The sequence below is a fragment of the Arthrobacter sp. BC5 genome, assembly GCF_056680255.1.
The window spans coordinates 2,143,305-3,052,928 of sequence record NZ_CM155273.1 but is presented as its reverse complement, the minus strand read 5'-3'; the positions used below and the strand labels follow the sequence as shown (position 1 = coordinate 3,052,928).

Genomic DNA, 909,624 nt, shown 5'->3' with positions numbered 1-909,624 from the left:
GAGAACGGCGCCCCCGAGGTCACGATCCCCGAGAACGAGCCCTCCGACGACCTCGTCGTCAAGGTACTCGAGGAGGGCACCGGTGAGGTGGTCGCCGAGACCGACAGCATCACCGCGAACTACGCCGGCTGGACCTACAGCGACGGTGAGAAGTTCGACTCGAGCTACGATCGCGGCGAGCCGGCCACGTTCCCGCTGAACCAGGTCATCACCGGATGGACCAAGGGCCTCGCCGGGCAGAAGGTCGGATCCAAGGTCCTGCTCGTCATCCCGGAGCCATGGGCCTACCCCAATGCCTCGCAGGGACAGCCCTCCGGCACCCTCGTGTTCTACGTCGAGATCGTCAGCAAGGAAGCGGCCCAGTAGTTCGGGGCCTCCGCCAGCCAACGAAAGCACCAGGAAAGGAAACCATGTCCTTCGGACAGCGCAACTTCGACCGGCAGAAGCCGGAGATCGACTTCCCCGCCCATGACGTCCCGGCCGACCTCCTCATCGAGGACATCATCGAGGGGACCGGCGACGAGGCGAAGCCCGGCAACACCGTGTCCACGCATTATGTCGGTGTCGCCTTCTCCACGGGTGAGGAATTCGACGCCTCCTGGAACCGCGGGACACCGCTCGATTTCAAGGTCGGCGTCGGGCAGGTCATCCAGGGCTGGGACCAGGGCCTCCTCGGCATGAAGGTGGGCGGTCGTCGCCGCCTCGAGATCCCGTCCCACCTCGCGTACGGACCCAGCGGTGCCGGGTCCGCCATCGGCCCCAACGAGGCGCTGATCTTCGTGGTGGACCTGCTCGGCGTCCGCTAGCACGACCTCCCGGACCCCAAGGGTCCGCGCGGTTCCCGCACCATCGTCCGGAAGGGACGCAGGCCGACCCCCGGTTGGCGTGCGTCCCTTCTGCCGCTTCCGTGAAGGTAGGGTTTCACCGTGTCCGCAAAACGTACCGAACGCCTCCTCACCCTCGTGATCATGCTCCTGTCGAGCCGCCGTGGGTACACGAAGGAGGAATTGTTCGAGGAGATCGACCTGTACCGCGAGGCGACCTCGGTGGCCGCCCGCGAGAAGCTCTTCGACCGGGACAAGGCGGCGCTGCGCGAGCAGGGCATCCCCCTGGAATCCTTCAGCGAGGACACGCTCTTCGACAACGACAACACGGTGCAGCGGTACCGCATCAATGCCGAGAACTATCGCCTCGGCGGCGTGACCTTCCAGCCGGAGGAGTACGCGGTCCTCAACCTGGCCGCCGGTGTCTGGGACCAGGGGTCCCTCGACGCCGCGGCCTCGCGGGCCCTGCGGAAGCTCAGTTCGCGCAGCACCGACGGCGGGATCGAGCTGACGCCGCTGATCCAGCCGCGCATCACCACGGATGCCCCGTACTGGGACATCGTGTGGCAGGCGCTGACCAGCCGCACCCCCCTCCGTTTTCCCTACCGCGCGGCCAGCACGGGGCGCGAGGAGGTCCGGACCGTGCACCCGTGGGGAATGGGCGCCCGCTTCGGCCACTGGTACGTCGTCGGATACGACACCACCCGCAAGGCCGAACGCTTCTTCCGGCTCTCCCGGATGACGGGCGAGCCCGTGCCGGTGCGCGGCACCTTCGAGGTCCCTGCGTCCTTCGACATGAACCAGACGCTCTCTTCCCTGTCGCGGAGCGAGCCCGATCGCACCGCCGTCGTCGCCGCCCGCCCCGGATCCTGCCAGGTGCTGAGGGTCCGGAAGGACGCCGAGGTCCTCGAGACGGGGGAGGAGTGGGACCTCCTGCGGGTGCCGTATGCGGCCTCGAGCCCCATGGCCGCGACGATCGCCGGGCTGGGGACCAACGCGAAGGTCGAGGAACCGGCAGAACTGGCAGCCCAGGTGGCGCGCCTGCTGGAGGGAGCCTACACCGCGGCCGTCGCGGCCCCGCAGGGCCTCGAGATCACCGGTGCGGTGCGGCCCGCGCCGCGCCGGAAATCGTCCTCGCAGGATCATCTCCTGCGCCTGCTCGACCTCGTGCCCTATCTCCTGGCCAATCCCGGGGCGGAAGTGGGGGAGACGGCGCGGAAGTTCGAGGTGACGGAGAGCCAGCTCACCAAGGACCTGGACCTGCTCTTCGTCAGTGGCCCCCGGCACTATCCCGATGCGCTCATGGACGTGAACATCGAGGACGGCAGGATCTACCTGACCAACGCGCGCGACCTCGCGGAGCCGGTCAAGCTGAGCATGGACGAGGCGTGTTCCCTGATCGTCGGGCTCCAGGCCCTTCGTGAACTGCCCGGTATGAGGAACAACGAGGCGATCGTCAGCGCACAGACCAAGCTGACCGCTGCGGCCGGGGACGCGGCCCGTATCGGGGCCGCGGTGGCCACGAAGCTCACGGAGGACGACATCGATCCGACCCTCGAGGTACTGCAGGCCGCCCTGCACTCGGGAGTGCGGGTGGAAGTGGACTACTTCGTGCCGACACGAGACGAGATCACGCACCGGCTGCTCGAGCCGCTGCGCATCTTCCTGCACCAGGACACGTGGTACCTGGAGGCGTGGAGCGTCGACTCCGACGGGCTGCGCAATTTCCGCCTCGACCGCATCCAGAGCGCCACCCTGACGGACCAGCCGGCCACGGCCGCCGTCGACGAGGAATCCCTCGACCGCGACCGGCGGACCGCTGCGCCCTACCGCTCCGGTGAGGCGGACCAGGCTGTCACGCTCCTGCTGGAGCCCCGGGCCCGGTGGATCGCCGCACAGTACAACGCCGACGCCGTGCAGGAGCTCGGCGAGGACCGCCTGGCCGCGCGCCTGAGGGTCGCCTCGAGCTCCTGGATCCCCGGCCTCGTCGCGGGCCTCGGAGGATCCGCAGCCGTCGTCGCTCCCGCCGAGGTGCGCGAGGAGACCCTCCGCTGGCTCGAGGCAGCCCGCGCCCACCAGGCACTGGCCTAGACTGGCACCATGCTCTGGTGGATGTGGATCGTGCTGTGGGTTGCGCTGGTGGCTGTCAGCGTGATCTTCCTCGTCGCGGTCGGATTCGGCGTGTTCCGACGTGGAATGCGAACTCTCGGTGAATTCGGGGAAGCGATGGACCGCTTCGACGTGAACATCCCGGCCGACGGCGAGAGCGCTCCCGCAACCGCGAGCGTGCCCGGAATCCCCGTACCGGCCGTATTCTCCGCGCCGGTCGAGGTCAGGGCGGCGCGTGAATCGGCGAAGCTCCGGCGGATCGACGACCGGCGCAGCAGGCGGGTCGCCCGGCGTGACCGGCGCGGGCAGCCCCAACTCCTGCGGGACATGCCCCACCTGTGACCTAAACTGGTGGAGGGATCAACGAGAGGAATTGGGCATGAGGCTCGAAGGCTGGCACATCGTCATCATCATCGTTCTTGCGATCGTTCTGTTCGGCGCTCCGAAGCTTCCGGGGCTGGCGCGCAGCGTGGGCCAGTCGCTGCGGATCTTCAAGTCCGAGGTGAAGCAGATGAAGGACGAGAACAACACCGGCGAGCCCGGCACGGATCCCGTGGAGGGCCGGGTCGTCAACACCCCGGGCCCGCAGACCTACACACCCACGCACCAGGTCCCGGGCCAGCCAGGCTACCAGCAGGGGACCCCGGTGGGTCATGTGCAGGGTGACGCGCGGGCCGACGTCCGTGGCGAGGGCCAGGCGGGACCCTCGCAGCAGAGCGGTTCCTCGCGCACCAGCCAGTAGGGACAGCCGGTGTCACCCGCGAAGGTCCGCCAGCGCGGCAGGAAAGCGAACCCCGAAGGGCGTATGGCCCTGAAGGAGCACCTGCGCGAGGCCCGCAACCGCTTGTTCAAGTCCGCGATCGCGGTCATCCTCGCGACCGTGGCCGGGTTCTTCGTGTACGAGCCGGTGCTGCGGGCGCTGGCCGCGCCGATCATTGCGATCAACGCCCAGGACGGCCGGACGGCGTCACTGAACTTCGACAGCGCCGCCTCCCCGTTCGACCTGCTCATCCAGGTCTCGGTGTTCCTTGGCCTGGTCATCTCCAGCCCGGTCTGGCTGTACCAGTTGTGGGCGTTCATCACCCCGGGGCTGAAGACGAAGGAGCGCCGGATCGCACTGGCGTTCATCGCCGTGGCCTTCCCGCTGTTCCTGGCCGGCATCGCCCTGGCCTGGCTGATCCTGCCCAACGCGGTGCGGGTCCTGACGGAGTTCACGCCGGAGGACTTCTCCAACTACATCAGCGTGTCCGTGTACTTCACGTTCGTGCTGCGCCTGATGCTCGCGTTCGGGATCGCGTTCCTGCTCCCGGTGGTCCTGGTCGGGCTGAACATGGTGGGCCTGGTCTCGGGGAAGCAGATCCTCAAGGCGTGGCGGATCACGGTGTTCCTGGTGTGCCTGTTCGCGGCGATGGCCGCCCCGGGTGGGGACGCACTGAGCATGTTCTACCTCGCGGTGCCCCTGCTCCTGCTGTTCTTCGTCGCGATCGGCCTGTGCCTGCTCAACGACAAGCGCCGGGCCCGCCGCACCGCGGCCCGCGAAGCCGCCGTCGAGGCCACCGCGGACACCGCCACACCCCTCGACGCCCTCTGACCCCTGCCGCTCGAGCGGCAGGATCAGCACGACCACGGCCCGTCCTGCAAGCACCATCGATCACCGAAGGCCGCACGCCGGGGCGGCGTGCCCGGTCCGGGCGGAGCGTCTAGGGTGGAAAGATGAGCACTCCCGCCGAGAGATACGCAGCTGCAAAGGCACGCACCGAACACTCGCGGACGCAGCTGTTCCATTTCGAGCAGACGCTGGACTTCGAGCTCGATCCGTTCCAGCGCGAGGCGTGTACGGCGCTCGAGGCCGGCAGGGGCGTGCTCGTCGCGGCACCCACCGGAGCCGGAAAGACGGTGGTGGGGGAGTTCGCCGTGTTCATGGCGCTGCAGCACGGCCTCAAGGCCTTCTACACGACGCCCATCAAGGCGCTGAGCAACCAGAAGTACTCCGAACTGGCCGCCGTGCACGGCACCGACCGCGTCGGCCTCCTCACCGGCGACACGAACATCAACGCCGATGCCGACGTGATCGTGATGACCACCGAGGTCCTGCGCAACATGCTGTACGCCAATTCGGACGCCCTCGACAACCTGGGCTACGTGGTGATGGACGAGGTGCACTACCTGGCCGACCGGTTCCGGGGAGCGGTGTGGGAGGAGGTGATCATCCACCTGCCCACCGAGGTCAGGCTGGTGTCCCTCAGCGCCACCGTGTCGAACGCCGAGGAGTTCGGCGCATGGCTGGACACCGTGCGCGGAGACACCGACGTCGTCGTGTCCGAGCACCGCCCGGTCCCGCTCTGGCAGCACGTGATGGTCGGCCAGAGCCTCATCGACCTGTTCGCCGGCGATGTCGCGTTCGACGAGGCGGCGCCGGAAGGTGCCGGAAGCGGCGCCCGCAACCAGTACGACGTCAATCCCGAACTGCTCGAACTGGCGAGCAACGAGATCCGGCTCAACCAGCGGGCCACCTGGGGCGGCCCCGGCGGGCGGCGCGGCAAGCCCCGCAACGGGCGCGGAGGACCCCCGCAGACGACGGCGGTGCGCCGCGCCACACGGCCCCAGGTGATCAGCGCACTCGACCGCTCCGACCTCCTCCCGGCCATCACGTTCATCTTCTCCCGGGCGGGCTGCGAAGCGGCCGTCACGCAGTGCCTGCACGCCGGGTTGTGGCTCACCACGGAGGAGGAACGGGACGAGATCAGCGAGACCATCGATGAGGCCACCATGGACATCCCGCGTGACGATCTCGAGATCCTCGGGTTCTGGACGTGGCGGGAAGGCCTCATCCGCGGCTTCACGGCGCACCACGCCGGGATGCTGCCGACCTTCAAGGAGATCGTCGAACGGCTGTTCGCGGCAGGACTCGTCAAGGCGGTCTTCGCGACCGAGACACTGGCCCTCGGCGTCAACATGCCCGCCCGCACGGTCGTGCTCGAGAAACTCGACAAGTTCAACGGCGAGGCGCACGTCGACGTGACGGCGGGGGAGTACACCCAGCTCACGGGCCGTGCCGGGCGCCGCGGCATCGACGTCGAGGGGCATGCCGTCGTCCTCTGGCAGCCGGGCACCGATCCCGGCGCCGTGGCCGGCCTCGCGTCCCGGCGCACCTACCCGTTGAACTCGAGCTTCCGGCCGACCTACAACATGAGCATCAATCTGATGGCGCAGTTCGGCCAGGAGCGTTCACGGGAGATCCTCGAGACGTCCTTCGCCCAGTTCCAGGCGGATCGTTCCGTCGTCGGGCTCGCGAAGCAGGTGCGCAGCCGCGAGGAATCCCTCAAGGGCTACGAGAAGTCGATGACGTGCCACCTCGGGGACTTCCGCGAGTATGCGAACCTGAGGCGCGAGCTGTCCGAGCTCGAGTCGCGGGCATCCCGTGACCGGTCGCGCACGCTGAGGTCGGCGGCCGAATCCTCCCTGGAATCGCTGCGTCCCGGCGACGTGATCGACGTCCCCGGCGGGAGGAGCCAGGGTTTCGCCGTCGTCCTGGACAGCGACACCTCCCGGGAACCACGGCCCACCGTGCTCACCCTCGAGACGCAGATCCGCCGGGTCGGCGTGCAGGACCTCGACGGCCCCGTGGAGGTACTCTCCCGCATCCGGATTCCGAAGCACTTCAGTGCCCGCAGCCCGAAGGACCGCCGCGACCTCACGTCCTCGTTGCGCAACGCGCTGCAGGAGAAGCGGCCGCCACGGCGGGGGGCCGATCGTGTGGCGGCCGGCTACTCGGCGTCGGCAGCCGAAGAGGAACGTGCCATCACCGAAGTCCGGCGCCGCCTCCGTGCGCATCCCTGCCACGGGTGCAGCGAACGCGAGCAGCACGCGCGCTGGGCCGAGCGGTGGTTCAAGCTGCGTCGGGAGACCGATCAGCTGGGAGGCCAGATCCGCGGGCGGACCAACACGATCGCCAAGACCTTCGACCGCGTCTCCGAGGTCCTCGGGCACTACGGGTACCTCGAGTACACGGACGACGGCATGTCCGTCAGCGCCGCCGGCCAGAAGCTGCGCCGGATCTACGGCGAGAAGGACCTCCTGATCGCCCTGTGCGTCGAGGAGGGTGCCTTCAGCGACCTCGATGCGGCGGAGCTCGCAGCCGTCGCCACGGTGCTCGTCTACCAGGCCAAGCGCGAGGAGCGCGGGGTGCGCCCGGTGATGCCGAGCGTGTCCCTCGAAGGCTCCGTGGAGACGATCATCCGGCAGTGGTCCCAGCTCAACGACGTCGAGGAGCAGCATCGGCTTCCCGTCACCGGTGAACCGGAGCTCTCGCTCGTCTGGCCGATGTTCAAGTGGGCCCAGGGCCGGTCCCTCCAGGCGGCCCTCAGCGGGACCGAACTCGCAGCGGGAGACTTCGTGCGCTGGTCCAAGCAGGTCATCGACCTGCTCGACCAGCTGGCCAAGGTGCCGGACCTTCCGGGCAGCCTGCAGCAGACGTGCATCCGGGCGATCCGACTGATTCGTCGCGGCGTGGTGGCATACTCGAACATCAGTGAATAGTCCCCGTCCCGGGACATTTCGGTCACAGAAAGTCTCCCTGCCTCCCCATGCCCAGCACTGAACGCCCCCTGCCCGTCCTGTACCGCAACGGCTCCGTCTACAGCCCTGCCGATCCCTTCGCAACCGCCATGCTCGTCGACGGCGGAACCGTGGCATGGGTGGGTACGGAGCACGCCGCGGCCAACCTCACGGGACCGGGAGTGCGCACCGTGGACCTGGACGGCGCGCTGGTCACGCCCGGCTTCGTGGACGCCCACACGCACACCACCGAGACGGGGATCGCCCTCGGCTCGATCGACCTGACGGCGTGCCGCTCACTGGGAGGGCTCCTGGACGCCGTGGCGGCTGCGGCGTCCTCGGGGGCCCCCACCGTGCTCGGTTTCGGCTGGGACGAGTCGTCCTGGCCGGAGAAGCGCGTGCCGACGGCCGCGGAGCTCGACCAGGCCGGCAACGGTGCGCTCGTCTACCTCGTCCGGGCCGATATCCACTCCGCGGTGGTCTCGGGTAGCCTGGCGGCCGGCCTCGGCCTCGCGGGCATCGACGGCTGGGACGACGGCTTCGTGGTCCGCGCGGCGCACGAAGCGGCCCGACAGGCCACCCGCAGCCTCGACCCGGCACAGCGGCGCAACTACCAGCAGGCCGCCCTGCTCCACGCCGCTTCACGGGGCTACGTCGCGCTGACCGAGATGGCCGCCCCCCATATCGCGCCGCGGGAGGACCTCGAGACGCTGCTGTCGATCGACGGTCCGCTGTCCGAGCTGCCCTTGCCGGAGGTCATCCCGTACTGGGCCCAGCTCGCTGCCTCGCGGGAGGAAGTGCGCTCCGCCATGCGGGGCTTCGGAGGGCGGCTCGCGGGTCTCGCCGGTGACCTGAACGTGGACGGGTCCATCGGGTCCCGCACAGCGGCTCTCCGCGAGCCGTACAGCGACGATCCAGGCAACCGCGGGAGCATCTACCTGAGCGAGGACGACGTCGCCACCCACCTCGTCGCCACCACCGCCGAGACGGTCCAGGCCGGGTTCCACGTCATCGGCGACGCCGGTCTCGACGTCGTCCTGAACGGCCTCGAGGCCGCTGCCCGGGAGCTGGGCGTGGAGGAGGTGCGCCGCTCACGCCACCGCCTCGAACACGTGGAACTCGCCGACGACGCCGCCATAGCGGCTCTCGTGCACTACGGCGTGGCCGTCAGCGGACAGCCTGCCTTCGACGCCCTGTGGGGTGCCGAAGGCGGCCTGTACGACCAGCGGCTGGGGGAGCGGAGCATCGGGATGAACCGCTTCGCCTCCTTCCTGTCCGCGGGGGTCCTCGTGGCGCTCGGATCGGACAGCCCTGTGACGCCGCTCGATCCCTGGGCGTCCGTCCGTGCATGCCTCCAGCACAGCAACGCGGCGGAGACCATCTCCGCCCGGGCTGCTTTCATAGCGCACACCAGGGCGAGCTGGCGGCTCTCGGGCCGCAGCCCCATGATGGGTCAGTTGGCGCCGGGTACCCCAGCGTCATTCGCCGTCTGGAAGGTCGACGAACTGATGGTCCAGACGCCTGACAACCGGGTCCAGTCCTGGAGTACGGATCCCCGCGCCGGTACGCCCCTGCTGCCCGCTCTCGACACGGAGAACGCCCCCCTGTGTCTCGAGACGGTGCACGACGGACACCGGCTGTACGTCGCTGACGGCTTCTCCGCAGCGTAGGCCGCGGCCCCGCTCGGCAGGATTTTCTTTGTGGAAATCGACCGCACCCTGACCTGCACCGAAGCACGTCTCCGCAGGTCAGGGCCCTGTTGACACCTCCTCCACAGCACGTAAGCTTTTGCCCTACGGGTTAGAGGAACTCCTGAGGGAGCAAACCTGGCTGGTCTCCGAAAGCGCAACGCATCGGCCTTACGAATGGCGCGTGTTGCCCATCCATAGGGAGTCAGTACTCATCAAGGGCAGGTTCACACATCAGTAGAAAACGATGTCGGCACGCGTGCGGGCATCGGTACGAAGATGTGTGGATCTGCCCGAGTGCCCGTCCCCGGCCGTCCCCTACCGTCCCGTCGGGCCTTCCCGCGCGGCACCCTGACCGTTCGCCTATACTGCAGACTGGCTCCGCGTGCGGAGCAGTCCCTGCGCTATGCGCTCCCTGACGGAAAGGTCCACCTGCGTGCGAGTCGTCACGATCATCCCCACCTACAACGAGATCGAGTCACTCCCGCTGACCCTTGCCCGGCTGCGGGCTGCGGTACCGGCCTCGGACGTCCTCATCGTCGATGACAACAGCCCCGACGGAACGGGCGACTTCGCCGATCGGGCCGCTGCTGCCGACAACCAGGTGCACGTCCTGCACCGGACCGGCAAGGAAGGACTGGGAGCGGCGTACATCGCCGGGTTCCGGTGGGCGCTCGAGCGCGACTACGACGTGCTGGTGGAGATGGACGCCGACGGCTCCCACAGGCCGGAGCAGCTGCAGAGCCTGCTGGACGCCGTGGATCGGGCCGACCTCGTGATCGGCAGCCGCTGGGTTCCCGGAGGCGGTGTGGTGAACTGGCCGGCGCACCGCAAGGTGCTCTCCCGCGGGGGCAGCACCTATTCACGGCTCATGCTCGGGCTGCCGGTGCGGGACATCACGGCCGGCTACCGCGCCTTCCGCCGCTCCACCCTGGAAGCACTCGACCTCTCGGCGGTCGAGTCCGTCGGTTACGGCTTCCAGGTCGACATGACCTTCAGGGTCGCCCGCCTCGGGCTGACGATCGTCGAGGTGCCCATCACCTTCGTGGAGCGGGAGCTCGGGGTGTCGAAGATGAGCGGGAACATCGTTCTTGAGGCGATCGCCAATGTGACCCGCTGGGGCCTGGCTGCGCGGTGGAAGAAGCTGACCGGACGCTGACCGCTTCGGTCCGAGAACGAAGAAGGCACCCGCCGCGGCGGGTGCCTTCTTCGTAGGTCCTGGATCGGGTTCAGGCCGAGCGGCGCTCTCCGCGGCGCTCCCGCAGGATCGTCAGGCGGTCCTGCAGGATCTGCTCCAGCTCCTCGACGGAGCGGCGCTCGAGGAGCATGTCCCAGTGGGTACGCACGGGCTTGTCGTTCGAGGTGTCGGGCTTCTCGCCGTCGACCAGGAGTGCTTCCTTGCCGGTCTTGGAGACCCAGGTCGCCGGGATGTCGGCCTCGGACGAGAAGGTCACGAAGACCCGCTCGCCGTCCTCGCAACGGTACTCGACCCGCTGCCGGGGAGCCGGCTCGACACCGGATTCCGTTTCCATCGACTGCGCACCGAGGCGCATGCCCCGCAGGCTGCGATCGCTCATGTTCTTCTCCTAGTCACCGTGGCCCCTCGTCTGCCGGGGGACCGTTGCCGCTGTTGTTCACCGAGAGTGCCAGGCGTGCCGCCGACGCACCCTGTATCTGTCACCCGAGGGCGAGAGGAAGGCTCTGTCTATAACACCGCACGCTGCAGGGATGTTCCTGCGGACGGGTAAACACCTAAGTATACAGATCGGCCGGAGCGACGCGCGCGGGCGTCGTCAGGTGCGCGTGACCATCTCGGGACCATCGGACGGTGAGTCCGGAGTCGTGGTGCCGAGCACGTTGCCGATGCCCTTCAGCGCCTCGCCGACCTCGCTCGGGATGATCCACAGTTTGTTCGCCGAGCCCTCCGCAAGCTTGGGAAGGGTCTGCAGGTACTGGTAGGCGAGCAGCTTCTGCGTCGGATTGCCCTTGTGGATGGCGTCGAACACCTTGTGGATCGCCTGGGCCTCGCCGTCCGCACGAAGGATCGCTGCCTTGGCATCGCCTTCGGCGGCGAGGATGGCGGCCTGGCGCTGGCCTTCCGCGGTGAGGATCTGCGACTGCTTGGTGCCCTCGGCGGTGAGGATCGCGGCACGGCGGTCGCGTTCCGCACGCATCTGCTTCTCCATGGAGTCCTGGATGGAGTGGGGAGGATCGATGGCTTTGAGCTCCACCCGGCCCACCCTGATACCCCAGCGGCCCGTGGCTTCGTCGAGGACCCCACGGAGCTGACCGTTGATCTGGTCGCGCGAGGTCAGGGCCTCCTCCAGGTTCAATCCACCGACCACGTTCCGCAGGGTGGTCGTGGTGAGCTGCTCGACGGCCTGGATGTAGTTGGCGATCTCGTAGGTCGCGGCACGGGGGTCGGTGACCTGGAAGTAGACCACCGTGTCGATGGACACCACGAGGTTGTCCTCCGTGATGACGGGCTGCGGTGGGAAGGAGACGACCTGCTCGCGCAGGTCGAGCAACGGCAGGAGCCTGTCGACGAACGGGATCAGGATCGTCAGGCCGGGGTTCAGCGTCCGCTGGTACTTGCCGAGCCGTTCGACGACGCCTGCGCGCGCCTGCGGGATGATCCTGACGGACTTCACGAGTACGACCAGGACGAAGATGATCAGGACTATCAGGACCAGGGTTAGCCCGATCGTTCCAGCAGAGCCGTTCATGGATCCCCTTTGTGTGTGGTGGGTACGCTCCGCCGATGGACGGCCGGGGCGCGGAAAGCGGTGGGTGCGCGGCTACGGCTCCTGAGGAGGAAGAGGAACGGGCCGGTCGGCGGGAGGTGCTGCGACGGGTCCGACGAGGGCGGTCGCGCCGTCGATCCTCGTGACGGACAGCCGGGCGCCGGCGGGCAGCGCCGCGCCGTCCGCAGAGCGTGCCGTCCAGGTGTCGCCGCCGATCTTGACCGTCCCGGAGTGCGCCGTGACGGGCTCGAGGGCGAGGGCTGCCGCCCCGACGAGGCGGTCGATGTTGTTCAGCTGATCCGCCGGCCCCTTCTGCAGGTGCCGGACCGCCACGGGCCGGATGAGCAGGATCATGAGCAGGGACACCACCGCGAAGACGACGATCTGGACGGCCGGCCCCGCGCCGGCGAGTGTCGCCACCAGGGCGGCCAGCGCTCCGACCGAGAGCATGATGAAGAACAGGTCGAGGGTGAGGGTCTCCACGGCGGCCAACCCCAGGAACAGGACGAGCCACAGGACCCAACCGTTCGCAAGCAACCATTCCATCGGGCATCCCCTCCATGTCCGCGCCGCATGAGGCGCCGCTTGCTCCCCATGATGGCAAACGGCACCGACATAACCTAGGGCCGCGCGGCCGCCGCCCCGAGTTGTTATCCTTCCGTGCCGTCCGGCGGCCCCGGCTAGGATCGCGCCGACAGCACCTGGACGGTGAAGCGCGCAGCCACCTCCAACGGCGCGAGGGACCGGTCCTCCGCCGTCGTGCCGACGGGAGCAGGGGCGTGGCGTGCTGCAGGGCCCATGACCAGGGCCGAGCGGGCGAGGTCGAGTGGCAGCACCATGGCATAGTCGAGCTCCTCGCGGGCGGTCTCCACCAGCCGGCCGCCGAAAGACGCCAGGACGTCGTCGGCTTTCTGCGCCGGGACGGACAGCAGGGGCCCCACCGCCTCGAGACCGGAGAGGTGCCCGGGACGAGGCGTCACCGCGACCACGCATCCACCGGGTGCGAGCACCCGCAGGAATTCCTCGGGATTACGGGGAGCGAAAACGTTCAGGAGGACATCCACCGAGCCGTCGGCGAGAGGGAGTGGACGCCAGAGATCCCAGACGAGGCTGATGCAGTCGGGCATCCGGCGTGCCGCACGCCGCAGCGCCACCTTGGAGACGTCGATCGCGAGGGGAAGGACCTCCGGGAGCCTCTCGACCAGCCCCTGCAGGTAGTAGCCCGTGCCCGCGCCGGCGTCGAGCACGACGGCGGGCGCGTCTGCGTGCCGCACTACGGCGTCGACCACCGCCTCCCGCAGGGGCTCGTAGTGTCCCGATCCGAGGAAGGACTCCCGCGCGTCCACCATCTCGGCCGAATCGCCGTCGAAGGGCGATCCCTTCCCTGTCAGCAGATTGAAGTAGCCCTGGCGCGCGGCGTCGAAGCGGTGCCCGCGCCCGCATGCCAGTGTTCGGCCGGTGTGGTCCAGGGGTTGCCCGCAGACAGGACAGAGCAGGAGCTGGCGGGGGAGTGCGGGCATCCACCCATCCTAGGGAGTAGTTGCCGGGCACCGTTGACTCAGGCCACTATTTCGGGTCTAGTCGGAGGGTGAAACCAGACCAGATCGAACTCCTGACCACCACGGGCGCCCCGACACTGCACCCGGACGGCTCCCGCCTCGTCGTCGCCGCGACCCGGCCCGATCTCCGCGCCGACTCGTATGTCGGCCAACTGTGGGAGGTCACGCTCGACGGCGGGCGACGTCGCCTCACGCGCGGCTTCCGCGACACCGCTCCGCGGTATTCGCCCGACGGCGAGCTGCTCCTGTTCCTCCGGGCGGCCCCGGGCGGCAAGCCCCAGCTGTTCGTGGTGCGCGCTTCGGGCGGTGAGCCGGTCCAGGTGACCGACCAGCCGCTCGGCGTCGCGCGCTTCGACGTCTCGCCCGACTCGCGGACGATCGTCTTCGCGGCCCGGGTACCCGAGCACGGCCGCTACGGGACGCTCGACGGCGTCGGTGCCGGCCTCGAGGACCCGCGCCTCATCACGCAGTACAAGTACCGGATGAACGGCCTCGGCTACACGACGGACAAGCGCTCGCAGCTGTTCACGGTGGCTGTGCCGGACCTCGAGGCGGAGCCTTACATCACGGCCGTCGGCCGGCTCAAGCAGGAGCAGCCGGAGGGCCCGGGCGCCCTCGAGGAGCAGGGAGCCGTGCCGGCGGCAGTGCAGCTCACGACGGCGGATGCAGATCACCTCGAGCCGGTTTTCTCGGCGGACGGCCGACGCATCCTCTTCACCGCGGCCCTCGGGCCCGACGCGGACGCGACCCTCGTGTCCGACATCCACTCGATCGCCCTCGACGGCAGCGACAGCCACCGGCTGACGAACCAGGCCGGGGACACGCGGCTGGGCTGCGGTGCGCCACGGCCGAGCGCCGACGGAGCGTGGCTGTTCTTCCTGGCCTCGGACCTCTCGCCCTCGGGCCTGGATTTCGTCGCGCGCAACACCGCCCTGTACGCACTCCCGCTGGACGACCCGCAGGACGTACGGCGCCTGAGCGACCCGGAGACCGTTGACTTCGGTGACGTCCAGGAGATCCTCGCGGACGGTCCTGAATCCGTCCTCGTCTTCAACCGCGCCCGCGGCATGGGCGAGCTGCTCCGCGTCTCGGCGGCAGGGGAGACCGACACCCTGGTCACGGGGCCCACCGTGGTGACGGGCGCCGCGTCCTCCGGAGGCGCCGTCGTCGTGTCCTTCACGGATCCCACGACGTCGGGGGACGTCGCCGTCGTCGACGGTACCTCGCTGCGTCCGCTGTCCGATTTCTCCGCCGCCCTGCGCACCGAGACGCGCATCGGTGACCTGCAGGAGCGCAGCTACAGGGCGCCGGACGGCACGCCCGTGCACGGCTGGGTCGTCCTGCCCGAGGGCGACGGACCGCATCCGGTCCTGCTCGTCATCCACGGCGGACCCTTCGCCCAGTACGGCTGGGGGTATTTCGACGAGGCCCAGGTGTACGCCGCGGCAGGATACGCGGTGCTGCTGTGCAACCCGCGCGGAGCCGCCGGCTACGGGCAGGCCCACGGACGGGTCATCAAGGAAGCGATGGGAACCGTCGACCTCGACGACGTCCTCGCCTTCCTCGAGGGCGCGCTCGACGACTTCGGCGGCATGGACAGCGAGCGGCTCGGAGTGATGGGCGGGTCCTACGGCGGGTACCTGACGGCCTGGACGATCGCCCACGACCACCGCTTCCAGGCGGCGATCGTCGAGCGGGGCTATCTGGACCCGCCGTCGTTCGTTGGCTCGTCCGATATCGGCTGGTTCTTCTCCGAGCAGTACACGGGGACGGACCCGGCGCACGTCGAGGAACAGAACCCCTTCGCGAAGATCGGGAGCGTGCGGACCCCGGCGTTCGTCATCCACTCGGAGGAGGACCTGCGCTGCCCCCTCGAACAGGCGCAGCGGTACTACACGGCGCTGAAGAAGCAGGGCGTGGAGACGGAGATGCTCGTCTTCCCCGGCGAGACGCACGAACTGTCGAGATCGGGCTCGCCGTGGCACCGCAGGCAGCGCTTCGACCACATCCTGCGCTGGTGGGCGAAGTACCTGCCGACCGAGGCGAACCCGTCCGCTTCCGCCGTCGAGTAGGAGCGCCGCGCGGCGGGGCTCAGAAGCCGAGGCCCCGCCGCGCTTCGTCGACGGTCGGTTGCGACCACCGCCCGTGCTCCGCGTCGGAGCTCAGGGAGCGCAGGATCGCCTTGTCCAGATACAGCGTGCCGTTCAGGTGGTCGGTCTCGTGTTGGACGATCCGGGCAGGCCAGCCCTCGAAGTCCGCCGTGACGGCGATGCCGTTCGGCTGCGTGTAGGTGGCCGTGATGCTGTGGTGGCGTTCGACGACGGCCTGGTAGCCAGGCACGGAGAGGCAGCCCTCGTAGAACGCGTCGACGGTGTCGGAGGCGGCTTCGTAGCGGGGATTGATGATCACGGTGAAGGGCAGGGGGGTGCGGTAGCGGGCTTCGGCCACCGCCGGATCGGGAACGCCCTGGTCCTCGAGGACGGCGATGCGGAGGGGGATACCGATCTGCGGCGCGGCGAGGCCGACGCCGGGGGCGGCGTGCATGACCCGACGCATCGCGGCGATGAGCCGCCCCAGGGTGTCGTCGTCGAGCTGTCCGTCGAAATCCTGTGCGGGCCAACGGAGGACGGGATCACCGGCGGCCACGATCGACGGCAGGTCCGCGGACAGGATGCCCTCCACCCTTTCCACGACGGCGTCCGGCGTCAGCGCTGCCCGGGCATGGTTGCTTGAAGCATCGGCACTCATCCGTACAGGAAACCACACATGCGGACAGGGACAGGTGTGCGTGGCATTGCCGGAGGCCCCGCGACGACGGACAATCAGACGTGCTGTGCGGGCGGTGCTTTCCCGTCGCGGCCCGAGCCAGCGAGACGGAAGCCACGGAGGTGGCCCGAGGGATGGAGACACGATGACCACCGCCGCGACGGACACCCAGCAGGCAGCACAGCACGAAGCCGACAGCCACGACCTGATCCGGGTCAGGGGTGCACGTGAGAACAACCTGAAGGACGTCACGATCGACCTCCCCAAGCGACGGCTGTCGGTGTTCACGGGAGTCTCGGGGTCCGGCAAGAGCTCACTGGTCTTCGACACGATCGCCGCCGAGTCGCAGCGCATGATCAATGAGACGTACAGCGCTTTCCTGCAGGGTTTCATGCCGACGCTCGCCCGGCCCGAGGTGGATGTCCTCGAAGGGCTCACCACCGCGATCATCGTGGACCAGGAGCGGATGGGCGCCAATCCGCGGTCGACCGTGGGTACGGCGACCGACGTCAACGCCATGCTCAGGATCGTCTTCTCCCGCCTCGGGCAGCCCCGGATCGGTTCCCCCCAGGCCTACTCCTTCAACGTCGCCTCCATCAGCGGGGCAGGTGCCGTCACCCTGGAGCGTGGCGGCACCACGGTCAAGGAGCGGCGCAGCTTCACCGTGACCGGCGGCATGTGCCCGCGCTGCGAGGGCATGGGATCCGTGACCGACATGGATCTCACGCAGCTCTACGACGACACCAGGTCGCTCAACGCCGGAGCGCTGACCATCCCCGGCTACAGCATGGACGGCTGGTACGGCAGGATCTTCGGAGGCTGCGGTTTCTTCGACGCGGACAAGCCCATCCGGGAGTTCACCGAGCGCGAGCTGCAGGACCTGCTGTACAAGGAACCGACCAAGATCAAGGTCGACGGCATCAACATCACGTACGAAGGTTTGGTGCCGAAGATCCAGAAGTCGATGCTGTCCAAGGACCGCGAGGCGATGCAGCCGCACATCCGCGCGTTCGTGGACCGCGCCGTCACCTTCACCACCTGCCCGTCGTGCGAAGGGACGCGCCTGAGCGAGGCGGCCAGGTCCTCGAAGATCAACGGTCTCAGCATCGCCGACGCGTGCGCACTGCAGATCAGCGACCTCGCCGTCTGGGTACGGGGCCTGGCGGAGCCTTCGGTCGCACCCCTGCTGAAGGCCCTGGGGGAGACCCTCGACTCGTTCGTCGAGATCGGGCTCGGCTACCTGAGCCTCGACCGCCCGTCCGGCACCCTGTCCGGGGGCGAATCCCAGCGGACCAAGATGATCCGCCACCTCGGGTCCTCCTTGACCGACATCACCTACGTCTTCGACGAACCGACTATCGGGCTCCACCCGCACGACATCCAGCGCATGAACGACCTGCTGCGGCGCCTGCGGGACAAAGGCAACACCGTGCTCGTGGTCGAGCACAAGCCCGAAATGATCGAGATCGCCGATCACGTCGTCGACCTCGGACCGGGTGCCGGGACCGCGGGAGGCACGGTGTGCTTCGAAGGCACGGTCGATGGCCTGCGTCACAGCGGCACCCTGACGGGCCGCCATCTCGGCGACCGCGCGGTTCTCAAGGGGACGGTGCGTCCGCGCCACGGGTCGCTGGAGGTCAGGGCAGCGACGTGCCACAACGTGCGGGACGTCGACGTCGACGTCCCGCTCGGCGTCCTCTGCGTGGTCACGGGAGTGGCCGGATCCGGCAAGAGCTCCCTGATCCACGGCTCGGTGTCACGTCGGGAGGGCGTCGTCGCGGTGGGCCAGACCGCGATCAGGGGCTCGCGCCGCAGCAACCCGGCGACCTACACCGGCATGCTCGAGCCGATCAGGAAAGCCTTCGCGAAGGCCAACGGCGTCAAGCCAGCCCTGTTCAGCGCCAACTCGGAGGGCGCGTGCCCCACCTGCAACGGCGCCGGAGTCATCTTCACGGACCTCGCGATGATGGCGGGCGTCGCCACGACGTGCGAGGTCTGCGGCGGCAGGCGGTTCCTGGCCGAAGTGCTCGAGTACAGGTTCGGCGGCAAGGACATCAGCGAGGTACTGGCGATGCCCGTCACCGAGGCAGCCGGGTTCTTCGGATCGGGCGACACGAAGGTGCCGGCCGCGCACGCGATCCTCGCCAGACTGTCCGACGTCGGACTCGGGTACCTCAGCCTCGGACAGCCCCTGACGACGCTGTCCGGCGGCGAGCGGCAGCGACTCAAGCTCGCCACGCACATGGGGGAGAAGGGCGGGGTCCTCGTGCTCGACGAGCCGACCGCCGGGCTCCACCTCGCCGACGTGGAGAACCTGCTCGGTCTCCTGGACCGGCTCGTCGACGCCGGGAAGTCCGTCATCGTGATCGAGCATCACCAGGCCGTCATGGCGCACGCCGACTGGATCATCGACGTCGGACCCGGAGCCGGCCATGACGGCGGGAAGATCGTCTTCGAGGGAACGCCGGCGGAACTCGTCGCGTCCCGGTCCACGCTGACCGGCCGGCACCTGGCGGAGTACGTCGGGGCCTGATCACAGGGTCGGCCGCACCCCTTGCATCTGCACCCCTTGCATGACGGACCACCGACCGGGTCATGTCGCTGGTTACGCGTCGGTTTGGCTGAAAGGGGCATCGATGGCGTTGACTGGTGTCGAGGCCGGTAGGGCGCCGGCATGTGGAGGAGACACCATGAACACCTGGCTGATCACCGGCTGCTCGACCGGCCTGGGGCGCGCGCTCGCAGAAGCTGTCCTCGAGCGCGGCGATTCCGCGGTCGTCACGGCGCGCGACGTAGCGAGCGTGAGCGACCTCGCGGACGCCTACCCCGACACGGCGCTGGCCCTTTCACTCGATGTCACTGTCAGTGACCAGGCGCGAACGGCGATCGAGCGTGGAACCGAGGTGTTCGGCGGCATCGATATCCTGGTGAACAACGCCGGCTACGGATACCGCGCCGCGGTCGAGGAGGGTGACGTCGAGGACGTCCGGACGCTCTTCGACACGCACTTCTTCGGATCCGTCGACCTCATCAAGGCGGTCCTGCCCCAGATGCGCGCCCGCCGTTCCGGCACCGTCGTGAACCTGTCATCGATCGGCGCGAAGATCACCCCTGCCGGCTCCGGCTACTACGCGGCCGTCAAGGCTGCCGTCGAAGGACTCACCGGATCACTCCGCAAGGAGCTGGAACCCCTGGGTATCACGGCGATGGTCGTCGAGCCCGGCGGCTTCAGGACCGACTTCTCCGGCCGGTCACTCCACCAGTCCTCGGAGGCCATCGGCGACTACGCGGAGACCGCCGGGAAGCGGCGGAAGGAGAACGACACCACCCACGGCACCCAGCCCGGGGATCCGGCCAAGGCCGCCGCAGCGATCATCACCGCGGTGGAATCCACTGACACGCCGGAAGTCCTCGTACTCGGTTCCGACGCGATCGATGCCCATACCGAGGTCCTTCGGGCGCAGCTCGACTCGCTGCAAACCTGGCGCCCTCTTGGCGAGAGCACCGACGTCGACGCTTAGGAGTCCCACCGGATTCCATCGCTCCATCCCGCGCTGCCCGAGAACTGGGTCAGCGCTCCCGACTCGAAGGAGACACCATGAAGGTCCTGATCACCGGAGCCCACGGCAAGGTGGGACGTGCAGTGACGCAGGCGATGAGGGAGGCAGGTCACGATGTCCGCACCACGGACCTCACGCGACCCGGCTTCGAGCGCAAGCCCGAGGGTACGCTCCCGTACATGATGGCCGACCTGACGGACGCCGGCGCGGCCTACGCCGTCGTCCGTGATGTGGACGCCGTCGTCCACATCGCCGCTATCCCCGAACCGACCGGTAATCCGCCACACGTGGTGTTCCAGACCAACCTCATGGCCACGTTCAACGTGCTCGAGGCGGCCATACGCTTCGGGGTGAAGCGCTTCGTCAACATCTCCAGCGAGACCGTCCCCGGATTCTTCTTCCCCGAGCGGGACTTCCTTCCCGACTACGCACCCGTGGACGAGGACCATCCGATCCACCCGCAGGACCCGTACGCCCTCTCGAAGCACTTCGGCGAGCAGCTCATGGACGCCGCGATCGCCCGATCGGATCTCCAGTGCATCACCATCCGTCCCAGCTGGGTCCAGTTCGAGGGGAACTACGAGCACAACCTCGGACCGCAGGTCCGTGACGCGTCCGTGCTGAGCGCGAACCTGTGGAGCTACATCGACGTCTATGATCTCGCCGACGCCATCGTGCTGGCCACCGAATCGGACCTGCCCGGACACGAGGTGTTCTACATCGCGTCCCCGGACAACGTCGGTGGGTACGACTTCGCCGAGATCCTGGCGAAGTACTACGGGGACGCCATCGAACTGCGCGAGCTCGACCGCCCCGATGCTTCCGGCATCTCCAGCGCGAAGGCCCGGAAGATGCTCGGCTGGAAGCCCAAGCGTTCCTGGCGCGACTACCTCGATGCGGACGGACACGCGCTCAGGACCTGAGCCCCGCAGGACGCGATCCTTGACATCCCGGCTCGTGGGGCGCCAGCAGCATCCGAGGGATACGGATCACGTCCTGCAAGGAAGCACTGTGAAGGCATTCAGTGGTACCGCGGGTGGTCCGAGGGAGAGCATCCGGTCCGGGATCGTCGGGAGCGGATCGAGGAGTGAATCCTTCCTTCGACCTCGTGGCCGGCACTTCGCCGTCGTTCGTGGACTCGGAGACATCAGTCAGGTGGTGGTCGCGCAGTGCCATGACTGTCACACGGTGAGCATCATGCTTCGTGCTCTCGGCGTAGGGTTCGACGACGTGTCCATCACGGCGGCGAGATTCCGATCGCCGCTCATGCAAGGGCCCGATCGTGGGGGGGACCCCCGAGAGGAGGCCACCGACACCGCGGATCAACTGTCCGCGCGTTTCGATTTCGGCGACCGGCTGGGTGTCTACGATTTCGCCGAGCAACAGTAGTTCCCGTGGATCCGCGCGAACCGCCTCCTGATCAGGGGCCACCGGGAAGAGATCAACGACGCCGAGCTGCAGTACCTCGACGACGCCGGCGAACCCGTTGCGACGACGTTCCGGCATGTTGCGGCGGGGAGGGCGGCAACGTCGAAGGCTTCTTCCTGCGAGGCAGCATGGCCGGCAGCAGATGGGTGTTCAGGAACGGATTCATCTAGCCCGGCTGAGCGACGATGAGCTCGCGATCGCCGAATACCTCCAGCGGATGAGTGACCGTGTGCAGGGCGGTCCCGACCTTTACGGCCTTGCCGAGGGGAGCTAGGACCACGATCCGTCCCTCCTCATGCAACAGGCTGCGCTCACAGGTGAGTCGGTTCGGTCCCGACGGCAGGTCTGGTGGCGCTGAGGCCCCTTCTTCCCCTGGGTCCTCAGCGCTCAGTGCGGTGCATACATCCACAGGGCACCGCGGGCGCATCCGATCGTCGCCCGGGACGTCAGTCGTCCTGTTGCCGGAGGATGAAGGCGGACATGCCTGGAACGGTGAAGGCGACTCGACCATACTCGGGGGAGTAGATGATGCCCTTGTTGATCAGTTGTGCTCGAGCGGGGCCGAGGGCGGTCACTTTGACGCCCAGTCGTTCGGCGATCCGGCTGGTACTGGATCCGGCGTCACCATCGTGTGCCATCGCCCTGAGGTACCCGCGTTCCTTACGTGTTGCGCGTCCCCAGCGGGAGGAGAAGAAACCGGCGTCGAGTTGGCTCCGGCCGATGGACACCGCCACCTCGGCGTCCTCCTCGGTGAAGGGTGTGCTCGGAGCTGCGTCCCAGATCGCTTTGCCGAACTCCTGGATGAAGTAGGGGTATCGGCCGGAGGCATCCAGCAGGACGTCGAGTGCGGCGTGGGAGAACTCTGCTCCCATCTCTTCCGCCGGTCTTGTCAGGGCATATTGCGCATCTGCGTCAGCGAGGGGACCTATGGTGCGGTAGCTGAAGAGCCTTTCGGCGTAGGTACGGGCTTCGCTGAGGGTGGTAGGAAGATTGGGTAAGCCGGCACCAATGATGTAGAACGGCCAGCCGCGTTGGCCCGCTGCATGCTGAACGGTGATGAGCGCGGAGAGCAGTTCCTGGTCGAGGTCCTGCATCTCGTCGATGAAGATCGCGAAGGCACTCCTGTCCGCCTTGAGGGCGAGGGAAACGTCCTCGACGAGCTCCTCGAGGTCGATGTCGATCGTGCCGGAGTTGGCACGGGCGGGGGCCGTGCTGATTTCGGCTTTGATTCCGGGCACACCCAGGGCGAGGTTGAAGGACTCGATAGTCCCGAGAGCCTCTCGTAATCGGTCCGTGCCGGAGGGCCCGTTGTACCGGCGGGCAGCGGAGGTAAGTTCCCGCGCGAACTTCTCGCGGACCTCGGTGAAGCCCTGCGCCTCAGGCTTACCCTCGAGCCAGATAGTGAACCAGCCCTGATTGTCCCCATGGGCTCGGAGATAGTTGAGGAGGACGGTCTTGCCGACACCACGAAGCCCCGACAGCACCATTCCGCGGTTCGGCAGGTCCCGTTTGGTTCGCGCGACGATGAGGTCGAACGCGTCGATCTCCTGCTGCCGACCTCCCATGACGCGGGGCGGTAGCCCGGACCCAGGGTTGTAGGGGTTCAGTTCCAAATGCATGTACAAGAAGCTACAGCGTTATAAGAAAAGTTGTATAACCCGCTAGACCTTCGTAAACCATTCGCACCCCTCGATCGGGCGCCATCGCTGGGAACGATCAGGACGTGAGCACACAGTGATAACACTCACACTCGGGATTTACCCGGGTAATTCCACTCCCAGGCACTGTCCGTCCACCATTCCTCAAGGATCAACGTCCCCGAAGGGCTCTGCAGGTCCAACAAGACCTTGCCCCTCGCGTTCGCACCCGGTCCTATGGTTGTGGGCAACGACTCGGCCTCACTTAGACAAGAAAGCGAAGCCACCGTATACGGACTGACATTCGATGTGACACCGTCTGGCCCGATAGCGGTGAACGAACCGGCGTCAATGTCGAAGCTCTCGATGAGATCCGAGTTGAGCATGTTGGAACTGGTCTGCACTGATACATCCACAGCGACGAAGACGCCGTTTTCCGAAGGGCCGGCGTAGGGGCCGCTACAAACTACTGGTTGGTATGGAGTCGTGAAGGCGCGCGCATTCCTGTAGCGGTCGCAACCGGCGACAACCCCTTCCAGAACGGCGCTTCCGATCCGCCGATAATCTACATTATGTCAACCAATGTTGACGTGGGTCGATCCCCTACCGCCCCGCAATCAAAGTGCTACCGAGAAACGCTGCGTCAGGATGCCGCGCTCCAACTCCCCTGCCGCCCGCAGCACTGCGCCGCAGATTCTGGGTCAGAGTGCTTGTGCAGACGGTGTCTGCACAAGCAGCTCGTCACTCATGTCGAGCACTGTCTACTCGTTTCAAGGACTAATGGACTCACATAGAGCCCGACCTGAAGTTGAAGGACCACTAAGAGCTGTCATCGCACGTTCTGCACTTGCGGAGTTACAGACTTACATACTTACAGACTTACGGAGCGGACTAAGTTGGGCGCGGCTCCAGTAATGGCTCGTACAGCGCAGCCCTCCCGCGATGCCCTTGAAGCATCTACAGCTACCTGATACCAGGTATTGGCTTGGAGAGGGACAGTTGGATTCCCTCCTATTCCGCGCTTTCCGACGCGATCTGGTCGAACGCTGCCGTGAGTTCGTCGGCCGCCGGCAGGGCGCGCTGCTCCGCAGCAGGCAGACTCTCATAGGTGTAGGTGGACACCGCCATCGGTGACTCCGACCGGCCGAGCGCGTAGCGGACAGTGTGATCGTTCTTGCTGCCGCAGATTAGGATCCCGACAGTGTCGTTGTGAGCGTCGCGGCGGAGCTTGTCGTCGACAAGGGCGACGTAGAAGTTCAGTTTGCCGGCGTACTCGGGCTGGAATTTACCGGTCTTGAGTTCAATGACGAAGTAGCGCAACTGCTCGACGTGGAAGAACAGCAGGTCGATGTAGAAGTCATCTCCCTCGACCTCGAAGTGCACTTGTCGGCCGACGAAGGCGAAGCCAGAGCCGAGTTCCCGGAGGGTATCGACGATGCGGTCCATGAGGGCCTGCTCAAGATCCCGCTCGGCGACCTCACCGGAGAGTCCGAGGAACTCGAAGGCGTACGGGTCCTTGGCAGTCTGCTGCGCCAGCTCGGAGTCCGGCGCGGGCAGGCTGCGGGTGAAGTTGGACGGTGCGGTCCCGGTGCGCTCCATCGACTTATTCATGATCATGTTCGCCAGGACATTCCTGGACCACCCGTACTCGACGGCCGCCCGGGCGTACCAGTCGCGGGCATCGGGGGTGTCGAGCTTGTCCAGCAGCAGGACGACGTGGCCCCACGGCAATTGTCCAACAGCCTGTTGGACAATTGCGTCCTCGTCCCAGGCAGCCGCGAAAGCACGCATGTACTGCAGGTTGCTGCGCGACAGGCCGGTCATGTCCGGAAACTCGGCCCGCAGATCCTCCGCCAGCCGCTTCATAACTCCAGTCCCCCACCCCTGGCGTTCACGCCGGATCAGGATCTCGTGGCCCAGGTGCCAGTACAGCTCAATCAGCTGCGTATTCACGGTGCGCTGCACCCTCTGACGAGCACCACGGACGCGATCCTTCAGCGCCTGCAGGGTCGAGCCGTACTCATCAGGCAGGGCGACGTCGGAGGTTGTCATGATTCCTATCCTTTCAGCACGAACACAACTGACGCGCCGAGGCACAACACCGCTGCCTACTGAGCGATGCACACCGCCCCCACACAGCATTTGAACCTGCGCTCATCGTGCTGGGTTGCTACGCGCAGCCAACCATCGTGGGACCGCAAAGTGCGAGGAATTAGCTGCTAGCACAACCGAACCCGAGCGCCTCGAGGACGCCTGTACCCTGTTGCGACACCCCCACAACGATTGGACTCAGACACCATGGCAACCGACTACGACGAGCCCCGCGTTCGCCCGGAAGACCAGCCCGCCAACGAGTCGCTCGATGCGATTCAGGCCCAGCGCAGCGCCACGACGCAGACGGCCGTCATCGACGCCGAGGACAGCGACACCGCCGAAGGCTTCGACCTGCCCGGCGCCATCCTCGAGGAAGAGCTCCTGGTCCAGGTCGTCCCCGTGCAGGAGGACGAGTTCACCTGCATGTCGTGCTTCCTCGTCCACCACCGGACCCAGCTCGCCCGCGAGAAGAACGGCGCCAAGTATTGCGCCGAATGCGAAGGGTGACCAACACCCACCCGAAGGACCGTTGATGTCAGTTACCCATCGTCCCGATCAGGACAAGGCTCCTAAGGACCGATAGCGACCTAAAGTCAACTTACATTGACAACCGTCGCGATCTAGCTAGGCCTGGCCGGAGGAGACAGCGGGCTGACCGCATCGACACAGCCAGGACACGCCGACCCCCAAACACTTGCGTTTCGCCCCCCCCAAGTGTCGAGTCCCTGATTCCATCCCTAGAGACAAGCAACGCAGGTGCGACCCCCGACACAGCCCAAACATGGATCTAAGTGAAGAAACATCACTGTTCGAGTTGCATAATTCGTCGAACACTCTCCGGAATCGGGCCACAGGACTTAGCCATGACGCTCCACCATCGCGACGGCCCTTCACGGAAGATTCGACCATACTTGTTTCGAGTTTCTTCGGCGTAAGTCAGGAACAAACCCTTCCTGGCTCTAGAAAGCATAACCAGCAGAACCCTCTGCTCTTCAAGCACCTGCTCATCGGTCACCGAGTATGCGCTGGGAACATGACCTTCCTCCAAACCCATTACAATGACCCAATCGAACTGTTGACCCTTGCCCACATGAGCATTCAGTACGTGCACTCCGGTCTGGACGGGCGATGGGTCCTGGGTGTCACGAATCCGTCCCATTAATTGCCTGACGGATTCATCAGGCGACTTCAATTCCAAAAGCTGCTCGCAAGCCGTATGGATCTCACTCTGCGTGTCAAGATCAGTTGTAGCGGCGGCGGCACTCGCGCGTTCCAGCAGTTCCGCAACTTGCGTTTCAAAGTCATTCGAGACATCAACGTGGCGCACGTGTTGTTTGAGTAGGCGCACCACCCTCGGCGCGTCGAGAGCGATGTCCCAGTACTGTGGCTTAGAGTCTGCAGAATCGTAGGCCCCCCTAAGTGCAGATCGTCGGTATTCCGCCCGGCAAATAACTGCTATTCGGTCCTTTGGATAGGCTTTCGCCAACTGATCAGTCAGAGCAACAATTCCTGCAGCTTCCTTGTCATCTGATTTGAACGCGACCGCATAAGCGTAGCCACCATGTTTCCAGACAGCAGGTTCAGCCGCAGTTAAAGACCCGGCTCCCAGACCCTGCGAGACAGAATTAACGACGTTCAGCACAGCGGGAGATGACCTAAAGGAAACGTTAAGGTCAACTACTTCACCAGAAGATTCCCTTAGCGACTCATGAACCTCGACGGGGCAAGCTCCTGCCCATCCAAAAATTCCTTGATATGGGTCTCCAACGAAGGTAGAGTTATGGCTGCACACCGATTTGGCAATGGCATGCTGCTGCAAAGACAAATCTTGAAACTCATCGACTAGTAGCGCGTCAAAGTGCTCTTGAAAAAGGGCTGAAATTTTCTCGTTTTGCAGGAGTAGGGATGCGTATCTCAGAATATCGCCGTAGTCGAGGTAATTCTCGGATCGCCTCCGTTCCTCGATGGCCACGGCAAGGGAGTTACCTGATTCTTGTACACGCCGAAAGAGTTCGGAGTCGTCAATCGTCTCTCTCTTCATCACTGCGAGTAGCTCGGTTGCCTCCTTCCGATTCCTCCAATCCCCATGCAAGCTTTCCGTTGTCTTTCTCATCCAGGACGCGTTAGGAAAGACGAGTCCTGGATTCAGGTTAATGGTCCGGAAGTGAGCCTCAACGATTCGAGCTGCCAGCTCGTGAAAGTTCATGACCGATACGGAGCTACGCATCCGGGAGTCGCCGAGTTGTCCTCGTAGCCGGCCGCCGAGATTTTCTTTTGCCCGGTTTGTAAAAGTCAGAGCGAGCAGTTTTCGTTGCGGTCGCACAACTCCAGTCCGAATGAGATAAGCCGCCCGCATGGCTAGGACCTCAGTTTTGCCGCAGCCTGGCGGAGCCATCACGAGCACATGGGCGGCTTCACTTTCCACCGCCCTCCTTTGGTTGCCAAAAGGTTCACTCTGCATCGAGCACCCCGGATTCAGTCGCACCTATGAAGGTCAACAGTCCCAATAGGGACGGGCTAGCCTTGACATGATCCGCTGTAAGTATTGCCGAGACGGCTCGAGCAGCTGGTACCTTCCTACTGTCTTGAGACGAAATAAACTTGGCCAACTGCTCGTCGGTAACCGCATCAAGTTCTGACTCGCCACATGCTTGAGTTATGCCCTGCTCTCGGGCCACTCCGCTTGATATCAAGACTTGTGAAACTGCTTTGGCGCCTATCGCGCGCACGTATTCGTGCTCAAGATCAGTTGATGCAATAAAAAACCCGCTCTGCCCTAGGTTTTTGGGTTTGAGACCAAGAATTGTCGCCCACGAGTCTTTCCTATCTTCGTCGCAAAGACCACACATACGAAGGTTGAACCCGTGCCTTCCCACAACCTGGAGCACGTGCTTGAACTTGTCTGCACCGTCCAGCGCAAAAACCGAAACGCCGAGGCGATCTAGGCTGATGCCTAGTGCTGCGGCAGCCGCTTCGATCACAATACGGTCAGCTAGCCCTTCGACGAACATCAGTCGCTGAGCTGTGAGCCCTTCTAAAAGTTGAGGAGACCACCATTGAAGCATTTCTTTTTCTACCGTGGAAAAATTCGTTGCAGGTATTTGCAGTGCTTCACTTGCTGGGTTTATGACAAGGACGTGTTTAGGCTCAAATCTTTGAACTATGTAAGGTGAGTGGGTAACGACTAGACGCTGCTGGTCTGATTCTGCAAATAGACTAGCAACAGTCCTTTGGCTTGAAGCATGGAGGTGCAATTCCGGCTCATCGACGGCGACGATGTTTGCTGATGCTTGCGCAAGATCGAAAAAAGTAAGCGCTAGCAGTTGGCGCATGCCGTCACTTTGGTCGGCCAGGCTTTTCAAATTATTTCCGTCTTTTATGAAAATTGATACGTCTTGCAAGGGCTGCTCAAGGGGATCAGCCGTAGTTCGAATGGACAGTGAGGCCTCGTCATAGGTGCGCGGGACTGAACGTGACAAGTGCACTGCAATCTTCCGCTTTAGTTCACTTAAAGCCTCGTTGGTCGCAAGCTTTTCATTAAATTGCTCCAGCAGCGTACCTAGATCGACCAGCTCGCCGCCGATGTTGGTTAACTCCAGCATGCTTCGGAAGGGGCTATTCTTGCCAACCATATAGTCTCCGGAATTGGTTCGATTAGCGGGCAAGTAGCGCCACCCGATGGCCCCCAACTGGTCTCTGGATGGTGATCTGCGGTTTCCGGAATCAGGAAAAAATCGGTCGATTACGACGTTTTCGGGGTCTTCTGGCGAACTGCGAACTTCCAAGCGAATCTCGAGATAGTTATCAAAGCCCTCCTTGACTGTCATCTCAAAGGGAAAGAGTCCAGACTCTATTTGCGTAAATGCTTCCAAGCGTGCACTGACTACGAGTGTTTCTGCAGGAGACCGTAGATCTGCAAGTGAAAGGGATTGGTACATCTGTTGAACGGTTGAACCAAGAAGATTATTGAGGAGTCTAAATATTGATGTCTTTCCCACATCGTTAGCTCCAACGATGACAAGATGATCTCTGATCTCCACGCTCATGTCTTTTAGACGAGAATGTCCAGAAATGTCAAAATTTGTTATCCGCATTTTGCCCCGATTTTTCGTTCAAGATTTGGTTGGACGTTGTTCCGCTTGCTGGACGTATTCGTCCGAGACCCAGCACGTCCTTGGATCACCTTATCGAGGTGTGGGCCGAACCTCGGTAGAAGCAGTGGCGTGGTGAGAGCGGCCGGCTTTACCCGCCTTGGATGGACGTCGTGCCGTGCTCGGCAGGTGTTGTGAGGCAGGATGAGCTTCCGTCGTCGAGCCAAGCCAACGCGACTTCGTGGCGATTCACGTGGACGGTCGTCCGTTATGACCGCTGGGTTCCATAGATCGTCCTCGGAGCTAGCGTCCTCGAAGGGGGACGATGCATGGCCGTGCTGTATGTGTCTGAGCGGCGCGATTTGGCCCTCAATGCGGCCGTCCTGCAGGTTTGCGAGGATCAGGCAAAGATAGGCTCAGGATCGAGTCGGGGGCTCCACGTGTCTACAGTCGAAGAACTCGTTCGTGGCCTTGATTCAAGTCCGGCCATTCTTCACCCCACTAAAGCGACCGTCCCTTGTCACGCGAATGAGGATCGTGAGCACGCCTACTCGTTGTCGCCGCATCATTCCTTGCCGACTTCCTCTGCGCGGTATCTGCCGCTGCGTCGCGCCGGCGACGAATGGCTTCAGCCTGCACGGCACTTAAACTTTGTCCCTCGTTCTGCGCCAGAGTAGATTTCCTCGTCTCCTTCACCGCGGGCTCCTTCTTGATTTGGTCCTGCGCACCCGGCGTTGTCGTACCTGCGGCGGCTGCCGCCTGTGCGCGGTGTCTAGCGAGCACACGGGCGACGGCGGCCGACATATCGTCACCCTGCTGCGGTACTGGTTCGGCCTGTACAGCGTCGACGATGCGTGCCTCGCGCTGCTGCGGTGCCGGCAGCGGGTCGCTGGCGGCGGCGCGTTCTGCGCGCATCCGGTCGATGACCCGGCGGGCTGCAGCCTGCTCGGTCGTCATGCGGTCGACGATGGCTGCCTCGTCCGTCCCCTGCTGGCTCTGCGTGGCCGTCCGAGGTGCAACGGTCGTGAGTTCGCTGTGCTTGTGCAGGGCAGTGGCGCGCTCGATAAGGCGCTGCGCGGTCGCTTCGTGCCTGTACTGCTTGGGGATCAGCGCGGTCTCGTGGGTGCCGATGTTGTACCGGTTCCGGTACGCCTCGGTCTCGGCTGCGATGCTGTGCCACTCGGCTGCTTTCGCGTTCTTCCCAGGAACGGGCCCGAGCGCGTTCGTCCACGCTGGCTTCTCTTCCGCGAGCTGCGCACCCCGGACGAGGACCCTGTGCCCGAGGTGCGTCCTGAGCCGGTCAAGCTCGGTCCGGTAGGAGGCCGGCACCAGCTCGTCGCGCAGGAGCACGGACGGCGCGAGGTCGTCGCTGACCGTCGCGGCTGCCGCTGGGCGCGTGCTCGTGTTGCTGGCCGTGCTGACCTGTGGCAGTGCGACGGAGCGGAGTTGTTGCTCGTTCCGGATGGCGTCGCCGATGGTGACCTGGTGGGCGGTGCGGGGATCTTCCCCGCGTGTGGTGCGCTCGATTGCGGCCTGCGTCGGGGAGAGGCTCTGGCGGCGTTCCAGCTCGACGGTCATCGCCTGCACGGTCCACTGTGCCTTCCTCGTCGAGGCGTCGACGGGCTGGGTCGGGTCGATTGCCTGCACCCTCTGCAGGGCATCGGTGTGAGCGTCGGTAAGCTTGTCGGTCTGCACGAGCGCAAACGGACGTGCCGCCCACTGCGTGTCCAAAGGCGTCTCTCCGGGCGAGCGGCGCGGTAGCTCGGTTCCTGCTGCGTGCTTCGTGTCCTGCTGTGCGAGGCGGGCCAGGTGCTCGTCGGATACGGCGCCGAGGGGACGGTGATCGGCGTTGGTGAGGAGGCTGTGGGCGGCGTCGATGCGCTGCTCGAGCCGGTAGGCGAGGACGGCTGCCGGGTCCTGTGCTCCGTCGAACCCGCGCAGGTGACCGGTGTCGGAGTGCTGTCCGCGCCCCGTGCTGTCGCGGCTGACGCCGGCGGCCTGGGCGAGGAGTGCTGCGGGGTCGAGTCCCTGGGCTTCTGCTGTGCGCAGGTGGGTTGCGACTGCTCCCCATGCTTCGTGCGAGGTGAACTGCACGGCGGTCCGCGGCCCGATCACTTCGGCCGCGATGGTCCTGGTCTTGGCTTCCCATGCGGCGTTCTCGACCTCGTTGTAGACGCCGGCGAGGGTAGCAACGTCACCAGATCGGACGGCCTCTAGCCGTACTGCTTCGTGCGCGGACAGAGTGCGGTCGTAGTTCGCAGTAATCATGGACAGGACACTGTCGCGGGTCACGGCCTGGTCGTTGTCGTCGCCAAGGGCGACGTAGAGCCGGTTCGTCTCACGTCCTCGGGTGGCAGCGACGTAGGCGCCGGCGCGGTCGGTCCGCTCGTCCAGAATCGCGTGCGCGGTGTCGACCGTCGCGCCCTGGGCGCGGTGCACGGTCGCGGCGTAGCCGAGCTGTCCGTGTTCGTGGAGGTAATCGGCGTCGACGGTGATCCGTCCACGGTGGCCTGCATGCCGGAGGGTGATGCGCTGCCTCTCCTCACCTGCAGCTGTATCGGCGGCTGTGTTGGTGGCGGGGTCTGCGGTGACCTTCTCGACGGTCCAAACGTCGTTGTTTTTGACGAAGTCCTTGCCCTGGTTGACCTGCAGGGTTCGGTCGTTCTTGCGGGTGACGACGGTATCGCCGGTGTAAGCGCGTAGTCCGTCTCGCAGGACGACGGACGGTGTTGCTTCGGTGATCGGGTCGGTGCCGTCGGCGAGGTCGTTGGTGGCGATGCGGGCGGCCTGTGCGCGGGCGTTGAGGTCGGTGACGGTGGCGTTGTCCGTGGCGATCAGCAGCGAGGTCTTGCCCGCCTGGGTGTCGGCCATCCACGCGCTGAGGGCGTACTGCGTCATGGCTTCGGTGGTGCCTGCGGTGACGCGCTTGTTCTCGAGGTACCAGTGGAACGGAGTGTCCGCGCCGGCGGCGGGCGGCTCGCGTAGCGCCAGGGACGCCTCCGACTCGCCTTCGGTGCGGAAGCGGTGGACTTCCTCGAGGCGGACCGCTCCGACCTCGTTATTGAGCAGCCGCAGCGCACCGCCCGAGCCGATGGCACCGAGCTGGCGGTCATCTCCGATGGCCCTGACGACGGCGCCTTTGCGGGCGGCGACGGCGACGACGTCAGCGAGCTTCGGGGTGGTGACCATACCGGCTTCGTCAACGATGATCACGTCCCCGGCATTGAGAGCGAAACCTCCTGTGCTCGTACTCGTGCCGGTTTGCTGGTTGCGGTGGGTGGCAAGGAACCCGTCGATGGTCGTAGCTTCCGCTCCGAGGTCTGCGCTCATGACGGCGGCCGCGGCGGCGGTGGGGGCGAGCCCGATGACTCGTCCGCCGGTGTCCCGGACGGCGTCCGCGGCAAGGGAGAGGCTGGTGGTCTTGCCTGTTCCTGCCGGTCCGATGCCGAGGGTGAGCAGCTTCTCGTCGGTGGCGAACGCGCGGGCCAGGTCAATCTGTCCCTGGGACAGGGATGGCTTGCCGCTCTTGGCCGCGGCTTCCGTGTGCTTCGCCAGCACCTTCTCGAAGCGTTCCGTCGACACGGCGGGGATGACGGTCTTCTGTCCGGCGGCGAGGATCCTGTGCTCGGCGTTCAGTACTTCGTGGGAGGTGAACAAAGCGCTGTGGGCCTGCTGGAACTGACTCGTTCCGTCGGACCGTTGGAACTCGCGCAGGCGCGGTGTAATCGCCTCTGGTGTGACCTGGAGACTGCAGGTGCCGGTGATGGAGCGGGTGACCTTCTCCATGGTTTCGTCGGTGATGGTATGCCCGGGGAAAGCTTCTTTGAGGTGTCGGCGGGTCTGGGCGATGACGTGGTTCCGGCCCCACGAAGCACGCTTGGCTGACAGCTCGTGGACGATCTGACGGGCGTGCTCGTGCTCGTTAAGGTCCGCGACACTCGGGGCCGATTGTGCGCCGTCGAGTGTGTGGGGGCCTGCGTTGCGGACGTGCTCGAGGAGGGCCGTTCCGACCGGTATCCCCATCCCGCCGTCCAGCCCGGTGCTGTAGTCCTTTTGCCATTCGTCGACCAGCTCGGAGAGCCGGCGCGCACTCTTCTTCTCCGGTCGGGTCTCCAGTGTGGCCTGCTGTGCCAGGGCGATCTTCTGCTTGTCCGAGGGTGCGTACCCGTGCTTATCAGTGAACTCGGTTTCGAGCCGGCTAATCGCTCCGGCGATGTTGGTGCGCCTCGAGGAGGCCCGGTGGATGGCGTCCAAGTCAATGCCGGCGACTTCGTACACGGGCTCTCCGCCACCGGTTGCCCGGGCGACGGTGCTGACGCCGAGGGACGCGCAGACCTTCTCGATGACCTTCGCGTTGTACGTCTCGGACGCGGCGACGTTCATTTTATAGAGGGTGCGTCCGTCGAGGGAGGACCACTTCCCGTCAACTCCCTGGACCTTGTTCGCGATGACGACGTGGTCGTGCAGTTGGGGGTCCCCGGCGCGGGAGTCGTAGTGCCGGAACTGGGTAGCGACCAGTCCGTGCTTCACGTCGATCTGCCGTACTCCCTGCGGTCCACGGCGGGTGTAGACGGCGTTCTTCTCGAGGAAGGTGATCGTCTCGGCGATGGCTTCGTTGTGGGCAGCCTCGACGGCTTTGCGGGCTTCGTCTCCGCCGAGCGCCCACAGCAGGGATACCGATTTGGCGGGAGAGAACACCAGGTCATACCCAGCCACTGTCTGCTGCTTGGGCGCTGTCTGCGCCGTAACGTAGCGCGCCAGCTCTTCGTTGCTGCGGGCGTTCCGGCCGTGGGATTCACGGAATAGCTCGCCTCCTACCCGGAACCGGATCTCGTGCATGGCCTCTGTGGGAAGCGCCTTGTCGGCATTCTCGGGGCCGCTCCACCCGGGTCCACTGGTGCGCCGGAAGCGGGCGGCTTCCTCGTCGATGCGGCGGGTCATCTCTGTATTGGCAGCGCCGAACTGAAGATACTTCCGGCCCAAAGCGACGTCGGCCTGTGTGCCTCCATCAGCGAGTATCTGAGCTGCGTTGGGCTTAATTCCTTCGCCAAAGAGAGCTTTCATCTGCGCCTCGGTGACTTCGCCCTCGACCTCCAAAAGCTCCTTGGAGTGTCCGACCCACTGCCCCGGAGGCATGCCGTCGACGGTGTAGTAGTCCCCCAGCTCGCGGCCGCCTGCGCGCAGCTCGTCACCGCTGGCGACTTCGGAGGTGTAGTAGGCGTAACCGTCCCCAGCACTGAGCTTATGGACGGTCATCACAGCCCTATTCTCGCGGGCTGGGACGCGATTGTCGACCTCACTTACAAGAGTGCATGAGGTGTGACAGATTGTGCTGGTTGGAAGGGTGCGAAATCGCATGGTGACGACGAAGGAGGAAACCCAGATGAAGCGCCATGGAAACCAGTACGATTGGTCCATCGATTCTCGATGCGGTTGTGCACATGAGAATGAGCGGTGGGTAACACGATCTTCGTTATCCACCGATCGTTCGATTGTGTGGAACCGCTAACGGACGTTATCCACCAGGTGGGCAGCGGAGAGACGCAGCGGTTATCTCGGAGCTATCCACGTGTGGGCAACGTCCGTTGCATCCAGCCCGAGCATCAGCGAGGTCCGCATCGGCTGTTCGCAGTCCGGGCTGCCCGAGGGGTGGGCGGCCGCTAACCGTTAGGTTTGGTAGGGAAGATGCGCCGGTTCGCAAGTCGCGGCCGGGGCAGGATCAGATACAGGTCTTGAACGCAGGATGAGTGAAGGGGACGAGTCATCATGGCAGCACCAAGGAAGTCAGCGCAGCAGGTCGCGGCACGCGAAAAAGCTAGGGCGAAAGCCCAAGAACTGACCGAGCGGCACGAGCGGTTGATCGACCTGGCGGCGGAGTTCTTCGAGCAGCAGCAGCAGACCGATCAGATCCGCGCCGAGGCGCAGGAGCGGGCCGATGCGATCCTGGCGAAAGCCGAGGAAGATGCCGAGGCGGCCGCGAAAGAAGCCGGCGCGAAGGTGCAGCAGATGCTCGACACCGGAGAGAGCCGCGCAGCGGTCGCCGCCCGGCTTGGGCTCAGTACCGCCGAGCTGAAGCGGGCCCTGGAAGGGGCCGGCACCAGCTCGCCCTCCGGAGAAGCGCGGACCGAGCCGACCCTGGCGGCAACAGCGGACGACGTCGCGGAACAGGTCGCGGCAGAGACCAAGGCCGCGTAGCGGACGACGCTCCAGCGGGCAGCACGAAGTGAGGGAACCGACGTATGTCGGTCCCCTCTTCTGTGGGCAACGCATCTGCGTGGTCCTTCCTCCTGGTCGTGTCGGTGTGTGGCGCGGCCGGGGCGCGCGTACCTGGTGCGCGGCACTCGAGCCGGGTCGAGATTGAGTGCGAGGACAGCGGTTCGTCGCCGGCCACTACAGCTCGAGGTTCCCGTAACGGCGGCGAACCGCCCCACCCACCAGCGGTAAGCCGACCGGCATCCCCTCCCCCTGCCCTGACTACCCGGGCCGGGGCTGGTGGTGCAGGGCTGTCGCTTCCTGCACCACCGGTGCCCGGTGCTACTCGGCCGCGTACTCTTCCGCGATCATCTCCTCCTCGTCCGCGTGGACTTCCCCGAACGTCTCGCCCGGCTCTGCCTGCGCTTCCGGCTCGTTGTCCTGAGCTTCGTCCTGCGTCTCGACCGGTTCGGCGTCCGGCATCTCTGGCGCGGGTTCCGGTGCTGGTTTCGGGGTTGGTGCAGGTGCGGGGTGGGTGATGAGTCGTTCCACGTCGCTGAGTTCGTAGCCCCAAGTGGCCAGTTGCGTCAGGTAGTGCTTGGCGGTGGGGTCGGACCCGCGCCATGACTGGCGGCTCATACGCTTCTCGTATCCCGTGAGGACCATCGCGAGGGCGTTGGTTTCGTGACGGGCGTTGGGGCGGCTGGTGATCTTCGCCAGCTCCGAGCTGGTGCCGAACCCGGTGGCCTTTGGCTCCCTGCCGGTGAGCAGTTCGGCGGCGAAGTCGCTGTGCTTGGAGAGTCCTTCGGCGACGGTGTACGCGTGGACTCCCATCGCGTGGGCGACGAAGCGGAGCGCGTTCTTCGGGGCGGTCTTGCCTTTGAGCAGTCCCTTTACAAAGTTGATGCGGACCACCTCAGCTTCTCTGCACTTTGCAAGTGCCTCAGATCGGCCGGGCCCGGTAAGAGTTGTGCGGTTCCCTGAACTCTTTCGAACTTTGTTTCCAGCGTGCTGATGCGGTCAGCCCCTCCCGAGAGCCAGAGCGAGAACCGCTTGTTGCACGGGTAGTAGCGATGCTTTGAAGTTGTGTCCTACGAAGGCGGGGCTGTCGATTGCTTCGGCTGACACTTCCCGTCCACGTTGAAAGGGCGGGCACGGCGCAAGTTGTACGCTCTCCGGGGCCTGTTTCAGCAACGAGGCTGTGATGATGAACGGTGCCAGCTCGTCCGTGTGAGTGCCGGGAGCATCCGTGATAATGACGTCGGCTGAGGCAACCGCCGCATCGAGGTCATCGGTCCACCGAGTACCTGGTGTCGCCAGCGCTGCTGGGCAGCATTGAACTAGATTCAACCCGAATGCTTTGGCCCCCTCAGACCACGCTCTCGCGATATTTCCATCGGCGCCCACGAAAAGGAAACGGAGCTGGTCGAGATCGCGGGTGCGAGAAATCGCGTAGAGATCAGAGAGGACTTCGCAGGGATGGTTATCTGCCGTCATGGCATTGACGACTGGAAGGGCATTAGATGCGGCTAGCCCTTCGAGGATGCTGATGTTCTGGTGCCTAACAACGAGCACATCGACCCACGACGCCAAGTAGCCCGCAACATCTTCGAGTGCTTCAGGCTTATCGAGTGTCTCAGGCGGAATGGTGATCGGCTGTAGCCCCATGAGCGTGGCGCCTCGTTCGAATGACACCCTAGTCCGGAGGCTCGATGGAGGGAAGAAGAGCGCTGCGCATCCGTTGAAACGAGGGCCGTTTCCGGCACTGTATTCATCGGCCAGGCGGAAGACATCTCGCAGTTCGGTCGTGGTCCAGTCGTCGAGTCGAAGAAGGTGGCGCATACCTAAACGATAGAGCGATCACCGGCAATTGTTCGGCGCCCACGCGTGGTCTTGAAGCAGGTGGTTAGCGTGAAAACCGGGCCTATTCGGAGCTCAGCAGGGGATGAACCAATCAATCTCCCGGAGTACGCACGACTGGGATGCCTAGGTCGGTTGCGCCGAATCGGGCCATCCGTTGTGCATCTTGCCGCTTGCCTTGTAGGAACTGGAGGGTGAGGTCGATGCCTTCGAGTTCGCCGAGCCAGCCCTTGGTTTGGGCGAGTTCGCGCCGGGTGATGAGGTCTTCGTTGATTTCGTCGAGGCGGCTGATCATCTTAGGGTCGACCTGTAGCAGGGGGCAGCGGATGCAGGCATGTTCATGTTCGCAGGGGGTGGCGTAGGGGCGCCCGCAGTTGCCGAGCTCGACTTTGCGTTTGTCGAAGTGTTCTTCGAATTCGGTCCATTCTTCAGCGGTCGGGGGTCGGTATTCCTGGGCTGCTCGGGCGGCCCGGCGTCCGGCGAGGTGGGTCTGGTAGTGGCGGATGACGTCTTCCTGAAAGACGGTGACGTAGCCGTGGGTGGTCTGCACGTCGAGGTGTCCGAGGAGGGCTGCTCCGATGTGGATGGGTAGGCCGTGGTTGACGAGGTCGGTGGCAAACAGGCGGCGGAAGTCGTGCGGGGTGAACCTGCAGCCGGCCAGCGCGGGGTGGTCGACCGCGAGGGCATCGCTGAGCTTATTTAGTTCTGCGCGCAGTGTTTCAGGGCTGATGACTTCGGTGCGCTGCCCGATGGTGCGTTGGAATAGGAACGGTTGCGGTTCGCTGGTGATTCGTTCGTGCTTGTCATAGCGCGTTGCTAGCGGCACGCTGCGACGGTTTCGGGTGAGCCGGCGGATGATCGTCGCGATTACATGGAACAGTTCGGGGGTCATCGGGATCACGCGCTCACGGTCGGTCTTGGACGGAGCGACCACGAGCAGGGCCACAACTTCCCCGTTGGGCCGGGCGTACTGGCGGATGCTCAATTGCGACAACTCCAGGAGTTCCTCGCACCGCAGTCCGGTATGCCGCAATGTCTCCACGGCAGCCCACTGCCAGAACGAAGCGTCCTCGGTGAACGTGACATTGACCGCCCGCCCGGTCAACTCATCGAGCACCCGGATGTTGGGCCGCCCATGAATCTCGGCGTGCCGGGCATCACCGACGGTCCACAACCGCCTGTAGTGCTTTGCTCCGACGGTCAGTGCCTGGTCCGGTTCGGCAATAGTCGCGGCTTCCAAGAGTTCATGCACGTGGTCCCGGCGGGCAGTGACGGCGGCGACGAAGGCAGGAAGGACTGGTTGAAGCAGGCGTATGCGGCCATCCAGACGTTCTTTAGCTCTGCGTTTCGCTTTCGCCTGTGACCTGATCTCCCTGCTGCCGACGGGGCTGGGTGCAACCCACCTGGCCCATCGTTCTGGTTCTTGAGCCGCCCAACCTTGAATGTCGAGGTAGAACGCGCGAATGTTCGTCAGGATCGCGTCTGTGCTCAGGCGCGGTCGTCCGTCGAGGCGAACTTCCAGCAGTGCCCGCCAACTCTCGTAATCTTCCGGCGTGAGGGCGAGATTCGTCTGGGCTGGATTGATTTTCAGGAGTCCGGTCCAGAACTTCCCGCAAAGGTCCGCGGCTAGATCCCGCAACGACGAGTAGTCGATGTCGTGGCTGCGCCGGGTCAGGTACGCCACAAACAGGGCGTTGATGTCACGGTCGACGATGTTGTGGCGGTCGACGAGTTCGGCGGGCGTCATCGCCGGGGACCGCATCGCTCCGCGCAGCGTTGCAGGAACATGCGCAGGGAAATGCCCGGATTCCGCCAGGACCCGCCAGGCGAGGTGGCCGACATAGGCCTCGTAGCCGGCGCCCCAACCTCCGTCGCGTGTGGCTATCGCGTAGTGCAGCAACGCTTCCGCGCTCAGATCGGCGAACGCGATGCCCTGGGTCGTCAACGCGGCGGCAACATCGAAGCGGGCGCACCTCTTGAAATGCCCTGAGGTTTCGCTCCGGTCGAGCAATGCCAGAAACCGCTCCAGCTCCGGATCATTCTGCGCATGTTCAAACTGTTCGTGGTAGCGGACGAAGCTGCTAATCCGGAAAGCTGCGAGGGACGGCCGGATCACGCGCAAGCAACACAGCAGCATCAGTGAATGCCCCAGTTCCCCGTCCAGACGAAGGTTGCCCGTGGTCAGATCCCGGACGCGGCGGTGCCCATCATTGAGTCCAGAAGCCACCCATCGTTCTTGCCACGTCCGGCCTGGGTGCCCCTCGAGGTAGCCCAGCAACCACCCCAAACCCGCGCGCCGAAGTGAGCACCTCGGTTGAGATCGCGGCCAAATCGCATCCACCAAACCGTTGATCGTCTCCAGAGAAGCAGTGTCCAGGTCTCCTTGCGGACGCGGCGGGACGCTCGGTGGGGGCGCCGGCGCGGGCATGATGACGCTGCGGACCGGTCTCCTCACAGACGATGCCGGCTCGATACGCCGCTGCTCAGGGCGCCTAAGGGGCCTAACCACCGAACACGACCGTGAAGTCATCCGCGTCATATCCCGGTGTCAGGGTGGGTTCCGGTCGCGGAGCGGCGAAGTGCTCCTGCACCTTCTCGAACACCTCATCAATGCGCGGACGCAGGTACGGCGCCATCGACGACACCCTCCGATGGCGGGTCACCGCCATCACCTCGGGCACGGTCAGATTCGGGTCCGACACCATCCGATTGATCGTCGTATGCCGCAGATCATGCAGAGACCAGTCCGTGCCCAGCACGGTATTCGCGCGCTGAAGGACCCGCCGAGCCGCGTGATAGTTCAACGGTCGCGTCTTCCCGTGCAGAGCCCGCCAAATCAGTTCGTCTGGTCTCGGAGTGCCGTGCTCATGGAAGTACGCCGCTAAATGCTGCAAGGATTCTGGAGACGCTGGAACCGGCTCCAACGCCCTGGACCCCTTGGACACGACCCAGACCCGCTGCCCTGCCCAGTCCACCTGATCACCCCGGACCCCGAGAAGCTCGCTCGCCCGGGCACCCGATGACAAATACAAGCTCACGAGTGCCTTATCGCGGCTCGTCCGTAACGCGCCCATCAGCTCATCAACAAGATCATCCGTCATTGACCTCGGCGCCAGCACGGCCGCCTTCTGCCTCAACGGCGCACGACGCACGCCCGGAATCTCTTCCATCGGGCTGCGATGCGCAAGCCGGGCTCGACGGCCAGGGCTCTCCGGCACCGGGTTCATCACGGGCCCCCGGCTAAAACGAGCGTGGAAGACATAGAAGGAAGCAAGAACAGCCAGCGCATGATTGATCGTCGCCGGCGCATACCCCGCAGCCAGTGACCGCTTTCCCGTCCGCGGATTCATCAACCGGTCCGCGCTCCCCCGCCGCTGGGGATTAACAGCCGAACGCATCCAACCCACCAGGACCTCAACCTCCAAGCGGCCCGCCCGGTCCCACGGAACGCCGATCAGTTGCAGCACCCGCCACCAGCGCAGCAAGTCATTTCCATACGACCGCACCGTCAACGGGCTCATATCCGTCAACACGAGATCACGCAGGAACACCGAAAACGGCTCGATCTCCAGCCCTGCCTCATCAACCACGACATACGGCAGCAAACCTGCTGCGGTTCGCTGGACTGCGCCAATGCCAGGCAACCCAATCTGACCCTCGAGCAACTTGAGCCGCATATCGTCCACGATGACCACCTCTCCGGAGTGCTGGGCCTCAGTCTCCCCGAAGTTCAGTCAACAGGACGGCGTCCCATGCCTTGTTGTTCTCGATCACGGTCCGGCGTTCGGCTTTTTCCTCCTCGCTCATCTTCCCGGCGCGGGGCGCGCCGGGCTTGGTGAAGCCTGCGGCCTTCCAGTCGCTGTTGATGTAGGTCGTGGTGACTCCCGAGTAGGTCCACCGGACGTAGGCGGCGTCGGCGTCCTCTACTGTCAGTGCGCCGCCGTCGGCGGTGCGCAGGTCGCCGATCTTGGCCATGGGCCCCTTGTAGTCGTAGTAGGCGATTGAGTCGTCCTCGATGAGGGTCAACCCTGCGGCTTCGGCTTCGGCCTTCGCGGCCGCGACAGCGGCCTCTCGGGCGCGGTCGTCGCGGATGCGCTGGGCGGTGTGGTCGAAGCTCTGCGGGTTCTCCTTGGCCGTGGTTTCGAGCTTCACGATCGCTTCGGTGTCTCCGGCGAATTCCTCGATCACTGCGGCCATGTCCAGCGTCATGCCCGCGGCGAGGAACGCGGTCGCGGTGTCGTCGGCGCGGACCTTCAGGGCCGCGTCCACGGTGGTTTTCTTCGCCCCGGTCTTGCGGGCGATCTGCGTGGCAGACACACCGAGCAGGGACAGCTGGTGGAATGCTTCGGCGCGGTCGTGGTCGGTCAGTTCGCGCCGCTGGTCGTTCTCCACGATCTGCTTCGCGAGCCGGTCGGCTTCGGTGAGGGAGTCGACCACGTACACGGGCATGGTGTCGAGGTTGTTTTCAACGGCGGCGAGGGTGCGGCGCTGGCCGTACAGGACGTGCAGGGTGCCGTCCTCGGTGCGATGGGCGACGACGGGCTGAATGACTCCGTGCTCCTTGATGGAGGACAGGAAAGCCTTGTCCAGCTGGGCCTCGGCGCGCACATTCGTGTCGATGGTCAGGGTGGCGGGGTTGATCTGTTCCAGAACAGACATAGCGGTTGTGCTCCTTAGCGATGCAGGTGAGTGGTGTCGGGACCCTTGGTGACCAGCAGTGGATCCTTCCCCCGTTGTTTTTTGCCTGCTGGCGAGCTCGCTCGCTCGTTCCCGACGGAGCAGTGTGCAACCCGGAGGGCGGTGGTGGTGGGAAAACTCGAAGGAAATAAGCGACGAAGGAGCGCCGTAGAGGTTTGTCGCCGGCACCGTCGGCGCAGCCGATTGACGCTGTGGAGCGGGGACGGATAATCCGAAGGAATCTCAATGATGTTGTCAACGTCCGCGCCGTGCTCCAAGGCACTTCTTCAAGAGACATGGCGAGAGGGATCTGCACTCAGATGGGGCGCTCATTAAGCCCATGCACCGAGGTAAGTGACCTGACTCAGGGGTCGACCGTGAGTCACTCCATACTTCGCACTGCGCTAGAAAGGTTTCAGCCGTCGTGTCTGGCGAATGACGGTGACTAGGGTGCGGGTGGTGTGTCGATCGCTTTCAAGTGCCTGTTCGCGGCGTAAGCGGCGAACGTGACTAGCAAAGGGAAAGCGATGAGGACGATGGGCCTGGGATCGTTAAGCGCGACGTATGCCACACCCACCCATGCAAGTGTCGCCGCGTAGTAGACGGGAACCATCAGGCTCGCACCCAGCGTCAACGTGGTTCCGTGTGGGAGCAAACCATCCACGCGTGCTCCAGTCGCAGCCTTGATGGTTGCCCTACCCTGCCGCCGTGTCGGCATGCTCGTCCTGGATGTGCGGCTCGCCCAGATAGCCGCAGCTGCGACGACTAATGGCACCCCCAGCAGCACGAAGACGAGCCCGTTCGGACTCACGACTAACATCGCCAGGACCCCGATCCACGTGACGACGGCTAGGAACCTCGTGACCACGGCGAGTTGATGGGCGACCTGTACTCGGTCTGGCAGGGCGATGGCGAGTTCATCGGTGTCTGGCATGACGGCTCCTAGCCCTGCGAGTAGCGACGGAGATACTGCTGGTGGGGATATCAGAGCACGTATTTCCTTATTCCGCCACGGATTCTCCCCTCAGCGCTCCTTCCACCTGAGCGAAACGATCAAGTTCCATACGCGATCGTCCTCAGAGTGCAGACGACAGTCTCGGGTGCAGCTCGTGCTGAGCTTCGTATTGCACGTTGTCGCGGAGCATGGCCCAAAGGACGTTGAGGCGGCGACGTGCCAGGCAGATGAGGGCCTGGGTATGCGATTTACCTTCGGCTCGCTTGCGGTCGTAGTACGTCCTGGAGGGTGGGTTGCTTTTCAGGCTGGACATTGCTGATAGGTAAAAGACCCGCATGAGCCGGCGATCGTAGCGTCGGGGACGGTGATTATTGCCGGAGATCCGGCCCGAATCTCTCGGGACCGGGGCGAGGCCCGCGACGCCGGCGAGGCGATCCGCGCCGTCAAACGCTGCCATGTCCCCGCCGGTCGCCCCGAGGAACTCGGCGCTCAGGACGGGCCCAAAACCCGGCATGCTCAGCAGGATGCTGGTGTGCCGGTGATCGAGAACCCGGGCACTGATCAGCGCATCAAGGTCCGCGAGCTCGCGTTCCAAATCAAGGACATCCTGGGCCAAGGCCGCGACCATCATTTCCCCGACCCGTTGTGCTGGCACCACGGTGTACTGGGACTTCGCTGCGGTCAGGGCCTTTTCAGCGACCAGGGCGCTGCTACGGGCACCGTGCTTCTTCAACCAGGCGTGTACCCGAGCCTCACCAGCTCGGCGCAGGGCCTCGGGTGTCCGGTACCGGGTCAGAAGCATCAGCGCGGCTTTGGACCGGCTGTAGTCAAAGGCCTGCTCGAGAGCGGGAAAGTACTCCAGCAACTGGGCGCGCAGCCGGTTGATAGCCCGCACACGATCGATTGCCTTGTCGGCTCGGCGGGAGGTCAGGATCCGCAAATCGACGCTCACCTCATCCCCCACCCGCAGGGGCTGTAGATCCCTGCGCATCCGCGCCTGGTCAGCGATCACCAGTGCGTCCTTCGCATCGGTCTTCCCATCACCGCGGTACGTCTTGGACGCGTGATGAACCGTGCGACCCGGGATGTAGAGCAGCCGCTGATCATGAACAGCCAGCAGGGCGATCAGCAATGCCGCTCCCCCATGGTTCAAGTCCGTCGCCCACACCACTTCACCCCCACCAGGATTACCGGTGAGGCCGGCGACGTCGGCGATCAGGTTCAGCAGGGCACTCTCGTCATTGGCGACCCGCTGCGAATACAGGCGGGTCCCGTCCGTGTCGATCACTACGCAATGGTGATGGGTCTTACCAGCATCTACACCAGCCCACAGCTGCGCCATCGCAGCCTCCAATCATCTCGGCATCCAGTAAAGCCCAGCAGATAACCGCGCCGTCGTGTCCTTATCCAGCGAGCTTCAGTCGCGTCTCTCAATCAGCGGTCGGGCCATCACGGGAACGGCAGGCGGCCAATCCTACGAAGCCGTCACGACAAGCGCCCGGCACAGCAGACAAAGCCATACCCACCACCCCTGGGTAGCCGAAACACTACAACTGCCCCGGAAACCACCCGCTCAACAACATAAGGACAGCAGCAAAAACATCAGGGTCGGGTGCGACGAAGGAGCGCCCGGGCCTTGTCAGGCCGGAGCGAAGCGAGAGGACCGTTGCCTTGGTTGGAGCGCCAGCGGAAACCAGGGAAGCACTACAGGTGACACACCCGCGGCCGCCGGCCTCGCATCGTTTGTCCCTGGGCTGCAGCGGCAGCAGTAGGTGAAAGCCCGGAAGGCTAAGTGGGCGACCGTTCACGGTGGTGGCCGCCGGCTACCGGAGGGTTAAAAGATGGAAGCGGGAGGCTGCACCACCAGCTCCCGCTTCCGTACTGCTTTTCTTGCATTCCCCTGCATCGAGGAAATCTATGGGGCCCGGTTCTTCTCTTCCTCGAGAGTCCGTCGGCCTGGCCGGAGGGCTCCCGGTGCTACCGGTTCCCACTTCCTGCCGTTGTTGTGCTTGCGCTGCAGGCGCTTCACCTCACGCATCACAGCTGCTTCGATCAAGTCTGTCACAGACCGGTACCCCTCAGCATTGCCTGCGGCAAGGAACGCAGCTCGCACCTGGTCAGCGTCGTCCTGCGCGAAGTACGGGGTGAAAGACGCCGGTTTGCTCTTACTCACCTACTGCTCCTCGTTATCGAAGGCTCCCGGCGGCGGCGGTGGCTTGGTGTCACCGCGCAGCTGTTCGAGGTCAGTCCTGCTGTAGGTCTGAATGAGGTCCTTCCACTCTGCTGGCGGCTGGAACTTATGCAGCGGGCAAAGGGTGATCTGCTCATCCGCGACATAGGCCCAGAGCTTGGGTGTTCCGTTCCCTGTAGTGGTCAGTGGGGATGTCCGACCGCACTCGGCGCATTCCGCGACGCGTTCGCTCGTTGGCGAGTCCATAGGCATCCTTCCAGTATGTCAGCGCACCGCCTAGGTTTCGTGCTGTCCGCCTGGGTGCTGGTGTGCCGCGCAGCGGCTTTAGATGATGTTGCCGTTAGGCCAGTCGTAGAGTCGGGCGAGGCGGACGGTGGACGTCGGTGTGCCGTCTTCGGTGAACTCGAACCCTGAGTGTTCGTGGCTTCCGCCGGCGTGCGCGATCGCTGCGAGGACGAGGGCTAGCACGTCGCGGTCCAGGCCCGGGATGACGTCTCCGAGGTCGACCAGCGCTCCCCCGTCGCCGAGGGAAGCGACCAGCAGCAGGAACCGGCGTTCGCCACCGGAAAGCCCTCCAAGGTTCTCCTCGATCGCCTCGAAATCGACGTAGGGCCAGCGGCTGCCCATCCCGATCCAGGGCTGCCCCGGCTTGGCGAATCGGCCCTCATGAGCCCGGATCAGCAATTCCGTTGCTGCCTCGATCGTGTAGGTGCCTTTCGCCCATGACCTCAGCCCGCAGTGATGCTCGTTCGTGAGCGCTTGCGTCTCGGGGGTGCTGGTCATGGGTTTCTCTCTCCTACTAGGCGCCCTACAGGGCAGGTCACTGTGATTGGCGTGGTGCGTTGGTGGCCAGCGTAGGGCCGGCCACCGACGCTTGTCCTTAGAGGGTGCGTGAACCCTGCGGGTCTAAAACGGGGGTTCACTCTCGGGTCCGTTGCCCCATCCACCGGCACTACTAGAACCAGCTCCTGCAGGGGCTCCCCACGGATCATCGGCGGGCTGCTGCTGCCACGCGGTATTGCCTTGGTTGCCCGGTCCGCCTTGCTGCGCTCCCCCATCCTGGCCGCTGTTGCCGGATCCGCTGCGCTGGGTGCGGGTGACTTTCGCCGAGGCGTAGCGCAGGCTCGGTCCGACCTCGTCGACCTCGAGTTCCATGACGGTGCGCTTCTCGCCTTCCTTGGTGTCGTAGCTGCGGGACTTCAACCGGCCTTGGGCGATGACGCGGGTTCCCTTGGTCAGGGTCTCGGCGACATTCTCGGCCGACTCGCGCCAGACATTGCAGCGCAGGAACAGGGTTTCCCCGTCCTTCCAGTCGTTGGACTGCCGGTCGAACGTGCGCGGGGTGCTCGCGATGGTGAAGTTCGCGACCGCTGACCCGCTGGGGGTGAAGCGGAGTTCGGGATCCGCGGTGAGGTTCCCGATGACGGTGATGACGGTTTCTCCGGCCATGATGCTCAACTGCCTTTCGTATGGGGTGCTGGTGTTGTCGTTGAATGTCGGTGCTGCTGGTAGCTACTGAGTGCTGGGACTGGCGGACAAGGCTTGTAATGCAAGGCTTGTTTTACAAGCCTTGTCCGCGGCTGCTTACTTGGCTCCGTCGAGGGCGATGACCTGGTTGATCTTGGTGGGGTTCAGGCCGGACCAGTGGTCCTCGCTGCCGCCCTTTTCGTAGACCACGACGGGCGCCTGGCTGTAGCCGAGCTCCTCGGTGATGTAGGCCAGTGCCTGGTCGTTGGTGGTGATGTCCACGGTGTTGAACTGGACGCCGGCGGCGTCGAACAGTTCCTTCGTCTTCTTGCATCCGAAGCACCCGGTGGGCTTCTCGAAGATGGTGATGGTCATGGCGCTCAGTCCTTGGTTACGTGTGGGTTTTAGTGAGAATCGACTGCTGTGCTGCTGGTACTAATTCTACCGTTTATCCATCTGAATAAACAGCGCTTCGACCCGACAATTCCAGTTATTTTTGACTCTGGTTTTGGTCCGCTGGACCGATGATTTCCAGCTGGGACCAGCTCTTGTGCGATTCTCCGGCGGCTTCGTGGAAGTGCCGGTGGTCGCGCAGCTCGGAGCGGGCTTCGATGTAGCGGCGGACGTCTTCGGCGCATATGTCGGCCTTGTCGTAGACGGGCTGGATCCAGTCATTGTCTTTGGGATTCTCCTGCAGCCAGGCGAGCATTGCGTCTTCGTCGACGGCGATCCGGACGTAGTCGGCCTGGGTGACACGGTTCATGGAGAAAAGCATTTCGGGCATCAGTGCTTGCCTGCTTTCGGGCTAGTGGGATGAAGCTGGTGAGGTGGAGGGCCGGGCCGCACCCTGCCCGCTGGGGCGGGGTGCGGCCTTCGTCAGCGAGTCCTAGCAGCGGTGGATGCATCCGTAGGGCTTGGTGAACTCGTCGTCCAGCTCCTCGGCCGTGGCGGGCAGGTGGGCCGGGCCGTCGGCTTGTCCGTGATTCCAGTACCAGAAGACCTCTGCGGTGATCGCCTTATGGCAGGCGTCCTCGGCGCGGTACCAGTGGGTGTAGGTGTCGCCCTCGATGTAGGTCCCGTACCCGTACAGGGTGCCGGTCTCGTCCCGGTGGGTGGCGGTGGCGAAGAAGACGTAGGGCCAGGACCCGGCGTCCCATCCATCGGTGCCCCACGCGCCCATGACCTTCCAGGGGCTTCCGGTGAGGGTGTCGAGCCAGTCGTACCCGTCGCCGGTGCGGTCATCCACGGGCAGGACGGGGGCGGTGATGGTTTCCTCGGTGTCCTTCGTGGTGGTGCTGACCAGAACTGCGGTATCGGTGTTCACGGTGTTGCTCCTTCTGATGCAGGTGGTGAGGTCGTGAGGCCTTGGTGACCAGCAGTGGCCTCTCTCCCCCGTTGTTTTTTGCCTGCTGGCGAGCTCGCTCGCTCGTTCCCGACGGAGCAGTGCTCAACGCCGTAGGTGCGAGGGTGTGCTGATCCTGGGAGGAAATAAGCGACGCAGGAGCGCCGGACAGGATCGGTGTGCCCGATGCCGGCGGAGCCGGTTGATGCTGTGGAGCGGGGGCGCATAATCCGAAGGACAGCAGCAAAAACGTCAGGGTCGGGTGCGACGAAGGAGCGCCCGGACCTCATCAGGCCGGAGCGAAGCGAGAGGACCATTGCCCTGGTTGGAGCGCCAGCGGAAACCAGGGCAGCAGTGAGCCGCTGGCCACCTGCGGGCGCCAGCCAGAAATCCCAGCAACGACGAAGGGCCGGCACCCGTCGGTGCCGGCCGTTACTCAACTACTCAAATACTCATTCACTCATCGGCGTCGACCAGGCGCGGAACTGAACGCCGGCGCGGCCGAGGCTCAGTCGAGCCAGTCCGGGCGGCCGGCGAGGCCGAGCCGGTAGCGCGCCGCATCCACGGAGGGGCTGTGCGGCCCGAGGGCCAGCTGGAAGGTACGTAACTGCAAGCGGGTGCGCTGTAAGCGGAGGCGAGCCGCGGGCGAGCGGTCGCCGCGGCCGGGCACCCCGGCGAGGGGAGCCACGGACGGGGAGATGACCAGCGCGCCGGCGCTTGCGATGCCGCTGTAGAAGATCCGCTCGGCCCGGTTCAGCCCGTCCGGTGCGGAGAGGAAGGTCAGCAGCTCGGCGGGGACGGGTTCGAGGTCGGGTTCCAGCGCGCGCAGTGCCTCATCGAGTTCCCGGCGGTTGACCGGGAGATCCTCGGCCCCGAGGGTCCGGGCGCTGCGGGACCAGTCGGCGACATAGGTGTCGGCCCAGTTGCGGCCGAACTGCGGTGCCAGGTCGTGGCCGACGGCCTCGTGGGCCCCGAGGAAGGCATCGGTGAAGGCCAGGTGCACCCAGCGCAGTAGCGCGGGGTCGGATGCGGAGTAGGCGCGGCCGTCGTCGGTGGTACCGCTGACCCGCCCGTGCATGCGGCGGACCCGTGCCGAGTCCCGCTCGGCAAGTTCCGCGGAGCCGAAGGTGGTGATGGTGAGCCAGCGCGCGGTCCCGGCGAGGCGGGCCCAGGGGTCACTGCGGTAGGAGGAGTGCCGGGCGACTCCGGCCATCGCCAGCGGGTGTGCGCCCTGGCCGAGGAGGGCCGCGACGCCGCCGACCAACGTGGAAAGGCCACCGTGGACCTGCCAGACGACGCCGTCGGGTTCGAACAAGCCTGGGCCCTCCCCAACCAGGGCGATGTCGCGCACCCAGTCCGGCGCCCCAGTGGGGTCACCGGAGACCCGGGCACGGAACGCGCTGCGGACGCGGTGAGCCAGGTCGGTGGGGCGCGGGATCGAGCTCACAGGCATGATGCTCCAACGACGGTAGGTCAGGTACGACGGACACCCAAGACAGGACTCCACTACGAAGCGTAGAACACGGCACTGACACGGCGATGGCAGAGGTGCCTCCCATGCTCAGGGGAGGGTTGGGGCTTCTGGGTCGAGGCCGGCGAGCAGGAGCCGGATGATCGGTTCGTTCCATCCGTGCTCGAGGAGGGCTATGCGCAGCTCGACGGAGCGGGCACGGAACTGGCGCGGCCGACACCGCGCCACCGGAAGGTCGAGGCGTTGGCATGCCGGCCCTTCTGGGACCGGTCGAGCATGTTCAACGCCTGAGTACCGGGCAGCAGGTGCGTGTCAGTCGCGGTGCTGGAGTGGATGCACAGAGGGACGTCGCAGACGTGCATGAGCGTTGAAGCGGAGCGCTGTGGGAACGAAGCCCTCTGTTACGCGATGCCGGTGGCTCCAAGGAGGTTTCCTACGAGGTAAGTGAAGGCCATGGCCAGTGCCCCGCCCAGGACGAGGCGGATGACGGCCCTGCGTCGGGAACTGCTGCCGGCGTGGGCGCTGATGGCGCCGGTGATGGCCAGGGCGATCAGGACGGCGATGAAGGTGGCAGGGATCCTGATGTCGGCGGGGAAGAGCAGGATGGCCAGCAGTGGCAGGACTGCTCCTGCGGCGAAGGCTGCCGCGGATGCGAGGGCGGCGTGCCAGGGGTTGGCGACTTCGAGTTCGTCGATGTTGAGTTCGGCGGAGAGGTGGGCTGCGAGGGCGTCGTGCGCGGTGAGCTCGTTGGCGACCTGCCGTGCGGTTTCCGGGGACAGGCCTTTGTCCTCGTACAGGGACGCGAGTTCGGCGAGTTCACCGTCGGGGTCGTCGGCGAGTTCCTGGCGTTCCTTGTCGATGAGCGCTTCCTGGCTGTCGCGCTGGCTGCTGACTGATACGTATTCGCCCAGTGCCATCGACACGGATCCGCCGACGACGGCAGCTGTGCCGGCGACCAGGATCGGCGTGAGGGTGTTCGTCACTCCTGCCACGCCGATCACGGTGGCGGCGGTCGATACGATGCCGTCGTTGGCGCCGAGAACGGCGGCACGCAACCAGTTCAATCGTGCGGCAATTCCGGTGTCGTGCGGCTCGATGCGCGTCTGCTGGGCGTCGGTCATGGCGAGCAGTCAACCAGTTCAGCAGCGTCCGTACCACGCAGGAATGGCTTGCCTACCCCAGCCAAACGTCCCACCTCTTCGTCACTCCAGTACAACGAGACCGGTCGGCAACCATCAGCGCGAGCCCTTCCGGGCCCCCGCCGATAGCTGCCTGCGTTCTTAGTTGCTCCGTACGTGCGTCGTTCCGAGTTCACCCAGCTGCGTGAGAGCGGAGCGCAGGCGGGCATCCGCGTCCTGGGCGACCTCTCGGACGGCGGAGCTGTCGCTGAGTTCCAGCATCGTCAGCGGGTCGATCGCCTCGATCGTCGTCACCTGCGCGTCGGCGCTGCGGCGGACCACGACGTTGCAGGGCAGCAGTGCTCCCAGGGACGGCTCTGCAGCCAGTGCCTGGCTGGCCAGAGTCGGATTACACGCGCCAAGGATGACGTAGTCCCCCACCGCGTCCCCGGCATCAGCCCCGAGCTTCGTGGTGAAGGTGGATCGGACGTCGATTTCGGTCAGGATGCCGAATCCCTGATCAGCCAGGGCCTGACGGGTACGTGCTACGGCCTCTGCATAGGGCAGTGAGACGGTAATGGCGTTCGTGTAGGTCATGCTCGGCTCCTTCGATGGGTGTTCGACGGCTGGGTGTCCGGCCTGTTAGGTCCGGGTCCTGCTTAGGCCAGGGAAAGGAACAGCTTCTCGAGATCCTTCTTGTTCAGGGTTTCGTCGGGGTTCGTCAGGCACTGCTGCAGACCGCTGGCGATGATGGCGAACCCTGCCCTATCAAGGGCTTTGGATACTGCTGAGAGCTGGGTGACGACGTCCTTGCAGTCCTGGCCCTCTTCCAGCATGCGGACCACTGCGGCCAGCTGGCCTTGGGCTCGCTTCATGCGGTTGATGACGGGGGTCAGTTCGGTGCTTTCGAGTTGCACTGGGGTCTCCTCTTAGTTGCGATCGCTACAGCTATTGTATACCCCCAGGGGTTTGTTGATTACCCCCGGGGGTATATGGCACACTGGTTTTGCCCGCACTTGAGGCACTTCCCCCGAAAGGATCCCTATGACTTCCGCTTCCACCACCATCACGACCGTTTCACCGCAAACCCTGCGCGAGTGGATCACCGAGCACGAGGACCTGGTGGTCCTGGACGTGCGTTCTGCTGCTGAGTTCGAGTCCCTGCATGTGCGGGGTTCCTACAACGTCCCGCTGCCCTTGCTTTCGGAGCACACCGCTGAACTGGCCGAACGGCTGGGACAGCGCGTGGTACTGGTCTGCCAGTCCGGGGCCCGCGCGGAGCAGGCCCGACAGCGACTGGCAGGGGCCGGCCTGGACACCGCCTATGTGCTGACCGGTGGTGCGCCGGGCTTCGCCGATGCCGGCGGAGACGTAGTGCGCGGGAGCTCCCGCTGGGACATGGAGCGCCAGGTACGCATGGTGGCCGGCTCCGCTGTGGTCCTCGGACTTGCCGGCGGACGCTTCGTCTCTCCGAAGCTGCGCACCCTGGCCGGGATCATCGGAACCGGGCTCACGTTCTCGGCGGTATCCAACAGCTGCGCGATGGGCAAGGCCCTGTCCGCGATGCCGTGGAACAAGACCGCTGACGAACCTACCCGTGAAAGCGCGATCCTTCAGATCCCTGCTGCGAACGCCGATGCCGTGCAGGCCAAGGCATCCTGATCATCCAACACCGCAGGGCAATCACCGAAAGTAGATCAGCCGGTGCCCGCCCGTGGAGGATCCCGCACCCACCCTCTGCTTCACGCTGAGCGGAAGTAGAGGGTGGGCAAACGGGGCACGACATGAGTAACGCGACATGAGTAAGAGGCACATCCATGGGAATTTTCAGTCGGCTTAAGTCCGTGTTCGGCAAGCCCTACACACGCGTGGGAGTGGCGGAGGCCAAGGCCCTGGTCGCTTCCGGGGCGACCGTGATCGATGTGCGCAGTACCGCCGAATGGCGCACCGGCCGCATTCCGACCGCGAAGCACGTCCCCCTGAACCGCCTGCAGACCAGCAGCGCCGGAATCCGCAAGGATCGCCCGGTTCTTGCGGTCTGCCAGTCCGGAGCGCGCTCGGCGGTCGCTGCCCGACAGCTGGCTGAGCGCGGCTATGACGCCTACTCCCTTTCGGGAGGAATGGGAGCCTGGCGCCGCTCCGGAGAACCAACCCGCTGATCCTCACCGCACCACTGACCACTATCGGCTGAACCGCTTGAAGGAGAACCTCAATGTCCGAAATCACCATTACTGATGCCGACAAGCGCCGGGCGCAGGACCAGGTCCTGGACGTGCGTGAAGATTTCGAAGTAGCCGAGGGCATGATTCCCGGCGCCCTGCACATCCCTATGAATCAGCTGAACGCTCGGCTGCCCGAGATTGACCGCGACCGACCGGTCATCGTTGTCTGCCGCAGCGGTAACCGCAGCGCGCAGGTGGCTGACGCCCTTGCCGCGGCAGGTTACGCAGCCGACACCATGGGCGGCGGCATGATCGCCTGGCAGCGAGCCGGCCTGCCCACCACCTGACCCCAGCTCAGTGACCCGACACCGACCTGACACCGACGCACCAGCACCAGCACCAGTACCAGTACCAGTACCAGTACCAGTACCAGCACCGGAGAGCGTTGAGACGTTCCGGCATTGCTGAAGCGCGGTGCTGAAGCAGTGTTGTAGAAGGCCGGGACCTCATCGTGAGGGCCCGGCCTTCTACCGTCTATGGATGCCTGCTTGCACCCCTGAAGCTTCACGACTGAAGCTCCCCCACCGGAGCTCCGGCTTCGAAGCTCCTGCGCCAAAGCTCACGGGGGGACGTCCCATGCGTGCGCATCCTGCCACCGCACCTCGAGGAGTTGCGGCGGATGTGAGCGGTTATCCGGGGCGGTTTTAGCGCGGCTGTATCAGCTGATCGATTCCGTGGGCCTTCAAGCCCATGACCATCCGGCAGATTCGAGCTTCGGACTCGGCGGAGAACACCTCCGTGCGCGCCATGGTCGGGGTGCCGGTAAGGCTTCCTGGCGTGGTGTCGTGCGTTTTCACCATGTCGTTTTCCCTTCGTGAAGGTTTCGGATGTTCGGTGGGCAGCTCAAGTGGCTGGTTGAGTGGTGGTCATCCTGCCCCGGGCCGCCCATTGATTGTGGCCCCCTCAAGAGGAACCGGATGCCTCCATTGTATACCCCCGGGGGTATCGCGCCATCTTCTTGACAGCCCCACACGCGCCCCGCGCCCGGATCCGGTCAGCCCATGCGCCCTCCGGGGGTGATCCGCCGCCTGGCAAATGCTGGATCGACCCGGGGGGCGACCCGATCGACACCTGGGGCTCCTCGCGGCCCGCGAATCGCAGCCATTGCTGGGCCGGAGTGCAAGGTGGTGCCATGCGCAGGAAATGAAGCCTCTGTGGATACCCTGGCGGGTATTTGGATACCCGGGGGGGTATCTGCAATACTCGAAGGGCTGGTCCAGTACGTAGCGCCTCACCCGTGTTTTACGAGGCACTTCCGTCCCGTGCTGGACCAGCGCTTGCACCTGGACCGCAATCCCCGCCGAATCGACGGGGAAGACAAGGACACGAACCATGACCTTCACTCTCGTGCTGACTCTTCTGATGTCGGTGTTGATCGGGCTTTCGCTCGGATTGCTCGGCGGCGGAGGGTCTATCCTGACCGTCCCGATCCTCACCTATGTGGCGGGATTCGAGCCGAAGGAAGCCATTGCCGCGTCCTTGTTCGTGGTGGGCGTGACCTCGGCATTCAGTGCGATCAGCCATGCCCGGGGAGGTCGGGTTCGGTGGCGTACGGGTCTGATCTTCGGGGCGGCCGGCATGGCGGGAGCATTCGGTGGCGGGCTGATCGGCGGCCACGCACCGGGGGCGCTGCTGATGATCGCTTTCGCCCTGATGATGGTTGCCACGTCCCTGGCCATGATCCGGGGCCGCAAGAACGTGGTCGCCGTCGAGCACGGTGAGCTGCCGACCGGCAAGGTGATTATCGAGGGACTCGTGGTGGGTCTGGTCACCGGCCTGGTCGGAGCCGGAGGCGGTTTCCTCGTCGTTCCGGCCCTGGCCCTGCTGGGCGGCCTGCCCATGCCGGTAGCGGTGGGCACATCACTGGTGGTCATCGCCATGAAGTCCTTCGCCGGATTGGCCGGCTATCTCACCACGGTGTCCCTGGACTGGGGCGTGGTGGGAGCAGTGACTGTTGCCGCGATCCTGGGCTCGATCATCGGCGCCCGGCTGGCCGGGCGCATCCCCGAAGCAGCCCTGCGAAAGGGCTTCGGAGTCTTCGTGCTGGTCATGGGCGTGTTCGTCCTCGTCCAGGAACTGCCCGGCGTTGCCGGGATCGCTGTCGGTATCGGCGCCCTCACCCTGGCCGCCGCCGCCGCGGTCTGCTGGTTCACCGTACCCAAGTGCCCATTGCGGGTGGCGTCAACCGCCTGACCGGGCTCACCCCCTTCACACTGTCCAACCTTCAATGTGTTCACCCATGTTCAGCTCGAGAAAGGATCTTCGATGACTACCATCGACATCACCGAAGCGAACTTCGACACCACGATCGAGAAAAACGGCATCGTGCTCGTGGACTTTTGGGCCTCCTGGTGCGGGCCCTGCCGCATGTTTGCCCCCACCTACCAGTCGGCCTCCGAGAAGCACCCCGACGTGGTCTTCGCCAAGGTCGACACCGAGGCCGAACAGCGCCTCTCGGCGGCGGCGAACATCAGTTCCATCCCCACCCTGATGGCCTTCCGCGAAGGCGTGCTGGTTTTCTCCCAGCCAGGGGCGCTGCCGGCAGAAGGCCTGGAGCAGCTCATCACGGCAGTCAAGGCCTTGGACATGCCGGCAGTCCATGCACAGGCAGCACAACAGCGCAGCACCACCGAAGGCTGACCCGCACATCAAGCGGCCTTTCCCCGTCTCCCTCACCTGATCAGCACGCTTCATCATCCCCATCCGATTCCAGGTGGTGCCGAACGCGCCACCCATCACAGGAGGAACACCATGGACGTCACCGTCATTGAAACCCCGCAACTGGGCGACCGCAGCTACCTTGTCCACGACGGAAAGGTGGCACTGGTCATCGATGCCCAGCGCGACATCGACCGCGTCGAGGCCCACCTCGAGGAGACCGGCGTGAAGCTCACCCATGTGGCCGAAACCCACATCCACAACGACTACGTCACCGGCGGGCTCGTCCTGGCGCAGAAGCACCAGGCCGCTTACCTGGTCAACGCCGCCGATACCGTGTCGTTCAAGCGCGCTCCGATCGCCGATGGGCAGATCATTCAGGTCGGGGAGCTTTGGGTGAAGGCGGTGGCCACCCCCGGGCACACGCATCACCACCTTTCCTTCGTCGTCGAGCACGATGGAGAGCAGGCCGTGTTCTCCGGGGGCAGTGTCCTCTACGGTTCCGTTGGCCGTACCGACCTGCTCGGTTCCGACCACACGGTCGGACTGACCCACGACCAGTGGGCCTCGGCCCGGCGCCTGGCCAAGGAAGCCAAGGAGCAGGCCGCCCTGTACCCGACGCATGGTTTTGGCTCCTTCTGCTCCTCCGGGCCCGCCACCGGGGCAGGTGAATCGACCCTGGGCGAGCAGTTCGCCACCAACCACGTCTACACCGACGCCGACGAAGAGCACTTCGTCTCCGAACTGATCGCAAACCTCAACGCGTACCCGAACTACTACGTACACATGGGACCGGCCAATGCCGCCGGGCCCACCGAGCCGAACCTCGAAGTGCCCGATTCACTGGATCCGGCGGAGCTCAAAGCCCGCCTGGACGCCGGTGAGTGGGTGGTGGACCTGCGGAACCGTGTGGCCTACTCCTCCGAGCACCTCAAGGGCACCATCAGCTTCGAATACGGCAACGGGGGAAGCTTCACGACCTTCCTGGGCTGGGTCTTCCCCTACGAGAAGCAGCTCACCCTGGTCGGTGACCGGGAAGACGTGGAGAACGCGATCCGGGACCTCTCCCGCATCGGCATCGACTCCCCGGACGCCGCCGTCGGAGCGAACCCGGCCGAACTGGCCCCTGAGGTCCCGGTGTCGTCCTACCCGCGGGTCGGGTGGGACGGCGTGCTCTCCGACCGCCCGGACCAGGAACCGATCCTGGATGTGCGCCGGGCCGAGGAATACGAGGCCTCCCACATCGAAGGCGCCATCCACATCCCGCTGCACGAGCTGATCACTCGCATGGATGAGGTGCCCGAGGGCCGGCTGTGGGTTCACTGCGGCTCCGGCTACCGCTCCGGTGTGGCCGCCAGCCTGCTCGAGCGCGCCGGCAAGGACCCCGTGCACATCGACGCGATGTTCGATGAGGCTTCCGACGCCGGCCTGCCCATGACCAGCTGACACGAGCCCCTGGTCGTTGCCCCGCGACCAGTTTCTTGGTCGGGGGTGCACAGGAATCTTCCTGCCCGCCCCCGGCCGGAACACCACCCATCCCACGGCATCGCCCACCCACTCGCCCCGGATTCTGCAGGTCAGGAGAGGCCCCCATGGAAACCCGCACCGCACAATCCCGCTCCCGGAAGCAGTTCCGCAGCCTGGCGGGCATGGCGGCCACCGTTCTCGGCCTCCACCTGGCCGGATGGGGAGCGTTGTTCGCGTGGTTGCTGCCAGCCCAGGCCGACGCCGGAGGATACCCCGGGGTCCTGCTCGGGCTGGCCGTGAGTGCCTACGCCTTGGGTGTCCGGCACGCCTTCGACGCCGACCACATTGCCGCCATCGATAACGCCACCCGCCAGTTCCTGGCCCGTAACCGGCCGACAGTCACGACCGGGTTCTGGTTCGCCCTGGGGCATTCCTCCGTGGTCGTCCTCTCGGTGCTCGCACTGGCCCTGGGCGCGGAAGCCTTTGCCGGCGGGCTGGCCGACGAGGACTCCGTCCTGCGCCGGGCAGCGGGAATCTGGGGTGGAACGATCTCCGGGATCTTCCTGCTTGCTGCCGGGGCCCTGAACCTGCCGGCCCTGCGATCGTTGCACCAGCTGCGCCGCGCAGCAGACAACGGACCGGACAGAGGGACCGGTAAGGGGACGATCGATGAGGGCCAGCTGCACAGCCATCTGAACCGGCGTGGGGTACTGCACCGCGTCCTTCACCCGCTCACCCGCGCAGTGGATCGCCCGGTAAAGATGTACCCGGTCGGGTTCCTCTTCGGACTCGGTCTGGACACCGCCGCGTCCATCAGTCTTTTCGTGCTGGCAGGAACCCTGGCCCCGGGGCTTCCCTGGTACGCCGCGATGGTGCTGCCGGTGCTGTTCACCGCCGGCATGACGGCTTTCGACAGTGCTGACGGGCTGATGATGGCCCGGATCTATCGCACAGCCGCGACCGATGCCCGCCGCACCCTGAACTACAACCTCATCGTCACCGCGGTGTCGGTCTTCATCGCCTTCCTCATCGGCGGCATGGGCCTGCTCTCCGTCGCCGTCGAAGTGCTCCAGCCCTCCACTGGGATATTTCAGGCAGTAGCCGCGGTAGACCTGAACTTCCTCGGGATCACAGTGATCGCCTTCTTCGCCTTGGCCTGGGCTGGCTCTGCCATCCACCGGTCCGCCACCGCCGCCCCTATTGCATCCGGCCGCCCCGAGATATGAAACGTCAGGGCCGAACCCTTGTGCTGGGATTGCGAGAGAACCTGGCCCAGTTCACTCTCCTCGTAGCCGTCAATACCCTGGTGGGCGGCACGCTGGGACAGGAACGGACTGTCCTGCCGCTGCTAGCTACCGATCTGTTCCACCTGGACCTTTACACCAGTTCGTTGACCTACATCCTGGCTTTCGGGCTCGCCAAAGCCGCCGCCAACTACGCCGCGGGCACCTTGTCGGATCGTTACGGCCGCAAACCCGTACTAGTGGCCGGGTGGCTGATTGCCCTGCCGGTACCGGTGCTGCTGATCTACGGGCCATCCTGGGGGTGGATTGTGGCTGCCAACCTCGTGCTGGGCATCAGCCAGGGCTTGACCTGGTCCACGACCGTGGTGATGAAGATGGACCTGGTCGGCCCGAATCGGCGCGGGGCGGCGATGGGCCTGAACGAGGCTGCAGGTTACCTCGGGCTCGCCGGCACAGCGTTGGCGACCGGGTACATCGCGGCCACCTACGGGCTGCGGCCCGGACCGTTCCTCCTCGGAGCTGCCTACATCGCCCTCGGCCTGGGACTATCAGCACTGTTCGTCCGCGAAACCCGCTCCCACGCGCACCTGGAAGCCACCGGCCAGAAACATCACGGCCTCGGGAACCTGTCCACCCAGGAGATCTTCACCCTCACCAGTTTCCGGGACAGATCCCTGTCCGCGGTGAGTCAGGCCGGAATGGTCAACAACCTCAACGACGGGCTCGCCTGGGGACTTTTTCCCATCCTGTTCTCCGCCGCCGGACTGTCCCTAGGTCAGATCGGGATCCTCGCAGCCGTGTACCCAGCAGTGTGGGGCGCTGGGCAACTGGCCACCGGCGCCCTCTCGGATCGATGGGGACGCAAGGGTCTCATCGTGTCCGGGATGCTCACCCAAGCGCTAGCACTGGGCATCATTGCGACCGGTTCCACCTTCAACCTCTGGTTGCCGGCCATGATCCTATTGGGCGCCGGGACCGCAATGGTGTATCCAACCCTGCTGGCCGCTATCGGTGACGTCGCCCACCCCGCCTGGCGGGCCCGGTCGGTAGGAATCTACCGTTTATGGCGCGACGGTGGGTTCGCCGTAGGCGCTGTGGTCTCCGGCCTGGTTGCCGACGCTTTCGGCATCCCGGCCGCCGTCGCTGTCGTCGCCGCCCTGACCGCTGCATCCGGAGGCGTGGTCGCCATCAGGATGCGGGCCCATGACCACCAGCTCCTGACAATAAACCCGTAACACCCACACCCCGGTCCTGTTTCACCTCCCCGTTTCCCTCTCCCCAGCCTTCCTGTAACCCTCTCCGAAAGGAACCAGCATGCATCGCACTGTCATCCACCTCAATGATGCGGACCCCGCCAAGATCCAGGCGGTGCTTCAGAACACCACCAATCTCTTCACCGCCCTCGGTGAGGAGGGGCTTCAGGCGGAGCTGGTCGCACATGGTCCCGGGATTGCTGTGGCCACGACAGCCCTCGCCGGGTCGTTCGCCCAACTGGATGAACTGATGTCGCGGGGACTGGTGGTGTGCGCGTGCCGCAACACGATGACAGCAAAGAACCTAAACTCCACCGATCTCCGCGAAGGCGTCACCATCGTGGACTCCGGGGTCGCCCATCTGGTCACCCGGCAAGACCAAGGATGGTCCTACCTTCGACCCTAATCCCCTCGCCTGCTTTGTCTCCTAAATGCTCTGGCTCCCAAGGAGTGCAGGGGCGGACCGTTGTGGTGGGTTACCCCTGAGCAGCGGTAACGAGCGCGCCCCTCGCCTCGGAGGGTGAGCTCATGGTGGCTTAGCCCGAACTGGAAAATCGGTGCGAGATCGACAGCGGCCGTGGATTCCTGCCGCTCGGTCATCTCCCTAACGCCGTCCCGTGTCATTGACAACTGTTGCTCGACGGTAATCCGGCTCATACCGCGACTTGTCGTGCTGACGGGTAGATGCAGCATAATTAGTATACTCCCGGGGGTATTTTATCCGCCCGGGAAGGTCCCGTAATCCCATGATCAAGGCGGTCTCCCACCGGGGACGAGAGGAAAAGATTATGACTGATTCTGTCCACAATGATCCGCGGGCGGCGGTAGTGCAGGCCGTTGAGTTGTTGTTTACTACCGCAGTGATGTCACACTCAGGCCACGGCAATCTCAGCGTTCGAGCCGAGCCAGGCCACTTCCTGCTTACTACTACCGGCGTGGTCCGTGGGCTGCGTGCGGACCAACTGGCTACGGTGACATTGGGTGGTGAGGTGGTGGACGGCAACCTTGGGCCGGAAAACGCCGAGATTATCGCGATGCACTCCACCGTCTACTCAGCACGCGTCGATGTTGGGGCAATCATCCACACGCACTCGCCAGCGGCGACAGCCTTTGCCATGGCTCACCGACCATTGCCGTGCCGTTCCGAGCCATTGCTACGCTTCGGGCAAGCTCAGCCCGTTCCAGTCGCGCCCTGGGGGCCGCGCGGGTCCGAGGTGTCGGTCCGTGGGATCGCCCAGGTGTTGAAGGATCACCCAGCCACCAACGCCGTGCTACTGGCCAATCATGGGCTGCTCGCATTCGGTCCGGATCCCGTGGCCGCAGCCCGGCTGGTGACCGCAATAGAAGAAACCGCTGAGGCGGAGATCGCTGCCGCCCCTCTCGGTGGAGCGGTGGACTTTCCAATCGGGGCCCTCGAAGCAGTGCAGGAAGCCATGAAAGCAGCCAAGCACTGACCGCGCACCTCGATTCCTTGGCAGGTGCGGATCATGGCCCTGCGGTTGGCTGGTGATCATTAAAAGCAAGCTAGATACCGGAAGCCGCGAAGTGGAGGTCGGTGCGCGCCTGGACAGGTGATCATGCCGGTAGTGGCTACTGCATCCAGGACGTGCCCGCTGGGAATCGATGCGGAGCACTCATACGGCGGCGCGACCTCCTGGAGAGGCCGGCCCCTGTCGGCAAGGTCGGGCGGCCTGCAGGGTGCGACTGGAGCGTTCTATGCTTCCGGCGGCTGGGACTGCGGAATTAGATGCAGCGTTGTTCCGCGCTGATGGCTGCTCCTGCTGGGTTGAATGCCGTGCCACGCAAGTGTCAGCCGAATGCTGGCGGGCCCGCTCGATGCTGGGGGCTCCATGGTCGACAACGTCCTGCCCCAGGGCGTAGCGACGCTGACGCTTTAATCAGGCGGCGGCACACTAGGACCGGCCCAGACCCACCAGACAATGACGGAACAATGACGGAAAATGGGCATTTTTTGCCTGATGACAGATCAACAGTGCGTGGTAGCGTCACCTTGCAAATGTATAAACATAACCTCCGAGGAACCGTCGGGGTCGGCGTTTTGTTGGCCGTCCTGCTCGGTGCAACGGGATGCCTCCCAGCCCGCGAGCAGAGTGGTGCCCAGCGTGTTGATGTTGGCGAACCCCCCACGTCTGGATCCGACTCAACCACCCGTGAGGAATTGTTTCCAGGCTTTGATGTGGTTTCTGAAGTGAGGACCGACAGCACTCCCTTCGCCGTCAGGGAAACGTTCATCGGTTCTGCCTTCCCCCGGGACGGTCGCTCCACATTGAGCTTTTACGGCTTCGATGCCACCGGCACTACCTGGCGAGTCGACACCAATCCCACCTGCGTAGGAACAGCCCCGACACAGGTGCGAGGCGAAGCCGCAATTGTCATTCTGGACTCCAGTGCCCGCAGCGACGGACAGGGCGTGAGCATTACCGTCGCCACGGCGTTCTCCGCCGCAGACGGGGACGTCCTCTGGGGACCGACCGAAGTTCCCGGCCCTTCGCCCGGCGGCGGATTACTCTTTGCCAACACGCCCAAGGCGCTCACTAGCGAGCAACCCCCAGCGACGTTGCTCGATGCCGCATCAGGCGCAGTCGTGGACGAACATGCCGGTGCCGCTCTCTACGAGCACCATGGGACCGCGTTGACGGGCACCGCGGACACCTTCTTCGCCACCGACAGCCACTCCGGCGAAACACTATGGGCGTCCGCGGAACTAAGCCCCGGCCCCTCCGGTGTTAGCCCGGGGGCCAGCGCCCAGTACGAAGGCAGCTACGGACCATCTACCGGAGGTCTCGTAATCGTGGAATGGGCCGACCCTGCGGGGGTGGTTGCCCCTGTGTCCGTCATCCACGATCTCAGGACCGGTGCGCCACTGGGCAGGGTGGATGGAACTCCATCGGGTATGGCCACAGTGGATGACGCCTCACACACCGTGCTTTTCACCTCACAGCGCCCGGAGGGTGGATACACAGTGACAGCCGCGCGGCCTGGAGAGGGCCTTCTGTGGGCCAGGGAATTTGCCGGCCAAGCCCAGGTATCGGCCGCCGGCGCCGGGATGGTCTACGCCCAGGTCAACGGCCAAGCAGCCAGAATCGATCTTGATTCCGGGACGACCCTCGCCTCGGGCGAGTACATGCTTCCCCTGGCCATGCTTCCCGACGGCACCGCCTTGTTCCCCACGAATCAAAGCGGGACATATGCAGTTGCAACCCCTCGCGTAATGCCCGCTGACAGCCAAGGTGATTCAACTCGGTGACCGGACGCGGAAGCAGCCACTGCGGTTGCGGTGACCACGATAAGGGTCACGGTAGCGGTCACTTTCCGCTGGGCTAGCCCCCTCACCGGTTAGCGGTTCCCCGCTGAGCTAGCTGTACTGCCGGAGGAGCCGCCGCAAGAGGCTGGATGTCGCTGGTGGAGCAACGTGGCCTGTGCCGGCAGGGTTGACGCCGCGCGCGGGTGTTGTCCAAGAACGGGCCCGCCGCGCGAACCAGGAAGAGACGAGAGGAACAACCATCCTGCGGCCAGCTGACTGGCTGGCGATACGCGGCCCACAGCCTCCTCCCACAAATGTTCATACATTTATGATTTTCGGGTAGGTTGGTCCCCGTGCCGCTCATCTGGTTGCGGCGTCCTGGTTTCTTACCGAACTCTGCCGGAAACCGGGTCCACAGATCATCGAGGCAGAGGCGGGGAACCCAATTTTGCGGATTCCATGCGAATCCTTGGGGTGAAGCCGCGCGGACGCTAGGTCCGCCGGCCGGGTGACTCCTACCCGAACCCGACAGCTCACCTCGCAGGTATAGGGAGAGGTTATGTATGTCACAGTCAAGAACCCACGGACGGCACCGCGCGAGCACAAGCGCGCGCACCTTGGTGTCCGGTAACACCGTGCGTCAGGGATCTCGGATGGGACGCCAGGCGGCTGTCATTATTGTCGGCTCAGGGTTGTTGCTGACCATGGCCGCCCCGGCCCAGGCCAGCGCCACGGCATCCGGGACGTATAGCGGAACTTCGGCGCTTGCGTCACCGGTCAATCCGTCCTCCGGTGCTCTCAGCATGTCGGGGGCTGGAAGCGTCTACACGGTGCAGCCCGGGGACACCCTGGGTTTGATCAGCGCACGCCACCAGGTGGACCTGGAAACGCTCCTGGCCGCCAACAACCTCACCATCAGCTCCATCATCTACCCGGGTGACAGCATCAAGCTCGCTGCTTCCTCGGCTGGTGCACCTGCCGAGCAGTCCCGGCAGTACGACGCAGCCGGAATCCCGGCTCAGGTTCAGAGCGGGATAAGCGCACAGTCGGCAACCATCACCCCTATCGGTCAGGGCAGCGAGAGTGCTTCGACCTCGATCAACCAGGCCATCCTGGGATCAGCAAGGGCTCAACTCGGTGCGATCCAGGACTGCACCGTCCTGGGTGAAGTCGCTCTGCGGGCGGCAGGGATCCAGGGCGTCGGTGATGAATCGCCCGAGTCACTGATGTCCTACGCCACGCAGGTATCGGACCCGCAGCCTGGCGATTTCGTGTACTACGCCGATGGCGGCATGGGGTTTTCCCATAACGCGGTCTACCTCGGCGGAGGCCGCGCGATCCACAGCGGCTGGAATGGGAACCAAACCATCGAGGAGAGCGTGAACGTCGGTTCCGGTCCCATCTACTATCGGGTCAACGGCTAACAACTCATTCACCTCGCCGGCGGAACCAGCCGAGATGGTGCGCGACGTGCCCGGGTTCTCGACGAGGTGAATGAGTAGGACGTCGATCACGAGGTGGCGCCCACGCCCGGACCGAGCAACGGGCGCCACCTCGTCAGTCGATCCTGCCGGCTCAGGGCCCCTCAGGCTGCTCGGCCGAACGACTCCCCGCCACCGATGTGGCCTATCCCTTCCATACACACCGCCCTCCGCCAGCATCAGGAAAAGAGGTGGACCGGTCGTTACATCAGGAGCTCTTTATGTCATCAGGGCCACGTACGGGTTCCCGCCCGAGTCGCCACACCCTGCTCACCGTGCTTGCCACACTCGCGGTAACAACATTGGTGTTGCTCATCGGTTTCTTCATCACTGAAGAGCAAACCTCCCAGGGGCAGGAAGGATCTGCCGTGAGCGGTGTCCGGGAATCCGTTGGCCCCAGCGAGGTGGACCTGGATAAGTCCCGCCGAATAGACGGCGATGCGACAGCACTGGGGGCCGTTGATGCTCCGGTGGTAGTGGTCGAGTACGCCGATTACCGTTGCCCGTTCTGCGGGGTTTTCTCCCGGAACACGTTGCCCCCCTTGGTCGACAAGTACGTCGACGAGGGCCAGGTAAGGATCGAGTGGCGGGATCTGCCCGTCTTCGGGGAGGAATCGTTCCAGGCCGCGGTCGCAGGACGCGCAGCCGGGGAACAAGGCAAGTTCTGGGAATTCAACAAGGCAGTGTTCGCCGACGCCCCGGAAAGGGGTCATATCGCGCTTCCGCCAGAGGAACTGATCCGGATCGCTAAGAACGTCGGCGTGCCTGACATCGAACGGTTCACGGCTGACCTGGACTCGAAGGAACTGCAGCAGACAGTGACAGCCGACGCAGAGGAAGCCGCCGCCCTGGGTGCCACCGGAACCCCGACCTTCCTCATCAACGATGTGCCGCTCACCGGAGCTCAGCCACTGGAAGTCTTTGAGGAGATCATCGACGCGGCGTTAGCCGAAGCCGAAGCCCAGTAATGGTGATCGGCTACGCCGGTGCCTTCATCGGCGGGATCCTGACAATACTCAGCCCCTGCTCTGCCCTTCTCCTTCCAGCCTTTTTCGCCTATGCGTTCACGACGAGAACCCGCCTGATCGGACGGACAGTACTGTTTTATGCCGGGTTGCTCTGCACCCTTGTCCCACTGGGTGTCTTCGCCGGAACGCTAGGATCACTGGTCACCGCCGACCGTCCCGTCCTTGTCGCAGTGACCGCCTCGGTGGTCATCGTGCTCGGTGTGGTGCAGGTCCTCGGTGTGCCGGTGCCGGCGCTCATCCGCCCGAAGGCGCAAAGCGGTTCGACCGGCATATCGGTCTTCATCCTTGGCATGGCCTACGGCGTCGCAGGTGCGTGCACCGGACCCATCCTGGGCTCGATCCTGACGATCGCAGCAGCAGGAAGCAACGCGGTGTACGGCGGTATTCTGCTAGCCGTCTACGCGCTGGGCATGGCCCTGCCACTGTTCCTGCTCGCCTCCATCTGGGATCGCCTCGGCGTATCAGGCCGTCGCTGGCTTCGACCCCGACCCCTGACCATCGGCTCGTGGAGCAATTCCTGGGTCATGGTGGTTTCCGGGCTCCTCTCCATAGGAATCGGGATCATACTCCTTGCCACCGACGGCACGGCGGGCCTTGGCGGTATCCTCACCGTCACCGACCAGTTCCAACTGGAAACCACTGCCCGTTCCCTGACATCCCAGATCCCGAACACCGTCGTCGCCCTGGCGACGACGGCCGTGGTTATCGTTACCGCAACCGTCTATCTTCTAAAGACTCAGAAACGCACCCGTAGCGATGACCCCACAATCACCCATGACCCAGGGACACACGTACCTCCGCAAGAAAAAGACGGGAACCGATGACGATGACAAGCACACCCAGGATTTCCTTGGCGGCAGCGTTGAGGCAGTGGCCGGGACGGCGTTGGTGGGCCGTAGCGGCCGGGACGGTTGGCACCTACCTGCTCGTGGCGGTACCCACGGATCTGATTGACACCCCGCTCTTCACCCGGGAAGTGCCCCCCACGTGGTGGTCATTTCCGGTACTGCTGCTATCCGCCGTTCTCACCGGCCTGGTGCTGGCCACCTATGTTGCCCCGATGCGGTCAACGTCCGCTAAAGCGCACAGCCGGTTCGGTGCGGCAGGTGCTGTCGTCACCTTCTTCGCCGTGGGCTGCCCTGTGTGCAACAAACTGGTCCTCCTGGCCCTCGGCACGTCCGGTGCGATGCAGTATTTCGAGCCGATCCAACCCGTACTTGCCGTCGTATCCGTCGGACTTCTGGGATGGGCGTTCCATCAACGTGCGACCTCCGAAGACCGCTGTCCCATACGTCCTTCACAGAGCCCGATAGCCGAGCCGACTCCAAACGCACTGTCCACCTCCACCCCAGGGTCACCCCCACGCCGCCCTTTCGACGGATCGTGATACGAGGCTCATGGCCCGACGCTGCGGGCTCCAAACTCGTATCGGGTTATGCCTTGCATCCGAAGGACGTCGAAATTTCAACACGCTCACCCACGACGTAGCTGCGCCTGAACTCCAAGGACTGCGCCCGGTAGCAGCCAACCCTCTCTATCAGCAACAACGGTGCCCCGGCGCTACACGCCAGAAGACCAGCCTGTTCCTTGCTGGCCAGGACAGCCGAGAGGCTTTCCGTTCCACCGTCCAGCACAATGCCGCAGCGTCGATCCAGTTCGCCATACAGCGAGTTTTGGCTGAAGTCCGAGTCGTGCAGCGCGGAGGTGGTGTCCGCAGGGAGCCACACCTCATCAAGCCCGATGGGTTCTCCATCCGCCAAGCGAACGCGCGCGAGATGGAAGAATTCAGCCGTCGCGTCCATGGACAGCGCTGCCGCAACCGTCGAATCTTGAACAATGTTCTGCTCCAGCACAATACTGCTGTGTGCCATTCCTGATTCCCGGATGGAGGCCAGCAGGCTGTAGAGCGGGCCGTACGCGGTGCTCTTGCCCGCGACCACCTTCGGCATTCTCCCTGGGTGGGCACTAACATGACCGGCCTCACGCAATGGCCTCAATGCCGCCCGGATCGTCCCCCGACTGACACCGTAACGCTGTGCTAACTCCAGCTCGCCCGGGAAACTCCCATCGAAGGTGCCCAAGCGAATCTCGCGCAGCAACTCGGCGCTGACACTCTTCCACAACGGGCTGCTCGGGGATCTCTTCGTGTCAGAGACATCACTGTTGATCACCGGCACGTGCTCCTGAACGCTCATCCAACCTCTTACCGACGACCAATGCATGGAGAAAAGGTGCGAAGACGCAATGGAACCCGCGTCCGTTGTACTAGTCTTCGAGGCTACTTCACTCCAGGACCCTTGCGATGATACGCACGGACGGGCGATAAGTGCATCCGGGAAAATCAGGACGCAGTGACCGAGTTATCGAGGTGCCGCGCCGGTCGGGGTTCGACGGTGCAAGCAGGGACGGTCAGTGGCTGGTGCGGCCTCGAGTCGATGCGAGCACCGGGGGCAGTGCCCGGTCGGCGATCATGCCGGTGACCACTGAGAACACTGCCTTGTGCAGGACATCGACGGTTCGCTCTCCCGCGGGCCAGGTTGCCGGCGGGGCACCGACACCGGTGGCATTTTCGATGGTCTGGTCGAAGCCGAGGCGGATCACGGTGTGCCAGGCATTTGCATGTGTGCCGCGGATACCGGTGACCGCCCACACACCCCGCAGCGCTCCAAGGGTCGCGCCGGTGCCGTAGTGCATCAGGTGGTTCCACACGAAAGGCTTTGCATCATCACCTGGGTGCCGGCCGAGCAGGGTCAATAGGGCGCGAGCGGGCACGTAGGAGTTCGGGCGGTGAGTCATGGCCTGTTCAATTTTCTCGCCCACCACCATCACCGCCGCTCCGGCAAGTCCTGCTGCTGCTCCGGCAGCGGCCGCTGCGGCAATTCCATTCAAGCGTGAAGTCATCATGATCTCCTTCATCGTGTTCTTGTTGATCGGTTCGTAAGCCGGTTTGCGAGCCGGAGTGCCGGTTGTGCCGGCTTTTCAGTGGTGTTCAGGTGGTGTTCAGGTGGTGTTCAGGTGACTGTCCGGGCACCTGCCATGGGGCTCTGACGAGGGCGGGTGCTGCGGTGCCAGCCGGCGAGCAGCAGGATGATCAGTGCGATGTCCACGACGTCACCGCCGTAGTACATCAACTGCGCGCCGACCTCAGCGTCAGCGGCCTGGACCCCGGCCGGCGGATGGACGTAGAGCCACTTGGCCAGGATGGAGTGGGCGGCGATAAAGAGGACCAGCACCACCGACCGCACCACGATCGAGGCGCGGTGCCGGTTCGGGTCGACCCCGATCAAGGAGGCGGTGAAAAGATCGCCGGCAGCGAGGATGTGGGTGTGCACCAACGCGTGCACCAGCACCGAGGCGTGCATCAGCTCATAGAGGCCCGTGGTGTAGAGCAACCACAACCCTCCTGCGTTGAGGATCCCGGCGGTCACAGGGTGAGTCAGGACGCGCACGACCGGGCCGGACAGGACCCGCGACAGGACCCGTGCCCGCTCCGCGGGCAGCGCGCGCAGCGCGAGGGTGACCGGAGCGGCCAGCACCAGCAGCGCCGGACCGATCATCCCCACGAGCAGGTGTGCGCCCATGTGGGCGGTGAAACTGGTGTGCGCGGCGTCGGCAATCGGACCGGTCAACCCGGCCCCGACACACCCCAGTCCCACATACCAGAACAGCGTGCGGCGTCCCGGCCACCGGCTGCGGCCCCGGGCCGCCCACAGCCCAGAGCTGTACCCGAGGGCGGCGATCACCAGAGTGAGGGCGGCGACGGCCTCGAACAGCATCCACCCGGATACGGCAGTGTCGTGATGCATTACGGGCCCTCCTGGCCCGCGGACTGATGAGGAACGTGGGTGCGCCACAACACGAACAGGCCAATCAGCAGGAGTATGACCGCCGAGCCCAGCCAGGCGATGTCATAGGGCAATAACTCCACGCCGTAACGGATCTGGTGGATGCGCAGCACCTTGTGATCGACGACGCCGTCGAAGAGCTGGAAGAACCCGATCCCGGTGATCACCCCCCCGCTCCATCGCTTCCATGCCACCTCGCTCCGGCGCCGGACATCAGCCAGCAGGAACAAACCCCAGATGGTGATGAACCACCCGAACGCATGGAAGAAACCGTCAGCAGTCAGCGCCACCTCGGTGGTGGACAGGTCATAGAAGTGGTGCCACTGCAAACCCAGATGGAAGACAAACAGGTCAATGATCGACGCCGCGATTCCGCAGCCGAAGAGGAACCCGGACAGCACCGTGCGCCTGGCCATGCTGATCTCCGCAGACTGCTCACGATCGGCTCCCGCTCCGTGGCCTGCGCCCGTTTCAGCAGTGGACATTGCGGAATCCCCTCGACGCACCAACGTGATCGTCCCTCCGATTCGATGACATGGCCCAGCTGCAGGACCCCCTTCGCATACTCCAGTGTCACGGATGACCTGAAAGGCCAGCCGGGCCTGCAGAATTCCAGGCACCCCTACCGCGCTGATACCCCCGGGGGTATAATGCGAAGCGTGTACGAATCACCACCAAAGGAGCCATCATGTGTCGTGCTGTGACCTGCAAGACGTGCGGGAAGACGACGTGGGCGGGTTGCGGGCAGCACGTCGACCAGGTACTCCGCGGAGTACCCCAGGCGCAACGATGCGCAGGACACGCAGCTCCACCGGCAGCACCAAGTTTCCTGCAGCGAATCTTCAAACGGCGCTAGTCCGCAACGGAGCCGCTTTCGGCCCATCAGGTCGCGCTCGGACCCCGATCAGGTCCGGTCCTGCCTATCACCCCCGCCGGCGTCACCACACAGGCCGACATCCTGCCCGGCCACAGGGTCACCCCCGCCCGCCCTTGGCCCGCTACGCGCCCCTCCACTACTGGATCCACGCACCCGCTCGGCACCGGCAGCACTCGCCTTGCAACATACCCCCTGGGGTATTACGATGGAGTCCAGAGGATACCCCATGGGGTATCAGGAGTAGTTCCTACGGGCGTCAGATTCCCGAATTGATGAAGGAGAGCACTAGATGCTGATCGAGCGTATTTACGACGAAGACCTCGCCCAGGCCAGTTACCTGATCGGTTGCCAGGCCAAGGGTGAAGCGGTCGTGGTCGATGGGCGCCGTGACATTGCGGTCTACCAGGACCTCGCGGCGAAGAACAACATGAAGATCGTGGCCGTCACCGAGACCCACATCCACGCCGACTACCTCTCGGGCACACGAGAACTCGCCGCGGCGACCGGGGCGGAGATCTACGTCTCCGGTGAAGGCGGACCGGACTGGCAGTACGAGTTCGAGGGCACCCGGCTCCATGACGGGGACACCATCACCCTGGGCAACATCACCCTGCGCGCCCTTCACACTCCCGGACACACCCCGGAGCACCTGTCCTTCCTCGTCACCGACGGGGCGTTCAGCGACAAGCCCGGCTACCTGCTCTCGGGTGACTTCGTGTTCTCCGGCGATCTCGGCCGCCCCGACCTCCTTGATGAGGCCGCCGGCGGCGTCGACACGCGCTTCGAGGGTGCGAAGCAGCTGTTCAAGAGCCTGCAGGAGAAGTTCCTGACCCTGCCCGACCACGTCCAGGTCCACCCCGCCCACGGTGCCGGCAGCGCCTGCGGCAAGGCCCTCGGTGCGATCCCGTCCACCACCGTCGGGTATGAGCGTCTCTACTCCTGGTGGGGCCCGTACCTGGCCGCGAACGACGAGCAGGGTTTCATCAACGAACTCCTCGACGGGCAGCCCGACGCCCACGCCTACTTCGGACGCATGAAGCGCGAGAACCGGCAGGGACCGGCCGTCATGGGTGAGCGTGTACCGCTGACCGAGCTGGACAAGGACCAGGTCGCTGCTGGTATCGCCGCGGACACGGTGACGTTCATCGACACCCGCTCCGCGAACGAGGTCCACGCCGGGACGGTGACTCGCTCCCTGAACATTCCGGCAAGTGCCGCGATCGCGACCTACGGGGCGTGGGTCGTGAACCCCGAGACGGACAAGAACCCGCTCGTCCTGCTGGCCGCCAGTCAGGACCACGCGCAGGAGATCTGGGACCACCTCGTCCGCGTCGGCATCGACAATGTCGCCGGGTACGTCACCAGCATCGACGGGCTGCCCACCACCACGCCCGCCCTCGTGCAGCCCGAAGACCTCGCAGAGGTCGACGCCGCGATGATCCTCGACGTCCGCAACCGCACCGAGCACAGCGCCGGCCACGTCCCCGGGGCTCACCAGCTCAACGGCGGGCGGGTCATGTGGCACCTCGACGAAGTCCCCACCGAAGGGACGATCGTCACCTACTGCCAGAGCGGCTTGCGGAACTCCGTCGCTGCCAGTGCCCTCCGCCGGGCGGGCTACGACGTCGTCGAACTCGACGGCAGTTACCTCGGCTGGAACACCTGGCAGCAAACACAGGCACAGGAAACCGCGCTCACCAACTGACCAGCAGCCCACCGCTTCTGATAGCGGTAGCTGTCTCCTCTGAAGCAGACGCTTCAAATCCAACGGGACGACACATCATCGATGTGCCGTCCCGTTGGTGTTTCCCCTACTTGTCCTCAGCCTTGTCCGCGGCCTTATCCCCTGCCTCGTCCTTTGCCTTGCTCTGTGCGGGCGGCTAGATCGATGTCGAGGAGCGGGCGAAGAGCCGCTCCGTTGCGATCTGCGCGCCGCGCCCCAGGGACTCGAGTTTGGCGGCGGCGATCTGCGGGTGGATCCTTCCGCCCAGCCCGCAGTCGGTGGAGGCCACGACATTCTCCCGACCTACGAGTGCGGCGAAGCGCTCGATGCGCTGGGCGACCAGTTCAGGGTGCTCGACGACGTTGGTCGCGTGGGAGACGACGCCGGGAACCAGCACCTTCCCGGCGGGAAGGTCGACGTCCTGCCAGAGGGTCCATTCGTGTTCGTGGCGGGCGTTGGCTGCCTCGAAGGAGTACGAACCGGCGTTGATGCCCAGTACAAGGTCCACGATGTGGCGAAACTCGATGTCCGTGGTGTGCGGGCCGTGCCAGGATCCCCAGCAGACGTGGAACCGGACCTGTTCCTCGGGTAGTCCCCGCAGCGCATAGTTCAGCGCCTCGACCCGGATCCGGGTGAACTTCTGGTAGTCCTCGATGGAGGGTTCGGGGTTGATCTGGTCCCAGTTCTCCGCGATGGACGGATCGTCGATCTGCACGATCAGGCCTGCTTCGACGATGGCCTTGTACTCCTCGCGCAGGACATCGGCCCAGGCGTAGATGAACTCCTCCTCCGTGGCGTAGTAGTCGTTGCCGATCCTGCTCGCGGACCCGGGTGAGAGGGCCGTGATGAATCCTGTCGGAATGCCCGCAGCGCCCAACCCCGCTTTGAGGTTCGTGATGTCGCTGGCCAGTGCAGCACGCCCGGTGTACGAGATCGGCCCGGTTGCGGACGGAAAGGCCGTGGCGTTCTTGCCGATCTGGATGCCGCTCTCGGGATCCTGGTAGGCCGCCGCGAAGCGGGTCCAGTCACGCCGGTCGGCGAACGAGGTCAGCCGGATGGCGCCGGGCTCGCTACGGACGGGCTCGGCGAGGATCGGATTGAAGTCCGTCAGTTCCAGGCCGGCGGTGCGCTGGAAGCTGTAGGTCCACCAGGCTCCGTAATCGACCGGGTTGGACATCGCCTTGCCGTACTCGCCATCGCCCGGGATCGTGATCCCGAACTCCTTCTGGCGTTGGACGAGGTCCACCACGGCAGTCGTGAGCAGTCCTTCGAATTCGGGTGTCCGTTCCAGGGTGAACCCGTCCTCGGCAAAGGTGCGGGCGGCGTTGGCGGCGATCAGTTCCGGTGTGCGCGGCAGCGAGCCGGCGTGGCTGGTGGAGATGCGATCGAGTGTCATGATGCTTTCCTTTCCATCGGTCCTGCCATTAGCACCTTTCCGGACAAGGAATCCGGGGGAAGCTGCAGCGTCATGGAGGCAGGTCTCTCAGCTGCTCTGGATGGTGTGGCTTAGGGCTCTAAATCCACCGGTGACGCAGGCACGTCCCCTCCACAGCCAAAAGGCTGAGCACCAATCGGAGGGGCTGTGCACCATCATGGACGACTCGACCCTCCTGCTCAAAAATGCTGCCCGTAACAAGCCGGGATTTGATGGCCGGCCTCGAAACGCAGTGATCTGCACCTGGCAACCGCGAACAGGGACGAGGCCTACCGGGGTACTGCCGCCGACAATTGATTCCCCCGCGGTGCGCCCGACGAGGCTCGTTCACGTGTCGTTGACCACCTTGTCTCGCTCATAGGATCGAAGCCTGAGCCGACCCGTTTGGAGAGATTTACATGAGTGATCAACGCTTTCCGCGGAAGCTCTTCAGCGTTGGCGAAGACCCAGACCCCCGCTTCACCCTGGCCAATGAGCGAACGTTCCTTGCATGGATCCGCACGGCCCTGGCCCTGATCGCCGGAGGGGTAGCTCTCGAGGTGTTCGGGCTCGGCCTTCACCCCGGGTTCCGTCTGACGGCCTCGTTCCTGCTGCTCACTGCCGGGGTTCTAGCCCCAGTTCAAGCATGGTTTGGCTGGCTGGGTACCGAGCAGGCGCTGCGCCAAAAACGCTCCCTCCCCAGCTCGATCGCGGGACTCATCATTACCGTCCTGATTTGCGCTGCCGGAGTGTGCGTCATCATCGGGACTGTGTTGGCGTGAGCCCGAACTCGGAGGAAGGTTCTGATCTCCTCGATGCTGGTCTGCCCGCGGAGCGAACGGCACTGGCGTGGAGGCGAACAGCACTGTCGGTTGCACTGAGTTCACTGGTGGCCTTCCGGTTGCTGCCGGAACTACTCGGCAATCCGCTCTGGGCGGGTATGGGTCTGATAGGGGTCATCGGAGCGGGACTGATGTGGACTACATCCCAGCGACGTTATCGGGCTTTCCGCCGTGATCAGTTTCAGACGCCGCACATGCCGTTCGGGGCATGGCCATTGCTTGTTCTCGCCGCTTGCGTCGCACTGCTGGGCGTTGGCGCAGTCGCTCTCGCCATTAGTCTCGCCCCTGCCTAGGCACAGAACGCTCGATCCAACGATCAGGGAATGACTGCTCAGCTGGAAGGCATTTTCGGCGAGCAGGGATCGGAATTGTGAACCCGGTCGAGAGCCGACAAACTGCACCCACTCCAGTCCGTGGCCAGCCCAAGCGTCTTGTGGTCCTAGTTCGAGTGGACAGGATCAGACACCTCTCACCCCTCCCCGTCGGGGAAGTGAGGTCGGGCGCCGGTAGGGTCGATCCATGCCTTTGGATCTGCCGCGCCGCTCCCACGTGTTCGTGGACGAGTCCAAGGCAGGCACCTACTACATCGCGGCCGCGGTCATCTCGCCGGCGGACGTTACCGCAACGCGTTCCGCGATCAGGAGCCTGCGGTACAAGGGCAGCTCCTCGGTGCACTTCAACAGTGAGAGGGACGCAACCAGGCGGGCGTTCCTCAAAGGCGCGGCCCGAACCGGGGTGAAGACCGTCGTGTACATCGTTGATGGCCAGCCCGACAAGGTCGCCCGACCCGCCTGCCTGGGAGCCCTGATCCAGGACCTGTGTGACGTCGAAGCAGAACGCCTCGTGCTCGAGCAGGACGACTCCCTCGCAGCAGCCGACCGGCGGATCATCCACGCCGAACTGAAAACCCGCGGCAACACCACACTGGAATACAGGCATATGCGCCGCACCGAAGAACCCCTGCTGTGGGTCGCAGACGCCGTCGCGTGGTGCTTCCAGAAAGGTGGACCCTGGAGAGCTGAGGCGGAACCGCTCATCGGCCAGGTGCGCAGGCTTTAAATGCGCGAGCCTGGCTCGTCATACCATCCGGAAGACTGCCAGGCTAACTTCGCGGGGCTACTGCCCGTTGCAACGCCCACTGTACCGGGAGTTCCACAACAGGAACAAGCAGTCCTCTAACAGCAGAACCCTACAACTTATGGCTCAACCACAGGTGGACGGCTTTGAGCTCCACCCTTCGGGCTCCACCCGACCACAGGTGGATGACCCATCCGCACTAGTACACCGGGGCACCAGGTTCTCTCCCCCGCCCGCGAAGGAGCATTGGGGGCAATACGCCCTGTGAAAAGCTGGCCAGGGCTCGCTTCACCACCGATCGAGCAGAGAAGCACACACCGTGCTGGAGCCGCACCAGTGACCTTCACAGCAGCGACATGCTCCTAGCCATCGTGTGTGGATCTGTGAGGATGGCTCTCGCCTGCGCCGTCCCGCTTTCCTTTTAGCGCCCGACACCGGCAGCCGCGCCTGACCTTCGGGCCCCTCAAACTTCTCAGGTGAACGAAGATCCGCCGCCCCCAAAGCGACCGTCCTGTGCGCGGAGCTTGCCACATGACGACCGTCCGCGCAGGACCTGTTTTGGCTTGACCCGGCGCCTGAACCCTTGGGAGCTTTGAAAGATAAGCCTACTGATAAACAAGGGGACGCGTGTCTCGACTGCTCTAAGCGAGCACCAGAAGCTCAGCAGGTAAGGCAAATAGCCCCTTCAGGACCAAGAACACGAGACAAAAGACCAATAATGGCGAATCAGAGACACCCGATCCCTAAACAATCCGCGACGATATCGGGGAGATTACCCTCGGGACAGTGGCTGCACATGACGTGGCGCAAATGGATCTGACGATCGGGCAGAGCGTCCTGGGCGCCTTCGTCCTGACGGTGGTGCTCGCGGTGCTGCACCTGTTGGCACCGCGCATCCGAAAACTTCCGCTCGTCCCTGAGCGCTACACCGGCTCCTTCGCCGGCGGTCTCGCCGTCGCGTATGTCTTCCTTCACCTCCTTCCGGACATCGCAGAGGGTAATGAGGCGATCGGTGAGGCGCTGGAGAACGCCGTTACCGTGACACCGCTTCTTGACCTCGGGATCTTCGTGGTGGCCCTGGCCGGCTTCACCGTCTTCTACGGGCTGGAGCGCATGGCGTCCCGTCAGGGTCTCCGGGATGGCAGGAGAAGCACTCCCTCCAATGCCGCGTACTGGCTCCACCTCGGATCATTCGTCGTGTACAACATCCTGATCACCTACACGATGGCCCTGCGGTTCCAAACCGGTATCCTGTTTGCCCTGCTCTTCACTGTTGCCATGGGCCTTCACTTCGTCCTGACCGACCGGGGCCTGGAAGAACACTACGGGCAGAGGTTCCGGCGTTCAGGGCGGATCGTCCTCGCCGCCGCGCTCCTGGCGGGGTGGGTACTGGATGCGCTCTTCGCACCCAACAGCACGCTGGTCGTGGCACTGCTCACCGGCGCACTGGGCGGCTCCATCCTGCTGAACGTCTTCAAGGAAGAGCTGCCCTCGAACCGGAACTCAAGCTTCCTGTGGTTCACCATTGGCCTCGTGCTCTACGCCGTGCTGCTCACCACAGTCACAGCCCTCAGCGCCTGATCAGCCCACCACCAGGGTCGTATCAGAAGTCGTTGCTGTTCCGAGTGCGGGTCACCGTGCGCAGGTGAACGTTCCGGGACAAGCGGATCACCGGCCGGATCAGGAGTTCGATCGAACCGATCAGGAACAGCCATGTTCCCGCCGTCGTCGTGCTCTCCTGGAAGAAGAGGATGCTGCCGATGATGAACCAGAGCGCCACCAGTATGTCGTTGACGATCGACAGGACCTCGTACCTGTTGTGTAGGACGAGCTCGCGTCCGCCCAGCGGCACAAGATCCTTACCCACGAAAACCTTCTTCATCGAGGAACAGCTCGGGCCTCCCGGAGGGAGGCTGTAACACCTAGTGCTGTCTGGTTCGCACCAGGGTGGACAGGTTCATCAGGGCTGCCGGCGGCCCTGGCACAGTCATGTCCCAAGTCGAGCCCGGTTACCGGTGCGGCACGATGGGGCGCAAGGAGGTTCAGCTACCTGGTTTCGTCCTCGTCCTCGTCCTCGTTTTCGTTTTCGTGACGAGTTCTCCGCTGGTGGCCAGATCTTCCGCGATCCGGATGAGCTTGATGTTCGTGTTTGCGCTTACCGTGCTCAGCAGGGTGAAGGCCTGGTGCGCGCTGATCTTGTGCCGCTCCATGAGAATGCCTTTGGCCTGGCCGATGAGGTCCCGGTTCGCCAGTGCGTCGTTGAGTTCCTTGATTTCCTGGGAGTCCGCGAACGCGACGGCCGCATGCGCGGCCACGAGGAGCCCTACCTGCTCGGACTCCTCATCGAACACGTCCACGTCGTCCCCGTAGACGTTCAGGGCACCCAGGTTGTCACCCTCGACGAACAGTTGGAAGGAGAGCATGCTGCGCGCACCGAGGGCCCAGGCGCGCTGGGAGAATTTTGGCCACCGGGTTTCCTCACTGAGATTGGGAACCCGGACGATCTGCTCCTTGTAAGCCGCGTCCAGGCATGGGCCTTGTCGTGTCTCGGTCTGGACGGCGTCGACGTCGCGGGGAAGGTCGCTGGACGCGGCGCGTGATTCGGCGGTCCTGCGTGCCTTGACCAGGCTGATGGAGGCCTCGGCAGCGTGCGGAATCAACCGGACCGCTGTGCCAACGATGTCCTGAAGGATGGATTCGGTGTCGGACTCAGCCTGCAGGGTCCGAGCCAGGTCACTGAGCTGGTTGGCAATATCCCCAGGAATCTCGCTGCCGCCAAGCATGCCCTGCCCGTCCTGCGTTGCTTCGCTTGTCATCGGGGGCACCCCGCCGTCCTATTGAATAGATTCGTTCGCCACTTATAGGTGTGCCCAGCACAGATCCTGAACCATCAGCCTACTCGGGCACCCAAGCGGGGGTGGCTCAGCGTGGGCGGCCGAATGGCACGTGAGCGTAGGCAGTCCATCGTCGAAGCGGTGACGGGGGTGGAACTTCGCCGTCCATTAACGACCGTCCGTAGGACTTCCAGAAGTAGCTGCATCCGGAGCGGTAGTCGTGTTCCGTGAGCCGTGTCCGGAAGCTATGTACGGCGAGCAACCTTGATAGTGCAGATTAGGGAAGCCCTAGAACAGGGTTGGGGCTTCGGGGTCGATGCCGGCGAGCAGGGGCCGGATAATCGGTTCGTTCCATCCGTGCTCGAGGAGGGCTATGCGCAGCTCGACGGACTGGGCGCGGAACTGGGCGCGGCCGACGCCGCGCCACCGGAAGGTCGAGGCGTTGGCATGCCGGCCCTTCTGGGACCGGTCAAGCATGTTCAACGCTTGGGTGCCGGGCAACAGGTGAGTGTCTGTCCCGGTGCTCGCGTGGACGCATAGGGGGACGTCGCAGACGTGCATGAGGGCGATGCCAGGGTGCAGGGTCTCTCCGGTGAGGTGTTCGTAGGCGTAGCGTTGCGGCCGCAGGGCGCGTTGCTCGCCATCCCGCGTGACCCAGAACCGCCCGTAGCCGTCGTCGGCTACGGCTCCGGTCCAGATCCAGCAGTCATGCGGCTGCGGGCCCTTGACGACTTTCTCCCAAAACCGGTCAGCCTCTCCCCTACGCGTTCTCACCCCCAGCTACCTTCGCCAGGAGGTCATCGGACGCGCGCCGGCCGGCGGACGATCAGCCGGCGACCCTCCATGCGCACTACACCGGCGACGACGAGGGCACCTGCAGCAGCAATCATCAGCTGTCCCCACCACGGTGCTCCGGCCGCGGTGGCGACGAACCACGACGAGAAAAACCACAGGCCGACGGCCAACGCTCCAGCGACCTGGTTGCGGACCCGCGGAGGGATCGGCAACAACAACAGGGGAAGTCGGATGAGCGCACGGACGAACAGGTAGCTATACCGGATGCTCGAGGTGAGCAACCAGCGGATGATTCTGATCATCATGTTCTCCTGGTCACTGTTGGCCTTGCTGTGCTGATGCCGTTGCCTCCGAGATCACAGCGACAACCTCTCCCCCGGCTGCCTTCACTCTCGGCCTTCGGCCCTTCGCTGGAGTTGCGTCATCGCGTCGAAGTGTCCGGTAGATGGTGGTTCTGCTGACACCGAGGATTTGACCGATCTGTGCAACCGTCATGTCCTGCTGCTCGTACATGCGTTTTGCGGCCGCGGCCTGTTGAGGACTGAGTCGAGGTGGGCGCCCACCGGTGCGACCTCGAGCCCTGGCGGCCGCGAGGCCAGCGTTTGTGCGCTCCTTAATAAGGTCTCGTTCGAACTCGGCGAGGGCGGCGAAGACGTGAAAAACCAGCCGGCCGCCAGGTGAGGTCGTGTCGATCGTCTCCTGCAGGGACTTGAACCCAATGCCCTTGTCCTGCAGCGCGGTGAGCTGGTCGATGAGATGCCGGATGGAGCGGCCGAGCCGGTCGAGCCGCCACACCACGAGCGTGTCCCCCGGTCGTAGCTGATCCAGCAACTTGGTGAGCTCCGGCCTCTGGTCTAGAGATCCCGAAATGGTGTCGACGAACACCCGTGTCAGATTCCGAAGTCGACTGCACTGCCGTCCGAAGTCGTCTGCACTAGCCGATGTCTTCGATCAGGGCAGGGCTGCGAGCCCAGTGAAGGTCCTGACTGAGCCGCCTCGACGCATTCGACGAGCCTCACGGCATTGATAACCGAAGGTTCGTACAGGTGACCTCGATCAGAATTACTCCTGGTGCACAGGACTTCGAACAATCCGGTGACCGTAGTCCCCTGCACTGCGGCCGCCACTCCACAACCTCCAGCGCAGATGACTTCGGAATCTGACAGTCATAAAGATGGCTTCTCAATCATCGGGGCTGACCAACCTGGCGTTGAAGGGTTGGTGCGCCTCCTGACCAGACGTGCACGGCACAAGCTCCCCACGCTTCGCTGCTTGTTCCGCACACACCTGGACAGCAGGAACCCGTTGGCCCGCCTGCACACACCCACCTCAGTCACCGACATGGGAGGGCTCACCTCGGGTGAACGGTGGATGTGCACAGCCTTGTACCAGTGATTATGGGAGCTTGAGTGGAGACCACTTCCGCAGCCTGACTTGAGCCCACCATCCCTCCTGACGACTCACCAGTGGACTAACCGCAGTTTCACTTGAGCCCACCCCACCGTTGATTCATCAGGATGTTTTTCCAACGGTGGAAGGCAGCGATGGAGTCGAAGGTGGAGTTATTCGAGCAGATCCGCAGGGACGCAAGAGTCAATGGTGACTCGATACGGTCCCTGGCCAGGAAGTACCGCGTGTCCAGGCGGACAGTGCGTCAGGCGCTGACCTCGGCAGAGCCTCCACCACGTAAGCCACCGGTCAGGGAGGCACCGAAGCTTGGCCGGTTCAAGGTTCTGATCGATGACTTTCTGCGGGAGGATCTGAGCGCGCCACGGAAGCAGCGGCATACCGCTCAGCGCATTCATGACCGGCTAGTCGACGAGCACGGCGGGGATCTGTCGTATTCGACGGTCCGGCACTACGTGAAGTTCCGAAAAGCCGAGCTCGAGCGTGAGGCCGGTAGAACCACGGCGGATGCGTTCGTCCCGCAAGAACATGCCCCGGGTGCGGAGGCTGAAGTGGACTTCGGTGAAGTGTGGGTGGACCTCGCTGGGGTGCGCACGAAGTGCTACATTTTCGCCTTCCGCTTGTCTTACTCCGGTAAAGCCATCCACCGCGTCTATCCGACCCAAGGGCAGGAAGCGTTCCTCGAAGGGCACCTCGAAGCATTCGCCACGTGCGGTGGAGTGCCTACCGGCCATGTCCGATACGACAATCTGACCGCTGCAGTGAAGCAGGTCCTTGGGACCTCGCGTGAGCGGGTAGAGAACGACAGGTGGGTCCTGTTCCGGTCGCATTGCGGATTCGACGCGTTCTACTGCCAGCCAGGCATCAAAGGTGCGCATGAGAAGGGCGGCATTGAAGGTGAGATAGGCCGGTTCCGCAGGAACCGGCTCACGCCCGTACCTGCTGTCGATACTCTTGCCGAACTCAACGCCCGGATCATCGTCTGGGATGAGGAAGACAACAAGCGCAGGATTAGCGGGAAGCTGACCACAGTAGGTGCTGACTTTGAGCAGGAACGAACCCTGCTCAACCCGCTGCCGGCCGAAGTGTTCGATCCCGGAATCGTGCTCACCCCGAGAGTGGACCGGTCCTCCCTGATCAGGGTGCGGATGGTGAAGTACTCAGTCCCGGTTCGTTTCATAGGACGAACCGTGCGCGTTTCCCTGCGAGCATCCGAAGTGCTGGTCTTTGATGGACGAACGCTGATCGCCAGGCACGCACGAGTCGTTGCACGGGATGGTAGCTGCGTTGACCTGGACCACTACCTCGAGATCCTTCACCACAAGCCCGGAGCTTTCCCGGGTTCCACTGCTCTGGCCCAGGCGCGCGCGTCAGGGTCCTTCACCTCCGCGCATGACGCGTTCTGGGCGGCGGCCCGTCGCACCGACGGAGACACCCGCGCAACACGGGAGCTAATCAACGTGCTCCTGCTGCACCGAACAATGGCCCCTACTGACGTCGCAGACGGAATCGCAGCTGCCCTGACAGTAGGGGCTGTTACCGCGGACGTCGTCGCTGTCGAAGCACGGCGGGCGGCCACTGATCGGATCATTGCGGAACGGCTAAACCGTTCACCCGCCGAAAGCGACTCCCAATCAATAGGTGTCGGTCGCCGGGTCACTGCTTTGAGTAATCCGGCTTGGATCGGCGCGCACGCATCGCGTCCCGTTGCGCGCGAACAACGCGTCATCAGCCTTACCCAACGTCGATTGGCTGACCCTGCTGCCGTCATCGCGGGGTTACCACCGGACACCCGCCCCCTGCCGACCGTAGCTGGCTATGACGAACTCCTCACCCGACGAACCCCAGATACCACCCGTGATCCAGCTGACCAGAGACTGACCGGAACGACCCGCCAGACGAGGGGAACCATCTCATGAGCCCGACCAACGCCAACCCGATCACCGTCTCATCAACCCTGAGGCGCCGGCGCGGGCTGACCGAAGAAGCAGCAACCGCTGCAGTCGAACAGGCCTGCCGCCGGCTACGACTACCCACCATCCGCGCGGTCCTAGGTGAAGCACTCACCGTCGCGGGCAAGGAGCAGCTGTCCTATCAGGGATTCCTTGCCGAACTGTTACTGGCCGAGTGCGACGACCGGGATCGCCGCTCATCAGTGCGACGAGTGAAATCAGCGAACTTCCCCCGCGACAAATGGTTGGGTGACTTCGACTACGACGCGAACCCCAACATCAACCAGGCCACCATCAACACCCTGGCCACCGGGGACTGGATCCGCAAAGGCCAGCCCCTCTGCCTCATCGGGGACTCAGGCACCGGCAAGTCCCACCTGCTCATCGGTTTGGGGACCGCGGCAGCCGAAAAGGGATACCGAGTGAAATACACACTCGCCACCCGACTTGTGAACGAACTCGTCGAAGCCGAAGACGACAAAGTCCTCGCCCGCACCATCGCCCGATACGGGCGGGTCGATCTGCTCTGCATCGACGAGCTCGGGTATATGGAACTCGACAAACGCGGCGCCGAACTCCTCTTCCAGGTCCTCACCGAACGCGAAGAGAAAGCCTCCGTCGCGATCGCCACCAACGAATCCTTCTCTGGCTGGACCAGAACCTTCACCGACCCCCGCCTCTGCGCGGCCATCGTCGACAGACTCACCTTCAAAGGCACCATCATCGAAACCGGCACCGACTCCTACCGCCTCGCCCAAACGCGGAACCAACACCTCATCGATGACAGGGCCTCAATCTAGGGCTGCTCATTCCCAATGATTCGACAACTATTGCCGGCACCTCAGGTGGGTGCCTCTGACAGGGGCTCGAACTGCAGCCGGGCGAAAAGGTCCCGCGGATGATCCCGGACGACGCACGGCGAGCCATCCGCTACCGGACAGCTCTCATGGCGATGAACGAACGTCCCTTTCACGGGTTTAGGAGCGGCGGTTGATGAGGGTTGGAGCTGTGGTGCGAAACTGAGTCCATGGCTGTCTATTTTGAGTGCACTACCCGAGCACACGTTTCCCAGGCGGAGCTGTTTAACCGCTCTCGAAGCATCGATGCTCACACTGGCTCTATGGCTCACTCAAGGGAGAAGGCTATCGCTGGTACCACCACCGGCCTCATCTCGTTGGGAGAGCAGGTGACGTGGCGTGCATGGCACTTCGGCCTTCCAATCCACATGACAAGCCGGATCGTGGAGATGGAATCACCGGACTACTTCGTGGATGAGCAGATCAAAGGCCCTTTCCGCCGTTTCCGTCACGCTCACGAATTTAGTCACGCCGATGGGGTGACGACCATGGTCGATCGGATCCGGTTTGCCGCGCCCCTAGGTCCGCTAGGTCGGCTGGTTGAGGTACTGGTCCTCGAGCGGTACCTCAAGAAGCTCATCGAGACGAGGAACCGGTTTCTCGTGGAAGAACCCACACAAAAGTAGTTTCCAACCAACTATCCACCAGCAGGACTCAGGCTCGAACTAAGATTCAGGAGTTCCTAGAAGACGTCCGCTAGTCGATCGTCTGGCGGGACTCTCACCTTGCTGCTCTCCGAGCCCTCGCTGATGAAACCATGCGCTAAACGGTCCAGCCCTCGTACTCCCCAGCGCAGAAGGATGCACAGTTGCATACGGTAGAGGATCCAGGTAGAACGCATTTGGAAGCGGGCTCCTACATAGCTTCCTGTCCCGACGCTTCCGGCCTGCGGTGGGGTGGGCTCAAGTGAAACTGCGGTTAGTCCACTGGTGAGTCGTCAGGAGGGATGGTGGGCTCAAGTCAGGCTGCGGAAGTGGTCTCCACTCGCGTTGACATTCTCATACCAGCGTGGTTACGAACAGCATGGGCTGGTCTCACCTAGGGCTAATAGAACTAATAGTGGCAATAGGGACATGAAAGTTGAGGTCAGTTGTGGCCGCGGTGTCGGTCCTGTGGGCGAGTGGAGCCCGAAGGGTGGAGATCAAAGTCGTCCACCTGCGGGTGAGCCACTACCTCGTCCTTCTACGCGACAGCTGTCCCGTAAATGGATCCTTCAACGGACAGAGGACGTCATGCTCGCTTCAGGCTACGAAGATGCAGAACGGATGACCGGCCGGATGGGCGTAAACGTATAACAGCTCGTTCGGGTCATCCGTACGATCGAAGCGGAGCTCTGCCCCCAACGCCAGTGCCCTGGAGTGGTGATGATCGAGTGTCTCCCGGTCAGGAACGGTCAGATCGAGGTGTATCTGCATCGGCACATCAGGCAAGGGCCATGTCGTCCGCTTCAAATGATCAGCTTGCTGAAAAGCGAGCCTGCGGTTGCCCTGTCCATCAGTGAGAACGAGCCAGTCGACATCGTCAGGCATGCCCTCACCCGCGGGCTCATCGCCTTGCCGGTACTGGAGCCCAAGCAGTTCACGGTAGAACTCCGCCAGTCCTCGCACATCAGTCGTGTCGAGAACCGTGTGAAGGAGCTGAGGGAAACCGGTCATGGGCCGAGACTAACGATCATCACTGTTCCCTAGCCAGCGTCTGCCCAACCACCATCAGGCTAGCCGGAGCCATCGAGGAATGATCCTCAACGAGTCGTCCCGCTGAGGGCCGGTTGCGCGCGCCGACAATAGGACCAACTTGGACGACCTAGGGTTGCGCCGCTTGACAATATGCAGGCGATTGCCTGCATATTGATTGTATGAGGTTAGAGGACAGAGAAACGGACTCGGTCTTCAAAGCGATGGCTGATCCAACCCGTCGATTGCTGCTGGACCGCTTACGTGAGCACAACGGCCAGACACTGCGCGAGTTGTGCGAACGACTGGATATGAAGCGCCAGTCAGCAACGCAGCACCTTGATGTCCTCGAGCAGGCGAACCTGGTAGTTGTTGTTCGGCGTGGACGCGAACGACTTCACTACCTCAACCCGACGCCCATTCAGGAGATTGAGCAGCGGTGGATCGCGGAGTTCGACAAGCCCCGGTTGCGAACGATCGGCGCAATCAAGACCCAAGCAGAGGAGAGCGCCATGAGTACCGAACCCGTCCCGTCCTACGTCTACGTCACTTACATCAAGGCAAGCGCTGAGCAGGTATGGCAGGCCCTGACCAGTGCAGAGCTGACCGCTCAGTACTGGGCTCACGCGAACGTGTCGGATTGGCAGGAAGGCTCGGCGTGGGAACATCAGCGCGTCGATGGATCTGGCATCGTTGATGTGACCGGACGAGTGATCACGGTCGAACCTCCCACCCGCTTGGTCATCACCTTCGAGGACGCTCCCGACGCAGAGTCCCCGAGGGAACCATCAGTTGTGACCTTCCTTGTCGAGCCCCACCAGGACATCATCCGGCTCACCGTGACCCACGAGAATCTTCCCAACCGGGAGATGCTGAACGGTATTTCCCACGGCTGGCCAGCCGTCTTGGCGAACCTGAAATCCCTCCTGGAAACCGGCAAAGTGCTCCCGCAAGCACCCTGGGGCATGTCTCCCGCGCACACGTAAAGCACTTACTACTGCCAGTCAGGCCCACGTGCAGCACCACCGCAGGAAAGCGACAAACGCCATGGACACCATTCAACTTCGAAATGCCTACCAAACACTGCTTGACGCCGCTGCCACTGCCGCGGATGCAGGTGACACACACTCCCCGCCGCCGGACGGGGAATGGAATGCCGAGCAGATCCTGGCCCATGTCACGCTCGTGAATGCGACCACCATCGCGGCCATATCCGCTGTGTCGGCAGGGATCAACACCACGTACGACAACCGCATCGCTCTCGACACATGGACCATCGGACGCGCGATCACCCTGACCGGTGGCACCGCCGGACTTCAGGCCCGCATCCACGCCCACGCAGACGCGCTGTGCGCTCTAGTGCCCACACTCAGCGACTCCGAACTCGGCACCATGGTGCCTAGCAGGCTCCTGTCCAACGACGAGGTCCTGGTCGATGAGCCTGTCCCTCTAAGAGACCTCATTACCGGGCTGGCGGCCGCAGAAATTCCGGCGCACACCCAACAACTCCTGGACCTACTTACCAAGAATGCACCGTCCACGACATAGAGAACCAAGCTGGACGACTGCAGCACGGGATAACCCCGTCCCGCTGAGGGACCGCCTTGCGGGCATCATCATGTCGATGTTCTCGAGGCGGCTTGGCTACTTCGACAGACTCTGTCTCAGTACTTATTGGAAGTCGGTCTCAGACTTGGAAAGCTCTTTATACGTTGGCCAGAAGTCAGTCATGGATCGAGGCTGGCCCAGAAGCAGCGCTTCAAGATAGAGCAGGTGCGTGTGCCATCCGGGAAGGTAGTTGCGAGTCTCCTCTCCTAGCCCTTCGTGCGTCACGTCAATACGGGTCCCACCCGCTCCAGGAGCGAGCCTTATGAGGACTGTCGATAGAGGTTCATCTGGAAACTTCCACGTCATCTGGAGCCGATGCTCCGGGTCACACTCCAAGATCCGGCTGGTGCAGAAGTAGTCTGCCGCGTGCTGAATTTTTACGACGTTTCCTGCAATGAACCTTCCAGCAGCCAGCTGCCCTAACCACTGAGGCAATGCCACCGGGTCGGTGAGAGCCCACCACAGGTGATCCGCCGGCACGGCCATGTGCCAGGTATGCGACACCGAACTATCGATCGTTCGAATCGAAGAATTTATGAGAGGCATGACCAGACACTAACGCGTGTACGGGGCTCCCGGCCGTACAGGTCCGAATCAGCGCGCACTCTCACGGCAATCGTGTACGGTGCAGGATCCTCCAACGGGAGCTTCGCAGGGGCCTTACTGCTTGATCCGGCTAAGGCTTATTCAGGCGGCGCAGAGCGAGTGATCGCGCTTCTGAGAATCCCAAGGACCGGTAGAGATGCGCAGCATCAGGTGTTGCGTGGAGGTCCACGACCTCGGCATCCATCTCATCCAGCCATGACAATCCAGCCGTTACCACTGCACGGGCCAGCCCGCGTCCGCGCTGCTCTGGTGCCACGAAAACAGAGGACATCGACCCACTAGTGCCTCGTGGGAACCCCGGCCCAGGCAACCGATCTTCGAGCGTCACCACCGCACAGGCCGACAGTCGGCTGTGCGGTTCGTTGCCGTTGATGGGCTTCTCATCGATGACGAAGGCGGCCAACGTGCCTTGGGTGATACGCGAAGCGATCGCCTCCTGCGCAGCTGGGTACCACGAGGTGTCATCGACATCTTGTGCTCGGCCGGCGGCGCCAGCTTCTGCCATCGCACGGAACATCGCGTGCCGCAGTCTTACCAACTCGGGTGCGTCCTCTGGCCGCGCCTTCCTTACCGGTACGGAATTCGTCATGCAGATCATTGTGCAGGACCGCTAGGTTCGCCGAAGACGCGTACTACGCGGTCGGATCCTCGGAGCGCATAGTTCGAGCGCCCGAAAGGGATCCTCGTGCGGCACGACGCCGGCAAAGGAGTGAGGGCATCATACTGAATTCAGCTAATGTGCCGGTTCGACAGCATTTGGGGGATCAATGAGTAGCGACGGTATCGTCGAGGCGCTGACCGAGGTGACACTGGAATCCGGTCATGGGGTACTCACGGCACTCACACGAAGGGGACAGGGAACACCTGTCGTTGTCGTACATGGCGTAATGGCCGACGCAAGTGCTTGGAGAAACGTCGTGAAGACTCTCGCTCCGGGGCGGCCGGTGGTGGTGGTCAACCGCCGCGGGCGGATCCCTAGCGCCTCTCTGACCGCAGACTATGACGTGAACGCGGAGGTCAGGGACCTCCTACTTTGGCTAGCGACGTTGGACGGCCCGGTGGACCTTGTCGGACACAGCTACGGTGGACTAATTGCAGTGGAAGCCATTCGACAAGGCGCTAATGTTCGTTCGCTCGCCCTGTACGAGCCGGTCGCACGCCCCTTTGGCTCCATAGTCGAACCACTCGTGACGACGGCCGTGAACGCCGGTGACCTCGACGCTGCCGTTGAACTCATCAACGTCGACCTTTCCGGTTACACCCGTGAACACGTTCAGGCACTTCGGGGAAGTCCGGTCTGGCCCAAGCTCCTGCAGCTCGCAGCTCCAGCCGGCGCCGAACTAGTTGCAATCAATGACTTCGCCTTCACCACTTGGGAGCCATGGACGACCCCGACGACAATCATCGCGGGCGAACACAGCAGGAACCGCCCACCCTACGGACCGAGTGTGGATCTTTTCATTGACGCTCTACATGTCACAGAAATCACCATCTTGGCTGATCAAGATCACCTCGCCCACGTCACTGCGCCACAAGAACTCGCTCGAGCGATAGAAGATGGCATCGGCAGGGACAGCCTCCCCACAACATAACCGCCAAACAGCGGCCGCTGAGGGATCGGCTGAGGCGCAGCGGGAAGCTGCCCTACCGGCTCGGTGCGCCTCTCGGTAGCATGCGATGCATGACGATCAGACTGGAGAACGTCGGCATCGCCGTCCGCGACATCGACGCGACGATCGCGTTCTTCACCGACCTGGGCCTCGAACTCGTCGGCCGCGATACGATCAGCGGCGACTGGGCCGATACCGCCGTAGGCCTCGATGGCAACCATGCCAAAATCGCTGTACTCAGAACATCGGATGGTCACGGGCAGCTCGAGCTCTTCGAGTACCTCCACCCCGACGCCATCGAGACAAGCCCGACCCTTCCGAACGAAATTGGCATGCACCGCATCGCGTTCTCTGTGGACGACATCGACGCAGCCCTTGAAATAGCTTCGCGGCACGGCTGTCATCCGCTGCGCGGGGTGGCAACCTACCGCGACCTCTACAAACTCACGTACCTGCGCGGCCCAAGCGGCATCCTGGTCATGCTCGCCGAGGATCTGAAAAAGAACTGACGGTCCTTCAACACCCGTGCGATGAAGGATCCTCAACTGGCGATCGAAAGTTCTTCGATCCGAGCTGCGCAAGATGCTCGGGCTATGGATGGATCTGCACCGGAAACGCGGTTGTTCTGCCCCGTGTCATCACACCAATCGACGCCGTAGGGGTAGGCCTCAACGGCTGCCAGCCCGGGCGCCGCTCCCTGCGGAACTTCGAACGAGTACTTGAAGCCGCCCGCGTCACTCATGGGTGCAGTCGTGCGAAGGAGAGTTATGCCATCCGAATCGGTGACCGTCACTTGAATCTTGGCGTTCTTCCCATAGCGCGGATCACAATCCGAGTCCTGAGCTTGAACCGAGACCGTGTCACCCACCTGCACAGTCGAAGGATCCACTGAGTAGTCGGGCGGCATGCAGGGTGGGGCCCCCCAAAGAGCAGGACTACACCCAGCTAGTGCAGCCATTACTCCTGTCGCACTTGCCGTGAGCATCGCAAGGAGTCGCCAGCCATAGGCATGGTGGGATCCTTGGGGTCGAGCCTTCATCTCCTCATTGTGAGGATGCTCGCACCGCGTTCCCTTTGATCGAGAGAACTGTCGTCAGATTGTTGCTGACCAGGCCGGAGCAGTTCGAACAAGGATGGTCCAGTGCTACGACGCGGGCTTTGCGAGGCGTCACGAATCACGGCGCCAGTCGGTGACCTCGGGGTAAGCCAAGAATCCGGCCGACAGATAGGTGGACAACGCTCCGACATTAGAACTCTCTGCACAGACAATGGCGCTCGATGAACCCATCTCACGAAGCGCCGTTGCGGCAGCGCGCGTCATCATCGTGCCGTATCCGTGACCACGGTGATCCTGATGCACACCCATCGGCTCGATGAGACCGGGACGCCCTGCCCCAGCCGACCACACCGCGGCGACGGCGACTACACCGCCGTCGCCGTAGAGCGACAGGATGCGCCCGAAGTCGAGGAAGGGGCCCTCAGCGGCTGCCCGCCATCCGGCCACGAAGTTACGAAGCCGTTCGTCCGGCATCGGCGTTCCACGAAAAGCTGACCAATGAACAGCCACCCACTCGTCGGTGCGACCCGGTTCAACAGTCTCGAAACGAACGCCTGCAACGTCAAAGAGCCCTTGCAGATCAGCGACCGGCTCTGCCAGATCAAGCCGTAATGGCGTCCATGGTTCGTCGGGTGACCATCCCGCTATCGCGAGTTGCGTAGAAAGAGCCGATGCACCGCGCGCCTCAATGGTCGCGCTTCCCGCATCGAGGACACCCGTTACTGCCTCCCCAACATCCGTAACTATGCAACGAGCAAGAGATTCGTCCTCGTGCAGCGCCGGGTCTATCGCAAACCGCAGCAGCTGAGGACCGTCGATCAGCGCGATCGCCAAAGCGGTATCACCGCGCGACCACACCCGCGTTGCAGCGGCAGTGGCCGTGGATCCACGGAGTGAGTACCAACCCAGATCACCCGGGTGCAGATGCAGTGGTCCGCTGTCATGTTGCCACTCATTCAGCACACGAAGAATCTGATCGAGCTCGTCAACCTGCGGCGTTCTCACTCTGACATCCATGAGTCCTAGCCTTCCACCGCAACCGCGCCGAACCACACCGTCAGTAACTTCATCGCATTAATCCGTATATGCATCCCTCATAGGAAGTCTTAGTTCTGCGCGGCGTCACGGACGATTCCTGCGATGAGTGCGGGCTGTTCCAAGCTGGGCAGGTGTGCCACGCCGGGTAAAACACGGACTGCCTCCTGCCCGATCCGGCGCGCTGTCTCCTCATAGAACGGCACGTCGCAGGGCAAGTCCAGGTCGCCCCAGGTACACAGCACCGGCACCGCCACGTCGCCGAGTCGGGTCCAAGCATCAACGCCAGCACTGCCGGCGGAGTCAGGGGCAGCAACCGTCAAGATTCTCCGGTTCATCGCCTCGAAGAGGGCGCGGGCGTCACCGCCGACCCGGCCTTCCTCGGATCCTGGACCGTCCAACCACAGGTGGGCAAGCGCCCGGATCCTGTCTTCAACTGTCGCCTGTGGGTCGTCCGCACGTACCATCAGTGGCTCCGAGGCATCGTCCGGCTTCCACGCGAATGGAGTGTCCTCATCGGTCATGCCCGATACCGCAGCACCGATGAGCACCACTTCCTTAACGCGATCAGGATGCAGCAGCGCCATATCAAGCGCGAGGGCCCCGCCCATCGAGTTGCCGACGAGAAGAACGCGCTCCAGGGCGAGTTCGTCGATGAGCTGAAGCAGGTCATCCACATGCGTAAATGACGACGAGTTCGCAGCAGCCGCGGTGTCGCCGTAGCCGCGTCTGTCATAGGCGATCAGGTCGAGACCATCACCCCGAAGCGCATCCGCAACCGTGATCCAGGATCGCCGATCAGCAACACCAGCATGCAAGAAGACAACCGTAGGCCCCGGCCCCGGCCACCGGGTCACAGCAAACTGATTCCCATCCAAGGCCCTAACCATGAGCTGCTGAGCATCCATAAGCCCGAACCTACTTCAAACATCAGCCCATCAACAGAGTCCCCTCATCCTCGCGGGGCGCCCGCAAGCCGCTCGGCTTACGGGCAGTCAGGCTGCAGCTGAATGCCGATGGCGCCGGAGAGGCATACCCTTAGTTCATGGCTGCGACCTGGGCGTCGGCACTGGGTTGGCGCCTGCGCCGTCAGTATCTCGACGACGAGCGAGCAGCAACGGTCGAGGATGTCGTGGATCGACTTGTGGCCTTGCCCTCGTGGTCCGGAGACGCTGCAACTTCAATCCGGTTGCGGCTGGCTCGTCCAACCCCGGGCGACGTCGAGACTGCGATGACGGAGGGACGCGTCTTCGCGACGTACGCGTTTCGCGGAGCCACACACCTTATGACCCCTTCGTCGGCAGCGGTCCATCTTGCGTTACGTTGCGCAGGTCGGCAGTGGGAGCGGTCAAGCTGGCGCAGCCACTACGGTATCGAACCCGAGGAGTGGCCGCGCCTGCGCGCGACGGTGCGCGAGGCGCTGGTCGCCGGTCCCCTGACCCAGCATGAGCTGGCGGAGGCTGTCGCGAAGGACCCGGCTTACCGACATCTAAAGCCAGCCTTCGCTGGTAGGTCCCACACGTTCCTCAAACCGTTCGGGTGGCAGGGCGACCTGTGCTTTAGCCCCTCAGACGGTGCGTCCAGGTTTCAGCTTCTCGAGTCCGTGCCCGGCTGGACCGGGCTAGCTGAGCTCGATGATGCGGGGCCTCGGGCGATCCGCGCCTACCTCGCGGCGTATGGGCCTACCACTCCGGATCGGATCCAGTACTGGCTGGGTGAAGGTCTGAGCGCTGGGCGCAAACGCATCGCAGGCTGGATCGATGAGATCGACACCGAGCTGGCCACGGTCTGGATCGACGGCGTTGAGGCGCTGTGCCTGAGTGAGCACGTCGAGCCCATCGCGACTGCGGCCGAATCTCACCAGGTGGTGCTGCTGCCAGGATCCGATCAGTGGGTCCTCGGTGCCGGCACGTCAGCGACCTCCATCGTGCCTGCCAAGCATCGGGGGATCGCTACTGGCGGGGCGAATCTTATTCTGATTGGCGGGCGGGTCGGAGGGACCTGGAAGGTCCACCGCAGCACGATCCGGATCAGCTGGTTCGGTGGGATGAGCGCCGCGCCCTCGTCGGTGGCCACCGCTGCCGATTGGTTGTCCGAAGCACTCGGGCGCGAGCTCGAGCTTGAAGGTCATTGAGGCGAGGGGAACCTGTCCGGTGTAGGGATCGCCTATCGGGCATCAGGTTTGAAAGGACCCGCGATTAAACGTTCAACCTCATCCGCCAGTTCTGCGACCGGTTGACGACCATCGAGTTCGAGGGTCGCCCCGTTCCGAAGCAGCGGTTCTACGTCGAGAACGTATTGGCGGATCTCGGACTGGTCAGTCTCTGAGCTGCCGTAGGGATTGTTCGTGCGAACCGAGACTCGCTCGATGAGGACTTCTACCGGCGCGCTCAGGAGAACAACATCGGAGAAGCGGTCATAGAAGCGCCCTTGATTTTCGACAGTGCCCGCGACAACCAGGGACGAATTAGACGCGAGAAGTGCCGACATGCGCGCTTCATCCCATGTTCCGTCAGGAAGCACCCAGGCGTCGTAGTCGGTGTCGATCGTTCGGTAGCCCCGCCGAGACAACTCATGCAGCACTGTTGTCTTTCCTGCCCCTGACATGCCGGTGATCAGAATTCGAGACATGCCGGCCAGCGTAGCCGGTGCGCTAGGGTGCCCATGAGCCGGCGTTCTCCGCATCTCCTGAAGCCCCTTCCCACGACCAGCACCGTCAGACCGGCGAAGGGACGTTTAGCCAGAACGATGAAAATGGGCGCACGGGTACCTCAACTGCAACGTCTGTTCCGGTCGGCTGTCTGCTGACATGTCTCGAAAACCTAAAGCTTTCTAAGACATCTCAAGGGTCAGCGTGAGTGACATCTACTACCCCTGATTCAACGGGTAGTAGGTGTCACTACTAGCGGGCCGATGAGTTTACTATCGCAGAACCGTCTAAGAGGTAGTGGAAGGCCATCCGGCCTACCGTAGAGAATCAACGTCAGGAGTAATCGCCGTGGCCGCACCCCTGGTTTACATCAGCTTTCCCGGAACCGCGAGGGAAGCGCTCGGCTTTTATGCCGATGTTTTCGGAGGCGAGCTGTCCCTGGACTCTTACAAGGATCACAGCCGGACGGACGGCCCACCGGATGCCGTCGCCCACGGAGTCCTCGGTGGTGTCGTTTCCCTCGCTGGTTCGGACACTCCGGAGGGCGAGCCCTCGGTTCGATGTGAGGGTCTGTTGCTTTCCCTACTGGGCACAGCCGAGCCGGCAGTGTTGCATGAGTGGTTCGACAAACTCAGTGTCGGCGCCACAGCGATCGATCCCCTGGTGCAAAGGCCGTGGGACGGTGCGGACGGCCAGGTCACCGACCGGCACGGGCTCCGATGGCTGATCGGTTACGAGTCGAAAGCGTGAGCGACACCCAGCTGCTCGCACATTTGGTGGCCGCACGAGACCATGTGCTGGATGCCGTCGAAGGGCTGACAGAGCAGCAAATGAGCGCACCGCTCGTCCCGTCGGGGTGGACAGTGATCCGTCTGCTGAACCATCTTGCGTTCGACGACGAGATGTTCTGGATCTCGGCCGTCCTCGGCGCGAACCCCACAGCGATCGAAGCCCTGCATGACGGCTGGCATTCAACACCCATGACCGGCGAAGACGCCGTTCGTATCTACTGCGAACAGATCACCAGCAGTGATCTCGTTCTCGGCGACGTCGACCTGGATGCGCCTCCCCGTTGGTGGCCCCCAGCCGCCGAGTTCGGCCAACTGCCCATGGAAGACGGCCACGAGGTCGTGTTTCGCGTCCTCGCGGAAACCTCCGTCCACGCCGGCCACCTCGACATCGTGCGTGAACTCATCGATGGACACCAGTACCTCATCGTGAACTAACCGGCCCCACCCCGAACGACTCCTGCAGCTGCAGCTGCAGCCTCACCGAAAGGTCCATACGATGCCTGCCTTCGCCGTCCTCATCTACGCAGACGAGGCCCTCCACGCCCTCGAAGCCGCTGAAGCTGACCTCGAGGAGAACGACCAGCACGCCCGAGACCTCCAAGCCTCAGGATCGATGTCTCTCGCCTACGCCCTCACGCCCAGAGCCAATGCGGTCTCCATCCGGGGCGACGGCACAACAGCGGGACCATTTGTGCCGGCGGACCAGTTCGTCGCAGGCTTCTACGTCATCGAAGCACCCAACCTCGACGCCGCAATCTCGATTGCCCGCCTGAACCCGGCCGTCCGCACCAACACCGGCGGCGTCGAAGTACGCCCCATCCATAGCGGCGGGATCATCACCAAGAGCCCGTAGGGCGGGCCATGGGCAAGGATGCCCGAGTGGTCATTTGGTCAGGCAACGCTCCCGCCCACAGCTTTGCCCAAACCCGGGTAGCAGAACTCGTTCTATGCGCTCACCGCCGATAAGCAAGCATCTCTCAAGAGCCCGCCTGTGAGTTTTCGTGCGGATGGCGGGATTTTGTAAGTGGTTGGCGGTGTATGTATGTCGTGTTGGGCCCCGTTTTCGTGCCGGGGGATGGTGGCTTCATCCTGACTGTTAACAGCATGGACGCCCCATAGTTAGTGGGGCGTCCATGCTGGAAGGTGTTGGACTCGGCGCAAGTAGGCGCCCTATTTAGATCGTGGGGAATTCTTCGGCGAGAGATGACAGTGCTGCGCGTAGTCGCGCGTCGGCGTCATTGCCACTTCGCGCACTTGGGGGCTGGTACTGAGCTGGACCATGGTCTGCGGATCGATGGCCTCAACCGTTGTGTTTTCCTTATCGACGCTGCGGACCACGACGTTGCACGGCAGCAGGGCGCCGAGTTCGGGTTCAGCTGCCAGGGATTTGCTGGCCAGGTTGGGGTTGCAGGCCCACAAGGATCACGTAGTCACCGATTGCCTCGCCCGCTTCCGCGCCTAGACGCCGGAGGGTCAAGTCCGCGCAGTACCCCTGCCAGCGGGTTTATGTGTCATGAGCGTACGTAGTCAACCAGTCCCGGGCGGCGGGCACTGTGGTGAAGTACCGGGTGGGATAGGGCGGTTCGTGTACCCGGATGAAGAAGACCGCCAGCGTCTCATCGACGACGGATGTACCCACCAGGGCCATGGCCGGAACCTGCAGGTCGGTGGCGAAGGTTTGCAGCGCGGCCCGCGAGAGTGAGACCATCGCGTTGAGCTCGACCAGCATCGGAACACCCGCGCCCGGACACACATCCTTGGCACGATCGATCAGCGACAGAGCATCCTCTTCGCTCACGGTCGCACTGTGGTCCCAGGACACGCGCAGCACCGCACCGTCCATGCTCGCGGTGAAGGCATCGTAGGACGGCGCTGGAATACAAGACTCCGCGGGCAGGGTCGACACGGCGAACGGCTGATCTTCCATGGATCCTCCCGCGCCGGCCTCTCTGCACTGTGCCCCCAACAAGTAACGGGCACCGGCAAAAGGAAGCTTCCGCCGGTGCCCGCATTCGGGAATTGGGTCTCACACCTCATCCATGTGTCCGGGTGCTGGGGGAACAACCGGACACTTCACCGTACCCCAAGACAGACCAGTCTGTGCAGGGAATCCATGCGCCCGGTAGATTCAAAGCAGACCGAACCGAAGGGGAACCTTGAGCGCCACATCACCGATATCGCCAGCATCACCACTGGCATCACCGGCATCGCTGGAAGTGCCAGGAGCACTAGGAATGCCAAAGACGACGGGGCGGTCAAATGCGCCGGCGGTGGCGGGTGCTCGGGAGAGGATTCTTACCGCGTCATACGACTTGTTCCTGCAACGAGGGGTCTGGGCGGTAGGTGTCAACGAAATAATTGCCGCGTCCTCCGTGGCCAAGGCAACGTTCTACCGGCACTTCCCGTCCAAGGACGATCTAATCGAGGCATTCTTTGAACGCCGGCAAAAGCTCTTCACGATCGGCTATCTGTCCGCGGAGTCCGAACGCCGCGGAACCACGGGCCGGGAGCAGCTCCTGGCAATCTTTGAGATCTTCGATGAATGGTTCCAGTCCCCTGACTTCACCGGATGCCCGTACCTGCGCGCCCTGCTCGAAGCAGACCCCCGCGATCGGGCGGGCACTGTGAGCCGGGCCTACCTCGAGGACATCCGCTCCAGTGTGGAAGCCGCAGCCACACAGATGGGCCTTGTCGATCCGGATGATTTCGCCCGGTGCTGGCTGACCCTCATGCAAGGCACCGTCGTCTCGGCAGTAGGCGGCGACACCAGTAGCGGATCACGGATCAGAAGACTCGGCGAAACCCTTATCACCCTGCACTCACCGGCCAACCCCAGCCCACCAACCCCAACGATCTAATCAACTTCCTGAACCCCATCAGCCTCTGAGCCATGACGCTGATGGATGGTGCAGGAAGGCGCTGTTCTGACCCCCTACAGTGAAATCAGTGACACCTGGCTCAGCAGGGGTCTGTAGGGAACGGTGAGTAATGACCGAACAAGCGCATATCTCACGCTCGCTTGAGGTGCCACCCAGGCTGATCCTTGGCCTGATCATCGCACCTCCAGGGGCTTTTTCTCCTCGATTCGCAGCACTAAGCACGGCTCTCACCGCCGCTGATCCGCACCTCCGGATCATCCCCGCGTCCACCCCTGACACACCGACACCTGCTGCCCGCCCTGACGTGGTGTTGGTGGACGTGACCGCCGGTGAAGGACCGGTTGGGCTGGACCTGGTGCAGGACTGCCCGCATCTTGCCGGCATACCGGTCATGGTGTTGCTGCAAACCCCGGACCAGCTCAGTATCGAACAGTACCTGCGCCACAGGGTCGCGGACTTCGTGTCGACCTCTGCCTCTACCGATGAGTTGATCCATCGCCTGCGCATCATCGCTGCCCGACAAGCACATGTTGCCGCCACCGAAGAAACCACGAACGCTTTGCGTGCCCGGGTCCGCTCCGTCTCCACCGCCATGGCACACATCGCCTCCACCACCTCCACTGGGTCCGCTGCAGGTACCACTGCCGATGCTCATCCCCGAAGCCATGGTGAGCTGACCAAAGTCTTCGTCAGCGGTCTCGAACAGGCCTTTGCGGCTGACCGGGTCTGTCTGGACCTGTTCGATGACGACAGGACCGGCGTCTCCACTGAACTGTGGCCGGCCGTGCTTGAGGGGTTACCCTCCCCAGGGGTGACCGGCACTGACGCCCAGAACCTCGCACACCACCTGTGGAACAACTCGCAGATCGGCACTTTCAACGCACCCTCCAGCAAAAACTCCCACAACGATGCTGACAATGAGGACGACGCGGACGCGGCTGACGCCTACGAGCCGTCGGCGGTCAGCGTTGGCAAGCCGTCAATGGATGAGCATCCCGAGGATCAGGACGACGTACCCTCGTGCACGATCGCTGTCCCGCTGGGAGAGGCCGGCCGGGTGGCCGGTCTCGTGCAATTGATCAGTGACACCGGCCCTGTGGCGTGGTCCGAGGTGCATTCGGCCCTTATGCAGCACGTCGGGGAGAACTTCGTGAGGGCTTTGCGGCAGGTCAGACTGCACGCCCGTAACGCCGAGGCCCTCGAGCGTTTGGCGTACCTGAACTTCCTGAAAGACGATTTCGTGGCGACCATCAACCACGAGTTCCGCTCCCCCCTGGCGACGATCACCGGCCACCTGGAAATGGTCGCCGACGGATTCCTCGGTCCCATTCCGGAACACCGCCGTGAAACGCTGAACATCATCCAGCGCAACACCGCGCGCCTGAACCAGTTGGTGGAGAACATCCTGACCGTCTCCGTTCTGGACCAGCCCCGCACCACACCGGCACCCGTGGACCTCGTCGACGTCATGCACACAGTCATAACCGGATTGAAGGCCCTCATGACTGCCAAGAACATCCAGCTCACCGCGGACGTGCCCACTCAGCCGGTAATCGTGACAGGCCACCGCGGCCAGCTCGAGGAAGCGCTACGCAACGTCCTGCGGAACAGCCTCGACTTCACCGCCCCCACCGGCACCATCACCGTCACCGTCAGCACTACCGTCAGTGCAGCCAGCGACCACGGCCTCGAACCAGATCAGGCACCGGAGCAAAGACCAAACCACGCACCTCACGAGGTTGGTGCCGATCGGACGGAGCACGCGCTGATCACGGTGCAAGACACCGGGACCGGCATCCCGGACGAGGATCTACCGCACCTGTTCACAAGCTTCTACCGGGGCTCGAACATCAAACGCAGCTCAGCGACCGGATCAGGACTCGGACTGACCATCAGCAAACAAATCCTCGACCGCCATCAAGGAAGCATCACCATCACATCGAGACCTCGACCCGCAAACGCCCCCGACTCAGACTCCGACTCGGGCACGACCGTCCTGATCACACTGCCCCTGACCACACCACTATCGCTGCCCTAACACCCGCTCCGGCCCGGCCCTACCTCTGCCCCGACATCCTGTCCGTCATGATCCACAGCAAGGATGAACCTGCCTCACGCGCTTCCTCCGGCTAACCCAGGATCTCCCGCACAGGTTGGCGGTTCCGGTCACTTACGGTTGGGATGCACCTATGGCAGCACGTGCTGGACCCATAGGGGACTGCTGAAGGTTTGGTTGATTCCTGACCTGTGAGGATGAGCCTCGCGGGTGGAAGGATGTTCATCATGCCGAAGGCTTTTCCCGAAGAGTTCCGCCGCGACGTGGTCGCAGTCGCCCGTAAAGGCGAAGCACCGCTGACCAGGATCGCCAAAGACTTCGGCGTCTCACCAGCCGCCCTGCATCGGTGGCTGAAGCAAGCCGACGAAGAGGACGATCCCAAGGCTCAAGCGGCGAAGGAGGAGTCCGCCGAGCTGCGCGAGGCCCGCAAACGGATCAGGCTCCTCGAGCAGGAAGCCGAGGTGATGCGCCGGGCCGTCGCGTATCTCTCCCGAGACGTCAACCCAAAATGATGTTCCCGCTGGTCCGTGAACTGGCCGCTGACGGTGTCCCCGTCACGGTGACCTGCCGGGTACTTGGCTTCTCCACGCAAGCCTTCTATAAGTGGAAGGCCAACCCAGTCCCAAACCGGGCCTGGGAGGAAGCGCATCTGATCAACGCCGCCTTCGCTGTTCACGCCGATGATCCAGCGTTCGGGTACCGGTTGATCGCCGACGAGCTCAACGCCGGCGCAACCCAGGTGGCCAGCGAGCGGCGTATCTGGCGGCTGTGCTCGGCCAACGGCATCCTTTCGGTCATCCACCGCAAGCGGGTCGGCGGACGCCAGGCGGGCCCGCCGGTCCACGATGACCTGCTCGAGCGGGACTTCACCGCCGCTGCCCGGGATACCCGGTGGGTCACGGACATCACCGAGCACCGTACCGACGAGGGCAAGCTCTACCTCTGCGCGATCAAGGACCTGCACTCGAACCGCATCGTGGGCTACTCCATCGACGGACGCATGAAGGCCTCCCTCGCCGTTGCAGCGCTGGCCCACGCCGTAGCGCTTAGAAACCCCTCGGGAACAATCGTGCACTCGGATCGAGGCAGCCAATTCAGGAGCCGGAAATTCGTCTCCGCGCTGCATACCAGCGGGCTGCAAGGCTCGATGGGCAGAGTCGGCGCGTGCGGTGACAACGCAGCCATGGAATCGTTCTTTGCCCTGCTGCAGAAGAACGTCCTGAACCGCAAACGCTGGGAAACCCGACAGGAACTCCGCCTTGCCATCATCACCTGGATCGAACGGACCTATCACCGCCGGAGACGGCAGAAAGCACTCGGCAAACTCACGCCGATCGAGTTTGAGACAATCAACAACATGGCGCTAGCCGCCTAGAAACTATCAACCCCACGAGTCAACCAAACCGTGGGCAGTCCCTAGTGCCGTAAGCGGGTGTAGGTGGTGGCCGGGAAATAAGGCTTTTCTAGTCATGGTCCGGTCATCACCAACCCCAAGGTGGTACGCAGACGAGGGCGACGCGGTTGTCATATGGCGCGTCGATCGGCTCGGACAATCACTGGTCGACGTGTTGAAGACGGTGAACCTGCTCCGCAGCCCTCGCTCGCTCGCTACCGATGGCTCAACGAATGCGAGCGAGATCCCGTCGGATGTAGCGCAGGTGCGCCCACTCCTCCTCCAGGATCACGCGGATGCAGTCACCGACGCTGGGACGCCAATCATCACCGCCCCACGGGTTGTCGCGTTCCTCCGCCAGTAGTTCCGCTGTGGCCGTGGCCAGGAAGTTGGTTACCTGCAGTTGTCGCTCGGCCCGTACCTCGAGGATCTCCTCGTACCCGGGTGGGTCCACACGGAAGATCGACATGTCGAAGCCCATTTGGTCCGCGCCGGTGAAGATCTGCCCGATCTCGTGGAACGGTTGCTGTATCTGCAGGATCCCGCCGCGGAGCCAGGCGTCTGTCGCCAGGATAAGGTGCCGCAAGGTCTGCGCCAAGGACCACTCGTCCTCCACATGAGCATCCACCAGGTCCGGCGGCGTGCTCGTCACCGTGTCCTGCCACGCGGACTGCACAGCGACCCAGCCCTCCCGTAGACCTTCGGGTGTCTGTGACTTCTGCAGCTCACGGCCCGGGAACTGCCGGTTGAGCTCGGCGTCCACGAGCGGCACCACGTCGACCCCGTTGACCAAAAGGCTGCCAAAAAATAGGTCGTGGCTGTCGATGTCGAGTCCGTCCACGTCGACCCCGCGCATCGTCACACCGCTGACGTCGGAGAATCGCAGGGTGGCACCCTTGAAGTTCGCCCTGACGAAGGTCGCCCCTTCGAACTCCCTCGTGCCGGAATACGCTGTCATCGCTCCATTATCAGCGCCATCGGGGACAGTTCAATGCTGAGATAGCGGTATACCGTCGCACGGCTGGCTCCGATGATTTTTCCGATATCGGCCGGTGCCAACCCCTGGGCCTTGAGGTCGTGAGCGCGTCTGACCTTAAAGTCGGCGGCGGTGACCTCTCGTCGCCCGGCCTTCCGTCCGTGCTCTGCGGCCGCGGCCATGCCGGCCCTGGTGCGCTCCGCGAGCTGGTCACGCTCCAGCTGCGCGAAAGCGGACATCACGGTCAGCATCGCCCGCCCCATGGGACCTGTGGTGCTGATGCCCTCAGTGACACTACGAAAGTGCACACCCCGCTGTTCCAGATCATCGATCAGGGCCAGCAGGTTCCGGGTATTGCGACCCAACCTGTCCAGCTTCCACACCACCACCTCATCACCAGCTCGTAGGTGATCGAGGAGCTTGTCGAGCTCCGGCCGACTGGCCGACGTTCCGCTCACACCGTGATCGGTGAAAACCCGGTCGCATCCCGCTGCCGTCAGCGCAGCATGCTGCAAATCCGCGTTCTGCTCCAGGGTACTAACCCTGGCATACCCGATACTGCCCATCCCAGCACTCCTCAAACTCATCAAAGGCCTGTTTCTGCTTTGATGAGAATAGCCGACGTGAGACATATTGCTGAGACAACACGGCAGCCCACGATTTCGCGCCGATGCTGAGAACACCTCGCAGGAGCCGGACCTCACCAACACATCCAGTCAAAGGATCCTTTGACGAGACCCTTCCAAGAGCTGGCGTTCCCCACTAGCGTTCGTATAGGGACATTCACCGGGCATCATCTCGGGCAAGTTATTCGGAGAAAGCACCAACCACTGGAGAATCAACTGCGGCCTGAATTAGGGCGTCTGTCTAAGTTCTGCTGCCAGTTCTTCGGGCGTTTTCCCGGTATCCAGCCACATCTGGGAGGGTATGAACCCACTTCCTCTGCCCCAGGAAAGTTCGCTTCCCACTGCCCCTAGTCTTGCGTTTACGCCGGCAACTGCAACCGCGAAGCTTTTCGGATCTGTCGTGAAACCGCTGGCTATCAAGGGGTGGGCGGCACCTTCTGCTTTCAGATCGTAGATTAGGCGGGTGGCAGTGACGCTCTGGTACCGCTCATCCATCCTTAGATCCGTGGTCAAGACGTGGGGTCTTCTTGTCGGTGCGAGCCGACCCAGGATGCCGAGTACCCGGTCACGGTTCTGCCAAGCACTCGCTCGAGCTTCCTGCGCTGCACCATCGTTTTGGCCCGCACGTTCGAGCGAGGCGTTCGCGTCCTGGTATGTTTCGTCCATTTCGGTGTAGCTCAGGAGCAGCTGGGCGAATTGTGGATTGCGGTGGGTTACCCATGCTAGACGCAGGATTTCGAAGAGCTGCCAGGAGTCGTTGAGGGCTTCAGAACCAAGTGAAAGTGCTTCTGAGAGGAGAGGGGTGACGGTGTCAAAGACCCGAGTGCGCGAATTGTGGGCGTTTTCGTAGCCACTTTCAGCATCGAGGCTGATAGCAAGTGGATCATATCCGCCGTTGTACCGGTTGGGCCGCTGCAGGGCGAACAGGCGGTTGAGGAGATCAAAGCGTTGCGCGGCGACAGCGGCGACGCCGGCTGCGTAGAAGAGGATGCTGCCCGAGACCACGCGTAGGGAGAGTAGTTTGACAAGCCCGCTGCCGTCTACCGGAGTAGCGAACCGTGGCAGCTCGTCGATCCACCAGTTGTCGGTGTCACTGTCACCCCAGTACGTAAGTGTCGCCACAAGCGCCCCGGTCAGCCGGGTGGCCTCTTCTATGCGGGCCAGCATCGCCTGGTAGTCCTCACCTCCTTGATGGGTTGCAAGGTTGAACTCGGGTAGTTGATGCAAGGCTACAAACTCGCGTCGGAGTGTGTCGTGCAGGCCGATGGCGACTGTCCGCCCCGCCAGTTCACGCTTTGCTGTTTCCACCGCGACGGGGACGGTCAAGGGGTGGCGGGCCCGACGACTAGCAAGGGCGTCGACGCCATCTGCCATTCGACCAAACCCTGTGTCCGCATCTCCGGAGACGAGGACACCCTTCTTCAGGACGCGCAAATTCTCTGCCTCTTCGGAGACTCGGCCGGGCTCGAACCATGTCAGGGTGAACCGATTCGGGTAGTGGGCAGCAATCGCATTGCGTAGCGCCGGATCGTATGTAGAGGACCAGCCGGCGAGGATCAGACCGTAGTTCTCCAAAACCATCTGCAATAGCTTGGACGTCCTAGGGTGGTATGCCGCTAACTCCGTCACTGTGTTCAACATTGACGTCGGATTAACGTAGTCCCCGTGTAGGTGGATGACGCAGCAGTCCAATGTGTGCAGGGGCGCCATCCCCTGCACATCGGATGGACTGGCCACAATCGTCGGCTCGATACCCTCATCCCGTAGCGCACGCTCGATGAGGTGATCAAAGTTCAACGTCACGATGACCCTCACCGCACCCGATCGCACCAAGCGCGCGATCGATCGGTGAGCCGCGGTGGGAGTCTTCCGCCCGGTTTCAACGTCTTCCGGGCTCTGCTCAAAGTAGTTTCGCAGGAGACGCTGTCGTTCCACCTGCGTCGGTGCGATGCGCTCCAAAATTCCTTCGTAGGTGGGGAACTCATCGAACTTTTCGGTGTACCAGGCGATGGCGTCATCGGGCGTTGCCCCCTCCACGTCTGCAACTCGTGTGACGAGGTCCTCGAGTACCCCCCACGCTGTCGGAATACCGCTAGGTGCTGATACTCCAGCTCCTAGCAGTAGCGCGTAAGCGCCAGGATTTGCATAGAGCGAGAAGGCGACGGTGAGTAGGTCATCAGCGTCTACCTGGCTGTTCATCATGGATACACGCTATCGGTGACTTGTTGCAGGTTTGGAGAGGGATGAGGCCGCGCACGGGCAAGGGCTCCCCTACACAGCCACGGCCGGCTTGGCGTTGCATGATGTCTAGACCCTCAACCGTCCTTGTCGCAAAAGCCGCGGCTGAACCCTAAAGCTACGCAATCTGAGCCGATCTGCGCTGTGGTGTTGGGGTGTACCCCAGCGCCACACCTCAGGGGCAAGCAGAACCAGCTGTCAACTCCACCCTGATGCCTCCTCGCGGAGGGTGAGCGTGTAGGTGCGGAGTGCCATGGGTACTGCTTGGACGCGGGAGAATAGCCTTATGGCGCTCTCCCCTGATTACCGACTGCTCACTGACCCGCCGGCGGTGGAGGACTACCTGCGTCTACGGCAGGAATGCGGATTGTCGGTGAAGACCCCGGAACAAGGACGCCTGGCAGTCGCGGGGGCGTGGTCGTTCCATCACGTTCTCAGCCCGATCGGTGAGGTCGTAGGCATGGGCCGCGTCATCGGTGACGGTGGGTGGTACTTCCTCATCGCGGACATGGCAACACTGCCCGACCACCAGGGCCGAGGCAGCGGTGGCGCTATCCTCGATGCCCTTCTGGACGACATCCGCTCCCGGGCACCCCGAGGTGCCTACGTAACCCTGACCGCAGACCCGCCCGGCCGGGGCCTCTACGAATCCCGCGGCTTCGTCGATGTATCGCCGACCCGGACAGGCATGCACCTACTCAACGGTTAAGTGAAGGGCTCGCCAGCGTATGCCCACTCGCGGATCCGGACCAGTGAAACGAGCGGAGGTGGAATTGCCGTATGCCGTACCGGAGGACATGCTGAGGTCATGGACTCCCCCATGTTTGCCTGGCGCGGAACGGACGACCCCGAGCGCCTCGACCTCGCCACGGTTTCCCTAGCTAGTGACAGCATGAGCGCCCACGGAACCTCGCTCACGCCGTCCTACGCAAGCTCCTGGTACCTCGACGTCGGCGAGGGGTGGATCACCGGTCCCTCCTTGTCCAGGTCAATGGATCCCGGCGGGGCCAGCGGTGGAGTCGGTCCCTTCTGCTTGAGCGCGCCACGGACGGCCGCTGGGACACCACCACGACTAGTTCAGGCACTCCAGACCTCCCGCCTCCCGGGCTCGCGGACCCGACAACGCTCCAGGGCGCTCTCGACTGTGATCTCGGGTTATGCCCGGTCACCAACACCATGCCCATCCGACGCCTACGACTGATGGAAAAAGCTACACCTTCAACACAGCTGATCATGGCCTGGGTCGAGGTCCCCTCGCTGCGGGTCGTCCAAAGTGATCAGGTCTATACCTCCGACCCCGTAACAGCCCCAGGAATAGTCCGGTACGCCAGCGCAGATGGTGGCTTTAAGTCCAAACTGGTCATTGACGGTAACGGCATCGTGATCGACTACCCGGGCCTCGCACAACGGCTACACCTCCCCAGGTAACACCCACCCATCTTTGGGGTGCACCAACCGCAACACGTCCCGCGATCAGCTAGGTTCCGCCCACTACTGCGCACTTTCCGGCACTTGGGTTTTACGGTTGGATACATGGATACACCCACCGCAGGTGAGTTAGACCCGGACCTCATGTGGTTCGTTCTTGCGATGTCCCGCCTAGAGTGGGGGTACGCCCAGCTGAGCAAAGGCGAGGATGACCCGCGGTGGGCGGCATCGGAGTTCGGGACAAACGTGGGTGAAGTGCTCAATGAAGCTGGGGCCAACCTGTACTACTTCTCAGTGACCCGAAGCTTGAAGTCGGCCACGAAGTGTCATCAGGCCGCAGTGTTTCTACTCAAGGAGCCATACGGGGCGATCCCTGTCGAGAACTTGCTCCGCTCCGCACTGTTAGCCACTGTGAAGGCGCTCTTTATCCTTCAACCGAACAAGCGGAAGTCGCGCGAAGCTCGGTTTGGGCACCTGTACCACGCGGATAGATCCTCCCTCGAGTACGCAGCCTCGCGGGAACTAAAGCTCCTCGGCCTTGAAACACCGAACGATGATTCACAACAACCTCGACCGCAGGTCATCCAAGAATCGAAGATCATCAGGGATGTGCTCGATGACCTTGTCGCTTACGGCGACTGCTCGTGTGATGACGCAGCTTGTCCACAGACGGACATTCAGGACTTTCGTTACCGAGTCCTACGTCTGTGGTGGCAATACAGTTCCGTGAGTCACGTCAACATTTGGCATATCGAAAAGCTCGCCAGAGCGTCCCCTAGCGGTGATGGGTACACCACCGGTGACCTAGGCCGGGCTCTCCACGATCTGAGTTGGCTCTACACAGAAGCCGTCGTGCGTTTCCATGAGCGGTACCACCTGCCCTCAAAGCTTTCACCCCTCGAACCGCATGCAGCTCGCATCTCCCGCTAGCCCACCGCTGCCACGAGTTGCGGACCGTTATTTGGGACTGCTGAAGGTTTAGTTTCCAGTTGCGTGTTGCTGGTTTTGGGCCGCTGTAGGGGCGGCTTGTCCTAGTATCTCGAATTCGACCGGGGTCATCCGGCCGAGTGCCCGCTGCCGACGTTTGCGGTGATAGGTCCGCTCGATCCAGGTCATGATGGCCAGTCTCAGGTCCTCCTTTGTCGCCCACCGCTGCCGGTCGAGGACGTTCTTTTGCAGGAGCGCAAAGAACGACTCCATTGCGGCGTTATCGCCACAGGCCCCGACTCGCCCCATCGACCCGGTCAACCCGTTGCTCCTGAGCGTCTGCACGAAGGCCTTCGATCGAAATTGCGACCCTCGATCTGAATGCAGAATTGTATCGACCGGTCCGCGGAGCCGGATCGCGTTGCGCACCGCGGACACGGCAAGAGCCGAGGTCATCCGACCATCCATGGAGTATCCGACGATGCGCTTGGAATGCACGTCTTTGATCGCGCAGAGGTAAAGCTTGCCGGTGTCGGTGCGATGTTCCGTGATGTCCGTGAGCCAGAGCTGGTTCGGACGATCAGCCCGGAACCGGCGGAGCACGAGATCATCGTGCACGGGAGGCCCAGCTTTCCGGGTGAGTCCGCGTTTCTTCGCGTGCAGGGACCACAGGCGCTGCTGGGAGCAGATCCTCCAGACCCGCCGTTCGGAGGCTCTGACGCCGTGGTCAGCGATCTCGTCGGCGACGAACCGGTAGCCGAACGTCGGGTCGTCGCGGTGGATGTCGTGGGCGAGGTTCGTCAGGTGCGCATCCTCCCAGTCCCGCTGCGAGACCGGGTCACGGCGCCACTTATTGAACGCCTGGGTCGAGAAACCCAGAACCCGACAGGCCACCGCGACGGGGATACCGTCAGCGGCAAGATCGTGGACCAGCGGGTACGTCATTTTGGGGGCAACTCACGGGCGAAAAACGCCGCCGCCCGACGCAGGATCTCGTTCTCCTGCTCCAGCAGGCGGTTACGTTTCTTCAGTTCGCGGAGCTCGGCCGCGTCGGCCTGCGTCGCTCCTGGCCGGACCCCGTCCTCCACGTCCGCGCGTTTCAACCAGTTATTCAGGGTGCCCTCGCTGATCCCGAAATCCTTCGCGATCGGAGCCAGCGGGGCTTCGTGCTTCCGCGCGACGGACACGACGTCGCGACGAAACTCTTCCGGATACGGCTTTGCCATGATGGCCATCCTTCCAGGAGGACAGAATCCTCACAGGCTAGATGGAAACCGAACCTTCAGCAGTCCCATCGTCAGCGCTGTCGTGTCTCGCGAGTGGGAGACACCGGTCGTGATCCTGCTGGTCATCGTGTTGAACACGACATTGAACTCCATACAGGAGAACCGGGCAGAAAACAGTCTTGAAGTGCTTCGCAGTTCCAGTACGACAACGTCGCTGGTACGACGCAACGGCGAGCAGCAGGAGATTCCCAGTACAGACATCGTGCCTGGGGACATTGTTCTGCTCGAGGCCGGGGACGCGGTTCCCGCTGATGGGCGCATCATTGAAGCGGTGCGATTCCAGGCAGCGGAGGCGTCGCTGACAGGCGAGTCACAACCGGTGGAGAAGACAGCCGAGCGACTGGATGACGAGGACCTGCCTGCCGCTGACCGGACGAACATGGCCTACATGAGCACTGAGGTGACGCGCGGCCGCGCGGTCATCGTGGTGACCGACACGGGCATGTCGACGCAGATCGGTGCGGTCGCGACCCAGTTGGGAACGGCCGGCGTGGAGAAGACGCCCCTGCAGGTGCGCACGGACCAGCTCGCCAACATGCTGACGATCGTCGCGCTGGTCGTCGTGACCGTCGTCTTCGTCCTCGGGCTGGTCCGCGGTCAGCCTTTGGCCGAGCTGCTGACAACAGCGGTTTCCCTGGCTGTTGCGACCATCCCTGAGGGCCTGACCGCGGTCGTCGCCTTCACACTGGCCATGGGTGCCTCACGACTGGCACGACGTGGAGCGATCGTGCGTCGGCTGGCCGCGGTGGAAACCCTCGGAAGTACCTCCCATATCGCCACTGACAAGACCGGGACCCTCACTCTCAACCAGATGACGGTCCGACAGTTCGTCGTCGGCGGTCGCCGCCTCACAGTCAGCGGTGAAGGATACTCAACCAGCGGCGCCATCCTGAGCAGTGATGGCCGCACCGCGGCCGTACCGATCGACACGTACCTGGCGATGGCGTTGTGCAGCGACGCCACCGTATCCGATGGGGTGATTACCGGGGATCCGACCCAAGCTGCGCTTGTCGTCCTGGCGGAGAAGGGCGGAGTGGATGTCGGCGGTACCCGCCGATCCCACCCCCGTCTGGCCGAGATTCCTTTCGACTCGGACTACAAGTTCATGGCCACGTTCCATGAACAGAGCTTCGCTGCAGGTGACAGCTCCCCCGCACGGTTCCGGTGCTTCGCCAAAGGCGCCCCGGATGTCCTGTCCAAGCGGTTGGACTCCTACCTCGACGACGAGGGGATCCACCCTCTGACCGATGAGGACCATGCCCGCCTCAAACGCCTGATCGATGAGCTCGCCGTGGAAGGTCTTCGCACCTTGATGCTGGCCGGGCGCCGCATCGATACCGCCCTACCCGAAGACCCCGATGAGCTGAGGAACTCACTCGCCGGACTGACCCTGTACGCCGTCGTCGGCATCCTCGATCCAGCCCGACGCGAAGTCGCCGACGCGATCGCGACCGCCCGGGACGCAGGCATCACCATCCACATGATCACCGGAGACGGCGAGGTCACCGCCCGCGCCATCGCCCAGACACTCGGAATACCAGGCACCACAGCCGAGGGCCGCTCCCTGAACACCATGGACGACCAGCAGCTGATCGACCACGCCGGCGAATACGGTGTCCTTGCCAGGGTCTCCCCCGAGCACAAAACCCGCTTCGTCCGGGCACTGCAGGACGGAGGAGCCGTCGTCGCCATGACCGGAGACGGCGTCAACGACGCGCCAGCCCTGAAACAAGCCGACATCGGTATCGCCATGGGCATCACGGGCACCGACGTGTCCAAAGGCGCAGCGCAGATGATCCTCACCGACGACAATTTCTCCACGATCGTCGCCGCAGTCGAGGAAGGTCGCGGAATCTACGCGAACATCATCAAGTTCGTGAAGTTCCAACTCACCACCGCATGGGGCTTCGTACTGATCTTCCTGGCATCCAGCGTCTTCGGCATCGCCGGCGGAGCACCCTTCACCGCCCTGCAGATCCTCCTCGTCAACCTCATCATGGACGGACCCCCCGCCCTGGCCCTCGGCGTAGACCCCGTCGAACCGGGCATCATGAAGGACAACCCCAGGCCCGTCAGAGAACCACTGCTCACCCGGAACCGTCTCGCACGCATCCTGTTCCTCGGGCTCATCATGGCCGCCGGGACCCTGACCGTACTCATCAGCACACCACAGTGGTACCCCGAAGCCGCCCAGAACCCGCTCATCACGACGTCGCTGGCCTTCACGACCTTCGTGTTCTTCCAGATCTTCAACATCCTCAACGTGCGCTCCGAGCAGCGCTCGGTCTTCACCTCGAGCACCTTCTCCAACAGGGGCATCTGGATTTCCATCATCGCGGTCATCATCATCCACATCAGCGTTATTAACGTCGACCTGCTCCAGAACCTGTTCGACACCACGGCGCTGACCTCCGCACAGTGGCTGACGGCCGTACTCATCGCCTCATCCGTCCTCTGGGTCGAGGAGATCCGCAAGTTCCTCGTCCGCCGGCGGACCTTTCACCAAGGATCACGCTCCGCCAAAGCTGCAGCCTGATACCGGCACCCAGATCAAGCGCACCCATCACCAGCGGCAACGGGCACTCCCTGGTTCACTCATCCTCTCAGGTCACTACCACCGACCCACCCCTCACCAGTCCCACCAATTTCGTCGCTATGGCGACAAAGGAGTAGCTCATGACCACCACTCATACCCCCACGCAGCCCATCATCGTCGGTTACGACGGTTCGGAGGGAGCGCAGCAGGCGGTCCGCTGGGCCGCCCGGTATGCCTCCGTAACAGGGGCACCACTGTCTGTTGTGCATTGCTCGGTCTGGCCGTTGCTGACAGACAACCTAGACCCCGTCGAAGGAATTAAGGACAGCGGTCTGCAGCACGAAGCCGAAAGAGTGCTCGCTGAAGGCGTCAGCGTCGCCAAGCAGGTCGCACCACTGATCAGGACCACGCAGCGCCTCCTCACCGGTTTCCCCGCCAAGACCCTGACCGACCTGTCGACAGAGGCATCGATGCTCGTTACGGGTACCCGAGGTTTGAGTGGGTTCGCGGGACTGCTCGTGGGATCTGTGAGCTTGTACCTCGCCTCCACTGCCTCCTGCCCCGTCATGGTTGTGCGAGAGGAACAGTCTGCTCACGACAAAATCCTCGTCGCCGTCGACGGATCGCCCGAGAGTGATCGTGCCGTGCTGGAAGCAGCGGCCCTGGCGCGATCGTTGAAGCAGTCCCTTCACATCCTGCACGTGCGGTCACATAACGATCAGGTCGGCCATGGTCCAGCTGATGAAGCACAAGATTCCGTCCTTCAGCAAGCCGTCGACCTGGTCTCAACCGACCCCGAGCTTACGGTTGTGAAGGAAGTGGTGGTGGCCAGATCGACGCCAGGCGAGATCGTAGAACGTACGGATACCGCGTCCGCTGTCGTTCTTGGGGCCAAGGGGGGCAATACGCTCACTACCCGGCTCGGTTCCACGGTGCATGCCGTCTTGCATCATGCACATGGAAACGTCCTCGTCGTGCGCTGAGCCACCAGCACCAGGTCGCATCACGCACAGCAGCCGTTGGGATTCGAAGAAGCCGGCGTCGTACTACTAGCAAGGTTTCCTCTGGGGTGCCGGTATGACGACAACGGTCAGCGCCACCGCTCTGCAGGATCATTTCAAGCCAAAGACCTGACGCCAACGTACGACGCCTGACCTGACGCCGAGTGTCATGCTGCGGTTGAGTGGAAGGGTTCGACGTCATGTGGTCCTGCTACGGGGATACCGTGGGCAGCCAGTGCCTGTTCGATCAGACGGCGATGACATCGACATCGCCGTTCGGCGCACATGAGAGCTACTCGCCCATGTCCGGCTTCGCGGATGACTGCGGCAAGACCTGCCTGGAAAGGCTTCGATTGCATGTGCCGTTCGAAGCCTCGATCACTCGTTCCCTGCAGGAGGTGTTCGACGGTGAGGCATTCATGCTCCCTTGCTCCGCTGAGGACCTCAATCCGGCGATAACGGATGCCCTGAAGGATGAGAGCGGGTCCGAGAACCGAGGGCGCGAAGTCAGGGCGCGCGGGCAAATCTGGGTAGGTCCGGACGTCGATAAGAACTGAGGCGTCGAGAGAGCGCAGGAGCTGGGTGAAGCTATCCATGCTCCGGCGCCCGTGACCTAGACCGATGATTCTGTGTGAGCCCTCCATCGTGCCGCCGTCCTGCTCATCAACTTGCTGCGTGAGTCGTCTCGGGCTTGATGGTGGGTAACTGGCCTGTCCCCGGGTAGGGCTTGGCGGAGATGATGGACACCGTGATGTCCCGGCCGGTTGGTGCACGGTAGGACGATGCATCCCCGGCTTTCAGCCCGTGGATGGCGACGCCGAGGGGGCTGCGCTCACTGAAGACCTGCAGGTCCTGATCCGCGAACATCTCCCTGCTTCCCATGAGGAAGGTCTCCGGGCGCCCGTCGATACTCGCCTCGACGATCATGCCGGGCTCCACGACGCCGTCATCGGCCGGCTCGTGAAGGCGCACGTTCTTGAGGGTCGCCAGGAGTTGCCGGATCCGGGTTTCGGTGGTCTCCCGCTCCACGACCTCCTGCTGGGTCCCGCGGGTGTCGAGGAGCTCGTTGAGTTCCTTCTGCAGGCGCGCGTGGGCGTCCGGGGTGAGCCAAGTGACGTTCTCAACGGGGTACAGCATTTTCCACTCCTCAAACACAGAAGACCGCTCCCACGAACGGGAACGATCGGAACAAACGGCTAGAAGGTATAAATCACAATCCTAGCCCTTAAATTTTTTTTAGCAATTCCCCCTGACAGTACGCCGCGCGCACCCGCCGAACCTGTCGGACTGGCTTAAAAAATAGAAGCGCGTATGGTTTTGAGTACCGAGGCAGAAAGGTGGTGATCTCGGTGTCCGGAAAATCCCCCAGAAGTGTGGGCGCAAAAAAACCAGGGAAGTCGATCCTGGAAAAGCGGGCTGATAAGAAGATGAAGGCCAGCTCCAGCGACACGCTGTTCGCGAAGCCCCGTAAGAACCAGCGGTAGCATCAGGTGCCGGCGGTTTCGGCGGTGCCGAAACCCCTACCCCTGCCCGCACAACAATCTTTGCCGTCGTCGTGCGGGACTCGCTCAGGTGAAGAGATGATCGAAGAGTAGGGTGCTGGCACGAACCTTCGTGCCAGCACCCTACTCCCCGGCACACAATTCATCTCCCCTCCTCCTCTCGAAGCACCAGTCGAGGGAAGAATGATGGAAGTATCGCTACCCTCCTCATGAAACGACGGGGTGACCCATGCCCTCATCAGATTGCACAAGAGCAAGAAGGTCAGCGACCCACCGGGACGAGAATAAACAATTCGTGAGAGTAATTGTCACGATGACGCTCTTGGTGGTTTGGATGCTTGCCGTTTTTGCGCGCTTCGATTTCGTTTTTAGTGGATCTTTATTTTTCCTGAACTATGTCGTCGGATGCATTTTCCTCACCTTAATGTTCGGCTCTGTTGGTCAGTATCTGGAATTACATGATGCTCGGATCCTCCGAGAACGCCCAGAGCCGTGAAGTCCTTGCGGGTCATTTGGTCATGTAACATCCACGCACACGAGGAATTGCAGGAGGTGTGATGCCCAATCTTGAGACGGCTGCAGCGAAAGCTTTGCAGGAAGCGACAGCGGCAGATAAGGGTCGATCGGCCGCGATCGTCGTCCACGACGGACCTCTGCGTCAGTCGGTCATTGCGATGAAGGTCGGCGAGGTTCTCGCCGACCACAATTCCCCACCGGCCGCGAGCATGTACGTTCTGCATGGGAGGGTGCGGGTAACCGGTCAGGAGCAGTCCGAGGTGGTTGCAGGCGACATCGTGGTGCTGACCCATATGCGCCACGGAGTCGAAGCATTGGAGGATTCCGTGTTCCTGCTGACAACAGTCACGAGCCAGGTTGGCGACAGTCACAGTGCAGGACCGACCAGGATCACTACAAGCAGTACCTGATCATTGTCGCGGGCTGCATGTGCCTCGTACCGGATGAAGATCCTGGGACCACCGTGTGGGGCATTCCACGCAACATGTTGGGACGAGTGGCAGAACCTGCTTCGACTCCACAGAACACTAGCGAGGCTTCCTCGCCTAGCTCCTTCTGTACTCCTACCCAAGCTGTGGTGTAGCAGAAGCCACGGGTGCTCAGCGGGTGGAGGCCTCAACCGATCAACGTATTGGTCGCTCTTAACAATGAGCATGTGGTTGAGATTGCGCTTGACTGCGGATTCAGCCTGGAAGGGCAGGACCAGCCCTGGGAACAGTGGCGGGAGCGGGATTCGTGGTGAGAGTGGCTAGTAGTGGGCTCATCCGGTAGGGAATGGGCTGACGAAGAAACATGCTTGTTCTGGTTCGGAGTATTCCGGGGCAGAGTCGTATCTCCTCTGATACCCGGTACAGGTCATCGGGGTCTCGTGCGACGACCCGGCAGAGAAGATCTGTTTCTCCCGCCGGCGCGAGGCATTCGATGATTTCCGGGATAGCCCGTAACCCGTCTACTGCGATGTCGATCCTGTGTTGGTCGAGTTCGGCCGCTACGTGGGCGGAGATGCCCATGCCGAGGGCTGCTGGATCAATTCGGACGCTGTTGGCCCTGAGCACTCCCAGGCGCTCGTATCGTTCGAGGCGGGCTTGAACCGTTCCGCGGGCCAGTCCTGTGCGATGGGCGATCGCGAGGATCGTCATTCTGGGATCAGCGTCCAGCGCCTCGAGGACAGCACGGTCGATGGCGTCCCTGATCGGGCGGTCTGTTTTGTCGACAGCCATGGGGTGTCCTTTTTTCGCAGTCAGGTTGACCAGCTCTGGTGGTCTAACCGGCTTTGAGATGGTCAGGTTGACCACTACTTGTCTCTACTGTTGCACAGACAATTGATGTTCCGGCTTGATAGGTGACAGAACGCCCGGAAGAGTACGGCTCCTTCCTGGGTTTCAGGAAGCATTCGAGGGGCACACCTCCCCCTCGGTTGCTGGAAGCGTGCTCTTACGACGAGTCACCCTCCGTCCGCTGCGTCACCCCTGCGCGGTCTCCCCCCACCTCACCTTCCACTTGCCTCGCAGGAGGAAGGCGAGGTGGTACCCGGCTGTTGAGAGGATGCTGCAGTCAGAGCTCCCTGAAAATCAGACCATGATAGTTCTAGGCAGTTGACGCCATCTCGACGAGGCGTCCGTCGACGAGGTTCACCACTCCATGCATGCGGGGGAGATGGATGAGGTCGTGGGTGACGAGCAGGGTCGAGGTGTTCAGTTCGTCGGTCAGACGCAGGATGAGATCGATGATGCTGGCGCCGCGTTCCTGATCGAGGGCGCTAGTGGGCTCATCGACCAGGAGCACGCTGGGATCATTCATGAGGGCGCGCGCGATGTTGATGCGTTGGCGTTGCCCGCCGGAAAGCTGGTGGGGGCGTTTGTCTGCCTGATCGGTGAGACCGACCGCGTCCAGGAGCTCACCGGCACGAGCCGCGGCTTGTGCCCGGTTGCTCCTGCTGTTCCGGGCGCCGAGTTCGTTCATGACGGTCAGTTGTTCCCGCGCGGTGAGGGAGGGGACGAGGTTGGACTGCTGGAACACGATGCCGATGCTGGTGCGCCTGAGCTCTGTTGCTTGCTGCAGGGTCAGGTGTGTGGCGTCGGTGTCGTTGATGAGGACGTGCCCGGAGGTTGGTCGGATGAGCGTCGCTGCGACAGCGAGGAGGCTGGACTTTCCGGAGCCGCTGGGTCCGGTGATACCGGTGACCGTGCCGGGATGACCGGCGAGGGTTACGTGGTCGACGGCTGTGATGGTGCTGTCCCCGTCGGGGAAGGTCAGGGTAATGTTGTTCAGGCGGATCATCGGTTGCTTCCTAGCGCGGTGAGGGGGTCGGCGGAGGTGACAGAGCGCAGGGCAAATGCTGCCCCGGCCAGTCCGAGGGCGGTCATGATGATGCCCGGGAGTGCTGTGGTGAGCGGGCTGAGGAGGAAGGGCAGCGCGGATCCGGCGAGGGCGCCGAGAAGGGCGACGATCCCGAGGCCGAGACCGATGCCCAGGACCAGCACGATGAGCGCTTGTCCGAGCGCGTCCCGAACAAGAGATCGGGTGCTGGCTCCGAGGGCTTTGAGGACTGCGATGTCAGCTTTCCTCTGCATGGTCCAGACGGTGAAGAACGCTCCGATGACCAGTCCAGAAATACCGAACAGCATGCCGATCATGAGCAGGAGGGACCCGATCTCGGACCGGAACGCACTCAGGGCGGTCAGGGAACTCAAAGTCGATTCGGAAACGGTGTCGTTGGTGCTGTCCGCGGCGGCCCAGTCGGGGTCGCCGGTCACGGCGAGGACGGTGGCGTAGGCGTCAGGGTTACCGGTGGTCGTCGAGTATGACTGCCAGTCGTTGAGGGTCATCTGGATGACGGGGGTGTGGCTATACCAGTCGTCACCGCTGACCGTCTCAACAATGTAGGAAGTGCCGGCGATCGTGACGCTGTCGCCGGTCACCACCTCAAGGTCCTTCGCGGCCGGCTCCGACAGGGACAGGAATCCGTCCTCGGTAGGTGCGACGGCATCAAACCCTGGCTCGACACCGAACACGGCTACCGCCACACGAGTGGTGCCGGTCTCCGCGCGGGTCTGGCTGATTCCTACCGGCTCAGCAGCGGCGACGCCTCCGGTTGCGGCCCACGAACGGGCCTGCTGCTCGGTGATAGCAGAGTCGGAGAACGTCGGCTCACCGGCAATACCATCCGGGGACGAGAAAACGATTCGGTCTGCGGAGAGGGCAAGGACAGCCGATACGTTCTGGGTGGCCAGGCCTCCTGTCAGACCACTGAGGAAACCGACGAGGACGGTGATGAGAGCGACGACAGAGCCGATGAGGACGAATCGTCCCCGGGCGAAGCGAAGATCGCGTAGCGCGACGAACATGGTGTTCTTTTTCCTTTCCTGCCACCGGATTCGGTGACAGGTTCAACTCTGCCGTTACGCGCCCGCGCGTTCATCGGTCTCCCGGTTGCTTCCTGCTGACGGTAAGGATGCTTCCCTGGTCGTACTTTCGGACGATGAGCCGGACCTGGCGCGCGCGTAGCATTCAGATCATGGCCCACACTGCTCTGACCCCGGTCTTCCTGGGCCTGCGCACCGGCCTGCACACCCTGTTCCTCGTCCTCGCCATCGTGGTCCTCGCCCGCGCAGTCCTCGTTCCCACCGACACAGCTTTGGCCACCATCGTGCTGACCATCGTCCTGATAGGCGTGTACTGCCTCGGGGCCGTCGTCCTCCGACCATCACGTCCACTACCGAACACACCGGCCAGCGTCTGGTTGGGTATCCTATCGGTGCTCTGGGTTGTCTTGCTGACGCTCAGCCCTGATGCCGCCTACCTGGTCTTTCCCCTGTTCTTTCTCTACCTTCATTTGCTGGGTCGCAGGTGGGGCACAGCAGCGATCATCGCCTCGACACTCGTCGCGGTCAGCGCTCTGGGTGTCCACAGTGGCTGGACCGTCGGAGGGGTCGTCGGCCCCTTCGTCGGCGCAGCCGTGGCCCTGCTCATCGGATTCGGATACCAGGCACTTGCCCGCGAAGCAGAGCACCGAGAGGCACTGGTGAGGGAACTCTTGACCACCCGCGACCAGCTCGCCGCGACCGAACACGAAGCAGGAGTACTCGCAGAGAGGTCCCGCCTGGCCCGGGAAATTCATGACACCGTCGCCCAGGGACTCTCCAGCATCCAGATGCTGCTCCACGCCGCCGAACGGTTGAACCCCGACCGGCCAGGAATCGAACACGTTCGATTGGCGCGGAAAACTGCGGCTGCAAGCCTGGCCGACACACGTCGATTCATCCGGGAACTCACCCCACCCAACCTCGACGATGACGGGCTGGGGGGCGCCCTCCGCAGACTCGCAGCCACCCAATGGGCCACTCAGGGGCTCGAGGTTCGGGTGCGGGTATCCGACACGGTCATCCTGCCGATGCATTTGCAGACCGCGTTGCTATGATTGGGTCCCCGTTGGCAGTCCAGTGGCTATGCGATAGCTCGTTGGTTGTCTGCGGTCCAGCGTTTCCAGTATGTCGAGGGTGTCATTCCGTCGAGGGATCCGTGGGGCCGTTCATGATTGTAAATGTCCTTCCATTCCTGGGCGAGGTAGCTGGCTTCGGCCATGGTGTCGATGATTTCTCCGGTGAGTTGTTCCCGTCTGAATTGGGCGTTGAAGGACTCCGCGAACCCGTTCTGCCAGGGTGATCCGGGGTCGATGAACGCGGTGCCCACCCCGGCCGTGTTGCACCAGGCGGTCAGGGCGGCGGCCGTGAATTCGGGTCCGTTGTCCGAGCGCACGTAGGTCGGGGTGATCCCGGTTTCGGCGATGACGTCCTCCAACACGGCGACGACGTCCGTGGCGGTGAAGGACCGGCGCGGGATGATCGCCAAGGCGGTGCGGGTGTATTCGTCGATGACGTTGAAGAACCGGATATGCCGGCCGCAGGAGGTCACGTCGGACTGGAAGTCGAAGCTGACCACATGCATCGGGTACTGAGCTGTGAGGCGTTTGTGTTCCCCGGCGCCGGGCCCTGTCCTGCGTTTCTTCCTCGCCTTGGGCTTGCAGGTCAGCCCCTCGAGGCGCCAGAGTCGGCGGATCCGCTTGGTGTTCAACACCGCCCCGTCCCAGCGTGGCTGGGTGAGCAGGTGCCACCGGGCTTTCCGCCACCCCCACGCCGGATGCTTCACCGCGACCGACCGCAGATCGGCGCGTAACTGGGCTTCCTCGAAGCTGGTCTCCGGGCGGCCCTTGCGCAGCGCGGACCTGTTCTGGCCCAGCACCCTACAGGCGAAGCGTTCGGACGCCCCGAACTTCTCCTGCGCCATGCGCACGGCACGGCGTCGGGGTTCGGGGCTCAGAATTTTCCCTTCGCCACCTCGCTGAGGATGTCGTTGGCGAGGATCTGGTCGGCCAGCAACTTCTTCAGCCGTGCGTTCTCCTTCTCCAACTCCCTGGTCCGCTTCGAGGTCTCGGCGTTCTTCTCGGACCCGTACTGGTTCAGCCACCGGTACCAGGTCGCCTCGGTGACCTGGAGTTCCTTGATGACCTCGACCATCGGCCGGCCGTCATTGAGCATCTTCTGGCCTTGCCGGACCTTCGCGATGACCTGCTCCGGGGTGTGTCTGCGTGCCATGATTCGTGAATCTCCTCCTGCACCCATTATCGGATGCGAAACTCACACAACCACTGGACTCCTACCCGGGGACCCAACCAGCTACGGATCGCCCAGGGGGCCATCGCGAATGTTCTGCAACACGCAAACGCTGCTACCGCCACAATCACACTGGCAATCGATGACAGCGTACTCCGGTTCACCATCGTCGATGACGGAACAGGGTTCAACCCCAACATCCTCGCCAAGGAGACCACACAAACGTCGGATTCGTTCGGGCTTCGAGCCACCCAAGAACGCGTGGAACAGCTCGGTGGCACCCTGGCCCTCGACACCGCTCCCGGGCGCGGCACACACCTCACCGTCGAGCTCTCACTGCAGGACGCACCATGATCAGGATCGTTATCGCCGACGACCACCCGATCGTCCGGGCCGGCCTGATCGCTCTCTTCAGCCTCGAAAACGACCTGGACGTCATCGCGGAGGCTGCCTCCCCTGACGAAGCCGTAGCTGCCGTCCAGCGAGAGAGTCCCGACGTCGTTCTCATGGACCTCCAGTTCGGTACCCGGGCAACGTCCACCGGCGCGGACGCCACCCGGCGCATTCGCTCCCTGGAAGCCGCTCCCTACGTCCTGGTCCTGACGAACTACGACTCCGACGCCGACATCCTCGGCGCCGTCGAAGCCGGCGCCAGCGGTTACCTCCTCAAAGACGCACCGCCCCACGAGTTAGTGGCCGCGGTCAGGGCCGCCGCCGCCGGCGAAAGCGCCCTCGCGCCAGTCATCACCTCCCGGCTCCTCAATCGTCTCCGTGCTCCTGGTATCAGCCTCAGTTCACGGGAGATCGAGGTACTCGAACTCGTCAGCACCGGACACTCGAACAGCGACATCGCCGCGAGCCTCTACATCAGCGAACCCACCGTGAAGTCGCATCTCTCGCATATTTTCTCCAAGCTCGACGTGACTTCCCGCACCGCCGCTGTGGCTACCGCCCGCACCAAAGGCATTCTGCGCTAAGTCGTAGATCCAGTCCCGTGATCGATCGCATAGGGGATGTACAGAGGCAGCAGTTCTCGGGTCGCGTCCTGTTATTCGACTCTCGTTCTGAAAGCACTGCGCTGCAATTTCTATCTACAGCACGCTGTCCCTTCAGGCCTCGCTGACCGGGGCCTTCATCGTGAGTTGAGGACCTGATGCTTTTTAAGGCAACTTCCATGGAACGGACGATCGCGCGCTGTCTCACACACTTCTTTGGTACTCGAGGTGAACGAGGGGACTCTTGCCGGGTGCGCATAAGAAGTGAGTTGAAGCATTCCGATCCAGAGTAGTGGTCGGCATCGCCATGGATTGCTGGAACGAGACCGTCTAACCGTCGAAACAGCTGGCGGCGCCTTGACCGATTGGGGCCACCGTAGTGGTTGAGCCTTCATGCAGTACTCAGGTACTGGGTGGTGCACGAAGGCGGGACTGAGGTCCGATGTGTTCGTTGGCGAACGTGCCTAGCGTGGTCGGTATGCGAAAGAAGAGAACATGATCGTGGCAGAAGCTCTTGTGAAACGTTACGGGAGCAAGGTTGCAGTTGATGCTATTGACTTCATGGTCAGACCTGGTCAAGTAACAGGTTTCCTGGGTCCGAATGGGGCAGGGAAATCAACGACGATGAGGATGATCGTCGGTCTGGACCGGCCAACTGCAGGCTGGGTGAGCGTGAATGGGCGTCTTTACCACGAGCACCGAGCGCCGTTGCGGGAGGTGGGCGTGTTGTTGGACGCGAAGGCGGTCAATGGTGGGCGCTCGGCCTACAAGCACTTACTTGCGATCGCTGCCACGCACCGTATTGAAGCTTCTCGGGTGCGTGAAGTGATTGGCCTGGCTGGACTCGATTCGGTCGCAGATAAGCGTGTCGGCGGATTCTCGCTCGGGATGAGCCAACGGCTAGGTATAGCTACTGCCCTACTCGGCGATCCAGCGACGATCATTCTTGATGAACCAGTAAACGGCTTGGACCCGGAGGGTGTCCGGTGGGTGAGGACGTTGATGAGGGACCTGGCCGCCGAGGGCCGAACCGTGTTGTTGTCATCGCACCTCATGAGCGAGATGGCTCAGACCGCCGACCGGCTCATTGTGATCGGCCGAGGCAGAATTCTGGCCGGTGGGACTCGACCAGAGCCGGCGATGGCCCGAGTGGCCCAGCCGCGACTTGCGGGAGGGGTGGTGGTCCTCGGCGATGCGCTGGACCTGCCCTTGCCACCGGGACGCTCCACCGGCTGGTGACGGCCCACTTCTACGGCCACCTGCCTTCGAGCGAGAGGGCCACGCCAGCGGCTGGTCATGTGCCAGTTCCCCGTCGCCGCACGCGTACATTCCCTCGGCGCCCTCGATGGCCTAGGACGTCAGTCGAGCAGTGGACCCGCCCAGCGCCAGTCGCGCTGCGGCCCGAGGTACTCGACCCGTTGCACGTCCTCGTCGTGGTCGCTGTCCCTCGCCCAGGCGAGCACTGCGGTGTGGTCCTCGAAGTCGCCCTCCTCCACCACGTCACCCATGGCGTCCAGGAACCGGTAGGAGGTCATGTCCAGGGATTCTCCCCCCAGGGCGCAGGGGGTTAAGATGACTGGTGACCTACGACCCGAGCGACACCTTCGTGCACGTGCGGGGCGCCAGTGAGCACAACCTGCGCGACGTCGACGTCGACATCCCGCGCGACGCCATGGTCGCCTTCACCGGGGTCTCCGGATCCGGCAAGTCGTCTCTCGCGTTCGGCACGCTCTATGCCGAGGCGCAGCGCCGCTACTTCGAGTCGGTCGCGCCGTACGCCCGTCGGCTACTGCAACAGGTCGGTGCGCCGCAAGTGGAGGAGATCACCGGACTCCCGCCGGCCGTGGCCCTCCAGCAGCGGCGTGGTGCGCCGAGCTCCCGGTCGACGGTCGGCACGATCACGACGCTGTCGAACCTCCTGCGGATGCTCTACTCGCGCGCCGGGACCTACCCGGAGGGTGCCGCTCACCTGGCTGCCGAGGCCTTCTCGCCCAACACCGCCGCCGGCGCCTGCCTGCGATGCCACGGGCTGGGCGTCGTGCACGACGTGGCCGAGGACCTCCTCGTCCCGGACCCGTCGCTGAGCATCCGCGACGGCGCGATCGCCGCCTGGCCCGGTGCCTGGCAGGGCGCCAACCTGCGCAGCATCGTCAGCGGTCTCGGCATCGACATCGAGAAGCCGTGGAGCAGGCTGAAGAAGAAGGACCGGGACTGGCTGCTCTACACCGACGAGCAGCCGTCCGTGCTGATCAAGCCACAACGTGACCGCGTCGACCACGGCTACTACGGCAAGTTCTGGAGCGCCCGCAAGCACGTCATGCACGTGCTCGCCGACTCCACGAGCGAGCGGATGCGCGAACGGGCGCTGCGGTTCGTGCGGAGCGTGCCCTGTCCGGAATGCCACGGCAGCGGGCTGCGGCCGGAGGCGCTCGCGATCACCGTCGCCGGCCGCTCCATCGCCGAGGTCAACGCGATGTCGTTCGCCGAAGTGGTCGCCCTCCTGCGGCCCGTCGCCGAGCTGCCCGAGGAGTCCAACGAGGTAGCGGTGCGGATCTGCGCCGACCTGGTCGCGCGGGTCGAGGTGCTGCTCGACCTCGGCCTGGGCTACCTCAGTCTCGGCCGCTCCTCGACGACCCTGTCGCCCGGCGAGGCCCAGCGCCTACGCATCGCGACCCAGCTGCGGTCCGGCCTGTTCGGCGTCGTGTACGTGCTGGACGAGCCCTCGGCCGGCCTGCACCCGGCCGATGCCGAGCCGCTGCTCGACGTGCTGGCCCGACTCAAGGCGTCGGGCAACTCGCTCTTCGTGGTCGAGCACGACATGGACGTCGTACGACGCGCCGACTGGGTCGTCGACATCGGGCCGGGCGCCGGGGAAGGCGGTGGTCGGGTGCTCTACAGCGGCCCGGTGGCCGGCCTGGAAGCCGTCAAGGAGTCCGCCACGAGCCAGTACCTGTTCGGGCGCGCCGAGCCCCTCGACCACACCCCGCGGACCCCTCACGGCCACCTGCACCTGCGCGGCGTCTCGCGCCACAACCTCACCGACGTCTCGGTCGACATCCCGCTCTGCGTGCTGACGGCCGTCACCGGGGTCTCCGGATCCGGCAAGTCGACGCTGGTCACGCAGGTGCTCGCCGAGCTCGTGCGCTGCCACCTCGGTCTGGCCCCCGAGGACCCCGACCAGGCCGACCTCGAGGTCGACGTGGAGGACGCGTCGGGGCTCGAGTCGTTCGACCGTCTCGTCCTGGTCGACCAGCGCCCCATCGGGCGCACGCCGCGGTCCAATCTGGCGACGTACACGGGGATGTTCGACGCGGTGCGCAAGCTGTACGCCGCGACGGACGAGGCGAAGGCCCGCGGCTATGGCGCCGGTCGGTTCTCCTTCAACGTCGCCGAGGGCCGGTGCGAGACCTGTCAAGGCGAGGGCTTCGTGGCTGTCGAGCTGTTGTTCCTGCCGGGCACCTACGCGGCGTGCCCGACCTGTCATGGCTCCCGCTACAACCCCGAGACGCTGGAAGTGACCTACCAGGGCAAGACCATCGCCGACGTGCTGGCGATGACGGTCGACGACGCGGCCACGTTCCTCGCCGACGTCCCCGCGGCCTCCCGGAGCCTCGAGACGCTGCGCGAGGTGGGGCTGGGCTACTTGCGGCTGGGTCAGCCCGCGACGGAGCTCAGCGGCGGTGAGGCGCAACGTATCAAGCTGGCCACCGAGCTCCAGCGAGCACGCCGCGGCCACGCGCTGTACCTGCTCGACGAACCGACGGCAGGCCTCCACCCTGCCGACATCGCCCTGCTGCTGCGACAACTGCACCTGCTCGTCGAGGCCGGCAACACCGTCGTCCTCGTCGAGCACGACCTCGACACGATCGCCACCGCCGACTGGGTCATCGACCTCGGCCCCGGCGGCGGCGATGCGGGTGGAAGGGTGGTCGCCACCGGCACCCCCACCGACGTCGCCTCGACCGAGGGCAGTGCCACCGCGCCGTACCTTGCGCGCCGCCTGGCGCAGCAACCACAAGCAGACTCATGAGCCAGATCCCGAGCATCATCAGCGACTTCTACGCAGCGTCCGACGCCGCCCGTCTCGTCGCCCGGACTGATCGCCGCGCTCGTGATCTGACACCTCACTCCGGGAACGTCTTGTTCTGAACGACGAACGCCAGGAACCGAGCGGCCGCGGGCGCCAGTTCGACGTCGTCATGCCAGGTCAGGCCGACCGTACGACGCGCCGCCGGGCGTCGTGAGCGCGAGCCCGATGGTGCCGGACCGCCTGACCCACACCGAGTCTCGACGCGACCAGTCCCTCGATGGTGGCGAGGTCACCGCTTTCGAAGGAGCTGCGGCGGGCGACACCGGCCTCGGCAATGAGCCCTCGACCAGCGAGCGGTAGCCGAAGCCGACCGGCGTCGTCACGAGTTCCTTCCCGGCGAGCTCGTGGAGTCCGACCCGGCGTAGGTTGCGCAGCCGGTGGGTCGAGCGAACTGATCAGCATCAGTCGCTTCTGCTGGAGCTGGATCCAGCCGAGCGCGCCCGGTGGACGCATCGACGTGACGGCCAGCTCGGACGCACCGGTCATCAGGTCGCGGAGAATCTTCTGCGGGCCTCCTGCCGCAGGAGCACCGCACTCCCGGGGCGTCCTGGTGGAAAGTCCGCAGGAGGCGCGGAACGACCAAGTGTGCGGTGAGCTCGGTGAGGACCTGGTCGTGGCGCGCAGTCAGCTCGCAGGCCCGCCGCCACCACGTCGTCGTTCGCGTCCCACCGGCGCCGAGTGAAGGCACGGGGCATGGCGGGTTGGGGTGGGTCGTGCGGCGAGCTCAGCGACTGGGTGCGCGGCGGAGTCGCCAGGCGCGTGCCGCTAGTGTCGCGTTTCTGAAGTTGGTTGATGGTTCGCTTTCTTGAGGCTCTCACCGGCGGTCTTGGTCCAGACGAAGGCATGTTTGCGGTCGTTCCAGCCGGTGATGAATTGCCGGATCTTCGCGTTGAGGTCTTTCATACTCGTGAAGACGCCGCGGCGGATGGCCTGCTTGTCGATGATCCCGAAGCAGACCTCGACGAGGTTCAGCCACGACCCCGATGTCAGGGTGAAGTGCACGTGGAAGCGCGGGTGTTTCTCCAGCCACGCCTTCACCTCGGGGGTCTTGTGGGTGGCGTAGTTGTCCATCACGAGGTGCAGATCCTGCTCCGGGTAGGCGCGATCGAGCTGACGCAGAAAGGCCAGGAACTCCTGCCGGCGGTGCTTGGGCTTGACCGCCCCGGTGACGTGCCCGGTCGCGATCTCCAATGCTGCGAACAGGGTCGTCGTGCCATGCCGTTTGTAGTCGTGGGTGTGCTTCTCGGTGTCTCCGATCCGCATCGGCAGCATCGGCGCGGTCCGATCCAACGCCTGGATCTGGCTCTTCTCATCCACGCACCGCACGATCGCGTTCTCCGGCGGCGCCAAGTACAGGCCGATCACATCGGTGACCTCGCAGACCAGTTCGGGGTCGGTGGAGAACTTGAACGTCCCGCTCCGCCACGGCTGCACCCCGTACTTGCGCCACGCCCGCGCGACCGTCGCGTTCCCGATCTTCAGATGACCGGCCAGCAGCCGGCACGACCAATGCGTCACCGCATACTTCTTCGGCGGCGGCTGCAGCGTCGCCGAGATGATCCGCTCGTCATCGACGTGCTTCGGCCTCCCCGACCGCGACGCGTCGACCAGCCCCGCCAGGCCAGCCTCGGCATACCGGTTCCGCCACTTCCACACCGATGTCGTCGTCGTTCCCACCTCGGCCGCGATCCGCGTGTTCGCGACTCCCTCCGACGCGAGAAGCACGATCCGAGCCCTCATCGTCAGGCCGGCACGGATCGCCGTGGACCTTCAACATCTCGTGCGGATTCTGTAAGAACTGCGAACGCGGGCTGACCAACTACTGCCTGACCACCCAGCCGGAGCCGACGTTCGCGGGTGCGGCCTACGGCTTTGCCGACGTGGGCCCCTACGGCGGCGGGCAGGCGGAGCTGCTCCGGGTGCCCTTCGGCGACCACAACTCGCTGCGCCTGGGTGAGGATGCGGAGGAGAAGGAGAACGACTACGTCATGCTCTCCGACATCTTCCCCACCGGCTACCACGCGCCAGAGATGGCCGGTGTGATCCCGGGCGACAGCGTCGTGATCGCCGGGGCAGGTCCGGTGGGACTGATGGCCGCCCTGTCCGCGACCATCAAGGGCGCCGCCAAGGTGATGGTGGTCGATCGCCACCCCGACCGGCTCGCCCTGGCGGAGCAGATCGGCGCTCTGGTCATCGATGACTCCAAGACCGACCCCGTGCAGGCCGTGCTGGACGAGACGATGGGTCTCGGAGCCGATCGTGGTTGCGAGTGCGAGTGCGTGGGCTACCAGGCCCACGATCCGCAGGGCAACGAGGACCCAGCCGCCACCTTGAACATGCTCATCAACTCCGTCCGCTTCACCGGGGGATCGGCACCGTCGGCGTGTTCGTCCCTCAAGACCCAGGCGGGAAGGACGACCTGGCCAAGCAGGGCAAGGTGGCCGTCGACTTCGGCACGCACTGGTTCAAGGGGCAGACCATCGGCAACGGCCAGGCCCCGGTCAAGAAGTACAACCGCCGGCCGCGCGACCTGATCGCGGCCGGCAAGGCGACCCCGTCGTGGATCGTTTCCCACGAGATCCCGCTGGACCAGGCTGTCGACGCCTACGAGAACTTCGATTCCAGGTCCGAGGGCTGGACAAAGGTCGTCATCAAGCCCGGAATGTCGACCGGAACGCGGGTGAGCTGAGATGGCCGAGACGCTGCGAGGCAAGAGGGTCGCGATCCTCGCCGCAGACGGGGTGGAACGCGTCGAGCTCGAGCAACCTCGCGAGGCACTGGACCGGGCCGGCGCCCAGACCGACCTGTTGTCCGTCCATGACGGCGAGATCCAGGCCCGCGACAATGACCTGGACGCGGCGGGCACGTTCACCGTCGACGGGCTGGTCACCGACGCCTTGGTGGCCAACTACCACGCGCTGCTGCTTCCCGGCGGGACGGTGAACCCCGACCAACTCCGGGTCGACCAGGACGCAGTCGCGTTCGTCCGCGACTTCGTCGACAGCGGCAGCCCGGTGGCGGCGATCTGCCACGGTCCCTGGACGTTGATCGAGGTCGGCGTGGTCGCCGGACGCGCCCTGACGTCCTTCCCGAGCATCCGCACCAACCTGCGCAACGCTGGCGCAGAGGTCCTCGACCAGGAGCTGGTGGTCGAGGGCAACCTGACCACCAGCCGCTCACCCGATGACCTGCCCGCGTTCTGCGATACCATCGTGTACGAGTTCGCGTACAGCACGACCGAAGAAAGGTGACATCATGACCGTGACCAAGGGCTTATTGGTCCGCTTCGACGCCCTCCCCGGCAAGGAGGACGAGGTGAAGGAGTTCCTCGACGCAGGCCTCACGCTGGTGAACCAGGAGCCGGCAACCATCGCGTGGTTCGGGATCCGGCTCGGGCCTTCCTCGTTCGGGATCTTCGACGTGTTTCCCGACGAGGCCGGCCGCGAGACGCACTTGTCGGGTCCGGTCGCGGCGGCCCTCGGCGAGCAGACCGGCACGTTGTTCTCCGAACCCACGATCGACAAGCTCGACGTACAGGCCTCCAAGCTCCCCACCTGAATCACGACACCCGGTTGCGGGGCCTAGGAGCAGAAGGGCCGCTGCACGAATGCGCCGACGTCCGGCTCACGCAGCCCGAGCGGCGACGCCGCAGCGGCCCTTCACTACACCAGTTGCAGATGCTTGTATTGGAGGAACTGACATCACCAACGAAAATTTGGTGGACGGCCGCGAGCAACGGGTCGGTCACTCCCTCATCGGGGACGCCATCGAGGGTGCCGAGGGCATGTACGACTACGACGACTGGGACCTGACCTGTCACAACAGAGACAACGAGAACGTCCACCGCAAGGCCACCGTACTCAGACCAGCTGCTCGCGTGGCACCCGGTGATGGGCCGAGCCGGATGCCGCACGCGATGGAGGCCAGGGTCCTCCTTACCAGCCGAGACCCGGTGTCTAGGATCCCCACGCGCAATCACGACTCACACCCGAAAGCAATCGACGCTACGCCGCAGCTTTGACCGAGTCGAGAAGGGTCTGTGGGCAAGACTTCCATGGGTCACTGGCCGAGATGCGCTGACGCCCTGTCCGCGCGCCTTGCGATTGGAGGATCGGCTGCCGGAACTGCGCAGTGTTCAGGACGATTCCAAGGCGCTGCCGAGTCAGAGAGATCTGATGCTTCCATGTTTTGGTGTTATGGGCGTACTTGACCGAGGGTGTTTCGCGGGTGCTTAGCTGAGTCTTGTCGCCCCCCCTGTCGCCCCGTTGCTAAGAGTGCTTAGATGTAGGTGCTTGGCATCTCTGGTTGTACGGATGCGAAGGCAGCCCGCGGGACAGCGTGACCCGACGGTTGGCGCACGAGCTGTTGGGCTGGCGCCCCACGACGCTATTGATCACGATCCGCCGCTACAGGTGCACCGGCTGCGGCCACGTCTGGCGCCAAGACACCAGCCGCGCCGCCGAACCGCGCACCAAGCTGTCCCGGACCGCGCTGCGCTGGGCCCTGGTTGGGCTGGTCTGCCAGCACCTCACCGTCGCCCGCCTCGCCGAGGCACTTGCAGTGTCCTGGGACACCGCCAACGACGCCGTCCTCGCCGAAGGCCAGCGGGTCCTCATCGACATACCCGACCGCTTTGACGGCGTCGCTGTCATTGGCGTCGATGAGCACGTCTGGCGACATACCCGCCGCGGCGACAAGTTCGTGACCGTCGTCATCGACCTCACGCCCGTGCGCGACAGGACGGGCCCGTCGCGGCTGCTGGCCATGGTCGAGGGCCGCTCCAAGCAGGCGTTCAAGACCTGGCTCGCCGAGCGTCCGAAGGCCTGGCACGACGGCCTGGAGGTAGTCGCCATGGACGGGTTCACCGGCTTCAAGACAGCCACCACCGAAGAGCTGCCCGAGGCCGTGGCGGTGATGGATCCGTTCCACGTGGTCCGTCTCGCGGGCGACGCGCTGGACCGTTGCCGGCGTCGGGTCCAGCAGGACCTGCATGGTCACCGCGGCCGCAAGGACGACCCGCTCTACCGGGCCCGCCGGACCCTGCACACCGGCCACGACCTGCTCACCGACCGGCAGCGCCAGCGGCTCACGGCGCTGTTCGGAGTCGAGGACCACGTCCAGGTCGAGGCCACCTGGGGCATCTACCAGCGCATGATCGGCGCCTACCGAGAGCCGACCGCAGCCGCGGCAAGCAGCTCATGACCAAGCTGATCGAGTCCGTCACCGCCGGCGTCCCGACCCCTCTCATCGAGCTCCGCACGCTCGGGCGAACGTTGACGAAGCGGGCCGAGGACGTGCTGGCCTACTTCGACCGCCCCGGCACCAGCAACGGCCCGACCGAGGCCATGAACGGACGCCTCGAGCATCTCCGCGGCTCGGCTCTGGGCTTCCGCAACCTGACCAACTACATCGCCAGGAGCCTGCTCGAGACCGGCGGGTTCAGACCCCGACTACACCCTGGATTGGGATGAGCCCATATAGGGAAACCTATGGCGCCGCTTAACATATTCAGGGGGGAACTATAGCCCCGGACCATATAGCCAGGCTCTGATAATTGCGGAATCATTGCTGAAAGGCGCGGCGCAGTAGGGCACCGTACGACAAGCAAAGGTGGTTGTCATGACCGATGAAATGCGGGTTCATGTACTCCAGACGGGAGTCATGGAGACGGACCTTACGTGGCTTCTCCTCAAAGGGGGCCACACCATTCGGGACCGTCATCACAAGGACGATCCTGTCGTCTGGGGAGACTGTCCCACTCACGCAGTACTGATCGAACATCCCGAAGGTCGTATCCTCTGGGACACGGGAGTCCCCCGTGACTGGGAGGAGCGCTGGGTACCCACTGGTTTCCAGGACTTCTTCCCCGTTCGCGAGCCCGTGGATGGGCCCGGTTACTTGGACAGCTCCCTCGCAGCGCTTGAACTGACACCGGATGACATCGATATTTTGGTGCTCTCCCACCTGCATTTCGACCACGCGGCCAATGCCCAAATGTTCAACAACGGCAAGACACGCATCATCGCGAACAGTAATGAGATCGAGGGCGTCCGTGCCATCGGCGGCCCTTCCAAGGGTGCCCACCTGGTGAGCGACTTTCAAGGGCTGAATCTTGAACCGATAAGCGGTGACGCCGAAATCGTGCCAGGTGTCAGCGTGATTGAAACACCCGGCCACACCTGGGGGACCATGTCGCTGCAGCTCGACCTGCCAAAGGAGGGCACGAAGATTTTCACCTCCGATGCCGTGTACCTCGGAGAGAGCTGGGGTCCACCCGCAGTGGGCGCGGCCATTGTGTGGGACAACCTGAAGTGGCTCGAATCCGTGGAAAAACTGCGCAGAATCGCGGACCGGACAGGAGCCGAGGTCATCTTCGGCCACGACGCCGGCCAAGCTAAAGAGCTGCGGTACGCACCGGATGGTTACTACAGCTGAGCCCGACGGTCCCCATCAGTTTCCGTTACGAAAGGAAGCCATGATCCTGTATGACTTCAGCTGCACGGAGGGACACCGGTTCGAGGCCGGCGTGCAATCCATGCTCTCCGAGAACCCCGAGTGCCCCATCTGCACGGCTCCCACCCAACGCCGACCCAGTACCGTGAAGATCGGCGGCCGGGCTGACGCCGGGCCCTCACGGGACCAGATGCCCCGCAGCTGGCAAGGCGTGCGGAACGGAGACCACGAGACCGTAGCTCACTGGCGCGAACTCGCCATGAAACGCGAAAAGCTGGAAGAAAAGTACCCCGAATTGGCTGGAGACCGGCGCCCGGTCCTGGCTCACGAGGGAATTTTCAGCGCCAAACCCCTACGCGCTGGGGACGACATCCCCAAAGCAGTGACAGAAGCCAAAGCCTCAGGCGCCCTCCCCCATGCCCACGGGGCGACGCCGCTGCAAGGGCACACACCCCATCCGAAGAAATACGCGACTAACAAAGGGACAACGACCTCATGAAAATCAAGGGGGCAGTACTCGAGGAGATCGGCCGGAACCGCCCATACGCCGATTCAAAACCCATCAGCATCTCCGATTTGGAACTCGATCCACCAGGACCGGGCGAAATCCTGGTGCGCATTGAGGCGGCTGGAGTGTGCCACTCGGACTTATCCGTGGTGGATGGCAACCGCGTCCGGCCGGTCCCTATGCTCCTCGGCCACGAGGCGGCCGGCAAAGTGGAGGAGCTCGGCGAAGGCGTCACCGACCTTTCCGTCGACGACCGCGTGGTCATGGCCTTTTTGCCGCGCTGCGGCCAGTGCAAGAACTGCCAGACCGACGGTCGGCTCCCCTGCACTGTCGGTTCTGCCGCCAATAACGCAGGCACCCTACTCAATGACGGCCAGCGACTACACCGCGACGGCGAGGACATCAAACACCACCTTGGGGTCTCCGGCTTCGCCACCCACGCCGTGGTCAACCGCAAGTCGGTTGTGGCGGTAGGCGACGACGTTCCACCCGAAATCGCGGCCGTCCTCGGATGCGCTGTACTCACCGGTGGCGGCGCCGTCATCAATACCGGAGACCCGCAGGACGGCGACGCCGTCATCATCGTCGGCTTGGGCGGGGTCGGCATGGCGGCGCTGATCACCGCGATCTCGCTCGGCAAAGGTGATGTGATCGGTGTCGACAGCGTTCCGGAGAAGCTGGAGTCAGCCAAAAAACTGGGTGCCACCTCCGCCTACACGCCGCAGGAAGCGATTGAAAAAGGACTGAAGGCGCCGGTGGTCATTGAAGCCGCAGGCAACGCCCGCGCATTTGAGACTGCGGTGAACCTCACCGACGTCGGCGGCAAGACCGTGACTGTCGGCCTGCCGGCACCGGATGCACGTGCATCCCTTGCCCCGCTGGGCATTACCGCCGAGGCACGTACCATCGTGGGCAGCTACCTCGGCTCCGCCGTACCGGAGCGTGACATTCCCACCTACGCCCAACTCTGGCGGGAGGGAAAGCTTCCCGTGGAAGCGCTGATCTCCTCCCACATCACTCTCGACGGAATCAATGAAGCGATGGATCAACTGGCGGACGGACACGCCATCCGGCAGGTCATCACCTTCGATAACAAGGAACAAACACCATGAGCACTAGCGACAAGGAACAAAAACTACTCGATTCGCTTCCCACCGGCCTCTTCATCAGCGGGAAGTGGCGTGAGGCCAGCGGACAGGGCACCTTCGACGTCCAAGACCCGGCGACAGGAAAAACCCTCCTGTCCATCGCCGATGCCACTCCGCAGGACGGCATGGACGCGCTTGCCGCCGCCGACGAGGCCCAGGAATCCTGGGGCTCCACCGCACCACGTGAACGCGGTGAAATTCTCCGCCGAGCCTTCGAGGCCGTCCACGCACGCACGGAAGATTTCGCGCTGCTGATGACCTTGGAAATGGGCAAAACACTAGCGGAAGCTCGCGGGGAAGTCACCTACGGGGCCGAGTTCCTTCGCTGGTTTTCCGGGGAAGCGCCCCGCATTGCCGGCCGCTACTCCACAGCTCCGGACGGAAAAGCCCGGCTCATGGTCCTGAAAAGACCAGTGGGACCATCCCTGTTCATCACGCCCTGGAACTTCCCATTGGCCATGGCAACCCGGAAGATCGCACCAGCTATCGCCGCAGGATGCACCATGGTGATCAAGCCCGCGACCCTCACCCCGCTGACCACCCTGCTCTTCGCGAAAATCCTGGAGGAGGTAGGGCTTCCACCAGGCGTGCTGAACGTCATCCAGACCAGCAAGGCATCCCCCGTTACCGGGCCGCTCATCAAGGATTCCCGCTTGCGGAAGCTGTCCTTCACCGGGTCCACTGAAGTGGGTAAGCGACTCATCGCGGACTCCGCAGACCAAGTACTACGCACCTCCATGGAACTCGGCGGCAACGCCCCGTTCCTAGTGTTCGCCGACGCCGATCTTGACGCCGCCGTAAACGGGGCCATGCTGGCCAAGCTGCGCAACATCGGAGAAGCCTGCACCGCGGCTAACCGCTTCTACGTCGAGGAAAGCGTAGTTAAGGAGTTCTCCGAAAAACTCGCTGAACGCATGAAGGCCCTGCAGTTAGGCCGCGGCACCGAAGACTCCTCCGATCTCGGACCCCTCATCGACCAGCCCAGCCGCGAAAAGGTGCAGGAACTGGTGGACGACACCGTCTCCCGCGGAGCCCGAGTGCTCACCGGCGGCAAGCCCGTCGAAGGCCCAGGCTACTTCTACGAACCCACCGTCCTGGCCGACGTCCCGTTGGACTCACGGGTACTGAAGGAAGAGATCTTTGGGCCGGTGGCACCGATCGTCTCCTTCACCACCGAAGACGACGCCATCCGCATGGCCAACGACACCGAGTTCGGACTCATCGGTTATGTCTTCACCACCGACCTGAACCGCACACTCCGCCTCGCCGAAAAGCTCCAGACCGGAATGCTCGGCATGAACTCCGGAGTGGTCTCCAACCCCGCTGCACCCTTCGGCGGAATCAAACAATCCGGGACCGGACGCGAAGGCGGGATCGAGGGAATCGAAGAATACCTCGAAACCAGATATATAGGCCTGGCAGACCCCTTTGCCTAAAAACCCGACCACGCCACGCACATCCGCGCACACGATGCGTCTCTAGCAGGCTCTTGGGCGCGTCACTGTGTCTCACATCAGTAGTACGCCTCATGGTGACTCCTATCCGGACCGGTGTCGGCCCAAGCGGCCGGACCGTTAGCCCTGGAAGAGAAAGGGCCGCACCGCCGTAGCCATCGTCGCGCATGTTTACCAGTTCGTCATCAGCTTGGACATCCATGCTCGCACGGGCTAACAGTCACAGGTGTCAGGGTTGCGATCTCGAGGGCGCCAGCGCTGATCTGACTGGTTGAGGTTACGAATCAGCCTCTGGTGATTGAACGCTAGTAGGCCGGCATAGGAGACCTTTGTCGCAATCACCGCTGGGCCAGCGCTGAACTTTCGTGTCTTGGCGGGGGTGACGAGGCTGATTGAGGTGATGTTTTCCTGCATGGTGCCATTGCCCGAAATGTCCCGCCCCTAGCATCGATGAACACCGAGTCCCCCAACGAAGGGAAGAGTAATGGGCGATCCCGTACGAGAGTCTGCGGCCGACACCACCACCACTGATCCTGGCGGCAGCGCGAGGGCGGATGCTTCCGGTCCCGCGCCGACGACGCATGCAGGTCTGCTGGCCTGGGTGCAGGAGGTGCAGGAACTGGTCCAGCCCGCCGACGTCGTGTGGGTGGACGGTTCCGAGGCCGAGAACCGGCGCCTCGCGGACGGCCTGGTCGAGTCAGGGACCTTCGTGCGGCTGAACCCCGAGATCTTCCCCAACTCGTTCGCGGCGTTCTCGGATCCCAAGGATGTGGCCCGGGTGGAGGAGCAGACCTTCATCTGCTCCGCCGACGAGCGTGAGGCGGGCTTCACGAACAACTGGATGGATCCGGCGGTGATGAAGGTGAAGCTCACCGGGCTGTTCACCGGCGCCATGCGCGGCCGCACCATGTACGTCATCCCGTTCGTCATGGGCCACCTCGACGCCGAGGACCCCAAGTTCGGCGTCGAGATCACCGACAGCGCCTACGTGGTCACGTCCATGCGCATCATGGCGACGATCGGCACCGCCGTCCTGGACCGCATGACCGAACTCGACGCCGCGTTCGTCCCCGCGCTCCACTCGCTCGGCGCACCCCTCGCCGCCGGGGAGGCCGACGTCCCCTGGCCCTGCAACGAGGAGAAGTGGATCGTCCACTTCCCGGAGGAGCGCTCCATCTGGTCCTACGGCTCGGGCTACGGCGGCAACGCCCTGCTCGGCAAGAAGTGCTATGCGCTGCGGATCGCCTCCGTCATGGCCCGCGACGAGGGCTGGCTGGCCGAGCACATGCTGATCCTCAAGCTCACCTCGCCCCAGGACAAGACCTACTACCTCTCCGCGGCGTTCCCCTCGGCGTGCGGCAAGACGAACCTCGCCCTGCTCGATCCCACGATCGACGGCTGGAAGGTCGAGACCCTCGGCGACGACATCACCTGGATGCGCTTCGGCAAGGAGGGCGAACTGCGGGCCGTCAACCCCGAGGCGGGCCTCTTCGGCGTCGCGCCCGGCACCGGCTGGCACACCAACCCCAATGCGATGCGGGCCATCGCCAAGGGCAACTCGGTCTTCACGAACGTGGCCCTCACCGACGACGGCGGCGTCTGGTGGGAGGGCATGACCGAGGAGGTGCCGGCCCACCTCATGGACTGGCAGGGCCGCGACTGGACGCCGGATATCGGTAGGGACATGGACCGCCCTGCCGCACACCCGAACGCCCGGTTCTGCACGCCCATCGACCAGATCGACATGTTGGCCGAGGAGTTCAACCGGCCCGACGGCGTCGAGCTCTCCGCGATCCTCTTCGGTGGCCGGCGGAAGACGACCGTCCCGCTGGTGACGCAGTCCCGGAACTGGGCCAACGGCATCTTCATGGGCTCCACCCTGTCCTCGGAGACCACGGCCGCCGCAGCGGGTGAGGTGGGCCGGGTGCGCCGGGATCCGATGGCGATGCTGCCGTTCATCGGCTACGACGCCGGTGACTACCTGCGCCACTGGCTGACCCTCAGCGCCGCAGCGGACCAGTCCCGGCTGCCGAAGATCTTCCTCGTGAACTGGTTCCGCCGGACGGCGTCCGGCGGGTTCGCCTGGCCCGGGTTCGGCGACAACTCCCGGGTCCTCAAATGGGTCATCGAGCGGCTCGAGGGCACGGCCGACGCCGTCGAGACGCCCATCGGATTCGTCCCGACCGGGGACGCCCTGGACCTGACCGGACTCGACATGACCCCCGCCGACGTCGAGGCCGCCGTGCACGTCGACGCCGTCGAATGGGCCGAGGAACTCGCAGGCATCGAGCAGTGGTACGCCCGCTTCGGCGAAACCCTCCCCGACGAACTCAAAGGACAACTCGACGAACTGAAGGAACGCTTCAGCACCACCTGAAGCTTTGGTTAGCTCCTCAACCGCCTGCAGACGAGTTGCTTTGTAGCCGGCACGCGAAGTTCATGGGCGGGAAACTGCCGACGAACAATGAAATTTCAGTAGCGGCACGCGTAATTGTTTGACGATTTTCAAGGATCAGCCGACAGCACTGGCACCTTTACTGTCAGTACCGGGCTGAATGACGGCTCATCGTAATTGAGGGTGTAGGTAGGGTTTGAAGCCGCCTGATTCCAGGAGTGATCTCGCGATGTAGTGGGTGAGATTTCGGAAGCCTAGAGCTGAACCACGCAGGTGCTCCAGGCGCCCGTTGATCGCTTCCGTGGGCCCGTTGCTGGTGCCAGGCCGGTCGAAGAACGCGAGGACGTCACCGGCTCGCTGCTTCAAGGTCTGACCAAGACGCCGAATCTCCACGAGTGCGGCGGGGACGCCGGTGGTGACCGAGTCGATGAGAGCCTGCATCATCTGCTTGCCCTTGTTCTTGTCGGGTTCCCGGTAGGCGGCGACGACCCGCTGATAGATCCCCCACGTCGCTTGGACCTCGATGTGCTCTTCGGTCGCGAAGACGGTGTGCAGCCGGTTCTGTTGCTTCTCGGTGAGCAGATCCGCGCCGGTATGCAGGGTCAGCCGGGCCCGGTAGAGCGGGTCCCCGGCACGGCCCCCGGTGCCCTGTGGTGGTCTGCTGGATGCGTTGCCGGCACCGGTCCAACCCGTCCCCGGCGAGGCGGACGACATGGAATGGATCCATCAGCGGAACCGCCTCGGGGAGCTCCTCCGTGGTCGCGGTCTTGAACCCGGTGAAGCCATCCATGGCGACAACCTCCACCCCGTCCCGCCACGCCTGCGGCCGGTTCGCGAGCCAGTCCTTGAACACGGCCTTGGAGCGGCCCTCGACCATGTCCAACAACCGTGCCGGGCCCGTCCTCTCGCGGATCGGCGTCAGATCGATGACCACTGTCACGAATCTGTCGCCGCGTCGGGTATGCCGCCACACGTGCTCATCGACCCCGATAGCGGTGACGCCCTCGAACCGGTGGGGGTCATCAATCAGCCGCCGTTTTCCCTCGGCCAGGACAGCGGTGTTCGCCGTATGCCAGGACACCCCGAGCCCGGCCGCGACCCGGGACACGGTGAGGTGATCAATGACGACGGCCTCCAGTGCCCACCGGAGACCACGGCGGGAAATCTTCGCCCTACGCTCGGCCGCGAGGTGCGTGTCTTGTCGCCAGGTGCGCCCGCACTCGTGGCACCGGTAGCGGCGTACCCGGACCAGCAGCGTGGTGGGTCGGTGCCCGAACGGCTCGTGCGCCAGCTGCCGGGTGATCGTGTCTCGCGGCACGCCCTGGGCAGCGCAGGTCCGGCACCACGGATCAGCTTGGAGGACGCGGCACTCGAGTACCGCCCGATCAGGCCGGAGGTGTTGGCCGACGGCTTCGAGACCGAGCTCGTCGAGCCGGCAGAACGTGGTGAGGTCAGGGCGGACGAAGGTAGCGTGGGGCATCGTCGAGGTCTTTCGGATGGCGAGCGTGAGAACTTCCATCATCGGAAGGCCTCGACCTCTATCCCGCCTTCGACGCGCCCGGCCCGCTCATCGCCACTACACCCTCAATTACGAAGAGCCGTTAAAGTTCAGCACATGACCATCAATGTGGAAGACATCGAGAACCAGGCACGTCAGCTCCTCAATTCTCGCGTTGCTTCTGTGCGTGAACTCGTGAAAGCACGGCAGCGTGTGACCGAGTTGCAAACCCAGCTCGCAGAAGCCGAACGTGAGGACAAGAAGGCGTACGTGCGTGCGACCAAAGACGGATGGAGCGAGGACGAACTGAAGAAGCTCGGCCTCGACAACGGTGCAGCCGCCAAGCGGCGAGCACGGCGGGCTACTACACCCGAACCAGCAGGCAGCTCCCCAGAACCGGCAGACTCCTCAGCAACTAGAACACCCTGTCGTTAACGGACAAAGGGGGTGGCTCACCGCACCGGCGAGCCACCCCTTTCATTCTTTGTGGAGAATCGATGTGGAAGGTCAGTTACCGATACCGTTCTTCCGATCCTTCTCAACGCCTGGGCGGTGATTAGATGGTGATGCTTTCGCCGCTCCGCCAGCAGTTCCGCCGGGCGTCGGCGGAGTCGGGAAGCTCGAACGTGTAGCTCGTTTCAAGGCTTCCAAGTCAGGGGCCAACGTCGTCTGTGCCGGATCTTCTCCACGCATCTCCCGGCCGATTCTCTCAACGTCCCACTTGGCTGCTTCCAGCGCCTTACCGTGTTTGAACGGTTCCCGCAGCGCAGTGGCAGCATCACGGTACTCCTGGCGCGCTTCCTCGATCCTGTTCTGCAGAGCCGTTACCTCCTCGGGCAGTCTGCGCACCTGGTTCTCCAAGCGCTGGATCACTCCCACGGTAGGGAACAAAGCATCGGTGCGTTTGAGCTCCACTGCCACGCCGGGCGCGCCCTCGACCTGCAGCTCCACCTTGGACGTACCGATGTCAAGCATGTTCGCCTGCTTCTGCACATACCGGATGTCATGGCCGGCGATGTTCGCGATGATGCCAAGGTCTCTGGAACCTTGGATCGGAGGCCGCCCTGCGGCGTTGGCGCTTGTCCATTGCCGCAACGCCTCCACGGCGTCCGGGCGTTTGTCCACGGTCTTCCCGTTGATGGTCATACGGAACGCATCCCCTGTCGTGTCCAGAGTTGTACGATCAGCGGCCGCGCGCAGTGCCGGGAGCATCGCAACCATCGCCTCCCCCCTCGTTTGGGCGCTGCTCTTACGGTGCGTGAGTGCTGCCCGGTTACGGTTCCATCCTGTTTCGAGACGGCTCAGCCGTGACAGTTCCTGATCCGCTTTGGACTTCTCCAGGATCAGCGGATTGCCGCTGGAAATGGCTTTGACCTCCGCGAAGGACAGGGTGTTGTCACCGACGTCCTCAATCTCGCGGACGTCGAGTTTCCCGCGCATGATCTGGTCGATGAACTTGCTCTTGCGCTCCAGCGTCTGCCACATGAAAGTGTCGAATGACCCCTTGGTCACCACCTGCGAGATGGCAACCTCGGAGTTCTGATTCCCCCGGCGAACGATACGACCGTGACGTTGAGACACGTCAGCCGGCCGCCAGGGCGCGTCGAGGTCCACCAGGTGCACAGTCCGGTCTTGGATGTTCGTACCCACACCCATCTTCTGTGTTGAGCCGACCAGCACCGCGACGTCCCCGGAACGGCATGCCGCAAACAGCCGGCCCTTCTCGGCGTCGTTCTTGGCTTCGTGCATGAACCGGATTTTCTCGGCCGGCATGCCGCGCATCACCAGGTCCTCGCGCAGCTGCCCGTACACGTTCCACTTATCCGAAGGTGTGCCAAGATCGCAGAACACGATCTGCAGTGCGCCGGGTGTCGGGTGGGGCTCCCCTGTCGCGGGATCGTTGTAGATGCGTTCCTTGGTTTCCTCGTACACCTTTGCCAGCAGGTCCGCGGTCGCGCTGATCTTCGTCTCCCCGACCAGGGCGTCCATCTCCGGGTCGACCAGGCGCATATCCAGGGCGGCCTTCCTGCCGTCGGTGGAGACCTTGAGCATGTTGTCCTCGGTCGCGTCGACCAAGCGGTTTCGGATTTGCTCGGCACGATCACCGATGTCCGCAATGTACGCCTCGAGCTCAGGTGACGGCTCGACCGCGATCATGCGGGGCAGGCGTTTGCCGTCTTCTCTTTCCTCGATCAGTGGCACCGGCAGCTGCAGGTCTTCTGCGGTCTTCACATCCGCGAAGGTATGGAACATTTTCAGCAGCTCGGGCACGTTCTGGAACTTCGAGAAACGGGTCTGCATCTTGAAGTCGTTCCCGCCGACGACGGTCATCTCCATCTCGGTCACGACCTGGCCGAAGGTCGCCGCCCACGTGTCGAAGTCATGGATACCGGCCTGCTCCAACAGGTCCGGGCGCAGGTAGCGCTGCATCACATACATCTCGGTCACACTGTTGGCGATCGGCGTCGCCGTAGCACCGGTGATTACCCGGTCCCCGTGGGTGTCCCTTAGGTACTCGACCTTCGCGTGCAGGTCCGAGGCACGCTTGGAGCCAGTGATGGCCGCGCCCTTGATATTCGTGGCGGTAGCAAGATTCTTGAAGTCGTGGAGCTCGTCTACGAGAAGGTAATCAATGCCGGTCTGCTCGAAGGTGAGACCAGGGTCCACTGGACGCTCCAGGAGCCGCTTGGTGCGCTCCTCATGGGCTTGGAGACCGCTTTCGAGTCTCTTGATGCTCATCGGGCGTTCTCCGCGTTGCTCTGCACGTTCTTTGGCCGCGAACAGGTCTTGGCGCATACGCTCGACCTCCCGCGTCTCGTAGGCAGCTTGGGACTCGACAGACAAGGGGATGCGTTCGAACGCGGTACGGGTCATGATGATCGTGTCCCAGTCATTCGCGGCCGCCCGGGCGATGAAGTCCCGGCGCTTATCCCCGGTCAGGTCAGTGGCGGACGCAGCGAGGATCTGCGCCTGCGGATAGATCTGCAGCCACTCCCTGGCAAACTGATCCAACATATGGTTTGGCACCACCACGGCCGGCTTGCGTGCCATGCCGAGGCGGCGCAGCTCCATGGAGCCCATCACCATCTCGAAGGTCTTACCGGCGCCGACCTCGTGGAACAGGCCCACGGACGGCTCGGAAATCATGCGGGCCACCGCGGCCCGCTGGTGCGGCAGCGGCGTGAAATTTTTCACCAGACCAGGCAGGGTCATCCGTTCGCCCTCGACGGTGTAATCGCGCAGCACAAGCGAGTTGAAGCGTCGGTTGTATTCATCGGTCAGGGCCACAGTGCGCGCAGGGTCCTCCCACACCCATTCCCCGAACCGGTCCTGCATCAGCTGGGCCTTCTCCTGCGCGGCCGTCGTCTCGACCGGGTTGACGATCCGACGCTCGCTGTTGGGATCCGGGTCCGGATCGGTGACCTGAACAAGTTTCTGCTCCAACATGTCCTTGAAGATTTCACCGGCCGACATGCGGGCAGTACCCCAGTCGTTGCGGGCCCGGAAGTTCTGCCGGTTCGCCTGCACATCCCAGTTCGCGCCGCTGATGCGGTCCACACGGGCCTGCGGGTCACACAGAATGTCCTGCAGAAATTGCTCGTGGATCTCCGGAGCAATCCACACCGACCCCACCCTCGCCTCAATCTCATGCGCACCCAGCGGCAGGGGCAGAACCGACTGCAGGTCAGCGACGTTCCGCTCGAACCCCGGGTCCTCCGCAGCGGCTTCCCGTGCTGCATCGAGTTTTTCCCGGATGTTTCCGCTCAAATATTCGGCCCGGGTCTCCAGCACACCGGACTCCCCCGGCACGTCATACACCAGGTCACCAAGGGCCTCCCGTGCAGCATCCTGATCGACCCCCAGCAAGGACGCGACCTGGGACAGGTCTACCTCCCCCACCGTGTCGAGGGTGACCGCGAGGGCCTCCGCGGGGGTGTCCACGCCGCGGATCGGCTGGCGTGGTTGGACCTGACGCTCCCGCTGCAACGCGGCAGGGGTAGCCGTCTGAGTGGATTCATCAAAGTTCTCCAAAGCCTTCACGAGAGGCCCGAAGGGGTCCCCTCGAAGCAGGGCAACGGCCTTGGGCGTGATCCGGGCCATGATGTCTTCGCCGGCCTCATCTGTTTTGCCGGTCCTGCGCTCGTTGAAGCGGTTGATCGGGCCGTAGGTATCCACATAGGCCCGGTAGGTATCGCGCAACCGCTGCCGCTCCGCCATCAGCTCAGGGGTGTCCTCGACATTTCCCGCCTCGAGTGTGAGCACCGAACGTCCCGCATCGCGCAGGCTCAGCAGAGAACGCAGCTCGCCCGCCTGGGTTGCTGGAACACTCAACGGCGCAACCAGACCATCCAAGCCCACCTGGGTGAAGGTGCCATCGACCTCTGCGGTGATGTGCCCGACCTGAAGGTCACTGCCCGCCGGGACAATCGCGGCCACCTCGATGACCTGACCTTCCTGACGTTCGGCCGCTCCCCTGCCGACCTCGACGGCGGCGTGGGCGATGTCCTGCAGCTGGTCGTGCAGCTGCTCCGGCACCGAACGCAGGTCCTCGTTCCGGACAGTCAGGGTGGCCGAACCGTACATACCGTTACCGACCACCGGCTCCCCGAGGACCCGCTGCGGATTCTCGATGAAGTAGGCGTTCATCCGGGCCGGATCCTGCTCAGGGTCATCCCCTGCGGCAAGGGCCCGCGATTCCAGCCACCGGTCATCCAGTGATTCCTCGCCCGGAAGCCGCTTGCGGAAGATCAGGACGTCGGTGAGGGCATCGGTACCGGCGGCGCGACGGTGCGCCCCGGTGGGCAGGCGGACAGCACCCAGCAGGTCAGCTGTCTCGAAGATTTCCCGGCGTGCGGCCGGGTTCTGGGCATCAAGTGTGAACGCTGAGGAGATGACACCGACCACGCCTCCAGGCCGGGTCAGGGCCAGGGACTTGATGATGAAGTGGTTGTGCATCGAGTGGTTGCCCGCGTTATGGCGCGGATCGTGCAGCCTGGTCTTGGCGAACGGGACGTTGCCCACCGCGGCGTCGAAGTAGCCGGACGGAAAGCGGGTGTCAGCGAAGGACTCGGCGCGGATAACGGCATCCGGGTACAACGCCTGCGAGATGCCGGCGGTGATGGGGTCCAGCTCAACACCGGTCACAGTCGCAGTCTCCGGTGCGAGGCCGATGAAGGTGCCGGCACCGGAGCCCGGCTCCAGAACGCGGCCGCCGGCGAATCCGAGCGTGTTCAGGGTCTGCCAGATTTCCGTGGCCAGGGCCGGATCGGTGTAGTGGGCGTTGATGACCGTGCGGTTCGCGGCCCGGTACTCACTTTCGCTCAAAAGCTCGCGCAACTCAGCCCGGTCAGCCTCAAACTCGGGGCGAGTCTCATCGAAGACTTCCGCCACGCCCGTGGCACCCCAGCTCCCCCACCGTGCCAGCACGCCGCGCTCATCGGCGGTAGCTGCCCGGTCCTGCGCTTGGAGCTTGCGCAACACACGCAGGGCGGCGACGTTCGCCTGGAAACGCGCTCGAGCACCCGAAGGGGCTAGATCATCCTGCCGGACAGGGATGAAGCGGGCGCCTGTTTCACCTGACGGAGTTAGGAGGTCTGGTTGTAATGATCCCTCTCCGCGTCCCGGTAGGCGTCCAGCAGTTCCCTCTGCAGGCGAAGGGTCTCCTGGTTCGCCTCCCAGAGTTCCCTGCTCCGGCGGTCCACTTCGTCCTCCTCCGCGTCGTCGCCCTCGGTCTCCATCTCGTCCGGCGTCAGCATCTCGGCCCGGACTATCTCCTCGGCCTGATTCTGTGAGGCTGTCAGTCGTCCATACTTCTGCAGGAACGAGTCGGTCATCGAGTCCGGGCCCGCTATCTCCCGGGTCAGTTCCTCGACCCTCTGCGCTGCTTCCTCGCCCAGCCTCCGGAACCACTCGTCCGGGTCCGGGATCAGGGCGTACTGGGTCGGGGCCGTCATTTTCCACGTATCCTGCGCGAACTTGCCGTACTTGTTCATCACGAACCTCCTCTGGTTGTGGGAAAAGAAATGCGTCGAGACTTGCCTGACCGTCAATCTGGTTGCGCTTGCGCGATCGCGCCATCGGATGTCCCCCTGGAACCGGTAGAAATACTCCTTCCACCGTACCCAGCACCCGCGAGACCATCAGTGCGCAAAGCCCGAATTACCGTCGACCTGCTCACCTTGAACTTCTTCGCGATGGCATCCACGGTCAGCTCCTCCTTCTCCCGGAGCCGGCGGGCCTCCACGACGTCGTGAGGCTGCAGGCGCGGCGGCCGACCGCCCTTACCCGCCGCGACAGCGAGGCCGGCCTTTGTCCGTTCACGGATCAGTTCACGCTCCATCTCCGCCACGGACGCGATGACGTTGAACATCAGCCGCCCCGATGGGGTGGTCGTGTCGATACCCTCGGTCAGAGACCGGAACTTCACTCCGCGCTCGTGCAGGGAATCCAGTAGCTCCACCAGACCGCGGACCGTGCGGCCCAAGCGGTCCAGCTTCGTCACCACCAGAGTGTTGCCCGGCTGCAGCGCCCTCAAACAGGCTTCCAGCTCGGGGCGGGTCATCGTGGCACCGGACTTACCCTGATCGGCATAGACGTCATAACAACCGGCCTCCACCAGCTGCTGGCGCTGGCCCTCCAGATTCTGGTCCACGGTCGAGACCCGGGCATACCCCAACGACACCCCATCCGGGACCAGCCTCGGCTCCTCCACGCCCTCCAGGCGTTCGGATCGTTCCATCAAGCCCTCCCCCAACTCCAGGGGTGGCAGAAACCGTTCCACCCTCACGACACGACGATACACGTTTCGTACTTGATTTGTGGCACACAGGCCAACATCGTTTTCCTGTGCGTTTCTTCAAAGGTGGCGGGGTTTCTCACGCGTGGTCGGCGGGGTTATGCCGTCCTGGGCAGTGAGGGTGATCGCTTTTGGGACGCTGCGGGGGGCTAGTGCGGTGCGGTGTTGCGTGCCCGTGTGCGGCCAATACCGGGCAGGAAGCGACCGACCTTTGCGGTGTAGCGGGCGTAGGCGCGCTGGTGGGCGCGGTTCAGGTAGGGCTCTTCGACGAGTCTGACCTGAATTTCCACGGCGAGGAACAGGCAGGCCAGAGCAGTTGCGCTGACCAGGGTGGGGACCATGATCGCGATGCCGGTCATGGCTGTGAGCATGGCCGTGAAGATGGGGTTGCGGACCACGGCGAACAGGCCGGTGGTGACGAGGTCGGTGTGTTCGGTGGCGTCGACGCCGATGCGCCAGGAGGCGCCCATCCCGCTTTGGGCGGCCAGTGTACCTAGGAAGCCGATGATCGCGATGCAGGTTCCGGCCCAGGCGAGGCCGGGTAGCCGGGGCGGGACGACGACGCCAGCGAGGGCCAGGGCGGGACCTGTGGCGCCGAGCACCATGGCTGCGATGAATAGGATGCCGCCCCACCACTCGAGGGACCCGGGTTTTCCGCTGATGCCTTGGAAACCGGTGGACCCGGTTCTGCGCCAATGGATCCAGGACCGGATCCCGAATGTAGCGCTAACGCCGATGACGTAAAGGACCAGCGCGAGCAGTGCTACTGCCTGGAGGGACATGGGTGGCCTCAATTCCATTAACTGCACGGGGCTGGGTGGGTTTACGGAGGCGCCGGGGCGGTTAGCAGTGGCCCTAGGTGACACGTGAAGGAAGCGGAAGAACACGGACACGGCGACAGCGATGCATGTCAGGACGATGATCGGTCCGACCCACGCAGCGAGGCCGCGGGTAAGGGCGACGGGGGCTGGAACGATCGCGTGGACCATGTTGCGGACAGTGGTGAGGGTGAAAAGGGGGATCATCGCCGCCCACACGACCATGTAGTAGAGACAGAGGATGTAGGTATCGAACAGGGTCTGACTCCACAACATCGCAGGACTGTTGACCCGTCCGATAAGGAATTGTGGGATGGGGCTCGGAGGGGGAGGGAGTCAGAGTAGGCGTGGTGCGTACGCTTCGGCGAGCCGGTCCATCAGGGCGTCCATGTGGGCGTCCACGGATCGGCGTGCCGGGTCCGAGTCATGCCAGGCAATCATTTCCCGAGCACCCTGACTGAAGGGGATGCTGGCGGTGAACCCGGGGACGAGGGAGCGGATCTTCGTGTTGTCGAAGATCATCGTGTGCGACTTGTCGCCCAAGAGGCCCGCGCCCCACTCACGGTCGGCTTCGGCGATGGAGTCTGAGGCGACATGGACCAGGACAGGGTCCGGGACGCCGGCAGCCGCTGCGACCTGGGTATAGATCTGATTCCACGACGGAGTCTCCTGACCGGTGATGTGCACAGCTTCACCAATCGCGGAGGTATTTCCCAGCAAACCTGTGAACCCTTTTGCGAAATCGCGGCTGTGGGTGATCGTCCACAACGAGGTTCCGTCTCCGGGCACGATGACGGGTCGCCCGGCGCGCATACGTTCGACAACCGTCCATCCTCCGTCGAACGGGATCAGCGTTTCATCGTAGGTGTGAGAGGGACGGACGATCGTGACGGGGAATCCCTCTTCGCGGTAGGCGGCAGTGAGCAGGTCCTCACAGGCAATCTTGTTGCGCGAATACTCCCAGAAGGGATTCCTCAACGGAGTGGATTCCAGTATGGGCAGGTGCGTTGGCGGTGTCTGATAAGCCGATGCCGAGCTGATGAAGACGTACTGTCCGGTGCGTCCGGCGAATATCTCGATGTCCTGCTTCACCTGCTCGGGAGTGAAGTTGACCCAGCTGACCACGCAGTCGAAGTTGTGACCAGTTACAGCATCGAGGACGGCCTGCTTGTCTCGGGAGTCCGCCACTAACGTGGTGACACCCGCGGGTACCTGACGCAGAGTGTTGATTCCACGGTTGAGTAGATAGACATCCATCCCTGCTTCTACTGCCTGTTTCGTACAGTGGGCGCTGATGATTCCGCTGCCGCCGATGAAGAGTACCTTCAGTCCCTGCACAATTTACTCCTGGTGATTCGGTTGACTCCGCCTGCGATAAGTCCGCTCACGATTCGTCGCGGGCCGAGCCAAGCGAGGATGTGTCGGATTCACCGACGGCTAGTCGATGTAGGGATAACGCTAGGTACTTAGATGCAAAAGCAACAGCCGTGGCCAAGTGCTGGAAGGAATTTTCCCTCCAGCTGCCGCGAGGTGAGGCTGGTTCACTAAGCTCTGCGGGTCCGCCAATCCGGAATGGAGTGATAGGTCGGGGACTTTCTTTCGCGGCGCAGGGGTAGGGGCTCAGTGGAAGGTTGAGTTCCGGTTCGTAGTCGGGGCTGCTGTAGACGATCGAGTCACGATGTTGATAGGGAGCTCGGTCAACGCGGGTAGTGAGCCACTGCTGCCTTCCTGGGCCTCGGCGAGTTCATCGAGGAGAGTCCGTGCCGCTCGTGTCCCTTGGTCCTGGACGAATTGGTCGATGGTTGTCAGTCCGAAGATCATGCCGAGAGGGTGATTGTCGACGCCGATGACGGATAGCTGTTTTGGGACGTGGAGCCCAAGATCACGGGCTGCGAGGATCACACCGATGGCCATCTCATCAAAGGCACAGCAAATTGCGGTCGGCCGGTTGTGCGGGTCGGCCAGCAGTGACTTTGCCACCGTGTACGCGCTGTTCGCGGTGTAATCACTGATGAGTGACCATGCGGGTCGTTGTTCGAGGCCGGCGGCTTCCATCGCCGTACGGTAACCCTCTCGTCGGCCCCGGGAGACATGAAAGTAGAGGTCGGACTCCTGTTCACCGCCGACATGCGCGATCCGGGTATGGCCGAGACTAATCAGATGCTCTGCTGCGAGGCGTCCAATGGCGTGTTCGTCCACGATCAGCGAGGCCATGCCGGGAAGCGGTCCGCCGATACTGACGACCGGAATGCCTAGTGAGAGGAGCCTGGTGACGTCGTCGTGGGCCAGTCGAAGGCCGACCGTGATCACCCCGTCGAGTCGTTTCCTCAAGAGGAAGTCGTTCAGGACGCTTTCGCGGTGTCGATCACCCTGGAAGTCATACAGGGTGAGGTCGTAGCCAGCGTCGATCAGTTGCCGCGTGAGACCCTCGAGAATCGTCGAAAAGTACCAGCGGTTTACGTAGGGAAGAACGACTCCGATGTTGCGGCTCCGGCCTGTCGCGAGACTGGACGCGTGGTAGGAAACCTGGAAACCGAGATCAGCTGCGGCGGCCTGGACGCGGTGGCGGGTTTTTTGGGACACGCTTCCGCGTCCACTTAGTGCGCGGGACGCGGTTGCCTGGGAGACACCGGCGGCAAGTGCCACATCCTTAATGCCGAGCACGGCCACGTTCCCTCCCGGTCGTCACTGCCCGCGACCGCCACGTGGGCTCACCTGTATCGCAGCCAGACGCACTGCTCGGGGACCAGTATATGGCTCGTCCCTGGCGCGCTTTTGGTGACGCCCACACTGTCAAGGATCACATCGAACGGGGGAAGGGCAACTTCCTTGGGTCCGAGGTTCAGAATCACCAGCACGTCACGGTTCACGAACGCGACGACATCATCACCGAAGCCGTCGTACCAGGAGAAGGATCCCGAGCCTAACTTCAGGGCTCGCCTCTTATCCAGCGCGGCACGGTAAAGGGACAGCGTTGAACGAGGATCGCCCTGTTGTGCCGAGCGGGCGTAATTGCTCCAACCTTCCGGGTGGGGAAGCCATGAGGCGCCGGTGTCGTTGAAACCGGCAGTGGGGCCATCCTGTGTCCAGGGGAGGGGGATCCGGCACCCGTCCCGGCCGAGACGTGCGCCGGAGGTGCGACCGAAGGTTGGATCCTGTCGCACGTCATCCGGGAGTTTCGTATGGTCGGGCAGTCCCAGTTCCTCACCCTGGTAGAGGTAGACGCCGCCGGGGAGGGCGAGCATGAGCATCGCTGCAGCGCGAGCAAGGACAAGGCCACGCTGGGCGTCCGGCTGGGTATCGTCCAAGCCGATTCCGTCGCCTGCCCTGGTGTCATCGGGTTGTCCGCCGTTGGGGTAGCCGAACCGCGTGGCGTGACGCACGACATCGTGATTTGAGAGGACCCAGGTGGTGGGCGCATCGACGGCATCGAAACCCCGCAGAGAAGTCTCGATCACCGAACGCAATGGTTCCGGCTCCCAGTCCGCGCCGAGGAAGGCGAAGTTGAACGCCTGCTGCATCTGGTCAGGCCGCACCCATTCCGCAAGCCTCTCTACCGGGGAGATCGACGCTTCGGCGCAGAGCACCCGCTCTCCGTCGTAATCGCGCATGATCGCGTTCCAACGGCGGTAAATATCGTGCAGTTCGGGCTGCCCGAACATAGGCGCTTCATGTCCGGGAAACCCTTTGGTGCTGCCGCCGTCCGCTCGTCCACCCCAGTCCGGCAGTTCCGGATGCTTCACCAGCGAATGCGCCACGTCGACCCGGAATCCAGCGACACCGCGGTCGAGCCAGAAACGGAGCGTCTGTTCGAATTCCTCATGCACGATCGGTGAGTGCCAGTTGAAGTCTGGTTGCGTCGAGTCGAAAAGGTGCAGATACCACTGGCCCGGACTGCCACCGGGCTCGATGACCCGAGTCCAGGCGGAACCGCCGAAGTGGGACTGCCAGTTATTGGGCGGCAGCTCGCCGTTCTTACCCTTGCCGTCCCGGAAGATAAACACGTCCCGTTCGGCGCTTCCCGGTCCGGCGGTGAGTGCGGCTTGAAACAGCGCATGTTCAGAGGAGCAGTGGTTGGGGACCAGATCGACGATGACGCGGAGGCCGAGCTCATCAGCGCGGGCGATCAGCGTGTCGAAATCATCGAGTGTGCCGAACATGGGGTCGACGTCGCGGTAGTCGCTGACGTCGTACCCGCCGTCACGCTGCGGCGAGGGATAGAAGGGCGACAACCAGATAGCATCCACGTCGAGCTCCCGGATACTCGGTAATTCTGCCGTAATCCCTTGGAGGTCACCCTCCCCGTCACCGTTCGCATCCCGGAACGAGCGGGGGTAGATCTGGTAAATCACAGAGGACCGCCACCATTCGTCGCCGCGGTGTGATTCGTCGTCCGACAGGCGGACGACGAGGGGTGTGGTGGTATCTGGCAATGCGGTAGTGGCGTCGATCGACATGATGGCGAGTGTAGCGAATGTGCCGCCTAAGTGGAACCGCTTCCAGACTGGAGTCTGCAGATCGACCAGTTGATTTCGGCTGCTCGCTTGCCAACGGTCATGGAAGACGGCCAAGTGAGCTGGGGCACTTATACCAGACCGCTCCTTTCAGTGATAGCGGACAGATAAACGGAACTTAGGGCTACTGGAGTCCGAACACCTGGAGTTGCTTCGAGCCATCAGGAGCGGGAGTACTGAGCGGAGTTCACCGTAAGATCCTTAGATTTCTCTCTAGGAGAACCGAGACCAACTCGTTAGCAAGGGTTTTTGCGCAAGCGCTTCCATTCTGGTTTCTGGCGCGCTACTGTCGTCCTGTCCGCAGCGCAGCGCTCTCGCCATAATCGGGGCCCGCGCCCACCGATTTACGCTTGAGGAGCACCATGCGCAACAAAACTACGCGCACCACTGTCCGGTCATTCGCCGTCGTAGCCAGCGTTTCATTCCTTCTCACCGGCTGTTCTGGTGGAGGTGGAGAATCAACGCCGACTGAATCGACCGCAGCGACCCCCGCGGCCGGGGAGAGCGCCGCACCTGCTGTTCGCGGCGATGAGGACCTCATCATTTGGGCCGACCCGGTCCGGATTGAATACATCCAGAAGATCGCAGACGCCTACGCGGAGGAAAACGGCATCACTGTCGGCGTCCAGGGGATCGTCAATACCCGTCAGGATTTCATCACGGCGAACTCGGCAGGAAATGGGCCTGACGTAGTCGTCGGTGCTCATGACTGGATCGGGCAGCTCGTGCAGAACGGCGCCGTCGATCCGCTTCAGCTCTCACCGGACGCCCTGGCCGGGTACTCCGAAACGGCGGTCGACGCATCCACGTATGAAAACCAGCTGTACGCGTTGCCGTACGCAGTTGAGGCTGTGGCCCTGTACTGCAATACCGAGTACGCCCCGGACACCTACACCTCGATCGAGGACGTCATCGCGGCCGGCCAGCCAGCCGTGGATGCCGGCACCCTGGACGTTCCGCTCATCCTGCAGCAGGGCGAACCGGGCGACGCGTATCACATGCAGCCACTGTTCACCTCCGCCGGAGGATACGTCTTCGGGCGTGACGCGGAGGGCAACTACGATCCGACCGATCTGGGGTTGAACAAGCCCGAATCGATCGCGGCGGCCGAGAAGATCGCCTCACTGGGCGAAACCGGAGCGGACACCATCCGCCGGTCAATCAGCCCCGATAACTACCTCTCGCTGTTCACCGAGGGCCGGGCGGGTTGCATGGTTTCGGGTCCGTGGGCGCTGCCTGATGTCAAGGAAGCCCTGGGAGACAACTACTCGATTCAGCCCGTTCCGGGCTTCGCGGGCATGCAGCCGACGGAACCGTTCATGGGCAGCCAGGGTTTCATGGTCGCCTCCAACGGCCAGAACAAGGCTTTCGCTCAGGAGTTCGTCGCCAACGGTGTCAACAATGAAGAGGCCATGCGGTCGCTGTTCGAGGCGAGCAACCAGCCGCCAGCCATGGAGTCAGTACGCGAAGGCGTCACCGACGAGGACGTGCTGACGTTCGCCACCGCTGCAGACCAGGGCGCTCCGATGCCAGCGGTTCCCGCGATGGCTGAAGTGTTCGCCCCACTCGGCCAGGCCTGGTCAGCGATTATCGGCGGCGCCGATCCGACCGAGACGATGAACCAGACTCACGAGACAATCGCGCAGGCCATCGCCGGTCAGTGACATCCGCTCACACCCGTGGGCCGGGCGACCGGCCCGGCCCACAGGTGCCACGGGACCCTCGACGGCCCCACTTATCTGACCCGTAGAGGTTTCTGAAGCGACTTTGGAGCGTGACGGTGTGAACCAGCGTGTAGCAAGCAGGGCTGAGAAGAAGGCACGGAGTGGTGGCCTTGGCAGCAAAGAAGGAGGATCCAGCGGTGTAGTGGGGCTGCTGGTCAAAATCGTCGCTCTCGGCACGATCATCGGGTTGGCGGTCATGCTGACCCCGGCCCTGGTAGGGACCGGGCAGTGGGCCTTCCTTGCTGTGATCTGGGGCATTGTTGCCGTGCTCGCGGTGACGTATGCGACCCGCCGGTTCATTCCAGCCAAATATTTGGTGCCAGGCACGCTCCTGCTCGTGCTGTTCGTGGTGTACCCGATCCTCATGACGTTCCAACTCTCGACGACGAACTACGGGGACGGGACTCGGACCACGAAGGAAGTGACAGTTTCGCGCATCATCGGGAACGCGGCGCAGCAGGTCCAGGGCGCCAAAACCTTCGGGCTCTCTGTCGGCAGCGAAGGTACGGCCACTTCCGGCCCCTACACGTTTCTCCTTGTGGATACTGCAACCGACGAGGTTTTCGCCGGGACGCCGGACGGACTCAGCGAGCTCGACCCGGACACGGTCACGGTAGAAGACGGCGTGATCACCGAAGCGGAAGGGTTCACTCTGCTGGACCGCCGCCAGATCAACGAGTTCAGCCAGCAAGGCGGTGAGCTCGAGGGGTTCGCCGTGCCGACGGAGGATGGCGTCATTACAGCTCAGGGCTTCAGCGCCGTCGAACTTTTCTCGCCGCTAGAGTACGACGAAGCCAAGGACACGATCACGAACGTCGAGACCGGCGTGGAATACACGCCCGTCCAGTCCGGGGATCGGAAGTTCTTCACCAGCGCCGAGGGTGAACGCCTGTCGGACCAGTCCTGGGGCGAAAACGTCGGTGTGGGCAACTACGTGCGGGCGTTCACCGACCCACGCATCAGTAGCGATTTCGTCGGCATTTTCATCTGGACTCTCGTGTTCGCCGTCCTGTCCGTGGGCACCACCTTCGCGCTGGGCCTGTTCCTGGCCACGGTCCTCAATGACGCCCGGGTACGCGGCCAGCGGGCGTACCGGTCGATCCTGCTCCTGCCGTACGCCATCCCCGGGTTCATTGCACTGCTGGTCTGGTCGAGCTTCTTCAACTCGGAGTTCGGCCTGATCAACAACATGCTCAACCTCGATATCAACTGGCTCGGTAGCCCGTTCTGGGCGAAAGTTGCTGTCCTACTGGCCAATCTTTGGCTTGGCTTTCCGTACATGTTCCTGGTCTGTACGGGTGCACTTCAGGCCATCCCGTCGGATTACAAGGAAGCCGCGTCGCTGGACGGCGCCACCGGGTGGACGAATTTCAGCAAGATCACGTTCCCCTTGCTGCTGGTCTCGATCGCGCCTCTCCTGGTGGCTGCCTTCGCCTTCAACTTCAACAACTTCAACGCGATCTTCCTGCTCACCGAGGGCGGGCCTTTCAGCCCGGACAACCCGACCGCCGGTGGAACGGACATCCTGATCAGCTACACGTACCGTCTGGCGTTCGGAGGCGGCGCACAGCAGATCGGCTTCGCCTCGGCGATCTCGGTGATTCTGTTCATCATCACCGGTGTCCTGGCCGCACTGCAATTCCGTGCCACCCGGGCACTCGAGGAGGTTGGCTGACATGACACAGGTAAATCCGCAGGCCGGTCAGGTTGTATCACCGTCCGATCTCACCGATCCCGCCCAGCGCGGCAAGCCCTTCAAAAGCTCACCCGCGAACAAAATCCCCCGCGGCCGATGGTTCAAAGAGGTCGGCTGGCGTCACCTCGTCGGCATCATCGCGATCGTGTACGCGGTCATCCCGATCCTGTACATCCTCTCGGCGTCCCTGAACCCGGCTGGCAGCGTATCGTCAGCGTCCATCCTGCCGCAGGCCATCAGCTTCGAAAACTACGCCGCCCTCTTCAACGACCCGAATCGCCCGTTCGCCCGCTGGTTCCTCAACACCCTCATCGTGGCGGTCGTTGTCGTGATCGTGTCGCTCTTCTGCAGCGCACTGGCCGCGTACGCGTTCTCCCGATTCCGTTTCAAGGGCCGTCGCGGCAGCCTGCTCACACTGCTGCTAATCCAGATGTTCCCGCAGTTCCTTGCGGCCGCAGCGCTGTTCCTACTGTTCACCCAGATCGGTGAGGTGATGCCGGCCATCGGTCTGGACACCCTTGCCGGATACATCATCGTGCTCCTCGGAGGCGCACTGGGCCAGGTCTGGCTGATCAAAGGCTTCTTCGACACAATCCCACGCGAACTCGACGAAGCCGCCCTCATGGACGGTGCCACACATACCCAGCTGTACTTCAAAATCATCCTGCCGCTGGTCACCCCGATCCTCGCGGTCACCGGGTTGCTCTCCTTCATCGGTGTCCTCGGCGAGTTCATCCTCGCGTCGATCTTCCTGCGCGACAACGAAATCAAAACCCTCGCCGTCGGCCTGTACGGACTCCTCGACGCCGACCGGACCAACAACCTCGGAATCTTCGCCGCGGCAGCCGTACTCACCTCCATCCCGGTCATCCTGCTCTTCCAGTACCTGCAGAAGTACATCGTCGGCGGTATCACCTCAGGCGCGGTGAAAGGCTGATGGAAATCCTCGCATCACACACGGAGGGCCAGAGCCCCGCATCCCCCCACCACCTGCGTCACCTGCTCCACCAGCCACACCACGACGGATCCGCACTGTATGTCCCGGAGCAGGCACCCTCCCTGGGAGATGTTGTCCCGGTGCGCCTCTTCGTGCCCCACGGCGCCGACGGGTCGCCCGGGGCCACCGCGGTCACACTACGTGCGGTACACGACGGCGAACCACACCTCGAGACCGCTGAGCCGGAGGCCAGCGATGCATCCGGGACCTGGTGGCGGGCACCGCTGCGGGTGGTCAACCCGGTGACCCGCTACCGATTCCTGCTGACCGGGCCGCCCGGATCCTTCGCCGGCGCGTACACCTGGCTGAACGCCACCGGGATCCACCGGCGGGAGGTCACCGACACCGCGGACTTCCGGTCGGTCGCGCACCCACCGGTGCCCGACTGGGTCGCCGACGCGGTGGTCTACCAGGTGTTCCCGGACCGTTTCGCCCGCTCGGCCGCCGCCGACACCCGGACCCTCCCGGCGTGGGCCAAACCCGCCGCCTGGGACGACGCAGTCATCCACCAGGGGCCGGATACCCCGCTGCAGCTCTTCGGCGGGGACCTGGCCGGAATCGCCGAGCACCTCGACCACCTCATCGAACTCGGGGTCACGGTGCTGTACCTCACCCCGATCTTCCCGGCGCACAGCAACCACCGATACGACGCCTCCACGTTCGACCACGTCGACCCGCTCCTCGGCGGAGACGAAGCATTCGCAGACCTCGTGCGGGACGCACACTCCCGCGGCCTACGTGTCATGGGTGATCTCACACCGAACCACACCGGTAACTCCCACGAGTGGTTTCTCGCCGCCCAAGCCAACGCCAAGGCACCCGAGGCTCAGTACTACTTCTTCGAGAAACACCCCGACCAGTACGCCTGCTGGTTCGGACTGCCGTCCCTGCCCAAGCTCGACCATTCATCGACCGCACTGCGCCGGCGCATGTACGAAGGACCTGACTCCATCGTGGCGCACTGGCTCACAGCCGGGCTCGACGCGTGGCGGATTGACGTGGCGAACATGACCGGCAGGCACGGCGCGCAAGACCTCACTCACGACGTCGCCCGGACCCTGGTCGCCACAGCCCGCGAGACGAATCCGGAGGCGTGGGTGCTCGCCGAACACGGACACGACGCAGGCCCGGACCTTCAGGGTGATGGCTGGCACGGCACCATGGACTACGCGGGATTCACCCGACCAATATGGACGTGGCTGGGCGGGGCCGAAACCTCGACCCGCCCGTTCTTCGGTCAACCAGCGGCGTCACCGGTCCTCAGCGGCATCGATGTCGTCAACGGGATGCGGGAGGTGCACGCCGTGATGCCATGGCGGGCGCAAGCCGCATCCACACTCCACCTCGACTCCCACGACCTGCCACGGTTCCGGACGGCGACCGGCGGTGACGGCTCCGGGGACATTTCCGAGCGGGGCCGTGAGAAACACCTGGTGGGGTTGGCGCTGCAACTGACCATGCCCGGCGTCCCGTCGATCTTCGCCGGGGACGAAATCGGCCTCACTGGAGTGGATGGCGAGCACTCACGCACACCGTTCCCCTGGCACCGCCGCGAGGACTGGGACGGGCAGACCCTGGACGCCTACAAGGCCTTGATCGCATTGCGGCATCAGCACGTCGCGCTACGCCACGGGGGCCTGCGCTGGGTTCATGTTGGCGACGATTCGATGACGTACCTGCGCGAGCACGCCGATGAGCGCATTCTCGTGCACGCCGCCCGTGCGGGCCACCCACCGGTGGCCCTGCCCCTACGGGCTCTCGGCATCGAATCGGTAGACCATCTGGTTCCCCTTCTCGGCGAACCCGGTACATCGATCGACGCTGACAACGTGCGGCTGCCGGCCGGCGGACCGGCAGCTCATGTCTACCGGCTTGTCACGGCCCCCTGACAGCAAGAGGAGCATCCTCATGTCAACGGAGAAGGCTCGCGAAGAACCACAGACCTGCCCGCACTGCGGGCAGGTCCTGCATGACGAGCCCATTGTTGTAGATCACGCGCTACGCGTCGGCTTGACCTGCGACCAGCACGGCATCGCATCGATTGTGGAGCCCTTCACGCCCTAGTTGCTCACCCAGTGGCAAGCGGCCAAGTGGTTCAGGACCGACAGTCGTTCCCCGATGGTTGAGCCGAGGTGAGCGGCCCGAACATGTCCATGAAGGAAGGCGGCCCAGAGAGCCCGACCGTAATCAGCTGACCCTTTCACTGCACAGCGACACAGCATTCGCCATAACTCGCCCTTCCAGAGGAGACCCTGTGAAACCCCGCCACGCCACCGTAGTCGTGCTGACCGCCCTCGTTGCCGGTTCCGTCACGTCCCTGCCCGCCCAGGCCGCCCCGAAGGATCCCGGCGACTCCCCTCCCGCTACTGCGCAGCATTCCCTGCGTCCGGCCGTCACCGACGAGAACTTCTACTTCGTCATGGCCGACCGCTTCCAGAACGGCAGCACGGCCAACGACGACGGCGGTCTCGGATCTGACCCGTCGGTGTCCGGCTTCGACCCTACCCGGATGGGCTATTACAACGGCGGGGATCTCAAAGGCCTGCTGCAGGAACTCGACTACATCCAGGGCATGGGCACCACCTCCATCTGGCTTACCCCGAGCTTCAAGAACCGTGCAGTGCAGCCCGAGGACGGAACTGCGGGTTACCACGGCTACTGGATCACGGACTTCACCCAGATCGACCCGCACCTCGGCACGAATGAAGACCTCAAGGCCCTCATTGACGCAGCCCACGCGCGTGGCATGAAGGTGTACTTCGACATCATCACCAACCACACCGCCGACGTCATCGGCTACGACGCCGGAGAGCGTGCCCCGTACATCTCAAAGGACGAGAAGCCGTACCGCGACGCGGACGGCAACGCCTTCGACGATCGCGACTACGCGGGCACGGGCACCTTCCCGGAGCTGGATGCTACGACGTCGTTCCCGTACGTTCCGGTGGTGTCCGAAGCCGACCGGAACCTCAAGGTCCCCGAGTGGCTCAACGATCCCACGCTGTATCACAACCGCGGCGACACGACCTTCGCGGGCGAGGACGCCTATTACGGAGACTTCTTCGGGCTCGATGATCTCTCCACCGAGCACCCGCGTGTGGTCGACGGCATGATCGACATCTACAAGACCTGGATCGCCGACTTCGGTGTCGACGGCTTCCGGATCGACACCATGAAGCACGTCAACGACGAGTTCTGGCAGGAGTTCGGCCCGGAGGTGCTCTCCTACGCACGGGAGCAGGGCAAGGACGAGTTCTTCATGTTCGGTGAAGTCTTCGATGCCTCCAAGTCCTTCACCTCCCAGTTCACTACCCGGAACCGGATGCAGTCCGTCCTCGACTTCCCGTTCCAGGCCGCAGCCCGGGGCTACGCGTCGCAGGGCGCACCGGCGTCCGAACTGGAGACCTTCTTCGCCGGCGACGACTGGTACACGGACGCGGACTCCAACGCCTACAGCCTCCCGACGTTCCTCGGGAACCACGACATGGGCCGCATCGGCAGCTTCATCACCTCGGACAACCCGGGCGCCGCGGAGGACGAGCTGCTGGCCCGGGACACCCTCGCACACGAACTGATGTACTTCTCGCGCGGCAACCCCGTCATCTACTACGGCGATGAGCAGGGCTTCACCGGCGTCGGAGGCGATAAGGAATCCCGGCAGAGCCTGTTCGCAAGCCAGGTTCCTGAATACCTCGACGACAACCTCCTCGGCACCACGGCGACCCACGCCACGGACAACTTCGACCCCGACCACCCGCTCTACCAGGGCATCGCGACCCTTGCCGGGGTCACCGCCGAACACCCTGCCCTGCGCAACGGCGCCCACCAGCACCGCTACGCCTCCGACGGCCCAGGCATCTACGCGTTCTCCCGCATAGATGCGAAGGACCAGCGCGAGTACGTTGTGGCGCTCAACAACAGCACCGAACCGCAGACTGCGGCCATCCCCACCTACGCCGCCAAGCGCAGCTTCGGACTCGTCTACGGCGAGGCACCCACCCGCCTGAAGTCAGGTGCCGACGGCACGCTCAACGTCACCGTACCCGCACTATCCACAGTGGTGTACGAACTCTCCGGGAAAATTCCGCACTCAAAGGCGGCTCCAGCCATCACACTGCAGCAACCTGCTCCCAGTGCGGAAGACAACGGCCGTATGAAGGTCGCCGCTGACGTCGCCGGGTCCTCGTTCTACGAAGTCACCTTCGAGGCTCGGGTGGCAGGATCAGACTGGGCAAGCATCGGCACGGACGATAATGCCCCCTACAGCGTGTACCACGACACCAGCGCGCTCCCTTCAGGCACGGCCGTCGAGTACCGCGCAGTGGTCCTCGACAACGGCCGCCACACACGGACCTCGGCCGCGGTACCGGCCACCGTCCCAGCGCCCCGGCTCACCATGGGCCTGCCCACCGAAGGCACACAAGTCCAAGGCGAGGTCGAGGTGACCGCAACGGCGAGCCCGGAGAACTCCGACTACGCCGTGACGCTCGAACGGAGCGTGGCCGGTGGAGCGTGGACCGCCATCGGCACCGATGACTCATCACCGACCTACACCGCCATTGACGACCTCGCGGCGCTCGACCTTGCTGAGGGCACCCAGGTGAACTACCGGGCCGTGCTCGGCACCTCGATCAGCGACATCCGGACCGTGACCACCGGCTCGATCATTGAGCAGCCGGGCACGGTCGCAGTGGCCGGCAGCCTCGACTCGGAACTGGGCTGCGAAACCGACTGGGACCCGGCTTGCGACCAGGCACAAATGATATTCGACGACGCATCGCAGACCTGGGTTCTTGAAGTCGCTGATCTGCCCGCCGGCAGCTACCAGTACAAGGTTGCCCTGAACCGAGGCTGGGACGAGAACTACGGAGCCGGCGGCGCACCCAACGGCACCAACATCGCACTCAACCACGCTGGCGGCCCGATAACCTTCACCTACGATCACCGGACGCATGTAATCACCACGCAGTAACCAATCCGCAGGAATGACGGCGGCCGAAACCCCAAGGTTCCGGCCGCCGTCGGCATGATGCAACATAGACAACCGTTCCTAAAATGCACCTCAGAATGGAGCACGAAAGCGGCATGATTTCGCGACAGCTCGGTAACTCATCCCTAAGCGTTTCTGCACTTGGTTTCGGTGCGGGCCATATCGACACGACGAATCTGAATGAGAAGACCGCCCAGGACCTCCTTGATACAGCCCTTGGGTTGGGCATCACCTTTTTTGATACCGCCCGTGGCTATGGTGCGTCCGAAGAACGGCTGGGACGATGGCTGCCCCCACACCGGGACCGCGTCGTCCTGTCCACGAAGGTCGGCTACGACGTTCCAGGACACCAGGACTGGACCGCCGGAGCCGTCACAGGCGGCATCGACCGTGCCCTGAAAGTACTGAACACTGATGTCATCGATGTGGTCTTCCTGCACTCCTGCCCCCTGCCTGTCCTTCAGCAGGGAGAGGTTATCGACGCTCTGCTCGCCTCCCGCGACGCCGGAAAAATCCGGGTCCCAGGCTACAGCGGCGAAAACGCTGAACTAGCATGGGCCGCGGACGCCGGAGTCTTCGGTGCCCTCCAAACCTCGGTGAATCTGGCAGATCAGCACTCACTAAGGCACATGCTTCCCCGCGCTCAGGAACACCATCTCGGGGTGGTCGCCAAACGTCCCCTCGCAAATGCCCCCTGGCGCCACACCCATCGACCCACCGGGATCTACGGAGAAACCTATTGGGATCGGCTCCAACGTATGGGCCTTCACCCTGCCGACGGCGACTGGGCTGGAACCGCCCTGCGATTCTCGGCCTTCGCCCCCGCAGTCAGCACCGCCATCGTCGGAACATCCAACAAACGCAATCTCACAGCCGCAGCCACCGCGATCGATAAAGGGCCCCTGCCTCCCCCCGAGCGGGAACGATGGGAACAAGCGTTCGCTCCCTACGACGGGAAATGGACCGGAGAAATCTAAAACCCAAACATTTGCCCGGTTGACCCCAGAGGACAAAAACCGCCCAACTACCGGTGCGACCACCCTCCAAACAGATATCGATCGTTCTCACCACTGAAGTTGTTCTGCGAGGATCCGTAGCTGCTATTTCACTAAGGGCCCGGCGCAAAGCTCGGATATATGAATGTGTTATCAACGACCGTCCGGAGAACACTGCAGTCCGAGAGAGCTGACAGCGGCGCGTCGTGTCTCATGAACCGTGTCCGGAAGCTGCGTATTAAACGACCGTATTTGCTACAGGCGACGTAGGTGCCGCTGATCGGCTCCTAGAAGCCCGTTTCCTGTAGCGATACTCAGTGCCACAATCTATGCTCCACTTCTGCCCCGAATTGACGGGTTCCGCTACATTGGAGGGCATGGGACACCTTTTGGGTTACGCGCGAGTGTCGACCACCGATCAGGATGCCGCGCTGCAGGTCGACGCGCTCAATGCTGTTGGCTGCTATCGGGTGTTCGTCGACACCATCTCGGGATCCCTCGATCAGCGACCCGAGCTAACCAAGCTGCTAGATCAGCTTCGCCCAGGTGACACACTCGTGGTGTGGCGGCTCGACCGGCTCGGCCGATCCATCCGCCACCTGATCGATCAGCTCACCGCACTTCAGGACAAGGGCATCGGGTTCAAGTCCCTGCAGGAAACCATCGATACGACCTCACCCGGCGGCCGACTCGTCTTCCACGTCTTCGCCGCCCTCGCCGAGTTCGAACGCGACCTTATTAAGGAGCGCACCAACGCCGGCCTCGCAGCAGCCCGTGCTCGAGGTCGCACCGGAGGACGACCACCACGACTCAGTGCTCACCAAGCCACTGCCGCGCGTCGCATGTACGAGCAGCAGGACATGACCGTCGAACAGATCGGGAAGGTCCTCGGAGTCAGCAGGACCACCATCTACCGGACGTTAAAGCGAGACCATGTGACACCAACCAAAGGCCGAAAACCGAAGGTGAAGCCGGCGGTGTAGATGGCAGAAGGTCAGGCCCCGAAGGATTCCTCGTCCACCCCAGCGGACGTGGTCACTGAACGCTGGTCCTACCTCCGCCTCAACGTAGAAGACGATGTCCCCCTGGCGGCCATCGCCCGCGAGAGCGGCATCCCGCTGCGGACCCTCGAACGCTGGAAACACACCTACAAAGTCCACGGGCTACAGGGGCTCAAACCGAAACAGCGCGCCAAGCCTGAATCACTTAACCCGGACGTCGTGCGCATGATCGAAGGGTTCGCCCTCATCCGACCCCGACAATCCATTGCCGCCATCACCCGCACTGTGACAAAGATCTGCGCGGAGAAGGGCTGGCCGATACCGGCTTATGCGCAGGTCCGCCGGGTTGTGGCTCACCTCGATCCCGGGATGAGAGTGCTTGCCCTCGAAGGACCGGTGGCGTACCGCGACAGATACGAGCTGGCGCTACGCCGCCAAGCCGATCAACCCAACGCGATCTGGCAAGCCGACCACACCATGCTCGACATCCTCATCCTCAGCGCCGACGGAAAACCCATACGGCCCTGGCTCACGATTATCCTCGACGACCACTCCCGGGCAATCGCCGGCTACATGGTGTTTCTCGGCGCACCGACCTCCATGAACACAGCCCTCGCACTGCGTCAGGCAATCTGGCCCAAAAGCGACCCCGCGTGGCCGATCTGTGGAATACCCGACGTCCTCTACGTCGACCACGGCTCCGACTTCACCAGCCACCACCTCACCCACGTCACCAACGACCTGCGGATCCGGATGATCCACTCCGCCGTCGCCCGACCGCAAGGCCGCGGGAAAGTGGAACGATTCTTCGGCACCATCAACACCGAACTCCTCGCCGAACTGCCCGGACACATCACAGCAGGGCGCCCCCACCCAACACCCATACTGACACTCGGCGACCTCACCACCGCCCTGCACGAGCTCATCGTGAACACCTACAACCACCGCCGCCACAGCGAAACGAAGCTCACCCCCACCAAAGCGTGGATCGCAGACGGCTGGATGCCGCGCCTACCCGACACACTCGAGCAACTCGACGAACTCCTCCTGACAGTCCAGGCACCGCGCAAAGTCCAACGCGACGGCATCCGCTTCCAGGGCCTGCGCTACATCAGCCCGATCCTCGCCAGCTACGTCGGAGAGACCATCACCCTCCGATATGACCCCAGAGACATCAGCGAGATCCGCGTCTTCCACCGCGACAGCTTCGTCTGCAACGCCATCAACACCCAGTACGAGCACACAAGCATCAGTATCAAGGAAATCCAAGCCGCTCGAACTGCCCGCCGCCGCCAGCTGCGCACCCACATCAACGAACGCATCACGACCTTTCCCGCCCTGACCTTCGACCACGGACACGAAGAACTGACACCTCCCGCGGCAATTCCCTCCATACCGTCACGCACCACGCCGCGACCACGGCTGCGCCTCTACGAGGAGGACTAATGCCTGGTCGCTTCATTGCCACCAAGGAGCATCGTCGATTCGTCGAGTTCGCGAACGCCGTGCGCAAGCAACGCACCATCGGAATCTGCTTCGGACCCGCCGGCGTCGGAAAAACCCTCTCCGCCCGCCGCAACGCCCACTGGGACACCATCGAACCTCTCGTCCACACCTCGGGGCCCCGCGACGAAAGCGACGAAAAGGCGTGGGCGGCAGCTCATCAAACCCGCACCGTCCTCTACACCCCGCCCGTCCTCGCCCGACCCAAACAACTCCGGGACGAACTCGACCTCTACATCGATCGCACCGGAATCTGCATCGAACACCACATATGACCACCGGATACAAGCCACCCACCTACGGACGAGCAGCAGCATGGCACAAGTTCGTCGAAATGCTCATCGTCGACGAAGCCGACCGCCTCAACTCCACGGCACTGGAAATCCTCCGTGACCGCCACGACCGCCAAAACACAGCAGTGATCTTCATCGGCATGCCAGGACTCGACAAACAGTTCAGCCGCTACCCCCAGCTCTACAGCCGGCTCGGCTTCGCCCACCAATACCGACCACTAGGACACGACGAGCTCGTATTCGTCCTACATCGTCAATGGTCCCGCCTGGGCCAAAAGTTCGATCCGGACGACTTCACCGATGCCCAAGCAGCCGCCACCATCGAACGCATAACCCGAGGGAACTTCCGACTCCTCGAGAGGCTCTTCCCCCAGATCGAACGCATCCTCAAAATCAACGACCTCCACGTCATCACCAACGACGTCGTCGAAGCAGCCCGCAGCACACTCGTCATCGGAATTACTTGATCAATCAACCCCGCCAATCAGCGCGCAAAAACCCCGCCACTCCTACAGAAAGTCACACTTCGGTGCTTCGGATGTATCAGACGATTTGGCAGCACCGACAGTGGTGGCTCCACAGCTCAAGGCAAGGACCCGCATTGAGCGCCTCCTGCCTACCTGGGCACGGCACAAGCTCCCTACGCTCCGCTGCTTGTCCCGCACACACGTAGACAGCAGGAACCCATCGGCCCGCCTGCACACATCCACCTCACGTCACCGACACTGAGGAAGCTCGCCTCGAGCTGACGGTGAATGTGCACAGCCTCGTACCAGCGTGGTGCCGTGCAGCATGAGTTGTCGCTCAGAACCAATAGAACGAAGAGTGGCGATAGGGATAGGAAAGCTGAGAGCAGCTGTAGCCGCGATGCTGGTCATCCACTTGTGGGCGGGTGGAGCCCGAAGGGTGGAGCTCAAAGCCGTCCACCTGTGGGTGAGCTGCACCTGGCCTCCGTCAGGGTTCCCTGACATACTCCCTGAAAGGAATCCCTGACGGAAAGTTGACCATGGGCTGGATCTCAAGCGACAACGAGCACGAAGGCTGGGCCGCCCCGCAGGCTCCGGACGGACGGCACTCCGGCAGCTCATCGTCGGCCGGGATGCACGTCAAGGGGATCACCGGACGCTGGCCACGGGATCCGCAACTGGATGGCTATGAGATCGTCCCAGACAAGGACATCATCGGCTGGCGCGGGGTTTGCGAATGCGGGTGGCGGGGCGAACTGTGGGAACGGGCCCACTCCCTAACCAAAGCGGACTTCGGCCGACGCCGCGACTACGTGGCCCCGGAGGACTACGCCGATGCTTCCTCGCAGGTCGAGGACGCCATCCACCAGGAGTGGAAAGCCCACATCGCCCCCTCGGAAGCGGTCATCGGCGTGGAAGCAGCAGCGCGGGATCACAAGCAGGCCGGAGCACGGCTGGATAAAACCGTGGCGGCCGCTCGAGCAGCCGGCGCCTCCTGGACCGACATAGGCCGGGCCGTAGGCATCAGCCGGCAATCCGCACACGAACGCTGGAGCACCCACTAACTGGAAAAGTGACCCGAGCAAGGTAGCGATCCGCGACACGGCGTAGCGGTGTATTGACCGGTTGAGACCACCAAAGCTTTTCAAGACAGTCGAACATGTTGAGCGGCGTTAGGGGATTTGCGAAGGAGCCCAACTGCTGGCAGCAGATCCCTAGCGTCAGGAAGAATTTCGACCGTTTCCGCTCTCTACTGGCCGCGCATCAGATCCGATCCGCAAGGCGTGTGGCGGCATGAATCTCCGCTGCTGCTCTTGTTGGAACCACGAACGGTAAACAGACTTCTGCTATGCCGCCATTACCGCCTCGTTCACCACTTCCTGGCGATGCCCAGTTCTTGCACCGGCGATCAAGTGAATAGGGTCGCTATGTCTGTTAGACCGAATTGCCGGGCGACAGCGATCGCGCTTTTGGATCCGAGGTGTGGATCTGCGCCGGCTCGGAGCAGAGCGCCGACTATGCCCGCATCGCAGCGGAACGTCGCCGCTGCGAGTGCGGTCTGACCCATGTCATTTACCCGGCTGGTGTCCGCGCTTGCACTGAGGAGCGCTGATACCGTGTCCGCCCGTCGATGGTACGCCGCGAGGATGAGCAATGTGTCGCCCCGAGAGTTCGTCAGGTTCACCGGGATACCCGAACTCACAAGACTCATGAGCTCACCGGTGCGTCCCTCCCTTGCGAGCTCGAAAACCGAGTCCAGGAACTGCAGTTCAGCGTCGGTGAAGTCGGGCTTCGCCGTAGTTTCGTTCATCTTGCCCGCGCCCTCTCGCCCGAATCCATACCCTTGAACCTCCGTTAGTGCGCCGCGAATGGCCCCACCGAGGCGGTACCTGCGTGACGAAGCTATAAGTAAGCCAGACTCCGCCGACTGACACACCTTCGGCACCTGTCCAGCCTAGACTCATGCCGGGTAGCCGGGACGGGCAGCCTTCACACACTCTTCGTCCCGGCACCCACCTAATTCGTCCCGGTGCGCCGGGTTGTTGGTCATGGTTCGCTAGTTGAGGCCGGTGGTGTCGGTACTGGTTTTGATGTCACGGGCAGTGGCGAGCATCTCGCTGGTCGTGATGCCGTGGCCCGGACCCCAGTAAGCCCGAAGGCCCTTATCGAGTTCGACCGCTATGGCCTTGACGTCCAAGACGCGGGCAGTGGGCAGGACGTCCCTGACGGCGCAGACCAGGGCTCCGGCGATGGTCTGCGCTGCGTGCGCGTCGTCAGGGATTTTAGGTCCCATTACTCCTGTACCGGCCTGCCTTCGCCGCGGCACGGTCCACCGTGCGGTGCTCATGGGTCGGAATGAGTTTTAGGTACTGCGGGTACTCCATGAGGAAGACCTCCACCGCACTGCAGGCTGGAACGACGGTCAGGCGACGCCGGGGGCCTGGAGCAGGACATTCCTGATCAGTACCGCCTCCACGTTCAGGTCCAACGCGCGGAACTGTGGTTGCACCACCGTCTCCAGCAGCCACACCTGCCCACCCCGAATCTCATACTTCAGGTAAGCAGCGAGGACACCATCGTGGAGGGACTCGAACCGGGAGAAAACGACGTTGTCCCGAAACGCGGTCCTCGGCGCTTCCACCGCTCCCGCGTCCCGTGCTTCCGAGGCCCTGATGGCGGCAGCGCGGATCTGGATCTCCTCGATGAGTTCCTCGTACCGGGCGGCAGCCCCAAAGGGTTATGCGGGGCACCCACGCGTGCCAGGATCCAGATCAATAGATCGCCTACCTGCTCAGTGCCGAAATCCACCGCGATGACCTGCATGTGGCCCAGGGTGTTAGCGGAGCTCTCGCTCGGTGGCGGCAGTTCGACAAATCTCTTGAAGCCTTGCATGAACGTGACACCGTAACAGGCACTTCCACTACGACCGTTGGGCGTTCCAAGTCGTAAGGCGGCGCTAGTACCTCGGAGGTTGGGCCCTCCTTCCGCCAGCCTCACCAATCCGAGGCAATTAGAGTGGACGACAGGTAGATGGCTGCTTCTCGCATCGGACAGGAAGCTGGCATTCAACCACTGGCAAACTTCGCTTCACGCGGTTACAAAGCTACGACTGCTGTGCTCGTTGCTCGCACGGCTGCCTCAGTACCGTTAACAGATAGGAGCATAGATATGTCTGGACAAGGCGGGTCAGCCGGGCTCCTCCTGGCGGCAGGGGCCGGACGGCGCTACGGCATGCCGAAAATCCTCGTGTCTGGTTGGCTTGAGCACAGCGTTACTGCTTTGCGAGGTGGCGGTTGCGATTCCGTTCATGTTGTTACCGGTGCGGCACGTCCCCCGCTGCCCAATGGTGTCCTAGAGATTTACTGTGACGATTGGGGTCGGGGGATCGGCACTTCCCTTCACCGTGGACTCACCCACCTGGGGGAGGGCCCCGAGCGGGTTGTTATCCATCTCATTGATTATCCCGACATCGGCCCTGCAGTCGTGGCGCGCGTGTTGCAGTGCAGCGGTGATCAGCTTGCTCGAGCTGTGTTCAACGGCAGGCCCGGCCATCCAGTCAACGTTCCTCGAGACCACCTAGCGCCTTTGATCGGATCGCTTCAAGCTGAAGAGGGTGCCGGGCCGTATCTTCGTGCGCATGCCGCTTTGGCCGTGGAATGTGGCGATCTTGCCGACGGTCAGGATGTGGATACTGAGGAGTCGCAATCCCCCCGGTGAAAGACTTTCAGTACGGCACCTAAAGCAATGCGTCCTAAGGATCCGTCAGGCAAGGGGTGCCTCGCCGCGGTACTACGGCTTCTCAGATGTCGAAGTGCTCTCCCTCGCTATTGAGCCAGAACCGCTCGAGGAGATCATTGAACGGTTCGCCAACACGAGGAACGCTGTGCCCGGCACCTTGGACTACAGCTCGCTGGGCGCCCGTCCGGTCTGCGATCGTGTCACAAACCGCTTCGAAACCGGGTGAATGACCACCCGAAACGACGAGGACGGGGAACGGCGCCTGGGCCAGCGCACCAAGGTCGGGGAGTGCCTCCCATACCACCCGTTCGCCCATCAGCGACCGTACGCCGGCTTCCATGGGCGGCGGTAGGGGCGGCCGGGGCCAGGGACGCTCGCCAACAAGATCGGCAAAGACGCGGAAAAACTCGAAAGTGTCACGCGGCCCTTCGTCCCAAAGAGCCTGGAACTTCAATCGTAGATCGCTTGCTTCAGGTGCATCCGTCACAGCAAGAGCTGGAGGTTCGACGACCGTGAGGGAGCGGACGCGCTCAGGCGAGGTCGCGGCGAGAAACATGGCGACGATTCCGCCATAGGAATGTCCTACGAGGTGAGTACTGGGCTCAAGAAGCGAATCAAAGATCGTAGCCTCGCGCTCAAAATCAACACGATGCGTTGATGGACTTTTTCCGTAATTGGGCCGGTCCGGGAAAGTAAGCCGCCAACGGTCCGACAGCACCATCTGCCTCTGCCACCCTGTCCGCCCCGTGGCCACGTCACCATGAATCAGCAGTACCGGCGAGCCCTCACCCTGACTCTCGACGTGTAGGTTGTCGACCACCATCACACCTTTTCCTCTATTGCGGCATCCAGGTGAGTGTCGATCTGCTTCGACCGGTTCTCGATCTGTTCGCTGAGGTCCGCCCAAAACTGCAGTGCAGCACGTTCCATGGCCAAGCCAAGGCGGAGCGGAACCATCCGCGGCGCAATCTCGTCGCGGTCTGCGAACCGGGACTGCATGGATTCGTAGGTATCAATCCGGTTCCGGTGTTGCAATACCTGCTCTTGAGCCAGCGTAAGGACGTCCTCATCACTGGCGAGTTCGGCGAAGAACAATTTCAACTCAGCGATGTCACGGATCTGCATCTGTTCGGTGGTCGGCTCGGCGAGCCAGTGACGGAGGACTTCCCGGCCCTTGTTCGTGATTGAGAAGGTCTGCCTCCGCCGACCACTCGTTTCCGCACAGACGTCCAACAACCCTGCCTCGGCTAGGCGCTTGGGTTCCGAGTACAGCTGCGCGTGGGGGAAAGGCCAGAAGAAGCCCACCGAGTGGTTCACGGCCCGCTTCAGGTCGTAGGACGTCGAGGGACCACGGATATCAATGAGCCCGAGGACGACGTATGACGTGATGCTCAGCCGGTCCGTTGACATGCAATTAACCGTATCTTACGATCTATGTCACATGCATACGTCCACTTCGGATCGTATGCGCCGGACTATGAGGGAAGGTTCGCATGGACGCGACCGCCAAGGGCCCAGTCCGCCCTGTCACTCAACCACTCACCGAAATGCCCGCATCATTGACTGGACGCGCGTCTGGCTCTCGGATTGAGGATCCGCCCCTGTTGACGGGGCAAGGCCGGTTCCTCGACGACTTGGATCCACTGCCGGGTACGTTGGTCGCCGCGATCGTCCGCAGCCCTCACGCTCACGCCAAAATCCGAAGGGTGGACCTCGACCGGGCGAGAGCACATCCCGGCGTCGCCGCTGTCATTGGGCCAGAAGAGGTTCTTGAGACCCTCAAGCCCTTTCCGCTGTCTCTACGCACGAACATGCCGTACTACCCCACCGGCACCGATCGGGTCCGCTACGTGGGCGAACCTGTGGCGGTCGTCGTTGCTACGGACCGCTATACCGCCGAGGACGCCGCGGAGCTTGTCCGCGTCGAATACGAGGTTTTTCCTGCGGTGGTTGACACGAAAAAGGCTGTTGAGCTCGACAGTGTCACCCTTCACGAAGGGGCGGAGAGCAATATCGCCAGCGACCGGAATTTCACCTTCGGCTTAGTCGATGATGCCTTCGCCCGGGCCGCATATGTGGTCAGCGAGGAGTACCGGTTTCCGCGCTATTCTTCCACCCCAATGGAGTGTTATTCCGTCATCGCGGAATGGCGTGATGAATCAACAGGGCCTCAAATCACCGCTTACGCGAACTTTCATGGCCCCTTCTCCATCGTCCCCATCCTTGCTGGCGCACTCGGAATCACGACCGCGCAGCTGCGGCTCATTGTCCCGGCGGACAACGGCGGCAGCTTCGGCATCAAATCCGGTATTTATCCCTACATCGCCCTAATGGCTCTCGCCAGCCGCCATGCTGGCAGACCAGTGCGGTGGACCGAAGATCGCATCGAACATCTCCTTTCAAGCTCAGCCGGGTCCGATCGCACTATGCAATTCAGGGCCGCAGTTTCCGCGGACGGCATCATTGAGGCGCTGGATGTGGATTTCCAGGAGAACGTCGGTGCTTACCTGCGCCCACCAGAACCGGCCACGTTATACCGTTGCTTCGGCAACATCACCGGCGCCTACGGAATCGACGCCGTACGGTTGAGGGCGCGCGCCGTGGTCACGAATAAGATGCCGACTGGCCTTAACCGCGGATTCGGTGGGCAACAGCTCTACTTCGGGCTGGAGCGTCTGATGGACAAGATTGCTGCCACGGTGGGCAAGGATCCATTGGAGTTCCGCCGGATGAATATCGTCCCGACCTCGGAGTTTCCCTACGCTACCCCTACGGGTGGGATTTACGACTCGGGTGACTACGAAAAAGCCTTCGCGATGCTCACCGAGAGCGCCCAGTATGAGAAGTTGCGGGCTGAACAGCAAGCGGCCCGGGAACGTGGTGAGATCGTGGGCATCGGTGTCGCTGCCATCGTCGAGCCTTCGGCAACGAACATTGGTTATATCGCGCTTGCCACCCCGCAGGACGAACGAGTTCGGGGACGGGACAAATCTGGGTCCACGGAGCATGTGAGGGTCAGTGTCGATCCCCAGGGCGTGGTTTCCGTGCTGCTGGGCACCGTCCCGCAGGGGCAAGGGCATGCGACCGTCGCCCGCCAGATCGTAGCCGACCAACTCGGCCTCCCCCTCGAGCAGGTGGTTCCTAAGGTTGCTATGGACACTGCGACGACACCGTGGACAATCACGACTGGCAGCTACTCTTCTCGTTTCTCGCCGTTGCTTACGTCAGCGCTCGTAGAGGCGACCGACCGGATCGCGGCAACCATCAAGGTAGCGGCCTCCGTCCTCCTCGCCGCAGACCCGACGGAACTAGAGCTTGCCGAGGGCACCGTCCGGGTCGCCATGGATCCGCAACGCTCCGTCTTGTTCCGCCATGCGGCCGGGCTAATCCATTGGGACCCCGGATCGCTCCCTGACGCCTTCGAGGCCCAGCTCAATGCAGAGGCTGCCTTCACGCCGCCGCAGTCCACCGCGGCCTCGAAAACAGATCAAATCAACTCGTCCCTGTGCTATGGCTTTGTTGTCGAGTTGGCCGTTGTGCGCATCGACCCGGAGACACTGGAAATCAAGATCGAGAAAGTTGTCTCGGTTCACGACCCCGGTACGGTTCTCAACCCCGTTCTTCTCGAGGGGCAAATACACGGCGCCATGGTGCACGGCCTCGGCGGCGCGATATACGAGGAGATGTTCTACAGCGATTCAGGGCAACCTACCTCCACTTTCATGGATTACCTTGTCCCAACCTCGGCCGAAGCAGCCTTTCCGTTGACGAGTGAAACCCTCGAAACCCCGTCACCGCTGAGTCGCCTCGGAGCCAAGGGCGCAGGCGAGGGAAGCAGCATGAGCTTCCCTGCGGTATTAGCGAACGCGGTGGCTGACGCACTGGCTCCCTACGGCGTGGAGATCACCTCGCTTCCTTTGCACGGCAACGTCATCCACGAGCTTTTGTCGTCCAAGAGCTAATCCCACGATTTACGAAAAGGAAAAACAGACTATGGCACTCACTGGTGGAGAAATCCGACTGGAACGCAGCCACGATGGGCGAGTTGCAAACCTGACGCTTTCACACGGCCCCTTCAACATCGTCACGATGGAAACACGCCACATGATGGGCGTGCGTTTCGCGGAAATCGACGCGGACCCGCACATTCAGGTCGTGGTCATTCGAGGTGAGGGTGAGCACTTTACCTCTGGTGGTGACATCCGCGGATTCATGGAGGTTGAGCCTTACGAACTGACCGACCTAGGCCACGACATCACCGCCCCGGCACGTTCTCCCAAACCGGTGATCACGGCGGTGGACGGATACTGTTTCGGCGTAGGTTTCGAGCTGGCATTGGCGACCGATATCCGCCTAGTGACTGCACGCACACAGTTCGCGCTACCGGAAATGCGGCTCGGCATGATGCCAGGAAGCGGTGGCACCCAGCGCCTGGCCCGCCTCATCGGTCTCTCACGGGCGAAGTACCATGTGCTCACTGCGGCCCGGATCAATGCCCAGCAGGCACTCGACTGGGGCCTTGCTGCTTCAGTTTCCGAAGACGCTGAAGCACTTGCCGATGAGGTGGAGCGAGTCACTCAAACGTTGCTCGGGTATTCACCCATTGCTCTGCGCACCGCGAAGGAAGTCCTCGACCGCGGGGTCGACGGCCCGCTTGCAACGGGTGTGGAACTTGAGCGCAAGTCCTACGCCATGCTGCGCTCGACCCACGACTTTGCCGAGGGCGTCGCTGCGTTCGATGGCAAGCGCACACCGGTCTTCGAGGGTCGCTGACGTGAAAGCTGCGCCTTTCTCCTATGTTCGTCCGACTCGTCTGCAGGACGCCGTCAGTGAACTGGGGGCCGCCGAGCAGGGCGGCGGGAAAATCATCGCTGGCGGTCAGTCACTCGTGCCGGTGCTAGCCATGAGGCTCGGTCGACCCAGCACCTTGGTGGATATAACCCGCGTGGAGGAACTCACCCACATGACGGCGAGTGATCAGCGATTACGCGTTGGGGCAGCTGTCCGCCAACGCCAGGTCCAGAGGGAAGCATCGCAACTCGTGCCCTTGCTCGGGCTGGCCCTCCCCTGGGTTGGGCACCGCGAAATCCGGAGCAGGGGCACCGTGTGCGGCAGCCTCGCCCACGCGGACCCTTCCGCCGAGCTACCAGCGGTGGCCTTGTCGCTTGGGGCCACGATTGAAGTCACCGGCCCAGAAGGCCGGCGACAGGTAAAGGCAGCAGATTTCTTCACCGGTGCTATGGCCACAGTCGCCCGTCCAACTGAAATTGTCACCTCTGTGACGTTTCCCGTGGCACGCGCCGACGAGGGCTACGGTCTGGCCGAAATCGCCCGCCGCCACGGGGACTACGCAATCGCTGGCGTCGCCGTCCGCGTGCGGACATCGGCCGGCGCGGTACAAGAAGCCTCGATCACATCGTTCGGCGTGTCCGACCGGCCTCAACTGCGCGATCTCAGTGAAGCGCTGCAACAAGCCGTCAACACTCTGAGCGACCCCACTGCCCCCGCTGCGGTATTGGCCAAAGCACTGGAAGAAGCAGCCCACGCGATGGCTGAGGACGTCGTTACTACGGCCGGTGACACGCACGGGTCTCCGTCATACCGTCGACGCCTCATTCGCGTCCTCGCAGCCCGAGAGCTCGCACGGGCCTATCGCTCGAGCGTCAAAGGGAACCAGCCATGACCATCCGATCCATCGCCACCTCCCTCGGACGCACGATCGCTCCCCGTCGGACCTCTCCCCCGGAGGACACCACTGTCCGGGTCGGCGCTGACGAGACAATGGCCGTCTCCTTTACCGTCAACGGGCGATCGGCAACGGTCCAGGTAGCACCACGGGTTACCCTCTCCGACGCTCTGCGAGACCATCTCGGCCTCACTGGTACCCACATCGGATGCGAGCACGGAGTCTGCGGTATGTGCACGGTGATTGTCGACGGCGACGCGGCCCGTGCCTGCCTGCTGCTGGCGTGCCAGATGGAAGGCGTTGAAATTCTCACCGTCGAAGGGCTAGGTAAGCCCGACGATCTTCATCCTCTCCAGGCTTCTTTCTCGGATCACCACGCTCTCCAGTGCGGTTTTTGCACGCCGGGAATGCTCATGAGTTCCTATGACCTACTCACGCACAGCCCGGGAATCTCAGCTGAAGAACTCCCCGACGAGATGTCTGGGGTGCTGTGCCGGTGCACGGGCTACCGCCACATCATGGACGCCGTCGCTGACGTCTCCGAAAGCTACCCGGACGGTGTCCCTGAACCGCGCAACTGCGGCCAATCCGTGCTATTGCCACGAGGATCAAGCGGGGGTCGTTCCGCCAGCGATGGCGAGCAGAACGCCGCCGTGGCCGACGGCCCGGGTGAGATCAACGTGCCGCTGACTGAGCCGACGGTGACTATCGACGTGGCTAGCGAAGTCGTTGCCAGCGTCGACGAACTGTGGGTGGTCATCGATGACACGGAGCGGTTGGCGCGCTGCCTGCCCGGCGCGGAACTCGTCGCTGATTTCGGAGAGGACAAGTACCAGGGGCGCATCCAAGTTGCCCTAGGTCCAGTCAAGCTTTCCTTCATCGGCGACATCCACGTCACCGAACGGGACCAGGACTCTCACTCGCTTCGTGGGGTCGCAGAGGCCGATGATCCCAGCGGCGGCACCGTCCAGGGTGTTGTCCATCTCACGGTCGAACCGTCCGGAGAAGGAAGCATCATTCGCGCGCACGCTGAGATGCACATGACCGGACGGATCGCAGGCTTCGGCAGATCCTTGGCCGATGACGTCAGTAAGGACATGTTCAAGCAATTCACCGCAGCTCTTGATGCCACCGCCCGTGGTGAGGAACGGGTAAACGGCGGTGCTCCGCCCAGCGCAGTCAAGATGGCCTTCAGGCTCATGACCTCCCGTACCAGGGCGGTCATGCAACATATCAAGAGAAAGGACTGATCAATGGAGATCGGCCGAACACTGACATGGACAGCGGAACGATTCCCGGACCGAACCGCTTTCGCCGGCACACGACGAATGACCTACTCCGAGTGGGACGAGCGAACCAATCGCATTGCTAATGCGATGCTCGCGTTGGGGGTGAAACCAGGCGACCGTGTCGCTACCTTCCTGAGTAATTCCGAGGTGATGGCCTCGACTCACCTCGCGCTGCAAAAGCTGGGTGCGATGTCCACCCCCTTGAACATCCGGCTCTCGGTCCCAGAACTGGTTTACTGCCTCGGCAACGCCGAGCCCACCGTCATCATCAGCGATGATGTAGCCACCGATGTAGCGCAGGAGTCGCTGACGCAGACGTCTACAGGTGCCAGGCTGCTACACGCGGGGACGCACCCGGTCGAGGGTGCAATGGACTTCGAGGCCGCCGTTGCGGAGGCCGACACCACACATCCGGGTATAAAGGTGAGCGAGTCCGACCCCAGTGTCATGCTCTACACCTCAGGGACAACAGGCAAACCGAAAGGTGTCCCCCGTACTCAGCGCAACGAGTTTGCCGCCTCAGTCGCGCACGTCATGCAGGCCCAGTACGCCTCGGGAGAATCCACGCTAGGTGCCATGCCGATGTACCACACCATGGGTCTGCGATCCCTTCTTTCGATGGTCATCGTCGGAGGCAAATTCGTCGAAATGCCGGCGTACAACCCCGAGCGTGCGGTTGAACTCATCGAGACTGAACAAATCACGGCCCTCTACCTCGTGCCGACGGCTTTCTGGGCTCTCGCGCAAACGGGGAAGTTGGAGCGAGTGGCTCCAACGGTGCGCAAGCTCGCCTTCGCCGGCGCCGCCATGACCTCGACCCTATGCCAAAAGCTCGAACAGGAAATTGCCCCGGAAGTCTTCGTTAACCACTACGGGTCAAGCGAGATCTATACCTTCGCTATAGAAGAAAGCGCTTCACGGAAGCCGGGTAGCGCCGGTCGAGCCGGCATGCTTTCCAAGCTACGAGTAGTCGATCCAGACCCTGCGGCTTCGCATGAGTCGCTGCCGCGTGGAGTGGTGGGTGAGATCGTGGCATCGCTGGATTCCGACGAGGCCTTTGCTGGCTACTGGCGTCGGCCCGACGCGGATGCGAAAGCAATACGTGGCCAACGCTGGTATCACACGGGCGACCTCGGCCACCTTGACGACGACGGCGACCTCTGGGTAGACGGTCGTGTCGATGACATGATCATCACCGGTGGAGAAAACGTGCATCCCATCGAGGTCGAAGACATTCTGAGCGCGCATCCCGACATCGCCGAAGTGTCAGTCGTGGGCCTCAAGGACGAAAAATGGGGACAGGCCGTAACTGCCTTCGTCGTTCCCAAGCACGACAGGGAAGATCCTCAGGCCTTCGCCGAGCGCATCCTCAAATGGACCCGTACCGAAGCCCATCTCTCCCAGTACAAGCGTCCGAAACGCGTCCTGGTGATTGCGTCCATCCCCAAAAGCCCAGTCGGGAAGATCCTTCGCCGGAAACTTGTCGCTGGTGAATACACCATCATGGGCGGCACCAGCAGTGCACCTGGTTCCCCTTCGCCGCAATCCATCTACGCTGACAGGGAGAACTCAAAATGACCACGTCTTTCAATCACAAGCCGACCTCTGATACCGGGAAGAAGCGACTCATTGAGCGCGGCCCCGGCTTTGTTTCCGGCCTCGTGGACCTCCCGAAGAACCTCAATGCCGCAACAATCGGTGCCGCTGTAGTGGCAGCTATCTTCGGCTGCACCGGGCCGGCGCTGATTGTAATCAACGGCGCTCAGGAAGCGGGACTCAGCACCGTCCAGACCGCGTCGTGGATCTTCGGGATTTACGTCTTCGGCGGACTTATCAGCATAGTGATGGGCCTTTATTACAAACAGCCGGTGGTCGGCGCGTGGAGCATCCCTGGGGCAGTCCTCGTCGTTGGTGCGCTGCAGGACTTCACTTTCGCTGAGATGGTAGGCGCTTACCTCGCTGCTGGCATTCTCGTCCTTATCCTCGGACTTACAGGTCTCATTCGAAAAGTGGTCACCTGGTTGCCATTCCCCATCGTGATGGCCATGATCGCAGGAGCGCTGATCCGGTTCGGAATCGGCGTCGTCAACTCACTCCTCACGGCCCCCATCATCGTTGGTGCTGCAATCGTTGGCTATGTCCTCCTGACCCGTTTCGTCAAATCAGTTCCCGGAGTGGTAGGTGCCCTGGTGCTTGGAGGCATCGCGGCGGCAATCACCGGTTCCTTCGGCGTCGTTGAAGGTGGCCTCGGTCTGACTGCACCCGAATTCGTGGCGCCGGCCTTCAACTTCGGAGCAGTTCTGGCGATCGGACTGCCTCTTGCCCTCCTAGTGGTCGGGGCGGAGAACACTCAAGCCATGGGCGTTATGATGACCCAGCGCTATCGACCACCGTTCAATGCCATGACTGTCATCAGCGGTATCGGGGGGCTTCTCGCACCACTCTTCGGTGGACACAACGCGAACATCGCCGGTCCGATGACGGCAATCTGCTCCTCTGATCAAGCTGGCGAGAACAAGGACGGTCGCTACGTAGCAGCGGTAATCAACGGCATCATCTTCGCTCTCTTCGGCGTTCTTGCAGGCATTGCGGTGGCGCTCGTTGTCGCCCTGCCGCCGGAATTGACTGCCACATTGGCCGGACTCGCCATGATCGGGGTGCTCCTCTCAGCGTTCCAATCCAGTTTCGGGGGCAAGCGCTTCCAACTCGGTGCTTTCGTCTCGCTCGTCATCGCAATGAGTGGCGTGACCCTGTTCGGCATTTCCGCTCCCTTCTGGGCGCTGGTCGGCGGCGTGGTCGCCTCACTGTTGCTCGAGACCAAAGACTTTGGCGTCCGTGAAGAAATCAACGAGATGGATACGGCTAACGCTTCCCCGACAACCGTAGCGCCCCCTCAAGCCGAGGACCGGCCATGACGAGCCAAGGTCGACAGGGAACGTGCCAGTACGGTCTACAGCAATTTAGTGTGTTGCAAGGAAGAGTGGAATGGCGCAGTGCACGAGATCCTGAATGATATCCGTGGTTGGTCCGAACCCTTCGCTGTAGCGACGGTTGTCCGCACGTGGAAATCATCACCGCGCGCGCCCGGTGCCGCCATGGCAGTTAATGTCGCCGGGGAGGTGGTCGGCAGCGTGTCCGGTGGTTGCGTAGAAGGAGATTTGTATCTCCGTTGTCAGGAGACCTTGGCAACGAGAACCCCGGCACTGGTGCGCTATGGGGTGAGCGACGATGAGGCCTTCGAAATCGGGCTTACCTGTGGAGGCGTTCTCGAGGTCTTTATCCAGAGGATCGACCCCCGCATTCAGTCGATAGAACGGTTGGCTGCGGCGGTGGAAGGAGGTGAACCAGCCGTAATGGCCACGGTCGTCGACGGGCCGGGCACCGGGACGCAGGTGCTCGTCGTCGGGCACGAGCAATATGGCTCAACCGGGCATGCCGCTTTAGACGACGCCGTGGTGACTGATGCGCTGGGGTTGCTGGAACACGGTACAACCGGTCTGATCCACCTCGGTGTTGGAGGGGAACGACGTAAAGAAGATGTGGCCGTGTTCGTCGAGTCTTTCGCGCCGCCACCACGCATGCTGATCTTCGGAGCAATTGATTTTGCTGCCGCTTTGGCGCGACTTGGTTCATTTCTCGGTTACCACGTCACTGTATGTGACGCTCGATCGCTGTTCGCGACCGTTGCACGGTTCCCTGAGGCGGACGACGTTGTTGTTGCTTGGCCGCATAAGCATCTTGCTCAGGTGGAAATTGACCGACGGACGGTCATCTGTGTCCTGACCCATGATCCGAAGTTCGACGTGCCCGTTCTGGAGGAAGCGCTAAAGACGGACGCAGGATACATCGGCGTGATGGGCAGCCGACGTACGCATGCCGATCGTCATGCACGGTTGCGCGAACGGGGCGTCACCGAGGCCCAGCTAGCGCGGTTGTCTTCTCCCATCGGGCTGGACCTTGGGGCACGAACCCCCGAGGAGACTGCAATTTCCATCGGTGCCGAGATCATCGCTCGACGCACAGGGGCGACCGGCCGACCCCTGTCCGAAACCACCGCTTCGATCCATCGACCGAGCACGACCAGATCGCGGCGGCAGCCTGTCTTTATGGAGCATCAACGGTGAACGTGGTCGCCGACACTTGTCGGAAGGATTCTTGACTCTGACGGAGCAATCCGGTCACCGATGGTGATGGCGTTGAAAAGGAGGCTTAACAGGTGGAGCAAGGAAAAGTGGCCACGGAGAGTTTGCACCGGGGCCGGGTGGCTTGGGTTGACACCGACGCGGGTGGGAGGATCCACCACACTGCAGCATTCCGGTGGGCGGAGATAGCTGAACATGCTTTTTTCCGCCGGATCCGCCCAGGCTTCGACGCTGCTGTTTTTCCGCGCAAATCAGTGGAGGCAAGCTACCACTCCACGCTCGTCTTCGACGACGAGTTCGAAGTCCGCCTCAGTGTCAGCTCTGTCGGAAGAACCTCCGTGACCTTCGTCTGGGAGGTGCACTCGCGGGACATACTTTGCGTGGAAGGTCGACACACAGCGGTGCACGTCGAGACCAATGGAAAACCGGCACCACTACCCGACTGGTTCCGTGCGGGCTTGGAACAACGAGCTCCCCGAGATGCGTCCGAGCGATGACGGCGGTGAGCAAGGCCTACCAAGTGGTGTCACCGGACGGCACACCGACCGAGAGCGCCGGCCTTCAACGCCGTGGTCAATTATCAATTGGCGGTTCGTGGGGGACACGACCCGGAGTCGAGTGCCCGGTTTGCACGGGCCTCACCCACTGGCCGTCTTAGAGAAGAAAAGCTTTCTGACACACCCCCTGGCACGTTTCGCGGCGTACAGTTTGCTGACCCTTCTTACTTCGGGTGGGAGTGGCTGAGTCCGCCGCCGATGAGGAGCATGCGTAGGCGGTAGTTGTCGCGGTTGCGGAAGCCGCGTGCGACCCGTCGGTGGAGTTCGATAAGTCCGTTTGCTCCTGTGGCAGGGCGCCGACTGTCTTACGTAATCGTCTCGGCGTAGAACGTCTCAGGGGCCATATCGCCGGGACTTTGCGACGCACACCGCCGAGATAAGGCATCGAGGTCCCAAGCCGGACTGCACAGGTACACCGTGCCCCCCGTTACCTTTTTCGTGACCCTGGTCCTGCTGCAGGATGTGGGTGTGCTGGCCGGTCGGTCCCGGCATGGTTCTTGCCCCCAGTTGTTCATGACCCGGGGGGTGTTGGGGTCTGCTGCACGAATAGGTGACAGTTTCAGTCACGCAGCCAAGCGGCTGGCGTGTTCATGATGGCCTCGAACTCGATGCGCGTCAAACGTCCGAGTCGGGCCTACCGACGGCGTCGATGATAGGTCCGCTCGATCCAGGTCACGACCGCGATCCGCAATTGTCCTCGGGTGGTCCAGGACCGTCGGTCCACGACGTTCTTCTGAAGCAGAGCGAAGAATGATTCCATTGCGGCATTGTCGTCGCAGGACGCGACTCTGCCCATCGAGCCGACCATCCGGTGACGGGTCAGAGCACACAGGAACTTCCTGCTCCGAAATTGCGATTCTCGGTCGCTGTGAACCACGCAGCCGGCGACATCACCACGACGAGCGACCGCGTTCTCCAGCGCGTTCACCGCCAACCTGGACTTCATCCTCAAGTCAATGGAGGAACCGACGATCCGGTTCGAGAACACGTCCTTAATTGCACAGACGTAGAGCTTCCCTTCTGCGGTTTTGTGCTCCGTGATATCCGTCAGCCAGAGCTGGTTCGCGGCGTCTGCGGTGAACTCGTGCCGGACCCGACCCTTCTCGTCTGTGACGGTGCAAAGGTCATTGTGGACCGGCGAGCCGGGCTTCCGCCCGTTCTTCCCACGCTTCTTCCCGAACGAGCTCCACCAGCCATTGGCCGCGCAGATCCGCCACGCGGTCCGATCCGACATCGTTTCCCCGGCGTCGCGAGCCTCATCCGCGAGAAGCCGATGACCGAATTCCGGGTCGTCTCCGTGAGCGTGGAAGAGTGCGTTCGCGCGATGCGCCTCAGCGATCTCGCTACCGGTGACGGGTGCTGCCAGCCACCGGTAGTAGGGCTGACGGGAGAGCTTCAACACCCGACACGTGACCGCCACGGGGATCCCGTCGACGGCAAGCTCACTCACGAGCGGGTAGAGCCATTTCCCGGCAGGTCCGCCTGCGACAAGGACGCTGCTGCCCGCCGCAGAACCTCGTTCTCCTGCTCGAGCAGTCGAACCCGCTTCCGCAATTCGCGGTTCTCCACCGTTTCGCTGCGAGACTGACCAGCCGTCTTGCTGTCGCCGTTCTCGGCGTTGCGCATCCATTTCGTGAGCGTCATCGGGTGAACACCGAAGTCCTTCGCGATCTGCTCGATGGTCACTCCGGACTCACGGTTCCTGGCGACGCGCACCACATCGTCGCGGAACTCGTCTGGGTAAGGCTTCGGCACAACGACATCCTTCCAGGCCTGCCTTCCGGCAAGCCAGATCAGATGTCACCTATCCATGCAGCAGACCCGGAGTTACGCAGGCCTGTTACCTGAACGACAGCGTCCGCTCCAATCCGCAGAAGCGCTCCCTCGGGCAAGCCCAAGGGGTCGATGCCCTGGGTCGTGATGTTCTCTCCAAGATCGCCGGACTTCACGACGAAGCCTTGCTGCTCGAGCTCGTCGAACAGTTCGGCGTGTATCAGATGCACCTGCCGCCGATTCGGTTGGGTGGACTCAGCCCGGACTCTTGAGAGGTGCTGGACCGTGGTCCCGGCGTGGGCACCGCCCTCGACTCCCAGCCCTTCAATGAGCTGGCACGACTGACGTGGCTCCTTGCTGAAATGGTGCTGGGCACTGTGACTGACTGAGACAACGGAGCAGTCCATTGCCCTCCTATGCATGTCGGTTTCATCTGCGGCGGCCCAAACTGTCAGCGGCTTGGTACCAGGCTCGCTGAAGGCTTCCGCACGACTTCAATCGATACTGCCACGATCTTAACCACGCGCTCGAGATCTAGCCCCTATTCGATTTGTTCGTAGGTCAATTCCTACTCGGCACCCGCGCGGACCTCCTTAACGCAACGCTTGCCGGGAGGGGGTCTGCTGTGGAACCAGCATGATCTGGATCATATGAGCTGTGGCACAATCAGCAGTTGAAAGCTTGCGCATCAAGGGAGATGCTTACCTCCTCCCGTCACGAAGGCCCATTCCTTGATCTCACTGACCGCTGCGCTCGGTATCGCCCTCATCGAGCTAGGGATGGCTCTGACACCAGGGCCCAACATGATCTACCTGGTATCGCGCAGCATCAGCCAGGGATGGCGGGCCGGCATGATGTCCCTCAGCGGCACCGCTCTCGGGTTTGTTGTCTACATGACGATGGCCAATCTCGGACTCGCCGCGATCTTCCTCATCGTCCCCTGGCTGTTCATCGGCCTGAAAGTCATCGGCGCCCTCTACTTGATGTGGCTCGCCTACCAGACACTCCGGCCAAGAGGGAAGTCGCTCTTTGCACCAAGTGAGTTGCCACGCGATTCCTTCGGCAAACTCTTCCGCATGGGCCTCATTACGAATCTGCTCAACCCCAAAGTGGCGATCCTGTACCTGGCGATCATCCCCCAGTTCATTGACCCGGCGGCCGGGAACATCGTGCTCCAAGGGTTCCAGCTCGGCGCCATTCAGATCGCTGTCGGGGTCGCCGTGAACGGGGCAGTCATCCTCGCCGCAGGATCCGTCGCGGTCTTCCTGCAACGCAAACCCCGCTGGATCCGCTGGCAGAAATACGTGACTGGCACTCTCCTCGGAGCGATCGGCGTGAAACTCGCGTTCAACGCACCAACCCCCGCGACCACCAGCTAGATCCCCCTCCTTTAGCGGGCTACAGACCCATCCCTACCTAGGACAGCTGCGGAAAATCGGTCCCAAAGTGTCCCGGGTGGAGATCCCTCATCGCGCGCTGAGAGGTCTGATGCTGCTTTACGGTGCTGAGTGGATGGGATGTCAGGCAGACTTGCTGGCGTGAGCACTAACGGATCTCCGTCCCCCGTTCTGCGTAGCGGTCTCATCGAGCTGCGCCCGTACACGAAGGAGGACGAAGAATCTTTCGTCGCGTTGTTCCAGGACCCGGAGGTGGTCCGTTACGTAGGTGACGGGATGCAGAGCGAGGCCGCTGACCGGGAGTTGTTTCAGCGCGTCTTTTCCCGTGTTTACCCGACGAACAAGTTCGCCGTCCGGGCAGTTACTGTCGATGGTTCGATCATTGGGCACGCCGAGCTCAAACCGTCACCGCGGGATGACATCGACGGGTGGGAACTCGTGTACGTCATCGACCGCTTTCATTGGCGCCGAGGGTACGGCAGGACAGTGGCCGCGCTGGTCACCCGCTACGGGTTCGACGATCTGCGACTTCCGGTGGTGTTCGCGACCGTCGATACCGAGAACACGTCCTCGTTGGCTCTCCTGGCGAGCCTCGACTACACCCGGGTTGGGGAGACAGTGGAGAACGGCCAGCGGGTAGCGGTCCTGTCTGCCCACCGGCAGATAACGCCTGGCCGTTGAGGACTAAGACCACTTGCCATACGACGCCGCGCCCCGCCCGGCTTCTGACGGCGGACCCAGCTCCCCGGAAGCTTAGTCCCGCAAATCTCCTCAGCGATGGTCCAGTGCTACGACGCGGGCTTTGCCGAGGCGTCACGAATTACGGCGCCAGTCGGTGACCTCGGGGTAGGCCAAGAATCCGGCCGACAGATAGGTGGATAACGCACCGACATTAGAACTCTCTGCACAGACAGTGGCGCTCGATGAACCCATTTCGCGAAGCGCAGTGGCGGCAGCGCGCGTCATCAGCGTGCCGTATCCGTGACCGCGGTGGTCCTGATGTACACCCATCGGTTCGATGAGACCGGGACGCCCTGCCCCAGCCGACCACACCGCGGCGACGGCCACTACATTGCCGTCGTTGTAGAGCGACAGGATGTGCCCGGAGTCGAGAAATGGGCCTTCAGCGGCTGCCCGCCATCCGGCCACGAAGCTACGAAGCCGTTCGTCTGGCATCGGTGTTCCGCGAAAAGCGGACCAATGAACAGCTACCCACTCATCGGTGCAACCTGGTTCAACAGTTTCGACGCGGACGCCTGCAACGTCGACGAGCCCTTGCAAATCCGGGACCGGCTCTGCCAAATCACGCCGTAATGGCGTCCATGGCTCGTCGGGTAACCATCCCGCGATCGCGAGTTGCTCAGAAAGAGCCGATGCGCCGCGCGCCTCAATGGTCGCGCTTCCTGCATCGAGGACACCTTTGATCGGCTCACCAACATCCGTGGCGATGCGACGGGCGAGCGTTTCGTCCTCGTGCAGCGCCGGGTCTATCGCGAACCGCAGCAGCTGGGGGCCGTCGATCAGCGCGATCGCCAAAGCAGTGTCACCGCGCGACCACACCCGCGTTGCAGCGGCAGTGGCTGTGGCTCCACGGAGCGAGTACCAACCCAGATCACCGGGATGCAGATGCAGTGGTCCGCTGTCATCCTGCCACTCATTCAGCACACGAAGAATCCGATCGAGCTCGTCAACCTGCGGTGTTCTCACTCTGATATCTATGAGCTCTAACCTTCCATCGCAACCGCGCCGAACCACACCCTTGATATTTCCATCGCGTTGATCCACCTATGCATCGTTCTACCGAACAAAGGGAAGAGTGCTCGCAAGCTCATCATCATTGATGATGCGTTCGAGTGTGCTGCGGCCAAGCTGAGCCATTCCAGGATTGGACGTCTGGTAGTACCAGACCAGGCCCATGGCCTGTTGGAAAGCCCATGCAGCACCGCGTTGCCACTCAGTGAGGGTGGTACCGAGCGCGTGACGGAAGACCGACCGCGCCTCAACGTCGAATAGATGCCAGACGGCGACAAGATCGAGAGCGGGGTCGGCAGGTGCGAAACCGCCGGTATCCAGTACGCCCGTGAGACGTCCGTCCTGTATGAGAAGGTTCGCCGGGATGAGGTCCCCATGAGCCATGACATCCGCTTGGGTCCGGGGCAGAACCCGGAATCGTGCCCAAAACTTTTCGAGTTCAGGCACGTTGAGGATGTCCGTACTTTCCCGGAAACAGGTTCCTATCCACGCATCCGAGTCCGGCAGCTGCCCTCCGCGCCCAGAGCCCGCGAACTGACGCCCTCGAGTAGGAGCGGAACGACATGCACCGACGAGGCCGGCCATATCCTCCGCGAACTCTCTGGAACAAGCGGCCCCTTCCGGCGTCGCCACGTCTCCGGGCAGCCACGACTGGACCGACCACGGCAATGGGTACTCACGACTTGGGCGACCGAAGGCGATCGGCACGGGGGTAGGAACCGGACACACCGCCAGCATCTCGCGCATAGCCGACGCTTCCCGCCGCAGGTCGGCGGCCAAAAGGACCGGATCGGCGGGGCGAAAGGAAAGCCGCGCGGTTTTAGAAGGCCCAATCCGGTAAATCGCATTCACTGTTCCACAAGTCTTCACCGGCTCTACGACCTCGCAGCTCCACTGCGGAAACTGCTCCAGAATCAGCTGCTGCACAGTCACGGCAATGATGTCGAGCTGGTCTTCGTGCATCGCCATACCACCGACACTACTGCGCACTCCTGCCCGCAAGCCGGTCCTCGTGCGCTCACGCTGCCGACGTGTCCGAGCTGAGGCGGGCTGGGAGATTCCTTGCCTAATCTCCGGTGGATCCGTCCAGCAGCTCGCGCAGGATGTCCAGGTGCCCGCAATGCCGGCCCGTTTCTTCGATCATGTGCACCAGAACCCACCGCACACTCTGTCCGCCATCTCCACCGCGGCAGCGGTCGTCCAATTCATGCCGCTGCAGCACTTCACGGGACTGGCGGCAGGCAGCCTCGTAGTCCTCGATGATGCCCGCCAGGCTGTCCTCTTCGCCCACCCGGAACTCCCCGTCGGGATCCTCGGCGGACCATCGGCTGGGAACATCGTGCCGGCCGTCAAGGCGGTCCTGGAACCAGAACTGCTCAACGTCAGTCAGGTGTTGCACCAAACCTGACACCGTTGTCAGCGAGGGCACGAGCCGCCTAGCGCCGTCGGCATCGCTGAGGCCACTGGCCTTCATCACTACAATGGCTCGGAAGTAATCCAGGAAGCCGGTCAGGGTTTCCCGTTCTCCGGCCGCGGTCGGCGGGTCAGTTCGGGTGTCGTTGTCCATCTGCCCAACCTAGTCAAGGGGATCGAGCCACGGCATAGGCACGCCCAACCCCACCAACCAAGAGCTACGGAACGGCCTGAACAAGAGTCCACACGCCGATCCTTCAGCGGGCGATACCTGCGCCCGTAGTCCCTAGTGACCTCGAAAGGTACCCTTGGGTGCGATTTAGGTTCAGATCGATCGGATCCATGGCGTCGAGTGTTAGCCGGGCTGTCTCCAAAGGCTCGAGGTCCGCTCGCATCCGTTCTACGTGGTCCCAATCAATCTCGTGCCAGCCGGGGATGCCTCGCACACGACTCTCTACCCGTCGCCGATGTTCACCAGCGTCTGAACAAATGCACTCGATCACGTAGAGCTTTGCTCCGTAGCCGCTCACGATTTCCTGCCACCCTTCGAGGACCGCGTCGCTGACTACAGCATCGACGATGGCCGCTTGTCGGAACATCAGTTGACGGGTCATCAACGTTTCCAGCAGGCCGTAGTGCATCCGTAAGTAGGACTCACGGTCCAGTTGAATCAGCGCCTCGCGCGCTGGCTTCAACGCACCCATCAGCCAATCGCCAGAGAACACCGGTCTACCTGAGGATGAAGCCAAACCCTCTGCGAGGATTGATTTACCTGTACCCGGAAGTCCAGTGAAGGCAACGACGCTCAATTGCAATCCACCGATACTTATGGGGTCTGCATAGCCGGGAGCTCGCCCAGTGTCTAGGCCAGCCCAAACAACCCTGCACGTCCGCTAGCCGATCCTCCACCGAACACTCATCGTGTGCCACTTCAAACCCGGCTTGATGCAATTCAGGCACCTACTCACCATGATCGTGAGTAGGTGCCCTGTGGTTGCGGGGACAGGATTTGAACCTGTGACCTCTGGGTTATGAGCCCAGCGAGCTACCGAACTGCTCCACCCCGCGGCGCATGCACAACCTTACGCACTACACGAGGAAGACACCAATCAGGGACCGCGAAAGTATTCCCCGCCCTCACCGCGGCCGAACCCGACTTCGATAAGACCCCGCCGACCGACTCCCGGCACCGTGACGGGCGTGCGCGTGAATCCGCTACCCCTCCAAAACCATCCGAGTCCAAGCCCACGCGATCGCGAACACGCTCAGCGGTGAAGATCCCCACCGTGCTGCTGATCATCGTCCTGATGGCGTGCGTCGGATTCTTGGAGGAGTTGATCTTCCGCGGCTTCGTGTTCCGAGGGACCTTGGAGCGGCGTTCCCTGACCTACGCGGTCGTGATCTCCGGCGTGACCTTCGGGATCGGCCATGTCGTGAACCTGGCCAGGGGCTACTCCGGTGCCGAGCAGATCATCCAGATCGGTTTCGGCGTGATGCTTGGCATCGTCCTCGCGCTGCTCCTCGCGGTCACCGGCACGATCATTCCCCTCATCGTGTTCCACGTGCCGCTGAACATCAGCGGCAGCGTGACCGTCGCGGATCCGCAGTCCGATTGGCTGAAGCTCGCCGCGACCACCGTCATCAGCGCAGGCTACGCCGCGCACCTGGTGGAGATGCTTCGCCTGCACGGCACCAGCCCGGAAATGTCACTGCCCTCCACCGGATCCTCCTACGCGGACTCGAGCAGAGACGGGGCAATCCGGTCATGACGGCGCTTGTGAGCGGCGCGTCTCGGGCCTTTCACACCGGCCATCCTGGATGAGGCACTTGCGACGAGATCCGATCTTCGTCCGCCCGAACCGGGCCGCGACCGATCGATGCGTGCACCAGACGGGCTGGTGTGCGTGGTCCCCGGACAGGTGCCGCCTCACCGGACGACGACGACGTTGCCTCGGGCGTGGTGCAGGACGGCATGGACCGTTGACCCGAGCCGTACCCCCAGGGTGTTCTTGCCCTTGGCGCCCATGACGACGACGGCGGCGTTCTGGGCCCGCTCCACGATGACTCCCGGGATGGACGGCGCGACGACGAGGTCGTGAGTCACGGCGAGGCCGGGGTACTCGGAGAGCAGTGCGGAGGCTCGCTGCAGGATCTCGTCCCCGTCCTCGACTGCTGGGCCGGCAGAAGCGTGTCTGCTGTGCGGCCGGACGTGCAGGAGCCGCAGCGACTTTCGCAGCGTTGTCGCGAGGTCGGCCGCCACCGCTACGGCTCTTCCGCTCTCCGGCGATCCGTCCACGGCGACCAGAACGGTGTCGTGGACGGGCCGGGCATCACGAACGACGATGATGGGGCACGAAGCGCTGGAGGCGAGGTGGAAGCTCACCGACCCGATCAGCAACCCCGCGAAGCCACCGAGGCCGCGGGTCCCGGTGACCAAAAGGGAAGCTTCTTCGGACAGGGCGGTGAGGCTACCGGAGGGAAGCCCGACAACGAGTCGTTCACGTACGTCGAGGCCATCCTCGGATCGGACGGCGATGTCGTGTCCTTCTGCCAGGATCTTCTGGGCTTGCCGGCGCAGCCCACTGTCCTCGATTCCCGTGACGCGGCCCAGCTTCTCCGTGAAGTAGGGCCATATCCAGCAGTGGACGACGACGAGCGGCAGCTGTGCCGCTGCGGCATAGCGGGCAGCCCACAGAACCGCCTGCTTCGCATCGTCCGAGCCGTCGTACCCGGCGAACACGGGCTTGCGCTGGACGGAGTCTCCGATGCCACCAGGGCCGGGGGTCATGCCGGAACGGTGACGGGCTGTGTGACGGAGGGCTCGCCCTCGGGCAGCTGGAGGGTGCCGTGTGCGATGAGCACCGGGCATGCCGAGCGTTCGGCGACGGCGGAACTGACGGAGCCGAGCAACAGACCCACGAAGCCGCCGTGCCCCCGGGAACCGACGACGACCATCGACGCCTCCCGGCTCTCGTCGATGAGTACCTGCGCTGGCGTACCCTTCAGGACCAGGCGCTCGACCGGACATGGCGGTTCGTCCTTGAACGCGTCGAACAACGCCCGGTCAAGGGCCGCCTCGGCCAACTCGTCGGGATTCCACTCAGTGGGTATGTAGGCACCGAAGCCCACGGAGTACTGCCACACGGTGACCGCCCTGATGACGTCGCCGGCAAGGGGAACGAGGTGGGCCGCGAGCTCGAGTGCGGCGATGGATTGCGCCGAGCCGTCGACGCCGACGACGATGACGCGGGGCTTGCGGGGTGAAGGGGTCGTGTCCATGCTCGCGTCCTGCTCCTCGGGTCTCCGGTGAACTCGTGTCCATGCATCGTCGCGGTGGCCCGCGTCTGCCAATAGGGCCGAAAGGCCCCGTCATGCGGTGTTCAGAACGCGAACTGTCCTATCTCGCGCCGTAGCCTGGGGTCCGTCCGGCCATGGACGGGCCCGGCCCGCCGTGGTCCGCCGGTCGTGGGCCGATCGCCCGCCAGGCTTTGAGGAAGCCGTCGACGACGTCCCAGGCGGCGATGATGACGAGGGGCGCGATGACGCCCACCATCCAGCCCTCTCCCCTGGCAACATCCGAGCCCAGACGTATCGCCTCGAAGAATGCCCCGTTCAGCAGTCTTCCCTCGGACAACAGGAGTACTGCCGGCGCGGTGAAGGCGATGTTCAGGCAGAGGTTGACGATCGCGGTCGCCCACGACCACCCTCTCGCATAGATCCATCCTGCGAAGATGCATTCGGCGATGATCAACCCGAGGAACCAGGGAATCCAGAATGACCACAGGGCAGGCTCCAGGAGAGGGATGGGATGTCCGTCGGCAGTCCGGACGACCGACGACGCCTGCTGCCAGATGATCACTCCCGCAAAGAGCGCGAGGAACACGAGGGACGCCACGAGTTCGGCGAGCCGAGCGTGCCGGGACCTGCCGGGCACCTGTGGCAGGTGCTCCGGAGACCACGATGGCCATGTACCGGCACCAGGGCTTCGCTCGAGGACGACGAACAGGAGCGTGATCCAGAAGGCGATCTGCAGTGCCACCTGGATCGCCGTCGAAACTGCGCTGCCGATGGAACCTCCGACGTCGCCCGTGGCCAGGAGCCCTGTGACGAGGACCACCGCTGCGACGACGGGAACCGCGATCGCGGTGACGGTCTTGAGCAGCCGCAGCCAGTCCAGGTAGTAGCGCGGGCCGATCAGCGTGAGGTGCCGGCCCGTGTAGGCTGCAGCAATCCGCTCAGGGTCACCCAGCTGCGTCAGGGCTGCCGTTTCCGCGGTATCGTCCCGGTCGCCGGAGTCCGCACGGGCACGGATGGCTTCCTCGATCCGATGGCGGATCTCGCGTTCGACATCGTGGCGCTGGGACTCCGGGACGGTCCGTAGTGCAGCCCATACATAGCGATCGGTCAGCGTCGGCATGGTCTATACCCTTCGAGAAGGCAATGGGGGAAAGCGGTGGGGCGAGGCGGGCAGCGCTCCTTGGGCGTGATGCTTCATCGTGGCCCGTGCTGAGCGCTGCGGGGAGGGTCGTTCGGCACCAGAGTGGTGGGAATTGCTGCGGCTGAACAGGATCCACGCACCTCTTCCGGCAGGAACGTGTTGAATAATCGGGTCGTGGACCGGTCATGGAAGCAGGATGTCCTCGGTGAGGGATTCGAACAGCTCGAACTACCCCTGCCCGGTGACGCGGTGGCAACCCTCGTCCGGTACACCGCCGCGACGGTACCCGATCCCGACCCCGTGGCCCTGGATGCGGATGTGCTGTACGTCCATGGCTGGTCCGACTACTTCTTCCAACAGAAACTGGCGCACTTCTGGCACGGGAACGGCGCGCGGTTCTACGCTCTGGACCTGCACAACTACGGCCGAAGCCTTCGTCCCGGGGACACCCCCGGCTTCGTCACCGACCTTCGCAACTACGACACGGACCTCGCCGCTGCCCTGACTGCCATGGATCGCACCCCGGAACGGCCCCTGATCCTGCTGGGACACTCCACGGGCGGGCTGATCCTGAGCTGGTGGGTACACCGCCATCCCGGCGTGGCGGACGTGCTGATCCTGAACAGCCCCTGGCTCGAATTCCAGGGCGCCGAGCTGGGTCGCCATGCCATTTCCCCGCTGGTCCAGCTGCAGGCCCGGCGCCATCCGCTGGCTCCCCTGCCACTTCAGGACAAGGGCATCTACTCGCGGTCATTGTCCTCGGAGTTCGGCGGGCAGTGGACCTATGACAAGAGTTGGCGCCCGTACCGCGGGTTCCCCGTCACCAGCGCCTTCCTGAACGCCGTCTTCCAGGCACAGGACGCGGTCGATGCCGGTTTCAGCATCGACGTTCCGGTGTTGACCATGCTTTCGACGCGGGACTACCTTCAGCCCCGCTGGGCAGAAACAGCCAACGAAGCCGACGTGGCCCTGAACGTGGACGTCGTGGCGCACCGTGCACTTTCCCTCGGACGGAACGTCACAGTCCTGCGGATATCCAAGGCCGTTCATGACATCTTCCTCTCCCCCGCGCCGGTGAGGAAGACCGCTTACCGTCACATCGAGAGCTGGCTCGGCGGGTACCTCAACCATCGGGACTAACCAGGCCCTCGCACCGCGGCCGGGACGTCGGCCTCGAGTCGTTCGACGTCGTCACGGTGGCACAGTTCAGTGGCGGGCGTCATCACGGCCGCGCTTCCGGCGGCGACGGCGGTACGGAAAGCCGCCTCAGCAGGACGCCCCTGCGCGAGTCGGAGCACGAATCCAGCGAGGAAGCTGTCACCGGCGCCGACGGTGCTGAGCACCTGCACCGTCGGTACCGGCAAGCGGAGCACGCCTGACTTCGAGGCAAGCACCGCTCCTGCGTCACCGAGGGTCAGCGCGACGTATTCCGCGGATCCGTCCGCGACCAGCGCGGAAGCCGCATCCACCTGGCTCTGCGTGCTGTCGAGCACCGTGTCGAAATGCTCCCCCAGTTCGCGCCTGCTGGGTTTGACCAGAAAGACTCCCTCAGCCAGTGCCTGGGTCAGTGCCACTCCGGACGTGTCCACGACGCAATGGGCGCCTCCCTCCTGCACCGTGCGGGAGACCCGCGCATAGAAATCCTCCGGCACCCCCGGTGGCAGGCTGCCGCTGGCGACCACGAATCCCGCTGGTGGGATCGATGCGGCAAGCGCGGACAGGCAGGCGCGCCACTCCGCCTCGCTGAGCTGTGGACCCTCGAGCACGAATCGGAACTGCTTCTGGGTGGTCGTCTCATCGACGGTGAAGGCCTGGCGGGTACTGCCCTCGATCGGTACAACCAAACTGGGAACGTGCTCGGCTACGATGAGCCGCCGATAAGCCTCCCCCGTGGCACCACCTGCAGTGTGCACCGCGAGGGTCTGTCCGCCGAGACGCTGGACGACCCTGGACACATTCACGCCGCCACCTCCCGGGTCGAGGCGACTTACGCTACAGCGCAGTTTATGAGCGCTGACGACATGCTCCGTCGAGGTGCTGACATCCAACGCCGGGTTCACGGTGAGAGTGAGAATCAGCGTGGCGGGAATCGGCTGTGAGGCTCCTGTACGCCTCAGCACAGGAGCCCTCTCCGCTTCACCGCCAGGACCTTCCGTCCCATCCCGGTTACCTCCGCGGCTTTCCTGCGTTCCACTACCGGGAGCGCAGGCACCCGTTCGGGGGTCGGCACCTCTTCCGAGGACACCCGTGCGGGATGGGAAGGTGAACTGTTCGCTCGCACCATTGCGGGATGAACCAGTATCTGCTTCACTATTTTGCACGGAGGGGAGTATCCCCTATCCAGCCCATCGTCACTACGGCAGCCCCAGTGCTACCCGGTGGGCAGGCTCCGATGCGAGCCGGGAGAGACCTCCAGTTGGTTGAGCAACTGACTGGAAGTAGGTAGTCCATGAACGTTCCCCTCTGTGTCTGGTTCGCTGTCATCGGTTTCATCGTTCTCATGTTGATCGTGGATCTTGTCGCGCATCGCAAAGCCCACGTGATCAGCGTCCGCGAGGCCGCTGCGTGGTCGGCTGTGTGGGTCTTCTTCGGAATCGCCTTCGGTGTCATCGTGTGGCGGTTCTGGGGCGCCGAGTTCGGGCAGCAGTACTTCGCCGGCTATCTCATCGAGAAGTCCCTCGCCGTGGACAACGTCTTCGTGTGGGCCATCATCTTCGCGTTCTTCGCAGTACCCCGCGAGTACCAGCACAGAGTGCTGTTCTTCGGGGTGCTCGGAGCGCTCGTGTTCCGGGGGATCTTCATCGCTGCCGGTGCCGCGATCATCGCCAGCGCCGGCTGGATTCTCTACCTCTTCGCGGCCTTCCTCCTGGTCACCGGAATCCGGATGCTCCGGCACCGCGACGAGCACATCGACCCCGAGAAATCCCGGACCCTCAAGCTGTTCCGCCGGTACGTCCCCATGACGGATGCCTTCCACGGCCAACGGTTCCTCGTCCGGAAGAACGGGGTCCTGCTCGCCACTCCCCTGCTCGCCGTCGTCGTCCTGGTGGAAGTCACCGACATCGTCTTCGCCGTCGACTCCATCCCGGCGATCTTCGCCGTCACCGACGAGGTGTTCCTCGTCTTCACCGCGAACGCCTTCGCCATCCTCGGTCTGCGAGCCATGTACTTCCTGCTGGCCGACCTCATCCACCGCTTCGTGTACCTGAAGGTCGGGCTGGCGATCATCCTGATCTGGGTTGGTATCAAGATGGCCCTGAAGATCGACATCTGCTACATCCCGACCACGGTCTCCCTCGCCGTCATCACCAGCATCCTCACCGTGTCCGTCGTCGCAAGCCTGAGGGCGACCCGGGGTCAGGAGCGCCACGAACCGCCGTCGCCGGCAGTGCCGCCCTTCCGTATCGCGGACGCTGAGGAGATGAAAGCGCTCCAGCCGGTATGGGGCCGGAAGCGCGTCAGCACCCCCGGGGGTCCGGATCGCCTGGGCGACCGGTAGCGGGAGAGCCGTGCAGCGCGTCGATCCGCCCCGACGAACGGGAGTCTCGAGCAATTTCGAGCTGGCGACCTGGCTGTTCATGCGGTGGTCCGGCGCGCTGCTCCTGGTGCTGATCCTCACCCACCTGTTCGTGAACCTCGTGCTGGGGGACGGTATCCAGGGCATCGACTTCGCCTTTGTCGCAGGCAAGTGGGCGCATCCCTTCTGGCAGTGGTTCGACCTGATCATGCTGTGGTTGGCGATGCTCCACGGGACGAACGGGCTACGGGTCATCATCGACGACTATGCCGGGACCGCCTCGGCGCGGTTGTGGCTCAAGAGCATCCTGGTGACCTGTTCCGCGGTGATCGTCATGCTGGGCTCGCTCGTGATCTTCACGTTCGACCCCTGCCCCGCAACCGCGAGCATGGAGTCGCTCCCGCAATTCTGTGCGGAACGCTGACCAGGAATCCAGGTCAGAAGGGGCTGCGTCTCCGCCCGTCTCAACCGCGGGCGATCGGAAGCTTCTTCGGTGCCTCGGGCTTCGGGGTGCCATCCGGAAGAGGTGTCCGGACCTCCAGCACTCCGTCGGTGTACGTCGCCTTGATCTCGTCCTCCTTCACTCCTTCGGGGAGCGCGATGTCGCGCTCGAAGGAACCGTAGCGGAACTCGGACCGGAATCGTCCCTTGTCCTTGTGCTCCTCCTTCTCCTGGCGCTCGGCGCGAATCCGCAGGAATGCATTGTCGATGCTCACATCGATGTCCTTGTCGGGATCGACGCCGGGCAGTTCTGCACGAACCACCAACTCCTTCCCATCCACGAATTCCTCGACGCGGATGGCAGCCGGTCCGGGCGAGGAATCGAAGAGGCGCTCCACAGATTCCAGCAGGTCGAGCGGGGACCTCATGGTGGTGGTGAATGGCGAGTTCCTCCGGCCGGACGCGAACGGCGACCATCGCAGCACATCGGACATGACGGGTTCTCCAATCAATAGGGGGCAGAAGACCCAGCGGGGTCGGTGTCATTCGAGTAGATACCCGTGCGGCCAGGACGGACAGGGACGAAAGACCCTGATCCTGCCACGCGGCCTGTTGGCGGACCGCACGAAGACGCGCCGCTGTCCGGATCAGAGAAAGCAGGCCTAAAGTCCCTGCACGAGGCCGGCGGCGAGGTCTACCCTCTGGTGGACAACACGATCAGGGGTTCGGGATCGGCAAGGCGCCCTGCCGCTCGGGCAGGACGCGGGAACTCGACAATGGCGCATATCTTCGATCGGCAGTGGAGCTGAAATGGGCAGTGTGGGTTTGCTCTACGTAGGTGCTGTTCTGTTCATCAACGGACTGATGCTGCTGGGAATCATTCCGGGAAAGTCGGCAGCGATCCTGAACTTCTTCGTGGGAGTCATGCAGGTGGTGTTCCCCACGCTCATCATCCTGCAGGCCGATGGCGATGCTTCGGTCATCTTCGCAGCGGCCGGACTCTACCTCTTCGGTTTCACCTACCTCTACGTCGGCATCCTGCAGATCACGGGTATCAGCGGTGAGGGACTCGGATGGTTCTCCCTCTTCGTCGCCGCCTGTGCGGTAGTGATCGGAGTGCTGCAGTTCACCCTCGTGGGTGACCCGGTCTTCGGCGTGATCTGGTTCGTATGGGCTGTGCTCTGGTTCCTGTTCTTCCTCCTGCTGGGCCTCAACCGGACGACACTGACCACCATGACGGGATGGTTCACGGTCTTCATCAGCCACCTGACCGGCACCATCCCGGCTTTCCTCCTCCTTCTGGGCCGATTCGAGACCAACACGGCCAACGCGGCCCTGGTCGCGGTCCTTGCCGCCGTCGCCCTGGCAGCCGCCTTCTTCCTCGGCCGGAAGGCGATGCGCAGCAGCGCCCAGCCCGGTACGGCCGCGCATGTCTCCGCCACCACATGACCTCGCCGACGAACCAGAGAGCTGACATCCATGGCCATATACGAGTACAGGTGCCCCGATGATCCTCCGTTCGAGGCAGTCCACCCCATCGGGGAGGCGCCGGACGAATCGCCCTGCCCCGCCTGCGGAACATCTTCCCGCAGGGTCATCAGTGCGCCGCATCTGTCCATCGCGAACACCGCGGCCTTCCGGCTGATCGATTCCACGCGTCGCAGTGCGTCCGAACCCGACGTCGTGGATACACACATCCCGGGCTCTCCGCGGCGAGTCCAGCAACATTCGTCGAACCCGTTACATCGGAAACTGCCGCGACCCTGAACACCTGGAAGCGGCACCCTTTTAAGGAGAGAACATGCCCGCAAAGATATTCGCACTGGACTCCAGCAAGAAGTTCGAGGATCAGGAGAGGATCGGTCACAACCGGTGGCACCCCGATATTCCGCCGGTCGCGACCGTGAAACCCGGCGATTCGTTCCGAGTGGATTGCCGCGAATGGTTCGACGGTGCAATCGTCAATGACGATTCCGCCGAGGACATCCTCAACGCACCACTGCTGACCGTCCACAAACTCAGTGGACCCTTCGCCGTCGAGGGAGCTAAGCCAGGCGACTTGCTGATCGTCGACATCCTGGACGTCGGACCGATCCCGCAGGAGGACTCGGGCCCCTTGGCCGGTCAGGGCTGGGGCTACACCGGCATCTTTGCGCGCAGCAACGGCGGCGGCTTCCTCACCGAGCAGTTCCCGGACGCCTACAAGGCGATCTGGGACTTCACCGGTCAGGTCGCGACCTCCCGGCACGTCCCTGGCGTCTCCTTCGCGGGCCTGATCCATCCCGGCCTGATGGGAACAGCCCCATCCGCCCAGCTGCTCGCGAAGTGGAACAAGCGCGAAGGCGACCTGATAGCCACCAACCCCAACCGGGTTCCCCCTCTTGCGCTTCCACCGGAGGCGGGACACGCGGTTCTCGGACACCTTCCGCAGTCGGAATTCGACCGGGTAGCCGGCGAGGCGGCCCGGACCGCGCCACCGCGTGAGAACGGCGGAAACCAGGACATCAAGAACCTGTCCAAGGGCACCCGCATCTTCTACCCCGTGTTCGTGGACGGAGCCAACCTCTCGCTGGGCGACCTGCACTTCTCACAGGGAGACGGAGAGATCACCTTCTGCGGCGCCATCGAGATGGGCGGCTTCATCGATCTGAGGGTCGATCTGATCAAGGGCGGCATGGACAGCTACGGCGTGAGCGAGAATGCCATCTTCATGCCTGGTACCGTGGATCCGCAGTTCAGCCAGTGGCTGGCATTCTCCGGCACGTCCGTCACGCTGGACGGTGAACAGCGCTACCTCGACTCGCACCTCTCCTACCAGCGTGCCTGCCTGCACGCCATCGACTACCTGACCAAATTCGGCTACAGCCCCGAGCAGGCATATGTCATTCTCGGAGCCGTTCCCATCGAAGGCCGTCTCTCCGGCGTGGTGGACATCCCGAACTCCTGTTCCACGGTCTATCTCCCCACGGCTGTCTTCGATATCGATGTACGACCGTCCGCTGCCGGGCCGCAGAAGGTCGACGCCGGGATCGGGGTGCCACGCGCCAGCAACCGATAAGGCATCTTTGGATCCCGCGGACCAGGAAGCAGCGCCATCGTCCGCGGACGCTTGTCGGTGGACAGTCGCGGGCCGTGCTCCAGGAGACCCCCTTCGCAGCGATGTCGGATGCAGTCGCTCCATCCCTGTGGGAGAGATGTCTTCATGGAGCCGGGCCCGGCGACGACCGCTCCGCCCCTGACACGATCCTGAACCGGGCTGCCGATCCCTCGCTGCCGGTTCCCTCGTTGAGGAAGGACGAAAGGCCCTACCGTGGAGCGCCGCTGGGAGTCAGCCTTCAGGGAGCAAGACCGTCATCCTGGTCCCGCACGTCACGAAGGAGAAAACTCATGAGCGCCCCCTCCACGTCACGGATCGTTGTAGGAGTCGATGGCTCCGAGCAGTCCATCGAGGCACTGCTGTACGCCCGGAAGCTGGCGCCCGTGTTCAACGCGACGATTCTCGCGCTTGCAGCATGGGACTATCCGGCCGACTATCCCGACTACGTGCCTCTTGGCACGAGCGAGTTCGCCGATGCCGCGAGGATCCATCTCGACAAGGCCCTCGCTGCCGCGTATGGAGACGACACTCCGGCAGCCCTCGAGCGCACAGTGGTTTTCGCCCACCCCGCCAAAGCCCTCGTCAAGGCGTCACAGGATGCAGTCCTGCTGATCGTCGGGCGGAGAGGGCACGGCACGTTTCGCGGACTGCTCCTGGGTTCTGTCAGCGCGGGCTGCGTCGCGCATGCCCATTGCCCGGTCCTTGTCGTTCCGCAGGCAGCCGAAGACGCAGGCGCTTGATCCTCGCGTGATCGCCCATCACCTGGTGTCGCCGTCAGACCGCGTCGCCGGTCTTCGGGCATCCGCGGCGGTCTCGTTGCTGGGTTGTCGCAGGCGGCGCAATGGTGACGAAAGACCCTGTCAGGACGGCTGCGCCACGAAGGACACTGAGGTGGCAGACCTCGAGGAAAAGACCGTTGAGCGAGCGGTGCAGAGCGCACTCGAAGCCTGCATGCAAGCACCGAGGACTTCGGACATGATCGGAGACAGTCCAGTGAGCAGAGAGCAACCAGAAACGACACACGTGCCCGGTGTTCCTCCGAGCAGCATCAACTCCTCGGCGGCGGGAGAACACCAGCAGCACCCTGCTCTCCGAGCAACCGCTGCCGACCTCAGGAGGCAAGGCGAGCGACGGCGGGAGGCAGAGCGCAAGCTTGCCCTTCACCTGCAGGAGTACCGCAGGAGGCATCCCCTCACTCCTACAGGTGATCCCGGATAGCGCCACCCCCAGGAATCCTTGGAGGGCGGCACTACCTTTTCCTTCGCCAGGCATCGTAGCCTTGATCGCCGCGGTCACCCTCCTTGCTGCAGGTACTGCGAACACAGCCGGTTGAAGCTGATCGTCGGTCGTGAGCGAGTACGTTTCTCCTGCCGATCCGGTCGGTCCGCTGTCCGTCCTCCCAGTCCGGGTCCCTCGAATCGGGACGAAAGCCCCTAGGAGGGAAGCGCGGTGAGCCGCACTGTTCAGGGAGCAAGGTCCCTGAACAGTGCAACCTCAGAAGGAGAAACGCCGTGAGCACAGCACCTTCACCGACGATTGTTGTCGGAGTCGATGGATCCGATCAATCCGTCGAAGCTCTGCGGTACGCCCAGAAGCTCGCGCCCGTCTTCGCCGCGACGATTCTCGCGGTCACCGCATGGGACTATCCCGCGGCGGACCCGGGATTCATGCCACTCGGCAGCAGCGAGTTCTCCGAAGCCGCACGTGATCACCTGGACAAGGCTCTCGCCGCCGCATACGGAGAGGACAGGCCTGCCGGTCTCAAGGACACCGTGGTGTTCAACCATCCGGCAAAAGCTCTCGTCAAGGCTTCCGAGGACGCCGCCCTGCTCATCGTCGGCCGACGAGGCCGTGGGATCTTCCGCGGGCTTCTCCTTGGTTCCGTCAGCAGTGCCTGCGTATCCCACGCGCAGTGTCCCGTCCTCGTGGTTCGCGAGGCAGCCCACCAGAAGGACAGGGACGCCTGATTGTTCTGACAACCTGGTCCCGTAGCGCCTGGCGGCAGGCGTTCCCATTGTGCTCAATGAACCGATGAGGCATCGACTGTGGAAATGCGTAGCGACCAGTGATTCAACCAGTGGTGGAGTTCGACGTCATCATCGCAGGGGGCGGCCTTGCAGGGCGGAGTCTGGCCTATTTCCTGAGCAAGGAGGCCGATCTTGCCGGAACGAACATCCTGATCGTGGATCACGCTCCCGCATATCGGCATCGGGAGATCATCTACTGGCACACCGGTGAGCGGCCGTTGTCCCTCGCGCCGGCAGCCACGTACAGGAAACTCGTGGTCGATACAGAGGCCGGTCAGCGCGTCCTGCCACTCGAACGCCACACCTTGTGCCTCACCTCGTCCCAGCGGATCTTCGCAACATTCGACGAAACCATCGACGCCAACCCACACATCACCCGTCTTGACGCTCATGTCGCACTCATCCGGACCGAAGAGGACAAGGTGGTGGTGACGCTTTCCGACGGCCGGCGGTTCGACGCAGCGTACTGTTTCGACAGCACCTCCCCTCCGAAGGGCGTCGATGCGCCATTACTGATGTCAGGCGAGATACGGAGGGTGCGCACGCCGCAGGAGACCTTCGACCCCTCGGCTGCCACCTTCATCGATTTCCGGAACGGCGACCACCACCCGATCCACTTCCACTGCGTCCTTCCCCTCTCGACGCGGGAGGCCTTCGTCGAAGTCACCCGGATCACGCAGGGCCGGGAACGGACGTCGGACTGGTCCTTCGAAGCAGCAACACAGGCGTATCTCCGCAGCATCTGGAAAGTGGCGGACTTCTCCACCGTGGCGGTTCAGCGGGGCACCATTCCGCTGGGCCTCCCGCAGCAGTCCTCCCGCGGCCGCCACGTGTACACCGGAACTGCATCAGGAGCGGTCAAAGCCACCACCGGGTACGGCTTCACCCGCATCCTCCAGCAGTCGGAGCAGATTGCTCGGTCACTCGCCGTGGCCGGCGTACCGACGGTTCCCCGCCCGCCGCTCCGATTCGGCTGGTACGACAAGCCTGTGCTGAACATGTGGAAGCATCACCCCGAATCGGCCGTGCAGTTCATGCAGGCCGCCTTCAGGTCACACGACGCGGATCTCGTCCTTGATTTCCTCGACGAACGCACCACCCCCCTCCAGGAGCGGGAACTGCTCCGTTCCATGCCGGTCCGGATGCTCCTCGATCCCCGACTCTGGCTGTAGCGATCGGCGTGGGGAGATGGCGTGCGGCCAGGAGCACTCCCGCAACTGCCGACCACGTATCTCCGGGCCGTCCGGCCGCAGCCAGGACGGCCTGCCACGGCAAGAAGCGCCATCTGCACCGGCACAGCACCAAGGGACGGATAGAGGAGCGACCATCGCCGCCCATTCACCGGGTGCCGGCCCCACAGGGCATGGAAGGCCTCTGCTGCAGGGAGGCCAGTGCCGACATACCCGACATCCCTTCGATGACCCGGCACTTCGGTGGCCCGGCGCGGACCTTGACGACCGGGATCGGGGCTGCCGCTTCCGACAGCCGATGGTGTCGATGATTGGTGGAGGGGGCCTTTCAGCCCTAGTCCAGCTGCTGCCGCGAGGACAAGGTGGGGATACAACGACCGCCAGGTCCCGTCGCCGGGGCCCGTGGTGCCGCATCCAGCAGCGCGTCTGCTTGCACCGATTCCCCTAGCACCAGACAACGAAAGGACGGCATGCCATGAGCTCACGTTCTATCAGCACCTCGCCCGCACAGGGAACTGCCCGCATGCCGGCAGGTGCGCTCATCATGGTTCTCATCGGCGCCCTACTCGTCACGATCTCGGTCGGTGTGGGAATCGGCGGTGCCGCCGTGGCCGCCCTGGCCGGCCTGCAGCGTGATGGCAACTTCCTCAGCACCTCTACCGAGCGTTTCGAGTACGACACGTACGCGCTGACCTCTGCCCGGCTCGAAAACCTGCGCAGCGCGGAAGTACCCGTGGATCTTCCCGCAGGGATCGCGACGCTGCAGTTGAAGGCGACGGGTATCCCGGCGGGCCAGGCCGTCTTCATCGGTATCGCCCGTCAAGCTGATGTGGACACCTACCTGTCGTCCGTGGCCCATACGGAACTGATCGACGTCCGAATCGACCCGTTCCGCGCAGACTATCGCGAGGTACCGGGATCCGCTGCTCCAGGCCCGCCGGCCGAGCAGACCTTCTGGACGGCGTCGGCCTCCGGAACGGGAACGCAGGAGATCACCGCGGACCTGCGAGCCGGAAGTTGGGCGGTGGTGGTGATGAACGCCGATGGCAGCCCGGGCGGGACGGTGGACCTGCAGGCCGGCTTCCGGTCGAGCCTGTTCGCCCCGATCGGGATGGCCCTGCTCCTCACCGGGGCGCTCTTCCTGGTGGTCGGGGTTCCCCTCGTGCTCGCCGGGGCGGTCGGGCTCGGCAAGGGGTTGGACCCGTCCACGACCAGCATGCGGGAACAGGATCGTAGGCTCGAGAGCAGGCGGCATCGCACCGATTCCGCTGACCCCACGCGGGACGTGCTGCCCTACCCAGCTCAGCTCACGGGCTACCTGCAACCCCGGATGTCGCGGTGGCTGTGGCTAGTGAAATGGTTCCTTGTCATTCCCCATGCCGTGGTGCTCGGCCTGCTGTGGGTAGCCTGCTGGGTATGCACGGTGGCCGCGGGATTCGTCATCCTGTTCACCGGCCGCTACCCGGCACCTCTCTTCACTTTCACGGTGGGCGTCGTCCGCTGGACCTGGCGGGTGCAGTTCTACGCCTCGGCACTCGGAACGGACCGTTACCCTCCCTTCACCCTGGCTCCCGTCAGCGACTATCCGGCCGACTTCCACGTTCCGTACCCTCCACGCCTGCACCGCGGCCTGGTCCTCGTCAAGTGGTGGCTGCTGGCCCTACCGCACCTGCTCATCATCGCGGGCCTGACCGGCGCCTGGTCCTGGACCATAGCCACCGGGACCGGCACCGGGCCGGGTGAAACCATTCGAGCATCCGGGCCGTCGCTGCTGAGCCTGCTGGTCCTCGTTGCAGGATTCGCGCTGCTGTTCGCGGCGCGGTATCCCATGCCGCTGTTCGGTTTCGTGATGGGCATCTACCGCTGGACCTATCGGGTGCTGACCTACGTGTTCCTGCTGCGCGACGAGTACCCGCCGTTCCGACTGGACCAGGGACCGGACGAGCCAGCGCCCTGGACGCCGGACACGGAGGAAGAAGGGACAACGGACGCCAGACCGCCCGCACCGACCGGCCACGGTTACTAGCGTGGACCCGCGAGCTCACCGGACTGCCGCCGACGGGGCTTACGGCTCTGGAGCGGTGTCCGCCAGGCCGGTTGAGCTGGGCCGGCAGGTCGTCTACCCGTCCTGAGTGAGGAGGAAGGACCGGAATGAGCGTGGGTACGAAGAACACTGTGCGGGTCGTGCCGCGAGAAGAGCGAGCGTTCGTGCAAGGAGGCCGTCGATGAAGCACGAGAACTGGCACGCCGAACATCTCCAGAACCTGACGATCGGGCAGCGGGCTGCGGACCTCGTGCGCAACGGGATGGGTAGCTGGCCATTCATCGCCGTCTTCATCTCACTGATGGTGCTGTGGGCGCTGATCAACACGATCGTCCTGCACGATGACTCGTGGGACCCGTACCCCTACATCCTGCTCAACCTGGTCCTGTCCATGCTCGCGGGGCTCCAAGGAGCAATTCTGCTCATCGCCGCGAAACGGCAGGACGCAATCAACGCAGCCATGGCACGACACGACTTCGAGACCGACACCGCAGCGAAACAGGAGATCGACCTGCTGATCCAGCTCAGCCAGCAGCACCTCGCCATCATCCTCGACGTGCAAGCACTCCTCCAGGACATCCGCGCCACCTCCGAAGCACCGTCGCGCGGGGCGGACAGGCCGGGACACGTCCGATGCCGCGAGCGCACGGGGTACCTCGACAGAATCAGCAGGGGCACCGCGAGTGGCCGCGGAGTGAGTGGCCGGGACGTTTCCACCTCCCCGCCGCGTGACCGCGACCAGCCCAGCTCGTGACTTAAGACCCATGTCCTGCAGACCCGTAGCTGGGAAGGTTGCTTCATGATTCCTTTGATCCATCAGCCGGGCGACGTCAGGGCGATGACCCGCGAGTTGCCCGTGCTGGCGCGGGACATCGGCGGGGCAGTGATCGACAGCGCCGTGCTGTACAAGGTAGGCCTCAGCATTCTCGTGGTCACCGCGATCAGGAGAATCATCCGAATGATCAGCCGATCATCGTCACACCCTCACTGACGCAGGAAGGCCCTCCCATGTCACTCACCGACTCGCACCACCTCCTGGATGTCTCCCTCCTGCTGCGTGGCACGGAGGGCACCGCAACCCTGGGCCACAGCACTCCTGTGAGCGTCGAGATCCGTGCGGCCCGGCGGGTACGGGTCACGGCTGTGCAGTTCACGCTCGTACACTCGCTGAGCCTCACGCAGACCCACGGGAACCTGTATGGCGGCACCTTCCGTGCGGCCGAGCGCACTTCGCGGGACATCGGAAGCGCCCAGGTGGGGACCGATACCACCTTGCGTGAAGGAGAGTCCTGCTACGAGACGAGTCAGCTGATGGTGCCCGCCGATGCAATACCCACGATTCATGGGAAGCTCATCGTCTCCACCTGGTCCGTGCGTGTGCGGGTGTCCATCGAGGGACATGAGGACGTCGTACGCCACCACCCGCTGACCGTCCACCGCGGTGGTACTGCCGGTGATATCGCAGGCGGTGCCGGGTCGAAGGCTGACGCGGACCGAGGTGAGCACTTCGAGCAGTCTCTGCAACTGGCGCAGCTATCGACGCACTCGCTGTATCCGGGGGTGGAGCTCTCCGGCGTCGCACGGGTGAGCGAAGCCAGGGCACGCGCCCTGACCCTCAGCGTCGTCATGCAGGAGGAAGTGATGTTCTGGGCCGGTCAACGCCCGCAGCAGGAGCGCTACGCCGGGGAATTCCTCGTCGAGGACACGGTGGTGAGTGAGGTTCGCATACCCCTGACCGCATCCAGCGATCCGGACATACCCTTCACTCTCGCTGTGCCCGCTGTTCCTGCCCCGACGGTGAAGTCGCCCCTCCTGGAGGTTCGCTGGTTTCTCCGGGCCGCACTCGATGTACCGCTCCGCCGCGACCCGGAAGCGGTCGTGCCCCTGGTTGCGAGCACGCTGGCTACCTCAACGGCGTGAGCCTGTGATGGGCCGGAAACGGACGTACCCGGTCCCGCGTGGCCCACGGTCAGGCGATGCCCGTGGTTCCCAGGAGAGTTCCCACCAGGAAGGTGAAAGCCATTGCGAGCGCCCCGCCGATCACGAGCCGCGCCGTCGCCCGTCGTCGTGAGCTACCACCGACGTGGGCACTGATGGTTCCGGTGATGGCCAACGCGATGAGGACCGCCACGAAGGTGAGAGGGATACGGAGGTCTGCCGGCAGCAGGAGGATCGCCAGTAATGGCAGGACGGCGCCGGCCGCGAAGGACGCCGCCGACGCGAACGCCGCGTGCCACGGGTTCACCACCTCGAGTTCGTCGATGTTCAGTTCCGCCGACAGGTGAGCGGCAAGGGCGTCGTGTCCTGTCAGTTCGGCCGCGACCCGGCGGGCCGTCTCCGGAGCGAGGCCCTTCTGCTCGTACAACCCGGCGAGCTCGATCAGTTCCCCCTCGGGGTCATCGCGCAGTTCCTGGCGCTCCTTCTCGATCAGTGCCTCCTGGCTGTCCTTCTGGCTGCTGACCGACACGTACTCACCGAGCGCCATGGACACAGAACCACCGACCACGGCGGCCGTGCCCGCAACCAGGATGGGCGCCAGGGCGTTCGTCACCCCGGCGACGCCCACCACCGTGGCAGCGGTCGAGACGATTCCATCGTTGGCGCCGAGCACGGCTGCACGCAACCAGTTCAAACGTGCCGTGACGCTGCCGTCATGCGGCTCGGCGTCGTGGCCTGAGATATGCGTCATGACAGCAGTAAAGCACTCCCTGTCCGGGCGGGGGCGACTGGCGGCCGGATCCCACGCGAGCGCCGCCGTACCGGCACGTCACCGGACGACGACGACGTTGCCCCGGGCATGGTGCAGGACGGCGTGGACGGTGGAACCGAGCCGAGCACCCAGGGTGTTGCTGCCCTTGGCTCCGAGGACGACGCAGGCGGCTTCCTGCGCACGCTGCACGATCATGCCAGGAACAGAGGGGGCGACGACGAGGTCCTGGCTCACCTCGATGCCGGTGCGCTCGCTGAGCAGGGCGGAAGCCCGTTCCAGGACCGGTTCACCCTCCCCGAGGAGGGGGTCGGGCAGCGGATGCCTGCGATAGGCGCGAACGTGCAGGAGCTGGAGGGATGTGTGCAGGGTGAGGGCGAGATCGGCCGCCACGGCTACCGCCCTCTCACTCTCAGGTGAGCCGTCGATCGCAACCACCACGGTGTCGTGGTCAGGGTTCTCTTCACGTACCACCATGATCGGACAGGAGGCACTGGACGCGAGGTGGAGGCTCACCGATCCGACCAGCAGCCCCGCGAAGCCACCGAGCCCGCGTGTTCCTGTGACCAGGAGAGAGGCTTCTGCCGAGAGCTTGGTGAGCACCTCAGCAGGGAATCCCACGATCAGGCGCTTACTCACGTCCAGGTCGGGCTCCGCCTGCGCGGCCAGATCCTGGCCTTCAGCGGCGAGCTTCTGGGCCTCCCGGCGGAGGCCGCTGTCCTGGATGCCCGTGACGGGCCCCAGGTCCTGTGTGAAGAACGGCCACACCCAGCAGTGCACGACGACGAGCGGCAGCTCGGCTGCCGCGGCATAGCGGGCAGCCCACAGAACCGCCTGCTTCGAGCCGTCCGAGCCGTCGTACCCGACGAACACCGGCTTGCGCTGGGCTGGACCCGCAGTGGCTGCCGAACCCTCGGTGCCGGCGGTCATGCCGAAACGGTGACGGGCTGCGTGGCGGAGCGCTCGCCCTCGGGCAGCTGGAGGGTCCCGTGCGCGATGAGCACCGGGCATGCCGAGCGTTCGGCGACGGCGGAACTGACGGAGCCGAGCAGCAGACCCACGAAGCCGCCGTGCCCCCGGGAACCGACGACGACCGTCGACGCCTCCCGGCTCTCGTCGATGAGCACCTGGGCCGCCGGACCCTGCAGCACCCTGCGTTCGACCGGGCATGGCGGCGCGTCCTGGAATGCCGCCGACAGGGCGGAATCCAGGCCGGACTCGGCGAGTTCGTCGGGGTTCCAGTCGAGGGGTGCGAAGGTGCCGAACCCGACGGGGTACTGCCATACGGCGACCGCCCTGATGACGTCGCCGGCAAGGGGAACGAGATGGCCGGCCAGTTCGAGCGCGGCGATCGATGGCTCCGAGCCGTCGACACCGACGACGATGACGCGGGGTTTGCGAGGCGAAGAGGTGGTGTCCATGATGATGTCCTGCTCCTGGGTCCGGTGAACTCGTGCGTTCTCATCGTCGCCTCGGCCCTGAAGCACGGGTAGGGCCGAAAGGCCCGCGCGGACTTCAGGGCCGTTCGGCCCTGACGGAGCGGCCCGTCGGCAGGTGATGATGGTGCTGATACAGGATGTCTTCGGCCGGTTCGAGTCCGGCCTTTCGGAGGAGTCGGAGATGGACAACGCCCAAGGCGACATGCAGGAACAGATGATCACGGTGTTTCTCCTGGACGATCACGAGCTGGTCCGACGCGGGTTGCGGGAGTTGCTCGAGGGCGAGGGATTTTCCGTGATAGGGGAATCGGGATCTGCAGAGGAGGCCACCCGTAGGATCCCGGCCCTGTCGCCGGACGTCGCGATCCTCGACGCCAGGCTGCCGGACGGCACGGGGATCGAGGTGTGTCGGGATGTGCGCTCGATCGATCCTTCGCTGCTGTGCGTGATCCTGACCAGCTATGACGATGATCAGGCAGTGCGAGGTGCCGTACTGGCGGGAGCGTCCGGGTACATCCTGAAGGAGATCCTCGGGTCGGACCTGATCGACAAGGTTCGCCGTGCAGCGTCGGGAGAATCCCTGTTCGACGCCGGAGTGAAGGAACGGATCATCGCCGGGCTTCGTGATGCTCCGGCCGAGGATCCACGATTGGCAGGCCTGACGAGCCAGGAGAAGAAGGTCCTGGCACTCATCGGTGCTGGACTGACCAACCGGGAGATCGGCACCGAGCTGTTCCTGGCGGAGAAGACGGTGAAGAACTATGTGTCATCGCTGCTGTCGAAACTGGGCTTCCAGCGCCGCACACAGGCCGCGGTCTTCATCTCGAGACCGGTGGGCTCGTCACCTCGTTAGCAGCCAAGGGGATCTCGAGGCGGACGTCGGTCCCTCCGCCCGATGTGCTGGTGATGGACAGTGAGCCGTCGCACAGTTCCGCGCGGCGCTTCATGTTGGCCAGTCCGCTGCTGCGGCTGGGGTTCTCGAAGCCGCGGCCGTCGTCGGTGATCCTCAGCTCCAGGTGTTCCCCCCGTGCACGCAGTGTCACGGTGATCGCTTGCGCATCGGCGTGACGCAGCGCATTGGACAGCCCCTCGAGCAGCACGGCCCGCACGTGCTCGGCCCGCTCGTCATCCACAGCGTCCAGGGGGCCGGAGAGCTGGAGGACAGGGTCGAGGTCGTGTCCGTCGAAGGCATCGGCAACGAGGGAGAAGACCGTCGAGGTGAAGGTCGGGGTGACCTGCGGAACCGAGCGCAGGGAGTAGATGGTGTCGCGCAGCTCCCTGATGGTCGCGTCCAGCTCCGTCGTCACCGCAGAGATCCGATTCAACGCCTCAGCATCCGGGGTGTACTTGCGCAGGCTCTGGATGCTGAGTCCGGCGGCGAAGAGCCGCTGGATGACCAGGTCGTGCAGATCCCGTGCGATCCTGTCGCGATCGCCGAAGACTGCTTCCTGTTCCCGCTGGCGGTGGATACGCAGCAGTTCCAGGGCCAGGGACACATGGGAGGCGAAGGTGCGCATCATCTCGTGGTCGACATCGATGAACGGGGCGGCGCCCGGTGCGCGGCTGATGACGAGGAAACGCCTGTCGCCCTCGCCGGGGAGCCTGCAGCACAGCGCTGTCCCGATCGTGCCTGTCGGGGCGCCGGGAAGCACCTCCGCGATCTCGTCAGCGCCCAGTAGGACCGGTGACAGGGTGGTCGGCAGCTTGTTCACCAGCCCGATGTCATGGCTTCGTCGCCCGAGGAAGGCTTCGATCTCCACGCCGTCCACCGCTTCACACATCAATTCCCCCTGGTTGCCGAATTCCCTGAGGACGGCGGCCAGGATACTGTGCGAGGCGTTGAGCGCATGGGTGGTGAGGATCTCCAGATCGTTGCGGGCTCCATCGTGCTCGCGCAGCAGTTCCCTCACCGCGTTGAGCCCGCCTTCCAGCCACCGAGTCCGCCGGCTCGCTTCATCGAAGAGGCGCGAGTTCTCGATCGCGACGCCCGCCGCGGAGGCGAGCGAGACGACGAGCTGTTCGTCCGCGTCGGAGAAGTCCACCCCTCCGTTCTTCTCCGTCAGGTACAGGTTGCCGAAGATCCGATCATGGATGCGGAGTGGGACCCCCAGGAAGGACGTCATCTGGGGGTGTTCGGCGGGAAAGCCGTAGGCGAGGGGATGCTCACGCAGGTCCGAAAGACGCAGGGGGTGCGGCTCGGTGATCAGCAGCCCCAGGACGCCGTGCCCTGTCGGTAGCGGACCGATGCGCCGAATCTCCTCATCCGTGAGACCGACGGTGATGAAGTGGCTGAGCGTACGGTCGGGGCCGATGACGCCCAGGGCACCGAAGCGAGCGTCGACGAGGTGGCACGCAGCGGCAGTGACCCGCTCCAGCACGGTGTCGAGTCCCAGATCATCCGCTATGGCAGCGAAGGCAGCCAGGAGGTTCTCCGCGCCGGCGAGCGCCACCGGTTGCGCCGATGCGCCCGTCGGCTGTTCATCTCGATAAGTGGTCATCTCCGCACTCCGTCCTGCCACGTGCTGCCCCGCCCCCACGGGAGTCACGCTTCGTCGATTGATGACGAGACCTGATCGGTAACGGCAACAGGGTCAGAGGGCCCTAGTCGGCGCGCCGGTCGCTTCGTACTGTCGACCTATGGAAGCCGAGACTACACCCACCAAAATCCTCGCAGCACATGAATGCTGGGCATTGCTCCGGGAGGCTCCCTTCGGGCGCCTGGCCTTGTGCGTGCAGGGAAGTCCGGAGATCTTCCCCGTGAACTTCGCCGTCGATCACGGCTCGATCGTGTTCCGGACCTCCGAAGGGACGAAATCGCGTTTCTCCGAACGGGCTGCAGTCGCGTTCGAGACCGACGGCCTCCTCGATGACGGCGCCCTCGTATGGAGCGTCGTCGTCAAGGGCCACGCGGCGACCATCAATCAGACACCCGAGTTGTTGGCGACGGTGCAGCTGCCCTTGCACCCGTGGGAGATGGGCCGGAAGGACCGGTTCATGCGCCTGGTCCCGGAGACGATCAGCGGACGGGCGTTTCCGCCTGTCCCTGCGGAGTCGCGCCGACACGCAGCTCCGGCTCACGACGAGTGACGACGAGGGTCGGACACGGCGGCTCCAGCAAGAGCGTGTGGGTCACCGACCCCAGGGACATCGCTGATCGTGCGCCGGATCCGTGACGGCCGATCACCAGCAGGTCCGAACCTCCGCCGTACAGCGCGAGGGCCTGTGCAGGAGTACGCATGTCATCGACGATCCAGTTCACCGACAGGAGCGGGTAACGCTCCCGCACCTCCACGAGCATCGTCGAGGCACCGACGGCCATGCGTTCCGGGGACGAGCCCAGCGCGGTCACCACGGTCAGGGTCGTGGCCAGCAGATGGGCCTCTTCAGCCGCTCGCATGAGCGCGTCATGGGACACCTCGGAGCCGTCCACACCCACGGCCACTCCTCCCGTGTTCTCGCCGGCCCCCGGCAGATGGGCCTGCCCCGGTGGCACGACGACAACCGGCGTGCTCGAGTTCAGCGCTACCTGCACCGCCACGGAGCCCTTGAACTCACCGCTTACGGGATCCTTCCGGTCCGTGCCGACGACGATCATCGGCGCGGACGCGGAGAGGCCCAGCAGTGCCTCGACGACATCTCCGCAGTGCAGATACGTGCCGACCCGCAGGCCAGGGTAGCGGCGGGTGACCCTCTCCGCTTCCCGGGTGGCCAGCGACCGGCCGGCGATCACCACATCCCCGTAGGAGGTCCCGGGAGGCATCAGGGAGGGGTCGGCGATAGCGTGCAGCAGTGTCAGCGGGGCGTTGAGCGAGGCTGCCCGGTGGGCGGCCCAGTCCACGGCAGACCGGTCCGTCACGGGATCGCGCATCGCGACGAGCATCGGTTCCGTCTGGTGGATCGCGGGGGCCTCTGCCCTCGCCTCGGGTAGGAGCGTCGTCATGAGCGGTCCTCACCGTCCTGGTGGTCGGTGGGGACGATGACGGCCCGTCCCCTGATGGTCCCGGCCTCAAGCCGCTCGTAGGCGCGGGGTGCATCCTCGAGACTGAAGCGTTCGACCTCGACGTCGATCCTGCCTGAGCGCGCCAACTCCAGGACCTCCATGAGCTCCGATCGGGACCCCCAGTACGGCGCCCTGGCCGATGATTCCCAGGGCGTGGAGAAGAATCCGACGTTCACGGTTCCCGGGCCGACGCCGACGATGGCGATCTCACCACCGACAGCGACCAGACGGGCAGCGAGGTCCGTCGTGGCCTGGATGCCCACGAAGTCGAAGACGGCTGTGGCGCCCCGCCCCCCGGACAGGGCTCGGATCTCCTCCGCGACCGTGGACATCGCATCGTCTCCCCCGCCGGTGATGAACCCGAACTGGGCTCCGACCGCCCGTGCCAACTCGACCTTGTCCTCAGCCGTATCGAGGGCGATCACGAGGGCCGGCGTGATCGCACGGAGGATCTGGACAGCAACATGCCCGAGGCCGCCGACCCCGATGACGACCGCCACCGATCCGGGGACCAGCTGCGGCAGGCTTCGCTTGATCGCGTGGTACGGAGTCAGCCCCGCGTCGGTGAGCGGGACGCTCGCCACCGGATCGAGATCCCCCAGCGGGACGAGGTGCCGCGCATCATCGATCAGCAGGTACTCGGCCATCGCCCCCGGTGCCCCGAGGCCCGGTGGACGGATCCCCTCGGCGGCGGCGTTCTCGCAGTAGTTCTCCTCCCCGCGGGAGCACCGATAGCAGCGCCCGCAACCCCACGGGCCGTACACGAGGACCGACTCGCCCACACCGACCCCCTTCACTCCCTCACCCAGGGCAGCGACGATGCCGGCGCCTTCGTGTCCGAGCGTCAGCGGAAGCCCGTAGACGTACTGGTCCTCGGGAAGGCCCATGATGAACTCATCCGAATGGCAGACCCCTGCCGCGGTCACGCGCAGCAACACCTCCCCCGGGCCCGGGACAGGAGTAGGAACGTCGACGACCTCCGGGGCCGAGCCGATGGTCCTGTACTGGAGAGCTCTCACAAGTGTCCTTCCTTGATGCGATCAGAACCGGCACGCCGCACCACGGAGCGCTGCGGAGTATCCCGGGGTTGTCGGGAACGGAGACGTCGGGATGCGGGCAGACTGCGTGAGGAGCACGCCGTTCCACCGCATCCCCATCACGTCTCCACCATCACAGAGTCGCCGACGGCTGATCAGGGCCTTTCGGCCCTGATGTGGGTGCGGAACTCTTCGTAACGTCGACACCAAGCACCCGCTCCGGGATCACCGGTGCTCGGGCCCCGACGAAGGACGGCATCATGACGACTCCCCCGAGCCAGGACAGCTACTGGGAGACCCCCGGCGCACTGCATGCGTCGGAGGCACTCACACCTTCGCAGTGCTGGGCGCTGGCGACCACACAATCGATGGGGCGGCTCGGCTTCTTCCGCGAGGGACTGCTGGAGATCTTTCCGGTCAACTACTTCGTTCTCGACGAGCACGTGTACTTCCGGACCAGGGCCGACGGCATCATCGCGACCAGCTACCTCGAGCACGCAGCATTCCAGACCGACTTCGCGGACACCGCCACGCAGAGCGGTTGGACCATTTTGGCCAATGGGCCGGCGACCCGCGTCGAGGACCCCGATCTCCTTACCACACTGTGGGGAAAAGTCGCCGAGGAGCCGTGGGCCCCCGGCCTACGGGACCTGTTCTTCGCCCTGAAGCCCACCCGCCTGCGCGGGCGCCGATTCCACACCACGCACTGATCGCTGATCGGTGCGCAGACGAACCAACCGCTGTAGCTCGGATACGAGCACCCGCACCAGGAGGATCCAATGGTCGGGCCCCAGCCCCTGATCGATGCCGGTAGGACCGTTCTCGACCGGAGAGCCATCCGGGAGCGCGCCGCTCAGGCCCGGATCCCGCGTGTCCTCGCGCCGGTCTGCCTGACGTGCGGCTCGGACGACGCACTCGTCTATTCCGAGTACTCCGAACCGGTGGTCCTACCCAATGGCCACCTCAAACCGGCACGTATCCGCTACTGCTGCGCCCGCTGCGGACGCAGCAGGGACCACACCGTTCCGGCCGGATGGCGCCCGCCCGGCTGGTTCTGGTGCACCTGATACCCCCTGAAGGGAAGCCCCACGCATGCGCCTTACTGTCACTCAGAGCGGCGGTCTCGCGGGTCTGACCCGCCGATGGTCCTTGGACCTACCGGAGTCCCGCTGTGATCACTGGGAAGCAGCACTACGTCGCGCCCGGCACGACGAGCACAGCCGGGACGAGCACAGCCGGCCGGACGAACGGATCTACGACATCGCCCTGGGAGATCTCCGGGCACGCGTGCGTGAATGCGACGTGCGGCAAGGAGACCTCGCCGACCTCCTGCACGAGCTACAGCACAGCATGCGCGGAGGCCCGGTCGCAGCCTCGGACCCTTCACCCGCAGACACCGCGTGAACCGTCCGGTGAGCGGTCGACCTGTCGTGGCCGATGGATCTGCTCGGCTCGATCTACTCGACGAGTGGAGGTATGACGCGCACGCGCGCCCTGACGAACGGCGCCAGGGTCGAGAGCATCGTGGCATCGATCGAGCCGGCGTGCAGTTCCGCCCGAAGCGAGTCCGATACCTGTGCTCCGCTGAGATCCAGGACGACGTTCACATCCGGTGACAGGGCGGCAGCCCGGCGCACCACCGGCACGACGCCATGAAGGTTCGCCTGCGACAGCCGACCGTGGACGACGACACGAACCCTGTTCAGATCCGTGTCGGCGCTGACGAGGACGTCCAGCTTCCGGCCCGAGGCCGACGGATGCCTCGCCATGGCGCGCTGGCGGGGCGTCATGTCCCACTCCGCGTCCAGCCGGGTCATTCCTGCGTCGTTCCGCGCGTTCGGCGCTGTCGCCACGGATGCCTTCGATCGAAGCTTCACCGGTCCAGTGCCTCCGCGTACTCGTCCGATGGGACGACGTCGAAGTCGGTGGCAGGAAGGCCGTCCAGTGCTTCTGCTCGACGGCGGGCTTTGAGGAACACCAGTTCTTCCTCCGAGAACCAGTACTCTCCATGCTGGTCGACGCGCAATGCCTCTCCGGTTGTCGCCTCCACCCGGTTGACCAGCGTGCGGGGCAGTACGATGCTGCCGGGGTTAGCGAGGATCCATTGCTGCACCGTCCGGTCGATCTTTGTCCAGATCGTGCTGATAGCGGTCATGACGGATACCTCCAGGATCGGTGGCCGCCGACGAGCTGATCACGGCGGCATATTTTCGCTTGCCGCCCCATCGAACCCGAGTCGGCCATCACCTACTAGGGCCTAAAGTCCCGTCAGTCATCGCCCTGGAGAAGCAGCGCTCGCCCAGCACGGATGAAGGGCCTTTGGGCCCTGCCGGCCACCCCGTGTCGCGGCGCACAGTGGACGGGTGGAGATCCCGATCAGCGGCGACCCGACGACGGGCGCTACGAGTGCACCTGACGCGCAGGACCCCGGGTCCCTCGAAGAAGTGCTGCGGTGCGCTGTTCGCAGGGCCGCGCCCTACGATGCCCTGGACCTCGCCGTGAACGAAGGCACCGTGGTGCTGTCCGGGACGGTGCCGACCCCTGCGGACAAGTCACGGGCCGGCCTCGCCTGCTGGTGTGAGCCGACCGTTCGCGCTGTCTACAACAACCTCGAGGTCAGGTCGGACCAAGGGTGAGTGCCGCTGGACGGATCACTGCTGCCTCGCAGTGATCGGACCAAGCCCCCCTCCACGTTCAGGACCAAAGACCCCTCCACTCCACTGGTCCTGCCGCCTAGGCTGACGCGCATGTTGCATCGGTGGATTCTTGCCGCACTACCGGGCGGCCTTCTGGAGAGGCAGATTGACATGAGCACTGTAACGATCATCGGAAGCGGGCGGATGGCCCGCGGCATCGCCATCAGGATGCTTCACGCCCGATGCCAGGTGAAGATCCTGGGCAGGAACGGGCTCCAGACACGGGCCCTGGTCGAAGAGCTGGGTCCGGGCGTCCAGGGTGGTTTCCCCGGGGAACTCATCGAGGGTCGCGTCGTGGTCCTCGCCGTCCCCCATGCCGACATCAAGGAGGTCGTCCTCGACTACGGGTCGGGCCTGGACGGCAAGATCGTGGTCGACATCAGCAACCCCGTCGACGTCGCCGGCTTCGATCGCCTCCTCACGCCGCCCGGCACCTCCTCCGGCGAGCAGACCGCCGAGCTGCTGGCAGGCGGGGCCGACGTCGTCAAAGCCTTCAACACCGTGTTCGCTGCCACCCTCCAGGAAGGCAGGGTGGCAGGTGAGCCGCTCGATGTCTTCCTCGCGGGAGACTCCGAGGACGCCAAGGCCGCAGTCGGCAGGCTCGTCGCCGCCTCCGGCATGCGCCCCGTCGACGTGGGCCCCCTGCGCCGCTCACGCGAACTCGAGGCGACGATGCTCTGGATCATGGGACTGCAGGTCGGCGACGCCCACCCCCACTTCAACTGGAACACCGCCCTGAAGATCCTTCCGTGACCGCTCCTGCAGGGAAGGGGCGCCTGTCGAGGACCATTGGAGCGGTGCTGCCTGACACGTCCGACGACGCTAGCCATACGCCGGCGCCGCACCGGACGTCCGCCCTCTCCCGATCCCGTGCACCGCACCAGCACCCGCGCGGGGCACCTCCGGCGGTGGACGGGGCACGCCGGAAGGGGTGGCCCGGAGGGCTCCCCTGGCTGGTCCTCTTCACCTGCATGGTCGGCGGACTGACACTTCTCCTGGATCTGACCGGGTCCGACGTCCCCGCGCGGATCCTCGCGACGTCCTACTCCTTGACTGTCGCCGGCGTCCAGGCCTACGCGATGCTCAAGGACGTCCGGCAGGGGCACTGGGGTGTGGACCTCCTGGCGCTGATGGCCATCATCGCCACGGCCGCCACGGGGGAACACTACGCCAGCCTCGTCGTGGTCCTGATGATCGCCGGCGGACAGGCACTGGACGAGTTCGCCTCCACCCGCGCCCAGACCGAGTTGCGGGCGCTGCTCGAGCGGGCGCCCCGCACGGCTCATCGCATAGCGGCCGCCACACCCGGGGTCGGGGCCGACGACGGGATCGGCGGCGACACCGTGATCGAGGACGTGCCCATCAGCGAGCTCCAGGTCGGCGACCTCCTGCTGGTACGACCGTCGGAGACCGTCCCCGCGGACGGGACCCTCATGACGGCGTCGGCGTCGCTCGACGAGTCCATGCTCACCGGCGAAAGCCTGCCGACCGACTACGCCCGGGGCGCACACATCCTCAGTGGGTCCCTGAACGGTGCCGACGCACTGACCATGCGGGCGACAGCGACACCTGCGCAATCCCAGTACAGCCAGATCGTCGCCCTCGTCGCCGAAGCCTCGGCCAGCCGATCACCGACGGTCCGACTCGCCGACCGGTTCGCGCTACCCTTCACCGGATTCGCGCTGGCCCTCGCCGCAGTGTCCTGGGCGGCGAGTTCGGATCCGACCCGGGCCGCCGCCGTCCTGGTCGCCGCGACACCCTGTCCCCTACTGATCGCTGCCCCCGTCGCGTTCCTCGGGGGAATCGGCAGAGCCGCCGGTGCCGGCATCATCATCAGGAGCACGCAGGCGCTCGAGCAGCTCGCCCGTGCCCGCAGTATCGCCTTCGACAAGACCGGTACCCTGACCTCCGGCGCGCCGCTGGTGGGCTCGATCGTACTCGCCCCCACGGCATCCCCGCTGACGGAAGGTGACGTGCTCGAGCTCGCCGCGTCCGCCGAGCAGTACTCCACCCACGTGCTGGCAACGGCCATCACCGCCGAGGCCGTGCATCGCGGACGGACGCTCCACCCCGCAGAATCCGCCCAGGAGCACGCCACCAGCGGAGTACACGCCCGGCTCGCCGGCACCACGGTCGTCGTCGGAAAACGACGGTTCGTGGAGGAGGCGGTCGGGCCGGTACCGGATGCTCCCCTGCCGCCAGGCGGAACCGCCGTGTACGTGGGCGTCGGGGACCGGTATGCGGGATACATCTGCCTCCGTGACGCCCTGCGCAGTACCGCAACGACGACGATCACATCACTGACGGCGCTCGGCGTGCACCAGGTCCTCATGCTCACGGGCGACATCGAGACGACCGCCCGGCACATCGCACAGCAGGCCGGCGTGAGCACGGTCCACGCCAACTGCCTGCCCAGGGACAAGGTCGACATCGTCCGGAACCTTCCCGAGCGTCCGGTGATCATGGTCGGGGACGGGGTGAATGACGCTCCCGTCCTGGCAGCAGCAGACGTCGGGATAGCCATGGGGGCGAAAGGATCGACGGCAGCCAGCGAATCAGCGGACGTCGTCATCACCGTGGACGACCTCTCCAAGGTCACCGAGGCCGTGCTCATCGGAAGACGAACCTTGCGGATCGCCCTGCAGAGCATCGGAATCGGCATCGCCCTGAGCGTCCTGCTGATGGTGAGCGCAGCCGTAGGGCTCGTCCCCCCGCTTGCTGGCGCGGTCGGCCAGGAAGGTATCGATCTGCTGACGATCCTGTATGCACTGCGAGCAGCACGCGCCCCCCGAAGAACGTCGACCGGTGCGCGGCGCACGGGGCGCCGTACGGGCGAGGCCGTGGACAGACCCGGCTCCCGGACGGACGCCAAGTAGGGACGTTGTCCCCTACTGGCGCCGGCGCCGTCGCCGCATCCTTGAATGCGTCGCACATCTTCGACGGACCATGCGTGATCACGGCATCGCAGACAGTCGGACGGAGCCGCGCGGGCCTGCGCCCACCGCGCCGCACGGACGCCCCCTGAGCGCTCCCGGCGATCAGGCCCTTCCGCCGAGTGGTGACACTCTTCCACATCACAACGATTCACGAAAGGGGACCGGTCATGTCCTCCTCCGCCCTTCACCACAACAGCTCACACACACGTTCCTGGGCCTCAGCATCCACGCTCGCCCTCGTCGCAGGCGGGCTGACGCTCCTGATCGGGGCACTCAGCCTCATCCCCGGGATCACCACGGACTACAGCACCCTGGCGTTCGCCGCCAACTCGTCCGCGCTGTTCCTCGGCATCTTCCAGACCAGCGTCCTCCTCAGCATCGTCTACGCCCTCGTGGGTGCAACAGGACTGCTCCTGTCCCGGCTGCCGATCGAAGCACGCTCCTACCTCGTCGGCGCAGGCGCGTTCTTCCTCGTCCTCTGGATCTACGGCCTCTTCGCGAATGCCGAGATGGTCGCCAACATCTTCTCCACCAATGCGGCCACCAGCTGGGCACACCTGGTGCTCGGCGTCGCGCTCGCAGCCGCCGGCGCCTTCGCCGCAGCGGACGACGAGGAGGTGAGGCACACGTAGGTCCTCACCTCACCTGCCCCACGGCACCTTGCAGAAGTCCCCGCCGGACCCACCTCGGCCGGGACTTCTGTTCCGGCTGCCGAGGTGGCGTCTTCGGGGAGCAGGTGCGCACTGCGACCACGGGCAGGGCGCCTGGAACTAAGGCCCGGTTCTGTCGGCGGTCGCCGCTGACGATCGGTGCAGCATCAGCGCGATACCGCTGAGCAGTGACACCGCGGCTGTCAGGACCAGGAGGGGCCCGAGGCCCAGTCCGGGGATCACGGCGCCGGCAAGGGCCGGCGCCGCGACCGAACTGACGGCTCCGACGACCAGGCAACCCGTGAATGCCGCGCCTGCCCGGCCGGGCACCAGCTCGGCTGTCCAGACGGCAAGCACCGCCGATCCTGCCATGTATCCCGCACCGAAGATACAGGCCGAAGCCGCCGTCGCGGCGAGGGAGTCGCTCCCCAGGCCGAGGAGCGCCATCGCTGCACCGACCGTGACGAGGCACAGCGCGGCGACGCGCGATGCGCCCACCCGTCGTGTCGCGGCCCCGGTCGCCACTCCCACCATGCCGGTCAACCCGATGGCCGCGTAGAGTGCCGGGACGGCTGCCGCCGGGAGGGGGCCGCTGCCCACGATGTCCGCAGCGTAGGTGAAGTAGATGACGACGACAGCGAAGTAGATCACGGAGTAGGCGGCCGGGACTCCCAGCGCTTTCGCCAGTGAGGAGGCACCACGCGGTCCGTCCCGGCGCGGATCAGGACGGGTCGGCGACACGAGGCGGAGGTTCACGATCGCGGCGGACACCGCGGCAAGGGCGATACCGGCCCACACCAGGCGCCATGAGCCCAGTGCTGCGAGGACGGCCAGGCCACCCAGGAGGACCAGTCCACCGCTGGTGCCGGTCGTGATGACAGCCAGCGTCCGTGACCGGCGTCCCGGGGGCACAGCACGGGTCACGATGTCGGAGTAGGGCGCCCAGACCCAGCCTCCCGCGCTGCCGGCCAGGACGACGCCGACCGCGAGGAGCCATGGGGACTGCGCAAGTGTCACGAGCACCGCTCCCAGGACACCGCATGCTCCACCCACAGTTGTCGGAGCGCGCGAACCGCGGCGAGCAGCCAGCGGCCCGGCGAGCAGCAGACCGGCCAGGTAGCCTGCGAACGTCGCACTGGCGATGAGGCCGAGCACCAGTTCGGAGAGCCCCAGGTCCTGCCGGATGCCGGGCAGCGTCAGACCGTAGGCGTAGCGGGCCATCCCGAAGGCGACCCCGACCACCGCCGCTCCGGCCAGGCCTATCCGGCCGCCCGCCGAGAGCTTCATGGAAAACCACCTCGTCCTGCCTCGTTCGTCCGAGCGACTGCCCGCCTCACCCGCCCCGCGTCCCGACGCGCTCGGCCCGGGCGCACACAGGGCACCGGCGTGCGGCGGCGGGCGCGCGGAGAACCGCTCATACCCTCCGCCCTAGCCTACGGGCCACCCCGACAGCCCCTCCAGGCCCAGGGATGACACCGGACGCCCCCGGCGAACGACGACTATGCTCGCGCCATGGAGCAGCAACTGCACTTCATCACCGTCGCCACCCTGGACCCGGACCTCGGCCGGTCCTTCTACCACGGGCTGGGCTGGCCCCCGGTACGGCGGCAGTGGCTCCCTACCTGTGCAGCGCGGCGTCGGCTTCCCCCTGTGCCCAGCCGGTGAAGGTCACCGTCAGGCCCGCTCGTGTGGGTGAGCAGCAATAGGGACCCGCCGAGACCTCCAGGTCGGGTTCGAGAGGCACGACGCGGACGAGGCGGAATGCCTCCCCCGACCTGCGAGCGCGGATCGTGACGGCGTCGCCGCTCCTGCTCATGCGTACCGTCACCTCATGCCCACCCCACTCGGGCACCGGGGCGACCGACCAGTCGGACACGGGATCCGTCACCACGGCACCCACCTGGGAGACGCCGTCGGACACCTCCACTCCGGCCTTGATCCAGTGCTCCGCACTGCCGTGCAGATAGACGCCGGCCTGATCGAACTGCTCCCGGTAGTCGAGCAGGAACGAGACCTCGAGAGCGGTGTCCTGAGGGAAGGGTGCCAGCAGGGCGTGAGCGCTGGCATGGACGAAGCCGTACGACGTCCTCCGCCAGGCGTCGCTCCCCTCCACGGCCGTCACGAGCAGGCGACCGCCGTCCACCGCGGCGTCTGCCGGCGGGTTGAGCCACGAGCCGGTGGTCCAGGGCGAAGCCGCACGGGGAGAGATCATCGAATGCCTTTCTGGGCTGGATGCGTGGACCCCCATCCGCGATCCGGACTGTGGCGGCCCGATGGGGAGAATTCGCAATACCCGGTCATATTACTTCTTATTGGCGCGACTGCCGGATTGCCTGCCTATAGTGAATTCAGCTTCAAGAGATGCGGCCGCCAAGCTCCGACTAGGCCGTGCACCAACCCCATGTTCCTGGGTGGTTCGGATGACGAAGCGGCCTCCGCCTTGGCACTTCGTGCTGGTCCGGCGCGGGCAAGAGCACTCCGAAAGGCACTCCCCGTGAGCTGTAGCACCCTCCCCCTCCCCTAGCAGAGCCTGCGCGTCCAGCGCATCCTGTTGTTCTCTGTCCCCTTTTCCGGTGAATTCTGCTGTGCGCGGCGCCGGACCCCTTCCAAGGAATTCTCCATGAATGCATCCGTAATTCGTCCTGCCCGAAATCACCGCCGATTCCGCGACCTCACCGCGTTATCGGCCGTCGCCCTGGTGTCCCTTGTCAGCGGCTGCGCCGGTCCGGCCGCTTCCTCCTCGGTGACCGGTGACGAGCCGGTGGACGGCGGCATCCTGAACGTGTCGATCTCGGCCGAACCCGGCTGCCTCGACGGCCACGGGATCTCGGCCACGCAGCAGCAGTTCCTCGGCCGGCTGATCTACGACAACATCGTGACGCTCGACGAGAACGGGGAGATCGCTCCCTACCTCGCCGACTCCTGGGACATCTCGGAGGACGGCAAGACCTACACGTTCCACCTCAAGGAGGGAGTGACCTTCAGCGACGGCTCGCCCTGGAACGCCGAGGTGCTGGGCCAGAACCTGGAGCACATGCGGGATCCGGCCACGAAGTCCCCCCTCGCGGCTGCGTACATCGCCCCGTACGTGGACGGCGCCGTCATCGACGAGTACACCTTCGAAGCCCACCTCGCCTATCCCTACACTCCGTTCCTCTACACCCTGGCGCAGTCGTGGCTCGGCATGAACTCGGGCAAGGCGATCACCGAAGCCCCCGAGACGCTCTGCCAGGAGCCGATCGGCACGGGGCCGTTCACGGTCGCGGACTACAAGCCCGGCCAGAGCATCAGCTACACCAAGCGCGCCGGCTACGACTGGGCGCCTGAGTGGCTCGAGGGCGACGGCGAGGCCCACCTCGACGGCGTGGAGGTCACCCTCGTCAGCGAGCCGGTGATCCGGCACCAGTCGCTCGTCTCGGGCCAGTACGACCTCACCGAGAACCTCGCACCGCAGAACGCGGCCGCCGTCCAGGCCGATCCGAACTTCACCTACGAGAACCTGCCGCGTACGGGCAGCCCGTATGTCCTGAGCTTCAATCTCAACCGCGCGCCCTTCGACGATCTGGCGGTCCGCCAGGCATTCGCCGCGTCCGTCGACACGGAGGCCGTCACCGACAGCCTCGGCTTCGACACCTACACCCCGATCGACAGCTTCCTGTCGAAGGAGAGCAAGTACTACGACCCGTCGACCGAAGGAACGCTCACCCACGATCCCGAGCGGGCGAACAAGCTGCTGGACGACGCCGGCTGGTCCACGCGTGACAGCGAGGGGTTCCGCACCAAGGACGGTCAGCGGCTCGTGGTCGAGGTGCCGGCGGTGGAGAGCTCGACCCCGAGCCCCCTGCTGGTCCAGCTGCAGGGCGAAGCCCGGAAGGCGGGCTTCGACCTCCAGATCATCCAGCTCCCACAGGCGCAGCTCTCCGAGCGGCGCTACGCCGGCGACTACGACGCGCTGGCGGGCGTATGGCACACGAACACGACCGACGTCCTCTTCATCCGATACCACTCCTCGGAGATCACCGGAGAGCGCATCGGGCAGAACTCGTCCTACGTCAACGACCCGGCCCTCGACGAACTGCTCCTCACGGCCCGTGAAGCCGGCGACGGCCCCGAGGCGGCCGAGGCGTACTCCAAGGCCCAGCACCGCCTCCTCGAGATCGTTCCGGGCGTCCCCCTCTACGAGAACCCGAGCCAGTTCGCCTACGCCAACGCCGTCCAGGACGTCGCGGTGGACACCTCCCACCCCGTGCCCGTGCTGACCTACGCCTGGAAGGCGGAGTAGGTGGCGGTCCTCCGGCGCATCGTCACACGCCTGGCCGTCGGGATCGGAGTCCTCTGGGGCGCTGCCACGCTGACCTTCCTCGCGGTCTACCTGATCCCGGGTGACACCGCCCTCCTGATCCTCGGCGGTCCCGACGCGCGGCCCACCGCCGAGACCCTGGCGCAGGTCCGCGTCGACTACCTGCTCGACCAGCCGTTCATCGTCCAGTACGGCAGCTATCTCGGGAACCTGCTGCAGGGGGACCTGGGGCAGTCCTACCGCCTGCGCCTCCCGGTGACGGACGCCATCGGCCAGCAGATCGGTGCGACGGCGGCGCTCGCAGGCGCCGCCGTCGGAATCGCCCTGCCCCTGACCCTCGCGGTCGCCGTCCTCTCTGCGCAGCGGGCGAACTGGATCCGGTCGACCGTCTCCGGTATCGAGGTGGTGTTCGCGGCGACGCCGACCTTCATCATCGGCTTCGCCCTGCTGATCGTCTTCTCCTTCACCCTCCGATGGTTCCCCATCGGCGGCAACCAGGGCACGGCGGCCCTGGTCCTCCCGGCACTCACGCTCGCCCTCGCGATCTTCGGGACCCTGTCCCAGGTCCTGCGGAACGAACTCGAGGACGTGCTGGAGCAGCCGTTCGTCCTCACGGCACGGTCCCGCGGCATGCGGGACCTCCCGGTACGGATCCGCCATGCGCTGCGGCACGCCGCCATCCCCGTCATGACCATGTCGGGCTTCGTCGTCGCGGCGCTCCTCGGCGGGTCGGTCGTCGTCGAGACGCTCTTCAGCCGACAGGGCATCGGCTCGCTCACGCTGGCCTCGGTCTACAACAAGGACCTGCCCGTCATCATCGGGATCGTGCTCCTCTCGGCCGCGGTCTACGTGGTCGTCAACCTGGTGATCGACCTCCTCTACACGCTCATCGATCCGAAAGTGGTGACAGCATGAGCCTCGCCTCCCGCACCTCCCCACCCGCCGTCGCGACCCTCGCCACCGCCCTGGGCGGCCCCCCGGTGGCACCGGCGGTCACGACCGGCCGGACGCCCCGGGCGCGACGCCGGCCCCGCATCCGCCCGGGCATCCTGCTGGCCTCCGCCTTCCTCCTGTGGCTGTCAGCGGCGGTCCTGGTCCCCGGCCTTCTCGCCCCGGGCGATCCCAACGCGGTGAACCCGGCCAGGAGCTTCGAGGCGCCGAGTGCCGCGGCCTGGTTCGGCACGGACGATTCCGGCGCCGACAACTACACGCGCATCGTCCACGGTGCCGCCACCTCCCTGTACATCGGCATCGGCGCGACGGCGATCGGGGTCGTCGGCGGCACGGCGATCGGCCTCCTCGCCGGCCTCAACGGACGCCTGGTCGAGGCCTCCGTGATGAGATTCCTCGACGTCACGCTCGCCATCCCGGAGATCCTGCTCGCACTGGTGGTCATCGGCATCATCGGTGGAGGCACCGAGAACGCCATCCTCGCCATCGGCGCCGGGAGCATCGCCTACTACGCCCGCATCACGAGGGCGCAGACGCACCTCGTCAGGCGGTCCGGCTACGTCGAGGCCGCGCGCACGCTGGGGCTGCCCGCCTGGCGGGTCCTCCTCATACACATCGTGCCGAACGTCGTCAAGCCCGTGCTGGTCCTGGCCACGATCGGCGTCGGATCGGCCATCGGCGCCGGCGCCTCCCTGAGCTTCCTGGGACTCGGTACCCCTCCCCCGGCACCCGAATGGGGAGCGATGCTCTCGGCCGGCCGCAACTTCATCTCGAACGCGGCCTGGATGATCACCTTCCCCGCGGCGTTCCTCGTCGCCACCGTCCTGTCCATCACCGTCATCGGCCGCGAGCTCAGGCGCCGCGCCGAGGGGAGGATCGCATGAGCTCCGCGCCCGCCGTCACCCACCAGCCCGCCGCGCCGTCGCCGGCGGCCACGCCCGTCGTCGAACTCGAAGGCCTCACGGTCGAATTCGGCCGCGGCAGCCACCGGCGGGAGGTCGTCCGGGACGTGACCCTGTCCATCCGGCCGGGCGAGTGCCTGGCTCTCGTCGGCGAGTCGGGATCCGGCAAGTCCGTGACCGCCAGGACCCTGGTGGGACTGACGGGACCCGGCGCCCACGTCCGGTCGCGAGCCCGACGCTTCAACGGCCAGGACGCGGCGGGCTGGGGTGAACGGCAGTGGACCCGCGTCCGGGGCACCGAGGCCGGATTCATCCTCCAGGACGCGCTCTCATCGCTGGATTCACTGCGGACCGTCGGGAACGAGGTGGGTGAGGTGCTCCGACTGCACACCGAGTTGGACCGCGCTGCACGCCGCGAGCGCGTCGTCGACCTCCTCGCCTCGGTCGGCGTCCCGGACCCGGAGGTGCGCGCGAGCCAGTACCCGCACCAGTTGTCCGGCGGCCTCCGCCAACGGGCACTCATCGCGTCCGCGATCGCGGCGAACCCGGGGTTCCTCATCGCTGACGAGCCGACGACGGCGCTGGATGCCACCATCGCGGCGCAGGTCCTCCGCCTGCTCGGCGGCCTCAAGGACGCGAGGACGGGGATGCTCGTGGTCAGCCACGACCTCGCCGTCGTCGCGGACCTGGCCGACCGCGTCGCGGTGATGCGGAACGGCGTCATCGTCGAGGAGGGCAGCGTCCAGGCGATCCTGCAGGACCCCCGGCACCCCTACACGCAGGGGCTGCTGGCCGCCGTCCCGTCGAGGGCGTCCCGCGGATCCCGCCTGACGGGCGGCCCGGCCGCAGGTCGCGCGGGTTCGACGGCATCAGGCCACGTCTCGGGCCCGGCACCCGGAGCGACCACCGGTGCAGCCGGCGGTGAGCGTCCGGCAGCACTCCTGACGGTCGAGGGGATCACCAAGAGCTACCCCACACCGGACGGCACCCGACGCACGGCCGTCGACGGCGTCTCCTTCGCACTCCACACGGGCACCACCCTGGGGATCGTCGGCGAATCCGGATCGGGAAAGAGCACCGTGGCCCGCATCGCCCTCGGCGTCGAATCGGCGGACGCCGGTTCCGTCCGTGTGCGCGGTCGCTCCTGGGACGAGCACCGAACAGCGCGGGACCTGTCGGCCCGACGCTCGGTGCAGATGATCTATCAGGACCCGCTGCACTCGTTCGACCCCCGGAAGACGGTGCGCCAGGTCATCGGACAGGCCGTCGCCGCCGCCGGCACCCCGCGGGCGGCGCGGGCGGGTCGGGTCCTCGAACTGCTGGATCTCGTGGGCCTGCCGGCGGACAAGGCGCGGAGCCGTCCGCTCGACCTCTCCGGAGGCCAGCGACAGCGTGTCGCCATCGCGCGGGCACTCGCCGCGGATCCGGAGGTCATCATCTGCGATGAACCCGTGTCCGCACTGGACGTCTCCGTGCAGGCCCGCATCCTGGACCTCCTCACGGACCTGCAGCAGCGCTTCGGACTCGGCTACCTCTTCATCTCCCACGACCTCGGCGTCATCCAGCATGTCAGCCGCGACGTGCTCGTCCTGAAGGACGGCGCGGTCCTCGACCACGGTCCGGTGGACGACGTCTTCGACGATCCCCGCCACGAGTACACGCGGCAACTCATCAGCGCCATCCCCCAACTCCCCGCCTTCCGGAAGGACCAGGTGCACCCATGACCCGCCAGATCGCCTTCAACCTCTTCGAGATGAACTGCGTGGGACACATCTCCCACGGTCTCTGGGTCCACCCGGAGAACAACCGGCACCGCTTCAACGACCTCGACTTCTGGGTCGAGACCGCGAAGCTGCTCGAGGCCGGGCTCTTCGACAGCGTCTTCCTCGCCGATGTGATCGGGACATACGACGGCTACCGCAACGGACCCGGGACGGCCCTGCGGGAAGCCGTGCAGATCCCGAGCAACGATCCCCTGCTGATCATCCCGGCCATGGCGGCGGTGACGAAGCACCTCGGCTTCGCGGCCACCTTCTCCACGACCTACGAGCCGCCGTTCGCGTTCGCCCGCAGGGCCTCGACGCTCGACCACCTCACGAAGGGCCGCTTCGGCTGGAACATCGTCACCTCCTACCTGCCCAACGCCGCCCGGAACTTCGGGCTGGCCGACGAGGTGGAGCACGACCAGCGGTACGCCATCGCCGACGAGTACCTCGACGTGCTGTACAAGCTGTGGGAGGGATCCTGGGACGACGACGCCGTGGTCCAGGACCGCGAGCGTCGGATCTACACCGATCCGTCCAAGGTCCGCTATATCCATCACCAGGGTCCTCACTTCTCGGTCGCCGGCCCGCACCTCAGCGCGCCGTCCCTCCAGCGCACGCCGGTCCTCTTCCAGGCCGGCAGCTCGACGGCGGGAAAGGCGTTCGCGGCGAAGCACGCCGAGGGCGTCTTCGTCGGGGGTCGTGACGCAGCGGCCTACCGCGAGAACGTCCAGGACCTCCGCCGCCTGGCGGTCGCCAACGGGCGGAGGGCCGAGCACATCAAGGCCTTCGCCGGAGCCGTCGTCATCGTCGGCAGGACCCACAAGGAGGCGCAGCGCAAGGCGGACGAGTACCGCCGCCTCTCCAGCGCCGAGGGCTACCTCGCCCATGCCGGCGGAGGCGGGATAGACCTCGCCGCCTACCGGCCGGACGAGGTGATCGACGACATCCTGGCACGCGAGAACCGCCCCGGCCGGGACAAGCAGCCGAGCAACCGGCGGCACCCGGCAGGTACCACCGTCGGGCAGGCACTGGAGCGCATCACGAGGTTCGACCGCGGGCCCTTCGTCGCCATCGGAACGCCGACCGAAGTCGCGGACGAGATCGAGCGGTGGGTCGAGGGCACCGACCTCGACGGGTTCAACCTGCGGCAGTTCCTCACGCCGGGGACGGCGGAGGACTTCGTCGAACTCGTGGTCCCCGAACTGCAGAAGCGCGGCCGGTACCGCACGTCCTACGAGGAATCGACGCTCCGCGAACGGCTGTTCGGCCCGGGCAACACCAGGCTCTTCGACGAGCACACCGGAGCCCGGTACCGCAACGGCGCCCATCTCGGTCCGGATGCACGCACCCTCGACGCGCTCGGCGTCGAGCCCGCCACCCCGTCCTTCGCCTAGGAGTCCCCGTGTCCACGACGACCACCGGGGAGGTACGGACCCGCGGTGCCGCGCCCGCCCTCCCCCACGATGCCCCCTCCGATCGGCCACGCACCGCGGCGCTCCTCGACAGGTTCCGCCCGATCTTCTCCGCCGTGGCCGACGGCGCCGCCCGGCGGGAGCAGGAGCGGGCACTTCCCTTCGCCGAGGTGGAGGCACTCAAGGGAGCAGGCTTCGGGGCCCTGCGCGTCCCCGCCGCGTACGGCGGGTCCGGCGCCAGCCTCCGCCAGCTCTTCCTCCTCCTGACCGAACTCGCAGTGGCGGACTCGAACCTGGCGCAACTGTGGCGCGGCCATTTCGCCTACGTCGAGGGAACACTCCTGCAGCCGCCGTCGCCCCACCGCGACCGTTGGCTGTTCGACATCGCGGCCGGCGCGATGATCGGCAATGCCTCGAGCGAGCTGACGGGCACGTCCCTCCGGGACATCCGCACGTCGCTGGCGTCACCGCCGGCAGCGGACGGCGCGTTGACGCTCACGGGGACCAAGTACTACAGCACGGGCAGCCTCTACGCGGACTGGATAGCCGGCAGCGCCGTGCACGACGGCGAGCGCGTCGGATATGCCGTCCGGGCCACCGCCCCCGGTGTCGACCGGATCGACGACTGGGACGGGTTCGGCCAGCGGCTCACCGGCAGCGGCACGACCCACTTCACCGACGTGCGCGTCGACCCACGGAACGTGCGCGCCTACGCGCCCGATGCTCCGAGTCACGTCCACGCGTTCTTCCAGCTCGTGCTCGTCGCAGCACTGGCGGGTATCGCGCGGGCGGCCGCCGCGGACGCCGCTGCCTTCATCCGTCCGCGGACGAGGTCCTACGTCAACGCGACGGCACCGACCCCGCGCGAGGATCCGCAGGTGCTCCAGGTCCTCGGTGAGCTGTCGGCGTCCGCATTCGCCGCCGACGCCGTGGTGCTCGCCGCCGCCGACGCGCTGGATGCCGCCTACCAACGGCTCGAGGCCACCCGGCTGGAGGACGGACGCGACGCGAAGGAGTCCGCCGGCGGGCAGCCCGACCTGGCGAAGGCGGCCGTCGATCTCGCCGAGGTCGCGGTGAGCCAGGCCCAGCTGGTCGCCGTCGAACAGTCACTGCGTGCAGCCACCCACCTCTTCGAGGTCGGCGGGGCGTCGGCGACGTCGACGGCCAGGGCCCTCGACCGGCACTGGCGTAACGCGAGGACCATCTCCTCGCACAACCCGGCCATCTACAAGGCACGCTCCCTCGGCCACTGGGCGGTGTACGGCGAACGCGAGCCGCTACCCGGAAACGGCTGACGGGAGCGGCGCCGCGACGACGACCGATAGCGTGGGGGTATGACGCACGAATTCCGGTACGACGTCGAGATCCTGCACCTGCTGGTGTCCGGTGCCCACGCCTACTTCGGGCGGGCGCGCGACGGCGCAGCCGACGTGGCGACCACCGACGCGGACAGCGTCGAGGTCGTGGCCGGCAAGGGGATCGTGGGTGACCGGTTCTTCGGGAAAGCAGCCCACATGGATGCCGCAGTGACGCTGTTCGCCATCGAATCCCTGGAGGCCATCGCGACGGACCTCGGGGCGGACCCCTTCGACCCGCTCCTCCCGCGCCGCAACGTGGTCCTCCGGGGAGCCGAACTCGTCCCGCTCATCGGGCAGGACTTCAGGCTCGAATCGGGCGGGAACAGCGTCGCGTTCCATGGTGGCCGGCACGCCCACCCGTGCGCCTGGATGGACCGGGTCCTGGCGCCGGGGGCCCATCAGGCGATGCGCGGCAGGGGTGGCCTGCGCTGCCGGCCGCTGAGCAGTGGCAGGCTGCACCGCGGTGCCGCGGTCCTCGTGAGTCCGATCCCCCTGGACGCCGCCCGGGCGCATCATGCCACGGTGCTCCGGCCCAGCCGGCTCCCCTGACGGGCGCGCCCCGGTACTGGCCGGGTCCAGCCGACCAGTACCGGAGTGGAGGCTAGCGGTGGCCGCCTCCGCCGAGGATGCCGAGCTCGACGGCCTTGGCCGCGCCGTCCGCCTCCTCCTGCGTGAGGGAACCCTCCGTGACCGCGGCATCGAGCCGCTCCTGCACGGCCGCCGACCGTTCCTGCTGCTGCTCGGTCCGGAGTTCTTCGAAGGCTGCCTGCACCGTGCCCTCGTCGAGCCCGAGCGCTTCCGCGAGCGACGCCGCGAGGGCGGACTGCAGGGCGTCACGGTCCGGCCTGGTGCCGGTCTCCGGCCCGGAGCGGATGTCGTCCCGAGCTGACTGCAGGGCATCGGTGACCGCTGATTCCTCCACTCCCAGCTTCTCGGCGAGGCCGGCGGCGTCGAACCCGCCGCCGTGCCTACCGAGACCTCCCCCTCCTCGGCCCTGGGTGCCGGGCTCGGCCGACGCGCTCGCGGACGGCTCCGGCGTCGCCGTCGTCGTCGCGTTGGCCATGCCCGTGACGCCGAGGCTCGCTCCCGCCATCAGGGCGGCCGCGCCGACTCCAAGGGCGATCTTCCTACGCTGACTCATCGTGTCTCCTCGCTCTGCCGCTCACGCGGTCCGTTCCGTTGAAGGGCCAGGACGGCCCTCGACCCACTGTCGTCGCTCCGCCTTTGGCCGGGCTTTCGCGATCCTGTGCGCGGGCTGTGGGGCCGTCGACCTGAGGAACGGGGGGAAGGGAGAACGGGAGTGGTCCGCGTCAGTCGCCCCGGTAGGCGGCCTCGAGGGCAGCGATATCCAGCTTCTGCATGCCGAGCATGGCCGATATGGCGCGCTGGGCACCCTCCGCGTCGTCTCCACCGATCAGGCCGGGCAGTGCCTCAGGGATGATCTGCCACGACAGCCCGAACCGGTCCTTGAGCCAGCCGCACCTGCTCTCCTCGCCGCCGTCGGCGGTCAGCGCGGACCAGTAATGGTCCACCTCCACCTGGTCACCGCAGGAGATCTGGAAGGAGACGGCCTCCGTGAAGGAGAACTGGGGGCCGCCATTGAGGGCCACGAACGACTGGCCGTCGAGGTCGAAGGACACCGTCAGGGCCGGAGCATCGGCCCCCTGCCCTGCACGCGAGACGTTCAGGATGCTGGAGTTCCTGACCACCGAGGTGTACAGCGCGGCCGCTTCCTCCGCGTCGCCGTCGAACCAGAGGCATGGAGTGATCGATCCCATCGAAAGTGTCCTTCGCTCGTGCCGCACCGCAGGGCGCGGACGGTTGCCCGAATCTAGTCCACGGCCGCCACGACGACAACCACTAGGCTGGTCCCATGGCCCGCCGCACCGCTCACGACTCCTCCCACGGGGAACGGTCACGGGCCAGCACGCCGCTCGTACCGGTCGTCTGGTTCGCGGTCGACGTCGTCCTCGTCCTCGCGTTCGCCGCCACCGGCCGCCGGACCCACGAGCACGGGGTCACCGTTCCGGATGTCCTCGAGACCGCATGGCCCTTCCTCCTCGCCTATGCGCTCGCCGCGCTCGTCCAGCGCGCCTGGCGTTCCCCTGCGGCGTCCTGGCCCACCGGGACGGTCCTGTGGATCGGGACCGTGGCGGGCGGGCTCGCGCTGCGCGCCCTGTCAGGGGCCGGCGTGGCCCTCAGCTTCCAGCTCGTCACGCTGCTGGTCCTCGGGGCATTCCTCCTGCTGCCCCGCGCGGCGGCAGGCCTCGTCATCGGGCGGCGGCGGCGACACCACCTACGCTCCGAGCCGGTAGCGTAGGGCCGAGGCCCGTCCCACCCGAAAGGTACGCCATGATCACCGCATTCGTCCTCATCCAGACCGACGCCTCGCGCATCCCGGAGAGCGCACAGGCCATCTCCGAGATCGAAGGCATCAGCGAGGTCTACTCGGTGACGGGCGAGTGGGACCTCATCGCCATCGCCCGCGTCAGCCGGCACGAGGACCTCGCGGACGTCATCGCCGACCGCCTGTCGAAGATCGAGGGCATCCGTTCGACGACGACGCAGATCGCCTTCCGCTCGTACTCGCAGCACGACCTCGACGCGGCGTTCTCCCTGGGGTTCGACAGCTGACCATCGCATGCCCTCCGGCACCGCCCTGCCGGCCCGGACCGAACGGTACAACGGCCGCAGCCGTTGCCGGCGATCCTCAGCGGGTCCGGCTGACCTCTACCCATCGCTCGAGCACCCCGGCCGCCGCGCCGGAATCGATCGACGCGCGGGCCCGCTCCATGGCGGACCCGACGCGCTCCACGAGTCCGCCCTCCGAGTCTTCGTCGAGCGCAACCAGGCCCGCGGCCGCGTTCAGCACGACGGCGTCGCGTACGGGCCCGGTCTCCCCCGCCAGGACCGCGCGCACCACGGCGGCGTTGCCCGGGGCATCGGTGCCGCGCAGGGCGTCGACGGGTACGACGTCGAGCCCGAAGTCACCGGGGTGCACCTCATAGGCCTGCACCTCGCCGCCGCGCACTTCCCAGACGGTGGAGGATCCGCTGGTGGTGAGCTTGTCCCGCCCGTCGTCACCGCGGAACACGAGGGCGCGGATGCCCCGCGCGGCGAGGACGCCCGCCATGAGGGGAGCCATCCTGGCATCCGCGCACCCCAGCGCCTGCGCCGTGACGCCGGCGGGGTTGCTCAGCGGGCCGAGGAAGTTGAAGGCGGTCGGCACACCGAGTTCCCGGCGCGGCACTGCCACGTGCTTCATGGACGGGTGGAAGACCTGCGCGAAGCAGAAGGTGATGCCGACCTCCTCGGCCGTCCTCGCCACATCCGCCGGTGCGAGGTCGAGCCGGACACCGAGTTCCTCGATGACGTCGGCGGCACCGGACGCCGACGACGCACCACGATTGCCGTGCTTGACGACCTTCGCCCCGGCCCCTACGGCCACCAGGGAGGACATCGTCGAGATGTTGAGGGTGTTCAGGCCGTCACCACCCGTTCCGACGATGTCGAGAGTGGGGCCCGCGACCTGGATGCGGTGAGCGCGCCCGAGCATGGCCTGCACGAGGCCGACCAGTTCATCCACCGACTCGCCCTTGCCGCGAAGCGCGATCAGGAAGCCCGCGATCTGGGCGTGGCTGGCCTCTCCGGCCATGATCGTGTCCATTGCCCATCGGCTCTGCGCGGTGCTCAGATCGTCGCCGGCCAGGAGGGACGAGAAGATCGACGGCCAGGTGGGCTGCGCCGCGGCGGGGGTCGTTGTCAGGCTCACCGTCCAAGATTATCTACGAATTGTAGAAAGTCATCCCGGGGAACTTCCGCGTAATCACGGGCGTTGGGGCTCCCTACGGCTTCGCGAACCCCTGCGGAGCCCCGTTTCGCGTTGGTGATCGCCATGATCTTGGGGACATAATGAGTCTGTGACATCTGCGACCCAAGCCCCCAGCGCCGCCCCGCATCCCGCGCTCAACCGCCCGAACATGGTCTCCGTAGGAACCGTGGTGTGGCTGTCCAGCGAGCTGATGTTCTTCGCCGGCCTCTTTGCCATGTACTTCACCCTGCGGTCCACCTCCAGCGAGATGTGGGCCATGGAGACCGAGAAGCTGAACGTGCCGTTCGCGCTCGTGAACACCGTGATCCTGGTGTCGAGCTCCTTCAGCTGCCAGTTCGGCGTCTTCGCCGCCGAGCGCCTGCAGCCGCGCAGGACCGGCGGACTCTTCTCCCTCGCCCGCTGGGGCATGGTCGAGTGGTTCCTGCTGACCTTCATCATGGGCGCGATCTTCGTCTCGGTGCAGGCCTACGAGTACGCGGAGCTGGTATCCGAGGGTGTCGCACTGTCCTCCAACGCGTTCGGCTCCGCCTTCTACATCACCACCGGCTTCCACGGGATCCACGTGATCGGCGGGCTCGTCGCGTTCCTCTTCATCATCGGCCGCGCGTTCATCGCCCGCCGCTTCGGCCATTTCGAAGCCACGTCGGCCATCGTCGTCTCGTACTACTGGCACTTCGTCGACGTCGTCTGGATCGGCCTGTTCATCATCATCTACTTCCTTCAGTAACTGCCTCCTGTAATCTCTTCTACTAGAGGTAGAATTCAATGAAGAACTCCAGCAGCTCTGGCACCACAAAAGGCAGGAACCACTCCGTGAAGGCACTCTCCCAGAGGCGGCGTCACCCACTAGCAGCGTTCGCCCTGCTCCTGATGGCGCTCCTCGTCACCGGCGGGATCTACGCCGCAGCCAGCACCGCGAACGAGGCGCAGGCGCAGACCACCACGTTCACCGCCGACGACGTCGAAGAGGGCAGCAAGCTCTTCTCGGCCAACTGTGCTTCCTGCCATGGCATGGGAGCCACCGGGTCCCAGGCGGCGCCGTCGCTCGTCGGCGTCGGCGCCGCGTCCGTCGACTTCCAGGTCGGTACGGGCCGCATGCCCATGCAGATGGACGGGCCCCAGGCGCAGGCCAAGCCCGTGCAGTTCACGGAGGAGCAGATCAGCCAGATGGCGGCCTACGTGGCGTCGCTCGGTGCCGGTCCGGCCATTCCCTCCGAGGAGATCCTCGACGCATCGGAAGGCGACCCCTCCCATGGTGGCGAGCTGTTCCGCGTGAACTGCGCCATGTGCCACAACGCTGCGGCCGCCGGCGGCGCCCTGACGCAGGGCAAGTTCGCTCCGTCCATCGACGGCACGAGCGAGAAGCACATCTACGAGGCCATGGTCACGGGACCGCAGAACATGCCCGTGTTCAATGACGCCAACATCGCGCCCGAGGACAAGCAGGACATCATCGCGTTCCTCAAGACCATCGAGGAACAGGGCTCCCCCGGTGGAGCGGAACTGGGTTCGCTCGGTCCGGTCTCCGAAGGACTCTTCATCTGGGTCGCCGGCCTGGGCGTCGTCATCGCCTTCACCGTGTGGCTCACGTCAAGGTCCTCCTGACCATCCGCGCCCGCCCCGAGAACGAATCAATGACAAACCTGCGCACGCAGTACCCACAGAAGGATGAGAGGGATCATGGCCGACTCTAGTAACGGTGCTCCGGGAACCTCGGTGACCGTCGCTACGCCTGGCCGGGAGCTGGACGAGTTCGAGAACCCGGGCCTCCCGCCGCACCGGCCGCGCCTCGCGGACCGGGACCGCCGCGCCGAGAAGCGCGCCGAACGCCAGGTCGCCCTGCTGTTCATCATCTCCGTCCTCGGTACCCTGCTCTTCTTCGCAGGCTACTTCTTCGTCCCTCTCGACCAGACGGTGGAGCGCCTGCGCCTCCAGAACCTGATGCTCGGACTCGGCACCGCCTTCGCGATGCTCGGTATCGGTGTGGGTATCGTCCACTGGGCCAAGACGCTCATGCCGGACCACGAGGTCACGGAGAGCCGCCACGAGATCCGGCCCGAGCGCGATCGCCAGGACGCGGAGAAGATCGTCAACGACATCCTCGACGAGTCCGGCATCAAGCGTCGTCCGCTGATCCGCAACACTCTCCTCGGCGCCGCGCTGCTGGCTCCCCTGCCGGCGATCGCCATCTTCCGCGACCTCGGTCCCCTGCCCGGTGACGCGCTGAAGCACACCATGTGGGACACCGGCGTCCGCCTGACGCGTGATCCGAGCGGCACGCCGATCCGTGCGTCCGACGTGACCATCGGCTCGGCGTTCCACGTCATCCCCGAAGGACTGAACGAGGTCGAGAACAAGCTCGAGGAGAAGGCGAAGGCAGTCGTACTGCTCATGCGCCTCGACCCCGAGGAACTCAATCCCTCTCCCGGGCGGGAGGACTGGGGATACGACGGGATCGTCGCGTACTCGAAGATCTGCACGCACGTCGGCTGCCCGGTAGCGCTCTACGAACAGTTGACCCACCATCTGCTGTGCCCCTGCCACCAGTCCACCTTCGACCTCGAGCAAGAGTGCAAGGTCATCTTCGGACCGGCTGCGCGGCCGCTGCCACAGCTTCCCATCGAAGTCGACGACGAGGGCTACCTCGTCGCGTCAAGCGATTTCCAAGAACCCGTAGGACCTAGTTTCTGGGAGCGAGGCTGACATGAGCAGCTCAACTGCGACGCAAACCTACGTGCCGAAGACGCGCGTGGGTAAGGTCACCGACTATGTCGACTCGCGAGTCGGCGGCTCGGGGATCGTCAAGGAGTTCGGCCGCAAGATCTTCCCCGACCACTGGACCTTCATGTTCGGTGAGGTGGCACTGTACACCTTCGTCATCCTGCTGATCTCCGGTACCTTCCTCACCTTCTTCTACGATCCGTCCATGGCGGAGACGCACTACGAGGGCAGCTACCTGCCCCTGCGCGGCGTCGAGATGTCCGTGGCCTACGCATCATCGCTGGATATCTCGTTCGATATCCGCGGAGGGCTGTTCATGCGGCAGATCCACCACTGGGCGGCACTGCTCTTCGCCGCGTCGGTGGCCGTGCACATGCTCCGTGTGTTCTTCACGGGTGCGTTCCGTCGCCCCCGCGAGTTCAACTGGGTCGTGGGCTGTGTCCTGCTCATCCTGAGCCTCGCAGCCGGCTTCACCGGTTACTCCCTCCCCGATGACCTGCTCTCCGGAAACGGACTGCGCATCATCGACGGCGTCATGAAGGCCATCCCCGTGGTCGGCACCTACCTGAGCTTCTTCCTCTTCGGTGGAGAGTTCCCCGGGACCATGATCATCGGCCGCCTGTACGTGCTGCACATCCTCCTGATCCCGGCCGTGATCCTGCTGCTGATCGGTATCCACCTGTTCATGGTCGTCCTGCACAAGCACTCGCAGTTCCCTGGCCCCGGCCGCACCAACACGAACGTCGTCGGCTACCCCGTCGGTCCGGTCTACGCTGCCAAGGCCGGCGGATTCTTCTTCATCGTGTTCGGTGTGCTCGCGGCGATCGCCGCCGCGTTCACCATCAACCCCATCTGGAACTACGGTCCTTACGACCCCTCCCCGGTGTCGGCCGGCACCCAGCCCGACTGGTACATCGGTTGGGTGGACGGTGCCCTGCGCCTGATGCCGGGTACCCTCGGTCCGAACTTCGACTTCGAATTCCAGATCCCGTTCCCCTGGGGCGTCAACACCCTGTCCCTGAACGTCCTGATCCCCGCACTGGTCCCTGCGATCATCGTCTTCACCCTGATGTTCGCATGGCCCTGGATCGAGGCATGGGTGACCAAGGACAAGCGCGAACACCACCTGCTCGACCGCCCTCGGAACGCCCCGAGCCGGACCGGCATCGGAGTCGCAGGCGTTGTCTTCTACTGCGTGCTGTGGGCTGCGGCCAGTTCGGACCTCATCGCCACGCACTTCCTGGTGTCCCTGAACGACGTCACGTACTGGCTCCGCTTCCTGGTGTTCTTCGGACCGATCATCGCCTTCATGGTGACGCGACGCATCGCCCTCGCCCTGCAGCGCAAGGACCGTGAGATCGCCCTGCACGGTCGCGAGACGGGACGCATCGTGCGGCTTCCGCACGGCGAATTCATCGAGGTCCACGAGCCCGTCGACGACTACAAGCGCTACAAGCTGGTCAGCTTCAATTCGCCCGAGGTCATGGTCCCGAAGCCGGATGAGAACGGCAAGATCAGCCGCCTCGACAAGGTGCATGGGCGCGTCTCGCGTTTCTTCTTCGAGGACCGCGTCGCACCCGTGACCCCGAAGGAACTGGCCGCGTCCCATGGCGACCACCATGGTGAGGTCGCAGGCGCGAAGGACCGCGAGTCCATCGCCAGCCACTAGGGGCCCCGGCCTCACCGCCTCACAGAAGGGCCCGGACGGATCCGTCCGGGCCCTTCTGCATGCTGCGACTCCTCCACCCCGGATCCCCTGACCGCCGACGACGGAAGGTGCGCCCGTGCCCGACCCGAGCACGAGAACGAGTAGTCCCGCCGGCACACGGATCGCGGGCCTGGTCAGTGAAGTCTTCGCTCCCGCCGTCCTCGTGTCCCTGTTCCTGGTGGCGGCTGCACTCGGCACGGTGGGATGGCCCGACGGGATCCCGGCGGCCGTCGTCGCCGTCGGTTTCACCACGGGGATCCCCCTGGCAGGCGTGCTCCTCCTCGTCCGCAGCGGCCGCCTGTCAGACCATCACATCAGCGACCGCCGGCAGCGGGCGCCCGTGCTCGCAGCAACCCTGGTGTCCATCGTCGCGGGCCTGGGAGTACTCGCAGTCCTCGACACACCCCGGGCGGTGCTCGCTGCGGTGCTCAGCACCGTGGCCGGCGTCGTCGCGGTGCTGGTCGTGAACCTGTGGTGGAAGCTCTCCGCCCATGGTGCCGTCGCGGCATTCGTGACGGTCGGCAGCTTCTCCCTCTTCGGGTCAGGGGCCGCCCCGCTCGTCCTCATGTGCGCAGCGGTGGGATGGTCACGGGTGCGCCTCGGGGCCCACACGCCCGCCCAGGTCGCGGCAGGCCACTTGGTCGGTGCCGTGATCGGTGCGGTATTCGCCGTCTTCCTCGCCCGTGCCTGAGCCCGCGCAGCGGCGACGGGCGAGGAGCTAGCCCAGCCGCTTGGAGCTGTAGGCGCGAGGCGTCCGGAGACCGGGCCGCTGCAACGGTACCCATAGCTTGTAACGGTCGGCCCGGTAATAGGACACCGAGAAGTCCACCATGGCGCGGGCGACATACGCGTGGCGCTGGATCTTCAGCAGCGGTGCGTTCATCTCGACATTGAGCAGCCTGGCGATGGAGGGTGAGGCTGCGGTCGCCTCGATCGTGTCCTCGCCCCATTCCATGACCAGGCCGTACCTCTCACTCAGGACGTTGTAGAGCGATGTAGGCGGAGGATCATCGAGGATGCCCTTCACACGGTGCGCCGGGATGAAGTTCTCGTCGACGCTCATGGGCTCACCGTCGGCGAGGAGTTGCCGTCGGAAGCGGACGACGGGCTGGCCTACCTCGATCTGCAGTTCCCTGGCCACGAGGGGCGACGCCCCTTGCTGCTCGAAGCTGAGGACCCTCGCATCGGGGACCATGCCACGCCGGATCATCTCCTCCGTGTAGGACGTCATCTTCATGTGCAGGTCCATCTTGCTGCGCGCCACGAAGGTCCCGAGACCCACGACTCGTTCGAGGACCTCCTCGGCGACGAGCGCATCGATCGCCTGCCGGACCGTCATGCGGGCTACTCCGAAGTACTGGCTCAGTCGGCGCTCCGACGGGATGCTCGTCCCCGGCTCGCCGAACTGCCGCACGTAGCGCCTGAGGCTCTCCCGCAACTGGACGTGCTTCGGGATACCCGAGGCGTCATCCAGGCGCTCAGCGTCGAACGGTCGTGGCAGTACTGTCACGATGGTCAGCCCCTCACTCCCCCTGCAGCCGGGCCCGGCCGCAGTACCGACTGTACTTAAACGGAAGGGAGCCCGCACGCGGCGGGCTCCCTTCCGTCTGACGTCCCGTAGGACTAGTGTGCGTGGTCTCCGCGGCTGTACTCGAAGACCCACCCGACCAGCGCGATCACGGCCAGGCCCATGCCGATGTACATGATCCAGAAGCCGATGGCGATGCCGAGGAACCCCGTAGCGGCCGACAGGCCGAGGACCAGCGGCCACCAGCTCCACGGGCTGAAGTGTCCCTGCTCGCCCGAACCCTCGTGGATCTCGGCGTCCAGGCGGTCCTCCGGGCGTTGGCCTACGCGCTTGCCCGTGACCGCGAGGTAGAAACCGATCATGCCGGCCAGTCCGCCTACCAGGAGGATCCCGAGGAATCCGACCCATTCCGAGAACTCGGTCAGGACTCCGTAGACGACACCGATCACGACGAAGATCGGAAGGCCGATCAGGAACAGGTTCTTCTCGATCCTCATGCCTTGGCGTCCTTTCGATCCGCCGAGCCCATGAAGCTGGCGGCACTGTCGTCGGGGGTGTGCGTCTGCTGCAGCTCGGGGTGGTGCAGGTCCAACGCGGGGCGCTCCGAGCGGATGCGCGGCAGGGAGGTGAAGTTGTGGCGCGGCGGCGGGCACGAGGTCGCCCATTCCAGCGAGGCGCCGAAGCCCCACGGATCGTCCACTTCGACCTTCTTGCCGGTGCGCCAGGTGATGTAGACGTTCCAGAAGAACGGGATCAGCGACGCGCCGAGGACGAAGGACCCGATGGTGGAGAACTGGTTCATGGCTGTGTAGCCGTCCTCCGGCAGGTAGTCCGCGTACCGCCGCGGCATGCCCTCGACACCGAGCCAGTGCTGGATCAGGAACGTGGCGTGGAAGCCGAGGAACAGCATCCAGAAGTGGATCTTGCCGAGGCGTTCGTTGAGCATCTTGCCGGTGAACTTGGGCCACCAGAAGTAGAAGCCGGCGAACATCGCGAAGACGACCGTGCCGAAGACCACGTAGTGGAAGTGGGCCACCACGAAGTAGGTGTCCGAGACGTGGAAGTCGAGCGGCGGCGAAGCCAGGATGATGCCGGTGAGACCACCGAAGAGGAAGGTCACGAGGAACCCGAGGCTCCACAGCATGGGGGTCTCGAACGTGAGCGACCCGCGCCAGAGCGTGCCGATCCAGTTGAAGAACTTCACGCCCGTCGGCACCGCGATGAGCATCGTCATGAAGGCGAAGAACGGGAGCAGCACGGCACCTGTGACGTACATGTGGTGTGCCCACACGGTCACGGACAGGGCCGCGATGGAGATGGTCGCGTACACGAGTCCCTTGTAACCGAAGATGGGCTTGCGGCTGAAGACCGGGAAGATCTCCGAGACGATGCCGAAGAACGGCAGCGCGATGATGTACACCTCAGGATGCCCGAAGAACCAGAAGAGGTGCTGCCAGAGGATGGCTCCGCCCGCTTCGGGATCGAAGATGTGGGCCCCGAAGCGACGGTCGGCGCCGAGTGCGAACAGGGCCGCGGCGAGCGGCGGGAACGCCATCAGCACCAGGATGGATGTGATCAGGGCATTCCAGGTGAAGATCGGCATGCGCCACATCGTCATGCCGGGAGCGCGCATGCAGATGATGGTGGTGATGAAGTTGACGCCGCCGAGGATGGTACCGAAGCCGGACAGGGCCAGGCCGAAGACCCAGAGGTCACCGCCGACACCCGGCGAGAAGGTCGTACTCGACAGGGGCGCGTACGCGAACCAACCGAACGACGCCGCTCCCTGAGGAGTGATGAAGCCCGAGACCGCGATGGTGCTGCCGAAGAGGAAGAACCAGAACGCCAGCGCGTTGAGCCGTGGGAAGGCGACGTCGGGGGCGCCGATCTGCAGGGGCATGATGACATTCGTGAAGCCGGCGAACAGCGGGGTCGCGAACATCAGGAGCATCACGGTGCCATGCATCGTGAACAGCTGGTTGTACTGCTCCTTGGTCTGCAGGATCTGCATGCCCGGCTCGAAGAGCTCGGCGCGGATGACCAGCGCCATCACGCCGGCGAAGCAGAAGAAGACGAAGGACGCGATCAGGTACATGTACCCGATGGTCTTGTGGTCGGTCGACGTGATCCAGCTGACGATGATGCGTCCCTTGGACCTCGGTACGACGCGTGGAGCGGCTACGGTGCCGGCTTCCTCAAGGGTGTATTCGAAGGTGGACATCAGCTGCTGCTCCTGGCCGGGTCGGTATCGGGATCATCCTCAGGGTAGGAATCGCGGTCGTACTCGTCGCCGAGCTGACCGTCTTCCAGCTGCGCCATCTGCGCATCGAACTCCTCCTGGGAGACGACTTCCACGTTGAAGAGCATCTCCGAGTGGTACTGACCGCACAGCTCGGCACACTTGCCTGCGAAGGTGCCCTCCTTGGTCGGAGTGAGGTTGATGTAGTTCGTGCGGCCCGGGTAGAGATCCCGCTTCTGCAGGAACGCCGGGACGAAGAAGGAGTGCTGCACGTCGCGAGCGTTGAGCTGGAGCTCCACGCTCCTGTTCACGGGTAGGTACAGGGTGGGCAGGTCCTCGACCTGGCCCTCCTCACCGGTGAGGTGCGCCTGCACCCCGGTGGAGAACTTGTCTTCCTTGACGTAGTTGAAGTCCCACGACCACTGCTTGCCGCGGACATCGACGATGACGTCGGGATCCTCCACGCGGGCGTCGATCGTGGCGATGTCGCGCTCGGTGAAGTAGAAGAACACGAGCACCATGAAGAGGGGGATCGTCAAGTAGAAGATCTCGAGGGGCAGGTTGTAGCTCATCTGCCGCGGGTACCCGGTGTCGTTCTTCCGGCGCCTATACGCGACCATGCACCAGATGACCAGGCCCCACGTGATGATGCCGACGGCCATTGCCGCGATCCACGAGTTGACCCACAGATCGGTGATGATTCCTGTGTGGTTGGTGTTGTCCCGGTCTGCCGGAAGCCAGCCCTTTTGGGCTTCTGCCGAACATCCGGTCAGTAGGAGGGCGCCGACCAGCGAGATGCTGGAGATCTTTGCGATCCTGACGCGCTTGCTACCGGTTCGGTCCTGCGAACTCACAGACGGACCTTCCTTTTCTACGTGCGTTGCCACCCGCCCATGAAGCTGCCCGGGGTGCACATCCAGTTTTACTACTCACTGTAGAGCTTACCCGTAAGACCGACGATCCGGTGACATGCAAAAGGCCCGGAACACACCTTCGCGGTTCGTTCCGGGCCCCTTTTGCACGTGTTAGTGGAAGGAGTCTCCACAGGCGCAGGATCCGCCCGCATTGGGGTTGTCGATGGTGAAACCCTGCTTCGAGATGGTGTCTTCGAAGTCGATGGACGCACCCGACAGGTAGGGCACGCTCATCTTGTCCACGATGACCTCGACGCCGTCGAAGTCCCGGACGGCATCGCCGTCGAGGACGCGCTCATCGAAGTACAGCTGGTAGATCAGGCCGGAGCAGCCGCCGGGCTGGACGGCCACGCGCAGGCGCAGATCGGTGCGGCCTTCCTGCTCGAGGAGGCTGCGGACCTTGCCGGCTGCGACGTCGGACAGGGCGACCTCGTGCGCCGGGAGTTCCGTGGACTCCTGGAGGGACCCTGTTTCGGTGGTCGATGTGCTCATAGTGTTTCTCCTAGCTCGGACTCCACCGGGGTGTGTCCGCTCTCAGTGCCGTCCGCGGTGTGGCGCACACGGCTTTGTCCAATCGTACGCCGCGCCCGCTCCCCTCATAACGGACAGGAGGGCGGAAACATTTCCGCCCTCCTGTCGTACCCGGTGGCTAACCGCGGTCGAGGCCTCCGTCATTGATCCGGGCAAGCAGGATGGCCTCGGCCAGGACGGCCTTCCTGAACTCGCCGAGGTGGAGCGATTCGTTGGCGCTGTGCGCCCGCGAATCGGGGTCCTCGACGCCCGTGATGAGGATCTGCGCGGCGGGGAAGAGCTCCGTGAGATCGGCGATGAAGGGGATCGAGCCGCCCATGCCTGCTTCGACGGGCTCCACTCCCCACGCCTCGTGCAGTGCTTCCAGGGCCAGGCGCGACGCCGGTTCGCTGGTGTCCGTCCGGAAGGGGCTGCCCGTCTCCCCCGGGGTGAAGGTCACCCGCGCCCCGAACGGCGCATGCGACTCCACGTGGGCGCGGACCGCCTCCATCGCCTCCTGCGGGTCCTGGCCCGGAGCGAGCCGGAGGCTGAACTTGGCTCGAGCCCTCGGAAGGAGGGTGTTCGAGGACAGGGCGACACTGGGAATGTCCATGCCGATGATCGACAGGGCAGGCTTGTACCAGAGCCTCGACGCGAGGGATCCCGTTCCGGCGAGTTCCACGCCGTCGAGCACCGAGGCGTCCGCGCGGTAGTCCTCCTCGGCGTAGTCCACCGATGCGACGTCCCCGCCCTGCAGTCCCGCGATCGCCACGTCCCCGGCGTCGTCGTGAAGTGTCGCGATGAGGCGGGCGAGGAGGGTCGGTGCGTCGAGCACGGGACCTCCGAACATGCCGGAGTGCACGGCGTGATCGAGCACCTGCACCTCGATGGTGCCGTCCACCAGGCCGCGCAGGCTCGTGGTGAGAGCCGGTACGCCCACTTTCCAGTTACTCGAGTCGGCCACGATGATGACGTCGGCCTCGAGGTCGTCCCGGTAGGTCTCGAGGAAGGCGCGGAACGTCGGTGAGCCCGCTTCCTCCTCCCCTTCGATGAACAGCGTCACGCCGACGCCGAAGGAGTCCCCCAGGACCTGGGTCAGGGCTCCGATGGCGCCGACGTGCGCCATGATGCCCGCCTTGTCGTCGGCCGCTCCCCGACCGTAGAGCCTGCCGTTGCGTTCCGTGGCGACGAAGGGTTCGGTCTCCCAGAGCGCCGGGTCACCGGGGGGCTGCACGTCATGATGGGCGTACAGCAGGACGGTGGGCCGGCCGGCAGCGGCCCGACGGCGGGCGACGACGGCGGGACCACCCGGAGTCCCGCCGTTGTCTACCCGGAGGATGCGCACGTCGTCGATCCCCGCGCCGCGGATCACCTCGGCGACGGCTTCGGCACTGCGGTCGAGTTCCGTGGCGTCGAAGGCCTCCCAGGCGATGCCCTGGATGCCGACGAGGCCGGAGAGCTGTTCCACGATGCCGGGGAATGCTGCGTCGACGGCTGCTCGGAGCTGCTCGCCGGCAGGGGACGGCTCATGCGGTTGTTCGCCGGTCGTATTCATGGAAGTCATGCCAGAACCCTACACAGGCCTGCCCCGACCGATGGTGCGCCACCGCGCTGCGCTTCCCGCAGCGGCTTCCGGGCCTGCCCCCGGCTTTCCCGGGCGGACCGGCAGGGCGGGTGCGCGGAGCCGGTATCCTGAAGGGGTGTTCGGACGAAAGAGACAAGCCCCCCCTGCCCAGGAAGTCGTTGACAGCGCTTCACGCACCGCCGAAGCGCAGCGCGCGCAGGGCAAGGGTGCGCCCACGCCCAAGCGCAGCGTCCAGCAGGCCGCCCGCAGGCGGCCCCTCGTCCCCGACGACCGGAAGGCAGCCCGCGAGCAGAGCCGTTCCACGGTCCGGGACGAGCGCGCGAGGATGCGCCAGGCCCTCGACACCGACGACGAGCGCTACCTGCCGCTGAGGGACAAGGGGCCCAACCGCCGGTATATCCGGCAGTTCGTGGACGCCCGCGTCAATATCGGCGAGTTCCTCATGATCGCGGCCCTGGTGTTCGTGATCCTGAGCTTCTTCCAGTCCCTCGCCGTGCAGAGCGCCGTGCTGATGGCCTTCTGGGTGCTCATCGTCGCCGTGATCGTCGACTGCGTGCTGCTGCGCCGCAGGCTGAAGAAGAAGCTGACCGAGAAGTTCGGTTCCCCCAACCAGGGCGACCTCTGGTACGGCGTGACGCGCGCGCTGCAGCTGCGGCGACTGCGTCTCCCGAAGCCCCAGGTTCGCCGGGGTCAGTACCCCTCCTGACCGTCCCGCGCGACGGGCAGGACAGGCGGAAGCGAAAGAGCCGGGCCCCGAGGGGCCCGGCTCTTCTCGTCCGACCGGCCGTCAGGCAGGCGCAGGCCGGCGGGACCGCAGCAGTCCGCGGTTGATCCGGTGCGCCCAGAAGGGACCTTCGTAGAGGAACGCGGTGTAGCCCTGCACGAGGGTGGCGCCGGCATCGAGGCGCTCGACGACGTCCTCGGGGGTCTCGACACCGCCGACGGCGACGATGGCCAGCTCGTCCCCGACCGCGGACCGCAGCCGCTTGAGGACCTCGAGCGACCGTGCCTTCAGGGGTGCGCCGCTCAGGCCGCCGACGCCCTTGGCCATCACGGTGGCGGCGTCGGTGGCGAGGTTCTCGCGCGTGATGGTGGTGTTGGTCGCCACGATCCCGTCAAGGCCCAGGTCCAGCGCGAGCGCACCGACGTCGTCGATGTCCTGGTCCGTCAGGTCGGGTGCGATCTTGACGAGGAGGGGCACGTGCCGGCCTGCGGCCTCGTCGGCCGTGCGACGCACGGCCTCGAGGAGCGGGCGCAGGGACTCGACGCTCTGGAGCAGCCGGAGACCGGGGGTGTTCGGCGAGGAGACGTTGACCACGAGGTAGTCCGCCACCGGTGCCAGTTGCTCGGCACTCACGAGGTAGTCGCCGACGGCGTCCGCGAGGTCGACTTTCTTGGTCTTGCCGATGTTGACCCCTACCACGGGCCGCGGGCGCACCCCGTACCGCCGGGCCAGTCTCTGCCGCGCCGAGCGCAGCCTGGGGGCGACCGCCGCCGCGCCGTCGTTGTTGAAGCCCATCCGGTTGATCACGGCCCGGTCCTCGACGAGCCGGAACAGCCGCGGAGCCGGATTGCCGGGCTGCGCCTGGCCCGTGATGGTCCCGATCTCCACGTGTCCGAAGCCGAGCGCCGTCAGTGGGAGGACGCCCTTGCCTGCCTTGTCGAAACCGGCGGCGAGGCCGAACGGCGACGGGAAATCCACGCCGAACGCCGTGGTGGCGAGGCTGGGATCAGGCGCGCAGAAGCGGCGCAGCCCCCAGCCGACCGGTGTGAGGTCCACGGCCCGGATGAGTGCGAACCCGATCCTGTGGGCCCTTTCGGCGTCCATGCCGGAGAAGACGATCCGGAAAAAGGTCGGGTAGAAGCGCATGCCTCCAGAATTCCACGCGTACGGCGAGGGCAACAACTCGGGACTCCCGACGGCTCGCCGCACCGGAGGTAGGGTCGAGGCATGGACGAGCTCTGGTCGGCGGACATCCTCGGCAGATCCTTCCGCTCCCTCACACTCCCCCTCGATCCCGACGACGAGGGCCCGCGCGTGGCGACCCTCGTCGCGTTCGAGCCCGATGGCATGCCCGTGCAGGAAGGGCGGCTGGGGGAACCGGCCGGCCGGGTACGCGCGGTGCTCTACGTGCACGGCTTCAGCGACTATTTCTTCCACACCGAAGTCGCCGAGGCGCTGCACGCCCGCGGTTGGGCGTTCTTCGCCCTCGACCTGCACAAGTACGGACGGAGCCTGCTGCCCGGGCAGACCCCGGGATTCGCCACGTCACTCGACGACTACGACGCCGACCTCGAGGCGGCGATCGGAGCGCTCGAGGAACGTCTGGCCGCCAGGGCGGGCGGGCCAGTCGCGGTGGACCTCGCCGTCATGGCTCACTCCACGGGCGGCCTCACCGCCGCGCTCTGGGCAGCGCGGAACCCGGGCCGGATCGCCGCCCTCGTCCTGAACAGTCCGTGGCTCGATACGCAGGGCAGCGCCCTCCTGCGGACTGCCGCCCAGGGCATCCTCGACACCGTCTCGCGGCGCAGGCCCAGGACGCGGCTCCGGCTACCCGAGCTGGGGTTCTACTTCCGGAGCATCAGTGACACCCGCGACGGCGAGTGGACGATCGACGCGGCATGGCGACCGGAAGCGGGCTTCCCCATCCGGGCCGGCTGGCTCGCGGCCGTGCTCGCAGGCCACGCCGCCCTCGCCCGGGGGGTCTCGATCGACGCCCCGGTGCTCGTGCTCTGTTCGGCGGCGTCCACGATCAGCGCCACCTGGAACCCGTCCATGCTGGAGACCGACAGCGTCCTCGACGTGGCCCCGATGGTGCGCCGCGCCGCGGAACTGGGCCCCAGCGTGACGATCCGACGTCTGCCGGGCGCCCTCCACGACGTCTTCCTCTCGCGGGCTGCGGCGAGGAGGGCCGCCCTCGATGCTGCCGTCTGGTGGCTCGCGGCGTACGTGCCGGCGGAGGCGCAGGCCAGGAGCGCCCTCGATCCGGTCGTGCGCGACTGACCCGCCGCGTCCGGCCGCCACGGGACCGCTGTCAGGTGGAGGCCGGACCCGCAGCGGCCCGGTCCACGGCTCCGCCGTACCGGCGGTCGCGCGCAGCGTACTCCTCGATGGCGCGCCACAGCGTGCGCCGATCGACGTCGGGCCACAGTGTATTCATGAAGACCATCTCCGCGTAGGCGGACTGCCAGAGCATGAAGTTCGACAGGCGCTGCTCGCCCGAGGTGCGGAGGAAGAGGTCGACGTCGGGCAGGTCGGGCTCGTCCAGGTAGCGCTGGATGGTCTTCTCGCTGACAGACGCCGCCCTCAGCGTGCCGGTCGCGACATCCTCGGCGATGGCCCGGGCCGCATCCGCGATCTCGGCGCGCCCGCCGTAGTTGACGCACATCGTCAGAGTGCACGTCGTGTTGTCCACGGTGTGCCGCTCCGCCTCCTCCAGTTCCCGGATGACCGATTGCCACAGCTTCGGCCGGCGACCGGACCAACGGATGCGCACGCCCCACTCGTCGAGCTGATCGCGCTGGCGCCGCAGCACGTCCTTGTTGAAGCCCATGAGGAAGCGCACCTCCTCCGGTGAGCGCTTCCAGTTCTCCGTGCTGAAGGCGTAGACCGACACGTGCCTCACGCCGATCTCGATGGCACCTGCCATCACGTCCAGCAACGCCGCCTCGCCGGCCCTGTGGCCCTCGGTGCGGGGCAGGCCCCGCTCGTTCGCCCAGCGTCCGTTGCCGTCCATGACGATCGCCACGTGCTGCGGGACGAACTGGCGCGGGATGGACGGGGCCCGCTCACCGCTCGGATGGGGCCACGGCGCCACGGGACGCTGTCCGGGGTTCTTCATACACGCTCCACATGTTTGAGGGAGGCGACCCCGCGCTCGAGGTGCCATTGCAGGAAGGCCGCGACGAGCCCGGCGGCCTCGCGGCGCGCCCCGTTCTCGGATGCGTCCGCGATCGTCCAGTCGCCGGTCAGCAGCGCTCCGAGCAGCTCCATCGTGGCAGGTGCCGGAGACGCCGCGCCGGGCGGCCTACAGGACGGGCACACCGCTCCGCCGAGCGGCGCCGAGAAGGCCGAGTGCGGCCCGGTGGCGCCGCACCGGGCGCAGTCCGTGAAGCTGGCGGCCCAGCCGGCGGTCGCCAGGGCCCGCAGCAGGTAGGAGTCGAGGATCAGCTCCGACGGATGCAGGTTGCGGCTGAGGGCCGAGAACGCTCCGGCGACGAGGGCGTACTGGGCTCCCCCGGCCTCACCGATGTCGGTGAGGCGCTCTGCGGTCTCGGCGATGGCCGTCGCCGCGGTGTAGCACCCGTAGTCGGAGGCGATGCCGTGACCGTAGGCGCCCTTCGTCTGGGCCTGGGTGATGACGTCCAGGTTGCGTCCGTGCGCGAGCAGGAGGTCCACCGACATGAAGGGCTCCAGCCGCGATCCGAACTTGCTGCTGGTGCGTCGAACACCCTTGGCCACCGCGCGCACCTGGCCCTGGTCACGCGTCAGCAGCACGATGATGCGGTCCGCCTCCCCGAGTTTGTAGGTGCGCAGCACGACACCTTCGGTGCGATAGGAGCGTGATGCAGACGAGGAGGCCACGACACCATTCTTCCACCTGCCACCCCCGCTGCCTTCGACCGGCGCGGGGGTGACGGGTGGGAGGGACGTCCGTCAGGCTGCGTCGCGGACAGCCCTGTTGACGGCGGAGATCACGGCTTTCAGTGCCGCCATGGTGGTGTTCGCGTCGATCCCTACGCCCCACAGGACGCGCTCGCCCACGGCGCACTCCACGTAGGCAGCAGCGCGGGCGTTCCCGCCGGAGGACAGGGCGTGCTCGGTGTAGTCGAGGACGCGCACGTCCACGCCGTCGCGGCTCAGGATGGAGATCAGCGCATCGATCGGGCCGTTGCCCTGCGCGGCCTTCCGCTGCTGGACGCCGTCGACGAGGAGCGTGGCGACCAGCTTGAAGGAACCGTCCTCGGCCGTGTCCGTGTTGACCGAGGTCAGTTCGTAGTGGCCCCAGGCCTCCGTGCCACCCTCGGTACGGGTCGGCAGGTACTCGTCCTGGAAGACCGACCAGAGCTGGGCTCCGCTGACTTCGCCGCCCTGGGTCTCGGTACGGCGCTGGATGACGCCGGAGAACTCGATCTGCGCGCGGCGCGGCAGGTCCAGGCTGTGCTCGTTCTTGAGCAGGTACGCCACCCCGCCCTTCCCGGACTGCGAGTTGACGCGGATCACCGCTTCGTAGGAACGGCCGATGTCCTTGGGGTCGATCGGCAGGTACGGGACGGCCCATGGGAGGTCGTCGACGCCGACGCCGGCTTCCGCGGCGTCGCGCTCCATGCTCTCGAAGCCCTTCTTGATGGCGTCCTGGTGTGAGCCGGAGAAAGCCGTGAACACGAGGTCGCCACCGTAGGGCGAACGCTCGGGGACGCTGAGCTGGTTGCAGTACTCGGCCGTGCGGCGGATCGAATCCATGTCGGAGAAGTCGATCTGCGGGTCGATGCCCTGGCTGTAGAGGTTCATCCCCAGCGTCACGAGATCCACGTTGCCGGTCCGCTCCCCGTTGCCGAAGAGGCACCCCTCGATGCGGTCGGCCCCGGCCAGGTAGCCGAGTTCGGCGGCGGCGACGCCCGTCCCGCGGTCGTTGTGCGGGTGCAGCGAGAGGATGATGCTGTCCCGGTCGGCGAGGTTCCGGCTCATCCACTCGATCGAATCGGCGTAGACGTTCGGCGTCGCCATCTCCACGGTCGCCGGCAGGTTCAGGATCATGCGGCGGTCCGAGGAAGCCTCGAAGACGGCGGAGACCTCGTTGCTGATGCGGGCCGCGAACTCGAGTTCGGTGCCGGTGAACGATTCCGGTGAGTACTCGTAGGTGATCGCGGTGTCACCCATGTTCTCCTCGAACTTGCGGCACAGCCGCGCACCCTGGAGGGCGATGTCGATGATGCCGTCCTGGTCCTGGTTGAACACCACGCGGCGCTGCAGCACGGACGTCGAGTTGTACAGGTGCACGATGGCCCGGTCCGCTCCCTCCAGTGACGCATAGGTGCGCTCGATGAGGTGCTCGCGGGACTGCGTCAGGACCTGGATGGTGACGTCGTCGGGAATGCGGTCGCCCTCGATGAGCTGGCGGACGAAGTCGAAGTCGGTCTGCGACGCCGAGGGGAAGCCGACCTCGATCTCCTTGTAGCCCATCTGCACCAGGAGGTCGAACATCTTGTGCTTGCGCTCGGGATTCATCGGATCGATGAGGGCCTGGTTCCCGTCCCGGAGGTCCACGGCGCACCAGCGGGGAGCCTCGGTGATGACGCGGTCCGGCCAGGTGCGGTCCGGGAGTTCCACGGAGATCTGGTCCTGGAACGGGCGGTACTTGCTGAACGGCATACCGGAGGGCTTCTGTGCATTGTGCATGGGATCGGCCTTGTCTGTCGGAACTGAGGTGCTGGCGGCCGGGCAACGCAGACTCCGCGGCGAGGGGCGGCCAGTAGCTCTGAAGTCCTAGGTGGCCTCGCCGCGGCACCGAAGAAGAGTCGTCTGTGCGCGCACTTTGCCACCATAGCACGGCGCATAGGATGGCTTGCGGGGACCGGCGCCCCGGTCAGCCAGGTACCGCACCACGAGGAACGGGAAAGCCACCATGACGATCAGCACACTCGATCCGGACAATCTCGACGAGACGGTACGGCCGCAGGACGACCTCTTCCGGCACGCCAACGGCGTGTGGCTGAAGGACGCCGTCATCCCCGAGGACCGCCCGCTGGCGGGGTCCTTCACCGCGCTGCGCGACGCGTCCGAGCTCGCGGTCCGCGCGATCATCGAGGACGCTGCCGCGCGGGCCGGCGGCGCTCCGGCCGACGGTATCGACGCCAAGCTCGGCGCGCTGTACGCGGACTTCATGGATACCGGGCGCATCGAGGCCGAGCAGGCCGCCCCCATCCTGCCGCTGCTGGAGCGCATCGCCGCGGTGGCGACGGTCGACGAGCTCGTGGAACTGAGCGCGGGACTGAGCCGGTCCGGCATCCAGGGCCTCCTCGCCCCGTACGTGAGCAACGACGCCGGCAACCCGGAACGGTACCTGCTCCACGTCTACCAGTCGGGCCTCGGGCTGCCCGACGAGTCGTACTACCGCGAGGACGGGTTCGCGGAGACGAGGGACAAGTACCGCGCCCTGCTCGCAACCCTGTTCGGTCTCGTCGGCACCGAGGACGCGGCCGGTGCCGCGGAACGCGTACTCGCGCTCGAGTCGCGGCTGGCGGCCTCGTCCATGGGCAGCGTGGAGCGCCGTGATCCGCAGAAGACCTACAACCTGGTGCAGCACGACGACGTCGCCGGGTTGTCCGCCCACCTCGTCCCGTGGCTGCGGATCGTGACCGACGCTCCGCACCAGTCCGCCGAACTCGTCGTCAGCCAGCCCGATTTCGTGCGCGGGCTCCACGCCGCCCTGGGCGACGAGGACCTCGGGACGTGGCGTGAGTGGCTGGCGAGCCGCGTGCTGCTGCAGGCGTCCGACTACCTCGACGAGCGGTTCGTCGACGCCGCGTTCGCCTTCTACGGCACGCACCTCGCGGGAACGCCACGCCTGAAGGACCGCTGGAAGCGCGGCGTCGCGCTCGTCGAGGGTGCGATGGGCGAGGCGATCGGGCAACGCTACGTCGAGCGGCACTTCCCGGCGACGCACAAGGCCGCGATGCTCGAGCTGGTCGGCAACCTCATCGCGGCCTACGAGTCGAGCATCACGGACCTGACCTGGATGACCGACGGGACGCGGGCCCGGGCGCTCGAGAAGCTCTCGCGGTTCACCACGAAGATCGGCTACCCGGAGGAGTGGATCGACTACGGTCCGCTCGTCGTCCGGCCGTCGGACCTCTACGGGAACGTCCTGCGGGCGGCCGAGTTCGAGCACCGCCGCCAGCTCGACAAGCTCGGCCGGCCCATCGACCGGGGTGCCTGGCTCATGACGCCCCAGACGGTCAACGCCTACTACATGCCGACCATGAACGAGATCGTCTTCCCCGCCGCCATCCTCCAGCCGCCCTTCTTCGACATCGAGGCCGACGACGCCGTCAACTACGGCGCGATCGGCGCTGTCATCGGGCACGAGATCGGCCACGGGTTCGACGACAAGGGCTCCCAGTTCGACGGCACGGGGCGTCTGTCCAACTGGTGGAGCGAGGAGGACAGGACCGCGTTCGACGCCCTCACAGGGCGCCTGGTGGCGCAGTACGCGGCACTCGAACCCTCGGAGGTCCCGGGCCGGCCCGTGAACGGTGAGCTCACCCTCGGGGAGAACATCGGCGACCTCGGCGGACTGGGCATCAGCTACCGCGCGTATCTCCTGAGCCTCGGGGATGCGGAGGCTCCCGTGATCGGCGGCCTGACCGGGACGCAGCGGTTCTTCCTGTCCTGGGCCACGTGCTGGCAGCAGAAGATCCGCCCGGAAGAGGCCCGGCGCCGCCTCACCGTCGATCCGCACTCGCCCAACGAGTTCCGCTGCAACCAGGTGGTGCGGAACCTCGACGAGTTCCACGAGGCGTTCGGCGTGGACACGGAGGACCTGCTCTGGCTGGACCCGGACGAGCGCGTCCGCATCTGGTAGCACCGCGCCGCCGGGTGCGGCGCACGATCCGTCGCACCCGCTCCCGCGGGAACGGAGCGCCGGCGACGTCGGCCCGGACCTCGGGCGTGGTACCGGGCGCTACAGGCCCGACGACGCCTGGCAGGTCACCTGTTCGGCCGTCTGTCCCTCCAGGTCGCTGCCGAGCGGAGGTGCCACGACCTTGGTGCCGGTCGCGAGGTCGGCACCGACGAGCAGCTCGACACCCACCACGGCGTCGCTGAAGAGCACCTGGTGTCCGGGAATCCCGAAACGCGCCGCGAGGTCCGCGGCAGCGCCGTCGTAGCCCGTTCCGAACAGGATCTGCGAGGTCTCCGCAGGTGCGGCCTCGAAGGGTGAGGACTGGGTGTACCCGGCGCCGGCGAGGAGCTGCCGCACCTCCGCCGCACGCTCGGCGTCCGCTGTGGCGTTGACGACGAGGACGGGGACGGCCGCCGGGTCGAGCGCAGGAGCCTCCGGGGTGGCGGGTCCGGACGGGGTCGCCGGAGCGGCGGGCTCGGGCGACTCCTCGGTGAGCCCCCGGTCCTCCCGCAGGGCGTCGAACAGCGGCGCGGCGCCGTCCTCGTCGAGGACCAGCCGGTTCGGGTCCTTGACCCACTGCTCGGTGGGCACCGTCACGAACGCGATGTTGCCCAGGTCGACGTCCTTCATGCGGTCCGCGATCTTCAGCAGTTCCCTGGGCTGGGACAGGCCCTCGTCGACCGTGAGGTTGCGCGTGACCGTGTCCGCGATGGCGTAGAGCTTGGGCAGGTTCGTCAGGGTGCCCTCGGCGCGCACCTTGCGGGCCATCGACGCCATGAACGACTGCTGCGCCGCGATGCGTCCGGTATCTCCGCCGTCACCGAAGCTGTGGCGCGTCCGGAGGAAGGCGAGCGCCTGGTCGCCCTCGACCTCGCTGGTGCCGGCGGGCAGCGACAGTCCGGAGTACTCGTCGTCCACGGGTTCGTCGACGCAGACCTCGACACCGCCCAGGGTCGAGGACAGTTCCTTCACCGCATTGAAGTCGGCCATCATGAAGTGGTCCACGGAGAGGCCCGTCAGGTTGTTGATCGCGGCCACGGTGCAGCCCGGTCCGCCCTCCCCCAGGGCCCCGTTCAGCTGCCCCAGGTCCATTGCCTGGGAGGCCTCCCCGGTGTCCGGGTTGACGCAGGAGGGCAGCGGCACCAGCAGGTCGCGCGGGAAGGAGACGACCGTGGCGTTCTCGCGGTCCGCCGAGAGGGTCATCAGCATCATCACGTCCGAGTTCCCCTCGCCGGAGGAGTCCTCCTCGTCGCCGAAGAACTCCCCGCTGTTGCCCGTGCGGGTGTCGGTGCCGAGGATGAGGATCTGCAGCGGATCGGTACTCGAGTCGACGGGGAGGGCGGACTCCTGGCCGTCCGCCAGGTTGAGCGGCATGGTGACCACGTTGGACTGCAGGCGGAACACCTGCACGGCCACGAACGCGACGGCGGCCACGAGCACGGAGGCCATGAGGATGGCCGTCAGCCTGAGCCCGCGGTGTCCGCTTCCCCTGCCGAGGTGCCGTCCGATCGGCTCGCCGGCCCCGGGCGTGCCGGTGGATGTCGCCGCGGGGGCGTCACTGGCGCTGTCTGCGCCCTCACGGGACGGTCGGCGGGTCATGCCCGGGCTCCTTCGAATGGATGGACGTGGTCGGTACCGGCTCGACGGCCGGCGGGTGTCGCTGCTCTTCGCCGCCACCGGGGGCGCCGGTCACGGCCTGACCGCACCCGGGGTGGCATCCGGCGTGCGCCGGAGGGGAACCTGCGGTGGCCGGCCGGCAGTGCGGCCGGCTGCACTGGTCCCGGAGGCCAACGAGCGACGCCGGGAGGTAGTGCCCTAGAACCCGAGCTTGACGAGCTGCTTGGGGTCGCGCTGCCAGTCCTTGGCGACCTTGACGTGCAGGTCGAGGTAGATCCGGGTTCCGAGGAGTGCCTCGATCCCCCGGCGCGCGTTGGTGCCGACGTCCCTGAGGCGGGCGCCGCCCTTTCCGATGATGATCGCCTTCTGGGACGGCCTCTCCACGTAGAGGTTCACGTGGACGTCGAGCATCGGGTTGTCCTCGCTCCGACCCTCCCTCGGAATCATCTCCTCCACGACGACCGCGAGGGAGTGCGGCAGTTCGTCACGGACGCCCTCGAGGGCTGCCTCACGCACGAGCTCGGCGACCATGACGGCCTCCGGTTCGTCCGTCAGTTCCCCTCCGGGGTACAGTACCGGCGATTCGGGCATGTGCCTGCTGAACACCTCGGCGACCGTGTCCACCTGGAAGCCGTCCGCGGCAGAGACCGGCACGATGTCGGCCCAGCCCTCGGGCCCGGCGACCTCCGTCCCGAGCTTCGAGACGGCGAGGAGCTGTTCCGTGAGTGCCTGCCGGTCCACGAGGTCGGTCTTCGTGACGACCGCGATCAGCGGCTTGCGGTTGAGCCGCGCCAGCTGCTCGGCGATGAAACGGTCGCCGGGTCCGATCTTCTCGTTCGCCGGCAGGCAGAACCCGACGGCGTCGACCTCTGCGAGCGTGTCGGCGACGAGGTCGTTCAGGCGCTGCCCGAGGAGAGTCCGCGGGCGGTGCAGGCCGGGCGTGTCGACCAGGACGATCTGGGAGTCCTCGCGATTCACGATCCCCCGGATCGTGTGGCGGGTGGTCTGCGGCTTGGCCGACGTGATCGCGACCTTCTGCCCGACCAGCGCGTTCGTCAGCGTGGATTTCCCGGCATTCGGCCTCCCGACAAGCGAGACGAACCCCGCCCTGTGCTCAGCGTCGCTCATTGTCAGCCTCTATCGTCTCTCGTTCGTCCAGCTCGGTGTGCTCGGGTGGTAGGCGGTGTGCTATGACGTGGGACACCCTGTTGCGTCGGCCCTCCACGCGCTCGGCCCGAAGACCGATACCGTCTATTGTGACCTCCGATCCCACGATCGGCACCCTGCCGAGGGTCTTGGCGAGCAGCCCGCCGACCGTGTCCACCTCCTCGTCGTCGAGGTCGAGGCCGAACAGCTCCCCGAGATCGTCGATCCCCATGCGGGCGCTGACGCGGAATTCGCCGTCGTCGAGCTGTTCCTGCTCGGGGACCTCCGAGTCGTACTCGTCCACGATCTCGCCGACGATCTCCTCGATCAGGTCCTCCAGCGTGACGAGCCCCGCGGTCCCGCCGTACTCGTCGATGACGATGGCGACGTGGGTTGACTCGCGCTGGAGTTCCCGCAGCAGGTCTGCCACGGGCTTCGACTCGGGGACGTACCGGGCCGGCCGGCAGTCGGCGTCGACGGGACGCGAGACATTCGATGCCGGACGCCCGTGGAGGTTCGCCACCACGTCCTTCAGGTACAGCAGTCCCTTGATGTCGTCCGAGCTCTCCCCGATCACGGGGATCCTGGAGTAGCCCGAGCGAAGGAAGAGCGACATCGCCTGGTCGAGCGTCGATCCGGACTCGATGGTGACCATGTCGGTTCGCGGGACCATCACCGAGCGCACCTTGGTGTCGCCGAGCTCGAACACCGAGTGGATCAGCTCCGCCTCGTTGTCCTCGATCATCTCGGCGTCCGAGGCACGCGAGAGGAGTTCCCGGAACTCCTCCTGCGTGAAGAAGGCCGCTTCGGCCCGGTCGGCGCCCGGCGTGATGGAACTGCCGATCCGCACGAGCCAGCGCGGGATCGGCCCGAGGACCGCGCAGAGGAGGGCGACGAGCCCTGCGGTCAATCGGACGACGGCGGGCGCGTGCATGCGGCCGAGCTGGCGTGGTGAGACGCCTACGATCACGAAGCCGATCGCCGCCATGACCGCCGTCGCCAGGAGACCCGCGAGCCAGATGCTGTCGAGCAGGTCGTGGAACAGGATGGCGACGGCGACGGCGCCGGCCATCTCGAACCACACCCGCCAGAAGCGCAGGGCGTGCATGTGCGCGACAGGAGCGTCGAGGATCCGGCGCAGCGAGGACGTGCGCGATTCCTGGACGAGCGCTTCGCCTTCCTGGCGCGGAAGATAGCTGAACGCCGCTTCGGCAGCCGTGACGAGGGCAGCGGTGAGCGCGAAGAGCAACCCCATGAGCCCGAGGAGCCAAATGGTCAAGCGCGGGTCTCCTGGGGTGCGTTGCCACCGAGGAAGTCGGAGAGGAGCTGGCGCTGCAGCCCGAACATCTCCTTCTCCTCCTCGGGTTCCGCGTGGTCGTAGCCGAGGAGGTGGAGCACTCCGTGGGTGGTGAGCAGCAGCAGCTCGTCGTCGGTGCTGTGACCTGCCGCCGCACCCTGGGTGGCCGCGACCTCAGGGCACAGCACGATGTCGCCGAGGAGCCCTGCGGGTGTCACCCGACCGGGCGTGCCCGGGCGCAGCTCGTCCATCGGGAAGGAGAGCACGTCCGTGGGGCCCGGCTCGTCCATCCACTCGATGTGGAGCTTCTCCATCGCCGCCGTGTCCACCATGATGATCGACAGCTCGGCCTCGGGATGGACGAAGAGGGATTCGAGGAGGAAGTTGACGAGGCGGACGAGGGCCTCCGCGTCGACCTCGTATCCCGATTCGTTGTTGACCTCGACGCTCATCGGGCTGCCACCGGCCTGGCGGCGCGGGACTGGGCGGCACGCTGCTCCTCGTCCCAGGCGCTGTAGGCGGTCACGATATCGCCGACGAGGCGGTGGCGGACGACGTCGGTGGCGTCGAGTTCGCTGAAGTGGACGTCGTCGACGTCACGGAGGATCTCGCTGACGACCCGGAGACCCGAACTCGTCCCGCCGGGGAGGTCCACCTGCGTGATGTCACCGGTCACCACCATCTTCGAGCCGAAGCCGAGGCGCGTGAGGAACATCTTCATCTGCTCGGGCGTCGTGTTCTGGGCCTCGTCGAGGATGATGAAGGCGTCGTTCAGGGTTCGTCCGCGCATGTACGCGAGCGGTGCGACCTCGATGGTGCCGGCTGCCATCAGGCGGGGGATGGAATCCGGATCCATCATGTCGTGCAGGGCGTCGTAGAGCGGTCGCAGGTACGGGTCGATCTTGTCGTTGAGCGTGCCGGGCAGGAAGCCGAGGCGCTCTCCTGCCTCGACGGCGGGACGCGTGAGGATGATCCGGTTGACCTCCTTCTGCTGCAGCGCCTGCACCGCCTTCGCCATCGCGAGGTAGGTCTTGCCGGTACCCGCCGGACCGATGCCGAACACCACGGTGTTGCGGTCGATCGCATCGACGTACGTGCTCTGGTTGAGCGTCTTGGGGCGGATGGTCTTGCCCCGCGAGGTGAGGATGTTGACGGACAACACCTCCGAGGGCCTGGCCGCGCTCTGCGTCTTGAGCATCGTGACCAGTTGCTCGAGGACCTGGGGGGAGACGGTGGCGTTGTTGACGGCCATGGTCCGGATCTCGCCGATGAGCCGTTCGGTGCGCAGCACGTCCGCCGACGGCCCGGTGATGGTCAGTTCGTTACCCCTGGCCTGCAGTCCGACCCCGGGGAACGAGTCCTCGATCAGGCGGAGGGCCTCGTCGTTGGAACCCAGTGCCTGCACCATCTGCGCCGTCGATCCGAAGACGAACGTCCTGGTGTCCAGTCCTGCCGCATTGATGCCTGTCGAAGATTCGCTCATAGATCGGCCGTCCGGCCTCTGATCGCCCCTCAGTGGAGTAGTCGTCCTGATGATGTGCTGCTGGAGTCGCAGAAATGCCAATGCTACGCCATCCCTCTTTTGTCAACAGGAGCGGAGCGGCCTTGATTCCCGCCTCCGTGCTTTTCCCGTCGAAGGATCGAGCAGCACTCGGGTTTCATCGCGAATCGGCAACGGTCTCGTATCGATCGGGTTTCAGTCCCCCCGAGCGCACCTTTTCCTGCGCCCGCGCCATCCTCCCTGTGCCAAGCTGAAGCAGGTCCGGTGGGCCCGGCAGCCGCCCTGCGGTGCGCGTTCCGGCCGACGCCCTCCTGTCGGCGCTCGTGCCGGACCGCGACGCATTCCACGAATCGATCCGCGCACCGGCGCGCCTGACGGAAGGGGGCCGGCATGAACGAGCAGGACCCCCTGAAGAGGAGCCGCCTGGGCTTGCGCGGCATGCTCCTGGCCTCCGGCACGGTGCTCGTGGCCAGCAGCGTGTTCCTCGCCCCGAATGTCGGCCTGCTGCAGGGCAGCGCCCCCACGACCGCCCTGCCCGAACCGCTCCCGGCGTCGGAGGGCGCTGAGTCCGCGCCCGCCGACGCCACCATCCAGGCCCAGGGGGCGGCAGCGGGCCCTGCCGAGCCGCTCCTGCCGGTCTACTGGCTCGGCGACGTCGATGGGGGCGACAGGCTGTTCCGGGAATTCCTGGCGGCGCCCGACGAGACCACCGGCGACCCCATCGCCGATGCGGTGCAGCTCATGACATCGGGGCGGCCGCTGGATCCCGACTACCGCTCGCCCTGGCGGAAGGCATCGAGCGTACGGTCCTCGATCTCGACGAAGAACGTGATCACCCTCGACATCTCCTCCGACGCCTTCTCGGAGAAGCTCGGCCCGGACGACGCGCGCCTCGCCCTCCAGCAGCTCGTCTACACCGCGACGGCTGCGGCGTCGAACGCCGGCCTGATCCAGGGCGGCGAAGCGAGTTCGATCGTCGTGCTCGTGGACGGAGCAGCGGACTACCGGGCCTTCGACTCCGTCGACCTCGGCGGCGAATGGACCCGCGACACGTCCGCTCTCGCTCCTGTATGGATCATCGACCCCCAGGAGGGGGTCGAGGCGGAATCCGCCGCGCTGACCATCCGCGGGCTCGGACCGGCCTCGGAGGACACGGTCTCGTGGCGGATCGACCGCAGCGCGGACGGCTCCGAGGGCGGCGACACCGCTCTCTTCAGGGACGGCACCGTGGACATCCTGCCCGAGGACGGCGCTCCCGGTGCCTATTCCTTCTCCGTGACGCTTCCCCCCGGACGGTACGGGATCACGGTGTCCGCCCCTACCGGCAGCGGTGAGGCCGAGGACTCGAAGACGGTCGTCGTGAGGTAGTCACCCCGCGGCAGGGCAACCCGCTCCGGCGGCCTACCAGCGCCCGAGCAGGTGGTTCAGCAGGACCAGGGCCGCCGGGCCCGCCGAGGACGACCGCAGCACGTGGGGTCCGAGCCGGGCCGCACGAGCACCGACGGCCAGCAGCTTCTCGAGCTCCGCCTCGCTGATCCCACCTTCGGGCCCGACGACGACGGCGGTGGACGACGGGGCGTCGAGCGAACCGGCGGCACGGAGCGCCGACACCTGGTCGGCCAGGGACGACCCGGCGTCCTCGTGCAGGACGACGACGCGGTCAACGGACGCAGCTGCCCAGGCGGCCAGCCGCGAGGTGTCCATGACGGCATGGACCTCGGGCACGAAAGACCGTCGGGACTGCTTCGAGGCAGCACCCACGAGGGACACCCACTTCTGCCGACCCTTCTCCGCCCTGTCGCCGCGCCATCGGACGATGCTCCGTTCGGCGTGCCATGGCACGACGGCGTCGACGCCGAGCTCGGTCGCCGACTCCACGGCCTGCTCGTCGCGACCGCCCTTCGCCAGGGCCTGGACGAGCAGGAGCGTGTGGCGTGGTGCCGGCTCCTGGCCGGCCGTCTCCACCCGGACGTCCACGGTGCCCGCCCCCACCGCGGAGATCATCCCGCCGATCCGGTAGCCGGCTCCGTCGGAGACGTCGATGCGTTCCCCCGCGGCGAGGCGGCGCACGGTCGCCGCGTGGCGACCCTCGTCCCCGCCGAGGACGAAGACGCTACCCGGGGACGCGGCACGGACGGCCTCACCGGGCCCGAAGAAGAGGGGGCGCGTCATGCTCAGCGGTTCCCGAGGCGCTCCCGCAGGCGTGCGAACACGCCGGAACCGCTGCTGGCCAGCTGGCCGTCCGTGTATTCCTCGTTCCGCAGCTCCGCGAGCCTGCGCAGGAGCTCCTCCTGCTGCTGGTCGACGTTGCGGGGCGTCTCCACGTTGAGGTGGACCCGCAGGTCTCCCCTGCCCTGGTTCCTGAGGTGCGTGACGCCCAGCCCGCGGAGGGTCAGGATCTCGCCGGACTGCGTGCCCGGCTTGATGACCAGCTCCTGGTCGCCGTCGTACGTGTCCAGGTGCACGCTGGTGCCCAGCGCGGCCGCCGTCATCGGGACGCTCAGCGTCACGTGCAGGTCGTCGCCGTTGCGCAGGAAGGTCGAATCGGTGGCGACGCGGATCTCGACGTAGAGATCACCCTGGGGTCCGCCCGCGATGCCGGCCTCGCCCTGGCCTGCCAGCTGGATGCGCGTGCCGGTGTTGACGCCGGCGGGGACCTTGATGGTCAGCGTGCGCCGGGCGCGGATACGTCCCTCGCCGCTGCACTCGTGGCACGGGCTGGGGATGACGGTGCCGTACCCCTGGCAGGTGCCGCAGGGCGCGCTCGTCATGACCTGGCCGAGGATCGAACGCACGGCGCGCTGGACCTGTCCCGAACCGCCGCAGATGTCGCAGGTGCGGGGCGAGGTGCCGGGCTGGCAGCACGTCCCGTCGCAGGTGGGGCACACCTCCGCGGTGTCCACCTCGATCTTCTTGTTCGTGCCGAAGACGGCGTCCTTCAGGTCGATGCGCACATTGATGAGCGCATCCTGCCCGCGGCGCGTCCGAGAAGGAGCGCCCGGCTGGCCGCCTCCGCCGAAGAAGGTCTCGAAGATGTCCTGGAACGCGAAGCCGGAACCCGAGTAGCCCGATCCGTAACCGTTGTCGGTCCCGTTCTCATTGCCGGTCGTGTCGTAGACGCGCCGCTTCTGGGGATCCGACAGGACCTCGTAGGCGTGGCTGACGCGCTTGAACTCCTCCGACGCGTCGTCACCCGGGTTCACGTCCGGGTGGAGCTTCCGGGCGAGCTTCCGGTACGCCTTCTTGATTTCCTCCCCGGTCGCGCCCTGCGCCAGACCGAGGACCTCATAGTGATTACTCACTCGTGCACATCACTTCCTGTTGGAGACTTCTGTCTTCTGCCCGCCGGCGGTGCCGGCGGGCAATACTGCGGGCTGCCGTAGCCGGGCTACTCCTCGAGGATCCTCGAGAGGTAGCGGGCGACGGCGCGAACCGCGGCCATCGTGGTCGGGTAGTCCATGCGGGTGGGACCGAGGATCCCGAGCTTCGCGCCGGCATCCGGACCGTAGCCGGTCGCCACGACGGAGGCGCCCGAGAGACCTCCGTAGGGGTTCTCGCTCCCGATCCTCACCGAGATGCCCCGCGCGTCGTACTCCATCTCGGACAGCAGCCTCAGCATGACCACCTGCTCCTCGAGCGCCTCGAGGACGGGACCGATGCTCAGCGGGAAATCACCCGTGGACCTCGCGAGGTTGGCCGTGCCGGCCAGCAGGATCCGGTCGTCCCGTCCGAGTCCGGCGAGCTGCTCCAGCGCCTTCACGATGGTACCCCCGTGCGCCCTCAGTGCAGGAGGCAACTGGGACTGCGCGATGCCGAGCTCGGCCGGCAGGGCCGACAGCTTGACGCCGGACACCGCAGAGAGGATGCGCTGCTTCAGTTCGGCGAGCTCCGCCTCCTGGAGGTCGCCATCGGTGCGCACGATGCGCTGCTGCACGGTGCCGTTGGTCGCGATCAGGACGACCAGGATCTGCTGGGGCGCGAGCAGCACGAATTCGATGTGCCGGACGGACGCACCACCGACGCGGGGGAACTGCACGACGGCGACCTGGTTGGTGAGCTGCGCGAGCAACCGGACGGTCCGGTCCATGACGTCGTCGAGGTCCTCGGCACCCTCCAGGAGGGTCTGTATGGCCTTCTTCTCGGGGGCCGAGAGCGGCTTCACCTCGGAGATGCGGTCGACGAAGAGGCGGTAGCCCTTGTCGGTGGGAATACGCCCCGAACTGGTGTGGGGGGCCGCGATGAGCCCCTCCTCCTCGAGGACGGCCATGTCGTTGCGGATCGTGGCGGAGGAGACGCCGAGCTGGTGGCGGTCGACCAGGGCCTTCGATCCGACGGGCTCCCGCGAATGGACATAGTCCTCGACGATGGCCCGGAGCACCTCCAGGCGTCGCGGTTCACTCATTCCTGTGCACCTCCGGATCTGTCCCGCACTCACGACCACGCTTCCAGGGCGGTCCCGGCCGGTTAGCACTCGACACACCCAAGTGCCAAGTCTAGTACGTTCGGAGCGATTGTTAGCATTGGGAACCCGGGCCGCGGCACACCGCCGGAGCCCTCGTGGGAAGGACGGGCCCGGCATGGACTACGGCTGGGGAGCACAGGATATTACGGCTCCGAAGCGGGTCGCCCTGCCCGACGTCCCCGTCGAGCAGGACATGGTCCTGGAGGACGTCCAGAGCGGCTTCGTCGGAGCGGTGGTCCGCGTCGAGAAGTCCGGCGGGCTCCACGTCATGGTGCTCGAGGACCGGCGCGGCAAGCACCGCACGTTCAGGCTCGGCCACGGATTCCTCCTCGACGGACAGCCCGTCCACGTCGTTGCGCCCGCCCTGCGCGCCGCTCCGGCGGCCACCCGGACGGCGTCGGGTTCGGTCCGGGTCGAAGGCGCCCGGGCGCGGACGGCGCGGGCCAGCAGGATCTGGGTCGAGGGCCAGCACGACGCCGAACTCGTCGAGAAGGTGTGGGGCGACGATCTCCGCCTCGAAGGCATCGTCGTCGAGCCGCTGCACGGCGTCGACGACCTGGAGGGGGCGGTGCGGGCGTTCGGTCCCGGGCCGCAGCGCAGGCTCGGGATCCTCGTGGACCACCTGCTGCCGGGGACCAAGGAGTCCCGGATAGCCCAGCAGGCGATGACCGTCCCCGGAGCCCGGAGCCACGTGCTGATCGTCGGGCACCCCTATGTGGACGTCTGGCAGGCGGTGAAACCGGCCGCACTCGGGCTCGACGCCTGGCCCGTGGTGCCGCGCCACCAGGACTGGAAGACGGGTATCCTCGCGGGGCTCGGATGGCCGCACTCCAACCAGGCGGCCGTGGCTCACGGCTGGAAGCGGATCCTCGCCGGAGTGAGCACCTACGCCGACCTCGAGCCCTCGCTGCTCGGGAGGGTCGAGGAAGTCATCGACTTCCTGACCGCTCCCCCGGGCACCGCCTGAGCCGTCCGCTCCTCGTCACCACGTATCCTTGGAGCACCTTCCGGGGAAGGTCCTCCGCCAGCCAGCAAAGGAATCTCGTTGTCCAATACCGCCGACCACCAGCACCACGGACGGGGCGAATCGCAGCCGGTGTTCGAAGGAATCCCGGCACAGGCCCTTCCACTGACGGCATCCGAGGATCGCCAGTACGCGACACTGGCCCACTTCGGTGGGATCCTGGGCTTCATCCCTTCCCTGCTGATCTTCCTCATCTTCAAGGACCGCGGCCCGTTCACCGCGCAGGAGTCCAAGGAGGCGCTGAACTTCACCCTTCCGCCCACGATCCTCGCACTGGCGGCGTGGCTCCTGTCGCTCGTGCCGGAGATCGGCGGCGTCTTCGCCGTCGTGAACGCCCTCATCTGGGTGGCGATCACGGTCTTCTCGGTCAATGCCGGCATCCAGGTCAATCGCGGACGCCCGTACCGCTACCCAGCCAACCTGCGCCTGATCCGCTAGCTCGGCACCTCAGTCGGGCAGGAGCCTGCGCACCACGGCGTCGGCGAGCAGCCGGCCCCTGAACGTCAGGACCACCCGACCGGCGAAGGCCGCGGTCGGCTCGACGAGCCCGTCGGCGATCAGTCCGGCGACGGCTCGTCGGCCGGACGTCGCCAGCATCTCCGTCGCCAGGCCCTCGCGCAGCCGCACCCGCAGCATCACGTCCTCGACGTAGCGGTCCTCACCGGACAGCTCCTCCCGTCCGGCGGCGGGAGAGCGGCCCGCTCCGAGGGCCTCGGCGTAGGGGCGCGGATGCTTCACGTTCCACCAGCGGGTACCGCCCACGTGCGAGTGCGCCCCGGGTCCGACACCCCACCAGTCGCTGCCACGCCAATAGGCCAGGTTGTGCCGGCACTCGTCCGCGGGAGTCCGGGCCCAGTTGCTCACCTCGTACCAGTGCAGGCCGCCGGCGGTCAGCATCTCCTCCGCCAGCGCGTACTTGTCCGCGTGGTCGTCGTCGTCGATGGGCGGCACGAGGCCGCGACGGATGCGGGAGGCGAGCCGCGTCCCCTCTTCGATGATCAGGGCATAGGCGGAGATGTGGTCCGGGCCGTAGGACAGGGCCGTGGACAGGGAGGTCCGCCAGTCCTCCAGGGACTCTCCCGGCGTGCCGTAGATCAGATCCAGGCTGACCTTCAGCCCGGCCTCCCGTGCCCACTGCACGGCCTGCGGCACGCGTTCGGGCGAATGCGTGCGGTCGAGCACGGCGAGGACGTGGGGCACCGCGGACTGCATGCCGAACGAGACCCGGGTGAAGCCTGCCTCCTTCAGCACGCGCAGCGACTCCGGGGTCACGGAATCGGGATTGGCCTCGGTCGTGACCTCGGCGTCGGCCGCGAGGCCCCACTGCGCGGTGGCCGCGACCAGGATCGAGGCGAGGTCCTCCGCCGGGAGCAGTGTCGGCGTGCCGCCGCCGAAGAAGACCGTCGACAGCAGCCGGGCCGGTACGCCTGAGGACTCCAGCACCCGGGCCCCGAGGGCGAGCTCGGCGAGCACCGAGCCGGCATAGGCGTCCTGGGAGGCCCCGCCGCCGAGCTCCGTGGCCGTGTAGGTGTTGAAGTCGCAGTAGCCGCAGCGGACAGCGCAGAACGGGATATGGACGTAGAGGCAGAAGTCGCGCCCGAGCGCTCCCTCCGCGGCTGCGGGCGGCAGGACGCCGTCCTGGGGCGCCGGCATGCCGAGCGGGAGCGCACTAGGCATGCCGGGTATCCCGTGTCACAACGTACGAGGTCACTTCTTGGCTTTGTCCTTCGACTCGTCGGAGGACAGGGCGGCGATGAAGGCTTCCTGGGGCACTTCCACGCGGCCCACCATCTTCATGCGCTTCTTGCCTTCCTTCTGCTTCTCGAGCAGCTTGCGCTTGCGGGTGATGTCACCGCCGTAGCACTTCGCCAGGACGTCCTTGCGGATGGCCCGGATGCTCTCCCGCGCGATGATGCGCGCTCCGATGGCTGCCTGGATGGGCACTTCGAACTGCTGGCGCGGAATCAGCTCACGTAGTTTGCCGGTCATCATCACGCCGTAGGCGTAGGCCTTGTCGCGGTGCGTGATGGCACTGAAGGCGTCCACCTGCTCGCCCTGCAGGAGGATGTCCACCTTCACGAGGTCGGACACCTGGTCGCCGTCCGCCTTCCAGTCCAGGGAGCCGTACCCGCGTGTCTTCGACTTCAGGAGGTCGAAGAAGTCGAACACGATCTCCGCCAGTGGCAGGCGGTACCGGATCTCGACGCGATCCTCGGAGAGGTAGTCCATGCCGCCGAGGACACCGCGGCGTTGCTGGCACAGTTCCATGATCGCGCCGACGAACTCCGAGGGCGCGAGGATGGTCGCGGACACCATCGGTTCACGCACCTCGGCGATCTTGCCGACAGGGTACTCGCTGGGGTTGGTGACCTTCAGGACGCGCTTGTCCTCGAGTGTGACCTCGTACTCGACGTTCGGGGCGGTGGAGATGAGGTCCAGGTTGTACTCGCGCTCGAGGCGCTCCCGCGTGATCTCGAGGTGCAGCAGGCCGAGGAAGCCGACGCGGAAGCCGAAGCCCAGTGCCGCCGACGTCTCGGGCTCGTAGACGAGCGCTGCGTCGTTGAGGGTGAACTTGGCGAGGGCGTCCCGCAGCACCGGGTAGTCCGTGCCGTCCAGCGGGTACAGGCCGGAGAAGACCATGGGCTTCGGGTCCTCGTAGCCGCCGAGGGACTGCGCAGCCGGCTTCGCCAGGTTGGTGACGGTGTCCCCGACCTTCGACTGGCGGACATCCTTCACACCGGTGATGAGGTACCCCACCTCGCCGACGCCCAGTCCCTTGGACGGCTTCGGCTCCGGCGAGCTGACGCCGATCTCCAGCAGCTCATGGCTGGCCCGCGTGGACATCATCTGGATGCGTTCGCGCGGGCTGAGCTTGCCGTCGACCACCCGGACGTAGGTGACCACGCCGCGGTACGTGTCGTACACGGAATCGAAGATCATGGCACGGGCCGGTGCGTTCGGGTCGCCGGTGGGGGCCGGCAGGTCCCGGACGATCTTGTCCATGAGGGCCTCGACGCCCACGCCGGTCTTCCCCGACACCATCAGCACGTCCTCGGGTTCGCCGCCGATCAGGCTTGCAAGCTCCGCCGCGTACTTCTCGGGCTGGGCAGCCGGGAGGTCGATCTTGTTGAGGACCGGGATGATGGTGAGGTTGTTCTCCATCGCCAGGTACAGGTTCGCCAGCGTCTGGGCCTCGATGCCCTGCGCGGCGTCGACCAGCAGGATCGCGCCCTCGCAGGCGGCGAGCGATCGCGACACCTCGTAGGTGAAGTCGACGTGGCCGGGCGTGTCGATCATGTTCAGCGCGTAGGCCGTGCCATCGACCTCCCAGGGAAGACGGACGGCCTGGGACTTGATCGTGATGCCGCGCTCACGCTCGATGTCCATGCGGTCGAGGTACTGCGCCTTCATGTCCCGCTGCTCGACGGCTCCGGTGAGCTGGAGCATGCGGTCGGCCAACGTGGACTTTCCGTGATCGATATGGGCGATGATGCAGAAGTTCCTGATGATCGCCGGATCGGTGGCGGCAGGCACCGGCGCGGTGCGGGCCATGGGTGACACGTAGGTTCCTCACTTTTACGGGACAGGATCGGCATGCAGGAACCGGCCGGGCCATCCTCGGGGGCGGCCGGCGCTGGTCCACGCCGTTTCACACCTCCTAGTGTCCCACGGAGCCGCTCGGCACCGGCAATCGCGCGGTTGCGGCAGGAAGTCCCCGAAGGGCTCGACGCGGCGCTCGCTAGGATTCGAGCATGGCGATCACAGTCCGTTCCCTCCTGTCCCTCGCGACCCGCGTCGTCCGTGCAGTCAACAGCACCTCCGGCCGGGCACCGGCCGAGCGGAGGGGCACCCGGGACCGCCGTCGGCCCGCCGGTGCGCCGACGACGCCAGGGCGGGCGGGGGCGCAGGGACTGCCGGGGCGGCCCGGGGCGTCCGAACCGTCGGCGTCACGGAAGGCGAGGAACCGACGGCGGACGGCGGTGCTGGCCTACTCGCCCTCCGCCGACGGCAAGCCCGATCCGGGTGAGATCGTGTGGACCTGGGTCCCGTACGAGGAGGACCCGACGCAGGGGAAGGACCGCCCGGTGCTGTTGATCGGCCGTGACGGCGGAACCCTGCTCGGCCTGATGCTCACGAGCCGGGACCGCAACACCTCCCGTGACCGCGACGACCGCTACATCGACATCGGTACCGGCGCCTGGGACCGGCAGGGGCGCCCGAGCGAGGTGAAGGTCGATCGCCTGCTCCGTATCGCGCCGGTCGACATCCGGCGCGAAGGGGCTGTTCTTGCGCGCCCGCGCTTCGAGGAGGTGATTGCGGCCGTACCCGACCACCTGCTCGCCTAGCCGGCTCCGCCGCGGTGTTCTACCAGGCGTCCTCCAGCTGCCGGAGCCCTCAGTCGGGCAGGGGCTGCCTGCCCGACCGGTGATGCCTTCACCCGGCCTGCGACCGGCGCAGGAGTCGGGGATTCGTGCGCCTTTCTGGTAACCTTTATAGCTGTGTGTCCGCGCAGGTCTTCGGGCACTTTGGCCGATCGCCACACGGTATCCCCACGCCGCTCAGTCCTTGATCGGCCGAAATACCCTCACGACCCAGTCCGCAATACAAAGAAAGTTCTCATACGTGGCAAATATCAAGTCCCAGAAGAAGCGCATCCTCACCAACGAAAAGGCGAGGCAGCGCAACAACTCGGTCAAGTCCGAGCTCAAGACCGCCATCCGCGCCGTGAACACGGCCGTCGAGGGCGCTGACAAGGACGCTGCCGCTACCGCGCTGCAGGCGGCGAGCCGCAAGCTGGACAAGGCTGTCAGCAAGGGTGTGCTGCACAAGAACAACGCAGCGAACCGCAAGTCCGCGATCTCCAAGAAGGTCAACGCGCTCTAAGCTGCGGATCGCTTCGACGCGGGCCGGCTCCTGATGGAGCCGGCCCTCGTCGTTTAAGCGCCGGCATGCACGCGCCGGCATGCAAGCGCCGGCATGCACGCGTCCACCTTCATGCGCGGGCGGATTAGAACCGGCCGGGTCCCCGGCCGTCCGGAAACCGCCGGCGTCCGTCCCGGCTTCCCGGTCGGAGCGGTATCCCCCGCTCAGCCGTCCCCGAGCGCGATCACGGTGACGGCCCGCTCCACCGCGTACACCGGATCACGCGATTCGCCCTTCACCTGGGCGTCCGCCTCCGCGAGGGCGCGGACACAACGTGCCAGGGCGTCGGAGCTGAAGCGCTGGGCTTCCTTCCGCGCCTGGTCCACCTGCCACGGTGCCATACCCAGATCCTTGGCGAGCTGCAGGGAGGACCCCCTGACGCCGTGCACCTTCGCGACCGCGCGGACCTTCATGGCGAGCGCCGCCACGATCGGTACGGGGTCCGCTCCCGTGGCGAGGGCATGGCGAAGCATGGACAGCGCCTGCGCGGTGCGTCCTGCCAGGGCGGCGTCGGCCACCTTGAACCCGGTTGCCTCGACCCTCCCCCCGTAGTACTTCTCCACCGTCTCCGCCGAGACGTCGCCCGCGGTGTCGGCCATGAGCTGCTGGCACGCCGCAGCAAGCTCGGGCAATTGCGAACCGACGGCGGCGACGAGTGCCCGCACCGCGTCGGGGTCGATCCGACGACGCGCCAAACGGAACTCGGCGGTGACGAATTCGGCCTTCTCGCCGTCCTTCTTGAGGGGCTGGCAGTCGACGATGGTGGACTGCATGGCCTTGACCGCATCCAGCAGCTTCTTGCCGCGATTCCCGCCCGAGTGGCGCATCACGAGGACGACATCGGGAGCAGGATCGGTCAGGTAGGCGAGCGCGTCGACGAGGAAGGCATCGTTCATCTGTGCCAGTCCCGACGCTTCGATGACCTTCCAGTCGCCGAAGAGCGACGGACTGGCGTGCATCGTGAGGGTTCCTGCCTCATAGGCTCCGGCGTCGAACCGAACGAGTTCCACTCCGGGCTGCGCTGCCCGCACCTGGCCCCGGATGGATTCGGCTGCTTTCGACGCGAGGTAGTCCTCCGGACCGGACAGCAGGACGACCGCCGCCGGCCGTACCTCCCGCCATGATGCCGCTTGCGGGCTCGAACCGCTGCTGCGGCCGGCCGGTGATCTTGTTGCCACGTGGCGAAGTTCCTTCCATCAGGTGCACTCCTACTGTTTCACGGCGCCGTCGTGCCACAAAGCCGCAGGGTGCCCGAGGTGCGTGCGGATCATCCGAGCTGGCGCACCTCGAGCGCCGTGTCGACCACGGCCACCGTGAATGCCCCCAGCACGTCCGTGCGGGCCGTGGCGACGCCGGCGGCGTCGAGCGCGTCGAGGATGGAGGGGTGCGGGTGGCCGTAGTCGTTGCCCTCACCCACCGAGATGAGGGCCAGGGTCGGATCGACGGCCTCGATCACGTCGGTGCCGCCGTTCCGGGCGCCATGGTGGGCGACCTTGAGGATGTCCACGCTTCCATCCCGTAGGGAGGGGACTCGGGACAGCACCACGGCAGCAGCGTCTTCCTCGAGGTCGCCCGTCAGCAGGATGGTGACGGGCCGAACGGCAGTGGGCACCACGACCTCGAGCACCGCACTGGCATTGTTCTCCTCCGAGGGCCCGGCGTCGCGCACGGGCCACAGCACGTCCACGCGGAGCGGGGCAAGATCGAGGGCGGTCCCATCATCCAGCGGTTCCGGCTCGAGGCCGGCCGCCGACGCCGCTGCGGTCAACTCCGCCGGCAGATCGTGCTCGCCGGTGGAGTAGTAGAGGGCGGTCACCGTCCTCCCTCGTACTGCCCCCTCCACGCCGCCGTAATGGTCATCGTGCAGGTGGGTGATCACCAGCGCGTCGATCACCTCGACGCCCAGGCTGTCGAGGCACCGGTCCATGGCCTCGGGGTCGGGTCCCGTGTCGACGACCATCGCGTGCCCTGGTGTCGTCCCCACGACGACGCCGTCACCCTGTCCGACGTCGCACATCGCCATCATCCCCGTGTCGCTGCCGGGGACCGACCACCGACCGGACAGGACCACCCCGCCTGCCAGGCACAGCGCGAGGACGACGGCGAGGACCAGCGGAGAACGTCGCCTCCCCAAACCCGGGACCCGCTCTCCCCTCGGTCCGGAGTCCGCTCGCCCTGCGGATGCCGCACGGCTCCGAGGCTGCGCCGGGGTGTTCGTCGCCCGCCTCCAGGCCGCGACGAGTGGTACCGGCCTGACGAGGACCAGCAGGAGCGTCAGCGACGCCAGAGCGGCCAGAACAACACCCGGCGCCCCGGGAAGCCACGGCACCGACGCGGCGGGCGCGGCAGCGAAGCCCTCGGCGACACCCGCCACCCATCTCGTCCCCCACTGCGCCGCGACGACGAGCGGATGTGCCAGCACGGGTGCAGCTACGAGCGCCAGCACTGCAGCCATCCCCAGCAGGGTGACCGCCGGTACGACGGGTGACGCGAGGACGTTCGCCGGGAGCGAGTACACAGGAAGGGCCGGTTGGATCAGGACGAGGATCGGCGTGCAGGACAGTTGCGCCGTCAACGGGACGGCCAGCAGTTGCGCGGCGAAGCGAGGCATCACCCGCTCGAGCGCGCGCACCATGCCGGGCCCGGCTGTCACGAGCCCCAGCGTCGCCGCGACGGACAGCATGAACGCGAACGACACCGAGAGCCAGGGATCGACCGCGAGCAACACGATGATCGACAGCATCAGCAGGGCCAGGGACACCCTCCCACGCCCTGACAGGACGGCCGCCACCCCTATGGCACCCATGACGGCAGCCCGAAGGACGCTGGGCTCGGGCCGCACCAGCATCACGAAGCACACCAGGGCGATGACCGCACCGACAGCTGACGGGAGCCGCGGCACCCGGACCAGCCGCAGCCCGACGAAGGCGAAGGCGACCACGTAGGAGCAGTTTGCCCCGCTCACTGCTGTCAGGTGCGTCAGTCCCGTGGTCCTCATGTCCGCTTCGAGATCGGTGTCGAGCCCGATGCGGTCACCGAGTGCCATGCCCGGAAGCAGCCCCCCGTCGCGGCCATCCCGCAGGGACAGCTCCTGGAAGCGTGTCCGGAGGTCTCCGGTGTAGCCGAGCCAACCGCCAGACTCGCTGACCGTCGGGGTACTGCCGGGAAGGAAGACGGCGGTGGCCCTGCCCGCGCGGTCGGCCGGTCTCGCCGTGCCCAGGACCCGCACGGTATCGCCCGTACTCATCCGCCCCCACGGTTCCGCGCCCATGACCACGACGGGAGTGGTCGAGGCGAACGCCTCGCCGCGGAGCACCCCACCGATCACGTCGGCGTCCACGAGGTAGCGGTCTCCCCCGCCGAAGGGACCCGGAGGCAGTGATGACGGCTCACCGGCAATCCTGAGCAGGGCAGTGAACGGGGTGCCTTCCAGCATCGCCTCGTCCACCGGCCCCGCTTCCGCACGGGCAAGACTCCCGCCTGCGGCGAGCAGGACGAGTGCCAGGGCTGCGACCGACGCCAGCGCCTGCGACGGCAGGGACGCCCATCGCCCTCCACGTCCTGCGGGCCTGAGGAGGACCATGCAGCCGAGCACCAGGCCGACCGCGGCAGAGACAAGACCACCGGCCGTCGCCTGCATCGCCCCTCCCTGGACGGCTACTGCAGCCGAGATCCACGCTGCGGCCGCGGAGGGCATGAGCCGCAGGTCAACCGTCCATCCCGTTCCTCCGGGGCGGAGGGGCCCTCCCTCCGGCGTGCTGGCGGAATCGACCAGCGGACGCCCCGCAACCCGGTTCATCACCCGCTTCACCGGCCGCCCGGCTACTGCACGCCGTACAGCCGGTGTCCTCACCGCACCACGACGAGCGGCAGGATCCCCTCGAGCATCGCGGGCCCGATGCCGGGGACAGCATCGATGTCCGCCGTCCGGGCGAAGGGCCCGTGCTCCTCGCGCCAGTCGATGATCCGCTGCCCCAGGACAGGTCCGACGCGCGGTAGCGACTCGATGTCGGAGAGCGTGGCGGTGTTGATGTCGATAGCGCCGGCCATCCCGCCGGAGCCGACCGGAGACCCACCCGCAGCTCCACCGCCGTCGCCACCGGCGTCCTGCCCGCCGGGCATCGGGGCGGCGTCCGGGACCATCCCTGGTCGTGGTTCCTCCCCCACGGCCAGGAGGTGGATGTGGTGGCCGTCGGCCGGTGTGGCAGCGAGGTTGATTCCTTCCAGGTCCGCCTCGGGCAGGGCTCCGCCGGCTTTCTCGATGATCTCGAACAGGCGTGTGCCGGCCGGGACGGTGATGACGCCCGGTGACACCACTGCACCGGTCAGATAGACGACGAGGCTCCCGTCCGTGCCGAGCCCAGGGGTCCCCGATGGATCCTCCGCGGATGAACGCCCGGACGCTGCGTCAGCCTGTTCGTCGGCCTGTAGGACGGGACGATCCTCCGGGGCCGCACCGCCCCCGGCGGGTGCGGCTGCCGGGTCGTCGAGCTGTACCGATACCGCCGCAGCCGAGGGCTCGGAACTGCGGACGAGGAACAGCGCGGCTCCGACCGCCAGCGCCACCCCGAGCCACACGAGGGCGGCAGAACGCGCAATGCGCCATTGTACGCCGCCGCCGCCGCCGTCGACGGCGTGCGCCGTCCGCGATCCGCCGGGCGGGCCGTTCCCTGCGGCGTCGTGCCCCTCGAGCCGCCGGCGCGGATCAGCCCGGAGCCCGGGATGTACCCGCACATCGTCGGCCGCGTCCTGGTGGTCTCGGGCGCCGACCTGCTCCGGCAGTGCCCGGGACCCCGGGGACGGCTGCGCCCGGGCGCCCAGGGTCGCGAGCACCTCGACAGGGGACGACGCGGGTGGGAGGGGTGGGGCCCAGGCTTCCCCGGTTGTCGGCCATCGGTGCTTTCCCATGAATCAACGCTAGGAGCAGGCCTCCTCGGCCGGCAGGACGGGCCACGCTATGTGGACATCCACCCGGCCGGTCGCCTCAGCCGGCCGGGAGGCCGGGAGTCCGCAGGGCGCTGATGGTGACGGCGACGACGCCGAGCCCTGCGTGCGCGGCGAGCACCGAAGGGCAGGGCGCCGTCGTGACGTGCCCTGGTCCTGCCACGTCCTGCAGGCGCTCCGCGAGGGCGGCCGCCTCGTCCTCGTTGCCGAAGTGGTGCACCGTCAGCTGCACGGCGCTGGTCCGGCCGGATACCTCCGCCTCGACGAGCTCCTGCAACCGCTGCATCCCCTTCGCGGCAGACCGCATGCGCTCGAGCGGCACCAGCCGTCCGCCCTGTACGTGGAGGATCACCCGGACCGACAGGAGCGTGCCCAGCCATCCGGCGGCGGCGGTCACCCTGCCGCCGCGCCGCAGCTGCTCGACGCTGGGAACGTAGAAGTAGAGTGCGGAGGCGCGTGCGGCCATCGCGGCAGCCGCGGCAGCGGTCTGCAGGTCCGCGCCGGCCCGCGCCGCGGCCAGTGCAGCAAGGGCTGCGCGGCCCTGCGCCATGCCCGCCGTCCTCGTGTCGATCACCTCGACGGGGATGGTGACCCGCGATGCCGCCAGCCGGGCGGACTCCACCGTGCCCGACAGCAGCCCGGACAGGTGGACGGAGACGACGCCGTCGTGGCCTTCCTGGGCAAGGCGCTCGTAGACGCGTTCGAACTGCCCCGGGGACGGCCTGGACGTGCGGACGTCCGAACCTGCCGCGAGGGCGAGCATCAGGGGCGCGGTGACGTCGTCGTGCTCGCCGGTCAGGATGTCGTCCCCCACGAGGACGGGCATGGCGACCACCTGCACGCCGTCGGCGACGCCCCCCGGAGCGCTCCAGCCGGGAGCGAAGCCGGCCGCCGAGTCGGTGACCACGGCTACGCGCACGGGAGCGCCCCCGTGCGCGGAACCGCCGACCGGCGCTGCATCAGGCCGGGACGATGTTGACCAGTTTGGGCGCCCGCACGATCACGGTACGGATGCCGCGGCCGTCCAGGACCCGCTGCACCTGCTCACTGGCAAGCGCCAGCTGGCGCAGGTCGTCCTCGCCGATGTCCGGCGACACCGTCAGCCGGTCCCGCACCTTGCCCTGCACCTGCACGACGGCGACGACGCTCTCCTGCGTCAGCAGCGCCGGATCGACGGCGGGCCAGCCCGCCGTCGCCACCGTCGCCTCGTGGCCGAGGCGGCTCCACAGGTCCTCGGCGGTGTAGGGCGCGAACAGGCTCAGCAGGATGGCGACCGCCTCGGTCGCCTCACGCACGGCGGGATCCGCCCCGCCCGCGCCGGAGTCGATCGCTTTCCTCGTCGCGTTGACGAGTTCCATGAGCTTCGCGACGACGACGTTGAACTTGTTGGCCTCCATCAGCTCCGCGGCGTCTGCCACGGTGCGGTGGGTCACCGAGCGCAGCGCCCGGTCACCCGTCGAGGGGTCCGTGCCGGCGTCGCTGGTGACGTCGCCGCCGAGCCGCCAGGCCCGCGCGAGGAACTTGGCGGAGCCCGACGGCGAGACATCCGCCCAGTCGACGTCGTCCTCCGGCGGGGACGCGAACACCATGGTGAGGCGTACGGCATCGACGCCGAACCGGTCCAGCTGCTCGCCGAGATCCACGCCGTTGCCGAGGGACTTGCTCATGGCCTTGCCCCCGTTCAGCACCTGTCCCTGGTTCAGCAGTGCGCTGAAGGGCTCGGTGAAGCCGACCATCCCGAGGTCGAACAGCACCTTGGTGAAGAACCGGCTGTACAGCAGGTGCAGGATGGCGTGCTCCACGCCGCCGACGTACTGCCCGACCGGCAACCAGCGGTTGACCGCCTCGGTGTCGAACGGAGCGGTGTCGAGCTGTGGGCTCACGAAACGCAGGTAGTACCAGGACGAGTCCACGAACGTGTCCATCGTGTCCGTGTCACGCGTCGCCGCGCCGCCACACGACGGGCACGGGACGTTCACCCACTCCTCCACGGCGGCCAGCGGGGACGTACCCTTCGGCGCCAGGGCTTCTCCCCGCAGGCCTTCGGGCAGCCTGACGGGCAGCTGGTCGTCCGGCACGGGCACCTCGCCGCAGGACGGGCAGTGGATGATCGGGATCGGCGTGCCCCAGAAGCGCTGCCGCGAGAGCAGCCAGTCGCGCAGGCGGTAGTTGATGGTGTGCTCACCCGTGCCCTGCTCCTCGATCAGCTCGACGGCGCGGCGGATGGCGGTTGCCTTGTCCAGGCCGGTCAGCTCGCCCGAGTTCACGAGCGTCCCCTCGCCCGTCGTCGCGATCCCGGTAGCGGAGGCATCCTCGGCACCGGTGTCCACGACGGTGCGGACGGGCAGGTCGAAGGCGCGTGCGAAGTCGAGGTCGCGCTGGTCGTGTGCGGGGACCGCCATGATCGCCCCGGTGCCGTAGTCGGCCAGGACGTAGTCGGCGGCCCACACGGGCAGCTTCTCCCCGTTCAGGGGGTTGACGGCGTAGCGGCCGGTGAACACGCCGGTCTTCTCGCGCTCCGTGGCCTGCCGCTCGATCTCCGACAGTCCCTTGACCTGGTCCCGGTACTGGTCCAGCTCGGCCCGCCGATCAGGCGTGACGAGCTGGAGGGCCAGGTCGGCGTCGGCTGCGACGACGAAGAAGGTCGCCCCGTACAGCGTGTCGGGGCGCGTCGTGAAGACGGTGACGTCGTTCTCCGGCAGGCCACCCTCGGCCTCGATCCGGAAGCGTACGTGCGCACCCTCCGAACGACCGATCCAGTTGCGCTGCATCGCGAGGACGCGCTCGGGCCAGTGGCCCTTCAGCTGCTCCATGTCATCCAGCAGGCGATCCGCGTAGTCGGTGATCTTGAAGTACCACTGGTTCAGGCTCTTCTTGGTGACCGGGGTGCCGCACCGATCGCAGGCCCCGTTGATGACCTGTTCGTTCGCCAGCACGGTCTGGTCCTTCGGGCACCAGTTGACCGGCGAGTCCCGCCGGTAGGCCAGGCCCTTCTGGAAGAACCGCACGAAGAGCCACTGCGTCCAGCGGTAGTACTCCGCATCCGAGGTGTGCAGGCGCCTGCTCCAGTCCGCGCTGATCGCATAGCGCTTGAAGGAGTGCGCCTGCGTCTCGATGTTCGCGTAGGTCCACTCGGCCGGATGTGCGTTGCGCTTGATGGCCGCGTTCTCGGCGGGCAGCCCGAAGGAGTCCCAACCGATGGGGTGCAGGACGTCGTAGCCCTTCTGCCGGTAGAACCTCGCGGCGACGTCGCCCATCGCGAACGCCTCCGCGTGGCCCATGTGCAGGTCGCCGGAGGGGTAGGGGAACATGTCGAGCACGTAGCGCCGCTCCCGCGACCCGTCGTCGGCCGGCGCGAACGCCTGGAGCCGGTCCCAGACCGCGGGCCACTTCGCCTCGATGGCGGAGAAGTCGTAGGTGTTCTCGTCCGGCTGAGCGCCCTCGGGATTGATGCTCACTGTATGTTGACCTGTCCTGTCGGTGGAACGTCGTCCTGCTCTGGTTCTTCTCTGCTGCTGCGGACCCGCGTCCGGGGCGGCCTGCGCCCAGACACACAAAAGCCCCTCGCACACAGGAGGGGCCGCCGCACGGTGAGTACCGTGCGGCTAGGTAAGGAGGAGGGCGCGGGGCATGGATTCACTTTAGCAGTGCGTGCGAGGCGGTGCCCGGCGCGGACCCGCACGAAGAGGCACCTCCGGTCCGTCGAGGGACGGACCGGAGGTGCCCTGCGTGGAGCCGGTCCTGCTAGCGCACGTCCTCGTCGACCCAATCGAAGGTCTTGGTCACGGCCTTCTTCCACAGGCGCAGCTGACGCTCGCGCTCGGCCTCGTCCATGGACGGGTTCCAGCGCTTGTCCTCGGCCCAGTTCGTGGCGAGCTCGTCGGTGTCCTTCCAGAATCCGACGGCGAGGCCCGCGGCGTACGCGGCGCCGAGCGCCGTGGTCTCCGTGACCTTCGGTCGGATGACCGGGATGCCGAGGATGTCGGCCTGGAACTGCATCAAAGCGTCGTTGGCGACCATGCCGCCGTCGACCCTGAGGTCCTCCATGTTCACGCCGGAGTCCGCGTTGGCCGCGTCCAGGACCTCGCGGGTCTGGAAAGCCGTCGCCTCGAGCGCTGCTCGTGCGATGTGGCCCTTGTTCACGAAGCGGGTCAGGCCGACGATGGCGCCGCGGGCGTCAGCACGCCAGTACGGGGCGAAGAGGCCCGAGAACGCCGGCACGATGTACACGCCGCCGTTGTCCTCGACGGTCGTGGCGAGCTGCTCCACCTCCGGCGCGCTCTTGATGATGCCGAGGTTGTCACGGAGCCACTGGACGAGTGAGCCGGTGACGGCGATGGAGCCCTCGAGCGCGTAGACGGGCTTCGCGTCCCCGAGCCGGTAGCAGACCGTCGTGAGCAGGCCGTTCTTGGAGTGGACGATCTCCTCGCCGGTGTTCACGATCATGAAGTTGCCCGTGCCGTAGGTGTTCTTCGCACCGCCCTTGGCGAAGGCGGCCTGGCCGAAGGTGGCAGCCTGCTGGTCGCCCAGGATCCCGGCCACCGGCGTCTCGCGCAGGAGCTGCGAGGTGTGCACCGTGCCGTAGACCTCGGACGAGGACCTGATCTCGGGCATCATCGACACGGGCACGCCGAAGTCCGCGAGGATCGACTCGTCCCAGGAGAGGGTCTCGAGATCCATGAACAAGGTACGCGAGGCATTGGTGACATCGGTGATGTGCACGCCGCCGTCGGTGCCCCCCGTGAGGTTCCAGGTGACCCAGGAATCCGTGTTGCCGAACAGGAGGTCTCCTGCCTCGGCCTTCTCGCGCGCTCCGTCGACGTTGTCCAGGATCCACTTGATCTTGGTGCCCGAGAAGTAGGTGGCCAGCGGGAGGCCGACCTTCTGCTTGTACCGGTCGACGCCGCCGTCCTTCGCCAGGTCGTCGACGATGTTCTGTGTGCGGGTGTCCTGCCAGACGATGGCGTTGTACACCGCCTTGCCGGTGGTCCTGTCCCAGACGACGGCGGTCTCGCGCTGATTGGTGATGCCGACGGCGGCGATGTCGTGCCGGGTGAGGTTTGCCTTGGACAGCGCGGAGCCGATGACCTCACGGGTGTTGCCCCAGATCTCGGCGGGGTCGTGCTCCACCCAGCCGGCCCGCGGGAAGATCTGCTCGTGTTCCTTCTGCCCGGTGGACACGATATCGCCCTTGTGGTCGAACACGATGGCCCGGCTGGACGTGGTGCCCTGGTCGATGGCGATGACGTACTGCTGCGACATGTCTTACTCCTTCATTGGATGACAAGATGGGGCGGCTGCAGGCAGCCGCCGGTCGTGAGTAGGGGCCTAGGCTGCAGCCGGGAACGCGACGAACTGGATGACGATGCCTGCGAGGGCACCACCGATGATGGGGCCGACGATCGGCACCCATGCATAGCCCCAGTCGCTGCTGCCCTTGCCACGGATCGGCAGCAGGGCGTGCGCGATGCGGGGGCCGAGGTCGCGGTTCGGGTTGATGGCGTAGCCGGTCGGCCCACCGAGCGACGCGCCGATACCGACGACGAGCAGTGCGACCGCGAGGGGGCCGAGACCCGACGGCGTGTTGCCGAAGGACAGGATGACGAACACGAGCACGAAGGTGCCGATGATCTCGGTCACGAGGTTCCAGCCGTAGGACCGGATGGCGGGACCGGTGGAGAAGACGCCGAGCTTGTTGGCCGGGTCCGGCTCCTCGTCGAAGTGCTGCTTGTAGGAGAGCCAGCAGAGGACGGCGCCGACGATCGAGCCGATCATCTGGGCTGCGAGATACGCCATGGCGTTGACGAAGTTCTTGTCCACGCCCGGCGCGAATTCGGCTGTGTCGCCGTTCACCCAGAGACCGACGGTGACCGCGAAGTTGAGGTGGGCGCCTGAGAGGGCGGCCACGTAGACACCGGCGAAGACCGCGAGGCCCCAGCCGAAGTTGACCATGAGAAAGCCGCCGTTGTTTCCCTTGGTCCTGGCGAGCGCGACATTCGCGACCACACCGGTACCGAGCAACAACAGCAGCACTGTGCCGAAAGCCTCGGCCACAAATACTTCCAGAGACATCTTTGACTCCTCCATCTATTCATTTATCGACGGGTGCCGCCGCCTCGACGGCACCCGTTGGTTCCCCCCGGCAACCTCTGCCGATGGCATTGCATCGCTGCGTCGAGCAGCGACTCGACCTCCTCGCGGCGGCGCCGCTACGAGGTCAGGCTCTTGACCTGCACCCTGTGGGCCTCGGCCAGGACTCTCTCGGCCAGCTCGATCTCCGCCGCGGATTCCGCGGCGTCCCAGCCCAGCAGCGGAGCCAGGGTCTCGGCGAGCTCCGCGAGCAGCTCCTGGGTGACGAGGCCCCGGAAAGCAAGCGATGTCCGGCGGATCAGGACGTCGATCAGGTGGCCGACCTGCTCGTGCTCCACCATGTAGGCGAGCTCCCGCGTGCTGAGCTCCTTGGTGGAATTAAACATCCTGTCGCTGCCCTGGGCGAGGTATTCCAGAACATTCCTCGCCCGCGTTCCGTAACGGGTCAGCAGCACCCCGACCCGGGCGTCGTCGAAGCCCGGGCGGACGGCCTCCCTGATCCAGGCACGCTCAGCCGCCTCGTCCTTCGGGAAGTCCTTCCCGCCGCCGATGGGGACGCCCGCGGTGGACGTCCTGCGGGACGCGCCGAGGGCTGCAAGTGTCTCGTCCGCCAGGTGCTCGGACAGCGCGCGGAACGTGGTCCACTTGCCGCCGACGAGGCTGAGGGTGGTGACGGAGCGGCCTCCCAGCTTCTCCTCGCGCTTCTCGATGCGGTAGTCCCGTGAGACGAAGCCGGGCTGGGTCTCGTCATGCCGGGGCAGGGGCCGGACTCCGGAGAAGCTGTACACGATGTCGTCCCTGGACACCGCGATGTCCGGGAACACGTGCCCGATCAGCTCGAAGAAGTAGTCGATCTCCTCATCGGTGCAGACGGCCTGCTCGTTCACGTCCACGTCGATGTCGGTGGTGCCCACGAGGACGCGGTCGCCCATGGGGTAGATCAGCACGATCCGGCCGTCGAGGTGCTCGAAGAAGATCTCCGTGCCGTTGCACGCCCTGAGCAGCTCGGGGTGGTCCAGCACGATGTGCGAACCCTTGGTGCCGCCCATGAAGAGGGTCTCCACGCCGAGGGTGGCGTTGGTGCCGTCGGTCCATGCACCGGTCGCGTTGACGACGACGTCGGCCTGGAAGGTGAAGGTCTCGCCCGAGAGCTCGTCGCGCAGGAGGACGCCGTCCTCGCTGTTGCCGATGGCGCTGACGTAGTTCGCGGCGCGGGCAGCAGGATTGGCCACCTGCCCGTCACGCAGCACGTCCAGGGTGAGTCGTTCGGGGTTGTGCACGGAGGCGTCGAAATAGGTCGCCGCGTACTTGATGTCCTTGCGGAGGTCGGGCATGGCGGCGAGCGCCTTCTTGCGGCCGACGAAGGAGTGGCGGGGCACGTTGCCGCCGTCGCGCGAGAAGAAGTCGTACATGGTGAGGCCGGCCTTGATGAGCACGGCGCCGCGCTCCACCTGCTTGCCCTGGCGGTGCGTCAGGAAGCGCATGGGTGCGGAGAGGATGCCCGAGAAGGTGGTGTAGATGGGGATGGTGGTCTGCAGCGGCTTCACGTAGTGCGGTGCGATCTTCAGGAGGGCGTTCCGCTCGATGACCGATTCCCGGACGAGGCGGAACTCGCCGTTCTCGAGGTAGCGGATGCCTCCGTGGATCATGTGCGAGGACGCGCCAGAGGCCCCCTGGCAGTAGTCGCCCCGCTCGACGAGCGCGACGTCGATACCCTGCAGTGCGAGGTCGCGGAACGTGCCGACCCCGTTGATCCCGCCACCGATCACGAGCACGGAGGCCCGGGGCTTGTCCCTGAGCTTCTGCACCACGGTGCGGGTCGAGGTTGTTGTGCCTTCACCGTTCGTCCGGCCGGCTGGAATGCTCAAGGTGCTACTCCGTAACGTCAATGTCTGGAATGGGTACTGCACATTCAATTCTTCGAGCGCTGGGAATACCAGTCAAGCCGACGACGAGACTCAGAGAAAGTCCCCGCGTAGCCAGGGGTCGTGCCTCATAGAAAAGTCCCCGGCAAAGGACGGGGTGGGGTTCGGCGACGATGGGGTATGCCGGATAAGGATGTCTCGTTGGCCACCAGGGTCGAGATCACCAAGAAATACGCTGCCGCCTACGAGGCCGCTTCGAAGAAGGACAAGTCGAAGATTCTGGACCAACTGGTCGAGGTCACCGGCTGGAACCGGGATCATGCCCGCCAGCAGCTACGACGCCGGCTGACCCAGCCCAGAGGACGCGCTACCGCCACTGTGGCAGTGATCGATCGGCGCAAGAGCCGGGGCCGGAAGTACTCCTACGACGCGATCAAAGTCTTACAGCACGTGTGGGCCACCGCCGGGGGTATCTGCGGCAAATACCTCGCCGCCTCAATGGCTGACTGGATCCAGGCGATGGAAGCCGCCAGGGCCCTGGTTCCTGGCCAAGACCGCTATAGCCAGCAGGTCCGGACTGAACTGCTGGCCATGAGCGCAGCCACCATCGATCGGTACCTGGCACCAGCGAAGGCCAGGGACCCTATCCGAGGGAAGTCCGCCACCAAACCGGGCAAACTGCTGCGCAACTCCATCAGTGTGCGCAAAGCAGGCGATGAAATCGAAGCCGAACCAGGGTTCTTCGAAGTCGACACCGTGGCCCACTGCGGGCCGACTTTGAAGGGTGAGTTCGCCCGGACGGTGAACTTCACCGATATGCATACCGGGTGGGTCTTCACCCGCGCGATCCGCAATAACGCGATGGTCAACATCGTCGCCGCCTTTGAGGAGTTCATCACCACGGTGCCGTTTATGGTCACCGGCATCGACTCCGACAACGGCAGCGAGTTCATCAACCACCAGGTGTTGGGTTGGTCTGCTGAGCGGAAGATCTTCTACACCCGGTCCCGGCCGTATCAGAAGAACGATCAGGCCACCATCGAGTCGAAGAACAACCACCTGGTCCGCCGCTACGGGTTCTACTACCGCTACGACACCGCGATCCAACGCGAACTACTTAACAGACTCTGGGACCTGGTCTGTGACCGGCTGAACTACTTCACCCCCACCACCAAGCCCACCGGCTACACCGCCGATGCCATCGGGCGTCGTCGCCGGGTCTACGACAAACCCCGCACCCCCTACCAGCGGCTATTCGATGCCGGAGTCCTCAACCCAGCCCAACAGCAGGAGCTGGCCACCTACAAGGCCTCGCTGAACGTCGTTGAGATCGCCGCTGAGATCGACACGATCCAGCAACGGCTGATCGCCTTGGCCGCGATCCCGACTCGGCGCCTGGAGCGGGAGCTCGAGGACCAAGCCGCTCGGGCAATGCCCGAGGCCGATTGGATCAAACTCTACGGCTGACCCGGACCTGTTTCGCGGGGACTTTTACATGAGGCACGGGGGATCACTTCCCGGGGACTTGACCGTGAGGCATCACGGCCGATTGCACAAACGTGCACCAGAGGCCAGACTGGCCGAATGACGATGACGAGTGGCGGTGCGGGAGCGGACCTCGCAGCCGCGGAGCAGCTGCAGGGCAACCGTTCGCGCGACGCGCTGCGGGCGGCCCAGATGTACTACCTCCAGGACCTCACGATGAACGCGATCGCACGCGAGCTGTGCACCTCGCGTTCCACGGTCTCGAGGCTGCTGTCCACGGCACGGGAGACCGGACTGGTGCAGATCCAGGTCAACAACCCCTCGGAGCGGGCGCCGGCGCTGGAACAGCAGATCCGGCGCCGCTTCGGCGTGGAGGCCCACGTGGTGCCGGTCTCCGACTCGGTCAGCGATTCGGAGGTGCTGGACCGGGTGGCGATCCAGGCCGCGCGGACCATCGGACCACTCGTTGATTCGAACGCGATCGTGGGTGTCGCCTGGGGGTCCACCCTGAGTGCAGTGAGCCACCACCTCACGCGCAAGCAGACCCACGACAGCACGATCGTGCAGCTCAATGGCGCCGGCAACACCCAGACCACCGGGATCACCTATGCCAGCGAGATCCTGCGCCGCTTCGGACAGGCCTACGGCGCGCGCGTGGAACAGTTCCCCGTCCCCGCCTTCTTCGACCACGCGGAGACCAAGACCGCGATGTGGGAGGAACGCAGCGTGCGGCGCATCCTCGACCTCCAGCGACGCATGACCATGGCGATCTTCGGCGTCGGCTCCATCGGCGCGGGCATCCCGAGCCATGTCTACAGCGGCGGCTACCTCGACCGGGAAGACCTCGAGACCCTCGAGACCGACACGGTGGTGGGCGATGTCGCCACCATGTTCTTCCGTGCGGACGGGACGCACCGGGACATCCTGCTCAACGCCCGCAGCACCGGACCCAACCTGGACGACCTGCGGACCGTGCCGCGCCGCATCTGCGTGGTCTCCGGAGAGTCGAAGATCGACGGGCTGCGCGGAGCCCTCGCCGCGGGACTGGCGACCGACCTCATCCTCGACGAGGGATCGGCCCGGCGGCTCGTGCACACGTAGGCAGGGTTGGGGTGCCTTCTCCGGGGCAGGGCTCAGGGTGCCGGCGGCTGGACGGTGAGCGGAGCCGGTGTCGACTCCGTGGCCGAGGCGACGGCGCCGATCATGGGGCTGTTCACAGGCGGGCAGTACACCTCGATGGTGGAACTGGCCGCCGGATCGGCGCGCGTGTCGTCGACGGCGCCGCGCCGGCGGGTTCCACCTCGGTAGAGTTCCCCCATGAGCTCCCTGGTACCGCGCACCGCGCTCGCCGACGGCACCCTGATGGACGTGCTCGGGTACGGCGTCTACAAAGTCCCCCGCGAGGACACGGAGGAGCTCTGCTCGACGGCGCTCGACGTCGGGTACCGCCTGCTCGACACCGCGGCTCTGTACGGGAACGAGGCCGGCGTCGGTGCCGCCGTTCGCCGGCACCTCGGGACCGGGACACGGGAGGAGCTGTTCATCACCTCCAAGGTGTGGAACGCGGACCACGGCTACGAGGCCACGCTCCGGGCGTTCGACGCGAGCATGGAGCTGCTCGGCCTCGATCAGCTGGATCTCTACCTCATCCATTGGCCGTGCCCCTCGAAGGACCTGTACGTCGACACCTGGCGGGCACTGGAACGGCTCCGCGCCGACGGCCGCGTCCGCTCCATCGGCGTCTCGAACTTCCAGCAGGCGCACCTCGAGCGCCTGCTGGCCGAGACCGGGGTGGTCCCCGTCCTCAATCAGGTCGAGCTGCACCCGTATCTCCAGCAGCGCGGACTGCGTTCCTTCCACGAGCGGCACGGGATCACCACGCAGGCCTGGAGTCCGCTGGGACGCGGGAACGTGCTCGTGGACCCGGAGATCGGGCGCATCGCGGCCGAACTCGGGCGCACGCCCGCGCAGGTCATCCTCCGGTGGCACCACCAGCTCGGCGTCCTGACCATCCCCAAGGCCAGTTCGCGTGAGCGCATCCGCTCCAACCTCGACATCTTCGGGTTCACGCTCGACGACGCGCACCTCGCGGCGCTCGACGCGCTCGACCGCAACCAGCGGTTCGGCTCGCACCCGGACACGGTGGGTTGATGCGCGGAGCGACCGTGCGGAGCGTGAGGTGGGAGGGCACGCTCCAGCGGGTATGGGACTTCCCTCCGGTCGACCGGGAGGACGGCCTCCGCGGCCGGACGATCGTCATGGTGCACGGATTCCGGGGCGATCACCACGGGTTGCTGCGCCTCGTCGAGGAACTGCCCGCCCACCGGGTCCTCCTCCCCGACCTGCCGGGCTTCGGGCACGGCCAGGAACTGCGCGGCACGCACGACGCCGCCACATACGCCCGCTTCATCACGGACACCACGCGCAGCCTGGCTCCGGAGCCACGGGTACTGCTGGGTCACTCCTTCGGTTCGATCATCGCGGCCGAGGCGGCAGCGCTCGCACCGGGGCTCGCCGGGTCCCTGGTTCTGGTCAACCCCATCAGCGCCCCCGCCCTCGAAGGCCCGAGCCGGTTCGCATCGCGGGTCGCCGAAGGCTACTACCTGGCCGCGGACCGCCTCCCGGAGGCCGCCGGCCGTGCACTCCTGGCCAATCCGGTGATCGTCCGCGCCATGAGCGTCTTCATGGCCAAGACGAAGGACCGCACGCTGCGTCGCTGGATCCATGGGCAGCACGACGCCTACTTCAGCTCGTTCGCCAGCCGCCGGGTCGTCCTCGAGGCATTCCGGTCGTCCATCTCCGGCACGGTCAGGGACCGTGCGCGTGAGCTCGACCTGCCGGTGCTGCTCATCGCCGCACAGCAGGATGACATCGGCTCGGTCGCCAGCCAGCGCGAGCTCGCAGCCCTGATGCCGAACGCCACCCTGGACGTCATCGACGACGTCGGCCACCTCGTGCACTACGAGAAGCCGCGGGACGCCGCTCGGCTCATCGAGACCTTCCTGGAGGACGTCCCCGCATGAGGATCCTGTTCGACGCGCGCTTCACGCGCACCGACCACCATGACGGCATCAGCCGCTACGGTGCGAGCCTGATCGCCGCGCTCGCAGAGACGGACGACGTCGTCATGCTGATCAGCGACCAGCGGCAACTGGCCCTCCTGCCGGACGTACCGCACGTCCTGCTCAACAGCCCGCTCTCCCCCGCGGAACTGTTCGTGGCCCGGCGCATCAATGCCCTGGTTCCCGACGTCGTGGTGTGTCCCATGCAGACCATGGGCTCGTGGGGACGCAGGTATCCCCTCGTCCTCACCCTGCACGACCTCATCTACTACCAGAACCCGACGCCGCCGTCGTTCCTCCCGCTCCCGGTGCGCCTGCTGTGGCGGCTCTACCACCTGGGCTACTGGCCCCAGCGGCTCCTGCTGGACCGGGCCGACGTGGTTGCCACGATCTCCGACACGACGGCGGACCTCATGCGCCGGCACCGCCTCACGCGCCGGCCCGTCCTGCTCGTGGGCAATGCCCCCCAGCCGACGGAGCGGCGTCGCGATGCCGACGCCCCGCGGTCCGCGTCGCTGCTCTACATGGGCTCCTTCATGCCCTACAAGAACGTCGAGACACTCGTCCGCGCGATGGCCCTCCTGCCCGGCCATACGCTCCACCTGCTGAGCCGCATCTCGCCCGAACGCCGCGCCGAACTCGAGGCGCTCGCACCCGCCGCGGGCGGCGTCGTCTTCCACGGGGGCGTGACGGACGGGGAGTACGAGGACCTGCTCGACGACGCCGCCGCGCTCGTCACGCTCTCGAGGGCGGAAGGCTACGGACTGCCCATCATCGAGGCGATGGGCACCGGTACACCCGTGATCGCGAGCGACATCCCGATCTTCCGCGAGGTCGGAGGGGCCGCGGCGCTGTTCGTCGACCCGGATGATCCTGGCGCAGTGGCCGCGGCGGTCCGCTCCCTCGAGGAGCCCGGCCGCTGGGCGGAGGCTTCCCGGGCAGGGCTCGATCGCGCGTCCGCCTACTCCTGGGCCGCCTCCGCGGAGCAGCTCCGGGAGGCGTGCCGGCGCGCCATCGCCGAGCACGGCCGGCGGCGGTCGGGCCCCCGTGGTCCGGCAGCTGCTGCACAGCGGGCGGCACCGGGTTCCTGATGGCGGATCTCCAGTGCCCTGCGACTGCCGTCCTCCTCGATGCTGCCGCCGTACCGCCGGCCTGGCTCTCCCGGCTGCGCATCGCGGGGCGCTTCGACGCCGACGGGTGCCAGGCCGTCGTGGCCCTCGTGGAGGAGACAGCCGATCTGTACCGTGGCGAGGTCTTCACGGTCACGGCGTCGGGAGGGGACGTCGAAGGCGCCCTGCGCAGGAGGGGCGTGGGCGGCGAGGCACCCGCGATCATCGAGGTCGACTCCGCCGGATGGCATCCGGTACCCCCGCCGTGAGATCGTACCGGCGGGACCCGGCGGTCGGCACCCCCACGGACACCCCCTCCATGGATGCCCCGCGGCGCCCTCCCGGCTAGAGGACGTCGAGCGCGTCGAGGCGGATGTGGACCGGTTCGCCCGTCCTCCTGGCGGACAGCGCCGCACGACGGGCCCGGAGCTGCCGCGTGATGCCGGCGGCGGCCCGGTAGGAGAAGAAGAGGAGGACACGGTGGCTGCCCTGTCCCGCCAGGACGTCGGTGGAGGGCGCGCCGATCCGGTCGGCGCGGCGCTTCGGGTCCGCGGCCGCACGGGCGGCGAGCATGGCGTCCCGGCGGACGTCCGGTGGTACCGGTGCAGGACCGACGACGCGAGCGGCCCCCTCGGTGTCCAACCCCTCGAGGAAATGCGTGAGGGCCTCGCGCGTCCCGGTCAGCACCGCGTACCGGACGGCGGGGGGCAGCCCGAGCTCGTGGCGTTCGGCCAGTTCACGCGACGCGGCCCCGGCCGGGTCCCACCGCACGAGGTGGCCCACCGCGACGTCGTCGTCGCCCGTGATCACCACCGTCCCGCCCGCCGTCGACGGTCTCGCGAGGATCGCGGCGGAGAACCAGCGGCGCAGGGCGTCCTCGCCGGCCCGCAGGGACTCCCTGCTGAGCAGGGCGTTGCCGTCGAGCAGGATCACGGCTGCGTATCCGGCGGCGGCCACGGGCTCGGCGCCCGGTGTCGCGACCACGACGGCGGGCACGTCCCGCACGGCGTCGACGATGTGCTCGCCCGCCGACGAGATGACAGGCACTCCGGGGAACGCCCGGCCCAGCTCCTCCGCCGTCCGGGTGGCACCCGCCACTGTCGCCCGTACCCGGGTGCCACCGCACTCCGAACAGGACCAGTGGTTGTCCGGGCGTCCGCACCAGCGGCAGGCCAGGGGCGCGTTGCGCCCGGCCTGGGCGAGCGGCCCCGCGCACACGGAACAACGCGCCGGGTGGCGGCACCGGTCGCAGGCCAGCGCCGGCGAGAAGCCCGTGCGCGCCACCTGCAGCAGGACGGGACCGTGCCGCAGTCCTGCCTGCGCCGCCGCCCACGCGGCGTGCGGGATGCGGGCCTGCGCGGCGAGGGGGTCGCGTTCCATCTGGTAGGCGTCGGCAGCGTGGACGACGCGCGGAGCGGCCCGCCGCACTTCGCTGCGGTCGGCCTGGATGGCGTGGGCCCACCCCGTGTCGACGAGGCGCTGCGCCTCCGTGGTACGCGCGAAGGACGAGAGCAGCACCGCGGCTCCCTCGTGTTCGGCCCGCAGCAGCAGCACGTCCCGGATGTGCTGGTAGGGCGCCCGCTGCTCGACGTGCTGGTCGTCGCCGTCGTCCCACAGGCAGACGAGGCCGAGGTTCCGCACGGGCGCGTAGGCGGCCGACCGCGTGCCGACCGCGACGGTCGCCGTACCGTGCAGGATGCGCAGGAAGTTGCGGTACCGGGGCGTTGCGCCGTCGTCGCCCGTGAGGCGGGCCACGGAGGACACGCCGAGGCGGGCGGCGAGAGCGGCCTCCACCCGGGCGAGGTCCCGCTGGTCGGGGACCACGACGACCGATCCCCGTCCGGAGGCGGCTGCGGCCGCCACGGCGTCGGCGATCTCCTCCGTCCAGGCCGTGGCACCGTACCCGCCGAGGCTCGTGAGCACGGCGCGGGGAGACTCGCCCGCGCGGAGGTGCTGCAGGTAGGTGGCCCCGTTCACGTAGCGTCGGAAGCTGCCGGAGTCGGCCGGTTCCGCCGTCGCCTCAGGGGTTGCGGCAGGGAGCGCGAGGGGGAACTCCGCTTCGACGCGCGCCATCCGCGGGGGGACGGCGGACCGCAGGACGTCACTGACGGTGCCCACCGAGCGCGCGGCGACCGCCGTGGCCAGGGCCAGCACCTCCGGTGTGAGGACCTGCTGGGGCGAGACGACCTTCCCCAGCGGCAGGAGGGTTGCCGTGGTGCTGGCTTCCTCGACACGCTCGGCCAGGAAACCGGAGTGCTCGCGCCCGGCGAACCGCACCCTGACCCGGACGCCCGGCAGGGCCTCTGCGTCCATCGCAGCGGGCACGGAGTAGTCGAAGAACCTGTCCAGGTGCGGCAACTGGGCGTCGAGGACCACGCGTGCGATCGGCAGCGAGGACGCCCGCTCGGGATCGGCCTGTGGAAGCTTTGCCGCGCCGAAGCCGTGCAGCAGCGACAACTGACCGTTCGTACCGGTGCCCCGCGTGGTGTCCGTCATGATGCTGCAGCGCCCGGCCTGCGCCTGCGGCTCCCCCCTCCCGTGTCAGGCGTTGAAGTAGCTCCGGAGCTTGTCCACGCGATCCGTGCGCTCCCAGGTGAAGCCGTCCTCTTCCCGGCCGAAGTGGCCGTGCGCCGCTGTGCGCTGGTAGATGGGCTTCTTGAGGTCGAGGGCGTTGATGATGCCGAGCGGGCGGAGGTCGAAGACCTCGCGGATGGCGGTACCGATGGCCCGCGGATCCACGGTCTCGGTGCCGAAGGTCTCGACGTAGATGCCCACGGGCTGCGCCATGCCGATGGCGTACGCGATCTGGATCTCGGCGCGGCGTGCGAGCCCGGCAGCGACGACGTTCTTCGCGACCCACCGCATGGCGTAGGCGGCCGATCGGTCCACCTTGGAGGGGTCCTTGCCGCTGAAGGCACCGCCACCGTGCCGGGCCATGCCGCCGTAGGTGTCCACGATGATCTTGCGACCGGTGAGGCCGGCGTCGCCGACCGGACCGCCGATGATGAAGGCGCCGCCCGGGTTGAGGATGTGGCGGACCGCCGACGCGTCGAGCTCGGAATCGGCGAGGACCGGGGTGATCACGTGGTCCACGAGGTCGGCCCGCAGGTCCTCCAGCGAGACGTCGGCGCTGTGCTGGGAGGAGATCACGACGGAGTCGATGGAAACCGGGCGGTCGCCGTCGTACCCGATGGTGACCTGGGTCTTGCCGTCCGGGCGCAGGTACGGCAGGGTGCCGTCCTTGCGGACCGTGGTGAGGCGCTCCGACAGGCGGTGGGCGAGCCAGATGGGCGTGGGCATGAACACCGACGTCTCATCGCTCGCGTAGCCGAACATGATGCCCTGGTCGCCCGCGCCCTGCGCGTCGTACGGGTCCACGCCCGTGCCCTCGCGGGTCTCGAGCGAGGTGAAGACGCCGGAGGCGATCTCCGCGCTCTGCTGCCCGATGGAGACGGAGACGCCGCAGCGGGCGCCGTCGAAGCCGTTGGCCGAGGAGTCGTACCCGATGCCCAGGATGGTCCTCCGGACGATGTCCGGGATCTCGACGTAGGCCTCCGTGGTGACCTCGCCGGCGACGTGCACCAGGCCCGTGGTCACGAGCGTCTCGACCGCGACACGGGAGTCGGGGTCCTGCTCGAGGAGGCCGTCGAGGATGGCATCGCTGATCTGGTCGCAGATCTTGTCCGGATGGCCCTCGGTGACCGATTCCGATGTGAAGAGGCGCAGGGAGGAATCAGTACTGGGTGAATTCACGTGCCCACTCTACTTGGTTGGAGGGACAGTACGGCTCGGTGCTGCGCGGCACGACCGCGGGCGTCGACGTGGTCCTACAGCGCGCCCGGGCCGGGCGGACGAGGGCTCAGCGGGTCAGCAGCCGGGCTGCGTGGCCGATCACGGCGTCCGCGACCACCCGCTTCGAGCCGCTCACCGATGCCGACTGCCCGCCGTCCGCACCGAGGATCGTGACCTCGTTCGAGTCCTCTCCGAAGACCAGCTCCGTGCCGACGACATTGAGCACGAGGAAATCACAGCCCTTCCGCGCGAGCTTCGCGCGGGCGTGGGTGAGGGGGTCCGCCGTCGCGTCCCCGGTCTCGGCCGCGAAACCGGCGATGACCGGGCGCGGCTCGCGGCCCTCGCAGGCGAGCACGGCCTCGCGGAGGACGTCGGGGTTCCGCACGAGGGTGAGCACGGGGTCCGTCCCGTCGTCGTTCTTCTTGATCTTGGCCGCCGCGACCTCGGCGGGGCGGAAGTCCGCCACGGCCGCAGCCATGACGAGCACGTCCGTGGTGGGGAGCACCTCGAGGACGGCGTCGCGCAGCTGGAGCGCGGAGTCGACCCGCAGGACGTCGCACCCGGGCGGCGGGGGTACCTCCGCGTGGGCGAGGATGAGGGTCACGTGCGCTCCCTGCGCGAGTGCCGCCTCGGCGAGGGCCATGCCCTGCTTGCCGGATGACCGGTTGCCGAGGAACCGCACGGGGTCGAGGGCCTCACGCGTGCCACCGGCCGAGATGGTGACGCGCCGGCCCTGCAGGGATCCGGTCCCGACCGGACGGGTGGCGACGGCCATGGCCGCGGCGAGGATGTCGGCAGGCTCCGGGAGCCGGCCGGGCCCTGAGTCCGCTCCGGTGAGCCGGCCCGACGCCGGCTCGATGATCGTGACGCCTCGGGCACGGAGGGTGTCGACGTTCGCCCGGGTCGCAGCGTGCTGCCACATCTCGGTGTGCATCGCCGGTGCCATGACGACCGGCCCGCGGGCCATGAGGAGCGTGCCGGTGAGGAGGTCGTTGGCGAGGCCGGCGGCGGCACGGGCCAGGACGTCCGCGGTGGCGGGTGCGACGACGATCAGGTCGGCCTCGTGGCCCAGGCGCACGTGGTTCACCTTGTCGACGTCGTCCCAGACGCTGTTGCTCACGGGGTGGCCCGAGAGCGCCTCCCAGGTGGCGGTGCCCACGAAGCGGGTCGCCGCGTCCGTCGGGATGACCGTGACATCATGCCCCGCCTCCGTGAAAAGTCGGAGGAGGGATGCGGCCTTGTAGGCCGCGATCCCTCCTCCGACTCCGAGTACTACGCGCACCGGTTGTCCGTCGCCTCCTGGACCGCGGGGACTATTCGGACTGCTCCATGGGCGAGGACACGAGCATGCCCTCGTTGATCTCGCGCAGCGCGATGGAGAGCGGCTTCTCGTTCAGCTTGGTGTCGACGAGCGGGCCGACGTACTCGAACAGGCCTTCGTGGAGCTGGGAGTAGTACGCGTTGATCTGGCGGGCGCGCTTGGCACCGTAGATCACCAGGGCGTACTTCGAGTCCGAGGCCTCCAGCAGAGAGTCGATCGGCGGGTTGATGATGCCTTCGGGCTGAGTTGACACAAATTCTCCAAATATTAGGCGGAACGGCTGATGCGGGGCTTCTCAGCGCTGCAGCGGACGCAGTCCCATCAGTGATACGAGCTCGTCTGCCGCATGCTCCACGGAGTCGTTGACGACGGTGTGGTTGAATTCCGGCTCGGCGGCAAGTTCCAGTTTAGCGGTTTCCAGCCGTTGCTGCTGTTCCTCCGGTGTTTCGGTGCCGCGGCCGACGAGGCGGCGCACCATCTCCTCCCAGCTGGGCGGAGCGAGGAAGACGAAATTGGCCTCCGGCATGGACTCCTTGACCTGCCGCGCGCCCTGCAGGTCGATCTCGAGGAGTACCGTGCGGCCCTCGTCCATCGCGGCCTGGACGGTGCGCCGGAGTGTTCCGTACCTGTTGCGCCCATGGACCACGGCCCACTCCAGCAGCTGCCCCTCCGCGATGAGGTGGTCGAACTCGTCCGCGGAGACGAAGAAGTAGTGCACTCCGTCCACCTCGCCGGGGCGCGGCGGGCGGGTGGTCGCCGAGACGGAGAGCCACACCTCGGGGTAGTTGTCCCGGATGTAGGTCGAGACGGTTCCCTTGCCGACGGCCGTCGGGCCGGCGAGGACTGTCAGCCGGGGCTGTGACACGAAGGATTCCTTACTTACTGGCCGGGCCAGAGTGATGTTGTTCGAGGTACTGCACGAGGGCCTTGCGCTGGTGGATCCCGAGGCCCCGCACGCGACGCGTGGCGGCGATGCGGACCTCCGCCATGATGGCGGCCGCCCGCACGTCGCCGACGCCGGGCAGTGCCTTGAGGAGGTCCAGGACCTTGAGGCGGCCCACGGCGTCGTCACCGTCCGGGTTCTCGATCACGTCCGCCACCGAAAGCTTACCGGTCTTGAGCCGCGACTTGATGTCCGCCCGGACTACGCGGGCCGCGGTCGCCTTCTCGCGCGCCTGCGTTCGTTCGACGTCCGTCAATGGCTTCAGGCTCACGGGTGCTCCCTGCGCTGGACGGCACCACGGATGGCGGCGACCATTCGTCGTATGGATGGGTCGGATCGTTGGTCAAGGGTCGGGCTTGAACCGAACCTACCGGGACGGCGCCCCTGAAATCAATGCGTCCCCCGGCGTCAGGCGAGCTCGTCGCGCGTCCGCTCCGCCGCCGACCGGAGCTCGGCGGCACCGGGGCCGGCGGCCAGGATGGCGCGGCTCGAGGTCGGGAGCACGAACGGCAGCGCCGCGCCGAAGGCGGCACCCAGCTCAGCCGGCCCGGCACCCTGCGCGCCAACCCCCGGGGCGAGGATGGGACCGTTGAGGGCGGGCAGGTCGAGGCCCAGCCGCAGCGCGGCGTCGCCGACGGTCGCGCCGACCACGAGGCCCACGTGACCGGGCCCGGGGCCGGCGTTCTCGGCGGCGGCAGCGTGCGCGATCGACCGCGCCACCGACGCGTCCCCCCCGGCGTGCTGGACGGTGCGGCCCTCCGGATTCGACGTCAGCGCGAGGACGAAGACGCCCCGCCCCGTCGCCGCAGCGAGGTCCAGGGCGGGCCGGAGGGACTCGAACCCGAGGTAGGGGTTGAGCGTGACGGCGTCCGCGGCGAGCGGACGTCCCTCCCCCAGCCAGGCGTCGGCATACGCCTGCATCGTCGACCCGATGTCTCCGCGCTTGGCGTCCGCGATCGTCAGGACGCCGGCGTCGGCCGCCCGGGCGAGGAGGGCCTCGAGGGCCAGCAGGCCCCGTGCGCCGTGGCGCTCGTAGAGCGCTACCTGCGGCTTGAGTGCCGCGGCAACCTGCCCGACGGCGTCGAGCACCGCAAGGGAGAACCGCTCGACGCCCGCGGGAGTGTCCTCCAGTCCCCAGGCGGCCAGCAGCGCCGGATGCGGATCGATGCCCACGCACAGGCTGCCCTTCGCCGCGCGGGCCGCCGCGAGCCGTTCCCCGAAGGGGGCGCGGGGCGCGGCGGCGCCTGCCTCAGGAGGCATCGCGCGCTGCGGTCGAGGCGCGGAGGTTGGCCGCGTGCTCCTGGAGGCTCGTCACCGACCACTCGTAGGAGCGCATGGCCTCGATGGCCTGCACGGCCGCGCCCACCTCGGGGATGGTGGTGATGACCGGCAGTCCGTAGGACGTGGCGGCGGCGCGGATCTCGTAGCCGTCGCCGCGTGCCTGCCCGCCGGACGGCGTGTTGATGATCATGTCGATCCCGCCCTCGGTGATGAGGTCGACGACGGTGCCCTCGCCCCGGGCGCCGGTTCCCTCGGCGACCTTGCGGACCGTCGTCGCCTGGATGCCGTTGCGGCGGAGCACGTCCGCCGTGCCGCCGGTCGAGACGATCTCGAAGCCGAGGTCCACGAGGCGCTTGACCGGCATGATGATGGCGCGCTTGTCCCGGTTCGCCACGGACACGAAGACCTTGCCCTCGATCGGCAGCGCCGCGTTCGCCGCGGCCTGGCTCTTGGCGAAGGCGGTGTCGAAGTACTTGTCGATCCCCATGACCTCGCCCGTGGACCGCATCTCGGGGCCCAGCAGGGAGTCGACGACCGTCCCCTCCGGCGTCCGGAAGCGGCTGAACGGCAGGACGGCCTCCTTGACGGAGACAGGCGCGTCCAGCGGCAGCGACCCGCCGTCGCCCTGCGCCGGCAGCAGCCCGTGCTCGCCCCGGAGTTCGGCGATGGTCACGCCGGTACCGATGAGGGCGGCACCCTTGGCGAGCTGCACACCCGTGGCCTTCGAGACGAAGGGCACGGTACGGGAGGCCCGCGGGTTGGCTTCGAGGACGTAGAGCACGTCGGAGGCGAGGGCGAACTGGATGTTGATCAGGCCCCGCACGCCCACTCCCTCCGCGATGGCGAGGGTCGCCTCGCGGACCCGCTGCAGGACGTCGGCGCCCAGGGTGATGGGCGGCAGCACGCACGCGGAGTCTCCCGAGTGGATGCCGGCCTCCTCGATGTGCTCCATGATGCCGCCGAGGTACATCTCCGTGCCGTCGTACAGGGCGTCGACGTCGATCTCGATGGCGTCCTCGAGGAAGCGGTCGATCAGCACGGGGTGGGCCTCGGTGATCTCCGTGGCGTTGGTGATGTAGCGGGAGAGGTTGGCCTCGTCGTAGACGATCTCCATGCCACGTCCGCCGAGCACGTAGGACGGCCGGACGAGGACGGGGTACCCGATCTCGTCGGCGATCTTCCTGGCGTCCTCGAAGGATACCGCGGTGCCGTTCTTCGGGGCGATGAGGCCACCGGCATCGAGCACGCGGCTGAAGGCGCCACGGTGCTCGGCGAGGTCGATGGCCTCGGGCGACGTGCCGAGGATGGGGATCCCGGCATCCGCCAGTTCCTGGGCGAGCTTGAGCGGGGTCTGGCCGCCGAGCTGCACGAACACCCCGAGCACGCCGCCGGTGCGCTGTTCGGCCGCGATGACCTCGAGGACGTCCTCGAGGGTCAGCGGCTCGAAGTACAGGCGCGTGGAGATGTCGTAGTCCGTGGAGACGGTCTCGGGGTTGCAGTTGATCATGACGGTCTCGTAGCCGGCCTGGCGCAGCGCCATGGTGGCGTGGACGCACGAGTAGTCGAACTCGATGCCCTGCCCGATCCGGTTGGGACCGGAACCGAGGATGATGACCGACGGCTTCTCGTGCTGCTCCACCTCGTCCTCCTCGTCGTAGGACGAGTAGTGGTAGGGCGTGTAGGCGGCGAACTCGGCGGCGCACGTGTCCACGGTCTTGAAGACCGGCCGGATGCCGAGGGCGTGCCGTACACCGCGCACGACGGCGTCGGGAGTATGCCTCAGGGCGCCGATCTGCTCGTCGGAGAAGCCGTGGCGCTTCGCGTGCCGCAGTACCTCCTCCGTCAGCTCCGGCGCCGAGCGCACCTCCTCGGCGACCTCGTTGAGCAGCACGAGCTGGTCCAGGAACCAGGGGTCGATGCCCGTGGCCTCGTAGAGCCGCTCGACGCTCGCGCCGCCGAGCAGGGCGCGCTGCACCTGCGAGAGCCGTTCCGTGGTGGGGCGCCTGGCCGCCTCCACGAGGGCGTCGACCTTCTCGGCGGGGACCGGCGCGTAGGAGAGCTGGGAACCCTTCTGCTCCAGCGAGCGGAGCGCCTTCTGCAGTGCCTCGCTGAAGTTGCGGCCCATCGCCATGGCCTCGCCGACGGACTTCATGGTGGTGGTGAGCGTGGGGTCCGCGGCCGGGAACTTCTCGAACGCGAACCGCGGGACCTTGACCACCACGTAGTCCAGCGTGGGCTCGAAGGACGCCGGGGTCTTCAGGGTGATGTCGTTCGGGATCTCGTCGAGCGTGTACCCGAGGGAGAGCTTCGTCGCGATCTTCGCGATGGCGAAGCCGGTGGCCTTCGAGGCGAGGGCCGACGACCGCGAGACGCGCGGGTTCATCTCGATGACGACCACGCGGCCCGTGTCGGGCTCGACGGCGAACTGGATGTTGCAGCCGCCGGTGTCGACGCCGACCTCGCGGATGACGGCGATGGAGATGTCCCGCAGTCGCTGGTACTCGCGGTCGGTGAGCGTCAGGGCCGGCGCCACAGTGATGGAGTCGCCCGTGTGCACGCCCACGGGGTCGAAGTTCTCGATGGAGCAGACGACCACGACGTTGTCGTTCTTGTCGCGCATCATCTCGAGCTCGTACTCCTTCCACCCGAGGATGCTCTCCTCGAGCAGGACCTCGCTCGTGGGGCTGTACTGCAGGCCCTGGCCGACGATCCGGCGCAGATCCTGCTCGGTGTAGGCGAGGCCGGAGCCGAGCCCGCCCATCGTGAAGGACGGCCGCACCACCATGGGGTACCCGAGGTCGTCCGCGGCCACGAGGGCCTCGTCGATCGAGTGGATGATCGCGGACCGCGCGGATTCCGCGCCGCAGCGCTCGACGACGCCCTTGAACTTCTCGCGGTCCTCGCCGAGTTCGATCGCGGCGATGTTCGCGCCGATGAGTTCGACGCCGAACTTCTCCAGCACGCCGTTCTTGTCCAGGGCGATCGCCGTGTTCAGCGCCGTCTGCCCGCCGAGGGTCGGCAGCAGCGCGTCCGGGCGCTCCTTCTCGATGATCTTCGCGACGACCTCGGGGGTGATCGGCTCCACGTAGGTCGCGTCGGCGAACTCGGGGTCGGTCATGATCGTGGCGGGGTTCGAGTTCACGAGGATGACCCGCAGGCCCTCCTCGCGCAGGACGCGCAGCGCCTGGGTGCCCGAGTAGTCGAATTCGGCGGCCTGCCCGATGACGATCGGCCCTGAGCCGATGACCAGGACGCTCTTGAGGTCGGTTCTGCGGGGCATCAGTTCTCTTCCTGCGTTGTGCTGCTCAGTTCGGTGGGGCTGGTCCGGGGCTGCGTGCCCGTCACCTTGGATCCGTGCGTTCCCAGTTCCGCCGCGGCGGCATTCGCGAGCGCCGCCGACTCGGACGGGGCATCGAGGGCCGAGGCCCGTACCGCGTCCCCGGTCCCTGGGCTCGCCTTCTCGGCCTGCATGAGGTCGATGAACCGATCGAACAGGTACGCGGAGTCGTGCGGGCCGGCGGCGGCCTCGGGGTGGTACTGGACCGAGAACGCCGGCAGGTCGAGGCACGCCAGGCCCTCGACGACGTCGTCGTTCAGGCTGACGTGGCTCACCTCGACGCGGCCGTAGGTTCCCGCCGGCGCCTCGACCGGGCCGTCGAGCGGGGCATCTACGGCGAACCCGTGGTTCTGCGAGGTGATCTCGACCTTGCCGGTGCGGCGGTCGAGCACCGGCTGGTTGATGCCGCGGTGGCCGTAGCGGAGCTTGTACGTGCCGAAGCCGAGCGCGCGCCCGAGGATCTGGTTGCCGAAGCAGATGCCGAAGAAGGGCATGCGTGCGTCGAGCACGCGGCGGAGGAGCTCCACCTGGGCGTCGGCGGTGGCGGGATCTCCGGGTCCGTTCGACATGAAGACGCCGTCCGGCCGGGCCGCGACGACGTCCTCGAACGTCGCTGCGGCAGGCAGGACGACCGTGCGGACGCCGCGCTGCGCGAAGTGCTTGGGCGTCATGGCCTTGATGCCGAGGTCGAGCGCCGCGATGGTCGCGACGGTCTCCCCGGTCCAGCCGTGGTCGGCGGGCTCGACGACGTACGCCTCGCCGATGCTGACCTCCTCCGCGAGGCGCGCGCCCGCCATGGACGGCTGGGCGGTCACCTGCTCGACGAGGTGGTCCTCGGGCAGCGCGGCGTCCGCGCCGGAGAAGATCCCCGCGCGCATGGCGCCGCGTTCGCGGAGGTGCCGGGTGATGGCGCGCGTGTCGACGCCCTCGATCCCGACGACGCCCTGCTCGCGCAGCTGGTCGTCCAGGCTCTGCTCGGAGCGCCAGTTCGACGGCCGGCGGGCGGCGTCGCGGATGATGTAGCCCGCCACCCAGATCCGCCGGGACTCGGCGTCGTCCGCGTTGACCCCGGTGTTCCCGATGTGGGGGGCCGTCTGGACGACGAGCTGGCGCGCGTAGGACGGATCGGTGATGGTCTCCTGGTAGCCGGTCATGCCGGTGGCGAAGACGGCTTCGCCGAGCGCGGTGCCCTCGGCACCGTAGGCGCGGCCGCGGAAGGTGCGCCCGTCCTCGAGGACGAGCACCGCGGGTGCCTGTCGATGGACCGGTGCGTGTGTCTGGACGTGGCTCACAGCTGTTCCCTGCCTTCGGGGGTCGGTGGAGTTCGGTGGTGTGTCGTAGCTGGGGGGTCGGCCGGCACGAGCGCCGCGACGGCGGCGACGAGCTGGGCCTTGTGTGCGGCGTGGCGGGTGCGGAAGCCGGTGTCGACACGCTCGGGTCCGAGGAGCCACGTGATCACCACGAGGCCCTCCTTCTCGACGAACTTGCCCGCCATGCCGCCGGCGAGCTGGACCGAGGTGAGGTCCGCGCGCGGGATGAACACGGAGCGCGCCCCCGTGCGCGTGATCAGGACACCGTCGGCGTGCACGGTCACGAGGGCGTTGCCGCGGAGGCCGAGGCCGTGCACGGCGATGCGGTCGAGCCAGTCCCCCGCCGTCGTCGTCGCCACGTACTGGCCCTCGGCCTGGTAGAGGACCGGTCCGAGCTCGGCCGGCTCCTCCGGCGGTGCGGGGACGTCGGCCTGGCGGCGCAGGCGATTGCGCCAGCCGAGCGCCATCAGCGCGACGATGACGATGATGATGGCGAGCGCCACGGCCACGGCACCTAGATACTCCATGCCGGTGCCTCCTCCTGGCTCGCCACTCCTGCGGACGGGCGGGGCGTGGCCAGGCGCCCGTCGAGCACCGTGGCATGGCCGGCGTAGAAGGTCGCACGCACGCTGCCGGGAAGCTCGAGCCCGCGGAAGGGGCTGTTGCGGCCCTTCGTCGCCATCCTCGAGGGATCGACCGTCCAGCGCGCGGCCGGATCGACGAGGATCAGGTTCGCCGGTTCGCCGACGGCCAGGGGACGGCCCTGGTGCCCGAGCCGGCCGATGCGCGCCGGCGTCACGGACGTGACGCGGGCGAAGCCCTCCCAGTCGAGCAGGCCCGTCTCCACCATGGCGTGCTGCACCACGGACAGGGCGGTCTCGAGACCGGTCATGCCCATCGCCGCCTGAGCCCACTCGCACTCCTTGTGCTCGCTCGGGTGCGGCGCGTGGTCCGTTCCGACGACGTCGATCGTGCCGTCCGCGAGGGCCGTGCGCAGCGCGTGGACGTCCTCGGACGTGCGCAGCGGCGGGTTGACCTTGTAGACGGGGTCGTAGCTGCGGACCAGCTCGTCGGTCAGGAGGAGGTGGTGCGGGGTGACCTCGGCCGTGACGTCGATGCCGCGGGCCTTGGCCCAGCGGATGATCTCGACCGACCCGGCGGTGGAGACGTGGCAGACGTGCAGCCGCGACCCGACGTGCTGCGCCAGGAGGACGTCGCGGGCGATGATGCTCTCCTCGGCGACGGCCGGCCAGCCCGCGAGCCCGAGCACGGCCGACACTGCGCCCTCGTTCATCTGGGCGCCCTCCGTGAGGCGGGGTTCCTGGGCGTGCTGGGCGATGACGCCGTCGAACGCCTTCACGTACTCCAGCGCCCGCCGCATGAGCACGGGGTCGGAGACGCAGATGCCGTCGTCCGAGAAGACCCGGACGGACGCGCGGGACTCCGCCATCGCGCCGAGTTCGGCGAGGCGCTCGCCGGCCAGGCCGACCGTGACGGCGCCGACCGGCCGGACCTCGACCCAGCCGGAGGCGAGGCCGAGCCGGTACACCTGCTCGACGACGCCCGCGGTGTCGGCAACGGGCGAACTGTTCGCCATGGCGTGCACGGCGGTGAAGCCACCCAGCGCCGCGGCGCGCGAGCCGGTCTCGACCGTCTCGGCATCCTCCCGGCCCGGTTCGCGCAGGTGCGTGTGGAGGTCGACCATGCCGGGCAGCGCGAGGAGGCCCCCGGCGTCGATCGGAACGGCCCCCGCCGAGGCGTCGGCCGCCGCGGTCGCGCCCACGGCGGCGATCACGCCTCCGCGGACGAGGAGGTCCCGGGGGGCTCCCCCCAGGAGGGAGGCACCCCGGACGAGGTACTCCGGGGTGGTGCTGGTGTTCGTGGTCACTGGGTGCGTCCTTCCGGCGTCGTGGCGGGCGGTTCGTCGTCCTGGCCGCCGTCGTGCTCGTCGTGGTGGTCCCCCGAGAGCAGCAGGTAGAGCGCGGCCATGCGCACCGAGACCCCGTTGCGTACCTGGGCGAGGATCGTGGAGCGGGGTGAGTCCGCCGCGGCGGAGGAGATCTCGAGCCCGCGGTTCATGGGCCCGGGGTGCATGATCACCGTGTCGTCGAGGCCCATCGTGTCGAGCAGCGCCAGGCGGCCGTCGTCGAAACCCCAGCGCCGCGAGTACTCCCGCGTCGAGGGGAAGAACGCCGCGTTCATGCGTTCGGCCTGCAGACGGAGCATCATCACGGCGTCCGGCCGCTGGGCCAGGGCGTCGTCGAGGTTGTAGTACACCGTGCAGGGCCAGGAGCCGATGCCGACCGGCAGCAGCGTGGGCGGGCCCGCGAGCAGCACCTCCGCGCCGAGCGTCGTCAGGAGCCACACGTTGGAGCGGGCCACCCTCGAGTGGAGGACGTCGCCGACGATCAGGACCTTCATGCCGGCGAGGGTGCTGCCGGGCGAGGCGTTGCCGCCGAGCCGCGCCCAGTGCCGGCGGAGCGTGAAGGCGTCGAGCAGGGCCTGGGTGGGGTGTTCGTGCGTGCCGTCGCCGGCGTTGACCACGGCCGCGTCGATCCAGCCGGACGCGGCGAGGCGCGCCGGTGCTCCGGAGGCGGGGTGGCGGATGACGACGGCGTCCGCGCTCATGGCTTCGAGCGTCTGCGCGGTGTCCTTCAGGGACTCCCCCTTGGACACGGAGGATCCCTTGGCCGCGAAGTTGATGACATCGGCCGAGAGGCGCTTCGCCGCTGCCTCGAAGGAGATGCGCGTGCGCGTGGAGTCCTCGAAGAAGAGGTTGACGACGGTCCGTCCACGCAGGGCGGGCAGCTTCTTGATCTCCCGCTCCCCCACGGCCGCCATCTCCTCGGCGACATCCAGCAGGCGCAGGGCGTTCCTGGCGGAGAGGTCCTGGGTGCTGAGCAGGTGCTTCACGGGCGGTCCTCGATGACGACCTCGTTCACCGCGGAACCGCCGATCAGGTCGATCTCCGCGAGGTGGACCCGCACGCGTTCGCGGGAGGACGTCGGCAGGTTCTTGCCGACGTGGTCGGCGCGGATGGGCAGCTCCCGGTGCCCGCGGTCCACCAGGACCGCGAGGCGCACGATGCGCGGGCGTCCGAGGTCCGCGAGGGCGTCGAGGGCGGCGCGGATGGTGCGTCCCGAGTACAGGACGTCGTCGACGAGCACCACGATCTTGTCGTCGATGCCCGACGGCGGCAGCTGTGTGGCGAGCGGCGAGCGGGTGGGGTTGCGCTGGAGGTCGTCACGGTACATCGTGACGTCGAGCTGCCCGGTGATGAGGTCCGCATCGACGGACGGGTCCACGGCCGCGATCTTCTGGGCGAGCCGCTGCGCCAGGGGAAAGCCCCTGCGCGGGATGCCGAGGAGCACGAGATCGCGGGAGCCCTTGTTCGCTTCGAGGATCTCGTGGGCGATGCGCGTGAGTGCGCGGTCGATATCTGCTTCTGCGAGAACGACGCGCTTGTGGATGCCGGATTTCGAGGCAGGCACGGTCATAACACGCTTCCTCCTTCCCCGCCTCACTGGACGGAATTTAAAGGCTGGTTGCTCGGTCAAAACTACCACAGCGCCGCTTGCCCCTAGGGTTGCAGCATGGCGATCAACAACCAGGGATCAGGCGCGGGCGGTCCGCAATGGCACGACACCGGGGGCATCGGCCGCCACCCCGAGGGGCACCACAGGGCGCAGCAGCACCAGGGCTGGTGGGGCGAGACCACGGTACGGCAGCACCGTCCGGCGCCCGCCCGCACCGCAGGTCACCCCGTCCAGCCGGTCTGGAACCAGCCTCCTCCGCGACGTCACGGCGTGCTCAACGTCCTCCTCGTGATCGTCGCGGCCCTCGTCGTCGCCGGCGTCCTGCTCGTGCTCTCACTGTCCCTGGGGCCGTCCGCCTTTCTCCTCTGCGGGGTCCTCGCCCTCGTGCCGCTGGGCATCTGCCTGCTCGGGCTGCGCTGGATCGACCGGTGGGATCCCGAGCCCCGCGGCGCCCTCCTCTTCGCGTTCCTCTGGGGTGCCGGCGCGTCCGTCGCCGTGACACTGCTGCTCGGGACCTACGTGGTGGAACTGCTGGGCAACGCGTTCAGCACCACGTCGCCCGAGGTGATCGGGCCGGTGCTGCAGGCGCCGCTGGTCGAGGAATTCGCCAAGGGTCTCGGCGTGCTCATCCTCGTCTACACGCGCCGGAGCCATTTCGACGGCCCCGTGGACGGCATCGTCTATGCCGGAACGGTCGCGGCGGGCTTCGCCTTCACCGAGAACATCCTGTACTTCGGTTCGGCCGTCGCGGAGTCGGGCACCGCGGGTTCGCTGGTCAGCGTCTTCATCCTGCGGGGCCTGTTCTCCCCCTTCGCGCACGTCATGTTCACGGCGGCGCTCGGCTTCGTCCTCGGCGTCGCGCTGAGCCGCGGCGGCGGCAACGGGCGCATCCTCGGCGCCTTCGTGCTCGGCCTCATCCCGGCCATGGCGGGCCACATGCTGTGGAACGGCGGCACCCTCGTGCTGTTCCACGACTTCGTCCTCTTCTACCTCGTGGTCCAGGTCCCGCTGTTCATCGCCGCGGTCATCGCCGTCGTCCTGCTCCGCCGTTCCGAGCGGCGCCTGACCGAGGCGCGGCTCGGCGACTACGCCCGGGCGGGATGGTTCACCGCCGAGGAGGTGCGGATGCTCGCCACGCGGCCGGGCCGGTCCCAGGCACTGGCGTGGGCACAGTCCGTCGGGGCGCGGCAGGACATGCGGGAGTTCATCCGCACCGGGGCCCGCATCGCCTACACGCGCCAGCGCATGCTGGGCGGACGGCGCGACGCCGATTACGCCACCCAGGAGCGCACGCTCCTGGCGGAGGCGACGCAGCGCCGTGCACGGATCTTCCAGGTGGCATCGGCCACGCGCTGAGCAGCTCGCGGGGGCGCGGCCGGTCCCCGGCGCCGCCCGGCCCGCGCACCGGCAGGCAACGCAGAAGCTCCCGTCGACCGCCTGTGGCGGCCTGCGGGAGCTTCCGGGGTGTGACTACGCGAGCAGTGTGGGCTTGAGCTGCTGCAGCCTGCCGAGGAGTCCGTTGACGAACTTCGGCGACTCGTCGGTGGAGAGCATCTTGGCGAGTTCCACGGCCTCGCTGACCGCGACCCCGTCGGGGACGTCGTCGTTGTACAGCAGCTCCCAGCTGCCGATCCGCAGGATCATGAGGTCCACGGCGGGCATCCGGTCGAGCGTCCACCCCTGCGAGTAGGTACTCAGGAACTCGTCGATCTGCTCCTGGTGTTCCAGGACGCCCTCCACGATGTCCACCGTGTAGTCGGCGATGACCATGTCCGTCTTCTCGCGGCGGGCACGGATGACCTCGAGCGCCGGCATCTCGCGCTGCGTCGACTCGAACAGGATGTCCAGGGCCCGGCGTCGGGCCTTACTGCGTGCGCTCACTCGTTGACGCGTCCCAGGTACTCGCCCGTCCGGGTATCGACCTTGACCTTGGTGCCGGTGCCCAGGAACAGCGGGACCTGGATCTCGTGCCCGGTCTCGACCGTCGCGGGCTTCGTGCCACCCGTCGAGCGGTCGCCCTGGAGCCCCGGCTCCGTGTAGGTGATCTCGAGCGTCACGGATGCGGGGAGTTCGACGTAGAGCGGGGAGCCCTCGTGCATGGCGATCGTCGCCATCTGGCTCTCGAGCATGAAGTTCGCGGCGTTGCCGACCGTCTTGCCCGGGACGGTGATCTGGTCGTAGTCCGTCGTGTCCATGAACACGAAGTCCTCGCCGTCCTTGTACAGGTACTGGTAGTCGCGACGATCCACGGTGGCCGTCTCGATCTTCAGTCCCGCGTTGAAGGTCTTGTCGACCACCTTGCCGGAGAGGATGTTGCGAAGCTTGGTGCGGACGAAGGCTCCACCCTTGCCGGGCTTGACGTGCTGGAATTCGAGGACGTTCCAGAGGTTGCCCTCGAGCTTCAGCACAGTGCCGTTCTTGATGTCGTTCGTGGTCGCCACAGATTCACTTTCGTCGGTTTCGCGGATGGATGGGCCGGCCGAGGCACAGCGGGCGCGCCGCAGCACGCCAAAAGTCCAGAGACCAGTCTACCCTGCGCGGCGCGGGGGCCGATCGGCCAGACTGTGCCCGGAGCGGGCCGACCGGGCACGGTCCGAGGACCACGGCTGCGACGCACCGGTCAGGAGGCGATCTCCTGGTAGGCGGCGAACAGGAGGGAGGTGTCCGGGACCTCGAGCATGCCGGGGCGCCCGACGCCGTCGAGCACGACGAACCGGAGGAGGTCCCCCCTCGACTTCTTGTCGCGGCGCATGCCGTCGAGGAGCGAGGCCCACCGGTCGCGCCGGTAGGTGACGGGCAGGCCGAGCGATTCGAGGATGCTCTTGTGGCGGTCGGCGTCGGCGTCGCTGAGGCGCCCCACCATGCGTGAGAGCTCCGCGGCGAATACCAGGCCCACCGACACCGCTGCTCCGTGCCGCCACGAGTACCGTTCGGCGAGCTCGATGGCGTGCGCCAGCGTGTGGCCGTAGTTGAGGTATTCGCGCCGGCCGGACTCCCGGAGGTCCTCGGACACGATGTCCGCCTTCACGCGGATCGCGCGCTCCACCAGGTCCCGCAGGACGGGCGAGGTCGCGTCCGCCGCGGCCGCGGTGTCCTGGTCGATCAGGTCCAGGATGGCCGGGTCGGCGATGAAACCGCACTTGACCACTTCCGCCAGCCCCGTCACGAGTTCGTTCTTGGGGAGGGTTGCCAGCGCGTCGAGGTCGGCCAGCACGGCGGCAGGCGGATGGAAGGCCCCGACGAGGTTCTTGCCCTCCGCCGTGTTGATGCCCGTCTTGCCGCCCACGGCCGCGTCCACCATGCCGAGCAGGCTCGTGGGCAGATGCACCACACGGACGCCCCGCAGCCAGGTCGCGGCGACGAATCCGCCGACGTCGGTCACGGCCCCTCCGCCGACGGTGACGACCGCGTCGGAGCGCGTGAAGTCGTTCTGGCCGAGCACCTGCCAGCAGAAGGCCGCGACCTGGATGTGCTTGCCCTCCTCGGCGTCGGGGATCTCCGCCGTGACGGCGGTGAAGCCGGCATCGGCGAGCTCGTCGCGCACGGTGTCCCCGGTGGCGCGGAGCGCCCGCGGGTGGATCACCAGGACGCGGCGTACCCGCTCGCCGAGGATCTCCGGGAGCCTGCCCAGGAGACCCCGTCCCACGACCACGTCGTAGCCGTTCTCGGAGGCGCTCCCGGTCACCGGGATGATCGTCGCTTCGTCAGTCGCCATGGGATTCGTACCGCTTTCGTCGTGGAATTTCCTGGTCAGCTGCTCGCCCGGCATCCCTGCCGGGGTCCTGGTCCCGTTCAGGCAGGGCACGCAGCACGGCGTCGGTGGCTTCGCGGACGGTGAGTCCGCGCGTGTCCACGATGACCGAGGCGAGCCGGGCGTAGAGCGGGCGCCGTTCGTCGTACAGCTCCTGCCAGCGCTCGGCAGGACGTTCGGCAAGCAGCGGCCGCCCGGAGTCCCCCCTGATGCGCGGAAGGATGGTCTGGATGTCGGTGTCGAGGAAGATGACGGTGGCGCCGTTCAGCAGGCCCTGCGTCCCGGGGTGCAGCACGGCTCCCCCGCCCAGCGAGACGACGACGTCGTCCAGGGCGAGGGCCTCCCGCACGATCTCCGCCTCGAGCGCACGGAAGGCAGGTTCACCCTGCTGCTCGAAGATGGCCGGGATGCTGCCGTGGCGCTCGGCGACCACGCGGTCGGAGTCGACGAAGCGCGCGCCGGTCCGCTGGGCGAGCGACCGCCCCACGGCCGACTTGCCCACGGCCATCGGTCCGACGAGCACCACGGGGCGGTGCCGTCCCATCAGGCTCCGGCGGAGTCCAGGAACTCCGGGATGCTCTCGAGGTAGGTGCGCAGGTTGCGCGCGGTCTCCGCGAGGGAGTCGCCGCCGAACTTCTCGGTGACGGCCTCCGCGAGGACCAGGGCCGTCATCGCCTCGGCCACCACTCCGGCTGCCGGGACGGCGCAGACGTCCGACCGCTGGTGGTGGGCCCGTGCCGCTGCCCCCGTGCTGACGTCCACGGTGCGCAGCGCCCGCGGCACCGTGGCGATGGGCTTCATCGCGGCGCGGACGCGGAGGGTGTCACCGATGCTCATGCCGCCCTCGATGCCGCCGGCACGGTTGCTGGCGCGGACGATCTTCCCGTCGTCGTTGCGGATGATCTCGTCATGGGCCGCGGTGCCGCGGCGGGCCGCCGTCTCAAAACCGTCGCCCACCTCGACCCCCTTGATGGCCTGGATGCCCATGAGGGCTGCCGCGAGGCGGGAATCGAGGCGCCGGTCCCAGTGGACGTAGCTGCCCAGTCCGGGCGGGAGCCCGTAGGCGACCACCTCGACGACGCCGCCGAGCGTCTCGCCCTCCTTGTGGGCGGCGTCGACCTCGACGACCATGGCGTCGGACGTGTCCCGGTGGAAGCAGCGCAGCGGGTCGGTGTCCAGGGCGATGACGTCGCTCGGGGTCGGCAGGGGCGCGTCCTCCGGGACGGAGACGGAGGCGATGGACACCGTGTGGCTGACGAGCCGGATGCCGAGGCCTTCGAGGAATCGGGCGGCGACGGTGCCGAGGGCCACGCGGGTGGCGGTCTCGCGGGCGCTCGCGCGTTCCAGGACCGGACGTGCCTCGCCGAAGCCGTACTTCTGCATGCCGGTGAAGTCGGCATGGCCGGGACGCGGCCGCGTCAGCGGGGCGTTACGGGCCGATGCCGCGAGTTCCGCGGCGTCGTCGGCATCCAGCGGATCGGCGGACATGATCTTCTCCCACTTGGGCCATTCGGTGTTCGCCACCTCGATGGCCACGGGCCCGCCCTGCGTGAGGCCGTGGCGGACGCCGCCGATGATGCGGACCTGGTCCTGTTCGAACTTCATGCGGGCTCCGCGCCCGTAGCCGAGCCGACGGCGCGCCAGCGCTTCCTGGATATCGGTACTGGTGATGCCGACTCCCGCAGGCATCCCCTCGATGATCCCGACCACGGCGGGGCCGTGCGATTCTCCTGCCGTCAACCAACGCAACATGGTTTCCATACTGCCATGCAGCACCGCAGGCTTCAGCGCCGGGGGACGCCCACTGCGTCACACATCACGTTTAAGACGGCGGCCGGATCCTGCTCCGCGTCCGGGAAGAACAGGTGCACCTGCTCCACCGCCTGGTGCAGCAGCATGTCGAGTCCGGGCACGATCGTCCCGCCTCCCCGGTGCCAGGCCGCCGCGAGTGCGCTGGGCCAGGGGTCGTACGCCACATCGAGCAGTGTTCCGTCCGCGCGGAAGCCGGCATGCGACGAGAGCTCCGCCGCCAGGGCATCCGCCGCGCGGGGCGGGAGGGTGGAGACGACGACGTCGGCCGCCCGGACCGCTTCGGCGGCGTCCGCCCAGGGTATGACCGCGACGTCGACCCCGACGGCGGTCCCGATCCGGTGGAGGTCGGCAGCGGCTTCCGGCCGCCGGACGGCCACCTGCACCGCCTGCCCTCCGAGGAGCGCGAGCCCGGCCAAGGCGGCGGCGGCCGTACCACCGCCACCGAGGATGACCGCGCGTTCGGGGCGGCCGACCCCCGCGGAGGCGAGTGCCCGGGCCACCCCGACGACGTCCGTATTGTGTCCCGTGAGCACCCGGCCCTTTCCCTCACCGCCGACGACGACGGTGTTCACGACACCGAGGACGGAGGCGGGCTCGGTGACGCTGTCGACGAGGACCGCCATGGCGGCCTTCAGGGGCATGGTCACGGACAGCCCGCGCCATCCGGGGACGGCACGCACCTCCTGGACGAAGGTGTCCAGCGACGCCTCGTCCACGTCGATCGCCGTGTAGGCGCACTCAACGCCCAGCAGTCGGTAGGCGGCCGCGTGCAGCAGCGGCGACTTCGAGTGCGCGATGGGCGAACCGACCACCGCGGCCCGGAGTGCCGGTGCCGCCGGTGGTACGGCAGGGACCACCTACTCGCACCGTCCGGGGTTGCCCGCGCACCAGGCGTCGTACTCGGCGACGTAGCGCAGGTGCTCCGCATAGGTCTCGGAGAACTTGGTCTCGCCGGTGTCGAGGTCCACCGTCACCCAGAAGTAGAAGGGTACGTCCGCCGCGTTGACCGTCGCGTCGATCGCGTCGTCGCCGGGAGAGCCGATCGGCCCCTTCGGCAGTCCGGGGTTCGCGTAGGTGTTGTACGGGTTGGAGGTGTCCTGCTTCTCCTCGTCGGTGAGCTGGTAGCTGCGCTTGCCCAGCCCGTAGGTGACGGAGGCATCGGACTGGATGAAACCGCCGGTCTCGGTGTTGCCGGGCGCCAGCCTGTTGTTGATGGCGCCCGCCACGGTGGCGTAGTCCCCCTGCTGCGCCTCGGCCTGCACGATGCTCGCGATCGTCAGGATCCTGTACTGCTCGGCGGGGTCGGTCACGCCGTCCTCCGCGAGGCGGTCCGTCGTGGCCTTGACCATCTCCGCGATGATGTCCGTGGCGGTGGCCTCGACGTCGAACCGGTACTCCCCCGGGTGCAGGTAGCCTTCGAGCGAAAGCGCCTGCGGCGGGAGGCCGAACTGCGTGGGCGCGGCGGCCAGGGCGTCGAACTCGGCGCGGGGGATGCCGGTGGAGGTGCTGAGGATGTCGAAGACCTCGCCCTGGCGGAGGTCGCGGGCGACGGCTGCGTAGGAGACGATCGAGGGATCCTCGCCGAGGAGGGCCTCCGCGGCGTCGGCGGAGGGCATCTGGAGACGCATCTCGTACTCGCCCGGCTGGACCTCGCGTCCGCCGGAGATGGCGGCGAGGGCCGAGACGAAGGTCGCGGAGTCCGCGACGATGTCGGCGGCTTCGAGGCCGCTGCCGATGGCCAGGGCACCGGCCCCCTCGGGCACGGTGAAGATCGTCTCGTCCCCGCCCGGGCCCGCATAGTCGGTGACGTCGTTCAGTCCCAGCAGGTCGCGCAGCATGAGCGCGACACCGTAGACGGTCCCGGCGAACAGCATGAGGACGACGAGCATGATGACGGTGCGCCGCAGGCGCCTGCGCTGTCTGGCCTTCGACGGGTTTCCGGTCCGGTTGCGGCGCGGGGCCCGCTCCTGCGCAGCGAAGAACTCCTCGACCGGCTCGGGGTGCGCGTAGCCGTCGTCCTCGAAGTGCGCGTCGTCGGACTCATGGGACGCGGGAAAAGGGCGGGTGCGATTGTTCACGGCTCCGTATTCCTCCTGCTGGGCGAACTGTCCTTGATAACTGGCTCCTCTGTAGGGGTGAGCAGCGGGCCCTGAGCGCCCTCTGCCTCACGCACAGGAACCGGATCCCCCACGTCCCGTCCACGTGAACGTTGCATATCGATGGCATGCTGGAGTATTTCGACGGCAGCCACCTGATCCACTACCTTACGATGCTCACGGCTGCTGAGACCAGCCGCATGGAGCGAACGGTGCGCCGAGACGGTGCTCAGGCGCTCATCGACCAGGTGTACCGGCACCCGCTGTGACTGGCGCAGGAGTTCGTCGACGATCAGCGCTGCGTAGTCCCGTGCCATCTCAGCGGACGCCCCCTCCCGCCCGCTGAGGTTCCGGGGCAGCCCGACCACGATCTGCACCGCGCCGCGCTCCAGGGCCTCCCGGACGAGGATCCGCACGTCGCCGTTCCTGCGGGCGTCCCGCTTGAGCGTCCGGATGGGTGTGGCGATCAGGCCGTCGCGGTCGCACCCGGCCAGGCCCACCCGGACCTGCCCGACGTCGACGCCGAGCTTCGGTCCGTGGGGGTAGGCGGCCGCGCCCGCACTCCCGTCAGCGGTTCCCGGACCGACCCCTGCCATCCCCGGTCAGCGTTCCGCGACCGCGGTACGGATGGCGGCCAGCGCCTCGGGGATACGCGAGGCGTCCGACCCGCCGCCCTGGGCGACATCGTCCTTGCCGCCGCCGCCGCCGCCGAGGACCTTGGCCGCGGCCCGCACGAGCGCACCGGCCTTGATCCCGGCACTCCGGGCAGCCTCGTTCGTCGCGACGAGCACGAGCGGGCGGTCCTGGGCCACGCCGGCCGCTGCGACGACCGCGGCGTCGGATCCGAGCCGGCCGCGCAGGTCCAGGACGAGCGTGCGCAGTTCATCGGCCCCGCCGATCTGCCCGGCGTCGTGCGCGATGAGCCGCACGCCGTCGACGTCCACGACGGTGTCCACGAGGGAACCGGCGGCGGCGGCGAGCTGCTCCTTCCGGAGTCTGTCGAGTTCCTTCTCGGCGGCCTTGAGCTTGTTCAGCGTCACCGAGAGACGTTCCGGCAGCTGCGCCGAGGGCACCTTCAGCATGTCGGAGAGCTCGGAGACGAGGGCGCGCTCCGCGGCGAGGTGGCGGAAGGCGTCGAGACCGACGAGTGCCTCCACGCGCCGGTTGCCCGAGCCCACGGACTGCTCGCCGAGCAGCGTCAGGCTGCCGATGAGGGACGTCGACGCGACGTGCGTGCCTCCGCACAGCTCACGGGAGAAGTCCGCGTTCATCTCGACCACGCGGACGGTGTCGCCGTACGCCTCACCGAAGAGGGCCGTGGCGCCGAGCGCCTTGGCGTCCGCGAGGGACATGATCTTCGTCTCGACCTCGTAGTTGTTGCGGATCGCGATGTTCGAGACCTCCTCGATCTCCGAGCGGGCCGCGGGGCTGATGCCCTCACCCCAGGAGAAGTCGAAACGCAGGTAGCCGGCCTTGTTGAAGGAGCCGCGCTGCAGAGCCTCGGGGCCCAGGATCTCGTGCAGGGCGGCGTGGATGATATGCGTTCCCGAGTGGGCCTGCTCCCCCGCGTGCCGGCGCTGGCGGTCGACGGCCGCGGTGACCGTGGCACCCTGCGCCACCTCCCCCTCGCGCACGATGGCACGGTGGATGCTGAGCCCCTTGAGGGGCTGCTGGACGTCGAGGACCTCGACGACGAAGCCGTTCCCCGTGATGAGTCCGACGTCGGCGGCCTGACCGCCCGCCTCTGCGTAGAACGGGGTCCGGTCCAGGACGAGTTCGATCTCCTCGCCCTGCAGGGCGCTGGCGATCGACTGGCCCTTGTCGAGCAGGCCGACGATCGTCGCTTCGGAGGTGAGCTCGTCATAGCCCGTGAAGACCGTCCGGCCGCGTCCGAGCAGCTCGTTGAAGACCGAGAGGTCCGCGTGGCCGGCCTTCTTCCCGCGGGCGTCCGCCTGGGCCCGCCGGCGCTGCTCCAGCATGAGCGAGCGGAAGCCGTCGGCGTCGACGGCCAGACCGGCCTCCTCCGCCATCTCGAGCGTCAGGTCGATGGGGAAGCCGTACGTGTCGTGCAGCGTGAAGGCGTCCTGTCCGGAGAGCGGGCGCTCCTCCGCCAGGGATTCGCGGACCGCTTCCTCGAGCCGGGCCGTCCCCGAGGCGATGGTGCGCAGGAACGCCTTCTCCTCCGCGTAGGCGATGCGGCTGATGCGCTCGAAGTCCTTCTCGACCTCCGGGTACACGCCCTTCATCGCGTCCCGGGATGCGGGGAGGAGCTCGGGGAGGCATGCCTTCTCGACGCCGAGGAGCCGCATGGCGCGCACCGCCCGGCGGATCAGGCGGCGCAGCACGTACCCGCGGCCCTCGTTGGAGGGGGTCACGCCGTCGGCGATGAGCATGAGCGAGGAGCGGATGTGGTCGGCCACCACGCGCATGCGGACGTCGTCCGTGTGGTGCGGGTCGGCCGGCGACTCCGCGCTCGTGTAGGTCTTCCCGCTGAGCGCAGCGGCGCGGTCGAGCACGGGACGCACCTGGTCGGTCTCGTACATGTTCTCGACGCCCTGCAGGATCATCGCGAGGCGCTCGAGGCCGAGGCCCGTGTCGATGTTCTTCTTCGGGAGTTCACCGAGGATCTCGAAGTCGTCCTTCCCCGTGCCCTCGCCGCGCTGGTACTGCATGAAGACGAGGTTCCAGATCTCCACGTACCGGTCGTCGTCCGCCTCCGGGCCGCCGTCGACCCCGTACTCGGGTCCGCGGTCGTAGAAGATCTCGGAGCAGGGACCCGCAGGGCCGGGCTGTCCCGTGGACCAGTAGTTGTCCTTCTTGCCCATCCTCTGGATCCGGTCGGCAGGCACGCCGATGCTGTCGCGCCAGATCTCCAGCGCTTCCTCGTCCTCGTGGTAGACCGTGATCCACAGCTTCTCGGCCGGCAGGCCGAAGCCGCCGTCCGCCACATCGCTGGTCAGCAGCTGCCAGGCGAGACGGATGGCGTCCGCCTTGAAGTAGTCGCCGAAGGAGAAGTTCCCGCACATCTGGAAGAACGTGCCGTGGCGGGCGGTCTTGCCGACTTCCTCGATGTCACCGGTGCGGATGCACTTCTGCACGCTCGTGGCCCGGGCGTAGGGGGCCACTTCGCGCGCCGTCAGGTAGGGGATGAACGGGACCATCCCGGCAACGGTGAACAGGAGCGACGGGTCGGAGGAAATCAGCGACGCCGAGGGCACGACCGTGTGCCCGTTCTTCTCGAAGTAGCTGAGCCAGCGGGTGGCGATCTCGTGGGACTTCATGGGGGGGGATCCTTCAGTGGGTGGTCGGGACGCGGCGGAACGGAGCGCGGCGTCGGACGGGGCGTGGCCCGGGCGGGAGCGGTGCCGTTCGGTGCGGACCCGGCACGGCCCGCCCGGCCGGACGACGCCGTGCGCCGCGGAGCCGGTCGGCCCGGCGGGCGGCGGCGGTGCCGAGGACTAGCGCAATGCCCGGCGGGGCGCGGAGCCCTCGTCCTCGGCCGCGGCCTGGACGCCCAGGGCGGCTCGCAGGTCGTCCTCGCGCTCACTCATGGCGGAACGCAGGGCATCGGCGAAATCGGCGATGCTGTCACTGACCTGCCCGACCGCGCGGTTGAGGCCCTCCGGGCCCAGGGCGGACCTGGCCTGGGAGACCTTGCGCACGGCGACGACGCCGATCGTGATGCCGGCTGCCAGCCAGAAGGCTCTTCTGATCATCGTTCTCTCCGGTTCGTTGGGGGCTAGCGGCTGCGACGACGGCGCGCCGGGGTCTTCCGGCCGGCGAGGGCCGAGCGGACGCCGTAGGAGAATGCCGACACCTTGATGAGCGGAGAACCGATGGTGGCGGCGACCAGCGACGACAGCGCAGAGATGTTGGCCGATGCGTCCGAGACGTTCGAGGTGATACCGTCCACCGTCTTCAGCTGCTGGTGCGTGGTGCTCACGGTGCTCGTGACCTCCTCGATCAGCGGCGTCGTCTCTTCGGTCACGGTGCGGATGGCCCTGCGCAGTTCGTCGAACACCCTCCCGAGCTTCCAGATCGGCACGGCCAGCAGCAGCACCAGGACGGCGAACACGCCAGCAGCTATCAGGCCCGCAATATCTCCACCTGACATGGGCGGTCTCCTTCTACACAGGGGGCACCGCCTCCGGGGCGGGCATGGGAATTCTTGCTCTTAGTACCTTACAGAACGAAGAGCCCGCGGCGGGTGCCGCGGGCTCTCGGTCTGCACGTCTCGCTCGTCGCCGACGCGTGGCGTCGGCCAGGGGCGACTAGCGTGCGTAGTACTCGACGACGAGCTGCTCTTCGCAGGTCACGGGGACCTCGGAGCGCTTCGGGCGACGCACGAGGCGCGCCTGGAGCTTGTCGAGCTGGACGTCCAGGTAGCCGGGGACGGCGGGGAGGACGTCGCGGTGCGCACCAGCGGCGGCAACCTGCAGCGGGACCATGGTCTCGCTGCGGCTGTGGACGTGGATGAGCTGGCCTTCGGCCACGCGGAACGATGGGCGGTCCACGCGGGCGCCGTCGACCATGATGTGGCGGTGCACGATGAGCTGACGGGCCTGAGCGCTGGTGCGGGCGAACCCGGCACGGAGCACGAGGGCGTCGAGGCGCATCTCGAGCAGCTCGATCAGGTTCTCACCGGTCAGGCCTGCGGTGCGGCGGGCTTCCTCGAAGACACGGGCCATCTGTGCTTCGCGGATGTTGTACTGGGCGCGCAGGCGCTGCTTTTCGCGCAGGCGTACGGCGTAGTCGCTGTCCTGCTTGCGACGCGCACGACCGTGCTGGCCCGGCGCGTACGGCCGACGCTCGAGGTACTTCTCTGCCTTGGGGGTCAGGGCGATGCCGAGGGCACGCGAGATGCGCACCTTCCGGCGGGCACGTGTGTTGTTAGCCACGTCTACCTTTCGATTTTTGCGGCGAAGAAACGGACTCGCGCCGTCAAGGCGTCCGCACTTCCTGGTGTCGCTGGCCTCCACTTGCGGAGAGCCGGGATTGGCCGCTTCCCGGTACTACAGTCCGCCGCGACCCTGGCCGTCACCCCGCGGGACAGCAGGAACCTGCTGCTACACAAGGGGAATGGCTGGTACACGGCGACTTGCCAGTCAGCGTTCAATGCTAGCAGTCAGGCCGGTGGCCGCCGAATCGTGGGCCGCACCGGGGCCCGCCCTACCCGGCGGCGCTACTTCCCGCGGATGATACGGCGCAGGCGGGCCAGGCGCGAGCCGATGTCCCGCTCGGCACCCCTGTCCGTCGGCTCGTAGTAGTCGCGCCCCACGAGGTCGTCGGGGGCGTACTGCTGCAGCGCGATCCCGTGGGGCTCGTCGTGCGAGTAGACGTACCCCTTCCCGTGTCCGAGCTGCGACGCCCCCGGGTAGTGCGCATCCCGCAGGTGCGCCGGAATCCCCTGGCCGCGCCCCGCCCGCACGTCCGCGATCGCGGCATTGATGCCGTTGTAGGCCGCGTTCGATTTCGGCGCCGTTGCGATGTGCACCACGGCCTCCGCGAGGATGATGCGCGCCTCGGGCATGCCGACGAGCTGCACGGCCTGCGCAGCGGCGACGGCGGTCTGCAGGGCCGTCGGATCGGCCATGCCGACATCCTCGGACGCGGAGATCATGAGCCGCCGCGCAATGAACCTCGGGTCCTCGCCGGCCTCCAGCATGCGTGCCACATAGTGCAGCGCCGCGTCGACGTCGGATCCGCGGAGCGACTTGATGAAGGCGCTCGCGACGTCGTAGTGCTGGTCACCGGCACGGTCGTAGCGCAGGGCCGCGACGTCGACCGCCTTCTCCGCGTGCTCGAGCGTCACCAGCACGGGCAACGTATCCTGCCCCTCGTCGTCCTCGTCCTCGCTTCCGCCCGTCTCCCCGCCGTCCGGACGGCCCGGCCGATGCGCGGGTGCCTGCGTGCCCAGCTCGGACCGGGCGACGCCGGCAGCCGCTTCCAGCGCTGTGAGCCCGCGCCGGGCGTCTCCTGCCGCCAGGCGGACGAGGTGCTCGAGCGCCTCCTCGGAGACCTCCACGCTTCCGGCGAGTCCGCGGTCGTCGTCGACGGCCCGCTGGAGCAGGCCGCGGACGTCCGCTTCGTCGAGCGGGCGAAGGGTCTGCAGGAGCGAGCGGGAGAGCAGTGGCGACACCACCGAGAAGGACGGGTTCTCCGTGGTCGCGGCGATCAGCACGACCCAGCCGTTCTCCACTCCCGGCAGGAGGGCATCCTGCTGGGCCTTGTTGAACCGGTGGATCTCGTCGAGGAACAGCACGGTGGTCTGCCGGTACAGGTCGCGCGAGGTCAGCGCCTCGTCCATGACGCGCCGCACGTCCTTGACCCCCGCCGTGATGGCGGAGAGTTCGACGAACTTCCGCCCCCGGCCGCGCGCGATCACGTGTGCGAGCGTCGTCTTGCCGGTTCCCGGCGGACCCCACAGGATCACGGACGACGGCGCGGCGTGCGCCCCGGGATCGTGCTCGCCGGCCAGGGTCCTCAGGGGCGAGCCACGACCGAGCAGGTGCTGCTGCCCGACCACCTCGTCGAGGGAGCGCGGGCGCATGCGGACGGCGAGGGGGCTGCGCGGCCTCACCGCGCCCGGTGCGCGGGAACCGCCGTCGGCGATCGCATCGGCCTCGTCGTCGTCCGCCGCCGCACTGAATAGATCATTCACGGTGTCAACGTTACTGTGGGCCACTGACGAGGAAGGCACCGCGGAGGCCCCGTCCCCCGTACCCGATCCTCCCCCGCTGACGACGAGAAGGAACCCATGTCCCCGAGCCGGTCGGTCCTCGTCGAGGCGCAGCGGCTCGAGGGCTGGCTCGGGCGCTTCGGCGAGCGCAACGGCCCCTTCGAGGTGCAGCCTGCCCCGGAGCCCATCGACGGCTCCCTGAGGATCGTCGCCGCGAACGGCTGCAGCGCCGTCCTGACCCCACCGCTGCGGGCGGCCCGTGCGCCGGCGATCCCGGTCCCGGGTCCGGGCGAGCTGGCTGCGGCCCTGCTGTCGGGTATCGATCTCTCGGTCCCCGTGGGACTTCTGCTGCTCCGCCGGGGCGGCTACTCGGTAGGAGTCGCCCGGGAGGGTGTGGTCCTGTCGTCGAAGACGGGCACGCGCTACGTCCAGGGCAGGACGGCGGCCGGAGGCTGGTCGCAGCAGCGTTTCGCGCGTCGGCGCGCCAACCAGGCCGACGCCCTCGTCGAGGAGACCGCGATCCGCGCCGCCGCTCTCTACGCAGCGGACACGCCGTCGTGCCTGCAGCTCGGCGGTGACAGGGCCCTGGCGGCAGCGGCGCTCGGGGAACCCATCCTCGCGCCCTTCGCGGACCTTCCGCAGGTGCCCTTCCTGACCGTGCCGGATCCGCGGTTCGCCGTCCTGAAGGACGCGGCTCGGTCGGCACTGTCCGTCCGCATCACCGTGACCGACCCGCCTGCAGCCGCCTAGGCGGTCACGTCGGGCCGGGAGGCCGCCGAGCGCAGGGCCGCTATGGCGGACGCGGCGTCGTCCGCGCCGTAGACCGAGGACCCCGCGACGAAGACCGTGGCGCCGGCCTCGGCCGCGCGGAGGATCGTCTCCTCCGAGATGCCGCCGTCGACCTGGATGACCAGCGGAAGGCCCGCACCGCGGATGGCCTCCGCGGACCGGCGGATCTTCGGCAGGGTGAGGTCCAGGAAGGACTGGCCGCCGAACCCCGGCTCGACGGTCATCACGAGCAGCATGTCGAGCTCACCGAGCATGTCCAGGTAAGGCTCCACCGGTGTTGCCGGTCGCAGCGCCATGCCGGCCCTGGCTCCGGCGCCGCGCAGCTCGCGGGCCAGCTTGACCGGGGCTGCCGCCGCCTCCGCGTGGAAGGTCACGGACGCCGCTCCGGCCTCGGCGTACTGCGGCGCCCAGCGGTCGGCGTCCTCGATCATGAGGTGCACGTCGAGCGGCAGCGGACTGACCTGCTGGATCCGCCTGACCACCGGCAGGCCGAGGGTGAGGTTCGGCACGAAATGGTTGTCCATGACGTCCACGTGCACCGCGTCGGCCGATGCGATGCGCTGCAGCTCGGCCTCCAGGTTGGCGAAGTCCGCAGAGAGGATGCTCGGGTTGATACGGAGATGCGTCACGACCGTTCCTTTCGTCCCGCGGGCCGGGTGTGCCTCACGGATTCTTCCTGATGAGCGCGAGGTACATCGCGTCCGTGCCGTGGACATGGGGCCAGAGCTGCGCGCTCGTGCCGTGGCCCGCGCCCAGTGCTCCCCCGATGCTCACCGCGTCCAGCGCCGCGCCCGCGTCCAGCCGCTCGAACCCGGACCGCTTTCGGAGGCAGTCGTCGACGACGGCGTCCGTCTCCGCATGGTGCGGGGAGCAGGTGGCGTAGGCCACGACACCGCCCGGTGCGACGGCGTCGAGGGCAGAGGCGAGGAGCTCCCGCTGGAGCGGCGCGAGGGATACGAGGTCCGCCGGCTTGCGGCGCCACCGCGACTCGGGACGGCGCCGCAGGGCACCCAGGCCAGTGCACGGCGCGTCCACCAGCACGCGGTCGTACGTGTCCGGCTGTTCCCGCCCGAGGTCGCGTCCGTCGCCGACCCGCACGGTCCAGGAATCCTCGGGCAGGGGCCGCAGCGCCTGCTGCACCAACCGGGCGCGATGCGGCACCGGCTCGTTCGCCGTCAGGTGGACTCCCGAATCCTGTCCGAGTGCTGCGAGCAGGGCCGTCTTCCCGCCGGGACCCGCGCAGAGATCGAGCCACTGCTCGGGACCGCCCGTCCTCCCGGCGCCGAGGTCGATGGCGGCCAGCGCACGGGCGACGAGCTGGGACCCGGAGTCCTGCACCCGGATGGTGCCTATCGAGATTCCTGGCAGGCGGCTGACGTCCCCGCCCGAGTAGTAGGCCGATCCGGGGGCGAGGCGGCCCGGCTCGGCACCTTCGGCGATCGCGTCGTCGAGCGATGCGAGCCCCGGCAGGGCCACGAGGTGCACCACGGGCGCCGCGTTGTCCGCCGCCAGCAGTGCGTCGATCTCGGCAACGTCGCGGCCGTGGGCCACGAGGGCCTGCCGCAGGGCGCGCACGATCCATTCCGGGTGGCTGTGCGTCAGGGCGGCGATCGCGGTCGCGTCCGTCAGGCCGTCCACGAGCTCGCTGGTCCAGCCCTCCAGGTCATGCGCTGTCACCTTCCGCAGCACGGCGTTCACGAGCGACGACGGCCCCGCGCCGATCACGGCGCGCACGAGCCCGACGGTCTGGTCGAGCGCCGCGTGGGCGGGGACGCGCATCGCGAGGAGCTGGTGGACGCCGATCCGCAGGGCGTCCAGCACGGCCGGATCCAGCTGCTCGAGCGGCCGGTCCACGCAGCGGGCCAGCACGGCGTCGTACGTCCCCTGGCCGCGCAGCGCGCCATAGGTGAGTTCGGTGGCGAAGCCGGCATCGCGGCGGTCGAGCCGGTGCTTGCGGATGCTCGCCGGCAGGACGAGGTTCGCGTACGCGTCCTCGGCCTGGACCGCGCGCAGCACCTCGAACGCGACGAGGCGCGCGGGGTCGGCGCGGCGTGAGCGCTGGGAGGGCGCGGCCTGGGAGAACTGTCGTTCCCCACCGCGGTTGCGCTCACGGCCCTGCTCGTTGCGGCGGCGGGGGCCGCCCCCCTGTCCCCTGCCGCTGCCTCCGGACCCCTTCGGCCCGGATCCCCTGTTCGCTCCTCCGATATCGCTCACTCGAACACCAGCTCTCCGCGCGTCGCCGCGCCCCGTGCCCAGTCGAGGGCGCTCATCATCTTCTTGCCCGCAGGCTGGAGGGTCCCCAGGACCACGGCATCGGTGCCCGTTCCCACGAGCACTTCCCGCCCGAGGACCCGCAGTTCGCCCGGCTCGAGTCGGGGGTGGGCCGGTGCCTCCGCGGCCGCCTCCCCGCTCTCGCCGGGGCTGACGGGGGTGACGGGGCCGAGCTTCACGCGCTGCCCGTCGAGGGTGGTCCATGCGCCGGGTTCGGGAGTGACCGCGTTGACGCGGCGCCGCACGGCCACGGCCGGCTGCGTCCACTCGACCCGGGCGTCATCGATCGCGAGTTTCGGCGCGAGGCTCGGCTCCCCGGTCTGGGGTGTCGCCGTGACCCGTCCGGCGTCGATCCCCGACAGCGTCTGCACGAGCAGGACGGCGCCGCTGTGCGAGAGTCGCTCGAGCACCTCGCCGCTCGTCGCGGAGGGTTCGAGGGTCTCGGTCATCACCCCGAACACGGGTCCCGTGTCGAGCCCCTCCTCCAGGCGGAAGGTCGTGGCACCCGTGACGTCATCACCGGCGAGCACCGCGTGCTGCACGGGAGCCGCGCCCCGCCAGGCGGGGAGCACGGAGAAGTGCAGATTGATCCAGCCGTGTGCCGGCACGGCCAGCCCGGCAGGGGGGACGATCCCGCCGTAGGCGACGATCGCGGCGGCATCGAGGCCGAGGGTCCCGAGGTGGGTGATCAGCTCGGAGGTGAAGCGGTTCGCCTTCAGGACCGGGAGCCCGAGGGCGTCGGCGGCTGCGGCGACCGGGCTCGGAGCAAGGATCTTCTTCCGTCCCACGGGCGCGTCGACGCGGGTGAGGACGGCGGCGACGTCGAACCCGGCGTCCACCAGGGCCCTGAGTGACGGGACGGCTACCTCGGGCGTCCCCGCGAAGAGGATCCTCATCGGGTGCGCTGCCCGAAGGCTCCGGTGCCGCCGCTCCCCCTCGAGGGGGCGGCTCCCTGCGTGAAGCTCGATCCGAGGGACTGGGAGCGCTGCGCGGCGGTGCGGGACGTGACGCGGTTGTACTCGGCACTCCGGATGGCCCTCAGGGCGCTCCTGCGGTCCTCGCCCTCGAGCCGGTCGATGTAGAGCGTGCCGCGGAGGTGGTCGGTCTCGTGCTGCAGGGCTCGTGCCAGCATGCCGGTCCCCTCGACCACGATGTCCTTGCCGGACACGTCCTGGCCGGTGACGCGGGCCCATTCGGTCCTGTCGACGTAGCTGCCGAGACCGGGGACGGACAGACAGCCCTCGACGTCGGACTCCCCCTGGGATCCGCCGGCGAGTTCGAGCACGGGATTCACCACGTGCCCTTCGACGCCATCCACCCGATACGTGAAGACCTGCAGGCCGATTCCCACCTGAGGGGCGGCGAGCCCTGCTCCCTGCACATCGATCATGGTCTCGGTCATGTCCTCGACAAGCCGGGCCAGGTCCGGTCCGAAGACGGTGACCTCCGCTGCGGGCGTGCGGAGGATCGGGTCCCCGATCATGCGGATACTCAGGACGGCCATCGGTGCTCTGTTCCTCGCTTCGGTCGCGGAGTGCGCGCAGGGCGCGGCATGGGAAGACTGGTCGGTCCCCGCGGCCGTGCTGCCGCGAGGCACGCATCAATCCTAGTGCCGGTCGCGCCGGGCGAGCCCCCCGGGTCCTTTCCGGTTCCCTGCCTGAAGGGTCTCAGGCGGGGAGGGCGGTCTCCGGCACGGCCGCCTTGCTGGGCGGCGGTCCGATCGGAAGGAGCGCACGGCCGGCCTCTTCGGCATCGAGCCCGGCCTCCCAGGCGCGACGCAGGGCGCAGAAGCGGAGCCAGTGGTTCTTCAGCACCGAGGGATTCGCCCTCATCGCGCGCACCTCCGTCTGGCCCACGGCGACCCCGAGCAGCAGGGGCTGCTCGGGGTGCGCCCACGGGCGCCATTCACCCTTGTGCGGGTCCACGAGGGATTCCTCCGCCTTCATCCCTGCCACGAGCTGCATGACCACCTTGTCGTCGAGCGCCTTCACGAAGCCGTCCCGATCGGTGTTCTTGGTCTTGTAGTCGATGAGGCAGGTGCGGCCGCCGATGGTGGCGACGAGATCCAGGGTGCCCGCGTAGCCGAGGGCGGCGTTCCATACCGTGATCTCGGGCTCCACGGGCCGCACGTCGTACAGTTCCCACCATTCGTCGAACCGCTGGGCGAAACCACTCTCCCCGTTCTCCTCGAGGGCCAGCCGGGCCGCGTCGAGTTCCTCGGGCCGGCCGAGGGCACGCAGCGCCACCTGTTCGCAGTAATGGTGCACGCGGGTTCCCCGCAGTGCCGCATCATCGCGGTACCGTTCGGCCGCGCCGGAGGCGTCCCGGACCGCCGTCCGCAGTTCCGCCGGATTGCCGAGCGCGCCCGGCAACCGGGGGTCGCGCGACAGCGCGCTGGCCGCCATGTGGCCGAACCAGCCACCGAGGGAGGTGGGCAGCTGCGAGATGACGGTGGTGATCGACGGGACGGACGGCTGCTCCGACGTGGAGCGGGCGTACATCCGGCCGTGGGGGGTTGCATGTGCCAGGAGCGGGGCGGTCATGGATCCAGTCTCCCAGCTGCCTCTGACAGCCCTGTCATCCGTGGCACGGCGCCGGACGCAGGGCTCCCGGGACCGGACCGGCCCCGTCCGATTGGACGAACCCCGAAACGTCCTATAGAGTTTTCTCTCGTTGGAAAACGAAGAAACACCGCGAAATACACGGTATCGAGCGGGAATTTCTGGTCCTTTTCATCTGCGGACGTAGCTCAGCTGGCTAGAGCACCACCTTGCCAAGGTGGATGTCGCGGGTTCGAATCCCGTCGTCCGCTCGCAAGTCACTGTATGGCCGGATCAGTCCGGTGACCGGAGGAATCCGGTCACGGTGGGGTGGCCGAGAGGCGAGGCAGCGGCCTGCAAAGCCGTATACGCGGGTTCGAATCCCGTCCCCACCTCACTACGGTACGAGCACCATGAAAATGGGCGATTGGCGCAGCGGTAGCGCGCTTCCCTGACACGGAAGAGGTCACTGGTTCGATCCCAGTATCGCCCACTGAAGCGCCCCCTCGGGGGCGCTTTTTTGCGGACGTAGCTCAGCTGGCTAGAGCACCACCTTGCCAAGGTGGATGTCGCGGGTTCGAATCCCGTCGTCCGCTCTCAGGCCGGTTGTCGGCCGTTGCCCGGTCCTGGCGAGGACCGGGCATTTTTTCTGCCCCGGCCCGCCCCCTCCGTGGCTCCTCCCAGGACTTCCCCATCTTCCTGTCCTATGATTGACGGAGCGGAAACGGTACTGCGTTTCCACGACCGAAAGGAGGTGTCCGTGGGTTTATTGGACGGGCTCAAGGGCAAGGCCGGCACCCTCGCGGGTAAGGCGACCGAACTCATTGGCGATAATTCCGACAAGGTGAAGAACGGCATCGGGAAGGCTGGCGGCTTCGTCGACAGCAGGACCCATGGCAAGTACTCGCACCACATCGACGGAGTGCGGACGAAGGCTTCGGAGATGGTGGACAGGATCGACAAGAAGGACGGCAAGGGCGACGTAGGCCCTACCCCTCCGCCGGCCGTGTGATCCCCAGCCTGGCAATAAGGAGCGCCGGTCCCGCCGAGAGGCGGCACCGGCGCTTCTTGCGTCCCGGCTCCGGGGAGGAGGGCGCCCGGGACCCGGGGAGAAGGGCTCCGATCGACGGCTATCGGGTGACGTCGCTCCCCTGCCGGGCGAGTGCCGTCAGGCGGGATACGGCCCGGTAGTACTTCTTCATGTACCCGCCACCCATCATCTCCTCGGTGAAGAGCTTGTCGAAGGTGGTGCCGCTCGCCATGATCGGCACATCCCGGTCGTAGAGCCGGTCCGCCAGGACCACGAAGCGCAGCGCCACGGCCTGCTCCGTGATGGTCTCCACGTTGTGCCAGGCCACCGCATCGATACCGTCGAGGAGCTGGCGGTAGCGGCTGGGGTGGACGTCCGCCAGGTGCCCCACCAGGCTTGCGAAGTCGTCCTCGGCCAGGATGCCCCCGGAGTAGGAGGCGATCCGCTCCCGCAGTGCGGCGTCGTCGATGGCCTCCGGGGCCTGCGGCAGCCCGCGGTGGCGATAGTCCTCGCCGTCGATCCGGGCCACCTCGAACTGGTCCGAGAGGACCTGGATCTCCCGCTGGAAATCCTCCGCGGCGAAACGTCCGTCGCCGAGCGATCCCGGGAGGGTGTTGGAGGTCGCCGCGAGCTTGACCCCGGCGTCGGCGAGTTCGCGCATGAGGCGGGACATCAGGACGGTGTCCCCCGGATCGTCGAGTTCGAACTCGTCGATGCAGACGAGGCTGTAGCCGCTCAGGGCGTCGACCGTCTTGCGGAAGCTCAACGCCCCCACCAGGTTCGTGTACTCGACGAAGGTCCCGAAGGCCTTCTGCCCGGTCGACGCATGCCAGAGCGACGCGAGGAGGTGGGTCTTGCCCACGCCGAACCCGCCGTCGAGGTAGATGCCCGCCCGGGTCGGGGCCTTCTTCCCGCCGAACAGCCTGCGGAGTCCGGAGGGTCCGGGCTCGTTGACGGCGGAAGCGAAGTCGCGGAGCGTGGCCACTGCCGCAGACTGCGACGGCTGCTGGGGATCCGGGCGGTAGGTGTCGAAGGACACCTCGCCGAAGCGGGGCGATGGGTAGAACCCGCCCAGCAGATCATCGACGGAGACCTTGGGGGACCGCTCTGTCAGGTGCTCGATGGCTGGCACGGATCTGGACCGCTTTCTCTCCGGAGGGGGTGACGGCAACGGCCCCGCAGGCGTCCGTTCCGCTACGCAAGCCTACGGCAGGCAGCCCGCTCGCGGCGCCGTCGCGCGCCCGCCATCCCGCTCTTGACCGGTGGGCCGGCCGGTCCGCGAGGATCCGCGCCGGCCCCCTCGCCGACGGTGCCGGCACCCGTCCGCCGCACGCCGTAGCACCGGAAGCAATTGCCGCACCGCGTGGTTAGGCTAGGAGGAAAGACGGAAGCGCAGCACGCGGGACCGCGAGGACAGCTATGCGAAAGGCCCCCATGACCCTGGCAGCAGACACGCAGGACAAGTTCGCCGAGTACGCCCACCCCGAACGGCTCGTCTCCACCGGGTGGCTCGCCGACAACCTCGGCGCCGAGGGCCTCGTCGTCGTGGAGTCGGACGAGGACGTCCTGCTGTACGAGACCGGCCACGTGCCGGGCGCCGTCAAGATCGACTGGCACACGGAACTGAACGACGAGGTCACCCGTGACTACATCGACGGCGAGGGTTTCGCCCGCCTGATGGCGGCCAAGGGGATCTCCCGCGACTCCACGGTGGTCATCTACGGTGACAAGAGCAACTGGTGGGCCGCCTATGCGCTCTGGGTCTTCACGCTGTTCGGCCACGAGGACGTGCGCCTGCTCGACGGCGGCCGGGACAAGTGGGTCGCCGAGGGCAGGGCCATGACGACGGACAAGCCGGATGTCGCCACCGGTGACTACCCGGTCGTCGAGCGTGACGACACCCGCATCCGCGCCTACCTCGGCGACGTCCTGGAGCACCTCGGCAAGCCCCTCATCGACGTGCGGTCGGGCGACGAGTACACGGGCGCCCGCACCACCATGCCCGCCTACCCGGAGGAGGGCGCCCTGCGTGGCGGCCACATCCCCACCGCGAAGTCCGTGCCCTGGGCGCGGGCGGCGGCCGAGGACGGCACCTTCCGCACGCGTGCCGAACTCGATGCCATCTACCGGGACGAGGCGGGCCTGCGGGACGGCGACGACGTGGTGGCCTACTGCCGGATCGGCGAGCGGTCGAGCCACACCTGGTTCGTCCTCACCCACCTGCTCGGCTTCGGGAACGTGCGCAACTACGACGGCTCCTGGACCGAGTGGGGCAACGCCGTCCGTGTGCCGATCGTCCGCGGCACGGAGCCCGGCGACGTCCCCGCGGGATCGGCACGGGCAGCCCGATGACGAGCGAGGCGATCCCCAGGAAACTCGCCGAGATCATCGACGACTTCCAGGACCTGACCGAACCGGACCGGCTCCAACTGCTGCTCGACTTCTCCCGCGAACTGCCGGACCTGCCGGAGCGGTACACCGACCATCCCGAACTGCTGGAGCAGGTGGTCGAATGCCAGAGCCCGCTCTTCCTGACCATGGAGATCGGCGACGAGCCCGAGCGGCCCGTGCACCTCTTCTTCTCGGCGCCGCCCGAGGCCCCGACGACGCGCGGCTTCGCGGGTGTGCTGCTCGAGGGGCTCGACGGCCTGCCCGCCGCCGAGGTCCTCGCCGTGCCGGACGACGTCCCGGACCGCCTCGGCCTCACCCGGGCCATCACACCCCTGCGCATGCGCGGCATGGCCGCCATGCTGGGACGGATCAAGCGGAAGATCAGGGAAGCACGGTAGCTGCCGGCTCGGGCGCTTTCCCGCCGGGAAGCGTCCGGCCGTTGAGGTGACCGTCGAGCCACCGCTCGACGACGGCCTCCCACCGCTCGGGATCGACGTTCCATTCCTTCGTGTGGCGTGCGCGGTGGAACCGCTCGAGCGTCACGAAGGACGGGTTCTTCTCGGCGAGTTCGGCCGACGGCCCGATGGGGACGAATTCGTCGTCCTCGCTGTGCAGGACGAGCGTCGGCAGGGTCAGTTGCTCGGCGCGGGCGATCCAATCCATGCTCTTGAGGTCCAGGGGTGCTGCCAGGCCGGTGATCCTCCGCCCGCGCTGGCTGGCCAGCAGGTACTGCCCGAGCCTCCCCACGGGAGCAGGGATCCGGTTCAGGGCGGCATGGTGTGCGAGGACCTCGATCCAGTTGATCACCGGCCCGTCCAGGACCAGTGCGGCGATGCGCTGCCGATGGCGGGAGAGGTCAGCGGTCTGCAGCACGATGGCGCCTCCCATGGACCACCCGAAGAGCACGACGTCGCGGGCGCCGTGTGAGACGGCGAAGTCGATCGCGGCGTCGACGTCGTGCCATTCGGTCATGCCGAGCCCGTAGCGGCCGTCCGGCGCCGAGGGGGCCTCGCCGTCGTTCCGGTAGGAGAGGACGAGGCTCGTGAGGCCGAGGCGACGGGCCGGCCCCAGCGCGCGCAGTGCCTCCGCCCGCGTCGCCCCGCGGCCGTGCACCATGATCGCCCAGGTGCGCGCGGGAGCCTCCGCGCGCACGAGCCAGGCCGGAGCCGCGCCGCCCTCGACGGGGATGAGCACCTCCACCTCCGCGAACCCCATGGCCGACGGCGACGGGTAGACCGCGCCACCCCACCAGCCGCGCGTCGCCGACGCCAGGTCCCCGGCGTAGACCTTCTCGACCTCACGTTCCACGGTGCCCTCCCGGGGGACGTAGGAGCGTACGGCTCCGATCCGGGCATGGCCCCGTCCGCCGTCGAAGTGGAGGCTGTAGGTACCCTCGATCGTCGTGTCGTCGTTGGCCGGGAGGATCACGGTCTGATGGTTTTCGGAGCCGACCACGGCCAGGATGTCGAGGTTCTCGTCCCGGTTCCGGGCTGGAGTCACCACCTGGCGGGCGAAGTACACGGCGAGCCCCGAGACTGCTCCGGCTGCGGAGGACGCGAGGGCAGCACCTGCCCCCACCCCGAGCGCGGTCCACTTGAGCCAGGGAGCGGTGATGGGCTGCGCTGCGGCCGTTGGGCTCGTCGATGCCATGGTTCCATTTCTACCCTGCCCGTCAGGCTCCGTCGATCCAGCGCGCCGTCCGGCGGGGTGCGTTCGGGTGCGGCAGTACAGTGGCGCCATGACACAAACAATCGTCGTGCTGACAGAGGAAGCCCTCACGCACCCTGATCTCCGCAACCTGCAGACGCTCCAGGGCGAGGAGCCCGCGGAGGTCGTCGTCCTGGTCCCCGAGGACCGCAACGAATCCGTGCTCGGCGAGTTCTTTCGCCACCTGAGCCTCCTCGAGGTCGGCGAGGCCTTCCGGACCTTCTCGTCCGACGACCGCCGCCACGACGAGGTCGCCGCGCGCACCGCACTCGAGCAGTCGCTGCACCTGCTGACCAGGGAGGGCTTCGAGGCCCGCGGACGGACGACGGCGGGAGACCCGGTCGACGCCCTCGTGCAGGAGGCCGCGGACAGTGGGGCCGTGCAGGCCGTGGTCATCACGCGTCCCCACGCCATGGCGGACACGTTCCACACGGACTGGGCCACGAAGGCGCAGGACAAGCTCGGCATCGCCGTCCTCCACCTGTACTCCGGCTCGGGATTTATTGGCGACTCGTAGGCGTTGGGAGAAGTATGACTACCGAACGCGACACCTACCGGCCAGAGATCCAGAAGTCCGACGACGAGTGGCGGCAGGAACTGACCCCGCAGGAGTTCCAGGTGCTGCGCCAGGCCGGCACCGAGCGCCCCTACACGGGTGAGTACTACGATGCGAAGACGGCGGGCACCTATGCGTGCCGTGCCTGCGGTTCCGAACTCTTCACGAGCAACGAGAAGTTCGACTCCCACTGCGGATGGCCCTCCTTCTGGGCGCCGCTGGCGGAGGACAAGGTCCGCTACCTGCATGACAGGTCCCTCGGGATGGAGCGGATCGAGGTGCGCTGCGCCCGCTGCGATTCGCACCTCGGCCACCTCTTCAAGGGCGAGGGCTTCGACACCCCCACCGATCAGCGCTTCTGCATCAACTCCATCTCCATGAAGCTGGTACCCACCGCCTGACCGCGGCGATCCGGGCAGGTAGGGCCGGCCTCCGGGCCGGCCTTCGTGCTGTCCGGGACCGTGAAGACGGACTGGCCCTTCTCCTCATCAGAACCTCGCTGAGCATAAGAATTTCTTTCTTTGTAAGGCGCTGAGGCTAAGTACAGCTGTTCTGCTTGCTACGCTCGCGGCACATGACGCCCGATGCGCACGAACAGAGAAAGCAGGAGCCATGACCGTCACTCCCCTCGCCCCGACAGTCGGGAAGCCACAGGAGACCGCCGCCTGGCAGGCCCTCAAATCGGCAGCGCAGGAGTTGCGCCTCCTGCAGGTGAAGGACGGCTCCATCCCCGATCCTGAGCACCACGGCGCCGCAGCCGCGTACACCGCGGCCGTCACCGCCGCCGTCCGGGAGCTCGCCCCCCTCTTCCCCCATGACGCCGAATACCTCGACCGCACCGTCACAGCCTTCGACGCCTGGCACGCGAGCGGTTTCGCGGTTCCGGATTTCCTCGAGCCGCTGCTGGCCTTCCAGCCCCAGCAGCACCGGCTCGACGGTCTCCGGCACCTCGTCGTCTTCCCGATGTACACCCAGAACGGCAGCACGAGCCGACTCGTCGAAGCCGTGCTCATCGAGGTGCTCTGGCCGGAGTTCATCGGCGAGCTCGAGGCTGGGGACTACTCCAACGCACTGTTCGTGCCCATCCGGTTCCTCGACTTCACCGAGGGCTACAACACGAACTCCGCCGTGCTGTTCCCGGAGACCGTCGCCGTCAGCCGGACGCCGACCTTCACCTGGGGCGCCATCTTCGCGGACCGTGAAGCCGCGCGCTTCCGCCGGGTGGTCCGAGCCGCTGCAGAGATCACGCGGCTCGACCTGCCGGCCGACGCGCTGGAGCTGCTCGAGGACCAGAAGCTCACGGAGGAGACCTTCGTGATGTGGGACCTCATCCACGATCGCACCCACATGCGCGGCGACCTGCCCTTCGATCCCTTCATGATCAAGCAGCGCATGCCGTTCTTCCTGTACTCGCTCGAGGAACTGCGCTGCGACCTCACGGCGTTCCGCGAGTCCGTGCGGATCGAGAAGGACGACGACGCCTCGCCCGAGGCCCGCCGGCACGCGAAGCTCGTGCAGTACGCCGTCATCTTCGACCGCATCTTCCGCTTCAGCATCACGGGCAGCCGCGTCCGGAACTACGACGGCCTGGGAGGTCAGCTCCTGTTCGCCTGGATGCACCAGCACCGCGTCCTGCACTGGACCGACACCAAGCTCACGATCGACTGGGAGGAGGCCGCCGACGTCGTCGTCGCCCTCGGCGAGCAGATCGAGCAGCTCTACTGGCGCTCGATCGACCGCCCGAAGACCGCGCACTGGCTGGCCGCCTACGAGTTGGTCTCCGCCACGGTCACGCCCCACCCCGCCTCCGTGTGGGCGAAGGGCCCCGACGCGCTCGAGCTCATGGGCCCGCCGCGCGCCCTGACCGACGCCGTCCTCGATGACGAGTTCCCGCTCTCGATGTTCTTCGAGGCGCTGGACCGCAAGATGAGGCCGATCATCGAGTCGACCACCGGCATCACGGCGGACGCGGCATGACCAGCCCCGGTGGCCCCCGCACCGCCGTCGTCGCGGGTGCCACCAGCGCCTCCGGCGTCGCCCTGACGCGGCGGCTGATCGCGGACGGACTCGCCGTGGTCGCCGTCGGCTCCGACGCCGGGCGGCTCGAAGCGGCCTTCGCCGGGCTCGACGGCGTCGACCGGCAGGTGTGCGACCTCACGGACGAGGCGGAGGTCGCCTCCCTCGCCGGCCGGGTCCTCGACGACCACGGCGGCGCGGACGCGCTCTTCCACCTCGTGGGGGGCTGGCGCGGCGCCGGCGGCATCACCGCGCAGTCGACGGCGGACCACGAGTTCCTGCACCGTTCGGTGTTCATGACGCTGTTCAACACCAGCCGGGCCTTCTACGACCAGCTGGCCCGGAACGGCGGGCGGCTCGCAGCCGTCTCGGCGACGGCCGTGGCTGCTCCGACGGCGGCCAACGCCTCCTACGCCGCGGTGAAGGCCTCGGTCGACGCCTGGCTGAAGGCCGTCGCCGAGGGCTTCACCAGGGACGCCACCGCGGCGGCCGCCACCGCCGTCGTCGTCAAGGCCCTGGTGGACGACGCGATGCGGGAGCAGCATCCCGAGCGGCGCTTCCCGGGCTTCACGCACGTCGACGATCTGGCCGACATCCTGGCGTCGCTGCTGTCAGCGCCCGCCGCGGAGGTCAACGGCGCCCGCATCGATGCAGCTGCGGGCACCCGTCGGGGATAATGGCACCGTGACCGACACCCTGACACCACCCGCATCCCTGCACGACCGGACCCAGCGAAGCTTCGCGTCCGACAACTACTCCGGCGTGCATCCCGAAGTCCTCACGGCCCTGGCGGCAGCCAACGAAGGTCACCAGGTCGCCTACGGCGACGACCAGTACACCGCCCGGCTGCAGGAGGTGATGGAGCACCACTTCGGCGAAGGCATCTCCATCTTCCCCGTCTTCAACGGGACCGGCGCCAACGTACTCTCGCTGCAGTCCATCCTGCCGCGGTGGGGTGCCGTCGTCTGCCCCCAGACGGCCCACATCAACGTGGACGAGAACGCGGCACCCGAGCGCGTCGGCGGCATCAAGCTGCTGACCGTCCCCACACCGGACGGGAAACTGACCCCCGAGCTGATCGACCGCGAGGCCTGGGGGTGGGGTGACCAGCACCGCGCGCAGCCCCTGGCGGTCTCGATCACCCAGACCACGGAACTCGGCACGCTGTACTCGGTCGCCGAGATCAAGGCCATCGCCGACCACTGCCACGCGCGCGGCATGCGCGTCCACATGGACGGCGCGCGCCTGGCGAACGCGGCCGCCGCACTGGGTCAGCCCCTCCGCGCCTTCACGCGGGACGCCGGCGTGGACATCCTGTCCTTCGGCGGCACCAAGAACGGACTGATGTTCGGCGAGTGCATCGTCGTCCTGGACCAGGAGGCGTCCACCGGTCTGGAGTACCTGCGCAAGCTCAACATGCAACTCGCGTCGAAGATGCGCTTCGTCTCGGCGCAGCTCATCGCCCTGCTCGAGGGTGACCTCTGGCTCCGCTCCGCGACACATGCCAATTCGATGGCGGCCCGCCTGACGGCGGGCGCGCGGGACATCCCGGGCGTGATCCTGACGCAGGAGACGCGGGCCAACGCGGTGTTCGCCATCCTCCCCCCGGGGACCGCGGACCGTATCCGCGAGAGCTTCCGGTTCTACGACTGGGACCAGGCCACCGGCGAGGTCCGCTGGATGTGCTCGTTCGACACCACGGAAGAGGATGTGAACGCCTTCCTCGAGGCGATCCGCCGGGAAGTGTCCGCCTGAGGCTTCGCCCCGCGGCCGCCGAGGTCCGACGGCGCGTCGCCGTCCAACTCGCCCCCGCAGGGCATAGCCTGCGGGGGTGAGTGCAATCGACGGCGTATCGCAGCTTCCTGTGGAATTCCTGGACGCCCTCTCCGGGCTCAGGAAAGCAGCGCGCCGCAGCGAGATCCGGCTGGAGGAGATCCCCGCACCCTCGCGGCTAGCACCCTTCGCCGTGGCCCTCGGGGCCGAGATCTTCGAGGCCACCCCGCTCATGCCGCCGCCGCTCCACGGACCGGCGCGAACCCTGATCCTGCCACCCGAGCCCGAGGAACTGGCCACCGGCCGCTTCATCCTCCTGTACGACCCGGCCGGTTCCGCGGTCTGGAACGGCAGGTTCCGCATCGTCACCTACATCCGCGCGCAACTCGAGCCGGACATGGGCAACGACACCCTGCTCGGTTCCGTCGCCTGGACCTGGCTCGTGGAGGCCCTCCAGAACCACGGAGCGCGCCATCACAGCACGGGGGGTACCGCCACGAGGATCCTGTCCGAGAGCTACGGCACCCTCGAGGAACGGGCCGACACCATCGACATCGAACTACGGGCGTCCTGGACTCCCGAGACCTCCGACGTCCGCCGACACCTGGAGGCCTGGTCGGAGATGGTGTGCACCTTCGCAGGGCTGCCACCCCTGCCCGAGGGCGTCACCCATTTCCCGCACCGCCGCTCCTGACGCCACCCCGCGGGGACTGCGAACCGCAGGCACGTGCGGGGATAGACTGAAATCACCATGAGTTCCGACACCTCACAGCAGACGGACAGCGTCGAAGCGTCCGATTCCTCCGACGATTCCGGCACTGCCGCCGTCCTGCCGCTCCTGACCGAACCGCGCGACGGCGTCCCGCTCGTCATCGACACCCCGGAGGGCCTCGAACGGGCGGCAGCGGCACTCGCGGCGGGAACCGGGCCGGCGGGGGTCGACGCCGAGAGGGCCTCGGGATTCCGCTACGGACAGCGGGCCTTCCTCGTCCAGATCCGGCGTGAAGGCGCGGGCACCTGGCTCATCGACCCCGAACCGTTCGACGACCTGCGGATCATCGACGACGCCCTCGACGGCGTGGAGTGGATCCTCCATGCCGCCAGCCAGGACCTGCCGTGCCTCTCCGAGCTCGGCATGTGGCCGGACCGGCTCTTCGACACGGAGCTCGCGGCCCGTCTCGCCGGGCTCACCCGCGTGGGCCTGGCCGCAGTCATCGAATCCCAGCTCGGTTTCACCCTCGCGAAGGAGCACTCGGCCGCCGACTGGTCGCGCCGGCCCCTGCCCGAGCCATGGCTCCGCTACGCGGCACTCGACGTCGAGGTCCTGACGGACCTCCGGGACAGACTCGCGAAGCTCCTGGAGAGCGACGGCAAACTCGCGATCGCCGAGGAGGAGTTCGAGCACATCCGCAGCACTCCGCCCGCCGAGCCCCGCATCGACCCGTGGCGCCGGACGTCGGGGCTGCACCAGCTGCGTGACCGGCGGCAGCTCGCCGCCGTCCGGCAGATGTGGCTGGAACGCGAGGACCTCGCCCAGCGGCGCGATGTCGCACCCGGCCGCCTCATCCCGGATTCCGCGATAGTGGCCGCTGCCCGGGCCATGCCGAACACCGTGCCCCAGCTCCTGGCGACCAGGGGATTCCATGGGCGGGCAGCCCAGAAGGAAGCCCCGCGCTGGCTCAAGTGCATCAACGAGGCGAGGAAGCTCACCGAGCTCCCGCCCCTGCACGTGTCCACCAACGCCCCTCCCCCGCCGCGCATCTGGCCTGAGAAGGACCCGGAAGCCGCCGCGCGCCTGCAGACAGCACGTCCGAGGGTCGCGAACCGCGCGGAGCAGCTCGGCATGCCGGTGGAGAACCTGCTGACACCGGACTACCTGCGCCGGATCGCCTGGCGCCCACCGGCGGAGATCTCGCTCGAGACCGTCTCGGGAGCCCTCGCCGAGCTCGGCGCCCGTCCGTGGCAGATCGAGCAGGTCGCGGCGATCATCACCGTGGCGTTCCTCGATCCGGATCCGCTGCCCGTGAAGGGCCGGCGGGACGACCAGCAGGCCGGCCAGGAGACGCCCGAGGACTGACCGGAGGCGACTCGGGGATCCGCTTGCACGCTATGTTACTCACCAGTAACATGAGCGCGGATCAACAACTCGAAGAGGAGCACAAGGTGAGCCCAGTTACCGGGACCGCGCCCACGCGGAGCGCGTCACGAGCAGTCCGAGACGTCGTCTTCGTCGACGGGGTGCGCACGCCCTTCGGGAAGGCGGGGAACAAGGGCATCTACGCGGGCATGCGCGCCGACGACCTGGTGGTCAAGTGCATCCGCGACCTCCTCCGGCGCAATCCCACCCTGCCGCCCGAGCGCGTGGACGACGTCGCCATCGCGGCCACCACGCAGACGGGCGATCAGGGCCTCACGATCGGCCGCACCGCCGCCCTCCTCGCGGGCCTCCCCCGTACCGTTCCGGGATTCGCGATCGACCGCATGTGCGCGGGCGCCATGACCGCCGTGACCACGACGGCCTCGGGCATCGCCTTCGGCGCGTACGACGTCGTGATCGCCGGCGGCGTCGAGCACATGGGCAACCACCCCATGGGAGCGGACGCCGATCCGAATCCGCGCTTCGTGTCCGAGCGCATCGTCGATCCTGCGGCACTGAACATGGGCAACACGGCGGAGAACCTGCACGATCGCTTCCCGGCCATCACGAAGGACCGCACGGATGCGTATGCCGCGCGCAGCCAGGAGAAGCTCGCTGCAGCCTACGAAGCCGGACAGATCCAGCCCGACCTGGTTCCCGTCGCCGGCAGGAAGGCGGGCTCCGGCTGGACCCTGAACACCGTCGACGAGCCGCCGCGTCCCGGCACCACCGTCGAGGACCTCGCAGCCCTGCGCACCCCCTTCCGCGCCCACGGCCGGGTCACTGCAGGAAACGCGGCGGGACTCAACGACGGCGCCACCGCGGCCCTCCTCGCATCGGCAGACGCCGCGGCCGAACTGGGACTGCCCACCCGCATGCGCCTGGTCGCCTACGCCTTCGCCGGCGTCGAACCCGAGGTCATGGGCATCGGCCCGGTCCCGGCCACCGAGAAGGCACTGCGGCAGGCGGGCCTGGAGATCGGCGATATCGGGCTCTTCGAGATCAACGAGGCGTTCGCCGTCCAGGTCCTGAGCTTCCTCGATCACTTCGGTATCGACGACGACGACCCGCGCGTGAACCGCTACGGCGGGGCGATCGCCGTCGGGCACCCCCTCGCCTCCTCCGGCGTTCGCCTGATGAACCAGCTCGCCCGCCAGTTCGAGGAGGACCGGACAGTGCGCTACGGCATGACCACCATGTGCATCGGCCTCGGCATGGGCGCCACCGTCATCTGGGAGAACCCCCACCACGAGCACTACGGACAGGATGCAGCATGAGCTTCGAACGCTACGACGAACTGGCCCGTCTCGTTCCCGCCGAGATCGTCACCCACTCCTACGTCCAGGACGTCACCCTTCCCGAGGGCGCCGGCGTCCTCGCGCTGATCACGCTCGACAACGACCTCGACTCGACGAAGCCCACGACCCTGGGACCGAACACCCTGATCGAGTTCGGGCGGACCCTCGAGGGCCTCAAGGAGCGGGCGGAGCGCGGTGAGATCGCCGCCGTCGCCGTCACCGGGAAACCCTACTTCCTCGTCGCTGGCGCAGACCTCAGCACCGTCAAGAGCGTGAAGTCGGAGCACCTGGGCCGCCTCATGGCCGAACTCGGCCACGAGGCGTACGACCTCCTCGCGGACCTGGGCGTGCCGAGCTTCGCCTTCATCAACGGCGTGGCCCTCGGTGGAGGTCTCGAGATCGCCCTCGCCGCGAACTACCGCACGGTGTCCTCGGGCGCGAACGGCATCGGCCTGCCCGAGGCGTTCATCGGGCTCGTCCCGGGCTGGGGCGGCGTGTACCGCCTCCCCCGGCTCATCGGCCCCGCCAACGCCGTGACGGTCATGATCGAGAATCCGCTCAGCAACAACCGCAGCCTCGACGGGCGGGCCGCCTACGAGCTCGGCATCGCGGACGCACTCTTCGAACCCGCCGACTACCTGGAGCAGTCGCTGCTCTGGGCCGCGCGGGTGATCCGCGGCGGAGCGGCCGCAGACGCCGTTGAGCAGCGCCGCGCCGAACGCGCGCAGTACGACGACGCCGCGTGGAGAAGTGCCGTCGCGGCCGGCCGCGCCTTCGTCGAGGCGAAGACGTCGAATGCCGCGCCCGCGCCGTCGCGCGTGCTGGACCTGCTGGAGGCCGGGCTGACACTGTCCCGGAAGGAGTCGGCCGCGGCCGAGTGCGCCGCGCTGGCCGAACTGATGCAGACGCCCGAATTTCACGCCACGGTCTACGCCTTTCTCGATCTCGTCCAGAAGCGCGGGAAGCGCCCCGCCGGGGCGCCCGACAAGAAGCTCGCGCACCCCGTGTCCAAGGTCGGTGTCGTCGGAGCAGGGCTCATGGCGAGCCAGCTCGCCCTCCTGTTCGCCCGACAGCTCAAGGTGCCGGTGGTCCTGACCGACATCGACCAGGGCCGCGTGGACAAGGGCGTCGGCTACGTGCACGCCGAGGTCGACAAGATGCTCGGCAGGAAGCGGCTGAGCCAGGACGCGGCCAACAGGACCAAGGCTCTCGTGACCGGATCGGTGTCGAAGGACGTCTTCTCCGACGCCGACTTCGTGATCGAGGCGGTCTTCGAGGAGATGTCCGTCAAGAAGCAGGTCTTCGCGGAGGTGGAGGCCGTCGTCTCCCCCGAGTGCATCCTCGCGACCAACACGTCCTCGCTGTCCGTGGCCGAGATGGCCGCCGACCTGTCGCACCCGGAACGCGTGGTCGGTTTCCACTTCTTCAACCCCGTCGCCGCGATGCCGCTGCTGGAGGTCGTGCGCGCACCGAAGACCGACGACGCCGTGCTCGCGACCGCCTTCGTGCTCGCGAAGGGCCTCAAGAAGAACGCCGTGCTGGTGCAGGATGCTCCGGCCTTCGTCGTGAACAGGATCCTGGGCCGCATGTTCGGGGAGATCACCGCCGTCTTCGACGAGGGCACCGACGCGGCGACCGCCGACAACGCCCTGCGCCCCATGGGCCTGCCCATGACGCCGTTCAGGCTCCTCGCGCTCGTGGGCCTGCCCGTCGGCCAGCACGTGCAGGAGTCGCTGCACGCGGCATTCGGCGAGCGCTTCCACGTCTCGGCCAACCAGCAGAAGCTGATCGACGCCGGCATCAGGGGCCTGTGGGAGAAGCAGGACGACGGCAGCTACGCAGTCCCGGACTCCACGCTGGCACTCCTGGACCGCGGCAGCAGCCCCTCCTCGGCCGAGGAGGTCCTGCGCCGTACGCAGGACGCCCTGGCGGACGAGATCGGGCGCATGCTGGCCGAGGGCGTCGTCGCTGCGCCCGAGGAGATCGACCTCTGCATGATCATGGGAGCGGGCTGGCCCCTGCACCTCGGCGGCATCACCCCCTACCTCGACCGCGTCGGGGCGTCCGAGCGCGTCAACGGGAAGACCTTCCACCAGGCATGACGCCCGAGCGGGCGCCGGAGGCCTCCGGCGCCCGCTCCACCTCGCCCGTCTGATCCGGAAGCGTTCGGTCATGGCGTTCGCTGGAGGCGACGGAGCCCACGTGGCGCCCCTCCGGGTGACCTTGCAGAAGACCCTCGCCAGAGGATGCGGGGACACCGTGGAGGTGCACCTGTCCACACGCACCACCTGGCCAGACGCCCACCTCGGCTATCGCCGGACTCGGACCGCCCGATGTGCGCGCTTACCGTTCCGGTAACGAACGCGTCCCGCCTATCGACGCAGCGGATTCTACGGGGCAGGGTGAAGCCATGCGTGCACTGCGACCGACAGACCGGCTCTCGGTCTTCGGTCAGGTGCTGCTCGGCACCGTAACGGTGTCAGTGCTGCTGAGCGGGTGCGCCAGCGCCCCCAGCGGCACTTCTCCCGACGACGATGCCCCAACCGTGGAGACCGCCGAAATCGTCGAAGGCTACGACTGCCTTGCTCCCAATGCGGCCGGCTGGTGGCTACCCGAACCCGACACGACGAGCCCACCCGGTCCACAGCATCCGGAGGCGCCGCACCCTGGTCGGATACCGGCAGGCTTCACCCCGACCACCGCAGTTCGCTGTGATCAGACGGGACACGTGGAGGACTCTGAAGGACAGTGGAGCGGCGTCACTGCTGTCACTCTCTCCGGTGATCTGACACAGCTGGTGGCAGCCCTGGCCGCGCCGGACGACCGGACGGGGCTTGGCCCGTGCACCGCTGATATGGAACTCGTGGCCCCGCTGTGGCTCGTCGACGCGGACGGCCGGGCGATCAACGCGCACTACCCTCGCGATCGGTGTGCGAAGACAAAGCCCGCTGTCCACCACGCCCTCGCCGGCCTGTCCGTGCAGGAGACCACGACGTTGAAGCAGGCACTGGTTGTACCGCGCGCCGCACTGGACAGCGGATGCCCGGCAACATGGACTACCCCCTTCGATGAAGGTGGGATGCTGTCCGTTCCACCTTCCGACTCTTCCTCCGGCACCGATGGGCCATCTCCAGTTCCCCCCGCACCGGTAAGTGACCCGGGGCTGTCCGAGACAGACGGGATGCGGTGGTGCCGCTACACGGTCGCCCCCGCTCCGGCAGACCCAGCGGAGTCCGAGGAGCCGCAGTCGGGCGATCCGGACGGGGCGGCGGCCATGCCGGCGACGAACGACCTGCGCTCAGGCCGATTCGTTGCTGGTGGCACACTCGACGCCGTGACCGCCCACCTGGTGGCCGCCGCCGCTGCGTCCGAGCCGGTCCCGCGCTCCTGTGATGACGAGGCAACGACGTTCCTGGCGCTCTGGCCGAGCCGGGACGGGTCTGAACTCGGAACGGTCATCGCCGTCGAGCTCGACGGCTGCGAGCTGCTGTACGGCGACGGACGCGGTGCGCGCACACTCCCGGCGGATGTGCGCGACTTGCTCACCGTACGAACCAGCACCTGACCGACTATCCGACCACGACGGCTCCGGACCAACGAGCACTGGCATCGTGTATGGATCCTCGAGTGTCCCGCTCGAGGATGGGCGGATTCTGGCGGTCACCCTTCCGCTCATGGACGCATCGCCGTCGAGCAATCCGCCGGACGACGCACCGCCCTCTCGTCCGGCGGAACGACCCGCCAAGCTGATGACCTTTACCTCTACCTCGACGGATCGGCGGGATGACGGGGGCGTCGGTTGAGAACCTTCTTCTCCGGCCGAGGTACACCGAATCCGTCCTCCTCTGGCCAAAGACCGCGATGTCTCCCAGACTGAGCTATGGACAGAACGTCGTTTCAGGAGATCGATACCGGTCGTGGATCGATGACCGCCTATGTGGCGGTGCCGACGACGGAACCACCGTGGCCAGGCGTCGTCGTGATTCACGACTTCACGGGGATGAGCCACGACCTTCAGGGCCACGCCCGCTGGCTGGCTGGGGAAGGGTTCCTGGCGATCGCACCCGACCTCTACTACTGGGGCAGCAGGCTGCGCTGCCTGCGCACGATCATGAGCGACCTCGGCCCGCGCCGGGGTCGCTCCTTCGACGACATCGAGGCAGCACGGCAATGGCTCCGGGCTCACGAAGGGTGCACAGGGGTCGTCGGCGTGGTCGGGTTCTGCATGGGAGGCGGGTACGCCATCGCCTTGGCCGAGGGCCACGGCTTCGATGCTTCGGCCGTCAACTACGGCGGCTGCCCCTCGGATGCCAGGAACTGGTTGGCGCAGGCGTGCCCCGTCGTGGGGAGCTTCGGCGGCGCTGACAGGTCGCCACTGGGCGCGCGCGCCGGTCAGCACCTGGACGGGCTGCTCACCGAGCTCGAGGTGCCCCACGACGTGAAGATCTACCCGGAGGTGGGGCACGGGTTCATGAATGACCACGCACCCGAGGATCAGACCCTGTTCCTGCGCTTCCTCGCCCGCATCTCCGGCACCAGGTATGACGAGGCCGCCACCGCAGATGCCCGCCGGCGCATCGTTCGGTTTTTCAATACACACCTGCGCCCAGATGCACCCTCGTCGACGTGACCATGGGCAGCGGCGGATCCAGCCCGTACGATACGGGGCATCGCTCGTAGTATCGGATCGTCCAGGGTCTTGGTCCAGGCCTCCTGATAGGTGGAGAGTTGCCGACCGACCGACCGATCCAACTTCATGGCCAGTTCAGGGCACAGACGCCGTCCACGAGGCCCAACCAGCAGCACACCAGCGCCCATATCCATCCGCTCACCCTACGGGTGACGACTTTGGCAAGGGAGGAGGAAACCACCACAACATCCTGTCCGCTCGGTTCAATGAGTCGGTCCAATGAGCGATCCGCCTGCGGTGTTGCGCGATCTGTCGGCGGACGCCGGTCTCCTTGGAAGGGGTGCCGTGACTACGGCCAGGCCGGTGGCTGCTGCGATCGTGCAACGAGTGGGCGTCGCTGTGCGGTCATCCCAAGAGCCTTTCGACTATCGGTTGTGTCACCGCGAACTGGACGGACTTGAGGCGTCCGGTGACGGGCCAGGAGCATCAGGGCGGCTGTGGACCGGCTGCAGTCGAAGGCCTGCTCGAGTGCGGGAAATCACTCCAGCAGCTGGACGCGCCATCGGTTGATGGCCCGTCCAGGATCCACGGCCTCTGCAGCCAGGCCGGAGGTCAGGATCCGCAGATCCACGCTCACCTCATCCCTGACTCAGGTCGGCGAGCGCAGCGCGAAGGCGGGTGCCGGCGTCGTCGGCGATTTCTTTCACCGCGGGGGCGTTGCTGAGTTGGACCATGGTCTGCGGGTCGATGGCCTCGATGATGGTGGCCTGGGGGTCCTTGCTGGTGCGGACGACGACGTTACAGGGCAGCAATGCGCCGATTTCCGGTTCCACGGCGAGGGCGCGGCTGGCAAGGGCCGGGTTGCACGCTCCCAGGATGACGTAGTCGCCGACGGCGTCCGCTGCGTCAGCGCCAAGCTTGGCTTCGAAGGTGGAGCGGACATCGATCTCGGTCAGGATGCCGAACCCCTGGGCGGAGAGGGCGCCGCGCGTGCGCTCCAGCGCCTCGTCCCAGGGCAGGGCGATAGTGGTGGAAAGGGTGTACGTCATGGCGCTCCTTCTTCTGGAAGTGAAGAGTTCTGGCGGTGAATAGCAGGCTCTGGCTCAGGCGAGGGACAGGAAGAGCTTTTCCAGATCCTTCTTGTCCATGCTGGTGTCCTTCTGGACGATGCACTGCTCGAGTCCTGTTGCGATGATGGCGAATCCGGCGCGGTCCAGGGCTTTGGAGACGGCAGAGAGCTGCGTGACGACGTCCTTGCAGTCCCGCCCTTCCTCGAGCATGCGGGTGACGGCCGCGAGTTGGCCCTGGGCGCGTTTGAGGCGGTTGATCACGGGCGTGAGTTCTGCTGGGTTCAGTTCCATAAGGGAGTCTCCATCGATGAGGTGTCCCTCGATTATATACCCCAGGGGGTGTTTTGATTACCCCCGGGGGTATATGCAATAGTGGGGCATACCCCACCGCACCCCCTTCGAGAGGCTATCCATGACATCCCCTTCCACCCCGTCCACCGTTACCTCGCTTGCCCCGGAGACCCTGCAGGCCTGGCTCAACGAGCACCGGGACCTGGTGGTCATTGACGTGAGGTCTGCTGCTGAGTTCGAGTCCACGCATATTCGCGGCTCCTACAACGTGCCGCTGCCACTGCTCTCCGAACACACCGATGAGCTCGCTGCCCGGTTGGGCTCGCGCGTGGTTCTGGTCTGCCAGTCCGGTGTTCGGGCCGAGCAGGCCCGCCAGCGCATGGCAGCCGCGGGTCTTGACTCCACCTACGTGCTCACCGCCGGCGTTCCCGGCTTCGCGGCCGCCGGTGGCACTGTGGTCAAGGGCAAGGACCGCTGGGATATGGAGCGTCAGGTCCGCTTGGCCGCCGGTTCCCTGGTGATGGTAGGGCTGGTCGGAGGCAGGTTTGTCTCCCCCAAGGTCCGCATGCTGGCTGGAGCCATCGGCGCCGGGTTGACGTTCTCAGCGGCGACCAACACGTGTGCCATGGGCAGGGCCCTGTCCGCGATGCCGTGGAACAAAGCCGCTAACGAGCCCACCCGCGAGAGCGCCATCCTGCGGCTTCCCCTGCCGCAGGCCGGCGAGGACGCGGCGGCATGGTCCCGGCCCTGGGACTGGGGCTCGTCGTCGGTATCGTTCTGGGTGTCGTTGGCGGCGGCGGATCGATCATCGCCGTTCCGGCCCTGGTGTATGGCGTCGGGGTGAGCCCCGCCCAGGCCATTCCCACCTCACTGCTCGTCGTGGGCGTGTCCTCGCTGGCCGCCCTGCTCCCCCGGATCCGCGGGGGCCTGAACTGGCCCGTGATCATCATGGTCGGAGTCGCCGGCATCCCGGCAGCCTGGGCCGGCGCGGCGATCGGCCAACTGCTCGACCCCAACCTCCTGATGCTCGCCTTCGCCGTCATCATGGTGCTGGCGGGCATCCGGATGCTCAGCACACCCCGCGAGAGCGAGGGGTCCTGCAGCACCGGCGCGAGCCGATCCCTTCGGTCCTGCGCACCGAAGGCCGTGGGCGTAGGACTTCTCGTCGGATTCCTCACCGGGCTGCTCGGTGTGGGCGGCGGCTTCCTCATCACCCCCGCGCTGACCATGTTCCTGGGCCTGCGCATCAAACAGGCCGTCGGAACGTCCCTGGCGATCATCGTCATCAACTCCGCCGCCGGCTTCAGCGCCCACGCCACCGGCTACACCATCGACTGGGCCACCACCGTGACGTTCGCGATTCCCGCCATCGCCGGATCATTCATCGCCGCAGGGCTCGCCCGCCGCCTGCACGACAAGCACATCCGCATCTCATTCGCGGTCCTCATCTTCGCCGTCGCAGCGTGGGTCACAGTCAGCACTCTCACCGGCTGACGCCGCCCGCCCCCTGACACCCGCCCGACACGATCGAGTAGGAGAACACAATGGAACTGATCGATTCCCTCAGGAAGGCCTTCAGCAAGCCCTTTAAAATTGTCTCGGTAGCCGAAACCACGGAACTCCTGGGTTCCGGGGCCACGCTCATCGACGTCAGATCTGCCCAGGAATGGCGGACGGGCCACGCACCGCAGGCCAGGCATGTCCCCCTGGACCGACTGCAGGGCAGTACCGCCGGAATCCGGAGAGACCAGCCCGTCATCGCCATGTGCGCTTCGGGAGTGCGCTCCGCCTCGGCAGCCCGGCTTCTCGCCGCCCAAGGATACGACGCGTACTCGGTGCGCGGCGGCATGGCCGCGTGGCGCCAGGCCGGCGAACCCGTCCGCTAGCCGGCAGCACCTTCCACAGGCACCAGAAGCTCCACCCCGGATGTCGCCTCCAAGCAGGGAACCTCATGGCCGATACCACCGTCACCTAAGACGAACAGCGCCGGTTCACGTCCCGGATCCTCGACATCCGTGAGGACCTCGAAGTCGTCGAAGGCATGATTCCCGCCGACACCATGGCTGGTGGCATGACCGCCAGGACCCGCCCGAGCCGTTGCACACCATCACAGCCGGCAGTTTGGCCGGACTCCGGCCCGGCGTCGCACGCAGCAGCCAGATCGCCCGGATGCACCGGACAAGCCGCCAGGGGCCCGGCGACCGACCCCGAAAACCGGGTGCGTGCCCCGGGCCCGGCCCGTCCCGGGCCCGGGCATGCACCCCCTCTCCACATCCTCCCCCACCTTGCGGCATACCCCCGGGGGTATTACTCTGGAAAGCAGAAATATACCCCCCTGGGTATTCCGCCTCCCCGAACCGAAAGGACCACCACATGCTGATCGAACGCATCTACGACGAAGACCTCGCCCAGGCCAGTTACGTCATTGGCTGCCAGGCCAACGGCACCGCGGTCGTCGTCGACGGCCGACGCGACATCGCCGTCTACCAGGACCTTGCCGCGAAGAACAATATGAGGATCGTGGCCGTCACCGAGACCCACATCCACGCCGACTACCTCTCCGGTACCCGCGAACTCGCGGCCGCGACCGGAGCCGAGATCTACGTTTCAGGGGAAGGCGGACCGGACTGGCAGTACGCCTTCGACGCGACCCGCCTTTTCGACGGCGACACGATCACGGTCGGCAACATCAGCATCGAGGCTGTCCACACCCCTGGACACACGCCCGAGCACCTGTCCTTCCTCGTCACCGACGGCGCGTTCAGCGACAAGCCCGGTTACCTGCTCTCGGGTGACTTCGTGTTCTCCGGCGACCTCGGCCGCCCGGATCTGCTGGACGAAGCCGCCGGTGGCGTCGACACCCGCTTCGAGGGTGCGAAGCAGCTGTTCAAGAGCCTGCAGGAGAAGTTCCTGACCCTGCCCGACTACGTGCAGGTCCACCCCGCACACGGCGCAGGCAGTGCCTGCGGCAAGGCCCTCGGCGCCATCCCGTCCTCCACCGTCGGCTACGAGAGGCTGTACTCCTGGTGGGGCCCGTATCTGGCCGCGAATGACGAGCAGGGCTTCATCGACGAACTCCTCGACGGCCAGCCCGACGCGCACGCCTACTTCAGTCGGATGAAGCGCGAGAATCGTGAGGGACCGGCCGTCATGGGAGAACGTGCGCCTCTGGCCGAACTCGACCAGGATCAGCTCGCCAGGGATCTCGCCGCGGACACGCTGACGTTCATCGACACCCGCTCCGCGGACGAGGTCCACGCCGGGACGGTCGAGCGCTCCTTGAACATCCCGGCCAGCGCCGCGATCGCGACCTACGGGGCGTGGGTCGTGAACTCCGAGACGGACAAGAACCCGCTCGTCCTGCTCGCCACCCGCCAGGACCACGCACAGGAGATCTGGGACCACCTCGTCCGCGTCGGCATCGACAACGTCGCCGGGTACGTCACCAGCCTCGACGGGCTGCCCACCACCACGCCCGCCCTCGTGCAGCCCGAAGACCTCGCAGAGGTCGACGCCGCGATGATCCTCGACGTCCGCAACCGCACCGAACACAACGCCGGCCACGTCCCCGGAGCTCACCAGCTCAACGGTGGCCGGGTCATGTGGCACCTCGACGAACTCCCCACCGAAGGGACGATCGTCACCTACTGCCAGAGCGGGCTGCGGAACTCCGTCGCCGCCAGCGCCCTCCGCCGCGCAGGGTACGACATCGTCGAACTCGACGGCAGCTACAGCGCCTGGAACGCATACCAGCAGTCCCGCCAGGACGTACCCGCCGGAAAGTAGTCCCCTAGACCGCCCGGGGCCGGCCTCCACCGGCTCCGGGCACTGAGCCCGGGCCCGCCCCCACACGCGTCCGGGCTCTTTCATTCCGGCAGCAAAGCGGTCACGCTACCCGGTGACGTGATCGACGACGCGTTCTGCAACGAACTCACCAGTACCGCGGTCTCGTAACTCGGCGGGATCGACATCCTGGCGGACATCGCGGAGCTACCCAGTGCGGCGGATCCGATCTGACGTCATTCCGGAGGGCATCGGCGTTCAGCTGCGACGTCGTACTCCGGGATCGGGCGGGCATCGGCTGCTTCCACCGTTTCTGCCTCACCGTTGGCTTCGATGTCCTGGATGAGCCAGTCCATCTCGAAGATCTCGCGGCGCTGCGCTTCGCTGATTTCGGCGGCAAGCCGGCATACGCGCACATCCGAGAGTTCTGCCCGCTCGGAGCGCGTGATCGCCAGGGAGTGATGGGGAATCATCGCGGACAGGTAGGCCGTGTCCTGCACGGTCGTCTGACTCCTGTCGAGGAACACCCCGGTACCAAGGAGCAGCAGACTCGCGACGACGACGACGACATTCGCCTTCGTGTTCCGATACATGTTGAGCATCCATGCGAGCATGACCAGACCCATGGTCCCGCCCATCGTCAGGGCCATGAACATCCGGCTCTCGCTCCACCGCACGTGAGCCCATTCGTACGTGCCGGCGAACATCGCGGCGTACATGACGACCATCGCCGTCAGGATCATCGCCCCGAACCGGAGGTACATGGCCTTGGAGCCGTGCGACTGACGGCCGGTGTGGTGCTGATCCCCTGAATGTTCCTGTCCGGTGTGCGACATCTTCCACTCCTTCGTTCCTGGCCTGGTCTTGGTCCTGGAGGGCTACTCACCGTGCACCATCTCGCCGCCAGACGCAGAGGGCCCTGGTTCCGCGCAGGTTCAGCCCATAACCCTGCCGGTGACGCATGCGTCGAGTCGACGGAAAAGACGTCGCAAATTCTTGTTGACGTTTCGCCTGCTCGTCGATCCGACACAACCGGACAGCGCCTCTAGGGCGCGTAAGGCCCGCCTCGTAGCGCGTTCTTCCCGACTACACGAGGCGGACCATCACTGAAGATCAGTTGTCAGCCGGCACCTGGTGTCGAGGAACTTCTCGTGCAACAGCCACCCGACCCATGTGCCGTCATCGAGCGGGTGGCTTTCGGGTAGGTACCGTTCGGCGATCGCACTACGGTAGCCAGGGAAGCACGTCCAGAGCACCTGGTACCGCCGTGAAAACCCTCCATCCATACCGCTGAAAGGTCCACCCATGACTACCCCTTCACCTAGGACACCCGGCACCTCGTATTCAGCATCGTCCCGAAGGCATGGGTCCCTGGGCAGGTCAGAACCGACTGATGAGGCCCTGGCTGCATGGGCGGGACCGCTGGGTAGGGCGGCCCTGCGTTCGGGGCAGGTGTTACTGGTCCTGGTTCTGTTCACGACGGCGGTCTACGCCCTGGTCCAAGTGCGTCTGGTCGTGATCCCCCTGCTGATCGCGTTGATCCTCGCCTGCGCGATCGGCCCGTTCGTGTCCTGGCTCAGGCGGAAGGGCCTGAACAGTTCCCTGGCGACTGCGGCAGCGTTCCTGACGCTCCTGGTGCTCATCGGCGGACTGGTCACCGGTGTCGTATTCGCAGTGCTGGGTCAGGCCGGGACCCTCGCCAACAGCGCGGCCGAGGGCGTGGATCAGCTGCTGGAATTCATCCAGGAGGGGCCCCTGCCCGTCGACGACGGGCAACTGCAGGACGCCCGCAACGCGGTCGTGGACTTCGCGACCAGTTCCACCGCCGGGAGCACGGCCCTGACCGGCCTCAGTATGGCCACGAGCTTCCTCACCGGCGCCCTGCTGATGATCGTCATCCTGTTCTTCTTCCTCAAGGACGGCGAGAAGATCTGGGCGTTCATCCTTCGCGCGTTCAGGGGTACCCGGTTGGTGAAGGCTCGACGCGTCGGTGACCAGGGCATCGCCGTGCTCGGCGGATACGTGCGCGGCACGGCGATCGTCGCCGCCGTCGACGCCGTGTTCATCGGCCTGGCCCTGCTGATCCTCGGCGTACCCCTGGCCCTTCCGCTGGCAGCCGTGGTGTTCATCGGCGCGTTCATCCCGATCGTCGGGGCCACCCTCGCAGGCGCCCTGGCGACTCTCGTCGCCCTCGTCACGAACGGGCCCACCACCGCCCTGATCGTCATCGGCGTCGTGATCCTCGTGAATCAGCTCGAAGGCAACCTCCTGCAACCGGTCGTCATGGGACACACGCTCAGCGTCCACCCGCTGGTCATCCTCGTCGCTCTCACCGCAGGAACCGTCCTCGCGGGCATTATCGGCGCCATCCTCTCCGTACCCCTCACCGCGGTGGCCTGGGCGGGCATCAAGGCGTGGAACAGCGAACGGGACGAGGACATCAGCGATGACGAGATCATCGACGCCGAAACGCAAACCCTCCTGGACGAACAGGGACACGGGCCTACCAGCCTCGCCGAGAAGGACCGCGGGGCGCTCGGGCACGAACGCGACGACGTCGATCGTTCCAGCCAGCACCTCGAGGACCGCCCGGCCGTCGCCTCCCGCCAGGAGGCACTTCCCGACAGGAAGGACGACACCGACACCGGCACCGACCGCTAGAACGCCGATGGTTCTGCAGTGGAGGACGCCGCGCCCACGCCCTGCCCTTCACCGAGGAGGAGTTGTGGCAGGCACGGCACAGTGCGATTGCCTCTTTCTTCGGCCTTTCCGTCGGTCACGCCCTGCGAGCACTGTCGATGCTCGCGAATGGTTTCACTGCCGTACTCCTGACACTGGTCGTCCTGTTCCTCTTCCTCAGGGCGCCGTCCTCGCCGTCCCCGCCCGCGCGGTGGTGTGGGCGGCCGTCAAGGAGTGGAACGGAAGACCCGGCCGCGGGTCCCGCCCCGCCGAGGCTGGGGTATCACCCTGACCAGCCCGCACGTCTGCCAGTCCGGCGGGTTGAATCGGATGATTGCGGCCGTGGAGGGGCCCGATCGAGGCGCTGGGTTCGGCCGATGTGATTCAGGGCCGGTGCGCGGTCGCAGGCGATGGCTCCGGTCTTGTCAGCAGCGCCAGGAGGGCGCAGGCAAGGCTGAGCCCGAAGAGGACGAACTTCGCAGTGGTCAGGGCGGATGCGAGCCCCACGACGGCGGGGTCCGGGGCCGCACCGGTGACGAGCGATTCGAGGGTCAGATTCTCGACGATATCGACGACGGCGAAGAGCACGGGGGCTATCACCAGCAGGTAGAGCCGTTTCCGGCCGGCGCAGATCCGGGCGATCAGCAGGACGAGCGTCGCTGCGAACACGAGGGGAAAGAGCATGTCCCACAGGTAGTGGGATGCACCGTACCGTTCGAGCAGCTCATCGGTGAGCCGGGACCGGACGAGTTCGATGTATCCGACGTCGTACCCGTCGGCCTGGGTCTCGGGGGTGCTCACACCTCCGAGGGCGCGTTCGAGGGAGGCCAGTTGCAGCCCGTTCACGACAGCGAGGACGATGCTCGTCACAGCCCCGACGAGCATGGCCACCAACCATTTCCAGCCGCTTCCTGACGACGGCGCTGCCTTCGTACGATGCCCGGCTGCCGACCTGCCGGAGCGCTCAGGTGTGGGACCGGGAACCTGCTCCGCGCCGCCCATCAGGACTGCCCTGCTTCCCCGAGGGCCTCGGCCCGGACGAGCTCGATGTAGGGCTGTTCCTCCCACCGTTCGAAGGCCGCGTCGTCGAGGTCCGTGCCGAGCTCCTCCTCGACCGTCTCCCGGTAGAACTCCTCCCGCACCACGCCGACGACGCCGACAGGGGTCCCGGGAACGAGCCCTGGGATCTCCTCCCCGTGGACCACCAATAGCGGCTCGATCACGACCTCGTCGATATCGACGGGATCATCTTCCACGTCCTGGGCGGGAGCGACGTCGGTGATCGTGAACACGGTCGAGGACACCGCCTCGCCCACGACCGCTGCGATCGTGACCTCCTCACCCACGTAGAACTCGACGTCGTCGTAGAACTCGCGGTCGTACACCCCCGTGTAGTCCCCGAACGAGCCCACTGCACCCGAGTCCTCCTCGAGGGCCTCGTCCGTGGTCTCCACGATCGCCGGCAACTCGTCCTCGCCCTCGGCGCCGGAACAGGCGCTCGCGCCCAACAGCGCGACCGGCAGGACCACTCCTGCCGCCGCTCTACGTACCCTGTTCGTCCTCCGCACACGGTTCTTCGTCCACCCGGTCGTCCGCCCGGTCATTGGCTTGGTCATCGGTTCTCCTCGTTCCTGGTGGCAGGTCCCGGCCGCGACGACGTCGTCATCCTGCGTCGTCCTGAGCGAGGGCCCTTCGGCTCGATGTCCCTTCAACCCTGTTCCCGGCCGATCGGAGAGGTCAACCGAAAGTCGGCGCAGGGTCACGGGCCGATCACGATCCCGGGCAAACATCACGACGGCACGGGGAAGACATCACAGGGCGGTTCCGATCCGATAACGGCGGATTGCAGATGGTTGATCAGCCTCCTTACGGTCGAAGGGACGTGAAGGAACCGCACACAATCACGGCGGGGAAGCAGATGCGTCACTGCCGCTTCCGCCTGAAGGAGTCATCATGTCCATCTCACAGAACATTCCCTGGACCCGCCGGGTCGCCGTCGCCGCGGTGCTCCCGTTTGCCGCCCTCGGTTTCGTCGGGTGCGCCGAGGAGACCGTCGTGCAGGAAGCCGAAGAGGCAGGCCCGACCGCGGAGGCAGCGATCCTCGGCGAGACCGTCACCGTGCAGGCCGAGGTGCAGGAGATCGTCGGCCCGAACGTCTTCAGCGTCGGCGAGAACGAGACCCTGATCGTCGGCACCGGCCTCAGCGACGGGCTCGAAGAAGGCGACAACGTCCAGGTCACCGGAACCGTCAGGAACTTCCTCCTCGCAGACATCGAGGAAGAAGGCATCAGCTTCGACGACAACGAGTCGGACTTCGTCGTCGAGTACGAAGAGGACCTCGTCGTCATGGCCGAGGACGTCGAGCCGCTGGAAAGGTCATCATGACGTCCCCCACCCATCGCAGGCAGTACCACGCACGCTCCATGCAGCGGCGGATCGGGTATACAGCGGCCATGTCAGCGGTCCTGTGTGCCCTGATCTCGTGCTCATCGCCCTCCGTGGACGAGGATGTCACTGCTGTCGGCGAGAACGGATCGGTCGGAGACGTGGACCTCCTGAGCATCCTGCTCGTCGCCTCCGAGGAAGGAGGACCAGGTCGCCTCCTCGGAACCCTCGAGAACGGATCCGACCAACCGGTCGAGGTGACAATCAGTGATGCCGATGACCAGGTGATCATCACCGTCGCCGCGCAGGACGAATACCGGTTCGAGGACAACGAGACCACACTCACCTCGGTCGGTGACGCGCCCGGCGCGATGACGACGATCACGGCGGCAGCAGGCGAGCTGACCACGGACCTTCTCGTCCCCGTACACGACGGCACACTCGAACGCTTCCGCCCGTACCTCCCCGACTAACGCTCGACGCACCAACGACCCGACTCAGGCTTCAGGCAGAACCCGAATCGTTCTCCTGGACCTCCTAACAACTGGTCAGCGTCACGATGCGGAGAAATGACCACGAGAACCACCCAGGCACAGGACGATCTGCAGACCGCCCGCCAGGATCTGGTCCTGCTCCACCCGGAATTCGAGGTGTTCCTCGGGGTGCTGGCGGCTACAGCTGCTGACTGGCTCGACCTGAAGGACGGCACAGTTCTTCTCGGGGCTAGCGTCGATGTTCAGGGAACAGTGCCGATAGTCGACGGCGCCGGTATCTCCCCTGTCGATCCTGCCGCGCTCTACATCCGGGCACCCGTCAACGGGCAACTAGGTCAGGCTGATGGCTGTCCATGACACGGGTGGGAGCGTCAGGGTGAGTGTCCCTTCGTCGACCGAGACGCCGTCGAGTGGTTTGAGGCCGACCCGGTTCTGGTCCTCGAAGGTGTTCTTCGCGTAGACGTCGTCATCGTGCAGGGTGAGCGCCTCGGTGATGGTGGTGGCATCAAGATCGGTGATGTCGATCGAGACTTCGATCGATTCGGTTTGGCTGCGGTTCACGAGGAACACCGCCGACGAGCCGGCCTCTGTATCCGTTGTTGCCACGGCGTCGACGAGGGGCGCCGGGCCGTAGACGGAGGTCTGATAGGTGTCTACCTCGATGGTGGGGCGAAGGATCTCGCCGCGGGCCAGGCGTGCGGTGACCGAGAACGGGAAGAAGGTGCTTTGACGCCATGCAGCACCACCTGGTTCGGTCATGATCGGCGCGATGACGTTGACCAGTTGCGCCAGGGACGCAGACGCGACTCTGTCGTGGTTCTTGAGCAGGGTGATCATGAGGTTGCCGAGCACTACGGCGTCGGCGACGGAATAGACGTCCTCGAGTTGGCGGGGCGCGTACGTCCACTCGTCGTTGACCTCGCCGGAGGCTTGGTGCTCGTCGAGGTACCAGATGTTCCACTCGTCGAAGGACAGGTTGATGGTCTTGTCGCTGCGCACTTTGTGTTTGACGTGATCGGCGGCGGCGACGACGGCCTGGATGAAGTACTCCATGTTCAATGACGAGGCGAGGTAAGAAGCGAGGTCGCCGCCGCGCTCCTGGTAGTAGGCGTGGCAGGAGATGTAGTCCACGTGTTCATAGGCGTGTTCGAGCACGATGCGCTCCCAGTCGCCGAAGGTGGGCATCGAGGAGCCGGAGGACCCACAGGCTACGAGTTCCAGGGTTTTATCCGCCGCTTTCATGGCCTGCGCGGTGCGGGCAGCGATTTGACCGTAAGCGTCGGCGCTCATGTATCCGGTCTGCCAGGGTCCGTCCATCTCGTTCCCGAGGCACCACATGCGGATGTCGTAGGGCTCAACCGCGCCGTTGGCGATGCGTTGGTCGCTCAGTGCCGTTCCTGACGGGTGGTTGGCGTATTCCAGGAGGTCGAGGGCACTGTCGATCCCGCGGGTCCCGAGGTTCACGGCCATCATCAGCTCGGATCCGGTGAGTTTGCACCAGCGGGCGAACTCGTCGATGCCCACCTGGTTCGACTCCAGAGCATGCCACGCGAGGTCACGGCGTACCGGGCGTTGATCGCGTGGGCCCACACCGTCTTCCCACCGGTAGCCGGAGACGAAGTTGCCGCCCGGGTAGCGGATCGTCGTCGAGCCGAGCTCTTTGACCAACTCGACCACGTCGAGCCGGAACCCGTCCTCGTTAGCCGTGGGATGATCCGGCTCATGAATCCCGCCGTACACACACCGGCCGAGGTGCTCTACGAACGAACCGAAGATCCTACGGTTCAGGGGCGCAACGACCGCCGAACGCTCAATGACAATACGTGCATTGGTCACAACATCATCCTGTCCATGAATACGTATGAAGACTTTTTCCTCGGAGCCCAGGAGCGCGGCAAAGGCACGGCTCCTGATCAATCCGTTCCTCCATCGACTCCACGCACAACACCTCGCATCGACAAGGGTGTTGCAACGACCGCCTGAACTCACCACCGGTTTCACGGACCACGAGGACGGCCCGGTTCAGGACCATGTGACGGCTTGTCGGGTGGGTGTGGGTAGGCTCTGTGGCGCGATCACGCCAGAGTCAGCGGAAGTGGACGGTGGCCGTTTCACGCCCCCGCGAGAGCGAGACCGGCGCACTCTGCCCGTCGCGCTTGATCACGTAATCACCGAAGAAGCCCGTGATGGACAAGCGTCCGTCATGATCCGTGCGCATCGACGTTCGCGGCAGCCACCATTCGCCCTTGACCAGCGATTGCAGTGCGTGGAACGAGGGTTTCGGCGTGCCGTCGGCGCGAACAAACCCGCCCGGCGCACCGAGCCACGCTCCGTCGTCGGTGAACCCCCAGTACGTGATGGCCTGTACGGCCGGGTGGCCCACGAGTGAGCGATAGTGGCGGACGATCTCGTCCGCTTGCCTGGCCTCTCCCTCGGGCGTCGATGGCCAGGATGGGATCTGATAGTCGTTGAGGTCGACGATCTCCGGCGGCATGAGGTCCCCCGACAGCAGGGTCGTCTCGGTCAGATGGAGGGGCAGCCCGAAGCGGGCGAATCGGTCGACCATCGCGAGCATGGTCTCTTCTCCCCAATACCCCTGATGCATGTGCGTCTGCAGGCCGATCGCGTCCACGGCGATCCCCGCATCAAGCACGTGTTCGATCAGAGCTTCGTAGTCGCTCGACAGGTCGAAGTCGTTCAGGACGAGCGTCGCCGAAGGGTTCGAGGCGCGAGCTTCCTCGAACGCGAGCTGAATCATGGGCACGCGACCAATGCTCTGCGCAAGCCGGGTGATGCCGTTTTCCTCCGCAGTGAACACGGGCATGATGACCACTTCGTTGATGGCGTCCCACGTGTCGATGACCCCGGAGAAGTCGGTCACCTCGCGTCGGATCCTCTCGCGTTGCAGCTGCTCGATCTCGGCCACCGGCAGACCGGCGAGCCACTCGGGCGCGAGCGTGTGCCAGGTCAGCGGATGCCCCTTCACCGTCACGCCGTGCTCAGCGAACCACGAGGCGGTCCGGAGAAGTCTTCGGGTGTCAGGCTTGCCGCGGGTCGGCTCGAAACCTTGCCAGTAGAATGGAAGGGTCGCAGTATTGAAGAGGTCGAGCCACATCGTCTCGAGCTCCCGCAGGCCGGCGAGTCCGGCCCCGCCGAAAACGGGTTCCTCCGCGGCATCCTGCTCGGTCTCCCCATTGGCGAGCGGGATGAAGTCGAAACCGATGTTGCCGAAGGCGAAGTCATGGCGCTGCTGTTCGACAGTGACATCCGCATTGCGCACAGGGTTGCCGACGGCGTCCAGCACGGTGACCTGCGCGGTCACCCGGCGGTGATCGACGCTCATGAGGCGCTCCGTGCGATCTCGTCGAACCTCGGGTGGAAGGCCCGGTCGAAGCCCACGACGCGGGCTTCACCGGAGAGTTGCACCGAGTGCGTGATCCGCAGGTCGGTGCTCGACGCTCCGAGACCAAGGATGATCTCTCCCGGTTCGACGACCCGCTGGCCGTTCCGGCCCGTGAAGCCGGTGACATCTACGGGAACGTGTATCGAGAACTCGACGGATTCGCCCGGCTTCAGGTCGACGCGCTGAAAACCGACCAGACGCTGCACCGGGCGCACCACTGACGCGACCGGATCGTGGACGTAGATCTGGACGATTTCCGTCCCGGAACGGTCCCCGGTATTGCGGAGACGAAGGCCGAGGGTCGCCGTGCCGTCGACTCCGACCGTATCCGGCCCGTGCTGGCCGGCGCTCCATTCGAAGGTCGTATACCCGATCCCGTGCCCGAACGCGAAGGCCGCGGTAGGGTCGATGTTCGATACTCCGTTGGAGCGCGCCAGAGGAGCGGCCAGGTATGTGGACGGTTGCGTTCCCTCTGAGGCCGGGATGCTGACAGGCAGGCGTCCGCTCGGATTGACCCGGCCGGAGAGGATGCCGGAGAGCGCGGCGGTTCCTTCTTCTCCTGCGAAGAACGCTTGCACGATCGCGCCGGCGCCCGTGACAGCGGATCCCAGCGCGTACGGTCGTCCAGCGAGCAGGGTGACGACGGCAGGAGTCGATGTTGCCAGAACGGCGTCGAGAAGGTCTTGCTGGGCACCTGGCAGACGGAGCGACTCGACGTCGCAGCCCTCACCGCTCGTGCCGCGGCCAAAAAGCCCGGCCCGGTCGCCGAGGGCGACGATGACGACGTCCGCCCGCCTTGCAGCATCGACCGCCGCGGGGATCCCGGCGGTTTCTCCTCCGTCGATCGTCGTGCCTGGCACGTAGTCGATGTCGGCTTCGGGAAACTCGATGCGGAGGCTCTCCAGCAGGGTCGGCAGTTTGATGCCGAGGGGTGTGTCAGGATGCTGCACGCCGACATGCGCCGGGAACGAGTAGCAGCCGAGAACGGCGAAGGGGTCGTCGGTCGTCGGCCCGACGACAGCGATCCGGCGCGGGGCGGCGAGCGGAAGGGTCCCGTCGTTGCTCACAAGCACGACGGATTGTTCGGCGATCTCGCGGGCAACCGCCCGATTGCCGGCGTTGTCCAGGTCGATGGTGCCGCGGATGCCTTCCGCGTCGTCCACGTCGACCCCCCGCAACGCTGCGGGCGTGGCATCCCAGTCAGGATCAAGCAGTCCGAGGTCGACCTTCTGGCGCAGCACACGCCGGAGGGCACGATCGATGACGGCCTCGGGCAGGCCGCCCGACCGGACCGCTTCAGCCAGCGGCGCACCGAAGGTCTTCACCGTCGGCAGTTCGACGTCCACGCCCGCGGTGAGCGCGAGAGCAGCGGCCTCGCCCCACGAACCCGCGACGCCGTGAAGCAGTTTGAGGAAGGCGATCCCGAAGTAGTCGGCCACGACGGTGCCGTCGAAACCCCAGGTGTCACGCAGGACTCCGGTGAGCAGCGACTCGTCAGCCGCCGATGGCACGCCGTCGATGTCGGTATAGGAGTGCATGACCGAACGCGGCCGGCCTTCCCGCATGACCATTTCGAACGGGACGAGCAGAACGTCAGCGAGTTCACGCGGACCGACCGAGACCGGCGCGAGGTTACGGCCGGCTTTCGACGCCGAGTATCCGACGAAGTGCTTGAGAGTTGCGATGATTCCTGCGGACTCGAGACCACGGACGTACGCCGTTCCGATGGTGCCGATGAGATACGGGTCCTCACCGATAGTCTCTTCGACGCGACCCCAGCGGGCATCCCGCACCACGTCGAGCACCGGGGCGAGGCCCTGGTGGATGCCGACCGAACGCATGTCCGACCCGATGCGGTGTGACATCCGCTCGATGAGCCCCGGATTGAACGAGGCCCCCCAGGCGAGGGGCACCGGATAGGCGGTCGCCCCCCAGGTGGCGAAGCCGGCGAGGCACTCTTCATGAGCAACAGCCGGGATGCCGAACCGGTTGGATGCCGCGATCCGGCGCTGGCTGCGGAGGAGGGACAGTGCCCCGAGCGCCGGGTCGACCGGCGCCGAGCCGAACGGCCGAGTCAACTGGCCGAGCCCGTTCGGCAGAAGGGCATCGAGGTCGACGACGTCGTCCATGTCGTTCTGATGCGGGGCAACGTCGCCGCCCTCATTGGACGCGCCGACCCAGACGCCGAACAGCTGGGCGATCTTCTCCTCGAGCGTGAGCTCGTTGAGGAGTGCTTCGACGCGGTCGGAAGCGGATGCGGTCACGTCGTGCCAGGCCGGCGTGGTCGTCGTGGGTGTCGTGGTGCTCAAGGGGAGTCCTAACCTTTGACGGCGCCGGTGAGTCCGCCGACGATGCGACGCTCGAACAGCGTGAAAAATATCAGTGCCGGAATCATGGACAGTGAGGTGAAGGCGAGTACCTTTGCCGTGTCCACCGAATACTGCGAAGCGAACGCCTGAACGCCGAGCGGCAGGGTGTACGTCGCCTGGTCACCGAGGATGAACAGCGGCAGAAGGTAGCTGTTCCAGCTCGCCACGAAGGCAAGGATGCCCGTCGTCACCACGCCCGGCAGCGACAGAGGAACGACCATCCGGAAGAAGAAGCCCAGCCGGCTGGTGCCGTCGATCGACGCCGCCTCTTCGATCTCATCGGGGATGGCCTTGAGGAACGGCACCAGGATGATGATCGTCACCGGCAAGCCGAAGGCGATCTGCGGGAGAATCACGCCGGCCAGGCTGTTCATCAGGCCCAGGTCCCTGACGAGGATGTAGAGCGGCGTGATCGCCACGGTCATCGGGAACATGAGCCCGGCGGCGAACAGTGAATACATCGCGCCGCGACCGGCAAACCTGTATCGAGCGAGGATGAAGCTCGCCATCAGGCCGAGCGTCACCACACCGATGGTCGTAGCGATCCCGGCAATCGCCGAGTTGCCGACCTGCTGCCAGAAGGTCGGACTCGCGAGCACCTCAGCGTAGTTGTCGAAATTCCACGGGTTCGGGAAGCCCGCGGGCGAATTGGTGATCTGCGAGTTGTCGCGGAACCCGCCGAGGATGATGTAGATGACGGGTCCGAGACAGAGTGCGATGAAGACGAAGGCGATGAAGTAGGTCGCCGGACTGCCCCACTCCTGGCGGTCACTCGGTGGACGTTTCTTGTGCAGGCGCGTGGGAGCGTCGAGAACAGCCATCACTTCTTTCCTTCTGTGAGGGCACCGGCGGTGTCGCGTGAGAGAACGTACCGCTGGTAGATCAATGCGATGACGAGGGAGATCAGGAACATGACGACGGCGACAGCACTGCCGTAGCCGAAGTTGCCCGACGTGCGCCCGTTGGCGACCATGTAGGTGGCCATGGTCGAGGTCCCCGCAGTCGAGGCGACGTACTGGCCCCAGATGATGAAGACCAGGTCGAACAACTGCAGCGAGCCGATGATCGACAGGAACGCCCAGATCCGCACGGTCGGCCCGAGGAGCGGCAGCGTGATGGTGCGCTGGATCTGCCAGTAGCTGGCGCCGTCGATCGCGGCCGCCTCGAACAATTCGTCCGGGATGCTCTGCAATCCGGCAAGGAAGAGGATGACGGCGAAGCCGATGTACTTCCACGAGATGATCACCATCAGGGACCAGATGGCGATGCTCGGATCAGAGAGCCAGTCTCTCTGGAGAGCTCCCAACCCGATGCTCTCGAGCAGCCCGTTGACGGAACCGGAGGTCTGCAGCATGAGACCCCAGCCGATCCCGACGATGACCTCGGAGATGATGTACGGGACGAAGATGAGCACGCGGATGAGCGAGCGGCCACGGATCTTCTGGTTGAGCAGGAGCGCGAGGACGATCGCAATGGGTCCCTGGAGGACCAGGGAGAGCACCAGGATGAACCCGTTGTGGCGCAGCACGTCGTGGAACGCGCTGTCCTGCAAGATGATCATGTAGTTTTCGAAACCGACGAAGTCGGTGGCCGGCCCGAAGCCCTTCCAGCGGAAGAAACCGTAGTAGCCGGCGAGGACGACCGGGAAGATCACGAAGCTGACGAAGACGACGATCGCCGGCCCGGCCAGAAGCGTGATCTCGAGGCGCTTGCGCCAGTCAGCTGGACGCCGTCTGGGCCGCGGTGCGGCAGGGGACGCCGCGTGAGCGCCATCCCCTGCCGTGACCGTGCCCCGCGGCGGCTGCTTCTCCGTCAACAACGGAGGACCCCCTGCAGGTTCAATCATGATCTGCTGCTATCCCTTGGCCGCTGCGTCGTTCAGAGCAGAGACGATGTCTTCAGCTGTGCCCTGACCGGCGAACAGGTCGACAGCACCCTTGTTGAGCGCGTTTCCGACGTTCTGTCCGAACAGCGTGTCGAGCCACACCGTGACGTACGGTGCGTCGTTGTACGCCTGGAGGATCGACTGGAGCGCCGGGTCAGTGACAGCTGCCTGGGCGTCCTGGTTGGCGGGGATCGTCTGGAACGCTTCCGCGTAGCCTTCCTGGTGCTCCTGCTGCATGAAGAAGTTCAGGAACGCGGTGCACTCTTCTTTCGGTGCTTGAGCGGAGCAGGTGAATCCATCGACGCCGCCCATCATTGCGCCAGGCTCACCCTCGCCGCCGTCGACCTCAGGGAACGGGAACCAGCCCAGGTCAGGCAGCGGCTTCTCATCAGGAGTCAGCGAAGCGATGACACCTGGGTTCCATGCGCCCATGAGTTCCATCGCTGCTTTGTGATTCGCAAGGAGACCTGCAGAGCTGCCTGCTCCCTGCTGCGCCGAGGTGGTGAGGAATCCGTTGTTGAACGGCTGCGTGTCGACGAATTCCTGCAGGTTATCGCCGGCCTCCAGCCAGCACGGGTCGTCGAACTCCATGGTTTCGGCGGCCGTGTCGAGAGCGTCCTGCGAGCAGGCTCGAACTGCGAAGAAGTAGTACCAGTGCGCTGCAGGCCAGGCATCTTTCGCGCCGACTGCGATGGGGTCGATTCCTGCACCCTTGAGCTTGTCAACGGCGGAACCGAGCTCGTCCATGGTCGTCGGTGTTCCCTCAACGCCCGCTTGGGTGAAGAGGTCTCCGCTGTAGTAGATGCCCCCAGGCAGCAAGGCGGTCGGCATTCCGTAAATCTTGCCGTCGACCGCGAAAGCGTCCAAGACGCTTTCGGGCACCGCGGCCCTGGTGGCCTCGTCGATGGAATCCGTGATGTCCAGGGCCTGGCCGGCCGCAACGACATCCGCAAGCTTGCCGCCGCCGCGCGCCATGAAGATGTCGGGTGCATCACCGGAGTTCAGCGCCGTCTGGAGCTTCCCGTCCATCTCCTCGTTCTGGATGGACTGGATGTCGATCGTGACGCCAGGGTTTGCCTCCTCGAAGGCTGCGACCGTCTTCTCCCAGTGCGCCTTGCCTGCACCCGTCGTCGAGTTGTGCCAGAACGTCATGGTGACGTCGCCATCTTCTGTTGCTCCACCCTCGGAGCCGCATGCGGACAGGCCGCCGAGGGCGATTGCTGTCGCCGCCCCGACGGTCAGCAGCTTTTTGATACTAAGCTTGTTCATCTTTGAACGCCTCTCGAAAGTTTCGACATCTGCGTCGAAAGCGATTAGTATGGTGCGAGCGTAACAGTGGCCCGGTGAAACGCAAGTGTTTTCCGCAACAAACAGATAGAAATCGGATCCTCATGGTCGCTTCAGGTCGCAGGGTCAAGCTCATGGATCAGCCGATGAGGCCGTGTTTTCGCGCTCCACGGTCGCCAAAGTCCTCAAGGGACGGTCGGACGTGTCCGCGCAGGCGCAGGCAGGTATCGAAGGGCTCCTCTACAGGCAGGAATATCCATGACGCCCAGGCCTGCCTGACCGGGGCACCCTGATCGACCTCGTTCTCCCCCACCTCGACACAACCTGGGCCATGGAGATCATCCGCGGAGTCGAAAGTTTCGCTCGCACCGACGATTCGATCGTCGTACGTGCCGAGGCGGATGACCGCCACTCCCTGTCCCCGGCCTGGATGACCGGCGCCCCGCCGGCACCCGGTCGGGATGGTGCTCGTCTTCGCCTGTCTTGCGACGGAAGCGAAGTCGCAGGAGTAGGCGCACCCTCGAAACCATCCCGCGGACGGACCCGCAACGCGGCTCGTCGTCCGTGAGAGTCCGACCGCGCCAGTTGCGGCTGACCGGCCGAGACTGAGGTGAAGCCCGTCCCTCGACGTCGCGATCCTGTTCCTCGCAACGTTGTACCGGCGCATCGCGCATCACGACCCGCAGCAACGGGTGATCCTCGTTCTGCACGATCAGCGGCGTATCGTTAGCGAACTTACAACAGGCGGGGTCGGATGAACCACCAGGAGAAAACCATGCAGGGCTTGAAAGTACTTTTCATCGGCGGCAGCGGAATCATCAGCGCCTCCTGCACGAGACAGGCCGTCGACGCAGGGATGGACGTCTATCTTCTCAACCGCGGGATCAACAACCTGCGCCAGGTACCCGAGGCTGTCACCACCTTGGTCGCGGATTCCCGGGACAAGCAGGCCGTCTCCGACGCCATAACTGGTCACAACTTCGACTGCGTGGTCAGCTGGGTCAACTTCACTCCCGAGCAGGTGAAGCAGGACATCGAGATATTCGCCGGACGCACCGGACAATACGTCTTCATCAGCTCGGCATCGGCTTATCAGACACCGCCAACGCACCTGCCCATACTGGAATCCACTCCGTTGAGGAATCCCTTCTGGGAGTATTCGCGCAACAAGATTGCCTGTGAGGACCTGCTCACTGCCGCCTACCGCGAAGAGGGATTCCCCGTCACGATCGTCCGTCCCTCTCACACCTACGATGAAACGCTGATCCCGTTCGACGGAGGATGGACGGTTGTCGAACGTATGCGCGCCGGGCGACCCGTCATCGTGCCCGGAGACGGAACATCGCTGTGGACGATCACCCACAGCCGCGATTTCGCAAAAGGGTTCACAGGTCTGCTCGGAAACACCTCCGCGATTGGTGAAGCCGTGCACATCACCGGTCAGGAGACTCCGTCGTGGAATCAGATCTACGCCCAGGTCGCGGCCGCTGCCGGCGTCCCGGACCCTGTCCTGGTCCATGTCGCCTCAGACTCCATCGCCGAAGCCGACCGTGAATGGGGCGCGGGCCTCTTGGGCGACAAGTCGCACACGATGATCTTCGACAACACGAAGATCCGCTCCCTCGTCCCCGGGCTCACCGCCAGCATCCCCTTCAGTCAGGGTGCTCGGGAAATGATTGCCTGGCATGACTCGGACCCGGCACGCCGATCCGTGGACGCCCACATGGACGCCCTGATGGACCGGCTCGCCGAAGCGTACGCACCGCGTCCTCTCTGACACCTCGACCGCACTCCCGGCCGAACCACCCGGGAGTCACCGGAGCTGACCAGACCTCACCCTGGCGTACCCGATACTTCCCATCCGACCTCCCTCAAGCTCATGAAAGGCTTGTTCTGGTTCGTTGAGAATGAACGAGGCGAGACACACTGCTGAGACAGCACCTGAAGGCAGAACCACCGCAGATGCTGAATCCGCTCGACCCCTGCCGGGACATGCGATACGTCCACGCAGGGGATCCTTGTGGCAATGAGGGCTCATGCCCCTCAGGTGTTCTCGGTTCGTCGCCGCGGGGCGAAGAAACCCAGGCTGTAGGTCAGCAGGATCAACGCCATGCACAGCCCTGATGTGACAGCCGCTCCGAGAGCGCTGGCCTGGGTGCCCATGAGAAGGCCCAGAGCACCGAGACTGATAAGGACCCCGCCCAGCGTGTAGAACATGCGCTCCTTGAATGCCCAGGCGAAGGGCAGGAAATGCAGGCCGACGACGAGGGCGATCAATGCGGGCCGTTGCTCGAGCCTGCCCATCGTTCCGAGCCACCGGCTGCCGACCGCTATCAGCGCGAACTCCCCGATCACGCACAGAACGTACACCCCGACGTGCCATCCGCGAGGAGGGACGAAGGAACCCAGGAAGCGTGGGACGGCGAAGAGAAACCACAGGGTTGCAGTGACTGCCGCGATGGTGAGGAGGCGCGCCCCAACCGCTGCTGGATCGGAGAACCCGGGCGTGTAGGAGAAGACGAAGACACAGGCGCCGATCAACCCGATGAGAGTCCCTGTTCGCCGTGGGTCCGCGAACCTCGGAGGTGCGCCGGTCGACGATTGATGACGCGTGCTGGTATCTCTCACTGAGGGAGCCTCCCAGATCACACCCCGGCTGGCTAGCCCCACCCGAAACCCGCGAAGCGAAATGTGCCGGCAGTTGCACCTTCGGAAGCCACGCCGGCTATAGCCAGCTCATGATATCGGGTTTTTGTTGCCCCACGATCGAGCAAGGCAACCGGTCCGGTCAAAGAATTGCTGGGCGAGATACGCTGCGGTGACTCACCCCTCCCCCTCGCATCCACAGCCAGTGAGAATCTTGGGTGGTGGGTATGCTTTCGCGATGACGTCGTCCCCAAAGCTCGCCAGCCCTTCGACAGGGCAGCGGGTTCGGCTCGCGTCGGCGCTGTGTGGTCTGGTCGCACTGTTACTCGTCGTGCTGGGGTGGAGCGGACTGATCTTCGTTCTCGGCTGGCGCGGAGGGCTGTTGCACCGCTGGCTGTTGGCGGGTGCGTTGTCCGGTTTGTCCGGGCCTGCACGAAGTCACCTGTCACTAGACTCGGTTCCACCTCGCCTCCCACACAGGTTCTCAAGCCGAATCACACGGCAGATTTGCTGCCACCATCGAGGGCCGATGATTTTGCTGTCCCAGGACCGTCTAAGGAGTAGTGAACGGCTGTTCGGCCTGCTTTACCCCATTCGATGTCAGGAGTACTCACCATGGCTGCACCCCTTGTCTACGTCAGCTTCCCTGGGACCGCGAGGGAAGCGCTCGGGTTCTATGCCGATGTCTTCGGAGGTGAGTTGTCCCTGCATTCGTACGAGGACCACGGGAGGACCGACGGCCCGCCGGATGCTGTTGCCCACGGGGTCCTCGACGGTGTCGTCGCCCTCGCCGGCTCGGACACGCCCGCGGGAGAGCAGTCCGTGCGGTGCGAGGGCCTGATGCTCTCATTGTTGGGGACCGCCGAACCGGCCATCCTGCACGAGTGGTTCGACAAGCTCTGCGTCGGCGGATCCGCGATCGATCCCCTGGTCCAACGGCCGTGGGACGGCGCGGACGGACAGGTCACGGACCGGCACGGGCTTCGCTGGCTCATCGGCTACGAGTCGAAGGCATGAGTGATGCTCAGCTGTCCGCGCAGCTGGCGGCGGCGCGCGCCCACGTGCTGCGCGCCGTCGAGGGCCTGACCGAAGCGCAGATGAGCACAGCACGGGTTCCGTCGGGGTGGAGCGTGACGAGCCTGCTGAACCATCTTGCGTTCGATGACGAGATGTTCTGGATCTCGGCCGTCCTCGGCGCGAACCCTGCTGCGATCGACGCCCTCCATGACGGATGGCACTCCACACCGATGACCGGGGCGGAAGCGGTGAGCATCTATCAGGAGCAGATCACCAGCAGTGACAGGGTACTCCCCGAGATCGACCTGGACGCCCCTCCCCGCTGGTGGCCCCCGGCCGATGAGTTCGGCCACCCGCCCATGTCGGACGGGCACGACGTCGTGTTCCGTGTGCTCGCGGAAACCTCGATCCACGCCGGTCACCTCGACATCGTGCGTGAGCTGATCGACGGGCATCAGAACCTCGTCGTGAACTGACCAACGCCCACACCTGTAAGGACCAGCCACCCACCGAAAGGCCACCTGATGCCCGACTTCGCCATCCTCATCTATGCGGACGAGTCCCTCCACGCCCTCGAAGCGGCTGAGGCCGACCTGGAAGAGAACGACCAGCATGCGCAGGACCTCCAGGCCTCAGGGGCGATGTCCCTCGCCTACGCCCTGACACCCAGGGCCAGCGCAGTCTCCGTCCGAAGCGGAGGCACGACGACCGGCCCCTTCGTCCACGCCGACCAGTTCGTCGCCGGCTTCTACGTCATCGAAGCACCAGATCTCGATGCCGCCATTGCCATCGCCCGCCTCAACCCCGCAGTCCGCACGAGCACGGGCGGGGTCGAGGTCCGCCCCGTCCACAGCGGAGGAATCATCACCACGAGCCTCGATTGACGGCTACATCGCAGCCCCCGATGGATCCTTTGACGCCTTCCCCCCTTGACGGCGATCACATGCAAGTGATCTGCTCCGACGTCGCGGACGCCCTGCCCTCGCATGTCCTGACAGCACTTGGTAACGACCGGCCGAGGAGCCGATTCGACACTGTCATCCGGGGCTGGAGGAGGAAAGCGCCCTCGACATCTACCTTTGTGGCGGTGGTGATCTCGCCGGCCAGCTCCTTCCCGAGATCGACCGCCTGATTCTGAAGCGGAACCCTGTGGTTCTGGGGGCAGGTGTTCCTCTTGTCGGCAGCATCACTTTCCCACCAACCCTGTTTCGCCCGCTTCCCTCCAGAGTCTTTGCCTCGCGAGTTGTCATCGAAGAATGGAAACGCCTTCACTGAGGAATGGATAGACGAACACCGCTCAGGGTGCCTTGGTCATCGAACACGAACCAGCAGATGCTGTTCCTGCGGCTCTGGTCCGCGAGCACCAACGCGCGGAGGTGGTCGGGGATCTGCTGACGCTGCCAGTCACGCTCAGCCTGCCCCGCGTCTCGTCTCGCGCACGCGGGTGCTGCCGCCGCGACGGCCTTGATAGCATAGGCGGCCGCCCCCAGATCGTGCTCGGGAACGTGGGCGACACAAGCAGCCTGGCCGGCCGAGTACGCCGCGAAGCGTGCCGCACCACGCAGCGGACGTGCAGCACCCATCGCAAGCCCTCCTATCGCACGGGTAGTCATCATCCCGACTTCTCCGCACGCCCAGGACCGAGCGGCTTCGATCGCCGACCGGGGCCGGTCATCAACAGGACGTGCTTCCTCGAACAGCCCGAGAACATGCTCGGCGCACACAGCCGCCCAGAAGGCCAGTAGCCGATGATCGCCCTCGGTCAGATACCCACCCCGGCGGATAGACACGAGGCGAGGGTCGCGAACGGCAGGAAGGATCATCTGCCTACTTCCTACCCTCCGCTTGAGCTCCCGCAACTACCACCCTCAGCCGCCCGCACCGGATAGTGTCACCGCCAAGCATGCACCGCGGGCGCAGGCATGAACGACCTTTGACGCCGACCAGCGGCTCGCAGGACCCGCCAGCGATGGCTGGGTGTACGAACTCGCCCGGAACCAACGTACCGAATCACTTCAAAGCATCTGGTGGACTGAAGGCCTCTCGGCTGGGATTTGCGCACGCTCAACCCGAGGGGACTTCGACAATGAGACCGATCACGGCGAGTGCCCGTTTCCCTGTGCCGCCCGATAGGGCATGGGACTTCGTGTTCGGGGACGAAAGTCGACGCGCTGCAGCAGCATCGAGAATGATCGCTCGCATTGAGAACTATCAAATGCGTCCGGATGGCACTCCCAGCTACACCATGGTGATGAAAATGGGGCCGCTGACTATGAAAAGCGTCTCCGACTATGAAGTTTTCGACCGCCCGAGCCACACCGTCAATCGGGTACTTCAGAGTCCATTCGGTGGTCGTTTCTTCACCGATTTCAGTCCCACCGATGGTGGGACGACTGTTCTCACACGATGGGAAATGGAGCCACCACGACGGATGGTAAGGGCCCTCCTTCCCGTGCTTGCTCCGATGCTGGCCTTCGTTTCCAAGCGGGATCTCGTTCGATGGGCGGAGGCATGTGCTCGATGAGGGGTTGACCTCCTGGCTCTCTCGATCGTCGACGCTCTTCACGAATAGCTCTTGCGCTACTTGATCAGCACACCCGACTGGACCGCTGTTACGACGCCAACCCCTGTCCGACGGGCCGGTCCTCCCGCAGAAGTCAACCCAACAGCCACCACACGCTGCGGGAACCAGGGCGCTTACTCATGCGATTCACAGGACTCGAGCAGGTCCCTTCCGGGCCGGATCCCGGTCCAGTCAAAGGATGCTTTAGCGAGACTGCTGAGCGGATAGGTCGCCACTGAGCGCGTATGCGAGGCGCACCCTTGCGTGGTCCATGCGTGCTGGTTAGACCTGCATGATCCTCTTCAACAGCTGTCGAAAATCATGCTGGGCGCCGCGCGGATGACCAGGACACTCCGAAAATGTCCCATTCGGCTGGTCAGTGAAGCGCGGGGAGCAGGACCGCGTCTATCACCGAGACGAAGAAGTCCCGTCGAACCGGCTCGGCACTGGCATTCAAGCGATGGGTGCTCATTGCCGGGATCACCTCAGCGAGAACAGAAACTCTCGCCGAAAGACCCGCCGGGACTTCCCCTCGGTCGATCGCGCGGCCAAGGAGACGCCGGTACACCTCGACATATGGTTCCGTGACTTCGGTACGGACAACGACGGCCAGCGCGTCCGAGGTTCGAGTAGCGGAGGCGAGACCTGCGAAAAGTGCCACTCGCTTGTCCGGGCCACCGAGCCAGGAAGAATCGACGACCGCGAGCAGATCCGATCGGAGAGATCCCAGATCCGGGAGCCGGTCGGCTTCAGGGGGTCGCCCGATGGAACGAACCGCGGCGAGGACGAGATCCTCCTTGGTCGCCCATCTCCGATACAGCGTGGACTTCGCCTTCCCCGTGCGAAGTGCGACGTCGTCCAGGGTGACCTTTTCATAACCCCGCTCAGCCAGAAGGTCGAGCGTGATCGCCAGGATGAATTCGTCGCTCGAGTGATCGTAGGGACGGCCCATCCGCAGCCCTTGTGATGCTGGATGACCGGACGGGGAGACAGCGCCTTGGTTCTTCACTCGTGACAGGATACGCCCGGTGCTCATACTTACGATACTGAGTAGTATCGTAAGTACGAGGAGGGCGTGCTTCGTACGCTCAGGATCAGGGAGCAACCGTGGACATCAAAGATGCAGTCATCGTCATCACCGGAGCATCGTCAGGGATCGGCGCTGCCACAGCGCGAGCCGCAGCCCAAGCTGGAGCACGTGTAGTGCTGGCGGCGCGGCGCGAGGATCGAATCAGGGAACTGGCCGGCGAACTCGGCGGGTCGATTGCCGTCGGCTGTGACGTCACCAATCAGGAACAGATCGACGCCCTCGTGCAGACTGCACTTCACGAATTCGGGCGCATCGACGTCCTCATCAACAACGCCGGCCAGGGCCTGCAGGCCACGACCGAACAGATCGACCTCGAAGACTTCCGCTCCGTGCTTGAACTGAACCTCGTAGCCCCACTGGCCATGATGCAAGCGGTACTACCGACCATGCGCCAACAGCACATGGGCATCATCATCAACATCAGTTCCGGAACGACCTTTGCCGACGTCCCCGGAACCGGTGGATACGTCGCGTCCAAAATCGCCCTCGAGCGGCTCTCCGCGATCGCTCGCAACGAGCTCGACGGTACAGGCATCACCGTGTCGACCATGATTCCGTTCGCAACCAGCACGGAATTCCTCGCCTCCATCCGGGCAGGTCGCGCTGAGGCAGAGGCAATGACAGCCGGAGCCCAGTTCGACACACCAGAACAAGTCGCCGACGCACTCCTGCAGCTGATCAGAAGCGGCGAGCCCACCATGGATCTCGTTCCAGCTGCCTACGGCGGAACGCGCTGACCCACCCAAGCATCCCACTGCCCGCCCACCTTCTGACCAAACACTCCATTGGCGAGACAGCCAGCCAGCCAGCGGCAGGAAGCGCCCCTCGGTGTACGTATATGGCACCTTTCCGGACATCTTCACCGTCCGGGTCAAACGCCCACTCCTCGCCTTAGTGCTGGCGGGCACCACGAGTCCAGCTGAAAGATGAGCGTCGAAAGACCGTCTTACGGGCGTGATGCGCCCATGCTGCCCACCCGCTAGACGCGGCACCAAATGGCTAGCTGCCTGCTCGGTAAGCTATGTACAGGAAGAATTGGGGGACACGTTGGATGGACATGCGTTGGATCGACGGCGGATCGCCCGAGACTTCTGGCTTCGCATAACGATTCCTTCCACGCTCTTCGCCGGGCTGCTCGTGCTTCTCTTCACCTCCGTGCAACGTGATGCACTTCCGCCTGCACTGTCGATCACCGGCGCTGCGCTCCTGATCGGCGGCACCATCGGATTCTTCACGGGCGTTCGTGGGCCGCACTGGCCGATCTACGCTCTGATCCTCACCGGACTGGCTGTACTTCTCCTGCTGCCCCAGCCCTGGCAGGGCCTCGCCTTCGTGCCTATCCCATCATCGGCAGTCGGGTATGCGATGGGCAAGGAGGTCGCGTTCTTCCGTCTAAACCGTCGGCAACCGGTTTCACCGTCCACAAACTGACACCCACGCATCACTTGCTTCACCGCGTGTTTTTGATGCGCGTTCGACTATCGATCAACGGTCATTCTGGCAGTGCCTTGATGAGCATTGATCGGAGATCCTTCGCCTGTTCCTCGGGGAGCCAAAAGTTGACCTCCTGGTGACCGCTCGAGGCCTCGAAGGCTATTCCCACGGAGAGTCCGACCTCGTCACCCAACGTCGGGCTCAGGCCGATCGTCGCCACCGCAGGGCGGGGTGGAAGGTCGGGACCGATGACGATCGTTGCCTCAACGAGACCGGTTCCTTCGCGAAGCGCCCTCACATCCGTACCTGAGTGAACCATCCAAGGGGCACCATTGTTCAACATTTCCTGATGGCTTGAGCAGACAGACACCTTACGGTCAGAGTGTGGCAATAGGACGAATGAGCCGGCGGCAGCTTCCAAGCAACGCAGCACAGAGCATGCGGTCATGCGGTGATCGTAACGTGTGACGCGTATCAGGATCCCTCCGGGTTACCGACCCCTGAGTATTGGTCACGGCAGGTGCTGGCAGCCTCAGATACTCAACGTCGCTTGCACGGGCGTAGGCCTGAACATGCTGCTGCTGGCCATCACCGGGTACTGGTCCGTCCTGCCGCAGCTCACCCGCATGATCACCGGCGCCGGCGCGAAGACCGACGCGAACACGGAAATGGCACGTCATCGACCTTGGCATCATCCAGGCTGCTTGCCGCAGCGTTGGCTTCGAAACCAACAGAACGCCAATCAGAAGTGCAAAACGACCGATTCTCACCTTTGCATGATGTTCAGCAACTTAGGCTCGGACTTATGGCACACGGAGACTTTGAGATCCCGCGGGAGACTCTGGAGGAATGGGCTGGCGTCGCCCATATGGCTCGGCTCATGACTGATGTTCTCCACCAGATTGGTGAGCCGAGGCCAGACTCCAATCTCGCTAAGGTCAACGAGGTCTACGCACCCGAGCGTGGTTCTGACTGGCGCCGAGGCTATCTCTCCTCTGCGCTTGAACATCTCGAGTTTTGGGGCGATCACGTTGCCCCGTTGAAGTTCCACCCGAAGCACAGGGTTCGGCATACGTTCAGGCCTGTACAAACCCTTTCTAGGGCAGCTATCGAGTCGTCGGCGCATGCGATCTGGGTCCTCGATGCCCGTACAACTCAGGAGTGCACACGACGCCACCTGTCCTTGGTCGTGCCCGATTTTGAGGAACAAAAGAAAGCTGCGGTCGATCAAGAGCGCAAGGAAGAACTAGCTAGGCGCCGGCAGGATCTCATCAACAGGATTAAGCCGGATCTCGTTGAGGATGACGTGAAGCGAGCTCCTGGGTACATGGAACTGGTTAAACAGGCGGCAGCTGTTGTCGCAACTAGGGGTTCAGCTACGTTCGACATCGACACAGTTGAAAGACTGTGGCGTGCCTCAGCAGGATCAGCGCACGGAAACGGTGGCCTTCACATGATTTGCAGATCGTTGTTCCTCAGAATGAGTTCCTGCCAGGTCAGTTCAATACGGTGCAAATGCCCGACCCCTCAGCCATAACTTCCATCACGGGACTAGCTTCCTCACTGACCTCATACGCGGTTCTGCGCTTCGCTGACTACTCCGGGTGCGAGCCCCAACTCTCAGACCTTTTGGAGCAAGCGCGCGAGCGACTTTCATCGAGGATCCCCCGTCGTACCGACCTCCGCCGTTTCGTAGCCGTCGCGCCTCTCGGCATCGTTCACCGCACTCGGTCAGCTGGCTGAATGAGGGGCAGCACCCGATGTTGCCTGGGTGCTCGATATGGTCGATTCCATGACTGCTGGCAATACGACAATTCAAACCCCTCGCTTCGTCCTGCAACCCCTGACCCTCGAGGATGAGGAGTCAGTCATGACCTACCGAGGCGACCCGAGACTAACAAGCTTCCTCACAAACGCACCGATGGCGTGGGGTGAATATCCTGCCTGGTTCGCTGAGAGGGAACCCGGGTTCAGCCTCCAAGAGGCCGGTGATCGCTGCTATCTCGGGATCAAGTCAGAAGCGTCCGGTCAGGTGATTGGTGACGTACTGCTGCGGCTGGCCGCAACCGACAAGCGACAGGGCGAGATCGGGATGATCCTCCACGCTGATGCGAAGGGTCAGGGTCGCGCCATCGAAGTCGGAGAAGCGGTGCTCGCTTTCGCCTTCCAACAACTGGAGTTACACCGGGTGATCGGAAAGGCGGACGAGCTCAACATCCCTTCTAGGCGCGGCATGGAACGGCTCGGCATGCGCCTGGAAGGAACCTTCATTCAAGACACCCAGCGTGAAGGAATTTGGGTGAACACAGTCTCCTACGCCCTTCTGCGCCATGAATGGATAGCCCAGCATCGTCCATAGAAGGATCCTGCTGCGTGCCCTGGTTCTACGGCTGCCCCTTGATCATCAGCTCATTCTGGTCACTTTTTACTCAGACTCTAGGCACTCATGACCTGTCGTGCTCTGATGAGCCATGAATCGATTGCGCCTAGTCATTCCAGCCCTTGCAGGGGCGGCAATCCTGGCGCTCAGCGGCTGCGAATCTGCTGCTGAGCGTGAACTCGACGGCATCCAATTCGAGTCGAGAAGTGGTCATGATGCTGGCGGAGAACTCACTTGGATCGCTGACGAACACGTGCTGTGGAGCATGACGACCATGAACGGTGACTACACGGCCGTGATCAGCGCACCCTGTAACACTCTGAACGCTGCTGTCAGTGTTACCGCCAACACCATCACGGTCGATACAGACAATGTCGCGATGACGGCCATGGCCTGTGAAGAACCGATCGCCAGCATGGATGAGTGGGTGCATTCCTTCATAGCAGAGCCCATCGATTACACCTGGGACGGCGAAACACTCGCCATGAGCAACGACCAGGGCGGCCTCACCTTCAATCGGGTAACTGACTAGACGATTCGCCATCGCCATACCTGATCCTCAAAAAACGTCCCTAGAGGGATCCATCAACGGACCGCTGCAAAGGGGTTGCCCATGTTCCCTGGTGATGGGTCGGAGTTAGGCTTCGGAGGTGCCGCTGCTGCAAGGGGGAGCACTTGTCCGAGTGGTTTAGCATACGGGCCAGATCGAGACGCAACGACGTATGGCTCGATGTCTACGGACAAGGTAAGCCGAAGATCGTCGGAGACCCCTGGTACATGCCCGACGGTGTCACCAGTGTCTACCCGTTCATCGTGGACTGGCGTCCCGAAGAACTTCCCTTCCCGGTATGGCTTGCTCCCTACAACGGAGGCAGGACGTACGGTGACATGCTGTGGACCGGTGGGCTGGCGTTGAAGATTGCCTCCACTGGTTTCATCGAGGCACTTCGCGCCGCTGAAGTCACCGGGTACCGGACCTTCGAGGTCGAGGTTCGAAACCACGCCGGCTCGCCTGTCGAGGGTTACACCGGCTTCGCGACCGATCCGTCCCCGGGCTCTGACATCCAGAACATCTACGGCCAGACGGGGCAGAACTCTGTTTTCATCGCCAAACCGCGTGTCGTCGAGGCATTGCGCGATCACGGAGCTGACCGGCTGGACATCAGCCCCTACACCCCCGACTAACCCAAGAATTCACCCTGAAAGCCGATCGATTTCCGGGCAACTGTTGGGGCGCTAGGCTGCATTCATGTCTCGAGTCTTGATCACCGGCATGTCGGGCACGGGAAAATCAAAGGTGCTGGGCGAGTTGTCCCGGAGGGGCTTTCAGACTCTCGACACCGACTATGACGGCTGGGTGCTGGCCGACGGTACCTGGGACAAAGCACGCATGGCCGCGTATCTCGCCTCGAATTCGTCTGCGATCGTCTCGGGAACTGTCGAGAACCAGGGACACTTCTATGACCGTTTCGAGGCCGTCGTACTCCTCAGCGCACCGGTGGAAGTGCTCATCGAACGCGTGGCGGTTCGTACCAACAACCCGTACGGCAACGCAGAGACAGAGCAGTCCGTGATCCGCCAGCAGGTCCTCGACGTCGAACCGCTGCTACGACAGGGTGCAACCCTTGAACTTGACGGCCGCCGACCGTTCTCGGAACCGGCTGACGCCGTTGAGTACCTTATGGCGTCCTCTCCCCACGTCCGGTGAACCATCGCTCAGCGGGCGGTCGCCTGGCTAGGCAGGATCGTGGAGCGATCGCATTAGGTTTGGTTTATGAAGGACGTGACTATCAGGACGACCACCGAGGATGACTGGGAAGCCGTTCGAAACCTCCGCCTGGAGATGATCCCGGACACCCCGCACGGGTTCGCCGAGCGTCTTGAGGACGCACAGCGACAGGACGAACAGGAATGGCGCCTGCGGGGAAGGCGCGGCGACACCGGGAGCAGCACCTCGATCGTTGCGATCGACGAAACCGGAACGTGGGTCGGAGCCATGGGCGGCTGGATACCAGACCCTGCCGTAGGGCCCCTGCTCGTCGGCGTCTACATCGCCCCGTCACATCGCGGACTCAGCGCCAGCGTCACCGACAGAATGCTTGACGTCATCGAGGCATGGGCCGGCACCCACGCTTCAACCCTCCGGTTGACCGTGCACGAACACAACCGACGCGCACAAGCGTTCTACCAGCGGCGCGGCTACGAACTAACGGGAACCGCGACCCCCTACGTCCTTGACCCCGATCAGCGCGAACTCGAGATGATCCGCACACTCACCCGATGAGAACCGTCTATCGGACATCATCAGCGCGTGGGGAGCGGGCGGCTCTCGAGATGGCTCAGCGCCTGAGGATGGCGAAGGTCCCTCGCAGGCGCGGTGGTGCGCTTCGTGTGCCCGGGGATTACCTGCTGTCAGCCTGGCCGATCGGCTCGGTGCTATCGCGGAATGCGGCGCGGGCGGCGGGCCAGCTGTCCTCGTCGACGTGCAGAGCGGTCTGAAGGTAGGCGGTACTCATCCGCTGAATGACGGCGACCCGCTCAGGGTTCTCGTCGGTGGTCTCGGCGACTTCGTAACCGACGATCCCACCGAGAGCATGCTCGGCACCGTAGAAGGTGAGGAGGTCGGTGGCGCCGGGGCTGTGCGTGTACGCGTCGGTGAACCAGTCGGGTCCGCGGCTGGACATCTTGGACTGGTCGTGGTCGCCGGCGACGACCAACGTCGGCGTGGTCAACTCCTGGAACGAGGGGCGCATGAACGGGAAGTTCGCCTGCGCGAACGGGTGAAGGTCGTCGTCGCCGACGCCGGTTGCGGCGAACAGGATGCCCGCGGTGACTCGGCTGTCGGACATGTCCTCGCCGATCTGGCCCGTTTCGTCGAGGATCCGCGCACCGAGGAGCGCCTGCGCCGTCTGTCCGCCCCAGGAGTGACCGTTGGCGGCAACGCGGCTGCGGTCGATGCGGCCGGCAAGTCCGGGTACGGCGGCCTCGATGGTGTCGAGCTGATCGAGGATGCGGGTGAGATCCGAGATCCGCTCGGTCCAGATCGTCGGAAACACCGGGTGGTCGAACCCGAAACCGTTCCGGCGCGAGTCGAGATGGGTGGGCTGAATTACGACGAACCCGCGGGAGGCCCAGAACGCGGTGAGCGGCGCGTAGCCGTCGAGGTTCCACCCGTTGCCATGGGAGAACACCACCACGGGGAGGTTCGTGCCGGTTGCCGGCGCCGACACTCGCACCTCGAGCGGGACCGGTCGACCCGGGGCGGTCAGCTGGATTGGAGCGACGGAGACCACCGGAGCGCCGGCACCGATGACGCCGTCCAGTGTGTGGATGAGTAGTGAGGTCATGGAAAGTTCCTTCCGAAGGGCTGCGCTCTGCGATACTGGTTATCGGAGCGCTGCTCCGTAACAATACGGAACACTGATCCGTAATTCAAGTAGGTGCGATCGAGTTTGCGAGGACGGGCATATGGCTGACACCCAGAGCGAGCAGTCGCGCGTTGTGCAGTCCAAGCAAGTGGGGCGTCCTCGTCAAAGCGAGCAGGCACTCCTCGACGCAGCGGCAGCGGTGTTCGTGACATCCGGAGTCGACGCTCCGGTGCGGGAGATCGCAGCGAAAGCCGGCGTCGGCGTGGGGACGATCTACCGACACTTCCCGACCCGTCCGGAGCTTGTAGTTGCTGTGTACCGGCACCAGGTCGAGGCGTGCGCAGAAGCTGGCCCACGACTACTCGCCGAGAGCGCGACGCCCGAGGCAGCCTTGAGGGCATGGGTGGCCTTGTTCGTGGACTTCCTCGTCACCAAGCACGGACTCGCCGGCGCATTGCAAGGAGACAGCGCCGGATCCGACGCTCTGCATACCTACTTCGTCGGCCGTCTTGTCCCGGTCTGCAACTCACTCCTCGAGGCAGCGCTCAATTCTGTCGACAGGGTTCCACCGATCGATGCCTACAACGTGCTCAAAGGTATCGGTAACCTCTGTATCGGCGCCGCAAATGACGCCGAGTACGAGGCTGCCACTCTTGTGCAACTACTCATATCGGGCGTGCTTGCCCAAGGAGCCCGCTGACCCAAGCTCATGGCGTCCTCGCGCGGAGCAGGACAGGAAGCGCGGGGAGGATGCGAGACGCTTCCTCAACCACTCGTCGTAACGCGCCCGCGAACGGGACTGTCCGATAAACGGTGTGTGGCCCGGCGGCTGTGAAGTCTCAAGACATCGTGGACGGTTTTGTCTCAGCACGTCGTGGACAGTGTGTCTCACAACGTCGTGGGCACTTCACTGGGTGCTGGGGTTGTCTCGGGTATGGGACTCAAACACGATGCCCCGGATGTACGTTGGTCGATCCCTGGGCGGGACTACAGCTGAGGGTTCGTTATCTGGAGAGGTACGCAGCACCCCGACGTTTGGGAGGTCGAGGTGCCGCGTCCTCCGGCTTAGGAGCGGACGGAACGGCGCCGGAGCGCCGCGAAAGCGCATGCGCCTAGTAGTGCAGTTGCTGCGGAGGCGGTAAGGGCAGTACCCGCCGTGTCGGTGGTTTTGGAGGCCGCTAGCCCGGCGCCTGTGTCCGCTCCGCCCACGGGCATCTGTGCAACCTGCGGTTGTGACGGTACGCCAGGGAGACCTTCGATACCGGTGAAGCAGGGGTATGTGCCGTCGGGGAAAGCGATGCTGCCGGGGTTCACGGCACAGAGGTTCGTGCCGTCGGGCCCAATGACCCCTCCGACTACGTAGGTGACGGTGGCGGGATCCACGATGGTCGCTTGCTCGAAGGGCACGATGTATGGGTCTTGGGATGCTGCATCGGCTGCGCCCGCTGTAGCCATGGCGACTACCACGGCAAGTGTGCAACCTGCGGCCGCTGATGAGATGTTCATGATGGTTTCCCTTCGTGCCGCCCCCCCATGGACGGCTTCATCCCCAGTCAAACAGACAGTGGACGCCCGTTGCGCGGCGAAGTAGTTTCGCGGGTCCGTGTCGCCAGTACTGCTGACATACGCGCCCCGTACTTCCGTGGCCATCGCCGCTCCTGATTGCCAGGCACCAGACCCCAAACCCCGATCAGACTCGCATCCACATCCTGGGAGTCCCGCTGAGGGATCGGCGGATTCTGGCGGTCATTGCAACAGGAGTTTCGATCAGTTCGATCGGCTTCCGGAACTCTAGTCTTTTTCGTGGCGGGTCATGGAGCCCCTGAGCGACCCAGTCGAGGTCAGCGTCGCTATGGACGCTCAGATCGGTGCCTTTCGGAAAGTACTGCCGCAGGAGTGGACTGGTCCCCGGAAGTTGGACGCCTTATTTAGGGTTCTTCTTCAGGGAGTAGTCAGATGTATTTCAAAGGTGCGTTGAGTCACTCAGTTGCGGTGTCGGCGGTCGAGTTGTTCGAGCAAGGGTTGAGTGCGAACTCCGTCGCACGTGCTCTTGGTTTGGCATCCACGTCTGTTCAAATGTTGTATCAGCGATGGCAGGTACGAGGAACGGGTGCACTGGTGACACGAGAGCGGAAGCAGTACGACCTCGAGACCAAGCTCGTGATCGTCCGCCGTCATCTGCAAGGCGCATCAGGACGCGTCCTGGCCAAGGAGTACGACCTCCCCTCTCCCGGTACCGTCACGAACTGGGCGAAGATCTACCGGCGCGATGGCGAAGACGGGCTACGTCCGAAGAAACGGGGCCGACGACCAGCCAATCGGGAGGATCCCGTCCCTGAGAGCGAGGTCGAGCAGCTCCGCAAAGAGAACGAGCGGTTGCGTGCGGAGGTGGCGTACCTGGGAAAATTGCGGGCCTTGAGATCACAGCAACGACGCTGAAAGTCCAGGCAGTCGATGATCTCAAGGCCCACCACCGGTTACCGCTCTTGTTGGAGCTGGCCAAGCTTCCCCGCTCCACGTTCTATGACCACCGCCGCCGGCTCACCCGGCCGGACCGGCACGAAAAGCTCAAAGAAGCCATCCGTCAGGCCTTCGCGCAGGCGCGCAGCGCGTACGGGCACCGCCGTGTCCTGGCCATGCTGCTGCGGCAGGGCTGGACGGTGTCGAAGAAGACCGTGCTGAAGCTCATGCGCGGGCTCGGCTTGCAGAGCCCGGTACGCCGCCGGCGCAGATACAACTCCTTCCGCGGTGAGGTCGGTACGACGGCTGAGAACGTGTTGAACCGGCAGTTCGAGGCCGCGACCCGACACACCAAGTGGGCCACCGATGTCACTGAGTTCACGGTCGGGGCCGCCAAGGTTTACGTCTCGCCGGTCCTTGATCTTCACGACAACCGGATCGTCTCCGTCATGGCAGGTCCGTCTCCGAGCGTCAAGATGGTCACCGACGGCCTGCGCACCGCGATCAGCGGCCTTCGCCCGGACGAGCGGCCCCTGGTCCACTCCGACCAGGGATTCCAATACCGGCACCTGCTCTGGCAGAAAACGCTCCGCGACGCCGGGCTGACCCAATCAATGTCCCGCAAGGGCACCTGCCTGGATAACGCCTCCATGGAAGGGTTCTTCAGCCACCTCAAGGAAGAGTGGTTCCGGATTCAGCAACCAGACACCATCGAGGACTTCCACACCGGCCTCACCGAGTATCTCCAGTGGTGGAACAGCACCCGCATCCAACAAAGGCTCGGCTACCTCAGCCCCGATGAATACCTCGCCCAGAACCCCTCTACCGCGTAACGTTCAATCAGCAGTCCAACTTTCGGGGACCACTCCAGGAGACCATTCGTGTTCTCGTTGATCCCACGCTGCCAGGGTGAGTGCGGGTCACAGAAGTAAATCTCGATATCGGCGTCCATCTTCACGGACTTCCAATCCATCATCTCTGCTCCCTGGTCCCACGTCAGGGAGTGCCGCAACGCCTCCGGCAACGTCTTGATCTTCGCGATCAACGCATCCCGCATCTGCTCGGCTTTGTACCCGTCGGGCAGATGGACGAGCATCGTGTAGTTGATGCTCCGCTCCACGAGCGTCCCGATCGCCGACAGGTCCCCCTTCCCGATGATCAGATCGCCCTCCCAATCGCCAGGTACTGCGCGGTCCTCAACTTCTTTAGGGCGCTCGGAAATGCTGATCATGTCCGGAACCCCGTTCTTGGGCTGACCACCCTTCCGGCACGGCCGTCGAACCGCCCTCCCGATGCGCAGACACGCGGTTATGGCATTCGTGTTCGAAACCTTCGCACCGATAATTCTTTGCCCACATGCGTCTACTACCGGGCGCCCTGTCCCTGTCCCTTGAGGGTGGTTCGCTTGATCAGCAGGTACGGGATCCACAGGATTACCGGGCAGAGCACAGCCATCCCGAACCCGATGGATGACATCTGCCCGGCAGCCGGTCCGATTTCCGCCGACCCGATCATGACAGCGAAGGCGATGATCATCAGCAGGAACCAACACACCCCCTGGTGGTACCAGCGCAACGCCCGTCGCAACGGGAGGAAGAAGAGCGCGGCCGCCGGCACGTGAACCAGGAACACGACCGGCCAAGAGGCCAGGGGCATCACTCCGCGTTGCGTGAGGTAGGCGATGAGGTAGGCCGACCCGAGGGCATACATGCCGGCCAGCCATGCTCCGAGGATCCAGTGGACACCGGTGGGCTTCAGGCGTGCTTCGTGCAATGCCGGGTCGCGCTGCTCTGCCCGGTCCCGCAACTGTTGTGTGTGATGGTTCCAGCGGCTCTCCAGACGGGTTGCGTTGTCAAGCCAGCCACCACGGGTAGGGAACGGAATGGTTTCCTCGGTGGTCCTGAAGTACTCGAGTCGTGCCGTGTCGCTGAGGTAGTTCTCGTCTTTCCAGGACAGCAACCGAGCAGTGTAGGAGAGCTCGATGCCGCGCTTCCGGAACGCTGCAAGCCACATATCGACAGCAGGATCTTCGTGGGAAGCGAAGGGAATGCTGATGAGTTGACGACGCCCGTCCTGGTCGAACAGGACGTGAAGGACCGGCCCCGTTTCGGTCAGTGTTCCGCCACCGTTCTCGGTCAGGATGGTTCGGCGCAGGATTCTGTAGGAGGCCACTACCGAGGCAACATCCCGCAGGGGGATCACCCTGTGCGCCGGGGTGTTGGCACCCACCCTGTTCCACTCGGTGGTCTCGATGCTGTGTCCTTGCAGCGTGAACGACGAGCGGTGGCGCTGGATCCAGAGCAGATTTCGCACGAGACCAACGGTTTTGACCAGGAGCACGACCCCGAGCGCTACGAAGACCAGCAGGAACAACAGCCATGGGCTCCGAAATTCAACTATCAAGGCGACGGGCCCGAGAACCAGGAGCAGGATAAGAGCGAAGAGGAACACCAAAGCGAACAGCGCCGCCCCGAACCAGAATGGCTCCATCCTGTGCTCCCGCTGGACAAGGATGTCAGGGGACCCTGTCACCGGCGGCTCCGCTACCGGACGCGAGTCAGGGGTCACAGGGGGGTGCTCACTTTCATTCCGGCTTAGATAGATGCACCGCTTGGAGGTGCTGGGGCTTTAGAAGCTTACCCGGCACCCTCAGTGGATTGATTTGCAGAGCCGATCCGGTGCCGCCACAGCAGCGGCGGCAGACGTGCGGATACCTCAGTACCGGTTCGCTCTAGACGCGATGCCGGGTAGCCCGCTCGGACAACCTCCACACGCTCCCCGCCCGGCCACCTCATCCCTCACGTGCTAGCTGTACTTGTGCGCTACCGGTCCTCGGTCATCAACAATCAGCTTCCAATTCGCCGCGGCCGCACTGACCAGTCCAATGAGAAGGTGGGACTTGCCGGTCCCCGAGTCCCCAATCAGACACAGGGGCCGGCTCTTCCGGATCCACCCTTGGGAGACGATCATCGGCGATCGGTGGACGTTCACCGATTGGGACGCTGCCGCGCCCAGCACACGCTTGTGGGACCTCGCCTATGCCGCTCAGGCCTTCACACTCTCAGACCCGGGCCGGGCACCGGTAGAAGCAGCGCGGAACCTCTCGGCTTTCATCGACGGATATGACGCCAATGAGGGTCTGCGCCGAGACCTACCGGAGGCGATGTACCGCCGCGCCGCGGCCATGTATCAGCTCTTGAAGTCGTCCAAAGTTGCCGGCCTTGAACCGAGGAGCTCGATGTATACCGATGGCCACGGAGACCACTGGCGAGCTGCTGCCAGCTACGTACAACATCACCACGCGCTCTGGGCAACAGCGCTTCCCGCCTCCACCCGCTGATGGATTCCTCAGCGCGACACGTCCTGTTGAGGAATGGGGTAAGAGCTCCAGGCAAGCCTGGCGACTTATTACCCGAATCAACCCAGGGGAAAATTCTCCTCCTTGTCTTGTGCGCTGCGTACGTCGGAGTCAAACCAGAGTAAACATGCAGCGAAGGTTAGGCCCGAGAGAACAAAGCCGATGAACGGGACGGTGAACCCGTGAATCAGGACAAGAACTACTCCCCCTACAGCCAGGACGACTAGGAGCACCCGCTTCCATCTCCTGGCGGTGGGCTTGAAGATTAGGGATCTCTTGAAGGCGATCAGAGCTGCATAGATAAGAGCGAAGACGGACGTCGCGGTCGGTCTTAACGCTTGTCTATCGGCCGGAGCATCCGTGAGGTTAGGGAACAGCACTCCGCTTAACTCCATGGAGACCGATAGAAGAGCTAGTACGGCGATGACAGTTGCAGCTCGCCGCCGATACCTCATGGACACTCCCGTCTGGCATATGCCCGATGTAAAAGGACTGGGCAGCTCACTTCTTCATCGAGTTGGTTACGCTTTCGTAAGAGTATGGGTTCGGTGACCATGAGTGCCTTCAGCTAGGATGAAAGGATCTTTTCAGGTCCGGCTGGTCTCGCAGCAGGTGTTGGGTTGGCATCGACGAAGGTGATGTCCGTACCTGTTCGTGACCGGGAGAGCCTTTGACCAGCGTGAGCGCAGCCAATACCAGCTTCAGAAATTACCGTATTGTGCGCCTAGACCGGTGTGCGGTCTTCGTCTCCATGTCACAACCGCTGTCCATCACGGAGCAGGACGCCCTCCAGATCCTGCAGAGAAGTTTCGAACTCACCCAACACCGCCAGTACGCCCTGCTCGTCGACGTGAGCATGACCATCGATGTTTCGCCCGAGGCGCGGCGGGTGTTCTCCTCCGCGCGGAATATCCTGGTCGCCGCGATGCTCGGCAGTACCCCGATGGACCGGATGCTCTCCGCCCCCTACGAGCACGCCGTCTATCCCTCCGAGTACTTCACTGACAAGGACGAGGCGCTTCGGTGGCTGCGCGTCATGCACGACATACTCTGCCAGGACCCCGTCGAGCACACTTTGAGTCTGACCATCGACCTTGACCCCTTCAGACCCCGCCCCCGAACCGCGTCCATTCCTTCCCGCCGCTGATGGGCACGACAACGTCGACCGGTGGTGGGAAGAGATTCTGCTATGACCACTACCGAAGGCAGCCTGCCCTGTTCTGCAGCACATCACGCGCAATCGCCGCCATGCACACAGCACTCACTGACCAGCAGGGCATAGACGGCGGTCCCGCCCCGCATGCCCTGCGCGACGCAGGAGTGCAGGTGGCGGACGTGTCAGGCAAGCCCGTACTGCAGGGTCTTGTTCGGGACCTGCTGAGTTTTTATGGAAGTGAGGTTACGGGCGAGCATATCGCTCCGGCGAGTCGGCACGCTGGACTGGCACAACGAGGAGCTCGGGTCTTCTGTGAGCGCACATGGCGAGGAGCGCGAACATATTTGAAAGACCAAGTCATATTCAGGCTGAACGAGCTGATCTTCCGTAACTAGTCGGTCACGCCGGGCTTCACCCTTCCGTCAGGTGAGCGGAGAGAGTGGACGCACGTCATCCTGGGCGTGGGCAGATCCATCCATAAGTTCACTTTGCACCGCGAGTACGGCGAGTTCGACCCGGCTGAAGGCTCCCATCGTGGTCATGATGCGGGCCAGGTCGGCTTTGATGGTGGCGACACTGACGTGGAGGGGTTTGGCGATTTCCGCGTTCGTGTAGCCTTTGGCCACTTCCCGCAGGATGGTGGATTCCCGGGCGGAGAGGGAGCGAAGTCGTGCTGCTACTTTCGGGCTGATGTGTCGCGAGCGGGAGTGCTGCCGGGCCTCGTCGTAGCGGGATGTTACCTGCCCTCCATGGTGCACAATGCGAAGGACCGCGCCAATGTCCTGCAGACAGTCCCCACCGCTGGTGAGGATTCCTTCGAGGCGTGTCTGGCGGGAGGCCATGAGTTGCGCGGCGAGGACTTCATCAGTCAGGACGACGATCTTCAACATCTTGTTGGTGGCGCGCGCAGCCCGAACAACCTGGTGCACATCGGGCTCAGTGCTCGCACTGAAGAGGAGCACATCCGGGGTGTCGGGTGTGATTGCTGAGATCGTGGTGGCGTCGTCGGTGCTCGTTCCGGTGATCGTGATGAACGAGCATGGTTTGAGGAGTTGCCTCAGGCCGGCAATCGTCAGGACGTCCTTCGACGCCAGATGGACTCCTACATGGTCCTGCGACCGTACTGCGTTGCGCATGTCTCCTACTTGCCCCCAAGGTGGCCGACGCTGGCCACTCGTTCAGTCTGGCTGACCACTTGGGTATTTTCCAGAGATTACTCAGGCTACTTACTAGCCATTCGGCTAAAGATGTCGAACCGTCTGGCTGTAGCGCAGGCGATGGGCGTGGGTGTGGCATAAGAACTAGGACACGGTCTCAGGAAGTTCTCAGGTCTCCCAGCAGATTTTCAGAGCCAACGGTATGTCCTGCTCGCTCGCTTCATTTAGGAAAGCATTCTTCAAAGGGGAAACATCGTCATGGCTCAGCACACCCGTCTTCTTGCCGCTGGTTCGACCGCCGCTCTCGTAGCCGGCGGTCTTTTCTTTACCGCGGCCCCGGCTTCGGCTGCACCAAACACCGCAGAATGCCTCGCGGCCCAGAACCTGTTCCGTGCGGCTCTGGCCAACGCCGAAGCAGACCAGGCACTCTCGGATGAGCTGGGGGCAGCCCTTGAGGCCGTGCTCGCCGCCCTGGCCGAGCGCGACGCCCTGGTCGCGGCCGTTCCCGGTGACATCGAGGAAGCTCAGGACGCCCTTGATGCGGCGCTGATCGTCCTGACCGACGCGCAGGCCGTCGTCGTCGCCGCGCAGGACGCCCTCGACGACGCGGAAGAGAACCAGGAACCCCTCGACCAGGCCGCCCTCGACGCGCAGACCGATCTCGATATCGCGCTGAGGGAACTTGCTGCTGCCCAGGCCGACGTTGACGCCGCGGTGACGGCACGGGCGGACGCCGTAGCCCTTCTGGCGCAGCGTGAGGCTGACGTCGAAGCCGCCGAAAACCGTGTCACCGTTGCCGTCCGTGTTCTCGCCGACCTGAACGTTGATGTCGATGCCGCCCGGGGCGCCCTCGACGACGCGGAGGAAGACCAGGTAGCCCTGAACGCCGCTGTCACTATCGCGCAGGACGCCCTCGACGACGCCGAAGAAGACCAGGAACCCCTCGACGCCGCTGTCGTGACCGCTCGAGCGAACCTCACTGATGCTGAGGAAGACCAGGAACCCCTCGACGCCGCCGTCCTCGCCGCGCAGGTGAATCTTGGCGACGCGGAGGAAGCTCAGCTCGGTCTCGATGCAGCTGTGGCCACCGCAGAGACGAACCTTGCCGCAGTGGCCGGCGTTCAGGCTGGACTGGATGCCGCTGTCGTGACCGCGGGAGTGAACCTTGACAACGCTGTTGCAGCACGACCTGTTTTGGCCGGCAACGCGGCGGACCTGACGCTCCGGCTCGAGGCTGCAATAGGTGCCCTCCCCGGCCTGCAGGCAGCCGTGGATACCGCCGCCGCGAACGTGACCATTGCCGCCAACGCCGTCAACGGACTACAGGTCGAAGCAAACGTCGCCGCTGGTGTCCTCAATGACGCACTCGCTGTCCAGGCCGGAGTCATCGCCGAGGCCCAGGGCGCCGTGAACGTGGCCATCCAGAACGCCGCCACCACCAACACTGCCGTCCTCACGGCCCAGGCGAACCTGGCCCTGGCCGTCGGGACCGGAGACCAGGCACTGATCAACGCGGCAGCGGCCGCCCTCGATCAGGCCAACATCAACAACACGGCCGCACTGACTGTACTGGCAAATGCCCAGGCCACCCTGGTTGCCGTGTCCGTCGACTCCCCGGCTGTCGACACGGCCCGCAGGAACCTCGCAGCAGCCACCACCGCTCTGGCCGGCGCCCAGCTGACCCTGGGAGACGTGCAAGCCACCCTCGTCGCTGCCGTCAACGCCGATACGGCAGGTGAGACTCTTGTCGCCAACCTGCAGGTCGAGCTCGGACTCGCCAACGGTGCTGTAGCGGCAAACGAGCAGGCCATCATCGCCCTCGGGATCACGCTCAATGAGGCCAGGGACGCTGCGTCCGCCAACGTGCAGGACACCGCAGACCTCCGGGTCGTCCTCGCCGATGCTCAGGCCGATCAAGCCGAAGGTGCCAGGACCATCGGGGCCCTCCGAATCGCCCTCGCTGTGGCTTTGGAAGAGCAGGCCGACGGTGCAGAGAGGATCGCAGCCCTACAAGCCATCCTCAACACAGCCATCACACTCCAAGGTGAAGGAACGGCCAGGATCGCAGCCCTGCAAACCACCCTCAACGCGGCCATCGCACTCCAGGGTGAAGGAACGGCCAGGATCGCAGCCCTGCAAACCACCCTCAACGCCCTCGAGGAAGAAAGGGACGACGCAGCGGATGCTCTCGCTGCCCTGCGGATCGAACTGCGGGACGCCCTCGCCGCCCAGGCCGAGGCGGAAGCCGACATCGACCTCGACGCACTGCAGGATGACATCGACAAAGCACGTGCGGCGCAGGTAAGCATCCAGGCCGGTATCGATCTTGTCGGCCTACGGGCAACCCTTACCGCAGCTGAGGAGGCAGCCGCTGAAGGGCGGGAGGATGTTGATGCAGCCCAGGCCGATCTCGATGCAGCCCTCGCTGCGCTGGCGGCCGCTGAGGACGGCGTCGAGGAAGCCAGGGACGCACTGGCAGCAGCCGCGGCCCTTCCCGCGATCATCGCCGCCAACGCCCGCCTCGCTGCCGCGGTCGCAGCAGCGAACGAGATCCGCATTGATGCCGGCGCAATCGATGTCGACCTCGGAGCCCTCGAAGGCCTCTTCGACGCGGCGATCGTCGCCTGCTCCGGCACGACCACGATCGACATCGACATCGACATCGATGGGGACGGCAACGTCGAGGTCGTCGGCGGTGGCGGCACCGGCACCGGCACCGGAGTTGTCGCGAACACCGGCACCGGCGGTAGCGGAGGCAAGGGGTCGGCGCTCTCCGGGGCCAAGCGGGGCATGAACGTCCAGACCGGCACCACTGTGGAGAACACCTCCGACGCGGGGGTCCCCCTGGGCGGAATGCTCGCCGCCAGCTTCGGGCTCCTTGCTGCAGCCGGTGCCTGGGCACGCCGATCACTGAAGATGAACGACCAGTAAACCCCACCTCGTCCCCTTGAAGGCATCTTCGATGAAGTGAATCTTCCGGCCCCGTTTCGCAGCCCTATCCTGCGGGGCGGGGCCGGAGCACTTCACACCCGACCGTACGAGCCGAGGACATTATGGAGCAGCAGTCCCAGCACTCCCACAGCCCGAGTGACCGAGTAGCGCGCCAGACTCGTCGGGCTGTCCCGTCCAAACGCCGGGCGCGGTGGCTGGCACTACCTGTAGTGGCAGCCACCGGACTCGTCATCTCTGCTGCTCTGATGCCGCCGGCAGCATCAGAAGGTTCAACCGGACCAGACGCATCAAGCAGCATCTCAGCCGTCGCAACCCCAGCTCCGTCCGGCCCGACGAACAACACCAACCCAACAACTGCCGGGCCGGCGCAAGCTGATCAAAGTGAACTCACAACACCTTCCGCTGGAATCTCCGCACCAGCCGAAACTCCTTTACCGACTCCTACGCCTCCTGCATTTTCGGGCGATAGGACAGTGTTACAGCCCACAGCACTGGAATTCCCGGCAGCGGCTATCGACATCGCCGTGCTGCCCCTGACCCCCAGCGCGACGGAGGTCGCATCGCAACAGCTGGTCCCCCCGCTCACCCTCGACGCCTACTGGCTCACTCCCTACGGTTCCCCAGGAACCGGATCGGATGACACCACCTACATCGTCGGCCATAGCTGGGACGGCAAAGACGCCCCCTTCAACCGCCTCAGCGACGAAACCCTCCTGGGGTCCGAATTCACCCTCACCACCGAAGCAGGCAAACTCGCCTACGTCGTGGACTCCGTCATCACCCACGACAAAGACACACTCAAAGACAGCGACATCTGGGACATCACCCCCAACCGTGTCGTACTCATCAGCTGCTACACCGAAGAACCCTGGGGCAAGAACGTCGTCATCACCGCCCTACCCAAGACCACCTGACACCCCTCTGTAATTCGGGAGGGGTGGATCCTCGAGCTCCCAGTGGTGCCGGATACAACTACACGCCCTACGCACCTCACGAGGAAGCCCACACGCTACTGGCCATGATGCACACAGGGTGGGATGGGCAGCAGCAGCAATGGCAACCGGAGGGTGGCGCGGGCGAATCAGTAGCTGTACCGGATGCTCGAGGTAAGCCACCATTGGATGAGCCTGATCATGGATCCCTGCTGCACCCGGACGTCAAGCCGTCCACCTGCGGGAGTATCACCCGCTTAAGGTGATGGTTGAGTCCTCGCCTGTAAATCTACTGCGCCGTCACCGCTTAGCTGCGTCAGCCCGTAGGTTCGCCCCGTCAGCAAGAGCAGCAGTTCGGACATGGGCCCTTCAATGAGTAGCCCTTGGCCTGCCGTCCAATCGGTATCGGTCGCCGCTAGCCGATAGCCCTTCAGTCGGGACTGTCAGAAAAACGGTGTGTGAGGGTTCGGCCTGATCCGAGAGGAGATGGCCGTGAACGACTTCACGACCGAAGTATCAGAGGCGATGATCGATCCTGTGACGGGAGAAACCATCGATCAGAAGGACCTTGCTGAACGCCTGCTCGCCCAGGCGAAGGAGCAGGGCGTGAGCCTGGTTGGCCCTGGTGGCTTGTTGAGCCAGCTCACGAAGAACGTGCTGGAAACCGCTCTGGAAGCGGAGCTGACCGAGCACCTCGGGCACGAGCACGGGCAGACACCGATCGCAGAGAACATGCGCAACGGTACGAGGCCGAAGACGGTGTTGACCGAGATCGGCCCGGTCGAAATCGAAGTGCCAAGGGACCGGGACGGTTCGTTCGAGCCGGTGATCGTACCCAAACGGAAACGACGCCTGGACGGCATCGACGAGATCGTCCTCTCCCTCTCCGCCCGCGGACTGACCACGGGTGAAATAGCCGCGCATTTCGAGGAGGTCTACGGGGCCAAGGTCTCCAAAGACACGATCTCGAGGATCACGGAGAAGGTCGCCGGCGAGTTGGGCGAGTGGGCTTCCCGTCCGCTGGACCCGCTCTACCCGGTCCTCTTCGTTGATGCGATCGTGGTCAAGGTCCGGGACGGGCAGGTCCGCAACACCCCGTTCTACGTCGTCATGGGCGTCACCACGAACGGGGAACGCGACATCCTGGGCATCTGGGCCGGCGACGGAGGTGAAGGAGCGAGGTTCTGGCTGCAGGTCTTTTCCGAGCTGAAAAACCGAGGCGTCGAGGACGTGCTCATCGCCGTCTGCGACGGGCTCAAAGGCCTGCCCGAGGCGATCAACACGACCTGGGAGCGGACCGTCGTGCAGCAATGCGTCGTGCACCTGATCCGCAACAGCTTCCGCTACGCCGGCCGGCAACACCGGGACGGAATCGTGAAAGCCCTCAAACCCGTCTACACCGCGCCGTCCGAAGCGGCGGCGAAGGACCGGTTCGCGGAGTTCGCAGCCGAGTGGGGCCAGCGGTATCCGGCGATCGTAAACCTCTGGGAATCCTCCTGGGCGGAATTCGTGCCGTTCCTCGAATACGACGTGGAGATCCGACGGGTCATCTGCACGACGAATGCGATCGAGTCGATCAACGCCCGCTACCGCCGAGCGGTGCGCGCCAGGGGCCACTTCCCGAACGAGGCCGCGGCGCTGAAATGCCTGTATCTCGTGACCCGGTCCCTTGACCCCACTGGCGGCGGCAAAGCACGCTGGGTGATCAGGTGGAAGCCGGCGCTCAACGCGTTCGCGATTACCTTCGCGGGCCGGTTCGAGAAGACCACTTACTGATGAAAACCGCCGGACCCCACACACCGTTTATCGGACAGTCCCCTTCAGTCTCTTTCTGGCCTGGAAAGGAAATGCCTTGGTCCAGACCCGCTCGGCCGCGGCCCAGGCCGCCCGAACGGGCATGTCGTGGTGAAGGTGCAGCGGGCGGAGGATGTCCTGAGTGTGGACCAGGACATCCATCAACGGTTCCAGGGGCGAGGTGCCCGGCGGGTGGCGGCGGGAGCCGCTGAGACGGCGGTAGTCGGAGGTGATTTCGGTGCTGGGCCGTTGGCCGGCCTGTTTGGCGAGTGCGAAGATGGCTCGATCGTAGTTTCCTCGAGCGCGCAGGAGTGCGCCTGCGATGGCGGTGGCCGATACTTGCGGCGAGGAGATGACGTGTGCCGCTACATCTTTGACACTCCAGCCCGGGCAGTGGGACGGGCGTTCCCACTGCCCTTGGGTGAGGGTTTCAAGGACGTCCGCAAGCGCTGCCCGTTCCGTGTCGACGTGTTCCCAGACCTCATCGAGTTTCATGCTGACCCCGCTAAAGTAGTACTGTAACCTGACTAATTTTAGTCAGGTTTCCTGACTAAGTCGAGGGTCAATGACAGATACGTTCCTGCCCGCCGGGGATCTCAACACCGGCCTGCTCCTCTACATCCCCTACCGGGACATGGAGACTCGGGTTTTCAAAGCCCTGGAGACTGCAGGCTTCACGAACCTCACCCCGGCCCAGGCCCGGGTCTTTCAGCGAATCGGGCCGGAGGGCACAAGGTTGACCGACTTGGCGGAACAGGCGCGGATCACCAAGCAGACTGCGAGCATTCTCGTACGCGACCTCGAGCACAACGGCTATGTTGTCAGGACAGCCGATCCCTCAGATGCCCGTGCCCGTCTGGTGGCCATTGGGCCACGCGGTACCGAGATGATCCCCGTGGCGGCCCGGGCCGTCGCTGATGTCGAAGCCGAGTGGCAGGCATTCCTCGGGCCACGACAGTACCGGCAGTTGCGCCGGGCACTCACCGACCTGCGTCGGCTGACCGATCCCTACAGCTAGACGCCGGCGACCACACAAGAGATCCCTACCCACCTCCCGATGACGGGCTGACCGGTCCCCGATTGCATGGAGGCCACGATCGCGGTTGCACCCCCGGTTACAGACCCCCTACCGGCAGGCTGATGGCTGCACTCGAAGTCGTCGAACGCTACTCGATCGTTTTCTCTGTCGCCCATCTAGCATCAATCCGCCCTTGAGACCGTCACAGACAGCTATGAGCCCGTCCTCGAGATCCCGGTCAGCAGTGCCAGGGTCGCGAGGATCAGCTTGGTCCTTAGATGCAGGCGCCCCCGGCGGAAAATTCAGACTCTGTCCCTATGGCACGGTTTTCAAAACCGTGTCACCCTGAATCGGTGCGACCTCTGCGATACTCCATCAATGTCTCGCTCGACGGCTGCGTCGACCACATGGCCGGCACCGTGGATGAGGAGTCCCATAACCACGCGGCGCAGACCATTGCTCGTGCCGATGCCATCATTCTCGGCCGCACCACCTACGAGCTGATGGAGTTCTGGCGGACGGCTGTGGATCTACCGCCATGGATGTGGCCGTTCAAGGAGTCGATCAGCGCGGCCAAGAAGTACCTCGTGTCGAGCACGCGCCAACCCGATGGTTGGAATACCGAATCGCTCACCGGCGACCCTGTCGAAGCAATCAAGAAGCTGAAGGAGCAACCCGGAGACGAGCTGTACGTCGGCGGCGTCACGCTGCCTCTCGCCTTGGCCGACGCCGGACTTATCGATGAGTACGAGTTCGTCGTCTCCCCCACCCTCGTCGGCCACGGACCCCGGCTCTTCGAGGGACTCGCTAAGCCGCTCAACCTGAAGCTTGTCGGGACGACCAACTTCGCCTCGGGGGTACGGGCCGAACGCTACGTCCCGGTCAGCGGCTCGTAGTCGCTCGGCCGGCAGTAGCCACCCCTTTCACATCCTCCACCCGGGATCTGCGAGGCCTCCCACTTGTGACCAGAACAGCCAGAACGGCGCGTGGTGTTTCATGTCTCGTGTCCGAGAGCTACGCAGTGTCAGGCACGTTGACGATGAGTCTTGAGCTATGGCAGCTGTCGGATATGCGTGCGTCTCGACCGAGGTCCAGAACCTCGACGGTCGGACCGACGCACTCGAAGCAGCAGTCTGCGGAAAAGCTCTCATCGAACACGCACCAGGAGTGCTGGCAAGACGACCGGCCCTAGAGGACGCACTCGACTACCTAAGGGCCGGCAACACCCTCGTGATCACGAAGCTCGACCGCCTCGGCCGGTTCGTGGGGAAACTCAAGGAAGTGTTCGACGGACGTGAGAGACGGGGCGTCGGATTGAAGGCCTTCTCTCAGGGCATCGACACGAGGACGCCCGGCGGACGGTTGTTCCTCCATAAGCTCGCGGCGATCGCAGAGTTCGAACACGGCATCAACGTCGAACGCACGAAGGACGGACTGGCAGCGGCGATGGCCCGCGGCCGACCGGGGCTGCTAACGCTCACAAAAGGGACTTTCAGCCCTATAGGTATACGTGGAGTGCTTGTCATCCTTGTCAGGGTTGCTGTTCCGGGTCCTCGCTCTGCGAGGCCGGACTGGATTTGACCGTACGCCACGCATGACACCTCGGTGGTGAGGCCTCGAAGAAGCGGGCCCGCCGTCGGACTAGTTGGACTTTGAAAGGAGCGGCATGACCGCTGACACTCTCACCCTCCACACTGCCCTGACATCACGGGCGCAAGCATCGCACCGCAGGGACATGCTCCTGCATCCTTCCAACTTCAGCGCCGACAGCTTCGCAGGATGCGAAGGGAGGCCGAGTACCCAAGAACTGACTGCCCGGATTGAACGGCTTCACGAGGAGCTCCTGACCAGGGGGCTGCCCGAGGGCGAGGCACGAACGGAAGTGGTCCGGATCGCAGCGCAGGAAGTATGGGACGGGTTCGCTGCCCGGCTGCGCCGTCATCGGGCGGCGGGCAGTCAGATCGATGCGAACGTCCTCGCGGTGGCCCTCAGTTCGATCAAGGGCTTGACCCTTTCGTTGGCACGTCGTTCCGGGGACGTGGCTCACGCCAGCCGTGTCGTCAGTGCTGCCCGTCACCGGCTCCAGTGCAATGGTGGGCTGTTGGACAGGCTGTACCCGCACACCAATCCGGCTTTCAGCGAGGCTGATATGACCTTTCAGTCATTGGAGTTCTTTCTCGCACCGTCCTGAACGCCGGTGCCGGGCGCCTGCCACACTATCGTCTCGAGGGCGGGCTGCATCCACGTCATTCTCAGTCGGCGCTCATCCACTGCTTTCGCCGCTCCTGCATGAGCTTTCACGCTCCTTCAAGACGCCAGGCGATGTTGATGGAAAGCTTTCGTACCATCGGACTGATGAGAGCACCATCGTGCATACAGCATTAACATCATCGGATGAGGTTCGGTATCCTGCCTTGCCGATCCGGGTGTTCATCGTGAACGCCCACGAAGTGGTCCGGCAAGGCTTGGGGGACGTGCTGGAGCATGAGGGTTTTGAGGTCGCGGGTGAAAGCGAATCAGCCGCCGAAGCCACTCGTCTCATCTCAATCATGAAACCAGATGTAGCTATTTTGGACGACCATTTGCCCGACGGCACCGGCATCGAGGTCTGCGGACATCTGCGCACCACGTCCCCGGAGGTCAAATGCCTGCTCCTGACTGGCTGGGATGAACAGCACGCTGTGCGGGTCACCGTCCTTGCAGGCGCATCCGGGTACGTTTTCAAGCAGATCCGGGACAACAGCGTACTGATTGACAACGTTCGAAGCGCCTCTGCCGGCCGCCCATTATTGCCGGCCGATCTCCGGGCACGGATAGCCGAAAGCCTCGGCGCCACTGCTGGAGCTCCCTGGTTGGGCACGCTGACAGAGATGGAGCGGACAGTGCTTGCCTTCATGGCACGGGGCCTGACGAACCGGCAGATCGGACGGGAGTTAATGCTCCCTCAAATGGCGGTGGCGGGTTGTGTGTCCTCCGTACTTCAAAAGTTGGGATTCTGCCGCTGGGCCCCACTGGTACCAATCGCGGTCCCCCTCGGAGAGGGTCGGCAAACCCTGCCCCGACGTCAATGAGCGATGGGCACCGTCCAGGTCACGTTCGTGCCCTCGCCCGGCGTGCTCTCGATGATGCACGTACCGCTCAGGCGGTAGGCCCGGCTCCTCATGTTGTCCAGACCGCTGACCCGCTGCGGGTTCTCAAAGCCGCACCCGTTGTCCCGGACCGTGAGCACCACCTCACTCTCCTCCGCACACAGCAGGACATCGATGTCCTCCGACCCCGAGTGCCTGACCGCGTTGCTGACGCTCTCTTGCAGCACCGGCAACAGCTGTTCGGCCACCTCCGGCCCCACAGCATCATCGACGGGCCCGGAGAGCTGAACCCTCGGAAGGACCCCGGCAGCACTGGCAGTCTCCTGCACCGCGCGCAGAACGCGTCCGCTGAGCAGTTCCTGGCCGAACCCACGGGCCTGGAGGGAGTAGATGGTGTCGCGAAGCTGACGGATGCAGTCGTCCAACTCGGTAGTGATACTTGCGATCCGGCGTTCGTGGGCAGCCGGATCGGAGGTGTAGCGGCGTAGGCCTTGCATGCTTAGTCCGGCAGCGAACAGCCGCTGGATGATCAGGTCATGCAGGTCCCTGGCGATCCGTTCCCGGTCGATGAACAGGGCATGCTCCTCGCGCAGCTGGTTCGCCCTCAGCAGGTCCAGGGTCAGGCTTATGCGGGAGGTGAACATGGTGCTCGATTCAACCTCCACCTCCGTATAGCGCGCCCCGCCGGAAGGCCTGGCCAGGATCAACACACTGTCGCGGTGGCCGTCGCTGTTGTTGCCCAGGGCTGCCACCAGGACCGGGCCAAGCTTTTCGCCCGTCGCCGGGTCGAATACCTGAAGTGGATCCGAAAAAGCCCGGGTTTCCCCGGTAGACAGCACTTCGGGCAGCACCGTACCGGCTGGTAGCTCCTGCCCGCCGGGCACCGACTGTACCCCCACGGAGGTCCGGCATCTGATACTCCCGTCCCCAGCCACCGACGCGATAAGGGCTAACGACGAGGACGAAGCGTGGAGTGCCCGTTCTGCGATCATGTCCAGGTTTTCGGTGTCGGACCGTGGACGGGCCTTCAGGCTGTCGCTGACTTCCATGCCCGCTTCCAGCCACCGCTGGCGGCTGGTGCTGTCCTCAAACAAGCGAGCGTTCTGGATTGCAACGCCGGCGGCAGCGGCGAGGGCAACTGCAAGGTCCTCGTCCTCGGCCGTGAAATCGACGCCGCCGATTTTCTCGGTCAGGTACAGGTTCCCAAAAACCTCATTCCGCACCCGAACCGGTACGCCCAGGAACGTCCGCATCGGCGGGTGGTTGGCCGGGAAACCGAACGCAATCGGATGTTCGCCCAGGTCATGAAGGCGCAACGGGTTGGGTTCGCGGATCAGTTGCCCCAGCACGCCATGGCCGGTGGGAAGATCACCGATGAGCCGGGCCCCGTCCTCATCAATGCCGACGGTAATGAAATGGCCCAGCTGCTGGTCACCACCGATGACCCCGAGGGCTCCGTACCGGGCTCCGACAAGTTCACAGGCTGACTGGACGACCCGGTCCAGCACCGCTTCCAAACTCAGGTCCTCTGCCAGGGAAACGACGGCTCCGAGCAGGCCCTCCACATGTTCCTGGGTTCTGACGAGTTCGCCTGCTCTTTCCACGAACTCCCGAAGAAGTTCGCGGGTCCGCTGTCTGATGGGTTCACGCCACATGAGAGCACTCCAACCATTCAGAATGTCGTCCACGGCAAGTTCTATCGCCCTGAATCCAATAGGTGAAAGCCCCAGCGCCTCTCTCCCCATGCTAACAACTGCACAGAGTTCGATGACTTCAGTTCCGGGCTTACCCATCGACGCCATAGCGGATCTGATTTTCGCTGGAGTCATCTTGTACGGACGGCGGCTGAAGGCCGGTACGTTCAATGATCCGGAGCTAGCCTCGTTGGTGCAGGCTAAGTCGTGTGTGAAGTGGAACCCGGAACAGATCAGTGAGCACCTTGCCATGGCTTGTGGTGACCGGCAGCAGTTGCAGGTGGGCCCAGAGACGATCTGCCAGGCCCTGTACGTCCACGGCCGCGGCCGTCTGCGCGCTGACCTGCATCTTTTCGTCCACTCACCCCAGCGTCTACTCCAGGTAGGCACCGATCTCCATGACCCGCCGCGTAGAACCTTCGGCGGAATCACCCCCGCACACGCCTTGCACCACCTACCATCGCGGAGATGTCTCGTCAACGATCGTCCGCGCGACATCGCGATCCGCCCCACCTGACGTCGTTCTGGCGACGATCAGCCACCACTGCCCCCATCCCCCCTGACGACTCGCGTTGAACCCGGCTTGCGGGCTGCTGTTGCTTTGAGAACGGCAGGGCTAGATTCGCTTCCAGGGGTTTACAGGGTAACTACTTAGAGACACAATCTAGTCATGGAAGTCTCCACCTCCGGTCTTCGAATCGCGGCAAGCGCTGAGTGGCCCAGCGACTGGCTTCGGGCCACCCTGGGCTTCCTCTGCCTCCGCGCACTATCCGCCGGTCCTTCCTACGGCTACGCCATCATCAGCGAACTGGAGAGCCACGGCTTCGGCGCCATCAAGGGCGGAACCCTGTATCCGCTCCTCACCCGATACGAAAAAGCAGGCCTGGTGACGACAGATTGGCGGGCCGGCGACGGCGGTCCCGGCCGCAAATACTTCGCACTGACCGACCAGGGCCGCTCCGAACTCACACGTCTCGGCGCCGACTGGGCGCGGTTCACCGATGCCACGTGCCGCTACCTCGACCGACCCACCACGGAGGGCTCCGCATGATCCAGCAGACCAGCGACAAGAAGTGGTTCGACCAACTCGTCATCGAACTCCGACTGCGCCAGGTCCACGGAAGCGCCATCGGCGACACCGTCGCAAGTGCCAAGGAATTCCTCCGCGATTCCGGTCAGGGGGCCCAAGAAGCGTTTGGGCCCGCCCGCCAGTATGCCGAGGCACTCGAGCTTCCCTCCGCACCGAAGCGCGACTGGACACGCAAAGCGCTCTGGCCCGCAATGCTCGGACTCCTGGCCTTCTTGCTGTTCAATCAGGCAGTCGTGCCCTGGGCCCGGTCCGAGCTCTTGCTGGTTTCCCCGGCACAGCTGGCGCTCCTCTCCACACCAGTGGTGCTCATCGCCTTCCTGCCGCTCTACCTCGACGCCATCATCCGCCGGGTCTGGGTCTGTATCGGCATCAGCGGTATCTGCGCACTGTCAGGACTCCTATCAGCCTTGGCCGCCCCTGAAGACCGCGCCGAAGCGTGGCTAGGCCTGGACCCGCTGCCATGGCTCATAGGCAGCGCCCTGGTCATGGTGGCCCTCTCGGTCAGAAACACCGTCCAGGCCGCCCATACGACGGGCGACGACGACATCACCGATCCCAGTTCGGCGACCGCAGACAGCACCGGAACCAGCACGAGAGTCATCGTTCAGGTCACCAACTGGCTCTTCCCCATACTCGCCCTGGCCATGCTCGGCCTCGCGCTGGCACTGAGCTGATATCGTCCGGGCGACCTGCTGCTCGACGGCGCCACCCCGGCCGTGACCGGGGTGGCGCCACAGACCCTTGAAGACCTGCCCACCCGGATCCCCACTGCGGAACTCACGCCGCCACCGCTGCCGCCCGCAACTTCCCTGACTCCCCCGCCGCGGTATCCAGCTCCTCCTTTCAAGGGATCCTTTGACCCGACGGCCTTTGTGGCACGGCGTGTGCGAGACAAGCACTACATTCAGTGAATGCCTCTGATCGTATTTCCCATGGTCGCGACGGTTCTGCTGTCACTCGTGATCCCCGCGATGGTCACCGCGGCCGTCCGCCGAGGTGACCGGAACGGTCGAGCAATGGCTCGCCCGAACGCAGACACGGGGTCACTGTTCGTCGTGAAGAATCGTCGCTGGCAGTCCGTCCTGTTCCGTGTGCTCGGCATCGTCTTCCTGGTTATCGGTGGTCTCTTCACGCTCGTCTCGGTCGTGGAGTCCGAGGAGATGGATGGGCCGGGTCCCCTCATCGCTGGCGTCGGGATCACGGTGGCCGGAGCGCTCCTCGTCGTCCTCGCCATGGGGATCCGTCGGTTTCGGGTCGACGCGTTCGACAATCACCTGACCGTCCGCCCCTGGTTTCGAGCGACGCGAGTCCTCGCATTGACCGAGATCGGGTCGGTCCGTCCGTCGCGCAACCAGTACGGCGGAATCGACGTGAGAGACGTGAACGGCCGCATGCTCTTTACTGCGACCAAGATCAGCATCGGTCACGACGACATCGTCGCCTATCTGCAGGAGCGATTCCCCCGGCAGCAGACCATCAACCCCGCCATGCCTGGCGACGTCGCATCCTGGCAGGGCGCGAGCCTTCGAGCCGAGTGGTTCCCTCTTCCCCGCGGGCGCAAAGGCACCTTGGAGTCCGGCGTTCTCCTCGCTGCTGCAGGGGTCTCCGGGCACATGTATACGAGCGAGCTCGTCGCCCTGCTCAATCACCGGATCGGCATCGTGGAGTCCACCAACTCGGACCCCCTCGTCTTCCTGACCTGGCCCGACTCCGGGTCGCCTACGTCGATCGCCTGGGAGGCCACGAAGGATCTACCGGCCGAATCGCTGGCCCTCCTCGCCGACCCCATGGACAGCGGCGCGGCCGCCGTGCTCGTCGGGACGGACCTCACCGACTTCTCGGAATGGATCATGGCCCTTCCTCGCTAGCCCGGCCCCGTGAGACGCGTTCCCTCCGAAGAGGCACAGGACGACGGGCACCGTCAGCGCTGATGAAACAGCACCACATGCCAGTTCAGGGCTCGCCGCGGATGGTCGCTGATGGGATCCGCGATGTCGTCCAGCTTCTCGGCGGTGACCCGTCGAGGGTCGGAGCCCCTCATGAGGTACGTGCGATGCGTACGCATCCGGCTCTTGTCCGTCGGGGAGCTGGACGACTGTGACGGCCCGGGTAGGGCGCTGGACGGCGTCGCCACCGCGGAGGGCCTCCTTCCCATGACAAGATCACCGTCACACTGCCCCACCTCAACACGGTCCTCGATCGAGGCCGGCCGGGCGGTGAGGGACACCATGGTGCGTACGGTGAGACCAGCGGTGCTCGGCACGGACTGCGGCACCTCACCCGGCTGCCTCACTGCCGAGGGCGGTTTGTCTTCAAGTACTTGAAGTTCCTATCGTTGATGGAGTGAGCGCACCGAGCATCAGGAAGACGTACACGATCAAGGAAGCGGCGGCCCTGACGGGGCTGCCGGCCAGTACCCTGCGCTATTACGAGTCGATCGGGGTGATCACGCCCATCGGTCGCGGTGCAAGCAGCAAGCACCGGGTCTATACGCCGGAGGACCTGGATCTGTTGACCTGGGTGTCCTGCCTGAGTGCAACGGGAATGTCCGTGAGTGACATGCGTCGCTATATCGGCAACGGGGCGCTTGGAGCTGATGCCGCCCCGGAGCAGATCGAGCTGTTGAAGTCCCAGCAGGAACAGCTAGCCGCCGAAGCGAAGTCCATCGCACTGCGCAGACGCTATGTCGCACTGAAGATCGACTATTGGCAGGCCATCCATGCCGGCGACGATGCCAGGGCCGCACAACTGTCGGATGAAGCACGGTCCCTGGCCGACCTTCTTCAGAGGACCAAGAAGCAATAGGCATCACGCGCGCCTCCCAGCGGACCTGGCACGACGCCACCGCCGATCGCTGCATGGCTCATCGCCACTCAGGAACCGGACGGCCAGAGCCACGTCGTGACGTCGGCGAGCACATCACCGATCGGGACTACGGCCAGCCGGCCGCATCCAGCAATTGAACGCCCCTCGAAGGAGAAATCACATGACCACCACTGTTCACGCCTACGCCTCCCCCTCCCCCGACGGCGACCTCGCCCCCACCACCATCGAACGCCGCGACGTCGGTCCCCACGACGTCCGGATCGAGATCACGTACGCCGGCATCTGCCACTCGGACATTCACACGGTGCAGGGTGACTGGGGGCCGCAACCCTACCCGCTGGTGCCCGGCCACGAAATCGCGGGCATCGTCGCTGAAGTCGGTTCCGAAGTGACCAAGCACGCCGTCGGCGATCGGGTCGGTGTCGGTTGCATGGTGAACTCCTGCGGGCAGTGCAAGAACTGCACGGTGGGCGACGAGCAGTACTGCGTCAACGGGATGGTCGGCACCTACGGCGCCATGGACCGTGACGGGACCATCACCCAAGGCGGCTACTCCACCCACGTCGTCGTCACCGAGGACTTCGTGCTGAGGATCCCCGAGGGCATCGAGCTCGACGCCGCAGCACCCCTGCTCTGTGCCGGAATCACCACCTACTCACCCCTGCACCGCTGGGGCGCCGGCCCCGGCAAGAAGATCGCCGTGATCGGCCTCGGCGGCCTCGGCCACATGGCCGTCAAGATCGCGCACGCCATGGGCGCCGACGTCACCGTCCTCTCACAATCCCTCAAGAAGCAGGAGGACGGCCTCCGTCTGGGCGCGGACCATTACTACGCCACCAGCGACGAGACCACGTTCACCGACCTTGCCAGCTCATTCGATCTCATCATCAACACGGTCAGCGCCCAGATCGACATCAGCGCCTTCCTGGGACTCCTGACGGTCGACGGAGCCCTGGTCAATGTCGGAGCGCCCGCCGAGCCGCTGCCGGTGAACGCCATGGCGCTCATCGGCGGTCGCCGCTCGTTCGCCGGCTCCATGATCGGTGGTATCGCCGAGACACAGGAGATGCTCGATTTCTGCGCCCGGAACGGCATCGGCGCCGAGATCGAGGTCATCCCGGCCGACAAGATCAACGAAGCCTACGAGCGGGTCCTCGCCTCGGACGTCCGCTACCGCTTCGTCATCGACGCCTCCACCTTCGCCTAGGCGACCAGCACTGCCCGGGACAAGAAACAGCCCCTACCACCGCCGAAACCGGACTGGAGCGTGGTGGTAGGGGCTTTCCGGCCCGACTCCCGGGGCGCGACGGCAACACCCTCGCACTCCTAGGCGGACTTCGCGCCGACGGTGAGCGCATCGACTCGACCTCCACCCTGCGCTTCCGCACCCGAGAAGCACTGGCACGCTCACTGACCGAGGCGGGCGTCACCCGTACCGAGGTCCGGGACCTGCCCTACGCTCCCGGTCGGGGCTGGCTGGTGACCGCCCGCGCGTGAGCACTGGGCGTTACTCCGGACCCGAATCGCGCAGGCTCGAGTACAGCAGCATGTCGCGACGCTGGCCGGAAATCTCCTGGTGGGAGCGGAGCAGGCCCTCACGGAGGTACCCGGCCCGCTCCGCCGTCCTGATGGACGCGGTGTTCCAGGGTTCGATAGAGAGCTCCGTGCGATGCAGCTCGGGGATCGTCCAGGCGAAGGAGGTGACAGCGCGCAGCGCATCCGAGGCGAGATGGCGGCCTCTGAAGGATGGAGCGATGCCGTAGCCGATGCGGGCGCGGCCGGCGTGCAACTCACGCACCCATAGACCAGTGAATCCTGCGCGCTGTCCTTCGATGGTGTCGACGACGGCGAACGAGAATCCCGTGCCCTCTGTGTGCCGGGTCTGCTGTCGCCGAATCCACTGGTGTGCCTGATCGAGTGTCGCATTCAGGGGCAGCGTCCCCGTCGCGGGAACGTAGGGATCCCGCGACAGTTCCATGGCCATGTCCGCGTCCTCAGGACGAAATGCCCGCAGCGTCACGTTCCCGAAGGACGGACCGGTAGCAGGCCACCGGTCAGCGATCACAGGAAGGTCCATCACCCGAGTCTGTCAGGTTCGTGCAACCACGTCTGCCTGACCCTGCACTACGGTTCATAGCCGAGGGTGGCAGCATGACCTATCAGCTCGCCCTGCGCATCGTTCGCCTGCCGGGCCTCCATGATTTTTCCGTGACCGTGGGGTTCACCTTCGCCGCGACGGCCACAGCAATTCCTCAGAGCCTTTGTGCGCTTCGTGGGAACCTCGGCCTGCCCGGTTCGACGCCCGATCCCAGCGATCCGTTTACGGTGATGTTCGCGAACCTGATGGGCAGCGTCGTCACCATGTGGGCACTCTTTCGCCTCGTACGTCCCGCATGAGCGGCCGGAGCGGCCGACGTGCGGAGCACGTCTCCCTTTCTCTCTCGGAATGGTTGCTGCCCTAGGGCAAGGGGTTTCACCGCTCGTGCTGCTCATGCTCATCCTCGAGATCGCCTGGGGTGTGGTTCAAAGCATTGCGCTGCTCGCCGCTCGTCGTGCCGAACCTCTGGCAGAGGCGGGCGGGGTTCGTCGCCTTCGCCAAGGTGGCACCCCATCCGAAGCGGCAATCACTCCGGGAATACGGCGACTCGAGACCCCGACCACACTCGGGATTCCCACGCGCCACTCTGGTCCACCGGTCCGTGGCGAATGTATGGTACAGGACTTTGGGCCCTTCAGACCGATTCCGCGGGTCAGCAGACTTGACGCATCAGAGTCGGTCACCTCTACGGTGCGCGGCACGACAACACAGGCAACAGGAGTAGGGCAATGAATGTTTTGGAGAATATCTGGGATGTCTTCTGGCTGTTTTTCTGGTTCTTTGCGATGTTCGCCTACTTGATCGTCCTCTTCCAGGTCGTCATTGATCTCTTCAGGGATCGGAGTATCAGTGGATGGGCGAAGGCGCTGTGGGTGATCTTCCTCGTCTTCCTCCCGTTCCTGACAGTCCTGGCCTACCTTCTGAGCCGTGGTTCGGGGATGGTCAGCCGCGAGGCGGCGCGTGCCGGGGCCGCGCAGGAGGCCGCGGAGGACTACATCCGCGGCCTGTCGGCACCGAGTTCGGCCGAGGAGATCGCGAAGGCGAAGACGCTTCTGGATTCGGGCACCATCTCGGAACCGGAGTTCACAGTACTGAAGGATCGGGCACTCGCCGGCAAAGCGTGAGCCCGGCCCCGAAGACGCTCTGAATTGATCGACCCGGCGCCCGATCATTCTTCGGGAGCCGGTCCGAAACCTCACCTCTTGCGGACCACAACTCATCAAGGAAAAGAATCGTCATGACCAGGCAGAACGAAGTCAAAGGCAGGAACACAGCGAGACCGGCGAAGCGTCGGCTCACCGGTCAGCAGATCACGGCGATCATCCTTGCCGCCGTGGCCGTGATCTTCATCGCGCAGAACAGGGAGGTGGCGAGTATCTCACTGTTGTTCCTCAGTGTGTCCCTTCCCTTGTGGGTCACTCTCGCAGTGGCCACCGCCGTCGGTATCGCCGTCGGCTGGCTACTCCACCGACGGTCGGTCTAGCTCACCGTCCGTGGTCACTACATCCAGGCGCAGCCGATAGGTGTTCCGCCTTCCGTGGCAGGCACTGCCGGTGCCGGGCGCTTCCCAGGGGCGACCGTCACCGGCGGGGTCTCGGTCCGTGTCACCGACCCAGCCGCCGTGGTGACACTGGAGGGCCTTCTGTTCCGGCCGCGGGTGCCGTCTTCATCCGAAAAGGGTATCGCCAGTCGGCGGGCCGATCAGGCTCGGGAAGCGGTTCCACCGCAAGAGACATTCACCCATTAGCGACGAGGTCACACCGTGCAGCAGAAACCCGCATCACCACCGATCGAGCACGCGCACCGCGCAGCAATGGAGTCCCTCCCGTTCTCAGACCTCCGGGACTTCGAGAACGCGGACCGCGGCTTCATCGCCGCCCTCGAGAAGGGCATCATCACGGCCGACGACGGCCGGGTGGTCTGGGACAGTGACGCCTACGGCTTCCTAGCCGGCGACGCTCCGACGACCGTGCATCCGAGCCTCTAGCGGCAGTCGCAGCTCGCCGCGAAGCAGGGCCTGTACGAGGTGGTCGAGGGCATCTATCAGGTGCGTGGCTTCGACCTCTCGAACATCACGTTCGTGGAGGGCGATCACGGGGTGATCGTCATCGACCCGCTGATCTCCACGAAGACTGCGGCTGCCGCCCTCGCCCTGTACCGCGAGCACCGAGGCGCCCGCCCCGTGGTCGCGGTGATCTACAGCCACAGCCATGTGGACCACTTCGGCGGGGTCTTCGGCGTCGCCACCCAGGCGGACACCGATGCCGGACTCGTCGAGATCATCGCCCCCGACGGGTTCACGGACCACGCCGTCTCGGAGAACGTCTACGCGGGGACGGCCATGGCGCGCCGGGCAGGCTACATGTACGGGGCGTCCCTCGACCGGGGCCCGCGCAGCCAGGTCGGAACCGGACTCGGCCAGACGGCGTCGAGCGGTGAGGTCGGGCTGATCGTGCCGACGCTGCTCATTGCAGCGACGGGCCAGACCGCGACCGTCGACGGCATCGAGATCGAGTTCCAGCTGGCACCCGGTTCCGAGGCCCCGGCCGAGATGCACTTCTACTTCCCCCGCTTCCGGGCCCTCTGCCTCGCCGAGAACGCGACCCATACCCAGCACAACCTCCTCACCCTGCGCGGCGCCCTCGTCCGCGACCCGCGTCTCTGGGCCGGATACCTCACCGAGGCCATCGGCCTGTTCGCCGAGCGCACCGATGTTGCGTTCGCCTCCCACCACTGGCCCACCTGGGGGCGCGCGGAGATTGCGGAGTTCCTCGGCACCCAGCGGGACCTCTACGCCTACCTGCACGACCAGACGCTGCGACTCCTCAACCAGGGGTTCACCGGCAGCGAGATCGCCGAGCTGATCGAACTCCCGCCGGCGCTCGAGAACGCCTGGAACGCGCGCGGCTACTACGGTTCGGTGAGCCACAACGTGAAGGCGATCTACCAGCGCTACATGGGCTGGTTCGACGCCAACCCGGCGCGGCTCTGGCCCCACCCGCCGGCCGAACTCGCCGCACGCTACGTCGAGGCGCTCGGCGGGATGGGCCGCGTGGTCGAACTCGCGCAGACCGCGTTCACGTCCGGCGACTTCCGCTGGGCTGCCACGCTCCTCGACCACGCGGTGTTCACCGATCAGCACCACACGGCAGCCCGCGCCCTCTACGCCGACACCCTGGAGCAGCTCGGCTACGGCGCGGAGAACGGCACCTGGCGGAACTTCTTCCTCTCCGGCGCCACCGAACTGCGGGATGGCAATTTCGGGACGCCGGCCACGTCCGCAGCGCCCGCCATCATCGCGCAGCTCACCCCCGAGCAGCTCTTCGACGCCATCGCCATCTCCGTGAACGGCCCGAAGGCATGGTCCCTCGACCTCGCCGTCGTCGTCGTGTTCACCGACCTCGACCAGCGCTACCGGCTCACACTCCGGAACGGGGTGCTGACCAGCACCCGCTGCGGGCAGGACACGCCGGCCGACCTCACCCTCACGCTCACCAAGCCGCGCCTGATCGCCCTCGTGGGCGGAGATCTCGAATCCCCGGGCCTCGACCTCGACGGCGCCCGGGGCGTCCTTCCCGCGTTGCTGGGCGTGCTGGACCGGGGCGACCCGGAGTTCCCGATCGTCACCCCATGATCACCACACTCGTGAGCGTTCGCCTTGCCGCGAGGTCCCTGGTCACGGTGCCTGAAGGGACGCGGTCCGGGTGATCGCGGTCATCGCAGTCGTCCTGCCCTTCGCAGTGGGCGGGCTCCTGGCGTCCCTGCCGGTGATCGCCATGGCCGCCATCCTCTCGGGCGCAGGTTCCCGCGCGGTGCTCCGAGCCTTCGTCCTCGGCTGGGTTCTAGGGGTCACAGCGATCGCGGCGGTCGGCCTGATCCTGGCCGACGCCGTCTCCTTCGCATCGGGATCAGTCGTCTGGATCAGCTGGCTCAAAGTCCTGCTGGGCGTCCTGCTGATCGGCGCCGCGGCAGTGCGCTTCAGGAAGGGCCGCTCCGGAGACGACCAGGACCAGCCTCCGCCGTGGATGGCGGGACTCCAGTCCATGACGGCTCCGAAGTCCTTCGGATCGGCCTTCCTCATCGGCTCTGTCAGTCCCAAGAATGCCCTGATCGTTCTGTCCGCGGTATCGGGCGTCGTAGAGGCCACCAGCGTGCTGGCCGAACAAGTCATCGCCCTGGTGGTGTTCATCGCCATCCGCAGCCTCGGGGTCGCCGCACCGCTCCTCGCGGTCCGAACAGGACATCAGCGAGCCACAGCGCTGCTCCACCGATTCGTCGACTGGTTCACACGGTTCGGCCAGGTCGTCATCAGCGTCGTGGTCCTGCTCCTCGGAGTGGTCCTCGTCTCGAACGGCCTCGAGCAACTCGGCTGACCGATCGGACACCGACATGTGCCGCCCGCCTCCGGAATGCTCTCAGTCGAGTAGCTCCCTTCCTCGACAGCTCCGCAAGACCGGCCCACCATGGCGGCGTTCCACGGCCGTAGCCTGTGCCGACGGGTCCGGCTAGCTGTACTGACCGGACACGTTGGTCAATCGTGAGAAGGGCGGCTGGTTGCTGCAGGCTGTGTGGGGCCGGTGATGGTTGTAGTAGTGCAGCCAGCCGTCGAGTTCGCCGCGACGCTCCGTCTCGGAGGTGTAGCAGCGGGCGTAGGCCCAGCCGTCGGCCAGGGTGCGGTGGAAGCGCTCGATCTTGCCGTTGGTCTGCGGGCGATACGGCCTGGTCCGTTTGTGCCTGATTCCCAGCTCGGCGCAGGTGTCGCGCCACAGGTGTGAGCGATAGGCGCCACCGTTGTCCGACAGGACCCGCTCGACGGTCACCCCGCGGGCGTTGAACCACTTGACGGCCCTGGCCAGGACCGCTGTGGCGGTGTGGGCTGTTTCGTCGTCGTGGATCTCGGCGTAGGCGACGCGGGAGTGGTCGTCGATGACGGTGTGGACGTAGGCCTTGCCCATCAACGGGTCGTAGTGCTTGTTCTTGGGCTTGTCGGGTGTGGCTGCGCGGTTCTTCTCGCCTTGTCGTCGGCCGACGTAGCGCCAGCCTCCGCCGTCTGGGATGTTGCCGAGCTTCTTCACGTCGACGTGCAGCATCGCCCCGGGGTGGTCGTGCTCGTAGCGACGAACAGGCTCTCCAGTGGCACGGTCGACGTGCGACAGGCGGTTCAAGTGGACGTCGACCAAGATCCGGTGGACTGTCGACGGAGCAACGCCAATCCGGTATGCCAACTGAACCGGACCTTCCCGCAGACGCAGCCGGAGCTGGATACAGCGCTTCGCAGTCGTGGGGCTGGTCTTGTTCGGGGAGCGGTGAGGCCGTGAGCTGCGGTCCTGCATGGACTGACCGGCCCGGTAGCGGTCAGCCCAGCGCTTCACGGTGGGCCAGGAGACCTGGAACCGGGCAGCGACCTCGCTGATCGGCCATCCGTGGTCAACAACCAGCTGGGCAACCTTGAGGCGGTGACGCGGAGTGAGGGCGGCATTGGCGTGGGACATGGTGGTCTTCCTGGTGACGAGCGGGTGGAGACAGTGATGGGGCTGCACCCTGTGGTGCAGCCCCATCGATTCGGTATGTCAGTTGCCGTCCGTGTCCTCGCTGTTCGGCGCTGAAGAGGCAGCCGTCTCGGTGGGTGTTCCCTGCTCGCTCTGGGGCTGGTCGTCATCGTCGGGCACGATCTGGGCCCCGCAGCAACTGCTGTCCTGCTTGCGTGCGGTGAAGAGGTCCTTGAGTCCCATGGTTGCTTGTTCTCCTCGTGTGGTTGGGAATGTGGTGGTTGGGTCAGGCGATCAGTGGGATGAGGTAGCCGGCGGCGATGGCCGTGCCGATGACAGTGACCACGAAAGTGACGACCAGTCGGGGCTTGAACAAGGCGGTGAGCATCGAGATCTCGGGGATCGAGGCTCCGGCGCCGCCGATCATCAGCGCGAACACTGCACCTAGCCCCATGCCGGTCGAGCTGAGGGCCAAGCCGATGGGCAGCATCGTCTCGATACGCACGTAAAACGGAACGCCAAGCACGGCGGCCAACGGCACGGCCCACGGTTTGTCGTCGCCAGCGACCGCGGCGAGTTGGTCCTGAGGCACGAAACCGTAGATAAATGCACCGACCGAGACACCCAGCACCATCGGGACGAGCAGCGGTCTCAGATCGGCCCAGGCCTCGCCGAGTGCGGGCCGGATCTCGTTGCGCAGGCCTGCCCAGGGGTGGGGGGTGCTGTCGTCGCCGACGACCTTGACTCGCTTGAGCTGGCTGGCCATGCCGAGTCGTTCCCATACTAGGGGGGCGAGCAGGGACCATGCGGCGGTGACCACCGTGTAGACCAACGCGATACGCCAGTCGAACAGCAGCACCACCCCGGCCACGATGATGGGATCCAGCAGCGGTGACGAGATCAGGAAGGTCATCGACGTCCGGAACGCCACCCCCGACTTCAACATCCCAGCCAGCACCGGCAGCGTCGAACAGGAACAGAACGGCGTGATCGCCCCCAGCAGTAGCCCCTTGAGCGGGCCGGGAAGGCGCCCATCGGCCATCCAGCTCTGGATCCGATCCGGCCCGAACCGCCGGTTCACCAGCGCAACGAGCACCGAGATCAGCGAGAACAGGACGAGCAACTCGACCAGGATCAACCCGAAGGTCTGTACCGCATGAATCACCGCGCAGCACCCTCAGTCGATGCCTGACCCTCCCCTGCTGGGGCAGTGCAGCACGCCTTCTGTCCCTCTGGAGTGAGAGTCGCCAAGTGAGCGAGCCACTGCACCGGCGCCGCCAACTGCTCACAACACAGCGCGTAGATGTTGGACCGGCCCTCGGCCCGCACACTGATCAGCTGCGCTTGCCGCAAGGCTGCCACATGGTGACTCACCAGCGCCTGGCTCAACCCGGTGGCCTCCTGCAACTTCTTGTTCGAGCACGCCCCCGCCGCAAGCGTCAGCACGATCATCAGTCTGTTCTCGTCTGACAAAGGCTTCAACAACGGAGCAAGCATCCGCGCGTGATCCCGCGCCGACAGGTCCGTGCGCGGCAGGGCAACATCCAGTGAAACTGTCATACCCACACTATAGACAAGCGTGGCCTTCTGTCACAAGTGGCCGACGAGACTCAGAGAAAGTCCCCGCGTAGCCAGGGGTCGTGCCTCATAGAAAAGTCCCCGGCAAAGGACGGGGTGGGGTTCGGCGACGATGGGGTATGCCGGATAAGGATGTCTCGTTGGCCACCAGGGTCGAGATCACCAAGAAATACGCTGCCGCCTACGAGGCCGCTTCGAAGAAGGACAAGTCGAAGATTCTGGACCAACTGGTCGAGGTCACCGGCTGGAACCGGGATCATGCCCGCCAGCAGCTACGACGCCGGCTGACCCAGCCCAGAGGACGCGCTACCGCCACTGTGGCAGTGATCGATCGGCGCAAGAGCCGGGGCCGGAAGTACTCCTACGACGCGATCAAAGTCTTACAGCACGTGTGGGCCACCGCCGGGGGTATCTGCGGCAAATACCTCGCCGCCTCAATGGCTGACTGGATCCAGGCGATGGAAGCCGCCAGGGCCCTGGTTCCTGGCCAAGACCGCTATAGCCAGCAGGTCCGGACTGAACTGCTGGCCATGAGCGCAGCCACCATCGATCGGTACCTGGCACCAGCGAAGGCCAGGGACCCTATCCGAGGGAAGTCCGCCACCAAACCGGGCAAACTGCTGCGCAACTCCATCAGTGTGCGCAAAGCAGGCGATGAAATCGAAGCCGAACCAGGGTTCTTCGAAGTCGACACCGTGGCCCACTGCGGGCCGACTTTGAAGGGTGAGTTCGCCCGGACGGTGAACTTCACCGATATGCATACCGGGTGGGTCTTCACCCGCGCGATCCGCAATAACGCGATGGTCAACATCGTCGCCGCCTTTGAGGAGTTCATCACCACGGTGCCGTTTATGGTCACCGGCATCGACTCCGACAACGGCAGCGAGTTCATCAACCACCAGGTGTTGGGTTGGTCTGCTGAGCGGAAGATCTTCTACACCCGGTCCCGGCCGTATCAGAAGAACGATCAGGCCACCATCGAGTCGAAGAACAACCACCTGGTCCGCCGCTACGGGTTCTACTACCGCTACGACACCGCGATCCAACGCGAACTACTTAACAGACTCTGGGACCTGGTCTGTGACCGGCTGAACTACTTCACCCCCACCACCAAGCCCACCGGCTACACCGCCGATGCCATCGGGCGTCGTCGCCGGGTCTACGACAAACCCCGCACCCCCTACCAGCGGCTATTCGATGCCGGAGTCCTCAACCCAGCCCAACAGCAGGAGCTGGCCACCTACAAGGCCTCGCTGAACGTCGTTGAGATCGCCGCTGAGATCGACACGATCCAGCAACGGCTGATCGCCTTGGCCGCGATCCCGACTCGGCGCCTGGAGCGGGAGCTCGAGGACCAAGCCGCTCGGGCAATGCCCGAGGCCGATTGGATCAAACTCTACGGCTGACCCGGACCTGTTTCGCGGGGACTTTTACATGAGGCACGGGGGATCACTTCCCGGGGACTTGACCGTGAGGCATCACGGTGGCGACTTGTCTATCGATCAACGTGTCCGGTCAGTACAGCTAGCGGGACCCTACGGTGCTCCGAGTCAGGTCGTCAGTACTGTCTTGAGCCAGCCTTCCTCACGCCGATCGAAGGTCAGGTACGCATCGACGACGTCGGTGATCGGCTCGTGCTGGGTGATGAACCTGGTCGGATCGAATACTCCGGACGCGACGAGGTCCAACAGCGGTGGTGTGACGGAACGGTGGTCACAGTTCCCCATCCGGACGGTCAGGTTCTTGTTCATCGCCTGCCCGATCGGATACGACATCATGGCGGGACTGTAGACGCCGATGATGCCGATGCGCCCGTACTTCCTGACGGTCTCCACACTCCATCGCGACACCTGTGACGGAGCATCGCCGGGCACCCAGTTCTCGCCCTGAGTGTTGGTCCTGGGTGCCACTTCGGCGACCTCCTGGGCGAACTGCTCTGCCTGCTGCTCGCTGTCCGCCGCCGCCGGACCGGAGGACGGGCGCTGAGCGTCCACACCGACAGCGTCGATCACTGCGTCCACCCCGATGCCGAGGGTGGCGTCCATCAGCGCCTGCACGGGATCCTCGCTGTTGAAGTCGATCACGTCAGCGTTCTGGTCGAGCGCCTGGACGAGCCGGGTCTCGACGCCGTCGACCGCGAAGACGCGGGATGCTCCCTGGCGGAAGGCCGAGGCAATGGCGAACTGTCCGACGACGCCGGCGCCGTAGACGGCGACCGTGTCCCCACGCCGGACTCCCGCCAGTTCGGCGCCGAACCAGGCAGTCGGGAAGATGTCGGATAACAGGATGGCCTGCTCATCACTGACGTTGTCGGGCAGCGCGGTCAGGGTGTTGGAAGCCCAGGGAATGCGCGCATACTCGGCCTGCAGCCCGTCGACCGGCCCGGTGGTTTCCGGTCCGCCGAAGAAACAGGTGCCGGCCTGCGGGCCGTTCGGGTTGGCTGTGTCGCACTGCGCGGTATGTCCGGCGCGGCACTGCCAGCACACGCCACAGGACATGGTCGAGGAGACCACCACGCGGTCGCCCGGGGCGAACCGGCGAACGGCGGCCCCCACTGCCGCGACCTCCCCGACCGCTTCATGGCCGAGGATCGTCCCCTCCTTCATGCCCGCCATGGTTCCGCGGATGAAATGCAGATCAGTCCCACAGATCGCGCTGCGTGTGATCCGCACAATGGCATCGTTGGGATCCAGGATCGCGGGATCGTCGACATCGTCGAGCCGGATGTCACCTTCGCCGTGCCATACAAGAGCTTTCACGACATGTCCTCCTTCAGCAGTTCGGGTCTGCAGGTAGGGTTTCCGTCCTCAATCTCTTCGTACGCTAGAGGGCCCGCCGTCGACCGACAACGTCGAACCAGGCAGGTCACATCGGTTGCGCTTTTCCCAGATCCGGCTACGTGGCGATTCCGGTAGCCGGCGAAGATGTCCGAGAGCATGGTGAAGCCGATTTCATGCTCAGTGCCCCCGGGCAGTTCGGGCAGGTTGGAGCCGGCCCACGGAACAGGTGGCACTTCGGTCTGCCCGCCCCGGTACGGGCACATGACCCTACGGCCGCTGTCGTCGTCGGGACTTCTGGCCCTGGATAAGCAGGTGACGGGCGCCGACTCTGGACTCATGACCGGGACCACCGCGTGGAATGCTCTCGTGCACGTCCTGATGGTGAGCGTCGTGGCGGTCCTGCTGATGACCCCATCGCTGGAGCGGTGGATCGACCAGCAGGTCATGGTCAGCTGAAGGAAGGATCACACCATGCTCAGCCATCTCGGCCTTCACCGGTCCCTGTGGGCCATCACCGGCGTCCTGACACTCGTCGCCGCAGCGGCCGAGCTATGGCGTCCCGCAGTGTATGGCGGCGTCGTCAGCGAGGAGCTCATCCCCGGAGCCTTTTCACAGGATCTGCTCTCCGTGGCAGCCGCACTGGCGCTCCTGTACGTGGCGGTCTCGGCTCGCGGCGACCGCGTGAAACCTCAGATCGTGGCTCTGGGGCTCATGGGGTATCTGTTCTACGCCTACGGGATCTACGTGATCGAGCGTGCCTACAACGACCTGTACCTCGTGTACATGGCAGTCTTCACCCTGGCGCTCTGGGCGCTGGTCTGCGCCGGAGCCCACCTCCGCCGTGACCTCCCTCGACCTGCCCTGCCGAAGGCGGTCCGGCTGGTGTCAGCCTCCGGTGCCATGCTGCAACCCCTCGTTTTCTACCCTCTCTGGATAGGGATGCTCCTGCCCCTGATGCGCACCGGAGAGCAGATCGACTCCCTCTACTCGATCTTCATCCTGGACCTGTGCTTCATCATGCCCGCCTTTCTGATCCTCGCCGTCCTCACCTACAGGTCGCACCGGACCGGGCTGCTTCTGCTGCCGGCCATCCACGTTCTGGGCTTCACCCTCATCTTCTCCCTGGCCGTGGGGGAACTGGTCAAACCACTGTTCGATGCCGCACCGAGCCCGGGCGCGTTCTGGACGGACCTCGCGCTGTCCATGCTCTTCCTCATCCTGGGCATCCTGCATCTGACCACGATGCACATCAGCGCGACCAGCTCGATGCCGGTGAGCGAGGGCAGCGGCGCGTTCGAAGCGGGAGCACGGGCCTGATCGGGACGGCGTGGAGAGCCTGCGACCTGACCGATGACTCTTCCGAGCAGTGCCTGTCGTGCAACGCATACCGACTCGCACCACACGGACGCGGAGACCGGTCGCTGAGCGTCCGCATCGGCTGTGGACCAGGGGCGAGCATTCTCTTGCCCATCGCACCGATCTGGCCGCTGACGAGTCGTCTCGACACCGGGTGGGCCGGCGCCCTCACGGTCCTGAGGTCGTGGGGCTGATTCAGCAACGGTCCCTGAAGAAGTCCTCGAGTACCGCGTTGTCCTCATACGCCAGATGCATAGCCGCTATCCGATGCTGGAGGAACCAGTCGACACGCTGACCTTCGGTCAGGGCCAGTTCCCGCGGGTCTGCTTCGAAGGGTGCTGTGAAGGTGTATTCGACTCCGTAATGCCTCTGCACCCGGCCGAGGAAGCGAACGGAACCGGTAGGCAGGGTCACGCCCAGTTCCTCGCGCACCTCGCGTTCGACACACGCCTGCGCCGACTCGCCAGGCTCCAGCATCCCTCCCGGGATGGCCCACATGGTGGGGAACGGGATCCAGGGCTTGTCGTCGCGCAGCTGCAGCAGCACGGCCCCGACACTGTTCACCAGGATGATCTGACATCCCTCGACGGTCTCGGCACTGCTCATGGGACCAGTGTAAGGAACCAGCTGGGACCCCCGGAGTCGAACGGGCCGGAGAGGCTACCGTCCGCAAGGTCGTACCTACCCGAACCCCCGGGTCTGTCACGAGGAGCCGCTCGGATCTCCCGCCCGCTCGGCGGCCCGCCACTCGCGCCTCGACATCGCCGTCACGCCCGGCGGCAGTGCGCGGAGGTAGCCCCGGTACGTGCGGCGCCCGGAGAAACTCCAGTACGGGAAGGACTCCAGCAGGGCAGCGAAGGCGATTCTCACGGCCAGCCCGACCAGTTCGATCATCGTACGGCCCTGCCGCGCTTCTCCCCCAGTGTCATGGTCCGCATCCTACGCCGTCGCTGTCGCCGTCGACCCGGGAAGCAGGGGAATGCCTCATGCCGCCCGGGGAAGCAGCGGTTTCGTCTGCGTCGAGGTCGTCGTGGTCCGGGCTCGGAAAGTGCTGCGTCAGGCGGCCGGGCGCGGGAAGATGCGGTCCAGCTCGGCGAGATCCCCGTCGGACGGCGTCCAGTCCGCCGCTGCCGCATTCTGCCGTACCTGCTCCGGTGTCGTGGCTCCCGCGATGACCGATCCCACGGAGGGCTGGGCGGCGAGCCAGGAGAACGCGACCTGGACCTCGCTGACGCCGCGCTCCGAGGCGAAAGCGGCGAAGGCTTCCAGCTGGCTCCAGTCCGCCGATTCCAGCACGTTCTGGCGCGAGTGGGTGAGCCTGCTGCCGGCAGGTACCTCGTTCCGGCGGTACTTGCCGGTCAGGAGGCCGTTCGCCAGCGGGAAATAGGGCAGGACGCCGAGACCGTAGGCTTCGACCGCGGGGACCACCTCGCGCTCCAGGCGGCGGTCCAGCAGGTTGTAGGGATTCTGCGCGGAGATGAAGGGCGCGTAGCCACCGCTGCGTGCGGTGAATTCGGCCTCGGCGATCTGCCAGCCGGCGAAGTTGGAGTGTCCCAGGTAGCGCACCTTGCCACTCGTCACGAGGTCGTCAAGGGCCGCGAGGGTCTCCTCGATCGGCGTGAGCGCGTCCGGAGCGTGGTACTGGTACAGGTCGATCCAATCGGTGCCGAGTCGGCGGAGGGAGGCCTCGACCGCACGGATGATGTAGCGCCGGGAGCCGCGGGCATTCCAGTCCGGCCCGTTCACGCCGCCCATGTCGAGGCCGAACTTCGTGGCGAGCACGATGTCGTCGCGCCTGCTGCCCAGCGCCGCGCCCAACTGCACTTCGCTGACGCCGGGTGCCTTGCCGTACATGTCGGCGACGTCGAAGAGGGTGATGCCCGCGTCGAGTGCGGCGTGCACCACGGCGTCGGTGCCCTCCTGCGACTCGGAGGTGGTGCCGGCCCTGCCCAGGTTGTTGCAGCCGAGTCCGACGGTGGAAACGCTGAGCCCGGAAGAGCCCAGTCTGCGGTAGGTCATCATGGCCCTAACCTACCAAAGCAGTTGCCCCGGGCACACGACCCGGGGCAACACTGTTTCACGAGTCGGTATCAGACGAACCAGATGCCGATCTCGCGCTCCGCGGACTCCGCGGAGTCGGAACCGTGTACGAGGTTCTGCTGGACCTTGACGCCCCAATCGCGACCCAGGTCACCGCGGATGGTGCCCGGGGCCGCCGTCGTCGGCTCCGTGGCCCCGGCCAGCGACCTGAAGCCCTCGATGACGCGCTGGCCCTCGAAGACGGCGGCGACGATCGGGCCGCTCAGCATGAACTCGACGAGCGGCTCGAAGAACGGCTTGCCGACGTGCTCCGCGTAGTGCTCCTCCAGGAGCTCCCGCGTGGCATGGACGCGCTTGAGCTCGGCGATGCTGTAGCCCTTCGCCTCGATGCGGGACAGGATGGTGCCGGTCAGGCCTCGGGACACGCCGTCGGGCTTGACGAGGACAAGGGTGCGCTCAACGCTCATGGGAACTCCTGGGATGGCGGGCGCCGTGATGTACGGCGCCGCGGGCGGGTATCACGCTCGACTCTACTAAAGGCCGCAGCCTCATTCGGGGTTGGCCTTCTCCCACTCGGCCTGCAGCCGGTCCCGCTCCACGTTCTCGCGGTCCACGCGACGCCCCTGCCGGATGCCGTAGAGCCAGGTCAGGGCGAACGCGACGCCCACCACGAACATGGTCGGTTCGAGGAAACCGCCGGCGATGATGACGAGCTGCAGGATCCAGCCGAGACCGATCCCCCATTTCTTCGTGAGCACGGCGCAGGTCAGGACCAGCACGACGCTGAGGAGAAGCCCCGGGATCAGGATCAGGGCGGGTGAGATCTCGTCCCGCCGCAGCCCGAACACCGCGAGCGTGGCGAAGAACACCACGAACGCCTCGAGCAGCAGGACGGTCGAGGCGAACAGGATCTTGGTGGACCGGCGTTTCCTGGGCATGCCGGGCCGCCATTCGCGCTGCGCCTTCGTTCTGCGAGCCATGCCTGCCTACTTCCCCAGGAGCGTACGGGCTTCCCCGACCACGGTGATGGAACCGGTGACGAGGATGCCCCCGGCGAGGTCATTGTTCTCCTCCGCCTTCATCACCGCCCATTCCAGGGCGTCGTCGAGCCCGGGAGCGATGTTGATGTTCTCCTCCGCGAATCCGGCGGCCAGAGCGGCCTGCAGGAGGTCGGCGGCAGGTACCGACCGGGGCGACGTCGACTGCGTCAGGCAGACGTCCTCCAGGATCCCGCCGAGCTCCTCGTGCAGTTCGGCGAGCATGCCGGCCGCGTCCTTGTCCTGCAGCACCCCGATGACCAGCACGAGCCGCGTGAAGTCGAAGGCCTCGGTGATCCCCTTGGCGGCTGCCCGGGCTCCGGCCGGGTTGTGGGCCGCGTCCACGATGATGCTCGGCGCGGTGCGGACCACCTCGAGGCGACCGGGAGAGGTGACGGCGCGCAGCCCGTTGCGGACCAGCTCGGTCTCGAGCTGGCGCTCGCCGCCGCCGAGGAACGCCTCGACCGCCGCGACCGCGACGGCGGCGTTCTCCGCCTGGTGCTCGCCGTGCAACGGTACGAGCAGCTCCCCGTAGCGGCCGGCGAGCCCCGTGAGGGACACCACCTGCCCTCCGACGGCGACCGTGCGCGATTCGACGCCGAACTCGACGCCTTCGAAGCGGAACTCCGCGCCTACCTCCTGCGCGCGCTCCAGCAGCACCTGTGCGGCGTCGCGGGGCTGGATCGCGCTGACGAGGAAGGAACCGGGCTTGATGATGCCGGCCTTCTCCAGCGCGATGTCCTCGACGGTGTCGCCGAGGAGCTCCGTGTGGTCGAGGGAGATCGGGGTGACGACCGCCACCTGTCCGTCGCCGACGTTGGTGGCGTCGGTGATGCCTCCCAGCCCCACCTCGATCACTCCGACGTCGATCGGTTCGTCGGCGAAGATCGCGAAGGCAAGGATGGTCACGCACTCGAAGTACGTCAGGCGAGGATCCCCGGCGTCGACGAGCTCTCCGTCGACGATGTCGAGGTAGGGCCTGATCTCGTCCCAGACCCGCACGAACGTCTCGTCGGCCACGGGTTCGCCGTCGATGCTGATGCGCTCGGTGACGCGCGCGAGGTGCGGACTCGTGAAACGGCCGGTCCGCAGGTCGTGCGCCAGCAGGATGCCCTCGATCATGCGCGCCGTCGAGGTCTTGCCGTTGGTCCCGGTGATATGGATGATCGGGAAGGCCTTGTTCGGCTCCCCGAGGATCTCCATGGCCCGGCGCAGCGGCGCCATCCTCGGTTCCATCCTGTTCTCCGGCGCGCGGCTCAGGAGTTCGGCGTACACGCTCTCGACCGAGAAGCCGTCGAGCTCCGCCCTGCCGTCCGCGCCGGTTCCGTTCATGTCATCCATGCTGCTGCTCCTGCCTCGCGACGGTGATGCTGAATTCGTTGACCGTGTCCTCGAGCCCGGTGATGCGCAGCTCCAGTGTCAGCGTCTCCGCCTTGATGAGGTCGGCGTTCGCCTCGAGAGCCGCGACCTGGTCCTGAGCGACGCCGACGGTCGTGGTGATGCGGTCGCTGATGTCGAGGTCGGCGTCGCGCCGGGCCTGCTGGATGGCACGGATCGCGTCACGCGCCGTGCCCTCCGCCGCCAGGTCCTCCGTGACCTCGGTGTCGAGGACCAGGAACCCGCCGCCCGGGAGGACCGTGACGGCCTTCGAGCCGGCATCGTTGCCCTCCACCACGGTGTCGAGCGTGTACTCGTGCGGTTCGAGGGCGATGCCACCGGCGGTGACGCCGCCGTCGTCGTCCACGGACCACTCCCCCGCCTTGGACGCCCTGATGACGGTCTGCACGTTCTTGCCGAGGCGTGGGCCGGCGGCGCGGGCGTGGACGACGAGGCGCTGCGTGATCCCGAACTCGGCAGGCTCCGCGTCGGCGGAGTCGATGAGGCGGACGTCCTTGAGGTTGAGTTCGTCCTCGATGATGGACTGGTACTGCCCCGACAGCTCCGCCGCACCGGGGGCGACGACGGTCAGTTCCCGCAGTGGGAGCCTCACCCTGAGGTTCGCGGCCTTCCGCAGGCTGGAGCCGACCGAGCACACCTGGCGCGTCCGGTCCATCTGATCCACGAGGTCCGGAGCGGCAGGGAACGACGCCGCCTCGGGCCAGTCGGTGAGGTGCACGGACCGGCCGCCGGTGAGCCCGCGCCAGATCTCCTCCGTGACGAGGGGTAGCAGCGGAGCCGCGACGCGGCACACGGCCTCGAGGCACGTGTAGAGGACGTCGAAGGCGTCCGTGTCCTCGTCGAAGAACCGCTGGCGGCTCCGGCGGACGTACCAGTTGGTGAGCGTGTCCAGGTAGCGGCGCAGGGACTCGCACGCGTCGCTGATGGTGAAGGCGTCGAGTGCCTCGGTGAGGTCGCGGACGAGGATGCCCGTGTTCGCGAGGATGTAGCGGTCGATCGGCTCGCTCAGCTGCGCCGCGGCCTCCGGCCGAACGGTCTTCGCCTCGTAGCCCCCGCCGCCGTTGGCGGCGTTCGTGTAGAGGCTGAAGAAGTGCCAGACGTTCCACAGCGGCAGGATCACCTGGCGGACGCCCTCGCGGATCCCCTGCTCCGTGACGACGAGGTTGCCGCCGCGGAGGATTGGCGAGGCCATGAGGAACCAGCGCATGGCGTCCGACCCGTCGCGGTCGAAGACCTCGGAGACGTCCGGGTAGTTCCGCAGGCTCTTGGACATCTTCTGCCCGTCGGAACCCAGCACGATGCCATGGCTGATGACGTTGCGGAACGCCGGCCGGTCGAACAGCGCCGTGGACAGGATATGCAGCATGTAGAACCAGCCGCGGGTCTGCCCGATGTACTCGACGATGAAGTCCGCAGGATTGTGGGTGTCGAACCACTGCTCGTTCTCGAACGGGTAGTGCACCTGGCCGTAGGGCATCGACCCGGAGTCGAACCACACGTCCAGGACATCCTCGACGCGGCGCATGGTCGACTGCCCGGTCGGATCGTCGGGGTTCGGACGGGTGAGCTCGTCGATGAAGGGGCGGTGGAGGTCCACCTCACCCTGCTTGTTGAGCGGGAGGCGACCGAAATCGGCCTGGAGCTCGGCGAGTGAGCCGTAGACGTCGGTACGGGGGTACTCGGGGTTGTCCGACTGCCACACCGGGATAGGGCTGCCCCAGAATCGGTTGCGGCTGATCGACCAGTCACGCGCGTTGGAGAGCCACTTGCCGAACTGGCCGTCCTTGACGTTGCCGGGGATCCAGGTGATGTCCTGGTTGAGCTCCACCATGCGGTCCCGGATCTTGGTGACTTCGACGTACCACGAGGACACGGCGCGGTAGATCAGCGGGTTGCGGCACCGCCAGCAGTGGGGGTAGCTGTGCACGTAGCTGGCCTGGCGCACGAGGCGTCCCTCGGACTTCAGCACGCGCGTGATGTGCTTGTTCGCCTCGAAGACCTGCAGCCCCACGATCTCCGCGAGCGGCCCCTCGCCGAACATCGGCAGGAACTTCGCGCCCTCGTCGACCGAGAGGATCACCTGGATGCCGGCTTCCTCGCAGATCTTCTGGTCCTCCTCGCCGTAGGCGGGGGCCTGATGGACGAGGCCGGTGCCGTCCGTCGTCGTGACGTAGTCCGCGACGAGGAAGCGGAACGCGTTGCGGTACCCGCCCTCCTCAGGATCGGCGAGGTAGTCCCACAGCGGCTGGTAGGTGAGGCCTTCGAGCTCGGAGCCCAGGTGACGGGACGTGACGGCGTCGCGCGCGGCGGCGGCATCGGCGAAGCCGAGGTCCTTCGCGTAGTTGCCGAGCAGGTCCTCCGCCAGCAGGTACCGGCCCGCCTCGCCGTCGCGCTGGGCCTCGACGACCACGTAGGCGATGTCGGGTCCGACGGCGAGCGCCGCGTTGGTGGGGAGCGTCCACGGCGTCGTCGTCCACGCGAGGGCCTGGACCCCCGCGAGGTCCTTCGACAGATCCGAACCGCCGGCGAGGATCGGGAAGGTGACCGTGACGGTCTGGTCCTGGCGGTCCTGGTAGACGTCCTCGTCCATCCGGAGTTCATGGTTGGACAGCGGCGTCTCGTCGTTCCAGCAGTACGGCAGGACCCGGTACCCGTTGTAGGTCAGGCCCTTCTCGTGCAGCGTCTTGAACGCCCACAGCACGGACTCCATGTACTCCGGGTTGAGGGTCTTGTAGTCGTTGTCGAAGTCCACCCAGCGGGCCTGGCGGGTCACGTAGTCACGCCACTCCCCCGCGTACTTCATGACCGAGGCACGGGCGGCGTCGTTGAAGTTGTCGATGCCCATGGCGAGGATCTGCTGCTTGTCCGTCATCCCGAGCTGCTTCATGGCCTCGAGCTCGGCGGGCAGGCCGTGCGTGTCCCAGCCGAAGCGCCGTTCCACGCGGTGGCCGCGCTGCGTCTGGTAGCGGCCTACGAGGTCCTTGGCGTAGCCGGTGAGGAGGTGCCCGTAGTGCGGGAGGCCGTTGGCGAAGGGGGGGCCGTCGTAGAACACGAATTCGTTGGAACCGTCGACGCCGGGATCACGGGCGTCGATGGACGCCTGGAAGGTGCCGTCCTCCTGCCAGTAGCGGAGCACGCGTTCCTCGAGCTCGGGGAAGCGCGGGGAGGCGCTGGTTCCGGAGGAAGCACCGCTGTCATCGGGCGACACGGCTTTGGGGTAGATCTGCGGCATGGTTCTCATCCTGTGTGCGGCGGCGTCGGGTGGAGCAGGAATCCTGCCGTGAGGACGGTTCCCTTCCGCCCACCGCCGGTTGCCTGACCGGCCGCGGGGGTCCAGGACCCGCGGTACCACCTCACTTGCCGCCGTCGTCCGCCGTGCCGCTGGCACGGCAGCCGGGGCCGCCGCTCGTTCTGGCTGTGACGGGCCACCCGTCCGGTTCTACGGGCCGCCATGGTGGGCGGCCTTCTTCCGGAAGCTCGCCGGTGATTGCCGGGTCGACGCTTGTCCCCCAAGTCTAGCGCCGCCCCGAATTCGTTGTCGAAAGGACGACGGCACGAGAGGGTGACCGGTGCCCCTGCACAAAGGCGTTGTGGTCGCCGCCCATGCTTGGCAGGGTGGAGGGTGCCCCGACCGCAACAGGATGGATACCCCATGCCGACCCCCGCCCTTCCCACCGCGTCCGCGCTGGACACCGCCCGGTTGCTGCTGGGCGTCTTCCTGCCCACCGTGGCCAAGGGACCCATCATCAGGCGCCCCTGGGCCGTCGGACTCGCCGCCCGCCTCGACCTCGACTCGAAGGCTGTGGGCATCGTCAGGACGCTTCATGAGAAGTACCCGGACGGACCGCTCATGCTGAGGCTCCCGATCCGGAGGCAGGCGGTGGTGCTCGCCCCAGCGGACGTCGACACGGTCCTGGCGCAGTCACCGGAGCCGTTCTCCCCTGCCAGCAGCGAGAAGCGGGCGGCCCTGTCCCACTTCCTGCCCCACAACGTGCTGATCTCGCGTGGCCCCGTCCGGACCGTGCGCCGCGCCCTCCAGGAGCAGGTCCTGGACACGAGCCACCCGGTGCACCACCTCGCCGACCGCTTCGTCCCGGTCGTCGAGGAGGAGATGCAGCAACTGCTGGCCGGCGCCGCCTCCAGCGGATCCCTCCCCTGGGGGGATTTCCTCGACGCCTGGTACCGGGTGGTGCGGCGCGTGGTCTTCGGCGACCATGCACGGGACGACAAGGACCTCACGGCCATGATGATCCGACTCCGGAAGGACGGGAACTGGGCATTTCTGAAGCCCGTGCGGAGAAGAACGCGCCGGCGCCTGCTCCAGCGCATCAGCGAGGAACTCGCCGATGCCGAGCCGGGCAGCCTTGCCGCCGTCATGGCCGCGGCACCGAAGGGCGACGGGGCGGAACCTGCCGAGCAGGTGCCCCAGTGGCTGTTCGCCTTCGACCCCGCGGGCATGACGACCTTCCGCACCCTGGCCGTGCTCGCGACGCATCCCGATGCGATGGCCGCGGCCCGGCGCGAGGCCGACGGCGACACCTCGGGACGCCGCTTCCTCCCCTATCTACGCGCTGCCGTGCTCGAGGGGCTGCGCCTCTGGCCGACGACGCCCATGATCCTGCGCGAGACCACCCGGCCGGTGCAGTGGGAGCAGGGCCTGATGCCGGCGAAGTGCGGCGTGCTCGTCTACGCGCCCTACTTCCACCGCGACGACCGCCACCTGCGCAGTGCCCACGGCTTCTCGCCCGAACGCTGGCTGAGCGGGGAGGACGACGGCTGGCCTCTCGTGCCGTTCAGCGACGGCCCGGTGGTGTGCCCCGGGAAGCAGTTGGTGCTGCTCCTCACGAGCGCGGCGCTGGCGTCTCTCGTCAGCGCGCATGACTTCCGCATCGCCCAGGGGCAGTTGCTGGATCCCTCCCGTCCGCTGCCGGGCACCCTGGACAACTACTCCATCCGGCTGGCTGTCTCCCCGCGGAGCTGACTCCTGCTTCCCGCGCGGCGTTCCGGGCAGGGTCGTCTCAGGCGAGGACCGGTGACCCGGCCGGCACCGGCACCTTCAGGGCACCGGGCATGGCGGTCACGGCCGCCGGCAGCGGCCCCACCAGTTCGCCGTCCGCATGGACGCCGAGGGGCTTGCTCGCCGTGATTCGCACGCTCGCACCGCGAGTGGAGGCGATGCCGGGCCTGCAGAGATGCTGGCCCCCGGTAGGACCGGGAAAAGGTGGGGACGACGCTCAGGATGGTCGATCGTCCCAGGCTCACGACCTCCAGGAGGCCGTCGTCGACCTTCGCCTGCGGACAGATCCGGAGCCCGCCGCCTTACTGTCCCGTGTTCCCGACCGCGACGGGCAGGCGGAGGCTGCCGGTGGTGACGGTGGACACCGCGGGGCCTTCCCGTCCGGGTGCTGCTGCCACGCATGGCCCGAGCCGCCGCGCCCGGCGGTCGGACTGACGAGGAGCAGGGCCATCCCCCGGCCCGCCCGTCGGGCCGCGGCCCGTTCTGTCGAGGCCCGCGCACGTCAGCGTCGGAGCACCTTGTGGTTGGCCGCCTGCGCGAGCGGGCGGAGGACGAGCTGGTCGATGTTCATGTGGTGGGGGGCGTTGAGGGTGAAGGCGACGGCCCGGGCGACGTCGTCCGCGCTCAGGGGATGCGCCACGCCCTCGTAGACCTTGTCCGCCGCCCCCTGGTCACCACCGAGCCGGTTCAGGGAGAACTCCTCGGTGTGCACCATGCCCGGGGACACCTCGATGACGCGGATGTTGTTCTCGGCCTCCTCGAGCCGAAGCGAACGCGCCATCGACTCCTGCGCGGCCTTCACCCCGCAGTACCCCGCCCCGCCCTCGTAGGCCGCGAGCGCAGCGGTGGAGGTCAGGAACAGGACGCTGCCCTGCCCGCCGTCGCGCAGGGCCGGGAGCAGCGCACGCGTCATGCGCATGGACCCGAGCACGTTGACGTTGTACATCCATTCCCAGTCCGCGGTGACGGCGTCCGCCAGCCGGTCCGCACCGAAGGCGCCGCCTGCGTTGTTCACGAGGGCGTGGACGGGACCGGACGCCGCGACCTCGGCCGCGAAGGAGTCGACGGACGCCTGGTCGGTCACGTCCAGCGCCAGGGCCGTCGCGCCGGTCTCTGCCGCGAGGGCCTCGAGGCGGTCCACACGCCGGGCGGCAGCGATGACGTCCCACCCGTCGCGCCGCAGGGCCCGCACGGTCGCCGCGCCGATCCCGGAGCTGGCTCCGGTGACGATGGCGCGCAGGGCGGAAGGGGCTGGGTCGGCGGGTGCACCGATGGGTGCAGGCGAAGTCGGGGTCATGGAGCCACTGTAGCGAGCCGTGGGGGGCGCTGCCCGCGTGCCGCCGAGGACGGGCGGCACCCGGAATCGGGGCCGCCCCGCCGTAGGGAACAATGGACCTATGGCCGACACGACCCAGGGCACAGACACGCCCTCACCCCAGCCCGTTTCCGTTCCCGACAAGCCCGTCCTCGAGGGCCTCGAAGAGAGGCTGTCCCGCCAGTGGCGCGAGGACGGCACCTACGCCTTCGACCGCGACACCACGCGCGAGCAGGTCTACTCGATCGACACTCCCCCGCCCACGGCATCGGGATCGCTCCACGTCGGCCACATGTTCTCCTACACGCAGACCGATGTCATGGCGCGCTTCAAGCGGATGAACGGCGCCAACGTCTTCTACCCCATGGGCTGGGATGACAACGGTCTGCCCACCGAGCGCCGTGTTCAGAACTACTACGGTGTCCGCTGCGACCCGTCGGTCCCCTACGACGCCGACTACCGGCCGCCGGCCGAACCCGCGAAGAACCAGCGCGACTTCGACGCCGTGTCCCGCCGGAACTTCATCGAACTCTGCGAGGAACTGGCCGTCGAGGACGAGTCGGTCTTCGAGAACCTCTTCAGCACGCTCGGCCTCTCGGTCGACTGGGACCTGACCTACAGGACCATCGACGACACGTCCCGTGCCGTCTCACAGCGCGCCTTCCTCGAGAACCTCAAGGCCGGTGACGCCTACCTCGCCGAGGCTCCCACCCTGTGGGACGTCACCTTCCGTACCGCCGTCGCCCAGGCCGAACTGGAGGACCGCGAACAGCCCGGTGCGTACCACCGCATCGCCTTCCACGCGCCGGACGGCGAGCAGATCCACATCGAGACCACCCGCCCCGAACTCCTGCCGGCATGCGTGGCCCTCGTGGCGCACCCTGACGACGAGCGCTACAAGCCCCTGTTCGGCACGACCGTCACCAGCCCGCTGTTCGACGTCGAGGTCGAGATCAAGGCGCATCCCCTCGCCAAGCCGGACAAGGGCAGCGGTATCGCCATGATCTGCACGTTCGGCGACCTGACCGACGTCACCTGGTGGCGTGAACTGCAGCTGCCCACCCGCGCCGTCGTGGGCCGCGACGGACGGATCCGGTCCGAGACCCCGGAGTGGATCGCGACCGAACGCGCCCGCGAGAGTTACTCCCAGGTGGCCGGCAAGACGATCTTCAGCGCCAAGGAATCGGTGGTCACCATGCTCCGCGAGAGCGGGGACCTCGACGGCGAACCGAAGAAGATCGTGCACCCGGTCAACTTCTACGAGAAGGGTGACAAGCCCCTCGAGGTCGTCACCAGCCGCCAGTGGTACATCCGCAATGGCGGGCGCGACGCCGGCAAGCGTGAAGCCCTGATCCGGCGCGGCCGCGAGATCGAGTTCCACCCGGCGTTCATGCGGTCCCGCTACGAGAACTGGATCGAAGGGCTGAACGGCGACTGGCTCGTCTCGCGCCAGCGCTTCTTCGGCGTGCCCGTGCCGGTCTGGTATCGCCTGGACGGCGACGGCGAGCCCGATTACGACGCTCCCCTGCTGCCCGCCCTGGAATCACTTCCGGTCGATCCCGCGGCCGATCCCGCTCCGGGCTTCGACGAGTCGGCGCGGAATCAGCCGGGCGGCTTCATCGGTGACAGCGATGTGCTGGACACCTGGGCGACGTCCTCCCTCACCCCGCAGATCGTCGGCGGGTGGGCCCGCGACGAGGACCTGTTCGGGAAGGTCTTCCCGTTCGACCTCCGTCCCCAGGGCCACGACATCATCCGGACCTGGCTGTTCTCCACGGCCGTGCGGGCCGAAGCCCTGCAGGACTCGGTGCCCTGGAAGCACGCGGCGCTCTCCGGTTGGATCCTGGACCCGGACCGCAAGAAGATGTCGAAGTCCAAGGGCAACGTGGTCGTCCCCACCGACGTCCTGGAGCAGTTCGGAGCGGACGCCGTCCGCTACTGGGCGGCGTCCGCAAAGCTCGGCGCGGACACGGCGTACGAAGTGAACCAGATGAAGATCGGGCGGCGCCTTGCGATCAAGCTCCTCAATGCCTCGAAGTTCGTACTGAACCTCGGCGTCACGGAAGCGTCCATCGCCGAGGGCTCCCTCGGGCGCATCTCCACCGCCCTGGACCAGTCGCTGCTGGCACAGCTGCGTACCGTGACCGAGCAGGCGACGGCCGCCTTCGAGAAGTACGACTACGCACGGGCACTCCAGCTCACCGAGTCCTTCTTCTGGACGTTCACCGACGACTACGTGGAACTGGTCAAGGACCGCGCCTACGGGGACGCCGACGACGCGGGGACCCAGTCGGTCCAGACGACGCTCGCGACGACACTCGACGCCCTCCTGCGACTCTTCGCGCCGTTCCTGCCCTTCGCGACCGAGGAGGTGTGGAGCTGGTGGCGCCAGGGCTCCGTGCACCAGGCGGCCTGGCCGAGTGCGGACACCCTCTCGGCCCTGCCGGCAGGCGCCGACGCCGGTGTGCTCACCTCCGTGGCACTCGCCCTCGGAGGCATCCGCAAGGCGAAGTCCGAGGCGAAGGTCAAGCAGCGCACCGAAGTGCAGACCGCCGTGGTGATCGCTCCTGCGGCCCAGGTGGAGCAGGTCCGGGCGGGCCTGGCCGACCTCCTCGCCGCCGGCAACGCCAGGGATCTCCGGCTCGCGGAAGGAACCGGCCCCCTGGCCGTCGCCGACGTCGAACTGGTTCCCCAGGTCGCCGACTAGGAACTGCAGGGAGTATGCAGGAGGGGACCCGCCGCACGGCGGGTCCCCTCCTGTCGTCCGGACCCTAGTCGAACTTCGGGCTCTCGCTGCGGGAGCGCTTCAGCTCGAAGAACTCGGGGAACTCCGACATCAGCACGGCGCCGTCGAAGATTCGGCCGGCCTCCTCGCCCCGGGGGATCCTCGTCAGGACCGGCCCGAAGAACGCCGTGCCGTTGAAGGCGACGACCGGGGTGCCGACCTCGTCGCCCACGCGGTCGATCCCGTCCTTGTGCGACGCGCGGAGCTGCTCGTCGTACTCGTCGCCGGAGGCGAACCGGGCCAGGTCAGCGGGCAGGCCTACCTCCTCGAGGGACTCACGGATGACGACGTCGAAGTCCTTGTTCTGCCCGATGTGGATGCGGGTGCCCATCGCGTCGTACAGCTTCTTGATGTACTCGGCACCGTGCAGCTCCGCTGCCGCGATGATCACGCGGACCGGGCCCCAGCCCTGCAGCATCAGGGCCTTGTACTCCTCGGGGAGATCGCGTCCCTCGTTCAGGACGGACAGGCTCATGACGTGCCAGTCCACCGAGATGTCACGCACCTGTTCCACCTCGCCGATCCAGCGGGAGGTGATCCAGGCGAAGGGACACAGGGGGTCGAACCAGAAATCTGCTGTCTGGGTGGTCGTGGACTCGCTCATGAGGAATTCCTTCTGATGTCGGTGAGGCCGGGGCCTTTTCCGGTGCAACCCGCCATACCTGCTCCGTATTCCGTCCGAGTTGGTGCCGTGTACCGCAAGACGGTCTAATGAAGGGACACGACCAGTCGACGATGCCTGGCGCTACCCCTTGCGTCTGTATCGGACTGGATGAATACGCACCGGGGTGCCCGGTGCCCGAAGGGACGCCGTCTTGCAGCAGCACCGGACCGAGAACCACGCCGATACCCACGACACCTGGCTCGAACGCGAAGAACTCGCCGAAGCCATGATCCCGATCATCGGCCGGCTGTACCGGACCAACAACGTCGTCACGAGCATCCACGGGCGCAGCCTCATCAACAAGTCCACCATGAACATCCTCAAGGCCCACCGCTTCGCCCGTCGCATCACCACCGAGGAACTCCGGCTCGAGGACACCGCACCCCTGCTCGCGATCCTCGCCGACCTCGACCTCGGGGCCGCCGCGATCGACATCGGGCGCCTCCGCCTCGCCTACGACCGCGCAGGCACGGGGCAGAGCCTGGAGGAGTTCCTGCGCACCGAACTCGCCGACATCGTCGGCCAGGGCGGACACGACGAACGCACCAGCACCGACGTCGTCCTCTACGGCTTCGGCCGCATCGGTCGCCTCGTCGCCCGCCTGCTCATCGAGAAGGCCGGCGGCGGCCACGGGCTGCGCCTGCGCGCCGTCGTCGTCCGCCGCGGCTCGGACAACGACCTCGCCAAGCGCGCCAGTCTCCTGCGCCGCGACTCCGTGCACGGATCCTTCGAGGGCACCATCCAGGTCGATGAGGCCACCGACACCATCACCGCCAACGGCACCCGCATCCAGGTGATCTACTCCGACGACCCGGCCGCCATCGATTACACCTCCTACGGCATCAGGGACGCCCTCGTGGTCGACAACACCGGCCGCTGGCGCGACGAGGAAGGCCTCTCACAGCACCTGCGCAGCACCGGCGTCGCCAAGGTCCTGCTCACCGCACCCGGGAAAGGCTCCCTGAAGAACGTCGTGCACGGCATCAACCACGGCACCATTACGGACTCCGACCGGATCATCACCGCGGCGTCCTGCACCACCAACGCCATCACCCCGGTCCTGAAAGCCATCAACGACCGCTTCGGCGTGGTCCACGGCCACGTCGAGACCGTCCACTCCTTCACCAACGACCAGAACCTGATCGACAACTTCCACAAGGGGGACCGCCGCGGCCGCTCCGCCGCCCTGAACATGGTCCTCACCGAGACCGGCGCCGCGACCGCCGTCGCCAAGGCCCTGCCCGAACTCGCAGGCAGACTCACGGGCAGCTCCATCCGCGTCCCCACCCCGGACGTCTCCATCGCCATCCTCAACCTCACCCTCCAGAAGGGCACCACCAAGGACGAGGTCAACACCTACCTGCGCGAGGTGTCCCTGCACTCGGGCATGCGCAAGCAGGTCGACTACATCGACAGCCCCGAGGTGGTCTCGACCGACTTCGTCGGCTCCCGCCGCACCGGCATCGTCGACGGCCTCGCGACCATCGCCGACGGCATCCACCTCGTGCTCTACGTCTGGTACGACAACGAATTCGGCTACAGCTGCCAGGTCGTCCGGGTCATGGAAGAGATGGCGGCGGTCCACCCACCCGCCTACCCGGCTGCGGAGGCGGCGGTGGCAGCGGCCGTCTGACGATCAGGCCGACTTGTTGCGGCGCTTCGCGACCACCTCGTGCGAGATGAGCGTGGGCTCGGCGCGCTTGGCGACGACGTCGTCCGTGATGACCACGGTGGCGATGTCCTCGCGGCTCGGGAGGTCGAACATGACCGGGAGGAGGACCTCCTCCATGATGGCGCGCAGGCCACGCGCTCCGGTCCCGCGGTCCAGGGCGAGGTCGGCGATCGCTTCGAGCGCCTTCGGCTCGAACACGAGCTCGACGCCGTCGAGCAGGAACATCTTCTGGTACTGCTTCATCAGCGCGTTCTTGGGCTCGGTCAGGATCTGCATGAGCGCCGGGCGGTCGAGGTGCGTGACCGTGGTGATGACGGGCAGGCGGCCGATGAACTCGGGGATGAGCCCGAACTTCAGCAGGTCCTCCGGCATGACGTCGCCGTAGCTCGCCTCCTCGTTCTTGAGGGAGCTCAGCGGCGCTCCGAAGCCGATGCCCTTGCGACCGGCGCGCGACCCGATGATCTCCTCGAGGCCCGCGAACGCGCCGGCGACGATGAAGAGCACGTTGGTGGTGTCGATCTGGATGAACTCCTGATGGGGATGCTTGCGCCCGCCCTGCGGGGGCACCGAGGCGACCGTCCCCTCGAGGATTTTGAGCAACGCCTGCTGGACGCCCTCACCGGATACGTCGCGCGTGATCGAGGGGTTCTCGCTCTTACGGGAGATCTTGTCGATCTCGTCGATGTAGATGATGCCCTGCTCGGCCTTCTTGACGTCGTAGTCGGCGGCCTGGATGAGCTTCAGGAGGATGTTCTCCACGTCCTCGCCGACATACCCTGCCTCGGTGAGTGCCGTGGCGTCCGCGACGGCGAACGGGACATTCAGCCGTCGCGCGAGGGTCTGGGCGAGGTAGGTCTTGCCGCAGCCCGTGGGGCCGATGAGCAGGATGTTGGACTTGGCGATCTCGACGTCTTCCGACTCGGCCGCGTCCGCCAGGGTGCCTGCCGCGCGCGGGCCGTTGCCCGACTGGATGCGCTTGTAGTGGTTGTAGACGGCGACCGCGAGCGAGCGCTTCGCCGGCTCCTGGCCCACCACGTACTCCTGCAGGAAGTCGAAGATCTCGCGCGGCTTGGGCAGTTCGAAGGAGCCCAGGTCCGCGACCTCGGAGAGCTCCTCCTCGATGATCTCGTTGCACAGGTCGATGCACTCGTCGCAGATGTACACGCCGGGGCCGGCGATCAGCTTCCGCACCTGCTTCTGGCTCTTCCCGCAGAAAGAGCACTTGAGCAGATCGGTGCTCTCACCAATGCGAGCCATGGTTCAATCCCCTTAGGTATTTCGCGATTGCTATGACCACTCTAGGCCACATGGCCGCAGGAGCCAGTATCAAAATGCCCGTGATGCCTGACGGCACCACGGGCGATGACCCTGCTGTCCGGCGGATCCGGCGGTCCCTCGGACCAGCGGATCCGCCGACCGCCTACGGGGTGTTGATCTTCGGCGGGGTGATCTTGCGCGAGGTCAGGACCTCGTCCACCAGGCCGTAAGCGACGGCGTCCGCTGCGGTCAGGATCTTGTCGCGCTCGATGTCGAGGTTGACCTGCTCCGCGGTGCGGCCCGAGTGCAGGGCCAGCGTGTCCTCGAGCCAGGTCCGCATGCGCATGACCTCGTTGGCCTGGATCTCCAGGTCCGAGGCCTGCCCGCCCTGGCCTCCGGAGAGGGCGGGCTGGTGGATCAGCACGCGCGCGTTCGGCAGCGCCAGCCGCTTGCCGGGAGCGCCGGCTGCGAGCAGGACGGCCGCGGCACTTGCTGCCTGGCCGAGGCAGACGGTCTGCACCTCCGGGCGGATGAACTGCATGGTGTCGTAGATCGCCGTCATCGCGGTGAAGGACCCGCCGGGCGAGTTGATGTACAGGGTGATGTCCCGCTCCGGGTCGGTGGACTCGAGCACGAGGAGCTGCGCCATGACGTCATCCGCGGACGCATCGTCGACCTGAGTACCGAGGAAGATGATGCGGTCCTCGAACAGCTTCGTGTAGGGGTCCTGGCGCTTGAAGCCGTACGGCGTGCGCTCCTCGAACTGGGGAAGGATGTAACGGCTGGTCGGAAGGTTCTGCGCCTTTGATCCCGCTGCTGCCTGGAATTCGTGGTTCATGGTGTCTCCTTGTGGGACGACTGGTCGGAGTGTGGGCTGGGCGCGGACTACGGCGTCTGCTCGGTGCCGCCGCCGCCGGCGACGGAGCCCGAGTGCGCGGAGATGTGGTCGAAGAAGCCGTACTCGAGGGCTTCCTGGGCCGTGAACCACTTGTCGCGGTCATTGTCCTTCAGGATTCTCTCGACGGTCTGGCCCGTCTGCTCCGCCGTCAGTTCGGCCATGACCCGCTTCATGTGCAGGATCAGCTCGGCCTGGATGCGGATGTCGGTCGCCGTCCCGCCGATACCGCCGGAGGGCTGGTGCATGAGGATGCGCGCGTGCGGCGTGGCGTACCGCTTGCCCTTGGTGCCCGAGGACAGGAGGAACTGGCCCATCGAGGCGGCGAGGCCCGTGGCGACCGTGACGACGTCGTTCGGGATGAACTGCATGGTGTCGTAGATCGCCATGCCGGCAGTGACCGAGCCTCCGGGCGAGTTGATGTAGAGGTAGATGTCGCGCTCCGGGTCCTCGGCCGACAGCAGCAGCAGCTGTGAGCAGATGGCGTTCGCGTTGTCGTCGCGCACCTCGGAACCGAGCCAGATGATCCGCTCCTTGAGGAGCCGGTTGTAGATGTAGTCGTCACGTCCGCCCATCTCGGGGCCGGCCATGCTCGGGGTGCTTGGTTCGGTTGCCATTTCGGTTGACCTTCCACTCTGGCGGATCGCTGCCACTTCGGCCGACCCGTCCGTTTGTCTCTCCTTGGACACTAACCCGCTGCGGCGACGAATTGCTCCCGCTCCGGGAACTGTTCGCTGACGGCGCACGGTCGCGGCGGCAGCCCGCGAGCTACCGCCGACGACCGGCCTCGCGCCCGTGCCGGGGCCTTAACGCAGCAGCGGTGCCGCTGCCCGGAGGCTGCGGCACCGCTGTGCACTGCTGGGTCTGCCGGAGGCTACTCCGCGCTTGCCTTCTTCTTCGGTGCCGCCCTCTTCTTCTTCGGCGCCTCGGCGACGACCGGCTCCTCGGCGGACTCGGGCTCCTCGCTCGGGGCCTCGGCCTCCGTGGACCCCGCCTCGGTGGCCTCGATGTCCTCGGCGACGCCCTGCTCGTTCTCGACGTCGTCGACGCTGATCGTCTCGTCCTCGTCACCGGCGGGGCGGACGAACTCGGTCAGGTCGATCGAGGCACCGTTGGTGTCGGTGACCGTTGCGTACTCGAGGACCTTGGCCAGGGCCTTGCGGCGGCGGACCTCTCCGACGATCATCGGTACCTGGCCGCTCTGGTCGAGCATCTGGGCGAACTGGTTCGGCTCCATGCCGTACTGCCCGGCGGTCGAGACGATGTAGTCGATCAGTTCGGCCTGGCTGACGCCGACCTCTTCCTTCTCCGCGACGGCGTCGAGGATGACCTCGTTCTGGAAGGCGCGCTCCGTGTTGGTGCGGACCTCCGCGCGGTGCTCCTCGGTGTCGTGGTCCTCGCCGGCGCTGTGGGCGTTCTCGCCGTTGAAGTGCTGCTCGAGCTGCTCCTCGACCACGCTCTCCGGGACCGGGACCGCAACGAGTTCGACGAGCTTGTCGAGGACCTTGTCCCGCGCCTCGACGCCCTGGTCCATGATCTTGGACTCGGCGGCCTGCTTCGCGAGGTCGGCGCGCAGCTCCTCGGCCGTGTCGAACTCCGAGGCGAGCTGTGCGAACTCGTCATCGACCTCGGGGAGCTCGCGCTCCTTGACGGCCTTCACGACGACCTTCACCTGCGCGGCGGCACCTGCGTGCTCGCCGCCGGCCAGCGTGGTCGCGAAGGTCGCGTCCTCGTCCGTGGACAGGCCGGTGACCGCCTCGTCCATGCCCTCGAGCATGGTGCCCGAGCCGATCTGGTAGGACAGGTCCTGTGCGGAGTCGACCTCTTCGCCGTCGACCGACGCGGTCAGGTCGATGGTGAGGAAGTCGCCGTCCTTCGAGGGCCGGTCCACGGAGACGAGGGTGCCGAAACGGCCGCGGAGCTCGTCCATGGCCTTCTCGACGTCCTCGTCGGACGCCTCGACGGGCTCGACGGTGACCTCGAGGCCCTTGTAGTCGGGGAGCTCGATCTCGGGGCGGATGTCCAGCTCGACGGTGAAGGTCAGCTGGCCGTCCTTCTTCGCGGGATCGGGGACCTCGGTGATCTCGACCTCGGGGCGGCTGAGGGGACGGATGCCCGTCTCCTGCACGGCGCTCTGGTAGAAGCCGTTGAGGCCGTCGTTGATGGCGGTCTCGATGACGTAGCCGCGGCCCACGCGCTGGTCGATGAGCTGCTGGGGAACCTTGCCCTTGCGGAACCCCGGAACCTGGACCTGGGTGGCGATGGTCTTGTAGGCCTCGTCGATGCTGGGCTTCAGTTCCTCGAAGGGGACCTCGACGTTCAGCTTCACCCGGGTGGGGGAAAGGGTTTCAACAGCGCTCTTCACAGCGTAGGACTCCTGAGATGATTGGGATTGGTTCTGCAGCGGAGGCACTTTCCTCATCACACGACAGAGTCGGGGTGACAGGAGTTGAACCTGCGACTTCCTGCTCCCAAAGCAGGCGCTCTACCAAGCTGAGCTACACCCCGTAAGTGCGAGTGACAGTCTACGCACCTTTACGCCTACCGCGCACATTTGGCGATCGCGCAGCAGCTGTGGTGTAGTTATATGCGTTCCACGGGGCTCTGCGAGGGGCCCGAAACGGGGATGTAGCTTAATGGTAAAGCCTCAGTCTTCCAAACTGATTACGCGGGTTCGATTCCCGTCATCCCCTCTCCAGCCGGCCCGCACCCTCACCCGGACCCACCGTCCGGGTGTTGTCGTTTAAGGCTCGGCACCATGCGCTATTCCGCCTGGCACCGGGGACACCAGTAGACGTTGCGCGCCGCCATCTCCGCCGTGAGCACAGCGGTCCCGCACCGGCGGCACGGTTCTCCCGTGCGCTTGTACACGTAGTGCGGCGCGGAGCGCTTCGGCCGGCCGTTCCTCGCCTCAACCGTCGTCGTGATGATCCGTCCCTCCCGCACGCCGTCCCTCATCAGGCGCACCGTGTCGGCCCAGATGCCGGCCGCCTCGTCCTCGCGCACCTGCCGGCCCGGGCGCCAGGGATTGATGCCCTGCAGGAAGAGCACCTCCGCGCGGTAGATGTTCCCGATCCCCGCGATGACCGCCTGGTTCATGAGCTGGACACCGACAGGCGTGATGCTGGAGGTGAGCCTACGTACGAGGAGCGAGCCGTCCGACCCGGGCTGCAGGGGATCCGGCCCCAGCTTGGCGCGGGCCGCCTCCTCCTCGGCGCCCGTGATGACCTCGCAGGCAGTCGGTCCGCGGAGGTCCGCCCAGCCGTGGGTGGACACGAGGCGCACGCGCACCGCACCGACGGGCTCGGGCGGGCCGCTGTACGTCCCGCCGCTGCCCGGCCCATCGTCGTCGGACGCCTGTTCCGACTCCCCCACCCGGCGGGGGGCGCCGATGCTCGACGCGCCACGGAAGGTCGCGTCACCGCCGAAGCTCCACGCGCCGTAGAGGCCGAGGTGCACGCGCAGCACCCGGTCGTTGTCGAAGCGCAGGAACAGCTGCTTGCCGTGCGCGAGGGCGCTGAGCAGCGTGGCTCCGTCGAGCCGTGCGGCACCCGCTGCGAACCGGCCCTGGGGGCTCGAGACGGTGAGCCGCTCGCCGGCGAAGACGGAGGTGAACTGCCGCGCCAGCCGGTGGACCGAATGGCCTTCAGGCAACGCTTCCCGTTTCCTCGAAGCGCGCCACCTGCGCGATCCTGCGGCTGTGCCGTTCGGCTCCGCTGAACGGCTCCGCGAGGAACGCCTCGATGATGGACGTCGCCTCCTCCACCGAGTGCTGGCGCCCGCCGACGGCGACGACGTTCGCGTCGTTGTGCTGCCGGGCGAGGCGCGCTGTCTCCAGGCTCCAGGCGAGCGCCGCCCGCACCCCGCGCACCTTGTTCGCCGCGATCTGCTCGCCGTTCCCGGAGCCTCCGAGGACGATCCCGAGCGCCTCGGTGCCCGCTGCCCGGTCCGCGACCACGGCCTGTGCCGCGTCGATGCAGAAGGAGGGGTAGTCGTCCTCGGGGTCGTACGACGTCGGGCCGTGGTCGACGACGTCGTGACCTGCCGCGGTGAGATGCGAGAGCAGGTGGGCGCTCAGTTCCATGCCGGCGTGGTCGGTGGCGAGGTGGACGCGCATGGTGATCTGATCCTTCGGACGGCGCCGGGGCAGCCGGCGGTGGCTAGGGGGTTCGTCCGCCGACCGGCGGGACCCTCCCAGCCTAGTGTGCCGATGGAGGGGAAGCGGAAGCGCGACGACGACCGGCGGAATGAGAGAATACGAAACGCCGCGCAACCCGCATCACACGCGCCGTATCCGAATCCGACCCTGGAGGCGATCCTTGCCCGGTTTGAACCTGACGCGCGACGAAGCACGCACGCGCGCCGCCCTGCTCACCGTCCACTCCTACGAGATAACCCTCGACCTCACCGGCAGCGACCGCGTCTTCCGGTCGACGACGGTCGTCTCCTTCGACGCACGCCAGGGCGCCTCGACGTTCATCGACGCCGTGACGGACACGGTGCACCGGGTCGAGCTGAACGGTGTCGCGCTGGACCCGGCGGAGGTCGCCGACGGCGTCCGGATCCAGCTCCCGTCCCTCGCCGCCAGCAACACCCTCGTGGTCGAGGCCGACATGCTCTACATGAACACGGGAGAAGGCCTGCACCGTTTCGTGGATCCGGTGGATGGCGAGGTCTACCTCTATACGCAGTTCGAGGTGCCGGACTCCCGCCGCGTCTTCGCCGTCTTCGAGCAGCCGGACCTGAAGTCGACGTTCCGCTTCGCCGTCACCGCGCCGTCGCACTGGGACGTCATCTCGAACACCACGACGCCCGAGCCCGTGCAGGCCGGCTCCGACGCCGACGGCGGTGCCGGCTCCACCTGGTACTTCGAGCCGACACCCATGATGTCCTCCTACGTGACCGCGCTCATCGCCGGTCCGTACCAGTCCGTCCGCAGTGAGCTCACGAGCTCGGACGGCCGGACCATCCCGCTCGGCGTCTTCGCGCGGAAGTCGCTGATGCAGTACATGGACGCCGAGAACATCTTCGCGCTGACGCGCCAGGGCTTCGCGTTCTACGAGGAGCAGTTCGGCACGCCGTACCCCTTCGGGAAGTACGACCAGCTGTTCGTGCCCGAGTTCAACGCGGGCGCCATGGAGAACGCGGGCGCCGTCACCTTCGTCGAGACCTACGTGTTCCGCTCCCGCGTGCCGGACGCGACGGTCGAACGACGCGCCATCACGATCCTCCACGAACTCGCGCACATGTGGTTCGGCGACCTCGTCACCATGCGCTGGTGGAACGACCTCTGGCTGAACGAGTCCTTCGCCGAGTTCATGTCCACCCTCGCAGCCGCGGAGGCGACCGAGTTCGAGCAGGCCTGGACCACCTTCGCGATCCTCGAGAAGGGCTGGGCCTACCGCCAGGACCAGCTCCCCTCGACGCACCCGATCGTGGCGCAGATCAGCGACCTCGAGGACGTCCAGGTCAACTTCGACGGCATCACCTACGCGAAGGGCGCCTCGGTGCTCAAGCAGCTGGTGGCCTGGGTGGGCCAGGAGGAGTTCATGCAGGGCGTGCGGCAGTACTTCGCCAAGCATTCCTGGAAGAACACCGAACTCGCCGACCTGCTCTCCGAGCTCGAGGCCGCCAGCGGTCGCGACCTCAAGGCCTGGTCCGCGCTCTGGCTCGAGACGGCCGGGGTCAACACGCTCCGCCCGGAGTTCACCACGGACGACGACGGCACCATCACCTCCTTCGCGATCCTGCAGACCGCCATCGAGGCGTTCCCGACCATCCGGCCGCACCGGCTCGCCGTCGGTTTCTACGATCACGACGACGACGGCGCGCTGGTGCGCGTCCACCGCCTCGAACTCGACGTCGACGGCGGGCGTACCCAGGTGCCGGACCTCGTGGGGCTGCGGCAGCCCGCGCTCGTCCTGCTCAATGACGACGACCTCGCGTACGCGAAGATCCGGCTCGACCCGGCCTCCCTCCGCACGTCCGTGCGGCATGTGAAGGACTTCCGCGACTCCCTCCCCCGGACGCTGGTCCTGGCCTCGGCCTGGGACGCGGCGCGCGACGGGGAGACGCCTGCCCGCGACTACGTGGAGCTCGTCCTGCAGAACATCGGCGCGGAGTCCGACTCGTCGGTCGTCCAGGTGCTGCTCCGGCAGCTGGCCTCGACGCTGGCGTTCTACGTCGATCCCGAGGACCGGGAGGCGATGGGAGATGCCGCCGCGGACAGCCTCCTCGAGCTCGCCCTCGCCGCGGCCGCCGGTTCCGACGCGCAGCTCCAGTTCACGAGGGCCTTCTCGGCGCATGCCCGCACCGAGCCGCAGCTCGACGCCGTCGAAGCGATGCTCAACGGCGATCGCGTGGCCGACGGGCTGACGGTGGACCAGGACCTGCGGTGGGAGCTGTTGACCAGCCTCGTAGTGGGAGGCCGCGCGGGCGAGGCGGAGATCGACGCCGAGCTGGCGCGCGACTCGACGGCGAGCGGAGCGCTCGCAGCGGCGGCGGCCAGGGCGGCGCTGCCGACGGCGCATGCCAAGGAGGCCGCGTGGGCGGCCCTCGTCGACGCGGCGGACCTGCCCAACGCCACGCAGCGGTCCATGATCGGGGGCTTCACGCGCGTGCACGACCGTTCGCTGCTCGAGCCGTTCGTGGAGCGGTACTTCGCGTCCGTGCAGGACGTCTGGGCGACCCGCACGCACGAGATCGCCCAGCAGATCGTCGTCGGCCTCTACCCCTCGCTCCTGACCACGCAGGACACGCTGGACCGCACGGATTCCTTCCTCGACCGTCTCGGCGACGCGTCGCCGTCGCTCCGGCGGCTGATCCTCGAGAGCAGGGACGGCGTGGTGCGCGCCCTCAAGGCGCAGGCCGCCGACAGGTAGCGTCCGCTCCGGTGCGGCGGGCGGGGAGGACCGCGAGGTTCTCCCCGCCCGCTGTTTCCGCCTCCTCCCGGTTCGCCGTCCGGGCGGAACCGGCGTCACCGGTATTAGGGTCAAGTCATGAACCTGCAGGAGCACACGTACTGGGCGCGGATCCGCTGGACGGGCAACCTCGGCCCCGGAACGTCCGGCTACCGGTCCTACAGCCGTGACCACGAGGTGGAGGTGGACGGGCCCGGGCTCCTCCTCGGAACCGCCGACCCCACGTTCCATGGCTCGAAGGACCGCTGGAATCCGGAGCAGCTGCTCCTGGCCGCCGTCGCCCAGTGCCACATGCTGTCCTACCTGCACGTGGCCGTGCGGGCCGGCGTCGTCGTCAGCGGCTATTCCGACTCGGCGGACGGTAGCCTCAGGCTGAACGCGGACGGCAGCGGTGAGTTCACCGGCATCCGGCTGCGCCCGCACGTGGAGCTGGCGGACGCCGGGCAGGCCGCACTGGCCGACTCGCTGCATGGGGAGGCGAACCGCCTGTGCTTCATCGCCCGATCCCTGAACTTCCCCGTGCACCACGAGCCGACGTCCGCGGGTCCGGAGGGATCCTGACCGCTCGGGCACGGCCTCGTCGGCTCCCCCTTCCGCTGTAGCCTGTTAACGCGTCCGCGCGTCTGCTGTTGCCGCGGACGGGCCTCCCGAATGCCGTATGAAAGCGACGACATGACCTTCCTCCCCTCCCTCGGCTATGGCGGCCGACTCATCGGAGCGCTGATCATCCTGATCGGCGCCCTCCTCCTCTGGCTCGTGATCCGCTACCTCATCACGCGGTCGGTCAAGCGCGTCCAGAGCGGATACAGCGTCTTCAAGAAGCCGCACTTCAAGTGGGCGCAACCGGCGCTGCGCCCGTTCGACGGCGCGCGCCGCGTCCAGCGTGCGGAGACGATCGGCGGCCTGATGTCGAGCGTCGCGGCCGGGACCATCGCCATCATCGCCGCTCTGATGGCCATCGAGACGCTCGGCTTCAACATCGGGCCCATCCTCGCGAGCGTCGGCATCGTCGGTATCGCGATCGGCTTCGGCGCCCGCGAGGTCATCCGTGACGCCTTCCTCGGGTTCTTCATCACGATCGAGGACCAGTACGGCATCGGCGACACCATCGAGGTGGGTGACACCGTGGGCGTGGTGCAGTCCCTGGGGCTGCGCATCACGCGGATGGTCGACGACGACGGCGCCATCTGGTACGTCCGCAACGGGGACATCACCAAGGTGGGCAACAGGTCGCAGGGCACCTACGTGGCGCCGCCGCCCGAACCCGTCACGGACGCGCCCGCTGCCGCGGAGGGACGGGCATGAGCGACGAGGACCTCCCGGGCGCACACGGCGGTGAAGCACCGGGTACCGGCGGCGACCCGTCGGTTCCGGGGCGCGGGCCTGCCCTGCCGGTGGCGGGCGCGCGGGCCGCCCTGCCCGTCGAGCGGCTCGTCTCTGCCGGGCAGACCTTCAGCCAGCCCCAGTACACGGACAACTTCTTCGAGGCCGTCGGTGGGCACGGGACCTTCGTGAAGCTCGTGGACGTCTTCTACGACGGCGTGGCGGGCGACGAGGTCCTGCGTCCGATGTACCCGGAGGCGGACCTCGGACCGGCGAAGGAGCGGCTGCTGCTGTTCCTCGAGCAGTACTGGGGCGGTCCGAAGACATACGGTGAGCAGCGGGGACACCCGAGGCTCCGCATGCGGCACATGCCTTTCCGGGTAGGGCCGGAAGCGCGGGACCACTGGCTCCAGCACATGCGCGCCGCCGTGGACAGCCTGGATCTCGCACCCCTGCACGAGGCCACGCTCTGGGACTACCTCGACCGCGCCGCGCATTCCATGGTCAACGCCGCGGACTGACCATCCGCGCTGGATCCGATCCGCCCGTGCGCGAGGAGCCGGACTGTCGCGACCGTCGGGGTCCTCGCGCTGATCGGCGTCAGAGGATGGCCGCCGCGCGAACCAGGACATGGCCCCGACCGGTGCTCAGGCGGGACCAGCGGCCGTTCACGTGCACGGTCGCTTCCGTGCCCGGCTCGAGGAAGCCGAGACTGAACGCCCCGAAAGCGGCCCCTGCCGGCACGGACCCGGGGACGCCGTCGAGCGGCCGGCCCCAGACCGCGGCCCGGACGCTGCTCACGAGGGGCGCGCCCGCGCGGTCGGGCAGGGTTCGCGCCACCTCCCCGATGCCGTCCCTCGCCGCCTGGTCCAGGACCGAGCAGGCCACCGCACCTGCCGATGTCCAGCCGGAACGCGGTGGCAGGACCCCGGCCCAGTTCTCCGTGACGGTGACGGTCGGGACGGGGAAGACGACGTCGCCGTCGGGAATCCTGGCGAGACGGTCCAGGACCGAGCCGAGGGAGACGGTCGCATCGACCTCGGCCTCACCTCCCAGGGCCATGGTGCGGAGCCCGAGCACCGTGGGGACCGGTTCGCCGAGCACCGTGGGGCGGAGCGTGCAGACGTACGCGGCGAGAACTCGACCGGCGGCGAGCAGGCGCATGCCGCCGTCGTCGTTCGCTCGTGCGCGGGCGGTGAAGGTCCGGAAGTCGGCGACCGTGTGGGGGTCGGCGAAGCGAAGCGACGGGGAGGACATGGGGGTCATGTCGAGCGGGAGCGGCGGAACGGTACGGCCGGCCCCTGCCAGGACACGAGGATGCCCTTCTGCGCCTCCGACAGGCGTACCGGACGCCCCGTGCTCCGGCTGACCAGGACCATGGTGGTCGCCGCGATCGCACTCGTGGTGCTTCCCTCCGCCTCGACCCTGTCCCTCACCGCGTAGCCGAGGTCGAAACTGGAACCGCCTACCGCGGTCACCCAGACATCCACGCCGGCGGACGTGGTGCTGAAGTTCAGGGGTGCGCGGTACTCGATCTCCTGGCGCCCGACGAGCGTGTAGTGGTCGGGGTCGATCAGGTCCATGAAGGTCCCGCCGGGCCGCCCTTCACTCATCAGCAGCACGCGCGCGTCCTCGAGGAACTGGAGGAACCGCACGTTGTTGACGTGGCCGTAGGAGTCCTCGTCGCCGAATCGCAACTGGAGGGGAATGGTGTGCACCGCAGACATACCGCCATCCTCTCAGTCCCGGCCCGGCGGGGACCAACCGCACGCGCGGCAGCACGCGAGTGTGAGCAAGGCCATGCAGGTGCCCGATGGGCCGTGTTGAGTGCGGTCGAGGGGGCGTCTACTGTCAGTAGGTGCTGGGGTGCTCCTTCTGCGACGGGACTCCCGGACCGCGCACGTCCCCTTTCCACCTGTTCCCCGAGGAGTTCCCGAACCATGGCAGAGCACGCGCCGGCACCAGACGTGACGTCGGAAGAGCAGGGGAAGGATCCCACCGCTGCCCTCGTGGCGCTCCTGGACCTCAGCAGCGCCGACGGGGCGCAGACGGACGAGGAGATCTTCGTCGGCTCATCCGCCCGCCAGCCGAGCCGACGCGTCTTCGGCGGACAGGTGCTCGCGCAGTCGCTCGTCGCGGCGATGCGGACGGTGGAACCCAGCAGGGACGTCCACTCGATGCATGCGTACTTCCTGCGCGCCGGGGACGCCGACCAGCCCATCACCTTCGGCGTCCAGCGGCTCCGCGACGGCCGCTCGTTCTCCGCCCGCCGCACGCACGCCTACCAGAACGGCGTACCGATCCTGTCCATGATCGCGTCCTTCCAGGAGCCCGACGACGGGATCGTCCACCAGGACACGATGCCCACCGATATCCCGGACCCCGAGAGCCTGCCGTCGACGGCCGAGCTCCTCGGCGGCTTCGACCATCCGGTGGCCCGGGCGTGGGCGTTCGAGCGGCCGTTCGACATCCGGCACATCGACGCACCGCTGTATCTGGCCAACGAGGGGTCCCGGGAGGCCCGGAACGCTGTCTGGATGCGCAGCCTCGCACCGATGCCCGACGACCCCGACCTCCACCGGGCAGCCCTCGCCTACGCCAGCGACTACACCCTGCTGGAATCCATCCTGCGACCACACGGTCTGACCTGGATCCAGCCCGGGATGAGCGTCGCCAGCCTCGACCATGCGATGTGGTGGCACCGCCCGGTGCGCGTGGACGACTGGCTCCTCTACGTCCAGAGCTCCCCCAGCGCCTCCGGTGCTCGGGGTCTGGCCGCCGGACGTATCTACAACCGAGGTGGAGAACTCGTCGCGAGCGTCGCACAGGAGGGCATGGTCAGGATCCCGCCGGCCTGAGCCCGGCCGGCGGCTTCCACCGAAGCGGATACCCCCGGAAAAGGATGAGGGACACGGCGTAAAGCCGTGTCCCCCATGTGCCCGGGCGTCTGTTCCTAGTCGCGGGTCAGGCGGCGGTGCGTGACGCGGTGCGGCTTCGCGGCATCGGCGCCGAGGCGCGCCACCTTGTTCTCCTCGTAGGCGTCGAAGTTGCCTTCGAACCAGTACCACTTGTCCGGGTCGTCCTCGGTGCCCTCGTAGGACAGGATGTGGGTGGCCACCCTGTCGAGGAACCACCGGTCGTGCGAGACGACGACTGCGCAGCCCGGGAATTCCAGCAGGGCGTTCTCGAGGCTCGAGAGCGTCTCCACGTCCAGGTCGTTCGTCGGTTCGTCCAGGAGCAGGAGGTTGCCACCCTGCTTCAGGGTCATGGCCAGGTTGAGCCGGTTGCGCTCACCACCGGAGAGCACGCCCGCCTTCTTCTGCTGGTCCGGCCCCTTGAAGCCGAAGGCCGAGACGTAGGCGCGCGAGGGCATCTCGACCTGACCCACCTGGATGAAGTCGAGGCCGTCGGAGACGACCTCCCACAGCGACTTGTTGGGATCGATGCCGCCGCGGGACTGGTCGACATAGGAGATCTTGACGGAGTCACCGATGCGCAGCTCGCCGCCGTCGAGGGGCTCGAGGCCCACGATGGTCTTGAACAGCGTGGTCTTGCCGACGCCGTTGGGGCCGATCACGCCGACGATGCCGTTGCGCGGCAGGGAGAAGGACAACCCGTCGATGAGGATGCGCTCGTCGTAGCCCTTGCGCAGATCGTGCGCCTCGATGACCTGGCTGCCGAGCCTGGGGCCGGGCGGGATCTGGATCTCCTCGAAGTCGAGCTTCCTGGTGCGCTCGGCCTCGGCTGCCATCTCCTCGTAGCGGTTCAGGCGAGCCTTCGATTTCGTCTGGCGTCCCTTGGCATTCGAGCGGACCCACTCGAGTTCGTCGCTGAGGCGCTTCGAGAGCTTCTGGTCCTTCTTGCCCTGGACCTCGAGGCGCGCGCGCTTCTTCTCGAGGTAGGTCGAGTAGTTGCCCTCGTAGGGGTACAGGTGTCCGCGGTCCACCTCGGCGATCCATTCGGCGACGTGGTCCAGGAAGTACCGGTCGTGGGTGACGGCCAGGACTGCACCGGCGTACGACTTGAGGTGCTGCTCGAGCCACAGCACGCTCTCGGCATCGAGGTGGTTGGTGGGCTCGTCGAGGAGCAGGAGGTCCGGCTTCTGCAGGAGGAGCTTGCAGAGCGCCACCCGGCGGCGCTCACCACCGGAGAGGACGCGGACGTCCGCGTCCGGCGGCGGGCAGCGCAGCGCGTCCATGGCCTGCTCCAGCTGGGAGTCGAGGTCCCAGGCGTCGGCGGCGTCGATCGCTTCCTGCAGCTTGCCCATCTCGTCGAGCAGCGTGTCGTAGTCCGCGTCGGGGCTGGCCATCTCTTCGGAGATCTCGTTGAAGCGCTGGATCTTGCCGTAGATCTCGCCCACGCCCTCCTGGACGTTGCCGAGGACCGTCTTCTCCTCGTTCAGTGGCGGTTCCTGCAGGAGGATGCCGACCGAGTAGCCGGGGCTCAGGCGCGCCTCGCCGTTGGACGGGGTGTCCATGCCCGCCATGATCTTCAGGATGGTGGACTTGCCGGCTCCGTTCGGACCGACGACCCCGATCTTCGCGCCGGGGAAGAACGACATGCTGACGTCGTCGAGGATAACCTTGTCGCCAACGGCCTTGCGAGCCTTGGTCATTGTGTAGATAAATTCCGCCATGCCACTAAGGCTAGTGGGTGCCCACGGTGTTTCCACACTCGATGGCCCCGGCTCCCGTGCTCGCGTCCACCCCTCGGCGGGCCCGGAGGACCCTAACGCTGGTCGCCGACGAAACACTGCCCGGAGGCGAGCGCAGGGAGGACCGCCACGGAGACCGTGCTTTCGCGCACCTCACCGAAGACGCAGGTCCCTCCCGTGCGGCCGGCACCCTGGAGCGCGTCGACGTCCAGGCCTGTCGGGGTGCGGTCGATGGACACCTCGACGCCGTCCGGGACCAGCCCTTCAGCCGTGAAGGCCTCTTCGATGGCGGCGCGGACCTGCCCGCTGGTGACGGAGTCCTGGCTTTCGGCCAGGGAACGAAGAGAGGCTTCTACGGCAGCCGCCACCTCGTCGGTGTCCGGCACCGGTGCCTCGGGCGGAGCGGCCGGGGTCGCGCCAGCGGCGGACTGCTCCGGGACTGCAGCTGGAGCAGAGCTCGGAGCAGAGACTGCGGACGGCGAGGCGCTCCCGCCACCCGGCGCCTCCGGTGCCGTCGTGGGCTGGGCCGTGCAGGACGTCAGCGCCAGGACGATGCCGACGGCCGGCAGTGCCCGGCGAAGCGAGCGGCTACCGGCAGGGCGCCGTCGAGCAGGAGAAGCGGCAGTAGTCACGTTGCCATCCTGCCATGCACCGTAGCCCTGCCCGTCTGCCCCTCCGACACCCGGCGAAGCGCAAGGCCAGGCGGCGCTCCACCCACCCGTCGGGGTCGCGCCTAGAAGGGGACCGCCTCCGGGTCGAGCGCTAGGTCGCGGCTCCTGCCCGGCTGCTCGTCCGCGAGGCTGCCCGTGCCCCCGGGCACGTCGTCGTCGTTTGCGCCGAACGCCGCCGGGTCGTCGTACACCTCTCCGGTGGAACCGTCGACACCCTCCGGCGGGTCGTCCCCCACGGCGACGTCCGCGGGCTGTCCGTCCGGCCCGGCCCCGGCAGGCGCCTCACCCCTGTCCGCCGCCGTCCTCCTGAAGTTCGCGGTACCCCACATGAGGTCGTGGCCCGCCGTGTCGGCATCGATCTCCACGGACGTGCCCGTCCGCCCGTCAGCGTTGCTCCACGGCCGCACCTTCAGCCGGCCCGTGACGATCACGCGATCACCCTTCTTGATGCTGGCTCCGGCATTCGTCGCGAGCTGGCGGAACATCGACACCGAGTACCAGTTGGTGTGGCCGTCCACCCACGCATTCGTCTCCCTGTCGAAGCGGCGCTCCGTGGAACACATGCGGAAGCCGGTGATCGGCAGGCCGCTCTGCGCCAGTGTCAGGCGCACCTCCGTGGCGACGTAGCCCCGCACGGTGATGATGTCAGTCATGATCTGTCCCTCCCTGGGTCTGCAGGACGGCGATGGGTGCCGCCCCGGCTCAAGTCTCGACCGCGTACGAACGGCGAGGAGAGATGCATCGGCCTATGTTGACAACCGCCTCGACCCCTAGGCGACGGAAGCGAGAAGCGGAAGCACCGTCCGGGCCGAAAACCCCCCTTGAGCCCCGCGCGCTCCCCTTCCTACCGTGGAGGCATGGACACGGCATCACCACCCCGGACCACCGATACCCACGAACGCGTGATCGGTTCCCTCGACGAACTGGCCGACCTCGTCCGGGGCGCGGAAACGGTGTACCTCCGCTACTCGTGCGGTTTCGTCGCGGATCGCGAGTCGACGAGCAAGGACGGCGAGAGCGGCCTCGACCTGCCGGGACTGTCCGTCAACCCGCTGACTCCCGAGCAGTGGTGGACCCGCCCGCTCGAGGACTGGCTGGCCCGGCAGATCTGCCAGTACAGGCATCTCGCGGAGGAAGAGGAACGGTTCCCCTGGATCCTCACGGGATCGTGCGTCGGCCGGGGGCCCGACTGCGAACCCCTGCTTGCTGACGTGTTACCGCTCGGCAGGCTCCACGACGATCTCCTGCAGGAGGCCGGGAAGGTGTACGACGAGCGGTTCGATACCGGGAAGCGCCCCTAGGACGCACGATTCCCTGTGCCGCACGCCGGAACGACGAAGGGCCGGACGCCTCGGCGTCCGACCCTTCGTGGTGTGCCCCCGGCAGGATTCGAACCTGCGACCAGAGGATTAGAAGGCCCCTGCTCTATCCCCTGAGCTACGGAGGCAGTACGCCCAGTTTACTATGGCCGCCCCATCCGCTCCGGTCCGATGGCTCCGGCCCTACTCGTCAGCGGCGAAGCTCACCCGCAGCTCGAGTCGGTGCTGACCGTCCGGATCCTGCGAGTAGACGGCCTTCCCCGAGATACCGCGGAGGCCGTCCGTCCCTGAACCGGGAATGATGTGTCCCGAGCTCGCCGCATCGGCGCCTTCGGCGACGCCCCAGTGCTGCACCGTCATCGCGCCGGTCCGGTCACCGATGGTTCCCACGAACTGCTCCGACGCCACGTACCCGGCACCGACGTCGTTCCCCGCCATCAGGAGCTCGGCCGTGCTCGTCCCGCTGATCTCACCCTCGAAGACCTTGGCCGCCCGGACCCGGGACAGTTCCCCGGTGCTGCCCGGCTCCGTATAGGGTTCGGCATCCCAGGCGGTGATCTCGAACTCGCCGCTGTACGTCGTCGTTCCTGTTTCAATCATCTGCTTAGTATTGCCGCTTCGGGCCCGTCCCGCATGCTGGAATAGCGCGCAGGGCCCTCGGCGGATGCGCCACGAGGCCTCAGTGCAACTGTCCCGGCGCCAGTGGCCGGTAGCGCTTCCGGAAGAGGATCTTCGTGCTGCGGTCCACGAAGACGAGGTAGAACGCGAATCCGAGGGCGACGACGGCGGCGACCTGCCGCGCCATCGTCAGGCTGAAGTCGAAGTAGGGGAAGATGTCCAGCTGGTCGGTGATGGCGTACACCATGAAGAAGGCGACCGTGACGTAGAGGAACTTCACCTGCCAGTCGTCGCGGATGCCCGTGACGGCGAACAGGGGGATCAGCCAGACCACGTACCAGGACTGGATCATGGGCGAGAGCAGCACGATCGCCGCGAAGGCGAAGGCGAGCCTGCGGACGAGGTGGCTGTGATCGCCGCGGAAGATCTGCAGCGCGATGACTACCAGCGAGGCGACGCGTGCCAGCGTATGGAAGGCATTGGCGATGTCCCAGCCGCTGAGCCCGAGGGCGTCGCCGAGTGTCGCGATGACGAGTCCGATGAACCCGATCGGCGCATACCAGATCCACACGCTGCCCGGCGTGCTGAGGGCTCCCACCCAGCCGAAGCCGAAGGTGTTCACGTAGCCCATGATCCACAGGATCCCGAGGGAGAGCCCGGCCGTGATGAACCAGTAGAGGAATCGCCGCGGCCACGACGCTCCCCTGCCGGCCCACATGAGTCCGACGAACGGCAGGAAGATCAGCGTGATCGGCTTGATGCCGACGGAGAGGGTGATCAGCAGGATGCCGAGTACCGGTCGTCTGGTCGCGGCGAAGTACAGGCCCGCGAGCGCGAGGCCGATCATCAGGGAGTCGTTGTGGATGGCGGCCACGAAGTTGATGAGGAACAGCGGGTTCGCGACCGTCAGCCAGAGCGCCCGGTTCGCGTTGATCGAGTGGAGCTCGGCGAGCTTCGGGACGAAGTACACGCAGAGCGCCACACCCACCAGGGCGACGACCCTGAAGAGGATGATCGAGGTGTCCGGGTGCCCGCCGGTGATCCTGACGATGCCCTCCTCGATCCACAGGAAGACCGGGCCGTACGGCGTGGGGCTCTGCGCCCAGAGGTCGTCAGCGCCGATCTGGAGGTAGTTCGAGATCTGCGAGTAGCCGTCCACGTAGGGGTTGAGCTTCGCCACCATGACCTGGCCCTGCGCTATGTAGGCGAAGACGTCCCTGCTGAACAGCGGCAGTGCGGCCGCGAGCGGTATGGTCCACGCGATGATCGCCTTCAGCAGGTAGGGCCGGGTGTCGTCCGACCAGCCGTTCAGCCTCTGGCCCAGACGAAGCCAGGAGCGGATCAGGAGCATGCCGCCCAGCGCGAGGAGCAGGACGGACAGCACGGCACCGGGGGGCTCGAAACGCAGCCAGATGATGACAGGATTGCGCCTGAGCTCGGCGGACGCCAGCGACAGCCACCCGACCCCGAGCGACCCCATCCACATCATCAGCGATCCGATGAAGCCCTGCACGACGGCGACGTTGGGACGGTTCGGGCCCGGCTGCGTCTCGACCTCAGTGAGCGGGACCTGGGCGGGCATCTGGGAAATCCAATCGTCGGCAAGCAGGAGTCGGCGTCGAACGCCCATGTCCTCAGGCCGCCTGCCCGGTCCGGACGGCGGGCGAGCCGCGGAGCGGGCCCGTGCCGGAAGCAGCAGGGTTACCCAGATCTCCCCGCAGCCCTGAGCGAACTGTACGAATATTAGCACCGGGGCCGGGCGCGGGACCGACGGGCTACCGTCGCGGGGCACGGGACCGACGGGCTACCGTCGCGGGGCACGGGACGGGCGCGTCCCGAGGCGGGCAGGCCGGTCCCCCGCGCCCCTCCCGGTCCGTGCCGGAAGGCACGGGGGCGTCGGCACCGGACGGTACATTGGTCGGATGCCGATATCGAATGAACACATCGTCTGGATCGACTGCGAGATGACGGGCCTGGACCTGGCCGAGGACGCCCTGATCGAGGTGGCCGTCCTGGTGACGGACGCCGAACTCAACGTCCTGGGCGACGGCGTGGACGTGGTGATCAAGCCCGCCCCCGAGGCGATCGCCCAGATGGGCGACTTCGTGCGCGAGATGCATACGACGTCGGGCCTGATCGAGGAGCTCGACGGCGGCATCACCATGGGCGAGGCCGAGCAGCAGGTCCTCGACTACATCAGGACGTGGGTTCCGGAGCCGCGGAAGGCCCAGCTGGCCGGGAACTCGGTCGGGACGGACCGGAACTTCCTCGTGCGCGACATGCCTCTCGTGGTCGACCACCTCCACTACCGCATCATCGACGTGTCGACCATCAAGGAACTGGCACGCCGCTGGTTCACCCGCGCCTACTTCCAGTCGCCGCCGAAGACGGGCGGACACCGGGCGCTGGGCGACATCGAGGACTCGATCCGCGAACTGCGCTACTACCGCGCCGCGGTCTTCGTACCCTCACCCGGACCCGACTCGGCGACGAGCAAGGCGATCGCGCGCACGATCGCACCCTGACACCCCTGGACGCGGCAACGCGCAGGGCTGTCCGGAGCACGCGAAAAAGTGTGTAAACTTGTATCCGCTGCCTTCGCAGACAGCCTGGAGGAAGGTTCTTCCCCGGGTCGGCCGTGAAGACGCATGGTGGGTATAGCTCAGTTGGCAGAGCGCCTGGTTGTGGTCCAGGAGGTCGCGGGTTCAACCCCCGTTACTCACCCTCAGGTGCCAGGGAACGTTCCTGGCCACGTATGCCGCCCCGGAGACCGTCCGGGGCGGCATACGCATTTCGGGCCCCAGCACGCCCAGCCCCGGATGACAGCCCATCGCGGCCTGTGCCTCCTCCGGCTGACAGCAACGAAGGACCAAGACGATGGAACGCACGGTGTTCGAAGAGGATCACGAGCTCTTCCGCGACGTCGCCCGCGAGTTCAACGAACGCGCCGTCGCCCCCCACTACGCAGGGTGGGACCAGCAGCACATGATGGACCGGTCCGTGTGGACCGCGGCGGGTGAGCAGGGCATCCTCGGGCTGGCCGTTCCCGAGGAGTTCGGCGGAGCGGGGATGCCGGACTACCGCTTCCGGGCCGTCCTCGACGAGGAATTCGCCCGCAGCAACCACCTCGCCGTCGGACTCGCCTTCCACTTGCACGACGACCTCGTCCTCCCCCACCTGCTCGCCCACGGTTCGGACGACCTGAAGGAGCGGTGGCTCCCGGGCATGGTCTCGGGCGAGATCGTCACCTCGTGCGCCTGGACCGAGCCGGGGGCCGGCAGCGACCTGCGGGGCATCCGGACCAGGGCGGTGCGCGACGGCGACGACTGGCTCATCACCGGGCAGAAGGTCTTCATCGGCAACGGCATCAGCGGTGATGCCTCCCTCGTGCTCGCACGCACGGATGGCAGCTCGGGCCGTGGCTCCAGCGACTCCTTCTCCCTTTTCATGGTGCGCAGGGGTGAGGGCTACACCCCTGGCCGCCAGCTGGACAAGATGGGCCTGAGGGCCTCGGACACGGCCGAGCTGTTCTTCGACAGCGTGCGTGTTCCCGGCGGGGACCTCGTCGGAGAGGTGGGGCAGGGGTTGCGGTACAGCCTCGAGCAGATCCCCCAGGGCCGTCTCGGGATCGCTGTCGCCTCCGCCGCCCTCGCCAGGGCCACCTACGAGCAGACCGTGCGGTACGTGGCCGACCGCAGCGCCTTCGGCGAGCGGGTGCTCGACTTCCAGAACACCCGCCATGTCCTCGCTGACGTGCTGACGGAGGTGGAGGTGACCGAGACCTTCGTCGATCAGGCCGTGAGCGCATTCAATGCGGGCTCACTGACCCCGGCGGCGGCAGCGCAGGCCAAGCTGTGGGCGAGCGAGCGGGCCAAGTCCATCACGGACCGGTGCCTCCAGCTCCATGGCGGCTACGGCTACATCCTCGAATACCCGGTCTCCCAGGCCTTCCTGGCCGCACGGCTGCTGACCATCTTCGGCGGCACCAGCGAGATCATGCGTGAGTCCATCGGCCGGTCGATCGCCGACCGTCCCGCCCAGAACAGGTAGGTCCATGGCAGTCCACCCCATCACCATCACGGGAGAGCCGGTTCTCCACCGCCGCGCCCTGCCGGTCGAGGCCTTCGACGACGAGCTGCGCACGCTGATCGCCGACATGTTCGAGACCATGGACGTCGCGAACGGCGTCGGTCTCGCCGCCCCGCAGATCGGCGTCGGACTGCGCATCTTCGTCTACGGGATGGAGAACGAGGACGACGTCGCTCCCCGCGGCGTCCTCGTCAACCCGACCCTCGTGACCTCGAAGGTCCCCGGTTCCGACCCCGATCCCGACGACGAGGCCGAGGGTTGCCTCTCCGTACCCGGGGAGGCGTTCCCGCTCAAGCGCGCCGAATGGGTCCGCGTGTCCGGCTTCGACGGTGACGGCTCTCCCGTCGAATTCGAGGCCACGGGGTGGTTCGCCCGGTGCATGCAGCACGAGTACGACCACCTGGACGGCAAGCTGTACGTGGACCGCCTGAACGCGCGGGAGTCGCGGAAAGCGAAGAAGGCCCTGAAGAACAACGGGTGGGGCGTCCCCGGACTGACCTGGCTGCCCGGCGTCGATCCCGATCCCTTCGGTCACTGACACGCCACGGGCAGGACCGTCCCTGAGGGCGGGTCAGGCGTTCTTCGACGCCTCCACTGCGGGGCCGGGCGCGGGAGCCTCGACGAGGTCCTCCAGACGCCTGACGCCACGAAGAGGTCCGAGCAGGGCCACGAGCGGCGCCAGCGACGCGATGACGACGCCGACCAGGACGGCATCACGGATGCCGATCGTCTCCGCGAGGATCCCCGCCAGCACGCTCGCGAGCGCGAGCATCCCCCAGCTCACTGTCCGGGAGGCGGCTCCCAGCCTCCCCATCATGCCCGGGGGGCACACGCGCTGCCGGAAGCTGGAGCCCACGACGATATTCCAGGCGACGCTCGCGCCCATGACGAACATGCCCGCGACCCCCCAGAGCATGCCCCAGCCCGGCGAGAGCATCAGCAGCGAGGCGTAGCCGAACACTCCGGGCACCATGGCCCAGCGCCAGAGCGGCCCTGAGCCGAAGTGCTCCCCCATCGAATGGGCGGTGACTCCGCCCACCGCACCTCCGAGGGACGCCGCGGCCAGGAGCAGCCCGAGCCAGACCTCCGACTCCCCCACGGTCCTCAGCACCAGCAGGACCAGCAGGGAGGCCGGGATGTTCCCGCCCAGGTTCCACAGGGCGGCGTTGAAGAGGATGGCGCGCAGCGGAGCCGTGCTGAAGGTGTAGCGGAGGCCCTCGTACATCTTGCGGAGGATGCGCCGGTCGCTCTGCGGCTGCACGACCTCCTTCACGTCCAGGCGCTGGACGGCGACGAGGGAGACGACCGACGTCGCCAGCTGCACGATCAGCGTGTTCGACGCTCCCGCCACACTTGTGAGCAACCCGGCGGCAGAGCGGCCCGCGGCATCGGCTGCGGCGCCCGAACCGGTGATGAGGCCGTTGCCCTCCATCAGCTCATCCGGCGTCACGGCCTGCTGCACCAGGGCTGCGTCCGCGAGCTGGAAGAAGACGGATGCCACTCCGGCGACGAAGGCCACGGCGAACAGCAGGGGCGTGCTGAGGAAGCCGAGCCAGAACCCGAGTGGCAGGAGGGCGAGGACGACGACGCGTGCGGCCAGCGCGGCCAGCATCACGGGCTTGCGCGGGAGCCTGTCCACCCAGACCCCGATGAGGAGGCCGAGCAGCAGCCAGGGCAGAAAGGTCATGCCCGCGAGGGCTGCCACCTCGAAGTTGCCGGCATCCAGTTCGACCGCGGCGATGAGCGGCAGCGCCACGGCCGCGACGGCGTTACCCAGTACCCCTGACGTGCTCGAGATGATCAGGGCACGGAAGTTACGGTTGCGCACCAGCAGGTGTCTTGTCCCGGTACCGCCAGCGCTCATCCGATCACCCTAGCGGAGCGCGACTGGTGCGATCGGCCGCTTTCCGCCGATTCCCGAGAAGACTTCGGCCACTCTTGACGCCGGGAGGCCTTCCACCGACAATAGTTCGTTCTGGCAATGATTCGAGGACCGGCCGGAGAAGTTCCCGATTTCTCTTCTGGCTTAGCGGGGCCCGATCCGATTGCCGAGCAGTGCGTGGAGGCGGAAAATATGAAGTGGGAGTGTCTCCCGCGGTCGTTCCCCCAGCAGTACCGCGGTCGATGCGCTCCCGAGGCGGCTATAGACGCCGGGCGGTCCCCCTACCTCTTGAGACCGGGTACGGGGGACCGTTTAATGCCCGGCTCGCGGGGCGGTCAGGTCAGGGTGAACGGGCCGGCCCAGAAAGCCCCAGCAGACGGCCGACCCGTTCATACCGCCGCGCCTGCGTACGAGACCCCGCGCCGGTGATCACAGATTAGGCCGACCAGGGGCGATCGACAACGTACGACGCGCCGGGCGGCCGGCAGAACTCCCGGCAACAGGGCTTGGCGCGGAGCCTGCGGATCGGTCGGGGGATGGGTCGACCGATACGCCGGGTTCTGTCATCGCGCGCCGTTGCCGTCGCGCGAGTGGCGGCCATCCATCTACGGACGCCGTTGCCGACGCCCTCCAGCGGCCTACCCGTGCACTCGGGCGGGCAGCCCTCGATCGCGCACTGTCTGGCCTTGCTCCGGGTGGGGTTTACCGAGCCACGCCGGTCACCCGGCGTGCTGGTGGTCTCTTACACCGCCTTTTCACCCTTACTGTCCGCGCCGGCAAAAGCCTGCAGCGGGCAGCGGTCTCTTTTCTGTGGCACTGGCCTGCGGGTTACCCCGAGTGGGCGTTACCCACCACCCTGCCCTGCGGAGCCCGGACGTTCCTCGGTGGAGCAGTGCGAGCACCGTCCAACGCGGCCGCCTGGTCGACCCATCCGTCGTCCATTCTAGGCCGAGCGGGCCCGGCGTAGCGCACCGGAAGCCCCTGGACGTTGGATAGGGTTGTCCGGTGCTGATCCTGCTTCCCCCGTCCGAAGGCAAGTCCGCCGCCCGCACGGGTGGCCCGCTACAGCTGGAGGACCTCCACTTCCCCGAGCTCAACCATGCGCGCAGGGACGTCCTCGACGCCCTGAGAACCGTCAGCGGCGCTGAGGACGCACATACGATCCTCGGCGTCGGTGCGTCCCTCGTCGAGGACGTGCAACGGAACCTCGTGCTCGACGTCGCGCCTGCCGCCCCCGCGCACGACGTCTACTCGGGCGTGCTGTACGACGCGCTCGGTTATACCGGCATGACCGCCGTGCAGAAGCGCAAGGCGCGCGAGCAGTGCGTCGTCATGTCCGGCCTGTGGGGTGCCATCGCCTTCGGTGACCGGATACCGGCCTACCGGCTCTCGATGTCCGTCGACCTCCCCGGCACCGGACGCCTCGCAGGCTTCTGGAGGAAGCACCTGGCTGCTCCCCTGGCCCGGCACGCCGGGACCGGGCTGATCGTCGACTGCCGATCGAGCACCTATGCCTCGGCCTGGGCTCCACCCGTGCACCAGAGCGCAGCCGTGAACGTCTTCCAGCTGCGGAACGGCAAGCGCACCGTCGTCTCCCACTTCGCCAAGCACACGCGCGGCGAGCTCACGCGCCATCTGCTCACGCGGCGTGGCTCGGCGCCGGCCACCCCGGAGGCACTGCTGCGGGCAACCCGCGAGAAATGGGCGGCGGACCTCCGACCGGCGACGGCCCGCACGCCGGCCCAACTCGACATCCTGCTCGACTGAGCCGGCAGTCACCGTCGGTCGGCGACCAGTTCCACCTCGAAGCCCTCGGCGTTCTCGAGGTAGGCAGCGTAGTGGTCGGGCCCGCCCGCGAACGGGTGCCTGTCGGCGAACATCAGGGACCAGCCGTGACTGGTCGCCCGCCGCGCCAGCAGATCGACGTCCGCCCGTGAGCCCGCCCGGAACGCGAGGTGGTTCACTCCCGGGCGACGCCGCTCGTGACCTCCCGCGGCGAGGTCGGGTCCGTTCTCGAGGACGACGTAGAACTCCTCGGATCCATAGCTGATCCCGTCCTTCCACGACTCCTTACGGGGGAAGCCGAGCCGCTCCAGCAGCCAGCCCAGGCTTGCTTCGGCCGCCGCCAGATCCTGGGTCCACACCTCGAGGTGGTGGAGCCGGCCCGCCGGACGAGGGACCGTCTCGGCGGCAGGCTCCGGTTCACGTGCCCGGACGGCAGCTGCTCGGGGCTTCCACTCGACGCCGGCCATCCCGGCGTCCATCGCCTCGTTGGACAGCCGGTCGGCGTCCTTGTTCCGCTCGCGTGGGATCCACTCGTAGGTCACCCGACGCGGATCGAGGACCTTCCGTGCCTTCGCAGCCAGGACGCGCATGTCGGCGTGCTTGATCTGCCACCGGCCGGACATCTGCTCGACCACGAGTTTCGAGTCCATCTTCACGTGCACGGAGGCCTGCGGGTTGATCTCCCGTGCGAGCTCGAGCCCCGACACGAGACCCGAGTACTCGGCGACGTTGTTGGAGGCCTTGCCGATGTACGCCGCCTTCTCGACGAGGATCGTGCCGGAGTCAGGATCGCGCACGAGCGCGCCGTAGCCTGCATGCCCGGGATTGCCGCGGGAACCGCCGTCGGCTTCGACGATGAGCCGCGCGGGAGCTCCCGTCGCTGCCCGCTCGTCGGTGCCGGAGGCTGCGTAGGGGTCGAACAACTGCTGATCCGTCACGGCTGCTGGTTTCCCCAGTCGCTGGACCGGACGAGGATGCACCCGGAGTCCGGGCAGAGCACGACGTCGTCGGGTGCTGCGCCCGAGATGTCGGCGAGGTCGCCCGGGCTGAGCTGCATGCCGGAGCCCTCCGACTTCCCGTGGAACAGCCGGGCGGCCCCCACGCCGCGCCTCGCGAGAATGCGCTCATAGATGGCCAGCAGCCCGGTGTCGAAGCTCGATGCGAGCTCGTTGCGGCGAGCCTGCACGTCGACGCGCTGCAGCTCGATGTCTGCGAGTTCGACGTCGCGCGCCTCCTCGAGGGCTCGGAGCTCGTGGCGCACGGCGTTGGTGCGGGCCTGGACCTCCGCCCGCGCGGCGCGTGCAGCCTCCACGCGTTCCATCACGTCCAGCTCCACGTCCTCGAGGTCGGAACGGCGCTTCGTCAGCGAGGCCACCTCGTGCTGCAGCGCCGTCAGGTCCTTCGAAGTCCCGGTTCCGCTGTTGAGGCGCTTCTCATCGCGTTCGAGGCGGTCGACGACGTTCTGCACCTCGTCCTCCGCGCGCGTCAGCTCACGCTCGAGGTCCCCCAGTTCCGTGCTGGCCCTGACGAGTTCGGCGTCCACCTCTGCGACCCGGGCTCCGACCGTACCGAGTTCGGGGTTGCCGCGCGCAGCGGCAGCCTGACGGGTCAGCTTGTTGAGGGTCGAGTCGAGTGCCTGCAGGTCGAGCAGGCGGAGTTGTTCCTCGGGTGCAGCCTTGGCCACGGTAAACCTCCAGGATCGGACGGGTGGGGCGCGACGTGCGGACGCGGGTGTCGTCCAAGCCTAGGCCACACGGCATCCGCGGGGCGTCAGTGGCCGGGCGTGAGGACGAAGTCCCAGGGGTCGGTGTTGACACCGCTGACCCGGATGTCGGTGGTGAAGCCCTGGTCGGTGAGCACGTTGCCCAGGGCGTCGGCGGCGGGCGTGAGCCAGAGCCACTCGCTGCCGAAGTGGGAGACGTCGATCAGGTAGGGCGCCTTTCCGGCCGCCGACTCCCGGACCTCCGACGCCGGGTGGTGGCGCAGGTCCGCGGTGACGTAGACGTCGGCCTGGCTCGAGCGCACACGGTCGAACAGCGAATCCCCCGCTCCCCCGCACACGGCGACCCTGCGGACGAGCGCATCCTTGTCGCCGGCCACCCGCACCCCGCCGGCGACGGCGGGCAGGATGGAGAAGACGGCCTCGGCGAAGGCACCGAGGGCGACCGGCGCCGCCAGGTTCCCGACGCGCCCGATGCCCTCCTCGGGCAGGCCGTCCGCGGCCCGGGCCAGCGGTTCGACGTCCTGCAGCCCGAGCGCGTCGGCCAGCACGTCGGACACTCCGCCGACTGCGCTGTCGCCATTGGTGTGGACCGTCACGAGGGCGCAGCCTGCCTCGATGAGCCGGTGGATGGCCTCCCCCTTGAAGCCGGCTGCCGCGACGGTCGAGACGGGCTTCAGCAGGAGTGGATGGTGGGACACGATCATCGTCGCTCCCCAGCCCAGTGCCTCGTCGAGGACGGCGGCCGTGGGGTCCACGGTGAACAGGATCTTCCGGACCCGGTTCTCCGACCGGCCCGCGACCAGCCCGACGGCGTCCCAGTCCTCGGCGAGGCTCTCGGGCCACAGTTCCTCGATGGCCAGCAGGACGTCGCCGACGGTCGGCGCCGGGGAGGACTGCCCGGCGCCGTGCTCGTTCTGTTCCATGACACCAGTAATACCCGCCGCCGACCGGCCCTCCAAGTCCGTGGGGTTCACTGCGGGCTAATATCCGACGGGAATCATCGGCCCCTTCCACGCATTGACACAGACATGAAGACTTTTGTGCTCGGAGGGGGTTGTTTCTGGTGCCTCGATGCCCTTTACCAGAAGACACGCGGCGTGACCGAGGTCGTCTCCGGCTATACCGGCGGCCACACGAAGCACCCTGACTACGATTCCGTCTGCTCGGGAATGACCGGGCACGCCGAGGTGGTCGCGGTGAGCTTCGACGAGACCGCGATTCCCGAGGACGTGATCCTAGACATGTACTTCGTGTCCCACGACCCGACCACACTCAACCGGCAGGGCTACGACGTCGGCACCCAGTACCGGAGCGTCATGTACTACCAGGACGCGGCGCAGAAGGAACTCTTCGAGGACGCGATCAGCCGCAACCAGGAGAACTGGAAGAACCCGATCGTCACCGAGGTCAGCAGGCTCCCGCAGTTCCACGTGGCCGAGGACTGGCACCAGAACTACTACGCGAAGCACCCCGAGCAGGGCTACTGCCAGGTGATCATCAACCCGAAGCTGTCCAAGGCCCGGAAATATTACGCCCAGTGGCTCGCCGCGTAGGCGCATCACGCCCCACCCGTTAAGCTGACCGCCGTCGGTCCCGGGGCGGTTCCGGAACCGCCCCGCCGACGTCGACCCCTTCCACTTCCGAACAGGCAGGCTCCCGCATGGCAAAGATCTACGACGACGTCACACAACTGGTGGGACGGACTCCCCTCGTCCGCCTCAACCGCCTAACCGAAGGGCTCGACGCCCAGGTGGCCGTCAAGCTCGAGTTCTACAACCCTGCCAACAGCGTCAAGGACCGGATCGGCGTGGCGATCGTCGATGCCGCCGAGAAGGCCGGTGCGCTCCGGCCCGGCGGGACGATCGTCGAGGGGACCTCCGGGAACACGGGCATCGCCCTGGCGATGGTCGGCGCCGCCCGCGGTTACAGGGTGATCCTGACGATGCCGGAGACCATGTCCACCGAGCGTCGCGTGATGCTCCGCGCCTACGGTGCCGAGATCATCCTCACACCCGGATCCGAGGGCATGCGCGGGGCCGTCGAGCGGGCCAAGGAGATCGTCGCGACGACGGAGAACGCCATCTGGGCGCAGCAGTTCGCCAACGCCGCGAACCCGGCCATCCACCGCACCACGACCGCCGAGGAGGTCTGGGAGGACACGGACGGCGAGGTCGACATCTTCGTGGCGGGTGTCGGGACGGGCGGCACCATCACCGGCGTCGGCCAGGTGCTGAAGGAGCGCAAGCCCGGCGTGCAGATCGTCGTCGTCGAACCGGCCGATTCCCCGATCCTGAACGGCGGCGCACCCGGCCCCCACAAGATCCAGGGCCTCGGCGCGAACTTCATCCCCGAGAACCTCGACCGCGAGGTCTACGACGAAGTGCTGGATGCCACGGTGGAGGACTCCGTCCGTGTCGCCCGTGCGCTCGGCACGCAGGAGGGCATCCTCGGCGGCATCTCCTCGGGAGCCATCGTGTGGGCTGCACTCGAGCTCGCGAAGCGCCCCGAGAACGCCGGTAAGCTCATCGTGGCTGTCGTGTGCGATTTCGGTGAGCGCTACATCTCCACGGTGCTCTTCGACGACATCCGCGGCTGACTCCGCCCGTTCCCCTGATACCTGCCAACGACCACGACGATGCCACGAGAGGGTAGCCGGTGAGCTTTCTAGAACGACTGCGCGAGGACCTCGAGACCGCGCGCACCCACGACCCGGCTGCCCGTGGGTCCTTCGAGAACACCGTGGTGTACTCGGGGCTCCACGCCATCTGGGTGCACCGGCTGACCCACCGGATGTGGCGGAACGAGAGGCTGCGCTTCCCGGCCCGTGCACTCGCGCAGCTCGCGCGGGCACTCACCGGGGTCGAGATCCATCCGGCCGCGACCATCGGGCGGCGGTTCTTCATCGACCACGGCATGGGTGTCGTGATCGGCAGTACCGCCGAGATCGGGGACGACGTCATGCTGTACCAGGGTGTGACCCTCGGCGGGCGTTCCCTCGAGAAGGTGAAGCGCCACCCGACCCTCGGCGACCGTGTGACCATCGGGGCGGGAGCCAAGGTACTGGGGCCCATCACCATCGGCGCGGGCAGCGCTGTCGGTGCGAATGCCGTCGTCGTGAAGGACACTCCTCCCGATTCGATCGTGACGGGCATCCCGGCCACGTTCCGCCACCGCGATTCGCGGCGCGAGACGCAGCCGGCTGTCGACCCGGCGGAGTACGTGGACCCCGCCATCTACATCTAGCCGCGACGACAGAAGCCCCGGACCGCGGTCCGGGGCTTCTGTCGTGCACGGGGTCCGTCAGTGGGTGTCGACGGCTTCGATCTCGGACTTGTCCTCGCCCCACAGCGTGTGGAACGTGCCGTCGGTGTCGACGCGGTTGTAGGTGTGCGCTCCGAAGAGGTCGCGCAGTCCCTGCGTCAGGGCAGCCGGCAGGCGGGTGCGACGCAGGCCGTCGTAGTAGGCCAGCGACGCGGAGAACACCGGGACGGGGATGCCCAGCTGCACGGCCGTCGCGACCACGCGGCGCCAGGCCGGGACGGCGCCGGCGATCGCTTCGGCGAAGGCCGGGGCCAGCAGGAGGTTCGCCGGGCGGTCCTCGCCCGCGTAGGCCTTCATGATGTCATCGAGCAGCTCGGCCCGGATGATGCAGCCGGCACGCCAGAGGGAGGCGATCTCGTCGAGCTTGAGTTCCCAGCCGTACTCCTTCGCCGCAGCGGTGAGCATGTCGATGCCCTGGGCGTAGCTGACGAGCTTGGACGCGTACAGGGCCAGCCGGACGTCCTCGACGAAGGTCTCCGGCAGGTCCACGGTGCCCTCGTGGCCCTGCAGGATCTCCTGCGCCTGGAGGCGCTGCTCCAGTTGCGACGACAGCGCGCGGGCGAACACCGATTCGGCGATGCCCGACGTCGGGCTACCCAGTTCCAGTGCCGAGACGACGGTCCAGCGCCCGGTCCCCTTCTGGCCCGCTGCATCGACGACGACGTCGACGAAGGGCTTACCCGTGCGCGCGTCGGTGTGGCCGAGCACCTCGGCGGTGATCTCGATCAGGAACGAGGACAGCGTCCCCGCATTCCAGTCGGTGAAGATCTTCGCCTGGTCCGCCGGTTCGATCCCCGCGCCGGACCGGAGGAGGTCGAACGCCTCACCGATGACCTGCATGTCGGCGTATTCGATGCCGTTGTGCACCATCTTCACGAAGTGCCCGGCGCCGTCGGTGCCGATCCAGCGGCAGCAGGGCTCACCGTTGTACTTGGCCGAGATCTTCTCGAGCATCGGGCCGAGGGAGTCGTAGGACTCACGGGACCCGCCGGGCATGATCGACGGACCCAGGAGGGCACCCTCCTCACCTCCCGAGACACCCACGCCGACGAAGTGGAGATCGTGCTTCGACAGTGCGGCTTCGCGACGGCGCGTGTCCTCGTAGTGGGAGTTGCCGCCGTCGATCACGATGTCACCGGGTTCCAGCAGCGGCGTGAGCTGATCGATCACCGAGTCCACGGGCTTGCCGGCCTTGACCATGATCAGCACCCGGCGCGGCTTCTCGAGGGAGTCGACCAGCTCCTGCAGGCTCTCGGTGCGGATGAACTCGCCGTCCCCACCGTGCTTCTCCAGCAGCGAGTCGGTCTTCTCGATGGACCTGTTGTGCAGGGCCACGGTGTAGCCGTTGCGGGCGAGGTTCCGGGCGAGGTTCGCTCCCATGACTGCCAGGCCTGTGACGCCGATCTGTGCGCTCAATGTGTTCTCCGTCGTTTGTCAGCTGCATGCATAGCGCTGCATGTGCCGGCGCTTCCGGCGCATGCAGCGCGGGCTATCCGGTCGCTTTCACACTATTACCGTCCCGACACCCGCCGCCACACCTACAGCCGCGAGCAGCGTTTTATGTCACGGCTCCCGCTGGGACGGCGTGTCCGATGCGACACACCCCCGACTGGGACGCTGGCACGATCCGTGAAAGAATGGTAAGGATGTCCGACGTTACGATCACCCCCGCCGCCCCTGCCCCCGCTTCCGCGCGCCCCCAGGTGCGCCCCGAGGTGGAGGGTGCCGAACCGATCGTCTCCAGCGACGGCCGGCCACTGCTGCAGTTCAAGTCCCCGCGCGTCAGCCAGCCACCGGTGCACCTCGCCGACCTCACGCTCACCGAACGCCAGGAGCGCCTGAAGGAACTGGGGCACCAGGGGTTCCGGGCGAAGCAGCTGTCGACGCACTACTTCTCGCACTACACGACGGACCCGGCGGACATGAGCGACCTGCCGAAGGCCGGGCGCGAAGAGCTGGTCGAGGCCATGTTCCCGCCGCTGCTCACCGAGGTGAAACGCCTGACCACGGACAACGGCGACACCATCAAGTTCCTCTGGCGCCTCTTCGACGGCGCGCTCGTCGAGTCCGTCCTGATGCGCTACCCCGGCCGGGTGACCCTGTGCGTGTCCTCGCAGGCCGGCTGCGGCATGAACTGCCCGTTCTGTGCGACCGGCCAGGCCGGACTGACGCGCAACATGTCGACGGCGGAGATCGTCGACCAGGTCGTCGCCGCCAACCGGGCCCTCGCCGAGGGCGCGCTGGGAGACCTGCGCACCGATGGCGGGCACGACGCCGACCGCGTCACCAACATCGTCTTCATGGGCATGGGCGAACCCCTGGCCAACTACAAGCGCGTGATGGCCGCGCTGCACCGCTTCGTCGACGACTCCCCCGAAGGCCTCGGCATGTCGGCCCGGAACATCACCGTTTCCACCGTCGGCCTTGTACCGGCGATCAACAAGCTGGCTGCCGAGTCCCTGCCGGTCACCTTCGCACTGTCCCTCCACGCCCCCGACGACGAGCTGCGCGACGAGCTCATCCCCGTCAACACGCGCTGGAAGGTCGACGAGGCGCTCGACGCGGCGTACAACTACTACCTCACCACGGGGCGCCGGGTGAGTATCGAGTACGCGCTCATCAAGGACATGAACGACCACGCCTGGCGTGCGGACCTGCTGGCCAAGAAGCTCAACCAGCGCGGGCGCGGCTGGGTGCACGTCAACCCGATCCCGCTCAATCCGACACCGGGATCGATCTGGACGGCTTCGGAGAAGAGCGTCTCCACCGAGTTCATCAACCGCCTCCGCGCGGCCGGTATCCCGACCACGCTGCGGGACACCCGCGGCAAGGAGATCGACGGCGCCTGCGGCCAGCTCGCGGCCGGCGAGTAGCGCCGCCGATTGGCGCGGCAGCCCGCCGAGCCGGTATAGTCGTTCCTCGTGATGGCGCCCGTCGAGCTGTAGCCGGCGTCGCGGCATCGCAGCGATGGGGGTCTTTAGCTCAGCTGGTAGAGCGCCACGTTTACACCGTGGATGTCATCGGTTCGATCCCGGTAGGACCCACCACGAACAACGAGGAAAGCCCCGCTCCGGCGGGGCTTTCCTCGTTCCGGGCACCACGGCCGATGCGGTCACTGCGCTTCGGACACACCGACCGGCCTGCCCTCCGCGAAGGTCACGACATAGTCCTGGCCCATGATCGTCACCGTGCACTGCAGCGCTCCGACGAGCCTGCAGTCCTCCCCGGGACCGGGGGTGACGGGCTGCTCGAAGATGGGTTCGAGGAGTTCGGGCGGTATCCCGGGCGGCGTGGGCTCGTGGAACGGCAACGAACCGGGTGGGATACACGTGTAGGGATCGGCCGGGTCGGTCCACCACGCTCCCGCGTCCGTGACGGGGCACTGCGGGTAGGGCGGATCGGGCAGGGCCTCCGGCGGGAGGTCACCGCCCATACCGCTGCCCGGACCACCTGTGTCCCTCCCGGACAGGCCCTGTCCCTGTCCGCCGGATGCCACCGGCGCGTGCTCGACCGGCGCCGGGACGGGAGCGAGGCCCGGAACGAAGACGGAGCGCTCTGCGCCGGGTTCACCCGCAGGGGATTCGCTCGGACCGGGAGGGGCGACGTCGGCCACCTCGATCGTCGCCGCCGCAGTACCCTCCGCAGGAGACGCTGACCAGTACTCGAGTACCAGCGGTGTCGCGGCGACCGCTGCCGCCGTCGCGAGGGCGATGGTGAGAGACCGTGTTGAATGACGCATGTTCCACCCCATGTAAGAGACCTATGGGACGAACGTAGTGCTGCTCGCGCGGCGCAGACACAGTATCCGGTACCCAATCCAGGTCTGGACTACGTGCTCCGGAGCTGCGCCACCACCTACGCCTGGGGAGCGTCCGGCAGCATCTCGGCCAGGTAGGTCAGGGACTCGGAGACGCCGGCCTCGATCTTCAGGGCGGCGAATTCGTCACCCCTGGTCCACCCGCGGTTGATGATGACCACGGGCTTTCCGCCCTTGTAGGCGTGCCGGACGAACCTCAGCCCGCTCATGACGGTGAGAGAGGATCCAGCGACCAGCAGGGCCCCCGCGGCATCGACCATCGCGTAGGCGGCGGCGACGCGGTCCTTGGGCACGTTCTCGCCGAAATACACGAAGTCGGGCTTGAGCATCCCGCCGCACACCGGACAGGACGCCATCACGAAATCAGCGGTGTCATCGACATCGGCATCCGCGTCCGGGGCCACGTCACCTGCATCGGATTCGCGCTCGAGATAGCCCGGGTTGAGCGCCTCGAGGATCTCGGCGATCCGGGACCGCGGGAAAGTCGAGGAGCACTGCAGGCACACCACGCGATCGAACGTCCCGTGCAGGTCGATCACGTCGGTGCTTCCGGCGGACGAGTGGAGCCTGTCGACGTTCTGCGTGATCAGCCCGGTCAGCAGTCCCCGTTGCTCCAGCCGTGCGATGGCAGCGTGCCCGGCATTGGGATCCGCCCGCCGAAGGTGGCGCCAGCCCACATGGTTGCGCGCCCAGTACCGGCGCCTGAGGGCTTCGTCGCCGACGAACTGCTGGTAGGTCATCGGATTGCGCGGTACCGACTGCGGCCCGCGGTAGTCGGGGATACCCGAATCCGTGCTCAGTCCCGCACCCGTGAGCACCGCGAGCCGGAGGCCGCGGAGCAGTGCGAGAGCCTGGTCGAGGAGCACCAGATCCTCCGACGGAAGGGGCATGAGACCCGCGGACGGAGTGGCACTCACGAATCCGGTGAGTCCGAGCCGAGGGTTGGACTCCGGTCCGGGGAGGCCCGTCCGTCCGCCCGCCCCCTCGCCGGGGGAGGTCACAGCGCGGCTTCGACCGAGCTCAGGGCCGTCGCGTAGTCGGCCATGGGCCGTCCCTGCCCGTGAGGGGACGAGACGACGGCGCGCACCGTGCCGGAGCCGTCCAGAACGTAGCTGACGCGCTCGGCATAGCCGTGGACCTCGTCGAAGGCGTCATAGGACCGCGTCACAGAGCCGTGGGGCCAGAAGTCGGCGAGGAGGTCGAAGGAGATGTCGTTGGCATCGGCGAATGCGCGGAGGGTGTACTTGTGGTCCACGGAGATCGCCACCAAAGTGACGCCCGCGGCATCGAACAGGTCGAGGTTGTCCCGCAGCTGGCCGAGCTCGTCGGTGCAGACGCGGGAGAAGGCGAACGGGAAGAACACGACGACGGCTCCACCGACCAGCGAGTCGCTGCGCACGGTCTCACCGAACTGGTTCGCAAGGGCGAACGCGGGGGCGACGGATCCGACCTCGAGCGGCAAGGCTACTGCTTCCGGCGGCTGACGAGCCGGGTCGCGGACCATTCCTTCGAGACACCCGCCGACGACGTCGAGTGCAGACCGGCGGTCGGCGCGGCTTCCTGCACGTCGGCCGGAGACACGTAGCCCGGCCGGCCGGACTTGGGGGTGAGGAGCCAGACCACGCCGCCGGCACCGAGGGACGTCAGGGCATCCACGAGAGCGTCCACGAGGTCACCGTCACCGGCCCGCCACCACAGGATCACGCCGTCGACGACATCCTGGTCATCCTCCGTGAGCAGCTCCGAGCCGACGCCGTCCTCCAGGTGGTCCCGGAAGTCGAAGTCGACGTCGTCGTCGTAACCGAGTTCCTGAACAAGGTCTCCGCCCTTGAAACCCAACTTGCCTGCCACGTCGACCGCAGTGGCGGCTTCAGCCTCGCTCACTTAGCTCCTCCTGGAAAGACGGCAGCGTCACCTGACGTGCCCTCGTATAGATGTTCATTGCTACCAGCCAACACCTTTATACGCCAAGCATCAAGCCAGTACGGGGAATTCGGCTCCCGGCGGCGGTGGCCTGCGCCTGCGGGGCCCACGGGCGCTGGTGTGTTCAAGCCCTCGGCGTAATCTGTCCGGCCGCCCTGCTCCCGCTACGCATCGAAGGCACGGCGGCGATAGAGTGAATCGGTATATGGCCGCGGAGCTAACGCCTGTCGGCCGAGCATGCATCTCTGCGAGGGCCCACGAGCCGTGCGCAGGCATAAAGCGACACAGACAAGATCTGTGGAAGTGGAGAGATATCGCGTGGCTGTAGAACAAGGTACGGCGGATATTCTGAGCGGTCTGACCGTCGGCAAGCCCGACGGCGATCCCGAGGAGACCGCGGAGTGGATCGAATCCCTCGACCAGCTGATCCGCACCCAGGGCACCGAGCGCGCGCAGTACATCATGCGTTCGCTCCTCCAGCGTGCCGGTGCCCAGTCCGTGGGCGTGCCCATGGTCACGACGACGGACTACGTCAACACCATCCCCGCCGACCAGGAAGCCGAATTCCCGGGTGACGAGGAGATCGAGCGGAAGTACCGCGCATGGATGCGCTGGAACGCCGCCGTCATGGTGCACCGCGCGCAGCGCCCCGAGATCGGGGTCGGCGGTCACATCTCGACCTACGCGGGCGCGGCGACGCTCTACGAGGTCGGCTTCAACCACTTCTTCAAGGGCAAGGACCACCCGAGCGGTGGAGACCAGGTGTTCTTCCAGGGGCACGCATCCCCCGGCATGTATGCGCGCGCCTACCTCGAGGGACGCCTCACGGAGGAGGACCTCGACGGGTTCCGCCAGGAGAAGTCGAAGGAGGGCCACGCGCTGTCCTCCTATCCGCACCCGCGGCTCATGCCGAACTTCTGGGAGTTCCCCACCGTCTCCATGGGCATCGGACCCATGAACGCCATCTACCAGGCGCAGTCCAACCGCTACCTGCACAACCGCGGCATGAAGGACACCTCCGAGCAGCAGGTGTGGGCCTTCCTCGGCGACGGCGAGATGGACGAGCCCGAATCGCGGGGCCTGCTCCAGCTCGCGGCCAACGAGAACCTCGACAACCTGAACTTCGTCATCAACTGCAACCTCCAGCGCCTGGACGGACCCGTCCGCGGCAACGGCAAGATCATGCAGGAGCTCGAGGCGTTCTTCCGCGGTGCGGGCTGGAACGTCATCAAGGTCGTGTGGGGTCGCGAGTGGGACTCGCTGCTGTCCAAGGACAAGGACGGCGCGCTGGTCGACATCATGAACCAGACGCCCGACGGCGACTACCAGACGTACAAGGCGGAGTCCGGCGGCTTCGTGCGTGACCACTTCTTCGGCAAGTCCCCCCAGACCAAGGCCATGGTCGAGGACCTCTCCGACGCCGAGATCTGGAAGCTCAAGCGCGGCGGGCACGACTACCGCAAGGTCTACGCGGCGTACAAGGCCGCTACCGAGTTCAAGGGCAAGCCGACCGTCATCCTCGCGAAGACCGTCAAGGGCTACGGGCTCGGCCCGCACTTCGAGGGACGCAACGCGACCCACCAGATGAAGAAGCTGACGAACGAGGACCTGAAGGCGTTCCGGGACCACCTGCGCATCCCCGTCACCGACGAGCAGATCGACGACGACCTCTACAACGCGCCGTACTACCACCCGGGCGCGGACGCTCCCGAGATCAAGTACATGCTCGAGCGCCGCCGCGAACTCGGCGGATTCGTGCCGGAGCGCCGCACCAAGCACGCCGACGTCGTCCTGCCGGGCGACAAGGCGTACGAGATGGGCAAGCGCGGTTCGGGCAAGCAGATGGCCGCGACCACCATGGCGTTCGTCCGCATCCTCAAGGACCTCATGCGCGACAAGGAGTTCGGCAAGCGCATCGCGCCGATCATCCCCGACGAGGCGCGGACCTTCGGCATGGACTCGTTCTTCCCGACGGCGAAGATCTACAACCCCAAGGGCCAGAACTACCTGTCCGTGGACCGCGACCTGGTCCTCGCGTACAAGGAATCCATCGAGGGACAGATCCTGCACGCGGGCATCAACGAGGCGGGATCGATGGCGGCCTTCACGGCAGCCGGCACGGCGTACGCCACGCAGGGTCAGCCGCTCATCCCGATCTACGTCTTCTACTCGATGTTCGGATTCCAGCGCACGGGTGACTCGATCTGGGCCGCCGCGGACCAGATGGCACGAGGATTCATCATGGGGGCGACGGCCGGCCGTACCACCCTCACGGGTGAGGGCCTGCAGCACGCCGACGGCCACTCGCCGATCCTCGCGTCGACGAACCCGGCCGTCGTGACCTACGACCCTGCGTTCGGGTACGAGATCGGGCACATCGTCCGTGACGGGCTCAACAGGATGTACGGGGACATCGGTGACAAGCCGGAGTCCTTCCGCAACGTCATGTACTACATCACGCTGTACAACGAGCCGTTCGTGCAGCCGGCGGAGCCGGAGGAACTTGACGTCGAGGGCCTGCTCAAGGGCATCTACCTGCTGAAGCCCGCCAAGGTGGACGGACCGCGCACGCAGCTGCTCGCCTCCGGCGTCGCTGTTCCCTGGGCGCTCGAGGCGCAGAAGCTCCTGGCCAAGGACTGGGGCGTCTCGGCGGACGTGTGGTCCGTGACGTCCTGGAACGAACTGCGCCGCGACGGCCTCGACGCCGAGGAGGACGCCTTCCTCAACCCCGGAGCCGACGCACGCAAGCCGTTCGTCACGCAGCAGCTCGAAGGCGCGACGGGTCCGATCGTCGCGGTCTCCGACTTCATGAAGGCCGTCCCCGACCAGATCCGCCAGTTCCTGCCGAACGAGTTCGCGACCCTCGGAGCCGACGGCTTCGGCTTCTCGGACACCCGTGCGGCAGCACGCCGGTTCTTCAAGATCGACAGCCACTCCATCGTCGTTCGGTCGCTCGAGATGCTCGCCCGCCGCGGTGAGGTCGACGCGAACGCACCGAAGGAAGCGATCGAGAAGTACCGCCTGCTCGACGTGAACGCCGGAACCACGGGCAACGCGGGCGGCGACTCCTAGGGCCCGCAGCCCCTGCGGAGGGCGGCGTCGGGAGCAGCACTCATGCTGCTACCGACGCCGCCCTTTTTGTAGCCTTCACACAAATGGAAGCGGCAGCACCGAGACCGTATGCTCGGAGGATGCCGCAGCCCGAACATGTCGCCGGCAGCGCGACGAGCACGGCCGGAGCCACCAACGCAGGTGCAGCCCCGCCGGATCCAGCCACCCTCGACAAGCTGCGTGCCACGATCGGGTCCCTCTCGACCGCGACCCTCAAGCAACTGGACGCGGACCTGCCCTGGTACCGGGGGCTCCGCCCCGACGAGCGCTCCGCACTCGGCATGGTGGCCCAGAAGGGTATCGCGTCCTTCGTGAACTGGTACCAGAAGCCCGTCTCCCCCGCGTGGGTGCTGAGCGACGTCTTCGGCACGGCACCCACGGAACTCACGCGCTCCATCAGCCTGCAGAAGGCCCTGCAGCTCATCCGCGTGGTGGTGCAGGTGGTCGAGGACCACGTGCCGTTCCTCGCTCCGGCGGCCGACCAGGCGCCCCTGCGGGAGGCCGTGCTGCGGTATTCGCGGGAGGTCGCCTTCGCCGCCGCGGACGTGTACGCCAGGGCCGCCGAGACCCGTGGATCCTGGGACACCCGGCTGGAAGCGCTCGTCGTGGACGCCATCCTGCGGGGCGAGAGTTCGGATGCGCTCCGCTCGCGCATCGCCGCGGTCGGGTGGAAGTCCCAGGCGAGCATCACCGTCATGGTCGGGAGCGCGCCCTCGGAACCCAATGCCGGCTTCCTCAACGAGCTCCGCCGCGTCACGGGCCGGCTCGCGGAGGATGTCCTCGTCGGGATCCAGGGCGAGCGGCTCATCCTGGTGCTCGGAGGCGTGCGCGACGCCGCCAAGGCCTACCCGAGGATCAGCGAACTCTTCGGTGACGGCGCGGTCGTGTTCGGCCCGGAGGCGGAGTCGCTCGTCGCGGCGAGCAGTTCGGCGCAGGCTGCCTTCGCCGGGCTCACCGCCGCCCGGGCCTGGCCCGGTGCGCCACGCCCCGTCTCGTCGGAGGACCTGTGGCCGGAGCGGGTGATGTCCGGGGACGACACCGCCCGGCGTGCGCTGGTGCGGACCATCTACCGGCCGCTCCTGGCGGCGTCCAACGGGCTGGAGCAGACGCTGTCCGCCTACCTGACCCTCGGGCACTCCCTGGAGGCCACCTCCAGGTCCCTCTTCGTGCACGCCAACACCGTGCGGTACCGCCTCCGAAGGGTGTGCGACGTGACCGGCTGGGATCCGCTGATCCCCCGCGAGGCCTACGTGCTCCAGACGGCCCTGGTGGTCGGACGGCTGGCCGGGACGCCGGCCCAGTCGCCGCCGGCGAACGGTTCGTCGGCGACCGGACCCGGACGCCGGTCGCGCTCGGGTGGTGCCGGCAAGGCGGCGGCCCTCGTCGCGGCACGCCCAGCCGCCTTGTAGACTTCCTACAAAGACGCACAGCCAGCTTGGTTCAGCCGAACACCCGATATTGCTCCACCGATTTGGAAAGCTGGAACAGTGCTTGCAATCGCCTGCCCCGGACAGGGCTCACAGACCCCGGGCTTCCTGAGCCCCTGGCTCGATCTACCGGGAGTACGGGAGCACCTCGAGGAGCTCAGCGACCGCGCCGGCTCTGATCTCGTCCGGCACGGCACCGTCTCGGACGAGGAGACCATCAAGGACACCGCCGTCGCGCAACCGCTCATCGTCGCGGCCGGGCTCGTGACGGCCCGCCTCCTCCTCGCGCACCACTCGCTGACGGCGGCAACCGTGGTCGCGGGACATTCCGTCGGGGAACTGACGGCCTCCGCCATCGCCGGAGCGCTCACCGAGACCGACGCAGTCACCTTCGTCCGCGTCCGCGCCACCGCCATGGCGGATGCTGCAGCGGCGACTCCGACGGGCATGAGCGCGGTGCTGGGCGGGGATCCCGACGACGTCGCCGCACGGCTCGCCGAACTCGGCCTCACCGCGGCGAACGCGAACGGCGGTGGCCAGGTGGTGGCGGCGGGGACCCTGGAGCAGCTCGCCGCACTGTCGGAGGACCCTCCCGCGAAGGCCCGTGTCATCGCGCTGAAGGTGGCCGGAGCCTTCCACACCGCCCACATGTCCCCGGCCGTCACGGCGCTCGAGCTTCTCCGGCCCACCCTGGCCCCGGCCGACCCCGTCGCCACCCTCATGTCCAACTATGACGGCAGGCCCGTCGCCACCGGTGAGGGGAACCTCGACAGCCTGATCGCCCAGGTGTCACGACCCGTGCGCTGGGATCTCTGCATGGATTCCATGCAGGCGATGGGCGTCACCGGCATGATCGAGTTGTCGCCCGCGGGTACACTCACGGGCCTCGCCAAGCGGGGAATGCGGGGTACGGCCACACTCGCCGTAAAATCTCCCGAGGACCTGGACGCCGCGCACACCTTCATCGGGGAGCACTCGCGGACCACCGACCTCGACCCCTCCCTTACTCCAGAAGGACCCCAGTGAGCATCACCGCAATCAAGCAAGCCCCCCTCCGCGAGCACACGCGCATCCTCGGCGTCGGCGCGTACCGGCCGGAGATCATCGTCACCAATGACGACGTGTGCCAGTGGATCGATTCCTCCGACGAGTGGATCCGGCAGCGCACCGGCATCGTCACGCGGCACCGCGCTCCGCGCGACGTGAGCGTCATCGACATGGCCGAGGCGGCCTCCCGGGAAGCACTGGAAGCAGCAGGTATCGAGGCCTCCCAGCTCGGTGCCGTCCTGGTCTCCACGGTCACGCACCCGTATGCCACCCCCTCCGCCGCGGCACAGCTGACCGACCGGCTCGGAGCCACACCCGCGCCCGCCTACGACATCTCCGCTGCATGTGCGGGCTACTGCTACGGCATCGCCCAGGGTGACGCCCTCGTGCACGCCGGTACGGCGGAGTACGTCCTGGTGGTCGGTGTGGAGAAGCTGTCCGACTTCATCGACAACTCCGACCGAACCATCTCGTTCCTGCTCGGCGACGGTGCGGGCGCCGTCGTCATCGGGCCCGGCGATTCCGCCGGGATCGGACCCTCGGTGTGGGGATCGGACGGCAGCAAGCACGAGTCCATCCGCATGACGCGCTCACTGCTGGACGTGCGCGACTACGCGATCGGCGCCGTCGCGACGGACACCGAGCACGAGGACGACGTCGACGCGGGTCGCGAGGACCTGTGGCCGACCATGCGCCAGGACGGACCGACCGTCTTCCGCTGGGCGGTCTGGGAGATGGCGAAGGTCGCGCAGAGCGCGCTCGATGCCGCAGGCGTGACGGCCGACGATCTCGCGGTGTTCCTCCCCCATCAGGCCAACATCCGTATCATCGATGAGATGGTGAAGCAGCTGAAGCTGTCGGACCACGTCCACGTGGCGCGGGACATCGTCGACGCCGGCAACACCTCGGCGGCCTCGATCCCCCTGGCCATGCACCGGACGCTCAAGGAACAGCCCTCGCTCAGCGGCAAGCTCGCCCTGCAGATCGGTTTCGGCGCGGGCCTCGTCTTCGGTGCGCAGGTCGTGGTTCTTCCCTAGTTTCCAAGCCCAGGCCGCGACAGCGCGGCCTGAACATCCCGCCGGTGCACCGGCACCAACAGAAAAGGAGCCACCATGGCTAACAACGAAGAAATCCTGGCCGGTCTGGCAGAGATCGTCAACGAGGAGACGGGCCTCGCCCCCGAGTCCGTCGAGATGGACAAGTCCTTCACGGACGACCTCGACATCGATTCCATCTCGATGATGACCATCGTCGTCAACGCCGAGGAGAAGTTCGGCGTGCGCATCCCCGACGAAGAGGTCAAGAACCTGAAGACCGTCGGCGACGCCGTCACCTTCATCGCAGGAGCGCAGGCCTAGTTCCTGCCGCTCCCAGCGCTGCGGCCGCTCCCGGCGTTCCCGCCGTGGGCGGCCGTAGTCGTCCTCCCCCCCCGCCCCGGTCCAGCCGGCGCTCACCACAGCTTCGAAAGAGTGACCATGCCACGCAAAGTCGTCATCACCGGACTCGGTGCAACCACCCCCATCGGCGGGGATGTCCCCACCATGTGGGCCAACTCCCTCAAGGGAGTCTCGGGCGCGCGGACCATCGAGGCCGACTGGGTCCAGAAGTTCGAACTGCCGGTGACGTTCGCCGCCCAGATCGCGACGCCGGCGTCGGAGGTGCTGTCCCGGGTCGAGGCCAAGCGCATGGACCCGTCGACGCAGTTCGCCGTCGTCGCCGCCCGCGAGGCCTGGCGTGACTCCGGCATCGAGGAGGTCGACAAGGATCGCCTCGCGGTGGCCTTCGCCACGGGCATCGGTGGCGTCTGGACCCTGCTCGACGCCTGGGACACGCTGCGCGAGAAGGGCCCCCGACGCGTCCTCCCCATGACGGTGCCGATGCTCATGCCCAACGGGCCGGCCGCGGCCGTGAGCCTGGACCTCGGCGCCCGCGCTGGAGCCCACACTCCCGTGTCCGCCTGCGCCTCGGGGACCGAAGCCCTCCACCAGGGCCTCGAACTCATCCGGTCCGGGAAGGCGGACGTCGTGGTGTGCGGCGGTGCCGAAGCCGCGATCCACCCCATGCCCATCGCCGCTTTCGCCTCCATGCAGGCACTGTCGCGGCGGAACGACGAACCGGAGCTCGCCTCGCGCCCCTACGACAGCGGCCGGGACGGTTTCGTGATGGGTGAGGGTGCCGGGGCCCTCGTCATCGAGGCGGAGGAGCATGCACTCGCCCGCGGTGCCAGGATCTACGCTGAACTGGCCGGCACCTCCGTCACGGCGGACGCCTACCACATCACGGCTCCTGACCCCCAGGGACTCGGAGCGACACGCGCCCTCAAGGCCGCCCTCTTCGACGCGCGCGCCCAGGCCGAGGACGTGGTGCACGTCAATGCCCATGCCACCTCCACCCCGGTCGGCGACAAGCCCGAGTACACCGCTCTGAAGGCGGCCCTCGGAAGCCACACGGATCAGGTGGCGGTGTCCGCGACCAAATCGCAGACCGGCCACCTCCTCGGGGCGTCCGGCGCCGTCGAGGCGGTCATGACAGTGCTCGCCATCCACGATCGCAAGGCGCCGGTCACGATCAACCTGGACGACCAGGATCCCGAGATCCCCCTGGACGTCGTCACCGGTCCCCGCGACCTGCCCTCGGGGGACATCGTCGCCCTGAGCAACTCGTTCGGATTCGGCGGCCACAACGCCGTCATCGTGCTGCGCAGCGTCTGACCCGCAAGGACATGGCATGCGAAAGGCGCCACCGGACGGTGGCGCCTTTCGCATGCCTGCTGTGTACAGCCAGGTCGTGCAGGTTCACCGGGCCGGCTATGGCAGGCCCTGTGCGGCGGCTGTCGGGGCCCCTCAGCCCACCTGGTGCAGCCAACGGACGGGCGCGCCTTCGGCTGCGTGGCGGAAGGGCTCGAGTTCCTCGTCCCAGGATTCCCCGAGTGCGAGGGAAAGCTCGTGGTACACGGCTGCAGGATCGCCCGCTCCCGCTTCGTACGCATAGCGGATGCGGTCCTCGGTCACCATGATGTTGCCGTGGACGTCCGTGGTGGCATGGAAGATCCCGAGTTCGGGAGTGTGCGACCACCGGCCACCGTCAGCCCCCGCGCTCTGTTCCTCGGTGACCTCGTAGCGGAGGTGGGCCCAGCCGCGGAGGGCGGAGGCGAGTTGCGCCCCGGACCCCTGCGGGCCGACCCAGGACAGCTCTGCGCGGAGCATTCCGGGCGCAGCAGGCTGAGCTGTCCACTCCATGTCGGTGCGTTTGTCCAGCACCGAGCCGATGGCCCATTCGACATGAGGGCACAGAGCAGTAGGGGCAGAGTGCACGTACAAAACACCGCGCGCCATCACAACAGACATTCCATCCTCCATAGCTGTAGGTACGTCTTCCCCAACGACCTTCAATGGCTGATGAAACTGCAACGGATGTGCCAGAGCCTTGCGAGACCCGCCCGCATATCATGCAGGTTCGATTTAACTACTGCTCATTGTGCACGAAAGGCGTGAATTCCGCCACTGTAACTACTGGGCTGCCATCCGAGTCTGCGCAGGCCGGACCGCCCGGGCGCTCCCGGGCGCTCCCGGGCGCTCACGCCCTCGGATGAGCCTGCTCGTAGCTCCGCCGGAGCCGGTCCACCGATACATGGGTGTAGAGCTGCGTGGTCGCAAGACTGGAATGTCCGAGAAGTTCCTGGACGGCGCGCAGATCCGCACCGCCGTCGAGCAGGTGGGTGGCAGCGGTGTGCCTCAGTGCGTGCGGACCGCGTGCGGCGGAGTCTCCGAGCGCGTCGAGCGCTCCCTTGACCTGGGTGCGCACCGCCCGTTGGTCGATGCGTCCACCGCGACGCCCGAGGAACAGTGCGGGCCCGCTCCTGTCCGACGCCCACTGCGGTCTCCCGCGCCGGAGCCAGTCGTCCAGCGCGTGCGCCGCCGGCACCCCGTACGGCACCGTGCGCTCCTTGGAGCCCTTACCCAGCACGACGAGGGTGCGGCGGTCGGTATCGACGTCGTCGATGTCGAGACCGACGAGTTCGCCGACGCGGACCCCGGTGGCGTAGAGCAGTTCGAGCATCGCTCGCCGCTGGAGCTCATGCGGATCCCCCTGGCGCGTACCCTCATCCAATCCGTCGAGCAGTGCACCCGCCTGGGACTGGCTGAGCACCGCAGGCAGGGCGCTGTTCCGCTTCGGCGCCCGCAGCCGCAGTGCCGGGTTCACAGGTATCAGCTCCTCCCGGACGGCCCAGTCCATGAAGGACCGGACGCACGCGGCCCGCCGGGCGATCGTGGAGCGCGAGAGGCCTGCCTCGTCGAGCGCCCCGAGCCAGGCCCGGAAATGGCGCAGTTCCAGCTCTGCCAGCGCGGAGACCCCCGACCGGGCAGCGTGGACGAGGAAGAGCTCCAGGTCCTTCCGGTACGCCCGGACCGTGTGCGCGGAACGATTGCGCTCCCGTGTCAGGTAATCCTCGAACCTCCGCACGGCCTCACCGAATGCGCTGCCCAGGGGTGCCTCTGCGTCCGTCATGTTCCCTCCGGTACCAGTATCCACGCCCCGTCCGCGGCCGTGATGTACGCCGCGCGGCCTGCGATCCGGCAGCAACGTGCTGATACCGCATCGGGGAATCACTGCCGGGATCGGTGGCTCAGTTCCAGATCGAGGAGCCATGTCTTCGTCCCGGTCCCCGCAGCGTAGCCGACGACGGCGCCGTCGCTGCTCACGACGCGGTGTCCGGGAACGATGATCGAGACGGGATTGCTCCTCACTGCTGCTCCGATCGCCCGCCCCATCCTCGGGTTGCCGAGCCGCCCCGCGATGTCGCGGTAGCTGCGGCGCTCTCCGTACGGTATCGAGCTCAGGGCGGCCCAGACGCCCAGCTGGAAGGGCGTACCCCGGACATCGAGGGCGACCTCGAAGACCTGCCGCGTTCCCGCGAAGTACTCGCCGAGTTCCGTGCCTGCCTGCTCGAGCACCGTGCCGGCCGGGGCCGGCGATCCTGCGGGAGCATTTGTTCCCGCTCCTTCACCCGGCTCCGCTCCCGGGCCTTCGCCGGGCTCCGCATCCGGTCCTTCAGCGCACCTGCGTGTGTCGAGGCCCAGACGGGTCATCCGCCGGCCCAGCCGGGCTTCCGTCGGAGCAGGATCATGCTCCTCGTGGTACAGGCCCACGACGCCGGTTGCGCTGGCCACGAGCCGTAGCGGGCCGATGGGCGATGGAACCTCGATGTGCCATCGCCCGTCCCCTGTCGCGGGCCCGCGGTTGATGATCATTGTCGTCCTCCTGGTGACGGGATGGGGCACGGGCGGGCTGGGGCCGGCGAGGAGCGTCCTGGGCCAGAAAGCGCCCGACCGTTCGGTGCAGGCCTGGTCCTGGTTCCGGCTCCGTCTCCGGTTCTGGTTCCCGTTACGGTGGGAATCTTCGCTCGGGCCGGTCCCGAGCGGCATACGGGGGATGCGACGGCCCGCACGTCCGATGAGTGGCCGTCCACCGCCGGACCGTGTGCCGTCGTCAGCTCCTCCCTCGACGCCATCCCTCACCGGTCCTCATGGCGAGGCCGGCGAGTTCGAGGCGTGTCAGTCCGGTGATGACATCCCGTGTGGCGAGTCCAGCAACGACCGACAGCTTGTCCACCGTCGTCGGGGCCCGCACGGGAAGTGCGTCGAACAACAGGAGGTCCGGAATCGTCAGGCCGTCCTGGTCCCGCGAGCGGACGTCTGCCTCCCGGGCCTGGTCCCCCGCCGGCTCGGTGCCCAGTGGCCCGGCGAGCTCTGCCACGTCCGCCGCATCCGCCACACAGACGGCGGTGCCGTCCCGGAGGAGGCGATGGCAACCGGCCGAGTTCGCGGAGTAGACGGATCCGGGGACTGCACCGACGGGGCGGCCGAGGCCGGCGGCATGGTGCGCGGTGTTGAGTGCGCCTGAGCGCCAGCGCGCCTCGACGACGACCGTGACCGTGCTCAGTGCCGCGATCAGTCGGTTCCGCTGCAGGAACCTCCACCTCGTCGGTGAACTCCCGGGCGGTACCTCCGAGATCAGGAGTCCTCTGTCCACGATGGTCCGGAGCAGTTCCTCGTTGCCCGCCGGGTAGTACCGGTCCACGCCACCTGCCAACACCGCGATGGTGGATGGCGATTGGTCTCCCGGCGCGGTGGCGAGAGCAGCCCTGTGAGCTTGCGCATCGATACCGTAGGCACCTCCCGACACCACGGAGAAGCCACGGGCGCAAAGACCGGATGCGAGGTCAGCCGTGACCGACGACCCGTAGCTCGTACTGTCACGTGAACCGACGATCGACACCATCCGGCCGACCCGCGGGACCTCGTGGGACCCCCGGACCCAGAGGCACAGCGGAGCCGCACCCTGCAGGTCGTCCATCGCTTCCGGCCACTCCTCGCACTCAGGAATGAGGAGCCGCCCGCCCAACCGAGCCAGGGTCGTGAGGTCGCGTTCCGGGGCGAGGTCCCGGAGGCGGGGAGCCCAGCGGGCCAGCCCTTCGTCAAGGGGATCGCGGCGCGCGTCTGTCATGCCCAGCAGCTCCCGCAGTCGCTGCCGCATCTCACCGCCCGCATCGATGTCGCGGCGCACGATGCGCAGGCTATCGACGGGACCGACGAGGGACACCAGCCCCAGACCCACGATGTCCGACGGTTCGAAGAGCCGTGACAGGGCGGCTCGTGCCACGGTGGCGTTCATCGGCACCACGTTCATGCGGCACGCTCCTGGAGGCGGAACCCGAGCGCCGTGACGACGTCGTCGGTATCAGGCCGTGGACGCCCCGCAAGATCCGCGATGGTCCAGGCGACCCGGAGGACCCGATCCCAGCCGCGTGCGCTCACGAGGTTCCTCTCCAGGGCTCTGTCCAGTGACGCTGTGACGGCCCTCGGCAGGGCGAGTTCGCCGCGGAGGACCCGCCCTTGGACCTCGGAGTTGGTGGCGCAGTTCCAGGGCCGCAGCCTCGCCCGTTGAGCGGCGCGGGCCGTTGCGACCCGGGCTGCTACGACTGCTGACGTCTCGGAGGACCGCCCGTCGACGTAATCCGCGAGGCTCACCCTCTGAACCGCCAGTTGCAGGTCGACCCGGTCGAGCAGGGGCCCTGACAGGCGATTGAAGTACCGCCGGCGTTGCTGCGCGGTGCAGACGCAGTCCATGCCCTTGCCACTGGCGAGTCCACAGGGGCAGGGATTCAGCGCGAGGACCAGCTGGAACCTGGCCGGATAGGACGCCGTACCCGATGCCCGGTGCAGGACGAGCCGACCGCTCTCCAGCGGCTCGCGCAGGGCCTCGAGGACACGGCGCTCGTACTCCGGCGCCTCGTCGAGGAACAGGATGCCGCGATGAGCCCGCGAGGCGGCACCGGGCCTCGGGACACCGCTCCCGCCGCCGATGATGGCCGCCGGAGTGGCCGTGTGGTGCGGGCTCTCGAACGGCGGCTTCCGGACCAGCTCCGAACAGGGCCGTTCACCGCTGAGACTGTGGATCGCGGTGACCTCCATCGCGTGGTCGTCGTCGAGATCGGGAAGGATGCCGGGTAGTCGTTCTGCGAGCATGGTCTTCCCTGCCCCGGGCGGTCCCACCATGAGCAGGTGGTGCGCTCCTGCAGCTGCGATCTCCAGAGCGAATCGTGCCTCCTGCTGGCCCGCGATGTCCGACAGGTCCCTCGTCGGCCCGGTGCGGGCGTCCGGTGGCACGGTCCCGGTTCCCACCGGGGGGTCAGCGAGCACCACCTGCGCGCCGTCCGCACCGAAAGCAAGGGCTACTTCGCCGAGTGTCCGGAACGACCGGACGTCGGCCGCCGGTACGAGCGCGGCTTCGGCCGCGTTCTCCTCCGCGACGACGATCCGGCAGTGCCCGGCCTCCACCGCCGCCATCACCGCGGGCAGCACTCCTCGGACGGGCCGGAGCTGACCGTCGAGCCCCAACTCCGCGATGAAGACCGTTGATCCGCAGCCTCGCACGTCTCCCGCCGCCGCCAGCGCGGACATGACGATGGCGAGATCGAAGGCAGAACCGCGCTTGGGCAGCGACGCCGGGATGAGGTTCACCGTGATCTTCCGGCGACTGATCGGAACGCCGGCATTCCGGGCGGCCGCTCTGATCCGGTCCTTGGCCTCGGAGAGCGATGCGTCGGGCAGGCCGAGGAGCACGAAGGCCGGGAGTGTCTGCCCGATGTCCGCCTCGACCTCGATGACGTGTCCGTTCATCCCGACGAGGGACACCGCGTAGGTCCGGCCGAGCGCCATCAGATCACCGCCCGCACGTGCTCGACACGCGGCGTACCCGATCCGTCGTCGAGCACGCCGACGGCGTCGATCCGGAACCCGCTGAAGCGCATGTTGTGCGCCCGCGCCCACTTCGACGCCAGGAGGTACAGCCTCGAGAGCTTGGTTGCGGTGATGGCTTCCAGCGGCTGCCCGAAGTCGTCCGAACTGCGCGTCTTGACCTCGACGATCACGAGGGTGGATCCCTCGATCGCCACGAGGTCGATCTCCCCCGCCGGACACCGCCAGTTACGATCGACGATCCTCAGCCCTGCCTGTTCCAGGTAGACCGCGGCCGTCGCTTCACCGCGACGACCCAAGTGATCCTTCGCCAACATGGACCTCACCTCCTTCCCCAAGCCTGCAGGGCAGGAGGCGAGGGCGAGCGGGTGAGGATGCCTATGTGGACAACGCCGGCCGGGGTGAGGGTGCGGGGTGCGGTATCGGGTCCGCTTCGTGAGGAGACGCCCGCTGAGGCCGTGGCGAAAGATTTCAGTGGAAGTTGCTCGGCCCGTGCTCGTAGCGTGGACGATAGCGACGTCGACGAGACGCCGGCTAGCACGCCGAGAATCGCCACGGAGGACACAGTGTCAGAGACAAGCGACATCCTGCCCAGCGGCACCGACGCCGACCTGCAGGAGCAGGGGAACACCGGACTGTCCGGCGATGCCGGAGGCAGCGGGACCGCCGGAGGTACGGGCGGTTCGGAAGCCGACCTGCAGGAACAGGGAACGGTCGTGCCGCCCGCGGACGCGCCAGGGGCCGGCGGCATCGCCGGGGAGGGTACGGGCGGGTCGGAAGCAGATCGCCTCGAGCAGGCGGCCGACGTCCCGCTCGATGGCGATGACGCCTACCCCTACGGAGGAACGGACGACAGCCCGACGGCGTAGCTCGCGTCGGCCCAGCGGGACGACGATTGCCCTGGAGCGACCCCGCAGCCCCTAGTTGCCCAGGGTGCCGTCCTTGGGCAGCGCGATGTCGTCGGACTTCGAGAGTTCCTCGACATTGACGTCCTTGAACGTGATGACGCGGACGTTCTTGACGAAGCGGGCGGACCGGTAGACATCCCACACCCACGCATCCTGGAGAGTCAGGTCGAAGTAGACCTCGCCGTCGGCGGAACGGGCCTGCAGATCCACGTTGTTGGCCAGGTAGAACCGGCGCTCGGTCTCCACGACGTAGCTGAAGAGCCCGACGACGTCCCGGTACTCGCGGTAGAGCTGGAGCTCCATGTCGGTTTCGTAGTTCTCAAGATCCTCGGCACTCATCGGACAATCATCCCCCACTTTCTCCACGCAGCATGTCGGGCCTGTCCAGGCTACCCAGACGCCAGCTCTTTCGGTGATACTCGCTGGCACCCGTGGCGTCGATCGCCGCACGATGCGCCTGTGTCGCGTACCCCTTGTTCCCGTCCCACCCGAAGGCAGGGTAGGCGGCGGCCAAGGAGACCATCAGCGCATCACGCTCGACCTTCGCGAGCACGCTCGCGGCCGCGACGCTCGAGCATTTCAGGTCCGCCTTGATCCTGGTGCGCACCGGCGCGGTGCAGCCCTGCGGTTCCACGGGGACCATCCCGTCGCCGCCCGTCCCGAACAGCGCGCCCTGAGACCGGGCCGACAGCCAGTCGTGGTTCCCGTCCAGGATGACCGCGTCGGGCGTCACGGTCCCGAGGACCGCGGACCAGGCCCGGCTGCCGGCGGCGCGCAGGGCCGCCATCAGACCGTGCGCGTCGATCTCGGCCGCCGAGGCATGGCCGACGGCGGACGCGACGGACCAGCGCCGGATGCGCGGCACGAGGGCCTCGCGCTCCGCGGGCAGGAGGAGCTTGCTGTCGCGTACTCCGCGCAGGCTCGTGGCCGCGTCGAGGTCGACGACGACGATGCCGACCGACACCGGCCCGGCCAGGGCTCCGCGCCCCACCTCGTCGCAGCCGGCGATGTAGCGGTGTCCGTCGACGGCGAAGGACCGCTCGACGCTCAGGTTGGGAGCCGCGGAGCGTGCCGTCATGATCCTGCAGGAGCGGGCCGTGCCGCGGTCTCCGGATCAGGGACACCGTCGAAGACATCCGGGTGGTTCCCGAGGAAACCGATGCGGTTGAGCGGCCACGCGATGACGGCCGCCTTCCCCTCGATGTCCTCGACGTCCACGAAGCCCTCACCGGCCTTGTCGGTGTTGGCGCGGGAGTCCGCGGAGGCGTTGCGGTGGTCCCCCATGACCCAGATCCTGCCCTCGGGCACGACGACGTCGAACGGGAGATCCGACGGGTTCGCTCCCGGGAAGAGGTAGGGCTCGTCGAGGGGCTCGCCGTTGACGGTGATCCGTCCCTCGGCGTCGCAGCAGATGACGTGGTCGCCGGGCAGCCCGATGACGCGCTTCACGAGGTGCTGCTGCGACTCGTCGGGAGCGAGCCCGATGAAGATCAGCGCCTCCTTGAACCAGCTGACCCGCGTCTCGGCCTGGGGCGGCAGCCAGTCCTTGGTGTCCCGGAAGACCACGATGTCCCCGCGCTGGAGGTCGAACGGTTGCGGCACGAGCTGGTTCACGAAGATGCGGTCGTCGATCTCGAGGGTCTCCTCCATGGAGCCCGACGGGATGAAGAACGCCCTGAACAGGAAGGTCTTGATGAGGAAGGACAGAACGAGCGCGATCACGACGATCGTCGCGATCTCCTTCAGCCAGGCTCCGAACCCGCGGTCGGCGTCCTTCGTGCCGCGCTTGTGTCCGGTGAACCCGGCGTCCGCGCCGGTGTCGCCGACGTCGGTGCCGCCTGGCTGTGCGGGGGATGCTCCTGGCCCTGAGGGCGACTTCCTGCGGAAGCTCCGTGCCATGTGCTGATGTCCTCTGTGGTCGTGATATCCGGCGGCCACCCACCGGATACGGTCTTGCTGGTGCGGCACCCGTGCCGCTGCGTACTCGACTCAGCCCAGCCGGCGTTCGATCGGCGCGAACCGGTCGAGTGGCCAGACTAGCTGAACGGCCCGCCCGATGATGCGGTCCGACGCGACGAGCCCTCCGCCCGGCGCTCCGAGCAGGGACCGGGAGTCCATCGAGGCGGACCGGTGGTCCCCGAGCAGCCATACCCGCCCCTCGGGGACGACGACGTCGAAGGCGGGATCGCTCGGGACGTCCCCCGGGTAGACGTACGGCTCGTCGATCTCGTTCCCGTTGACCGTGAGCCGCCCGTCGTCGGCGCAGCACACCACGTGGTCACCACCCACACCGATGACGCGCTTGACGTAGACGGTGTCGCTGCCCTGGAGTCCGAGCCACTGACCTGTCCCGGCGACCAGCCGCTGGGGAAGGCTGCGCGGGTCCGTGATCGGGTCGAAGGAACCACGTCCGTCGAAGACGACCACATCCCCGCGCTGCACCCCGGCCGTCTCCCCCAGCTTGCTGACGAGCACACGGTCGTTTTCGGTGAGCAGCGGCTCCATCGAACCGGACGGGATGAAGTACACGTCGACGAGGAAGCCGCGCACGAGCCCCATGATGAGGGCCGCGACGAGGACGGCGGAGAACACGAAACGCCAGCCCGCACAGCGGGACCGGCGTTTCGTGTGCTCTCCGGCCGAGGACCGGGAAGCGGGGGTTTGATGCACCTTCAGGGAATTACTTGACCGTCTTGGGGTCGCGCTTTTCCTTGATCTTCGCTGCCTTGCCGCGCAGTTCGCGCATGTAGTACAGCTTGGCGCGGCGCACATCGCCCTTGGAGACGATCTCGATCTTGTCGAGGACCGGGCTGTGCACGGGGAACGTACGCTCCACGCCGACACCGAAGCTCACCTTGCGGACCGTGAAGGTCTCGCGGATGCCGTCGCCCTGGCGACCGAGGACGAAGCCCTTGAAGATCTGAACACGGGTGTTCTTGCCTTCGATGATGTTGACGTGGACGTTGACGGTGTCACCGGCGCGGAAGTCCGGGACGTTGTCGCGGAAGGATCCGGCGTCAACGGAATCGAGAATATGCATATTCTTGCTCCTGGTGAGCGCCACAGGTCACTCACGTGGGTTGCAGCGGACAAGGACGGGACGAACAGTCCCGGCAATACCGCCGAAGTAGGGTTCCCGGCCGATCCGATGGTTCGGAGGCCGGTGTGGAACTGTTGGCCGGACGCCCCCTGCGGCAGGGCCCGGCCCAGTGGACACAATCTACGATTATTCCACAGCGGTGGCACCAACTGCTAATGCGGCGGCCGCGTGAGCCTGCCGTCGATGACCTCGAATCCCGCCTCGCGCAGAGCCTTGAGGTCCGCCTTCCCCAGGGCCGGCGCATCGACACCGGCGAGCAGGTCGGGCCGGCGCTCGGCCGTCCTCCGGAACTGCTCGAGGCGCCGCCACTGCGCGATCTTCGCGTGGTTGCCGCTCAGGAGCACCTCGGGGATCCCCCTCCCCCGCCAGGAGGACGGCTTGGTGTACACCGGGTACTCGAGCAGCCCGTCGGAATGGGACTCCTCGACGAGGGACGCCGGATTGCCGACCACACCGGGGATGAGCCTGCCCACGGCTTCGACCATCGCGAGGACGGCCACTTCCCCGCCGTTGAGCACGTAGTCGCCGAGGGAGACCAGCCGGACGTCGAATTCCCCACGGGCCCAGTCGATGGCGCGCTCGTCGATCCCCTCGTACCGGCCGCAGGCGAAGACCAGGTGCTCCAGCTCGGCGAACTCGTACGCCATCGCCTGATCGAAGACGGCGCCCGCGGGTGATGGCACGATCAGCGTGGGACGCCGTTCCGCAGCGGGCGCCTGCGACAGTACTGCCTCGAGTGCCTGCGCCCATGGCTCGGGTTTCATGACCATGCCGGCCCCGCCGCCGTAGGGGGTGTCGTCCACCGTCCGGTGACGGTCGGTGGTGAAGGTGCGGAGATCGTGCACCTGGATGTCGAGGACGCCGTCCTGCCGGGCCTTGCCGATCAAGGACAGATCGAGTGCGGCGAGGTACTCGGGGAAGATCGAGACGACGTCGATGCGCACTAGTCGCGAGCCCCGCCGGATGCGTCGCTGCCGGGGCCGGATGCGATGTCGTCGCCGTCGTCGGGCGCCTGGTTCGAGCCCGGGGTGTTTAGGTCGAAGAGTCCTGCCGGCGGGACGATCGTCACGAAGCCGCCCGCCGGGTCGACGTCGGGCACGATCGCGCCGACGAACGGGACGAACGCCTCGTGCCCGTCCGCGAGCTCGACGACCAGGAGGTCCTGGACGGTCATGGTCCGCAAGCCCGTCACCCTGCCCACGGAGACGCCGTCGACGCGCGCGTCGAGTCCCACGAGTTCGTGCTCGTACCAGGCGTCGTCATCGTCGTCGCCGGCGTCGTCGGCGTCGATGAAGAGCTGCGCTCCGCGCAGCGTCTCGGCCTGATTGCGGTCGGGGACCTGCTCGAAGCCGACGATGAGGATGTCCTTGTTCCACCGCGCCTTCAGAACGGTCAGTTCGGACACGGAAGCGCCCTCGACCCGGAAGGTCCCACCCGGTTCGAAGCGGTCCTCCGGTGCGTCGGTGAACAGCTGGACGGTCACCTCGCCCCGAATGCCGTGGGGCTTCCCGATCCGCGCTACGAGTACTTCCATCGTGGTGCTCCTGCTGGTTGTGCCGCCGGTGGTGTGCGGGCGATAGACGATCGGCCCCACCGCCAGGTCCTGGTGGTGGGGCCGATCATGATGCGTTCTTGAAGCTCCGGGAACGTCAGCCCCTGCGGCGGTCGGTGTCCACGACGTCGACGCGTACGGGCTCACCGTCCGCGAGGGCTGCCACCACGGTGCGCAGCGCACGCGCTGTCCGCCCCTGGCGTCCGATCACACGGCCGAGGTCCTCCTGGTGGACCCGGACCTCGAGCGTCTCACCGCGGCGGTTGTTCTTCGCGGACACCCGGACGTCGTCCGGATTGTCGACGATGCCGCGCACGAGGTGCTCCAGAGCTTCGGCGAGCAACTTACTCCGCCTCGGTTGCTTCCGCAGCGGCGTCGTCGTTCTTCTTCGCCTTCGGCGTGATGGCCTCGGGGACGATCACGGAACCCTTCTCGGGTGCGACGAACGATTCCTTGGCTGCCTTGGTCCTCAGGGTGCCTTCCTGGCCCTTGAGTCCCTTGAACTTCTGCCAGTCACCGGTGATCTTCAGCAGGACGGAGACCTGCTCGGTCGGCTGGGCGCCGACTCCGAGCCAGTACTGCGCACGCTCGGAGTTGATCTCGATGAACGAGGGCTCCTCGGTGGGGTTGTACTTGCCGATCTCTTCGAGGGCACGGCCATCACGCTTGGAGCGTGCATCCATGACGACGACACGGTAGAACGGTGCGCGGATCTTGCCCATGCGCTTGAGGCGAATCTTTACGGCCACTTGTGTGGTCACTCCTTGTAAATGAAAAGGGGCGAACCCGTCATCCTGCTCCCGTGGGGCGGGCCATTCAGAGGGGTTCAAAGGACACAATTCGCGCACAGAGAGAGGGGCTGTACGGATCGAGTACGAATCCATTGTGCCAGACGGCCGTTCATTAGGCGATTCCGCCGGGCGCGTCGGCCACGGCGACCCGCAACCGGTTCCGCCACGGGTCCTCGAAGCGGAGCTCCGCCCCCGTATGGTGGCTCGTGATCCCCGCGTGCGCGAGGCGATCGGCCAGCGCCCCCACCTCATCCGCCACAGGTACGCGGATGAGGACCTCACCGAGACCGAGGGTGTCCTTCCGGGGCCCGGCGCCCCTGCTGTTCCAGACGTTCATGGCCATGTGGTGGTGGTACCCCCCGGCCGAGACGAAGAGCGCCTGGTCGTGCCAGCCCGCGGTCCGTTCGAATCCCAGCACATCGACGTAGAAGCGACGGGCGGTCTCCACGTCGCCCACCTGGAGATGGACATGACCGACCTCCGCACTCTTCGCCTCCGGGTGCGCTGCCGCGTCCTCGGTGAGGTGCTCCTCGATGTACTCCCGGGGCGGAAGCGGAAGGCTGTCCATCACCACCGTGCGGTTGCCGAGCCCATCCCGGGCCCAGTCCCAGGTGTCGCGGGGCCGGTCGAAGTACAGCTCGATCCCGTTGCCCTCCGGGTCGCTGAAGTAGAACGCCTCGCTCACGAGGTGGTCGGCGCTGCCCGCGAAGAAAGTCAGGGGATGCTGCGCCGCGGAGGCGACGACGGCCGCCAGATCCGCACGATCGGCGAACAGGAGGGCGGTGTGGAACAGGCCGGCCGCTCCGCGCTGCGGCAGGTGCAGGTGGCGCGCGGACTCGAGCCGGACGACCGCGCTCCCCCGACGCCCGAGCACGACGACGTCGGCGCCGTCCTCGAGCACCTCGAGCCCGAGAGCGGTGGCGTAGTAGGTGGACATGAGGGCGAGGTCACCGACCTTGAGCGTCAGCGCGCCCATGGCGGTGTCGGCGGGCAAGAGATCCTGCGGGGGCATCCGGGCTCCTTGGACTGTGGCGAAGGGGAAAGTACGTTGCACAGACGACAACTACTTGAAGCTTCAACTCATTCCGTGGGAAGCCGCTCGATCAGGTGTCCGCGCAGGACGACGGACCGCAGCGACGCCAGGGCGCTGACGTCCTCGCGCGGATCGCGGGAGCAGACCACCGCGTCGGCGCTCGCCCCTTCCTCGATGCCGGGGAATCCCAGCCAGGTCCGGGCCGACCAGCAGGCCGCGTCGAGCGCCGCCGTGGCACCCAGTCCTGCCGCGGCCAGCGCGGCGACCTCGTCGGGGAGCCGGCCGTGGGCTATGACGCTGCCGGCGTCGGTCCCGGCATACACGGGGATGCCGGCGTCGTGCGCGCGGAGCACCATGTCCTGCCGACCGCCCCATAGACGGCGCATGTGCGCTGCATAGTCCGGGTACCTGCCGGCGGCGCTGTCGGCGATCGCGGGGAATGTATCGATGTTGACCAGTGTCGGGACGATCGCGACGCCCTGTTCGACGAACCGCGGGATGTGCCGGGGAAGCATCCCGGTGGCGTGCTCGATGCAGTCGATGCCGGCGTCGAGCATGCCGTCCAGCGCCTCGGCCGCGAAGCAGTGCGCCGTGACTCGGGCGCCCTCCGCGTGGGCGGCGTCGACGGCGTCCTTCAACGCCTCCGGAGGGAAGGCGGGCGCCAGGTCCCCGATCGAGCGGTCGATCCAGTCCCCCACGATCTTGACCCAGCCGTCCCCGCGCCGTGCCTGTTCGGCGACGGCGGCGGCGAGTTCCACGGGTTCCACCTCGACGGCGTAATCGCGGAAGTAGCGGCGGGTCCGCGCCACATGGCGGCCGGCCCGCACCAGCTGCGGCAGGTCCTTCCGCTGCTGCACCCAGCGTGTGTCGTTGACGACGCCCGCATCGCGGATGAGCAGGGTGCCCGCATCGCGGTCCCGGATTGCCTGCTGTTCCGCCAGATCGTCCGGCACGAGGCCGCGCCGGTCGAGGCCGACATGGCAGTGCGCGTCGACGAGGCCGGGCAGGACCCAGCCCTCCAGGATGCGTGACGGAGCCCCCGGCGGGCGCGTGAACGTGAAGAGCCCGTCCTGTACGTACACGTCGGACACGGAGCGCGACGGCGACAGCAGCACGGTGCCGGTCAGGTGCAGGAAACCGGGCGGAGTGCCGTTCATGGCGCTGATCGAAGGCAACCGGTCACGCGGCCTCCTGGCGGCCGGCCGCACGGAGGAAGGCACGGATCAGCGCGTCACCCTCCGGGGTGTCGTGCGGGCGGTGGCCGCCGGGCGCGACCCGGTGCACGGCTCCGGTGCCGGCCAGGTACTCGGCGACCTCTTCGTACAGGGGCTCCCAGCCTCCCGTCAGGACGAGGGTCGGGACCCCGGGCACGATCGACAGGGGTGCCTCCCAGGGCGGGCTCTGCAGGCGCAGCCTGGCGGCGTCGCGACGAGCATCCGCCGTCGTGGGCATCCGGGCGTCCGCGGCGAAGACGCGCCGCACGAACGAGCGGAGGAACTCGTCGTCCGACAGGGCATGACGCTGGGCGAACAGCGGCGCCATCAGCTCGATGTGCGCCTTGGTGGCCGGCAGGTCCGCCGTCAGCGAGAGGCATGCGGGCTCGACCAGCGTGAGTGTGCGGACCAGCTCAGGTCGCTCGACGGCGAGCATCATGGCGGAGACGGCGCCCTGGGAGTGGGCGACGACATGGCCGCCGTCCCCCAGGGCGTCCGCGATGATCTCCTGGTCGCGCCCATGATCGGTCGGCTGGGGGTCCGCGTCCGTGGCGAAGCCGTGCCGCCGCAGGTAGAGGCAGTCGAAGTCGAGCGACAGCCCGTGCTGCTTCGGCCAGGCCGCAGCACCGAAGCCGCCGCTGCCATGGACGAAGACCACGCGCTCGAGGTTCAGCACCGCGCCTGCTCCGGCACCCGGTGCGGGTCAGCCACCGCCCGCGCTACTTCCCGAGGAACTTCTCGAAGCCCTTGGGCAGGTTCATCGCCGCTGGATCGAAGTCCTGCTGGCCACCGAAGGCGGCGCCGGTCGGCGCTGCCGTCCGGGCTGCCGCACGCCGGGCCTCCGCCTCCTGCAGCTCCTGCGCGGCCTTCGCGGGGTTACCCGAGCGGGGCTTCTTCTTGCCCTTGGCAGCAGCGGCCTTGGTCTTGCGCGGACCTCCGAAACCACCCGGACCCGCCATACCAGGCATTCCCGGGATACCCCCGCCGGAGGCCATCTTCTTCATCATCTTCTGCGCCTGCGTGAAGCGCTCGAGCAGGCCGTTGACCTCGGACACGTGCACGCCCGAACCGCGGGCGATCCTGGCGCGGCGGGAGCCGTTGATGATCTTGGGCGCCAGCCGTTCGTGCGGGGTCATCGAACGGACGATCGCCTCGACGCGGTCGATCTCGCGCTCGTCGAAGTTCTCCAGCTGCTCCCGCATATTGGCCGCGCCCGGCATCATCATGAGCATCTTCTTCATGGAGCCCATGTTGCGGATCTGCTGCATCTGGGCGAGGAAGTCGTCGAGGGTGAAGTCCTCCTGGTCGGCGAACTTCTTCGCCATCCGGGCCGCCTCGTCCTTGTCCCAGGACTGCTCCGCCTGCTCGATCAGGGTGAGGATGTCGCCCATGTCGAGGATCCGCGAAGCCATCCGGTCCGGGTGGAACAGCTCGAAGTCGCCCAGGCCCTCGCCGGTGGAGGCGAACATGACGGGCTTGCCGGTGACGGAGGCCACCGAGAGGGCGGCACCACCGCGGGCGTCGCCGTCGAGCTTGGTCAGGACGACGCCGGTGAAGTCGACGCCCTCGTTGAAGGCGAGCGCGGTGTTGACGGCGTCCTGGCCGATCATCGCGTCGATGACGAACAGCACCTCGTCGGGGGAGATGGCGGCGCGGATGTCCGCGGCCTGCTGCATGAGCTCGGCGTCCACGCCCAGGCGGCCTGCGGTGTCGACGATGACGACGTCGTGAAGGCGTGCGCGGGCCTCGGCGACACCCTGGCGAGCGACGGCGACCGGGTCGCCGGTGGCGGACTCGAACTCGGAGCTGACGCCGGGGTGGGGGGCGTACACGGGAACGCCTGCGCGCTCACCGTTGACCTGGAGCTGCCGGACGGCGTTCGGCCGCTGGAGGTCGCAGGCCACGAGCAGCGGGCTGTGGCCCTGGCCTTTCAGCCATTTGGACAGCTTGCCGGCGAGCGTCGTCTTTCCCGCACCCTGCAGGCCGGCCAGCATGATGACGGTCGGCGGGTTCTTGGCGAGCCGGATGCGCCGGGTCTCCCCGCCGAGGATCCCGACGAGTTCCTCGTTGACGATCTTGACGACCTGCTGGCCCGGGTTCAGCGCCTGGGACACCTCGAGGCCGAGGGCCCGCTCCTTGATGGCGGCCGTGAAGGCCCGGACCACGGGGACGGCGACGTCGGCGTCGAGCAGGGCGCGCCGGATCTCGCGGACCGTGGCGTCGATGTCCGCCTCGGTGAGGCGGCCCTTGCCGCGGAGGTTCTTGAAGGTCGCAGTCAGCCGGTCGGAGAGTGAATTGAACACGTGCTGTGGACTTCTTTCATCAGGAAGTAGAGAGACTCAACTCCCTAGGGTATCAACTGGGGGTGGTGGAGGGATGACCGGGCACACCATCACGGCGCTGCTCCTGCGCCGTGCGCAACTGCCGACGCATCGGCCGCGTGCCGGACCCGCGCGGGACACGCGCGGGGATAAGTGGCAAGGTGAAGAGGTGGATACTCACTCGCTCGCAGAACATGACACCATTCCCGCCGTAGCCGATACCCGCGTGAGGACGCTGCTGATCCTGGGCGCCTCGGGCGACCTGACGGGCCGCCTGCTGCTCCCCGGACTGGCACGGCTGATCCGCCTCGGGCGCGCCGACGGACTGAAGCTCGTGGGAGCAGGATCCGACGACTGGACCGATGAGCAGTGGCGCGAGCGCATCGACGGTGCCTTCGCCGCCGCTCTGGACAAGGCGGACGACGCCGGCCGGGCCTCGCTCCAGCAGGTGCGCGACGACAGCTCCTACCACTTCATCGACGTGACGCAGGACGGCCTGGCCGGCCTCGTCCGGACGCTCGACGGACCGGTGGCGATCTACTTCGCGCTGCCCCCGTCCGTCAGCCAGAAGGCGTGCAGCGCTCTGGGCCCGAATTCCCTGCCGAAGAGCACCCGCCTGGTCATGGAGAAGCCGTTCGGAACGGACCAGGCCAGCGCACACAGCCTCAACGACAAGCTGGCGAAGCTGGTCCCGGAGCAGAACATCCACCGCGTGGACCACTTCCTCGGCAAGGCGACCGTCTTCAACATCCTCGGCCTGCGCTTCGCCAACCGCATCCTCGAGCCGGTGTGGAACAACCTGCACATCGAGAAGGTCGAGGTGATCTTCGACGAGGACCTCGCCCTCGAGAACCGCGCGCGCTACTACGACGGCGCCGGCGCCCTGCGCGACATGATCCAGAGCCATCTGCTCCACGTCATGGCGCTGCTGGCGCTGAATGCGCCGTCCACCCTGCATGAACGGGACCTCCGCGACCACATCGGGTCGGTGCTCCGGGCCAGCACCGTGGACCTCGATGCCCCGGGCAGCAGTCGACGCGCGCGCTACGCGGCGGGCGTGATCGGCGATCGGCAGATCCCGGACTACGCCGCCGAGCCCGGTGTCGATGCCTCGAAGGGTACCGAGACCCTCGCCGAGGTCACGGTGTCGATCAACAACGAGCGCTGGTCCGGCGTCCCGTTCGTCCTGCGGTCCGGCAAGGCGCTGGGAGCCAAGCGCAAGGAAGCCGTGATCACGTTCCGGCCCGTCAGCCACCTGCCCGGTGGGTTCACGGGCCAGGATGCGCCGACCAAGCTGCGCATCGGGTTCGGCCCCGACACACTGCAGCTCGAACTCGACGTCAACGGACCGGGCGACATCTTCTCCCTCGACCGGGCGACGCTGAGCGCCGACCTGAACCAGACGGATCTCCTGCCGTACGGCGAGGTCCTCGACGGCGTGCTCGCCGGCGATCCGACTCTCTCCGTCCGCGGGGACACGGCAGAGGACTGCTGGCGGATCGTGGAGCCCGTGCTCAGGGCCTGGTCGGAGAACCGGGTTCCGCTCGAGGAGTACGGGGCGGGCTCGGCAGGACCCGAGGCCTGGCCCTCCTCGCACGGTCATAAGGGCTGAGGAGCAGGAGCCCCGGCGAGGCCGGTGCTTGCCCGCTCGGGCCGCGTCTCGGACCAGCAACTCCCGAACTGCTCGTAGGCCTCGGAGAGCCGGCCCTCCATCCCGGCCTGCGCCATGCCGTCCCACGCCTCCATGCTCGGATAGACGGCATGGGCGCTGATCCGGGTCCTGCCGTCGGCCAGCTCCTCGAAGGTCGTGGACTCGATGCTGACGACGTCCGGATAGCCGTCGTACTAAAGGTCTGGATCGCGGAATCGTTCTCCCGGACGCTGTGGAACCCTCCGCTGGACAGATGGCCGATGCCGTCCGGGCGGGCCGGTGCTGGGCGTCGCGCGTACGCGTGACGAGTTCGGCTCGGCAGGCGCCCAAAAGGCTATGTCGAGGCGCTCGTCGTCCACCACGGGGAACACTCCTGATCTTCCGCCGTCATCCTGGCCAGCCTTCTCGTTGATCAGCCGACCGGCTGTTCGGGCCAGAACCCTGTCCTCTGGCCGGCAGGGGGCGGACTCTTCCTGCTTCACTCCGGGTCCAGGACGGCAGGACGCCCGGCCGGGTGTCCCGGTCGGGCGTCCTGCGTCGTGCAGTGTGGAGAGGCTTCCCTACAGGGCCGCGTCCCCGCGCTCGCCCGTGCGCACCCGGACGGCCTCCTCGACGGGGATCACCCAGACCTTGCCGTCCCCGGCACGGCCGGTGTTCGCCGTGGAGACCAGGACGTCGACGATGTCGGTGACCCAGGCGTCCGCGACGAGGACCTCGACGCGTGCCTTCTGGAGGAGATCCACCGTGTACTCGGCCCCCCGGTAGACCTCCGTGTGGCCGCGCTGGCGGCCGTAGCCGCTCGCCTGGCTGACCGTGAGGCCCTGCACGCCGTAGTTCTCCAGGGCGCCCCTGACGCCGTCGAGCTTGTCCGGGCGGACGATTGCTGTGACCAGTTTCATGAATGTACGCCCTCCGTGACGCTCTGCTGGGTGGTCTGCTGCTGTGCGGTCTTCTGCTGGGTGAACATCTGCTCCGCGAACGGGTGGAAGGATCCGCCCACTCCCAGTCCGCCGAACTCGTAGGCGGTCTCGGCGTGCTCCGAGAGGTCCACTCCGGACACCTCGTTGTCGGCGCTGACCCGGAATCCGATGGTCTTGTGGATGGCGAGCCCGATGATCGCGGTCATGATCGCGGACAGGGCGATCGCGATGGCGGCCGCCACGATCTGCGCGACGAGCTGGCCTGCGCCACCGCCGTAGAAGAGTCCGCCGCCCTCGCCGTCGACCGGCAGCATGATGAAGCCGATGGACAGGGTGCCGAGGATGCCGGCGACGAGGTGCACCGCGACGACGTCGAGCGAGTCGTCGAACCCGAGGCGGTACTTGAGGCCGACGGCCAGGGCGCACACGGCGCCGGAGACGAGGCCGAGGCAGACGGCACCGACGGGGCTGACGTTGGCGCAGGCCGGGGTGATGGCCACGAGGCCCGCCACAATGCCGGACGCTGCTCCGAGGGATGTGGGGCGACCGTCGCGGACGCGCTCGGTCATGAGCCAGCCGACCATGGCCGCCGCGGGGGCCGCCATCGTGTTGATCCAGATGAGGCCCGCCTCCTCGGCCGTTCCCGCTGCTCCACCGTTGAAGCCGAACCAGCCGAACCACAGGAGTGCGGCACCGAGCATCACGATCGGGATGTTGTGGGGGCGCTGGGCCGGGTCCTTGCCGAACCCCTGGCGCTTGCCGAGGATCAGGGCGAGGACGAGAGCGGCGACACCGGCACTGATGTGCACGACGGTGCCTCCTGCGAAGTCGATCGCCTCACCCACGGCACCGCCCACGGCACCGTCAGCACTGAGGAGCCCACCGCCCCACACCATGAAGGCGAGCGGGCAGTAGACCGCGGTGACCCAGATGGGGACGAAGACCACCCACGCGCCGAACTTGGCGCGGTCGGCGATCGCACCACTGATGAGGGCGACCGTGATGATGGCGAAGGTGGCCCCGTAGCCGGCGCCGATGAGGTCCTCGGTGCCGAGGAGGTCCGTCAGGCCGAAGGAGGCGAAGGGGTTGCCGAAGAGCTGTGCGACGCCGTCCCCGCCGGTCATCGAGTAGCCCCAGAGGACCCAGACGACGCCCACGAGTCCGACGGCGATGAAGCTCATCATCATCATGTTCAGGGCGGCCTTGGCGCGGGTCATGCCGCCGTAGAAGAAGGCGAGGCCGGGGGTCATGAGGAGTACGAGGGCGGCTGAGATCATCACCCAGACGTGACCTGCTGTCAGATCCATCAAACACGATCCTTCCAAAGGGGCGGGGACTTCCCGCTCCTCCAGAATGCGATGTGCGTGTTTCCGTCCCTGGGGCATCACATTGCCGGGAAGTTACATCACTCTCACCGACGTAAAAGACGCATGACGTCCATGTTTCCGGCAGGTTTCCCTCTCGCCGGGTCCTTGCCGGCCGGCCGGTCGTGGCCTATGCGCCCGCCTCCGCCTAGTTCAGCAGCGCGTCGACGAAGCTCTCGGCGTCGAAGGGCGCGAGGTCGTCAGCGCCCTCGCCCAGGCCGATCAGCTTCACCGGCACCCCGAGGCTGCGCTGGATGGCCACCACGATGCCGCCCTTCGCGGTCCCGTCCAGCTTGGTCAGGACGATGCCGCTGATGTTCACCACCTCGGCGAACACACGGGCCTGGGTCAGTCCGTTCTGGCCCGTCGTCGCATCGAGTACCAGCAGGACCTCGTCCACCGTGCCCTGCTTCTCGACCACGCGCTTGACCTTGCCGAGTTCGTCCATGAGCCCGACCTTGTTCTGCAGTCGCCCGGCGGTGTCGATCAGGACGACGTCCACCTCCTGCTCGATCCCTGCCTTGACCGCCTCGAAGGCGACCGACGCGGGATCGGCGCCGTCGACGTCGGACTTGACCGTCGGGACGCCCACGCGGGCTCCCCACGTGGCCAGCTGCTCGGCGGCGGCAGCACGGAACGTGTCCGCCGCGCCGAGGAGCACATCCTTGTCGTCGGCGACCAGCACGCGGGCGAGCTTGCCCACCGTGGTGGTCTTGCCCACCCCGTTGACGCCGACCACCATCACGATCGCGGGACGGTCCGCGTGGCGCTGCGTGGCGAGCGAGCGGTCCATCGACGGATCGACGAGCTTCACGAGCTCCTCCCGGAGCATGTCCTTGACCTCGGCGGGGCTGCGGCTGCCGGCGACCTTCACGCGCTCGCGCAGGGCGTCCACGAGCTCCATGGTCGGTTCGGTACCCAGGTCCGCCATGAGGAGTGTCTCCTCGACCTCGTCCCAGACGTCCTCGTCGATCCTGTCACGGGACAGCAGCGCGAGCAGGCCCTTGCCGAGGGCGTTGTTCGATCGCACCAGGCGCGCCCGAAGGCGGGCGAGCCGGCCCTGCACGGGGTCGACGGTGTCGAACCGGGGCGCCGGGGGCGCCTCCTCGAGTCCGCTGAGATCGTCGGGGACGAGTACGTCCGGCGTCACGCCGTCCGGTCGGTCCAGGACCTCCGTGGAGGTGGACCCGTGGGCACCGCCGGCCACCTGGTCGTCGGGATCCCTCGGGGAGGAGTACAGGCCCGGAGGCGTCCGCCTGCCGCGGAGCAGGAGGACGGCGACCGACCCGATCACGGCGATCGCGAGGATGACGAAGATGACGGGCAGAAGGATGTCGTTCACTGATCCACCTTCTCATACGGGCCGATTGAGCATCCGTTCGAAGCAGTGACAGAATGCGAGCATCATGGCTGGACTTCCCCGCGCACGCTCGTTCCCACCCCTCAGGATCCTGCCCGGGAGGAAAGGCACCGGAGGTGCCCCGGCGGCGGAGCGCCAGCGCATCCCCCGCGAGATCAGGGTCCTGATCGCCGCGGCGTTCGTGATCGCCATCGGGTTCGGGCTCGTGGCGCCGATCCTTCCGCAATTCGCCCAGAGCTTCGATGTCGGAGTCACCGCCGCGTCGGTGATCGTCAGTGCCTTCGCGCTCACCAGGCTGCTCTTCGCGCCGGCCGGCGGCTGGCTCGTGGAGAGGCTCGGCGAGCGCCCGGTCTACATCGTCGGCCTGCTCATCGTGGCGCTCTCCACCGCCGCGTGCGCTTTTGCCGCCGACTACTGGCAGCTGCTGGTCTTCCGGGCCCTGGGCGGCATCGGCTCGACGATGTTCACCGTCTCGGCCATGGGGCTGATCGTGCGGCTCGCCCCGCCCGCCATGCGTGGCCGCGTCTCCGGCGCCTACGCGACGGCCTTCCTGCTGGGCAGTATCGGCGGGCCCATCATCGGCGGCCTGCTCGCGGGGCTGGGGCTCCGCGTACCGTTCCTCGTCTACGCGGCGGCGCTGCTGATCGCGTCGGCCGTGGTGTTCTTCCAGCTCAAGAACACCTCGCTCCAGGACCGGCAGTCCGCGCGGGACCAGGCGCCGTTGACGTTCCGGGAAGCGGCCAGGGACTCCGCGTACCGCGCGTCCCTCTTCTCGAGCTTCGCCAACGGCTGGTCCTCCTTCGGCATCCGGATGGCACTGGTACCGCTCTTCGCGACGGCGGTGCTCGACGCCGGACCGCAGATCGCCGGTATCTCCCTCGCCTTCTTCGCCGCCGGCACGGCCCTCGCCCTGACGGTGTCCGGGCGGCTCGCCGATACCGTCGGCCGGAAACCGCTCGTGGTCACCGGGCTCCTGGTGAACGGCGCCGCCATGGCAGCTCTCGGCTTCTCGGGGGACGTCGTCGTGTTCCTTGCGATCTGCGTGGTCGGAGGCGTGGGCACGGGACTCCTCAATCCTGCGCAGCAGGCCGCCGTCGCGGACGTCATCGGCAACGGGCGCAGCGGCGGCAAGGTCCTGGCGGCTTTCCAGATGAGCTCGGACCTCGGTGCGATCTTCGGGCCGATCGTGGCGGGCCTCATCATCGACACGCTCTTCCCCGGCTCCTACGACCTGGCCTTCGTGGCGACCGGCGCCCTCACCCTGCTCGCCGCCGCCGTCTGGCTCGGGTCACGGGAGACCCTCCCCCGGCCGCGTGAGGAGACCGACCGTTCGGTCCCGGGCGCGGACGGCCCGGCGGCATCGCGGACCAGGGACGCCGGACAGGCTCCGGACTAGCGGAGGACCTGCTCGACCTCGGCTGCCAGGCGCTGGCTGATGACGGTGGACACGCCGTCGCCGCGCATCGTCACGCCGTACAGCGCGTCGGCGACCTCCATGGTGCGCTTCTGGTGCGTGATGATGATGAGCTGGCTGGACTCGCGGAGTTCGCGGAAGATCGTGATCAGCCGCCCGAGGTTGGTGTCGTCGAGGGCGGCCTCGACCTCGTCCATGACGTAGAACGGCGAAGGACGGGCCTTGAAGATGGCGACCAGGAGGGCCACGGCCGTCAGCGACCTCTCCCCGCCCGAGAGCAGGGACAGTCGCTTGATCTTCTTCCCGGCCGGCCTGGCCTCCACCTCGATGCCGGTGGACAGCATGTCCGAGGGATCGGTGAGGAGGAGCCTGCCCTCGCCCCCGGGGAAGAGGGTCGCGAACACGCGCTCGAACTGTTCGGCGGTATCCCGGTAGGCAGCCGTGAAGACCTCCTCGACGCGCTCGTCGACTTCGCGGATGATGTCGAGGAGGTCCTTCCGGGTGGCCTTGAGGTCGGCCAGCTGCGCGCTGAGGAACTGGTGCCGCTCCTCGAGGGCCGCGAACTCCTCGAGCGCGAGGGGATTCACCTTGCCGAGGGCCGCGAGGTCCCGTTCGGCCCGCCTCAGCCTCTTCTCCTGCTGCTCCCGTACGAACGGGATGCCCTGCGGTACCGGCCGCCCGTCGTTGTCGACCGGCGTCCTCAGCGCGGCCCACTTGTCCTCGGCGACCGACTCCTCCGGCACCGGCAGGTGCGGGCCGAACTCCTGGACGAGATGGTCCGGGGTGAGGCCCAGCTCCTCGATGGAGCGGTTCTCGAGCGCCTCGATCCGCAGCCTCTGCTGGGTACGGGCGAGCTCGTCGCGGTGCACGGAATCGGTCAGGTGCGCGAGCTCGACGCCGAGGTCGGCATTCGCCTTCCGCACGTCCTGCAGGTCCGCGTCCTGCTGCTCACGGAGGCGCTCGGCGGTATCGCGCAGCTCCGCAGCCGCAGCGACCGAATCAGCAGCCCGCCGTTCGGCCCGCCGCGCCGCCTGCGCGACGGCGACCGCCGTCAGTGCCTGCGCCCTCCGGATCCTCGCCTTCTCGGCCGCCTGCTCCCGAGCACGACGCTCCGCCTGGGCCGCCCGCTCGAGCGACGCCGCCCGGTTCGCGAGCGCGGACAGCTGTTCCTCCCTGCTGCGCAGCGCGAGTCGCGCTTCCAGTTCCGCCTGCCGTGCATCGACGGCGGCGCGCTGCAGGATGTCCCGCTGCTCGGTGGACGGCTCGGCCTCGACCGGTTGTTCCTGGAGGTCCTTCAACCGCCGGGCGGCTTCCTGCAGCCTCGACTCCTCCTGTGCCAGGTTCGCCTCCGCGGCATGCAGGAGCGCCGTGAGCCGCTCGGCCTCTCCGGAGGCGGAGCGCACGCTCGCGTTGAGCTGGCCCAGCTGCTCGGCGATCGCGGCCATCCGCGCGTCCGACTCGTGCAGGCGGTCGAGCGCGGCGTCCACGCGCTGCTGCGCAGCCAGCCGGTCCGTCCTCGCCGCGGCCAGCCGGAACCGGAGCCGCTCCCTGGTGGCACCGGCCAGGTCCAGCTTCTCCTCCGTATCCCCCGCTGCTGCGCGGAGTTCGAGGTAGCCGGCGGCACCGGGGGTCCCGCCGCGGGCGGCGTGCCGGGACAGGACATCCCCGTCGCAGGTCACCGCGACCTCGGCCGTGCCCCTTTCGACGGCGCTGGCGGCCGCCGTGAGGTCCGCGACCACCACGACGCCGGCCAGGAGGTGGTCCAGCGCCGGCTGCACCGCGGGCGGGACGGTGACGACGGACAGGACGGGGACCGTACCGATGCTCCCGGGGGTCGGCACCCCGCCCGGCACCGACGGGGGCGCCCCGGGCGCTTCCTCCTGCAGCCCCGGTGCGACGACGAGCGATACCTGCCCGGCGTCGTCGTGCTTCATGAGCTCCAGGGCCCGCACTGCCGCGACGATGCTGTCCACGGCCACGGCGTCGGCGGAATGCGCCAGCGCAGCGGCCGCCGCCTTCTCGAAGCCGTGGGCCACCTGCAGCAGGCGAGCGAGCGGCTGGAGCACGCCGTCGAGCCCCGACGCGAGGAGGGCCCCGGAGCCGTCCCGCTGCTGCAGGCCCTCGCGCTGCGCCTCGAGCCGGGCGGCCAGGGCGCCGCGCTCGCGCTCCGCCGTCCGCTCCGCGTCGACCAGGGCGTCGAGGTCCTCCGTGATCGACCGGAGGATGGCGGACGCCTCCTCGTACTCGGCGTCCAGCCCCTCCTCGCCCTCCTCATCACCGGCGACCCGGGTCTCGAGGGCCGTGAAGTCGCGTTCGGCGGTCCGGCGACGTTCCTCGGCCGCGCCGATGGACGCACGGAGCCGGCCCACTTCCGCGACGGCCGATTCGACGCGGGAGCGTGCCGCACCCACCGTCCCGGCGAGCCGCGCATCCCCCTCCCGCCTGTCGGCGGCGGCCCGGAGCAGGCGTGCGAGCCTCGAGTCCTCGGCCGAGGACGCCTCCTCGGCCGCGCGGCGGCCGGCGAGGGTCTCCTCGAGCGCCCGGCCGAGCGCCGCGACCTCGTCCTGCAGACCGGCGACCTCTGCGCGTACGCGGTCGGCCTGCCGGTCCAGGTGGTCGGGGTCGCGCCCCTGGTCGGGTTCCGCCCCGCCCTGCCCCAGCAGGTGCCCCCGGTCCTCGGCCCGGGCGGCGAGCGCGGCCAGCTTCTCCCGGGCACTGGACAGGGCGTACCAGCTCTCCCGTGCGCTGTTCAGTGCAGGAACCGCCGCCGCTGCCGACTGCTCGAGGTCCGCCTGACGTTCACGGCCCGCGCCGAGCTGCTTCTCGACCTCTTCGCGGCGGGCGTGGAGCGCGGCCTCGGCGGCGACGTCGCGCTCGTAGCCGGAGCGCAGGCCGACCAGCTCGTCCGCGAGCAGCCGGGACCGGGCGTCCCGCACGGCGAACTGCACCTGCTGGGCGCGGCGGGCGACCTCGGCCTGCTTGCCGAGCGGGGTCAGCTGCCGCCGCAGCTCGGCCGTGAGGTCGGAGAGCCGCGCGAGGTTGACCTGCATCGCCTCGAGCTTCCGCACGGTCTTCTCGCGCCGGCGTCGGTGCTTGAGGATCCCCGCGGCTTCCTCGATGAAGCCGCGTCGCTCCTCGGGCGTGGCATGCAGCACCTTGTCGAGCTGGCCCTGCCCGACGATCACGTGCATCTCGCGGCCCAGCCCGGAATCCGAGAGGAGCTCCTGGATGTCCAGGAGCCTGCAGTTCTTGCCGTTGATCGCGTATTCGGAGCCGCCCGCCCTGAACAGGGTGCGGGAGATGGTGACCTCGGAGTACTCGATCGGCAGGGCGCCGTCCGCGTTGTCGATGGTCAGGGATACCTGGGCCCGTCCCAGGGGCGCCCGGCCCGAGGTCCCGGCGAAGATGACGTCCTCCATCTTGCCGCCGCGCAGGGTCTTGGCCCCCTGCTCCCCCATCACCCAGGCAAGGGCATCCACGACGTTCGACTTGCCGGAACCGTTGGGCCCGACGACGGCGGTGACGCCGGGTTCGAAGTCGAAGGTGGTTGCCGAGGCGAAAGACTTGAACCCTCGCACGGTTAGACTCTTCAGATGCACAGTGTCAGGATCTCCAGGTGGGTCGGGGCTGTCCCAATGTACTGGAACGCACCGACTGTACGGAGCATCGGCCGGGCAAGGCCGCGGGCCCACGCCAATTCGGAGTGACCGCCCCACGCATTAAGAAGTAGGCTTACAAAAGTTTCAGCAGTATTTTCAGCAGTATCCAGAGGCGTCCAGGCCGATCCACCCGTGGATCCCTTCCGGCCACGAACCGGCGCTGACCAGTTGACGAGGCAGGAAATTTGACCGGTAACGCGACGTTTCGACATGACAACACGGCCTTGCTCGCCGTCACGAGTGTGGAGGCGCCGGTAGTCGTCAGTTCCGCAGAGTTCGACGAACGGCTGGCCCCCAGCCTGAAGAGGCTCCGACTCTCGAAGCGGCTCCTCGAGCGCGTGGCCGGGGTCACGGAGCGCCGCTGGTGGTCGCCGGGGTCGGACTTCGACGACGCCGCCATCGAAGCCGGCGCCAAGGCGATGGCCGAAGCGGGCATCGAGCCCGGCGACGTCGGCCTGCTCATCAACACCTCCGTCACCCGGCGGAACCTCGAACCGTCGGTCGCGGTGAAGATCCACCATTCCCTGGGCCTCCCGTCCTCGGCCATGAACTTCGACCTCGCCAACGCCTGCCTCGGCTTCGTCAACGGCATGACCCTCGCGGCGAACATGATCGATTCGGGGCAGATCAAGTACGCCCTGATCGTCGCCGGCGAGGACGCCCAGCGGACGCAGGAAGCGACCTTCAACCGCCTGAACCGTGAGGACTCGACGCGCGAGGACTTCCTCAGCGAATTCGCGACCCTCACCCTCGGCTCCGGTGCTGCCGCCGCCGTGATCGGCCCCGCCGACCTCCACCCCGGCTCGCACCGCATCATCGGCGGGGTGTCCCGCGCGGGGACGCAGCACCACGAGCTGTGCGTGGGCGGCATCGACGGGATGTACACCGACACCAAGGGACTGCTCGACGGCGGACTCGAACTCGTGGTCACCGCGTGGCACGAGGCACAGGCGGACGGCTGGAGGTGGGACGCGATGGACCGCTACGTCACGCACCAGGTGTCCAACTCCTACACCAACGCAATCATCAAGGCCGTGGACCTCGAGCGCGAACGCGTCCCCATCACCTTCCCGCACTGGGGCAACGTGGGACCGGCGTCCCTGCCCATGACCCTCGCGCAGGAGGCGCAGTCCCTCACCCCCGGCGACCGCGTGCTGTGCCTCGGCGTCGGATCCGGCCTGAACACCTCCATGATGGAGATTGCGTGGTAGCACTCCCCGGCGTCGACCCCTCATGGTCGACGTATCTCGACGTGCCCTCGACCAGCGGGGCGGACGCCCCGGGAGCGAGCCACCGCTGGCACTACCTCGACAACGGGCTCGGCCGCGGCGGCGAGGACGTGCGGGGTACGCTGCTGTGCGTCCACGGGAACCCCACGTGGTCCTATCTCTGGCGGAGCTATCTCGCGGCCGGCCTCGCTGCCGGTTGGCGCGTGATCGCCGTGGACCAGCTCGACATGGGCTACTCCGAGCGCACGGGTGCGTTCCGGCGCCTGGCGGACCGCATCACGGACCTCGAGGACTTCGTCGCGGCCGTGGGGCTCACCGGTCCCGTCGTCACGGTCGGCCATGACTGGGGCGGCGTCGTCAGCCTCGGTTACGCCGACCGCAACCGGGAGGACCTCGCAGGGGTCATCCTCACGAACACGGCCATCCACCAGGATCCGGACCGCCGCATCCCCGCGCCGCTCAGGCTCGCGCTCGCCCCGGGCGTCCACGGCCTCGGCACCCGGACCACCAGCGCCTTCCTGGACGTGACGCTCGCCCTCGCGCGGCCCGCCCTGGACCGCGACGTACGCCGTGCGTTCCGGGATCCGTACCGCACGGTGGCCGATCGCCAGGGCATCGCGAACTTCGTCTCGGACATCCCTGCCGACCCGTCCCACCCGAGCCACTCCGCGCTCACCACGACGGCGGAGGGCATCCGCAGTATCGACGTCCCCGTGCTGATGATGTGGGGACCGCAGGATCCCATCTTCTCGGACCCCTACCTCGAGGACCTCGCCCGCCGGCTGCCCCATGCGGACGTCCACCGTTTCGAGCGCGCAAGCCACCTCGTGCAGGAGGACGCCGACACGGCGTCGACCGCGATGGAGTGGCTGGTGGCGCGGTCCGTCGGCGCGGGCGCACCCGTCGCCGCCGCCACGACACCCCCGGACGACCTCCTGGACGACACGGCCTACGAACCGCTGGGCCGACGACTCGCAGACCTCGCCGCCGGGCCGCAGGGTTCGACGACGGCTGTCGCGGAGATGACTCCTGCCGGTCCGCCGCGCACCCTGTCCTGGCGGGAGCTCGCCGACGACGTGGACGCCGTCGCCGCGGGCCTGGTGGCGCTGGGCTACGGCTCCGGCAGCCGCGTGAGCCTGCTCGTGCCCCCCGGAGTGGACCTCACCGTCCTGATCTACGCCTGCCTCCGGATCGGCGCCGTGATCGTGGTCGCCGACGCCGGCCTCGGCGCCCGCGGTCTCAACCGGGCCGTCAAGGGTGCCGCGCCCGACGTCGTCATCGGTATCGAACGCGCCCTCCTCGCCGCCCGTGCCTTCGGCTGGCCCGGGCGCCGGATCAGCGCCACCGCGCTGCCGGCGGCGAAACGGACGATGCTCAACGTGGAGGCTTCGCTCAACGACCTGCGCGCCGCACGGCCCGGACCGTCGGCCCCGCCCACCCCGGCTGCCGATGCCGACGCCGCGATCCTCTTCACCTCGGGCTCGACCGGCCCGGCGAAGGGCGTGGTCTACACCCACCGCCGGCTCTCCGCGATGCGCGACGCCGTCGAGTCCACGCTCGGACTCGGGCCGGGCGCATCGCTCGTGGCAGGCTTCGCGCCGTTCGCCCTGCTCGGCCCCGCGCTCGGTGCGACCTCCGTCACGCCCGCCATGGACGTGACAGCCCCGCGGACACTGACCGCGCAGGCCCTCGCCGATGCTGCCGATGCCGTCGGCGCGAGCGTCGTCTTCGCATCGCCGGCAGCCCTGCGGAACGTGCTCGCCACATCGTCCGACCTCAGCCCGGCCGGAACGAAGGCCCTGGCACGGATCTCGCTGCTACTCTCCGCCGGCGCCCCGATCCCCGTCCCGCTCCTGGATGCCCTGCAGCACCTCGTGCCCGCAGCGTCCCTCCACACGCCCTACGGAATGACGGAGTCGCTCCTCGTCGCGGACATCGACCACGACGGCATCCGGGCCGCGGCGGCGGCTGCGGCGTCCGGACTCGCCGGCGCCGGCAACGGGGTCTGCGTCGGCCGCCCGGTCCACGGAGCCCGGGTGTCCGTGGCCCCGCTCGACGGCGCCGGCGCGGCGACCGGGGAGCCGACGGCGGCGCCGGGAGTGACGGGCGAGATCCTCGTCGACGCCCCCCACGTCAAGGACCGCTACTTCCGGCTGTGGAGGACGCAGCAGGATTCCGCACGCACGCACCCCTGGCACCGCACGGGCGACGTCGGGCACCTCGACGCGGACGGCCGCCTCTGGGTGGAGGGCAGGCTGGGGCACGTCATCACCACCGCGGCGGGGATCGTGACGCCCGTCGGACTCGAGCAGGCGCTCGAGGCGGTGGACGGGGTCCGTCTCGCGGCGGTCGTCGGCGTGGGCCCTTCGGGTACCCAGGCGGTCGTCGCAGTCCTCGAGACGAAGGATGCGGGACGCCGTCCGCACCTCGCCGCCTCCCCGCTGGCGGCGGCTGCCCGGTCCGCGGCGCGCGGACGCGGTATCGGACTCGCAGCCGTCATCACGGTTCCGGCGCTTCCGGTGGACATCCGCCACAATGCGAAGATCGACCGCGCGCGGATCTCCGAGTGGAGCGGCCGGTTCCTCTCCGGCGGACGGGCGGGATCCCTGTGACGGTCCTCGTGACCGGAGCGAGCGGCATGCTCGGACGCGCCGTCGCGGAGCACCTCCTCGACGACGGCCACGAGGTGCGGTGCTTCCAGCGCCGCCCCTCCCGCGTCGAGGGCGCCCAGGACGTCCTCGGATCGATCACGGACAGGACGGCCGTCGCCGCGGCGGTGGAGGGCTGCGACGCCGTGATCCACCTGGCCGCGAAGGTGTCCTTCACGGGCGCCACCGACGAGTTCGTCCGCACGAACATCGACGGCACCCGGTACCTCCTCGACGCCGCCGCGGAGGCAGGGGTCACCGACGTCGTCCACGTCTCCTCGCCATCGGTCGCACACCAGGGGACGTCGCTGGTCGGTGCCGCGGCCGGTCCGGCCGATCCAGACCACGCCCGGGGCCACTATGCGCGCACCAAGGCAGCGGCCGAACTGCTGGCCCTCGCCCGTTCCACCCCGGCCTTCCGCGTCGCGGCGGTACGGCCACACATCGTCTGGGGTCCGGGCGACACGCAGCTCGTGGAACGCGTCATCGACCGGGCCCGCCACGGCCGGTTGCCCCTCCTCGACGGAGGGACCGCCCTGATCGACACCACGTACGTCGACAACGCCGCGTCGGCCATCGTCGCCTGCCTCTGCCGGATCGAGGCCGCCCGGGGCCAGGCGTTCGTCGTGACCAACGGCGAGCCGCGCCCCATCGCAGAGCTGCTCGAGGGGATCTGCCGTGCCGGAGGCGTGCGGCCGCCCGCATGGTCCGTACCCGGAACCATCGCGCGCGGTGCGGGCGCGGTGATCGAGCGCGCCTGGAGCGCGCTTCGGCGGCCGGACGAACCACCCATGACCCGCTTCCTCGCCGAGCAGCTGTCGACGGCGCACTGGTTCGACCAGCGGCGCACCCGGGAGGTCCTGCAGTGGGAACCGTCGGTCGCTCTCGACGACGGCTTCGAGCGGCTGGCCGCCTCCTACCGCTGAGCCGGCGACCCCACCGGGACATGACGAAGGACGGGATGCATGCATCCCGCCCTTCTGTGTCACTGGTGCGTCATCGGCGGACCGACGACACGCTAGCGGGTGTAGTAGCCGTCCACCGACATGACGTTGACGGAGTGCACCTGCGTACCCTGCGAGGGGTTGAGAGCACTGATCATCTGGCCGTTGCCGAGGTAGATACCGACGTGGCTGCCGCCGTTCTGGCTCACCAGGTCGCCCGGCTGGGGGTTGCCGGTGGGACGCAGGGCTGCGAACTGCGCCCAGGTGGTGCGCGGGAGGCTGATGCCGTTCTGGGCGTAGGCCCACTGGACGAAGCCCGAGCAGTCCCAGGCGCCGTAGGCGGTGCCGCCGTAGACGTAGCCGGACCCCTTGCCCTGCAGGGCCGTTCCGACGATGCCACCAGCCGCCGGAGCGACCGATGCCGACTGGAAGCTGTACGGCGCAGCAGGAGCAGGAGCAGCGGGAGCAGCCTGCGGTGCGGCTACCACGGAAGCGGACTGCACCGAGTACTGCGGGGATGCAGCCGAACCGCTGAGCGAGAGCGACTGGCCGGGGTAGATGATCGAGCTGTAGCCGAGGCCGTTGGCCGTGAACAGGCCGTCGAGGCTCACGCCGTGAGCCGCTGCGATGCTGCCGAGGGTGTCGCCGGCCTGGACCGTGTAGGAACCGGCTGAAGCGGTGCTCACTGCTGCGGCCTGCTGGCTGACCGTCTCGACGGGGACGATCTCACCAGCGGCGCTGGCCGGAAGTGCTGCGCCCATCATGATGCCGGATGCGGCAACCACGACGGCTGCGGGCTTGCCGGCAACCGAGGCAGTCGCGGTGACTGCACGGGATGCGGTGACGAGGGGGTTGATGCGCGCGGGGACGGCCCGGTGGCGCGCGACATGGCTCTTTCTGGACATGATGATGCCTTTCCCAATGCCTACGAAGTTAGCTGTCGGGTTCGGATGGGACATCCGGACGCGCTGTTCGTGGATCACCGCCCCAAAGCTGGTCCACGCGTGTCTTTACCCCTAGGACTCGTGACCGAGTCCGCTATCGGTTCCCCCGCCCCTGTCGAATGTCTTGTGCGAACGGTCCGTCCTCATCGACAGGGTTAGGCAGAGTGAGGAAGGGCGCCCCTCCGTTGTGGACGGGCGCGGGATCAACGGTACGCGCTGGGCCTGCTCTTGTCACGTTTGGATCACGAGACTTGATCTCACCCGGCATCCGGCATCCGGCACGCTCGACTACAGGCGTGCGTTGCGCGGCTTCGGTTGGCAGAAAGGACACAGGTAGGACGACCTGTTCATGAAGGACTCCCGGCGCAGCAGGGTGTGCCGGCCCTCCGCAGCGCACCGACGGCAGGCCTGGCCTGCGCGGCCGTAGGCTTCGAGGTCGCGGGCGAAGTAGCCGGACGCCCCGTTCACGTTCACGTACAGCGCATCGAAGCTCGTTCCGCCGGCCGCCAGGGCGCGGGTCATGACGGTGGTGGCCGCCTCGAGGATGCGCTCGGTATCGGGACGCCTCATGGTGTCGGTGGGACGGGCGTAGTGGAACCTGGCCGCCCATAACGCCTCGTCGGCATAGATGTTGCCGATACCCGAGATGAGGCCCTGATCGAGCAGGGCACGTTTGAGCCCGGTCCTCCGTTCCCGGAGGCGTCGGTGGAAGGACTCCGCGGAGAACGCCGGATCGAGGGGATCGCGCGCGATGTGCGCGGCCTGATGGGGCACCAGGGGAAGGCCGCCGGCTCCGAGCCCGCCCGGCCCGCCGTCCTCCGTCGGCTCCAGGTCGGCGACGAACATGCCGCCGAAGATGCGCTGGTCCACGAACCGCAGATCGGCCGGAAGGTCCGCGCCGTCCTCGTCGAGAGCGCGGGAGAGCCGGAGGCGTACCTTGAGGTGCTTCTCCTGCGGCGCACCAGGCTCTTCGATCAGCAGCTGCCCGCTCATGCCGAGGTGGGCCATGAGTGCCACGCGGGGGCGCGCTGCCGCGCCCGCGTGGTCCTCGAGGGTCATCCAGAGGAACTTCCCGCGGCGTACGACGTCCCTCACGCGGGCACCCGTCACGTTCCCCTCGAAGTCCTCCACTCCGGCGACATGACGTCGGAGCGACCGGGCGTCCAGGACCTCGACGGTCTCGATGACCCGCCCGCTCACCCAGCGCGCAAGGCCGCGGCGCACCACCTCGACCTCGGGCAGTTCAGGCATTCAGGGCCCGACGGCGGGCCGGGCGTCCGCCGCATCGCCGTCCGGCGATGCACCGGCACCGGACACCAGGAGCTTCCAGGACTCGGCCGCGGCCGCCTGCTCGGCTTCCTTCTTCGAATTCCCGTATCCGGAGCCGTACGCCACACCGCCGATCAGCAGGCGCGCCGTGAAGGTGCGGGCGTGGTCGGGCCCCGTCCCCTCCACCTGGTAGTCGATGAGTCCGAGGCGCCGTGCGGCCGCTGTCTCCTGGATGCGGGTCTTCCAGTCGGTGCCCTCGCCGAGCACGGCGGAATCCCGCAGCAATGGTCCGATGAGCCGCATGACCATCGCGCGCGCGGTCTCGATGCCATGGCTGAGGTAGGCCGCACCGATGACTGCCTCCATGGTGTCGGCGAGGATCGAGGCCTTGTCGCGCCCGTTGGTGAGTTTCTCACCCTGCCCGAGCAGCACGTGGCTCCCGAGGTCCAGGGTACGGGCCACCCCGGCGAGTGCCTTGGTGCTGACGACGGCGGATCGCCTCTTCGCAAGTTCCCCCTCGGAGAGTCCGGGGTTGTCGCGGTACAGCGCATCCGTCACCGAGAGGCCCAACACCGAGTCGCCGAGGAATTCCAGGCGCTCGTTGGTGGGGATCCCGCCCTTCTCATAGGCGTAGGACCGGTGGGTCAGGGCAAGACGAAGCGTCTCGGCGTCGATGTCGACGCCGAGACGCTTCGTAAGGTCTTCAGTATTCTTCACAACCGCATCAGCTGATCCAGCACCGGGCCGATGCCCGCCGCACCGTCAGGTACGCGGCGGGCCGGGGGTCCGTTGTCAGACGTCGGCTACCTTGCGGCCCTTGTACTCGAGGAACAGCGGCGTGCCTGCTGAATCGGTGACAACCTTGGCCTGGTGGGCGAGGCTGTAGGTGACGCGGCCGTTCTCGAGGGTCTTGACCAGCTTGGGGGCGGTTGCCTTCCACTGGGACCGGCGTGCGCGGGTATTCGCGCGGGACATCTTCCGCTTGGGGACAGCCACGGCTAACTCTCTTCTCTCTCGTCTGACTCTGACTTGGGTGCCGCGTCATTCTCAGCGGCGGTGCCTGCCAACCCGGCGAGGGCTGACCAGCGAGGATCCAAAACTTCATGGTGGTGGTCCGGATCATCGTTGAGCCGGGCTCCGCATTCGGAACACAGACCCTGGCAATCCTCCCGGCACACCGGCTGGAATGGCAGCGACGTAACCACCGCATCCCTCAGCACGGGTTCCAGATCGACCGAATCGTTCTCCACCCTGTGCTGTTCTTCCTCCTCTTCCACCGACAGCGACTCGGAGTCGCTGTAGAAGAAGAGCTCCTGGATCTCCACGTCGCGGTCGAACCGCAGTGGCTCCAGGCAACGGCCGCACTCGCCGGTTACCTCGACGTTTGCCGTTCCCGACACCAGGATTCCCTCGTGTACCGATTCGAAGCGCAGATCGAGTTCCATCTCGGAACCCTCCTGCACGCCGATCAGGGCGACGCCGAAGTCCTTCGGTGCCGGTACATGTTCCTCGAGTGTCCGCATGCTTCCCGGACTGCGTCCGAGATCCTTGACGCTGAACGTCAGCGGCGAACTGAGATCGCTTTTAATGGTGACTCCTGTAGAACATATGACCGACGTACCATCCTAGCCTGATCACCCGGGCAGGCCCAAAACGACGGGCCGGCAGGCGGCGAGGATGCCGCAGACGGGGCTGACCCGGCCCGCGCGGCGAGGACCGTCATGGTACGAGCCGACGGAGGACGGCGTCCGGGACGAAGGGACGGACGTCGCCTCCGAGCGAGGCGACCTCCTTCAGCAGCGTGGACGAGACGTGGGCGAAGTCCGCGGCGGTGGGCAGGAACACGGTCTCGACGTCGGCGAGGTGGCGGTTCATCGTGGCCATCGGCAGTTCGTAGTCGAAGTCCAGGCACGATCGCAGCCCCTTCACGAGCGCCGTAGCTCCCTGCTCCCTGCAGAAGTCCGCCAGGAGTCCGGTGGCCATCGGCAGCACGGTGACTCCGGGCAGGTGCGAGAGGCTCTCGGTGCAGAACGCCATGCGGTCGTCGATGCCGAACCGGTACGTCTTCGCGTGGTTCGTCGCCACCGCGACGATCACCTCGTCGAAGAGCCGCGCGGCACGGCTGATGACCTCGATGTGCCCGTTGTGGACGGGGTCGAACGATCCGGGGCAGACGGCGCGGCTCATAGCCCCACCCTACCGAAGAGCGTGACGAACCGCGGGAGTACGCATCCACCGTGATCCGCCGTCGGGATCCGCCGTCGGGATCCGCCGGAGCGGCAATACTGGAGTCATGAGTACACACGCAGGGAAGAGCGCGGTCCGGAGCAGCGGCACGGCGCCGTGGGCGAGGGCGGCGCTCGGGGCCAACCTGCTCGACCGCGACGGAAACCTCGGCATCACCATCTTCGAGGAGGTCACGGCCCTGGCGCAGCACCATTCGGCGATCAACCTGGGCCAGGGCTTCCCGGACGAGGACGGACCGCGGGAAGTCCTGGACGCCGCCCGCTCCGCCATCGCCGACGGCGCCAACCAGTACGCGCCGGGCCAGGGACTCGCCGTCCTGCGCCACGCCATCGCCGCCCATCAGGAGCGCTTCTACGGCCTGGCCGTGGATCCGCTGACCGAGGTGATCGTGAGCACGGGCGCCACGGAGTCGATCGCGGCGGCGATCCTCGCGTTCGCCGGCCCCGGCGACGAGGTGCTGACCTTCGAACCCTTCTACGACTCCTACGGCGCCGTGATCGGGCTCTCGGGTGCCACGCACACCACGGCCCCGCTGCGGGCGCCCGACTTCCAGCCCGATGCCGCGAGCCTCGAAGCGGCGTTCACCGACCGCACGAGGATCGTCGTCGTCAACAACCCGCACAACCCGACAGGCAGCGTCCTCAGCAGGTCGGCCCTCGAACTGATCGTCCGGCTCGCGCAGCGCCACGGTGCCATCATCGTGACGGACGAGGTGTACGAGCACCTCACCTTCGGGGCCGCGCACCTGCCGATCGCCACCCTGCCCGGGGCCGCAGAGCGCACCCTGACCATCTCCTCCGCGGGGAAGACGTTCTCCGTGACCGGGTGGAAGATCGGCTGGCTCACCGGGCCGGCCGATCTGGTGTCCCAGGTGCGCACCGTCAAGACCTTCCTGACGTACACCTCGGGGACACCCTTCCAGGGCGCCGTGGCCCTCGGCCTCGGACTGCCCGACGGCTTCTTCTCCTCCGCCGCGGCGACCCTGCGGAAGAAGCGGGACCTGCTCGGTGAGGGCCTGCGGGCAGCCGGCTTCGACGTCTTCGAGCCGGAGGGCACGTTCTTCACGATGGTCGACGCGGCACCGCTCGGCATCGAGGACGCCACCGATCTCGCGCGACGCCTGCCGTCCCTGATCGGCGTCGCGGCCATCCCCGTCGCCATGTTCTGCCACGAGGAGGGAGCGCAGCGGACGCGGTCGCTGCTGCGGTTCGCCTTCTGCAAGCGCTTCGACGTGATCGAGGAGGGCGCGCGCCGCCTCGCGACTCTGCGGGATCGGGTGTGAGCGCGATGCAGCAGCCCGGCTCCGACGACTTCGAGGTACCCACACGCTGGCTGCCCGGAACGGGTGCGTACGCGGAGATCGACGAGGACGCCTACATCGAGGGCGCCCTCATCCTGAGTATCGGGGGCGCCCAGCAGTCGCACGTGGACATGCTCCATCCCGAACGCGTGTTCTACGAATACCTGCAGCGCATCGCCAACGTCATCGACCTGGCGGGGCCGCCCGGCGCTCCCCTGCGGATCCTGCACCTCGGCGCCGGAGCCCTCACTCTCGTGCGGTATGTCCAGGCGACGCGGCCGGGATCTCAGCAGATCGCCGTCGACCTCGAGTCCGACCTGATCGGATTCGTCCTCGACGCGATGCCGCTGCCCGAGGGGACCGCCTGCGAGATCATCATCGGGGACGCGGCCGACGCCGTCCTGGAGCAGCCGGACGCCGCCTTCGACGTGGTCGTACTGGACATCTTCGCCGGAGCCGACGCGCCCGCCCACCTGACGTCGCCGGATTTCGCCGCCCACCTCCTGCGGGTCTGCACCGCGGACGGGGTGGTGCTGGTGAACGTCGGCGACGATCCTCCGCTCGCGTTCGCCCGCGCGCAGAGCCGTCAGCTCTCGGGGCTGGCGGGCGCAGCCGCCGTCCTCACCGAGGCGGGGATGGTGGGCGGCGACCATGCCGGCAACGTCATCGTCGCCGCGCGGTCCGCGGGCTGGCCGGACGCCTGGACCGCGGCGCTCCTCGCCGCCGGCCCGCACCCTGCGGCCGTCCTCGCAGGGCCCGAGCGCCAGGCCTTCGAACTGGCTCCCGGCGCATAACGCACCGCACCCCCCGGCAGCGACCCGACGGGTCGTGTCCCTGTCAAGCAGGATTCCGGCTCGCACCGGGGTCCTCGCCCTCCTAGCCTTAAAGGGCTTGAGCAGCCGGGCGTCGTAGACCTTCCCATCGTCGGGGGACCGGAATCATGAGTCATAAACTGCGGATCACCGTCCGTTTGGACATCGATCTCCACTGGGCGCGCATGGATGTCCACGGCTGCCTCACCGAGGAGAACTGCCGTGCGCTCCTGCCCATCGTCAGGCGCAGCTTCCGGATCCTGCAGGAGCCGAACGTCTTCATCGATGCGAGCTGCGCCCAGCACATCGAACGCGAGGGCGTGGATGCCCTGCACGGACTCGGCATCACCGGGCCCACCGCACACCCCGTCTTCAGTGAGCGCACCGGCACCTGCTCGCTGATCGTGCCGGACGTCCTGCCGGCATGTCCCTCGCGCTTCCCCCGCCCCCACGGCAGCCACCGGTTCGCAGCGTGACGCCGGACGGTCCGCGGCACGGACGCCCACACCCTCGCTTTCCGACACGACGCCACGGCAGGAGCGGGCAGTGACCGCTGAATACGCAGATTCGACCCTCGCCGCCAAACCCGCAGCCGGAGCCGGCACGAAGACCCACGGTCGGGTGGTCGTGGAGTGGCTCACGACCACGGACCACAAGAAGATCGGCTACCTCTACATCATCACGTCCTTCGTGTGGTTCTGCCTGAGTGGTGTCGAGGCCCTGCTGATCCGTGCGGAGCTCTTCGAGCCGGGGATGCAGATCCTGCAGACGAAGGAGCAGTACAACCAGCTGTTCACCATGCACGGGACCATCATGCTGCTCCTCTTCGCGACGCCGCTGTTCGCCGGCTTCGCGAACGTCATCATGCCCCTGCAGATCGGCGCCCCCGACGTCGCCTTCCCGCGCCTCAACGCACTGGCCTACTGGTTCTACCTGTTCGGCGGGATGGTCGTGGGGCTCGGTGTCTTCACCCCCCAGGGCAGCGCCTCCTTCGGTTGGACGTCCTATCCGCCCCTTGCGAACGTCAGCTTCTCACCGAGTATCGGCGGTGACCTCTGGGTCTTCGGGCTGGCGCTGACCGGTTTCGGTACCATCCTCGGTGCCGTGAACTTCATCACGACGATCCTCTGCATGCGCGCTCCCGGCATGACGATGTGGCGCATGCCGATCTTCACCTGGAACACCCTCGCGACCTCGGTCCTCGTCCTCATGGCGTTCCCCGTGCTGGCCGCGGCCCTGTTCGCCCTCGGCGCCGATCGTCGCTTCGGGGCCCACATCTTCGACCCGGAGAACGGCGGCGCGATCATGTGGCAGCACCTCTTCTGGTTCTTCGGGCATCCCGAGGTGTACATCATCGCGCTGCCGTTCTTCGGCATCGTCTCGGAGATCTTCCCGGTCTTCAGCCGCAAGCCCATCTTCGGCTACAAGGGCCTGATCTTCGCGACCTGGGCCATCGTGGCCTACTCGGTGACGGTCTGGGCACACCACATGTACGTCACCGGCGCCGTCCTGCTGCCCTTCTTCGCCCTCCTCACGATGTTCATCGCGGTGCCGACGGGCGTGAAGTTCTTCAACTGGATCGGCACCATGTGGCGCGGGTCGCTCACGTTCGAGACACCGATGCTGTGGAGCCTCGGGTTCCTCGTGACCTTCCTCTTCGGTGGTCTCACGGGTGTGATCCTGGCTTCGCCGCCGCTCGACTTCCACGTCTCGGACACCTACTTCGTGGTGGCCCACTTCCACTACGTGGTCTTCGGCACGGTCGTCTTCGCGATGTTCGCCGGGTTCTACTTCTGGTGGCCCAAGTTCACCGGGACCATGCTCAACGAGCGCTGGGGCAAGATCCACTTCTGGATGCTGTTCGTCGGCTTCCACGCCACGTTCCTGATCCAGCACTGGCTCGGTGTCGAGGGCATGCCGCGCCGGTACGCGGACTACCTGCCGGAGGACGGCTTCGCCGGAATGCACCAGTTCTCCACCATCGGGTCCTTCCTCCTCGGCGCGTCGGTCATCCCGTTCTTCTGGAACGTGTACATCACGTGGCGCAAGGGGAAGAAGGTCGACGTGGACGATCCGTGGGGCTTCGGCGCTTCCCTCGAATGGGCGACCTCGTGCCCGCCGCCGCGCCACAACTTCGTGTCGATACCCCGCATCCGCTCGGAGCGCCCTGCCCTCGATCTCCACCATCCCGAGCTGCAGCAGACGCACACCCCCGACGACAGCCCTGCCGCCTTCATGGGCTCGGCGGACCGGAAGGACGCGGACACGTGAGGGAAGTGACGGTGCACCCCACCATCCGCCCCGCCGCCGTCGCCCTCGCCTGTGCCGTCCTCGCAGTCGCCACAGCCGGACTCGGAATGCTCCTCGCCTTCCAGGACCTCGCGCCCTGGAACGGCGTCGCCACCTGCCTGATCGCCACGGCGGTCCTGCTGGGCTGGGGCGGAGGCGCATACCTGCACAGCCGGCCCGGAGATCGGAGCGTCCGCTGAATCCGGGGGCCCGATCGACCACGATCCGCTCGTGGCACCGGCGACCCATCCGGAGCCCGGCCCCACCCGAAGTACGTACTGGCGGGTGGGTCCGGTGACGGCTGTACCCTGAGAGGGGGAGCCGGCCGTCGCTGGACGATGAGGCTCGGACGACAGCCCGACACGACGGGGAGGAGACAGCAGTGGCCACACCTGCCCTGCCCTACCTCCGCTCCATCGTCCTCGTCTCGCTGATCCTCTCGGTCTCCTCCGCATTCCACGTCCTCGCCTCCGGGCATCTGCCGGGACTCGGCGTCATCCTGCTCCTGGGAGCCCTCCTCCTGGTCCCGACGATGCTGCTCACCCGGGGCCCGCTCTCCTTCCGCGCGGGGCTGCTCGCCATGGGGGCAGGGCAGTTCCTGCTGCACACGCTGTTCGGGATGACGGCCGCTCCCGCGGTCTGCCAGAGATCGTCCGCGATGCCCGACCACCATGCGGCCTTCGAGCTCGCCTGCTCGCCCGCGGTGCAGGAACAGATGGGCGCGTCCTCCGGCGGGCCGGCCATGGTCCTGCTGCACACTGTCGCCGCCGTCATCCTGGCTCTCGCCGTCTCACGCAGCGACGAAGCCCTGGCCCTCCTCCGCGCCTGGCTCCTGCCGCTCGTCGCCCCTCCGGCCGCGGCCTCCCCTGCCATCCCGGGGCGCCGTCCTGTCCGGGACGCACCGCCACCCGTCGCGCCGCTGTCCATCCATGCCACGGTGCCGACCCTGCGCGGTCCTCCGCGCACCCGCGCGCTGCCCAGCTGACCCGGACCCGCCACGAGGGGAACCGGGCGGCCGGCGCGCTTCCCCCGCAGCCACCCCCTCCCCCGCTGCTCCCTGACGTCCGCTCGACACGGACCGGAGCGCACCCCCGAAAGGCAGTCCCATGACCTCATCCCACTCCCAGCGCGCCCTCACCACCGGCGCCGTCGCCCTGACCACCGCAGGGCTGATGGCCCTGGGGCTCGGTGCGGCCAGCGCGCACGTCACCGTCGCCCCGGCGTCCACCACCGAGAACGGCTATTCGCAACTCACCTTCAGCGTGCCCAGCGAATCCGAGAGCGCGGCCACGAACAAGCTCGAGGTGCAGCTACCCACCGAACAGCCCTTCACGTCCGTCCGGGTCAAGCCGGTCGACGGCTGGACGGCCGAGGTGGTCTCCGGAGCGCTGCCCGCCCCCGTCACGACCCCGGATGGCGCGACCCTGACCGAGGCGCCGCTGTCCGTCGTCTGGACCGCGGAAGCGGGCTCGGAGATCTCCCAGCAGGAGTACCAGACGTTCTCGATCTCCGTCGGACGCCTGCCCGAAGCCGGGTCCACCGTGCTGCTTCCCGCCACGCAGTCCTACACGGACGGCGAGGTGGTCGAGTGGAACCAGGAGACCGCCGAGGGCGGGGAGGAACCCGAGAAGCCGGCGCCGTCGTTCGTGACGACCGCCGCTCTCGAGGGCGGGGACGCGCATGGCGGAGCCCACGGCACCGCCGAGACCACTGAGGCGATCGACGCCGAGCAGGCGGCGTCCAGCACGGAGTCCGGCTCGACGTCGGCCATCGGCTGGGCAGGTCTCGTCGCCGGCGTACTCGGTCTCGCCGCAGGCCTGGCGGCCCTGGCCAGGACGCGGCGCAAGGCCTGATCGCCGGTAGGACCAACGCCACCTCGGTGCGGTGCGGGACCTCGGCGGTCCGGCACCGCACCTCCGTCCGCACGGCAGGTGCACGCGGGACGGGAACGGCTCAGTCGACGGCGGGCTCCAGGAACCACAGGCGTGTCTCTCCGTACTTCTTGTCCGAGAAGCGTTCGAGCCACGCGGGCCATGCCGGTTCCGGCGAACGCGCCGATCGCTCGACGACGACGACGGCGCCCTCCGACAGCCTCGATTCGAGGGCTGCCAGGACGGCGAGCACGCCGTCCTCCCCTACCGTGTAGGGCGGATCCATGAGGACGAGGTCCCAGGTCAGTTCGGGCGCGACACGATCGAGGTACGTCTCGACCTTGGTGCGGTGCACGCGGACGGCCGTCCAGCCGAGCACGCGGTTGACGAGGTCGGCGTTCCGCTGTGCGACGGCGGCGGCGCGGTCGGCGGACTCGACGAGGTCCACGGAGGCCGCGCCGCGGCTCGCGCTCTCCACACCCAGGGAACCCGAACCGGCGTAGAGATCCAGGACGTGCGCTCCGTGGACCACGCCGTAGGACTCGAGGCTCGAGAACAGTGCTTCCTTCACGCGGGCCGTCGTCGGCCGGGTGCCGTTCCCCTCGACGCTGGTGAGGGTCGTGCCGCCTGCTGCTCCTGCGATGATGCGCGTCATGTCCCGACTCTATCGCCCGGCCGCGACGCCGCGCAGGCGGCCGTGACTAGACCGGATAGACCGTTGCATCCTCGTGGCGGAACCCGATGGACGTCCGCAGCCCGGGTACGATCCCGAGGGCCACGACGTCCGCCGGGGCGACGTCGGCCGCCAGTCCTGCGGCGTGGACCCGGACGACGTCGCCCCGGTGCTCGACGTCGTCGACCTCCGCTGTGATGCGGCTCCACCCGGGACCGGCTCCTGCTGCCCGCGCGACGGCGACGTCGGCGGGCCGGACGGTCAGGGCGAGGCGCGTACCCGCCGGTACCGGCTCGGCGAGCGGCACCTCCAGCCCCGTATCCGCCCGGAAGCCTGCCGTCGTCGCATGGCCCTCCACGAGGTTCAGGCCCGCCAGGCGCGCACCGAAGCCGGTGACCGGACGCGTCAGGACCTCGCGCGTGAAGCCTGACTCGACGGCCCTGCCGCCCTCGAGGATCAGCACGCGGTCCGCGAGGAGGAACGCGTCGAGCGGGTCATGCGTCACGATGATGGCCGAGCGCCCGGCCAGGACTTCCCGCAGGAGCGCCCGGACGGCGGGGGCTACCGCGATGTCGAGCGCTGCGAGCGGTTCGTCGAGCAGGAGGAGGGACGGATCGGCCGCGAGCGCGCGGGCGACGGCGACCCGCTGCGCCTGGCCCCCCGAGAGCTGGGCGGGCCTGCGGTGGGCGAGGTCCGCGACGCCGACGCGCTCCAGCCACTCCAGGGCCTTCCCGCGGGCCGCCCTCCGGTGTGCTCCGCGGCTCCGCGGACCGAAGGCTACGTTCTCGAGGGCCGTGAGGTGCGGGAACAGGAGGGCTTCCTGCGACAGGAGCGACACTCCGCGGTACCGGGGTTCGGTGTCGATGCGTCGGGACGCGTCGGCGTCGAAGAGGACCGTCCCGCCCAGGGTGGCGCGGCCGGACGTCGGCGTGAGGAGCCCTGCGACGAGGTTGAGCAGAGTGGACTTCCCCGCTCCGTTCGGGCCGAGTACGGCGAGCGTCTCGCCCGAAGCCAGGGTGAAGGAGAGCTCGAAGCCCCGCTCGGCGAGGCGCGCGGCGAAGGTGAGGTTGGTCACCGGGTGGCCTTCCCGGCGTCCGGCACGCCTGATGGTCCCACGGTCCGCCGGGAGGATGTCCGGTCACCTCCCACGGGCCGCACGCGGTGCGCGACGCCGACGACGGCTACCGCTACCACGACGAGGATGAGCGAGAGGGCGACGGCCGCCTCCGGATCCGTCTCGCGCTGCAGGTAGATCTCGAGCGGGAGTGTCCTCGTGGTGCCCTGGAGGCTGCCGGCGAAGGTCAGCGTCGCCCCGAACTCCCCGAGGGCGCGGGCGAACGAGAGGACGGCGCCCGACACGAGCGCGGGCAGGACGAGCGGCAGGGTGATGCGCCGGAGGACCGTCCACCGGTCGGCTCCGAGGGTTGCTCCGACGGCTTCGTACCGTGTTCCCACCGAGCGCAGCGCACCCTCGAGGCTCAGCACGAGGAACGGCAGCGCGACGAAGGCCTGCGACATCACGACCGCCGTCGTCGAGAACGCGATGTCGATGCCGGCGGCGCTCAGGCTGCTGCCGAGGAGCCCCCGCCGACCGAAGGTGTAGAGGAGGGCGATCCCGCCGACCACCGGCGGGAGAACCAGCGGCAGGAGTACGAGGGACCGGACGAGCCGTTGTCCGCGGAACGATGTGCGGGCCAGGACGAGTGCCATGGGGACGCCCAGGAGGATGCACAGCAGCGTCGCGGTGAGGGAGGTCCGCAGGCTGAGCGACAGTGCAGCCCGCGCGCTCTCCGAGGTGACGAGGGGGACGAAGCCCGGCCAGTCGACCCGCAGCGCCATCGCCACCAGGGGCACCACCACGAACAGTCCGCCGACGACGGCGATCGCCACGACCCACCGGGGAAGACGCGCGCTGCTCATCGCCTGTGCCGGGTCCCTGCCGGGCAGCGGCCGCGGGTGGGTTCAGGGCGCACCGAAACCGGCCTCCTCGAGGAGGGTCCGTCCCTCGGCACCGGCGACGAAGTCGACGAACGCCTGCGCGGTGGCGGCCTCTGCGCTTCCGGCGAGGGCGCCGATGGGATAGGTGTTGACCGCGCCGGTGGCCTCCGGGACATCGATTCCCAGCACGGTGTCCCCCGCGGCCCGCACGTCCGTCACGTACACGAGGCCGGCATCCGCCTCCCCCGCGACGACCTTTCCGAGGACGTCCGCGACGGACGACTCCTCGCTGACGGGCCGAAGATCGATCCCGGTTCCCTCCTCGAGCACCGCCGCCGCTGCCCCGCAGGGGACCTGCGGAGCGCATACGACGGTCTTGACCCCGGGCTCCGCCGCGTCGGCGAGCGAGGTGATCCCGGCGGGGTTGTCCGGCGGGACAGCCAGCTGGAGGGTGTTGGACGCGAAGTCGGTCGGGGTTCCTGCGAGCAGGTCGCGGGCCCTGTCCATGGTCCGCGCATCCGCGGAAGCGAGGACATCGGCGGGAGCGCCCTCGGTGATCTGCGTGACGAGGTCCGAGGATCCCCCGAAGTTCAGCCTGACCTCCACCCCCGGGCGCGCCTCCTCGAACCGCGCGGCCAGGTCGGTGAAGACCGCCTCCAGGGAGGCCGCGGCGAACACGGTGATGGTGCCGTCGATCGCATCGCGCGCCGTCCCTGCACTTCCCGCGTCCGGTTCTCCTGTCCCACAGGCGGCAGTGGCCGCGACGGCGGCGGTCAGGGCGACGACGGTTCCCCAGCGGGCCGATCTCGCCATGGTCAGGGCTTCCCCGCCGGGGTCTCGATGATCACCGTGGTGGCCTTGACGACGGCGATCGCGATGGAACCCTGCCGCAGACCCAATTCGCGAACCGCCTCGCTGCTCATGAGGGACACGACCCGGTGCGGACCGCATTGCAGTTCGACCTGCGCCATGACGGTGTCCATGATGACATCCGTGACGATCCCTACGAACCGGTTGCGGGCCGAGCGCCCGATGTCGGACGGATCGCCGGGCAGGACGGCGTTCCGGTGCGCGAGCCCGGCGAGTTCCAGCGTGTCCACGACGGCCCGGCCCGAGGGGTCCTTCGCGCTGCCGAGCAGGCCCCCGTCGATCCAGCGCCGCACGGTGTCGTCGCTGACCCCCAGGAAGCGCGCTGCATCTCCGATCCGCAATTGCGTCATGGAAGGGATGTTACATCCTCAGAAGCGGAAGAAGACGTTCTAGCCCTTCTCGAGGAATGCTTCCTTCTCGGGGTTCAGGTAGAGGTCGATCGCCAGCGACAGGCCCGGGTAGTCGTGCAGGTCCGGATCCCCCGCGACGATCTCCTGGGCGTCGCTGCGCGCCTTCTCGATGACCTTGCCGTGCTGCGTGATCTTCAGGAAGCGCAGGGCCGAGCGGCCGCCGGACTGCGAGGCCCCGAGGATGTTCCCCTCGCGCCGGAGCTCGAGGTCCTTCTGGGAGAGTTCGAAACCGTCCGTCGTGGAGGCGACGGCGGACAGTCGCTCCCGGCTCGGGTGATCGGGCTCGAGCTTCGTCACGAGCAGGCACGTGCCCGCGTGCCCTCCGCGGCCGATGCGCCCCCGCAGCTGGTGGAGCTGCGAGATGCCGAACCGGTCCGCGTCCATGATGACCATCAGCGTGGCGTTGGGGACGTCGACGCCGACCTCGATCACCGTCGTCGCGATGAGGAGCCGGACGCTGCCGTCCGCGAAGCGCGACATGACGTCAGCCTTGTCCTGCGGGTCCATGCGCCCGTGCAGCATGGCTGTCGGGACTCCCTGCAGCTGCGGGATCCCACCGAGGGACTCGAAGAGCCCTACGACGCTGGTCAGCTCCTGCTGCCCGCCGGGCTTCCGCTCCGGCTGCGGCTCCCCGTACAACGCCTCGGGGGCGTCCTCCTCGGTCTTGCCGTCGTCGCCGATCTTGGGGCACACCACATACACCTGGCGGCCGGCGTCGATCTCCTCGCGGGCGCGGGACCAGATGCGGCCCATCCAGGCCGGGTGCTCCGTGAGGCCCACCTCGTGCGTGGCGATGGGCGACCGCCCGGCGGGCAGTTCGGACAGCGTGGAGGTCTCCAGGTCGCCGAACACCGTCATGGCGACCGTCCGCGGGATCGGCGTCGCCGTCATGACCAGCACGTGCGGCGAGGTGCGGGCCTTGGTGCGCAGGGTGTCGCGCTGCTCCACGCCGAACCGGTGCTGCTCGTCGACGACGATCAGGCCGAGATCGAAGAACTGCACGTTCTCCGACAGGAGTGCATGGGTGCCGATGACGATCCCGGCCTCCCCCGACGCGGCGTCGAGCAGGGATCTCTTCCGCTGGGCCGTGGACATGGAACCGGTGAGCAGCACCACGCGCGTGCCGTCCGTCGCGCCGCCCAGCATCCCGCCCTCGGCGAGCGGGCCGAGCGTCCTGGTGATGGACTGGAGGTGTTGGGCGGCGAGTACCTCGGTGGGCGCCAGGAGCGCCGCCTGGCCTCCGGCGTCGATGACCTGCAGCATGGCGCGCAGGGCGACGAGGGTCTTGCCGGAGCCGACCTCACCCTGCAGCAGCCGGTTCATCGGGTGGTCCCGCGCCAGATCGTCCGCCAGGGTCCGCCCGACGTCGAGCTGGCCCTGCGTGAGCGTGAAGGGAAGCCGGGCGTCGAACTGGTCGAGGAGACCGCCCGTCCGGGGCGGCCGCGCCGTCGCCTCCTCCCGTGCCGCGAGGGCACGACGGCGGGCGAGGGCGGCCTGCAGGACGAACGCCTCCTGGTACCGGAAGCGGTGCTGGGCCCGGAAGGCGTCCTCGACCCGCTGGGGACGGTGCACGAGTTCGTAGGCGGTGGCGAGGCTCATGAGCTTGTCGCGTCGGGCGATCGACGCGGGAACGGGGTCGTCGAGCTCGGAGAGCCGCAGGGTGCCGAGGATCGTGGCGACAGCGGCCGCGATCTGCTCACTGCCGAGCTTCTCGACCGCCGGGTAGACCGGGATGGGCCGATGGGCGTAATCGGGGTCCTCGTCGCCCTCGTCGAGCAGGACGTAGCGCGGATTGGTGAGTGACAGCCGGCCGCGGTAGACCGTCACCCTGCCGGAGAACATCGCCCGCACACCGGGCTTGAGGTCACGCGCGGCACCGAAGCCGTTGAAGTACGTCAGGTTCATCCCACCGATGCCCCCGTCGGCGTCGTCGGTGATGACGACCTCCAGGAGCATCCCCTTGCGCGTGTGCATCCGCCGCGAGTTGGCGGACTGCACGCGGGCCATCAGGGTGACCTCCTCGTCCACCGGGACATCGGCGATCGGGGTCAGCTCACCGCGCTCGAGGTAGGTGCGGGGGAAATGATGGAGCAGTTCGCCGACCGTCCGGATGCCGAAGTACTTGGCCAGGTGCTTCGCCACCGGCCCCAGGTGCCGGTCGAGCGGTGCATCGAGTTCCGAGGCGGTCGCCGGCCGTATCGCGTCAGGTGTCACCGGCTCGCGTCTCCTACCGCCGGCAGGGCGAGCTGGGTCACCGTGATGTTGACGGGCGTGCCCGCCTGGTGGATCAGCGCCAGCGCGGGGGCGGGATCCGGCACGTGCACGTGGACGCGCCAGCGATAACCCTCTGCGACCTCGGTGACGGCGCTCATGATGACCGAATCGCCGAGCTCGTCGAGGTGGAGTCGCAGCGTGGCCGCGTCCAGCGGGCTCAGGTTGATCGTGCACATGACCTCGACGCCGTCCGCGTCACCGCCGTTGTGGATGTGCGGGGCCTGGATGTCGTACCCGTGGAGGCCGTCGAGCAGTTCGTCCTGCAGTTCCTCCCCGAGCGCGGCAGCCCGGAGAGCGTCGAGGATCAGCAGGAATCCGACACCGCCGGCGTCGACCACCTCCGCGTCGGTGAGTGGCCCGAGCTGGCTCTCCGTATGCACGACGGCCCTGAGGGCATGCTGCACCGAGGCGCGCAGGGTCGAGGCGAGCGCGTGGTTGCTGTCGTCGCCGGCGTGTTCCGACGCGGTGTCGGCTGCTCCCCATGCGCTCGCCTCGAGTACCGAGAGCATGGTGCCCGGGACGGGATCACTGAGGGCGGACCAGCTGCGGATCTGCGCCCGGTGCAGGGACGACGCCAGGAGCGTGCAGGTCAGTCGCGTGGCGCCCTGCAGCGGCTCGGCGAACGCTGCCAGGAAGACGGCGAAGAGGGTGCCGGAATTGCCGCGCGCGTCCTCCATCGCGGCCCTGCCGGCCGTGGTGAGCAGCTCCCCGAGATCGGAGGTCTCGGCATCCTGCGCCGCACGGGCAGCCGCGCGGACCGTCTGGTACAGGTTGGTACCGGTGTCGCCGTCGGCCACCGGGAAGATGTTGATGGCGTTGAGGCGGTCGCTGTGGTTGCCGAGGGACTCTTCGGCCCTGCTCAGCCAACGCTTCATCGCGACAGCGTTGGCGGTGATCTTAGTGTGCAAAGTGATCCCATCCCCTGAGAGCTGCCACCCGTGACGCCAGTGTCACCAGCGGCTTGCCCGGCACTACCGAGCCTACCGCAGTGAACCCGGGTGGCAGCAGGGCATCCTCGGGGAACGCCGCGAGCAGCCCGTGGTCCTCGCCGCCCCCGAGGATCCAGTCCATCGGGTCGACACCCAGCAGCCGGGCCACCGGCCGCAGGAGTTCCGCGTACTGCTGCAGCGCCACCGGGTCGAGGTCGAGCTGGACATCGCTCGCCGTCGCGATCCGCCCGGCGTCGCGCACGAGCCCGTCCGAGATGTCGAGCATCGCGCTCGCCCCGGCTGCTGCTGCCGCCGGTCCGGCCGCCAGCGGCGGGCTGGGGCGCACCTGAGCGGCGATGAGCTCCTGCCCCAGCGGCCCGAAGTCGGCGAGGGGGCGGCCGTCCTCGAGGACCGCCAGGCCGGCTGCGGCACGTCCCAGGGTTCCCGCGACCGCGAGGACGTGTCCCGGTTCCGCACCGGACCGCAGGACGGCAGGACCCTCCAGTCGTCCCGTCACGGCCGCCGTGATAACGAGCCGCGCGCCACCGCCCAGGTCCCCGCCGACGACCGAACACCCGGTGGCACCGAGGCCCCGGATACCCGCTGCGAACCCCCGGGCGCAGTCCTCGACCCAGGCGATCGGTGTGTGCGGGGGCAGGGTCAGGCTCACGACCAGCGACGTGGCCGTACCGCCCATCGCGTTGATGTCGCTGAGATTCTGTGCGGCCGATTTCCAGCCGACGTCGAAGCCGGTGGTACGGAATCCATTGGGCCGGAGGAGCCGGAAGTCGTGGTCCTCCACGAGAGTGTCCATGGAGATCAGGACGGGCCCTGAACCCGGCAGCACCGCGGCATCGTCACCCGGCCCCACCAGCGCACTCGTCGCCGCACCGAGCAGGGGCAGGATCCTCGCCAGGAGCCCGCCCTCCGACATCCCGTCGACACTGGTGGCGCTCACCCCGCCGTCGCCCAGCGGCTCGGGAGCCTGCACGGGATCCTCCGCGGACTGCGATGCTTCGGTCATGGGGCTACCGTACGGGGTTCGACCGACAGACCGACCAGGGCCCGAGCGGGCTCACGCCGTGGTCAGTGCTGCGACGTAGGCAGCGAGGCGGTCGGCGGCCGGTGCGGGTACGAAGCCCGTCGCCCTGAGCTTCGCAAGGTCGAGCGTGCTGCGGAGCGGGCGCGGGGCAGCCTGCTTGCCGGCGAAGTACTCGGCCGTGCTGACGCCGGTGACGTCCCCCCGGTCCCTGCCCGAGAGCGCGTACACCTCAGCCGCGATCTCCGCCCAGCTCTGCGGTTCGCCGTCGTTCGTGACGTTGTAGGTGCCGAACGGGGCTGCCGTGGCCACGAGGTGCAGGGCGGCCGCGGCGATGTCCTCGGTGAAGGTGAGGCGGCCCACCTGGTCGTCGACGACGCTCGGGGAGATACCGCGGCCTGCGAGACCGGCCATCGTCCGGACGAAGTTGCCGCCCTCCCCGATCACCCAGCTGGTGCGCAGGATGTAGTGGCGCGGCACGGTGGCCACGATCGCGTCCCCCGCGGCCTTCGTCTGGCCGTAGACGCCGAGCGGACTGACGGGTTCGTCCTCGTCGTGCACGTCCCGGGACCCGTCGAACACGTAGTCGCTGGAGATGTGCACGAGCGTCAGGCGATGTGCGGTGGCCACCCGCGCGAGGGCTGCGACGCCCGTCACGTTCACGGCCCAGGCGGCCGCGCGGCCCTCGGCGGTCTCCGCGGCGTCGACGGCCGTGTACGCAGCCGCGTTGATGATCGTGTCGTACGCCGCCCACGGCCGGGCGTCGTCGAGGTTCCCGCCGAGGAGGTCGAGCTCGGCGCGCCCGGCGAACTCGACCGCGGGATGGTCCGCGAGCGCTTCGCGGAGGGCCCTGCCCAGCTGCCCGTCCGCACCGACGACGAGCGTCCTGCGGGGGGCGAGCGGCGTGACGTCGGCGAGGCGCGGGTGGTTGCGGTCCTTGTCGGACAGTTCGGCGTCGGCGAGCGGGATGGGCCACTCGATGCCTGCCGTCTCGTCGGCGAGGTTGAGGAACACGTACTGGTCCTGCGCGTCCGCCGACCAGTGGTCGTTGACGAGGTAGGTGTAGGCCGTCCCGTCCTCGAGGGTCTGGAAGGCGTTGCCCACCCCTCGGGGTATCAGGATGGCCGTCGAGGGATCGAGCTCCGCCGTGAAGACGCTGCCGAAGGACGGGCCCTCCCGAAGATCCACCCAGGCGCCGAACACGCGGCCCGTCGCGACCGAGATGAACTTGTCCCAGGGCTCGGCATGGATTCCGCGTGTGGTGCCCGCGGTCTCGTTGAAGGAGATGTTGTTCTGCACGGGACCGAAATCGGGCAGGCCGGCTGCCACCATCTTCGCCCGCTGCCAGTTCTCCTTGAACCAGCCCCGGTTGTCACCGTGGACCGGGAGGTCGAACAGCACGACGCCGGGGATCGGCGTCTCGCGCGCAGCGAGGGGCTTGGAGAATATGGGACCCATGCGCTACTGCCCCAGCTCGGTGTACTTGGACTCGGTGACCGCCTTCTGCGGGCGCCACCACGCCTCGTTGTCGCGGTACCAGGCCACGGTGTCCCGCAGCCCCTGCTCGAAGTGGTGGAACTCGGGGCTCCAGCCGAGTTCCGTGCGGAGCTTCGTCGAGTCGATGGCGTAGCGCATGTCGTGTCCGGCACGGTCCACCACATGGTCGTAGGCATCGGCGGGCCGGCCCATCTCCGTGAGGATGAGCTCCACGACGTCCTTGTTGCTGCGCTCGCCGTCGGCGCCGATCAGGTAGGTCTGACCGATCTCGCCCTTGTTCAGGATCGTCCAGACCGCGGAGGAGTGGTCGTTCGCGTGGATCCAGTCACGCACGTTGAGTCCCTCGCCGTACAGCTTGGGACGCACGCCGTCGATCACGTTGGTGATCTGGCGCGGGATGAACTTCTCGACGTGCTGGTAGGGCCCGTAGTTGTTCGAGCAGTTGCTGATCGTGGCCTGGACGCCGAAGGAACGCACCCAGGCGCGCACGAGGAGGTCGGAACCGGCCTTGGTGGACGAGTAGGGGCTCGAGGGATTGTAGGGCGTGCTCTCGGTGAAGCGGGCCGGGTCGTCGAGTTCGAGGTCGCCGTAGACCTCGTCGGTGCTGATGTGGTGGAAGCGCTTCCCGTACCGGCGCGCGGCCTCGAGCAGCGTGTACGTGCCGATGATGTTGGTGTCGAGGAACGGCCGCGGGTCGTGCAGCGAGTTGTCGTTGTGGGACTCCGCCGCGTAGTGCACGACGGCGTCCGCGCGCTGGGTGAGCGGGTCGACGACGGCGGCGTCGGCGATGTCGCCGACCACCAGCTCGAAGCGGTCGGCGGGCAGGCCCTCGAGGGAGGCGCGGTTGCCCGCATAGGTCATCTTGTCGAGGACCGTGACGGAGACGTCCGTGTGCTCCATCAGGTAGTGGACGAAATTGGACCCGATAAAGCCGGCGCCGCCGGTCACCAAGAGATTCTTCACGTCCTGCACTTTACCGGGCGGGATCGGCATCGCCCCATTCGGCCATGCCGACCCAGGCGCCGATCTTCCGTCGCGCCGGCCCGTGCCGCAGCAGGAAGGGCCGGCTCAGGACTGGTGGCGCCCGCGACGACGGGCCGCCAGCACCGCGGTGACGGCGAGGGCGGCAGCGAGGATCGCCGCACCGATCCAGGCGATCGGCGACAGGGAGGCGGCTCGTTCCTCCTCGGCCGCGACGGGCGAACTGCTCGAGGCCGAGGGGGTCGCCGACCGGCTCGGGCGGAGGGTCGACGTCGCGCCCGGCGTCGACGCCGCGGCGTCCGACGCGGCGGCGGGCGGTGCCGGCGGAACGGTCGCGGGGGCGGTCGTGGCGGGCGCGGGGGTCACGGAGGGCACGGAGGGCACGGCGGCGGGTCCCGTCGCGGTGGGCGGGGGCGTCGGATCGTCCGCGCTCGGGCTGGGCACCGCGACCTCCCCGGTGATCTCCGCGACTCCGCCGGTGACGGCGTCGTACCGCAGGTTGGTGTAGATGAGGGAGTCCGCGAAGAGGAGATTCCCGGTTCCCGGTTCGATGAGGTGTCCGGTGGCCGGGTGGACCAGGAATCCGGTACGGGCATTGATGGCGAAGCCTGTCCGCGCGTCGATGCCCGCCGTCGCGGTCGGATCGGCCACGGGAGGAGCTGGCTCACCGAACGTCGCCCCGGGCTGCGGCTGCCGCACGGTCTCGGATTCCTGCTGGCTGGAGACGGCCGGCGGGGCATCCGGGGCCATGACCGGATCAAGCGCGAGGGCGGCCGTCGGCGTAGCGAGGACCGCTCCCAGGAGAAGGGCGCCCACCGCCCCGCAGGCGATCCTGGTGCTGGCGGGTGTCGACAGGGTGCTGCGGTTCGGCGCGGTCATTCGTCCTCGATCGGGCTCACGCATCCGGCTGCCGTGCAGCATCGCATGCGGGTGGGAACCGGCAGCCTGAGACTGGCTGCGGCCCCTGAATCCTACTGTCGCACCGGCGTACGGCCCGGCTTCCCGCGCCGGACCCCGCGGTCGTGTCGCGTCCGGAGCCGGACCACCTATTAGGGTGGGACCATGCGCGCCCTCCCCCGCACCCTGTCAGCGCTGGTGCCCGCAGCCGCCCTCATGATCAGCCTCTCCGGTTGCGCCTCGGTGGTGGACGTCGATCCGGCGGAGGATGCCGCGAACGCCGGCTGCGCCGACGTGATGATCGCCCTGCCGCCGACGGTCGCGGAGAACGAGCAGCGCGACACGAACAGCCAGGCCACCTCCGCGTGGGGCGATCCCTCGAAAGTGGTACTCCGGTGCGGCGTGACGGTTCCCGGCCCCACCACGGATCCCTGCGTGACCGTCAACGACGTCGACTGGGTGGTCCGCGAGGGCGATCCCGCCTGGACCGCCACGACCTACGGGCGGGATCCGGCCGTCGAGGTCCTGTTCGACCCGGACGAGGTCGCCTCGAGCACCGTTCTGGTGGAACTCGGGGACGCCGTCTCGCGCGTCGAGCAGTCCCGGGCCTGCGTCGGGCTCTCCGATGCCACTCCTGCACCATCGGGCGGCTGACGCAGCACCGATCCCTGCCACTCGTGCAACCACCGATTCCGACCACTGCCAGGAGGCACCGTGAAAGCCGAACAAATCTCCGACGTCTGCACCTTCCACGGGGAAGGGCCCTACTGGGACCCGCGCCGCGGAGAGCTCCTGCTGGTGGACATGCAGGAGGGCGATGTCCTGGTGCGGCACGAGGACGGCAGCCTGGACCGGCACGATGTGCATCCACGCCTCGCGGGCGTCATCCGCGGCCGGTCGTCGGGCGGATACGTCGTCGGCGTCGAGCGTGGCTTCCTCTTCGCCGACGAGGACTTCTCGACCCTCGAGCAGGGCCCGGAGGCCTTTCGTGACAGCACCATCCGCATGAACGACGGCGGCTGCGACACCGCGGGCCGCTTCCTGTGCGGATCGATGGGCTGGGAGGGCGGCTTCGGCGCGGGCACCCTCTACTCCCTGGACCGCGACCACGGGGTGAGCACCGTCCTGACCGGTGTCACCATCTCGAACGGCCTCCACTTCTCCCCCTCGGGTGACACCGCCTTCTTCAGCGACACGCCGACCGGCAGGATCGATGCCCTCGGTTACGACGTCGGGACGGGACGCTTCACCGATCGCCGGACGTTCGCCGTCGTCGAGCCTGCGCTCGGGATGCCGGACGGCATGGCGATCGATGCCGAGGGCGGGATCTGGACGGCCCTCTACGGGGGCGGGGCTATCGCGCGCTACGACGCGTCGGGCAGGCTCTCGGAGCACATCCCCCTGCCCGTGACCAATGTGACGGCCTGCGCGTTCGGCGGGAAGGACCTGTCGACGCTCTTCATCACGACCACGCAGGAGAACATCGCGGCGGGATCGGAGCCGAGCGCGGGCGCGCTCTTCGCGGTCGGGGCCGGGATTGCCGGCGCCCCCCTGCCGATGTTCGGAGGATAGGGCCGACACCCGGGAAGCACTCCTTCCGCGGACGACCACTGTCATGCGTCCGCGGAAGGAGTGCCGGATTTCTTCGTACCCGGCGGCGCTCCGGACGGGTCGGCCGCCCGGTCGGCGGGGGCGGTTACAGGATCGGCTGCCCGCCGGTCACGGCGATGCGCGCTCCCGAGACGTAGCTCGCCTCGTCGGAGGCCAGCAGGACGTACACCGGCGCGAGCTCCGCCGGCTGGCCCGCGCGCTGCATCGGCACCTGCCGGCCGAAGCTCTCCACCTGGTCCTCCGGCATGGTGGCCGGGATCAGCGGGGTCCAGATGGGACCGGGCGCCACGGAGTTGGCCCGGATGCCGCGGTCCGCCAGGAGCTGCGCCATGGACGCGGTCATGTTGGCGATACCCGCCTTCGTCGCCGAGTAGGGCAGCAGCGTGGGGACCGGGTTGTCCGAGTTCACCGAGCTGGAGCCGATGATCGACCCGCCCGGCGGCATGTGAGGCAGGACGGCCTTCGTGAGGTGGAAGAACGCGCTGAGGTTGATCGCGAGCGTACGGTCCCACTCCTCGTCCGGGATCTCCTCGATGGTCTCGTGCGTCATCTGGAACGCGGCGTTGCTTACGAGGACGTCCATCCTGCCGAACTCCTCGACGGCCCTGTCGATCACCGCACGACACGTCGCCGGGTCGGCGAGGTCGCCCGGGAAGAGGACGGCCCGCATGCCGGCCTCCTCCACCCAGCGGCCCGTCTCCCGGGCGTCGTCGTCCTCATCGAGGTAGCTGATCAGGACGTCGGCGCCTTCCCTCGCGAAGGCGATCGCCACGGCACGGCCTATTCCGCTGTCCCCACCGGTGATCACCGCTTTCTTGCCGGTCAGACGGCCCGAACCGCGGTAGGACTGCTCGCCGTGGTCGGGCGCCGGGTCCATGGCATCGGTGGTTCCGGGCGGCTCCTGCTGCTGCGCTGGCTGGCTCACTGTTCCTCCTGGTGTCTACGGGCAATTGCACCCGTGGGTTCCTTGCCCCCTCACCGTAAGCACCCTTAGTAATGGGTGGGAAGCGGACAGCCGGTCCGGAAACCCGTTGCACAGGGAGGACACCGACCTTTCATGCGGTACGCAGCCGAGTACATCTTGCCGTTGAAGTGGACCGACACGGGACCCGTGGCGGAACTGGCCTCCTACCTGCGCGAGCTCGTGCGCTGGATGGACGTCACCGTGGTGGACGGCTCGGCCGATCCGTTCTTCGAGCGGCACGCGGGCGCCTTCCCGGCCGGGGTGCGCCACCTGCGACCCGACCCCGACGCCGTGCTGCAGGGGGGCAACGGCAAGGTCCATGGCGTCCTGACGGGCCTGTCCGCGGCACGGCATGAACGCGTCATCATCGCCGACGACGACGTCCGGTACGGGCGCGAGGAAGCGGAGCGCCTGCTCGGACTGCTCGAGGACGCGGATGTGGTGCGCCCCCAGAACTACTTCGCACGACTGCCGTGGCATGCCCGCTGGGACACCGGCCGGACCCTGCTCAACCGCGCCTTCGCCTCCGACTACCCGGGCACGCTCGGCGTCCGGCGCAGCACGCTCCTCTCCGCGGGCGGGTACTGCGCCCACGCGCTCTTCGAGAACCTCGAACTGATCCGGACGGTGCGGGCTGCCGGCGGCGTCGAGGCCCGCGCCGACGACCTCTTCGTGGCGCGCCTGCCCTGCTCCTCGCGGCACTTCCTCGGCCAGCGCGTCCGGCAGGCGTACGACAGCTTCGCCCAGCCCGGCAGGCTCGCCGTCGAACTGAGCCTGCTCCCGGCCATCCTCCTCGCCCGGCCGACGGCCCGGCAGCTCGCCGCGGCCGGCCTCGCCGTCGTCGCACTCGCGGAGCTGGGACGACGACGGCACTCCGGAGCCGCGGTCTTCCGTCCCGCAGCCTCGCTCTGGGCCCCGGCGTGGCTGCTCGAGCGGGCGGTGTGCAGCTGGCTCGCGGTCGCCAGCAGGGCCCGCGGTGGCGTCCGCTACGCCGGAGGCAGGATGCGACTCGCCGCGCACTCGGAGCGCCGGCTGAGGTCGAACCGGGCATGACGGCAGAGGAGCGTGGAACTGCCGGGAAACTAAGTAGACTGATGGCTCAGGCTGGAAACGACCGAAGAGGAACCGATATGGCAGACACACTGGGAAGTCCGAACTCCGAGCCCGAGGGCGGATTCGAGCGGGATCCCTCGGACTGGGTCACCGGCGACGAGCCCATGACCGCCGCACAGCGCAGCTACCTGGACACCCTCGCGCGCGAGGCGGGCGAAGAGATCCCGGCGGACATCACCAAGGCCGAGGCCTCCGAGCACATCGACCGGCTGCAGGGCAGGAGCAAGAGGCTCAGCGACGATTCCTGACCCCGGCCGCAGGACGTCTGCCGGGGCTACCGCACCGCGGCGAAGTTGAACTCCGTGCAGATGTCCTGCCCGAACACGAACCGCCGGACGGGCGCCGTCCGCGCCTCGGCGAGGGCGTCGGACCCCGAGAAGCGGATACCCGGAACGCCGTCGCCCACCAGGACGGGAGCGGTGGTGAGGTACAGCCGATCGAGCAGGCCGGCCTCGAGGAACCGCGAGACGGTGTTCCCGCCGCCTTCGACCAGCACCTTCCGCAGGCCCCTCGCCTGCAGGAGGTCCAGGACACGTCGCGGAGCGAAGTCCTCGACGGACAGCCGCACCACCTCCACGGAGGACGGCAGCGCCTCGGGGACAGCGGCGTCCCGCCCGACGATCCAGAGAGTGGGGACGCCGCCGGCCAGGACTCGCGCGTCCGGGCCGACCCTGGCCGCCGCGTCGAGCACGACGCGCACGGGACTCCTGCCGGGTACGTCCTCGACGGCGAGCGCGCAGTCCTCGGCCAGGACGGTGGACGCCCCGACCACGACGGCGTCCACGAGGGCCCGGAGCCTCTGGAGGTGGCCGTGGTCGCCGCGGTCCTCATGGAAGCCGGAGTCGCCGGAGCGCGAGGCGATGAAGCCGTCCAGGCTCTGGCGCAGCCGGCCGACAACGACCTGCCCGGACGCTCCCGCGAGGTAGCCGTAACGGTGCGTCAGCTCCTCCGCCTCGCCCGGCGCGGGGGCGGCCGGGACGGTGCCGTCGAGGAGCGCGGCCCAGGCGTCGGCGGAGGGCGCGGCGTCATGCCGCATGCGGGCCCGCTTGGTCGCGAGGTATCCGGCGTTCTCCGAGCGTTCGGACACGGGCAGGCCGCGGCGCTCGACGACGGTGATCCCGAGGTCCTCGAGCGCCTCCTCCTTCGCAGGATTGCCGGAGAGCAGGCGGACAGCGCTGATGCCCAGGTCCTGCAGGATCTCCGCCGCCTGGTCGTAGCGGCGTGCGTCCACGGGCAGCCCCAGGGCGGTGTTCGCGTCCACGGTGTCCACCCCCTGGTCCTGCAGCGCGTAGGCCTTCAGTTTGGCGAGCAGGCCGATCCCGCGGCCTTCGTGCCCGCGGACGTAGACCACCACACCGCGGCCTTCCTCGGAGATCGCGGAGAGCGCCGCTGCGAGCTGGTCCCCGCAGTCGCACCGCCAGGATCCGAAGGCGTCGCCCGTGAGGCATTCGCTGTGGACGCGGACCAGCGGCACCGGGATGGGCCCGCCAGGGGCGTCGTCCTCGATCCCCTGCGCCAGGGCGACGTGCTCCACTCCCCCGCCGTCACGGTACCCGACCATGCGGAACGTCCCGTACCTCGTGGGCAGCACCGTCTCCGCGACCCTTTCGACGGTGGCCGGTACGGGGGCGGACTCGAGCTGCGAGTACGCAGTGGACTGGATGGACTGGCTGGACATGGAACAACCTTAGGAGCGATGCGGGGAGGGGCGAAACGCCCGACTGAGGGATCAACGGGCACAGGCGGCCTTTTATTGCGGCGGCCGGGGGCGGCGGGCATCGGCCGCCGCCCGGTCGAGGACCTCACGGACGGCCAGCACCGCCGGCCTGCGCGCGCCGGCACGGCGGGCCGACGTGAAGATGGAGCGCCGGGGGTCGTCCTCGAGTTCGAGGAGGCGCACCGGCACGCTCCGGCCCGTCCAGACGAGGTCGGGCATGAGGGCCACGGCGTTGCCGGATTCGATCAGGCGGACCTGCGCCTGGAGGTCCGCGGTCTCGTAGCGGACGTCGGGCTCGAACCCGGCCCGTCGGCATGCCTGCTCGGCCCAGTGCCGTGACGCTGCCCCCCTGGGCTCCATGACCCATGCCGCTCCCGCCGCCTCCGCCACGGAGGAGATGCCGGTGCGATGGGGGCCCACGAGCGGGACGGCGAGGCGGATCGCGTCCTCCGTCAGCGCCACATGGTCGAGCTCGGGGTGGCGGGGCGCTGCGTGGCCCGGGTACTGCTCGGCGATCACGAGGTCGAAGTCGCGGGCGAACGTCTCGTACAGGGCGGTCTCCGGTTCTCGCTGGACCATCTCGACGCGCACGTCCGGGTAGTCCCGGATGATCGCCGTCAGGGCGTCGGGCATGAGCGCCAGCGCGGCGGACTGGAACACAGCGACCCGCACGGTCCCCGACACCGTGGTCAGCGAGGCAGCGAGATCCGCCTCGGCCCGTTCGAGGGTCTCGAGCAGTTCCGCGGTGTGCGTGACGAGCACCTCGGCCTGCGGTGTCAGGACCACGCGACGCCCGGCCTTGCGCAGCAGCTCCACGCCCACGTCCTTCTCGAGCAGGGCGAGCTGCTGTGACACGGAGGACGGACTGTAGCTCAGCGCGGCCGCCACGTCGGCGAGTGTGCCGCGGATCTTCAGTTCCCGGAGCAGGCGGAGCCTGCGTAGATCGAGCATCGGACCTCCAGGATTCGGTTCCGCTGATGAATACCGTTCAGTAATCATCGCTTTTCCTAATCGTACGGTGAGCCGGATACTGAGGTCGAAGTAGCTGCTTCACCCTCTGCCCGGCGAGAGCCGTTCGACCGAAAGCCGTTGCCATGACAACCCAGATCCCGCCTCGCGAAGGCATCGCCGCCACCCCGGCACCCCAGGACCTGCCCGCCACCCCGCACCCCGGGTCCGACGGCGCGTCCCGGCGATTCGCGGCCGCCGAGGGCGGCACCACTGCTATCCCGGCAACGTTGCCGGACGCGTCGATCGCCCTCGTGCGGCGGTGGCTGACGGAGGCCTCGAAGGTCCCCGTCGATTCCTCGGCCAAGCAGCTCGCCGGCGTCCTCAAGGATCCCGACGGTCTCGCCTTCACCGTCGGCTTCGTCGACGGCGTCATCCGGCCCGAGGACCTCACGGTCGCGGCCCGCAACCTCGGCATCATCGCCCCGAAGGTACCCGCGTTCCTCCCCTGGTACATGCGCTCGGCCGTCAGGGTGGGCGCCGCCGTCGCCCCCGTCCTTCCGCAGGTCGTCATCCCCATCGCCCGGCGGGTCCTGCGGGAGATGGTGGGCCACCTCATCATCGACGCGTCCGACGCGAAGCTCGGGCGGTCCATCAGCAGGATCAGGCGCGACGGCATCCGCCTGAACGTCAACCTCCTCGGCGAGGCGGTACTCGGCGAGCACGAGGCGGAACGCCGCCTCGCCGGGACGGTCCGCCTGCTCGAGCGCCCCGACGTCGAGTACGTCTCCATCAAGGTGTCCTCCACGGTCGCCCCGCACCCCTCCTGGGCGTTCGAGGAGGCCGTACGGCACGTCGCCGAGAAGCTCGCTCCCCTGTACGCACTCGCCGCCGCAGCCGAGAAGCCGAAGTTCATCAACCTCGACATGGAGGAGTACAAGGACCTCGACCTGACGATCGCGGTCTTCATGGACATCCTCGACCGGCCCGAGTTCGCGGACCTCGAGGCCGGGATCGTCCTGCAGGCATACCTCCCCGACTCCCTGGCCGCGATGATGCGCCTGCAGGAATGGGCGGCCGCGCGGCGTGCCCGGGGCGGCGCCGGCATCAAGGTCCGCGTGGTGAAGGGAGCAAACCTGCCGATGGAGCAGGTGGAAGCGTCCCTCCACGACTGGCCGCTGGCCACCTGGGGCTCGAAGCAGGAATCGGACACCCACTACAAGCGCGTGCTCAACTACGCCCTGCAGCCCGGGCATGTGGACAACGTGCGCATCGGCGTCGCGGGCCACAACCTCTTCGACCTCGCCTTCGCCTGGCTCCTCGCCGGGGAGCGCGGGGTCCGCTCCGGCATCGAGTTCGAGATGCTCCTGGGCATGGCCCAGGGCCAGGCGGAGGCTGTCCGACGCGACGTCGGGTCGCTGCTCCTCTACACGCCGGTCGTGCACCCGCGCGAGTTCGACGTCGCCATCGCCTATCTGATCCGCCGGCTCGAGGAGGGCGCGAGCCAGGACAACTTCATGTCGGCCGTCTTCGAGCTCTCCGAGAACGAGGCACTCTTCGAGCGGGAGAAGAACCGCTTCCTCGCGTCGCTCCGGGAGCTCGACACCTCCGTCCCGGCACCGAATCGCCGGCAGGACCGCACCGTCCCCGCCCCGGCCCATGCGGGGACCGGGTTCGAGAACACCCCGGACACCGATCCCTCGCTTCCGGCGAACCGCGCCTGGGGACGGGCGATCCTCGAGCGGGTGCCCACCTCCGAGCTGGGAATCGGCACCGTGGCAGCCACCACGCTCACGCGTGCCGACGACCTCGACGCCACCATCGCCGGCGCCGTGGGCGCTGCTGAGTCCTGGGGTTCCCTGACAGGAGCGCAGCGCGCCGAGGTCCTGCATCGGGCAGGTGACGCCCTCGAGGCGCACCGCGCCGAGCTCATGGAGGTCATGGCGGCCGAGACCGGCAAGACGCTCGATCAGGCCGATCCGGAGATCTCCGAGGCGGTCGACTTCGCCCACTACTACGCCGAGCGCGCCCGCGAACTCGACGACGTCGACGGCGCCTCGTTCTCCCCGGCGCGGCTCACGGTCGTGACGCCGCCGTGGAACTTCCCCGTCGCGATCCCCGCGGGCTCCACCCTCGCCGCCCTCGCCGCAGGTTCGGCCGTCATCATCAAGCCGGCCTCCCAGGCCCGCCGGTCAGGCTCGGTCATGATCGAGGCGCTCTGGGCGGCGGGTGTGCCGCGCGAGGTCCTGCGGCTCGTGCAGGTCGAGGAGGGTGACCTCGGTCGCCGGCTCATCTCCGACCCCCGGGTGGACCGCGTGATCCTGACCGGCGGGTACGAGACCGCCGAGTTGTTCCGCTCCTTCCGCCCGGACCTGCCGCTGCTCGCCGAGACCTCCGGCAAGAACGCGATCATCGTGACCCCGAGCGCGGACCTCGACCTCGCCGCGAAGGACGTCGCGCAGTCGGCCTTCGGCCATGCGGGCCAGAAGTGCTCGGCCGCCTCCCTGGTGATCCTCGTGGGCAGCGTGAGTACGTCGCAGCGCTTCCGTAACCAGCTCCTCGACGCCGTCACGTCCCTGTCCGTCGGCTATCCGGAGGACCCGACCACCCAGATGGGTCCCGTCATCGAGCCCGCGACCGGCAAGCTCCTCGACGGCCTGACGACGCTCGGGGAGGGCGAGTCCTGGCTCGCCGAGCCCCGGCAGCTCGACGCGTCGGGCCGCCTGTGGAGCCCCGGCGTGCGCGACGGCGTCAAGCGGGGGTCCACCTACCACCTCACGGAGTACTTCGGGCCGGTCCTCGGCATCATGACCGCAGCCACCCTGGAGGAGGCCATCGCGCTGCAGAACGACATCGACTACGGCCTCACCTCCGGCATCCACTCGCTCGACACCCGCGAGATCGCCGTCTGGCTCGAGGGCGTGCAGGCGGGCAACCTCTACGTCAACCGCGGGATCACCGGCGCGATCGTCCAGCGCCAGCCCTTCGGCGGGTGGAAGAAGTCCGCGGTAGGCGCCGGGACGAAGGCGGGAGGCCCCAACTACCTCGTGGGCCTCGGTTCCTGGGTGTCGAGGGAATCCGCCGCCCAGGACGCGCCCCTGCCCGTCGTCGCCCCGTTGCTCGCGGCCGCGCGGTCGGCCGGCCTGCCCGAGGGCGACGTCGCACGCCTGGCCCGCGCTGCCGCGTCGGACGCCGCCGCGTGGAACAGCGAGTTCGGCCGCGTGAAGGATGTCTCGGCCCTCTCGGCCGAGCGGAACCTCTTCCGGTACCTCGCCCATCCCGTGACGGTCCGCCTCGCGGCGGGTGCACCCCTCGCCGACCTGGTACGCGTGCTCCTCGCGGCGAGGGCGGCGGGAGCCCCCGTCGCCGTCTCGACCGCCGTCGACCTCCCGGCAGCACTCCGCTCCGTCGTCTCGGCGCACACCGAGGGCGTAGCCATCGAGGACGACGACGCCTGGCTGGCCCGCGCGTCATCACTGCCGATGAGCCGCGTACGGCTCATCGGGGACGGCGCGTCCGCGCTCGCGGCTGCGACGGGCGGACGCCCGGACCTCGCCATCTACGCGCAGCCCGTCACCGAATCGGGGCGGATCGAACTGCTGCCGTTCCTTCAGGAGCAGGCCATCAGCGTCACCGCGCACCGCTTCGGCACCCCGAACGCCCTGACCGACGGCATCCTCTAGGGCCGGTCTCCGCACCTCCCTGCCCGCCCGTCGAGAAGGCGGAGAAGACCACCGGACGCACGGAAAGCCGGTCGTTCCTGCCTTCCCGGGCACGGGTTGCACGCTGCAGGCGAGGGAGAGGGGCACGCGTGGCATGCCCGGTTCCCCCCGTAAGCTGGCGCATGGAGGATCGGTCCACGGTCCGGACAGCGCCACGGGCCGCCCGCGGGGCGGCCGGGAGGATCGTGCCGATGAGCAGCCGCAGCACCGCCCGGCAGACCCGGGGCCCCCAGCTCCGCGCGTGGGTCCCGGGTCTTCTCGTCCTGACAGCCGGCGTCGGCGTGTCCGTGCTCCTGGCCGGTCTCCAGACCGTGCTCGGAGCCCTCGTCATCGCGCTGGTCCTCGGGATCCTGCTCGGCAACTCGGGTCTGTACACGGCGCCCCTCCGCACGGGCATCGGCGGCGGCACCAAGCGCCTCCTCCGCGCGGGCGTCGTCCTGCTGGGGCTCCAGCTCGCGCTGCCGGACATCCTGGCCCTGGGCCCGCAGGTCATCCTGCTGATCGTCGCGTGCGTCGCCCTCAGTTTCTCCTGCACCCTCTGGCTGGGCCGGCAGCTCGGCCTCAGCCGGGCGGGCGCCCTGCTCATGGCGGCAGGGTTCTCCATCTGCGGAGCATCCGCCGTCGCCGGGATGCAGGGCATCGTGGACGCCGACGACGACGAGGTGGCCTCCGCCGTCGCGATGGTCACCCTCTACGGATCCCTCATGATCATCGCGCTGCCCCTCCTGAACGCCGTCCTCGGACTCGACGCCACGAGCTTCGGCATCTGGTCCGGACTCGCCGTCCACGAGGTGGCGCAGGTGGTGGCGGTCGCGAGCACCGCCGGGGCGACGGCTCTCGCATCCGCGACGGTCGTCAAGCTCGGGCGGGTGCTGATGCTCGCGCCCGTGGCGGCGGCAGCTGGCCTTGCGGAACGACGCCGCCCGGGGCGGAGCGGTACGGCCACCGCGGAGGACGGGAAGGCGGGCGCGGCCGGCCCTGCCACGCCGCTGGTGCCCCTCTTCGTCGTGGGATTCCTGGCGATGGTCGTGCTGCGGTCCCTCGGGTTCCTGCCCCAGCCCGTGCTCGACGTCGGACGCACGGTGACCACCCTCCTGCTGGCAGCCGGGATGTTCGGGCTCGGTGCCGGAATCGACGTCCGGCGCCTCCTTCGCACGGGTGGACGGTTCGCCGCGGTGGGCGCCGCCTCGACCCTGCTGCTCGCCGGGATCTCGCTGCTCGGCGTCGTCGTCCTGGCCTAGGGCTGTCTTCTCGGGAATGACCCGGCGCATCCGCGCGTTGAAGGAATCGATGCGTTTGCATCTACTAGAGGAGGCGCCATGACGAAAGTCGCAGTTGTCACAGCGGGGCTCGGCGTCCCGTCGTCCAGTCGGATGCTTGCCGATGTGATGTGGGGCGCCCTGAAGGATGAACTGTCCGTCTCCGGCCAAAGCGCCACCGTCGAGGTCCTGGAGCTCCGCGACCACGCAGTGGACATCGCGCACCACCTGGTGAGCGGGTTCGCACCACCCACCCTGGCCGCGGCCATCCGGGACGTCACGGACGCGGACGCGCTCATCGCCGTCAGCCCTGTGTTCTCGGGGTCCTACAGCGGACTGTTCAAATCCTTCTTCGATGTCATCGACAACACCGCGCTCGAGGGCATGCCCGTTCTCCTGGGGGCGACGGGCGGCAGCGCGCGCCACGCCCTGGTTCTCGAACACGCCATGCGACCACTCTTCAGTTACCTGCGGGCGCGGGTAGCTCCCACCGCGGTCTATGCGGCACCCCAGGACTGGGGGGCCGGCGCCGACGATGAAACCGCCCTGGAGCAGAGGTCACGCCGTGCCGCCCGGGAAGTGGCCGAAATGCTCGTCGGGCGGTCCCCGGTTCGCCCTCCCCGCCGAATCGAACCGTCTGCGCCGTTCGAGGACCTCCTGGCAAGGATCCAGGCACCGAGGCCTTGAGCCCGCCGGTCCCCGGCCACCAGCCCTCCACCCCCCCTACCTTCTGGAGAAGAATCATGGAAATCGGCGTCTTCACAGTCAGTGACGTCACCCGGAACCCCCTCACGGGCGAGACACCCACGGAGGGTGAGCGCATCAAGGCCGCCGTCACCATCGCACGGAAGGTCGAAGAGATCGGCATGGATGTCTATGCCACCGGCGAGCACCACAACCCGCCTTTCTACGCCAGTTCCCCGACCACCCTCCTGGGCTACATCGCCGCCCAGACCGAGCGCATCACGCTGTCCACCAGCACCACCCTGATCACCACCAACGACCCGGTCAAGATCGCGGAGGACTTCGCCACGCTGCAGCACCTCGCCGACGGTCGCGTGGACCTGATCCTCGGCCGAGGCAACACCGGGCCCGTCTACCCCTGGTTCGGCAAGAACCAGCAGGACAGCGTCGAACTGACCGTCGAGAACTACAACCTGCTGCGCCAGCTGTGGGACAACGACGTCGTGAACTGGGAAGGCAAGTACCGCACACCACTGCGCAACTTCACCTCCACGCCGCGCCCGCTCCATGGCGTCGCACCGTTCGTCTGGCACGGTTCCATCCGTACGCCGGAGGTCGCGGAGATCGCCGCCTACTTCGGCGACGGTTTCTTCGCCAACAACATCTTCTGGCCGAAGGAGCACTACCAGCAGCTCATCGGCCTCTACCGGGAACGCTACGCCCACTACGGCCACGGCGATGCCGACCAGGCGATCGTGGGACTGGGTGGACAGTTCTTCCTGGCACGGAAGTCACAGGATGCAGTGAAGGAGTTCCGTCCCTTCTTCGACAACGCCCCCGTCTATGGCCACGGGCCGACGATGGAGAGTTTCATGGCCCAGACCCCGCTGACGGTCGGCAGCCCCCAGGAAGTCATCGAGAAGACCCTTTCCTTCCAGGAGTTCTTCGGCGACTACCAGCGCCAGTTGTTCCTCATCGATCACGCCGGCCTGCCACTGAAGACCGTGCTGAACCAGCTCGACCTCTTCGGCGAACTCGTGCTGCCGGAACTGCGTGCGGAATTCGCCAGGCGGCGCCCCGCGCACGTCCCCGACAAACCGGTGCACGCCACGCGTCGAGTCGGCGCCGTCGCGGCCGCCGGGTGACCGGGATCAGTCCGCGTCCAGGTCCTTGCCGCGTCCCGAGCGGGCCCGGCACGGACCTCGCCGTCAGCGCAGGCCGGTACCGCGGTCCAGCGCGAGCGCGATCAGTTCGTCGATCAGCTCGGTGTAGCCGAGGCCGGACTTCGCCCACATCTGCGGGTACATGCTGATCGGGGTGAAGCCGGGCATGGTGTTGATCTCGTTGATGACCAGGCGCCCGTCCGGCGTGTAGAAGAAGTCGACGCGGGAGAGGCCCTCGCCGCCGATCGCGTCGAAGGCCTCGCCCGCAAGCTGCCGCACGCGGTCGATGACCTCCTGCGGGAGATCTGCGGGGCAGGACAGTTCGGCGGCGGCGCCGTCCACGTACTTGGCCTCGAAGTCGTACCAGGCGTGCTCCCCGGGCTGGATGGCGATCTCCCCCGGCAGCGAGGTGCGCGGGGAATCCACGCCCCGCCCCTGGAGGACGGCGACCTCGATCTCGCGGCCCTCGATCCCTGCCTCGATCACCACCTTGGGGTCGAAGGCGCGGGCGGCCTCGACCGCCGCGCGGATTCCCCCGACATCCTCGACCCGGCTGATCCCCATCGAGGACCCGGCGCGGGCGGGCTTGACGAAGAGCGGGAAACCGAGTGCGGCGGCACGGCGGATGCCGTCCTCGGCATCGGTGCGCCACTGCCGGTCCGTCACCACCTCGTAGGGGCCCACCTCGAGCCCGGCAGCCGAGAAGACCACCTTCATGTAGTGCTTGTCCATGCCGACGGCGGAAGCCAGGACGCCGGCGCCGACGTAGCGCATGTCGGCCATCTCCAGCATGCCCTGCAGCGTGCCGTCCTCACCGAACGGGCCGTGCAGGAGCGGCAGGACGACGTCCACGCCGCCCAGGCTCTCGGGTACGGAACCGGGTGCTGCCACGAGCAGTTCCTGACCCTCGCTGCCGTCCGCCGGCGTGCCCATGACCACGGCCCGCTCGGTCGCGGTGACCTCCGGCAGCACGTCGGCGCGCAGCGACCACGCGGACGGATCAGCCGACACGAGGGACCACTGGCCGGATTTGGTGATGCCCACGGGAACGACGTCGTAACGCGTGCGGTCGATCGCCTCGAGCACGCCGGCCGCGGTCACGCAGCTGACGGCGTGCTCGCTCGAACGGCCGCCGAACAGCACGAGGACGCGGGGCTTGCGGGCGGGAAGGGAAGTCTCGGTGGTCGCGGTCATCACGGTGGTCACGGTACGGGATCGCCTTCCGGCTTGAGGTTGCGGGCCAGCAGGCGCGGCCCGAGGTCATCGACGGACAGGCGTCCCTGGAGGACGGCCACCACGCTCTCGGTGATGGGCATGTCGACGCCGAGCTTCATGGCTGAGTCCAGGACGGCCTGTGCGGACTTGATGCCCTCCGCCGTCTGGTTCATCCTCACCGTGACCTGGTCGAGGGTCAGGCCCTGGCCCAGCAGGTGGCCTGCGGTGTGGTTGCGGGACAGCGCGGAGGAACACGTGGCGATCAGGTCCCCCATGCCGGCCAGTCCCGCCATCGTCTCGGGCTGTCCGCCGAGGGCGACGGCCAGGCGCGTCGTCTCGGCGAGGCCGCGGGTGATGACGGAGGCCTTGGTGTTGTCGCCCATGCGCCGGCCCTCGCAGATGCCGACGGCCAGGGCGATCACGTTCTTGACGATGCCGCCGATCTCCACCCCGATCACATCCGTGGAGGTGTAGGGCCGGAAGTAGGAGGCCGTGCAGGCCGCTGCGATCCACGTGGCGGTGTCATGGTCGGGGCAGGCGACGACCGAGGCCGTCGGCTCCTCACGGGCGATCTCCAGGGCGAGGTTGGGTCCGGACAGCACCGCGATCCGCTCGGCGGGCAGCGCCAGTTCCTCCGAGATCACCTCGCTCATGCGGGCATCGGTCCCGACCTCGAGTCCCTTCATGAGGGACACGACGACGGCGTGGCCGGGGATGAGGGGCCGCCAGGCCGGGAGCTGCGCGCGGAGGGTCTGGGCGGGTACCGCGAGGACCACGAGGTCGCTTCCGACGAGGACCTCCTCCACCTCGGCCGAGGCGGAGACGTTCCGCGGGAGCCGAGTGTCGCCGAGGTACCGGGAATTCCGGTGCTCGGCGGTGATCTCGTCGGCGACCTCGGGGCGCCGGGACCACAGCATGACGTGCGTCCCGCCGGAGGCATCGGCGAGCACCTTGGCGAACGTGGTTCCCCAGCTGCCGGAGCCGAGGACGGCGATCTTCGCCGGAGTGGCACGCAGGGCATCGGCGGCCGTCACGGCTGCCCTCCGGGCTGCGGACCGCCGGGATTCCCGTCGTCCTGTGCCTCGAAGTCCCGGCCCGTCCGCTTCTGCTGCTTCCGTGCCGGGTCCCAGCGCTCTGCGGGAGGCTGTTCTCCCCTCAACTCCGCCAGCAGCTCCGTGATGGCGTCGAGGATGCGCTCCGTCGCCGCCTCGAGCGTGGTCCTCGTCAGGGCAGCGTCGCGGAACTCGCTGAGGTCCACGGGGTCGCCGACCAGCACCCGGGAGCGCTTGCGCGGGAAGAGATAGAAGCGCTTAGCGTAGCGGGGGAACACCTCGTGGGCGCCCCAGTGGGCGATCGGCACCACCGGGGCGCCGGTCTGCAGGGCGAGGCGTGCAGCCCCGGTGCGCCCCTTCATGGGCCACATGTCCGGGTCCCGCGTGAGGGTTCCCTCGGGGTAGATGATGATCCCGCCACCGTCTGCCAGTGCGTCACGCGCGGCTTCGAGCGAGCGGTTCGCCCCGGCCGAGCTGCGCTCCACGGGCACCTGCTTGATGGTACGCAGGATGGATCCGATCACCGGCACCTCGAACAGCGACGCCTTCGCGAGGAAGTGCGGCATGATGCCCTGGTTGTACAGGAAGTGACCCACCACGACCGGATCGATCTCGGTGACGTGGTTCGGGCAGACGATGATGCCCGTACCGCGCGGCAGCTTCTCCTGCCCGTGCCATTCCTTGTCCATGAGCGCGTTCATGACCGGCCTCACCCAGGTGCCGAGGAACGCGAACATGGCGCGTGAGCCCCGTGACTCCCCCATGTGCGCCGAGCCCTAGGAGATTGCCACGGCGACGGCCGGGGCGTCCTCCGTGATGTCGAAGTCCGCGCCCAGGCCTTCGAGCTTGTCCTGGAACCGCTCGTACCCGCGGTTGATGAGCTCGATGCCCGTGACGCGCGAGACGCCGTCCGCCGCCAGGGCGGCGATGAGGTGGCTGAAGCCGCCGCGCAGGTCGGGGATGTCGATGTCCGCGCCGCGCAGCTGGGTGGGCCCGGAGATCACGGCGGAGTGGAGGAAGTTGCGCTGGCCGAAGCGGCAAGGGACGCTCCCGAGGCACTCGCGGTGCACCTGGATGTTCGCGCCCATGCGGATCAGGGCCTCGGTGAAGCCGAAGCGGTTCTCGTAGACCGTCTCGTGGACGATCGACACACCGGACGCCTGGGTGAGTGCCACGACGAGCGGCTGCTGCCAGTCCGTCATGAAGCCCGGGTGCACGTCGGTCTCGAGGACCAGCGGCTTCAGGGGGCCGCCCGGGTGGTAGAAGCGGATGCCCTCGTCGTCGACGTCGAAGGCGCCGCCGATCTTGCGGTAGGTGTTGAGGAACGCGGTGAGGTCGAGCTGGCGCGCGCCCTCCACATAGATGTCGCCCCGGGTCACGAGTGCGGCCGACGCCCACGAGGCCGTCTCGTTGCGGTCGGAGATGGCCTTGTGGTTGTAGCCGGTCAGCTCCTTGACACCCTCGATGCGGATGACGCGGTCCGTCTGGACCGTGATGATCGCGCCCATCTTCTGCAGGACGGCGATGAGGTCCATGATCTCGGGCTCGACGGCGGCTCCCGACAGCTCGGTGATGCCCTCGGCACGGATGGCGGTCAGGAGCACCTGTTCGGTGGCACCGACGCTCGGGTACGGCAGCGTGAGCTTGGCGCCGTGCAGGCCCTTGGGGGCGGAGATGGAGATGCCCCCGGGGCGCTTGTCCACGACGGCCCCGAAGTTGCGGAGGACCTCGAGGTGGTAGTCGATCGGGCGGTCGCCGATCTTGCAGCCGCCGAGGTCCGGGATGAAGGCCTCGCCGATGCTGTGCATGAGCGGACCGCAGAAGAGGATGGGGATGCGGGAGTCGCCGGCATGGGCGTCGATGTCCTTGGAGCGGGCCATCTTCGCATCACTCGGGTCCATCGTGAGGTCGCCGGTGACGGGGTCCTTGGTCACCTTCACGCCGTGCAGCTGCAGGAGGCTGGTGACGACGTCGACGTCCTTGATCTCCGGGACGTTGCGCAGGACGGACGGCGTGTTGCCCAGCAGCGACGCCACCATGGCCTTCGGGACCAGGTTCTTCGCACCGCGGACGGATACCTTGCCCGTCAACGGAATGCCGCCGCGGATGGTCAGAACGCTACCCATGAATACCTATTTTCCTCATACGATGAACCCCCGCGGACTCGAAAATGCTCGTTCCAAGCATAGGAGCACCACGGAGCAGACAGAAATACAAGGGTACTTGGTGCACTCCCTGTTCCCTGAAAGGAACCCGCGCGGGTGCGTCGTCATTCCTCGCATGGGCGGATACGCGGCGTGAGGTGCGCTACAGCGCACGCCCCGCGCACCACGGGCGCGGCCCGGACTCAGGTACGCACGGGCAGGGTGGTCGGCTTCCAGGACGGACGTCGGGCCTCGAACTCCGTGATGTGCTCTTCCTGCCGGAGCGTGAGCCCGATGTCGTCGAGGCCCTCGAGCAGGCGCCAGCGCGTGTAGTCGTCGAGCTGGAACGGGGCGCTGACCGAGCCGCACTGCACCATCCGCGACTCGAGGTCCACCGTGACCGTCGCCCCCGGCTCGTTCTCGAGGATCTTCCAGATGAGCTCGATGTCGTCCTGCGCGACCTGCGCTGCGACGAGGCCCTGCTTGCCCGAGTTGCCCCGGAAGATGTCCGCGAAGCGCGAGGACAGCACGGCCTTGAAACCGTAGTCCTTCAGCGCCCAGACGGCGTGCTCACGGGACGAGCCGGTCCCGAAGTCGGGCCCCGCCACGAGGACGGAACCGCGCGAGTACGGCTCCTGGTTGAGGATGAAGTCCTGCTCCTTGCGCCAGCCCGCGAAGAGGGCGTCCTCGAAGCCGGTCCGGGTGATGCGCTTGAGGTAGACGGCGGGGATGATCTGGTCCGTGTCGATGTTGCTCTGGCGCAGCGGCACGCCGATGCCCGTGTGCGTGGTGATCTTCTCCATGGCGCTCTCCTAGGCTGCTGGGACGGTGGAATCGGCGGCGTGGGCGCCGGTGCCGGAGGGCAGGGGCGCGAGGTCCGACGGCGAACTGAGGGTGCCCCGGACCGCCGTCGCGGCGGCCACGACGGGCGAGACGAGGTGCGTGCGCCCGCCCTTGCCCTGCCGCCCCTCGAAGTTGCGGTTGGACGTGGATGCGCAGCGCTCCCCCGGTGCCAGCTGGTCCGGGTTCATGCCGAGGCACATCGAGCAGCCGGCGAACCGCCATTCAGCGCCGAAGTCCTTGAACACGCGGTCGAGTCCCTCGGCCTCGGCCTGCAGGCGCACGCGGGCGGAACCCGGGACGACCATCATCCGGACCGCGGGGTCCTTCTCCCTGCCTCGGATGATGTCCGCGGCGATGCGCAGGTCCTCGATGCGGCTGTTCGTGCAGGAGCCGAGGAAAACGGTGTCCACCCGGATGTCCTTCATCGGGGTGCCCGGCTCGAGCGCCATGTAGTCCAGCGCGCGGGTGCACGCGGCCTTGTCGTTCTCGTCCGCGAAATCGTCGGGCGATGGAACGGCCTGCGAGAGGGAGACTCCCTGGCCCGGATTGGTCCCCCAGGTCACGAAGGGCTCGAGGTCGTTCGCGTCGAGGAAGACCTCGGCGTCGAAGACGGCGTCGTCGTCGGTTCGCAGTTCACGCCAGTCGGCGACGGCGGCGTCCCAGTCCGCGCCCTGCGGCGCATGGGGCCGGCCGCGCAGGTACTCGAAGGTCGTCTCGTCGGGGGCGACCATCCCTGCCCGCGCGCCCGCCTCGATGGACATGTTGCAGATGGTCATGCGCGCTTCCATCGACAGCGAGCGGATGGCCGAGCCGCGGTACTCGAGGACGTAGCCCTGGCCTCCGCCGGTCCCGATCTTGGCGATCACGGCGAGGATGATGTCCTTCGAGGTGACGCCCGGCCTGAGCGTTCCCTCGACCGTGATGCCCATGGTCCGGAAGGGCTTGAGCGAGAGCGTCTGCGTGGCCATGACGTGCTCGACCTCGGACGTGCCGATGCCCATCGCGAGCGCGCCGAATGCGCCGTGGGTGGATGTGTGGGAATCGCCGCACACCACGGTGAGGCCCGGCTGGGTGAGTCCGAGCTGGGGCCCCACGACATGCACGATGCCCTGCTCGGCGTCGCCGAGGGAGTGCAGCCGGACCCCGAACTCCCTGCAGTTCGCGCGCAGGGTCTCGATCTGGGTGCGGCTGGTGAGGTCGGCGATCGGCTTGTCGATGTCCAGCGTGGGGGTGTTGTGGTCCTCGGTGGCGATCGTCAGGTCGGGCCGGCGCAGTGGCCGGTTGGCCAGGCGGAGACCCTCGAAGGCCTGCGGGGAGGTGACCTCGTGCACGAGGTGCAGGTCGATGTAGAGGAGGTCGGGCTGCGCTTCCGCTCCGACGACCTCGCCCTTGCGCACGACGTGTGCGTCCCAAACCTTCTCGGCCAGTGTCTTGCCCATGACGATCGTCCTTTTCCGTCCCGCTGCGCCGGGCCCCGGTGGGGGCGGCCGATGCAGGACCTCTGGTGCCTTCAACTCAACCAGCGCCTGACGGCGAGTGCCAGCCCAGCCGCTTGCGTCTCAGATAATGAGACGGCAATATCATCTTATGGACAATTCTAGCGGCGTCGGAGTCATCGACAAGGCCGCCCTCGTGCTCGACGCCCTCGAGGCCGGGCCCACGACCCTCGCACAGCTCGTCGCCTCGACCGGCCTCGCGCGGCCGACGGTGCACCGGCTGGCCCTCGCCCTCGCCCACCACCGCCTGGTGGGCCGGGACATCCAGGGCCGCTTCGTCCTGGGCAGCAGGCTGGTGGAGCTCGCATCCGCCGCGGGCGAGGACCGGCTCATCGCGGCCGCCGGACCGGTGCTCCTGAGCCTGCGCGATGCGACGGGCGAGAGTGCGCAGCTGTTCCGGCGGCAGGGTGACTGGCGCGTCTGCGTCGCCTCGGCGGAGCGGCCCGTGGGGCTGCGGGACACCATTCCCGTCGGGACCCAGCTGTCGATGAAGGCTGGCTCCGCCGCGCAGTGCCTGCTGGCGTGGGAGGACCACGACCGCCTGCTGAAGGGGCTGCAGAACGCACGGTTCACACCGACCGTGCTCGCCGGCGTACGACGGCGCGGCTGGGCCCAGAGCCTCGGCGAGCGGGAAGCGGGAGTGGCATCGGTCTCCGCTCCGGTGCGCGGGCCGTCCGGGCGCGTGATCGCGGCGGTGTCCATCTCGGGTCCGATGGAGCGGCTCACGCGGCAACCGGGACGCATCCATGCCGAGGTCGTCTCGGACGCGGCACGCCAGTTGACGCTCGCCGTCGCGAAGGCGGCCGACTGACATGCCGAGCCCTACGCTCGACGCTGCCGGTGCGCCGGGACCCGACCACCGCTACGCCGTCTTCCTGAGGGGGGTCAATGTCGGCGGTGTCACCGTTCGGATGGTGGATCTCCGCGAGCTGCTCGCGAGCCTCCCCGTGAGCAGGGTCGCCACCGTCCTTGCGAGCGGCAATGTCACCTGCTCCTCCGCCCTCGGCGCGGAGGAGCTCAAGGACCGCGTGGAGACAGCACTGCGGGAGCGCTTCGGCTACCTCGCATGGGTGATCGTCGTCGGCCTGGCGGACCTGATCGCGATCGCCGGATCCGTTCCGCAGCCTCCGGAGACCACTCCGGCAGGTGTGCACACCTACGTCACGCTCTTCACCGGTCCGGGCGAACTGAGGTCCTTCCTCGACGACGCGCGCGGACTGCCGGAACAACCCACGGTGCTGGCGGGAGGCGCCGCCATCGGGTGGTTCTCGCCGAAGGGCCGGTCGACGGACGTACCTGTGGCCAGGCTGCTGGCCCGCGCCCGCTATGCCGCCACGACCACCACACGGAACATCAACACGGTGGACAAGGTGCTGCGCATCCTCGCCTGAGGGACGGGCGCTCGTCGCGTTGGTAGTCTTCGGACAACCCGCAGCACCAGCCGAAGGACTCCAATGCGCCTCATCGCCCAGGATTGCTACCAGCTCGAACAGCAGAAGGGCTCCCACGGCTTCGTGGTGGTCGGTGCCGGTCGCACCGCTGTGATCGACCCGGGCATGGCCTCCGGCTTCGACGGCGTCATCGCCGAACTGCGCGCCAACGAGGCGGCGACGGGGCCGATCACCGACATCGTCCTCACGCACTACGACGTCGACCATGCGCAGGTGGCACAGCGGCTCCAGGAGGCCCTCGGGGCGACGGTCTGGATCGGCGCCGCCGACGCCGACGTCCTCCGCGGCCGGACCGCGCCGAAGACGGTCTTCCGGAAGCTCCTGAAGAGGATTGCACCCGTCCCGTTGCCCGAGGGAGCACGGGAACTGGGCGGCTCCGGGGAGATCTTCCCGGGGCTCCGGTACTTCCCGACCCCCGGGCACACGCCGGGCCACTACGCGTATCAGTGGCGCGGCGTCCTGTTCACCGGTGATGCCGCGAAGGTGTCCCACGACGGCGGGGTCAGCGACTTCTACGGGATCACCATCAACGACAAGCCGGTGGCGGCACGCACGGTCCAGCTCCTGGCCGAGCACATCCGCACGGGCTCCGTCGAGTGGGTCTGCTCCGGACACAGCGCCATCGCCCGGGTGGCGGACCGAACCGCCTGAGCCGCCCCTGGACCTCCCCCGCCGCCTCTTCCGTGAGCGATGCCATCATCGCCCGGGTCGACTCCCGAGTCGACTCCCGTCAGCGGGGACGCGATGCCGCCAGCACTGCCGTGCTGAAATCGTTGCAGCGGGCCACCTCGGCCGCGACAGGCCGCACCACCACGTCGCGAGCCGCCTGCGAACACGCACCCAGCAGCCGTCGGCGCACCCTGGCGGCCCGCCTCGCCGCTCCGAGCCGGGCGAGGAGCGCAGCGAGGACTCCGAGCAGGATCCCTGCGGCCAGCCCGCCGAGGATCAGGAGGGTGGGAACGGGGAATCCCTCGACCCGCGGGACGTCGATGGCGGGGAGCTGGAGGAATCCGAGCACGGCGAGGACACCCAGCCAGCCCAGTCCGGCGACGAGCCCGGCGAAGGTGATCCACTGCAGGGCGCCGAGGATCCCCCACCATCCCCGCCGCCCTGTCTCCAGGTCCGTGCCGGTGACGGCGGAATCGAGTGCGTCCGTGAGTTCATCGGCCGTTCCGCGGGCAGCGTCCCGGATGGACGAGTGCCACGGCTCCACGGCCCCTCGGGAGGCTGCGTCCCCGAAGACGCGCAGGGCGTGGTCAACCCTCGCCCGGTTCGCCGGCTGGCCGACGGGAAGCGATGACCTCCGGAGTTCGGGCAGGACGTCCTGACGTCGCAGGTTGAGTCGGCGCAGCGGATCCGGACGAAGGCCGGCCAGCCAGCGGGTGACGGGCCAGCCCATGGTCGCGTGCGCGTCCCTGCGGTAGGCACTGCGGACCGCGTCGACCACCACGGGAACTCCCGCGGCCGCTCCGAGCTCTTCGGACAGTGCGTCCAGCGCATCCTCCGACGGCATCGCCACCGTCTGCTCCGCGGCGAACGGGAGAAGCGCTGCCGCGGCCTGCCCGGCGTCGGCGGCGAGCCTCCGTGTCGCTGCCGCGCGCGTCTCGGCGAGCGTCCGGATCGCGTCCGCGAGTCGGCCTACACCCTCGCCCGTCCTCGCCGACACCGGGATGACGGCGACCCCCCGCAGACCCTCTGCTGCGAGGATCTCCCCCAGCGAGGCGGTGACGGCGTCGAGATCCCCGTGCTCCAGCCGGTCCGCCTGGTTGAGGGCCACCAGGGTCACGGCCTCGTGCGTCGCCAGGCCGCGCAGGAAGCCGTGGTGGAGGGCGGCGTCCGCGTACTTCTGCGGGTCGACGACCCAGAGCAGGACGTCGACCTGCCCCGCGAGGCGCTCCACGGTGGCTCGGTGCGCCAGCGTCGTCGAATCGAAGTCGGGGAGGTCCAGCAGGATCAGGCCGGCGTCACCACCCGGGGCAGGGAGGGCTGGGGCCGGCGGGTCCGCAAGGACCGCCGACGACGCCGGACGACGGCGCCGTCGCCAGCGGAACAGGCGGGGGCCGGCCTCGGCGGCCGTGCCACCCGATCCGGACGACCCATCGTCCGCTCGCGCCACTGGGCCTGCCGTCCGGCGTGCGCCGGCGGCACCGTCGCGCGGAGCAGCGCCGGCCGCCCCGTCGACGAGCGGCGCCCCGTCCGGCAGTTCGACGCGCTGGCCGACTCCGAGCCAGTCGAGGAGCTCCTCGCTTCCACGGGGGCTCCAGACCAGCGCCAGTGGTTCCGACGTCGTCGGGCGCCTGGCGGCCACCCGCGCCGCATCGGTCCCGCTCAGCGCGTTCACGAGGGACGATTTCCCGCTGCCGGTAGGCCCGAACACGCCGACCACCGTATGGTCCGCCGACAGCGACCGGCGGCTGCCGGCGTGTTCGAGCGTCGCGTGCAGGCGCTCGAGATCGTCCTGCGGCAACCGGTCCGCGCCGAGTTCGTAGGCTGCCTGCAGCTGATCGAGCACAGTCGTGAGGGAGCCGGCGAGCAGCGCGTCGGACGCCGCTCCCTCGTGTCGGCTCACGCCTCGTCCACGGCGAGGCGTGAGGCGGTGGGCAGCGCCTGGCGGAGCCGCTGTGCCAGGACCTGGAGCGTCTCGGCCGGAGTCTGCCGGGCCAGGGGCTCCAGGCACTCGTCGAAGGGTGCGCGCTCGCTACGGAACAGGTCCTCCACGCGCTCGGACAGGTTCCGGCGCGCTGTGCCGGCGAGGCGCCGCACGGCGTCGTCGCCGAAGATGGCCTCGAGGAGTTTCTGGCCGGCGATCGCCGAGGCCCCGGCGATCCCGATCTCACCGCCCGTCAGCCCGCCGGTCGACGCGAAGACGACCACCATCAGTGCCACCGTGATCCCGTTGACGCCGAAGGAGAGCATGCGGGCGGTGAAGCGCTTGTCCGCTCCCTCTGCCTGGACGAGCTCCAGGAGATCCTGCTGCCATGCGCGGATCTCACGTGCGACCTCTGCGGCGAAGTCCTCGGCCCTCCAGGCGGGCACGTCCTGCAGGAGCATGGTGCCGGCCCGCTCCCCCCGCCATCGCCTGCGGACCGACTCGTCCGCGCGTGCGGCCTGTTCGACGATGACCGTCTGCAGACCGCTGCCGATGGCGTCGGCGACAGTGGCGGCCGGTGCGGGCCTGCCGGTGAAGAAGGCGCTGACGCGATCCCGTGCCCGCCCGATCCTGGTCTCGAGTCCCCGCATGAACTCGCCGGTGCCGACGAAGTCCTGCCATCGGGCGAGGACCTCCCCACGGAGCAGGGTGCCGTCCTCGGTGGCGGCCATGACATCGGCCAGCGCGTCGCGGTACGCGCCGTCCACCGAGGAGCGCAGGGCATCCCCCACCGACTGCTCCTGCCCTGCGGCGTCGGCGATGGCATCGATGCGACCGGCGAGGGCCCGCATCGCGCCGCCCACGGTGCGCCGGGCGATCTCGCGCCGTCCCTCGGCGTCGGCGGCGAGGGCCTGCAGCCACCGGGTGATCGGCTCCACGGTGTCCGCGGGCAGCATGCGTGAGGTGCCGAGCGGGACCTCCGGGATGACGAAGATGGGAGCGTGCCCGAGGTTCTCGGCGGACAGGAGGGTCAGCAGGTCGCTCCTGATCTCCTCCTCGACGCCGGGCGGCACCCGGTCCAGGACGACCGCCACCAGGACGTCCCGGCGGCCGGCCTCGGCCAGAAGCTTCCAAGGCACCGCGTCCGCATAGCGGTTCGCCGTGGTCACGAAGATCCAGAGGTCCGCCGCCGCGAGCAGCTGGCCCGCGAGCCTGCGGTTCTCGTCGGCGATGGAGTCGATGTCCGGGGCGTCCAGCAGGGCGAGGCCGGCAGGCAGCGTCGGGGTGGGCCGCAGGAGGAGCGTGTCAGCTCCACCGGCGGGCTGGTGCCGGGCCTGGGAGGATCCGGCGGCAACGCCTCCGCCGTCGTCCGCGAGGCGCACACGATTCAGCGAGGGCAGGACGCGCGCGTCGTCGAACCACGCGGCGTCCTCGGGGTGGTGCAGCAGGAGCGGCTGCCGCGTGGTGGGCCGGACGGCGCCGGTCACGGAGACGGGCCGCCCGACGAGCGCGTTGACCAGTGTGGACTTGCCCGCGCCCGTCGAACCGCCGACGACGGCGACCAGCGGCGCGTCGAGGCTGGCGAGCCTGGGGAGGATGTAGTCGTTCAGCTGCGCCCGGGCGGCGTCGGCCGCCCCCCGGCCGTCGACAGAGCTCGGCAGGGCCAGGGGGAAGGCGAGGTTCTCGAGGGCGAGGCGTACCTCCCGCAACAGCGGCGAGAGCCCGCGGGCTTCGCCGGCCAGGGAAGGTGCACTCATGGCTCCATCATGCCAGTCCCCCGTCCTGGCAGCGGCGGCACTTCGAAGCGGACGCCGCAGGCACGCCGGCGGCGGACATCGGATACCCGGAGAAGAAACCCGGTCCAAGAAACACGCGGACGACAAAAATCCCGGACATCGATGATGTCCGGGATTTCCGTCTGTCCTTTCGGACCTGCGCTCTTGCGAGCTGATGTGACCCCAGCGGGATTCGAACCCGCGTTACCGCCGTGAGAGGGCAGCGTACTAGGCCGCTATACGATGGGGCCAGTACTTTTCCATCCTACTACTGCTTTTGTACTGCTTGTGCCATCCCGTCCGCGAGGACGGGAGTGCGCTGGGGTACCAGGACTCGAACCTAGAATGTTGGTACCAGAAACCAGTGTGTTGCCAATTACACCATACCCCAATGGCACTTTCCGAAGCCCCGATCCTGCTGGGTTTCGATCGCGTAACCGCTCCGCGCCGAGAAATAACTCTACCGGACCGAGGGCAGGAACTGCAAAACGGCCTCCAGCCCGGTGATGCGCGGCACCTCCGTCAGGCCCTTCCCGGCGTCCTCCACCGGAGCCACCGCGGCTCCCGACCCCGCCCGGGTCCCCGGGTCGGTCCCCCTGTCGCTGCCCGTTCCCGCTCGGTCCAGCCAGGCCCCGACCAGCCCGGCCGTCCGCGCCCCGACGGCATCGATCAGCCGGTTGTCGCCCACGTACAGCGTGCGCACCGGCGCGGTGCCGATCAGCCGGGCGCCCTCGAGGTAGATACCCGGCTCGGGCTTCGCCACCCCCACGGTGTCGATGCCGACGAGCACCGTGATCCGCTCCAGTCCGGCCCGGTCCAGTTTCGCCCGCTGGTAGTCGTGGACGTTGTTGCTCACGGCCCCGTAGGGGATTCCCCGCGCATCGAGCTCGTCGAGCAGCGGCACGACGTCGTCGTAGGCGCGGAAGTGCAGGGGAAGCGTCTGCTCGTACTCCCGCACCCACGCCTCGGCCACGTGACCGAGGAAGGGCTCCGGGGTGAAGCCCGCCCGCGCATGGCGCACCCGGTGCACGCGCTGCTCCTCGAAGGTCAGCTCACCGGCCAGGAAGCGGTCATAGTGCCGCTGCGGGTCGGCGGCGAACAGCGCCTTGTACCTCACCCAGTCGTCGTCGCCGAGGTGGCTCAGCGCCGGATCCGGGATGGCCTGCAGCGTGCGGCCCATGGCCTGGGCGAGATCGACGAGCGTGTCGTCGATGTCGAAGAGGACGCCGTCCACGCCTTCGCCCGGCAGCGCATTCGCTGGGGCCGGCATCTCCGGCAGCTGATCCGACATCTCAGTCCACCGTGGCCCGCAGCGCGCGCACCCGGGCGATCGAGGACTCGCGCCCGAGGATCACCATGGACTCGAAGAGCGGCGGCGAGATCCTGCGCCCGGAGATGGCGGTGCGGACGGGCCCGAAAGCGAGCCTCGGCTTCAGCCCGAGCGTGTCGACGAGCGCGGTCCTGAGGGCCGCCTGCAGCGACTCGGTGTCCCACGAGTCGACGTCCCCGAGGGCGCCGAGGGTTGCGTCGAGGACCTCCCCCAGGTTCTCCGGCAGTCCCTTGCGCGCGTCGTCGGCGATGTCCACCGCGTCGTCCTCCTTGAAGAGGAAACCGATCATCTCCGGCGCTTCGCCCAGGAGGGTGATGCGCTCCTGGATCAGCGGAGCCGCTTCCGCGACCGTGCGCAGCTCCTCGGAGGTGGGATCGGCACCGATGACCCCTGCCGCGGCGAGGTAGGGCAGCAGCCGAGACCGGAACTCCCCCGGGTCGAGCAGCCTCACGTGCGTGCCGTTGATCGCCTCGGCCTTCTTCAGGTCGAAGCGCGCCGGATTGGCGAGGACGTCGCGCACGTCGAACTTCTCGACGAGCTGCTCGACCGAGAAGATGTCCTCGTCCGCGGACAGGCTCCAGCCGAGCAGCGAGAGGTAGTTGAGCAGCCCCTCCCGGATGAAGCCGCGTTCCCGGTGCAGGAACAGGTTCGACTCCGGATCCCGTTTGGACAGCTTCTTGTTGCCCTGACCCATCACGTACGGCAGGTGGCCGAACAGCGGCATGTAGCGTGCCACCCCGATGTCGATCAGCGCCCGGTACAGGGCCACCTGCCGCGGAGTGGAGGACAGCAGATCCTCGCCCCGCAGGACATGCGTGATGCCCATGAGGGCGTCGTCCACCGGGTTGACGAGCGTGTAGAGGGGCGCACCGTTGGCGCGGACGACGGCGAAGTCGGGCACGCTACCTGCACGGAAGGTGATGTCCCCCCGCACGAGGTCGGTGAAGGTGATGTCCTCGTCGGGCATACGGAGCCGCAGCACGGCCGGACGACCGCTGGACCGGAAAGCGTCCTTTTGCTCCTCGCTCAGGGTGCGGTCGTGGTTGTCGTAGCCGAGCTTGACGTCGCGGCCGGCCGCGCGGTGTCGCTCCTCCACCTCTTCCGGGGTGGAGAAGGACTCATACAGGTGGCCCGCTTCGGTGAGGCGCTCGATCACGTCCCTGTAGAGGTCCCCCCGCTGCGACTGGCGATAGGGAGCGTGCGGGCCGCCGACCTCGACACCCTCGTCCCAGTCGATGCCCAGCCAGGTCATCGCCTCGAGGAGCTGGTGGTAGCTCTCCTCGCTGTCGCGCGCGGCATCGGTGTCCTCGATGCGGAAGACGAGCTTCCCACCCGTGTGGCGGGCATAGGCCCAGTTGAAGAGCGCCGTCCGGATCAGGCCGACGTGCGGCGTTCCCGTCGGCGACGGGCAGAATCGGACCCGGACGGGTGTGGCATCAGTGACGGTGGGGATATCAGCGGCTGTAGTCATGGTGGTCCCAGTCTAAGTGGGGACCATGCCCGCCGAAGATGGGCCCGCCTCCAGCCGGCGCATGACGGCCGGAGGTCCGGCGCTGCGCGGACCGTCAGCGGCGCGCGGGGTTGGACAGGCGTCCGATGCCCTCGATGTCGACGTCGTACCGCTGGCCGTCGGTGATGAGGCCGACGCCCGCTGGCGTGCCGGTGAGGATGATGTCCCCCGGCAGCAACGTGAAGGCCTGCGACACGTAGGACACGAGTTCACGGGCCCCCCAGATCATGTCGCTCGTCGACCCGTCCTGCCGCAGTTCGCCGTCGAGCGAGCCGCGGATGCTGAGATTCTCCGGATCGAGGTCCGTCTCGATCCAGGGACCGATGGGGCAGGAGGTGTCGAAGCCCTTGGCACGGGCCCACTGGTCGTCCGTCTTCTGCACGTCGCGGGCCGTGAGGTCGTTGGCACAGGTGTAGCCGAAGACCACGTCGTCGACGCGCTCCAGCGGGACGTCCTTGCAGATCCGGCCGATCACGACAGCGAGTTCGGCCTCGTAGGAGATCTGGTCCGAGAAGGACGGCAGCATGATGGGATCGCCGGGACCGATCACCGACGTGTTGGGCTTGAGGAACATCAGCGGAGCGGCCGGCGTCTCGCTGCCCATCTCCTGGATGTGGTCCGCGTAGTTCCGCCCCACTCCCACCACCTTGCTGCGGGGTATCACGGGCGCGAGGAGCCTGACGTCCTCGAGGGCATGACGGGCACCGGTGAGCTGGACGCCGGCGTAGAACGGGTCACCCTGGATGACCGCTACTTCCTCGCTGCCGGCCGCACCTTCCACGACGCCGAACATTGGGTCATCATTTAGGACAAAGCGTGCAATTCGCATGCGGCCAAGCCTAGCCTGAGCATTCGCCTTCGGCGTGGCTTGGGTCCGGCATCAAATCGCCTTAACGCGAATACCGCGGGCAGACCCTCCCTAGAGAAGAGGGTGCCCACGGTATCGCCACTGCTGCTCAAGCCCAAGCGGGATCGCTAATGGATCGCCGCGTGCGACCGAAGGGTTTAGTAAGGCCAGTAGCCGACGCGGTCCGTCGAGGAAACGGGCGCGGTTCCGGACTTGGCAGGGGCTGCGTTAGCAACGCCCGCGGCGCCGGAAACGAGGAATACGGAGAGCATAAGGGCGGAAACGAGACGCTTCATGGTGAACATCCTTGGGACTTGGGAACAGTGGTTGACGAGCACACCTCATTACCATGTGTGGCTCGCTATACATCGTAAGCCACTCCAGCCACTTTCGTAACACTTCTTGGAAAATTGCGTGACATTCTCCGAAGACGTGGACTCCGCAGGCTGAACACCGAATATTGTGATGGAGCAGTGCCGACACAGCGGAGAGGGAAAGTGGTCATGACTTTGCAGGACGCGCGCGGGGAGCGGCTCATGATGGAGTTCCAGGCGCGCGAGGCGTGGAATCAGCGCGACTACACGAAAGCGCAATCCCTCGCCCAGCAGGCTGCCGCCGCCGCAATGTCCTGCCAAGACGAACTAGGTTGGTGGAACGCTACATTCCTCGTGGCTGAGGCTCTGCGAAAGCAAAGCCGGATGCAAGAGTCGAGGACCATCGCGGATCAACTTGCAGCCCACGAACTGACTCGCGCATCGGAGGCACTGAGTGCTCGGGTAGCGACGCTCACGTCGTTCGCGCTCCAGGGAAGTGGTGATCTTGCCCTAGCAGTCGAAGCTGCGCGGGAGGCGGTGTCCTTCGCCTCCGATCTCGCAGACCACAAGGGCATTAGGATCGAAGCGCTCAATGCGTTGATCGCAGCTCTCGCGGAGAGCGACCAATTAAGCGAAGCTTGGGACGAGTGCCTTCGCTTGGCAGATCTCTTGTCGACTGAACCCAGCAGCCAAACAAACGGTATGGGCTACTGGGCCATCGGCAATGTGGCCTTCCTCCTCAAACGCATCGACGAAGGCGCTTCTTACCATGAACTCGCCGCCGAAAACCTCTCTCCTACAAACGATCTGGACCTTTGGGCACGCTTCAACCGGGGGTCTGCTCAGTTCCGCCTCACCGCGGGATTGATCGGACCGGAAACGCTCGAATGCATCGAGCGCGCCGAGTTGGCCAGTTCGATCGTCGGTGGAACCCAGCGAGATCAGCTGGAGTTGCGCCTGAATCGAGCCCAATGGCTGGTTCTTACGGGACAGTTCGAATATGCCATCGAGCAACTGTCGGAGATCATCGCTCGACAGGATTTGCTTGCCAAACAGGTTGCCGCACAGGCGCACCTCCTCCTGGGACAGGCGCTTTCCGGCAGGGGAAGCGCTACTGATGCCTTGGATAACCTCGAAACGAGCGAACAACTCTTCCTCCAGTCGGGGGCGCAGGACCGGGCGGCGATATCCAGAAGTCTCATCGACAGCATCCGGGAGCCGCAAGTATAAGAGGACTGGTTACAGGCTCCACCCTGAACCATGAGCTACGGAGGGAGCCACACCGGGAGCAGCTTATGCATGGGGGCACCGTTCCCTAGAATGATCTCAGGCCCCGTCGGGCCGGGCGTTTGGCCCCATCACTCCCGCTTGATCAGGGCTTCCCCATGTCAGGAGCATGTCCCCCGTGCGTGCCGGACCCGAGGACTGCGCCTCCGCGGTGACGAGACCATGACGGCGTCATCGTGCACCCGGCGGGTCACATCTCCGCTCGCCGCCGCGCTCCGGCCCGGTAATGACACCGCCGCCGCCGAAGGGTCCCCGGCGAGCGGCCCTCCGGAATGTACTCTGGAACCAATGAGCGCTGACCAGAAGGACCCCCGGCTCGCGATGCTGGTGGAGAGCATCGTCCGGCTGTCCCGGGGAGAACTCAGCAGCCGGATCGAGCCCTCCAGCGCGCGGGACGAGGTCGACGCCGTCATCACGGGAGTGAACCTGCTCGCGGAAGAACTCGAGCAGGTCTACGAGCAGTTCGAGAAACGCGTCGAGAGCCGCACGGCCATGCTCCGCCAGGCACACCTGGACATGATGAAGATGGCCATGTCCGACGCCCTCACGGGGCTCGCGAACCGCGTCGCACTGATGGACGGCATCGAGGAGGCACTCAGCCAGGCCGTGAACGGCGCGCCGCCTCCGGCACTCCTGCTCCTCGACCTCGACAGCTTCAAGAACGTCAACGACCGCTTCGGCCACGACGCCGGCGACCGGGTGCTGCAGGAGGTCGCGTCCCGACTGAACGGGGTGGTCCGCGAGACCGACCTGGTGGCCCGGCTCGGAGGCGACGAGTTCGCCATCCTGCTGCCCGGCGCGACCATGGACATCGCGATGCAGGTCGCGCGGCGCGCCCTGGACGTCCTCGGGGAGCAGATCCGCCTCGACTCGCTCTACGTCACCTCCAGGGCCAGCATCGGCGTGCGCCTCGGCACACCGGAACAGACAGCGGACGAGCTCCTGCTGGACGCCGACACCGCGATGTACGCGGCGAAGCGCGAGGGCCGCAGCATCATCAAGGTCTTCGAACCCGTCATGCTGTACTCGCGGCAGCTCCGCAGCCAGATGGCCACCGAACTGCGCGGCGCGATCAGCTCGGACGAGCTCGTGCTGCACTACCAGCCCGTCGTGGAGCTCGCCACCAACCGGGTCCTCGGCGTGGAGGTCCTGGTCCGGTGGCAGCACCCCCTGCGCGGACTGATCCCGCCGGACACCTTCATACCGCTCGCAGAGGAGATCGGCGTCATCCACGACCTCGACCGCTGGGTGATGTCCGCATCCCTGCGGCAGCTCGCCCGGTGGCGCAGGGACATCGAGCTGGACGAGGACTTCCAGCTGAGGGTCAACCTATCCGCCGTCGAACTCAAGCAGCTCGACCTGGTCGACTACATCCGGGGCCTGCTCCGGGAACTCGACCTCCCCGCGCACAACCTCGTGGTGGAGATCACCGAGACCGCGATCGTGACGCGCGGCGAGGTGGAGATGTATTCACTGCTGAGCCTCCAGCAGCTCGGGGTCGGCATCGAGATCGACGATTTCGGGACCGGCTACTCGTCGATCAGCTACCTGCGCGAACTGCCCGTCAGCATGGTCAAGGTGGACCGTTCGCTGCTCGTCGAGCTCAACACGAGGGCGGGGCAGCTCGACTTCGTCGCGGCGATCCTTCAGCTGATCCGGGCAGCGGGCCTCGAAGCGGTGTTCGAAGGCATCGAGACACGCGAGCAGGCGGAACAACTGAGGGCGATGGGCTGCGCGAGCGGCCAGGGCTACTACTTCAGCCGCCCGATGCCCGCGGACGAGACCGCGGCACTGCTCGCCACGACCCGGCACCTGCGGCTGGGCGAAGGTGCCGACGGCACCGAGGCCACTCCCGCCCGCTGAAGCGGGCTACCGGCCCGCTCCGGCTCCCCCGCCACGACGGAAAACGGCGTCCGTCCGAACCCCGCAGGGGCCGGACGGACGCCGCGAATCCTCGGTCGGGTTCTCAGACCAGGCGCGTCAGCCAGCCGTGCGTATCCTCCACGGCGCCGGTCTGGATGCCCAGCAGCTGGCTGCGGATCGACATGGTGACCTCGCCCGCGGGAGCATCGGCGGTCCCGATGAACTCGTCGCCGTCGCGCAGCCGGCCGATGGGCGTGATCACGGCGGCCGTACCGCAGGCGAAGACCTCGGTGATCTCTCCGCTTGACACGCCGTCGCGCCATTCGTCCAGGGTGATCTTGCGCTCGCTGACGTTCAGCCCGCGGTCGCGCCCGAGCTGGATCACCGAGGACCGGGTGACGCCCTCGAGGATGGTCCCGGACAGGGCGGGAGTGACGAGCGAACCGTCACGGAACACGAAGAACACGTTCATGCCGCCGAGCTCCTCCACCGCGTTGTCGTTGAACTGGTCGAGGAACAGCACCTGCTTGCAGCCATGGGCTTCGGCTTCGAGCTGCGCGGCGAGCGAGGAGGCGTAGTTGCCGCCGGCCTTGGCCGCACCGGTACCGCCGCGTCCTGCCCGCGCGTAGTTACGGGAGACCCAGATGTCCACGGGCCTGACCTCCCCGCCGAAGTAGTTGCCCGCCGGCGACGCGATGACGCGGTAGGAGACCTCCCGGGCGGGCCGCACGCCGAGGAAGGCCTCGGTGGCGATCATGAACGGACGGAGGTACAGGCTCTCGCCGTCGCCGGACGGGATCCAGTCGGAGTCGGCGGACACCAGCTGGCGCAGCGACTCGAGGAACAGTTCCTCGGGCAGCTGGGGCAGTGCGAGACGGGCGGCAGACCGGTTGAGCCGGGCAGCGTTGGCATCGGCGCGGAAGGTCCAGATGGACCCGTCCGTGTGTCGGTACGCCTTCATGCCCTCGAAGATCTCCTGGCCGTAGTGCAGCACGGCAGCCGCGGGATCGAGGGCGATGGGACCGTAGGGCTCCAGCCGGGCACTGTGCCAGCCTCCGACGCCGGACTCGTCCACGCTGTAGTCGACGACAGCGGTGTGGTCGGTGAAGAAGTTGCCGAAGCCCGGATTCGCCAGCACCGCCTCGCGCTCCTCGACCGACGCCCGCCGCGTCGACAGGTGCTGGGCGAACGGGGTATCGGTGGCTGTCATGGTTCCTCCGCGCTGGAACGGGCTGAACGTGCGGCGTGGCCGCCGTCGCCCGTCGTTGGTCAGTGCACCGGCACTGGGTTAATGATGTGTAACCACCTTAGGACACGGCAGCGGCAATAGCATCGCCGACGGCGGAGGTGGGACGTGCGCCGCTCCGGGACGCGATGTCGGCCTCGACGGCCTGCTCGATCCGCGTGGCCTGCGCGTCGAGGCCGAGGTGCCGGAGGAGCAGTGCCGCGGAGAGGATCGCCGCGGTCGGGTCGGCGAGCTGCTTCCCGGCGATGTCCGGCGCCGAGCCGTGCACGGGCTCGAACATGGACGGAGCGGTGCGGTCCATGTTGAGGTTCGCGGAGGCTGCGAGCCCGATGCCGCCCGAGACTGCGGCGGCGAGATCCGTCACGATGTCCCCGAACAGGTTGTCGGTCACGATCACGTCGAAGCGCGAGGGGTCGGTGACGAGGAAGATCATCGCCGCATCCACGTGCAGGTAGTCGTGGCTCACCTCGGGGAACTCGGCTGCGACTGCCTCGACGGTGCGCTTCCACAGGTGCCCTGCGTAGACCAGGACGTTGTGCTTGTGCACGAGGGTCAGCTTCCCGCGGCGTCCTGCCGCCCGCACGAAGGCGTCCCGGACCACGCGCTCGACGCCGTGCGCCGTGTTGAGCGAGACCTCCGTGGCGACCTCGTGCGGGGTGCCGCCCCGCAGCGTACCCCCGTTGCCCGTGTACGGGCCTTCCGTTCCCTCGCGCACGACGACGAAATCGATGACGCCCGGCTCGCCGAGGGGGCTGGGAACACCGGGGTACAGCCGGGACGGGCGCAGGTTCACGAAGTGGTCCAGCGAGAAGCGGAGCTTCAGCAGGAACTCGCGTTCGATGAGTCCCGAGGGGATGCGGGTGTCACCCGGGGCGGCTCCTACGGCACCGAAGAGGATCGCATCATGCCGCCGCAGCTGCTCGAGCGTCGCATCCGGCAGTGTCTCCCCCGTGGCCAGCCAGTGCTCTGCGCCGAGCTCGTAGTCCGTCAGCGCGAGTTCGACGTCGTCGCCCACCACCGCGCGCAGGACCTTGACCGCCTCGGCGGTCACTTCGGGGCCGATCCCGTCTCCGGGGATGACGGCGAGGTCGATACGGTGCGGGGCATCAGTCATGGTCCCAGCGTAGGAAAGCGCCCGGACGGGCAACAATCGGTCCGTAGGGTGAGACGAGGGCTCCACCCTGGGTCGGATGTGCGACGGCGGAGGGCCCGCCTAGAGTTGGTCCCCATGGACCTCCACCTGCGGCTCGCGCGCTGGGTGCGCGCGCACCCGGGAACCATCGACGCCTGCCTCGCGCTGGCGGCCTTCGTCCTGCTCGTCCTGCCCTTCGCCGCCGGCGGTGTCCAGGGCTACGGCCTGATCGTCGTCGTGTCCGCGGCCCTGGTCCTCCCCCTGGTCTGGCGCCGCTCCCGCGTGATCCTCTCCGCCGCCGCCATCGCCGGGATCTCGGTGCTGCAGCTCATCACCGGGACCGAGCCCGTCCCGGTGCAGTTCGTCATCCTGATCACGCTCTACACCCTGGCCGCCTACGCCCCGAGGTGGGCCAGCCTGGGGGGACTCGGACTCGCGATCGCCGGCGCCGCCGTCGGCCTGGTGCGGTACGCGGAGCTGCTGGGCGTGAGTGCGAGCGATTCGGCCCTCACCACCGTGCCGCTCTTCCTGATCCTGCTGTTCTTCGTGGAATCGCTCGTGCTCCTGGCCTGGACGATGGGCGACCTCGCCCGGTCGCGGCGACTGACGTACCAGGCGCTGGAGGACAGGACCCGCCGGCTGGAGGTCGAGCGCCAGCAGGAGCGCGACCTCGCGGCGGCGGACGAGCGCAGCCACATAGCCCGGGAGATGCACGACATCGTGGCGCACTCCCTCTCGGTGATCATCACGCAGGCCGACGGCGCACGGTACGCGAGCGCTCAGGCGCCCGAGCTCGCCGTCCGGACGCTCGGCACGATCGCCGAGACGGGCCGGGGATCCCTGCGCGAGATGCGGCGCCTGCTCGGAGTGCTGCGCGGCGACGAGGATGCCTCCACCCGGCCCCTTCCGACGCTCGAGGACATCGACGCCCTGATCCAGTCGGTGCGCCGTTCCGGTGTGCGCGTGGCCTGCCGGCGCGTCGGGGCCCCGCGGCGGCAGCTCCCCCTCGGCGCCGAGCTGACCGCGTACCGCGTGGTGCAGGAGTCCCTCACCAACGTGCTCAAGCATGCGGGGGCGGACACGTCCACGGAGGTCGTGCTCGACTACGGGCCGCGTGGCCTGACCATCACCGTCGACGACGACGGACGCGGCGCGGCACCGGATCCCGCCACGGCGGGCGCGGGCCAGGGGATCAACGGGATGACCGAGCGGGTGCGCCTCTACGACGGCACCGTCTCGGCCGCGCCCCGGCCCGGCGGCGGGTACCGTGTGGACGCCTTCATCCCGTACACCGAGGCCTAGGGACCGGCCGATCATCGGCAGCGCCACCGCGGGCAGCACGACACGACAGCCGGTACGACGAGCAGGAGGACCACCCACCATGGAGAGCACCACCAGAACCACCGGCGCCGTGCAGGCACCGGACGCCGGGTCCGGCGGGGAGGCCTTCCCCGAAGGACTGATCCGCGTCGGCATCGTCGATGACCAGCACCTGGTGCGCAGCGGTTTCGCCATGCTCATCAACTCGCAGCCCGACCTCGACGTCGTGTGCGAGGCGGCCAACGGCGAGGAAGCGGTCCGGGCGCTGGCGGTCACACGCGCCGACGTCGTCATGATGGATGTCCGCATGCCCGGCATGGACGGCATCGAGGCGACCCGCCGCATCCTCGCGCACCACGGGGCCACCGTGGCGGCGGGAGGCCCCGCGGCGCCGCGCGTCGTGGTGCTGACGACCTTCGACCTCGACGAGTACGCCCTGTCCGCGATCCACGCCGGTGCCAGCGGCTTCCTCCTGAAGGACGCCCCGCCCGAGGAGCTGCTCGAGGCGATCCGCACCGTACACCGTGGCGACGCCGTCATCGCGCCGTCCACCACGCGCCGCCTGCTCGACCACGTGGCGCCCCTGCTCCGCCGGCCCTCAGCCGCCCAGCACGCCCATGCCGCCGCGGTCGCACGCCTGACGGCCCGCGAGCGCGAGGTCTTCGAACTGATCGCCCAGGGGCTCTCGAACCCGGAGATCGCCCTCAAGCTCTTCCTGTCCGAGGCGACCGTGAAGACACACGTGGGCCACATCCTGGCGAAGCTCGAGGCCCGCGACCGCGTCCAGGCCGTCGTCATGGCGTACGAGACGGGCATCGTCCGCCCCTGACGCGCAGGACTGCCGGGTGGGCGAGGCCGCCACGGCAGGTCGTAGGCGGTGCCGCTGCCGCTCATCCCGCAGTATGAGATCCGGCGCGGAAACCCCGGTCCTGGCGCCGATCCGCCCCGCGGCCGGCATCCATAGCGTGGAAGCATGACACCTTCCACGCATGTCCCCACCACCTCGCCGGGAAGCCTCCCGGTCTCCGCCCCGCCCGCAACCGCGGCCGTCGCCGCCCGGGGCGTCTCCAAGAGCTACGGCCGCGGTGAGACCGCCGTCCACGCCCTCCGCGACGTGTCCCTCGAGTTCGAGAGGGAACGCTTCACCGCCATCATGGGGCCCTCCGGATCCGGGAAATCGACACTCATGCACTGCCTCGCCGGCCTCGACGGCGTCGACGCCGGGCAGCTCTGGATCGGCGGGACGGCGATCACGGATCTGCGCGACGCCGCCCTCACCCGGCTCCGGCGAGAGCGCGTGGGATTCGTGTTCCAGGCCTTCAACCTCGTTCCCACCCTGACGGCGGAACAGAACATCACGCTGCCGGTAGCCCTCGCAGGCGGCACGGTGGACACCGCCTGGCTCCAGCAGATCTCCGCGTCCCTGGGCCTGGCCGACCGGTTGTCCCACCGTCCACACGAACTCTCCGGCGGCCAGCAGCAGCGGGTCGCCGTCGCGCGCGCCCTGCTGACTCGTCCCGACGTCGTCTTCGGGGACGAGCCGACCGGCAACCTCGATTCCGCGACGGGCGCAGAGGTGCTGTCCCTCCTGCGCCGCAGCTGCCGCGAGATGGGCCAGAGCATCATCATGGTCACGCATGATCCGGTCGCGGCGTCCTACGCCGACCGCGTGGTCCTCCTGAAGGACGGCGCCCTCGTCGGCGAGCTCGAGCAGTCCACCCCGGACGCCATACTCGGCGCCCTCGCGAAGCTGGGGGCCTGACGTGCTGCAGGTGGCCCTCGCCCAGGTGCGGGTCCATGCCCGCCGCTTCATCGCCGTCGGCCTCGCCGTGATGCTCGGCGTCTCCTTCCTCTCGGCGACACTCATGGTGGGTGCGACCACCAAGGCCAGCCTGGGCCAGAGCATCGGCGCCTCCTATGCGAAGGCCGGCCTCGTGGTGACAGCACAGGATGGCGGCTCCGTACCCGCCGCCGTCGCCGATGAACTGGCGGCCGTGCCGGGCGTGGACCTCGTCCACGGCCTCGAACGCGTCTATTCGGAGCTCACCACCGGATCGCAGACCTCGCTCGCCGCCCTGACCGCGACGGCGCCGGGGCGCCTGGAGACCGCGACGGTGACCAGGGGCGCCTACCCCTCCCAGCCTGACGAGGTGGCACTGGACGAGGCCTCCGCAGTGCGGCTCGGCGTCGTGCCCGGCGACACGGTCGCACTCGATCCCGGCGGCTTCTCCTCGTCCGGCTCCACCTCCGCCGCCATCGGCAGCTCGCTGACCGTCACGGGCCTCACCGGAGCGAGCGCCGATCCCACGCTGTCCGGCGCGGTGCAGGTCCTCGTTTCCTCCGCCGTGCTGCGGGAGCTCGACGGCGGCGGGACGGTCTTCCGCAACATCCAGCTCGCGCTGGCGCCCGCGGCTGATCCGGCAGCGGTCGCGGCAACCGCCACCGCTGCCCTCGCAACGTCCCAGACGCCCGGTGCGGAGGACCTCGTGGTGCGGACGGCCGCCGAACAGACGGTGGCGGAGGTCGCCCAGCTCTCGAACGGCAACGACGTGCTCTCGGGGGTACTGCTCGCCTTCGCGGCCGTGGCGCTCCTCGTGGCCGGGCTCGTCATCTCGAACACGTTCTCGGTCCTCGTGGCCCAGCGGACGCGGGAACTCGCCCTGCTGCGCTGCATCGGCGCAGAGCGCCGGCAGATTCGCGCCTCCGTCCTCGTCGAAGCAGCCGTCGTCGGACTGGTGTCGTCGGTGCTCGGCGTGCTGCTCGCCATCGGGGTCATGGCTGCGCTCGTGGGCCTCGCACGGCAGACCGACGTCGGCTCCTTCGCCGTGCTGGCCGTCCCCCCGTCGGCCGGGATCATCGGTATCGCCGTGGGTGTCCTGATGACGCTCCTCGCCGCACTCGTCCCTGCGCGGGCAGCCACCCGCGTCGCACCGCTGGCCGCCCTCCGTCCCACCGACGTCACGGCCGGAAGCAGGCGAGGCCGCGTGCGGCTCCTGGCCGGTCTGGCGGTGCTCGTCGTCGGCGGCGCCCTGCTGCTGTTCGGTGCCGTCTCCGTCTCGATCGGCGCGGCCGTCGCCGGCGGCGCCATCTCCTTCCTCGGGGTCGTCCTCCTCGCGCCGTTCTTCGTGCCGGCGAGCGTCGCGGCGGTCGGCCGGGTCGCCCGTCCGCTGGGCGTGCCCGGTGTGCTCGCGTCGGTCAACGCCGTCCGGAACCCGGCGCGCACCACGGCGTCATCGGCCGCGCTGATGATCGGAGTGACGCTCGTGACCATGATGATGGTCGGAGCGCAGACCGCCCGGACGTCCTTCGACCGCGAGCTGGACCAGAACTACGCCGTCGACCTCGCGGTCCTCGACACGGGCTCCGCCGGACCGGACACACCGGGGACTGCGCCGTCGCACGTCGATGTCCCGACGCTCCTGGAGATCGACGGCGTGCAGTCGGCCGTCGAACTCACCCCGGTTCTGCTCACGAGCGCCGAGGACGGGGGCACGGTGGTCTACTCCGCGGATCCGGAGGAGGTCGCCGGCGTGCTGCGGGCCCAGGGGGTGGTCCTGGCGGACGGGATGGTCCTCGCCCCCCAGACCTGGACGCAGCGCGAGGTCTCCCTCGAGACCGGTCGGGGCCCTGTGGCCCTGCCCGTGACCCCGACCGACGCCACCTTCTTCCTGCCGCTCATCACCACGGCGACCGCGGAGGAGCTCGGCGCGGCCCCACCGGAGGCCCTCTCGGCCTACCTCGGCACCATCGGCACGGGCGACGAGGCGGCGCCGGGCGCGACGCTCGCCGGCCACCTCGGCACCACCTTCTGGCTGAAGCTCGACGACGCCCTGGACGGCGGGGAGGTCGCGGACGTGCAGTCGCGGATCGTCGCGGCGACGGGCGTCTCCGAGTACCAGGTGACGGGAGCGGTGATCGAACGCGCGGCCTACAACGGGATCATCGACGTCATGCTGCTGATCGTGACGGCGCTGCTCGGCGTGGCCGTGCTGATCGCACTGATCGGCGTCGCCAACACGCTGTCACTCTCCGTCCTGGAGAGGCGCCGGGAGAATTCGCTGCTCCGTGCGCTCGGCCTCACCAGGGCGCAGCTGCGCGGGATGCTCGCCGTCGAGGCCGTGCTCATCGCAGGGGTGGCGGCCCTGCTCGGGACGGTCCTCGGCTCCCTCTACGGCTGGCTCGGGGCGCAATCGGCCCTGGGCGGGATCGCCCCCGTGAACCCCTCGGTACCGGTGGGCCAGATCGGGGCGGTGGTCGCAGTGGCCGTCGCCGCCGGCCTCGTGGCCTCCGTCCTGCCGGCACGGCGGGCAGCGCGCCTCTCGCCGGTCGCAGGACTCGCGACCGACTGAGGCGGTCCGGCGTCCTCCCGAGCCCTCCGCCTGCGCATATATTATGAAGATTGCAGCAGAGGGTCGGAGAGGACGCCGTGGCGCAGGACGAAGCAGCAGGGACTCGCGGTGGACCATTCGCCGTCGTCGCGTGTCCCTCCGTCGCGGACCGCGCCGACCTGCAGCGGATGCTGGGGGACGGGGGCTACCTGTCCAGCGCGGTCACCCGCGCGGATCTCCTCCTCGAGGAGGTGCTCGCAACGCGGCCCGACGTCCTGCTGGTGGACCTGCACGTCGCCGTCGCCCACTCGGGATCACTCGCGGACCTCGTCGCCGCGCATCCGGGCCTGGCCGGACTCCCGGTCATCCTCCTGCTCCCCGAGGGCGGGGTGGGCGCTCTTCCTCGCGATATCGCGCCGTACGTCTCGGACGTCGTCTTCCGGCCGGTCACCCCCACGGAACTGCTGCACCGCACGCATGCCGCCGTGTCCCGACGACGGCGCCACCAGGTGCAGCGCGCGGCCTCGGCACGACTGCGCGAGGAGATGCGCGGCCTCTCCGCCAGGATCCGGGCGACGAACGATCCCGCCGTGATGGTCGACCAGTTCCTGCCCGGCGTGGGACGCGCGCTCGGAGCGCACCACGTCGCACTGCAGGTCTTCGACGACGAGCGCGTCGCCGCCCGCAGCAGTGTCTGGACGAGCGAGTCCGGCGTCGCGAGGATGCCGGTCAGCGCCCCCCTGCGCGTCCACCAGGAGGCCTCCCTGGCCCTCGCCCTCACCTTGTGGGAGGACGACTCGCGCACCCAGTCGTTCAGGGCCGGGCCCGGCGGCGAGCCCGAGACCGGTGACGTCCCTGCTCCCGCATGGCTTCGGGAGGGCCTCGGTGAGGGAAGGACGGTCAGTGGTGTCGTCGCGGCGCTCGGCGAGGGAGACACGCCCTTCGGCCTCCTGTGGATCATCAGTGAGGAGACCCCCCTGGCGTGGTCCGGCGTGGAGGGCGCACTCACGCAGCACGTCCTCGGCAACCTCGCGCACGGACTGATCCAGGCGCAACTCATCTCACGGCAGCAGCAGGCCGTCCGCAAGCTGCGCGCCCTCAACCAGGCGAAGAGCGACTTCGTCGGCACCGTCAACCACGAACTGCGGACGCCGCTGGCGTCCATCGCCGGATACCTCGAGATGATCCTCGACGGCGTCGGCGGCGAACTCCCGCCCGAGGCGAACACGATGCTGCAGGCCGTGGAACGCAACACCTCCAAGCTCAGCCAGCTGATCGAGAACATCTCCGCGCTGTCCGCGCGGGAGGCCGACGCGTCGGACCACAGCCCCGTCGACATCGTCCACCTCGTCTCGGAGCTGACGAGCCGGGCCGTGCTCCAGGCCGCGGCCGGCGGGATCACGCTGGACTGCACGCTGCCCGACCGGGCGGTGACGGTCTCCGGGCACCGCGAACAGCTGTCGGCGGCGCTCGCGGTCGTGCTGTCGAACGCCATCAAGTTCACGCAGGAGGACGGCAGCGTCTTCGTCGGGCTGACCCACCAGCCGGACGACGGGCACGTCGTCGTCGTCGTGCGCGACACCGGGATCGGCATCCCGGCCGACGACCTGCCGCGCCTCTTCGACTCGTTCCACCGGGCAGCCAATGCCAACCAGTCCCTGCCCGGCGCCGGTGTCGGGCTGTCCATCGCGAAGAAGACCTTCGAGGCGCACCACGGGACGATCACGATCGAGTCGAGCCTGGGCGTCGGGACGGACGTCGCCATCACGTTACCGCTGCTCAATCATGCTGCCGTAGGGTGATGGGCTGAACATGTCACGGAAGGAACACGCATGATGCGCGCCGCGAACGGGGTCCCGGTACGCCGGCTCGACCTGGACACCCTTCTGCCCTACCTCGATCTGCACCTCGTCGGGGCCACGAACGGCGTCCGGCTGTTCAATGCGGCCCGGATCTCCTGGGCGGGAACGCCCTACGAGGAGGACTTCGCCCGGCTGCGTCGGGAGATCGGTGAGGAACGCACCTTCCTCAAGAGGCTCATCAGGTCCCTGGGACACCGGCCGAGCGTCCTGAAGATGGTCTTCGCCCGCGCCATGTCCGTCGTCGCCGACCTCGATCCCCTGAATCCGATGCGGCGCAGGAAGAGCGCGGGCGCCCAGCTGGAACTCGAGGCCCTGCAGTCGCTGCTCAAGGGCAAGGAAGCCCTGTGGTCCACGCTTCTCGCCCTGTCCCCCGAGGCGTCGGCGACAGAGGGCGACGCCGTCCTCGAACGCCCGGTCCTCGAACGCCTGCTGGAGGCGTCCAGGCGCCAGCAGGACACGGTGTCGCAGGTCATGACGCAGACGGCCGCGGCCCGCTTCCTGCGGGACTAGGTGTACTGACCGGACACGTTGGTCAATCGTGAGAAGGGCGGCTGGTTGCTGCAGGCTGTGTGGGGCCGGTGATGGTTGTAGTAGTGCAGCCAGCCGTCGAGTTCGCCGCGACGCTCCGTCTCGGAGGTGTAGCAGCGGGCGTAGGCCCAGCCGTCGGCCAGGGTGCGGTGGAAGCGCTCGATCTTGCCGTTGGTCTGCGGGCGATACGGCCTGGTCCGTTTGTGCCTGATTCCCAGCTCGGCGCAGGTGTCGCGCCACAGGTGTGAGCGATAGGCGCCACCGTTGTCCGACAGGACCCGCTCGACGGTCACCCCGCGGGCGTTGAACCACTTGACGGCCCTGGCCAGGACCGCTGTGGCGGTGTGGGCTGTTTCGTCGTCGTGGATCTCGGCGTAGGCGACGCGGGAGTGGTCGTCGATGACGGTGTGGACGTAGGCCTTGCCCATCAACGGGTCGTAGTGCTTGTTCTTGGGCTTGTCGGGTGTGGCTGCGCGGTTCTTCTCGCCTTGTCGTCGGCCGACGTAGCGCCAGCCTCCGCCGTCTGGGATGTTGCCGAGCTTCTTCACGTCGACGTGCAGCATCGCCCCGGGGTGGTCGTGCTCGTAGCGACGAACAGGCTCTCCAGTGGCACGGTCGACGTGCGACAGGCGGTTCAAGTGGACGTCGACCAAGATCCGGTGGACTGTCGACGGAGCAACGCCAATCCGGTATGCCAACTGAACCGGACCTTCCCGCAGACGCAGCCGGAGCTGGATACAGCGCTTCGCAGTCGTGGGGCTGGTCTTGTTCGGGGAGCGGTGAGGCCGTGAGCTGCGGTCCTGCATGGACTGACCGGCCCGGTAGCGGTCAGCCCAGCGCTTCACGGTGGGCCAGGAGACCTGGAACCGGGCAGCGACCTCGCTGATCGGCCATCCGTGGTCAACAACCAGCTGGGCAACCTTGAGGCGGTGACGCGGAGTGAGGGCGGCATTGGCGTGGGACATGGTGGTCTTCCTGGTGACGAGCGGGTGGAGACAGTGATGGGGCTGCACCCTGTGGTGCAGCCCCATCGATTCGGTATGTCAGTTGCCGTCCGTGTCCTCGCTGTTCGGCGCTGAAGAGGCAGCCGTCTCGGTGGGTGTTCCCTGCTCGCTCTGGGGCTGGTCGTCATCGTCGGGCACGATCTGGGCCCCGCAGCAACTGCTGTCCTGCTTGCGTGCGGTGAAGAGGTCCTTGAGTCCCATGGTTGCTTGTTCTCCTCGTGTGGTTGGGAATGTGGTGGTTGGGTCAGGCGATCAGTGGGATGAGGTAGCCGGCGGCGATGGCCGTGCCGATGACAGTGACCACGAAAGTGACGACCAGTCGGGGCTTGAACAAGGCGGTGAGCATCGAGATCTCGGGGATCGAGGCTCCGGCGCCGCCGATCATCAGCGCGAACACTGCACCTAGCCCCATGCCGGTCGAGCTGAGGGCCAAGCCGATGGGCAGCATCGTCTCGATACGCACGTAAAACGGAACGCCAAGCACGGCGGCCAACGGCACGGCCCACGGTTTGTCGTCGCCAGCGACCGCGGCGAGTTGGTCCTGAGGCACGAAACCGTAGATAAATGCACCGACCGAGACACCCAGCACCATCGGGACGAGCAGCGGTCTCAGATCGGCCCAGGCCTCGCCGAGTGCGGGCCGGATCTCGTTGCGCAGGCCTGCCCAGGGGTGGGGGGTGCTGTCGTCGCCGACGACCTTGACTCGCTTGAGCTGGCTGGCCATGCCGAGTCGTTCCCATACTAGGGGGGCGAGCAGGGACCATGCGGCGGTGACCACCGTGTAGACCAACGCGATACGCCAGTCGAACAGCAGCACCACCCCGGCCACGATGATGGGATCCAGCAGCGGTGACGAGATCAGGAAGGTCATCGACGTCCGGAACGCCACCCCCGACTTCAACATCCCAGCCAGCACCGGCAGCGTCGAACAGGAACAGAACGGCGTGATCGCCCCCAGCAGTAGCCCCTTGAGCGGGCCGGGAAGGCGCCCATCGGCCATCCAGCTCTGGATCCGATCCGGCCCGAACCGCCGGTTCACCAGCGCAACGAGCACCGAGATCAGCGAGAACAGGACGAGCAACTCGACCAGGATCAACCCGAAGGTCTGTACCGCATGAATCACCGCGCAGCACCCTCAGTCGATGCCTGACCCTCCCCTGCTGGGGCAGTGCAGCACGCCTTCTGTCCCTCTGGAGTGAGAGTCGCCAAGTGAGCGAGCCACTGCACCGGCGCCGCCAACTGCTCACAACACAGCGCGTAGATGTTGGACCGGCCCTCGGCCCGCACACTGATCAGCTGCGCTTGCCGCAAGGCTGCCACATGGTGACTCACCAGCGCCTGGCTCAACCCGGTGGCCTCCTGCAACTTCTTGTTCGAGCACGCCCCCGCCGCAAGCGTCAGCACGATCATCAGTCTGTTCTCGTCTGACAAAGGCTTCAACAACGGAGCAAGCATCCGCGCGTGATCCCGCGCCGACAGGTCCGTGCGCGGCAGGGCAACATCCAGTGAAACTGTCATACCCACACTATAGACAAGCGTGGCCTTCTGTCACAAGTGGCCGACGAGACTCAGAGAAAGTCCCCGCGTAGCCAGGGGTCGTGCCTCATAGAAAAGTCCCCGGCAAAGGACGGGGTGGGGTTCGGCGACGATGGGGTATGCCGGATAAGGATGTCTCGTTGGCCACCAGGGTCGAGATCACCAAGAAATACGCTGCCGCCTACGAGGCCGCTTCGAAGAAGGACAAGTCGAAGATTCTGGACCAACTGGTCGAGGTCACCGGCTGGAACCGGGATCATGCCCGCCAGCAGCTACGACGCCGGCTGACCCAGCCCAGAGGACGCGCTACCGCCACTGTGGCAGTGATCGATCGGCGCAAGAGCCGGGGCCGGAAGTACTCCTACGACGCGATCAAAGTCTTACAGCACGTGTGGGCCACCGCCGGGGGTATCTGCGGCAAATACCTCGCCGCCTCAATGGCTGACTGGATCCAGGCGATGGAAGCCGCCAGGGCCCTGGTTCCTGGCCAAGACCGCTATAGCCAGCAGGTCCGGACTGAACTGCTGGCCATGAGCGCAGCCACCATCGATCGGTACCTGGCACCAGCGAAGGCCAGGGACCCTATCCGAGGGAAGTCCGCCACCAAACCGGGCAAACTGCTGCGCAACTCCATCAGTGTGCGCAAAGCAGGCGATGAAATCGAAGCCGAACCAGGGTTCTTCGAAGTCGACACCGTGGCCCACTGCGGGCCGACTTTGAAGGGTGAGTTCGCCCGGACGGTGAACTTCACCGATATGCATACCGGGTGGGTCTTCACCCGCGCGATCCGCAATAACGCGATGGTCAACATCGTCGCCGCCTTTGAGGAGTTCATCACCACGGTGCCGTTTATGGTCACCGGCATCGACTCCGACAACGGCAGCGAGTTCATCAACCACCAGGTGTTGGGTTGGTCTGCTGAGCGGAAGATCTTCTACACCCGGTCCCGGCCGTATCAGAAGAACGATCAGGCCACCATCGAGTCGAAGAACAACCACCTGGTCCGCCGCTACGGGTTCTACTACCGCTACGACACCGCGATCCAACGCGAACTACTTAACAGACTCTGGGACCTGGTCTGTGACCGGCTGAACTACTTCACCCCCACCACCAAGCCCACCGGCTACACCGCCGATGCCATCGGGCGTCGTCGCCGGGTCTACGACAAACCCCGCACCCCCTACCAGCGGCTATTCGATGCCGGAGTCCTCAACCCAGCCCAACAGCAGGAGCTGGCCACCTACAAGGCCTCGCTGAACGTCGTTGAGATCGCCGCTGAGATCGACACGATCCAGCAACGGCTGATCGCCTTGGCCGCGATCCCGACTCGGCGCCTGGAGCGGGAGCTCGAGGACCAAGCCGCTCGGGCAATGCCCGAGGCCGATTGGATCAAACTCTACGGCTGACCCGGACCTGTTTCGCGGGGACTTTTACATGAGGCACGGGGGATCACTTCCCGGGGACTTGACCGTGAGGCATCACGGTGGCGACTTGTCTATCGATCAACGTGTCCGGTCAGTACAACTAGGTCCGGCAGGAAGCGACCGGCGCGCTCAGGCCCCGGCTGGTTCCTCGTACTTGGGGAACACCGGCGACGGTGCGGGCAACGCGGTTCCCGGCTCGATGCGCCGTCCCAGGGCCTCGAAGAGCCGCCGTGGGTCGTCGCTGCCGGTCCCCTGGCCGAGCGCCGTGAGGATCTGCCCCGCACTGGTCGGCATGACGGGCTGGACCAGGATGGCCACCACCCGGAGGACCTCCAACGTCACGTACAGCACCGTGTTCATGCGCGCCGGGTCCGTCTTCCGGAGGACCCAGGGCTGCTGCTCGGCGAAGTACGCGTTCGTGTCCCCGAGCACGGTCCACACGGCCTCGAGCGCCCGGGAGAACTCCTGCCTGTCGTACGCGGCACGGCTCGCTCCCAGCAGCGCGTGCGCCTGATCGAGGATCTGCGTGTCGGCGGGCGTGAACTCCCCCGGCTGCGGCACGGCGCCGTCGCAGTTCTTGGCGACCATCGAGAGCGAGCGCTGCGCGAGGTTGCCGAAGTTGTTCGCGAGGTCGGAGTTCATCCGGCCGACGACGGCCTCGTGGCTGTAGGAGCCGTCCGCGCCGAACGGGACCTCCCGGAGGAGGAAGAAGCGCACGGAGTCCAGTCCGTACTGGTCCACCCAGTCCGCGGGAGCCACGGTGTTGCCCAGCGACTTCGACATCTTGACGCCCTTGTTGTGCAGGAAGCCGTGGATCATGACGCGCCTGGGCACCTCGAGCCCCGCTGACATGAGGAAGGCCGGCCAGTAGATGGCGTGGAAGCGGGAGATGTCCTTGCCGATCACGTGCACGTCGGCGGGCCAGAACCTGCGGAAGCGCTCCGACTCGGTGTCGGGGAACCCGACGCCGGTCAGGTAGTTGGTGAGCGCATCCACCCAGACGTACATGACATGGCGGTCGTCGCCCGGCACCGGGACGCCCCAGTCGAAGGTGGTGCGGCTGATGGAGAGGTCCTCGAGTCCGCGCCGGACGAACGAGATGACCTCGTTGAACCGGGGCTGGGGTGCACCGAACTCCGGCTGCGACTCGTACAGGTCGAGGAGCTTCTGCTGGTAGGCGGAGAGCCGGAAGAAGTAGCTCTCCTCCTCGGTCCACGTGACCTCGGTATCGGTCTCCTTCGCGTACCGCACGCCGTCCTCGCGGACCTCCGTCTCGTCCTCGCCCCAGAACGCCTCGTCCCGCACGGAGTACCAGCCGGCGTACTTGTCGAGGTAGATGTCCCCGTTCGCCTCCATCCGCTTCCAGATCCCGGTCGCGGCGGCGTAGTGGTCCTCGTCGGTGGTGCGGATGAAGCGGTCGTAGGAGGTGCCGACGACGTCGTTCATGTCCCGGAACGCCTGCGCGTTGCGCGTGGCGAGGTCGCGCACGGGGATGCCCTCGCGGTCCGCCGCCTGCTGCATCTTCAGCCCGTGCTCGTCCGTGCCCGTGAGGTACATGACCTCGAACCCGTCCAGGCGCTTGAAGCGCGCCATGGCGTCGACGGCGATCGTCTCGTAGGCGTGTCCGATGTGCGGCTCGCCGTTGGGGTAGGAGATGGCCGTGGTGATGTAGAACGAGGGCTTTGCGTCAGCTGGGGAGGTCACCCTATGAAATTACCCCGGCCCACCCGTATTTGCCCAAGTGCGGCCCTCAGCCCGTGGTGACGGCGTCGATCCCCAGGACCGCGTGCACGCCCCACGTCCGGTTGGCGATCTGCGTGACCCGGAGGTCGACGACGGCACTGGCGAGGGCCAGCGCGGCCTTCCGTTCGAGGCCGTGGAGTTCCTGCATCCACGTGAGCATGGCCCCGAGGGCCTCGGCCGTCGCCCGGTTGAGGTCCGCGTCGAAGCCGAAGGTGATGCGTGCCGTGGACGTGACCGCGTGGATGCCCGGCAGCGGAGCATCCCGGAGGACGTCCACCGTGACCGTCGTCGTCATCCCGCACTCGATGGCGGTGCCGCCCACCTCCCCGTCACCCTGTGCCGCGTGCCCGTCCCCGAGGTGCAGCAGTGCGCCGGGCACGGTGACGGGCAGGAAGAGCGTCGAGCCGGCCGTCAATTCGCGGCAGTCGATGTTGCCGCCTCCGGCCGAGCGCGGTGGCGTGGTGGAGTGCTCCCCCGCCTCGGCGGGCGGCAGCCCCACCACGCCGAGGAACGGAGCGAGGGCGACCGTGTGCCCGAACTGGTTGGTACCCGTACCCGGGTCCCCCTCGAGGTCCCACAGCAGCCAGGCGGGTTCGGTGCCCGCCAGGCCCAGGCTGCGGGTGAAGGCGTCGTCCCGCCGCCCCGCCGCGGTCCAGCCCCACGACGCCGGTTCGAAGGACTCGAACCGGACCGCCAGCACGTCCCCCGGCACGGCCCCGGCCACCTCGATGGGTCCGGTGAGGGCGTGCCCGCGCCGGTCGGGGAACCGGTAGGGCGTTACCGCTCCCGGCGTCGCCTGCCGCTCCAGGTGGCCCCAGGCGTCGAGCGATTCGACGACCACGCGGTCCCCCGGCTCGATCCGGAGGACGGGCGGTGTGTCCCGCGACAGGACCTGCACCGCGGTCTTCTGCTCGGCTGCGAGATGGTGCGTTGCCATGGAGCGTCCCCTCAGTCCTGGAGGTCCACTTCGCGTGCGACGGTGGCGCCGATCTCGGCACGGATGGCGTCGAGGACCTCCTGCGGCACCGCGCTGTCGACGGTCAGGAGGGACAGCGCCTGGCCGCCCTCCTTGTTCCGGGAGACCTGCATGCCCGCGATGTTGATGTCGCGCTCGCCGAGGAGGCGGCCGAGCGTGCCGATCACGCCGGGACGGTCCGTGTAGAGCAGCACCAGCAGGTGGTCGCTGATGGGGATCTCCAGCTCGTAGCCGTTCACGCCGACGAGCTTCTCCACCTGCTTCGGCCCGGTGAGGGTCCCCGCCACGGAGATCTGGCTTCCGTCGGACAGCGCCCCGCGCAGGCGGAGCACGTTGCGGTACTCCTCGGACTCGGGCGTGGTGAGCAGCCGGGAGGTGATGCCGCGCTGCTCCGCGAGGACGGGTGCGTTGACGTAGGAGACCTGCTCCGAGACGACGTCGGTGAAGACGCCCTTGAGGGCGGCCAGTTCGAGGGCCTTGACGTCGAGGGACGCGATCTCGCCGGCGACCTCGATCTCGATCTGCGTCAGCGAGGCGTGGGTGAGGGCGGTGAAGATGCGCCCGAGCTTCTCCATGAGAGGGATGCCGGGCCGGACGGCCGGGTCGATGACGCCGCCTGCCACGTTGACGGCGTCGGGCACGAGTTCCCCGGCCAGGGCGAGCCGCACCGACTTCGCGACGGAGATGCCCGCCTTCTCCTGGGCCTCCTCGGTCGAGGCGCCGAGGTGCGGTGTCACCACGACGCTGTCGTGGGCGAAGAACGGGAGGTCGGTGCTCGGCTCCTTCACGAAGACGTCCACGCCCGCGCCCGCGATCTGGCCCTGCTCGAGGGCGGTGTGCAGTGCCGCCTCGTCGACGAGCCCGCCGCGCGCCACGTTCACGACGTACGCGGTGTCCTTCATCAGGGCGAACGCGTCGGCACCGAGCATCCCCACGGTCTCCGGGGTCTTCGGCATGTGGATCGTCACGAAGTCGGATTCGCGCAGCAGTTCGTCGAAGGACACGAGCCGCACGCCCAGCTGTGCGGCACGCGCGGAGGTGACGTAGGGGTCGAAGGCGAGGATCTGCGTGCCGAAGCCCTGGAGGCGGGCCGCGACCAGGGCACCGATCCGGCCGAGCCCGATGATGCCGATGTTCTTCTCGTACAGTTCCGAGCCCGAGTACTTCGAGCGCTTCCACTCCCCCGCCTTCAGCGCCGCGCTCGCCTGCGGGATGTTGCGGGCCAGGCTGAGGATGTGGCCGACCGTGAGCTCGGCCGCGGAGATGATGTTCGACGTCGGGGCGTTCACGACCATGACGCCGGCCTGCGTGGCGGCCTTGATGTCGACGTTGTCCAGGCCCACTCCCGCACGCGCGATGACCTTCAGCTTCGGGGCTGCCCGGATGGCTTCCTCGTCCATCTGCGTCGCCGAGCGGACCAGCACGGCGTCGACGTCGGCCAGAGCCCCGAGGAGCTGTGAGCGGTCGGCACCATCGGTGCTGCGGATCTCGAAGTCGGGGCCCAGCGCCTGGACGGTGGCGGGCGAGAGTTCTTCGGCGAGGAGGACGACGGGCTTGGGGGTCACGGGGATTTCCTTCTGCTGGAGGCGTGCGGATCAGGCGGGATGGACGGGGAACGGGCCGGGTGGACACAGGTCCGGCAGGGCACCTGCTCGTCACTGAGCTTCGATCAGGTGCCCTGCCGGGAAGGGGGAGGTGCTAGCGAGCTACCGAGCCCTCGGTGTAGTCGTCGTTCGTCTTGATCCACGAGAAGAGCTTGCGGAGTTCACGGCCCGTGCTCTCGATGGGGTGGTCCTCGCCCTTCTTGCGCAGCTCGGTGAACTCGGGCGCTCCGGCGTCCTGGTCGTCGATGAAGCGCTGGGCGAAGGCACCGTTCTGGATGTCCGCGAGGACGGCCTTCATGTTCTCCTTCACCTCAGGGGTGATCACGCGGGGGCCGGAGACGTAGTCGCCGTACTCCGCCGTGTCGGACACGCTCCAGCGCTGCTTGGCGATGCCGCCCTCGACCATGAGGTCGACGATGAGCTTGAGCTCGTGCAGTACCTCGAAGTATGCGACCTCGGGCTTGTAGCCGGCCTCGGTCAGCGTCTCGAAACCGTACTGGATAAGCTGGGAGGCCCCACCGCAGAGCACGGCCTGCTCGCCGAACAGATCGGTCTCGGTCTCTTCCGTGAAGGTCGTCTCGATGACGCCGGCGCGCGTGCCGCCGATGGCCTTGGCGTAGGACAGCGCGAGGTCACGGGCCTTGCCGGAAGCATCCTGCTCGACGGCGATCAGGTCGGGGACGCCGCGGCCGGCCTCGAACTCGCGGCGGACGATGTGCCCCGGTCCCTTGGGCGCCACGAGGGCGACGTCGACGTCGGACGGGGGCTGGATGTAGCCGTAGCGGATGTTGAACCCGTGGCCGAAGAACAGCGCGTCGCCGGCCTGCAGGTTCGGTGCGATGTCGTCCTTGTACACGTGCCGCTGCACCTGGTCGGGTGTGAGCACCATGATGAGGTCCGCCTCAGCGGTGGCCTCGGCCACCGACAGCACCCGGAGGCCCTCGGCCTCGGCCTTGGCGCGCGACGCCGACCCTTCCTTCAGTCCGACGCGCACGTCGACGCCGGAGTCACGCAGGCTGAGGGCGTGGGCATGGCCCTGGCTGCCGTAGCCGATGACGGCCACGGTGCGGCCCTGGATGATCGAAAGGTCTGCATCGTCGTCATAGAACAACTCGGTCACGGGTGTTTCTCCTTGGGTGGGTGGTACTGGGACGTTGTAGGGGGATGGGGCGGGTCAGGCGCTGCGCAGCGCGCGGTCGCTCATCGACTTCGCGCCGCGGCCGATCGCCAGGGTGCCCGACTGCACGATCTCGCGGATGCCGAACGGCTCGAGCACGGACAGCAGCGCCGAGAGCTTCTCGGGCGTGCCCGTCGCCTCGATGATCAGCGAATCGATCGCCACGTCGACGACGGACGCGCGGAACAGGTCCGCGGCCTGGGTCACCTGCAGGCGGGTCGCCGCGTCTGCCCGGACCTTGATCAGGATGTGGTCGCGCTGCACCGACTGCTCGGTGGTGAGTTCGACGATCTTCAGGACGTTGATGAGCTTGTTCAGCTGCTTGGTGACCTGCTCGAGGAGGTCTCCCTCGGCTTCCACCACAACGGTGATGCGGGACATGCCCGCGACTTCGGTCGGTCCGACCGCAAGCGAGTTGATGTTGAACGCGCGCCGCGCGAACAGGCTGGCCACGCGGGTCAGGACGCCGGGTACGTCCTCGACGAGCACGGAAAGGGTGTGTCGTGCCATGGTCAGTCCTCCTGCTCCCAGGTCGGGGTCATGTTGCGGGCGATCTGGATGAGGTCGTTGCTGACGCCCGAGGGCACCATCGGCCACACCATCGAGTCGCGGCTGACCACGAAGTCGACGACGACCGGGCGGTCGTTGATGGCCAGTGCCTGCTCGATCGTGGCGTCGATGTCCTCGTCCCGCTCGCAGCGCAGGCCGACGCAGCCGTAGGCGTCGGCGAGCTTCACGAAGTCGGGGACGCGGACGGTGTCATGGCCGGTGTTGAGGTCGGTGTTCGAGTAGCGGCCCTCGTAGAAGAGGGTCTGCCACTGCCGCACCATCCCGAGCGAGGAGTTGTTGATGACCGCGACCTTGATGGGGATGTTGTTGATCACGCAGGTGGCGAGTTCCTGGTTGGTCATCTGGAAGCAGCCGTCGCCGTCGATCGCCCACACCACGCGGTCCGGGTTGCCGACCTTGGCGCCCATCGCCGCAGGCACCGAGTACCCCATGGTGCCGAGGCCCCCGGAGTTGAGCCAGGCGTGCGGGCGCTCGTACTGGATGAACTGCGCCGCCCACATCTGGTGCTGGCCGACGCCGGAGACGAAGACGCCCTCGGGGCCCGTGAGCTCGCCGATGCGCTTGATGACCTGCTGCGGAGCCGACAGGCCGTCGTCGGGCTGGGTGAAGCCCACCGGATAGGTCTCGCGCAGGTGGCGGATGGTCTTCCACCAGGCGGAGATGTCCGGGCGCTCCTGCGCCTCGAAGGAGTCACGGACGGCGGCGGTCAGTTCGGGGATGATCTCCTTGACCGAGCCGACGATCGGCACGTCGGCCGTGCGGTTCTTGGAGATCTCGGCGGGGTCGATGTCCGCGTGGATGACCTTCGCGTTCGGGGCGAAGCTGGAGAGCACGCCCGTCACGCGGTCGTCGAAGCGTGCGCCGAGCGTGATCAGGAGGTCCGCCTGCTGCAGGGCCGTCACGGCCGAGACCGAGCCGTGCATGCCGGGCATGCCTACGTGCTGGTCGTGGGAGTCGGGGAAGACGCCGCGGGCCATGAGCGTGGTCACCACGGGAGCGCCCACCAGCTCGGCGAGCTCCTTCAGCTCCTCCGAGGCGTGCGCCTTGACGACGCCGCCGCCCACGTAGAACACCGGGCGCTGCGAGGCGTGGATGAGCCGTGCCGCTTCGCGGACCTGCTTCGAATGCCCGCGCACCACCGGCCGGTAGCCGGGGATGTCGACCTTCGGCGGCCAGGAGAACGTCATCTTCGACTGCTGGGCGTCCTTGGCGATGTCCACCAGGACCGGGCCGGGACGTCCGGTCGTCGCGATGTGGAACGCCTCGGCGAGCACGCGGGGGATGTCCTGGGCGTCCGTGACGAGGTAGGAGTGCTTCGTGATGGGCATGGTGATGCCGACGATGTCGGCTTCCTGGAACGCGTCCGAGCCGATGAAGGCGCTGGAGACCTGGCCCGTGATGGCGACCATCGGCACGGAGTCCATGTGGGCGTCGGCGATCGCGGTCACGAGGTTGGTGGCACCCGGACCCGATGTCGCGATGCAGACGCCGGGGCGGCCCGTCACCATGGCATAGCCCTGTGCGGCGTGGCCTGCGCCCTGCTCGTGCCGCACGAGGATGTGGCGGAGCTTCGAGGAGGCCATGAGGGGGTCGTAGGTCGGGAGGATGGCTCCGCCGGGAAGGCCGAAGACGTCGTCGACGCCGAGTTCCTCGAGGGATCGGACGATTGCCGCGGAACCGAGCATCTCGGTGGGGCCGATGACCTTGTTCGGGCCGCGGACGGCGCTCGCCGGGACGGCGGGCGCGGCCTCACGCGCAGGTGCTGCGGGAGGTGCTGGCCTTGCTGCCAGCAGCGCTGGGCTGATGGGCGATCCCTTGGACATCTCAGACTTCCTTTGGAACGTTCGCTGCACTGCTGCAGCTATGACTGCGGACTGACTTCCGCGCGCTTCCTCTGTGCCGACAGGTGTGTCAACAAAAAAACCCCTCAGCCTTGTCGGGCTCTGCGAGGGGTTGCGCGTGACTGCAGTCGTCTACGGACGGGCTTCAGGCCACGCGCTGTATAAGGACGACGACTACGGATTCGAGCTGCATACCTGTAGTTTCCACGCCCTCGCGAAAGAGTGTCAACCGCGCCCCCTCCCGTCTCGCATCGTGGACAGGATGTCCAGGAGCTGGACGGCGGTGCGGCACCCGGCGCGAAGGTCTCCTCCACCCGGATGCCGCCCTGCGCATCCCTAGCCCGTGTACGCACCCATGGACGCCGAGTGCACGAGCTTCGCGTACTTCGCCAGGACGCCCTTGGTGTAGCGGGCCGGGAGCGGCTCCCACCCCAGCCTGCGCTGCTCGAGCTCCGCCTCGTCCACGAGGAGGTCGAAGCTCTTCGCCGCGATGTCGACGCGGATGCGGTCGCCGTCGCGCACGAAGGCGATGGGGCCGCCATCGACAGCCTCGGGCGCCACATGGCCGATGCACAGGCCCGTGGTTCCTCCGGAGAAGCGGCCGTCGGTGAGCAATAGGACGTCCTTGCCGAGGCCGGCGCCCTTGATGGCGCCGGTGATGGCGAGCATCTCGCGCATACCGGGTCCGCCCTTGGGTCCCTCGTAGCGGATGACGAGGACGTCACCGGCCCGGATCTCGCCGGCGTCGAGCGCGTCCAGTGCACCCTGCTCGCGCTCGAACACGCGGGCGGTGCCCTCGAAGACGTCGGCGTCGAACCCCGCGCTCTTCACCACGGCACCCTCGGGGGCCAGGGTGCCGTGCAGGATGGTGATGCCGCCGGTCCTGTGCAGCGGGTTGTCGAGCGCGCGAAGGATCTTGCCGTCGAGGTCCGGCGGGTCGATCTCCGCGAGGTTCTCCGCGAGGGTCTTGCCGGTCACCGTCAGGCAGTCGCCGTGCAGCAGGCCGGCATCGAGCAGCGCCTTCATGATCACCGGCACGCCGCCGACCTTGTCGACGTCGAACATCACGTAGCGGCCGAAGGGCTTGAGGTCGCCGAGGTGCGGGATCCGGTCACCGATGCGCGTGAAGTCGTCGAGTGTCAGCTCCACTTCGGCCTCACGGGCGATCGCCAGCAGGTGGAGGACCGCGTTGGTCGAGCCGCCGAAGGCCATGGTGACCGCGATGGCGTTCTCGAACGCCTTCTTGGTCATGATGTCGCGGGCCGTGATGCCGAGACGCAGCAGGTTGACGACGGCCTCGCCGGACTTCCGGGCGAACAGGTCGCGACGGCGGTCGGCCGAAGGCGGAGCCGCGGAGCCCGGGAGCGACATCCCGAGGGCCTCACCGATGCAGGCCATGGTGTTCGCGGTGTACATCCCGCCGCAGGCACCCTCCCCGGGGCAGACGGCACGTTCGATGCTGTCGAGGTCCTTCAGGCTCATCTTCCCGGCGGCGCAGGCGCCGACCGCCTCGAAGGCGTCGATGAGCGTGACCTCCTTCTCGGTGCCGTCCTCGAGCTTCGCGAACCCCGGCATGATCGTTCCCGCGTACAGGAACACGGAGGCGAGGTCGAGCCGCGCCGCGGCCATGAGCATGCCCGGCAGTGACTTGTCACAACCCGCCAGGAGCACGGAGCCGTCGATCCGTTCGGCCTGCATCACCGTCTCCACCGAATCCGCGATGACCTCCCGGGAGACGAGCGAGAAATGCATGCCCTCGTGGCCCATCGAGATTCCGTCGGACACCGAGATCGTGCCGAACTGCATCGGGAACCCTCCCCCGTCACGCACACCCTCCTTGGCTCCCTCCGCCAGGCGGTTCAGGGACAGGTTGCAGGGAGTGATCTCGTTCCAGGAGCTTGCGACACCGACCTGCGGCTTCGCGAAGTCCTCGTCACCCATGCCCACGGCACGCAGCATCCCGCGGGACGGCGCCGCATGGATGCCGTCCGTGACGACGCGGCTTCTCGGCTTGATGTCTACAGTTGATTCCACGCTCATGGGTTCGAGTCTAGGCCCGTGTTGCAGGCACGTTTCGCCATATGACCCTCCTGTTACAGCCGCTTGCCGGCCCCCGGAAAAGCTCTGCGTCCGGTCGGCCCGGTCCTCGTGCCGCCGGCGGGGGCTCCGGTACAGTGTGGTTCCGCGGGCGAATCGGGGGCCCGCCTGCCGAGCGCACCATGAGTACTTCTCGGGTACCACCCCGACAGCCCCCTACCGCAACGGCGTGATATGACTCCCGACGAGCCCCACGACACCGGCCGACCGATCGACGGCGGACAGGGCCTGAAGAACGCCCTCCGCCTGGTCTTCGATACGCAGATCCCGAACTACGGCGACTACAACCTCGTCTTCGCGGCTCCCCAGGCGCGGAGCGCCCGGGAGGCGGCGGCACCGGGGACGGGCTACGTGGTCGGGTACCGCTGGAAACCCGTCGAGCTGATGATCGCCCCGGTGGACCTCACCGACATCTCGGGCGCGGGCGTGCCCGTGGAGATCAACATGACCAACCTCGCGCACGCCCTGCAGTGGGACGCGGACGACAGCTACGAGGTCGGCACGAGCACCGGGCGGACCTTCCGGTTCACGGTGGGCGCGGAACCGGTGCTCGATATCGGCCCGGGCACGCCCCTGCGGCTGGCCCAGGACGCCGACGCGGCCGACTTCAGCTCGTTCATGGACGCGTTCATCGCCATGGCCTGAGTTCCGGTTGCGGGTCCTCGTCCAAGGCCGACTACCCCCAGACCCCGCGCCGCACGAGGTTGTCCGGCTCCTTCCCCTCCCCCAGCAGTTCCACCTGGCGCCGGAGCAGCGCGAGGATCCGGGGCGGGAATGCCTCCGTGTTGCCGCCCACGTGGGGCGTGATGATCGTTCCGGGAGCGCTCCACAGCGGGTGGTCCTCGGGGAGCGGCTCCGGATCGACGACGTCGAGCGCCGCCCTGAGCCGCCCTGCCAGGACCTCGCGCGTGAGGGCATCGGTATCGACGACCGCGCCGCGGGCGACGTTGACCAGGAGCGCGCCGTCCGGAAGTGCCGCCAGCACCTCGCGCCCGATCAGCCCGCGGGTGCTGTCGCTGAGCGGCGTGATCACGATCACGACGTCATGGCGCGCAGCGAGCTCGACGAGTTCGTCGCTCCCGTGGACGTGCCCCAGGTCGTCGTCCCGCGCCGCGCTGCCCACCCTCGTGACGGTCGCCTCGAAGGTCACGAGGCGCTTGCGGATCTCCTCGCCGATCCCGCCCACACCCACGAGGAGGACGCAGCGGTCCGCCAGTCCCGGATAGCGCGCGCTCTGCCATTGCCCCTGGGCCTGCTGCCGGACGGCGTCGTCTATCCCCCGCAGCGAGGCGAGGGCGAGCCCGACGGCGAGTTCGGCCGTCGCCGCCGCGTGGACGCCCGCCGCCGTGGCGATCGCGACATCCGGTCCGACGAGGTCCGGGACGCCGTCGTAGCCCGTGGACTGCGTCTGGACGAGCGTGAGGTTGCGTGCGGCGTCGAGCGCGCCGTCGAGGTGGGCGCGTCCCGTGTAGGGCAGAACAGCGGCATCGAGGTCCGCGGCATCGAATCCCTCGGGTTCGGCCTGGAAGTCCCAGAGGACCACCTCGACACCCGGGGACGCGTCGGTCAGGGCGTCCCGCAGGTCGGCCGAGGGGACGCTGAGGAGACGGACGGGACGGGTGTCGTCGGCTACGGGATGCATCGTCATGGCGCCAGCCTAGCGTCGCGGCCCGTGCCACACCCGGCCGATCCGCCCGTGCGGTCACCCCGTGCCGGCGGCGCCCAAGGGTCCGGTTTCATGTTTCGGCCGAAGTGCTGGTAGAGTTTCATGCTGTTGCGGATGATCCGACCGGGTGAAATCGGAAGGGAAAACGCTCAGCACCTCTAGCTCAATTGGCAGAGCAATTGACTCTTAATCAATGGGTTTCGGGTTCAAGTCCCGAGGGGTGCACCTCGAATCCCCGTCCTTCAGGTCTCGCCGCCTGGAGGGCGGGGATTCGTTCTTCCCGGGTTCCGAGCGCGGCCCCGAGGGACGGCCCCGGCTCCGCGGTCAAGTCCCCGCCTCCCCGGATCACCCGTTGCAGCACGTTTCCCTCCTCCTGCACGATGGCTGGTATCCCACTCCCGGAGGACCCCATGTTCAGGAACGCGGCGGACGAACCGCCCACCATCGACTTCCATCCCTGGCCTCGGCCCATCCCGGCGCACTACCTCTCGGTCCTGCAGCTGGCCGTGCTCCTCGCCCTGGTGATGGTCCTGCTCGTGACCGTCCTGCCGTCGCTCTCCTTCCTGCACTTCATCATCGGCGTGCTGCTCCTCGTGTCGCTCTTCCGCAGGACGCGGAGGCGGCATCCCCGGCGCGAGGACGCGAACGACTGACGCACGCACCTCCGTTCCCGCGGGGACGGGCCTACGATGGACGGGTGAACGAGATCCTGTCCTTCGCGGGGGACTACTGGTGGCTGGTCTTCCCGCTGTCGGGCGTGTTCGCCGTCTGGGGACGGACGTGGTCGGAAGCGGCCGAGCGACGACACGAGCGCAAGGTGGAGCTCTACCGCCTGAAGCATCCCGCCGTGGCGCAGGGATCACCCGGGCGCCCCGACCAGGCTCCCGAGCAGCCGCACGGACGCGAGAGGGATGTCCAGCAGGTCGGGCGCCGGCATGACGAGGTGGACCGGCGGTGGCTGTCCTACGAGCTCGACGCCGCGAAGCTGATCGACTACCCCACCATGACCGATGTCCGGGAACCGCTCACGGTCGCCTTCCTCCGGGCCAAGCGCGAGGCGGACTCCCTGCGCCCGGCGGATCCCGCGACCGTGTCGGCCGAGGACCTCTCCGCCTACCGTTCCGCCGTCACCTCCTACGACGTCGCGTTCCAGGTGGCGGAGACGGAGGCTCGCCGCGTCAGGGCCAGCGGCTTCAGCGCGCAGGAGCGCCAGCGCCTGGAACGGGCGCGCAAGCTCGTCACGGTGGCCATCGACGACGCCGCGACCGCGGCCGAGCGCCAGACCGCCTACCGCCGCGCACGCCGGGAACTCGACGGCCTGATCGTCCTGCCCGATGCCACGATCACCTCCCTCGAGGAGAAGATCGCCGGGGCCATCGGCGCCCGTCCCGAGCCGTGGCCGTCCTGATCCACGCCCCCGCGGCCGTCGTGCGCCGTACTGCCGCAGGGTGCCTTCCCTGCATGCCCCGGCTGGACGATAATCGCTCCCATCACCTAACAGGCGTGGCGGAAGCCACCGGGCGGGAAGCAGGCACCATGGCAGCGACGATCAACACCTACCTCAGCTTTCGGGACACGGCCGGCGAGGCGATGGACTTCTACCAGTCCGTGTTCGGCGGGGAACTCCAGCGCAGCACCTTCGCCGAGTACCAGGTCAGCGAGGATCCGGCGGAGCAGGGCAAGGTCATGCACTCGATGCTGACCACCCCCTCGGGCCAGGTGCTCATGGCAGCCGATACACCGAACAGCATGGAGTACAGCGCGCCGGCGGGCCACGCCCTCTCGATCAGCGGTGACGACCAGGCGGAGCTCCGCGGGTACTGGGAGGCCCTCTCAGGAAGCGGGAGCGAGCTCGTCCCCCTGGCCGAGTCGCCCTGGGGCGACAGCTTCGGCATGTGCCTCGACCGGTTCGGCGTCACCTGGATGGTGAACATCGCCGGATCCCCTGCTGCGGTCCGGGACGCGACGGCAGCAGCCCCGGCGGACGTGACCGGTGAGGCCACCGGCGTCTGATCCCCGGCCAGACAACCCCGCCCCTGGGATCCCGGCCCTCCGCTGCGCGGGATCAGGTGCCCGGATCAGACGCGCGCGCCCGCCCCGAAGGTCAGGGTCGGCTCGTCCGGCGTGGAGAGCGTGAGCACGGCTTCCTCGATGCGTTCGTGCTCCTCGACGTCGCGTTCGACGGCGCGGAGGGCGACGGCGACGTCGTGCTCCCTGCGGTCTCCCACGAGATCCACCGCGGCCACGAGGTAGAGGCGTTCGGGTCCTACGTACTCCAGGTGCAGGTAGGTCACGCGCTCGATGCTCGCGTGTGCGGCCAGGCGCGCCGCCACCGATTCGAGGAGCGCCGCGGAGACGGCCTGCCCGACGAGGAACTGCCGGTTGCGCTCGATCAGGATCACGGCGATCACCCCGAGGAGGACGCCGACCAGGATGGATCCGATGGCGTCCGGGATCGGTGAGCCGGTCAGCTGGTGCAGCAGGATGCCGAGGAACGCGAGAACGAGGCCGATCAGCGCGGCGGAATCCTCCGCGAAGACTGCACGGAGGGTGGGGTTCGACGTCGTCGAGACGCTCTGCAGCGTGGAGGTACCGCGCTCCTGCCCTGCCTTCCGCGCCTGCCGGAACGCCTGGCTGAACGAGATCCCCTCGAGCACGAAGGCCACCGCGAGCACGATGTACGCGATGCCGTAGCCCTCGGCCGGCTCGGGTTCGAGCAGTTGCTGGACGCCGTGCGTGATGGACACGACGGCCCCGGCGGTGAAGAGCCCGAAGGCCGCGAACATCGACCAGACGTAGGCTTCGCGGCCGTAGCCCATGGGGTGCGAGCGGTCCCTGAGGCGCCCGGACTTGCGCTCGGCGATGAGCAGAAAGATCTGGTTGCCCGTGTCCGCCCACGAGTGCGCGGCCTCCGCCGTCATCGAGGCGGAGCCGGTGAGCGCGGCCGCGACCGTCTTGGCGACGGCGACCAGGAGATTGGCGACGAAGGCGATGATGACGGTCAGCGCACCCTCGCCACCCCTGGGCCTACGCCGTTCCTTCCCGTTCCGGCGGCCCGGGCCTGCGTCCTGCGTTGCCTGGTTCTTCATGCCGTCCTTCCGGGAGAACCGCGCGACGGCGGCGGTCCCCCGCGGGAGGGCACCGCCGCCGGTCCGGTACTACTTGGATGCTTCCTTGTTCACGTCCGTCGGCGAGTCGAACTCGCGGTCCGGGAGGTTGCCCAGCGTCTCGAGGACGCTGTCGTCGGCGCCCTTCTCCGTCGCGTGCTTGACGAGGTCCTCCCTGGAGGCCGGGTAGTCCATGCCGCCGAGGGCCTTCTGGATGTCGATGGGGCTCGGATCTGCCATGTGGTGCTCCTTCGTGTCGGTTCGATTGCCTTGCTCTGTGGTGGTCCCGGGCGGGACCACCGTCACTGGCCCAGAATCACATGGGCAGCGTCTATGGCACGGTCGGTCACCGTGGTGGGCGCCTCGAGGTGCACGGCTCCCGAGGGGATGATGCCCGCCCCGCCGAAGCGTTCCATGACGCGCCACTGGGCGGCCACGTCCTCTCCTGCATGGCCGGGCGGGAGCCTGTCCCAGAAGTCGAATCCGCCGCACTCCAGGAGTGCCTCGCGGTCGAACAGGACGCATCCGCCCACCCAGGCGACGCGGTACAGCCTCCACCCGCCCGGTGGGATGGCGAGTTCGGCGGCGGCGTGTGCCAGGTTCGCCGCGTTGTGGAGGGGCCAGCGGGCGAAGCCCTCGGTGTCCGGCCGGATCCGCTCCGGCAGTACCTCGTCGCCGGGCCACAGGGCCAGCTCCGTGCGCTCGTGGGGCCTGCGGTCGCCCAGGTAGGACAGGCCCTGGACGGCGGACCCGATGAATCCGCACCCAGCGGCCCTGAGGGCCCCCACCATGCGGAGCAGCGACCCGGGTTCGAGCCAGACATCGTTGTCGAGGAAGAGGACGAGCGGCGCGCCGGCCAGTCCGAGGAGGTAGTTCCGGTGCTCGGCCAGCCCCCTGCGCGGCAGGTGGCGCTCGAGCCGGACCGTCCGCCCCTGGGCCTCGAGCACCCGCACCATGGCGCGGACGGCCGGCTGGCCGAGGGACGCGGCGGCGTCGTCGGTCTGGTCGCTCACGATGACGCGGAAGGCGACACCCTCCTGCGCAGCGAGTCCCGACAGGGTCACCGCGAGTTCGGCCGGGCGCCCCAGGGACGGGATGAGCACGTCGACGACGGCTTCCTCCCGGGGCGGGTCCAGCGCCCACTCCCCCGACCAGCGCGGTGTCACGGCGCATCCCCTGCCACCGGTGTCGACCTGATCCTCCGGACCACGGCCGCGGTGGACCGTTCCGGCACGTAGTCGAGGATGCTGACCCTTCCTCCGCAGGCCTCGACGGCCGGTGCCTCCTCCAGCATCTGGGCGGTGTAGTCACCGCCCTTCGCATAGATGTCGGGTTTCAGCAGCTCGATGAGCGGGACCAGGGTGTCGGTCCCGAAGACGGTGACGTAGTCGACGCAGCTCAGCGAGGCGATGATGCCCGCGCGGTCTGCGATCGGGTTGATGGGGCGATCGGGACCCTTGAGCCTGCGGACGCCGTCGTCGTCGTTGAGCGCCACCACGAGGACGTCGCCGAGCTGCTTCGCCTGGTTGAGGTAGCGGGTGTGGCCCCGGTGCAGCACGTCGAAGCAGCCGTTCGTGAGCACGATGCGCTTCCCGGCCGCGCGGTCCTCCCCGACCCTGCGCAGGAGGTCGGCCGTCGCCAGGGCGGTGTCCGCGAACTGCTGGAGATGGCCCGTCAGGTCCGCCGTGGTGCAGACGGAGGTGCCGGGCCGGTGCACGACGACGTCGGCGGCGGCCTGCGCGAGGTCGAGGCTCGTGGTGAGCGGCAGGCCGGCCGCGCGCGCAGCCGTGAGGCTCGCCACGAAGGTGTCCCCCGCGCCGGAGGCCTGCTTCTCGGTGGCGGGCTTGGCCCAGGTGCGGTGTTCCTCGCCGTCCTGTCCGAGCAGCACCGTGCCGTCGCGGTCCAGGGTGACGACGACGGCGGCGGCATTCGTGGCCGCGAGGAGCTCGGTCCGTCGTTCGGCCACGGTGGCAGCCCTGTCGGACCGCGGGTCCAGGCGCGTCGCGAGGACCTGCGCGGCCTCCTGCGCATTCGGGGTGACGATGTCCGGGCCGAGCGCGGACCAGGCCGCGGTGTCGTGCGCGTCGACGACGACGAGCGTTCCCGGCTCGATGCTCGAGGCGTGGCCGAGTGCCGCGCGGACCTCCTCGCCGAGCGCCCCCGAACCGTAGTCGCACACGACGACGGCGTCGGCGCCGGCCACGGCGTCGGGGATCCTGGCGGCGAGCGCGGTGATCGCCGCCGCGGGAAGGCCGTCGTGCGTGTCGTCGAGCCTGAGCATCACCTGGTCCCCCCCGAGGATCCGGTACTTCGTGGTGGTGCCCACCTGCGGGTCCTGCACGAGGTGCGCGGTGTCCACGCCGGCATCCTCGAGGATGCCCCGAAGGCGCCGCCCGGCGTCGTCGGTACCGATCAGGCCGCACATGCGGACCCTCGCCCCGAGGGCGGCGAGGTTCATGGCGGTGTTCGCCGCGCCGCCCGCCGCATAGTCGCGGCGCCTGATGTCGACGACCGGTGCCGGTGCCTCCCGGCAGAAGCGTTCGATCGTGCCGCTCCACCAGCCGTCGAGCATCGCGTCTCCCACGACGGTGACGCGCGGAGCACGATCGGCGATGGCGGCGGGGACCCAGGCCGCGAGCCCGCGGACCTCCGCGAGATCGCCGGTGCCGTCGTTCGTACCCGGCTCATCCTCGGTACCCGGCGCACCCTCGCCGGAGCGGTCCAGGAGTTCATCGTCCATCAGTCGTTCTCCTGCGGGGGTGAGCTGATGTGCACGACCTTCACGAGGGCGAACTCGTCGAGCAGCTCCGGGCCGTACCCGAAGCCCGCTCCGCTGATGCCGCGGGGCTGCGCGGATCCGCCGGGCGCGCCGCCGAACACCGCATTGACCTTGACCGTGCCGACGGCGAGCCCGGCGATGGCCCGCTGGGCGTGGGCGATGCTGCCGGTCAGCACCGACGCCGCGAGGCCGTAGGGGCCCGCCGCCGCCAGCCGGAGCGCCTCCTCGAAGCTGTCCACGACGGTGACGGGAGCAACGGGCCCGAAGGTCTCCTCCGTCATGACGGTCATCGCCTCGGTGCAGTCGGTGAGAACCGTGGCGGGGTAGTGCGCGCCCGGTCCGTCCGGCACCGTGCCACCCTCGAGGCACTGCGCGCCGTGGCGGAGGGCCTCGCCGACCTGGCCGTCCACGATGTCCCGCATGCGGCGGTCCACCAGCGGCGGGAACGTCCCGCTCGTGTTGCGGCTGCGGGCCTCCTCGGCCAGTGCCGCCAGGAACGGCTCGGCGACGGCCCGGTGGACGTAGATGCGCTCCACCGACGTGCAGATCTGGCCCGCGTTGGCGAAGGCACCGAGCGCTGCCTGGCCCGCCGCCCACACCGGGTCCACATCGGCGTCGACGATCAGCGGATCGTTGCCGCCGTTCTCGCGGAGGACATGCGCACCCGTGAGGGATGCGGCGCGTGCTATCCGCGCTCCGGTGGCGCTCGAGCCGACGTGCGCGAAGACGTCCACGCCCGTCTCCATCGTGATCATCTGGCCCACACCGGCCCCGCCGGTCAGGGTGGTGAAGACGCCGTCCGGGAAGGCCGGCTGCAGCAGGCGCCCGAGCAGTTCGCCCACGTGCGGGCATCGTTCGCTCGGCTTGTGGATGACGGCGTTGCCCGTGACGAGCGCTGCTCCGATCAGGCCGGCCGCCACCGCCACGGGATCGTTCCAGGGGGTCAGCAGCACGGCGACCCCGCGCGGCTCGGCGACCGTGTAGTCGCTTGCGGTGACGGCCCCCCGCAGGCTGAGCCCGCGGTGCACCGGCCCGAGTTCGGCGTACTGCTCGAGCGTGGAGATCCCTGCCTCGATCCCGCCCAGGGCGTCCTCGAGGGGTTTGCCGGTCTCACGGGTATTGAGTTCGGCCAGCTCCCGGGCACCTGCCCGCAGCGCCGCTGCCGCCCGGCGAAGTGCTGCACCGCGGTCCGCCGGGCTCGTGGCCGCCCACTCGGGCTGGACCGTGCGGGCGAGGGAGATCGCGAGTGCCACCTGCTCACGGGCGGCGCACGGGAGCGTGCCCACCTCGCTGCCGTCGCTGGGGTCGTGGATGGTGATGGACTCGTCGTCCTGCACATCAAGCAGGGGGTGTGCCTGGGAGTTGATGGACATTGCTCTCCTTGATGTCGTGTACCGCCGCGGCCCGTTCGCAGCCTGCGGCTAGTGGTCCCGTACCCAGCTTCGGCGCGTTCACACAGGGCGCCGGCCGATTTCTGCACCGCACCCGCGCAGTCATCAGCACGCTTAGCATATGGTGGCAGGAGGACGGGCGGCGGCTCGTCCGCCCCGGGAACAGCCGTGGACAGCGGGAGCACCGCTGTGCAGGGATGGAGGGCAGGACGACCGCCGGGCGGCACTGGACGGTCATCAGGGACAGGAACGGGGAAGGACTCCATGCAGCAGGACACGACGGCGGATTTCGGCGGGCGACAGGACACGGCACGGTCCGTGGGACCCGTGCTCGCACCGTTCGAGGACATCCGCCGGATCGCCGTCCTGCGCGGAGGCGGCCTCGGTGACCTCATGTTCGCCCTGCCGGCCATCGCCGCGCTGAAGCACCGGTACCCGGAGGCGGAGATCACGCTCCTGGGCATGCCCGGGCACGCCGCACTGCTCACCGGCAGGCCAGGGCCGGTGTCCGCCGTGCTGGAACTGCCCGTCTCCCCCGGCGTCCGCCCCGGCGACGAGGATCCGGGGGCCGTCGAGCGGTTCTTCGCCGGCATCCGGGGGTCCTTCGACCTCGCCGTCCAGCTGCACGGCGGCGGCCGCAATTCCAATCCGTTCCTCCTGCGGCTCGGGGCCCGCCACACCGTCGGCACCCGCACTCCCGACGCCGTCGCACTCGAGCGCACCATTCCCTACGTCTACTACCAGCACGAGGTGTTCCGTGCCCTGGAGGTCGTGGGGCTGGCCGGGGCCGTGCCGGTCGATCTGGAGCCCCGGGTGCAGGTGCTGCCCGCGGAAGCCGACAGCGCGGCGCAGCTGACGCGAGGGGGCCCGCTGGTGGCACTGCACCCCGGTGCCACGGACCCGCGCCGCCGGTGGCCGTCGTCGTCGTTCGCCGAGGTCGCGGTGCGTGCCGCCGCGGAGGGCTGCGAGGTGGTGGTGGTCGGGGACCCGACGGACGTCCCGGCGGCCGAGGAGATCGTGCGCCTGGCGCTCGAGCGGGATCCGACGGCGGACGTCCGGTCGCTCGCCGGCCGGCTGACCCTCGGCGAGCTGACGGGGGTCCTGGACCGCAGCGCCGTGATGGTCGGCAACGACAGCGGCCCCCGGCACCTCGCCCAGGCCGTCGGTACGCCGACGGTGGGCGTCTACTGGATCGGCAATGTCATCAACGCGGGGGCGATGGGACGGACGCTCCACCGCGTGCACTTCTCGTGGGTGACGAACTGCCCCGTGTGCGGGGTGGACGTCACGCAGGTGGGCTGGACGGCGGAACGCTGTGAGCACGATGACTCGTTCGTCGCTACCGTCCAGCCCGACGCCGTCTACGCGGACGTGGCGGAACTCAGGGCCACGAGCCTTCTTCTGCGTGGGCGATGACCATCTCGCGGATCTCGCAGCTCTTGGGCTGCGACAGCGCGAAGAGGATCGCCTCGGCGACGCGCTCGGGGTCGTTGAGGCGTGAATCGTCCTGCGGCTTGTACTGCTCGTCGCGGTCGTCGAAGAACCGCGTCTTCATGCCTCCGGGGATGATCGTCGTGACGCCGATCTGGCCGGTCGTCTCGGCGGCCAGGGCCTGCGAGAAGCCCATGACCCCGAACTTGGAGGCGCAGTAGGCCGTCGCGTCGCCGACGGCCTTGATGCCCAGCGTCGAGGCGATCGTGACCACCCGGCCGTGCGTCTTCTTCAGGTACGGCAGCGCGGCACGGGCGGTCGATGCGGTGCCCATGAGGTTCACGCCGATCACCTTCTCCCACTGGTCGGCGGGCACCGTGTCGAGCGCTCCGCACCGGTCGATGCCGGCAGCGGTGACGACGGCGTCCAGGCCGTCCATCATCTCGGCCGCCTCGCGGACCGCCGCCTCCACGGCCTCCCGGTCGGCGACGTCGACCTCGAAGGCCTTGACGCCTGTCACGCGGCTGATGTCGCGGTCGAGCACCACGGGGGTGCCTCCCGCGGCGATCACGCCCTGCACGATGGCCGCGCCGAGGCCGGAGCCTCCGCCGGTCACCAGGACGCGGCCCGGGTTGAAGCCGGGGGTTCCTGCGGTGGTCGTTGCGTTCTCGGTCATGTTCGTTCCTTTCGTTGCTTGTGCACGGCCGTCGGGATGGGCCGGGCACGGATCTGCAGCCCGTCAGCCGACACGTGCGAGCGCGGCTGCAAGTTTCGTGGTGGAGCGGGCCGGGATGTAGGGGACCGTGACGGTCCGGCCACCCCAGCTGCTCACGAGTGCGGCTTCCGGGAGGTCCTCCGCCGCGTAGTCGCCGCCCTTCACCCAGATGTCCGGCTGCAGGCGGGAGATGGCGTTCTCCGGCGTCGACTCGCCGAAGATGAGCACGGCGTCGACGCACTCGAGGGCGGAGAGCAGTTCGGCGCGGTCCTCCTGCTTGATGATGGGCCGGCTCTCGCCCTTGAGCGCCCGCACCGACTCGTCGGAATTGAGGCAGACGATCAGGCAGTCGCCGAGTTGGCGCGCGGCAGCGAGCGTCCGAGCGTGGCCGGCATGGAGGAGGTCGAAGCACCCGCCGGTGGCGACGACCGTCCCGCCCGCTTCGCGCGTCCGGCGCGCGACGTTGAGGGCATCGAGGCCGTCGACGGGCAGCTGCTGCGGCGCATCCTCCCGCCGGTCGCCCATGGCGCTCACGCCACCGGAGCCGAGGAAGTTCGCTGCGGAGTCCGTCGCCTGCTGCGCGGCGGCGTCGATCGTGGCCCCCTCCGCGAGTCCGACGGCGAGCGCGGAGGCGAAGCGGTCGCCCGCGCCGCAGGGATCGGAGGCGCTCACGCGGGGTGCGGGCACCACCTGGGGCAGGAGCCCGGCAGCAGCGACGAGGGCGCCGTGCTCGCCCATCGTGACGAGCACGGCCCGGCTCCCCCAGGCCTCCAGCAGGACGTCGGCGGCAGCCGCAGCGGCCTGCGTCCCGGTCCCCTGCACGTCCGCGAAGCGGAGGGCCTCGCCGATGTTCGGGGTCACCGCGGCGACGCCCGGGACGGGCTGCGCGCCCGAGGGGTGCGGATCCCAGACCACCGGGGTGGACCCGGTGAGGGATTCCAGCCGGGTGCGCAGCTCCCCGTTGGCGAGCAGTCCGCGGCCGTAGTCGGCTGCGATGATCGCGTCGGCACCGCCGAGTGCGGCCAGCATCTCCTCGGTGCAGCCGGGTACGGGCGGCTTGGCGCATCCTTCGTCGAAGCGCACCACCGGCTGACCTGAGGCTCGCACCCGGGTCTTCACCGGCGTCGGGGCGCCCGAGGGCCCGGCGACGACGGTGATGCCCTCGAGCTCTGCGCGCAGCAGACCGGCGGCGTCGTCCTCGCCGAGGACGGTCACGAGGACGGCGTCGTGGCCGTCGGACTGCAGCATGCGGGCCACGAGGCCCGCGCCGCCGGCTCGGCGCCGGACGGCGTCGACGTCGACGACGGGCACGGGTGCATCGGGCGAGAGCCGACCGGCACCGCCGGACAGGTCCGTATCGAGCAGGACGTCCCCGACCACCACGATCCTCATCGCTTCTCCTCCTGGCGGCGGCGGTGCACTTCGGCATCGAAGGCCCGGCAGATCGCGTGGAGTGCGATCAGGTGCCCCTCCTGGGCGTTGGCGGACTTCGCGTCGATCGCCACGAAGTCGTCGACGCGCTCGGTCAGCGGATTCGGTCCTGCCCCGGTGAGCGCCCAGGTGGTGATCCCGGCGTCGCGCGCAGCGTCCACCGCGTGCAGCAGGTTCGGACTCTTCCCGCTCGTGCTCAGGAGCACGAGGATGTCTCCCTGCCGGCCGTGGGCGCTCACCTGGCGGGCGAACATCCGGTCGAAGCCGTAGTCGTTGGCGATCGCCGTGACCGCGGAGCTCTCGGCGTGGAGGGAGATCGCGGAGAACGGTTCGCGTTCGCCGTCGAAGCGGCCCACGAGTTCGGCGGTGAGGTGCTGCGCCTCGGCGGCCGAGCCTCCGTTGCCTGCGGCGAGGAGGCGCTGGCCGGCCAGCAGGCGATCGGCCATCTCCACCCCCCAGCCGGCGAGGGTGCCGACATTCTGGAGGAGGGACTCGATGGCCGGGGTGACGGCGCGCAGATGGTCCGTCACGAGCCGCCGCGAGTCCGTCTGGACCTGGTCCAGGCCGCCCGGGGTCCTGCCCCCGGCCGGCGGGACTGCAGCCGCGGCGCCCATGAGTGTGTCCGCTGGTACGTCGGAGATGTGTGTGGTCACAGTGCCCTGCCTCCCGTGCTTTCGAGTCGACGCGCGGCGCTCCGCCGCGCCGTGGCCGGTTGTGCCGGCGCTGCCGCGTTCAGGGCCGTCTGGTAGGCCCTCTCCGTGTCGGCGGCGATCCTGCTCCACGAGTACCGGGCCTTCACGCGGCGGTAGCCGTTGTCGCCGAGTTCGCGTGCCCATCCGGGGTCCGCCAGCATCTCGGCGACGGCCACGGCGATGGCCGCCGGGTCCTGGGGCGGGACGTGGAGCCCGGTCTTACCGTCCACCACGGTGTCGACGAGGCCGCCGACGGCGGCGGCGACCACGGGGACGCCGCAGGCCATGGCCTCGAGCGGGACGATCCCGAACGGCTCGTACCACGGTGCGCAGATGACGGCGTCGGCACTGCGGAGGACGGCGGGCATCTCCGCCCGGGACACCTGCCCCCGCAGGACCACGCGGTCGCCGACACCGAGCTCGGCGGCCAGAGCGCGGAGGCGCTGCGCCTCGGGGTCGTCCTCGAGCCCCGTCGACTTGCCTGCACCGCCCACGATGACGAGTTCGACGTCGTCCTGCCCACGCTCGGCGAGCTCACGCAGGGCGCGGATGGCGAGGTCCATGCCCTTGCGGGGCACGAGCCGGCCGACGCTCACGATGCGGTGCGCGCGGCCGCGGTCCTCCACGGGCCCCCTGGGCGTGAACAGCTCGAGGTCGACGCCGCAGGGGGCGATCGAGACGCGGCTACCCGGGACGCCCATCGCCTTGAGCTCGAACACCTCGTCGGAGCAGGTCGCGACGATCCGGTCCGCGCCCCGCCCCACCATCGCCTCCAGCATGAGCCGCTCGGACGGGCTGGTGTCCTCCGTACCCTGGTGGCGCCGCTTCACGGTGCCGAGCGCGTGGAAGGTCTGGACGACCTGCACGGGACGACCCGCGCTCCGTGACTGTCGGGCGGCGTCGAGCGCCGCGATACCCGACATCCAGAAATGGCCGTGCACGATATCCGGAGCGTCCTGGCCCCAGTCCTCGACGATGCCCTCGGCGAATTCGCCCATGTACGGCAGCAGCAGATCCTTCGGGACGCTGCGGACGGGCCCTGCGGTGACGTGCACGACCTCCAGCCGGGGGTCGGTCCGCACGCGGTCCGGCAGGGCGGGATCGTCACGCCGCGTGTACACCGTGACCTCGTGTCCCCGCCGGGCGAGCGCGAGGGACAGTTCGGCGACGTGGACGTTCTGTCCGCCGGCGTCGACTCCCCCCAGGGCCGCGAGCGGGCTTGCATGCTCAGACACCATGGATATCCTCACTGCGCTTTCCTTTCTGTAGCCGCCAGGACACGGTGACGCATCGGTTCCTGCTCCAGGACGTCGTCCCAGTCGGAGAGGAACCGGGCGAGCCCGTACCGTGCGAGTGCCGCTTCCCGTGCGGCCAGTCCCCGTGTCCGGGCTTCGTCCGGATCGTCGATGAGGCGTGCTGCCATCCGTACGAGGTCGTCGATGCTGGTCGAGATGGCCCCGGCCTCCGCGGGGACCGCGCGTGCCGCCTCCGTCGTCGCGAGCGCCAGGACGGGAAGCCCGACATGCATGGCCTCGAGGAGCGAGAGCCCGAGGGAGGTCCAGCGCAGGGGGTGGACGTAGGCCCGCGAGCGCCCGAGCCGGGCATGGAGTTCGGCCATGGGGAGGTCCCCGCCGATGCGCAGTTCTCCGGGTCCGAGATCCAGCGCGTCGGCGAGCCGGTCCGTCCCCATGCCGAACACCTCGAGCGGTGCCACACCGGCGAAGCGCGGCAGCAGGTCGGTCCCGGTGATCCGGCCGCGGCGGACGGGCTCGTTGATCACCGCGGCGAGCTGTTCCAGCTCCCCGGTGTAGAGGTAGCCCGGGTCGACGATGCCGTGCTCGATGACCGTCGTCCTCGCACCACCGTTGTCCCAGAAGAGCTCGTTGAAGTGGGTGACGTGGAGGACAGGGATGTCCGCCTGGCCGGCCAGGGGATGGACGGTGCCCACGATGTCACGCCGCGGGGTGTTGTGCTCGAGGAACACCGCCGGCAGGTCACGGCCGGGCGTGCGCCCCAGGAGCCGCTCGCACTCGGCGATCTCCTCGACCCTCTGCAGGACGACGACGTCGATGTCCGCATCCGCCAGGTCCTCCGGCGCCACTTCGACGACGGACGCCGGCCAGTCACGCCCGGCCCGGCCGAGGCCCCACGCGCCGCCGTCGGGCGTGGTGGGCAGCACGTAGGTGTGTGCCCCGCGCACGAAGGCGTCGGTCCAGCCGCCGTGGACGTGCCATAACAGGATCCTCATCGGTTCCCCCTCGTTGTTCTGCGGCCGTCGGAGCGGCCGATGCTGCGGCGTGAGCCGAGTGACGATATTCCGGAACCGAGGCGGAGGACGGCGTCGACGACGTCCTCCGGGGAGACGTTGGACAGGCACGGATGGCCCTGGACCGGGCAGATGCGCGCGCGGCTGAGGGCACACGCGGCGTTCTGGTCACCGAGCAGTTCCACCGGCACGCGGTACGGTGCCCAGCGGATGGCCGGCACCACGGGCGAGAACAGGCACACCACGGGCGTGCCGACGGCCGCCGCGAGGTGCGCCGGGCCGGTGTTGCCGGTGATGACCACGGATGCTCCGGCGAGGACGGATCCCAGCGTGGCGAGGTCGGTCCTACCGCCGAGGTCCAGGGCCTCGGGACCGGCGACAGTCGAGGTCAGGTCCGTCTCGTTCGGTCCTCCCGTGACGACGACTCGGAATCCGGCCGCGGTGAGGAGTTCGACGGCGGCCGCGTGGTGCAGGGGCGGCCAGGCGCGGGCGGGCACGGAGGCGCCCGGGTGGACCACGACGTACGGGCCCCTGCCCACCAGGTCCGCGGCGTCCGTGAGGTCGGCGACCTGGAGCCTGCCGTCGTCGCCGGGCGGCAGCGCGTAGCCGGCGGCCTCCGCGATACCGAGCGCGCGTTCGGCCTCCGGCTGGTCCTCGGGGAAGTCCTCCCCCGGCTTGAGGCGGACGTCGAGGAGCGAACCGGCGTAGTCGACGGAGGCCCCGGCGATCCGGCGTATCCCGGCGAGCCGGAGCAGCAGCGCGAGCGGCAGCGGCGACTGGTGGAAGGAGGTCAGGAGAACCGCCTCGTCGACCCCGAGGGCCACCACGCCGTCGTGCAGCTCGCGCACCAGCTCGGGCGTGGGCTCGGGGGCGGGATCGATGATCCAGGGCGCGGACCAGGTGAGGACGTCGACGACGCCGGGCAGCAGGCGGGCCGCCGCGGCGCCCTGCGGCCCGCACAGCATGACGACGTCGTTCGGAGAATCCCCGTGGTCCCCCGCAGCGATGGCGCGGACGGCCGGTCCGGCCAGCAGGACGTCGCCGGCGCTGTCGAGGCGGGCGACGAGGACGCGGCGCCTCACGGGCCCTCCGACCACAGCGAGGCGACGGCTCCGGCGAGATCCGCGGCGACGGCCGGAGCCGAGCGGATCTCCTCCCCGAGCGTGATGTCCGTCGGCACCAGGACGGCCCGGGCACCTGCGGCGGCAGCGGCGCCCATGTCGGCTCCGATGTCCCCGATCACGGCGACCTCGGACGGCTCGAGGTCCAGGCGCGCGCTGGCCGAGAGGACCATGCCGGGCGCCGGTTTGCGGCACGGGCAGCCGTCGTCGGCACCGTGGGGGCAGATCTCCCACACGTCGAACGGCCCGAGCAGTTCCTCGACGCGCGCGTTGACGGCGTCGACCTGCTCCCGCGTGACGAAGCCCCGCGCGATCCCGGACTGGTTGGTGACCACGCCGACGGGGATACCGCGTGAGCGCAGTCCGTCGAGGACCTCGCGGGCCCCGGGCATGGGCTGCACGAGGGAAGGGTCGCCGTTGTAGGGGACGTCCACGACGATGGTCCCGTCGCGGTCGAACAGGACCGCCCGGGGGGCTGTCCGTGGACGTCCGGCCGAAGTATGCATACAGGCTTAGTTCCCGAGAAGAAGCAGTACTAAACACTTTGCGCCGAACTTCTTCTCCGGCCGGCCCGCCCGCACCCCGGACGGGCCGCCGACGGCAGCGTGCGACGGGCGGCGGCCGATCCTCTGGCAGGATGATTCGCATGACTTCCGAGGGCACCAGCGCCGCGAGCGCCCACCAGATCCCCGCATCGACTCCCGCCCCGGACGGACGCCCCGAGATCCTGGCCCTGCGGGCGCTCAAGCTCGGCGACCTCCTCGTGGCGGTGCCGGCGCTCAAGGGACTGCGCCGGGCCTTCCCGGACCACCGCATCCTCTACGCCGCACAGGAGTGGCTCCGGCCCATCATCGGGCTGACCGACGCGGTCGACGACCTCCTGCCCACCCACGGGCTCGACGATCCCCTGCCGATCGAGCACGGGCGGATCGACCTGGCCGTGAACCTGCACGGGAACGGGGCCGAGAGCAGGGGCCGCCTCGAGGAGATCGGCGCGAGACGCCTTCTGGGCCACCGCTCGCCGGGCTGGGAAGGCCCGGAGTGGGACAACGACGCCCTCGAACGCGAGCGCTGGGCCTCGCTCGTCAGCTGGCACGGCATCCCTGCCGATCCGCTGGACTGCCGCCTGCGGGTGCCCGACGGCGAGAGCCACGCCCCTGGTGCCGTCGTCGTCCATGTCGGAGCAGCCTATGGCAGCCGCCTGTGGCCCGTGGAGCGGTTCGCGGCCGTGGCGCGTTCCCTGGCCGCGGCCGGTCATCGGGTCGTGTTCACGGGCAGCGGGAAGGAACGCCCCCGTGCTCTCGCGGTCGCCGACGCCGCCGGGCTGTCCGAGGAGTCCGTCGCGGCGGGGAACCTCCCACTCGACCGCTTCGCCCGACTGATCGCGGATGCGTCCCTCGTGATCTCCGCGGACACGGGGGCCGCCCACCTCGCGTCGGCCTACGCGAGGCCTTCGGTCATCCTCTTCGGGCCGGCACCGGTGTCGTCGTGGGGGCCGCCGCCCGGACCGCACACCGTCCTGACGGACGCATCGCTGCGCGTCGGCGAGACGTTCTCCCCCACCCCGGATCCGGCCCTCCTGGCCGTGACGGTGGATCAGGTGCTGGCCGCAGCGGCGGACCACGGCATCTCCTAGGCGCGCCGGAGGCCTGCCGGACCCCGCGCGGGGGCCGGCCCGAGGTTCAGCGGGCGCAGCTGATCAGGCGATGCTCGACCGCGCGGAGCGCTGGTCCTGCCCGGCAGGCGCACCGAGGAGCCGCTTCTGCAGCTTGACCAGGATCCGGGCAAGCGTCCTGGACACCTGCATCTGGGACATGCCGAGCTCGTCGCCGATCCCCTGCTGGGTCTGCTCCATGAAGTAGCGGCGGTAGAGGAGTTCCTTCTCGCTGCTGTCGAGTTCGTTGACGGCACTGCGCAGGGAGATCATGTCGTCGCTGCGCTCCATGCCGTTGGAGTCGCTGGCCAGGGTGTCGGCCCAGCTGCGGCCTTCGAACGGCGCGTCGAGGGAATCGGGGCGAAGGCTGGAGTGGGAGGCCTGCGCTTCGAGGATCTTCTCCTCGGGCCAGCCCAGCTCGAGCCCCAGCTCGCGAGCGGTCGCTTCGCGCCCGAGCCGCTGCGCCATGGCGGGCGCCGTCCGGGCGATCTCGGTCCGGAGGTCCTGGACCTCCCGTGGCGGACGGACCACCCAGCACGAATCCCGCAGGTACCGCTTGATCTCGCCGTTGATGGTCGGGACGGCGAACGAGGCGAAGGCGATGCCCCGCGCGGGATTGAACCGCTGCACGGCCTTGATGAGCCCGAGGTACGCGACCTGGCGGATGTCGGACGCCTCCGGGCCCGTTGCCGCGAACGACCGCGCCACCGACTCCGCGATGTCCATGTGCCGCAGGGCGATATCGTCCTGCAGCGCCGCCTTCAGGGGACGTTCCTGGTACGCCCTGTCGTCCGCCCCGTGCCCGACGACGGACGCGCCCGCGGGTTGTTCGCGGCGGTCGCCGTCGGTCGGTCGGGGTAGGGCGGTACTCTGCATGCTGTTCTCCGTCAGGCGTTGGACACTCACGCCTCCCAACAAAACATCAGCATGCTTAGTACGCAAGCACTTCTTGCCACCCCGGCACTTTCCCGCCGAAGTCTTCCCTTCTCCTACCGGCGGGTGTAGTGCGATTCGCTCCGTCGGGTGCTGCCAGGCACGCAGAAGCCCCCTGCCGCGGGGACAGGGGGCCGCGCGGTGCCCGGAACGGTGGCTTCTGGCCTCAGCTCGGCACGCTGGCCGCGGGGCCGGAGGCACCGGTGCCGTCGACGGCGACGCCCTCCTGGGACACACCGTTCGATGCCGCCCAGTTCCAGCGGGGAGCGCCCAGCTCCCGGATGACGGTCTCGAGGTGGGCCCGCAGTTCCTCGGAGACGAGGCCGCCTCCTGCGACGAGCGTGCGCTCGATGTCATCCGCGGACTCGAGGACCTGCCGGCCGGCCGGCGAGATGGAGACCATGTGCGAGCGCCGGTCGAGGTCGTTCCGCACGCGCGTCACGTGACCCCGGGACTCGAGCCGCGCAAGCGTCTTGCCCATCGTCTGGGCCTGCACGCGCACGATCTGCGCGAGGCTCGCCTGCGTCATGGCGCCCTGGTCCGCGAGGACCCCGAGGGCGATGACCCCTGCATGGGTCACCCCGATGTCGACCAGCCGCTCGTTCCAGGCGTGCTCGACTAGACGCGCCGCCGTCGTCAGCAGTCGACCCGTGGGCCATTGCTCCAGGTTGGGCATTGAACAGTGCACTTCCTCTCGGTTAGGAGACCGGCTGCCGCCGTCGGCGTCGGATCTTTCCTATGATAGCTAGGCCGGCTAGGAGTCCTCCCCGGCCGGCGGGAAGGGGAGTGCCGCGCAGCGGGCCCTTCCGGCCGTCCCACGAATCCTCAGGAGTATGCATGTCGCAACGACTGGCCGCCGGTGATAGTGCCCCCGACTTTACGCTCAAGGACGCCCACGGCAGCGACGTGACACTGTCCTCGCTCCGGGGAGGCAAGGTGGTGGTCTACTTCTACCCGGCTGCGGCCACTCCCGGCTGCACCACCGAGGCCTGCGACTTCCGCGACAACCTGGCCTCACTCGCCGGCGCCGGCTACCGGGTGCTGGGCATCTCCCCCGACCCGGTCCGCAAGCTCGCCGCCTTCGCGGACCAGGAGGCCCTGAACTTCCCGCTGCTCTCGGACGAGGACCATGCAGTCGCCGAGGCGTACGGCGCCTGGGGTGAGAAGAAGAACTACGGAAAGACCTACGAGGGCCTCATCCGCTCGACCGTCGTCGTCGACGCGGAGGGGAAGGTCGCGCTCGCCCAGTACAACGTGCGGGCCACCGGCCACGTCGCGAAGCTGCGGCGGGATCTCGGCATCGACACGTAGGGATCGAACGCGCCGTTCCTTGGCGCTACAGTGAAGAGCGAGGATGCACCCGGTCGGGTGCATCCGAGCGCGAGTGGCGGAATTGGCAGACGCGCTGGATTTAGGTTCCAGTGTCTTCGGACGTAGGGGTTCAAGTCCCCTCTTGCGCACCACGAGCACCACGGCACCCGTCGTCGGACGGGTGGAGGAGCCCCGCCGGGCCCGGAGGCCCGGCGGGGCTTTTTCTCTGCCCTGAACCGCTGTCGGCTGCATCACCGCAGGTCACGGCCAGGTCACGAATGAAGACCTCGGAGACGCGGCGGAATTTTTCCTGGAGATCCAACCCATCCACCCCCACCGGGCGCCCGAAGTAACTGTGAGACATCGACACGATGTGTTTCACCGGAAACCACTGACCACAGGCACCCGCCGGGTCCCATCTATGGAGGAAAATCTCATGGAAATCACCAAGCGCAGGAACCTCTCGATCCTCGGGATCGCAGCAGTCTCGATGTTCGGTCTCGCAGCCTGTGGAGGCGGCGAGGAAGCAGCGTCCGAGGCCACCCCGAGCAGCATGGCCAGCGAGAGCAGCATGGCCAGCGAGTCGGCATCCCCCGAGGCGTCCGAGAGCATGAGCCCCTCGGCGTCGGCCGACGTCATGATGGACCCCGCCGCCAACCTCGTCGGCCCCGGCTGCGCCGGCTACGCCGAGACGGTCCCCGACGGCGCAGGATCGGTCGCCGGCATGGCCCTGGACCCCGTAGCCACCGCCGCCTCCAACAACCCCATCCTCACCCAGCTCACCGCAGCCGTCTCCGGCGGGATCAACCCCGACGTCGACCTCGTCGACACCCTCAACGGCGGCGAGTTCACCGTCTTCGCACCCGTCGACGAGGCCTTCGCCGCCCTGCCCGCCGAGGCCGTCGAAGGACTCAAGACCGACACCGAGGGCCTCAGCAGCATCCTCACCTACCACGTCGTCCCCGGCAAGATCCAGCCCGCCGAACTCGAGGGCACCACCCAGACCACCGTCCAGGGCGCCACCCTGGAGGTCACCGGATCCGGCCAGGAACTCATGGTCAACGACGCCAACGTGATCTGCGGCGGCGTCCAGACCGCCAACGCCGTCGTCTACCTCATCGACACCGTCATGATGCCCCCCGCAGCGGGCTGAGGACACCTGACCTCCCTGGTTCAGTCCTCTAACGTGTTCCAGGGACCACGGACGGACCCTCCCCCTTCGGGGTGGAGGGTCCGTTCCTGTCTCCGGGCATGGCGCGTTCCTCCATGGAACGTTCACGGCCATCGCCTAGACTTGGGCATTCCAGACACCCGGGATCCTACGGACCGGGCTCCCCCTGCCTCTCGGAGATCGAACCTGTGAAGACCCCTGCCGCGCGCAACACCCGCAACGGACGCGGGGCACGCGGCAGGATCGCGCTGGCAGCAGTGCTCGCATCGGCGGTGTCGCTCGTCTCCTGCACCACGGGCGAGGTCGCACCACCGCAACCGACGGCGACGACGTCGGCGGCCGCCGCGTCCACCGACCTGTCCACCTTCACCTTCGGCACCGCCTCCGATCCCCGCACCCTGGACCCGGCGCTCGCCAACGACACCGAGTCCTACCGCGTGACGCAGCAGATGATGCAGGGGCTCGTGGGCGTCGATCCCCTCACCTCCGAGCCGACCGCCCTGCTCGCCGAGTCATGGCGGGAGCAGGACGACGGGCGTGCCTACGAGTTCACGCTCCGGCAGGACGTCGTCTTCCACGACGGCGAGCCGTTCGATGCCGCAGCCGTCTGCGCCAACTTCGACCGCTGGTACACCACCCCCGTCGAAGTACGGGACGGCACGTCCCGCCTTCCCTTCGAGAACGTGTTCAAGGCGTATTCCGACCGGCCCGACGTGAGCCTGTACGGAGGCTGCGCGGCGACGGAGCAGTACACCGTCGTCGTGCGGCTCAGTGGCAGGATCACCGGACTGGTCCCGGCACTCGGCGCCCCCGCCTTCGCCATGTCTTCTCCCGCGGCCCTCGCACCCGGAGCATGGCAGGACCTCGGCCGGGCACCGGTGGGAACCGGTCCCTTCGAACTCGTCTCCTGGGAGCCGGGCACCGTCGAACTGAAGTCCTTCGACGGTTACTGGGGCGAGCGCGGCGAGGTGGACCGGGTGATCTTCACCACGATCGCCAATGCCGACTCCCGCGCACGTGCCCTCACCTCGGGCCGGATCGACGGCTACGACTTCGTCTCCGTGGACAGCGCTGCGGACCTCGCACGCAACGGACTCCAGTTCCTCCAGCGCGATCCGTACTCCGTGCTGTATCTCGGGATGAACCAGGAGTTCCCGGGTGTCGACAACATCCTCTTCCGCGAGGCCGTCGCCCATGCGGTGGACAAGGACACCCTGATCGAGGGCCGGTTCCTGCAGGGCACCAAGCCGGCGCGCCAGTTCATCCCGGAGAAGCTCGGCGTGGGCAACGACACGGTGGCGGACTACGGGTACGACCTCGACCTCGCCAAGGAGCTGCTCGAGGAATCGGGCTACGACGGGCGCGAGCTTCCCTTCTATTACCCGCGCACTGTCTCCCGGGCCTACCTCCCCTCCCCTGAGAAGGCCTATGCGGAGCTCAGCCGGCAGCTGACCGAGGCAGGCTTCAACATCAAGCCCGTACCCATCGACTGGGCCGACGGCTACGTGGCCGCCGTCCAGGCGTCCGGCGACCGGGCCTTCCACCTCCTGGGCTGGAGCGGGAGCTACCAGGACCCGGACAACTTCGTGGGCGCCCTCTTCGGCAGCTACAGCGACGAGTTCGGCTACGAGGACCCGCAGCTCTTCAGCAAGATCAACCGGGCACGTGGCCTGCCCGCGGGCGAGGAGCGCACGGCCGCGTACGCGGACATCAGTTCGCGGATCTCGGAGAGGATCCCGGCCGTCCCTCTCGCCTTCCCGATCTCTGCACTCGCGATGAGCGCCCGCGTGACGACGTACCCGGTCAGCCCGGTGATGAACGAGGTCTTCAACCGGATCGATCTCGCCGGCGTCGAGCCCCGGCCCGCGCCCTCCGAGTGACCCTTCCGGCGCCTGCGGCCGGGAGCCCGGGGGGCCTCGACGGGGATTTAAGTAAGGTCACTACCAGACGCTAGGCTTTCCCTGCTAGGACCTCGCGACTGGAGACAACGTTGACCACTAAGAATCAGGGCACACCGGCCAAGACCACCGACGTCGTGTTGATCGGCGGCGGGATCATGAGTGCCACGCTCGGTGCCTTCCTGCGTCAGTTCCAGCCCGAGTGGGACATCTCGCTCTTCGAACGCCTCGACGTCGCCGGCCTGGAGAGTTCTGATCCCTGGAACAACGCCGGCACCGGCCACTCGGCCCTGTGCGAGCTGAACTACTCCCCTGCCGGCAAGGACGGGTCCGTGGACCCCGCGAAGGCCGTCGCCATCAACGAGCAGTTCCAGGTCTCGCGGCAGTTCTGGTCGCACATGGTCTCCGAGGGCCACATCGGCGATCCCCGCAGCTTCATCAACCCCGTGCCGCACATGAGCTTCGTCTGGGGCCAGGCGAACGCCGAATACCTGCGCAGGCGCTACGAGGCGCTCAGCACGCAGCCGCTGTTCAGCACCATGGAACACAGCGAGGACCACGACACCATCGCCGGGTGGACCCCGCTGGTCATGAAGGGCCGCAATCCCTCGCAGCCCGTGGCGGCGTCCCGCGTCGAGGGCGGTACCGACGTCGACTTCGGCACCCTGACCCGGCAGCTCACCGTCTATCTGGAGGGCACCGGCGTCGACCTGCACTACGGCTTCGACGTGCTCGACGTCTCACGGGCCTCCGACGGCCGCTGGGACGTCAAGGTCAAGAGCAGGGCGACGGGCGAGACCACCACGGTGACCACGAAGTTCGTCTTCATCGGTGCCGGCGGCGGCGCCCTCCACCTCCTGCAGCGCAGCGGCATCCCCGAAGGCCGGGGCTTCGCCGGCTTCCCCGTCTCCGGGCAGTTCCTCCGATGCACCGATGCGGAGCTCGTGGACCAGCACAACGCGAAGGTCTACGGCCAGGCATCGGTCGGCGCGCCGCCCATGTCCGTCCCCCACCTGGACACGCGCTACGTCCAGGGAGAGCGTTCCCTGCTCTTCGGCCCGTACGCCGGATTCTCCACCAAGTTCCTCAAGCGCGGATCCTACCTGGACCTCCCGTCGTCCATCCGCACCTCGAATCTCGTGCCGATGCTCGCCGTGGCCAAGGACAACATGTCGCTGACCAAGTACCTCATCACCGAGGTGCTGAAGAACCGCGATGCGAAGAACGAGTCGCTCAACGAGTTCCTGCCGTCCGCCGAGGGCGGCAGCTGGGAACTGATCTCGGCCGGGCAGCGTGTACAGGTCATCAAGAAGGCACCGAAGAAGGGTGGCGTGCTGCAGTTCGGCACCGAGGTCATCACCTCGGCCGACGGCACGGTGGGAGCCCTCCTCGGAGCATCGCCCGGCGCCTCCACGGCTGCCCCGATCATGGTCGAACTGCTCAAGCGCTGCTTCCCGGCCAGGATGTCCGGCTGGGAGCCGAAGCTGAAGGAGATGCTGCCCGGGTACGGCGTCAAGCTCAACGAGAACCCGTCCCTCGCGTCCGAGGTCCAGTCCCTGACGGATCGGGTCCTCAAGCTCAGGTAGCACCAGGCGGAGCAAGCCGGCCGGTCAACCGTCAGTATCGAAGGCAGGTTCCTTGTTCCGTCTGGCTCAGCTCTCCCTGGCTAACCGGGCGCTCATCGCGCTCATCACCATCCTCGCCTCGGTCTTCGGCGTCATCACGCTCGGATCGCTGAAGCAGGAGCTCATCCCCTCGCTCGAGTTCCCCCAGATCACGGTACTGTCCACCGTGCAGGGAGCTTCGCCCGAGTACCTCGACCAGCAGGTCAGCGAGCCGCTCGAGGCCGCCCTGAGCGGAGTCGAGGGCCTCGAGTCCTCGTCGTCCACCTCGCGCACCGGCGTCTCGACCGTCAGCCTCGTGTTCGTCTACGGCACCAACCTCGACCGGGCGCGCGCCCAGGTGGACCGGGCGATCTCGACGGTGCGCCCCACGCTGCCGGAGGACGTCGAACCCCAGGCCCTCGCCGGCAGCATCAGCGACCTGCCCATCGTGTTCATGGCGGTGTCCTCGGACCAGTCGCTCAGCGAACTGAACGGCGACCTCGCGCGGCTGACCGTCCCCCGCCTGCAGAAGATCGACGGTGTCCGTACCGCCGACGTCTCCGGGGGGACCACCCAGCACGTCGCGGTGCTCCCCAGGAGCGGCGCCCTCGCGGTGGCAGGGCTGACGGTCGGCGATCTGACCAGCACGCTCGAGGACAACGGAGCGCTCTTCCCCGTGGGGACGCTCGAGGAGGACCCGCGGTCCCTGACCATCCAGGCGGGCAGCCGGATCGGCTCCCTCGAGGACATCGAGGCGCTGCCGGTCCTGCCGTCGTCGGGCAGCGCACCCTCGGGCCCGGCGGTCACGATCGGCGAGCTCGCGGAGGTCGCCCTGGCCGACGACGAAGCCACCTCCGTGACCCGCACCAACGGCGTGGAGACGCTAGCGCTGACGGTGACGAAGGTACCCGACGGCGACACCGTGGAGATCTCGCAGGAGATCGTGGCCCTCGTCCCCGATCTCGAGGCGGAGCTGGGCAACGCGGCGGACATCACGGTGGTGTTCGACCAGGCGCCGTTCATCGAACGCAGCATCGACGACCTCACCACCGAGGGCATCCTGGGCCTCGGATTCGCCGTCCTCATCATCCTCGTCTTCCTCCTCTCGGTCCGCTCCACCCTCGTCACCGCCATCTCGATCCCGCTGTCGCTCCTCATCACGTTCATCGGGCTCTATGCCGCGGGATACTCCCTCAACCTGCTGACGCTGGGTGCACTGACCATCGCCATCGGACGCGTCGTGGACGACTCGATCGTGGTCATCGAGAACATCAAACGGCACCTCGGCTACGGCGAGGAGAAGCGCGAGGCCATCCTGACGGCAGTACGGGAGGTGGCCGGGGCCATCACGGCGTCGACCCTGACCACCGTTGCCGTCTTCGCGCCCATCGGGTTCGTCGGAGGCCTCGCCGGCGAGCTGTTCCGGCCCTTCGCCGTCACGACGGGCATCGCCCTCCTGGCGTCCCTCGCCGTCTCGCTGACCATCGTTCCCGTCCTCGCCTACTGGTTCCTGCCGCGGACGTCGCCGGGCAGCCGCGGGGCACGCCATGCCGTGACGGTCCCGGAGGACAGCACCGTCGAGGCTCCGCTCGCGGAACGTCCGTCCCGCCTCCAGCGCGGCTACCTCCCCATCCTCGCGGGAACCCAACGCCACCCCGTCGTCACGCTCGTCGGTGGGCTGATCATCCTCGGCGCCACCGCCGCGATGGTCCCGTTCCTCCCCACGAACCTCCTCGGTGGCTCCGGCCAGAACAGCTTCTCCATCACGCAGACCCTCACCCCGGGGACGAGCCTCGCCACGACCACCGAGGCAGCCGGCCGTACGGAGGAGGTGCTGGCCGACGTGCCCGAGATCCGCGACGTCCAGCTGACGGTCGGCAACGCCGACGGGGCCTTCGCCGCCCGGTTCTCCGGCGGAGCCTCGGTGGCGACCTTCACGGTGATCACCGAGGAGGATGCGGACCAGGAAGCGCTGCAGGAGTCCGTGCGCCAGGACCTCGAAGAACTGCAGGACGCCGGCACCTTCTCCCTGTCGAGCCAGCAGGGAGGCTTCGGAACCTCCAGCACCATCGACATCGATATCACCGCTCCGGTCGCCGAGGACCTCGAGACCGCGAACGCCGCCGTGCTCGACGGCATGCAGGGACTCGACGGCGCCGGAGAGGTCACGAGCAACCTCTCGGCCGCGCAGCCGCAGGTCCAGGTCGATGTGGACCGGGCCGCCGCCGTGGGCGCCGGCCTGAGCGAGGGGCAGATCGCCGGCCTCCTCGGGGGAAGCATCAGCCCGGTCCCGGCGGGTTCCGTGCGATTCGAAGCGGACGATTTCCCGGTGCTGATCGGCGAGGGTACGCCGATCACGAGCCTCGACCAGCTCCGTACCCTCCAGATCCCGACGGCCCGGGGCCCCGTCCCGCTGTCCGCCGTGGCATCGGTCGAGGAGGTCCAGGTACCGCTCTCGGTCACGAGCACGAACGGGGAGCGGACGGCACGGGTGTCCATCACGCCCGCCGGTGACGACCTCGGCACCCTGACGACGGCGGTGAACGAACGCCTCGACGGCATCGACCTGCCCGACGGTGCGACCGCCACGGTCGGCGGAGCGTCCACCCAGCAGGCGGAATCCTTCGGCCAGCTGTTCCTTGCACTCTGGGCCGCCGTCGCCATCGTCTACGTCATCATGGTCGCGACGTTCAAGAGCCTCGTGCAGCCGCTGATCCTGCTCGTGTCGATCCCCTTCGCCGCCACGGGTGCCATCGCCCTCCTGCTGATCACGCGCATCCCGCTGGGGCTGCCCTCGCTCATCGGCATGCTCATGCTCGTGGGCATCGTGGTCACCAACGCGATCGTGCTGATCGACCTCATCAACCAGTACCGCCTGCCCCGCAACGGGATGCCCGGCCTCCGGGTCCCGGATGCGATCCGCGAGGGCGCACGGCAGCGACTGCGCCCCATCCTCATGACGGCGCTCGCCACCGTCTTCGCGCTGACACCGATGGCCCTCGGACTGACCGGCGAGGGAGGATTCATCTCGCAGCCGCTCGCCGTCGTCGTGATCGGTGGACTCGTGTCCTCGACCGCGCTGACACTCATCCTCGTCCCGGTGCTCTACCGGCTCATCGAGGGCCGCCGCGAGGAACGGGCACTGCGCCGCGGGGGCAGCGCAGCACCCTGACACGGCTGTCCGACGGCACCTCGGGAGCGTATACTAGATGCAAATGTATCTAAATGCCGGCGGTGCCGGCAGGAGGCCGGGAGCAGCCATGGCTGACCAGATGGACACCCACGCGCAGCTCAGCGGCGCCCCGGCAGCCGCCGACGGTGATGCGGGCACAGGCGGGCCCACCCCCTCCTCGGTGCGGCAGGCGTCCGAGACCTGGGAGTCGCTGTTCCGGGCACAGGTGGGCGTGATGCGCCGCATCCGGCAGGATCCGGTCTTCCGGGAGCTGCCCATCGGGGAGTACGACGTCCTGTTCAACCTGAGCCGCTGCCCGACCGGCTGGACCCGCCTGAACGAACTCAACAACCACCTCCTGATCAGCCAGCCGAGCCTCAGCCGCATGGTGGATCGCCTCGAGGCGAAGAACCTGGTGCGGAAGCGGCCGGCGGAGAATGATCAGCGCGGCGTCGAACTGGCGCTGACGGACGAGGGCAGGGCACTGCAGCGGCGGATCGGTGCCGCCCATGTGCAACGGATCCAGGAGGTGCTGGCACCGGTCCTCGGGCCGGCCGAGATGGATCAGCTCAGGGCGCTGACGGACAGGATCAATGCAGGCCTCGGGCAGTGAGCCCCGGAACGGAGCGCCGTCGGGCTCAGCCCAGCGCCAGCCGCTCGGCGGCGTACTCCACGGGGAGCTCATCCACCGTGGCGGTCACCGACAGGCTGGAGAGTTGCAGCGCGCCCCCGATCGTCGAGAGGAACGCCGTGTCCGTCGCGTCCCTCCCGGTCGCGATGCGCAGCATCGAGGCGCGCGGCGCAAGACCGGTCGCGTCGACCACGTGCCATGCCCCGTCCACCCAGGCCTCGACGACGGCGTGGAAATCCATCGGGCTCAGACCGGGCGCGTAGACGGATACGAGGCGTGCAGGGATATCCCGGGCCCTCAGGAGGGCGATCACGAGATGCGCGTAGTCCCGGCAGACTCCCCTGCGGGCCAGGAGTGTGTCCACGGCGCTGTCCGTGAAGCGCGAGGACCCCGAGACATAGGACAGCTCCGCGGCCACCCAGTCCCGTACGGCCTGCACGAGGTCCGCACCCTGTACGTCCGGGAACTGGGCGTAGGCCGTGGGCAGGATCCTGTCGGATTCGCAGTAGCGGCTCGGACGGACGTAGCGCACCAGGTCGACGTCGTCCCTGGGCGCGGCCGCCGCCGAGCCGGTGACGGTCGCCCGGTACCGGACGTCGAGCGACGCGGCGTCGGGGGTGGTGAGCAGATGCAGCCTCGTGCCGTCCCCGTCCTCCCGCTCGCGGAGGTCCGCCGGGCGTCCGTCGACGAGCACCGACAGCTCCTCCTCCACCGCCTCGTAACCGGCCGGGCCCGCCACGGCGATCGACAGGACCACCTCGGTGCCCGCCGTCGTCACGGCAACCAGATCGGCGGAGACGGTACGTCGCATGGTTCGTTGCTCCCGGTAGGCGGCTGGATCGCCTCCAACTCTATGCTGTTGCGGGGCGGTAACCTCCGACGTCGGCGGGCACCACGGCCCGGCAGGACGAACCAGCAGGAAGGAACACCATGAGCGACTTCACAGCGGATGCCATCGGCGATCTGACGGGCAGGCGCGTGGTCATCACCGGCGCCAACAGCGGGCTGGGACTCCAGACCGCCGTCGGGCTCGCACGGAAGGGCGCCGAGGTGGTGCTCGCGTGCCGGAACGGACAGCGAGGGCGCGAGGCGGAGCAGACGGTCCGCTCGCTGGCCGGCACCGAGCAGGTCGAGGCGCGCACTCTCGATCTCGCGAGCCTCGCTTCCATCCGTGATTTCGCGGCCGGCCTCAGCGGGCCGGTCCACGTCCTCGTCAACAACGCCGGAGTGATGGCCACCCCGAAGTCCACGACGGCGGACGGCTTCGAACTGCAGTTCGGCACCAACCACCTCGGCCACTTCGCGCTGACGGGCCTGTTGCTGCCGAACCTCCACGAGGCCCGATCCGCGCGTGTCGTCACACTCTCCAGCCTCGCCCACAAGCGGGGACGCATCGATTTCGACGACCTGCAGTCGGAGCGGGGCTACCGCCGGTGGCGGGCGTACGGGCAGAGCAAGATCGCCAACCTCTACTTCATGGTGGAACTCGACAGGCGAGCGAGGGCAGCGGGCTGGGACCTGACCTCGGTGGCGGCACATCCCGGCCTGGCGAACACGAACCTCACGGCGGGGATGCAGGCGCCGGCCGTGCTCGACGTCTTCGGCGGCTTCTTCAGGCTCATGGGCCAGTCCGATGCCGAGGGCGCCCTGCCCACGCTGTACGCCGCCACTGCACCGGACGTCAGGGGTGGCGACTACTACGGTCCGTCCGGCCCCGGTGAGACCCGCGGCGCCCCCCGCCTCGTCGCTCCGGTGCCCCGGGTGCTGGATCGGGACACCGCCGCGCGGCTCTGGAACCGTAGTGTCGAGCTGACCGGGGTCGACTACGCGGCCCTGCAGCCGGCGGGCTGATGCGGCCTAGGCGGGGCGCGGTGCAGCGATCCTGAGGGACTGGATCATCTGGCGGATGGTCGCGAACTCGGGGGTGCCGTAGTACGCCTCCGCCTCCCCGATGGTCCCGAAGGACACCGTCTGCGGCCCGGTGTTCGCCGGCGCCTTCGGTACCAGCACCTCGAGGTCGCCGAAACTGACCCGCCCGAGCCCCTCGCCGCCCTGCACGGTGTTCGGCAGCGCGCAGGCCAGTCCGTCCGCACCGCCCAGCTGGTCCGTGATGCCGAACGCGCCGAAGAAGCGGAATCCCGTGATCAGCCGGACCACGAAGCGGGGCTCGATGTCCGACGCGGCCGGCGGTTCGCCGGTCAGGTCGAGCGGCTCGCTGCCGATGACGTAGTAGGGCGTCCTCTCCGCCTCCGGGCAGGGGGCCTCGGCGGTCTGGATGCCGGAGTGCAGTTCGGCGGCGGTGGTTCCCTCGGGGGTGCGGACGGCGTAGTGCAGCGAGTCGGGGGCGTAGGCACCGGGTTCGGGCTGCAGCGGCTGCACCAGCCAGTCCCGTGGAAGCTCGAAGCTCACGAGCCGGGCGGGATCGGTGAAGACCTTCCACCCCTCCCGCGCCTCGCGCAGCGGTTCCGGGGCGGGCTCGGCCGCGGCGGTGGAAGCACGGGCGGACGGCTCGGTGCCTGCCGGCGCCTGGGTACAGGACACCAGGAGACCCCCCGCGAGCGCTGCCGCGGCCATGGTTCGCGCAACGCTCCCCGACCGGCGCTGCGCCCTCCTAGTGGATGCGATCCGCATCGTGTCCCTCCTGGCCGTGTCCGGTGCCGCCAGTCTAGGCGTCGGCCGGTGCGCCGGGGCTACGTGCCGCGCCGAGGGAGCGGACCGTACGGACCGCAGCGATCACGGCGCCGGCCGCCTGCCGGAGGTCCTCGGGTGGCGTGTCCTGCGTCCACGAGAACCGCACGGCGGTGGACGCGGTCTCCTCGTCCACACCGAGCGCCAGCAGCACCTCGGAGGGCTCGTCGGAACCTGCCGCACACGCGGACCCGCTCGAGCAGATGACGCCGCGGCGTTCGAGTTCCAGGAGGACGGCCTCGCCGCTGACTCCGGGAAAGCAGAACGAGGCGAGGTTGGGCAGCCGGTGCTCGGCGTCGCCGGTCAGGACCGCCCCCGGGACGCCGTCGGTGACGGCCTCGCTGAACACGTCCCGGGCAGCACTCGCGGCGTCCGCGGCTCCGGGGAGCGCGCCGTGCGCGAGTTCCAGGGCCCGCGCGAGCCCGACGGCGCCGGCCACGTTCTCCGTGCCCGACCGGCGTCCGCGTTCCTGGCCGCCGCCGTGCAGCACGGCCTCGCACGGCGTGCCCGCCCGGAGGTACAGCAGGCCGATCCCCTTCGGTGTGCCCAGCTTGTGGCCCGAGATGCTGAGGGCCGTGACCCCCAGGCGGTCGACGTCCAGCGGCAGCCAGCCCGCGGCCTGCACGGCGTCGGTGTGGAAGGGCACGCCGGCGCGGTGGCAGACGGCAGCCAGCGCCGGGATGTCCTGGACCGTGCCCACCTCGTTGTTGGCGTACATGAGGGTGCACAGGGTCGTGCCGACCTCCAGGGCCGAGGCCAGCGCCGCCGGGGAGATGAGGCCCGTGTCCGAGACCGGCACGATCGTGACGCGGAACCCGTGGAACGTCCGGAGGTAGGCCAGGGCCTCCAGCACCGCCGGGTGCTCGATGGCGCTCGTGACGATGTGGCGCTCGCGCGGTGCGGCCAGGGCGATGCCTTTGAGGGCGAGGTTGTCGGCCTCGGTGCCGCCCGACGTGAAGATGATTTCGGAGGGCCTGCAGCCGAGCAGCACCGCGATGCGGGAGCGTGCCCGCGAGAAGTGCGCCGCGGCGGCCTCACCATAGGTGTGGTGGCTCGACGGATTGCCGAAGGTCGCCGTCAGGAGGGGCCACATCTCCTCGAGGACCTCGCGCCGTGCCGGCGCCGTGGCGGCGGCGTCCAGGTAGATCATGGACGTGCCGACGCCGCGGTGGGCTGGGGAGCGAAGTCCAGGCCGAGGTCGAGGGACCGGACGCTGTGCGTGAGGGCGCCCGCGGAGATGATGTCGACGCCCGTCGCCGCGATGGCCGCGACCGTGTCCAGCCCGACGTTGCCGCTGGCTTCGGTGAGGGCGCTTCTCCCGATCAGGCGCACACCCTCCGCGAGATCGTCGAGAGTGAAGTTGTCGAGCATGATCGTGTCCACCCCTGCGGCGAGAACCGGTTCGATCTGGTCCAGCCGGTCCACCTCGACCTCCACGTGGACCGTGTGCGGCAGCCGGTCCCGGACCGCCAGGAGTGCTTCGGTGAGGGCCACGGAACCGTCGACCGCGAGGAGCGCCAGGTGGTTGTCCTTGACCATGACGGCGTCGGAGAGGCTGGAGCGGTGGTTGAAGCCTCCCCCGCATCGGACGGCCCAGCGTTCCAGCACCCTGAGCCCGGGGGTGGTCTTCCGGGTGTCGACGATGCGCGCGCGCGTGCCGGCAGCAGCATCGACGAACGCCCTCGTCATCGTCGCTATGCCACTGAGGCGCTGCGCGATGTTGAGGGCCGTGCGTTCCGCGGTGAGGATACCCGCCGCCGGTCCGCTGATCTCCGCGAGGATGTCGCCGGCGCCGAAGCGGGTGCCGTCCTCCTGCGGGAAGGCCACGCGGATGCGCGGGTCGGTCAGGCGCATCGCGGCCTCGATCGCGGCCGTACCGCAGAGGATCCCCGGTTCGCGCGCCGTGACCGTCGCCGTCGCGGTCCGGCCGGGATCGATGAGCGCCTGGCAGGTGATGTCGCCCCACGGGGCGTCCTCGGCGAGGGCCGCGGCGACGACGGCGTCGATCATGTGTTGCGGCGGCCGTGCGGCCATCATTGTCGTGGCTGACGGGCTGGGTGCGATCCGGGTCATGGCGTTGTTCCTTGGGCTCGTACGTAGGACCGGCTCAGGGCGGGGCGGGAGGCATGGTCGGGCTGGTCCGAGCGGTAGTGGGCTCCACAGGACTCGGCCCTGCCGGTCGCCGCGTGCACGAGGAGCCGCGCACACAGCAGCAGGTTGGCCGCCTCCGGGTCGCAATCCGTCCGGTACGCGGCCAGGTGCTTGCGGGCGAGGTCCAGCCCGTCCCCCGTGCGCAGCACGCCGGCGTGGTCGGACATGAGCGACTGCAGGTCCGCTCGCGTGAAGTCCTGCGTGGCCGTCGCCTCCGCCTCGAGGTCGAGGAACTCGGCGTCGAACCGCGGCGCTCCTCCCCCGCCGTCGACGATCGCCGCCGCGCACCGGGCACCGAAGACGACTCCTTCGAGCAGGCTGTTCGATGCGAGCCGGTTGGCGCCGTGCACGCCGGTGCAGGCCACCTCACCCACTGCGAAGAGTCCGGGGACCGAGGTCCGCCCGTCCGTGTCCGTCCGTACGCCGCCCATCCAGTAGTGGGCTGCCGGAACCACCGGCACCGGGGAGGAGGACCAGTCGAACCCGTACCGGGCGGTCAACGCCGTGAGGAACGGGAAACGGCCCGCCAGGAATGCCCCGCCGAGCGAGGTCGCGTCGAGCCAGACCCGCGCTGCCTGCACCGTGTCCGTATCCCTGGGCGTATCCGTGTCCCTGGCGCGGGCCAGGTGGCGGGCGATGCTGCGGGAGACGACGTCGCGCGGCGCCAGGTCTCCGTCGGGGTGGTAGTCCTCCATGAACGCCCGGCCTCGGCCATCGAGGAGTCGCGCGCCCTCGCCGCGGACGGCTTCGGAGACGAGCGGGTTTCCCGGGACGTCCAGGGAGGTGGGGTGGAACTGGAAGAACTCGAGGTCGGCGACCACGGCGCCTGCCCGCCAGGCCAGGGCCACGCCGTCGCCGGTGGCGATCGCCGGGTTGGTCGTGTGCGCGAAGAGCTGGCCCGCTCCGCCGGTGGCGAGCACCACGGCGTCCGCTCCCACCCGGCGCACCTCCCCGCCCTGGAGCAGTTCGACGCCGGTGGCGCGTGGCGCGTCTCCGGGACGACCATCCAGCAGCACCCGCGTCACGACGGCGTTCTCGAGCACGCGGATCCCCGCGTCGCTGCGCACGGCGGCGACGAGGACGTTTACCAGGCCGGCGCCGGTTGCGTCACCGCGGATGTGCAGGACCCTCGCGGCGGAGTGCGCCGCCTCGCGGCCCAGTGCGGGTGCCACGGATCCGGTCGCGGTGTCGAAGGCCACCCCTGCCTCCTGCAGCGTGCGTATCCCGTCCGCTGCACCCCGGCAGAGGACCGCGACGGCGTGCTGGTCGGCAAGGCCGGCACCGGCCGCGAGCGTGTCCGCGATGTGTGCCTCCACCGTGTCGGCATCCCCCTCCTCCGTCGCGGCGCCCCCCGCCTGTGGCCCGTGGGGTACGACGGCGGCGATACCGCCCTGCGCGTACCTCGTGTTGCTCTCGACGAGGTCCGCCTTGGTCAGCAGCACGACCTCGCAGCCGGCGTCGAGGCGCCGGACCGTGAGCGCCGTCTGCAGCCCGGCGACACCGCCGCCGACGACGACGGCGCGGCGGGCACCGGGACGGGTGCCCGGCCCCCGGACCGGAGGGCGCAGTGTCACGGCTGCACCGCGAGCATGCGGTTCAGGGCGATGCGGGCGTGGGCGGTCACGGCGTCGGGCACCGTGATGCGGTTGAACACCCGGCCCTCGACGAGTCCTTCCAGCACCCAGGCGAGGTACCCGGGGTGGATGCGGTACATCGTCGAACACGGGCAGATGACGGGGTCGAGGCAGAAGATCGTGTGCTCGGGGTACTGCGCCGCGAGCCGGTTCACCATGTTGATCTCCGTACCGACCGCGAAGGTGCTGCCCGGCGCGGCGGCCGCGATCGCCTTCCGGATGTGGTCGGTGGAGCCGGCTTCGTCGGCGGCATCGACCACGGGCATCGGGCACTCGGGGTGCACGATCACGCGTACCCCCGGAAAATCCGCGCGTGCCTTCTCGATCTGCGCGACGGTGAAGCGCTTGTGCACCGAGCAGAAGCCGTGCCAGAGGATCACGCGGGAGTCCCGCAGCGTCTGCTCGTCGGTGCCGCCCCACGGCTTGCGTGGATTCCACATCGGCATCTGCTCCAGCGGCACCCCCATGGCCTTGGCGGTGTTGCGCCCGAGGTGCTGGTCAGGGAAGAACAGGACGCGCTGTCCACGCTGGAACGCCCACTCGAGCACTGCGGCGGCATTCGACGAGGTGCAGACGATCCCGCCGTTCTCGCCGCAGAAGCCCTTGAGCGCGGCGGAGGAGTTCATGTACGTCACGGGGATGACCGGCTGCCTGCCGTCGGCGCCCGGTTCGGATCCGAAGAGCCCGGTGAGCTGGTCCCAGCACTCGGAGACGGAGTCGATGTCCGCCATGTCGGCCATCGAGCAGCCCGCCGCGAGGTTGGGCAGGATGACGGCCTGCTGCGGCGTCGACAGCATGTCCGCGGTCTCCGCCATGAAGTGGACTCCGCAGAAGATGATGGCCTCGGCGGAGGACCGTTCGGTGGCGGCGCGGGCGAGCTGGTAGCTGTCCCCTACGAAGTCCGCGTACTTCACCACTTCGTCGCGCTGGTAGAAGTGCCCGAGGATGACGGCGGATTCGCCGAGGAGCGCTTTCGCCGCGAGGATCCTGCGGTCGAGGTCCTCGGCCGAGGCGGTCCTGTACTCCTCCGGAAGTTCCCCCTGGCGCGGAGTCCCGGGCGGGGCTGCGTCTCCCATGGATGCCCCGGGGCCGTAATCCGGCGTGGGAAGGGCGTCGAAGGACCAGGGATCGCGGGCGAGGTCGGGTGAGCATGTCGAGGTGGACGGGGCCCCTTCCGACTCGTCGCGTGAGATGAGCTGGATGGCGGTGGTGACGGACATGTGCTTCTCCCTGGAGTGGGGCCGGCGTGGTGCGGCCGGAGTCGGAGTCGGAGTCGAGGCTGGAGCGGGGACGGGTGCGGTGGCACCGGATCAGGTCGGTTCTCGGGTCGCCGACGTCAGGGTTTTGGCGGGTGCCCCGGTGTACCGGTAGAGGCGCGGCGGACGGTTGCGCCCGCCCTGCAGCACCTCGTCCGTCGCGGCGATATCCTTCGCGGATCGGAGTTGGCGCCGGAAGTTCGCCGGATCGAGATGCCTGCCGAGCACCGCCTCGTACACGCCCCGGAGCTGGGCGAGCGTGAAGCGCTCGCCCAGGAAGTGGTACGCGACCGAGCCGTACTCGATCTTTCCGCGGAGTCGCTGGAGGGCGTAGGCCACGATCTCGTCGTGGTCGAAGGCGAGGCCGGACGCATCGGAGGCACGGAACCACCGCACGTTCTCGGAATCCCGGGCCAGGTCGGCCTGGTCCGGCCGGACGAGAGCCCAGTACACGATCGAGACGAGGCGCTGGGTGGCGGACCGGTCGAGGCCGCCGAAAGCGTACAGCTGCTCGAGATAGGTGGGCTCGAGGTCCGTCGTCTCCCTCAGGTTCCGCGCCGCGGCGTCCTGCAGGGACTCCTGGCCGCCCAGCGGTCCTCCCGGCAGCGCCCAGCGCCCGTGGTGCGGCTGCCGGATGCGCCGGACCAGCGGGAGCCAGATCTCGGACCGCCCCGACCCGGCGTCGGTACGGAGCGCGAAGATGACGGTGGAGATGGCGAGGGAGGGCGCCTGTGCCTGGCGCTCCGAGACGTTGGCCGAGCTGTGCATGACGGCCCTTTCGCCTCCCGCATCATCCCCCCTGTTAGGGTCAGAATGACTATAACTTATCCACGCTGAGCTGTCAGGACGTCCGGCATGCCCGCTGCACCGCGTGCGTCGCAGTGCGTGCCGAACGCACCCCTGGGTTGCCCCGCGCGAGGAAAGTGTCTAAAGTCACAGTCGTCGGCCCGAGGGCCGCGCGGCGGGGATGTGTTCAACGGTGCACATATCTCTGCCGCCCTTACGATGGGGTCATGGACCACCACGCCGTGCACGCCGTCGAAGGCGTCGACCCCCACCTGTCCATCACGCGCAGTGATGCCGCGGACCCGCGCTCCCTGCCGCCGATCCTGCTCCTGCACGGCTTCGGCTCCTCGTCCCGGCAGAACTGGATCGACACAGGCTGGGTGCGCTTCCTCGGGGATGCCGGGCGCAGCGTGATCATGGTCGACCTGCCCGCACACGGGGAGAGCGCCGCACCGGACGATGCCGCCGCCTATGCCCCGAGTCGCATGCGGGCGGACATCCTGCAGGCCCTGTTCGACGAGAGGGTGCTGCCCCTCCGCGAGGACGACCCGACCTCCGGCGTGGACATCATCGGCTACTCCCTGGGCTCGCGGCTGGCATGGGAGTTCGGCGCCACGCAGCCGGAGATCGTCCGGAGGATGGTGCTCGGCGGGCCGGGGACGGGGGACCCGCTCGCTGCCTTCGACCTCGAGGGAGCCGAGCGCTTCCTCGCCGGCGGCGCCCCGCCGCGGGACCCGGTCACCGCCGACCTCCTGCGCATGGCGCAGGCGGGCCCGCACAACGACCTTCCCTCGCTCCTGGCGATGGTCTCCGCGATCAAGACGGAGCCGTTCGACCCGCAGGGCGCCGTACCGAAGATGCCACTCCTCCTGGTCTCGGGCGACCGGGACGAGTACAGCGTCGGCATCGAGGACCTCGGCGACTGGGCCCCACGGGCGAGGATCGCGACACTGCCGGGCAGGAACCATGCGAATGCCATCACCGCCAGGGCCTTCAAGGACGCAGCCGTCGCGTTCCTCGCCTGAGGATTTCTGCGCGAATGTCCGCCGACGCGTGCGTCGCGGCCGCGCTCAGGCGGCGCACCAGCGTTATACTGGAACTGATCAGCAGCCTTATGGTGAGGCTCGCGTTGATCGATACCCATAACCTGCAGCGGGAGGACACCCATGGATGTGCTCCTTGCTGACCGGTACCAGACGACCGATCTGCTCGGCGTCGGCGGAGCCGCCTCCGTGTACCGCGCCGTGGACAGGAACCTTGGTCGCGATGTCGCCATCAAGATCTTCAACCCCACGACGGCGGACGATGACAACTACCGACGCCAGCACACGGAGACGATGCTGCTCTCGACCCTGAACCACCCGGGTCTCGTGACGCTCCACGACGCAGGCATCCACGAGGACGACGAGGGCCGCACCACGGGGTTCCTGGTCATGGAACTCGTGGACGGCGAGGACCTCCGGCATCTGCTCAAGCGCGGCGCGCTTCCCGCCGAGGACGTCGCCCAGCTCGGCGCGGACCTGGCCGATGCGCTGGCCTACATCCACTCCGAGGGAGTGGTGCACCGGGACGTCAAGCCGGCCAACATCCTGATGTTCCACAGCGGGGACAACGCCACGCGCCTGTACGCGAAGCTGACCGACTTCGGTATCGCCCGCATGGTCGAGGCCACGATGGCCACGGCCATCGGTGCGACGATCGGTACTGCGAACTACCTGAGCCCCGAGCAGGCCAAGGGCGAGCCGCTGGACGAGCGCAGCGACATCTACTCCCTCGGGCTCGTCCTGCTCGAGTGCCTGACCGGCGTCAAGGCCTTTCCCGGCCCGGTGGTCGAGGCCGCGCTGGCGAGGTTGCTGCGCGACCCCGAGGTGCCTGATTCCCTCGGCGCCGACTGGAGCGATCTCCTGCGCCGGATGACGTCGAGGAATCCGGCCGACAGGCCGTACGCGCACGACGTCGCCCTGCACCTCCGGAACGACTCCGACGAGCACTTCGGTGGCCATAGTCCCACCGCCGGCCCCTCGGCGGAGGCTGTCTCGGCGGCGCCCCAGGAGGCCGACGTCGTCACCGGTGGCGTCTTCACGGGCAACATCCACATACCCGATCCACCGACGCGCGCCCCGAGCATCAGCTGAGTTCCAGCAGCAGCTGATGCTCGGGTCGGTGGGCTGTTGACAGCCCACCGGCGTGGTCCGCAGCCGTCGCAGGGCCCCCGCGACGCTCCTAGGAGCCGCCGTCGTCCTCTTCGGGCTCGAAGTTGCTCGCCTCGTCGGTGGATCCGGCCGCCACGCCGTCGTCGCTCACGGGGATCGTTCCTTCCGGGCCGACGCCGTCCGTGTCGTCCGTGTCGTTCTGCCCGGTGCCTTCGGTAGTCATGCTTCCTCCTGTGTCTCGGATGTCCTTCGATCCTATGCTCGCCCCGAGGCAATTGACAGCAGGCTGATCGTTGTCCGGAGCAAGGATCAGGGACGGGGCGTGTGCCGCAGCGCGACGGCGGACGCGGCTCCGAGGACGAGCAGGACCCCCGCCGCCGAGGCCGGGACGACGGCGGCGCCGGCCGCCCCGGCGGCTTCCGCGAGGGTTCCGGCGAGGGCCGAGCCGATCGCGGTACCGGCGACGATGCCGCTCGCGAGCAGCGTCATGACGGTGCCCAACCTGTGCCCCGGGGCGACGGCGGAGCCGATGGAGAAGATGGTGACCATGGTCGGGCCGACGAAGACCCCGAGCACGAACAACACGGCCAGCATGGCGGGGATGGAGTGCGGGAGGGCCAATGCCGCGGCAGCTCCCGCCATGCCCGCTGCCGATGCCATCCACCGGCCGGTGTGGCCGAAACGCTGCGACCAGTAGGCCACGGACAGGGCAGCGAACGCCGAGCTCAGTCCCATCACGGCGTACAGCAGTCCGGAGGACTCGGCCACGCCGAAGTCCCCGGCGAACGCCGTGAGGAACGTCTGCGTGGAGCCGAAGAAGGTGCCGATGGCGATCATGCCCGCCACGGGAAGCAGGACGAGCACGGGCCGGTAGACCCGGGGCGCCCCGCTCTTCGCGTCTTCTCCCCTCCCGGCGGATTCGGCAGCCGGTGCGTCATCGCTGAACGCGACGGTCCGGTGCACCGCGAAGGCGCTGACCAGCGTGATGGTGAGGGCTGCGGCCAGGGCGAGCGGAAGCCACGGAGCGATCAGGCTCGCGAGCAGTCCCACGAGGGCGGGGCCGAGGACGAACGTGAGCTCGTCCGCGGTGCCTTCGTAGGAGAGCGCCGTGTCGAGATAGGACCGGGGGGTGCGGCGCGTCATCGCCATCCACCGGACCCTGGCGAGCGGGCCGATCTGGGGGCAGGTGAAGCCCGTGGCGAAGGAGACCGCGAGGACGAGCGACAGGGCGCTACCGGTGAAGCCGCCGCTGGTCAGCGTCACCACCAGCAGCGCGGCGATGGCCACGGTGTTGAGCACGGCCGAGGCGAGCAGGACGATCCGCTGTCCGCGCTTGTCCGCGAGGAAGCCGAGGAGCGGGGCACCGAGCGCGGAGCCGATACCGACGGCGCCCGCCGCGAACCCGCCTGCCGCATAGGATCCGCTCGCGGTCGTGACGAGCGTCAGGGCGCCCACGGTGAGCATCGCGAGCGGAAGCCTCGCGAAGAGGCCCAGGACGAGGAACGAGGTTCCCGCGAGCTGCGGGAGGACACCGAACCTGCCGAGGCGGGAGCGCCGGGGTCGGTCGGGTGCCGGCCCGGAGGACGAGCCCGCAGGCGGAGGGGATTCCGGCGAGGCCGGTGAAGGGATCGTGTACATGCGCTTTCCGGGTGCAGCGAATGCGCATCGTCCCCCCTCCCGATGCGCCCGACCCGGTAACCCGACAAGTTTACATGCCGACCGCTTGCTCCACATAGCGGAGGATGGAGCCCTGCCTGCCCTTCAGGACCTGCAATTGCGCCGGCACCCGCTGTTTGAGTTCGGGCACGTGGCTCACCAGGCCCACGACCCGGCCACCGCTCCTCAGCCCTTCCAGGGCGTCCATGACCTGTTCCAGCGCCTGGTCGTCCAGGGACCCGAACCCCTCGTCGACGAAGAGGGTCTCGATATCCAGACCGCCCGCTTCCTGCTGCACCACGTCGGCCAGCCCGAGCGCCAGAGCGAGGGAGGCCATGAAGGACTCGCCCCCGGAGAGGGTCGAGGTGTCCCGCCTGTTACCCGTCCAGCCGTCGATCACGTTGAGGCCGAGACCCGACCTCCTGTTCCCGGACGTGGCATCACTGTGGACCAGCTGATACCGGCCGTCGGACATCTGCAGCAGGCGTTCGGTGGCGGCGGCTGCGACCTGTTCGAGCCGCGACGCCAACACGTAGGTCGCGAGGGACATCTTGTAGAGGTTCTCCCCGCCGCCGCGCGCGGTGTCGGCGACGGCCGAGACCCGACGCGCTTCTTCGCGCAGCGGTGCGATGTCGCGTTCGAGGTCGGCGAGCTGCGCGGCGTAGCTGTCCAGCTGCGTGACGGAGTGACCGAGCACCTCCGCTCCGATGCCGGCCCGGTGCGCGCGCGCCCGGAGGTCGTCGGCGGCAGCACCGGCGTGCCGTTCGTCCTCCTCGGTGGGAGGTGCCACGCCGTCGCGTTCCTCGCGCAGGGCCTCCCGCATGCCGTCGTCGTCCCATGCCGCGTCCAGGTGGTGGCCGCGGACCTCGTGGTCCCTGATGGCCTGCACCGCGCGGGCATGACGGTCATCCGGCAGGAGTGCCTCGCGTACTCCGTCCCCTGTGCTGAAGGGCGTGCCGAGAAGCGCTTCCTCGAGGCGCCGGCGGTTGTCCTCCCGGCGGGCCGCAGCGCTCCCCAGGGCGTCGAGGGATTCCCGGACGGCCTCGAGGTCGTCGAAGGCCGCCTGGACCTGGTCGATACGGGCCGCCAACGAGGATGAGCTGCCCTGCAGGCCGCTGAGCCGCTGGGCGAGGGCCTCCTCCTGGTCGAGCAGCGACGACCGCCGTGACTGAGCCGCGGCGCGTTCATCCCGCAGGGCGTCGCGTACCGCACCGGTCCTCTCCTCCTCCTCCGTGGCGCGTCGCATCCGGTCCTCGACAGCGGCGCACTCGGCGTGGGCGGCCTCGGCGTCCTGCAGCCTGCGGCGGGCGGTGCGCGTCAGCGCCGCCGCGTCCCCCGGCTCGGCGTCGCCCCGGCGGGCGGCGAGTTCCGCCACCTCCAGGCGTGCCCGGTCCCGCACCTCACGGGCATCGTGCAGGGTCGCTTCGGCATCCGCCTGCAGGCGGCGTGCGGACTGTTCCTCGTCGAGGGTGATGCGGTCCCCTCCCGGGGAGGTCACCGGGGCCGGGTGCTCGGCGCTGCCGCACACCGGGCACGGCTGTCCGTCCTGCAACTGCTCGGCGAGTTCCTCGGCAGCCTGCTCGAGCCGTAGCTGCAGCTTGGCGAGCCACTCCTCCTTCAACCGCAGGAAGCGCTCCGAAGCTGCCGCGTGCCCGGACTCGGCCGCATCGCGACGGCCGGCGGCGGCGAGGTACTGCTCGACCGTCTCCTCCGCCCGCACGGCCGCGGCGAGATCGGCTCGGAGGTGGGTCAGCCCGTCGGCGGCCCGCCGCAGGTGGACGATGGCTTCGGCGTCAGCCGTGCGCTCGCGCTGAAGGCGGCCGATCACCTCCCCCGCGTCGTCGATGCGGGCATCGAGCTGCCGGGTCCTCCCTGCCAGGGACTGCAGTTCGGACCGCACGTCCAGCAGCCGTTGCTCGTCCGGCAGCGCCGCGCGGAGGACCCCCAGGGCGGAGGAGGACGCCGCGCAGCCCTCGCTCAGGAGACCGCGCGGCACCTCGTCCCCGGACAGGTCGTCCGTCTCCAGGTACTCGGCGGCCGTGGCATTGCGCCGGAGGCGCAGCAGGGCGTCGCCGTGCAGCGTGCGAGCACGGCCGAGTGCCTCCGTGCCTTCGTCATCGAGCCGCAGCAGGGCGCTCAGTCCCTGGGCCTGGTCGTGACGGCGCGCCAGGTCCTCGAGGCCCTCGATCTCCTGCGCACGACCCTCATGATGCTCGCGCTGGGACCTGAGCGTGGCGAGGGCTTCGGAGCGGGCCCGCCGTCGTCGCAGCAGCATCAGTGCGCCGTCGGCGAGTGCGCTCTGCTCCGCCAGCTCCGTGCTCTCGAGGGCGGCCGCATCCCGGCGCTCGGCGAGGGCTGCAGCCAGCTCCCGCATCGAGACGGCGGGATCCTCGGAGGAGCCCTGGTCGGCACCGGTGGGCGCCGGGGCAAGGCCGTGGCGTTCGGTTTCATCGACGGCCCGCAGCAGGAGGTTCCGCTGCTTCCCCTCCTGCTCGGCGAGCTTCCGGGCGATCCGCTGGCTCGCCTCCGCGAACAATCCCTCGAGGTCCTCGAAGCGGGTGGTCGAGAAGAGCCGCTGCAGCAGTTCGCGCCGCGGCTTGGCGTCGGCCCGGAGGAAAGCCGCGAACTCGCCCTGCGGCAGCATCACCACCTTGGTGAACTGTTCCTTGTCCATACCGAGCAGGGACTGCAGCTCCAGCCCCGCCTCGTCGTTCCGCGCCGACTTCTGCACCCATTCGGATCCGATCCGCTCGCTGAGCAGGGTGCGTGCCTGCTCCGTGGTCGTTCCGCTGCCCCTCCGCGACGGGCGGTCCCAGGCGGGTGACCGCACCACCTGGAAACGGCGGTCGGCGATGGAGAACTCGAGGGAGACCTCGGGAGCAACGGACTCGGCCGCGTGGTCGCTGCGCAGTCTCTTGGTGGCCTGGCGGGCTCCGGGCACCGAGCCGTAGAGCGCGAAGCACACGGCGTCCAGCACGCTCGACTTGCCGGCGCCGGTGGGACCGTTGAGGAGGAACAGCCCCTGGCTCGAGAGCGCGTCGAAGTCCACGCTCTGCCGGTCGGCGAAAGGTCCGAAGGCCTGGATCTCGAGCTGGTGCAGTCTCATGGGACGTTCCTACCGTTCATGGGCGAGGCTCAGCGCTGCGTCGACGGTCGACCGGACGAGCGCCTGCTCCTCGGGTGAGGCCTTCCTGCCCCGGACGTGTTCCAGGAAGCCGCAGCAGATGTCGGCGTCGTCGCGCGCCTCCGCGATGCGCTGGCTGTAGGTGCGGGCGTCGTCCTGCTGCCCTCCCTCGGGTGCGAAGGCGAGCACGAGGGTGTCAGCGAAACGTGTCCTCAATCGCTCCATGGCGCGGGCGGGCCGCTCGCGGTCGGTGAGGGTGATGTGGCAGTACGCGTGCTCGGCCCACTGGAGGTCCTCGCGGCCCAGGAGGTCCTCGAGCGTGCCGCTGAGGACGGCCAGCTCGCGCGCGGCAGGCCATTCCACGGCGCGGACCTGGCGCACCCCGTCCGGCGTCACGTCCAGGAGCCAGGCTCCCTTGTTCTGGTCGACTTCCGAGAAGGAGTACGCGAGCGGCGAGCCCGAGTAGCGCACCGTCTCCGAGAGCTTCTGCCGACCGTGCAGGTGGCCGAGCGCGGCGTAGTCGAAGCCGTCGAAGAGCGAGAGCGGCACGGCACCGAGACCACCGATGGCGAGGTCGCGCTCACTGTCGGAGGAAGCGCCGCCCGCGGCGAACGTGTGGGCCATGACGATCGACACGACACGCTGCTCGGCCTTCCGGAGCACCAGGTCCTCCCGGACGCGGTCGAGCGCTGCACGGGTCACCGCGGTGTGCGTGGCCGCATCGGCCTGGAGGCCGTCCGCGACCACGCGGGGCTCGAGGTAGGGGATGCCGTAGACCGCGAGCTCGGCAGCGGATCCCAACGGCCAGGTCACCGGCACGCCGATGTCCTCCATGCGCGTTCGCAGATGCACGCCACCGCGGGCCAGGATGCGGCCGCCGAAGCCGAGCCTCGTCGCCGAATCATGGTTGCCGCTGCTGATGACCACCTGAGCACCAGCGACGGTCAGCCGCTCCAGGGCCTCGTCGAACAGCGCGACGACGTCGACGGCGGGCAGGGCGCGGTCGTAGACGTCACCGGCCACCAGGACGACGTCGACGGCCTCCTCCCGCACGGTCTTCTCGAGGTTGTTGACGAAGATCCGCTGGGCGCCGAGGGTCCCGGTGCCGTGGAACGATCGGCCCAGGTGCCAGTCGGATGTGTGGAGGATCCTCATGATTTTCACGCTACCGCCGCGCGCCGACAATCGAGGGTTCAGCGCGCGGCGGGGCCGGAAATGGCGCTAGCGGGCCGGTCCGGAGGCACCGGGGGCGTCGTCACCGGACGTCGTCCCGCGCGCGTCGCGGACGGGCTCGTCGAAGAAGGATGCGGCGTCGCCGGACGCCGTATCGCCGGAGCCGCTGCTGTGGGCGGCCGTCGGGACGTCGACGCGTGAGCCGTGCTGCTGTCCGGCGGCGCCGGCGGGAGCCTGCACACCGTCCAGCGGTGCGTCGCTGCGGCGGGCCGGCGCCGCGGTATCGACGCTGCGGAAGACCAGTCCCGCGATCAGTGCGCCGACGACGGGGGCGACCCAGAACAGCCACAGCTGACCCAGTGCCCACGGATCGGCGAAGATCGCCGAAGCGGCGGCGCGGACCGGGTTCATGCCGCCGTTGGTGACCGGCAGGAGGAAGGAGAGCAGTCCGGCGTAGGTGAGGCCGACGGCGAAGGGGGCGAGGTCGCGCCGGGCGCGCTGCGAACCCGCGCCGAGGAAGACCGCCACGAGGAGTGCGGTCGCGACGACCTCCAGCAGGAACGCGCTGGTCAGGGGGAACTGCGCCGCCGAGTGCTCGCCGAAGCCGTTCGATGCCGAGCTGAAGAAGTCGCTGATGGTGGTGAGCTGGGAGTTGGCGCTGAGCACGAGCCAGATCAGCCCCGACGCAGCGACCGCTCCGAGCACCTGGGCCAGGACGTACGGAGCGACGGACCTCCAGTCCGTCCGGCCCGCGACCGCGGACCCGATGGTGATGGCGGGGTTGAAGTGACCGCCTGACACGTGACCGAAGGCGATCATCGCCGCGACGACGGCGAAGCCGAAGACCAGCATGGGCTCGAGCGAGGTCTCGGTGGCCAGCATGGTCGCGCCGAGGCCGGCCAGGATGACGAGGAACGCGCCGACCGCCTCGGCGAGCGAGCGCGCCACGAGCCCGGGAGCCCGCAGTCCGTCGTCGTGCCTGGTGCCGTCGAGCCTGGTGCCGTCGAACGCGTGTCCTGCCGTCGCTCCGGCCGGTGTCGTGGGGTGGGTCATGGTTGCGCAATCCTTTGATGGTGCCTCGGGAGACCGCCCGGTGCTTGTCCGGGCCGCCGACAAGCCTTCCATCCTAGTCTGCACGGCGGCTGGGAGGACCAGGAACCCCGAGGTCCCGGGCCTCCCTAGACTGGACGGGTGACCACTGACAGTACTCCCGCACCCTCCCCCGCGAACCCCGGCTACGAGGACCGCGTCCTGGGCTGCCTGCTCGGCACGATGGCGGGCGACGCCTACGGCCTGCTGTGGGCTGCCGGCGATGATCCGTCCGCCGCGCTCGCCGACCCCGCGTCCCTCGCCGTCTCGGACGCCACCCAGCTGACCCTGTACACGGTCGACGGCCTGATCGAGGCACTGGAATGGGCCAATGACGGGGTCGCCGCGGACGAGACCGCATGCCTGTGGCTCTCCTACCTCCGCTGGCTCGGCCGCCAGGGTGAACACCTGCCGGCCAACGCGCCCGCGGCGCCCGCGCGGTGGCTCGATCGGCAGGAGGACCTGCTGCCTGTCCACGACCCCGACGCCGATACCGTACGTGCCCTCCTCACGGGCGAGATGGGGACGCAGGCCCGGCCGCTGAATCCGCGCGCAGAGGGGCCGGGCGCGCTGATGCGCTCCGGTCCGTTCGGGCTCGTGCCGCGCATCCCCGCGAGCATGGTCGAGCGCCTGACGATCGAGGCCGCGGCGCTCACCCACGGAACCGCCGCCGCCAGGAGCACCGCTGCCCTGTTCAGCAACATCATCCGGTCACTCGCGATCGAGGGCGGCAGCCTCGACGAGGCCGTCGGCGCCGCCCGGGGGGAAGAGCACCACCTGGCCGGCGGCGCAGGGCACGACGGCGCCGCGGCACTGTCGGCCGGTGCGGCGGCAGGCTCCTCGCCCGGCGGAGGATCGGCTGCCGACGGCAGCACGGCCGCGGGGACGTTCGAGGCCGCACTCCAGGCCGTCCTCGAGGCCGCCGCCGGGGCGTCGTCGCCCCGGGACCAGATGGCCGCGGCTCTGGCGCACGCAGCAGGAGCGGGCAGGCCCGATGCGTCACCGGTGATCGCCTCGTCCGTGGCCGGCGCCATCATCGGCGCGCTCCACGGTACGGCTGCCGTCCCCTCTGCCTACCTCAGCGCGTCCGGGGTACCCGAGGTCGTCCGCACCATGGCGCGGACGCTGCTCTCCGCGACGACGGGCTCCTGACCCATGTGGGATCCGGCAGCGCTTCCCCCGCTTGCGGGGCGGCGTGTCCTCGTGACGGGCGGTAACGCGGGCCTCGGCTACTTCGCCTGCGAACAGCTCGCGGGGGCCGGAGCAGGCGTGGTCATGGCATCGCGCAGCAGGGACAGGGCGGAACGCGCGATCAGTGCCATCCGCAGCGTGCACCCCGATGCCGACGTCACCTTCCAGCCCCTCGACCTGGCCGACCTCGCCTCGGTGAGGGCGGCCGCCGGGACGATCGCCGAGGGCCCGCCGCTGAGCGGGCTGCTCGCGAACGCCGGCGTCGTGGGCTCGCCGCACAGGCGCACGACGGCGGACGGCTTCGAACTGCAGTTCGGGACGAACCACCTCGGCCACTACGCGCTGATAGCCCTGCTCCTCCCGGCGCTGTCGGCCGCGGCGACGAGGATCGTCCACCTCGGGAGCATCAGCCACCGCTGGGCGCGACTGACGCTGTCATCGCTCCAGCCGTCGTCGTACCGCAGCGCGAGCGCCTACGCGACATCCAAGCTGGCCGTCATGTCCTTCGGCTTCGAGCTCGCTCGGCGCCTGGACCTCACGGGCAGCCCGGCGACGAGCGTCGTCGCCCACCCGGGGCTCGCCCTGGGGATGTTCACACCGGATCGGCCAGGCGTCGAAGCGCGCCGGGAAGCGGCAGGATGGAAGCGGCGGATCATGCAACCGGTCGCCCAGGGGAAGCATGAAGGGGCCTGGCCGCTCGTGCGCGCCGCGGTCGACCCCGACATCCCGAACGGTTCCTACTGCGGGCCCGACGGCTGGTTCCAGCTCACCGGACGCCCCGCGCTCGTGCCGGCGAAGCCCCGCGCACGGGAGAGCAACGCGGCCTCGAGGCTCATCGACCTGTCGGCCCGCCTCACCGGCCTGGAGCTGCGCTTCTGAACGGATACCTACCGCGAGCGGGCTACTGGCTCTCCGCGGGCCACCGGCCGCCGGTCATCTGCAGGAACTCGGCCTCCGAGAGCACCTCGATCGCCTGGCCCCGCTCGTGCAGTTCCAGGACGCGCCGTGCCTTGCCCGTCACGCGGCCGTTGCGCAGGTCGGATGCGACGAAACCGTCACCGACCACGAGGACCGTGGTCCTTCGCGTGACGGAACTCGCCGGTTGCGCTCCCAGGCGTGCCGCCCGCTCCTTGGCCTGCGGGCGCGGGATACCGAGGTTCCCGGTGAAGACGACGGTCTGCCCGTAGAGCGGGTGCCGCGGGTCGGCCTGCGCGTTGGCATGCGGGTTCTCGCCCTCCTCGGGCCAGCCCGACCACCCCGACGGTGAGGATCCGCGTTCGAGTGCCGTACGCGTCGCCTTCGACAGCTCGTCAACGCCCGGTGCGTACGGCTCGGCGCGGGACAGCGGGAGGTTGTGGTGACCGAGGACGTCCTCGACCGTCGGGGCGCCGTACCGGCGGGCGATGTCGATCATGATGCCGGCGCACGCCCGCGCGTCCTCGACGGCGTCGTGATGGTTGAGGAGCGGCACGCCGGCTGCCTCCGCGACGAACGGCAGGGAGTAGGACGGGAGCGAGTAGCTCTTGCGGGAGAGCACCACGGTGCAGGCGTAGTCCCAGGCGGGGCCCGCGAGGGCGGAGACTTCGAGCGCCGACCGGATGACGCCGAGGTCGAAGGCCGCGTTGTGGGCGACCAGGACGTCGGAGCCGATGAAGCCGCCGATCTCCGGGAAGAGGTCACCGAACCGGGGGGCCTCCTCGACCATGCCGGACGTGATGCCGTGGATCGCGATGTTGCGGGAGTCGAAGTGGTCGTGGCCTACGGGCGGGCGCATCAGCCAGGACGCCTCTTCCACGACCCGGCCGTCCCGGACCTTCGTCAGGCCGACGGCACACGGGGAGCCGCGGAAGCCGTTCGCCGTCTCGAAGTCGATGGCCGTGAACGCGATTCCCACGTGTACCAGTTTACCGCCCGCTTCCCCACCCCCAGTTCACTCAACGTTAACCGCCGGACAGCCGCGCGTGCGCCGGGGTTGGCCATAGGCTGAGGCATGGCCCGCAATGACAGCTCCCGCCGGTGGTACCTCTTCGACTACGGCAACGTGGTCTCCACCTCCCCGACGCCCGAGGACTGGGGGCAGCTCGCGGAAGCGACCGGCGTGCAGGACCTGCAGGCGCCCACCTCGACCTACTGGCAGCACCGCCACGCCTACGACGCCGGAGCGCTGACCTCCGACGAGTACTGGTCCCTCGTCTGCGGCCAGCGCGTGGGAGCGGTGAGATCCGGCTGGCTCGACATCCTCGACGACAACCAGTGGTCCCACCCGAACCTGGAGACGCTCGACGTCCTCGAGGACCTGGACGCGCGGGGCGAGCGACTGGCCCTGCTCTCCAACATGCCGGCGGCCATGGTCTCCCAGTTCATCGATGCGCCGTGGACCAGCCTGTTCCAGCGCCTGTTCTTCAGCTCGTCGCTCGGGCTCGTAAAGCCGTCTCCGGAGATCTTCCGCCACGTGCTGTCGGAGCTCGCCGTGGCACCGGACCTCGTGACCTTCGTCGACGACTCTCCGGCCAACGTCGCTGCCGCCCTGGCCCTGGGGATCGACGCCCGGCTGTTCGAGCCGTCGTCGGACCTCTCCCGCCTGCTCTCGACGCCCGCGGCCGCCGAGCGGCCCTTCCCTCGGGCGTAGGGACACCGGATCCCCGGCCGGCTCAGGCGGCCGATCCGGTGGTGAGGAACGCGAGCGCGTCCCTGGCTCCGCGCACCTCGGCCGTCCACCCGGGCCGGAGGAAGTCCTCGCGGGCCAGCACCAGGTTCTGCTGTACCTGGACCTCGCCCGGGCGGCCCTCCACCAGGTCCGTCCCGTTGGGGACGTACCCGAGTCGCCGGGAGACGCCGAGTGACGCCGTGTTCCAGTCGGCTGCCTCCGAGACGGCGGACGTGGCGCCGAGGTGATCGAACGCGAACTGCAGCACGGCGGCGCGCATCTCCGTGCCGAACCCCCTGCCGTGGACGGACCGCGTGAGCCAGGATCCGGAGCCGACGCGCCGCAACAGCGGGAAGGAGCGTGCCATGAGGTCCTGCACGCCGATGACGCGCCCCTCCTGGAGGACCGCGAAATTGATGGTCCAGTCCTCGGGCGACACGCCGGCCCGGATGCGCCACTGGTGCCTCGCAGTCGCCGGGATCAGGACGTCGCGTGGTGCGTCCGTCCACGGGACGCTGAACGGCATCTCGGCGGGGTCGTGCACCCCGGCCAGGACAGCGTCAACCAGGTCCGGCAGGTGCTCGTCCCGGACCGGGGTCAGGACGAGGCGGGGCGTGGTGAGGACGAGCCCGAACAGCGGCCAGACGCGGACCAGCGGGTCCGGGGCGCGGTCTCCGGGACCGGACGTCACTGCACCCGCTTCCCGGCGCGGTGCTTGCGCACCTTCGAGAAGACGAAGTAGACGGCGAACAGCACGACGGCGACGATCACGATCTTCTGGAACGTGTCGGCGTACTGCTCCACGATGTGCCAGCTCTCCCCGAGGAAGAAACCCGCCATCACGAAGATCGAGTTCCAGATGAGGCTGCCGGCCGTGGTCAGCAGCAGGAACTTGCCGAGAGGCATGCGTTCGATGCCGGCCGGTATCGACACGAGGCTCCGGAAGAGCGGGATCATGCGGCCGAAGAACACCGCCCGGTAGCCGTGCCGGTTGAACCAGGCCTCCACCCTGTCGACGTCCTCGAGATCGATGAGGGGCACCTTGGACACCAGGCGGCGCATGCGGTCGCGCCCGAGCCAGGCTCCGAGCGCGTACAGCGCGTAGGCGCCGACGACCGAACCGAGGGTGGTCCACAGGATCGCCTCGAACAGGGAGAAGTTGCCGCGGCTGGCGGTGAATCCGGCCAGCGGCAGGATCACCTCGCTCGGCAGGGGCGGGAAGAGGTTCTCGAGCGCGATGGCGAGCCCGGCACCGGGGGCCCCGATGGTCTCCATCAGGTTCACCGCCCAGTCCGTGACGGCGCCGAGGGCGGAGCCGTCCGACGTCGTGGTCGCCGTCGCGACCTGGAGCTGGGCTGTCTGGATGCTGCTCACGGTGGTATTCGTCCCTCTCATGGTCCGTCCTGCCGGACGGCGTGTGGTCCTGGTGGTTCCTTCGGTGCTGCGGTCCTGCCGGATCCAGGCGCGCGGCTCAGGAGAGCGCCTCGACGAGGTGCGGCAGCAGGGCGCGGAAGGCGATGCCCCGGTGGCTGATGGCGTTCTTCTCCTCGGGTGCCAGCTCCGCGCAGGTGCGCTGCAGTCCGTCGGGCACGAGGATGGGGTCATAGCCGAAGCCGCCGTCGCCGCGGGGTGCCGTCAGCAGGGAACCGCGCAGTTCGCCTCGCTCGGTGCGGTTGTGCTGCCCGGCGAAGGGGTGCGCGATCGCCGCGGCGCAGACGAAGGCCGCTCCGCGTCGCTCGGCGGGGATGTCGGCGAGCTGGGCCAGGAGGAGCTCGAGGTTCGCGGCGTCGTCTCCGTGCCTGCCGGACCACCGGGCGGAGAAGATCCCGGGAGCGCCGCCGAGGACGTCCACGGCCAGGCCGGAGTCGTCCGCGACGGCGATCAGGCCGGTGGCCCGGGCGGTCTGTTCCGCCTTCAGCAGCGCGTTCTCCTCGAACGTGACACCGGTCTCCACCACGTCGGGCGCGCCCGCCGCGGCAGCGTCGATCACCTGCGTGTCGACGTCGAGACCGGGCACCCGGCCGCGCAGCAGCTCACGCAGTTCCCGCAGTTTGCCGGCGTTGCGCGTGGCGAGGACGAGCCGGGGTGCGTCAGCCACCCTGCGAGTCCCGGAGGGTGTCGATCTGGATCCGGGCGAGCTGGGCGGTGCCGAGCAGGGCGAGGTCCAGGAGCGCATCGAGCTCCGCGCGGTCGAAGGGGGCTCCCTCGGCGGTGCCCTGCACCTCCACGAACGTGCCGGAACCGGTGACCACGACGTTCATGTCCGTCTCCGCGCGCACGTCCTCCACGTAGGGAAGATCCAGCATCGGGACACCGTCGATGATGCCGACGCTGATGGCGGCCACGGTGTCCGTCAGCGGAGAGGCCGAGGCGGGGATGAGCTTCTTGTCCTTGGCGTACCGGATGGCGTCGGCGAGCGCCACATAGGCGCCCGTGATCGCCGCGGTCCTCGTGCCGCCGTCAGCCTGCAGCACGTCGCAGTCGAGCACGATCGTGTTCTCGCCGAGCGCCTTCGTGTCGATGATCGAACGCAGCGAGCGGCCGATCAGCCGGGAGATCTCGTGCGTCCTGCCGCCGATCCTGCCCTTGACCGATTCCCGGTCCGACCGCGTGTTCGTGGCACGCGGGAGCATGGCGTACTCCGCCGTCACCCAGCCCTTGCCCTCGCCCTTGAGCCATCGCGGGACACCGCTGGTCAGGGACGCCGTGCAGAGCACGCGCGTGTTCCCGAATTCGATGAGGGCCGATCCCTCGGCCTGCTTGGACCATCCGCGCGTGATGCTGATGTTGCGCAGCTGGTCGGGTGTCCTGCCGTCCGCCCGCAGGACGGGGGTTGCGGCGCCGGCGGAGGGCGGAACGGGCGTGGAATTCGCGGAGGTCATGATTTCCAGTCTAGACGGGAGCACATGGGGAATTGCTGGTGGCGTGACGCCCGGGGGTCTGCCGGGTAGCCGCATTCCGGCCCTCAGACCGTGTAGGAGACCCCGGCGACGGCGACAGCGAGGTGGCCGTGATAGCTCTGTCGGGCTTCTGTGACGGCCACGTTGGCGTCGTTCCACACCGGCAGGTGGGTCAGCAGGAGGCGCTTGGCGCCGGCCCGGGTGGCGACGTCGCCCGCGCGCCGGCCGGTCAGGTGGACGCCCGTGATGGCGTCGTCGCGGCCCTCGTGGAAGGCGGCCTCGCACAGGAAGATGTCCGCGTTCCGGGCCGCGTCCACGAGCCCGTCGCAGGCATCCGTGTCCCCGGAGTAGGTCAGGACGTGGGGGCGGGGGTCACCGTGCTCATCCGCTTCGGCGACCTCCACCCGCAGGGCATACGCCTCCTCGATGGGGTGCAGGACCTGGTACGGCGTGATCGTGAACGGCCCGACCGACACCGGGGCACGGTCGGACCAGGAGCGGAAGTCGAAGTCCTCGTGCATGCCGGGATCGAGCTCGAGCCCGTACGCACTGGCCATCCTGTCCGCGGTCGCGGCCGGTCCCCAGACGGGGATCCGGGGCAGCCCCCAGCCCGCCGGGTCCCAGTGGACGGCCACGTGGAGACCGCACAGGTCCATGCAGTGGTCCGGATGGAGGTGGGAGAGGAACACCGCGTCGATCTCCCGCAGGTCCATGTACCGCTGCAGGGCCCCGAGCGATCCGTTGCCCAGGTCGAGGAGGATGCGCCAGGTGCGGCCCTCCCACTCCGCGCTGAGCAGGTAGCAGGAAGCCGGCGACTGCGGCCCGGGAAAGGAGCCGCTGCATCCGACGATGGTGAGTTTCATGCCCGCGGGAATCCGGCGGCGGCGATCATCTCGGGCGTGATGCGTGCGAGGCTGCCGGTCGGGTACTGCGCGGCGACGTGATCCACGTGCTGCACGGCGAGCACCTCCGGGCCCAGGAACCTGCGGGCCAGCACCTCGAAGCTGCCGGCGTCGCCCGTCGCGATGAAGCGGTGCACGGCCGGCGCTTCGTCGCTGCGCTCGAGGCCGTGGGAGACGAGGGCCCGGTAGACGTCCTTGGCCGTCTCCTCCGCACTGGAGACGAGGGTGACGGCGTCGCCCATCACGTAGGAGATGACGCCCGTGAGCAGTGGATAGTGGGTGCAGCCGAGCACGAGCGTGTCCACGCCCGCGTCCTGCAGGGGCCGCAGGTACTCCTCGGCCGTCCGCAGGAGGGCCTCTCCCCCGGTGATCCCGGCCTCCACGAACTCGACGAACGCGGGACACGCGACCGAGGTGACCTCGAGGTGAGGTGCGGCGGCGAAGGTGTCGTCGTAGGCGCGCGAGCCGACGGTCGCCGTCGTCCCGATCACGCCGATGCGCCCCGATCGGGTGGAGGCCACGGCACGGCGGACGGCGGGCTGGATGACCTCGATCACGGGGATGCCGTACCGGGCGGTGTAGCGCTCGCGGGCGTCGCGGAGCACGGCGGCCGACGCCGAGTTGCAGGCGATGACGAGGAGCTTCACGCCCGAGTCGACGAGCTCGTCCATCACGCCGAGCGCATGTGCTCGGACGCGGGCGATCGGAAGGGGTCCGTAGGGTCCGTTCGCCGTGTCGCCGACGTACATGATCGATTCGTGGGGCAGCTGGTCGATGACGGCTCGCGCGACCGTCAGTCCGCCGACGCCGGAGTCGAAGATGCCGATCGGCGCCCCGCTGCGGTCCGTGTTCTCTGGCTCTGGGCTCATGGTCCTCTGACAATAGGACGTGTCGCGGACGAAAACTATCCGCTGTTCCGTGGGTTTTGTCACAGCCTGCCGATCATGGTCCGCGGCGGCAGGCGGCGTGGAGGATCAGCGTTCCAGCCGGACGGCCTTCAGCATGGCCTGCACCAGGGATTCCTGCAGCCAGGTGATGAAGTTGTACACGAGAGCGAGGTAGGACTCGACGTCGTCGACGTCCTTGGAGTCCGCGATGTCGTGCAGCCGCTCGGCGTCCTCCTCCGTCTCGATGCTCAGACGGTCGGCGAGGACCAGTCGGACGTCGTTGAGCGCCTGGGCGAAGAGCCTCGCCTGCTCGTCGTTGAGCGTCATGGGGCTCGACTCGATCAGGAGGGCGGTTCCGCGCAGCGCCCCGATCTTCTGCTCGCGGAGGGAGCGCTCCGTCAGGCGGCGGAAGGCCAGCGCCTCGTCGTCGTCCCCGCGGACGGCGTCGGGCAGGAGACGGCGGACGGCGGAGTCATCGGGCGGGGCGGCCTCTGCATCAGCACCGGCCATGCCGACCAGCGCGGCCAGTGGATCGTCGCTGGGAGCCGTCTCGGGCTCGAGCATGGAGATGACGTCGTCGAGCAGCGCGCCGAGGAGGCGCGCCTCACCCGGCTCCAGCGCTCCGGTGATTCCGCGGCGCGTGGACTTGAAGGCTTTGGCCATGGGTGGGCTTACTCGCTTCCGGCTTTTTCGAAGGTGGCCCACAGTCCGTACGAGTGGAGCGCGACGGTGTCCTGCTCCACCTTCTCGCGGCTGCCTGAGACGACGGCGGAACGGCCCTGCTCATGCACTTCGAGCATCAGGGTCCGTGCCTTGGCCTCGCTGTACCCGAAGTAGGTCTGGAACACGTAGCTCACATAGCTCATGAGGTTCACCGGATCGTTCCAGACGACCACGACCCACGGCTGGTCCAGGGCGGTCTTCTCGGACGTCCGTACCTCTTCCAGGGTGTCCGTGCCGGTTGCAAAGCCTACTGTCATGCCTTCCAGTCTAGGTGGGATCAGCGCCGCCAGGTGGCAGGGTACTCACACGGCGGAGGCCCCGCTATCGTTTTGAGGGTGACCAACGCCCTGACCTCAGATCCGCCCGCCACGACCGGATCGGAGCCTCCCGTCGTGAACGCGCCGAACAGCGCGCTCTTCACCGACCAGTACGAGCTCACGATGCTGCAGGCCTCCCTGCACTCGGGTGCGGCGCACCGCCGATCGGTCTTCGAGGCCTTCGCTCGCCGCCTTCCCGCGGGCCGTCGCTACGGCGTCGTCGCCGGCACGGGCCGCCTGCTGGAGGCGCTGGCCACCTTCCGCTTCGACGACGCCCAGCTCGCGTTCCTCAGCGACCACCGCATCGTCGACGACACCACCCTTTCCTGGCTGAGGGACTTCCGCTTCACGGGCTCGATCTCGGGTTACGCGGAGGGCGAGGCCTACTTCCCGAACTCCCCCATCCTGACGGTGGAATCGACCTTCGCCGAGGCCTGCATCCTCGAGACGCTCATCCTCTCCATCCTCAACCACGACAGCGCCATCGCCTCGGCGGCGTCCCGGATGACGGGCGCCGCCGCCGGCCGGCCCTGCATCGAGATGGGCTCGCGCCGCACGCACGAGGAAGCCGCCGTCGCCGCCGCCCGTGCCGCCATCATCGGCGGCTTCGCCAGCACCTCCAACCTCGAGGCGGGCCGCAGGTACGGCCTCCCCACGGTGGGGACGGCCGCCCATTCCTTCACCCTGCTGCACGACTCCGAGCGCGCGGCCTTCGAGGCCCAGGTCGCCTCGCTCGGTCGCGGCACGTCGCTCCTCGTGGACACGTACGACGTCGAACAGGGCGTCCGCACCGCCGTCGAGGTGGCGGGACCCGAGCTCGGGGCCGTCCGCCTGGACTCCGGCGATCTCGTGGCGCAGGCGCGTTGGGTACGCGAACTCCTCGACGACCTCGGCAACCACACCACCAGGATCGTCGTGACGTCGGACCTCGACGAGTTCGCGATCGGGCTCCTCGCCTCCGCCCCCGTGGACTCCTACGGCGTCGGCACGTCCCTCGTCACCGGCTCCGGAGCACCGACAGCGGGCATGGTCTACAAGCTCGTGAGCCGGCAGGACGACGACGGCGCCTACGTCTCGGTGGCGAAGGCCGCCAAGAACAAGGCGTCCGTCGGCGGACTCAAGCACGCGCTGCGCCGGCTCGACGGGAGCGGTACGGCGCAGGCCGAGGTGGTCGGGATCGGCATCAGCCCGGCCGACGACGGCAACGACCGCCCGCTCATCCAGCAGTTCGTCCGGGACGGAGCGGTCCTGTCCGGCTGGACCGGCCCCGAAGCGGTCCTCCGCGCCGCCGAGCGCCACACCCGGTCCCTCGCCGAGCTGCCCGGGGCCGTCCGCCGCCTGCAGCGCGGCGAACCCGTGATCCCCACCGAGTACGAGGAGGCAGCACCATGACGCGCGCACTGATCATCGTGGACGTCCAGAACGACTTCTGCGAGGGCGGCTCGCTCGCCGTCGACGGAGGGGCGCAGGTCGCGGCCGACATCAGCGACCACATCGACGAGCAGGCCGGCTCGTACGACTACATCGTCGCCACCCAGGACTGGCACATCGACCCGGGCAGCCACTTCTCCGAGACGCCCGACTTCGTCGATTCCTGGCCCGTCCACTGCGTCGCCGACACGAAGGGCGCGGACTTCCACCGCGACCTCGATACCGAGAGCGTCGACGCCGTCTTCCGCAAGGGCCAGTTCGAGGCCGCCTACTCGGGTTTCGAGGGCGTCAAGGCGCCCGACGACGAGGTGCCGACCGGCGACCAGAAGCTCGGCGGCGCAGCCGTGGACAGCGACGAGGATCCGATGACGCTCGATGACTGGCTGCGGGACCACGAGGTCGACGACGTCGTGATCGCCGGCCTGGCGACGGACTACTGCGTCCGGGCCACGGCGCTCGACGCGCTGCAGGCCGGATACTCGGTCACCGTGATGGCCGACCTGACGCGTGGCGTGCACGAGGACAGGTCGGAGGACGCCCTCGACGAACTCGAGTCCGCGGGCGTCGAGCTCGTGCGCTAGCTCTTCCGGACGAGAAGGCCGGGCTGTTCCAGCCCGGCCTTCTCGTCCGGTCCTGCTTCCTGCCCGCTACTTCTTGCCGATGAACCAGTCCTGCAGCTTCTGCAGTCGGCGCTGGAGCTGGTCCTCGTTCGCCTGGGCGACGGCGGGACCGCCGCACTGGCGGCGCAGCTCGGTGTGCACCTGGCCGTGCGGCATGCCGGTGCGCGCCGCCCATGCCGAGACGTTCTTGGCGAGCTGGCCACGCAGTTCGGTGAGCTGCCGGTGGTCCACCACGAGCGGCTCGGCCGCGGCCACCGCCGTCGGCCCGGCCTTCCGGCGGGACTGCTGCTCATGCTGGCGCTGGCGCAGCAGCTGGCCCATCTGGTCGGCGTCGAGCAGGCCCGGGATGCCGAGGAAGTCGAGTTCCTCGTCGCTGCCCATCTCACCACCGGTGCCGAATTCACCGCCGTCGAACAGCACGCGGTCGAAGGAGGCCTGCGACTCGAGTGCCTCGAACTTCTGCTTGGTCAGGGAGTCGGATGCCTTGTCCTCGCGGTTGGCGGCCTCCATCAGGCCGTCCTCCAGGCCGAACCCCTCGTCGTCCTTCTCGGGGCGGTCGAGGGCGTGATCGCGTTCGAGTTCGAGCTGGTTGGCGAGCGCCATGAGGTTCGGCACGGACGGGAGGAAGATCGACGCCGTCTCCCCGCGTCGTCGTGCACGGACGTACCGGCCGACGGCCTGGGCGAAGAACAGCGGAGTGGCGGTCGAGGTCGCGTAGACGCCCACGGCGAGGCGGGGTACGTCGACGCCCTCGGACACCATGCGGACGGCGACCATCCAGCGCTTGTCGCCCTCGGAGAACTCCTCGATCTTCGAGGACGCCTTCGCGTCGTCGGACAGGATGACGGTCGGGGACTCCCCCGTGATCCGCTTGAGCTGACCGGCATAGGCGCGGGCGTCGTCGTGGTCGGTCGCGATCACGAGGCCTCCGGCGTCGTGCACCGTGCGCCGCACCTCGGTGAGCCGCTTGTCGGCGGCTGCGAGGACGGCCGGGATCCACTCGCCGGCAGGGTTGAGCGCGGTCCGCCAGGCCTGTGCGGTGATGTCCTTCGTCACCGCAGCCTCGCCGAGCGACGCGGCCATCTCCTCGCCCCCGCTGGTCCGCCAGCGCATCTGCCCGGAGTAGGCCATGAACATGACCGGGCGGACCACGTGGTCGCGGAGTGCCTGGCCGTAGCCGTAGGTGTAGTCGGCGCGTGAACGGCGGATGCCGTCCCTGTCCTCCGCGTATTCGACGAACGGGATGGCAGCGGTGTCGGACCGGAACGGGGTGCCGGTGAGGGCCAGGCGCCGGGTCGCGGGCTCGAACGCCTCACGGATGCCGTCGCCCCAGGACAGCGCGTCGCCACCGTGGTGGATCTCGTCGAGGATGACGAGGGTGCGCGCGGCCTCCGTCTTGGCGCGGTGCAGCATGGGCTTGCTCGCGACCTGCGCGTAGGTCACCGCGACGCCGATGAAGGCGCCTCCGTGGCGGCCGTCCGCGTTCTTGAAGTTCGGATCGATCGCGAGGCCCACCTTGGCCGCGGCATCGGCCCACTGCCGCTTGAGGTGGTCGGTCGGCGCGACGACGGTCACGCGGTTGACGATCCCGCGTTCGACGAGCTCCGTCGCCACCCGGAGGGCGAACGTCGTCTTGCCCGCGCCGGGGGTGGCGACGGCGAGGAAATCGCTCGGTGCATCCCGGAAATACTTCTCCAGCGCCTCGCTCTGCCACTGGCGCAGCTTGGGGGCTGTCCCCCAGGCGGCGCGCTCCGGATATGCGGGAGGCAGGGCTGCGCCGGCACCGAACAGGGTGTCATTACTCACGCCGGGACAGTACCTTCCATTGACTTCTTGGGGTGAGGACGGGGCCGCCATCGGATGGCCGTGCCCCTCTCAGACCCGAAACTATACCTGCCCCCGTGAACACCCACAGAGCCAGCCAGATCGCAACAAAGGTCGGCACGTGTCCCGCGTCGTCGGGATCGTGCAGGAGGGCGAAGAGTGCCCCGGCACCCGCCGTTCCCGCCACACCGCCGAGCTGGTCGGAGATCTGCAGCGCAGCGGAATTGCGTCCCTGCTCGCCCTGCGGGGAGAGCTTCAGCACCAGCACGGAGGTGCTCGAGAGCGTCATGCCCATCGCGAAGCCTGACAGCCCCCACACGACGGCGAGCACCCAAAGCGGGGCTTCGACGGCGGTCGCGAGGGCGAACCCTCCCAGTGACAGCGACAGCACCGAGGACCCCGCCACCAGCAGCCACTGCCGCCCGAACGTGACCCGCGCCTGGACGAAGGACCCTGCGCTCCACCCGAGGGCTCCGGCGCTCAGGGTCAGGCCCGCCGTGCCCGGATCGATTCCGCGGGAGTTCACGAGCATCAGGGGGATGAAGGCCTCCGTCCCGAAGAACGCCACGTTCACGATCCCGCGCGTCGCGATGATGCTGGGCAGTCCGCGGGCGAGGACCAGGGTGCCCCTGGGCAGGAGCGAGGGAAGCACGGCCAGGGCCACGGCGATGCCCGCGGCGGCCAGGGACACGAGGGCGATGACCGTCCCGCGTGGGGGATCCGCCGAATCGGCGAGGTGGACGACGGCCCACTGCGCGGCGAAGACGCCGCCGGCCAGTGCGAACCCCCGGAGGACCCGCGTCTTGGCCGGACCGGCGTCGGCCGCGTCCATGGCGCCCAGGTCCTTCGTCTTCGGCCACACGATGAGGACGGCGGCGACCACCACGGGCGCGACGCCGAGGAACACCCACCGCCAGCCGAACTCCTGGGTCACGAAACCGGCCACCACCGGCCCGATGAGCGCCGGGAGGACCCAGGCCGCGGCCAGCCACCCGAACACCACGGGTTGTGCCCGTTGCGGGAAGGACCGGCCGATCACGACGTACACCGCCACGATCATGAACCCGCCACCGAGTCCGGACACCGCGCGGCCCACGGTGACGAGCCAGAAGTCCGGCGCCGCTCCTGCCGCCAGGAGACCGAGGATCATGAGTGACATCCCGACGGCCAGGGCCGGGCGCGGGCCCTTGCGGTCGCACCACGAACCGGCGACGACGGTCCCCAGGAGTGATGCCGTCAGGTACATCGAGAAAGCCAGGCCGTAGCTCGATTCGCCGGACAGTTCGTCCGCGACCACGGGCATCGCGGTGATGACGGCCATCGCCTCGAAGGCCGCACACGTGATGATGGCCAGAATGCCGATGGTGAGAGGGCGCAGCCCGGGAGACATCGCTCCCGTGGGCTTGTCCCCCGCCCCGCCGGACGTCCTGCTGGCCTTGCTCATTGCACCTGGTGTTCTACTCGGGGTGGGACTGTGGGTTTCCGGGTGGCTGGAGCCCGGCGCTCTCTGCTACGCGGCGTCGCCCCCCGCTACCGCTGGCACCCTTCACCGGCGGCGCCTCGTTCAGCCCTTCGGCTTGTCTCCGCCACCCGGCCGCAGCCCGTTGTATATCTCCTTGCATTCAGGACAGACAGGGAACTTCTCCGGGTCCCGGCCCGGGGTCCACACCTTGCCGCAGAGTGCGATCACGGGCTCGCCGGTGAAGGCGGACTCCATGATCTTCTCCTTGCGGACGTAGTGCGCGAATCGCTCGGCATCTCCGGGTTCGACCTCCTGGCGTACCTCCTCACGTTCCAGGGTGGCCGTCGAGCCGCCCGTGCCCGGATCGAGCGGATCGTTTGCGAAGGGATCTGGAGGCATAGTCATGGGCCCAGTCTATCGCTCGGCCCTCTCGATGGTCAGGCGTCCCGGCAATACTCCGGTTGCCGCACGCTCCACGACGGGGTGTCGAGGGGTGCCGAATTATCGTTCCTCAGAAATATGTGCGGGTGCCAGGAATGTCGGTGGCGGGTTGGAGAATGATGTCATGCGCAGCGATCCGGAGCATTTGGCGGAACTCGAACGGTTGTCCGCTCGAATGCTTTCCTTGAGTGCCGCAAAAGCGCGGATCGACGCCGAGATCGCCGACACGACCGAGGAATTGCGCACAGTCTTCGAAGACCGCATGTTCCAGAAAATGCTGAAGACGCCGAACAACAAGTCCTGCGACGTCCGCCGCCGAACGAACCTCGCCGACACCACGACCGCCACGGAAGTGGCGTGCCTGCTGCGAATCTCCGAACGAACGGCGCACCGACTCGTGCAGAATTCCGCACTTCTGGTCAACCACTACCCGAAAACACTGGATGCGCTCCGCGCGGGATCCATTTCGTGGGGGCATGCAGCGGCCCTGCTGCACGAATACGCTGGACTGCCTGACGCTACGGCGGCACATCTCGAATGTGCTCTCCTGCCCGTTGCGGAGAGCACCACCGTGCCCCGCCTGTCCTACCGGGCGCGCCGCCTCAGGACGCGACTCCACCCCGTCGTGCTCGATGACAGGGCTCGTGCCGCCTCCGCGCGCCGATGCGTCGATTTCGAGCCTGCGGACGATGCGATGGCCTGGCTCCACGTCCATCTCCCCGCCACCGATGCCTCAACCATCGACGCCCGACTGACCCACGCTGCCCGCGGACTACAAGCACAAGACGAGCGACGGTCCCTCCCGCAGCTACGGGCCGACATCCTGACGGATCTCCTCCTCGAGGAGCACCTGCCGGTCGTCGACGGGCCCGCTGATGACGCCGAGGGCGAGGGAGATCGGCTGGGCCGGCGGAGTGCACCTGCCAATGCCACCGCCGGCGACGGTTACGGGGTTCGAGCACACATCAATGTCACCGTCCCTGTCCTGACTCTGCTCGGCGTCGACGACGCACCCGCAGATCTCGAGGGCTACGGGCCCATACCCGCTGAGATCGCTCGGAGGCTCGCAGCACATGCTCCCTCCTTCACCCGGTTGCTCACTCATCCCGAGTCAGGGGCGGTGCTCAGCGTCGGCCGCACCACGTACGCCGTGCCGGCCGACCTGAAGAAATGGCTACGGGTCCGCGACCGGACCTGCAGACATCCGGGCTGCTCCGTTCCGGCATCGCGTTGCGAACTGGATCACACGAAACCTTGGTCGCACCAGGGGACGACGTCGCACGACAACCTCGCGCATCTCTGCCGCAAGCATCACATGCTCAAGAGTGAGGGGATCTGGCGCTATGACCAGCCGTCGGCAGGCGTCCTGACGGCAACATCACCTGGCGGAACCTACGACTGCGCGCCCGAAGTCCTGCTTGCCTAGCTTCCCGATCACCGGGTCGGGGCCTCGCAGCCGATCCCGGCCGGGTTCTCGATGCAGTTCTGACTGACGTTGTGCCCCTCGGTTCGCCAGATACTCATGAGGTGGGGCGGTGACACCACGGCTGCTTCACCGGCCACCGGCTGGAAAGGACCGCCGTCCACGGAATAGTCGCCCGCGAAGAACGTGGTCAGCGTGAGGTTGAAGTCACCCGTCTGGCCGTACTGATGGCTCGTCGGGGTCTGGGTATCGAAGGCACCACCTGCCACCGGACCGCCAGGGCTGGTCGTCCTCGCCGTGGTGCCATCTCCGTAGTTCCATTGGTAGGACACCGGTCGGGCCTTCAGCACGACCATCGCGTCCTGGAACTGGAAGGTGAACTCCTGTTCCGTGGCCTCGGCGTAGATGTTCGAGTGCGCGTTCCGTAGGCCGAAGTTCAGGGGCTGGGAGACGATCGTCGCTGCAAGCACGGGTTGCTTCTGGAATTCCTCGAGAGTGATGACGATGGGAGCTTCCTCCGGCGCTTCCGCTCCCTCGATCGGCGGATCGGGCAGCTGCCCGGGGTACATGCACGACGATCGGCCGGTCGGTGTCTGCGTTGCCGGCTGCACGTTGCTGTTCACTTCGATCCAGTTGACGAGGACACCGCCGTCCTGAGCGTCGCATTGAGCATTCATTGTCGGGCACGTTGCAGGGTTGAGGTCACTACCACTTCCGGCCGTACACGCGCGCTCGTAAACATAGTCAAGACCGTCCTCATTCGGTCGATTAATTGACTCAATCGCCGGCCGACTATCTACGGGACGGTCTACCTGCGGTGACCCAGGGCTAACCATCTTCGAATGATTCTTGCCTATGAAATTGTTCCCCGACGTCTCGACGATTGGTAAGGGCTCTTTTGATTCCGCCATTGCTTGCGCTGGCGGCAGAAGGTAGCCCGGCAGGGTAGAGACAATAGCTGTCAGAATTATCCTGGCACTGTTAATCATGACGTTCCCTCGGGCGCCCCGTAATCTAGAATCAGCCAACTGCCTTCGTCATACAGAGCATTTATGACATCAAATGCGGCAGGGTCTTGCTTAGGGACAGTTCTGGCGATGGACCCGTCTTTTTCGAAATACTCAATTTCAGATTGCTGGTTCTCTACGTATGCTGTCACGGAACCGCTGGTCGTTGCCTCGAAGGCGGTATCGAAGGAGATGATGTTTACCTCTGCTCCCCGTAACCATCGACCCTGCCCGTAAAGTTCGTTGACCGCGGACTTGATGCTCGAGCAGGTGCGACACCCGGCATCAGTTTCGTCGTCAAAGGCGGCCCAATCGTTCGTTATGTACGAGTAGCTCAACAGGTCGAACCAATACTTGGTGAACGCCTCGAGCCCCTCGGCCGAGTTCTGGTCCGCCAGTGCCGGCTTCACGGGGACAGGGATGTTGGCGGCCGGACCGGCCGCGGACGCCGGTGAGGGACCAGGCGTCGCCGAGGCGGTCGGGGTGGAAGCGGACTCGACGGTCGGGGCCGCCGACGACACCTCGTCGGATGGCGGGTTCGCTGAGGGGTCGCCGTCGCCCTGGCAGCCGGTCAGCAGCATCAGCGCTACGACCGCTCCCGCCAGGACCGGCACCGCCCGCTGACGAGCGCTCGCTTCGGCCCCTGGACCCAGATCTGAACCCGCAGAGATCACGCCACTCCCCCATCAAAGTCGGCCGCCGCCCGGAATGGGCCCCAGCATAGCCCGAAGCGGTCCAGCTGCTACAGGTTGTGCACAGTCGAATTCGGCCGGAATAGCCAACTACATGAGCGACCCTTGTCAGGGGTGGGAAGTCCCCTTATTATCCGCGCCCGTGGCGACGGGACAGGAGAATCAGCGATTGCTCGAGACGGCCAGCAGGAGCTCCGGCGCCCGGCGGTCGTACCATCGGCCACCGACACGGACACCGACCACCAGCAGAATCGCACCGAGAGCCAGTCCGACGAGCAGGTTCAGCCAGCCGAACAGAGCATTCCCGGTGACGAGGTAGGCGATGGTCAGGGCGATCTCGGGAAGCGACAGCAACAGCATCACGAACCAGCCGACGAACTGCACGGCGAACATCAGGAAGTTGGTACCCGGTGGCGTCTTGAAGGCACTCTCGCCAGGAAGCGGGACGTTGTAGGTGTACCGCGCCGACACGACGCTCGACAGCCCCGCGCCGGTCAGCAGGAGACCGATCGACAGGCCCAGCATCACCGGCAGGTCCTGCGCCCGCCCCGTGATCAGGAGCGGCACCACGGTGAAGACAAGTGTGACCGGCAGCGCGAAGACCAGCAGCGCGGCGACGCGTCCCAGTCGGTCGTCCCGTCCGCTGACACCCGTGGACAGGTGGAGGCTGAAGGCCGTGTTGTCGTAGGAGATATCGGCGGAGATGGACCACGCCAGGAGGAACGCGGTGATGGGCCCGAGGAACACGAAGGCACCACCCGACGCTCCACCGGAGAAATACAGCAGTACTGCGATGAACGGGACCACCACGAGCGATGCGAAGTACCGCGGGTCGCGCAGCCAGTAGGTGAGGGCCCTCGCTCCCACGGCACCGGCGGGCGTCGCGGGGAAGCGCCCGAACCAGCCGAGGTTCCCGCCGGCACGTTTCGCGACGGCGTTGTAGGGAGGAGTAACCAGGGCGTGGCCGAGGCTGCGGCTCCACAGTGCGAGGAACAGCACCAGCGTCACCACCCCGATCAGGAATCGTACGACGGCGAGACCCGCGTCACCGGCCGCGACGTCGGCCGGCGCCGCCCAGAGAACGCCGAGCGGGGTCCAGGCCAACACATCGGCGAGGGATGCGGCGAAGCCGGGCGAGTTCTGGAAACCGGCCGTCACGCCCGCGATGATCGGCCCGAGGAAGATCAGCGGAATGAAGGCGACGATCCCGTTGACGTCCTTGAAGCGGCGGGAGCCCGTCATCGAGGACACCGCCGTCGTCACGAGCCGGGACGCGACGACGCAGAGGAGGACGGCGACAAGTCCGCACACGAGCGCCGTCAATGCGGCCGCGGGGTACCGGATCCAGGTGAGCACCTGCGCCAGGGCTGCGATCAGCGTGACGATGCCGGGGATGCCCACCAGCCCGCCGAGCGCGAGCCCGATCAGCAGCTGTCGCATCGGGATGGCGAAGGTCACGAACCGCGCCGGGTCGAGCGTCATGTCGATGCCGGTCACCGCGATGGGGATGATGATCCACCCGAGCACCGCCGCGGAGCCGCCGAGCACGAGGATGGTGCGGATGAGCTCGAGGTCCGCGGCGCCCAGGAGCACGAGACCGACGACGAGGAACGACAGGACTCCCAGCCCGTACAGCCCGCCGAGGATCATCCCGATGAGTTGCGCGGTGCTCCGCTTGAACGTGTTGCGGAGCAGGAGGAGCTTCAGCCTCAGGAGGTCCGCAACCACGACAGCCCTTCCGAGGTGTTGCGACCGCCGACGAGCTCCACGAAGCGGTCCTCGAGCGTCGCGTCTCCCCGGACCTCGCCGACGGTCCCGGCGGCGAGGACGGTACCGCCGGCGATGACCGCGACGTGGTCGCACATGCGCTGGACGAGATCCATGACATGGCTGGACACGACCACCGATCCCCCGGACCGGACGTAGCCCGTCAGGATGTCCCGGATGTTCGCCGCCGAGACGGGGTCAACGGACTCGAAGGGCTCGTCGAGGACCAGCAGCTTCGGAGCATGGATCAGGGCGGATGCCAGGGCGATCTTCTTGGTCATGCCCGCCGAGTAGTCCACGACCAGGGTTCCGGCGTCGCTCGTGAGGTCGAGGGCGCGCAGCAGGTCACCGGCCCGCTCGACGACAGTCTCACGATCCATCCCTCGGAGCAGGCCCGCATAGGTGACCAGCTGCTCGCCCGTCAGCCGGTCGAACAGCCGGACGCCGTCGGGCAGGATGCCCATCAGCTTCTTCGCCTCCAGGGGCCGCGCCCACACGTCCACCCCGTGCACGAGCACCTGCCCGTGATCCGGGCGCAGCAGGCCCGTCGCCATCGACAGCGTGGTGGTCTTGCCGGCTCCGTTCGGACCGACGAGCCCGTAGAAGGACCCCGGCGGCACTTCGAGGCTCACGCCGTTGACGGCGATCTTCTCACCGAAACGCTTTGCGAGGCCGCGGATGCTCAAGGCGGCCGTTCCGGCCCTGGCATGGGGATTGTCCGCATCGGACGGTGTCGGCACGGGGGAACTCATGCTTCAACGCTAGCAACGCCCGCTCGCGCCGCTCGTCATCCCAAAGGAGGAGAAGGAGCCGGTCAGAACGAGCCGGCGCGCTCGTACTGCGCCGCGGGGTCGAGATCGTGTCCGAGCTCGTGGGCCGCTCGCATCCACCAGTGCGGGTCACGCAGGGCGGCCCGCGCAACGAGAACGACGTCGGCCCGCTCGCTGCGGATCACCTCGTCCGCCTGGCGGGGGTCGCTGATGAGGCCGACGGCGCCCGTCGGTACTCCCGAGGAACGCACCTCCTCGGCGAGGGCGACCTGGTAGCCCGGCCCCACGGGAATCGACGCCGCCGGTACGGCGCCCCCGGAGGAGACGTCCACGAAGTCCACCCCTTCCTCGGCGGCGCGCTTGGCCAGCCGCGCGGAGACGGCACCGTCGAGCCCGCCCTCCGTCCAGTCGGAGGCGGAGATGCGCAACAGCAGAGGCATGGCCTCCGGGATCGCACGCCGGACCTCGCGGACCACGTCGAGCGTCAGGCGGAAGCGGGCCTCCTCGGAGCCGCCCCAGCCGTCCGTCCGGGTGTTGACGAGCGGCGAGAGGAACTGGTGGAGCAGGTAGCCGTGCGCGGCGTGGATCTCCACGGTGTCGAAGCCGGCTTCCACGGCGAGCGCGGCAGCCGCTCCGAAGTCGCGGATCACCTTCGCGATGTCCTCCTCCGTCATCGCGCGCGGCGCGGCGTACCTGCCGAAGGCTTCTTCCGTGGGGCCGAGGGTCTGCCAGCCGCCCTCCGACCCGGGCACGGAATCGTGCTTACCGCTGAAGGGCCAGTAGGTGGACGCCTTGCGTCCGGCATGCGCGAGCTGGACAGCCGTCTTCGTGCCGACGGCGCTGTGCTCGTGGATGAAGTCGTTGATGCGGCGCCACGCGTCGGCCTGCTCCTGCGTGTAGATCCCGGCATCACGGGGGCTGATCATGCCTTCGTGGCTGACCGCTGCGGCCTCGGTGATGATGAGCGCCGCTCCCCCGGTCGCGAACTGCCCGAGGTGGACGAGGTGCCAGTCCGTCGGCACGCCGGCAGCCACCGCGGGATCGCACGAGTACTGGCACATCGCCGCCACCCAGCCGCGGTGCGGGAGGTCCAGTGAACGGAGCGAGATCGGATCGAAGAGGCCGGGCGTGCCGGCCTGAGCAACTGCGGAAGTCATGGCATCCTCTGGGCGTCGGACGGGTGGGGTGGTGCGGAGGGCAGCAGTGCTTAGAACAGGGCGCGGGCGAGGGCGCTGCGGGCCTTGGTCACGCGCGGGTCGGAGACCCCCACGACGTCGAACAGTTCCAGCAGGCGCTTGCGCGCCACGTCCCGGTCCTCGCCGAAGGTCCGCCCGATGAAGGCGATGATCCGATTGAAGGCGTCCTCGATGTGCCCGCCGGTGAGGTCCAGGTCTGCGACGGCGAGTTGGGCGTCCACGGCGTCGGGCTCGTCCGCTCCGCGCTGCCGTACCGCGGCCGCGTCCATGTCCTGCACGCGCTGCATGAGTTCCACCTGCGCCAGCCCGGCCTTCGCCTCGGCGTCGGCGGGCTGCTCGGCCAGTGCGCGGCGGTAGGCCCCTGCTGCGGCGGCGTAGTCACCGGCTTCGATGGCGTCGAACGCCTCCTGGTGCAGGGGCGGCAGGGGCGGTTCTTCGGCACCGGCCGGGCCGGGCTGCGAGCCGTCGTTGAGCGTACCGGTCACACCGTTCGCCTCGGCGACCTTCATGAGCTCATCGAGGTACGCGCGGATCTGGGGGTCCGGAAGGACACCCTCGAACAGCGGCACGGGCTGGCCCTTCACGACGGCGACCACTGTCGGCGCACCCTGTGCCTGGAACGCCTGCGCGATCTGCGGCTGCGCCTGGAGGTCGACGTTCGCGAGCAGGATCAGGCCGTCGAACTCGACGGCCGCCGCTTCCAGGACGGCGGTCACCTGGTTCGACTGCTCGCTCCACGTGGCCCGGAGGTTGACGACGACCGGCACCTGCGCGGAGAGCTGCACCAACTGAGGGAAGGTCTGCTCCGTCACCTCGACGATGTACGGGCTCGGAGCCGCTGCGGCCTGTCGTGCCGCCGCCGGGCGGGCAGCCGCATCGGCGCGTGCCTTGAGCGCGGACAGGTCCACCGCTCCCCGCAGGTTCATGCTCGACGGCGGCATTCCGCCCCGCTGTGCTGGTGTGGACAATGCTCTGCCTTTCTCTGACTACTGCTGGTGGACGCCTGGTGGGGGTTGCCCGACTAGCGGAGCGTGGCGGACAGCAACTGCTGGGCGGCCCCGATGACCCGGATCTTATCGTCGCTGCCGGCGGGCGGTACGTACATCATCACGGCCTCGCCGTAGTTGACGTCGATGCCCTTCTCGCTCGTCTCCGTTCCGGTCAGCGACTGGTACACCGTCCCCTTGAGGTCGATGGTGTCACCCGCGGCCTTCGGCACGCTGGAGTACGTGTGCGTCAGGTAGCCGAAGACCATCGCACCGCCGTCGCCGGTCAGCAGGGCCTGCGTCCGGTCGGTGCCTGCCTTGTGGACGAAGGTGATGGTGGCTGCCGTGTTGCCCGGATCCGCCACCACGCCGGACTGGAACTCTGTGATCGCGGCGGCGAACGAGTTCTTCTCGAACGTTCCCGCGTTGGCGCCGGACGGCTGCGTCAGGAAGTCCGCGATGGACGCGACGGCATCCTGCGGTGCGGTCGCGAGCGCACCGGGCTCGTCGAGCGGGACAGGGCCCGTTGCTCCGGGAGCAGGCGGCGAGGGGAAAGTGGTCCCCGGCAGCATCTGCACGGCCGACGCCAGCTTGTAGTTGTCCCGTGGGGTGTCCTGGACGAGCAGGAGCGCCTGCGGCACCGGATTCTCGTCCCCCTGGGTCAGGGCGACGATCGTCCGGGGCCACTCCGGATCGGTCGGGACCATGTCCAGCAGCAAGGGATCTGCGGCGACCGGCGCGAGGGCGGCGGCGCCCGTGTCCTTCGCTCGCACCGCATAGGAGCCGGTCCGCAGGTCGAGGGCGGCGCCGGCGACGCGCGGTGCCAGGCGCCGCGCGTCGGACGCGGCGTCGGCGTCCGCGACCGTCGAGGCGACGGCGGCGAGGATGCGTTTGAGCTGGGTGTCGAGCACGACCGGCGGACCGCTGTCCCCGCTGCCGGCCGAGGGCGCACCGTTGGCGGCGGACGTCGGCGATGCACCGGAAGTGCTGGAGGACGAGGCTGTGGCGGAAGGAGTGGCGGAAGGAGTGGCGGAGACGCTTCCCGAGGGCGACGGCGACGTGGTCGCCATGCCGGGGGCTATGCCGAGCAGCGATCCCGCGCCGACCAGGCCCGCGACGACGAGCACCGGGCCGGGCGCGGCGATGGACGCCGCTCCCCCGGACGTGCCGCCCGTGGCGTGGCGCCGGGCGTGGGCGCGGGTACCTTCGACGGCCTCGGCCGCCCGGGCGCCACCCCGGCTCCGCGGGGCGATGAGGAGGAGTGCGATGCCGAGGACGACGACGAGCGCGCCGCCGATGATCAACGGCAGGGCGAACGGGGTGGACTGGTCATTGGGTCGCGTGATGGACACCTGCGTGGGAGCCGGCGCCTGGCCGTCGGCTGCGAGCAGGATCGACCAGTCTCCCTCCACGGGTTCGCTCCAGCGGTAGGTCAGCGTCCCGTCGCCCGGTTCCTCGGTGGTCCAGAGATCGCTTCCGCTGGGATACGGGACGGCGTCCTCACCCTCGGAGTACTCGGAGGACAGCGTGTCCTCGCTCACGCCGTTCACGCTGAGGTGGGCAGCATCACCGACCCACGCCTCGACGTCCGATGCCCGCCCTACCGCGAGGGTGAAGGGACCCTCGGCCTCGACGGTCACCTCGACCGATCCATCGGCGTCGCCCCGTGAGCCGGATTCGATCACGGTGACGGGCCCCGACCGCGCGTCCTGCGCGACACGTGCGGTCACCGTCTCGGCGGGGGCCCAGACAGTCCGCTGCCCGATGCCGAGAAGCATCAGCAGGAGCCCTGCCACGATGATCGCTACTGCTGTCTTTCCACGCACTGGTTGCCTATCGTCGTCCGTTACGGCGGACCGCGTGGCCCCTTCCGCTCTGATGGCCCGCAGCAGGGCATGCCGCTGCGGCAACTCCTCAGGAATAGTCACCCAATGGTAACGAAGTTCGTCCGGGGAGATGGGCGCGGTGCCGTGCCCGGCCCCGAGCGGGCGGGACGACGGCGTCCGCAGGGCCGTCCGCAGGGCCGCCCGGAGTGCCGCCCGCCAGGAACGTCGCCACCCTCCCCCCGGCTGTTAGGGTTTCGCTAGTTGGACCACCCGCGGACCAGTCACCGCACAGCCGAAAGCAGAGCTCCTCGTTGACAGACCACCAGGACGTCCCGCTCGATCAGCCGCTCCCGCGGCCCGAGGCCGAGGGGATCAGCGACGAAGGGCAGCCCTCCGCCGAACGGCCGACGGGCGTGGCGCCGCCGCCCTCGACCCTGCGGTCCCTCCTCACGCTCGCGCGGCGATCCCTCCCCACCGCGCAGCCCCGTCCGCGTTTCGAGTTCCCCCCGGACCGTGAGCCCGATCCGGTGGCCGTCGATCCGCAGGTGTCACTCGCCGACGAACGCCTCAAGTTCGGCGGTGCGTACCCGAGGAGCATGAGGGCCCACCCCATCCACTTCGGCTTCATGATGAGTGTCGGTGTGGGCCTGGCGCTCCTGGCCTTCTTCATCATCACCAACGTGGGCCAGCTGCTGGTCTGGATCGGGGCGGCCCTCTTCATCGCGCTCGGCCTCGACCCGATCGTCCGCTGGCTCGAGACGAAGCAGGTGCCGAGACCGGCCGGCATCGCGGTGTCCCTCCTGATCCTCGTGGGGATCGTGGTCGGGTTCTTCGCGCTGCTGATCCCGACGATCGTAAACCAGACCTCCCAGATCATCGACCGCGCACCCGGCTATGCGGACAGCTTCCTCAACTCCGAGTTCTTCACGACCGTCGACGAGCAGTTCCAGGTGCGGGAGCGCGTCAGCTCCGAGATCGACAGGTTCTTCACCAACAGCGAGGCCGTGGGCGGGATCTTCGGCGGCGTCCTCGGTGTGGGGACGGTGATCGTCAACGGACTGTTCGGAGCACTGGTGATCCTGGTCCTCGCGCTCTACTTCCTCGCGTCCCTGCCGTCGATGAAGCGGTGGGCGTACCGGCTCGCACCCCGCTCGCGCCGGCCGCGTGTCGAGGTGCTGTCGGAGGAGATCACCCGCAGCGTCGGCATGTACGTGATCGGTCAGGCCTGCGTCGCCCTCCTGAACGGCTCGTTCGCGTTCATCGTGATGTCCATCGCGGACGTCCCGTTCTCCGTGCTGCTGGCGTTCGTCGTCGCACTGCTGGCCTTCATACCGCTGGTCGGCGGGACCATCGCCGCCGTCCTCGTCACCCTGATCGCCCTCACGGTGGGCTGGCACACCGCCCTGCTGTTCGCCATCCCGTACGTGGCCTACCTGCAGTTCGAGGCGTACTTCATCTCGCCGCGCATCATGCAGCGGGCCGTCGCGGTCCCCGGTGCCGTCGCGGTGATCGCCGTGATCGCGGGTGGCAGCCTCCTCGGCGTGCTCGGGGCACTGATCGCCATCCCGACGGCCGCCGCCGTGATGCTCCTGCTCAAGGAAGTCTTCATCGCGCGCCAGGACAGCCAGTAGCGGCGCCCGGCACTCAGTTCGCCGTCAGCGGTGACGGGGCGACGGCGGCCGGTCCCGTCCACGTGGACGGCAGCGGCAGGTCCACCTCTGGCCGCACGACGCCGACGATCTCGTCGAGCACGCGGGCCGCGTACTTCTCCCCGACCCAGAGGTGTTTCGCCCCGTCGATCCCCGTCACGTCGGCCTGCGGCACGCGCGAGAACCGGCCCTCCGCCTCCTTCGGCACGAGGTAGTCGTCGAACTCGGGCACGAGCACCTTGAGCGGGAGTCCGCTGGAGGACCACGCGTCGAGATCGGCGTCGACGGCGCGATGCAGCGGGGGTGAGAGCAGGATCGCGCCCTCGATGAGCTCCGCCACCGGGTCCTGCGCCCCGTACTTCAGGCACAGCTCGGTGCCGAAGGACCAGCCGACGAGCCAGATGTGCTGGAGCCCCTGCGCCACGGCCCAGTCGACCGCGGCCTGCAGATCGAGGCGTTCGGCGTCGCCGCCGTCGAAGGTCCCTTCGCTGCAGCCGCGGGGCGAGCAGGTGCCGCGCGTGTTGAACCGGAGCACGGCGATGTCCGCCAGTGCGGGCAGCCGGAAGGACGCCTTCCTGTACACGTGTGAATCCATGAAGCCGCCGTGCGTCGGCAGCGGGTGCAGCGTCACGAGGGTCGCCTTCGGCGTGCGCCCCTCGGGAGCCGCGAACTCGCCCACGAGGGCCAGGCCGTCCGCGGTCCGCAGCTCGACGTTCCGTCGATCGGCCGGGAGCACCGTCGACGCCCGGATCTCGATCTCCTCGTCGCTGGTCGTGAAGGTGTGGTCGGGGGAATCGCTGGCCATGGGACCAGTCTAGGTGGGGCGGGCGCACAGGGCGGAGCGGAGCGGCAGGTGCGCCTGCCGCTCCGCCGCGGCCTCAGTAGCGGAAGCTCCTGGTCTGCCAGCACCGCACGTGCCAGTGCCGCCGGTCGGCGAGGGCCGCCTCGGGGCCGAACAGTGAATCCTCCCGCCACACCACGAGGTGGGCGATCCCGGGCAGGATGGACGAACTGCATCCAGGACACGTGTAGGTCTTGGCCGCATTCCGCTCGGTGATGCGGCGGACCGACCACTCGCCGTCGGGAGCGGACTCGCGCAGCGGAAGCCCCGCGCGCGCCCGCTCGAGGTCCACCTCGGGCGGCACCGTCCATTTGGGCCGGGAGGACCCGCGAGGGCGGTTCGGACGATTGGATCGGGGCACCCCTCCAGTCTGCCCGATCCGCTGCCCGAGGACGCACGGCCACCCGTCCGCTCACGTGTCCGGCGTTCCGGCCGGTAGAGTCTTCGTCGTGCGTCTTGTCATTGCCCGCTGCTCCGTCGATTACATCGGCCGCCTCCGGGCGCATCTCCCGCTGGCCACCCGGCTCCTCATGGTGAAGTCGGACGGTTCCGTCCTGGTGCATTCCGACGGCGGGTCCTACAAGCCGCTGAACTGGATGAGCCCGCCCGCTTCGCTGCGCGTCAGCCGGCCCGACGACGCCGACCGCGCCGAGGGCGTCACCGAGATCTGGACCGTGCAGCACGCCAAGAGCGACGACAAGCTCGTGATCAGCATCCGCGAACACCTGCACGACTCGTCCCACGACCTCGGCGTGGATCCCGGGCTCGTGAAGGACGGCGTCGAAGCGGACCTCCAGCGGCTCCTCGCCGAGCAGATCGAACTGCTCGGCGCAGGCTTCACGCTGATCAGGCGCGAGTACATGACCGCGATCGGTCCCGTCGACATCCTCGCGCGGGACGCGGAAGGCCGCACCGTCGCGATCGAGCTCAAGCGGCGCGGCGACATCGACGGCGTCGAGCAGCTCACCCGCTACCTCGAACTGCTCAACCGGGATCCCCTCATGTCGCCGGTCCGCGGGGTCTTCGCCGCCCAGCAGATCAAGCCGCAGGCCCGGGTCCTCGCCGCGGATCGGGGCATCGACTGCCTCACACTGGACTACGACGCCATGCGCGGGGTCGACGACAGCGCGTCCCGCCTCTTCTAGGCAGACCTCTAGGGGCCCGCCCTCGGGCCCCCTAGAATCGGACCATGGCCCTCTCGAGCGGAACGCCCCGCGCCCTGTCCGGACGAATGGTGACCGATGCGGAGATCGTCGACGACGGCATCCTGCGGTGGGAGGGCTCCCGCATCACCGAGGCCGGAGCGTCGCGCGGGCCCGCACCCACGGAGCAACTGCCCGAAGGCTACCTCGTGCTGCCGGGCCTCATCGACCTCCACTGCCACGGTGCCGGCGGCGGCGATTTCACCTCCGGCTCGGACGCGGACATCCAGGCAGCCGTGGAGCACCTGCACCGCAGCGGGTCGACGACGGTTCTCGCCAGCACGTGCGCGGCACCGCTCGAGGACCTCGAGGCGGCCTTCGGCAGGCTCGCGGCGGCCGCGGACGCGGGGCTGATCGCCGGCATCCACGCCGAGGGGCCCTTCCTGTCGAAGCAGCGCAGCGGCGCCCACGATCCCGCGTTCCTCCTCCTGCCCACGCAGGAGGACGTCTCCCGCCTCGTCACCGCGGCCCGGGGCCGCCTCGCCTCGATGACCTATGCCCCCGAGCTACCGGGGAGCGACGTCCTCGTCTACGAACTCGTCATGCACGGGGTGATACCGTCCATCGGGCACACGGACAGCACCACCGAGGAGACGGGCGCTGCCCTGGATCTCATCAACGAGGAACTGGCCTCGACCGGCTTCGCGGGTTTCAGCGGACGGCCGACGGCGACCCACCTGTTCAACGCGATGCCGGTGATCCATCACCGCTCCCCCGGCCCGGCTCCCCTGCTCCTGCAGCGGGCGCGGGCCGGCGAGATCGCCGTCGAACTCATCGCGGACGACGTCCACCTCCATCCGGAGACCGTCCGGATGGCCTTCACGATCGCGGGGTCGGAGAACATCTGCCTGGTCAGTGACTCGACCGCCGCCGCGGGCCGTGCCGCAGGCACCTACAGGCTCGGACACAGGGAAGTCACGGTCATCGACGGTGCGGCCGTCCTGCTGCAGGGTGGAGCACTCGCCGGCGGCGCCGGGAGCCTCCTCGACGTCGTGCGCTGCACCATGGCAGCGGGAGTCGGTGCGGTCGACGCCGTCCGCGCCGCGAGTGCGGTTCCTGCCGCCGTCCTGGGACTGGCGGATGAGGTGGGCAGCCTCCGCAGCGGGCTGCGCGCCGATGCCGTCGTGGTGTCGTCCGACCTCCAGCTCAAGGGGGTCCTGCGCGCGGGGACCTGGATCCGGCCGATCGACCTCTAGGAGGGGAAGACCGACTCCCCGGAGCCTGTCAGGCTGTCAGCGCCAGGTGCCGATACCGATCACCGGGCCGGCCTCGATCCATGAGGAGAGGCCTGCATAGACGTCGTACTTCATGGCGAGGTCGAACGGCTCGCCCTCGTAGGCCAGCTGGACGATGATCGCCCCCGGCTGGATCCGGACGCGCTCAGCCTCCGTGGGCGCACGCCAGCCCTCGACCTCGAGCGAACTGCGCAGGAAACGGAACCTGGGGATGGGGCTCAGCGAGAGGAGGCTGAGCCACTCGAGGTTCTTGTCCGTATAACGACAAACCCCCACCCGCCAGCCCTTGGGAGGGAGGCGGATGGAGGCGTCGAAGGTGCCGAGGGCACGATTGAGCTGGTAGCGGCGGAGGAGGAATGCGCCGATCACGAGCACGAGCAGGCCGAAGACGACCGCAAGGCAGATGAACGTCACACCCAGTGCCTCCATGCGAGAATCCTAGACGGATTCCGGAGTCACCGAACCGCCGACCTTGGCGTTGTCCGCCACGATCACGACACGGTTGGAGTCGACCGAGAAGAAACCGCCATCCACTCCGACCACGAGGCGTTCGCCGTTGACCGGCTCCACCGAGAGTTCCCCCGCTTCGAGGATCGCGAGGATGGGGGCGTGTCCGGGGAGGATGCCGATCTGTCCGTTGGCCGTGCGTGCGTTGACGGTGCGCGCCGCGCCCGACCACACGAAGTGGTCGGCCGCGACGATTTCGACCTCGAGTTCGCCGTTCGTCGCCATCGGCTTTACTTACCGGTCTGGTCTTGGATCTTGGCCCACTGGCGCTCGACGTCGTCGAGGCCGCCGACGTTGAAGAACGCCTGCTCCGCGATGTGGTCGAGGTCGCCGTTGCAGATCGCCGCGAAGCCCTCGATGGTGTCCCTGATGGAGACCGTCGAGCCCTCGACGCCGGTGAACTGCTTGGCGGTGTAGGTGTTCTGCGAGAGGAACTGCTGGATACGACGCGCACGGGCGACGACGACCTTGTCCTCTTCGCTGAGCTCGTCGATGCCGAGGATCGCGATGATGTCCTGCAGTTCCTTGTTCTTCTGCAGGATCTGCTTCACGCGCACGGCCGTGTTGTAGTGGTCGTGGCCGATGTACTGCGGGTCCAGGATGCGTGAGGTCGATGCCAGCGGGTCCACGGCCGGGTACAGGCCACGGGACGCGATCTCGCGGGAGAGCTCGGTGGTCGCATCGAGGTGCGCGAAGGTGGTGGCCGGAGCCGGATCGGTGTAGTCGTCCGCAGGCACGTAGATCGCCTGCATCGACGTGATCGAGTGGCCCTTCGTCGAGGTGATGCGCTCCTGCAGGAGGCCCATCTCGTCGGCGAGGTTCGGCTGGTAGCCCACGGCGGACGGCATGCGGCCCAGGAGGGTCGACACCTCGGAGCCTGCCTGGGTGAACCGGAAGATGTTGTCGATGAAGAGCAGCACGTCCTGGTTCTGGACATCGCGGAAGTACTCGGCCATGGTCAGCGCCGAGAGGGCCACGCGGAGGCGCGTTCCCGGCGGCTCGTCCATCTGGCCGAACACGAGGGCGGTGTCCTTGAGGACGCCGGCCTCTTCCATCTCGACCCAGAGGTCGTTGCCCTCGCGGGTACGCTCACCGACACCGGCGAACACCGAGGTGCCACCGAAGTTGCGTGCGACACGCGTGATCATCTCCTGGATGAGGACGGTCTTGCCGACACCGGCACCACCGAAGAGGCCGATCTTCCCACCCTTGATGTAGGGGGTGAGGAGGTCGATGACCTTGATGCCGGTCTCGAGCATCTCCGTCGAGCCCTCGAGCGATGCGAAGCTCGGAGCCTTGCGGTGGATGGGCCAGCGCTCGGTGATCTCGAGTGCTGACTCGTCGACGTCGAGGGGCTTGCCCAGGACGTTGAAGATGTGGCCCTTGACGCCGTCGCCCACGGGGACGGAGATCGCCGCTCCGGTGTCCTGGACCACGGTGCCGCGGACGAGTCCGTCGGTGGCCTGCAGGGAGATCGCGCGGACGAGGTTGTCGCCCAGGTGCTGCGAGGTCTCGAAGGTGATCAGGCGGGTCTCACCGTTGAGAGTGATCTCGGTGGTGAGGGCGTTGTACATTGCGGGGATTGCGTCGGCCGGGAACTCGACGTCGACAACCGGGCCGATGACACGTGCAATACGGCCGGTGGCGCCGGGGGCAACTGAGTCCGTACCGTGTTCAACAGTCTGGGCAGTCATCTCTCTCACTTCATTTACGTAGATGGCGTGGAACTAAGTCTAGCTGTGCACCCGCGCCCACGAGGACCCGGATGGGGGTGTCAGGAGGCGTTCAGCGCATCCGCGCCGGCCACGATCTCCGAGAGCTCCTGGGTGATCTCCGCCTGGCGGGCGGTGTTGCGCAGGCGCGTGTACTTCTTGATGAGCTCCGTGGCGTTGTCGCCCGCGGACTTCATCGCCCGCTGGCGCGCCGCGAGCTCGCTCGCCGCAGCCTGGAGCATGGCGGCGAAGATGCGCGACTCGATGTACCTCGGCAGCAGTGCGTCCAGGACCTGCTCGGGCTCCGGCTCGTACTCGTAGAGCGGCAGCAGTTCGCCGTCCTGCGGCACTTCCTCGTCCACCACCTCGAGCGGGAGCAGCCGCATGACCGACGGCTCCTGCACGACCATGGAGCGGAACTTCGTGTAGACCACGTGGATCTCGTCCACGCCGCCGTCCTCGTAGTCCTTCAGGAAGGTGGACAGGAGGGCCTCACCCACCTCGCGTGCCGTCTCGAACTCGGGAGCATCGGTGCCACCGGTCCAGACCTTCTCGTAGTCCCGGCCGCGGAAGTCGAAGTACGACTGGGCCTTGCGGCCGATCAGGTACGACTGGATCTCCTTGCCCTCGGAGCGGAGCGTCTCGAAGAGACCCTCCGCCTGCTTGAGGGCGCTCGCCGAGTACGAACCGGCGAGGCCTCGGTCGGACGACAGCACCAGCACGGCAGCGCGCCGTACCTGACCGTGCTCGGTGGTCAGGGGGTGATCGATCTCCGACTGCGACGATACGGCCGACACGGCGCGGGTGATCGCGTTGGCGTACGGCAGTGCCGCTGCGACGCGCGTGCGCGCCTTGCCGATGCGAGAAGTCGCGATCAGCTCCATCGCCTTGAAGATCTTCCGCGTCGACGTGGTCGAGGCGATCTTCTGGCGGTAGACCCGGATCTGGGCTCCCATTCTTGTCCTTTCCTTCGCTCCCGCTGCGGGAAGCGATCAGGCCAGGGTGCTGCAGGCCGGGAGGGGCTGTGCCCCTCCCGGCAGCAGGACCTCTAGCGCTTCTGCCTGACGATCTTTTCCTGCTCGACCGAATCGGCGTCGATCGCCGCGTGCTCCTCGTGGCCTGCGCCGAAGCCGTTCGCGCCGGCTCCGAAGAAGCCCTGCTTGAAGCCGGTGATCTGCGTCTTCAGCTCGTCCGCCGTCGAATCCTCGAGCTTGCCCGTCTGGGCGAGCGTCGTGAGGACCTGCGACTTGTGGCCGAGGTGCTCCAGGAACTCCGTCTCGAACCGGTTGATGTCCTCGACGGGTACGTCATCGAGGTAACCGTTCGTGCCGGCCCAGATGGACACGACCTGCTGCTCCACCGGCATCGGCGAGTACTGGCCCTGCTTGAGCAGTTCCATGAGCCGTGCGCCGCGGGTCAGCTGCTGGCGTGATGCGGCGTCCAGGTCGGACGCGAACATCGCGAAGGCCTGCATGTCGCGGTACTGCGCGAGGTCGAGCTTCAAGGTGCCCGAGACCTTCTTCATCGACTTCACCTGTGCGGCACCGCCGACGCGGGACACCGACACACCGACATCCACGGCGGGACGCTGGTTGGCGTTGAAGAGGTCCGACTGCAGGAAGATCTGGCCGTCGGTGATGGAGATGACGTTGGTCGGGATGTAGGCCGACACGTCGTTCGCCTTCGTCTCGATGAGCGGCAGACCCGTCATCGAGCCCGCTCCGAGCTCGTCGGAGAGCTTGGCGCAACGCTCGAGGAGCCGCGAGTGCAGGTAGAAGACGTCGCCCGGGTAGGCTTCGCGTCCCGGCGGACGGCGCAGCAGCAGCGACACCGCGCGGTAGGCCTCTGCCTGCTTCGACAGGTCGTCGAACACGATCAGGACGTGCTTGCCGCCGTACATCCAGTGCTGGCCGATGGCCGAGCCTGCGTACGGGGCGAGGTACTTGAAGCCCGCGGGGTCGGAGGCGGGGGACGCGACGATCGTCGTGTACTCCAGCGCACCCTTGTCCTCGAGGGTCTGGCGGACAGCCGCGATCGTCGATGCCTTCTGGCCGATCGCGACGTAGATGCAGCGGACCTGCTTGTTCACGTCACCGGAAGCCCAGTTGGCCTTCTGGTTGATGATGGTGTCCACCGCGATGGCGGTCTTGCCGGTCTGGCGGTCACCGATGATGAGCTGGCGCTGGCCGCGACCGATGGGGATCATCGCGTCGATGGCCTTGAGGCCCGTCTGCATCGGCTCGTGCACCGACTTGCGCTGCGTGACGCCGGGAGCCTGGGTCTCGAGCGCACGGCGGCCTTCGGCGACGATCTCGCCGAGGTCGTCGATGGGCTGGCCCAGGGGGTCGACGACGCGGCCGAGGAATGCGTCACCGACGGGAACGGAGAGAATCTCCCCCGTGCGGTGTACTTCCTGGCCTTCTTCGATCCCGTTGTAGTCACCGAGGACGACGACGCCGATTTCACGGGTGTCGAGGTTCTGGGCGAGTCCGAGCGTGCCGTCCTCGAACCGCAGCAGCTCGTTGGCCATGACGGAGGGAAGACCCTCGACACGGGCGATGCCGTCGCTGGCGGTGGTCACGCGGCCGACTTCGACGCGCTCCGCGTTTCCGGGCTCGTAGGACGCCGCAAAATCGTTCAACGCACTGCGGACGTCTTCGGCGTTGATGGTCAATTCGGCCATCTCAGTCCCTGCTCTCCTGTGTTGTGGTCACCTTGGGATGCGTGGCGACCGGTGTGTGATTCAGTGGGTGGAACTCGGGGGTCGACAAGCGCGTGCGCCTAGCCCGCCAGCTTGCGGCGGAGTTCGGACAAGCGCGTGATCACGGTGGAGTCGACCATCTCGTCTCCGACGCTCACCCGGACTCCTCCGATGAGTGCGGGGTCGACCTTCACGTTGACCTTGAGTTCACGGCCGTACATGGCGTTCAGCCCGGACTCGAGACGTTCGAACTGGCTCGCCGTCAGCGGACGGGTGACGCTGACATCGGCGATCCAGCGCTGCTGGCGCACTGCGACCAGTTCGAGGAACCGCTGCACGAGGGCTGCGGGCTTCAGGCCGCGCGGCGCCCGCACGGCCTGGGCGATGAGGAGCCTGCCCGCGGCGCCCGCCTCGGGTACGAGCTTCAGGGCGAGTGCGACCTTCGACTCCGGAGTGGCTTGTGCCTCCGACAGCGCCCTCTGCAGGGCGTGGTTCGAGGCGACCACCTGGATGAAGGAGTACAGCTCGTTCTCGAGCTGCTCCAAGCCCTCCACACCGCGGCCCTGCTCGGCGACCGAGATGACCACGGTCGCCGCGAGGGTCTCCAGGGCGTCCCCGATGTCCCGCGCATTGCCCCAGCGCTCGCTGACGAGGTCCCGGACCACGGCGGCGGCATCGGGAGAGACGCGGCCTGCGATCAGCTGATCGACCAGCACGGCCTTGTCCTTGCCGGTGCGCGACGGATCCGTCAGCGCCCGGCGGAGCCCGGCATTGCTGTCCAGGATCGCCAGCACACCGAACAGGTCCTCGGCGAGAGCCAGGGTTGCGCCCGGCAGTCGGGACTCGAGTCCTTCACGGACCGTTGCCAGGGAGAGGCTCGATACTCCTGCCATTACTTCGCTGCACCTGCGCTCTGCGACGAGGTCTCGAGGTCGGCGAGGAAGCGGTCGATGACGCGTGAGGAGCGGGCGTCGTCGGCGAGTGATTCCCCGACAATCCGGCTCGCGAGGTCCGTCGCCAGCGTGCCGACCTCGGCACGGAGCGAGACCACGGCGGCCTGGCGCTCGGCTTCGATCTGCACGTGTGCCTGCTCCGTGATGCGTGCCGACTCGGCAGCTGCCTTCTCCTTGAGGTCCGCCAGGATCTGCGCACCTTCGGCGCGGGCTTCCTCGCGGATGCGGTTGGCCTCGGTGCGAGCGTCCACAAGCTGCTGCTTGTACTCGTCGAGTGCCGCGTTGGCTTCGGCCTGTGCGGCCTCGGCCTTGGCGATACCGCCTTCGATCGCCTCGGTACGCTCTGCGAACGTCTTCTCGAACGCCGGCATGACGTACTTGAAGACGATGAACAGCAGGACGGCGAAGCCGACAACGGTCACCAGCAGTTCCCATAGGTTCGGGATCAGAGGGTTCGATCCCTCTTCCGCCGCCATAATCGCTGCGTTAAGCATTTTTCACCCGTCTTTCTTCAACTGGTCTTCGGTCGGTCGGAGCGGCTGGATCAGGCGCCGATGACGAAGGCGAAGACGAGGCCCAGGATCGCGAGGGCTTCGGTCAGCGCCAGGCCGAGGAAGGCGATGGGCTGGAGGACACGCTGTGCCTCAGGCTGGCGAGCTACGCCATTGATGTAGGCCGCGAAGACGAGGCCGACACCGATACCACCGCCGATTGCGGAGAGACCGTATCCAACGAGGTTGAGGCTACCCTGTACTTCCATTGTGTTCCTTTCAAGATGCCGCCTTGGTGCGACAGGTTGTTTGGGATCATCCCCGACGGGGAAGACATGTGTGAATCAGTGGGCGTCGGCGTGCAGTGCGCCTTCGATGTAGATCGCGGCGAGCAGCGTGAACACGTAGGCCTGGAGGATCATGATCAGGGCCTCGAGCATGTACATCGCGACCGATCCGGCGAGGACCAGCACGCTCGTACCCTGCAGGAGGATGTTCCCCGTGGAGACCATGTACTCGATGGCGGAGCCGGCGAGGGTCACGATGAGGTGCCCTGCGAGCATCGTCGCGAAGAGTCGCAGCGAGTGCGTGACCGGGCGGACGATGAAGTTCGAGATGATCTCGATCGGCACCACGATCAGCAGGATGTACCACGGGACACCGGAGGGCACCACGGCCAGCTTGAAGTACCGGATCCCGTGCTTCTTGAGGCCGATACCGACCCAGAGGAAGAAGAAGATGGCGGCGATGCCGTAGGCGCTGCCCGGGTGGGAGAACGTGGGCAGCTGCAGGAACGGGATCGCCCCGAAGATGTTGTTCACCAGCACGAAGAAGAAGGCGGTGAAGAGCCAGGGCACGTAGCGGAGGAACTCGCGTCCGCCGATGATGTCCTTGCCGATGGAGTTGCGGACGAATCCGTACGCGGACTCACCGAGGAACTGCAGCTTGCCGGGAACCAGCTGTCGGCGGCGGGACGCGACCAGGAAGAAGGTCGCGATGAGGATGACCGAGAGGATGGTCAGCAGCATCTGCTTCCCGAATCCGGGATCCAGCAGGACGCCGTACTCGCCGCCCCACGGGAGGATGTCCCGGTAGTGGGTGTCCTCGATCGTCGGGGCTACGAATCCCTCTTCGGTAGTTGCGGCCGGGAGCGCAAGCGCGATCAACGCGTTTCCTCTCTGCAGTGTCCATCGTTGGGCAAGATCTGTTCGGTCGCAGTGGCACTGGTCCGACTCGTTGAGTTGTGTGGATTCACTCGGGTTCGGCCTCGGAACCGGGCGTGCTCCGGGATCCGCCGGGCGGATTCGGGGTGTGGTTCCGGGTGAGGTCGTGCATGTGGGAGAGGTAGAAACCCCCTGCTGCACCTAAGAACGCTCCCGCCAGCACCAACCAGCGCGTGTCGAGGAGGTTATCCAGCCCCCAGCCTATCAAACTCCACACCAGGATCCCGCCAATGATGTAGCTGAAGACGGCCATCCCCGCGTTGTATCCGCCGTTGGAGAAGCGGGCGTCGCCCGGCTGCGGAGACGCCGCGGTGGTCCTGTCCGGACGGTCGGCCGGGATGGGCATGTCAGGATCCTTCCGATCGGTGCTCGGGCGCCCCGGCGGACGGCGGTCCTCCCGGTGCGTCGTCGTACAGGGGTGTCCGCAGGCGCGAGAACGCCGCGATCTCCGCGACCTGCCAGGCGATGACCGTCGAGAGGGCTCCGGTGAAGAACCAGGTGCGGTCCAGCCAGCCCGGGGTGCCGAGGAAGAACAGGACGGCCGCGAATCCGACGACCTTGATCGCATACGTGACGGCGAAGAGCCCGAGTGCGCCGGAGGGATTGGTCCTGCCGGTGAAGTGGCCGATCAGGAGGCTGATACCGAAGAAGGCCATCACGAGGACCGCGCCGAACAGGACGCTCAGCCCGGCAGGAGGCGAGGTGAGCAGCGCGGCAGCGGCGGCGAGCACCAGTGCGAGCAGCCCGCCCGCTGCCGCACTCCTGGCGAGGATCCCCAGCCAGGGCGACTCCGTGGCGCCCGACGCCGGTACGAGGTTCGGGTGGGCTCCGTTGGCCGGGTGCTCCGGTCGTGGCACGTACTGTCCGCTCTGTCGCTGCGCCGGGCGGCGCCGTGCTGGTCCTTCGTCGACGGCGTCGCGAGGGCTGTTGCCGGGGACAGCGGGACGGGACCAGTCGTACCCGGCGCCTGAAATTCTACAGCACCGCGAAGACGCGGCGCGGGTGGTCAGGCCTCGGCTGCGGCCCGGCGGCGTGCGAGTGCGCGGAAGATCCGCGGCGAGTAGAGGTACAGGGCGACGACGGCGGCTGCGAAGAGGGACGCGGAGACGGCGAGGGGCGCCGGTGCGGTGGCGAGCACGAAGCCTGCCGCCCCGGTCAGCACGGACAGGACGCTGACGAAGAGCGAGACCTGCACGTGGCCCAGTCCCGTGTCGGTCAGCCGCTGGTACACGTGCTGCCGGTGGGCGGTGTAGAGGCGCTCGCCCCGGCGCGCCCTGCGCAGGAACGTGGTGAAGGTGTCCGCGAGGTAGATCAGGACCGGTGAGAGCAGGTACTCGAGGTAGACGCCCGCCAGCAGGCCCGTGACCGCGATCGCGGCGATGGACGCACCGAGCAGGTAGCTGCCCACATCACCGAGGAACACGAAGCCCCTGCCGAGGTTCCAGGGCAGGAAACCGGCGAAGGCGGCGGCCACCACCAGCCCTGCGACCGTCAGCCACAGCTGATCGCTGAGCACGCCCGCGGCCGAGTAGAAGGCACCCACGACGACACCGTGCATCCCCGAGATCCCGTTGATCCCGTCCATGAAGTTGGCTGCATTGATGTAGGTGGCGACGGCGATGGCGCCGATGGGGACCCACCAGTAGCTGCTGTCGTCGATGGTGGTGGCGAGGGCGGCGGTGCCGATGGTCCCCACCAGGAGCTGCGTCGAGGCACGGACCCTGACCGAGATGCCGCGGAAGTCCTCGATCCACCCCAGGGTGGCGGAGGCCCCGACCATGCAGACGATGATCAGGATGAGCGACCGGTCGACGGCGACCAGGCCCGTGGCGAGGGACAGGACGAGCGCCACGAGGATCGCCACCGCGACCGCGACTCCCATGCCGCGGATGACGACGGTGCTGTGCGAGGACCGGCTGTTCGGGATGTCGATGACGCCCAGGCGCTTCAGCATGGGCTTCACGACGACGGGCAGCGCGAGCGACAGGCCGAGTGCGGCGAGCCCGACGAGGACGAGGAGTCCGTTCACGACGTCGGTCCTCCGACGCGCGAGGCTGCCTGTGCGGCGGGAGCGGCGGGGGCATGCCCCGCATCGCCGGCCGGTCCCGGGGAGATACCCCGCCGGCCGTGGTCGAACCCGCCCTCCGCCTTCCAGTCCTTCAGGCTGAGCTGCTGGGGATCGAGCGACGCCACCGAGGTGTGCGAGATCTTGGGATGCAGCGGACGGGAATCGTCCTCCCCCGCGCCCATGAGGTCCTCGTGCATCTTCTCGCCCGGGCGCAGGCCCGTGAAGACGATGTCGATGTCCTTGCCGGACATCGCGATCATGCGCTGGGCGACGTCGAGGATCCTGACGGGCTCGCCCATGTCGAGGATCAGGACTTCTCCTCCCCTGCCGATCGCGCCGGCCTGGACCACGAGCTGGCATGCCTCGGGGATGGTCATGAAGAAGCGCGTGACCTCGGGGTCGGTCACCGTGATGGGACCGCCGTTGCGGATCTGCTCGGTGAAGAGGGGCAGCATGGAGCCGCGGCTGCCGATGACGTTGCCGAAGCGCACCGACACGTACCGCTGGCCCGTCCGCTCCGCGTGCCAGGACGTGAGCTTCTCCGCGACGCGCTTCGAGTGGCCGAGGACGCTCGTGGGGTCGGCCGCCTTGTCCGTCGAGATGTTGACGAAACTCGTGACACCGACGGCCGCTGACGCGCGCAGGACGTTGAGCGACCCCTGGACGTTCGTCTTCCAGGCCTCCTCCGGGTACTGCTCGAGCAGTGACACGTGCTTGAGGGCGGCAGCGTGGAAGACCACCTGCGGCCTGCGGTCCTCGAAGATGTTCAGCAGGGCGTCGGCGTCCCGGATGTCGGCGAGCACCGTATCGCGCCCCGTCAGGAGGCCTCGTCCGGTGAGCGAGATCTGCGTCGACTGGAGGCCGGTCTCGTCGCGGTCGAGCATGATGAGTTCCGCGGGCTCGAAGGCCGAGAGCTGGCGGCACAGTTCGGAGCCGATCGAACCGCCGGCACCGGTGACCAGTACGCGTTTGCCCGTGACGTAGCCGGCCACCTCGTCGGGGTGGATGTCCACGGGACGCCGCCCGATGAGGTCCTCGACGGCGACCTCGCGGAAGTCGGCGATGGCTGCTCCCGCGGCGCCGAGCATGTCCCGCAGCGGCGGCAGGACGAGCACCTTGATGTTGAGCCCCGCCACGAGGTCCGAGACACGACGGACCTGGGCCGCCTCCACCTCGGCGAAGGCGATGACGAGGACCGAGGCCTGCGTCCGCGCGGCGACCTCCCGCAGGTCGTCGATCCGGCCGAGGACGGGCACGGTGGACAGCCGGAGGTGCTTCTTCGCGGGATCGTCGTCGATCAGTCCGACCGGGAAGTACGGCGATTCCGGGTCCTGCATCATGCGGCCCACGAGCGAATTCCCGAGGAACCCGGCGCCGTAGATGAGCGTCCGCTGCGCATCCTCCCCCGGTTTGGCCTTGCTCTCGACGTACATGCGCTTGAGGTAGCGCGTGGCGGCCAGGAACATGCAGGCGAAGGGGAAGGCGATGATGCCGATGCTGCGCGGCACCTCGATGACGGTGAAGAAGGCGACGCTGACGAGCACGAGGATCACGGCGACGAGCACCGCGACGATGACCAGCAGCTTCGCCTCGTGGAAGCTGCCGAAGCTGTACCTGCCGCGGTAGAGGGCGAAGCTCAGCCCCACCACGAGCTGGGCCACGACGGCCACCGCGCAGAAGGCTGCGATGCCGGGAACGTTCACTTCCTTGACCAGCAGTTCGTAGCGCAGGATCAGCGCGAGGAGGATGGCCACGATCCAGGCGGCGGCGTCGAGCAGGTACTGGGACCACAGCCAGATCGCCGGCTTGTCGCCGGGAGGGGCTGCGGCCGTAGAGCCTGGTGTCCGGGCGGAGGCCCGGCCTTCGGTGATTCCCATGATTCCTAACCGTGTCATGCAGGCTGCCACCGCGTCCGCACCCCACCTGCCACCGCCGGGAAGACACCCGGCACCGGCAGGACCAGGACTGGTCAGGCAGGGGCCCGAACACGGTGTAATAGACTGCTATTACCCGAGAATACTAACTGCACCGCCTGTGCCGGGCCCGTTGCCCACTGCCCTGGCGCGGCCCGGAAGGACCACGTTGCACGTCCCCGACGCCGGCTCATCGCGCGTGTTCATCGTCATCACCACCTTCAATCGGGCCTCCCACCTGCGGCAGCTCCTCGACTCCGTCGCGGAGCTCGATCCGGCGCCGGCCGGCATCGTGGTGGTCGACAACGCCAGCACCGATGGCACGGCCGACCTGCTCGCGGCCGTGGATCTGCCCGTGCCGGTCATCGTGCACCGCCTCCCGGAGAACGTCGGCGGCTCGGGTGGTTTCGCCGCGGGCGTCGCACGCGCGCTCGAGGAGGGGGCGGACTGGCTGTGGCTGATGGACGACGACGTCGTCGTCCTCCCCGACGCCCTGGCGTCCTTTCGGCCCTGGATGGGCCGCTACTCCTGCATCCACGGCCGCCGGTACGATGCCGCCGGCGAGCCCTTCTTCTGGCAGCACATCCTCAACGAGTCCATCGGCGTCCATCTGCCCGTGCGCGGGGACGTCTTCGCGGCGTCGCCGGTCTTCCACACGAACGTGGGCTGCTTCGAGGGCATGCTGGTGACCGCCGATGTCGTCCGCGAGGTCGGCCTGCCCGATGCGCGCTTCTTCCTCAACGGCGACGACCTCACCTACGGGTGGCTCATCTCACGGCGGCGACCCGTGGCGTACATCGACGCCTTCGTGCTGCGGAAGACGCGCGCGCAGCGCCAGGTGGACCTGGGCGTCCGGCACCTGAACGACTCGAGCGACCTCTCCCGCTTCTGCGGCATGCGGAACCGCGGGCACCTCGCCCGGTACCTCCGGCTCCATGACCGCTACAACCGCCTGGGCTTCGGCATCGGGACGCTCCTCTCGGCAGGGAAGGAACTCATGCGCCTGGTCGCCGTCGAACGCACCCTCGCCGGCGCGTCCTCGATCTGGCGGGGCTGGCGCGCTGCGCGGGTCATCCTGCGCGATCCCGACTGGCAGCCCGAACCGCCCCTGGGCGGCCCGCCCCTGCCCGGTACGGCACCCCGGTCGGGAGGCGCCGTATGAGCTGGCTCGTCCTCGGCGGTTCCGGTTTCGTCGGCTCGGCGGTCCTGCACGCGCTCCGCTCCGCCGGCATCGACGCTCGATCACTTTCCGCGCCGCGCCTCTCGACATCCGCGGAGACCCCGGAGGCTCTCCTCGACGCCGCACTCGGTACCGACACCACCGCCCTGGCCGGAGTGATGGAGGGACACGACGTCGTCGTCAATGCGGCGGGACTGGCCACGCCCTCCGCCGCCCGCGGCAAGGACCTGCTCGGCGCGAACGCCCTGCTCCCCGCCGTCCTCGCCCGGGCCGCGTCCGCCGCCGGCACGCGGCGCCTCGTCCACCTCAGCAGTGCCGCGGTGCAGGGCCGCACACCGCTGCTGGACGAGACGGACACGGTTCGTCCCTTCTCCGCGTACTCGCACAGCAAGGCCCTCGGCGAGCAGGCCCTGGACCTCGCTGCGGTGCGGGCGCCCACCCTCTCGGTCGTGACGGTACGCGCCACCTCCGTGCAGGGCACCGGCCGGCCCACGACGGCGGCGCTGGCCCGGCTCGCCCGCTCCCCGCTCGCGTCGGTCGCGTCGCCGGGAACCGCACCGTCACCCATCGCGTCGGTGGAGACGCTCGCGGAACTCGTGCTCGCCCTCGGCCGCCACGAAGGGCCCGTTCCCGCCCGCGTGCTGCAGCCCTGGGAGGGGCTCACGGTGCGCACGGTCCTCGAGGCCGCGGGCGGGCGTCCGCGCGCGCTGCCCCCAACGCTCTGCAGGACTGCCGTCACCGGCGGCTACGCCCTCTCGTCCCTGCTGGGCGGCCGCCTCGACGGGCACGTACGCCGCGTGGAACTCATGTGGTTCGGCCAGGACCAGGTACCCGGGTGGGCCGTGGAGCAGGGCCTCGCGCCCGGCGCCCGGATCCGCGGGGTGCTCGCGGGGGCCGCCGCTGACGGCACAGCCTGACGGCACAGGCGAGCCTTCGGCGGCAGGGACGTAGGCGCACGTCGCGGCGCGGCAGGCGAGAGACCGGGCGTCAGCTCCCCGGGGACTCCTGCGGCGCGTCGGCGGAGTCCGCGCCGTCGCCGTCGACCCCGACGACGTCCGGCACCACCTGGCGCAGGCGCTCCAGCGAGACGGTTCCCTGCCGGACGACGCGCAGGGTCCCGCCCGTGGCGTCGATGATCGTGGAACCCGTTCCTTCGGCCGCTGTGCGCGGACCGGCATCGAGGTAGACGGCCACCGACTCGGCGAGCTGGGCTGCGGCATCGTCGGCCGTCGTCGCAGCGGGCTGTCCCGTCCGGTTCGCCGAGGACACGGCGAGCGGACCGGTCAACGTGAGCAGCTCGAGCGCGACGTCGTCGTCCGGCATGCGCAGGGCCACGGTGCCCAGGGTGTCCCCGAGGTCCCATGTCAGGGACGGCTGGGCGTGGCAGATCAGGGTGAGGCCGCCGGGCCAGAAGGCCTCGGCGAGCCTGCGCGCATCCGGGTGGACGTCGATGGCGAGGCCGTCGAGTGTCTGGAGGCGTGGGATGAGGACGGGCGGCGGCATGTTGCGTCCGCGGCCCTTGGACGCGAGAAGCGTGGCGACCGCCTGCGGCGAGAAGGCGTCCGCGCCGATTCCGTAGACGGTATCGGTGGGCAGGACGACGCACTGCTTGAGGGAGACCGCGCGCTGGGCGGCGGTGAGCCCCTCGCTGCGCTGGGTGGGATCGGAACAGTCGTAGCTGGTGGTCACCCGTCCATCCTTCCATTGCCGGGCGGGCCTGCGCACCTCGGCGGCGGTGGCGCGCGCGGGGTCAGGCCTTCGGCGGCGGACCGAATCCTCTGCCCCGGAAACCGGCGGAATAGGCCGCGAACCAGGCACGCAATCCCCTGGGATCCCGCTGCGTGAGGAAGTAGTAGGGGAAGCCGATGACGTCCGCACCGAACCACCGGAGGTTGCGGTACTTGCGGGCGAGGTAGGCACGGTTGCGGAAGTAGGAGAACCGCTTGAAGTCCCCGTCAGGGATCACCGGGGTGATGAATCCGCCGAAGATCGGCTTCATCTCGGTCCAGGTGGCCGGGTGCCGCACCGCGACCGTCGCGAGGGTCCCGTACTTCAGGCCCGCCTTCCGCACGCGTGCGAGGAAGTCCACCTCGTCGCCCCGGATGAAGAACTTCATGTCCGGCAGGCCGATCTTCGCGAACACCTCCGCGCGGATGAGGGCCCCGTTGAAGAAGTGCACCATGTCCGGCAGGTACCCCATGAGTTCGAGCGTGGCGCGGTCGTTGGTGAGCAACCCGTTGATGCGGAAGTTGAAGGACAGGCGGGAGGGGTCCGAGGTCGCGGCCACGAGCGGGCTGACGATGTCGAGATCGTGCTCGTGCGCCGCACGCAGCAGCTCGGCGAGGCAGCGCTCGTCCTCGGGGTGGCCGTCGTCGTCCATGAGCCAGATCCACTGCGCGCCGCTGGCTATGGCTGCGAGGATCGCGAAGGCGAATCCGCCGGCACCGCCGAGGTTCGCCTCCGAGCGGAGGTAGTGGATGGTGCCGTCGGCGGCGTCGACGACGGCGCCCGCCGGCTTCGTTCCCGAGTCCACCAGGGCCACGGTCGCGATCGGTGCGCTCTGGGCTGCGAGGGAACGCAGGAGCTGCGCCAGCTCCTCGTGCCTGTCGTAGGTGACCGCCGCGACGGCCACGGTCTCCGGAGCAGGGGTGGAAGCTGAGGTGCTGGAGGTGGCGGGCGCCGTCATGGAGCGGCCTTTCCGGTGGTATCGGGCGGGGTGCTGTCGGTGGCCAGGACGGCGCTGGTCGCCCGGTCGCGTCCGCCGAGGTCCTGGTGCGTCGTCACGGCGTTCCACAGGCCCGACCGCTCCAGGAAGGCGGCGACCCAGGGGGCCTGCACCTCGGCGTGCTCCATGACGAAGTAACCGCCCGGCCTCAGGAGGCGTGCAGCGGAGGAGGCAGCGGCACGCGGGAGCTCCATACCGTCCGCTCCCCCGCCGTACAGGGCCATCCGCGGATCATGCTCGGCCACCTCCGGCTCGTTCGGGACGGCGTCGGCGGGGATGTACGGCGGGTTGGACACCACGATGTCGAACGAGCCGTCCTGCTCGGGCAGCGCGGTTGCGAGGTCGCCCTGGACGAGGTGGACCCCGAACGGCGCGAGATTGGGAACGGCCCATGCCAGGGCCAGGTCGCTGAGTTCGACGGCGTGCACCTCGGCGCCGGGGACCTCGTCCGCCACGGCGGCGGCGATCGCGCCGGAGCCCGTGCCGAGGTCCACGATCTTCGGATGCCGGAGTCCCGCCGCCCGGTCGATCACGAGCTGCGCGACGGTCTCGGTCTCGGGCCGCGGGACGAAGACGCCGGGGCCCACCGCGAGGTCGACACGGCGGAAATGCGCCACCCCGGTCAGGTGCTGGAGCGGGACCCGCCGCGCACGCTCGTCGACGAGTGCCTCGAATCCCTCGGGGACCTGCCCGCCGGTGAGGGCGAGGGCACGCACGCGTCCGCGCGAGACCCCCAGCAGGTGGGCGGCCAGGAGCTCCGCATCGACGCGGGGACTCGGGACGCCCGCCTCGCGCAGTCGCCGCTCGGCTGCCCGCAGGGCCTCCTCCACCCCTACTCGTCCGTGCCGATGGCGTCCAGGCGGGCCTGCTCGTCCATCTCGATCGCGGACTGCACCACGGGTTCGAGCTCGCCGTTCATCACGGCGTCGAGGTTGTAGGCCTTGTAGCCCGTGCGGTGGTCGGCGATGCGGTTCTCCGGGTAGTTGTAGGTCCGGATGCGCTCCGAGCGGTCCATGGTGCGGATCTGCGACTTGCGGATGTCCGAATTCGCCGCGTCGATCTTCTCCTGCTCGTGCGCCAGGATGCGCGAACGCAGCACACGCATCGCGGCTTCGCGGTTCTGCAGCTGCGACTTCTCGTTCTGCATCGCCACCACGATCCCGGTGGGGAGGTGCGTGATGCGCACGGCGGAGTCGGTCGTGTTGACGGACTGGCCGCCGGGGCCCGAGGAGCGGTAGACGTCGATCTTGAGATCGTTCTGGCTGATCTCGACCTCCTCCGGCTCGTCGACCTCCGGTAGCACGAGGACGCCCGCGGCGGAGGTGTGGATGCGGCCCTGCGACTCCGTGACGGGCACGCGCTGCACGCGGTGCACGCCGCCCTCGAACTTGAGCCGCGCGTAGACGCCCTCGGCGGGATCGTTCGAGGACCCCTTGATGGCCATCTGGACGTCCTTGTAGCCGCCGAGGTCCGATTCGTTGGCGGAGATCAGTTCCGTCTTCCAGCCGCGCGACTCGGCGTAGCGCGCGTACATCCGCAGCAGGTCGCCGGCGAAGAGCGCAGCCTCGTCGCCGCCCTCGCCGCCCTTGACCTCGATGATGACGTTGCGGCTGTCGTTGGGGTCCCGCGGGATGAGCAGGCGGCGCAGACGCTCCTGCGCCGTGGCGAGCTGCTCTTCGAGGACGGGCACCTCGGCGGCGAACTCGGGATCCTCGGACGCCATCTCCCGGGCCGCCTCGAGGTCGTCGTCGAGCGCGCTCCAGCGGTTGTGCGCGTCGACGATCCGCCCGAGTTCCGCGTACCGGCGGCCGAGCTTCCGTGCCAGCGCCTGGTCGGCGTGCACGGCGGGGTCGGCGAGCTGGTCCTGCAGCTCGGAGTGTTCGTCGAGCAGTCCCTGGATGGACTCAAACATCGGGTGTACCTCTTTCGGCTGGTGCAGCCAGTCTATGAACATCAGGGGCGGACGGTCCTCGGCAGGACGGTCCGCCGGTTAACCGACGAACCGCCCGGGAACACGGCCCCGGCCCACCGTGGGTGAGTCGCGGCCGCGTTCCGGGCGGTTCCGGGTGCTAGTCGTCCTTGGAGCCGAGCGTGGTCTTCTGGACCTGCATCAGGAACTCGACGTTGGACTGCGTCTCCCGGATCTTGTTGGTCAGCAGCTCGAGTGCCTGCTGGGTCTCCAGGCCCGACAGCACGCGGCGCAGCTTCCACATGATCTTGACCTCGTCCGGCGAGAGGAGGTTCTCCTCGCGCCGCGTGCCGGAGGCGTTGACGTCCACGGCCGGGAAGATGCGCTTGTCGGCGAGGCTGCGCGAGAGGCGGAGCTCCATGTTGCCGGTGCCCTTGAACTCCTCGAAGATGACCTCGTCCATCTTGGAGCCGGTCTCGACGAGCGCGGTGGCCAGGATGGTGAGCGAGCCACCGTTCTCGATGTTGCGCGCCGCGCCGAAGAAGCGCTTCGGCGGGTACAGCGCGGCCGAGTCGACACCACCGGAGAGGATACGGCCCGACGCCGGAGCGGCCAGGTTGTAGGCGCGTCCGAGGCGCGTCATGGAATCGAGGAGCACGACGACGTCCATGCCCATCTCCACCAGGCGCTTGGCGCGCTCGATGGAGAGCTCGGCGACCGTGGTGTGGTCGTCCGCGGGGCGGTCGAAGGTGGAGGCGATGACCTCGCCCTTGACCGTGCGCTGCATGTCCGTGACTTCTTCGGGACGCTCGTCGACCAGGACCATCATGAGGTGGACCTCAGGATTGTTGATCGTGATGGCGTTCGCGATCGCCTGCAGGATGAGCGTCTTGCCGGCCTTCGGCGGCGAGACGATCAGGCCGCGCTGGCCCTTGCCGATCGGCGCCACGAGGTCGATCACGCGGGGGCCGATCTTCTTCGGGTCCGTCTCGAGGCGCAGGCGGTCCGAGGGGTAGAGCGGCACGAGCTTCGCGAACTCGACGCGGTCCTTCAGGTCCTCGGCGGGCTTGCCGTTCACCGAGGTGACGCGGACCAGCGCGTTGAACTTCTGGCGCGCACTGGCCTGGGTCTCGCCCTCGCGGGGTGCGCGGATGGCACCGACGACGGCGTCGCCCTTGCGCAGGTTGTGCTTCTTCACCTGGGCGAGCGACACGTAGACGTCGTTCGGGCCCGGCAGGTAGCCGGAGGTACGCACGAAGGCGTAGTTCTCGAGGACGTCGAGGATGCCCGCTACGGGCAGCAGGACGTCGTCCTCGGTGACCTCGACGTCGTCGACCTCGGGGTTCTGGTTGCGTCCGCGGCGGCGGTCGTTGCGTTCGTTGCGGTCGCGGAACCGGCTGTTGCGGTCCTCGGCGACCGAGCCGCCGGTGCGGTTCGCACGGTTGCGGCGGTTGCGCCCGCGGCCGTCCTCGTCCGCTGCGTTGGACCCACTGCCGCGGTTGTCGCGGTTGTCGCTGCGCTCGCTGCCGTTGCGGCCGTTGTCGCCCTGGCCGTCACTGTTCGAACCATTGGAGCCGTTGCTGCCCGAGCGGTCCTCGTCACGACCGGTGCGCGAGCGGGTGCGGCGCTCGTTGCGATCGCCACGGCCCTCGCCCTGCTGCTGGCCGGACTGTGCGTCGGACTGGGAGTCGTTCTGCGCGTCGCCCTGGGCGCCGGCCTCGGCCTGCGAACCGTTCTGGGCATCGTTCTGGCCCGACAGGTCGGAACGGTCCTCGCCGCGACGGTTGCGGCGGTTGCGCTGGTTGCGGCCGCCGTTCTCGCGGTCACCGCGGTCCTGCTGCTCGCCGGCCTGCGTGTCCTCGACGGCGTCGCGTACGGGAGCCTCTGCCCGCTCGCTGGTGACGGTCGCGGCGTCGGATGCGGGCGTGGAGACGACTCCGTCACTGCCTGCACGCCTGTTGCGGTTACGGGTGCGCGGCTGGCGCTCGGCGGGGGCGGACTGCTCGTCCTGGACCCGCTCGCCGGTCGCTTCGGCCGGGCCGGCGACGACGGGACGCTCCGCGTCCGCGCTGCGCTCGCTGCGGACGGTGGGTGTCTTCTGGCGGTCGGCGACGGCGGAACCGCGCTGGTGGTCGGAGATCGCGGACACGAGGTCGCTCTTGCGCATCCTCGATCCGCCCGTGATCCCGAGCTGGCCGGCAAGGGCCTGGAGCTGGGCGAGCTTCAGGCCTGCGAGGCCGCTGCTCTTGGAAGTTGTTGCGCCGGCTGCTGCAGCGTCTTGGGTGGCCACACCTGGTAACAGGTCAGTGGTTTCAGTCACGAAGGATCCTTCCCCCTCGTCGGGCGGCCACCTGATCAGTGGTCCGCGGTGGTTTGCCCCGTGCCGCATATGAAGCAGGCGGGGTTCAGCCGAACCGGAGTCGATCCGGCGCCGGCTGGATGTGCTGGAGCCTGAGGATGTCGATGTGCGGGAGGAGAAGTCCGCACGCACACAGATAAGGTCGGAGGCTACACCGGAGGATGTGCTACTGCTGATGGAACCTGCAGTTTCGCGGCGGTCCAGAGAAGAGGACGGCCTGCTCAACAGAAGCGCACCGTGCCTACTGACGGACACAGCGCCCGGTGAAGGACACGGAGTCTGATGAAGACACAGTAGCTTCGGTCGTCGCACTGCATGCAACACATCGATTACTACCCTTGGTGCACTCCCACTTTAGCACCTTCCCGCTCGACTGCCAGCCGGAGAATCCGCCACTTCCCCGGCGTGTCGCCCTGGTGGAGCAGGTCCCGCACGGCGTCCTCGGCGGCGCGGGCCCCGTCCTCGCCGACGGCCAGGGTGAGGACGGTCGGGCCTGCTCCGGAGACGGTGCTGGCGAACCCCGCCGACCGCAGGCCGCGCATGAGCGTGGCGCTGGGCAGCATGGCCTGCGCGCGGTAGTCCTGGTGCAGGGCGTCCTGGGTGGCGGGGAAGAGCAGCGAGGGATCAGCGCCCAGTGCGTGCACCAGGAGTGCGGCGCGTCCGGCGTTGGCGGCCGCACTCCGGTGGGCCACCGACGGCGGCAGGAGTGCGCGGGCGCTCTCGGTCGACAGCGCCAGGTCCGGGACCGCGAGCACCGGCACGACGTCCGGGTGCACCTCGACGCGCGTGCTGTGGAACGCCCTGCCGCTCTCCCAGGAGATCGCCAGCGAGCCCATCAGGGCGGGCGCGACGTTGTCCGGGTGGCCTTCGATCGAGGCCGCCCACTGCAGCACCTGCGCGGAGTCCAGCCGTTCGCCGACCGGCAGCAGCGCATTCCCCGCCAGTACACCGGCGACGATCGCCGACGCCGACGACCCCATGCCCCTGCCGTGCGGGATGACGTTGGTGGTGTCGAGCTCGAGCCCCGGGGCGCGGCGGCCCGCCCGGTGCAGCGTACTGATCAGCGATCGGGCGACCAGGTGGCGCTCGTCGTCCGGCAGCGCGTCGGCACCCTCGCCCGTGGCGCGCACGGTCGTCGAACCGGAGGTCGTCGTGCGGACGCGCACGGTGTCGTGCAGCGTCAGGGCGAGTCCCAGCGTGTCGAAGCCTGGTCCGAGGTTCGCGCTCGTGGCGGGGACCCGGACGACGACGTCCTGCCCGGCGTCGACGATCGGGAGGTCGAGGACCTCCGACGGCGCCGGTGCGGCGTGCAGCCCTGCCATGTCAGTCTTCGAGCCCGAGAGCCGCCGCGACGCTCACGACGTCGAACTCCACCTTGGTGGGCTCGACGTCCGCACCGTCCGCCGTGCGCAGCGCCCACTGCGGGTCCTTCAGGCCGTGGCCCGTGACCGTGATGACGATGGTCTTCCCGCTGGGCACGAGTCCCTCCGCGTGCTTCTTGATGAGGCCCGCGACACCCGCGGCGGACGCGGGCTCCACGAAGACGCCCTCGCGCGAGGACAACCAGCGGTGGGCTTCGAGGATCTCCTCGTCGGTCACGGCCTCGATGAGTCCGCCGGACTCGTCGCGCGCCGCGACCGCGAAGTCCCAGGACGCCGGGTTGCCGATCCGGATCGCCGTCGCGATGGTGTCCGGCTCGGTGATCGGGTGGCCCTTGACGAGCGGGGACGCGCCCTCCGCCTGGAAACCCCACATGATCGGGGTCCGCGTGGCGACGGCGGGGAGCTCGCCGTGGTGCATCGAGGCATAGGGCGCCGCGTACTCCTTGTAGCCCTTCCAGTACGCACTGATGTTGCCTGCGTTCCCGACGGGCATCAGGTGGTAGTCCGGCGCATCGCCGAGGGTGTCCACGACCTCGAACGCGGCCGTCTTCTGGCCCTCGAGGCGCGCGGGGTTCACCGAGTTCACGAGGAACACCGGGTAGGCCTCGGCGAGCTTCCGTGCGACGTCGAGGCAGTTGTCGAAGTTCCCGTTGACCTGCAGCAGCTGGGCTCCGTGGGCGATGGCCTGGCTGAGCTTGCCCATCGAGATCTTGCCGTCCGGGACGAGCACGGCGCACGTGATGCCTGCCTGCGTGGCGTAGGCGGCGGCGGACGCCGAGGTGTTGCCCGTCGAGGCGCACACCACGGCCTTGGCCCCGGCGGCGACGGCGGCGGTCATCGCCATGGTCATGCCGCGGTCCTTGAAGGACCCGGTGGGGTTCATGCCCTCGACCTTGAGGTAGACGGCGGAGCCCGTCAGCTCGGACAGGTGTCGGGCCCGGACGAGGGGCGTTCCGCCCTCGCCGAGTGTGACGACCTCGGTGGCGTCCGTGACAGGCAGGCGTTCGGCATATTCGCGGATGACTCCGCGCCACTGGTGGGCCACTTAGATTCCCTCTACTCGGAGCACGGATGAGACGGCGGTGATGACATCGAGCGCGGCGACCTGCTTGACGGTCTCCGCGAGGGACGCCTCGGGCGCCCGGTGCGTGACGATGCGCAGTTCGGCGGTGGTGCCGCCGTCGGGCCCGCCCTGGTGGATGCGCTGGCGCATCGTCTCGATGGAGACGCCGTTCTCGGCGAAGATCTGCGCGATGCGCGCCAGCACGCCGGGCTGGTCCGCGACCTGCAGGCCGATGCAGTAGCTCGTGCGGACGGTGTCGATGCTGAGCGGCGGAACGTGCCCGGTGGTGGTCTCCGTGCGGCCGGGACCGCCGAGCACCATGCGGCGCGCTGCACTGACGACGTCGCCGAGCACGGCCGAGGCGGTCGGGGTGCCACCGGCGCCCTGGCCGTAGAACATCAGCTCACCGGCGTTCTCCGCCTCGATGAACACGGCGTTGAACGCGCCGTGGACGGCGGCGAGCGGGTGGGAGCGCGGCAGCAGCGTCGGGTGGACGCGTACGCCGACGCCCGCCGCGCCGGCGTCATCGGTGAGCATCTCGGCGATGGCCAGCAGCTTGATGACGTAGCCGTCCTCGGCAGCTGCCGCGATGTCGTCCGCGGTGACGGCGGTGATGCCCTCGCAGTGGACGTTCTCGAGCGCGAAGCGCGTGTGGAAGGACAGTGAGGCGAGGATCGCCGCCTTCGCGGCGGCGTCATGGCCCTCGACGTCGGCCGTGGGGTCCGCCTCCGCGTAGCCGAGGTCCTGTGCTGCCTTCAGGGCATCCGCGAAGGAGGCTCCCGTGGAGTCCATCTGGTCGAGGATGTAGTTGGTGGTCCCGTTGACGATGCCGAGCACGCGCGTGATGCGGTCGCCCGAGAGGCTGTCCCGGATGGGCCGGAGGATCGGGATGGCTCCGGCGACGGCCGCCTCGTAGGACAGCTGGACGCCCGCGGCGTCCGCCTGCTCGTAGAGTTCGGGGCCGTCCTGCGCCAGGAGCGCCTTGTTGCCGCTGACCACGGTGGCTCCGTGCTCGATGGCACGCAGGATCAGGGACTTCGCGGGTTCGATGCCGCCCATGAGCTCGATGACGATGTCGGCGTCCTCGACGAGGGACTCGGCGTCGAGCGTCAGGAGGCCGGCGGGGAGCTCGACGTCGCGCCGGGCGTCGAGGGTGCGGACGGCGACGCCGACGAGTTCGAGCGGCGCTCCGGCGCGGCGGCCGAGGTTCTCCGCGTCCTCGAGGAGGATGCGGGCCACCTGGGCGCCGACGTTGCCGCAGCCGAGCAGGGCTACGCGCAGGGGCTTTGCTGGGGTCGTTGCTGGTGAGTTCATGCGGTCCGTGGAGCTCCTGGTTCCGTGGCGGGCAGTGCGGGTTCGCGCTGGACGTCCCTGCGGAACAGGTCCTCCTCGGTCTCGCCGCGCACGATGAGCCGTGCGGCACCGTCGGCCACCGCCACCACGGGCGGGCGCGTCAGGTAGTTGTAGTTGCTCGAGAGCACCCAGCAGTACGCGCCGGTGCCCGGAACGGCGAGGAGGTCACCGGCGCCGGTGTCCTCGGGGAGGTAGACGTCCCTCACCACAATGTCACCGCTCTCACAGTGTTTTCCAACCACGCGGGAGAGCACCGGGTCCGCCTCGGGGGTCCGGGACGCGAGGACGGCCGAGTAATCCGCGCCGTAGAGCACCGGACGGGCGTTGTCGCTCATGCCGCCGTCCACCGACACATAGCGGCGCGGGTGCGTAACGGACGTGTCCTGCACCACCTCGGATCCGTTGGCGGACGCGTCCACCCGGACGGTCTTCGTGGTGCCGGCGGTGTACAGCGTGAAGGTGGTGGGACCGACGATCGCGCGGCCGGGCTCGATCGAGATCCGCGGTACCCGCAGTCCCAGCTCCCGGCAGGTCGAACCGACGACTGCGGCCATCGCGCGCGCGATCTCCGCCGCCGGCCGTGGTTCGTCCGCCTCGGTGTAGGCGATGCCGTAGCCGCCTCCGAGATCGAGCTCGGGCAGTTCGACGCCGTGCCGGTCGCGGACTCCGGCGAGGAAACCGAGCAGCCGCTGCGCCGCGAGCTCGAAGCCCTCGGGCTCGAAGATCTGCGACCCGATGTGGCAGTGCACTCCGAGGAGGTTGATGCCCGGGTGGGCGAGGGCGTCGGCGACCGCGCGGGCTGCGGGTGACGAGGCGCCGTCGTCGTGCCCGTCGTCCTGCCCCGGACCCTGGTCCGTGGTGAGCGACAGCCCGAACTTCTGGTCCTCGTGGGCCGTGGCGATGAACTCGTGCGTGTGCGCGTGGACGCCCGGAGTGAGCCGGATCATGACGTTGGCAGTGCTGCCGCGCCGCACGGCCAGGTCGCCCACGAGTGCGACCTCCTGCAGGCTGTCGACGACGATCCGGCCGAGGCCGGCGTCGATGGCCCGCGTGATCTCGGCGGCCGACTTGTTGTTCCCGTGAAGCCCGAGCCTGTGCCCCGGCATCCCCGCGCGCAGTGCGACGGCGAGCTCCCCGCCGGAGCAGGTGTCGAGCCCGAGGCCCTCCTCCCGCACCCAGTGCGCCACCTCGGTGCAGAGGAAGGACTTACCCGCGTAGAACACGTCCACTCCCCCGCACAGGTCTCGGAAGGCCTCGTCGAAGGCATCGCGGAAGGTCGCGGCGCGGGTCCGGAAGTCACGCTCGGACATCACGAAGAGCGGCGTACCGTACTGCTCCGCGAGGTCGCGGACGGAGACACCGTCGATCTGCAGGACGCCATCCGTCCCACGGTCCACGTCCTCGGCCCAGAGCTTGGCGTCGAGCCGCTCCTGGTCAGCGGGGACGGTCAGCCAGTCCGGGGCGAGCGGCGATGCTTCGGGTGCCACGGCTACATCCTTTCCGGCGCGGAGACGCCGAGGAGGTCGAGGCCGTTCGCCAGGACCTGCTGTGTGGCGTTGTTCAGCCACAGGCGCGAACGGTGGACGTCCTCGACCGGCGCGTCGCCGAGCGGCGCGACCCGGCAGGCGTCGTACCAGCGGTGGTACGTCCCCGCGATCACCTCGAGATGGCGGGCCACGCGGTGCGGCTCGCGGAAGGTCGCGGACTGCGCGACGACGCCGGGGAACTGCCCGAGGGCGGCCAGCAGTTCACCCTCGGTGGGGTGGCTCAGCGCCGTGGCGTCGAAAGTGCTGGTGTCCACTCCGGCGGACACGGCGTTGCGCGCGACGGCGTGCGTCCGGGCGTGCGCGTACTGCACGTAGAACACCGGGTTCTCGTTGGTGCGGCGCGTGAGCAGGTCGAGGTCGATGTCGATGTTCGAATCGGCGGAGAATCGCGCCAGGGTGTACCGCGCGGCATCCACCCCCACTGCATCCACGAGGTCCTCGAGGGTCACGACCGTGCCGGCACGTTTCGACATGCGGACGGGTGCACCGTTCTGCACGAGGTTCACCATTTGGCCGATGAGGACCTCGACGGTGTCGGGATCGTCGCCGAGGGCTGCAGCAGCCGCCTTCAGGCGTGCGACGTAGCCGTGATGGTCGGCGCCCAGCATGATGATGTTGAGGTCGAAACCACGCCTGCGCTTGTTGACGAAGTAGCCGATGTCCCCCGCGATGTAGGCCGGCGCTCCATCGGACTTGATGACCACGCGGTCGCGGTCGTCTCCGAAGTCGGTCGACCTCAGCCACCAGGCGCCGTCCTCGTAGAAGAGGTTGCCCGAGCCCTTCAGCTGCTCGAGGAGGCCCCCGACGAAGTCGTTCTCGAACAGCGAGTGCTCATGGAAGTAGACATCGAAGTCCACCCCGAAATCGTGCAGGGACTTCTTGATGTCGGTGAACATGAAGTCGACGCCGACCGCGCGGAAGCGCTCGACGGCATCGGCCTCCCCGAGGGACAGGATGTCCGGCTCCGCGGCGACCACGCGCTGCGCGATGTCCTCGATGTACTGGCCGCCGTAGCCGTCGTCGGGAGCGGGCCTGCCGGACGCACTCGCGTACAGCGAGCGCGCGAACCGTTCGATCTGCGCGCCGTGGTCGTTGAAGTAGTACTCCCGCACGACCGACGCGCCCTGGGACTGGAGCACGCGCGCCAGAGCGTCTCCCACGGCGGCCCAGCGGGTTCCGCCGATATGAATGGGGCCCGTGGGGTTTGCCGAGACGAATTCGAGGTTGATCTTCTGGCCCGCGAGCGCGTCGCTGCCGCCGTAGGCCGGTCCGGCCTCGACGATGGCGCGGGCGAGCTCGCCCGCCGCTCCGGCGTCGAGCGTGATGTTGAGGAAGCCCGGGCCGGCGATGTCGACGCTCTTGACCCCGTCGATCCCGGCGAGGCGATCGCTGAGGAGCTGGGCGAACTCCCGTGGGTTCATGCCGGCCTTCTTGCCGAGCTGCAGGGCGATGTTCGTGGCCCAGTCGCCGTGCTCCCGGTTCTTCGGTCGCTCGACACGCACCTCCGATGGGAGGTCGACGCTGAGGTCGCCGGCCTCGACGGCGGCCTTCAGGCATGCGGAAATAGCGGCAGAGAGTTCTTCGGGAGTCACCCGTCAAGCATAGCGGCGCGGCCCCGGGCAGCCCGATCTTCGTGACGCGGCTCAAGTCCGTGGTTCCGGGCGCCACGCAGGGACACGCAGTGGACCCGCAGGGCGACAGTCCGGAACGCCCGGAGGAACGAATCATGGAGAGGAGCGTTGACCTGCTCGGACACGTTAGTTTGAGATTCAACCGATCCTTCGGCGCGGAGCCCTCCGCGCGGTCCCATCCCGGCGACGCACCAGGAGCAACCAGTGACCAGCACAGGCCCGACCCCCACCTACCCGAACGGGACGGCCGGCACTGCCGGCTTCCCCCTGCACAAGCGGGTCCTGACGGCGCTCGCTGCCGTCTCGATCCTCGGAGCGGCAGGTTGCGCCGGGGCGGAGGCCACGTCTCCCGCGCCTGCGGCGACTGAGAGCCCCGCGCAGGAGACGGCGGACTCCGCCCCGGAAGCGCCGGCGGCGGGTGAATCGGCCGCGGCAGGCGATCCCGCGGCCTCGGCGGCGGCACCTGCGGACCAGGCGTACGAGGACGGCACCTACACGCAGACCGGCTCCTACCAGTCCCCCGCCGGGCCCGAGGAGGTGGGCGTGACTCTCACCCTGGAAGCCGATGTCGTCACCGCCGTCGAGGTCGAGCCGATGCCCGACAACCCGACCACCACGATGTACCAGGAGCGCTTCGCCGGAGGCATCTCCGACGCGATCGTCGGTAGGAAGCTCGACGACCTCTCGGTCGACAAGGTCGCCGGCTCCTCCCTGACCAGCGGCGGCTTCAACGAAGCGACCGACAGGATCAAGAGCGAAGCCCGGCTGTAGGACCGGAGTGGCGGACACCTTCGATTTCGAGGCGATCGGCACCAGCTGGCGTGTGGACAGCGCCTCACCCCTGGTGCCGGAGCAGCGCGACGAGCTGCTGCGCATCGCCGAGGAGTACGACCTCCTCTACTCGCGCTTCCGCAGCGATTCGGGCGTCACGGCGCTCGCGGCGTCCGGGGGTGCGCTCCCGCTCCCGCCGCACGGGGCGGAGCTCGGGCGGCTCCTGCGCAGACTCCACGACCTCACCGACGGCGCGGTCTCCCCCCTGGTCGGTGAACAGCTGGCTGCGCAGGGCTACGACGCCTCGTACTCCTTCGTCCCGACGGCTCCGCCCACTCCCGCCCGCGCCTGGGACGACGTCCTGGACTGGTCGGCGGGAGGCATCACGCTGCGCGAGCCGGCCCTCCTGGACGTGGGTGCGGCCGGCAAGGGCCAGCTCGTGGATCTCCTGCTGGAGCATCTCCTGACCGCGGGCCACGAGGACGTCGTGGTGGATGCGAGCGGTGACATGAGGCGGGCCGGGATCGGTGCGATCACCGTCGCCCTCGAGCACCCCTACGACCCCTCGTCGGCCATCGGGACGGTCGGTCTGGGCTCCGGGGCGCTGTGTGCCTCCGCCTCCAATCGCCGGGTCTGGGGGGACGGCCTGCACCACGTCCTCGATGCCCGGACGGGCCGCTGCGTCGAGACCGTCGTCGCGACCTGGGTCCTCGCGGAGGACGCCATGACCGCCGACGGCCTGTGCACGGCCCTGTTCGTCGCCGATCCCGTGAACCTCGCCCGGGGCTTCGACTTCGACTACGTCCTGATGTACTCGGACGGACGCGCCCGCTTCTCCGCCCCACTCTCAGGAGCCCTGTTCTCATGACCGCAGCACTCGATGCCCTGCTGGGCCGCGTGACCATGTACCGGCTGACCCTGGTCCTGCTCCTCGTCCTGGCCGTCGAGGCACTCGTGCTGTCCCTCACGGGCCTCCTCGCCTACACGCCGGCCGAACTCGGCGGCACCCTCGTCGCCGCCGTCGGCGGGACGATCATCGGCACACGGCTCATGGCCCTGATCCTGCGGCTGCGGCCGCACGGCGACTCGTCGCTCATCACCGGGCTCATCGTGTTCCTGATCATGTTCCCGTCGGCTACCGGCGCCGGGCTCGGAGGCATCCTCGTGGCCGGTGTCGCGGCGGGTGCCTCGAAGTTCCTCCTCGCCATCGGCGGGCGCCACATCTTCAATCCCGCCGCGGTGGGAGCCGCCGTCGCGACCCTGCTCGGAGTCGGCGCGGCGGCCTGGTGGGTCGCCAACCCCTACCTGCTGCCCGTCGTGGCGGTGGGAACGGCCCTCCTCCTCTACCGGACACGGAAGCTCCCGATGGCGGCGGTGTTCCTCGTCCTGTCGCTCGGGATCCTGCTCGTCGGCCTCGTGCAGGGCGGCATGGCTCCCGGTGCCGGCCTCCAGCTGGTCCTGACCTCGTACCCCGTGCTGTTCCTGCTCGGCTTCATGATGACCGAGCCGCTCACCCTCCCGCCACTGCGCTGGCAGCAGTGCCTCTTCGCAGCGATCGTCGCCGTCGTCCTCGCGCTCCAGGTATCCATCGGGCCGGTCTTCCTGGGCCCCGAATTCGCCCTGCTGATCGGCAACGCGGTGGCCTTCCTCATGGGTCAGCGGCGCGGCGTGCGGCTGACCTTCGCCGGATCACGGCAGTTGACGCCCACCAGCACGGAACTGGTCTTCGAACCGGCGAGGCCCGTGCGGTTCAGGGCAGGCCAGTACATGGAGCTGAGCCTGCCGCACCCCGGGACGGACAGCCGGGGCAGCCGCAGGGTCTTCAGCATCACCTCCGCACCCCAGCAGCACGGGACCCTCACCTTCGGGCTGCGGACCACGGCATCCGGGAGTTCCTTCAAGAAGGCGCTCCTCGCCCTGCCGAAGGACGCCAGGATCACGGGCACCCTGGTGGGAGGGGACTTCTCCCTGCCACGCGATCCGTCCGTGCCCCTGCTGCTCGTCGCCGGAGGGATCGGAGTCACGCCGTTCATCAGCCACCTGCGGGACCTCGCCGCGCGCGGTGACACGCGCGACGTCGTCCTCGTGTACGTCGTGCGGAGCGGACAGGAGATCGCGTTCCGCGAGGAACTGGCGGAACTGGACACCCGCGTGGTGCTGTTCGTGCAGACTCCCGGCGATGTCCCGGTGCTTCCCCCGGGCTGGACCCTGGCGGGCACCGAACCCTCGGCGGAGTCCCTCGTCACGGCGGTCCCGGACCTCTCCCGGCGGAAGGTCCTCGTCTCGGGCTCGCCCGCGTTCATCGGCCGCCTGCGTGCGGCAGTGCACGAGGCCGGCGTCCCGCGGGTGCGGACGGATGCGTTCCTGGGCTACTGACGCTGCTCCGGCCTCGATGGTGCCCGCCCCCCCATCGAGCCGCTCGGGCTACGAGATCGTGAGCGCGGCTACCTACGCCAAACCCGCCTGGCCCCCGGCGACGAGAGCGGAAGTCCCGGTCCCTACGACGCGCTGGCCGGTGCAGGTACCGCGGCATTTTCCCACCGGAGCGGCACCTGCTAAGCTCGATAAGTCCCTAACGGGCACGGGAGTTACCGTGTCTGCCTTCGTAGCTCAGGGGATAGAGCGTCTGCCTCCGGAGCAGAAGGTCGTAGGTTCGAATCCTATCGAGGGCACAGAGAGATCCACGCAGAGCACACCGCCGTCGGCCACCAGGCCGGCGGCGGTTCTGCTTTTGGTAGGCTCCACAGGACGCGGCCCCCGGGGGGCCGGGACCAGCACCTACCGGCGGGGGAAACGTGGGGACGAAGGTCGCACCGGAGCGGGGGCGCCGCCCGCACGTCCTGCCCGGCATCCTCACGGTGGTCATGCTCGTCCTCACCGTCCTCGCGGCAGGTTTCATGGGCGGGTTCTCGGCCGATCCGGTGCTCGAACCACCCGTCGCAGTGCCGGAGCAGCAGGGCGCGCCGCTTCCGACCACCACAGCCACCCCCGGACCACGTCCCGATGACGGCGAGCGCATCATCCTCGACGGCGGCACGGCCACGGCGGTCCTGCTGGTGCTGGTGATGGCCGGGCTCGCGCTCCTGGTCAGGTTCCTGCTGAGGTTCCGGGCGCAGCAGGAACCCGACGGCGGGTTCGGGGAGCAGACCGACCTGCACCAGCCCGGCGCCCTCGTGCTCGTGGCCGAGGCCCTGCCGGCCTGGACCGACGCCACGCGTGCGGCCCTGCGGACGGACAGCGCCACCTCGGATGCCGTCATCCGGTGCTGGCTCGACTTCGAGCGGCGCTGTGCCGACGCGGGGATGCCACGCACTCCGGACCAGACGACGTCGGACTTCGCGGCCTTCGCCTCCTCCGCCCTGGACCTTCCACCCGAACCGCTGGCGACCCTCAACCGCCTGTACCAGCGTGCGCGCTTCGGGCGGCCCGGCGGCAGCCCGGCCCGTCCGCTGGAGTCCGCCGACCGCGAGGCAGCTGCAGCAGCGATCCGCGAGCTGTCCGGCGCGCTGGCCGACCACCGTACGGTGAAGGGGGTGACGCGATGAAGCGTTCGGCGTGGGTCATCACGGGAGTCCTGGTCGGGCTCGCCCTCGGCGCGGGCTGGTTCTTCGGCCTCGACGCACGCCACGCGGTCGTCCTGGCCGGCGCGGCCTTCGCCGCGGGGGTCGCCAACGGACTCCTCGAGGCCGTCGACCTCCCGCGCGCCGTCGTGCCGGCACTGCCCGAACCGGTACGGGGCCTCGCCGACCTGCAGTCGCTCGAGTTCTCACTGTCCTCGACGGAGCCGGGTACGCGCGCCGTCCTGGAGGTGCACACGCTCGCCGTCGCCGTAGCCGCAGCGCATCCCGACGCTCCACGGAGCACGGCACTCGATGCCTTCATCACCGACACGCGCCCCGCGGTGCTGTCGCACCGCGAGATCCGCGCCTTCGTGGATGAACTCGAACGCATCGCGCCGGGACGGGGAGGCCCCGGGCCTGCAGGATCCGCGTCGACGGCGTCCCACGCCATGGCGCGGGAGCTCCCTCACCCGTCCACCCCGCAGCCGCCCCAGGAGATCCCATGACCACCGCGGATTCCGGCACAGCCACCGACACAGACACTGACACAGCCACCGCCATCGACGAAGCTGCCCGCATCGGCGATGAGGTCCTGGTCCGAACCGGGACCGTCGTCGTCGGTGCCGAGGGTGCGCTGCGCCTGGCCCTGGCCGCTGTGCTGGCCGGCGGGCATGTGTTGTTCGAGGACCTGCCCGGCCTCGGCAAGACCCTCGCCGCGAAGACCCTCGCGCAGGCCCTCGGACTCGATTTCCGCCGGCTGCAGTTCACCCCGGACCTCCTGCCCTCGGACGTGACCGGTTCGTCCATCTTCAATCCCGCCACGCGGGAGTTCGAGTTCAGGCCGTGGCCTATCTTCGCGGGGCTGTTCCTCGCCGACGAGATCAACAGGACCTCCCCGAAGACGCAGTCCGCCCTGCTGGAGGCGATGGCGGAGGCGCAGGTCTCGGTGGAGGGCGCCACCCTGCCCCTCGAGCGTCCCTTCCACGTCTTCGCGACCTCGAACCCGATCGAGTTCGAGGGCACCTATCCCCTGCCGGAGGCACAACTCGACCGCTTCATGGTCCGCCTGCGCTTCGGCTACCCCGGCCCGGGCGCTGAGCAGGACATCATTACGCGGCGCATCACGCGCCGGCAGGACGAGACGCGGGTGGCGGGGGTGACCTCCGCCGAAGGGCTGCTGCGTCTGCAGTCCGTCGTCGAGTCCGTGGGCGTGGACGGCGACGTCATCGACTACGCCGTCCGGCTGGCTGCCGGCACCCGCAGCCACCCTACGGTCGAGGTCGGGGCCTCACCGCGTGGCTCCCAGGCGCTCGTGCTGCTGGGCCGGGCCCTCGCCGTGCTCGACGGCCGCGCCTTCGTCCTCCCGGAGGACGTGAAGGAGGGCGCCGTCGCCGTCCTCGCCCACCGGCTCACCCTGACGCCGTCGTCCTGGGCGCAGGGCGTCGCCACCGAGAAGGTGGTGCGGGACGTCCTGGCCGAGGTCCCGACACCGCCGACCACCCCACGTGGCTAGGCCGCACGCGGCCCGCTCTGCCGTATGGGCGCTGGCCGTGATCCTCACCCTGGTCTGCATCCTGGCCGGGCTGGTGTCGGGGCGTCCCGACACCGTCGCCCTCGGGGCTCCGTTCGCGCTCATCGCCCTCGCCGGCCGCACCAGCGGGCGTGCCGGTGGGCTTGCCGAGGACGCACCGGCCGTACGCATCACCGTCGACCGGCGGGCCGACGCCGGGAACCGGCTCCTCCGGCTCGTGCTCTCCCCGCAGGCGAGCGGCACGCATCCTCCTCGTCGGCTGGTGGCGACGACGATGGCCGTCCCGGGATGCCCGCCCGAGGCACTCGTCCTGCGCGAGGACGAGGAGTGCCCCGTCCTCGTCGGCGGGCCCCTTTCAGGGGAGGCCGATGTGCTCTCCTACGGCACCGCGATCCTCTCCCCCGACCTCGCCGACACCGGGTCCTTCGTGCCGGCGCATCCCGTCCGGGTGAGCATCCTGCCTCCGGTCGGGCCGTCCCTCGCGCGGCCCGTGTCCCGGCGGCTCGTGGGCCTCGCCGGCACGCATGCCTCGAGGCGGCCTGGAGAGGGCGGCGAGCTGCGGGCGGTCGCGCCGCTGCAGCCGGGGGACCAACTGCGCCGGATCGACTGGCGGGCGACGGCCCGGCGCTCCACCGACCAGGACAGGCTGATGGTGCGGCGCACCTTCGCCGACGCCGAGGCCTCGGTCCTCCTCGTCCTCGACCAGGGACACGACCTGCCGGAGTCGACGGCGGACTGGTTCGCTGCCGGCCCGCCGCGCCTCGCGCCCGGCTCCCTGCACGTCGCGCGGACGGCCGCCACCGCGGTGGCGGCGTCCTACCTCGCCGTCGGCGACCGCGTGGCGCTCGACGACCTGTCAGGGACGCGCCGGGCGCTGCGTTCGGCAGCCGGAGCCCGGCACCTCGAGCAGATCCGCAGCCGCCTCGCGGGCACGTCCGTGGTACCGCGACGACGGCGGCGACGCGACCCCGTGCCGCCGCCGGGCGCCGTCGTCGTGGTGTTCTCCGCGTTCCTGGATGCGGAGCCGGCCCGCCTCCTGCGCCTCTGGCAGGCACAGGGCCACCTCGTGGCCGGCATCGACTGCGTACCGGCCCTGCACCGCACGGAGTCGACGACGGCCCAGGCGCAGGCGGTCCGGCTCACGCTCCTGCGCAGGCGCCTGCTGCTGGATGGGCTGCTGCGCGAGGGAATCCCGGTATTCCCCGGGTCGACCGCCGTTCCGGCGCCGGCAGCGCCGGACGCTGATCCTGCCGCCGCCCCCACCGGTCGCGGTACCGACGCAGGCACGGGCCCCGAGCAGGACTTCGGCACGGACGTCGGAACCAGCCTGGATGCCGGCCTCCGCCTGCTGGCCCGCCGGGCGGCCGGGCGCGGCGGGCAGGGCGCTCGGAGAGGGCGACCCCTGTGAAGCCCGGGCCACCGGCCCGCCCCGGGGACCGCCCCGCCGCCCCCGACCGCCGTGGGCTCGTGCCGCTGTCGATGCTGCGCGGCGCGACCGCCCTGGCCGCCGTCCTGCTGGGCGCGATCGTCTGGAACGGCTCCGCGTGGATCATCCTTCCCGTCGTGGTGGCGACGGGCGCCGCGGTGCTCCCGTCGATCGGCCTGGCCTCGCTGTCGCTGCTGCTCCTGGTGGTCGCCTACGCCGTGAACATGCCCGCCGGATCTTCGTGGCTCCTCGTGTTCGTCGCCGGGATCCACGCCGTCTTCCTCCTCTACCTCCTGCTCCTGCATCTCCCCCTGCGCGGGTGGGTCAGCGTCGCGGCGCTCCGGGAACTCGGCCGGTCCTACCTGCGCAGCCAGGCCGTGGCACAGCCGGTGGCTGTGCTCGCGCTCCTGGTGGACGACGCCGGATCGAGCCTGGTCGCGGTGTCCGCCGGCGTGGCCGCGCTCGGTGGCTGGGCGCTGTGGCTGGTCGGCCCGGGCACCACGCCGGCGCGGAAGCGGGTCCGGCCGGGCCGCGGATCCCGCCCGGGAGCACCCGGATGACGACCGATTGCGGACAGCTCTCGTCCGCTACGCGCCGTACCGTTGAGTCATGATCGAGACGTCGGCACGTCTGCTGCAACTCCTGTCGCTGCTGCAGCTGCGCCGCGAGTGGACCGGCCCCGCACTCGCCCAGCGCATGGAGGTCACGGAGCGCACCGTGCGCCGTGACATCGGCAAGCTGCGCACACTGGGTTATCCCATCAACGCCTCACCCGGCGTCGCCGGCGGATACCAGTTGGGCGCCGGCGCCCAGCTCCCCCCGCTCCTGCTCGACGACGACGAGGCCCTCGCCGTCGCCATCGGACTCACCGCTGTCACGGCCAGCCCCGTCTCGGGTGTCGGTGAAGCCTCCGTCCGCGCCCTCACCAAGCTGGAGCAGGTGTTGCCGCCCCGCCTGAGGCCCCGTTTCTCGGGACTGCGCTCGGCGGTGACGCGGATGGCGGCGGCGAGCACGCCGGTCAACCCGGAGATCCTGACGGCGTTCTCCGCCGCCATCACGGAACGTCGCTGCGTCGCCTTCAGGTACGACCGCCACGACGGCGAGTCCTCGCGGCGCATCGTCGAGCCGTACCGGCTCGTGGACACGGGCAGACGGTGGTATCTCGTGGCCTTCGACCGCACCCGGGAGGATTGGCGGACGTTCCGGGTGGACCGCTGCAGGAGCGTGCCCGTGGTGCGCGAGCGCTTCGTGCCCCGGGCCCTGCCCGCGGCGGACCTCGCGGCCTACGTGCAGGAATCGATCACCCGCTCGCCCTACTCCTACGACGCCGTGATCCGGTTCCACGCGCCGCTGCAGGACCTGGAGTCCCGCGTCCCCTCGAGCACGGGCACCCTCGAGGCGGACGGCGAGGAGTACACGCTGCTCCGGGCGGGTTTCGACTCCCTCGACTTCCCCCTCGCCTACCTGGCGAGCTGGGACATCGACTTCGAGGTCCTCGAGCCGGCGGAGATGCGTGAGCGCGCCGTCGTCGTCGCGGACCGCCTCCGACGTTCGGCGGGAAGAGCCCCGGAGGGCAGGAACCCCGAGGCAGGGACGGCGGACCCCAGCCCTCGGTGAACACCCGCCTGCGCTCCGGTGCGAGCAACTAGACTGGCAGTCAACTATGGCACTGACAATCTCCTACCCCGCGGACCTTCCCGTCTCGGAACGCCGGGCAGACATCATGGCCGCCATCGCGGCCAACCAGGTCACCATCATCGCCGGCGAGACCGGGTCCGGGAAGACGACGCAGATCCCGAAGATGTGCCTCGAACTCGGGCTGGCGGAGCGCGGGCTCATCGGGCATACCCAGCCGCGGCGGCTCGCGGCGCGCACCGTCGCCGAGCGCATCGCCGAGGAGCTGCAGGTGCCCCTCGGCGAGGAGGTCGGCTACCAGGTCCGCTTCACGGGCTCGGTGGGCCGGAAGACCAAGATCAAGCTGATGACGGACGGCATCCTGCTCGCCGAGATCCAGCACGACAGGATGCTGCGCAAGTACAGCACCATCATCATCGACGAGGCCCACGAGCGCAGCCTCAACATCGACTTCATCCTCGGCTACCTCCGGCGGATCCTGCCCGAGCGGCCGGACCTGAAGGTCATCATCACCTCGGCGACCATCGATCCCGAACGCTTCGCCGCCCACTTCGCCGCCGATGCCGCCGTCGAGGACACCTCCCCCGCCCCGATCATCGAGGTCTCGGGGCGCACCTATCCCGTCGAGATCCGTTACCGCCCCCTCGACCAGCCGCCGGGCGGCCTGGACGACGGCGACGGCGGCGCGGACAGCGAACTCGAGGAGGAGCGCGACCCGCTCGATGCCGTCTGCGACGCCGTGGACGAACTCTCCCTCGAAGCTCCCGGGGACATCCTCGTGTTCTTCTCCGGCGAACGCGAGATCCGCGATGCCGCCGATGCCCTGCGCGCCCGCATCCAGTCCACCACCCGGCTGCGTGGCACGGAGGTGCTGCCCCTGTTCGCCCGGCTCTCCCTCGAGGAGCAGCACCGCGTCTTCCGTCCCACCGGCAGCCACCGCCGCATCGTCCTCGCGACGAACGTCGCCGAGACGTCGCTGACGGTACCCGGCATCAAGTACGTGATCGACACCGGAACAGCCCGCATCTCGCGCTACTCCCACCGCACGAAGGTGCAGCGCCTGCCGATCGAGCGCGTCTCGCAGGCGTCCGCGAACCAGCGGTCCGGCCGCAGCGGCCGTGTCTCCGACGGCATCGCGATCCGCCTCTACTCGGAGGAGGATTTCGAGTCACGCCGGCCGTTCACCGAGCCGGAGATCCTCCGCACCAGCCTCGCCGCGGTCATCCTGCAGATGGCCGCCATGGGCGTCACGCGCAGCCCCAAGGACATCGCGGAGTTCCCGTTCGTGGAACCTCCCGAGACCAAGGCCATCAACGACGGCGTCGCCCTGCTGCGCGAACTCGGGGCGCTGAAGGACGACGGCGGCCTCTCCGCCGTGGGCCGCAAGCTCGCCCAACTCCCCGTGGATCCCCGCCTGGGACGCATGATCGTTGAGGCCGGCTCACGCGGAGCCGTGAAGGAGGTCATGGTCCTCGCCGCGGCACTGACCATCCAGGATCCGCGCGAGCGGCCCTCCGCGGACCAGCCCGCGAAGCAGCAGCAGGCGGCCGAGAAGCACAAGCGCTTCGTCGACGAGAACTCGGACTTCACGGCCTACCTCAACCTGTGGCGCTACCTGCAGGAGAAGCAGGACGAGCTGTCCTCCACGCAGTTCCGGAAGCTGTGCAGGACGGAATTCATCAACTACCTGCGCGTGCGGGAGTGGCAGGACCTCTTCCAGCAGCTGCGCCAGCTCGCGAAACCCCTCGGCATCACTCTTCCGGCCGGCCCCGTCGACCCCGTGGGACTGCACGAGCAGATCCACATCAGCCTGCTCTCGGGTCTGCTGAGCAACATCGGCCTGTACGACCAGCGCAAGCGCGAGTACGCGGGCGCCCGGGGAACCCGGTTCGCGGTCTTCCCGGGGTCGGCGCTGTTCAAGAAGTCCCCCGACTGGGTCATGGCCGCCGAACTCGTGGAGACCTCGCGGCTGTGGGCGCGGGTCGTCGCGCGCATCGATCCCCTGTGGGCGGAACAGGTGGCGCCGCACCTCGTCAAGCGCAGCTACAGCGAGCCGCACTGGTCGAAGAAGATGGGCTCGGTCATGGCGTACGAGAAGGTCACGCTCTACGGCGTCCCGATCGTGCCCCAGCGGCGCATCAACTACGGCCGGATCGACCGCGAGGTGGCGCGTGAGCTGTTCATCCGCCACGCCCTCGTGGAAGGCGACTGGAAGACGCACCATACGTTCTTCAGCCGCAACCAGGCCCGCCTCGCCGAGGTGGAGGAGCTCGAGAACCGGCTCCGACGGCGTGACCTGCGGGTCGACGACGAGACGCTCTTCGAGTTCTACGACCAGCGCCTCGGTCCGGACGTCGTGTCCGAGAGGCACTTCGACTCCTGGTGGAAGACGGCTCGCCGGGAACAGCCGGACCTGCTCGACTTCGATCCGGAGAAGCTCCTCAGCGAGGACGCCGCGGAACTCGACGAGGCGGCCTTCCCGAGCACCTGGCACCAGGCCGGATTCGAGCTGCCGCTCACGTACGAGTTCTCGCCCCTCACCCCGGGCGCGCACGACGGCGTGACGGTGACCATCCCGGTCCTCTTCCTGAACCAGCTCGACCCGAAACCGTTCCGCTGGCAGATCCCCGGCCAGCGCGTGGAGCTCGTGACGTCCCTCATCAAGTCGCTGCCGAAGCAGGTGCGGAAGAACTTCGTGCCGGCGCCGGACGTCGCGCGCACCGCGGTCGCCGCCCTCGAGTCCGACTTCGACCCCGCCGAGGACGACCTCGAGGCGGCACTCGAGCTCGCACTGCGCCGGCTGCGCGGACACGTCATCCCACCGGGGTCATGGAACTGGGCGGCTGTCCCGGCGCACCTGCTGATGATGTTCCGGATCGTCGACGCCGCGGGTCGGATACTCGACGAGTCGCGCGACCTCGAAGCGCTGAAGGAGTCCCTGGCCCCCGCGGTCAGCCGGGCCATCGCGCAGTCCCTCGGAGCGACGCCGGGCAGCACGCGTCCCGCGGCGGGGCCCGGTAGGGGCGGCAACCGCAAGGGCTCCACCGGCCCTGCCGGTCGGGAGGGCGGCGGCCACTCCGGGGGGCGGGCCCCCGGACGGACCACGGGAGCCGCACAGGCCGCCTCGTCCGGCGAGGCCGCCTCGGGCACCCCTGCTCGAGGAGGGGTCGCCGTCGCCGAGGCACCGGCCGTCGCCGAGCGGACGGGTGAGAGGACGTGGGTCTTCGGCAGTATCGAGCGCGAGGTGTCCCGCACCGTCGCAGGACACCGCGTGACGGGTTTCCCGGCCGTCGTGGACGAGGGCACCTCGGTGGGCCTGCGGGTCTTCCCCACCGCCGGCGAGCAGGCCGCGGTCATGCGGGCTGGCATCATCCGCCTCCTGTCCCTGCGCATCCCGAGCCCGGCGAAGTACGTCCTGGAGCACCTGAGCAACACCGAGAAGCTCACCTTCAGCCAGAATCCGCACGGCAGCGTCGCGGAGCTCATCCGCGACTGCTCGCTGGCCGCGATCGACAAGCTGGTGCCGGAGGAGCTGCCGTGGACCGGGGAGTCCTTCGACCGGCTGTACGAGACCGTCCGCGCCGAACTGATCGACACGGTCTTCACCGTGACGGCGACCGTCGAGACCGTGCTCTCCAGTACCCGGCGCATCCAGAAGCAGCTCAGGGGAACCACGAGCCTCGCGCTGATCACGTCCCTCAACGACGTCCGCAGCCAGCTCGAACACCTCGTCTACCCGGGGTTCGTCGCGGCGACGGGCTACGCCCAGCTCTTCCACCTCCCCCGCTACCTCAGGGCCATCGAGGTCCGGCTCGAGAAGCTGCCCACCAACGTGCAGCGCGACGGCGTGGGGACGGCCGTCGTCCAGCGTCTCGAGGACGAGTACGACGACGCCGTCGCCTCCCTGGCCGCGGGGCGGCACCGGCCCGCGGCGCTGGCCCGGGTCCGGTGGATGATCGAGGAGCTGCGAGTCAGCCTCTTCGCACAGGACCTCGGCACCGCCTACTCGGTCTCGGAGAAGCGCGTGCGGACGGCGCTGAACGAGGCACTGGCCGCAGCCCGCTAACAGCATGCGGCCAGCGCGGCCCGGGTCCGGTCAGTCGGGCACGTGCGCGCCGTGGCCGGCGTCCCTCAGGGCGCCGCGCAGGGTCTCGGCGGCGCGGTCCATCATGCCGGGGTCCGGCGCGATGTCGACCCGCTTCACGTCGAAGTCCTGCGGTGACTGCGTCGGCCAGACGTGGACGTGGAGGTGGGGCACCTCGTAGCCCTCGACCAGGACGCCCACCCGCCTGGCGCCGAAGGCCTTCTCCTGGGCCCTGCCGATCGTCTGCGCGACGGCCATGACCTTCGAGAGCGTCTGGGGATCGGCCTCGAGCCAGTGCTCGATCTCCCGGCGCGGCACCACGAGCGTATGGCCCGGGGTGATCGGGGCGATCGTCAGGAACGCGACGACGTCGTCGTCCTGCCACACGAATCGGCCCGGCACCTCCCCCCTGATGATCCTGGTGAAGAGTGTCGTCATCGGTCCTCCTTGGATTGCTGCCGTGGGGACACCGCGGCGCTCCAGCTCATCGGGTAGCTGGACTCCGCCACGCAGGGGCGGCGGGACGGGGCGTCCTGGGTTCATGCCCCGACGCTACCGCCCAGGCCTCCGGCCGGCCACACCGCCCCCGGAAGTCAGCCCGCTGGTGCATCCCCCTCCCTCAGGCACCCGTGGCGACGGGCAGGCCCTCCGTCGTCGCCCACTGCGACCAGGAACCGGGGAACAGCGAGGCGTCGATGCCGGCGATGTCCAGGGCGGCGATCTCGTGCGCTGCGGTGATCCCTGAGCCGCAGTAGACCGCGACGCGCCCGCGGTCCGCGCCGAGGGCGTCGAAACGGCGCCGGAGCTCGTCCGCGGGACGGAAGCGCCGATCGGCCCCGAGGTTGTCCGCCGTCGGTGCGCTGAGGGCCCCGGGGATGTGCCCGGCCAGCGGGTCGACGGGCTCGTGCTCGCCGCGGAAGCGCTCGCGGGCACGTGCGTCGAGCAGGACGTCGATCGTGGCCGGTTCGAGGAGATCCGGGATCGAGACGACCGGCATGTGCCCCGTGGAGAGGTGGACGCCCCCCACGCAGTGGCGTTCCTCCCCGCCCTCGACGTCGAACCCCGCCGCGCGCCAGGCGGTCAGCCCGCCGTCGAGCAGGCTGACGGACGCAAAGCCCGCATTCCGCAGGAGCCACCAGAGACGGGCTGCCGCCAGGTTCCCCGAGTCGTCGTAGGCGACCACGGCGTCGCCGTCGTTGAGGCCCCACTGGCGGGCCGCTTCCTGCAGGGCGTCGGCATCGGGCAGTGGATGGCGGCCGATTCCGGGGCCGCCGGGAGCGCACAGCTGTGCCTCCATGTCCACGAACACCGCGCCGGGTATGTGGGCCTCACGGTAATGCTCGTGGCCGTGGGGGTCGCCCAGGGCCCAGCGCACGTCGAGCAGGATGGTCTGCGCGCCGGAGGTCATCCGGTCCTGCAGTTCCTGCACATCCATCAGAGTCTTCATCGAGATCTCCTGTCGGGACGGGCGACCGGACCGCAGCGGTCACCGCGGGCCGGTCCTGATGCACGCCAGTCCACCACACTCGTGACACGCGTGCAGCTTGTAGGCTGGCGGGATGCCGAGGTTCACCGCTGCTGACAGATCGTGGTCGGACGAAGCCGTCCGGCGCATCGAGGCGGACGGCACCCGCTCGGCGGACACGCACCTGTTCGCCGTCCCCCTTCCTGCGCACTGGGGTGTCCAGGTGTACCTCAAGGACGAGTCCACCCACCGCACCGGCAGCCTCAAGCACCGCCTCGCCCGGTCCCTCTTCCTCTTCGGCCTCGTCAACGGCTGGATCACGGAAGGGACGACGATCGTCGAGGCATCGAGTGGCTCGACGGCGGTGTCCGAGGCCTACTTCGCGCAGCTCCTCGGCCTGCCGTTCGTCGCGGTCATGACCGGGACGACGAGCCCCGAGAAGATCGCACTGATCGAGCAGTACGGCGGCACCTGCCGTTTCGTCGAGCACGCCTCGGACGTGTACGCGGCGGCCGAGGAGGTAGCGCGGGAGACCGGCGGCCACTACATGGACCAGTTCACGTTCGCCGAGCGGGCCACCGACTGGCGCGGCAACAACAACATCGCGGAGTCGATCTTCGGGCAGCTCGCCCGCGAGCCCCATCCGCTGCCCGCGTGGATCGTCGTGGGGGCCGGAACCGGCGGTACGAGCGCCACGATCGGCCGCTACCTGCGGTACCACCGCTACCCGACGCGCCTCGCCGTCGTCGATCCCGAGCACTCCGCGTTCTTCCCCGCGTGGGCGGATCCCGGATCGGCCGCGACCGGACGGCCGTCGCGGATCGAGGGCATCGGGAGGCCCCGGCCGGAGCCGAGCTTCGTGCCGTCCGTCATCGACACCATGATCCAGGTGCCGGACGCGGCCTCCGTCGCGGCAGCCCGCCACCTGCGGGCGCTCACGGGACTCCATGCGGGACCGTCCACCGGCACCAATCTCTGGGGCGTCTGGCAGCTCGTCGCCGACCTGGTCGCCGACGGGCGCTCGGGCAGCATCGTGTCCCTCATGTGCGATTCGGGCGACCGCTATGCCGCGACGTACGACGACGACGCCTGGCTCGAGCGCCGCGGCCTCGATCCGGCCGCGCCGCGGGCGATGCTCGAGGACTTCTTCTCGACGGGCGTCTGGCCCGGCGCGACCGGCGGGCCCGGCTCCGACCCCGGAAGCGGCTGATCCGACTCAGACGTCGACGCCCTCGCCCACGCCGAGGTGCCGGAAGGACGTGCCGTACCGGGAGCCCAGCCGCGTCACATGGCCCTCGACCAGCCCGAGCCCCGCCTCGTTGAGGAGGGCGTCGTGGATCTGGAAGGCGCGCGGTGCACGCACCGACGCCACGAAGTCCACCACCTCCGCCAGCTTCGACCAGGGTGCGTGCACCGGGACCAGGAGCGTCCCCACAGCGATTCCGTCCGGCACCACCAGCGAATCGCCCGGGTGGTAGACGGAGGCTCCGATGAGGAATCCCACGTTGGCGATCACCGGTATCAGCGGATGGATCAGCGCATGCTGTCCGCCGAACGTCCTCACCTCGAATCCCGCGGCGGTGAGCTGCTCGCCACCGGCCACGGCGTGGATGCGGTCGCCCGCAGCGGCGCCGAGGCCCGCGGTGACGGTGTCGGCGACGCCCTGCGGTGCCCAGAGTCCCACCGACCGGTTCCCGGCCAGCACGGCGACCACCCGGTCGACATCGATATGGTCGGGGTGCTCATGCGTGATGAGCACGGCAGCGGCGCCCTCGAGGGCCTCCTCGACCTCCGAGAAGGTGCCCGGGTCGATGACGAGCACGGAGCCGTCCTGCTCGAGCCGGACGCAGGAATGGGAGAACTTGGTCAGCCGCATGGGCCCAGAGTACCCGCGGTGGCGCTGGTAATCTTTACTCTGGTCCAGGGCATCCGAGCGCCCGCGGAAGGGGTATGACATGACGCCCGAGGCGACATCCGAGGCAGTACCGGCAGCACGCGCCGACGCCGTGCAGTCCCCCCGCAAGGGGTCGGAGCAGCGCGTCACGCGCCAGCGGCGGGCCGTCAGTGCAGCCCTCGACGAACTGGACGACTTCGTCAGCACGCAGGAGCTCCACCGACTGCTCCATGACAGGGGCGAGTCCGTCTCGCTGGCCACGGCCTACCGCATCCTCCAGTCGATGGCCGACGACGGACTCGTGGACGTCCTGCGCAACGGTGACAACGAGGCGGTCTACCGGCGCTGTGCAGTGGCGCACCACCACCACCACCTGCTGTGCCGGAACTGCGGCCGGGCCGTCGAGATCGAGGCACCCGCCGTCGAACAGTGGGCAACCCGTATCGCTGCCGAGCACGGATTCACCGACGCCGCGCACACCGTCGAGATCCAGGGACTGTGCCCCGAGTGCACGTCGCCGGCTGCCCTGCCCTGAGGTCTCCCGGCCCAGCTCACCCTCCCCCGGGTTGTTTCGCCAGCACCGTTCGTCCCGATGCGATCCCTGACGATGTCGGTGCCGTCGATTAGGCTGGAAAGCGTGATGTCCCCTGACAAGTCCGTCCGTGCCGTGCCGACCGGGGGCATGGCCGGATCCGGTGCCACCGGCGAGGACGCGGGCCCCCTCGGCGAGCTCGTCGACGCGGTGCGCCACTACCGGAACACGGAGAGCGCCATGCGCAGCCGCAGCCGGGACTCGATGCACCTCGGCAGGACGGACATGACGGCCCTGCGCCTCCTGCTCCTTGCCCGCCAGTCGGGAAGCCCGCTCAGTGCGGCCGCGCTCGCCCGCCAGCTCGAGATCTCCACTGCGGCCACGACCGTGCTGATCGACCGCCTCGAGAAGAGCGGGCATGCCGTGCGGCGCAGGAGCGAGTCCGACGGACGGGCGATCGAGATCTGGCCCACCGCGACGTCGGACGAGGAAGTCCGGTCCACCATGGGTGTCATGCACGAGCGGATGATGGCCATCGCGGCCGCGCTCACACCCGAGGAGAGCGGCACGATCCATCGGTTCCTCGGTAGCCTGGGGCGTGCCATGTCCGAGCTCGAGTTCCCGGAGCCGGCTCCAGCCCCGGACCACGACTGACGCCGGCCCTCCTCTCCTCCGAACTGCGCCGCCTTACCTAGAGAAATTGACTACTAGATGGTCTAAGATATAGGCATGAGACCCTCGGATGCACGGCAGGGAGCTGGCTACTGGTACCCGCCCTCCAGGGCAGGCGAGACCGACCGGTCCGCGACCGGCGTCGACGTCCTGAACGCCCTGCGGGCCTATCGTGATGTGGAGAGCGGGCTTCGCCGGCGCCTGAGCCAGCGGCTCAGCATCAACGAGACGGATCTCGGGGCGCTGCGGTACCTCCTCGGCGTCTGGCAGCGGGACCAGGGGGCCAGCCCCAAGGAACTAGCCCTCGCCCTCGGCATCTCGAGCGCGTCCACCACACTGGTCATCGACCGCCTCGAGAAGGCCGGCTACATCCGCAGGCGGCGCCATCCGGTGGACCGCCGCGCGGTGATCCTGGAACCCGGAGAGAAAGCCACCCTGGAGTTCAGGTCGGCGTTCGACATCGAGAAGCGGGGCGTCCTGGCGGCGGCGGACAGCCTGACCAGCGAGGAGACCGAGACGGTCACCCGGTTCCTGCGGAACATGGAACAGGCCATCGCCGACGCCGTCGGCCAGTCCGACCGTCCGCAGCAGTCCTAGGCCGGCCCCGGTCCCGCTGCGACGCATCAGGACGGAACCGCGAGGCGCTCCGCGCTGCGTGAGCGCCGCGCGGAACGTCGCGATCCGATCACCCGGCACGCGAGGTAGATCGCGAAGGAGATCGTGGTGACATAGGGGCTGATCGGGATACGGCCGCCCAGCGCCAGGAGGATGCCGCCCACCACCGACGCGCAGGCGAAGAGCACGCTGAAGAGCACCACCAGGCCGGGCGCGGACGTGACCTTCAGCGCAGCCGCCGCAGGCGTGATCAGCAGGGCGAGCACCAGCAGAGCGCCGACCACCTGGATGGACAGCGCCACCGCGATCCCCAGCAGCACCATGAACAGGATCGAGAGACCGCGCACGGGGACCCCACGGGCCTCGGCGAGGTCGGCGTCCGCGCTCGCGAAGGTGAGTGGACGCCAGATCGCGACCAGGGCGATGATCACGACGACGGCGCACCCGACGAGCAGATTCAGCTGGACGTCGTCCACGGAGACGATCTGACCGGTGAGCAGGCCGAACTTGTTGGCAGCCCGCCCCTCGTACAGGGCGAGGAACAGGATCCCCAGGCCCAGGCCGAACGGCATGACCACCCCGATGATCGAGTTCCGGTCCCGGGCCCGGATGCCCATGAGGCCGAGGACGAGTGCGGCGAGGACGGATCCGACGAGCGAGCCGGCGACGACATTGGCCCCGACGAGCAGCGCGAAGGCGGCCCCTGCGAAGGAGAGTTCGGCGATTCCGTGCACCGCGAAGGCGAGGTCCCGCATCATGACGAAGGTCCCGATGAGTCCTCCGAGGAGCCCGAGCACCGCTCCCGCGATCAGCGAGTTCCGGACGAGGGGCAGCAGCTGGGCATAGTTGTCGAACGTGAAGATGGCGCTGAGGATCTCCTGGAGGTCCATGCTCATGCGCTTTCGTGGTGGTGGGTGGTGGCGTCGGGCAACCCGACCACCACGATCCGGCCGTTGCTGTGCAGGACCTCCACGGGGCTGTCGTAGAGGTCCGAGAGCACCTCGCTCGTCATGACCTCTGCAGGGGCGCCGACGCGGAAGCGCCCGTCGGCGAGGTACAGGACGCGGTCCACGTAGTCGATGACGGGATTGATCTCGTGGGTCACGAAGACCACGGCACTGTTCTTCTCGTGGCACTGCCGGTTGATCAGCGAGCTCACCGCCTGCTGGTGGTTGAGGTCGAGCGACAGGAGGGGCTCATCGCACAGGAGCACCGTCGGATCGGTGGCCAGCGCCTGCGCGGCACGCAGTCGCTGCTGCTCGCCGCCTGAGAGGAGCCCCACGGGGGCATCGGCATAGGACTGCGCTCCGACATCGGCCAGAAGGCCCTCCACGCGCTCGTGGTAGGCCCTGCTCCGCATCCTCAACCCCCAGCGGTGGCCATCCACCCCGAGGCCCACGAGGTCCCGCGCCCGGAGGGGCGTCTCGGGGGGGAAGGACTTCTGCTGCGGTATGTAGCCGAGGGTCCTGCTGCCGCGCGTGATGGGCCGGCCTCCGATGGTCGCGGTGCCCGCGTCGAGTGGCTGCAGGCCCAGCAGAACCTTCAGGAAGCTCGTCTTGCCCGAACCGTTGGGGCCGAGGACGGCGAAGAACTCACCGGACATGATGTCGAGGTCCAGCCCCTCCCACAGGGTGCGACTGCCGAAGGAGAGCGCAGCGCCGCGCAGGCTGATCGCCGGCGTGCCGGCCTCCCCGCCCGGGGAGGAGGCGTGCCGGGACATCGTCGAGGTCATGCGGAGCGGGTTCCAGTCTGTCGTGGTTCAGGGGTCCTGCGGAGCGCCCTCCTCAGGATCCGAGAGCGGCCTCGATGCTATCCGTGTTGGCGGTCATCCAGGAAACGTAGTCCTCGCCCTCGGGCAGCGTCTCGGTGAAGTCCAGCACGGGAAGGCCCGCGTCGTCGGCGGCCGAGCGCACCGCTTCGGTCTGCGATCCTTCCGTCTGGTCATTGTAGGCAAGGAAGGCGAGTGTTCCGCCCGAGACGAGTGTCTTCATCTCCTCGAGCACCGCCACCGGGACGTCGGTCTCCTCCTCGATGGCCTCGCTGAAGTCCTCCGGCGTGACGTTCTCGAGTCCTGCGTGCTCCAGCAGGTAGACGGGGACGGGCTCGGTGACCGCCACTGCGCCCCCGGGTCCGTCCGCGGCAAGGGCTTCAAGGCGGTCCTGGAGCGGCTGCAGCTTCGCCGTGAACGCGTCGGCCCGCTCGCGGTACGCGTCCGCGTTGGCCTCGTCCAGCGTGCCGAGTTCCTCGGCGAGGGCGTCGGCGAGCGTCACCATGGCAGGCAGGTCGTACCACACGTGCTCATTGAAGGCGCCGTGGCCGTGGCCCTCCTCGCCCGAGTGCCCCTCCTCGCCGGCGTGATCACCCTCGGCCTCGGCCGTGTGCTCCGCCGCGGAGCCTGCGGTCTCCTCCAGTCCGGACAGCTCGACGGCGTTGAGCACCGCCGTCACGCCGGTCTCCTCCGCGAGGCGGCCGAGGAACGCGTCATAGCCTCCGCCGTTCTCGATGACGAGATCCGCCTCGGACACCGACAGCTTGTCCTGCACCGTCGCCTCGTACGAGTGGGGGTCCTGACTGAGGCTGTTCACGATCGAGGTCACCTCGACGTCGTCCCCTCCAACGGCTGCTGCGATATCGCCGTACACGTTGGTGGCGGTGACGATGCTGATGGACGCGTCGTCGGACGCCGAGCCCGGGTCACCCTCCGCAGCGCCCGACGCGCCCTCTCCGCACGCGGAGAGGGCCAGCGCGGCGAGGGTGAGGAGGGTGGGCGCGGCGAGACGGCGGGAGACAGGCATTCGGGACCTCGATCCAACTAATGAGAACTATTTACGTTAACCCGAGCCTACCTCACACGCGAACCGTTCGCATTTCGCCTTCGTCCGTCGGGCCTCAGGACACGGGTGCCTCAGTACCGTTGACGCCTTCTCCCGTCCTCCGCGCGCCCTGGTTCTGGGTCGCGTCCCGGATCTCGCCGATGAGTTGCTCGATCACGTCCTCGAGGAAGAGCACGCCGCGGGTGGAGCCGTCGGGACCGAGCACGCGCGCCAGGTGCGAGCCCGTCCGCTGCATCACCGCGAGTGCGTCCTCGATCTCGTCCTGCAGCGACAGGTTCGCCAGGGTCCGCACCTTGTTCTCGGTGATGGGCCTGCGATACATGGCCTGCGGCATGGACATGATGTCCTTCAGGTGCATGTAGCCGGTCAGGTTCCCGCGCTCGTCCACGAGGACGAAGCGGGAGAAGCCGGTGCGGCCCACCGCGCGCTCGAAGTCCTCGGGGGTGGCGTCCGTGCGCACGGTGACGAGTTCGCCGAGAGGCACCATCGTCGTCTCGGCCGTCTGCCCCGAGAACTCCAGGGCACCGGTGATCAGCCCGGACTCGTCGTCGACGAGCCCGCTCTTGGTCGACTCCTCGACGATCGACTGCACTTCCTCCAGCGTGTAGGTCGAGGACACCTCGTCCTTCGGCTCGACCTTCAGGGCGCGGAGGATGTGGTTCGCGGCCCAGTTGAGGGACGAGATCACCGGGTTGACCACGCGGGCGATCATCACGAGCGGCGGCGCCAGCAGCAGGGCCGCCTTGTCCGCGACGGACACCGAGATGTTCTTCGGCACCATCTCGCCGAAGGTGACGTGCAGGAACGTGACCAGCAGCAGCGCCAGCGCGAAGGCCACACCGTCCGCCAGGCCCTCGGGAACCCCGACGGCCTCGAAGGGCACCACGAACAGGTGGTGGATGGCCGGCTCGGCGACCTGCAGGATCAGGAGCGAGCAGACCGTGATGCCGAGCTGGGAGCAGGCGAGCATGAGGGAGACATGCTCCATCGCCCAGATCGTGGTCTTGGCTCGCTTCGATCCCGCGTCCGCCAGCGGCTCGATCTGGCTCCGGCGTGCGGACATGACCGCGAACTCCGAGCCGACGAAGAACGCGTTGCCCAGCAGGAGGACGACGAGCCAGAGAATACCCGCCCAGTCGCTCATCGGTCGTCCTTCCGTACTGCGGTACTGCCGGCGAAGGCCGGACGGGGGGCCTGCGGGGCGGCACCCCGCGTACCGGTCCCCTGGGGAACCGGCTGGTGCTCGGGGACGACGGCGCTCGAGGGAGCCGCGTCGTCGTTTCCTGCCGGCGCCGGTCGGAACTCCACGCGGTCGATCCGGCGTCCGTCCATGCGCTCGACCGTGAGGGTCCCTGCGGGAACCTCGACGCGGTCACCCGTCACCGGGACACGGCCCAGCTCGGCCATGATGAAGCCGGCCACGGTCTCGTACCCGGCCTCGTCCGGCACCACGAGGCCCGGTATCTGCATCGTGACCTCGTCGGGGCGCATCAGCCCGGGGAAGAACCAGTCCCCCGCTGCACTCTGCAGCACTCCGGGTTTCAGCTTGTCGTGCTCGTCCTTGACCTCGCCGACGATCTCCTCCACGAGGTCCTCGAGCGTGGCCACACCGGCTGTACCACCGTATTCGTCCAGGACGACGGCGAGCTGCAGGTTCGCATCGCGCAGCTCGCGGAGGAGGGAGTCGAGATGCACCGTCTCGGGCACGCGGAGCACATCGGTCATGATGGTCCCCGCGGGCAGGTCCGCGCGCTTGTGGCGCGGTACCGCCACGGCCTTCTTGACGTGGACCACGCCGCGGATGTCATCGGCGGACTCGCCGATGAGGGGGAACCGCGAATAGCCGGTGCGTCGCGCCGCCTCCACGACATCGGCCACCGTCTGGTCGGAGTCGATGACCTCCATGCGGATGCGCGGCGTCATGACATCGGCTGCCGTCCGTTCCGAGAAGCTGAAGGTCCGGGCGAGGAAGTTCGCCGTGCCCTGGTCCAGCGTGCCCATCTCGGCGGAACGACGCACGAGAGACGACAGCTCGGACGGCGTACGCGCACCCGAGATCTCCTCCTTGGCCTCGAGGCCGAAGATGTTGAGGACGCGGTTGGAGAAGCCGTTCAGCACGATGATGGCCGGCTTGAACACGGCGGTGAAGATGAGCTGCGGCCGGGCGAGGGCCTTGCCCACCTTGAAGGGCAGCGCGATGGAGAGGTTCTTCGGGACGAGTTCGCCGATCAGCATCGAGAGCAGCGTCGCGAGGATCATCGCGAGGATGATCGACGTCGAGGCGATCAGCGCCTCCGACAGTCCGAGGGCGGCCAGCGGCGTCTCGAGCAGCTGTCCGACCGAGGGCTCCATGACGTACCCGGTCAGCAGCGTGGTCAGGGTGATGCCCAGCTGGCAGCTCGAGAGCTGCGTGGAGAGCGATTTCAGGCAGCGCAGCAGCGGCACGGCCTTCGTGTCGCCGTCGTCGACCGCGCGCTGGACGTACGTCTGGTCGAGGGCGACGAGGGCGAACTCGACCGCCACGAAGAACCCCGTGCCGAGGACGAGGAGCAGGCCGGCGGCCAGGTAGATCCATTCCACCGCTACATCCCCTCCTCGGCCGGGCCGGGGCGGGATTGCAGCGGCCCGCGTCTGAGGGGGTCCGGGGCGTCCGCCGGGAGGAATGCTGCGTCCTGGCCGGAGCCGGCGTCGGCCGGGCGCCCCGCATCAGGTTCGTGCAGCGGATGGGCAAGAGGTGAGGGGATGCCGGCGTCGAGCCGGCCCCTAGAAGGACTGTCCATAGGAAGGCCAGTTTACCGGCTGGGGCGCCGCCCGCCACCCGCATTTCGGTGGGCGTGCGCTGCGGGCGGAACGCCGCCAGCCGGTCCCGCGGCTACCAGCTCTGCTGGAGCGGCCGCCCCTCCTCGTAACCCGCGGCCGACTGCACGCCTACCACGGCGCGCTCACGGAACTCCGCCAGCGACGCCGCTCCGGCGTAGGTCATCGAGCTGCGGACGCCGGCGGTGATCATGTCGAGGAGGTCCTCGACGCCCGGCCGCGCCGGATCGAGGTACATCTTCGACGTGGAGATACCCTCCTCGAACAGACCCTTTCGCGCGCGGGCGAAGACGTCGTCGCGCCGCGTCCGGTTCTGCACCGCACGCGCCGAGGCCATGCCGAAGCTCTCCTTGTACCGGCGCCCGTCGCTGTCCGTCTGCAGGTCCCCCGGGCTCTCGTAGGTGCCGGCGAACCAGGAACCGATCATGACCTGGCTCGCACCGGCGGCGAGGGCGAGCGCGACGTCCCGCGGATACCGTACGCCGCCGTCGGCCCAGACGTGGGCGCCCAGCTCGGCGGCCGCCTGCGCGCACTCGTGCACGGCGGAGAACTGGGGGCGGCCGACGGCGGTCATCATGCGGGTGGTGCACATGGCACCGGGGCCCACCCCGACCTTGACGATCGACGCGCCGGCGGCGACGAGATCGCGCACGCCCTCGGCGCTGACGACGTTCCCGGCGACGATCGGGACCTTCGGGTCCAGGCCGCGGACGACGGCGAGCGCGTCGAGCATCTTCCGCTGGTGGCCGTGGGCTGTGTCGACGACGAGGACGTCGACGCCGGCCTCCAGCAGCGCCGCGGCCTTCGCCTCCACGTCGCCGTTGATGCCGACGGCCGCCGCCACGCTGAGCCTGCCTGCTGCGTCGAGGGCGGGATCGTAGATGGTGGAGCGCAGCGCGCCCGTCCGGGTGATCACGCCCTGCAGGACGCCGTCGCGCACCACGGGAGCGAGCGAGCTGCGGGCACCGTCGAGGTCCTCGAAGGCCTTCTGCAGCGCAGCGGCGGGATCGGCGTCGAACAGCGAGGCCTCGAAGGCCGCGGGAGCCGGCCGCATCACGGACTCGAGTGAAGCGAAGCGGTCCACCTCCTCGCAGTCGGCGGCGTTGACCACGCCCACGCAGGCTCCGCCGTCGTCGACGACGAGGACCGCGCCGTGGGCGCGCTTGTGCATGAGGTGGAGTGCGTCGATCACGGTGTTGCCCGGCTGCAGCTTGAGCGGCGTCTCGAACACGGGGTGCCGGTCCTTGACCCACGACGTGACCTCGGCGATGACCTCGACCGGGACGTCCTGGGGCAGGACGCCGATACCTCCGCGCCTCGCGACGGTCTCGACCATGCGCCGTCCTGTCACCGCCGTCATGTTGGCGACGACGAGCGGGATCGTGGTCCCCGAGCCGTCGTCGGACGACAGATCGACGTCGAAGCGCGAGATGACCTCGGAGGCGGACGGTACGAGGAACACGTCCGAGTAGGTGAGATCGGTGGTGGGCGGATTGATGAAGCGCATGGTTCTCCCTGGTGGGACCGGGTTGGACGGCCGCAAAGAGTATAGGGCCTGCGGGCGCGCAGTATCGCACGGCGTGCCCCTGCACGACACGCCTGATTGGATTGTTCGTTACTCCTGTCACTACACTTGGACAGGGTCCAGACACGGCTTCTCGCCGATCTTGCCGACCGCACCGCGCTCAGGGCAACTTACGGAAGAGGCGTATACCAAGTGCCAGAACAAACCAGCCACCGTCTACCTGAAGAGTTCGGCGGGAACGAGTGGCTCGTTGATGAACTCTACGAGCAGTTCCAGAAGGACCGCCATTCGGTCGACAAGAAGTGGTGGGGCCTGTTCGATTCGTTCGATGCGGAGACTGCGCCCGCGGAGAACGGCCGACACGGAGCAGGCGGGACCGCGGATCCCGCATCCGCCCCCGCGTCCACGACTCCTGCTGCACCCGCACCCGCACCTGCCCCCAACGGCACCGCGCCTGCCGGCTCCGGGAGCGCACATCCTCCGACGAAGGAACTCCCGGTCGTGAAGACGGAGGCCCCGGCGCCGAAGGCCTCCGGTGAGAGCCCGGCCAGCACGCAGCAGAGCGGCAAGCCGCCGGTCCCGAACGAACCGGCGAAGAAGCCGGAGACGTCGCGGGAGGACAAGCCTGCCGGAAAGCCCATCCCCGCACAGCTGCCGGCCTCGGATCGCAACGGCGAGATGGAGGAGAACAGGGTCAGCGTCCTGCGCGGACCCGCCAAGGCGATCTCCACCAACATGGAGGCCAGCCTCAGCGTCCCCACCGCGACCAGCGTGCGCGCCATCCCGGCGAAGCTCCTGATCGACAACCGCGTGGTCATCAACAGCAACCTCGCGCGGGCCCGTGGTGGCAAGGTCTCCTTCACCCACCTCATCGGCTACGCGATCATCCGGGCCCTCGCCCAGTTCCCGTCGCAGAACGTCTACTACGACGTGATCGACGGCAAGCCCTCGGCGGTGCAGCCGGCCCACGTGAACTTCGGTCTCGCGATCGACATGCCGAAGCCGGATGGGACGCGCTCGCTCGTGGTGCCGAACATCAAGAAGGCCGAGACCATGAACTTCTCGGAGTTCTGGCACGCCTATGAGGACCTCGTGAAGAAGGCCCGCGCCGGCAAGCTGGGCGCGGACGACTACGCGGGCACCACGGTGTCCCTCACCAACCCCGGCGGCATCGGCACCGTCCACTCCGTGCCGCGCCTCTCCAAGGGCCAGGCGTGCATCATCGGAGCCGGCGCCCTCGAGTACCCTGCCGAGTTCCAGGGCTCGAGCGAGAAGATCCTCGCGAAGCACGCGATCAGCAAGACCATCACGTTGACCTCCACGTACGACCACCGTGTCATCCAGGGAGCCGGCAGCGGCGAGTTCCTCCGCATCATCCATCAGCTGCTGCTCGGCGAGCAGGGCTTCTACGACGAGATCTTCGAATCGCTCCGCATCCCGTACGAGCCCGTGCGCTGGAGTGCGGACATCCAGGTCGACCCGATGGACGAGATCAACAAGGTCGCCCGGATCCAGCAGCTCATCCACGCGTACCGGGTGCGCGGCCACCTCATGGCGGACACCAATCCGCTCGAGTACGTCCAGCGCAAGCACGCCGACCTGGACATCCGTACCCACGGGCTGACGCTGTGGGACCTCGACCGCGAGTGGCCCACGGGCGGCTTCGGCGGCCAGCCGACGCTCAAGTTCCGCGACATGCTCGGTGTCCTGCGCGATGCGTACTGCCGCACGACGGGCATCGAGTACATGCACCTCCAGGACCCCGCCGAGCGGCAGTGGTTCCAGGACGAGCTGGAGCACACCTACTCCAAGCCGAGCCGCGAGGAGCAGTTGCGCATCCTGCACAAGCTGAACTCGGCCGAGGCCTTCGAGACGTTCCTGCAGACGAAGTTCGTCGGCCAGAAGCGCTTCTCCCTCGAGGGCGGTGAATCCCTGATCCCGCTGCTCGACGCCGTGATCTCCGGTGCGGCCGACGACGGCCTCGACGAGGTCGCGATCGGCATGGCGCACCGAGGCCGCCTGAACGTGCTGACCAACATCGCCGGGAAGACCTACGCCCAGGTGTTCCGCGAGTTCGAGGGCACGCAGGACCCCCGCTCCGTGCAGGGCTCGGGCGACGTGAAGTACCACCTCGGCACCGAGGGCACCTTCACGTCCGACGCCGGCAACGAGACCAAGGTCTACCTCGCCGCGAACCCGTCGCACCTCGAAGCCGTCGACCCCGTGCTCGAGGGCATCGTCCGCGCCAAGCAGGACCTGCTCGACCAGGGCGAGACCTTCCCCGTGCTGCCGATCCTCATCCACGGCGACGCGGCCTTCGCGGGCCAGGGCGTCGTGGCGGAGACCCTGAACCTCTCACAGCTGCGCGGCTACCGCACCGGCGGCACCATCCACGTCATCGTGAACAACCAGGTCGGCTTCACCACGAGCCCGACGTCCTCGCGCTCCTCGGTGTACTCCACCGACGTCGCGAAGATGGTCCAGGCCCCGGTGTTCCACGTCAACGGCGACGACCCCGAGGCGGTCGTCCGCGTGGCCCAGCTGGCGTACCAGTTCCGCCAGCGGTTCAACAAGGACGTCGTCATCGACATGGTCTGCTACCGCCGTCGCGGCCACAACGAGGGCGACGACCCCTCGATGACGCAGCCCATGATGTACAACCTGATCGAGGCCAAGCGCTCGGTCCGCAAGCTGTACACCGAGGCCCTGATCGGCCGCGGCGACATCACGCAGGAAGAGGCCGAGCAGGCGCTGCGCGACTACCAGGAACGCCTGGAGCGCGTGTTCGCCGAGACCCACGCGGCCCAGACGTCGCCGATCCCGGTCGTCACGAAGGACCCGCAGGCGGTCTCGGGCCTCGAGCGGCCGCACGCGCAGCAGGCGGACGGCGGCGAGGCGGACGTGCAGCAGACCGCGATCAGCGCCGAGACGCTGGCCCACATCGGCGCAGCGCACACAGCGATCCCCGAAGGCTTCACGGTCCACCCCAAGCTCAAGGCCCTGCTCGAGAAGCGTGAGCAGATGTCGCGCGAGGGCGGTATCGACTGGGGCTTCGGCGAGGTCGCTGCCTTCGGTTCTCTCCTCATGGAGGGCGTGCCCGTGCGGCTCGCAGGCCAGGACTCCCGACGCGGCACGTTCGTCCAGCGGCACGCCGTGTTCCACGACCGGGCGACCGGCCACGAGTGGCTGCCGCTCGACGACCTCAGCGAGGACCAGGCCAAGTTCTGGGTCTACGACTCCCTGCTCAGCGAATACGCCGCCATGGGCTTCGAGTACGGGTACTCGGTGGAACGTCCGGACGCGCTCGTCATCTGGGAAGCGCAGTTCGGTGACTTCGTCAACGGTGCGCAGACCATCATCGACGAGTTCATCAGCTCGGCTGAGCAGAAGTGGGGACAGCGATCCTCGCTCGTGCTGATGCTTCCCCACGGCTACGAGGGCCAGGGTCCGGACCACTCCTCCGCACGCATCGAGCGCTTCCTGCAGATGTGCGCCGAGGAGAACATGGTGGTCGCCAACCCGAGCTCCGCGGCATCGCACTTCCACCTGCTGCGCCGGCACGCGTACAACCGTCCGCGGAAGCCGCTCGTGATCTTCACCCCAAAGCAGCTGCTGCGCCTGAAGGCCGCGGCGAGCCCGGTCGAGGACTTCACGCAGGGCACCTTCCGTCCGGTCATCCCGGACACGCTGGAGACGTCGGGGAACGACGTCGAGCGTGTGATCCTGGTGTCGGGCCGGCTCTACTACGACCTGCTGTCGTCCCGCCAGAAGCTCGACGACGGCAAGACGGCGATCGTGCGCGTCGAGCAGTTGTACCCGCTGCCGCTGGACGAGATCAAGGCGGCACTGGCCACCTACCCGAACGCCGAGATCGTGTGGGCGCAGGACGAGCCGGCGAACCAGGGACCGTGGCCCTTCATCGGGCTCAACCTGCCGCAGGAGCTCGACCGGCGGATGCGGCTGGCGTCGCGTCCCGCGTCCGCTTCGACCGCGACCGGGTCCGCGAAGAACCACGCGGTGGAGCAGGAACTCCTCATCAAGAGGGCTTTCGGCCGGCAATAGTAGGCCATCAGTATGATGTTGGGTGGGGTCCAGGCCCCACCCGACGTCTTTAAGGGCGGATGCAAGGCCGGTGCCCGCCCTCGGGCGGCCCGGCATGCCTCCTGCCCCTGCCAAGACCGGCACCCGCCAGCACCGACGACCAGCACACCGAGGGACCAGTGGAACAACGCAGAATCCGGCTAGCAGCAGTGGGCGACGAACTCCTCGCGGGGCTCGGTGATCCGCGGGCGCTCGGCTGGCTCGGACGCGTGATGGCCCGCACCCGTCCCGATACCGCCTCCGTGGAGGCGTACAGCCTCGCCGCTCCCGGAGAGGGGACCGAGGCCCTCGCCAACCGCTGGCTCCAGGAGGCCGGACGGCGCTTCGCCGACGGCTTCGAGAACCGCCTCGTCATCGGCCTGTCCGATCGCGACCTCGACCTGGAGCTGTCGACGGCGCGGAGCCGCCTCAACCTCGCGAACATCCTCGACGGCGCATCCCAGATGAGCGTCAAGGTCCTCGTCGTCGGACCTCCTCCCGGACTCGACGCGGAGCGCAACCGGCGCCTCGCCGACCTCTCGGCCGCCTTCGGTGACGTGACGACGCGCCGCAAGCACGTCTTCGTCGACACCTTCAGCCCCCTGCTCGCGCATGAGCAGTGGCGGCACGACCTCGCCGCCAACGGCGGTACTCCCGGGCAGGCCGGCTACGGCCTGATGGCCTGGCTCGTCCTGCATCGCGGCTGGTTCCAGTGGCTGGACGTGCCCGCGCCAGAATAAGCGCCGGCAGTGCCGGAAAGCCCCGGGGACACGCCGTCCGCCGGGGCTTTTTCTTTACGCAGAGACCTTATATTTCGCCGAGGTAACAAATGGGTTATCAACGGTTCACTGAGTGTCCGGAGGCAACGATCCTTCGCTATGCTGTCCGAGTGTGATTGCCGTCACTGCCGCAATCCGCCTCGTGGGACCCCCCTCAGTCCCTCGCGCCAAGCACAGTAAGGACTATCGAATGCGTAATAAGCGCACTATGACGCTCGCCGCCCTGTCCATCGGAGCGCTCATGCTGAGCGCCTGTGGATCGGCGGGCGGTACCGCCGAGACCCCGGCATCGGAAGGTGCCGCGGAGAACCTGGCCTCGACGATCAACATCGCGATCAGTCAGGCACCCACCGGCTACAACGGCAATACGGCGGCCACGAACTCCGTGTACAACGGCTACGTCAGCAACCTGACCATGAGTGGCTTCGCTGCCTTCACGGCGGCCGGCGAGCTCGAACCCAACACGGACTTCGGCAGCTACGAGAAGACCAGCGACGATCCCCTGACGATCAAATACACCATCAACGACGATGCTGTGTGGTCCGACGGCGTGCCGATCGACTACGACGACCTCCTGCTGACCTGGGCGGCCATGTCCGGCACGCATCCCAGCGGCGAGAAGGACCCGGAGTCGGGCGCTGAGTCCGATCTCTTCCTCGCCTCCTCCACCAACGGTTTCGCCCAGACCGAGATGATCGAGGGTGAGCCGGGGGCCAAGGAGTTCGAGCTCGTCTTCTCCGATCCGTACGCCGACTGGGAAGCCCTCCTCACGGGTGACCTCATCATGCCCGCGCACATCGCCGCCGAGCAGGCAGGACTGTCCGCCGAGGGCGACGGCGCCGAACTCGTCGAGGCCATCCAGAGCAAGGACATCGCCACTCTGAAGCCCGTCGCGGAATTCTGGAACACGGGCTGGGACTACGAAGTGGACCTTCCGACCCTGCCGGACACGGCCCTGCTTCCCTCGTCCGGCCCCTACAAGCTGGACAACGCGACCAACGGCACCCTGACGCTCGTCAAGAACGACAAGTACTGGGGCGAAGAGCGTGCAGGCAAGACCGACACGATCGTCTTCAAGACCGTCGTGGACGAGGAGGCCGTCCAGGCACTCCAGAACGGTGACGTGGACGTCATCGATCCGTCCAGTCCCACGGTGGACACCAAGACCGCCCTCGAGCAGATCGGCGAGACCGTCACGGTGGACACCGGGACGTCCCTGACCTTCTCGCACATCGACCTCGACCAGCGCCCCGGTGCCGTGTTCGAGGACGTCAAGGTCCGCCAGGCCTTCCAGGCCTGCGTTCCGCGCGCCGATATGGTCGACAAGTTCGTCACTCCGATCGATCCCGAGGGGACGGTCATGAACCTGCGCGAGTACCAGCCCGGACAGCCCGACTACGACACGGTCCTCGACGGCGCACCTGCCGCCCAGGGTGACGGCACCGCGGACATCGAGGGAGCCAAGGCGCTCCTCGCGGAGGCCGGCAAGACCGAGCCCGTCAGGGTCAGCCTGATGTACGCGGCCACGAGCCAGCTCCGCGCGGACATGGTGGCGCTGGTCAAGGATTCCTGCGACAAGGCCGGCTTCGAGATCGTCCCGCAGCCCGAGGCCGAGTGGAGCGCCAAGCTCTCCCAGCCCGGCGCCTGGGATGCCGTGGTGTTCGGCTGGTCGGGCTCCGGCCTCGTAGCCTCCGGCCAGTCCATCTACGTCTCCGGCGGTGAGCAGAACTTCGGCGGCTACGCCGATCCCGAGGTCGACCGCCTCTGGACGGAGATCGCCACCACCACGGAGGCGGACAAGGTGCCGGAGCTCAAGACGGACCTCGAGCAGCGCCTCGCCGAGACGCAGTACAACGTGGTCCTCTACGCGAACGCCGACATCATCGGACACTCCTCCAAGCTCGAGGGCGTGGAGATGAACCCGACACAGACAGGTATCACCTGGAACGCCTACAGCTGGACGAAGCAGAACTGATTGCTCCCTCCGGACTGAAGCACAGGGACGGGCAGGCCCGAGGGCCTGCCCGTCCCTGTGCCCGGCCCCGCAACAGCCTGCACCGTTTCCTAGGAGCCCCCACGTGTTCTACTTCATCGCCAAGCGAACCATCATCTCGTTCTTCATCATGCTCGCAGCGACAACGCTGATGTACTTCCTCACCATCTCGTCGGGCGATCCCTTCGAGGATCTCGGCGAGGCCAGCGGCCCGGAGAAGGCCGCCACCATCGCGGCCCGTACCGCCGCCATGAACCTGGACGTGCCGCCCATCCCCCGCTACTTCCTCTGGCTCCAGGACGTGGGCCATTGCCTCGTCCCGGGTGGTGTGAGCTGCACGCTCGGCCAGGACCGGTCCGGCGCGGCCGTGCTTCCCCAGCTCGAGAACGCGATGGGCTCGACGTTGCGCCTCGTCGTCGTGGCCACCGTGCTCGCCCTCGTCCTCGGCGTCGTCGTCGGCATCGTCACTGCCATCCGCCAGTACAGCACCTTCGACTACTCGGTCACCTTCATCTCGTTCCTGCTGTTCTCGCTCCCCCTGTTCTGGCTCTCGACGCTCCTCAAGCAGTACCTGGCGATCGACCTCAACACCTGGCTGGCCAATCCGCAGTTCTCCTATCTCACGATCGCCCTGATAGGGGTGGTCGCCGGCGTCGTCTGGGCGGTCGTCGTCGGTGGCGACCGCAGGCGCAGGCTGATCGTCTTCGGCATCGCTGCCGCCGCCACCGCGCTCGCGCTGTACCTCCTCCTGGTCACCGGATGGTTCGTGAACCCGGGCCTCGGGATCGTCGGCATGCTCGTGTCCGCCGTGGGAGTGGCAGTGCTCTGGACGGCCCTGCTCGCGGGTTTCCGTCGCCGTCGCGTGCTGAACGCAGCCCTCGCCGCGGCTGCCGTGGGTTTTCTCGGCTACCTCGTCTCGATCCCCCTGCTCGATGACCCGAACTGGCTGGTGGTGCTCGCACTCGTGCTCGTGACGGCCGTCGTCGCCTACTTCGTCGCCGGCCTCGTCGGTGGCCCGTTCCGGGCGCAGGCCGCGAAGATCGGAGCCGTGATCTCGGTATCGGTGAGCCTGCTGATCGTGCTCGACCGCCTCCTCCAGGCCTACCCCACGCTCTCGGCCAAGGCCGGTGGTCGGCCCATCCCCACGACCGGCTCGCAGTCGGCGAACCTGGCCGGCACGTTCTGGGAGATCAACCTCGACTACGCGCTGCACCTGATCCTGCCGACCATCGCACTGACGCTCATCTCGTTCGCGACCTACACGCGCTACACGAGGGCCAGCCAGCTCGACGTCATGAACCAGGACTACATCCGCACCGCGCGGGCCAAGGGACTCAGCGAGCGGACGGTCCTCGTCAAGCACGCGTTCCGCAACGCGATGATCCCGATCACCACCCTGATGGCCTTCGACTTCGCGGGTGTGCTCAGCGGCGCCGTCATCACGGAGCAGGTGTTCGGCTGGAACGGCATGGGAAAGATGTTCGTCGACGGTATCGGTCACGTGGACCCGGGGCCCGTCATGGCCTTCTTCCTCGTCGTCGGTAGCGCGGCCGTGCTGTTCAACATGCTCGCCGACATCGCCTACGCCTTCCTCGATCCACGCATCACCCTGAGCTAGGACTTCCATCATGAGCAACCACGAGAACAAGCGGGATGACCCTCGCACGTCGCTGGAGCTGTCCGAGATGACGCTCCAGAGCCAGGACAACGACATCGCGACCGCCACCCCCACGCGGGCCCAGACGGACCGCATCCGTACCACCGAGGCGAAGAGCCAGGGTCGCCTGATCAGTGAGCGCTTCTTCCGCCACAAGGGGGCCCTCGCGGGAATCGCCCTGCTGGTCCTGATCGTCGTCCTCGCCTTCAGCTCCATCGGCGTCGCGGGCATCCCCGGCTGGTGGAACAAGGACTACGACGAACTCGCAGCCCGTTTCAACGAGGGCAAGCCGACCCTTACCCTGTGGCCCTTCAGTCTCGGCGAGCATCCCTTCGGCCAGGACGTGCTCGGCCGCGACTACTTCGCGCTGACCATGCGCGGCATCCAGACCTCGCTCATCATCGCGTTCGTCGTCGGGATCGTGGCCATGGTCATCGGCACCACCGTGGGCGCCGTCGCCGGCTACTTCCGCGGCTGGACCGAGGCGTTCCTCATGCGGATCACCGACGTCGTCATCACCATCCCGACGGTCGTCATCGCGGCCGCGGTCGCGGGCATCGTCGCGAAGCACGGCATCATCCCCTTCGCGTTGTTCCTCGGCGTCGTCACGTGGACCAACCTCGCGCGCCTGGTGCGCGGTGAGTTCCTCTCCCTGCGCGAGAAGGAGTTCGTCGAGTCCGCGAAGTCGGTCGGTGCCAGTTCGGCCCGCATCATCTTCCGGCACATCCTGCCCAACACCGTCGGCGTGATCATCGTCTCGACGACCCTCGCGATCTCGAGCGCCATCCTGCTCGAGACCGCCCTGAGCTACCTCGGCCTCGGCGTCACCGCGCCCGACACATCGCTCGGCAAGGCCATCAACGACAACCGCTCCGCCCTCACGGTCCGGCCCTGGCTCTTCCTCTGGCCAGGAGCGTTCATCATCGGCATCGCCCTCGCGGTCAACTTCATCGGTGACGGCCTGCGCGACGCGTTCGACCCCAAGCAGACAAGGGTGAAGCAGTAATGTCACACAGTTCCGTCATCATCTCGGACGAGCAGGCTCCGGCCGGCACCGGGCCCATCCTCGCGGTCAAGGGCCTCGGCGTGGAGTTCAACGTGGACAACGAGTGGGTCATGGCCGCCGAGGACGTCTCCTACGAGATCCATCCCGGCGAGATCCTCGCGATCGTCGGCGAGTCCGGCTCCGGCAAGAGCATGTCCTCCATGGCCCTGCTCGGCCTCCTGCCCCGCAACGGGCGCTCGTCGGGCAGTGCCAAGATGCTCGGAAGGGAGCTCATCGGCGCGCCGCAGGGCACGCTTCGGCGCGTACGGGGCAACGAGATCGCCATGATCTTCCAGGAACCCATGACGGCCCTGAACCCGGTGCTGACCGTGGGCGAGCAGATCCGCGAAGCCGTGGAACAGCACACCGAGCTCTCCCCCGCGCAGGCGAAGAAGCGTGCCATCGAACTGCTCCGCATGGTGGAGATCCCGGAGCCCGAGCGCCGCTACGACTCCTTCCCGCACCAGTTCTCCGGTGGGCAGCGGCAGCGGGCCATGATCGCCATCGCCCTCGCCAACGACCCGATGCTGCTCATCGCGGACGAGCCGACGACGGCGCTCGACGTCACGGTGCAGGCGGAGGTACTGGACCTGCTGCGCAAGCTCAACAAGCGGCTCAACAGCGCCGTGCTCCTCATCACCCACGACATGGGCGTGGTCGCCGACCTCGCCGACCACGTGATCGTCATGGAGCGCGGCCGGATCGTGGAGGCGGCGCCGACGGCCCAGCTGTTCGCGGCCCCGGCCGAGGCCTATACCAGGCAGCTCCTCGGTGCCGTACCGCACCTCGGATCGAAGGTCGGCGGCGTCCTCAGCGACGTCGAGGTGGTGGACGGGCACCTGAGCATCCACGAGGAGTACGCGGAGGCCGCGCTCAGGGCGCGGGAGACGCACACGGCCTCCGGCGTCGTGCCGGCCCTGGAGCTGACGAATGTGGACATCGAGTATCCCGGGCGTTTCCGCCAGCCGCCCTTCAAGGCCGTCTCCGGTGTCTCCCTCACCATCAACCCGGGCGAGGTCCTGGGCCTGGTCGGCGAGTCCGGCTCGGGCAAATCGACCATCGCACGCGCCGTGACGGGGCTCATCAGGACCTCCGGCGGCACGGTCAGGATCGGTGGCACCGACATCACGGAGCTCAGCGCCCGCCAGCTCCTGCCCCTGCGCAAGAAGTTCGCGATCGTGTTCCAGGACCCGGCGGCCTCGCTGAATCCGAGGATGTCCATCGGCGAGAGCATCGGCGAACCCCTGCTCCTGCACGAGAAGCCCGGACGCGCCGAGCTGGACAAGCGCGTCGCGTCCCTGCTGGAGGACGTACAGCTGCCGGTCGCCTTCCGCAACCGGTACCCGCACGAGCTCTCCGGCGGCCAGCGCCAGCGCGTCGGCATAGCCCGCGCGCTCTCACTCCGGCCGGACCTCCTCGTCGCGGACGAGCCGACATCGGCCCTCGATGTCTCCGTGCAGGCCAAGGTGCTGGCCCTGCTCCAGGAGCTGCAGCGTGAGCGGGGCTTCGCGTGCCTCTTCGTGAGCCACGACCTCGCCGTCGTCGAACTGCTCGCGAGCCACATCGCGGTGCTCAACAAAGGCACCCTGGTGGAGCAGGGCAGCACGGAGCAGATCCTGAAGTACCCGCGTGATCCGTACACGCGCCGACTGCTCGCCGCGGCGCCGGTCCCGGACCCGGGAGAGCAGTCGGCGCGCCGTGAGCAACGCGCGGCGATCCTCGCCACGGGCGCCTCCGAGTGACCGGCGCCTCCGAGTGAACGGCGCCTCCGAGTGAACGGCGCGTCCGCGTAGCCGCCAGGCGCAAGGGGCCCTCCGTCGTCACGGAGGGCCCCTTTCGCGTGCTGCAGCCCGGATCAGTGGCGGAACACGATCTTCCCGAACACGTCGCCGTCGAGCAGCCGCCGGAAGCCCTGCGCCGCGTCCTCGAGGGGCAGGACGGTGTCGATGACCGGCCGCACCCCGGTAGCCACCAGGAGACGCGTGAGCCGTACGAGTTCCTCCCGGGTGCCCATGGTGGATCCCAGCACGCGGAGCTGGAGGAAGAACACCCGGTTGAGGTCGGCCGAGGGCGCCGGGCCGCTCGTCGCGCCGCACGTCACCACGGTTCCGCCGGGCACGAGGGACTTCAGGGAGTGCGCCCAGGTCGCCTCTCCCACGGAGTCGAAGACGACGTCCACGCGGTCCGGCAACCGCGCGCCGGCGTCGATCGCCTGCTCGGCGCCCAGCCCCAGCGCCCGCTGCCGCTTCTCCTCGCTGCGGCTCGTCGCCCATACCCGGAAGCCCGCAGCCGAGGCGAGCGCTATCAGTGCGGAGGCCACGCCCCCGCCCGCGCCCTGCACCAGCACGGTGGACCCCGGTGCCGCCGGGGAGATCGAGAAGAGCATGCGGTACGCCGTGAGCCAGGCCGTCGGCAGGCAGGCGGCCTCTTCGAAGGACAGCTCGGCAGGCTTGGGCACAAGGTTCCGCTCGGGCACCCACACGTAGTCCGCCATCGTCCCCGGGTGACGCTCCGACAGGAGGGAGCGTTTCGGGTCGAGCGTCTCGTCGCCCCGCCAGTCGGGCGAGGAGAGGACGCCGTGCACGATCACCTCGCTGCCGTCGTCGTCGATCCCGGCCGCGTCGCAACCGAGGACCATCGGCAGCTTCTCCCCGGGCAGCCCGACGCCCTTCAGGGACCACAGGTCATGGTGGTTCAGGCAGGAGGCGACGACCCGCACCCTTCGGAAGCCGGCGGGCGCATCGGGCAGGTCGAGGTCCCCGACGACGAGGCCCGCGAGGGGATCACTCGCGGACTGGGTTGCTGCGTAGGCGGCGCGCATGCACAAGCTCCTTCGGTCGTGGCTGGTTCCCCCATCCTAGGGGCGGCCGGAACGGCACCGGCGGAACGGAACCACGGTGGCCGGCGGCTGTTTAGGTCACGCCCGTAGCTGTATGGGAGACTTGGGTGCAGTTCTGCACGAGTACAGTGCCTGAAGAAAAAGGAGGCAGCCATGAGCAAGCGAGCACGCAAGCGTCGCGACCGGAAGCGTGGAGGCGCAAACCACGGTAAGCGCCCCAACACCTGAGTCCAGGCGTTAGAAGCACCACCTGCACCAACACAAGAACCTCCGGCGCCTCAGGGCGTCGGAGGTTCTTGTGTCTGTACCGCCGTCAGGACGGTGACCAGCGATACGCGCCGCTCAGTGATCCACGGTCTTGAGCTGGCTGATGCGGTCCAGGATGCTCGTCTTCAGGGTCGACGGCGCCACTTCCGTGCAGGATCGCTTGACGACGGACCGGATCAGGCACTCGAGGTCGTGCTCCTCGGCGCACTGCGGGCAACCGTCCAGGTGGTCCTTGATCTCCACCAGGTCCTGGTGGGACAAGGCACCGTCCAGATACTCGTACAGCCGTTCGATCCTCGAGTCGGCGCAATCGCCGAGGCTCTCGCAATCGCTCATTTCTTCATCTCCTGTTCCTTGCCCGCTGCGACCCGGGTCCTGGCTCCAGTGCCTGTCCCCAGGCCCCGCTCGTGCGCGTACTCCGCGAGGAGTTCGCGCAACAGCTTGCGGCCGCGATGCAGCCGGGACATGACGGTCCCGATGGGCGTGTTCATGATTTCCGATATCTCCTTGTACGCGAAGCCCTCGACGTCCGAGAAGTACACCGCGAGCCGGAATTCCTCCGGAATGGCCTGGAGGGCGCTCTTCACGTCGGAGTCCGGCAGGTGGTCCAGCGCCTCGGCCTCGGCGGACCGGAGGCCACTGGAGGTGTGCTCGGCGGCCTTGGCGAGCTGCCAGTCCTCGATCGTGTCCGAGTGCGACTGCAGGGGTTCACGCTGGCGCTTGCGATACAGGTTGATGTACGTATTGGTGAGGATGCGGTACAGCCACGCCTTCAGGTTCGTGCCCGGCTTGTACTGGTGGAAGGCCGAGAACGCCTTGGTATAGGCCTCCTGCACGAGGTCCTCGGCATCGCTCGGGTTCCGGGCCATGCGCATGGCAGCGGAATAGAGCTGGTCGACGTACTGCATGGCGTCGCGTTCGAAGCGCGCCTTGCGGTCGGCTTCCGACTCCGTCGACACGTCCAACTCTGCATCTTCGGCCTGGCTACTGCCTGCGGGGGCTGTTGTATTCATCGTGCCAAAGTCTACGCGTCCCCGCGCACGCACCACCGGGACGCCGCCGCGCCGGACCGACGTCGAAAGCTGAAAATCCGGTCTTGCGACCGTTGCGGTCGTTCCACCCGTCATCCGGTCACCCCCTCTCCCGTTCCGCGTTCCCTTACCCTCCCTGCAACCTGTACGCCACCCCTTCTATTCCTGCCGGCGGTCGATCCCGGCACTGCCTCCGGGCCCGCTCCTTCCGGTGCCGACGCCCCTCCCGCAAGCCCGGGCCGTCCACGGGCAGCAAAATCGCACCGGCCGGTGCGGCATGCAAAACTAGACCCAGCGTGCTTCGTAACCAGAACCCAATGTCCGGCGGCATCCCGTCGGCAACCAGGAGGCAGTTGTGACCCTTGTCCGCGTAATAGCCCGACCCTTGATCGCGAGCGGCTTCGTCTTCTCCGGAGTCGACCGCCTCCGTACTGCGGGAGCCACGGCGCCGCAGCTCAAGGAGGTCCTCGCGAGCGTGACCAAGGTGGTCCCCGCGGCCACCGCGGTCACGGGCAACGAGAAGCTCGTGGGCCAGGTCCTCGGCGCGACGCAGGTCGGAGCGGCGCTGCTGCTCTCCATCGGCCGCTTCTCACGCGTCGCAGCCCTGCTGCTGACGGTGACCGCCTCGGTGAACACGCTGGTCGACTACCGCTCCGCGGATGCCTCGACGGCCGAGGGCAAGAAGGCCCGCCGCTCACAGCTGCTCAAGAACCTCTCCCTGGTCGGTGCCGTCCTCCTGGCCGCCGTCGACACCAACGGACGCCCGGGCATCGCCTGGCGTGCCGGACACCTCGCCACGGACGCGCGGAAGAACGCCGCCGGCCTCGGCAAGGACGCCCGCAAGCAGCTGCAGAAAGCCGACAAGGCCGTGCGCAGGACCGCTGCCGACGTCGTCGGTTCATAAGCTCCATGTCAGCGTCCTCAGGCGGGGTGCCCCACGAGACCTTGTGGCGGGCACCCCGCCTGACCCGTCCCGTGGACTCGGAGGTCTCGATCCCGGGATCGAAGTCCCTCACCAACCGCTACCTCGTGCTCGCAGCCCTCGCCGACGGTCCCTGCGTCCTGCGCCGGCCACTGCACTCCCGCGACTCCGCCCTGATGATCGCGGCCCTGCGCGCACTCGGTGCCGTCATCGACGAGTTGCCCGGCGACGGCGGCTTCGGCCCCGATCTCCGGGTGACGCCCCTGCGGGCCGGATCGGGTGAGGTTCCCCGTGCGGTGGACTGCGGACTCGCGGGCACCGTCATGCGCTTCGTCCCACCGCTCGCGGGCCTCATCTCCGGTACCACCACCTTCGACGGCGACCCGCATGCCCGTCGCCGCCCGATGGGCAGCATCATCGACGCACTGCGGGGACTCGGCGTGGCGATCGACGACGGCGGCGCAGGCTCGCTGCCCTTCTCCGTCGAGGGCGAGGGCCGCGTGCGGGGCGGGCGACTCGTCATCGACGCCTCGGCCTCCTCCCAGTTCGTGTCGGCACTGCTCCTCGTGGGTGCCCGGTTCACGGAGGGCCTCCAACTCGAACACGTCGGCAAGCCCGTCCCCAGCCTCGACCACGTCCGCATGACCGTCGAGACCCTGCGGTCGCTCGGCGTGACCGTCGACGATTCCGTGCCGAACCACTGGCGCGTGTCCCCCGGGCCGATCGCCGCCTTCGACGTCGCCGTCGAACCGGATCTCTCCAACGCCGGGCCGTTCCTCGCCGCCGCCGTCGTCACGGGCGGGACCGTCCGGGTACGGAACTGGCCCGCGGGCACCACCCAGGTGGGCGACGAGTGGCGGCGCATCCTGCCGCTGATGGGCGCGACCGCGAGCCTCGACGGTAACGTCCTCACGGTCACCGGTGGGGCGTCGATCTCCGGTGGGACGTTCGCCGACACCTCCGAGCTCGCCCCCACCGTCGCCGCGCTCTGCGCGCTGGCGGACTCGCCGTCGACCCTGACGGGCATCGCGCACCTCCGCGGGCACGAGACCGACCGCCTGGCGGCCCTCGTCGCGGAGATCAACGGACTCGGCGGCGACGCCGAGGAGACCGCGGACGGCCTCGTCATCCGGCCGGCGCCCCTGCACGGTGGGACCTTCCGCACGTACGACGACCACCGGATGGCGACGGCCGGCGCGATCATCGGCCTCGCGGTCGACGGCGTCGAGGTGGAGAACATCGGCACCACGGCCAAGACCATGCCGGAGTTCCCCGAGCTCTGGGCCGCGGTGACGAGGACGGCGGCAGAGGCTTCCGTGGCGGATCCCGCCGGAACCGGGGCACACGCATGAGCGAGGCCGGCAACCGCCGCGGCTCCCGCGCCTGGGACGAGTCCGACGTCCGGATCCGTCCCAACAAGAAGGGATCCCGGCCCCGGACGAAGAACCGTCCCGCCTACGAGGAGGCCGAGACGGGACGCGTGGTGACGGTCGACCGCGGGCGCTACACGACCGTGGTGGACGAGGACACCCCCGACGAGCGCATCGTGATCGCCGCCCGTGCGCGCGAGCTGCGCCGCAGCGCCGTCGTCGCCGGTGACCTCGTGGCGCTCGTCGGTGACCTCTCCGGCGGTCCGGACTCCCTGGCGCGCCTCGTGCGGATCGAGGAGCGCCGGACCGTCCTGCGCCGGAGCGCCGACGACACCGATCCCGTGGAACGCGTGGTGGTAGCCAACGCGGACCAGCTCGTGATCGTGGTCGCCGCCGCGAACCCGGAACCCAGGACGGGCTTCATCGACCGCGCGCTCGTCGCAGCCTACGACGCCGGCATCGAGCCGCTGCTGTGCATCACCAAGGCGGACCTCCGCGACCCGACTCCCCTGCTCGCCAACTACGAGCACCTCGATCTTCGCGTCATCATCAGCAGGACCGACGAGGGTGTGGGCATCGAGGCCACGTCCGACGACGGCGAGTCCGCACGGCTCTCGCACGGGGCCGTCGACGCCCTGCGGGACGAACTCGACGGACAGGTGAGCGTGCTGCTCGGCCACTCCGGCGTGGGGAAGTCCACCATGGTCAACGCCCTGACCGGTTCCACGCGCGCCACCGGCGGCGTCAACGCTGTCACGGGCAGGGGACGCCATACGTCGTCGTCGGCCCTCGCCCTCAAGGCCGCCGATGCCGCTCCGGGCACCTGGATCATCGACACCCCGGGCATCCGCTCCTTCGGTCTGGCGCACGTGGACGCCGACCGGATCCTGAAGGCGTTCCCCGACCTGGAGCCAGGGACGGAGCGGTGCGAGCGCGGCTGCCGGCACGACGGCAACGCCGTGGACTGCGGACTGGACAGTTATGTGGAGGAAGGGCTGGCCGGTGATTCCGGTCCGGTCAGGCTCGCGAGCCTCCGGCGCCTGCTCACGGCGGGGATCGCGGATCCGCGGGGCAGCGCGCACGACGCCAAGGAGCTCGGCCGGCAGTGAGTGGTCGGCGGCGGTCCCCAGGACTGCTACGCTGGAGGCTGTTGTTGTTTGCGCATTAAATTTCAAGCCTTGACCCTCCACCTGGAGTTCGACAGCTTTTGACGATAAGCGAGTAACGAACACCACGATGAGCCCCGAACGTCGGGTGCTCTCCCAGGTAAGGATGTACAACATGGCTACTGGCACAGTGAAATGGTTCAACGCCGAAAAGGGCTTCGGCTTCATCGCTCCCGAGGACGGCGGCGCTGACGTGTTCGCCCACTTCTCCGCGATCAACTCGAACGGCTACCGTTCCCTCGAAGAGAACCAGAAGGTCAACTTCGAGACCACCCAGGGCCCCAAGGGTCCCCAGGCCGAGAACATCACCGTTCTCTAACTTCCCCGGTGCCGCTTCCGCGGCGACGGAGAGAAAGCCACCGTGCGGCGCAAGCCCGCGGTGGCTTTCTGCTGTCCCGGGCCGCTCGCGCCCCGCGCGGGAAGAGGCCCGGGAGACGATAGGTTGATCGGTATGAGTTTTTCGCAGGGCTACAACGACGATCTCCGTCTGGCCCACATCATGGCCGATTCGGTCGACGACCAGACCATGTCGCGCTTCAAGGCGCTCGACCTCCGGATCGAGACGAAGCCGGACCTCACACCCGTGACGGATGCCGACAAGGGTGCGGAGGAAGCCATCCGCGGCCAGCTCTCCCGGGCCCGCCCGCGTGACGCCGTCCTCGGCGAGGAGTTCGGCAGCACCGGGTCGGGGTCGCGCCGCTGGGTCATCGATCCGATCGACGGCACCAAGAACTTCGTCCGGGGCGTGCCGGTGTGGGCCACGCTCATCTCCCTGATCGACGACGGCAGGCCCGTCGTGGGCGTCGTCAGCGCACCGGCGCTGGGCAAGCGCTGGTGGGCCGCCGAGGGCACGGGAGCCTACACCGGGAAGTCGCTCGCGGCTGCGCAGCGCCTGCGGGTCTCCAACGTCTCCCGGCTCGAGGACGCCTCCCTCTCCTACTCCAGCCTCTCCGGCTGGCGCGAACGTGGGGCGCTGGCGGAGTTCGTCAACCTGACGGACCGCGTGTGGCGCACACGGGCGTACGGCGACTTCTGGTCCTACTGCCTCGTGGCGGAAGGCGCCGTCGACATCGCGTGCGAGCCGGAGCTGAACCTGTACGACATGGCCGCGCTCGTACCCATCGTGACCGAGGCCGGAGGCCGGTTCACGTCGCTGGACGGCCAGGACGGACCGTTCGGGGGCAATGCCCTCGCGACGAACGGCACGCTGCACAGCGAGGTCCTGCGGACCCTCAACCCCGATGTGGATGACCTGCTCTAGCGGCACGGACGGTCCGGGGAACGCCGCATGGTGACAGGAGGGCCCCGGCTCGACGACGAGCGCCGCCGGGCCATGGCGGGCGCCTACCTGTCGGGCGCGGGACGGTACGACCGCGTACGTCCCGGCTATCCCCGTACGGTAGCCGACTGGATCGTCCCGGCTTCTGCGCGCAGCGCGGCCGACGTCGGGGCCGGCACCGGCATCTTCACCGCCCTCCTGGTCGAACGCGGCCTCGACGTGACGGCCGTGGACCCCTCGGAGGACATGCTCGCCGTTCTCTCCGACCGCCTGCCCGATGTGCCCGCCGTCCGGGGCACCGCGGAGCATTCGCACCTGCCCGGGGACTCCATGGACCTGCTCACCCTTGCGCAGGCGTGGCACTGGTGCGACCAGCCCGCAGCCCTCCTGGAGGCGGCGCGGGTACTGAGGCCCCACGGTCGGCTCGCCCTGGTCTGGAACCAGCTCGACGTCTCGCTTCCGTGGGTGCACCGCCTGTCCCGGATCATGCATGCCGGCGATGTCTTCTCACCCGCGTACCGTCCGCCGTTCGGCCCGCTCTTCACCGAGCCCCAGGACCTGCTCGTGCGCTGGTCGCAGGAGCTGACGATTCCCGGTGTCGTCGACCTCGCACGGTCCCGCAGCTACTATCGGCGTGCCTCGCCAGGCCTGCAGGAGCGCGTCGAGTCGAACCTGCTGTGGTACCTGACGGACTACCTCGCCTTCGATCCCGGCGCCCTCGTCCGCGTCCCGTACTACACGCATGCCTGGCGCGCGTCCCTGCTCGACGGGTAGTCATCACCGGGGACGAGCGGTAGATTTAGGCATGCCTCAATTCCTGCGCCGCATCGCCCGAGCGGATCGGGCAGCATGGTGGCTCGCCCTCGTGCTGGTCGGGACCGGGTGTTCGGCGCAGGCCTCCCCCGCGACCCCGGTGGACGACCGCCCCCTCGTCCTGACCACCTTCTCCGTCCTCGCGGACCTCGCCGGGACGGTGGGAGGCGGTCACGTCCGGGTCGAGTCGATCACGAAGGTCGGGGCGGAGATCCACGGCTACGAGCCGACGCCCTCGGACCTCGTCCGGGCCCAGGAGGCGGACCTGATCCTCGACAACGGGCTGGGGCTGGAACGGTGGTTCGAGCGCTTCCTGAACTCGGTCGAAGCCCCTCATGCTGTGCTCTCCGACGGCGTCGAGCCCGTCGCCATCCGGTCCGGCGACTACGCGGGACGCGCGAATCCCCATGCGTGGATGTCACCCGTCGCGGCACGGACGTACGTGGACAACACGGTGGAGGCCCTGACCGGCCTCGCCCCCGAGCACGCCGCCGACTTCGAGGCCAACGGCCGGGACGTGAAGGACGAGCTCACGGACCTGCTGGAAGGCTTCCGTACGGAGATCACCCACGTCGACACCCCGGCGCTCGTGACCTGCGAGGGAGCGTTCTCCTACCTCGCCCGGGACGCGGGACTCGAGGAGGCGTTCATCTGGCCGGTCAACGCCGACGCGGAGGGCACGCCGCGGCAGATCCGCGACGTCATCGGGTTCGTGGAGGAGCACGACGTACCAACGCTCTTCTGCGAGTCGACGGTCAATCCCTCGGCCCAGGAACAGGTGGCCCTGGCCACCGGCGCGAAGCTCGGCGGGACGCTCTACGTCGACTCCCTGTCCGATGCGGACGGCCCCGTCCCGACCTTCCTCGACCTCATCCGCTACGACCTGCAGACCATCGCGGAAGGACTCGCACGATGACAGACCACCGCACCCCCGGACCGGCGCAGGGTCCCGTCCCGGTCCTGGACGTCCGGCACCTCAGCGTCCGGTACGACGACGTCCACGCGCTCGACGACGTCACGGTGTCCCTGGAGCCCGGCACGATCTGCGGACTCATCGGGGTCAACGGTTCAGGCAAGTCGACGCTCTTCAAGGCACTCATGGGACTCGTGGTCCCGCAGCAGGGCAGCATCGGGCTCTTCGGCACGACCACCGCGAGCGCCAGGAAGCGGGGCCTCGTCGCCTACATGCCGCAGGCGGAGGAGGTCGACTGGACCTTCCCGGTGTCCGTGGACGACGTCGTCGCCATGGGCCTCTACGGACGGCTCGGCGCCGCACGCCGGTTGGGTGCAGCGGACCGCGCGGTTGTCCACGACGCCCTCCGCAGGGTCGGCCTCGCGGACGTCCGGAAGCGGCAGATCGGCCGGCTGTCGGGCGGTCAGCGCAAGCGGGTGTTCATCGCCCGGAGCATCGCCCAGGACGCACGGCTGCTCCTGCTCGACGAACCCTTCGCGGGTGTGGACCAGGCGAGCGAGCGCACCATGACCTCTCTGCTGAAGGCACTCCGCGACGAGGGCCGCTCGGTGCTGGTGTCCACGCACGACCTCGCCGGCGTCCCCGATCTCTGCGACGAGGCAATCCTCCTGCACCGGCGCGTCCTGGCCCAGGGTGATCCGACGACCGTGCTGACGCACGGCAACCTCGCCCGCGCGTTCGGTCCGGCGCCTCCGGCACCGCCCCTCCCGCCGGCCGCTGCATCGCTGCCCGCCGCGCCGAAAGGATTCTCCTGACATGGACGTCGTCGGCTTCCTCCTGGAACCCCTGCAGTACGGCTTCCTCACGCGCGCGCTGGCCGTCACGCTCGCGGCCGCCGTCGTCGCCGCCGTGCTGTCGTGCTGGCTCATCCTCATGGGCTGGTCACTCATGGGCGATGCCGTCTCCCACGCCGTCCTGCCCGGCGTCGCACTCGCCTACATCCTGGGGATCCCGTTCTCCATCGGCGCGTTCGTCTTCGGCGCGGGTGCCGTCGCCCTCATCGGGATCGTCCGGTCCACCACCAAGCTGAAGGCCGACACCGTCATCGGCGTGGTGTTCACCGCGCTCTTCGCCTGCGGACTGGCCATCGTGTCCGCGACGCCGTCGCAGGTCGACCTGATGCACATCCTCTTCGGCAACGTCCTCGGCGTCTCGGCCGGCGATGTGTGGCAGGTGCTGATCCTCGGCGCCCTGACCCTCGCCATCCTGCTGTTCAAGCGGCGTGACCTCACCCTGCTGGCCTTCGACCGCACGCACGCCCACGTGATCGGACTCAACACCCGTTTCCTGTCCGCGCTGCTTCTCGGCCTGCTCGCCCTCACCGTCGTCGTCGGCCTCCAGGCCGTGGGCATCATCCTGGTCGTCGCGATGCTCATCACCCCCGGGGCCACGGCCTTCCTGCTGTCCCGCAGCTTCGACCGGATGCTGGTGATCGCCGTCGTGCTGACCATGGCCGCGTCCGTGGCAGGGATCTACGCCAGCTACTACCTGGACATCTCGACCGGCGCCGCGGTGGTCCTGTGCCAGGCCCTCGTCTTCGCGGTGGTGTACCTCATCGGGCGTCCCGATGGCGTGCTGTGGCAGGTGCGGCGGCGGGCCTCCGCCCGCACCCCCGACACCGTCGTGCGGGGAGAGGCCTGATGGCGGGCCGCAGGGGCGCCGTCCTCAGCATCGAGTCAACCAGCGTGCAGGATTACGTGAAGGCGATCTACGCCCTCACCGAGTGGCAGGAGGACGCCGTCACCGCGACCCATCTGGCCGCCCGCCTGTCGGTAGCCAATTCCTCCGTCACCGGGATGGTGGCCAAGCTGGTGGACCTCGGGTTGGCGGAGCACCGCAAGTACGGTCCCGTCAGCCTCACGCAGGCCGGCCTCGCCCTCGCCCTCGCGATGGTCCGCCGGCACCGGCTCATCGAGACGTTCCTCGTCACCGACCTCGGGTACGGCTGGGACGAGGTCCACGACGAGGCGGAACTGCTCGAGCACACCGTCTCCGACGTCTTCATCGAGCGCCTGGACGAGAAGCTGGGCAGGCCCCGCCGGGACCCCCACGGGGATCCGATCCCCAGGGCGGACGGCTCCGTCCGGTACCCGCGGGCCCACCGCCTCGACGGCCTGGACGAAGGACACACGGGCAGGCTCGTGCGGGTCAGCGATGACGATCCGGACGTCCTGCGCTTCCTCGACCTCAACGGGATCATGCTCGATGACCTCCTCGTGGCGCAGCATCGGGCAGGGTCCGTGCTGGAACTGCGCCTCGGTGGGGACACCGGCCCGGGACTCGCCGTCGACATCGTGTTCGCCCGCTCCCTGTGGATCGAGAGCGCCGGACCGCACGAGGGGTGCACGCTCGATGACCCGGGGGAATCGCGCCTGCGGGACCGCCGCTCCTAGACTGGTCGGACCGACCGTGCCTGAGGTTCCCGAGCATCACCGCGCCCCTGGAGGGAGTTCCACCATGACCACACTCGGACTGGAGGAGGAGTACCTGCTCCTCGAACCGGTGTCCGGACTGCCGTCCCACCGTGCTGCAGAGGTGCAGGAACTGCTCGAATCCGCTCCCGAGCTCGGTGCGGACGAGATCCAGCGCGAGCTGCTGTCGTGCCAGATCGAGACAGCCACCCCGGTGTGCGACACGCTGACCCAGGCCGAGGAGTCGCTGCTCAACTTCCGCCGCATGTTCCAGGACGCGGCCCGGCGCGCTGGGACCCTCGGGGCCGCGACGGGCACGGCGCCCTGGATCCGCCAGGCATACCCGGAGCTCACCGACAAGCAGCGCTACGAGGACCTGCGGGCGAGCGCTCCGGGCATCGTGGGAGACCAGTTCGTCAACGGCCTGCACGTGCACGTAGGTGTCCCGGACCAGGAGCGCGGCGTCCAGGCCCTCAACCGGATCCGGCCCTGGATCCCGCTGCTCACGGCGCTCAGCGTGAACTCCCCCTACTGGCTCGGCAGGGACAGCGGTTTCGGCAGCTGGCGCGTGGTCCACTACCGTCGGTGGGCCGTCCAGGGCATCGCGCCCTGGTTCGCGGACGCGGCGGACTACGAGCGCAGGATCACCCGGCTCGGTGCCTCCGGTGCCATCCTGGACCGCGGCGTCCTGACCTGGGTGGCCCGGCTCTCGGACCACTATCCGACCCTCGAGCTGAGGGCCTGCGACGTGCAGCTCGAGGCACAGGACTCGGTGCTTCTCGGCGCGCTGACCCGGGCGCTCGTGGTCACGGCGCTGCAGGAGGCCGAAGCGGACACCGCGCCCCTCGTCCCGGATCCCGAGCTCCTCGATGCGGCCCTGTGGCAGGGGGCGCGGGACGGCATGGAACACCACCTCGTGGACCTCGCGACGGCTGAGCCTGTTCCCGCTCGGCAGCACCTCGCGTCCTTCCTCGAGCACATCGGCCCCGCCCTCGAAGCAGAGGGTGATACCGAGTGGGTACGGGCGGGGCTCGGCACCATGGAGGAGCGGGGCACGGGTGCGGAGCGGCAGCGCCGTGTCATGCACGACGGCGGCGTGGAGGCGCTCCTGGCGCTCTACGCACGGACCCTCACCTTCGAGCCCTAGGCGGGGGCCGCAGGCGCACGGCCCACGCCGTCGCCGTGTCAGGACCCGACGGCGCGCAACTCGATCAGCAGCGTCTGCTCGGGCAGCAGCACGGGGGCCTGCACTCCCGCCTGCGCCAGTACCCGGCCGGGGAGCCGGAGGGGCGAGCCGTCGAGGGCCGCCTGCAGCCAGGCGAGCGGTGACTGCCCGTTCCCGGGATGCCCCTCGGCGGGCACAGCCGGTCGGATCTCGTAGAGTGCCTCCGGGTCGAGCCCGGGGAAGGCCAGCGGCCCGGGCGGGTAGCTGGCGCTCGACGCCGTGAGCGAATAGCCGAACAGGGCACGCCTGCCGTCCTCGGAGACGACCCCCCGCAGATCCATCGCCGGGTCCACGAGGTCCGCGTGCACCACGGACCCGCGGTGCAGGTCCGCGCGCCAGGACCGGTGGAGGTCGACGTAGCGACCGAGGACGTCGTACTCCTCCTGCGTCAGCCCGGAGATGTCCCATTCGATGCCGTAGTGGCCGAAGACGGCCGTGCCGGCCCTGAAGGGCAGGGAGTGGGTCCGCCCGGTCGAGTGCGAGGCCGGGCCGCCGACGTGCATGCCCAGGAGCTCGGGCGGCACCACGAGACCCGTGTACTTCTGGTTCACGAGACGCTCGATCGGATCGATGCAGTCGCTCGTCCAGATGCGGTCCGTCCGGGCGAGGATCCCCAGGTCCACACGGGCGCCGCCGGAGGCGCAGCTCTCGATCTCGAGGTGCGGGTGGCGGCGGCGCAGTTCGTCGAGCAGCCGGTACAGCCCGACGACGTGGCGGTGGACGGCGGCGTGTCCTGTTCCCGCGTCCGCCGCCTCGAGCAGGTCCCTGTTGTGGTCCCACTTCACGTAGGCGATGTCATTCGAGGACAGGATGTCGTCGAGGCGTTCGAGGATGTACCCGTAGGCGTCCGGGTTCCCCAGGTTCAGGACCTGCTGCTGGCGCCCGGGCAGGGGCAGCCTCCCCTCCGGCCGCAGGATCCACTCCGGGTGGGCCCGTGCGAGGTCCGAGTCCGGATTGACCATCTCGGGCTCGAACCAGAGCCCGAACTCCATGCCCAGCCCGCGGACGTGCTCGATGATGGGAGCGAGCCCCTCGGGCCAGACCGCCTCGTCCACGTACCAGTCACCCAGGCTCGACGTGTCGTCGCGCCGTCCGCGGAACCAGCCGTCGTCGAGCACGAACCGTTCCACGCCGAGGGCGGCCGCACGGTCGGCGAGGGCCAGCAGCCGCGGGAGGTCCAGGTCGAAGTACACGGCCTCCCAGGTGTTCAGCGTGACCGGCCGGGGCCGCTGCGGGTGCGCCGCGCGGGAGCGCAGGTGGCGGTGGAACCGGCCGGAGAGCTCGTTAAGTCCGTCGCCCCAGGAACCGATGGCCTCCGGAGTGGAGTAGCTCTCCCCGGGCGCCAGCACCACCTCCCGAGCCGAGAGCACCTCGCCCGCGGCGAGGAACGAGGAACCGGCCGGGGTGTTCTCGACGAGGACCTGCTGGTTGCCGCTCCAGGCGAGGTGGACGCCCTGGACCCTGCCGTGTTCGAAGCCGAACCCGGGGGTGCCGGCGGCGAGGAGCACCGTCGCGTCCGCTCCGGGACGTCCGCGCCGGCTCGTGCGCGTGTAGGTGCCGGCCGTCAGGGCGTGCCGCTGCGGCGATCGCTCCCGGAGGTGCCGGCCGGTGGTGTCGAGGACCTCCGCGGCGGTGTGCTGCAGCGGGAAGAAGAGCGTGAGCGCACGCACCTCGTACTCGTCGTCGCCCGTGTTGGTGAGGACGAGTCGCTGTGTGAGCAGGCCCGACGCCGTCAGGCCCACGTGCGCGCTCAGCGCGAGGCCGGCGTCGTCGTCACGGGCTTCGATGACCACGCCGGCGGACTCCGCGAGGCGGTTCATCGCGACCACGGTGAAGCGCGGGTAGAGGTGCGTTCCCGCCCGGTCGCCCGCCAGCCCGGGGGTCCCCTGCCAGCCGGCGGACTCGAGGGGCAGGAGCGTCAGCCGGGCCGGTACGTCGATGCCCCCGGACACGCGCTGGGAATGCTGCGCCACGGCGAGCGCCCCCACCTCGCGGTCCCCGATGTCGCCCAGGTCTGGTCCCCAGTACGCCAGGGCCGGCAGACCGTAGGGGTGGGGCTCGAGCACCACGCTGGTGCCTCCACGGGAAAGATGGACCGTCTCGATCGTCATTCTTTATTTTTACCGCGTAACGAAGTGCGGAGCAAAGAACCTACCTCCCGCGGGTGTCCCGCCGCAGGAGGCCGGTGATCAGGCACAGGAGGCCGAGCAGGAGGGGTATCAGTGTGTAGAGCGTGTGGGTCCCGCCGAGATAGCTCATGACGAAGATGTAGACGAATGTCCCGCCGACGAGTATCCATCCGAGAACGATCAGGGCCCGCCCCCGGTGGGGAGGCGGCAGTGGAGGGAGCCACGACGGCGGCCTGTCGGTCCAACTCATCGCCCAAGTCTAGTTCGCCGTCATCGTCCGCGCGTCGGAGAGCAGTCCTCAGTAGGAGGGCGCCGCCGGAAGGTTCATGTAGTGCTCCAGCGTAGGCACTCCATGGGCGCGCATCTCCGAGGCGACCGTGGCGCCGACGTACCGCAGGTGCCACGGCTCGTACGCATATCCGGTGACCGACGTCTGGCCCCGCGGGTAGCGGACGATGAAGCCGTAGCGCCAGGCATTCTGCGCTGCCCACGCTCCCGCCGGCGTACCAGCGAAGCATTCCTGCAGGCTGCACGCCCCGTCGGAGTTGCCGATATCCACCGCAAGGCCTGTCTGGTGCTCGCTGTAGCCCGGGCGCGCGGAGATGAGGTCCGCGGTGGCCTGGCCGTACCGGTTGACATACGAGGCGTAGAGCGACGCCTGCGTGTCGTAGGAGCGGTAGCCGCTGATCGGAACCATCGCGATGCCGCCGGCACGCGCGTCGGCGAGGAGACGGGAGAACTGCTGCGCCGCGTCGCTGCGGAGCAGGGGTCCTTCGACTCCGATCAGCGGGTCGGGAATGTAGCGCGCAGGATTCAGGGGCCGGCGCTTGTTGACGACGACCACCGGCGCCGCGGCGACATCGATGTCCTGGGCAACCCTGGCCCCGCTCGCTGCAGTCCACGAGATGCTGCCCCGCTGATATCTCTGGATGCAGGTACCCGCGTTGCAGTACTCGTTGGACACGGGATAGCCGAGGGCCCCGTTCTCATAGCCGGTTCCTGCCCATGCCGCCCTGATCCCTCCGATTGAGATCCATGCGCCCGTGGTCGGCGACCAGATGATCGCCCCGCCCTGGTAGTTCTGGTAGCAGCCTCCACCGCGCAGGCCACAGACCTCGTTCGTCGTCGGATAGCCCAGGATCCCGTTCTCGTATCCTGACGCCGCCCACGCGGCCCGGATTCCTCCTACGCTGATGCGCGCTCCACTGGCCGGAGACCAGACGATGGCCCCACCCTGGAAGTTCTGGTAGCAACCCCCGTTGCGCAGCCCGCACACTTCCGATGTCGTGGGGTACCCGAGCCCACCGTTCTCGAAACCGGACGAACGCCAGGCCTCGCGGATCGCGCCCCAGGAAGGCTGTGCGCCCGTGGCCGGCGACCAGACGATCGCCCCCTGCCGGTAGTTGCGATAGCACCCGCCGCCACGCAATCCGCAGACCTCGTTGCTCGTGGCCGCGCCCAGCCGGCCGCCCGCCCCACCGAGCTCGGCATACTTCGCGTCGATCGCCGTTGCTGCGTGGCTCACCGGCGCCGTGATGACGCCGCCCACCAGGAGGAACGCACAGAGCAACACGGCGAGGAGGTCCGGGACGGTGCGCTTCATCATGTCTCCTGGCACTCGGTTGTGCAGCACAAGGGTAGGCCTCGGCGAGAAGTCCGACAAGGTCCCGCACGGCACGATCCGAGAACGACGAAGCGCCCCGCCGGGTACCGGCGAGGCGCTTCATGGGTGGTGGAGATGGCGGGAATTGAACCCGCGTCCGATGCAGTGTAGTCAGGGCTTCTCCGGGCGCAGTTTGCGTCGGTTTTTCTCGGCTTCAGCCATCGTGCAAACTAGTGGCTGCCAAGCCCAGTTGTATAAGAGTCCCCCCGGTCCCTACAACGAGGACCGGGAGCAGTGGCCCTCTAAATGACGCCAGTATCCGGGGCGAGAGCAAACCCGGGCTGACGGACTAGCTAGGCTGCTTAGGCAGCGAGAGCGAAGTCAGTGCGCTTTTGTTCGGCACTTATTGTTTTACAAGGAGCGTTTACGAGATAACCCTGTATCCTCGGCCCGCTTCCCCTGTCGCGACTAACATCGTCGAAACCTGTCATCCCCATGTTCAGTTATCAAGTGATCCCTGTGCCGTCCGGCCCACCGGCCGTCCGACTTACCCAGTCTACCGTACCCGGCGCTTCCGTTCCCGGGGTCTTCGCTGAAGGAGAACGACGACGGACTACTGCGACAGGGGAATCCCGAGGATGACGACCGGCGACTGCCACAGACCGACGACGACGAACGCGAGGGTGACGAAGGCGATCCCGAGGGCCGCCAGGGCCGTGGTCGCTGCCTGCTTCCGGCGGAAGCTCCACCAGAAGATGGCGATGTTCAGCACGAGCATCACCGGCGAGATCCAGACGAGGACCTGCGCGAAGAAGACGTAGACGAGGAACACGAACGGGATCAGCGACAGGATCCCCACCGGTACAACGACCAGCAGCAGGATCAGGTCGACGACCGCACCGATCGTCACCCACCAGGGGCGCTTGTAGGTCAGTTCCGACGGCTCCGGCTCGTCGTCGTCCTGGGCTTCCCAGAAGACATCGCTCACGCTCCCAGGTTCTTCTCGCGCATGGCGCGCAGCGCCTCCCGGTTGTCCTGCTTCTCGCGCAGCGTCTGCCGCTTGTCGTAGTCGCGCTTGCCCCGGGCCACCGCGATCTCCACCTTGGCCCTGCCGTTGAGGAAGTAGAGCTGCAGCGGGACGAGGGTGAAGCCGGACTCGCGGATCTTCTGCGAGATCTTGGTGAGTTCCTCACGGTGCAGGAGCAGTTTCCGCCTGCGACGTGCCGCATGGTTCGTCCAGCTGCCCTGCGAGTACTCCGAGATGTGGATGCCCTCGAGCCAGAGCTCGTCGCCGTAGAAGACCGCATAGCCGTCGATCAGCGAGGCGCGCCCTGCTCGCAGCGACTTCACCTCGGTGCCCATGAGGGCTATGCCCGCCTCGTACGTATCGAGCACGGCGTAGTCGTGGAAGGCCTTCCGATTGGTGGCCACCACTTTCCGGCCACTTTCCTTCGGCACGGCGATACTCCTTCTTGCGACACTGCTGCGGACTGGAGCCCGCGGTGGACAGTGCCTTCCATCCTACGACCTAGAGCAGGCCCAGCGGATTCACGAGGGTGCCGTTGAGCATGGTCTCGAAGTGCAGGTGGCACCCGTTCGAGTTGCCCGTGGTGCCGGTGTAGCCGATGAGTTGGCCCGCACTCACGCGCTGGCCCGGGGACACCAGGTAGCTCGTCAGGTGGTAGTAGTTGGTCGCGAGGGCGTTGCCGCCCATCACACCGTGGTTGAGCACGATCCGGTTGCCGGCGCCCGGCAGGACGTTCGAGTCCGCATACCAGACCTCCCCTGCCGCGGGCGCGTACAGCGGCGTGCCGCAGCCCACGCCGTAGTCGATCCCCGTGTGCATGTAGCCGCCGGTGCCGTTGAAGTCGATGGTCCCCACGGGCGTCGGACGCCAGCCGAACCCGGAGGAGATCGGCCCGCCGACCGGCGAGCGCAGACCGAACGAGCTCGGCGTCGACGGTGCGGCGACGGGTGGTGGAGGCGGGAGAACGGGTGCGACCGGCGCGACGGGGGCAGGCGCGACGGGGGCAGGCGCCGGTCGGTTCGCCGCTTCGGCCTCCGCTGCCCGGCGGGCCGTCTCCGCGGCGGCGGCCGCCTCGGCCTCGGCCTGGCGCCGAGCCTGCTCGGCGGCCGCCGCGGCTTCGGCTTCTGCCCGAAGGCGCGCCTGCTCCGCCCGCTCCGCCTGCTGGCGGGCCTCCTCCGCCTTGCGTGCTTCCTCGATCTGGCGGCGCTGGCGCTCGGCGATGTCGGCGTTGACCTGCTGCTGGGCCTGCTCCACGCCCGCGAGCTTCGCCTCGATGACGGGCTTCTGCTCCTGGAGTTTCGCGGACAGCGCCGAGGTGTCGGCCACGAGCTTGTCGACCTTGGCCTTCTCTCCCGCCGCGGTGTCGCGGGCGGACTGCTCGGCGGCGAGTGCGGCGTCGGCCTTCTCCTTGAGCCTGGTGATCTCGGCCTCGACCGCGACGAGCCGAGCCTGACTGTTCGCGTTCGTGGCGTTCTGTTCGGACAGTCGCTCCATCGCGGCATTCTGGCTGCGGAGCGCCTGGTCCACCATGTCCATGGACTGCGTGAAGTCCTCAACGCCCTCCGCGCCCAGGAGCAGCGAGACATTGGTCGGGACGCCACCGTTCTTGTAGGCCTCGGTGGCGATCTGCCCGATCACCTCGCGGGTCTCCTCCATCTTCTGCTCGTCCGCACGGAGTTCCTCGGAGAGCTTGTTCTTCGTCTCCTGCGCCAGGTCGACACGGACGGCCAGTGCGCCCACCTCGCTGGAGGCGGTCTCGACCCTGCCCTGCGCGTCGGCGAGGGACTGCTGGGCTGCGGGGAGCTGTCCCTGATAGGTCTTCAGGGTCCCGATCGTCTCGGCGATGTCCGAATCCAGGTACTCCATGGACTGCTGGACCTCGGCGATCTCGTTCTCGAGGGCGCTCTTGCGGTCGTCGAGCTCGTCAGCCATGACCGGCGTCGCCGATCCGAGGGCGAGCGCGACGACGAGGGCGATCGAGCTACCGGCGGCGCTGCGGACCACGACGGCCGACCTGTCCTGCCGCGCCCACCAGGTCCCTGGTGAGCGCATGTGTCCCCTGGTGTTGTGCAGCATGCTGTCAGACCTTTACGTATCGTCGAAGGGTGAGCAGGGATGAGAGTCCTGCGAGGACGGCTCCGAGCAGTATGAGTGCGGGAACCAGGATCAGGACCTGCTGGGAGGAGATGAACGCAGTCTGGGGGAAGGAGTTCACGAGCCAGCCGTCGATCACGAACCGCGACACTCCCCACAGGGTCGCCGAGGCGAGCACGGCACCGATGACCGCGGCGATGACGCCTTCGAGGATGAACGGCAGCTGGATGACGGCTTTCGAGGCGCCGACAAGGCGCATGATGCCCGTCTCGCGGCGGCGGCTGAACGCCGAGAGGCGGATGGTCGTGGCGATCAGCAGGATCGCGCAGAACGTCATGATGCCGGCGATCACGAGCGCGACGACGGAGGCCCAGTTCATGTAGCGGAAGATGGCCTCGAGGAAGTTCCGCTGGTCGCTGACGGCGTCGACGCCCGGCTCCGAGGAGAAGGCCTCGTCGATGACCTCGTACTTCTCGGCGTCGACCAGGCTGACACGGAAGGATTCGGGCAGCTGGTCGGCGGTCACGGAGTCGACGATCGGTGAGTTCGCGAACTGGTCGCGGAAGTGGCCGAGCGCCTCCTCCTGCGATTCGTACGTCACGGTGTCGACGTAGGGGGCGAACTGGTCGGACTCGAGCTTGGCCTCGACGGCGGCCCGCTGGTCCTCCGTCACCGGCCCCGTGGCGCAGCTCGTCTCGGACGAGTTGTCGACGCAGAGATAGATGGTGACCTGCACGCGGTCGTACCAGTAGCCCTTCATCTGGTTGATCTGCAGTTGGAACAGGCCGGCCGCACCGACGAAGGTCAGCGAGATGAAGGTCACGAGAATCACCGAGGTGACCATGGACAGGTTGCGGCGGATGCCCGAGGCGATCTCGGACAGGATGAAGGCGATTCTCATTCGACCATCGCTCCTGGTTCGCCCACGTAGATGCCCTGCGCGTCATCGCGCACCACGCAGCCGCTGCGCAGTTCGACGACGCGCTTGCGCATCGTGTTGACGATGTCGTCGTCGTGCGTGGCCATGACCACTGTCGTCCCGTTCTGGTTGATCCTGTCGAGGACCTTCATGATCCCCATGGAGGTCGTCGGATCGAGGTTGCCGGTGGGCTCGTCGGCGAGCAGGATGCCGGGGCGGTTGACGATGGCGCGGGCGATCGCGACGCGCTGCTGCTCACCGCCCGAGAGCTCGTGGGGCATGCGGTTGTTCTTGCCCTCGAGGCCAACTGTCGCGAGCACATCGGGCACGGTCTCGCGGATGACCGCGCGGCTCTTGCCGATGACCTGCATCGCGAACGCAACGTTGGCGAAGACCGTCTTGTTGGGGAGCAGGCGGAAGTCCTGGAACACGACGCCGATCCCGCGCCGCAGCCGCGGCACTCGCCACGAGGGGATGTTGGCGACGTTCTGGCCGGCCACATAGACGGCACCCCTCGAGGCGCGGTCCTCCTTGAGCACCAGGCGGATGAACGTCGACTTCCCGGAACCCGAAGCGCCGACGAGGAAGACGAACTCGCCACGGTCCACGTCGAGGGAGACGGAATCGAGGGCAGGCTGCGACTTGGAGTCGTAGGTCTTCGTGACGTTGTCGAATCGGATCATGATCACTCTGCGCCCATGTATGCGCCGGCGCACGGGCATTTGCTGGGGGAAGGAAGCGTCGGCTCTCCGACTATAACGACGGCGTCACGAAGAGCCCTTTATACCGCCGGTGTGTCGCGCGCAAGAGATGCACGGAAGAACAGGTGGTTGGCCCCAGGATTCGCGTAGTGCCTACGCGGCGTCGTTGCGGTTGTTCGTGCGCCAGCGGATGCCGGCGTCGATGAAATCGTCGATCTCGCCGTCGAACACCGCGGAGGTGTTGCCCACCTCGTGGTTGGTGCGGAGGTCCTTGACCATCTGGTACGGGTTGAGGACGTAGGAGCGCATCTGGTCGCCCCAGGAGGCCTTGACGTCACCGGCGAAGGCCTTCTTCTCCGCATCCTCCTGCTGCTTCTTCAGCAGCAGGAGCCGGGACTGGAGCACGCGCATGGCGGCGGCGCGGTTCTGGATCTGCGATTTCTCGTTCTGCATGGACACCACGAGCCCGGTGGGCAGGTGGGTCAGGCGCACCGCGGAGTCGGTCGTATTGACCGACTGGCCGCCGGGGCCGGACGAGCGGAAGACGTCGACACGGATCTCGTTGTCCGGGACCTCGATGACATCCGTCTGCTCGATGAGGGGGATGACCTCGACGGCGGCGAAGGACGTCTGCCGGCGGCCCTGGTTGTCGAAGGGGCTGATGCGGACGAGGCGGTGCGTGCCGGCTTCGACCGAGAGGGTGCCGAAGGCATAGGGCGCCTTGACCTCGAACGTCGCGGACTTGAGGCCCGCCTCCTCCGCGTAGGAGGTGTCCAGAACCTGCGTCGGGTAGCCATGCCGTTCCGCCCAGCGGAGATACATGCGCAGGAGCATCTCGGCGAAATCGGCGGCATCCACTCCCCCGGCCCCGGAACGGATGGTGACCACGGCTTCGCGCTCATCCCATTCTCCGGCCAGCAGCGTCACGATCTCCAGGTCGTCGAGGGACTTGCTGAGTGAGATGAGTTCCTTCTCGGCCTCGGCCAGTGAGTCCTCGTCGCCCTCGTCCTCGGCGAGTTCCACGAGCACCTCGAGGTCGTCGATGCGGCTGTCGAGGGTCTCCAGGCGTTCCAGCGCCGACTGCCGGTGGGACAGCTTCGACGTCACCTTCTGCGCCGCGGCGGGATCGTCCCAGAGGTCCGGTGCGCCGGCTTCCTCGCTCAGTTCGTCGATGTCCTTGCGGATCCCCTCGACATCGGACACCTGCTCGATGGACTGGTACTTGGCGCGAAGGGCGCGGATCTCTGCGGGAAAATCGGTGGCTGCCATGGTGATTCCAGCCTACGTCATCCGTATGACGGCGAAGCGGGAGGTATGACCGGGAGGAGCGCCGCGCTCGAGGTGGACCTGAAAAGGCGCGCAGGCCGGTTGCCATAGGGCGCGTATGCCATCAGCGGGTAAGCTCGGCGCGAGCGCCGCCTGAACCACGATCGAGATCCTAGCGCCAGGAGGTCAGGTCCCTTCATAATGATCTGGGGTCACTTTGGCGCGCTGCTTCTCGGCTTGTTCGTATATGCGGGTGATGTACTCCTCCAGCTTTGTCCGCTCCACACGCCACTGGCTGCGGCTGCCAACCTAAATTGCTGGCACATCGCCAGACTCTACAAGGGCCAGATCTGCCGTTGAGTCACCGCCACCTCTTCAGCAGGATCAGTGAAAGCCATGGAACGAGGTTGCGCAGTCATGAGCTGACCCTATGGTCACCGGCGGCGCCTGCTTTGCATCAACCGCGTCTCCCGGCAAAGTCCTTAGCCGTCGCGGCCGGGGCGTAGTCCCTCGACCTGCCGGCACTTCACCACTGACGCGTCAATCTAAGCCTCACGCTCCATCGAGCATTCAACCCGTTGTGGTTACTCAAGCGCTCGCGTCCAAGCAATCGCAAACCGCCTGACCGTCTACCTGCGGCTATCTGAACACGAAAGCACAGCCGACACCGGTGGTGCCTTCTCCGTCGTCCAGTGCACACGATCAGAGGGCCTAAGCAGGGACACAGTCGGGACGGGGCGGCGGCGGAATTTCAGGCCAGCCATCGCGCGGCGTTCCCTGCTCAAAACGAGAGTGAGCGGAGCTAGCAGCGGTGACAACCCGGAGTGAATCCCCTAGTAGGCTTGTGAACGGACTCGGAGGGGACCCATGTCGATTACAGCTGTTTTGCCACCGCAGCCTGCCGCGCAGCCGAAGCGGCAACGAGTAGGCGCCAGAGTAGTAGCACCATTTACTCGGTTCGTAGGCTACCCGTTAGCCCTTATCGCCGTGACACTGATTGCGCTGTGGCGCATTCCACCGCGGGATCAAGGCGTCGTCTGGGCGGAAGACGGTAACGTCTTCATAGCACAAGCTCTCGCCGGGGGCAGCATTTGGACACCGTTCCAGCCGTATGCCGGTTACTTACACTTTATCCCGCGAATCCTCGCCACGGTTGTCGTTCGAGCGTTTCCAGTCGAAGCGTGGGCGAACGTGATTACGGTGCTTTCTTGCGTGGCCGTTGCGACGGTCGCGCTTCTAACCTTTCATTGTTCGAAAGCCGTCAGCGACAAAACGTGGATGCGCGCCACCTGGGCCGCCATCCCGGTCCTCGTCAATGTCGGCGCCATAGAAACCTTAGGCAATCTGGCTAACTTCCACTGGTACCTTCTGTGGCTTACGCCCTGGCTCCTCATCAAGCCCGCCCGTTCGAACGCCGAAGGAGCGATGCTGTTTGCGGTAGCCGTCGCTACTTCGCTGACGGAGATCATCTCCATCCTCTTCGTGCCCCTATTCTTTTATAGGTTTAGAGATCGAGCGATGATTCCGGCACGGGTTGGGCTAACAATAGGACTTGCATGCCAAGCCTTTACAACTCTCAAATATCCACGCGATGGGGATACGAACTACCGCCTCGAGCCCTTGTCCGTGATCTACGGGTGGTTCCTAAATACAGCTGGGCCGATCGTGCAGGGTGATCCTGGAACAGTTGCGGCCTCGGTCATAAACTTTGGGCCGGTTCCGGTCATACTCTCAAGTCTGTTGATGCTTGCGGGTGCTGCCGTAGTCTTCGCTCTTGGTGGGACACCGGACCGACTACTGGCGTCAATCTTCTTAGGATCATCGGTCCTAGTGTGGGTCGCGTGTGTTCTTGCCAATCCAGCTGAGTACTTGGACTTCTCGACATTCGAGGCTTTGGACTGGAAGGAGCTGTTCCTGTTCCCTCGCTACAGCGTCGTGCCAACCATGTTCGTTCTGGCTCTTGGTCCGCTCATCGGTCGTGTTCTTAGCAAGATCTCACCAGCGGCCCCGATCGCTACAGTCCTCGGTTTAGTAGTGCTATTCGCTTCCATGTACTTCCAGCCAGGGACACGCAGGGACGGCGGACCTGTATGGACTGGCGAGCACGCCAAAGCGGTCGAGTTTTGCAGAACCAGCGGGCCCTATTACAACTTCGAGATCGCCCCGATTTGGTACAAGAACGCCGCCCCAGTGCCCTGCGAGAGCGTCATCAAGCGTTAGAACGACGAGAGCAGTGCCACCCTCAAAAGGATAGGGGTTGCTGCTGCACTAAACGTATTTAAGGCGGGCGGGATCGTGCCGGCAGAAGATTTCATTGTCGAAGCGACCGAGCATCTCCGTCGAGGTGATTCGAGCGATGATTGCCTCTGCTGTGTAGTTCGCGTTCATCATGACGAGCCGTGATTTCGTTGGCGCGAAGGTAGTCGCAGCAAAGGCCGCGCTGTTGAACGCTCGGCCGTTGCTGATGACGTAGACGATGCCGAAGTTGATCTCGACATTCCGCTGGACGTAGAGCAGTACGTCATCTTCGTATTTTCGGCCACGGAGATGGACCGACACAACAATTGTGGAGCCGTTGTCAAAGGTGATTGTATTGTGCGCCTCGGTTGTGCGCTTCCATTGTCTGCGTTTTGGGGCGGCGCCTTTGACTTATTGGCCCGTCGCTCGTCCCAACCCGCTAGTCCACCAACCAGAACTTGTCGCTGTTGTCTGCGTTGAAGCGGTTCCCTCGGACATGCACAAGACGTCCCCGGCGTGGTCCCGCTCCACGGGACGGTTGTCGACCCACGGGTGGGAAACCTCGGACAATTCCATCCTGGTGTGCCCGGTGGTGCTGGTGTGCCGCGTCGCTGCTGTAGAGCCGAAGACGGGGATGCCGCGGGCTTCGCCGACGATGACAATATGCAATGGGACGTTGTGGACACGAGCGCAGGGACCAATTCGGCTCCTTCGCGCCGGCGAAGTTAGACCCTGGTCAAACATGCAGTCCTGGAACGCCGAGCCGTGGAAGCTCCGGCTGCAGTCAGGCCTACCTTGCATTTCTCGAAACCGCCGACGTGACGTTCTCCTCGACAGTAGGGACGTCCGAAAGGGGCTGCAGTGCTCCGAAACCGGCTAAAGCGTCGTAGATCTGCTTGCGTGCGATGTCGAGCTGACCGAGCGGCGGGAGGAGCCCGAGCACGAAGCGTTCCTCGTAGTCGGCGACGGCGTCGCTCACGAGGACATGCACCTCGGCGATCTGCTGCGCCGGCGGATGAGTTCCCACCGGCGATCACAGTACTAGGAGCCTTCCGGCCCTACTAGGGCTTACGGCGTATGGGCGCAGCTAGTTCGCCCATCACGCAACACGCATTGGAAGGCGACACGCCGAGAGGAATGCATCAACTTCCGCAGGTTTTACCTAAGATTCTTCCTTCACTCTGGAAACGTTCGTCACAGCAGTAACACGTATGTAGTCTTCTCGGGATTCACTCGCCTGGCTGACGCCCGGATTCCGCTGGAGAAACCCGTGACCTTGCCCTCCCCCGCTCGACTCCTGTGCGCCGCGATACTGTCCATCGGTCTGATGGGCAGCGCGGTACCCGCGGTAGCGACGGACGCCGCACCGGCGCCCTCGACCTCCGCAACGACGGCCCCGGCTGCCCCCTCCACAACGGCACTGCCCAGCACGACGGACGGTGCACCCGCTGCGGAGTCGGCAACGACCGCTCCCATCGAACCGGCTCCCCGTGACGCAGGCACCTCGACGGCGCCGGAGCCTCAAGAACCTGATGCCGCGTCCACGACGGCCAGTGCCGAACCAGGAAACCAGGAGGAGATCACGTCCTTCGTTCCGGACCTCACATGGAATCCGCTCAACGACCCGAACTCCAACGCCCGATACGGCGAACACTTCGCGCAGCCCCTGACCCCCATGAAGGCGGCCGCACCCCTGAGCCTCGACGGCAGCGCCGGCTCTGCGGCAATCGCTCCTCGGACCGGAGAATTTAAGGTCACGCTCGTCACGGTGCAACTGTCGGGGAAGACAATTGCCGATACCGATGCGATTAACATGACGGCTGCTCGCAATTCGATCACCAGCGCACACAACTACTGGAATTCGGCGTCCGCAGGACGGCTGAAGTTGACGAAAGTGAATGAGTTGCGGCACAAGTCCGCGGCAAGAATCACCGACTCGTACGGCACGATCATGGCAACGGTCACCCGCGAGCTGAACTGGCAGTACCGCTCGTACGAGTCGCTGGTCATCTTCGTGCCGCACGCGGATCTGAACTACAACGGCTCCTGGGGCATCCTCGGCGGCGGGTTCACCGACAGCTCGACCAGCGGTCGCGTCATCATGCCGTACCCCTCCGCACTCACGAACAACGTTGTAACGCACGAGTTCGGGCACGTCCTGGGTCTGCACCACGCCAACTCGCTCTACTGCGGCAACGCCCGCGCGGACGTGCCGCGCTCGGGCGCATCCTGGGCCGATCCCTCCTGCTACTCGGCTGAATACAGCGACACCACCGACCTCATGGGGTATGCACAGGTGAGCTCCCCCAGCATCAACGCATTCTTGTGGGAGTACGGGGGCTTTGGTCGTGGCGACGAGATTCGCAACCTGGGCCGGCCGACGTCATCCCAGGCCCTCACTCTCCGTCCTTGGGCAGGAACTGATGCGAATCGAGCGGCCAAGTTCACGGATCCGGCAAGCGGTGAGACCTACTACCTGGAACTCCGTGCTCCGGTTGGCAACGACGCGGCGACGGCCGTCGGCGGGAATCGGGGGGTGAAGATCACGAAGCAGGACGTCCTTGGCTGGAGCGGAAACGCCTCGATCGTCATGACTCCGAACAGTCTTCGCTCGGGGTGGGGGAACTCCACACTCACCTGGCAACAGGGACAGACCTTCACCGCTCATTCCGGTACCCGCGTCCGTATCGATTCCGTCAGCAATGATGCTGCCACGGTTACGGTCCTCCTCAAGAGCACGCCGTCCATCGGTTCTTACGACAGCCTGATGACATCCCGCAATGAGGACACCGCGTTCCTGAGGGTGCAGGGGTGGGCCGTTGACCCGAACAATGCGGCGCTGTCCACGGAAGCGCATGCGTATGTGACGGGACCGGACGGAGTCCGCAAGGGTTACATCATCAAGGCCGCGGGGAGCCGTCCGGATGTGAATGCGGCGATGGCGATCGGCGGTAACCACGGTTTCGTCGGCGATATCGCCGTGAACCGGTCCGGCCGCTACGAAGTTTGCGTCTTCGCCATCGGCGGGAGTGAGAACACCTCACTAGGATGCAAGACGGTGCAGGTGAGCGATGCCGAGCCGCCGTTCGGTTCCTTCGATGGAGTCAATGTCGTGCAGTCGGCCGGAACGGTGAAACTGGTTGTAAAGGGCTGGTCCATCGATCCGACCCGTCCATCCGTGAGTACGCCGATGCACGTTTACGTGACCGCGCCCAACGGGGTCCGGACCGGATACCCCCTTACTGCCAACAAGGCTCGTCCCGATGTAAATGCAGTCTATGGAGTGACCGGACAGCACGGCTACGAAGACAGCCTGACGATTACTGCTCCAGGTCGATATTCGGTGTGTTCTTTCGCCATCGGCTTGAACTTCAACACGTCTCTCGACTGCAAGACGATCAACGTGGGCGCAGCACTACCCATCGGAAGCCTCGATGAGGTCAGTGTCGAAAAAACCTCCTCCGCAGTCAATTTGCGTGTCCGGGGTTGGACGATGGAACGCGATAATTCTGCAGTCTCCATTCCTGTCCACGTCTATGTCACCGATCCCTCCGGTCGTACGACCGGCACGGCCTTAACCGCCAACAGATCCCGGGATGACGTCAACTCGGTGTTCGGCGTGAGCGGGACGCACGGATATGAAGAAGTCATCCCGGCGCGCTCTGCAGGCACTTACAAGGTCTGCGCCTACGGCATCGCTGTCAGTCCCTTTTCCGGGGTGAATCCCCTGCTGGGTTGCACCTCGGTGAATACCGGCATCGCGGAGACGCCGAGGGGATACCTCGACGCCGCACGCATCGACAGCACGAGCAACGGTGTCTTCCTGGAAGCGCGTGGCTGGACCGTCGACCGCGACATGGCACCTGCCTCCACCTCGGTCCATACCTATATCACCTACCCGGATGGTTCACGGAAGGGGTACGCATTCCCCACGGGACAGCCGAGGACGGATGTGAACAGTGCCCTTGGGATCAGTGGACAACACGGCTACACGACACGGACGCAGATCACCCAGCGTGGCGCATACCAGGTGTGCACCTACGGCATAGGCATTTCCCCTTATTCACCGGGCAACACCCTCCTGGGTTGCGTCTCCCTGCGCTACTGATGGCCGATACAACCGGAAGAAATATGACCATGACTAATGCCACTGCATCGGAAATCCTGATGAAACATCGCCGCCTTAATCGACGCCGCCATTTTCTCTCGGTCGCGGTGTTGACAGTCGCCCTTGCACTCCCCGCTGTGCCGGCAGACGCCCAGAGGGTTGTCGAACCGTCGCCCGCTGAGGCGACAGCCCTCGAGACTGCGCTGGCACCGACTCCATCGGGCGCTGTAGCGAGCCCAGGACCCGTGGAGGGACTTGGTACGCCCAGCACCGCGGCCAGTACTGGCGTGCGGCAGCCAGCCCCGTCATCGAGTTCGGTGACAGAGCCTCCCACCCCCTCCCCCGCTCCGAGCGCGTCCGCTCCCGCGACGCCAACGCTCGCCGAAGAGATCGGAGAGCTGGGCTCCTTCATGGGCCAGGGACTTATCCGCCTAGAGGAAACAGGCAATGTGCAGGCCCCAACGAAACGTGAGCAAGTCCTCGATGACGCCGTGGAGGAGTTGGGCCTTAAAGGTGCAGCAGCCCGGACAGAGGCTTCCTCACCGTCGAATGCGGCCGCAGCATCAACATGGCGTCCGCCGGGCATTCAGGGCATCGATGTCTCGAGCCATCAGTTTGAGGTCGACTGGCGAGGAGCCTACAACCAGGGAGCTCGCTTCGCCTATGTCAAAGCGACCGAAGGCACCGGGTACCGGAATCCCTACTTCAATCAGCAGTACGGCGGATCAGCAAGCGTCGGAATGGTTCGAGGCGCCTATCACTTCGCACTCCCCAGCACCACTTCGGGCGCGGCACAGGCCAACTACTTCGTCGATGGCGGCGGAGGCTGGACCTCCGATGGAAGCACGCTCCCGCCCCTCCTCGACGTCGAATACAATCCCTACCCCTCCCTGGGCAACGACTGCTACAACATGTCGGCCGCCCAGATGGTCTCCTGGATCCGGGATTTCTCGAACACCGTGCGCGCTCGCACCGGCCGACTGCCGATGATCTATACGACAGCTGACTGGTGGAATCGATGCACGGGCAACTCGCGGGCCTTCAGCGACCATCCGCTCCATCTGGCGGCCTATAACCAAGCCGGACCGGGCAACATGCCAAGTGGATGGGCCACTTACTCCGTCTGGCAATACAGTTCGAGTGGTCCCTTCGTCGGCGACTCGAACGTCTGGAACGGCAACTCGGACCAGCTTGCTGCCTTCGCCCGCAACTCCGGGTCGGCAAACGGACAACTGGCCCCGGCCGGCTCGAGCGAGGTGCACTACCGAGGTGGCAACCCGTCGAGCTCCTACATGGGCGTCGCTACCGATACCGTCCTGTCCTGCGACTGGGACGGCGATGGAATCTCGACCCCTGCCACGTTCTACGGCGGCATCTGGACGATCCGCAACTCGCTCAGCGCGAGTGACGCAGGAGTTCGCTTGGCGTACGGAAACGGGAGCGACCAACCAATCTGTGGAGATTGGGACGGCAACGGGACGGAGACAATCGGCGTGTACAGGAACGGCGTGGCTCACCTGAAGAATTCGAACTCGTCAGGATTTGCGGATGGAAGCATCGTCTTCGGCGCTGGAGGGGACACCGCGATCGTCGGCGACTGGGACCGCGACGGCTACGACACACTGGGAGTCGCTCGACCAAGCGGCATCGCGAAGCAGTTTTACCTTACGAACAGCAACATCCGCCCAGGAGTCTCCGGCTCATTCCTCTTCGGCAACGCCTCGGACACGCCTCTCAGCGGAGACTGGGACAACAACGGATACACGACCGTAGGACTCAAGCGCGGTGCCCAGTGGTTCCTCGCCAACAGCAACCTCCGAGTCGGAGCCGACTCGGTCTTTGCTTACGGCAATGGAGGCGACGCCGCACTGACGGGACGGTGGGCAGCCGGTCAGGGTACCGCCGCAGGAGTGGCACGGGCTCGCTGATTCACTCCGCTATTGCCTCTGTGCGGCCCGCCTGCGTCTCCGCAGGCGGGCCGCCGCCGTCAACAGGCAGTGAATCAACATGATCCTGGCCTTCAGTATCTGCCTCGGTCCCCGCCATCCCCTGGGGGTTTCGTTGTCGTCGTGGAGTCGCCGGTACAGCACAGGAGGCGACTCGACATGGTGCATTTCCCCCGCCAGATTGGCGGCGAGAGCAATCCACAGGTCATGCGACTCGAAGAGGTATGCCGGCATCGGTAGCAGGACATCAGCGAAATCACGGCGGAACCCCATGGCACAGCCGTAGTAGGGCCGGTAACCCACCAGGGTTCCTAGGGTGTTCCGAACTCGGTGGGTGGAGTCCTTTTCGCGCAATGACCAAGGCGCGGGCGTCGGTGGCCCTCCGAAGCGAGCTACATTGCCGGCTACCACCGCATGGTCGCGGAGCGCCTCGATAAGACGCTGCGTCCGCCCCGGAATCCAGATGTCGTCCTGGTCGGCAAAGAAGATGTACTCGCCGCGTGCGAGTTCTGCCGCCTTGCTGAAGGTCCGGACGTACCTGCAGTTCTCCGGCGAGCGGTACAGCCTGATTCGTGCGTCTCCTATGGCTTCAACGAGATCCGCGGTTTGATCAGAAGATTTGTCGTCGATCACGATGAGCTCGTCGTCGCTTCCGATGTCGGTGAGGATGGAGCTGATCTGCTCCTGGATGAAAGCGGCCCCGTTGTATGCCGCCATGCAGATACTCGCTCTCACCGGCATTCGCGCTTTCCTCTCCCGTCCTCGGACGCCGGGGCCTCGATGCTGTCGAGCTTGCGCTCAAGGCGCTCGAGGTGGTTTCGGAGGATTGCGGCCTCTTCTGCCAGCGCCCTGGTCTCGTCCTCGACGACGCTGATCTCAAGGGAGAGATGAAGACAGACGCCGAGCAGGAGAACGATTGCCACCACGAAGAGGAAATTCGCCGGGACAACGAAGCCGACACCGGTCGCGACGGCGGCCAATAGACCCGGGAAGCCCGCGAGGAGCAGGGTGGCTATTCCGACCGCGATCCAGAGGATCGCGTACTTCTCCCTAAGTTTTCGTTGCCTCAGCAGCCAGATGATGAACGCGACGATCACGAACGCCAGGAGGAAGGGAAGAAGGGTACTCATGCGCTGAACTCCTCTTGGGCGATCGCTGTTCGTTTCCGCGTCAGGGCAATCAGGAGTGCGAATCCGCTCCTGCCCAAGTACAGCGCTGCCTTGAGCGGGTTGTGGCTCGGCTGTCCGCCCTGGCGCGGACGCATCTCGACGGGGACCTGAGTCACCGTCAGTCCCGAGCGGATGGCCACGACCAAGGAATCGATGGTGTCACCGAGATACTCGGCGGGGTAGTGCTCGCAATACTGGGCGATCGCTCGTCTGTTGGCTGCCCTGAACCCCGACGTCACGTCTGTCAGGCGAGTTCTCGCTAGCAGAGAGATCGAACGGCCAAGGAATGTCATTGCCCACTTGCGGGGTCCTCGAACGGAGTAGTCGCCCCGCTCGGCGAAACGGGCACCTATCGATATGTCGGCCCGCTGCAGTCCACGGACGACGGCGATGAGGTCCTTCGGATCGTGCTGGCCATCAGCATCGACCTGGATGGCCTGGTCGAAATCCCAGCGGCGAGCATATTTGAAACCTGCCCGCATGGCGCCCCCGACGCCGAGGTTGTACGGCAGCCTGAGGACAGATGCACCAGCAGCCTCGGCGAGATCGGCGGTACCGTCTGTGCTGCCGTCGTCGACGACGAGGACTTCACAGCCCGGCACGGCCGCCAACACTTCGCGGACGGTTGCGCCGACCGACTCGGACTCGTTCCATGCGGGCATGATGACGAGCAGCCATGGTCGCTCCTGGCCGGCGCGCTGGATCTTCCTATTCATGGCCGGCCTCCTTCGCGCTGTGGTCCGCGACCATCGCCCCCATCTTCCCCCCACGGCCTCGCAGCCCGTCACTCAAACCTCTCACGGCGTACCGCATCCTGCTCCGTCGGCCCGTGCCCAGTACCAGAACAACGACGAGGTGGCGAAGATCGAGGGCAGCCCCGCGCGCCATGGCCGACGGGAATGCGCGTCCATAGCGCCTGAGTAGTTCACACCTATTGCGGACGAGGTAGTAATAGCGGAACGGAGCGCTCTGCATGACGGTGACCGGTACCCCCCGAAAGCTCAAGGACCTGCCGAGTAACGTCACCTGACTACGCGTTCCCAGTTCGTGCTCCAAACTTACCGATGTCGCGCAGATCGCGACGTAACCCGCCGCCCGAAGACGCCAGTAGGTATCCGTATCGACACCGTCGATGAAGAGCGACTCGTCAAGGCCCCCAAGCTCCTCAAGGGTCCGGAGAGGCAGCAACGTTCCCGACTGGATAGGCTCGCTCACAAGGGCGTAGGTCCCATTCCGTTCGCCGGATCGTACGGCCGAGCCGTTGACCAATCCCGGACTTACCGAACCGACCTGAAGACCGTTCTTCTCGGCGTCCGCTCCCGCCCGCGCCAGTCTCGCGAGGAAACCGGCCGCCGGAACCGAATCCTGGTCCAACGTCATGACGTGCGTGACGCCCGGGCTGCTCGCACGGACCTCGGCGATACCGCGGTTCAATGCTGCGGCAATGCCGTTGTTCGCATCCGATTTCACCACCAGGGCGCCCTTCATCTGACACTGACGCAGGACATCGCCATCGTCCCCACTACCGTCATCGACGATGACAACGGTTGACAACTGCTCCAGCAGCCCCGACACGCGGCGCACTAGTGCCTGAGGTGGTCGGTACGCCGCGATGACGGCAGCGCAGTTAGACTTCTGGACAGTAAGGAAGCCCTGCGCATGAGTGTTGCTGTGCATAGTCCCTAAAGCTACGGGACTGCAAATATTCCCGCCAATTGGTGCTGTGGCCCGCCCTCACGCGTCCGAAGAGGATCACCCGATACCCGGTGGACGGTGCCCCGAAGAGAAAAGCGAGACTGATTACCATCGACGCGACCTTTCAGGACTGGGCGGCTGCTATCCCCGGGCTGCTCGCCGGACTGACCATCCTGCTGGTACCCGGGGTAGTCGCCGGCGTCATCCTCCGCCTGCGCGTGTTCGACGCGGCGGCTCTGGCCCCCCTTCTGTCGATCTCGCTCATTAGCATCGCCGCCATGGCAGCCGGTACCCTCCGACTCGCCTGGACGCCGCTGACCTTCGCCGGGGCAACCCTGGTGCTCTGGGGTATCGCCTGGTGCGCACGGTTCCTCATCGGTTTACGAGACAGGCGTCGTATGCCGGCAGGTCCAGGTGCGACGCTCAAGCAGGGCGCACACGAACAGCGAGAATCCGAAGCCCGCCGCAGAAAGTCCGATCCAGAGACCGGACGCCAAATTTATTACACTGCGGCTGCTCTCCTCGCCGCGGTCGTGATCTCCCTGCAGCTCGTTCGAATCATCGGTCGCCCTGGGAACTTTTCACAGACCTTCGATAACATCTTCCATCTCAACGCAGTCCGGTGGGTCCTCGACACGGGGGATGCCTCCTCCCTCACCATCATCTCCATGACGGCGGCCGGGCAGCCGCCCTACTTTTATCCCGCTGCATGGCATGGCTTCGTCGCGCTGGTGATCGAGATGAGCGGCGTACCGCTCACGGTCGGCGTGACTGCCGCGAATATGCTCATCGCCGGGCTGATTTGGCCCCTCAGCTGCCTATTCTTCCTTCGCCAAGTATGGACCCTCGCCCGCCCAGCCGTCCTAGGAGCAGGAGTTTTGCTGTCGGGCTTCAGTGCGTTCCCGATCCTTCTTCTCGATTTCGGTGTCCTATACCCGAATGTCCTGGCGTTCGCGATGGTTCCCGCGGGGCTCGCGCTGATGGCTGTCGCAATCGCTCAGGCCCCGAGGGCAAAGTTCCGGCAAAGCACTGCGCTGGTCCTATGCGCTCTCGCCCTCCCAGGCATCGCCGTCGCCCATCCGAACGGCGCACTCACGCTCATCGCCCTCGGGCTCCCCCTCATCGTCGCCGCTTACGTGCGCCTGATGGCCGAGGCCTTCCGGAATCGGGCCTGGTACCGCGCCTTCGCGTGGACCGGCCTGTTGAGCGCCGGAATCTTCGCCCTGTCGAAAATCTGGACAGCTGTTAGGCCTCCGGCTGCAGCGGCCTTCTGGGACCGGGTCGAAACGTCCTCACAGGCATTCGGCGAAGCGCTGCTCAATGCTCCGTTCGGACGCCCGGCGGCATGGGGCCTCAGTGCACTGGTGATAGCGGGCATCGTAGCGTGCGCTCGTAATCCGAGAACGGTCTGGATCGTGGGCAGCTTCGGTATCTCGACCTTCGTCTTCATCGTCGCTGCGGGTTTCGAAATCAGCGAACTCCGGAGCTTCATCACCGGGGGATGGTACAACGACCCCTACCGCCTCGCTGCGATGGCCCCGCTCATCGCAGCCCCGCTGAGCGTCATCGGCCTGCATCACCTCGTCGTCGGACTGGCACGGCGCAGAGCACTGGCACTCGGCGGGCATTCGACGCGGGCAGCTCGCCCTCCCGCGCTCGTGGCGGTGTCTGCTCTTGCCACTGTAGCCATCCTCATACCCACCGTGCTCGACACAAGGAGTATGAGAGTCGCAGTGGAGTCCGCGCACACCGCTTATCAAGTGACTCCGGAAGCGGCGCTGATCTCCACCGATGAATTAACACTCTTGGGCGAACTCGACGACTTGGTACCGAAACAAGCGACCATAGCCGTCAATCCTTGGACGGGGGCTGCGTTGGCTTTCGCACTCGCCGATCGCAATACGACCTACAAGCACACGCTCTCCAACTCGAGCCCGGACGAGACGCTGATTGACCAGCACCTTAAAGACGCCGAATCGATGCCGGTTGTATGTGATGCGGTCGCGCGCACGGCTGTCGACTTCGTACTGGACTTCGGCCTCCGGGAGGTCCATGGTGATTCACATCGGTATCCGGGTATCGAAGACATAGCCGACGATCCTGACTTCGAGCTCGTCGCACAAGTAGGGGAAGCACGACTGTACGACTTCGTAGGGTGTTGATGTCCAGCAGGACCGCGCGTCGCCGGGTCCTGTGCTAGGAACCCACGGCGTGGCGGATCAGGCGGAACACTCCCCGGCCGTCGCGGCGGCGTACGGCCTGTGGAACGAGGGCGACCGCGTGCAGGCGGGACGTGATATGAAGCCGGGCCGCGCGCCGTGTCCGGCGCCAGCCGGCAACCTCTGCAAGTCGGATCGCCAGGGCAAAAAACTCACGCTCGCCCCTGAGGCGTGACCCGTCGACGAGTTCGAGCGACGAGGCGCTGGCTTGGTGTCGGCGATATTTGAAGGCCTTGTCGTCGATCACCGCGAGCCGGCCCCCGGCCAAGAGGAGATCAAGAATTAGAGCAAGATCCTGGATCACGGAGAACTCGTCCCTGAAGTCCTGCGCCTTGAGGCTGTCCCGCTCGAAAGCGAGGGAGGGCCAGTAAAGCCAGTTGCCGAGCATTAGACCGGAAGCCAGGCTGTCACCCTTCAAAAGTAGGGGTACGGACGCCGGAGGGCGGAGGAGTCGCTGCTTTACCGTGTCGACGAGCGTCCGCACAGGCAACCCTTCACTGTCGATGACATCGACACCGGGCTGGATGATCGTCGCGGACGGGTGATGCGCGTGAGCGCGCAAAACGGTCTCGACGTATTGCGGCTCAAGCCGGTCGTCGTAGCCGAGGATGACTACCAGCGGCTCCACCGCCAAATCAACGCAGTACCTGAAGTTCCCAGTGATCCCGATGTTCTCGAGAAGTCGGACGTACTGTATCCGCGGATCGTCGAGGTCCTCGAAATACCGGTCGACCTCCCTATCAGGATGAGCGTCATTGACGACAGTGAGGGTCCAGTCGTCTACGGTCTGAGCAACGACGCTCTCGACCGCTTCCATCAGATAGGTGAGGCTGCCCCAGAAGGGTATATAGAAACCGATCTTCGCTTGTCCGGTCGTCATGACGTGGCTGGAGACTTTCGCATGAACACCGTCGGCGCGACGGCGGCAACGCACTCGCGCGCTGTTCGATCCTACCGCTGTCGGTCCGCTCGCCGCTCGCCGCCACCGCGTCGGGTGCGGAGGCGATCGATACCCGCTGTAGCCTTGCTAGGTTCCTTCCCATCGCGCAACCGAGGCCCCATTGAAAACAATCATCCTGCGCCTCGGCGGATTCGCGGGCTTTCCCCTTCTTGGCATTCTGACCCCCCTCCTCCTCCTCCCGGTGATTGCCCGTGTCGCGGGACCGACAGGATGGGCGAGCATCGTCTCTGCCATCGCTATCGGGTCTTTCGGAGCGACCGCTATCCTCTGGGGCTGGAACATCCGGGGCACAGTCCTGGTGGCCAGCACCGCGTCCGCACACCGGCGCGCCGAGCTGTACGGTCAGAGCCTCGCGGTCCGGGCGCTCCTCGCAGTCATCGTCCTGCCCATCGTCGTGCTCCTGACGGCACTGGTGGCGGCGCCCGAACTGCGTTGGGACGCAGCGGCAGTGGCTGCGGCAACCGCCGCGTCCGGGTTCTCCCCGGCGTGGTTCTGTGTGGGAATCGGCGCGCCCCGCCTAATGGGCATTTTCGACACCCTACCGCGCGTGATCTCAGCTGTCGCCTCGATCCCTCTCATCGCCACAACAGGCATCATCACCTACTATCCTGCTCTTCTGATACTGCTCTCAGGCGTCTCCCTGGTCCTGTTCCAGAAGTCCTACTTCCAGGACGGCACTAAAATACGTCCCGTGATGCCTGCGGTTCTTCAGGAATCGAGGCGCCAACTTGGATCAGCGGGCGTCAACGTGTCGGGGAGCGCTTACTCTTCCGTCCCGGTCCCGATCGCCACCTTCCGGGGATCCGAGGCGAGTGCGAGTGTCTACTCCTCAGCCGATCAGCTCTACCGATTCGGGCTGTTCACCACCGTAGCCCTCGGCAACACGTTTCAGGGATGGACGCTCGAAGTCACTGGTCGTGATCAGATCCGTCGCCATACAGCAGCCTTCGTCTCACATCTCATTCTCGGCTCCGTCGGGGCCGCGTTCCTCACGAGTCTCGGCCCCTTTGCGTCGTCGATCCTCTTCGGAGCCGAGGTTGCGGCTACCCCGATGACGTGTTTCCTCTATGGGATTGCCTTCCTCTTCATCAACCTCGGAACGCCACTGATCCGGAATCTACTCATTCCGGCCGGCAAGGATGTATTCGTTCTTCTCGCCACGGTCGCGTCCGCCGTCGTCGGCATCACCCTCATGGTGGTGCTCTCGGCTTCCGATTCCCTTGTCGGGATCGCCCTAGGAGTTGCCGCCAGCGAGGCAGTACTCTTCGTGATCATCGCGCCCGCAGCACTCCGCGCCGTCCGATCCGTGCGCGACGAAGGCGCACCCGAAGAAGGAGAGAAATGATGCAACCACGCTCCATGCTCGTGGCGATACCTAGTTACCGCCCCTCCGAGCAGCTGATCCACCTCGTAGGCGCTTTGATCGAGGAGGGTCTTGCCGTCGTCGTTGTCGACGACGGGTCAGGGTCGGCAAGCGCGACCGTCCTTCGAAGAGTGGAAGATCTCGGCGCGCGGGTGATCCGGCACCCGCAGAACCGGGGAATAGCCGCAGCTCTGAACACTGCCCTCGAGGAAGCCGCTACCCAGGAGGTGGAGTGGCTCTACACGCTCGATCAGGACTCCTTTCCCGAAATCGACTTCCCAAGCAAAGCGATGACCTTCCTCCTCGATGACCGGTTGTCGGATCTCAGGGTCGGCATCCTCTCGCCAGCAGCCAACAACGGGGTTCGCATCGCCGGTCGGAAGCGCGAGGACGTCCATCATCCTTACGACCCGATCCAATCGGGAAGCCTCCTTGCGGTCGCGATTGGACGCGGCGTTGGCGGCTTCAAAACCGAATTCTTCATCGACGGCGTGGACTCGGAGATGACCGCACGCCTCCGGCAAGCAGGCTACAGCGTCGTTTCCGTACCCGAAACGGATATGCAGCATGCCTTGGGTCATCGGGTGCCCGCAACGATCGCTGGTCGAAGAGTGAGACGCCACGGCATCCCTTTGACAGTGAATCAGCATGCGCCGTTCCGGGTCTATTACATGACCCGCAACGCGATCTCCATCACTAGAACGTACTTCTTGAGCAGTCCCCTCTGGGTCGCTCGTCGATTGGGCATCGAGATCGTAGCTCATGCCATGCGAATCATCTTGGGTGAGAATCGACGGTCACAGGTGAGGGCCGTTAGTTGGGGAGTCAGAGACGGTGTTCAAGCACGCATGGGAGCCCTCGACAGGGATCGGCTTGAAAAACTGGGGCCCCGAAAATGAACCGCCGCCAGTTGATTTTGACGCTTCCAGCCGGACGGGAATAATCGAATTATGCGCGGGATCATTCTTGCCGGTGGAACCGGCTCACGACTTCATCCGATCACTCTCGGAATCAGCAAGCAGCTGATGCCGGTGTACGACAAGCCAATGATCTACTATCCGCTGTCCACCCTGATCTTGGCCGGTATCCGGGACATCCTCATCATCACCACCCCTCACGACGCTGAACAGTTCGAACGACTTCTGGGTGATGGAAGCAAGTTCGGCGTCTCGATCTCGTACGCCCAGCAGCCCTCACCGGACGGGCTTGCCCAGGCATTCGTCCTCGGCGCCGAACACATCGGCAGTGAAACCGTGGCGCTCGTTCTGGGAGACAACATCTTCTATGGCCAGGGCATGGGCACCCAGCTGCGGCGTTTCGCGAATATCGACGGCGGCGCTGTCTTCGGGTACTGGGTTGCCGACCCCTCAGCCTACGGAGTTGTCGAATTCGACGACGAGGGCAAGGCGATCTCGCTCGAAGAGAAGCCTGCCGTCCCGCGCAGCCACTACGCCGTGCCCGGTCTCTACTTCTACGACTCCGACGTCGTCCCAATCGCGTCGAGCTTGAAGCCATCCCCACGCGGGGAATTGGAGATCACGGATATCAACAGGACCTACCTGGAACAAAAAAAGCTGCATGTGGAGGTGCTGCCGAGGGGCACCGCCTGGCTCGACACCGGAACGTTCGAATCCTTGAACGATGCATCCAACTTCATCCGCACGGTGGAGAACCGACAGGGGCTCAAGATCGGCTCACCGGAGGAAATTGCCTGGCGGCAGGGCTTCCTGACCGACCAAGAATTGCAGGACAGGGCCGAGCCCCTGGTCAAGAGCGGATACGGCGCCTACCTTCTCGGCCTACTGAACACGTAGCGGCTCTTCGAGGCCCGGTCGGCAACAAGATCCGGACTTCCGGGGCGGCTGGTTCCGCAGCCCCGGAAGGGGGTCTCTTACTCACCGTCAGGAGTGCGCCGACTCGGGCGCGGGGCGAGGATGCCGGTCACCGGGGGTTCCGGCACAGGATGGGCTAGTGAGCGCCGAGGATGGAGTCAGGAGCGAAGGCGCGCGACGACGTCCTCGACGTCGCCATCCATCACCACACGCCCATGTTCCAAAAGGACTCCTCGCTGGCACACTCTCGACACCAAATCGAGGTCGTGGCTCACCACGACGAGGGTCTTGCCCGCGGCACCCAGTTCCTTGATTTTCGCCAGGCACTTCTTCTGGAACGGCTCGTCACCGACAGCCAGGATCTCATCGATGAGGAAGATCTCCGGATCCGTGTGGATCGCGACTGAGAAAGCGAGACGGAGGTACATGCCGGAGGAATAGAACTTGACCTCGGTGTCGATGAATTGCCCGATCTCCGAGAATTCGAGGATGCTCTCGAACCGCTCCTCGATCTCCTGCTCGGTCATTCCCAAAATGGCGCCGTTCAGGTATACATTATCCCTCCCGCTGAGATCCGGGTGGAATCCTGCACCGACCTCGATCAGGCCCGCGACTCTCCCGCGCGTCCTCACAGCCCCGCTGTCCGGCAGCATGACGCCGGAGATGTGCTTGAGCAGCGTGGACTTCCCGGACCCGTTCAATCCCAGCAGCGCGACGGATTCACCCTGCTCCACCTGCAGCGAGACGCCGTCCAGGGCATGGAACTTCTGGGACAGGTCGCCCTTGCGACCCTTAACGATCCAGACGAACGCTTCCTTGATGGACCGGGTGTGCCGGAGCACGAACTGCTTCGAGATCGACTGCACGTCGACGGCAATGGCCACAACTACAACTCCTGTGCGAATCGGCCTTCAAGGCGTCGGAAAGTAAACTGACCTGCAAGGAGCACTAGGATGGCGATGCCGACTCCGAGCGGAGTCCAGACGTCGAGCAGGTTCGGTGGAACGGCCAGTAGCGGATCGGTCCGCTCGGCGCTTGTCGTAGGCATCCAGAATGCGAAGTGGAAGAGTTCGACGGCGATGGTGAGCGGATTGACCTGATAGATCAGGTGGAGTACATTTCCGGCGCCGGTGCCGAACGCATCGAACAACCCGTCACGCACCATCGTCCACGAGTAGAGGACGGGCGATGCCCACGTAGCGATCATGAGCAGCATGTCTACGAAATTCTCTGAGTCGCGGAAATACACATTAGCCGCGCCGAAAAACAGACCGAGACCGACCGCGAGCATCGTCACGATGGCGAAGCCCGCTACTGCCGCAGCGATCTGGACCACGCCGGGTGACCAGCCACCGATCAGACAAGCAATGAGCAGCACGACCAGCTGCGGTACGAAGTGCACGGCAGACACCCACACGGACGCGACAGGGAAGAGTTCGCGCGGAAGGTAGATCTTCTTGATGAGCCCCCCATTGCCCACGATCGACCGGGCGGCGTTCCCCAACGCCTCGTTGAAGTAATTGATGAGGACGATGCCGGAAAAGAGGTATATGGGATAGTTCTCGGTGTTGCGATTCATGCCCAGGAATATTCCGAGCGCAAACCAGAACACGACGAACTGGACGCCGGGCTTCACATAGGACCAGAGGAGACCTAGAACCGATCCCCGATATCGCACCTTCAGTTCCTTCGCCACCAGCAGGCGCAGAAGATACCGGGATCGCAGGACGTCCCGGAGGCCACCGCCTAGTCCAGGGGTGCTGAGTTCAGCGCCGGCCACGTCACTGATCCTTTGGCGAGTGGGACTCAAAGGTCTTCTTCCATGACTCGACGGAGGTGATGTCCTGCAGGGCATCACGGTACTGATCGCGAAGGCTCGGCCAACGGCGGAGGATTTCAGCGTTCAGGCGAGCTGCTTCGGCAAGAAGTGCGCGCAACTCCTTCGGATCCCGCCGGTACCAGGAAGCACCGGTTCCTTCCGCGTTGGAGACGATAGCGCTGTCGTACTGGGACATGCGCCACCACTTGTTGTCCTGATGCGCGATGAATGCCTGCGGACGCTGTTGGCTCGACTGCGATATTGGTGCACTGAGCTGGCGCACGATGGTCTTGAGGGCCCACGGTACAAGGGTTGTGTAGGACGGAGCCTTGAAGCCCTGTCCGTGACGGGGCGGCTTATCCATCTTCGGTGGCGGGAAGGCGTCTGGATCGGTTTGGAACTGCGCGTCCGTGTAGTCCCGAGCCATTGCCCGGATCTCCGGCAGTTTGCTGGCCAGGATCTCGTGGAGCTGGTCCGGTCCCTTGAGCACGTCCTGCATCGCCATGACGCGACCGCGCGCCGTGTGATACTGCATCGAGACGAGGTGCTTGATGTCCGAATATCCGGACTCGCGGACCACCCGGCCGCCTCGCTCGTAGGGGCTGTGGATCAGGGCGGCGATCATACGGTTCCGAGTGTGGAAGTAGGCTTGCCACCCCACCATATCGTCCTTGTCGATCCAGGAGACGTGCCACACGGCAGCGCCCGGCATGGACACCGTGGCGTAACCCGCCTTCTTGGCCCGCAGGCCGTACTCGGCATCATCCCACTTGATGAACACCGGCAGGGACAGACCGATCTCCCGGATGACTTCCGTCGGGATGAGGCACATCCACCAGCCGTTGTAGTCGACGTCGACGCGACGGTGCAGCCAGGGCGTCTGACGCAGATTCGCGCGCGCGAAATCATGACCCAGTACCTGCTCAGCAACGGGCTGGTCCGGCTGAAACCGGAATGGATTGACGATCTCACCGAACGTGTGGAGAACCGTCCGGTTGTAGAGGTCAAACATATGCCCACCGACGATGGTGGGCGACTTGCAGTGCGTCGCGAACGACAACAGGCGGGGTATGCTCTCGGGTTCCATGACGACGTCGTCGTCGAGAAGAAGCGCGAAGTCGCTGCCGTTCTCGACCGCTTCGTACATCCCTCGGGCGAACCCGCCGGAACCGCCCAGGTTGTCCTGGTTGATAATCCGCAGCTTCTCCCCCAGCTGCGCCTTCACCGCATCGAAGCCCGGCTGATTGGCGACCTTTTGCGTACCCTGATCGACGATCAGGACTTCCTGGACATCCCTGATTGCATCGGGGCTGCCTGCAAGGATCCGGAGGTTGTTCAGGCAGAAGTCCGGCTTGTTCAGCGTCGTGATCTCCAGGGTGATGCTGCCTCGTCGAGGCTCCTCGCCCCTCGCGAGCCAGTCCGCCTCCTTGAGAAGGAGACTCTCGCTCCCCGCAATGAGATCGAACCAGTACCAGCCGCCGTCGCCGAAGGGCTGAAGGGAAAGGTCGAAGGCGCTCGAGGTGGTTCCCTCGACTCTCGCGGTCTGAACGTGCTGCAGCGCTCCACGTGCGTTCGACTTGTAGACGGTCACCACACCGGACCCCTCCGTGCGCACCTGCAGGCGCACGTCGCGGAGATTCGTCCACCGACGCCAGTAGCTCGCAGGGAATGCATTGAAATATGTGCCGAAGGAGACGCGCTCGCCGGGTCGCACGGACGTCGACCGCCGCGACTGGAAGTCCTCGACGTGCAATTCACGGGTGGAATCGGACACCGCACCCGCCGAGGAACCTACGACAGTGCCATCGGTCGTGTTCAGCTGCACCCCGAAAGCACTACCTGTATCCACGTACAGCCCAGCCGTGTCCATTTGGCTCTGCTGCGGGAGGATGACGCTCTGGAGAGTGTGCCATGTCTGGTCTTCCCTATCAGCCTGGCCCTCCGCGGTCGTGACGGTCGACTTCTGCGTCATGCGTCCACTCCTCCACTTTCCAGCTTTACTCCCGAAGTGAAGTGCGGCGTGATCTTGTTGTCGAACATGTTGAGTGCTGAGCCGATGGCCATGTGCATGTCGAGGTACTTGTACGTTCCGAGGCGGCCGCCGAACAGCACGGACCTCTCGCCCTTCGCGAGGTCGCGGTACGCGAGGAGCTTGGCCCGGTCGTCGCTCGTATTGATCGGGTAGTACGGCTCGTCGTCCTTCTCTGCGAAGCGCGAATACTCCCGCATGATGACGGTCGCGTCCTTCGTGTAGTCCCGCTCCGGGTGGAAGTGGCGGAACTCGTGGATGCGGGTGTAGGCGGCATCCTCGTCGGGGTAGTTCATGACCGAGCACCCCTGGAAGTCCTCGATGGGCAGGACTTCCTCCTCGAGGTCGATCGTGCGCCAGGAGAGGTCGCCCTCGGCGTAGTCGAAGTACCTGTCGACCGGTCCCGTGTAGATGACGGGAACCTGCCCGAGCGTCGTCGAGCGCGAGTACTCGTGGCCTTCGTCGAAGAAGTCCGTGTTCAGGTGCACGTCGATGTTGGGGTGGTCCGCCATCCGCTCGATCCACGCGGTGTAGCCGTTGACCGGCAGACCCTCGTACTTGTCGTTGAAGTACCGGTTGTCGTAGGTGTAGCGCACCGGGAGTCGCGAGATGATCTCGGCGGGCAGGTCCTTCGGGTCCGTCTGCCACTGCTTGCCGGTGTAGTACTTGATGAAGGCCTCGTACAGCGGACGCCCGATGAGCTGGATGCCCTTGTCGTTGAGGTTCTGGGGATCCGTGCCTGCGAGCTCGCCGGCCTGCTCCTGGATGAGCGCTCGGGCCTCCGCCGGGCCGAGGGCGGTCCGGAAGAACTGGTTGATCGTGCCGAGGTTGATCGGCATCGGATACACCTCGCCCTTGTGGCGCGTGTAGACCTTGTGTACGTACTGGGTGAATTCCGTGAAGTTGTGGACGTAGTCCCACACGCGCTCGTTCGAGGTGTGGAAGAGGTGCGCTCCATAGCGGTGCACCTCGATTCCGGTCCGTGCCTCGTTCTCGCTGTACGCGTTGCCTCCGATGTGGTGGCGACGGTCGAGCACGGCTACCTTCAGGCCCAGTTGGCTGGCGGCCCGCTCGGCTATTGTCAGGCCGAAGAAGCCCGATCCGACGACGACTAGATCTACGCTCAAAATAACTCCCGTGGTGACGTTTGGTCCCAATTATGCCGTAGTGCACCGGCGAGCCCTGACCCTCAGGGGCCGCAGGGCGCGCCGTCCGGTGATGCTCACCACCTTCCTGCAGGCGATCCCTGTCGTAGAACTCACATCCGGGGGGGGGGTCACCGGAAGGGCGCGAGACCACACGGACCAGCCGCATCCGACGAGGATCCGAACAGGCCATTGGCCTCACCCGCTCAGGTGTTATCCACATGACCGGGCGCACCCGTCCTTTCGAGCAGGACCACCCCTAGCCTCGGAGGGAGATATCACCGCAGGAGGCCCCATGGAACGACACGTCACCCTGGCAAGCGCTCCCCCGTCCGCCTTCCCCGCCCGTGAGATCGTCGTCGATACCGCGCAGCTTCGCACGGGTGCTGCACTCGCGGGTCGCCTGGAAGCGGCGGGGTACCCCGGACCGTTCTCTGTCGACGGCGTACCCCTGGGTGCAGCGGATACCCTCGGCAGTGAGCTGACGGACGGCGCGACCATCGTCTGCGGGGCACTGGCGAGCCCGGGAACCGCGCAGGTTCAGCATCTCGTCTTCGTCGTCCATTCGGGTCCGGATGCCGGCCAGGTGATTCCTCTCACGCGTGGCAGGTACACCATCGGCCGCGCATCGTGCGACATCGAGATCAGCGACCCGGCGCTATCGAGGAGGCACGCCCTCCTGACGATCAGTGAGGACGCCGTTCTGCTGGAGGACCTGGACTCGGCGAACGGGACATTCGTCGACGAGCAGGCCATCGGCACGGCAGACATCACCGTCGCGGTCGCCATCCGGCTCGGCTCGAGTCGGTGCCGCGTCGAGTTGGTCGATGACCACGGCTGGCACCCGGTCACCCACGAGGAGGTCCTCGAGCCGTTACCTGTAGAGGCCGACATGCCCCGGAGGCCCCCTCGCGTCCTGATGCTGACCGCGGTGCTGCCGCTCGTGCTCGGAGTCATCCTGGCGCTGACGACGGGCATGTGGTTCTTCCTCGCTTTCAGTGCCCTGTCCGCGGTGACCGGACTGGTTCCCCTTTTCACCCATCGACGAAGTGCCCGTGTCTTCGCCGATGCAGTGCGCGATACCGCCGAGGCCGACCGGAGGCGCCGCATCGTCGCGGTTCCCGACCCGGGCCAGACCGCCCTCGATGCCCTCCGGGCCCGCCACGACCCGACAGGGCACGTGTCTCGCCGGCCCAGGTCCTCACCCGACGCGGTCCTCCTGCGGCTGGGGACGGCCGATCAGCCCGCGAATCTCTCGGTGCGCGGAGACACCCCGTTCACCCCGCCGACCCTCGCGGACCTGCCACTTGTCCTACCGTGTCATACGGGTACCGACGAGGAGAGCTTCACCATCACCGGCGAAGCCGCGCCCTTACGGCGGCTGATGCATACCCTCCTGCTGCAGGTCTCACATCCCCTCTGCGAGGCTCCGTCCGTCATCTGCTGGGGATCGCCCGGGGAACTTCCCCGCCATGCCCGGTTCCTTCCGAACGTACGCCTCACGAAGGACCCGCGCGTCCTGGCGTCCTGCGCCCAGCAGGCCGGCCTGCTCCTGATCTTCCAGGTCTCCGACGACCTCCCGGTCCTCTCCCGACGACCCGGTGTCGTCATCGTCCGGTTCCGCGAGCGCCTTGGAAGCTCCACTGGTTCTGCAGGAGACAGCCGGCCGTCCGGGCCCGGGATGACGATCGCTGCTGGCGGTGCCCGTGCGCGGACCGGTGACCGGGAGTACCCGGTCCGCCCCGACGGCGTCTCTGCACGGACTTTCGAACGAACTGCGAGGGCACTTGCCAGGATGGAGACTTCCTGGAGCAGGCGGTGGCCGGGCTGGCCGCCGCGGCCGGCGCTTCCGCAGCCTCGTATCCCTTCCGGCCCGTGCTACCACCGCTACCGGAGCACCTTCCAGCGGCCGCGCGCAGCCGGTTCGAGCCCATCGGGTCCCAGGGGCCGGGCCGAAGGAATGACGGTGCATCGGCGCTTCGTGCAGTGCCGCTCGGCGTTGCCGACTTCCCCGATCGGCAGGCTCAGCGCCTCCTGTGCTGGGAGCCCGGGGACCATGGCCATCTCGCCCTCGTCGGGCTCCCCGGCAGCGGCGCCTCGGGTACCCTCGCCTCCCTCATGTCCTCCCTGCCCCACGCCGCCCCTGATGTTCACCTGTATGTCCTCGACGGTGACGGGAGCCTGCAGGGGTATTCCGGGACCCCGCAGGTCGGCGCCTATGTCCGGGCCCACGAGACGAGGCGGGCCGCACGCGTGCTCGAGCGGCTCGCGGCCCTGCCGGTCGGTACGGAGGATGCCCACCACACGGTCCTGGCGATCACCGGATGGGGACGGTGGAGCACCCAGTTCCGCAACGGGCGCTTGGGACGAGCGGAAGAGGACCTGCACGGCCTCGTGCGGGATGGCGCCCACTGTGGGCTGTCGGTCCTCATGGCAGGAGATCGCGAGTTGACGGCGTCGCGGTTCTTCGCGCTGATGCCGAACCGCGTCTACCTACCCCTCGGCGCTCACCAGGAGACGACCTTGACTTGGCCGAAGATGCCCCCCATCGAGCCGGTCGCGGGCCGAGGTCTCGCGCAGGGACGCATCACCGGGGGCTGGGGTGACGGTGTCTGCCAGCTCGTCACACAGCCCTGCACGGACGGGGGCCCGGTACGCCCTCCTGCCCTGACACCCTTCCGGGTGGATCCCCTTCCGCGTGTGGTCTCCCTGCAGGAGGTCGGGGCAGCAGCACAGGGCGGAGGCGGTAACAAGCTCCTGCTGGGCGTGCACGGTGACGACCTGGAGCCTTTCTCCGTCCCGCTTCGTCCCGGTGAGGTCTACCTCGTGCTCGGTCATGCGGGATCAGGACGGACGAACGCCCTGCGGGTCCTGCAGGAATCAGCCGGCTGCGGCCGCACGGTTCTGGCACCACCGTGGGACGCCGACGGAACCGACCCCGCCGGCTACTGGCGTGGACCTGCAGGCCGCGCTGTCGATCGCATGCCTGTGGAGCACTGCGTCCTGGTGGTCGATGACGCGGATCAACTGCCCCCGGATGTCCAGCAAATCCTGTCGGAGCTCGTCGCCCTCGGTGCCGCGGCCGTCCTGTCTGCCGCGCCCGGCCCTGCCCTGATCTCACGTGTGCCCCTGTCGCTGCAGGCCCGCGGAACAGGTCGCGGACTCGTCCTGGCACCCAGGGCAGCTGCTGACGGCGACTTCCTTGGCGTCCGGCTCGATGCGGAGGGTCCACCGATCGCGGGGCGGGGGTACGCCTGCGAGCCTTCGGGCGTCGTCGAGGTCCAGGTCGCCCGTGCCGCCGCCGGGCATACCGAGGACGTGCAGACGGACCCTGCTAGGTGAAGGAGGCTACAGTGCCATCCCGTTGCCGGTCGTCCGGACCGTGAACTCGACGACGGGCTTCGAGAAGAGCGTCACGATGACGGCGGCGGCGGGAATGATCAGCGCCAGGCCGATGACGGGATCGCCCGCCGTGAAGTAGGGGAACGCAAGGATCACCAGGAACAACTGGACGACGAGCGAGGGCGACCGTGGCCAGCGGAAGCCTGCCATGAGCCTTCGTGCCATGGTGGCGAGCCCCGCTGCAACCAGCAGGAGCAGGACCGCCATGAACACCGATCCCCCGACTGAGAGGGGGGCGGCCTGGAAGAGGGTCATGACGAATCCGGCGGCGACCACGACCAGGCCGACCGCCTCGAGCAGCAGGATCGCGACGATCAGGAGGACTCCGCGTGGCCTGCTGGGTGAAGCCGGAGCTGGGTCTGTGGGCACCCACGAACCATACCCGACCGCCTGCCGGCACCCCTAGGTGTGCCCGGCACGGGGACGTTGTGACATACCACTCACCTATCGGCTCAATTCAAGCGGTAAAACCCTTGTTTACCGGTCAGTAACGTGACAGCCTTAAAGGCAGTGCAAACCCAGGGGGCCCAAGTTGGCCCCTTTACTATGAGCCCCCTCGTGAATGTTTTCACAAGCACACGGTGAGTGAGGGCAGAGGAGAATGTGATCACCATGGATTGGCGTAGTCGCGCGGCCTGTCTGGACAAAGACCCGGAGCTGTTCTTCCCGGTCGGCAACACCGGACCGGCGCTTCTTCAGATCGAGGAAGCCAAAAGCGTTTGCCGCCGCTGCCAGGTGCAGGACACCTGCCTGCAGTGGGCCATCGAATCCGGGCAGGACGCCGGAGTATGGGGCGGATTGAGTGAAGATGAGCGCCGTGCGCTCAAGCGGAGGGCCGCAAGAGCTCGCCGCGCCTCCTGATCGAACCCGGGGCACACCCGGTCGAGCCGGACGTGTCGAGCCGGAATCATGACGAAGGGCCGCCCACCGGGCGGCCCTTCGTCGTACCCGCATGGATGTCGGTGATCAGCTGCCCTGGTTCAGGCGCAGTCCGAGCTCGAGCGTCACCGATGTACCGCCCCCGGGTCGAGTGCTCCACTCGATCGTGCCGCCGAGTTCGCTCGTCACGAGTGTCCGGACGATCTGCAGGCCCAGCCCTTCCGCATGACCGCCTTCAGGCAACCCGACGCCGTCATCCGCGATCGTCACCCGCAGGATCTCTTCGCCATCGGCCTCCGTCCGCCGGTTCGCCATCAGCCAGACGGTGCCCGTCCGTCCGGACAATCCGTGCTCGACGGCGTTGGTGACCAGCTCGTTGATCACCAATGCCAGGGGCGTTGCCAAATCGCTCGGCAGTTCGCCGAAATCGCCACTCCGCTCGGTGCGGACGGCCTGGGAGGGTGACGCGACCTCCGCGGACAGGCGGAACTGCCTCGAGATGAGCTCATCGAAGTCGACGCTCTGCGCCAGCCCCTGGGAGAGTGTCTCGTGGACGAGGGCGATCGTCGACACCCGCCGCATGGCCTGTTCGAGGCCGAGCTTGCCTTCCTCGCTGACCATCCTGCGGGACTGCATCCGTAGGAGCGCCGCCACGGTCTGCAGGTTGTTCTTCACGCGGTGGTGGATCTCACGGATGGTCGCGTCCTTCGATACCAGCTCCATCTCCCGGCGTCGGAGTTCGGAGACGTCCCTGCACAGCACGAGCGCCCCGAAACGCTCCTTCTCGTCCCGCAGGGGGATGGCGCGCAGGGACAGACTGACGCCACGCGAGCCGATCTCGGTGCGCCACGGCATGCGGCCCGTCACCACCAGCGGCAGCGTCTCGTCGACCATCCTCCGATCCTTGAGCAGGGCCGTCGTGATCTCCGCGAGCGGACGTCCCTCCAGGGTCTCGACATCGCCCAGGCGCCGGAAGGCGGAGACGCCGTTCGGGCTCGCGTACTGCACGATCCCGTCGACGTCGAGGCGGATCAGCCCGTCCCCCACCCGTGGCGCTCCGCGGCGCGACCCCGTGGGCGTCGCGAAGTCGGGCCAGAGCCCGAGCGTGCCCATCCGCAGGAGATCGTAGGCGCACTGCCGGTAGGTCAGCTCCAGCCTCGACGGCATCCTCGAACTCGACAGATCCATGTGGGTCGTCACGACGGCGAGCGTCCGGCCATTGCGGACCATCGGCACGGCCTCGACGCGCATCGCCATCTCGGTGGTCCAATTCGTCTCGCCGGACCGCTCGATCTTCTGCGAGCGCCAGGCCACGTCGACGAGCGGCTGCAGATCGGCGCGGATGCGCTCGCCGACGAAGTCGCTGTGGAAGACGGTGTGCGACGTCGATGGCCGGGCATGCGCGAGTGCCACATAGCCGCCTCCGTCGAGGGGGAACCACAGGGCCAGGTCGGCGAACGCGAGATCGGCCACCATCTGCCAGTCCCCCACGAGGAGATGGAGCCACTCGGCGTCGCCGGGTTCGAATCCGGCGTACTCGCGGATCGGGTCAGTGAAGATAGCCATGGGATCTCTCTGTTGCTCGGGCCGGGCGCGTCAACCCGGCCTGCGCTCGTGCCCGTGGACAGACCGGACCGGCAGGACGGGGTGCCGCAGGATCCAGTCTGTCACTCCCGGTCACCTGACGCGGACTGCGCACCGCGCCCTACCGCACGATGGACCGCAGGAGGCGGAGCGCCACCGAGAGCGACGAGATGTCGTCCTGCTCCAGCAGGTTGACCTCGGCGAACATGTTGGTGGCGCGCTGCAGCTGATCGGCGTTCTGCTCCTGCCAGGCCAGCAGGCGGTCCCCCGCGTCCTGTTCGCGCAGGTGCTGCGAGGCCCGCATGACGGCCACGGTGATGTCTGCGACCGTCGAGTAGAGATCGTCCCGCAGGGCGGCCCGGGCCAGGGCCTGCCAGCGGTCCGTCCTCGGCAGCTTCGTGATCCGCTCGAGGAGGTTGTCCACTTCGAAACGGTCGTAGACCGCGTAGTACACCTTGGCGATGTTCTCGACCGGCTCGTCGACCCGGCGGGTGCTGTAGGCGATATCCAGCAGCGCGAAGGACTCGAACTGCTCCGCCCAGTGCTGGCCGAGCTCCCCCGGCAGGTTCCACACCGTCGCGGTCGCCATACCTTCGCGGGCCCGCTCGAGGTCGCATCCCCGCAGATACTCGGAGAGGCGCGCCCGGAACGGGGCGATGAGCGGTTTGAAGGCATCGATGTCCTCGTTCACCGAGGTGCCCTGCTCCACGTGGTTCACGAACCAGCGCACTGCGCGGTCCAGGAGCCGCCGCAGGTCCAGGTGGACCGTCGTCCAGCGATCGGTGGGGAAGTCGGCCGGCAGCGCGGCAAGCGATTCGAGGGTCTCGTCCAGGGCGTAGATCTCGCGCAGGGCGACGAAGGCGCGCGCAATCACGGGCTCTGACACCGAGGTCTCCTCCATCACCCGGAAGGCGAAGGTGATGCCGCCGAGGTTGATGATGTCGTTGGCGATGACGGTCGAGATGATCTCGCGGCGCAGGGGATGGGTGTCCAGCAGGTCGTCGAAGCGCTCCACGAGCTCCCGGGGGAAGTAGCGGCGCAGTGTCCCCCTGAAGTAGGGATCGTCGGCGAGGTTGCTGGCCGACAGGACCTTCGTCAACTCGATCTTGGCGTAGGCGGCGAGCACGGACAGCTCGGGTGACGTGAGCCCCTGGCCGCCATCGATCCTCCTCCGGAGCTCGGCGGTGGTCGGCAGTGCTTCGAGCCCCCTGTCCAGGTCGGCCTTCTTCTCCAGCCAGTCCATCATGCGCTCGTAGCTCGGGCTCCACTCGATGACCCGCTGGCGGTCGTTGAGCAGGAGCACGTTCTGGTCGATGTTGTCCTGCAGCACCAGCCGGCCGACCTCGTCGGTCATGGAATGCAGGAACTCGGCCCGTTCGCCGGGCTGCAGACGGCCGGCACGCACCATCCGGTCCACGAAGATCTTGATGTTGACCTCGTGGTCCGAGCAGTCGACGCCTGCGCTGTTGTCGATCGCGTCGGTGTTGAGGATGACTCCGGCGAGCGCAGCCTCGATCCGCCCGCGCTGCGTCATGCCGAGGTTTCCCCCCTCGCCGATCACCCGCGCCCGCACCTCGTTGCCGTTCACGCGGATGGCGTCGTTCGCCCGGTCACCGACGTCGCCGTGTGTCTCGTCCGTCGCCTTCACGTACGTACCGATCCCGCCGTTGTACAGCAGGTCGGCGGGTGCCCGGAGGATCGCCTTCAGCAGCTCAGGAGGGCTGAGCTTCACCACATCTGCGTCGAGCCCCAGTGCCTCGCGTACCTCAGGGGAGATGGGCACGGACTTGGCCTGGCGCGGGTAGACCCCACCGCCCCTGCTGATCAGCGCGCTGTCGTAGTCCTCCCAACTCGATCTGGGGAGCTCGAACAGCCGCCGGCGCTCCGCGAAGGACACCGCGGCATCCGGATCCGGGTCCAGGAAGATGTGGCGGTGGTCGAAAGCCGCCAGCAGACGGATGTGCTCGGACAGGAGCATGCCGTTCCCGAAGACGTCACCGCTCATGTCGCCGACGCCCACCACGGTGAAGTCGTCGGTCTGGGTGTCGACGTCGAATTCGCTGAAGTGCCGCTTCACGGACTCCCATGCGCCACGGGCCGTGATGCCCATGGCTTTGTGGTCGTAGCCGACGGATCCTCCGGAGGCGAAGGCGTCACCGAGCCAGAAGTCGTACTCGGCCGAGAGTTCGTTGGCGATGTCGGAGAACGACGCCGTCCCCTTGTCGGCGGCGACGACGAGGTAGGTGTCCTCGTCGTCGTGCCGTACGACCCGGGGCGGCGGCACCACGGATTCGGTGGCGCCGTTCGTGAGGACGTTGTCCGTGATGTCGAGGAGCCCGCGGATGAAGGTCCGGTAGCTGGCCTGGCCCTCGGCGAGCCATGCCTGCCGGTCGGTCGCCGGGTCCGGCAACTGCTTGGCGAAGAAGCCGCCCTTGGCCCCGGTGGGCACGATGACCGCGTTCTTGACGGTCTGCGCCTTCACCAGGCCGAGCACTTCCGTGCGGAAGTCCTCGCGGCGATCGGACCAGCGCAGGCCGCCGCGAGCTACCTTGCCGAAGCGGAGGTGCACACCCTCCACCTGGGGCGAGTAGACCCAGATCTCGAATTTCGGGCGCGGGAAGGGCGCGCCCTCGATCAGCGCGGTGTCGAACTTGAAGCTGACGTGGCGCTTGTCCTGGAAGTAGTTGGTCCGGAGGGTCGCCTCGATGAGGTTGGCGAACGTCCGCAGGACGCGGTCCGCATCGAGTGTCGGGACAGCCTCGAGGCCTTCATCGAGTGCGGTTCGCGCGGCCTGCGATGCGACGCCCCGATCGCCGTTCAGGTCGGGATCGAAGCGGGCCGTGAACAGGGCGACGAGCGCGCGACTGACAGCGGCGTTGCGCAGCAGCGTGTCCGCCACGAAGCCGTACGAGTTGGTGTTGCCCATCTGCCGCATGTACTTGGCGTATGCGCGCAGGATCAGCACCTGGCGCCACCCGAGCTCCTCGCTGAGGACGAGCCTGTCGAAGGCATCGGATTCGCTGTTCCCGGCGACCGCAGCACTGAAGGCGTCCTGCAGCAGGGGCGCCGTTCCGAGCGGTGAGATACCCACGGGATATCTCAGCCCGAGGTCGTAGAGGAAGAAGGACCGCCCGTCGGACCGCCCGATCTCGAACGGGCGCTCGTCCAGCACCTCGAGGCCCAGATTGTGGAAGTACGGAAGGATCTGCGTCAGACTCTTCGCTTCGGTCAGGTAGAGCTTGAGGCGGGCGTCCTCGGCGTCACCGAAGTCCTGCCGCTCGGGCACGTAGACGTGCAGCTGCGGCACGCCGGCTTCCGCGGCTGCGAGCTGCTCGAACCGGGAGATGTCCTCGAGCGCGTCCTCGACCTCGTAGTCGACGCGGTAGCTGGGCGGGAAGGACTCGGCCCACAGCGCTGCGAGCCGCTGGGCCGTGTCCTGCTCGAACCTGTGCTGCGCGACCTCGACGATGCCCTCGGACCATGAACGGGCGGCACGGACCAGGCGCTCCTCGAGGTCGGCGGCGTCGACCTCCGGGATCTCCGCGCCGCGCTGCAACCGGATGCGGAAGAACAAGCGGGCGAGGGCCGACTCGCTCATCCGCGCTTCGAAGTCGATCGTGTCGGCGTCGAGGGCGGCCCGCAGCTCTTCCTCGATACGCAGTCGGACACTGGTCGTGTACCTGTCGCGCGGCAGGTAGACGAGCGCCGACATGAAGCGTCCGTAGACGTCCGGACGCAGGAACAGCCGGGTGCGCCGGCGCTCCTGCAGTCGCAGGATGCCCAGCGCCGTGGCGACCAGATCGGACACCTCGATCTGGAACAGTTCGTCGCGCGGATACGTCTCCAGGATGGACAGCAGGTCCTTGCCGGAGTGGGAATCGGACGGGAACCCGCAACGATGCAGGACCTCGGCGACCTTGTCGCGTACCAGGGGGACGTTGCGGACCGATCCCGTGTAGGCGCTGGTGGCGAACAGGCCGATGAACCGCCGTTCCCCGTTCACATTGCCCTGGGCATCGAAGCTCTTGATGCCGATGTAGTCGAGATACGCGGCGCGGTGCACCGTCGATCGGGAGTTCGCCTTGGTGATGACGAGGACGCGACGCTCCCGTGCCTTCGCCCTTCCTGCAGCGGTGAGCTGCTGCAGGTGCCCTCCCCCACCGCCGTGCCGCAGCAGGCCGAGACCGCTGCCGTCCCGGACCGACAGGGCATCCTGGCCGTCCTCATCGGTCACGAGGTCGTATTCCTTGTACCCGAGGAACGTGAAGTTGCCGTCGTCGAGCCACTGCAGGAGTTCCTGCGCCTGTCGAAGGTCCGGGATATCCTCCGCGCCTGCGATCGACCCGAGCGAGGCCTCGATCGATCGGACCATGGTCCGCATGGCCGGCCAGTCCTCGACGGCGGAGCGGACGTCGCCGAGCACCCGGTGGAGGCCCTCGATGATGGACTGCTTGGCCGCAGGGTCCGACAGGCGGGCGACCTCGACCGAGATCCAGGACTCGATCTGGGCCGTGCGACCGATGGTTCCGGTGAGGTCGGCGATGTTGGGAAGCGCGGCGGTGTCCCCACTCGAGGCGCCGGCGGTCGACGGCACGCGCTTGAGGCCCGCGAGGGCGTGCGACTCGTCGTCGCGCACCGCGAGGAACGTCGGGTGGACCACCAGGTGGATGGCCGCGTTCTGCCGCACGAGTTCGGCGGTGACCGAGTCGACCAGGAAGGGCATGTCATCGGTGACGATCATGACGACACTCGAATTGCCCTGGTCCATGACGCCGATCGCGGCAGTCCCCGGTTCGCGGGATTGGGCGAGGTCGCGGTGGGCGAAGGCGCGCTGGCGGAGGTCTGTGGGACGGTACCCGATGGCATCTTCACGGGCAAGATGCTCGAAGTAGTGCTGTACGAAATCCTCCCGTGAAGTGTCCGAGCTTGACTGATCCGTTGTCCTGGATCCAGACGACATGGGGAGGGCCTCCGTAACGAAATCAAAGGCCGCTCCATTGCGACCTCTTACCGTGGAAGCCTATCCGTGTTACCCGAAAACTTCACGTCACGCAGGCGCCGCACGAACCCGCGGTGCCGCCCCTCGCCCGTCGGCACCCCGGCGAGTTCCGCGATCGCGAACCTCAGCGGTGAGACCGGCGCCGTCTCGAGCAGCGCGGTACCCGCCAGGCGGGCGTGATCGACCGCGGCATGGTCCACGGGCAGGAAGTCCGAGATGGCTACCCCCGGCCCGAAGCGCTCCCATGCCTCACGCAACTGGTTCTCCGGCGCCCGGCCCACCGCCGCAGCCCTCACCTTGTTGAACACCACGCGGGGTACGGCGGTCGGGACGGCGTCGGTCAGTTCGGAGAGTGCCTTCACCATCCGCGGGACCCCGATCGAGTCCGCTCCCCCGACCGCGATGACCGAGTCCGCTGCCTCGAGGCTCCGGAGCGCGGCACCGTTGCGGCGCGGAGCGAGGGTGTCGAAGCTGAGTTCCTCGTCGGCTTCGAGGCAGAACCCGCAGTCGACGACGGTGACCTCCACCAGCGAGCGGGCGGCCTCGAGGACCTGGCCGAGGGCGGCCGGACGCAGTTCCGGCCACCGATCGGGCCGCGTGATGCCGGTCAGCACCCTCAGGCGGCCGCCCTTGATGGCCACGCTCACCGCTATGCGCGCCAGTGCAGCGCTTCCGAAACCGCCCTGGTCGGCGATGCGGCAGGCCTGGGCCAGTCCCGACGACTCGTCCAGCAGGCCGAGGGAGGCCCCGATGCTCGCGCCATACGTGTCGGCGTCGACCAGCAGCACGGAGGTACCCGCGGCGGCGAGTTCCGCGGCCATGTTGATCGCCACTGTGGTGCGCCCCGGGCCTCCCGGCGGACCCCAGACCGCCACGATCCGCCCGTCGCGGGCTCCCTCGACCACCTCGGCGGGGGCAGGCGCGGCATGGTCGGGCACGTGCAGCGGATCCGCATAGGCGAGGGAACCCCGCGGACCGACGACCGCGTCGAAGCCCTCGACGGCCCGCGAGACCGCTGCGGCCAGGACTGCGGGCTCGACCGACGACCCGACGTACTCGACACCCTCCAGAGCCGTCGCATTCCCTGATGCCGCGCCGTCGGTGAGCGCGACGACGACCACGCCGGCGAAGCGCAGCCTGTCGATCAGGGACGCCGTGAGCTCCGCGGCACCGGGGGCGATGATCGCCGCACGGGCCAGACCGGCCTGGCAGACGGCAACCAGTTCTGCCAGCTCGTCGCACCGGCGCACGACGGTGACCGGTCCGCGGAGCTGCTCGAGGCCCGGGACATAGGCGCTCGCCACCGATCCGAGCGTGATCACCGGGATGCTCACGACCCGGCACCCGGGTTCAGGACGACGGCGATCCGGGCATCGTTGGAGAGGGCGTTCAGCAGCTCCGGCATCGACTCGTCGTCGACGAGCACCTGGACCAGCGTCGATGCGCTCGCCCCGAGGGCGGACTCCCCCACGATCAGCTCCGCCACCTCGGCGGCCTCGAGGAGGAGCCGGGGCTCCTCGTAGGTGTTCGTATCGGCCCGCAGGGAGACCCAGATGTCCACCCGGTCGCCGGCGGCGGTTCCCGTAGGCAGGGGGTCCCCGACCGTCAGGCCGACGGGTTTCCGGTCCAGCTCGTCGGGGGTGCCGATGGCGGCCGAGGGTAGGAGTTCTCCCCGGCTGACGAGCCTCGTGGCCACCGCTCCGTCGGGGATCCCCTCGGAGACCGGCAGGTAGGAATCAGCCGAATCGCCGAGACGGACAGGGACAGCCACGAAGTCCTCCATGGAGAGGTCGGACCCGACGGCGATGTCCTGCCGTGCGGAGTACACCTCGGTGGTGGTGTTCTGGCTGCCGACGAGGGCGATGACTCCGGCCGTCGAGGCGAGGACCAGGAGCAGACCGACGAGGAGCCGGGGATCCTTCCAGGACGGCTTCCTCAACCGCGGCGCCTCGCTCGGTCGCTGTGCGGAGCGCATGTCGGTACTCACGGTCGTCCCCCTGACGTCGATGCCGTCCCCGCGGGACGGCCCACCGCAATTGTTGTGCACCGGGCGCCTCGAAGGAACCGATCTGCCACAAATCGGGTCAAAGTGTGGAAATGCCGGGCATCCACGACGGACGATGGCAGACTGGAGGCACACCAGGATCACCAGGAAAGGCGGGCCCGTGGCCGAGCGGCGTTTTCTCACCCTCGCCGATGTGGGAGAGATCCTCAACATCAGCTCGTCGCAGACGTATGCCCTCGTGCGGTCGGGCGAGTTGCCTGCGATCCAGGTGGGCGGCCGCGGCCAGTGGCGTGTGGAGACCCGGGTCCTCGAGGAATACATCGCCAAGGCGTACGAGAAGACGGCCTCCGCACTGAGGAACGACGCCGACAGCACGCCCCTCGTCTGACCGGTCGGCGGCAGACCGGCGACAGCGACCGGGTCCGCCCTCGACACGGGGACGAGGACGTCCCGCAAGGACGATCCTGCGTTCCCAGCCCCTAGCCGGTCGCCCCGGTCGCGTCCAGTGAGTCGACGGAGGCGAACGGCACCGTCAGGACGTCGCGGACATTCGACGCGCGCCTCTCGTCTCCCGGCGCGATGAGTCCCAGCTCGAAGAAGTCCGCGCCCACCCGATCGATCACACCGGTGACGCGGGAGGCGGGAGACCCCAGCCACACCCCCACGTGCGCCCTGTCCCGTGACAATGCCCTCAGCGCGGATCCGGTACCCAGCTTCGCGTGGACGCCCGACAAAGGCTGCCCGACGGCGCGTCCCAGTCCCCTGAGGGACTGCAGCGATGCGAGGGGGACGAGGACGGATCTGCCCTCGACCGCCAGCGCGAGCCATTGTGAACCGACGTGCGTCAGCATTCCGGTCAGCGACCTACCGCCCGCGGTGGAGACGTCCAGCGGCCGGCCGATCTGTCCTGTCAGTCGTTGCACGAGCGTCAGGCGGGACTGCTCGGTCCGCAGACGGTCCCGGATCTCGCCTTCTTCCTGGACGGACGCAGCCATCTGCATCTGCGACTCCAGGTCGTTGAACAGGGCATCCCAGCGCATCCCCCCAACGTAGGCAAGTGGATGCTCCCGGTCAATGGAACTGGAAGCCAGCAGAAGAAATCGAGTATGGACAAATCGCATCAAACTGCATCAAACTGTCTCCAGGAGAGGAGACGCGATGAAGAGGTCCGATGCAGTACAGGCAGGGATGGTCCTGGCCTGCGCCCTCGTCATGGTGACGGCGGGCCAGGCCCTGGACGAGTCGCACGGACGGGCGGGAGCACAGGACCTCGAAGGCGTCCTCGGACTCATCCTGTCGGTCCTGGGCGGCGCGGTCATCAGCCTCTGGATTCTCGCGCTCGCCGTCGCCGTCCTGGCCGAACTGTTGCAGCGCCGGGGCCCATCGGCCGCAGCGAGCGTGGCGCAGCGCTGCACCCCCGCGGTCATGCGGCGGCTCGCCGCGGCGCTTCTGGGGGTCCATCTCCTCACCGCGCCCGCCATGGCCCAGGCTGCGCCGGGCGGAGCAGAGGGAGCCGGTCCGACCGCCGTCGTCGCGTCGCATGCCTCCGTGGCCACCGGCCTGCCGGCCTCCGCCGAGACCGATGGATCCAGCACATCCCACACCCCCTACTGGTCCCCGGTCAGCACCCTCACCAGCGGTGAGGGACAGGAGGACGAGGCGGCCCCGGCGCGTACTCCGCAGAGCCCGCACGGATCCGGGGACCAGCAGGATCCACCGGGATCACCCGGACAGTCACCGTCACCTGCATGGCGGCCGACACAGATTCCCGTCGATGGAGGTCTCCTGCTCCGCGCCGAGTCCCGGGCGTCGGCCGGGCCCACCGAGGTCGTCGTTGCTCCGGGGGACTCCCTCTGGTCGATCGCCGCCCAACAGCTCGGGCCGCTCGCAACCGCGGCCGACATCGCCGAAGCCTGGCCCGCCTGGTACGACACGAACCGCTCCACCATCGGCGCCGATCCGTCCCACCTCGTACCCGGTCAGGTCCTCAGGGCCCCCTGACCCCGGGCGACCCGCCGGCGGCGACCCCCACGCACCCGGCCCGATCGCCACCACGGCGTCCCCTGCAGTACCTCCCTTCCTCCCGCGCGCCCTCTGCTCCGCACGCGGGAGATCACGACCACCGTTCGAACGCTCCTGGAAAGGACATCCGATGTCTGCAGTGACCCAGCTCCGCCGCACAACCGCCGTCGCGCTCGCAGAGGTCAGCGGAGCACCGCGACCGCTCCTTCCCGCGGCGCCCCGGATTCCCGCATCCGGCGCCGCGACCGTCGTCCAGCTGCGTCCCTCCCCGGGGACGCACGGCCCGCATGAGGCCGAGCCTCTGAGCGAGCCCCGGGCAGGCGAGGAGGCAGGACACGCCGGCCGACGGCTCGCCGATCCGGACGCGTCCCGCATCTCGGGCATCGCCCGGTCCGTCGCCCAGGGCGCCCTCGAGGTGCTGGGAGGATCCCGCCCCCTGCAGCAGATGGCGCGCTGGCTCGATGCGGAGAACTATGAGCGGCTGCAGCTGCGCGCCAACCTGGTGCGGTGCGTCGGCACTGCGCAGGGCGGCCAGGGAGAGTCGGCGGCGAGCACCCATCGGCACGTCGTCGTCCGCTCCGCCCGCGTGTGCGCCGTCAGTGCCGGTGTCTACGAGGCGTCCGTCGTCGCCTTCGACCAGAAACGCGTCCGCGCCGTTGCCCTACGAATAGAACAACGGCGCGGGACATGGCGGGTGACCGCCCTCGAGATCGGCTGACTACTTCTTCTTGGCCTTGTTGCCGCCCGGCGTCGCGGCCTGCGCCCTGTTCCGCTCCACGTGCACCTCAGCATCCCCCTGCGCATTCGGCGCGGTGAAGTTGAGCGTCGCCGGCTTCGCGGGAGCATCGAGCCCGGCGGCCTTGATGGACGGCGCCTGGACGATGTTCCGTCCGTCGGTCACGCCGGGGAGCCCGGTCTGCGCGGGCGCGGACACCTCGACGTCGAGGTTGAAGAGGTAGCCGATGCTCTCTTCGCGGATCGACTCCATCATCGCCTGGAAGAGGATGAATCCCTCGCGCTGGTACTCCACGAGCGGATCCCTCTGGGCCATCGCGCGGAGGCCGATTCCCTCCTTGAGGTAATCCATCTCGTAGAGGTGCTCCTGCCACTTCCTGCCGATGACCGAGAGGACCACGCGCCGCTCGAGTTCGCGCATGGTCTGCTCGCCCAGGGCTTCCTCGCGCGCCTGGTAGGCGAGCTTGGCGTCGGAGAGGATCTCGCTGTGCAGGAAGTCGCGGGTCAGCTTCGACTTCCCGCCCGCTTCCTCGATCACCTCGTCCGCAGTCAGCGTGATGGGGTAGAGCGTCTTCAGGTTCGTCCACAGGAGCTCGTAGTCCCAGTCGTCACCATGGCCCTGCTCCGTCGCCTCGTCGACCATCGCGGTGACCACGTCCTCGAGGAAGAACTGCACCTTCTCGTGGAGGTCGCCGCCCTCGAGGATCCTGCGGCGGTCGCCGTAGATGGCCTCGCGCTGGCGGTTGAGGACGTCGTCGTACTTCAGGACGTTCTTGCGCTGCTCGGCGTTGCGACCCTCGACCTGGCCCTGCGCGTTCTCGATCGCCTTCGACACCAGCTTCGACTCGAGGGCGACGTCGTCCGGCATCGTGGCGCCGTTCATGATGCGCTCTGCGCCACCGGAGTTGAACAGGCGCATGAGGTCGTCCGTCAGCGACAGGTAGAACCGTGAGCGGCCCGGATCGCCCTGCCGTCCGGAGCGGCCGCGGAGCTGGTTGTCGATGCGACGCGATTCGTGCCGCTCCGTGCCGAGCACGTACAGACCGCCGAGTTCGCGGACCTCCTCCTGCTCGGCCTTCACGTTCTCCCTCGCGGCCTCGAGGGCGTCGGGCCACTTGGCCTCGTACTCCTCCGGGTTGTCCGCCGGATCGAGTCCCTGCTTCTCCAGCGCGGCGACGGCGTTGAACTCGGCGTTGCCGCCGAGCATGATGTCGGTGCCTCGCCCGGCCATGTTGGTGGCGACAGTGACGGCGCCCTTGCGACCGGCCTGCGCGATGATCGCCGCTTCACGCGCGTGGTTCTTCGCGTTCAGGACCTCGTGGCGGACGCCGGCCTTGGCCAGCTGCTTGGAGAGGTACTCGCTCTTCTCGACGCTCGTGGTACCCACGAGGACCGGCTGACCGGTCCCATGACGCTCGACGATGTCCTTGACGACGGCGTCGAACTTGGCGACCTCGTTCTTGTAGATGAGGTCGGAGAGGTCCTTGCGGGCCATCTCCCTGTTGGTCGGGATGGGGACCACACCGAGCTTGTAGGTGGACATGAATTCCGCCGCCTCCGTCTCGGCGGTACCGGTCATTCCGGAGAGCTTCTCGTACAGGCGGAAGTAGTTCTGCAGCGTCACGGTGGCGAGGGTCTGGTTCTCGGCCTTGATCTCCACGCCCTCCTTCGCCTCGATGGCCTGGTGCATGCCCTCGTTGTAGCGGCGGCCCGCGAGGATGCGGCCGGTGTGCTCGTCGACGATCATGACCTCGCCGTTGAGGACCACGTAGTCCTTGTCGCGCTTGAAGAGCTCCTTGGCCTTGATGGCATTGTTCAGGAAGCCGATCAGCGGTGTGTTTGCCGACTCGTACAGGTTGGAGATGCCGAGATAGTCCTCCACCTTCTCGATGCCGTCCTCGAGCACGCCCACGGTCCGCTTCTTCTCGTCGACCTCGTAGTCGACCTCGATCGTCAGCTTCTGCACGACCTTCGCGAACTCGTTGTACCAGCGGTTGACGTCGCCCGACGCCTGACCGCTGATGATCAGGGGGGTGCGGGCCTCGTCGATGAGGATCGAGTCGACCTCGTCGACGATCGCGAAGTTGTGGCCGCGCTGGACGAGCTCGGCGGCACTCCAGGCCATGTTGTCGCGCAGGTAGTCGAAGCCGAACTCGTTGTTGGTGCCATAGGTGATGTCCGCGGCGTACTGCTCGCGGCGGGCCGCGGGATCCTGCTTGGAGAGGATGCAGCCGCTCGTCAGTCCCAGGAAGCGGTAGACGCGCCCCATGAGGTCGGACTGGTACTCGGCGAGGTAGTCGTTGACGGTCACGACGTGTACACCCTTGCCGGTCAGGGCATTGAGGTAGGCAGGTGCCGTCGCTACGAGTGTCTTGCCCTCGCCGGTCTTCATCTCGGCGATGTTGCCCAGGTGGAGGGCCGCGCCGCCCATCAGCTGCACATCGAAATGGCGGAGTCCGAGCGTGCGGCTCGACGCCTCCCGCACGGCGGCGAAGGCTTCCGGGAGCAGGTCATCGAGTGTCGCACCGTCGGCGTAGCGCTTCTTCAGCCGCTCGGTCTCGCCACGCAGCTCTGCGTCGGACATCTCACGGAACTCGTCTTCGAGGACATTGATCGCGTCAGCGTAGTTGCGGAGTCGCTTCAGTGTCTTCTTATCGCCGGTGCGTAGTACTCGTTCAAGAAGTGATGGCACTGGTATCTGCTCCCAATCTGATGCTGCCCAAAGATGGCGTATCTAGTCTACGGGAGATACGTTCGGCCCCCCGCTATGGTTCCCCTGCAGTCCGGTGCCGGACACGGAACTGCGTGTCCGCTCAGAGTAGCCTGCCGACCTGCGAGGAGAGCGGGGACGCGAGGTCGCCCCGGTCCTCGACGACGACGCCGTCCAGTCCCAGCCACCGCGCGAGCAGGCGCAGCTCGTCGGCGAGCTCCGCAGCGGTGTCCCCCGGCGCGCCCGGTTCCGCCGAACCGGCCCGCACCAGCAGCCGTCCGGCCGCGCGGTCGGCCTTGAGGTCCACGCGTGCGGCGATGGAATCCCGCAGGAGGAAGGGCAGGACGTAGTAGCCATGGATACGGCGCTCCGCCGGGGTGTAGATCTCAATGCGGTAGTGGAAGTCGAAGATCCGGTGCAGGCGGTCGCGGTCGAAGACGAGCGAGTCGAAGGGGCTCAGGAGCGCCCGGCCCCGTGCCTGGCGCGGCAGGGTTGCCGCCGGGTGGAGGTACCAGGGCTCGGAGCGGCCGTCGACGGTCACGATCTGGAGGGAACCTGCGCCGACGAGTTCCTCGAGCGCGGCCCGTGTCTCGCGCACCGGGGTCCGGAAGTAGTCCGCGACCGAGCGGGCGCGGGCGACGCCGAGCGCTCCTGCCGCACGCTCGGCCAGGAGGCGCAGGGCCTCCGTCCTGGTCGGCAGGCAATCGGCGAGGCCAGGATCAGGAAGGACGGCCCTGATGGGCGTGTAGAGCCGTTCGAACTGGGCCGTGCGGCCGGCGGATCCGATCTCTCCCCGCGCGAACAGGTCCTCGAGCACGCGCTTGGCAGCCGTCCACCGCCAGCCCCAGCCCTCCTCGGGCCGGGTGGTATCACTTCCCAGCAGGTGCTGGAGGCCTGCGGCGGTGAGGGGCGTGCCCTGGTGGAGGAGTCCGAGAATGTCCCTTTCGAGGGTCTGGCGCAGGGCGGCCGGCATGCCGGCTGCACCCATCCAGGTCCGCCGCTGCCACACGCGCAGATGCGGGAACAGCTCCGGCGGTACGAAGCTCGCTTCGTGGGCCCAGTATTCGACGAGCTTGCGCGGCGAACGGCCGTACAGGGCTTCGAGATGTGCCGGGTCGTAGCACCCGAGGCGCGAGAACAGCGGCAGGTAGTGGGACCGGGCGAGGACGTTCACGGAGTCGATCTGCAGGACCTGCAGCCGCTGCGCGGCAGCGTTGACGGCGCGACGGGACGACGGCGCGTCGACGCGCGGACGGTGCAGGCCCTGGGCGGCGAGGACGATGCGCCTGGCCTGGGCGGTGGTGAGGTTCAGTCTGGTCTCCTGCACGGAACTGCCTCCGCGCCGGGCGCGGAGGCAGTTCTAAGAGCGTCTTGCGGGAATCCGGCCGGACATCCCGGCACGGCGTCCCCGCCTAGGCGGTGGCCGCTTCCTTGGCGCGGTAGGCCAGGAGTTCCTCGTGGGGCTCCTCGGTTCCCTCGGCGCACTTCGCGTCGAGGGTGATGACTCCATAGGTCCATCCCTGCCGGCGGTAGACCACGGAGGGTGTTCCCGTTGCCGAGTCGATGAAGAGGTAGAAATCGTGGCCGACGAGTTCCATGTTGTCGACCGCGTCGTCCAGGGTCATCGGAATCCCGGAGAACACCTTGCGACGGATCAGCACGGGCGAATCGCCTGCGGGGATGTCATCCGGTGAGGAGTAGGCGTCGACGTCCTCCGGCTGGGGCGCTGGCTCGTTCGACGTCGGCTCGATGGTCGGCGTCTCGAGGTAGATGGGCTGCGCGGGGTCGGCCGGTTCGAGGTCGGCTGTGGCGACCCTGACGGCGACCGGGGTGTGCCGGCCGTGGTGGACCTTCCGCCGGTCACGGGCGCGGCGCAGGCGCTCGAGGAGTTTCCCGTAGGCGAGGTCGAACGCCGCGAACTTGTCGCCGGCCGTCGCCTCGGCCCGGACGACCGGGCCCCTGCAGAGTACTGTCAGCTCGACCGTGAGGGAGGTGTCCGCCATGCGCGCGCTGGGTTCCTTGGTGATCTTCGCGTCGACGCGCTGCACCTTGTCGCCGAGCTGCTCTATCTTGTCGATCTTCTCCGTCGCGTACTCACGGAAACGGTCCGATACCGCCAGGTTCCGGCCATTGATCACAAACTCCATGGTGCCCTCCACATCGCTAGGTGACACGACGGCGGCCGAGGCGTTGTGCAGAGCCGCCGCCGACGGGTACGTGTCGTCACTGTGCGGTACCCGTACTTCACGGTAGATCACGCCCCTCCTTTATTCACCCCTCGGCGCTCCAGAAACTTCCGGTGGTGCACCGGACGCCGGGGCGACGGCGCCGTGCCCGGGGCGGCCGGATGCAGTGGATGGCACCCCGAGGACCCGGCCCGGGCCGCCTCCCGCGGGCGAGGACGTCGCTGCGATGACCACGGCGCCGAGCACCAGGGCGCCCGCGGCGACGAGGGCACGGTGGGCCTCCGCGATCGTCGCGCCCGTCGTGAGGACATCGTCCACGATGATGCAGTTCCGCCCGGCGAGCGCACTTCCCGGGACACCGGTGGCACCCATCGAGTGCAAAACGTTGGTTCGCCTGCCTCGCCGGCCGAGCCCCTTCTGGTCCCCGAGACCGGTGAGCGCCGCCGGAAGGACGGCCCGCACGAGCGAGGCCGTGCCGCCCCGCCCGACCGCGTCGAGGAGTCGGATCGGCAGCGGTCGCTGTCGCAGGGCGGGAGCGAGCACGCACCCAGCGGGCAGGTGCCCTCCGCGGTCGAGCCTGGACAGGAGCAGCATCAGCGGGTCGTAGCCGCGCCGGCGGCGCGATGACGCCCGAGTAGGCACGGGCACCAGCAGGATCGGCTCGGAGGCTGCCGCCCGCTGCCCGAGAACCTGCGGCGCGTGGTGCAGGACGCCACCCAGGGCCGCCGCCACAGGAACGGCCAGGTCGACGTGTCCGTGATTCTTGAAGGCGAGCAGCACCACCGACACGGCCCGTCCGTACCGCCCCGCCGCGAGCACGGGCAGCGGACCGAACGGCACTGCGGCAGGGGAACCCCGCCCACCGTGGTCTGCCTCCGCACCTGCGGACTGCGGGCCACGGATGGCGACCTCGACGTCCGGGAGTGATTCGGCTTCCGCCTCCGCACGGAACGGCCGCGCCGTCGCACGCCGGAAGCGGCCGAGGCACTCCGGACACAGGGATGTGTCCCACAGGCCGCAGACGACGCAGCTCGTCGGCAGGACGAGTGCCGCGAAGGCTGCGAGGGCATGCATGATGCGCTGGCAGGAGCGGCCGAACACGAACCTGTCCACAAGCCGGGCGATTCCCACTGAACTCATCGGTCCACGACATCATGCGGACTGCTCGCCCCGCGGCCCCGCCCGCGCTATGTGGACGGCGCTACCCGGGGAAGGCCGGATCGACGACGTCGAGCTGCTCGTCCACCCAGCTGCTACCGATGCGCCGGTAGAGCGTGTCGCCGGCCTGGGCGTACACCGTGTCCTCGGCGTCGGACCCCGCGCTGATCGCCAGGATGCCGTCCAGGGCGGCCATCGTCTCCTGTTCGCCGTCCAGCTGGAGGATCACCGGGGCGGCTTCCTCGCCGGCGCCGACGGTCGATGCCGCGATCGAACTCTGGCCTGCCCACACGGCCGTATCGACGGTCCCGTCCACCGGCAGTGCCAGGGGCGTGGTGAGCGATTGGGGAGCACCCTCCGTGGACCGTGTGATGCCGGCGAGCAGCACCTCGCTCGTTCCACCACGCTCAGTGACGATCAGGGCGCGTGAGCCGTCCCGCGCGACGCGCAGCTCCTTCACCTTCCGGTCCCCGAGCCAGCCCGCGGCCAGGACGACGGCGTTCGCCTCCGTGCCCCCCGGCGGGATGGCGAGGACCTCGCTGCGTGCTCCGGCCGCCCTGCTGGTCCAGACCCAGTTCTCCGGGTCGAAGGAGGGCCGGGTCAGCGCACCGCCCTTGAGGATCTCCCGGGCCTCGCTGCCCGGCGCCGTCATGTAGAGGGTGGTCCTGTCCGAGTTCGTGAAGGCGTAGGCGCTGCCGGAGACCGACGTCGCCGGTCCGCGCGGTGCCAGTGCCGCCACCGAGGGCAGTCCCTCGATCGGGACGATGGCGCCGTTGCGCACCCGCACCAGCTCGCCCGCAGCGACGGCGACCTGCTCGCCCCCCACGTCGGGTGTCAGTTCGGGCACCACGAGGTTCGGGGCGGGTGGTCCCAGCTCGATGGGCTGGCCACTGGTCATCTCCACCGACGTGACGTCGTTCAGGCCGAGCAGGTTGACCTGGAGTTGCTGGTCCATCTGCTGCAGCCCGAGGTTAGTGGCATTGTCGAGGACCTCGGCGGAGAGCTCCACCGAGGCCTTGCCGGACGTGATCGGCACGGAATCGCGGACGAGCTTGACCCCCTCGGGGAACGCACTGGTGACGGAACCCTGCAGGTAGGGTGCGGGGCCGGCCAGCATGGCGCTGACGATCCTCGCCGTCACGCCGGTCCGCCGGACGAACCAGCGTGCGTCGGGGACCCAGTAGCGATAGGTGCTGCTGTAGAAGTAGAGGCTGTGCGAGAGCAGGAGGTCCCGGGCGCTGCTCTGGGCCAGCATGATGCCGTCCGGGATCTCGTCGATCCGCCATTCGCCCGCTTCCTCGACCATCCGGACCCCCAGGGTCTCCGTGGCCGGAGCCGTGCTGTTGGTCCGCACTCCCCTGGCGTCGACCGTCCCGGTCGTCTCGAGCTGGATCTGGTAGACCCCTTCGGTCTCGCGCTTCTCGACCCGTGGATCGGACCGGAACAGGACGATCCGTTCCTCCGGCTTCCAGGTCTTCGCAAGCTCGAGGGTCAGGAACTGGCGGGCGACGCTGTACCCGTCCCCTGCACCGGTGCCGGCGGTGATGAAGTCGCGCAGGATCCGCTCGGGCGTAGCACCTGCGGCGGGACCTGCGGGGTCGAAGGCCGGCGCGACGGCGTCGGCCTCACCATCCGCGGCCGGGATCACGCCGACGGGCCCCTTCGTGGGGATGGCTGAGCAGCCGGTGAGCACCAGGAGGAGGGCGAGCAGGACGGCGAGGAATGCCGAGTGCACGCTGTTGGAGTCGCGGCGACGTTCCGCCCGGTCACGGCCGCTCGTACTACTGGGTCGCACTGCTCTCCCTCGCTTCGTTGCCGATGTCCCCTGGTGCCTGCTGCGGGGGCTCGTGCCCGGCCTGCCCGGCGCTGTCCGAACCCGACGGAGGCAGCGCCAGGGGCGACGACGCCAGCTCGGTCCCCTGGCGACGCGGAAGCGTCAGCCGGAAGCAGGCGCCCTCACCCGGCATGCCCCACGCCTCCAGCCACGCGCTGTGCAGGCGCGCGTCCTCCGCGGCGATGGAGAGGCCGAGCCCGCTGCCTCCCGTGGTCCGGGCCCGCGCAGGATCGGCCCGCCAGAATCGGTCGAAGACGCGGGACGCCTGCAGCGGTGTCATGCCGATGCCGTAGTCGCGCACGGCGACCGCGACGGCTTCGGGATTGCAGGCGATGTGGATCTCGACCGGCCTCGCCTCCCCGTGTTCGAGTGCGTTGACGATCAGGTTTCGGAGGATCCGGTCGATGCGCCGCGCATCGGCGTCCACGATGCAGCTGGACTCGGCCGACACGATGCCGAGGTCGGATCCGAGCCTGTCCGCGAGGGGCCGCGCACCGTCGATGGCGTGCTGCACGAGGTGCACGATGTCGACGGACTCGGCCTCCAGGACTGCTGCGCCGGCGTCGAACCGGGAGATCTCGAGCAGGTCGGCGAGGAGCGCCTGGAACCGCTCGACCTGGTCGAAGAGGATCTCCGCGGAGCGCTTGTTGACCGGGTTGAACTCGTCCCGTGCGTCGTGGAGGACCTCGGCGGCCATGCGCACCGTGGTCAGCGGCGTCCGGAGTTCGTGCGACACGTCGGACACGAACCGCTGCTGCATCTGCGACAGCTGCGCCAGCTGTGTGATCTGGTCCTGCAGGCTGCCCGCCATGTGGTTGAACGACGCACCGAGCCGTGCCACCTCGTCCTCGCCGGTGACCTCCATGCGTTCCTGCAGCTGCCCTGCCGCGAGCTTCTCGGACACGGACGCCGCATAGCCGACCGGCAGCACGACGCTGCGGGTCACGTACCAGGTGATCGCACCGATCACGAGCAGCAGCACGAGGCCCACCAGCCACAGGACACCGTGGATGTAGTCGAGCGTTGACTGCATGGAGGAGAGGTCGTAGTAGACGTAGAGGGCGTAGGAGCTGCGTTCGGGCGGCAGCTGCACCTGCGTGCCGAAGGCGATACCAGGGGCATCCTGGTCGCCGTCCTGCGTCACCGGGATGGTGATGGGCGCCCAGTAGACGTCCTGCCCGCCATCCACCGCCTGCTGCAGGTCCTCCGGCAGCATGCCTGCGGTCGCGCCGTCCTGGCTCACCGTCGCCGGGATGAACAGCCCTTCGTCGCCGGTGATCGGCACGAGCATGGCCTGGCGCGGCGCGTCCGTCTCGTTGCCCACGAGTGCGTTGACCGAATCCAGGACCAGGCGACTGGTGGTGTCGCGGTCCGTCGCCGAGGAGTCCCGGAAAACGGCCTTCGTCGAGGTCAGGGCAGCACGTGCCTCCGCACTGAACTGGTCGAACCGTTCGTCGTAGAGCGCGCTGGCGATCTGGTTGGACAGGAACCCGCCCACGGCAACGAAGGACACGGAGGTCAGCAGCATGGTCGCGACCACGGTGCGGAACTGCAGTGACCGCCGCCAGCGGCTCGCGATCGAGCGCAGCAGGACCCGCACGCGGGCCGGCGCACCCCGGAGCCGGCCGGCCACGGACGAGGCCACGGACGAGGCCACGGACGAGGCCACGGACGAGGCCACGGACGAGGATCCGGTCGCATCATCTGCATCGGCGGGCAGTGCGACGGACGTCCTGCCGTCCGGTGCGTCGGGGTCGACGGCGCGCAGCGGAGACGGTCCGGGATCAGGTGCCGTACCGGAGCCGGGAGCGCGCCGGTGCGCGCCCTCCGCCTCAGCCCTGTCCGGCCTTGTAGCCGACACCACGCACCGTCAGGACAATCTCGGGCGCCTCGGGGTCGCGTTCGATCTTCGAGCGCAGCCGTTGCACGTGGACATTGACAAGGCGCGTGTCGGCCGCATGGCGGTAGCCCCACACCTGCTCGAGGAGAAGCTCTCGGGTGAACACCTGCCAGGGCTTCCGGGCGAGGGCCACCAGCAGGTCGAATTCGAGCGGCGTCAGGGATACGCGCTCGCCTGCCCGGGTTACCTCGTGGCCCGCGACGTCGATGCTGACCTCGCCGATCCGGAGGGTCTCCGGGGCCTTGGACTCGGCCGGGCGGAGCCGGGCGCGCACCCGAGCGACGAGCTCTGCCGGCTTGAAGGGCTTGGGGACGTAGTCGTCGGCCCCGGATTCGAGGCCGCGGACGACGTCGGAGGTGTCCGACTTCGCGGTCAGCATCACGATGGGGAGGTCGGACTCGGCCCGTATCTGGCGACACACCTCGATACCGTCCATTCCCGGCAGCATCAGATCGAGCAGCACGAGATCCGGATGGGTCGAGCGGAACACACCCAGCGCAGCCGAGCCGTCGGCGCAGAACACGGGGTCGAATCCGTCATTACGGAGGACGATGCCGATCATCTCGGACAGGGCCTCATCATCGTCGATGACCAGTATGCGAGCCTTCATACCCCAATACTGTCCCATCGGGACGGCAAAGTCCCACCAGCCTCACCGCACGATGTGTCGGGGCGATGGCTCCGGGCGGTCGCTCGGGCCGCTGCCCGGCCAGCGGCGCCACCGTGCGCCGCTGGCCGGAATGGTGGCGCGCCTCACTATGATGCAGGAGGGATGCTGCGCGTATGCCTCCCGGGAGTGCCGACCGAGGGGACGCTATGAGTGATCGGATCAGTGGTCAGCCGGACGGCGGGACGGACGACGGCGGTCCCGCCTCCTCGGGTGACGGCCGGGCGCCGGACCACGACCGGAGCGCCGACGGCCGGGCCGAAGCGCCCTGGCAGCCGCCGGCCGCGTCGGAAGGCACCGACGGTCGTGGGCCCTCGCCCTGGCAGTCCCCGCAAGGCCACTCCTCCCCTGCAGCGACTCCCTCGTGGGGAGCACCCGGCGGGCAGTCGGGCCGCCCCGTCGATCCAGGCCATCCGGGACGGCCGGGAGACGGCGGCGCGCCACCACCGCAGGGCGGGCGGCCCTCCGCGCCCCTCGGCGGCCACGGGTGGGGCTCGACGTACCCGCCCCGGGGTCCCGGTCAGGGAAGCCCGTGGGGCGGTACCTTCCCGCCCGCCCCCCTGTACCAGGCTCCACCGAAGCCGGGCGTGATCCCCCTGCGGCCGCTCGGACTCGGCGAGCTGCTCGACGGCGCCTTCCAGGCCTGTCGGCGGAATCCGCTGGCCACCTTCGGTGTCGCCATCCTCCTGCAGGCCGTCGTCGCACTGGTGACCGTCCTGCTGCTGGGCAACGTGCTGTCCTCCTTCGAGGTGTTCGAGGCGCAGAACCCCACGCCGGACAGCATCATCGGTGCCTTCGCCAGTCTCGGCGTCTTCGCCTCGGTCGCGGGGGTCGTGTCCGGTGTCGCGCTGCTCGTCCTGCAGGGCATCCTGGTCATCCCGGTCGCCCGAGCCGTCATCAACCAGCGGACGTCCTTCGGCCAGGCATGGCGGCTCGCCCGCAACCGCCTCCTCCCCCTGTTCGGATTCGGCCTGCTGTCGTTCGCGGCGGGCGTCGTCGGCCTCGTCCTCCTCGTCGGGATCTCCGCGCTGGCCGTCATCGGGCTCGAGGAGTACTCGGCCGTCGTGATCGTGCCGCTGGTGATCGGCGCGCTGGTCGTCCTGATCTGGGCGAGCATCAAGATCGTCGTCGCTCCTGCGGCCCTCATGCTCGAGGGCACCGGGCCCTGGACCTCCATCAGACGGTCGTGGCAGCTGACGCGCGGCACCTGGTGGAGGACGTTCGGCATCGTGGTGCTGACGAGCCTGATCGTCTCGATCATCGCGTCCGTCATCTCCACCCCGCTCACCTTCGCCGTGTCCCTCTTCTTCGGCTTCAGCAGCTCCACCTCCGCCACCGCGGATGCCCTGGACTCGATCCCCGTCCTGCTGGCCACGCAGGCGGTCACAGCCCTCTTCGCGGCCATCGGGTACGCCTTCCAGGCGGGCGTTACGTCCCTGCTGTACGTCGACCTCCGCATCCGGCGCGAAGGGTTCGACGTTGTCCTGATGCGCGAGCACGAGCAGGCGGGGCCCGGGCGGACCGATGTCGTCCCCGGTGGCACCGCCTCCTTCGGGCATCGACCGGGCGGGAGTCCCTGATGCCGGGCCGCCCTGCCGGAGGGACCCGGCACGGGGTGTGCCCGTGAGTGCCGGCTCCCGCCCGGTCCTCGCGCCCGGCGCCGACGACGCCCGGCGGCTCCTCGAGGAGGAACTGGCGAAACCCGCCTATGTGGAAGCGCAGCCCAACGTCTTCGAACGCATCCTCGCGGACTTCCTCCGAGGGATCGCCCGGCTGCTCGACGGCGTCGGCGGGCTGGGGCCCGGGCCGGGCACGCTCGTGGTCGCGATCGGCGCGGCACTCCTCATCCTCGTGGCCGTCGTGCTCATCAGACCGCGCCTGAACGCGCGCGGCAGGAAGCGGGAGGCGGCCGTGTTCGACGACGGAGCCGGGCGCTCGGGCGCGTACCACCGCGAGCGCGCCGCCGCGTTCGCCGGGGAGGGCAACTGGAACAAGGCGGTGGCAGAGCTGCTGCGCGCGATCATCCGCTCCGCGGAGGAGCGCGTGGTGATCGGTGAGCAGCCCGGCAGGACGGCGACGGAGGCCGCGCGTCGACTCGGCGGCGTCTTCCCGTCCCTCTCGGCGGAGGTCGCCTGGCTGGCGGACCTGTTCAACGAGACGCACTACGGCAGCGGCACGGCGACGGACAGCGACTACCGGCGCGCCGCCGGCATCGACGCCCGTCTCTCCACGGAACGCCCTGCCCGATCCGACGGACCGACGACGCCGGTGGCACCCCGGTGACGCACGAGGCCCGGCAGTCCGAGGCACCACCTCCCGGCCGCCCCGCCGCCCCGTCCGCCGTCCCCGCCGGCGGGGACGCGGCGCATCCCGCGCCGCCGGGCCGGACCGGGGAGGTCATGGGCGACGGCGGCAACGCGCTGGCGACCGCGCGCTCGCGGGTGCGGCGTGCCCTGCCCCTGCTGGCGGGCGCCCTCGTCCTCGCGGTGATCATCCTGATCAACCTCCTGCCGGGTCGGGAGGAGGACCGCGGACCCCTGTCCCCGGCCAATCCCGCACCCGAAGGCGCCCGGGCGGTAGTGGAGGTCCTGCGGGCGCAGGGCGTCGACGTCGTCCGGGCCAAGTCCTACGACGACGCACTCGCGGCACTGGGGGAAGGGCCGGCAACGCTGTTCCTCCATGACGCGCAGCAGTACCTCAGCGGCGACCAGGTCGCAGACCTGGCCGCCGCATCGGACCGGGCGGTGCTCGCTGAGCCGGGTGCCCGCCAGCTGACCGCCCTCGACGAGGACTTCACGGTGATCGGACCTGTCCCCCTCGACCTCTCGGGAGGCTCCCCTGCCCCGGACGCCGAGTGCGCGGACGCCGATGCGACGGCGGCAGGGACGCTCTCGGCGACGGGAACGGTGTACTCCGGCGCCATCGAGTGCTTCCCGACGACGGTGGACGACGTGGCCGGGGGCCTGTACGCCACGAGCACCGACGGCGCGGTCGCCGTGCTCGGAGCGCCGTCGATCCTCTCCAACGGCTCGATCACGGACGAGGGCAACGCGGCCCTCGCCCTGCGGGTGCTCGGCTCCTCGCCGACCCTCGTCTGGTACGAACCGACGGGCGCGGATGTCGTCTCGACCGGCGAGGGCATCGACCCGAGGACCCTCCTGCCTCCGTGGGTGGATCCCCTGCTGGTGTGGCTCCTGGCCTGCTCGGCCCTGGCGATGCTCTGGCGGGGACGGCGGCTGGGGCCGCTGGCTGCCGAGCCGCTGCCCGTCGTCGTCCGCGCCGCGGAGACGGCCGAAGGTCGCGCCCGCCTCTACCAGGACTCCCGTTCCGTGCCGCATGCCGCGGCCAACCTCCGGGCGGCGACCCTCACCCGAATGGCCCGTCGCCTCCGCGTCGACCGCTCCGCGTCCCCCGCCGAGGTCGTCGATGCGGCGGCGCGCCACAGCGGACGGCCCCGTCCGGAGCTCGAGCAGCGGCTGCTCGGCTACACCCCGACCACGAATCGCGAGCTTGTGCTGTGGGCACAGGAGATCCTCGACCTCGAGAAGGAGATCACGTCATCATGAACCACACCGAAGGCCGGCAGGACGAAGCCCTGCCGGCGCCGGCGACACCGCCGGGCGGGGCACACCCGACGGCACGCGCGGAGGATCGGACGCCGCGGCCCGCCGGCCGGACCCCCAGCCAGGCAAGCCCCGACGAGGACTCCGCCCGGGCGGCGCTGCTGCGCGTACGCGCCGAGGTGGGCAAGTCGATCGTGGGTCAGGACCCGGCCGTGACGGGGCTCCTCATCGGTCTCCTGGCGGACGGGCATGTCCTGCTGGAGGGCGTACCGGGCGTCGCCAAGACCCTACTCGTGCGCACGCTCGCCGCCGCGCTGAGCCTCGGCACGAAGCGGGTCCAGTTCACGCCGGACCTCATGCCGGGCGACATCACGGGCTCCCTCATCTACGAGGCGAGGGCCTCCGAGTTCACGTTCCGGGAGGGTCCGGTCTTCACCAACGTCCTCCTCGCCGACGAGATCAACCGCACTCCCCCGAAGACGCAGGCATCGCTGCTGGAGGCGATGGAGGAACGGCAGGTCTCCGTCGACGGCGTGTCCCGGCGCCTGCCCACGCCGTTCATCGTCGCGGCGACGCAGAACCCGGTGGAGTACGAGGGCACCTATCCCCTGCCCGAGGCCCAACTCGACCGCTTCCTCCTCAAGCTCGCCCTCCCCCTTCCCGGCCGCGACGACGAGATCGAGGTGATCCGCCGGCACAGCGCCGGCTTCGATCCCCGCGACCTCGCTGCCGCGGGCGTCCGGGCGGTGGCCGGGGCGGAGGACATCGAACATGCCCGGACGGCGGTCGCGCGTGTCGCCGTCGCGCCGGAGGTGCTCGCCTACATCGTCGACGTCGTCCGCGCCACCCGGACGTCTCCGTCGTTCCAGCTCGGCGTGTCGCCGCGCGGTGCCACGGCGCTCCTGAACACCTCGCGCGCCTGGGCGTGGCTGTCCGGCCGGTCCTTCGTCACTCCCGACGACGTCAAGGCGCTCACGCTGCCGGCGCTCCGGCACCGTGTGGCGCTGAGGCCGGAGGCGCAGATGGACGGCGTCGACGTCGACGACGTGCTCGGCGGCATCCTGAGCACCGTCCCCGTCCCGCGGTAGGTATCCCACCCCGCCCGTCCGGTCCGCCGCGGGCATCCATCCGCCCCCGGATCCGAGAGGAGAGCCCTTGGTCATCACCGGCCGTTTCGTCCTGCTGGCGCTGCTCGGCGTCGTGCCCGTCCTCCTCTACCCGGGCGCGACGTCGATCCTGCTGTGGGCTGCGCTCCTCGCCGCGGTGGCCTGCCTCGATGTGGGCCTGGCCGCATCCCCGCGGCGAGTGGGTATCGTCCGGACCCTGCCGGACAGCGTGCGGCTCGGTGAGGAGGGCCGCAGCGCGCTGGTGCTGCGCAACGACACGTCCCGGCCGCTGCGTGCGACGGTGCGCGAGGCCTGGCAGCCGTCAGCCGGGGCGGTCGATCCGGAGCAGGCGATCGTGGTGCCTCCCGGCGGGTCGCGGCGCATGACCGTCCTGCTGCGCCCCACGCGGCGCGGCATCCTCCGCGTGGACACGGTGACCATCCGGAGCGTCGGCCCGCTCGGGATCGCCGCACGGCAGGTCCCGGTCCCGGCGTCCGGCGTGCTCCGGGTGCTGCCCCCGTTCAACGCCAAGCGCCACCTCCCCTCGAAGTTGCGCCGCCTGCGCGAACTCGACGGCCGGTCAGCGGTGCAGATCCGGGGCGCCGGCACCGAGTTCGACTCCCTGCGGGACTACGTGCGCGGCGACGACGTGCGCTCCATCGACTGGCGGGCCACCGCCCGGCGGCGCGATACGGTCGTCCGGACCTGGCGCCCCGAGCGTGACCGCCGCGTCGTCGTCGTGCTGGACACCTCGCGCACATCGGCGGCGCGGGTGCTCGACGAGCCACGCCTGGACACCGGCATCGAAGCCGCCCTGCTCCTGTCCGTCCTCGCCGAGCGGGGCGGGGACAAGGTGCACTTCCTGGCCTTCGACCGCCGCCTCAGAGCACGTGTGGACTCGACGGCCAAGGGGAACCTGCTCGGTTCGCTCGTGACCGCGATGGCGCCGCTCGAGGCGGAACTCATCGAGGCCGACTGGTCGCGCCTCCCCGCGCAGGTTCGAGCGGCTTCGGCCCACCGCTCCCTCGTGGTGCTGCTGACCTCGCTCGATTCGGGCGCCGTCGAGGAGGGCCTGCTGCCGGCGCTGCCCGCCCTGACCGGGCGCCACGTCGTCGTGGTCGCCTCGGTCCGTGACCCCAGGCTCGACGAGATGAGCGCGGACCGCTCGACGGCGACGGCCACGTTCCGCGCCGCGGCTGCGGAACGGGCCCTGTTGGATCGCGCCGCGGTGGCGAACCAGATCCGCCTCCTCGGCGCCGAGGTGGTGGACGCGGTCCCCGCCGAACTCCCACCCCTGCTCGCCGACGCGTACATCAGGCTCAAGGCCGCCGGGCGTCTCTGAGTGCTTCGACTGCTCCTCCGACGCCGGTCTGCCCGCCCCATGGTTGACTGGTGGTCCGAGCGGAGGAAGTGGGCGGCATGATCTCGATCTACCAGCAGGCGATGGGCAGCGAGTTCGGCCGCCTCCAGCCGGAGCTGCGCGAATACTTCGGGCTGCACGCGGAGAGCGGACTGTCGGGTCATGGGCGAGGGGTCTTCGACGTCGCCGGGTGTCCCGCCTGGTTCGCGCGGCCGGCCTTCCGCCTCACCGCGCTGGACAACGCGTTCTTTCCCGAGTACGGCGCCGACGTCCCGTTCACCATCCGGAACTACCCGCATACGGATCCGTTCGGGCGCCCGGCCCTCACGGCGCGCCGCGAACTCGACTTCGGCACCGCCGTGCGCGTGTTCGAGGACACGACCTCCCTGCAGGACGGCGTCCTCACCGACTATGTGGGCCGGCACCGGCGCATGGCCACGCTCCTGACCTGCTCCGCCACCGACGACGGCCACATCCGCATGGTGTCCTCCCGGACGCGGGTCTTCGCGGGTCCCCGGCTGTCGCTTCCCGATGCGCTCGGCGCGCTCGCCTACGTGGAGCAGTGGTGGGACGACGCCGCGGGTGCGTTCAGGATCACGACGCGCGTGGTGCACCGCCAACTGGGAACCCTGCTCGTCTACGCGGGATCCTTCGACTACGTCCTCGAGGAGTTCGACGGCGTCCTTCCCCCCGACGCCCGTCCCCGCCGCTGGGAAGAGCGCGTCTGACCGGTCCCGCTGCCGCAACGGCCCGGATCAGCCCTCGCTGCGTACCTGGTCCAGCGCGTCGGCGACCTGGGCGAGGCGGGTGAGCGCCCGCGTGGCACCGCCCGGGGAGAGGGCGTCGAGCCCCGGCAGCGACGTCACCGTCAGCGCGGAGAGCGCCGTCGCCGGCAGCCCGACGCGCCGCCAGGCACGGAGCACCGACTCCGCGAGCGCCGTGACCTGGGGAAGCTCGAGCCTGGGGTCCAGGATCGCCAGCCAGAGCCCGCGCCCCGACTCGATGTCCTCCGCGAGTGCATCCCAGTGCCGGTCGGAGATCCCGCGCAGCTCGAGGGACACTGCTGTCGCCGCGCTCGAACGGGCGGCGTCGAGTGCGGTATCGCCGCTTCCCGGTACCAGGACGGTGCCCGCAGCTCCAGCGCCCCGGACCGAAGCCGTCACGAGGTCCCAGGCCTCGGTCGCCTCACGGCGGTCGATCGCGCGCAGCGTCCGGTACCCGCTCGCCGTGGGCACGCGCCCCGCGAGGACATCACCGGCGTCGGGCTCATCGAGCTGGAGGAGCACCTGGGCGCCCCTTGCCACGGCCGACACGCGCCTCACCACGTCCGCCGCACCTGCAGCGAGCGATTCGTAGAGCTCGCGCCGTGCGCCGGAATCGACCAGGACGCGCTCGCCGTTGTGCAGGTGCGTGCCCGCGGCCAGGGACAGCGGCCCTCTCAGGTGCAGCTTCAGGCGCGGGGCGGGCTGTTCCTCGGCGCCCGCGATGTCGCCGAGTGCGTTGAGGTCGGACGACAGGGCGGACTCCGCGCGCCGCTGGTCCCTGCCGGGCCGCTGGACGAGGCGCCAGCCGTGCGGCTGGAGATCGAACGGCAACTCCACGAGGACCCCGAGCGTCCGGCCCACGGCGTCGCTTCCCGGTCCCCGGGCCGTCAGGGCCGGCAGGAAGGGCACGTTCGCTCCCCCGAGCTCACCCCGCACGGCCCGGTTGGCCTCGAGGGGGTCGGTGCCCGGCCAGTCGCCGGCGGCCGTCGCCCCGACGGTACGCTCGCGGTCCCGGTCAGGCATGGGTGCCGTCTGTTCCCGTTCCGGAGCCGGTTGCGGAGCCGGTTGCGGAGGAAGGATCGCCGTGGCGGCCCTCGGCTGGCCTGCGGTTCTCCGAGATGGCCTGGTGGTGTCGGATCACCTCGGAGATGATGAAGTTCAGGAACTTCTCGGCGAACGCCGGGTCCAGCTGCGCCTCTTCGGCCAGCATGCGGAGCCGGGCGATCTGCGCCGCCTCCCGCTGCGGGTCACCGGCGGGAAGATCGTGCTCGGCCTTCAGGTGCCCTACGCGCTGGGTCGCCTTGAAACGTTCGGCCAGCAGGTAGACGAGGGTCGCGTCGATGTTGTCGATCGAACTCCGCACCGAGAGCAGCTCGGCCATCACCTCGGGGGCTACGTCTCCTGCGAGTGAACTGGCTGCCGGGTCGAAGCCGCTGCGTGGATGCGTCATGCCTCCAGTCAAGCAGAAGCCTGCGGACGTCCGGAAACTGCGTCTAGCCCTGTGCCGCCGCCATCTCCGGGCGGAGTGCCGATCGTGCGGAGTCGATGGTCGCCTGGCCCAGCACCCTCGTGCCCTGGTACAGGACGACGGTCTGTCCGGGTGCCACGCCGCGCATGGGCTCGACCAGACGGACCACCAGCTGCTGGCTGCCGTCACCGGCCGCCTCGACCGAAGCGCGGGCAGCCACGGGGTCGCCATGGGCGCGGACCTGGGCCATGCACGCGAACTCCTCGCCCGTGAGCACCTCGCCGATCGGCAGGCCAGCCCAGGACACCTTGATGCCCCGCATCTCGTCGATCGCGAGCATGTGCTCGGGTCCGACGACGACCTCGTTCTGCTTCGGGCGGATCTCGAGCACGAAGCGTGGCTTGCCGTCCGCGGCGGGGGTGCCCAGCTTGAGGCCACGCCGCTGGCCGACGGTGAAGGCGTTGGCACCGGGGTGGCTGCCGATCTTCTCGCCGTCGACGTCGAGGATGTCGCCGTCGGTCATCTCGATGCGCTCCTCGAGCCAGCCCCGCGTGTCCCCGTCGGGGATGAAGCAGATGTCGTGGCTGTCGGGCTTGTTCGCGACGGAGAGTCCGCGCCGCTCCGCCTCCGCACGCACCTCGGCCTTCGAGGGGGTCTCGGCGAGCGGGAACATGGAATGCCGGAGCTGCTCGTGGGTGAGCACGCCGAGCACGTAGGACTGGTCCTTCGCCCAGTCGGCCGCGCGGTGCAGCTCCGGGTTGCCGTCGGCGTCCTCGATGACCTTCGCGTAGTGGCCGGTGCAGACGGCGTCGAACCCGAGCGCGAGCGCCTTCTCGAGCAGCGCGGCGAACTTGATGCGCTCGTTGCAGCGCATGCACGGATTGGGTGTGCGGCCCGCCGCGTACTCCGCGACGAAGTCGTCGACGACGTCCTCCTTGAAGCGCTCGGAGAAGTCCCAGACGTAGTACGGGATGCCGAGGATGTCGCAGGCGCGCCACGCGTCCCGCGAGTCCTCGATGGTGCAGCAGCCGCGGCTCCCGGTACGGAGCGTCCCGGGCATGCGGGAGAGGGCCAGGTGGACGCCGACGACGTCGTGCCCCGCGTCCACGGCGCGCGCCGCCGCCACCGCGGAATCGACGCCGCCGCTCATAGCTGCCAGTACCCTCATGATGAAAAACCCGTTCCTGCCGTTCGAATGGTTGATGCGTGCCCGGCCATGCCCGCCGTGCGGGCGCGCTCGTACGCCCCGCCGATGGCTCGCACCACCGCGTCAACGTCCTCGGCGGTGGATGTATGCCCGAGGCTGAACCGCTGGGCGCCCCGCGCCTCGTCCTCCGTCAGGCCCATGGCCAGCAGGACGTGGGAGGGCCGCGGAACGCCCGCGGTGCAGGCCGAACCCGTCGAGGACTCGATGCCCGCCAGGTCGAGGAGGAACAGGAGCGAATCCCCCTCGCACCCGGGGAAGGTGAAGTGAACGTTGCCGGGGAGCCGCGCGCCCGGCGGAGCGGGATGCCCGACCCCGCGCAGCACCGCCTCCGGGACCTGCTGGAGGATCCCCTCGATCAGGCGGTCCCTCAGCGCGGCGAGGCGGAGACCCTCATCGTGGAGGTGCGCGACGGCGTCGTCGGCCGCAGCGGCGAAGGCGGCGATGCCGGCGCCGTCGAGCGTCCCGGACCTGATGTCCCGTTCCTGCCCGCCGCCGTGCTGCACGGGCGTCAGGGTCACGGCGCGGCCCACCAGGAGGGCGCCGACACCCACGGGACCGCCGATCTTGTGCGCGCTGACGGCCATGGTCGCGAGCCCCGACTCCGCGAAGGACACCGGAAGGGAGCCGAAGGCCTGCACAGCGTCGCTGTGGACGGGGATCCCGAACCGGGCAGCCTCGGCCGTGATGGCCTGGACCGGCTGGACGGTCCCCACCTCGTTGTTGGCCCACATGACGGTGACCAGCGCGGTCCGCTCGGGCGCTTCGGCCAGCGCGGTCCGCAGCGCATCGAGGGAGACGACGCCGGTCGCGTCGACGGGCAGCCACACCACCTCCGCGCCCTCGTGCCGCTCGAGCCACTCGACGGTGTCCTGGACGGCGTGGTGCTCCACGGTGCTGCAGAGAATCCGGTTGCGGGCGGGACCGGCCGCCCGGCGCGCCCAGTAGAGGCCCTTGATCGCCAGGTTGTCCGCCTCGGTTCCACCCGACGTGAAGATCACCTCGGAGGAATGGGCCCCGGCGGCGGCCGCGATCGTCTCGCGGGCCTCCTCCACCGAGCGGCGGGCACGGCGGCCCGAGCCGTGGAGGGAGGAGGGATTCCCGCTCCGGCTGAGTTCGCGGGTGAGTGCGGCGAGCGCCGGCGCCGAGATCGGCGTGGTCGCCGCGTGATCGACATACACGGGCATCCTCCGATTCTACGGGCGCCACGCCGCCCGGCCGATTCCGGTGGCGCGCGTCACGCGGAGGCGAGGACGACGTCGCGGCTGCCCGTGGTGGTACAACTGCAGGGTGGACAGTCAAGCAGGGGCTCCTTCCTCTCCCGGCACCTACCTGCCCGGTCTCCGGCACGCGGTGCACACGTTCGGCGCGCGGACCATCGACTTCGACCGACGGGTCGCGCTCATGGCCGTCATCAACCGGACACCGGACTCCTTCTACGACGGCGGGGCGACCTTCGCCCTGCAGGCCGCCGTCGACGCCTCCCTGAAGGCGGTCGACGACGGCGCCGACTGGGTGGACATCGGCGGGGCGCCGTTCTCCCCGGGCGATCCCATCCCGGCCTCGGAGGAGGCCGACCGCATCGTCCCGGTCATCAGCGCCGTACGCGCGGCGTCGGACGTCATCATCTCCGCCGACACCTTCCTCCCGGAGGTCGCCCGGCTCGCACTCGCCGCAGGGGCGAACGTCGTCAACGACACCACGGGCCTGCGGGACCCGGACATGGCGGCCGTCGTCGCCGACGCCGGGGCGCACCTCGTCATCACGCACAGCCTGGCGGAGCCGCGCACCGTCTATCCACGGCCGACGTACGGCGACGTGGTCTGCGAGATCGCGGACTTCCTCCTCCGGAAGGTCGACGACGCCGTGCGGCTGGGCATCCCGGAGGACCGGATCCTCGTGGACCCGGGACACGACCTCAACAAGAACACACTGCACTCCCTGGAGATCACGCGCAGGTTCTCCGAGATCGCCGGCCTCGGGTTCCCCACCCTCGCCGCCGTGTCCAACAAGGACTTCATCGGCGAGACGCTCGACCGACCCAAGCGGGAACGCGTCGAGGGCTCGCTCGCCGCCGCCGTCATCTGCGTCCTCGGCGGCGCCCGCGTGCTGCGGATGCACAACGTGGCGGCGTCCCGGGCTGCCATCAACCTCACCGAGGCGGTCCTCGGCTGGCGCGAACCGGCCTACCTGCGCCACAACATGGGCGATGCCAACGAGCCGGTAGCGCCATGATCACCTCGCTCATCCCGGCCTCACCCGGGGCGATCGACGACGAGGCCCTGCACCGCATCTACGCCTACCCGGCCACGGACACCCCGTACGTCCGGTTCAACTTCGTGGCCGCGGCCGACGGCGCCGCGACCAGCGGGGGATTCTCCGCCGGGCTCGGGAACGAGGGCGACCGGCGCATCTTCACGGTGCTGCGGCGCCTCGCGGACGTGGTGCTCGTCGGAGCGGGGACCATCCGGGCCGAGGGCTACGAGGGCGAGCTCGTCGACGATGCCGCACGGACCTGGCGCTCCGCGCACGGCCTCGCACCCCACCCCGCCGTCGCGGTGATCTCGGGCAGCCTGGACCTCGACCCCTCCAGCGGCTTCTTCCAGCGTGCCCCGGTGCGTCCGGTCATCCTCACCGGCTCGGACGCGCCGGCAGGCAGGCGTGCGGCACTGGAGCACGTCGCCGACGTGGTCGACTGCGGATCGGACACGGTACGGGCGGCCGCCGTCCTCGCCGAGCTCGGCAGGCGCGGACTGCTGAAGGTGCTGTGCGAGGGCGGCCCGGCGGTGCTGGGTGACCTCACCCGCGCCGGCGCCGTCGCCGAACTGTGCCTTTCGATCAGTCCGCTGCTCGCCGGCGGCGACGGGCCCCGGATCTCCGTGGGCCCCAGCCCGGAGGACGCCGTGCCGCTGGAGCTCTCCTCCCTGCTGACGGAGGAATCGGCCCTCTACACGCTGTACCGTCGCACCTCGTGAGGCAGCCGGGCGGACGCCCGGTTCCCGACAGGCAGGACCCCTGGGCACCGCCGAGGTTCAGGACCTCGGCGGCACCACCGAGACGCGGCTGCGGACGTCGGCGACGGCGGCCGCCAGCTGGTCGTCCGAGGGACAGGACAGCGTGATCGCCAGCCCGGTGCGCGGCCGGCTGAACAGCCGGAGGGACACGGCGCTCGCCGGCGCGGACCCGGTGGCCGGTTGCAGGTAGGTGAGGAACTCGATGCCCGCCGGAGATTCGCCGGGGTTCGGGCCCCACGGCCAGACGGTCGTCACGAGGTACTCGGGGAGGATGCTCGGGTCCAGGAACGCGAAGAGCGCCTCCGTGGACGCCCTGTCATCGCCGTCCACGACGAGCGGCGCCTGCATGCCCGTATACCGGAGGGACGCCAGACACCCGAGGCCGTCCTCGTAGACGGACTCCCCGTTGGCCATCATCCTGCGCGGCGTCCACCCGTCGGAGCGCGCCATGCCGTCGGCGAAGGCGACGCCCTCGTCCTGCGCGATGTAGCTGCCGCGGGCGAAGGTCATGTCGGCGCCCGCGATCTGCGCGCGGGTGAGGGGCGGCAGGGTGGGGTCGACGCCGGTGGGCGAGGGGGCAGGCCCGGCCGCGCCCGGCGGAGCGGTGGCCGGCCCCGTGGCCGGCTCGGATCCCGGCGGCAGCGGTACCTCGATGGTGCAGGCCGACAGCGTCAGGAGCAGGGCGAGCACCGGCAGTCCCAGCCGGGCGCTGCCTGCCGTCGTCACCCTGCCTCGCCGCACGCGAACCGTCCCGTCTGCCTGATCTCCGCGACACCCGGTCGGTCGCCGCTCCCACTGTAATGCCGGTGCAGTGCCGGTGCAGTGCCGGTGCGGTGGCGTGCAACGGACAGGAGTCCCCATCGATCCGCAGCCGTGGACGGTGAAACTTCCCGGCCGGGTGTTGCGTTGTACCTGAGCCCGCATCTCCGCCTGCTGCCGGCGCCGTCCTGCCCGACCGGCGGGAGGGCCCACGGTGGGCGGCGCACGCTTTTGTGCCGGTTGCCCCGTGGCTTAGTGTCAGGTGGTGTCGGCCGGTGGTCTCCGGGCACAGCCGCACCAGCCCCGTGGTCCCGGATACTCCGGAACCGCAGAATCTCCACGAAAGGCCCGATCGATGCCAGAGGCACCACGGACTTCGTACTACGACGTCCTCGGCGTGCCCCCGGAAGCCGGCGCCAAGGACATCAAGGACGCCTATCGCAGGGCGGCCCGAGCGGCGCACCCGGACCTCGGCGGCAGCGCTGGCAGCTTCCACGACGTCGCCATCGCCTACGAGACGCTCAGTGATCCGCAGCGCCGGGAACGCTACGACGCCGAGACCGGGCGGGCCCGCCCCGCCCCCGCGGCCCCCGGCGCTGCGGCCCGGAACGGGACTCCGGGAGCGCGGGCGTCCGCGCGGACACGGGTGGAGGACGACGACGCCGCGAAGGCCCCGCCGAACTACCTGCCACCGTTCTCGCCGTCGGCTCCACCGGCCGTCCCCCTGATCCTCGCCGGCCGGCAGGTCCACGGCTCTCCGCGGCAGCCGGGCATGTTCGGACGCCTGTCCTCCGCGGCCCGGGCCCGTGTGGACGGCGAACTCCGCACCTCCGCCCTGCTCGAACGCGCGCTGCTGCCCACGTACCCCGCCGCGCGCCTCGTCAACGGCCTCGCCTTCGACGACAGGGAGAAGACGTCGGCCGGTCATGTCCTCCTCGCCGGCTACCGCATGGCAGTCATCGACTCCTTCACGGCGCCGCCGGGCAACTTCTCCTGGGACGGCAGATCGCTGCGCTTCCAGGGCAGGACGGTCGATCTGCAGCTACCGCGCTCGGTGCGTGCAGTCCAGGAGCTGTTCCCGGACCTCAACGTCGCCGGCTGGGTGGTCATCCACGGCGCGCCGGACAATCCCTTCGCCCCCGTGATCGACGTCCCGCCCGGCTTCGACCGCTCCTCGCCCGACGTCGTGCAGGTCGTGAACGCCGGCACGGCCGTCCGCACCATCCGCTCGTTCCTGTCCTCCGGTCCCAGCCCGAACGCGGTGCAGCTCCCCGTACTCGCGCGCCTGCTCGCCTCGGCCGGAAGCTAGGATGGAGCGGTGTTCCGCATCCTCTTCCACACCCCAGAAATACCCGGCAACACCGGGGCCGCGATCCGCCTCGCCGCCGTGACGGGTGCGGAACTGCACCTCGTGGAACCGCTCGGCTTCAGCCTCGAGGACTCCAAGCTGAAGCGGGCCGGGCTGGACTACCACGACCTCGCGGTACTGCACGTGCATCCGACCCTCGAGGCGGCGTGGGAGGCCCTGCAGCCCGGCCGCGTGTTCGCCTACACCTCGGACGGTGACATGTCCTACACGGACATCGCCTATGAACCCACGGACGTCCTGCTGTTCGGCCGGGAGTCCGACGGCCTCCCGGACGAGGTCAAGCACGACAGCCGGGTCACGGCGCGCGTCCGCGTCCCGATGCTGCCCACCCGCCGTTCGCTCAACCTCGCCAACACCGCATCCATCGTCCTCTACGAAGCCTGGCGCCAACAGGGCTTCGCAGGCACCCGGCGATGATCCACGCCCAGGAGCCCCCCATGCCCGCTCGCCATGCCGCAACACTGCCCGAAGGCGGGGCGGAGGACTACGACCGACTCGCTCCCGCCGTGTGGAACCCGGTGAGCAACGCCGTCGTCGCCGCGGCCGACATCCTCCTGGGCGAGCGTGTACTCGACGTCTTCGCAGGAACCGGCACGGGGACCATCCCGGCCGCGCAGCTCGCAGGACCGGACGGGCACGTCGACGCCGTCGACCGCTCCTCGGCGATGCTCGACCTCGCGGAAGCCAAGGCCGAGGCCCTCGGGCTGGGCAACGTGTCCTTCCACCGCACGGATCCTGCCGCGTGGACGCCGGACGCGCCCTACGACGCCGTGGTCAGCTGCTACGGGGTCTTCCTCCTCGACGACATGGACGCGGGCATGGACCGCATCGTGGGGATGCTGCGCCCGGGTGGCAGGGTCGCCCTGAGCGCATGGGACGACGGCGCGCTCGAGCCCTTCGGCGATCTGCTCCTCGACACCATCCGCGCCACCGTTCCGTCGGACGGAGGCGCTGCCGGTTCCTCCCCTGCCCCTGTCTTCGTCGAGAACTGCAGGAGGCTCGCTTCCAGGGACCGCCTGCAGGAGTGGTTGCTCGCACGGGGGCTGGAGGACGTCACGGTCGAGAGGCTCGGGCTGACCGTTCCCCTCGAGCCCGACCACGCCTGGTCCCTTGCACTCGGCAGCGGATACCGGGGGCTGCTGCCGGACGACCCCGAGCTCCTGCACCGCGTAAGGGAGGCCTTCGTGGCGCGGCTCGGTGAGGAGTTCGTCCTCAACGCGGATTCGCTCATCGCCGTCGCCTCCTCCGCCCCGGCGGACCCGGACCGGGCACGGGTGGTCTAGCCCCCCCTCCGCCGAACCATCCATGGCCCGTCCTGCTTCGAATGAGAGATGTCAGTCGGAAGAGACATCGGAATCGCAAGGGGTGGTGGGATGGTGCATTTGCAGCAGCAGGTGAGCCTTCGCCCGCCGCGGCACGGCCGACCCGGGGCTGTTCGGTTTGGGGCGACCAGCGCTTTATGCTGGAGCCCTATGGAAACGCCACGAGTAAGCCGGGTCAGGCCCACCGCTCCCGCAGCAGGCGAGGCGGCCGTTGATCCCGGCATCGGTCCCACACTGACCGACCTGCTGTTGCGGATCGCACGGCAGGACCAGGCCGCCTTCGGACTCTTCTACGAGCAGACATCGAAGCGCGTGTACGGGCTCGCCCGGCGCGTACTCATCGATCCCGAGTTGAGCGAGGACGCCACGCAGGAGGTGTACCTCCAGGTGTGGAACACGGCGGATCGCTTCAACCCGGCCATGGGCAGCCCCATGGCATGGCTCATGACCCTGGCGCATCGCCGCGCGGTGGACCGGGTGCGCTCGGAACAGAGCGCAACGGATCGGGAGGCGCGCTACGGAGCGGCCACCCAGACCCTGGACCATGACGACGTCGTCGACACCGTCACGCAGCGGCTGGAAGCGGAGAGCGTGGTCCGGTGTCTGGACACACTGACCGAGACCCAGCAGGAATCGGTGAAGTTGGCCTACTACGGCGGGCTGACCTACCGCGAGGTGGCCGAGAAACTCGGCGTCGCGGTGCCGACCATCAAATCGAGAATCCGTGACGGACTGATCCGGCTCAAGACATGTTTGGGGGTGACCTGAGATGCAGGACAAGGATATGAACAGACAATTCGCAGACGACCTCGAGACAGACCTGGCCCGAGGCCACGTTCTCGAGTGGGCGGAGCTGTACGCGCTGGATGCCATCAGCGCCGAGGAACGCCGCGTCATCGACGCGTTCCTGCAGGATGCCGATCCGAGCATCAGCACCTCCTTCGCCGACCGGGTCCGCACCTGTCGGGAGACGGTGACCGCTGCCTACGCCCCGGAGCTCGCGCCTCCGGCCGATCTCTTCGATCGGATCGTCGCCCAGCTGCCGGGCGTCGCGGACCGTGGAACGGGGTCCATGCCACCACGGACGCTCGTGCCTGTCCCACCGGCGGCTCCCCACGAGCCGGAGCAGGCCGGAGCGCCGGCAGGCGGCCGGGACGAGCTCGCGGAACGGCGCTCCGGCCGGGCATCCGTGTCCTCAAGGGTTTCGCGCTGGATGGTTGCCGCGGCAGCGGCCGTGGTGCTCGCTGTGGGTGGTGTGACCATTGCCCAGAACCTCCAGCAGACCACGGTCGAGCAGCAGGTGCGCCAGGCGTCCGACGTCCGGACGCAGGAGCTCTCCCTCGATGCCGGCGGCATCGCCGAGCTCGCGGTCTCCGGTGAGGAAAACGCGGCGGTCGTGACGCTGAGCGGCGTACCGGCCCCGGCCGAGGGCCACGTGTACCAGATGTGGCGGATCCCTGCTGATGGCACAGCGCCCATCTCGGTGGGTACGATGTCCGGCTCGGACGTAGCGGGCACCAAGGTCACCGAGCTGACCGGGATCAGCGGCTTCAGTGCCATTGCGATCACGGTCGAGCCCGAGGGCGGCTCCGCGACGCCGACACTGCCCGTCGTAGCCCAGATTCCGTTGGGAGCCTGATCTCCCGCTCCGGGTCCGATCGGTAGCACCACGGATTCGCTCGCGGGTGCTGCCGGCGTGTCCGGGTGAGTGGGCGGGTGCTCCTGGGAGGGTCCGCCCATTCCGCTAGAAGCCGGCGATGGTCTCGTCGGTATTGATACCGACGACATGGAACGACTCGGCGCTGCGTCCCTCGGGCAGGTTCCCACGCCGGGCGTTCTCCTGGAGGATGGCCCGCACCCTGGCCTGCATGCGCCCGACATCCGGGTGCTGGCTCCGGTGGGCCGTGATGGCCGCGATCTTGAGGTCCTCCCGCCCGCTGACGTCCACGAACCGGTTCTCGAGGTGTGCCGGCCCTCCGTAGAACCACAACCACGGCACCCGGTAGCTCGTCAGGCCTTCCGCCTCGAGTTCGGGGTAGGCGAAAGGGTTCTCCACAGCCGGATAGATGGCCCTCGTGACCGCTTCGCCGCACGCCAGATGATCGGGGTGGCTCTTCTGGATCCGGTCCCAGCTCCGTTCCGGATGCATCGACACCACGATGTCCGGCCGGACCTCCCGCATCCTGCGGACGATCTCCCGGATGACGGCGTCCGTCGGTTCGAGATAGCCGTCGGGCTCGCCCAGGAACGACACGTCGGAAACCCCTACGATCCCGGCGGCGTCGCGCTGCTCCGCGCGGCGCAGCCCTGCCACTCCCGGGCGGTCCTCGCCGGAGAATCCTCCGGCGTCCCCGTCCGTGAGGATGCAGTAGCTCACCGCTGCCCCGGCGGCGGTCCAGCCTGCTATCGTCGCGGACGCCCCGAAATCGATGTCGTCCGGGTGCGCGGCGAAGACCAGCACCCGTGACGGGGCGGTGACGTCGTGGTCCTGTGCCACGGGCTACAGTCCGCGCTTCCGGATCTCTTCGGTCGCCTGCGGCAGCACCGAGAACAGATCTCCGACGATCCCGAAATCGGCGATCTCGAACACGGGCGAATCGGCGTCCTTGTTGATCGCGACGATCACCTTGGAGGTCTGCATCCCGGCCTTCTGCTGGATGGCGCCCGAGATGCCCACGGAGATGTAGAGCTGCGGCGACACGGTCTTGCCGGTCTGCCCGATCTGCGCCGAGTGCTCGATCCACCCCGCATCGGTGGCTGCGCGGGAAGCCCCCACGGCACCGCCCAGGGCGTCCGCCAGATCCTCCAGCGGCCCGAAGTCGCCATCCACGCCGCGTCCACCAGCGACGATGACGCGGGCCTCGGCGAGCTCCGGCCGGCCACTGACGGGCTTGTCGACGCGTCCGGTGACGCGAGCTGCGGCAGTGGGCAGCTCCACGGGTATGCGCACCTCGATCGGTGACGCCGGAAGGCCCGCCTCCGCGGCCTCGAAGCTGTTCGGCTTGACGGTCAGGATCGGGACGCCGCTGGTCACGCGGCAGGTGACCGTGTAGGAACCGGCGAAGTCCGACTTCGTGGCGGCAAGATCGGCATCGAGCGCGACGACGTCGGTGATCACCCCCGACCCCAGCCTGACGCCGAGCCGAGCGGCGATCTCCTTGGCCTCGTAGGAGTTGCCCAGCAGCACGATTCCCGCGCCGGATTCCCGGACGGCCGCGGCGAGGAACGCAGTCTTGCCGGCCACCAGTACCCGGGAGACGGCCTCGGTGTCCGGGCGGTAGTACTGCTGCACGCCGTACGAGCCGATGCCGTCGAGGTAGGCCTGGCCGGCCTCGTCCGCCAGGGCGACGGCGGGATCACCGAGGGAAGCAGCGAGCGAGAGGAGTTCGCGCTCGCTCTTGGCGAGGCTCGCTCCCGGGTGGTCGAGGAAAACGAGGACGGTGGTCATGGCGATGTCTCCTGGGACTCTGGGGCGGGCGAGGGCTAGAGGAGTTTCTGACCCGCGAGGAAGTCGACGAGCCGGATGCCGGCGTCGCCCTCATCGGTGATGACGACACCCTGGCTGCGCGGTGGCCTGGGTGCTGCCGCCTCGACCCTGGTCCAGGACCCGGCGATACCCACCTCGTCCGCCTGCAGCCCGATGTCAGCCAGGGACAGGACCTGGATCTGCTTCTTCTTCGCTGCCATGATGCCCTTGAAGTTCGGGTAACGCGGCTCGTTGATCTGGTCCGTCACCGAGACGAGTGCCGGGAGGGGTGCCTCGATGGTCTCGGCATACGTGTCGTTGTCGCGGCGGGCGGTGAGCCTCCAGCCGCCGTCCTCCGCCACCAGGTCGAGCGATGCCGCGAACGTCACCTGCGGCAGGCCGAGCCGCTCGGCGAGTTGCGCCGGGACGAGCGAGGTCTCGCCGTCCGTCGACGCCATTCCGGTCAGGATCAGGTCGAAGGGCCCGAGGTGCTGCAGGAGCGCGGCGAGTGCCCTGGACGTGGCCGATGCGTCGGACCCGCTCAGCGCCTCGTCCGTGAGGTGCGCCCCGTCGTCGGCACCGATCTGCAGGGACTTCTTGACGGCGTTGACGGCGGCAGGAGGCCCCATGGTGATGGCCGTGACACGGTGGCCGCCGGCCGCGCCGCCCTGGGCCTCGACGAGCTGGAGGGCCGCTTCGAGGGCGTACTCGTCTAGTTCGGAGAGGATGCTCTCGGTGCGCACGGTCGTCAGGTCGTCACCACCGATGTGGCGGTCGAACTGGGCGTCCGGGACATGCTTCACCAGGACCGCGATGCGCAGTCCGCCTGCTGTGGCCTCGTCCATGAATGACCTTCCTCGTTCGGGGATCTTCCCACCGACTAGCTAACCATAGTGGGGTGACGGTCCCGGCCGGCCGTCGGCCGGGACGGGAGGCGCCTTCCCACCCCTGCAACGAACAGGAGGCGCTCCCGGATCCGGGACCGCCTCCTGCTCGTCGCACTGGGCCGTGCTGCTCCGCGTGCTACTGCGTCGGTGCCTGTGCCAGGGTGATCTCCACGGTGCGGGAATCCCCGCCACGGGTGACCTCCACGGGAACCTCCTGGCCGACCGTCTGGATGCGCACCGCCGCCGTCAGCGACTGGGGATCGCTGACGGTGTAGTTGCCCACCTTGGTGATGACGTCGCCCACCTGCAGGGAGGCCTTCTCAGCGGGCGATCCGGGCTCGACGGACTGCACGAGCGCCCCTGCTGAGAAGCTCGACTGAGCCTGCGAGCCGTCGCCGGAGGTCCCTGTGACGCTGACACCGAGGAAACCGTGGGTCGCTGCGCCGTCGTCGATGATCTCCCTGGCGATGCGCTCCGCATAGTTGATGGGAATGGAGAAACCGACCCCGATGTTTCCGGTGGACTCGCCGGATCCCCCCGAGGCGATGGCCACGTTCACGCCGATGATCCTGCCGTCGGCATCCACCAGCGCACCACCCGAGTTGCCCTGGTTGATGGCGGCGTCGGTCTGGATGACGTTCAGGTAGATGGAACCCTGCGACTGGCTCTGCTGGCCACCCGAACCCCCCGGTGGCAGGAAGTTGAAGCCCTCGCCGTCGTCGGACTCCGAGCTGTCCGGCTGGTCCTCCGGCACGGCCGAGGACGCGACGCTGATGGTCCGGTTCAGGGTGGAGACGATGCCGTCGGTGACCGTCCCGCTCAGTCCCAACGGGGCACCGATGGCGATCGCGGTGTCGCCGACGTTGAGCTCGTCGGAGTTGCCGAGGGTCGCCGCGGTGAGGTCCGGCGCGTCGATCTTGATCACAGCGAGGTCGCTCAGCGGATCCGTCCCGACCACTGTCGCAGGGAAGACGCGGCCGTCATTGAGCTTGACCTCGACCGTCGGTTCCGACACCTGGCCGCCGAGGGTCACCACGTGGGTGTTCGTGAGGATGTGGCCGTCCGTGTCCAGGATGATGCCCGATCCGGACCCGCTGGCGCTACCACCGCTGACGGCGATGGTGACGACGCTCGGAGAGGCCGTCACGGCAGCTCCGGTGATGGTGTTCACATCATCCGTGTTGTTCACCACGATCGACTCCGGTGGCGCCTGGGAGGTGCTGGTGGAGGCGTTGCCGTCCAGTGCGTCGTACCCGGCCACCGCCGCGCCGCCGCCGATCAGTCCGGCGACGAGGACACCCGCGGCGAAGGTGGCGAGACCCACCCGCCTGCGGTCCTTGCCCCCGCTCCGCCCGCCGTCGCTCGCGGCACCGTGGCCGGAACCACCGCTCTGCTCGCCATAGAAGGGCTGGTGTCCGGCGTAGGCCGGATGCGGCGCCGAGGGGCTCTGGGTGGACCCGCCGTGCCGGACCTCCTGCGGGGGCTCGGACACCGCCCGGTGCTGCGCGGTCGGCGGACCGCTCACGGGCTGCGCCGCCGTCTCCGGGTATGCCGCCGACGCGCGGTCACCTGCCTCGACCTGCTGGCCCGACTGGCGTCCGTGCTGGCCGTCCTGGCCGGTAGGCTGCCGGCTGTTCCAGCCCGTCCCCCACGACGGCGGATTCTGCGGCTGCGGAGGAAGAGGGCGATCGGCGTTGCCCTGGGAGCCTGGCTGCTCGTTCACGGGAGGTCCTTTCGTTGCTGTTGACCACATCATGGCAACCTTCGCTGAGCCTCAAGCATGCGTTCACTGTGCGGTTTCTGAGAAGTTGCTGGAGCTGAGCGGCCGTCGGGAGGGGACGCCGCGGGACGCTCGGGCACTCTCCAGTATCCTCCGGCGCCTCCGCTGGAGGAGACCGCACCGCGGGCCGGCCCCCCGTCCGGTCCGGGCAGCTCCTTTCGCTAGGGGCATAGGAGCGGTGGTGGACGCTCCCCTACCCCGACCCTAGAATCGGAAGGACAGGGAGCCTCCGGCATCCGCCGACCCCAGTCCTGGGACCGGCCCGGTCCGGGGGACGTGCTGAAGGGTCGAAAATGCGAATGATGAGCAGGCGCACCCGCGTCTCTGCTGTCCTGGGCGCCGTCGTGGCGATCCCGCTGACGTCCAGTGCCGCGGCTCTCGCCGACGAACCCGTCACCTTTCCGTCCGGGGACTACGTGATCGACAACGCCGATGTCCTCAGTGACGGCGAGGAGAGCGAGCTCGAATCGGCGATCGAGGACCTGCGCTCGAACGGAGGCTTCACCGTGCGGGTGGCCTACGTCGACACGTTCGAGAACCCGAGCGGTGCCGAGCAGTGGGCCGAGGAGGTCGCGACGGCGAACGCGGCGTCGGCCGACGAAGCCGTCCTGGCGGTTGCGGTGGACCAGCGTGAAGTAGGACTCGTGGCGGGTCAGCAGTCGGACATCTTCCCCTCCGTCCAGGAGATCCGCACCAGCTACGTCATCCCCGAGTTGCAGGCCGATGACTGGCTGGGCGGCGGCCTCGCAGCCGTGGAGGGAGTCGAGCAGGCGCTGGCCGGTGGTTCGACGAACGGCGGGACCTCCCCGGATGGCGGCGGTTCCACGGACGGTGGCGGCCTCGGCGGCCTCGTGCTCGTGGGCGGACTCGTCGCCGTCGCCGGTGCCGGCGGCTACATGCTGCTGCGGAACCGTGGCACCAACAGCGCGCAGCGCAAGCGCGAGGAATACGGCTACGGGCCCGTGCCGTCCGCGGACGGCGAGGTCGTGGACCCGCTCGCCGCGCTGAGCGTGGAGGACCTGCGCAAGCGCGCGGGGAGCCTCCTGATCGCCGCCGACGACGCCATCAAGTCGAGCGAGCAGGAGCTCGGCTTCGCGGAGGCGCAGTACGGGACCGAGGCCATCGCCACGTTCTCCCAGGACATCGCGACCGCGAAGCAGCACATGGGCGAGTCGTTCAAGCTGCAGCAGCAGCTCGACGACCACATCCCGGACACCGAGCAGCAGCAGCGCCAGTGGCTCGGGGAGATCATCCGTCGCTGCGAGGACGTGAACGCCTCCCTGCAGGAGCACAAGGAGGACTTCGACGCCCTGCGCGAACTCGAGCGGAACGCACCCGACGCCCTGCGCCGCGCGCAGTCCGCAGCGGACGGGGCGCGCCAGCGCTTCGCCGCGGCGGAACAGACCCTGCGCACGCTGCAGGGACGCTACCTCGAGGCGGCCACGGTGCAGGTCTCGGACAACATCGAGCAGGCACGTGAACGGCTGTCCTTCGTCGGCAGCGCGGCGACGGAAGCCCAGTCGCGGATGGCGCAGGGAGACACCGGGCGTGCCGTCGTCGCCGTCCGTGCCGCCGAGGAGGCCGTCCACCAGAGCACCGTCCTGCTCGACGCCATCGACAAGCGCGCCGAGGAGCTGGGCGCCGCCGAGCGCGAGCTCGAACGCGCCCTGCCGGACAGCGAGCAGGACCTGGCGCAGGCGCAGGCCATGGACCGCGCCGGGCAGTACCGCGACCTCGCCGGGCCGATCGCGGCCCTGCAGTCCGCCGTCGCGACCGTCCGGCAGGAGCGCCAGGGCGCACGCAGCAATCCCCTCGCCCTGCTCCAGCGCCTCGAGGCCGCGCATGCACAGCTCGACGCCGCACTCGGGGGCGTGCGCGACCAGGCGGAGAACACCCGACGAGCGCAGGACGCCCTCCAGCACGCACTGATCGCCGCGCAAGCGAGCATCTCCGGCACGGCAGACTACATCCGCGCACGTCGCGGCGGCGTCGGGAGCGAAGCCCGCACCAGACTGGCGGAAGCCGAACGCAATCTCGACTACGCCGTCGATCTCCAGCGCTCGGATCCGGTCACCGCACTGTCCCACGCCCAGCAGGCGTCGATGCTCGCCGATCAGGCGGCCCAGCTCGCGGAGCAGGACGTCGACGGCTTCGGAGGCGGCATGGGTATGGGTGGCAGGTACGGGGGCAGGGGCGACGGCATGGGCGGCGCGCTGCTCGGCGGCATCCTGCTCGGCGGACTCCTCAACGGAGGCGGGCACGGCGGCGGGTTCGGCGGAGGGTTCGGCGGTGACGGCGGCGGCTTCGGCGGCGACGGCGGCGGCTTCGGCGGAGGCGGGTTCGGCGGCTTCGGCGGAGGCGGCGGCGGTTTCGGCGACTTCGGCGGAGGCGGCGGCGATTTCTAGGCCGCTACTCCGTCCCAGCAGGACACAAGGACCATTCGCAGAATCGAAAGGGAAATCAATGGTAAAGCAGTCGATATTCGGCAGGATCGCCCAGCTCACCCGAGCCAACATCAATGCGTTGATCGATCAGGCGGAGGATCCGCAGAAGATGCTCGACCAGATGGTCCGCGACTTCACCAACAGCATCGCCGAGGCGGAAAGCGCCGTCGCCCAGACCATCGGCAACCTCCGGATGATGCAGGACGACTACAACGAGGACGTCGAGAACGCCCGCAGCTGGGGCAACAAGGCCCTCGCGGCGTCCCGCAAGGCCGATGAGTACCGGGCTTCGGGTGACACCGCGGACGCGCAGAAGTTCGACAACCTCGCCAAGGTCGCCATCCAGCGGCAGATGGCGGCGGAGAACGAGGCGAAGGGCGCCGAACCGACGATCGCCTCTCAGACGGAGATCGTCGACAAGCTCAAGGACGGCCTCAACCAGATGAAGGGCAAGCTCAACGAGCTGACGACCAAGCGGGACCAGCTGATCGCGCGCTCCCGCACCGCCCAGGCCCAGCAGCAGGTGCACGACGCGGTCAAGAGCATCGACTTCATGGACCCGACGAGCGAGGTCGGCCGCTTCGAGGAGAAGATCCGGCGCGAGGAGGCCAGGGTCCGCGGGCAGCAGGAGCTGGCGTCGTCGAGCCTGGACGCCCAGTTCGAGAGCCTCGAGGACCTCGGCGAGCAGTCCGAGATCGAGGCACGCCTCGCAGCGCTGAAGTCGGGTACAGGTTCCCGGGGCGCGATCGGGCAGGGCGAGCCGAGCAACGCGGCAGCGGCGACGCCGTCGACGACGGGCGAGACCACGTACTGATCAGCACAGCAGGCATACCACAGGGGAACCGCAGCCGCCCGGCTGCGGTTCCCTTTCTGCATCCGGCGGCTCCCCACCCGTGGGCCGCAGGTACATTGAGGGCATGGCTGTGACACTGGTGTGGTTCCGCGACGACCTGCGTATCTCGGACAACCCGGCCCTGGCTGCCGCTGCGGACAGCGGGGACGACGTCGTGGCCTGCTACATCCTCGACGAGGACACCCGGGGCATCCGGCCCCTGGGCGCGGCGTCGAAGTGGTGGCTCCACCACTCCCTCGCCGCGCTCGACGAAACGCTCACCGACCTCGGCATACCCCTCGTCCTGAGGCGGGGAGCAGCGGATGAGGTGCTGCCTCGGCTCGTCGCGGAGTCCTCGGCCCACGCCGTGGTCTGGAACCGCCGCTACGGACTGGCGGAGCGCACCACGGACTCGGCACTCAAGGCGGCCTTCACGGACCGGGGCATCGACGTGACGAGCTACCAGGCCAACCTGATGTACGAACCGTGGGAGGTCACGTCCGGGTCGGGCCAGCCCTACAAGGTCTTCACCCCCTTCTGGCGGGCCTGCCTGGCCTCCCGCACTCCGCGCAGGCCCCTGCCCGCTCCGACCCACCTCCGAGGCCCCAGGCTCAGTTCGGACGACCTCGAGGCGTGGGGACTCCTCCCCACGTCGCCCGACTGGGCCCAGGGCCTCCGGGACACCTGGACACCGGGTGAGGCCGGAGCCCACGGCCGCCTCGACGACTTCCTGGACGGGGCAGTCCACGGGTACAGGGACAACCGGGGCCGGCCCGCGCTCCAGGGTACGAGCAGGCTCTCCCCGCACCTGCGGTTCGGCGAGATCAGCCCGTTCGAGGTGTGGCATGCAGCGCAGGACCACAGGGACAGCTCGACGGCGGACGACATCCGCGCCTTCGGCTCGGAGCTCGGCTGGCGCGAATTCAGCTGGCAACTGCTCTACTTCAATCCCGAGCTCGCCACCGTCAACTACCGGCCCGAGTTCAATGCCTTCGCTTGGGAGAGTTCCACGCGCTCCGAACTGGACGCGTGGCAGCGAGGGCAGACGGGCTACCCGCTCATCGACGCCGGCATGCGCCAGATGTGGGAGATCGGCTGGATGCACAACCGCGTGCGGATGGCGACGGCGTCGTTCCTCATCAAGAATCTGATGATCGACTGGCGCGTGGGTGAGAAGTGGTTCTGGGACTGTCTGGTGGACGCCGATGCTGCGAGCAACGCCGCGAGCTGGCAATGGGTGGCCGGCTCCGGCGCGGATGCCAGCCCCTATTTCCGGATCTTCAATCCGGTGCTGCAGAGCAAGAAGTTCGACCCCGCGGGCACGTACCTCGTGCGGTTCGTCCCTGAACTCGCCGACGCGACGAACGTCCACGAGCCGTGGAAGGGCTCCGCGCCCGGGTACCCCGCGCCGGTGGTCGACCTCAAGGAGAGCCGCGAGCGCGCACTGAGCGCCTACAAGGCCCTGTCGGAGGGCTAGGACGGCCCTCCGACAGGGTGTCCGGCCCGGTGCGCCTCCACGACGGGTCTCGCACTGGTCGGCGACGACCGACAGCAAAAAGTCCGGCCCACCAGATGGTGGATCGGACTTTTTTTCGTTGCGGGGACAGGATTTGAACCTGTGACCTCTGGGTTATGAGCCCAGCGAGCTACCGAACTGCTCCACCCCGCGGCGTGTAACTAACGTTACCGGCCGCGGGGCCAAGACGCAAATCGGGCTGCTGCCCGCCGTTGCCGGCTACTGCCCGGAGCCTCCCGAAACGCGCTCCTCGGCGTCGAGCGCCCGCTGGAGGGCGTCCTGCAGTCGGTCCTGAGCCTCACCGTAGGCGGCGAAATCGCCGTCGGCCAGGGCTGCATTGCCGTCCTGGATCGCCTGGTTCGCATCGTCGAGTGCGGTCCGGAGGTCAGCAGCAGGATCACCCGTCGTCCCACCGGGTGTTCCCCCCTCGGACGGCGTCGGAGCGGGCGTCGGCGTCGCGCCTTCACCCTCGCCGTCGCCCTCCGCAGGAGGCGTCGCGGGATCCTCGGGAGTCTCGCCCACATTCTCCTGGTCGCCGGTCGTCGCTCCCGACTCACCGCCGAACACCTGATCGAGCGCCTCGGCGAGGGTCGGCGCGAAGCCGACGTTGTCGCCGAAGCTCACCAGCACCCGCCGCAGGACGGGGAAGGACGAGCTGCCCGAGGACTGCACGTAGACCGGCTGGACGTACGCGATGCCGCCACCGATGGGCAGGGTCAGCAGGTTGCCGTTGATCACCTCGGATGCGCCCTGGCGCAGCAGGTTCAGCTCCTGCGAGACGGTCGTGTCCGAGTTGAAGAGGTTCTGCGCCTGGCCCGGACCCACCACCGAGTCCCGTCCCGAGCTGTCCAGCAGGGTCAGCCGGCCGTAGTTCTCGCTCTTGACGCCGTCCTCACCGGTCCCTGCATCGCCGTTGGCCGCGAGGAAGCCGTAGAGCACGTTCCTCGGGGTCTGCCCGGTCGGCACGAAGGGGATGTACGGCGTGGTCAGCGAGAACGCCGCCTCGTCCTGGTTGGGCATCTGCAGCGTCAGGTAGAACGGCGGCTGGCGGTCCGTCGCCGCCGTCGTCGCGGTGCCATCCGTGCTCTCCCCCGGATCGGACGGCACGTTCCACGCCTCGCTGTTGTTGTAGAACGCGTCGGTGTCGGTCACGTGGTATCGCGCCAGGAGTTCCCGCTGCACCTTGAAGAGGTCCTCGGGGTAGCGCACGTGCGCCATGAGGTCGGCCGACATGTCGCTGTAGGGCTTCAGCGACGCCGGATAGACGTTCTGCCAGGACTTCAGGACGGGGTCCTTGTCATCCCAGGCGTACAGGTTCACGGAGCCGTCGTAGGCGTCGACCGTGGCCTTCACGGCATTACGGATGTAGTTGACCTGCTCGGCGGGCAGCGCGGTCGCGAGGCCCTCCGCGGTCTGCGAGTCCTGCGTGGCGGATTCGAGCTCCTGCTGCGTCGAGTAGGGGAAGCTGGCGCTGGTCGTGTAGCCGTCGATGATCCACTTCACCCGGCCGTCGACGATTGCCGGGTAGCTGTTGCCGTCGAGCGTCAGGTAGGGGGCGACCTTACGGACGCGCTCCACCGGGTCACGGTCGTAGAGGATCTGCGACTCGCTGTTGACCTGGTTGGACAGCAGGAGGTCGGTGGACTGGAACTTCAGGGCGTAGACCAGCCGGTTGAAGGCGTTGCCCACGTTCGGTCCGCCGTCGCCGCTGAACGTGGTGCGCGACTCGTCGTCCGAGTTCTCGCTCTGCGGCCGATCGATCTCCGCGGGCGTCTGGCCTTCCGGGGCGCCGACGACCGAGTACTCGGGAGAGTCCTCGCCGAAGTAGATGCGGGGCTCATAGGTGGATTCGTCCCCGAGCACTCCGGTCGAGGGGATCCCGGACTGCAGGAAGGACGGACGCCCGTCCGGCTGCACGGTGGAACCGGCCGCCGCCACGACACCGTAGCCGTGGGTGTAGAAGACATGCTCGTTGACCCAGCCGTCCGGGACACCGTTGGTGTCCAGTTCGCGGACGGCGATGACGGTGTCCTGGACTTCTCCGTCGATCTCGTAGCGGTCGACGTTGAGTGTCTCGGGGAACTGGTAGTACTGACGGAACTGCTGGAGCTGGCTGAAGGCGTCCGAGACGAGGTTCGGGTCGAGCAGGCGGATGTTCGCCGTGGTCTCGCCGTCGTCGCCCAGGGCGCCTGCCTGCGGCACGTCCGTCGGGTTGTACGCCTCGACCTCGACCCGGTCCAGCCCGTACGCCTCACGCGTGAGCTCGATGTTCCGATCGATGTACTCCCCTTCGAGGCTGAGCTCGGAGGGACGCACCTGGAAGCGCTGGACAACCGAGGGGTAGACACCGCCGGCGAGAAGGGCCGTGATGATCAGCATCGCCGTGCCGATCAGTGGGAGGCGCCAGCGGCCGATGAACGCCGATGCGACGAACAGGATCGCCACGATGACGGCGGCGACGGCGAGGATCGCCTTGGTGGGGATGACGGCGTTGACGTCGGTGTAGAGCGCGCCGGCCCACGTGCCCTGGTTCAGCAGCGTGTCATAACGGTCCAGCCAGTAGTTCAGCCCCTGAAGGACGAGGAAGAGCGCGGCGACGACCGCGATCTGCACGCGAGCGGCCTTCGTGGTGAACAGGCCCTTCTCCTCGAGCCGGATGCCCCCGTACAGGTAATGCGTGAGGATCGTGGCGATGGCGCTGATGATCACGACGCTGATCAGGAAACCGATCACGAAGTTCAGGAACGGCAGCGTGAACATGTAGAACGCGTAGTCCATGTTGAATTCGGGGTCGGACTTGCCGAACGGCTCCTGGTTGAGGAAGAGCAGCACCTCCTGCCACTGCGACGAGGCGGCCGTCCCGGCGAAGGCGCCGAGCACCGCGGGGATGCCGAGCATCAGCAGCCGCCGGATCGGTTCGAGCTGGGCCTGGTAGCGGTTCAGGTTGTCCTGGATGGCGCTGTCGGGTGCGTAGATCGGCCTGCTGCGGAACGCGATGCGCAGGCTGAAGTACACGGCACCGGACATGACGAGGAACGCGACGACGAACAGCACGATCCGCGACAGGTTCTCCGTGACGAACACCTCGAGGAACCCGAGTTGCTGGTACCAGAGCACGTCGGCGTAGACCTGGGACAGGTAGACGAAGGCGATGACGATCACCGCCACCACGATGATCGTAGGGATCAGCGGGCTGCGCCGCCGGCTGGTTGCTGCACGTGCTGGGCTCGGCCTACTGCCGAACGGACGGTCTGGTCCGGATGTCACATCTACCTCATCGTTAGCTGCTGCGGGTCACGATGACCGGTGTTCCACTTCGCTCCCCAGCCCGACACGGGCAGCAGACAGCGTGCAGTCACGCCCTTCGTGTTTTCATTCTGCCCTGTTCACGCTCAGCCGGACCAATTAGGTTCCCGACTGCCGCCCGGCGCCGCGGGATCGTCACCCAACCGTGTCCTCGCGGAGGATCGGCCGGCCGCCGTGGAGCCTCCCGGTCAGCAGGAGGGCACCGTGGCGGGATCCCCGTCGGCTCCGAGCGTCTCGACCGCCTCCACGGCGTCGTCGAGCGTCTCGACCTTCACCACGGTCAGTCCGTCGGGGATGTTCCCGACGACCTCGCCGCAGTTCTCCGCCGGGGCCAGGAAGAACTCGGCACCGCTGGAGCGGGCGCCCACCAGCTTCTGGGCGATGCCGCCGATCGGGCCTACGACTCCCGCCGAATCGATCGTGCCCGTTCCCGCGAAGTGACGGCCTCCGGTGAGGTCTCCCTCGGTGAGGGTGTCGATGATCCCGAGGGCGAACATCGTCCCTGCGGACGGTCCGCCGACGTTGTCGAGCTGGATGGTGACGTCGAAGGGGAACTCGAACGTGGAGGCGAGCACGACGCCCAGCTGGTATCCGCCCTCCGGCGACTCCCTGGGTGTCACGGCGACGTCCAGCGGTGCGCCGTCGCGGACGATGGAGAGGGAGGCAGGTGCACCCCCGGCGTCGTTCAGCGCGGAGCGCAGGGTGCCGATGTTCTCGATGCCTTCGCCGTCGATCGTGCGCAGGATGTCGCCTTCCTGCAGGACGCCCTCCGACGCCGAGTCGGTGGCGAATCCCGCGACGGACAGTTCCTCGGTGTAGTCGATGTCCTCGTGGGCGAGTGCCGCTGCGATCGCGGACTCCTGCGACGACGTCATCGCGACGGCATTCTGCTCCTGCACATCCGATGAGGTGGTTCCTTCCGGATACACCAGTTGCTCGGGCAGGACGTTCTCGTTGGGGTTAGCCCAGGCGCGGAACGTGTCGAGGACGTTCACCTGTCCGTTCGGCCCACCGCTCACGAACACCGTGGTGAGGTCCAGTTCTCCGTCCGGGGGGAAAGTCTCCCTGCCCTCCACCTGGATCAGCGGCCGGCCGTTCACCTCGCCGATCGTGTTGAAGGTCGGCCCCGGCGACTCGATGACGTAGGGCGACGGCAGGAGGACGGCGGCGGCGCACAGGACGACAGCGAGGCCGCCGGACACGGCCATCGCGCGGAAGCGCGGATCCCTCGGCCGCGTGGGCTCTCCGGGGCTGTAGGTCTCGACGTGGGCAGGCTGCGTCACTGTGCTTCTCTCTGTCGGGCGCCTCGGGCGCGTGCGGCGGGCGCTCGGACAATGGACGCCGTACCGCACCCCTAGGGTAGACGCTTTCATCGACGCCGTTCCTGGTGGACGGCTGCAGGGTTCCTGCACTCGGCCGCCCGCGCTCTCCACCTCATCATCGTGCCGGGGCGTACCCGAGGGGACCCCCGCCGCCGTCCGGCACGGCTTGGTCCGGCCCGGCTTTGCCCTCAGCGAACGGTGCATGGCGCGAGGGACACCGGCGAGGCCGGGCCGGTAGCGTGTCTTCCACAGCCGGCAGGAGTGGTTTCGCCCTCCCGCCGGACCCGCCAAGCTACTCCCCAGGACCGGTGGTATCAGTGACCAACCCATCCAACCCCTCGAACGGCGACGACGACACGCCCCAGGACCCGCTGTCCGAGATGCTGTCGAAGATGTTCGGCGGCGGGGGCGGTGGATTCGATCCCCAGGAGATTGCCAAGGCGGCCGGACTGCCCTCGGACCCGGCAGCGATGGCGATGATCATGCAGCAGGTGCAGGCCATGTTCTCCACGCCGAGCGAGGGGCCGGTGAACTGGCAGATGGCTCATGAGCAGGCGCGCCGCGTCGCAGCGTCCGACAGCGACCCTTCGGTGACGCCGCTGCAGCGGCGCAGTGTCGATGAGTCCCTGAAGCTCGCCGAGATGTGGCTCGATCCCGTGACGGATTTCCCGAGCACCGGTCAGCTGGGGCGCGCCTGGTCGCGGGCCGAGTGGGTCGAAGCCACCATGGCGACGTGGCGGCGCCTCACCGAACCCGTTGCGACGAGCATCGCCAAGGCGCTCTCCGACGTCATCTCGGAGCAGCTGCCCGAGGAGATGAAGTCGATGATGGGTATGATGGGTATGATGGCCGGCCCCGCCTCGATGCTCCAGAACGTCGGCGGCGCGATGTTCGGCATGCAGCTGGGCCAGGCCGTCGGCGCACTGTCCAAGGACGTCGTCGGTTCGACGGACATCGGCGTCCCACTGGCCGACGGGCGCATGGCGCTGCTCCCCGCGAACGTCGCCGCGTTCGGGGAAGGGCTCGACATCCCTGCCCAGGAAGTACAGCTGTTCCTCGCCGTCCGCGAGGCGGCCCACGTCCGCCTGTTCACGCACATCCCGTGGCTCACGAGCCACCTGCTGGGCAGTATCGAAAGCTATGCCAGGGGCATCCACATCGACATGGGCAAGATCGAGGAAGCTGCACGCGACATCGATCCGACCAATCCGGAGAGCCTTCAGGGCGCCCTCTCCCAGGGCGTCTTCATGCCCGAGCGGACACCTGAGCAGGATGCCGCGCTCGTTCGACTCGAGACGACGCTCGCCCTGGTCGAGGGCTGGGTCGACGAACTGACGGCCGCGGCGGCCGCCAACCTGCCCTCGGCGGGTGCACTGCGCGAGATGGTCCGGCGCCGACGGGCTACGGGCGGACCGGCCGAGCATGCGTTCGCTTCGCTCGTCGGGCTGGAACTGAGGCCCCGCCGCCTACGTGACGCCGCCGCCCTGTGGTCGCTGCTCACGTCGGAACGCGGGATCGAAGGACGGGACGCCCTGTGGCAGCACCCGGACCTGCTGCCCACGGCCGAGGACCTCGACGACCCGGCGGGCTTCTCGGAGCGCCGGAGGCTCATCGAGTCCTCCGACGCCGACGTCGACGCCGCCCTCCAGCGCCTTCTCGCCGGCGACTTCGAACCGAAGGACGAGGATGCTGCGGACGTGGATGGGGTGGCCGGGGACGGCGCCGCCGAGGATCCCGGCAGCGAGGATCCCGGGGACGAGCACGGACCGGGAACGAGCGGCGGAGACACTCCCCGCTGACCACAGCGGGTTTCGGGGGCCGGAACGGCCCGTCGAGCGCCTGGTTCTCCAGCCCTCGACGGATCGTCAGATGCCGTCCTGCCCGCCGGACAGGTTGTGATGGGCTGCGAAGGCCGCGCCCTCGAGGAAGGCCTTCGCCGTCTCGGTCCGAGGATAGGCCGTCAGCAGCCTCCAGAACACGGCGTTGTGGGACGGCTCGATCAGGTGGGCCATCTCGTGCAGGATCACGTAGTCGACGACCCACTCGGGCATGCCCTGCAGTTTGTGGGACAGGCGGATGGTACGGCGTGCCGGTGTAGCGGAGGCCCACCGTGAATTCTGGTTGGTCACCCAGCCGATCGTGGCCGGCACTCCCCTCCCGCCGAGGTACTGCTCCGCAAGCCGCTCGGCCCGCTGGAGCAGCCCCGGCACGGGCTGGTCGTCATCGATGGCGGGGGCGGCGAGGTATTTCGCCGACATCCTCTCGACCATCCGCGCCACCCAGTGGCGCTCCTGGCTCACCGAGAAATGACCGGGGATGGACACCCGGATCACGCCGTCGCGGATGTCGGCGCTGACCGTCCGCTTCCGCCGGGGCGACCGCCGTACCTCCACCGGCAGCCGTGCCGGGTCGCGCGATCCGCCTGCGTCAGGAGTTGTCACTGATGATCTCGAGGACGGCGTCACCGTAGCGCTCGAGCTTCGACGAGCCGACCCCGGCCAGCTCGCCGAGCTCGTCGAGCGTCTGCGGTCTCGCCTCGGCGATCGCGACGAGCGTGGCATCGGTGAAGACGACGAACGCCGGCACGTCCTTCTCGCGGGCCTCTACGAGCCGCCAGGCGCGCAGTGCCTCGAACGTCTCCTCCTGATAGCTCACGGGGCAGTCGTTGCAGCGCCCGATCTTCCGCTCGGAGCCCGTCAGCAGCGGGCGCTTGCAGACCCGGCAGACGGCCGGCGCGGATGACTTGCGGGATGCCTTGACGCGCGGCTGGCGGAACGATGCCTGCCCGGCACTCGCCGGACGGAGTGCGTCGAGGAACCGCGAGGGCTTCCTGCTGGCCCGTCCGCCCGGTGAGCGGGAGGTGGACCACGACATCGACAGGTGGACCCGTGCGCGGGTGATCCCGACATACAGCAGCCGGCGTTCCTCGTCGACGGCTTCCTGGGTGTCGGCGAACGAGATGGGCATGAGCCCCTCGCTCAGCCCGACGAGGAAGACGGCGTCCCACTCGAGCCCCTTGGCGGAGTGCAGGGAAGCGAGGGTGACGCCCTGCACCGTGGGCGCGTGCTGCGCGGCCGCGCGTTCCTCGAGTTCTGCGACGAACGTCTGCAGGGTGAAAGCCTCCGGCCCCCGGACCCTGTTGAGTTCGTCCGCGAGACCGACGAGGGCCGCGAGCGACTCCCATTTCTCGCGGACGGCCCCGGAGTTCTGGGGTGCGACAGAGGTGTAGCCGAGGGACGCCAGGACGTCGCGCACCTGCTGGGGTACATCCTCGTCGCCCTGCGTGCGTGCCGCGGCCCGGAGCTGCAGCAACGCATCGCGCACCTCACGCCGTTGGAAGAACCTCTCCCCGCCACGCAGCTGGTACCCGATGCCCGCGCTCGCCAGCGCCTGCTCGTACGCCTCGGACTGGCCGTTGGTGCGGTAGAGGATCGCGATCTCGCTCGCCTTCACGCCCTGGTCGAGCAGCACCCCGATGCGCCGCGCGCATTCCGCGGCCTCGGCCTCGTCGTCACTGCATTCGGTGAAGACGGGCTCGGGGCCGGGGTCCCGCTGCGCGATCAGTTCCAGGGGCGCCGACCAGGTGGTGCCCACGGCCCGCCTGTCGGCCTCGCTGCTCCGCGCCGCCAGCAGCGTATTGGCTGCGCGGACCACCTGGGGAGTGGAGCGGTAGTCCCTCACCAGCCTCACCACCTGGGCGCCCTCGTAGCGCTTGGTGAAGTCCAGCAGATGCCGTGACGTAGCCCCCGTGAACGAGTAGATGGTCTGGCTCGCATCACCGACGACGCACAGCTCCCTCCGCTCCCCGAGCCACAGGTCGAGGAGTCGCTGCTGGAGAGGCGAGACGTCCTGGTACTCGTCGACCACGAAGTGGCGGTACTGGGCCCGCACCGTGGCCGCCACCTTCTCGTCCTCCTCCAGGATGGCGACGGTGGTCAGCAGCACGTCCTCGAAGTCGATGAGGTTGCGGTCGATCTTGAGGTCCTCGTACGCCGAGAAGATCCTGGACACCGTGATGAGATCCATCCCCGCCGGCTCCGCGCGGCCTGCCGCTGCCGCAGCGTACCCGTCGGGTGTCAGCATCGACACCTTGGCCCATTCGATCTCCGCCGCGACATCCCGGATGGCCGCGCGGTCCGTCGACAGACGCAGGCGACGCGCCGACTCCGCGATGAGCTGGGCCTTGTGGTCGACCAGCGCCGGAAGGGGTCCGCCCACGGCCTGGGGCCAGAAGTACTGGAGCTGTCGGAGGGCAGCCGCATGGAAGGTACGGGCCTGCACTCCCCCGGCCCCGAGGTCGCGGAGCCGGGTGCGCATCTCCGCCGCCGCGCGGGCGGTGAAGGTCACGGCGAGCACCTGCTGCGGTTTGTAGACGCCGGTGTGCACGCCGTAGGCGATGCGGTGGGTGATGGCGCGGGTCTTTCCCGTACCGGCTCCAGCAAGCACGCAGAGCGGACCGGTGAGGGTACTCGCGACCGTCCGCTGTTCGTCGTCGAGCCCCTCGAGGATGCTGTCCTCGAGCAGTAGTCCGGACACTAGGGACGCGCCTCCGAAGGCTCCTCGTCCAGCGGGCCGCCGTACCACCTCTCGATCAGGGAACGGGCGATGGAGACACCGCCGGCGACGGCGATCTTCTCGTCCCGCACCTCGGCGAACAGCTGCTCCCGGGTGAACCACCGCAGGGACCGCATCTCCTCACGGTCCGGTACGGCATCCGTGGTGAGGGCCCGTGCGGTGAAGCCGAGCATCAGCGATGCGGGGAAGGGCCAGGGCTGCGACCCGAGGTACTGCGGGGACTCGATCTCGATGCCGGACTCCTCGCCGACCTCGCGGATCACGGCGGCCTCGAGGGACTCGCCGGGCTCGACGAAACCGGCGAGCGTGGAGAACCGGTGCTCGGGCCATGCGACGGCGGACCCGAGCAGCAGACGGTCGTCGTCGTCGATCACGGAGACGATGATCGCCGGATCGGTGCGTGGATAGTGTTCAGATTCGTCGCTGGGGCACTGGCGGACCCACCCGGCCGCGCGCACCTCCGTCACCGTGCCGCACCGCGGGCAGTGGGTGTGGGTGGCATGCCAGTTGGCGATGGCGGCCCCCTGGACGAACAGCCCCGTGTCCCGGGCGTCGAGCGATGCCGCGACCTCGCGCAGGCCGATCCATTGGTCGGCGGGCGCCAGAGCGGCGTCCTCCGCCTCGAAGACGGCGAGGACCACCTGCATCCCGGCATCGGCCGCACCCTCGTTGATACGACCGAGGTAGACCAGCAGTTCCGGACGCTCCACCTCGGACGGCGCGACCAGCCGGAGCCCGCCGCCCACGACCGGCGCCTTCCCCCGGGCGAAGGGCAGGACCCCCGTGCTGTCGGAGCCCCACAGGGCGTCGAGGAGGTTCTCGGTGGTCCTCGCGTCACCGTCCCGATCGGAATCGACGCGTGACAGCGGCAGCGATCCGAGGGGAGGCAGCACAAGGGTCCGGAGGGAATCGGTCATGCATCTACGGTACGGTCTCGCTCTCCCAAAACACATTCTGCGAGGCCCTGGTGGAGGAGTAGTGCATCACCGGAAACGAGTGGTGCATCTGGCGACTCGCCGGACCGGAGTGGGCGGGCGACGCGGGGACGCCCTACGGTGGATCTTGTGAAACGGACACCCATGGAACTTGCCGCCATCGCCAGCGCCGCAGTACCTGGCCTGGCACCGACGGGCGTCGCCGGCGCTCCCGACGACGCCGCCGATTTCGATTCCGCGCTGCTGGTCGACGACGCGGGAAAGCAGTGGAGGGTCCGCTCGCCCAGGCACGCGGAGGCCAGCATGCGCCTCGAGACCGAGCTGCAGGCCCTGCGCGCCTTCACACCCGCGATCAAGGCGGAGCTTCCCTTCCTCATCCCGCACATGGCCGGCAGTGTCCGCCAGGGTGAGCTCAGTACCTTCGTGTACTCGCACCTCGCCGGGACGACCCGCCCACTCGACACGCTGACCGCGGGTGGGCGCACGATGGCCCGGGAACTCGGGCGTGTCATCGCTGCCATCCACGAACTGCCGCAGGACATGGTGCAGCGCGCCGACCTGCCGAGCTACGAAGCGAACGAGTACCGCCAGCGCAAGCTGAACGAACTCGACCAGGCAGCGACGACCGGAAAGATCCCGGCGATCCTGCTGCGCCGTTGGGAGCATGCCCTCGAGGACGTGGCACTCTGGCGCTTCAGTCCGACCGTGGTGCACGGCGACCTGCACGAGGACCATCTCCTGATCGCCGCCGGCCGCGTGTCCGCCGTGACGGGCTGGACCGATCTGTGCATCGGCGATCCCGCCGAGGACTTCGCCTGGCTTGCTGCAGCCGAGGACACCGGCTTCGTCGACGCCGTCCACGAGGCGTACGCCTCGGCCCGATCGACCGCCGTCGATCCCCACCTGTCCCGCCGCGCCGCGCTCGCCGCCGAGTTCGCCCTCGCGCAGTGGCTGGTGCGCGGCGTGGCGCTCGAAGACCGCGGAATGGTCCACGAGGCCGAGGGCATGCTCGCGACACTCGAAGCGGATGTGGAGGCCATCGAGCGTGAACAGCATGAGGCGGCCGAGCGTGCTCGCCGCGCGCACGAGGAACGCCTCGAATGGGGCAACGAGCTCGGTACCGACGACGACCTCTACGTTGCGGACGATGAGCACCATGTCGTGCACGGCGACCGGGAGGACCGGACCGGGGGCAGCGCCCCAACGATCGACGTTCCGGCGAGGAGACAGAGCACGCTCCATCCCGACTCCCCGGACGGAGCGACGGACGAGGAGAGTGCCCCTGGTATGGCGCGAACCCGCGAGGAAGCGCCTGTCGCACCCGCTGCAGGACAGGACGGTACCGGCGCCGACCGGTCCCCGGGGACCGGTAGCCACGCCTACGACCCGCATGGAGCCTCGGACCAGGAGCACCGTCGCCCGGTCAGCCAGCCGTCCGGACACGGCTCCGACCATTCGGGCAGCCAGGGGGATCGCCCCGCGCTGCATCACGGCGATGACGACCACGGGACGCCCTCGGGGTCGTCGCTGGCCTACGCCCGTCTGACAGCGGGACGTACCCGGCCCGCGAACACCTCGTCGAAGGTCACGCTCCTGAGGAACGGCGAACCCGGCGCGGGTTCCCCGGACGACGTCGCGACCTCGGCCCTGCCCATCGTGTCCTTCGGCAGCTGACGTCCCGCCGGCTGTCGTCCCGGGCAGCTGACGAAAGCTCCTGCCGTTGCCGCATGCAGCCGCACCGTGTTCCCTCATCCCCGAGGGTGCCGCGAGTGCGGCGGCCGCCGGCTTCCACCTTCCGCGGGGCGATCAGGCCGATCCCGCTGCCGCGATGATCCGTTCCAGCTCCGCTGCGTCGGCGAGGTCGTGCGGCCGGACCACCAGGTCATCCGCCACGTAGAAGAACGCCGCACGCACCTTCTCGAGCGGAACGTCCTTCAGCCGTGACCAGGCGAGCCGGTAGACGGCGAGCTGGACGGCCTTGGCCGAGCGCCGGTCGGGCGCGGGCGGGCGACCCGTCTTCCAGTCGATGAGGTCCCAGCCGCCGTCGGCGTCGCGGAACACCGCATCGATCCGGCCGCGCACCACGATGCTGCCGATCTTCGTCTCGATCGGCGCTTCGATGGCTGCGGGTTCGCGAAGGGCCCATTCCGACTGCTCGAAGATCGCGGCCATCTCCTTCAGGCCGAGCGTCTCGTCGACATGGGCATCGGCGCCGCCGGGGTATTCGCCGAGGTCGAGCATCCCGCCGGACCCGTAGAACTCCTCGATCCAGGCGTGGAACGCGGTTCCCTTGCGTGCCGCCGAACCGGGACGCCGCGGAAGCGGGCGCCGCAGTTGCTGCATCACCGCATCGGGGTCCTCGCGCAGTTCCACGAGGGTCGAGGCGGAGATGTGCGACGGCAGCGTCAGCGGCATCCGTTCCTTCTCCCGGGCCTGCCGGGCCAGCGCGAGCCTCACCTCTCGCCCCCAGCGCCCGCCGTCGACGTCGACCTCGAGTGCGGGCGCAGCGGCCTGTTCGAGGACGGCCCGCGCCGCCTGTTCCAGGGCGGGGCGCCGCTTCCCCAGTGGGTCGAACGGCCACGACGCCCGTTCGGGGGTGGCATTCGCCGGATTGGCATCACCTTCGTCCTCCTCCGGAAGCCACTGCGGCCTGAGGAAGCCCCCGGTTCCGGCCTCCGCGAGCGCTACGAGGTCCACCAGGTACGGCGAGGGCGCGGACGGCCTCGACCGCCCGCCACCCCAGGCCGACGAGGTGCAGACGAGCGAGTGCTTGGCGCGGGTGAAGGCGACATATGCCAGGCGTCGTTCCTCGCGTTCGGCGTGCACCCTTGCCTCGTCGGTGAACTCCTTCTCGCTGGCCAGCCATTCCTTCTGGTCCTGCTGTTCCCAGTCCCACTGCGGCAGTTCGGGTGCATCCCCGCGCAGCGGCCAGGGAATGGCGGAGTCGCCGCTGCTCCAGCGCGAATCCTTGCCGCTGGGGAAGGACCCTTCATTGAGGCCGGGCACGAACACGACATCCCACTCGAGGCCCTTCGAGGCGTGGACGGTCAGGAGCTGCACCGCGTCCCTGCTCGCCTCGAGCTGCGTCACGGGCAGGCCGTCCTCCTCCTGGTCCGCCGCCTCGAGCCAGGCGAGGAACGCCGGCAGGTCGACGCGCTCGGCGGTGGACACGAATCCTGCCACCGCCTCCGTGAAGGCGTCGAGGTTGCGTCGCGCCTCATGGATGCTCACCCCCGGTTTCGCGGCTACCTCGATGTCCAGCAGGATGGTGCGCTCCACCTCCCCGATCATGCTGCCGAGGTCGTCGCCCACGAAACTCCGGAGCATGCGCAGCTCCTGGCGGAGGGCACGGAGCCTGTGCCGCGCCGTGTCGCTCAGCGCCCTGCCGGAGGAGGACACCCAGTCCGACGGCGGCAGGTAGTCGACGGCCTCGACGAGGCTCCCGGCTTCGGCGAGGTCGGGGGCGACGACGGCGTCCCTGCTCTGCTCGGTGTCGAGCTCCTCCCCTGCCGCACTGCCGTGGCGGAACATCGCCTCCCGGGTCCGGGCGAGGTGGCGGGACCAGTCCCCGAGCGCCATCAGGTCGGCAGGTCCCAGGCGCCACCGCGCACCGGACAGGAGCCTCAGCATCGAATCCGAGCGGTCGGGGTCGCCGAGCACCCTCAGGGTGGCGAGCAGGTCCACGATCTCCGGGGTGCGCAGCAGTCCGCCGAGGCCGACCACCTGGACCGGGACACCGGCGCGCTCGAGTTCACGACGGATGGGGTCGAACTGCTTGCGTCCGCGGCAGAGGACCGCCATGGTCGGCCGGAGCGGTGCGCCGCCGTCGTCCGACTCGAAGCTGCGCCGGCGCTGTCGCAGGACCTCCCGCGCAATGGCCTGCGCCTCACTGGGTGTGGGTCCGGGTTCGGTACCCGTGGTGCCCTCCGGCCCTGCTTCCCCCGCCCTGACGGGGGCATCGGTGAGGAAGCGCCCCAGGAGTACCTCGCCGAGCGGGGCACCGGGTCGCGCGACGAGGCCGGGGACATGCTGGACGGAGCTGTTCCGGAGCCACGGCGCCGGCACATTCAGGGGCGCCGACACGGTGTTCGCCGCCTCGAGGATCGACGTCGCGTTCCGCCATGCGACGGACAGGTGCGCGATGTCCGACGGCGCGCGGCCGTCCGTGGTCACCCTGGGGAAGGCCGTGCGGAACGTGGCGAGCTGCCCGGCCGAGGCTCCCCTGAAACCGTAGATCGACTGGTGCGGGTCACCGACCGCGGTGACCGAACGGCCGTCGGCGAACAGCCTCGAGAACAGCACCATCTGCGCATGGGAGGTGTCCTGGAACTCGTCGAGGAGCACCACCTTGTACTTCTCGCGTTCGAGCTCCCCCGCCTCAGGGATGTCGCGGGCGATCCTGGCCGCCAGGGACACGAGGTCCCCGAAGTCCAACTGGCGGCGCGCGAGTTTGGCTGCGGCGTAGCGCTCGGCGAGTTCGGTCACGGTGATGCGGGTGCGCAGCTTGTTCAGCAGCTCGTGCACCTTCTGCGCGGCGGCCCTGCCGGAGCCCGCGACGTACGGCTGGGCCACGACGTACTCGACATGGCGTCGGAGTTCGTCGCGCACCCTCGCCGGGCTGACCAGGTGCTCCGCACACTCTCCCGCCATGTCGAGCACCCCCTTCACGAGGGTGCTCTTGGCTGCGGTGAAGTGCTCCCAGTCGCCGTCGTACGCTTCGACCACCGAGGAGGCGAGCTGCCAGGACTGCGCGGTGCCGAGCATGACGGAATCGCGTTCGACACCGATCCGCAGACCATAGTCCTGCACGATGCCGTTCGCGAAGGAGTGGTAGGTGGAGATGGCCGGATCGAGCCGGTCCAGCGCATCCCCGCCCGTGGAATCCGGACCGTCCTGTGCGAGGGAGGCGTACAACTGCGCCAGCCGCTGACGGACACGGGAGGCGAGCTCCCCGGCAGCCTTCCGGGTGAAGGTGACGCCCAGGATCTGCTCGGGGCGTACCAGTCCGTTGGCGACGAGCCACACGACTCTGTCCGCCATGGTCTTGGTCTTTCCGGACCCGGCACCGGCAATGACCAGGAGGGGCTCCAGGGGTGCTTCGATGACGCGGGCCTGGTCCTCCGTCGGATACTGCACGGGAGCATCCGGGTCCGTGTGGAGCAGTTCCGCCAACTGGCGTGCCGAGTACCGGGATGTGGACTGCGGGCCGGTTGTCGGAGTCGATGCCGTGGCGCTCACTGCTGCGTCACCTGCTTTCCTTCCTCGCACAGCGGGCAGATCTCGGGCAGGCGGCAGCCGCTGCCCCCGAAGCCCGACCGCCGCGGGTCGTGGATGGTGTCGAAGGTCGCGGCCGCCATCAGGGCTGCGGCGTCCTCGATCATCGTGCGCGCCCAGGTGTCCTCGGGACCGACCGGCGGTTGCACCTGGATCGGAACCCCCTTGGACTTCGTCCCCAGCTGGACCAGCGAAGCGCCTCCCGGCACCGCAGACCCGGCAGGCGCAGTGGTGGCTCCGTCGTCCGTGAGGGCTGCACCCGCCGCAGCGTCAGGAGCAGCGCCACCGGTGCCGCCATCCTGCAGCGCACCGGACGCCACCGCCGTCTGGTAGGCGGCGAGTTGCGGGTGCCGCTCGATGTCCGCCACGGCGGGGGTGCTCTTGCCCGTCTTCAGGTCGACGACCACGAATCGCCCGTCCCCGTCGATCTCGAGGCGGTCGATCTGCCCGCGCAGCCGGGCGATCCGCTGGGTCCCGTCCATCTCGACCTCCAGGTCCACCGAGAAATCCACCTCCGTGGCCTGCAGGCTTCTCCCGTCCTGGCGCATCGACAGCACGTAGGCGGCGAGCTTGCGCACCATCCCCTCTGCACGCCTGAAGTCCGCCTGCCCCTCCCACGTGTCCCTGATACCGAGTTGCGGCCAGCGCCGTTCGAGTTCACGAACGTACTCGCTGCCGGTCGCCTCCGGCAGGTCCTGCGCGATCTGGTGGACGAGCGTACCGAGGGACCGGGCGAAGTCGGTGGTGCGTTCCCCCCCGGCAGCGGACACGAACCAGCTCAGGGGCGAGGTGAGTACGGAGTCGACCTTGGACGGCGATACCGGGATCGGCTGGTCCTGCGGGATCACGGGTTCCTCGCTGCTCATCCCCAGGACCCCCCACCACTGCGACGGGTGCGCGCCCGGTACCGGCGGCTCGAGCACGGCCATGCGTCCGAGGTGCTGGACGGCCTCCCGCGACAGGGCGGGGCCGGCCTGCGGGTCCTGCGCGAACTTGCGCAGCTCCGCGACCAGGGCGCGCAGGGTGACCGGTCGCAGCACCTCGGTGCGGGGCCGTTCGGCCATCCCGGGCGGTAGGGGATCGAGCACGTCGAGGAACTGGGAGGCCTGCTCGTCCTGGGAGGAGACGGCGCAGCAGACCAGTTCGCGGGTCGCCCGGGACACGGCCAGCGAGAAGGTCCGCAGCTCGTCGAAGCGGATGTCCTGCAGCAGGGTCACCGGATCCCGGGTGCTGCGGAAGGACTCGCCGTGATCGAGGAGGGCCCGGAGCTCACCCGAGCCGAGGAGTTCACCGCGCAGCCGGAGGTTGGGCCAGACGCCGTCCTGGACGCCCGCCACGATCACCAGCGGCCAGTGCCTGCCGGCGGCGCTCGCCGGTGTCAGCACCGACACCGACGCCTGGCGACTGGTGCGCTGGGCCAGCGTGTCCATCGGGATGTCCTGGCTCAGAATGTAGTCGAGGAAGAGCTCGGGATCCGCGCCGGGCAGCTGCTCGACGAATCGCTCGGCCGTATGGAAGAGAGCCATCATCGCGTCCAGGTCCCGATCGGCGCGCGTGGAGGAGGGCCCCTCGGACAGTGCCGCTCCAGACCACTGCTGCGCGAGCCCGGAGGCCGACCAGAGCGCCCACAGGACCGTCTCCGGGTCCCGCGCGGGGTCCGCGGCCGCGGCTCTGCCGGCCTCCAGCATGCGGTACAGGCGCCGGACCGGGGCACCCTCGGAGGGCAGGGCGGCGATCTCCTCGGGAGCGGAGAACAGGGCCGTGAGGAGTTCGTCGCTCGTGCGGCCGCCGCCCTGCTGCAGTTCCGTGCGGCGCAGGATCTGGCGCAGTCGCCGGAGGTCGAGGCTGCCCGCACCGCCGATCCTCGAGGTGAGCAGCGAGATGCACAGCTCCGTGTCGAGTTCCGCACGTCCGACGGCCACGGCGTAGAGATCGAGCAGGGGGCGGACGGCAGGCTCCTCCCGGATGGCGGTCTCTGCTGCCGGCACGTTCACGGCGATGCCCTGTGCCGTGAGGAAACGCTGGACTGCGGACACCTGCGCGCCGTTGCGCACGATCACGGCGATGTCGTCGAGGCTCCGCTCGCCGAACAGGTGGGCTTCGAGTACCCGCTGCGTGATGAACCGCTGCTCGTGGAAGACACTGTCGAGCACGTGGGCGGAGACCGCCGGACCGTGCGTCGGTGGGCCGTCCTGCGGGCCGCCCTGCCGTTCGTCGGCGAGGACGTCCGGGGGGACTGCCCGGTAGGACGTGCTGACACCGCTGGTCGCGATGCGGCCGGCGACGTTGCCCCACGCCTCCGCAAGCCGGCCCTGCATCGTCAGCGACCCGGGCAGGGTCACGGTGGTCAGGCCACTGCCCCGGCGGAAGAGGGTGGCGAGGCGCCCCGTCAGTTCGGGACGGGCACCGCGGAAACCCTGCGCCACCGTATCGGGGCAGGAGGTCACGACGACATCGGTGCCTGCTCCGATGAGTCCCAGCAGCGCATGGACCGCCGGATTGGCCTCCTGGTAGTCGTCGACGAGGACCAGCTGCAGTCTCTTCCGTTCCCTGTCGAGGAAGTCCCGGTCCGTCTCGAGGATCTCCCGGGCGGCGGTGAGGATCCCGGCCGGATCGAAGGCCTCGGGCATCCGGAGGTCGAGGACGTCGCGGTATTCGCGGTACAGTGCGGCCGCCGCCACCCAGTCCGGCCGGTCGAACCGCTCGCCCCAGGCCGCGAGGTCCTCGGCGGGTACGCCGTACTCGCTCACGCGGTCGAACAGATCGCGGATCTCCTGCCGGAATCCCCGCGTAGGCAGCGCCAGGGCGAGGCCCGACGGCCAGTCGAGCCCGGGCGCACCGTCGCGGCCGTGTCCGGAGAGGAGCTCCTTGATGATGAGGTCCTGTTCCGCGCCCGACAACAGCCGTGGAGCCCGCGGAATGGTGGGCGTCCTCCCCTCGGCCCTGGCCCGGCGGATGAGGTCGAAGGCGTAGGAGGCCCAGGTGCGAGCGGGCGCCGTGCTGATGCTGCGGTCGAGCTTCGCGGTGAGTTCGTCCCGCAGCCGGGTCGCCGCAGCACGGGTCGGAGCAAGCAGGAGCAGCCCCTCCGGGTCGAGCGAACCGGCCTCGACACGCCGGACGGCGAGGTCGGTGAGCAGTGAGGACTTCCCGCTGCCGGGAGCACCGAGGACCAGGACCTGACCGGTGATGTGCTGCAGTGACTCGAGGACGGCGTCGTAACCCGCCCGGGCCGTCTGCGACGGCACGTCCGGCACCTCGGGGAAGGACGCCTGCGGAGCATCGTGGAGGGTACTGGTCATGGATCAAGACCATCACACGCCACGGACAATCAGCAGGACCGCAACGGGTGTCCCCCGCTACTGTCCGGCGCGCCGCAGGGACGCGCCGAGTCCGGCCACGACGGCCTGCTCGTGCTCCGAGGGCCACCAGCGGGCGCGCCGCAGGTCCACGCGGTAGTCCTCCGTACCGGCAGGCCCTGCCGGTACGGCCAGGGCCGTCCCCTCGTCGTCGTAGTGGGCGCGGGCGCGCACGGCCAGCCCGCGTGGCGGGTGGCCACCGGATCGCAGGACGCGCCACCACGGGACGTCGCGCGTACTGCGGGAGAGTGCCCTGCCGACCTGGCGGGGGCCTCCGCATTCCAGGAGCTCGGCGATATCGCCGTAGGTGAGGACCCGGCCCGCGGGAATCAGGTCGGTGACGGCCAGCACGGCGTTCACGTAGGCCTCCGGAGCGACGCGCGCGGGAGCCACACCGCCTGGGACGACGGCGTCCTGCCGCGTGTTCTCCGTGCCGTGGGCCGCTCCTGGGTGCATGGGCCCACCCTAGCCCGGGGGTGCCCGTCGGAGCGGCACCGCGATTTGGTCGGACCCCGCCGGTACGGTGGTGCCCATGACGAGCTGGCATGAAGGCCCGAGGGCCGCCTTCGACCTCGAGACGACGGGGCGGGACCCCCTCTCCGCGCGTATCGTCACCGCGACTGTCATCCTCCTGGACGGCGAGGGCGGGGTGCTCGAGCACCACGAGTGGCTGGCGGACCCAGGCGTCGAGATCCCTGACGGCGCCGCCGCCATCCACGGCATCACGACGGCGCACGCCCGTACCCATGGCCTCGCCGCCGCCGACGTGGTGCGGGGAATCTCGGCGGTCCTCGCCCGGCTCTTCGCGGCCGGCGTGCCCGTGCTCGCCTACAACGCCCGCTACGACTTCACCGTGCTCGCGCAGGAGGGGCGCCGCCACGGCGTTCCGACGCCCCGTCCCGCGCCCGTGATCGATCCGTTCATCATGGACAAGCAGGCGGACCGCTACCGGCGAGGGAAGCGCACGCTGACGGCATTGTGCGAGCACTACGGCATCCGGTTCGAGAACGCCCACACCTCGGCCGCCGATGTCCTCGCGACCCTGCACGTGGGCCTGCGCCTCGCCGAGCAGTACGCATTCCTCAGGAAGCCGGCCGCGGACCTGCACGCCTCGCTGGTCGTGTGGGCGGACCGGCAGGCGGCCGACTTCGAGGAATACCTCCGCCGGACGGAACCCGGCGCCGTGATCGAGCGCGCGTGGCCGGTCATCGAGCCGGCCACGGAGCGGGTCACGGAGGACGCCGTCGAGGACGGTTCGCCTGCGGGCCCCTCGGGGATCCTCGCGCCCTCCGGACCCCGGCAGGCGATGACCGCCGTCGCCTGATCGACGACGGCGGCCGCTGCGTCGGCCTAGTCGGTCGGGACCGCTGCAGCTGCTGCCTGCGCCGCGGCGGGGAGGGCTGCATGGATGCGGTCCATCGCGGCGTCGTCGTGTGCGGCCGAGAGGAACCAGGCCTCGTAGACGGACGGCGGGAGGTACACGCCCGCATCGAGCATGGAGTGGAAGAACGGCCCGTAGCGGAAGGCTTCCTGGCCCTGCGCGTCGGCGTAGTTCGACACCCCGTGCTCGGCGGTGCCGAAGGCCACGCTGAACAGGTTCCCCGCCCGCTGGATCGAGTGGTCCACGCCCGCCTTGGAGAGCTCGGAGGAGAGGGCGTCACCGACCTCGAGCGAGCGTTCATCGACGTGGCGGTAGACGTCGTCGGTCGCTGCGGTGAGGGTGGCGACTCCCGCGGCCATGGCGATCGGATTGCCCGAGAGCGTGCCCGCCTGGTACACGGGCCCGATGGGCGCGAGGTAGTTCATGACGTCCGCGCGTCCGCCGAGGGCCGCCGCAGGGATCCCGCCGCCGATCACCTTGCCGAACGTCAGGAGGTCCGGCGTCCAGGGGTGCTCGGCGTCGTCGGCTCCGCCCGTGAGCTTCCAGTACCCGCCCGGGTGCGTGCGGAAGCCGGTCATGACCTCGTCGACGATGAACAGCGCGCCGTGTTCGGCGGTGATGCGGCTCAGGAAGGCGTTGAAGCCGGGGGCGGGCGTCACCACGCCCATGTTCGCGGGCGCAGCCTCCGTGATGACGGCGGCGATGCGCTCGCCGTGGGTCCGGAACGCCTCCTCGACCGCTTCGACGTCGTTGTACGGGAGCACGAGCGTCTCCGCGGTCGTGGCCTCCGTGACGCCCGCCGACCCGGGCAACGCCAGGGTCGCCACACCGGACCCCGCGGACGCGAGGAGGCTGTCCACGTGCCCGTGGTAGCACCCGGCGAACTTGACGATCAGGTTGCGCGCCGTGAAGCCGCGGGCCAGGCGTACCGCCGTCATGGTCGCCTCGGTGCCGGTGGACACCATGCGCAGGAGTTCGACGGCCGGCACGCGCTCCTTCACGAGCTGCGCGAGGTCTGCCTCCGCAGGCGTCGAGGCGCCGAAGGTGAGCCCGTGGTCGACGGCACGGTGGACGGCGGCGATCACGTCGGGGTGGGAGTGACCGAGCAGGGCCGGTCCCCACGAGCAGACGAGGTCGACGTACTCCTTGCCGTCCGCGTCGGTCACGTAGGCGCCGTGCGCGTCGACCAGGAAGCGCGGGGTCCCTCCGACCGAGCCGAAGGCACGCACCGGCGAGTTGACGCCGCCGGGCATGAGGGCGCGGGCGCGTTCGTAGAGGTTCTCGGAAGTCGTCATGGCGGTCCCTTAGCTGGAGTTCGGGTTCTAGTGGTCGGTCTCGTGGAGCCAGAGCGCGAGCTCGGAGGCCCAGTAGGTGAGGATCATCTGCGCGCCGGCGCGCTTGATGCCGAGGACGGACTCCTCGATGGCGCGGCGCCGGTCGATCCAGCCGTTCGCCGCGGCCGCCTCGATCATCGCGTACTCCCCCGAGATCTGGTAGGCGGCGACGGGAACGGGCGACATGGCGGCGACGTCGGCGAGGACGTCGAGGTAGCTCATGGCGGGCTTGACCATCACCATGTCCGCGCCCTCCTCGATGTCGAGCTCGACCTCGAGGATCGCCTCGCGCCGGTTGGCCGCGTCCATCTGGTAGGTCCGGCGGTCGCCGGTGAGCTGGGAGTCGACCGCCTCGCGGAAGGGGCCGTAGAACGCCGAGGCGTACTTGGCCGCGTACGCGAGCACCACGGTGTCCTGGTGCCCGGCCTCGTCCAGCGCCTGGCGGATGACGGCGACCTGGCCGTCCATCATGCCCGACGGGCCGAGGACGTGCGCGCCGGCCCGAGCCTGCTCGACGGCCATCTGCGCGTAGAGGGCCAGCGTCGCATCGTTGTCCACCGAGCCGTCGCCGGCGAGGACGCCGCAGTGGCCGTGGTCGGTGAACTCGTCGAGGCAGACGTCGCTCATCACGACCAGCGCGTCGCCGACCTCGGCGCGGACATCGGCGATGGCACGGTTGAGGATGCCGTCGGGGTCGATCCCTGCGCTGCCGGTCGCATCGCGGTGCTCGGGGATGCCGAACAGCATGATGCCGCCGACGCCGCGACCGACCGCCTCGGCTGCCGCGCGCTTGAGCGAGTCCGTCGTGTGCTGCACGACGCCGGGCATCGACAGGATGGGCGAGGGCTCGCCGAGGCCCTCGCGGATGAAGGCCGGCAGGATCAGCTCGGAGGGGTGCACGCGGTACTCCGCCACCATGCGCCGCAGGGCGGGTGTCGAGCGCAGCCTCCGTGGCCGGTGCTGGGGGAAACTCATGGCTGATCTCCGTTCAGTGGTGCGGGTGCAGGATCGTCGGTCCGCCACTCGAGATGGCGTGCTCGACGGCCCGGGCGATGTCCTGCGGGGTCGGGTCGGCGGCTGTCGCTCCCGGTTCCCAGCCCTGCTGGCGCAGGGCCGCGGCCGTGGTGCGCCCGATGGCGACGGGGAAGAAAGCGAGGGGCCCGGCGCCCAGCCTTTCACGGAATTGCCGCACCGTGCTCGGTGCGGTGAAGACGACGGCGGGCTGGACACCGCCGGACGCGAACGCCGCGACCTCGCCGGTGGACAGCAGCGGTGGGAGCTCCCCGCGTTCCTCGATGCCGGGGATCCGGCGCGCCGGATCCGCCGGGTAGGGCACGGTGCGATAGGCCTCGACCCGGCGGACCGACCAGCCCCGTGCCGCGAGTCCGGTCGAGAGGCCGTCGGGGGCGAGGTCGGCCTGGGGCAGGAGGACCGCGCCGCTCCCACGCGGGAAGACGCCGAGCAGGCCGATCGAGGACGCCTCCGGCGGCACCAGGTCCACGTCGACGCCGGCGTGGGCCAGCAGGCGCGCGGTGGCTGATCCGACGGCGGCGACCCTCGCGCCGCCGTCATGCACCAGCGCGGCGAGCGTCGCCCCGCGGAGCCGCGCGAGCATCGACAGTGCCTGGACGGTGTTCCCGCTTGTCACCACGACCCATCGGTACGAGCCGCGGCCCAGGGCCTCGAGCTCGTCGGCGACGGCACCGGTATCGGCCGGCAGTTCGGCATCCGTGAGCGGGAGTGCGAAGGGAGACAGCCCGACGGCACGGAGGGCCTCGGCGATGTGGACGGCCCGAGCCGGGTGCCGCAGGATGATCACCGGACGCACCGTGCGATCGTGTCCCACGTGGCTAGCTGTTCAGCGGAGCGATGTCCGCGGCGCCGGCTGCCAGCAGGTCCTCGGCGAGGTCGAGTCCCAGCCGTGCGGCGGCGACGGCGTCCGCTGCGGGAGCCGAGCGTGTCAGCCGGAGGATCGACCGCCCGTCGAGGCTGCAGACCACTGCCTCGAGGGCGAGCTCGTCGCCCCGCAGGTGTGCGAGCGCACCGATCGGGGCCGCGCATCCTGCCTCGAGCTGCAGCAGGACCGCGCGCTCGGCCGTGACGGCGAGCCGCGTGGGCAGGTGGTCGTAGGCGGCCAGGGCCTCGCGCACCCGTGGAGCGGCCTCGTTCTCGCGGCACTCGACGGCGAGGGCACCCTGTCCGGGGGCGGGCAGCATCACGTCGGTGTCGATCAGCTCCGTGATGGCGTCGTCGCGCCCCAGGCGCCGGAGTCCCGCCGCCGCGAGGACGACGGCGTCGAGGTCTCCGGGAGCACCGATGACGAGTCCGGCGACCCGGCCGAGCCGCGTGTCGACGTTCCCGCGGATGTCGACGACCTCCAGCCCCGGTCGCGCGGACCGGAGCTGTGCGGCACGCCGTGGGGATCCCGTGCCCACCCGGGCGCCGTCGGGCAGCGTGGCCAGGGTCAGGCCGTCCCGCGCACACAGCGCGTCCCGGACGTCCTCGCGCTCGGGTACCGATGCCACGGTGAGACCGGGCGCCGGCAGCGTGGGTAGGTCCTTCAGCGAATGCACGGCGATGTCGCACCGCTCCTCGAGCAGGGCGTCGCGGAGCGCGGCGACGAAGACCCCCGTGCCGCCGATCTGCGACAGCGACCCGCGGGAGACGTCCCCCTCGGTCCGGACGCGCACGAGTTCGTACGGCAGCGCCGCGAGGTCCGACACGCGCTCGGCGACCGTCGTCGTCTGCGTCATCGCGAGGGCGCTGCCCCGCGTGCCGACCCGGATGCCTGCTTTCATCACGTGCCGGGGTTGGGCAGCGGGGTCCCGACGGTGGAGTCGACGGCCGCGATGGTCGGCTTCTCCCCGCGGCGGTTCGCGCAGCAGTTCGGCCGGCAGACGTCGTACCAGGGACCGAGCGCCGTCGCCGACGGACGGTCGGCGATGTTGTTCTCGATGGTGCGCTCGAGGATGAGGTCGATCAGGCCCTCCACGAACTTCCGGTGCGTCCCCGGGGTCGGTACGCGGTCGGCCACCATACCGAGCTCGCCGCAGGTCTCCATCGCTTCGGTATCGAGGTCCCACGCGACCTCCATGTGGTCCGAGACGAACCCCAGCGGCACGATGACGACGCCGCGGGTCCCGGCCTCGTAGCGGTCGCGGAGCGCGTCGCTGATGTCGGGTTCGAGCCAGGGGATGTGCGGCGCGCCGGAACGGGACTGGTAGACCAGCGACCACTCGACGCCTGCGGCCTCGGGGATCCGGTCCAGGACCGCCTGCGCGGTCGCGAGGTGCTGCGCCACGTAGGCCCCCTCCTCGTACGCGGGGCCGCCCTCGCCGTTGCGCGGGCCTGCGGCCTCGGCATCACCCATGGGGATCGAGTGCGTGGAGAACATGACGTGGACGGGAGCGTCCGGGTTCCCCTGCTCGGCGAGCCCGGCGCGGACCCTGGCGAGGCCTTCCGTCACTCCTTCGACGAAGGGCTCCACGAATCCCGGGTGGTCGAAGTACTGCCGCACCTTGTCCACCTCGAGCCGGCCCTCGAGTCCGGTCTTCACGAGCGCCATGCCGAGGTCCTCGCGGTACTGCCGGCAGCTCGAGTAGCACGAGTAGGCGCTCGTGGTGACGGCGAGCACCTTCCGGTGCCCGGCGTCGTACGCCTCCTGGAGGGTGTCCGCGATGAAGGGCTCCCAGTTGCGGTTGCCCCAGTAGACGGGGAGATCGATACCGCGACGGCGCAGCTCGGCCTCCATGGCGGCGCGGAGCGCGCGGTTCTGGCTGTTGATGGGGCTGACCCCGCCGAACGCGCGGTAGTGGTGCGAGACCTCTTCGAGCCGCTCGTCGGGGATGCCGCGTCCGCGGGTCACGTTCCGCAGGAAGGGGATGACGTCGTCCTGTCCCTCGGGCCCGCCGAAGGAGGCGAGCACGACGGCGTCGTACGCCTTCGGGGCCATCCGGCCGTTCTCGTCGACTCCTTCGAGGGGGTTGAATGCCTGTGTCGTCACTGGAGCACCTCTGCAATCTCGTCGTGGTTGATCCGCCGGCCGGTGTAGAACGGCACTTCCTCGCGGACGTGGCGGCGCGCCTCGGTCTCCCGGAGGTACCGCATGAGGTCCACGAGGTCCACGAGGTCGGGAGCCTCGAGTGCCAGGATCCATTCGTAGTCGTTGAGGGCGAAGGATGACACGGTGTTCGAGATCACCTGGGGGTACTTCCGGCCCTTCATGCCATGGTCCGTGAGCATCTCGCGGCGCTCCTCCGTCGGCAGGATGTACCACTCGTAGGATCGGACGAACGGGTACACGCAGACCCACTCCGCGGGGGCCACCCCGCGGGAGAACGCAGGGCTGTGGGACTTCGAGAACTCCGCGTCGCGGTGGACGCCCATGGCCGACCACACCATGGTGGTCTCGGCGAACGTCTCGGTGCGGCGCAGCCTGCGCACGGCCGCCTGCAGGTCTTCCGCTCGGGGACCGTGGAGCCAGACCATGACGTCGGCGTCCGCCCGCATGGCCGAGACGTCGTAGAAACCGCGCAGCACCACGCCGTCGGGTTCGAAGGAGGCGATGACTTCCTCGAGCGTGTGGGCCCCGGAGTCCGTCGTCGCGGTTCCCCGCTTGAAGACGGTCCAGAGTGTGTAGAACAGCTCACCGGGGGCGTCGGCGCCCTCTCCGGTGTGCTGGGGAGCGTGGGCGTTGCTACCGGTTGGCTCAGTCATGGTACTAGTCTGCCCCTTGCCCGGAGACGAACCGAAATCCTTTTCTTCTACGGAAGGTAGAAGAGATCAAGGTCACATCCGGGCGGCAGGACTGCCCGCAGCGGAGGACTCGGCGAGCGCGTCGGCGAGCTGGCCGGCACGCGCCCTGGCGTCGTCGATGACCGCCACGAGGCCCGTCCCGGCAAGCCATCCGCCGGTGACGGCGAGGGACGCCGAGCGGTCCGCGACGAGCGAGCGGATGCGCGCCACCCGCTCCCGGTGCCCCACGGAGGCGTGCGGCAGGGCGCCCGCCCAGCGCACCACGTCCCAGTCGAGCACATCGGCCTCGTCGATGGACACGCCGAGGAGGGCCGAGGCGTCCGCGAGCGCGTGGCGGTAGAGGGCGTCGTCCGGCGTGCCGAGCCCGACGTCGGCAGGGGTGTCACCGACACGCCCGAAGGACAGCCGGAGGACATGCGAGCCGGGACCGGCCTGATCCCGCAGCCAAGCCCACTTCGCGGTCGCATGGGTCAGTGCCTTCGCGGCGACGCCCTCGACGCCGCGGGCGACCAGGACCCCGGTGCCACGGGGGCGGGCATCGAGTTCGGGGACATCGACGATCAGGGTGACCAGGGCGACGCCGGGCACCGCATCGGGCCGCTCGGTGGCCAGGCCGGGGATCACCGGCGCCAGGAGGTCGACGGCGGCGCGGCCTTCCGTCGCGACCACCACGCCGTCGGCCTGGATGCGCCGCGTCAGCATCGAGTGCTCCGTCGTGACCGTCCAGCCGGAGGCGGAACGAGCGACGCGGGTCACCTGCTCCCCCGTCCGGAGGTCGGCGCCGTCCGCCTCGAGCTGCCGGACCAGGGCATCGCGGAGCTGGGCGATACCACCGGCGAGACCGGCCACGGCGGACCCCGCGGGCGCCGCCGCGCGGAGCGCTCCCGCTGCCGCCCCGAGGGAGCCCAGGCGGCCCATCATCGCGCGGAGGCCCGGCGCCACGGAATCGACGTCGAGGTCGTCGGGATCGGCGGAGAAGACGCCTCCCGCCACGGGCGCCACGAGCCGCGTGAGCACCTCCTCGCCCATCCGTGCACGGACGAGCTCGCCGAGGCTGACCTTCGGGCGCGTTGCGAGGGGTCCGACCGGCAGGACCCTGTCGAGGGCCGCGCGGAGGGCGCCGCTGCGGCCGATCACGGCGCTGATCGCGGGGTCGGACGGATCCGCGGGTATGCCGAGGATCCCGGAGCTGGGCAGGGGCTGCGCGGAGGCGCGGAGGTCCTTACCCGGGAGCTGCACCCAGGCTCCCGTGGCATCGGGGGGAACGATCCGGTCCCCGAGCCCCAGTTCGTCGGCGAGGGCCGGGACGGTGGCGGAGCGCGTCGAGAAGGACTCGGCACCGCTGTCGAGCCGGAAGCCGCCGAGGACACGCCCGTCCACGGTGCCGCCGAACCGGTCGGACCGCTCGAGGACGGTGACGCGGAATCCGCGCCCGAGCAGTGTCCGCGCTGCGACGAGTCCCGCCATCCCGCCGCCGACGACCACGACGGTCCGCCGTGGGACCGGCCCCGCCTGGACGGTCTCCACCGGCGTCTCCGGTGTCGTATCCCTGCCTGCCCCCCTCGCCATCGCTACGGCTCCACGGAGTGGATGAGGTCGACGACGCGCGTCAGGACATCCGGGTCCGTCTCCGGCGGGACGCCGTGCCCGAGGTTCACCACGTGGCCCGGCGCGGATGCGCCGGCGGCGATGACGTCGCGGACGTGCTGTTCCAGCACGGGCCATGGCGCAGGGAGCAGTGCCGGATCGATGTTGCCCTGCAGCGGCACGGTCCCGCCGAGTCGACGGTTCGCCTCGTCGAGGGGAAGGCGGTAGTCGACGCCGATGACGTCCACGCCCACCTCGTGCATGGCGACGAGCAGTTCGGAGGTGCCGGTGCCGAAGTGGATCAGCGGTGCACCGAGTCCGCGCACGTGGTCGAGCGCACGGCGTGAGGCAGGCGCTACGTGGCGGCGGTAGTCCGCGAGGCCGAGGGACCCCGCCCAGGAGTCGAACAGCTGGGCCGCGCTGGCGCCCGCTTCGAGTTGTGCGCGGAGGAACATCCCCGAGGCGTCCGCCGCCCAGTCGGTCAGGGCGCGCCAGGTCTCGGGGTCGGCATGCATCATGGTGCGCGGACCGAGGTGGTCGCGCGACGGACGGCCCTCGACCATGTAGGCGGCCAGCGTGAACGGCGCACCGGCGAATCCGATCAGCGGTGTGGAGCCGAGCTGGGCGACGGTGAGCGCGACAGCTGCGCGGATGGGCTCGAGCGCCTCGTCCGTCAGGGTGGGCAGTGCGGCGACGTCGGCCGCGGAGCGTATCGGGGCCCCGAGGACCGGGCCCACGCCGGGGACGATGTCGACGTCCACTCCGGCGAGCTTGAGCGGGATCACGATGTCCGAGAAGAAGATGGCGGCATCGACGTCGTGCCGGCGCACGGGCTGGAGCGTGATCTCGGACGCCATCTCCGGGTCCAGGCAGGACTCGAGCATGTCGGTGCCCTCGCGCAGGGCGCGATACTCGGGCAGGGACCGTCCCGCCTGCCGCATGAACCACACGGGCCGCCGGTGCGGGGTCCGGCCCCGGTAGGCGGAGATGAGAGCCGAGCCGGACGTGCGTCCGTCGACCAGCGGGTGCGATGCTCCAAGGTCCATACCGCCGATTCTGCCGAAGATCGCGGCGGATGGTTAACCGGGGTGGCACGGCCGATGCCCCACGTGGCCAACATCACCCCCGGGCCCGGGGGGGCAGAATCCCGCATGGATCCGCGGAAAGCAAGCTCCGGTAAGGATTGCCTATTCAGTGGGAAAGGCCCGTTCTCGGTATGATCGGAGGGCTGTGGTACTTCTTTCACTTGTCGCGACACACTCGAACGTGGACCTGGAAACCGTTGCCCGACTCAGCGTCGGCGCCCCCCAGGTCCCTTCCGCTGTGCTCTCCGATGACAAGGCGCTCTCGGGCGCCGTCGTCCTCGCGACGTGCAACCGCTTCGAGATCTATGCCGAGGCACCCTCCGAGGACGATGTGGAGGCCGCCCGTTCCGCGATCGTGTCGACCATCAGCGAGTACTCCGGCATCCCCGAGCAGTCCGTGTCCTCCTCCTTCGAGACGCACACCGGCCAGGACGTCGCCGAGCACCTCTTCGCCGTCGGCGCCGGACTCGACTCGGCCGTGATCGGCGAACGCGAGATCGCCGGGCAGGTGCGCCGCGCGCTGATCGAGGCGCAGGGCTCCGGAGCCGCCAGCGGCGGACTCGTGCGCCTCTTCCAGGCCGCCTCGAGGACCGCGAAGGACGTGGGTGCGCAGACGGCCCTCGGCAGCCGCGGCCGGTCCATCGTGTCCGTGGCCCTGGAACTCGCCGGCGACCTGTCCGAGGATGCCGACTGGTCGCGCAAGACGGTGGTCCTGTTCGGCACCGGAGCCTACGCGGGTGCCACGATGGCCGCCCTCAAGGACAAGGGCTGCACCGACATCTCCGTCTTCTCCTCCTCCGGACGGGCCGAGGCCTTCGTCGCCACGCGCGGCGGGAAGGCCGTGGCCGCCGCCGACCTGCCCGGCGCCATGCGCCGGGCCGATGTCGTCATCGGCTGCAGCGGCAGCGACGCCCGCATCGACGCGGCCGATGTCGAACGCGTCCGCGACGGCAGCAACCGCCCGCTCGTGATCATCGACCTCGCGCTGAGCCATGACTTCGATCCGGCCGTGGGAACGCTCGACGGCGTCGAGCTCATCACCCTCGAATCCGTCCGTGCCGCGGCCCCTGAGGAGCAGGCCGATGCACTCGCCCAGGCCGGCGACCTGGTGCGTGCAGCGGCCCGCACCTTCGAGGAGCAGCAGACCACGCGGGCCATGAACGCGGCCATCGTGGCCCTCCGGCAGCACACGCAGGCGGTCCTCGACTCCGAGATGGAGCGCGTGAGGGCCCAGCACGGCTGCACGGCGGCCGCTGAGGAGGTCGAGTTCGCCCTGCGGCGCATGGTCCGCCAGCTCCTGCACGTACCGACCGTCCGCGCCCGCGAACTCGCGGCCGAGGGACGGCAGGACGAGTACACGGCAGCACTCGAAGCCCTCTACGGGATCGACGTCGCGCCCGCCGTCGAGAAGGTGCCGAGCACCGAGCGCCACCCGCGTGCCGCAGAGGCGTCGGACGCCGTCGCGCGCCCCACCCTGCCGCAGCACGCGCACGCCGAGGGCGCCGTGTGCCCCGTCGATCACGAGCGGCCCGCGCAGAGCGCCTAGCCGTCCACCCTGCCGCACCGGGTCCCGGTCGGAGGCGGAGCGCTCAGTAGGTCATCTTCCCCGGTTCGATCCGCCGAACCCATTCGATGATGCCGCCGTCCACGGACCGCGCATCCGGATGGCCCTCCGCACGGAGGAACCGGACCACGTCCGCGGAGCGCACTCCCGACTTGCAGTGGACGTAGACCGTCCGGCCGCCGTCGACGGTCGCATCGCCGTCGAGGATCAGGTTCTTCGGGACCAGCACCGCCCCGTCGATGCTCACGATCGCGTGCTCCTCCGGGTTGCGGACATCCAGCAGGTCGAAGTCGGCGTTCCCTGCGGACCGTGCGGCGAGGAGTTCCGCGAGCTCGTCCACGGAGACCGTCGGGATCTGCTCCTCGGCGGAGGTGTCGCCCGCCGCCGTCGGGCCCGGCAGACCGCAGAACTGCTCGTAGTCGACGAGCTCCGTGATCCGGGGAGCCGTCGGATCGGGCCGCACGCGCAGCTCGCGCCAGCTCATGTCCAGGGCGTTGAAGACCAGCACCCTGCCGAGGAGCGTGGTACCCACCCCGGTGATGAGCTTGATCGCCTCGTTCACCATCACCGCACCGATCTGCGCGCACAGCACACCGAGAACGCCGCCCTCGGCGCAGGACGGCACGGAACCGGGCGGCGGCGCCTCCGGGTACAGGTCGCGGTAGGTGGGCCCGCGGTCCTGCCAGAAGACGCTCACCTGGCCGTCGAAGCGCAGGATGGAACCCCACACATAGGGTTTGCCGAGGATCGCCGCCGCGTCGTTGACGAGGTAGCGCGTGGCGAAGTTGTCCGTGCCGTCGACGACGAGGTCGTATCCGGCGAAGAGGGACAGCGCGTTCGACCGGTCCAGCCGCTCCTCGTGCAGCACCACCTCCACCAGCGGATTCAGGGCGATGATGCTGTCCCGTGCGGATGCCGCCTTGGACCGTCCGAGGTCCGGCATGCCGTGGATGACCTGGCGCTGCAGGTTCGAGAGTTCGACGTCGTCGTCGTCCACGATCCCCAGCGTCCCGACTCCCGCGGCGGCCAGGTACAGCAGTGCCGGGGAGCCGAGCCCACCGGCTCCGATCACGAGGACCCGGGCGTTCTTCAGGCGCAGCTGCGCATCCGTGCCGAAGCCGGGGATGATGAGGTGCCGGGAGTAGCGCAGCGTCTCGTCCTGTGTGAGGGCGCCGGTCGCCGCGACGAGGGGCGGCAGGCCGGAAGCTCCACCGGACGGCGGCGCCTCCACGGGAGCAGGGGCCTGCGGCGGGGACGGGAGGGCGGTCATACCCAAGGGTATTCCGCCGGACCTCGGACCTGCCAGCGAGCACAGGGGCACGCGCGGAGGTCCGCCGCCGAGGTGCCGGCAGCCGCACCGTGCTGAGGCTACCGGTGGGTAAACTGGACGGACGTCCGTGACCGCCGAACCGAGGATCGCCCTACGTGAGTGCTGAACCGACCGCCGCAGGAAGAGCCGTGCGCCTGCCGCGGGACGAGCGCCGGCGCCAGCTCCTGGCGGCGGCACAGGAGGTCTTCGTGGGCAACGGTTACCACGGGGCGGCCATGGACGACATAGCCGTGGCGGCGAAGGTCAGCAAGCCCGTCCTGTACCAGCACTTCCCCGGCAAGCGGGATCTCTACCTCGCGTTGCTCGACAGCCATCTCGCCGAACTGACGCAGCTGCTCGTCGATGCGCTCCGCTCGACCGACGACAACAAGCTGCGAGTCCATGCGACCATGCGCGCCTACTTCCAGTTCATCGCGCAGGACAGCCGGGCGCACCGCCTCGTGTTCGAGTCGGACATCAGCAGCGAGCCCGATGTCAGCAGCCGGCTCGAGGAGTTCAACGCCCACTTCGCCGGCGCGATCGCCGGTGTGATCGCCGGTGACACGCAGTTGTCGATGGTGGAGGCCACCCTGCTGGGCCGCGGTCTCGCGGGGATGGCGCAGATCAGCGCGCGCTATTGGCTGGAGACGGACGGCAGCCTGGACATCGATGCCGCAGCCGAGCTCATCTACCGTTTAGCTTGGCGCGGAATCAGCCGCTTCCCCAAGGAGATCTAGAGTAGGTTTCGAAGCGATATCACGCTCACAACACAGGAGGTATGCGCCGTGGAAGTCAAGATCGGTATCCAGAACGTCAACCGGGAAATCATCCTCGATTCCTCCGAGAGCGCCGACGCCATCGCCGAACTCGTGGCCGCGGCGATGAGCGGCGGCTCCGAATTGCGCCTCAAGGATTCCAAGGGCCGCCAGGTCATCGTCCCGACGTCGGTCCTCGGCTATGTCGAGATCGGCGCCGAGGAGACCCGCCGGGTCGGTTTCGGCGCGCTCTAGCAGGAGAGCTGCACGGCACGAGGGACCCGCGGACGACGGCGCACGCCGCCTGCCGCGGGTCCTTCCATGCGTAGCGGACCTATGCGGTGAGCCCCAGGGCGCTCATGCGCCGGGAATGGTTGCGTGTCAGCTGCGAGAAGAGCGCGGTCGTGTGCTGTGTCTGGTCCGCTTCGTTCGCGAAGAGCAGGCCCGCGAGGTATTCGCGCTCGATGCCCACGCGCTGCGCCTGGGTCAGCGCCTCCCCCACGAGCCTCCGGCCCCACAGTGCAAGGCGCGAGGCGAGCCGGGGGTCGTCCGCGAGTGCTTCCTTGAGGCGCCGCTGCAGGTGGGCCGCGCCCTCTCCCGAGTCGATGGTGCTGATGAGCCCGCGCGACCGCGGATCGAGGCTGTCGGCCAGGGAACGGTAGAAGTCACCGGAGAAGGCGTCGATCACATAGGCCTTCATGAGGGATTCGTACCAGTCCCCCGGGCGCGTGCGCTCGTGGAAGGCGTCGACGGACGCCTGGAAGGGCGCCATGGCCTCCTCCACCGTGACGCCCAGCTCCGCCAGGAATCGGCCGACCAGCTCGAAGTGCTCGAATTCCTGCACGGCGAGCCGGCCCAGGCTGGCGCGGTCGGCGAGGCTGGGCGAGAACCGGGCGTCCGACGAGAGACGTTCGAAGCCCGACAGCTCGCCGTATGCGATGACCCCGAGCAGGTCGGTGACGAAACGGGCGTAGCGGGGATTGGCGAGGGCATCCGCGGCGGCGCTGGCAGGAACGGCGGGAGCCGCCGGCTGCATCGGGGTTCCGACCGGCGCGCTGTCGTCCGGCCCGGCGGCGGAGAGGGCTGTGCTGTCCGGGGAGCCGTTGTTCATTCTGCTAAGAGTACGCAATCGAAGGGGCCCGGCAAGCTGCTGCACGGCTCCGGGGCCTGTTGCGGCGCGGCCTCCTGGTCCCGTGGGCGGGTACAGGGAGTTTTCGCGTGCCCGATGTCCGGAAGGTGCATTACCGTAAGGCCTGTGCCAGCACAGCATATGGACCTCAGGGACCGGGAGTCCCAGCAGCGCCTCACCGCATCTCTCCGGGCGCTGCGCGAAGAACTCGGCATCCGGGAGGACTTCCCCGAGGAGGTCCTGCGGGAGGCGGAGGCGGCCGTTGCCGCCCACGAGCTCCACCCCACCGACCTTCGGGCCCTCCCCTTCCTCACGATCGATCCGCCCGGTTCGACAGACCTCGACCAGGCCGTGCACCTGACGCGGAGCAGTACGGGCGTGGGCGGTACGGGCGGTTACGAGGTCTGGTACGCCATCGCGGACGTCCCCCTCTTCGTCACCCCGGGCGGAGCCGTCGACGCCGAGGCGCGGCTGCGCGGCCAGACCATGTATGCGCCCGACGGCCGGATCTCGATGCACCCGGAGGTCATCTCCGAGAACGCCGCGAGCCTGCTCCCCGCCCAGGACCGCCCGGCTTTCGTCTGGCACTTCCTGCTCGACGCCGAAGCGGTCGTGCAGTCCGTCACCGTCGGCCGCGCGACCGTCCGCAGCAGGCGCCAGCTCACCTACGCCCAGGTGCAGGCGGACCTCGACGCCGGCACCGCGGACGAACAGCTCGTCCTGCTGCAGGAGATCGGGACCCTCCGCGCCCAGCAGGAACTGGACCGCGGCGGTGCGAGCCTGAACCTGCCGCGCCAGGAGATCACGCACGACGGCGAGAGCTACGGGATCATCACGGAGCCGGCCCTCCCCTGCGAGGGCTGGAACGCACAGATCTCGCTCATGACGGGGATGGCCGCGGCACGCATGATGATCGACGGCGGGATCGGCATCCTGCGCACCATGCCTGAACCGGACGAGGGTGCGCTCGGCAAGTTCCGCCGCCAGTCGGAGGCGCTCGAGCACCCCTGGCCCGCCGGCATGCCCTACGGCGCCTTCCTCCGCACGCTCGACGTCACCGACCCGCGGCAGCTCGCCCTGATGCATGCGGCGGCGGCCCTCTTCCGGGGTGCCGGCTACACCGCCTTCGACGGCGAGGTGCCCGACGCCGTCGTCCAGTCGGCCATCGCCGCACCCTACGCGCACACCACCGCACCCCTGCGCCGCCTCGTGGACCGGTTCGTGCTCGTCACGTGCGCGGCCATCTGCGCCGGCGAGGAGGTCCCGGAGCCGGTCCGCGCCGCCCTCCCCGACCTCAACACGCTGATGGCGTCCTCCAACCAGACGGCGTCCCGGCTGGATTCCGGCGCCATGGATGCCGTGCAGGCCGCACTGCTGAGCAACCGGATCGGCGAGGCGTTCTCCGCCGTCGTGCTCCAGGGCGCGCCGCCCGCCGTCGAGGATGCCCCCGGCAGGCAGGCTCCCCGCCTCTCCGGGACGGTGCAGGTCACCGAACCCCCGCTGGAGGCGAAGTGCTACGGCGAGCTCGTGGCAGGAGAGCGCGTCACGGTGATCCTCCTGGAAGCGGACATCGCCCGCCGCCGCCTCCGCTTCGAGGTCAAGCCGACGGACGCGCCTCCGCGCAGTCCGCAATGACGCCCGGCAGGTGTGGGCAGGGTAGTCTTAACGCGTAGTAATGGATGCCCGGTCGTTATCACATCTTCGATAACCCGCAGTACCTACTCGATCCCGAGTTTTCCCGCGGGCGCAGGTCTCCCTCCGCAGCCCGCACGCAGTTGCAAGCCCGCGATCGGCTTCCACTGGACGCTCCGCGCCCGCCGATACGCTCCGCACGAGATGTCAGTCCATCCCGGCGTCGAGCCTCAGCGGCCGCGTGGCCTGAATGAACGGTAGAACGTGCACAACACAGATCACGATACGAACACCGCCCCGGGCGCAGACATCGCCACGGCAACCGACGCGCACCACCTCGTCGCCGACAACTCGGCCGACGCCATCGACGTCGAGGAGACCCTCGTCACCACCGAGGCGCCGCACGCGGCCGTGGCCGAGACCTTCGCGGACTTCAACGTCCGCCCGGACATCGTCGAGTCCCTCGCCGATGCCGGCATCACCCACCCCTTCCCCATCCAGGCCATGACCCTGTCGATCGCCCTCGGCGGACACGACATCATCGGCCAGGCGAAGACCGGAACGGGCAAGACGCTCGGATTCGGTATCCCCGCGATCCAGCGTGTCGTCGGGCCCGAGGACGCCGGCTACGAGAAGCTCCCGGTCCCCGGCGCGCCGCAGGCACTCGTCATCGTGCCGACCCGCGAACTCGCCGTCCAGGTGGCCAACGACCTCACGACGGCGGCGAAGAAGCGCAACGCGCGCATCGTCACCATCTACGGCGGTCGTGCCTACGAGCCGCAGATCGAGGCCATCAAGAAGGGCGTCGAGATCGTCGTCGGCACCCCGGGCCGCCTGATCGACCTGTACCGGCAGAAGCTGCTGGTGCTGAAGAACGTCAAGATCGTGGTGCTCGACGAAGCCGACGAGATGCTGGACCTCGGCTTCCTGCCCGACGTCGAGACCCTGATCGCCGCGACCCCGCCGGTGCGCCAGACGCTCCTGTTCTCCGCGACCATGCCCGGCCCCGTCATCGCGATGGCCCGCCGGTACATGACGCAGCCCACGCACATCCGGGCCGCTGATCCCGAGGACGAGGGCATCACCAAGAAGGACATCCGTCAGGTCATCTACCGGGCGCACAACCTGGACAAGGCCGAGGTCGTGGCCCGCATCCTGCAGTCCCGTGGCCGCGGACGCGCCATCATCTTCTGCAAGACGAAGCGCACCGCCGCGAAGCTCTCCGAGGAACTGATCGACCGCGGCTTCGCCGCCGGGGCCATCCACGGCGACCTCGGACAGGGCGCCCGCGAGCAGGCGCTGCGTGCCTTCCGCGGCGACAAGATCGACGTCCTCGTCGCCACCGAGGTCGCGGCGCGCGGCATCGACGTCGAGGACATCACGCACGTCATCAACTACCAGTGCCCCGAGGACGAGAAGGCCTACCTGCACCGGGTGGGCCGCACCGGGCGTGCCGGCAAGAAGGGCACGGCCGTCACCTTCGTCGACTGGGACGACGTCCCCCGCTGGGGCCTGATCAACAAGGCCCTCGGCCTCGACACGCCCGAGCCTGTGGAGACGTACTCGTCGTCGCCGCACCTGTACACGGACCTCGACATCCCCGAGGGCACCAAGGGACGCCTCCCGCGCAAGGACCGTAAGCTCGCGGGAATCAATGCCGAGGTGCTCGAGGACCTCGGCGAGACCGGCAAGCGCGGAGGTGGCACCCGCCCGGACAGCGGCCGGAACGACACCTCCCGGAACGACGGCGCACGCGGACGCTCCGGCGAGCGCGGCGGACAGCGGCGCGACGGGGAGTCCGGCGAAGGCTCGCGGAGATCCCGTGGCCGCGGCCGGGGAACGAAGCGTCCCGGTGACGCCGAGGCGCCTGCAGCACCCGTCGCGTCCGAGGGCCCGATCGAGAGCGGTGGACGGCGCCGTCGTGCCGCGAGCGAGGGTGAGGCACCATCGGGTGACCGCCCCCGGCGCAGCCGGACCCGCCGCCGCAACGGCGAGGTCGTCGCGGACCCTGCCGGCGGCTCAGAGGACTAGCCCCCGGTGACCGGGCTTCCCGTGCCGTCCGCGCCTCCCTGGAGTGCGGACGGCGCCAACCTCGTCGTGCACGCGGACAACGCGGAGTACCTCGCGACGCTGCCGGACGCGGCCTTCACCATGGTCTACGTGGACCCGCCGTTCAATACGGGCCGGGTGCAGCGCCGCCAGCAGACCACCATGGTGCGCGCCGCGGACGGCACGGGCGACCGCGTGGGCTTCAAGGGTCTTTCCTACGCGACCGTCAAGGGCATGCTCGCGAGCTACGACGACGCCTTCGAGGACTACTGGGACTTCCTCGCGCCGAGGCTCGCCGAGGCCTGGCGGCTCCTGGCCGACGACGGCACCCTGTACCTGCACCTGGACTACCGGGAGGTGCACTACGCGAAGGTCATGCTGGATGCGCTCTTCGGTCGCGAATGCTTCCTCAACGAGATCATCTGGGCCTACGACTACGGTGCGCGGGCCAAGCGGAAGTGGCCTGCGAAGCACGACAACATCCTCGTCTACGTGAAGAACCCGGCCGGCTACTACTTCAACAGCGACGAGGTGGACAGGGAGCCCTACATGGCGCCCGGACTGGTCACCGCCGAGAAGGCCGCGCTCGGCAAACTCCCCACCGATGTCTGGTGGCACACCATCGTGTCGCCGACGGGCCGCGAGAAGACGGGCTACCCCACCCAGAAGCCGGAGGGCCTGCTGCGGCGGGCCGTCGCGGCGAGCAGCCGCGAGGGTGACTGGGTGCTCGACTTCTTCGCGGGATCGGGCACGCTCGGCGCGGTAGCCGGGAAGCTCGGCCGGCGCTTCGTCTGCGTGGACCGCAATCCCCAGGCCGTCGAGGTCATGCGGGCCCGGCTGGCCCCCTGGACCCAGCCCGCCGCGAGGAGCAGCTGAACGAACCAGCTGGTCCGGCACGCCGGGTCCCGTCCGCCAGGGCCGCTGCGGCCGGCGCGTCCTTCAGCTGACCGCAGTGCCCGTGGCGAGCCCCGTGATGGCCTCGAGGGCCTCCCTGCTCGTGACGTTCTCCCCGAGCAGGTTCGGTTTGCCGCTGCCGTGGTAGTCGCTCGATCCCGTCACGAGCAGCCCGTTGTGCCGAGCGATCCTCCTCAGCTCCACGCGCGCGCTCTCGGGGTTGTCCCGGTGCTCGATCTCCAGGCCCAGCAGGCCGGCGTCGATCATCTCGTCGATGACGGCTCCGCCCACCACGGCTCCACGGTTGAAGGCCGACGGGTGGGCGAAGACCGGGACCCCGCCGGCCTCACGGATGAGTGCGACGGCGTGGGCGGGGTGCGGCGCGTAGTGGCTGACCCAGTACGGCGAACGGGCCGTCAGGACGCGCTCGAACGCCTCCGAGCGCGTGCCCACGACGCCGAGGGAGATCAAGGCGTCGGCGATGTGCGGCCGCCCCACGGTGGCACCCTCGGTCACGTGCTCCTGCACCAGCTCCCAGGTGATGGGGAAGTCCACCGACATGAGCTCGACCATCCGCTGCGCACGCGTCAGCCGCGCCGTCCTCGACTTCCCGATCTCCCCGAGCAACCCGGCGTGCAGCGGATCGTGCAGGTAGGACAGGACGTGCACGCTGATGCCCGTGTCCGTACGGCACGAGACCTCCATCCCGGGCACGAAGGTGATGCCGTACCCGGACGCTGCAGCACGGGCACGGTCCCAGCCGGCCGTGGAGTCGTGGTCGGTGAGCGCGACGGCGTCGAGGCCCGCTGCGGCGGCGGACGCGATCAGGACCTCGGGATCCTCGGTGCCGTCCGAGACGTTGGAGTGGGTGTGCAGATCGATTCTCACCGGGTCCAATCTACGCGCCGCGCGTAACCCTTCCGGCCAGGCGCCACAGTACCGCCGGCGCAGGCGCTCCCCTGAGCCGCCGGCGATCCGCCGGTGCCGGGCAGTGCCGTGGCGACCGCGTCGGGCGGTGCCGCGACTTTCCCGGCACGCGACGATGGTGGGACGATAGCGGGGTGAGCACTGACGACACCACCTTCGCAGCCCAGAACCCCACCGACGCACCGGAGGGCCAGCCGCTGTCCGACCGGAACGAGAACCGCTCGCAGCGGCCGGACTCCGACGCCTTCAAGGCCTTCATGGCCAGTAGCTGGGCGCCGCCTTCGGACGATCTCCCGGCCGAGTCGCCCGTCGCGGCTCACGCGGCCCGCCGTCGTCGCACCATCTCCGACCGCTTCCCCGGCGAGCGCATCGTGGTTCCTGCGGGCCCCTTCAAGGTCCGTTCCAACGACACCGACTACCGGTACCGCCCGCACTCGGCCTTCGCACACCTGACCGGGCTGGGCCTCGACCACGAGCCCGACGCCGTGCTGGTCCTCGAGCCGGTCGACCAGGGCACGGGCGACCACGGCGGGAACCACTGCGCCACACTGTACTTCCGCGAACTCGCCGGGCGGGCCAGCGCCGAGTTCTACGCGAACGCGCGCTACGGCGAGTTCTGGATCGGCCAGCGCCTCTCGATGGCCCAGCTCAAGGCCCAGCTGGCGCTCGAGACCGCGGACCTCGCCGAACTCGAGGTCGCCATCACCAAGGACGCCGGCGTCGCGGCGATCGGTGGCATCAGCATCCGGCTCCTCCGGGAGGTGGACTTCAACGCAGACGCCCTCGTGGACACGTCGCGTATCAACACCGGCGTGGACCTGGAGCAGGCCGACGCCCTCGACGCCGTGCTCGCGGAAGCCCTGTCCGAGTTGCGCCTCGTCAAGGACGCGTGGGAGATCGAGCAGATGGAGGCGGCCGTCGCGGCCACCGTCGACGGCTTCCACGAGGTGGTCCGGGCACTCCCCCGCGCGCTGACCCACCACCGCGGCGAGCGCGTGGTCGAGGGCGCGTTCTTCGCCCGGGCCCGCGAGGACGGCAACGATCTCGGGTACGACACCATCGCCGCCTCCGGCAACAACGCCACCACGCTCCACTGGATCCGCAATACGGGCCAGGTCAGCGCGGGTGAGCTGCTCCTGCTGGACGCGGGGGTCGAGGCCGAGAGCCTCTACACCGCCGACATCACCAGGACCCTCCCCGTCAACGGGCGCTACACGGAGGTGCAGCGGAAGATCTACCAGGCGGTGCTCGACGCCGCCGATGCCGGCTTCGCAGCAGCCCGCCCCGGGCGGAAGTTCCGGGAGATCCACCTCGCCGCGGTCACGGTCCTGGCGGAGAACCTCGACCGGTGGGGGCTGCTTCCCGTCTCCCTCGAGGAGGCCCTGGCGACCGAGGGCCAGCACCACCGGCGCTGGATGCCCCACGGCACGAGCCACCACCTCGGCATGGACGTCCACGACTGCGCGCAGGCCAAGCGCGATCTGTACCTGGACGGCGTCCTCGCGGAGGGGATGGTCTTCACCATCGAACCGGGCCTCTACTTCAAGGCCGAGGACCTCGCGGTTCCGGAGGAGTACCGGGGCATCGGCGTGCGGATCGAGGACGACATCCTCATGACCGCGGATGGCCCCGTGAACCTCAGCGCCGCCCTCCCCCGCAACCCGGACGACGTCGAGGACTGGATGGCCGGTATCTGGGGCAGCACCGGCGAGTAACCGTCCTGCCCCCGGGCCACCTCCACGCACCGGGCCACCTCCACGCACCGGGCACGGCAGACATGACGAAGGCAGGAACCTCCGGGTCCCTGCCTTCGTCATGTCTGCCGGCCGTGTCTGCCGGCCGTGTCCGCCGGTCGCGGCGCTAGCGCGGTCCTCCCGCTGCCGAGGATCCGTGGCTCCCCTGTCCGCCGTCCTCAGGGTGCGTGTCCTGCCGGGGCTCGGCCGCCGTCCCCGGCTGCCCGACGGCGTCCGCCGGGTCGACCTCCGCCTGGTTGCCGGCGGCCTGGTCCTCGACGCGGATCCCGTACTGGGGCCGGCCGTCGGGAAGGTCGGGGAACTGCCCCCGCCTCGGCCCGGTGGTGCCGGGACCGGCGGTCTGGCCCTCGGCACCACCCGGCTGCGGCTGGTTCGGATCCTGCGGCTGCCGACCCGTGTAGGGGTCGTTCCAGGCGGCAGGACGCTCGGGCGCCTGCTGCTGGCCCTGCCCGGGCCCCTGTCCCCAGACGGAGGGAGCGGCACCGGGGTGCTGGGACTGCCCGTTCATGGGCAGTCCCAGCAGCATCCTGCGCGCGTCGCCTGCAAGGCTCGGATCGACGATCACGTCGTAACTCGTCGCGATGACCTGGCTCGTGGAGGTGAAGTCCCGCTTTCCGCGCTGGAAGGCGTAGGTGAGGATGCCGAAGAGCAGCCAGAAGATGGCCCCCAGCGCGATCGAGGACGTGATCGTGATCCCGGACTCGCTGCCCGCGAAGAGGCTCAGGATCAGGCCGACGAACAGGCCGAACCAGGCGCCGGTCGCGGCGCTGCCGAGGGCGACCCGCGGATAGCTCAGGCGCCCCGTGACACGCTCCACCGTCTTGAGGTCGTTGCCGATGATCGCCACCCGCTGCACCGCGAACTTGTGGTCGGCGAGGTAGTCCACCGCCTTCTGGGCATCCAGGTAGCTCGTGTACCGGCCGATGGTCTCGCCCGTGGGCAGCACGCGGCCCAGGTCGCGGGAGGCAGTGGTTCCAAGTGGTGGTGTCGACATGCTCTCCATTCTTGCGTACCTCCTCCGCGCATGGGAGGCGTATCGCCCGGGGTGAACTCCCGGCCTGCCGGACACCTCCCGGGAAGATGCCGGACGGCACCCGGGGGGCGTCCTGCGGCACGCCCTCGTCCGGCGTCGCACCCGGGCGGTAGCGCCCCGATTTGCCGCGCCCGATAGCCTAGAGCAGTGACTACCAACCCGACCCGCGTCTTCGTCGCCCGACTCCTGGGGCTCGATGTCTTCGATCCCCTCGGTGACCGCCTCGGCCGCCTGCGGGACGCCGTCGTACTCGACCGCGGGCCCGCCAAGGCGCCGCAGGTCGTGGGCCTCGTGGTCGAGGTCCCCGGCAAGAAGCGCGTGTTCGTGCCGATGACGCGCATCACGTCGATGGACCCGTCCCAGATCATCTGCACCGGCCTCGTCAACCTCCGCCGCTTCGAGCAGCGTGGCGCCGAGATGCTCGTGGTCGCCGAGCTCTTCGACCGCCGCCTCACCCTGCGCGACGGCACGGGCAGCGCCGTCGTCGAGGACATCGCGATGGAGCGCAACCGCGCCGGTGACTGGCACGTGTCGCAGCTCTTCGTACGCCGCGGCGGACCGGCGTCGCCTCTGCGCGGACTCCGCCGGGGCGGCGAGCGGCTCATCATCGACTGGCTCGACGCCTTCCACGGAACCACGGACGAACCACAGGGCGCCACCCAGTTCGTCGCCCAGCACGACGACCTCAAGCCCGCCGACTTCGCCGACGCGCTGCACGAGATGAACGACAAGCGGCGCATCGAGGTGGCCGGAGAGCTCCAGGACGACCGCCTCGCGGACGTCCTCCAGGAACTGCCCGACGACGACCAGGTCCAGATCCTCCAGTCCCTGACGCGCGAGCGGGCGGCGGACGTCCTCGAGGAGATGGACCCCGATGACGCCGCCGATCTCCTCAACGAGCTGCCCGAGGCCCAGAAGGAGGAGCTCCTCCAGCTGATGGAGCCCGACGATGCCGAGGACGTCCGCCGCCTGCTCGAGTACGAGGAGGACACGGCGGGTTCCCTCATGACCACCGTGCCCGTCATCCTCCCGCCCGAGGCGACCGTCGCCGAGGCGCTCGCGCACGTCCGGCGCGAGGAACTGACGCCCGCCCTCGCCTCCTCCATCTTCGTGTGCCGGCCTCCGCTGGAGACACCGACCGGGCGCTACCTCGGTGTGGTGCACATCCAGCAGCTGCTGCGCTATCCGCCGCCCGAGCCACTCGGCAACATCATCGACACGGACCTCGAGGCCGTGGGTGACCAGGCGAATGTGAGCGAGGTGTCGAGGATCCTCGCCACCTACAACCTGAACTCGCTGCCCGTCGTCAACACCGAAGGCCGGCTCGTCGGCGCCGTGACGGTCGACGACGTGCTGGATCACCTCCTGCCCGACGACTGGCGGGCACAGGACGACACACGAGGACAGAAACGAGGTGACCGCCGTGGTTGAGAAGATCAGGTCGAGTACGCGCGGGCTCGATACGCCGCGTGAGGCGCGCAAGCGCATCCTCCCGCGCCTGCGACCGAACCCTGACCGGTTCGGCAGCGGCACGGAGAACATCGCCCGTTTCATGGGGACCCCGCAGTTCCTCTTCTACATGACGGTGTTCGTCGTCGTCTGGCTGACGTGGAACACCATCGCCCCTGAGAACGTCCGCTTCGACAGCGCCGCCCTCGGGTTCACGGCACTGACCCTGATGCTCTCCCTGCAGGCCTCCTACGCCGCACCCCTGCTGCTGCTCGCGCAGAACCGCCAGGACGACCGCGACCGCGTCTCCATGCGGGAGGACCGCCAGCGGGCGGAGCGGAACCTCTCCGACACCGAGTACCTGACGCGGGAGATCGCGGAACTGCGCATCGCCCTGCGCGAGGTGGCGACGCGCGACTACGTACGGTCCGAGCTGCGCTCCATCCTCGAGGAACTCCTCGAGACGACCGACGGCCAGGAGCTGACCCTGCAGAAACGGAAGCCCCGGAAGGCGTCGGAGAGCACCGCGGCGCTGTCGAAGGTCCAGCCCGCCGGGAGGAAGCCCGTCCGGTGAGCACCGCCCTGCCCCGTGAGGAGGCCGTACGGCAGGCCCTCGCCACCGTGATCGATCCTGAACTGCGCCGCCCCATCACCGAACTCGGCATGCTCGAATCGGTGGCCGTCGACGGGCGGACCGTCCGCATCAGGGTCCTGCTGACCATCGCGGGGTGTCCCCTGCGCGACACGATCCGGCAGGACACCGAGGCGGCCCTGTCCGCCGTCGAGGGCGTGGACCGCGTCGACGTCGAACTGGGCGTCATGGACCAGGCCCAGCGCGATGCACTGAAGGAGCAGCTGAAAGGTGCCGGGGGCCGCCGGGGCATCCCCTTCAACGATCCGGCCTCGCTCACGCGGGTCTACGCCGTCGCGAGCGGCAAGGGCGGTGTCGGGAAGTCCAGCGTGACCGTGAACCTGGCCGTCGCCATGGCCGCCCAGGGGCTCCGGGTGGGCATCGTCGATGCCGATGTCTACGGCTTCTCCGTTCCCGCGCTGCTGGGCATCACGCAGCAGCCCACGCGGGTCGACGAGCTCATCCTGCCGCCGGTGGCCCACGGTGTGAAGGTCATCTCGATCGGCATGTTCGTCGAGGGCAACCAGCCCATCTCCTGGCGCGGGCCCATGCTGCACCGGGCCCTCGAGCAGTTCCTCACCGATGTGTACTTCGGTGACCTCGACGCACTGTTCCTCGACCTTCCTCCCGGCACCGGCGACATCGCCATCTCCGTGGCCCAGCTGCTGCCGTCGTCGGAACTCCTCGTCGTGACGACGCCGCAGAGCGCTGCCGCCGACGTCGCCGAACGCGCAGGCTCCATGGCCGCCCAGACCGGGCAGCGGGTGGCCGGGGTCATCGAGAACATGTCCTGGCTGGAACTGCCGGACGGCGGACGGCTCGAACTCTTCGGGACCGGCGGCGGCACCGCACTGGCCGCCCGGCTGTCGACGACGCTCGGAGCGGAGGTGCCCCTGCTCGGCAGCATCCCGCTGGAGGTGGCGCTGCGCGAGGGTGGAGATTCCGGCACCCCCCTCGTGCTCAACCCCGGCGGCTCCAGGGCGCGCGACGAACTCACGGCGATCGCGACCACCCTCGCACGGCGTCCGCGCGGACTGGAAGGGCTGAAGCTCCCCGTGAGCGTCCGCTGAGGATCCTCGCCGCCGAAAGTGGACAGGCCTAGGTAGCTTCGAGGTCGTAGGGTGCGGCACGGCCCGCTTCGAGTCGCGGACCGATCCCGACGGACACGGCGGCCGTGCGGGCAGGGGCGGCAGCGGGAGCGGCCACGGGTTTCGGGGCGCCTTGGCTGACGGGCTTGAAGACGTCCTCGATGTCGTCGAGGAGGGCCTCCTTGATGATGCGGCGGGGATCGTACTGGCGGGGGTCGAGCTTTCGCCAGTCGACCTCGTCGAGTTCCGGCCCGACCTCCTCGCGGAGCTGCTCGCGGGCGCCGGTGGCCATGCGCCGGAGGCCCTTCACGAGCCGGGCGAGCTGGGCAGCGTACTCCGGAAGGCGCTCCGGGCCGAGCACCACGACGGCGATGATCGCCAGGACCACGAGTTCGAGGCCGTTGATTCCCAACACGTGAAAAGACTACCTTCCCGGCCTGCGCCGAACACATTCGCCAGAGCCGTTCCGCCGACCGACCGGCACCAGCGCGCGAGCCGTCACGCCGCCGTCGTCGAGCCGTCACCGGGGCGTCGTCCGCCGTTCACCGGACGGCCGCCGGCAGCTACCCGGCACCCTCCCGGGGATGGGCGATCATCGAGAGCCCTCGGATGATGCGCTCCATCATCGAGTCGCCCTGTCCCTGGGGAGACAGCGCCAGCTGCGCGTGCTCGGTGGTGACCAGCTGGCTGAGCGTCTGCGGCATGACGGCCGCGGGGAGGTCCGAGACCACCGTGTAGGTGACCGCCGGGGAATCGAGGACGACCTGCCAGGGGTCCCCGGAACGCACCCAGACGTCCCGGTCGGTTCCACCGATGTGCTCGAAGCCGTCGGACGTCACGATGTTGCCGGTCGCGGCGCTGACCGGCGCTGTCTCCGCGTCGCGGACGTCGCCGACCTTCCGCTGCTCGTACACGGTGACCGTGTCGCCGCCGTTCTCGAGCACGAGTTCCAGCGTGGGCCTGCCGCCCACGGTGATGCCCTCCGCGCTCTGCAGCGTGAAGCCCAGCGATTCGAGCTCGGGGCAGTACCAGCCTCCGGCCCGGAGCGTCGCGAGCTGCTCGGTGTCCAGGTAGGTCGGCGTCTGCGGCGCCACGGAGTCCCATCCCGCGCGCAGCGACGTGGTCCCGCTCACGCCGTCGGCCGTTACGGGACGGGCCTCCGCACCGACGACGTACGCACCGGCGAGGAGAGCCGTGGCGGCGACGGCGGACCCTCCGGCTGCCGCCACGAGCGTGCGGCGGCGCTGTGGGCCCGTGCGCTCGTGGTGGGAACGGACGAAGGCGGCGCTGGACCCGGTGCGCACCTCCCGTGCAGCGAACGCGGAGTCGAGACCGGGCGCGAGCAGCCGTTGCCTGAAGTCGGGATCCGGGGACGGTTTCCTCAGGCCGAGCAGTGCGCTCTTGAGGCCCCGGAGACGGGCGAGCGCCACTGCGCAGGGCGGGCAGCGGGCGACGTGGCGTTCCACGGCGATGCGGCGGCGGTCGGACAGCTCACCGTCCACGAGGTCCTGCAGGGATCGACGGGGATGAAGCATCGCGCCTAGCCCACACCGGCGATCCGTGGGACCCCCAGGGCACTCCCGCCGGAGATACGTGGGTCGCGGTGCGCGAGCTTCTCGCGCAGCATGGTCCGCCCCCGGTGGATGCGCGATCGGACGGTCCCGAGCTTGACCCCCAGCACCTGCGCCACCTCGTCATAGGCGAGGCCTTCGAGGTCACAGAGCACGACGGCGGCACGGAAGTCCGGCGGCAGCTCCTCCAGCGCGGCCTGCACGTCGATATCGAGGTTGTTGAACTCGAAGCTGCGCTCGGGGCCGGGGTGCTTGCTCGGCAGGCGGCTTTCCGCCTCCTCCGTGAGGCCGTCGAAGCGGATCCGGGTCTTGCGCCGTGCCTGGTCGAGGAAGAGGTTGGTGGTGATGCGGTGCAACCAGCCGTCGAGCGTGCCCGGCTTGAAGTTCGCAAGCGACCGGAACACCCTGACGAAGACTTCCTGCGTGAGGTCCTCTGCGTCGAACTTGTTGCCCGTCAGCCGATAGGCCAGGCGGTAGACCTTGGGCGAGTAGTTGGTGACGACCTCCTCCCACGACGGCGCGACCCACGGGTTGCCGTGCTCATCCAGGACGGGAGCATCCACTCCGGAGCCAGCCTCCACGGAGGCCTGTGCCGCTTTCACGCTGGACATGATGTTCCCCTTCTCACCGCGAATCCGAACCGGTCCTGCTCCGGGCCGGGCGACCGGGAGGCTGTGGTAGGAGGGATTCGGGGCTGTACTCATGCTGGATGTCCCGAAGAAAAAGTCTTTCGCACCAAGCTGGGAACCAGCTGGCAGCTCTGTGCGTGTTGCACCCCCTCCCCCCGCGCCGCATCGGCCGTCCTCGCGCGCCCGTGAGCACCCGTCCGCATGGAAGTGCGGGTAGGCCGCACAGTAGTGTTGGGGCGGGGCTCCTGCCTCCCGAGACCACGTATTCCCCCGGAATCTCCCGCGAACCACAGAACGGACGTCCATGGCCGCCGACAAACACAGCAGCTGGTCCTACACCGAAGGGCTCCCCGACGAGGACGACATCCTGCTCAGGGCACGCGACCGCTCCCACGAGCTGGGCGTGGCCCCGGTGACTCCCGCGGTCGGCGCCGCCCTCACGGTGCTCGCGGCCGCGTCCAAGGCCACCACCGCCGTCGAGGTGGGCGCGGGCGCCGGCGTATCCGGCGTGTGCCTGCTGAGGGGCCTCGGCCGGAACGCCGTGCTGACGACGATCGACTCGGACGTGGACCACCTGCGTGCAGCCCGCGAGGCCTACTCGGAGGCCGGCATCCCCTCGAACCGCACGCGCACCATCTCCGGCCGCGCGGCCGATGTCCTGCCGCGCCTCACGGACAGGGCGTACGACCTCGTCTTCATCGACGCCGACAAGCCCGGCCTCCCCGTCTACGTCGAGCAGGCCACGCGCCTGCTCAAGGACGGCGGCATCCTGATCGTCAACGACGCACTCGACCAGGACCGGGTCGCGGAGCCGGCGGTGCGCGAGCAGTCCACGAACACGCTGCGCCAGGTCGGCAGGATGGTTCGCGAGAACGAATCCCTCGTCTCCGCACTCCTGCCGACGGGCACGGGACTCCTCCTCGCGGTCAAGCAGCGCGCCTGACCGGGCTCGGAATCTGCTCCCGGCCACTGCAGCATCCGCCGCAGCGCCCGGGAGCAGTGCGGACTAGCCCGTGACGGAGAGCAGGCAGTCCTTGAGCTTGCCCGCCTCTTCCGCGTTGAGTTCCACGACGAGGCGTCCGCCGCCGTCGATCGGCACCCGCATGATGAGGCTGCGCCCTTCCTTGGTGACTTCCATCGGTCCGTCGCCGGTACGCGGTTTCATGGCAGCCATAGGAGTGTCCCTTTCGACAGGGCGCGACCGCGATCAGCGGCAGCGCGACAGTAAACGGTGCTCCGTCCCGGCGGCCCGGTGCAGGGCCCGGCGGTGCACGTCATCTCCTTCATTATTCAGCACAAGGCCTGCACCTGCTAATTCCGGTGCGGCGTGGATCACACTCAGGGTGGATAATCCCCGTCCGGCCCCGACGGCGTCCAGCCCCACAGCCAGTCCACCCAGAGGAACTGGAGCAGCACGGATACCGGCAGGGCCGTCCAGAGGATGAGGCGCCCGCGGAGGGTCGCGACCGCCAGGGCCAGGGGGAAGAGCGGCAGCAGGATGCGCCACGTGCTCGACTGCGGATCCCAGAACGCCGCGAGGTACAGCAGGTACGCGGCGCACCAGGCACCGAGGACCAGCCCGATCGAGCGCACCGCCGGGGCGAGGAAGAGCCCGGCCGTGCCGAGCAGCAGGGCCGTGACGACCAGGGCGGCGGAGGCCGGGCCCACGACGGCGGCGGGGGCCTCGAACCACGGCACGAACGGAGTCAGTGCCTCCCCACGCCATGCCGTCTCCGTGGCCACATAGGCGTCACGCCGCCCCGTGACCGCCCACGCGATGAGGGGCCAGGCGACCGCTGAGAGGGCCGAGACCGCTGCGAGCAGGAGGAGGGGAAGCACCTGCCGCGCCGCCTGCGCCCGGCCGGCCGCGCCGGCCCCTGGACCGCGCGCTCCCCAGAGGGCATGAAGGAACAGGATGCCCACCATGACGGCGAAGGGCACTCCGGCCGGACGTGCCAGGCACATGAGCACGACGACGGGCATCGCGGCGTAGTACCGGCCGACCGCCACGAGGTAGAGGGCCGAGGCGAGGAGCAGCAGGTGCAGCGACTCCGCGTAGGGCACCTGGAGGATCGCGGAGACGGGGGCGAGGGAGACGACGGCGACTCCCGCGAGGGCGGCGCCGTGCCCGGACCGGAGCCGGAACAGCCTGTAGACCACGAGCGAGGCTGCCGCGGCGGCCGTCACGGCCACGAAGGGCGCGAGGACACCCCAGCCGAGACCGGTGACGGCATGGAGGCCCCGGACGAGCCCCGGGAAGAGAGGGTAGAACGCCCACTGGTTGTGGCTGACGGCACCGCGGGCGTCCCGGGGCAGTTCGGAAGGGTAGCCCTCCCTGAAGATGCGCTCGTACCAGCCGCTGTCCCAGTAGTTGATGAACGTGCCGTACCCGGGAGCAGGCCCGGACCACGGGCTGGAGTCCTGGCGCGCTGCGGCGACCAGGAGGATCACGGTGGACACGAGGCGCCCGACGACGAAGACCGCCAGCACCGGGACGGACCAGTGCGCCGAGAGCAGCGCCGGCCGACCGGTCGCTGCCCTACTCGTGCCGCTCACGGGGTGGCCGCATCCGAACCCGCCGCGGCGGATGCTCCTTCGGGGCCGGGCCTTGATCTGACCCAGCAGTCCCTGAGGTGGTCGTCGACGTAGCCCGTGGCCTGCAGCATGGCGTAGGCCGTCGTCGGGCCCACGAAGCGGAACCCGAGGGCCTTGAGTTCGCGGGCCAGCGCCGCGCTCCCGGACGTGATCGCCGGTACGTCTTCCAGGGTTACGGGCGCAGGACGGGGCCCTGGGCGATGGCCCTCGAGGAGGCCGGCGAGGGTGGTGCCGTCCGGCAGCGCCAGCAGCGCCCGGGCATTGGCGATCGTCGCCTCGATCTTCTGCCGGTTCCGCACGATCCCGGCGTCGCCCAGGAGCCGCTCCGTGTCCTGCGGGCCGAAGTCCGCGACCACGGCAGGATCGAAACCGGCGAAGGCGCGCCGGAAGGCCTCGCGCTTGCGCAGGATGGTGATCCAGCTCAGTCCCGACTGGAACGCTTCGAGGCTCAACCTCTCGAACAGCGCCGACTCGCCGTGGACCGGACGACCCCACTCATCGTCGTGGTAGCGCTCGTACTCCGTGCTCGAGACCGCCCAGCCGCAGCGCAGCCGGCCGTCCGAACCCGGGACGGCACCACTCATCGCACCCGGTCCCGGTCCGCGAGCTGCGAGCGCAGGTTCCTGATCATGGCGTCCCGATCCTCGAGCGCGGCTGCGAGCCGGTCCAGGACCTCGTCCACCTGGTCCATGCGGTAACCGCGCAGGCCGAGCCCGAAACGGACGGCGTCGACATCCCGGGCAGAGGGAGCTTCCGGGAGGAGGACGGGCGGCAGTGACGCCACGGGCTGCACCAGGCCCAGCCCCTCGCTTCCTCCGGGAGCGTACCTCGCGCCGTCGCCGCCGCGGGGACGGACTGCGGAACCGGCCGCGGGACCTGTGCGGGAGCCTGCACCAGGACGTCGGAGCGGCGCCGGCAGCGGGCGTCCCGAGGCGAGGACGGCGGTTCCTCCTACCAGCAGGATGGCGAGGATCACCAGGAAGATAGTCACATCGCAATGGTGCCAGAGACACCGGTGGGCAACCCTCAGGACCGGTGTTCGTGCCCTGCAGACGCTGCGACGATCCGCACAGCCTCCTCCGCGGTGTCCACGAGCTGCAGCAGCGAGAGGTCCTTCTCGGAGACGGTGCCTGCGACGAGCAGCGTGCCCTCGACCCAGTCGAGGAGCGGGCGCCAGTAGTCGACGCCGATGAGCACGATCGGGAAGGACGTGACCTTCCCCGTCTGCACCAGCGTCATGGCCTCGAACAGCTCGTCGAGGGTCCCGAATCCACCCGGGAGCACAACGAAACCGCTCGCGTACTTGACGAACATCGTCTTGCGGGCGAAGAAGTACCGGAAGTTGATGCCGAGGTCCACCCACTCGTTCATGCCCTGTTCGAACGGCAGTTCGATGCCGAGCCCCACGGACGTCCCTCCCGCCTCGACCGCCCCCTTGTTGGCGGCCTCCATGGCGCCGGGGCCTCCCCCGGTGATCACCGCAAATCCTGATGCGACGAGGCGCCGGCCCACTTCCTCGCCGATGGAGTAGAACGACGAATTCCGGGCGGTGCGCGCGGAACCGAACACGCTGATGGCCGGCCCGAGATCCGCGAGCGTTCCGAATCCCTCCACGAATTCGCTCTGGATGCGCAGCACCCGCCACGGGTCGGTCCGGGTGAAGCCCCCGGAATCGTCCGCGTCGAGGAGCATGTTGTCCGCCTGCGGGACGGCCGCCTGCCTTCGCCTCAACTCGACCGGGCCCTTGCGCCGTGCCGCCTTCCCCTCAGCGGCGCCCTGGGTGCGGGCGCCGTTCATCCCGCTCCGGCCGGCACCCGGAAGCCGGCCGGACAGCGGACCGGGGTCTTCGTCGTGGACGGTGGAGGGCCGTGCGTCGTCGCTGGCCGCGGGGTGCTGGGAGGGAGACATTTCCCTAGGCTAACCAACGGCCCGATGCCCCGGGGACTTTTGGTTGCTTTTGAAGAACGATCATCCCCATTCCACTCCTGTGTATTGCTGGCGGGGAATAGTTCGCTAGATTTCTCCCATGACAAGTGCACCGCACCGGACCGACCCCGCGTCCTCGGGAAGCCCCCTCGTCTCCCTCAGGAACGTCAACAAGCATTTCGGGGAGCTGCACGTCCTCCGGGACATCGACCTGGACATCGCCCGCGGCGAGGTCGTCGTCGTGATCGGGCCTTCCGGCTCGGGGAAGTCGACCCTCTGCCGCGCGATCAACCGGCTCGAGACGATCGACGAGGGCGAGATCACCATCGACGGCAAGGTACTTCCCGCCGAGGGCAAGGCGCTCGCGAAACTGCGTGCCGACGTCGGCATGGTCTTCCAGTCCTTCAACCTGTTCGCGCACAAGTCCATCCTGGAGAACGTCACGCTGGGCCCGATGAAGGTCAAGGGCATGAAGGGCGGCGAGGCCAAGGAACTGGCGATGTCCCTGCTCAGGCGCGTCGGCGTGGACAACCAGGCCCAGAAGCTCCCGGCCCAGCTGTCCGGAGGCCAGCAGCAGCGCGTGGCCATCGCACGCGCCCTCGCCATGAAGCCCAAGGTCATGCTCTTCGACGAGCCCACCTCGGCCCTCGACCCGGAGATGATCAACGAGGTGCTCGACGCCATGGTGTCCCTCGCCAAGGAGGGCATGACCATGATCGTGGTGACCCACGAGATGGGCTTCGCCCGCCGGGCCGCGGACCGCGTGATCTTCATGGCGGACGGACAGATCATGGAGCAGGCCACTCCGGAGGAGTTCTTCACGAATCCCCAGAGCGACCGCGCCAAGGACTTCCTGGGCAAGATCCTCTCGCACTGACCCACACTCATCACACCGAGGCCCTCGTAGGGCCGCAACGCTAGGAGAACCAATGCAGAAGACCCGATACGCGCTAGCCGCGGTGGCCGCAGTGGCCGCACTGACACTGTCCGCCTGTGGTGGCGGCGACAGCGCCGAGGGAGAGTCCGGCGGCGGCGAGACGGCGGCCGAGAGCCTCCGCATCGGCATCAAGTTCGACCAGCCGGGGCTCGGCTACGACGAGGGCGGATCCTACTCCGGCTTCGACGTGGACGTCGCGAAGTACGTCGCCGGTGAGCTCGGCGTCAGCGAGGACAACATCGAATTCGTGGAGGCCCCGTCCGCGAACCGCGAGAACCTGCTGCAGAACAACCAGGTGGACATGATCTTCGCGACCTACTCGATCACCGACACCCGCAAGGAGACCGTCGACTTCGCCGGTCCGTACTTCGTGGCGGGCCAGGACCTCCTGGTGCCCACGGACAGCGACATCGCCGGTCCCGAGGACCTCGAGGGCAAGAACCTCTGCTCGGTCACCGGCTCCACCTCGGCGCAGAAGATCAAGGACCAGTACCCGGGCGTCCAGCTCGTCGAGCAGCCGGGCTACGCAGAATGCGTCACGGCGATGGGCGGCGGCCAGATCGACGCCGTCACCACCGACGACATCATCCTCGCCGGCCTCGCCGCGCAGGAGGCGAATGCCGGCAAGTTCAAGGTCGTCGGCAACACCTTCTCCGAGGAGAACTACGGCGTCGGCCTGCCGAAGGGCAGCACCGAACGCTGCGAGGAGGTCAACGCGGCCATCACCAAGATGATCGAGGACGGCGCCTGGGAAGAAGCGATCACCAGCAACACCGAGGGTGCCGACTACACCTTCAATGCAGAGCTGAACCCGCCGACCCCGGCGCCCTGCGCCTAGCATCGCTCCCATTGGTGGGGCAGTCCGTACGGGCTGCCCCACCAATGCCATGTTCCCCACCAGGAAAGAGGTGAATCGTGGAGAACTACCTGTCGCTGTTCGAGACCTACGACGTACCCGCCGCATTCTGGGTCAACATCCAGCTGTCGTTCTGGGCAGCCCTCTGGGCACTGGCCATCGGCACCGTGCTGGCCCTGTTCCGCATCTCCCCCATCCCGAGCCTGCAGTGGTTCGGCGCGGCCTACGTCAACATCTTCCGCAACACGCCGCTGACGATCATCCTCGCGTTCGGCTTCCTCGGACTGTTCTCCGTCATGCAGATCAGCCTTGCGTCCGAACTGGACGTGAGCCTGTTCCGGATCGCGATCGTCGGGCTCGCCCTGTACCACGCCGCCTTCGTGTGCGAGGCCATTCGAAGCGGGGTCAACACGGTTCCTCTGGGCCAGGCCGAGGCCGCGCGCGCCATCGGCCTGAGCTTCCTGCCGGCAGCGCGCCTCATCATCCTGCCGCAGGCCTTCCGTGGCGCGGTCGCCCCGCTCGGCAACGTGCTGATCGCACTCATCAAGAACTCGACCGTCGCCGCAGCCGGTTCCGTGGCGGCGGAGTCGTCGAGCCTCATGAAGACCATGATCGAATTCCGCTCGGACCTGGTCATCCCGATCTTCCTCACCTTCGCCCTGGGCTTCGTCATCCTGGTGATCCCCATCGGGCTCCTGACCACCTGGGCCTCACGGAAACTGGCGGTGGCTCGATGAGCGCTCAACAGGTCCTCTTCGACGCGCCCGGGCCCCGTGCGCGCAGGAACATCCTGATCGGCAACATCGTCGGCGTGCTGGTGGTCCTCGGCATCCTCGCCTGGGTCGTCTCCGCCCTGGCCGACAAGGGACAATTCGCCGGAAGAATGTGGGCGCCGTTCCTCGAGTCCCGGACGTGGGAGTTCTTCATCCTGCCCGGCCTGCTCAACACGCTGAAGGCCGCAGGCATCGCCATCGTCACCTCGGTGCTCTTCGGGCTGGTCTTCGGAGTGGGCAGGCTCTCGCACATCGCCCCGATCCGCTGGATCGCGGGCATCGTCGTCGAGTTCCTCCGCGCCGTGCCGGTGCTGCTCATGATGATCTTCTTCTGGCTGGCGCTCGGCAGTTCCGGGGCGGTCAAGCCGCAGGATGCTCCGCTCATCGCGGTCGTCCTCGCGCTCACCCTCTACAACGGATCCGTCATCGCCGAACTCGTCCGGTCCGGTGTGTACGGCCTGCCGAAGGGGCAGCGCGAGGCCGGCATGGCGATCGGGCTCACGAGGAACCAGTCGCTCCGCACCATCGAGGTGCCGCAGGCACTGATCGCCATGCTCCCTGCCCTCATCAGCCAGTTCGTGGTCATCCTCAAGGACTCAGCGCTGGGCTTCATCATCACCTACCCCGAATTGCTGCAGTTCACGCGGCGGCTCGGCGTCGGCGAGGGCAATGTGATCCCGTCGCTGTTCGTCGCCGCGGCGATCTTCATCCTCATCAACTTCGCCCTCTCCACGCTGGCCACCCGACTCTCCGTCCTCCTGAGCTTCAGGACGAAGGGACGCAAGCCCGCGGCGAAGGACGTCATCGCCCTGGATCCGGCCTCCACCTGATCGGACCGGCGGGCACTCCCCGGACGGGATCTCGACGAGCACGACGACGAAGGGCCCAGCGCAGGCTGGGCCCTTCGTCGTCGGGGTGCGGCCCGGGTGCGGTCAGGACAGCCAGGTCAGCAGGGCCCGGAGGCAGGCGCGCACCGCGTCCGCGTCGACGTGTTCGTCGTCGGTGTGCGCGAGGAGCGCGTCGCCGGGCCCGAAGTTGACCGCGGGCACTCCGAGGGCGCTGAAGCGTGCGACGTCGGTCCAGCCGTACTTGGGCTTCGGCTCCGCGCCGACCGCCGCGACGAAGGCGGCGGCGGCCGGGTGCTGCAGGCCGGGCCGTGCTCCCGCGGCGACGTCGGTGCGCGTGACGGAGAAGCCTTCGAGCAGGGCCCGGACGTACTCCTCGGCCTGCTCCGGGGTCTTGTCCGGCGCGAAGCGGTAATTGACCTCGATCACGGTGCTGTCCGGGATCACGTTGCCCGCCGTCCCGCCCGTGATCCCCACGGCGTTCAGGCTCTCCCGGTAGTCGAGGCCGTCCACGTGGACCGTCGCCGGCTCGTGGTCGCGCAGCCGCACCAGGATCTCCGCGGCGCCGTGGATGGCGTTGACGCCCCTCCAGGCACGCGCGGAGTGGGCTGCCTTCCCGGCGACCCGCACCTCGAAGCGGGCCGTGCCGTTGCAGCCGCCCTCCACCGTCCCGTCGGTGGGTTCCAGGAGCACGGCGAAGTCGGCCTGCAGCCACTCGGGGTGGGATACCGCTACACGCCCGAGGCCGCTCAGCGACGCCTCGACCTCCTCGTGGTCGTAAAAGATGAACGTGATGTCCCTCGTCGGCTCGGTGAGGGCCGCCGCGAGCGCCAGCTGCACCGCCACGCCGCCCTTCATGTCGGTGGCGCCCCTGCCGAACAGGATCTCGCCCTCCCAGGAGGACGGCACGGTTCCCCTCGATCCGGGCGCAGCCGGAAGCGGCACGGTGTCGATGTGCCCGGCGAGGATGACCCGCTCGGCCCTCCCGAGCCGGGTACGCGCCATGACGCAGTCCCCGTCGCGGACCACCTCGAGGTGGTCCAGCCGCCGCAGCGCGTGTTCGATGGCGTCGGCGATCCCGGCCTCGTTCCCGGACACGCTCTCGTGGTCGATGAGCCGGGCGGTCAGATGGGCGACGTCGGAGGTCGGGTCGAGCTCCGCGGAGGGTGTCTGAATCATGCTGCAACACTAACGCTCGGTAGACTGCTGCCCATGACTCCTCCCACGCCCAGCTCATCCCTGCCCGTCGAGCGGTCGGCCGGCGGCACCGGCCTTGCCACGGTGGCAGCGGACGGCACCGTCCTGGACACCTGGTTCCCCGCTCCCTGGCTCGGGGCGGACGACGGCGCGGCGGTCGATCTGCGGGACACGCTGGAGGCCCTGGCGCAGTCCGGCGTGGACAACGCCCGGAAGGTCACCCAGCGCGTCGTCGACCTCGTCGTGGACCTCGATGAGGCCCCTGCCGGCACCGAGGACGCCTACCTGAGGCTCCACCTGCTCTCCCACCGGCTCGTGCAGCCCAACACCATCAACCTCGACGGCATCTTCGGACTCCTCGCGAACGTGGTGTGGACGAACCACGGGCCCGCTCCCGTCCAGGGCTTCGAGGTGGTCCGCGCTGCACTCCGGGCCCGGGGCCCCGTGGCCGTGTACGGCGTCGACAAATTCCCCCGGATGGTCGACTACGTGGTCCCGGCAGGCGTGCGCATCGCCGATGCGGACCGTGTACGGCTGGGGGCGCATCTGGCCGACGGCACCACCGTGATGCACGAGGGCTTCGTGAACTTCAACGCGGGCACGCTCGGCCATTCGATGGTCGAGGGCCGCATCTCCGCGGGTGTGGTCGTCGGGGACGGCTCGGACGTCGGCGGCGGCGCTTCGATCATGGGCACGCTCTCGGGAGGCGGGAAGGAGCGCATCACCATCGGCGAGCGGTGCCTCCTCGGCGCGGAGTCCGGCGTCGGCATCTCCCTCGGGGACGACTGCGTCGTCGAGGCCGGCCTCTACCTCACCGCAGGCACCAAGGTCACCCTGCAGGACGGGACGCTCGTCAAGGCGAAGGACCTCTCGGGAGAGCCCGGCATCCTCTTCCTCCGCAACTCCACCACAGGAGCCGTCGAGGCGCGCCCCCGCAGCGGGCGGGGTATCGCCCTGAATCCGGCCCTCCACGCCAACTAGCGCATGTCGCCGCGCCCTCCCTCCGCTGCCGTCCGTCGCCGCAGGCGCCGGGTCCGGGCCGGCGCCATGCTCACGGCGCTCGCGGCCGTCGTCGTCGGAGGTGCCGTCGCAGTCGGGCAACTGGACGACGGCGAGATGCTCGTCCGTGAACGCTGCAGCGCCACGGTGGGCGCGGACACCTTCGAGCTCACACCGGTGCAGACCGGGAACGCGGCCCTGATCTCCGGGGTGGCCGTCAGCCGGGGGCTACCCGCCCGCGCTGCGTCCATCGCGATCGCTACGGCAATCCAGGAGTCGAGGCTGGAGAACATCGACTACGGGGACGACGCCGGGCCGGACTCCCGCGGCCTGTTCCAGCAGAGGCCCTCGCAGGGCTGGGGCACCGAGGAGCAGGTCATGACGCCGCTCTATGCGACGGGCGCGTTCTACGACGCCCTCGTCCGGGTACCGGGATACGAGACGCTGCCCATCACGGAGGCGGCGCAGACGGTGCAGCGATCGGCCTACCCGGAGGCCTACGCCGACCACGAGCCGGAGGGGCGCGCCTTCGCCTCGGCGCTGACGGGCAACTCCCCCGCAGCCCTGGACTGCACCCTCCGCGAACCCGCCGGCTCCGGTGATGCGCTGGCCGTCTCCGCCGCCGCGGAGGAGGTCTTCGGGCCCCTCGGTGGCGTAGTGGACGGCACGCGGCTGGGCGTGGACGCATCCGGCACCACCGGCTGGGCGACCGCCCAGTGGGCCGTGGCGAACGCATCCGCGTTGCACATCACCTCCGTTTCCTACTCGGGGCTGGCCTGGGACAGGGCCGAGGGCGGCTGGACGTCGGCGACGACGGCTCAGGACAGGCTCACCATCACGGTGGCCGGAGCAACTCCCTGACACCGGGGCCAGGGCGCGCCGTGTCGCCCGTTCAGGCCAGCAACCTGACGACCGGCTCCACGTAGCTGCGGAAGGAGCGCTCGTCCTCGAGCAGCTCCTGGCACATGAGGAGCTTGTCCGGCTCCACCCACCACGCGCGGCGCACACCGAGCGGCAGTTCGATGACCTGCAGCGCGAACCGGCGGGCCGACCGGCCCAGCTCGAGTTCGCGCTCCTGGACGATGCGGGCCAGCAGGTACTCCATGCTCTCGGCGCCGCGGGAGCCGGCGTGCAGCGCGTACTCGGCGCACCGCTCCTCCGCCCACTCCCTGGCAGCACCGTAGTGCGCCCGCAGCAGGGCCTTGAGGGCTTCCATGCCGTCGAGGGCCTCGAAGCGCGGCGGTACGGGCATCACGGCGTCACTGATCCGATGCGCGAGGAGGCTGTGCCACCACGCCTCCCATTCCACGCGCAGCACCGCCCCGCCGGCCGACCGGGTGGGGCGTCTGGATCCGATGCTCCGCACGGGCGGGACCACGGGCGGCAGAGCGGGCCGGCCCACTCCCCGCAGCCCGGCACAGTCCCTGAGGTAGAGCGCCACGAGCAGCACTTCGGAGGTGTCCACCGTGAAGTACGCACTGTAGCCGGAGTCGGTGTAGGGCATCGGCCTCCTTCGGACCAGTCTGGGCTGCTCCTAGGGTAGACCCCGGATCCGGAGCGCTCCAGAGCCTCCTGACCGGATTCCCCCGCCCGTGGACGGGCACACAACTCCTCGAGGCGGGGGGCGTGGGCTTCCCGGGCGGTGACCGCCATGCTGGCCCTGGCCATGGGAGCGGCCGGTGCGGGCCTCACCGCGCCGGTGGCGCAGGCGGTCAATCCCACCGTCGTGTCCCTGACCTTCGACGACGGCAACGCGGACCAGCTGCCGGCAGCGCAGATCCTGAACAACCGCGGCCTCAAGGGGACCTTCTACATCCCCTCCGGGTATATCGACAGCCCGGGGTACATGACCCAGGCCGATCTGAGGGCCCTGGCTGCTGCCGGCCATGAGATCGGCAGCCACACCGTGACGCATCCCGATCTGGCCGCGCTGCCCGCGGACGAGGCGACCCGGCAGGTCTGCAACGACCGCGCCAACCTCACCGCAATGGGCTTCCGGATCACGAGCTTCGCCTACCCGTTCGCGTCCAGCACGGCAGCCCTGGAGACGACCGTGAGGAACTGTGGGCTCAACAGTGCCCGCGGGCTCGGCGACGTCCAGACGCGGTTCAGCTGCGCTGGCTGCCGCCTGGCCGAGAGCATCCCCCCGCTGAATCCCTACAACACCGCGGCTCCGGACCAGGTCGACACCACGTGGACCCTGGCGGACCTGCAGAGGACGGTCACCCAGGCCGAACCCGGAGGCGGCTGGGTCCAGCTCACCTTCCACCGTTTCGGGCCTGCCGGCACCGATCCACTGGCCATCACACCGGAGCTGTTCGACCAGTTCGCCGCCTGGCTGAAGACCCGGCCCGCGACGACGACCGTCAAGACCGTCGACCAGGTCACCGGCACCGTCAAGCCGATCGTGTCCGGGCCTGCCGTACCCCCTCAGCCCACCAGCGGGAACCTCGTGAAGAACCCGAGCCTCGAAACCCTCACCAACGGTCAACCCCAGTGCTGGAATGCGGCGAGCTACGGCGCCAACACCGCAGCATTCTCGGTGGTGGGCCCCGGCCGCACCGGCTCCAGGGCGCAGCAACTGGTGGTCAGCGGATACGTGGACGGAGATGCGAAACTCCTTCCCGCGCTCGATCTCGGAGGCTGCTCCCCCACCGCCACCGCCGGGCACACCTACAACGTGGGTGCCTGGTACAAGTCCACCGGCAACACGCAGTTCGCGCTCTATTACCGGACAGGCCTGGGCTCGTGGAAGTACTGGACCTCGAGCCCCTGGTTCGCGCCGTCCGGCACCTACCAGAAGGCGACCTGGACGACGCCGCCGCTGCCGGCCGGTGCGAACGGCATCAGCTTCGGACTCAACCTGTTCAGCAACGGGACCCTGACGACGGACGACTACGAGTTGTTCGACGTCGCCAACGTGCCGGTTCCACCACCCCCGGCCCCCGGGACGAACCTGGTCCAGAACCCCGGGCTCGAGACCGCCGGGACGGGCGCATACCCCCAGTGCTGGCAGCCCGCCGGGTTCGGCAGCAACACCGCGGCCTACAGCACCGTCGCAGCGGCGCGTACGGGCACGAAGGCCGAGAGGGTGACCGTCACGGGTTACTCCACCGGTGATGCGAAGCTGCTTCCCTCACTGGACACGGGGACGTGCGCGCCACGAGCGGTGGCGGGCCACACCTACTCGGTGCGCGCCTGGTACACCTCCACCGCCGTCACCCAGTTCGCCCTCTACTACCGCGACGCGGCCGGCAACTGGGTGTACTGGACCTCCGGACCGTGGCTTCCTGCCGCGGGCGCCTACACGCAGGCGAGCTTCACCACGCCGCCCCTGCCTGCGGGGGCGACAGCCGTGAGCTTCGGCCTGAGCCTGTTCAGCAACGGCACCGTCACCACCGACGACTACGCCATGTACGACACCGTGGGAGCTCCGCCGCTCTGACACGGCGACAGCATCTCAGAACGGAACAGCACAGGCCGGCTGCCGCAGGACCCCTGGGAAGGGGGACCCGCGGCAGCCGCTCTACGTCGTCGCACCGACCGGGGACATCCACCGGCGGGCCACGCTCCCGCCCTCTCGGGTCGGTGCACCTAGGATGGGAACGTGAAAATACTCGTTACCGGTGGCAGCGGCTACATCGGCTCGCACACCGTCCTGACCCTGCTCGAACACGGCCACGACGTCGTCGTCGTCGACAACCTGCTGAACTCGACCGTGACCTCGCTCGAGCGGGTGGCGGCACTTGCCGGCCGGGCGCCCACGTTCCACCAGGCGGACCTCCTCGACGAGCCGCGCCTGCGGGCGATCTTCGCCGAGGAGGACGTCGACGCCGTCATCCACTTCGCGGGATTGAAGGCCGTGGGCGAGTCGGTGGAGAAGCCGCTGTACTACTACCACAACAATGTGGGCGGCACGCTGAACCTCCTGCGGGTCATGGACGACGCAGGCGTGCGCACGCTGGTCTTCAGCTCCTCCGCGACGGTGTACGGTGCGTCCGAGGAGGTCCCCCTCACCGAGAAGCTCCCACTCGACGCCGTGAACCCCTACGGACGCACCAAGGAGCAGATCGAGGACATCCTGACCGACCTCGGCTCAGCGGATCGGCGCTGGAGCATCGCACTGCTGCGCTACTTCAACCCGGTCGGCGCCCATGCCTCGGGCACCATCGGCGAGGACCCCACCGGCGTTCCGAACAACCTGCTGCCCTTCGTGGCGCAGGTCGCCGTGGGCCGGCGCGAGAAGGTGATGGTGTTCGGGAACGACTACCCCACGCCGGACGGCACGGGCGTCCGCGACTACATCCACGTCGTCGACCTGGCGGCGGGGCACCTCGCCGCGCTCGACTACCTCGTGGCCCGCGGCGGCGTGCACACCTGGAACCTCGGCACGGGCAACGGCTCGTCGGTACTGGAGGTCCTCGCGGCGTTCTCGGCGGCGGTCGGCCGGGACATCCCGTACGAGTTCGCTCCCCGGAGGCCGGGTGACGCCGCCGTCAGCTACGCCGACCCGTCGTCGGCCCTCGCCGACCTCGGCTGGTCCGCGACGCGGACACTGGCCGAGATGTGCGAGGACCACTGGCGCTGGCAGAAGAACAACCCGCAGGGCTATGCGGCCGTCCCGGGAGAGTGAGCCCCTCCGGTCCCGGAACGGCGACGGCCGCCCACCATCAGGTGAGCGGCCGTTCTCGTACCGGGCGCGTGCTGAGACGCGGGGCGATCAGTTCGCCGGGTAGTGGCGTTCGCCCTCACCCGTGTAGAGCTGGCGCGGACGGCCGATCTTGGTCTGCGGATCCTGCATCATCTCGCGCCACTGGGCGATCCAGCCGGGAAGGCGTCCGATCGCGAAGAGCACGGTGAACATCTTCTCGGGGAAGCCCATCGCCTTGTAGATCAGGCCCGTGTAGAAGTCCACGTTCGGGTACAGCTTCCGCTCGATGAAGTAGTCGTCGGCGAGGGCCTTCTCCTCGAGCCGCATGGCGATGTCGAGCAGTTCGTCATTGCCGCCGAGCTTGTTGAGGATGTCGTGGGCCGTGGCCTTGACGATCTTCGCGCGCGGATCGTAGTTCTTGTAGACGCGGTGCCCGAAGCCCATGAGCTTCACGCCGTCTTCCTTCTTCTTGACCTTCTCCATGAAGTCCTCGGGCTGCATGCCCTTGGCCTTGATGTCGCGCAGCATGTTCAGCACGGCCTCGTTGGCACCACCGTGCAGGGGTCCGAAGAGCGCGTTGATCCCTGCGGAGACGGATGCGAACATGTTGGCGTTCGAGCTGCCGACGAGCCGGACGGTCGACGTCGAGCAGTTCTGCTCGTGGTCCGCGTGCAGGATGAGCAGCAGGTCGAGGGCCTTGACCATCATCGGATCGAGGTCGTAGGGCTCGACGGGGAGGCCGAAGGAGAGCCGCAGGAAGTTCTCCACGAGGTTCATGGAGTTGTCCGGGTACAGCATGGGCTGGCCGATGGACTTCTTGTGCGCGTAGGCCGCGATCACGGGCAGTTTCGCCATGAGACGGAACGTGGAGAGCTCCACCTGCTCGTCGTCGAACGGATCCAGCGAGTCCTGGTAGAACGTGGACAGCGCCGAGACCGCCGAGGACAGCACCGGCATGGGGTGCGCATCGCGGGGGAAGCCGCCGAAGAAGCCCTTGAGCTCCTCGTGCAGCAGCGTGTGGCGGCGGATACGGCCGTCGAAGCCGCTCAGCTCCTCGGGCGTGGGCAGGTTGCCGTAGATGAGGAGGTAGGAGACCTCGAGGAAGCTGGAGTTCTTCGCGAGTTCCTCGATGGGGTACCCGCGGTAGCGGAGGATCCCGGCGTCGCCGTCGATGTAGGTGATCGCGGAACTGGTGGCCGCGGTGTTCATGAAGCCGGGGTCGAAGGTGACCTGGCCTGTCTGCTTCAGCAGTTTCGACACGTCGTAGCCGTTGTTGCCTTCGACAGCGGGCACCAGCGGCAGGCTGAGTTCCCCGCCGTCGTAGTGGAGGGAAGCAGCATTCTGCTCGGTCATTGATTCTCCTTCAGGAGCTGGAGCGAGGTCGTCGCCACAAATCATCGCCCCGCAGGAGGACACACGTCACCCCTGCGTAAGCACATTCAGCTGAAACGCTACCGTTCGCGGGCCCTGAGCACTAATCCTGCTGTCCTTCGTCGGGCAGCAGCACCAGGGCCTGCAGGTCAGTGGACCGCCGCGGCGAGGCGGGCCGCCGCCGCCTCGATCCTCTCGTCGCTGCCCGTGAGCGCCACGCGGATGAAGCCCTCACCGGCATCGCCGTAGAAGGTCCCGGGGCCGGCGAGGATCCCGAGACCGGCGAGCCATCCGATGGTCTGCCAGGTCGGCTTCCCGTTCGACGCCCAGAGATAGAGCCCGGCCTCCGAGCCGCTGATGGTGAAGCCGGCGGCCTCGAGCGCGGGGACGAGCACCGCACGACGACGGCGGTACAGGTCCTTCTGCGCGGCCACGTGCGCATCGTCGCCGAGCGCGACCCGCATCGCCTCCTGCACCGGGTAGGGCACGATCATCCCGGCGTGCTTCCGCGAGTTGACGAGGTTCGCGATGATGGCGGGATCCCCTGCCGTGAAGGCCGCCCGGTACCCGGCGAGGTTGGACTGTTTGCTCAGCGAGTAGACCGCGAGGAGGAGTTCGTGCGAGTCGCCGCAGACCCGCGGATCCAGGACGCTCGGCACGGGCTCGCCGCCCTCGGCGGGATCCCACCGGCCCCAGCCGAGTTCGCCGTAGCACTCGTCGGACGCCACGACGGCCCCGAGAGAGCGGGCGTCGTCGACGATGGCCCGCAGTCCGTCGACGTCGAGCACCCCGCCGGTGGGATTGCCCGGCGAGTTGATCCACACGAGGCGTACACGGGACCTGACGTCCTCGGAGAGTTCGGCGAGGCTGTCGGCGGGCACCGGCGTGGCGCCGGCGAGGTGCGCGCCGATGTCGTAGGTCGGGTAGGCGACGGTCGGGCGGACCACGACGTCGCCCGCGCCCAGTCCCAGCAACAGGGGAAGCCAGGCGACGAGCTCCTTGGACCCCACGGTCGGCAGGATGTCCAGGGGATCGAGCCCGGGTACTCCCCGTCGGCGCGCGAACCATGCGCTGATCGCCTCGCGCAGGGCCACTGTGCCGTGCGTGGTCGGGTAGCCGTGCGCGTCGGACGCCGCGGCGAGGGCGGACCTGATCAGCTGCGGCGTCGGGTCGACGGGCGTACCGATGGACAGGTTGACGACGCCGCCGGCGTGCCGGGACGCGATGTCCTGGTAGGGCGCCATGGCGTCCCACGGGTAGTCGGGCAGGTGCAGGCCGAAAGGCTTCGGCTCCCCGGCCGTCACCTATGCAGGCTGGTTCTGGGGCGGCAGGGCCGCGATGATCGGGTGGTCGAACCCCGTGTTGCCGACCTTCGCCGCGCCGCCGGGCGAGCCGAGGTCGTCGAAGAACTCGACGTTCGCCTTGTAGTACTCGGCCCACTGCTCGGGGGTGTCGTCCTCGTAGTAGATGGCCTCGACGGGACACACGGGTTCGCACGCGCCGCAGTCGACGCACTCATCGGGCTGGATGTAGAGCGACCGCTCGCCCTCATAGATGCAGTCGACAGGGCACTCCTCGATACAGGCCTTGTCCTTGACATCCACGCATGGCTGCGCGATTACGTAGGTCACTTCCCACGCCTTTCTGTGGAACCGGGTCGAGTGCTGCACCCTCGGTGCGGTTTCCAGCTTAACGCAACCGCCCCCGGCGGTTGGACCACCGGCCCGGGTCCGGTCACCGCCCCACCGGCCGGTGGATGGGCCTACCCTTGACGGGTGCAGACTCCGGCCGCCCTTCTCGCATCACTCCCCCTGGACACGAGGGTGGTGGTGAGGCGCCGGCTCGACGACGGTTTCACGGACTCGCTGGGCGATCTGGTGGCGCTCGACCGCGACACCTGCACCATCCGTACGCGCAAGGGCGACGACGTCGTGCGCCTCACCGATATCACGGCCGCGAAAGCCGTACCGCCCGCTCCACCCCGCCGCGCGCCGCGCCGCTAGGCAGGGACGACGCACCCCGTCGCGGGGCGTAACAGTGATTGGGACCTGTCAATCGATAGGGTGGTCTCCCGTAGAATCGGGGGATGGAAACAGACGAGGACCTCCAGGCCCGCGGCCGGGCGCTCAGCTCCCCCGTCAGGCTCCGCATCCTCCGACTGTGCCTGCACAGACCCCGCACCAACAAGGAGATCGCGGAGACGCTGGACCTCAACCCCGCCACCGCGCTGCACCACGTGCGCACCCTGCTCTCCACGGGCTTCCTCGCCGCGGACGACGCGCGTACCGGCAACCGCGGCGCCAAGGAGATCCCCTACCGTGCCACCGGGCTGTCCTGGCACAGCCGCATCCCCAACTCGGCGCCCGTCCTGGTGGAGACGTTCCTGCAGGAGATCGACGGGCTGCAGCCTTCGGAGATCGACGTCTGGCGCCTCGGCGTCCGGCTCAACGACGAGCACCGCGCCGAGATGATGGAGCGCATCCGGGAGGTCCTCGAGGACTACGCCCGACGCGGTCCGGACGAGGACGGCACCGCCACCTCGATCATGCTCGCGCACCATCTGGACCGCGCGGCCGACTGACTGCCGCCGAAGGGCGGTCCGAGGGCTATCGGCGCCGCACGGGCCTCAGGACGACGGCGCCGGCCACCACCGCGGCGAGCGTCACCACGAGCACCCCGAAGAGCCAGAGGTTGCCCGCCAGGGCCGTGCCCGGCGCGACCTCCGACGAGCCGGTGAGGATCAGCGTCTTCGACGACGTCGAGAGCAGGGCCACCACACTGTAGGCCACCCCTCCCGCGACCGCCGTCATGACGATGTTCCGTGCCCAGAGACCACAGAGCAGGAAGAGGCTGCCGGCGAGCACGAGGGCAGCGAGGGCACCCACGGGAAGGGCCGCGCCGGCGACGACGACGAGGTGCGCGTGGAGCAGCGTCCCGAACACCCCGGCCGCGATGCCGGCCCCTCCTGCCCCGACGACCGCCACGGGCCGCCGCGGTGCGGCCGCGGCTCCAGGGCTGCCGGGCCCGCTACCCGGTGCCGCTGCAGGCCCTGCCGTCGATCCGGCGTCGTCGGCCGGACCGGACGCTGCGGTGCGCGGCAGCCGGGTCTCCGGCGCCTGCACGCCCGGTCGGAGGCTCCGCCGGCGGGCGTCATGCTCCCGGGACGACGAACGCCGGTCCGCCCCTGCTGGGGAGGTACCGGCGTCGTCGTGTGCCACGTGCTGCTGGCGCTATGCGCGGGCGCGTGAACGCGATGCGCGCATGCGCTCGTTGGCGTCGAGGATGACCTTGCGGATGCGGATGCTCTCCGGCGTGACCTCCACGCACTCGTCCTCGCGGGCGAACTCGAGGGACTCCTCGAGCGTGAGGTTGCGCGGCGGGGTGAGGTTCTCGAAGGTGTCGGACGAGGCTGCACGCATGTTGGTGAGCTTCTTCTCCTTCGTGATGTTGACCTCCATGTCGTCGGCGCGCGAGTTCTCGCCGACGATCATGCCCTCGTACACCTCGGACGTGGGCTGCACGAAGAAGGAGCCGCGCTCCTGCAGGTTGATCATGGCGAACGGGGTGACGACGCCGGCGCGGTCGGCGATCATCGAGCCGTTGGTGCGGTACTCGATGTCACCGGCCCACGGCTCGTAGCCCTCGGAGATCGACGCCGCGATGCCGGCACCGCGCGTGTCCGTGAGGAAGCGGGTACGGAAGCCGATCAGGCCGCGCGCGGGAACGATGAACTCCATGCGGACCCAGCCGGTGCCGTGGTTGGCCATGTTGGTCATGCGGCCCTTGCGGGCGGCCATGAGCTGGGTGACTCCGCCGAGGTACTCCTCGGGTACGTCGATGGTCATGTGCTCCATCGGCTCGTGGATCTTGCCGTCGATGGTCTTGGTGACCACCTGGGGCTTGCCCACCGTGAGCTCGAAGCCCTCGCGTCGCATCTGCTCGACCAGGATGGCCAGCGCGAGCTCGCCACGGCCCTGGACCTCCCACGCGTCGGGGCGGGCGGTCGGCAGGACGCGGAGCGACACGTTGCCGATGAGCTCCTTGTCGAGGCGGTCCTTGACCTGACGCGCGGTGACCTTGGCACCCTTGACCTTGCCGGCCAGCGGCGAGGTGTTGATACCGATCGTCACCGAGATGGCGGGATCGTCGACCGTGATGAGCGGCAGCGGCTGCGGGTTGTCGACGTCGGTGAGCGTCTCGCCGATGGTGATGCCCTCGATACCGGCGACGGCCACGATCTCGCCGGGACCGGCGGAATCGGTGGGAACGCGGTCCAGTGCCTTGGTGGCCAGCAGTTCGGTGATCTTGACGGTCTTGAGCTCACCGTTCTGGCGGGCCCAGGCGACCTGCTGGCCCTTGCGCAGCGTGCCGTTGAAGATCCGCAGCAGCGCCAGGCGTCCGAGGAACGGCGAGGCGTCGAGGTTGGTGACGTGTGCCTGCAGCACGCCGTCCGGGTTGTAGCGCGGTGCCGGGATGTGCTCGATGATCGTCTGGAACAGCGGCTCCAGGTTGTCGTTCGTCGGCACGGTTCCGTCGGCCGGCTGCTCGAGCGACGCGGCGCCGGCGCGCGCTGCCGCGTACACCACGGGCACGTTCAGGATCGAGTCGAGGTCGAGGTCGGGGACCTCGTCGGCGAGGTCGGAGGCGAGGCCGAGGAGGAGGTCCATCGACTCGCTGACGACCTCCTCGATGCGGGAGTCGGGGCGGTCGGTCTTGTTGACCAGCAGCACCACGGGGAGCTTGGCCGCGAGGGCCTTGCGGAGGACGAAGCGGGTCTGGGGCAGCGGCCCCTCGGACGCGTCGACGAGCAGGACGACGCCGTCCACCATGGACAGGCCGCGCTCCACCTCGCCGCCGAAGTCGGCGTGGCCAGGGGTGTCGATGACGTTGATGGTGATCGTCTCACCGTTGGCCGCCGGGCCGTCGTAGAACACCGTGGTGTTCTTGGCGAGGATGGTGATGCCCTTCTCGCGCTCGAGGTCGCCCGAGTCCATGACGCGGTCGGCGACATCACCGTGAGCAGCGAACGAATTGGTCTGCTTCAGCATGGCATCGACCAGGGTGGTTTTTCCGTGGTCAACGTGAGCCACGATGGCTACGTTGCGGAGATCGCTGCGGACAGCGGTGTTGCCTGTGATTTCAGACATGCGTAATGACTCAATTCAGTATCTACTGCGGGAAAATTGAGGACGGCTGCAGTGCACGCCCTCTTACCAGTCTAGGCGCTGGACAAAAACAGACCTAATGCGCGCTGTCAATGGCTGTCCGGATCGGCCAGGAGGAACGGCGACGGCGGCCCTCCCGAGGGAGGGCCGCCGTCGTGGCTGTGCTCGGGCGTCGTCAGGCGAACCCGGCGACGCGATCAGTGCCGACGTCCGGGGCTCCGGCCTCCGCCGACCTCGTCCGTCGGTGCCGAGGGTGCCACCGATCCTGCGGGTGCCGCCCCCTGCTCGCTCGAGTAGTCCGCGAGGTGCTCCTGCACCTGGCGTTCCACCTGATCAGACATCGACTCGCTCACCTGGTCGCTGACACGGTCCGCCATCGCGGCCGCGGCGGCCTTGCGCTGGGCCGCCTGCCAGGCGCGGTGCTCGCCGTGGAACGCCTTCGCCGTGGCGACGCACATGAGGAGCATGACGACGCTGAACGGGAGCGCAGTCAGGATGGCCGCGGTCTGGATCGAGCTCAGGCCCGTGTCACCCACCAGCAGGAGGGCGATGGCCACGAGCGCAGCGAGACCCGCCCAGAAGACACGGACCCAGTTCCGCGGGTTCGGGTCGCCTCCCGTGGAGATCATGCTCATCACCAGGGCGCCGGAATCGGCGGACGTGATGAAGAAGATGGCGATGAGGAGGATCGCCCCCACGAGCAGCGCAGGGCCACCCGGGAGTTCACCGAGAAGTCCGAACAGCGCGTTCTCGGTGTCCACCGATCCGTCCTCCGCGATCAGGCCGCCCTGGCCGAAGATCTCGCGGTAGATGGCCGATCCGCCGAGGACGGAGAACCAGAGGAAGCCGAGCGTCGTGGGGACCAGCAGCACACCGGCGACGAACTCGCGCACGGTGCGGCCCTTGGAGATCCGGGCGATGAAGATCCCGACGAACGGCGCCCAGGACATCCACCAGCCCCAGTAGAAGGTGGTCCAGGCGGCTTGCCATGCCTCGCCCTCGGCGCCGGAGAACGCCAGGGTGTTGAAGGTGAGGCCGACGACGTTCTGCAGATAGTTGCCGATGGACTGGACGAACTCGCGCAGGAGGAACAGTGTGGGCCCGGCGAAGAGGACCACGAGCAGCAGCACTCCGGCGAGGACGAGGTTGATGTTGGACAGCCACTTCATGCCCTTGCCCACGCCGGAGATGACGGACACGATGGTCAGCGCCGTGATGCAGAGGATGAGGCCCACCTGCGTCGCCTTGGTGGCCGCGAGGATGCCCGCGGTGTCGAGGCCCGAGGAGATCTGGAGCACGCCGAGCCCGAGGGAGGTCGCGACGCCGAAGAGGGTACCGACCAGCGCGACGACGTCGATCGCGTGTCCCCACCCGCCCTTGACGCGATCGCCGAGCAGGGGCTCGAGGGTCCATCGGATCGAGATGGGCCGCCCGCGGCGATGGACCGCGTAGGCGATGGACAGGCCCACGACGACATAGATGCTCCAGGCGTGGAGGCCCCAGTGGAGGAAGGTCTGCGTGATGGCCTGCTGTCCGAGCTGGACGTCCGTCCCGGTGACACCGGGACGGGGGCTCGCGAAGTGGTTCAGCGGCTCGGCCACGCCCCAGAACACCAGACCGATGCCCATGCCCGCCGCGAAGAGAAGCGCGAACCAGGACATGACGGAGAACTCGGGCTTGTCGTCGTCCTTCCCGAGGCGGATGTCGCCGTACCGGCTGAATCCGACCCAGAGCGAGAATACGACGAAGAACGCGACGAGGGCCACGTAGTACCAGCCGAACGCCCCGATGACGTTCTCCTGGATGCCCGCGAAAAGCGTGGAGGCGGAGTCCGGGGCAATGAGCGCGTAGGCCACGAAGAGCACGATCAACGCCGAGGCGGGAATGAAGACGGGGAGTGCCAGACGCGCTGTCGGCGCGGGCTTCGGCGGGGTAGTCGTGGCGGTGGGACCGGGCGGGCTGGTCGCCGCCTCTTCCCTGTTCTTGATACTCACGGAGGATCTCCTTCGTTGATGCGTGGCGGGCGTGGTGAAGCTTCCGGCCCGCACTCCGGACAGGATGACGGGTACTAAGCCTACAGACGGCTTGCGTGTCAAGGGTCGGGAAAATGGCTGTTGCAGTGCCCGGCGCACGTCGAAGCGACCGTGGTTCGCCCGGGTGCGGGACGCTCGCGGGCCTGCCGGTGCGGCGATCGGAGCGGCCGAACAGACGGCCCTACCGCCGGACGGCATCGTGGGTCAATCGTTATCTCGGGCCCGAACGGACGTGATGGCTACCGGACCTCTGACACGGGAAGAGCGGCCCCCCGTCAGGGGGGCCGCTCTTCCCGGACGGCCGCTGTCGCGACCGTCCTGTCCGTCGTCCCGGTGCCGTGCCCGGTCCAGCCTGTGCCGGCTAGGCCGCCTCGGGAGGCAGGACGAGTCCGGCTCCGGGGATCGCCGCGAGCAGTGCCTGCGTGTACGCGGTCTTCGGGTTGCCGAACACCTCGTCGGTGGTGCCCTGCTCCACGAGTCTGCCCTTCTCCATCACGGCCACGTGGTCGGCGATCTGGCGGACCACCGCGAGGTCGTGCGTGATGAACAGGTAGCTCAGGCCGAGGTCCGACTGCAGGTCTGCGAGCAGGTTCAGGATCTGGGCCTGCACCAGCACGTCGAGCGCCGAGACGGCCTCGTCGCAGATGACGACCTCCGGGTCGAGGGCCAGTGCGCGGGCGATGGCCACGCGCTGGCGCTGCCCGCCGGAGAGCTCGTTGGGGAAGCGCTGCATCATCGCGGACGGCAGTGCCACCTGGTCCAGGAGCTCCCGGACCTTCTTCTCACGGCTCTTCGCGTTGCCGACCCCGTGGACACGGAGGGGTTCCTCGATGGTCCGGTAGATGTTGTACATCGGGTCCAGCGAGCCGTAGGGATCCTGGAAGATCGGCTGGACGCGGCGGCGGAAGTCGAACATCTCCTTGCGCCCGAGCGTGGTGATGTCCACGCCGTCGAAGCGGATGCTGCCCGACGTCGCACCCTCCAGTCCGAGGACCATCTTCGCCACGGTCGACTTGCCCGAGCCGGACTCTCCGACGACGGCGGTGGTGGTGCCGCGCGCGATCGAGAAGGAGACCTTGTCCACCGCGGTGAAGTCGGTCGACTTGCCCCAGCTGCCGCGGATCTTGAAGACCTTCGTCAGGTCCTCGACCTCGATGACCCTGTCCACCGAGGCGCCCTCCGGCGCTGCGGGAGCGAGCAGGTCCTCCGTCTCGATGCCGGCCTTCTTCGCCGACGCGATGCGGCGGGACGCGATCGAGGGTGCCGATGCCACGAGCTTCTGCGTGTACGGGTGGCGCGGGTTCGTCAGGAGCTCGAGGGCGGGACCGGCCTCCACGACCTGCCCCTTGTACATGACGATCACCTTGTGCGCGCGCTCGGCGGCGAGGCCGAGATCGTGCGTGATGAGCAGCACGGCCGTGCCGAGCTCCTCCGTCATGGTGTCGAGGTGGTCCAGGATCTGCCGCTGCACGGTGACGTCCAGGGCCGACGTCGGCTCATCGGCGATGAGCAGGCGCGGCCGGCAGGACAGGCCGATGGCGATCAGGGCCCGCTGGCGCATACCGCCCGAGAACTCGTGCGGGTACTGGTTGGCGCGGGCGGCGGCGTCGGGCAGCCCTGCCTCCGAGAGCACCTTCGCGACGTCCTGGGGACCGCTCGGCAGGCCATTGGCGCGCAGGGTCTCCTTCACCTGGAACCCGATCTTCCACACGGGGTTCAGGTTGGACATCGGATCCTGCGGCACCATGCCGATCGAGGAACCGCGGAGCTCGACGATCCGCTTCTCGGAGGCATGGGTGATGTCCTCGCCGTCGAAGATGATGCTGCCGTTCGAGACCCTGCCGTTGGCGGGCAGGAGACCGATGGCGGCCAGCGCCGTCGTGGACTTCCCGGAGCCCGACTCCCCCACGATCGCGACCGTCTCACCGGGCATCACGGTCAGGTGCGCGTTGCGCACCGCCGGTACGTCCCCGTTCGACGTCGAGAAGGTGATGGCGAGGTCGCGGAGCTCGAGCAGCGGCTGGACGCCGCCCGACGCCGAGGTATCCGCCGCCGGTGCGGTGCGGGCGGCACGGCGTCCGCCCTTCTCGTTCTCAGTGCTGTGGCTCATCGTTTGCGTGCCTTCGGATCGAGAGCGTCACGCAGGGCGTCGCCCAGCATGATGAAGCTCAGAACGGTGATCGACAGCGCGAGGCCCGGCCAGAAGATGGCCATGGGGTTGCTGCGCAGCGACGGCTTCGCCGAGAAGATGTCGTTCCCCCAGGACATGACATCCGGCGGGAGCCCGATGCCGAGGAACGACAGCGTCGACTCCGCGACGATGAACGTGCCGAGGGAGATCGTCGCGATGACGATCACCGGCGCGAGCGCGTTCGGGATGACGTGCTTGGCCAGGGCGCCCAGGGGCGAGACGCCGAGCGAACGCGCTGCCGTGACGAAGTCCGCGTTGCGCACCTCGATGACCGCTGCACGCGTGATACGGGCGATCTGCGGCCAGCCGAACGCCACGAGGATGACGACGAGCGTCCACACGTTGCGGTTCTGCTGGAAGACCGGGAGCTGCACGACGACGATCGCGCCGAGGATCAGCGGCAAGGCGAAGAAGATGTCACCCACCCGGGCGAGCACCGCGTCGACCCAACCACCGAAGAACCCGGCCAGCGCACCGATCAGGCCGCCGATGAGGACGACGCCGATCGTGGCGAACAGGCCGACCGTCAGCGAGGACTGCGTGCCGTAGACCACGCGCGAGAGGATGTCGCAGCCCTGCACCGTGAAGCCCAGGGGATGCCCGGGAGCGGGCCCGCCGTCGGAGTTCTCGAGCAGGCAGTTCTCGTTGGGCGGCTCGTTGGTGAAGACGCCCGGAAACAGTGCCACGAAGATGACCGCGAGGATCAGGATCGCGCTGATGATGAACAGCGGCTGCTTCCGCAGGCTGCGCCACGCCTCGCTCCAGAGGCTGCGGGGCGCGGCGTCGGACACGGCGCTGTCCGTGGCCCGCACCGGCGTCTCGTCGGGGTCGGCGACGAAATGCTCGATCGGGTACGCGGACGTCTTGGTGCGTGCCACGGGGACGGGAGCCTCCCGGGGGGCAGTCGCGTCGAGGGGTGAGAGTGGTTCAGGCATATCGAATCCTTGGGTCCAGCCACGCGTACAGGAGATCCACCAGCAGGTTCGCCAGGCAGAAGATGAGGATCAGGAACGTGACGATCGAGACGACCATCGGTCCGTCACCGTTGAGCACGGCGCGGTAGAGGGTGTTGCCGACCCCGTTGACGTTGAAGATGCCTTCGGTAACGATCGCGCCGCCCATGAGGGCGCCGAGGTCCGCACCGAGGAAGGTCACGACGGGGATCAGCGAGTTGCGGAGGACGTGCACGACGACGACGCGGCGGCGGCTGAGGCCCTTGGCCGTGGCCGTGCGCACGTAGTCGGCGTTCACGTTCTCGATGATGCTCGTGCGCGTCAGGCGCAGCACGTAGGCGAAGGACACGAGCCCGAGGACCACGGCCGGCAGGAGGAGCTCCGTGAATGTGGCGTCACCGCTCACGGTCGGATTGGTCCACTGCAGCTTGACCCCGATCAGGAACTGCATCAGGAAGCCGAGGACGAAGATGGGCACCGCGATCACGATCAGCGACAGGACGAGGACCGACGAGTCGAAGATCCTGCCCTTGCGCAGGCCGGCGATGAGGCCGAAGACGATCCCGAAGACGGCCTCGATGACCAGTGCCATGATGGCGAGCTTCGCGGTGGTCGGGAAGACCTCGGCGATGATGGTCGCGATGGGGCGGCCGGAGAAGTTGGTGCCGAGATCGAACGTCAGCACGCCCTTGAGGTACAGCAGGTACTGGATCCAGAAGGGCTGGTCGAGGTTGTACTGCTCGCGCAACCCGGCGACGACGGCGGGGGTACAGCCCCGCTCACCGCAGATCGCGGCAGTGGCGTCGCCCGGAAGGCTGAAGACGAGGAAGTACACCAGCAGCGTGGCGCCGAGGAAGACCGGGATGAGCTGCAGGAAGCGTCGGACGATGTACCAGGCCATCAGCGCGCACCTCCCGGCGCGGCGTGCGTCCGGACGGGACGCGGGTGGGGGTTGCTCATGGGGTGTTGGACCTTTTCGTTGGAGCACGGAAAAGGGGCCCGCCCTGTGCCGGGCGGGCCCCGAGACCGCTAGGGGTTACTTGCCGGTGATGGCGTAGTAGAGCGGAACACCGTTCCAGCCGAACTCGACGTTGTCCACGTTGTTGCTCCAGCCGCCCTGGGCCACCTGGTACCAGAGGGGGATGGCCGGGAGGTCCTCGAGGAGCTGCTCCTGGGCCGTGTTCATGGCCTCGTTGCCCTCGTCGACGGAGCTGGCGGCGAGTCCGTCCTTCAGCTGCTGGTCGAACTCGGGGTTGCTGTAGCGGGCGTCATTGGACCCGGCGCCGGTGGCGTAGATGGGTCCGAGGAAGTTGTACAGCGACGGGTAGTCGGCCTGCCAGCCGGCGCGCAGGGCACCCGTGAGGGTCTCCTCCGTGGCTTCCGTGCGGGCTTCCTTGAAGGTCGCGTACGGCTTGCCCGCGACCTCGATGCCGAGGTTGTTCTTCACGTTGTTCACCACGGCCTCGACCCACGTCTTGTGGTCGCCCTTGTCGGCGTTGTAGCCGATGGTCAGGGGCTGCGACTCGTCGTAGGGCGCGATCTTCTCGGCCTCGGCCCAGAGCTCCTTGGCCTCGTCCGGGTTGTATTCGAGGTTCTCGCTGCCGGGCAGGTCCTCGCTGTAGCCGTCGAGGACGGGGGCGGTGAAGTCCTTGGCCGGTGTGCGGCCGCCGTTGAAGATGACCTCGGTGATCTCGTCGCGGTTGATCGCCATCGACAGCGCCTGGCGGCGGAGCTTGCCGGCCTCGCCGTCCCAGTTCGGGAGGTAGTACGGCACGGCGATGGTCTGGTTGCCCGCGTAGGGCGACTCGATCGAGCGCTCGCCGAGGTCGTTCTTGAAGTTCTTGATGTCGCTCGTCGGGATCGTCTTGAGGACGTCCAGGTTGTCCGAGATCAGGTCCTGGTAGGCGGTGGTGTCGTTCTGGTAGATCTTGAACGTCACACCGGCGTTCTGGGCGGCCTGGGGGCCCTCGTACTCGTCGTTCGGGACGAGTTCGATCTGCTGGTTGTGCTGCCAGGCACCCTCGGAGGCGAACTTGTAGGGGCCGTTGCCGATCGGGTTCTCGCCGAACGCTGCGGGATCCTCGAGGGCGGCGGCGGGCAGCGGGAAAAACGCGCTGTAGCCCAGGCGCAGCTCCCAGTCCGATTCCGGCTGCGCCAGCTTGACGGTGAACGTCCGGTCGTCGACGACGGCGAGGCCGCTCATGGTCTCCACGGTGGAACCCTCGGCGCTGGCCTCGGCGTAGCCTTCGATGCTCTCGAAGAAGTAGCTCGAGAGCTGGGCGTTCTTCGCAGCTGCGCCGTAGTTCCAGGCGTCCACGAAGGAGCTCGCGGTGACGGGGTCACCGTTGGTGAAGGTCTTGCCTTCCTTGAGCGTGATCGTGTAGTTCTGGGCGTCCTCGGTCTCGATGGACTCCGCCATCTCGTTCTGGGGCTTGCCATCGGCGTCGTAGCTCACGAGGCCCGCGAAGATCAGGTCGAGGATCGCTCCGCCGCCCACCTCGTTGGTGCTGGTGGGGATCAGCGGGTTCTGGGGCTCGGAGCCGTCCACCACGATGACTGCGTCGGTGGTGCCGCCGCCCGTGCTGGATTCAGTGCTTCCGCCGCCGCATGCACTCAGCGACAGGACGGCGATGGCCGCGACGCTGAGCATTCTGGAAGTGCGCGTGAAACGCATTCCGCCTCCTAGGTATCTGGGTCGTTCCGGCGCTGATGTTGCCGGATTAGTGGTCCCGCAGAGAGCGAGAGCCAACTCACACCGGAAAATCATATGCCCGTTCTGTTGCTTCCCTGAACATGTAGGAGGAAGGGGCTCCCAGCAAACTTTCAGCCTGACGCGGGGGAAGCGCGTTTCCGCAGGCCAGCGCGGAGGCCGGGAGTGCATCACGCTTTGATAACGGATCCGGGAAAAGGTCCCCGAGCACTGTACAACGGGAGGCGTACCACCTATTCCCGGCCGGGTGGCGACACGGGGAAGCCCGCCCTGCTCACCTGCAGGACGGGCTCCCCACCGCGGACCCTCGCGCGCGCGGTCAGTCGGTCGAGGCCATCAGCTTGGCGCGGAGTTCGCGACGCTCACGCTGCTTCGCCGGATCGGGCAGGGGCACTGCGGCCAGGAGTCGCTGGGTGTAGGGATCCTGGGGGCTGCGGAGGATCTGCTCGCGCGTTCCCTGCTCCACGATGCGCCCGCGCTTCATCACGCAGATGTAGTCCGCCAGCACGTCGACGACGGCGAGGTCGTGCGTGACGAAGAGGCAGGCGAAGCCGAGTTCCCGTTGCAGGTTCTGGAAGAGCTCCAGCACCTTGGCCTGCACGGACACGTCCAGCGCGGAGGTCGGCTCGTCCGCGACCATCAGCTTCGGCTTCAGGGACAGCGCCCGGGCTATCCCTACCCGCTGCTTCTGGCCGCCGGAGAGCTCGTGTGGGTACCTGTTGCGGTAGGAGCGCGGCAGCTCGACCTGATCGAGCAGCGCCTCGATACGCTTCTGCAGTTCGCCGCCCTTGGCCTCGCCGGCGAGGAACATCGGTTCCCCGATGCTCTCACCGATGGGCAGCCGGGGATTCAGCGACGACGACGGGTCCTGGAACACCATGCCGACGTGCCGGCGGACCTTCACGAGTTCCTTCGAGGTGGGCCGGAAGCCCGAGATGTCGGTCCCGACGACCTTCAGCGAGCCGTGGGCGACCGGCAGCAGGCCGACCGCGGCCCGGCCGATGGTCGTCTTGCCGGACCCGGACTCCCCGACCAGCCCGATCACCTGGCCGGGGTAGACCGTCAGATTCGCCCCCTCGACCGCCCGGAAGGCAGGAACACGGCCCTGCTTCGGGTATTCGATGGCGACGTCGGTGAGCTCCAGTACCGGGTCGGCAGCCGGACGCGCCGCCACGGCCTCCCCCAGATGGGCGAGCACCTCCTGCTCGCGCCGCTCCAGTTCGTCGTGGTCCACCGTCTGCAGTTCGGTATGGGTGGCCGCAGCCAGCGCGGCGGTGATGTCGACGTCGTCGTTCCCGTCCCCCTGCCCGAGGTGGGGCACGGCGGCGAGAAGCGCCCTCGTGTACTCGTGCTGCGGGTTGTTGAAGATCTGCTCCGCGGTGCCGGTCTCCACGATGCGGCCCTTCCGCATCACCGCGATCCGGTCCGCCAGGTCCGCCACCACGCCCATGTCGTGCGTGATCAGGACGATCGCACTGTTGAGCTGGTTCCGCAGGTTGCGCATGAGGTCGAGGATCTCGGCCTGCACCGTGACGTCCAGGGCGGTGGTCGGCTCGTCCGCGATCAGGAGTTTCGGGTCACACGACAGCGACTGCGCGATCATGGCGCGCTGGCGCTGGCCGCCGGACAGCTGGTGGGGGTAGGACCGGAACGCCTTGTCCGGATCCGGCAACTCCACCATCTGCAGCAGGCGCAGGGCGCGCTGCCTGGCCTCGTCCGGCGAGATCTCGTTGTGCAGGCGCAGGGTCTCCACGATCTGGAAACCGACGGTGTAGACGGGATTGAGCGCCGTCATGGGCTCCTGGAAGATCACCGCGACGTCGTTGCCGCGGATCTGCCGGAGCCTGGCGGGTGACATCGTCAGGACGGACTTCCCGTTGAGCAGGACCTCCCCCGTGACGCGGCTGTTCGACGGCAGCAACCCGAGCAGCGACATGGAACTGGCACTCTTGCCGGATCCGGACTCGCCCACGATCGCGAGCACCTCGCCGGCGCGAACCTCGTAGTTGAGATCGATCGCCGCCGGGACCCACTTCTTGTCGACACCGAAATCGACGCTGAGGTTCCGGACCTCGAGCACGGGACCCTGGGACGCCGGCCGGTCCGCGCCGGCGCCTCCGGTGCCGCCGATTACCTGAGTACTCATGAGGGGTTCTCCTTCGTGACGGAGGTCCCGCGGGGTGGCGGGTACTCCTGGATTGCCGCGAGCGGCTGCGGTGCTGGGACTATTGAGCCATGGAGAGCTCGAAGGTGGCCGGGGCCGCCGTTTTCAAGCCGCGCACCAGTGTCTGGTTCACCGGCGTCGCGGTTCTCATCGCCGCGGGAGGGCTGGTGTCCGTCGTGGCGACAGCGGGCCCCGCCGGCCTGCTCGCGGCCTGGCCGTTGATCGGCATCGCCTACGGCGGCTGGTGGCTCTTCTGGTACCCCGCGGTGGTGTTCGCCGAGGACTCCGTCACCCTCCGCAACCCCCTGGCGACCATCAGGGTGCCATGGTCCGCGCTGATCGACGTCGACACGAAGTACGCCCTGAAGCTGGTCACGCCGTCCGGCGCCTTCACCGCTTGGGCGGCACCGGCTCCCGGCGTCTGGGGCACCCACGCAGGGAAGCCCGAACACGTCACGAACCTGCCGTCCACGAGCTACGGCCCCGGCGGGTCCGTGCGCCCGGGAGACCTGAAGAACACCGATTCCGGCTACGCCGCCTATCTCGTCCGCTCGCGCTGGCAGGAGCTGGTCGAGAGCGGAACGCTCGACGTCGACCGTCCGGGCCGCGCGCACCGGACCTGGAACTGGCCGCACATCGCGGCTGCCGTCGGACTGGTGGTGGTAGGCGCCGTGTCGCAGGGCCTCGGCTCCTAGGAAGCTCCTCACCCGGCTGCGGACTTCTCTGACTCCTTGGCCCGGCCGGCGTTGAACTTCTTCTGCCGCGGGTCGAAGGCGTCACGCAGGCCATCGCCGATGAAGTTGATGCACAGGCAGATCAGCACGATGAACAGGCCGGGGAACCAGAACAGCCACGGCCGGGTCTGGAACGCCTCCTGGTTCTGGCTGATGATCAGGCCCAGGGACACGTCCGGGGCCTTCACGCCGAATCCGATGTAGCTGAGCGCCGTCTCGAGCAGGATCCCGGCGGACATCAGCAGCGTGGTGTTCACGATGATCACGCCGACCGCGTTGGGCAGGATGTGCTTGAAGATGATCCGGGCGTTCGACGCCCCTGCGATTTTCGCCGCATCCACGAATTCACGCTCACGGAGCGTCAGGAACTCGCCGCGCACCAGCCGTGCGAGCCCCGTCCAGGCGATCAGGCCCAGGAAGATGCCGAGCAGCCACACCTGGGCGCCGCTGCCGACGAAGCGGTTCACGGACTCCCCCAGCGTCGCCGCGATCAGCACGAGCGGGATGATGATGATGACGTCGGTGAAGCGCATGAGCACGGCCTCGGTCCAGCCGCGGAAGTAGCCCGAGCTCGCACCGATCACGACGCCCACCAGGCCCGCGAGCGCGCCGATGAGGAACATGATGATGATCGAGTTCTGCGCGCCGCGCATCGTCATGGCGAAGTAGTCGCGGCCGATCGAATCCTGCCCGAACGGGTGCTCCCCCCAGCTGAACGGACCCGTGACCGTCGGCGCACCACCGTTGAGCAGCGGCACGAACTCGGTGTGGTTGTACTTCCACCATCCGGGGATCCCGGCGAACCCGACGGACGTGAACGCCAGGACGAAGACGACGGCGAAGACGACGAGGCTGATGATGGCGGCCGTGTTGTCGAAGAACTTCCTGCGGACGATCTGGCCCTGCGAGAGGCCCTTCGCCTCGGCCTCCGGTGCGGGGTGCGTGGGGCCCGTGACGGTGGCACCTTCACCGCCGGGGAGGTCGGAGGGAGTCTGAGTGCTCATGCTTTCACCCTTACGCGAGGATCGAGGAACGAATACACGACGTCGGCCACGAGGTTGAAGACCAGCGCGAGGATGCCCGCCACCAGGAAGAAGCCCATGATCGGGTCGGGGTCGGTGCGTTGCAGCGCCTGGACGAAGAGCTGGCCCATACCCGCGAAGGCGAAGACCTGCTCCGTGATGATGGCCCCGCCGATCAGCGCTCCGATGTCGAAGGCCACGAGGGTTGCGAGGGGGATCAGCGCATTGCGGAAGGCGTGGCGCATGACCACGGTCCGCTCGCTGAGGCCCTTGGCCCGCGCCGTGCGGATGTAGTCCATGTTCATGATCTCGAGCATGGAGGCGCGGGAATAGCGGCTGTAGCTCGCGAGCGAAGCGAGCAGCAGCGCGATAGTGGGCAGCAGCAGGTGCGTGAAGGTGTCGAGCCCGTTGACCCAGAAGGTTCCGTCCAGTCCGGGCGTCTCCGCGCCGACGGTCGCGATCGGGCGGCCACGGACGCGCGAGTTGCTGACGTAGGACGGCCACGTGACCATGAAGCGGTCCACCACGATGAGCAGGCCCATGAGCAGACCGGTCAGCGCGGCAGCGCGCATGCTCTGCCCGCGGTCGTAGCCGCCCATGAAGTAGCCGACAGCCACGCCCACGAGCACCGTGACGATCGCGAAGATGAGGATCATCCAGGTGGTCGCGGCGTTGAGGATGGGATTGACGACGTAGTAGGCGACGAGGCCGAGGGCCACCATGATCAGCGAGGAGTACAGCGCCTTGCGGTTCCTGAGGCCCGCCGTGAGCAGGACGATCCCGAAGGCTATGCCCACTCCGGTGACGAGGATGATGATCGGCCCGAGGCCCGGCTTCGAGAACCAGTCCACGAGGTCGAGGACGAAGAGCAGCGCAGCCGCGACGACGGCTCCCAGGAGGAACGCGATGCCCTTGCTCTTCCAGGACCTGCTCGCGAACAGGGCCCAGATCAGGCCGCTGGCTATCGCGACGACGAGGATCGTCGATCCCGGGATCTGCGGGTCCGCGAGGAAGTTGTTGAAGCCGATGGCGCCGAACTCCTTGAGGAGGACGGCGAGCCAGAAGATCGGCAGTGAGAAGAACAGGAAGGACATGAATGTCACGCCGTAGTCCAGGCCGCTGTACTGCCGGAGGGCGGTGATGATGCCGAGCGAGATACCGATCATGATGGCGAGCACGGTGGCGGTGGTGACGAGCGTGATCGTGTTCCCCATGGCACGGGTCAGCGCGGTGGTGACGGCTTCACCCTGGATACTCGATCCGAGGTCGCAGGTCGCGGCGAAGGGGATGAGGCACTTGGCCGCGCCCGCCAGCCAGCCGAAGTAGCGCAGCGGCGCCGGGGTGTTGAGGTCGAGGAGTTCCGTGCGCGCCTGGATGAGCTGATCCCGGTTCGGCGCATTACTGGCCCGCAGGTCCTCGAGCGGATCACCGGACAGGGCGGTGAGCTGGTAGACCACGAAGGACGCGCCGAACAGGATGAGGACGGCCGTCACCAGACGCCGAACGATGTAGGTCACCATTTATGTCGAGCCTCAATGTTGGATTCGGGAGGGTGTTCCCGTGCTATCGCAGAAGTGTAGTGCAGGGCCTCGAGCGTCTCCGATCCGCCCGATCCCCTGCCGGGCCGGTGCACAGTGCGCGCAGCCGTACGGCGGCTGCGCACCGCGCACAGAGAAAGGCGCCGGGACGGGCGAAATGTCCCGGTCCCGACGCCTTCTCACAGGGGCATGCGCTTGTGCCGGTGAGCTACTGGGCGATCTGCCAATCCCAGAAGTTCCACCACACACCGGTCTGGTTCGGCATGTACTCGACACCGCTGACGTTGTCGCTGTATGCATTCATACCCGGCACCTGGAACAGGGGCAGTCCGTACTTGGCGTCCCAGATCAGCTTGTCGATCTGGATCTGCAGCTCGTCCTGCTTGTCCGGGTCGGTCTCGACGATCAGCTGGTCCATGAGCTCGTCGGCCTCGGGGCTCGAGAACCCGTTGAAGTTGGAGCCATTGCCGCCCTTGAAGATCTGCGGCACGCCGGACACGCCGACACCTGCGTTGATCCAGCCGAAGATGGTCGCGTCATAGGTTCCGTTGCCGAGCGCAGCTCCCCAATCGGAGGCACCGAGGCCGCCGTCGACGATCTTGAAACCGGCCTGCGAGGCCGACTCCGCGATCAGCGTGTAGGAGTTGAGGCGGTTTGGGTTGTCGCGGTTGTACATGATCCGGACCTCGGGGGTCGCTCCGTTGAGGAGCTCCTTGGCCCCTTCGATGTCGACCTCCGAGTAGGCCTCGGATCCGTTGTTGGCGGCAGACTCCTCGTATGGCTCCTGGTCCTGCAGGAAAAGCTGGGAGTCGAGCGGCTCGGCGTCGGGGTTCAGCTTCTTGATGATGGAGTCCACCAGCTGCTGGCGGGGCACCGTCTTCATGAAGGCCTCGCGGACACTTTCGTCCTCGAAGACGCCACTGAAGTTGAGGTCGAGGTGGTCGTAGGACAGTTCGTTGCCACGCACCACAGTTACGCCCTCGAGCGCTTCGAGCTGCTCGGCCGTATCCGCCGAGGCCTGCGGCGCGATGATGTCCACTTCGCCGTTCTGCAGCGCCTGGACCTGTGCGGGCGCCTCACCGATGTAGCGGACGGTGATCTCGTCCACCTTCGGCGTCGGGCCCCAGCTGTAGTCCTCGTTGCGTACCAGCGTCATCGACTGGTCCGGTGTGATGTCCGAGGCGATGAACGGACCGTTCGAGAGGAACAACGACGGGTCGGACGGAAGCGACTTGGTGTCGAAGCCCGTGTTCCAGAAGTCGGCCACGGCCTGCACCTCGGGACGCTCCACGGGGTTCTCGGGGTCTCCGGCCGGTTCGGTCTGGATGAGCTCGATGAGCGCGTCCTCGTCCGCGAGGCCGCCCTTCTCGGCCAGAACGTGGGCCGGCGTGTCGATGCCGCCCTCCGTCATGAGCCCGAATGCGACCTCGTAGTCGGCGAAGGGCTTCGAGTAGTTCAGCGTGATCGACCGCCCGTCCTCGCCGATCTCCGGAAGCTCGGTGAGGGCGAGTCCGGTCGTGTCACCCGCGTAGTCGAAGTAGGTGGCACCCGACACGACTTCACCAGCGTCATCAGTGGTGGCGTCGTTGAAGTACCCCGACTCGATAGCCCACTGCAGCAGTAGGTCGCCGCCGTCGACTGGTTCGCCGTCGGACCAGTTGACGCCCTCATTGACCGTGTACTTGACGCTCAGGGGGTCCTCGGAGAGGACCTCCATGGAACCGAAGTCTTCATTCGGGACGACCTCGAGGTCGTTGTTGATGTAATTGAAGCCGGAGTGGGTTGCGTAGGCAATCACGCCGTTGATGTCCACGTTGCCTTCGGAGGTGCTCGAGTTGAACGAGCTGAAGGCATTCACCTCTACAACACGGATGTTTCCGCCCGTTGCTTCGCCCTCGGCGCTCGCCTCGGGTGTTTCAGTTCCCGTATTGGCAGCGCAGGCGCTCAACGCGAGTGCTGCCACAGCAGCAACTCCCAAAGCTTTGGAAGTACGTACGAAACGCATTCCGCCTCCTATTTCATAGTGTGGTTCCAGCTTCACGCGGTGTTGCATGACAGCCGATGCGCCACCGGAAGGGTGACGCCACTCACGTGAGCAAAAGCCTAAGTGCACTTTGTTACCAACAGGTATCGATGGGGAAGGCCACCGCGGGTTGTTACCGAGCTGCAACCAAATGTTCATCGGACTTCTCCAGCATCCTCCCAGCAGTGCGTGCCCTCCCACTCGAGGGTCGGCCCAGGACGAACCGGTGCTTGATCAGGCGCGGGCGTCGGTGTTTGCTAAGGGAACCGGGCGGGGCGGTTGTGGGAGTACTCAGGTTCCGCTTGGACACGCGGACTAGCGCTCGGACAGAGGGAAGCATCATGGCCTGGCTCTTCGTCGACAAGCACGCGGCTGTCTGGGACGACGACGCCGACGTCCAGGCTGCCATCGGCGCACTCAAGGTTCGGCTCGACCAGCACGCGGAGGTTCACCTGTCGATCCAGAGCAGGGGGCTGAAGGGACCGGTCTTCGTCATCACGAAAGAGACCGTGCTCAGCTCTCCCGAACTGAGCAACCGCTTCAACGCGGACCTCTTCTCCGCACTGACCACACCCACCGCACGGAACAGCTCCACCATCCACTGGTTCTCGGACGGCCGGGGCTTCGTCTCGGAGACGAACAGCCGGATGTGGTGAGGCTCCGGAAGGGTTTTCCGTGATGTCGGAGGATGGAGGAGCACTGCGTGCAGCGCCTAGTGTGGGACCAGCCCTACGCCCCTCCTGAGAAGGAAGCCCATGCCCGACCCCACCCGTCCGTTACGCAGGCTCGGCTTCCTCACGATCGGCCTGTTCGATCCCGCGGACCCGGCCGCCGGGCACGAATCGACGCTGCAGGTCATCGAACTCGGTGAGCGGCTCGGGTTCGACAGCGCCTGGCTGCGCCACCGCCATCTGCAGTACGGGATCTCCTCCCCCATCGTGATGATGGCCGCCGCCAGCCAGCGGACCGCCAGGATCTCGATCGGCACGGCCGTGACCCCGCTGGGTTGGGAGAATCCCCTGCGCCTGGCCGAGGACCTCGCCACCGTCGATCTGCTCGCCGGCGGGCGGATCCACCCGGGCCTGAGCGTCGGTGAACCCATGCACTACGACACAGTGAAGGACGAGCTGTACCCGGACTCCGCGGACCTCGAGGATTTCAGCTACGCCCGTGTGGAACGGCTCGCCCGTCTGGTCGCAGGGGAACCGGTCCGCGAGTTCGCCGGCAGGCAGGGAGTCGTCGAAGAGTTCTCCAGCCGTGTCGAACCGCATTCTCCCGGGCTGCGCCAACGCCTCTGGTACGGGGCCGGCAGCAGCAGATCGGCCGCGTGGGCCGGGACGAACGGCTTCAACCTGCTCTCCAGCAGCGTCCTCTTCCCTGACAAGGACCAGGAACCGGACTTCGCCCGGATCCAGCAGTCGCAGATCCGCGCCTATCGCGATGCCGCCACCGCGTCATCCCGGCCGCAGGGGCCGGCCCGGGTCTCGCAGGGCCTGGTGGTGATCCCGACCGACTCGGCGTCGTCGGACCAGCGGGAGAAGTACCAGCGGTACGTCGATCAGCGACTACCCCGTACCCGGGCTCCGCAGGGACCCAAGGGGATGCTGTTCGCCCCGGACATCATCGGCACCAGCGATGAGATCGCCGAGCATCTCTACGGGCACGCCGGGTTCCAGGAGGTCGACGAGGTGGCGTTCGCCCTGCCGTTCAGCTTCGACCACGAGGACTACGTCCAGATCCTCAGCGACATCGCAGGGAACCTGGGGCCCGCGCTGGGATGGTCTCCGAACGGCATCGGGAAGACTCCGCCGTGCTAGCCACCGGTCCTGGGTGCGAGCAGGATCTGCACGGCCTCGATCCGTCTGCCCACGCCCGACGTGCCCGCCGTTCCGCCATCGGCGACCCATGACTGCCAGCCCAGATCCTGTACGTGGGCGCGGTAGTGGATCCTGTAGCGGTTCGCCATCTCACCGGTCAGTCTGATCTGGAATGCTTCCAGGCGTAGCCCTTGCCCGGTCGTGCCGATGGCATTGGCCGAGGATGTCCACGGCTGCCAGCCGATCGACTGCACATGCCCCCGCCACTCGATGTCCCCGGCATGAGCCGTGCTGGACACGTCGAGGCGCAACGCCTCGACCCGCAGGGCCCGACCCGTGGTTCCGGCGACGTTCCCATCCGAGACGTCCGCCACCCAGCCCAGGTTCTGGACGTGGGCGGAATAGACGGCAGTGAAAGCCGGGGCGACCTTCGGAACCAGCTCGATCGTGACGGCCTCCACCCGCCGACCTTGCCCGACGGTGCCGGCCGTGGCTCCGTCGAGCCCGTACGGCTGCCAACCGACGTTCTGCACGTGGGCCCGGTACCTGACGCTGTACTGAGAGGCCAGATCCCCCGTCAAGCGCAGCTCGAACGCCTCCAGGCGCAGACCGCGGCCGGTCGTTCCGATCGGGGACGCCGACGTCGTCCATGGTTTCCAGCCGATGTTCTGCACGTGCCCCCTCCACAGGATGTCGCCCGACAGGCGGTCTCCTGCCACCGACAGGCGCAGCGCCTCCATCGGCAGCGACCGGCCAGTCGTTCCTGCGGTGGCGCCGTCCGAGACGCTCGACTGCCAGCCGACGGTCGCGACATGGGCCTGGTAGACCCCGATGCACGTCATGTCGTAGTCGTAGGTGCCGTCGGTCCATTGCGCGATGTGGACGGTGCCACCGGAGAAGCTACGATCCACGCAGAGGTCGGATGCTTCACTGGCGAAGTCCAGACGCCCCGCCGGTGACCAGACCGGCACGTCGGGAAGCTGCCACGACCCGGTGATGGCCTCCCAACCGCTCGAATAGGAGTAGATCCCGTGCGGGTACCCAGCGTCCGCCAGTGCGGCCAGGAGCCCGGAGATGACGTACCGGTTCTCCTGCCGCTGGCCCGCTGTCGAGCTGGGCCAGGGCTGTCGCGGGCGGGGCTCGACGTCGACCCAGATTCTCTCCGGGCGCCAGCCCACCTCATCGAGGGATGCAAGGGCCGCACGGCCCTCGGCGTATCCGACGTTGCGCAGCCGGTCCGGTCTGGTGGTCGCGGGCCAGGGACCGTCGTCGCCGTAGGTGTCGTACTGCGCTGTGGTGGGGAACGTGGCCATTGCGTAGGCCTGAGCCCGGACGCCTCGATCGAGCACCCACTGGAACTGCCCGTCCAGGCAGGGGTTCTCGGTGAACGCTAGTCCGTTCGTCAGCCCCACGACCACGAACTCCGTGCTTTCCGGCGGCATCGGAAGACCGCCCGGACACTGCGGCCACGAAACGTCATGTCCGTAGTCGACTGCTCGGGCGGGTGCAGCGAACACCACGCCGAGTGCGAGCGCAAGCAGAACCGCCAGCAGCCGGAGCAACGATGCCCGGGCGCGGCGGCCGGGTCGAAGATCACCAAGGCCGGCCATGATGGCCCCCCTTTATTCGAAGGATGATCGGATCATGCCGCTCGCCGCTCTCTCCCACCAGGGTCGAAAGACCTCGACGTGCCTCACCGGGTCATCGGTGGAGTCCTCGCGACGCCGCGGAGAAGGTCACCTTCGCGATCAGCAGGAGCGCGCCCAGATCGGCGATGATCTGAATACTGACGACTGCGCGCGCGAGCTGGTCCGACGGCGTTATGTCGCCGAATCCCACGGTGGCGAACGTCGACGTCGTGAAGTACAGGGCATCGATTCTGTCGAGCGACTCGCTGAAGGACAGCGGGTCTGACACTGAGATCGAGAGATAGAGCAGGGAGAAGAGGCAGAGGAAGATCAGGACGGACTCGCCGACCGCCGTTGCAGCCCGGATCTGGGGAACATGCGCCGTCATGATCAGCTGCAGCTGAAGGGCCAGGGCGCCGGTGAAGACCAGGACGACACCGACCAGCCTGATCCACGCACCCACCGACCCACTCCCATCGAACCCCCCGACGGGGATGAGGAAGTAGCAGCCAAGGACAACCACCGTCACGACCAGCAGGCGGATAAGCGCGCGGACCACGGCCCGACGACGTCCGGCGCGATCGAGCTCGCGGAAATACACTGGACGGTCATCGAATCCGCCATTCGAATCCATGGACGATGATAACGCCGGATCCGCTGCCCAACCGGTCCGCTGCGGAGGGTGGGAGGACGCGCGGCCCGGGGACTTTGGGCCCTTCAGACCGATTCCGCGGGTCAGCAGACTTGACGCATCAGAGTCGGCCACCTCTACGGTGCGCGGCACGACAACACAGGCAACAGGAGTAGGGCAATGAATGTTTTGGAGAATATCTGGGATGTCTTCTGGCTGTTTTTCTGGTTCTTTGCGATGTTCGCCTACTTGATCGTCCTCTTCCAGGTCGTCATTGATCTCTTCAGGGATCGGAGTATCAGTGGATGGGCGAAGGCGCTGTGGGTGATCTTCCTCGTCTTCCTCCCGTTCCTGACAGTCCTGGCCTACCTTCTGAGCCGTGGTTCGGGGATGGTCAGCCGCGAGGCGGCGCGTGCCGGGGCCGCGCAGGAGGCCGCGGAGGACTACATCCGCGGCCTGTCGGCACCGAGTTCGGCCGAGGAGATCGCGAAGGCGAAGACGCTTCTGGATTCGGGCACCATCTCGGAACCGGAGTTCACAGTACTGAAGGATCGGGCACTCGCCGGCAAAGCGTGAGCCCGGCCCCGCCGAAGACGGATGCCGGAACTCGTCGGTCCGGACCGTGAATCTGAAGGACAACAGCTTTCCTGCAGGAAGTGCTGCCGGCAGTACTGTCGCGTGGAAGCGCGCACGGCTCCCAGCATCCCTGCCTCCTTCCGGTGTATTCCGGCCGGCCGCATCACTTGAGGCTGAGCACCTCGTCGATCGGGCGGTCGTTGACGAAGACCTGGGCACTTGCGGCACCGGCAGCGCCCATGGCGGTGTACTCCAGCTGCGCCTTCGCGCGCGGTACGTCGCAGACACCCCCGAGCACGAACTCCCCGGTGAGCCAGACCGAGACCGTGCTGCCGTCCAGCTCACCGTCGACGTACGTGAGGCTCGACTGGTACAGGGCGTTCACGAGCCCCGACAGGCCGACGTCGCGGCTCTTGTTCGCGAGCAGGGTCTCCATGCTGGAACCCAGCTGGTCCGTGAATCGGACCGGGGCCGTGGTCGTAGCGATGAGGCTGTCACCGCAGCCGATCGAGGGCCCCGATGCTCCGTCGTCACCGACAGCGACGTAGTAGAGCGTCAGCGGAGCGACCTGCTCCGGAATTCCCGTCGGCGCTGTGTCCTCCGTCGGGGGCGGGCTCGCGGGGGACGGCGCACCCGCCGTGGGGGTGGGCGCAGCCGGCAGCGTGCTGGGCGGGGTCGCGACGGACGGGCTAGCCGTCGTGGGAGCGGCGGGGCTGTTCGTGGGCGCATCGGTCGGAGGGCCGAAACAGCCCGTGAGCACGATCAGGCTGGAGAGCCCAAGAACGCGGAATGCCGAAAGCTTGCTCATGGTGCTCCTTGGTGCGGCCCTGCGCCATTGCGGGACCGCACTTAGAAGCTACGCCTGAGGGATCATGCGGAACAGGGACTTTAGTCCGGCTTCGGCGGGTGGATCACCTGTGGCACCAGCACTCGGTCATGCGACCACCGGCGATCCTCCGGCTGGTGATGCCGATCGGGAATGGCACCGGATCACACGCAGTCACCACCACCGCCTCCATCACCGCCGCCTGACCCATCGCTGCCACCGAAGAAGGCCGCACCTCCCACAGCCGCGGCCGACCCGCCGCCGCCCCATCCACGCGGTGTCCTCGTGCGTGCGGGCTTCCATGCCAGCTTGACCAACGCGAAGGGAATGAGAAGCGTCAGCGCGGTAACGAGGCCGAACACCAGGATGCTGAAAACGTCCACGGCCGGCATCCCGTCACGCTTCGCTTCCTGACCCAGGGCGACGGGCAGCCTCTGCATGATAGGACCGCATGCCGTGCTTCACAGCGAAGCGGACCACCACGTAGAGCATGAAGCCCACGACGGCGATCAACAGCAGATAAGCCCCCACAACAATGACCATCCCGAATCCATGCAAAGCCATGTCGTACTCCCCCATTCCGATACCGGACACCCGGTCGTCTGAGCCTAATAGCGTGATCAGAACATTGACACCACTGATCGCATCGTCGTCGCACCCCTGGTGCCCGTCAGGTGTCATCGCACGGTAACGCCCACCCAGGCCTGCCCGTCCACGACGCTCAGGTAGGACCCTTGCGGCACTCCAGCTCCTCGCTCACGGGCTCGGACACGACGTGGACTGCTCCGCTCGGGCCGTAGCCCGCGGACAGCGCGGAGTCCGGTGCGCTCACCTGGACCACGAGACCTTCGATCTCTCCTGTGCTCATCATGAGGTGATTCTCCGTCGCTCATAGCCGGACAACGACTCGCCGTGGTGCTCCTTGGGGTCCGGTCGTTGATCCATCAGCGAGACGGAAGGTAGCTACTGGACGGACAACCCGTTGCGGGACAGGTCGTCACGCCGACGAACACAGGGGCCGACCGGCACGGGATCCGGAGGTCGGACGGCTCCCGGTCGACGCCGT

The 909,624-nt window shown here is 67.6% G+C and carries 826 protein-coding genes, 16 tRNA genes, 2 other RNA genes, 13 pseudogenes and 4 riboswitches (1 of these 861 cut by a window edge); of the genes and pseudogenes, 388 read left to right on the top strand and 469 right to left on the bottom strand.

All coding sequences use genetic code 11. The features are described 5' to 3' along the window. The 9 genes from AC1MFI_RS14290 to AC1MFI_RS14250 form a co-directional block, all read left to right on the top strand. On the top strand, positions 1-366 hold the final stretch of the coding sequence (locus tag AC1MFI_RS14290) for an FKBP-type peptidyl-prolyl cis-trans isomerase (RefSeq protein WP_479817702.1). The gene continues 570 nt to the left of window position 1, outside the view; 366 of the gene's 936 nt are visible here — the last part of the coding sequence; the start codon falls outside the window, past its left edge; its stop codon occupies positions 364-366. Positions 367-410: 44 nt separating this feature from the next. Further along, entirely contained in the window at positions 411-806 is a 396-nt protein-coding gene (locus AC1MFI_RS14285) for an FKBP-type peptidyl-prolyl cis-trans isomerase (protein WP_479817700.1), read from the top strand. A 120-nt stretch (positions 807-926) separates the two neighbouring features. After that, a complete protein-coding gene (locus tag AC1MFI_RS14280; protein WP_479817699.1) occupies positions 927-2,915 on the top strand; it encodes a helix-turn-helix transcriptional regulator in 1,989 nt (662 codons plus the stop codon). A gap of 9 nt (positions 2,916-2,924) precedes the next feature. Then, complete coding sequence (locus AC1MFI_RS14275; RefSeq protein ID WP_479817698.1) at positions 2,925-3,275, top strand: hypothetical protein; 351 nt, start codon at positions 2,925-2,927, stop codon at positions 3,273-3,275. Between the two features lie 37 nt (positions 3,276-3,312). Continuing rightward, complete coding sequence (tatA, locus tag AC1MFI_RS14270; RefSeq protein WP_479817697.1) at positions 3,313-3,675, top strand: Sec-independent protein translocase subunit TatA; 363 nt, start codon at positions 3,313-3,315, stop codon at positions 3,673-3,675. A 63-nt stretch (positions 3,676-3,738) separates the two neighbouring features. Then, entirely contained in the window at positions 3,739-4,524 is a 786-nt protein-coding gene (gene tatC, locus AC1MFI_RS14265) for a twin-arginine translocase subunit TatC (protein WP_479820895.1), read from the top strand. Positions 4,525-4,646: 122 nt separating this feature from the next. Further along, entirely contained in the window at positions 4,647-7,472 is a 2,826-nt protein-coding gene (locus AC1MFI_RS14260) for a DEAD/DEAH box helicase (protein ID WP_479817696.1), read from the top strand. Positions 7,473-7,519: 47 nt separating this feature from the next. Next, the gene (locus AC1MFI_RS14255; protein WP_479817695.1) at positions 7,520-9,160 is read left to right on the top strand and encodes an amidohydrolase; all 1,641 of its coding nucleotides are present in this window, start codon (positions 7,520-7,522) and stop codon (positions 9,158-9,160) included. A gap of 454 nt (positions 9,161-9,614) precedes the next feature. After that, a complete protein-coding gene (locus AC1MFI_RS14250; RefSeq protein ID WP_479817694.1) occupies positions 9,615-10,337 on the top strand; it encodes a polyprenol monophosphomannose synthase in 723 nt (240 codons plus the stop codon). Positions 10,338-10,407: 70 nt separating this feature from the next. Here the strand turns inward: AC1MFI_RS14250 and AC1MFI_RS14245 are convergent, their stop codons facing one another. The 4 genes from AC1MFI_RS14245 to AC1MFI_RS14230 all read right to left on the bottom strand — a co-directional run bounded on the left by AC1MFI_RS14245 (position 10,408) and on the right by AC1MFI_RS14230 (position 13,442). Next, positions 10,408-10,755 (bottom strand): RNA polymerase-binding protein RbpA, encoded by a 348-nt coding sequence (locus tag AC1MFI_RS14245; protein ID WP_043445375.1) that lies wholly within the window; start codon positions 10,753-10,755, stop codon positions 10,408-10,410. Positions 10,756-10,971: 216 nt separating this feature from the next. Continuing rightward, on the bottom strand, positions 10,972-11,904 hold the full coding sequence (locus AC1MFI_RS14240; RefSeq protein WP_400484029.1) for an SPFH domain-containing protein: 933 nt from the start codon (positions 11,902-11,904) through the stop codon (positions 10,972-10,974). Positions 11,905-11,976: 72 nt separating this feature from the next. Continuing rightward, on the bottom strand, positions 11,977-12,468 hold the full coding sequence (locus AC1MFI_RS14235) for an NfeD family protein (protein ID WP_479817692.1): 492 nt from the start codon (positions 12,466-12,468) through the stop codon (positions 11,977-11,979). A gap of 134 nt (positions 12,469-12,602) precedes the next feature. Beyond that, a complete protein-coding gene (locus AC1MFI_RS14230) occupies positions 12,603-13,442 on the bottom strand; it encodes a putative RNA methyltransferase (RefSeq protein ID WP_479817691.1) in 840 nt (279 codons plus the stop codon). 68 nt (positions 13,443-13,510) lie between these two features. Here AC1MFI_RS14230 and AC1MFI_RS14225 point away from each other — a divergent pair, with 68 nt between their 5' ends. After that, positions 13,511-15,553 carry a S9 family peptidase gene (locus AC1MFI_RS14225; RefSeq protein WP_479817690.1) on the top strand — a complete coding sequence of 681 codons (2,043 nt, stop codon included), beginning with the start codon at positions 13,511-13,513 and terminating at the stop codon, positions 15,551-15,553. A gap of 19 nt (positions 15,554-15,572) precedes the next feature. Here the strand turns inward: AC1MFI_RS14225 and AC1MFI_RS14220 are convergent, their stop codons facing one another. Next, positions 15,573-16,229, bottom strand: coding sequence for a peptide deformylase (locus AC1MFI_RS14220; protein ID WP_479817688.1), 657 nt, complete (start codon positions 16,227-16,229; stop codon positions 15,573-15,575). Positions 16,230-16,392: 163 nt separating this feature from the next. On the opposite strand from AC1MFI_RS14220, the gene AC1MFI_RS14215 reads away from it, so the two are divergent. The 4 genes from AC1MFI_RS14215 to AC1MFI_RS14200 all read left to right on the top strand — a co-directional run bounded on the left by AC1MFI_RS14215 (position 16,393) and on the right by AC1MFI_RS14200 (position 21,196). Further along, the gene (locus AC1MFI_RS14215; protein ID WP_479817687.1) at positions 16,393-18,780 is read left to right on the top strand and encodes an ATP-binding cassette domain-containing protein; all 2,388 of its coding nucleotides are present in this window, start codon (positions 16,393-16,395) and stop codon (positions 18,778-18,780) included. 157 nt (positions 18,781-18,937) lie between these two features. Then, positions 18,938-19,768: an oxidoreductase gene (locus AC1MFI_RS14210; RefSeq protein ID WP_479817686.1), complete on the top strand. Its 831-nt coding sequence runs from the start codon at positions 18,938-18,940 to the stop codon at positions 19,766-19,768. A gap of 77 nt (positions 19,769-19,845) precedes the next feature. Beyond that, the gene (locus AC1MFI_RS14205; RefSeq protein WP_479817684.1) at positions 19,846-20,730 is read left to right on the top strand and encodes an NAD-dependent epimerase/dehydratase family protein; all 885 of its coding nucleotides are present in this window, start codon (positions 19,846-19,848) and stop codon (positions 20,728-20,730) included. Between the two features lie 265 nt (positions 20,731-20,995). Further along, the gene (locus AC1MFI_RS14200) at positions 20,996-21,196 is read left to right on the top strand and encodes a hypothetical protein (protein ID WP_479817683.1); all 201 of its coding nucleotides are present in this window, start codon (positions 20,996-20,998) and stop codon (positions 21,194-21,196) included. 485 nt (positions 21,197-21,681) lie between these two features. On the opposite strand, the gene AC1MFI_RS14195 is transcribed toward AC1MFI_RS14200, so the two are convergent. Then, complete coding sequence (locus AC1MFI_RS14195; protein ID WP_479817681.1) at positions 21,682-22,854, bottom strand: ATP-binding protein; 1,173 nt, start codon at positions 22,852-22,854, stop codon at positions 21,682-21,684. Positions 22,855-23,883: 1,029 nt separating this feature from the next. Next, on the bottom strand, positions 23,884-24,924 hold the full coding sequence (locus tag AC1MFI_RS14190) for a PDDEXK nuclease domain-containing protein (protein ID WP_479817680.1): 1,041 nt from the start codon (positions 24,922-24,924) through the stop codon (positions 23,884-23,886). Between the two features lie 246 nt (positions 24,925-25,170). On the opposite strand from AC1MFI_RS14190, the gene AC1MFI_RS14185 reads away from it, so the two are divergent. Further along, positions 25,171-25,473 (top strand): DUF4193 domain-containing protein, encoded by a 303-nt coding sequence (locus tag AC1MFI_RS14185; RefSeq protein ID WP_479817679.1) that lies wholly within the window; start codon positions 25,171-25,173, stop codon positions 25,471-25,473. Positions 25,474-25,768: 295 nt separating this feature from the next. Here AC1MFI_RS14185 and AC1MFI_RS14180 read toward each other — a convergent pair whose 3' ends face one another. The 3 genes from AC1MFI_RS14180 to mobF form a co-directional block, all read right to left on the bottom strand. After that, positions 25,769-27,427: a UvrD-helicase domain-containing protein gene (locus tag AC1MFI_RS14180; RefSeq protein ID WP_479817678.1), complete on the bottom strand. Its 1,659-nt coding sequence runs from the start codon at positions 27,425-27,427 to the stop codon at positions 25,769-25,771. Further along, complete coding sequence (locus AC1MFI_RS14175) at positions 27,417-29,012, bottom strand: ATP-dependent nuclease (protein ID WP_479817677.1); 1,596 nt, start codon at positions 29,010-29,012, stop codon at positions 27,417-27,419. Before AC1MFI_RS14175 ends, AC1MFI_RS14180 begins: the two co-directional genes overlap by 11 nt. 546 nt (positions 29,013-29,558) lie before the next feature. After that, positions 29,559-34,313, bottom strand: coding sequence for a MobF family relaxase (gene mobF, locus AC1MFI_RS14170; protein WP_479820893.1), 4,755 nt, complete (start codon positions 34,311-34,313; stop codon positions 29,559-29,561). 510 nt (positions 34,314-34,823) lie between these two features. Here mobF and AC1MFI_RS14165 point away from each other — a divergent pair. Further along, a complete protein-coding gene (locus tag AC1MFI_RS14165) occupies positions 34,824-35,252 on the top strand; it encodes a hypothetical protein (RefSeq protein WP_479817676.1) in 429 nt (142 codons plus the stop codon). 339 nt (positions 35,253-35,591) lie between these two features. On the opposite strand, the gene AC1MFI_RS14160 is transcribed toward AC1MFI_RS14165, so the two are convergent. The 18 genes from AC1MFI_RS14160 to AC1MFI_RS14075 all read right to left on the bottom strand — a co-directional run bounded on the left by AC1MFI_RS14160 (position 35,592) and on the right by AC1MFI_RS14075 (position 51,205). Next, entirely contained in the window at positions 35,592-36,164 is a 573-nt protein-coding gene (locus tag AC1MFI_RS14160) for a hypothetical protein (RefSeq protein ID WP_479817674.1), read from the bottom strand. 105 nt (positions 36,165-36,269) lie between these two features. Next, positions 36,270-37,091, bottom strand: coding sequence for an ornithine carbamoyltransferase (locus AC1MFI_RS14155; RefSeq protein ID WP_479817673.1), 822 nt, complete (start codon positions 37,089-37,091; stop codon positions 36,270-36,272). Between the two features lie 112 nt (positions 37,092-37,203). Continuing rightward, entirely contained in the window at positions 37,204-39,336 is a 2,133-nt protein-coding gene (locus tag AC1MFI_RS14150) for a tyrosine-type recombinase/integrase (RefSeq protein ID WP_479817671.1), read from the bottom strand. A 274-nt stretch (positions 39,337-39,610) separates the two neighbouring features. Further along, positions 39,611-40,786 carry a tyrosine-type recombinase/integrase gene (locus tag AC1MFI_RS14145; RefSeq protein WP_479820892.1) on the bottom strand — a complete coding sequence of 392 codons (1,176 nt, stop codon included), beginning with the start codon at positions 40,784-40,786 and terminating at the stop codon, positions 39,611-39,613. Positions 40,787-40,823: 37 nt separating this feature from the next. Further along, positions 40,824-41,768, bottom strand: coding sequence for a ParB/RepB/Spo0J family partition protein (locus tag AC1MFI_RS14140; protein WP_479817669.1), 945 nt, complete (start codon positions 41,766-41,768; stop codon positions 40,824-40,826). Positions 41,769-42,231: 463 nt separating this feature from the next. Next, positions 42,232-42,720 (bottom strand): hypothetical protein, encoded by a 489-nt coding sequence (locus AC1MFI_RS14135; protein ID WP_479817668.1) that lies wholly within the window; start codon positions 42,718-42,720, stop codon positions 42,232-42,234. A 142-nt stretch (positions 42,721-42,862) separates the two neighbouring features. Further along, positions 42,863-44,083 (bottom strand): IS110 family RNA-guided transposase, encoded by a 1,221-nt coding sequence (locus AC1MFI_RS14130; RefSeq protein WP_479817666.1) that lies wholly within the window; start codon positions 44,081-44,083, stop codon positions 42,863-42,865. A gap of 573 nt (positions 44,084-44,656) precedes the next feature. After that, entirely contained in the window at positions 44,657-44,914 is a 258-nt protein-coding gene (locus AC1MFI_RS14125; protein ID WP_479817664.1) for a ParB family protein, read from the bottom strand. Then, positions 44,915-45,178, bottom strand: a complete 264-nt coding sequence (locus AC1MFI_RS14120; RefSeq protein WP_479817663.1) for a hypothetical protein — start codon at positions 45,176-45,178, stop codon at positions 44,915-44,917. Between the two features lie 78 nt (positions 45,179-45,256). Next, positions 45,257-45,715 (bottom strand): hypothetical protein, encoded by a 459-nt coding sequence (locus AC1MFI_RS14115; RefSeq protein WP_479817662.1) that lies wholly within the window; start codon positions 45,713-45,715, stop codon positions 45,257-45,259. A 123-nt stretch (positions 45,716-45,838) separates the two neighbouring features. After that, positions 45,839-46,381: a single-stranded DNA-binding protein gene (locus AC1MFI_RS14110; RefSeq protein ID WP_479817661.1), complete on the bottom strand. Its 543-nt coding sequence runs from the start codon at positions 46,379-46,381 to the stop codon at positions 45,839-45,841. 135 nt (positions 46,382-46,516) lie between these two features. Continuing rightward, positions 46,517-46,774 carry a glutaredoxin family protein gene (locus AC1MFI_RS14105; protein WP_479817660.1) on the bottom strand — a complete coding sequence of 86 codons (258 nt, stop codon included), beginning with the start codon at positions 46,772-46,774 and terminating at the stop codon, positions 46,517-46,519. Positions 46,775-46,889: 115 nt separating this feature from the next. Further along, positions 46,890-47,162, bottom strand: coding sequence for a hypothetical protein (locus AC1MFI_RS14100; protein WP_479817659.1), 273 nt, complete (start codon positions 47,160-47,162; stop codon positions 46,890-46,892). A gap of 123 nt (positions 47,163-47,285) precedes the next feature. Further along, positions 47,286-47,723, bottom strand: coding sequence for a hypothetical protein (locus tag AC1MFI_RS14095; RefSeq protein ID WP_479817658.1), 438 nt, complete (start codon positions 47,721-47,723; stop codon positions 47,286-47,288). 526 nt (positions 47,724-48,249) lie between these two features. Further along, a complete protein-coding gene (locus tag AC1MFI_RS14090; RefSeq protein ID WP_479817657.1) occupies positions 48,250-49,194 on the bottom strand; it encodes an oxygenase MpaB family protein in 945 nt (314 codons plus the stop codon). A gap of 419 nt (positions 49,195-49,613) precedes the next feature. Beyond that, positions 49,614-50,333, bottom strand: a complete 720-nt coding sequence (locus tag AC1MFI_RS14085; RefSeq protein ID WP_479817656.1) for a VIT1/CCC1 transporter family protein — start codon at positions 50,331-50,333, stop codon at positions 49,614-49,616. Positions 50,334-50,492: 159 nt separating this feature from the next. Continuing rightward, the gene (locus tag AC1MFI_RS14080) at positions 50,493-50,927 is read right to left on the bottom strand and encodes a DUF302 domain-containing protein (RefSeq protein WP_479817654.1); all 435 of its coding nucleotides are present in this window, start codon (positions 50,925-50,927) and stop codon (positions 50,493-50,495) included. Positions 50,928-50,989: 62 nt separating this feature from the next. Next, complete coding sequence (locus AC1MFI_RS14075; RefSeq protein ID WP_479820891.1) at positions 50,990-51,205, bottom strand: metal-sensitive transcriptional regulator; 216 nt, start codon at positions 51,203-51,205, stop codon at positions 50,990-50,992. A 169-nt stretch (positions 51,206-51,374) separates the two neighbouring features. Here AC1MFI_RS14075 and AC1MFI_RS14070 point away from each other — a divergent pair, with 169 nt between their 5' ends. The 14 genes from AC1MFI_RS14070 to AC1MFI_RS14005 all read left to right on the top strand — a co-directional run bounded on the left by AC1MFI_RS14070 (position 51,375) and on the right by AC1MFI_RS14005 (position 65,772). Further along, positions 51,375-51,992, top strand: a complete 618-nt coding sequence (locus tag AC1MFI_RS14070) for a rhodanese-like domain-containing protein (RefSeq protein WP_479817652.1) — start codon at positions 51,375-51,377, stop codon at positions 51,990-51,992. Positions 51,993-52,147: 155 nt separating this feature from the next. After that, positions 52,148-52,489 carry a rhodanese-like domain-containing protein gene (locus tag AC1MFI_RS14065; protein ID WP_479817651.1) on the top strand — a complete coding sequence of 114 codons (342 nt, stop codon included), beginning with the start codon at positions 52,148-52,150 and terminating at the stop codon, positions 52,487-52,489. A 53-nt stretch (positions 52,490-52,542) separates the two neighbouring features. Further along, positions 52,543-52,839 carry a rhodanese-like domain-containing protein gene (locus AC1MFI_RS14060; protein WP_479817650.1) on the top strand — a complete coding sequence of 99 codons (297 nt, stop codon included), beginning with the start codon at positions 52,543-52,545 and terminating at the stop codon, positions 52,837-52,839. 1,045 nt (positions 52,840-53,884) lie between these two features. Continuing rightward, positions 53,885-54,745: a sulfite exporter TauE/SafE family protein gene (locus AC1MFI_RS14055; protein WP_479817649.1), complete on the top strand. Its 861-nt coding sequence runs from the start codon at positions 53,885-53,887 to the stop codon at positions 54,743-54,745. Between the two features lie 72 nt (positions 54,746-54,817). Then, positions 54,818-55,192: a thioredoxin gene (gene trxA / locus AC1MFI_RS14050; RefSeq protein ID WP_479817648.1), complete on the top strand. Its 375-nt coding sequence runs from the start codon at positions 54,818-54,820 to the stop codon at positions 55,190-55,192. Positions 55,193-55,303: 111 nt separating this feature from the next. Further along, positions 55,304-56,656 (top strand): MBL fold metallo-hydrolase, encoded by a 1,353-nt coding sequence (locus tag AC1MFI_RS14045; RefSeq protein ID WP_479817647.1) that lies wholly within the window; start codon positions 55,304-55,306, stop codon positions 56,654-56,656. Between the two features lie 146 nt (positions 56,657-56,802). Continuing rightward, a complete protein-coding gene (locus tag AC1MFI_RS14040) occupies positions 56,803-57,903 on the top strand; it encodes a HoxN/HupN/NixA family nickel/cobalt transporter (RefSeq protein ID WP_479817646.1) in 1,101 nt (366 codons plus the stop codon). Further along, on the top strand, positions 57,900-59,156 hold the full coding sequence (locus tag AC1MFI_RS14035; RefSeq protein ID WP_479817644.1) for an MFS transporter: 1,257 nt from the start codon (positions 57,900-57,902) through the stop codon (positions 59,154-59,156). The genes AC1MFI_RS14040 and AC1MFI_RS14035 overlap by 4 nt, the downstream gene beginning before the upstream one ends. Before the next feature lie 79 nt (positions 59,157-59,235). Next, on the top strand, positions 59,236-59,580 hold the full coding sequence (locus AC1MFI_RS14030) for a DsrE family protein (protein WP_479817643.1): 345 nt from the start codon (positions 59,236-59,238) through the stop codon (positions 59,578-59,580). 382 nt (positions 59,581-59,962) lie between these two features. Next, positions 59,963-60,628, top strand: coding sequence for a class II aldolase/adducin family protein (locus AC1MFI_RS14025; protein ID WP_479817641.1), 666 nt, complete (start codon positions 59,963-59,965; stop codon positions 60,626-60,628). A gap of 743 nt (positions 60,629-61,371) precedes the next feature. Beyond that, complete coding sequence (locus AC1MFI_RS14020; RefSeq protein WP_479817640.1) at positions 61,372-62,442, top strand: PQQ-binding-like beta-propeller repeat protein; 1,071 nt, start codon at positions 61,372-61,374, stop codon at positions 62,440-62,442. Positions 62,443-62,820: 378 nt separating this feature from the next. Then, positions 62,821-63,000, top strand: a riboswitch (cyclic di-AMP (ydaO/yuaA leader). 59 nt (positions 63,001-63,059) lie between these two features. Then, positions 63,060-63,863 (top strand): LysM peptidoglycan-binding domain-containing protein, encoded by an 804-nt coding sequence (locus AC1MFI_RS14015; RefSeq protein ID WP_479820889.1) that lies wholly within the window; start codon positions 63,060-63,062, stop codon positions 63,861-63,863. A 332-nt stretch (positions 63,864-64,195) separates the two neighbouring features. After that, the gene (locus AC1MFI_RS14010; RefSeq protein WP_479817638.1) at positions 64,196-64,888 is read left to right on the top strand and encodes a DsbA family protein; all 693 of its coding nucleotides are present in this window, start codon (positions 64,196-64,198) and stop codon (positions 64,886-64,888) included. Further along, complete coding sequence (locus AC1MFI_RS14005) at positions 64,888-65,772, top strand: cytochrome c biogenesis CcdA family protein (RefSeq protein ID WP_479817637.1); 885 nt, start codon at positions 64,888-64,890, stop codon at positions 65,770-65,772. Before AC1MFI_RS14010 ends, AC1MFI_RS14005 begins: the two co-directional genes overlap by 1 nt. A gap of 609 nt (positions 65,773-66,381) precedes the next feature. Here AC1MFI_RS14005 and AC1MFI_RS14000 read toward each other — a convergent pair. The 4 genes from AC1MFI_RS14000 to AC1MFI_RS13985 form a co-directional block, all read right to left on the bottom strand. After that, positions 66,382-67,143: a GntR family transcriptional regulator gene (locus AC1MFI_RS14000; RefSeq protein ID WP_479817636.1), complete on the bottom strand. Its 762-nt coding sequence runs from the start codon at positions 67,141-67,143 to the stop codon at positions 66,382-66,384. Between the two features lie 214 nt (positions 67,144-67,357). Next, positions 67,358-67,864: a hypothetical protein gene (locus tag AC1MFI_RS13995; RefSeq protein WP_479817635.1), complete on the bottom strand. Its 507-nt coding sequence runs from the start codon at positions 67,862-67,864 to the stop codon at positions 67,358-67,360. Between the two features lie 95 nt (positions 67,865-67,959). Continuing rightward, positions 67,960-68,754: a cytochrome c oxidase assembly protein gene (locus AC1MFI_RS13990; protein WP_479817633.1), complete on the bottom strand. Its 795-nt coding sequence runs from the start codon at positions 68,752-68,754 to the stop codon at positions 67,960-67,962. After that, positions 68,754-69,278 (bottom strand): DUF2243 domain-containing protein, encoded by a 525-nt coding sequence (locus AC1MFI_RS13985; RefSeq protein ID WP_479817631.1) that lies wholly within the window; start codon positions 69,276-69,278, stop codon positions 68,754-68,756. The genes AC1MFI_RS13990 and AC1MFI_RS13985 overlap by 1 nt, the downstream gene beginning before the upstream one ends. Before the next feature lie 681 nt (positions 69,279-69,959). On the opposite strand from AC1MFI_RS13985, the gene AC1MFI_RS13980 reads away from it, so the two are divergent. Next, positions 69,960-71,375 carry an MBL fold metallo-hydrolase gene (locus AC1MFI_RS13980; protein ID WP_479817629.1) on the top strand — a complete coding sequence of 472 codons (1,416 nt, stop codon included), beginning with the start codon at positions 69,960-69,962 and terminating at the stop codon, positions 71,373-71,375. A gap of 175 nt (positions 71,376-71,550) precedes the next feature. On the opposite strand, the gene AC1MFI_RS13975 is transcribed toward AC1MFI_RS13980, so the two are convergent. Continuing rightward, positions 71,551-72,789, bottom strand: a complete 1,239-nt coding sequence (locus AC1MFI_RS13975) for a cobalamin-independent methionine synthase II family protein (RefSeq protein WP_479817627.1) — start codon at positions 72,787-72,789, stop codon at positions 71,551-71,553. 10 nt (positions 72,790-72,799) lie between these two features. Further along, positions 72,800-72,896, bottom strand: a riboswitch (SAM riboswitch). A 330-nt stretch (positions 72,897-73,226) separates the two neighbouring features. Between AC1MFI_RS13975 and AC1MFI_RS13970 the strand changes: the two genes are divergently transcribed. The 4 genes from AC1MFI_RS13970 to AC1MFI_RS13955 all read left to right on the top strand — a co-directional run bounded on the left by AC1MFI_RS13970 (position 73,227) and on the right by AC1MFI_RS13955 (position 76,307). After that, complete coding sequence (locus AC1MFI_RS13970) at positions 73,227-73,589, top strand: YidH family protein (protein ID WP_479817625.1); 363 nt, start codon at positions 73,227-73,229, stop codon at positions 73,587-73,589. After that, positions 73,559-73,942, top strand: a complete 384-nt coding sequence (locus AC1MFI_RS13965) for a DUF202 domain-containing protein (RefSeq protein WP_479817623.1) — start codon at positions 73,559-73,561, stop codon at positions 73,940-73,942. The genes AC1MFI_RS13970 and AC1MFI_RS13965 overlap by 31 nt, the downstream gene beginning before the upstream one ends. Before the next feature lie 226 nt (positions 73,943-74,168). Beyond that, positions 74,169-74,708: a hypothetical protein gene (locus AC1MFI_RS13960; protein WP_479817621.1), complete on the top strand. Its 540-nt coding sequence runs from the start codon at positions 74,169-74,171 to the stop codon at positions 74,706-74,708. Positions 74,709-75,527: 819 nt separating this feature from the next. Further along, entirely contained in the window at positions 75,528-76,307 is a 780-nt protein-coding gene (locus AC1MFI_RS13955; RefSeq protein ID WP_479817619.1) for a hypothetical protein, read from the top strand. Between the two features lie 22 nt (positions 76,308-76,329). Here the strand turns inward: AC1MFI_RS13955 and AC1MFI_RS13950 are convergent, their stop codons facing one another. The 5 genes from AC1MFI_RS13950 to AC1MFI_RS13930 form a co-directional block, all read right to left on the bottom strand. Then, positions 76,330-76,593 (bottom strand): YrhK family protein, encoded by a 264-nt coding sequence (locus AC1MFI_RS13950; RefSeq protein WP_479817617.1) that lies wholly within the window; start codon positions 76,591-76,593, stop codon positions 76,330-76,332. A gap of 175 nt (positions 76,594-76,768) precedes the next feature. After that, positions 76,769-77,542 (bottom strand): GAF and ANTAR domain-containing protein, encoded by a 774-nt coding sequence (locus AC1MFI_RS13945; RefSeq protein WP_479817615.1) that lies wholly within the window; start codon positions 77,540-77,542, stop codon positions 76,769-76,771. 306 nt (positions 77,543-77,848) lie between these two features. Beyond that, positions 77,849-78,334: a hypothetical protein gene (locus tag AC1MFI_RS13940; RefSeq protein WP_479817613.1), complete on the bottom strand. Its 486-nt coding sequence runs from the start codon at positions 78,332-78,334 to the stop codon at positions 77,849-77,851. A gap of 23 nt (positions 78,335-78,357) precedes the next feature. Continuing rightward, the gene (locus AC1MFI_RS13935; protein ID WP_479817611.1) at positions 78,358-78,660 is read right to left on the bottom strand and encodes a hypothetical protein; all 303 of its coding nucleotides are present in this window, start codon (positions 78,658-78,660) and stop codon (positions 78,358-78,360) included. Between the two features lie 10 nt (positions 78,661-78,670). Continuing rightward, positions 78,671-79,240 carry a recombinase family protein gene (locus AC1MFI_RS13930; RefSeq protein WP_479817609.1) on the bottom strand — a complete coding sequence of 190 codons (570 nt, stop codon included), beginning with the start codon at positions 79,238-79,240 and terminating at the stop codon, positions 78,671-78,673. 659 nt (positions 79,241-79,899) lie between these two features. On the opposite strand from AC1MFI_RS13930, the gene istA reads away from it, so the two are divergent. The 3 genes from istA to AC1MFI_RS13915 all read left to right on the top strand — a co-directional run bounded on the left by istA (position 79,900) and on the right by AC1MFI_RS13915 (position 83,197). Then, complete coding sequence (gene istA / locus AC1MFI_RS13925) at positions 79,900-81,681, top strand: IS21 family transposase (RefSeq protein ID WP_479817607.1); 1,782 nt, start codon at positions 79,900-79,902, stop codon at positions 81,679-81,681. Then, positions 81,678-82,514: an IS21-like element helper ATPase IstB gene (gene istB, locus AC1MFI_RS13920; protein WP_459268522.1), complete on the top strand. Its 837-nt coding sequence runs from the start codon at positions 81,678-81,680 to the stop codon at positions 82,512-82,514. The genes istA and istB overlap by 4 nt, the downstream gene beginning before the upstream one ends. A gap of 227 nt (positions 82,515-82,741) precedes the next feature. Beyond that, positions 82,742-83,197, top strand: coding sequence for an SRPBCC family protein (locus AC1MFI_RS13915; protein ID WP_459268521.1), 456 nt, complete (start codon positions 82,742-82,744; stop codon positions 83,195-83,197). A 615-nt stretch (positions 83,198-83,812) separates the two neighbouring features. Here the strand turns inward: AC1MFI_RS13915 and AC1MFI_RS13910 are convergent. Continuing rightward, positions 83,813-84,226, bottom strand: coding sequence for a VOC family protein (locus AC1MFI_RS13910; protein ID WP_479817605.1), 414 nt, complete (start codon positions 84,224-84,226; stop codon positions 83,813-83,815). Positions 84,227-84,426: 200 nt separating this feature from the next. Here AC1MFI_RS13910 and AC1MFI_RS13905 point away from each other — a divergent pair, with 200 nt between their 5' ends. Beyond that, positions 84,427-85,230: a metalloregulator ArsR/SmtB family transcription factor gene (locus tag AC1MFI_RS13905; protein WP_479817604.1), complete on the top strand. Its 804-nt coding sequence runs from the start codon at positions 84,427-84,429 to the stop codon at positions 85,228-85,230. A gap of 61 nt (positions 85,231-85,291) precedes the next feature. Then, positions 85,292-85,792 (top strand): DinB family protein, encoded by a 501-nt coding sequence (locus tag AC1MFI_RS13900; protein WP_479817603.1) that lies wholly within the window; start codon positions 85,292-85,294, stop codon positions 85,790-85,792. A gap of 123 nt (positions 85,793-85,915) precedes the next feature. Here the strand turns inward: AC1MFI_RS13900 and AC1MFI_RS13895 are convergent, their stop codons facing one another. Next, complete coding sequence (locus tag AC1MFI_RS13895) at positions 85,916-86,338, bottom strand: SRPBCC domain-containing protein (RefSeq protein ID WP_479817602.1); 423 nt, start codon at positions 86,336-86,338, stop codon at positions 85,916-85,918. 190 nt (positions 86,339-86,528) lie between these two features. Beyond that, positions 86,529-87,047 (bottom strand): GNAT family N-acetyltransferase, encoded by a 519-nt coding sequence (locus AC1MFI_RS13890; protein WP_479817601.1) that lies wholly within the window; start codon positions 87,045-87,047, stop codon positions 86,529-86,531. Between the two features lie 178 nt (positions 87,048-87,225). Between AC1MFI_RS13890 and AC1MFI_RS13885 the strand changes: the two genes are divergently transcribed. Both AC1MFI_RS13885 and AC1MFI_RS13880 read left to right on the top strand, forming a co-directional pair. After that, positions 87,226-88,050 (top strand): alpha/beta fold hydrolase, encoded by an 825-nt coding sequence (locus AC1MFI_RS13885; RefSeq protein WP_479817600.1) that lies wholly within the window; start codon positions 87,226-87,228, stop codon positions 88,048-88,050. Positions 88,051-88,139: 89 nt separating this feature from the next. Next, positions 88,140-88,577 (top strand): VOC family protein, encoded by a 438-nt coding sequence (locus tag AC1MFI_RS13880; protein ID WP_479817599.1) that lies wholly within the window; start codon positions 88,140-88,142, stop codon positions 88,575-88,577. A 32-nt stretch (positions 88,578-88,609) separates the two neighbouring features. Here the strand turns inward: AC1MFI_RS13880 and AC1MFI_RS13875 are convergent, their stop codons facing one another. The 3 genes from AC1MFI_RS13875 to AC1MFI_RS13865 form a co-directional block, all read right to left on the bottom strand. Next, the gene (locus AC1MFI_RS13875) at positions 88,610-88,936 is read right to left on the bottom strand and encodes a hypothetical protein (protein WP_479817598.1); all 327 of its coding nucleotides are present in this window, start codon (positions 88,934-88,936) and stop codon (positions 88,610-88,612) included. 300 nt (positions 88,937-89,236) lie between these two features. Next, positions 89,237-90,142: a GNAT family N-acetyltransferase gene (locus AC1MFI_RS13870; protein WP_479817597.1), complete on the bottom strand. Its 906-nt coding sequence runs from the start codon at positions 90,140-90,142 to the stop codon at positions 89,237-89,239. Positions 90,143-90,231: 89 nt separating this feature from the next. Beyond that, a complete protein-coding gene (locus AC1MFI_RS13865) occupies positions 90,232-91,068 on the bottom strand; it encodes an alpha/beta fold hydrolase (RefSeq protein WP_479817596.1) in 837 nt (278 codons plus the stop codon). A 137-nt stretch (positions 91,069-91,205) separates the two neighbouring features. Here AC1MFI_RS13865 and AC1MFI_RS13860 point away from each other — a divergent pair, with 137 nt between their 5' ends. Continuing rightward, positions 91,206-92,294, top strand: a complete 1,089-nt coding sequence (locus AC1MFI_RS13860; protein ID WP_479817594.1) for a DNA glycosylase AlkZ-like family protein — start codon at positions 91,206-91,208, stop codon at positions 92,292-92,294. 32 nt (positions 92,295-92,326) lie between these two features. Here AC1MFI_RS13860 and AC1MFI_RS13855 read toward each other — a convergent pair whose 3' ends face one another. Next, on the bottom strand, positions 92,327-92,791 hold the full coding sequence (locus AC1MFI_RS13855; protein ID WP_479817593.1) for an AAA family ATPase: 465 nt from the start codon (positions 92,789-92,791) through the stop codon (positions 92,327-92,329). A gap of 367 nt (positions 92,792-93,158) precedes the next feature. Between AC1MFI_RS13855 and AC1MFI_RS13850 the strand changes: the two genes are divergently transcribed. The 3 genes from AC1MFI_RS13850 (at position 93,159) to AC1MFI_RS13840 (ending at position 94,454) form a co-directional block, all read left to right on the top strand. Continuing rightward, entirely contained in the window at positions 93,159-93,560 is a 402-nt protein-coding gene (locus tag AC1MFI_RS13850) for a VOC family protein (RefSeq protein ID WP_479817592.1), read from the top strand. Beyond that, positions 93,557-94,036: a mycothiol transferase gene (locus AC1MFI_RS13845; protein WP_479817591.1), complete on the top strand. Its 480-nt coding sequence runs from the start codon at positions 93,557-93,559 to the stop codon at positions 94,034-94,036. Before AC1MFI_RS13850 ends, AC1MFI_RS13845 begins: the two co-directional genes overlap by 4 nt. Positions 94,037-94,097: 61 nt before the next feature. Then, the gene (locus AC1MFI_RS13840; RefSeq protein ID WP_479817590.1) at positions 94,098-94,454 is read left to right on the top strand and encodes a YciI family protein; all 357 of its coding nucleotides are present in this window, start codon (positions 94,098-94,100) and stop codon (positions 94,452-94,454) included. Positions 94,455-94,775: 321 nt separating this feature from the next. Here AC1MFI_RS13840 and AC1MFI_RS13835 read toward each other — a convergent pair. Then, positions 94,776-95,066, bottom strand: a pseudogene (locus tag AC1MFI_RS13835) (DUF302 domain-containing protein); the annotation flags it as partial. Between the two features lie 39 nt (positions 95,067-95,105). Further along, on the bottom strand, positions 95,106-95,528 hold the full coding sequence (locus AC1MFI_RS13830; RefSeq protein WP_479817589.1) for a DUF7793 family protein: 423 nt from the start codon (positions 95,526-95,528) through the stop codon (positions 95,106-95,108). 307 nt (positions 95,529-95,835) lie between these two features. On the opposite strand from AC1MFI_RS13830, the gene AC1MFI_RS13825 reads away from it, so the two are divergent. The 3 genes from AC1MFI_RS13825 to AC1MFI_RS13815 all read left to right on the top strand — a co-directional run bounded on the left by AC1MFI_RS13825 (position 95,836) and on the right by AC1MFI_RS13815 (position 99,911). After that, a complete protein-coding gene (locus AC1MFI_RS13825; protein ID WP_479817588.1) occupies positions 95,836-96,459 on the top strand; it encodes a TetR/AcrR family transcriptional regulator in 624 nt (207 codons plus the stop codon). Between the two features lie 130 nt (positions 96,460-96,589). Next, complete coding sequence (locus tag AC1MFI_RS13820) at positions 96,590-98,518, top strand: sensor histidine kinase (protein ID WP_479817587.1); 1,929 nt, start codon at positions 96,590-96,592, stop codon at positions 98,516-98,518. Positions 98,519-98,763: 245 nt separating this feature from the next. Beyond that, positions 98,764-99,911, top strand: a protein-coding gene (locus AC1MFI_RS13815) for an IS3 family transposase (protein WP_479820887.1) whose coding sequence is annotated in 2 segments (ribosomal slippage) — positions 98,764-99,043 and positions 99,043-99,911 — 1,149 coding nt in all. Because the reading frame shifts where the segments join, the coding sequence is not laid out codon by codon here. Between the two features lie 244 nt (positions 99,912-100,155). Here the strand turns inward: AC1MFI_RS13815 and AC1MFI_RS13810 are convergent. The 3 genes from AC1MFI_RS13810 to AC1MFI_RS13800 all read right to left on the bottom strand — a co-directional run bounded on the left by AC1MFI_RS13810 (position 100,156) and on the right by AC1MFI_RS13800 (position 103,733). Beyond that, entirely contained in the window at positions 100,156-100,887 is a 732-nt protein-coding gene (locus AC1MFI_RS13810; protein WP_479817586.1) for a DinB family protein, read from the bottom strand. Continuing rightward, on the bottom strand, positions 100,884-101,471 hold the full coding sequence (locus tag AC1MFI_RS13805; RefSeq protein WP_479817585.1) for a recombinase family protein: 588 nt from the start codon (positions 101,469-101,471) through the stop codon (positions 100,884-100,886). Before AC1MFI_RS13805 ends, AC1MFI_RS13810 begins: the two co-directional genes overlap by 4 nt. 288 nt (positions 101,472-101,759) lie before the next feature. Further along, a complete protein-coding gene (locus tag AC1MFI_RS13800) occupies positions 101,760-103,733 on the bottom strand; it encodes an SIR2 family protein (RefSeq protein WP_479817584.1) in 1,974 nt (657 codons plus the stop codon). A 322-nt stretch (positions 103,734-104,055) separates the two neighbouring features. Here AC1MFI_RS13800 and AC1MFI_RS13795 point away from each other — a divergent pair, with 322 nt between their 5' ends. From AC1MFI_RS13795 to AC1MFI_RS13785, 3 genes are all read left to right on the top strand, one after another. Next, the gene (locus tag AC1MFI_RS13795) at positions 104,056-104,478 is read left to right on the top strand and encodes a GNAT family N-acetyltransferase (protein WP_479817582.1); all 423 of its coding nucleotides are present in this window, start codon (positions 104,056-104,058) and stop codon (positions 104,476-104,478) included. Positions 104,479-104,729: 251 nt separating this feature from the next. Continuing rightward, positions 104,730-105,197: a putative glycolipid-binding domain-containing protein gene (locus tag AC1MFI_RS13790; RefSeq protein ID WP_479817581.1), complete on the top strand. Its 468-nt coding sequence runs from the start codon at positions 104,730-104,732 to the stop codon at positions 105,195-105,197. 105 nt (positions 105,198-105,302) lie between these two features. After that, a complete protein-coding gene (locus AC1MFI_RS13785) occupies positions 105,303-106,127 on the top strand; it encodes a hypothetical protein (RefSeq protein WP_479817580.1) in 825 nt (274 codons plus the stop codon). 48 nt (positions 106,128-106,175) lie between these two features. On the opposite strand, the gene AC1MFI_RS13780 is transcribed toward AC1MFI_RS13785, so the two are convergent. Continuing rightward, a protein-coding gene (locus AC1MFI_RS13780; RefSeq protein WP_479817579.1) for an IS3 family transposase occupies positions 106,176-107,350 on the bottom strand; the annotation gives its coding sequence in 2 pieces (ribosomal slippage) (positions 106,176-107,077 and positions 107,077-107,350; 1,176 coding nt in all). Between AC1MFI_RS13780 and AC1MFI_RS13775 the strand changes: the two genes are divergently transcribed. Both AC1MFI_RS13775 and AC1MFI_RS13770 read left to right on the top strand, forming a co-directional pair. Next, complete coding sequence (locus AC1MFI_RS13775; RefSeq protein WP_479817578.1) at positions 107,349-109,946, top strand: cation-translocating P-type ATPase; 2,598 nt, start codon at positions 107,349-107,351, stop codon at positions 109,944-109,946. The two genes, AC1MFI_RS13780 and AC1MFI_RS13775, sit on opposite strands and share 2 nt — an antisense overlap. Before the next feature lie 140 nt (positions 109,947-110,086). Then, positions 110,087-110,929 carry a universal stress protein gene (locus AC1MFI_RS13770; RefSeq protein WP_479817576.1) on the top strand — a complete coding sequence of 281 codons (843 nt, stop codon included), beginning with the start codon at positions 110,087-110,089 and terminating at the stop codon, positions 110,927-110,929. A gap of 185 nt (positions 110,930-111,114) precedes the next feature. On the opposite strand, the gene AC1MFI_RS13765 is transcribed toward AC1MFI_RS13770, so the two are convergent. Then, positions 111,115-111,543 (bottom strand): DUF488 family protein, encoded by a 429-nt coding sequence (locus AC1MFI_RS13765; protein ID WP_479817574.1) that lies wholly within the window; start codon positions 111,541-111,543, stop codon positions 111,115-111,117. Positions 111,544-111,610: 67 nt separating this feature from the next. Further along, positions 111,611-112,084 carry a GreA/GreB family elongation factor gene (locus tag AC1MFI_RS13760; protein ID WP_479817572.1) on the bottom strand — a complete coding sequence of 158 codons (474 nt, stop codon included), beginning with the start codon at positions 112,082-112,084 and terminating at the stop codon, positions 111,611-111,613. 922 nt (positions 112,085-113,006) lie between these two features. Between AC1MFI_RS13760 and AC1MFI_RS13755 the strand changes: the two genes are divergently transcribed. Next, complete coding sequence (locus AC1MFI_RS13755; RefSeq protein ID WP_479817570.1) at positions 113,007-113,375, top strand: cupin domain-containing protein; 369 nt, start codon at positions 113,007-113,009, stop codon at positions 113,373-113,375. Between the two features lie 273 nt (positions 113,376-113,648). On the opposite strand, the gene AC1MFI_RS13750 is transcribed toward AC1MFI_RS13755, so the two are convergent. The 3 genes from AC1MFI_RS13750 to AC1MFI_RS13740 all read right to left on the bottom strand — a co-directional run bounded on the left by AC1MFI_RS13750 (position 113,649) and on the right by AC1MFI_RS13740 (position 116,312). Then, positions 113,649-114,185: an Lrp/AsnC family transcriptional regulator gene (locus AC1MFI_RS13750; protein ID WP_479820885.1), complete on the bottom strand. Its 537-nt coding sequence runs from the start codon at positions 114,183-114,185 to the stop codon at positions 113,649-113,651. Between the two features lie 367 nt (positions 114,186-114,552). Continuing rightward, complete coding sequence (locus AC1MFI_RS13745; protein WP_479817568.1) at positions 114,553-115,245, bottom strand: ABC transporter ATP-binding protein; 693 nt, start codon at positions 115,243-115,245, stop codon at positions 114,553-114,555. Then, the gene (locus AC1MFI_RS13740; RefSeq protein WP_479817566.1) at positions 115,242-116,312 is read right to left on the bottom strand and encodes an FtsX-like permease family protein; all 1,071 of its coding nucleotides are present in this window, start codon (positions 116,310-116,312) and stop codon (positions 115,242-115,244) included. The genes AC1MFI_RS13745 and AC1MFI_RS13740 overlap by 4 nt, the downstream gene beginning before the upstream one ends. A 170-nt stretch (positions 116,313-116,482) precedes the next feature. On the opposite strand from AC1MFI_RS13740, the gene AC1MFI_RS13735 reads away from it, so the two are divergent. Then, positions 116,483-117,385, top strand: a complete 903-nt coding sequence (locus tag AC1MFI_RS13735; RefSeq protein ID WP_479817564.1) for a sensor histidine kinase — start codon at positions 116,483-116,485, stop codon at positions 117,383-117,385. 26 nt (positions 117,386-117,411) lie between these two features. On the opposite strand, the gene AC1MFI_RS13730 is transcribed toward AC1MFI_RS13735, so the two are convergent. Beyond that, positions 117,412-118,559 (bottom strand): IS3 family transposase gene (locus tag AC1MFI_RS13730; RefSeq protein ID WP_479817562.1). Its coding sequence is split into 2 segments (ribosomal slippage): positions 117,412-118,286 and positions 118,286-118,559, totalling 1,149 coding nucleotides; the frame shifts between segments, so codons are not numbered across the junction. A 33-nt stretch (positions 118,560-118,592) separates the two neighbouring features. Between AC1MFI_RS13730 and AC1MFI_RS13725 the strand changes: the two genes are divergently transcribed. From AC1MFI_RS13725 to AC1MFI_RS13715, 3 genes and pseudogenes are all read left to right on the top strand, one after another. Then, positions 118,593-118,931 (top strand): sensor histidine kinase, encoded by a 339-nt coding sequence (locus tag AC1MFI_RS13725; protein ID WP_479817560.1) that lies wholly within the window; start codon positions 118,593-118,595, stop codon positions 118,929-118,931. Continuing rightward, positions 118,928-119,554, top strand: coding sequence for a response regulator (locus AC1MFI_RS13720; protein WP_479817558.1), 627 nt, complete (start codon positions 118,928-118,930; stop codon positions 119,552-119,554). Before AC1MFI_RS13725 ends, AC1MFI_RS13720 begins: the two co-directional genes overlap by 4 nt. A 513-nt stretch (positions 119,555-120,067) precedes the next feature. After that, a pseudogene (locus tag AC1MFI_RS13715) lies at positions 120,068-120,688 on the top strand (ABC transporter ATP-binding protein); the annotation flags it as partial. 242 nt (positions 120,689-120,930) lie between these two features. On the opposite strand, the gene AC1MFI_RS13710 reads toward AC1MFI_RS13715, so the two are convergent. Further along, positions 120,931-121,107: a hypothetical protein gene (locus AC1MFI_RS13710; protein ID WP_479817556.1), complete on the bottom strand. Its 177-nt coding sequence runs from the start codon at positions 121,105-121,107 to the stop codon at positions 120,931-120,933. A gap of 44 nt (positions 121,108-121,151) precedes the next feature. On the opposite strand from AC1MFI_RS13710, the gene uvrA reads away from it, so the two are divergent. Both uvrA and AC1MFI_RS13700 read left to right on the top strand, forming a co-directional pair. Continuing rightward, positions 121,152-123,602, top strand: a complete 2,451-nt coding sequence (gene uvrA / locus AC1MFI_RS13705) for an excinuclease ABC subunit UvrA (protein WP_479817555.1) — start codon at positions 121,152-121,154, stop codon at positions 123,600-123,602. Between the two features lie 210 nt (positions 123,603-123,812). After that, positions 123,813-123,962 carry a hypothetical protein gene (locus tag AC1MFI_RS13700; protein ID WP_479817554.1) on the top strand — a complete coding sequence of 50 codons (150 nt, stop codon included), beginning with the start codon at positions 123,813-123,815 and terminating at the stop codon, positions 123,960-123,962. A gap of 465 nt (positions 123,963-124,427) precedes the next feature. Here the strand turns inward: AC1MFI_RS13700 and AC1MFI_RS13695 are convergent, their stop codons facing one another. Then, entirely contained in the window at positions 124,428-125,420 is a 993-nt protein-coding gene (locus tag AC1MFI_RS13695) for an IS630 family transposase (RefSeq protein WP_479820883.1), read from the bottom strand. 122 nt (positions 125,421-125,542) lie between these two features. On the opposite strand from AC1MFI_RS13695, the gene AC1MFI_RS13690 reads away from it, so the two are divergent. The 9 genes and pseudogenes from AC1MFI_RS13690 to AC1MFI_RS13650 all read left to right on the top strand — a co-directional run bounded on the left by AC1MFI_RS13690 (position 125,543) and on the right by AC1MFI_RS13650 (position 135,602). Next, positions 125,543-126,196, top strand: a complete 654-nt coding sequence (locus AC1MFI_RS13690) for a zinc-binding dehydrogenase (protein ID WP_479817553.1) — start codon at positions 125,543-125,545, stop codon at positions 126,194-126,196. Next, positions 126,100-126,351 carry a hypothetical protein gene (locus tag AC1MFI_RS13685; RefSeq protein ID WP_479817551.1) on the top strand — a complete coding sequence of 84 codons (252 nt, stop codon included), beginning with the start codon at positions 126,100-126,102 and terminating at the stop codon, positions 126,349-126,351. Before AC1MFI_RS13690 ends, AC1MFI_RS13685 begins: the two co-directional genes overlap by 97 nt. 1 nt (position 126,352) lies before the next feature. Next, positions 126,353-126,913: a type 1 glutamine amidotransferase domain-containing protein gene (locus AC1MFI_RS13680; RefSeq protein WP_479817549.1), complete on the top strand. Its 561-nt coding sequence runs from the start codon at positions 126,353-126,355 to the stop codon at positions 126,911-126,913. 4 nt (positions 126,914-126,917) lie between these two features. After that, positions 126,918-127,220, top strand: a complete 303-nt coding sequence (locus AC1MFI_RS13675; protein WP_026821176.1) for a putative quinol monooxygenase — start codon at positions 126,918-126,920, stop codon at positions 127,218-127,220. A gap of 753 nt (positions 127,221-127,973) precedes the next feature. Beyond that, positions 127,974-129,133, top strand: a pseudogene (locus tag AC1MFI_RS13670) (ISL3 family transposase); the annotation flags it as partial. 148 nt (positions 129,134-129,281) lie between these two features. Next, positions 129,282-130,097 (top strand): N-acyl homoserine lactonase family protein, encoded by an 816-nt coding sequence (locus AC1MFI_RS13665; RefSeq protein ID WP_479817548.1) that lies wholly within the window; start codon positions 129,282-129,284, stop codon positions 130,095-130,097. 513 nt (positions 130,098-130,610) lie between these two features. Then, a complete protein-coding gene (locus AC1MFI_RS13660) occupies positions 130,611-131,735 on the top strand; it encodes an alcohol dehydrogenase catalytic domain-containing protein (protein ID WP_479817546.1) in 1,125 nt (374 codons plus the stop codon). Next, positions 131,732-133,207: an NAD-dependent succinate-semialdehyde dehydrogenase gene (locus AC1MFI_RS13655; RefSeq protein WP_479817545.1), complete on the top strand. Its 1,476-nt coding sequence runs from the start codon at positions 131,732-131,734 to the stop codon at positions 133,205-133,207. Before AC1MFI_RS13660 ends, AC1MFI_RS13655 begins: the two co-directional genes overlap by 4 nt. 502 nt (positions 133,208-133,709) lie before the next feature. Then, positions 133,710-135,602, top strand: coding sequence for a phosphoenolpyruvate carboxykinase (GTP) (locus AC1MFI_RS13650; RefSeq protein ID WP_479817544.1), 1,893 nt, complete (start codon positions 133,710-133,712; stop codon positions 135,600-135,602). A 186-nt stretch (positions 135,603-135,788) separates the two neighbouring features. Here the strand turns inward: AC1MFI_RS13650 and AC1MFI_RS13645 are convergent. After that, positions 135,789-137,100: pseudogene (locus tag AC1MFI_RS13645) on the bottom strand (ISL3 family transposase). Between the two features lie 135 nt (positions 137,101-137,235). Between AC1MFI_RS13645 and AC1MFI_RS13640 the strand changes: the two are divergent. After that, the gene (locus AC1MFI_RS13640; RefSeq protein WP_479817543.1) at positions 137,236-137,553 is read left to right on the top strand and encodes a hypothetical protein; all 318 of its coding nucleotides are present in this window, start codon (positions 137,236-137,238) and stop codon (positions 137,551-137,553) included. Between the two features lie 72 nt (positions 137,554-137,625). Here the strand turns inward: AC1MFI_RS13640 and AC1MFI_RS13635 are convergent, their stop codons facing one another. The 7 genes from AC1MFI_RS13635 to AC1MFI_RS13605 all read right to left on the bottom strand — a co-directional run bounded on the left by AC1MFI_RS13635 (position 137,626) and on the right by AC1MFI_RS13605 (position 149,189). After that, a complete protein-coding gene (locus AC1MFI_RS13635) occupies positions 137,626-142,599 on the bottom strand; it encodes a helicase-related protein (RefSeq protein ID WP_479817542.1) in 4,974 nt (1,657 codons plus the stop codon). 104 nt (positions 142,600-142,703) lie between these two features. Beyond that, positions 142,704-143,111 carry a TnpV protein gene (locus AC1MFI_RS13630; protein ID WP_479820882.1) on the bottom strand — a complete coding sequence of 136 codons (408 nt, stop codon included), beginning with the start codon at positions 143,109-143,111 and terminating at the stop codon, positions 142,704-142,706. A 53-nt stretch (positions 143,112-143,164) separates the two neighbouring features. Then, the gene (locus AC1MFI_RS13625) at positions 143,165-143,857 is read right to left on the bottom strand and encodes a recombinase family protein (RefSeq protein ID WP_479817540.1); all 693 of its coding nucleotides are present in this window, start codon (positions 143,855-143,857) and stop codon (positions 143,165-143,167) included. A 206-nt stretch (positions 143,858-144,063) separates the two neighbouring features. Continuing rightward, complete coding sequence (locus AC1MFI_RS13620) at positions 144,064-145,008, bottom strand: methyltransferase family protein (protein WP_479817539.1); 945 nt, start codon at positions 145,006-145,008, stop codon at positions 144,064-144,066. Positions 145,009-145,068: 60 nt separating this feature from the next. Beyond that, a complete protein-coding gene (locus tag AC1MFI_RS13615) occupies positions 145,069-146,070 on the bottom strand; it encodes an NAD-dependent epimerase/dehydratase family protein (protein ID WP_479817538.1) in 1,002 nt (333 codons plus the stop codon). 282 nt (positions 146,071-146,352) lie between these two features. Further along, the gene (locus AC1MFI_RS13610) at positions 146,353-147,402 is read right to left on the bottom strand and encodes a LacI family DNA-binding transcriptional regulator (protein WP_479817537.1); all 1,050 of its coding nucleotides are present in this window, start codon (positions 147,400-147,402) and stop codon (positions 146,353-146,355) included. 41 nt (positions 147,403-147,443) lie between these two features. Further along, a complete protein-coding gene (locus tag AC1MFI_RS13605) occupies positions 147,444-149,189 on the bottom strand; it encodes a glycoside hydrolase family 13 protein (protein ID WP_479817536.1) in 1,746 nt (581 codons plus the stop codon). Between the two features lie 419 nt (positions 149,190-149,608). On the opposite strand from AC1MFI_RS13605, the gene AC1MFI_RS13600 reads away from it, so the two are divergent. The 10 genes and pseudogenes from AC1MFI_RS13600 (at position 149,609) to AC1MFI_RS13555 (ending at position 163,976) form a co-directional block, all read left to right on the top strand. After that, positions 149,609-150,910, top strand: a complete 1,302-nt coding sequence (locus AC1MFI_RS13600; RefSeq protein ID WP_459337387.1) for a sugar ABC transporter substrate-binding protein — start codon at positions 149,609-149,611, stop codon at positions 150,908-150,910. Positions 150,911-151,112: 202 nt separating this feature from the next. Continuing rightward, the gene (locus AC1MFI_RS13595) at positions 151,113-152,645 is read left to right on the top strand and encodes an ABC transporter permease subunit (RefSeq protein ID WP_479817534.1); all 1,533 of its coding nucleotides are present in this window, start codon (positions 151,113-151,115) and stop codon (positions 152,643-152,645) included. A 1-nt stretch (position 152,646) separates the two neighbouring features. Further along, positions 152,647-153,603, top strand: coding sequence for a sugar ABC transporter permease (locus tag AC1MFI_RS13590; protein WP_479817532.1), 957 nt, complete (start codon positions 152,647-152,649; stop codon positions 153,601-153,603). Continuing rightward, positions 153,603-155,552, top strand: a complete 1,950-nt coding sequence (locus AC1MFI_RS13585; RefSeq protein WP_479817531.1) for a glycoside hydrolase family 13 protein — start codon at positions 153,603-153,605, stop codon at positions 155,550-155,552. Before AC1MFI_RS13590 ends, AC1MFI_RS13585 begins: the two co-directional genes overlap by 1 nt. Positions 155,553-155,917: 365 nt before the next feature. Continuing rightward, positions 155,918-158,635: an alpha-amylase family glycosyl hydrolase gene (locus AC1MFI_RS13580; RefSeq protein ID WP_479817530.1), complete on the top strand. Its 2,718-nt coding sequence runs from the start codon at positions 155,918-155,920 to the stop codon at positions 158,633-158,635. 95 nt (positions 158,636-158,730) lie between these two features. Then, on the top strand, positions 158,731-159,630 hold the full coding sequence (locus AC1MFI_RS13575; RefSeq protein ID WP_459337382.1) for an aldo/keto reductase: 900 nt from the start codon (positions 158,731-158,733) through the stop codon (positions 159,628-159,630). A gap of 395 nt (positions 159,631-160,025) precedes the next feature. Beyond that, positions 160,026-160,631, top strand: a complete 606-nt coding sequence (locus AC1MFI_RS13570) for a recombinase family protein (RefSeq protein ID WP_479817529.1) — start codon at positions 160,026-160,028, stop codon at positions 160,629-160,631. Positions 160,632-160,679: 48 nt separating this feature from the next. Next, complete coding sequence (locus tag AC1MFI_RS13565) at positions 160,680-162,095, top strand: transposase (RefSeq protein ID WP_479817528.1); 1,416 nt, start codon at positions 160,680-160,682, stop codon at positions 162,093-162,095. Then, positions 162,095-162,912: pseudogene (locus AC1MFI_RS13560) on the top strand (AAA family ATPase). The gene AC1MFI_RS13565 and the pseudogene AC1MFI_RS13560 overlap by 1 nt, the downstream one beginning before the upstream one ends. Before the next feature lie 539 nt (positions 162,913-163,451). Further along, positions 163,452-163,976 (top strand): hypothetical protein, encoded by a 525-nt coding sequence (locus AC1MFI_RS13555; RefSeq protein ID WP_479817526.1) that lies wholly within the window; start codon positions 163,452-163,454, stop codon positions 163,974-163,976. Between the two features lie 344 nt (positions 163,977-164,320). On the opposite strand, the gene AC1MFI_RS13550 is transcribed toward AC1MFI_RS13555, so the two are convergent. The 3 genes from AC1MFI_RS13550 to AC1MFI_RS13540 form a co-directional block, all read right to left on the bottom strand. Beyond that, positions 164,321-164,722, bottom strand: a complete 402-nt coding sequence (locus tag AC1MFI_RS13550) for an ankyrin repeat domain-containing protein (RefSeq protein WP_479817525.1) — start codon at positions 164,720-164,722, stop codon at positions 164,321-164,323. Between the two features lie 246 nt (positions 164,723-164,968). Beyond that, positions 164,969-165,205 carry a hypothetical protein gene (locus AC1MFI_RS13545; RefSeq protein WP_479817524.1) on the bottom strand — a complete coding sequence of 79 codons (237 nt, stop codon included), beginning with the start codon at positions 165,203-165,205 and terminating at the stop codon, positions 164,969-164,971. Between the two features lie 129 nt (positions 165,206-165,334). Further along, the gene (locus tag AC1MFI_RS13540) at positions 165,335-165,553 is read right to left on the bottom strand and encodes a hypothetical protein (protein WP_479817523.1); all 219 of its coding nucleotides are present in this window, start codon (positions 165,551-165,553) and stop codon (positions 165,335-165,337) included. A 389-nt stretch (positions 165,554-165,942) separates the two neighbouring features. On the opposite strand from AC1MFI_RS13540, the gene AC1MFI_RS13535 reads away from it, so the two are divergent. Further along, complete coding sequence (locus tag AC1MFI_RS13535; protein ID WP_479817521.1) at positions 165,943-166,629, top strand: nucleotidyltransferase family protein; 687 nt, start codon at positions 165,943-165,945, stop codon at positions 166,627-166,629. 82 nt (positions 166,630-166,711) lie between these two features. Here the strand turns inward: AC1MFI_RS13535 and AC1MFI_RS13530 are convergent, their stop codons facing one another. Next, on the bottom strand, positions 166,712-167,473 hold the full coding sequence (locus AC1MFI_RS13530; protein ID WP_479817519.1) for an alpha/beta fold hydrolase: 762 nt from the start codon (positions 167,471-167,473) through the stop codon (positions 166,712-166,714). Beyond that, the gene (locus AC1MFI_RS13525) at positions 167,473-168,060 is read right to left on the bottom strand and encodes a PadR family transcriptional regulator (protein WP_479817518.1); all 588 of its coding nucleotides are present in this window, start codon (positions 168,058-168,060) and stop codon (positions 167,473-167,475) included. The genes AC1MFI_RS13530 and AC1MFI_RS13525 overlap by 1 nt, the downstream gene beginning before the upstream one ends. A gap of 83 nt (positions 168,061-168,143) precedes the next feature. Here AC1MFI_RS13525 and AC1MFI_RS13520 point away from each other — a divergent pair, with 83 nt between their 5' ends. From AC1MFI_RS13520 to AC1MFI_RS13485, 8 genes are all read left to right on the top strand, one after another. Beyond that, positions 168,144-170,612 carry a xanthine dehydrogenase family protein molybdopterin-binding subunit gene (locus AC1MFI_RS13520; RefSeq protein WP_479817517.1) on the top strand — a complete coding sequence of 823 codons (2,469 nt, stop codon included), beginning with the start codon at positions 168,144-168,146 and terminating at the stop codon, positions 170,610-170,612. A gap of 31 nt (positions 170,613-170,643) precedes the next feature. Further along, positions 170,644-171,423 (top strand): enoyl-CoA hydratase/isomerase family protein, encoded by a 780-nt coding sequence (locus tag AC1MFI_RS13515; protein WP_479817516.1) that lies wholly within the window; start codon positions 170,644-170,646, stop codon positions 171,421-171,423. 1 nt (position 171,424) lies between these two features. Then, positions 171,425-172,333 carry an FAD binding domain-containing protein gene (locus AC1MFI_RS13510; RefSeq protein WP_479817514.1) on the top strand — a complete coding sequence of 303 codons (909 nt, stop codon included), beginning with the start codon at positions 171,425-171,427 and terminating at the stop codon, positions 172,331-172,333. Beyond that, complete coding sequence (locus AC1MFI_RS13505) at positions 172,330-173,586, top strand: 2Fe-2S iron-sulfur cluster-binding protein (RefSeq protein WP_479817513.1); 1,257 nt, start codon at positions 172,330-172,332, stop codon at positions 173,584-173,586. The genes AC1MFI_RS13510 and AC1MFI_RS13505 overlap by 4 nt, the downstream gene beginning before the upstream one ends. A gap of 3 nt (positions 173,587-173,589) precedes the next feature. Next, a complete protein-coding gene (locus AC1MFI_RS13500; RefSeq protein WP_479817512.1) occupies positions 173,590-175,203 on the top strand; it encodes a class I adenylate-forming enzyme family protein in 1,614 nt (537 codons plus the stop codon). Then, the gene (locus AC1MFI_RS13495; protein WP_479817510.1) at positions 175,200-176,540 is read left to right on the top strand and encodes a benzoate/H(+) symporter BenE family transporter; all 1,341 of its coding nucleotides are present in this window, start codon (positions 175,200-175,202) and stop codon (positions 176,538-176,540) included. Before AC1MFI_RS13500 ends, AC1MFI_RS13495 begins: the two co-directional genes overlap by 4 nt. 78 nt (positions 176,541-176,618) lie before the next feature. Further along, positions 176,619-177,749 carry an XdhC family protein gene (locus tag AC1MFI_RS13490; protein ID WP_479817509.1) on the top strand — a complete coding sequence of 377 codons (1,131 nt, stop codon included), beginning with the start codon at positions 176,619-176,621 and terminating at the stop codon, positions 177,747-177,749. A gap of 92 nt (positions 177,750-177,841) precedes the next feature. Then, entirely contained in the window at positions 177,842-178,264 is a 423-nt protein-coding gene (locus AC1MFI_RS13485) for an acyl-CoA thioesterase (RefSeq protein ID WP_479817508.1), read from the top strand. A 697-nt stretch (positions 178,265-178,961) separates the two neighbouring features. On the opposite strand, the pseudogene AC1MFI_RS13480 reads toward AC1MFI_RS13485, so the two are convergent. Both AC1MFI_RS13480 and AC1MFI_RS13475 read right to left on the bottom strand, forming a co-directional pair. Beyond that, positions 178,962-180,079 (bottom strand): annotated as a pseudogene (locus tag AC1MFI_RS13480) (IS3 family transposase); the annotation flags it as partial. A 38-nt stretch (positions 180,080-180,117) separates the two neighbouring features. Next, a complete protein-coding gene (locus AC1MFI_RS13475; RefSeq protein WP_479817506.1) occupies positions 180,118-180,504 on the bottom strand; it encodes an MOSC domain-containing protein in 387 nt (128 codons plus the stop codon). Between the two features lie 324 nt (positions 180,505-180,828). Between AC1MFI_RS13475 and AC1MFI_RS13470 the strand changes: the two genes are divergently transcribed. Together AC1MFI_RS13470 and AC1MFI_RS13465 are read left to right on the top strand one after the other, a co-directional pair. Further along, a complete protein-coding gene (locus tag AC1MFI_RS13470) occupies positions 180,829-181,476 on the top strand; it encodes a LysE family translocator (RefSeq protein ID WP_479817504.1) in 648 nt (215 codons plus the stop codon). Between the two features lie 159 nt (positions 181,477-181,635). After that, positions 181,636-182,175, top strand: coding sequence for a GNAT family N-acetyltransferase (locus AC1MFI_RS13465; RefSeq protein ID WP_479817502.1), 540 nt, complete (start codon positions 181,636-181,638; stop codon positions 182,173-182,175). 132 nt (positions 182,176-182,307) lie between these two features. Here the strand turns inward: AC1MFI_RS13465 and AC1MFI_RS13460 are convergent, their stop codons facing one another. From AC1MFI_RS13460 to AC1MFI_RS13440, 5 genes are all read right to left on the bottom strand, one after another. Beyond that, complete coding sequence (locus tag AC1MFI_RS13460) at positions 182,308-183,279, bottom strand: GNAT family N-acetyltransferase (protein ID WP_479817501.1); 972 nt, start codon at positions 183,277-183,279, stop codon at positions 182,308-182,310. A gap of 12 nt (positions 183,280-183,291) precedes the next feature. Next, entirely contained in the window at positions 183,292-184,215 is a 924-nt protein-coding gene (locus AC1MFI_RS13455; protein ID WP_479817500.1) for an aminoglycoside phosphotransferase family protein, read from the bottom strand. Between the two features lie 97 nt (positions 184,216-184,312). Further along, complete coding sequence (locus AC1MFI_RS13450) at positions 184,313-184,813, bottom strand: DinB family protein (protein WP_479817499.1); 501 nt, start codon at positions 184,811-184,813, stop codon at positions 184,313-184,315. 103 nt (positions 184,814-184,916) lie between these two features. Further along, entirely contained in the window at positions 184,917-185,468 is a 552-nt protein-coding gene (locus AC1MFI_RS13445; protein WP_479817497.1) for a P-loop nucleotide/nucleoside kinase family protein, read from the bottom strand. 182 nt (positions 185,469-185,650) lie between these two features. Then, positions 185,651-185,727: transfer RNA gene (locus AC1MFI_RS13440), tRNA-Met, on the bottom strand. A 203-nt stretch (positions 185,728-185,930) separates the two neighbouring features. On the opposite strand from AC1MFI_RS13440, the gene AC1MFI_RS13435 reads away from it, so the two are divergent. After that, positions 185,931-186,428, top strand: a complete 498-nt coding sequence (locus tag AC1MFI_RS13435; RefSeq protein ID WP_479817496.1) for a CPBP family intramembrane glutamic endopeptidase — start codon at positions 185,931-185,933, stop codon at positions 186,426-186,428. 158 nt (positions 186,429-186,586) lie between these two features. On the opposite strand, the gene AC1MFI_RS13430 is transcribed toward AC1MFI_RS13435, so the two are convergent. The 3 genes from AC1MFI_RS13430 to AC1MFI_RS13420 form a co-directional block, all read right to left on the bottom strand. Beyond that, positions 186,587-187,447: a universal stress protein gene (locus tag AC1MFI_RS13430; protein WP_479817495.1), complete on the bottom strand. Its 861-nt coding sequence runs from the start codon at positions 187,445-187,447 to the stop codon at positions 186,587-186,589. After that, positions 187,444-187,938 (bottom strand): universal stress protein, encoded by a 495-nt coding sequence (locus AC1MFI_RS13425; protein ID WP_479817494.1) that lies wholly within the window; start codon positions 187,936-187,938, stop codon positions 187,444-187,446. The genes AC1MFI_RS13430 and AC1MFI_RS13425 overlap by 4 nt, the downstream gene beginning before the upstream one ends. Before the next feature lie 118 nt (positions 187,939-188,056). Continuing rightward, positions 188,057-189,076, bottom strand: coding sequence for an HAAS signaling domain-containing protein (locus AC1MFI_RS13420; protein WP_479817493.1), 1,020 nt, complete (start codon positions 189,074-189,076; stop codon positions 188,057-188,059). Between the two features lie 195 nt (positions 189,077-189,271). Between AC1MFI_RS13420 and AC1MFI_RS13415 the strand changes: the two genes are divergently transcribed. After that, positions 189,272-190,237, top strand: coding sequence for an alpha/beta hydrolase (locus tag AC1MFI_RS13415; RefSeq protein ID WP_479817492.1), 966 nt, complete (start codon positions 189,272-189,274; stop codon positions 190,235-190,237). On the opposite strand, the gene AC1MFI_RS13410 is transcribed toward AC1MFI_RS13415, so the two are convergent. Beyond that, on the bottom strand, positions 190,234-191,217 hold the full coding sequence (locus tag AC1MFI_RS13410) for a 1-phosphofructokinase family hexose kinase (RefSeq protein ID WP_479817491.1): 984 nt from the start codon (positions 191,215-191,217) through the stop codon (positions 190,234-190,236). The genes AC1MFI_RS13415 and AC1MFI_RS13410 overlap by 4 nt on opposite strands. A 329-nt stretch (positions 191,218-191,546) precedes the next feature. On the opposite strand from AC1MFI_RS13410, the gene AC1MFI_RS13405 reads away from it, so the two are divergent. Continuing rightward, on the top strand, positions 191,547-192,596 hold the full coding sequence (locus AC1MFI_RS13405) for a TerC family protein (protein ID WP_479817490.1): 1,050 nt from the start codon (positions 191,547-191,549) through the stop codon (positions 192,594-192,596). A 10-nt stretch (positions 192,597-192,606) separates the two neighbouring features. After that, positions 192,607-193,038 carry a succinate dehydrogenase hydrophobic membrane anchor subunit gene (locus AC1MFI_RS13400; protein ID WP_479817489.1) on the top strand — a complete coding sequence of 144 codons (432 nt, stop codon included), beginning with the start codon at positions 192,607-192,609 and terminating at the stop codon, positions 193,036-193,038. A 40-nt stretch (positions 193,039-193,078) separates the two neighbouring features. Here AC1MFI_RS13400 and AC1MFI_RS13395 read toward each other — a convergent pair whose 3' ends face one another. Beyond that, on the bottom strand, positions 193,079-193,549 hold the full coding sequence (locus tag AC1MFI_RS13395; RefSeq protein ID WP_479817487.1) for an Hsp20/alpha crystallin family protein: 471 nt from the start codon (positions 193,547-193,549) through the stop codon (positions 193,079-193,081). A gap of 316 nt (positions 193,550-193,865) precedes the next feature. Here AC1MFI_RS13395 and AC1MFI_RS13390 point away from each other — a divergent pair, with 316 nt between their 5' ends. The 10 genes from AC1MFI_RS13390 to AC1MFI_RS13345 all read left to right on the top strand — a co-directional run bounded on the left by AC1MFI_RS13390 (position 193,866) and on the right by AC1MFI_RS13345 (position 203,333). Next, the gene (locus AC1MFI_RS13390; RefSeq protein ID WP_479817486.1) at positions 193,866-194,504 is read left to right on the top strand and encodes an AmiS/UreI family transporter; all 639 of its coding nucleotides are present in this window, start codon (positions 193,866-193,868) and stop codon (positions 194,502-194,504) included. A gap of 30 nt (positions 194,505-194,534) precedes the next feature. Then, positions 194,535-194,822, top strand: coding sequence for an FmdB family zinc ribbon protein (locus tag AC1MFI_RS13385; RefSeq protein WP_479817484.1), 288 nt, complete (start codon positions 194,535-194,537; stop codon positions 194,820-194,822). 34 nt (positions 194,823-194,856) lie between these two features. Continuing rightward, positions 194,857-196,113 carry a formamidase gene (gene fmdA / locus AC1MFI_RS13380; RefSeq protein WP_479817483.1) on the top strand — a complete coding sequence of 419 codons (1,257 nt, stop codon included), beginning with the start codon at positions 194,857-194,859 and terminating at the stop codon, positions 196,111-196,113. A 329-nt stretch (positions 196,114-196,442) separates the two neighbouring features. Then, positions 196,443-196,892: a universal stress protein gene (locus AC1MFI_RS13375; RefSeq protein WP_479817482.1), complete on the top strand. Its 450-nt coding sequence runs from the start codon at positions 196,443-196,445 to the stop codon at positions 196,890-196,892. Between the two features lie 771 nt (positions 196,893-197,663). Next, positions 197,664-198,119 (top strand): universal stress protein, encoded by a 456-nt coding sequence (locus tag AC1MFI_RS13370; protein ID WP_479817481.1) that lies wholly within the window; start codon positions 197,664-197,666, stop codon positions 198,117-198,119. Positions 198,120-198,217: 98 nt separating this feature from the next. Beyond that, positions 198,218-199,351, top strand: coding sequence for a lycopene cyclase family protein (locus AC1MFI_RS13365; RefSeq protein ID WP_479817479.1), 1,134 nt, complete (start codon positions 198,218-198,220; stop codon positions 199,349-199,351). A 493-nt stretch (positions 199,352-199,844) separates the two neighbouring features. Then, positions 199,845-201,395: a DUF4389 domain-containing protein gene (locus AC1MFI_RS13360; RefSeq protein ID WP_479817478.1), complete on the top strand. Its 1,551-nt coding sequence runs from the start codon at positions 199,845-199,847 to the stop codon at positions 201,393-201,395. Between the two features lie 199 nt (positions 201,396-201,594). Then, positions 201,595-202,167, top strand: coding sequence for a DUF1003 domain-containing protein (locus AC1MFI_RS13355; RefSeq protein ID WP_479817477.1), 573 nt, complete (start codon positions 201,595-201,597; stop codon positions 202,165-202,167). A 45-nt stretch (positions 202,168-202,212) separates the two neighbouring features. After that, the gene (locus tag AC1MFI_RS13350) at positions 202,213-202,404 is read left to right on the top strand and encodes a hypothetical protein (RefSeq protein WP_479817476.1); all 192 of its coding nucleotides are present in this window, start codon (positions 202,213-202,215) and stop codon (positions 202,402-202,404) included. 17 nt (positions 202,405-202,421) lie between these two features. Next, positions 202,422-203,333, top strand: a complete 912-nt coding sequence (locus tag AC1MFI_RS13345; RefSeq protein ID WP_479817475.1) for a hypothetical protein — start codon at positions 202,422-202,424, stop codon at positions 203,331-203,333. Positions 203,334-203,382: 49 nt separating this feature from the next. Here AC1MFI_RS13345 and AC1MFI_RS13340 read toward each other — a convergent pair whose 3' ends face one another. The 3 genes from AC1MFI_RS13340 to AC1MFI_RS13330 form a co-directional block, all read right to left on the bottom strand. After that, positions 203,383-204,102: a VIT1/CCC1 transporter family protein gene (locus AC1MFI_RS13340; RefSeq protein ID WP_479817474.1), complete on the bottom strand. Its 720-nt coding sequence runs from the start codon at positions 204,100-204,102 to the stop codon at positions 203,383-203,385. Between the two features lie 78 nt (positions 204,103-204,180). Continuing rightward, entirely contained in the window at positions 204,181-205,050 is an 870-nt protein-coding gene (locus AC1MFI_RS13335; protein ID WP_479817473.1) for a universal stress protein, read from the bottom strand. After that, positions 205,047-205,541, bottom strand: coding sequence for a universal stress protein (locus AC1MFI_RS13330; protein ID WP_479817472.1), 495 nt, complete (start codon positions 205,539-205,541; stop codon positions 205,047-205,049). The genes AC1MFI_RS13335 and AC1MFI_RS13330 overlap by 4 nt, the downstream gene beginning before the upstream one ends. Positions 205,542-205,740: 199 nt before the next feature. Between AC1MFI_RS13330 and AC1MFI_RS13325 the strand changes: the two genes are divergently transcribed. Further along, positions 205,741-206,412: a response regulator gene (locus tag AC1MFI_RS13325; protein ID WP_479817471.1), complete on the top strand. Its 672-nt coding sequence runs from the start codon at positions 205,741-205,743 to the stop codon at positions 206,410-206,412. Here the strand turns inward: AC1MFI_RS13325 and AC1MFI_RS13320 are convergent. Continuing rightward, a complete protein-coding gene (locus AC1MFI_RS13320; protein WP_479817470.1) occupies positions 206,378-208,057 on the bottom strand; it encodes a GAF domain-containing sensor histidine kinase in 1,680 nt (559 codons plus the stop codon). The genes AC1MFI_RS13325 and AC1MFI_RS13320 overlap by 35 nt on opposite strands. A gap of 139 nt (positions 208,058-208,196) precedes the next feature. On the opposite strand from AC1MFI_RS13320, the gene AC1MFI_RS13315 reads away from it, so the two are divergent. After that, positions 208,197-208,646 carry a pyridoxamine 5'-phosphate oxidase family protein gene (locus tag AC1MFI_RS13315; RefSeq protein ID WP_479817469.1) on the top strand — a complete coding sequence of 150 codons (450 nt, stop codon included), beginning with the start codon at positions 208,197-208,199 and terminating at the stop codon, positions 208,644-208,646. On the opposite strand, the gene AC1MFI_RS13310 is transcribed toward AC1MFI_RS13315, so the two are convergent. Both AC1MFI_RS13310 and AC1MFI_RS13305 read right to left on the bottom strand, forming a co-directional pair. Then, the gene (locus AC1MFI_RS13310; protein ID WP_479817468.1) at positions 208,576-209,499 is read right to left on the bottom strand and encodes a universal stress protein; all 924 of its coding nucleotides are present in this window, start codon (positions 209,497-209,499) and stop codon (positions 208,576-208,578) included. The genes AC1MFI_RS13315 and AC1MFI_RS13310 overlap by 71 nt on opposite strands. After that, the gene (locus AC1MFI_RS13305) at positions 209,496-210,578 is read right to left on the bottom strand and encodes an NAD(P)-dependent alcohol dehydrogenase (protein ID WP_479817467.1); all 1,083 of its coding nucleotides are present in this window, start codon (positions 210,576-210,578) and stop codon (positions 209,496-209,498) included. Before AC1MFI_RS13305 ends, AC1MFI_RS13310 begins: the two co-directional genes overlap by 4 nt. 278 nt (positions 210,579-210,856) lie before the next feature. On the opposite strand from AC1MFI_RS13305, the gene AC1MFI_RS13300 reads away from it, so the two are divergent. The 3 genes from AC1MFI_RS13300 (at position 210,857) to AC1MFI_RS13290 (ending at position 212,000) form a co-directional block, all read left to right on the top strand. Continuing rightward, complete coding sequence (locus tag AC1MFI_RS13300; protein ID WP_479817466.1) at positions 210,857-211,306, top strand: pyridoxamine 5'-phosphate oxidase family protein; 450 nt, start codon at positions 210,857-210,859, stop codon at positions 211,304-211,306. A 69-nt stretch (positions 211,307-211,375) separates the two neighbouring features. Beyond that, positions 211,376-211,663 (top strand): hypothetical protein, encoded by a 288-nt coding sequence (locus tag AC1MFI_RS13295; RefSeq protein WP_479817465.1) that lies wholly within the window; start codon positions 211,376-211,378, stop codon positions 211,661-211,663. Between the two features lie 25 nt (positions 211,664-211,688). Further along, positions 211,689-212,000: a protealysin inhibitor emfourin gene (locus tag AC1MFI_RS13290; protein ID WP_479817463.1), complete on the top strand. Its 312-nt coding sequence runs from the start codon at positions 211,689-211,691 to the stop codon at positions 211,998-212,000. A 53-nt stretch (positions 212,001-212,053) separates the two neighbouring features. Here the strand turns inward: AC1MFI_RS13290 and AC1MFI_RS13285 are convergent, their stop codons facing one another. Further along, positions 212,054-212,449 (bottom strand): hypothetical protein, encoded by a 396-nt coding sequence (locus AC1MFI_RS13285; RefSeq protein ID WP_479817461.1) that lies wholly within the window; start codon positions 212,447-212,449, stop codon positions 212,054-212,056. A gap of 20 nt (positions 212,450-212,469) precedes the next feature. Then, positions 212,470-212,751 (bottom strand): hypothetical protein, encoded by a 282-nt coding sequence (locus AC1MFI_RS13280; RefSeq protein WP_479817460.1) that lies wholly within the window; start codon positions 212,749-212,751, stop codon positions 212,470-212,472. 208 nt (positions 212,752-212,959) lie between these two features. On the opposite strand from AC1MFI_RS13280, the gene AC1MFI_RS13275 reads away from it, so the two are divergent. The 4 genes from AC1MFI_RS13275 (at position 212,960) to AC1MFI_RS13260 (ending at position 216,860) form a co-directional block, all read left to right on the top strand. Beyond that, positions 212,960-213,232, top strand: coding sequence for a BON domain-containing protein (locus AC1MFI_RS13275; protein WP_479817459.1), 273 nt, complete (start codon positions 212,960-212,962; stop codon positions 213,230-213,232). A gap of 171 nt (positions 213,233-213,403) precedes the next feature. After that, on the top strand, positions 213,404-214,045 hold the full coding sequence (locus AC1MFI_RS13270) for an NADPH-dependent F420 reductase (protein ID WP_479817458.1): 642 nt from the start codon (positions 213,404-213,406) through the stop codon (positions 214,043-214,045). Then, positions 214,042-216,168, top strand: coding sequence for a heavy metal translocating P-type ATPase (locus tag AC1MFI_RS13265; protein ID WP_479817457.1), 2,127 nt, complete (start codon positions 214,042-214,044; stop codon positions 216,166-216,168). Before AC1MFI_RS13270 ends, AC1MFI_RS13265 begins: the two co-directional genes overlap by 4 nt. A gap of 227 nt (positions 216,169-216,395) precedes the next feature. Continuing rightward, on the top strand, positions 216,396-216,860 hold the full coding sequence (locus AC1MFI_RS13260; RefSeq protein WP_479817456.1) for a DUF4383 domain-containing protein: 465 nt from the start codon (positions 216,396-216,398) through the stop codon (positions 216,858-216,860). 138 nt (positions 216,861-216,998) lie between these two features. Here AC1MFI_RS13260 and AC1MFI_RS13255 read toward each other — a convergent pair whose 3' ends face one another. Together AC1MFI_RS13255 and AC1MFI_RS13250 are read right to left on the bottom strand one after the other, a co-directional pair. Next, positions 216,999-218,165 carry an MFS transporter gene (locus AC1MFI_RS13255; protein WP_479817455.1) on the bottom strand — a complete coding sequence of 389 codons (1,167 nt, stop codon included), beginning with the start codon at positions 218,163-218,165 and terminating at the stop codon, positions 216,999-217,001. 331 nt (positions 218,166-218,496) lie between these two features. After that, the gene (locus tag AC1MFI_RS13250) at positions 218,497-219,090 is read right to left on the bottom strand and encodes a DUF1349 domain-containing protein (protein WP_479817453.1); all 594 of its coding nucleotides are present in this window, start codon (positions 219,088-219,090) and stop codon (positions 218,497-218,499) included. Between the two features lie 140 nt (positions 219,091-219,230). Next, a riboswitch (SAM riboswitch) is annotated at positions 219,231-219,358 on the top strand. A 140-nt stretch (positions 219,359-219,498) separates the two neighbouring features. Here AC1MFI_RS13250 and AC1MFI_RS13245 point away from each other — a divergent pair. The 7 genes from AC1MFI_RS13245 to AC1MFI_RS13215 are packed head-to-tail and all read left to right on the top strand — an operon-like array spanning position 219,499 to position 228,116. Next, complete coding sequence (locus AC1MFI_RS13245) at positions 219,499-221,160, top strand: ABC transporter substrate-binding protein (protein WP_479817452.1); 1,662 nt, start codon at positions 219,499-219,501, stop codon at positions 221,158-221,160. Further along, a complete protein-coding gene (locus tag AC1MFI_RS13240) occupies positions 221,161-222,093 on the top strand; it encodes an ABC transporter permease (protein WP_479817451.1) in 933 nt (310 codons plus the stop codon). Then, positions 222,090-223,013, top strand: a complete 924-nt coding sequence (locus tag AC1MFI_RS13235; RefSeq protein WP_479817450.1) for an ABC transporter permease — start codon at positions 222,090-222,092, stop codon at positions 223,011-223,013. Before AC1MFI_RS13240 ends, AC1MFI_RS13235 begins: the two co-directional genes overlap by 4 nt. Then, positions 223,010-224,755, top strand: coding sequence for a dipeptide ABC transporter ATP-binding protein (locus AC1MFI_RS13230; RefSeq protein ID WP_479817449.1), 1,746 nt, complete (start codon positions 223,010-223,012; stop codon positions 224,753-224,755). Before AC1MFI_RS13235 ends, AC1MFI_RS13230 begins: the two co-directional genes overlap by 4 nt. Further along, on the top strand, positions 224,752-226,191 hold the full coding sequence (locus AC1MFI_RS13225; RefSeq protein ID WP_479817448.1) for an LLM class flavin-dependent oxidoreductase: 1,440 nt from the start codon (positions 224,752-224,754) through the stop codon (positions 226,189-226,191). Before AC1MFI_RS13230 ends, AC1MFI_RS13225 begins: the two co-directional genes overlap by 4 nt. Before the next feature lie 8 nt (positions 226,192-226,199). Continuing rightward, positions 226,200-227,504 carry an acyl-CoA dehydrogenase family protein gene (locus AC1MFI_RS13220; RefSeq protein WP_479817447.1) on the top strand — a complete coding sequence of 435 codons (1,305 nt, stop codon included), beginning with the start codon at positions 226,200-226,202 and terminating at the stop codon, positions 227,502-227,504. A gap of 39 nt (positions 227,505-227,543) precedes the next feature. Further along, positions 227,544-228,116, top strand: a complete 573-nt coding sequence (locus tag AC1MFI_RS13215; RefSeq protein WP_479817446.1) for an MOSC domain-containing protein — start codon at positions 227,544-227,546, stop codon at positions 228,114-228,116. A 52-nt stretch (positions 228,117-228,168) separates the two neighbouring features. Here the strand turns inward: AC1MFI_RS13215 and AC1MFI_RS13210 are convergent, their stop codons facing one another. Both AC1MFI_RS13210 and AC1MFI_RS13205 read right to left on the bottom strand, forming a co-directional pair. Further along, positions 228,169-228,708 (bottom strand): hypothetical protein, encoded by a 540-nt coding sequence (locus AC1MFI_RS13210; RefSeq protein ID WP_479817444.1) that lies wholly within the window; start codon positions 228,706-228,708, stop codon positions 228,169-228,171. Positions 228,709-228,877: 169 nt separating this feature from the next. Further along, a complete protein-coding gene (locus AC1MFI_RS13205; RefSeq protein ID WP_479817443.1) occupies positions 228,878-229,345 on the bottom strand; it encodes a VOC family protein in 468 nt (155 codons plus the stop codon). Between the two features lie 95 nt (positions 229,346-229,440). On the opposite strand from AC1MFI_RS13205, the gene AC1MFI_RS13200 reads away from it, so the two are divergent. Further along, complete coding sequence (locus tag AC1MFI_RS13200) at positions 229,441-229,887, top strand: DUF3054 domain-containing protein (protein ID WP_479817442.1); 447 nt, start codon at positions 229,441-229,443, stop codon at positions 229,885-229,887. A 32-nt stretch (positions 229,888-229,919) separates the two neighbouring features. Next, the gene (locus tag AC1MFI_RS13195) at positions 229,920-230,201 is read left to right on the top strand and encodes an Lrp/AsnC family transcriptional regulator (RefSeq protein WP_055771154.1); all 282 of its coding nucleotides are present in this window, start codon (positions 229,920-229,922) and stop codon (positions 230,199-230,201) included. A gap of 76 nt (positions 230,202-230,277) precedes the next feature. Here AC1MFI_RS13195 and trpD read toward each other — a convergent pair whose 3' ends face one another. Further along, positions 230,278-231,339 carry an anthranilate phosphoribosyltransferase gene (gene trpD / locus AC1MFI_RS13190; protein WP_479817440.1) on the bottom strand — a complete coding sequence of 354 codons (1,062 nt, stop codon included), beginning with the start codon at positions 231,337-231,339 and terminating at the stop codon, positions 230,278-230,280. A gap of 148 nt (positions 231,340-231,487) precedes the next feature. Here trpD and ctaE point away from each other — a divergent pair, with 148 nt between their 5' ends. The 5 genes from ctaE (at position 231,488) to AC1MFI_RS13165 (ending at position 236,519) form a co-directional block, all read left to right on the top strand. Beyond that, positions 231,488-232,126 carry an aa3-type cytochrome oxidase subunit III gene (ctaE, locus tag AC1MFI_RS13185; RefSeq protein WP_400484975.1) on the top strand — a complete coding sequence of 213 codons (639 nt, stop codon included), beginning with the start codon at positions 231,488-231,490 and terminating at the stop codon, positions 232,124-232,126. 86 nt (positions 232,127-232,212) lie between these two features. Then, entirely contained in the window at positions 232,213-233,004 is a 792-nt protein-coding gene (gene qcrC, locus AC1MFI_RS13180; RefSeq protein ID WP_479817439.1) for a cytochrome bc1 complex diheme cytochrome c subunit, read from the top strand. Positions 233,005-233,079: 75 nt separating this feature from the next. After that, a complete protein-coding gene (gene qcrA / locus AC1MFI_RS13175) occupies positions 233,080-234,102 on the top strand; it encodes a cytochrome bc1 complex Rieske iron-sulfur subunit (RefSeq protein WP_479817438.1) in 1,023 nt (340 codons plus the stop codon). Between the two features lies 1 nt (position 234,103). After that, positions 234,104-235,789, top strand: coding sequence for a cytochrome bc1 complex cytochrome b subunit (gene qcrB / locus AC1MFI_RS13170; RefSeq protein ID WP_479817437.1), 1,686 nt, complete (start codon positions 234,104-234,106; stop codon positions 235,787-235,789). 115 nt (positions 235,790-235,904) lie between these two features. Continuing rightward, positions 235,905-236,519, top strand: coding sequence for a phosphatase PAP2 family protein (locus tag AC1MFI_RS13165; RefSeq protein ID WP_479817436.1), 615 nt, complete (start codon positions 235,905-235,907; stop codon positions 236,517-236,519). Between the two features lie 27 nt (positions 236,520-236,546). On the opposite strand, the gene AC1MFI_RS13160 is transcribed toward AC1MFI_RS13165, so the two are convergent. From AC1MFI_RS13160 to AC1MFI_RS13135, 6 genes are all read right to left on the bottom strand, one after another. Beyond that, positions 236,547-237,329, bottom strand: a complete 783-nt coding sequence (locus AC1MFI_RS13160) for a GntR family transcriptional regulator (RefSeq protein WP_479820880.1) — start codon at positions 237,327-237,329, stop codon at positions 236,547-236,549. Positions 237,330-237,451: 122 nt separating this feature from the next. Then, positions 237,452-237,853: a cytochrome c oxidase subunit 4 gene (locus tag AC1MFI_RS13155; protein ID WP_479817434.1), complete on the bottom strand. Its 402-nt coding sequence runs from the start codon at positions 237,851-237,853 to the stop codon at positions 237,452-237,454. Then, positions 237,850-239,577, bottom strand: a complete 1,728-nt coding sequence (ctaD, locus tag AC1MFI_RS13150) for an aa3-type cytochrome oxidase subunit I (RefSeq protein ID WP_479817433.1) — start codon at positions 239,575-239,577, stop codon at positions 237,850-237,852. The genes AC1MFI_RS13155 and ctaD (AC1MFI_RS13150) overlap by 4 nt, the downstream gene beginning before the upstream one ends. After that, positions 239,577-240,449, bottom strand: coding sequence for an aa3-type cytochrome oxidase subunit II (gene ctaC, locus AC1MFI_RS13145; protein ID WP_479817432.1), 873 nt, complete (start codon positions 240,447-240,449; stop codon positions 239,577-239,579). The genes ctaD (AC1MFI_RS13150) and ctaC overlap by 1 nt, the downstream gene beginning before the upstream one ends. A 171-nt stretch (positions 240,450-240,620) precedes the next feature. Further along, a complete protein-coding gene (locus tag AC1MFI_RS13140) occupies positions 240,621-241,001 on the bottom strand; it encodes a HesB/IscA family protein (protein ID WP_479817431.1) in 381 nt (126 codons plus the stop codon). A 157-nt stretch (positions 241,002-241,158) separates the two neighbouring features. Continuing rightward, positions 241,159-242,583, bottom strand: coding sequence for a M20/M25/M40 family metallo-hydrolase (locus AC1MFI_RS13135; RefSeq protein ID WP_479817430.1), 1,425 nt, complete (start codon positions 242,581-242,583; stop codon positions 241,159-241,161). Positions 242,584-242,719: 136 nt separating this feature from the next. Here AC1MFI_RS13135 and AC1MFI_RS13130 point away from each other — a divergent pair, with 136 nt between their 5' ends. Beyond that, positions 242,720-243,310 (top strand): DUF3043 domain-containing protein, encoded by a 591-nt coding sequence (locus tag AC1MFI_RS13130; RefSeq protein WP_479817428.1) that lies wholly within the window; start codon positions 242,720-242,722, stop codon positions 243,308-243,310. 81 nt (positions 243,311-243,391) lie between these two features. Here AC1MFI_RS13130 and AC1MFI_RS13125 read toward each other — a convergent pair whose 3' ends face one another. Next, positions 243,392-244,474, bottom strand: coding sequence for a quinone-dependent dihydroorotate dehydrogenase (locus AC1MFI_RS13125; protein WP_479817426.1), 1,083 nt, complete (start codon positions 244,472-244,474; stop codon positions 243,392-243,394). 81 nt (positions 244,475-244,555) lie between these two features. Between AC1MFI_RS13125 and AC1MFI_RS13120 the strand changes: the two genes are divergently transcribed. Next, on the top strand, positions 244,556-245,608 hold the full coding sequence (locus AC1MFI_RS13120) for an alpha/beta hydrolase (protein WP_479817425.1): 1,053 nt from the start codon (positions 244,556-244,558) through the stop codon (positions 245,606-245,608). Positions 245,609-245,639: 31 nt separating this feature from the next. Here AC1MFI_RS13120 and AC1MFI_RS13115 read toward each other — a convergent pair whose 3' ends face one another. From AC1MFI_RS13115 to leuA, 3 genes are all read right to left on the bottom strand, one after another. Further along, positions 245,640-246,446, bottom strand: coding sequence for an isoprenyl transferase (locus AC1MFI_RS13115; protein ID WP_479817423.1), 807 nt, complete (start codon positions 246,444-246,446; stop codon positions 245,640-245,642). Beyond that, positions 246,443-247,189 (bottom strand): DNA repair protein RecO, encoded by a 747-nt coding sequence (recO, locus tag AC1MFI_RS13110; protein WP_479817421.1) that lies wholly within the window; start codon positions 247,187-247,189, stop codon positions 246,443-246,445. Before recO ends, AC1MFI_RS13115 begins: the two co-directional genes overlap by 4 nt. Positions 247,190-247,261: 72 nt before the next feature. Continuing rightward, positions 247,262-249,004, bottom strand: coding sequence for a 2-isopropylmalate synthase (leuA, locus tag AC1MFI_RS13105; protein ID WP_479817420.1), 1,743 nt, complete (start codon positions 249,002-249,004; stop codon positions 247,262-247,264). 226 nt (positions 249,005-249,230) lie between these two features. Here leuA and AC1MFI_RS13100 point away from each other — a divergent pair, with 226 nt between their 5' ends. Then, the gene (locus AC1MFI_RS13100) at positions 249,231-251,189 is read left to right on the top strand and encodes a M13 family metallopeptidase (protein WP_479817418.1); all 1,959 of its coding nucleotides are present in this window, start codon (positions 249,231-249,233) and stop codon (positions 251,187-251,189) included. A gap of 99 nt (positions 251,190-251,288) precedes the next feature. On the opposite strand, the gene AC1MFI_RS13095 is transcribed toward AC1MFI_RS13100, so the two are convergent. From AC1MFI_RS13095 to AC1MFI_RS13075, 5 genes are all read right to left on the bottom strand, one after another. After that, positions 251,289-252,827, bottom strand: a complete 1,539-nt coding sequence (locus AC1MFI_RS13095; protein ID WP_479817417.1) for an LCP family protein — start codon at positions 252,825-252,827, stop codon at positions 251,289-251,291. A gap of 216 nt (positions 252,828-253,043) precedes the next feature. Then, entirely contained in the window at positions 253,044-253,973 is a 930-nt protein-coding gene (era, locus tag AC1MFI_RS13090; protein ID WP_479817416.1) for a GTPase Era, read from the bottom strand. Continuing rightward, entirely contained in the window at positions 253,960-255,270 is a 1,311-nt protein-coding gene (locus tag AC1MFI_RS13085; RefSeq protein ID WP_479817415.1) for a hemolysin family protein, read from the bottom strand. The genes era and AC1MFI_RS13085 overlap by 14 nt, the downstream gene beginning before the upstream one ends. Then, positions 255,267-255,740, bottom strand: a complete 474-nt coding sequence (gene ybeY / locus AC1MFI_RS13080) for an rRNA maturation RNase YbeY (protein ID WP_479817413.1) — start codon at positions 255,738-255,740, stop codon at positions 255,267-255,269. The genes AC1MFI_RS13085 and ybeY overlap by 4 nt, the downstream gene beginning before the upstream one ends. Then, positions 255,737-256,771 carry a PhoH family protein gene (locus AC1MFI_RS13075; RefSeq protein ID WP_479817412.1) on the bottom strand — a complete coding sequence of 345 codons (1,035 nt, stop codon included), beginning with the start codon at positions 256,769-256,771 and terminating at the stop codon, positions 255,737-255,739. The genes ybeY and AC1MFI_RS13075 overlap by 4 nt, the downstream gene beginning before the upstream one ends. A gap of 408 nt (positions 256,772-257,179) precedes the next feature. Here AC1MFI_RS13075 and AC1MFI_RS13070 point away from each other — a divergent pair, with 408 nt between their 5' ends. Next, on the top strand, positions 257,180-258,157 hold the full coding sequence (locus AC1MFI_RS13070; RefSeq protein ID WP_479817411.1) for a GerMN domain-containing protein: 978 nt from the start codon (positions 257,180-257,182) through the stop codon (positions 258,155-258,157). 33 nt (positions 258,158-258,190) lie between these two features. On the opposite strand, the gene AC1MFI_RS13065 is transcribed toward AC1MFI_RS13070, so the two are convergent. The 3 genes from AC1MFI_RS13065 to hrcA all read right to left on the bottom strand — a co-directional run bounded on the left by AC1MFI_RS13065 (position 258,191) and on the right by hrcA (position 261,191). Continuing rightward, the gene (locus tag AC1MFI_RS13065) at positions 258,191-258,961 is read right to left on the bottom strand and encodes a 16S rRNA (uracil(1498)-N(3))-methyltransferase (protein WP_479817410.1); all 771 of its coding nucleotides are present in this window, start codon (positions 258,959-258,961) and stop codon (positions 258,191-258,193) included. 2 nt (positions 258,962-258,963) lie between these two features. Continuing rightward, positions 258,964-260,091 carry a molecular chaperone DnaJ gene (dnaJ, locus tag AC1MFI_RS13060; protein ID WP_479817409.1) on the bottom strand — a complete coding sequence of 376 codons (1,128 nt, stop codon included), beginning with the start codon at positions 260,089-260,091 and terminating at the stop codon, positions 258,964-258,966. A gap of 86 nt (positions 260,092-260,177) precedes the next feature. Continuing rightward, positions 260,178-261,191, bottom strand: a complete 1,014-nt coding sequence (gene hrcA, locus AC1MFI_RS13055; protein ID WP_400483597.1) for a heat-inducible transcriptional repressor HrcA — start codon at positions 261,189-261,191, stop codon at positions 260,178-260,180. A 175-nt stretch (positions 261,192-261,366) separates the two neighbouring features. Between hrcA and AC1MFI_RS13050 the strand changes: the two genes are divergently transcribed. Both AC1MFI_RS13050 and AC1MFI_RS13045 read left to right on the top strand, forming a co-directional pair. Beyond that, positions 261,367-262,218, top strand: a complete 852-nt coding sequence (locus AC1MFI_RS13050) for a DUF3097 family protein (RefSeq protein WP_479817408.1) — start codon at positions 261,367-261,369, stop codon at positions 262,216-262,218. A gap of 78 nt (positions 262,219-262,296) precedes the next feature. Continuing rightward, positions 262,297-262,713: a DUF4870 domain-containing protein gene (locus tag AC1MFI_RS13045; protein WP_479817407.1), complete on the top strand. Its 417-nt coding sequence runs from the start codon at positions 262,297-262,299 to the stop codon at positions 262,711-262,713. A 9-nt stretch (positions 262,714-262,722) separates the two neighbouring features. Here the strand turns inward: AC1MFI_RS13045 and hemW are convergent, their stop codons facing one another. Next, the gene (hemW, locus tag AC1MFI_RS13040) at positions 262,723-263,952 is read right to left on the bottom strand and encodes a radical SAM family heme chaperone HemW (protein ID WP_479817405.1); all 1,230 of its coding nucleotides are present in this window, start codon (positions 263,950-263,952) and stop codon (positions 262,723-262,725) included. 30 nt (positions 263,953-263,982) lie between these two features. Then, a complete protein-coding gene (gene lepA / locus AC1MFI_RS13035; RefSeq protein WP_400483601.1) occupies positions 263,983-265,836 on the bottom strand; it encodes a translation elongation factor 4 in 1,854 nt (617 codons plus the stop codon). Between the two features lie 191 nt (positions 265,837-266,027). Here lepA and AC1MFI_RS13030 point away from each other — a divergent pair, with 191 nt between their 5' ends. Next, positions 266,028-266,621, top strand: a complete 594-nt coding sequence (locus AC1MFI_RS13030; RefSeq protein ID WP_479817404.1) for a type II toxin-antitoxin system PemK/MazF family toxin — start codon at positions 266,028-266,030, stop codon at positions 266,619-266,621. A 277-nt stretch (positions 266,622-266,898) separates the two neighbouring features. Then, positions 266,899-267,159 carry a 30S ribosomal protein S20 gene (gene rpsT, locus AC1MFI_RS13025; protein WP_087075755.1) on the top strand — a complete coding sequence of 87 codons (261 nt, stop codon included), beginning with the start codon at positions 266,899-266,901 and terminating at the stop codon, positions 267,157-267,159. Between the two features lie 203 nt (positions 267,160-267,362). Here the strand turns inward: rpsT and holA are convergent, their stop codons facing one another. The 8 genes from holA to AC1MFI_RS12985 all read right to left on the bottom strand — a co-directional run bounded on the left by holA (position 267,363) and on the right by AC1MFI_RS12985 (position 280,094). Beyond that, positions 267,363-268,376 carry a DNA polymerase III subunit delta gene (gene holA, locus AC1MFI_RS13020; RefSeq protein ID WP_479817402.1) on the bottom strand — a complete coding sequence of 338 codons (1,014 nt, stop codon included), beginning with the start codon at positions 268,374-268,376 and terminating at the stop codon, positions 267,363-267,365. 89 nt (positions 268,377-268,465) lie between these two features. Then, positions 268,466-270,997, bottom strand: coding sequence for a ComEC/Rec2 family competence protein (locus AC1MFI_RS13015; protein ID WP_479817400.1), 2,532 nt, complete (start codon positions 270,995-270,997; stop codon positions 268,466-268,468). Positions 270,998-271,047: 50 nt separating this feature from the next. Then, the gene (locus AC1MFI_RS13010; protein WP_479817399.1) at positions 271,048-272,106 is read right to left on the bottom strand and encodes a ComEA family DNA-binding protein; all 1,059 of its coding nucleotides are present in this window, start codon (positions 272,104-272,106) and stop codon (positions 271,048-271,050) included. 76 nt (positions 272,107-272,182) lie between these two features. After that, positions 272,183-273,061, bottom strand: a complete 879-nt coding sequence (locus AC1MFI_RS13005) for a DegV family protein (protein WP_479817398.1) — start codon at positions 273,059-273,061, stop codon at positions 272,183-272,185. Between the two features lie 40 nt (positions 273,062-273,101). Then, the gene (leuS, locus tag AC1MFI_RS13000) at positions 273,102-275,600 is read right to left on the bottom strand and encodes a leucine--tRNA ligase (RefSeq protein WP_479817397.1); all 2,499 of its coding nucleotides are present in this window, start codon (positions 275,598-275,600) and stop codon (positions 273,102-273,104) included. A gap of 286 nt (positions 275,601-275,886) precedes the next feature. After that, positions 275,887-277,404 carry a glycerol kinase GlpK gene (gene glpK, locus AC1MFI_RS12995; RefSeq protein ID WP_479817395.1) on the bottom strand — a complete coding sequence of 506 codons (1,518 nt, stop codon included), beginning with the start codon at positions 277,402-277,404 and terminating at the stop codon, positions 275,887-275,889. Positions 277,405-277,470: 66 nt separating this feature from the next. Further along, positions 277,471-278,214 (bottom strand): MIP/aquaporin family protein, encoded by a 744-nt coding sequence (locus AC1MFI_RS12990; protein WP_479817393.1) that lies wholly within the window; start codon positions 278,212-278,214, stop codon positions 277,471-277,473. Between the two features lie 137 nt (positions 278,215-278,351). Continuing rightward, on the bottom strand, positions 278,352-280,094 hold the full coding sequence (locus AC1MFI_RS12985; protein WP_479820879.1) for a glycerol-3-phosphate dehydrogenase/oxidase: 1,743 nt from the start codon (positions 280,092-280,094) through the stop codon (positions 278,352-278,354). Between the two features lie 204 nt (positions 280,095-280,298). Between AC1MFI_RS12985 and AC1MFI_RS12980 the strand changes: the two genes are divergently transcribed. Both AC1MFI_RS12980 and AC1MFI_RS12975 read left to right on the top strand, forming a co-directional pair. Next, positions 280,299-281,564, top strand: coding sequence for a DDE-type integrase/transposase/recombinase (locus AC1MFI_RS12980; RefSeq protein WP_479816192.1), 1,266 nt, complete (start codon positions 280,299-280,301; stop codon positions 281,562-281,564). Positions 281,565-281,687: 123 nt separating this feature from the next. Further along, positions 281,688-282,683 (top strand): sugar-binding transcriptional regulator, encoded by a 996-nt coding sequence (locus AC1MFI_RS12975; protein WP_479820877.1) that lies wholly within the window; start codon positions 281,688-281,690, stop codon positions 282,681-282,683. Between the two features lie 32 nt (positions 282,684-282,715). Here AC1MFI_RS12975 and AC1MFI_RS12970 read toward each other — a convergent pair whose 3' ends face one another. Further along, on the bottom strand, positions 282,716-282,901 hold the full coding sequence (locus AC1MFI_RS12970) for a hypothetical protein (RefSeq protein ID WP_479817392.1): 186 nt from the start codon (positions 282,899-282,901) through the stop codon (positions 282,716-282,718). On the opposite strand from AC1MFI_RS12970, the gene AC1MFI_RS12965 reads away from it, so the two are divergent. From AC1MFI_RS12965 to AC1MFI_RS12950, 4 genes are read left to right on the top strand one after another with little or no spacing between them, the layout of a single operon-like run. Continuing rightward, entirely contained in the window at positions 282,900-283,733 is an 834-nt protein-coding gene (locus tag AC1MFI_RS12965; protein WP_479817390.1) for an aldo/keto reductase, read from the top strand. The two genes, AC1MFI_RS12970 and AC1MFI_RS12965, sit on opposite strands and share 2 nt — an antisense overlap. After that, positions 283,733-284,605, top strand: coding sequence for an alpha/beta fold hydrolase (locus AC1MFI_RS12960; RefSeq protein ID WP_479817389.1), 873 nt, complete (start codon positions 283,733-283,735; stop codon positions 284,603-284,605). The genes AC1MFI_RS12965 and AC1MFI_RS12960 overlap by 1 nt, the downstream gene beginning before the upstream one ends. Beyond that, on the top strand, positions 284,602-285,735 hold the full coding sequence (locus tag AC1MFI_RS12955; RefSeq protein WP_479817388.1) for a glycosyltransferase family 4 protein: 1,134 nt from the start codon (positions 284,602-284,604) through the stop codon (positions 285,733-285,735). Before AC1MFI_RS12960 ends, AC1MFI_RS12955 begins: the two co-directional genes overlap by 4 nt. After that, on the top strand, positions 285,735-286,022 hold the full coding sequence (locus tag AC1MFI_RS12950) for a hypothetical protein (RefSeq protein ID WP_479817387.1): 288 nt from the start codon (positions 285,735-285,737) through the stop codon (positions 286,020-286,022). The genes AC1MFI_RS12955 and AC1MFI_RS12950 overlap by 1 nt, the downstream gene beginning before the upstream one ends. 76 nt (positions 286,023-286,098) lie before the next feature. Here AC1MFI_RS12950 and AC1MFI_RS12945 read toward each other — a convergent pair whose 3' ends face one another. The 13 genes from AC1MFI_RS12945 to pyrR form a co-directional block, all read right to left on the bottom strand. Beyond that, positions 286,099-288,249, bottom strand: a complete 2,151-nt coding sequence (locus tag AC1MFI_RS12945; protein WP_479817386.1) for a primosomal protein N' — start codon at positions 288,247-288,249, stop codon at positions 286,099-286,101. Positions 288,250-288,294: 45 nt separating this feature from the next. Beyond that, positions 288,295-289,506, bottom strand: coding sequence for a methionine adenosyltransferase (metK, locus tag AC1MFI_RS12940; protein ID WP_479817385.1), 1,212 nt, complete (start codon positions 289,504-289,506; stop codon positions 288,295-288,297). A gap of 106 nt (positions 289,507-289,612) precedes the next feature. Then, positions 289,613-290,827, bottom strand: a complete 1,215-nt coding sequence (gene coaBC, locus AC1MFI_RS12935) for a bifunctional phosphopantothenoylcysteine decarboxylase/phosphopantothenate--cysteine ligase CoaBC (protein ID WP_479817384.1) — start codon at positions 290,825-290,827, stop codon at positions 289,613-289,615. 31 nt (positions 290,828-290,858) lie between these two features. After that, positions 290,859-291,119, bottom strand: a complete 261-nt coding sequence (rpoZ, locus tag AC1MFI_RS12930; RefSeq protein WP_055771293.1) for a DNA-directed RNA polymerase subunit omega — start codon at positions 291,117-291,119, stop codon at positions 290,859-290,861. Between the two features lie 42 nt (positions 291,120-291,161). Next, positions 291,162-291,731 (bottom strand): guanylate kinase, encoded by a 570-nt coding sequence (gene gmk / locus AC1MFI_RS12925; RefSeq protein ID WP_479817382.1) that lies wholly within the window; start codon positions 291,729-291,731, stop codon positions 291,162-291,164. 10 nt (positions 291,732-291,741) lie between these two features. Then, positions 291,742-292,080 carry an integration host factor, actinobacterial type gene (mihF, locus tag AC1MFI_RS12920; RefSeq protein WP_479817381.1) on the bottom strand — a complete coding sequence of 113 codons (339 nt, stop codon included), beginning with the start codon at positions 292,078-292,080 and terminating at the stop codon, positions 291,742-291,744. Between the two features lie 137 nt (positions 292,081-292,217). Continuing rightward, entirely contained in the window at positions 292,218-293,069 is an 852-nt protein-coding gene (gene pyrF / locus AC1MFI_RS12915; protein WP_479817379.1) for an orotidine-5'-phosphate decarboxylase, read from the bottom strand. Further along, a complete protein-coding gene (gene carB, locus AC1MFI_RS12910; RefSeq protein ID WP_479817378.1) occupies positions 293,059-296,370 on the bottom strand; it encodes a carbamoyl-phosphate synthase large subunit in 3,312 nt (1,103 codons plus the stop codon). Before carB ends, pyrF begins: the two co-directional genes overlap by 11 nt. Then, complete coding sequence (gene carA / locus AC1MFI_RS12905; RefSeq protein WP_479817377.1) at positions 296,370-297,719, bottom strand: glutamine-hydrolyzing carbamoyl-phosphate synthase small subunit; 1,350 nt, start codon at positions 297,717-297,719, stop codon at positions 296,370-296,372. The genes carB and carA overlap by 1 nt, the downstream gene beginning before the upstream one ends. Further along, positions 297,716-298,264 (bottom strand): PH-like domain-containing protein, encoded by a 549-nt coding sequence (locus AC1MFI_RS12900; protein ID WP_479817375.1) that lies wholly within the window; start codon positions 298,262-298,264, stop codon positions 297,716-297,718. The genes carA and AC1MFI_RS12900 overlap by 4 nt, the downstream gene beginning before the upstream one ends. Beyond that, on the bottom strand, positions 298,252-299,625 hold the full coding sequence (locus AC1MFI_RS12895) for a dihydroorotase (protein WP_479817374.1): 1,374 nt from the start codon (positions 299,623-299,625) through the stop codon (positions 298,252-298,254). The genes AC1MFI_RS12900 and AC1MFI_RS12895 overlap by 13 nt, the downstream gene beginning before the upstream one ends. Then, positions 299,622-300,650, bottom strand: a complete 1,029-nt coding sequence (locus tag AC1MFI_RS12890; RefSeq protein ID WP_479817372.1) for an aspartate carbamoyltransferase catalytic subunit — start codon at positions 300,648-300,650, stop codon at positions 299,622-299,624. Before AC1MFI_RS12890 ends, AC1MFI_RS12895 begins: the two co-directional genes overlap by 4 nt. Next, positions 300,647-301,234 (bottom strand): bifunctional pyr operon transcriptional regulator/uracil phosphoribosyltransferase PyrR, encoded by a 588-nt coding sequence (gene pyrR / locus AC1MFI_RS12885; RefSeq protein ID WP_479817370.1) that lies wholly within the window; start codon positions 301,232-301,234, stop codon positions 300,647-300,649. Before pyrR ends, AC1MFI_RS12890 begins: the two co-directional genes overlap by 4 nt. Before the next feature lie 96 nt (positions 301,235-301,330). On the opposite strand from pyrR, the gene AC1MFI_RS12880 reads away from it, so the two are divergent. Then, on the top strand, positions 301,331-302,629 hold the full coding sequence (locus AC1MFI_RS12880) for a PrsW family intramembrane metalloprotease (RefSeq protein ID WP_479817369.1): 1,299 nt from the start codon (positions 301,331-301,333) through the stop codon (positions 302,627-302,629). A gap of 114 nt (positions 302,630-302,743) precedes the next feature. Here the strand turns inward: AC1MFI_RS12880 and nusB are convergent, their stop codons facing one another. The 13 genes from nusB to AC1MFI_RS12815 form a co-directional block, all read right to left on the bottom strand. Then, positions 302,744-303,154: a transcription antitermination factor NusB gene (gene nusB / locus AC1MFI_RS12875; protein ID WP_479817367.1), complete on the bottom strand. Its 411-nt coding sequence runs from the start codon at positions 303,152-303,154 to the stop codon at positions 302,744-302,746. After that, positions 303,151-303,714: an elongation factor P gene (gene efp / locus AC1MFI_RS12870; protein ID WP_104050627.1), complete on the bottom strand. Its 564-nt coding sequence runs from the start codon at positions 303,712-303,714 to the stop codon at positions 303,151-303,153. The genes nusB and efp overlap by 4 nt, the downstream gene beginning before the upstream one ends. A 179-nt stretch (positions 303,715-303,893) precedes the next feature. Next, positions 303,894-304,988, bottom strand: coding sequence for a 3-dehydroquinate synthase (gene aroB / locus AC1MFI_RS12865; RefSeq protein WP_479817364.1), 1,095 nt, complete (start codon positions 304,986-304,988; stop codon positions 303,894-303,896). Beyond that, positions 304,978-305,568 (bottom strand): shikimate kinase, encoded by a 591-nt coding sequence (locus AC1MFI_RS12860; RefSeq protein WP_479817362.1) that lies wholly within the window; start codon positions 305,566-305,568, stop codon positions 304,978-304,980. Before AC1MFI_RS12860 ends, aroB begins: the two co-directional genes overlap by 11 nt. Then, positions 305,568-306,776 (bottom strand): chorismate synthase, encoded by a 1,209-nt coding sequence (aroC, locus tag AC1MFI_RS12855; RefSeq protein WP_479817360.1) that lies wholly within the window; start codon positions 306,774-306,776, stop codon positions 305,568-305,570. The genes AC1MFI_RS12860 and aroC overlap by 1 nt, the downstream gene beginning before the upstream one ends. Before the next feature lie 32 nt (positions 306,777-306,808). Continuing rightward, a complete protein-coding gene (locus AC1MFI_RS12850) occupies positions 306,809-307,693 on the bottom strand; it encodes a shikimate dehydrogenase (protein WP_479817358.1) in 885 nt (294 codons plus the stop codon). Then, a complete protein-coding gene (mltG, locus tag AC1MFI_RS12845) occupies positions 307,694-308,914 on the bottom strand; it encodes an endolytic transglycosylase MltG (RefSeq protein WP_479817356.1) in 1,221 nt (406 codons plus the stop codon). Next, complete coding sequence (gene ruvX / locus AC1MFI_RS12840) at positions 308,911-309,528, bottom strand: Holliday junction resolvase RuvX (RefSeq protein WP_479817354.1); 618 nt, start codon at positions 309,526-309,528, stop codon at positions 308,911-308,913. Before ruvX ends, mltG begins: the two co-directional genes overlap by 4 nt. A gap of 6 nt (positions 309,529-309,534) precedes the next feature. Then, complete coding sequence (gene alaS, locus AC1MFI_RS12835) at positions 309,535-312,213, bottom strand: alanine--tRNA ligase (RefSeq protein WP_479817352.1); 2,679 nt, start codon at positions 312,211-312,213, stop codon at positions 309,535-309,537. 177 nt (positions 312,214-312,390) lie between these two features. Beyond that, complete coding sequence (locus AC1MFI_RS12830; protein WP_479817351.1) at positions 312,391-312,648, bottom strand: DUF6167 family protein; 258 nt, start codon at positions 312,646-312,648, stop codon at positions 312,391-312,393. A 23-nt stretch (positions 312,649-312,671) separates the two neighbouring features. Further along, positions 312,672-313,046 (bottom strand): DUF948 domain-containing protein, encoded by a 375-nt coding sequence (locus tag AC1MFI_RS12825; protein WP_400483636.1) that lies wholly within the window; start codon positions 313,044-313,046, stop codon positions 312,672-312,674. A 157-nt stretch (positions 313,047-313,203) separates the two neighbouring features. Beyond that, positions 313,204-313,830, bottom strand: a complete 627-nt coding sequence (rpsD, locus tag AC1MFI_RS12820; RefSeq protein WP_104181758.1) for a 30S ribosomal protein S4 — start codon at positions 313,828-313,830, stop codon at positions 313,204-313,206. A gap of 284 nt (positions 313,831-314,114) precedes the next feature. Then, entirely contained in the window at positions 314,115-315,593 is a 1,479-nt protein-coding gene (locus tag AC1MFI_RS12815) for a replication-associated recombination protein A (RefSeq protein WP_479817348.1), read from the bottom strand. 96 nt (positions 315,594-315,689) lie between these two features. Here AC1MFI_RS12815 and AC1MFI_RS12810 point away from each other — a divergent pair, with 96 nt between their 5' ends. Next, complete coding sequence (locus AC1MFI_RS12810) at positions 315,690-316,361, top strand: acVLRF1 family peptidyl-tRNA hydrolase (protein ID WP_479817346.1); 672 nt, start codon at positions 315,690-315,692, stop codon at positions 316,359-316,361. Here the strand turns inward: AC1MFI_RS12810 and rpe are convergent. From rpe to AC1MFI_RS12785, 5 genes are all read right to left on the bottom strand, one after another. Further along, complete coding sequence (gene rpe / locus AC1MFI_RS12805; RefSeq protein WP_479817344.1) at positions 316,358-317,029, bottom strand: ribulose-phosphate 3-epimerase; 672 nt, start codon at positions 317,027-317,029, stop codon at positions 316,358-316,360. The genes AC1MFI_RS12810 and rpe overlap by 4 nt on opposite strands. 34 nt (positions 317,030-317,063) lie before the next feature. Continuing rightward, a complete protein-coding gene (locus AC1MFI_RS12800) occupies positions 317,064-318,614 on the bottom strand; it encodes an RsmB/NOP family class I SAM-dependent RNA methyltransferase (protein ID WP_479817342.1) in 1,551 nt (516 codons plus the stop codon). Then, complete coding sequence (locus AC1MFI_RS12795) at positions 318,611-319,567, bottom strand: methionyl-tRNA formyltransferase (protein WP_479817340.1); 957 nt, start codon at positions 319,565-319,567, stop codon at positions 318,611-318,613. The genes AC1MFI_RS12800 and AC1MFI_RS12795 overlap by 4 nt, the downstream gene beginning before the upstream one ends. Then, positions 319,564-320,175 carry a peptide deformylase gene (def, locus tag AC1MFI_RS12790; RefSeq protein WP_479817338.1) on the bottom strand — a complete coding sequence of 204 codons (612 nt, stop codon included), beginning with the start codon at positions 320,173-320,175 and terminating at the stop codon, positions 319,564-319,566. The genes AC1MFI_RS12795 and def (AC1MFI_RS12790) overlap by 4 nt, the downstream gene beginning before the upstream one ends. A 163-nt stretch (positions 320,176-320,338) precedes the next feature. Then, a complete protein-coding gene (locus AC1MFI_RS12785) occupies positions 320,339-321,214 on the bottom strand; it encodes a cytochrome (protein WP_479817336.1) in 876 nt (291 codons plus the stop codon). A gap of 195 nt (positions 321,215-321,409) precedes the next feature. Between AC1MFI_RS12785 and AC1MFI_RS12780 the strand changes: the two genes are divergently transcribed. The 5 genes from AC1MFI_RS12780 to AC1MFI_RS12760 all read left to right on the top strand — a co-directional run bounded on the left by AC1MFI_RS12780 (position 321,410) and on the right by AC1MFI_RS12760 (position 322,223). Continuing rightward, positions 321,410-321,483, top strand: a tRNA-Gly gene (locus tag AC1MFI_RS12780). 52 nt (positions 321,484-321,535) lie between these two features. Then, positions 321,536-321,606, top strand: a tRNA-Cys gene (locus AC1MFI_RS12775). Positions 321,607-321,632: 26 nt separating this feature from the next. After that, positions 321,633-321,704 (top strand) — tRNA-Val (locus tag AC1MFI_RS12770). Positions 321,705-321,733: 29 nt separating this feature from the next. Further along, positions 321,734-321,807 (top strand) — tRNA-Gly (locus tag AC1MFI_RS12765). Between the two features lie 164 nt (positions 321,808-321,971). Next, positions 321,972-322,223: an antitoxin gene (locus tag AC1MFI_RS12760; RefSeq protein WP_400483644.1), complete on the top strand. Its 252-nt coding sequence runs from the start codon at positions 321,972-321,974 to the stop codon at positions 322,221-322,223. A gap of 118 nt (positions 322,224-322,341) precedes the next feature. Here AC1MFI_RS12760 and zapE read toward each other — a convergent pair whose 3' ends face one another. Further along, entirely contained in the window at positions 322,342-323,373 is a 1,032-nt protein-coding gene (gene zapE / locus AC1MFI_RS12755) for a cell division protein ZapE (protein WP_479817333.1), read from the bottom strand. A gap of 302 nt (positions 323,374-323,675) precedes the next feature. On the opposite strand from zapE, the gene AC1MFI_RS12750 reads away from it, so the two are divergent. Both AC1MFI_RS12750 and AC1MFI_RS12745 read left to right on the top strand, forming a co-directional pair. Next, positions 323,676-324,593, top strand: a complete 918-nt coding sequence (locus AC1MFI_RS12750; protein ID WP_479817331.1) for a sulfurtransferase — start codon at positions 323,676-323,678, stop codon at positions 324,591-324,593. Further along, the gene (locus AC1MFI_RS12745; protein WP_479817329.1) at positions 324,590-325,030 is read left to right on the top strand and encodes a SufE family protein; all 441 of its coding nucleotides are present in this window, start codon (positions 324,590-324,592) and stop codon (positions 325,028-325,030) included. Before AC1MFI_RS12750 ends, AC1MFI_RS12745 begins: the two co-directional genes overlap by 4 nt. On the opposite strand, the gene AC1MFI_RS12740 is transcribed toward AC1MFI_RS12745, so the two are convergent. Then, positions 325,014-326,282, bottom strand: a complete 1,269-nt coding sequence (locus AC1MFI_RS12740; RefSeq protein ID WP_479817327.1) for an alpha/beta hydrolase family protein — start codon at positions 326,280-326,282, stop codon at positions 325,014-325,016. The two genes, AC1MFI_RS12745 and AC1MFI_RS12740, sit on opposite strands and share 17 nt — an antisense overlap. Before the next feature lie 88 nt (positions 326,283-326,370). Between AC1MFI_RS12740 and AC1MFI_RS12735 the strand changes: the two genes are divergently transcribed. The 11 genes from AC1MFI_RS12735 (at position 326,371) to AC1MFI_RS12685 (ending at position 338,749) form a co-directional block, all read left to right on the top strand. Next, positions 326,371-326,856 carry a hypothetical protein gene (locus tag AC1MFI_RS12735; RefSeq protein ID WP_479817325.1) on the top strand — a complete coding sequence of 162 codons (486 nt, stop codon included), beginning with the start codon at positions 326,371-326,373 and terminating at the stop codon, positions 326,854-326,856. 14 nt (positions 326,857-326,870) lie between these two features. After that, positions 326,871-327,296 carry a peptide-methionine (R)-S-oxide reductase MsrB gene (gene msrB / locus AC1MFI_RS12730; RefSeq protein WP_479817323.1) on the top strand — a complete coding sequence of 142 codons (426 nt, stop codon included), beginning with the start codon at positions 326,871-326,873 and terminating at the stop codon, positions 327,294-327,296. Between the two features lie 211 nt (positions 327,297-327,507). Then, positions 327,508-328,872: a DUF6421 family protein gene (locus AC1MFI_RS12725; RefSeq protein ID WP_479817321.1), complete on the top strand. Its 1,365-nt coding sequence runs from the start codon at positions 327,508-327,510 to the stop codon at positions 328,870-328,872. After that, entirely contained in the window at positions 328,869-329,588 is a 720-nt protein-coding gene (locus tag AC1MFI_RS12720; RefSeq protein ID WP_479817319.1) for an SDR family NAD(P)-dependent oxidoreductase, read from the top strand. The genes AC1MFI_RS12725 and AC1MFI_RS12720 overlap by 4 nt, the downstream gene beginning before the upstream one ends. Next, the gene (locus tag AC1MFI_RS12715; RefSeq protein ID WP_479817317.1) at positions 329,560-330,666 is read left to right on the top strand and encodes a threonine aldolase family protein; all 1,107 of its coding nucleotides are present in this window, start codon (positions 329,560-329,562) and stop codon (positions 330,664-330,666) included. Before AC1MFI_RS12720 ends, AC1MFI_RS12715 begins: the two co-directional genes overlap by 29 nt. 85 nt (positions 330,667-330,751) lie before the next feature. Further along, entirely contained in the window at positions 330,752-331,378 is a 627-nt protein-coding gene (locus AC1MFI_RS12710) for a DUF3000 domain-containing protein (protein ID WP_479820876.1), read from the top strand. 57 nt (positions 331,379-331,435) lie between these two features. After that, entirely contained in the window at positions 331,436-332,761 is a 1,326-nt protein-coding gene (locus tag AC1MFI_RS12705) for an HRDC domain-containing protein (protein ID WP_479817315.1), read from the top strand. 86 nt (positions 332,762-332,847) lie between these two features. Next, a complete protein-coding gene (locus AC1MFI_RS12700; RefSeq protein WP_479817313.1) occupies positions 332,848-334,098 on the top strand; it encodes a thiolase family protein in 1,251 nt (416 codons plus the stop codon). Then, positions 334,095-336,221: a 3-hydroxyacyl-CoA dehydrogenase NAD-binding domain-containing protein gene (locus AC1MFI_RS12695; protein WP_479817311.1), complete on the top strand. Its 2,127-nt coding sequence runs from the start codon at positions 334,095-334,097 to the stop codon at positions 336,219-336,221. Before AC1MFI_RS12700 ends, AC1MFI_RS12695 begins: the two co-directional genes overlap by 4 nt. Positions 336,222-336,847: 626 nt before the next feature. Continuing rightward, positions 336,848-337,684: a hypothetical protein gene (locus AC1MFI_RS12690; protein WP_479817310.1), complete on the top strand. Its 837-nt coding sequence runs from the start codon at positions 336,848-336,850 to the stop codon at positions 337,682-337,684. A 315-nt stretch (positions 337,685-337,999) separates the two neighbouring features. Next, positions 338,000-338,749 (top strand): dienelactone hydrolase family protein, encoded by a 750-nt coding sequence (locus AC1MFI_RS12685; RefSeq protein WP_479817308.1) that lies wholly within the window; start codon positions 338,000-338,002, stop codon positions 338,747-338,749. Positions 338,750-339,387: 638 nt separating this feature from the next. On the opposite strand, the gene AC1MFI_RS12680 is transcribed toward AC1MFI_RS12685, so the two are convergent. Next, a complete protein-coding gene (locus tag AC1MFI_RS12680; protein WP_479817306.1) occupies positions 339,388-339,798 on the bottom strand; it encodes a DUF302 domain-containing protein in 411 nt (136 codons plus the stop codon). A 54-nt stretch (positions 339,799-339,852) separates the two neighbouring features. After that, complete coding sequence (locus AC1MFI_RS12675) at positions 339,853-340,110, bottom strand: metal-sensitive transcriptional regulator (protein WP_479817304.1); 258 nt, start codon at positions 340,108-340,110, stop codon at positions 339,853-339,855. A 121-nt stretch (positions 340,111-340,231) separates the two neighbouring features. On the opposite strand from AC1MFI_RS12675, the pseudogene AC1MFI_RS12670 reads away from it, so the two are divergent. The 4 genes and pseudogenes from AC1MFI_RS12670 to AC1MFI_RS12655 form a co-directional block, all read left to right on the top strand. Beyond that, positions 340,232-340,843: pseudogene (locus AC1MFI_RS12670) on the top strand (rhodanese-like domain-containing protein); the annotation flags it as partial. Positions 340,844-340,845: 2 nt separating this feature from the next. Beyond that, complete coding sequence (locus AC1MFI_RS12665) at positions 340,846-341,604, top strand: sulfite exporter TauE/SafE family protein (RefSeq protein WP_479817302.1); 759 nt, start codon at positions 340,846-340,848, stop codon at positions 341,602-341,604. 50 nt (positions 341,605-341,654) lie between these two features. Further along, the gene (locus AC1MFI_RS12660) at positions 341,655-341,996 is read left to right on the top strand and encodes a rhodanese-like domain-containing protein (RefSeq protein WP_479817300.1); all 342 of its coding nucleotides are present in this window, start codon (positions 341,655-341,657) and stop codon (positions 341,994-341,996) included. Between the two features lie 487 nt (positions 341,997-342,483). Next, complete coding sequence (locus tag AC1MFI_RS12655) at positions 342,484-343,896, top strand: MBL fold metallo-hydrolase (protein WP_479817298.1); 1,413 nt, start codon at positions 342,484-342,486, stop codon at positions 343,894-343,896. 233 nt (positions 343,897-344,129) lie between these two features. Here AC1MFI_RS12655 and AC1MFI_RS12650 read toward each other — a convergent pair whose 3' ends face one another. Next, positions 344,130-344,729 (bottom strand): DUF305 domain-containing protein, encoded by a 600-nt coding sequence (locus AC1MFI_RS12650; RefSeq protein ID WP_479817296.1) that lies wholly within the window; start codon positions 344,727-344,729, stop codon positions 344,130-344,132. Between the two features lie 616 nt (positions 344,730-345,345). Here AC1MFI_RS12650 and AC1MFI_RS12645 point away from each other — a divergent pair. Continuing rightward, complete coding sequence (locus AC1MFI_RS12645) at positions 345,346-346,554, top strand: AI-2E family transporter (protein WP_479817294.1); 1,209 nt, start codon at positions 345,346-345,348, stop codon at positions 346,552-346,554. Between the two features lie 402 nt (positions 346,555-346,956). On the opposite strand, the gene AC1MFI_RS12640 is transcribed toward AC1MFI_RS12645, so the two are convergent. Both AC1MFI_RS12640 and AC1MFI_RS12635 read right to left on the bottom strand, forming a co-directional pair. Continuing rightward, positions 346,957-347,457, bottom strand: a complete 501-nt coding sequence (locus AC1MFI_RS12640) for a hypothetical protein (RefSeq protein WP_479817292.1) — start codon at positions 347,455-347,457, stop codon at positions 346,957-346,959. A 116-nt stretch (positions 347,458-347,573) separates the two neighbouring features. Beyond that, a complete protein-coding gene (locus AC1MFI_RS12635) occupies positions 347,574-348,188 on the bottom strand; it encodes a hypothetical protein (RefSeq protein ID WP_479817290.1) in 615 nt (204 codons plus the stop codon). A 337-nt stretch (positions 348,189-348,525) separates the two neighbouring features. Here AC1MFI_RS12635 and AC1MFI_RS12630 point away from each other — a divergent pair, with 337 nt between their 5' ends. From AC1MFI_RS12630 to AC1MFI_RS12620, 3 genes are all read left to right on the top strand, one after another. Then, positions 348,526-348,957: a hypothetical protein gene (locus tag AC1MFI_RS12630; RefSeq protein WP_479817288.1), complete on the top strand. Its 432-nt coding sequence runs from the start codon at positions 348,526-348,528 to the stop codon at positions 348,955-348,957. Next, the gene (locus AC1MFI_RS12625; protein WP_479817286.1) at positions 348,954-349,430 is read left to right on the top strand and encodes a hypothetical protein; all 477 of its coding nucleotides are present in this window, start codon (positions 348,954-348,956) and stop codon (positions 349,428-349,430) included. The genes AC1MFI_RS12630 and AC1MFI_RS12625 overlap by 4 nt, the downstream gene beginning before the upstream one ends. A 96-nt stretch (positions 349,431-349,526) precedes the next feature. After that, positions 349,527-349,808 (top strand): hypothetical protein, encoded by a 282-nt coding sequence (locus AC1MFI_RS12620; protein WP_479817284.1) that lies wholly within the window; start codon positions 349,527-349,529, stop codon positions 349,806-349,808. Here the strand turns inward: AC1MFI_RS12620 and arfA are convergent. Continuing rightward, on the bottom strand, positions 349,782-351,287 hold the full coding sequence (gene arfA / locus AC1MFI_RS12615) for an arabinosylfuranosidase ArfA (protein WP_479817282.1): 1,506 nt from the start codon (positions 351,285-351,287) through the stop codon (positions 349,782-349,784). The two genes, AC1MFI_RS12620 and arfA, sit on opposite strands and share 27 nt — an antisense overlap. Here arfA and AC1MFI_RS12610 point away from each other — a divergent pair. After that, positions 351,174-351,434: a hypothetical protein gene (locus AC1MFI_RS12610; protein WP_479820972.1), complete on the top strand. Its 261-nt coding sequence runs from the start codon at positions 351,174-351,176 to the stop codon at positions 351,432-351,434. The genes arfA and AC1MFI_RS12610 overlap by 114 nt on opposite strands. A 103-nt stretch (positions 351,435-351,537) precedes the next feature. On the opposite strand, the gene AC1MFI_RS12605 is transcribed toward AC1MFI_RS12610, so the two are convergent. The 5 genes from AC1MFI_RS12605 to AC1MFI_RS12585 are packed head-to-tail and all read right to left on the bottom strand — an operon-like array spanning position 351,538 to position 358,377. Beyond that, a complete protein-coding gene (locus tag AC1MFI_RS12605) occupies positions 351,538-352,794 on the bottom strand; it encodes an endo-1,4-beta-xylanase (RefSeq protein WP_479817280.1) in 1,257 nt (418 codons plus the stop codon). After that, positions 352,791-355,163 carry a beta-xylosidase/alpha-l-arabinosidase gene (locus AC1MFI_RS12600; RefSeq protein ID WP_479817278.1) on the bottom strand — a complete coding sequence of 791 codons (2,373 nt, stop codon included), beginning with the start codon at positions 355,161-355,163 and terminating at the stop codon, positions 352,791-352,793. The genes AC1MFI_RS12605 and AC1MFI_RS12600 overlap by 4 nt, the downstream gene beginning before the upstream one ends. Positions 355,164-355,171: 8 nt before the next feature. Then, a complete protein-coding gene (locus AC1MFI_RS12595) occupies positions 355,172-356,044 on the bottom strand; it encodes a carbohydrate ABC transporter permease (RefSeq protein WP_479817276.1) in 873 nt (290 codons plus the stop codon). Further along, the gene (locus AC1MFI_RS12590) at positions 356,044-357,069 is read right to left on the bottom strand and encodes a carbohydrate ABC transporter permease (RefSeq protein ID WP_479817274.1); all 1,026 of its coding nucleotides are present in this window, start codon (positions 357,067-357,069) and stop codon (positions 356,044-356,046) included. Before AC1MFI_RS12590 ends, AC1MFI_RS12595 begins: the two co-directional genes overlap by 1 nt. 9 nt (positions 357,070-357,078) lie before the next feature. Beyond that, positions 357,079-358,377 carry an ABC transporter substrate-binding protein gene (locus AC1MFI_RS12585; RefSeq protein ID WP_479817272.1) on the bottom strand — a complete coding sequence of 433 codons (1,299 nt, stop codon included), beginning with the start codon at positions 358,375-358,377 and terminating at the stop codon, positions 357,079-357,081. Positions 358,378-359,149: 772 nt separating this feature from the next. On the opposite strand from AC1MFI_RS12585, the gene AC1MFI_RS12580 reads away from it, so the two are divergent. Further along, complete coding sequence (locus AC1MFI_RS12580) at positions 359,150-360,172, top strand: NAD-dependent epimerase/dehydratase family protein (protein ID WP_479817270.1); 1,023 nt, start codon at positions 359,150-359,152, stop codon at positions 360,170-360,172. A gap of 266 nt (positions 360,173-360,438) precedes the next feature. On the opposite strand, the gene AC1MFI_RS12575 is transcribed toward AC1MFI_RS12580, so the two are convergent. Then, the gene (locus AC1MFI_RS12575) at positions 360,439-360,936 is read right to left on the bottom strand and encodes a DUF7010 family protein (protein ID WP_479817268.1); all 498 of its coding nucleotides are present in this window, start codon (positions 360,934-360,936) and stop codon (positions 360,439-360,441) included. A gap of 720 nt (positions 360,937-361,656) precedes the next feature. Between AC1MFI_RS12575 and AC1MFI_RS12570 the strand changes: the two genes are divergently transcribed. From AC1MFI_RS12570 to AC1MFI_RS12560, 3 genes are read left to right on the top strand one after another with little or no spacing between them, the layout of a single operon-like run. Further along, positions 361,657-362,058, top strand: coding sequence for a VOC family protein (locus AC1MFI_RS12570; RefSeq protein WP_479817266.1), 402 nt, complete (start codon positions 361,657-361,659; stop codon positions 362,056-362,058). Next, positions 362,055-362,534 (top strand): mycothiol transferase, encoded by a 480-nt coding sequence (locus tag AC1MFI_RS12565; protein WP_479817264.1) that lies wholly within the window; start codon positions 362,055-362,057, stop codon positions 362,532-362,534. The genes AC1MFI_RS12570 and AC1MFI_RS12565 overlap by 4 nt, the downstream gene beginning before the upstream one ends. A gap of 48 nt (positions 362,535-362,582) precedes the next feature. Continuing rightward, positions 362,583-362,942, top strand: a complete 360-nt coding sequence (locus AC1MFI_RS12560; RefSeq protein WP_479817262.1) for a YciI family protein — start codon at positions 362,583-362,585, stop codon at positions 362,940-362,942. A 384-nt stretch (positions 362,943-363,326) separates the two neighbouring features. Here the strand turns inward: AC1MFI_RS12560 and AC1MFI_RS12555 are convergent, their stop codons facing one another. Together AC1MFI_RS12555 and AC1MFI_RS12550 are read right to left on the bottom strand one after the other, a co-directional pair. Then, positions 363,327-363,881 carry a putative immunity protein gene (locus AC1MFI_RS12555; protein ID WP_479817260.1) on the bottom strand — a complete coding sequence of 185 codons (555 nt, stop codon included), beginning with the start codon at positions 363,879-363,881 and terminating at the stop codon, positions 363,327-363,329. 1,116 nt (positions 363,882-364,997) lie between these two features. Continuing rightward, entirely contained in the window at positions 364,998-365,573 is a 576-nt protein-coding gene (locus AC1MFI_RS12550; protein WP_479817258.1) for a TetR/AcrR family transcriptional regulator, read from the bottom strand. 155 nt (positions 365,574-365,728) lie between these two features. Between AC1MFI_RS12550 and AC1MFI_RS12545 the strand changes: the two genes are divergently transcribed. Then, positions 365,729-366,448, top strand: coding sequence for an SDR family oxidoreductase (locus AC1MFI_RS12545; protein WP_479817257.1), 720 nt, complete (start codon positions 365,729-365,731; stop codon positions 366,446-366,448). Positions 366,449-366,746: 298 nt separating this feature from the next. Beyond that, on the top strand, positions 366,747-367,142 hold the full coding sequence (locus AC1MFI_RS12540; RefSeq protein ID WP_479817256.1) for a hypothetical protein: 396 nt from the start codon (positions 366,747-366,749) through the stop codon (positions 367,140-367,142). A gap of 61 nt (positions 367,143-367,203) precedes the next feature. Here the strand turns inward: AC1MFI_RS12540 and AC1MFI_RS12535 are convergent, their stop codons facing one another. Continuing rightward, the gene (locus AC1MFI_RS12535) at positions 367,204-367,443 is read right to left on the bottom strand and encodes a hypothetical protein (RefSeq protein WP_479817255.1); all 240 of its coding nucleotides are present in this window, start codon (positions 367,441-367,443) and stop codon (positions 367,204-367,206) included. Between the two features lie 507 nt (positions 367,444-367,950). On the opposite strand from AC1MFI_RS12535, the gene AC1MFI_RS12530 reads away from it, so the two are divergent. The 6 genes from AC1MFI_RS12530 (at position 367,951) to AC1MFI_RS12505 (ending at position 371,809) form a co-directional block, all read left to right on the top strand. Next, complete coding sequence (locus tag AC1MFI_RS12530) at positions 367,951-368,682, top strand: hypothetical protein (RefSeq protein WP_479817254.1); 732 nt, start codon at positions 367,951-367,953, stop codon at positions 368,680-368,682. A 243-nt stretch (positions 368,683-368,925) separates the two neighbouring features. Further along, positions 368,926-369,504, top strand: coding sequence for a GNAT family N-acetyltransferase (locus AC1MFI_RS12525; protein WP_479820874.1), 579 nt, complete (start codon positions 368,926-368,928; stop codon positions 369,502-369,504). Positions 369,505-369,616: 112 nt separating this feature from the next. After that, positions 369,617-370,057: an META domain-containing protein gene (locus AC1MFI_RS12520; RefSeq protein ID WP_479817252.1), complete on the top strand. Its 441-nt coding sequence runs from the start codon at positions 369,617-369,619 to the stop codon at positions 370,055-370,057. 143 nt (positions 370,058-370,200) lie between these two features. After that, on the top strand, positions 370,201-370,710 hold the full coding sequence (locus tag AC1MFI_RS12515; RefSeq protein WP_479817251.1) for a hypothetical protein: 510 nt from the start codon (positions 370,201-370,203) through the stop codon (positions 370,708-370,710). A 64-nt stretch (positions 370,711-370,774) separates the two neighbouring features. Then, a complete protein-coding gene (locus tag AC1MFI_RS12510) occupies positions 370,775-371,233 on the top strand; it encodes an AAA family ATPase (protein WP_479817250.1) in 459 nt (152 codons plus the stop codon). Positions 371,234-371,299: 66 nt separating this feature from the next. Then, complete coding sequence (locus tag AC1MFI_RS12505) at positions 371,300-371,809, top strand: GNAT family N-acetyltransferase (protein ID WP_479817249.1); 510 nt, start codon at positions 371,300-371,302, stop codon at positions 371,807-371,809. Between the two features lie 118 nt (positions 371,810-371,927). Here the strand turns inward: AC1MFI_RS12505 and AC1MFI_RS12500 are convergent, their stop codons facing one another. Beyond that, on the bottom strand, positions 371,928-372,872 hold the full coding sequence (locus AC1MFI_RS12500) for an alpha/beta hydrolase family protein (RefSeq protein ID WP_479817248.1): 945 nt from the start codon (positions 372,870-372,872) through the stop codon (positions 371,928-371,930). 121 nt (positions 372,873-372,993) lie between these two features. Between AC1MFI_RS12500 and AC1MFI_RS12495 the strand changes: the two genes are divergently transcribed. After that, complete coding sequence (locus AC1MFI_RS12495) at positions 372,994-373,593, top strand: TetR/AcrR family transcriptional regulator (RefSeq protein WP_479817246.1); 600 nt, start codon at positions 372,994-372,996, stop codon at positions 373,591-373,593. A gap of 990 nt (positions 373,594-374,583) precedes the next feature. Here the strand turns inward: AC1MFI_RS12495 and AC1MFI_RS12490 are convergent. Next, positions 374,584-374,799: pseudogene (locus AC1MFI_RS12490) on the bottom strand (hypothetical protein); the annotation flags it as partial. A gap of 212 nt (positions 374,800-375,011) precedes the next feature. Between AC1MFI_RS12490 and AC1MFI_RS12485 the strand changes: the two are divergent. Together AC1MFI_RS12485 and AC1MFI_RS12480 are read left to right on the top strand one after the other, a co-directional pair. Beyond that, a complete protein-coding gene (locus AC1MFI_RS12485) occupies positions 375,012-375,332 on the top strand; it encodes a transposase (RefSeq protein ID WP_479817245.1) in 321 nt (106 codons plus the stop codon). Between the two features lie 47 nt (positions 375,333-375,379). Beyond that, positions 375,380-376,186: an IS3 family transposase gene (locus tag AC1MFI_RS12480; protein WP_479817244.1), complete on the top strand. Its 807-nt coding sequence runs from the start codon at positions 375,380-375,382 to the stop codon at positions 376,184-376,186. Positions 376,187-376,206: 20 nt separating this feature from the next. Here the strand turns inward: AC1MFI_RS12480 and AC1MFI_RS12475 are convergent. The 3 genes and pseudogenes from AC1MFI_RS12475 to AC1MFI_RS12465 form a co-directional block, all read right to left on the bottom strand. Then, positions 376,207-376,782, bottom strand: a pseudogene (locus AC1MFI_RS12475) (IS30 family transposase); the annotation flags it as partial. Further along, the gene (locus AC1MFI_RS12470) at positions 376,719-377,843 is read right to left on the bottom strand and encodes a cyclin family protein (RefSeq protein WP_479817243.1); all 1,125 of its coding nucleotides are present in this window, start codon (positions 377,841-377,843) and stop codon (positions 376,719-376,721) included. The pseudogene AC1MFI_RS12475 and the gene AC1MFI_RS12470, both read right to left, overlap by 64 nt. Before the next feature lie 372 nt (positions 377,844-378,215). Next, positions 378,216-378,308 (bottom strand): annotated as a pseudogene (locus AC1MFI_RS12465) (IS21-like element helper ATPase IstB); the annotation flags it as partial. 1,154 nt (positions 378,309-379,462) lie between these two features. Between AC1MFI_RS12465 and AC1MFI_RS12460 the strand changes: the two are divergent. Next, positions 379,463-379,858 (top strand): DUF7793 family protein, encoded by a 396-nt coding sequence (locus tag AC1MFI_RS12460; RefSeq protein ID WP_479817242.1) that lies wholly within the window; start codon positions 379,463-379,465, stop codon positions 379,856-379,858. 431 nt (positions 379,859-380,289) lie between these two features. Here the strand turns inward: AC1MFI_RS12460 and AC1MFI_RS12455 are convergent, their stop codons facing one another. Continuing rightward, positions 380,290-381,003: a response regulator transcription factor gene (locus tag AC1MFI_RS12455; RefSeq protein WP_479817240.1), complete on the bottom strand. Its 714-nt coding sequence runs from the start codon at positions 381,001-381,003 to the stop codon at positions 380,290-380,292. A gap of 279 nt (positions 381,004-381,282) precedes the next feature. Between AC1MFI_RS12455 and AC1MFI_RS12450 the strand changes: the two genes are divergently transcribed. From AC1MFI_RS12450 to AC1MFI_RS12440, 3 genes are all read left to right on the top strand, one after another. After that, positions 381,283-383,955, top strand: coding sequence for a coiled-coil domain-containing protein (locus AC1MFI_RS12450; RefSeq protein ID WP_479817239.1), 2,673 nt, complete (start codon positions 381,283-381,285; stop codon positions 383,953-383,955). A 494-nt stretch (positions 383,956-384,449) separates the two neighbouring features. Further along, complete coding sequence (locus AC1MFI_RS12445) at positions 384,450-384,890, top strand: class F sortase (RefSeq protein WP_479817238.1); 441 nt, start codon at positions 384,450-384,452, stop codon at positions 384,888-384,890. A gap of 543 nt (positions 384,891-385,433) precedes the next feature. Then, complete coding sequence (locus AC1MFI_RS12440) at positions 385,434-386,684, top strand: IS256 family transposase (protein ID WP_479820873.1); 1,251 nt, start codon at positions 385,434-385,436, stop codon at positions 386,682-386,684. A 27-nt stretch (positions 386,685-386,711) separates the two neighbouring features. Here the strand turns inward: AC1MFI_RS12440 and AC1MFI_RS12435 are convergent, their stop codons facing one another. Continuing rightward, on the bottom strand, positions 386,712-387,197 hold the full coding sequence (locus AC1MFI_RS12435; protein ID WP_479817237.1) for a maleylpyruvate isomerase family mycothiol-dependent enzyme: 486 nt from the start codon (positions 387,195-387,197) through the stop codon (positions 386,712-386,714). Positions 387,198-387,267: 70 nt separating this feature from the next. Between AC1MFI_RS12435 and AC1MFI_RS12430 the strand changes: the two genes are divergently transcribed. From AC1MFI_RS12430 to AC1MFI_RS12410, 5 genes are all read left to right on the top strand, one after another. Then, positions 387,268-387,720 (top strand): MarR family winged helix-turn-helix transcriptional regulator, encoded by a 453-nt coding sequence (locus tag AC1MFI_RS12430; protein WP_479817236.1) that lies wholly within the window; start codon positions 387,268-387,270, stop codon positions 387,718-387,720. A gap of 353 nt (positions 387,721-388,073) precedes the next feature. After that, positions 388,074-388,616, top strand: a complete 543-nt coding sequence (locus AC1MFI_RS12425) for a dihydrofolate reductase family protein (protein ID WP_479817235.1) — start codon at positions 388,074-388,076, stop codon at positions 388,614-388,616. Between the two features lie 157 nt (positions 388,617-388,773). After that, positions 388,774-389,301: a recombinase family protein gene (locus AC1MFI_RS12420; protein ID WP_479817234.1), complete on the top strand. Its 528-nt coding sequence runs from the start codon at positions 388,774-388,776 to the stop codon at positions 389,299-389,301. Between the two features lie 85 nt (positions 389,302-389,386). Then, complete coding sequence (locus AC1MFI_RS12415) at positions 389,387-389,911, top strand: hypothetical protein (protein WP_479817232.1); 525 nt, start codon at positions 389,387-389,389, stop codon at positions 389,909-389,911. Between the two features lie 235 nt (positions 389,912-390,146). Continuing rightward, entirely contained in the window at positions 390,147-390,791 is a 645-nt protein-coding gene (locus AC1MFI_RS12410; protein ID WP_479817231.1) for a response regulator, read from the top strand. Here AC1MFI_RS12410 and AC1MFI_RS12405 read toward each other — a convergent pair. Continuing rightward, entirely contained in the window at positions 390,785-392,464 is a 1,680-nt protein-coding gene (locus AC1MFI_RS12405) for a GAF domain-containing sensor histidine kinase (protein WP_479820872.1), read from the bottom strand. The genes AC1MFI_RS12410 and AC1MFI_RS12405 overlap by 7 nt on opposite strands. A gap of 709 nt (positions 392,465-393,173) precedes the next feature. Here AC1MFI_RS12405 and AC1MFI_RS12400 point away from each other — a divergent pair. The 3 genes from AC1MFI_RS12400 (at position 393,174) to AC1MFI_RS12390 (ending at position 395,461) form a co-directional block, all read left to right on the top strand. Continuing rightward, positions 393,174-393,554 carry a PadR family transcriptional regulator gene (locus tag AC1MFI_RS12400; RefSeq protein ID WP_479817230.1) on the top strand — a complete coding sequence of 127 codons (381 nt, stop codon included), beginning with the start codon at positions 393,174-393,176 and terminating at the stop codon, positions 393,552-393,554. Further along, positions 393,551-394,267, top strand: a complete 717-nt coding sequence (locus tag AC1MFI_RS12395) for a hypothetical protein (protein ID WP_479817229.1) — start codon at positions 393,551-393,553, stop codon at positions 394,265-394,267. The genes AC1MFI_RS12400 and AC1MFI_RS12395 overlap by 4 nt, the downstream gene beginning before the upstream one ends. A gap of 237 nt (positions 394,268-394,504) precedes the next feature. After that, complete coding sequence (locus AC1MFI_RS12390; RefSeq protein ID WP_479817228.1) at positions 394,505-395,461, top strand: hypothetical protein; 957 nt, start codon at positions 394,505-394,507, stop codon at positions 395,459-395,461. Positions 395,462-395,667: 206 nt separating this feature from the next. Here the strand turns inward: AC1MFI_RS12390 and AC1MFI_RS12385 are convergent. Beyond that, positions 395,668-395,832, bottom strand: a pseudogene (locus AC1MFI_RS12385) (IS30 family transposase); the annotation flags it as partial. A 104-nt stretch (positions 395,833-395,936) separates the two neighbouring features. Here AC1MFI_RS12385 and AC1MFI_RS12380 point away from each other — a divergent pair. Further along, positions 395,937-396,398, top strand: a complete 462-nt coding sequence (locus AC1MFI_RS12380) for a MerR family transcriptional regulator (RefSeq protein ID WP_479817226.1) — start codon at positions 395,937-395,939, stop codon at positions 396,396-396,398. Positions 396,399-396,579: 181 nt separating this feature from the next. Continuing rightward, the gene (locus tag AC1MFI_RS12375) at positions 396,580-397,626 is read left to right on the top strand and encodes an NAD(P)-dependent alcohol dehydrogenase (RefSeq protein WP_479817225.1); all 1,047 of its coding nucleotides are present in this window, start codon (positions 396,580-396,582) and stop codon (positions 397,624-397,626) included. Positions 397,627-397,926: 300 nt separating this feature from the next. Here AC1MFI_RS12375 and AC1MFI_RS12370 read toward each other — a convergent pair whose 3' ends face one another. After that, complete coding sequence (locus AC1MFI_RS12370; RefSeq protein ID WP_479817224.1) at positions 397,927-398,496, bottom strand: GNAT family N-acetyltransferase; 570 nt, start codon at positions 398,494-398,496, stop codon at positions 397,927-397,929. 74 nt (positions 398,497-398,570) lie between these two features. On the opposite strand from AC1MFI_RS12370, the gene AC1MFI_RS12365 reads away from it, so the two are divergent. From AC1MFI_RS12365 to AC1MFI_RS12340, 6 genes are all read left to right on the top strand, one after another. Then, complete coding sequence (locus AC1MFI_RS12365; RefSeq protein WP_479817222.1) at positions 398,571-398,816, top strand: hypothetical protein; 246 nt, start codon at positions 398,571-398,573, stop codon at positions 398,814-398,816. A 429-nt stretch (positions 398,817-399,245) separates the two neighbouring features. After that, complete coding sequence (locus tag AC1MFI_RS12360; RefSeq protein ID WP_479816587.1) at positions 399,246-399,641, top strand: SHOCT domain-containing protein; 396 nt, start codon at positions 399,246-399,248, stop codon at positions 399,639-399,641. Between the two features lie 113 nt (positions 399,642-399,754). Beyond that, positions 399,755-400,000, top strand: a complete 246-nt coding sequence (locus tag AC1MFI_RS12355; RefSeq protein WP_479817221.1) for a LapA family protein — start codon at positions 399,755-399,757, stop codon at positions 399,998-400,000. Between the two features lie 279 nt (positions 400,001-400,279). Further along, a complete protein-coding gene (locus AC1MFI_RS12350; protein ID WP_479817220.1) occupies positions 400,280-400,504 on the top strand; it encodes a hypothetical protein in 225 nt (74 codons plus the stop codon). A gap of 39 nt (positions 400,505-400,543) precedes the next feature. Beyond that, positions 400,544-402,151 carry an alkyl/aryl-sulfatase gene (locus tag AC1MFI_RS12345; protein WP_479817219.1) on the top strand — a complete coding sequence of 536 codons (1,608 nt, stop codon included), beginning with the start codon at positions 400,544-400,546 and terminating at the stop codon, positions 402,149-402,151. A 70-nt stretch (positions 402,152-402,221) separates the two neighbouring features. Continuing rightward, complete coding sequence (locus AC1MFI_RS12340) at positions 402,222-402,890, top strand: GAP family protein (protein ID WP_479817218.1); 669 nt, start codon at positions 402,222-402,224, stop codon at positions 402,888-402,890. A 132-nt stretch (positions 402,891-403,022) separates the two neighbouring features. Here AC1MFI_RS12340 and AC1MFI_RS12335 read toward each other — a convergent pair whose 3' ends face one another. From AC1MFI_RS12335 to AC1MFI_RS12320, 4 genes are all read right to left on the bottom strand, one after another. Next, on the bottom strand, positions 403,023-404,009 hold the full coding sequence (locus tag AC1MFI_RS12335) for an IS481 family transposase (RefSeq protein ID WP_209907617.1): 987 nt from the start codon (positions 404,007-404,009) through the stop codon (positions 403,023-403,025). Positions 404,010-404,087: 78 nt separating this feature from the next. After that, positions 404,088-404,249 (bottom strand): hypothetical protein, encoded by a 162-nt coding sequence (locus tag AC1MFI_RS12330; protein ID WP_154676754.1) that lies wholly within the window; start codon positions 404,247-404,249, stop codon positions 404,088-404,090. Positions 404,250-404,292: 43 nt separating this feature from the next. Further along, positions 404,293-405,171 carry a permease gene (locus tag AC1MFI_RS12325; protein ID WP_196597475.1) on the bottom strand — a complete coding sequence of 293 codons (879 nt, stop codon included), beginning with the start codon at positions 405,169-405,171 and terminating at the stop codon, positions 404,293-404,295. Further along, entirely contained in the window at positions 405,168-405,566 is a 399-nt protein-coding gene (locus tag AC1MFI_RS12320; protein WP_048896403.1) for an ArsR/SmtB family transcription factor, read from the bottom strand. The genes AC1MFI_RS12325 and AC1MFI_RS12320 overlap by 4 nt, the downstream gene beginning before the upstream one ends. Before the next feature lie 158 nt (positions 405,567-405,724). Here AC1MFI_RS12320 and AC1MFI_RS12315 point away from each other — a divergent pair, with 158 nt between their 5' ends. Continuing rightward, a complete protein-coding gene (locus tag AC1MFI_RS12315) occupies positions 405,725-406,990 on the top strand; it encodes a DDE-type integrase/transposase/recombinase (protein WP_479816192.1) in 1,266 nt (421 codons plus the stop codon). Positions 406,991-407,134: 144 nt separating this feature from the next. On the opposite strand, the gene AC1MFI_RS12310 is transcribed toward AC1MFI_RS12315, so the two are convergent. Continuing rightward, positions 407,135-408,343, bottom strand: coding sequence for an alcohol dehydrogenase catalytic domain-containing protein (locus AC1MFI_RS12310; protein WP_479817215.1), 1,209 nt, complete (start codon positions 408,341-408,343; stop codon positions 407,135-407,137). Positions 408,344-408,835: 492 nt separating this feature from the next. On the opposite strand from AC1MFI_RS12310, the gene AC1MFI_RS12305 reads away from it, so the two are divergent. Beyond that, positions 408,836-409,681, top strand: coding sequence for a hypothetical protein (locus AC1MFI_RS12305; protein ID WP_479817213.1), 846 nt, complete (start codon positions 408,836-408,838; stop codon positions 409,679-409,681). Positions 409,682-409,915: 234 nt separating this feature from the next. Here AC1MFI_RS12305 and AC1MFI_RS12300 read toward each other — a convergent pair whose 3' ends face one another. The 7 genes from AC1MFI_RS12300 to ileS all read right to left on the bottom strand — a co-directional run bounded on the left by AC1MFI_RS12300 (position 409,916) and on the right by ileS (position 417,427). Next, positions 409,916-410,326 carry an NUDIX hydrolase gene (locus AC1MFI_RS12300; RefSeq protein ID WP_479817211.1) on the bottom strand — a complete coding sequence of 137 codons (411 nt, stop codon included), beginning with the start codon at positions 410,324-410,326 and terminating at the stop codon, positions 409,916-409,918. Positions 410,327-410,422: 96 nt separating this feature from the next. After that, on the bottom strand, positions 410,423-410,614 hold the full coding sequence (locus AC1MFI_RS12295; protein WP_479817209.1) for a hypothetical protein: 192 nt from the start codon (positions 410,612-410,614) through the stop codon (positions 410,423-410,425). 162 nt (positions 410,615-410,776) lie between these two features. After that, positions 410,777-411,742, bottom strand: coding sequence for an aldo/keto reductase (locus AC1MFI_RS12290; protein WP_479817207.1), 966 nt, complete (start codon positions 411,740-411,742; stop codon positions 410,777-410,779). 68 nt (positions 411,743-411,810) lie between these two features. Beyond that, a complete protein-coding gene (ndk, locus tag AC1MFI_RS12285; RefSeq protein ID WP_479817205.1) occupies positions 411,811-412,227 on the bottom strand; it encodes a nucleoside-diphosphate kinase in 417 nt (138 codons plus the stop codon). 81 nt (positions 412,228-412,308) lie between these two features. Beyond that, positions 412,309-412,740 (bottom strand): DUF4233 domain-containing protein, encoded by a 432-nt coding sequence (locus AC1MFI_RS12280; RefSeq protein ID WP_479817203.1) that lies wholly within the window; start codon positions 412,738-412,740, stop codon positions 412,309-412,311. 6 nt (positions 412,741-412,746) lie between these two features. After that, positions 412,747-414,138, bottom strand: a complete 1,392-nt coding sequence (locus AC1MFI_RS12275) for a bifunctional folylpolyglutamate synthase/dihydrofolate synthase (protein WP_479817201.1) — start codon at positions 414,136-414,138, stop codon at positions 412,747-412,749. After that, complete coding sequence (gene ileS / locus AC1MFI_RS12270; RefSeq protein ID WP_479817199.1) at positions 414,131-417,427, bottom strand: isoleucine--tRNA ligase; 3,297 nt, start codon at positions 417,425-417,427, stop codon at positions 414,131-414,133. Before ileS ends, AC1MFI_RS12275 begins: the two co-directional genes overlap by 8 nt. Before the next feature lie 420 nt (positions 417,428-417,847). On the opposite strand from ileS, the gene AC1MFI_RS12265 reads away from it, so the two are divergent. Further along, the gene (locus AC1MFI_RS12265) at positions 417,848-419,176 is read left to right on the top strand and encodes a cytochrome P450 (protein WP_479817197.1); all 1,329 of its coding nucleotides are present in this window, start codon (positions 417,848-417,850) and stop codon (positions 419,174-419,176) included. A 37-nt stretch (positions 419,177-419,213) separates the two neighbouring features. Here the strand turns inward: AC1MFI_RS12265 and AC1MFI_RS12260 are convergent. Continuing rightward, positions 419,214-419,390, bottom strand: a pseudogene (locus AC1MFI_RS12260) (diacylglycerol/lipid kinase family protein); the annotation flags it as partial. Between the two features lie 324 nt (positions 419,391-419,714). After that, positions 419,715-420,509 (bottom strand): SDR family oxidoreductase, encoded by a 795-nt coding sequence (locus tag AC1MFI_RS12255; RefSeq protein WP_479817195.1) that lies wholly within the window; start codon positions 420,507-420,509, stop codon positions 419,715-419,717. A 100-nt stretch (positions 420,510-420,609) separates the two neighbouring features. Here AC1MFI_RS12255 and valS point away from each other — a divergent pair, with 100 nt between their 5' ends. Continuing rightward, entirely contained in the window at positions 420,610-423,234 is a 2,625-nt protein-coding gene (gene valS, locus AC1MFI_RS12250) for a valine--tRNA ligase (RefSeq protein ID WP_479817193.1), read from the top strand. A 64-nt stretch (positions 423,235-423,298) separates the two neighbouring features. Here the strand turns inward: valS and AC1MFI_RS12245 are convergent, their stop codons facing one another. After that, a complete protein-coding gene (locus AC1MFI_RS12245; RefSeq protein ID WP_479817191.1) occupies positions 423,299-423,916 on the bottom strand; it encodes a mycothiol-dependent nitroreductase Rv2466c family protein in 618 nt (205 codons plus the stop codon). A gap of 211 nt (positions 423,917-424,127) precedes the next feature. On the opposite strand from AC1MFI_RS12245, the gene AC1MFI_RS12240 reads away from it, so the two are divergent. Continuing rightward, positions 424,128-425,609 (top strand): glyceraldehyde-3-phosphate dehydrogenase, encoded by a 1,482-nt coding sequence (locus AC1MFI_RS12240; protein WP_479817189.1) that lies wholly within the window; start codon positions 424,128-424,130, stop codon positions 425,607-425,609. A 3-nt stretch (positions 425,610-425,612) separates the two neighbouring features. Here the strand turns inward: AC1MFI_RS12240 and clpX are convergent, their stop codons facing one another. From clpX to AC1MFI_RS12215, 5 genes are all read right to left on the bottom strand, one after another. After that, positions 425,613-426,905, bottom strand: a complete 1,293-nt coding sequence (gene clpX / locus AC1MFI_RS12235; protein WP_479817187.1) for an ATP-dependent Clp protease ATP-binding subunit ClpX — start codon at positions 426,903-426,905, stop codon at positions 425,613-425,615. A 163-nt stretch (positions 426,906-427,068) separates the two neighbouring features. Then, on the bottom strand, positions 427,069-427,743 hold the full coding sequence (locus AC1MFI_RS12230; protein WP_479817185.1) for an ATP-dependent Clp protease proteolytic subunit: 675 nt from the start codon (positions 427,741-427,743) through the stop codon (positions 427,069-427,071). A 47-nt stretch (positions 427,744-427,790) separates the two neighbouring features. Continuing rightward, the gene (locus tag AC1MFI_RS12225) at positions 427,791-428,417 is read right to left on the bottom strand and encodes an ATP-dependent Clp protease proteolytic subunit (RefSeq protein ID WP_479817183.1); all 627 of its coding nucleotides are present in this window, start codon (positions 428,415-428,417) and stop codon (positions 427,791-427,793) included. A gap of 257 nt (positions 428,418-428,674) precedes the next feature. Then, on the bottom strand, positions 428,675-430,165 hold the full coding sequence (gene tig, locus AC1MFI_RS12220; protein WP_479817181.1) for a trigger factor: 1,491 nt from the start codon (positions 430,163-430,165) through the stop codon (positions 428,675-428,677). Positions 430,166-430,234: 69 nt separating this feature from the next. Next, positions 430,235-430,308: transfer RNA gene (locus tag AC1MFI_RS12215), tRNA-Pro, on the bottom strand. A gap of 114 nt (positions 430,309-430,422) precedes the next feature. Between AC1MFI_RS12215 and AC1MFI_RS12210 the strand changes: the two genes are divergently transcribed. Then, a tRNA-Gly gene (locus AC1MFI_RS12210) sits at positions 430,423-430,493 on the top strand. Positions 430,494-430,563: 70 nt separating this feature from the next. Here the strand turns inward: AC1MFI_RS12210 and AC1MFI_RS12205 are convergent. Together AC1MFI_RS12205 and AC1MFI_RS12200 are read right to left on the bottom strand one after the other, a co-directional pair. Then, complete coding sequence (locus AC1MFI_RS12205) at positions 430,564-431,454, bottom strand: Fpg/Nei family DNA glycosylase (RefSeq protein WP_479817179.1); 891 nt, start codon at positions 431,452-431,454, stop codon at positions 430,564-430,566. Continuing rightward, positions 431,447-431,917 carry a ribose-5-phosphate isomerase gene (locus AC1MFI_RS12200; protein WP_479817177.1) on the bottom strand — a complete coding sequence of 157 codons (471 nt, stop codon included), beginning with the start codon at positions 431,915-431,917 and terminating at the stop codon, positions 431,447-431,449. The genes AC1MFI_RS12205 and AC1MFI_RS12200 overlap by 8 nt, the downstream gene beginning before the upstream one ends. Before the next feature lie 211 nt (positions 431,918-432,128). On the opposite strand from AC1MFI_RS12200, the gene pepN reads away from it, so the two are divergent. The 4 genes from pepN (at position 432,129) to AC1MFI_RS12180 (ending at position 436,564) form a co-directional block, all read left to right on the top strand. After that, positions 432,129-434,681, top strand: a complete 2,553-nt coding sequence (pepN, locus tag AC1MFI_RS12195) for an aminopeptidase N (protein ID WP_479820870.1) — start codon at positions 432,129-432,131, stop codon at positions 434,679-434,681. A 117-nt stretch (positions 434,682-434,798) separates the two neighbouring features. Beyond that, the gene (locus AC1MFI_RS12190) at positions 434,799-435,281 is read left to right on the top strand and encodes an OsmC family protein (RefSeq protein WP_479817175.1); all 483 of its coding nucleotides are present in this window, start codon (positions 434,799-434,801) and stop codon (positions 435,279-435,281) included. 111 nt (positions 435,282-435,392) lie between these two features. Next, positions 435,393-436,025: a mechanosensitive ion channel family protein gene (locus AC1MFI_RS12185; protein ID WP_479817173.1), complete on the top strand. Its 633-nt coding sequence runs from the start codon at positions 435,393-435,395 to the stop codon at positions 436,023-436,025. After that, positions 436,022-436,564, top strand: a complete 543-nt coding sequence (locus AC1MFI_RS12180; RefSeq protein WP_479817171.1) for a globin — start codon at positions 436,022-436,024, stop codon at positions 436,562-436,564. The genes AC1MFI_RS12185 and AC1MFI_RS12180 overlap by 4 nt, the downstream gene beginning before the upstream one ends. Positions 436,565-436,643: 79 nt before the next feature. On the opposite strand, the gene AC1MFI_RS12175 is transcribed toward AC1MFI_RS12180, so the two are convergent. Together AC1MFI_RS12175 and AC1MFI_RS12170 are read right to left on the bottom strand one after the other, a co-directional pair. Continuing rightward, on the bottom strand, positions 436,644-437,309 hold the full coding sequence (locus tag AC1MFI_RS12175) for a DUF8185 domain-containing protein (protein WP_479817169.1): 666 nt from the start codon (positions 437,307-437,309) through the stop codon (positions 436,644-436,646). Next, positions 437,306-437,770, bottom strand: coding sequence for an acyl-CoA thioesterase (locus AC1MFI_RS12170; protein ID WP_479817167.1), 465 nt, complete (start codon positions 437,768-437,770; stop codon positions 437,306-437,308). The genes AC1MFI_RS12175 and AC1MFI_RS12170 overlap by 4 nt, the downstream gene beginning before the upstream one ends. Positions 437,771-437,983: 213 nt before the next feature. Between AC1MFI_RS12170 and tesB the strand changes: the two genes are divergently transcribed. Further along, the gene (tesB, locus tag AC1MFI_RS12165; protein ID WP_479817165.1) at positions 437,984-438,901 is read left to right on the top strand and encodes an acyl-CoA thioesterase II; all 918 of its coding nucleotides are present in this window, start codon (positions 437,984-437,986) and stop codon (positions 438,899-438,901) included. 95 nt (positions 438,902-438,996) lie between these two features. On the opposite strand, the gene ettA is transcribed toward tesB, so the two are convergent. The 3 genes from ettA to ssb form a co-directional block, all read right to left on the bottom strand. Next, complete coding sequence (gene ettA, locus AC1MFI_RS12160) at positions 438,997-440,679, bottom strand: energy-dependent translational throttle protein EttA (RefSeq protein ID WP_479817163.1); 1,683 nt, start codon at positions 440,677-440,679, stop codon at positions 438,997-438,999. 92 nt (positions 440,680-440,771) lie between these two features. Next, positions 440,772-441,329 (bottom strand): DUF6993 domain-containing protein, encoded by a 558-nt coding sequence (locus tag AC1MFI_RS12155; RefSeq protein ID WP_479817161.1) that lies wholly within the window; start codon positions 441,327-441,329, stop codon positions 440,772-440,774. 101 nt (positions 441,330-441,430) lie between these two features. Then, positions 441,431-442,021, bottom strand: coding sequence for a single-stranded DNA-binding protein (gene ssb / locus AC1MFI_RS12150; RefSeq protein ID WP_479817159.1), 591 nt, complete (start codon positions 442,019-442,021; stop codon positions 441,431-441,433). Between the two features lie 204 nt (positions 442,022-442,225). Between ssb and AC1MFI_RS12145 the strand changes: the two genes are divergently transcribed. Continuing rightward, a complete protein-coding gene (locus tag AC1MFI_RS12145; protein ID WP_479817157.1) occupies positions 442,226-442,669 on the top strand; it encodes a DUF6098 family protein in 444 nt (147 codons plus the stop codon). Between the two features lie 73 nt (positions 442,670-442,742). On the opposite strand, the gene AC1MFI_RS12140 is transcribed toward AC1MFI_RS12145, so the two are convergent. The 3 genes from AC1MFI_RS12140 to mptB form a co-directional block, all read right to left on the bottom strand. Then, positions 442,743-442,815: transfer RNA gene (locus AC1MFI_RS12140), tRNA-Arg, on the bottom strand. Between the two features lie 55 nt (positions 442,816-442,870). Continuing rightward, positions 442,871-443,287: a DUF3224 domain-containing protein gene (locus tag AC1MFI_RS12135; protein ID WP_479817155.1), complete on the bottom strand. Its 417-nt coding sequence runs from the start codon at positions 443,285-443,287 to the stop codon at positions 442,871-442,873. A gap of 79 nt (positions 443,288-443,366) precedes the next feature. Continuing rightward, entirely contained in the window at positions 443,367-444,887 is a 1,521-nt protein-coding gene (mptB, locus tag AC1MFI_RS12130) for a polyprenol phosphomannose-dependent alpha 1,6 mannosyltransferase MptB (protein WP_479817153.1), read from the bottom strand. A 340-nt stretch (positions 444,888-445,227) separates the two neighbouring features. On the opposite strand from mptB, the gene orn reads away from it, so the two are divergent. The 4 genes from orn (at position 445,228) to def (AC1MFI_RS12110) (ending at position 447,932) form a co-directional block, all read left to right on the top strand. Next, complete coding sequence (orn, locus tag AC1MFI_RS12125; protein WP_479817151.1) at positions 445,228-445,830, top strand: oligoribonuclease; 603 nt, start codon at positions 445,228-445,230, stop codon at positions 445,828-445,830. Positions 445,831-445,956: 126 nt separating this feature from the next. After that, positions 445,957-446,029, top strand: a tRNA-His gene (locus AC1MFI_RS12120). Positions 446,030-446,182: 153 nt separating this feature from the next. Further along, on the top strand, positions 446,183-447,355 hold the full coding sequence (locus AC1MFI_RS12115; RefSeq protein ID WP_479817149.1) for an acyl-CoA dehydrogenase family protein: 1,173 nt from the start codon (positions 446,183-446,185) through the stop codon (positions 447,353-447,355). A gap of 4 nt (positions 447,356-447,359) precedes the next feature. Beyond that, complete coding sequence (gene def, locus AC1MFI_RS12110) at positions 447,360-447,932, top strand: peptide deformylase (protein ID WP_479817147.1); 573 nt, start codon at positions 447,360-447,362, stop codon at positions 447,930-447,932. 33 nt (positions 447,933-447,965) lie between these two features. Here the strand turns inward: def (AC1MFI_RS12110) and AC1MFI_RS12105 are convergent, their stop codons facing one another. Together AC1MFI_RS12105 and rnpB are read right to left on the bottom strand one after the other, a co-directional pair. Continuing rightward, positions 447,966-449,258, bottom strand: a complete 1,293-nt coding sequence (locus tag AC1MFI_RS12105; protein WP_479817145.1) for an MFS transporter — start codon at positions 449,256-449,258, stop codon at positions 447,966-447,968. A 551-nt stretch (positions 449,259-449,809) separates the two neighbouring features. Next, an RNA gene (gene rnpB / locus AC1MFI_RS12100) (RNase P RNA component class A) lies at positions 449,810-450,206 on the bottom strand. A 75-nt stretch (positions 450,207-450,281) separates the two neighbouring features. Between rnpB and AC1MFI_RS12095 the strand changes: the two genes are divergently transcribed. Next, positions 450,282-451,043, top strand: coding sequence for a YaaA family protein (locus AC1MFI_RS12095; protein ID WP_479817144.1), 762 nt, complete (start codon positions 450,282-450,284; stop codon positions 451,041-451,043). 8 nt (positions 451,044-451,051) lie between these two features. On the opposite strand, the gene AC1MFI_RS12090 is transcribed toward AC1MFI_RS12095, so the two are convergent. The 3 genes from AC1MFI_RS12090 to AC1MFI_RS12080 form a co-directional block, all read right to left on the bottom strand. Beyond that, positions 451,052-451,999, bottom strand: a complete 948-nt coding sequence (locus AC1MFI_RS12090; protein ID WP_479817143.1) for a reverse transcriptase-like protein — start codon at positions 451,997-451,999, stop codon at positions 451,052-451,054. Further along, a complete protein-coding gene (locus tag AC1MFI_RS12085) occupies positions 451,996-452,745 on the bottom strand; it encodes a zinc ribbon domain-containing protein (RefSeq protein ID WP_479817142.1) in 750 nt (249 codons plus the stop codon). The genes AC1MFI_RS12090 and AC1MFI_RS12085 overlap by 4 nt, the downstream gene beginning before the upstream one ends. Positions 452,746-452,831: 86 nt before the next feature. Further along, complete coding sequence (locus AC1MFI_RS12080; protein ID WP_479817141.1) at positions 452,832-453,707, bottom strand: Nif3-like dinuclear metal center hexameric protein; 876 nt, start codon at positions 453,705-453,707, stop codon at positions 452,832-452,834. Between the two features lie 105 nt (positions 453,708-453,812). Between AC1MFI_RS12080 and msrA the strand changes: the two genes are divergently transcribed. The 3 genes from msrA to epsC all read left to right on the top strand — a co-directional run bounded on the left by msrA (position 453,813) and on the right by epsC (position 456,027). Further along, positions 453,813-454,337 (top strand): peptide-methionine (S)-S-oxide reductase MsrA, encoded by a 525-nt coding sequence (gene msrA / locus AC1MFI_RS12075; protein WP_479817140.1) that lies wholly within the window; start codon positions 453,813-453,815, stop codon positions 454,335-454,337. A gap of 107 nt (positions 454,338-454,444) precedes the next feature. Continuing rightward, positions 454,445-455,380 (top strand): cysteine synthase A, encoded by a 936-nt coding sequence (cysK, locus tag AC1MFI_RS12070; protein WP_479817139.1) that lies wholly within the window; start codon positions 454,445-454,447, stop codon positions 455,378-455,380. Positions 455,381-455,439: 59 nt separating this feature from the next. Further along, positions 455,440-456,027, top strand: coding sequence for a serine O-acetyltransferase EpsC (gene epsC, locus AC1MFI_RS12065; protein ID WP_479817137.1), 588 nt, complete (start codon positions 455,440-455,442; stop codon positions 456,025-456,027). Between the two features lie 57 nt (positions 456,028-456,084). Here epsC and gndA read toward each other — a convergent pair whose 3' ends face one another. Further along, positions 456,085-457,521 (bottom strand): NADP-dependent phosphogluconate dehydrogenase, encoded by a 1,437-nt coding sequence (gndA, locus tag AC1MFI_RS12060; RefSeq protein WP_479817135.1) that lies wholly within the window; start codon positions 457,519-457,521, stop codon positions 456,085-456,087. 230 nt (positions 457,522-457,751) lie between these two features. Here gndA and rlmN point away from each other — a divergent pair, with 230 nt between their 5' ends. Both rlmN and AC1MFI_RS12050 read left to right on the top strand, forming a co-directional pair. Then, on the top strand, positions 457,752-458,978 hold the full coding sequence (gene rlmN / locus AC1MFI_RS12055; protein WP_479817134.1) for a dual-specificity RNA methyltransferase RlmN: 1,227 nt from the start codon (positions 457,752-457,754) through the stop codon (positions 458,976-458,978). Positions 458,979-459,076: 98 nt separating this feature from the next. Next, positions 459,077-459,152, top strand: a tRNA-Val gene (locus AC1MFI_RS12050). A gap of 65 nt (positions 459,153-459,217) precedes the next feature. Here AC1MFI_RS12050 and AC1MFI_RS12045 read toward each other — a convergent pair. The 4 genes from AC1MFI_RS12045 to AC1MFI_RS12030 form a co-directional block, all read right to left on the bottom strand. Next, complete coding sequence (locus tag AC1MFI_RS12045) at positions 459,218-459,844, bottom strand: hypothetical protein (protein WP_479817133.1); 627 nt, start codon at positions 459,842-459,844, stop codon at positions 459,218-459,220. A gap of 116 nt (positions 459,845-459,960) precedes the next feature. Next, entirely contained in the window at positions 459,961-460,812 is an 852-nt protein-coding gene (locus AC1MFI_RS12040) for an NAD-dependent protein deacetylase (RefSeq protein ID WP_479820868.1), read from the bottom strand. Positions 460,813-460,919: 107 nt separating this feature from the next. Next, the gene (locus AC1MFI_RS12035; RefSeq protein ID WP_479817132.1) at positions 460,920-461,384 is read right to left on the bottom strand and encodes a redoxin domain-containing protein; all 465 of its coding nucleotides are present in this window, start codon (positions 461,382-461,384) and stop codon (positions 460,920-460,922) included. A gap of 2 nt (positions 461,385-461,386) precedes the next feature. Next, entirely contained in the window at positions 461,387-461,806 is a 420-nt protein-coding gene (locus AC1MFI_RS12030) for a DUF3052 domain-containing protein (RefSeq protein ID WP_479817131.1), read from the bottom strand. A gap of 357 nt (positions 461,807-462,163) precedes the next feature. Here AC1MFI_RS12030 and aceE point away from each other — a divergent pair, with 357 nt between their 5' ends. The 6 genes from aceE (at position 462,164) to fabF (ending at position 470,141) form a co-directional block, all read left to right on the top strand. Beyond that, positions 462,164-464,917, top strand: coding sequence for a pyruvate dehydrogenase (acetyl-transferring), homodimeric type (aceE, locus tag AC1MFI_RS12025; RefSeq protein ID WP_479817130.1), 2,754 nt, complete (start codon positions 462,164-462,166; stop codon positions 464,915-464,917). A gap of 119 nt (positions 464,918-465,036) precedes the next feature. Next, on the top strand, positions 465,037-466,365 hold the full coding sequence (locus tag AC1MFI_RS12020) for a PucR family transcriptional regulator (protein WP_479817128.1): 1,329 nt from the start codon (positions 465,037-465,039) through the stop codon (positions 466,363-466,365). A 78-nt stretch (positions 466,366-466,443) separates the two neighbouring features. Continuing rightward, positions 466,444-467,409 carry an ACP S-malonyltransferase gene (locus tag AC1MFI_RS12015; RefSeq protein ID WP_479817127.1) on the top strand — a complete coding sequence of 322 codons (966 nt, stop codon included), beginning with the start codon at positions 466,444-466,446 and terminating at the stop codon, positions 467,407-467,409. Then, positions 467,406-468,467, top strand: a complete 1,062-nt coding sequence (locus AC1MFI_RS12010) for a beta-ketoacyl-ACP synthase III (protein ID WP_479817125.1) — start codon at positions 467,406-467,408, stop codon at positions 468,465-468,467. Before AC1MFI_RS12015 ends, AC1MFI_RS12010 begins: the two co-directional genes overlap by 4 nt. Before the next feature lie 75 nt (positions 468,468-468,542). Further along, a complete protein-coding gene (locus AC1MFI_RS12005) occupies positions 468,543-468,788 on the top strand; it encodes an acyl carrier protein (protein WP_400483720.1) in 246 nt (81 codons plus the stop codon). Between the two features lie 117 nt (positions 468,789-468,905). Beyond that, a complete protein-coding gene (gene fabF / locus AC1MFI_RS12000) occupies positions 468,906-470,141 on the top strand; it encodes a beta-ketoacyl-ACP synthase II (protein WP_479817123.1) in 1,236 nt (411 codons plus the stop codon). A gap of 132 nt (positions 470,142-470,273) precedes the next feature. Here fabF and AC1MFI_RS11995 read toward each other — a convergent pair whose 3' ends face one another. The 6 genes from AC1MFI_RS11995 to AC1MFI_RS11970 all read right to left on the bottom strand — a co-directional run bounded on the left by AC1MFI_RS11995 (position 470,274) and on the right by AC1MFI_RS11970 (position 476,008). Then, on the bottom strand, positions 470,274-470,777 hold the full coding sequence (locus AC1MFI_RS11995; RefSeq protein ID WP_479817121.1) for a DUF3145 domain-containing protein: 504 nt from the start codon (positions 470,775-470,777) through the stop codon (positions 470,274-470,276). 229 nt (positions 470,778-471,006) lie between these two features. Next, the gene (locus tag AC1MFI_RS11990; RefSeq protein ID WP_479817120.1) at positions 471,007-471,939 is read right to left on the bottom strand and encodes a tyrosine recombinase XerC; all 933 of its coding nucleotides are present in this window, start codon (positions 471,937-471,939) and stop codon (positions 471,007-471,009) included. Positions 471,940-472,037: 98 nt separating this feature from the next. Then, positions 472,038-472,682, bottom strand: coding sequence for a methylated-DNA--[protein]-cysteine S-methyltransferase (locus AC1MFI_RS11985; protein WP_479817119.1), 645 nt, complete (start codon positions 472,680-472,682; stop codon positions 472,038-472,040). 238 nt (positions 472,683-472,920) lie between these two features. Then, positions 472,921-474,120: a DNA-processing protein DprA gene (gene dprA, locus AC1MFI_RS11980; RefSeq protein WP_479817117.1), complete on the bottom strand. Its 1,200-nt coding sequence runs from the start codon at positions 474,118-474,120 to the stop codon at positions 472,921-472,923. After that, complete coding sequence (locus AC1MFI_RS11975; RefSeq protein ID WP_479817115.1) at positions 474,117-475,652, bottom strand: YifB family Mg chelatase-like AAA ATPase; 1,536 nt, start codon at positions 475,650-475,652, stop codon at positions 474,117-474,119. Before AC1MFI_RS11975 ends, dprA begins: the two co-directional genes overlap by 4 nt. Continuing rightward, on the bottom strand, positions 475,652-476,008 hold the full coding sequence (locus AC1MFI_RS11970) for a YraN family protein (protein ID WP_479817113.1): 357 nt from the start codon (positions 476,006-476,008) through the stop codon (positions 475,652-475,654). The genes AC1MFI_RS11975 and AC1MFI_RS11970 overlap by 1 nt, the downstream gene beginning before the upstream one ends. A gap of 249 nt (positions 476,009-476,257) precedes the next feature. On the opposite strand from AC1MFI_RS11970, the gene AC1MFI_RS11965 reads away from it, so the two are divergent. After that, entirely contained in the window at positions 476,258-476,560 is a 303-nt protein-coding gene (locus AC1MFI_RS11965; protein ID WP_479817111.1) for a hypothetical protein, read from the top strand. 51 nt (positions 476,561-476,611) lie between these two features. On the opposite strand, the gene AC1MFI_RS11960 is transcribed toward AC1MFI_RS11965, so the two are convergent. From AC1MFI_RS11960 to ffh, 13 genes are all read right to left on the bottom strand, one after another. Further along, positions 476,612-476,938, bottom strand: a complete 327-nt coding sequence (locus tag AC1MFI_RS11960) for a DUF2469 domain-containing protein (protein ID WP_104050546.1) — start codon at positions 476,936-476,938, stop codon at positions 476,612-476,614. A gap of 7 nt (positions 476,939-476,945) precedes the next feature. Beyond that, the gene (locus tag AC1MFI_RS11955; RefSeq protein ID WP_479817108.1) at positions 476,946-477,677 is read right to left on the bottom strand and encodes a ribonuclease HII; all 732 of its coding nucleotides are present in this window, start codon (positions 477,675-477,677) and stop codon (positions 476,946-476,948) included. Then, a complete protein-coding gene (lepB, locus tag AC1MFI_RS11950; RefSeq protein WP_479817106.1) occupies positions 477,674-478,498 on the bottom strand; it encodes a signal peptidase I in 825 nt (274 codons plus the stop codon). Before lepB (AC1MFI_RS11950) ends, AC1MFI_RS11955 begins: the two co-directional genes overlap by 4 nt. Before the next feature lie 90 nt (positions 478,499-478,588). Further along, positions 478,589-479,269: a signal peptidase I gene (gene lepB, locus AC1MFI_RS11945; RefSeq protein WP_479817104.1), complete on the bottom strand. Its 681-nt coding sequence runs from the start codon at positions 479,267-479,269 to the stop codon at positions 478,589-478,591. Positions 479,270-479,279: 10 nt separating this feature from the next. Next, positions 479,280-479,639 carry a 50S ribosomal protein L19 gene (gene rplS / locus AC1MFI_RS11940; RefSeq protein WP_479817103.1) on the bottom strand — a complete coding sequence of 120 codons (360 nt, stop codon included), beginning with the start codon at positions 479,637-479,639 and terminating at the stop codon, positions 479,280-479,282. A gap of 212 nt (positions 479,640-479,851) precedes the next feature. After that, entirely contained in the window at positions 479,852-480,643 is a 792-nt protein-coding gene (trmD, locus tag AC1MFI_RS11935; protein WP_479817101.1) for a tRNA (guanosine(37)-N1)-methyltransferase TrmD, read from the bottom strand. Next, complete coding sequence (rimM, locus tag AC1MFI_RS11930) at positions 480,643-481,233, bottom strand: ribosome maturation factor RimM (protein ID WP_479817099.1); 591 nt, start codon at positions 481,231-481,233, stop codon at positions 480,643-480,645. Before rimM ends, trmD begins: the two co-directional genes overlap by 1 nt. 115 nt (positions 481,234-481,348) lie before the next feature. Next, positions 481,349-481,594, bottom strand: coding sequence for an RNA-binding protein (locus AC1MFI_RS11925; protein ID WP_104118497.1), 246 nt, complete (start codon positions 481,592-481,594; stop codon positions 481,349-481,351). 1 nt (position 481,595) lies between these two features. Then, positions 481,596-482,000 carry a 30S ribosomal protein S16 gene (gene rpsP / locus AC1MFI_RS11920; protein ID WP_104118496.1) on the bottom strand — a complete coding sequence of 135 codons (405 nt, stop codon included), beginning with the start codon at positions 481,998-482,000 and terminating at the stop codon, positions 481,596-481,598. 154 nt (positions 482,001-482,154) lie between these two features. Next, complete coding sequence (locus tag AC1MFI_RS11915; RefSeq protein WP_479817097.1) at positions 482,155-483,054, bottom strand: VOC family protein; 900 nt, start codon at positions 483,052-483,054, stop codon at positions 482,155-482,157. A 68-nt stretch (positions 483,055-483,122) separates the two neighbouring features. Continuing rightward, on the bottom strand, positions 483,123-484,232 hold the full coding sequence (locus AC1MFI_RS11910; protein ID WP_479820867.1) for an amidohydrolase family protein: 1,110 nt from the start codon (positions 484,230-484,232) through the stop codon (positions 483,123-483,125). 22 nt (positions 484,233-484,254) lie between these two features. Continuing rightward, on the bottom strand, positions 484,255-484,962 hold the full coding sequence (locus tag AC1MFI_RS11905; RefSeq protein WP_479820866.1) for an alpha/beta fold hydrolase: 708 nt from the start codon (positions 484,960-484,962) through the stop codon (positions 484,255-484,257). A 46-nt stretch (positions 484,963-485,008) separates the two neighbouring features. After that, positions 485,009-486,592, bottom strand: coding sequence for a signal recognition particle protein (gene ffh, locus AC1MFI_RS11900; RefSeq protein ID WP_479817096.1), 1,584 nt, complete (start codon positions 486,590-486,592; stop codon positions 485,009-485,011). 187 nt (positions 486,593-486,779) lie between these two features. Between ffh and AC1MFI_RS11895 the strand changes: the two genes are divergently transcribed. Both AC1MFI_RS11895 and AC1MFI_RS11890 read left to right on the top strand, forming a co-directional pair. Then, entirely contained in the window at positions 486,780-488,222 is a 1,443-nt protein-coding gene (locus AC1MFI_RS11895; RefSeq protein WP_479817094.1) for a glucose-6-phosphate dehydrogenase, read from the top strand. Positions 488,223-488,371: 149 nt separating this feature from the next. Then, positions 488,372-488,566, top strand: coding sequence for a hypothetical protein (locus AC1MFI_RS11890; protein WP_479817093.1), 195 nt, complete (start codon positions 488,372-488,374; stop codon positions 488,564-488,566). 255 nt (positions 488,567-488,821) lie between these two features. Here the strand turns inward: AC1MFI_RS11890 and AC1MFI_RS11885 are convergent, their stop codons facing one another. The 3 genes from AC1MFI_RS11885 to ftsY form a co-directional block, all read right to left on the bottom strand. Further along, positions 488,822-489,160, bottom strand: a complete 339-nt coding sequence (locus AC1MFI_RS11885) for a P-II family nitrogen regulator (RefSeq protein WP_055773303.1) — start codon at positions 489,158-489,160, stop codon at positions 488,822-488,824. Further along, positions 489,157-490,488, bottom strand: a complete 1,332-nt coding sequence (locus AC1MFI_RS11880; protein WP_479817092.1) for an ammonium transporter — start codon at positions 490,486-490,488, stop codon at positions 489,157-489,159. Before AC1MFI_RS11880 ends, AC1MFI_RS11885 begins: the two co-directional genes overlap by 4 nt. A 205-nt stretch (positions 490,489-490,693) precedes the next feature. Next, positions 490,694-491,887, bottom strand: coding sequence for a signal recognition particle-docking protein FtsY (ftsY, locus tag AC1MFI_RS11875; RefSeq protein WP_479817091.1), 1,194 nt, complete (start codon positions 491,885-491,887; stop codon positions 490,694-490,696). 64 nt (positions 491,888-491,951) lie between these two features. Here ftsY and AC1MFI_RS11870 point away from each other — a divergent pair, with 64 nt between their 5' ends. After that, on the top strand, positions 491,952-493,301 hold the full coding sequence (locus AC1MFI_RS11870; RefSeq protein WP_479817090.1) for an MFS transporter: 1,350 nt from the start codon (positions 491,952-491,954) through the stop codon (positions 493,299-493,301). Here AC1MFI_RS11870 and smc read toward each other — a convergent pair. After that, complete coding sequence (gene smc, locus AC1MFI_RS11865; RefSeq protein WP_479817089.1) at positions 493,298-496,918, bottom strand: chromosome segregation protein SMC; 3,621 nt, start codon at positions 496,916-496,918, stop codon at positions 493,298-493,300. The two genes, AC1MFI_RS11870 and smc, sit on opposite strands and share 4 nt — an antisense overlap. A 245-nt stretch (positions 496,919-497,163) precedes the next feature. On the opposite strand from smc, the gene AC1MFI_RS11860 reads away from it, so the two are divergent. From AC1MFI_RS11860 to AC1MFI_RS11850, 3 genes are read left to right on the top strand one after another with little or no spacing between them, the layout of a single operon-like run. Beyond that, entirely contained in the window at positions 497,164-498,189 is a 1,026-nt protein-coding gene (locus AC1MFI_RS11860; protein WP_479817088.1) for a 3-oxoacyl-ACP synthase III, read from the top strand. After that, positions 498,183-500,819: an alpha/beta fold hydrolase gene (locus AC1MFI_RS11855; RefSeq protein ID WP_479817087.1), complete on the top strand. Its 2,637-nt coding sequence runs from the start codon at positions 498,183-498,185 to the stop codon at positions 500,817-500,819. Before AC1MFI_RS11860 ends, AC1MFI_RS11855 begins: the two co-directional genes overlap by 7 nt. Continuing rightward, complete coding sequence (locus AC1MFI_RS11850) at positions 500,816-501,781, top strand: NAD-dependent epimerase/dehydratase family protein (RefSeq protein ID WP_479817085.1); 966 nt, start codon at positions 500,816-500,818, stop codon at positions 501,779-501,781. The genes AC1MFI_RS11855 and AC1MFI_RS11850 overlap by 4 nt, the downstream gene beginning before the upstream one ends. Positions 501,782-501,873: 92 nt before the next feature. On the opposite strand, the gene AC1MFI_RS11845 is transcribed toward AC1MFI_RS11850, so the two are convergent. The 6 genes from AC1MFI_RS11845 to coaD form a co-directional block, all read right to left on the bottom strand. After that, positions 501,874-502,704 (bottom strand): C40 family peptidase, encoded by an 831-nt coding sequence (locus tag AC1MFI_RS11845; RefSeq protein WP_479817084.1) that lies wholly within the window; start codon positions 502,702-502,704, stop codon positions 501,874-501,876. Between the two features lie 2 nt (positions 502,705-502,706). Then, positions 502,707-502,891, bottom strand: a riboswitch (cyclic di-AMP (ydaO/yuaA leader). Positions 502,892-503,031: 140 nt separating this feature from the next. Further along, complete coding sequence (gene mutM, locus AC1MFI_RS11840; protein ID WP_479817083.1) at positions 503,032-503,994, bottom strand: bifunctional DNA-formamidopyrimidine glycosylase/DNA-(apurinic or apyrimidinic site) lyase; 963 nt, start codon at positions 503,992-503,994, stop codon at positions 503,032-503,034. Further along, positions 503,995-504,729: a ribonuclease III gene (gene rnc, locus AC1MFI_RS11835; RefSeq protein ID WP_479817082.1), complete on the bottom strand. Its 735-nt coding sequence runs from the start codon at positions 504,727-504,729 to the stop codon at positions 503,995-503,997. It lies immediately after the preceding gene. Between the two features lie 75 nt (positions 504,730-504,804). Next, positions 504,805-505,008, bottom strand: a complete 204-nt coding sequence (gene rpmF / locus AC1MFI_RS11830; RefSeq protein ID WP_043445822.1) for a 50S ribosomal protein L32 — start codon at positions 505,006-505,008, stop codon at positions 504,805-504,807. Between the two features lie 2 nt (positions 505,009-505,010). Then, positions 505,011-505,577, bottom strand: a complete 567-nt coding sequence (locus AC1MFI_RS11825) for a YceD family protein (protein ID WP_479820865.1) — start codon at positions 505,575-505,577, stop codon at positions 505,011-505,013. Between the two features lie 154 nt (positions 505,578-505,731). Further along, positions 505,732-506,199, bottom strand: coding sequence for a pantetheine-phosphate adenylyltransferase (gene coaD / locus AC1MFI_RS11820; RefSeq protein WP_479817080.1), 468 nt, complete (start codon positions 506,197-506,199; stop codon positions 505,732-505,734). 106 nt (positions 506,200-506,305) lie between these two features. On the opposite strand from coaD, the gene AC1MFI_RS11815 reads away from it, so the two are divergent. From AC1MFI_RS11815 to AC1MFI_RS11785, 7 genes are all read left to right on the top strand, one after another. Then, complete coding sequence (locus AC1MFI_RS11815; protein ID WP_479817079.1) at positions 506,306-507,541, top strand: aminotransferase class I/II-fold pyridoxal phosphate-dependent enzyme; 1,236 nt, start codon at positions 506,306-506,308, stop codon at positions 507,539-507,541. A 5-nt stretch (positions 507,542-507,546) separates the two neighbouring features. Further along, positions 507,547-508,353 (top strand): spermidine synthase, encoded by an 807-nt coding sequence (locus AC1MFI_RS11810; protein ID WP_479820863.1) that lies wholly within the window; start codon positions 507,547-507,549, stop codon positions 508,351-508,353. A gap of 146 nt (positions 508,354-508,499) precedes the next feature. Then, a complete protein-coding gene (locus AC1MFI_RS11805) occupies positions 508,500-508,847 on the top strand; it encodes a hypothetical protein (RefSeq protein ID WP_479817078.1) in 348 nt (115 codons plus the stop codon). A gap of 145 nt (positions 508,848-508,992) precedes the next feature. Further along, positions 508,993-510,642: an aa3-type cytochrome oxidase subunit I gene (gene ctaD, locus AC1MFI_RS11800; RefSeq protein WP_479820862.1), complete on the top strand. Its 1,650-nt coding sequence runs from the start codon at positions 508,993-508,995 to the stop codon at positions 510,640-510,642. Further along, positions 510,639-510,860, top strand: coding sequence for a hypothetical protein (locus AC1MFI_RS11795; protein WP_479817077.1), 222 nt, complete (start codon positions 510,639-510,641; stop codon positions 510,858-510,860). Before ctaD (AC1MFI_RS11800) ends, AC1MFI_RS11795 begins: the two co-directional genes overlap by 4 nt. Before the next feature lie 182 nt (positions 510,861-511,042). Beyond that, entirely contained in the window at positions 511,043-511,645 is a 603-nt protein-coding gene (locus AC1MFI_RS11790; protein ID WP_479817076.1) for a hypothetical protein, read from the top strand. A gap of 121 nt (positions 511,646-511,766) precedes the next feature. Further along, positions 511,767-512,513, top strand: coding sequence for a YcnI family copper-binding membrane protein (locus AC1MFI_RS11785; RefSeq protein ID WP_479817075.1), 747 nt, complete (start codon positions 511,767-511,769; stop codon positions 512,511-512,513). A 100-nt stretch (positions 512,514-512,613) separates the two neighbouring features. Here AC1MFI_RS11785 and rsmD read toward each other — a convergent pair whose 3' ends face one another. From rsmD to AC1MFI_RS11730, 11 genes are all read right to left on the bottom strand, one after another. Continuing rightward, positions 512,614-513,186 carry a 16S rRNA (guanine(966)-N(2))-methyltransferase RsmD gene (rsmD, locus tag AC1MFI_RS11780; protein ID WP_479817074.1) on the bottom strand — a complete coding sequence of 191 codons (573 nt, stop codon included), beginning with the start codon at positions 513,184-513,186 and terminating at the stop codon, positions 512,614-512,616. Positions 513,187-513,232: 46 nt separating this feature from the next. Continuing rightward, entirely contained in the window at positions 513,233-514,279 is a 1,047-nt protein-coding gene (locus AC1MFI_RS11775) for a sulfate/molybdate ABC transporter ATP-binding protein (RefSeq protein ID WP_479817073.1), read from the bottom strand. Beyond that, positions 514,276-515,124, bottom strand: a complete 849-nt coding sequence (locus AC1MFI_RS11770) for an ABC transporter permease (protein ID WP_479817072.1) — start codon at positions 515,122-515,124, stop codon at positions 514,276-514,278. Before AC1MFI_RS11770 ends, AC1MFI_RS11775 begins: the two co-directional genes overlap by 4 nt. A 42-nt stretch (positions 515,125-515,166) precedes the next feature. Next, the gene (gene modA / locus AC1MFI_RS11765; RefSeq protein ID WP_479817071.1) at positions 515,167-515,955 is read right to left on the bottom strand and encodes a molybdate ABC transporter substrate-binding protein; all 789 of its coding nucleotides are present in this window, start codon (positions 515,953-515,955) and stop codon (positions 515,167-515,169) included. Positions 515,956-515,957: 2 nt separating this feature from the next. Next, a complete protein-coding gene (locus AC1MFI_RS11760) occupies positions 515,958-516,362 on the bottom strand; it encodes a TOBE domain-containing protein (RefSeq protein WP_479817070.1) in 405 nt (134 codons plus the stop codon). 39 nt (positions 516,363-516,401) lie between these two features. Beyond that, positions 516,402-518,636, bottom strand: coding sequence for an ATP-dependent DNA helicase RecG (locus AC1MFI_RS11755; RefSeq protein ID WP_479817069.1), 2,235 nt, complete (start codon positions 518,634-518,636; stop codon positions 516,402-516,404). Continuing rightward, entirely contained in the window at positions 518,633-519,571 is a 939-nt protein-coding gene (locus AC1MFI_RS11750; protein ID WP_479817067.1) for a DAK2 domain-containing protein, read from the bottom strand. Before AC1MFI_RS11750 ends, AC1MFI_RS11755 begins: the two co-directional genes overlap by 4 nt. Before the next feature lie 22 nt (positions 519,572-519,593). Beyond that, positions 519,594-520,649 (bottom strand): thiamine-phosphate kinase, encoded by a 1,056-nt coding sequence (gene thiL / locus AC1MFI_RS11745; RefSeq protein WP_479817066.1) that lies wholly within the window; start codon positions 520,647-520,649, stop codon positions 519,594-519,596. 51 nt (positions 520,650-520,700) lie between these two features. Then, positions 520,701-522,122, bottom strand: a complete 1,422-nt coding sequence (locus AC1MFI_RS11740; RefSeq protein WP_479817065.1) for a sugar nucleotide-binding protein — start codon at positions 522,120-522,122, stop codon at positions 520,701-520,703. Between the two features lie 3 nt (positions 522,123-522,125). Continuing rightward, positions 522,126-523,124, bottom strand: coding sequence for a dTDP-glucose 4,6-dehydratase (gene rfbB / locus AC1MFI_RS11735; protein WP_479817064.1), 999 nt, complete (start codon positions 523,122-523,124; stop codon positions 522,126-522,128). A gap of 105 nt (positions 523,125-523,229) precedes the next feature. Further along, positions 523,230-524,021 carry a hypothetical protein gene (locus AC1MFI_RS11730; protein WP_479817063.1) on the bottom strand — a complete coding sequence of 264 codons (792 nt, stop codon included), beginning with the start codon at positions 524,019-524,021 and terminating at the stop codon, positions 523,230-523,232. A 183-nt stretch (positions 524,022-524,204) separates the two neighbouring features. On the opposite strand from AC1MFI_RS11730, the gene AC1MFI_RS11725 reads away from it, so the two are divergent. Both AC1MFI_RS11725 and AC1MFI_RS11720 read left to right on the top strand, forming a co-directional pair. After that, positions 524,205-524,693 (top strand): DUF3515 domain-containing protein, encoded by a 489-nt coding sequence (locus tag AC1MFI_RS11725; protein WP_479817062.1) that lies wholly within the window; start codon positions 524,205-524,207, stop codon positions 524,691-524,693. A 60-nt stretch (positions 524,694-524,753) separates the two neighbouring features. Beyond that, a complete protein-coding gene (locus tag AC1MFI_RS11720) occupies positions 524,754-525,611 on the top strand; it encodes an SMP-30/gluconolactonase/LRE family protein (RefSeq protein ID WP_479817061.1) in 858 nt (285 codons plus the stop codon). A 124-nt stretch (positions 525,612-525,735) separates the two neighbouring features. Here the strand turns inward: AC1MFI_RS11720 and AC1MFI_RS11715 are convergent, their stop codons facing one another. Continuing rightward, positions 525,736-526,575, bottom strand: a complete 840-nt coding sequence (locus tag AC1MFI_RS11715; RefSeq protein WP_479817059.1) for an SDR family oxidoreductase — start codon at positions 526,573-526,575, stop codon at positions 525,736-525,738. Positions 526,576-526,707: 132 nt separating this feature from the next. Between AC1MFI_RS11715 and AC1MFI_RS11710 the strand changes: the two genes are divergently transcribed. Together AC1MFI_RS11710 and AC1MFI_RS11705 are read left to right on the top strand one after the other, a co-directional pair. Further along, the gene (locus tag AC1MFI_RS11710; RefSeq protein ID WP_479817058.1) at positions 526,708-527,667 is read left to right on the top strand and encodes a glycosyltransferase family 2 protein; all 960 of its coding nucleotides are present in this window, start codon (positions 526,708-526,710) and stop codon (positions 527,665-527,667) included. 77 nt (positions 527,668-527,744) lie between these two features. Next, positions 527,745-527,975: a DUF3072 domain-containing protein gene (locus tag AC1MFI_RS11705; RefSeq protein WP_479817057.1), complete on the top strand. Its 231-nt coding sequence runs from the start codon at positions 527,745-527,747 to the stop codon at positions 527,973-527,975. Positions 527,976-528,001: 26 nt separating this feature from the next. Here the strand turns inward: AC1MFI_RS11705 and ribA are convergent, their stop codons facing one another. Together ribA and AC1MFI_RS11695 are read right to left on the bottom strand one after the other, a co-directional pair. Further along, on the bottom strand, positions 528,002-529,405 hold the full coding sequence (ribA, locus tag AC1MFI_RS11700; RefSeq protein WP_479817055.1) for a GTP cyclohydrolase II: 1,404 nt from the start codon (positions 529,403-529,405) through the stop codon (positions 528,002-528,004). A 72-nt stretch (positions 529,406-529,477) separates the two neighbouring features. Next, a complete protein-coding gene (locus AC1MFI_RS11695) occupies positions 529,478-530,395 on the bottom strand; it encodes a LysR substrate-binding domain-containing protein (RefSeq protein WP_479817053.1) in 918 nt (305 codons plus the stop codon). A 143-nt stretch (positions 530,396-530,538) separates the two neighbouring features. Here AC1MFI_RS11695 and AC1MFI_RS11690 point away from each other — a divergent pair, with 143 nt between their 5' ends. The 4 genes from AC1MFI_RS11690 to AC1MFI_RS11675 all read left to right on the top strand — a co-directional run bounded on the left by AC1MFI_RS11690 (position 530,539) and on the right by AC1MFI_RS11675 (position 537,202). Beyond that, complete coding sequence (locus tag AC1MFI_RS11690) at positions 530,539-534,075, top strand: bifunctional proline dehydrogenase/L-glutamate gamma-semialdehyde dehydrogenase (RefSeq protein ID WP_479817051.1); 3,537 nt, start codon at positions 530,539-530,541, stop codon at positions 534,073-534,075. A 230-nt stretch (positions 534,076-534,305) separates the two neighbouring features. After that, positions 534,306-535,355, top strand: coding sequence for a YeiH family protein (locus tag AC1MFI_RS11685; protein ID WP_479817050.1), 1,050 nt, complete (start codon positions 534,306-534,308; stop codon positions 535,353-535,355). 78 nt (positions 535,356-535,433) lie between these two features. Next, positions 535,434-536,060: an FMN reductase gene (locus tag AC1MFI_RS11680; RefSeq protein ID WP_479817049.1), complete on the top strand. Its 627-nt coding sequence runs from the start codon at positions 535,434-535,436 to the stop codon at positions 536,058-536,060. A gap of 56 nt (positions 536,061-536,116) precedes the next feature. Then, positions 536,117-537,202, top strand: coding sequence for a CE1758 family FMN-dependent luciferase-like monooxygenase (locus tag AC1MFI_RS11675; protein ID WP_479817048.1), 1,086 nt, complete (start codon positions 536,117-536,119; stop codon positions 537,200-537,202). A gap of 63 nt (positions 537,203-537,265) precedes the next feature. Here AC1MFI_RS11675 and AC1MFI_RS11670 read toward each other — a convergent pair whose 3' ends face one another. The 6 genes from AC1MFI_RS11670 to leuC all read right to left on the bottom strand — a co-directional run bounded on the left by AC1MFI_RS11670 (position 537,266) and on the right by leuC (position 543,913). Then, positions 537,266-538,414, bottom strand: a complete 1,149-nt coding sequence (locus AC1MFI_RS11670) for a D-alanine--D-alanine ligase family protein (RefSeq protein WP_479820860.1) — start codon at positions 538,412-538,414, stop codon at positions 537,266-537,268. Between the two features lie 8 nt (positions 538,415-538,422). Beyond that, on the bottom strand, positions 538,423-539,469 hold the full coding sequence (locus AC1MFI_RS11665; RefSeq protein WP_479817046.1) for an NAD(P)H-dependent glycerol-3-phosphate dehydrogenase: 1,047 nt from the start codon (positions 539,467-539,469) through the stop codon (positions 538,423-538,425). After that, the gene (locus AC1MFI_RS11660) at positions 539,466-540,251 is read right to left on the bottom strand and encodes a lysophospholipid acyltransferase family protein (RefSeq protein WP_479817044.1); all 786 of its coding nucleotides are present in this window, start codon (positions 540,249-540,251) and stop codon (positions 539,466-539,468) included. Before AC1MFI_RS11660 ends, AC1MFI_RS11665 begins: the two co-directional genes overlap by 4 nt. Before the next feature lie 12 nt (positions 540,252-540,263). Continuing rightward, positions 540,264-541,613: a UDP-N-acetylglucosamine 1-carboxyvinyltransferase gene (gene murA / locus AC1MFI_RS11655; protein WP_479817042.1), complete on the bottom strand. Its 1,350-nt coding sequence runs from the start codon at positions 541,611-541,613 to the stop codon at positions 540,264-540,266. Between the two features lie 221 nt (positions 541,614-541,834). Further along, complete coding sequence (gene leuD / locus AC1MFI_RS11650; RefSeq protein ID WP_479817040.1) at positions 541,835-542,434, bottom strand: 3-isopropylmalate dehydratase small subunit; 600 nt, start codon at positions 542,432-542,434, stop codon at positions 541,835-541,837. A gap of 9 nt (positions 542,435-542,443) precedes the next feature. Then, positions 542,444-543,913: a 3-isopropylmalate dehydratase large subunit gene (leuC, locus tag AC1MFI_RS11645; RefSeq protein ID WP_479817038.1), complete on the bottom strand. Its 1,470-nt coding sequence runs from the start codon at positions 543,911-543,913 to the stop codon at positions 542,444-542,446. 148 nt (positions 543,914-544,061) lie between these two features. Here leuC and AC1MFI_RS11640 point away from each other — a divergent pair, with 148 nt between their 5' ends. The 3 genes from AC1MFI_RS11640 to AC1MFI_RS11630 all read left to right on the top strand — a co-directional run bounded on the left by AC1MFI_RS11640 (position 544,062) and on the right by AC1MFI_RS11630 (position 546,072). Beyond that, the gene (locus AC1MFI_RS11640) at positions 544,062-544,781 is read left to right on the top strand and encodes an IclR family transcriptional regulator (RefSeq protein ID WP_133080752.1); all 720 of its coding nucleotides are present in this window, start codon (positions 544,062-544,064) and stop codon (positions 544,779-544,781) included. Position 544,782: 1 nt separating this feature from the next. Continuing rightward, positions 544,783-545,361: a DUF1697 domain-containing protein gene (locus AC1MFI_RS11635; protein ID WP_479817036.1), complete on the top strand. Its 579-nt coding sequence runs from the start codon at positions 544,783-544,785 to the stop codon at positions 545,359-545,361. Positions 545,362-545,424: 63 nt separating this feature from the next. Beyond that, a complete protein-coding gene (locus tag AC1MFI_RS11630; protein WP_479817034.1) occupies positions 545,425-546,072 on the top strand; it encodes an MBL fold metallo-hydrolase in 648 nt (215 codons plus the stop codon). Positions 546,073-546,151: 79 nt separating this feature from the next. Here the strand turns inward: AC1MFI_RS11630 and AC1MFI_RS11625 are convergent, their stop codons facing one another. The 7 genes from AC1MFI_RS11625 to AC1MFI_RS11595 form a co-directional block, all read right to left on the bottom strand. Next, entirely contained in the window at positions 546,152-547,990 is a 1,839-nt protein-coding gene (locus tag AC1MFI_RS11625) for a GTPase (RefSeq protein WP_479817032.1), read from the bottom strand. Further along, positions 547,987-549,768 carry a dynamin family protein gene (locus tag AC1MFI_RS11620; protein ID WP_479817030.1) on the bottom strand — a complete coding sequence of 594 codons (1,782 nt, stop codon included), beginning with the start codon at positions 549,766-549,768 and terminating at the stop codon, positions 547,987-547,989. Before AC1MFI_RS11620 ends, AC1MFI_RS11625 begins: the two co-directional genes overlap by 4 nt. Before the next feature lie 196 nt (positions 549,769-549,964). Continuing rightward, a tRNA-Glu gene (locus AC1MFI_RS11615) sits at positions 549,965-550,037 on the bottom strand. 68 nt (positions 550,038-550,105) lie between these two features. Beyond that, positions 550,106-550,177 (bottom strand) — tRNA-Gln (locus AC1MFI_RS11610). Positions 550,178-550,246: 69 nt separating this feature from the next. Next, positions 550,247-551,077, bottom strand: a complete 831-nt coding sequence (locus AC1MFI_RS11605) for an HAD family hydrolase (RefSeq protein ID WP_479817028.1) — start codon at positions 551,075-551,077, stop codon at positions 550,247-550,249. A 1-nt stretch (position 551,078) separates the two neighbouring features. Beyond that, positions 551,079-552,587 (bottom strand): glutamate--tRNA ligase, encoded by a 1,509-nt coding sequence (gltX, locus tag AC1MFI_RS11600; RefSeq protein WP_479817026.1) that lies wholly within the window; start codon positions 552,585-552,587, stop codon positions 551,079-551,081. Positions 552,588-552,681: 94 nt separating this feature from the next. Next, positions 552,682-553,455: a fumarylacetoacetate hydrolase family protein gene (locus tag AC1MFI_RS11595; protein WP_479817024.1), complete on the bottom strand. Its 774-nt coding sequence runs from the start codon at positions 553,453-553,455 to the stop codon at positions 552,682-552,684. 521 nt (positions 553,456-553,976) lie between these two features. Here AC1MFI_RS11595 and AC1MFI_RS11590 point away from each other — a divergent pair. Both AC1MFI_RS11590 and AC1MFI_RS11585 read left to right on the top strand, forming a co-directional pair. Next, the gene (locus tag AC1MFI_RS11590; protein WP_479817022.1) at positions 553,977-555,017 is read left to right on the top strand and encodes a hypothetical protein; all 1,041 of its coding nucleotides are present in this window, start codon (positions 553,977-553,979) and stop codon (positions 555,015-555,017) included. Positions 555,018-555,362: 345 nt separating this feature from the next. After that, a complete protein-coding gene (locus tag AC1MFI_RS11585; protein ID WP_479817021.1) occupies positions 555,363-556,937 on the top strand; it encodes a putative bifunctional diguanylate cyclase/phosphodiesterase in 1,575 nt (524 codons plus the stop codon). 103 nt (positions 556,938-557,040) lie between these two features. Here the strand turns inward: AC1MFI_RS11585 and AC1MFI_RS11580 are convergent, their stop codons facing one another. After that, complete coding sequence (locus tag AC1MFI_RS11580; RefSeq protein ID WP_479817020.1) at positions 557,041-558,147, bottom strand: branched-chain amino acid aminotransferase; 1,107 nt, start codon at positions 558,145-558,147, stop codon at positions 557,041-557,043. A gap of 97 nt (positions 558,148-558,244) precedes the next feature. Continuing rightward, a complete protein-coding gene (locus AC1MFI_RS11575; RefSeq protein WP_479817019.1) occupies positions 558,245-559,297 on the bottom strand; it encodes a 3-isopropylmalate dehydrogenase in 1,053 nt (350 codons plus the stop codon). A 114-nt stretch (positions 559,298-559,411) separates the two neighbouring features. Here AC1MFI_RS11575 and AC1MFI_RS11570 point away from each other — a divergent pair, with 114 nt between their 5' ends. The 6 genes from AC1MFI_RS11570 to AC1MFI_RS11545 all read left to right on the top strand — a co-directional run bounded on the left by AC1MFI_RS11570 (position 559,412) and on the right by AC1MFI_RS11545 (position 567,335). Next, entirely contained in the window at positions 559,412-560,617 is a 1,206-nt protein-coding gene (locus AC1MFI_RS11570; RefSeq protein WP_479817018.1) for a sensor histidine kinase, read from the top strand. 79 nt (positions 560,618-560,696) lie between these two features. Continuing rightward, a complete protein-coding gene (locus tag AC1MFI_RS11565; RefSeq protein ID WP_479817017.1) occupies positions 560,697-561,464 on the top strand; it encodes a response regulator in 768 nt (255 codons plus the stop codon). A 144-nt stretch (positions 561,465-561,608) separates the two neighbouring features. Continuing rightward, a complete protein-coding gene (locus tag AC1MFI_RS11560; RefSeq protein ID WP_479817016.1) occupies positions 561,609-562,397 on the top strand; it encodes an ABC transporter ATP-binding protein in 789 nt (262 codons plus the stop codon). Position 562,398: 1 nt separating this feature from the next. Further along, positions 562,399-564,984 (top strand): ABC transporter permease, encoded by a 2,586-nt coding sequence (locus AC1MFI_RS11555; RefSeq protein ID WP_479817014.1) that lies wholly within the window; start codon positions 562,399-562,401, stop codon positions 564,982-564,984. A 50-nt stretch (positions 564,985-565,034) separates the two neighbouring features. Then, positions 565,035-566,765 carry an ATP-binding protein gene (locus AC1MFI_RS11550; RefSeq protein WP_479817012.1) on the top strand — a complete coding sequence of 577 codons (1,731 nt, stop codon included), beginning with the start codon at positions 565,035-565,037 and terminating at the stop codon, positions 566,763-566,765. Positions 566,766-566,795: 30 nt separating this feature from the next. Then, positions 566,796-567,335, top strand: coding sequence for a hypothetical protein (locus AC1MFI_RS11545; protein ID WP_479817011.1), 540 nt, complete (start codon positions 566,796-566,798; stop codon positions 567,333-567,335). Here AC1MFI_RS11545 and AC1MFI_RS11540 read toward each other — a convergent pair. The 4 genes from AC1MFI_RS11540 to AC1MFI_RS11525 all read right to left on the bottom strand — a co-directional run bounded on the left by AC1MFI_RS11540 (position 567,332) and on the right by AC1MFI_RS11525 (position 569,875). Continuing rightward, entirely contained in the window at positions 567,332-568,318 is a 987-nt protein-coding gene (locus tag AC1MFI_RS11540) for an IS481 family transposase (RefSeq protein ID WP_065062263.1), read from the bottom strand. The two genes, AC1MFI_RS11545 and AC1MFI_RS11540, sit on opposite strands and share 4 nt — an antisense overlap. Before the next feature lie 78 nt (positions 568,319-568,396). Further along, positions 568,397-568,558 (bottom strand): hypothetical protein, encoded by a 162-nt coding sequence (locus AC1MFI_RS11535; RefSeq protein ID WP_154676754.1) that lies wholly within the window; start codon positions 568,556-568,558, stop codon positions 568,397-568,399. Between the two features lie 43 nt (positions 568,559-568,601). After that, positions 568,602-569,480, bottom strand: a complete 879-nt coding sequence (locus tag AC1MFI_RS11530; protein WP_196597475.1) for a permease — start codon at positions 569,478-569,480, stop codon at positions 568,602-568,604. Next, a complete protein-coding gene (locus tag AC1MFI_RS11525; RefSeq protein ID WP_048896403.1) occupies positions 569,477-569,875 on the bottom strand; it encodes an ArsR/SmtB family transcription factor in 399 nt (132 codons plus the stop codon). Before AC1MFI_RS11525 ends, AC1MFI_RS11530 begins: the two co-directional genes overlap by 4 nt. A gap of 158 nt (positions 569,876-570,033) precedes the next feature. Between AC1MFI_RS11525 and AC1MFI_RS11520 the strand changes: the two genes are divergently transcribed. After that, a complete protein-coding gene (locus AC1MFI_RS11520) occupies positions 570,034-571,299 on the top strand; it encodes a DDE-type integrase/transposase/recombinase (protein ID WP_479816192.1) in 1,266 nt (421 codons plus the stop codon). A gap of 147 nt (positions 571,300-571,446) precedes the next feature. Here AC1MFI_RS11520 and metG read toward each other — a convergent pair whose 3' ends face one another. From metG to ilvD, 7 genes are all read right to left on the bottom strand, one after another. Continuing rightward, a complete protein-coding gene (gene metG / locus AC1MFI_RS11515) occupies positions 571,447-573,021 on the bottom strand; it encodes a methionine--tRNA ligase (protein WP_479817009.1) in 1,575 nt (524 codons plus the stop codon). A gap of 46 nt (positions 573,022-573,067) precedes the next feature. Continuing rightward, on the bottom strand, positions 573,068-573,997 hold the full coding sequence (locus tag AC1MFI_RS11510) for an acetamidase/formamidase family protein (RefSeq protein ID WP_479817008.1): 930 nt from the start codon (positions 573,995-573,997) through the stop codon (positions 573,068-573,070). A gap of 11 nt (positions 573,998-574,008) precedes the next feature. Beyond that, on the bottom strand, positions 574,009-575,601 hold the full coding sequence (gene serA, locus AC1MFI_RS11505) for a phosphoglycerate dehydrogenase (protein WP_479817007.1): 1,593 nt from the start codon (positions 575,599-575,601) through the stop codon (positions 574,009-574,011). A gap of 133 nt (positions 575,602-575,734) precedes the next feature. Beyond that, the gene (ilvC, locus tag AC1MFI_RS11500; RefSeq protein ID WP_400483813.1) at positions 575,735-576,760 is read right to left on the bottom strand and encodes a ketol-acid reductoisomerase; all 1,026 of its coding nucleotides are present in this window, start codon (positions 576,758-576,760) and stop codon (positions 575,735-575,737) included. Positions 576,761-576,814: 54 nt separating this feature from the next. After that, positions 576,815-577,327, bottom strand: coding sequence for an acetolactate synthase small subunit (gene ilvN / locus AC1MFI_RS11495; RefSeq protein ID WP_400483814.1), 513 nt, complete (start codon positions 577,325-577,327; stop codon positions 576,815-576,817). A 2-nt stretch (positions 577,328-577,329) separates the two neighbouring features. After that, positions 577,330-579,210, bottom strand: coding sequence for an acetolactate synthase large subunit (locus AC1MFI_RS11490; protein WP_479817005.1), 1,881 nt, complete (start codon positions 579,208-579,210; stop codon positions 577,330-577,332). Between the two features lie 354 nt (positions 579,211-579,564). After that, complete coding sequence (ilvD, locus tag AC1MFI_RS11485; protein WP_479817004.1) at positions 579,565-581,268, bottom strand: dihydroxy-acid dehydratase; 1,704 nt, start codon at positions 581,266-581,268, stop codon at positions 579,565-579,567. Between the two features lie 231 nt (positions 581,269-581,499). Between ilvD and AC1MFI_RS11480 the strand changes: the two genes are divergently transcribed. After that, positions 581,500-581,970 carry a hypothetical protein gene (locus AC1MFI_RS11480; RefSeq protein WP_479817003.1) on the top strand — a complete coding sequence of 157 codons (471 nt, stop codon included), beginning with the start codon at positions 581,500-581,502 and terminating at the stop codon, positions 581,968-581,970. Between the two features lie 31 nt (positions 581,971-582,001). Here the strand turns inward: AC1MFI_RS11480 and AC1MFI_RS11475 are convergent, their stop codons facing one another. Continuing rightward, a complete protein-coding gene (locus AC1MFI_RS11475; protein ID WP_479820859.1) occupies positions 582,002-582,967 on the bottom strand; it encodes a 2-hydroxyacid dehydrogenase in 966 nt (321 codons plus the stop codon). A gap of 176 nt (positions 582,968-583,143) precedes the next feature. Between AC1MFI_RS11475 and AC1MFI_RS11470 the strand changes: the two genes are divergently transcribed. From AC1MFI_RS11470 to AC1MFI_RS11455, 4 genes are all read left to right on the top strand, one after another. Continuing rightward, positions 583,144-583,216, top strand: a tRNA-Lys gene (locus AC1MFI_RS11470). A 185-nt stretch (positions 583,217-583,401) separates the two neighbouring features. Next, the gene (locus AC1MFI_RS11465) at positions 583,402-583,644 is read left to right on the top strand and encodes a hypothetical protein (RefSeq protein ID WP_479817001.1); all 243 of its coding nucleotides are present in this window, start codon (positions 583,402-583,404) and stop codon (positions 583,642-583,644) included. Between the two features lie 44 nt (positions 583,645-583,688). After that, complete coding sequence (locus tag AC1MFI_RS11460; protein ID WP_479817000.1) at positions 583,689-584,399, top strand: hypothetical protein; 711 nt, start codon at positions 583,689-583,691, stop codon at positions 584,397-584,399. Positions 584,400-584,527: 128 nt separating this feature from the next. After that, positions 584,528-585,004 (top strand): VOC family protein, encoded by a 477-nt coding sequence (locus tag AC1MFI_RS11455; protein WP_479816998.1) that lies wholly within the window; start codon positions 584,528-584,530, stop codon positions 585,002-585,004. Positions 585,005-585,069: 65 nt separating this feature from the next. Here the strand turns inward: AC1MFI_RS11455 and AC1MFI_RS11450 are convergent, their stop codons facing one another. From AC1MFI_RS11450 to AC1MFI_RS11430, 5 genes are all read right to left on the bottom strand, one after another. Continuing rightward, complete coding sequence (locus AC1MFI_RS11450; protein WP_479816996.1) at positions 585,070-586,080, bottom strand: cation diffusion facilitator family transporter; 1,011 nt, start codon at positions 586,078-586,080, stop codon at positions 585,070-585,072. Positions 586,081-586,149: 69 nt separating this feature from the next. Beyond that, positions 586,150-586,338 carry a DUF2795 domain-containing protein gene (locus AC1MFI_RS11445; protein ID WP_479816994.1) on the bottom strand — a complete coding sequence of 63 codons (189 nt, stop codon included), beginning with the start codon at positions 586,336-586,338 and terminating at the stop codon, positions 586,150-586,152. Positions 586,339-586,400: 62 nt separating this feature from the next. Continuing rightward, complete coding sequence (locus tag AC1MFI_RS11440) at positions 586,401-587,264, bottom strand: glycosyltransferase (RefSeq protein WP_479816992.1); 864 nt, start codon at positions 587,262-587,264, stop codon at positions 586,401-586,403. Then, positions 587,261-588,838, bottom strand: a complete 1,578-nt coding sequence (locus AC1MFI_RS11435) for a PfkB family carbohydrate kinase (protein ID WP_479816990.1) — start codon at positions 588,836-588,838, stop codon at positions 587,261-587,263. Before AC1MFI_RS11435 ends, AC1MFI_RS11440 begins: the two co-directional genes overlap by 4 nt. Then, positions 588,838-590,250, bottom strand: coding sequence for an aldehyde dehydrogenase family protein (locus AC1MFI_RS11430; RefSeq protein WP_479816988.1), 1,413 nt, complete (start codon positions 590,248-590,250; stop codon positions 588,838-588,840). Before AC1MFI_RS11430 ends, AC1MFI_RS11435 begins: the two co-directional genes overlap by 1 nt. A 282-nt stretch (positions 590,251-590,532) precedes the next feature. On the opposite strand from AC1MFI_RS11430, the gene AC1MFI_RS11425 reads away from it, so the two are divergent. After that, complete coding sequence (locus tag AC1MFI_RS11425) at positions 590,533-591,684, top strand: glycosyltransferase family 9 protein (protein ID WP_479816986.1); 1,152 nt, start codon at positions 590,533-590,535, stop codon at positions 591,682-591,684. On the opposite strand, the gene AC1MFI_RS11420 is transcribed toward AC1MFI_RS11425, so the two are convergent. From AC1MFI_RS11420 to AC1MFI_RS11390, 7 genes are all read right to left on the bottom strand, one after another. Further along, a complete protein-coding gene (locus AC1MFI_RS11420; RefSeq protein ID WP_479816984.1) occupies positions 591,650-592,375 on the bottom strand; it encodes an SDR family oxidoreductase in 726 nt (241 codons plus the stop codon). The two genes, AC1MFI_RS11425 and AC1MFI_RS11420, sit on opposite strands and share 35 nt — an antisense overlap. 63 nt (positions 592,376-592,438) lie before the next feature. Next, a complete protein-coding gene (gene rfaE2 / locus AC1MFI_RS11415) occupies positions 592,439-593,806 on the bottom strand; it encodes a D-glycero-beta-D-manno-heptose 1-phosphate adenylyltransferase (RefSeq protein WP_479816982.1) in 1,368 nt (455 codons plus the stop codon). Further along, positions 593,803-594,498: a D-sedoheptulose-7-phosphate isomerase gene (locus tag AC1MFI_RS11410; protein ID WP_479816980.1), complete on the bottom strand. Its 696-nt coding sequence runs from the start codon at positions 594,496-594,498 to the stop codon at positions 593,803-593,805. The genes rfaE2 and AC1MFI_RS11410 overlap by 4 nt, the downstream gene beginning before the upstream one ends. Continuing rightward, on the bottom strand, positions 594,495-595,787 hold the full coding sequence (locus tag AC1MFI_RS11405; RefSeq protein WP_479816978.1) for a glycosyltransferase: 1,293 nt from the start codon (positions 595,785-595,787) through the stop codon (positions 594,495-594,497). Before AC1MFI_RS11405 ends, AC1MFI_RS11410 begins: the two co-directional genes overlap by 4 nt. After that, positions 595,784-596,785, bottom strand: coding sequence for a glycosyltransferase (locus tag AC1MFI_RS11400; RefSeq protein WP_479816976.1), 1,002 nt, complete (start codon positions 596,783-596,785; stop codon positions 595,784-595,786). The genes AC1MFI_RS11405 and AC1MFI_RS11400 overlap by 4 nt, the downstream gene beginning before the upstream one ends. Beyond that, complete coding sequence (locus AC1MFI_RS11395; protein WP_479816974.1) at positions 596,782-597,885, bottom strand: glycosyltransferase family 9 protein; 1,104 nt, start codon at positions 597,883-597,885, stop codon at positions 596,782-596,784. Before AC1MFI_RS11395 ends, AC1MFI_RS11400 begins: the two co-directional genes overlap by 4 nt. After that, positions 597,882-598,430: a D-glycero-alpha-D-manno-heptose-1,7-bisphosphate 7-phosphatase gene (locus AC1MFI_RS11390; RefSeq protein WP_479816972.1), complete on the bottom strand. Its 549-nt coding sequence runs from the start codon at positions 598,428-598,430 to the stop codon at positions 597,882-597,884. The genes AC1MFI_RS11395 and AC1MFI_RS11390 overlap by 4 nt, the downstream gene beginning before the upstream one ends. A gap of 140 nt (positions 598,431-598,570) precedes the next feature. On the opposite strand from AC1MFI_RS11390, the gene AC1MFI_RS11385 reads away from it, so the two are divergent. After that, entirely contained in the window at positions 598,571-599,560 is a 990-nt protein-coding gene (locus tag AC1MFI_RS11385; protein ID WP_479816970.1) for a glycosyltransferase family 9 protein, read from the top strand. A 63-nt stretch (positions 599,561-599,623) separates the two neighbouring features. Here the strand turns inward: AC1MFI_RS11385 and AC1MFI_RS11380 are convergent, their stop codons facing one another. Both AC1MFI_RS11380 and AC1MFI_RS11375 read right to left on the bottom strand, forming a co-directional pair. Next, on the bottom strand, positions 599,624-600,454 hold the full coding sequence (locus AC1MFI_RS11380; RefSeq protein WP_479816968.1) for a sigma-70 family RNA polymerase sigma factor: 831 nt from the start codon (positions 600,452-600,454) through the stop codon (positions 599,624-599,626). 223 nt (positions 600,455-600,677) lie between these two features. Further along, on the bottom strand, positions 600,678-601,187 hold the full coding sequence (locus AC1MFI_RS11375) for a MarR family winged helix-turn-helix transcriptional regulator (RefSeq protein ID WP_479816966.1): 510 nt from the start codon (positions 601,185-601,187) through the stop codon (positions 600,678-600,680). A gap of 161 nt (positions 601,188-601,348) precedes the next feature. Here AC1MFI_RS11375 and bcp point away from each other — a divergent pair, with 161 nt between their 5' ends. From bcp to AC1MFI_RS11340, 7 genes are all read left to right on the top strand, one after another. After that, on the top strand, positions 601,349-601,822 hold the full coding sequence (gene bcp / locus AC1MFI_RS11370) for a thioredoxin-dependent thiol peroxidase (RefSeq protein WP_479816964.1): 474 nt from the start codon (positions 601,349-601,351) through the stop codon (positions 601,820-601,822). 67 nt (positions 601,823-601,889) lie between these two features. Beyond that, positions 601,890-601,974, top strand: a tRNA-Leu gene (locus tag AC1MFI_RS11365). A gap of 284 nt (positions 601,975-602,258) precedes the next feature. After that, positions 602,259-602,975 (top strand): fasciclin domain-containing protein, encoded by a 717-nt coding sequence (locus tag AC1MFI_RS11360; protein WP_479816962.1) that lies wholly within the window; start codon positions 602,259-602,261, stop codon positions 602,973-602,975. A 206-nt stretch (positions 602,976-603,181) separates the two neighbouring features. After that, a complete protein-coding gene (locus AC1MFI_RS11355) occupies positions 603,182-604,873 on the top strand; it encodes an ABC transporter substrate-binding protein (protein WP_479816960.1) in 1,692 nt (563 codons plus the stop codon). Between the two features lie 110 nt (positions 604,874-604,983). Continuing rightward, positions 604,984-606,477, top strand: coding sequence for a malate:quinone oxidoreductase (locus AC1MFI_RS11350; RefSeq protein WP_479816957.1), 1,494 nt, complete (start codon positions 604,984-604,986; stop codon positions 606,475-606,477). A gap of 52 nt (positions 606,478-606,529) precedes the next feature. Further along, positions 606,530-609,667 (top strand): efflux RND transporter permease subunit, encoded by a 3,138-nt coding sequence (locus AC1MFI_RS11345; protein WP_479816955.1) that lies wholly within the window; start codon positions 606,530-606,532, stop codon positions 609,665-609,667. An 88-nt stretch (positions 609,668-609,755) separates the two neighbouring features. Beyond that, positions 609,756-610,280 (top strand): MarR family winged helix-turn-helix transcriptional regulator, encoded by a 525-nt coding sequence (locus AC1MFI_RS11340; RefSeq protein WP_479816952.1) that lies wholly within the window; start codon positions 609,756-609,758, stop codon positions 610,278-610,280. A 25-nt stretch (positions 610,281-610,305) separates the two neighbouring features. On the opposite strand, the gene AC1MFI_RS11335 is transcribed toward AC1MFI_RS11340, so the two are convergent. After that, complete coding sequence (locus AC1MFI_RS11335) at positions 610,306-611,109, bottom strand: transglutaminase-like domain-containing protein (protein WP_479816950.1); 804 nt, start codon at positions 611,107-611,109, stop codon at positions 610,306-610,308. Between the two features lie 119 nt (positions 611,110-611,228). Between AC1MFI_RS11335 and AC1MFI_RS11330 the strand changes: the two genes are divergently transcribed. Then, positions 611,229-612,149, top strand: a complete 921-nt coding sequence (locus AC1MFI_RS11330; RefSeq protein ID WP_479816947.1) for an oxidoreductase — start codon at positions 611,229-611,231, stop codon at positions 612,147-612,149. A gap of 6 nt (positions 612,150-612,155) precedes the next feature. Here AC1MFI_RS11330 and AC1MFI_RS11325 read toward each other — a convergent pair whose 3' ends face one another. The 6 genes from AC1MFI_RS11325 to AC1MFI_RS11300 form a co-directional block, all read right to left on the bottom strand. Then, positions 612,156-612,872 (bottom strand): hypothetical protein, encoded by a 717-nt coding sequence (locus AC1MFI_RS11325; protein WP_479816944.1) that lies wholly within the window; start codon positions 612,870-612,872, stop codon positions 612,156-612,158. 91 nt (positions 612,873-612,963) lie between these two features. Then, entirely contained in the window at positions 612,964-614,136 is a 1,173-nt protein-coding gene (locus tag AC1MFI_RS11320) for a cysteine desulfurase family protein (protein WP_479816942.1), read from the bottom strand. Continuing rightward, the gene (gene nadC / locus AC1MFI_RS11315) at positions 614,133-615,023 is read right to left on the bottom strand and encodes a carboxylating nicotinate-nucleotide diphosphorylase (RefSeq protein ID WP_479820857.1); all 891 of its coding nucleotides are present in this window, start codon (positions 615,021-615,023) and stop codon (positions 614,133-614,135) included. The genes AC1MFI_RS11320 and nadC overlap by 4 nt, the downstream gene beginning before the upstream one ends. Positions 615,024-615,055: 32 nt before the next feature. Continuing rightward, on the bottom strand, positions 615,056-616,711 hold the full coding sequence (nadB, locus tag AC1MFI_RS11310) for an L-aspartate oxidase (protein WP_479816940.1): 1,656 nt from the start codon (positions 616,709-616,711) through the stop codon (positions 615,056-615,058). Beyond that, complete coding sequence (nadA, locus tag AC1MFI_RS11305; RefSeq protein WP_479816939.1) at positions 616,708-617,991, bottom strand: quinolinate synthase NadA; 1,284 nt, start codon at positions 617,989-617,991, stop codon at positions 616,708-616,710. Before nadA ends, nadB begins: the two co-directional genes overlap by 4 nt. Before the next feature lie 90 nt (positions 617,992-618,081). Then, the gene (locus AC1MFI_RS11300) at positions 618,082-618,795 is read right to left on the bottom strand and encodes an NUDIX hydrolase (protein WP_479816937.1); all 714 of its coding nucleotides are present in this window, start codon (positions 618,793-618,795) and stop codon (positions 618,082-618,084) included. 245 nt (positions 618,796-619,040) lie between these two features. Here AC1MFI_RS11300 and AC1MFI_RS11295 point away from each other — a divergent pair, with 245 nt between their 5' ends. Then, positions 619,041-619,838, top strand: a complete 798-nt coding sequence (locus tag AC1MFI_RS11295) for an alpha/beta fold hydrolase (RefSeq protein ID WP_479816935.1) — start codon at positions 619,041-619,043, stop codon at positions 619,836-619,838. Positions 619,839-619,979: 141 nt separating this feature from the next. Beyond that, a complete protein-coding gene (locus AC1MFI_RS11290) occupies positions 619,980-620,948 on the top strand; it encodes a serine/threonine-protein kinase (protein WP_479816934.1) in 969 nt (322 codons plus the stop codon). Between the two features lie 88 nt (positions 620,949-621,036). On the opposite strand, the gene AC1MFI_RS11285 is transcribed toward AC1MFI_RS11290, so the two are convergent. From AC1MFI_RS11285 to AC1MFI_RS11265, 5 genes are all read right to left on the bottom strand, one after another. Beyond that, entirely contained in the window at positions 621,037-621,189 is a 153-nt protein-coding gene (locus AC1MFI_RS11285) for a hypothetical protein (protein WP_479816932.1), read from the bottom strand. Between the two features lie 86 nt (positions 621,190-621,275). Next, a complete protein-coding gene (locus tag AC1MFI_RS11280) occupies positions 621,276-622,604 on the bottom strand; it encodes an MFS transporter (protein WP_479816931.1) in 1,329 nt (442 codons plus the stop codon). A gap of 70 nt (positions 622,605-622,674) precedes the next feature. After that, positions 622,675-625,728 (bottom strand): AAA family ATPase, encoded by a 3,054-nt coding sequence (locus AC1MFI_RS11275; RefSeq protein ID WP_479816929.1) that lies wholly within the window; start codon positions 625,726-625,728, stop codon positions 622,675-622,677. A 9-nt stretch (positions 625,729-625,737) separates the two neighbouring features. Further along, positions 625,738-626,901: an exonuclease SbcCD subunit D gene (locus AC1MFI_RS11270; protein WP_479816928.1), complete on the bottom strand. Its 1,164-nt coding sequence runs from the start codon at positions 626,899-626,901 to the stop codon at positions 625,738-625,740. A gap of 66 nt (positions 626,902-626,967) precedes the next feature. After that, positions 626,968-627,972, bottom strand: a complete 1,005-nt coding sequence (locus AC1MFI_RS11265) for an aquaporin (protein ID WP_479816927.1) — start codon at positions 627,970-627,972, stop codon at positions 626,968-626,970. A gap of 138 nt (positions 627,973-628,110) precedes the next feature. On the opposite strand from AC1MFI_RS11265, the gene AC1MFI_RS11260 reads away from it, so the two are divergent. Together AC1MFI_RS11260 and AC1MFI_RS11255 are read left to right on the top strand one after the other, a co-directional pair. Next, positions 628,111-629,160, top strand: a complete 1,050-nt coding sequence (locus tag AC1MFI_RS11260; RefSeq protein ID WP_479816926.1) for an ADP-ribosylglycohydrolase family protein — start codon at positions 628,111-628,113, stop codon at positions 629,158-629,160. Between the two features lie 51 nt (positions 629,161-629,211). After that, positions 629,212-630,078: an SDR family NAD(P)-dependent oxidoreductase gene (locus AC1MFI_RS11255; protein WP_479816924.1), complete on the top strand. Its 867-nt coding sequence runs from the start codon at positions 629,212-629,214 to the stop codon at positions 630,076-630,078. 22 nt (positions 630,079-630,100) lie between these two features. Here the strand turns inward: AC1MFI_RS11255 and AC1MFI_RS11250 are convergent, their stop codons facing one another. After that, positions 630,101-631,093: an exonuclease domain-containing protein gene (locus tag AC1MFI_RS11250; protein WP_479816922.1), complete on the bottom strand. Its 993-nt coding sequence runs from the start codon at positions 631,091-631,093 to the stop codon at positions 630,101-630,103. A 96-nt stretch (positions 631,094-631,189) separates the two neighbouring features. Between AC1MFI_RS11250 and AC1MFI_RS11245 the strand changes: the two genes are divergently transcribed. Continuing rightward, positions 631,190-631,828 (top strand): HAD family hydrolase, encoded by a 639-nt coding sequence (locus AC1MFI_RS11245; protein ID WP_479816921.1) that lies wholly within the window; start codon positions 631,190-631,192, stop codon positions 631,826-631,828. A 22-nt stretch (positions 631,829-631,850) separates the two neighbouring features. Here the strand turns inward: AC1MFI_RS11245 and AC1MFI_RS11240 are convergent, their stop codons facing one another. The 8 genes from AC1MFI_RS11240 to clpS all read right to left on the bottom strand — a co-directional run bounded on the left by AC1MFI_RS11240 (position 631,851) and on the right by clpS (position 637,515). Beyond that, on the bottom strand, positions 631,851-632,537 hold the full coding sequence (locus AC1MFI_RS11240) for a GNAT family N-acetyltransferase (protein ID WP_479816920.1): 687 nt from the start codon (positions 632,535-632,537) through the stop codon (positions 631,851-631,853). Next, entirely contained in the window at positions 632,534-633,241 is a 708-nt protein-coding gene (locus AC1MFI_RS11235) for a DedA family protein (protein ID WP_479816919.1), read from the bottom strand. The genes AC1MFI_RS11240 and AC1MFI_RS11235 overlap by 4 nt, the downstream gene beginning before the upstream one ends. Positions 633,242-633,317: 76 nt before the next feature. Continuing rightward, positions 633,318-633,944, bottom strand: coding sequence for an RdgB/HAM1 family non-canonical purine NTP pyrophosphatase (gene rdgB, locus AC1MFI_RS11230; protein ID WP_479816918.1), 627 nt, complete (start codon positions 633,942-633,944; stop codon positions 633,318-633,320). Next, complete coding sequence (gene rph, locus AC1MFI_RS11225) at positions 633,937-634,728, bottom strand: ribonuclease PH (protein WP_479816916.1); 792 nt, start codon at positions 634,726-634,728, stop codon at positions 633,937-633,939. Before rph ends, rdgB begins: the two co-directional genes overlap by 8 nt. A gap of 83 nt (positions 634,729-634,811) precedes the next feature. Continuing rightward, complete coding sequence (locus AC1MFI_RS11220; RefSeq protein WP_479816915.1) at positions 634,812-635,609, bottom strand: MBL fold metallo-hydrolase; 798 nt, start codon at positions 635,607-635,609, stop codon at positions 634,812-634,814. Next, complete coding sequence (gene murI, locus AC1MFI_RS11215; RefSeq protein WP_479816913.1) at positions 635,606-636,517, bottom strand: glutamate racemase; 912 nt, start codon at positions 636,515-636,517, stop codon at positions 635,606-635,608. Before murI ends, AC1MFI_RS11220 begins: the two co-directional genes overlap by 4 nt. 105 nt (positions 636,518-636,622) lie before the next feature. Continuing rightward, positions 636,623-637,198 carry a DUF2017 domain-containing protein gene (locus AC1MFI_RS11210; RefSeq protein ID WP_479816912.1) on the bottom strand — a complete coding sequence of 192 codons (576 nt, stop codon included), beginning with the start codon at positions 637,196-637,198 and terminating at the stop codon, positions 636,623-636,625. Between the two features lie 8 nt (positions 637,199-637,206). After that, positions 637,207-637,515, bottom strand: a complete 309-nt coding sequence (clpS, locus tag AC1MFI_RS11205) for an ATP-dependent Clp protease adapter ClpS (protein ID WP_479816911.1) — start codon at positions 637,513-637,515, stop codon at positions 637,207-637,209. A gap of 135 nt (positions 637,516-637,650) precedes the next feature. On the opposite strand from clpS, the gene AC1MFI_RS11200 reads away from it, so the two are divergent. Together AC1MFI_RS11200 and AC1MFI_RS11195 are read left to right on the top strand one after the other, a co-directional pair. Continuing rightward, the gene (locus AC1MFI_RS11200) at positions 637,651-638,967 is read left to right on the top strand and encodes a nicotinate phosphoribosyltransferase (RefSeq protein ID WP_479820855.1); all 1,317 of its coding nucleotides are present in this window, start codon (positions 637,651-637,653) and stop codon (positions 638,965-638,967) included. Further along, the gene (locus AC1MFI_RS11195; protein WP_479816910.1) at positions 638,964-639,587 is read left to right on the top strand and encodes an isochorismatase family protein; all 624 of its coding nucleotides are present in this window, start codon (positions 638,964-638,966) and stop codon (positions 639,585-639,587) included. Before AC1MFI_RS11200 ends, AC1MFI_RS11195 begins: the two co-directional genes overlap by 4 nt. A 66-nt stretch (positions 639,588-639,653) precedes the next feature. On the opposite strand, the gene AC1MFI_RS11190 is transcribed toward AC1MFI_RS11195, so the two are convergent. The 3 genes from AC1MFI_RS11190 to AC1MFI_RS11180 form a co-directional block, all read right to left on the bottom strand. After that, complete coding sequence (locus AC1MFI_RS11190) at positions 639,654-641,483, bottom strand: DEAD/DEAH box helicase (protein WP_479816909.1); 1,830 nt, start codon at positions 641,481-641,483, stop codon at positions 639,654-639,656. Then, the gene (locus tag AC1MFI_RS11185; protein ID WP_479816908.1) at positions 641,425-642,894 is read right to left on the bottom strand and encodes an MFS transporter; all 1,470 of its coding nucleotides are present in this window, start codon (positions 642,892-642,894) and stop codon (positions 641,425-641,427) included. Before AC1MFI_RS11185 ends, AC1MFI_RS11190 begins: the two co-directional genes overlap by 59 nt. A gap of 120 nt (positions 642,895-643,014) precedes the next feature. Beyond that, entirely contained in the window at positions 643,015-643,317 is a 303-nt protein-coding gene (locus AC1MFI_RS11180) for a DUF3039 domain-containing protein (protein WP_400483883.1), read from the bottom strand. A gap of 160 nt (positions 643,318-643,477) precedes the next feature. Here AC1MFI_RS11180 and AC1MFI_RS11175 point away from each other — a divergent pair, with 160 nt between their 5' ends. Then, positions 643,478-644,779 (top strand): HNH endonuclease, encoded by a 1,302-nt coding sequence (locus AC1MFI_RS11175; protein WP_479816906.1) that lies wholly within the window; start codon positions 643,478-643,480, stop codon positions 644,777-644,779. 8 nt (positions 644,780-644,787) lie between these two features. Here the strand turns inward: AC1MFI_RS11175 and AC1MFI_RS11170 are convergent, their stop codons facing one another. Together AC1MFI_RS11170 and AC1MFI_RS11165 are read right to left on the bottom strand one after the other, a co-directional pair. After that, positions 644,788-645,453, bottom strand: a complete 666-nt coding sequence (locus AC1MFI_RS11170; protein WP_479816904.1) for a PKD domain-containing protein — start codon at positions 645,451-645,453, stop codon at positions 644,788-644,790. Positions 645,454-645,761: 308 nt separating this feature from the next. Next, on the bottom strand, positions 645,762-646,193 hold the full coding sequence (locus tag AC1MFI_RS11165; protein ID WP_479816903.1) for a DUF6318 family protein: 432 nt from the start codon (positions 646,191-646,193) through the stop codon (positions 645,762-645,764). A gap of 10 nt (positions 646,194-646,203) precedes the next feature. Between AC1MFI_RS11165 and AC1MFI_RS11160 the strand changes: the two genes are divergently transcribed. Beyond that, on the top strand, positions 646,204-646,407 hold the full coding sequence (locus AC1MFI_RS11160) for a hypothetical protein (RefSeq protein WP_479816902.1): 204 nt from the start codon (positions 646,204-646,206) through the stop codon (positions 646,405-646,407). A 230-nt stretch (positions 646,408-646,637) separates the two neighbouring features. Here AC1MFI_RS11160 and AC1MFI_RS11155 read toward each other — a convergent pair whose 3' ends face one another. From AC1MFI_RS11155 to AC1MFI_RS11135, 5 genes are all read right to left on the bottom strand, one after another. After that, entirely contained in the window at positions 646,638-648,203 is a 1,566-nt protein-coding gene (locus tag AC1MFI_RS11155; RefSeq protein ID WP_479816901.1) for a transporter, read from the bottom strand. Next, a complete protein-coding gene (locus AC1MFI_RS11150; protein ID WP_479816900.1) occupies positions 648,185-648,994 on the bottom strand; it encodes an ABC transporter ATP-binding protein in 810 nt (269 codons plus the stop codon). Before AC1MFI_RS11150 ends, AC1MFI_RS11155 begins: the two co-directional genes overlap by 19 nt. 62 nt (positions 648,995-649,056) lie before the next feature. After that, a complete protein-coding gene (locus AC1MFI_RS11145) occupies positions 649,057-650,169 on the bottom strand; it encodes an NADH:flavin oxidoreductase/NADH oxidase (RefSeq protein WP_479816899.1) in 1,113 nt (370 codons plus the stop codon). A gap of 50 nt (positions 650,170-650,219) precedes the next feature. Continuing rightward, positions 650,220-651,176, bottom strand: a complete 957-nt coding sequence (locus AC1MFI_RS11140; protein ID WP_479816898.1) for a co-chaperone YbbN — start codon at positions 651,174-651,176, stop codon at positions 650,220-650,222. Positions 651,177-651,229: 53 nt separating this feature from the next. Next, positions 651,230-653,020: a DUF8094 domain-containing protein gene (locus AC1MFI_RS11135; protein ID WP_479816896.1), complete on the bottom strand. Its 1,791-nt coding sequence runs from the start codon at positions 653,018-653,020 to the stop codon at positions 651,230-651,232. 311 nt (positions 653,021-653,331) lie between these two features. Here AC1MFI_RS11135 and AC1MFI_RS11130 point away from each other — a divergent pair, with 311 nt between their 5' ends. Then, positions 653,332-654,651 (top strand): AI-2E family transporter, encoded by a 1,320-nt coding sequence (locus AC1MFI_RS11130; protein WP_479816895.1) that lies wholly within the window; start codon positions 653,332-653,334, stop codon positions 654,649-654,651. A gap of 13 nt (positions 654,652-654,664) precedes the next feature. Here the strand turns inward: AC1MFI_RS11130 and AC1MFI_RS11125 are convergent, their stop codons facing one another. Continuing rightward, on the bottom strand, positions 654,665-655,474 hold the full coding sequence (locus AC1MFI_RS11125; protein WP_479816894.1) for an alpha/beta hydrolase: 810 nt from the start codon (positions 655,472-655,474) through the stop codon (positions 654,665-654,667). Between the two features lie 73 nt (positions 655,475-655,547). Continuing rightward, positions 655,548-655,871, bottom strand: coding sequence for a hypothetical protein (locus AC1MFI_RS11120; protein WP_479816893.1), 324 nt, complete (start codon positions 655,869-655,871; stop codon positions 655,548-655,550). 88 nt (positions 655,872-655,959) lie between these two features. Between AC1MFI_RS11120 and nucS the strand changes: the two genes are divergently transcribed. Beyond that, positions 655,960-656,655, top strand: coding sequence for an endonuclease NucS (nucS, locus tag AC1MFI_RS11115; protein WP_479816892.1), 696 nt, complete (start codon positions 655,960-655,962; stop codon positions 656,653-656,655). Between the two features lie 44 nt (positions 656,656-656,699). Continuing rightward, positions 656,700-657,908, top strand: a complete 1,209-nt coding sequence (locus AC1MFI_RS11110; RefSeq protein WP_479816891.1) for an N-acetylglucosamine-6-phosphate deacetylase — start codon at positions 656,700-656,702, stop codon at positions 657,906-657,908. Positions 657,909-657,944: 36 nt separating this feature from the next. Here AC1MFI_RS11110 and AC1MFI_RS11105 read toward each other — a convergent pair whose 3' ends face one another. The 13 genes from AC1MFI_RS11105 to AC1MFI_RS11045 all read right to left on the bottom strand — a co-directional run bounded on the left by AC1MFI_RS11105 (position 657,945) and on the right by AC1MFI_RS11045 (position 669,479). Continuing rightward, complete coding sequence (locus AC1MFI_RS11105; protein ID WP_400483896.1) at positions 657,945-658,376, bottom strand: DUF2550 domain-containing protein; 432 nt, start codon at positions 658,374-658,376, stop codon at positions 657,945-657,947. Positions 658,377-658,385: 9 nt separating this feature from the next. Continuing rightward, a complete protein-coding gene (locus tag AC1MFI_RS11100; protein ID WP_400483897.1) occupies positions 658,386-658,679 on the bottom strand; it encodes a F0F1 ATP synthase subunit epsilon in 294 nt (97 codons plus the stop codon). 5 nt (positions 658,680-658,684) lie between these two features. After that, positions 658,685-660,148, bottom strand: a complete 1,464-nt coding sequence (gene atpD, locus AC1MFI_RS11095; RefSeq protein WP_479816889.1) for a F0F1 ATP synthase subunit beta — start codon at positions 660,146-660,148, stop codon at positions 658,685-658,687. 80 nt (positions 660,149-660,228) lie between these two features. After that, the gene (locus AC1MFI_RS11090; RefSeq protein ID WP_479816887.1) at positions 660,229-661,122 is read right to left on the bottom strand and encodes a F0F1 ATP synthase subunit gamma; all 894 of its coding nucleotides are present in this window, start codon (positions 661,120-661,122) and stop codon (positions 660,229-660,231) included. Between the two features lie 92 nt (positions 661,123-661,214). Next, entirely contained in the window at positions 661,215-662,849 is a 1,635-nt protein-coding gene (gene atpA / locus AC1MFI_RS11085; protein WP_479816886.1) for a F0F1 ATP synthase subunit alpha, read from the bottom strand. A 98-nt stretch (positions 662,850-662,947) separates the two neighbouring features. Further along, on the bottom strand, positions 662,948-663,760 hold the full coding sequence (locus AC1MFI_RS11080; RefSeq protein ID WP_479816885.1) for a F0F1 ATP synthase subunit delta: 813 nt from the start codon (positions 663,758-663,760) through the stop codon (positions 662,948-662,950). Further along, the gene (locus AC1MFI_RS11075; RefSeq protein WP_133080843.1) at positions 663,760-664,314 is read right to left on the bottom strand and encodes a F0F1 ATP synthase subunit B; all 555 of its coding nucleotides are present in this window, start codon (positions 664,312-664,314) and stop codon (positions 663,760-663,762) included. Before AC1MFI_RS11075 ends, AC1MFI_RS11080 begins: the two co-directional genes overlap by 1 nt. 50 nt (positions 664,315-664,364) lie before the next feature. After that, complete coding sequence (locus tag AC1MFI_RS11070; RefSeq protein ID WP_019481292.1) at positions 664,365-664,580, bottom strand: ATP synthase F0 subunit C; 216 nt, start codon at positions 664,578-664,580, stop codon at positions 664,365-664,367. A 75-nt stretch (positions 664,581-664,655) separates the two neighbouring features. Then, a complete protein-coding gene (gene atpB, locus AC1MFI_RS11065; protein ID WP_479816883.1) occupies positions 664,656-665,477 on the bottom strand; it encodes a F0F1 ATP synthase subunit A in 822 nt (273 codons plus the stop codon). Between the two features lie 85 nt (positions 665,478-665,562). Beyond that, complete coding sequence (locus AC1MFI_RS11060; protein ID WP_479816882.1) at positions 665,563-665,880, bottom strand: hypothetical protein; 318 nt, start codon at positions 665,878-665,880, stop codon at positions 665,563-665,565. A 1-nt stretch (position 665,881) separates the two neighbouring features. After that, positions 665,882-666,391: a Cg1360 family ATP-synthase-associated protein gene (locus AC1MFI_RS11055; RefSeq protein ID WP_479816880.1), complete on the bottom strand. Its 510-nt coding sequence runs from the start codon at positions 666,389-666,391 to the stop codon at positions 665,882-665,884. Positions 666,392-666,540: 149 nt separating this feature from the next. Then, a complete protein-coding gene (locus AC1MFI_RS11050) occupies positions 666,541-667,563 on the bottom strand; it encodes an MraY family glycosyltransferase (protein ID WP_479816879.1) in 1,023 nt (340 codons plus the stop codon). Continuing rightward, positions 667,560-669,479, bottom strand: a complete 1,920-nt coding sequence (locus AC1MFI_RS11045; protein ID WP_479816877.1) for a polysaccharide biosynthesis protein — start codon at positions 669,477-669,479, stop codon at positions 667,560-667,562. Before AC1MFI_RS11045 ends, AC1MFI_RS11050 begins: the two co-directional genes overlap by 4 nt. Before the next feature lie 205 nt (positions 669,480-669,684). Here AC1MFI_RS11045 and AC1MFI_RS11040 point away from each other — a divergent pair, with 205 nt between their 5' ends. Then, positions 669,685-670,677: a glycosyltransferase gene (locus tag AC1MFI_RS11040; protein ID WP_479816875.1), complete on the top strand. Its 993-nt coding sequence runs from the start codon at positions 669,685-669,687 to the stop codon at positions 670,675-670,677. After that, positions 670,674-671,612 (top strand): NAD-dependent epimerase/dehydratase family protein, encoded by a 939-nt coding sequence (locus AC1MFI_RS11035; protein ID WP_479816873.1) that lies wholly within the window; start codon positions 670,674-670,676, stop codon positions 671,610-671,612. Before AC1MFI_RS11040 ends, AC1MFI_RS11035 begins: the two co-directional genes overlap by 4 nt. A 70-nt stretch (positions 671,613-671,682) precedes the next feature. Here the strand turns inward: AC1MFI_RS11035 and AC1MFI_RS11030 are convergent, their stop codons facing one another. From AC1MFI_RS11030 to argS, 10 genes are all read right to left on the bottom strand, one after another. After that, positions 671,683-672,384 (bottom strand): L-threonylcarbamoyladenylate synthase, encoded by a 702-nt coding sequence (locus AC1MFI_RS11030; RefSeq protein ID WP_479816872.1) that lies wholly within the window; start codon positions 672,382-672,384, stop codon positions 671,683-671,685. Positions 672,385-672,445: 61 nt separating this feature from the next. Next, a complete protein-coding gene (locus tag AC1MFI_RS11025; protein ID WP_479816870.1) occupies positions 672,446-673,381 on the bottom strand; it encodes a glycosyltransferase in 936 nt (311 codons plus the stop codon). Continuing rightward, positions 673,378-674,250, bottom strand: coding sequence for a peptide chain release factor N(5)-glutamine methyltransferase (gene prmC, locus AC1MFI_RS11020; protein WP_479816869.1), 873 nt, complete (start codon positions 674,248-674,250; stop codon positions 673,378-673,380). The genes AC1MFI_RS11025 and prmC overlap by 4 nt, the downstream gene beginning before the upstream one ends. 2 nt (positions 674,251-674,252) lie before the next feature. Beyond that, the gene (gene prfA, locus AC1MFI_RS11015; protein WP_479816868.1) at positions 674,253-675,332 is read right to left on the bottom strand and encodes a peptide chain release factor 1; all 1,080 of its coding nucleotides are present in this window, start codon (positions 675,330-675,332) and stop codon (positions 674,253-674,255) included. A 157-nt stretch (positions 675,333-675,489) separates the two neighbouring features. Further along, positions 675,490-677,649: a transcription termination factor Rho gene (gene rho / locus AC1MFI_RS11010; RefSeq protein WP_479816866.1), complete on the bottom strand. Its 2,160-nt coding sequence runs from the start codon at positions 677,647-677,649 to the stop codon at positions 675,490-675,492. Between the two features lie 371 nt (positions 677,650-678,020). After that, a complete protein-coding gene (thrB, locus tag AC1MFI_RS11005) occupies positions 678,021-679,010 on the bottom strand; it encodes a homoserine kinase (protein WP_479816865.1) in 990 nt (329 codons plus the stop codon). A gap of 1 nt (position 679,011) precedes the next feature. After that, positions 679,012-680,115, bottom strand: a complete 1,104-nt coding sequence (gene thrC, locus AC1MFI_RS11000) for a threonine synthase (protein ID WP_479816863.1) — start codon at positions 680,113-680,115, stop codon at positions 679,012-679,014. Beyond that, positions 680,116-681,447, bottom strand: a complete 1,332-nt coding sequence (locus AC1MFI_RS10995; RefSeq protein WP_479816861.1) for a homoserine dehydrogenase — start codon at positions 681,445-681,447, stop codon at positions 680,116-680,118. It abuts the gene before it with no gap. Continuing rightward, positions 681,444-682,973: a diaminopimelate decarboxylase gene (lysA, locus tag AC1MFI_RS10990; RefSeq protein ID WP_479816860.1), complete on the bottom strand. Its 1,530-nt coding sequence runs from the start codon at positions 682,971-682,973 to the stop codon at positions 681,444-681,446. Before lysA ends, AC1MFI_RS10995 begins: the two co-directional genes overlap by 4 nt. Positions 682,974-682,975: 2 nt before the next feature. Beyond that, positions 682,976-684,625, bottom strand: coding sequence for an arginine--tRNA ligase (argS, locus tag AC1MFI_RS10985; RefSeq protein ID WP_479816859.1), 1,650 nt, complete (start codon positions 684,623-684,625; stop codon positions 682,976-682,978). Positions 684,626-684,868: 243 nt separating this feature from the next. Here argS and AC1MFI_RS10980 point away from each other — a divergent pair, with 243 nt between their 5' ends. The 11 genes from AC1MFI_RS10980 (at position 684,869) to hrpA (ending at position 697,653) form a co-directional block, all read left to right on the top strand. Then, complete coding sequence (locus AC1MFI_RS10980; protein ID WP_479816858.1) at positions 684,869-685,435, top strand: FMN-binding protein; 567 nt, start codon at positions 684,869-684,871, stop codon at positions 685,433-685,435. Positions 685,436-685,442: 7 nt separating this feature from the next. Continuing rightward, the gene (locus tag AC1MFI_RS10975) at positions 685,443-686,303 is read left to right on the top strand and encodes an FAD:protein FMN transferase (protein ID WP_479816857.1); all 861 of its coding nucleotides are present in this window, start codon (positions 685,443-685,445) and stop codon (positions 686,301-686,303) included. Continuing rightward, positions 686,300-687,811 carry an FAD-dependent oxidoreductase gene (locus AC1MFI_RS10970; RefSeq protein WP_479816855.1) on the top strand — a complete coding sequence of 504 codons (1,512 nt, stop codon included), beginning with the start codon at positions 686,300-686,302 and terminating at the stop codon, positions 687,809-687,811. The genes AC1MFI_RS10975 and AC1MFI_RS10970 overlap by 4 nt, the downstream gene beginning before the upstream one ends. 223 nt (positions 687,812-688,034) lie before the next feature. Next, positions 688,035-688,107: transfer RNA gene (locus tag AC1MFI_RS10965), tRNA-Arg, on the top strand. A 123-nt stretch (positions 688,108-688,230) separates the two neighbouring features. Continuing rightward, positions 688,231-688,980, top strand: a complete 750-nt coding sequence (locus tag AC1MFI_RS10960; protein WP_479816854.1) for a DUF4129 domain-containing protein — start codon at positions 688,231-688,233, stop codon at positions 688,978-688,980. Next, positions 688,977-689,501, top strand: coding sequence for a hypothetical protein (locus tag AC1MFI_RS10955; protein ID WP_479816852.1), 525 nt, complete (start codon positions 688,977-688,979; stop codon positions 689,499-689,501). Before AC1MFI_RS10960 ends, AC1MFI_RS10955 begins: the two co-directional genes overlap by 4 nt. Then, positions 689,498-690,508 carry an AAA family ATPase gene (locus tag AC1MFI_RS10950; protein ID WP_479816851.1) on the top strand — a complete coding sequence of 337 codons (1,011 nt, stop codon included), beginning with the start codon at positions 689,498-689,500 and terminating at the stop codon, positions 690,506-690,508. The genes AC1MFI_RS10955 and AC1MFI_RS10950 overlap by 4 nt, the downstream gene beginning before the upstream one ends. Before the next feature lie 37 nt (positions 690,509-690,545). Further along, complete coding sequence (locus AC1MFI_RS10945; protein ID WP_479816850.1) at positions 690,546-691,934, top strand: DUF58 domain-containing protein; 1,389 nt, start codon at positions 690,546-690,548, stop codon at positions 691,932-691,934. Beyond that, entirely contained in the window at positions 691,931-692,512 is a 582-nt protein-coding gene (locus tag AC1MFI_RS10940; protein WP_479816849.1) for a hypothetical protein, read from the top strand. Before AC1MFI_RS10945 ends, AC1MFI_RS10940 begins: the two co-directional genes overlap by 4 nt. A gap of 49 nt (positions 692,513-692,561) precedes the next feature. Next, the gene (locus AC1MFI_RS10935; RefSeq protein WP_479816847.1) at positions 692,562-693,569 is read left to right on the top strand and encodes a helix-turn-helix transcriptional regulator; all 1,008 of its coding nucleotides are present in this window, start codon (positions 692,562-692,564) and stop codon (positions 693,567-693,569) included. 46 nt (positions 693,570-693,615) lie between these two features. Beyond that, positions 693,616-697,653: an ATP-dependent RNA helicase HrpA gene (gene hrpA / locus AC1MFI_RS10930; RefSeq protein ID WP_479816846.1), complete on the top strand. Its 4,038-nt coding sequence runs from the start codon at positions 693,616-693,618 to the stop codon at positions 697,651-697,653. 30 nt (positions 697,654-697,683) lie between these two features. On the opposite strand, the gene AC1MFI_RS10925 is transcribed toward hrpA, so the two are convergent. Next, positions 697,684-698,109 carry an HIT family protein gene (locus AC1MFI_RS10925; RefSeq protein WP_479816844.1) on the bottom strand — a complete coding sequence of 142 codons (426 nt, stop codon included), beginning with the start codon at positions 698,107-698,109 and terminating at the stop codon, positions 697,684-697,686. A gap of 181 nt (positions 698,110-698,290) precedes the next feature. Further along, a complete protein-coding gene (locus AC1MFI_RS10920; RefSeq protein ID WP_479816843.1) occupies positions 698,291-699,118 on the bottom strand; it encodes a sulfurtransferase in 828 nt (275 codons plus the stop codon). A 112-nt stretch (positions 699,119-699,230) separates the two neighbouring features. On the opposite strand from AC1MFI_RS10920, the gene AC1MFI_RS10915 reads away from it, so the two are divergent. Continuing rightward, positions 699,231-700,346: a PLP-dependent cysteine synthase family protein gene (locus AC1MFI_RS10915; RefSeq protein WP_479816842.1), complete on the top strand. Its 1,116-nt coding sequence runs from the start codon at positions 699,231-699,233 to the stop codon at positions 700,344-700,346. A gap of 6 nt (positions 700,347-700,352) precedes the next feature. On the opposite strand, the gene AC1MFI_RS10910 is transcribed toward AC1MFI_RS10915, so the two are convergent. Beyond that, positions 700,353-701,012 (bottom strand): MBL fold metallo-hydrolase, encoded by a 660-nt coding sequence (locus AC1MFI_RS10910; protein WP_479816840.1) that lies wholly within the window; start codon positions 701,010-701,012, stop codon positions 700,353-700,355. Between the two features lie 79 nt (positions 701,013-701,091). Between AC1MFI_RS10910 and AC1MFI_RS10905 the strand changes: the two genes are divergently transcribed. From AC1MFI_RS10905 to AC1MFI_RS10895, 3 genes are all read left to right on the top strand, one after another. Continuing rightward, positions 701,092-701,565, top strand: coding sequence for a Fur family transcriptional regulator (locus AC1MFI_RS10905; protein WP_479816838.1), 474 nt, complete (start codon positions 701,092-701,094; stop codon positions 701,563-701,565). Positions 701,566-701,670: 105 nt separating this feature from the next. Further along, positions 701,671-702,216, top strand: a complete 546-nt coding sequence (locus AC1MFI_RS10900) for a MarR family winged helix-turn-helix transcriptional regulator (protein WP_479820853.1) — start codon at positions 701,671-701,673, stop codon at positions 702,214-702,216. A 75-nt stretch (positions 702,217-702,291) separates the two neighbouring features. Further along, positions 702,292-702,831 carry a MarR family winged helix-turn-helix transcriptional regulator gene (locus tag AC1MFI_RS10895; protein ID WP_479816837.1) on the top strand — a complete coding sequence of 180 codons (540 nt, stop codon included), beginning with the start codon at positions 702,292-702,294 and terminating at the stop codon, positions 702,829-702,831. A 26-nt stretch (positions 702,832-702,857) separates the two neighbouring features. On the opposite strand, the gene AC1MFI_RS10890 is transcribed toward AC1MFI_RS10895, so the two are convergent. From AC1MFI_RS10890 to guaB1, 6 genes are all read right to left on the bottom strand, one after another. Next, complete coding sequence (locus AC1MFI_RS10890; RefSeq protein ID WP_479820852.1) at positions 702,858-703,739, bottom strand: metal ABC transporter permease; 882 nt, start codon at positions 703,737-703,739, stop codon at positions 702,858-702,860. 2 nt (positions 703,740-703,741) lie between these two features. Next, positions 703,742-704,581, bottom strand: a complete 840-nt coding sequence (locus tag AC1MFI_RS10885) for a metal ABC transporter ATP-binding protein (RefSeq protein WP_479816835.1) — start codon at positions 704,579-704,581, stop codon at positions 703,742-703,744. 52 nt (positions 704,582-704,633) lie between these two features. Then, positions 704,634-705,644, bottom strand: a complete 1,011-nt coding sequence (locus AC1MFI_RS10880; RefSeq protein WP_479816834.1) for a metal ABC transporter solute-binding protein, Zn/Mn family — start codon at positions 705,642-705,644, stop codon at positions 704,634-704,636. Between the two features lie 94 nt (positions 705,645-705,738). Beyond that, entirely contained in the window at positions 705,739-706,827 is a 1,089-nt protein-coding gene (locus AC1MFI_RS10875) for a hemolysin family protein (RefSeq protein WP_479816833.1), read from the bottom strand. Beyond that, entirely contained in the window at positions 706,824-708,263 is a 1,440-nt protein-coding gene (locus AC1MFI_RS10870; protein ID WP_479816831.1) for a hemolysin family protein, read from the bottom strand. Before AC1MFI_RS10870 ends, AC1MFI_RS10875 begins: the two co-directional genes overlap by 4 nt. Positions 708,264-708,555: 292 nt before the next feature. Then, positions 708,556-710,007 carry a GMP reductase gene (gene guaB1 / locus AC1MFI_RS10865; protein WP_479816830.1) on the bottom strand — a complete coding sequence of 484 codons (1,452 nt, stop codon included), beginning with the start codon at positions 710,005-710,007 and terminating at the stop codon, positions 708,556-708,558. Positions 710,008-710,217: 210 nt separating this feature from the next. Here guaB1 and AC1MFI_RS10860 point away from each other — a divergent pair, with 210 nt between their 5' ends. From AC1MFI_RS10860 to AC1MFI_RS10835, 6 genes are all read left to right on the top strand, one after another. After that, complete coding sequence (locus tag AC1MFI_RS10860; RefSeq protein ID WP_479816829.1) at positions 710,218-714,087, top strand: multifunctional oxoglutarate decarboxylase/oxoglutarate dehydrogenase thiamine pyrophosphate-binding subunit/dihydrolipoyllysine-residue succinyltransferase subunit; 3,870 nt, start codon at positions 710,218-710,220, stop codon at positions 714,085-714,087. 158 nt (positions 714,088-714,245) lie between these two features. After that, entirely contained in the window at positions 714,246-714,845 is a 600-nt protein-coding gene (locus tag AC1MFI_RS10855) for a GDSL-type esterase/lipase family protein (RefSeq protein WP_400483941.1), read from the top strand. Positions 714,846-715,074: 229 nt separating this feature from the next. Next, complete coding sequence (locus AC1MFI_RS10850) at positions 715,075-716,859, top strand: ABC transporter family substrate-binding protein (protein WP_479816828.1); 1,785 nt, start codon at positions 715,075-715,077, stop codon at positions 716,857-716,859. Positions 716,860-716,962: 103 nt separating this feature from the next. Further along, entirely contained in the window at positions 716,963-718,495 is a 1,533-nt protein-coding gene (locus tag AC1MFI_RS10845) for an ABC transporter permease (protein ID WP_479816827.1), read from the top strand. 10 nt (positions 718,496-718,505) lie between these two features. After that, positions 718,506-719,540: an ABC transporter permease gene (locus AC1MFI_RS10840; RefSeq protein WP_479816826.1), complete on the top strand. Its 1,035-nt coding sequence runs from the start codon at positions 718,506-718,508 to the stop codon at positions 719,538-719,540. After that, positions 719,540-721,321 carry an ABC transporter ATP-binding protein gene (locus AC1MFI_RS10835; protein ID WP_479816825.1) on the top strand — a complete coding sequence of 594 codons (1,782 nt, stop codon included), beginning with the start codon at positions 719,540-719,542 and terminating at the stop codon, positions 721,319-721,321. Before AC1MFI_RS10840 ends, AC1MFI_RS10835 begins: the two co-directional genes overlap by 1 nt. Before the next feature lie 113 nt (positions 721,322-721,434). On the opposite strand, the gene AC1MFI_RS10830 is transcribed toward AC1MFI_RS10835, so the two are convergent. Further along, on the bottom strand, positions 721,435-722,400 hold the full coding sequence (locus AC1MFI_RS10830; protein WP_479816824.1) for a zinc-binding dehydrogenase: 966 nt from the start codon (positions 722,398-722,400) through the stop codon (positions 721,435-721,437). Between the two features lie 171 nt (positions 722,401-722,571). Here AC1MFI_RS10830 and AC1MFI_RS10825 point away from each other — a divergent pair, with 171 nt between their 5' ends. Beyond that, positions 722,572-722,646: a 50S ribosomal protein bL37 gene (locus AC1MFI_RS10825; RefSeq protein ID WP_369299106.1), complete on the top strand. Its 75-nt coding sequence runs from the start codon at positions 722,572-722,574 to the stop codon at positions 722,644-722,646. Positions 722,647-722,760: 114 nt separating this feature from the next. Here the strand turns inward: AC1MFI_RS10825 and rsrA are convergent, their stop codons facing one another. Next, positions 722,761-723,021 (bottom strand): mycothiol system anti-sigma-R factor, encoded by a 261-nt coding sequence (gene rsrA / locus AC1MFI_RS10820; RefSeq protein WP_479816823.1) that lies wholly within the window; start codon positions 723,019-723,021, stop codon positions 722,761-722,763. Then, on the bottom strand, positions 723,018-723,698 hold the full coding sequence (locus AC1MFI_RS10815) for a sigma-70 family RNA polymerase sigma factor (protein WP_479816821.1): 681 nt from the start codon (positions 723,696-723,698) through the stop codon (positions 723,018-723,020). Before AC1MFI_RS10815 ends, rsrA begins: the two co-directional genes overlap by 4 nt. A 373-nt stretch (positions 723,699-724,071) precedes the next feature. Between AC1MFI_RS10815 and AC1MFI_RS10810 the strand changes: the two genes are divergently transcribed. From AC1MFI_RS10810 to AC1MFI_RS10760, 11 genes are all read left to right on the top strand, one after another. Continuing rightward, the gene (locus AC1MFI_RS10810) at positions 724,072-724,620 is read left to right on the top strand and encodes a DoxX family protein (protein ID WP_479816819.1); all 549 of its coding nucleotides are present in this window, start codon (positions 724,072-724,074) and stop codon (positions 724,618-724,620) included. A gap of 5 nt (positions 724,621-724,625) precedes the next feature. Continuing rightward, complete coding sequence (gene aroA, locus AC1MFI_RS10805) at positions 724,626-725,990, top strand: 3-phosphoshikimate 1-carboxyvinyltransferase (RefSeq protein WP_479816817.1); 1,365 nt, start codon at positions 724,626-724,628, stop codon at positions 725,988-725,990. Beyond that, positions 725,987-727,117 carry a ribosome small subunit-dependent GTPase A gene (gene rsgA, locus AC1MFI_RS10800; RefSeq protein ID WP_479816815.1) on the top strand — a complete coding sequence of 377 codons (1,131 nt, stop codon included), beginning with the start codon at positions 725,987-725,989 and terminating at the stop codon, positions 727,115-727,117. Before aroA ends, rsgA begins: the two co-directional genes overlap by 4 nt. Before the next feature lie 172 nt (positions 727,118-727,289). Next, entirely contained in the window at positions 727,290-727,493 is a 204-nt protein-coding gene (locus tag AC1MFI_RS10795; RefSeq protein ID WP_043446208.1) for a cold-shock protein, read from the top strand. 132 nt (positions 727,494-727,625) lie between these two features. Further along, a complete protein-coding gene (gene hisN, locus AC1MFI_RS10790) occupies positions 727,626-728,435 on the top strand; it encodes a histidinol-phosphatase (RefSeq protein WP_400483952.1) in 810 nt (269 codons plus the stop codon). A 27-nt stretch (positions 728,436-728,462) separates the two neighbouring features. Next, entirely contained in the window at positions 728,463-729,227 is a 765-nt protein-coding gene (locus tag AC1MFI_RS10785) for a class I SAM-dependent methyltransferase (RefSeq protein WP_479816812.1), read from the top strand. 31 nt (positions 729,228-729,258) lie between these two features. Continuing rightward, positions 729,259-730,182 (top strand): metal ABC transporter substrate-binding protein, encoded by a 924-nt coding sequence (locus AC1MFI_RS10780; protein WP_479816810.1) that lies wholly within the window; start codon positions 729,259-729,261, stop codon positions 730,180-730,182. Continuing rightward, positions 730,179-730,994, top strand: a complete 816-nt coding sequence (locus tag AC1MFI_RS10775; RefSeq protein ID WP_479816808.1) for a metal ABC transporter ATP-binding protein — start codon at positions 730,179-730,181, stop codon at positions 730,992-730,994. Before AC1MFI_RS10780 ends, AC1MFI_RS10775 begins: the two co-directional genes overlap by 4 nt. A 1-nt stretch (position 730,995) precedes the next feature. After that, complete coding sequence (locus AC1MFI_RS10770) at positions 730,996-731,880, top strand: metal ABC transporter permease (RefSeq protein ID WP_479816806.1); 885 nt, start codon at positions 730,996-730,998, stop codon at positions 731,878-731,880. Continuing rightward, on the top strand, positions 731,880-732,632 hold the full coding sequence (locus AC1MFI_RS10765; RefSeq protein WP_479816804.1) for a metal-dependent transcriptional regulator: 753 nt from the start codon (positions 731,880-731,882) through the stop codon (positions 732,630-732,632). Before AC1MFI_RS10770 ends, AC1MFI_RS10765 begins: the two co-directional genes overlap by 1 nt. Before the next feature lie 64 nt (positions 732,633-732,696). Next, complete coding sequence (locus AC1MFI_RS10760) at positions 732,697-733,797, top strand: carboxylate-amine ligase (RefSeq protein ID WP_479816802.1); 1,101 nt, start codon at positions 732,697-732,699, stop codon at positions 733,795-733,797. 38 nt (positions 733,798-733,835) lie between these two features. Here the strand turns inward: AC1MFI_RS10760 and AC1MFI_RS10755 are convergent, their stop codons facing one another. From AC1MFI_RS10755 to prfB, 10 genes are all read right to left on the bottom strand, one after another. Continuing rightward, complete coding sequence (locus AC1MFI_RS10755) at positions 733,836-735,986, bottom strand: alpha-galactosidase (RefSeq protein WP_479816800.1); 2,151 nt, start codon at positions 735,984-735,986, stop codon at positions 733,836-733,838. Between the two features lie 40 nt (positions 735,987-736,026). Further along, entirely contained in the window at positions 736,027-736,254 is a 228-nt protein-coding gene (locus tag AC1MFI_RS10750) for a hypothetical protein (protein WP_479816798.1), read from the bottom strand. Between the two features lie 48 nt (positions 736,255-736,302). Next, entirely contained in the window at positions 736,303-737,610 is a 1,308-nt protein-coding gene (locus tag AC1MFI_RS10745; RefSeq protein WP_479816797.1) for a D-alanyl-D-alanine carboxypeptidase family protein, read from the bottom strand. A 124-nt stretch (positions 737,611-737,734) separates the two neighbouring features. Beyond that, positions 737,735-738,102, bottom strand: a transfer-messenger RNA (tmRNA) gene (gene ssrA, locus AC1MFI_RS10740). Positions 738,103-738,220: 118 nt separating this feature from the next. Further along, positions 738,221-738,595, bottom strand: coding sequence for a hypothetical protein (locus tag AC1MFI_RS10735; RefSeq protein WP_479816795.1), 375 nt, complete (start codon positions 738,593-738,595; stop codon positions 738,221-738,223). Continuing rightward, positions 738,592-739,065, bottom strand: coding sequence for an SsrA-binding protein SmpB (gene smpB, locus AC1MFI_RS10730; RefSeq protein ID WP_104179060.1), 474 nt, complete (start codon positions 739,063-739,065; stop codon positions 738,592-738,594). The genes AC1MFI_RS10735 and smpB overlap by 4 nt, the downstream gene beginning before the upstream one ends. 70 nt (positions 739,066-739,135) lie before the next feature. After that, a complete protein-coding gene (locus tag AC1MFI_RS10725) occupies positions 739,136-740,710 on the bottom strand; it encodes a peptidoglycan DD-metalloendopeptidase family protein (protein WP_479816792.1) in 1,575 nt (524 codons plus the stop codon). Between the two features lie 4 nt (positions 740,711-740,714). After that, positions 740,715-741,629: a permease-like cell division protein FtsX gene (ftsX, locus tag AC1MFI_RS10720; protein ID WP_479816790.1), complete on the bottom strand. Its 915-nt coding sequence runs from the start codon at positions 741,627-741,629 to the stop codon at positions 740,715-740,717. Then, positions 741,626-742,330, bottom strand: coding sequence for a cell division ATP-binding protein FtsE (ftsE, locus tag AC1MFI_RS10715; RefSeq protein ID WP_479816788.1), 705 nt, complete (start codon positions 742,328-742,330; stop codon positions 741,626-741,628). Before ftsE ends, ftsX begins: the two co-directional genes overlap by 4 nt. A gap of 171 nt (positions 742,331-742,501) precedes the next feature. Continuing rightward, positions 742,502-743,617 (bottom strand): peptide chain release factor 2, encoded by a 1,116-nt coding sequence (gene prfB, locus AC1MFI_RS10710; RefSeq protein WP_479816786.1) that lies wholly within the window; start codon positions 743,615-743,617, stop codon positions 742,502-742,504. A gap of 984 nt (positions 743,618-744,601) precedes the next feature. Here prfB and AC1MFI_RS10705 point away from each other — a divergent pair. Beyond that, positions 744,602-745,834: a hypothetical protein gene (locus AC1MFI_RS10705; RefSeq protein ID WP_479816784.1), complete on the top strand. Its 1,233-nt coding sequence runs from the start codon at positions 744,602-744,604 to the stop codon at positions 745,832-745,834. A 48-nt stretch (positions 745,835-745,882) separates the two neighbouring features. On the opposite strand, the gene AC1MFI_RS10700 is transcribed toward AC1MFI_RS10705, so the two are convergent. Beyond that, positions 745,883-746,173 carry a hypothetical protein gene (locus tag AC1MFI_RS10700; protein ID WP_479816782.1) on the bottom strand — a complete coding sequence of 97 codons (291 nt, stop codon included), beginning with the start codon at positions 746,171-746,173 and terminating at the stop codon, positions 745,883-745,885. A 469-nt stretch (positions 746,174-746,642) separates the two neighbouring features. Further along, on the bottom strand, positions 746,643-746,879 hold the full coding sequence (locus tag AC1MFI_RS10695; RefSeq protein WP_479816780.1) for a hypothetical protein: 237 nt from the start codon (positions 746,877-746,879) through the stop codon (positions 746,643-746,645). Between the two features lie 243 nt (positions 746,880-747,122). On the opposite strand from AC1MFI_RS10695, the gene AC1MFI_RS10690 reads away from it, so the two are divergent. Next, positions 747,123-749,960: a zinc metalloprotease gene (locus tag AC1MFI_RS10690; protein WP_479816778.1), complete on the top strand. Its 2,838-nt coding sequence runs from the start codon at positions 747,123-747,125 to the stop codon at positions 749,958-749,960. A 29-nt stretch (positions 749,961-749,989) separates the two neighbouring features. Continuing rightward, positions 749,990-751,888, top strand: coding sequence for a lysozyme (locus AC1MFI_RS10685; RefSeq protein WP_479816776.1), 1,899 nt, complete (start codon positions 749,990-749,992; stop codon positions 751,886-751,888). Positions 751,889-751,897: 9 nt separating this feature from the next. Here the strand turns inward: AC1MFI_RS10685 and AC1MFI_RS10680 are convergent, their stop codons facing one another. From AC1MFI_RS10680 to AC1MFI_RS10665, 4 genes are read right to left on the bottom strand one after another with little or no spacing between them, the layout of a single operon-like run. After that, complete coding sequence (locus AC1MFI_RS10680; protein ID WP_479816774.1) at positions 751,898-752,623, bottom strand: glycosyltransferase; 726 nt, start codon at positions 752,621-752,623, stop codon at positions 751,898-751,900. Between the two features lie 14 nt (positions 752,624-752,637). Continuing rightward, on the bottom strand, positions 752,638-753,036 hold the full coding sequence (locus AC1MFI_RS10675; protein WP_479816772.1) for a DUF2304 domain-containing protein: 399 nt from the start codon (positions 753,034-753,036) through the stop codon (positions 752,638-752,640). After that, entirely contained in the window at positions 753,033-753,791 is a 759-nt protein-coding gene (locus tag AC1MFI_RS10670) for a glycosyltransferase family 2 protein (RefSeq protein ID WP_479816770.1), read from the bottom strand. Before AC1MFI_RS10670 ends, AC1MFI_RS10675 begins: the two co-directional genes overlap by 4 nt. Beyond that, entirely contained in the window at positions 753,784-754,752 is a 969-nt protein-coding gene (locus AC1MFI_RS10665) for a glycosyltransferase (protein ID WP_479816768.1), read from the bottom strand. The genes AC1MFI_RS10670 and AC1MFI_RS10665 overlap by 8 nt, the downstream gene beginning before the upstream one ends. 89 nt (positions 754,753-754,841) lie before the next feature. Between AC1MFI_RS10665 and AC1MFI_RS10660 the strand changes: the two genes are divergently transcribed. After that, positions 754,842-756,932, top strand: a complete 2,091-nt coding sequence (locus tag AC1MFI_RS10660; protein ID WP_479816766.1) for a DUF6541 family protein — start codon at positions 754,842-754,844, stop codon at positions 756,930-756,932. 34 nt (positions 756,933-756,966) lie between these two features. Here AC1MFI_RS10660 and AC1MFI_RS10655 read toward each other — a convergent pair whose 3' ends face one another. Continuing rightward, complete coding sequence (locus AC1MFI_RS10655) at positions 756,967-757,869, bottom strand: glycosyltransferase (RefSeq protein ID WP_479816764.1); 903 nt, start codon at positions 757,867-757,869, stop codon at positions 756,967-756,969. A gap of 181 nt (positions 757,870-758,050) precedes the next feature. Between AC1MFI_RS10655 and AC1MFI_RS10650 the strand changes: the two genes are divergently transcribed. The 3 genes from AC1MFI_RS10650 to rfbA are packed head-to-tail and all read left to right on the top strand — an operon-like array spanning position 758,051 to position 761,127. Further along, entirely contained in the window at positions 758,051-759,295 is a 1,245-nt protein-coding gene (locus AC1MFI_RS10650) for a polysaccharide biosynthesis protein (protein ID WP_479816762.1), read from the top strand. Next, positions 759,292-760,212 (top strand): glycosyltransferase, encoded by a 921-nt coding sequence (locus tag AC1MFI_RS10645; protein ID WP_479816760.1) that lies wholly within the window; start codon positions 759,292-759,294, stop codon positions 760,210-760,212. The genes AC1MFI_RS10650 and AC1MFI_RS10645 overlap by 4 nt, the downstream gene beginning before the upstream one ends. Positions 760,213-760,263: 51 nt before the next feature. Further along, positions 760,264-761,127 (top strand): glucose-1-phosphate thymidylyltransferase RfbA, encoded by an 864-nt coding sequence (gene rfbA / locus AC1MFI_RS10640; protein WP_479816758.1) that lies wholly within the window; start codon positions 760,264-760,266, stop codon positions 761,125-761,127. A 176-nt stretch (positions 761,128-761,303) separates the two neighbouring features. Here rfbA and AC1MFI_RS10635 read toward each other — a convergent pair whose 3' ends face one another. From AC1MFI_RS10635 to glf, 4 genes are read right to left on the bottom strand one after another with little or no spacing between them, the layout of a single operon-like run. Next, complete coding sequence (locus AC1MFI_RS10635) at positions 761,304-762,029, bottom strand: ABC transporter ATP-binding protein (RefSeq protein WP_479816756.1); 726 nt, start codon at positions 762,027-762,029, stop codon at positions 761,304-761,306. A gap of 2 nt (positions 762,030-762,031) precedes the next feature. After that, the gene (locus AC1MFI_RS10630) at positions 762,032-762,934 is read right to left on the bottom strand and encodes an ABC transporter permease (protein ID WP_479820850.1); all 903 of its coding nucleotides are present in this window, start codon (positions 762,932-762,934) and stop codon (positions 762,032-762,034) included. After that, positions 762,927-764,936 (bottom strand): glycosyltransferase, encoded by a 2,010-nt coding sequence (locus AC1MFI_RS10625; RefSeq protein ID WP_479816754.1) that lies wholly within the window; start codon positions 764,934-764,936, stop codon positions 762,927-762,929. The genes AC1MFI_RS10630 and AC1MFI_RS10625 overlap by 8 nt, the downstream gene beginning before the upstream one ends. Next, positions 764,933-766,120, bottom strand: coding sequence for a UDP-galactopyranose mutase (glf, locus tag AC1MFI_RS10620; RefSeq protein ID WP_400483998.1), 1,188 nt, complete (start codon positions 766,118-766,120; stop codon positions 764,933-764,935). Before glf ends, AC1MFI_RS10625 begins: the two co-directional genes overlap by 4 nt. Between glf and AC1MFI_RS10615 the strand changes: the two are divergent. Both AC1MFI_RS10615 and AC1MFI_RS10610 read left to right on the top strand, forming a co-directional pair. Continuing rightward, a pseudogene (locus AC1MFI_RS10615) lies at positions 766,008-766,931 on the top strand (FHA domain-containing protein); the annotation flags it as partial. The gene glf and the pseudogene AC1MFI_RS10615 sit on opposite strands and share 113 nt — an antisense overlap. 1,193 nt (positions 766,932-768,124) lie before the next feature. Continuing rightward, positions 768,125-769,480, top strand: a complete 1,356-nt coding sequence (locus AC1MFI_RS10610; RefSeq protein ID WP_479816751.1) for an FtsK/SpoIIIE domain-containing protein — start codon at positions 768,125-768,127, stop codon at positions 769,478-769,480. Positions 769,481-769,486: 6 nt separating this feature from the next. Here AC1MFI_RS10610 and AC1MFI_RS10605 read toward each other — a convergent pair whose 3' ends face one another. Further along, entirely contained in the window at positions 769,487-769,909 is a 423-nt protein-coding gene (locus tag AC1MFI_RS10605; protein WP_479816749.1) for a hypothetical protein, read from the bottom strand. Between the two features lie 243 nt (positions 769,910-770,152). Here AC1MFI_RS10605 and AC1MFI_RS10600 point away from each other — a divergent pair, with 243 nt between their 5' ends. After that, positions 770,153-770,401, top strand: coding sequence for a WhiB family transcriptional regulator (locus tag AC1MFI_RS10600; RefSeq protein ID WP_055769355.1), 249 nt, complete (start codon positions 770,153-770,155; stop codon positions 770,399-770,401). A 105-nt stretch (positions 770,402-770,506) separates the two neighbouring features. On the opposite strand, the gene AC1MFI_RS10595 is transcribed toward AC1MFI_RS10600, so the two are convergent. The 4 genes from AC1MFI_RS10595 to AC1MFI_RS10580 all read right to left on the bottom strand — a co-directional run bounded on the left by AC1MFI_RS10595 (position 770,507) and on the right by AC1MFI_RS10580 (position 778,989). Continuing rightward, positions 770,507-771,985 carry a sensor histidine kinase gene (locus AC1MFI_RS10595; protein WP_400482442.1) on the bottom strand — a complete coding sequence of 493 codons (1,479 nt, stop codon included), beginning with the start codon at positions 771,983-771,985 and terminating at the stop codon, positions 770,507-770,509. Positions 771,986-772,124: 139 nt separating this feature from the next. Further along, positions 772,125-776,963, bottom strand: coding sequence for an NAD-glutamate dehydrogenase (locus AC1MFI_RS10590; protein WP_479816747.1), 4,839 nt, complete (start codon positions 776,961-776,963; stop codon positions 772,125-772,127). Positions 776,964-777,010: 47 nt separating this feature from the next. Next, complete coding sequence (locus AC1MFI_RS10585) at positions 777,011-778,336, bottom strand: CpaE/TadZ family protein (protein WP_479816745.1); 1,326 nt, start codon at positions 778,334-778,336, stop codon at positions 777,011-777,013. After that, the gene (locus tag AC1MFI_RS10580; RefSeq protein WP_479816743.1) at positions 778,333-778,989 is read right to left on the bottom strand and encodes a hypothetical protein; all 657 of its coding nucleotides are present in this window, start codon (positions 778,987-778,989) and stop codon (positions 778,333-778,335) included. The genes AC1MFI_RS10585 and AC1MFI_RS10580 overlap by 4 nt, the downstream gene beginning before the upstream one ends. Positions 778,990-779,167: 178 nt before the next feature. Between AC1MFI_RS10580 and AC1MFI_RS10575 the strand changes: the two genes are divergently transcribed. Further along, complete coding sequence (locus AC1MFI_RS10575; RefSeq protein ID WP_479816741.1) at positions 779,168-779,395, top strand: helix-turn-helix domain-containing protein; 228 nt, start codon at positions 779,168-779,170, stop codon at positions 779,393-779,395. Between the two features lie 91 nt (positions 779,396-779,486). On the opposite strand, the gene AC1MFI_RS10570 is transcribed toward AC1MFI_RS10575, so the two are convergent. After that, a complete protein-coding gene (locus AC1MFI_RS10570; protein ID WP_479816739.1) occupies positions 779,487-780,047 on the bottom strand; it encodes a hypothetical protein in 561 nt (186 codons plus the stop codon). 118 nt (positions 780,048-780,165) lie between these two features. On the opposite strand from AC1MFI_RS10570, the gene AC1MFI_RS10565 reads away from it, so the two are divergent. Together AC1MFI_RS10565 and AC1MFI_RS10560 are read left to right on the top strand one after the other, a co-directional pair. Next, complete coding sequence (locus AC1MFI_RS10565) at positions 780,166-781,008, top strand: LysM peptidoglycan-binding domain-containing protein (RefSeq protein WP_479816737.1); 843 nt, start codon at positions 780,166-780,168, stop codon at positions 781,006-781,008. Positions 781,009-781,159: 151 nt separating this feature from the next. After that, positions 781,160-781,747 (top strand): Rv3235 family protein, encoded by a 588-nt coding sequence (locus tag AC1MFI_RS10560; protein ID WP_479816735.1) that lies wholly within the window; start codon positions 781,160-781,162, stop codon positions 781,745-781,747. Here the strand turns inward: AC1MFI_RS10560 and secA are convergent, their stop codons facing one another. The 7 genes from secA to mtrA form a co-directional block, all read right to left on the bottom strand. Then, positions 781,748-784,456, bottom strand: a complete 2,709-nt coding sequence (gene secA / locus AC1MFI_RS10555) for a preprotein translocase subunit SecA (RefSeq protein ID WP_479816733.1) — start codon at positions 784,454-784,456, stop codon at positions 781,748-781,750. A 121-nt stretch (positions 784,457-784,577) separates the two neighbouring features. Next, the gene (locus AC1MFI_RS10550) at positions 784,578-785,801 is read right to left on the bottom strand and encodes a winged helix-turn-helix domain-containing protein (protein WP_479816731.1); all 1,224 of its coding nucleotides are present in this window, start codon (positions 785,799-785,801) and stop codon (positions 784,578-784,580) included. Between the two features lie 85 nt (positions 785,802-785,886). Next, positions 785,887-786,621, bottom strand: coding sequence for a ribosome hibernation-promoting factor, HPF/YfiA family (hpf, locus tag AC1MFI_RS10545; protein ID WP_479820849.1), 735 nt, complete (start codon positions 786,619-786,621; stop codon positions 785,887-785,889). Positions 786,622-786,741: 120 nt separating this feature from the next. Further along, positions 786,742-787,800: a ComF family protein gene (locus tag AC1MFI_RS10540; protein WP_479816729.1), complete on the bottom strand. Its 1,059-nt coding sequence runs from the start codon at positions 787,798-787,800 to the stop codon at positions 786,742-786,744. A 61-nt stretch (positions 787,801-787,861) separates the two neighbouring features. Further along, a complete protein-coding gene (locus AC1MFI_RS10535) occupies positions 787,862-789,613 on the bottom strand; it encodes an LpqB family beta-propeller domain-containing protein (protein ID WP_479816727.1) in 1,752 nt (583 codons plus the stop codon). Continuing rightward, on the bottom strand, positions 789,600-791,513 hold the full coding sequence (mtrB, locus tag AC1MFI_RS10530; protein WP_479816725.1) for an MtrAB system histidine kinase MtrB: 1,914 nt from the start codon (positions 791,511-791,513) through the stop codon (positions 789,600-789,602). Before mtrB ends, AC1MFI_RS10535 begins: the two co-directional genes overlap by 14 nt. Further along, complete coding sequence (mtrA, locus tag AC1MFI_RS10525; protein ID WP_400482455.1) at positions 791,485-792,162, bottom strand: MtrAB system response regulator MtrA; 678 nt, start codon at positions 792,160-792,162, stop codon at positions 791,485-791,487. The genes mtrB and mtrA overlap by 29 nt, the downstream gene beginning before the upstream one ends. 206 nt (positions 792,163-792,368) lie before the next feature. On the opposite strand from mtrA, the gene AC1MFI_RS10520 reads away from it, so the two are divergent. The 6 genes from AC1MFI_RS10520 (at position 792,369) to AC1MFI_RS10495 (ending at position 798,976) form a co-directional block, all read left to right on the top strand. Next, positions 792,369-793,799 carry a DUF7847 domain-containing protein gene (locus AC1MFI_RS10520; RefSeq protein ID WP_479816722.1) on the top strand — a complete coding sequence of 477 codons (1,431 nt, stop codon included), beginning with the start codon at positions 792,369-792,371 and terminating at the stop codon, positions 793,797-793,799. Between the two features lie 43 nt (positions 793,800-793,842). Next, positions 793,843-794,502 carry a DUF4129 domain-containing protein gene (locus AC1MFI_RS10515; protein ID WP_479816720.1) on the top strand — a complete coding sequence of 220 codons (660 nt, stop codon included), beginning with the start codon at positions 793,843-793,845 and terminating at the stop codon, positions 794,500-794,502. Then, on the top strand, positions 794,499-795,785 hold the full coding sequence (locus AC1MFI_RS10510; RefSeq protein WP_479816718.1) for a DUF4350 domain-containing protein: 1,287 nt from the start codon (positions 794,499-794,501) through the stop codon (positions 795,783-795,785). Before AC1MFI_RS10515 ends, AC1MFI_RS10510 begins: the two co-directional genes overlap by 4 nt. After that, positions 795,782-796,870, top strand: coding sequence for an AAA family ATPase (locus tag AC1MFI_RS10505; RefSeq protein WP_479816716.1), 1,089 nt, complete (start codon positions 795,782-795,784; stop codon positions 796,868-796,870). Before AC1MFI_RS10510 ends, AC1MFI_RS10505 begins: the two co-directional genes overlap by 4 nt. Before the next feature lie 67 nt (positions 796,871-796,937). Then, positions 796,938-798,230: a DUF58 domain-containing protein gene (locus AC1MFI_RS10500; protein ID WP_479816714.1), complete on the top strand. Its 1,293-nt coding sequence runs from the start codon at positions 796,938-796,940 to the stop codon at positions 798,228-798,230. 77 nt (positions 798,231-798,307) lie between these two features. Next, a complete protein-coding gene (locus tag AC1MFI_RS10495) occupies positions 798,308-798,976 on the top strand; it encodes a DUF4166 domain-containing protein (protein WP_479816712.1) in 669 nt (222 codons plus the stop codon). A 27-nt stretch (positions 798,977-799,003) separates the two neighbouring features. On the opposite strand, the gene AC1MFI_RS10490 is transcribed toward AC1MFI_RS10495, so the two are convergent. Genes AC1MFI_RS10490 through AC1MFI_RS10475 form a run of 4 tightly spaced genes read right to left on the bottom strand, consistent with a single transcriptional unit; the run spans position 799,004 to position 802,871 of the window. Then, complete coding sequence (locus tag AC1MFI_RS10490) at positions 799,004-800,035, bottom strand: uroporphyrinogen decarboxylase/cobalamine-independent methonine synthase family protein (protein ID WP_479816710.1); 1,032 nt, start codon at positions 800,033-800,035, stop codon at positions 799,004-799,006. Then, entirely contained in the window at positions 800,028-800,462 is a 435-nt protein-coding gene (locus AC1MFI_RS10485) for a chorismate mutase (RefSeq protein WP_479816708.1), read from the bottom strand. Before AC1MFI_RS10485 ends, AC1MFI_RS10490 begins: the two co-directional genes overlap by 8 nt. Before the next feature lie 43 nt (positions 800,463-800,505). Beyond that, the gene (mnmA, locus tag AC1MFI_RS10480) at positions 800,506-801,648 is read right to left on the bottom strand and encodes a tRNA 2-thiouridine(34) synthase MnmA (protein ID WP_479816706.1); all 1,143 of its coding nucleotides are present in this window, start codon (positions 801,646-801,648) and stop codon (positions 800,506-800,508) included. Continuing rightward, positions 801,645-802,871 (bottom strand): cysteine desulfurase family protein, encoded by a 1,227-nt coding sequence (locus AC1MFI_RS10475; RefSeq protein ID WP_479816704.1) that lies wholly within the window; start codon positions 802,869-802,871, stop codon positions 801,645-801,647. The genes mnmA and AC1MFI_RS10475 overlap by 4 nt, the downstream gene beginning before the upstream one ends. A gap of 103 nt (positions 802,872-802,974) precedes the next feature. Between AC1MFI_RS10475 and folP the strand changes: the two genes are divergently transcribed. After that, complete coding sequence (gene folP, locus AC1MFI_RS10470) at positions 802,975-803,919, top strand: dihydropteroate synthase (RefSeq protein ID WP_479816702.1); 945 nt, start codon at positions 802,975-802,977, stop codon at positions 803,917-803,919. Continuing rightward, positions 803,916-804,659: a pyrimidine reductase family protein gene (locus tag AC1MFI_RS10465; protein ID WP_479816700.1), complete on the top strand. Its 744-nt coding sequence runs from the start codon at positions 803,916-803,918 to the stop codon at positions 804,657-804,659. Before folP ends, AC1MFI_RS10465 begins: the two co-directional genes overlap by 4 nt. 57 nt (positions 804,660-804,716) lie before the next feature. Here AC1MFI_RS10465 and AC1MFI_RS10460 read toward each other — a convergent pair whose 3' ends face one another. Then, positions 804,717-805,424 carry a hypothetical protein gene (locus tag AC1MFI_RS10460; protein ID WP_479816698.1) on the bottom strand — a complete coding sequence of 236 codons (708 nt, stop codon included), beginning with the start codon at positions 805,422-805,424 and terminating at the stop codon, positions 804,717-804,719. A 388-nt stretch (positions 805,425-805,812) separates the two neighbouring features. Between AC1MFI_RS10460 and AC1MFI_RS10455 the strand changes: the two genes are divergently transcribed. The 5 genes from AC1MFI_RS10455 to AC1MFI_RS10435 all read left to right on the top strand — a co-directional run bounded on the left by AC1MFI_RS10455 (position 805,813) and on the right by AC1MFI_RS10435 (position 809,787). Next, complete coding sequence (locus AC1MFI_RS10455) at positions 805,813-806,766, top strand: J domain-containing protein (RefSeq protein WP_479816696.1); 954 nt, start codon at positions 805,813-805,815, stop codon at positions 806,764-806,766. A gap of 9 nt (positions 806,767-806,775) precedes the next feature. After that, positions 806,776-807,243 (top strand): tRNA (cytidine(34)-2'-O)-methyltransferase, encoded by a 468-nt coding sequence (locus AC1MFI_RS10450; RefSeq protein WP_479816694.1) that lies wholly within the window; start codon positions 806,776-806,778, stop codon positions 807,241-807,243. Positions 807,244-807,263: 20 nt separating this feature from the next. Beyond that, positions 807,264-808,109, top strand: coding sequence for a class I SAM-dependent methyltransferase (locus AC1MFI_RS10445; protein ID WP_479816693.1), 846 nt, complete (start codon positions 807,264-807,266; stop codon positions 808,107-808,109). Positions 808,110-808,298: 189 nt separating this feature from the next. Further along, positions 808,299-808,916 (top strand): sigma-70 family RNA polymerase sigma factor, encoded by a 618-nt coding sequence (locus tag AC1MFI_RS10440; RefSeq protein ID WP_479816692.1) that lies wholly within the window; start codon positions 808,299-808,301, stop codon positions 808,914-808,916. A gap of 16 nt (positions 808,917-808,932) precedes the next feature. Then, entirely contained in the window at positions 808,933-809,787 is an 855-nt protein-coding gene (locus tag AC1MFI_RS10435) for an anti-sigma factor (protein WP_479816690.1), read from the top strand. 105 nt (positions 809,788-809,892) lie between these two features. Here AC1MFI_RS10435 and AC1MFI_RS10430 read toward each other — a convergent pair whose 3' ends face one another. The 4 genes from AC1MFI_RS10430 to AC1MFI_RS10415 form a co-directional block, all read right to left on the bottom strand. Further along, positions 809,893-810,645, bottom strand: a complete 753-nt coding sequence (locus AC1MFI_RS10430; protein WP_479816689.1) for a PIG-L deacetylase family protein — start codon at positions 810,643-810,645, stop codon at positions 809,893-809,895. A gap of 3 nt (positions 810,646-810,648) precedes the next feature. Further along, positions 810,649-811,596 carry an electron transfer flavoprotein subunit alpha/FixB family protein gene (locus AC1MFI_RS10425; RefSeq protein WP_479816688.1) on the bottom strand — a complete coding sequence of 316 codons (948 nt, stop codon included), beginning with the start codon at positions 811,594-811,596 and terminating at the stop codon, positions 810,649-810,651. Between the two features lie 35 nt (positions 811,597-811,631). Continuing rightward, positions 811,632-812,459 (bottom strand): electron transfer flavoprotein subunit beta/FixA family protein, encoded by an 828-nt coding sequence (locus tag AC1MFI_RS10420; RefSeq protein ID WP_479816687.1) that lies wholly within the window; start codon positions 812,457-812,459, stop codon positions 811,632-811,634. 178 nt (positions 812,460-812,637) lie between these two features. After that, positions 812,638-814,224, bottom strand: coding sequence for a S1C family serine protease (locus AC1MFI_RS10415; protein WP_479816686.1), 1,587 nt, complete (start codon positions 814,222-814,224; stop codon positions 812,638-812,640). Positions 814,225-814,583: 359 nt separating this feature from the next. On the opposite strand from AC1MFI_RS10415, the gene AC1MFI_RS10410 reads away from it, so the two are divergent. From AC1MFI_RS10410 to AC1MFI_RS10400, 3 genes are all read left to right on the top strand, one after another. Next, positions 814,584-816,686, top strand: a complete 2,103-nt coding sequence (locus AC1MFI_RS10410; RefSeq protein WP_479816685.1) for a TPM domain-containing protein — start codon at positions 814,584-814,586, stop codon at positions 816,684-816,686. A gap of 58 nt (positions 816,687-816,744) precedes the next feature. Beyond that, positions 816,745-817,539 (top strand): PspA/IM30 family protein, encoded by a 795-nt coding sequence (locus AC1MFI_RS10405; protein ID WP_479816684.1) that lies wholly within the window; start codon positions 816,745-816,747, stop codon positions 817,537-817,539. Positions 817,540-817,642: 103 nt separating this feature from the next. Further along, on the top strand, positions 817,643-819,034 hold the full coding sequence (locus AC1MFI_RS10400) for a cryptochrome/photolyase family protein (RefSeq protein ID WP_479816683.1): 1,392 nt from the start codon (positions 817,643-817,645) through the stop codon (positions 819,032-819,034). A 118-nt stretch (positions 819,035-819,152) separates the two neighbouring features. Here AC1MFI_RS10400 and AC1MFI_RS10395 read toward each other — a convergent pair. The 3 genes from AC1MFI_RS10395 to AC1MFI_RS10385 form a co-directional block, all read right to left on the bottom strand. After that, positions 819,153-819,226, bottom strand: a tRNA-Met gene (locus AC1MFI_RS10395). Between the two features lie 66 nt (positions 819,227-819,292). After that, positions 819,293-822,262 carry a UPF0182 family membrane protein gene (locus AC1MFI_RS10390; RefSeq protein WP_479820848.1) on the bottom strand — a complete coding sequence of 990 codons (2,970 nt, stop codon included), beginning with the start codon at positions 822,260-822,262 and terminating at the stop codon, positions 819,293-819,295. Between the two features lie 305 nt (positions 822,263-822,567). Next, on the bottom strand, positions 822,568-823,662 hold the full coding sequence (locus tag AC1MFI_RS10385; protein ID WP_479816682.1) for a YlbL family protein: 1,095 nt from the start codon (positions 823,660-823,662) through the stop codon (positions 822,568-822,570). Between the two features lie 419 nt (positions 823,663-824,081). Between AC1MFI_RS10385 and AC1MFI_RS10380 the strand changes: the two genes are divergently transcribed. Further along, positions 824,082-825,500: a zinc-dependent metalloprotease gene (locus tag AC1MFI_RS10380; RefSeq protein WP_479820847.1), complete on the top strand. Its 1,419-nt coding sequence runs from the start codon at positions 824,082-824,084 to the stop codon at positions 825,498-825,500. Between the two features lie 66 nt (positions 825,501-825,566). On the opposite strand, the gene AC1MFI_RS10375 is transcribed toward AC1MFI_RS10380, so the two are convergent. From AC1MFI_RS10375 to nudC, 3 genes are read right to left on the bottom strand one after another with little or no spacing between them, the layout of a single operon-like run. Then, a complete protein-coding gene (locus AC1MFI_RS10375; RefSeq protein WP_479816681.1) occupies positions 825,567-826,142 on the bottom strand; it encodes a M48 metallopeptidase family protein in 576 nt (191 codons plus the stop codon). Continuing rightward, positions 826,129-828,237, bottom strand: a complete 2,109-nt coding sequence (locus AC1MFI_RS10370) for an ATP-dependent DNA helicase UvrD2 (RefSeq protein ID WP_479816680.1) — start codon at positions 828,235-828,237, stop codon at positions 826,129-826,131. Before AC1MFI_RS10370 ends, AC1MFI_RS10375 begins: the two co-directional genes overlap by 14 nt. Next, entirely contained in the window at positions 828,237-829,193 is a 957-nt protein-coding gene (nudC, locus tag AC1MFI_RS10365) for an NAD(+) diphosphatase (protein WP_479816679.1), read from the bottom strand. The genes AC1MFI_RS10370 and nudC overlap by 1 nt, the downstream gene beginning before the upstream one ends. Positions 829,194-829,355: 162 nt before the next feature. Here nudC and AC1MFI_RS10360 point away from each other — a divergent pair, with 162 nt between their 5' ends. Further along, positions 829,356-830,885 carry a phosphotransferase gene (locus tag AC1MFI_RS10360; RefSeq protein WP_479816678.1) on the top strand — a complete coding sequence of 510 codons (1,530 nt, stop codon included), beginning with the start codon at positions 829,356-829,358 and terminating at the stop codon, positions 830,883-830,885. Positions 830,886-831,017: 132 nt separating this feature from the next. Here AC1MFI_RS10360 and AC1MFI_RS10355 read toward each other — a convergent pair whose 3' ends face one another. Genes AC1MFI_RS10355 through AC1MFI_RS10345 form a run of 3 tightly spaced genes read right to left on the bottom strand, consistent with a single transcriptional unit; the run spans position 831,018 to position 838,297 of the window. Beyond that, complete coding sequence (locus AC1MFI_RS10355) at positions 831,018-834,449, bottom strand: ATP-dependent helicase (protein WP_479816677.1); 3,432 nt, start codon at positions 834,447-834,449, stop codon at positions 831,018-831,020. Then, entirely contained in the window at positions 834,446-837,784 is a 3,339-nt protein-coding gene (locus AC1MFI_RS10350; RefSeq protein WP_479816676.1) for an ATP-dependent helicase, read from the bottom strand. The genes AC1MFI_RS10355 and AC1MFI_RS10350 overlap by 4 nt, the downstream gene beginning before the upstream one ends. 57 nt (positions 837,785-837,841) lie before the next feature. Next, positions 837,842-838,297 carry an MGMT family protein gene (locus AC1MFI_RS10345; protein WP_479816675.1) on the bottom strand — a complete coding sequence of 152 codons (456 nt, stop codon included), beginning with the start codon at positions 838,295-838,297 and terminating at the stop codon, positions 837,842-837,844. A gap of 76 nt (positions 838,298-838,373) precedes the next feature. On the opposite strand from AC1MFI_RS10345, the gene AC1MFI_RS10340 reads away from it, so the two are divergent. Then, the gene (locus tag AC1MFI_RS10340; RefSeq protein ID WP_479816674.1) at positions 838,374-839,165 is read left to right on the top strand and encodes an exonuclease domain-containing protein; all 792 of its coding nucleotides are present in this window, start codon (positions 838,374-838,376) and stop codon (positions 839,163-839,165) included. A gap of 26 nt (positions 839,166-839,191) precedes the next feature. Here AC1MFI_RS10340 and hemL read toward each other — a convergent pair whose 3' ends face one another. The 8 genes from hemL to hemE all read right to left on the bottom strand — a co-directional run bounded on the left by hemL (position 839,192) and on the right by hemE (position 847,944). After that, on the bottom strand, positions 839,192-840,517 hold the full coding sequence (gene hemL / locus AC1MFI_RS10335) for a glutamate-1-semialdehyde 2,1-aminomutase (protein WP_479816672.1): 1,326 nt from the start codon (positions 840,515-840,517) through the stop codon (positions 839,192-839,194). A 27-nt stretch (positions 840,518-840,544) separates the two neighbouring features. Continuing rightward, positions 840,545-841,531 carry a porphobilinogen synthase gene (gene hemB, locus AC1MFI_RS10330; protein ID WP_479816670.1) on the bottom strand — a complete coding sequence of 329 codons (987 nt, stop codon included), beginning with the start codon at positions 841,529-841,531 and terminating at the stop codon, positions 840,545-840,547. Between the two features lie 13 nt (positions 841,532-841,544). Then, complete coding sequence (locus tag AC1MFI_RS10325; RefSeq protein ID WP_479816669.1) at positions 841,545-842,402, bottom strand: uroporphyrinogen-III synthase; 858 nt, start codon at positions 842,400-842,402, stop codon at positions 841,545-841,547. 4 nt (positions 842,403-842,406) lie between these two features. Next, a complete protein-coding gene (gene hemC, locus AC1MFI_RS10320; RefSeq protein WP_479816667.1) occupies positions 842,407-843,354 on the bottom strand; it encodes a hydroxymethylbilane synthase in 948 nt (315 codons plus the stop codon). Further along, complete coding sequence (locus AC1MFI_RS10315) at positions 843,354-844,508, bottom strand: ferrochelatase (RefSeq protein ID WP_479820845.1); 1,155 nt, start codon at positions 844,506-844,508, stop codon at positions 843,354-843,356. The genes hemC and AC1MFI_RS10315 overlap by 1 nt, the downstream gene beginning before the upstream one ends. Before the next feature lie 47 nt (positions 844,509-844,555). Then, complete coding sequence (gene hemQ, locus AC1MFI_RS10310) at positions 844,556-845,272, bottom strand: hydrogen peroxide-dependent heme synthase (RefSeq protein ID WP_479816665.1); 717 nt, start codon at positions 845,270-845,272, stop codon at positions 844,556-844,558. A 72-nt stretch (positions 845,273-845,344) separates the two neighbouring features. Then, complete coding sequence (gene hemG, locus AC1MFI_RS10305) at positions 845,345-846,880, bottom strand: protoporphyrinogen oxidase (RefSeq protein ID WP_479816663.1); 1,536 nt, start codon at positions 846,878-846,880, stop codon at positions 845,345-845,347. A 2-nt stretch (positions 846,881-846,882) separates the two neighbouring features. Next, positions 846,883-847,944 (bottom strand): uroporphyrinogen decarboxylase, encoded by a 1,062-nt coding sequence (hemE, locus tag AC1MFI_RS10300; protein WP_479816662.1) that lies wholly within the window; start codon positions 847,942-847,944, stop codon positions 846,883-846,885. A gap of 184 nt (positions 847,945-848,128) precedes the next feature. Here hemE and AC1MFI_RS10295 point away from each other — a divergent pair, with 184 nt between their 5' ends. Next, complete coding sequence (locus AC1MFI_RS10295; RefSeq protein ID WP_479816661.1) at positions 848,129-849,529, top strand: glutamyl-tRNA reductase; 1,401 nt, start codon at positions 848,129-848,131, stop codon at positions 849,527-849,529. 43 nt (positions 849,530-849,572) lie between these two features. Here the strand turns inward: AC1MFI_RS10295 and moeB are convergent, their stop codons facing one another. Further along, positions 849,573-850,817 carry a molybdopterin-synthase adenylyltransferase MoeB gene (gene moeB / locus AC1MFI_RS10290; protein WP_479816660.1) on the bottom strand — a complete coding sequence of 415 codons (1,245 nt, stop codon included), beginning with the start codon at positions 850,815-850,817 and terminating at the stop codon, positions 849,573-849,575. A gap of 155 nt (positions 850,818-850,972) precedes the next feature. Here moeB and AC1MFI_RS10285 point away from each other — a divergent pair, with 155 nt between their 5' ends. Then, a complete protein-coding gene (locus AC1MFI_RS10285) occupies positions 850,973-851,593 on the top strand; it encodes a TetR/AcrR family transcriptional regulator (RefSeq protein WP_479816659.1) in 621 nt (206 codons plus the stop codon). Positions 851,594-851,641: 48 nt separating this feature from the next. Beyond that, complete coding sequence (locus tag AC1MFI_RS10280; protein WP_479816658.1) at positions 851,642-851,866, top strand: DUF3107 domain-containing protein; 225 nt, start codon at positions 851,642-851,644, stop codon at positions 851,864-851,866. A gap of 79 nt (positions 851,867-851,945) precedes the next feature. Here the strand turns inward: AC1MFI_RS10280 and AC1MFI_RS10275 are convergent, their stop codons facing one another. Next, on the bottom strand, positions 851,946-852,722 hold the full coding sequence (locus AC1MFI_RS10275; protein ID WP_479816656.1) for a ferritin-like fold-containing protein: 777 nt from the start codon (positions 852,720-852,722) through the stop codon (positions 851,946-851,948). Between the two features lie 144 nt (positions 852,723-852,866). On the opposite strand from AC1MFI_RS10275, the gene AC1MFI_RS10270 reads away from it, so the two are divergent. The 3 genes from AC1MFI_RS10270 (at position 852,867) to AC1MFI_RS10260 (ending at position 857,297) form a co-directional block, all read left to right on the top strand. After that, complete coding sequence (locus AC1MFI_RS10270) at positions 852,867-854,375, top strand: RNB domain-containing ribonuclease (RefSeq protein ID WP_479816655.1); 1,509 nt, start codon at positions 852,867-852,869, stop codon at positions 854,373-854,375. 306 nt (positions 854,376-854,681) lie between these two features. Then, complete coding sequence (locus AC1MFI_RS10265) at positions 854,682-856,403, top strand: DEAD/DEAH box helicase (protein ID WP_479820844.1); 1,722 nt, start codon at positions 854,682-854,684, stop codon at positions 856,401-856,403. Between the two features lie 6 nt (positions 856,404-856,409). Further along, positions 856,410-857,297, top strand: coding sequence for a DNA-methyltransferase (locus AC1MFI_RS10260; RefSeq protein WP_400482502.1), 888 nt, complete (start codon positions 856,410-856,412; stop codon positions 857,295-857,297). Between the two features lie 63 nt (positions 857,298-857,360). On the opposite strand, the gene AC1MFI_RS10255 is transcribed toward AC1MFI_RS10260, so the two are convergent. Continuing rightward, complete coding sequence (locus AC1MFI_RS10255) at positions 857,361-858,203, bottom strand: PHP domain-containing protein (RefSeq protein ID WP_479816653.1); 843 nt, start codon at positions 858,201-858,203, stop codon at positions 857,361-857,363. 173 nt (positions 858,204-858,376) lie between these two features. Between AC1MFI_RS10255 and AC1MFI_RS10250 the strand changes: the two genes are divergently transcribed. Continuing rightward, complete coding sequence (locus AC1MFI_RS10250; protein WP_479816652.1) at positions 858,377-859,957, top strand: aminopeptidase P family protein; 1,581 nt, start codon at positions 858,377-858,379, stop codon at positions 859,955-859,957. Between the two features lie 145 nt (positions 859,958-860,102). On the opposite strand, the gene AC1MFI_RS10245 is transcribed toward AC1MFI_RS10250, so the two are convergent. Continuing rightward, a complete protein-coding gene (locus AC1MFI_RS10245; RefSeq protein WP_479816651.1) occupies positions 860,103-860,990 on the bottom strand; it encodes a YflT domain-containing protein in 888 nt (295 codons plus the stop codon). Positions 860,991-861,176: 186 nt separating this feature from the next. Here AC1MFI_RS10245 and AC1MFI_RS10240 point away from each other — a divergent pair, with 186 nt between their 5' ends. Genes AC1MFI_RS10240 through AC1MFI_RS10230 form a run of 3 tightly spaced genes read left to right on the top strand, consistent with a single transcriptional unit; the run spans position 861,177 to position 864,179 of the window. Next, on the top strand, positions 861,177-862,460 hold the full coding sequence (locus AC1MFI_RS10240) for a magnesium transporter MgtE N-terminal domain-containing protein (RefSeq protein ID WP_479816650.1): 1,284 nt from the start codon (positions 861,177-861,179) through the stop codon (positions 862,458-862,460). Then, entirely contained in the window at positions 862,453-863,052 is a 600-nt protein-coding gene (locus AC1MFI_RS10235; protein ID WP_479816649.1) for a DUF1003 domain-containing protein, read from the top strand. Before AC1MFI_RS10240 ends, AC1MFI_RS10235 begins: the two co-directional genes overlap by 8 nt. Then, complete coding sequence (locus AC1MFI_RS10230; protein ID WP_479816648.1) at positions 863,049-864,179, top strand: Mrp/NBP35 family ATP-binding protein; 1,131 nt, start codon at positions 863,049-863,051, stop codon at positions 864,177-864,179. The genes AC1MFI_RS10235 and AC1MFI_RS10230 overlap by 4 nt, the downstream gene beginning before the upstream one ends. A gap of 28 nt (positions 864,180-864,207) precedes the next feature. On the opposite strand, the gene AC1MFI_RS10225 is transcribed toward AC1MFI_RS10230, so the two are convergent. The 3 genes from AC1MFI_RS10225 to sigE form a co-directional block, all read right to left on the bottom strand. Next, positions 864,208-864,612: a twin-arginine translocase TatA/TatE family subunit gene (locus AC1MFI_RS10225; protein ID WP_479816647.1), complete on the bottom strand. Its 405-nt coding sequence runs from the start codon at positions 864,610-864,612 to the stop codon at positions 864,208-864,210. A gap of 148 nt (positions 864,613-864,760) precedes the next feature. Then, a complete protein-coding gene (locus AC1MFI_RS10220) occupies positions 864,761-865,732 on the bottom strand; it encodes an anti-sigma factor family protein (protein WP_479816646.1) in 972 nt (323 codons plus the stop codon). Positions 865,733-865,737: 5 nt separating this feature from the next. After that, positions 865,738-866,379 (bottom strand): RNA polymerase sigma factor SigE, encoded by a 642-nt coding sequence (sigE, locus tag AC1MFI_RS10215; RefSeq protein WP_479816645.1) that lies wholly within the window; start codon positions 866,377-866,379, stop codon positions 865,738-865,740. A gap of 322 nt (positions 866,380-866,701) precedes the next feature. On the opposite strand from sigE, the gene AC1MFI_RS10210 reads away from it, so the two are divergent. Next, a complete protein-coding gene (locus tag AC1MFI_RS10210) occupies positions 866,702-867,340 on the top strand; it encodes an O-methyltransferase (RefSeq protein WP_479816644.1) in 639 nt (212 codons plus the stop codon). A 63-nt stretch (positions 867,341-867,403) separates the two neighbouring features. Here the strand turns inward: AC1MFI_RS10210 and AC1MFI_RS10205 are convergent, their stop codons facing one another. The 5 genes from AC1MFI_RS10205 to AC1MFI_RS10185 all read right to left on the bottom strand — a co-directional run bounded on the left by AC1MFI_RS10205 (position 867,404) and on the right by AC1MFI_RS10185 (position 870,789). After that, a complete protein-coding gene (locus AC1MFI_RS10205; protein ID WP_479816643.1) occupies positions 867,404-867,571 on the bottom strand; it encodes a DUF3117 domain-containing protein in 168 nt (55 codons plus the stop codon). Positions 867,572-867,735: 164 nt separating this feature from the next. Continuing rightward, complete coding sequence (locus AC1MFI_RS10200; protein WP_479816641.1) at positions 867,736-868,953, bottom strand: hypothetical protein; 1,218 nt, start codon at positions 868,951-868,953, stop codon at positions 867,736-867,738. Continuing rightward, a complete protein-coding gene (locus AC1MFI_RS10195; protein WP_479816640.1) occupies positions 868,950-869,576 on the bottom strand; it encodes a DNA-3-methyladenine glycosylase I in 627 nt (208 codons plus the stop codon). Before AC1MFI_RS10195 ends, AC1MFI_RS10200 begins: the two co-directional genes overlap by 4 nt. Beyond that, the gene (locus AC1MFI_RS10190; protein ID WP_479816639.1) at positions 869,573-869,983 is read right to left on the bottom strand and encodes a DivIVA domain-containing protein; all 411 of its coding nucleotides are present in this window, start codon (positions 869,981-869,983) and stop codon (positions 869,573-869,575) included. The genes AC1MFI_RS10195 and AC1MFI_RS10190 overlap by 4 nt, the downstream gene beginning before the upstream one ends. 35 nt (positions 869,984-870,018) lie before the next feature. Beyond that, a complete protein-coding gene (locus AC1MFI_RS10185) occupies positions 870,019-870,789 on the bottom strand; it encodes an LOG family protein (RefSeq protein ID WP_479820843.1) in 771 nt (256 codons plus the stop codon). Positions 870,790-871,018: 229 nt separating this feature from the next. Between AC1MFI_RS10185 and AC1MFI_RS10180 the strand changes: the two genes are divergently transcribed. The 4 genes from AC1MFI_RS10180 (at position 871,019) to AC1MFI_RS10165 (ending at position 874,314) form a co-directional block, all read left to right on the top strand. Then, a complete protein-coding gene (locus AC1MFI_RS10180; protein ID WP_479816638.1) occupies positions 871,019-871,795 on the top strand; it encodes an amino acid ABC transporter ATP-binding protein in 777 nt (258 codons plus the stop codon). 52 nt (positions 871,796-871,847) lie between these two features. Continuing rightward, positions 871,848-872,693 carry a glutamate ABC transporter substrate-binding protein gene (locus tag AC1MFI_RS10175; protein WP_479816637.1) on the top strand — a complete coding sequence of 282 codons (846 nt, stop codon included), beginning with the start codon at positions 871,848-871,850 and terminating at the stop codon, positions 872,691-872,693. Between the two features lie 77 nt (positions 872,694-872,770). Further along, positions 872,771-873,448 carry an amino acid ABC transporter permease gene (locus tag AC1MFI_RS10170; protein ID WP_479816635.1) on the top strand — a complete coding sequence of 226 codons (678 nt, stop codon included), beginning with the start codon at positions 872,771-872,773 and terminating at the stop codon, positions 873,446-873,448. Then, positions 873,445-874,314, top strand: coding sequence for an amino acid ABC transporter permease (locus tag AC1MFI_RS10165; RefSeq protein WP_479816633.1), 870 nt, complete (start codon positions 873,445-873,447; stop codon positions 874,312-874,314). Before AC1MFI_RS10170 ends, AC1MFI_RS10165 begins: the two co-directional genes overlap by 4 nt. 102 nt (positions 874,315-874,416) lie before the next feature. Here AC1MFI_RS10165 and dapE read toward each other — a convergent pair whose 3' ends face one another. Next, the gene (dapE, locus tag AC1MFI_RS10160) at positions 874,417-875,508 is read right to left on the bottom strand and encodes a succinyl-diaminopimelate desuccinylase (protein WP_479816631.1); all 1,092 of its coding nucleotides are present in this window, start codon (positions 875,506-875,508) and stop codon (positions 874,417-874,419) included. Between the two features lie 33 nt (positions 875,509-875,541). Between dapE and dapD the strand changes: the two genes are divergently transcribed. Beyond that, the gene (dapD, locus tag AC1MFI_RS10155) at positions 875,542-876,507 is read left to right on the top strand and encodes a 2,3,4,5-tetrahydropyridine-2,6-dicarboxylate N-succinyltransferase (RefSeq protein WP_479816629.1); all 966 of its coding nucleotides are present in this window, start codon (positions 875,542-875,544) and stop codon (positions 876,505-876,507) included. 3 nt (positions 876,508-876,510) lie between these two features. Then, positions 876,511-877,386, top strand: coding sequence for a hypothetical protein (locus tag AC1MFI_RS10150; RefSeq protein WP_479816627.1), 876 nt, complete (start codon positions 876,511-876,513; stop codon positions 877,384-877,386). A 31-nt stretch (positions 877,387-877,417) separates the two neighbouring features. Here AC1MFI_RS10150 and AC1MFI_RS10145 read toward each other — a convergent pair whose 3' ends face one another. Next, the gene (locus AC1MFI_RS10145) at positions 877,418-878,029 is read right to left on the bottom strand and encodes a hypothetical protein (RefSeq protein ID WP_479816625.1); all 612 of its coding nucleotides are present in this window, start codon (positions 878,027-878,029) and stop codon (positions 877,418-877,420) included. Between the two features lie 147 nt (positions 878,030-878,176). Here AC1MFI_RS10145 and AC1MFI_RS10140 point away from each other — a divergent pair, with 147 nt between their 5' ends. Both AC1MFI_RS10140 and galE read left to right on the top strand, forming a co-directional pair. Then, the gene (locus AC1MFI_RS10140) at positions 878,177-879,970 is read left to right on the top strand and encodes a polysaccharide deacetylase family protein (protein WP_479820842.1); all 1,794 of its coding nucleotides are present in this window, start codon (positions 878,177-878,179) and stop codon (positions 879,968-879,970) included. A 162-nt stretch (positions 879,971-880,132) separates the two neighbouring features. Next, positions 880,133-881,158 carry a UDP-glucose 4-epimerase GalE gene (galE, locus tag AC1MFI_RS10135; RefSeq protein WP_479816623.1) on the top strand — a complete coding sequence of 342 codons (1,026 nt, stop codon included), beginning with the start codon at positions 880,133-880,135 and terminating at the stop codon, positions 881,156-881,158. 87 nt (positions 881,159-881,245) lie between these two features. On the opposite strand, the gene AC1MFI_RS10130 is transcribed toward galE, so the two are convergent. The 3 genes from AC1MFI_RS10130 to fdxA all read right to left on the bottom strand — a co-directional run bounded on the left by AC1MFI_RS10130 (position 881,246) and on the right by fdxA (position 884,178). After that, positions 881,246-882,529, bottom strand: a complete 1,284-nt coding sequence (locus AC1MFI_RS10130; protein WP_479816621.1) for a citrate synthase — start codon at positions 882,527-882,529, stop codon at positions 881,246-881,248. A gap of 167 nt (positions 882,530-882,696) precedes the next feature. Further along, the gene (dapC, locus tag AC1MFI_RS10125; RefSeq protein WP_479816619.1) at positions 882,697-883,851 is read right to left on the bottom strand and encodes a succinyldiaminopimelate transaminase; all 1,155 of its coding nucleotides are present in this window, start codon (positions 883,849-883,851) and stop codon (positions 882,697-882,699) included. Next, complete coding sequence (gene fdxA, locus AC1MFI_RS10120; RefSeq protein WP_105032768.1) at positions 883,852-884,178, bottom strand: ferredoxin; 327 nt, start codon at positions 884,176-884,178, stop codon at positions 883,852-883,854. It abuts the gene before it with no gap. A 144-nt stretch (positions 884,179-884,322) separates the two neighbouring features. Between fdxA and AC1MFI_RS10115 the strand changes: the two genes are divergently transcribed. Together AC1MFI_RS10115 and AC1MFI_RS10110 are read left to right on the top strand one after the other, a co-directional pair. Beyond that, positions 884,323-884,550, top strand: a complete 228-nt coding sequence (locus AC1MFI_RS10115; RefSeq protein WP_479816617.1) for a putative acetyltransferase — start codon at positions 884,323-884,325, stop codon at positions 884,548-884,550. An 83-nt stretch (positions 884,551-884,633) separates the two neighbouring features. Next, the gene (locus AC1MFI_RS10110; RefSeq protein ID WP_479816615.1) at positions 884,634-885,128 is read left to right on the top strand and encodes an ArsR/SmtB family transcription factor; all 495 of its coding nucleotides are present in this window, start codon (positions 884,634-884,636) and stop codon (positions 885,126-885,128) included. 25 nt (positions 885,129-885,153) lie between these two features. Here the strand turns inward: AC1MFI_RS10110 and AC1MFI_RS10105 are convergent, their stop codons facing one another. From AC1MFI_RS10105 to AC1MFI_RS10070, 8 genes are all read right to left on the bottom strand, one after another. Then, entirely contained in the window at positions 885,154-885,765 is a 612-nt protein-coding gene (locus AC1MFI_RS10105) for a hypothetical protein (RefSeq protein WP_479816613.1), read from the bottom strand. A 12-nt stretch (positions 885,766-885,777) separates the two neighbouring features. Beyond that, entirely contained in the window at positions 885,778-887,694 is a 1,917-nt protein-coding gene (typA, locus tag AC1MFI_RS10100) for a translational GTPase TypA (RefSeq protein ID WP_479816610.1), read from the bottom strand. Positions 887,695-887,909: 215 nt separating this feature from the next. Then, positions 887,910-889,706 (bottom strand): BCCT family transporter, encoded by a 1,797-nt coding sequence (locus AC1MFI_RS10095; protein ID WP_479816608.1) that lies wholly within the window; start codon positions 889,704-889,706, stop codon positions 887,910-887,912. A 400-nt stretch (positions 889,707-890,106) separates the two neighbouring features. Continuing rightward, entirely contained in the window at positions 890,107-891,855 is a 1,749-nt protein-coding gene (locus AC1MFI_RS10090) for an ABC transporter ATP-binding protein (RefSeq protein ID WP_479816606.1), read from the bottom strand. Beyond that, positions 891,852-892,871, bottom strand: a complete 1,020-nt coding sequence (locus AC1MFI_RS10085; RefSeq protein ID WP_479816604.1) for an ABC transporter permease — start codon at positions 892,869-892,871, stop codon at positions 891,852-891,854. The genes AC1MFI_RS10090 and AC1MFI_RS10085 overlap by 4 nt, the downstream gene beginning before the upstream one ends. Further along, entirely contained in the window at positions 892,864-893,790 is a 927-nt protein-coding gene (locus AC1MFI_RS10080) for an ABC transporter permease (protein WP_199276429.1), read from the bottom strand. Before AC1MFI_RS10080 ends, AC1MFI_RS10085 begins: the two co-directional genes overlap by 8 nt. Positions 893,791-893,925: 135 nt before the next feature. Next, positions 893,926-895,563 carry a peptide ABC transporter substrate-binding protein gene (locus AC1MFI_RS10075; protein WP_479816602.1) on the bottom strand — a complete coding sequence of 546 codons (1,638 nt, stop codon included), beginning with the start codon at positions 895,561-895,563 and terminating at the stop codon, positions 893,926-893,928. Positions 895,564-895,918: 355 nt separating this feature from the next. Then, complete coding sequence (locus AC1MFI_RS10070; RefSeq protein ID WP_479816599.1) at positions 895,919-897,745, bottom strand: ABC transporter ATP-binding protein; 1,827 nt, start codon at positions 897,743-897,745, stop codon at positions 895,919-895,921. 89 nt (positions 897,746-897,834) lie between these two features. Here AC1MFI_RS10070 and AC1MFI_RS10065 point away from each other — a divergent pair, with 89 nt between their 5' ends. Then, positions 897,835-898,458 (top strand): PH domain-containing protein, encoded by a 624-nt coding sequence (locus tag AC1MFI_RS10065; RefSeq protein ID WP_479816597.1) that lies wholly within the window; start codon positions 897,835-897,837, stop codon positions 898,456-898,458. Positions 898,459-898,466: 8 nt separating this feature from the next. Here the strand turns inward: AC1MFI_RS10065 and AC1MFI_RS10060 are convergent, their stop codons facing one another. The 3 genes from AC1MFI_RS10060 to AC1MFI_RS10050 form a co-directional block, all read right to left on the bottom strand. Next, the gene (locus AC1MFI_RS10060; RefSeq protein WP_479816595.1) at positions 898,467-899,501 is read right to left on the bottom strand and encodes an ABC transporter permease; all 1,035 of its coding nucleotides are present in this window, start codon (positions 899,499-899,501) and stop codon (positions 898,467-898,469) included. Continuing rightward, entirely contained in the window at positions 899,498-901,039 is a 1,542-nt protein-coding gene (locus AC1MFI_RS10055; RefSeq protein ID WP_479816594.1) for an ABC transporter permease, read from the bottom strand. Before AC1MFI_RS10055 ends, AC1MFI_RS10060 begins: the two co-directional genes overlap by 4 nt. A gap of 226 nt (positions 901,040-901,265) precedes the next feature. Beyond that, positions 901,266-903,020, bottom strand: coding sequence for an ABC transporter family substrate-binding protein (locus tag AC1MFI_RS10050; RefSeq protein WP_479816592.1), 1,755 nt, complete (start codon positions 903,018-903,020; stop codon positions 901,266-901,268). A 401-nt stretch (positions 903,021-903,421) separates the two neighbouring features. Here AC1MFI_RS10050 and AC1MFI_RS10045 point away from each other — a divergent pair, with 401 nt between their 5' ends. Both AC1MFI_RS10045 and AC1MFI_RS10040 read left to right on the top strand, forming a co-directional pair. Beyond that, positions 903,422-903,736, top strand: coding sequence for a hypothetical protein (locus AC1MFI_RS10045; protein ID WP_400482542.1), 315 nt, complete (start codon positions 903,422-903,424; stop codon positions 903,734-903,736). Between the two features lie 99 nt (positions 903,737-903,835). Continuing rightward, positions 903,836-904,897: an LLM class flavin-dependent oxidoreductase gene (locus AC1MFI_RS10040; protein WP_479816591.1), complete on the top strand. Its 1,062-nt coding sequence runs from the start codon at positions 903,836-903,838 to the stop codon at positions 904,895-904,897. On the opposite strand, the gene AC1MFI_RS10035 is transcribed toward AC1MFI_RS10040, so the two are convergent. Then, positions 904,894-906,339 carry a hypothetical protein gene (locus tag AC1MFI_RS10035; protein ID WP_479816590.1) on the bottom strand — a complete coding sequence of 482 codons (1,446 nt, stop codon included), beginning with the start codon at positions 906,337-906,339 and terminating at the stop codon, positions 904,894-904,896. The two genes, AC1MFI_RS10040 and AC1MFI_RS10035, sit on opposite strands and share 4 nt — an antisense overlap. 259 nt (positions 906,340-906,598) lie before the next feature. Continuing rightward, positions 906,599-907,084, bottom strand: coding sequence for an ion channel (locus tag AC1MFI_RS10030; protein WP_479816589.1), 486 nt, complete (start codon positions 907,082-907,084; stop codon positions 906,599-906,601). A 252-nt stretch (positions 907,085-907,336) separates the two neighbouring features. Between AC1MFI_RS10030 and AC1MFI_RS10025 the strand changes: the two genes are divergently transcribed. Further along, positions 907,337-907,732, top strand: a complete 396-nt coding sequence (locus AC1MFI_RS10025; protein WP_479816587.1) for an SHOCT domain-containing protein — start codon at positions 907,337-907,339, stop codon at positions 907,730-907,732. A 163-nt stretch (positions 907,733-907,895) separates the two neighbouring features. On the opposite strand, the gene AC1MFI_RS10020 is transcribed toward AC1MFI_RS10025, so the two are convergent. The 3 genes from AC1MFI_RS10020 to AC1MFI_RS10010 all read right to left on the bottom strand — a co-directional run bounded on the left by AC1MFI_RS10020 (position 907,896) and on the right by AC1MFI_RS10010 (position 909,429). Then, complete coding sequence (locus AC1MFI_RS10020) at positions 907,896-908,540, bottom strand: hypothetical protein (protein ID WP_479816585.1); 645 nt, start codon at positions 908,538-908,540, stop codon at positions 907,896-907,898. Positions 908,541-908,954: 414 nt separating this feature from the next. Next, on the bottom strand, positions 908,955-909,239 hold the full coding sequence (locus AC1MFI_RS10015; RefSeq protein WP_479816584.1) for a hypothetical protein: 285 nt from the start codon (positions 909,237-909,239) through the stop codon (positions 908,955-908,957). 40 nt (positions 909,240-909,279) lie between these two features. Next, the gene (locus tag AC1MFI_RS10010) at positions 909,280-909,429 is read right to left on the bottom strand and encodes a hypothetical protein (RefSeq protein ID WP_479816582.1); all 150 of its coding nucleotides are present in this window, start codon (positions 909,427-909,429) and stop codon (positions 909,280-909,282) included. Positions 909,430-909,624: the final 195 nt, after the last annotated feature.

What these genes read in the sequence shown, in the direction of transcription:
- AC1MFI_RS11605 (WP_479817028.1), bottom strand. Translation starts at nt 551,077, where the DNA reads ATGTCGGATCAGCTGCCGGAGATGCCGGCCCCAGCGAATGCGCTGCCG.
- AC1MFI_RS10195 (WP_479816640.1), bottom strand. Translation starts at nt 869,576, where the DNA reads ATGAGTGGTGCCGTCCCGGGTTCGGACGGCCGGCTGCGCTGCGGCTGG.
- AC1MFI_RS13535 (WP_479817521.1), top strand. Translation starts at nt 165,943, where the DNA reads ATGGCTGCTTCTCGCATCGGACAGGAAGCTGGCATTCAACCACTGGCA.
- AC1MFI_RS13740 (WP_479817566.1), bottom strand. Translation starts at nt 116,312, where the DNA reads ATGTTCGTCGCGCTACGCGATCTTCGCTTCGCCCGGGGACGATTCGTC.
- AC1MFI_RS10910 (WP_479816840.1), bottom strand. Translation starts at nt 701,012, where the DNA reads ATGCGGCTGACCAAGTTCTCCCATTCCTGCGTCCGGCTCGAGCAGGAC.
- AC1MFI_RS10795 (WP_043446208.1), top strand. Translation starts at nt 727,290, where the DNA reads ATGGCTACTGGCACAGTGAAATGGTTCAACGCCGAAAAGGGCTTCGGC.
- dapD (WP_479816629.1), top strand. Translation starts at nt 875,542, where the DNA reads ATGACTCCTCCCACGCCCAGCTCATCCCTGCCCGTCGAGCGGTCGGCC.
- AC1MFI_RS13770 (WP_479817576.1), top strand. Translation starts at nt 110,087, where the DNA reads ATGACCACCACTCATACCCCCACGCAGCCCATCATCGTCGGTTACGAC.
- AC1MFI_RS12330 (WP_154676754.1), bottom strand. Translation starts at nt 404,249, where the DNA reads ATGGGACTCAAGGACCTCTTCACCGCACGCAAGCAGGACAGCAGTTGC.
- AC1MFI_RS10950 (WP_479816851.1), top strand. Translation starts at nt 689,498, where the DNA reads ATGACCACCGCGGATTCCGGCACAGCCACCGACACAGACACTGACACA.
- AC1MFI_RS13765 (WP_479817574.1), bottom strand. Translation starts at nt 111,543, where the DNA reads ATGGATAGCTTCACCCAGCTCCTGCGCTCTCTCGACGCCTCAGTTCTT.
- AC1MFI_RS14005 (WP_479817637.1), top strand. Translation starts at nt 64,888, where the DNA reads ATGGTGATCGGCTACGCCGGTGCCTTCATCGGCGGGATCCTGACAATA.
- AC1MFI_RS13235 (WP_479817450.1), top strand. Translation starts at nt 222,090, where the DNA reads ATGAGCCTCGCCTCCCGCACCTCCCCACCCGCCGTCGCGACCCTCGCC.
- AC1MFI_RS11375 (WP_479816966.1), bottom strand. Translation starts at nt 601,187, where the DNA reads ATGCCCAACCTGGAGCAATGGCCCACGGGTCGACTGCTGACGACGGCG.
- AC1MFI_RS12785 (WP_479817336.1), bottom strand. Translation starts at nt 321,214, where the DNA reads ATGACCGCCCCGCTCCTGGCACATGCAACCCCCCACGGCCGGATGTAC.
- AC1MFI_RS11295 (WP_479816935.1), top strand. Translation starts at nt 619,041, where the DNA reads ATGGACCACCACGCCGTGCACGCCGTCGAAGGCGTCGACCCCCACCTG.
- AC1MFI_RS13375 (WP_479817482.1), top strand. Translation starts at nt 196,443, where the DNA reads ATGAGCGCCCCCTCCACGTCACGGATCGTTGTAGGAGTCGATGGCTCC.
- AC1MFI_RS13120 (WP_479817425.1), top strand. Translation starts at nt 244,556, where the DNA reads ATGGACGAGCTCTGGTCGGCGGACATCCTCGGCAGATCCTTCCGCTCC.
- moeB (WP_479816660.1), bottom strand. Translation starts at nt 850,817, where the DNA reads ATGACCGCCCTCCCGTCCCCGCCGCAGGCCCCTGCTCCCGTGGAGGCG.
- AC1MFI_RS11535 (WP_154676754.1), bottom strand. Translation starts at nt 568,558, where the DNA reads ATGGGACTCAAGGACCTCTTCACCGCACGCAAGCAGGACAGCAGTTGC.
- AC1MFI_RS12225 (WP_479817183.1), bottom strand. Translation starts at nt 428,417, where the DNA reads ATGGCAACCGAACCAAGCACCCCGAGCATGGCCGGCCCCGAGATGGGC.
- AC1MFI_RS12825 (WP_400483636.1), bottom strand. Translation starts at nt 313,046, where the DNA reads ATGTCAGGTGGAGATATTGCGGGCCTGATAGCTGCTGGCGTGTTCGCC.
- AC1MFI_RS12650 (WP_479817296.1), bottom strand. Translation starts at nt 344,729, where the DNA reads ATGTCGCACACCGGACAGGAACATTCAGGGGATCAGCACCACACCGGC.
- AC1MFI_RS11070 (WP_019481292.1), bottom strand. Translation starts at nt 664,580, where the DNA reads ATGGAAGTACAGGGTAGCCTCAACCTCGTTGGATACGGTCTCTCCGCA.
- AC1MFI_RS10220 (WP_479816646.1), bottom strand. Translation starts at nt 865,732, where the DNA reads ATGCTTCATCCCCGTCGATCCCTGCAGGACCTCGTGGACGGTGAGCTG.
- AC1MFI_RS11635 (WP_479817036.1), top strand. Translation starts at nt 544,783, where the DNA reads ATGCCGAGCCCTACGCTCGACGCTGCCGGTGCGCCGGGACCCGACCAC.
- AC1MFI_RS12565 (WP_479817264.1), top strand. Translation starts at nt 362,055, where the DNA reads ATGAGTGATGCTCAGCTGTCCGCGCAGCTGGCGGCGGCGCGCGCCCAC.
- orn (WP_479817151.1), top strand. Translation starts at nt 445,228, where the DNA reads ATGCCGATATCGAATGAACACATCGTCTGGATCGACTGCGAGATGACG.
- AC1MFI_RS11675 (WP_479817048.1), top strand. Translation starts at nt 536,117, where the DNA reads ATGGAAATCGGCGTCTTCACAGTCAGTGACGTCACCCGGAACCCCCTC.
- AC1MFI_RS14040 (WP_479817646.1), top strand. Translation starts at nt 56,803, where the DNA reads ATGGAAACCCGCACCGCACAATCCCGCTCCCGGAAGCAGTTCCGCAGC.
- AC1MFI_RS12705 (WP_479817315.1), top strand. Translation starts at nt 331,436, where the DNA reads ATGAGTTCCGACACCTCACAGCAGACGGACAGCGTCGAAGCGTCCGAT.
- AC1MFI_RS11275 (WP_479816929.1), bottom strand. Translation starts at nt 625,728, where the DNA reads ATGAGACTGCACCAGCTCGAGATCCAGGCCTTCGGACCTTTCGCCGAC.
- AC1MFI_RS13625 (WP_479817540.1), bottom strand. Translation starts at nt 143,857, where the DNA reads ATGGAACGATCCGAACGCCTGGAGGGCGTGGAGGAGCCGAGGCTGGTC.
- modA (WP_479817071.1), bottom strand. Translation starts at nt 515,955, where the DNA reads ATGGCGAGATCGGCCCGCTGGGGAACCGTCGTCGCCCTGACCGCCGCC.
- AC1MFI_RS11785 (WP_479817075.1), top strand. Translation starts at nt 511,767, where the DNA reads ATGACCTCATCCCACTCCCAGCGCGCCCTCACCACCGGCGCCGTCGCC.
- AC1MFI_RS11390 (WP_479816972.1), bottom strand. Translation starts at nt 598,430, where the DNA reads ATGCATACTTCGGCCGGACGTCCACGGACAGCCCCCCGGGCGGTCCTG.
- AC1MFI_RS13210 (WP_479817444.1), bottom strand. Translation starts at nt 228,708, where the DNA reads ATGAGTCAGCGTAGGAAGATCGCCCTTGGAGTCGGCGCGGCCGCCCTG.
- AC1MFI_RS11100 (WP_400483897.1), bottom strand. Translation starts at nt 658,679, where the DNA reads ATGGCGACGAACGGCGAACTCGAGGTCGAAATCGTCGCGGCCGACCAC.
- AC1MFI_RS12040 (WP_479820868.1), bottom strand. Translation starts at nt 460,812, where the DNA reads ATGCCCCTTCCGTCGGAGGATCTGGTGCTCCTCGACCAGGCTCTCGCA.
- AC1MFI_RS10400 (WP_479816683.1), top strand. Translation starts at nt 817,643, where the DNA reads ATGGCTGTGACACTGGTGTGGTTCCGCGACGACCTGCGTATCTCGGAC.
- AC1MFI_RS10495 (WP_479816712.1), top strand. Translation starts at nt 798,308, where the DNA reads ATGATCTCGATCTACCAGCAGGCGATGGGCAGCGAGTTCGGCCGCCTC.
- AC1MFI_RS12505 (WP_479817249.1), top strand. Translation starts at nt 371,300, where the DNA reads ATGAAGGACGTGACTATCAGGACGACCACCGAGGATGACTGGGAAGCC.
- AC1MFI_RS13760 (WP_479817572.1), bottom strand. Translation starts at nt 112,084, where the DNA reads ATGCTGTACCCCGTTGAGAACGTCACTTGGCTCACCCCGGACGCCCAC.
- AC1MFI_RS13420 (WP_479817493.1), bottom strand. Translation starts at nt 189,076, where the DNA reads ATGCCGACGCTGACCGATCGCTATGTATGGGCTGCACTACGGACCGTC.
- gltX (WP_479817026.1), bottom strand. Translation starts at nt 552,587, where the DNA reads ATGACTACAGCCGCTGATATCCCCACCGTCACTGATGCCACACCCGTC.
- AC1MFI_RS12880 (WP_479817369.1), top strand. Translation starts at nt 301,331, where the DNA reads ATGGCGATCAACAACCAGGGATCAGGCGCGGGCGGTCCGCAATGGCAC.
- AC1MFI_RS12630 (WP_479817288.1), top strand. Translation starts at nt 348,526, where the DNA reads ATGTCCATCTCACAGAACATTCCCTGGACCCGCCGGGTCGCCGTCGCC.
- AC1MFI_RS12230 (WP_479817185.1), bottom strand. Translation starts at nt 427,743, where the DNA reads ATGAACCACGAATTCCAGGCAGCAGCGGGATCAAAGGCGCAGAACCTT.
- AC1MFI_RS13945 (WP_479817615.1), bottom strand. Translation starts at nt 77,542, where the DNA reads ATGACAAGCGAAGCAACGCAGGACGGGCAGGGCATGCTTGGCGGCAGC.
- AC1MFI_RS13315 (WP_479817469.1), top strand. Translation starts at nt 208,197, where the DNA reads ATGGAAGCCGAGACTACACCCACCAAAATCCTCGCAGCACATGAATGC.
- AC1MFI_RS12415 (WP_479817232.1), top strand. Translation starts at nt 389,387, where the DNA reads ATGACCGCTGACACTCTCACCCTCCACACTGCCCTGACATCACGGGCG.
- qcrA (WP_479817438.1), top strand. Translation starts at nt 233,080, where the DNA reads ATGGCCGACTCTAGTAACGGTGCTCCGGGAACCTCGGTGACCGTCGCT.
- AC1MFI_RS13425 (WP_479817494.1), bottom strand. Translation starts at nt 187,938, where the DNA reads ATGGACACGACCCCTTCACCCCGCAAGCCCCGCGTCATCGTCGTCGGC.
- AC1MFI_RS14140 (WP_479817669.1), bottom strand. Translation starts at nt 41,768, where the DNA reads ATGTCTGTTCTGGAACAGATCAACCCCGCCACCCTGACCATCGACACG.
- valS (WP_479817193.1), top strand. Translation starts at nt 420,610, where the DNA reads ATGGCCGACACGACCCAGGGCACAGACACGCCCTCACCCCAGCCCGTT.
- AC1MFI_RS14120 (WP_479817663.1), bottom strand. Translation starts at nt 45,178, where the DNA reads ATGGACTCGCCAACGAGCGAACGCGTCGCGGAATGCGCCGAGTGCGGT.
- AC1MFI_RS12190 (WP_479817175.1), top strand. Translation starts at nt 434,799, where the DNA reads ATGAACCTGCAGGAGCACACGTACTGGGCGCGGATCCGCTGGACGGGC.
- AC1MFI_RS11845 (WP_479817084.1), bottom strand. Translation starts at nt 502,704, where the DNA reads ATGTCCAGAAAGAGCCATGTCGCGCGCCACCGGGCCGTCCCCGCGCGC.
- AC1MFI_RS11400 (WP_479816976.1), bottom strand. Translation starts at nt 596,785, where the DNA reads ATGAGGATCCTGTTATGGCACGTCCACGGCGGCTGGACCGACGCCTTC.
- AC1MFI_RS10750 (WP_479816798.1), bottom strand. Translation starts at nt 736,254, where the DNA reads ATGAGTTGGACCGACAGGCCGCCGTCGTGGCTCCCTCCACTGCCGCCT.
- rfaE2 (WP_479816982.1), bottom strand. Translation starts at nt 593,806, where the DNA reads ATGAGGATCGTGGTGGTCGGGGACGTCCTGCTCGATACGGACCTGTCC.
- AC1MFI_RS12105 (WP_479817145.1), bottom strand. Translation starts at nt 449,258, where the DNA reads ATGAGCGCTGGCGGTACCGGGACAAGACACCTGCTGGTGCGCAACCGT.
- AC1MFI_RS12365 (WP_479817222.1), top strand. Translation starts at nt 398,571, where the DNA reads ATGACCTATCAGCTCGCCCTGCGCATCGTTCGCCTGCCGGGCCTCCAT.
- ruvX (WP_479817354.1), bottom strand. Translation starts at nt 309,528, where the DNA reads ATGGCAGGGGTCGGTCCGGGAACCGCTGACGGGAGTGCGGGCGCGGCC.
- AC1MFI_RS12830 (WP_479817351.1), bottom strand. Translation starts at nt 312,648, where the DNA reads ATGATCAGAAGAGCCTTCTGGCTGGCAGCCGGCATCACGATCGGCGTC.
- AC1MFI_RS10070 (WP_479816599.1), bottom strand. Translation starts at nt 897,745, where the DNA reads ATGAGTACTCAGGTAATCGGCGGCACCGGAGGCGCCGGCGCGGACCGG.
- AC1MFI_RS13495 (WP_479817510.1), top strand. Translation starts at nt 175,200, where the DNA reads ATGACCACGTCTTTCAATCACAAGCCGACCTCTGATACCGGGAAGAAG.
- hemL (WP_479816672.1), bottom strand. Translation starts at nt 840,517, where the DNA reads ATGACGACTTCCGAGAACCTCTACGAACGCGCCCGCGCCCTCATGCCC.
- AC1MFI_RS13900 (WP_479817603.1), top strand. Translation starts at nt 85,292, where the DNA reads ATGGACACCATTCAACTTCGAAATGCCTACCAAACACTGCTTGACGCC.
- AC1MFI_RS10040 (WP_479816591.1), top strand. Translation starts at nt 903,836, where the DNA reads ATGCCCGACCCCACCCGTCCGTTACGCAGGCTCGGCTTCCTCACGATC.
- AC1MFI_RS10915 (WP_479816842.1), top strand. Translation starts at nt 699,231, where the DNA reads ATGCCGAGGTTCACCGCTGCTGACAGATCGTGGTCGGACGAAGCCGTC.
- AC1MFI_RS12745 (WP_479817329.1), top strand. Translation starts at nt 324,590, where the DNA reads ATGACGAGCGAGGCGATCCCCAGGAAACTCGCCGAGATCATCGACGAC.
- hrcA (WP_400483597.1), bottom strand. Translation starts at nt 261,191, where the DNA reads ATGAGTGAACCGCGACGCCTGGAGGTGCTCCGGGCCATCGTCGAGGAC.
- def (WP_479817338.1), bottom strand. Translation starts at nt 320,175, where the DNA reads ATGGCCGTCCTGAGTATCCGCATGATCGGGGACCCGATCCTCCGCACG.
- AC1MFI_RS13520 (WP_479817517.1), top strand. Translation starts at nt 168,144, where the DNA reads ATGGACGCGACCGCCAAGGGCCCAGTCCGCCCTGTCACTCAACCACTC.
- AC1MFI_RS11805 (WP_479817078.1), top strand. Translation starts at nt 508,500, where the DNA reads ATGAGTCATAAACTGCGGATCACCGTCCGTTTGGACATCGATCTCCAC.
- hisN (WP_400483952.1), top strand. Translation starts at nt 727,626, where the DNA reads ATGAGTTTTTCGCAGGGCTACAACGACGATCTCCGTCTGGCCCACATC.
- AC1MFI_RS13215 (WP_479817446.1), top strand. Translation starts at nt 227,544, where the DNA reads ATGACGCACGAATTCCGGTACGACGTCGAGATCCTGCACCTGCTGGTG.
- AC1MFI_RS11475 (WP_479820859.1), bottom strand. Translation starts at nt 582,967, where the DNA reads ATGCATCCCGTAGCCGACGACACCCGTCCCGTCCGTCTCCTCAGCGTC.
- AC1MFI_RS12470 (WP_479817243.1), bottom strand. Translation starts at nt 377,843, where the DNA reads ATGGAGCCATTCTGGTTCGGGGCGGCGCTGTTCGCTTTGGTGTTCCTC.
- AC1MFI_RS11985 (WP_479817119.1), bottom strand. Translation starts at nt 472,682, where the DNA reads ATGATCATCAACCGCGGGCCCGCGACAGGGGACGGGCGATGGCACATC.
- AC1MFI_RS13115 (WP_479817423.1), bottom strand. Translation starts at nt 246,446, where the DNA reads ATGAAGAACCCCGGACAGCGTCCCGTGGCGCCGTGGCCCCATCCGAGC.
- AC1MFI_RS13855 (WP_479817593.1), bottom strand. Translation starts at nt 92,791, where the DNA reads ATGTCTCGAATTCTGATCACCGGCATGTCAGGGGCAGGAAAGACAACA.
- AC1MFI_RS11300 (WP_479816937.1), bottom strand. Translation starts at nt 618,795, where the DNA reads ATGCACAGCTCGGCCAACGTCTCGGAGCGCCAGGCACAGGCGCCCTCC.
- AC1MFI_RS14115 (WP_479817662.1), bottom strand. Translation starts at nt 45,715, where the DNA reads ATGACCAGCACCCCCGAGACGCAAGCGCTCACGAACGAGCATCACTGC.
- AC1MFI_RS11510 (WP_479817008.1), bottom strand. Translation starts at nt 573,997, where the DNA reads ATGGCAACGCACCATCTCGCAGCCGAGCAGAAGACCGCGGTGCAGGTC.
- AC1MFI_RS13270 (WP_479817458.1), top strand. Translation starts at nt 213,404, where the DNA reads ATGAGCACTGTAACGATCATCGGAAGCGGGCGGATGGCCCGCGGCATC.
- AC1MFI_RS12185 (WP_479817173.1), top strand. Translation starts at nt 435,393, where the DNA reads ATGACCTTCCTCCCCTCCCTCGGCTATGGCGGCCGACTCATCGGAGCG.
- AC1MFI_RS11285 (WP_479816932.1), bottom strand. Translation starts at nt 621,189, where the DNA reads ATGACTACCGAAGGCACCGGGCAGAACGACACGGACGACACGGACGGC.
- AC1MFI_RS13195 (WP_055771154.1), top strand. Translation starts at nt 229,920, where the DNA reads ATGATCACCGCATTCGTCCTCATCCAGACCGACGCCTCGCGCATCCCG.
- AC1MFI_RS13200 (WP_479817442.1), top strand. Translation starts at nt 229,441, where the DNA reads ATGGCCCGCCGCACCGCTCACGACTCCTCCCACGGGGAACGGTCACGG.
- AC1MFI_RS11210 (WP_479816912.1), bottom strand. Translation starts at nt 637,198, where the DNA reads ATGGCCAAAGCCTTCAAGTCCACGCGCCGCGGAATCACCGGAGCGCTG.
- AC1MFI_RS13390 (WP_479817486.1), top strand. Translation starts at nt 193,866, where the DNA reads ATGGGCAGTGTGGGTTTGCTCTACGTAGGTGCTGTTCTGTTCATCAAC.
- AC1MFI_RS10725 (WP_479816792.1), bottom strand. Translation starts at nt 740,710, where the DNA reads ATGCTGCACAACACCAGGGGACACATGCGCTCACCAGGGACCTGGTGG.
- AC1MFI_RS10020 (WP_479816585.1), bottom strand. Translation starts at nt 908,540, where the DNA reads ATGAGCAAGCTTTCGGCATTCCGCGTTCTTGGGCTCTCCAGCCTGATC.
- AC1MFI_RS11465 (WP_479817001.1), top strand. Translation starts at nt 583,402, where the DNA reads ATGTTCAGGAACGCGGCGGACGAACCGCCCACCATCGACTTCCATCCC.
- AC1MFI_RS13075 (WP_479817412.1), bottom strand. Translation starts at nt 256,771, where the DNA reads ATGAGCGAATCTTCGACAGGCATCAATGCGGCAGGACTGGACACCAGG.
- AC1MFI_RS13260 (WP_479817456.1), top strand. Translation starts at nt 216,396, where the DNA reads ATGTCCTCCTCCGCCCTTCACCACAACAGCTCACACACACGTTCCTGG.
- AC1MFI_RS12975 (WP_479820877.1), top strand. Translation starts at nt 281,688, where the DNA reads ATGACGAGTGGCGGTGCGGGAGCGGACCTCGCAGCCGCGGAGCAGCTG.
- AC1MFI_RS12945 (WP_479817386.1), bottom strand. Translation starts at nt 288,249, where the DNA reads ATGACGGACACCACGCGGGGCACCGGTACGAACGGTCAGTTGTCGCTG.
- AC1MFI_RS10935 (WP_479816847.1), top strand. Translation starts at nt 692,562, where the DNA reads ATGATCGAGACGTCGGCACGTCTGCTGCAACTCCTGTCGCTGCTGCAG.
- AC1MFI_RS11770 (WP_479817072.1), bottom strand. Translation starts at nt 515,124, where the DNA reads ATGAGCAGCGCGCGTCTTCCCCGGTGGGTCGTGGCGATCGCCGTCGTC.
- AC1MFI_RS13675 (WP_026821176.1), top strand. Translation starts at nt 126,918, where the DNA reads ATGACCGTGACCAAGGGCTTATTGGTCCGCTTCGACGCCCTCCCCGGC.
- AC1MFI_RS12335 (WP_209907617.1), bottom strand. Translation starts at nt 404,009, where the DNA reads ATGTCCCACGCCAATGCCGCCCTCACTCCGCGTCACCGCCTCAAGGTT.
- AC1MFI_RS11265 (WP_479816927.1), bottom strand. Translation starts at nt 627,972, where the DNA reads ATGACCCACCCCACGACACCGGCCGGAGCGACGGCAGGACACGCGTTC.
- AC1MFI_RS13135 (WP_479817430.1), bottom strand. Translation starts at nt 242,583, where the DNA reads ATGACTTCCATGAATACGACCGGCGAACAACCGCATGAGCCGTCCCCT.
- AC1MFI_RS11280 (WP_479816931.1), bottom strand. Translation starts at nt 622,604, where the DNA reads ATGTACACGATCCCTTCACCGGCCTCGCCGGAATCCCCTCCGCCTGCG.
- dprA (WP_479817117.1), bottom strand. Translation starts at nt 474,120, where the DNA reads ATGAACGTGGTGCCGATGAACGCCACCGTGGCACGAGCCGCCCTGTCA.
- AC1MFI_RS10490 (WP_479816710.1), bottom strand. Translation starts at nt 800,035, where the DNA reads ATGCCTGACCGGGACCGCGAGCGTACCGTCGGGGCGACGGCCGCCGGC.
- AC1MFI_RS11730 (WP_479817063.1), bottom strand. Translation starts at nt 524,021, where the DNA reads ATGACCGCGCCGAACCGCAGCACCCTGTCGACACCCGCCAGCACCAGG.
- AC1MFI_RS10315 (WP_479820845.1), bottom strand. Translation starts at nt 844,508, where the DNA reads ATGGCCCCGAAGGCGTACGACGCCGTCGTGCTCGCCTCCTTCGGCGGG.
- AC1MFI_RS11590 (WP_479817022.1), top strand. Translation starts at nt 553,977, where the DNA reads ATGACTTTGCAGGACGCGCGCGGGGAGCGGCTCATGATGGAGTTCCAG.
- hpf (WP_479820849.1), bottom strand. Translation starts at nt 786,621, where the DNA reads ATGGAGTTTGTGATCAATGGCCGGAACCTGGCGGTATCGGACCGTTTC.
- AC1MFI_RS12200 (WP_479817177.1), bottom strand. Translation starts at nt 431,917, where the DNA reads ATGCGCGTCCACCTCGCCACCGACCACGCCGGCATGGAACTGAGCGCC.
- AC1MFI_RS10925 (WP_479816844.1), bottom strand. Translation starts at nt 698,109, where the DNA reads ATGACGACACTCTTCACCAGGATCATCAGGGGGGAGGTGCCGGGCCGA.
- AC1MFI_RS12175 (WP_479817169.1), bottom strand. Translation starts at nt 437,309, where the DNA reads ATGACCCCCATGTCCTCCCCGTCGCTTCGCTTCGCCGACCCCCACACG.
- AC1MFI_RS10560 (WP_479816735.1), top strand. Translation starts at nt 781,160, where the DNA reads ATGTCTGCAGTGACCCAGCTCCGCCGCACAACCGCCGTCGCGCTCGCA.
- AC1MFI_RS11420 (WP_479816984.1), bottom strand. Translation starts at nt 592,375, where the DNA reads ATGACCGAGAACGCAACGACCACCGCAGGAACCCCCGGCTTCAACCCG.
- AC1MFI_RS11125 (WP_479816894.1), bottom strand. Translation starts at nt 655,474, where the DNA reads ATGGCCAGCGATTCCCCCGACCACACCTTCACGACCAGCGACGAGGAG.
- AC1MFI_RS13345 (WP_479817475.1), top strand. Translation starts at nt 202,422, where the DNA reads ATGTCACTCACCGACTCGCACCACCTCCTGGATGTCTCCCTCCTGCTG.
- AC1MFI_RS11540 (WP_065062263.1), bottom strand. Translation starts at nt 568,318, where the DNA reads ATGTCCCACGCCAATGCCGCCCTCACTCCGCGTCACCGCCTCAAGGTT.
- AC1MFI_RS12720 (WP_479817319.1), top strand. Translation starts at nt 328,869, where the DNA reads ATGACCAGCCCCGGTGGCCCCCGCACCGCCGTCGTCGCGGGTGCCACC.
- AC1MFI_RS13125 (WP_479817426.1), bottom strand. Translation starts at nt 244,474, where the DNA reads ATGCGCTTCTACCCGACCTTTTTCCGGATCGTCTTCTCCGGCATGGAC.
- hemB (WP_479816670.1), bottom strand. Translation starts at nt 841,531, where the DNA reads ATGAGTTTCCCCCAGCACCGGCCACGGAGGCTGCGCTCGACACCCGCC.
- mptB (WP_479817153.1), bottom strand. Translation starts at nt 444,887, where the DNA reads ATGCCCGCCCAGGTCCCGCTCACTGAGGTCGAGACGCAGCCGGGCCCG.
- AC1MFI_RS12180 (WP_479817171.1), top strand. Translation starts at nt 436,022, where the DNA reads ATGAGCGACGAGGACCTCCCGGGCGCACACGGCGGTGAAGCACCGGGT.
- AC1MFI_RS11075 (WP_133080843.1), bottom strand. Translation starts at nt 664,314, where the DNA reads ATGCTTAACGCAGCGATTATGGCGGCGGAAGAGGGATCGAACCCTCTG.
- AC1MFI_RS13500 (WP_479817512.1), top strand. Translation starts at nt 173,590, where the DNA reads ATGGAGATCGGCCGAACACTGACATGGACAGCGGAACGATTCCCGGAC.
- AC1MFI_RS10645 (WP_479816760.1), top strand. Translation starts at nt 759,292, where the DNA reads ATGATGCAACCACGCTCCATGCTCGTGGCGATACCTAGTTACCGCCCC.
- AC1MFI_RS13335 (WP_479817473.1), bottom strand. Translation starts at nt 205,050, where the DNA reads ATGACCGCCGGCACCGAGGGTTCGGCAGCCACTGCGGGTCCAGCCCAG.
- AC1MFI_RS14090 (WP_479817657.1), bottom strand. Translation starts at nt 49,194, where the DNA reads ATGCCTGTGAGCTCGATCCCGCGCCCCACCGACCTGGCTCACCGCGTC.
- AC1MFI_RS12595 (WP_479817276.1), bottom strand. Translation starts at nt 356,044, where the DNA reads ATGGCTGTTCTCGACGCTCCCACGCGCCTGCACAAGAAACGTCCACCG.
- AC1MFI_RS10205 (WP_479816643.1), bottom strand. Translation starts at nt 867,571, where the DNA reads ATGGCTGCCATGAAACCGCGTACCGGCGACGGACCGATGGAAGTCACC.
- AC1MFI_RS13455 (WP_479817500.1), bottom strand. Translation starts at nt 184,215, where the DNA reads ATGGCGATGCACGAAGACCAGCTCGACATCATTGCCGTGACTGTGCAG.
- ettA (WP_479817163.1), bottom strand. Translation starts at nt 440,679, where the DNA reads ATGGCGGAATTTATCTACACAATGACCAAGGCTCGCAAGGCCGTTGGC.
- clpS (WP_479816911.1), bottom strand. Translation starts at nt 637,515, where the DNA reads ATGACAGTAGGCTTTGCAACCGGCACGGACACCCTGGAAGAGGTACGG.
- AC1MFI_RS10090 (WP_479816606.1), bottom strand. Translation starts at nt 891,855, where the DNA reads ATGAGCCACAGCACTGAGAACGAGAAGGGCGGACGCCGTGCCGCCCGC.
- AC1MFI_RS12460 (WP_479817242.1), top strand. Translation starts at nt 379,463, where the DNA reads ATGTCACAACCGCTGTCCATCACGGAGCAGGACGCCCTCCAGATCCTG.
- AC1MFI_RS10875 (WP_479816833.1), bottom strand. Translation starts at nt 706,827, where the DNA reads ATGAGCGACTGGGCGGGTATTCTCTGGCTCGTCGTCCTCCTGCTGGGC.
- coaD (WP_479817080.1), bottom strand. Translation starts at nt 506,199, where the DNA reads ATGAGCCGCGCCGTCTGCCCCGGATCGTTCGACCCCGTCCACAACGGG.
- AC1MFI_RS10675 (WP_479816772.1), bottom strand. Translation starts at nt 753,036, where the DNA reads ATGAGTACCCTTCTTCCCTTCCTCCTGGCGTTCGTGATCGTCGCGTTC.
- AC1MFI_RS12455 (WP_479817240.1), bottom strand. Translation starts at nt 381,003, where the DNA reads ATGCGCAACGCAGTACGGTCGCAGGACCATGTAGGAGTCCATCTGGCG.
- AC1MFI_RS12280 (WP_479817203.1), bottom strand. Translation starts at nt 412,740, where the DNA reads ATGGCTCGCAGAACGAAGGCGCAGCGCGAATGGCGGCCCGGCATGCCC.
- AC1MFI_RS13050 (WP_479817408.1), top strand. Translation starts at nt 261,367, where the DNA reads ATGGACTACGGCTGGGGAGCACAGGATATTACGGCTCCGAAGCGGGTC.
- AC1MFI_RS10745 (WP_479816797.1), bottom strand. Translation starts at nt 737,610, where the DNA reads ATGATGAAGCGCACCGTCCCGGACCTCCTCGCCGTGTTGCTCTGTGCG.
- leuC (WP_479817038.1), bottom strand. Translation starts at nt 543,913, where the DNA reads ATGGGCAAGACACTGGCCGAGAAGGTTTGGGACGCACACGTCGTGCGC.
- AC1MFI_RS11190 (WP_479816909.1), bottom strand. Translation starts at nt 641,483, where the DNA reads ATGGCGGCCCCGTCCTCACCCCAAGAAGTCAATGGAAGGTACTGTCCC.
- AC1MFI_RS13880 (WP_479817599.1), top strand. Translation starts at nt 88,140, where the DNA reads ATGACGATCAGACTGGAGAACGTCGGCATCGCCGTCCGCGACATCGAC.
- AC1MFI_RS12265 (WP_479817197.1), top strand. Translation starts at nt 417,848, where the DNA reads ATGCCGACCCCCGCCCTTCCCACCGCGTCCGCGCTGGACACCGCCCGG.
- AC1MFI_RS11545 (WP_479817011.1), top strand. Translation starts at nt 566,796, where the DNA reads ATGATGCGCGCCGCGAACGGGGTCCCGGTACGCCGGCTCGACCTGGAC.
- fabF (WP_479817123.1), top strand. Translation starts at nt 468,906, where the DNA reads ATGCCACGCAAAGTCGTCATCACCGGACTCGGTGCAACCACCCCCATC.
- AC1MFI_RS10055 (WP_479816594.1), bottom strand. Translation starts at nt 901,039, where the DNA reads ATGGTGACCTACATCGTTCGGCGTCTGGTGACGGCCGTCCTCATCCTG.
- AC1MFI_RS13895 (WP_479817602.1), bottom strand. Translation starts at nt 86,338, where the DNA reads ATGGCCGTGCCGGCGGATCACCTGTGGTGGGCTCTCACCGACCCGGTG.
- AC1MFI_RS12960 (WP_479817389.1), top strand. Translation starts at nt 283,733, where the DNA reads ATGCGCGGAGCGACCGTGCGGAGCGTGAGGTGGGAGGGCACGCTCCAG.
- AC1MFI_RS12900 (WP_479817375.1), bottom strand. Translation starts at nt 298,264, where the DNA reads ATGGAGTATCTAGGTGCCGTGGCCGTGGCGCTCGCCATCATCATCGTC.
- thrB (WP_479816865.1), bottom strand. Translation starts at nt 679,010, where the DNA reads ATGGCAGGGCTGCACGCCGCACCGGCGCCGTCGGAGGTCCTCGACCTC.
- AC1MFI_RS13295 (WP_479817465.1), top strand. Translation starts at nt 211,376, where the DNA reads ATGGTCGGGCCCCAGCCCCTGATCGATGCCGGTAGGACCGTTCTCGAC.
- AC1MFI_RS11380 (WP_479816968.1), bottom strand. Translation starts at nt 600,454, where the DNA reads ATGCAGAGTACCGCCCTACCCCGACCGACCGACGGCGACCGCCGCGAA.
- AC1MFI_RS12135 (WP_479817155.1), bottom strand. Translation starts at nt 443,287, where the DNA reads ATGATTGAAACAGGAACGACGACGTACAGCGGCGAGTTCGAGATCACC.
- AC1MFI_RS10010 (WP_479816582.1), bottom strand. Translation starts at nt 909,429, where the DNA reads ATGATGAGCACAGGAGAGATCGAAGGTCTCGTGGTCCAGGTGAGCGCA.
- AC1MFI_RS11580 (WP_479817020.1), bottom strand. Translation starts at nt 558,147, where the DNA reads ATGACAGCCACCGATACCCCGTTCGCCCAGCACCTGTCGACGCGGCGG.
- bcp (WP_479816964.1), top strand. Translation starts at nt 601,349, where the DNA reads ATGTCGCAACGACTGGCCGCCGGTGATAGTGCCCCCGACTTTACGCTC.
- aroC (WP_479817360.1), bottom strand. Translation starts at nt 306,776, where the DNA reads ATGTTGCGTTGGTTGACGGCAGGAGAATCGCACGGCCCCGCCGTGGTC.
- AC1MFI_RS12115 (WP_479817149.1), top strand. Translation starts at nt 446,183, where the DNA reads ATGGAACGCACGGTGTTCGAAGAGGATCACGAGCTCTTCCGCGACGTC.
- AC1MFI_RS10760 (WP_479816802.1), top strand. Translation starts at nt 732,697, where the DNA reads ATGACCACACTCGGACTGGAGGAGGAGTACCTGCTCCTCGAACCGGTG.
- AC1MFI_RS14210 (WP_479817686.1), top strand. Translation starts at nt 18,938, where the DNA reads ATGAACACCTGGCTGATCACCGGCTGCTCGACCGGCCTGGGGCGCGCG.
- ribA (WP_479817055.1), bottom strand. Translation starts at nt 529,405, where the DNA reads ATGTCCAGCCAGTCCATCCAGTCCACTGCGTACTCGCAGCTCGAGTCC.
- AC1MFI_RS10275 (WP_479816656.1), bottom strand. Translation starts at nt 852,722, where the DNA reads ATGAACAACGGCTCCCCGGACAGCACAGCCCTCTCCGCCGCCGGGCCG.
- AC1MFI_RS11990 (WP_479817120.1), bottom strand. Translation starts at nt 471,939, where the DNA reads ATGACGGACGCAGAGGCACCCCTGGGCAGCGCATTCGGTGAGGCCGTG.
- AC1MFI_RS14230 (WP_479817691.1), bottom strand. Translation starts at nt 13,442, where the DNA reads ATGCCCGCACTCCCCCGCCAGCTCCTGCTCTGTCCTGTCTGCGGGCAA.
- AC1MFI_RS10185 (WP_479820843.1), bottom strand. Translation starts at nt 870,789, where the DNA reads ATGAACGGCGCCCGCACCCAGGGCGCCGCTGAGGGGAAGGCGGCACGG.
- AC1MFI_RS12610 (WP_479820972.1), top strand. Translation starts at nt 351,174, where the DNA reads ATGAATCCCGCCGTACACACACCGGCCGAGGTGCTCTACGAACGAACC.
- AC1MFI_RS13805 (WP_479817585.1), bottom strand. Translation starts at nt 101,471, where the DNA reads ATGGGCAGTATCGGGTATGCCAGGGTTAGTACCCTGGAGCAGAACGCG.
- AC1MFI_RS13840 (WP_479817590.1), top strand. Translation starts at nt 94,098, where the DNA reads ATGCCTGCCTTCGCCGTCCTCATCTACGCAGACGAGGCCCTCCACGCC.
- AC1MFI_RS12450 (WP_479817239.1), top strand. Translation starts at nt 381,283, where the DNA reads ATGGCTCAGCACACCCGTCTTCTTGCCGCTGGTTCGACCGCCGCTCTC.
- AC1MFI_RS10540 (WP_479816729.1), bottom strand. Translation starts at nt 787,800, where the DNA reads ATGAGTTCAGTGGGAATCGCCCGGCTTGTGGACAGGTTCGTGTTCGGC.
- AC1MFI_RS11680 (WP_479817049.1), top strand. Translation starts at nt 535,434, where the DNA reads ATGACGAAAGTCGCAGTTGTCACAGCGGGGCTCGGCGTCCCGTCGTCC.
- AC1MFI_RS11585 (WP_479817021.1), top strand. Translation starts at nt 555,363, where the DNA reads ATGAGCGCTGACCAGAAGGACCCCCGGCTCGCGATGCTGGTGGAGAGC.
- nadC (WP_479820857.1), bottom strand. Translation starts at nt 615,023, where the DNA reads ATGATGGCCGCACGGCCGCCGCAACACATGATCGACGCCGTCGTCGCC.
- ssb (WP_479817159.1), bottom strand. Translation starts at nt 442,021, where the DNA reads ATGACTGACATCATCACCGTGCGGGGCTACGTCGCCACGGAGGTGCGC.
- ybeY (WP_479817413.1), bottom strand. Translation starts at nt 255,740, where the DNA reads ATGAGCGTCGAGGTCAACAACGAATCGGGATACGAGGTCGACGCGGAG.
- AC1MFI_RS10485 (WP_479816708.1), bottom strand. Translation starts at nt 800,462, where the DNA reads ATGACGCATCCACGCAGCGGCTTCGACCCGGCAGCCAGTTCACTCGCA.
- AC1MFI_RS12550 (WP_479817258.1), bottom strand. Translation starts at nt 365,573, where the DNA reads ATGGGCCGTCCCTACGATCACTCGAGCGACGAATTCATCCTGGCGATC.
- rsgA (WP_479816815.1), top strand. Translation starts at nt 725,987, where the DNA reads ATGAGCGAGGCCGGCAACCGCCGCGGCTCCCGCGCCTGGGACGAGTCC.
- ileS (WP_479817199.1), bottom strand. Translation starts at nt 417,427, where the DNA reads ATGCCGCAGATCTACCCCAAAGCCGTGTCGCCCGATGACAGCGGTGCT.
- AC1MFI_RS12080 (WP_479817141.1), bottom strand. Translation starts at nt 453,707, where the DNA reads ATGGAACAGAACGAGCACGGCGCCGGGCAGTCCTCCCCGGCGCCGACC.
- pyrR (WP_479817370.1), bottom strand. Translation starts at nt 301,234, where the DNA reads ATGACCGTGCCTGCCTCGAAATCCGGCATCCACAAGCGCGTCGTTCTC.
- carB (WP_479817378.1), bottom strand. Translation starts at nt 296,370, where the DNA reads ATGCCCCGCAGAACCGACCTCAAGAGCGTCCTGGTCATCGGCTCAGGG.
- AC1MFI_RS12530 (WP_479817254.1), top strand. Translation starts at nt 367,951, where the DNA reads ATGGCACACGGAGACTTTGAGATCCCGCGGGAGACTCTGGAGGAATGG.
- AC1MFI_RS13775 (WP_479817578.1), top strand. Translation starts at nt 107,349, where the DNA reads ATGATGGCCATCCTTCCAGGAGGACAGAATCCTCACAGGCTAGATGGA.
- AC1MFI_RS13065 (WP_479817410.1), bottom strand. Translation starts at nt 258,961, where the DNA reads ATGACGCGCCCCCTCTTCTTCGGGCCCGGTGAGGCCGTCCGTGCCGCG.
- rsrA (WP_479816823.1), bottom strand. Translation starts at nt 723,021, where the DNA reads ATGAGCGATTGCGAGAGCCTCGGCGATTGCGCCGACTCGAGGATCGAA.
- AC1MFI_RS13785 (WP_479817580.1), top strand. Translation starts at nt 105,303, where the DNA reads ATGGATACACCCACCGCAGGTGAGTTAGACCCGGACCTCATGTGGTTC.
- tatA (WP_479817697.1), top strand. Translation starts at nt 3,313, where the DNA reads ATGAGGCTCGAAGGCTGGCACATCGTCATCATCATCGTTCTTGCGATC.
- AC1MFI_RS11360 (WP_479816962.1), top strand. Translation starts at nt 602,259, where the DNA reads ATGGAAATCACCAAGCGCAGGAACCTCTCGATCCTCGGGATCGCAGCA.
- AC1MFI_RS10350 (WP_479816676.1), bottom strand. Translation starts at nt 837,784, where the DNA reads ATGACCAGTACCCTCCACGATGCTCCGCAGGCGTCCTTCCCCGAGGTG.
- AC1MFI_RS12435 (WP_479817237.1), bottom strand. Translation starts at nt 387,197, where the DNA reads ATGAAACTCGATGAGGTCTGGGAACACGTCGACACGGAACGGGCAGCG.
- AC1MFI_RS13890 (WP_479817601.1), bottom strand. Translation starts at nt 87,047, where the DNA reads ATGACGAATTCCGTACCGGTAAGGAAGGCGCGGCCAGAGGACGCACCC.
- AC1MFI_RS10890 (WP_479820852.1), bottom strand. Translation starts at nt 703,739, where the DNA reads ATGGACCTCCAGGAGATCCTCAGCGCCATCTTCACGTTCGACAACTAT.
- AC1MFI_RS13915 (WP_459268521.1), top strand. Translation starts at nt 82,742, where the DNA reads ATGGCTGTCTATTTTGAGTGCACTACCCGAGCACACGTTTCCCAGGCG.
- AC1MFI_RS10085 (WP_479816604.1), bottom strand. Translation starts at nt 892,871, where the DNA reads ATGCCTGAACCACTCTCACCCCTCGACGCGACTGCCCCCCGGGAGGCT.
- AC1MFI_RS14045 (WP_479817647.1), top strand. Translation starts at nt 55,304, where the DNA reads ATGGACGTCACCGTCATTGAAACCCCGCAACTGGGCGACCGCAGCTAC.
- AC1MFI_RS11185 (WP_479816908.1), bottom strand. Translation starts at nt 642,894, where the DNA reads ATGAGCAAGGCCAGCAGGACGTCCGGCGGGGCGGGGGACAAGCCCACG.
- AC1MFI_RS13665 (WP_479817548.1), top strand. Translation starts at nt 129,282, where the DNA reads ATGACCGATGAAATGCGGGTTCATGTACTCCAGACGGGAGTCATGGAG.
- ftsE (WP_479816788.1), bottom strand. Translation starts at nt 742,330, where the DNA reads ATGATCCGATTCGACAACGTCACGAAGACCTACGACTCCAAGTCGCAG.
- AC1MFI_RS13825 (WP_479817588.1), top strand. Translation starts at nt 95,836, where the DNA reads ATGCCAAAGACGACGGGGCGGTCAAATGCGCCGGCGGTGGCGGGTGCT.
- istB (WP_459268522.1), top strand. Translation starts at nt 81,678, where the DNA reads ATGAGCCCGACCAACGCCAACCCGATCACCGTCTCATCAACCCTGAGG.
- AC1MFI_RS11960 (WP_104050546.1), bottom strand. Translation starts at nt 476,938, where the DNA reads ATGAGTGCCGAGGATCTTGAGAACTACGAAACCGACATGGAGCTCCAG.
- leuD (WP_479817040.1), bottom strand. Translation starts at nt 542,434, where the DNA reads ATGGAGAAGATCACCACGCACACGGGCATCGGCGTGCCGCTGCGCCAG.
- AC1MFI_RS11425 (WP_479816986.1), top strand. Translation starts at nt 590,533, where the DNA reads ATGCAGCAGGACACGACGGCGGATTTCGGCGGGCGACAGGACACGGCA.
- AC1MFI_RS10670 (WP_479816770.1), bottom strand. Translation starts at nt 753,791, where the DNA reads ATGAATAGGAAGATCCAGCGCGCCGGCCAGGAGCGACCATGGCTGCTC.
- hemC (WP_479816667.1), bottom strand. Translation starts at nt 843,354, where the DNA reads ATGAAAGCAGGCATCCGGGTCGGCACGCGGGGCAGCGCCCTCGCGATG.
- AC1MFI_RS13590 (WP_479817532.1), top strand. Translation starts at nt 152,647, where the DNA reads ATGACACAGGTAAATCCGCAGGCCGGTCAGGTTGTATCACCGTCCGAT.
- AC1MFI_RS14180 (WP_479817678.1), bottom strand. Translation starts at nt 27,427, where the DNA reads ATGCAGAGTGAACCTTTTGGCAACCAAAGGAGGGCGGTGGAAAGTGAA.
- AC1MFI_RS12665 (WP_479817302.1), top strand. Translation starts at nt 340,846, where the DNA reads ATGGTCCCGGCCCTGGGACTGGGGCTCGTCGTCGGTATCGTTCTGGGT.
- hemG (WP_479816663.1), bottom strand. Translation starts at nt 846,880, where the DNA reads ATGGCGAGGGGGGCAGGCAGGGATACGACACCGGAGACGCCGGTGGAG.
- AC1MFI_RS14175 (WP_479817677.1), bottom strand. Translation starts at nt 29,012, where the DNA reads ATGAGCGTGGAGATCAGAGATCATCTTGTCATCGTTGGAGCTAACGAT.
- AC1MFI_RS10900 (WP_479820853.1), top strand. Translation starts at nt 701,671, where the DNA reads ATGTCCCCTGACAAGTCCGTCCGTGCCGTGCCGACCGGGGGCATGGCC.
- AC1MFI_RS14055 (WP_479817649.1), top strand. Translation starts at nt 53,885, where the DNA reads ATGACCTTCACTCTCGTGCTGACTCTTCTGATGTCGGTGTTGATCGGG.
- AC1MFI_RS14240 (WP_400484029.1), bottom strand. Translation starts at nt 11,904, where the DNA reads ATGAACGGCTCTGCTGGAACGATCGGGCTAACCCTGGTCCTGATAGTC.
- AC1MFI_RS11340 (WP_479816952.1), top strand. Translation starts at nt 609,756, where the DNA reads ATGGCTGACCAGATGGACACCCACGCGCAGCTCAGCGGCGCCCCGGCA.
- AC1MFI_RS11740 (WP_479817065.1), bottom strand. Translation starts at nt 522,122, where the DNA reads ATGGGTCCCATATTCTCCAAGCCCCTCGCTGCGCGCGAGACGCCGATC.
- AC1MFI_RS10210 (WP_479816644.1), top strand. Translation starts at nt 866,702, where the DNA reads ATGGCCGCCGACAAACACAGCAGCTGGTCCTACACCGAAGGGCTCCCC.
- AC1MFI_RS10505 (WP_479816716.1), top strand. Translation starts at nt 795,782, where the DNA reads ATGAACCACACCGAAGGCCGGCAGGACGAAGCCCTGCCGGCGCCGGCG.
- AC1MFI_RS13300 (WP_479817466.1), top strand. Translation starts at nt 210,857, where the DNA reads ATGACGACTCCCCCGAGCCAGGACAGCTACTGGGAGACCCCCGGCGCA.
- AC1MFI_RS14275 (WP_479817698.1), top strand. Translation starts at nt 2,925, where the DNA reads ATGCTCTGGTGGATGTGGATCGTGCTGTGGGTTGCGCTGGTGGCTGTC.
- mobF (WP_479820893.1), bottom strand. Translation starts at nt 34,313, where the DNA reads ATGACCGTCCATAAGCTCAGTGCTGGGGACGGTTACGCCTACTACACC.
- AC1MFI_RS11810 (WP_479820863.1), top strand. Translation starts at nt 507,547, where the DNA reads ATGCAGCAGCCCGGCTCCGACGACTTCGAGGTACCCACACGCTGGCTG.
- AC1MFI_RS11245 (WP_479816921.1), top strand. Translation starts at nt 631,190, where the DNA reads ATGGCCCGCAATGACAGCTCCCGCCGGTGGTACCTCTTCGACTACGGC.
- AC1MFI_RS11575 (WP_479817019.1), bottom strand. Translation starts at nt 559,297, where the DNA reads ATGACTGATGCCCCGCACCGTATCGACCTCGCCGTCATCCCCGGAGAC.
- ndk (WP_479817205.1), bottom strand. Translation starts at nt 412,227, where the DNA reads ATGAGCGTTGAGCGCACCCTTGTCCTCGTCAAGCCCGACGGCGTGTCC.
- AC1MFI_RS13430 (WP_479817495.1), bottom strand. Translation starts at nt 187,447, where the DNA reads ATGACCCCCGGCCCTGGTGGCATCGGAGACTCCGTCCAGCGCAAGCCC.
- cysK (WP_479817139.1), top strand. Translation starts at nt 454,445, where the DNA reads ATGGCAAAGATCTACGACGACGTCACACAACTGGTGGGACGGACTCCC.
- AC1MFI_RS14035 (WP_479817644.1), top strand. Translation starts at nt 57,900, where the DNA reads ATGAAACGTCAGGGCCGAACCCTTGTGCTGGGATTGCGAGAGAACCTG.
- AC1MFI_RS14080 (WP_479817654.1), bottom strand. Translation starts at nt 50,927, where the DNA reads ATGACCTACACGAACGCCATTACCGTCTCACTGCCCTATGCAGAGGCC.
- AC1MFI_RS13325 (WP_479817471.1), top strand. Translation starts at nt 205,741, where the DNA reads ATGGACAACGCCCAAGGCGACATGCAGGAACAGATGATCACGGTGTTT.
- AC1MFI_RS14185 (WP_479817679.1), top strand. Translation starts at nt 25,171, where the DNA reads ATGGCAACCGACTACGACGAGCCCCGCGTTCGCCCGGAAGACCAGCCC.
- AC1MFI_RS10905 (WP_479816838.1), top strand. Translation starts at nt 701,092, where the DNA reads ATGACGCCCGAGGCGACATCCGAGGCAGTACCGGCAGCACGCGCCGAC.
- AC1MFI_RS11170 (WP_479816904.1), bottom strand. Translation starts at nt 645,453, where the DNA reads ATGAATGCTCAATGCGACGCTCAGGACGGCGGTGTCCTCGTCAACTGG.
- AC1MFI_RS12005 (WP_400483720.1), top strand. Translation starts at nt 468,543, where the DNA reads ATGGCTAACAACGAAGAAATCCTGGCCGGTCTGGCAGAGATCGTCAAC.
- AC1MFI_RS14215 (WP_479817687.1), top strand. Translation starts at nt 16,393, where the DNA reads ATGACCACCGCCGCGACGGACACCCAGCAGGCAGCACAGCACGAAGCC.
- AC1MFI_RS12430 (WP_479817236.1), top strand. Translation starts at nt 387,268, where the DNA reads ATGACAGATACGTTCCTGCCCGCCGGGGATCTCAACACCGGCCTGCTC.
- rimM (WP_479817099.1), bottom strand. Translation starts at nt 481,233, where the DNA reads ATGGAAGTACTCGTAGCGCGGATCGGGAAGCCCCACGGCATTCGGGGC.
- AC1MFI_RS13750 (WP_479820885.1), bottom strand. Translation starts at nt 114,185, where the DNA reads ATGGCTGTCGACAAAACAGACCGCCCGATCAGGGACGCCATCGACCGT.
- AC1MFI_RS12320 (WP_048896403.1), bottom strand. Translation starts at nt 405,566, where the DNA reads ATGACAGTTTCACTGGATGTTGCCCTGCCGCGCACGGACCTGTCGGCG.
- AC1MFI_RS10520 (WP_479816722.1), top strand. Translation starts at nt 792,369, where the DNA reads ATGAGTGATCGGATCAGTGGTCAGCCGGACGGCGGGACGGACGACGGC.
- AC1MFI_RS12420 (WP_479817234.1), top strand. Translation starts at nt 388,774, where the DNA reads ATGGCAGCTGTCGGATATGCGTGCGTCTCGACCGAGGTCCAGAACCTC.
- AC1MFI_RS10595 (WP_400482442.1), bottom strand. Translation starts at nt 771,985, where the DNA reads ATGGCTATCTTCACTGACCCGATCCGCGAGTACGCCGGATTCGAACCC.
- tatC (WP_479820895.1), top strand. Translation starts at nt 3,739, where the DNA reads ATGGCCCTGAAGGAGCACCTGCGCGAGGCCCGCAACCGCTTGTTCAAG.
- AC1MFI_RS14205 (WP_479817684.1), top strand. Translation starts at nt 19,846, where the DNA reads ATGAAGGTCCTGATCACCGGAGCCCACGGCAAGGTGGGACGTGCAGTG.
- AC1MFI_RS10435 (WP_479816690.1), top strand. Translation starts at nt 808,933, where the DNA reads ATGAACAGACAATTCGCAGACGACCTCGAGACAGACCTGGCCCGAGGC.
- nudC (WP_479816679.1), bottom strand. Translation starts at nt 829,193, where the DNA reads ATGACCGATTCCCTCCGGACCCTTGTGCTGCCTCCCCTCGGATCGCTG.
- AC1MFI_RS11995 (WP_479817121.1), bottom strand. Translation starts at nt 470,777, where the DNA reads ATGTCTGTTGTGATGGCGCGCGGTGTTTTGTACGTGCACTCTGCCCCT.
- AC1MFI_RS12520 (WP_479817252.1), top strand. Translation starts at nt 369,617, where the DNA reads ATGAATCGATTGCGCCTAGTCATTCCAGCCCTTGCAGGGGCGGCAATC.
- AC1MFI_RS10180 (WP_479816638.1), top strand. Translation starts at nt 871,019, where the DNA reads ATGACAAGTGCACCGCACCGGACCGACCCCGCGTCCTCGGGAAGCCCC.
- AC1MFI_RS14030 (WP_479817643.1), top strand. Translation starts at nt 59,236, where the DNA reads ATGCATCGCACTGTCATCCACCTCAATGATGCGGACCCCGCCAAGATC.
- AC1MFI_RS12660 (WP_479817300.1), top strand. Translation starts at nt 341,655, where the DNA reads ATGGAACTGATCGATTCCCTCAGGAAGGCCTTCAGCAAGCCCTTTAAA.
- AC1MFI_RS12355 (WP_479817221.1), top strand. Translation starts at nt 399,755, where the DNA reads ATGACCAGGCAGAACGAAGTCAAAGGCAGGAACACAGCGAGACCGGCG.
- AC1MFI_RS12440 (WP_479820873.1), top strand. Translation starts at nt 385,434, where the DNA reads ATGATCGATCCTGTGACGGGAGAAACCATCGATCAGAAGGACCTTGCT.
- AC1MFI_RS10045 (WP_400482542.1), top strand. Translation starts at nt 903,422, where the DNA reads ATGGCCTGGCTCTTCGTCGACAAGCACGCGGCTGTCTGGGACGACGAC.
- AC1MFI_RS10665 (WP_479816768.1), bottom strand. Translation starts at nt 754,752, where the DNA reads ATGCACAGCAACACTCATGCGCAGGGCTTCCTTACTGTCCAGAAGTCT.
- istA (WP_479817607.1), top strand. Translation starts at nt 79,900, where the DNA reads ATGGAGTCGAAGGTGGAGTTATTCGAGCAGATCCGCAGGGACGCAAGA.
- AC1MFI_RS13225 (WP_479817448.1), top strand. Translation starts at nt 224,752, where the DNA reads ATGACCCGCCAGATCGCCTTCAACCTCTTCGAGATGAACTGCGTGGGA.
- AC1MFI_RS10080 (WP_199276429.1), bottom strand. Translation starts at nt 893,790, where the DNA reads ATGGCCTGGTACATCGTCCGACGCTTCCTGCAGCTCATCCCGGTCTTC.
- AC1MFI_RS14245 (WP_043445375.1), bottom strand. Translation starts at nt 10,755, where the DNA reads ATGAGCGATCGCAGCCTGCGGGGCATGCGCCTCGGTGCGCAGTCGATG.
- AC1MFI_RS10775 (WP_479816808.1), top strand. Translation starts at nt 730,179, where the DNA reads ATGACAGACCACCGCACCCCCGGACCGGCGCAGGGTCCCGTCCCGGTC.
- AC1MFI_RS10835 (WP_479816825.1), top strand. Translation starts at nt 719,540, where the DNA reads ATGTCACACAGTTCCGTCATCATCTCGGACGAGCAGGCTCCGGCCGGC.
- AC1MFI_RS12750 (WP_479817331.1), top strand. Translation starts at nt 323,676, where the DNA reads ATGACCCTGGCAGCAGACACGCAGGACAAGTTCGCCGAGTACGCCCAC.
- AC1MFI_RS13395 (WP_479817487.1), bottom strand. Translation starts at nt 193,549, where the DNA reads ATGTCCGATGTGCTGCGATGGTCGCCGTTCGCGTCCGGCCGGAGGAAC.
- AC1MFI_RS13385 (WP_479817484.1), top strand. Translation starts at nt 194,535, where the DNA reads ATGGCCATATACGAGTACAGGTGCCCCGATGATCCTCCGTTCGAGGCA.
- AC1MFI_RS12990 (WP_479817393.1), bottom strand. Translation starts at nt 278,214, where the DNA reads ATGTCTCTGGAAGTATTTGTGGCCGAGGCTTTCGGCACAGTGCTGCTG.
- AC1MFI_RS13450 (WP_479817499.1), bottom strand. Translation starts at nt 184,813, where the DNA reads ATGGACAACGACACCCGAACTGACCCGCCGACCGCGGCCGGAGAACGG.
- AC1MFI_RS11150 (WP_479816900.1), bottom strand. Translation starts at nt 648,994, where the DNA reads ATGAGTTCCCCCGTGCCGACACCGTCCGATGCGGACAATCCCCATGCC.
- AC1MFI_RS13960 (WP_479817621.1), top strand. Translation starts at nt 74,169, where the DNA reads ATGCCTTTGGATCTGCCGCGCCGCTCCCACGTGTTCGTGGACGAGTCC.
- AC1MFI_RS14285 (WP_479817700.1), top strand. Translation starts at nt 411, where the DNA reads ATGTCCTTCGGACAGCGCAACTTCGACCGGCAGAAGCCGGAGATCGAC.
- AC1MFI_RS14155 (WP_479817673.1), bottom strand. Translation starts at nt 37,091, where the DNA reads ATGCGCCACCTTCTTCGACTCGACGACTGGACCACGACCGAACTGCGA.
- AC1MFI_RS14220 (WP_479817688.1), bottom strand. Translation starts at nt 16,229, where the DNA reads ATGAGTGCCGATGCTTCAAGCAACCATGCCCGGGCAGCGCTGACGCCG.
- AC1MFI_RS10025 (WP_479816587.1), top strand. Translation starts at nt 907,337, where the DNA reads ATGAATGTTTTGGAGAATATCTGGGATGTCTTCTGGCTGTTTTTCTGG.
- AC1MFI_RS12675 (WP_479817304.1), bottom strand. Translation starts at nt 340,110, where the DNA reads ATGGAACTGAACCCAGCAGAACTCACGCCCGTGATCAACCGCCTCAAA.
- AC1MFI_RS11220 (WP_479816915.1), bottom strand. Translation starts at nt 635,609, where the DNA reads ATGAAACTCACCATCGTCGGATGCAGCGGCTCCTTTCCCGGGCCGCAG.
- atpA (WP_479816886.1), bottom strand. Translation starts at nt 662,849, where the DNA reads ATGGCCGAATTGACCATCAACGCCGAAGACGTCCGCAGTGCGTTGAAC.
- AC1MFI_RS14070 (WP_479817652.1), top strand. Translation starts at nt 51,375, where the DNA reads ATGACTTCCGCTTCCACCACCATCACGACCGTTTCACCGCAAACCCTG.
- AC1MFI_RS14135 (WP_479817668.1), bottom strand. Translation starts at nt 42,720, where the DNA reads ATGCCAGACACCGATGAACTCGCCATCGCCCTGCCAGACCGAGTACAG.
- AC1MFI_RS10685 (WP_479816776.1), top strand. Translation starts at nt 749,990, where the DNA reads ATGACTAATGCCACTGCATCGGAAATCCTGATGAAACATCGCCGCCTT.
- AC1MFI_RS13250 (WP_479817453.1), bottom strand. Translation starts at nt 219,090, where the DNA reads ATGATCTCTCCCCGTGCGGCTTCGCCCTGGACCACCGGCTCGTGGCTC.
- AC1MFI_RS10065 (WP_479816597.1), top strand. Translation starts at nt 897,835, where the DNA reads ATGGAGAGCTCGAAGGTGGCCGGGGCCGCCGTTTTCAAGCCGCGCACC.
- msrA (WP_479817140.1), top strand. Translation starts at nt 453,813, where the DNA reads ATGAAGACTTTTGTGCTCGGAGGGGGTTGTTTCTGGTGCCTCGATGCC.
- AC1MFI_RS14165 (WP_479817676.1), top strand. Translation starts at nt 34,824, where the DNA reads ATGGCAGCACCAAGGAAGTCAGCGCAGCAGGTCGCGGCACGCGAAAAA.
- AC1MFI_RS12625 (WP_479817286.1), top strand. Translation starts at nt 348,954, where the DNA reads ATGACGTCCCCCACCCATCGCAGGCAGTACCACGCACGCTCCATGCAG.
- AC1MFI_RS11915 (WP_479817097.1), bottom strand. Translation starts at nt 483,054, where the DNA reads ATGCCCCCGCAGGATCTCTTGCCCGCCGACACCGCCATGGGCGCGCTG.
- AC1MFI_RS11195 (WP_479816910.1), top strand. Translation starts at nt 638,964, where the DNA reads ATGACGCGCGCACTGATCATCGTGGACGTCCAGAACGACTTCTGCGAG.
- AC1MFI_RS12735 (WP_479817325.1), top strand. Translation starts at nt 326,371, where the DNA reads ATGACACAAACAATCGTCGTGCTGACAGAGGAAGCCCTCACGCACCCT.
- AC1MFI_RS11480 (WP_479817003.1), top strand. Translation starts at nt 581,500, where the DNA reads ATGACTCCCGACGAGCCCCACGACACCGGCCGACCGATCGACGGCGGA.
- AC1MFI_RS11525 (WP_048896403.1), bottom strand. Translation starts at nt 569,875, where the DNA reads ATGACAGTTTCACTGGATGTTGCCCTGCCGCGCACGGACCTGTCGGCG.
- AC1MFI_RS10245 (WP_479816651.1), bottom strand. Translation starts at nt 860,990, where the DNA reads ATGTCGACACCACCACTTGGAACCACTGCCTCCCGCGACCTGGGCCGC.
- hemW (WP_479817405.1), bottom strand. Translation starts at nt 263,952, where the DNA reads ATGCCTAGTGCGCTCCCGCTCGGCATGCCGGCGCCCCAGGACGGCGTC.
- AC1MFI_RS14100 (WP_479817659.1), bottom strand. Translation starts at nt 47,162, where the DNA reads ATGAACCGTGTCACCCAGGCCGACTACGTCCGGATCGCCGTCGACGAA.
- AC1MFI_RS10165 (WP_479816633.1), top strand. Translation starts at nt 873,445, where the DNA reads ATGAGCGCTCAACAGGTCCTCTTCGACGCGCCCGGGCCCCGTGCGCGC.
- hrpA (WP_479816846.1), top strand. Translation starts at nt 693,616, where the DNA reads ATGGCACTGACAATCTCCTACCCCGCGGACCTTCCCGTCTCGGAACGC.
- AC1MFI_RS12655 (WP_479817298.1), top strand. Translation starts at nt 342,484, where the DNA reads ATGCTGATCGAACGCATCTACGACGAAGACCTCGCCCAGGCCAGTTAC.
- dapE (WP_479816631.1), bottom strand. Translation starts at nt 875,508, where the DNA reads ATGATTCAGACACCCTCCGCGGAGCTCGACCCGACCTCCGACGTCGCC.
- AC1MFI_RS10445 (WP_479816693.1), top strand. Translation starts at nt 807,264, where the DNA reads ATGCCCGCTCGCCATGCCGCAACACTGCCCGAAGGCGGGGCGGAGGAC.
- ilvN (WP_400483814.1), bottom strand. Translation starts at nt 577,327, where the DNA reads ATGGCACGACACACCCTTTCCGTGCTCGTCGAGGACGTACCCGGCGTC.
- AC1MFI_RS11750 (WP_479817067.1), bottom strand. Translation starts at nt 519,571, where the DNA reads ATGAAGCGTTGGCTGAGCAGGGCCGAAGAGTCCCTCGGCAACCACAGC.
- AC1MFI_RS11910 (WP_479820867.1), bottom strand. Translation starts at nt 484,232, where the DNA reads ATGAACGGCACTCCGCCCGGTTTCCTGCACCTGACCGGCACCGTGCTG.
- AC1MFI_RS11695 (WP_479817053.1), bottom strand. Translation starts at nt 530,395, where the DNA reads ATGCTCGATCTACGCAGGCTCCGCCTGCTCCGGGAACTGAAGATCCGC.
- AC1MFI_RS11090 (WP_479816887.1), bottom strand. Translation starts at nt 661,122, where the DNA reads ATGGGAGCCCAGATCCGGGTCTACCGCCAGAAGATCGCCTCGACCACG.
- AC1MFI_RS11235 (WP_479816919.1), bottom strand. Translation starts at nt 633,241, where the DNA reads ATGAGAGGGACGAATACCACCGTGAGCAGCATCCAGACAGCCCAGCTC.
- AC1MFI_RS13350 (WP_479817476.1), top strand. Translation starts at nt 202,213, where the DNA reads ATGATTCCTTTGATCCATCAGCCGGGCGACGTCAGGGCGATGACCCGC.
- AC1MFI_RS12405 (WP_479820872.1), bottom strand. Translation starts at nt 392,464, where the DNA reads ATGTGGCGTGAACCCATCAGACAGCGGACCCGCGAACTTCTTCGGGAG.
- AC1MFI_RS13830 (WP_479817589.1), bottom strand. Translation starts at nt 95,528, where the DNA reads ATGGAAGATCAGCCGTTCGCCGTGTCGACCCTGCCCGCGGAGTCTTGT.
- AC1MFI_RS13515 (WP_479817516.1), top strand. Translation starts at nt 170,644, where the DNA reads ATGGCACTCACTGGTGGAGAAATCCGACTGGAACGCAGCCACGATGGG.
- AC1MFI_RS10885 (WP_479816835.1), bottom strand. Translation starts at nt 704,581, where the DNA reads ATGACCTCGACGATGTCCCGGCACGCCTCCTCCCCGGGCGGGGAGGCC.
- AC1MFI_RS10600 (WP_055769355.1), top strand. Translation starts at nt 770,153, where the DNA reads ATGGATTGGCGTAGTCGCGCGGCCTGTCTGGACAAAGACCCGGAGCTG.
- AC1MFI_RS13095 (WP_479817417.1), bottom strand. Translation starts at nt 252,827, where the DNA reads ATGACCCGCCGACCGTCCCGTGAGGGCGCAGACAGCGCCAGTGACGCC.
- AC1MFI_RS13725 (WP_479817560.1), top strand. Translation starts at nt 118,593, where the DNA reads ATGCGAAACTCACACAACCACTGGACTCCTACCCGGGGACCCAACCAG.
- AC1MFI_RS10920 (WP_479816843.1), bottom strand. Translation starts at nt 699,118, where the DNA reads ATGAAGACTCTGATGGATGTGCAGGAACTGCAGGACCGGATGACCTCC.
- AC1MFI_RS10955 (WP_479816852.1), top strand. Translation starts at nt 688,977, where the DNA reads ATGAAGCGTTCGGCGTGGGTCATCACGGGAGTCCTGGTCGGGCTCGCC.
- AC1MFI_RS12640 (WP_479817292.1), bottom strand. Translation starts at nt 347,457, where the DNA reads ATGCTCGTCGGGGCTGTGACGAGCATCGTCCTCGCTGTCGTGAACGGG.
- lepB (WP_479817106.1), bottom strand. Translation starts at nt 478,498, where the DNA reads ATGGCACGGAGCTTCCGCAGGAAGTCGCCCTCAGGGCCAGGAGCATCC.
- prfB (WP_479816786.1), bottom strand. Translation starts at nt 743,617, where the DNA reads ATGGCAGCCACCGATTTTCCCGCAGAGATCCGCGCCCTTCGCGCCAAG.
- AC1MFI_RS10850 (WP_479816828.1), top strand. Translation starts at nt 715,075, where the DNA reads ATGCGTAATAAGCGCACTATGACGCTCGCCGCCCTGTCCATCGGAGCG.
- AC1MFI_RS10440 (WP_479816692.1), top strand. Translation starts at nt 808,299, where the DNA reads ATGGAAACGCCACGAGTAAGCCGGGTCAGGCCCACCGCTCCCGCAGCA.
- AC1MFI_RS11630 (WP_479817034.1), top strand. Translation starts at nt 545,425, where the DNA reads ATGCGCCTCATCGCCCAGGATTGCTACCAGCTCGAACAGCAGAAGGGC.
- hemE (WP_479816662.1), bottom strand. Translation starts at nt 847,944, where the DNA reads ATGGACCTTGGAGCATCGCACCCGCTGGTCGACGGACGCACGTCCGGC.
- AC1MFI_RS11760 (WP_479817070.1), bottom strand. Translation starts at nt 516,362, where the DNA reads ATGACGCAATTGCGGATCGGAGATGCAGCGCGCTTCCTGGGGGTCAGC.
- AC1MFI_RS14195 (WP_479817681.1), bottom strand. Translation starts at nt 22,854, where the DNA reads ATGCATTTGGAACTGAACCCCTACAACCCTGGGTCCGGGCTACCGCCC.
- murA (WP_479817042.1), bottom strand. Translation starts at nt 541,613, where the DNA reads ATGGGTAGCGTTCTGACCATCCGCGGCGGCATTCCGTTGACGGGCAAG.
- AC1MFI_RS13755 (WP_479817570.1), top strand. Translation starts at nt 113,007, where the DNA reads ATGCCCAATCTTGAGACGGCTGCAGCGAAAGCTTTGCAGGAAGCGACA.
- AC1MFI_RS10410 (WP_479816685.1), top strand. Translation starts at nt 814,584, where the DNA reads ATGAGCAGGCGCACCCGCGTCTCTGCTGTCCTGGGCGCCGTCGTGGCG.
- guaB1 (WP_479816830.1), bottom strand. Translation starts at nt 710,007, where the DNA reads ATGCGCTTCATCAATCCGCCCACCACCGATCTCACCTACTCGGACGTG.
- AC1MFI_RS10345 (WP_479816675.1), bottom strand. Translation starts at nt 838,297, where the DNA reads ATGCACCCAGGAGCGGCCCACGGCACGGAGAACACGCGGCAGGACGCC.
- AC1MFI_RS13620 (WP_479817539.1), bottom strand. Translation starts at nt 145,008, where the DNA reads ATGTTGTGGAGTCAGACCCTGTTCGATACCTACATCCTCTGTCTCTAC.
- AC1MFI_RS13600 (WP_459337387.1), top strand. Translation starts at nt 149,609, where the DNA reads ATGCGCAACAAAACTACGCGCACCACTGTCCGGTCATTCGCCGTCGTA.
- AC1MFI_RS14075 (WP_479820891.1), bottom strand. Translation starts at nt 51,205, where the DNA reads ATGAAGCGAGCCCAAGGCCAGCTGGCCGCAGTGGTCCGCATGCTGGAA.
- ftsX (WP_479816790.1), bottom strand. Translation starts at nt 741,629, where the DNA reads ATGAGAATCGCCTTCATCCTGTCCGAGATCGCCTCGGGCATCCGCCGC.
- mutM (WP_479817083.1), bottom strand. Translation starts at nt 503,994, where the DNA reads ATGCCTGAACTGCCCGAGGTCGAGGTGGTGCGCCGCGGCCTTGCGCGC.
- AC1MFI_RS12495 (WP_479817246.1), top strand. Translation starts at nt 372,994, where the DNA reads ATGGCTGACACCCAGAGCGAGCAGTCGCGCGTTGTGCAGTCCAAGCAA.
- AC1MFI_RS10680 (WP_479816774.1), bottom strand. Translation starts at nt 752,623, where the DNA reads ATGGCGGCATACAACGGGGCCGCTTTCATCCAGGAGCAGATCAGCTCC.
- AC1MFI_RS10785 (WP_479816812.1), top strand. Translation starts at nt 728,463, where the DNA reads ATGGTGACAGGAGGGCCCCGGCTCGACGACGAGCGCCGCCGGGCCATG.
- mtrA (WP_400482455.1), bottom strand. Translation starts at nt 792,162, where the DNA reads ATGAAGGCTCGCATACTGGTCATCGACGATGATGAGGCCCTGTCCGAG.
- AC1MFI_RS13865 (WP_479817596.1), bottom strand. Translation starts at nt 91,068, where the DNA reads ATGGATGCTCAGCAGCTCATGGTTAGGGCCTTGGATGGGAATCAGTTT.
- AC1MFI_RS14105 (WP_479817660.1), bottom strand. Translation starts at nt 46,774, where the DNA reads ATGACCATCACCATCTTCGAGAAGCCCACCGGGTGCTTCGGATGCAAG.
- AC1MFI_RS11640 (WP_133080752.1), top strand. Translation starts at nt 544,062, where the DNA reads ATGGACAATTCTAGCGGCGTCGGAGTCATCGACAAGGCCGCCCTCGTG.
- aroB (WP_479817364.1), bottom strand. Translation starts at nt 304,988, where the DNA reads ATGGCGACTGACGAAGCGACGATCATCCCGGTGACCGGGAGCGCCTCC.
- AC1MFI_RS10455 (WP_479816696.1), top strand. Translation starts at nt 805,813, where the DNA reads ATGCCAGAGGCACCACGGACTTCGTACTACGACGTCCTCGGCGTGCCC.
- AC1MFI_RS10145 (WP_479816625.1), bottom strand. Translation starts at nt 878,029, where the DNA reads ATGCCCTACACCGACTCCGGCTACAGTGCGTACTTCACGGTGGACACC.
- AC1MFI_RS11290 (WP_479816934.1), top strand. Translation starts at nt 619,980, where the DNA reads ATGGATGTGCTCCTTGCTGACCGGTACCAGACGACCGATCTGCTCGGC.
- AC1MFI_RS13980 (WP_479817629.1), top strand. Translation starts at nt 69,960, where the DNA reads ATGCTGATCGAGCGTATTTACGACGAAGACCTCGCCCAGGCCAGTTAC.
- AC1MFI_RS11705 (WP_479817057.1), top strand. Translation starts at nt 527,745, where the DNA reads ATGGCAGACACACTGGGAAGTCCGAACTCCGAGCCCGAGGGCGGATTC.
- AC1MFI_RS13640 (WP_479817543.1), top strand. Translation starts at nt 137,236, where the DNA reads ATGACCATCAATGTGGAAGACATCGAGAACCAGGCACGTCAGCTCCTC.
- AC1MFI_RS13990 (WP_479817633.1), bottom strand. Translation starts at nt 68,754, where the DNA reads ATGCATCACGACACTGCCGTATCCGGGTGGATGCTGTTCGAGGCCGTC.
- era (WP_479817416.1), bottom strand. Translation starts at nt 253,973, where the DNA reads ATGAGCGACGCTGAGCACAGGGCGGGGTTCGTCTCGCTTGTCGGGAGG.
- AC1MFI_RS12580 (WP_479817270.1), top strand. Translation starts at nt 359,150, where the DNA reads ATGAACCACCAGGAGAAAACCATGCAGGGCTTGAAAGTACTTTTCATC.
- ctaD (WP_479817433.1), bottom strand. Translation starts at nt 239,577, where the DNA reads ATGTCCACCTTCGAATACACCCTTGAGGAAGCCGGCACCGTAGCCGCT.
- AC1MFI_RS13475 (WP_479817506.1), bottom strand. Translation starts at nt 180,504, where the DNA reads ATGGACTGCTCCGTTGTCTCAGTCAGTCACAGTGCCCAGCACCATTTC.
- AC1MFI_RS11450 (WP_479816996.1), bottom strand. Translation starts at nt 586,080, where the DNA reads ATGAAGAACCAGGCAACGCAGGACGCAGGCCCGGGCCGCCGGAACGGG.
- AC1MFI_RS13800 (WP_479817584.1), bottom strand. Translation starts at nt 103,733, where the DNA reads ATGATGAACAGCCAGGTAGACGCTGATGACCTACTCACCGTCGCCTTC.
- alaS (WP_479817352.1), bottom strand. Translation starts at nt 312,213, where the DNA reads ATGAAGTCCCACGAGATCGCCACCCGCTGGCTCAGCTACTTCGAGAAG.
- rplS (WP_479817103.1), bottom strand. Translation starts at nt 479,639, where the DNA reads ATGCATATTCTCGATTCCGTTGACGCCGGATCCTTCCGCGACAACGTC.
- AC1MFI_RS13720 (WP_479817558.1), top strand. Translation starts at nt 118,928, where the DNA reads ATGATCAGGATCGTTATCGCCGACGACCACCCGATCGTCCGGGCCGGC.
- AC1MFI_RS12295 (WP_479817209.1), bottom strand. Translation starts at nt 410,614, where the DNA reads ATGATCGAACTGGTCGGGCTGGCCGTGAGAATCGCCTTCGCTGCCCTG.
- AC1MFI_RS12145 (WP_479817157.1), top strand. Translation starts at nt 442,226, where the DNA reads ATGGACACGGCATCACCACCCCGGACCACCGATACCCACGAACGCGTG.
- AC1MFI_RS10830 (WP_479816824.1), bottom strand. Translation starts at nt 722,400, where the DNA reads ATGCGCGCCGCCTACGCAGCAACCCAGTCCGCGAGTGATCCCCTCGCG.
- AC1MFI_RS13010 (WP_479817399.1), bottom strand. Translation starts at nt 272,106, where the DNA reads ATGGGAAAGCACCGATGGCCGACAACCGGGGAAGCCTGGGCCCCACCC.
- msrB (WP_479817323.1), top strand. Translation starts at nt 326,871, where the DNA reads ATGACTACCGAACGCGACACCTACCGGCCAGAGATCCAGAAGTCCGAC.
- AC1MFI_RS13660 (WP_479817546.1), top strand. Translation starts at nt 130,611, where the DNA reads ATGAAAATCAAGGGGGCAGTACTCGAGGAGATCGGCCGGAACCGCCCA.
- AC1MFI_RS11620 (WP_479817030.1), bottom strand. Translation starts at nt 549,768, where the DNA reads ATGAGTGCACCTTCCCTGGCCGGCGAAGCCCGCGGGCTCTCGCCGCTG.
- AC1MFI_RS13885 (WP_479817600.1), top strand. Translation starts at nt 87,226, where the DNA reads ATGAGTAGCGACGGTATCGTCGAGGCGCTGACCGAGGTGACACTGGAA.
- AC1MFI_RS12685 (WP_479817308.1), top strand. Translation starts at nt 338,000, where the DNA reads ATGGACAGAACGTCGTTTCAGGAGATCGATACCGGTCGTGGATCGATG.
- AC1MFI_RS11105 (WP_400483896.1), bottom strand. Translation starts at nt 658,376, where the DNA reads ATGGAGGCACTGGGTGTGACGTTCATCTGCCTTGCGGTCGTCTTCGGC.
- AC1MFI_RS11455 (WP_479816998.1), top strand. Translation starts at nt 584,528, where the DNA reads ATGGCAGCGACGATCAACACCTACCTCAGCTTTCGGGACACGGCCGGC.
- AC1MFI_RS12560 (WP_479817262.1), top strand. Translation starts at nt 362,583, where the DNA reads ATGCCCGACTTCGCCATCCTCATCTATGCGGACGAGTCCCTCCACGCC.
- AC1MFI_RS11160 (WP_479816902.1), top strand. Translation starts at nt 646,204, where the DNA reads ATGTTGGCGGCCGGACCGGCCGCGGACGCCGGTGAGGGACCAGGCGTC.
- AC1MFI_RS12555 (WP_479817260.1), bottom strand. Translation starts at nt 363,881, where the DNA reads ATGATCCTTCCTGCCGTTCGCGACCCTCGCCTCGTGTCTATCCGCCGG.
- AC1MFI_RS11330 (WP_479816947.1), top strand. Translation starts at nt 611,229, where the DNA reads ATGAGCGACTTCACAGCGGATGCCATCGGCGATCTGACGGGCAGGCGC.
- AC1MFI_RS13605 (WP_479817536.1), bottom strand. Translation starts at nt 149,189, where the DNA reads ATGTCGATCGACGCCACTACCGCATTGCCAGATACCACCACACCCCTC.
- AC1MFI_RS13985 (WP_479817631.1), bottom strand. Translation starts at nt 69,278, where the DNA reads ATGTCCACTGCTGAAACGGGCGCAGGCCACGGAGCGGGAGCCGATCGT.
- AC1MFI_RS11560 (WP_479817016.1), top strand. Translation starts at nt 561,609, where the DNA reads ATGACACCTTCCACGCATGTCCCCACCACCTCGCCGGGAAGCCTCCCG.
- AC1MFI_RS13405 (WP_479817490.1), top strand. Translation starts at nt 191,547, where the DNA reads ATGAACGTTCCCCTCTGTGTCTGGTTCGCTGTCATCGGTTTCATCGTT.
- AC1MFI_RS11710 (WP_479817058.1), top strand. Translation starts at nt 526,708, where the DNA reads ATGCGGTACGCAGCCGAGTACATCTTGCCGTTGAAGTGGACCGACACG.
- AC1MFI_RS13255 (WP_479817455.1), bottom strand. Translation starts at nt 218,165, where the DNA reads ATGAAGCTCTCGGCGGGCGGCCGGATAGGCCTGGCCGGAGCGGCGGTG.
- nadA (WP_479816939.1), bottom strand. Translation starts at nt 617,991, where the DNA reads ATGTCCGTCACCACCGCCATCCAGCTCATCTCACGCGACGAGTCGGAA.
- AC1MFI_RS12020 (WP_479817128.1), top strand. Translation starts at nt 465,037, where the DNA reads ATGCCGCAGCCCGAACATGTCGCCGGCAGCGCGACGAGCACGGCCGGA.
- AC1MFI_RS10110 (WP_479816615.1), top strand. Translation starts at nt 884,634, where the DNA reads ATGGAAACAGACGAGGACCTCCAGGCCCGCGGCCGGGCGCTCAGCTCC.
- rfbA (WP_479816758.1), top strand. Translation starts at nt 760,264, where the DNA reads ATGCGCGGGATCATTCTTGCCGGTGGAACCGGCTCACGACTTCATCCG.
- AC1MFI_RS12305 (WP_479817213.1), top strand. Translation starts at nt 408,836, where the DNA reads ATGCTCAGCCATCTCGGCCTTCACCGGTCCCTGTGGGCCATCACCGGC.
- AC1MFI_RS10360 (WP_479816678.1), top strand. Translation starts at nt 829,356, where the DNA reads ATGGAACTTGCCGCCATCGCCAGCGCCGCAGTACCTGGCCTGGCACCG.
- AC1MFI_RS14025 (WP_479817641.1), top strand. Translation starts at nt 59,963, where the DNA reads ATGACTGATTCTGTCCACAATGATCCGCGGGCGGCGGTAGTGCAGGCC.
- AC1MFI_RS11385 (WP_479816970.1), top strand. Translation starts at nt 598,571, where the DNA reads ATGACTTCCGAGGGCACCAGCGCCGCGAGCGCCCACCAGATCCCCGCA.
- AC1MFI_RS11870 (WP_479817090.1), top strand. Translation starts at nt 491,952, where the DNA reads ATGGCTGGACTTCCCCGCGCACGCTCGTTCCCACCCCTCAGGATCCTG.
- AC1MFI_RS12300 (WP_479817211.1), bottom strand. Translation starts at nt 410,326, where the DNA reads ATGAGCAGTGCCGAGACCGTCGAGGGATGTCAGATCATCCTGGTGAAC.
- AC1MFI_RS11320 (WP_479816942.1), bottom strand. Translation starts at nt 614,136, where the DNA reads ATGATCTACCTGGACGCCGCCGCCACGGCGCCGGCACGGCGCGAGGTC.
- AC1MFI_RS10060 (WP_479816595.1), bottom strand. Translation starts at nt 899,501, where the DNA reads ATGAGCACTCAGACTCCCTCCGACCTCCCCGGCGGTGAAGGTGCCACC.
- AC1MFI_RS13680 (WP_479817549.1), top strand. Translation starts at nt 126,353, where the DNA reads ATGGCCGAGACGCTGCGAGGCAAGAGGGTCGCGATCCTCGCCGCAGAC.
- AC1MFI_RS12795 (WP_479817340.1), bottom strand. Translation starts at nt 319,567, where the DNA reads ATGAGGATCCTCTTCGCGGGGACGCCCGAGGTAGCCGTCCCGTCACTC.
- AC1MFI_RS11490 (WP_479817005.1), bottom strand. Translation starts at nt 579,210, where the DNA reads ATGTCCAAGGGATCGCCCATCAGCCCAGCGCTGCTGGCAGCAAGGCCA.
- AC1MFI_RS12680 (WP_479817306.1), bottom strand. Translation starts at nt 339,798, where the DNA reads ATGACGTACACCCTTTCCACCACTATCGCCCTGCCCTGGGACGAGGCG.
- AC1MFI_RS10815 (WP_479816821.1), bottom strand. Translation starts at nt 723,698, where the DNA reads ATGAATACAACAGCCCCCGCAGGCAGTAGCCAGGCCGAAGATGCAGAG.
- AC1MFI_RS13355 (WP_479817477.1), top strand. Translation starts at nt 201,595, where the DNA reads ATGAAGCACGAGAACTGGCACGCCGAACATCTCCAGAACCTGACGATC.
- AC1MFI_RS14260 (WP_479817696.1), top strand. Translation starts at nt 4,647, where the DNA reads ATGAGCACTCCCGCCGAGAGATACGCAGCTGCAAAGGCACGCACCGAA.
- AC1MFI_RS14235 (WP_479817692.1), bottom strand. Translation starts at nt 12,468, where the DNA reads ATGGAATGGTTGCTTGCGAACGGTTGGGTCCTGTGGCTCGTCCTGTTC.
- AC1MFI_RS10420 (WP_479816687.1), bottom strand. Translation starts at nt 812,459, where the DNA reads ATGGACGAGGCCACAGCAGGCGGACTGCGCATCGCGGTCCTGGTGAAG.
- AC1MFI_RS11975 (WP_479817115.1), bottom strand. Translation starts at nt 475,652, where the DNA reads ATGGCGCTCGGCCGGACCTACGCGGTGTCCCTCGTCGGGATGAACGGA.
- AC1MFI_RS14190 (WP_479817680.1), bottom strand. Translation starts at nt 24,924, where the DNA reads ATGACAACCTCCGACGTCGCCCTGCCTGATGAGTACGGCTCGACCCTG.
- pyrF (WP_479817379.1), bottom strand. Translation starts at nt 293,069, where the DNA reads ATGCCTCCTGAGGCAGGCGCCGCCGCGCCCCGCGCCCCCTTCGGGGAA.
- AC1MFI_RS14060 (WP_479817650.1), top strand. Translation starts at nt 52,543, where the DNA reads ATGTCCGAAATCACCATTACTGATGCCGACAAGCGCCGGGCGCAGGAC.
- AC1MFI_RS11430 (WP_479816988.1), bottom strand. Translation starts at nt 590,250, where the DNA reads ATGTCCATCAACTCCCAGGCACACCCCCTGCTTGATGTGCAGGACGAC.
- AC1MFI_RS14145 (WP_479820892.1), bottom strand. Translation starts at nt 40,786, where the DNA reads ATGCGGCTCAAGTTGCTCGAGGGTCAGATTGGGTTGCCTGGCATTGGC.
- AC1MFI_RS12370 (WP_479817224.1), bottom strand. Translation starts at nt 398,496, where the DNA reads ATGGACCTTCCTGTGATCGCTGACCGGTGGCCTGCTACCGGTCCGTCC.
- AC1MFI_RS12635 (WP_479817290.1), bottom strand. Translation starts at nt 348,188, where the DNA reads ATGACCAAGCCAATGACCGGGCGGACGACCGGGTGGACGAAGAACCGT.
- AC1MFI_RS10380 (WP_479820847.1), top strand. Translation starts at nt 824,082, where the DNA reads ATGCTGTCGAAGATGTTCGGCGGCGGGGGCGGTGGATTCGATCCCCAG.
- AC1MFI_RS13140 (WP_479817431.1), bottom strand. Translation starts at nt 241,001, where the DNA reads ATGAGCACATCGACCACCGAAACAGGGTCCCTCCAGGAGTCCACGGAA.
- AC1MFI_RS13570 (WP_479817529.1), top strand. Translation starts at nt 160,026, where the DNA reads ATGGGACACCTTTTGGGTTACGCGCGAGTGTCGACCACCGATCAGGAT.
- AC1MFI_RS11025 (WP_479816870.1), bottom strand. Translation starts at nt 673,381, where the DNA reads ATGACGGCGCCCGCCACCTCCAGCACCTCAGCTTCCACCCCTGCTCCG.
- AC1MFI_RS13330 (WP_479817472.1), bottom strand. Translation starts at nt 205,541, where the DNA reads ATGGACACCACCTCTTCGCCTCGCAAACCCCGCGTCATCGTCGTCGGT.
- AC1MFI_RS13530 (WP_479817519.1), bottom strand. Translation starts at nt 167,473, where the DNA reads ATGGTGGTCGACAACCTACACGTCGAGAGTCAGGGTGAGGGCTCGCCG.
- clpX (WP_479817187.1), bottom strand. Translation starts at nt 426,905, where the DNA reads ATGGCTCGCATTGGTGAGAGCACCGATCTGCTCAAGTGCTCTTTCTGC.
- fmdA (WP_479817483.1), top strand. Translation starts at nt 194,857, where the DNA reads ATGCCCGCAAAGATATTCGCACTGGACTCCAGCAAGAAGTTCGAGGAT.
- AC1MFI_RS13290 (WP_479817463.1), top strand. Translation starts at nt 211,689, where the DNA reads ATGCGCCTTACTGTCACTCAGAGCGGCGGTCTCGCGGGTCTGACCCGC.
- AC1MFI_RS13820 (WP_479817587.1), top strand. Translation starts at nt 96,590, where the DNA reads ATGACCGAACAAGCGCATATCTCACGCTCGCTTGAGGTGCCACCCAGG.
- AC1MFI_RS11595 (WP_479817024.1), bottom strand. Translation starts at nt 553,455, where the DNA reads ATGCGAATTGCACGCTTTGTCCTAAATGATGACCCAATGTTCGGCGTC.
- AC1MFI_RS13505 (WP_479817513.1), top strand. Translation starts at nt 172,330, where the DNA reads ATGACCATCCGATCCATCGCCACCTCCCTCGGACGCACGATCGCTCCC.
- AC1MFI_RS12810 (WP_479817346.1), top strand. Translation starts at nt 315,690, where the DNA reads ATGTCCCCGAGCCGGTCGGTCCTCGTCGAGGCGCAGCGGCTCGAGGGC.
- AC1MFI_RS12570 (WP_479817266.1), top strand. Translation starts at nt 361,657, where the DNA reads ATGGCTGCACCCCTTGTCTACGTCAGCTTCCCTGGGACCGCGAGGGAA.
- AC1MFI_RS12860 (WP_479817362.1), bottom strand. Translation starts at nt 305,568, where the DNA reads ATGGGACGGCACCGCCCCGTGGTGCTCGTCGGACCGATGGCCGTGGGC.
- AC1MFI_RS13795 (WP_479817582.1), top strand. Translation starts at nt 104,056, where the DNA reads ATGGCGCTCTCCCCTGATTACCGACTGCTCACTGACCCGCCGGCGGTG.
- AC1MFI_RS14000 (WP_479817636.1), bottom strand. Translation starts at nt 67,143, where the DNA reads ATGAGCGTTCAGGAGCACGTGCCGGTGATCAACAGTGATGTCTCTGAC.
- thiL (WP_479817066.1), bottom strand. Translation starts at nt 520,649, where the DNA reads ATGACCGAAGCATCGCAGTCCGCGGAGGATCCCGTGCAGGCTCCCGAG.
- AC1MFI_RS12245 (WP_479817191.1), bottom strand. Translation starts at nt 423,916, where the DNA reads ATGAGCGAGTCCACGACCACCCAGACAGCAGATTTCTGGTTCGACCCC.
- AC1MFI_RS11955 (WP_479817108.1), bottom strand. Translation starts at nt 477,677, where the DNA reads ATGACGGCACGCTCCGCGGCTCCCAACCTGAGCGTCGAGCGGTCCTTC.
- AC1MFI_RS14110 (WP_479817661.1), bottom strand. Translation starts at nt 46,381, where the DNA reads ATGGCCGGAGAAACCGTCATCACCGTCATCGGGAACCTCACCGCGGAT.
- hemQ (WP_479816665.1), bottom strand. Translation starts at nt 845,272, where the DNA reads ATGACTGAGCCAACCGGTAGCAACGCCCACGCTCCCCAGCACACCGGA.
- AC1MFI_RS13340 (WP_479817474.1), bottom strand. Translation starts at nt 204,102, where the DNA reads ATGACGCATATCTCAGGCCACGACGCCGAGCCGCATGACGGCAGCGTC.
- AC1MFI_RS11670 (WP_479820860.1), bottom strand. Translation starts at nt 538,414, where the DNA reads ATGACCGCGACCACCGAGACTTCCCTTCCCGCCCGCAAGCCCCGCGTC.
- sigE (WP_479816645.1), bottom strand. Translation starts at nt 866,379, where the DNA reads ATGTCCAGCGTGAAAGCGGCACAGGCCTCCGTGGAGGCTGGCTCCGGA.
- AC1MFI_RS13280 (WP_479817460.1), bottom strand. Translation starts at nt 212,751, where the DNA reads ATGACCGCTATCAGCACGATCTGGACAAAGATCGACCGGACGGTGCAG.
- AC1MFI_RS12605 (WP_479817280.1), bottom strand. Translation starts at nt 352,794, where the DNA reads ATGAGCGTCGATCACCGCCGGGTGACCGCGCAGGTCACCGTGCTGGAC.
- AC1MFI_RS13655 (WP_479817545.1), top strand. Translation starts at nt 131,732, where the DNA reads ATGAGCACTAGCGACAAGGAACAAAAACTACTCGATTCGCTTCCCACC.
- prfA (WP_479816868.1), bottom strand. Translation starts at nt 675,332, where the DNA reads ATGTTTGAGTCCATCCAGGGACTGCTCGACGAACACTCCGAGCTGCAG.
- AC1MFI_RS14085 (WP_479817656.1), bottom strand. Translation starts at nt 50,333, where the DNA reads ATGACCGACGCCCAGCAGACGCGCATCGAGCCGCACGACACCGGAATT.
- AC1MFI_RS11685 (WP_479817050.1), top strand. Translation starts at nt 534,306, where the DNA reads ATGAGCAGCCGCAGCACCGCCCGGCAGACCCGGGGCCCCCAGCTCCGC.
- AC1MFI_RS13745 (WP_479817568.1), bottom strand. Translation starts at nt 115,245, where the DNA reads ATGATCCGCCTGAACAACATTACCCTGACCTTCCCCGACGGGGACAGC.
- AC1MFI_RS13155 (WP_479817434.1), bottom strand. Translation starts at nt 237,853, where the DNA reads ATGAGGATCGAGAAGAACCTGTTCCTGATCGGCCTTCCGATCTTCGTC.
- rlmN (WP_479817134.1), top strand. Translation starts at nt 457,752, where the DNA reads ATGTCCGACGTTACGATCACCCCCGCCGCCCCTGCCCCCGCTTCCGCG.
- AC1MFI_RS13205 (WP_479817443.1), bottom strand. Translation starts at nt 229,345, where the DNA reads ATGGGATCGATCACTCCATGCCTCTGGTTCGACGGCGACGCGGAGGAA.
- AC1MFI_RS10895 (WP_479816837.1), top strand. Translation starts at nt 702,292, where the DNA reads ATGAGACCCTCGGATGCACGGCAGGGAGCTGGCTACTGGTACCCGCCC.
- AC1MFI_RS10995 (WP_479816861.1), bottom strand. Translation starts at nt 681,447, where the DNA reads ATGAACTCACCAGCAACGACCCCAGCAAAGCCCCTGCGCGTAGCCCTG.
- AC1MFI_RS11335 (WP_479816950.1), bottom strand. Translation starts at nt 611,109, where the DNA reads ATGCGACGTACCGTCTCCGCCGATCTGGTTGCCGTGACGACGGCGGGC.
- murI (WP_479816913.1), bottom strand. Translation starts at nt 636,517, where the DNA reads ATGAGCCCAGAGCCAGAGAACACGGACCGCAGCGGGGCGCCGATCGGC.
- AC1MFI_RS10880 (WP_479816834.1), bottom strand. Translation starts at nt 705,644, where the DNA reads ATGCCTGTCTCCCGCCGTCTCGCCGCGCCCACCCTCCTCACCCTCGCC.
- ilvD (WP_479817004.1), bottom strand. Translation starts at nt 581,268, where the DNA reads ATGAGCGTGGAATCAACTGTAGACATCAAGCCGAGAAGCCGCGTCGTC.
- AC1MFI_RS10075 (WP_479816602.1), bottom strand. Translation starts at nt 895,563, where the DNA reads ATGCGTTTCACGCGCACTTCCAGAATGCTCAGCGTCGCGGCCATCGCC.
- AC1MFI_RS12275 (WP_479817201.1), bottom strand. Translation starts at nt 414,138, where the DNA reads ATGGATGACATGAACGGAACCGGCGCGGACGGCAGGGCGGAGCTCGAC.
- AC1MFI_RS11815 (WP_479817079.1), top strand. Translation starts at nt 506,306, where the DNA reads ATGAGTACACACGCAGGGAAGAGCGCGGTCCGGAGCAGCGGCACGGCG.
- rsmD (WP_479817074.1), bottom strand. Translation starts at nt 513,186, where the DNA reads ATGACGCGCATCATCGCAGGAGCAGCAGGCGGCACGACCCTCACCAGC.
- AC1MFI_RS13070 (WP_479817411.1), top strand. Translation starts at nt 257,180, where the DNA reads ATGAACGAGCAGGACCCCCTGAAGAGGAGCCGCCTGGGCTTGCGCGGC.
- AC1MFI_RS13550 (WP_479817525.1), bottom strand. Translation starts at nt 164,722, where the DNA reads ATGAACGAAACTACGGCGAAGCCCGACTTCACCGACGCTGAACTGCAG.
- AC1MFI_RS13100 (WP_479817418.1), top strand. Translation starts at nt 249,231, where the DNA reads ATGACGATCAGCACACTCGATCCGGACAATCTCGACGAGACGGTACGG.
- AC1MFI_RS13310 (WP_479817468.1), bottom strand. Translation starts at nt 209,499, where the DNA reads ATGACGACGCTCCTACCCGAGGCGAGGGCAGAGGCCCCCGCGATCCAC.
- AC1MFI_RS13320 (WP_479817470.1), bottom strand. Translation starts at nt 208,057, where the DNA reads ATGACCACTTATCGAGATGAACAGCCGACGGGCGCATCGGCGCAACCG.
- AC1MFI_RS10570 (WP_479816739.1), bottom strand. Translation starts at nt 780,047, where the DNA reads ATGCGCTGGGATGCCCTGTTCAACGACCTGGAGTCGCAGATGCAGATG.
- typA (WP_479816610.1), bottom strand. Translation starts at nt 887,694, where the DNA reads ATGTCTGAAATCACAGGCAACACCGCTGTCCGCAGCGATCTCCGCAAC.
- AC1MFI_RS12620 (WP_479817284.1), top strand. Translation starts at nt 349,527, where the DNA reads ATGACCACGAGAACCACCCAGGCACAGGACGATCTGCAGACCGCCCGC.
- AC1MFI_RS13545 (WP_479817524.1), bottom strand. Translation starts at nt 165,205, where the DNA reads ATGGGACCTAAAATCCCTGACGACGCGCACGCAGCGCAGACCATCGCC.
- AC1MFI_RS12965 (WP_479817390.1), top strand. Translation starts at nt 282,900, where the DNA reads ATGAGCTCCCTGGTACCGCGCACCGCGCTCGCCGACGGCACCCTGATG.
- AC1MFI_RS12500 (WP_479817248.1), bottom strand. Translation starts at nt 372,872, where the DNA reads ATGACCTCACTACTCATCCACACACTGGACGGCGTCATCGGTGCCGGC.
- AC1MFI_RS10590 (WP_479816747.1), bottom strand. Translation starts at nt 776,963, where the DNA reads ATGTCGTCTGGATCCAGGACAACGGATCAGTCAAGCTCGGACACTTCA.
- AC1MFI_RS12375 (WP_479817225.1), top strand. Translation starts at nt 396,580, where the DNA reads ATGACCACCACTGTTCACGCCTACGCCTCCCCCTCCCCCGACGGCGAC.
- AC1MFI_RS12740 (WP_479817327.1), bottom strand. Translation starts at nt 326,282, where the DNA reads ATGGCATCGACGAGCCCAACGGCCGCAGCGCAGCCCATCACCGCTCCC.
- AC1MFI_RS10405 (WP_479816684.1), top strand. Translation starts at nt 816,745, where the DNA reads ATGGTAAAGCAGTCGATATTCGGCAGGATCGCCCAGCTCACCCGAGCC.
- AC1MFI_RS13650 (WP_479817544.1), top strand. Translation starts at nt 133,710, where the DNA reads ATGGGCGATCCCGTACGAGAGTCTGCGGCCGACACCACCACCACTGAT.
- AC1MFI_RS10755 (WP_479816800.1), bottom strand. Translation starts at nt 735,986, where the DNA reads ATGACGATCGAGACGGTCCATCTTTCCCGTGGAGGCACCAGCGTGGTG.
- AC1MFI_RS12970 (WP_479817392.1), bottom strand. Translation starts at nt 282,901, where the DNA reads ATGGGGGAACTCTACCGAGGTGGAACCCGCCGGCGCGGCGCCGTCGAC.
- AC1MFI_RS13555 (WP_479817526.1), top strand. Translation starts at nt 163,452, where the DNA reads ATGGGCTGGATCTCAAGCGACAACGAGCACGAAGGCTGGGCCGCCCCG.
- AC1MFI_RS10780 (WP_479816810.1), top strand. Translation starts at nt 729,259, where the DNA reads ATGCCTCAATTCCTGCGCCGCATCGCCCGAGCGGATCGGGCAGCATGG.
- AC1MFI_RS10340 (WP_479816674.1), top strand. Translation starts at nt 838,374, where the DNA reads ATGACGAGCTGGCATGAAGGCCCGAGGGCCGCCTTCGACCTCGAGACG.
- AC1MFI_RS11890 (WP_479817093.1), top strand. Translation starts at nt 488,372, where the DNA reads ATGGGCGCTGATCCGGGTCCTGCCGTCGGCCAGCTCCTCGAAGGTCGT.
- tesB (WP_479817165.1), top strand. Translation starts at nt 437,984, where the DNA reads ATGGCAGAGCACGCGCCGGCACCAGACGTGACGTCGGAAGAGCAGGGG.
- mnmA (WP_479816706.1), bottom strand. Translation starts at nt 801,648, where the DNA reads ATGAGGGTACTGGCAGCTATGAGCGGCGGCGTCGATTCCGCGGTGGCG.
- aroA (WP_479816817.1), top strand. Translation starts at nt 724,626, where the DNA reads ATGTCAGCGTCCTCAGGCGGGGTGCCCCACGAGACCTTGTGGCGGGCA.
- AC1MFI_RS10175 (WP_479816637.1), top strand. Translation starts at nt 871,848, where the DNA reads ATGCAGAAGACCCGATACGCGCTAGCCGCGGTGGCCGCAGTGGCCGCA.
- AC1MFI_RS11035 (WP_479816873.1), top strand. Translation starts at nt 670,674, where the DNA reads ATGAGCTGGCTCGTCCTCGGCGGTTCCGGTTTCGTCGGCTCGGCGGTC.
- qcrB (WP_479817437.1), top strand. Translation starts at nt 234,104, where the DNA reads ATGAGCAGCTCAACTGCGACGCAAACCTACGTGCCGAAGACGCGCGTG.
- AC1MFI_RS12525 (WP_479820874.1), top strand. Translation starts at nt 368,926, where the DNA reads ATGGTCGATTCCATGACTGCTGGCAATACGACAATTCAAACCCCTCGC.
- AC1MFI_RS11060 (WP_479816882.1), bottom strand. Translation starts at nt 665,880, where the DNA reads ATGCCCATCCCGGCCGACCGTCCGGACAGGACCACCGCGGCGTCTCCG.
- AC1MFI_RS10015 (WP_479816584.1), bottom strand. Translation starts at nt 909,239, where the DNA reads ATGACACCTGACGGGCACCAGGGGTGCGACGACGATGCGATCAGTGGT.
- AC1MFI_RS13525 (WP_479817518.1), bottom strand. Translation starts at nt 168,060, where the DNA reads ATGTCAACGGACCGGCTGAGCATCACGTCATACGTCGTCCTCGGGCTC.
- AC1MFI_RS13360 (WP_479817478.1), top strand. Translation starts at nt 199,845, where the DNA reads ATGAGCTCACGTTCTATCAGCACCTCGCCCGCACAGGGAACTGCCCGC.
- AC1MFI_RS11880 (WP_479817092.1), bottom strand. Translation starts at nt 490,488, where the DNA reads ATGGATCTGACAGCAGGTCACGTCTGGGTGATGATCTCAGCCGCCCTC.
- AC1MFI_RS13575 (WP_459337382.1), top strand. Translation starts at nt 158,731, where the DNA reads ATGGAGCACGAAAGCGGCATGATTTCGCGACAGCTCGGTAACTCATCC.
- AC1MFI_RS13910 (WP_479817605.1), bottom strand. Translation starts at nt 84,226, where the DNA reads ATGACCGGTTTCCCTCAGCTCCTTCACACGGTTCTCGACACGACTGAT.
- AC1MFI_RS12395 (WP_479817229.1), top strand. Translation starts at nt 393,551, where the DNA reads ATGATCCAGCAGACCAGCGACAAGAAGTGGTTCGACCAACTCGTCATC.
- AC1MFI_RS10970 (WP_479816855.1), top strand. Translation starts at nt 686,300, where the DNA reads ATGACCGCAGCACTCGATGCCCTGCTGGGCCGCGTGACCATGTACCGG.
- AC1MFI_RS14130 (WP_479817666.1), bottom strand. Translation starts at nt 44,083, where the DNA reads ATGGCGCAGCTGTGGGCTGGTGTAGATGCTGGTAAGACCCATCACCAT.
- AC1MFI_RS11725 (WP_479817062.1), top strand. Translation starts at nt 524,205, where the DNA reads ATGCGCGCCCTCCCCCGCACCCTGTCAGCGCTGGTGCCCGCAGCCGCC.
- AC1MFI_RS10770 (WP_479816806.1), top strand. Translation starts at nt 730,996, where the DNA reads ATGGACGTCGTCGGCTTCCTCCTGGAACCCCTGCAGTACGGCTTCCTC.
- AC1MFI_RS11175 (WP_479816906.1), top strand. Translation starts at nt 643,478, where the DNA reads ATGCGCAGCGATCCGGAGCATTTGGCGGAACTCGAACGGTTGTCCGCT.
- AC1MFI_RS12725 (WP_479817321.1), top strand. Translation starts at nt 327,508, where the DNA reads ATGACCGTCACTCCCCTCGCCCCGACAGTCGGGAAGCCACAGGAGACC.
- AC1MFI_RS14255 (WP_479817695.1), top strand. Translation starts at nt 7,520, where the DNA reads ATGCCCAGCACTGAACGCCCCCTGCCCGTCCTGTACCGCAACGGCTCC.
- AC1MFI_RS13735 (WP_479817564.1), top strand. Translation starts at nt 116,483, where the DNA reads ATGGCCCACACTGCTCTGACCCCGGTCTTCCTGGGCCTGCGCACCGGC.
- AC1MFI_RS13970 (WP_479817625.1), top strand. Translation starts at nt 73,227, where the DNA reads ATGAGTGATCAACGCTTTCCGCGGAAGCTCTTCAGCGTTGGCGAAGAC.
- AC1MFI_RS10465 (WP_479816700.1), top strand. Translation starts at nt 803,916, where the DNA reads ATGATCACCTCGCTCATCCCGGCCTCACCCGGGGCGATCGACGACGAG.
- AC1MFI_RS11145 (WP_479816899.1), bottom strand. Translation starts at nt 650,169, where the DNA reads ATGACTTCCGCAGTTGCTCAGGCCGGCACGCCCGGCCTCTTCGATCCG.
- AC1MFI_RS12390 (WP_479817228.1), top strand. Translation starts at nt 394,505, where the DNA reads ATGCCTCTGATCGTATTTCCCATGGTCGCGACGGTTCTGCTGTCACTC.
- AC1MFI_RS10150 (WP_479816627.1), top strand. Translation starts at nt 876,511, where the DNA reads ATGTCGCCGCGCCCTCCCTCCGCTGCCGTCCGTCGCCGCAGGCGCCGG.
- leuA (WP_479817420.1), bottom strand. Translation starts at nt 249,004, where the DNA reads ATGCACAATGCACAGAAGCCCTCCGGTATGCCGTTCAGCAAGTACCGC.
- AC1MFI_RS12045 (WP_479817133.1), bottom strand. Translation starts at nt 459,844, where the DNA reads ATGCGTCATTCAACACGGTCTCTCACCATCGCCCTCGCGACGGCGGCA.
- AC1MFI_RS10035 (WP_479816590.1), bottom strand. Translation starts at nt 906,339, where the DNA reads ATGCCGCCGGAAAGCACGGAGTTCGTGGTCGTGGGGCTGACGAACGGA.
- AC1MFI_RS13995 (WP_479817635.1), bottom strand. Translation starts at nt 67,864, where the DNA reads ATGAAGGAGATCATGATGACTTCACGCTTGAATGGAATTGCCGCAGCG.
- AC1MFI_RS12950 (WP_479817387.1), top strand. Translation starts at nt 285,735, where the DNA reads ATGGCGGATCTCCAGTGCCCTGCGACTGCCGTCCTCCTCGATGCTGCC.
- AC1MFI_RS12360 (WP_479816587.1), top strand. Translation starts at nt 399,246, where the DNA reads ATGAATGTTTTGGAGAATATCTGGGATGTCTTCTGGCTGTTTTTCTGG.
- AC1MFI_RS12170 (WP_479817167.1), bottom strand. Translation starts at nt 437,770, where the DNA reads ATGTCTGCGGTGCACACCATTCCCCTCCAGTTGCGATTCGGCGACGAG.
- AC1MFI_RS11045 (WP_479816877.1), bottom strand. Translation starts at nt 669,479, where the DNA reads ATGGGAATCACCGAAGGCCGGGCCTCCGCCCGGACACCAGGCTCTACG.
- AC1MFI_RS13230 (WP_479817449.1), top strand. Translation starts at nt 223,010, where the DNA reads ATGAGCTCCGCGCCCGCCGTCACCCACCAGCCCGCCGCGCCGTCGCCG.
- AC1MFI_RS12695 (WP_479817311.1), top strand. Translation starts at nt 334,095, where the DNA reads ATGAGCTTCGAACGCTACGACGAACTGGCCCGTCTCGTTCCCGCCGAG.
- AC1MFI_RS12400 (WP_479817230.1), top strand. Translation starts at nt 393,174, where the DNA reads ATGGAAGTCTCCACCTCCGGTCTTCGAATCGCGGCAAGCGCTGAGTGG.
- AC1MFI_RS13810 (WP_479817586.1), bottom strand. Translation starts at nt 100,887, where the DNA reads ATGACAGCGTATTCCGGCACGAGGGAGTTCGAAGGGGCGACCTTCGTC.
- AC1MFI_RS12510 (WP_479817250.1), top strand. Translation starts at nt 370,775, where the DNA reads ATGTCTCGAGTCTTGATCACCGGCATGTCGGGCACGGGAAAATCAAAG.
- AC1MFI_RS13030 (WP_479817404.1), top strand. Translation starts at nt 266,028, where the DNA reads ATGGCGATCACAGTCCGTTCCCTCCTGTCCCTCGCGACCCGCGTCGTC.
- AC1MFI_RS11565 (WP_479817017.1), top strand. Translation starts at nt 560,697, where the DNA reads ATGGAGAGCACCACCAGAACCACCGGCGCCGTGCAGGCACCGGACGCC.
- AC1MFI_RS12955 (WP_479817388.1), top strand. Translation starts at nt 284,602, where the DNA reads ATGAGGATCCTGTTCGACGCGCGCTTCACGCGCACCGACCACCATGAC.
- AC1MFI_RS13860 (WP_479817594.1), top strand. Translation starts at nt 91,206, where the DNA reads ATGGCTGCGACCTGGGCGTCGGCACTGGGTTGGCGCCTGCGCCGTCAG.
- AC1MFI_RS11970 (WP_479817113.1), bottom strand. Translation starts at nt 476,008, where the DNA reads ATGTTGGCGAAGGATCACTTGGGTCGTCGCGGTGAAGCGACGGCCGCG.
- AC1MFI_RS11180 (WP_400483883.1), bottom strand. Translation starts at nt 643,317, where the DNA reads ATGACTATGCCTCCAGATCCCTTCGCAAACGATCCGCTCGATCCGGGC.
- AC1MFI_RS11690 (WP_479817051.1), top strand. Translation starts at nt 530,539, where the DNA reads ATGACAACCCAGATCCCGCCTCGCGAAGGCATCGCCGCCACCCCGGCA.
- AC1MFI_RS13935 (WP_479817611.1), bottom strand. Translation starts at nt 78,660, where the DNA reads ATGATGATCAGAATCATCCGCTGGTTGCTCACCTCGAGCATCCGGTAT.
- AC1MFI_RS13585 (WP_479817531.1), top strand. Translation starts at nt 153,603, where the DNA reads ATGGAAATCCTCGCATCACACACGGAGGGCCAGAGCCCCGCATCCCCC.
- rph (WP_479816916.1), bottom strand. Translation starts at nt 634,728, where the DNA reads ATGACCTCCGCGAATTCCACGCCCGTTCCGCCCTCCGCCGGCGCCGCA.
- AC1MFI_RS10130 (WP_479816621.1), bottom strand. Translation starts at nt 882,529, where the DNA reads ATGACCGAGCAGAATGCTGCTTCCCTCCACTACGACGGCGGGGAACTC.
- AC1MFI_RS12590 (WP_479817274.1), bottom strand. Translation starts at nt 357,069, where the DNA reads ATGATTGAACCTGCAGGGGGTCCTCCGTTGTTGACGGAGAAGCAGCCG.
- AC1MFI_RS10625 (WP_479816754.1), bottom strand. Translation starts at nt 764,936, where the DNA reads ATGACGCAGAAGTCGACCGTCACGACCGCGGAGGGCCAGGCTGATAGG.
- glpK (WP_479817395.1), bottom strand. Translation starts at nt 277,404, where the DNA reads ATGTCGCAGCAGTACGTCATCGCCATCGACCAGGGCACCACGTCCAGC.
- AC1MFI_RS13630 (WP_479820882.1), bottom strand. Translation starts at nt 143,111, where the DNA reads ATGAACAAGTACGGCAAGTTCGCGCAGGATACGTGGAAAATGACGGCC.
- AC1MFI_RS11570 (WP_479817018.1), top strand. Translation starts at nt 559,412, where the DNA reads ATGGACCTCCACCTGCGGCTCGCGCGCTGGGTGCGCGCGCACCCGGGA.
- AC1MFI_RS13905 (WP_479817604.1), top strand. Translation starts at nt 84,427, where the DNA reads ATGAGGTTAGAGGACAGAGAAACGGACTCGGTCTTCAAAGCGATGGCT.
- AC1MFI_RS12290 (WP_479817207.1), bottom strand. Translation starts at nt 411,742, where the DNA reads ATGATGACCTACCGCAGACTGGGCTCTTCCGGGCTCAGCGTTTCCACC.
- AC1MFI_RS11435 (WP_479816990.1), bottom strand. Translation starts at nt 588,838, where the DNA reads ATGGACGATGAACTCCTGGACCGCTCCGGCGAGGGTGCGCCGGGTACC.
- AC1MFI_RS10425 (WP_479816688.1), bottom strand. Translation starts at nt 811,596, where the DNA reads ATGACCACCGTCCTCGTTTTCCTCGACCACCCGGGAGCGAGCCTCGCC.
- AC1MFI_RS10655 (WP_479816764.1), bottom strand. Translation starts at nt 757,869, where the DNA reads ATGACGACCGGACAAGCGAAGATCGGTTTCTATATACCCTTCTGGGGC.
- AC1MFI_RS12255 (WP_479817195.1), bottom strand. Translation starts at nt 420,509, where the DNA reads ATGACCCCGACTTCGCCTGCACCCATCGGTGCACCCGCCGACCCAGCC.
- AC1MFI_RS12585 (WP_479817272.1), bottom strand. Translation starts at nt 358,377, where the DNA reads ATGAACAAGCTTAGTATCAAAAAGCTGCTGACCGTCGGGGCGGCGACA.
- AC1MFI_RS13975 (WP_479817627.1), bottom strand. Translation starts at nt 72,789, where the DNA reads ATGACACTCGATCGCATCTCCACCAGCCACGCCGGCTCGCTGCCGCGC.
- AC1MFI_RS11325 (WP_479816944.1), bottom strand. Translation starts at nt 612,872, where the DNA reads ATGGCCGCGGCAGCGCTCGCGGGGGGTCTCCTGGTGTCCTGTACCCAG.
- AC1MFI_RS13015 (WP_479817400.1), bottom strand. Translation starts at nt 270,997, where the DNA reads ATGAACCGGGTTGCGGGGCGTCCGCTGGTCGATTCCGCCAGCACGCCG.
- AC1MFI_RS13870 (WP_479817597.1), bottom strand. Translation starts at nt 90,142, where the DNA reads ATGGATGTCAGAGTGAGAACGCCGCAGGTTGACGAGCTCGATCAGATT.
- AC1MFI_RS11660 (WP_479817044.1), bottom strand. Translation starts at nt 540,251, where the DNA reads ATGGGGGAGTCACGGGGCTCACGCGCCATGTTCGCGTTCCTCGGCACC.
- AC1MFI_RS11445 (WP_479816994.1), bottom strand. Translation starts at nt 586,338, where the DNA reads ATGGCAGATCCGAGCCCCATCGACATCCAGAAGGCCCTCGGCGGCATG.
- AC1MFI_RS10840 (WP_479816826.1), top strand. Translation starts at nt 718,506, where the DNA reads ATGAGCAACCACGAGAACAAGCGGGATGACCCTCGCACGTCGCTGGAG.
- AC1MFI_RS13245 (WP_479817452.1), top strand. Translation starts at nt 219,499, where the DNA reads ATGAATGCATCCGTAATTCGTCCTGCCCGAAATCACCGCCGATTCCGC.
- AC1MFI_RS11885 (WP_055773303.1), bottom strand. Translation starts at nt 489,160, where the DNA reads ATGAAACTGGTCACAGCAATCGTCCGCCCGGACAAGCTCGACGGCGTC.
- AC1MFI_RS10565 (WP_479816737.1), top strand. Translation starts at nt 780,166, where the DNA reads ATGAAGAGGTCCGATGCAGTACAGGCAGGGATGGTCCTGGCCTGCGCC.
- AC1MFI_RS11080 (WP_479816885.1), bottom strand. Translation starts at nt 663,760, where the DNA reads ATGGCAGGAGTATCGAGCCTCTCCCTGGCAACGGTCCGTGAAGGACTC.
- AC1MFI_RS11110 (WP_479816891.1), top strand. Translation starts at nt 656,700, where the DNA reads ATGGCCCTCTCGAGCGGAACGCCCCGCGCCCTGTCCGGACGAATGGTG.
- AC1MFI_RS14065 (WP_479817651.1), top strand. Translation starts at nt 52,148, where the DNA reads ATGGGAATTTTCAGTCGGCTTAAGTCCGTGTTCGGCAAGCCCTACACA.
- atpD (WP_479816889.1), bottom strand. Translation starts at nt 660,148, where the DNA reads ATGACTGCCCAGACTGTTGAACACGGTACGGACTCAGTTGCCCCCGGC.
- AC1MFI_RS12715 (WP_479817317.1), top strand. Translation starts at nt 329,560, where the DNA reads ATGCAGCTGCGGGCACCCGTCGGGGATAATGGCACCGTGACCGACACC.
- def (WP_479817147.1), top strand. Translation starts at nt 447,360, where the DNA reads ATGGCAGTCCACCCCATCACCATCACGGGAGAGCCGGTTCTCCACCGC.
- AC1MFI_RS11270 (WP_479816928.1), bottom strand. Translation starts at nt 626,901, where the DNA reads ATGAGGATCCTCCACACATCCGACTGGCACCTGGGCCGATCGTTCCAC.
- AC1MFI_RS10475 (WP_479816704.1), bottom strand. Translation starts at nt 802,871, where the DNA reads ATGCCCGTGTATGTCGATCACGCGGCGACCACGCCGATCTCGGCGCCG.
- trxA (WP_479817648.1), top strand. Translation starts at nt 54,818, where the DNA reads ATGACTACCATCGACATCACCGAAGCGAACTTCGACACCACGATCGAG.
- AC1MFI_RS13710 (WP_479817556.1), bottom strand. Translation starts at nt 121,107, where the DNA reads ATGACCTCCTACCGGTTCCTGGACGCCATGGGTGACGTGGTGGAGGAG.
- AC1MFI_RS10765 (WP_479816804.1), top strand. Translation starts at nt 731,880, where the DNA reads ATGGCGGGCCGCAGGGGCGCCGTCCTCAGCATCGAGTCAACCAGCGTG.
- AC1MFI_RS10140 (WP_479820842.1), top strand. Translation starts at nt 878,177, where the DNA reads ATGCTGGCCCTGGCCATGGGAGCGGCCGGTGCGGGCCTCACCGCGCCG.